Origin of the sequence: Streptomyces sp. SLBN-118, from assembly GCF_006715635.1 — a bacterium.
Taxonomy (GTDB): Bacteria; Actinomycetota; Actinomycetes; order Streptomycetales; family Streptomycetaceae; genus Streptomyces.
Window position 1 is genome coordinate 1,078,950 of sequence record NZ_VFNP01000002.1, and the last position, 907,780, is coordinate 1,986,729.

A 907,780-nucleotide genomic window follows, 5' to 3' on the forward strand; every position below is an offset into this window, starting at 1 on the left:
ATGCGCGTCGCGGTGATTTCGCCGTGGACTCTCTCACCCGAGGGGTCCTGTTGCGGCAGGCCCGGGCGCAGATGCTCCTCGACACTGATGTACTTCAGGCCCGCGCGCAGATCCGCGTCATTGCGCAGCCGGATGACCAGCGGGAATTCTGCAAGAGCCGTGGTGTCGAAGAGCCCTGTCGTATAGAGCAGTTGGACACCGAGCGCATCGGAGACCGCCCGCTGGAGTTCCAGCAGATACGTCGCATTGGCCCGGCCGATCGGATTGTCCAGGAAGAGCGTGCCGGCGTGCCGGTGCTTGTCCCGGCCGCGGTCGTTGCTGCGCAGCGCGGCCATCGTGCAGTAGAGAGCGATAGCTGCGGTGAGCAGCTGGCCGCCCGAGAAGACGTCGCCCATCTGCCCCACCGGGACCCGTTCGGCACGCAGCACGGCGTCCGGCTTGAGGATCTCGACGGCGACGCCCTTGGGCTGAAGCGCCGCCTGAACACCGCGCAGCAGCAGGGACATTCCGTCCCTGCGGCCCTCTCCGTAGGCCGCGGCCGAGTTCTTCTTCACTGCCGCACGGGTCGCCTCGTCGATGACGCCGCCGAGCCGCTCGGCGAGTGTCGCCTGGTCGGGCTCCTCGAAGCGGATCCGCAGGAACTCCTGTCCGGACCATTCGCCGAGGCCTTCGGGAAGCCGGGAGAGCCGCTGCGCCGAGCGGAGCGTCGTCAGGGCGGAGTCCACCAGACCGCGCAGCCGGTCGACGATGGTGTCGCGGTTGCGCTCCAGCTGCTCCAGCTCGTCGGTCAGGACGCGCAGCCGCGGCGCGAACGCCTCCGCCCACTTGGCCGCGTGCTCGGGCAGCGCGGCGGCGGGGAGTTCCCGGATCTGCTGGCGCGCGGGAGTGCGTACCTGCTCGTACCGGGTGGAGTTGGCGTGCCGTACGAGAATGTCGCTCGCTTCCCGCACGGCCGCCTCGGCGGCGGACAGATCGGTGGCGCAGCCGCGCAGCGAGCGCCGGGCCTCAGCGGCGGAGTGCCGGGCCTCCTCCAGGCTTCCGGGGTACGGCTCGGGCGCGTCCGGCGACTCGTCGTCGTGCTGTTCCCGCAAGAGGTCCCGCAGAAGTGCGGCGGTCTCGTCGAAGCCGCCGGCCGCGTCCTCTGCTGCCCGGTGGGCCTGGAGCAGGGCGGCGTGCGCGGCCCTGGCCGTCTCCAACGCGTCGCTGCACGAAGCCAGTTCGGCGGTCGCCGTGCGCAGCAGGGCCTGCGCCCGCTCGGCGTCGGCCGGGACCAGATCGTCCGGGAGCCCGGTGTGCGACTCGCCGTCGGCCGGGGCCAGCCGCTCTGCCTCGCCGCGCAGGCGGCCCAGCTTTTCGCTGGCTTCCGAGGCGCGCGACTCCAGCATTTGTACGAGCGACTCGGCGCGGGCGGCCGCCGCCTGGCGGGAGGGGCCGTCGGCGCCGTCCGTGCCCTCCAGGAGCTGGGCGGCGCGGGTGCGGACCTTGTTGGTGAGCCGGTCGAGTTCCGCCACGGCGGCGCTCTCGTCGCTTTCCGCGCGGGCCTGCTCGGCGCGCAGGTCGGCGCCCACGCCCACCTTCTCGTACAGCTGGGAGGCGGCGCGGTAGGCCTCGCGCAGGGCGGGCAGCGCGGCGCGCGGGGCGTCCTCGCCGGGCTCCGGCAGATTCTCGGGAGCGCCGGCGATCTCGGCCCGCTCGGCACGCAGCGCGCGGGCGGTGCGGCGTGCGTCGTCTCCGGCGCGCTGGGCGGCGCGGCGGTCCTCGTCGGCGGCCTTGGCCCGCTCCAGACAGGTCGTGGCCCGGGCCTCGGACTCGGCCGCGTCGTCGGCCAGTTCGCGCAGTTTCACCTGCCAGCCCGCGCGCTCACGCAGCCGGAACGCCAGGCCCGCGAGTGCGTCGGCGGCACGCCGGGCGCGCTGGGCCGTCTCCTGGCGCTCGTCGCGCACGCGGGCGGCGTCGGCGGCCGCCTCGTCCGCCTCGGCACGAGCGGTACGGGCTTCGGCGAGCGCCTCCTGCGCCTCCTCGGCGGCCGCGCGGGCGCTCTGCGCGCCCTGAGCGAGTTCGGCGAGCATGCCGGGCGGGCAGTCCGCGCGCCACGAGCCGAGCCGGGCGGCGATCGAACGGTCCCCCGCGAGCCGGGCCGCGAGCGCTCGGATCTCCTCGTCCCGCGCGCTCGCCCGGGTCCGCAGGGCCCGGCGCTCCTCGTCGGCCGCGTGTTCGTCGTGCATGGCCGGGTTCGGCGGTACGAGGAACACGTCCCCGTCGCCGCTGACACCGGTGCCGGGGCCGGGCACGGGTGCGAGCAGCGCGGCCGCTGTTCCGACCGCGACGGCCGAGCGCGGCAACAGCGCGGCCCCGGTGAGGACATCGCGTGCCCGGGCGTGAGACGCGGGGTCGGTGATCACCACGCCGTCGACCAGCTCGGGCCGCGCGGCGAGGACCGCAGAGTGGTCGGCGGGGTCGACGGCCTGCGCGAGATAGCGCCAGCCGGGCAGGGCGGGGACGCCGTGCTCGCCGAGGTACTCGACGGTCGCGAGGACGTCGGGCCCCGGCGGCAGCAGCCCGCCGTCACCGAGCGCGCCCAGGATGCGGGCGTCGTCGGCGGCGGCGGTTCGCAGATCGAAGAGCTGCCGCTCGGCCGAGGCGACGTGCTGGTCGAGCAGCTCGCGCAGCTCGTCGGCATAGCCGTCCAACTCCTCGGCGGCGAGAGGTCCTTGGGTGGTGCCTCCTCCGTATGCCGGGTCGGACTCGTTGTGCGACGAGTCCTCGGCGGTGCGGGCCGGGGCGGGATCCGTGGCCGCGTCGGGGCCGGCGCCGCGCCGCGGTGAAGGCACCGCCGCGTGCACCGTCGGCGGCAGGCTCAGCAGCTCCGCCAGGCGTTCGTCCTGAGCGATCGACTCCGCGGCACGGAGCTCCGCCTCGTAGGCGTTCTCCGTCGCCAGTGCCGCGTCAGATGCGCGGGCCGCCGCGAGTTCGGCGCGGGCCTCGGCCGCGGCTGCGTCCCTCGCACGGTCCGCGGTCGTGCGGCCGGCCTCGCGGGCCGCGTCCCATGCCGCGACCGCCGTCTTCTCCGCGTCACTGGCGGCCAGCGCGGCGCGCGCCGGGTCGGCGTCGGGTGCGGTGTCGTCGAGCCAGCCCGCCCGTACCGCCTCGGCCGTCTCCTGCTCGACCTCGCTCAGCCGCTGCCGCAGATGGCCGATCTCGCTGCGGGCGCGCTGCGCCTCGGTGGCTGCGGCCGTCGCATCGCGGTGGGCGGCCTCGCCCGCCTCCTGGAGCGCCGCGGAACGTTCCTCCTGCTCGTTGGCCAGTCGCTCACCGTCCTCCGCGGCCGAGTGCAGGGCGCGGACGAGATCGGCGGCGGCCCCGGCGCGGGCGGCGAGTGCCGGGGCCGCGTCCCGTTCGGCCTCGCGGATGGCCGCGGCGACGCGCGCGGAACGGTCGGAGGCGGCGCGATGGCGCAGTACGGCCTCCGCCGCCTGCCAGGCGGCGTGCAGGGTGCGCGCATCTGTCAGTTCGCGGCGCTGGGCCGCGGCGCTCTTCTCGGCGACCGTCAGCGCCAGCGAGGCGTGCCGGTAGGCGAGTTCGGCGGCGATCAGCGAACTGCGGCTGCGCGCCTGCTCGGCCTCGGTGACGGTGTGGGCGGCTGAGGTGACCTGCTGGGCGAGCTCGGCGGTACGCCCCCGTTCCCCGGCCGCGCGTGCCGAGAGCCTGCAGGCAAGCGTACGCGTACGGCGTTCGGCGCCCGCATGGATGTCCCGCGCCCTGGTCCGCGCCTCGGCCGCCTCGACGATCCGGCCGAGCAGATCGGCCGAACCTGCTGTGAAGTCGCGTTCCGCGGTCAGTTCGGCGCGGCGGCCGAGCTTGTTGCCGAAGCTGCTGACGAGGTCGGCCAGTCCGTCGGTGTCACGTGTGTCGGTGACGGCACGCAGCAGCAGATCGGTGAAGTCGGAGTCCTTCTTGACGGCGAAAAGGCCCGCTGCCTCGCCCTCGTCGGCGTTCATCTCCCGCTGGTAGCGGAACAGTTCGGGGTCGAGTCCCACATCGCCGAGGTGTTCGTTCCAGCGGTCGTGGATCTCCTCCCAGTAGACGTCGAGGTGCGGATATACCTTGCCCGCCTCGGTGATGGCGTCCCGGAAGCCCTTCATGGTGCGACGACGGCCCTGCGCGCCGGACGCGCCCTCGACCGGCGGACGGACTGCGGTGGACTCGGCGACGGGCAGCGAGTCGAGGCTGAGCCCGGGTCCCGGCCGAAACGAGTACCAGGCTTCCGCGAACTTCCGCGGGTCGCCCGAGACCTGACGGCCGCGCCACTCGCTGACCTTGCCGACCACGACGAGTTCGCCCGTGAGCGTGTGCTGCCACTCCAGGGCGACATGTCCGCAGTCGTCGGCGAGGAGGAACTTGCGCAGGACGCCGGAGCTGGCGCCGCCGAGGGTGTTGCGGTGGCCGGGCAGCATCACCGAGAAGATCAGCTTGAGCAGTACGGACTTGCCGCCGCCGTTCTCCAGGAAGAGCACGCCCGCGGGGGCGGGGCGGCGCGGCGGGCCGACCGGCTCCTCCTCGAAGAACTCCGCCTGCGCGGGGGCGGGATGAGGCACGGGCTCGCCCACTCCGCGCAGGTCCAGCACGGTGTCGGCATAGCGGGCACCGGCGGGCCCGATGGAGTAGAGGCGTACCCGGGACAGCTCGTACATGGCGGCGGACTCTCGTAAGTGGCAGGTGGGGGATCAGGCGTGGAAGGGCAGGCCGGCGTCGGCGGCCAGCTCCAGGTCGTCCGCGTCGGGGGGCGGCAGGAGCGTGGCGCTGCCGTCGCCGACCGCTACGACGCCGAGTTCGAGCAGTTCGGCCATGGCCGCGCTCCCGGCCATGTCGCGCACCTGCAACTGGTAGCGGGCGGTGGTGCGGTACGCGCCTCCGCCGTCGTCGCCGGTCCGCTGGAGGAAGCCGGAGTCGGTGAGGAACGCGACCGCCTTGCCGACGATGCCGGTGGTGGATCCGGCGAGGCGGCGGGCGTCCTTGGTGGCGCCGGTGGCGCTGCGCCGTGCGTAGATCCGCCAGGCCGCCTCCAGGCCGGGTGCGCCGGTGGCCGGGTCGGTGTTCTCGCCCTGTTCGTCGGCACGCTCCTCCAGGCGGCGGCAGGCCTGGCGTACGAAGGAGTCGACGCCGTTGACGGTCAGACGGCCGATGTAGGCGTCGTCGGCGAGGTCCTCGGGGCGGGGGAACGCCATGGCGGCGACGGCGAGATGAGCCAGGCCGTGCAGGAACCGGTCCGCGGATTCGGCGGAGGCGCGGCGGGCGTAGTCGCCCATGCGGACGGCGAAGACGGAGTCCTCACCGGCGGCGACGGCCATCCCCGCGCGCGGGGAGACTTCGAGGACGACGAGGCCGAGGCCCGTGGCGACGGCGTCGGCGAGCCGGGCGAAGGCAGGGTCTTCGCGGTAGCGGCGCAGGAGTTCGGCGTACTCGGCGTCGCGGGCGGGAAGCAGTTTGGGCTGCAGCCCGAAGGAGACGAGGCGGGCGGCATCGGCGGCGTCGGCGGGCGTGACGGGGGTGGCGTTGGCGGTGGCCGGCACGGGCGATGCGGCCGCCGTCTCGGCCGGGCCGGTCAGGCCGTTCGGGCCGGCCGGGTCGCGGTCGCTCCACGCGGTGGCCGGTGCGTGGTCGTCACTCACTGGAGGGTGCTCCTTGCTGCGGAATGCGGGTGTACGGGTGCGGTGCGCCTGCGGCGGGCTTTGGTCCCGCCCCGCCATCCCCCTACGGCCGGGCGGCCGTGGGATGCACCCCCATCCCGCTGTGACATTGTGCGGCTCCGCCGCGTGGGGGCTCCGCCCGGCGCCCCGGTCAGCGCGCTCACGCCGCCTCCGTGCGGGCCGCCGTCATGCCCGCCGCGTCCAGCAGCGCCGTGCCCACGATCAGGTCCGCGCCGCCGAATTCGGGGTCGTCCAGTTCGGTGCCGTCGTCGACGGCGAACAGGAGCCGTTCCTCGCCCTGGCGGTAGGCCGTGCCGACCGGGGGACTTGCCGCGTGGATGGCCAGCAGGGCGACCAGATACGGCAGTTCCGGGTCGCGGCGGCGTGCCTCGGCGAGCAGGCCGGACAGGCGGCGCGGCGCGTCGTGTTCCAGGTCGAGCAGTTCCATCGCGGACGCCAGTTGCTCCTCGCTGAAGCGGCTGTCGTCGGGCGTGGCGATCAAGTCGGGCTCGGGCATCTCCACGCCCAGGTGTTCGCGCTCCGCCGGCGGTGTGAGGAGCATGTCGACCAGATCGCCGACCCGTACGGACGACGGCGTGCGCAGCCCTGTCCCACGGGCGAAGAACGCGTCGGTGACACGGATCGCCGCCTCGGCGGGGAGGGGGAGCAGCGGGGCGAGAAGCTGTCCGTACAGATCGAGTCCGGTCCGCGCGGTGGGGCGGGCGAAGGCCTGGCGGTCCTGTTCGGCGCGGAACAGCGGGCCCGCCTCAAGGAGCCGGGACTGCAGCTGGGTGTGGCGGCGGATGCAGTCCTTGACTATGTCGACGAGCTCGGCGGCGCGGCGCTTGTGCTCGGGGTCCTCGGCCTCGTCGCGCGCCTTGCGGATGTTCGTCAGGATCGCGTTCTCGTGGCGGTAGCGGTCGGCGACATGGTCGAGCGCCTCGGCGATCATGTCGGGCACGGCGTTGAGCCAGTCGACGGCGCGCACATTGCGCCGGGTGGCTTCCAGGGTCCTGCGCAACGTCTCGGCGTACTGCACGGTCCGGTATCGGGCCTGTTCGGCCGCGAGCTGGGCGTCGGCGAGCCTGCCCCGGCTGATCAGTACCTCCAGCTTCACCTCGGCTGCGATCTGGGCGCTGGTGACATCCGTGTCGAGCGCGCCGACCAGGACGTTGACCGCTTCGTCGGTCGTACGGAGATAGACGCTGCCGCCGTGTCCCGGCACTTCCTCGATGAGCTTGAAGTCGTAGTCACGGCGGGTGTAGACGCCGTCTGGGCCGAAGGTGCCGTAGACCGCACGGAAGCCGCGGTCCACGCTGCCCACGTTGATCAGGTTCTCCAGCACCCAGCGCGCAACCCGCTCGTGTTCGGCGGCCGGGCGCCCCGGGGCCTGGGCCGCGACGCGCGGCAGGAGCCTGGCCACTATCTGGTCGTGGTCCGCTCCGGTGTCGAAGTCCATGTTGAGCGTGACGAGGTCGATGGCGGCGAGGGCGACCTCCGCCATCGCGTACACGGTGTACTCGCCCGCGAGATTCGCCTTTCGGGTGTCGAGGTCGTGCAGCGGCGCGGTGCACGCGAGCGCGCGCAGCCGCCGCGCCAGCCCTTCGTCGGCGGCCGGGCCCTGCGCGGGCCGCGGCCCCGCGCTGAGCTGGGGCGGAACGAATTCCGTCGAGGCAGTCGAGACAGGCGAAGTCACGCTGCACAGATTAGGTCCTCGCACTGACAACGGTCGAAACGGCGCAGAAGCGACCGTCTGGCTACGCTCCGTCCACGTACCCGTCCGTGTCTTCGTTACCCGTCATCGTCCCCGTCCTCATCGGCGCGAGACCGATTCGTCCCGGTTCGCTGACTACGGTCCGGGGGTGCCGTATCCCCCGCCGCCCGGGGTGTCCATCACGAGCACGTCCCCGGGGCCGACATCCACGGAATCGACTCCCCGCAGCTGCGTCACGCCGCCGTCCGCCCGCTCCACCCGGTTCGCCCCGAGCGCGCCTGCCATGCCGCCCGCCATGCCGTACGGCGGGACACGGCGATGCCCGGTGAGCAGGGCCACCGTCATCGGCTCCAGGAAGCGGATCCTGCGGACCACGCCGCGTCCGCCGTTCCAGCGTCCTCGCCCGCCGCTGCCCTCCCGCACGGCGAAGGCGTCCACACGCACCGGGTAGCGCCACTCCAGCACTTCGGGGTCGGTGAGGCGCGAGTTGGTCATATGGGTCTGGACGGCATCCGCCCCGTCGAAGCCGTCGCCCGCGCCGGAGCCGCTGGCCACCGTCTCGTAGTACTGCACGCGGTCGTTGCCGAAGGTCAGATTGTTCATGGTGCCCGAGCCCTCGGCCTGGACACCGAGCGCGGCGTACAGCGCGCCGGTGACGGCCTGCGAGGTCTCCACATTGCCGGCGACGGTCGCCGCGGGGTGGGCGGGAGCGAGCATCGAGCCGTCCGGCACGCGCACCTCCAGCGGCTCCAGACTTCCGCTGTTGAGGGGGATGTCCTCGGCCACCAGGGTGCGGAACACATACAGCACCGCCGCCATCACGACAGAAGTGGGCGCGTTGAAATTCCCCGGCTGCTGCGGCGATGTGCCCGTGAAGTCGATGACGGCGCTGCGCGACTCGCGGTCCACGCGCAGGGCCACCTGGATGACGGCGCCGTTGTCGGTCTCGTAGCGGTACTCGCCGTCGCTGAGATCGGCGACGATCCGGCGCACCGACTCCTCGGCGTTGTCCCGCACATGCCGCATATAGGCCTGGACCACGTCGAGCCCGAACTCGTCGACCATACGGCGCAGTTCGGCGATGCCCTTCTCGTTGGCGGCGATCTGGGCGCGCAGGTCGGCGAGATTGGTGTCGGGTGCGCGGGACGGATATGCCGCGGTGGTCAGCAGTTCCCGTGTCTCGGCCTCGCGCAGCCGCCCTTCCCGCACCAGAAGCCAGTTGTCGAAGAGCACGCCCTCCTCGTCGATGGTCCTGCTGAAGGCGGGCATGGAGCCGGGGGTGATGCCACCGATCTCGGCGTGGTGCCCGCGCGAGGCCACCAGGAAGCGCAGCACATCGCCGTCGAACACGGGCGTCACAACGGTCACATCAGGCAGATGCGTGCCGCCGTGGTAGGGGTCGTTGATCGCGTACACATCGCCCGGTCGCATGCCGCTCCCGCCCTTGTTGCGGCGCAGCACCTCCTTGATGGATTCGCCCATCGAGCCGAGATGGACGGGGATGTGGGGCGCGTTGGCGACCAGATTGCCGTGTTCGTCGAACAGGGCGCACGAGAAGTCGAGCCGTTCCTTGATGTTGACGGAGTGAGCGGTGTTCTCCAGCCGTACGCCCATCTGCTCGGCGACGGCCATGAAGAGGTTGTTGAAGACCTCCAGGAGGACCGGGTCCACATCCGTGCCGACGGCGGTCCTGCCGGGGCGTGGGCGTACGCGCGTCAGCAGCAGCTGTCCGTTCTCGGCGGCGGCACGCCAACCGGGGTCGACCACAGTGGTGGCATCGGCTTCCGCGATGATCGCGGGCCCTTCGACGGTATCGCCCGAGCGCAGATCCCCGCGCCGGTACAGGGGCGTTTCGCGCTGCTCGCCGTCCACGAACATCGGCACCGTGGCGCGCGGGGCGAAATCGCCGCCGCCCTCGGTCTCGTCGACGACGTACGCACCGTACTCACCCGCCGTGCCCACGGCTTCGACCGAGACCGCCTCGATGACCAGTGGCTTGTCCATGGTGAACGCGTAACGCGCGTGGTGGGTGCTCTCGAATGCCTCCTTCATGGCGGCGTGGGTGTCCAGTGGCACGGGCAGACTCGCGTCCGTGCCCGCGTAACGGAGCAGCACGCGCGCGTGGGTGCTGATCGCGTCGTCCGGAATGTTGTCGGCGCGCAGTTCGGCGCGGGTGCGGGCAACGAGTTCGTCGCAGAGTGTCCGTACGCGGGTGACCGCTCTCTCGTCCAGCTCGGCCTCCACCGACTGTTCGCGCATGGCGGTCGCGTCGGCGAGACCGATGCCGTACGCGGAGAGCACTCCGGCCAGCGGCGGCACGAGCACGGTGTTGACGCCCAGGGCGTCGGCAACCGCGCAGGCGTGCTGGCCACCGGCGCCGCCGAAGGAGGTGAGGGCGTAGCGGGTGATGTCGTGGCCGCGCTGTACGGAGATCTTCTTGACCGCGTTCGCCATGTTGAGGACGGCGATCTCCAGGAAACCGGCAGCGACTTCTTCGGGGGTGCGTTTGATGCCGCTCTCCTTGTGCACCTGAGCGGCGAGTGCGGCGAAACGCTCGCGCACGGTGTCGGCGTCCAGGGGCTGGTCGCCGCCGGGGCCGAAGACCGCGGGGAAGTGTTCGGGCTGGATGCGGCCGAGCATCACATTGGCGTCGGTGACGGTGAGGGGGCCGCCGCGGCGGTAGCAGGCGGGGCCGGGTACGGCGCCCGCGGAGTCGGGGCCGACGCGGTAACGGCGGCCGTCGAAGTGGAGAACGGAACCGCCGCCGGCCGCGACGGTGTGGATGTTCATCATGGGCGCTCGCATGCGGACGCCCGCGACCTGGGTGCCGAGCTCCCGCTCGAACTCGCCGGCGTAGTGCGACACGTCGGTGGATGTGCCGCCCATGTCGAAGCCGATGACCCGGCCGAATCCCGCCTGCTCGGAGGTGCGGGCCATGCCGACGACGCCGCCGGCCGGTCCCGACAGCACGGCGTCCTTGCCACGGAAGCCGGCCGCTTCCCGCAAGCCGCCGTTGGACTGCATGAACATCAGGCGGATGCCGCCCAGTTCGGCCGCGACCTCGTCGACGTACCGCCTCAGGATCGGTGACAGATAGGCGTCCACGACCGTGGTGTCGCCGCGCGGTACGAGTTTGATCAGCGGGCTGACCTCGTGTGAGGAGCTGACCTGGGTGAAGCCGAGGTCACGGGCGGCTTCCGCGATCCGGCTCTCGTGCGCGGGGTGACGGTAGCCGTGCAGCAGGACGACGGCGGCGCTGAGGAAGCCGTCGGCGCGGGCCTGCCTCAACTGCTCCGTGACGGCTGCCAGATCGAGCGGCCGGACGGTCTCGCCGTGCGCGTCGAGGCGTTCGGGGACCTCGATGACGCGCTGGTACACCGCCTCGGGCAGCACGATCCGGCGGTCGAAGAGTCGGGGCCGGTTCTGGTAGGCGATGCGCAGGGCGTCCCGGAAACCCTCGGTGATGACGAGGACGGTCGGCTCGCCCCGGCGCTCCAGCAGGGCGTTGGTGGCCACGGTGGTGCCCATCTTCACGCTGTCGACCCGCTCGGCCGGGACGGGCTCGTCCGGGCCGACGCCGAGCAGCAGCCGGATACCGGCGACGGCCGCGTCCCGGTACCGCTCCGGGTTGTGCGAGAGCAGTTTCCGGGTCACGAGCCGTCCGTCGGGGCGTTTGCCCACAATGTCCGTGAAGGTGCCGCCACGGTCGATCCAGAACTCCCAGCGCCCTGTCATTCCCCCATTCTGGCAAGGGGAACGTCCGGGGACACGGCGGCGAGTGCGGCCGAAAGCGCGTGTTCGGCACTGCGGTCGAGCCGATCGCTGGTGCCGCGGGCCCAATGGCGCACCTCCGCACCGGCCAGCCGCATCAGCTGCGGCAGCAGATCGGTGCAGCGGCGCGCCACCCAGGCGGTCCCCGCCGTGGCGAGCCACAGCGCGGCCGCGGCCCGGCTCGGCGGGGCCTGCTCGGGGTCGCTGCCGGGCGCGGTTCCGCGGGCCAGACCGCGCTCGGTGAGCAGCTCGTGGAAACGCCGCGCGATCATCCGGTGCCCGCGCTCGCCCGCGAGCGTACGGTCGGCCGCGGTGTGGACGGTTCGGATGCGCCGCCAGGCGGCGCCCTCCCCGGCGCCCACATAGGTGCGTGCGTATCCGGCGAGGTCGGTCTGGTAGACGGCGACGGCCGGGAGGTCGAGCCGTGCCGCGGCCGCCATGCCCCGCACACCGAGGACGAAGGGGCTGGCCAGGTGGACGAGGTCGGCCCGGTGGGCGGCGATGGTCGCGGCGACGCGGCGGCTGGGGAGGGCCACCCGTACTTGGGGATATCCGGGCAGGGGCAGGGAGGGGACGCGCACCACGGGGCAGGGTGCGGTTGTGCCGGAGTCGTCGGCCCCGGCGACGGCCGGGGCTATGACGAGCGGGTCATGACCGCGCGCGGCGAGGTGCCGGGCGGTCTGCAGGGCGCAGTGCGCCACACCATTGACGTCTGGCGGAAAGGATTCGGTGACGATGACGACTCGCATACCCGTGTTGTCGTCGCACTCGGGGTGGCTGACCCAACGTGGATCTTTCCGCTCGGGGAACGTCCCATGAGCGTTTGTGGCCGACGCCGTTCCGCGTCCCTAATGTCACACCGCGGGCGCGTCCGGGCCGATTCTGCTGCGTACGGCGGTTTGTACCTCTGCCTCCTCGGCCGGATCCGCGGCCAGGCGGCGCAGGCGCTCGGCCACACGCACATCACCGGTCTCGGCGTGCAGGGCCGCGACCTCGCGGGTGGTCTCCTCGCAGTCCCAGAGGCATTCGACGGCGAAGCCGGTGGGGAAGGACGGGTCGGTCGCCGCGAGCGCGCGGGCCGCGCGGCCGCGCAGCTGCGAGGACGCGGTCTCGCGGTAGACATGGCGCAGTACGGGTGCGGCGCACGCGATGCCGAGCCGTCCGGCTCCGTCGACGAGGGTCCACAGCAGGGAGGCGTCGGGCCCGTCGGCCCGTACGGTCTCCCGCAGCGCGCCGAGCACCAGCGTGGCGTCGCCGGCCGTGCCCCTGCAGGCGAGCACGCCCGCCGCCGACGCTCCGAGGGCGTCGGGCCGGTGGACCCAGCCGCGGGCCCGGTCGACGGCTTCGTCGCCGCACATCCGCTCGAAAGCGGAGACCGCCGCCTCGGCGACGGTGTGGGAGCCGCCGGACACCGCGGCCTCGATGAGGTCGAGCACCACGCCGTCGCGCGACTCGGCGAGATAGTGCAGTGCGGCGCAGCGGGCGCCGACGGATCCCGCGCGTGCGGCTTCGACGATGGCGGGCCGGTCCTCGGGTCCCGCGACGGCGGACAGACAGCGGGCGGCGGGCACATGGAGGGCGCTGCCGCGCTCAAGACCCTGGTCGGCCCAGTCGAAGACCGCCTGGACGCTCCAGCCGGGACGGGGTCCGCTCGGTCGCATCTGGCGCTGCCAGCGGTCGAAGGAGCCTGCCTCCTGGGCGGCGCGCACCCGGGCGCCGATCGCCTCGCGCCGGTCCTCGGCCCACAGCCTCCAGGGCCGCGGTTCGAACGCGTCGCGTACGGCGATGGCCAGCTCGGCGTCGCCCTCGGCAGTGGCCGGGAATCGGGCGAGTACCGAGGGGGCCAGCGCCCGCAGGCCGGAGTCGTTGTCGCGCAGGGCGAGCTCGTCGAGTGCCCAGGTCCAGTTGGCGCCGTTGGCCGCGTAGCGCCGGAGCAGTGAAAGGGCGTCGCCCCTTCCGTACGAGGCGAGATGCCCGAGCACCGCGAGCGAGAGGCCCGTCCTGGCCTCGTCGGTGTCGAGATGGTCGTCGGCGTCGCACAGGTGGCGCTCGATCTCCTCGAGACTGCCGTGGAGATCCAGGTAGAGGCGCGCGTAGTACAGGGAGCGGTTCTCGACCTGCCAGTCGTGGCGGGGGTCGTTCAGTACGCAGTGGTTGAGCGCGGCGAGCGCTTCGGCGCGCGGCGCTGCCAGCGCGTGCAGCGTGCCGTCACCGCGGCCCCTCTGCAGCAGGCCGAGCAGCGTGCCGCTCGGCGCTATGACTGGATCGAACATGGGAAAAGCCTCACATCAAGCTGTCGACGCAACCGGGGAGTGGAGATGCCTAGGCCGCGCAGCAACATGTAGGGCCGCCCGTCGTCTTCCGCTTGGTGTAGACCATCTTCCTCTGCCTCTCGTCGGTGGCCCCAGGGGAACTCCCGGATGAAGTCCGGGGTAGGGCCCGACGTCATGATGACCCACCCATATCGCCACCGCGACCACATTTACGGCGTCCGTCCCGGCGACATGTCGGCGACCGATCAACAATCCGTCAACGCCCTTCCGGCGACGGCTCATTGGTCGCCGAACAGCTCCAGTAGGTCCGTCTTCCCAAACATCCGCGCCGTATCCACTGCGGACGGCGTCCCCGCCTTCGGGTCGGCTCCGCCGGCCAGGAGTACGCGGATGACGGCGTCCTCGCCCTTGAAGACAGCACCGGCGAGGGGGGTCTGGCCGCGGTCGTTGGCCCGGTCCGGTTCGGCGCCACGGGCGAGCAGCGCTTCCACTGCGGGGGCGTGCCCGTGGTAGGCGGCCAGCATGACCAGGGTGTCGCCGCGGTCATTGGCGAGGTTGGCGGGCACTCCGGCGTCGATGTACGCGACGAGGGCCTCGGTCTCTCCCTGGCGCGCCAGGTCGAAGACCTTGGTGGCGAGCTCGATCACCTCGGGATCCGGGGCTTCGCTCATCGGGAAGACCGCCTTTCACTGCGTTGACCTGGGGCGTACGGCAGGAGCAGCCGTACGAGTGAATCGACAGGCTACTGCCCGCACTCCGGCATCAGGCGGTGCGGCCGCTGCAGGGATCACCGCGAGGAAGGCACTGTGCGGCGCAAGCGCGCAGTGTGCCCCCCGGCCGGCGGTCCGGCGTCCGCCAGTGCAGTGAAATCCCAGGAATTTCACCCATTCGCACCTTTTATCACATAGATGCTTCCTGTGAGCATGGAAGTACTCATGGTGACTGTCCCCTCAACCAGGAGAACCACTCATGATCCTCTCCATCTCAGGCGTCGTGCTGCTCGGCATCATCGTCTTCCTGTTCTTCAGGAAGGACGGCCTCAAGGGCTCTCACGCGTTCGTCTGCTCGCTCTTCGGCTTCTTCATCTCGGGCACGGCCATCGCGCCCAGCATCAAGGCCGGGAGCGCGAGTCTCGCCAGCCTCCTGGGCGGGATCAAGTTCTGACCCCGCAGTACCGACCAGCACCATCTGCACCCCAGCACCTTCAGGAGACCGATGTGGCCCGGCGACCACTCCCCCGCATTCTCAGCAGCGGCAGCGCGCAGATCGCCCGGAGCCGGGAGATCGCCCGCTCGGCCGCCGACAGCGCCACGGACGTCCTGCATCCGCTGATCACCATCACCCGCGGTCTGCGGCAGCTGGCCGTCATGGCCCGGCACAGGTGGGCCGCCACACCCAAGGAACGGCGTGGTCCCACGCTGTTCCTCGCCGCGTCCTGCGTCCTGGTGGTCGCGCTCATCCCGTACGGGCCGCTGGTCGCCCTGATCTCGGTGATGGCGGCGGCCGCCTGGAAGGGGCGGGTGCGTACCCCGGTGAAGAGCGGCCCGGACGAGGCGGAGGCCGGCCGGCTGCGAGCCCTCTACGAGGCGCTCGTGCCGCACTTCTCCGTCGCCGAGGACCCGGCTCCGCTGTTCGCCCACGGCAGCGACTGGAGCAAGGCCTTCAGCGATTACGAGTTCGACGGCAATGGGCGCCTCACCCGGCTCCAGGTGGCCTACCCCGCGTACTTCACCGACGGCGAGGCCGAGTCCCGGGCCCGCATCGAGCAGCTGCTGCACGCCAAGTCCGGGCGCGGCCGCGAGTACCTGTTCACCTGGGACGAGGAGGGCAACCGGCTCGTGATGAGCGTGCTGCCCGCCCTGTCCACCGCCATCGCCGCCCAGCGATTCGTCACCGCCCCCGGCGAGACCGTGCTGGGCTTCACCGATGCCGGCGCGGTGCGGCGCACCGTGCCGGTGGCGCAGGGCGAGGAGACCAGTTCCGCCGCTCCGGTCCTCTGGCGCACCGGACCGCGTTCGACGGAGCCGCATCTGCTGGTGGTCGGCGAGCCCGGCAGCGGCACCACGACCCTGCTGCGTTCGATCGCGCTTCAGGCCCTGCAGCACGGTGACGTACTGATCGTGGAGGGCAGCGGGACCGGGGAGTACGGCTGTCTCGCGGGGCGGGCGGGCGTACTGGCCGTCGAATGCGGTCTCGCCGGTGCGCTGGCGAGCCTGGAGTGGGCGGCCCACGAGACCGAACGGCGGCTGATCGCCGCCAACCGGGCCCGGCAGGCCGGGCATCCCGAGCCCGACGACACCAAGCGCCCGCTGTGGATCCTGCTGGACAGGCCGAGCATCCTGGGGCACCTGGCGGCGGCCGACGGGCACACCGATCCGCAGGACCTGCTTCAGGTGCCGTTGCGTCACGGCAGGGCCGCGCAGGTCACGGTGGTGGTGGCCGAGCAGTTCGACAGCCTGGACCCTCTCACCGAGACAGTGCGGACGCATACGCGTGCGCGGGTCGTGCTGGGAGCCGCCACCTTCGAGCAGGTCGAGTCCGTGCTCGGTGTCCAGCCCCACACCACTCCGACACCCGAGGTACCGCCGGGCCGTGGCTACGCACGGCTCGGTACGGGGCCGGTGCTCAGGATTCAGGTACCGGCGACCCCGGACCCGTACGACGAGGCGACGAGCGAGGCGCACCGCCGGGCCGTGCTGGAGCTGCTGCCGGAGCGCCAGGACCAGGCCGGGCCCGCCGCCGTACCGGATCCTGCGGCGGACCCGGTGCACGAGGCCGTGCCGGCCGAGAGCTGACGGGTCCCGTCAGGCGACGAACGTCCGCGGCGCTTCCGTCCCGGTCGTCGCGCCCGTCGCGACCAGCCGGGCCGCCGCCGCCAGCCGGACCGCCGCCTCGTCCGCGACCGGTCCGCCGACCGTGAACGGCAGCCGCACATAGCCCTCGAAGGCCCCGTCCACTCCGAAGCGGGGTCCCGAGGGCACCCGCACACCCACCCGTTCGCCGACCTCGGCGAGCCGGGAGCCGGAAAGACCGCCGGTGCGCACCCAGAGGGTGAGTCCGCCGCCCGGCACGTCGTACTCCCAGTCGGGCAGCTCCCTGCGCAGCGCCGCGACCAGAGCGTCGCGGTTCTCCCGCGCCTGGCCCCGCCGGATGGCAACCGCCTCCTCCCAACCACCCGTCTGCATCAGCCAGTTGACCGCCAGCTGTTCCAGGACGGGCGTGCCCAGGTCGGCATACGCGCGTGCCGAGACCAGCGAGCGGATCACGTCCGGGGCCGCGCGCACCCAGCCGATACGCATCCCCGCCCAGAAGGCCTTGCTGGCCGAGCCGACCGTGAGCACCGTGCTGCCCGCCGGATCGAAGGCGCAGACGGGCTGGGGCATGTCGACGCCCTCGTCAAGACGGAGCTCGGACATGGTCTCGTCGACGACGAGCACGGTGCCGGCGGCGCGTGCCGCGTCGACGAGGCGGCGGCGCTGGTCCTCGTCGGCCAGGGCACCGGTCGGATTGTGGAAGTCGGCCACCACATAGGCGAGCCGGGGTGCTGCGTCCCGCAGCACCTGCCGCCAGCGCGGCATGTCCCAGCCGGTCAGCCCCTCGGCCTGGGCGACCGGCACGAGCCGGGCCCCCGCTTCCCGCATCAGCTGAAGGATGTTGGCGTAGGAGGGGGACTCGACGGCGATGCGCTCGCCGCGCCCGGCGAAGAGATGACAGATGGCGTCGATCGCGCCCATCGCCCCGGTGGTGACCATGATCTGCTCGGGCATGGTGGGGATGCCGCGCTCGGTGTAACGGTCGGCGAGCATCTGACGCAGCGCGGGCAGCCCTGCCGGATAGTCGCCATGGGTGTGGGCGTACGGCGGCAGCTCCTCCAGAGCGCCCTGGACACTGCGGGTGAGCCAGGGTTCGGGGGCGGGCAGCGCCGCACAACCGAGGTCGATCATCGAGCCGAGCGACTCGGGCGGCAGTGGCTCCAGACCGCGTGCGGGCAGCGGGTTCCCGGCGGGCACAGCCGTCCAGCTGCCCGCTCCCCTGCGGGATTCGAGGAAGCCCTCGGCGCGCAGCGCCTCGTAGGCGGCGGCGACAGTCGTGCGGCTGACGGACAGCGACAGCGCGAGTTCGCGTTCGGCGGGCAGCCGGGCGGCGACAGGCACGCGGCCTTCGAGGACGAGCAGCCGGATGCCGTCGGCGAGTGCGCGGTAGGCGGGCGGTTTGCGGGCGCCGGGCCCGGCCGGGCGGGGCTGCTGGGAGGTGAGCTGCCGGGCGAGCTGTGCCGCCCCCACCGCAGAGGTCCACTGCGTCATGGAAGTCAGTCCACCTTCCTTGAATTGGCCATGGTTGGCATCGGTTCCGTAGCCACAGAGTGTCATGAGCCAGTCCACACCCACCACCAGGGGGCGTCAAGTGACCGCCGTGTCCCGTCAGACCGCCGTGTCCCGTCATCTCACCCGCAGACTCCTTCAGCTCTCCATCGGTCTGGCCCTCTACGGCGTGAGCTCGGCGCTCCTGGTGCGCGGCGGCCTCGGGCTCGAACCCTGGGGGGTGCTGCATCAGGGCCTGGCCGAGCGGACGGGGCTGACGATCGGGGTCGTTTCGATCATTGTCGGCGCGGCCGTGCTGCTGCTGTGGATCCCGATCAGACAGCGGCCCGGGCTCGGCACGGTCTCCAATGTCTTCGTGATCGGTATCGCGATGGACGGCACGCTCGCCCTGGTGCCAAACGCTCACGGGCTCGCGGCGCAGATTCCGGTGCTGATCGGCGGCATCGTGCTCAACGGCGTGGCGACGGGGCTGTACATCGCGGCGCGCTTCGGCCCCGGCCCGCGCGATGGCCTGATGACGGGTCTGCACCGGATCACGGGCCGCACGATCCGGCTGGTCCGTACGGCCATCGAGGTGGCCGTCGTGGCGACCGGCTTCGTACTCGGCGGCTCGGTCGGCGTCGGCACGGTCGCGTACGCCCTGGCCATCGGTCCTCTGGCGCAGCTGTTCCTGCGCGTCTTCGCCATCTCCGATCAGGGCAGTGGCAGCACCGTCGTCGCCGCGGGGACACCGGATGGGGCGATACTGCGGAAGTGACGCGCGAACCCCACCCCTATCTGGACCATCCCTCCACGCTCGCCTTCGCCCACCGCGGCGGCGCGGCGGAGGGGATCGAGAACACCGCGGCGGCCTTCCGGCGGGCCGCCGATCTTGGTTACCGCTACTTCGAGACTGATGTGCACGCGACCGCGGACGGCAGGCTGGTCGCCTTCCACGACACGACGCTGGACCGGGTGACGGACGCGAGCGGCAAGATCGCGGCGCTGCCCTGGAGCGAGGTGCAGCAGGCCAGGGTGGGCGGCAGGGAACCGCTGGCGCTGTTCGAGGAACTGCTGGAGGAGTTCCCGGACGCCCGCTGGAATGTCGACATCAAGGCCGAGCCCGCGCTGGTACCGCTGGTCGACCTGATCCGCCGGACGGGCACCTGGGGGCGCGTGTGCGTCGGCTCGTTCTCGGAGGGCCGGGTGGCGCGGGCCATGCGGCTGGCGGGTCCGCGCCTCGCGACGTCGTACGGCGTGCGGGGTGTGCTGGGCCTGCGGCTGCGCTCGTACGGCATTCCCGCCGCCCTTCGGATGGGCGCGGTGTGTGCGCAGGTCCCCGAGTCGCAAAGCGGCATCCGAGTGGTGGACCGGCGCTTTGTGCGGGCGGCACACGCGCGCGGTCTGCAGGTCCATGTCTGGACCGTGAACGACGCGGATCGGATGGCGGCACTCCTGGACCTCGGCGTGGATGGCATCATGACCGATCATCTGGAGACGTTGCGCACGGTCCTGACCGAGCGGGGAGTCTGGGTCTAGACACGCCCTGACGCCGCGCGTCTGCACAACGGGACGAGCGAGGGGGCGCGGCGTGACGATAGACACCGCGGACCGGACGACCGGGACGAGCGAGCGCAGACGCGAGCAACGCGGCTGGTACTTCTACGACTTCGCGTGCTCCGTCTATTCGACGAGTGTGCTGACCGTCTTCCTCGGGCCCTATCTGACCGCGGTGGCGAAGGCCGCCGCGGACGCCGAGGGCTTCGTGCATCCGCTGGGCATCCCCGTGCGCGCGGGCTCGGTCTTCGCGTACGCGGTCTCGGTCTCGGTGGTGCTCGCCGTGCTGGTGATGCCGCTGGCCGGCGCGGCGGCGGACCGGACCGGGCGCAAGAAGCCGCTGCTGGCGGTCGCGGCCTATGTCGGGGCGGCCGCGACGACGGGGATGTTCTTCCTGGACGGCGAGCGCTATCTGCTCGGCGCCTTCCTTCTGATCGTCGCGAACGCCTCGCTGTCGGTGTCGATGGTCCTCTACAACGCGTATCTGCCGCAGATCGCGGAGCCGGATGAACGCGATGCGGTCTCCTCGCGCGGCTGGGCCTTCGGCTACACGTCCGGGGCGCTGGTGCTCGTACTGAATCTGGTCCTGTACTTGGGCCACGACTCCTTCGGCCTCTCGGAGTCGGCGGCGGTACGGGTCTGCCTGGCGTCGGCAGGGCTGTGGTGGGGCGCCTTCACGCTCGTGCCGCTGCGGCGTCTGCGGGACCGACAGGCGGCGCCGAGCGGCGAGGGCGCGGTCGGGTCCGGCTGGCGGCAGCTGCTGGCCACGCTGCGCGACATGCGCCGCCATCCGCTGACGCTCTCGTTCCTGCTGGCGTACCTGATCTACAACGACGGGGTCCAGACGGTGATCTCGCAGGCTTCGGTCTACGGCTCCGAGGAGCTGGGCCTCGACCAGACGACGCTGATCACCGCGGTGCTGCTGGTCCAGGTGCTCGCGGTGGCGGGCGCGCTGGGCATGGGACGGCTCGCCCGGACCCACGGGGCCAAGCGAACCATTCTCGCGTCACTCGCCGTCTGGACGCTGATTCTGGCGGTGGGGTACTTCCTGCCGGCCGGGGCCCCGGTCTGGTTCTTCGCCCTGGCGGGGGCGATCGGCCTTGTCCTGGGCGGCAGCCAGGCGCTGTCGAGGTCGCTGTTCTCACACCTGGTGCCGCGCGGCAAGGAGGCGGAGTACTTCTCCGCGTACGAGATGAGCGACCGGGGGCTGAGCTGGCTCGGACCACTGGTCTTCGGGCTCGCGTACCAGCTGACCGGCAGTTATCGAGACGCGATCATCTCTCTGGTCGTCTTCTTCGCGCTCGGTTCCGTACTGCTGGCACGGGTCCCGATCAAGGAGGCGGTGGCGGCCGCGGGCAACCCCGTGCCGGAGCGGATTTAGACGTTGAAGTGAAAGGCCGGTAGTGTACGCCCTTGGCTTGCCAGGCGGACCGTTACTGCGTGCTGAAGAAGCGAAATCACTGGGTGACACTTTCTATCAGATGTGACAAACCGGGCACTGGTGGGTACAACAAGGGGCGGCACGACGGGCGACGCATGACCCGGAACGGGAATCTTTACCGCCGACCGGACGTTGACCGGATGACGACGACAGCGACACCTGTCCTGTGGGCGACAAGCCCGGGAGGCACGATTCATGAGTGAGCGAGCTCTCCGCGGTACGCGACTCGTGGTGACCAGCTACGAGACGGACCGCGGCATCGATCTGGCCCCGCGCCAGGCGGTGGAGTACGCATGCGAGAAGGGCCATCGTTTTGAGATGCCCTTCTCGGTTGAGGCGGAAATTCCGCCGGAGTGGGAGTGCAAGGTCTGCGGGACCCAGGCACTCCTGGTCGACGGGGATGGCCCCGAGGAGAAGAAGGGCAAGCCGGCGCGGACGCATTGGGACATGCTCATGGAGCGACGCACTCGCGAGGAGCTGGAGGAGGTGCTGGCCGAGAGGCTGGCGGTCCTTCGTTCCGGCGCCATGAACATTGCCGTGCATCCGCGGGACAGCCGGAAGTCCGCCTGACCCCGTAACACCGCACGAACAGCGTCATCAATACACAACAGCCGCGGGCCGTCTCACATCTCTGTGAGACGGCCCGCGGCTGTAGCGATGTCAGGGTGTCAGCGGCGGCCGGGGCCCTTCCTCCTCGTAACCGCGCGAAGGCCCAGCAGCGTCCGGCCGGATGACTTCACCCTGCACGACCTTTCCGTCCGGCCGGTGAATTCTGGCCTGCTGAAAGGCGTCGCCCAGGCTGCCGGGCGAGGCAGCACGCATACGGCGCTCAAGCGACCTCTGCGTGAACCGGCCGAGCATGGAGCGTACGGGCGGCACCAGCAGTGCCAGACCCACGACGTCGGAGATCAGGCCGGGCAGCATCAGCAGCAGGCCGCCGAGCATCAGGAAGCCATTGCCCGTGCTGCCGGTGCCGGTGCCCGCGCCGTTACCGGCGCTCGCCGCGGGGCCCTGACCCTGCTGCTGTTGCTGCAGGGTCTCGGTGAGGTTGCGGAACGCCCGCCTGCCTGCGCGCTTGATGACGACGCCGCCGAGCACCGCGCCGCCGACGAGCAGAGCCAGCACCGTCAGCCCGCCGACCTCCGAAGCGACAAGGGTCAGCAGCCAGACCTCCAGGACCACCCAGGCGGCGATGCCGAGCGGGACGAAGGTACGGGCACGTGAACGCCTGGGGGCGGTCGGGGTCGGTGAACCGGTCGTCATGCACCCAGTGTGCCTGGGCGTCCGCCCGAGCGGCGTAAGGGGCCGATCAGTAAGAGGCCCGTCAGAGGGGCCAGTCAAGGAGGGGCCAGTCACGAGGGCGCGGTCAGGAGGGGCCGCGTCAGGGCCGCTTGCGGCCGAGGAGGCGATTCGCCCGGTCGCCGACTCCCCACGCGGTGACCCTCCACAGCGCCTCGACGACGATGTCCCGGCTCATCTTGGAATCGCCCAGCTCGCGCTCGACGAAGGTGATCGGGACTTCCACCACGTGATAACCGGCGGCGACGGCCCGGCGGGCGAGGTCGACCTGGAAGCAGTAGCCCTGGGAAGCGACCTCGGTCAGCCCGAGACCCTGGAGGGTCTCGGCGCGGAAGGCGCGGAAGCCGCCGGTGACATCCCGGATGGGGACGCCGAGCAGCAGGCGGGAGTAGGTGCTGCCGCCGCGGGAGAGGAACTGGCGGTGCTTGGGCCAGTTCACCACGCGCCCGCCGGGGACCCAGCGCGAGCCGAGGACCAGATCGGCCCCCTTGAGCGCGGTCAGCAGCCGGGGAAGCTCCTCGGGCTGATGGGAGCCGTCGGCGTCCATTTCGACCAGTACGCCGAAGCCGTGCTCGATGCCCCAGGCGAAGCCCGCGAGGTAGGCCGCGCCGAGCCCTTCCTTGCCCTTGCGGTGCAGGACATGCACCTTGTCGTCCTGGGCCACGAGTTCGTCGGCGACCTTGCCGGTTCCGTCGGGGCTGTTGTCGTCGGCGATCAGAATGTCCGCCTGGGGCACGGCTGAGCGCACCCGGGAGACGATCGGCCTGATGTTCTCGACCTCGTTGTAGGTCGGGATGATCACCAAGGCTTTGCCGAGCGGGCCGTATCGCCGCTGACCGCCGTCGTTCACTGCTGCCCCTTAGAGTCCGTGCACAGAGCCCCACCATAGCGAGCGCTCTGCGCGCGGCTGCGGCGGCACGGACTGTGGTGCCGCGGGCCCGATGAGGACTTCGCCAGGGGGCGTGCGGATCGGGGCCCGGCGTCCTTCGGGCCGACCTGGGACCCGCTGGCTGCGGGTCGACCGAGAGCCGTTGTCTACTGAACGCCGGACCCCACCCGGGTCACACCTGCCAACCGGCTGAAACCTTCCCTCGCCCCCGAGGCGCGGGCGCTGAACCTGGCTCCCAGTGGCAGTGCGCCGGTGCGGCACGCTGCCCCATGACCCAGCGGCGTTCGACGACTGCTGGAAGGTGCCGGTCGGACGTCCCGTGGTGGACTCGGCCGAACCTACCCGCCGGTGGGCGCTCCATGTCAACAGTCGTCTGATCTGCGAGCTTTGCCCAAATCACCAGGTCAGCGCCGAAGATCCGCAGGTCGCGGCCGAGCGCCGGGAGCTTCGATCGGCGGTACGAAATGTCCGCACGTCACTCGTTCGGCCGCTCATAGACCGTTCGTCCGAAGACCACTGTCCGCAGGCAGACCGGGAGTTCGGCGCCAGGGGTGAGTTCGGGCAGGCCCGGGGTGCCCGAGCGCGGGTCGGTGGACCAGCGCGCGACCCGGTCGTCGGGGGCCTGGACGACCAGTTCACCGGTGCGCCACAGGGCGTAGTCCGCGGGCGCGCCCGGGACCAGAGCGCCCGCGTCGTCGCGCCCGACGGCCCGCCAGCCGCCTCGCGTGTGGGCGGTGAAGGCGGCGCGGACGGAGATTCGGTGCCCGGAAGTACGGTGGAAGGCGGCCGCCCTGACGGTCCCCCAGGGATCGAGCGGCGTCACCGGGCTGTCGGAGCCGAAGGCGAGCGGGACTCCGGCGCGCAGGAGTGCGGCGTACGGGTTGAGTGTGCGGGCCCGGTCGACGCCCAGCCGCCGCGCGTACATGCCCGTGTCGCCGCCCCAGGCCGCGTCGAAGGCGGGCTGGACGGAGGCGATCAGGCCGAACTCGGCGAAGTCGGCGATGGTTTCGGGGGTGAGCATCTCGGCGTGCTCGACGCGGTGGCGGGCGGCCCGGATACGGGCGAGGCCGAGCGAGTCGGCCGCGTTCCTCAGGCCTTCGGTGACCGTGGTCAGAGCGGCGTCGCCGATGGCATGGAAGCCGGCCTGCAGCCCGGCCTCGGTGCAGGCGGCGACATGAGCGGCCACGTCCGCGGCGTCCAGGTGCTGGGCGCCGGTGTGCGGGGCATCGGCGTACGGGGTGTGCAGGCAGGCGGTGTGCGAGCCGAGGGAGCCGTCGACGAAGAGGTCCCCGGCCGCGCCGATCGCACCGAGTTCACGGATACGCAGCGCGTCCTTCGCATTCGCGACCCGTTCGGCCCAGTAGCCGACGACCCTCGGCCCGGCTTCCGTCTCGGCCAGGGCCAGCAGGGACAGGAAGTCGTCCTCGTCGGAGATGTCGGGTCCGGCGCATTCGTGGACGGTTCCGATGCCCAGTGACGCGGCGCGGGCGAGTGCGGCCCGCTGGGCAGCGGCGCGCTGCTGTGGGGTGATCGCGCCGTGGGCCGCCGCGCGCACGGCGTGGTGGGCAGCCGCGGTGAGCGGCGCGTCCGGGTGGTAGCCGGTGCGTGTGGTGACACCGGGGACCAGGTCGAGCAGGGCGGTGGTGACGACGGCGGAGTGGACGTCGATCCGGGGCAGATAGAGGGGCCGTCCGCCGGTCGCCTCGTCCAGTTCGGCGCGGGACGGCGGACGCTGCTCGGGCCAGCGCATGGCGTCCCAGCCATGCCCGAGGAGCACCGTGTCGGCCCGGTGTGCGGCGCTGTGCTCGCGTACGAGGCGGAGCGCGTCGGCGAGGCTGTCCGCCCGGGACAGGTCGAGCCCGGTGAGCGCCAGGCCCGTCGCCGTGGTGTGCACATGTGCGTCGGTGAACGCCGGGGTGACCAGTGCCCCTTCGAGGTCGACCACTTCGTCGACGCCTGCGGCGAAGGCGTCGGCTGCGCCCTCGGAGCCCACCCAGGCGACATGCCCTCGTTCGACGACCATCGCCGTGGCGAAGGGATCGGCGGGGCTGTGGACTTCTCCACCGCGCAGCAGCACGGTGCGGTCTTCGCTCTGGGGGGCGGCGCTCTCGGTCATGGGACCAGACTAGATACGCGGCGGGCGTGCCTCGTACGGGGTGGACAGCACGACGGTCGTACGCGTGGACACCCCGGACAGCGAGCGGATGCGGGTGAGCAGGTGCTCCAGCTCCAGCGGGGTGGGGACGCGCACCTTGAGGATGTAGTTCTCGTCGCCCGCGACGCTGTGGCAGGCCTCGATCTCGGGCACGTCGGCCAGGCGTTCCGCGATGTCGTCGGGCGCGCTCGGGTCGAAGGGCTTGACCGAGATGAACGCGGTGAGCGGCAGCCCGACCGCCTCCGGGTCGACGACCGCTGCGTAGCCGCGAATGACGCCACGCTGCTCCAGGCGGCGGACGCGCTGATGAACCGCCGATGTGGACAGGCCGGTGGCCTTGCCCAGGTCGGTGTAGCTCATCCGCCCGTCCTTGACGAGCAATTCCACGATCTGTCTGTCCAGCTCCTCCATGCGATCAACCTATTGCCCCGGGCAGCTTCCGGCACAGTCTGCGGAGGCACACGGAGGCACCTGCGGCGGGCATGTGACCAATGCCACAGGTTTGCGGGCCGGTCCGTCGTGACCGCACGGTTACCTCCCGGGCGGGTGGGGAATTGCTTGCTGTGGTCGAGGCCGCATGTGCCTGGTCGGCCCACCAGAGGGGGAGATTCTCCATGCAGAGTGTCAAGAACAGCGGACGTACCGAACCGGAACCTGTTGATTCGGCCGAACCGGCTGAGATCGACGAGCTCGACGCGTACGACACTTTTGAGATGTACCGGGTCATCTGCCCGGACTGCGCACAGCCGATCGCGCTGCTGGCGGACGAGGACGTTCTGCCGGAGCACGCACTGTGCCCCACACCCTGGAATCCCTTCGGACTCACCGTGTGCGCCGGTACCGGCAGCGCCGCATCGCAGGCGGCTCCCGCGGACGAGAGCCTGGACGTCCAGGAGCAGGACACCGCACTCCTGTTGACGCTCCCTCAGGGACTCGACTGGCGGACGCAGCCCTTCTCGCACGTCGGCGGTCCGGGCTCGCGTCCCCTGCGGATGCCCCACATGCGCCGCGAAGCGGCCTGACCTCCTACGACCAGTAGCTCCCCTGCACCATGGCGGCGAGAGTGCCGTGGTGCAGGATCAGGCCGTCCGGGTCCTCGGGGAGGCGCATCTCGCCGAAGTGGACCTGGCGGAAAGCAACGCGCAGCATGACGATCGCGTGCCGCAGCGCGGCGTACAGCGTGTAGATGTCCATGTCGCGCGGTGTGTGGCTGGTGAGTTCGGCATATCGCCGCTCGATGGCTTCGCGGCGCAGGAAGTCCGGCAGGCCCCGCTGGCCGAAGCTCACGGTCAGGTCCTGGAAGAAGCGGTGGAGGTAGACCGTCCAGCCGAGATCCGCGCTGGGCGGGTGCGGCCATCTCCCAGTCGAGTACGGCAGCGGGCTCGAAGCCGTCGAAGATGATGTTGCCGATACGGGCGTCGCCCCAGTTCTGGACGGGCTCGCCCTCGTCGGCCGGCCAGTGGGCGTCGAGCCAGTCGAAGCCGGACTCGATGAGCGGTGAGCGCGGCAGCCCGTTCACCACCCAGGCGTAGTACGCCCGTTGGGCATCGACACGGCGGCGCAGCGCACTTCCGGCGGCCGCTTCGAGGGGGTACTGGCCATGCAGCCGGGCCAGCAGCGAGACCGTGGCGGCTTCCAGGTGCGCTCGTTCGGCGTCGCTCGCGGCGTGCAGCCAGCTGCCCTCGTACGTATAGGGCATGACGTCGGGCGGCACCCGGCCCTCCACGCGCTCCATCACGAAGAAGGGCGCGCCCAGGGCTCCTGGGTCCTCCTCCAGCCACAGCACGCGCGGGACGGGGATGTCGGTGTGCTCGGCGACATCCCGCGTCGTGCGGTACTGCAGCGCCATGCCGTACGTCGCAGTGCAGGGTGAGGCGGCGAAGCGGCTCGTCGACGGTGATCGGGGTATTCGTCGAGGGCGGTCGTCGGACACGGCTGACCTCCCGGGCGGCAAGGGATTTGACGGTACGTCAGAAACCGTGCTTGAGGCCAGAGCATGGAGGCCACGGGCGCCCCGCGAACAGGGGGCCGATTTGCTGCGGCGGTAACCCGTCCGGACCGGGGACGTTGGCCAGGCATGACCCTGCTGTATTCGACACGCGCCCACGACCGGTGCCGCCTCGCGGCACCAGCACCCGAAGAATCGGTTCCGCACCCGGCGGACCCGCCCATCTACCGAGAGCTGCTCCAGCTCTGGGCGAGCAGAGGAAGAACCTTGCCGGGGCGCCGCGATCCTGAGTGGAGCAGGCTCGCGGCGCCGCCGGCTTTCGCGTCGGCGCGGGCCGACAGGGGGCGGGGGTCCGAGACCACCTACCGGACGGCGACGATCAGCGCACCCTGGCCCACGGCACACACGGGGCCCGCGACGCCCGCGAGCCCCGGAAACCAGGTCAGCGCGTCTCGGGCCCGGCCACGTAACGGGCGATGACCATGCGCTGGATCTGATTGGTGCCCTCGACGATCTGGAGCACCTTCGCCTCGCGCATATAGCGCTCGACCGGGAAGTCCAGCGTGTAGCCGTAGCCACCCAGGACCTGGACCGCGTCGGTCGTGACGCTCATCGCCGTGTCCGTGCAGAACAGCTTCGCCATCGCCGCCTGCCGCGAGAAGGGCCGCCCCGCGTCGCGCAGCCGGGCCGCGGCGAGACAGAGCGCGCGGCCCGCCTCGATCCGGGTCGCCATGTCGGCCAGCATGAAGCGCAGCCCCTGGAAGTCGGCGATGGGCCGCCCGAACTGCTGCCGCCCGGTCGCGTACGAGACCGCCTCGTCCAGGGCCGCCTGGGCGACTCCGATGGCGCAGGCCGCGATGCCCAGCCGGCCCGAGTCGAGGGCCGAGAGCGCGATCGCGAAGCCCTGACCCTCCTCGCCGATCCGGCGGGAGTCGGGCACGCGTACGCCGTCGAAGTGCAACTGGGCGGTGGGCGAACCTTTCATGCCCATCTTCTTCTCGGGCGCGGCGGCGTTCAGGCCGGGGGTGTCGCCCGGGACGAGGAAGGCCGTGATGCCACGGGCCCCCTCGCCGCCGGTGCGGGCCATGACCGTGTAGAAGTCGGCGATGCCACCGTGCGTGATCCATGACTTGGTCCCGGTGATCACCCAGCTGTCCCCGTCGCGCACCGCCTTGGTACGCAGGGACGCGGCGTCCGATCCCGAGGCGGGCTCGGACAGGCAGTACGCGCCGAGAAGGCCGCCGCCGAGCATCGCGGGCAGATGCTCGGCCTGCTGTTCCTTGGTGCCGTAGCCCGCCAGCGCGTGACAGGACAGGGAGTGGACGCTGACGCCGAGGCCGACGGTCAGCCGTGCGGCGGCGAGCTCTTCGAGGACCTGGAGGTAGACCTCGTACGGCTGGTCCCCGCCGCCGTACTCGGAGTCGTACGGGAGGCCGAGCAGCCCGGACTCGGAAAGGAGTGAGAAGACCTCGCGCGGGAAGTGCCCGGCGTCCTCCTCTTCGGCCGCCCGGGGGGCGATCTCCCGCTGGACGATGTCGCGTACCAGGGTGATCAGATCCCTGGACTCCTCGGTGGGCAGCTGACGTTCCACCGGCTGCGGGGCGCGGTCGGGCATTGCGGCGCTCTCCTCCCTGTCGGGCGCTGCGGCGTCGCGCACGCAGGGTGTGGGCGCGCCGCCGGTCTTCCTGCCAGGCCGATGCTGCCCTTCCGGATCACGGAAGTGGCTGATGGCGGCTGTTGGCGCGTCGAGTATGCCTGATCAGCGGAGTTCCGTCACGGGGTGAAATCTCACGCTCCGCATCCGCACCCCGTCGGCGGAATTGGTCCGAACCATTGACCAAGTGGTCTAGTCCTTCTACCGTTTCCCCCCAACGCATGACCGCGTTCATGCCAAAGAAGCCCCACGGCCGACCGCACATCCCCACCCGATCTCCCTCCCCCCACGAGGAGACCCCGATGCCCGGATCACACCGTCCCCGCGCCCGCTTCCGGGCGCTCATCGCCGCCGCCTGTACCGCAGCCCTCGGCGCGACCCTCTTCACCGGCGCCCACTTCGCCTCAGCAGGCGAGTCGGCCCCCGCCGCCAAGGCCGCCGCCGCGCCGAAGGCGGGAAGCAAGGTGATCGGTTACTTCACCGAATGGGGCGTCTACGACCGCAATTACCACGTCAAGAACATCCAGACCTCCGGGTCCGCGAACAAACTGACCCACATCAACTACGCCTTCGGCAACGTCTCCGGCGGCAAGTGCACCGTCGGCGACTCCTTCGCCGACTACGAGAAGGCCTACACCGCCGCGCAGAGCGTCGACGGCGTCGCCGACACCTGGGACCAGCCCCTGCGCGGCAGCTTCAACCAGCTGCGCAAGCTGAAGAAACTGCACCCGGGACTCAAGATCCTCTGGTCCTTCGGCGGCTGGACCTGGTCGGGCGGCTTCGGCCAGGCCGCGGCCAACCCGGCCGCCTTCGCCCAGTCCTGCTACAACCTCGTCGAGGACCCGCGCTGGAAGGATGTCTTCGACGGCATCGACATCGACTGGGAATACCCCAACGCCTGCGGTCTGAGCTGCGACACCAGCGGCCGCGAGTCCTTCAAGAACCTGATGGCCGCGCTGCGCGCAAAGTTCGGCGGCTCCAGCCTGGTGACCGCTGCGATCACCGCGGACGCCTCGTCCGGCGGCAAGATCGAGAAGGCGAACTACGCGGGCGCGGCCCAGTACGTCAACTGGTACAACCCGATGACGTACGACTTCTTCGGCGCCTGGGCGGCACAGGGGCCCACCGCCCCGCACTCCCCGCTGAAGTCCTACAGCGGCATCCCGCAGCAGGGCTTCAACACCGACGCGGCGATCAAGAAGCTCAAGAGCCTCGGCATCCCCTCGTCGAAGCTGATGCTCGGGATCGGCTTCTACGGACGCGGCTGGACCGGAGTGACCCAGAAGGCACCCGGCGGCACGGCGACCGGACCCGCGCCGGGCAAGTACGAGCAGGGCATCGACGACTACAAGGTGCTGAAGTCCAGGTGCCCGGCCAACGGAACCGTCGCCGGAACCGCGTACGCCCACTGCGGCAACCAGTGGTGGAGCTACGACACCCCCTCCACCATCTCCGGGAAGATGACCTACAAGAACCAGCAGAACCTGGGCGGCACCTTCTTCTGGGAGCTCAGCGGTGACACCGCGAACGGAGAGCTGATCAAGGCCATCAACTGATCTGCGGATGAGTCGAGGCGAGGGCGGGCCGCCCGCACGGCGGCCCGCCCTCGCCTCACGCCTCGACCGGTGTGGGCAGGGAGACGGAGTCGGTGAGCGCGGCGGGCATGGGCTCCATGGGCGGCTCCGGGCACTCCGGCTCGAACTCCGCGATCGTGTGGAGCGTGCCGCGCAGCAAACGCATCAGCAGCGCACACACGGTCTCCCGCGGGAGCTCGCGGCGGCCAAGCCAGTCCAGCGTGATCCCCTCCACGCTGCTGAGCCAGCCCAGCAGTGCGAGGCGGGCGAGCACGGGGATGTCGCGCCTGCCGTACGCACCCTCGGCGATGGTCGCGATGAGCTCCTCGCGCACAGCGTCACGTATCGACTGCACCTCGGTGTCGAAGCCGACTCCGCCGGTGACGATGGTGCGGAACGCCGCCTGGTGATGATGGGCATAGCGCAGATAACCGTCGACCGTGCGGTACACGCGCTCCGCGCGCGGCAACTCCGTCTCGCCCGCCGCGCGCGAGACGAGGTCGGCCACCGAGTCCTCGATGATGGCCAGGTAGTAGCCGCGTTTGCTTTTGAAGTAGTAGTAGATCAGGCCCTTGGCGACTCCGGCGTGCTTGGCGATGTCATCCATCGACAGCGCGTCATAGGAAGTGTCGGCGAACAACTTCCGCCCGGTTGCGATGAGTTCACTGCGGCGTACCTGCGATCGTTCGGTCGCGCCGCGCTGTTGACTAATATTCAAATTGAGCCCTAGTCTCCAACTGCCACAGGATCGTCGCAGTATGGCAGACCAGCGCACGCACGCCTTCCGCGCGCCGAGCGCAGGCGCCCCCGGGATCCGCTCGTACGGTCAGCGGATGCCGAAGCCCGCCAGAGCCAGGCTCTGCGCGGCGGTCGGGCGCGCGGGCCAGTACAGATAGCAGACGCCGCCCGTGCCCGACACCACCGCTCCGCTCGCGTTGTAGCGCTTGGTACGCAGCCAGATCCTCTCCCACTCGGCGCGCTTGTAGACGCGGCGCACGGCGGCGTTGCCGGGCGACGCGGGGTCGTTGGCGATCACATCGCCCTTGGCGGTGAAGCCGATCACGGTCATCAGATGGCCGGATGTGCCGTAGCCCGCGCCGGTCAGCTCCTCCTTCAGGAAGGACTGTGACGTCATGGCCGGGATACCGGCCCGGATCAGTGTCTCCAGGTCGGTGAGCGAGGACAGCCGCGTGACGACGGCGCTCATGTCCGGGTAGCTCGCCGCGTAGGCAGCGTTGAAGGGCCAGTTGCCGCAGCCGTGGTACTGGTAGTCGAAGGTGAAGCGGGCCGCGTGGCAGACCTGGGGGTCGGCGAAGGCGGGATTCACCCAGGCCAGGTCGGCGGCACTGGGCTTTCGCCCCCAGTACTCGATGATCATCTGGGACGAGGTGGGGCTGCACCAGGCCTCACCGCCGTTGTCGTACTCCGGGTACTGGCCGACATGAGTGTTCTGCGAGTAGCGCGGCACCACCAGCTCGCGCGTGAGCCCCGGCGCAGACGCCGGCACCGTGAAGCGGTCCGGGATGTCGGAGGCCATGGCGCCGAGCCGCCAGACCGTGGGCGTGAGGCTCGTCCCCGGCTTGCGGTGGAGCGTGAGACGCAGCTGGTACGAGCTCAGCCGCAGACCGCTCGCCGCGTCGTCGATCGAGAAGGTGTCGGTCCAGATGGTGGCCCTGCCGTCCGTCTGGTCGTCGAGCGAGGTACGCCGGATGTCGCCGTCACCGGCCGCCCAGCGGCCCATCACGAACCAGGGCGTCGCGGTGCCGTCGGAGTAGCGGCCCCGCAGATCGACCTGGAGCCAGGTCCCCGCCGGGGTGTGCGCGTTCCAGGACGCGATGATCTCGGTCGCGGGCACGCGGGAGACGTGGACGGGCGAGGTCCAGGTGGCGTACTCCCAGGTGGCCGTCTTCCCGGTGTGCGGGTCGGTGTAGGCGCGGCGGCCGGCGGCGGCGCCGATGACCAGGCCCGGGCGGGGGGCCGCGACGGCCCGGGTTCCCGCGGCAGCGCCACTGCGCCAGTCGGTGTACGAGGTCCAGAAGTGGTTGTCCACCGGCGGCAGCGGCCGGCCGTGCCCCGCCGACTCCGGGGCGGCGGCAGCAGGCGCGGCGGCGGACGAGGAGAGCGTGCCCGCGCCCGCCGCCGCGGCGATCGCGGCGCTCAGCACGGTTCTGCGCGAAGCAGGTCTGGCCATGGGACCCCCAAGTCGGTACGCGGCAGTAGGGCAACTATTGCGGGTCGCGGCGGTCCTCTGCCAGCGTCCGGAGCCGAGTCGCCCGACCCGTACGAGTGGACCGACTCGGCCCGTCGACGGGGGTCCGGTCCACTGGCTGAACTGCGGCGGGCCGCGCGCCTCGTAGGCTGGCCGGATGAGCGACCTCGACCGGCCAGCCCGCGCGCTGCGCGCGCTGCCGCCCTCCTGCGGACCGGTGCGGCTGATCGCGGTCGACGGCCACGCGGGCTCGGGGAAGAGCACCTTCGCCGCCCGGCTCGCCGCGGCCGTCGGCGACGATGAGAGGGGCGGCGGCGCTCCGGTGCTGCATCTCGACGATCTGGCCGGCCATGAGGAGTTCTTCGGCTGGACGGACCGGATTCTGACCGAGGTGATCGAGCCGCTGTCGAACGGCAGAACCGCACACTTTCACCCCTACGACTGGAATCTGCGCCGCTTCGGATCCTCCCCCCATGCGCTGGAGGCGGCTCCCGTCGTGCTGATCGAGGGCGTCGGTGCCGGGAGGCGGGTGCTGCGCCCGCATCTGGCGGGGCTGCTGTGGATGGAGAGGGGAGCAGAAGAGTCCTGGCAGCGGGGCCGCCAACGCGATGGAAGCGAACTCTCCGCATTCTGGGACGACTGGACCGTGGCGGAGACCCGCCATTTCGCGGCGGACCCGTCTCGTCCGTTCGCGGATGCCCTGATACAGGAGTGCCGCAAGGGGTACGAGTGGCGTCCGGGACCTGCTGCGACAGCACGACCGAACCGGTTCATCACCCAGGGTGACTCGTTTCCTCCGGCATACTGAGCAGTCGGACATTCCACTCTCAAGAGAGCCTGAACCCTTCTTGACCGACGGGGCGCACAGGTCTTACGTTCTCAATGTGCGGCTTTCCGGAGCCGCCGCAGACGCGAAGCCCCCGGTTGTTCCCCCGTGATCGGGGGCTTCGTTCTGCCCTCTCCTCCACATGGCCCTCAGGGCGACCTGGACCCCGCTCACCCAGGGTCACTGCCCCGGTTCACTTATTGCGCCCTTCGTCGCAACCCCTTTGCGCAGGTACGATGCACCCCGGTGGGGTCAATTCCCGTCCACGGCAAGGCGGTTCAGTGCGTCGGCTCAGCACACGTGCACGTTTGTGGGGGACCTGATGGACATCGGCACGCAGGGCGCACCGGCCCCCGCCGACCTCGCCTGGGTGCGCGGCGTGGACGCCTATACGATGGGCGCCTATCCGCAGGCGGAGGAGGAGTTCCGTACCGCCGTGCGGCTGGATCCCGGGATGGCCGACGGCTGGCTCGGTCTGCACGCGCTGCGCGTCGACACCACGAACGCGCTGCTGCGCATGCACAGCGCACGCGAGCGCTTCGGCGAGCAGCGCGCCCGTCACCGCCGCACCCTCAACTCCTGGTACTGGCTGGGCTGGTGGGTCCAGCCGGTCCTCGAGAGCCCGCGCGATCTCTTACTCGCGCATGCTTCCCACTGGCTCGACGGCCGCCATGTGCCGGAGCTGGACCGGGCACTCGCGGCGCTGCCTCCGGTGGACGCGGACCCGCAGGTGCGTTTTCTGCACGCCTGCCGCGCCTATCTGGTCAAGGACTGGGAACAACTCGTGCGCCACACCGAGCCGCTGGTCAGCGATCCACTGCTGGGCATCGAGGCCGGCCTGTTCGGCGGTATGGCCCGTGTGCGCCTGGAGATGTACGGGCAGGCGGAGCCGCTGCTCTCCTCCGCGCTGATGCGCTGCCGCAGCGAGCAGCCGCAGCGCAAGGAACTGCGGTACTGGCTGGCGCGGGCGCACGAGGGCACCGGCCGCAGCGCCGCCGCCCTGCCGTTGTACCGGGCGGTGCACCGGATCGATCCGGCCTTCATGGACACCTCGGCCCGCCTTGCCGCGATCGCGGATTACGACGGCATCGACGGTTACGACGACTCGGCGGGGCTCGCGGCGGTGTCCATCGCGGGTGTCGGCCAGGACGTCGCCGATGCGCAGGCCGACGGGGACGGGCCCCTGGCGGCGGAGGCGCGGAGCGGCCCCGATCCGCAGACCCAGCTCCCGGGCTCGGTGCCGAGCGTGCCGCCCGAGGGGGTGCGGCGGCGCAAGGCCGTGGTTCCCGTACAGCCGCCGTCGCCGGCGTTTCCGGCGGGCCCCACCGACCCGGTACTGCTCGCCGAAGCCCTGGCCGAGCTGGAGCGGATGGTGGGCCTTGAACCGGTCAAACGGCAGGTCAAGGCCTTGTCGGCACAGCTGGAGATGGCCCGGCTGAGAGCCGGCCAGGGCCTGCCCGTGCAGCCTCCGAAGCGGCACTTCGTCTTCTCGGGCCCCTCCGGCACCGGCAAGACCACTGTCGCCCGCATCCTCGGCCGGGTCTTCTACGCCCTCGGGCTGCTCGGCGGCGACCATCTGGTGGAGGCCCAGCGCTCCGATCTGGTGGGCGAGTTCCTGGGCCAGACGGCGGTGAAGGCCAATGAGCTGATCGACTCGGCGCTCGGCGGCGTGCTGTTCGTGGACGAGGCGTACAGCCTGTCCAACTCCGGCTACTCCAAAGGCGACGCATACGGCGACGAGGCCCTTCAGGTCCTCCTCAAGCGCGCCGAGGACAACCGCGACCATCTGGTGGTCATCCTGGCCGGCTACCCCGAGGGAATGGACCGCCTGCTCGCCACCAATCCCGGTCTTTCCTCCCGCTTCACGACCCGTGTCGACTTCCCCTCGTACCGTCCTCTCGAACTGACCGCGATCGGTGAGGTGCTGGCAGCCGAGAACGGCGATGTGTGGGACGTCGAGGCCCGCGACGAACTGCGGTCCATCAGCGGGCATGTGGTCGACCAGGGCTGGATCGACGAGCTCGGCAACGGCCGCTTTCTGCGCACTCTGTACGAGAAGAGCTGCGCCTACCGCGATCTGCGGCTGTCCGGATATCCGGGCACGCCGACCCGCGAGGACCTCTCGACGCTGCGGCTGCCCGATCTGATGCAGGCGTACGGCGAGGTCCTGTCGGGACGCGGTCCGGTGGACCGCGGCCCGCAGGATCCCCCGGGCTGACCTGTTCCCGTACTCAGCCGACCAGGGCGCTGTCCAGGGACGGCCGTGGCGTCCTGGGCACCGCGACCCGGTGGGACGGGTCGCGGACCTCGCCGACCAGCATCTCCAGGACGTCCTCAAGCGCGACCAGGCCCAGCACCCGCCCGGACGCGTCGGCGACCTGGGCGAGGTGCGTGGCCGCGCGGCGCATCACGGTGAGGGCGTCGTCCAGGGGGAGTTCGGCCCGCAGGGTCGCCATGGGGCGCCAGATGTGCTGGGGCACGGCCCGTTCGCCGTCCTCCAGATCGAGTACGTCCTTGACATGGAGGTAGCCCATGAAGGCTCCCGAGCCCTGGGCGCAGACCGGGAATCGGGAGTAGCCGGTGCGGACCGTCAGCTCTTCGATCTGGCGGGGGGTCACCGACGGCGGGACCGTCACCAGGCTGGACCGGGCGATGAGCACATCGGTCACCGGGCGGCTGCCCAGCTCCAGCGCGTCCTCAAGACGTTCCTGCTCGGCGGGTTCGAGCAGCCCCGCCTGGCCCGAGTCCTCGACCAGACGGTTGAGCTGCTCGCTGGTGAAGACCGCCTCCACCTCGTCCTTGGGCTCGACCCGGAAGGCCCGCAGCACCAGCCGGGCACAGGCGCCCAGGCCGACGGTGACCGGGCGGCACAGCCGGGCGAAGCCGACCAGGCCCGGGCCCAGCCAGATCGCGGTCTTCTCGGGCGCGGCCATCGCGAGGTTCTTCGGGACCATCTCGCCGATGACGAGATGCAGGAAGACGACCACGGCCAGGGCGATCACATAGCCCAGCGGATGGATCAGCCCCTCGGGCACATGGGCCGCATGGAAGACCGGTTCCAGCAGATGGGCCACGGTCGGCTCGGCCACCGCGCCGAGCGTCAGTGAGCAGACGGTGATGCCGAACTGCGCGGCCGCCATCATCTGGGGCAGGTTCTCCAGTCCGTGCAGCACTTGCCGGGCGCGCGACGAGCCCTCGGCCGCACGCGGCTCGATCTGGCTGCGGCGTACGGAGACGAGAGCGAACTCGGCTCCGACGAAGAACCCGTTCGCCAGCACCAGGAGCAGTGCGAACAGCAGTTGCAGGAGACTCATCGCGTGGCCTCCGTCAGGGCCGGAACGTCGGCGATGCGCACCAGGCGTACCCGCTCGGCGCGATAGCGGTCCACCTGGCGCACGGAAAGCCGCCAGCCGGGCAGTTCGGCCCGGTCGCCGGGGGCCGGGATCCGTCCCAGCAGATCGGCGACCAGGCCGGCCACGGTCTCGTAGGGACCGTCCGGCACATCGAGGCCTATCCGGCGCAGAGTGAGGACTCGGCAGCTGCCGTCGGCCTCCCAGGCCGGATGGCCGTCCTCGGCCGCGACCGGAGCGAGTTCGGGCCGGGCGTCGGCCTCGCCGTCGTGCTCGTCGCGGACCTCGCCGACAAGCTCCTCGACGATGTCCTCGAGGGTGACCACTCCGGCGGTGCCGCCGTACTCGTCGACGACGACGGCTATGGGCTGCTCGCTGCGCAGCCGCTCCAGGAGCTGCTGCACGGGCAGCGTCCCGGGCACCAGCAGCGGAGCGACGGCCACCCGGTCCACCCGGGTGCGCAGCCGCTCGTCGACGGGCACCGCGAGGGCGTCCTTGAGATGCACCATGCCGACGATCTCGTCGATGCGCTCCCGGTAGACGGGAAAGCGCGAAAGGCCGGTCGCCCGGGTGAGGTTGAGGACGTCCGCCGCGGTGGCGTCGGACTGCAGGGCGCTCATCTTCACCCGCGGGGTCATCACATGCTGCGCCGTGAGATGCCCGAGGGACAAGGTCCGTACGAACAGGTCGGCCGTGTCCTGCTCCAGCGCGCCGGCCCGCGCCGAGTGACGCGCGAGCGAGACCAGCTCGCCGGGGGTGCGGGCTGACGCCAGCTCCTCGGCCGGTTCGACGCCGAGCAGGCGTACGAGACGGTTGGCGACGGTGTTGAGCAGGGTGATCACGGGGCGGAAGGCGGTCGAGAAGAGATGCTGCGGTCCGGCGACGAAGCGTGCGACCTGCAACGGCCGGGAAACCGCCCAGTTCTTGGGGACGAGTTCTCCGATCACCATCTGGACGGCGGAGGCGAGCAGCATCCCGATCACCACCGCGAAGCCGGAGACGGCCCCTTCGGGTAGCCCGGTCGCGGTCAGCGGCCAGTGGAGCAGCCGGGCGGTCGCGGGTTCGGCGAGCATGCCGACGACGAGCGAGGTGATGGTGATGCCGAGCTGGGTGCCGGACAGCTGGAAGGACAGCTCCCGCAGCGCCGTGACGACGCGGCGGGCACGGCGGTCGCCCTCCGCGGCTGCGCGCTCGGCGTCGGGCCGCTCCACCGTGACAAGACCGAACTCGGCCGCCACGAAGAAGCCGTTGGCGAGAATCAGGAGGAATGCCGCGGCGAGCAGCAACAGGGCGATGATCATGCCGCCGCCTCCAGGGAGGGGGCGGCGCAGGTACTACCGGACGATCCGTCCATTGCTGGAGGGAGTCACTCCTCGGGTCGCAGGTGTCCCACGGGCCGGGGCCGGCCGGGTGGTGCGGGACGGGGCGCGCTCGGCGCCACCGGCACCAGAGTAATCAAGCGAGGCGCGGACGCGGCAGGGCACCGCCGCGTCACCTCGCCGTGGCCTTCGTCTCAGTCGGTGTCCGGCCGGGTGCCGCGGCTCTCCGCGAGGGCCCGCAGGGCGCGGGCGTCACGGACGGCGTGTGCCCTGGCGATGCCGGGCTGGATGCCGAGCACCGGCAGGCTGGTGCCGTCGCTGAGGTCGAGGAAGACCCACGGGTCACCGGGCCGCAGATTCACCCGCAGGATCTCGGCCCACTCGAGACGGCGCGTACGGGTGAGGTTGACGACGGTGACGCCGTTCTCGTCGGCGACGACCTTGGGCCTGCTCAGCAGGGCCAGTACGCCGAAGAAGAGCAGCGCGGTGAAGATGAAGCTGCTGCGCTCCCCCGCGCTGAGCTTCTCGAGCATCAGGGCGACCGCGGTGATCACGGCGAACATGGCCGCGCCCACGGCCAGCAGGACGACCCGGGTGCGGGTCGGCCTGAACGTGACCGGAAGCGCCGGGACTTGGGGGGCGTCGGCAGACATGGTCTCGGGCATTCCTCAGAGCCTGCAGGCGTGGATGGCCGTGGTGAGGATCGCCCGCGCGCCGAGCTCGTACAGGTCGTCCATGATCCGCTGCGCCTCCTTTGCGGGGACCATGGCGCGGACAGCGACCCAGCCTTCGTTGTGGAGCGGTGAGACGGTCGGGGACTCGAGGCCCGGGGTAAGGGCGACGGCCTGCTCCAGGTGCTCGGCGCGGCAGTCGTAGTCCATCATCACGTAAGAGCGGGCGACCAGGACGCCCTGGAGGCGGCGCAGGAACTGCTGGACCTTGGGGTCGTCCGTGTCCGCGCCGGTGCGGCGGATCACGACCGCCTCGGACTTCATGATGGGCTCGCCGATGACCTCCAGACCCGCGTTGCGCAGGCTGGTGCCGGTCTCCACGACATCGGCGATGACCTGCGCGACACCGAGCTGGATCGCCGTCTCGACGGCCCCGTCGAGGTGGACCACGGAGGCGTCTATGCCCTCGTCGGCCAGGTGCTTGGCGACGATGCCCTCATAAGAGGTGGCGATGGTCATTCCGCCGAAGTCTCCGACGTCCTTTGCCGTGCCGGGCTTGGTGGCGTAGCGGAAGGTGGAGCGGGCGAAGCCGAGCTGGAGGATCTCCTCGGCGTTGGCCCCGGAGTCCAGCAGCAGATCGCGGCCGGTGATGCCGATGTCGAGCTTGCCGGAGCTCACATAGATCGCGATGTCGCGCGGGCGCAGGTAGAAGAACTCGACGTCGTTCTCCGGGTCGACGAGAACGAGCTCCTTGGACTCCTTGCGCTGCTGGTAGCCGGCCTCATGGAGTATCGCCGACGCAGGCCCGGACAGTGAACCCTTGTTGGGGACGGCGATGCGCAGCATGAGACGGGCTTCCTTTGTTCGTGCCTGTGTGACGGGGGGCGGTACTCAGAGGTGGGCGTAGACGTCGTCGAGAGAGATCCCGCGGGCGACCATCATCACCTGGACGTGGTAGAGCAGCTGGGAGATCTCCTCGGCGGCGGCTTCCTTGCCCTCGTACTCGGCGGCCATCCACACCTCGGCGGCCTCCTCGACGACCTTCTTGCCGATGGCATGCACACCCTTGTCCACCAGCTCGGCGGTGCGGGAGGTGGCAGGGTCGCCGTTCTTCGCCTTGAGCTGCAGCTCGGCGAAGAGCTCTTCGAAGGTTTTGTTCGCCATGATGGTCACCACCCTACGCGGAAGGGCCTTCCCCTCAGCGCCAGGGTTCAGATACTGAACGCAGGATGGTCGCGGTCGAGAGTGCGGCGGTGACCGCCTCGTGGCCCTTGTCCTCGTTCGATCCCTCGAGACCGGCCCGGTCCAGAGCCTGCTCCTCGGTGTCGCAGGTCAGCACGCCGAAGCCGACGGGGACGCCGGTGTCGATGGAGACCTGGGTGAGGCCCTGGGTGACGCCCTGGCACACGTACTCGAAGTGCGGGGTACCGCCGCGGATGACGACGCCGAGCGCGACGATCGCGTCATAGCCGCGGCCGGCCAGCACCTTGGCGACCACCGGCAGCTCGAAGCTGCCGGGGACACGCAGCAGCGTCGGCTCGTCGATGCCCACCTCGTGCAGGGCGCGCAGGGCGCCGTCGACGAGACCGTCCATGACCTTCTCGTGCCACTGGGCCGCGATCACCGCCACCCGGAGGTCGCCGCAGTTGCGTACGGACAGTTCGGGTGCACCCTTGCCGCTCATTTTTCTCCCTTGACGCTTTCTGTCTTACTCGTCGCGCTTGCTGGTCGATCTGCTTACTGGTTGCCGCAGGCGGACGCCGTGATGGCGTCGAGCCAGGGCAGGTCGTGTCCCATCCGGTCCCGCTTGGTGCGCAAATACCGGAGGTTGTGCTCACCCGCCTGGACGGGCATCACCTCGCGGCCGTGGACCGTGAGGCCGTGCCGGACGAGTGCGGTGATCTTGTCGGGGTTGTTGGTCATCAGCCGGAGGCTGCGTACGCCGAGGTCATCGAGGATCTGGGCGCCTGCCGCGTAGTCGCGTGCATCGGCGGGCAGGCCGAGTTCGAGATTGGCGTCGAGGGTGTCGCGGCCGCGTTCCTGGAGTTCGTACGCGCGCAGCTTGGACAGCAGGCCGATGCCGCGGCCCTCGTGACCGCGCAGATAGACGACGACACCGCGGCCCGTCGCGGTGATGTGCTCCATGGAGGCCTGGAGCTGGGGGCCGCAGTCGCAGCGCAGCGAGTGGAAGATGTCGCCGGTCAGGCACTCGGAGTGGACGCGGACGAGGACGTCCTCGCCGTCGCCGATGTCGCCGTGGACGAGTGCGACATGCTCGATGCCGTCGACGGTGGAGCGGTAGCCGTAGGCGGTGAACTGCCCGAAGGACGTGGGCAGATTGACCTCGGCCTCCCGCTTGACCGTCGGCTCCGAGGAGCGGCGGTAGGCGATTAGGTCCTCGATGGAGATGATCGTCAGGCCGTGCTTGCGGGCGAACGGAATCAGCTCCGGCAGCCGCAGCATCACCCCGTCCTCGCCCGCGATCTCCACGATCGCGCCGGCCGGGCGCAGGCCCGCGAGCCGGGCGAGGTCGACCGCGGCCTCGGTGTGGCCGTTGCGCACCAGGACCCCGCCGGGCTTGGCACGCAGCGGGAAGACATGCCCGGGGCGTACGAAGTCGGAGGCCTCGGCCTTGCCGCCGGCCAGCAGTTGGAGGGTGGTGGCGCGATCCGCCGCGGAGATACCGGTGGTCACGCCGAAGGCCGGGCCCGCGTCGACGGAGACCGTGAAGGCCGTGCTCATCGACTCGGTGTTGTGCTCGACCATCTGCGGCAGGTCGAGCCGCTCCAGCTCCTCGCCCTCCATGGGGGCGCAGATCAGGCCGCGGCACTCACTCATCATGAAGGCGACGATCTCGGGTGTGGCCTTCTCGGCGGCGATGACGAGGTCGCCCTCGTTCTCGCGGTCCTCGTCGTCGACCACCACGACGGGCCGCCCCGCCGCGATGTCTCGGATGGCCTGCTCGACCGGGTCGAGGGCGAAGTCCTCGACGTTGTCGGTGGAGTACCAGGTGGGCTGAGCAGTCATGCTGCCGCTCCTTCCAGGGAGGGCTTGGCGCTCGTACGGGAGCGCAGCCACCAGTCGCGCATGCCCCACAGGACGAGCGCGCCGTAAATGACGTAGACGAATCCGGAGAAGGCGAAGCCGTTGGCGAAATTGAGCGGCACGCCGACCAGGTCGACGAGCAGCCAGGCGAACCAGAACTCGACCATGCCGCGGGCCTGTGCGTACATGGCGACGAGGGTGCCGACGAAGATGTACGCGTCGGGCCAAGGGTCCCAGGACAGCGACGGGTACAGGGTGAACACGCCGCCGACGGCGAGCGTGCCGGCGGTCGCGCCGGCGGCGAGGACTCCTCGCTCGCGCCAGGTCGCGAAGCGGACGGCGATCGAGCCGTCCTTGTCCTGCTGCCGGCCGCGGGTCCACTGCCACCAGCCCCAGGCCGCGACCACCATGACCACGACCTGCTTGCTTGCACTGCCGGTCAAGTGCGCGGAAGCGAACGCGACGAGAAGGATGAGCCCGGAGGCGAACTGCACGGGCCAGGTCCAGATCGAGCGCCGCCAGCCGAGCGCGAGGGCGATCAGGCCGACCGCGTTGCCGGTCATGTCGGCCCACTTGATGGGCTGGCCGAAGGCCGTGAAGGCCTCGCTGTTCAGCCAGTCGACGGCACTCACGTGGCGCTCACCCCGGCTTCCGCGGCGTCCGCCGACCGCGCGCCGAGCAGCCGCTCGACGTACTTGGCGATGACGTCGACCTCGAGGTTGACCGGGTCTCCGGGCTGCTTGAGGCCGAGCGTGGTCAGCGCGAGGGTGGTGGGGATGAGGCTGATGGTGAAGTAGTCGCGTCCGGCGTCGACGACCGTGAGGCTCACCCCGTCGACGGTGATGGAGCCCTTTTCGACGACATAGCGTGCGAGGTCGCCGGGGAGGGAGATCTTCACGATCTCCCAGTTCTCCGAGGGCTTCCGCTCGACGATGGTGCCCGTGCCGTCGACATGGCCCTGGACGATGTGCCCGCCGAGCCTGTCACCGACGGCCATGGGCCGCTCCAGGTTGACCCTGGAGCCTTCCTGGAGCGCGCCGAGGCTGGAGCGGCTCAGCGTCTCGGCCATCACATCGGCGGTGAACTCACCGTCGCCGAACTCGACGACGGTGAGGCAGACGCCGTTGACGGCGATGGAGTCGCCGTGCCGGGCGCCTTCGGTGACGACGGGGCCGCGCAGTCGGAAGCGGGAGGAGTCACCGAGGTTCTCTACGGCGGTGACCTCACCCAGTTCTTCAACGATTCCGGTGAACACGCTCAGCGCTCCTTCGGGGCGGTGTGGGGTACGGCGGTGATACGCAGATCGGGCCCGATGCGTACGGTCTCGGTCAGCTCGAGCCGCAACGCTTCGGTGATCGTGGAGATTCCTGCGTCGGCGAGGGCGGCGGGGCCCGCGCCGAGGAGGACGGGGGCGAGATAGCCGACGACCTTGTCGACAGCTCCCGCGGCGACGAAGGCTCCGGCGAGCGTCGGGCCGCCTTCGAGCAGTACGGAGCGGATGCCGCGCCGGTGGAGGGCTTCCAGCAGGGCCGCCACGGACAGGCCCCGCCCGGCGCGAGGCAGCGTCATGACCTGTACGGCGTCGGGCAGTTGGGGCTCGGCGTCCTCGGCCACCGCGATCAGCGTGGGCGCGGCGTCGTCGAGGACTCGGGCGCCCGGCCCGACAGCGGTGGCCTCGGTGTCGAGAACCACCCGCAGGGGCTGGACGGCGCCTTCGATGCCACGCACCGCGAGATGGGGGTCGTCGGCGCGGGCCGTCCCCGACCCGACGATCACGGCGTCGGCCTCGGCGCGCAGCCGGTGGACGTCGGCGCGCGACTCGGGCGAGGTGATCCAGCGGCTGCTGCGGTCCCCGGCCGCGATGCGGCCGTCGAGGGTGGCCGCGTACTTCCACAGGACGTAGGGGCGGCCGAGGCGCACGGAGGTGAGCCAGGCGATGTTGCCCGCCTCGGCCTCGTCGGCGAGCAGGCCCGACTCGACCCGGACTCCGGCGGCACGCAGGGTGTCGCCGCCGCCGGTGGCCTGCGGGTTGGGGTCTGCGACCGCGTAGACGACCCGGCTGATCCCGGCCTCGATGAGCGCCTGGGCGCAGGGGCCGGTGCGGCCGATGTGGTTGCAGGGTTCGAGGGTGACGTACGCGGTGCCGCCGCGGGCCCGATCGCCCGCGTCACGCAGGGCGTTGACCTCGGCGTGCGGGCCGCCGGCGCGCTGGTGGTGGCCGGCGCCCACAGGCTGTCCGGCGGCGTCGAGTATCACGCACCCGACGACCGGGTTGGGGCTGGTGGAGCCGAGTCCGCGGGCGGCGAGCGTGATGGCTCGGCGCATGGCGTTCACGTCGGCTGCGGTGGCCACCGGGTCCTCCTGCCTCTTCGGGCACGGACTCCGGGGCCTGTCGATGACGACAGAGAGCGGAACAACGCTTCGCGGCAGTCGCCGGGACCGAGCACACAGACCGCCGCTTGAGCGGCGATCAGCCACTACGGCCGGCATACCGGAAAGGTCGCCCGCCGCGCACTGCCTCCCATCCGGACTTTCACCGTCGGTCCAGGAATTTCACCTGGTCAACCGGCCGCTGGATGCGGACGGGTCGCGGACTATAACCGCCGGTTCGGAATTACACCGACCCCGGAGTGCGCTGCTGCTGATACAGGGCCAGTGTGCCATGCCGCGCATGGGCTGTACGAGTGACCGACTGTGGACTGGCTCACAAGGCTCTGTCCGGTCGGCTGGTTCTGACCTATTGACGACACTGGTCTAGTCCTTTTAGTCTCGGCGGCATCTCCGCTGTCCGTGGGGTGTCGACCGTCCGGCGGCGGAGAACCGGCCCTTGCCGCCGCCGGGCCCTCGGCTCGCGGCCTTGGGCTCACGGCCTTTCGGCTCGCGGTATCCGGGAACCTCTGGCCACCCCCTCGTGCGGCTCAGCCGCGAAGGGTGAAAACCTCGTCCTGCGCCGCCTCGCGCGCCGTGATCAGCGCTCCGCTCAGGACCGCCGTGCCGCCCAGCTCTCCGGCACGCACCCGGGTACGCAGCGGGGAGAGGCCGGCCAGCCGCGACTCGACCCGGGCCGCCAGCTCCGCGCCGCCCGCATGCCCGACCTCACCGCCGAGGACCACACAACCCGGGTCGAGTACAGACGCGACCGCGGCCACACCGAGGGACAGCCGTTGGGCGAGGCCGTCGAGGAAGTCGCCCCGCCCGGCCGCAACTGCCGCCTGCACCAGCGCCGCGGCCGGGGGCTCCCCGCGCCGGTCGGCATCGATGCCGTGCTCATCGGCGAGCTCGCAGATCGCGGCGGATCCGGCCAGTGAATGGAAGCCGCCCGCGCAGTCGACCGCGGAGGGGATGCCCGCCGTGCCGGGCACCGGCAGGAAGCCGATCTCACCCGCGCCTCCGGAGGCACCCTTGCGGAGCCTGCCGTCCAGGAAGAGGGCCGCCCCGACACCGTGTCCGAGCCACAGCAGGACAAAGGTGTCGCGGTCGCGGGCCGCGCCGAGGCGCTGTTCCGCGACGGCCGCCAGATTGGTCTCGTTCTCGACGAGCACCCTGGCGGGCAGCCGCTCCTGGAGGGCTGCGACCAGTCGGCGGTGCCAGGCGGGCAGACCGGAGGTGTCGCGCAGCTCCCCGGTGACAGGGTCGATCAGGCCGGGCGCGCCGATGCCGACGCTGTGGAGCCGGGGCGCGCCCGCCTCCCGCGCGGTCCGCTCCAGCAGCGCGACCGCCTGCTGGACCGCCGGCTCGGTGCCGGTGTCACCGCCGATCGGGAGTGAGGCCTCGGCGAGGGTGGCGCCGAGCAGGTCCGCGACGACGACGGCCACGCTCTGGGTCCGCACGTCGAGGGCGGCCAGGTGGGCCCGGTCCGCGACGATGCCGTACACCCTGGCATTGGGGCCACGGCGATCCGCGCCCGCCTCCCCGACGACCCGGATCAGGCCTGAGCCCTGCAGGCGCTCCACCAGGTCGGCGACGGTTGGCCGGGAGAGTCCGGTCCTGGTCTTGAGCTGCCCTGCCGTCAACGGGCCTTCCTGCTGCAGCAGTTGCAGCGCGTGCCGGTCGTTGATGGCACGGGCGGTGCTCGGTGATGCGGGCATGCCGGAATCCTTCCAGATCCCCGCCCTCACTATTTATCAGGCAGGGTCCCTGATAGTTTACGCACCACGACGACGGGGAGGGGCAAGGGCATGGCGAACGAAGTGGTCTTCAGTCAGGGGACGTTGAAGCGGGCACGGTATGCCATCGCCGCCGTCTTCTGCGTGCACGGGGCTGTCACCGGCAGTTTCGCCACCCGGATCCCCTGGATCCAGGACCATGCGTCGGTCGGCGCCGCGCAGCTCGGTCTCGCACTCGCCTTCCCCGCGCTCGGCGCGTCCGTGGCGATGCCGCTGGCCGGAGCGGTCAGCCACCGCTTCGGCGCACGCAACGCCCTGCGGGGGCTGATCGTCCTGTGGACCCTCTCGCTGACCCTGCCGTCCTTCGCCCCGAATCTGCTCGCGCTGTGCGGGGCGCTCTTTGTGTTCGGGGCGGCGGCGGGGATGTCCGACGTGGCCATGAACGCCCTCGGGGTCGAGACCGAGAACCGGCTCGACCGGTCGATCATGTCCGGGCTGCACGGCATGTGGAGCGCGGGGGCGCTGATCGGCTCGGCGGGCGGCACGCTCGCGGCACATCTGGGCAGCGACGCCCGGCTGCACCACGCGCTCGCCGCCGTGACCCTCACCGTGCTCGGGCTCGCCGCCTGTCAGGGCGTACTGGACCTGCGCAGCGCGCCGGACGAGACACCGCCGCCGCGGTTCGCGCTGCCGCCCAGGTCGGCTCTGGTCATCGGCGCGATCGGGTTCTGCGCGGTGTTCGCGGAGGGCGCGAGTCTGGACTGGTCGGCGGTGTATCTGCGGGACGAGCTGGATACGTCGGCAGGTCTCGCCGCCGCGTCCACCACCGCGTTCGCGCTGACCATGGCGGTGGCGCGGCTGGCCGGCGACCGGATCGTGGACCGCTTCGGGCCCGTGCGCACCGTACGGGTGGGCGGTGTGCTGGCAACGGCGGGCGGACTGCTGGTGGTCCTCGCGCCGCATCCGGCCGTGGCGATGACCGGCTTCGCGTTCATCGGTCTGGGGGTCGCCGTCGTCGTACCGCTGGCCTTCGCGGCGGCGGGGCGCAGCGGGCCGAACCCGAGCCAGGCGATCGCGGGCGTCGCCACGATCACGTACACCTCGGGGCTGATCGCACCCTCGGCGATCGGGGCGGTGGCCGACGCGACGAGTCTGGTCGTCTCCTTCGGCCTGGTGACGGCACTTGCGTTCGGTCTGGTCGTGGGCGCGGGGGTGCTGCGGTCGGCGGGGCGGGACAGCATGCAGTCCGGCGTCGCGGAGGCGGTGGCCGAGCGGCTGCCGTGAAGGGCGCCGCGGAAGGGGCAGGGGTCCGCCCCGGACCCCTCACGGCCTGACGGCGTACTCCCTCAGCCCGCGATCGAGTCCAGCTGTTCCACCACGGGCAGCAGCGCCCACAGGTCACCACCCGTTGGCGGCTGAAGCCCCGGTACCGCCGCCCTCGCCCCGGCGTCACCGGCGTCCGCCGCCGCGCGCACCACGTCACTCGCCGCGTACCGGTAGAACTCGAGCTCGGGATGCGGCCAGGCCGAGGCCTCTGTCGCCGCCGGCAGCAGATAGTCGACCGCCTTGAGCAGGCTCTGCCCCTGCGGGCCCCGGTACGCCCACAGGTCCTCCGTTCCGGTCAAGCCCCGGCCCGTCACCGCGCCATTTCGCCGCCGCCTGGGACGCTGCCTGCATGGCGCAGATGGAACACGTCGCGGCCCGGGCCGACCGTCGCCGCTCCCCGGTCGACTCGGTGATGGAACGGATGCAGGCGCTGCGCGACGACTGGCCCGCCACGGACGGGGTCGCCGTCTTCAACCGGGTCTATCTGGCCGTCACCGAGGAGATCGACCGGCAGATCGACGGCGGCGGCTTCCCGGACCGGCGGGCCGCCGCCACGCTCGACGCGCTGTTCGCCCGCCGCTATCTGGCCGCAGTGGACGCGGCTGCGGAGGGTCGCCGTCCGCCTGCCTGCTGGCGGCCGTTGTTCCAGTACCGGCGCCATCCCGGCGTACGGCCGCTGCAGTTCGCCCTCGCCGGCATCAATGCGCACATCGGGCACGATCTGGCACTCGCCCTGGTCGACACCTGCCGGGCGCTCGACTGCGAACCCGCCGATCTTGAGGTCGAGTTCGACCGCGTCGGCGACATCCTCACCCTCCTTGAGGAGCGCATCCGCGAGGATCTGATGCCGGGCCCCGATCTCCTGGAGATCGCCGATCCGCTCACCCACCTGGTCGGGTCCTGGAGCCTCGACCGGGCTCGCGAGGGCGCCTGGTCGGCGGCGCGGCTGTTGTGGGGAGTACGAGAACTCCCCGGCCTGGCCGAGGAGTTCACCGAACGGCTCGACACGGGTGTCGGTCTCGTCGGGCGCTGTCTGCTCACGCCCTGGCGCTGACCGCCAGGGCCGCCGGAGGGCCCGGCCCGGTCGGCACACGGCGGACGGCGTGGAGAGTTGAACACCGTCCGGGGCCGGCCGGATCGCGGTCGGCCCCGGAGGGTCGCTTTCAGTCCTCCGGCAGTTCGACCGGAGCGATCTCGTCGTACAGGTCGCCGGGGCCCGGGTTGCTCGGGTCGGTCGCCCCGCCGAGCTGGTGCATCACGCCCCACACCGCGTTCAGCGCGGTCTGCACGGCGCCCTCGGCCCAGCCCGCCGTCCAGGAGATGTCGTCGCCCGCCAGGAAGATGCCGCGCTTGTCCGCGGGCAGCCGGTCCTGCATGAAGTGCGTGAACAGACGCCGCTGGTAACGGTAGTGGCCCGGCAGGTTCGCCTTGAACGCGCCCATGAAGTACGGCTCGTTCTCCCAGGACACGGTGACCGGGTTGCCGATGATGTGGCTGCGGACGTCGACGTTCGGGTAGATCTCACCGAGCGACTTGAGCATGACCTCCATCCGCTCGTTCGCAGACAGGGGCAGCCACTTGAGGCTGTCGTCGCACCAGGTGTACGAGAGGCAGATGACGGCCGGCTTGTCGGGCCCGTTGTCGAGCAGGTACGTGCCGCGGGTCATCCGGTCGGTGAGCGTCATCGACATGACGTCGCGGCCGGTGACCTCGTCCTTGTCCAGCCAGAACGGCCGGTCGACCGGGACGAACAGCTTGGACGACTCCATGTAGTGGGTGCGCTCCATCGCCGTCCAGTGGTCGATGGGGAACAGCGAGTCGTCGCAGGCGATCTTGGAAAGCAGCATCCAGGACTGCGCGGTGAAGATGGCCGCCTGGTAGGTACGGATGTCGCCCGAGGCATCGGTGACGGTGATCCGGTTGCCCGCGGTGCGGTGCAGCCGGGTCACGGCCGGCTTCGGGTCGCCCTCGTGGAGGGACGACAGCGAGGTACCGGGCGCCCAGTAGGTGATCTTTGCGGGCTCGCGCTCCCAGAGCCGCAGCGGCAGCTGCTGGCTGCCCTCGACGATGCCGCGGTGGTGGTCGTCGGCCTCGGAGTAGACGACGCGCAGGATCTCCAGGATGGAGTTGGGGAAGTCGGTGTCCCAGCCGCCGGTGCCGAAGCCGACCTGGCCGAAGATCTCGCGGTGCCGGAAGGACTTGAAGGCCTCGGAATCGCAGAGGAAGCCGTAGAAGGTCTGGTTGTCGAGCTTCTCGACCAGCTTCGCCCAGATCTCGCGGATGCGCGGCACATCGCGCTCGCGCATGGCGCGGTTCATGTCGGAGAAGTCGGCGCCCTCCTCCAGACAGGCGTTCCAGGCGTCCATCACATCGCGGTAGACCTGGGGCAGGTCGTCGATGGTCTCGGCGTAGTGCGACTCGCCCTTGAGGTCGACGACCGTCGACGGGGTGCTGGGGGCGAGGGGGTTGGGGAAGGGCTGCGTGGTCAGACCGACCAGGTCGATGTAGTGCTGCAGCGCGGTCGAGGAGGGCGGGAAGCGCATCGCGCCCATCTCGGCGGACAGCTCGTCCGTACCGGTGCCCTCGAAGCCGACGGTGCGCAGCCGGCCGCCGATCTTGTCCGCCTCGTAGACGACCGGCTTGAGGCCCATCTTCATCAGCTCGTACGCGGCGACGATGCCGGAGAGCCCGCCTCCGATGACGGCGACCTCGGTGCCGTGCTCGGTCGCGGGTATCTGGCCCAGTCCCGCCGGGTGGGCGAGGAAGTCGTCGTACGCGTACGGAAAGTCCGGACCGAACATGGTGATCGGCGGCTGCTCGTCGGAGTGCTGGACAGCAGTGGTGGGCACCGTGGACGTCATGGGGTACGGACTCCTTGCGGGGAAAGCGTGTGCGGCGAGCGGGGAGAGGTTCAGAGGAGGGACCCGTACAGGTCCGGGCGGCGGTCGCGCAGATAGGGATTGGCCTCGCGGGAGGCGCTCAGCAGGGCCGGATCCACCTCGCCGACGAGCAGTTCTTCGCCGCGTCCGGCCCGGACGCGGGTCGTGCCGTCGGGGCTCGCCAGACAGCTGAGTCCGACGAACTCGAACTCCCCTTCCGCGCCGGTCCTGTTGACGTACGCGATGTACATCTGGCTCTCGAAGGCCCGCACCGGGACGACCGACTCGGCCACGAACTGGAAGGGGTGCATCTGCGCGGTGGGCACGAGCAGCAGATCGGTCCCGGCGAGCGCCTGCGCCCGGACGTTCTCCGGGAACTCCACGTCGTAGCAGATCAGCATGCCGAGCCGGATCCCGCCGAGCTCGGCCTGGACGACCGGCTGGTCGCCGGGGGTGAACCACTGCTGCTCGAAGCAGCCGAAGAGATGGGTCTTGCGGTAGTTCGCGAGGCTCTCGCCGTCGGGGCCGATCAGCTGCGCGGAGTTGAAGATCTTCTCGCCCTCCCGCTCGGGATACCCGTACATCACCGCGATGCCGTGGCGGCGCGCGATCTCGGCGACGGACCGGGCGGCGGGGCCGTCGGCGGGCTCCGCCAGGACAGGCACCTGGTCGCCGATCGCGTACCCCGTCAGAAACATCTCGGGGCCGATCAGCAGTCCGGCACCGGCCGCCGCCGCGCGGGCCGCGGCCTCGTCGAGCACCTTCAGGTTCTCGGCGACCGAGCCCGGTCGGCCGGAGCTCTGGAGCAGGGCGGTGCGCAGCGGGGGCATCGGCAACCTCTGGGCGATGTATGCGGGGTGAAGAAGACGTTAAAAACGGTACGGTCCGGACTCCTGCCGGGACAAGGCGCGACCGTTGCGTGTCGATGGTCGATCCATTGCGCTGTGCGCGCCCGGAGCGGCGATTCGTTGCGTGCCGCGCGATCAGAGCGCAGCCGCAGGTCCGGCCAGGGTCGCGGGATCCACCTTAGGCGGGCGCGCCCGACGAGAAGCGCCGCAGCAGCGGGGAGAGCACCAGCACCGACTTGGTCCGCACCACGAACGGCTCGCCCGCGATCCGCTCCAGCACGCGCTCGAAGTGGCGCATGTCGGAGGCGAAGACCTGGACGATCGCGTCCGCCTCACCGGTGACGGTGGAGGCGGACACGACCTCCGGGTAGCGCTCCATGCCGCGGCGGATGTCCTCGGGCGAGGTGTTGTGGCGACAGTAGATCTCGACGAAGCCCTCGGTCTCCCAGCCGAGAGCCGCCGGGTCCACCCGGACGGTGAACCCGGTGATGGCGCCTTCGGCGCGCAGTCTGTCGACCCGCCGCTTGACGGCGGGCGCGGAGAGGCCGACCTCGGAGCCGATGTCCGCGAAGGAGCGGCGGGCGTCCTCGGCGAGGGCGTGGACGATGCGTTCGTCGAGTTCGTTCAGTCGCACTGCGGGTGGATCACTTCTCTGCCGTGGCCAGTCGGGAGCGGCGCATGCCGTATCCGAAGTAGAACACGAGGCCGACGATCATCCAGCCACCGAAGACCATCCAGGTGGTGCCCGGCATCGTGTACATCAGGTAGGCGCAGAAGAGGAAGCCGAGGATCGGGGTGAGGGGGAAGAGCATCACCCTGAAGGTGCGGTTCATCTCGGGGCGCTTGTAGCGAAGGATCACCACGGCGACGTTGACCAGCGCGAAGGCGAAGAGCGTGCCGATGCTGGTGGCGTTGGCCAGTTCACCCAGCGGGATGAAGGCCGCGAGGGCACCGCAGAAGACCGAGACGATGACCGTGTTGGCGCGGGGGGCACCCGTGCGCGGGTTCACCTTGGCGAACAGTTTGGGAACGAGTCCGTCGCGGGACATCGCGAACAGGATGCGGGTCTGGCCGTAGAGCACGGCGAAGACCACCGACGCGATGGCGACGACCGCGCCCGCGGCGAGCACCACGCCCCAGACGCTCTGGCCGGTGACGTCCTTCATGATCTGGGCGAGGGCCGCCTCGGTGCCCTCGAAGTCCTGCCAGGGCATGGCACCGACAGCGACGAGCGCGACCAGGCAGTACAGCACCGTGACGACCAGCAGCGACAGCATGATCGCGCGCGGCAGGTCCCGCTTGGGGTTCTTGGCCTCCTCACCGGCGGTGGAGGCCGCGTCGAAGCCGATGTACGAGAAGAAGAGGCTGGCCGCGGCGGCGCTGATCCCGGTGACGCCGAGCGGGGCGAGCGGGGTGTAGTTGCCGGCCTTGATGCCCATGAAGCCGATGCCGATGAAGAGCAGCAGCGTCACGATCTTCACGCCGACCATGATCGAGTTGACCCGGGCGCTCTCCTTGGCACCGCCCATCAGGAAGACCATGGCGAGCAGCACGACCACCAGGGCCGGCAGGTTGATGAGGCCGCCCTCGCCCATCGGTGCGGAGACCGCGTCGGGAATGGTGACGCCGATCGTGCCGTCGAGGAGCTCGTTGAGGTATTCGCCCCAGCCGACGGCCACGGCGGCGACCGAGACTCCGTACTCCAGGATCAGACACCAGCCGCAGATCCAGGCGACGATCTCGCCCATGGTGGCGTACGAGTACGAGTACGAGGACCCGGAGACAGGGATGGATCCGGCCAGCTCGGCGTAGGAGAGCGCCGAGAACAGCGCCGTCAGGCCGGCGATGACGAATGAGATCGCGACCGCCGGGCCGGCCAGCGGGGTGGCCTCGCCGAGTACGACGAAGATGCCGGTGCCGAGCGTCGCACCGATGCTGATCATGGTCAGTTGCCACATCGTGAGCGAGCGGCGCAGTGAGCCGCCGTCGCCCTGGCCGCCCTCGGCGACGAGTTGCTCGACGGGCTTACGCCGCATCAGCCGGGCGCCGAAGCCCTGGTCTTGGGCGGTGGACTGCTCGGAAGTGGGTGGGGCTGCGCCGTGGTCAAGCACTGCGGGGCTCCTTCATGGCTACGGGTCGGCGGCGGGTGACCGGCGGCCCGCGGGCATGGCGGAGAAGCCCGCGCATGAGGGGAGGGAACCGCCGAGCAGACGGTCACCGCCACTCCAGGTACGGGGAGTGAGCCTACGAGCCGTACGCTCATGCCCGTAATGCAGCGTTGTTGCGCATCTGCGAACGATCATTGCGCGATGACGGGCGCCGCGGGGAAACATTGCGCACCGGCGAACGAAAGCCTCACAGCTCCCGAAGACGGTCGACGATTTCGCGCAGCAACTCGGGGTCGTCGAGACGCTCGTGGGTGAGAGGGGCCGAGACCCTGACGAGTCCGGCTTCGACCAGATCGGCGAGCAGGACACGTACGACGGTCAGCGGCAGATCCGCGTCGGCGGCGATCTCGGCGACGGGGCGCGGCTCGCGGCGCACCAGTTCGAGCAGCGAGCTGCGAGCATGGTCGAGCGCCGGCTCTGACCCGTCGAGGTCGACGGCCGCGATCTGGGACATCAGGTCGATGCAGTGTTCGGAGGCGGGACGGGTCCGGCCCTGGGTGACGGTGTACGGCCGTACCAGGGGACCGGTCTCGTCCTCGTACCAGTGGTCGCTCACGGGTCAGGTGTCGGTGCCCTCGGCGGCCGAGCGCGTGGGAACGGCCATGTGCCGGCCCACCCGCCTGACCAGCAGCGCCATCTCGTGGGCGAGCTGCCCGACGTCGGTCTCGATGTCGGAGAGCACGGCGAGCCTGCTGCCGTCGCCGGCCGGGGTGATGAAGAGGAATGCGTTGTCGAGCATGACCATCGTCTGGCGGACGCTGCCGGCCTCGAAGCGGTCGCCCGCTTCCTTGGCGAGGCTGTGGAAGCCGGCGCACACGGCCGAGAGATGTTCGATGTCCCGCCTGACCATGCCGTGGGACGCGCTGCTGACCAGACCGTCGGCCGTCAGCAGGACCGCCTGGCGGACGTGGTCGGTTCTGGCCAGCAGATCGTCCAGCAGCCAGCCGAGGCCCGACTGGTCGCCGGTGCCTTCGTCATCCATCGTCGTCCGTCCCTTCATCTGTCGTGCGGGGGCGCGGCGCCGCGCCCGGCGAGGGGCCGAGGCTATCGCCCTTGCGGCCACGGTCGAGACCGGCCTGAAAAGCTCCGAAGATCGAGCGCATCTCTTCCGCGGACACCTCGCGTCCGGGTCCGCCGGCCGGTGCCGGCTGCGACTCGCGCAGTGGGGCGGCGAGCGAGGCCTGGCGGACCCGGGTGGGCAGCCCGCCCAGCGGCGGACCTGCTGCGGCCGGTGGCGCGGGGTCGGGTTCCTCGGGCGCACGGTCGTGCACCGCGGGCACGGCCTCCAGCGCCCGCGGAGCAGGCAGGGCCCGCACCGGCCGCGTCCTGTCCCGGGGCTCGGTGGCGGCAGGTTCGTCGACGGGGGCGAGGATCGCGTACGGCAGCAGCACCACGGCGGTGGTTCCGCCGTACGGCGACCTGGTGAGGGTCACCCCGATCCCGTGCCGCTCGGCGAGCCGGCCGACGACATACAGCCCGAGGCGCTCGTCCTGCGCCGGGTCGAAGTCGCCGGGATGCGCCAGGGTCCGGTGCGCCTGCTCCAGTTCACTGGCGTCCATACCGAGGCCACGGTCGTCGATCTCCAGCACGAAGCCGTTGCGGGCGTCCGAGGTCCGCATGGTGACCTGGGTGTGCGGCGGGGAGAAGGCGGCAGCGTTCTCGACGAGTTCGGCGAGCAGGTGCACCACGTCGGCCACGGCCTCGGCGCTGATGCCGACGGCGGGCATCGGCGGTACCACGACCCGCGTGTAGTCCTCGATCTCACCGGCAGCCGCGGACACGATGTCGGCCACCGGCACGGGCCGGCGCCAGCGGCGTCCCGGTGTCGCGCCGGAGAGGATGATGAGCCCTTCGGCGTGGCGCCGCATCCGGGTCGTCAGATGGTCGATCCGAAACAGGTCCTCCAGCGTGTCCGGGTCGCTGGTGCGCCGCTCCAGGGTGTCGACCAGCTTCGACTGACGGTGGACCAGCGCCTGGTTGCGGCGGGCGATGTTGAGCAGCACGGCGAAGATTCCGCGGCGCAGTGTCGCCTGCTTGACGGCAGCCTCGACGGCCGCCAGTCGTGCGGCGTTGAGCGCCTGCCCGACCTGGCCGATCTCGTCCGGGCCCCGGCTGTCGTCGCCGAAGTCCAGGGGCGGGGCGGCCGCTGCCGCGTCCACCTTCTCGCCCGCACCCAGCCGCTCCATCACATCGGGCAGCTGACGGGTGGCCAGCACATCGGCGGCGTCGCGCAGTTCCTCCAGCCGGCGCGAGATGCGCCGCCCGCTGACCATCGAGAACCGGATCGACAGACCGACGGCGATCAGTCCCAGCAGGCCGACGACGGCCGCCTTGACCATTTCGCGGTAGGCGAAGGCCCGTCCGCGGTCGGCGGTGTTGAGCGCCGAGTCGGTGCACAGCAGCATGTACCTCTTGACCGCGCGGTCCGTCGTGGTCCGCCACGATTCGGCGGCCATGGCCCTGCCGGCACCGGAGGCGCCCGCGCGCAGCAGGGCGTCCTCGCCCGCGGTCAGGGCCCGGTACTCCTCGCTCCGCTCGAAGCCGGCGAACAACTGCCGGGAGTCGTCGGGGAGATCGGCGACGTACGTGCGGTGGAAGACCCGCCGGTCCTCGATGGTGGCGGTGAGCGTGTCGTACTGCTGGTCGGTGAGGCTGCCCGAGGCGCGCGCCCCGGCCACGAGCGCGTCCTCACGGGAGACGAACTCCCGCACCCGGACCAGCTCGATGACGACCTGGCTCTCACGGGCCATCTGACCGGCCTGCAGGGCCGTCAGCGTGGACTGGACGTCGAAGGTCGGCTCGACCATGGCGGTGTACGCCTCGACGGCGCCGTCCCAGGAGATCCGCCGCGCCATCACCTTCTCCCGAAGGTCTTCGAGTCCGTCGACGGAGCGAGCCATCGCGTCGAGGGACTGCCGCTGACGGCCGGACAGGTCCTCGCGCCGGTCCTGGTCGCCGATGGCTTCGCGCATGGCGCGCACGGCCCGGTCGGTCGAGCGCTGCTGCTGGGTCAGAGCGGCGACGCCTGCGGAACTGTCCCTGCGCCCGCGCCCCAGGTAGTCGGCGGAGATCCGGCGTTCGATCTGGATCTGGCCGACCGCGGTGTCGACGGGCGTGCCGAAATTCTCGTACACCCCCTGTACGCGGATCAGGGCCCGCAGGTCTCCCGTCACCGACACCATGGCGAAGGTCCACAACGCCATCAGCGCGATGACGGGTATGACCGTCAGAGTCACGATCCGCCCACGGATCGTGGGGCGGCGCAATCGCCGGCGCATGGTCTCCCCAGAGCAATAGGACAACTGACCAGCGGTGATTACCCCCCGGTAGGGGCAGTCAAGCTACGCGACGGGACATGGACAGCGCAATGTTCCTGGAGGTAACCGCCCCAACCCCTGGAGGTGCTTGGTGAGCTGGCACGATCCCCGTCCCTTTCTGCGTGGTGTGGCCTGGCTGGACGAGGGCCGCGCGGTACGCGCGAACCCCTCGGATCTCGGCAGGCTGCCCTGGGACACCGCGCAACGCGCGGCGCTGCCCATCGGCGTGCGGCTGGAGTTCACCGCCGAGGGCGCACACGCGGTTCAGATTCGCTACCGCGCCTCGGTGCCGCGCGCGGCCGACGCCCTGCGCGCCGTCGCCCACTGCTTCGCCCTCTGGCACGGCGACAGCCTTGTCTCCGAGACGATCGCCGAGCCGGCCGAGGAGACGGTAGTCACCGTTGCCCTCCCCGCCGGTGTCCGCGGCCGGTTCATCGTCCATCCCCCGGAGGCGCAGTCCCCAATGATCCTCGGTCTGCGCGGTATCGGCGGCAGCATCGCTCCCGCGCCTCCTCAGCCACGCTGGCTCGTCCACGGCGACTCGATCACCGAGGGCTGGTGGTCCACCCGCCCCGCCCACTCCTGGCCCGCCACCGCCGGCCGGACGCTGGGCCTGGACACGGTGAACCTGGGCTACGCGGGCGCGGCCCGTGGCGAACTGGCCACCGCGGAGCAGTTGTCGGCACTCCCCGCCGATGCGATCACCCTTGCCTTCGGCACCAACTGCTGGACCGGCGTTCCCTGTTCGGCCCCCCTGCTGTACGAGACGGTGCGCGCGTTCCTCAAGCTCGTACGCCAGGGACATCCGCAGATCCCACTGCTGGTCCTCTCCCCCGTGCTGCGCCCCCAGGCCGAGCAGACTCCCAACCGCCTGGGCGCCACGCTCGCCGAGCTGCGTACGGCCATCGAGCGGGCAGTCCTCGACAGCGCGGAGGCCACGGGCGACGGGCAGCTCGCCCTGCTGCCGGGGCGGGGCCTGATCGGCCCCTCCCGGCTGGCCGACGGCGTGCACCCCAACGACGAGGGCCATGCCGCGATGGCGGCAGCCGTCGCGGACGTACTGCGTACGAAACTTTCCTGAGGGCACCAGCTGATAGAAGTGCGACAACTGGGGTAGGCGAGCGGAGATGGACACAGAACCACATGTGGTGATCGACCACTCGCCACACAGAGACAGCGCCGGGGCCCGAGGGGCCACCGCGGAGTTTCTGCTGCAGCACTGCCCCTGGGCCGACCTGGACGCGGTGCTGCTGGTCGTCACCGAGCTGGTCGCCAACGCCGTACGGCACACCGCCGGCTGGTGGCAGCTGCATCTGAGGGCGGGAGCGGACACGCTGGTGGTGGAGATGGACGACTGCAGCCCGCACCCTCCCGTGCCGCGCGAGCCCGACTTCGCCGGTGGCGGCGGTTTCGGCTGGCACATGGTGCTGAGTCTCGCCGGGCGCGTGGAGGTCTGCCCGCTGCCGTACGGAAAGCGGGTGCAGGCGACCTGGCTGCGACAGGCGCACTGACCGCGCACTCATCGACGGCGAACACGTCAAAGCGGCGTCCCGGCCCGGCCGGGACGCCGCTTCTCCCGTGGGGGGAAGGTGGGCTCGAGGGCGAGAGCGTGGGACTGGGGCAGATCACTCCACGACGAGCAGCCCCTCACGCAGCCGCTTGGTGATCCGCGTCAGCAGCCGCGAGACGTGCATCTGCGAGACGCCGAGCTCCACGCCGATCTCCGACTGGGTCATCTCCTCGCCGAAACGCATCCGCAGGATCCTCTTGTCCCGGTCGTCCAGTTCCTCGATGAGGGGCTTGAGTGCCTGGACGTTCTCCGCGATCTCCAGATCGGCGTCCGGCGCTCCCAGCCGGTCGGACAGCGGCACCGGTGCGTGGTCGGCGGCGTCGTCGATGGGCATGTCGATCGAGCCGGCGGTGTAGCCGTTGCTGGCGACCACGCCCTCGATGATCTCCTCCTCGTCGAGCCCGAGGTGCCCGGCGAGCTCGGCCGTGTTCGGCGCCCGGTCCAGCTCCTGGGAGAGCTCGTCGGTCGCCTTCGCCAGGTCGATCCGCAACTCCTGCAGCCTGCGCGGCACATGGACGGCCCAGCTGGTGTCGCGGAAGAACCGCTTGATCTCTCCGACGATGTACGGAACGGCGAACGTTGCGAACTCCACCTCGCGGCTCAGCTCGAACCGGTCGATCGCCTTGATCAGGCCGATGGTGCCGACCTGGACGATGTCGTCCATCTGCTCGGCGCGGTTACGGAACCGGCCGGCAGCGTACCTGACCAGTGCCAGGTTCAGCTCGATGAGCGTGTTCCGTACGTACTGGTACTCATGGGTGCCCTCGTCCAGCTCGCCCAGCCGTACGAAGAAGAGCTTCGAGATCTCGCGCGCGTCACTGGGTGCTACTTCTCCAGGATTCGGCACAGACGGAAGATCCAGGTCCGCCATGTTCGGGCGCTGTGTACCAGGCTGTGTGAGTTCGGTCGTGACCGTGCTCGCCGTGGACACTTCGTCCTCCCCTGCTCGTGGTCAGTGCAGGGCGCGTATACCCCGGCATTCGCCGCGCATGCCTGTGCGTTCGCGAGTCGGAGGAAAGCCGCGTCCGGCCGCCGCGAACCTCGCGGGGCCGGACGCGGGTGATTCATTCTAGTTCCAGCTGGCGTGCAGGGGCTTGCCCTCGGCGTAACCCGCGGCGCTCTGGATGCCGACGATCGCCTTCTCGGCGAACTCCTCCAGCGAGCCCGCACCGGCGTAGGTGCAGGAGGAGCGGACACCCGCGATGATCGAGTCGATCAGGTCCTCGACGCCCGGACGGGCCGGGTCGAGGAACATCCGCGAGGTGGAGATGCCCTCCTCGAACAGCCCCTTGCGGGCGCGGTCGTACGCCGACTCCTCGCTCGTACGGTTGCGCACGGCGCGCGCCGACGCCATACCGAAGGACTCCTTGTACAGGCGCCCGTCGGCGGCCTGCTGCAGGTCGCCCGGGGACTCGTAGGTCCCGGCGAACCAGGAGCCGATCATGACGTTGGAGGCGCCGGCCGCGAGTGCCATGGCGACATCGCGCGGGTGGCGCACACCGCCGTCGGCCCAGACGTGCTTGCCGTACTTCCTCGCCTCGGCGGCGCACTCCAGCACGGCCGAGAACTGCGGGCGGCCGACACCCGTCATCATGCGGGTGGTGCACATGGCGCCGGGGCCCACTCCGACCTTGACGATGTCCGCGCCGGCCTCGATCAGATCGCGTACGCCCTCTGCGGCGACGATGTTGCCCGCGACGATCGGCACACGCGGGTCGAGCCCACGGACCGCCTTGATCGCGCTGATCATCGACTCCTGGTGGCCGTGCGCGGTGTCCACCACGATGGTGTCCGCACCGGCGTCGAGGAGTTGCTTGGCCTTGCCGGCGACATCGCCGTTGATGCCCACGGCGGCGGCGATGCGCAGCTTGCCGCCGGCGTCGACGGCCGGGGTGTAGAGAGTCGCGCGCAGCGCGCCCTTGCGGGTGAGGATGCCGGCGAGCCGGCCGTCCTTGTCCACGGCCGGGGCGTAGCGACGGTTGGCATGGTCGAGCTTGTTGAAGGCGTCGCGCGGGTCGATGTCCGCGTCGAGCAGCAGCAGGTCCCGGGACATGACCTCGGACAGCTGGGTGAAGCGGTCGACGCCGGACAGGTCGGCGTCGGTGACGACACCCACCGGCCGGTGGTCGGCGTCGACGACGACGCCCGCGTCGTGGGCCCGCTTCGGCAGCAGCGACAGCGCGTCGGCGACGGTCTGGCCGGGAGCGAGCACGATCGGCGTGTCAAGAACGAGGTGGCGCGTCTTGACCCAGGAGATGACCTCGGTGACGACGTCGATCGGGATGTCCTGGGGAATGACGACGAGGCCGCCGCGGCGGGCGAGCGTCTCGGCCATCCGGCGACCCGCGATGGCGGTCATGTTCGCGACGACCAGCGGGATGGTGGTGCCGGTGCCGTCGGGGGAGGACAGGTCCACGCCCTGGCGGGAGCCGACGGCCGAACGGCTCGGCACCATGAATACGTCGTCGTACGTCAGGTCGTACGGCGGCTTCAAGTCATTGAGGAAACGCACGTGCAGAACATCCCAGTCGATCGGAGTTGGCCCCCGGGCATCTCAGCCGGGGAAATCGCACGTACTTCATTGTCCCATGCCGGTGGGAACGAACCGCCAGGGCCGATCCTCCAGGACCGTGCGACAGCTCTGGTCGGATCCTCCTAGGGTCAAGACCTGCCACGGTCGTGTGGTGAAGCGGTGAACGTGCGGCCGCGCGGGTAGGAAATGCCCGTGCTCGACAGCGACCAGTCACAGCAGGCCCGTCAGGAGGCCGCCAGGCTGATGGCGGAGGGCGTCCACGGGGTCGCGCTGACCTGGGTGGACAACGCCGGCATCACCCGGGCCAAGGCCGTCCCGATCGGACGTGTGCCACATGCCGCCACGCGCGGCGTCGGGATGTCCCCGGTCTTCGACGTCTTCCTCGTCGACGACTCGATCACCACCAGCCGCCATATCGGCGGCCCGGACGGAGACCTCAGACTCGTTCCGGACCTCGGGCGGCTGACTGTGCTCGCGGCGCAGCCGGGCTGGGCGTGGGCGCCGGTCGACCGGTACGACCAACAGGGGCGGCCCTATGCCGCGTGCCAGCGACTGTTCGCCCGGCGGATGGCGGAACGCGCGGTGGCACATGGCATCGAGGTGCGGATGGGCTTCGAAACGGAATGGGTCGTGCTGCGGGAAGGGGAGGATCCGTGCGCCGGCCCCGCGTACGGCATGGCCCGGTTGGCCGCGCTCTCGGGCTATCTGGACGACGTGCTGCAGGCGCTGGTCGCGCAGGGCGTCGATGTCCTGCAGATCCACCCCGAGTACGCCGCCGGGCAGTTCGAGGTGTCGGTGGAGCCGTCCGATCCCGTGGGCGCTGCCGATCTCGCCGTGCTGGTGCGCGAAACGATCCGCGCGGTGTCGCTGCGGCACGGGCTGACGCCCCTGTTCGGCCCCGCTGTGCTGGCGGAGAGCGTCGGGAACGGCGGCCATCTGCATCTGAGCCTGTGGCGGGACGGGCGCAATCTGTGCCGGGCCGGCGAAGGGCCGTTGGGGATGACGGCGGAGAGCGAGGCTTTTCTTGCGGGCATCCTCGACGCGCTCCCGGCCCTCCTCGCCATCGGCGCGCCGTCTCCGGCAAGCTATCTGCGCCTCGAGCCCTCCCGCTGGGCCGGCGTCTTCCAGTGCTGGGGCCTGGAGAACCGCGAGGCCGCTCTCCGATTCATCACCGGCGCTCCCGACGACCCGGAGGCGGCGAACGCCGAGATCAAGTGCTTCGACGCGGCGGCCAACCCCTACCTGGTCACGGGCGCGGTCATCGCGGCGGGACTGGGCGGACTGAGCGCCGGGGCGACGCTGCCCGAGCCGACGAGGGGGGACCCGGCGCTGACGAACGGGCAGCCGAGGCTGCCGCAGTCACTGCCCGAGGCGCTGGAGCACTTCAGCGCCTCCGGCCTGCTCCGCGAGGCTCTCGGAGAGCCACTGTTCGGGGCGATCGCGGCCGTCCGCCGAGCGGAGAGCGAGCTCTTCGACGGCAGGGCGCCGCAGGCGATCGCCGACGCGACACGCGGGCGGTACTGATGCCCCTTGTGCTGCCGCCGCTCGTCGACCATCACTGCCACGGGGTTTTGCGCAGCGGTCCGGATGCCGCGGAGTTCGCCTCGTATCTCACCGAGTCGGACGCCCCGCCCGCGTCCGGGACCAGCTTCTTCGACACCCAGCTGGGGTTCGCCGTTCGCCGCTGGTGCCCGCCGCTCCTCGGGCTGGAGGCACACTGCCCTCCCGAGCGGTATCTGGAGCGCCGCCGCGAGCTGGGCACCACGGAGGCGACGCGGCGGCTGCTGCGTGGCGGCGGCACCGGCACCTATCTGGTCGACACCGGCCTGCCGGGGGATCTCACGGGCCCGACGGAGCTGGCGGAACTCGGCGGCGGCGAGGCGCGCACGATCGTACGGCTGGAATGGCTGGCGGAGCGTACGGCGGACGCGCACACCGGTCCCGAAGCATTCGTCGACGTGTACGAAAGCGCCGTCATCGCCGCCGCACGCACCGCGGCCGGGTTCAAGTCGATCGCCGCGTACCGCTACGGTCTCGGTCTGGACCCCGAGGAGCCGAGCGCCGCCGAGGTCCTCCGCGCCGCAGCGCGCTGGCTACAGGCACGCCCGCCGGGCGGGCGGCTCGCCGATCCGGTGCTCCTGCGCCATCTGCTCTGGTCGGCGGTGCGCTCCGGGCTGCCGCTTCAGCTGCACACGGGTTTCGGCGACCCCGATCTGTGTCTGGACCGCTGCGATCCGCTGCTGCTGACGGACTTCATCCGGGCCGTCGGACCCTACGGCTGTCCCCTGGTGCTGCTGCACGGCTATCCGTACCACCGGCACGCGGCCTATCTCGCCCATGTGTTTCCCCATGTGTACGCCGATGTCGGCCTTGCCCTGTCGCACACGGGCGCGCGAGCCGAAGCCGTCCTCGCGGAGGCGCTGGAGCTCACCCCGTTCGGCAAGCTGCTCTACTCGAGCGACGCCTACGGCCTGCCGGAGCTGTACGTCGTCGGGGCGCATGTCTTCGAGGAGGCACTCGGCCGCCTCATCGACGTCTGGACGGCATCGGGCGCCTGGTCCGCGTACGACGCCCAACGAGTGGCGCAATTGATCGCCGCAGGCAACGCCCGCCGCCTCTACCGCCTGGAGCCGACCGGTTCGTGAGCCGGAGGGCCGTGTCAGTCGTCCGGGTCCGCCCGGTCCAGCGCGGGCCGCGGCCCCGGCGGTGCCGCCAGCAGATGGTCCGCGGCCGCGGTGTCCGTCACCAGGCTGGTGACGAGCCCGGAGCGCAGTACGGCCGCGATGGCGTCCGCCTTGCGCTGACCGCCGGCGATCGCCACGACCTCGGGGATACGGCGCAGCCGGTCAGCCTCGACCGTGATGCACCGTTCGCCCAGGTCACGGCCGACCCTGCGGCCCTCCGCGTCGAAGAGGTGCGCGGACATCTCGGCGGCGACGCCGAGCGAGGCATAGTGCGCGCGCTCCTCGTCGGTGAGCATGTCGTGCACGGTCGAGATGCCCGGCTCCCACGAACCGATGGACACGGCGGCGACGGTGACCTTGTCGAAGTACTCGAAGGCGCGGGCGATGCCGGTCTGGCTGCGCAGCGCCGCCGCGGTGGCCGGGTCGGGAAGCAGCATCGGGGCGTAGATGGGGTGGGCCTCGCCGCCGGAGACCTGTGCGGCGCGGCGGACGGCCTCCACCGAGCCGCGCTCGGCGGTCCCCGCGTCGTACACCCCCGTGAGCTGCACGACTGTGCACGGTGGCAGCCGGTCGAGCGCGGCGGCCATGTGGATCGTGGACCGGCCCCAGGCCAGCCCCAGCACATCGCCCTCGTTCACCAGTTCGCCGAGGAGGTCGGCGGCCACTTCGCCGAGGTTCTCCGGATCGGGCGACTCGTCCTCACCCTCCGCCGGGGATTCGACGACGACCGCGTGCCGTAGTCCGTAGCGTGCGCGGAGCGCGTCCGAGCGCTCCGCGTCCAGCTCTGCGGGGACGCGGATCTCGATCCTTACGAGATCACGCTCGAGTGCGGTTTCCAGGACCCTGGCGACCTTGAAGCGGCTGACGCCGAACTCCTCAGCGATCTGGATCTTGGATTTGCCCTCGAGATAGAAGCGGCGGGCCATGGCCGCCGCCTGCACCAGCTCAGCGGGTCCCATCCGCATGGCTGACCGGCCCGTCGACACCGCGATCTCCTCACTGCTGTACACACTCCGGATCCGTCATCCTGTCAGATCCGGCGGTTCTTGATCAGCCCTGTTGGGTTGAGTTCACTTGCTTGTGGCTCAGTGGTTGCACGCCCACGCCGCCGAGGAGATGGTCTCCTCGGCCTTGGCGCGCAGCGAGCGCACCGCCTGCGCCGGGTCCTTGGCCCCGTAGACCGCCGAACCGGCCACGAACACATCCGCGCCGGCTTCGGCACACCGTTCGATCGTCGCGTCCGAAACGCCGCCGTCGACCTGAAGCCACAGCTCGAGGCCGTGCTTGGAGATCAGCTCACGGGTACGGCGGATCTTCGGCAGCATGATGTCGAGAAAGGCCTGACCGCCGAAACCAGGCTCCACAGTCATGATCAGCAGCATGTCGAGCTCGGGGAGCAGATCCTCGTACGGCTCAATGGGCGTCGCGGGCTTGAGCGCCATCGAGGCACGCGCGCCCTTGGCCCGGATCTCCCGCGCGAGGCGTACGGGCGCGGCCGCCGCCTCGACATGGAAGGTGACGGATCCGGCCCCCGCCTCGACGTACTGCGGAGCCCATCGATCGGGGTCATCGATCATCAGATGACAGTCCAGCGGGGTGTCCGTCGCCCGGCTGAGAGATTCCACGACAGGCACGCCCAGCGTGAGGTTGGGCACGAAATGGTTGTCCATGACATCGACATGGAGCCAGTCGGCGCCTTCGACTGCCTTCGCCTCCTCCGCCAGGCGGGAGAAGTCGGCGGAGAGGATACTGGGGCTGATCTGTACGGCCATGGGCCAAGCCTGCCATGTTCCGGAGCGCTTCCCCTCCTCGGTCCGGCACCCGGTACGGACCAGGGGCTCCCCGGGATCGGCACACTCCGTGCAATCCTGGCGATTCGGCGCACTGGCAAGGGCGATGCGGCCCGCCGCGAGCGCCAATTGGGGGCGTCATGCCGGACGCACACAAGGAACAGCAGCGGCCCAGAAAGGGCGTCGCCCACTTCGTCTGCGGGCGGCGCAGCAAATGGGTCGTCGTCGTGCTGTGGCTGGCGGTGATCATGCTCGCCTTCCCGCTGGCATCGAAGCTCACCGACGCCCAGGACAACGACGCCGCGTCCTGGCTCCCCGGCAGCGCCGAATCCACCCAAGTGCTGGAGGAGTCCAAGGGGTTCAGGCCCGAGGTCATCCCGGCGGTCGTCGTGTACGCACGCGACAGCGGCCTGACCCCGGCCGACCGGCTGCAGATCAGCGAAAACGTCGCGGCGATCAAGCAGCTGCGGGACCACGGTGTGCGCGGCAACGAGACCCGCGGTCCGGTCCTGGACCGGACCGTCGACCCGCGGGCCGCCCAGGTGTTCGTACCGATCACGATGGACGAGAAGGGCTGGGCAAGGATCGCGCCCGCCGTCGACTCCATCCGCGACGTGACCGGCACCGGCGGGGCCGGGCTCGCGGTCCACATCACCGGCCCCGGCGGCACCGCGGCCGACTTCTCCGAGGCCTTCGAGGGCATCGACTCGACCCTGCTGATGTCGACACTCGCCGTTGTGGTCATCATCCTGCTGATCACCTATCGCAGTCCCACGCTGCTGCTGGTTCCGGTGATCTCGGTGATCGGCGCGCTCGCCGCCGCGGAGGCGCTGATCTATCTGCTGGCCCGGCACGCCGATCTGACCGTCAACGGCCAGAGCGCGGGCATTTTGACCGTCCTCGTCTTCGGGGCGGGGACGGACTATGCGCTGCTGCTCGTCGCCCGCTACCGCGAGGAGCTGCGCCGGCACGAGGACCGGCACGAGGCGATGGCCCTGGCGCTGCACCGGGCAGGGCCCGCGGTGCTGGCCAGCGGCGCGACGGTGGTGCTCGGCATGCTTGTCCTGCTGGCCGCCGAGATGAACTCCACCAGCGGACTCGGCCCGGTCGCCGCGATCGGTGTCGCGGTCGCCCTGGTGTCCATGCTGACGCTCTTCCCCGCCCTGTTGGTGATCTTCGGCCGTTGGATCTTCTGGCCCGCGATCCCGCACCTGGGTACGCCCGAGCCCACCGAGCGCGGCTTCTGGGCCCGTACGGGGCAGCGGATCGCCGGCCGCCCGCGCGCGACATGGGGCATCACCGCCGTCATCCTCGCAGCGTTCGCCCTGGGGCTGACGCAGCTGCGGGCCGAGGGCATCAGCAACGCCGAGGCTTTCACCGGCGAGCCCGATTCGATCGTCGGACAGACCGTCCAGGCCAAGTACTTCCCCGCGGGCAGCGGCGACCCCCTGGTGGTCATCGCCAACGCGCCTCAGGCCCGCCGGGTCGGCGAGACCGTGGCCACGACGCCCGGCGTGGTCCCGCAGTCGATCGGCGTCCCGCTCGGCACCAGACCCTTCAACGACGGCCGCGTGCTGTTCGAGGCGACCATGTCGGATCCCGCCGACAGCCAGGCCGCCAGGGCCACGGTCGAGCGGATACGCGATGCCGTCCACGCTGTCCCGGACGCCGACGCCCGGGTGGGCGGCGGCACGGCAGCCGTGCTGGACGCGGATACCGCCACCACCCGGGACAACTATGTGATCATTCCGCTGGTCCTGGCCGTGGTGCTGCTGGTGCTCACGCTGCTGCTGCGCGCCCTGATCGCCCCACTGCTGCTGATCGGGACGGTGGTGCTGTCCTTCGCGGCGGCGCTGGGCCTGAGCGCGCTCGCGTTCCGCTACATCTTCGACTACGCCGGCGAGTCCACGGACTTCCCACTGTTCGTCTTCGTCTTCCTGGTGGCGCTGGGCATCGACTACAACATCTTCCTGACCACCCGTATCCGCGAGGAGGCGCGCCGCCAGGGCACCAGACCCGGCGTGCTGACCGGCCTGGCGGCGACGGGCGCGGTCATCACCTCGGCAGGCCTGGTCCTGGCCGGCACCTTCGCGGCGCTGGGCACACTGCCGATGGTCGCCTTCGCGGAGATCGGCTTCGCGGTGGCGCTCGGAGTGCTGCTCGACACCCTCGTCGTACGGTCCGTGCTGGTCACGGGACTGTTCCTGGACGTGGGGCCGAAGATCTGGTGGCCGCACCGGCTCGCCCGCGAGGACGAGCCGCGGCCACCGGCGCCCGCGGTGGCGGGCAGCGCGGTATCGGGCGGCGCGGTGTCGGGCGGAGGTTCCTCGGCGAAGAAGCCCGAAGACCCGTAGAGGCAGACCTAGCGCGAGGGGGTGGGCGGTGAACCGGCCGGCCACGCTGTTTCTCAGTGGCGACGTGATGCTCGGCCGCGGTGTCGATCAGATCCTTCCGCACCCCGGTGATCCGACGCTGCCGGAGATCTGGCTCCGGGACGCCCGCGCCTATGTCGAGCTCGCGGAGGCGGCGAACGGCCCCATTCCGCGGCCCGCCGACTTCACCTGGCCCTGGGGCGACGCGCTGCGGGTGCTCGACGAGGCCGCGCCCGACGCGCGGATCGTCAACCTGGAGACCAGCGTCACGCAGCACCACGAGATCGCACCCGGCAAAGAGGTCCACTACCGGATGCACCCGGCCAACCTGCCGTGCCTGGCCGCCGCCCGCCCGGACGTGTGCGTTCTGGCCAACAACCATGTCCTGGACTACGGCCGCCCCGGGCTGGAAGAGACACTCGACGCGCTGAGCGCAGCCGGGCTGCGTACCGCGGGCGCGGGACGGAACTCCGGCGAGGCCCGGCGACCCGCGATCGTCCCGGTGGGACAAGGCCACCGTGTCCTGGTCTTCTCCCTGGGGATGGCATCCAGCGGCATCCGCAGGGACTGGGCCGCCGCGGAGGACCAAAGCGGGATCGACTTCGTGGCCCCCTCGCTCACCGCCGCGGCCGACGTGACCGCGCGGGTACGGCAGGCCAAACGACCGGGCGACGTCGCGGTCGCCTCGATCCACTGGGGTTCCAACTGGGGCTTCGACGTCCCCCGTGAGCAGATCCGCTTCGCCCACGCGCTTGTCGACGGTGGGGTGGATGTCGTACACGGGCACTCCTCGCACCATCCCAGACCGCTGGAGGTGTACGGCGGCAAGCTCATCACCTACGGCTGCGGCGACCTGATCGACGACTACGAGGGCATCGGCGGCTACGAGCAGTACCGGGACGACCTGCGGCTGCTGTACTTCGTCTCGCTGGATCCCGGAACCGGCAGGCTCCACGACGTACGGATCACACCGATGCAGGCCCGGCGGATGCGGCTGCGGCACGCCTCGACCGACGACTCACGGTGGCTGCACGACGTCCTCGACCGGATCAGCCACCGCTTCGGCTCGCGCGTCGAATACGAGCCGGACGGCACTCTCGTCGTGCGGCCGTCCCGGGAATGAGCCGACGCGCCTCGTCGCCCCCTCGTCGTCTCAGGCCGTCCGGCGCAGCAGCGCGAGGTACATCGCGTCCGTGCCGTGCAGATGCGGCCACAGCTGCACATCGGGCCCCTCCCCCAGCGCCGGAACTCCGGGCATCAGAGGTCTGGCGTCCACCAGTTCGGCCTCCACCGCCTCGCCGCCGCGGCCCTTGAGTACGTCGTCCACGACCACCCGGGTCTCGGCGAGGTGCGGCGAGCAGGTCGCGTACCCGACCACTCCCCCGACCCGTACGGCCTTCAACGCCTCGCGCAGCAGCCCGCGTTGGAGGGGCGCGAAGCCCTCCAGGTCCTCGGGACGGCGACGCCAGCGGGCCTCGGGACGACGGCGCAGCGCGCCGAGGCCGGTGCACGGGACATCGACGAGTACGCGGTCGAAGGAGCCCTCACGCCACGGCGGACGCGTGCCGTCCGCCGCGATGACCTGGTACGGGCCGGGATTCCCGGCGAGCGCACGCTCGACCAGCCGGGCGCGGTGCGGCTGCTTCTCGGAGGCCAGGAGCGACGCGCCCCGCTGCGCGGCCAGCGCGCCCAGCAGCGCCGCCTTGCCTCCAGGTCCTGCGCAGCCGTCGAGCCAGCGCTCGTCGGGTCCCTCCATCGGCGCGCCGGCCAGGGCGATCGCGACGAGCTGGCTGCCCTCGTCCTGGACACCGGCCCGGCCGTCGCGTACGGCCTCGATGGCGCCCGGTTCGCCGCCCTCGGCCAGCCGCACGGCATACGGCGACCAGCGCCCCGGCAGCCCGGACTCCTCGCCCAGCACATCGAGCAGTTCGCCGGTGGTGGAGCGGCCCGGCCGGGCGACGAGGGTCACCTCGGGCCGTTCGTTGTCGGCCTCCAGCAGGTCCTCGATCCCGGCGCGTCCGCCGCCCAGCGAGTCCCACAGCGCGGAGACGACCCACCGCGGGTGCGAGTGCACGACGGCCAGATGGTCCTCGGCGTCGTCCTCGTACGGCGGAGCGACCCGCTCCAGCCAGGTGTCCAGATCGTCTTTCGAGATCTTGCGCAGCACGGCGTTGACGAACCTCGCCCGCCCGTCGCCGAGCACCACCCGTGCCAGCTCGACGCTCGCGGAGACGGCCGCATGCGTGGGGATCCGCGTCCCGAGCAGCTGGTGGGCGCCGAGCGCCAGAACGTCGAGCACGGGCGGATCGACCTCGCGCAGCGGCCGGTCGATGCACGCCGAGATGATCGCGTCGTAGGTGCCCTGGCGGCGCAGCGTCCCGTACACGAGCTCGGTGGCGAGTGCCGCGTCGCGTGCGTCGAAGTCGTCCTTCTCCCGGGCCTTCTTCAGCAGGGGCGGCAGGACGAGGTTGGCGTACGCGTCCCTCTCGTCGACGGCCCTGAGCGCCTCGAAGGCGAGGATCCTCACGGGATCCTTCTTGGGGCGGCGGTACGGCTTCGGGGGACGGCGATGTGCCTGCTCGTTCAAAGGTGCTCCGCGATCGAAAGGGCCGAACGCTCTCAGCCTACGTCCGCCGCGCCCACAAGCTCGCCCTGGGCGATGCGCACCCCGCGCGCCCAGTCGGCCGCACGCATCGGCTTCTTGCCCTGTGGCTGGACCCAGAGCAGCTCCACGGCGTGCGATCCGGTACCCACGTACACGTTGTTCTTCCCTGCCGAGAGCTCGCCGGGCTTGAGCTCCGTGTGGTCCGCCGCCGGTGCCACGTGGATCAGCTTGAGCCGCTCCCCGCGGAAGACCGTCCACGCGCCGGGCGCCGGGGTGCATCCCCGGACCACGCGGTCGACGCGGAGCGCCGGGGCCCTGAAGTCCACATGGGCGTCCTCGACGGTGATCTTCGGCGCGAGCGTGATGCCCTCGGCCGGCTGCGGCACGGCCCGCAGGGTGCCGTCCTCGATGCCGTCCATGGTCGCGGCGAGCAGCCCGGCGCCGGCGAAGGCGAGCCGGGTCAGCAGGTCGCCGCTGGTGTCGGTGGGCCTTACATGCTCGGTGAGCACGCCGTAGACCGGCCCGGAGTCGAGGCCTTCCTCGATCAGGAAGGTCGATGCGCCCGTCATCTCGTCCCCCGCGAGGATCGCGTGCTGGACGGGTGCGGCTCCGCGCCAGGCGGGCAGCAGCGAGAAGTGCAGATTGACCCAGCCACGGGCCGGCACGTCGAGCGCCACCTTGGGCAGCAGAGCGCCGTAGGCGACGACCGGGCAGCAGTCGGGCGCGATCTCGCGCAGCCGCTCGATGAACGCCTCGTCGCGCGGCCTGGCCGGCTTCAGCACCTCGATCCCGGCTTCCTCGGCCCGCTGCGCGACCGGGCTTGCCACCAGTCGGCGACCGCGCCCTGCGGGTGCGTCGGGCCGGGTGACGACGGCGGCCACCTCGTGCCGGTCGGAGGCGATCAGGGCGTCCAGGGCGGGTACGGCGACCTCGGGGGTGCCTGCGAAGACGAGCTTCATCGGTGGCTGACTGCCTCTCAGGCTGATGCGTGCTGGTAGCGACTGGTCCTGCGGTGACGAGCAGCACACCAGTCTATGGGCCGGGGCGGCAGGGGGCGTACGGGTGGCCGTGCGCCCCGCGCACATACGCATACGCCCCCGCCCCGTGACCACATCGCCGGGTGGAGCGTTGGTCAAGAGAGATTGACCGAAGCGGGCCGCCCAGGATGCGGCCCGGCCCCTTTTTCAACGCCGGTTCGAGAGGCTTGTCAATGGCCGACCACGCAACCCACGACGCCCAAGCCCGGGCAAGTCTGCACCTGTTGGTGCGGGACATCGAGCGGGTCCGCCGGCAGGTGGACGCCTTGCGCACGCTGACCGCACAGCTGGGCAATGTCTACCGCCCGCGCCGCTCAGGCCCCTCCACGGGCTTCGTCGTCTACGGAAGGGCCCCGGCCCCGACCGTCCGTCTGGCGCAGGAACTGCGGGACAGCGTAGAGACCCTGGTGACCGCGGCGGTGGACTTCGACCGTTCGCTGGGCTTCTCGTGGGACGCGGTGGGCTCGGCGCTTGGGGTCACCAAGCAGGCGGTGCACCGTCGGTACGGAGCACGGCGGGCCGCCCAGCAGGCGGGCCCCGCGGATGTGGACCACGGCGGGGAGACGGCGACGACGCGCACGCTGCCGGTGGGCCCGAGCCTGCCGGCCGTCCCCGCTGCCCGCACCATGCCGCAGCAGTCCGCGGCCGGCAGCCAACCCCTCCGCGAGGAGGCCCGCCAGAGCGCCTTCCCCGGCCCGCGCAACGGCTGACCTTCCCCGCCCGGCTGCCCCCACCCCGACGGGTGGGGGCAGCCGTCTGCTGTGCGAGCCGAGGCTCCCTCTTCAGGCGACGTCCGACGGGCTCAGCCGATGTCCGGCGGGTCGACCCTGATCCGTACCTGCTCGCTGCCCCCACGGGCCGTCCGGGCCGCCTGGGCCGACTTCAGTGCGGCGGCCAGTGCCGCTCCGCTGCCCGGCGGCACCCTGAGCAGCACCCGCTCCCAGGTCTCGCCCACCGGAGGGTCACCGGGCCTGCGGGGCCTGCCCGGATCCGTGACCCGAAGCGGCACTGGGCCCAACACCTCGGTGTCGCCCGGCAGTTCCGCACTCGCCACAAACGCGGCGATCGCCTCCGCCCGTCCCGACACCGCCGCCATCCGCGACACCGGCGGGAACCCGAGCTCCGCCCGCTCGGCCAGCTCGCGCTGTGCGTGCCCGACGGGATCCCAGCGCACTAGCGCCTGTACGGGACGCAGCGTCGGCTCGGCGACCACCACCACCGTGCCGCCCTCGCTCTGCCCGCGTACCAGCGAGGCCGCGTCCATCCAGCGCCGCAGCGCGTCCTCGCCCGAGCGCAGATCGGGCCGCCCCAGCATCGCCCAGCCGTCGAGCAGCAGCGCCGCCGCGTATCCGCCCTCGGCGACGGGCTCGGCACCGGGCGTACTCACCACCAGCGCGGGGCGCCTGGGCACGCTGTCCAGCACATGGTCCCGGCCCGATGTGCGCACCTGGACGGCGGGGAAGGCACGGCCCAGCTCCTCCGCCGTGCGCCGGGCGCCCACAACGCGGGCGCGCAGTCTCGTACTGCCGCATGCGACACAGTGCCAGTCGGGCGCCCCGCGCCCGCACCAGCCGCACTTCAGATCGCGCTCGTCCGGCGCCTCCAGCGGGCCCGAGCAGTGCCGACAGCGCGCGGGCGTACGGCACCGCTCGCAGGCGAGCCTGGGAACATAGCCGCGCCTGGGCACCTGAACCAGCACCGGTCCGCTCTTCAGCCCGTCCCGCACGGTCTGCCAGGCCAGGCTCGGCAGCCGCGCCGCCCGCGCCGCCTCGTCGCGCGCCAGCTCGCCGTCCCCGACGGTACGCACGAGGGGCGCGCTCCTGCGCACCTGCTCGCGGTCGGCTGTCAGCGGCAGCGCCCAGCCGCTCGCCATGAGCTGTGCCGCCTCGACCGTGCAGCTCGTACTCCCCAGCAGGAAGGCGCATCTGTCGTGGGCGGCCCGCAACTCCAGTACCTCGCGCACATGCGGGAATGGCGCGTTCTCATCGCTGTGGCTGGAGTCGCCGTCGTCCCAGACCGCGACCAGGCCGAGGTTCTGCACGGGCGCGAACATCGCGGCCCGCGTACCGACGACCGCACGCACGGACCCGCGGCGCACCGCGAGCCACTGCCGGTAGCGCTTCTCGGGGCCGGACTCGGCGGTGAGCACGGCGTGGAACCCCTCCCCGAGCAGCGCGGTGAGGGCGGCGTCCACCCGCGCGGAGCGCCGCCCGTCGGGCACGACGACCAGCGCGCCCCGCCCCGAGGCGAGCGTCGCCGCGACGGCCCGCGCCAGCTCGTCCGGCCACAGGGGCCCGGGCAGGGCGGTCCACACCGCCCGCGGCGCGCCCCCACTCGCGAGCGCATCCACAAACGCGGCCCCCCGGCCGTACCGCACCCAGCTTCCGGCATCCGGCGCACCGGGCGGCGGCAGCGGCTGGGGCGAAGGCTTGGCCTCGGCCCGTCCGTTCCTCGGTGGAACGGCGAGCTGCAGCACATCCGCCAGGCTCCCCGCATACCGATCGGCGACCGCCCGCGCCAGGGCAAGCATCTGGGGGCTTAGCACCGGCTCGGGCGAGACCACGGAGGCGAGCGCGGCCAGCGCTCCCGTGTAGTCCGACTCGGCACGCCGCTCGACGAGGAACCCGTCGATCAGCCCGCCCCCTTCGCGCCGGCCTTCCCGCACCCGGTGCGCCCCGGCCCCGAACCGCACCCGCACCCGGACCCCGGGCTGCGCGTCCTCATCCAGCTCCGCGGGCACGGCGTAGTCGAAGTACTGATCGAGATGAAGCACGCCTTTGTTGACCACTACCCGCGCCACGGGCAGTTCCCCGGCGAGCGCGGCTCCCCGCCAGGTCCGCGGTTTTGCCTTGGGCACCTTGGCCTTGCGCACGGTCTCCCGAATGAGCGCAAGCTGCTCGGGCCCGTCGGCGGCGGGCTCTTCGGGCTGCTTGTTGTCGCTGCTCACAGCCAAATTCCTACCAGATGCCACTGACAGTGCCGGGCGCCGGAGACCCGGCCCGTGCGGGGCACTGTCACGGGACGTGCGACGGCCCCGGACCATCCCGCCATCCCGGTCCGGGGCCGTCGCGCGAGCCTGGTGGCGCAGAGCCTAGAGTCCCGCGGCGCTGCGCAGCGCGTCCACGCGATCCGTGCGCTCCCACGTGAAGTCGGGGAGCTCGCGGCCGAAGTGGCCGTACGCCGCCGTCTGCGCGTAGATCGGGCGCAGCAGGTCCAGGTCACGGATGATCGCCGCCGGGCGCAGGTCGAAGACCTCGCCGATGGCCTGCTCGATCTTGTCGACGTCGACCGCCGCGGTGCCGAAGGTCTCGACGAAGAGGCCCACCGGCTCGGCCTTGCCGATCGCGTACGCGACCTGGACCTCGCAGCGTGCCGCGAGGCCGGCGGCCACGACGTTCTTCGCGACCCAGCGCATCGCGTACGCCGCCGAGCGGTCCACCTTCGACGGGTCCTTGCCGGAGAAGGCGCCGCCGCCGTGCCGGGCCATGCCGCCGTAGGTGTCGATGATGATCTTGCGGCCGGTGAGGCCGGCGTCGCCCATCGGGCCACCGATCTCGAAGCGGCCGGTCGGGTTGACCAGCAGGCGGTAGCCGTCGGTGTCGAGCTTGATGCCGTCCTCGACGAGCTGCTTGAGCACGTGCTCGACGACGAACTCGCGGATGTCGGGCGCAAGCAGCGAGTCGAGGTCGATGTCCGACGCATGCTGCGAGGAGACGACCACGGTGTCGAGACGGACGGCCTTGTCGCCGTCGTACTCGATGGTGACCTGGGTCTTGCCGTCGGGGCGCAGGTACGGGATGGTCCCGTTCTTGCGGACCTCGGACAGACGGCGCGAGAGCCGGTGTGCCACGTAGATCGGCAGCGGCATCAGCTCGGGGGTCTCGTCGCAGGCGTAGCCGAACATCAGGCCCTGGTCGCCGGCACCCTGCTTGTCGAGCTCGTCCTCGTCGCCCTCGACGCGCTTCTCGTACGCGGTGTCGACGCCCTGCGCGATGTCCGGCGACTGCGAACCGATCGAGACCGAGACGCCGCAGGACGCGCCGTCGAAGCCCTTCTTCGAGGAGTCGTAACCGATCTCGAGGATCTTGTTGCGCACCAGCGTGGGGATGTCTGCCCACGCCTTGGTGGTCACCTCGCCGGCGACGTGCACCAGACCGGTGGTGATCAAGGTCTCCACGGCGACCCGAGAGGTCGGGTCCTCCCGCAGAAGGGCGTCGAGAATCGTGTCGCTGATCTGGTCAGCGATCTTGTCGGGGTGACCCTCGGTCACGGACTCCGAGGTGAACAGACGACGGGACACAATGCTCCCTGGGGTTGCAGCGGCTGCTGGCTGATCATTGGCGGACCGGCCGGGGGCTGCGCCCCGCGACGTTCCATGAGCAGTTTATCCGGCGCTCTCCCGCAGCGGTCCACCCGTCTCGCTCCGTGGGAGCCGTGTGACCTGTGTTCCATTGCGGAAATGCAGTGCGACAGACCTGCGTCCCGAGTCAGTATGCCGGACTTCTTGGGATTTCATTGTCTGTTCGAGGCGAACCCAAGAATTCACCCGAGCCGCGGCACGACCAGATCCCAGACCGTGTCCGCCAAGGACTCCTTCGGCCCGTAAGGAACGGCCGTCTCACCGCCGTCTGCGGCGAGCACCACGGCCTCGTTCTCCTCCGAGCCGAACGTCTTGCGCTCCCCCACCTCGTTGACCACCAGCAGGTCGCAGCCCTTGCGGCGCAGCTTCTCGCGCCCGTTGGCGAGCACATCGTCGGTCTCCGCGGCGAAGCCGACGATCACCTGGCCCGGGCGGGCCCGTTCGGCGGAGATCTCGGCGAGGACGTCGGGGTTGCGGACCAGCGCCACGGGCGCGGGCTCCTGGCCGTCCTTCTTCTTGATCTTGCCCTCGGCGTACGCGGCGGGGCGGAAGTCCGCGACCGCCGCGGCCATCACCACGGCGTCGGCGTCCGCTGCGGCCTTGAGCACGGCCTCACGCAGCTGGACCGCCGTGCCCACATGGACGACGTCGACGCCCGCCGGGTCCGTGATGCCGGTGTTGGCCTCGATGAGCGTGACGCGGGCACCACGGGCTGCGGCAGTGCGGGCCAGGGCGTACCCCTGCTTGCCCGAGGAACGGTTCCCCAGATAGCGCACCGGGTCCAGCGGCTCGCGCGTGCCGCCCGCGCTGACGACCACATGGCGGCCGGAGAGATCGGGGGCCGCGACGCCACGGGCGAGCACTCTGCGGCAGACCTCGAAGATCTCGCCGGGCTCGGGAAGCCGCCCCTTGCCGGTGTCGACTCCGGTGAGCCGTCCGACCGCGGGGTCGATGACGACGACGCCCCGGCGGCGCAGCGTCGCGACGTTCTCCCGGGTCGCGGGATGCTCCCACATCTCGGTGTGCATGGCGGGGGCGAAGACCACCGGACAGCGGGCCGTGAGGAGCGTGTTGGTGAGCAGGTCGTCGGCGAGGCCGTGGGCCGCCTTGGCGAGCATGTCGGCGGTGGCCGGGGCGACGACGACCAGGTCGGCGGCCTGCCCGATGCGTACGTGGGGAACCTCGTGGACGTCGGACCAGACCTCGGTCGACACGGGGTGGCCGGAGAGCGCGGACCAGGTCGCGGCCCCGACGAAGTGCAGCGCCGACTGCGTGGGCACCACGCGTACGTCGTGGCCCGATTCCGTCAGCCTCCGCAGCAGCTCGCACGCCTTGTACGCGGCGATGCCTCCGCTGACCCCCAGAACGACCTTCGGCCTGTCCACCACGGATCTCCCCGCTCCCGACGATTGCTACATGCCCATGCTGCATCACTTCGGGGAGACGGCCCTCCGGGCCCCCCGAACAGACCACAGGCCCGGCGGACACGCCGCCGGGCCTGTGGTGAAAAGCGTAGAACGCTACTGAGCCGGGCCCTCAATGGCCTCGGAGGTCAGCAGACCCGCGTTGATCTCACGCAGGGCGATCGAGAGCGGCTTCTCGTGGACGTGGGTGTCCACCAGCGGACCGACGTACTCGAGGAGACCCTCGCCGAGCTGCGAGTAGTACGCGTTGATCTGGCGCGCGCGCTTGGCCGCGTAGATCACAAGGCTGTACTTCGAGTCGGTGGCCTCGAGGAGCTCGTCGATCGGCGGGTTGATGATGCCCTCGGGCGCGGTGATGGAAGAGGACACTCTCTAGCCTTCCGAAGAACGTGCACAATGATCGGACAAAGATCAAACAACTGTCATCAAGGCTAGCAGCTCACGCGCCACGTCCTCGACGGAGGTGTTGACCAGGGTGACATCGAACTCCGACTCGGCGGCCAGCTCTACCTTCGCGACCGCCAGCCGGCGTTCGATGACCTCGGCGGACTCGGTTCCGCGGCCGGTGAGCCGACGGACCAGTTCCTCCCAGCTCGGCGGGGCCAGGAAGACCAGGAGCGAATCCGGCATGGATTCCTTGACCTGCCGTGCGCCCTGGAGATCGATCTCGAGCAGCACCGGCTCGCCCGCCTCCAGGCGTTCGAGGACCGCACGGCGCGGTGTGCCGTAGCGGTTGCCCGCGAACTCTGCCCATTCCAGCAGCTCACCGTTGGCGACCAGCTTGTCGAATTCCTCGTCGGTGACGAAGAAATACTGAACGCCGTGGCGCTCGCCGGGGCGCGGCTTTCTTGTGGTGGCCGACACCGAGAGCCATACCTCTGGGTGGACCTTGCGCATATGGGCGACGACCGTGCTCTTACCGACCCCTGAGGGGCCGGAGAGCACGGTCAGCCGCGGACGTACCTCTGCTGCCATGCAGCGATTATCCAGGTTCCCGGGAGTGCCCGAGAACGTCAGGCGGCGCCGCCGCCGAACTCGCGCTCAAGAGAGGCGATCTGGTTCGAGCCGAGACCGCGCACACGACGGCTCTCGGAAATGCCGAGCCGCTCCATGATCTGCTTGGCACGGACCTTGCCCACGCCAGGCAGCGACTCAAGAAGAGCGGAGACCTTCATCTTGCCGATGACGTCGTTCTCCTGACCCTGCTTGATGACCTCGTGGAGCGAGGCGCCGGAGTGCTTGAGTCGATTCTTGACCTCGGCCCGCTCCCGGCGAGCCGCGGCGGCCTTTTCGAGCGCGGCTGCGCGCTGTTCAGGGGTAAGGGGCGGAAGAGCCACGCCTACGTCACCTCGGATGTCGAACTGTCGGATACGGACCGGTGAGGAACCTTGGCGCGCCTCACCAGGCGAGCAACGGACAACGCAGTGCACGTTCGCTCTTCGACGGAGACTAGCGGCCATGACCGCTCCAGTCAGCGAGAACAGACGAAAAGTCCTGGTCAGCATCGACCGACTAGGACATTTTCGACATATCGTCCAGGTTTTGAGCCAAGTTTTCGTCAACGTGGTCGATGCAGGGATTTTCGCGGACGCGTTCGAGGCCCCCCGCCAGCGGCTAAACGCCGGAGACCGCCGCGCGTACCTCGTCCGCGAAGCGCGTCGCCGACTCCCTCAGCGCCGCCACGTCCGGACCGTGCCGCAGGACGCCCCGGCTGACGCTCGGCACGACATTCCCGACGGCCCGGCCGAAGACTCCTGGAAGGTCCGCCGGAGTCGCGCCCTGGGCGCCGATACCGGGGGACAGAAGCGGTCCGTTGATGTCGAGGTTCACCCCCGCGTCGCCCAGCGTCGCGCCGACGACCGCGCCCACCGACCCCATCGGTTCGGCGCCCGCGTTCTCCGCCGCCATGTGGTCGAGCATCAGCTGCGCCAGCGACCGGCCGTCGGCGGCCGTGGAGCGCTGTACCTCCGCGCCCTCCGGGTTCGAGGTGAGGGCCAGGACGAAGACACCCGCGCCCGAGACCGCGGCCGCGTCCAGCGCCGGACGCAGCGAGCCGAAGCCCAGATACGGCGAGAGGGTCACCGCGTCCGAGAAGAGCGGCGAATCCTTGTCGAGGTAGGTCGCGGCGTACGCGCCCATCGTCGAGCCGATGTCGCCCCGCTTGGCGTCCATCAGCACCAGCGCGCCCGCGGCCCGCGCCTCCTCGACCGCCTTCTCCAGTACCGCGATGCCGCGTGAGCCGAAGCGCTCGAAGAACGCCGACTGAGGCTTGAGGACGGCGACCCGGTCGGCCAGTGCCTCGACCGTCGTACGCGTGAAGCGCTCCAGGCCGCCGATGTCGTCGCTCAGGCCCCAGGCGGTCAGCAGGGACGCGTGCGGGTCGATCCCGACACAGAGCGGGCCGCGGGTGTCCATGGCGTGGCGCAGGCGTGCGCCGAAGGGTGCGAGGGTCACGTGGTCGCCTTCCGGTTCTCGGCGCCGACGGCGTCGGCGAGGGTTGCGTACGGGGAGGCCGCCAGCCGTGCCGCCAGGCCCTTGTGGATCGCGCGGGCGTAGAAGGGGCCCTGGTAGACGAAGGCGCTGTAGCCCTGGACGAGCGTGGCGCCCGCCAGGATGCGCTGCCAGGCGTCCTCGGCGTTCTCGACGCCGCCGACGCCCACCAGGGTGATCCGGTCGCCCACGCGCGCGTGGAGGCGCCGCAGGACCCCCAGGGAACGTTGCTTGACCGGTGCGCCGGAAAGGCCGCCGGTCTCCTTGACCAGCGCCGGGTCCGACTTCAGGCCGAGGCCGTCGCGCGCGATGGTCGTGTTGGTGGCGATGATGCCGTCCAGGGCCAGTTCGAGGGCGAGGTCGGCGACGGCGTCGACGTCCTCGTCGGCCAGATCGGGGGCGATCTTGACGAGTAGGGGGACGCGACGGTCGGTGACCGTGCGGTCGGCGGCCTCGCGTACGGCGGTGAGCAGGGGGCGAAGGGACTCGGTGGCCTGGAGGTTGCGCAGGCCGGGCGTGTTCGGGGACGAGACGTTGACGACCAGGTAGTCCGCGTGCGCGGCGAGCCGCTCGGTCGACTTCACGTAGTCGGCGGCCGCCTCGGCCTCCGGGACCACCTTGGTCTTGCCGATGTTGACGCCCACGACGGTCTTGAAGACCGGCACGCGCGCGTGGAGGCGCTCGGCGACCGCCGCCGATCCCTCGTTGTTGAAGCCCATGCGATTGATCAGCGCGCGGTCCGGAACGAGGCGGAAGAGGCGCTTTTTGGGGTTGCCGGGCTGCGCTTCTCCCGTGACTGTGCCGATCTCGATGTGGTCGAAGCCGAGCATCGACATTCCGTCGATGGCGACGGCGTTCTTGTCGAAGCCGGCCGCGAGGCCGAAGGGGCCGTGCATGCGCAGGCCGAACGCCTCGGTGCGCAGCGACGAGTACCGGGGCGCGAGCACGGCCGCGACGAACGTACGCAGCACCGGGACGCGGACCGCGAGCCGGATCCAGCGGAAGGCCAGATAGTGGGCCTGCTCCGGGTCCATCCGCTTGAAGACGAGGTTGAAGAAGAACTTGTACATGCAGGTGTCCTCATGAAGAGGGGGACACCGTTTCCGGTGTCCCCCTCGCCGTTTGCTAGTCGCGGGCCGCGGTCAGGTGTTCGGCGTGTTCCTGGAGCGAACGGACGCCCACATCACCGCGGTTGAGCGCGTCGATGCCCTGGACGGCGGCGGCGAGCGCCTGGACCGTCGTCAGGCAGGGCACGGAGCGCGCCACGGCTGCCGTACGGATCTCGTACCCGTCGAGACGGCCACCCGTTCCGTACGGGGTGTTGACGATGAGGTCGACGTCTCCGTCGTGGATGAGCTGGACGATCGTCCGCTCGCCGCCCGGGCCCTGGCCCTCGCTCTGCTTGCGCACGATCGTGGCGTTGATGCCGTTGCGCTTGAGCACCTCGGCCGTGCCGGACGTGGCGAGCAGCTCGAAGCCGTGCGCCACCAGCTCGCGCGCCGGGAAGATCATCGAGCGCTTGTCGCGGTTGGCGACGGAGATGAAGGCGCGGCCCTTGGTCGGCAGCGGGCCGTACGCGCCCGCCTGCGACTTGGCGTACGCCGTGCCGAAGACCGAGTCGATGCCCATGACCTCGCCGGTGGAGCGCATCTCGGGGCCGAGGACCGTGTCGACACCGCGGCCGTGGATGTCGCGGAAGCGCGACCACGGCATCACGGCCTCCTTGACGGAGATCGGCGAGTCCATCGGCAGGGTGCCGCCGTCACCGTTCGCCGGGAGCATGCCCTCGGCGCGCAGCTCGGCGATGGTCGCGCCCAGCGAGATACGGGCTGCGGCCTTGGCCAGTGGAACGGCGGTCGCCTTCGAGGTGAAGGGGACGGTCCGCGAGGCGCGCGGGTTGGCTTCGAGGACGTACAGGATGTCGCCCGCCATCGCGAACTGGATGTTGATCAGGCCGCGTACGCCGACACCCTTGGCGATCGCCTCGGTGGAGGCCCGCAGCCGCTTGATGTCGAAGCCGCCGAGCGTGATCGGGGGCAGCGCGCACGCCGAGTCGCCGGAGTGGATTCCGGCCTCCTCGATGTGTTCCATGACGCCGCCGAGATAGAGCTCGGTGCCGTCGTAGAGCGCATCCACGTCGATCTCGATCGCGTCGTCGAGGAAGCGGTCGACCAGGACTGGACGGGTGGAGCTGATCTCGGTGGACTCGGCGATGTACGCCTCCAGGCGCGCCTCGTCGTACACGATCTCCATGCCGCGCCCGCCGAGCACGTACGACGGGCGTACGAGGACGGGGTAGCCGATCTCGTCGGCGATGGCCTTGGCCCCGGCGAAGGTGGTCGCGGTGCCGTGCTTGGGGGCCGGGAGACCGGCCTCGGCGAGCACCTGGCCGAAGGCGCCCCGGTCCTCGGCCGAGTGGATGGCCTCGGGCGAGGTGCCGACGATCGGCACGCCGTTGTCCTTGAGCGCCTGCGCGAGACCCAGCGGGGTCTGGCCGCCGAGCTGGACGACGACGCCGGCGATCGGGCCGGCCAGCGACTCGGCGTGGACGATCTCCAGGACGTCCTCCAGGGTGAGCGGCTCGAAGTAGAGCCGGTCGGAGGTGTCGTAGTCGGTGGAAACGGTCTCGGGGTTGCAGTTGACCATCACGGTCTCGTAGCCGGCATCGCTGAGCGCGAAGGAGGCGTGGACGCAGGAGTAGTCGAACTCGATGCCCTGGCCGATGCGGTTGGGACCCGAGCCGAGGATGATCACGGCGGGCTTCTCGCGCGGCGCGACCTCGCTCTCCTCGTCGTACGAGGAGTAGAAGTACGGGGTCCTGGCGGCGAATTCGGCGGCGCAGGTGTCGACCGTCTTGTAGACCGGGCGGATGCCCAGTGCGTGCCGGACCTCGCGTACGACGTCCTCGCGCAGCCCGCGGATCTCGGCGATCTGGGCGTCGGAGAAGCCGTGGCGCTTGGCGTCCGCGAGCATGTCGGGGTCGAGCTTCTCGGCTGCGGCGAGCTCGTCCGCGTGCTCCTTGATCAGGAAGAGCTGGTCGACGAACCAGGGGTCGATCTTGGTGGCCTCGAAGACCTCCTCGGGCGTGGCGCCCGCGCGGATGGCCTGCATGACGGTGTTGATCCGGCCGTCGGTGGGGACCTTGGCCTTCAGCAGCAGCTCCGCCTTGTCGCCCGGCTCCGAGGTGAAGGAGAACTGGCTGCCCTTCTTCTCCAGCGAGCGCAGCGCCTTGTTCAGCGCCTCGGTGAAGTTCCGGCCGATCGCCATGGCCTCGCCCACCGACTTCATGGTGGTGGTGAGGGTGGCGTCGGCGGACGGGAACTTCTCGAACGCGAACCGCGGCACCTTGACCACGACGTAGTCGAGCGTGGGCTCGAAGGACGCCGGGGTCTTCTCGGTGATGTCGTTGGGGATCTCGTCGAGGGTGTAGCCGACGGCGAGACGGGCGGCGATCTTGGCGATCGGGAAGCCGGTCGCCTTCGACGCCAGCGCCGAGGAGCGCGAGACGCGCGGGTTCATCTCGATGACGATGATCCGGCCGTCGTCGGGGTTGACCGCGAACTGGATGTTGCAGCCGCCGGTGTCCACGCCGACCTCGCGGATGATCGCGATACCGACGTCGCGCAGCCGCTGGTACTCACGGTCCGTCAGCGTCATCGCCGGGGCGACGGTGATCGAGTCACCGGTGTGCACGCCCATCGGGTCGAAGTTCTCGATGGAGCAGACGACCACGACGTTGTCGTGCTTGTCGCGCATCAGCTCCAGCTCGTACTCCTTCCAGCCGAGGATGGACTCCTCCAGGAGCACTTCGGTGGTCGGGGAGAGCGTGAGGCCCTGTCCGGCGATACGGCGCAGCTCGTCCTCGTCGTGCGCGAAGCCGGAACCCGCGCCGCCCATGGTGAAGGAGGGGCGCACGACGACCGGGTAGCCGCCGAGCTCGTCGACGCCCGCCAGGACGTCGTCCATCGAGTGGCAGATGACCGAGCGCGCGGACTCGCCGTGGCCGATCTTGGCGTTGACGGCCTCGACGACGCCCTTGAACAGGTCGCGGTCCTCGCCCTTGTTGATCGCCTCGACATTGGCGCCGATGAGCTCGACGCCGTACTTCTCCAGCACACCCTGCTCGTGCATGGAGATGGCGGTGTTCAGCGCGGTCTGGCCGCCGAGGGTGGGCAGCAGCGCGTCGGGGCGCTCCTTGGCGATGATCTTCTCGACGAACTCGGGGGTGATCGGCTCGACGTACGTGGCGTCGGCGATCTCCGGGTCGGTCATGATCGTCGCCGGGTTGGAGTTCACCAGGATGACGCGCAGACCCTCGGACTTGAGGACGCGGCAGGCCTGGGTGCCGGAGTAGTCGAACTCGGCGGCCTGACCGATCACGATCGGGCCGGAGCCGATGACCAGGACGGACTGGATATCGGAGCGCTTAGGCACGCTGGCCCTCCATCAGGGTTACGAAGCGGTCGAACAGGTACGCGGCGTCGTGCGGGCCCGCGGCCGCCTCGGGGTGGTACTGGACGCTGAAGGCCGGCTGGTCGAGCAGCTGGAGACCTTCGACCACGTCGTCATTGAGGCAGACGTGGGAGACCTCGGCGCGGCCGTAGGGAGTGTCGGAGACCTTGTCGAGCGGCGCGTCGACGGCGAATCCGTGGTTGTGCGCGGTGACCTCGACCTTGCCGGTCGAGCGGTCCTGAACGGGCTGGTTGATGCCGCGGTGGCCGTACTTCAGCTTGTACGTGCCGAAGCCGAGGGAGCGGCCGAGGAGCTGGTTGCCGAAGCAGATGCCGAACAGCGGCGTCCTGCGCTCCAGGACGGCCTTGACCACGGTCAGGTCGGCGGTGGCCGGGTCGCCGGGGCCGTTGGAGAGGAACACGCCGTCGGGGTCGACCGCGTACACCTCCTCGGCCGTGGCCGTGGCGGGCAGGACGTGCACCTCGATGCCGCGCTCGGCCATCAGCTGCGGGGTCATGCCCTTGATGCCGAGGTCTATGGCGGCGACGGTGAACTTCTTGGTGCCGATGGCGGGGACGACGTACGTCTCGGTGGTGGCCACCTCGGCGGACAGGTTCGCGCCCTTCATCTGGGGGGCGGCCTGCACCTTGCCGAGCAGCGTGGCGTCGTCCATGACCGCGGCGCCAGAGAAGATTCCGACGCGCATGGCGCCGCGCTCGCGCAGGTGGCGGGTGAGTGCGCGGGTGTCGATGCCGCTGATGCCGACGATGCCCTGGGCGACGAGCTCCTCGTCGAGGGAGCGGCGGGAGCGCCAGTTGGAGGGCATGCGGGCGGGGTCGCGTACGACGTAGCCGGCGACCCAGATCCGCTTGGACTCGTCGTCCTCGTCGTTGACGCCGGTGTTGCCGACGTGCGGGGCGGTCATCACGACGACCTGGCGGTGGTAGGACGGGTCGGTGAGCGTCTCCTGGTAACCGGTCATGCCGGTGTTGAACACCGCCTCGCCGAAGGTCTCCCCCACGGCCCCGTAGGCACGGCCGCGGAAGGTCCGGCCGTCCTCCAGGACGAGTACGGCGGGAACCTTGGCGGCTCCCCGGGTGGAGGTCGTCATCGTGCGCCTTCCGTCGTGCTGTTCTGGTTCAGGTTGTTGATCGCCTCGACCCAGGCGGCGTGCTCGGCCGCGTGGTCGGAGCGGAAGCCGGAGTCGATCAGCGTGTCGCCGTGCGCCCAGGTGACGATCAGCAGTCCGCCCTCGGCCAGGACCTTGCCCGCGATGCCCTTGTCGAGCCTGGCCTCACGCAGGGCCGCCGCGGGGACGAAGAAGTCCTGCGCGCCGGGGCGTACGACGTCCAGTCCCGACTCGGTGAGCGTGAGCTCGACGCGGCTGCGGGTGCCCAGGCCGTGGGCCACGATCCGGTCGAGCCACTGCCCGGCGGTCGTGGAGCCGTGGTAGCGGCCACTCATGCTCAGTGTCGCCTCGCCCGGGGTGGCGGGCATTCCAGGCAGCGGCGGCTTGCCGTCTCGGTTGAGGGTGGTGGTGGGAGACGGGCGGGACGGCAGCTCGGGAATGCCGGACTGGAGGCTGCCGCGCCACTTCCACCCCTGGCGCATCAGCCAGTAGACGAGGGCGATGAAGAGCAGCAGTCCGACCACCCAGCCGATGCGTCCGGCCCAGTTGGTCACCTCCGCCGACTTCTCCTCGGCGGCCAGGACGATGAGTGATGTCACGCGAGCTTCCCGTCGACGACCGTGGCCCGGCCCCGCAGGAAGGTGTGGGTCACGCGTCCCGGCAGCTCACGGCCCTCGTAGGGGGTGTTGCGGCTGCGGGAGGCGAAGCCCGCGGGGTCCACGGCTCCACGGTATGCCGGATCGACCAGCGTGAGGTTTGCGGGCTCACCTGCCGAGACGGGGCGTCCGTGGCCCTCCAGGCGGCCGATGACGGCCGGGCGGACACTCATCCGGTCGGCGACGCCCGCCCAGTCGATCAGGCCGGTGTCGACCATCGTCTGCTGGACGACGGACAGGGCGGTCTCCAGGCCCACCATGCCCATGGCGGCCGCGGCCCACTCGCAGTCCTTGTCCTCGTGCGGGTGCGGGGCGTGGTCGGTGGCGACGCAGTCGATGGTGCCGTCGGCGAGGGCCTCGCGCAGGGCCAGGACGTCGGCCTCGGTGCGCAGCGGCGGGTTGACCTTGTAGACGGGGTTGTAGGTGCGCACCAGCTCGTCGGTGAGGAGGAGGTGGTGCGGGGTGACCTCGGCGGTGACGTTCCAGCCCTTGGACTTGGCCCAGCGGACGATCTCGACCGAGCCCGCGGTGGAGAGGTGGCAGATGTGGACGCGGGAGCCGACGTGGGCGGCGAGGAGGACATCGCGGGCGATGATCGACTCCTCGGCGACCGCCGGCCAGCCGCCGAGGCCCAGCTCGGCGGAGACGACGCCCTCGTTCATCTGGGCGCCCTCGGTGAGGCGGGGCTCCTGGGCGTGCTGGGCGACGACGCCGTCGAAGGCCTTCACGTACTCCAGGGCGCGGCGCATGATCACGGCGTCGTCGACGCACTTGCCGTCGTCGGAGAAGACCTTCACGCCCGCCGCGGAGTCGTGCATGGCGCCGAGCTCGGCGAGCTTCTTGCCCTCCAGGCCGACCGTGACGGCCCCGACGGGCTGTACGTCGCAGTAGCCGGACTCCTTGCCGAGACGGTAGACCTGCTCGACCACGCCGGCCGTGTCGGCGACCGGGAAGGTGTTGGCCATGGCGTGGACTGCGGTGAAGCCGCCGACGGCGGCCGCCCTGGTGCCGGTGAGGACGGTCTCGGAGTCCTCGCGGCCGGGCTCGCGCAGATGGGTGTGGAGGTCGACGAGTCCGGGCAGCAGGATCTGGCCCGCGGCCTCGATCACCGTCGCGCCCTCGGCCGCCAGGCCCGTACCGACCGCGGCGATGGTCTCGCCGTCGATCAGGACGTCCTGGGCATCGCCGCCCAGCACCTTCGCGCCGCGAATAAGGATCTTGCTCATGGTTACTTGTTCTCCTCGGATTCCAGCGGCGGGCGGGACTGGTGGGGGCTGACGGCGGGCTCGTTGCCGCCCAGCAGCAGATACAGGACGGCCATCCGGGTCGAGACGCCGTTGGCGACCTGCTCGACGGCCGTGCAGCGGTCGGAGTCGGCGACCTGGGCGGTGATCTCCATGCCCCGGTTCATCGGTCCGGGGTGCATCACAATGGCGTGCTCCGGCATCCGCGCCATGCGGTCGCCGTCCAGGCCGTAGCGGCGCGAGTACTCGCGCTCGGTGGGGAAGAAGGCGGCGTTCATCCGCTCGCGCTGCACACGCAGCATCATCACCGCATCGGACTTCGGCAGCACCTCGTCGAGGTCGTACGACACCTCGCACGGCCAGTTCTCGACGCCGATGGGGACCAGGGTGGGCGGGGCGACCAGGGTGACGTGGGCGCCGAGGGTGCCGAGCAGCAGGACGTTGGACCGGGCGACCCGGCTGTGCAGGACATCGCCGACGATCGTGATCCGGCGGCCGTCCAGGCCGCGCCCGATCCCGGCGTCCGCTCCGACGAGGCGGCGGCGCATGGTGAAGGCGTCGAGCAGCGCCTGGGTGGGGTGCTCGTGCGTACCGTCGCCGGCGTTCACGACGGCGCCCTCGATCCAGCCGGAGGTGGCGAGGCGGTAGGGGGCCCCGGACGCACCGTGCCGGATGACGACGGCGTCGGCGCCCATCGCCTCCAGCGTCAGCGCGGTGTCCTTGAGGGACTCGCCCTTGGAGACCGAGGACCCCTTGGCAGAGAAGTTGATGACATCGGCGGACAGGCGCTTGGCGGCGGCCTCGAAGGAGATCCGGGTGCGCGTCGAGTCCTCGAAGAAGAGGTTGACGACGGTACGGCCGCGCAGGGTGGGCAGCTTCTTGATCGGCCGGTCGGCGACCCGGGCCATCTCCTCGGCGGTGTCGAGGATCAGCACGGCGTCGTCGCGGGTGAGGTCGGCGGCCGAGATGAGGTGGCGCTTCATCTGGGTGTGCTCCGTTGTCTGGAGGTCTTGGGTCCGGGCCGGCGGCCGAGCCGCCGGTGGGGTGCGGTCCCGGACGGGCTCAGCGGCATGCGGGCGCGCAGGTGGCACGTCCGTACGGGACTGGTGGGCGTACGGAGGAGTGCTACTGCTCGCCGGCCGGGGCGGTCTCACGCACACCGAGCAGCACGGTGTCGCGACCGTCCTCCTCGGAGAGCAGGACCTTGACCGTCTCCCGCAGCGACGTGGGGAGGTTCTTGCCGACGTAGTCGGCGCGGATCGGGAGTTCGCGGTGACCGCGGTCGACGAGAACAGCGAGCTGTACCGCGCGGGGCCGGCCAATGTCTCCGAGCGCGTCGAGCGCGGCGCGGATGGTTCTGCCGGAGAAGAGCACGTCGTCGACCAGGACGACCAGGCGGCCGTCGACGCCGTCACCGGGAATGTCGGTGCGGGCCAGCGCGCGGGCGGGCCGCAGCCGCAGGTCGTCGCGGTACATGGTGATGTCGAGCGAGCCGACCGGGATCGTGCGGCCGGTGATCTCATTGAGCTTGTCGGCCAGCCGGCGGGCGAGGTACACACCGCGGGTCGGGATGCCGAGAAGCACGACGTCGTCGGCGCCCTTGGCGCGTTCGACGATCTCGTGGGCGATGCGGGTCAGTACCCGCGCGATGTCGGGGGCCTCGAGAACGGGGCGTGCCGCACCGGAACTGCCATGGGTGTCCATATGAAACGGACCTCCTTCTCCGCCTCACGGGACGGACCTTAAAGGACGTCGGAATTGCGCCACCCACGCTACCAGGGCCGCCCCGGACCCCGGGCGCCGCCCCTCAAGGAGACCGGTCGGACCCTTTCGGCTTGACGCATCCAAGTAACGCTGCGTAACCTCACAGTGAGTTACCAGCCGCGCGGCGGAGCCGCACGTTGTCTCAGCGTCCGGGGAGCTATATGTCCAGCGAATACGCAAAACAGCTCGGGGCCAAGCTCCGCGCCATCCGCACCCAGCAGGGGCTTTCCCTCCACGGCGTGGAAGAGAAGTCCCTGGGCCGTTGGAAGGCCGTTGTGGTCGGCTCGTACGAGCGCGGCGACCGGGCCGTGACCGTACAGCGACTTGCCGAGCTTGCGGACTTCTACGGCGTCCCGGTGCAGGAGCTGCTTCCCGGCACCACGCCGGGCGGGGCCGCCGAGCCGCCGCCGAAGCTCGTCCTCGACCTGGAGCGGCTGGCCCACGTGCCGCAGGAGAAGGCCGGCCCGCTGCAGCGCTATGCCGCCACGATCCAGTCCCAGCGCGGCGACTACAACGGCAAGGTGCTGTCGATCCGTCAGGACGACCTGCGCACCCTGGCCGTGATCTATGACCAGTCGCCGTCGGTCCTGACCGAGCAGCTCATCAGCTGGGGCGTGCTCGACGCGGACGCGCGGCGCGCGGTCAGCCACGAAGAGGGCTGACGCCCCTTCAGGAGAAACGTCACCTCGGAGGGCGAATCCGTCATGTACGGGTTCGCCCTCCGCCGTGTTTGCGGGCCGCGCCGGTCCACGCAGAAACGCCGACGGGGCTGGAAGATCCAGCCCCGTCGGCGTTCGGTGGGCGTGATTCGGCGAGGAGCCCGAGGAGCGCCCTGCCAGGCCGTGTCCGGTCGGTCAGGACCTAGTCGCGGCGCAGGCTCGGCTTGAGGTCCTTGAAGCGGCCGAGCATGCCGTTCACGAACGACGGCGACTCGTCGGTGGAGAACTCCTTGGCGAGCTGCACGGCCTCGTCGATCACCACCGCGTCCGGCGTCTCGTCCACCCACACCAGCTCGTACGCACCGAGCCGGATGATGTTGCGGTCGACGACCGGCATCCGGTCCAGGGTCCAGCCGACCGAGTAGGTGGCGATGAGGTCGTCGATCCGGTCCGCGTGCTGCGCGTACCCCTCGACGAGCTCCATGGTGTACTCGCCGACCGGCGGCTGCCGGTCGTCGGACCGCGAGTGCCGGACCCAGTCCGCGAGGACCGTCTGCACGGACGCCCCGCGCTGGTCGGCCTCGAAGAGGATCTGGAAGGCGCGCTTGCGGGCCTTGTTCCGGGCAGCCACGGTTAGCTGTTCACCCGGCCGAGGTACTCGCCGGAGCGGGTGTCGACCTTGATCTTCTCACCGGTGGTGATGAAGAGCGGGACGCCGATCTCGAAACCGGTCTCCAGGGTGGCGGGCTTGGTGCCGCCGGTGGAGCGGTCGCCCTGGACGCCCGGGTCCGTGTGCTGGATGGTCAGCTCGACGGCGGCGGGCAACTCGACGTAGAGCACCTCGCCCTCGTGCTGCGCGACGCTGGCGGTGAAGCCCTCGATCAGGAAGTTGGCGGCGTCACCGACGGCCTTGCGGTCGATGTGCAGCTGGTCGTACGTCTGCATGTCCATGAAGACGAAGTACTCGCCGTCCATGTACGAGAACTGCATGTCGCGGCGGTCGACGGTGGCCGTCTCGACCTTTACGCCGGCGTTGAACGTCTTGTCGACGACCTTGCCGGAGAGCACGTTCTTCAGCTTGGTGCGCACAAAGGCGGGGCCCTTGCCGGGCTTGACGTGCTGGAACTCGACGACGGACCAGAGCTGGCCTCCGTCGAGCTTGAGCACCATGCCGTTCTTGAGGTCGTTCGTGGAAGCCACGGTTGCGGAATCTCCTGGACTGACGCTGGTGGACGACCGAGGAAGCGCGCTGCAGCACAAGCTAGAGCGCGAGCAGCTCCTTGGTCGTGATGGTGAGTAGCTCGGGTCCGCCGTCCGCCTCCTGGCGCACGACGAGCGTGTCATCGATCCGGACACCGCCCCGTCCCGGGAGGTGGACCCCCGGTTCGACGGTGACCGGCACACAAGCGTCCAGTTTACCCATGGCCGCAGGGGCGAGCTGCGGGTCCTCGTCGATTTCGAGCCCGACGCCGTGCCCGGTGCGGGGTGCGAGACCCTCGCCGTGGCCCGCCGCGTCCAGGATCTGACGGGCCGCGTGGTCCACGTCGCGGAACGCGGCGCCCGGTGCGAGAGCCTCGCGGGCGGCCCGCTGAGCGGCGAATACGAGGTCGTACAGGTCGATCTGCCAGCCCGCCGGCGTCGTCCCGATGACGAACGTACGGCCGACCTCGCAGCGGTAGCCGCGATAGTTCGCGCCGACGCAAACAGAAAGGAAATCACCCTCTTCGACGCGGCGGTCGCTGGGGCGGTGACCCCCTCGGCCCGAATGGAGCCCGGTGGCGACCGAGGTCGGAAAGGCCGGACCCTCGGCGCCGTGGTCGACGAGCCGCCGCTCCAGTTCCAGGGCGAGGTGCCGTTCGGTGCGGCCGACCAGGATCGACTCGAGCAGTTCGCCGAGGGCCTGGTCGGTGATCTCGGCCGCGATGCGCAGGCAGGCGATCTCCTCCTCGTCCTTGACGACCCGCTGCTGTTCGACGGCAAGGCCGAGGTCGGCGATGCGCAGCCGCGGCGCGACCGAGCCCAGAGCCCGGTGGCGGGCGACGGTCAGGTGGTGCTCCTCGACGGCGAGCGACTCGACGCCCGTGGTGCGAGCCTGCTCGGCGGCGGCGACCGCCGGATCGCCGGCCGAGATGGGCAGGATGGTCAGCCGCAGCTGTTCGTCGGGGCGGCCGTCGGCAAAATCACCGGTGGGTGTTTCGGGACAGAGCAGGACGTCCTCGTCAGGGCCCAGCAGCAGTACGGCGCCGGGCGGCGCGGCGCCCGCGAGGTAGCGGACGTTCGCGGGACGGGAGACCAGGACCCCGGCGCTGCCGGTGGCAGCGCACCTGTCGCGCAGCCGGTCGCGGCGGACCCCATACACCTCTGACATGTTCCGAGCCTACGAGCGGTGGCGCGGTCCGGCCTGGTCAGCGCGTCCGACCGGGGGTGGGCACACCCGGGCCGCGGGTCACCACTTCGGCGGGCTGGCGATGGACCGGGCCAGCAGGTCGTCGAGCACCCGGGCCGTGGTCTCCACGTCGTACTTGGAGTTGTCGATGATCGGCAGCCCCGACCCGTACCAGCCGGCCATCCGGCCGTGGATGCTGGCCACTTCCTCGTCCGAGAGACGGCGGTTTCCGCTGCGCTCGGCGTTGCGCTCCAGCACGACCTCGAGGCCGGGCAGCAGAACCACGGGCAGCAGCCCGGGGCCGACATGGCGCTTCCAGCCGCCGAGGCCGACGACCGGGCGGTCGGGAAAGACGGCGTCGTCGACGATGCAGGAGATGCCGTTGGCCAGGAAGTTCCGGGCGGCGAACCCGCAGGTGCGGCGGGCGAGGCGGTACTGCGCCTCAGAGTGGTCGTTCCAGCCGGACTGGGGGTCGGCGAAGCCGGAGCAGACCCATTCGCGTACGTCGTCGAGGCTGATGTGCGCGGTGGGGACGCGGCGGCCGGCGGCCCAGTGCCGGGCCACGGTCGTCTTGCCCGCGCCGGCCGGGCCGATGAGCAGCACCGCCAGCGTGGCCGTGCCGGTCCCGCTGTCCGCCGGCGCCGGTATGGGAACCGGTCCTCCGGGTGGCAGCTGGATGTGACCCGTGGTCTCACGGGACGGCGGGGCCGAGGCGTGGCGCGGGGTGGGACCGCTCCAGCCGGGGGCGTGGTGCCCGCCGTGCGGGTGCCCAGGCCCGGCGGGAGCGGTGGGCGGTCCCGCGGGCGGCTGCCCGTGCGGGTGCTGTGGGCCGCCCGGCGCTCCGGGCGGCGGCCCCGCGGGAGCGCCCGGCCGAGGCCCGGCGGGCGGGCGGCCGTGTGGCGGTACCGCGGGATGCGGTGGCGGGGGTACGGGCGTCGCGCCGGGAGGTGGCGCGGCGGGAGGTGGCGCGGCGGGCGGCCGACCGTGCGGCGGCGGAGGTCCCACGGGAGCGCCCGGCGGCGGCCCTGGGTGCTGGGCGCTGTGTGTCCATCCGGCCGGTCCCTGCCCCGGTTCCTGGGGCGGAGGCAGCGGACCCCCCACTGCGTGCTGCATCCGGTGCCACTCCGTCTCGTACGACTCACGCTGGTCAGGCGCCTGTTCCGGCCGCCCTGCTTGCGAACGGTACCTTCCCGTTCGCCCCCAGTGGGAACGGCCGGGAGCCGCCCGAAGTGCCCTGTCAGCCAGTCAATTCCTCGGCCAGCGCCCGCAGAGCGAGCCGGTAGGAGCCGATGCCGAAGCCCGCGATCGTGCCGCTGGCGACCGCCGCGACCACCGAAGTGTGCCGAAATGCCTCACGCGTGTACGGATTCGAGATGTGCACCTCGATCAGCGGGGCGGTCCGCTGGGCGGCCGCGTCGCGCATCCCATACGAATAGTGCGTGAAGGCACCGGGGTTGAGAACGACCGGAATCGAGCCGTCCGCGGCCTCGTGCAGCCAGCGGATCATCTCGCCCTCGTCGTTCGTCTCCCGCACGTCGACGTCGAAGCCGAACTCCTTGCCGAGCTCCTGACAGGTCTCCACCAGACCCGCGTAGGAGGTCGCGCCATAGACGTCGGGCTCGCGCGAGCCCAGTCGTCCCAGATTGGGGCCGTTGAGTACCAGCACCTGACGCGTCATGCGGACACCTCTCCGTACGCGGCCAGCAGCACCGCCGGGTCCGGGCCCTCCAGCACGGTCGGCTTGGCAAGGCCGTCGAGAACGATGAACCGCAGCAGATTGCCCCGGGACTTCTTGTCGACCTTCATGGTCTGAAGGAGCTTCGGCCACTGGTCGCCGCGGTAGGTCAGCGGCAGGCCGACGGACTGAAGGATCGAGCGATGCCGGTCGGCGGTCGCGTCGTCCAACCGGCCTGCCAGACGGCCCAGTTCGGCGGCGAAGACCATACCGACCGAAACGGCCGCGCCGTGCCGCCACATGTAGCGTTCGTTCTTCTCGATGGCGTGCGCGAGCGTGTGGCCGTAGTTGAGGATCTCCCGCAGGCCCGACTCCTTGAGGTCGTTGGAGACGACCTCCGCCTTGACCCGGATGGAGCGCTCGATCAGCTCAGCGGTGTGCGGTCCCGCGGGGGTACGCGCGCCCTGCGGATCGGACTCGACGAGGTCGAGGATCACGGGGTCGGCGATGAAACCGGCCTTGATGATCTCGGCCATGCCGCTGACGTAGTCGTTGACGGGCAGCGAGTCGAGCGCGGCGAGGTCGCAGAGCACACCGGCGGGCGGGTGGAAGGCCCCGACGAGGTTCTTGCCCTCGGCGGTGTTGATGCCGGTCTTGCCGCCCACCGCCGCGTCGACCATCGCGAGCACGGTGGTGGGTACGGCGATCCAGCGCACCCCGCGCAGCCAGGTCGCCGCGACGAACCCGGCGACATCGGTGGTGGCACCGCCGCCGACGCCGACGATGACGTCGGAGCGGGTGAATCCGGTCTGCCCGAGCGCCTTCCAGCAGTACGCCGCGACCTCGACCGTCTTGGCCTCTTCGGCGTTCGGCAGCTGGATCGCGATGGCCTCGAAGCCCTGCGACGCGAGGTCCTCCCGGATGGCCTCGCCCGTCTCCGCGAGCGCCTCGGGGTGCAGCACGGCAACGCGCCCCCTACCTCCGGCTGGGGGACCCCCAGCCCGGCCGATGAGCCCGGGAAGCTCGGCGAGCAACTGCCGGCCGACCAGTACCTCGTACGGATCGGAGCCTTCGGTGCCGCCGACCTGGATACGGGTCACTGCCTGGTCCGTCATACGTCCTTCAGCTCCAAAGCGTCGAGGACCGCCTGGGCGACCTCTTCGGGGGTGCGGTCGTCGGTGGCGACGACGACGCGAGCGACTTCCGTGTACAGATGGCGGCGCGCGTCCATCAGCTCGCGCCACTGGCGGCGCGGGTTGACGGCGAGCAGGGGGCGCGCCTGGTTGAGGCCGATCCGCCGGACCGCTTCCTCGACGTCCAGCGACAGATAGACGACGGGCAGCCCGGCGAGCAGTTCGCGGGTCGAGTCGTCGAGGATCGCGCCGCCGCCGAGCGCGAGTACACCCGGGTGCTCCCCGACCGCCGCGCGTACGGCCTGCCGTTCGAGCTCACGGAAGTACGGCTCGCCCTCGTCGACGAAGATGTCCGAGATCTCCCGGCCCTGCGCCGCGACGATATCGGCGTCGGTGTCCCGGTAGGGCACGCCAAGACGCTCGGCGAGCAGCCCGCCGACCGTGGACTTGCCCGAGCCCATGGGCCCGACCAGGACGATCAGGGGGACGCTCACCGGATGTGGAGGTTGTCGAGGTACGACCGGACGTTGCGACGGGTCTCGCCGACGCTGTCGCCGCCGAACTTCTCCGCGACCGCGTCGGCCAGGACGAGCGCGACCATCGCCTCCGCGACGATCCCGGCCGCCGGTACCGCGCAGACGTCGGAACGCTGGTGGTGAGCGGCCGCAACCTCGCCGGTCGCGACATCGACCGTGGCCAGCGCCCGCGGAACGGTCGCGATCGGCTTCATCGCGGCCCGTACGCGCAGCAGCTCACCCGTCGACATGCCGCCCTCGGTACCGCCGGAGCGGCCGGTCGAGCGCCGGATCCCGTCCGGTCCCGGCACAATCTCGTCGTGCGCCTTCGAACCGGGCACCCGGGCGAGCTCGAAGCCGTCGCCGACCTCGACTCCCTTGATGGCCTGGATTCCCATCAGCGCGGCCGCGAGCCGGGCGTCGAGCCGCCGGTCCCAGTGCACGTGCGAGCCGAGGCCCACCGGCACCCCGTAGGCCAGCACCTCGACGACGCCACCGAGGGTGTCGCCGTCCTTGTGGGCCTGGTCGATCTCAGCGACCATCGCCTTCGACGCGTCGGCGTCCAGGCAGCGCACGGGATCGGCGTCGAGCCTGTCGACATCGGCAGGGGTCGGGTACACGCCGTACGGGGCCTTGGCCGAAGCGAGTTCGGTGACGTGGGAGACGATCTCGATCCCCGCCGTCTCCTTGAGGTACGAGCGGGCGACCGCGCCCAGCGCGACCCGGGCCGCCGTCTCCCGGGCACTGGCGCGCTCCAGGATCGGCCGGGCCTCGTCGAGTGCGTACTTCTGCATGCCGGCCAGGTCGGCATGACCGGGACGCGGGCGGGTCAGAGGGGCGTTACGGGCCAGCTGGGCGAGCTCGTCGGGGTCGACCGGGTCCGCGGCCATGACCTGTTCCCACTTCGGCCACTCGGTGTTGCCCACCATGACCGCGACGGGCGAGCCCATCGTCAGGCCGTGCCGTACGCCGCCGAGGAAGGTGACCTCGTCGCGTTCGAACTTCATCCGGGCACCGCGGCCGTAACCGAGGCGCCGGCGCGCGAGATGGTCGGCCACCATCTCCGTCGTGATCGGCACACCGGCGGGAAGACCCTCCAGCGTCGCCACCAGTGCGGGTCCGTGCGACTCCCCCGCCGTCAGCCAACGCAACCTGCTCAACGGTGCTCCTCCTGCTCGCGCCTGGAACTGCGACGGCGCGACCGGGTGCGCGGCCCTGGCCCGCCTCCCCCGATCCTCCCACGTCCGCGCCCGTGACCCGTTCTCCGGTCCATCACGCGGACGCCCGCGCCCGCCTCGGATTCACGCGGCTGTGCCGCCGCTCAGAGCCTGCTCGCCGGCGGCCCGCATGGCGGCAAGCGGCGCGGGGGCCCGGCCCGTCATCTGTTCGACCTGGAGAACCGCCTGGTGGACCAGGAGGTCGAGGCCGCCGACCACATCCCCGCCCTGCCCCGACCACGCCGCTGCCAGGGCCGTGGGCCACGGCTCGTACAGCACGTCGAAGAGCGTCCCCGGCCGCTCGGGCACGTCGGCCGCGAGGGCGTCGGTCGCACCCGCCGGGGTGGTGGCGATCACCAGCGGTGCCTCCAGCACCATCGCGGCCTCGGACCAGTCCGCGATGACGAGATCGACGCCGAGCCGCTCGCCCCAGCCGCGCATCTCGGCGGCCCGGGCCTCACTGCGTACGCAGGCGACGACGGGTCCCGTACAGATCCGGGAGAGCGCGGCAAGCGCGGACGACGCCGTGGCACCCGCGCCCAGCACCGCGGCCGACGCGACCTTGTCGACGCCCCGCTCCCGCAGTGCGGCGATCATTCCGGGGATATCGGTGTTGTCGCCGAGGCGGCGGCCGTCCTCGGTGAAGACCACCGTGTTGACGGCTTCGACGGAGGCGGCGGTGTCGCTGATGCCGTCGAGCAGCGGCAGGATCGCCCGCTTGAGCGGCATGGTCAGCGAAAGACCGGCCCAGGAGTCGTCGAGTCCTTCCACAAAGCCCGGCAGCCCGGCCTCGTCGACCTCGAATCGGTCGTACGACCAGCCGTCGAGGCCGAGTTCGGCGTAGGCAGCGCGGTGCAGCACCGGGGAGAGCGAGTGGGCGATCGGCGATCCGAGGACCGCCGCGCGCCGCTTCGTCGTGCTCACTGGCCGTTCTTCTCCTGCTGCTCTTCGTACTTCTTGCGGTTCCGCTCGTGCTCCGCGTTGGTGACCGCGAAGAGCGTCTTGTCCTCGGTGATCGACACGAAGTAGTACCAGGGGCCGGGGGTGGGACTGAGGGCCGAGTTGAAGGCGTCGAGACCCGGGTTCCCGATCGGTCCCGGCGGCAGCCCCTTTATGTCGTACGTGTTGTACGGGTCGTTTATCTTCCGCAGATCGTCGACGGCGCCGGTGTCGAGTTTGCTCTCGCTCTTGATGTAGTTGATCGTGGAGTCGAACTCGAGGCGTCCGACGGTCTCGGCGTTGTTGGGCTTGAGGCGGTTGTAGACGACTCGCGAGACCTTGTCGAAGTCGTGCTTGTACTTGCCTTCGGCCTGGACGAGGCTCGCGACGGTGATCACCTGGAGCGGCGACTTCAGGCCCAGCCTGGCCGCCTCGGCCTTGAGGTCCTTCTTGCCGAACGCCTGGGTCGCCTGGGAGACCATCTTCTGCAGGACGGCCTCCGGCTTCATGCCCTTGGCGACCGGGTAGGTCGCGGGGTAGAGGAATCCTTCCAGCGGATCCTTGATGTCCTTGTCGTCATTTGCCCACTCGGGCAGGCCCAGCGTCTTCGCCTTCGCCTTCGCGACGGCCTTGGTGGTCCCAGCCTTGATGCCCAGTCGCGCGTCGATCTGCTCGTAGACCCAGGAGTTGCGCTTGCCCGGAGTGACGATCAGGTTGTTGCGGCTGTTCGGGTCGAGCATGCGGGTCACGGCGTTCTTGCCGGACATGCCCTTGGGGAGCAGATAGACGCCGGCCTGGATGCTCTTTCCGTCGGCGGCGGAGACGAAGGCACCGGCACTCTTGACGACACCGGCCGTCTTGAGGATGTTGCCGATCTCCAGCAGGCCCGCGCCCTTGGGGATCTCGACCTGCGTCTGCCCGCTTCCGGCACCCGTGTAGTCCTCGTCCGCGCCGAACTGCTGCTGCCAGAACTGGTAGCCGAAGTAGCCGACACCGCCGAGGCCGCCCGCGAGCACCAGCGCGACGACCAGGCACGCGCAGCCACTGCGGCTCTTCTTCTTGGTCTTGCCCCGACGCTCACGGCCGCCGTCCCGGCGTGACTCGCCCGGGTCATTGTCGTACTCGCCGTCGTCGTCGCGGTCGTCGTCACCGGTGAAGAAGGGGTGGGTCTCCTCCTGCTGTGCCTCGGCGTCCCAGTCGGTGGGCTGCGGCTCGGCCCGGCGGCGGCCCGGGGGCTGCGGCGGCGGATAGGCATCGGGAGAGGCGTAGTAGTCGGCTTGCTGCGGGTTGCCGTAGCCGGGGTGCTGCCCGCCGTAGGTGTCGGCCGGGCCCGCTCCGTAGGGCATGGCGGGCTGCTGGCCGGTGTCCCAGCCGCCGTTGTACTGCTGCTGTTGCTGGTTGTACTGCTGTTGCTGCTGGTTGTACTGCTGCTGGTACGGGTCCTGCTGCTGGTACGGGTCCTGCTGCTGGTACGGGTCCTGCTGCTGGTTGCCGTACTGCTGCGGCTGCTGCGGGTACTGCTGCTGCGGCTGGCCGCCGTACGGAGTCCGGCCGGCTGCGGCCTGCTCTCCTCGCCACCCCTGGTCCCCGTACAAGGGGTCCTCGGGATGCCACGGTTCGGAGCCTGAGCCCCGGCCATACTCAGTCATCGATCCCCTAGGGCCGCGAGGCAGACGCGGAACATGCCGGCCTCTCTGATGTGCGGCAGCTGTTCGAACACGGCCGCATCGCGCGGAACGTTACCGTATCGCGATCAGACAACCACTTCGACGCCCTCGCCCGGCGCAGCCCCGGACGTCCGCTCGGACTCCAGAGCGTTCTGGAGAATCACCACAGCGGCAGCCTGATCAATGACGGAACGGCCTTTTTTGGACTTCACGCCCGAAGCGCGGAGTCCCTGACTGGCCGTCACTGTGGTCATCCTCTCGTCTACCAGTCGGACCGGAACGGGCGCGATGCCGTTGGCGAACTCCTGGGCGAAGGCGCGGATCTTGACGGCGGCCGGGCCCTCCCCGCCGCTGAGCGAGCGGGGCAGGCCGACGATGACCTCGATGGGCTCGTACTCCTCGACGAGTTGCCTGAGGCGCCGGTGGGCGGCCGGGACATCGCGTCCCGGCACGGTCTCCACCGGAGTGGCGAGGACCCCGTCGGGGTCGCACGAGGCGACCCCGATGCGGGCGTCCCCGACATCGAGCGCGAGGCGACGGCCTCTGCGCATCAGGCGGTCTCGGTGACGAGGCGCTCGACGGCGGCCACGGCGTCGCCGACGGCGTCCGGGTTCTGTCCGCCGCCCTGGGCGACGTCCGGCTTGCCGCCACCGCCGCCGCCGAGGGTCTTGGCAGCCGTACGCACCAGGTCGCCGGCCTTGAGACCGCGCTCGCGGGCGGCCTCGTTGGTGGCGATGACGGTCAGCGGGCGGCCGCCCGCCACGGTGAACAGAGCGACGACCGCCGGGCGCTCGCCAGGGATGCGGCCGCGGACGTCGAGGACCAGCTTGCGCAGGTCGTCGGCGCCGGTGCCGTCCGGCACCTGGCCGGTGACCACCGCGACACCGTGTACGTCCTTGGCGCCGGAGGCGAGACCGGCGGCGGCCTGCAGGACCTTCTCCGCGCGGAACCTCTCGATCTCCTTCTCGGCGTCCTTGAGCTTGGCGAGCATGCCGGAGATCTTCTCGGGCAGTTCCTCGGGACGGCCCTTGACCAGCTCCTGGAGCTGGGCGACGACCGTGTGCTCCCGGGCGAGGAAGTTGTAGGCGTCGACGCCGACGAGGGCCTCGATACGGCGCACACCGGAGCCGATCGAGGACTCGCCGAGCAGCTTCACCAGGCCCAGCTGGGCCGTGTTGTGCACATGCGTGCCGCCGCACAGCTCCTTGGAGAAGTCGCCGATGGTCACGACACGGACCCGCTCGCCGTACTTCTCGCCGAACTCGGCGATGGCGCCCTGCTTCTTGGCCTCGTCGATGCTCATGATCTCGGCCTGGACGTCGAGTTCACGGGCGAGCACTTCGTTGATCTTCTGCTCGACGTCGGTGAGAACCGTGCCGGGGACGGCCGAGGGCGAGCCGAAGTCGAAGCGGAAGCGACCCGGTGAGTTCTCGGAGCCGGCCTGGGCGGCCGTCGGGCCGAGGGCGTCGCGCAGCGCCTGGTGGGTCAGGTGCGTGGCGCTGTGGGCGCGGGCGATGGCGCGGCGGCGCCGGTTGTCGATGGCGGCGTAGGCAGAGGCACCGACCGTCACCTCGCCGACCTGCACCGAGCCCTTGTGCACGGAGACGCCGGGGACCGGCTGCTGGACGTCGCGGACCTCGATGACGGCGCCGGTGTCGAGTTTGATGCGGCCCTGGTCGGCGAGCTGACCGCCGCCCTCGGCGTAGAAGGGGGTGCGGTCGAGGACGACCTCGACCTCGTCGCCCTCGGTGGCGGCGGGCGAGGGAACACCGTCGACGAGCAGGCCGACGATGGTCGACTCGCCCTCGGTGGAGGTGTAGCCGGTGAACTGTGTGGCGCCTGACGTGTCGGCGACCGAACGATAGGCGGAGAGGTCGGCGTGACCGGTCTTCTTGGCCCTGGCATCGGCCTTGGCCTGGTCCCGCTGCTGCTTCATCAGGCGGCGGAAACCGTCCTCGTCCACGGAAAGGCCCTGCTCGGCGGCCATCTCCAGGGTGAGGTCGATCGGGAAGCCCCAGGTGTCGTGGAGCAGGAAGGCCTTGTCGCCGGCGAGGACCGTGCCGCCGCCGGCCTTGGCCTCGGTGATGGCGGTGTCGAGGATGTTGGTGCCGGCCCTGAGCGTCTTGAGGAAGGCGGCCTCCTCGGCGACGGCCACTGTCTCGATGCGCTTGCGGTCGGTGATGAGCTCCGGGTACTGCTGGCCCATCGTCTTGATCACGACGTCGACGAGATCCTGGATGACCGGCTCTGTGGCGCCCATCAGCCGCATGTTGCGGATGGCGCGGCGCATGATGCGGCGCAGGACGTAGCCGCGGCCCTCGTTGCCGGGGGCGACTCCGTCGCCGATGAGCATCACGGACGTACGGATGTGGTCGGCGACGACGCGCATCGAGACATCGGTGTCGTGCTTGTCGCCGTAGCGCACGCCGGTCAGTTCGGTGGCCTTGTCCATGACGACCCGCAGGGTGTCGGTCTCGTACATGTTCTGTACGCCCTGGAGGATCATGGCGAGACGCTCGAGACCCAGGCCGGTGTCGATGTTCTTCGACGGCAGGTCGCCGAGGATCGGGAAGTCCTCCTTGCCCTCACCGGCACCGCGCTCGTACTGCATGAAGACCAGGTTCCAGATCTCCACGTACCGCTCGTCGTTGGCGGCCGGGCCGCCCTCGACGCCGAACTCCGGACCGCGGTCGTAGTTGATCTCCGAGCACGGTCCGCAGGGGCCGGGGACGCCCATGGACCAGAAGTTGTGCTTCTTGCCCAGACGCTGGATGCGCTCGGCGGGCACCCCGACCTTGTCGCGCCAGATCTGCTCGGCCTCGTCGTCGTCGAGGTAGACGGTGATCCAGAGCTTCTCGGGCTCCAGGCCGAAGCCGCCGTCGGCCACGGAGCTGGTGAGCAGCTCCCAGGCGTAGGTGATGGCGCCTTCCTTGAAGTAGTCGCCGAAGGAGAAGTTGCCGCACATCTGGAAGAAGGTGCCGTGCCGGGTGGTCTTGCCGACCTCTTCGATGTCCGGCGTACGCACGCACTTCTGCACGCTGGTGGCGCGCGGGGCGGGCGGCTTGGCCTCGCCGAGGAAGTACGGCTTGAAGGGAACCATGCCCGCGTTGACCAGCAGCAGAGTCGGGTCGTCCGCGATGAGCGACGCCGAAGGAACGACGGTGTGCCCGCGCTCCTCGAAGAAGCTCAGCCAGCGGCGGCGGATTTCAGCCGACTCCATCAGTGGTCCTCATTCCGGTTGTACGAGTTGTAGGAGTGCTTGTCGTGGGAAGGCATGGGCCGGTCGATCGCGGCGAAGCGGCGCTGCGCGGGCAGTTCGGGGGCGTCCGGTGCCTCGATGCCGAGCGCTTCGCCCAGTTCGGCCTCGCGCTGGACCATGCCCGCCCGGACGTCGAGTGCGAAGTCCTTGAGCTTGTGGCCCGCGTCGATCGCCTTGTTCGCGGCCTGCGCTGCAAGGCTCTCGGGGGTCAGCTGCTTCAGCTTGCGATTGACCTTGGTGGTGGCCCAGATGCCGGCTGCGGCGCCGGCGGTGAACCAGAACGTGCGGCGGAACATGGTGCGTCAGCCTTTCCGCTTACGCCGGGCCGACGGCACGGTACGGCCGACGATCACCGTTCGACGGGACGGCGCGGCCGGGGCGTCGTCGTTCTTGCGGCTCATGGCCCGGCGGACTCCGTAGCCGAACGCGGCTACCTTGACCAGCGGCCCGCCGAAGGTCGAGGCGACCGTCGTGGAGAGCGCCGATGCGTTCGATGTGACTTCCTGGACGTCCGTCGCGATGGCGTCGACCCGGTCGAGCTGGGTCTGAGCGGAGCGCACCGTGGCGGAGGCGTCGGCCAGCAGGGGCACCGCCTGCTCGGTCACGTCCACCACCAGCTTTGTGGTCGCCCTGAGCGTCTGGGCCAGCCTCACCAGCACCACGGCGAGGAAGGAGACCAAGATCGCCCAGAAGACGGCCACGAGGATCCCGGCAACCTCTCCACCGGTCACGCTGCACCGCTCTCTGCTCGTCGATGGACACCTCGGAAATCGTCCTCCGACCCTATCGCGCCCAGGGTCGCACCCCATACCGCATTAGTGCTGGGGAGGAAGGGAGTTACGCGGGCCGATTGTACGGAGTGGGTATGCGCGAGGACGCTGCGCGTCCGGTCCGCGCCCGTCCTGGAGACGCGAGAGCCCGCCGGCTCCCCGACCCGTGAGGGCGGGGAATCGGCGGGCCGAAGCGTGGTGAGTACTCCCCCAGCTACCGCTGGGAGGGGCCCAAATCAGCGGGCGTAGTACTCGACGACCAGCTGCTCGTCGCAGATGACCGGAACTTCCTTGCGGTTCGGGTCACGGTCCAGGCGGAACGCCAGGGCCTTCAGGTTGACCTGCAGGTAGCGCGGGGTCTCGCCGTCGGCGGCGAAGCCACCCTCACGCGCGACCTGGAAGAGGGGCTTCTCGCGGCTGCGCTCGCGGACCATCACGACGTCGTCGGGGCGGACGCGGAACGACGGCTTGTCGACCTTGCCGCCGTTGACCTCGATGTGGCCGTGGACGACCATCTGGCGGGCCTGGTAGATGGTGCGGGCGATGCCCGAACGCAGGACCAGGGCGTCGAGGCGACGCTCGAGCTCGACGACAAGCGCCTCGCCGGTCTTGCCCTCGGCCTTGCGGGCGCGGTCGTAGGCGCGGGCCATCTGGCGCTCGCTGATGTCGTACTGGGCGCGCAGACGCTGCTTCTCGAGCAGACGGACCTTGTAGTCCGAGTTCTGCTTGCGGCCACGGCCGTGCTCGCCCGGCGGGTAGGGGCGCGCTTCGAAGTACTTGACGGCCTTCGGCGTCAGCGCGATACCGAGCGCGCGAGACTTCTTGACCTTGGGACGCGACTGGTTAGGCACGTTCTCCAGACCTCCATTGTAGGTTAGGTTAGGCTCACCTTACTCAAGGAGATCGCATGTCTCGCCCTGGGAACACCAAGCGCATCACGGACAGCACGAAGAACGTCGACGCATCCAGTGGCGTCGAGGCGACGGAGGTCCGATCAGCTCATGGTCAGCCGCGTCCCAGCGGGCTTGAAATCGCGCGGATGCCGTCAGCAGCCGAGCGCACACGAACTCTCGTACAGAGTACATGCTCGTCGGTGCTGCTCATCCCAGGGGTCGACGCCGCACGAGCGGACCAGCTGAGCCCGCAGGCGCGGGTCGTGGGAACCGATGGTGAGGTGTTCCTGCTGTTTCCCGCGGACTCCCCGGCCGTACGCGCCGCCACGCACGCGCAGGACGACGAACTCGCCGCCGTGCTGGAGATCACCGATGTCGCGCCGGTCTCGGTGCCCCATCGTATCCGCGGCCGCGCCTGGGTCTCCGGCTGGCTCACCTGCGCACCCGGCCTCGCCGCGCCCGGCGCCATGATGCTGCGCCTCGAAGTGGGAGAGGCGTGCGTGGACGATCTGTGGGGTGCCGCCGGCGTCGAGCCGGAGGACTTCGCGCAGGCGTCCGTCGATCCGCTCGTCGCACACGAGGCCGAGCTGCTGCAGCATCTGCATTCCGCGCACAGCGAGCAGGTGCAGGCGCTGTGCGGGCTGCTGGGCGAGAGGACGGGCGCGCAGAGCAGGCATGCGGTGCCGCTGTCGCTGGACCGGTTCGGGCTGCGTGTGCGGTTCGTCGGCGGGCGGAGCTTCGACGCGCGCTTCGACTTTCCCACGCCGGTGCGCGACATCACGGAACTGCGCCGGGCCATGCACAAGCTCTTCGAGGCGGCGTCGCAATAGCTTCTGGGGCCTCCGCTCCAGGAGCGGCGGTTACTCGCCGCGCAGACGTTCGCGGACCTTGTCGACCACATCGGCGTACCGCGCCTCCGCGCCGTAGCGCGTCGGTTCGTAGTAGTGCCTGCCCCGCACCGCATCCGGGGCGTACTGCTGCGCCGCGATCCCGCCCGGGACGTCGTGCGGATACACATAGCCCTGCGCATGGCCGAGCTTGGCCGCGCCCTTGTAGTGGCCGTCGCGCAGATGCGGTGGGACCGCTCCGGCGAGACCGGCGCGCACATCCGCGAGCGCCGCTCCGATCGCCGTCGTGGCGGCGTTCGACTTGGGGGCGAGCGCCAGCGCGATCGTGGCGTGGCTGAGGGTGAGCGCGGCCTCCGGGAAACCGATCATCGCCACCGCCTGGGCCGCGGCGACGGCGATGGGCAGGGCCGTCGGGTCCGCCAGGCCGATGTCCTCGCTCGCCGAGATCATCAGCCGTCGCGCGATGAAGCGGGGATCCTCCCCCGCCTCGATCATGCGGGCCAGATAGTGCAGCGCCGCGTCCACGTCGGAGCCCCGGATGGACTTGATCAGCGCACTCGCGACGTCGTAGTGCTGATCGCCGTCGCGGTCGTACGTCACCGCCGCGCGGTCGACGGTCTCCTCCAGGGTCCGGAGGCTGATCTCGCTCTCGCTCTTGTCGATCGCCGCGCCCGCGGCCGCCTCGAGCGCGGTCAGTGCGCGGCGGGCGTCGCCGCCCGCGATCCGCAGCAGATGAGCCTCGGCGTCCGCGGGAAGGCCGACGGCTCCGCCCAGGCCCCGCTCCTCCGTGAGCGCGCGGCGCAGCAGTCCGCTCAGGTCCTCGTCGGTGAGCGACTCCAGCGTGAGCAGCAGGGAGCGGGAAAGCAGGGGCGAGATGATCGAGAAGTACGGATTCTCGGTGGTGGCGGCGATCAGCGTCACCCAGCGGTTCTCCACGGCGGGCAGCAGGGAGTCCTGCTGTGCCTTGGAGAAGCGGTGGATCTCGTCGAGGAAGAGGACGGTCTCCTTTCCGAAACCGCCCGCGGCCCTGCGGGCACCGTCGATGACGGCCCGTACTTCCTTGACTCCGGCCGTGATCGCGGAGAGCTCGACGAAGCGCTTGTTGGTCGCTTTGGAGACCACGTACGCGAGGGTCGTCTTGCCGATGCCCGGCGGGCCCCAGAGGATCACCGACGAGGGTCCGGCGGGACCTCCGCCGCCCTCGCCCACGAGGCGGCGCAGCGGCGATCCGGGCTTCAACAGGTGCTGCTGGCCTACGACTTCGTCGAGCGTACGCGGGCGCATCCGGACGGCCAGGGGGCTACTGGACGGATCCTTCTCCTGGCGTTCTTCGGCTGCGGCGGTAAAGAGGTCGGGCTCCACGCTGTGAAGCCTATGTCAGAGCACTGACAGCGCCCCGTGGCCGGTCATCCGGTCCAGAAGTCCCACCAGCGGGTGAGCACGAGCATCCCGATGACGCCGATCCACAGCACCGGCGGCATCCAGTGGAACTCCAGCAGCCCCTTGCGCAGCCCCTGGGGCACCTTGATGATCCGGTACTCGATGTTGTGCAGCGTGACGTAGCAGAACATCACGATGGTGGCGATCCAGGCCAGCGAGCACCACAGGCACAGCGCGTTGATCTCGTACAGCGACTGGTACTGCAGCCAGCTGCAGAAGCCCACCCCGAACAGGCACCCGGCATTGAGCCCCAGCCAGTACCAGCGCCTGAACCGCGCCCCCGCCAGCAGCGCCGCACCGATCGCGATCACCACCGAGTAGGTCACCAGCCCCAGCATCGGATTCGGGAACCCGAACGCCGACGCCTGCTCGCTCTTCATGATGTTCCCGCACGACACCACCGGATTCAGACTGCACCCCGGCGTGAACCCCGGGTCCTCCAGCAGTTTGAACTTGTCGATCGTGATCACCCACGACGCCAGCAGACCCGCCGCACCCGTGATCACCAGAAGCCACGAGAAGGCACGACTGCCGCCGATCGTGCCCTTGGAGCCGTTCTCCCGCTCGGAGGACACGTCGTCAACCGCTGTAGTCGTCATATCCCGATCCATCGCTCAGTGGCCTGCTGGGGCACGGTCATTCTGCCGCACCCACCGCTGTGTCCACCGTTCGATGGACATAAGGATGTACGGACGGTCGTCCCGGAGGACTCACCTCGGCGGGAAGCTCATTGCCATGACAGAACTGGCGGTGAACGTACGCGGACTGCGCAAGCGGTACGGCGATGTGACAGCGGTGGACGATCTGGACCTGGGCATTGACCGGGGCGAGGTCTTCGGCATTCTCGGCCCCAACGGCGCGGGCAAGAGCACCACGGTGGAGATCCTTCAGGGGCACCGCTCCCGGGACGCGGGCGACGTGACCGTGCTCGGCTCGGATCCGGCGACCGGAAACCGCCACTGGAGGTCCAGGATCGGCATCGTCTGGCAGGACGAATCGGCGCCCGCCGAGTTGACGGTCCGGGAGACCGTGTCCCACTTCGCCCGCTACTACCCGAAACCGCGCGACCCCGAAGAGGTCATCTCGCTGGTGGGCCTCGAAGAGAAGGCGTCGAGCCGGATCAAGGCACTCTCCGGCGGGCAGCGGCGTCGCCTGGATGTGGCGCTCGGCGTGATCGGCGGCCCCGAACTGCTGCTGCTCGACGAGCCCACGACCGGCTTCGACCCGGGCGCCCGCCGCCGCTTCTGGGAGCTGATCCGGCGGCTGGCGGACGAGGGCACGACCATCGTCCTGACCACGCACTACCTGGAGGAGGCCGAAGTCCTCTCCGACCGGCTCGCCGTGATCGCCGCGGGCAGGGTGGTCGCCGAGGGCACTCCGGCCGCCCTGCGCGAGGAGTACGGCACACAGGCCACCGTCACCTGGACGGAGCCGGACGGCGCGGTGCGCTCCGAGCAGACGGCCACCCCGACCCGAACCGTCGCCGAACTCACGCGCCGTTTCGACGGCGAGATCCCGGGCCTGCTGATCAGCAGGCCGACCCTCGAAGACGTCTATCTGCGGCTCACCGGACAGGAGGCGGCGCGATGACCACGGTCACGGACCTGAAGAGCGGCGTACGCAGCACATCACCCCAGCTTCCCGGCGCCTGGCGGCTGGGGCTGCTGCGCGGCGGCCTGGAGGTGCGGGCGTTCTTCCGCCAGCGCGAACAGGCCATCTTCACCTTCGCCTTCCCGATCGTCTTCCTCTTCCTCTTCGCGTCGATCTTCAGCGACGACGTGAAGGGCGCGGGGATCACCGCCTCCCAGCTCTATGTGCCGGCGATGATCGCGGCGGGCATCATGTCGACCAGCTTCCAGTCGCTGGGCATCTCCATCGCCATCGAGCGGGACGAGAAGCAGCTGCGGCGGCTGCGCGGGACGCCGATGCCACCGGCCGCGTACTTCCTCGGCAAGGTGTGGCTGGTCCTGGTGACCGGTCTGCTCGAGACGGCGGCCCTGCTGGTCGTCGGCACCGTGTTCTACGATGTCGATCTGCCCACCACCGTGGGCAAATGGCTCACCTTCGGCTGGATATTCGTCCTCGGCCTGACCGGGTGCGCGCTGCTCGGTATCGCGATCAGCAGCGTGCCGAAGTCCGGGCAGAGCGCCACCTCCGTGGTCGTACTCCCCTTCCTGGTACTGCAGTTCATCTCCGGGGTCTACATCGCGATCAACACCATCCCGGACTGGATGCTGAACATCGGCGCGGTCTTCCCGCTCAAATGGATGTGCCAGGGCCTGCGCGGGGTGTTCCTGCCCGAGTCGGCCTCCGTGCTGGAACAGGCGGGCAGCTGGGAGTACGGCCGTATCGCCCTCGTACTGGGCGCCTGGTGCATCGGAGGACTGGTGCTGTGTCTGCTGACCTTCCGCTGGAAGAGCCGGCGCGACGGCTGAGCGAGCCGGCCGGGGCGCGCGACTCCGACGTGTGGGACCGCAGCTTCGTGCCCTGGGACGTGTACTTCGCGGTCGTATGGACGGCGACGCTGATCTTCACCCTCGGCGCGCCCAGTTCCAGCTGGCCCATCCGTCCGGTCGCGGCCGCCCTGTTCGCGCTGCTCGCTCCCTGGTACCTGTGGGTGGGGCGGCCCGAGCTGATGGCCGAGGGCGAGGACGAGCGGTACTCGGTGCGCTACATCACCGGGTCGGTGGTGCTGTTCCTGGCACCCGCGATTCTGGTGGGCGAAACACGCATCGCCGCCTTCGCGCTCGTCCCTCAGTGCTTCATGCTGCTGCGGATGCGGCTCGCCCTGATCGCCGTGGCGGTCATCAACATCGCCCCGGTGGCCGGGTGGGCCGTCCTGTGGCGGCCCGACGCCAACACGGTCTTTTTCCAGTCCCTGTTCGCCCTGGTCACCCTGGTCTTCTCGGCGGTCTTCGGCAGCTGGATCATCCGGATCATCGACCAGAGCAAGGAACGGGCCTCGCTGATCGCCGAGTTGGAGGCCGGCCGGGAGGAGATCGCGCGCCTCTCCGCGGACCGCGGGGCCCTGGCCGAGCGGGAACGGATGTCCCGCGAGATCCATGACACGCTCGCCCAGGGGTTCACCAGTGTGCTGATGCTGCTCCAGGCGGTGGACTCGGAGCTGGAGCGCGATCTGCCGCAGGCGCGCCGCCATCTGGACCTCATGGCGGACACGGCACGGCAGAATCTCGCCGAGGCACGCGCCCTGGTGGCCGGCGGCGCACCGGCGGACCTGGACGACAACTCACTGCCGGACGCGCTGCGCAGGCTCGCCGCGCGACAGGACACGCCTGCGTCCGTCGAAGTGACGGGCATGGCACGGCCGTTGGCCCCGGCGCTCGAGGTCGTGGCGCTCCGCACCTGCCAGGAGGCCCTGGCCAACGCCGCCAAGCACGCGGGTCCCGGGGCGACGGTGGCCATCGCACTCGCGTACAACGATGCCGCGTTGTCCGTATCCGTACGCGACACGGGCTGCGGCTTCGACGACTCGGCGCCGCTGCGGGGGTACGGGCTGAACGGGCTGCGGGCCCGGGCCGCCGAGGTCGGCGGCTGCGCCGACGTACGCAGCGCGCCGGGCGAGGGCACAACCGTCACCGTCCGACTGCCACTACCCGATAGGAGCGGTACGTGATCCGCATTCTGCTCGCCGACGACCATCCCGTCGTACGGGAGGGCCTGCGCGGGATGCTCGGCGCCGAGCCCGATCTGACCGTGGTCGGCGAGGCGTCGAGCGGACCACAGGCGGAGGCGCTGAGCGCCGAACTCCGGCCGGACATCGTGCTGATGGACCTGCGGATGCCGGGCGGCGGGGGCGTCGAGTCGATCAACCGGATGCGGGCGGCGGGACTGCCCTGCCGGGTGATCGTGCTGACGACGTACGAGACGGACACGGACATCCTGCGTGCCGTGGAGGCGGGAGCGGCGGGCTATCTGCTCAAGGACCTGGCCCGCGGCGAACTGGCCGACGCGGTACGGGCGGCCGCCCGTGGCGAGACGGTGCTGGCCCCCTCGGTGGCCGCGCGCCTGGTCGACCAGCTGCGCCGGCAGCCGGAGCGGCCGCGCCTGTCGGAACGCGAGACGGCGGTGCTGCGGCTGGTGGCGGAGGGATGCACGAACGCGGAGATCGGGCGTCGGCTGTACATCGGGGAGTCGACGGTGAAGACGCATCTGCTGCGCATCTTCGGGAAGCTGGGGGTGGACGACCGCACGGCGGCGGTCACGAGCGCCATGCGGAACGGGTTGCTGTGACCCGTTCCCCCTTCCCGTAACCGGGGCTCGGCCCAGACCCCACTCCTCAAATGCCGGAGGGGCTGAATTTCAGCCCCTCCGGCGTTTGAGGACATGCGGCCGAAGGCCGCCTACGGCGGGCCAGGGGCAGGGGCCCCTTGGTTACGGGAAGGGGCCGGGTGGGGAAAGACCCACCTCAGCGCAGGCGGGCCCGCACCGTGTCGATGACGTCCGCAAGCGCCACCGGTGACTGCTCGCCGGCCTGCATGTCCTTCAGCTGGACGACCCCCTCCGCGAGATCCCGCTCACCCGCCACGATCGTGAACCTCGCCCCCGAGCGGTTGGCACTCTTCATCGCACCCTTGAGGCCCTTGCCTCCGTACGAGAAGTCTGTCGCGACACCCGCCCTGCGCAGCTGCGTGACGAGGCCGAACAGCACCCGCCGCGCCTCCTCGCCGACCGGGATCGCGAACACACTCGTGGTGGGGGGCAGTTCGAGCTCGATGCCCTCCGCCTCCAGCGCCAGCACCGTACGGTCCACGCCGAGCGCCCAGCCGACCGACGGGAGCGCCGGGCCGCCGATCATCTCGGAGAGGCCGTCGTAGCGGCCGCCGCCGCCCACCGCGGACTGCGAGCCGAGACCGTCGTGGACGAACTCGAAGGTCGTGCGCGTGTAGTAGTCGAGGCCGCGCACCAGCTTCTCGTCGTCCTGGTAGGCCACCCCCGCCGCGGCCAGCAGCTCGCGCACCTCTTCGTGGTACGCCTTGCACGCGTCGCACAGGTAGTCGCGCAGCATCGGCGCACCCACCAGCTGCTTCTGGACCACGGCCCGCTTGTCGTCGAGGACCCGCAGGGGGTTGATCTCGACGCGGCGCCGCGTGTCCTCGTCCAGCTCCAGCCCGCGCAGGAAGCCCTGCAGGGCGTCCCGGTAGACGGGCCGGCACTCCTTGTCGCCCAGGGAGTTGAGCAGGATGCGGAACTGGCTCAGTCCGAGCGAGCGGTAGGCCTGGTCGGCCAGGATGATCAACTCGGCGTCGAGCGCCGGGTCCTCCGCCCCGATCGCCTCGGCGCCGACCTGCGAGAAGTGCCTGTAGCGGCCCTTCTGCGGGCGCTCGTAGCGGTAGTACGAGCCGGAGTACCAGAGCTTGACCGGCAGGTTGCCGAGCTTGTGCAGGTTGGCCTCCAGCGCCGCGCGCAGGACGGACGCCGTGCCTTCGGGGCGCAGCGCCAGCTTGTCGCCGCCCCTGGTCTCGAAGGCGTACATCTCCTTGGAGACGATGTCGGTCGACTCGCCGACGCCGCGCGAGAACAGCTCGACGTTCTCGAAGCCGGGCGTCTCGACATAGCCGTAGCCGGAGTTCTTCAGCGGCTCGGCGATGGCCTCACGCACCGCGAGATACTTCGCCGAGTCCGGCGGGATCAGGTCGTACGTGCCCTTGGGGGCCTGAAAGGTGCTCACGGAAACTCTCGTCACATTCCTCGTCGGGGAGCACTCGTGCTCCCGAGGCCGGCGGCCACGTCCCGCAGATACGGGTTGGCGGCACGCTCGCGGCCGATGGTCGTCTGGGGGCCGTGGCCGGACAGCACCACGGTCGAGTCGTCGAGCGGCAGGCACACACGCGCCAGCGACTCGAGAATCTCGGCGTGGTCGCCGCCGGGCAGATCCGTGCGTCCGATGGAGCCGGCGAACAGCAGATCGCCCGAGAAGAAGACCGACGGGATGTCATCGGCCTCGGGCATCTGGAAGGTCACCGACCCCTTGGTATGGCCGGGCGCATGCGCGACCGAGAAGTCCAGACCGGCGAGACGCAGCTTCGCGCCGTCGGCCAGCTCCTTGACGTCGTCCGGCTCCCCCACGGTCAGCTCGCCCATGAGAGGCATGCCGATCGACAGGCCCAGGGCCTTCTCCGGGTCGCTCATCATGTACCGGTCCGCGGGGTGGATCCACGCCGGTACGTCATGCGCCCCGCACACCGGGACGACTGAGGCGACATGGTCGATGTGGCCATGGGTGAGGACGACGGCGACGGGCTTGAGCCGATGCTTCTTGAGTGCTTCCTCGACGCCTTCGGTGGCCTGGTGGCCCGGGTCGATGATCACGCACTCCTCACCTGCGGCCGGGGCGACCAGGTAACAGTTGGTCCCCCAGGCCCCGGCGGGGAACCCGGCAATAAGCACGATCGTCCTCGGTGTGGTGGTGGAGAGCAGCAGATCAGAGCCTACCGGCGGTGCTGCTCGCACAGCCAACCCGTATACGGTACGGGTCACACTCGACCGGTCGGCATCACGCGACGTACAAGGAGAACACCGGTGGTCACCAGCGATCAGCGGCGGCGGCAGCTCGCCAGGGAGAAGTTCGAGCGCCAGCAGCAGCGTCGGGCCCAGTCCCGGAAGAAGAAGCAGCGGTACACGATCGTCTCGGCCGTGCTCGCCGTGGTGCTCGCCGCGGGCGCCGCCGCCTATGCCTCGATCGGGCTGTCCGACGACGACACGAAGGCCGACGGCGCTGCGGGCGACAGCCAGTCCCCCAGCGCCGCCCCTACCCAGAGCGAGAGCGCCTCCCCCGAGCCCGCCATGTCGATCGACAAAAAGGCGAAGTACTCGATGGAGCTCACTACGAACCAGGGCGCCGTCAAGATTGCGATGGACGCGGCCAAGACCCCGCACACCGTGAACTCGTTCAAGTCGCTCGCGGACAAGGGCTACTTCAACGGAACGAAGTGCCACCGGCTGACCACGGAGGGGATCTTCGTGCTGCAGTGCGGAGACCCGAAGGGCGACGGCACGGGCGGGCCGGGCTACACGATCCCGGACGAGAATCTGACCGCGCTGGGCAAGGCGGGTGCCGACGGCACCGTGACCTATCCCGCGGGGACCGTGGCGATGGCCAATACCGGCCAGCCGCACTCCGGAGGCAGCCAGTTCTTCCTCGTCTACAAGGATTCCAAGCTGCCGCCGAGCTACACACCGTTCGGGACCATGGACGCCGCGGGCCTCAAGGCCGTACAGAGCGTGGCGAAGGACGGCGTGGCGGGCGGCGCCAAGGACGGGGCCCCCAAGAAGGCCGTCACCATTGAGAAGGCGGCCGTCCCGAAGGCGTGAGCCGGGGAATTTCGGCCGCGCTGAGTGCGGACAGCCGGGCGGCGGGTCGCCTAGATTGGGCGGTGTGCAGCGCGCACCGGATTGTCGCGCTGTGGAGGGCGGGCGCGGCCCGTCCGGGAAACTGTGGAGGATGCCCGGGGGGCGAACCCCCTCGCAGGCATCATGTGGAGGAGGCGCTGTGAGCAGCGACCCATGGGGCCGTGTCGATGAGACGGGCACCGTGTACGTGCGTACAGCCGATGGCGAGAAGGTCGTCGGATCGTGGCAGGCCGGTACTCCCGAGGAGGCGCTGGCCTACTTCGAGCGCAAGTACGAGGGCTTGGTGGTCGAGATCGGCCTCCTCGAGCGGCGGGTGAAGACCACCGATCTCTCGGCCAAGGATGCCCAGACCGCCATCGACCATCTGCGCCGGCAGCTGGACGAGCATCATGCCGTGGGTGATCTCGATGCGCTGAGCAAGCGGCTCGACGCGCTGGTGGCCCTGGTCGACAAGCGCCGCGAGGAGCGCAAGGTCCAGAAGGCGAAGCAGAACGACGAGGCCCGCCACGCCAAGGAGGCCCTGGTCACCGAGGCTGAGGAGCTGGCGCAGAGCGAGCAGTGGCGGGCGGCCGGTGAGCGGCTGCGGGCGCTGGTGGACACCTGGAAGGGCCTTCCCCGGCTCGACCGGAAGTCCGACGACGAGCTGTGGCACCGCTTCTCGCACGCCCGCTCGGCGTTCTCCAAGCGCCGCAAGGCGCACTTCGCCTCGCTGGACGCTCAGCGCGAGGAGGCCCGTAAGGCCAAGGAGAAGCTGGTCGCCGAGGCCGAGTCGCTGTCGGGCTCCACGGACTGGGGCACGACGGCCGCCCGCTACCGCGAGCTGATGGCGGAGTGGAAGGCCGCGGGCCGCGCCCAGCGCGAGGCCGAGGACGATCTGTGGAACCGTTTTCGCGGTGCCCAGGACGTCTTCTTCGCCGCCCGCGGCGAGGTCTTCGCCGAGCGGGACGCCGAGCAGGGCGAGAACCTCAAGCTCAAGGAGGAGCTCGCCGCCGAGGCCGAGAAGCTGGTGCCGGTGACGGACCTGAAGGCCGCGCGAGCCGCCTTCCGGGCCATCAACGAGCGCTGGGAGGCCATCGGCCATGTACCGCGGGACGCCCGTCCCAAGGTCGAGGGCCGGATGCACGCGGTGGAGCGGGCGCTGCAGGAGTCCGAGGAGACCGAGTGGCGCCGGACGAACCCGGAGGCGCGTGCGCGTGCCGAGGGTCTGACGGGTCAGCTTCAGGCGGCCGTGGACAAGCTGCGCGGGCAGATCGACGCGGCGCGTGCGGCTGGCAACAACACCAAGGCCGACAAGCTCGCCAAGGAACTGGAAGGCCGGCAGGCGCTGCTGGACCAGGCGCTGAAGGGCCTGGAGGAGTTCGGCGGCTGAAAGCCGTGTGAAAGGGCCCCCTGTACGTCACGTCGTACAGGGGGCCCTTCTCTGCGCTGCGGCGGCGGGCGTTACGGGCGTCGCGCCGAGGTGACCCGGTAGACGTCGTAGACGCCCTCCACGCCCCGTACGGCCTTCAGTACGTGCCCGAGGTGCTTCGGGTCGCCCATCTCGAACGTGAAGCGCGAGGTGGCCACCCGGTCGCGGGAGGTCTGGACGGCCGCGGACAGGATGTTGACGTGCTGGTCGGACAGGACCCTCGTGACGTCCGAGAGCAGCCTGGACCGGTCCAGCGCCTCGACCTGGATGGCGACGAGGAAGACCGAGGACTGGGTCGGGGCCCACTCGACGTCGAGGATGCGCTCCGGCTGCTGCGAGAGCGAGTCGACGTTGACGCAGTCCGCACGGTGAACCGATACGCCACTGCCGCGCGTGACGAAGCCGATGATGGGGTCGCCGGGGACGGGCGTACAGCAGCGGGCCAGTTTGACCCAGACGTCCTCGACGCCCTTGACGACCACACCGGGGTCGGCGTTGGCTCGGCGCTTGGAGCGGCTGCGCGAGGGCGGTGTGCTCTCGGCGATGTCCTCGTTGGCGGCCTCTTCGCCGCCCATGGCCTGCACGAGCTTCTGTACGACGCCCTGCGCGGCCACATGGCCCTCGCCGATCGCGGCGTACAGGGAAGAGATGTCGGGGTAGCGCATCTCGTGCGCCAGTGTGACGAGGGAGTCGCCGGTGAGGATGCGCTGGATCGGCAGGTTCTGCTTGCGCATGGCCCGCGCGATGGCGTCCTTGCCGTGTTCGATCGCCTCCTCGCGGCGCTCCTTGGAGAACCAGGCGCGGATCTTGTTGCGGGCCCGCGGCGACTTGACGAAGCCGAGCCAGTCGCGCGAGGGGCCGGCGCCTTCGGCCTTGGAGGTGAACACCTCGACCAGGTCGCCGTTGTCGAGGGTCGATTCGAGCGGCACGAGCCGCCCGTTGACCCGCGCTCCTATGGTCCGGTGGCCGACCTCGGTATGGACGGCGTAGGCGAAGTCGACGGGGGTGGCCCCCGCCGGAAGCGCTATGACGTCGCCCTTCGGGGTGAAGACGAAGACCTCGTTGCGAGAGAGGTCGAAGCGAAGGGACTCCAGGAACTCGCTGGGGTCCTCGGTCTCCTTCTGCCAGTCCAGGAGCTGGCGCAGCCACGCCATGTCGTTGACTGTGTCCTGGCCGGCGGTGCCCTTGCCCGCCTTGGGCACGTCGGTGCGGACCTTCGAGGTGCCCGCGACGGTCTCCTGCTTGTACTTCCAGTGCGCGGCGATGCCGTACTCGGCGCGGCGGTGCATGTCGAAGGTGCGGATCTGCAGCTCGACGGGCTTGCCGTTGGGACCGATCACCGTGGTGTGCAGCGACTGGTACATGTTGAACTTGGGCATCGCGATGTAGTCCTTGAACCGGCCGGGAACCGGATTCCATCGCGCGTGGACCGTGCCGAGCGCCGCATAGCAGTCGCGGACGGTGTCGACGAGGACACGGATGCCCACCAGGTCGTAGATCTCCGCGAAGTCCCGGCCGCGGACGATCATCTTCTGGTAGACGCTGTAGTAGTGCTTCGGCCGTCCGGTGACGGTGGCCTTGATACGGGCGGCACGCAGATCGGACTGGACCTCGTCGGTCACTATGGCGAGGTACTCGTCGCGCTTGGGCGCCCGCTCGGCCACGAGCCGCACGATCTCGTCGTACATCTTGGGGTAGAGGATCGCGAAGGCGAGGTCCTCCAGCTCCCACTTGATGGTGTTCATGCCCAGCCGGTGGGCCAGGGGCGCGTAGATCTCAAGGGTCTCGCGGGCCTTCTTCTCCTGCTTCTCCCGCTTGAGATAGCGCATCGTGCGCATGTTGTGCAGCCGGTCGGCGAGCTTGATGACCAGGACACGGGGGTCCTTGGCCATCGCGACGACCATCTTGCGTACGGTCTCGGCCTGCGCGGCCTCGCCGAACTTGACCTTGTCGAGCTTGGTGACGCCGTCGACGAGCAGGGCCACCTGGTCGCCGAAGTCGCGGCGGAGCGTGTCCAGGCCGTACTCGGTGTCCTCGACGGTGTCGTGCAGCAGCCCCGCCATCAGCGTCGCCGGGTCCATGCCGAGCTCGGCGAGGATCGTCGTGACGGCGAGCGGATGCGTGATGTACGGGTCGCCGCTCTTGCGCTTCTGGCCGCGGTGCCAGCGCTCGGCGACCTGGTAGGCGCGCTCGACCTGACGCAGCGTGGACGTCTCAATCTTCGGGTCGTTGCTGCGCACTATCCGCAGCAGCGGCTCCAGGACGGGGTTGTACGGGGAGGAACGCTGGACGCCCAGGCGGGCCAGGCGGGCGCGCACACGGTTCGACGAGCCACCGGTCCGGGGGACGGCGGCGGGCGTGGGCCTGGGGGTGGACGACGTCGGCAGGGAGGCCGGGACGGGGGCCGCACCGTTGGAACTCCCCCTGGGGGCACCTCCCAGCGGTGGCTGGGGCACCTCGGCCGGGGGGACGCCCGTCTCGCTCCGCACGGGCACTGCCGGCTTCTGCTTCTCGGCCGGCCTGTTCTCGGGCGTGACAGGGGCTGCCGCGGCCTTGTCGGCGTGCTGGCCGGGCTGCGCGGCGGCGGGCTGGGCCTCGTCTGGCAAGAGCGCTCCTCGTGCGGTTCCGGGTCCCCCGGGTCAGGCCCGGAGAAGCCATGGTATCGACCTCGGAGTTCTGGTGCTCACGAGTCCCTGTGTGCCCTGCCCTCACAGCGGCGTGCGGCGGGACCGGGGACGTGCCCTTTCCGCGAAAGGGCGCCCCGGAAAGATCCCGGGGCGCCCTTGGCCGATCGGCTCTCGGTGGGTCAGAACGTGAGCAGTGCCTCCAGCGGAGCCCCGCGCAGCGCGGACTCCAGACGGGCTCGGCCGCCGAGGAAGCCCAGCTCCATCAGGACCGCGACGCCCGCGACATCGGCTCCGGCTCGCCGGATGAGCTCCAGCGAGGCCTCGGCGGTGCCGCCGGTGGCGAGGACGTCGTCGATGACCATGACGCGGTCGCCCGCCCGCAGGTCCTCGGCGTGCACCTCGATCTCGGCGCTGCCGTACTCCAGCTCGTACGCCTGCGAGAGCGTCGCTCCGGGGAGCTTGCCCGCCTTGCGTACGGGAACGAAGCCGAGCCCGGCCCGGACGGCCACGGGTGCGCCCAGGATGAAGCCGCGCGCCTCAAGTCCGACGATCTTCGTGGCCTCGCAGCGCTCGCACAGCTCCGCGAGTGCGTCGGTGAGGACCGTGAAGGCCGCCGGGTCCGCGAGCAGGGGCGTGATGTCCTTGAACATCACCCCCGGCTTCGGATAGTCCGGGACGTCACGGATGCGGCTGATCAGCAGCTCCGAGACGGTCATCGGCGCCTGCCCGACGGACGGCCACGGCCACGGTTGCCGCGGGGGCCCACGACGGCGCCGGCCGGAGCCACGTCTCCCGTCACCGAATCCACCGGCTCACCGGAGTCCTCCGCCGACGCGCCCTCGGCGGCTGCCTTCGCGCGCTTGGCGAGCACCCGCTTCTTCAGGGCCTTCATCTGCGGCTCGCGCTCCTTGAGGTCGGCGACGAGTGGTGTGGCGATGAAGATCGAGGAGTACGCACCGGCCGCGAGGCCGACGAACAGCGACAGCGAGATGTCGTTGAGCATGCCCGCGCCGAGGACGCCGCCACCGATGAAGAGCAGGCCCGCGACCGGCAGCAGCGCGACGACAGTGGTGTTGATGGAACGCACCAGCGTGCCGTTGAGACTGCGGTTGGCGATCTCGCTGTAGGTGTACCGCGTCTGCTTGGTGATGTCCTTCGAGCCCTCCTTGAGACCGTCGAAGACGACGACGGTGTCGTAGAGGGAGTAACCGAGGATGGTCAGCAGACCGATCACGGTGCCCGGTGTGACCTCGAAGCCCACGAGTGCGTAGATACCGATGGTGATCGTGAGGTCGTGGACCAGCGCGACCAGGGCGGCGATGGCCATCCGCCACTCGAAGGCGATCGCCAGATAGATGACCACCAGCAGCATGAAGACGGCGAGGCCGGTCCACGCCTTGTTGGCGATCTGCTCGCCCCAGCTGGGGCCGACGATCTCGGCGTTCTCCATCGGGACCTTCAGGTCCTCGGAGAGCTGCTTGCTGACCTTGTTCGCCTCGGTCTGGTTGAGCTCGCTCACCTGGATCCGCAGACCGCCGCTGCCGAGCTTCTGGACGATCGCCTCATGGCCGGAAGCCTCTTTGGCGTACGTCTGGGCCTGGCTGACGGAGACGCTCGTCTTGGGGGTGGTGAAGACGGCGCCACCCTTGAACTCGATACCCAGGTTCAGACCCTGCACCGCCAGGCCGACGATGGCCGTGATGGTGATCAGGATCGAAACCCCGTACCAGATCTTCCGCTTGGCGACGAAGTCGTAGCCGACCTCGCCTCGGTAGAGACGGGCGCCGAGAGTGCCAAGTCGCGACATCTCACGCCTCCTTCGGGTCGGTGGGGGCGGAGGCGCGACGGGAGCGGCGCAGCGGGGGCTTGGCACCGAGCCGCTTCGGGTCCAGTCCGGACCACGGGTGACCGTCCGCGAAGAACTTCTTGCGGGCGAGCAGGGTCATGACCGGCTTGGTGAAGAGGAACACCACGACCACGTCGAGCACGGTGGTCAGACCGAGTGTGAACGCGAAGCCCTGGACCTTGCCGACGGTGACGATGAAGAGCACCGCGGCGGCAAGGAACGACACGAAGTCGGAGACCAGGATGGTGCGCCGGGCGCGCGGCCAGGCGCGCTCGACGGCGGGCCGCAGCGTACGGCCCTCGCGGATCTCGTCGCGGATTCTCTCGAAGTACACGATGAACGAGTCCGCGGTGATACCGATCGCGACGATGGCACCACACACCGCGGGCAGGTTCAGGGCGAAGCCGATGCCCGGGCCGAGCAGAGCCATGATCACGTACGTCAGGATCGCCGAGACCATGAGGCTGAGGATCGCGATCATCGCGAGGCCGCGGTAGTACGCGACCAGGTAGATGATGACGAGCGCCAGGCCGATCGCACCGGCGATGAGGCCCGCCCGGAGCTGCTCGCCGCCGAGGGCGGCGGAGACGGTCTGGACGCTCTGCTCCTCGAAGGAGAGCGGGAGCGCGCCGTACGACAGGATGTTGCCGAGATCCTGCGCGGACTGCTGGGTGAAGCTGCCGGAGATCTCGGCGTTGGCGCTCAGCGTCTGCCGTACGGAGGGCGCCGAGACGACTTCGCCGTCCAGCACGATGGCGAACTGGTTCATCGGGGGCTGCTGCTGCGACAGCCGGCTGGTGATCTTCTGGAACTTCTTGGAGCCCTTGTCCGTGAAGTCCATGGTGACGATCCACTGGCCACGCCGCTGATCCAGCACGCCCTTGGCGTCGTCGACGTCCTTGCCGTCCACCTCGGCCGGGCCGAGAACGTACTTCTCCCACTGGCCGTCGGAGTTCTTGCCACAGGCGACCGTGGTGTCGCTGGGCTTGACGTTGTCACCGGCGGCGGCGCGGGCCTTCTCGTTCGTGCAGTCGAGCGCCAGGAACTGCTTCTGCAGCTTGTCGGCGCCCGCCGTGTCCCCGGAGGGGGTCGGCTTCGGCTTCTCGGAGGTCTTGGCCGAACCGGAGGGCGTCGGGGTCGGCTTCGGCGCCTTGAGGGCGTCGGTCACCGCGCGGCCCTGCGTGGTCGGCGTGGCCGTCGGGGTGCCGGACGGGGCGCCTGCCGTCGGCTTGCCCGTCTCCTTCGCCTTGCCGTCCTTGGCCTTGCCGGACGGCGAGGCGCTCGGCTTGGGCTGGGGAGCGGTGGGAGTACCGGCGGCGACCGTCAGCACTGGCCGGAAGTAGAGCTGGGCGGTCGTGCCGACCTGCTCACGGGCCTGCTGGGAGTTCGTGCCCCTGGGGATGTTGACGATGATGTTGTCTTTGCCCTGAGTCTGGACCTCGGCCTCGGAGACGCCCAGACCATTGACGCGGCGTTCGATGATGCCGACCGCCGTGTTCATGTTGGTCTCGTTGACGGCGTCCTCTTGGCCGGGCTGGCTCTTGGCCTTGAGCGTGATGGTCGTACCGCCTGCCAGGTCGATACCCAGGCGCGGTGTGAGCTGACCCGCCCAGAACATCCCGCCCGTGAGCGCGACCATGGCGATCAGGATCAGAGCCAGGGCGCGCCCCGGCCTTCCCTGAGCCCCCGCGGGCCTTCGGCCCCTATTCGGTGCTGCCACCTTCTCGTTTCTCCCTGTCCAACCGCCCCGCGCCGGGTGTGCGCCGGGGCGGCCACGAAGTGTTGTGGGGACCTGCCCCCGCAGAATTCAACACGACCGGGGGACCGCCGGGCACCGGTGGGCGCCTGCGCGGTCCCCGACCATGGCTACTTCGCGTCGGTCTCGCCGTCGGCCTTGCCGTTCTTGGCCTCGGCATCCTTCGGCTCGGCGTCTGCGGCCTCGGTGTCCTCGGGCTCGGCGTCGTCGGACTCCGGCTTCTTGCCGAGGTCGATCTTGGCGTCGTCCGAGGGGTCGGCGGCCTCGGTCAGCGAGGAAGCGTCGTCGGGAACGATGGGACCGTCAGCCTTGAGATCGCCCTCGCCGTGCACGAGGCGGTTGTACTCCTCGTCGTCGAGCACCGCCCCGATCGAGTTCTTGGCGAACACCAGGTGCACGCCGGGAGCGGCTTCGAGGAGAACCGTGTCGTGGTTGACCTCCTTGACGGTGGCGTACAAGCCGCCGATGGTCCGCACGCCGGTACCGGGCTGCATCTGGTCACGCATCTGCGCGGCCGCGTGCTGCTTCTTCTTGGCGGAGCGGGTCATCAGGAACATGGCCCCGATGAGCACGATAAAGGGGAGGAGGGTCAAGATATTCACGGGGCGGAATTCCTTCGCACGACCGCGCGGTATGAACGGCCTGATCTACGGGGGTGGGCACGCCGACCTGGAAGGGCGGCATCGGCGGAGTCTAAGCGAGTCCGCATCAATGGAACAACGCCCAGCATCCCACCGAGGTTCCTGGCCCGGCGAGTATCCGCGCCGTCACGCCCCGAAGAGGCCCTGCTGTCCGTTTGCACCCGAGGTCTGCTGAGGCGGTACGAGGCCGAGGTGGGCCCAGGCAGCGGGGGTGGCGACCCGGCCGCGCGGCGTGCGGGCCAGCAGCCCCTCCCGTACCAGGAAGGGCTCGGCCACCTCCTCGACGGTCTCACGCTCCTCCCCCACGGCCACCGCGAGCGTCGACAGTCCCACCGGACCGCCGCCGAAGAGCTTCAGCAGCGCCTGGAGGACGGCACGGTCAAGGCGGTCGAGTCCGCGGGCGTCGACCTCGTAGACCTTCAGGGCGGCGGCAGCCACCTCGCGGGTGATCAGGCCGTCCACCTTGACCTGGGCGTAGTCACGGACGCGGCGCAGCAGCCGGTTGGCGATACGGGGCGTGCCGCGGGAGCGTCCGGCGATCTCGGCGGCTCCGTCGGCCTCTATGTCGACGTCGAGAAGCTGTGCCGAGCGGTGGATCACGCGCTCCAGCTCCGCGGGCTCGTAGAACTCCATGTGCGCCGTGAAGCCGAAGCGGTCGCGCAGCGGCGGCGGCAGCAGCCCGGCCCGGGTCGTGGCGCCCACCAGGGTGAACGGCGGCAGCTCCAGGGGAATGGCGGTGGCTCCCGGGCCCTTGCCGACGATCACGTCGACCCGGAAGTCCTCCATGGCCATGTAGAGCATCTCCTCGGCGGGCCGCGACATCCGGTGGATCTCGTCGAGGAAGAGAACCTCACCCTCCTGGAGCGAGGACAGGATCGCGGCCAGATCACCGGCGTGCTGGATGGCCGGGCCGGAGGTGATCCGGATCGGGGCGTTCATCTCCGCCGCGATGATCATGGACAGGGTGGTCTTGCCGAGGCCGGGGGCGCCGGAGAGCAGGACATGGTCGGCGGTCGCGCCACGGGCGAGGGCCGCCTTCAGGACCAGGTCCAGCTGCTCCCGGACCCGTTCCTGGCCGACGAACTCGACCAGCGACTTCGGCCGCAGCGCCGCCTCGACCGCCTGGTCCTCGCCGTCGGCACAAGCGCCGACAAGCCGCTCTGCGGCGATGTCTTCGGTCGTCGGTGCGGTGTCGTCCCAGTTCACAGTGGATTGCCTCGCGCGTCGATGGCTGGAGTCAGCGGGTGCGGTTCAGGGTCTGCAGGGCAGCCTTGAGGAGCTGGCCCACCGGAGGTGCTTCCACGGCGGCCTCGGCCTGCGGGGCGACGGCCGCGACCGCCTCGTCCGCCTCGCGGGGGGCGTAGCCAAGGCCGATCAGCGCGGCGTGCAACTGGTCGCGCCATGCTCTCGGAGCCGTCGCGGCGGTACCGATGCCCTGCCTGCCGATGTGCCCGCCGACCGGTTCGCCCAGCCGGTCCTTCAGTTCGAGCAGCAGCTTCTGGGCACCCTTCTTGCCGATGCCCGGCACCGCTGTCAGAGCCTTCTCGTCACCGGTGGCGACGGCGAGACGCAGGGCATCCGGGGTGTGCACGGCGAGCATGGCCTGGGCGAGGCGCGGTCCGACGCCGCTCGCGGTCTGCAGCAGCTCGAAGACCTGGCGCTCGTCGTCGCCCGCGAAGCCGTAAAGCGTCAGCGAGTCCTCACGTACGACAAGGGAGGTGGCGAGCTTGGCCTCCTTGCCGATACGGAGCTCGGAGAGGGTGTTCGGGGTGCACTGGATGGCCATGCCGACCCCGCCGACCTCGATGACCGCGGTGGTGGGGGCGAGGGCGGCGACCGGGCCGCTCACAAAGGCGATCATGCGGTACGGCCCTTCGGTGCGTGCACGGTGCGATGTGCGGCGACGGCTTGCTGGAGGCGACGCTGCGCGGGCGCACGCCAGATGTGACAGATGGCGAGGGCGAGAGCGTCCGCGGCGTCGGCGGGCTTGGGCGGGGCATCCAGCCGCAGCAGCCGGGTGACCATCGCCCCGACCTGCGCCTTGTCGGCCCGGCCGGTGCCGGTGACGGCGGCCTTGACCTCGCTGGGCGTATGCAGGGCGACCGGGATGCCGCGCCGGGTCGCGCAGAGCATGGCGATCGCGCTGGCCTGCGCGGTGCCCATGACGGTGCGCACATTGTGCTGGCTGAACACCCGCTCCACCGCGACGAATTCGGGCCGGTGCTCGTCCAGCCACTGCTCGATGCCCTGCTCGACGGCGACGAGCCTTTGGCCCAACTCGGCGTCCGCCGGGGTTCGTACGACACCAACGCCGAGCATGGTCAGGGGACGGCCGGCGACGCCCTCGACCACGCCGACGCCGCAACGCGTCAGCCCCGGGTCCACCCCCAGTACGCGCACCCCGCCCCCCTCCTTGCGGCTGAACCGCCGCCGCTCTCGCGGAGGTGGTCACTCGCCGTCGTGCCTTCTCAATTGATGGTCGCGGTCGTCAGGCTAACCGGTGCCACTGACAAAGCGGCGGGCCGACGGGGTGTGTCCCGTCGGCCCGCCGCTTGACTGCCTGTCAGGCGTCGACCTTCTCCATGATCTCGTCCGGGACGTCGAAGTTGGCGAAGACGTTCTGCACGTCGTCGCTGTCCTCGAGCGCGTCGATCAGCTTGAAGATCTTGCGTGCGCCATCTTCCTCCAACTCGACCTGCATGGTCGGGACGAAGTTGGCCTCGGCCGAGTCGTAGTCGATGCCGGCCTCCTGGAGCGCGGTGCGCACCGCGACCAGGTCAGTGGCCTCGCTGAGCACCTCGAAGGACTCACCGAGGTCGTTGACCTCTTCGGCGCCCGCGTCGAGGACGGCGCCGAGAACGTCGTCCTCGGAGAGCTCACCCTTGGGGACGATGACAACGCCCTTGCGGTTGAAGAGGTACGAGACCGAGCCGGGGTCGGCCATCGAGCCGCCGTTGCGGGTCATCGCGACGCGAACGTCGGAGGCCGCGCGGTTGCGGTTGTCCGTGAGGCACTCGATGAGGACGGCGACGCCGTTGGGGCCGTAGCCCTCGTACATGATCGTCTCGTAGTCGGCGCCGCCGGCTTCGAGACCCGCGCCACGCTTGACCGCGGAGTCGATGTTCTTGTTCGGGACCGAGCTCTTCTTCGCCTTCTGGATGGCGTCGAAGAGGGTCGGGTTACCCTCGACATCGGCGCCGCCGGTGCGGGCCGCGACCTCGATGTTCTTGATCAGCTTCGCGAAGAGCTTGCCGCGCTTGGCATCGATCACGGCCTTCTTGTGCTTCGTCGTAGCCCATTTAGAGTGGCCGGACATCTGCCTGTCTCCTTCGCGTAACCCATTCCTGCTGCGTTCGGCAGAGATCCTACCGGGACGACGTCACCCGGCGGCGCGCACCATGTCCACAAACAGACCGTGCATCCGGTGATCGCCGGTGAGTTCGGGGTGGAACGAAGTGGCCAGGACACTGCCCTGCCGTACGGCGACGATGTGACCGTCGTGCTCGGCGAGCACCTCGACCTCGGCGCCGACCGACTCCACCCACGGGGCGCGGATGAAGACACCCTCGACCGGTCCGTCGGCCACGCCCGCGACCTCTACGGCCGCCTCGAAGGACTCGTTCTGCCGGCCGAAGGCATTGCGGCGGACGATCATGTCGATGCCGCCGAGCGTCTCCTGGCCCGAACGCGGGTCCAGGATCTTGTCGGCGACCATGATCAGCCCGGCACAGGTGCCGTAGACGGGCATGCCCGCAGCGATCCGCTCGCGCAGCGGCTCCGTCATGCCGAAGAGCGCCGCGAGCTTGGACATGGTGGTGGACTCGCCGCCGGGGATGACCAGGCCGTCGACCTCGGCGAGTTCCTCGGGGCGCCTGACCGGCCTGGCCACAGCGTCGGCCGCGGCCAGGGCGATCAGGTGCTCCCGTACGTCGCCCTGCAGAGCGAGAACTCCGATCACAGGGGAGCCGGGAGTGGTCATTACCAGCCTCGGTTCGCGTAGCGCTCGGTCTCGGGCAGGGTGTCGCAGTTGATGCCGACCATGGCCTCGCCGAGGTTGCGGGACGCGTCCGCGATGATCTTGGGGTCGTCGTAGAAGGTGGTGGCCTTCACGATGGCCGCGGCGCGCTTGGCGGGGTCGCCCGACTTGAAGATGCCGGAGCCCACGAAGACGCCTTCGGCGCCGAGCTGACGCATCAGAGCGGCGTCGGCGGGGGTGGCGACGCCACCGGCGGAGAAGAGGACCACCGGCAGCTTGCCCAGCTCGGAGACCTCCTTGACCAGCTCGTACGGGGCGCGGAGCTCCTTGGCGGCGGCGTACAGCTCGTTGTTGTCGAAGCCGCGCAGCCTGGCGATCTCGTTCTTGATCTGGCGCAGGTGGCGGACGGCCTCGACGACGTTGCCGGTGCCGGCCTCGCCCTTGGAGCGGATCATGGCCGCGCCCTCGGCGATACGGCGCAGGGCCTCACCCAGGTTGGTGGCGCCACACACGAAGGGGGTGGTGAAGGCCCACTTGTCGGAGTGGTTGACCTCGTCGGCCGGGGTCAGCACCTCGGACTCGTCGATGTAGTCGACGCCGAGGGACTGCAGCACCTGGGCCTCGACGAAGTGGCCGATCCGGGACTTGGCCATGACCGGGATGGAGACGGCGTCGATGATCTCTTCGATCATGGTGGGGTCGGACATCCGGGCCACGCCGCCGTCCTTGCGGATGTCGGCGGGGACCCGCTCCAGGGCCATGACGGCCACGGCGCCCGCGTCCTCGGCTGTCTTCGCCTGCTCGGCGTTGACCACATCCATGATCACACCGCCCTTGAGCTGCTCGGCCATTCCGCGCTTGACGCGCGCGGTGCCGGTCTCGGGGGCCTGCGGGGTGGTGGGAAGCGTGCTGGACACGGGTGGACCTCACTCGGTGACGACGTAGTAGTGCCTCACCGATGGAACATGCGCGGACCAGTCCACTGCAAGGGCCAATGAACAGCCGGTGGATCGTTTTCGAAGCTCAGGTGCGGGTGCTCAGGTGCAGGTGCTCGGGGAGGGTCAGCTGCCCGGGCGGTCCGCCAGGGCGGACGGCGGCTCGTCGTCCATCTCGAAGGCCAGCGGGAACGGTGCGTGGCCGGCCAGCCGGAACCAGCGGACCGTGCGGTGACGACGCAGGGCGCGGGCGGCGCGTACGGCGTCGTTGTGGAAGCGGCGCGCCATCGGAACGCGGCGTACGGCCTGGGCGAGCTCGCCCGCGGCATCCTCGCCGCCCGGGACCGCTCGTACCGCCTCGACCTGCGCGGCCTCGCCGAAGACCGCCCGCAGCGCGGCACTGAGCTCGCTCTCGGCGACCTCGCGGTGGTCCTCCTCCGCCTGACGGGCGGCGTGCGCGGCCTCGTACAGCACGATCGACGCGGCCGGATCGAGCACGCCGGAGGTGGCGAGCTCCTGGGTGACCGAGGCGCGGCGCAGCAACTGGGCGTCGAGCGCGGCGCGGGCGGCGTCGATACGGGAGTGCAGCCGGTCGAGCCGCCCGGCGGTCCAGCTCAGGTACAGGCCGATCGCGACGAGGGCGACGACGATCCAGATGAGGGTTACGGTCACGGGCGGCAAGGCTACCGGTGGGGGCGCGCCGCCTGCGGCGGGGCTGTTCCCCAATCAGTCCCGGGCCAGCCCGAATCAGTCCCGGGCCAGCCCGAACCTCGCCCGGAAGCCCGGCCTCTCGTCCGCCGCCACCGACGCCGCCCCGTCCGTCACCGTCTCGTAGACCGCCAGGATGTCCGATCCGACCGTCGACCAGTCGAACCGGCGTACATGGGCACTGCCCCGGGCTCGCAGTTCCTCCCGGCGGCCCGGGTCGCCCAGGAGGCGGACCGCCGCCGTGGCCAGTGCGTCCGCGTCCTCGTTGGCGAAGAGTTCGCCGGCGGCGCCCTGGTCCAGCACCTGGGCGAAGGCGTCCAGGTCCGATGCGAGCACCGGCGCGCCCGCCGACATCGCCTCGACGAGGATGATGCCGAAGCTCTCCCCGCCGGTGTTGGGGGCCACGTACAGGTCGACGCTCCGCAGCAGCCGTGCCTTGTCCTCGTCGCTGACCATGCCCAGGAACTCGACCTGCCGCCTCATGCCGACGGGCAGCGAGGCCACGGCTTCCTCCTCGTCGCCGCGCCCGGCCACCAGCAGCCTCGTCGCGGGCCGCTCGGCGAGGATCTTGGGCAGGGCCTTCATCAGGACCGGCAGGCCCTTACGGGGCTCGTCGATGCGCCCTATGAAGCCGATCGTGTCGCCCTGCCACTCGGCTTTCGCCTCGGCGTTGTCGAAGAAGCCGATGTCGACGCCGTTCGGGATGACGACCGCGTCGCCGCCCAGGTGCTCGACCAGGGTCCGGCGGGCGTACTCGCTGACCGCGATCCGGGCGCTGATCTTCTCCAGGGCGGGCTGCAGGATCGGGTACGCGGCGATCATCGCGCGGGAGCGCGGGTTCGAGGTGTGGAAGGTGGCCACGATCGGGCCCTGCGCGGCCCAGCAGGTGAGCAGGCCCAGTGACGGCGAGGCCGGCTCATGGATGTGGATGACGTCGAAGGTGCCGTCGTGCAGCCAGCGCCGTACCCGCGCGGCCGACAGGAAGCCGAAGTTGAGCCGGGCGACCGAGCCGTTGTACGGGACGGGTACGGCCCGCCCCGCCGAGACCACGTACGGCGGCAGTGGTGTCTCGTCGTCCGCCGGTGCCAGCACGGACACCTCGTGGCCGAGCCGGATCAGATGTTCCGCCAGGTCTCTGATGTGGAATTGGACGCCGCCCGGTACGTCCCAGGAGTACGGGCAGACGATGCCGATCTTCACAGCGGCCGCTCCTCGAGGTCCGCGAGCCACAGCCGCTGCAACATGTGCCAGTCCTCCGGGTGCTCGGCGATTCCCGTGGCGTAGGCATCGGCCAGCGCCTGTGTCATGGAGGACGTCTTCTCGGCCTTGGTACCTGTCTCGGGGACCTCGACAGGCGGGTGAATCTGGCCCCGCATGAGCGGCGCCTCGTCGTACCAGAGCGTCACCGGCAGCAGCAGCGCACCGGTCTGCTGGGCCAGCATCGCCGGTCCGGCGGGCATCCGGGCGCTCTCGCCGAAGTACGTCACCTCGACGCCCGATGCCGACAGATCACGGTCGGCGACCAGGCAGACCAGGCCGCCGGAGCGCAGCCGCCGGGCCAGCGTTCCGAAGGCGGAGCCGCCCGTGTGCGGCAGCACCTCCATGCCGAGGCTCTCGCGGTAGGCGACGAACCGGTCGTACAGCGTCTCGGGCTTGAGCCGCTCGGCGACCGTGGTGAAGGGGACGCCCACGGTCCGGGTGACCCACACGCCCGCGAGGTCCCAGTTCGCCAGGTGCGGCAGCGCGAGTATCACTCCGCGGCCGGAGGCGAGCGCGTCCGTCAGATAGTGGGCGTCCTTGATCTGGACGTTGTCGCTGACCCGCTCCGCGCTCCAGGTGGGCAGCCGGAAGGATTCCATCCAGTACCGCATGTACGAGCGCATGCCGGCCTTCGACAGCTCGGCAAGGCGTTCGGGGCCTGCGTCGGGCACGACACGGGCGAGGTTGGACTCCAGCCGCAGCACGCTCTTGCCGCGCCGCTTCCACGCGATGTCCGCGATGGTGCGGCCGAGCGCGGCGGCCACCGGCTCGGGCAGCTTCTTGACCGTGCTCCAGCCCAGGCCGTACAGGCCGTCGGTCAGCCGCTCCCGCATCACGTCGCCTCAGCCTCGTTCCCCTGCGCCGCGGCGGCGTCGGCCTCCGCGGACTCGCGTCGTACCGTCACGACGCGCTGCCCGAGCGTCACCAGGCTGCCCACGGCGACGATCCACAGCGCGATCGGCAGCAGGACTTCGATGCCCGGCACCCCGAAGGCGTGCAGACCCGCGAGCCCGGCCGCGACCAGTGAGATCACCAGCCGCTCGGCCCGCTCGACCAGGCCGTTGACCGCGACCGGCAGCCCGATCGCCTCACCACGTGCCTTGGTGTACGAGACGACCTGGCCGCTCGCCAGACAGAAGATGGCGACGGCGCACATCACATTGTCGTCCCCATTGCCCGCGTACCAGAGCGCGAAGCCGCCGAAGATCGCGCTGTCGGCGACCCGGTCGAGCGTCGAGTCCAGGAAGGCCCCCCAGCGGCTCGAGACGCCCGCCTGCCGCGCCATATTGCCGTCGACAAGGTCGGAGAAGACGAACGACGTGATGACGATCGTGCCCCAAAAGAACTCTCCCCGGGGGAAGAAGACCAGCGCACCCGCCATCACTCCGGCCGTGCCGATGAGCGTGACCGCGTCGGGGCTCACCCCCCGGCGGAGCAGAAACGCTGCGAACGGTGTGAGGACACGCGTAAAAAATGCACGCGCGTACTTGTTCAGCATGGCCTTCCCGAAGGGTCGGTGGGCCGAGTGGCCCCATCGGCCACCGGCTGGCCCATCGTAGCCAGGCCCGGCGCGCTCCACTGAGCCACACCCGCCTCCCACGGTCGCGTACGACGTATGGACGCACCGTGACGGGAGTGGAAAGCTCGAAAGACGACCGCGGGCATCGCCGGAGCTGCCCCGGACACGGTCCGGGACCTCCCTCATGGCTTCCCGCGCCCGCGGCCCCACTCTCCTCACCGGGCAATCGATCGGGAGGCAAGATCATGGGCGACAAGGCGAATGCACACCCCGGAGCCGCCGGCAGGGCAGCTACGGCCGACCAGCCCACATCCGTACGGAACGTGGTGCTGGTCGGCCACAGCGGATCGGGAAAAACAACATTGATCGAGGCCCTCGCGCTGACCGCGGGAGCGGTCAACCGGGCGGGCCGGGTCGAGGACGGCGCGACGGTCTCGGACTACGACGAGATCGAGCACCGGCAGCAACGTTCCGTCCAGCTGTCCCTGGTCCCCGTCGAATGGGGCGGGTACAAAATCAATCTGCTGGACACTCCCGGATATGCCGACTTCGTCGGGGAGCTCAGGGCCGGTCTGCGAGCCGCGGACGCGGCCCTTTTCGTTGTGTCCGCCGCGCAGGAGGCGGACGCGATCGCGGGCGCGACCCGGATGGTGTGGGAGGAGTGCGCCGCGGTGGGAATGCCGCGCGCGATCGTCGTCACGCATCTGGACACGGCGCGGACCGACTTCGAGGAACTGACCCGGGTCTGCGGGAGCATCTTCGGCGGCGACGACCCCGACGCCGTACTGCCGCTCTATCTGCCGCAGTACGGAGCGCAGCATCCCGACGGGCACGCCCCGGTCACCGGACTCGTCGGACTGCTGTCCCAGAAGATCTTCGACTACTCCTCCGGCGAACGGAAGGAGACTCCGCCCGATCCGGCGCAGGCGGAACTGATCGAGGAGGCCCGCAACCGGCTGATCGAAGGGATCATCGCCGAGAGCGAGGACGAGACCCTCATGGACCACTACCTCGGCGGCGGCGAGATCGACCTCAAGACGCTGATCGGGGACCTTGAGAAGGCCGTGGCGCGGGGCATCTTCCACCCGGTGCTGGCCGCGGCACCCGCGCCCGATGGCGCCAAGCAGGGGCTCGGCACGGTCGAGCTGCTCGAACTCGTCACCGGCGGTTTCCCGACCCCGCTGGAGACCACCGCCCCCGCCGTCACCACCCCGCAGGGCGCGTCACGCCCGCAGATCAGCTGCGACCCGGACGGTCCGCTGGTGGCCGAGGTGGTCAAGACCGCGTCCGACCCCTATGTCGGCCGGATCTCTCTCGTACGGGTCTTCTCCGGCACCCTGCGTCCCGACGAGACCGTCCATGTGTCCGGGCACGGTCTGTCCGACCGCGGCCACGAGGACCATGACGTCGACGAGCGCATCGGCGCGCTCTCCGTGCCCTTCGGCAAGCAGCAGCGCCCGCTCGGCCGGGTCATCGCCGGAGATCTCGGCTGTGTGGCCAAGCTGGCCAGGGCCGAGACCGGGGACACGCTCTCGGCCAAGGCCGACCCGCTGCTGATGGAGCCCTGGACGATGCCCGACCCGCTGCTGCCACTGGCCATCCAGGCACACAGCAAGGCTGACGAGGACAAGCTCTCCCAGGGGCTTTCGCGACTGGTCGCCGAGGATCCGACCATGCGTCTGGAACAGAACCAGGCGACGCACCAGGTGGTCCTGTGGTGTCTCGGTGAGGCCCACGCGGACGTCGCGCTGGAGCGGCTGCGCAACCGCTACGGCGTCCAGGTCGACGTCGTACCGCACAAGGTGTCGCTGCGGGAGACCTTCGGCGAGCAGTCGGCGGGACGCGGGCGGCATGTGAAGCAGTCCGGCGGACACGGCCAGTACGCGATCTGCGAGATCGAGGTGGATCCGCTGCCGGCGGGCTCGGGCATCGAGTTCGTCGACAAGGTCGTGGGCGGCGCGGTGCCCCGGCAGTTCATCCCGTCCGTGGAGAAGGGCGTACGCGCGCAGGCCGCGCGCGGCGTCGCGGCCGGATATCCGCTCGTCGACGTACGGATCACACTGCTCGACGGCAAGGCGCACTCGGTGGACTCCTCCGACGCGGCCTTCCAGACTGCGGGCGCGCTCGCGCTGCGCGAGGCTGCGGGCGATGCGCGCATCCATCTGCTGGAGCCGGTGGCCGAGGTGAAGGTTCTGGTCTCGGACGAGTACGTGGGTCCCGTGATGAGCGATCTGTCGGGGCGTCGCGGCCGGGTGGTCGGCACCGAGCAGGCGGGCGGTGGGCGCACGCTCGTGCGGGCCGAGGTGCCGGAGATCGAGATCGGGCGGTACGCCGTGGACCTGCGGTCGATCTCGCACGGCACCGGGCAGTTCAGCCGCTCCTACGCCCGACATGAGGCGATGCCGCCCCAGCTGGCCGACAAGATCCGTGAACAGGCCGAGCACGGTTCGTAGGTGACAGTGCCGCCCGCCGACTCCTTTGGGGCGGGCGGCACTTCAATCCTGTGACGAGGACCGTGCGCCCCCGATACGCTGTGGTGCCCCAGCTCAGAAGGTGTGCGGGGCACGGTAGTTGGGAACAGGCCGCAGTGCGGATGCTTGCGGCGAGGGGGCGGTAGTGGCGACCGACAGTTTCGATTTCACTCCCGGGGCACAGGTCCCGCTCCTGGGCTCGGCCGGACAGACGGCGGCGACGCATGCGCTCGCCTCCGCCGCGTACCGCGACAGCCCGGTCAAGGACCTGCTCAACGCCAACAGCGAGTGGCACAAGTCCGAGGTGAAACCGGGCAAGTTCTCGCTGTTCGAGCCGAATCTGGGCGAGGCGTTCTCGCGGGCGGTGCAGCTGCGGATGCTCGGCGGCGCTCGCAAGGCACTGATCCAGTCCTTCGGCACCGAGCCACAGGCGGTGGTCGAGCACTGCCTGGCCGCCAACCGTATCCGCAAGGAGCGCGACGCCAGACTCACTGGTGTGATGGCCGTCTTCGGGCTGCTCTTCCTGCCGGGGCTGCTGCTGTGGCTGGCCGTCTTCCAGCTCCGGCGGACGATCGCGGGGGCCTCCAACAAGCGGGCGGGGGCGCTGGGCACCCTGCTGCTCGTCGCCATCGGCGGCCTGGCCGTGATCTTCCTGATCCGGCTGCCGTTCGGAGGCCTTCTCGGGTACTACATCCGCGGCATGATCGTGGCGCCGGTCGTCGGCTGGGTGCTGGCCAAGCGGATCTGTGAGTCCACGGCCAAGGATCTTCGCGCGCGCTGGGACAGCCTGCTGTCGGGCGGCGGTATCGGCGCCAAGGTGCCCGAAGCCGTCCCCGGGCACCCCAATGAGACCGCGCGCGAGCAGCTGCGCCAGGGCCTGGAGAAGCTCACCGCCGAGCAGCAGTCCAACGCCGTCTTCTACGCGGGCCCCAAGGGCATACTCGGCATGGGCACCCGCTGGGGAAGCTGGCAGATGGCCGAGGAACTTGTCTCCAAGGAATCGGGCAAGGACATCAACCAGTTCCGCAGCTGGGACGTGATACGAGCGGTCCACGACAAGCTGAAGATGCTGGAGCGCGGCCCGCTGAACTCCGGCGGCTTCCCCACCCCTTCGGTCAAGCACTGGATCGTGGCGCCGGTCGGCGAGAATGCCGGGGAGGTGTCCCGGCCGGAGGGCCAGGACGTGGAGACCTTCCAGGTCAAGGGCCACGAGATACAGCGGATCTGCAATCACCAGCAGTTCGGCGGCGGGAACCGCCACTATCTGGGCGTGCAGTTCACCCTCTGGGACGGCCAGTTGGTGATCACCATGATGATCACCGTGACCGTGCTCCACGAGACGCTGCGTATCGAGGTGACCGGGCATGCTCTCGGCCCGGTGCACTCGCTCTTCACCACCAAGCCCGCGCCCAAGACCGTCACGGTCGCCAAGACGGTCCGCTTCTGGGAGACCGTCGACCGGGTGCTGCCTCTGGTGGAGACGCCCGAGGTGGTACGGCTCGCGGTGCGCGCGCCCTTCACCTGGTATCCGCCGCTGCTCGACTTCCTCGGCGGCAAGCTGGTGCTCCCCGAGCCCTTCGGGCTGCGCCACGCCTGGGCCGAGAAGCCCTGGCGGCACCGTTTCATGGCTGACGACGCGATGCGTGCGGCCACGCCCGTCCTGCGCGTCACGCACGCGGCGGCGATGAGGGTGCTCGAGGAGAACGGCGTGGACACCGAACGCTTCGGCAACCGCTCCATGATCGTCAGCGGCTTCGTCCAGGACCCCACGCCGCGCAACGCCGACCTCTACGACGCGTAGGGGTCACGGCCCGCCTCTTCAGGAGGCGGGCCAGGCCTCCGCCAGCATCGTGCGGGTGTCGGCGAGCAGCTGAGGCAGGACTTTCGTGTGCCCGACGACCGGCATGAAGTTGGTGTCCCCGCCCCACCTCGGCACGACGTGCTGATGCAGATGCGCGGCGATCCCCGCGCCGGCGACCGTGCCCTGGTTCATTCCGATGTTGAAGCCGTGCGCGCCCGACGCCTTGCGCAGCGCGGTCATGGCGTCCTTGGTGAACTGCGCGAGCTCGGCGGTCTCCGCGTCGTCCAGTTCGGTGTAGTCGGCGACATGACGATAGGGCACGACCATCAGGTGCCCGCCGTTGTACGGGTACAGATTGAGCACCGCGTAGACCTGCGAGCCGCGAGCGATGACAAGCCCGTCCTCGTCCGACTTGGAGGGGATGACGCAGAAGGGGCAGCCGTCCTCGGCCCCCGGACCGGTCGGCTTGTTCTCTCCCTGGATGTACGCCATGCGGTGGGGTGTCCACAGGCGCTGGAACGCATCCTGCGTCCCGACTCCGATCTGCTGCTCCGGCTCAAGCGTCATGTTGTGCAGCATATGACTTCGCCCGGCCGCACAGACGGGAGACCCCCACAGCGCTGATCGCGCTGCGGGGGTCTCCTGCGGCCGGTGTCTCCGGGCGGAGGGCGTCAGAGCTGGACGCGCTCCTCGACGACCTTCGCGATCTTCGCGATGGCCTCGTCGACGGGGATGCCGTTCTCCTGCGATCCGTCGCGGTAGCGGAAGGAGACCGCGCCGGCGGCCATGTCCTCGTCGCCCGCGATGACCATGAAGGGCACCTTCTGCTTCTGCGCGTTGCGGATCTTCTTCTGCATGCGGTCGGAGGAGGCGTCGACCTCGACGCGAAGCCCCTTGGTCTTGGCCTTGGCGGCGAACTCCCGAAGGTAGGGAATGTGCGCGTCACCGATCGGAATGCCCAGTGCCTGGACCGGCGCGAGCCAGGCCGGGAACGCGCCCGCGTAGTGCTCGAGCAGCACCGCGAAGAACCGCTCGATCGAGCCGAACAGCGCGCGGTGGATCATGACCGGGCGCTGCTTGGCGCCGTCGGGACCGGTGTACTCCAGGTCGAAGCGCTCGGGCAGGTTGAAATCGAGCTGGACGGTGGACATCTGCCAGGTACGGCCGATGGCGTCCTTGGCCTGCACGGAGATCTTCGGCCCGTAGAACGCGGCGCCGCCCGGGTCGGGGACGAGCGGGAGGCCCTGCTTCTCGGCGACCTTGCGCAGCGTCTCGGTCGCCTCCTCCCAGACCTCGTCGGAGCCGACGAACTTCTCCGGGTCCTTGGTGGACAGCTCCAGATAGAAGTCGGTGAGGCCGTAGTCGCGCAGCAGGTTCAGCACGAAGGTCAGCGTCGAGTCGAGCTCGTCCGCCATCTGCTCCTTGGTGCAGTAGATGTGCGCGTCGTCCTGGGTGAAGCCGCGGGCCCGGGTCAGGCCGTGCACGACGCCCGACTTCTCGTAGCGGTACACGGTCCCGAACTCGAAGAGACGCAGCGGCAGTTCACGGTAGGAGCGGCCGCGCGCATCGAAGATCAGGTTGTGCATCGGGCAGTTCATGGGCTTGAGGTAGTAGTCCGTGCCCTCGTCGAGCTGCATGGGCGGGTACATGCCCTCGGCGTACCAGTCCAGGTGGCCCGAGGTCTCGAAGAGCTTCCCCTTGGTGGCGTGGGGGGTGTAGACGAACTCGTACCCCTCCTCCTCGTGCCGCTTGCGGGAGTAGTCCTCCATGACCCGGCGGACGACACCGCCCTTGGGATGGAAAACCGCGAGACCGGAACCGATCTGGTCCGGGATGGAGAACAGGTCCAGCTCGTTGCCCAGCTTGCGGTGGTCGCGCTTCTCGGCCTCGGCAAGGAACTCCAGGTGAGCCTTGAGCTCTTCCTTGGAGGGCCAGGCGGTGCCGTAGATCCGCTGCAGCATGGGGTTCTTCTCGCTGCCGCGCCAGTACGCGGCGGCGTTGCGCATCAGCTTGAACGCCGGGATGTTGCGGGTGCTGGGCAGGTGCGGACCGCGGCACAGGTCCTTCCAGCACAGCTCGCCCGTCTTGGCGTCGAGGTTGTCGTAGATGGTCAGCTCGCCGCCACCCACCTCGACGTCTGCGCCGTCGTCGGAGGACGCAGAGCCCTTGATGCCGATGAGCTCCAGCTTGTACGGCTCGCCTGCGAGCTCCTCGCGGGCCGCTTCGTCGGTGACGACGCGGCGCGAGAAGCGCTGGCCGCGCTTCTGGATCTCCTGCATCTTCTTCTCGATGGCCTTGAGGTCATCGGGGTGGAAGGGCTTCTCGACGTCGAAGTCGTAGTAGAAACCGTCCTTGACCGGCGGGCCGATGCCGAGCTTGGCCTCGGGGAAGAGCTCCTGCACGGCCTGCGCCATCACGTGCGCGGTGGAGTGCCGAAGGATGTTCAGTCCGTCCTCGGAGGAGATCTCGACGGGCTCGACCTCCTCGCCGTCCTTGACCTCGTACGCGAGGTCCTTCAGCTCGCCGGCGACGCGGGCGGCGACGACGGTGCGCTCGCCGGGGAACAGGTCGGCTGCCGTGGTGCCCGTGGTCACCACGCGCTCTTCCCGCTCGGAATCGCGTTGGATGATCACACGGACGTCTGACACCGGTCTCTCCTGACTGAAGGGGGGCGCCGCAGTGGTGGTGGGCGCGCTACGAATCGTACCGAGCCGGTGGGGTGCGCCGCGAAACGGTTGATTCCCCGGGGCTCCGCACGGGACCCCGCGCCACGGGTACCTCCCACGGCTGCCGGGCCGTAGGAGGAGGGCGGGCAGGGCGGGGACAAGGCGCACCGCAACCCCCCGCCCGCCCCCTCACTCCTCCTGACACGCCTCCTCGAAGAAGTCCAGGTTCTCCTGGAGCGACTTCATCAGCCGGTCCCGCTCCGCCTCGTCCACCTGCACCGGAACCACATTCGACGCATCCGTCAGCCGCCGGAACCCCCCTCGGCTCTCCAGGCGCCCCACGACCCGGATCGGCAGGCCGACCAGGTGCGCATGGCCCGCCGTGCGATAGGAGTCCTCGTCCAGCGCCACCCTGACGTGCGGCACCTCCGCTCCGGCCAGGACGCGAAGCCGTACCGTCCCGGACCCGCGCGGCCCGGACCGGCGCATCCGGACCACCGTGCCGGTGATGCGGACCGGCACGGACGGCTCGCCCTGGAGGTAGCGGGCGCCGGCCTCGCGCAGCGCGGGCAGGTCACCGGGCGAGAACTCGACCGGTTCGTTCCGTGGCGCGCAGCCCTCGGGGACTCCCGCCGCGGGCGACCACTCCAGCGCCACCCGCGCCCCCTCGGCCCCTCGCACCAGCGCGATGATCGCTTCCGTCAGTTCGCGGCTCACTCCCGCCTCGACGGCCGCGTCGAACGCCTCCATCCCGCCCGTCGCGCGCTGGTAGTCCGCCGCCTCCCGCGCCGCCTGCAAGGCGTGATACAGCCGCACCACGACCGCCCGCCCGCTCTGCACCGGCACAAACGCGGTGAGGCTGCGCCCGCCGGGTGCCGGTCCCACCAGGACCCCCTCCAGCGAGGCCTGCGCCTGCCGCCGGTGTCGCGCGCCGTAGTACCCCGCGCGGCCGCGGGCGGCCAGCGCACCGGCCATCAGCATCTGCCGTGCGGCTCCCCGCAGTTGCTCCTGTACCGTCCACGACACAGCGCCCGACGGCCCGTGGGGCACATCACGCAACCACCGGATCTCGTCGCTCGGCACGCTCAGTCCGACGAGCACGTCGCGGGCCGAGGGCGCGGCACTGCGCGCGAGCGCGGTCAGCGCCTCGCTCAGCAGGTCCTCGCAGTCCGGGAACGACCTGCTCTCGGGCACCAGCAGACTCGTCCCGCCCGTGGCAGGCCCCGGCGGCGTCCAGCGTGCGTACCGCCCGGCTGCTCCACCGCGCCGCCGCCAGCCGTGCCGGTCCAGGAGCGCCGCGAGGACCAGGGGGTCGACGTGGGCGGGGTCGGGCTGGCCGCCTCCGTACCAGGCACCCGGCAGGTCACCCGTCGGATGGGGCCGTACCGACTCGTCGAAAGGCCGCTGCATCAAGGTCTCCCTCCCACCCCGACCCGGGTCATGATCTCGCAGAGGGCCCGGTCGTCGAAGATCCGCGAGGTCGGGATCCGCACAGTGGTCCTGTTCCTGCCCGTCACCGGGTGGCCTGCCAGGTTGGTCCAGTAGCAGCAGTGCCGCAGATCGAGCCGGTCGTGACTGGCGCGCAGCCACTCGCCCTGGGTCCGGGGGACGAGCATCACGACGAGGATCTTGTGCACGGACACCGGGGTGCGGGCCAGCTTCACCAGATGGTCGTTGTCGAGGGTGAAGGAGAACACCGGTCCCGGTGGGTGCGGCGGAATCTGGTACGTGCACTTGAGCTGCACTTTGATGGTCACCTCGTCGTCGACGGTGTGACCGGCCGAACTGTGGCTGACATGCCAGTCGATGCCGTTGTCCGGAAAGGGCTGCGAAAGGGAGCAGCCCGCCGCGGCGGCGACGGCATGCAGATATCCCACCTGGAGTGTCTCCATGCAGGCGGTGGTGGCGAGTGCTCCGCGCAGCGGTGCTGTCCGCTGGGACGGCAGCCCTCCCCCTCGGCCTTCGGCCTGGGAGGTACCCCCAGACTCAGGCTGCGTGAGCGCCATGGCTCCTCGTGCCTTCCGGGCTGTGCCGATCGATGTCCCCTGGACGGAACGTCAAATTGCGTACCCGTCATCTGTGTTGTCACCGCCCGGCGTACGGCGCAAACAGCCCGGGTATCACCGATTCGGGCAGGCGGATCACGCCATCTGCCAGGCTTGTGCGAGGAGTTCGGGGATGACGCGCTGGTATGACGGCCCCCTGGCCGCATTTGACACTGAAACCACCGGAGTCGACGTCGAGGAGGACCGCATCGTCTCGGCTGCGGTCGTCGTCCAGGACATGACGGGCGGCCGCCCGCGCGTCACACGCTGGCTGGTCAATCCCGGGGTGCCCGTGCCTCCGGGCGCCACCGAGGTGCACGGGCTGACGGACGATCACCTTCAGCGCAACGGCCGCTGGCCGGCGCCCGTGATGGAGGAGATAGCGAGGCTCCTTGCCGAGCAGTGCGCGGCGGCCCGCCCGCTCGTGGTGATGAACGCACCCTTCGATCTGACCATCCTGGACCGGGAGTTGAGGCGCCATCGCGCGGCGTCGCTCGCCCAGTACCTGGAGAACGCTTCGCTGTGCGTGCTGGATCCGAGGGTCCTGGACAAGCATCTGGACCGCTACCGCAAGGGCCGCCGTACCCTCTCGGACCTGTGCGACCAGTACGAGGTGGTGCTGGACGGCGCCCATGACGCGGCTGCGGACGCGATGGCGGCGCTCGAGGTCACCCGGGCGGTGGGGCGCCGTTTCGCCTCGCGCCTGGAGCGTCTTGCCCCCTCGGAGCTGCATACGCGGCAGGCGGTGTGGCACGCGGCGCAGGCACGCGGGCTGCAGGCGTGGTTCGCGCGCAGTGGTACGCCGGAGGAGGTCGACCCGCACTGGCCGCTGCGTACGAACCTGCCGGCCGCGGCCTGATCCGGGTGGCGCCCCGGGCGGGGCGCCACCCGGTCTCGTCAGCCGGTGAATCCCGCGGTGATGGAGGTGAATTGCCAGGTGCTCTGGCTGATGCCGGAGCAGTTGCTCACCACGCCGCCGCCCGGGCAGGGACGGTCACGGTTGACCGACCAGTACGCGAGCCGCGCGATGTGATGGGAGTTGGCCCAGTCCTTGATCTGGGTCCAGGTCGCCGGACTGGTCAGTTCCTGCTGGTCGCTGAGGCCGTTCATGCCCGAGATGCCGATATGGGCGTAGGCGGTGGCGTCCGACCAGCCGAAGGTGCTCTTGAGCTTGGTCTTGAGCCCTTCGGTGGCGTTGACGGTGTTGCCGTACATGTCGGCGCCGCCGCCGAAGTCGAAGGGCATGATGGTGAAGACGTCGATGTCGGCCTGGAGTGCGTTCGCGCGCTCGATGAGGCGGCTGCCCCACCAGCTCGGGCCGGTGGTGCTGGTGCCGAAGGTGAGGATGGTCTTCAGGCCGGGGTTGTTCTGCTTGACGATCTTCAGCGCGCCGATGATCCGGTCCTGGACGACCTCGTTCTCGAACTCGTCGCTGTTCTCGATGTCGACGTCGATGGCCTTCAGGCCATAGGCGCTGATCACCTTCTGGTAGGCGCCGGCCAGGGCCTCGGGCGTTGAGCAGTTCGGGCCGAGCTTGTTGCCGCTCCAGCCGCCGATGGACGGGACGATGTCACCACCCGCGCCACGAATAGCGTTGATGGTGGACTGGTCGGCGCCCCCGGTGAGCGGGCGGTTGCCGTCCCAGGCGGGGTTGCAGCCCCCGGAGGAGAGGATGAAGGCCATGGTGAACCACTTGATACCGGTCGCGCTCATCACCGAGGTGGCACTCGGCGGATCGCCCCAGCCCAAGTAGAGGTACGGGGCGGCCTGCTTGAAGCCGGTGCCACCGCCGCCGCCCGCGTCGGTCGTCACACTGACGGTGGTCGACGCCGGTGAGACGTTGCCTGCCGCGTCATGGGCCCGGACGGTGAAGCTGTACGAGGTGCTCGCGGCAAGACCGCTGACGGTGGCCCCGGTGCCGGTCACCGTGGTGGCTCTCGTGGAGCCCTGGTAGACGTCGTAGCCGGTGACGCCGACATTGTCGGTCGACGCGCTCCAGGCCAGGGAGACACTGGAGGACGACGTGCCGGTGGAGTGGAGATTCGTTGGTGCGGTGGGCGCCTGGGTGTCGCCGCCCCCTCCGCCGCCGGGGCCGTCGAGGCTGATGTCGTCGGCGTTGTAGGTGCCCTGCGCGTACCAGCCGTGGACGTAGATTTCGGCGGTGGTCTGCGATGCGCCGGTGGTGAAGGAGACGGACAGCTTGGTGTACGCGGTCGCGGACGGAGTCCAGGTGGACGTCCCCCCGGTCACGCCGAGGTAGACGTAGCTGCCGCGCACCCAGCCCGAGAGCGTGTACGCGGTGTTGGGCTGCACGGCGACGGTCTGGGTGCACTGGGCGTTGTCGCTCGCGCTCACGGCACCGGCGAGCGCCTTCGTACCGCTGTGCACGGGGCTGCTCACCACCGAGCCGAGTCCGCCGGTGCATGACCAGCCGGACAGAGAGCCGGTTTCGAAGCCGGGATTGCTGAGCAGGTTGGCGGCCTGGGCCGTGCCGGGCACGGCGAGCGATGCGGCTGCGGCGAGCAGCGCCGCACCGAGTCCGGCCAGAAGGCGATTTCGGATACGCACATGACCTCCCGGTGAAGGGGTGGGGGCGGGTCGTCGGACCGGACGCGGCGCCACGATTGGTCTGGACCTGCGAGGCGGATTAGAGCGGAATGGCGCGCCCACGTCAAGAGCCCGGGGAGCCAACGGCCGCCACCCGCAGGGAAGTTGAAGCCTCTTCGGAAAGGGGGAGGCAGAATCCCCGGAGATTGGTCTACGCCTTTCCGGGGGCGGTAGCGCGGAGGATCCCCTCCGGGCGGGTCATTGGTACAGGCTTGTGGCCCGCAAACGCAGTGAGGCCGGTCCGTCGACTGACGGACCGGCCTCTCCCGGTGGGCGATACTGGGTTCGAACCAGTGACCTCTTCGGTGTGAACGAAGCGCTCTCCCACTGAGCTAATCGCCCGGGAACGCACTGAACCATACAGGTCCCTGCTGGTTTCCTTCAAACTCCGTCCAGGTAGGCGGCAAGTCCGCGCCGGCCCCCGCGCATCATCACCGCATGGTTGGCACGGAAGACCGGGCGGCACGGCACCGCGAGCCGCCTCATCAGCGGCTTGCACACCTCCACCTCCTGTTCGTACAGCGCCCGGGTGCCCGCGCCGAGCGCCGAGAGCGTCCATCGCGCCCAGCCCTTCAGGTCCCCCTCCATGCCCACTTCGAGCACACCCGCCGCCGGGTCGCGCCGCTGGGCGCGGGCGGTGACGAGCAGTTCGTACGGGAGGAAGGAGCGGAAGCGGGCGGTCCCGGTCAGCTCGTCGAGCTGGGTCACCTCACGTACCTGGGGCCACCAGCACGGGTAGTCCTCGGCCCGCTCGAGCACCGCGTACACGGCGGCGGGCCGGGCGGTCAGATCCCAGATGCTGCGGAAGCGGTACCGGCACCAGTTCATGGCCCAAGTCTGCGCCCAGAAAGGTGTACGGCGGGGGTACTCACACGCGAACTGAGTATGCGCGCCCATGCCCTGGGATGTGGCGGTGGCCACACTCCGCACCATGGAGAACGTTCCGCCACCCGCCGAGGAACTGGCGATCCTCGACCGCGAGCTCGTCCGACTGGACGCCCGCCGGGCCCAGTTGCTGGCCCGCAGAGCCTGGCTGCTCACTGTCGTACCGCAGCATGCGGCGCCGCCCGTGGTGGCGCGCCCCTTCGCCGCGCCGCCCCCGCCAAAAGCCGCGCCGCGCAGCGTGCAGAACGTGCTGCTCACGCTGGGCGGCATTCTGCTGGCCATCGCCGCGATCGCGTTCACCCTGGTCAGCTGGGGTCACTTGGGCATAGGCGGGCGCTCGGCGGTACTCGGGGCCGTGACGGCCGCGACCCTCGCCGCACCGGTCGCTCTGCTGCGGCGCGCTCTCGCCTCCACGGCGGAGTCCCTGGCAGGTCTCGCCATGGTGCTGATGGTGCTGGACGCGTACGCCCTGCACCGGGTCGGGCTGGTGCAGACCGACGGGCTTGCCTACGCGGCCGTCGCCTCGGCCGTGCTCACCGCGCTCTGGTCGGCGTACGGGCTGTCCCTGGAGCGGCTGCGGACTCCCCTGCCGGTGGCCGTGCTGACCGCGCAACTCCCGCTGCTGCTGTGGTCGTTGACCGCCGGCGCGGGAGCACCGCCGATGGAGTGGGCCCTGCTGGCGACCGCCTCGCTCGATGCCGCACTCGCGCTGTGGGCCCGGACATCCACCAAGCCGGGACTCCAGGTCCTCGCGGCCACCGCCGCCGCGGTGACCGGCGGCTGCGCTCTGCTCATCGGCGGCGCGCAGTCGGTGATCGCGGACACGCCGCTCGACGCGCTCTCCCCGGCCGGGCTGCTCCTCGCGGCGGCCGGCGTGGCGCTCGTCGCGGCCTGGCGCTCGCCGTCGGCCGCGGTTGCCTGCTCGACCGTGGCCGGTCTGGCGACGATCGCGGCGCTCGGTGGTGTGGCCCGCGCGGCCGTCCCCGAGGGATGGTCGGTGCTGGGATATCTGCTGTGTGCGGTCGGCCTGTTGGCGTTCGTACGGACGGGCTCGCCGCGGCGACTGCGTCAGGGCCTGACGTCCGCGGCGGGCGGGGTCCACGCACTCGCGGCGCTCCTGTCGCTCCCCCTCGTGGCCCTCACCCTGGCGGGCCCGCTGTCGACGACGGACACCGTCTGGTCGGCCACCGGGCCGACCGCCCGCGGCGCACTGGGCGTTCCCCTTCCCGAGTCGGGCCTGACGGCGTTCCCGCTGGTCCTGCTGATCGTGGCGGCGACGCTGGCGACGGCTTCGCGACGGTGGCCGACGCCGATGGCTGCGCAGACCGCCGCGCCCGGCGACGCCTCGGACGAGTCCACACAGCACGACCGCGCGGGCGCGCCGGAAGCCCCGACCCCGGCGGGCCATCCCGACCCTGCGCCCGGCGCCCCGGGTACGCCGCTCCCGGCCAGACCGGCGGGGCCCAACGCGGGCCCGCCGCCCACCGGCACCGCGGCAGCAGCCCGGCCCGACCGGCGTGCCGCGGCCGGCACCGGAGCCCTCGCCCTCGCGTGGTCCGGGCTCTTCGTCGTGCCGCCCGCGCTCGATCTCGGCTTTGTCGCGACCCTGACACTGCACCTGCTCCTCACAGCCGCCGCCTTGGCGCTCGCAGTGCGTCCCGCTTGGACCGGCCGGCTCGCTCCGGCCGCCGTCCCTCTCGCCCTCGCCTGCGCTCTCGCGGGCGCCGTGAGCGTCGCCGTACTGTCCCTGGCCACGCGCCCGGCGACGTTCACGGTGCTCGGCACCCTGACCGCCGCCCTGGCCGCGGCCACGCTCGCCGCCCGGGGTCCGCGCGCCGTTCAGGCGGTCCTCGCCTGCACGGGTACCGGCTTCGCGACCGCACTGCTCGGCGCCGTCGCCGCGCACGCGGGACTCCCGCCCCACCGGGCCGCGCTGCTGATCCTCGCCGTCCCCGCGGCCGTGGCCCTGCTGGCCGCCAGGCTGGACCGCCACCCGGTGGCTCTCCCCATGGAGCTCACGGGCGCGGCCGCGGGTCTTGCCGCCGTCGTCCTCGCCGCCGGGGACGGACCTGCCCTCGCCCTGGTCCTGGCGCTCGGCGCCGTGATCGCCGCGGGTACCGCGGTACGGGCCGAGCGCCGCCCCGCCGCGGGACATCTCGCCGCGGCACTGTCCGTGACGGCGACCTGGGTACGGCTGTACGCATCGGACGTCACCGCCCCCGAGGCGTACACCCTGCCGGTGACCCTCGCCGCGCTCACCGTGGGCCTGCTGCGGCGTCGGCGCGACCCGCATGCCTCGTCCTGGACGGCATACGGCCCAGGTCTCGCCGCGACGCTGCTGCCGAGCCTCGTCGCAGCCTGGGGCGACGACCACTGGCTGCGCCCGCTGCTGCTCGGCCTCGCGGCCCTGGCCCTCACGCTCACCGGCGCCCGGCTGCGCCTCCAGGCGCTGCTGGTGCTCGGCGGCACGGTGCTCGCCCTCGACGCGCTGCACGAGCTCGCGCCGTACGTCATCCAGGTCGTCGGCGCACTCCCCCGCTGGCTGCCGCCCGCGCTCGCGGGACTGCTGCTCCTCGCCGTCGGCGCGACCTACGAGCAGCGGCTGCGCGACGCCCGCCGGCTGCGGGAGACCCTGGGCCGGATGCGCTGACCCGGCGCCGGACACACGCCGAGGGCCCGGAGACTCGACGTCTCCGGGCCCTCGGTCCGGGTGGGCGATACTGGGTTCGAACCAGTGACCTCTTCGGTGTGAACGAAGCGCTCTCCCACTGAGCTAATCGCCCGGGCACTCCGCAAAGATTACCCCATGTCAGCAGGTCCCCCTGACCATTTTCAGGTCACTCCTTGATCTTCCACGGCATGACAATGCCGAACTTCCAGACGTAGATTCCGACCAGCACCACGATGATCACGAGGCCGATCGTGGTCAGGATGATGTTGCGCCTGCGGACCTTCGGATCGAGCGCACGCTGCGCCGCCTCGGTCACCTTCCGCTTGGTCCAGCGCAGCACGAGCTGCGCCCAGACGAACTCCGTCGCCCAGATCGCCATGCCGCCGAAGATCACCAGCCAGCCGGGGCCCGGCAGCGGCAGCATCACGATGCCGCCGCCGACCACCGCGAGGCCCACGACGAAAACGCCGACCTGCCAGCTCAGGTGCAGCGTCCTGGACCGCTTGATGAAGTGGGGCGCCCTCGAGCCGAGCACCGGCTCCTTCGACACCGTCACGTCCCCCGTGGCGGGAACATCGGTCGTCTTGGCGACGACCTCGGCCCGCTCGTCACTCTCCGCATTCATGACGCCAAACCTACCGGATTCGGTCCGGTCACCGGAATGGCCCTATAACACAAAGTGATGCACCGCTATACGAGCGACATGAAGGATCGCAAAACGGTCAGAGGGGTTTACAACGGCACCGTAGGTGGCATGTCGATTTCGCCGACGTGCGAATCCCCGAGCGCACACTGAGCGAAAGGCCCTGGCGCTTATGAACACCACGGTCAGCTGCGAGCTGCACCTGCGCCTCGTTGTATCGAGCGAGTCCTCACTGCCTGTACCCGCGGGCCTGCGGTATGACACGGCCGATCCCTACGCCGTGCACGCCACCTTCCACACCGGAGCCGAAGAGACGGTCGAGTGGGTCTTCGCCCGCGATCTTCTCGCCGAGGGGCTGCACCGGCCCACCGGCACGGGCGACGTCAGAGTCTGGCCCTCACGCAGTCATGGCCAGGGGGTCGTCTGCATCGCGCTGAGCTCCCCAGAGGGCGAAGCCCTGCTCGAGGCCCCGGCGCGGGCCCTGGAGTCGTTCCTCAAGCGGACCGACGCCGCGGTGCCACCCGGCACCGAGCATCGTCACTTCGATCTCGACACGGAGCTCTCGCACATCCTGGCCGAAAGCTGAGCCAGACCGAGAGCTGCACGGCGCCGTCCGACTCGGGGCGACGGCGCCGCGCGGGCCAACACACAGGGCACACACCGGCGCCGTCACCGCGGATTCCACCGCGCTGACGGCGCCGATGCGCTTGTGGCACCAACCGCTAGAGTCAGCGCAATTCGGCGGGCACCGGCCCGCAGCAGCCAGGGAGCGAATCGTGCTGATCCCCCACGACACCCGCATTGCCCTCGACACCGTCGTCGATCTGGTGAACACCACCCCGGAGAGCGAGCAGGACGACGCGCTCGCGGACGTCGCCTCGCTGTACGACTTCGTACGAAGCCACAGCGTCAGCGGCGTGGGCGAGCTGACCCAGCGGGACCTGAAGGCCGTGCAGGGCGTACGGACGCAGTTCGCGGAGATCTTCGCGGCACCCGACAGCCGCACCGCGGCCGAGCTGGTCAATGAACTGGTGGCGGCCGCGGGAACCACCCCACAGCTCACCGACCACGACGGCTACGACTGGCATGTGCACTACTTCGCGCCGGGCGCTTCGGTCGCCGACCACCTCGCGGCGGACTGCGGGATGGCGCTGGCGTTCATCGTCGTCGCGGGCGAACAGGAGCGCCTGCGGCGCTGCGAGGCGCCGGACTGCGGGCGCGCGTTCGTCGACCTCTCCCGCAACCGCTCTCGCCGCTACTGCGACAGCCGCACCTGCGGCAACCGCCTGCATGTCGCCGCCTACCGCGCACGCCGCAAGGAAGCGGCGGGCTGAGGGGCCCCGATCCCCTCACAGCAGGAACAGATCGTGCACCGCGGCCATGAGCAACAGAAAGCCGATGACCGCGAGAAAGATCATCAGGGGCGGCTGGGAGAGTGCGAAGAGGCAGCCACGCGGCTCTTCGGTCGGTGCGGGGGCCTCGCCCCGTGAGGTATCGAGCATCTCGGGGTGATGATGGCGCAGAACAGCCTGCCGTGATCGATCAACACGCCCCTCGACCGCGGGAGTTCACCAGATCCCCGTGTGCGGCCACGGCCGGATGCGTCAGATGCCGTGCTTCTTGAGGATCGCCTCGATGTCGCTGAAGTCCTCGCCGGAACCGGCGGCCTTCGGCTTCGCCTTGGGCTGGGTAGCGGGACGGCTGCCCCGCCCGAGGGAGGGCGCCGACGCGGCCGGGGCGACGACCCCCTGCTCCGCCGCTCTGGCGGCGGCCTTGCGTTCCTTACGGGTTCCGCCGCCCCGCCGCTCGATGGCCCTGGTCGTCATGAAGAGCAGCCAGGCGCCGCCGAGCAGGCCGAATCCGAGCCAGGCGGACGGGCTGAAGGCCGTGTCCACCACCCATTCGACCGCGCCGGTCAGCACCAGGCCGATGGGGACGAGGGAGTAGGCGGCGATACGTGTCGCGGCGAGGAAACGCCTGCGGTACGCCGTGACGGCGGCGATGCCCAGGCCCGCCGCGGACACCGCGGAGCAAATGGTCTCGGCAAGCATCCGGTCCTCCAGGCTCAGACGGGCATGAGGGGGTTCGTCCCCTCCATCGTGCACCGTCCGGCCGCTTTCGGGCCACGGTCCCGTACGACCTCAGGGAGATCTCCGGGACGGTCTCCTCACCAGGTCCCGGTCACTACGGGTGCCCACGGGCTGGGACACTGGACCCATGAGCGACTCCACCACCGCCCGCCCGGTCGTGCTCGACGTCTGGTGCGAGCTCCAGTGCCCCGACTGCCGCAGCGCCCTGAAGGATCTGCGGGCGCTGCGCGAGCGCTACGGCGACCGGCTCGAGCTGCGGCTGCGGCACTTCCCCCTCGACAAGCACAAGCACGCCTTCACGGCCGCCCAGGCCGCGGAGGAGGCTGCCGAACAGGGCAAGGGCTGGCCCTACATCGAGGCGGTGCTCGGACGTGTCGAGGAGCTCGCCGCGAGGGGGGAGCCGTTCCTGCTCGAGGTCGCTCGTGAACTGGGTCTGGACGCCGAGGAGTTCGACACCGCGCTGATCGACGGCCGGCACATCCTGATCGTCGACGCCGACCAGGCCGAGGGCAAGGCGATCGGCGTGACGGGCACCCCGACGTACGTCATCGACGGCGAGCGGCTCGACGGGGGCAAGAGCCAGGAGGGGCTGCGGGAGCGCATCGAGGAGATCGCGGACCGGCTGCTCGCCTAGGACTCGCCTTGGACCGATCCGGCCTGATCGACCGGACAGGACCTCAAAGCAGGAATTTGAAGCTGTTGACGTGGGTCGTCTCGTAGCCGAGCGACTCGTACAGTCTTCGCGCCGGGGTGTTGTCCGTGAAGACGTGCAGTCCGAGCAGCGGCAGCCCGGCGTCCAGTGCGATGCACTCGGCGAGCAGCATCAGGGACCGGCCGTGCCCGCGGCCGCGCTGTGTCTCGGCGACCTCGACGTCGTACAGGTACGCCCCCGTCTCACCGGGACGCACCTCGCGCCTGCCGACGAGGACATGGCCCAGGACCGCACCGTCCCGCACCAGGACGTCGAGCCGGATGCCGGGGCTGGCGAGACCGTCGGGCAGGAGCGCGCTGTGCTGGGCCTCCGACTTGGCACGCGCTTCGAATGCCCGGACTCCCCTGTCGATCCAGTTCTGTGCGTACGTCTCGACGGCCGTGGCACGCCACTGTGCGAACTCCGCCTCGCTCATCGGGCGGACCTCGACATCCGGCGGAAGGGCGGGAGGTTGATCAGGCAGTTCCTTGAGCATGGTGCGTCCGCGCTCGACGTAGCCGAGTGCGGTCGCGAGCCGCGTGGCCGCGGTGGCCTCCGGCGGCACGTCGACCTGCACCTGGGTGCAGCCCCAGCCGCGCAGCACCTCCTCGGCGGCGAGCGCGGCGACGGTCCCCCGCCCCCGCCGCCGGTCCCGCTCGTCGATGCTCAGCGAGCGGATGGTCCCCGCCGTGGCGGTGAGTGCAGGGAATGTGGCGATCTCGATCCGGCCGACGGGACGGCTGTTGACACAGACCTCGTAGAGGCGTGACTGCGCGCCGTCCGCCTCGTGTTGAAGCGGCCCGGTCGGCCGCAGGGTGGTGGTCATCAGGGGTGTTTCTACCTGCCCTGCGGCCGCGCGTCACGGGGTTGTACGGGGCGCCTTCGGATCCGTGTCGGCGGCCGCGCGCTCCTCGAAGATCCGCATCGCCTTGGCCGTCACCGGTCCGGGGGCCTCCGCGAGCTCGCGCCCGTCGACCCGCCGCACGGCCTGAACGTCGCGCAGGGTCGAGGTCAGGAAGATCTCCTCGGCCCGCTCCAGCACGTCGAAGGGCAGGTCGGTCTCCTTGGCCCCGGTCCACGCCACGGTCAGGGCACGGGTGATGCCCGCCAGGCAGCCGGAGGCGACGGGCGGGGTGTGCAGCTCGCCGTCGACGACCACGAAGACGTTGGAACCGGTGCCCTCACAGAGCTGACCAACCGTGTTGGCGAACAGCGCCTCGGACGCGTCCTCCTCGCTCGCCCTGGCGAGCGCGACGACGTTCTCGCCGTACGACGTGGTCTTCAGCCCGCTCAGCGCACCGCGCTCGTTGCGGGTCCACGGGACGGTGATCACCGCGGTGCTGTCCGGGCGGCGCTTGGTCTCGCCGAGGGCCACGACCAGCGTCGGCCCCGCGGTGCCACGGTCGGAGCCGAGCGGCGAGGGGCCGCCGGTGTACGTGATGCGCAGCCGACCGAGCTCCATGGGGTTGGTTTCCAGGACGGCCGCGCAGGCGCGCCGCACCTCGTCGAGGTCGGGGTCCGGCAGGCCGAGACCACGGGCCGAGCGGGTCAGCCGGTCGAGGTGCATGGTGAGGGCGAAGGGCTGTCCGTGCACCGCCTTGACCGTCTCGAAGATGCCGTCGCCCACGGTCAGACCGTGATCGAACACGGACACCATGGCGTTCTCGGCGTCGGTGAGTCCGCCATTGACCCAGAGCTTCATCCAGCTGTCCTTCCGCTTGCCGCGTACACCCCCGACGCTACCGTGAGCAGCCGGGACGCCTTCAGCTCGGTCTCGTCCCACTCGCGCTCGGGGTCGGAGCCCCATGTGATCCCGGCACCGGTACCGAAGCGCAGCACCGGTCCCGCGGGCACGTCGCGGTCGATCCAGAACGTGCGTATGCCGACTGCGAGCTCGCCGGTGCCGCGGTCGGCGTCGACCCAGCCGATGCCTCCGCAGTACGGGCCACGGGGTGCCGTCTCCAGCGCGTCGATGATCTTCAGCGCGCTGGACTTGGGCGCGCCGGTCACCGAGCCGGGCGGGAAGGTGGCCGCCAGCAGCTCCGGCCAGCCCGCCGTGGGCCCCAGCTCGCCGCGGACGGTCGAGACGAGGTGCACGAGGCCCGGGTGGGCCTCGACGGCGCACAGGGCGGGGACGGTGACCGTGCCGGTGGCGCAGACCCTCCCCAGGTCGTTGCGGACCAGGTCCACGATCATCACGTTCTCCGCGCGGTCCTTCTCCTGCAGGTCCTCGGCGGTGCGGCCGGTGCCCTTGATCGGCCCGGACTCGACGATCTGCCCCTCGCGCCTGAGATAGAGCTCGGGGGATGCGGTGGCGATCTCGACGCCGTGGGCGGGCAGCCGAATCGTTCCGGCGTACGGAGCGGGGTTGCCGCGCGCCAGCAGTGCGGTCAGCGCGTCGACGTCGTCCGCACCGGGCTCGGGCAGGGGCGCTGAGAGAATTCGGCAGAGGTTCGCCTGATAGACCTCGCCCGCCGCGATGTGTTCCCGGATACGGCGTACACCGGCCGTGTACGCCTGCCGGTCCAGCGAGGAGGTCCAGTCGCCGGCGGCCGGTCCGCGCCAGCGCCCCGGTACGGGCTCGGGCACGGGCTCCGTACGCACATTGTCGAAGCGGGCGCAGGTCAGACGGCCCTCGAAGTCCGCGGCGACCGCCCAGAAGCCGGCGGAGCCGAGTGCCTCCGGGTCGCTGGTGACATCACGGAGGTCCGTGGCGAGGAGGTGGCCGAAGCGGGCCAAAGGAGCAAGGTCGTGCACGTCTGCGAGTGTATGGCGGGCGCCGACGGGCCGCTGCGGCGTGAACACACCTCAGCACGCTGCGGAAACGCGTTTTTGTGCTGGACCAGGAATCCGCTAGAGTTCAACACGTCGCCGGGACGCGCAAGCGATCCGGAAACGACAAGCGGACGTGGCTCAGTTGGTAGAGCATCACCTTGCCAAGGTGAGGGTCGCGAGTTCGAATCTCGTCGTCCGCTCGATGGGGGATCTTCCCGAACCCCTGCACTGTGGTGGAGTGGCCGAGAGGCGAGGCAACGGCCTGCAAAGCCGTCTACACGGGTTCAAATCCCGTCTCCACCTCCAAGGACGATTAGCTCAGCGGGAGAGCGCTTCCCTGACACGGAAGAGGTCACTGGTTCAATCCCAGTATCGTCCACTGGATCCGCAAGGATTCGCGCGCGATTAGCTCAGCGGGAGAGCGCTTCCCTGACACGGAAGAGGTCACTGGTTCAATCCCAGTATCGCGCACGCAGTACCACGCAGGACCGTAGCATCACTCAAGATCGTCCCGCGCGATTAGCTCAGCGGGAGAGCGCTTCCCTGACACGGAAGAGGTCACTGGTTCAATCCCAGTATCGCGCACCAGCCAGAACCCCCGGCCGCCGAGGCCGCCGGGGGTTCTGTCGTCCGCGGGAGCCGATCAGGAAGAGAAGAGCATCCGGCCGAAGCTCTTCTGGCGGTAGTGGCCGCCGTGGTGTCCGCCGTGGTGCGGGGCGCCCCAGGCGGGCGCGGGGGCGGCCGGGTAGGCCTGCGGGGCCGGCGGCGCGGGCGGGGCCTGCGTCCACTGCGACTCCAGGCGGGTCAGGGACTCCAGCTCGCCGTAGTCGAGAAATATCCCCCGGCAGCCGCTGCACTGCTCGATCTGAACGCCGTTGCGGTTGTAGGTGTGCATCGCTGCATGGCACTTGGGACACTGCATGATCTGCTCAGCTCCTCGCCGTTCGGTCGACGTCGCCGGGATGCATGCCCGGTGACAGGTGGTTCAGCCTACGACGGAGGCTCGAACTCCAACTCGGGCGGGAGGGCGGCAATTCGGGCACAGGCGTCGATCATGGCCTGTTCGACCTCGTCCGGTTCGCGGTGTTCTGCGGAGGATTTCGCGAGGGCGAGGGCGGCGGTCTGGACGGTCAGCGCTCGGGCGGGGACGTCGAGTTGGGGCCAGGGGTCGCCGTCACCGCCGACCGCGGGCCCGTGTGCGGCCGTGTACGCCCCGAGGAAGCGTCCCCAGATCTCCGGGGGCAGCAGACCGGCCGCGTACCAGGCGGCGGGCCGGGCCAGGTCCCAGGCGGGGTCGCCGAGGCCGAGGTCGTCCACGTCGATGAGGAGCCAGGGGCCGGCCGGGGCGGGATGGCGAACGAGCTGGCCGAGGTGGAGGTCGCCATGGCAGAGCGTGCCGGCGCGGGGCGAGGGCGCTTCGCCGCGGGCCCAGGCGGGCAGGCGCGCCCAGGCCTGCCGGACGGTCGCGGCCGCGGGGTGACGGCCCGCCGCCGCACGCATCCGTGCCAGGGCCGCGGCGGCCTTGGCGGGGCCGCGCATGGGCGGGAGGGGACCGGGGAGCCCGGCGGGCTCGACCAGGTGGAGCCGGGCCAGCAGGACGGCGGCTTCCTCCCAGGGGGCGGCGTCGGGATCCGCCGGGTCCACGGGCAGGCCGTAGGGCCAGGCGGTGACGGGCCGGCCGTCGACGTCACCGGCGGGGAGCGGGACGGGGGCCAGGAGGATGCCGGTGAGGCGGGGGTGCGCGGCGACGGCGAGGCGGGCGTGATGGGCGTGGGTGTCGGTGCCGGGTGCGTGTGCCTTGGCGACGGCGTCCCCGTGCCGTACGACGGCGCCGTCGTCCCGCTGGGCGAGAACGGCCTCGTCCCGGCCGCAGGCGCGGCAGGACTGCCGTGGCGCGACGAGATGCGCGGCGTCGCGGGCGACGCCGGCGAGCGTGCGGACGACGTCTGCGGTCACGGTCCCCCCGGGGTGTGTGCTCCCTGGCGGGAGCCTACGCGGTGGGGTCGGACGGTGGGTTTCAGCCACCACACCCTCCCCCGCGGGCCCGGCTTCGCGGCACGAGGCCCGTACAGCGGGGAGAGATCGCTTCGCGACACCGGCGGCCATCACCCGTGAGGACCAGGCCAGCGACGCGGGTGCCCGTCCCGCGAGGACAAGGCCGGCGGCGCGGTGGCGGTCGACGCCGGAGGTTGACCAGTTGCAAGGCGGGCCACATGCCCGGGCGGAGCCCGGGATTCCGGTGTGGGGGTGGCCCGCCCACCACCGGTCGACCAGCTGCGCGTGGCGCGGCGAACGCGCACACGGAGCCACCAGGCGCATGGCTCAGGGGGTGCCCAGAGCGAGCCGGGCGGCCCGCGCGAGGAAGCGGCCCCCGCGGCTCACGACTGATGAGGCCCGCCCGGCGGCCCGAGTCCGCCGCAGCGAACCGAAGGGGCGGAACCTGGCGCCGCCGAGCGGTGCGAGGGCCTCACGCAGAGCGGCAGTCCGCCGCCGCGAATCGAAGCCCGCGAGGGCGGACGCAGAAGGGCAGGCAGCGCGATGGCCGGTCAGCTCCCCAGCTGACCGGCCAAACGCTGCCGTCCGCCGCACCCCCGTCCCCACGGGGTTGTTGGCCGGATGTCCCCGACCCGGACCGCTCTTCCGGGCCCGGGGCGCCGCTCAGCGCCCCAGCATCACGCCCACGGACGACGCCTGTGTGAGCACTGCGTCCCAGCCGCCGAAGGCGACCACGAGCAGGGCTGCGAGAGGGAGCACCATCGCCGTCGCCACCAGCGGATGGCGACGGCCCGACGGGCGGCCGCCGAACGCGGCGAATGCCTTGCGTCCCTGCGTGCGGATCATCGTCCGCGATGCCGTGTCGGCCATGGTCCCTCTCCTGTCGTATTCGGCAGCGGCGGGTGTCTGACCTCGGGGGACGAGTGCTGCACCCGCCGCTTGACTTCAACATTAGGGATCCGCGGGATCCCGGGCGTCATGCCCTCGTACCGATTGCCGGGCCTCCCGGAGGATGAGCAACGCCCCGGCGACGTACTCCCCTGGGTGGAGACGAGGTCCTAGGACTTGGGGTCTTCCCGGAGGGGACGCTCCGAGGCGTCCTCCCGCGGCACCGGCTGCTCGACCAGTGCCAGCACCCTCGTGGCCATGAAGCGTGCCGTCCGCACCACCGTTCCCGTGCGGGTGACTTCGCTCACTTCCACCACCCCTCTGCGCACCGCTGTCTCGACCCTGCGACCCGCCCGGCTTGCCACCACTTCGTACGTACGAGTCGTGTCTCCCGCGTCCACGACTATCTCCACGCGGTCACCCTTCACCGATCCAACTCCCCCTTCTGCGACGGACCTTTGAGATCTCGCACGGGTCATGGGGGCCCGATCCGCGGCCCCCTGACTCTTCTTCAAGTCTCCCACCCGGCACTGACAATCGATCGGGCCGCGAGGGCGCGGCCTATGAGCACACCGGGGCAGGGGTACGTAAGCTGTGCCACGTCAAACGGACGACCGTGGCAGCGGGGGTGGGGTCTCCCCACCGTAGGTAGGGGACGGACATGGCGATGATGCGGCTCCGGCGCGAGGACCCGCGTGTCGTCGGCTCGTTCAGGCTGCACCGGCGGCTCGGCGCGGGTGGCATGGGGGTTGTGTACCTCGGGTCCGACCGGCGGGGGCAGCGCGTGGCGCTGAAGGTGATCCGGCCGGACCTCGCGGAGGACCAGGAGTTCAGATCCCGCTTCGCGCGCGAGGTCTCGGCCGCGCGGCGGATCCGCGGCGGCTGTACGGCACGGCTGGTGGCCGCCGATCTGGAGGCGGAGCGCCCGTGGTTCGCCACCCAGTACGTTCCCGGTCCCTCCCTGCACGACAAGGTGGCCGAGGACGGCACGCTCCGGGCCGCCGAGGTGGCCGCGATCGGTGCCGCCCTGTCGGAGGGCCTGGTCGCGGTGCACGAGGCCGGAGTCGTCCACCGGGATCTGAAGCCGTCGAACATCCTGCTGTCGCCGAAGGGCCCGCGGATCATCGACTTCGGTATCGCATGGGCGACGGGCGCGAGCACCCTCACGCATGTCGGCACGGCGGTCGGCTCCCCCGGTTTCCTCGCGCCCGAGCAGGTGCGCGGCGCGATGGTCACCCCGGCGACGGACGTCTTCGCCCTCGGCGCCACGCTCGCGTATGCGGCGACCGCCGACTCACCCTTCGGACACGGCAGTTCGGAGGTCATGCTGTACCGGGTGGTGCACGAGGAACCGCAGCTGTACGGGGTTCCGGACGCGCTTGCCCCGCTCGTACGGGCCTGCCTGGCGAAGGACCCCGAGCAGCGGCCCAGCACACTGCAGCTGTCGATGCGGCTCAAGGAGATCGCGGCCAGGGAGGCCCAGGGGCTGTCTGAGGCCCGTCCGCCCGCCCAGCGCGAGCGGATCGAACAGGACAGGCCGACCTCGCGCTATCCGGAACGTACGGAGCGCGTGGAGCGTCCCGACCGGGCGCAGCGGACAGAACGCATCGAGCGGCGTACGGCGGGCTCGTCCATGCCGCGCTCCGCGCAGCCGCCGCGCACCGGCGGCACGCGCCCTCAGCCTCCCCGCAACACCTCCCGTACGAACGGGCGGCAGGGCACCAAGCCCGGCGTGCGCCCGACGTCCCCCGGGCGGCGGCCCGCCAATCCGCGGCTGCTGCGCCAGCGCATCATCGTCTTCGTCGTGGTGACGCTGATCGTGGCGCTCGGAATCGCCGCGGCCCAGCAGCTGTAGACGGCGAGGGTTCAGGCAGCTGCTGTTCGGGCGGCCGCAGCTCAGGCGCCGGGGCGGCCCGTCGCGACCGCGTAGAAGGCGACCGCGGCGGCCGCACCCACGTTGAGCGAGTCCACCCCGTGCGCCATCGGGATCCGCACCCACTCGTCGGCGGCGACCAGCGCCTGCGTCGACAGCCCGTCGCCCTCCGCGCCGAGCATCAGCGCGACGCGCTCCAGCCGGTGCGGGGCCGCCTCGTCGATGGAGGATGCCTTCTCGTCGGGGGTGAGGGCGAGAAGTCTGAAGCCCGCTTCCCGTACGGACTCCAGGCCCCTGGGCCAGGAGTCGAGACGCGCGTAAGGGACGGAGAAGACCGCGCCCATCGACACCTTCACGGAGCGGCGGTAGAGCGGGTCCGCGCAGTCCGGCGAGAGCAGCACCGCGTCCATACCGAGGGCGGCTGCGCTGCGGAAGATCGCGCCGATATTGGTGTGGTCGTTGACCGACTCCATGACCACGACCCGGCGGGCGGTCAGCAGCAGTTCGTCGGCTGTCGGCAAGGGCTTGCGCTGCATGGAGGCGAGCGCGCCGCGGTGCACGTGGTAGCCGGTGACCCGTTCGGCCAGCTCGGGGCTCACCGCGTACACGGGTGCCGGGAGCTCGTCGATGACGTCCCGCATGACGTCGACCCACTTGGCAGAGAGCAGCATCGACCGCATCTCGTAGCCGGCGTCCTTGGCCCGCCGGATGACCTTCTCGCCCTCGGCGATGAACAAGCCCTCCGCGGGTTCGCGCTTGCGCCGCAGCTCGACGTCGGTCAGGCCCGTGTAGTCGCGCAGGCGCGGGTCATCGGGGTCCTCGACAGTGATGAGATCAGCCACAGGGTGATACTGCCCTCTTCAGGTTGTGGTGCCAACGGCTGGGCGCAGGTCTGTTACTGGCGGTTACGCGGCGCGGGACGCCTATGCCGTCCACGGGCCGACGGTGACGACATCGCCGATGACGATGACCGCAGGCGGGCGTACGTCCTCGGCCCGGACCCGCTCCGCGACGGTCGCCAGGGTCGCGTCGACGCGGCGCTGGGAAGCGGTCGTCCCCTCCTGGACCAGGGCCACAGGGGTGTCGGGGGTCTTTCCGTGCGCGAGGAGGGTCTGCGCGATCGCGCCGATCTTGTCCACGCCCATCAGGACGACGAGCGTCCCGCGGAGCTTGGCGAGCGACTCCCAGTCGACCAGCGAACGGTCGTCATCGGGTGCGACATGGCCGCTGACCACCGTGAACTCGTGCGCCACTCCACGATGCGTCACCGGGATGCCGACGGCTCCGGGGACGCTGATGGAGCTGGAGATGCCGGGGACGACGGTGCACGGGACACCCGCCGCGGCAAGGGCTTCGGCCTCCTCCATGCCCCGGCCGAAGACGAAGGGGTCGCCGCCCTTGAGACGCACGACCGCCTTGCCCGCCCTCGCGTGCTCGATCAGGGCGTTGTTGATGGCCTCCTGGGCCATGTAGCGGCCGTACGGGATCTTCGCGGCGTCGATCACCTCGACGTGGGGCGGGAGTTCGTCCAGAAGGTCCCGGGGGCCGAGGCGGTCCGCGATGACGACATCTGCCTCGGCGAGGAGTCGGCGGCCGCGGACGGTGATCAGGTCCGGGTCGCCCGGACCGCCGCCGACGAGGGCTACGCCGGGGGTACGGGTGCGGTGGTGGGGCGCCGCGAGGGAGCCGTCGCGCAGGCCCTCGACGATCGCGTCGCGCACGGCTGCCGAACGGCGCGGGTCGCGTCCCGTCAGCACGGCGACGGTCACGCCCTCGGACCGGCCGGTGGCCGGGGTCCAGGCGGTGGCGGCACCGGCGTCGTCGGAGCGTACGCACCAGGTGCGGGTGCGCTCGGCCTCGGCCGACGCGCGTTCGTTCGCTCCGGCGTCGGAGGTCGCGATGAGGGCGTACCAGGCGTCGGCAAGGTCGCCCTCGGCGTACGGGCGCCGCTCCCAGCCGATCTCGCCCGCCGCGGCCATCGCCTCGACGGAGGGCGTTGCCTCCGGGGAGACGAGGACGATGTCGGCGCCGGCCGCGATGAGCGCGGGCAGCCGGCGCTGGGCGACCTGGCCACCGCCGAGGACGACGACGCGGCGCCCGGTGAGGCGGAGTCCGACGGGGTAGGCGGGGTGCTCGGCCTGCTCAGCGGACTCAGCGGGCTCAGCGGGCTCTGCGTTCTCGGCCATGGCGGTCGTGGCTCCTCGTGCGGGGCGGTGCGTGTACGGGACCGCTGCGGCAGTGAAGCGGCTGGTGGGGCGGGGTGGGGACCCTGGCGAATACCTTAAGGGGGCGGGGGGTTTCTGACCTGCGCCACCCTCCTCCTACGGCCTGGCAGCGGTAGGAGGTACCCCCAGCCCGAAAACTGGGGCGGGACGCCCGCATGGCCCCTGCGGCGCTCGCGCGGCGGACACCGGAGGCGCCGACCAAGGGGCCCGAAACGGGCGGGCGGTGGAGCAACCGGACCGCCGAAGGCGGGCCCACCCACCACCTGGCGAGCCGGCGTCACCGCGGGCTACTTCTCGGTGACGCCCGCCGAGTCGAACGTGGCCACCTCGTGCATCGCCCGCGCAGCGCTCTGCACCACCGGCAGCGCCAGCAGCGCCCCCGTGCCCTCCCCCAGCCTCAGGTCCAGGTCGACCAGCGGCCGCAGGCCCAGCTTGTTGAGTGCCGCCACGTGGCCCGGCTCCGCGCTGCGGTGGCCCGCGATGCACGCCGCCAGGGCCTCGGGCGCGATCGCGCGGGCGACCAGCGCGGCCGCGCCCGCCGAGACACCGTCCAGCACCACCGGCGTACGCAGCGACGCGCCGCCGAGGATGAAGCCGACCAGTGCGGCGTGTTCCAGGCCGCCGACCGCCGACAGGACGCCGATCGGGTCGGCCGGGTCGGGCGCGTGGAGTTCGAGCGCGCGGCGCACCACGTCGACCTTGCGCGCGTGCATCTCGTCGTTGATGCCCGTACCGCGGCCGGTGATCTCGCTCGGGTCGATGCCCGTGTAGACGGCGATGAGCGCGGCCGAGACCGTCGTGTTCGCGATGCCCATCTCACCGGTGAGCAGCGCCTTGTTGCCCGCCGCGACCAGATCCCGCGCCGTCTCGATGCCGACCTCGACTGCGGAGAGGACGTCCTCGCGGCTCAGCGCGGGCCCGGTCGTGAAGTCGGCCGTGCCGGGCCGGACCTTGCGCGGCAGCAGTCCCGGGGTGGCGGGCAGATCCCCGGCCACGCCGACGTCGATGACGCAGACTTCCGCGCCCACCTGGTTGGCGAAGGCGTTGCAGACCGCGCCACCGCCGAGGAAGTTGGCGACCATCTGGGCCGTGACCTCCTGCGGCCAGGCGGTGACGCCCTGCGCGTGCACCCCGTGGTCGCCCGCGAAGATCGCGACAGCCGCGGGCTCCGGGATCGGCGGCGGGCACATCCGCGACAGTCCGCTCAGCTGCGCGGAGATGATCTCCAGCATCCCGAGCGCGCCCGCGGGCTTGGTCATCCGCTTCTGCCGCTCCCACGCCTCGCCGAGCGCCTTCGCGTCGAGCGGGCGGATGTTGGAGACAGTCTCCTGAAGGAGGTCGTGGGGCTCCTCGCCGGGCAGGGCGCGACGCCCGTACGTCTCCTCATGGACGACCCACGACAGCGGGCGGCGCTTGGACCAGCCCGCCTGCATCAGTTCGGGCTCCTCGGGGAATTCGTCGACGTAACCGACGCACAGGTACGCAACGACCTCGAGGTGCTCCGGCAGCCCCAGCGCGCGCACCATCTCGCGCTCGTCGAAGAAACTGACCCAGCCGACGCCGAGGCCTTCCGCGCGGGCGGCGAGCCACAGGTTCTCGACGGCGAGGGCGGAGGAGTACGGGGCCATCTGCGGCTGGGTGTGACGACCCAGCGTGTGGCGGCCGCCGCGCGTCGGGTCGGCGGTGACCACGATGTTGACAGGCGTGTCGAGGATCGCCTCGATCTTCAGTTCCTTGAACTGCTTGGCTCTGCCCTTCGGAAGCGACTTCGCGTACGCCTCGCGCTGCCGCTGGGCGAGTTCGTGCATGGTCCGCCGGGTCTCGGCGGAGCGGATGACAACGAAGTCCCAGGGCTGGGAGTGGCCGACGCTGGGCGCCGTGTGGGCGGCTTCCAGGACGCGCAGCAGCACTTCGTGCGGGATGGGGTCGCTGCGGAAGCCGTTCCGGATGTCCCGGCGTTCGCGCATGACGCGAAGGACGGCCTCGCGCTCGGCGTCGTCGTAGCCGGGCGCGGCCGCGCGGCCGGCGGCAACCGGCTCGGGCACGGGGACGGGCTCCGGCTCCGGCTCGGGCACGGGTGCGGGCTCTTCGGCCACGACGACCTCCTCGGCAGCCGCGCTCGGCCCGGCCACGGCGGCAGACTCGGCGACAGGTACGGCGGCGGGCTCGGAAACCGCTTCGGGAACCGCCTCGTCGAGCAGTTCCGGGGAGCCGTCGCGCGGCGCGGGTACGAGGATCGGCCCCGCCTGAGCACCCGGCTCCGGCTCCGGCCCCGGCTGCGGCGCCGGCACCGGCTGCGGCTCCGCCTCCGGCTCGGTGATCACTGCGGCGACCTCTGCCTCCGCCACGGGCTCGGGCACCGGTTCGGGCTCGGCCTGCACCACCGCGGGAACCGGCGTCGGCGCGAGGTGCGGAGTGGTGGGCAGCGACCCGTCGACCCGGACGAACTGTCCGGACGACGGCTGCTCGGGCTCGGGCTCCGCCTCCGCGTGCGCCTGCGGCTCGGGCTCGGAAGCGACGGTGGGAGCCTCGGCGACAACGGGAGGGACCGCCGTGACAGGAGCGGACTCCGGGACGACGGGTACTGCCGGTGCCGGAGGAGGCGTGTGGAACTGCGGGGGCTGAGGATCCCAAGGAGTCCCGCCCTGCGGCGGAATCTCGCCGAGCTGCGGTCCGGGCAGCACGGCAGCCGCCCCCTCGTGCGGGGTGTCGAGGTACTCCGGTCCCGCCGTGGGCGGGCCGGGGTTGGCCACCGCCATGACGGGCGGGCGCGCGCCCGCCGGACCGCGGTCGGCGAGCGAGCGCACCACTCCGCCCGAGGTGTCGGGCAGCGGCGGACCCATGTGCAGCGGACGTCGCGCGGGCGGCGGAGTCGGGGTGGCCGATGTGGGCGGAATGCGTACGCCATTGAGGTCGACGGAACCGGAATCCCGGCCCCCGGCCTCGTGCGCGCCGGACTCGTGCGTGTCGAAGACGGGCGGGGCGGGTGTCACCGCCTCGGCCACCGCCTCGGCGACCGGCGCCTGTTCGGCGACAGGCTCGGATACGGGCCGCTCTTCCTGGAACTCGGGCACAACCGGCGCGGGCGCGGCGAACTCGGCTGCCGCGTACTCCGGCGCCGCGAACTCCGGTCCAGCAGGCTTCTGCACCGCCACGGACGCCTCCGCATGAGCCTCGGACACAAAGGACTCGGCCCCATGGTGCTCGGAAACAAAATGCTCGGGAGCGGAGGTCTGAGAGATCCGAGAGATCTGGTCCGTCGGCGCGGGCGGCGGCACGGCCACCGGGGCCTGCCCCACGGACCCCACGGCCCCCACGGACCCCATGGATCCCAGGGACCCGTGAGCGGCCGGCCCCTGGGCCACCGGGCCCTGCTGCCCGGAAAGGGCGGACTGCCCCGACTGGACAGGCTGGACGGACTGGACCGACGACACGGACTGCATCGCCTGGACAGGCTGCGCCGGCTGCACGGACTGCATCGGCTGCGGATCGCTCCACGCCCCCTGCGCGCCCGGCATCAGCAGCAGATCGTCCTCTTCGGAACCGTTCCCGGAGGGGTCGAGGTAGGTGTACGCGCCAGGAGCGGGGATGCCCGGCTGCTCCACCATGCCTGCGTTCTCCGGCAGCCCCTCGCCCGGGATCTGACCGGTGTCAGTCATGCGTACCCCTCGCCCATCGCTTGTGTTCCTTCGCCCGTCGCCCGGGACGCCCATCACGGCACACCTGACGCCCGTCAACAAGAACGAGCGTGTGCGCCGTGCGGCACGATGCCCCCACGGTCTCCAAGCATTCTCGCGGCCGTTCGGCGCCGGGGCCATGAGATCGGCCACGGCCCGTTGTGGGCTGCGCCACGTTGCGCTTCCCCCGGTTCTGACGTACCACATAACGGAACCAAAGCGGCCCCATTTTCCGGACATTGACGAACGAACCGACGAACGTCCGGGTGCGGTACGACGATCGGCCAGCCTACCGCGCGCCGTCCGGCAGGACGGTCATGGGGCGCTCTCCACCCGGCTGCCGGAGAGCAGGAAGACGACGGAACGCTCCCGCTCCGCCCACGCCGCCGTGTCCATGTCGACGCACTGAAGCAGCGCGCACTCCACCTCGTAGCCGCCGGCCGCGAGGGCCGCGCCGATCGCCTCCGCATCGTCGCGGGTCGAGGCATGCGTGACGATGCGCTGCGGCCGCCGGTCGGCGCACGCGGTCACCACCGGTACTCCCCCGCCCCCGATCCGTACGACATCGGGCTCCGGCAGTCGCTCCAGTACATGTGGCGCGCGCCCCTGGACGACCTGGAGCTGGGCGCCCGCGTGCCGGGCCGTGGCTGCAGTGCGGGCGCAGGCGTCCGCGTCCGCGTCGACGGCGATGACCGCGGCGCCGAATCGGGCCGCCTCCGCCGCGAGCGCCCCGCTGCCCGAGCCGATGTCCCAGACGAGATCGCCGATGCGCGGCCCGAGCCTGGCCAGCTGGGCGGCGCGCAGCTGCACGGACTCCCCCTCACCCGGAGCCTGCCCGTGCGGCTGTCCGTACGCGTCCGCGGGCAGCGCCCAGCCCCGTACCGCCGGCGGGTAGCCGGGTTCGCGGCCCGCGATCCAGCCTCCGCCCTGGACGGCCGCGGTCCCCGCTCCGCCGATGACGATCACGACATTGGGGTCGCGCCAGGAGTGGTCGGCGGCCTTTTCGGAGGTGAGGACCGTGACCTGCTCGCGGTCGCTGCCCAGTTCCTCGCAGATGACGAAGGTGCGGTGCACCCCTTCGAGCAGCAGGGCGAGCTCGGCGGGCCCGGCGCCCGGGGAGGTGAGGACGGCGACCTTGGGGTGCGCCCGGCAGACGTTGACGGCGCGGCGCAGGGTACGGCGGTGGGCGACGACGATCTGGGCGTCGTCCCAGGGCATTCCGGCCCGGGCGAAGGCGGTGGCGACGGACGAGACGGCGGGTACGACCTCGACCTCCAGGCCGTGCTCGGGCGCGCGCAGGGTGCGTACGACGCCGAAGAAGCCCGGGTCGCCGTCGGCGAGGACAACAGCGCTGCCGCGGTGCCCCGCGATGCGCCGGGCGGCAAGGCCGACGCTGCCGAGCCGGATGCGCTCGGCGCCCGCCGGTACCTCGGGCAGCGCCAGATGGTGCGCGGCTCCGGCCACCAGTGTGGCAGCGGACAGGGCGGACCTGGCCGCCGCGGTGAGGGGCGAACCGTCCCAGCCGATCACCGTGACGCGGTCGGCCATCGTCGTCAGTCTCCTGGTGTCGTCGCAGGTCGGGGCAGCCCGCAGGCGCGGGCATGGCGAGAGTACCTGGAGCCGGCTGTGCCGGGTCGTGGCCGGGTGCCGTCAGTTCCAGTCGGTGAAGGAGGCGTAGCCCGCGTCAGCCATCCGGCCCGACACGCCCTCGAGGTCCTCGGGGAGCAGGCTCCAGACGATCAGATCGGTACGGATGTCGGCCCAGCCCCCGTCCTCTGTCTGCGTGCGCGCTATCCATGCGTTGCGCAGCACGCCCTCGCTGATGCAGCCGATCTTCTGCGCGACCTGCTGGGAGGCCGTGTTGTCGGCGGCGGTGCGCAGTTCAAGGCGCTCGAACTTCTGGACGCGGAACAGCCACTGGGCGACGGCAAGCACCGATTCGGTGGCGTAGCCCTCACCGCGGGCCCAGGGAGCGGTCATGTAGGCGACCTCCGTGGCGAGGGTGCGCCAGTTGGTGTTCTTGAGATGGACGACGCCGACGAGCCGCTGGGTGAGGAACTCGGTGACCGCCAGAACGATTCCGCGGCCTTCGGTGCGCTCTGCAGGAGCGATCCTGCGGATCCACGCATCGGAGTCCGCGGCGGTGTACGGGTGCGGCACCGAGGTCCATGCCGTGACCATCTCGTCGTTCATCATCTCGGTGTGCGCCGGGATGTCGGCTTCTTCGAGGGGGCGCAGCACCAACCGCTCCGTGCTGATGGACACGTCCGGGAAGGTGGTAGTCATGCGCAGCTCCATGCCGAAGACCGTGTGTGAAGGGTCGTAGCCGTAAAGGCACAGCATGCAGCATGCGGTGACGGATGCGCATGGCCGGGTGGTGAGTCGAGCAGGGCCCCGCGCACCTCTCATGATGCGCGAGGCCCCGTTCAAGGGTCGTACGGCAGGCTTCAGTTGGCGGCGCCGAAGGCCGGGACGACCGATCCGGCATACGTGTCCTCGATGAACCTCTGCACCTCGGGGGAGTTGAGGAGCTTCGCGAGCTTCTGCACCCGGGCGTCCTTCTCGCTGCCCTGCCTGACGGCGAGGAAGTTGGCGTACGGGTTGCCCTCGGCCTTCTCCAGCGCAAGGGCGTCCTTGGCGGGCTTGAGGTCGGCCTCGATGGCGTAGTTGCCGTTGATGACCGCGGCGTCGACGTCGTTCAGGGCGCGGGGCAGCGTGGCGGCCTCGATCTCCTTGAACTTCAGGCCCTTGCTGTCCTTGATGTCGGAGAGCTTGGCGCTGCTGCCCGCGCCGTCCTTGAGGGTGATCAGCCCGTTGTCGGCGAGCAGCGCCAGCGCACGACCCTCGTTGGTGGTGTCGTTCGGCACAGCCACGGTCTGGCCGGAGGTGATCTCCTTGAGGGTCTTGGCCTTCTTGGAGTAGAGGCCGAGCGGCTCCAGGTGAACGTTGACGACGGGGACGATGTGGGTGTTGTTCTTCTTGTTGAAGTCGTCGAGGTACGGCTTGTGCTGGAAGAAGTTGGCGTCGACCTGGCCGCTCTCGGTGGCGGTGTTCGGCAGGACGTAGTCCGTGAACTCCTTGACCTCGAGGTTCAGTCCGGCCTTCTTCGCCAGCTTGTCCTTGACGTAATTGAGGATGTCCGCGTGCGGCGTCGGGGATGCGGCGACGACCAGCGCCCTGGACTCGTCGCCCTTGGTGCCGGAGTCGGCCCTGGCGGCCGGGTCGGACGCGGTGCCGCAGGCGGTGAGGCCGAGGGCGAGGGCCCCGAGAGCGGCGGCGGACACGGTGAACCTGATGTTCTTACGCACGAAGAGTGCCTCTTTCTGGTGGAGCGGAACAACGCCCGGACAAGGAGTGCGGGCTGTGCGGGGGAAGGTCTGGTGGGTCAGGAAGCGGTACGGCCCCGGCGTGCCAGGAGTCGTACGACTCCGTCGCCGATGAGCTGTACGGCGGTGACGACGGCGATCAGGACGACGACCGTGATCAGCATGAACTGGGTCTCGAAGCGCTGGAATCCGTAGGTGACGGCCTTGGATCCGAGTCCTTCGCCGCCGACCGCCCCTGCCATGGCCGAGTAGCCGACGAGGACGATCACGGTGGTCGTGACGGCGGAGACGAGTGAGGGCAGAGCCTGCGGCAGCAGCACCTTGCGGACGATCGTCGGGATCGAGCCGCCCATCGACTGGACGGCTTCGACAAGACCGTGGTCGACCTCGCGGATCGCCGTCTCGACGAGCCGCGCGAAGAACGGAATGGCGCCGACGGCGAGCGGCACGATCATCGCGGTGGGACCGATGAAGGTGCCGACGACCAGCGTGGTGAAGGGGATCAGCGCGATCAGCAGGATGATGAACGGCAGCGAACGGCCGATGTTCACGATCACGCCGACGACCTTGTTCACCGGGGTGTTCTGCAGCAGTCCGCCTTTGTCGGTGAGGACCAGGAGCACTCCGAGCGGCAGTCCGCCCGCGACCGTGACAAGGGTGGACCACAGCACCATGTAGAGGGTGTCGATGGTGCCCTGGCTCAGCAGCGGCTGCATTTGCGACCAGGTCACTTGGCGAACTCCTCGACCAGCGCGGCGCTCTGCGCCGGGAGGGCCGTCCGCTCCGCGGCGGGGGCCGCGTCGACGACATCGACCTGGAGGCCCTGTTCGCGCAGGAAGCCGACCGGGACGACGTTCTCCTCGTACCGTCCGGGCAGTTCGATGCGCATCCGGCCGATCTGCTTGCCGCCGACGGTGTCCATCGCGGCGGCGAGGATCGAGATGTCGACGTTGTACGTGCGCGAGAGCTGGGAGATGACCGGCTGGGTCGTGGCCTCACCGTGGAAGGTGACGTCGACGACGGTGCTGTCGGGGCCGGAGGCCTCACCGCCTACCGGGAACAGCTCCTGAGCAAGCTCGGAGCCGGGGGTCGCGAGCAGTTCGCTCACGGTGCCGGATTCGATGATCTTTCCTTTCTTCATCAGTGCTGCGGAGTCGCAGATGGTCTTGACGACGTCCATCTCGTGCGTGATGAGCAGCACGGTCAGTCCGAGCTGCCGGTTGAGGTCGCGCAGCAGCTGAAGGATCGAGCGGGTGGTCTCGGGATCGAGAGCGCTGGTCGCCTCGTCGGAGAGAAGAACCTTGGGGTCGCCCGCGAGCGCCCGGGCGATACCGACGCGCTGCTTCTGTCCGCCGGACAGCTGGCCGGGGTAGGCCTTCGCCTTGTCGGCGAGGCCCACCAGGTCGAGCAGTTCGAGGGCCTTGCGGGAGCGCTCGGCACCGGAGGCGCCGAGGATCTCCAGCGGCAGTTCGATGTTGTCCTTGACGGTGCGCGAGGACAGCAGGTTGAAATGCTGGAAGACCATGCCAATACGGCTGCGTGCCTGGCGCAGTTCTTTCGAGGCGCGGCGGCTGCGGCCGGCGAGCGCGGTGAGGTCCTGGCCGGCCACGGTCACGGTGCCGGAGGTGGGGCGCTCGAGCAGGTTGACGCAGCGGATGAGTGAGGACTTTCCGGCGCCGCTCTGGCCGACGACTCCGAAGACCTCGCCCTCACGGACATGCAGATCGACGCCGTCCAGCGCGGTGACCTCGCGGCCTCGTGACTCGTAGACCTTGGTCAGGCCCGTAGTGGTGATCACAGGGAGTTTCCGTCACTGTCGAGTGCACGGCGAGATGTCCGCCGGGCAAGGGGCATTCGGATTTCGGACAGCCGGGCGCGTCACGGTGATTCGGCTGGTGGCCGGGGGCAACGCGTGCGCGGGGCAGGCTCGGTCCGATGCGTCCTGGTGGAGCACCGGAATCGGCTCGGCTGTCGGTCTCGCTTCGGGGCGCGAGGCTCAGGCAGGGGCCCTCAGTTGGCGCACATTCGACACATACAACGAGCACCGGGCGTCGTGATCGCCTCGGTCGCAAGGGTGCGGCTGCTCGTCGTGGTCATGTCGGCAAGTAAAGCAGACAGGGGTGTGAAGCGATCAGCGCTGTCCGGATAGCGGACAGAATCCGACCGACATGCGGACGCGTACGGTCGGGCTCAGTGGCGGCCGTGATCTCCGCTCCTCCGTGCGTGGCCTGTGCGGGCACGGCCGAGAGGTCCCCGACGACAACACCGGCGAGGCGGCTCGGAACGCTCGTGCGTTGTGGCCAAGGCCACGGTCCGCAGGGCGGCAGCCCGAAGGGGCGGTCCCGGGCGGGTCCGTCGCCCCTGCGAAGCGGCCGGGGCCGCGCGCATCGGGCCTTTTGGCCCGTAATACGCTCGGGGTCATGCTTGACGCCCTGACGGTCGCGGTCGCCGTGACCGCGCTCGCCCTCGCCGCATGGTGCGGCTATGCCGCCCTTCGCGACCAGCCCACCAAGGACTGGCACTTCATCGGCATGGCCGTGGTGTCGGTGCTGGCACTGGCGCAACTACTGCTCGGGATTGTGCAGCTGGCACGCGGCGAGGAGGCCGACGAGGGGGCGGTCATCTTCGTCGCCTATCTGATCGGGGCGTTCGCGGCGGTTCCGGCGGCGGGTTTCCTCTCGCTGGCAGAGCGGACCCGCTGGGGCTCCGTGACGGTCGCGGCGGGCGCGATTGTCCTGGCCGTGCTCGAAGTGCGCCTCTACGACATCTGGAACGGCTGACCATGACCGAGACCGCAGACACCAAGAAGACCCGGCTGGTCCAGGGCCCCGGGCTGCTGCTGGTCTGGGTGTACGGAGTGATGTCGGTGGGAGCCGTCTCGCGTTCCGTCTACCAGATCGTCACCGACTACGGCTCGGCGCCACTGGCCCACACGCTTTCCGCCGTCGCGGCCGTGGTGTACGCGTTCATCACGTACACGCTGGTACGCGGCGGGGAACGGGCCCGCAGGGCGGCGCTGGTGTGCTGCGCCGCCGAGCTCGCGGGCGTACTGGTCGTGGGGACCTGGACGGTGGTGGAGCCTTCCGCCTTCCCGGACTCGACGGTCTGGTCGGCGTACGGCATGGGCTACATCTTCATCCCGGTGCTGCTGCCGATCACCGGAATGCTCTGGCTGCGCCGCTCCCGTACGGAGACGGCGCAGCCCCCGGTCTTCTAGGCGCTGGTGGCGAAGTCGCCGGCCACGGCCGCCTTCTCCAGGGTGACGAGCGTCAGCCGCGGGCCGACCTGCTCGCTGGATACCTGCATATAGCCGCGGCTGCGATACAGCCTCAGATTGCTCTCGCTGCGGTGGCCGGTGAAGAGCTGGAAGCGCTTGGCGGCCTCTTCCCCCGAAAAACGCTTCTCGATGACGTCGAGCAGCCGGCCGCCCAGGCCGTGGCGCTGCATCCGGGGGTGCACCATCAGCTTGGAGATCCGGGCCGTTCCGCTCTCGTCGACGATGCCGCGCACGGAGGCGACCACTTCGTCGCCGAGCCGGGCCACCAATGCGTGCCCCTGGGCTATTTCGGCCCGCAGGTCGTCCAGCGACTGGGTGAGGGGCTCGATTCCGTAGTCGCCGTACAGCTCGGCCTCGCTCTGATAGCACAGATACTGCAGCTTGAGGATCTGCTCCGCGTCCTGTGCTCTTGCCGCTGAGATGGTCACGCTCATGCCCATGTGCGCATGCCTCCCGCTCACCTGTCCGCCGGTTGTCTACCGCTCCTTTCCCCCAGGTTCAGGAGCCACAACCTCTGCCGTCAGCATTCTGCGCAGGCATCCCAGGCAACGGGAACGCATTGGCCCCAGACTGCCTTGTGAGATTCCCAACTCTCCTGCGATTTCGCGGTAGGTCGGGTCGTCGGGCGACAGCATCGCAGTCAGCAGCCGCGGGCAGTTTCCCGGTGTGCGAGCGACCGCGGCGCGCAGTGCCCGACGGCGCTCGGACCACAGCACGGCGCGTTCCGGGCTGCCTGCCGGATCCGCCGGGGGCTCAGGACCGTACGGCAGCTCCCGGGCCGCGGTGCGGCGGGCGCGGCGCGCTTCCGCGCGTACCGCCGATTTGACCCAGCGGGCGGTGTCCGGCGGCGGGCCGGCCCCGTCGAGGCGTTCGAGCAGCCGCACCCAGACGGCCTGTTCGAGATCGCGGGCCTCTATCGCGCAGGCGGGTGCCTCGGCCGTTGCCTCGGCGCTCACGAGCGGGCGAAGTTCTTCGAGAAGCCTCATGCCCGGCGTGACGTGCCGTCGCACGGCGGTGGTTGCCCTGCAACGGCACAGTCACCCGTACGGGCGGCCGGGCCTCGTGTGCTGCCGGTGGTGTTGTCAGCCGTTGAAGTCGGCGGCCGCCAGCAGCCCGGTGTCGGCGTTGTCGGTGAAGACGCCGTCGATGCCGGTCTCGAAGTAGACCTTGAACGCGCCGAACGCGTCGCCGTAGGCGTTCGGGTCGGTGCCGCGCCGGAAGTCGGCGGGCAGGAAGGCGTTCTCGTTGCGCATCGTGTACGGGTGCAGGATCAGGCCCTCGGCGTGCGCGTCGGCCACCAGCGTCGTGGGCGTGCCCAGCTTGCCGCTCGCGTCCTTCGGGATGATCAGGTCCAGGGTCGGGCCGATGCCCTGCGCGTAGGAGGCGATCCACTGCAGGCCCTCGGGCTTGACGAGGTCGGCGACCGTACGCGGGTCGCCCGCCACGACGAAGTCCCACGGGCGGCTGCCCGCGCCGGACAGCAGTACGACGCGCGGTGAGGACACCAGCTTGGCCAGCCGCTGGATACTGCTCGGCTCGAACGACTGAAGGAAGACGGGCGAGTTGTGGCGGTCGCGGCCGTACCGGCGCAGCAGCCGGGCGAGCGGCTCCTCGAGACCGAGGCCGATCCCCCGGAAGTACGTGGGGTGCTTGGTCTCGACATGGAGCCATACGGGACGGCCACGCCGGCGGCCCTCCTTCTCGGCCCAGCGCAGTACCTCTTCGAAGGTGGGGATCGTCCAGCGCCCGTCGTAGAGGGTGTTCTCCTGGCGCGTGGCCGGGATCCGCTCCTTGGCGCGCAGCGTCTTGAGCTCGGCGAGCGTGAAGTCCTCGGTGAACCAGCCGGTGAGGCTGACGCCGTCGACGGACTTGGTGGTCTTGCGGGAGGCGAACTCCGGGTGCGCTGCGACATCCGTCGTACCCGTGATGTCGTTCTCGTGACGGCACACGAGATGGCCGTCCTTGGTGGGCACCAGGTCCTGCTCGATGACATGCGCGCCCAGGTCCAGGGCGAGCTGATAGGAGCCGAGGGTGTGTTCGGGCCGGTAGCCGCTGGCGCCGCGGTGGCCGATGATGGTGGGGGAAGGCAGATCCTTGTACGACGATCCGTGTCCGTCATGGCTCACTTGGCGCTCGTCCGCCTCGGCAGCTCCGGCGGTGAACCCGCCGACGCCGAGAGCTGCCGTGCCCATTACCGCCGCGCCCAGGACGGTCCGACGTCCGGGACTACTGTCCGCACCCTGTGTCATCGACTTCCTCCGTGTGATGTCCCGCACCTGCCAAGCGACGCCCGATCGTAGGCAGCGGCGCCTTACGTACGGCAGACCATGGACCAACGCGGCAAAAACTTGGGTCAACACTGCGTATCCGCTCCGTGAACCCGATGTGCGATCAGGTGTGACCCGCGAGTATGGTCCTCACCTGCACAGACTTCGCCGCCGTTTCCGTCCGCCCCCACGCCACCGCGTATGACACCGGAGGACCCGTTGTCCCGCTTGTCGATCATCAAGGCCGTGCTAGGACCGATCCTGCGCCTGATGTTCCGCCCCCGCGTGGAAGGCGCCGAGAACATCCCGGCGACCGGACCCGTCATCCTCGCCGGCAATCATCTGACGTTCATCGACTCGATGATCCTTCCGCTGGTGTGCGACCGTCCGGTCTACTTCATCGGCAAGGACGAGTACGTCACGGGCAAGGGCGTCAAAGGCCGGATGATGGCCTGGTTCTTCACCGGCTGCGGAATGATCCCTGTGGACCGCGACGGCGCGAACGGCGGTGTTGCCGCGCTGATGACGGGCCGCCGGGTGCTGGAGGAGGGCAAGATCTTCGGCATCTACCCGGAGGGCACCCGCTCCCCCGACGGCCGTCTGTACAGGGGGCGTACGGGCATCGCCCGGCTCACCCTGATGACCGGCGCGCCCGTGGTCCCGTTCGCGGTGATCGGCACGGACAAGCTGCAGCCGGGCGGCGCGGGTCTGCCGCGGCCGGGCCGGGTGACGATCCGGTTCGGCGAGCCGATGGAGTTCTCGCGCTACGACGGGATGGACCGCGATCGCTATGTGCTGCGGGCGGTGACGGACTCGGTGATGACGGAGGTCATGGAGCTCTCCGGCCAGGAGTACGTGGACATGTACGCGACGAAGGCGAAGGCGGCGTGAGGGCCTGAGGGCCCCTGAGCCCGAGGGCCTGAGCCTGCGGGCCTGAGCCTGAGGTGGGCCGGACCGGCGTGGGTCCGGCCCTTCTGCCTTTCCCCCCCGTGGTGTTCGAGCTAGTGGTGTTCGAGGCCGTCCTCGAGCTTCTGGCCGCGCAGCAGGAACCAGGCGGCAACAGCGGTCGCGAGCAGCACCGCCGCGCCCACACCCGTCGCGAACCGGAGGCCGTCGACGAACGCGTCCTGGGCGGCGCCGACCAGGGCCGCGCCCTGGTCGTGCGGCAGTCCGGCCGCAGCGTCGACGGCCCCGCCCAGCGACTCATGGGCGGCGGATGCCGTGGCTGACGGCACGCCGGCCGGGCTCGCGAAGTCGCGGTAGACGCCGGTGACGACCGAGCCCAGCAGCGCGATGCCGAGGGCTGCTCCGAGTTCGTAGGCCGTCTCGGACACCGCTGACGCGGCGCCGGCCTGCTCCTTGGGCACGCTGGACAGAATGACGTCGGAGGTGACGGTGAAGGAGAATCCCGCGCCGATACCGACGAAAAGCAGCGCGGCTCCGAGCAGCGGATAGCCGGTGGACTGGCTGATCAGCGTCATCGCGGCCAGGGCGAGACCGACGGCGGCGAGTCCGCCGGCCACCACGGACCGGACGGAGAACCGCCGGGCGACGGTGCCCGCGATCAGGCCGGTCGCCACCGCGCCGAGCGCGGCGGGCAGTTCGGCGAGCCCGGCCTCGAACGGCCCCCTGCCCTGGACCAGTTGCAGGAACTGGGACAGGAAGAACACCAGGCCGGAGAGCCCGAGGATGGTCAGCAAGTCGGCCAGAACCGCTCCGGAGAAGCCCCGGTGACCAAACAGCCTCATGTCGAGCAGCGGCGCCGGAAGCGTCAGCTGCCTGCGGACGAAGCCGTACAGCGCGCCGAAGCCGATAAGGGCCGCCGCACCGGCCTCCCAGGTGAGTCCGTGGGTCGCCGCCGCCTTGATGGCGTAGACGACACCGACTATGCCCATGAGGGACAGCGCGACACTTGCCAGATCCCAGGGCCCGGACACCGGGCTCTTCGACTCCGGCACGAGCTTGATGCCGACGAGCACCAGAACGGCCATCACGGGCAGGTTAATGAGGAAGACCGAGCCCCACCAGAAGTGCTCCAGCAGGAAGCCGCCGACGACGGGTCCGACCGCCGCACCGGCGGAGGCCATCGCGCCCCAGATCCCGATGGCGAGGCTGCGCTCCTTGGGGTCGTGGAAGATGTTCCGGATCAGCGCGAGGGTGGACGGCATGAGGGTCGCGCCCGCGACGCCGAGCAGAGCGCGAGCGAGAATCATCATCTCGGGGGTGGTGGCGTACGCGTTGAGGACGGAGACGGCGCCGAACGCGACCGCGCCGATCAGCAGAAGCTTCTTGCGGCCGATCCGGTCGCCGAGGCTGCCCATGGAGACGAGCAGGCCCGCGATGACGAACGAGTAGACGTCGCCGATCCACAGCAGCTGGGTGCCTGAGGGCTTGAGGTCCTCGCTGAGGTACGGGGTGGCTAGTCCGAGGACGGTGGCGTCGACGGCCACCAGCAGGACGGCCAGTACCAGGACGGCGAGCGCGAGCCAGCGCCCGGGTCGGTACAGGGTCTCGTCCGTCCGGCTCGGGCGCTGGACGGTGCTGCTCATTTCTCCACACTCCGTCGTGCTCCGCCGAGCAGCAGCTCGGCGATCATGTACTGGAAGTCGTTCCTGGCGACGCGGCCGTCCATGACGGACCAGGCGCAGGCGCCGATGAGGCCGTAGAGCGCCTCGGTCAGCCAGGCGGGCGTCAGGTCGATCCGGAACTCGCCCTGTTCCTGGCCGCGCTTGAAGAACGCGGACACCCGGGCGTCGAGCCGTGCCCAGCCCTCGTGGACCTGTTCGCCCTCGAAGAGCTGGTTCTCGGTGACGAGGAACGCGAGCAGATCGGCGGCGGGCTCCATCTCGGCGATGAGCCGTCGCAGCCCCTCCTCGGCCCCGCCCTCCGCGAGCCGAGCCCGGTCGAGCGCCGCCTCGAACTCCTGCATACCGAGCGCTTCCAGGGCTTTGACCAGCGCGTCGCGCCCCGCGAAGTGCCGATGAAGGGTGGCCCGCCCGATACCGACGGCGCGGGCGACCTCGTCCATGGTCGCGGTGGACTTACGGGAGAGGAGGGCGGCGGCGGTGCGGAGCACCTGTTCACGATCCAGAGCCATGAGACAAGAGTACACCGAATGAGACATTAATGTCTCACTCAAGGTGTAGACGTCTCATCCACAGTGGGTGCGGGACGGCAAAAGGCCGCCTGACCGGCCATAAGGCTCCTCCGGTCAGGCGACTGGGGGTCAGTGCAGGATCAGCCGATGGGCACGCAGTCCGGCCGGAAGCCCGGGTCGGCGGGACCCGAGCGCCCGAGGGCGTTCAGCACCCACTGGGCGACGACCAGATCCTTGGGGGCCTGGTCGTGCTCCGAAGTGTTGAGCGGACAGGCGTCCTGGAGCAGCGCATTGGTGACATACGCGTCGGAGCCCGAGAGATAGGAGCTCGTGTACGGCACCACGACCTCGTCGTACCGAGTGGCGATCTGCGTGTAGTCGGGGCCGACGGGCGCCTCAGGGTCGGCGTTGAGCTCGGTCAGCAGCTCCGAGCCGGCCGTCTGGTCCACGCAGGACGGACAGACGGTGGCACCGGCGACGAGCGCCAGCGGGTTCGAGGTGCCGTGGTTGGACGGCACAATGCCGACCAGGTCGTCCACCTTGGTCGCCCCGCCGAGGAATTTCACGTAGTAGCGCGGCATCATGCCACCCTGGCTGTGTCCGACGAGGTCGACCTTCTTGGCGCCCGTCCCGCTGCGCACGGTGTCGACGAAGTCGCGCAACTGCGCCGCCGAATCGGGGATCGGCGCGGTGGCCGCGTCACCGTAGTCGAACGCGAAGACGCAGTAGCCCTCGGCGGCCAGCTTCGGCGAGAGCGTGGCCCAGTTCTCGGCCATCGTCTTGAAGGTGCCGTTGACCAGGACGACGGGCTGCGGGTGCGCCGCGTCCGGCCTGCAGGACCAGTCATTCGCACCGGGCGGGGAGAGGGCGACGTCCGTGGCTGAGGCGGTAGTGGAAGCGGCGAGCCCCGCCGCGCCGAGAACCGCCACCGCGGCGGCTGAGATCAGCGGGCGGAGAAGCGTGCGTAGAGGCATGGGTGGGGCCTTTCCGTACACCGGTCGACGCGAGTGTTCGGCAATGCCGACCGAGATACGGAATATTTGCTTCCAGGTTACTGACGCGTCAAGACATGCGTCGCCGGAAAACGTCACACCGGCCAGGGCATCCGCCCTGGCCGGTGTGCTGCGACTCGTCTGCGGATATCAGCGCTTGGCGTCCGCCCAGGCCCGCTGCACGGCCAGATCGGCCTTCAGTTCGGCGAGTTGGACGGCCACCGCCGAGGGCGCGGTGCCGCCACGTCCGCTGCGCGAGGCAAGCGCGCCAGGAACATTGAGAACCTTTCGGACATCTGGTGTCAGATGCGGCGAAATTTGAGCAAACTGAGCATCGGTCAGCTGGTCGAGCTCGATCCCCTGCGTCTCGCACACCTTGACGCACTCCCCCGCCACCTCGTGCGCCACCCGGAACGGCACACCCTGCTTGACGAGCCACTCCGCGATGTCTGTCGCCAGCGAGAAGCCGGCCGGGGCCAGCTCCTCCATCCGCTCGCGGTTGACGGTCAGCGTCGCCATCATCCCGGTGAAGGCCGGGAGCAGGACCTCCAGCTGGTCGCAGGAGTCGAAGACCGGCTCCTTGTCCTCCTGGAGGTCACGGTTGTACGCGAGCGGCAGGGCCTTGAGCGTCGCCATCAGGCCCGTCAGATTGCCGATCAGGCGCCCCGACTTGCCCCGCGCCAGCTCCGCGATGTCCGGGTTCTTCTTCTGCGGCATGATCGACGACCCGGTCGAGAACGCGTCGTGCAGGGTCACGAAGGAGAACTCCTTCGTGTTCCAGATGATGATCTCCTCCGCGATCCGCGAGAGATTGACGCCGATCATCGCGGTGATGAAGGCGAACTCCGCGACGAAGTCCCGCGACGCCGTGCCGTCGATGGAGTTCCCCGCCGAGCCGTGCTCGAAGCCCAGGTCCGCGGCGACCGCCTCCGGGTCGAGGCCGAGCGAGGACCCGGCGAGCGCGCCCGAGCCGTACGGAGAGACCGCGGTGCGCTCGTCCCACTGCCGCAGCCGCTCCGCGTCGCGGGACAGCGACTGGACGTGCGCCAGGACATGGTGGGCGAAGAGCACCGGCTGTGCGTGCTGCAGATGCGTACGGCCGGGCATCGCGACGGCGGGGTGCGCCTCGGCCAGGCCCACCAGCGCGTCCTGCAGATCCGCGATCAGAGAGCCGATGATGCGGGCGTGGTCCCGCAGATACATCCGGAAGAGGGTGGCGACCTGGTCGTTGCGTGACCGCCCGGCGCGCAGTTTGCCGCCGAGGTCGGGGCCGAGGCGCTCCAGCAGACCCCGCTCGAGGGCGGTGTGCACGTCCTCGTCGGCGATGGTGCCCACGAAGGACCCGTCGGCGACATCCGCTTCGAGCTGGTCGAGTCCGGCCAGCATGCGGTGGAGCTCGTCGTCCGTGAGCAGGCCGGCCTTGTGCAGCACGCGCGCGTGCGCCCGCGAACCGGAGATGTCGTACGGCGCCAGACGCCAGTCGAAGTGCACCGACGCCGACAGCTTGGCCAGCGCATCGGCGGGACCGTCGGCGAAACGGCCGCCCCAGAGCCGTACGTCACCGTTGTTGCTGCTCACAGCTGAAGCTCCTCATGAGGGTGGATGTGCAAACTCCCCGTAGGGCGTGTTTCAGAAGTGGCGCCGTCCGCCCGCAGGGTGGGCCCCGCGGCGTCTGGTGCGTGCAATCGCAAGGCGGAGGATCGCCCTCGTACTGGACGTACTTGGGCGACTCCGACAACACCGCGAGTGTGCGTGCCAGGCGTCGCGGGGCAGGCGAGACTTCTAAAACACGCCCTAGGCCCTGGCGGGCCTGGGGGCCCCCACCCGTCGCGAAGGCCGGGGAGGCGGCTTGGTACACGTATGGAATCAGGCGAGGTCGCGCTTCGCCGCGATCTTCGACGACAGGCCGAAGATCTCGATGAAGCCCTGCGCCTTGGACTGGTCGAAGGTGTCGCCCGAGTCGTAGGTGGCGAGGTTGAAGTCGTACAGGGACTCGTCCGACTTCCGCCCGGTGACGACGGCGCGGCCGCCCTGGAGGGTCATCCGGATGTCGCCGGTGACGTGCTGGTTGGCCTCGTTGATGAAGCCGTCCAGGGCCCGCTTGAGGGGAGAGAACCACAGGCCGTCGTAGACCAGCTCGCCCCAGCGCTGCTCGACCTGCCGCTTGTACCGCGCCAGCTCGCGCTCCACGGTGACGTTCTCAAGCTCCTGGTGGGCCGTGATCAGCGCGATCGCGCCGGGCGCCTCGTACACCTCACGGGACTTGATGCCGACGAGCCGGTCCTCGACCATGTCGATCCGGCCGATGCCGTGTGCGCCGGCCCGCTCGTTGAGCTGCTGGATTGCCTGCAGGACCGAGACGGGCTTGCCGTCGAGGGCGACCGGGACGCCTTCCTTGAAGGAGATGACGACCTCGTCGGCCTCGCGCTGCACCGCGGGGTTGGAGGTGTACTCGTAGATGTCCTCGATCGGCCCGTTCCAGATGTCCTCCAGGAAGCCGGTCTCGACGGCCCGCCCGAAGACGTTCTGGTCGATGGAGTACGGAGACTTCTTGGTGGTCGCGATCGGGAGCTGCTTCTCCTCGCAGAAGGCGATCGCCTTGTCCCGGGTCATCGCGTAGTCCCGGACCGGGGCGATGCACTTCAGGTCGGGACCGAGGGCGGAGATACCGGCCTCGAACCGTACCTGGTCGTTGCCCTTGCCGGTGCAGCCGTGGGCGACGATGCCGGCGTTGTGCTTCCTGGCGGCGGCGACGAGGTGCTTGACGATCGTCGGCCGGGAGAGGGCGGAGACCAGCGGGTAGCGGTCCATGTAGAGAGCGTTGGCCTTGATCGCCGGAAGGCAGTACTCGTCGGCGAACTCGTCCCTGGCGTCCGCGACCTCGGCCTCCACGGCACCGCAGGCGAGCGCGCGCTTGCGGATGACGTCCAGGTCCTCGCCGCCCTGGCCGACGTCCACGGCAACGGCGATGACCTCGGCGCCCGTCTCCTCGGCGATCCAGCCGATGGCGACGGAGGTGTCCAGGCCGCCCGAGTAGGCGAGTACGACGCGCTCGGTCACGGGTTTCTCCTTACGGTGCATTCAACGATAGGCATAACTATGCACTACTCCGTATGTTTCGTCAACGCAGCCCTCGCGAAGCGCGCTGCACTCACAAAGCGGTACGGCATACTCCGCTTTCTGTGGCAGACCGGGCACACGCGGTTGTCCCACCCGGCAGGCACGCCTACGATCGCCCGGCGGTCATACCTCCGCTCGGCGTCTCGCAGCGTCCATTTCGCGAAACCCGCCCCGTACGGCATGTCCCGGGTGCAGGCTTCCGCGCGCAGCTCTGCGGCACCCGGCGGCAGGCATCACGTACTGGGAGCTCCTCATGTCCACGGCCTACGGCGCACGCACCGCACGCCGCTATGCCGCTTCCCTGTCCGGCAAACGCCGCTCCCCCGCCGTTCCTGTGCTGCTCCTCCTCTGGGGCGGCGCCGCAGGCGTGCTGGCCCTGTGGTGGAGCAGCACCCCCGCCGTCGTCGGCGACTCGGAGTGGATCACCGGTGCGGGCCGCATCACCGGGCTCCTCGCCGGTTACGGCTGTGCCGTCCTCGTCGGTCTGATGGCCCGGGTCCCCGGACTTGAACGCCGGGTGGGCAGCGACCGCATCGCCCGGTGGCACGCGATGGGCGGCCGGTACGCCCTCAGCCTCGTCCTCGCCCATCTCTTCCTGATCGTGTGGGGATACGCGAAGGAGAGCTCCACCGGCATGGTGGAACAGACGGTCACCCTGGTGCTGGACTACCCGGACATGATCACGGCGGCCGTCGGCACGGCGCTGTTCGTCCTCGTCGGACTGGTCTCGGCCGGTGCGGTGCGCCGCCGGGTCAGCTACGAGACCTGGTACTACCTCCACCTCACCACCTACGCCGCGCTCTACCTGACATTCTGGCACCAGCTGACGAACGGCTCTCAGTTCCTCGGCGACAAGGCCGCCTGCGCCGCCTGGTACGTGCTGTACGGCGGGGTCGCAGCGTTGGTCCTGTGGTACCGGATCCTCGTTCCCGTACGTCTCAACCTCCGTCATCGGATGCGGGTCGAGGCCGTCGCCGCCGAGGCGCCCGGCGTGCTGTCCGTGCTGATCCGCGGTGAGCGCCTGCACAAGCTGCGCGCCGAACCAGGCCAGTTCTTCCGCTGGCGTTTCATGGCCAAGGGGCTGCGCTGGTCCGCCAATCCGTACTCGCTGTCCGCTCTTCCCCGGCCGGATCTGATGAGGATCACAGTCAAGGCCGCCGGCGGGCACAGCGCCGCCCTCGCCACGCTCCGCCCGGGGACCCGGGTGTGGGCCGAGGGACCGTACGGCGCGCTCACCGCAGCCCGGCGCAGGCACCGCAAGGTACTTCTCGTCGCAGGCGGGGTGGGGATCACCCCGCTGCGGGCTCTGTTCGAGGCGCTGCCGGCCGGGCCCGGGGATCTGACACTCCTCTACTGGGCCCACACCGAGCGGGATCTGGCACTGCGCGGCGAGCTGGAGGCCATCGCGGACGCCCGCCGCGCACGGCTGTACTACTCGGTCGACAGCGTGAACGGCCGGCGGGGAGCCCGCCTCACCGCCTCCACCCTGCAGAAGGTGGTTCCGGACATCACCCGGCACGACGTCTACCTGTGCGGTCCGCCCGCGATGACCGAGGCCGCCCGGGCGGCGCTGCGCGGGGCCGGGGTCCGGGCCGGCCACATCCACCAGGAGATCTTCGAACTGTGAGCACCACGAGAAAGGGCCCGCTGCGCCGGGTCGTTCTGAGCACCGTGGCTACCGTCTCGGGCGTCGTACTCATGCTGGCGCTCAAGCCGCACACCGCGCCGGGCACATCCGTACAGGCGGCTGAACCCACCCGGTCGGTGGCTCCCTCGCCGTCGGAAACTCCGACGGCGAGGGCCTCGGCGACCGCCCGGCCCTCGCCCTCCGCGTCTGAACCGGCCTCCGCGTCCGCGTCGAAGAGCCCGCAGCCCAAGGCCCCCTCGGCGACGCGCAGCACGTCGAAGCCGCCCTCCGCGCCGACCAAACAGACCGTCACCACCCGCTCTGTGACGGGCAGCACGATGCAGACCAAGTACGGCCCGGTGCAGGTGAGGATCACCCTGTCCGGCGACAGGATCACGGAGGCCTCCGCCGTGCAGTCGCCGTCAGAGACTCCACGCTCCCGCGAGATCTCCTCGACGGCGATCCCCGCGCTCAACCAGCGGACCCTGTCCGCCCAGAGTGCCGACATCGATGCCGTCTCCGGTGCCAGCTACACCAGCGAGGGCTACATCGGCTCCCTGCAGAGTGCTCTGGACAAGGCCGGTGTCTGAGTCTCTGCGCCATGTCGAAGAGGCGATGGGCACGGTGTTCTCCTTCGACATACGAGGTGCCGAGAAAGCGGGGGTCCCCGCTGCCCTCGCGTCGGCCGTGCGATCCCTGCACCAGGTGGACCATGTGTTCTCCACCTACCGTCCGCAGAGTCAGGTCAGCAGGCTGGCCCGGGGCGAACTGACCCTGCCCCAGTGCGACCCCGAGGTTGCCGAGGTGTGGCGGCTCTGCGAGCGCGCCGAACTCATCAGCGGCGGGAGCTTCACCGCCTCCTACGCGGGTTCCTGGGACCCGACCGGACTGGTGAAGGGCTGGGCGGTGGAACGGGCCGCGCGGCTGATCGCCGAGGCGGGCGCGGCCGCCGTGTGCGTCAACGGCGGCGGTGATGTGCAGCTGTACGGCGCTCCTGAACGGGACCGGCCGTGGCGGATCGGTGTGACGGATCCGCTGGCTCCTGGGGGCCTTGCGACCGTCGTGGAGGGCAGCGGCAGGTGCGCGGTGGCCACCTCGGGCCCCGCGGAACGCGGCTGCCACATCATCGACCCCCGTAGCGGCCTGGTCCCGGCGGACGTGCTCGCCTCGATGACTGTTCTCTGCGAGGGGCTGACGGACGCGGACGCCTGGGCGACGGCCGCATACGCCATGGGGAACGAGGCCCGCGACTGGTTGGAGGCGCTGCCCGGGGCCGAGGCGTACGCCGTCACCGCCGGTGGCACCGCCTGGTGCACCGACGGCTGGAACCGGCACGGATAATCGGGGCATGGGAAAGCTCTACGAACGGATAGACGGACGGCTGCGCACCTTCATCGAGGAACAGCCCCTCTTCTTCACGGCGACCGCGCCTCTCACCGGCGACGGCACGGTCAACCTCTCCCCCAAGGGCCTGACGGGCTCCTTCGCCGTCATCGACGACCGGACCGTGGCCTACCTCGACTTCGCCGGGAGCCACAACGAGACCATCGCCCACCTTCGCGAGAACGGCCGCATCACCCTGATGTGGTGCGCCTTCCAGGGGCCGCCGAACATCGTGCGGGTGCACGGCCGCGGCGAGCCCGTCTTCCGGGACGATCCGCGCTTCAAGGAGCTGCTGGCGCACTTCCCGGACATCGACCCCACCCCGCACGGGCTGCGCGCCATCATCGTCGTGCGGGCCGAAGTCGTCCGGGACAGCTGCGGGTTCGCGGTGCCGTACATGACGTACGAGGGGGACCGCGAGACGCACGGCCGGCGGTTCTCCCGGGAGGACGACGCGTCGCTCAGTGAGTACTTCGAGAAGAAGCCGGACATCGCCAGCAGCATGGACGGGCTTCCGGGGCTCCCCCTTCCGCTGCCGCCGACGCCCTGAGCCGTACGGACCAACGGCGCTGCCGGGCAGGCCGGGAGCGCATACGGTCGCCCCTATGCGCAAGGGTGCTCTTCTCGGTCCTGTTCTGTTCGTCGTCGCGTTCGTGGTCGCGTTCATGCTGTCCGCGTCGGCCGGCGCCGTGCCGGTCCACGTGCCGGTCCAGGCGCCACCGCTGCCCGCGCGGATGGCCGACACCGGCGGCGGGTCCCAGCTGATCACCGCCGAGGCCCTGCGACCCGGTTCCACCACGGGCACGGTGACCTGGTGGGACCGCCGCAGTGACGGGCAGTGGGTGGCCGCGGGATCGGCCGCGGCGCGGTTCGGCGCGAAGGGGCTGGTCGAGGGCGCCAGCCGCACGCAGGGCACCAGCACCACGCCGACCGGGCTGTACCGGCTGCCGTACGCCTTCGGGACCGAGGTGGCGCCCGGGGGGACCACGTACACCTATCGCCGCGTGACGACGGCGTCCTGGTGGTGCCAGGACACGGCGTCCCGTGCGTACAACCGCTGGGTGGAAGGGCTGCCCGCGGACTGCCGGGCCGCCGAGTCCGAGCATCTGACGGCCTACCGCCCGCAGTACGCACACGCGATGGTCATCGGCTTCAACTACGACCGGCCGGTGCGCGGCCGCGGCGCGGGGATCTTTTTGCATGTCAACGGGCGTGGCGCGACGGCCGGTTGTGTCTCGGTGCCGGACACGGCGATGCGCCGGATCCTGGCCTGGGCCGACCGGCACCGCGACCCGCACATCGCCATCGGCACCGCTTCCGGAGGCACTGCCGTCACTCGCTACTGACCGGGGCTGCCAGGACACAGATCGCACAGGCGCCACTCGAGTTGAACTCCACGCGCCTCGTACGCGTATCCCCGTACGGATCGAGGCACATGCGAGGAGCAGCCGTGGCGATGTTGCAGACCGGTCGGGCCGCGAGGCGTCAGACCATGCGTGCGATCCGCCCCCGGCGTGACCCGGCAGTGGCGCTGCTGGCCGTCACCTGGGCAGGGGCGGTGGCCGTCCTTTCCGTGTGGTGGCAGAACACGACCGTGGTGCACATGACCACCGCCGAGTGGCTGATCGGTGCCGGAAGGATCACCGGCCTGCTGGGCGGATACCTGATCGCGCTGGTGGTGCTGCTGATGGCACGCGTCCCGGCTCTCGAACAGCGGGTGGGCTCCGACCGGGTGACCCGCTGGCACGCGATGAGCGGCCGCTACGCGATCAGTCTGATCGTCACGCATGTCGTGCTGACCGTCTGGGGGTACGCCGTCCAGGCTCGTACCGGCCTGGTGGAGCAGACCGTCACCGTCGTCGTCGACTTCCCCGAGATGATCAAGGCGGCGATCGGCACCGGGCTGCTGCTGTTCATCGGCTTCGTCTCGGCCGGGGCGGTACGCCGGCGGATGTCGTACGAGACGTGGTACTACCTGCACCTTCTCACCTATGTCGCGGTGTATCTGACCTTCTGGCACCAGCTGGCGACGGGGGCAGAGTTCGTGGCGAACCCGACGGTGCGCACCGTCTGGTACGTGCTGTACGGAGCGGTCGGCGCGCTGCTGCTCTGGTACCGCGTCCTGGCGCCCGTCCGGCTCAATCTCTGGCACCGGATGCGGGTCGAGTCGACCGTGGACGAAGCACCCGGTGTGGTCTCCGTGCTGATCACCGGGCGACGCCTGCACCGGCTCGGCGCCGAGGCGGGTCAGTTCTTCCGCTGGCGGTTTCTGACCAAGGGGCTGCGCTGGAGCGCCAATCCGTACTCACTCTCCGCCGCGCCCCGCCCCACTCTGATGCGTATCACCGTCAAGGCGGTCGGCAAGCACAGCACGGCACTGTCCAGGCTGCAGCCGGGGACGCGGATCTGGGCGGAGGGCCCGTACGGAGCCATGACCGCCGGCCGCCGGAGCCGCAACAAGGTGCTGCTGATCGCGGGCGGCGCCGGAATCACACCGCTGCGGGCACTGTTCGAGACGCTGCCCGGCGGCCCGGGCGACCTGACGCTGCTCTACCGGGCCAGCAAGAAGCAGGACCTGGCTCTGTGGAGCGAGCTCCAGCAGATCGCTCAGCGCCGGGACGCACAGCTGATGTACGCGGTGAACGGTCCGACCGGGGCCCGGCCCGAGATCACCGCCGAGCGGCTGAAGGAAGTGCTGCCGGACATCGGAGAGCACGACGTCTATCTCTGTGGGCCGCCCGGCCTCGCCGAGGAGTCGTACCAGGCACTGCGCACAGCGGGAGTGCCGTCCCGCCGGATCCACCACGAGTCCTTCGAGATGTGAGGCCGTCCCTTGAAGAGGAAACATCCACTTCGCCGGATCATGATCGGCGCCGTCGCCACAGCGTCCGGCGTCGTCCTGCTGCTCGCACTGAAGCAACCCGGCAACACCGTGGCGGATGCGTCGTCGCAGGTCGGCTCGCGGGTGCCGCCCGTCGGCCCGGGGTCCGCCGGCTCACCGCCCGCCGGGAACGGAGCCGGGGCGGGACAGACGGTGCTCGGTGACAGCGCCGGCACGCAGTACGGCGACGTCCAGGTCCAGCTCACCCTCAGCGGCGGCAGGATCACCGGGGCGCAAGCGGTGAAAGCGCCCAGCACCGACGCCAGGAGCCGGCAGCTCGCCGCCGGGGCAATCCCCCAGCTCAACCAGGCCGTGCTGAAGGCGCAGAGCGCACAGATCGACGCCGTCTCCGGGGCCAGTTACACCAGCGAGGGCTACATCAAGTCCCTGCAGAGCGCACTCGACAAGGCCGGTCTGTGATGCCCGGCGGCCGGGAGCGCCTGCGCCATGTCGAGCACTCCATGGGCACCGTCTTCTCGTTCGACGTCCGTATCGCCGACCGAAGCGCCTCTCCCCGAGTGCGCGCCGGACTCGCAGCCGCCGTGGCCGGGCTGCACCGAGTGGACGAGACCTTCTCGACGTACCGTCCGGACAGCCGGCTCAGCCGGCTCGCCCGGGGCGAACTCTCGCTCGGAGACTGCGTCACCGAGGTCGCCGAAGTGCTCGATCTGTGCGCGGACGCCGAGCGGGAGAGCAAAGGCTGGTTCACCGCCCGCTACGCCGGCGAGCTGGATCCGACCGGCCTGGTCAAGGGCTGGGCGGTGGAGTGCGCGGTCCGCATGCTCGCCTCGTCCGGTGCCGATTCGGTCTGTCTCAACGGAGGCGGCGACGTCCAGCTGTACGGCGGCCCCTGGCGGGTGGGCGTCAGCGACCCGCTGCGCCCGGGCGGGCTCCTGACGGTGATCGAGGCCGACGAGAGCCTCGCCGTCGCCACCTCGGGCCCGGCAGAGCGCGGCTGCCACATTCTCGACCCGCACACCCGCCGGCCCCCCGCCGACGCCATGGCGTCGATGACCGTCGTCTGCCCGGGGCTGACCCAGGCGGACGCCCGGGCGACCGCCGCGTACGCCATGGGCGGGCAAAACGCCCGGGACTGGCTGGAGGAGCTCCCCGACACCGAGGGTTTCGCGGTCAATGCCGACGGCAGCACCTGGCGGACCAGCGGATTCGCCCGGCACACGGCGAAGTTGGCTGCCTGACGACGGGACCGCCGCCTCCCTCAGCGGTCGTTCTGGGCGAGTCGCAGCAGATGGTCGGCGAGCGCCTGGCCGCCCGCCGGGTCCCGGCTGATGAGCATCAGCGTGTCGTCGCCCGCGATCGTGCCGAGAATGTCCTGCAGTTCGGCCTGGTCGATGGCCGAGGCCAGGAACTGCGCGGCGCCCGGGGGCGTACGCAGGACCACGAGGTTGGCGGAGGCCTCCGCGGAGATGAGGAGTTCCGCTGACAGGCGCCGCATCCGCTCCTCCTTCGCCGACTCGCCGAGCGGCGCCTGCGGGGTGCGGAAGCCGCCCTCGCTGGGCACCGCGTAGATCAGCTCGCCGCCGGTGTTGCGGATCTTCACCGCGCCCAGCTCGTCGAGGTCCCGGGAGAGCGTCGCCTGAGTGACGCTCAGTCCGTTGTCCGCAAGGAGCTTGGCCAGCTGGCTCTGCGAGCGCACCGGCTGCCGGTTGAGGATGTCCACGATCCGGCGGTGGCGGGCCATGCGGGTCTGGGGTACGGCGGGCCCGCCGTGCTCGGTGTCCTGCGCCTCGGTCATCGTCGTCTCATTCTCCGGCTCGTCCATCCCCGTTGGCTGCGTCGAGAACGCCGGGCAGGGCCCGGAGGAATCCGTCCACGTCCGCCTCGCCGATGACCAGCGGCGGCATCAGCCGTACGACATCGGGGGCGGGGGCGTTCACCAGGAAGCCGGCGCTCTGAGCCGCCTGCTGCACCTGGGGCGCGAGGGGCTCGTTGAGCACGATACCCAGCAACAGGCCCGCGCCACGGACATGTGAGACCAGCGGATGGCCCAGGGATTCGATTCCGTCCCTGATCTTCTCGCCGAGCCGCTTGACCTCGTCGAGGATTCCGTCGGCCGCGAGTGTGTCGAGTACGGCGAGGCCCGCGGCGCAGGCGACCGGGTTGCCGCCGAAGGTCGTGCCGTGGTGCCCCGGCTTCAGCAGGTCGGCAGCCGGGCCGAACGCGATCGTCGCGCCGATCGGAAGCCCGCCGCCGAGCCCTTTCGCGAGCGTGACGACGTCGGGCTCGATGCCCTGGTGGGCCTGGTGCTCGAACCAGTGGCCGGTCCGCCCGATGCCCGTCTGGACCTCGTCGAGCACAAGGAGCGTGCCGGTGGCCCGGGTGATCTCCCGGGCGGCCTCCAGATAGCCCTTGGGCGGGACGACCACACCGTTCTCGCCCTGGATGGGCTCGATGATCACGAGCGCGGTCTCCTCGGTGACCTGGGCCCGCAGCGCCTCGGCATCCCCGTACGGCACATGGCTGACGTCCCCGGGCAGGGGCAGGAACGGCTTCTGCTTGCCCGGCTGTCCCGTGAGCGCGAGGGCGCCCATCGTGCGGCCATGAAAGGCGCCGGTGGTGGCGACCATGTGCGGGCGGCCGGTGAGCCGACCGATCTTGAAGGCGGCCTCGTTGGCCTCCGCGCCCGAGTTGCAGAAGAAGACGCGTCCGGGGCGCCCGAAGAGCTGGATCAGCCGCTCGGCGAGTGCGACGGGCGGCTCGGCGACATACAGGTTGGAGACATGGCCCAGGGAGGCGATCTGGCGGGAGACGGCCTCGACGACGGCCGGATGGGCATGGCCGAGCGCGTTGACGGCGATGCCGCCGACGAAGTCGGTGTACCGCACGCTGTCCGCGTCCCAGACGGTGGCGCCCTCTCCGCGTACGAGGGACAGCTTGGGCGTGCCGTAGTTGTCCGCCATCACGCCCTGCCAGCGCTGCGTGAAGTCCTGGTTGCTCATGATTCCCCCAGTCCGTCGGGCAGGACCATCGTGCCGATGCCCTCGTCGGTGAAGATCTCCAGCAGGATCGAGTGCGGTACGCGGCCGTCGATCACGCGGGCGGTGTTGACGCCGTTGCGCACGGCGAACAGGCAGCCCTCCATCTTGGGGACCATGCCGCTGGAGAGGTCGGGCAGCAGCTTCTCCAGCTCGCTCGCGGTGAGCCTGCTGATCACCTCGTCGCTCTGCGGCCAGTCCTCGTACAGGCCCTCGACATCGGTGAGGACCATCAGCGTCTCGGCACCCAGCGCGGCGGCGAGCGCGGCCGCGGCGGTGTCGGCGTTGACGTTGTAGACGTGGTGGTCGTCGGCGGAGCGCGCGATGGAGGAGATGACCGGGATACGGCCGTCGTCCAGGAGCGCCTGGATGGCGCCGGTGTCGATCTCGGTGATCTCGCCCACCCGGCCGATGTCGACGAGCTCTCCGTCGATCTGCGGCTGATGCTTGGTCGCGGTCATGGTGTGGGCGTCCTCGCCGGTCATGCCGACGGCGAGCGGCCCGTGCTGGTTGAGCAGCCCGACGAGCTCTCGCTGGACCTGCCCGGCGAGCACCATCCGTACGACGTCCATGGCTTCGGGCGTGGTGACCCGAAGGCCCGCCTTGAACTCGCTGACCAGGCCGTGCCGGTCCAGCTGCGCGTTGATCTGCGGGCCGCCGCCGTGCACGACGACCGGCTTGAGCCCGGCGTGCCGAAGGAAGACGACGTCCTGCGCGAATGCGGCCTTGAGATCCTCGTCGATCATGGCGTTGCCGCCGAACTTGATGACGACTGTCCTGCCGTTGTGCCGGGTCAGCCAGGGCAGCGCCTCGATGAGGATCTGGGCCTTCGGCAGTGCGGTGTGCTTCCGCGTGGAGTTCGTCATGAGCTGTACGCGCTGTTCTCGTGGACGTAGTCCGCGGTGAGGTCGTTGGCCCAGATGACGGCGGACTCGGACCCGGCGGCGAGGTCGGCGGTGATCTTCACCTCGCGGTAGCGCATGTCGACGAGGTCGCGGTCCTCGCCGACGCTTCCGTTCTTGCAGACCCACACATCGTTGATGGCCACATTGAGCCGGTCCGGCTCGAACTCGGCCTTCGTGGTGCCGATGGCCGACAGGACCCGGCCCCAGTTCGGGTCCTCGCCGTGGACGGCGCACTTGAGGAGGTTGTTACGGGCAATCGAGCGGCCCACCTCGACGGCGTCGTCCTCGGTCGCGGCGTTGACGACCTCGATACGGATGTCCTTGCTGGCGCCCTCGGCGTCACCGATGAGCTGACGGGCGAGGTCGTCGCAGACGCCCTTCACGGCCTTGGCGAAGTCCTCGTACCGGGGCGTGATCCCGCTCGCTCCGGAGGCCAGCAGCAGCACGGTGTCATTGGTGGACATGCAGCCGTCGGAGTCGATCCGGTCGAAGGTAAGCCTGGTCGACTCACGCAGTGCCTTGTCCAGGATCGCGGCCTCGAGGTCGGCGTCGGTGGTCAGGACGACGAGCATGGTGGCGAGGCCGGGGGCGAGCATGCCCGCTCCCTTGGCCATTCCGCCGACGGTCCAGCCGTCCTGTCCGGCCACGGAGGTCTTGTGGACGGTGTCGGTGGTCTTGATGGCGATGGCGGCCTTCTCGCCGCCGTGCTCGCTCAGCTCGGCCGCGGCCCGGTCGATGCCCGGCAGCAGCTTGTCCATGGGCAGCAGCAGGCCGATGAGGCCGGTGGAGGCGACGGCGACCTCTCCGGCGGAGACCTCGGACGCACCGTGGGCCTCGAGCGCCTCGGCGGCCTTTTCGGCGGTGGCGTGGGTGTCCTGGAAGCCCTTGGGGCCCGTACAGGCGTTGGCGCCACCGGAGTTGAGGACGACGGCACTGACCTCGCCGCCGCGCAGGACCTGCTCGGACCACAGGACCGGGGCGGCCTTGACGCGGTTGGTGGTGAAGACGCCCGCGGCGGCGCGGCGCGGACCGTTGTTGACCACGAGGGCCAGGTCCGGATTGCCGTTCTCCTTGATCCCGGCGGCGATTCCGGCCGCCGTGAATCCCTTTGCTGCCGTGACGCTCACGGTGCCACTCCGATCGTGGAAAGTCCTGTGTCCTCGGGGAGCCCGAGGGCGATGTTCATGCTCTGCACCGCGCCCCCGGCGGTGCCTTTGGTGAGGTTGTCGATGGCGCTGATCGCGATGATGCGGTCCGCGGCCCCGTCGTACGCGACCTGGACCTGAACGGCGTTGGAACCGTGGACGGACGCGGTCGACGGCCACTGTCCCTCCGGAAGGAGGTGGACGAACGGCTCGTCCGCGTACGCCTTCTCGTAGGCGGTCCGCACGTCGGACGCGGTCGTGCCCGGTTTCGCCTTCGCACTGCACGTGGCGAGGATGCCGCGGGGCATCGGCGCGAGGGTCGGCGTGAAGGAGACGGTGACCCGCTCCCCTGCCGCCGCGCTGAGGTTCTGGATCATCTCGGGCGTGTGGCGGTGGCCACCACCGACGCCGTACGGGGTCATGGACCCCATCACCTCGGAACCGAGCAGGTGCGGCTTGGGCGTCTTGCCCGCGCCGGAGGTTCCGGACGCCGCGGTGATCACGGCCTCGGGCTCGGCGAGAGCGGCCGTGTACGCCGGGAAGAGCGCGAGCAGCACGGCGGTCGGGAAGCAGCCGGGCACCGCGATGCGCTTGGACCCCTCCAGCGCGGCGCGGGCGCCCGGCAGTTCGGGCAGGCCGTAGGGCCAGGTCCCGGCGTGCGGGGAGCCGTAGAACGTCTCCCAGTCGGCGGCGTTCGCGAGCCGGAAGTCGGCGCCCATGTCGATGACGAGCACGTCCTCGCCGAGCTGCTCCGCGACGGCGGAGGACTGCCCGTGCGGGAGGGCGAGAAAGACGACGTCGTGCCCGGCAAGCACCTCGGGGCTGGTCGGTTCGAGCACCCGGTCGGCGAGCGGCAGCAGGTGCCGCTGCAGGCCACCGAGCTTCTGGCCTGCGTTGGAGTTGCCGGTGAGGGTGCCGATCTCTGTCCCGGGGTGGGCCAGGAGGAGCCGGAGCAGTTCCCCGCCCGCGTATCCGCTCGCCCCTGCGACTGCTGCTCGTACTGCCATCGAACCCTCCATCAGTGATGGCATGACTATACGCAGCACCGCACTTTTATGCAATTAGCTTCAGGGGTCGCCGCCTCCCCCGTGACCGCGCCGAGCACCGGTCACGTGCAGGAGAAGAGTCCCCCTGGAACGGCTGCTCGCGACCTCCTGCCGGCGCAGATCGCCGAGTACGCGCGGCACTGCGGCCACCCGGACCTTCTGCGCGAGCGGGTCGACGGCCGAGTGGGCCAATGATCACCGCACCCCGGCCTCGCCGCGTCAGACGGCCGGGTCCAGGCGCAGGTTCCAGCGGCCCGCCCAGCCGGCCAGCGTCACGGTCGACAGGGGTCGAACGTCCACGTTCCAGTACGAGGACGGCGGCGCCTTCAGCGCGTAGACGAGAGCGGCCCTGACAACCGCCGGTTCGGCGACAGCGACCATGGAGCCGCCGTCCTCGCCGGGCCTGGTGTCCAGCCAGCCCCCTATGCGCGTGATGAACGCGAGCAGCGGCTCACCGCCGTGCGGCGCGGAGCGCGGGTCGGCGAGCCAGGCGTCGACGGCGGCGGGCTCGCGCGCCGCGACCTCGGCCAGGGTGTAGCCACGCCAGCGGCCCATGTCGCAGTCGCGCAGCGCGGGCTGCGCGATCGGCGCGAAGCCCAGGGCCTCGCCGGTCGCCCGGCTGCGGGCGGTCGGCGAGCAGTACCGCAGCTCGGCCGTATTGAGCGGCACCAGGGAGTACCGGGCGAGCTGCACCTCGTGCCAGCCCGCGTGGTCGAGTGGCCGGTCGTCGTCGAAGCGCTCCGCGAGCAGGGCGGAGCTGCGGGCCGCGGCGACCAACGTGATCCGGACAGTCATGGCGTGATCGTGGTTCCCAAAGCCCCGCAGGTCAAGAGGCGACCGGAAGGGCGCGCTCCGGACAGTCCGCGGGCGCGGCGGGGGTCTCGCGGCTCAGGACTGCCCCGTCTCCGGGGGGTGAGGCAGCTCTGCGGGATCGCTGCCGACGGCCCGTCGGCCGAGCACCTCGTCGAAGGCGGCCCGCAGTCTTCGGACGCCCTCGGCGATCTCGGTCGGGCCCGCCACACCGGCGAAGCTCAACCGCACATGTCCGGCCGGGGGTTCGGCGCAGAAGTAGGGACGTCCGGGGGCGAGGGCAACGCCTGCGCGGAGGGCGGCGGAGTGCAGGGCCGCCTCGTCCGTGCCGTCGGGGAGGCGGAGCCAGAGATGGTAGCCGCCGGACGGGATGTGCGGGAGGGCGAGTTCGGGCAGGCCGAGGCACAGGGCGGCTGACATGGCGTCACGGCGGGCCTTCAACTCGACGGCCACGGCCCGCAGATGACGGTTCCATGCAGGTGAACCGACCAGCTCCAGGGCTGCCTCCTGGAGCGGACGCGGTACGAAGAAGGTGTCGACGACATGGATGGCGCGCAGCCGTTCCAGGACCGGGCCGCGGGCCGCCAGCATGCCCACCCGCAGGCTCGGCGAGGTCGCCTTGGTGAGGGAGCTGACATGGACGACGACACCGTCGTGATCGTCCGCGGCGAGCGGGCGGGGCAGCGGGCCCGCATCCTCGTGCACCAGTCGGCGGGCGAAGTCGTCCTCGACGACAAAGGCCCCGGACTCGCGGGCGATGCGCAGCACCTCGCCACGGCGCTCGGGCGCCAGCACCGCGCCGGTCGGGTTCTGGAAGAGGGGCTGGCAGACGAAGACGCGGGCGCCGGTGGCCTTGAAGGCGGCGGCCAGCAGTTGTGTACGCACCCCTCGGGCGTCCACCGGGACGGGCACCGGCCGCAGCCCGGCGGCCCGGGCGATCGCCAGCATGCCCGGGTAGGTGGGGGACTCGACGAGGACCGGGGCACCGGGCGGGGCGAGGGCCCGAAGGGCGGTGGTCAGCGCCGACTGACCGCCGGCCGTGATCAGCACATCGGCCGCGCCGCTGTTTTCGCCGAGACCGCGGGCGAACCATTCCCGCAGCTCGGGCAGCCCGCCGGTGGGCGGCCGCCCCCAGGCGCCGGGACGCCGTCCGGCCCGGGCCAGTGCGGCGGCCATGGCTCGTTGCGGCTGGAGGGAGGGGTGCAGATAGCCGCCGTTGAACTCCACGACGCCGGGTGCCGGAGCGGCGAGCGTCGCGAGGACTCCGGAGGCGTCCACGGCACGCGGCACCACCTCGGCCGCCGCGCTCGCGCTGAGGGTGACCTCCTGCCAGGAGGTGTCCCCTGGCGCGGGGCCGGTGCCTGTGCGGGGCTGTGCCCGGAAGGCTCCCGCGCCGGGGCGGGTGACGACCAGACCCTCGGCGGCGAGCTGGGCGACGGCGCGCGAAACAGTCACCGGGGAGACGCGGTAGCGCTCGACCAGTACCCGGCTCGACGGCAGCTTCTCCCCCGGGGAGTAGCGGTCGAGCTCATGCTTCAGGGAGTTCGCCAGATCCGCGACACTGCTACGCTCATGCATGAAGACAAAGGATAGCGCTACCGCAGCTACACCGATAGCGGTCACCGACTCGGCGCCCCGCACCACGGCCGGCCGCGCCGACGCCGCCGCACTCCGGCACCGGAGGCCCGCCGCGGGACACAGCGGCACGCTCCTGTCCGCACTGGGAGTCGTCGCGTTCTCGCTCACGTTCCCGTCCACCGTCTGGGGCCTGGAGAGCTTCGGTCCCTGGTCGCTGGTCGCCGTTCGCAGCGTCCTGGCGGCCCTCGTCGCGGGCGCGTTGCTGCTGGCGCTGCGCGTCCCACTGCCCGAGTCCCGCCACTGGGCGGGCCTGGCGGTAGTGGCGGGCGGCGTGGTCATCGGCTTCCCGCTGCTGACCACGCTGGCCCTGCAGACCTCCACCACCTCGCACGCCGCCGTGGTCGTGGGACTGCTTCCGCTGACGACCGCCGCCTTCGCGGCACTGCGTACCGGCCGCCGCCCCTCGCGCACTTTCTGGCTGGCGGCGCTGGCCGGTGCGGCCGTGGTGATCGCCTTCACCGTGCAGCAGAGCGGCGGCGCACTCCAGAGAGGCGATCTGTATCTCTTCGGCGCGCTGCTGGTCTGCGCGGCCGGTTACACCGAGGGCGGCAGGCTGGCGGGCCGGATGCCGGGCTGGCACGTGGTCGGCTGGGCCCTGATCCTCTGCCTCCCGCTCACGCTGGCGGGTTCGGCTCTCGCCCTGTCCGTCGAGCCGGTCCGGCTCACCGCGCACGGCGTGATCGGACTCGCCTGGGTCGCTGCCGGCTCAACCTTTTTCGGTCTGTACGTCTGGTACCGCGGCATGGCCTCGATCGGCATCGCCAAGGCCAGCCAGCTCCAGCTCGCGCAGCCCCTGCTCACGCTGGTCTGGTCGGTGTCCCTGCTGGGCGAGGGGCTCTCCCCCGCCGCTCCGGTTGCGGCCACAGCGGTCCTGGTGTGCATCGCGGTCACCCAGCGGGCCCGTAGCTGACAAGCGGGCGCCGGGAGTCACCGAGTGCCTCGGGGGTGCAACTCCCGGCCCCGGCCTTAGACTCGAAACACGGACCACCCCCTTTGAGGAGGTCACTCCCGATGCAAGCGAACGTGGGCGACACACTGCTGGTCCACGGCAGGGTCGTGGGGCAGCACGACAAGACCGCCGAAGTCGTCGAGGTACTGGGGCAGGAAGGCAACCCCCCGTACCGGGTGCGCTTCGACGACGGCCACGAGGCTCTGCTGTCTCCCGGCCCCGACACTGTCGTACGCCACCACGAGCAGGCCTGACTCAGTCCGGCGGCCGAACTCTGGTCGGATAGTGATCGGCCACCACCCTGGCCATCGCCCCGATCTGGTCCGACATGACCTCCTTCGCCGAGAAGAAGCAGTGCCCGCGCACTCCTTCGTACGCGCGAGCCAGCGTGAGATGGCGTGAGAGTTCGGCGGGGTCCTGCCAGGGCGCGGGCTGGGCGGGGTCACCCGCCTTGTAGAGGGCCTCCCCGGCGTAGAGATCGACGTCCGTGTCCCGTACGACGTCGTTCCACCAGGGGATCAGCCGGGCGTAATCGGCTGCCGGGAACCCGATGTTCCAGTAGATCTGCGGGACGACGTAGTCGATCCAGCCCTTCTTCACCCACATACGGGTGTCGGCGTGCAGATCGTCGTAGGTCTGCACGCCCGCCCTGGTGTCCGAGCCGAGCGGATCGGTGGTGGCATTGCGCCACACCCCGAAGGGGCTGATCCCGAAGGGGATGACCTTGCCGGACCTCCTGATCCGGTCGGCCATCTCGCGCACCAGCCGGTCGGTGTTGTCGCGCCGCCAGGCGGCCTTGTCAGGGAAGCCCGCGCCGTAGCGCGCATACGTCGCGTCGTCGTCGAAGACCTGGCCGGCGACCGGATAGGGGTAGAAGTAGTCGTCGAAATGAACGCCGTCGATGTCATAGCGCCGGACGGCGTCCATCATCGCGTCCTGGACAAAACGGCGGACCTCGGGAATGCCGGGGTTGTAGTACAGCTTCCCGCCATACGGAAGAACCCACTCCGGATGTACCCGGGCCGGGTGGCTCTCGACCAGCCGGGACGGATCGGTGTGCACGGCGACCCGATAGGGATTGAACCAGGCGTGCAGCCGAAGCTCGCGCCGGTGGGCCTCGGCCACGGCGGCGCCGAGGGGGTCCCAGCCGGGGTTTCGCCCCTGTGACCCGGTGAGGTACTGCGACCAGGGCTCGTACGGCGACGGCCACAGGGCATCCGCGGTGGGCCTGACCTGGAGGACCACGACGTTCAGCTTGCGGGCGACCGCGGTGTCGAGATGGGCGCAGAGTTCGGCGCGCTGCTGAGCCGGGGTGAGGCCGGGCCTTGAGGGCCAGTCACGGTTGGCGACGGTCGCCATCCACATCCCTCGGAACTCCCGGGCCCTCGCACGCCGCGGCCACGACCCACGATCCGCGGTCCGGGCGGCCGCGTCCCCGGCCGTCCCCAGTGCGGCCATGGCTCCGGCCGCCGCCATCACGAACCCTCTTCTCCCGATCTGCCCCATATGCCGCCCTCAGCTTTCTCGCTGCCGACCGTCGTATCCGCCCAGCATGCCCGCCCCCAGGGGGTGTCTTTCGGATCAAGGCCGGATCACGCGGGGTTCGCCTGGCCCGGCACGCCCGCTGATCCGGCCTGATCCGAAGGACACCCCCTAGCCATCCTGCGCGCACACATCCGGAGTAACGTCGGGGCGTCGAGGCGGGCGCCGGAATCACACGGGGGACTCGCCGCACGAATCAGCGAAAGGCACGAGGTGACGGACTCAATGGCCGACATTGCACGCGTCGGAGTGGTGGGCTGCGGCCAGATGGGCGCGGGCATCGCGGAGGTGTGCGCCCGCAGCGGCCTGGAGGTGAAGGTCGCCGAGACCACGGGCGAGGCCCTGGAGATCGGTCGCACCCGCCTCTACAACTCCCTCTCGAAGGCCGCCGAACGCGGCAAGATCACCGAAGAGGAGCGCGACGCGACCCTGGAGCGCCTCAGCTTCACCACCGACCTCGGCGAGTTCGCCGACCGCGATCTCGTCATCGAGGCCGTCGTAGAGAACGAGCAGGTCAAGACCGAGATCTTCCAGGTGCTCGACCAGGTGGTGACCCGGCAGGACGCGATCCTCGCGTCCAACACCTCCTCCATCCCCCTGGTGAAGCTGGCCGTCGCGACCAGCCGCCCGGACCAGGTCATCGGCATCCACTTCTTCAACCCGGCCCCGGTCCAGAAGCTCGTCGAGCTGATCCCGGCGCTCACCACCTCCGAGGAGACGATCAAGCGCTCCGAGGCCGTGGTGCAGCAGATCCTCGACAAGCACCCGATCCGCGCCCAGGACCGCTCGGGCTTCGTGGTGAACGCCCTGCTCATCCCGTATCTGCTCTCCGCCATCCGGATGTTCGAGTCGGGCATCGCCAGCCGCGAGGACATCGACAACGGCATGGAGCTGGGCTGCGCCCACCCGATGGGTCCGCTCAAGCTCTCCGACCTGATCGGCCTGGACACCGTGGCCTCGGTCGCCGACTCGATGTACGCGGAGTTCAAGGAGCCGCTGTACGCCGCTCCCCCGCTGCTGCAGCGGATGGTGGACGCGGGGCGCCTCGGCCGCAAGACGGGCTCCGGATTCTATCAGTACTCCTGATTCACACGGAGTGTGCGGGGCGTGCCCGCATATGCCGTGCGCACACGCTCCCGCCCTCCTACCAGGGAGAGTTGACTCGGTTCCGCTCAGCCAAGGGCCCGCTGTACAACCTTCCGAAGAGGAGCTGAATCCGTGACCACCGACCCTGATCATTTAGTGGTCGTCGAGGAGTTCGCCGAGTTACGCCGCAGCCTCGACGTCGGCCTCGCCCGTATCGACGGGCATCTGGCACTGCTCGCACAGCGCAACGACCAGATCGACCGCGATCTCACCGATCTGGCCGCGCGCGTCGGGGCACTTGAGCACGCCAGGTGGCCGCTGCCCGCCGTGGCCGCGCTGACCGCGCTCGGAGCGCTGGCGGTGGCGGTCTGGCAAGCGCTCGGCCAGTAGGCAGCCGGGGCATGGCGCCTGGAGCCGGCGGTCCGGCCCGGACCGTCAGCCGAACCGCAGATGGTGGAGCATCAGCAGCCCGGCCGCCATATTGGCGGCCGGGACCTCACCGCGGGCGATCATGTCGGGGACCAGCTTGAGCGGTATCCACTCGCGGCGCGAGGACTCGAAGTCGTCCTCGGGGTGCCCGATGTACGTCGCGTCCTCGGACCAGTAGAGATGGTGCCGGGCGTCGGTGAGGCCGTTGGACGGCTCGACGGTCATGAGGTGCTGGAGGGGGCCCGGGCGCCAGCCCGTCTCCTCCTCCATCTCCCGGGCGGCCGCGGCCTCGATGTCCTCGCCGTCCTCGACGACCCCCGCGGCGAGCTCCCAGCCCCAGCTGTTGGTGATGAAGCGGTGCCGCCAGAGCATCAGCACCTCGTTGGCCCGGTTGACCGCGGTCGCGACGGCGACCGGGCGGAGCCGTATGAGGAAGTGGTCCAGGTGTCGGCCGTCGGGGAGTACGACGTCCGCCAGGTTGACCTTGAACCAGCGGTTTTCATACACAGTTTGTTCGCCTAAGTTCGTCCACTGCACTTTTCTGCCACCTTCCGACAAGTCGATGGCAATATCGCAGCAGGAGCTAGGTCAGAGGGGAACGCGGAGTGCCCCGTCGATGAGTTCGGCCGCCTCGTCCGCGTTGGTGCAGCCACTCGCCACAAGGTGCTCCCGCACCGCTCGCAGCCGGTCCCTCAGACGCTGGGACTCCATCCCCCTCGCCCGCTCCACCATCTCCGCGGCCGTGTTCGCCGCCCGGTCCACCTCGCCCTGGCGCAGCTCGATCTGGCTGAGCATGGCGAGCCGGTGGACCCGGCCGCGGTCGTGCGCGGGGGTTCCGACGGCAGCCGCGGCGTGCTCCCGCGCGGCGGGGAGATCACCGAGACTCAACAGGGCCTCCGCGACCTGGACGTTCACCAGGCCCGGCTGGACATAGCCCGTCTCGTCCGGCTCGTGCCCCGGTCGGATCCGTTCCGCCTCCAGCTCGGCCCGCCGGATGCACCGCAGTGCGCTGCTGCCGTCGCCGAGATGCGCGTACGCCTTGGCCTGCATCGCGTACAGATCGGCGGCCAGCGCCGGGGTGATCTGCTGTCCGGCCGCCCGCAGGGCCGCTTCCGCGAAGGCCACCGCCTGGCGGTGCTCGGCCATGAACAGCGACTGGTTGACCAGCAGCGCGATGACATAGGCACCAAGTCCCCTGTCCCCACTGGCCTTTGCAAGCCGCAGCGCCTGATGGAAATAGCGCTGGGCAAGACCGTGCGCGTCCGAGTCGTACGCGCAGATACCGGCGACCGCCACCAGACCGCCCGTTGCCCGGTGCAGTTGGCGGCCCAGCGCGTCGCTGTAGCCGCCCCGCAGCAGCGGCGCGGTCTCGGCGTTGAGAAAGCCGACAATGCGGGCGCGGGTCGCGATGCCGCCCGCCTTGCGGTACATCAGCTCGTAGTGTGCCCGTGCGGCCCGCAGCATCTTGATGTCGGCCATGCTGACGCAAGTCTGCCCGGAGCGCGAGACGTCAGAGTCCTCAGGCGGGTTCTCCCACTCCCATACGGGCATCACGGCGGGGGTGCCGGTGACGGCGGGCGCCTCGATGATGTGCGGCCGCTGCTGTTCGTCGCAGCGCCACAGTGCGGTGGCCCGCTCCACGAAGCCGCACAGCGGCGAGCCGGGCGGTGCGACCGGCTCGCCGGGTCCCCCGAGGCCGATGTCGCCGAGCGTTATGGCCCGGTGCAGCCGGCCGGCCAGGACCTCACAGATCAGGTCGGGCACCTGGCCGCGCGGACGCTGGCCCTTCAACCAGCGTGACACGGCCGTGTGTTCGTACCGCAACGACAGGCCTCGCGCCCTGCCCGCCTGGTTGACGCGGGCGGCGAGGCCCGCATTGGAGATACCCGCCTCGTCGAGCAGGGCGTCGAGCAGGGTGTTGGGCTGCATGGGGCAACTCCGGTGGCTCGGTGGCCTCAGCATAGTCAGGAGGGCTTCGCACGGGGTGTGAACAGAGTGCCCCGATCTGTGCCTCGCGTGCTCTGCCGCCGTACCGCGCACGCCGGTTGACTGAAATGCCTCTCACAGAGGCGGCCGGGCCGCCGGCTCCCCCTCGTACAGTGCGGCGGCCCTCGATCGCGTCGTCTGCCCTGCTGATCTGCCCGACACTCCGCGGCAGGGCGGGCGGCGCCGGCCGCACGGCAATCCCCTGGTTGCCGAAGCTGCACATGGCTGCAGGTGACGGCTATCGATTGGAGGGTTCGCGCCGGGTTCGGCGCAGTGTGGCGTCCCCGCACTGCGCCGGCACCCGGGAGCGGTCATTGCGCAGCGCCGGCAGCGCCGCATCGTCGGCGAGCCGCCCACGGGTGTGCCGCATCAACTGGGAGTGAACGGTGGACAGGACGGCGGCGGGGGAGACCGGCGAGCCGAGCTCCGCCTCGGCGAGCACGGCTTGAAGTGCGAAGAACTTCCCCGACGCATCACGGGCGTGGGCCGCCCCGTCCGTATGCAGGACATCGATCGGTCGCGCCCCGGGGGAATGTCGCCCGGCGTTCTCACCTCAATGAGTGAGGGGCTCACCCCGGTGGTCCGGGTGAGCCCCTCATCAGGCAGTACGGCGGATCACGCCGCGGTCAGGCCCCGCGCAGGACCGCCCCGGTGCGCTCGGCGGCCAGCGCCACGGCGGCGTCCCGGGCGGCCGAGGCCTCCTCGACCGTGAGCGTGCGGTCCGCGGCACGGAAGCGCAGCGCGTACGCCAGCGACTTCTTGCCCTCGCCGATCTGCTCACCGGTGAAGACGTCGAACAGCCGGATGGACTCGAGCAGTTCACCCGCGCCCTGAGTCAGCACCCGCTCGACCTCGGCAGCCGGCACCTTCTGGTCCACGACCAGCGCGACGTCCTGGGTCGCCACCGGGAAGGTGGAGATCCGCGGCGCCCGGAGGGCACCCTGGGACGACCGCTCCAGCAGGTCCAGGTTCAGCTCCATCGCGCAGCTGCGCGCGGGCAGATGCAGCGACTTGACCACGCGCGGGTGCAGCTCTCCGGCGTAGCCGACGGTCTGCTCCGCTCCGTCGGTCACCACGGCGAGCTCGGCGCAGCGGCCCGGGTGCCACGGTCCGTACTGGCCCTGGCGGACGATCAGTTCGGCCCCGGCCTCGCGGGCGACCGTGCGGGCCGACTCGACCGCGTCGGCCCAGTCGGCCGGGCGGCCCTTCCCCCACCAGCCGGCCTGCTCGCGCGCACCGGCGAGAACGACCGCGACATGGCGCGGCTGCACGGGCAGCACTCCGCTGAGACCGGCGATCTCCTCGTCGGTCGGACGGCGGTGGACCGGCAGCCGGACCGCGATGCCCTCCTTCTCGGGAGCCCGGAAGACCAGGCCGGTCTCGAAGAGCGCCAGGTCGTGGCTGCCGCGGCCGTCGTTGCGGCGCAGCGCGCCGAGCAGCCCGGGCAGCAGCGTCGTGCGCAGCGCGGGCTCCTCGTCGGAGAGCGGGTTGACCAGCTTGACGAGCCTTCGGCTCTCGTCGTCCGCCGGGATGTCGAGCTGGTCGAGGACCTGCTCGCCGATGAACGGGTAGTTCAGCGCCTCGACATAGCCGGCACCGGCCAGCGCGCGGCCGACGCGGCGGTACAGCCGCTGCCGTTCGGTGAGCCCGCGGCCCGAGGGGGGCTTGGGCAGCGTCGAGGGGAGGTTCTCGTACCCCTCGAGACGGATGACTTCCTCGGCCAGGTCGTTCGGCTCGGCGAGGTCGGGGCGCCAGGACGGGACGGTGACGACCAGTTCGTCCTGTCCGTAGACGTCGCAGCCGACCTCCTGGAGGCGGCGTACGACGGTCTCGCGGCCGTAGTGGACACCCGCGACCCGGTCGGGGTGGCTCGCCGGCATGGTGATCGTGCGGGGCGCGGACGGGGCGACGACCTCGGTGACCCCGGCCTCGGCGGTGCCGCCCGCGAGCAGCACCAGCAGGTCGACGGTCCGCTGGGCCGCGGCGGCCGCGGCCTGCGGGTCGACGCCGCGCTCGAAGCGCTTGGACGCCTCGGAGGCCAGCTTGTGGCGGCGCGCGGTACGGGCGATGGAGATCGCGTCGAAGTGCGCGGCCTCGATGACGACGCCGGTGGTGGCACCGGCTTCGTCGTCGTGGTCGGCGATCTCGGTGTTGGCGCCGCCCATGACGCCCGCGAGACCGATCGGCCCGCGGTTGTCGGTGATCACCAGGTCCTCGGCGTCCAGCACGCGCTGGACGCCGTCGAGGGTGGTCAGCTTCTCGCCGGACTCGGCGCGGCGCACCCCGATCGGCCCGTCGAGACGGGAGCGGTCGTAGGCGTGCAGCGGCTGCCCGAGCTCGAGCATCACGTAGTTGGTGACATCGACGGCGAGCGAGATCGGGCGCATCCCGGCCTTCTGCAGCCTGCGCTGCAGCCAGATCGGGGAGCGGGCCTCGGGGTCCAGTCCGACGACGGTGCGCGCGGTGAAACGGTCGCAGCCGATCGGCTCGGCGACCTTCACCACATAGCCGTACGAGTTCGGGGCGGGGACGTCGAGGAGCGCCGGGTCGCGCAGCGGCAGGCCGTAGGCGATGGCGGTCTCGCGGGCGACACCCCGCATCGAGAGGCAGTACCCGCGGTCGGGTGTGACCGCGATGTCGAGGACCTCGTCGACCAGCTCGAGCAGTTCGATGGCGTCGGTGCCGACCTCGTGCTGCGGCGGCAGCACAATGATGCCGCCGCTGCCGTCGTCGCCCATGCCGAGCTCGTCGCCGGAGCAGATCATGCCGTGCGAGGTCTTGCCGTACGTCTTGCGTGCGGCGATCGCGAAGTCGCCGGGCAGCACCGCGCCCGGCAGGACCACGACGACCTTGTCTCCGACGGAGAAGTTGCGCGCGCCGCAGACGATCTCCTGCGGCTCCCCGGTGCCGTTGGCCTGGCCGACGTCGACGGTGCAGAAGCGGATGGGCTTCTTGAACTCCGTCAGCTCCTCGATGGTGAGGACCTTGCCGACGACGAGGGGGCCCTTGAGCCCGGCGCCGAGCTGCTCGACGGTCTCGACCTCCAGGCCGGCGGCAACGAGCTTGGCCTGGACGTCACGGCCGGTCTCCGTCGCCGGCAGGTCGACGTACTCCCGCAGCCAAGAAAGCGGGACCCGCATCAGATCTCCATCCCGAACGGCCGGGTGAACCGGACGTCACCCTCGACCATGTCTCGCATGTCTTCGACGTTGTGGCGGAACATCAGCATCCGTTCGATGCCGAACCCGAAGGCGAATCCGCTGTATTTCTGGGGGTCGACGCCGCAGGCGATGAGCACCTTCGGGTTGACCATGCCGCAGCCGCCGAGCTCGATCCAGCCCTCGCTGCCGCAGGTGCGGCACGGCCGGTCCGGATTGCCGACGGACTCGCCGCGGCACACGTAGCAGACCATGTCCATCTCGGCGGACGGCTCGGTGAAGGGGAAGAAGTTCGGGCGCAGCCGCGTCTTCATGTCCCGGCCGAAGAGCGCCTGGACCATGTGGTCCAGGGTGCCCTTGAGGTCGGCCATGGTCAGGCCCTCGTCGACGGCCAGCAGCTCGATCTGGTGGAAGACCGGAGTGTGCGTCGCGTCCAGCTCGTCGGTGCGGTACACGCGGCCCGGTACGACCACGTAGACCGGCGGCTCGCGGTCGAGCAGCGTTCGGGCCTGCACCGGCGAGGTGTGCGTACGCAGCACGATGCCGGACTCGTCGTCGACGGTGCCCTTGGGACCCTGGACGAAGAAGGTGTCCTGCATCTGCCGGGCCGGGTGGTCGGGCACGAAGTTCAGGGCGTCGAAGTTGAACCACTCCGCCTCGACCTCGGGGCCCTCGGCGACCTCGTACCCCATGGATACGAAGATGTCCTCGAGCCGCTCCATGAGCGTGGTCAGCGGGTGGCGGGCGCCGGCCGGAACGCGGTCGTGGGGCAGCGTGACGTCGACCGCCTCCTCGACGAGCACCCGGGCGTCGCGCTCGGCTTCCAGCTCGGCCTGGCGGGCGGCCAGCGCCTTGCTCACGGCGCCTCGGGCCTGGCCCACGCGCTTGCCGGCCTCGGCCTTGGCCTGGGGCGGCAGCGCGCCGATCTCCCGGTTGGCGAGCGCGAGCGGCGAGGCACCGCCGGTGTGCGCGACCTTCGCGTGGGCGAGCTCTTCGAGGTCGCCCGCTGCGGCGAAGGCGGCGAGCGCCTCGTCCCGCATGCGCTCGATCTCTTCCGGTTTCAGTGCCTCGACCTCAACAGGGTCGTACGACTTATTGGGTGCGGACATCTCTTCCCGTACTTCCGATGGGCTGGCTGGGGCCCCCGCTCGTCGACCTGGGACTGACCGAGGACGCAAAGGTGCCAAAGGCCGAGTCTAACGGGGTGTGGACCGGCGAATGAGCCCGCGGGCGGCTAGGCCAGGTAGGCCGGGGCGCCGACGGGCAGAATAAATCGGAACTCGGCGCCGCCGCCGGGTCCGCGGCCGACGGTGATCGTCCCGCCGTGCGCCTCGACGATGCCCTTGACGATGTAGAGGCCCAGGCCCGTGCCGCCGCGCTTGCTCCCCCGCCAGAAGCGGGTGAAGACGCGGCCCATCGACTCCTCGGGGATGCCGGGGCCTTCGTCGCTCACGGTGACGGCCGTACCCTTCTCGTCGTCCTTCGCCGCTGCCGGCGCCACCTCGATGGTGACCGTTCCGGCGCCGTGGCGCACCGCATTTTCCAGCAGATTGCCGAGCACCTGGTCGATCTTGTCGGGGTCGGCCCACAGATCGGGCAGCCTGCGCTGGATGCGGACGAAGAAGCGGTCCGGGGACTGACCGCTGGCTATGTGTGCCTGGATGTGGCGTCCGACGGCGGCCGCTATGTCGATGGGCTGGCGGCGTACTTCGAGCCGGCCGGAGTCGATCCGGGAGATGTCGAGCAGTTCGGCGATGAGCCGGGTGACGCGGTTGGCGTCGGCGTCGACGGTCTCCAGCATCAGCCGCTTCTGGTCGTCGGTGAAGCGTTCCCACTTGGCCAGGAGCGTCGCCGTGAACCCCTTGACCGAGGTGAGCGGCGAACGCAGCTCATGGGCGACGGTGGCGATCAGCTCGGCGTGGCTGCGTTCGGTGCGGCGTCTGGCCTCGGTGCCGCGCAGGCTGATGACCAGGCGGCGTATCGGCCCGGTGGGGCGCTCGCGCACATAGCGCGCGGAGACGAGGACTTCGCGGCCGCCGGGCAGCAGCAGATTGCGCTCGGGCTGGCCGACGCGGGTGGCCAGCCCGCCGTACGGATCGGTCAGCGTCCACCAGCGGCGGCCCTTGAGGTCCTCCAGCGGCAGGGCGTTCTCCAGCGGGTGTCCGAGCGCATCGGCCTTGGCGACGGCGGTGATCCTGACAGCCGCGTCGTTGAAGCAGATCACCCGGCCCCGCTCGTCGGCGACGACCAGGCCGTCGGGAAGGTCGTCGGGGTCGATGGCGAACGCCTCGGAGCCGCCGGAATGGCACAGCAATGCCCCGTGTGTGTCCGCGGGCCTGCTCGTCCCGACAGCCATCCCCGTACCCCACCTCTCCGCCGGCGCAGTGGGCCCCCGAGCCCGTCACCCTACTAGCTGGAAGTGACGGAGCGGACCCCCTGAGCGAGTACCCGAGCTCAGCGAGCACTGCCTGCGCGCTGGGCGCGCGCCGAGGCATAGAGGCATACGGCTGCGGCGGTCGCGAGGTTCAGACTTTCGGCTTTTCCGTGGATGGGGACGCGTACGACGGCGTCGGCGAGCGCGCGGGTCTCCTCGGGCAGTCCCCAGGCCTCATTGCCGAAGATCCATGCGGTGGGTCCGCCCATGGTGCCCGCGTCCAGTTCGTCGTCGAGGTCGTCCTCGCCCGCGCCGTCGGCGGCCAGTACGCGCACTCCGGCCTCGCGCAGTCCCTGCACCGCCTGCTCGACGGGGACGCCGATCGCGACGGGCAGGTGGAAGTGCGAACCGACCGAAGCGCGTACGGACTTGGGGTTGTACAGGTCCACGGAGGCATCGGTGAGGACGACGGCATCGGCGCCCGCGGCGTCCGCGCAGCGCAGCACGGTGCCCGCGTTGCCGGGGTCGCGGACGTGAGCGAGCACGGCGACGAGCTTCGGCCGGGCCGCGAGGATGTCCTCGAAGGGCGAGTCGAGAAAACGGCACACGCCGACGAGGCCCTGCGGGGTGACGGTCTGCGAGACCTCGGCGAGCACCGCGTCCGAGGCGTGGTGCACCCGGGCTCCGGCGGCCCGGGCGGCATCCACGATGTTCGCGTACCGCTCGGCGGCCTCGACCGTGGTGAACAGCTCCACCAGGGTGGCCTCACCGCCGCGCCCGCGGTGCGCGACGGCCTCGCGCACGGCCTGGGGCCCCTCGGCGATGAACAGGCGCTCCTTGCTCCGGAAGGCACGCTTGGCCAGCCGCCGCGCGGCGGTGACGCGCGGGGATCGCGGGGAGATCAGCTCGGGAGTAGGCATGTGGCCGGCGGCTCTCTGACTCGGGTCCGGGGTGTCCCGGACGCGCCTGCGGGGTGGTGGGTGGCGGGCACCGACACGCCGGGAGTTGACCCCGACGCACCGCGGCGGCGGGCGGTCCGCGCCGAGCGTGCCCGGGTGGACCCGCCGAGTACCGGGCGTCCGGAGGCCTGCTGAAACGCCCCGCCCGGGGCGGGGCGCTGTGGACGCACCCGTCGGGACAGGCCCTCCCGTACGGGCCACGTACTGGTCCGAGCCCGTGCCGGGCAGTCCGCAGGCCGTCCGGCACCTCGCCCCTTCGCCGGAGGTGGACCGGCCCGAACGCGTCCGCCGAGGCGGGCAGTCCCGGGTTACGCGAAGCCCGAGGCAGGTATCGAACGACCCGCAGGCCGACCGGTGCGCGGGAACGCCACCGCCGGGGCGGGCAGCGCCGTACGGGCCACGCGCGGGTCCCGCGTCCGTACCGGGGCGGGTACGGCCCGAAACGAGGCCAAACACACCGGACCCGCAGGCCGAAGGGCCTGCGGGTCCGGTCGGCTCGGCGCGGCCGTCAGGCCGCCGACGCGGCCTTCGGCGCGTTGACGTCACTCGGAAGCGCCTTCTGCGCAACCTCGACCAGCGCGGCGAACGCGTTGGCGTCGTTGACCGCGAGCTCGGCCAGGATCTTGCGGTCCACCTCGACGTTGGCGGCCTTCAGACCCTGGATGAGGCGGTTGTACGTCATGCCGTTCTGGCGGGCAGCGGCGTTGATGCGCTGGATCCACAGCTGACGGAAGTCGCCCTTGCGCTTCTTGCGGTCGTTGTAGTTGTAGACCAGGGAGTGGGTGACCTGCTCCTTGGCCTTGCGGTACAGGCGCGAACGCTGACCGCGGTAACCGCTGGCCTGCTCGAGAATTGCCCGGCGCTTCTTGTGGGCGTTGACTGCCCGCTTGACGCGTGCCACTTGTTAACTCCTTGTAGCGGGGCCGTGGTTGGACTCACACGGCCCGAAAACGAATTGGTCCCGGTCTCGGCGCGTGTCCCCGGTCACCGGGGACACGGACGTCACTTGCCGAGAAGCTTCTTGATGGTCTTCGAGTCACCCGGGGCCATCTCGGCGTTGCCGGTGAGGCGACGCGTCAGCTTGGACGACTTGTGCTCGAGCAGGTGGCGCTTGCCGGCGCGCTCACGGAGCACCTTGCCGGAGCCGGTGATCTTGAAGCGCTTCTTGGCACCGCTGTGCGTCTTGTTCTTCGGCATCGCGCCGTATCTCCTCGTCAGTGGCGCTCCCCCGGTGCGGGCACCGGACAACAGGAGCGTCAGATCTTGGTTTGTGGTTCCGGGCGGGACCCGGGGCGCCTGGATGGCCGCCCCTCAGGTCACGCCTCGGAAGTCTCGGCGGGTGCTTCGGCCGGAGCCTGGGCAGCCTCGTCCGAGGTCTCCTCGTTCGCGTAGCCCTGGCGCTCCGCCTTGCGGGCGGCCTGAGCCTCACGTGCCTCGGCCATGGCCTCGGTCTTCTTCTTGTGCGGGCCAAGAACCATGATCATGTTCCGGCCGTCCTGCTTGGGGTTCGACTCGATGAATCCGAGGTCTTCGACGTCGGAAGCGAGACGCTGCAGCAGGCGGAAGCCAAGCTCGGGGCGGGACTGCTCACGACCACGGAACATGATCGTGATCTTGACCTTGTCGCCCTGCTTGAGGAACCGGACGACGTGACCCTTCTTGGTGTCGTAGTCGTGCGGGTCGATCTTCGGCCGGAGCTTCATCTCCTTGATGACCGTGTGCGCCTGGTTCTTGCGCGCCTCACGGGCCTTCATGGCCGACTCGTACTTGAACTTCCCGTAGTCCATGAGCTTGCACACGGGCGGGCGGGCGTTCGCCGCCACCTCGACGAGGTCGAGGTCGTACTCCTGAGCAAGCTCAAGGGCCTTGGCAAGCGGAACAATCCCGACCTGCTCGCCGCTGGGACCGACAAGTCGCACTTCGGGAACGCGAATCCGGTCGTTGATGCGGGGCTCGGCGCTGATGGATCCTCCTCGGTAGCACCACACGGCTGGCTGGCAGGCAGCCGCGTAACGTCTGTTTCGTCAGACCAACCGCACCGGAACGTCAAAAATGCCCCGGACGGGACACAGGCGGGAGCTCCTGGAATACCGGAACACCGCCGCGTGCTACCGCGGGGCTTATCGGGTGGCTCCATCGTCCGTACGGAACGATGGGCGCCGCCTGACCGGTGACCCGCCGCCCGGAGGACGGCCAGGTGGGAGATCGGAGCCTCCACTTGTGGGCCGGGCACACACGTGTCCGGCCGGTCGTTACACAAGGTTAGCAGCTCTGGCCGGAACGGGCTAACCGGTGGCCGGGACCGGCCGCCGGGCGGCGGGGCATATCGTGTGGGGCATGAGCGACGCGACCACACCCAATGAGTCCCCCGGCTTCGACGACATGACCCGCGACATCGCCGAGGTCCCCGCCGTCGAGGTCATCGTCACGGTCGCGGTGAATCTGATGAGCGCGGCAGCCGTGAAGCTCGGCCTGACCGAGGACGGCGCCGATCACAAGGACCTGGACGAGGCCCGCAAACTGGTTCATGCGCTGGCCGGCCTGATGGACGCCAGTGCCACGGAGATCAGCTCCTTCCACGCGGCGCCCCTGCGGGACGGGCTCAAGTCGCTGCAACTGGCCTTCCGCGAGGCCTCGCTGGTCGCGGACGAGCCGGGTCAGGGGCCGGGCGAGAAGTACACGGGCCCGGTCTACGGCTAGGGCCCAGCCCGCCGGTGCCCCGGCGGGTCCCGCCGGGGCTACGCCAACCGCTCTTCACGTACGAACAAGGGCTCGCCCGGAAGCGTCGCCCCGGCCGGCAGCAGTGCCAGGTCGAGGCCCCGCACCAGGCGGGCCCTCAGTACGTTGTCGGCCGCCAGTGCCTCGGCGACGCGGCGGGCCGACCGGGCCGGGTCGGCATCCCCTGTGAGAACCAGGGCGAGGGTGCCGTCCGCGCCGCCCGGGCCCAGGTGGGCACGGAGCACCGCGGGCTCGGCCGCCACCGCGTCCCGTACGGCCGTCGTCACGGCCGGGTCCTGGAGCGGGTCGGTGCTGATGCGCCCCTCCGCGAGGGCGAGCAGCGCACCGCCGGTCAGCTGGTAGGTGACGGGCCCGGCCAGGTCGAGTACGAGCGTGTCGGCCTTCTCGTGCGCAGCCGCCTGGAGCGCCTGATGCAGCGGCACGGCAACGGGCCGCGCCTCGGGGTCCCAGCGGGCGAGCGAGGCGATCGAGGTGAAGGCGGGGAGCGCGCGGCGGTCGCCCGCCGTCAGGGTGGGCACTGCCATGTCACTGGTCTTCTCGCGGCGCAGACCTCCCCCTGGCTTCGTCGGGGGGACCCCCACGCCCTCCTCGGCCTCGCCGAGGAGGGCGACGACGGGGACGAGCAGCCGGGCCGCCTTGAGGGCTTCGAGCACCGGTCCCTCGGCCGTGCGGTCTGCGGACCACGCGGCGAGGGCCGCAGCCAACCGGGGGTCGGCGGTGCCGTCGTCGTCGGAGAAACCGGAGTCAGGGATGTTCTTGAGCGCCACGCGACGAGCGTAGCCCGCCCCCGCTCCGGGGTTTTCCCCGCGCCCGTGGATCCGGCGCCCCGCGCCGTATCGTCGGCCTCACCGTCCGAGTTCCCGTCGGGGACTCCCGAGCAGCGGAGGTCGCCGTGGGTATCGATACGGTGCTCGCCGCCGCGGTCGAGCCGGTCGTCGCCCGGTCCGGCGTGTCGTTGTCGGTCGGGGTGCTCGACTCGGGGAGCGGGCAGCGCGGGGTGTACGGCGGGGCCGCGCACGCCACCGCGAGCATCGTCAAGGTCGACATCATGGCGGCTCTGCTGCTGGCGACGCAGGATGCGGGTCGTTCGCTCACGGCCCAGGAGAAGACGCAGGCAACCGCCATGATCCGGCTCAGCGACAACGCGGCGGCCACGGCGCTGTGGCAGACGATCGGCGGGGCGAGGGGGCTCGACGCGGCCAATGAGCGGCTCGGACTCGGCGAGACGGCGGGGAGGGCCGCCTGGGGGCTGACACAGACCACGGCCCGCGATCAACTCACCCTGCTTCAGGCCGTGTTCGGTAGAGACTCGGTGCTGAGCGAGGCATCCCGTCCGTATCTGCGGGCGCTGATGGAGCAGGTCTCGCCGGACCAGGCCTGGGGGGTGTCGGCGGCCGGGAGCGACTGGGCACTCAAGAACGGCTGGATGCCGCGGACCACCACCGGGCTGTGGGCCGTCAACAGCATCGGCCGGGTCCGGGTGGACGGCCGTGCCTGCCTGGTGGCGGTCCTGTCGGGCGGGCACGCGACGAAGGAGGCGGGCATCGCGCTCGTCGAGGCGGCGGCGCGGAGAGCGGTCAGTTCCCTCTGACCGGGCCGCCGCGCCAGAGGACGGCCGCGCCCAGCAGCACCAACACGCCCATGCCGCCCGCGAGCGGGGCGAGCCAGCCGGCCGGTTCCGAGTCCTTGTCGGCGCGGGCGGGACCCGGGCCGAAGTACTGCTTGCCGTAACCGGCCGATGCCGCCTTCAGGTCCGCGGGGTGCAGCTTCGCGCCCGCCTTGATCGCGGCGGCCGGGTCGACGCTGCCGTAGCCCTTGGAGTCGTCGCGTCCCGCCTTGGGACCGTTGCGGGCGGTGTCAGCGAGGAGCTTTTTGATCTGGGCCGGGGTGAGACCGGGATGGGCCGAGCGCACCAGGGCGACCGCGCCGGAGACGAAGGCGGACGCGGCGCTGGTGCCCCAGCCCTGGTAGTAGTTCCGGTCGGGGTCGGCGATGACGATGTCGACACCGGGGGCGCTGACGGTGGCGTACCAGCGGCGGGTGGAGAAGGCGGCATGCGTGCCGAAGCGGTCGACGGCCGTCACGGCGATCACTCCGGGGTAGGCGGCGGGGTAGGAGATGTGGTCGCCCTTCTCACCGCCGTTGCCGGCGGAGGCGACAACGACGCAGCCCTTGGCGAGCGCGTACTGAACGGCGGCGTCCTCACCGGCCTCCGGGTGCGCGGACTCGCTGTCGTCGCCGAGCGAGAGGTTGATGACGTCCGCGCCGTGATCGGCTGCCCAGCGGATGCCCTGGGCGAGGGCGGTGCCGCGGGTTTTGCGGGCCTTCTCGCGGGCCTTGTCGGTGCCTTCGAGGATGACGCGGACGGGGAGGATCTTGGCTTCCGGGGCAATGCCGATGACGCCGTCCTCGTCGCCGGGACCGTGGCCGTGGGCGGCGATGATGCCCGCCATCGCGGTGCCGTGGCGGGCCCAGGCGCGCTCTCCCTGCCCGGCGCCGAAGCCGATGAAGTCCTTGCCGGGCAGGACCGAGCCCGACAGGTCCGGGTGGCTGTCGTCGACACCCGTGTCGAGGACCGCGACGGTGATGCCCTTGCCCTTGGTGGTGTCCCAGGCCCGGTCGGTGTGCAGGGCGTCGAGGCCCCACTGCTGGTCCCGGATTCCGTCCGCGTGCGCGGGCGTCGCCGGGAGCAGTGCGAGGACGGCGGCGGCGAGGGGCGCGGCGATGCGGCGGCGGGGGTTCATTCGGGCTTCTCCGTGGCCGTGCGGACGGACTTGCGCAGACCGCCCTCGATCCGGTCCGCGATGCCCAGCGCCTCATGGCCGAGGCCCGCCTGCGCGGGCGCGGACGTCGCGCCGTCCGCCTTGGCCTCGGCGGCGGGCTGCGGGTCGGTGACGGTGCGTCCGTCGGCGAAGCCGGACACGGCGTAGACGACGACGGGCATCTCGGTCAGAACGGTGAGGGACCAGCTCGCGCGCTGCCGGTCGCCGAAGCCCGCGGCGACGGTGCCCTTGGCAGGGAGGGTGCGGGGCATCAGATCGGGGCGCTCGTCGAGACCCTGCGTGGTGAAACGGGAGTTCAGTGTGCCCATCGCTTCCGCGTCGGCCTCGGTGAAGATCATCCCGACTGTGGTGACACTGCTCGCCGTGGCATCGGTGTAGGTGGCGCGCAGTACCCGGACGCAACCGACCGGCTGAAGCGTCTTGAGCAGCAGCGGATCGAGTGCGGGCGCGCAGGGGCCGTCCGGCGCGACGGCGATCCGCGTCCAGATGCGGTCCGCGCCGCCGGGTCCTGCGCCCTCGCCCCTGAGGGTGCGGGGGAAGAGAGTGTCCACCGGGACGCTGTGCCACAGCGTCCGGGTTTCTGTGTATCCGGTGCGGGCGGTGGGGTCGGCACTCGAGTCGCCGGTCAGCCAACTGCCGGTGGCGGCGCCGCCGATCAGCCCGAGGCCGAGCACGACACAGGCGAGGGCGCCCAGAGTCCGCGCGGGGCGCCGGGTCCGTACGGGGCGGAGCCGGGTGGTCATCTCGGCCGGGGTCTCCGGCGGCACCCAGGAGTAGGCGGCGGGTCCCGGGTGCGGGGGGCGTGTGCCGGGTGCGGGAGGCGTGAGGTCGACGGAGCCGACGGGCCTGCGGCCTGCGGGGGCGACGGCGGGCCGGGGCGGGGCCTCGGGTGGCAGGGGCGCGGCGATGGGCCGCAGCCTTGTGGTGGTCTCGGCGGGTGCGACGGGCGGCTCCGCGCCGGTGTCCGGGCGCGCGGGCGGTACGTGGGGGCGGGGCGGTATGCCGGCCGGCGGCTGGGGCGCGTGGGCGCCCGGGCTCGGCTCGGGACGCGTGGGTATCGCAGCCCGCGGTCGGTGTGCGGGCACGCCCGGCGACGGCGTGGCGACGGGTCCGGACCGGGGCGCACGCGGCGGCGCCTCGGAGCGCCCGGCGGCGGGCGGGCGGGCTCCGGTGGGGGGCGCGCTCGGCGAGGCGTCGGGCCCGACCGGGCGTCGGGAACCGTCGCCGTCGGGGCTACCGGCAGCGGGCGGCGTCGAAGACTCAGTCCGACGAGCCGCAGGCGCCGTCGAGGAAGCGGGGCGACCAGGCGCAGGCGAGGACGCGGGGCGACGCGGTCCATCGGCGGGCCCCGTAACCCCGTCGGCGTCGGGGCGGCGAACGGCGGGCACCGCTGCGGAGACAGGGCGACCCGCCGCAGGTGCCTGCGAAGGCGGGCGTCCGGCCGTGGACCCCAGCGCGGACGCGGGGCGACCCGCCCCGGGCGGCGTCGCAGCCCCGGCGCGGTCGTCATCGCTCGGGTCGGGGGGCAGGAGCTTGGCGATACCCGAGACACGGGGCTCCCTCGGGGCCGTATCCGGCGGGACCAGCGCATCCGTGATGCGGGACGCTCCGGGCGCCGTCTCCCCGTCGTCGGGCTGAGACGAGGCCGGGCCGGAAGGGCGCTGCGCCTCCGTGCTCATCCCGCCCCCTGTTCCTCGTCCACGTACACCAACGGATCGCCTCTCGGGGCAGGCCCGTTCGTCACAGCGTGTGCGTCACTCTACGGGCTCGAACGCACCCGGCGGCAACGAGACCAGGGGTCCGGGCGGATCTGCCCAGAACATCCCCCTACCCTGCGGTAATCCGGTCTGGCAAGCTCGGGCCATGACACCCCCTGCCGCTGACCGGGCCCGCTACGACAGCGCCACCGCCCATCTCGACGCGCCGCTCGCGGTGGTCGATCTCGATGCGTTCGACGCCAACGCCGATGACCTGGTGCGCAGGGCGGGCGGCAAGCCGATCCGGCTGGCGAGCAAGTCCGTGCGCTGTCGGACCCTGCTGGAACGGGTCCTCGCCCGGGACGGATTCGCGGGGATCATGTCGTTCACGCTCGCCGAGTCACTGTGGCTGGCACGGGCCGGATTCAACGACGTACTGCTGGCCTATCCGTCCGCGGACCGGTCCGCTTTCGCCGAGCTCGCGGCTGATCCGAAGCTCGCCGCCGCCGTGACCGTGATGGTCGACGACGCGGCCCAGCTGGAACTGATCGACCGCTCGCGCGGCGGCGGCAAGGAGGAGATCCGGGTCTGTCTGGAACTCGACACGGCGCTGCAGATGCTGGGCGGTCGCGTACGGATCGGGGCGCGCCGTTCGCCGTTGCGTGAGCCCGCCCAGCTGGCCGAGCTGGCGCGTTCGATCGCCCGCCGCCCGGGCTTCCGGCTGGTGGGGCTCATGGCGTACGAGGGGCATGTCGCCGGTGTCGGCGACTCGCTCGCGGGCCGCCCGCTGCGCTCCCGGGCCATCAGGCTGATGCAGGCGGCGGCCCGCAGGGAGCTGGCGGAGCGGCGGGCGGCCGTGGTGCGGGCCGTGCGGGCGGTGACGCCTGACCTGGAGTTCGTGAACGGCGGCGGCACCGGCAGCGTCCAGCACACCGCGGCCGAGGACGCGGTGACGGAGATCGCCGCGGGCTCCGGGCTGTATGTCCCGAGGCTGTTCGACAACTACACGTCGTTCACGGGGCGTCCGGCCGCCCTGTTCGCGCTGCCCGTGGTACGCAGGCCGGGCGTGGGCGTGGTGACCGTGCTCGGCGGCGGGTATCCCGCGTCGGGTGCCGCGGGCGCGGACCGGCTGCCCGTGCCGTATCTCCCGGAAGGGCTGGTCTACGACCCGCAGGAGGGCCCGGGCGAGGTGCAGACCCCGCTTCTCGGCTCGCCCGCCGACGATCTGCTGATCGGCGACAAGGTGTGGTTCCGGCATGCCAAGGCCGGGGAGTTGTGCGAGCGCTTCGACACGCTGCACCTGATCGAGGGCGACCGGGTGACGGCGACGGCGCCCACCTACCGGGGCGAGGGGCGCACCTTCCTCTAGACCTCCAGGACATGTTCCCCTTCATCCCGCAGGATGCCGGCTACAACGGAGCCAGATGCGGCGGAAGTTGTGCCGGTGAAGCCGGCCACCCCGTGCCCCGGTGAAGCGCACGGCTCAACTCGGCATGTTTGTCGAGCTGGGCCAGTAAACCAGAGCCACTTGGACAACTGCGTGACGAGATCAATGAGCACGGATCTCGCAGGCCCGCTCCGACGACTGGCCGACACCCACCGTCCGGACAACCACCCATCAGCCGTGTGAACAACGCTTCGGGGCAGTACACCTAAGCCTGGACGGCGCCCAGCTGCCTCAGCAGACCGAGGTCGTCGATGTTCCACCAGCTCTCTGCGATCCTGCCGTTCTGGCAGCGGAAGGTCGCCTGCCCGGTTGCCGAGAACTCCCGGCCCGTGGGCTCCATACCCAAGAACGTGCCCACGTGACGGCCCTTGTAGGAGAACCGCGCGCTTACCAGGTCACCTTCCTCGATCAGGGACTCGATCGTGGTCACCGGTTCGAGCGCCGGAAGAATCTCCCGGTTCGCCGCCTTGGACTGCTCGAGTCCCAGGTCGTACGGCGGCATGGAGGAGGTGTGCTCCTGATAGTCGGGGGTGCACAGCGCGTCCTGGGCGTCGAAGTTCCTCTTGTTCGCCACTTCTTCGAAGAAGGCGCGGACCACGATCTTGTTCAGTTGCTCGTCCCGGAGAACTTCGAGGTCCGTGAACGTGGGCGCCTGGTCGCAGGCGGCCACCATCTCCTGGAAGATCCGATCCGTCTCCGGGAGCTGCGAGTTCTTCATCGCCTCTTCGTACGAGGGGAACTCGACTATCTCCACGACGTGGGTGGCGTCGGCACGGTCTCGCCCCACGATCGAGTGGGTGGCTGTCCGCTTGCCTTCAGTCGCTCGGATCCAGCTGTCCATCAGCCTGTTCAACTCATCGACCTTGCTGGTCTTGCAGTCGATGACCTGGACGAATGTCATGACGCCTCCTGGAGACGGAAGGTTATGGGGTACTTTCAGGCTATGCCCGAAACAGGTGGTTTGTCCCGATGGGCGCCCGTCTGCGCCTGCCCATTCACTGCGGGTTCGCAGCTGGCCGAGGGGGCCTGTTTCCAGAGGGTTTCCGCAGGTCAACGTCGGACAGCGGGCACCCAACAGCCCGCCCCGCCCTGCTCGCGGACGAGTAAACGCACGCCCGACTGCCGCCATGCCTCAGCGGGTCGCCGCTCGTACGAGTGCTCACGGAGTGTCCCCTCCGTGCCCCGATCGGGCGGCGAACCCCAATCAGCCATGGATCTCCACAGGTCTTGGGCCAGCCCGCGTCTCCGCCGTCGGTGGCGGTACCCATCAGCGCCCATGTGCCCTGGTCGATGTACAGGCGGCCGGTGACGCCGTGCGCATCGGATCGTGTTGTCGCAGATCTTGAACGTCTGGAGTGAGTGGCCGTCAATGTCGCTCACGTAGTTGTAAGTCGTCGGCACTCGCGATACCGGCTCCGCCCAAGGTCAGAGCGATCGGTGCAAGTGCCACCGTAAGGGCGCGGGACGCACGTCTCCTGAGCACAACCGTGCTCCTTCCGCTCCCGATGCGGTTAGTTGACGGCAAAAAATCGAACTTCAGACGCGGGACACCAGGTCCTGTCGGCCCTAGCCCGGGCCGATGCTGCTGCCCACCCCGCCGCTCGTCGCATCGCCGATCGGCCGGATACCCGCGGCGATCTTGTCCATGTCCGCGAGCTTCGGCGCCTTGGGGCTCGCGTCGAAGGCGAAGCGGACGATCACCATCGACTCGCTCCCCACCGACGAGGGGAAGACCAGCGACTGCACGTACCCGCCGGGCCCCGCTCCGGTGACGACCCGCCAGCGGACCACATAGCCGGCGCGCCCGGCTACCGCGACGGACTGGGACCTGAGCACGGTGTGGGACCTGATGCCGCCGTAGATGCGGGCTCCGACGGCGTCTTCCTCGTACGCCTTGTCCGCGGCCTTCGCGATGTCCTGCTCGGCCAGCGCCTGGGGCGAGTTCTTGTCCGTGCGCGTTGCGGTGATGGACGACACCCGGCCGCGCCGGCAGAGCGGCGAGCCGCCGGCCGGGCAGTCGTAGGTCTCGTCCGTGGCCATCGTCGCGCCCTCGTCGAGTGAACTGTCCGACTTCTCCCAGCCCTCGGGGACCGGAATGGTGATGCCGTTGAGCTGGTCGGTCAGCGTCCCGGAGTCGTCGGTCGCGGGCGGAGTCGCGGACTGGCTGTTCTTCGGGTCCGCCGTGGTCGCGGCAGGCTCCGAAACGTCCGGCGCGGCAACGGGGTCCGAGGTGTCGTCGTTCCCGAGCAGCACCGCACCGACGGCGACAGCGCCCGCGAGGACGACGCCCGCGGCGGCCAGCGCCAGGGGCCGCCCCCTGCCGCCGCCTCCGGACGACGCCGGTGCCATCGGCACGGTCGGCGGTCCGAAGCCTGCCGGCGGGACCTGCGCCGGGACGGGGACCTGCGCCTGGACCGGGCGGGTGTGCGCGGTCCAGGCGGTCCCGTCCCACCAGCGTTCGGTGCCGGGCGTGTTCGGGTCCGGAAACCAGCCTGCCGGGGTCGTCATGCTCATCCGGCCACCCTAGGGCGCCGGTTGGCCGGCTTCCACAGGCGTTATACGGGAGTGACGTACGCGCCCGCGATACCGCCGTCGACGAGGAAGTCCGTCGCGTTGATGAAGGAGGAGTCGTCGCTCGCGAGGAAGGCCACGGCGGCGGCGATCTCGTTCGCCTCGGCGAACCGTCCCGCCGGGATGTGCACCAGGCGGCGCGCGGCACGCTCCGGGTCCTTGGCGAACAGCTCCTGCAGCAGTGGGGTGTTGACGGGCCCCGGGCACAGGGCGTTGACCCGGATTCCCTCGCGGGCGAACTGCACACCGAGTTCGCGGGACATGGCGAGCACGCCGCCCTTGGAGGCGGTGTAGGAGATCTGGGAGGTGGCCGCGCCCATGACGGCTACGAACGAGGCGGTGTTGATGATGGAGCCACGGCCCTGGCGCTGCATATAGGGGATGGCGGCCTTGCAGCACAGATAGACGGAGGTGAGGTTGACCTCCTGGACGCGCTTCCATGCCTCCAGGCCCGTGGTGAGGATGGAGTCGTCGTCGGGGGGCGAGATTCCGGCGTTGTTGAAGGCGATGTCGACGCTGCCGTAGGTGTCGAACGCCGTCTTGAACAGGGCCTCGACCTGCTCGGGATCGGTGACGTCGACGCGTACGAACGTGCCGCCGACCTCGTCGGCCGCGGCCTTGCCCGCGCTCTCGTCGATGTCGCCGCAGACGACGTTCGCGCCCTCGGAGGCGAGACGGCGCGCGGTGGCCAGCCCGATGCCGCTGCCGGCGCCGGTGACGACGGCGGTACGGCCCACGAGGCGGCGGCAGATGGGGGTCTCAACGGTCATGGTGGTTCAGGCCTCCGTGCTGATGAAGACGTTCTTGGTTTCGGTGAAGGCGGTGAGGGCGTCGGGGCCCAGTTCACGGCCGAGGCCGGACTGCTTGTAGCCGCCGAACGGTGTCCAGTAGCGGACGCTGGAGTGGGAGTTGACCGACAGATTTCCGGCTGCGACGGCACGTGAGAGACGGATCGCGCGGCCGATGTCGCGGGTCCAGATCGATCCCGACAGGCCGTACTCGGTGGAGTTGGCGAGCCGGATCGCGTCGGCCTCGTCCTCGAAGGGGAGGACCACGGCGACGGGGCCGAAGACCTCCTCGCAGGCCGCGGGGGCGTCCGGCGCGAGGCCGGTGAGAACGGTCGGCGGGAACCAGAAGCCGGGGCCTTCGGGGGCGGTGCCGCGGATCCCCTTCAGCTCGTCCGTGACGTACGAACGCACCCGGTCCAGCTGAACCCGGGAGATCAGGGGACCCATCTGGGTCTTCTCGTCCGCCGGATCGCCGACCACGACGGACTCGATCGCGGGCGCGAGAAGCTCCAGGAAGCGGTCGTACACCGAACGCTGCACCAGGATGCGGGTGCGGGCGCAGCAGTCCTGGCCGCTGTTGTCCAGGAAGGACATGGGGGTCGCGGCGGCTGCGGCCTCGATGTCGGAGTCGGCGAAGACGATGTTGGGGCTCTTGCCACCAAGTTCGAGCGTCACACGCTTCACGCGCTCGGCACACCTGGCCATAATGCTCTTGCCGACCCGGGTCGAGCCGGTGAACACGATCTTCGCGACCGCGGGGTGCTCGACGAGCGCGCTGCCCGCCACGTCGCCCGCGCCGGGCAATACTTGGAACAGATCCTCGGGAAGGCCTGCCTCCAGGGCGAGTTCGGCAAGCCGCAGGGCGGTCAGCGGGGTCGTCTCGGCTGGCTTGAGCAGGACGGCGTTACCGGCCGCCAGGGCGGGGGCCGTGCCCCAGGCGGCGATCGGCATGGGGAAGTTCCAGGGCGCGATCACCCCGATGACGCCGAGCGGTTCGAGGATCGTGATGTCGAGGCCGCCCGCTACGGGAATCTGGCGGCCGCTGAGGCGCTCCACTCCCCCGGCCGCGAAATCGAGGAGATCGCGGACGTTGCCCGCTTCCCAGCGGGCGTTGCCGATGGTGTGTCCGGCCTCGCGGACCTCCAACCGGGCAAGTTCCTCGAGGTGTTCGTCGACGACGACGGCGAAACGGCGCAGCAGCCTGGCCCGGTCGGCGGGTGCGGCCGCCGCCCATGCCTGCTGCGCCTTGGCGGCCCGGGCGACGGCGGCACCGACCTCGGCGGCCGTCGTCGCGGGGACGCTCGCGACGACTTCCTCCGTCGCCGGGTTCAGTACCTTCAGCTCGTACGACACGTGGTTCCTCACAGGCGTTCGAAGGAGCGGCGCAGCTCCCAGTCGGTCACCGCGGCGTCGAAGGCCTGGAGTTCGATCCGCGCCATGTTGCGGTAGTGCGCGACGACTTCGTCACCGAACGCGGCCTTGGCGATGGGGCTGTTCTCCCAGAGTTCGGCGGCTTCGCGCAGCGTGGTGGGGACCTGTTCGTATCCGGCGGTGTAGGCGTTACCGGTGCACTCGTCGGGGAGTTCCAGCTGCTGCTCGATGCCGTACAGACCGGCGGCGACGAGTCCGGCCACGGCCAGGTGCGGGTTGACGTCGCCGCCCGGCAGCCGGTTCTCGAAGCGCGTCGAGCGGCCGTGGCCGACGACACGGAGCGCACAGGTGCGGTTGTCGTGGCCCCAGGCGACGGCGGTGGGTGCGAAGGAGCCCGGCTGGAAGCGCTTGTAGGAGTTGATGTTGGGCGCGTACAGGAGCGAGAAGTCACGCAGCGCGGCCAGCTGTCCGGCCAGGAAGTGCCGCATGACCTGCGACATTCCGCCGGGTCCTGCGCCCGCCATCACATTGCGGCCCTCCGCGTCCTGGAGCGAGAGGTGGATGTGGCAGGAGTTGCCCTCGCGCTCGTTGTACTTGGCCATGAAGGTGAGCGAGACGCCCTCCTGGGCGGCGATCTCCTTCGAGCCGGTCTTGTAGACGGCGTGCTGGTCGCAGGTGACCAGGGCCTCGTCGTACTTGAACGCGATCTCGTGCTGGCCGGGGTTGCACTCGCCCTTGGCGGACTCGACGGTGAGGCCGGCCGCGGCCATCTCGTTGCGGATCCGGCGCAGCAGCGGCTCGATACGGCCGGTGCCGAGGACGGAGTAGTCGATGTTGTACTGGTTGGCCGGGGTGAGATCGCGGTAGTTGCGGTCCCAGGCCTGCTCGTAGGTGTCCTTGAAGACGATGAACTCCAGCTCCGTGCCCACATGCGCGCTGAAGCCGTGTTCGGCGAGGCGCTCCAGCTGGCGGCGCAGGACCTGGCGGGGCGCGGCGACGACGGGTGAGCCGTCGTTCCAGGCGAGGTCGGCCACGAGCAGAGCGGTGCCCTGGTTCCAGGGGACCCGACGCAGTGTGGTGAGGTCGGGGTGCATGGCGAAGTCGCCGTAGCCGCGGTCCCACGAGGACATCTCGTAGCCGTCGACGGTGTTCATCTCGGTGTCGACGGCGAGGAGGTAGTTGCAGCCCTCGGTGCCGTGTTCCAGGACCTCGTCCAGGAAGAAGGATGCGGCGAACCGCTTGCCCTGGAGCCGCCCTTGCATGTCGGGGAAGGCCAGGACGACTGTGTCAATCTCACCGCTCGCTACGAGGGCGCGAAGCTCCTCGACCCCGAGCGGGGGTTTGCGGTCTGCCACGGGATTACGCCTCCTTGGGTCAGCCGGAAGCCATAAGGTATTACCCAAGACCATTGCCTGGGAAGAGGAAACGGCGACGTGGTGAAGAAGAACGATGCGGGCGACCGGCTGACACCCGTACTGCGCACCGTACGCGCGGGCAACGGCTTCGAAGAGGCGCTGGAACAGATTCTTCAGCTGCTGCGCCTCGGCCTCGTCCCGGGCGGCGAGCGGCTGCCCGCGGAACGTGAGCTCGCCGAGCGGATGGGGATCAGCCGGGTCACACTGCGCGAGGTCCTGAAGGTCCTGAGCGACCAGGGTCTCGTGGAGAGCAGGCGCGGCCGGTACGGCGGCACGTTCGTGCTGCACCGCCCCGACGCCCACGGCGAGGACGAGCTGCGCAGGCGCGTCGCGGCGGTGGACGTCGAGGACACCCTGCGATTCCGCGAGGTCCTGGAGGTGGGGGCCGCCGGACTGTGCGCCGCGCACGGCCTGACCGACGAGGGCGCGGACCGGCTGCGTACGGCGCTCATCGCGACGCACGACGCGCCACTCACCGAGTACCGGCGCCAGGACACCCTGCTGCACCTGACCCTCGCCGAGCTCTCCGGCTCACCCACGCTGACCGCCCAGTACGCCGCCGTGCGGGCGACGCTGAATGAGCTGTTGGACTGCATTCCGCTGCTCGTACGCAATCTGGAGCACTCCCAGCACCAGCACACCGCCCTGGTCGAGGCGGTTGTGGACGGGGATGCGGACGGAGCGCGCGAGGTGATGCGGGAGCACTGCGAGGGGACCGCGGCGCTGCTGCGCGGCTTCCTGTCCTGACACATGCCGTCGGCCGATCCGTCACCACAGGTTTACGCGCGGGTCTTGCGCATTCCCGACGGCTACCGCAATGGTGTCCGCACAAACCTTTAACCTCTGCCTGCCAGGAGCGACTCATGGCCCAGGGCACCACCACACGCGACTCCTCCCCAGCCGACGACGCCTACCTCAAGGCCCGCACGCTGCGCCGCGGCAGCGCCGGCTGGCTGCTGCTCACCGGCCTCGGCGTCGCCTATGTCGTCTCCGGGGACTTCTCCGGCTGGAACATCGGCCTTGCCAAGGGCGGCTTCGGCGGGCTCGCGATCGCGACCCTCCTGATGGGCGTGATGTACGCCTGTCTCGTGTTCGCACTCGCCGAGCTGTCGGCGATCCTTCCCACGGCGGGCGGCGGCTACGGCTTCGCCCGGCGGGCGCTCGGCACCTGGGGCGGGTTCCTCACCGGCACCGCGATCCTCATCGAGTACATCCTCGCCCCCGCCGCGATCTCCATCTTCATCGGCGATTACGTCGAATCGCTCGGGCTGTTCGGCCTGGAGTCCGGCTGGCCCGTCCATCTCGCCTGCTTCGCGATCTTCATCGGAATCCATCTGTGGGGCGTCGGTGAGGCGCTGCGCTTCAGCCTCATCGTGACGGCGATCGCGGTCGCGGCCCTGCTGATCTTCGCGGTGGGCGCCTTCACGGACTTCAGCGCGGGCAATCTGGACGACATCCCCGTCGACAAGGACGCCCTCGGCTCGGGTTCCTGGCTGCCGTTCGGGCTGCTGGGCATCTGGGCGGCGTTCCCCTTCGGCATGTGGTTCTTCCTGGGCGTCGAGGGCGTACCGCTGGCGGCCGAGGAGGCGAAGGACCCGGTGCGCTCGATGCCGCGGGCACTCGCCATCTCGATGGGAATCCTCGTCCTGCTCGCCGTGCTCACGTTCTTCGCCTCGACAGGAGCGCGCGGCTCCAACGCAATCCAGGAGGCCGGAAACCCGCTGGTCGTCGCCCTCCAGGGCAACGGCGCCCCGACCCCGCTCAGCCGCTTCGTCAACTACGCCGGCCTGGCCGGCCTGGTCGCGTCCTTCTTCTCGCTCATCTACGCGGGCTCGCGCCAGCTCTTCGCGCTCTCCCGCGCGGGCTACCTCCCCCGCTTCCTCTCCCTCACCAGCCGCCGCAAGTCGCCGTACCTCGGGCTGCTGATCCCCGGGGCGATCGGCTTCGCGCTGGCGGCGGGGACCGGGAACGGCGCGCGGATGCTCAACATCGCGGTCTTCGGCGCCACGATCTCGTACGCGCTGATGGCGCTCTCGCACATCGTCCTGCGCCGTCGCGAGCCGGGCCTTGCGCGCCCCTACCGCACGCCGGGAGGTGTGCTGACCTCCTCGGTGGCCTTCGTACTGGCGCTCTCCGCGCTGGTGGCGACGTTCCTGGTGGACAAGGACGCGGCGTTCATCGCGCTCGGCGTCTACGGCGTCGCTCTGGCCTACTTCGCCATCTACAGTCGGCATCATCTGGTCGCTCGTGCGCCGGAGGAGGAGTTCGCGGCCCTGGCGGCGGCGGAGGCCGAACTCGAGCGCAACTGAACAGGACCGGAACGGAACGGAGTCGCAGTGTCCAAGCCGCTCATCGGTGTCACCACCTACCTCGAACCGGCCGCCTGGGGCGTGTGGAAGATGCCCGCGGCTGTCCTGCCCGCCGGATACTCCCGCCTCGTTCAGGCGGCGGGCGGCCTCGCTGCACTGCTCCCGCCGGACGACCCGGCCTCGGCCGAGTCGGTCGTGGCCCGGCTGGACGGCCTGGTCATCGCGGGCGGCGCGGACGTCGAGCCCGTACGGTACGGAGCCGAGCCCGACCCGCGCACGGGCCCACCGGTGCGGGACCGGGACGCCTGGGAACTCGCCCTGATCCGGGCGGCGCTGGCGGCCGGAACCCCACTCCTCGGGATCTGCCGTGGCCTTCAACTGCTGAACGTGGAGCTCGGCGGGACGCTGGTCCAGCACCTGGACGGGCACGTCGGGGGCGTGGGTGTCTTCGGCCGCCACACGGTCGAGCCGGTACCGGGAACGCTGTACGCCTCGATCGTGCCGGAGGCGACGTCCGTCCCGACCTACCACCACCAGTCGGTGGACCGCCTCGCAACGGCGCTCACGGCAAGCGCCCACGCGGAGGACGGCACGGTGGAGGCGGCGGAGCTCCAGGGGGCGGGGTGGGTGCTGGGGGTGCAGTGGCATCCGGAGGCGGGGGAGGACGTACGGGTGATGTCGGCGCTGGTGGGCGCGGCGAGGTAGTTCCTCACGGGCGCGGTTCGACGGCGGGGGCGTGGCGCGCGGGGACCCGCCACGTCCTGCCTTGCGGCGCGAAGGACCGACGAGCCTCACCCCCGAAGGGGGCCGCGGAGCGGGTGGAGTCGGGACGTAGAGCGTGATTTGTGGCGCGGGGACGCCTGTACCTCGCGGCAGACCAGAGACGCGCCGTAAATCATGCAGTCCCGGCTCTACCCCGGAGCGGCCCCCAAACGGCGCGCACGCGGCACCGGGCAACCCCCGGCCCCGAGCCTCGGACCGGCTGCCCGTGCGGCGCCGGGCAACCCCGCACCCGCACCCCGAACCCGCCACCCCCGCGGCACTGGGCAACCCGGCCAAGGCGCCAAACGGTCGCCGCACCGCGCAACCTCCAGCCCGCACCCCGAACCCGCCACCCCCGCGGCACCGCTCAGCCCCGAACCCGCCACCCCCGCGGCACCGCTCAGCCCCGAACCCCCAACCGCTCGCTCATCCCGACCTCGTCAGCGTGAGCAAATCCCTCGCCGGGCCCGACGGCCGGTGTGACGTCGGCCAGACCGCGCGAAGGGCCCGCCGCAGGTCGACCCCTTCCTCCAGCGGGATGCGCGTCAGGCGGCGCGACGCCAGTTCCTCCGTGACGGCCAGTTCGCTCAGCACCGCCGGCCCCGCCCCGCTCACCGCCGCCGCTTTGACCGCCGTCGTCGAGGCGAGTTCAAGCAGTGGCTCCGCCAGCCCCCCGCACCCGCTCAGGGCCGAGTCGAGGACCTGCCGAGTCCCCGACCCCCGCTCCCGCAGGATCAGCGGGGTCGCCGCCAGTTCGGAGGCAGCGAGCGGCGCACGGCGCCTCGCCCACGCATGGCCCGGCGCCGCCACCACCACGAGCCGGTCGTGGCCGATCACCGCCCCGTCCAGCCCTTCCGGCACGGACAGGCCCTCGACGAACCCCAGGTCCGCCTCACCCGCAAGCAGCCCTTGCGCGACCGCCGCGGAGTTCCCGGCCGACAGCGACACCGCCGTGCCGGGCCGCTCGGCACGGAGTGCGATCAGCCAGCCCGGCAGCAGATACTCCGCGATGGTCATCGAGGCAGCGACCCGCAGCCGCGAATCCCGCCGCCCCCGCAGCGCCTGCGCCCCCGCGTCGAACGCCTCGGCCGCCTCCACGACCCGCCGCGCCCAGTCGGTTACGAGCGCCCCCGCGTCCGTGAGCCGGGAGCCTCGCGGGGACCGGTCGACGAGCGCCACTCCCAGTTGGCGTTCCATCGAGCGGATCCGGCTGCTGGCAGCGGGCTGGGTGATTCCGAGCTCACGTGCCGCACGCCCGAGGCTGCCGTGCCGGGCGACCGCCAGCAGCAGCTCCAGCGCACCCAGATCCGGCACCCGGTGCGCGAGCGGAACCCGCTCTTCATCCCCATCGCTCATAAACCCAGCTTATGGGGCCATAGGGCCATGGTCCGTGGTGGGGAGCCCGGGCCGACTCGACAGTGGGTACATGGTCACAGCCGTGCAGCCCCGCACCCACTCCACAGCGCCCGCCCGCACCACCGTCCGGCTGCCCTCGCTCCGCCATTTCGGCCCCCATTGGTACGCGACGGTCATGGGCACAGCCATCGTCGCGAGCGCGGGCGCCGGCCTTCCGGTCGCTGTGCCGGGCCTGCGGACCGCCTGCACCGCGGTGTGGGCGCTGTCCGCCGCGATGCTCGCCGTCGTGCTGACCGCCCGGGCCGCCCACTGGGCCCACCACCGCGACCAGGCCCGCGCCCACCTGGCCGACCCGGCCGTCGCGCCGTTCTACGGCTGTCTGTCGATGGCACTGCTGGCGGTCGGCATCGGCACCCTGACCGTGGGGCGCGACGCGATCGGTGAGAGAGCCGCGGTGGCAACGGCGGCGACGCTGTTCGGCGCGGGCACGCTCATCGGGCTGGCCGCCGCCGTCGTCGTCCCGTATCTGATGGTTGTCCGCCGCCGCGTCGCGCCCGCCACCGCCTCACCCGTCTGGCTGCTGCCGGTCGTCCCGCCCATGGTCTCCGCGTCACTCGGCCCGCTGCTCGTGCCGCACCTGCCCGCCGGACAGTGGCGCGAGTCGCTGCTGTTCGCGAGCTATGCGATGTTCGGGATCAGCCTGCTGGCGACGCTCATCATCCTGCCGGTGGTCTTCTCCCGGCTGATCCAGCACGGCGCCCTGCCCCTCGCCCTCACCCCCACCCTCTTCCTGGTGCTCGGCCCGCTCGGCCAGTCCACGACGGCGGTCAACAAGCTCGGGGACGTGGCTCCGGCCGCGATCGGCGCTCAGTACGCCCAGGGCTTCGGCGCTTTCGCCGTGATCTACGGCGTGCCGGTGCTGGGCTTCGCTCTGATGTGGCTGGTACTCGCCGCCGCGATGGTGGTGCGAGCGGCCCGGAAGGGCATGCCGTTCACGATGAGCTGGTGGGCCTTCACCTTCCCGGTCGGCACCTGCGTGACCGGCGCGGAGGGACTCGCCCACCACACCGGCCTGGTGGCCCTCGAATGGCTCGCCGCCTGCCTGTACGTCCTCCTGGTCACCGCCTGGGCGGTGACCGGCTCGCGTACGCTGCGCGGCCTGTTGCGCGGTGCGCTGCTCGCGCCGCCGGCGCAGAGGTAGCTACGGGATCAGAGAGTTGTACAGCTCCACCACCGACGTGTCGAAGGGCGGCGCTCCGAGTTCCTGTGCCACCGGCATGAGCGCCGCTTCGATGAACTGCCGGAACGCGACTTCCGACTCCCATACGTCGACTACCTGCCAGCCACCGTTCTCGCCGGGCGCCGCGAGGTGGGCGATGAGCCCGGCGGGAGGCTTCGTACGGTCCGGGATCGCCCGGTCGAAGGTCGCCTGGTACAACTCCTCGTTCCAGCCCGCGCCGTAGTTCTGCACCAGAACTGCCATCTCAGCTCCTCGATTCACGTCCAAAACCAGCTTGCCTGCCACGCTATGTCCACCACATGGTTACAGCGAGTGGTGACGAACGCCCCTGGGCCGTCCGACGGAATCCGGACGGACCGGAGACGGACCACAGACGGACCGCAGGCACAAAGGCGGCTACAGCGAGCCGTGCGCTCGCCTCAGCGCGGCACCGAGAACCGCCGGCGCCTCGGCCAGTGACGGCCCGTACCAGGTGAGATGCCGGCCGCTGACCAGCGCGGCCGGCAGCGAGGGAAAGGCCTCGGGCCCGTCGTCCGCCGTGAAGCGGTACGGCTCGTCCGGCAGGACCGCCAACTGGGCGCCGCAGTCACGCAACTCGTCCAGCGGGATACGGGGATACCGCTCGGCGTGTCCCGCGTACACATTCCCGACGCCGAGGCGGGCCAGCAGATCACCGGCGAAGGTGTCGCGCCCGAGCACCATCCACGGCCGCCGCCAGACGGGCACGACCGCCCGCACCTCCCCCGGCGGCGCGAGGCCGGCCCACGCCTCCCGCGCTTCGTCCAGCCAGCGCGGCCGCGGCAGGTCGCACCCGGTCACCAGGACCCGCTCCAGTTCGCGGAATGCCTGGTCCAGATCGCGTATCTCTGTTTCGAGCACCTTCAGGCCCGCCGCCCTGAGCGCGGCCAGATCGGGCGCCCGGTTCTCCTCCTCGTTGGCGATCACCAGATCGGGGCGTAGCCGGATCACCGCGGCCACATCCGGGTTCTTGGTGCCTCCGATTCGTACGACATCGAGCCCGGCGGGGTGGCTGCACCAGTCCGTGGCCCCCACCAGCAGCCCGGGCGCGCTGACGGCCACGGCCTCGGTCAGCGAGGGCACCAGGGAGACGACGCGCATAAGGGCTTCCTACTGCTCCGGCGTCGCGATGTGGTCGGAGACCGTGACGACGATGATCCGGGTGTCGGGTGCGGTCGCGCGCCACCGGTGCCGTACGCCTCCGGAGAGGAAGAGCGTGTCGCCCCGTACAAGGCGGTAGGCGCGGCCTTCCGCCTCGACCTCCACCGCGCCGTCGGCGACATACATCAGCTCGTCGTTGCGGTGCTCGAACTCGCGCCCGGCGTCCTGCTCCCCGGTGAATTCGAGGGCCTGCAGCTGATGCTGCCCCCGTACCAGCCGACGGGTCATCGGGGTCGGCGGCAGCTCACCACCGTGCGGGGCGCGCACCACCTTGATGGTGCGGGCGGCGTCGGAGGCGGCGAGCAGCCGTGCGGTCGTCGTCTCCAGGGCGTCGGCGACCCGCTGGAGCGAGCGGGTGCTGGGGCGGGCCCGCTCATTCTCGATCTGGCTGAGGAAGGGCACGGAGAGGCCGCTGCGCTCCGCGACTGCGGCGAGCGTGAGATCCAGGGCGCGGCGGCGCCGGCGCACAGCGGCGCCCACCCGAAGGGGTTCGGTCTCCTTCGGGTCCTTCGCGTCCTTCGCGTCCATCTGCCGGGCTCCCCTTCCCATGGCCCTCTCCGTTCTTCACCTTACGCAGCTTCCGGCTCCGGTTTCCCGCGCAAGCCCCTGCGCACGGGTGCACGCGGGGTCGCCGCCGGAGGGACAGCCCGAAGGGGTGGCCCCCCGCCACCGGCGAGGACCACCCCTTGTGCGTACTGCAGGCTACTGCGGACCGATCTCGTCCGCGCTCGAACGCTCCACCACGGCTCATGAAATCCTCGAGCTAGCGGCCGCGGCCCCCGGGACACAGTGGCTGTCGGTGCCGTGCGGCATCATCAGGATTGTGACGCGACGCCTGATGCTCCTCGACACCGCTTCCCTGTACTTCCGCGCCTACTTCGGCGTCCCCGACTCGGTCCGGGCCCCCGACGGCACCCCGGTCAACGCCGTGCGCGGGCTGCTCGACTTCATCGCGCGGCTGGTCCAGGACCATCGCCCCGACGACCTGGTGGCCTGCTGGGACAACGACTGGCGGCCGCACTGGCGGGTGGAGCTGATCCCCTCGTACAAGGCGCATCGCGTCGCCGTCGAGACGGAGACGGGCCCCGACGCGGAGGAGATCCCGGACACCCTCTCCCCCCAGGTCCCGGTGATCGAGGATGTCCTCGACGCGCTGGGCATCGCCCGGGTGGGAGCCGACGGCTATGAGGCGGACGACGTCATCGGCACCCTCACCGGGCGGGCCACCGGGCCGGTGGACATCGTCACCGGCGACCGGGACCTCTTCCAGCTGGTGGACGACACGCGCCACAGGCGGGTGCTGTATCCGTTGAAGGGCGTCGGCACACTTCAGGTGACGGACGAGGCGTGGCTTCGCGAGAAGTACGGCGTGGACGGCCCGGGCTATGTCGATCTCGCGCTGCTGCGGGGCGACCCGAGCGACGGGCTGCCCGGCGTGCCCGGGATCGGCGAGAAGACCGCGGCCAAGCTGCTGGACGCCTTCGGCGATCTGGCCGGGATCATGGCCGCTGTCGACGATCCGCGCGCCAAGCTGACGCCCGCGCAGCGCAAGCGGCTGGACGAGGCCAGGGACTATGTCGCGGTCGCGCCCACGGTGGTGCGGGTCGCCTCGGACGTGCCGCTGCCCGACTTCGACCCGGCCCTGCCCGCCGAGCCGCGTGATCCGGCCACCCTCGATGAGCTCGCGGCGCGCTGGGGCCTGGGTGGAGCGCTTCAGCGTCTGCTGTCCACACTGCACGGCTGAGGTGTTAACTTAGGCAAACCTAAGCACGCACCAGCCCAGGGAGACCGCCGTGGCAGAACGACCCGCCCGCAGGGCACCCAAGCCGTACGAAGCGCGGGTGGTGCGCACCGAGCGCGTCACCCCGCACATGGTGCGCGTCGTCCTGGGCGGCGAGGGGCTGGCAGGTTTCGCGCTCGGCGCCCACACCGATCACTACGTCAAGCTGCTGTTCGCGCCCGACGGGGTGACCTACCCGGAGCCGTTCGACCTCGAGCGCATCCGTGAGGAGTTCCCGCGCGAGCAGTGGCCGGCCAACCGCACGTACACCGTACGGAGCTGGGATCCGGTCCTCCTCGAGCTCGCGATCGACTTCGTGGTGCACGGCGACGAAGGCCTTGCCGGTCCCTGGGCGGCGCGGGCGCAGGTGGGCGACATCATGCGCATCACGGGCCCGGGCGGCGGCTACGCCCCGGCGCCGGAGGCCGACTGGCATCTGCTGGTGGGCGACGAGTCCGCGCTGCCCGCGATCGCCGTGGCCCTGGAGCGGATGCCGTCGGGCGCGGTCGTCCACGCCCTCGTCGAGGTCGCCGGCCCGGAGGAGGAGCAGAAGATCGTCACTCCGGACGGTGTCGAAATCACCTGGGTGCACCGCGGCACCGCCCCGGCGGGCGAGTCGCTGATCACGGCGGTGAAGACGCTGGACTTCCCCGGGGGCGACGTCTGCGCGTTCGTCCACGGCGAGGCGGCATTCGTGAAGGAGTTGCGCCGCCATCTGCGCCTGGACCGGCAGATCCCGCGCGAGATGTTGTCCATTTCGGGCTACTGGCGGCTCGGCCAGAGCGACGAGGCATGGCGCGCGGTCAAGCGCGAGTGGAACGAGCAGGTGGAGCGCGAGCAGGACCGGGCGGCCTGACACCCGCCGCCTCACGGACCCTCGGCTGCTTCAGCCGGGGGTCTTGTCGTGGGCGGAAGTCCCGCGGCCCGCCCGGGACTTGAGTCCGCCGTGGGCCCTGAAGTCCGCCCGGGCCTCGCCGTCCTCCGTGGCCTCGCCGTCCGCCTGGGTCTTGTCGCCGGAGTCCTCGCCTTCCGCCCCCGGCTCGTCGTCCTCGTACACGCGAGCCGAGCCGTCCGCCTGAGCGAGCCTGCGCAGTGAGGCGATCAGGCTGTCCCCGAGCACGGTGCCGACGACCGCGCTCTCCACCAGGTCGTCCAGGCCGGCGAGCCGGGCGACATAGGCGAGGTCGGCCCGGGCAATCTGCTCGGCGGCGTCCGCGTAGGCGTCCAGGACCTCGGCGAAGGCGCCGTGGCCGGCCCTGTTCAGAGCAGCCAGCGCCACGGCGAGCGCCTCGCCGGCGGGAGAACAGTCGTCCGCCAGCCAGCCGCGCCGGGCAATCAGGTCGCGAACCTCCTTGCGGGCCGCCTCCAGTGCCGCGTCAGGCTCCCCGCCCGCGTATCTCGGGACGATGAGGTCGGTCGCCACGCCCAGCACCTTGTGAACCGACGTGCCGGGGTTGTCCACGGCCGTGAGGACCTCGGCAATGGCCGCGACTTTCAGCCCTCCTACATCCAGGAGCGCGCGGATCAGCCGAAGCCTGCGTTCGTGCGCTTCGTCGTAGCTCGCCTGATTGGGGCTGGTCAACTGCCCTGCGGGCAGCAGACCTTCGCGTATGTAGTACTTGATCGTCGGTACCGGAACGCCAGTTCTGCGACTCAACTCGCCAATGCGCACTGCCCGTTCATCCTTCCGCCCTTGCCACGCGACACCCCATCCTAGATAGTCTCACTACCGGATAGCAGATGGCGTCACTATCCATTCTGTTCGACGGAGGGAGATCCGCATGCCTTCATGGCGTTCCTGGCACCGGCCGCTCATGGTCTTCGCCGCGTCGATGGCCGTACTGACGGTCGTGTCGGGCATCGGCATGATCGTCGACGACCGGATCCTGGTCGGCTCGCCGATCTGGTTCAAGCCCTTCAAGTTCTCGATCTCGCTGATGATCTACGCGCCGGCGCTGGCCTGGATGCTGTCGATGGCCACCCGCGGCCGACGGGTGGGCTGGTGGGCCGGAACGGTCGTCGCCCTGGCCGGGACCATCGAGATGGTGATCATCACCGGTCAGGTGATCCGCGGCAAACGCAGCCATTTCAACTACGCAACCGCCTTCGACACCCTCCTGTTCAACATCATGGGCGCCACCACCATCACGCTCTGGGTGAGCTCGATGGTGATCGCGTTCCTGCTCTTCCGCTCACCCCTCGCCGACCGTCCGGCCGCCTGGGCCATGCGGCTCGGCGCGGCCATCGCCGTGGTGGGCGCAGGACTCGGCAACCTGATGACGCGTCCCACCGCACAACAGCGCGCGGAAGGCGAACTCGCCAAGGTCATCGGTTCCCACAACGTCGGCGTTCCGGAGGGCGGCCCCTCCATGCCGATCACAGGCTGGTCGACGACCGGCGGTGATCTGCGCATCCCGCACTTCGTCGGGATGCACGCCCTTCAGCTCATCCCCCTGTTCCTGCTCGCTCTCATCTCTCTGGCGCCGCACTTCGCCCGGCTTCGGGACGAGCGCGTACGCCTGCGGCTGGTGCTCGTGGCCGGCGGGGCGTACGCCGCGGTGGTCGCCCTGGTCACCTGGCAGGCGCTTCGCGGCCAGGCCCTGATCCACCCGGATGGCGAGACGCTCGCCGCCGCAGCCGCGATCCTCCTCGCCGCGGTGGCCGGATCACTCCTCGCACTGCGCACAACGCCCCTGTCCCGTACGGCAGACAACACTCACAAGGAGCTCGTGACATGACCGGATTTCTCTTCGACCTGACCTTCTGTCTGGCCGCCCCCCTATGGCTGCTGATGATCTTCGTCCCCAACTGGCGTCCCACGGCGAGGATCGCCGCATCGCCGCTGACCGTCCTCCCGATCCTGGCGGTCTACCTGACCATGGCAATTCCCGTCTTCCCCGAACTGTGGGCGGCCGTGAGCAGCCCGTCCCTCGACGGATTCCGGGATCTGGCAGCCCTCGCGAACGGCGCGGGAGCCCTTTGGGCTCAGGTCATCGCCTGGGATCTGCTGCTGGGCCAGTGGATGTTCCTCCAGGCGCGCCGGCTGGGGATCCACCCGCTGGTAATGGGCCCGCTCCTGGTACTGACGATCCTGCTCTCACCGATCGGACTGCTGATCTTCCTGGCGCTGCGCGCGGCGAAGGCCCGGTCCGCGACAGGAGCCGGGGACCGGGTCGTACAACCGGCGTCGTACTAGGGCACGTTCCAGCAGTGGAGGGGTTGCTGGACGGACTTCTGGTGGTGCTCATCGGGTGCCTCCAGCGGCGGCGAAGGCGGACTCCTCCCGGGTGTCGGCCGGCTGCGCCGAGGACTCCGACTCGGCTTCTGCGAAGCGGCGCCCCGCGTACCGCAGACAGACGTCGTCGAGCGAGGGCCGGGCGACGGTCGCCGCGGCGACGGCGGATCCCGCCCGCTCCAGGACGCCGAGCAGTACGGGCACGGCGGCGGCTCCGTCGTCTGCGCGGACACTGACGCGGCGGCCTTCCACGAGGACTCGGATGCCCGGCAGCGGCGCGAGTGCCCCGGTGAGATGCGTCCGGTTCCCCTCCGCCCGCAGTTCCAGATACACCGCCACGAGTGCCAGCGGGTTGCCGGGCCTGCGCCGCTTGGCCGCCATTCCGATCACCTCGGCCACGAATACTCGTGGACGAACATATCGCGAGTCACACTCGTCAACCACGACATATCGCGAACTTGCAAGGGCTTCCCGGGCCATGCGTGCAACCATCTGCGCATCTCGACCAATCCACCGCCCCACAGGCTCCGAATGCCTGATGAAATCCTGTCCGGACTACATGCCCGCACAGTGGAGGAAAGCCGCGTGAAAGAAGCCGTACACATCGGCGGATCCGCCCCGGCGGGACCCGATCTGCAACAGCTGCTCGGACTGGTCGCCCGCGGCGACCAGCAGGCCTTCTCCCGCCTGTACGACGCTGTTTGCGGTCCGGTCCTGGGGCTGGTGCGCGCCGTGTTGCGCGACCCGGCCCAGTCCGAGGAGGTGACCCAGGAAGTGCTGATCGAGGTCTGGCGCAGCGCGGCGCGTTTCCAGCCGTCCCGCGGATCGGCGATGACCTGGATCCTGACACTCGCGCACAGACGGGCCGTGGACCGGGTCCGCTCGGCCCAGGCAGCCACCGACCGGGAGCGCAGGGCGGCGCTGCTGGACCAGACGCCCGCCTACGACGAGGTCACCGAACAGGTCGAGGCCCGGCTTGAGCGCGAACAGGTACGGCGCTGTCTGCGCACCCTCACCGAGCTGCAACGGCAGTCGGTGACGCTGGCGTACTACCGCGGGCTGGCCTACCGCGAAGTGGCCGAACTGCTGGCCGTGCCGCTCGGCACGGTCAAGACACGACTGCGTGACGGGCTCATCCGGCTGCGCGACTGCCTGGGGGTGAGCGCATGACCACCGCTGATCTGCACACGCTGACGGGCGCCTATGTGCTGCACGCGCTGTCGCCCGAAGAGCGTGCCGAGTTCGAGCGGCACTTGCTGGTGTGTCCTGCCTGTGCCCAGGAGGTGCGTGAACTGGCCGCCACCGTCGGCAAGCTGGGCCTCGCGGTGGCCATCACGCCGCCGCCCGCACTGAAGCAGCAGGTGCTGCGGCGGATCGCCGCCGAGCGCCAGGATCCGCCCCGGGTCGTGCGGCAGGGCCGCTCCGGTGGCGCCCACCGCAGCCGGAAGATGTCGCGCTTCGTCCTGGCCGCCTGTCTGGCCGCGGCCGCCGCGTTCGGCGGTGTCTCGTTCTGGCAGTACCAGGAGGCCCAGGACGCCCGCCAGGAGGCACGGCGCGCAGAGCAGCGGACCGCGGAGCTGGCTTCGGTGCTCGCCGCGCCCGACGCCCGGGTGAGCAGCGCGAAGCTCACGGGCGGGGCACGCGGCACGGTCGTGGTCTCGCAGAGCGAGAACAAGGCGGCTTTCCTGACCTCGGGGCTGCCCAGGCCGCCGCAGGGCAAGGTCTACCAACTCTGGTTCTCCGACGGAGGGAAGATGCGCTCGGCCGGTCTGATGGACCCGGCCGCCACCAGCAACGCGGTACTGATGGACGGGCCGGTGGACTCCGCGTCGGGCCTGGGGATCACGGTCGAACCGGCCGGTGGCTCGCCCCAGCCGACGACCGATCCGCTGGCCCTGGTGCAGTTCCCGACGTGATGCCTCGTCCGATGTCTGCCTGACGCCCTGTCCGAGGAAGGTCGCCGCATGAGCGTAGCGGTCATGCTCTTCACCTCCGATCTGCGACTTCACGACCAGCCGGCGCTGAGCGCCGCGCTGCGCGAGGCCGACGAGATCGTGCCGCTGTTCGTACTGGACAGGGGGATACGGAAGGCGGGCTTCGACGCGCCCAACCGGCGGGCGTTTCTGGCCGACTGCCTGCACGCGCTGGACGCCGGGCTGCGCGAGCGCGGCGGCCGGCTGGTGATCCGTACCGGCGATGTCACCGAGCAGGTCTGCCGGGTGGTCACCGAGAGCGGCGCCCGTTCGGTGCATGTCGCGGGCGGCGTCAGCGCGTACGCGCTGCGCCGGGAGGAGCGGTTGCGGGAAGGGCTGGGCGCGCTCCGGTGCGCCCTGCATGTCCACGACGGGGTGGTGACCGCAGTGCCGCCGGGGCGGGTGACACCGGCCGAGAGCAATCACTTCCGGGTGTTCACGCCGTACTTCCGCAGGTGGCAGGACATCGGACCGCGAGGGACGCTGCCCGCTCCGCGCGCCGTGCCGGTTCCCGAACTCGCGGGCCACCCCATGCCCCGGCGCACCGCTGTCGGCGAGGTGTCGCCGGGACTGGCGCTCGGCGGAGAGACGGAGGCAAGACGGCGGCTGCGGACCTGGCTCGCAGACGAGAGCCACGGCATCGCGGCGTACGACAGGCGGCACAACGACCTGCCGGGCGATGCCACCTCCCGGCTGTCCCCGCACCTCCACTTCGGCACGCTGTCGGCCACCGAGGTCGTGCAACGGGCCCGCGCCAGGGGCGGTCCGGGCGCGGACGCGTTCGTACGGCAGCTGGCCTGGCGGGACTTCAACCATCAGGTCCTCGCCGCACGGCCGGACGCTTCCCGCGCCGACTATCGCGGACGCGACGACCAGTGGCGCGGCGACGAGAAGGAGATCGCCGCCTGGAAGGAGGGCCGCACGGGCTGCCCGATCGTGGACGCTGCGATGCGGCAGCTGCTGCACGAGGGCTGGATGCACAACCGGGCGCGGCTGCTGGCGGCGAGCTATCTCACCAAGACGCTGTACGTGGACTGGCGCGTCGGCGCCCGTCACTTCCTGGAGCTCCTGGTGGACGGGGACATCGCCAACAACCAGCTCAACTGGCAGTGGGCAGCGGGCACCGGGACCGACACCCGCCCAAATCGTGTCCTCAATCCGTCCGCGCAGGCGAAGCGCTGCGACCCGGACGGCGACTATGTCCGGCGCTGGGTGCCGGAGCTCGCGGAGCTGGCCGGGCCCGTCGTCCACGAGCCGTGGAAACTGGACGGGCTCCGGCGGGCCCGGCTGGACTACCCGGATCCGCTGGTGGACCATGCGGAGGGGCGGGCACGGTTCGAGCGGGCTCGCGGCCTTCGCCGCTCACCCGGCTGATCCTCGGCCTATTCGGACAACTCCTGCTTGGTCAGCAGCAGTTGCTGGACATCCAGCCTCCCGGACCGGAAGCCCGCCTCCGCGTCGGCGAGATGGAAGGTCCACATCCGGCGGAAGGTCTCGTCGAAGCCGAGGGCCTCGGCACGGTCGGCATGGTGCGTGAAGCGTTCGCGCCACAGCCGCAGCGTCTCGGCGTAGTGCGGGCCGAAGCTGTCCCGTCCGGCGAGGCTCAGCCCGGTGCGGCGGGTGACGATGTGCTCGATCGCCTCGGTCGACGGCAGCGGCCCGGGCTGTATGTACTTCTGGGACCAGGTGCGGGTGCCACGCGAGGCAAGCAGCCGGCTGTGCGGCGCGGTACTCGTCTGCAGGGCTACGCGTCCGCCCGGCGCGAGCACTCGGTCGAGCGTCATGAAGTACTCCGCCCAGCGCTCCTCCCCGACGGTCTCGATCATCTCCACGCTGACGATCGCGTCGAACCGGCCGAGCACCCTGCGGAAGTCGCGCAGCAGGACGGTCACGCGACCCTCGTAGCCCGCGTCACGGATGCGCTGCTGTGCGAGGTCCTGCTGCTCGGACGACTGGGCGACCGCCAGCACCCGCGCGCCGCGCTGCGCCGCCCTGATGGCCGACTCACCCGATCCGGTGCCGAGTTCGAGGAGCTGGGTGCCCTGGCCGACCCGGGCGAGGTCGAGCAGCCGGTCGGTCTTGCGGTGCTGTGCCGCCGCGAGCAGATGCTGCTCGGCCGGGAAGCCCCGGAAGAGCGCGGAGGAGTACGTCAGCGTCTCGTCGAGGAAGAGCGCTGACAGCTCGCCGGAGGGGTACGGTCGCGGGCGCCCGTCGGACGGGTGTGGCGCACGTGCTTCGCGCGCCCGCCGGACCGGCCCGGGAACGAGGGCGGCCTCGTGCTCGGCGAGCACGCTCAGCACGCCGACGAGATCGCGGGACTCCCACTCACCCGCCATGTACGACTCGCCGAAGCCGACGGAGCCGACGGAGCCGATCCTGCGGACGAAGGCGGCCGGATCGCGCACCTCCATCAGGGGTCCGCCGCGGCCGAGCGTGTCGCCGCGTCCCAGGCGCACCTGTAGCGGAAGCGTGCCGAGCGCGTGCCGCACCCGTCGTCCCGCGGTGGCCGTGCGCAGTCGGGAGCACCGGGGTGGGCTTGCCACATCGGGCCAACGGCGTGCGTCGACGGGCGCGGTGCGCCGGGCCTGGGACCAGGATGCCGGGGACAGGGACACGCTCAATTCACACCCTCCTGGGGAGCCGGACTCCACTGGACATGGCGACGGTGGCGCCGTCCTCAGTGGGCATTCGGCGCGGGGGCGGCCCCGGATTGGTGCTCCGGACGGTTCTTTCGCGGCCTGCTGATTGACGGTCGGCCCGGCCCCTGACGGCCGGTGGCGATGGCGGCCCCGGCCTATGGCCTGGCGGCCGCCCGCTCCGCCCGCTCCGCCCCGACTATCCGAAGCGCCGCGTCCGCCATGGCGCCGGCCAGGCCCGACACCGCTCGGCCCGGCGCGCCCCTGTGGATCAGGATGACGCCCTCGATCAGGCCGAACACCACGTCCGTGCGCAGGGCGCGCTCCAGGCGTGAGAGTTGCGAACCCGCCCCCGTCGCCGCCAGCAGTTGCCCGTACGCCGCCTTCAGGTCCGCCCGTACGCCGTGGAAGCGCTGGAAGCGTTCGCCCTGCACCTCCGGCAGCAGGTACAGCGCGCCGAGGTTGTGCGGGCCCTGGCACAGCAGTTCCACGTCCGATCGGCACAGCTCCCACAGCCGGTCCTCCGCCCGGCGCCCGTCGTCCGCGAGCAGCCGGCGCGCGAGGGTCAGGGAGGGCGTGACCGTCGACTCGAGGAGCTCCGCCAGCAGGTCTTCCTTGCCGGTGAAGTAGTGGTACATCGTCGCCTGCCGCATGCCCGCGCTCTCGGCGACCGCCCGCGTCGTCGTCGCCGCGTATCCGCGCTTTGTGAACAACTCGGCGGCAGCCAGCAGGAGTTCGTCTCGTGCGGACATCCCGCTGTCCGGCCGCTGCGTCGCGCGCGGCCTGCCGACCCGTCGTCCAGTGGTGGTGCTCATGGGCCCGATCGTCGCACACACCCGGCACGCCCCCTGGCCGCCCACCGGTGAACAAGAGCGGCTGGTGGATCGAGGCCGAGATCTGGGAGGGCAGGGCCTGGAAGGCCGCGGCGCGCTCACCGTCGTGCTCGCCCTCCGCAGACGGCAACCCCCTGCGTGGACAGCCCTCCAGACCCGGCGGAACATGGAGCAAAGGGGAAGTTATAGGGACGGAAGGTGTGATTCGCTATGGCTGAGCATCCGGACAGCGCCCTGGTACGCCGGGGTTACGCAGCGTTCGGAGCGGGTGACATGAAGACACTCGGCTCTCTGATGACGGCGGACGTCGTCCACCATGTGCCCGGAAACAACATCCTCTCCGGGCACCACAAGGGCCGCGACGCGGTTCTCGCGATGTACCGCCGCCTGGGCGAGGAGACCAACGGCTCCATGCAGGTCGAACTCGAAGCAGTGCTCGCCGACGGGCGCGGGCACGCCATGTCACTCCACCTGGCCCGGGCCGACCGGGGCGACCGTGGCATCGAGATCCGCCAGGGACTCTTCTTCACGATCGTCGGCGGCAAGATCACCGACATCGACGGGTGCACCGAGGACATCGACGAAGAGGACGCGTTCTGGGGAGCCTGACCGGGCGCCGACGGCCCCGTGTCGCCGCCGGATACGCGCGTCGGCCCCGTTCGCCGCCCGAAGGCGGTGAGCGGGGCCGACGCGCTGTCGCTACGGGGCCGACGGGCTGTTGTCCCGCTCAGCCGACCGAGCTGTACGCCACGACTCCCCGCAGCAGCGCGTCGACCGCCTTGCGCGCGTTCTTCGCCACCGTACTGCCCTCGCGCGGCGCCGCGGCCGCGATCTGCCCGAGCACGTCAATGACCTGCTTCGTCCACCGTACGAAGTCACCCGCGGGCATCTCCGCCTCGCGCAGCACCTCGTCCAGCGTCCGGTCCGAGGCCCACTGGTGCGCGGCCCAGGCGAAGCCGAGATCCGGCTCGCGCTGCCCGACACCCTCCGCCTGGTTGATCTTGAACTCTTCCTCCAGCGCGTCGAGCCGGCCCCAGATGTGGACCATCTCGCCGAGCGCGGCCTTGGCCCTCCCCGCCGGGACCTTCGGTGCGACGGCGTCGTCCGACTGACGCGCCTCATAGACCAACGCCGAGACACACGCGGCCAGTTCGGCCGGGTTGAGGCCCTCCCACACGCCGTCGCGCAGGCACTCGCTCGCCAGCAGATCCAGCTCCCCGTACAGCCGGGCGAGCCGCTTGCCGTGCTCGGTGACCTCGTCGGCGCGCAGATAGTCCAGCTCGGTCAGCAACGCCACGATCCGGTCGAAGGTGCGGGCGATGGTGTTCGTCCGGCCGTCGATACGACGCTCCAGCTGGCGGGTGTCACGCTGGAGCCGGTGGTACCGCTCGGCCCAGCGCGCATGATCCTCGCGCTCGTCGCAGCCGTGGCACGGATGTGCCCGCAACTCCGTCCGCAGCCGTGCGATCTCACGGTCGTCCGCCGCGGCGGCCCGGTGCCTGCGGTGCCGCTCGGGCTCTATGTGCCCGGCCTTCGTCCGCAGCGCGGATGCCAGGTCGCGGCGCGACTGCGGCGAGCGCGGGTTGAAGGACTTCGGGATCCGCATCCGCTCCAGCGGCTCCACCGGCACCGGGAAGTCCATCGACGCCAGCCGCTTGACCTGCCGTTCGGCGGTGAGCACCAGCGGACGGGGGCCGTCGTGGTGCTCGAATCCCCGGTGGCCGTTGCTGCGTCCCGCCGGGATCCCCGGGTCGAGGACGAGCGCGAGCCCCGCGAACTTGCCTGTGGGGACATGGATGACGTCGCCCGGCTTCAGCTTCTCCAGCGACGTGGCGGCCGCGGCCCGGCGCTGGGCCGCGCCCTGCTTGGCCAGTTCCGTCTCGCGGTCCTTGAGGTCGCGGCGCAGCCGCGCGTACTCCTCGAAGTCCCCCAAGTGGCAGGTCATTCCCTGGCGGTAGCCCTCAAGTCCCTCTTCGTTCTTCTGCACCTGGCGGGAGATGCCGACGACGGACTTGTCCGCCTGGAACTGCGCGAACGACGTTTCGAGCAGCTCGCGCGAGCGGTGCCGCCCGAACTGCTGCACAAGATTGACGGCCATGTTGTACGAGGGCTTGAAGCTGGAGCGCAGGGGGTAGGTGCGGGTCCCCGCGAGTCCGGCGAGCCCGACGGGATCCAGGCCGCGCTGCCACAGCACGACCGCATGGCCCTCGACGTCGATACCGCGCCGACCGGCGCGTCCGGTGAGCTGGGTGTACTCACCGGGGGTGATGTCGGCGTGCTGCTCGCCGTTCCACTTGACGAGCTTCTCCAACACCACGGAGCGGGCCGGCATGTTGATGCCGAGCGCCAGGGTCTCAGTGGCGAAGACGGCCTTCACCAGACCGCGGACGAACAGCTCCTCGACGACCTCCTTGAAGGTCGGCAGCATGCCCGCGTGGTGCGCGGCGATGCCCCGCTCGAGTCCTTCCAACCACTCGTAATAGCCAAGGACATGAAGGTCCTCGGACGGAATGGCGGAGGTCCGCTCCTCGACGATTTCGCGCACCCTCGCACGCGCCTCGTCGTTGTTCAGCCGCAGTCCCGCATAGAGGCACTGCTGTACGGCGGCTTCGCATGCGGCGCGGCTGAAGATGAAGGTGATCGCGGGCAGCAGCCCTTCCGCGTCCAGCCGCTCGATGACCTCCGGCCGTCCCGGTGTCCAGATCCGGCTGCGCTGACGCCGCTCACGCTCCCGGTCCGCCTCACGCACCATCTTTCCGCGGCGGCGGTCCTTGGGGTTGTAGGTGCGCTGGTTCTCCATCCGTGCCAGACGGGCGAGTTCGGGGTTGACCTCGCGCCGGCCGGGGCCGCGGCCGCCGTGGTCGGTCTCCTCCTCGAAGAGGTCGTACATCCGTCGGCCGGCCATGACGTGCTGCCACAGCGGCACGGGCCGTTCCTCGGAGACGATGACCTCGGTGTCGCCGCGGACGGTGTCCAGCCAGTCGCCGAACTCCTCGGCATTGGACACGGTCGCCGAGAGGGACACCAGCGTCACCGACTCGGGGAGGTGAATGATCACTTCCTCCCACACGGCCCCGCGGAAACGGTCGGACAGGTAGTGCACCTCGTCCATGACCACATAGCCGAGTCCGAGCAGCGACTGCGAGCCCGCGTACAGCATGTTGCGGAGCACCTCGGTGGTCATCACGACCACGGGCGCTTCGGAGTTGACGCTGTTGTCGCCGGTGAGCAGGCCGACCTTCTCCGAGCCGTAACGCTTGGCCAGGTCGGCGTACTTCTGGTTGGACAGGGCCTTGATGGGCGTGGTGTAGAAGCACTTGCGGCCCTGCTGAAGGGCCAGATGGACGGCGAATTCGCCGACGATGGTCTTGCCCGAGCCGGTGGGCGCGGCGACGAGCACGCCCTTGCCCGCCTCCAGGGTCTGACAGGCTTCGATCTGGAAAGGGTCCAGCTCGAAGTCGTACAGCGCGCGGAAGGGGGCCAGCGCAGTGGCTTCCTCGACAGCGCGGATGCGGGCGGCGGCGTAGCGCTCGGCGGGAGAGAGGTCCTCGGTCATCTTGCTCACGAGCCTACCCGCCGCCTCTGACAGTGAGGCGATCTTTAATTGACCGGGCAAGCAACGGAGAGAGCACCCGCCCGTGCGTTCCGCCGCAGACCTGGGGCAACTCCCTGAGCAGAGTCGTACGCGTACAGTCGCCGACCACCGGCACATCTGCCGCCCCGCCCGCGGCCCGCGGTGATGGCGCCGGTCGCCCCCGCGAGGGGACTCCACGGACCGTACGAAGGGGGCCGGATGGATACAGTGGAGGATCCCCGGCCCCTCGCGCTGTTCGCGTCTCAGGTGATGTCGTCGTACCCGTTCAGCCGCTCCGACCGGCTGCCGTCCGCCTGCTGGGGCAGGGTATGGCTCGCCCGTACGGACTCGATCTCGCCGATGTCCCCGGGGGTGAGGTCGAGGTCGGACGCCTCGTCGTCATCCAGTTCGGCATCGGGATCGTTGCGCCGGCGCCGCCTGTCGTTGAGCAAGGAGATACCGACCGCGATGAAGTAGAGGACGATGATCGGTCCTGCCAGCGCCACCATTCCGAGGGGGTCGGTCGACGGGGTGGCGACCGCTCCGAAGACGAAGATGCCCATGACGACACCCCGCCACCAGCTGATCATCCGCCGTCCGGTGACGACTCCGGCCGCGTTCAGCATGATCAGCAGCAGGGGCAGCTCGAACGAGAACCCGAAGATCAGGACCATCCGGACCGAGAAGTCGAGGATCTTGTCGACCTCGAGGAAGTTCGCCGCCGTGTCAGGGGTGATGCTCAGCAGCACCTTCATGCTGACCGGCATGATCATGAACGCGAGCCAGGCGCCGGCCGCGAAGAGTGGGACGGCGGCGGCGGCGAAGAGGTATGTGTACTTCTTCTCGCTCTTGTGCAGGCCAGGAGCCACGAAGGCCCACAGCTGGTAGAGCCAGACGGGGCAGGAAACGATGATGCCGGCCATCAACACGACCTTCACGGTGGTCGTGAACGGCGACAGCAGGTCGTTGTAGGCGATCGTGGCGCACTTGCCGCCAGTCTCCAGCACCCCCTTCTCACAGGCGGGGACCGGTGAGGAGAGAAGGTCCATCAGCTCCTGGCTGTAGAACGCGGCGACGACGGACGCGATGGTGATCGCCAACATCGCCTTCGCAAGCCGGTTGCGCAGCTCACGCAGATGGTCCGCGAGCGGCATCCGCCCCTCGGGGTCCTTCTCCTTCTGTTTAGAACGGGCGGGCTTGAGCAACCCACGTCCTCATCTCGTGCGGCAGGCCGCGTTCGCGGCCTTGGGTCAGCGCTGGGGGGTGGTGTCGGTGGGCTCGCTCACGGGACGAGCACTCGTCACGTCACCGGGCGATGCCTGAATCGTTCGAGGGGCGGCCTGACCCTGGGCCGGGTCCTGCGGCGGGTCGGCCGGCGTGGCCTCCGGCTGGCTCTCCGACTTCATTGCCTTGGCCTCGCTCTTGAGGATCCTCGCGGACTTGCCCAACGAACGAGCCATGTCCGGAAGCTTCTTGGCACCGAAGAGCAGCAGGATGAGGAGAGCGATGATCGTGATCTCGAGGGGGCCGATCTGTCGGAACATAACGAGTGTCTACCTTCTCACCGAGGCGGCATGCGGCTGAGCTGCTGATCGTGGTGGACATGTGTCCTGGCATCGACCAGCTGCGATCGTAACTCTCACGGGTAAACGCAGGGCAATCCCCGTGCGTACACCCGTGCTGCGGCTGGCGCCTCATAGCCAGTTGCCGCCGACTTCAGCGTACCGCCAGCGTCACCCTCAGGTCAGGGTGCGCCCTCTCTAGCGCAGGGCCTCTCCGGTACGGGCCAGATCGGTCGCCGCGTGCTCCAGATCCTCCGCCGCACGGTTGATCCGCTCGGTGGTGCGGGCCACCTCCCGGCCCAGTCGCTGGGCCTCGACGAAGACCCGGATACCGAGGATCCCGAGCAGGGCGATCCCAAGGAATCCGAGGGCGATGGCGAGCATGGGCCAGAACATGCGCAGAGCCTAGACCGTTCTAGACCGTGGAGTGCAGGCGCAGCGTCCGCACTCCGCCACCGGTGAGGAGTTCGATGATGCGCTCACCGGCCGGCTTGCGTACGGCGGTCTCGCACTCGGGGCAGGTGAAGGAGTAGAAGGTGGTGCGACGGCTGGCACCGATGGCCAGTCGCAGCGCCCCCGCCGCCAGCTCGAAGCGCGCCCGGCACTCGGGACACGCTGCCTTGAAGAGAACCGTGCCCACCTGGGCGGGGATGGAAGACATCAGAGACATCCGGCGCCGATCTCCTTATTCCTGGCCGTCGTAGGCCTCGAGCGCTTGGCGCGCCGCGAGCCGGGCGCTGTCCGCCAGGTCCTGCGGCGAGACGATCCGCCCGTCCTGCCCCAGCCGCAGGGCGAGCCGTCGCAGCGAGGTGGGCGCAGGCGTACGCAGCGTGATGCGCAGCCCTCCGTCGGGCAGCTCCTCCGCGCTGTCGTGCGGGTAGTACTCAGCGACCCAGCGCCCGCCGGGGCCGACCTCGACCACCACCTCGGGATCGTCGGCGGACGGCTGGACCAGCCCCTCCGAAAGATCACGCAGTTCGATCTCGGGCGGCGCCGCGGGGGCGTCGAGCAGCCTGATCTCCGCCACCCGGTCGAGACGGAAGGTCCGGCGCGCCTCGGAGAGACGGCACCATGCCTCCATATACGTGTGTCCCACGGCGAAGAGCCTGATCGGGTCGACCTCGCGCTCGGTGAGTTCGTCGCGCGCGGGCGAGTAGTACTTGAGCCACAGCCGGCGCCGCTCCGAGATCGCCCGGTCGACCTCGGCGAACACGCCGCCCTCGGACTCGAAGGTGACCGACAGCCGGGAGCTTGCCCCGGCCGTCTCGCCCGCGGCGGTCTCCAGCTTGGCCGTGGCGCGCAGCAGCGCCTGCCGGTCGCCCTCGCGCAGGCCGGGCAGCGTGGCCACGGCGCGCGCGGCGACCAGCAGCGCGGTCGCCTCGTCGGCCGCGAGCCGCAGCGGCTCGGCGACATCGTCGGGGTTGTGCCACCAGATGCGGTCACCGTCGGTGTCGATGTCGAGCAGATCGCCACCGCGGAAGCTGGTTCCGCACATGGGCAGTACGTCGAGGTCGGAGATCAGCTCGTCCTCGGTGATGCCGAAGGCGCGGGCGACATCGCCGACGCGCGCGCCGGGACGCTCGCGCAGATAGGTCACCAGCGAGAGCATGCGCCGGGTCTGGTCAATGGCGTTGGCGGCCATGGTTGTACGCGTCCCCCTCAGCCCTTGGCCACGGCGCGCAGCCGCTCGACCACATCGGCCCGCAGATCTTCGGGCTCCACTACGACGACGTCCGGGCCGAACTCCACAAGCCAGGCGTCGAGCCCGTGCCCGTACGGAATCTCCAACTCGTCCCAGCCCTCCCCCAGTTCCCGTATGGACTGGGCCCTGGAGCGCAGGGGGTAGCCGCTGCCGGTGCGCAGCCGGATCCGCGCGGAGCGGGTGGCGCTCTCCCCTGCCCAGGTCTCCACGGTCTCCCGGACGGTGACGACATCGGGCACGGGCGCGGTGAAGGAGCCGGCGCGCGAGCGGACGCGGCCGGTGATGCGCGAGAGCCGGAAGACCCGTTCGGCGCCGCGGTCGCGGTCCCAGCCCGCCAGATACCAGTGCCCGCGCCAGCATTCGAGAGTCCATGGTTCGACGTGGCGCTGCTCGGGGCGCGCCGCATTCGCCTTGCGGTAGTCGAAGACGACGGGGCGGCGGTCGCGGCAGGCGAGCATCAGCGGCTCAAAGGCGGCCTCGTGGACGGGAATTCGGGGTTCGAGGGCGCTGTGCTGTGTCTCGTAGGAGTCCTCGGCCTCGGGCATGCCCGCCGCGCGCAGCTTCTGCAGGGCGCCACTTGCGGCTCCGGCGAGGCGCGCCTGCTGCCAGACCTTGGCCGCGAGGCCGAGTGCGGCCGCCTCTTCGGCGTCGAGAGTGATGGCGGGCAGCCGGTTGGAGTCACGGCGGGCGAGATAGCCGGTTTCGCCGTCGAGATTCTCCACCGTCGCGATGACCAGGCCGAGTTCACGCAAGTCGTCCTTGTCGCGCTCGAACATCCGGTTGAAGGAGTCGTCCGAACCGGCCTCAAGGTACGCCTCGATGGACCCGCGCAGTTCGCGCTTGCTGAGCGGGCGGCGGGTGCCCAGCAGACACAGCGCCAGATTCATCAGCCGCTCGGCCTTGGCAATGGCCATCGACGCCCTTCCTCACAGTGCTTCTGATCGTTGACCGTACCGCCCCGGGGTGTCGGGGCAAAGCCGAGGGCCCATGCCGACCGGCATGGGCCCTCTTACTGTCAGTACGTGATCAGACTGCGACCAGGTCGCAGACAAAGATCAGCGTCTCGCCGGGGGCGATGGCGCCGCCACCGGCGCCGCGGTCGCCGTACGCGAGGTGCGCGGGGATGATCAGCTGGCGGCGGCCGCCGACCTTCATGCCCTGAACGCCCTGGTCCCAGCCGGAGATGACCTGGCCGACGCCGAGCTGGAACTGGAGCGGGGCCCCGCGGTTCCAGGAAGCGTCGAACTCCTCGCCGGTGGAGAAGGCCACGCCCACGTAGTGGACGGAGACGGTGTCGCCCGCCTTGGCCACCGGGCCGTCGCCCTCCCAGATGTCCTTGATCTCCAGGTCGGCCGGCGGCTCGCCACCCGGGAAGTCGATCTCGGGCTTCTCGATGCTCACTGAACTGCTCCTCTTAATGATGAACGGGGCAACCAGGACAGTCTTGCACCTTTGCCCTTACGGCTTCGTCAGAAGGTCAATGGCGAAGACAAGAGTCGAGTTCTTGGGGATGCCCTGCTGCTCCTTGGCACCGAAGGCCTGGTCCGGCGGGATGACCAGCAGCACACGGCTGCCGACCTTCTTGCCGATGATGCCGTCCTTGAGGCCCTTGAGCGTGACCTGCGCCAGCGGGAAGGTCTGGGTCCTGCCCGCGTCGTAGGTGCTGTCGAACTTCTTGCCGCCGGCCCAGAGGAAGGCCTGGTACTTCACGACGATGGTGTCCTTCGCCGTGAGCACCGGGCCCGTGCCCTCGATCACGTAGTTCGAGACGAGCTTCTTCGGCGGGTCGGCCTTCTTGGGGAAGGTCACCGAGGGGGCCTTGCCGTCGGTGTTGGTGCCCACCTTCGGGAGGTCGATGTTGTCCTGCGCGACATCGGTGCCCTTCGCGGAGAGGGGAACGACGGTGGCCTTCACGATGTCCATGACGAACACGAGCGTGGCGTTGGGCTTGATGTCGCCCTGCCCCTGAGCGCCGTAGCCGAGCGCCGGCGGGATCGACACCTGGAGACGGCTGCCGACCTTCTGACCGTCGAGGGCTTTCTGCCAGCCCGGGATGACGCCGCCGCCGCCGATCGTCACGTCGAAGGGCTGGCCCCGGTCGAAGCTGTTGTCGAAGGGCTTGTCGGAGTCCCACATCTGGCCCAGGTAGTGGACCTGGGCCTGGTCGCCCTTCTTCAGCTTCGCGCCCTTGCCCTCGCTGATCACGACGACCTTAAGGTCCTTGGGCGGATCACCCTCACCCTTGGCCAGGGTCGGCTTCTCGCCGAACTTGGCGCCTGCGGTGATGGCGGGCAGCCCGCTGGACGAGTTGGAGTCGGAGTCCTTGTCGTCGCTGCCGCACGCCACTGCCGACAGCAGCAGCAAGGGGACGACGAGAAGGCCGGCAAGTCGGCGCACGTGTTCCTCAGATCTCAGACGGCACGGTAGGTCCCCGACACTCTAGGGGGTGCCCGGCCGATCCTGTCGGATCGGCGAGCGGGGTCCGGGGCATGCAGCGGGCCCCGTACGAGGACGTACGGGGCCCGTGTGGTGTTCCACTCAACGTGTCGTTACATCCCGGCGATCAGTTTCTCGACCCGGTCGTCGACCGAACGGAACGGGTCCTTGCACAACACCGTGCGCTGCGCCTGATCGTTGAGCTTGAGGTGCACCCAGTCGACGGTGAAGTCCCGCCGCTGCTCCTGCGCCCGGCGGATGAAGTCGCCGCGAAGCCGCGCCCTGGTGGTCTGCGGGGGTACCGACTTGCCCTCGAAGATCTTCAGGTCGTTGCAGATCCGGGCGGCCTGTCCCTTGCGTTCCAGCAGGTAGTAGAGCCCTCGGCGGCGGTGGATGTCGTGATACGCGAGGTCTATCTGTGCGACTCGCGGATGCGACATGGTCATGTTGTGCTTGGCGCGGTACCGCTCGATGAGCTTGTACTTCATGACCCAGTCGATCTCGGTGCCGATCCGTTCGAGGTCCTCGGCCTCGATCGCGTCCAGCGTGCGGCCCCAGAGCTCCAGGACCTGCTCGACGATGCCGGTGCGGATCCCGCGCCGCTCGACGAAGTCCACGGCCTTCTCGTAGTACTCGCGCTGGACCTCCAGGGCGGAGGCCTCACGGCCGCTGGCCAGGCGCACCTTGCGCTGGCCTGTGATGTCGTGGCTGACCTCGCGGATCGCCCGGATCGGGTTCTCCAGGGTCAGATCGCGCATCACGGTGCCCGCCTCGATCATGCGCAGGACGAGATCGGTGGCTCCGACCTTGAGCAGCATGGTCGTCTCGGACATGTTCGAGTCGCCGACGATGACATGCAGGCGGCGGTAGCGCTCGGCGTCGGCGTGCGGCTCGTCGCGGGTGTTGATGATCGGGCGCGAGCGGGTGGTGGCGGAGCTGACGCCTTCCCAGATGTGCTCGGCGCGCTGGCTGACGCAGTAGACCGCGCCGCGCGGGGTCTGCAGCACCTTGCCCGCGCCGCACAGCAGCTGACGGGTCACCAGGAAGGGGATGAGGATGTCCGCGAGCCGGGAGAACTCTCCGTGGCGGGCGACGAGATAGTTCTCGTGACAGCCGTAGGAGTTTCCCGCCGAGTCGGTGTTGTTCTTGAAGAGATAGACGTCGCCCGCGATTCCCTCCTCGTGCAGGCGGCGTTCGGCATCGACGAGCAGGCCTTCGAGAATGCGCTCGCCGGCCTTGTCGTGGGTGACCAGCTCGGTCACGTTGTCGCATTCGGGAGTTGCATATTCCGGATGCGAACCCACGTCGAGGTAGAGGCGGGCGCCGTTCCGCAGGAAGACATTGCTGCTGCGGCCCCATGAGACAACACGGCGGAAGAGGTAGCGCGCCACTTCGTCAGGTGACAGTCGGCGCTGTCCCCTGAACGTGCACGTGACGCCGTACTCGTTCTCCAGCCCGAAAATGCGGCGGTCCATGTCTGAACATTACGCCTCACGGCCTGAGCTGAAACCGGGTTCGGCAGCACCGTTTCGATCATTTTCCGTTGGGGCGGCGATTGCGACCGCGATGCCCTTGCTGTGGGCGGGAACTGCGAGGACTCGCTGAGTGGCCATCAGAACCAGGAGTGCGGCAAGGCCTCCGGCTCCCGCGACGGCAAAACTCCAGGAGGTTCCGCCGAGCTCGACGGCGGGGCCGGCGACGGCGGTTCCGACCGCGGCGCCGACACCGAAGGTGGTGACGAGCCAGGAGAAGGCCTCGGTGACGGTGCCGCTGGGGGCGTGCCGGTCGACGACGATGAAGGCACAGGCGATCGCGGGCGCGAGGAAGACGCCGGAGAGCGCCGCCAGCGCGGTCATGGCGACCACACCGGGCGTGAGCGCGAGCGGCAGATAGCCGAGGCCGAGCAGGGCGACGAGGGCGCGCAGCCGGCGCTCGGGGGCTCCGGCCCACTGCCGCGCGCCGTACGCCACTCCGCCGATGAGGGCGCCGAGGCCCAGTGCCGCCATCAGCCAGCCGTACACCGACTGCTGCCCGTGGTCGTCCGCGTACGCGACCGCGGCGACGGTGATCGAGCCGAGCGCGAGGCCGACGAAGAAGAAGGAGCCGAGGAGCGCGAGGAGCCCGGGTGAGCGCAGAGCGCCCAGCCAGTGGGCCTCTCGGGGTGCGGAGCGCCAGCCGCGGGAGGGCTCCGAGAGGACGACGGAGAGCGCGCCGAGGACGCCGACGACGTTGATGACGAGCAGCGCGGCTCCGGCCGACCAGAGCGAGACGAGCAGCGTCACGAGCAGGGGACCGACGGTGAACATCACCTCCTGGGCGACGGCGTCCATGGCGTAGGCCCGGTGCACCCGGTCCTCGCGGCCCAGGACGCTGGGCCACAGGGCCCGCAGGCCGCCTTCGAGCGGCGGTGTGAACAGGCCCGCGACGGCGACGGCCGCGTACGCCGGCGGCAGTGCGCCGATCCCGGCGGCGGCCAGCAGCACCATGCCGAGGGCAGAGACGACGGCGGCGGGGAACTGGACGCGGGGCTGCCCGTGCAGGTCGACGGCCCGGCCGAGGAGGGGCTGGCCGATCGCGGTGGCAATGCCGTACACGGCTGCCAGCCCGCCGGCGAGGCTGTAGCTGCCGCCCTCGGCACGGGTGAACAGGACGATCGCGATGGGCGCGGTGGCGTTGGGCAGCCGCCCGATGAGCGTGGCGGTGAGCAGCCGCGCGGCGTGCGGCGCCTTCAGGATGTCGCCGTAGCCGGCGGTTCCCTCGGCCATGTCCTGCTCCTCTTCCCCCGGTTTCCCTCGGCGCGCTGCGGGGTTTTACGTATAACGTGCCCCGTCATACGTACCATGTCGGCAGTCCGCAGTCCACCGCGGACGCACAGCGAACACCCGAGGGGCGAGGACGGCATCGATGGCACAGAGGTCTGTCCGGCCCGGCGGCACGCGGCCCACCAGCAGGGATGTCGCCAGGGTTGCCGGGGTTTCGCAGGCCACGGTTTCCCTCGTCCTCGGTGACAAGTGGCGCGGTCGCGTCTCCGAGCGGACCGCCGGGGCGGTGCGCGACGCGGCACGCGAGCTCGGCTACCGGCCCAATCTCGCCGCGCGGAATCTGCGGCTCGGGCGGACCAGGACCGCGCTGCTCGTGGTGCCCGCCCTGACGAACGAGTTCTTCGCCCGCGTCTACACCGGCGCCGCGACCGTCGCCGCCGAGCACGGCTTCGGCGTGGTGCTCTACCCGTCCCCCGAGGGCGTCGGACCCGCCAGGGACCCCTTCGCCTCAGCGCGGGCCGCACTCGACGGCGTGATCGCCTCCTCCATGGCCGCCGAGGCGCTGACCGCCATCCGCGGCACGGATCTGCCGCTCGTGATGCTCGACAGCGACCCGGCGGATCCCGGCGCAGCGGCTCACGTCAACCTCGACATCGCCGACGGCATGCGGCAGATGACGGATCATCTGCTGTCCATCGGCCACCGCCGCTTCGTCCATCTCGCCTCCGCCATCAGCTCCTGGACCTTCGACGTACGGGCCCGGGCGCTCCACGAGGCACTGCGGGACGTCCCCGGCGCGGTGGTGCGGACCGTCCCGGCGCCCCTCGAGGTCAACGGCGCGCGCGAGGCCGCCGAGCGGGCGCTGGCCGCCCCCGGGCTCCCGCCCACGGCGATCATCTGCGACGACGACATCATGGCCGCCGGGGCCTGCAAGGCCGTACGCCGCGTGGGCCAGCGGGTGCCCGAGGACGTGTCCGTCACCGGCTTCGACGATCTCGCGCTCGCCACCGCAGTGGAGCCCGAGCTCACCACGCTGCGCCTGCCCGCGGAACGCGTGGGCGAGCGGGGTATGGCGGCGCTGCTCGCCGTTCTGGAGGGCCGCCGCCCCGAGGAGGGCGACCTCCCGGTCCGGCTGGTCGTACGCGGCTCCTCGGCCCCCGCCCGGGCCCTCTGAATCCGCACGTACGGGTGGTCCGAACCCGTACGTATGGTCCTCACCCAGCGGCCTTGAGACCGCGCCTTCCGCCGTGGAACGATCACGATCATGATGAGTACGGCGGAGAACCCGATCGACGCGACGCTGATCGGGACAGCCCCCGCGGCAGGCTCCGTGACACAGCTCGTGGACGGGCAGCTTTCCGTCAGAACGGACGCAGGGCTGGAGCTGCACGACGCTCAGACCTTCCTCTCCGGCACCCTCGCGGCCACCCGGAGCCTCACACTTCCGCCGTTCTCCGCGGCGGCCCCGCTGCCCGGCGGCGCCGCAGTCGTCGCCGAGGGCTCCAGGATCCGCGCACTGGGCCCCGACGGAGCCACCCGCTGGCAGCTGTCGCACGCCCGCTGGCACGGCGGACACCGCGACCCCCGCCCGCCCGGCAGGCCCGCAGTGAGCCCGGACGGGGCCCTCGTCAGCGTCCTGGTGCCCACCCCGGCAGTGGACGAGCGCGCCGCGATACTGATCTGCGAGAACCCGCCACGGCACCGCTATGCGCGGGACACGCTGCTTTTGCTGGATGCGGCGACCGGCGAGATCCGTGCCCGGCGTCCCATCGGAGCCATCTCCTCCGACGTGACCCAGCGGTGGCATCCGGACGGCTCACTGCTCGCCCTGTCCTGCTGGACGGCTTGGTACAGCTGGTCGACATGGTGGATCGAGCCCCGTCGCGACGGGCTGCACATCCGAGGCGGCACCACGATGCGCGAGGTGATCGACTTCCTGCCGGACCAGGGCCGGGTCCTCACCCTGCGGCGCGCCGAAGGAATCGCGCACAACGACGACCGTGACGAGCTCGCCTCGCACGATGTGGCCGCCGACGACCCCGCCTGCCTTTTCGACCTCGGGCAGCTGGCGGCCGACCGCGACAACGACGAGGTCGCCGGAGCGTTCCTGATCGATGCGGGGCATGTCCTGGTCACCGGCCGGATCTATCTGCCAGGGCGGCCGGTCTCGATGCGGCACTGGCTGTGCGACACGGCCACGCTCCGTCCCCTGGGACGGCTGCGGTATCCGGTGGCGGTCGGCGGCGATGTGACCCCGCTCGGCGACGGAAGCTGGCTCACCCGGGACCGCGAACGCCTTCATCACTGGGCGCTCCCCTGATTCCGGGCGCACAGGAGTCGGGCAGACGACTGCGCCCCCGACCGCACGGGCGGTCGGGGGCGCAGTCGTGCCGCGTGGGACCGGCCTCCGGCGGGGTTACTCCTCGCCGTCCTCGGTCTCCTCGGTGTCCGACGGCGCATCCGTCGGGGTCGACGCGGCACCGTCCGCCTCCAGCAGCCGGGCCAGCTGCCGCCCGACGATGCGCTTGAACTTGCGCTGCTGCGGTCGCGTCCGGTCCAGGACCGCGACCTCCAGGCGGTCCGCGGGGATCTCCCGCTCGCTGCCGTTGGACTGGTTGGACAGAGCCTGTACGGCCAGTTTCAGCGCCTCCGCCAGCGACATCCCGTCGCGGTGCCGCTGGTCGAGATAGGTGCTGATCTGTTCGGCGTTGCCGCCGACCGCGACCGAGCCGTGTTCGTCCACGATCGACCCGTCGTGCGGCAGGCGGTAGATCTGGTCGCCCTCGGGAGTCGCGCCGACCTCGGCGACGACCAGCTCCACCTCGTACGGCTTCTCGGCCGCACTGGAGAAGATGGTGCCCAGCGTCTGGGCATAGACATTGGCGAGCCCACGGGCCGTCACATCGTCACGGTCGTAGGTGTATCCGCGCAGATCGGCATAGCGCACGCCGCCGATCCGCAGGTTCTCGTACTCGTTGTACTTACCGGCCGCGGCAAAGCCGATCCGGTCGTAGATCTCACTGAATTTGTGAAGCGCACGGGACGGGTTCTCACCGACGAAGACGATGCCGTCGGAGTACTGCAGCACAACGAGGCTGCGACCACGGGCGATGCCCTTGCGGGCGTATTCCGCCCGGTCGGCCATGGCCTGCTGGGGTGAGACGTAGAACGGCGTCGACACCGGCTATCCGTCCCTTTCTGTCAGTGACATGTGTTCCGAAGAGGGGGTCATCACAGCAGCGCGGCACGGGGGCCGTCGGGCTGTTCGAGACGGCGCTCCAGGATCGAGCGGGCGATCCCGGAGGACTCGGCCTCGGTGAGCTTGCGGAAACCCTCGTCGGTGATGACCGTGACGATCGGATAGATCCGCCGGGCCACATCGGGTCCGCCGGTCGCCGAGTCGTCGTCGGCCGCGTCGTACAGCGCCTGGATGACCAGGGTCGTGGCCTGCTCCTCCGTCAGGTCCTCGCGGTAGAGCTTCTTCATGGCCCCGCGGGCGAAGATCGAGCCGGAGCCGGTGGCCGCGAAGCCGTGCTCCTCGGAGCGGCCGCCCGTGACGTCGTACGAGAAGATGCGGCCCTTCTCGCGGTCGACGTCGTATCCGGCGAAGAGCGGCACCACGGCCAGGCCCTGCATGGCCATGCCGAGGTTGCTGCGAATCATGGTGGAGAGCCGGTTCGCCTTGCCCTCCAGGGAAAGTTGTGCGCCTTCCACCTTCTCGAAGTGCTCCAGCTCGAGTTGGAAGAGCTTGACCATCTCCACTGCGAGGCCGGCGGTGCCGGCGATACCGACGGCGGAGTACTCGTCTGCCGGGAAGACCTTCTCGATGTCGCGCTGGGCGATCATGTTGCCCATGGTGGCCCGCCGGTCACCGGCGAGCACCACACCGCCGGGGAACGTCGTCGCGACGATGGTTGTGCCGTGCGGTGCCTCGATGGCGCCCTGCACGGGCGGCAGGACACGCCGTCCGGGCAGCATCTCCGGGGAGTGCTGGCCCAGGAAATCCATGAACGAGGACGAGCCGGGCGTCAGGAAGGCTGCCGGCAGACGCCCGGTGTTACGAGGGTTGGCTTCCACGCGTTTCCTTCCGGATTGGCGGCGGCCCGCCATGTCGGGCGCGGGCCGATCTTTCGCTGTGCACGGACATTACCCGCGCCGTCGCCGGTCATCCGCCCCGGTGCCACCGGCTTTCGCCGATGGCCCGGGTACGGACAACAGGGGGTACCCCCAGTGCAGTTGGAGGGACCTACTCTCCGCCCTTTTGGACAAATGACCTCACGAAATCCTCTGCGTTCTCCTCGAGGACATCGTCGATCTCGTCCAGTACGGAGTCGACGTCGTCCGACAGCTTCTCCTGGCGCTCCTTGAGGTCCTCCGAAGCCTGCGCGTCCTGCGCGTGCTCCTCGACCTCCTCAGTGGAACGCGTCGCCTTCTGCTGTCCGCCGCCGGTGTCCTTGGTCGCCATATCCCTCACCCCGCTCGGTTTGCCCTGACGTGAGTTCGTTCGGTCAAGATCAGACCCTACAAGCACGGTCCGACATCGGCCCCGCACTTTCCTCAACGTCCGGGGACCACCTCCATGATTCCCGGACCTGAGCCATTTCAGCCGCCGGCCAGAACCCGGACCAGGTCTTCCGCGGTCCGGCACCGGTCAAGGAGCTCCTTGACGTGATTACGCGTTCCGCGTAGCGGTTCCAGGGTTGGCACCCGCTGCAGCGAGTCACGGCCGGGCAGATCGAAGATCACCGAGTCCCAGGAGGCCGCGGCGACATCGTCCGCGTACTGCTCCAGACAGCGACCGCGGAAGTATGCCCTGGTGTCCTCGGGGGGCTTTGTCCCGGCCCGTACGACCTCCGGCTCGCCCAGGAGCCGCTTCATCTTCCCGCGGGCCGCCAGCCGGTTGTACAGGCCCTTCTCGGGGCGTACGTCGGCGTACTGGAGGTCCACCAGATGAAGCCGCGCCGCGTCCCAGCCCAGGCTGTCGCGCCTGCGGTAGCCCTCCATGAGCTCCTTCTTGGCGATCCAGTCCAGTTCCCCGGCGAGGCTCATCGGGTCGTTCTCGAGCCTGTTGAGGGTGTCCTCCCAGCGGATCAGGACGTCCTTGGTCTGCTCGTCGGCGTCCGCGCCGAAGCGCTCCTCGACGTACTTGCGGGCCAGCTCGAAGTACTCCATCTGAAGCTGCACTGCGGTGAGTGTCCGGCCGCTGCGCAGCGTGACCAGCCGCTTGAGGGTCGGGTCGTGCGAGACCTGGTGCAGGGTGCGCACCGGCTGCTCGACCGCCAGGTCCACCGCGATGAAGCCGTCCTCGATCATCGAAAGCACCAGGGCCGTGGTGCCCAGCTTCAGGTACGTGGAGATCTCCGACAGGTTCGCGTCGCCGATGATCACATGGAGCCTGCGGTACTTCTCGGCGTCGGAATGGGGCTCGTCGCGGGTGTTGATGATGGGCCGCTTAAGCGTGGTCTCGAGCCCGACCTCGACCTCGAAATAGTCGGCGCGCTGGCTGATCTGGAAGCCGTGTTCATGGCCGTCCTGGCCGATTCCGACCCGTCCGGCGCCGGTGACGACCTGGCGGGAGACGAAGAACGGCGTCAGGTGGCGCACGATGTCCGAGAAGGCGGTCTCCCGCTTCATCAGGTAGTTCTCGTGCGTGCCGTAGGACGCGCCCTTGTTGTCGGTGTTGTTCTTGTACAGATGGATCGGCTGGGCGCCGGGGAGCTGGGCCGCGCGCTCGGCGGCCTCCGCCATGATCCGCTCGCCGGCCTTGTCCCACAGCACTGCGTCGCGCGGGTTGGTGACCTCGGGCGAGCTGTATTCGGGGTGCGCATGGTCGACGTACAGCCGGGCACCGTTGGTGAGGATCACATTGGCCAGGCCGATGTCCTCGTCGGTGAGCTGACTGGAGTCGGCGGCCTCGCGGGCGAGGTCGAAGCCGCGGGCGTCCCGCAGCGGATTCTCCTCCTCGAAGTCCCAGCGGGCGCGCCGCGCCCTGTGCATCGCCGCCGCGTAGGCGTTGACGATCTGGGACGAGGTGAGCATGGCATTGGCGTTCGGGTGCCCCGGGACGGAGATGCCGTACTCCGTCTCGATGCCCATTACTCGCCGTACGGTCATGCGGCCCTCCTTGCCCGGCGGCGCTCCCCTCCGGGAACGGCGCTCAAGTACCGCTGTAGCTCCGGTGCGTGTGCGGTGCCCGTCCCCGCACTGCGCGACTCGGCGGTACCGACGAGCCTAGAACGCCTCTGCGCTGGTGGGGAGATCAATTTCGTCATTGCTCCGGTATGGCTGGACCTGTCGGAAAAGCATTCGGCTGCGGATGCCCGGCCGGGCATCCGCAGCCGGTCTGCGTTCTACAGGTACTGACCCGTGTTCGCCACCGTGTCGATGGAGCGTCCGGTGTCCGCGCCCTGCTTTCCGGTGACAAGGGTGCGGATGAAGACGATCCGCTCGCCCTTCTTTCCGGAGATCCGGGCCCAGTCGTCCGGGTTGGTCGTGTTCGGCAGGTCCTCGTTCTCCTTGAACTCATCCACGCATGCCTGGAGGAGATGGGAAACCCGAAGGCCCTTCTGGTTGTGGTCGAGGAAGGCCTTGATGGCCATCTTCTTGGCCCGGTCGACGATGTTCTGAATCATCGCTCCGGAGTTGAAGTCCTTGAAGTACAGGACTTCCTTGTCGCCATTGGCGTACGTGACCTCGAGGAAGCGGTTCTCCTCGGATTCCGCGTACATCTGCTCGACGACGGACTGGATCATCGCGTGGGCGGCGACATCCTTGGAGCCACTGTGCTCGGCGAGGTCGTCGGCGTGCAGCGGCAGCGAGGACGTCAGGTACTTGGCGAAGATGTCCTTCGCGGCCTCCGCGTCCGGACGCTCGATCTTAATTTTCACATCGAGACGGCCGGGGCGCAGGATGGCGGGGTCGATCATGTCCTCGCGGTTGGAGGCGCCGATGACGATGACGTTCTCCAGGCCCTCCACACCGTCGATCTCGGCGAGCAGCTGCGGGACGATGGTGTTCTCCACGTCCGAGCTGACCCCGGAACCACGGGTGCGGAAGAGCGATTCCATCTCGTCGAAGAAGACGATGACCGGGGTGCCCTCGCTCGCCTTCTCCCGGGCACGCTGGAAGACCAGGCGGATGTGCCGCTCGGTCTCACCGACGTACTTGTTGAGGAGCTCGGGGCCCTTGATGTTGAGGAAGTAGCTCTTCCCCGCGGGCTGGCCGGTCACCTCGGCGACCTTCTTGGCAAGGGAGTTGGCGACGGCCTTGGCGATCAGCGTCTTGCCGCATCCGGGCGGGCCGTAGAGCAGGATGCCCTTCGGCGGCCGCAGTTCGTGCTCCTTGAAGAGGTCCGGGTGGAGGTACGGAAGCTCGACCGCGTCACGGATCATCTCGATCTGGCTGCCCAGACCGCCGATCTTGTTGTAGTCGACGTCCGGGACCTCTTCGAGGACGAGTTCTTCGACCTCGCTCTTGGGGATCACTTCGTAGACGTAGCCGGAGCGGGGCTCGAGCAGCAGGGCGTCGCCGGGGCGAATGGTGGTGTCCAGCAGCGTGTCCGCGAGCCTCACCACCCTTTCCTCGTCGGTGTGCCCGATCACCAGGGCCCGCTCGCCGTCCTCAAGGATCTCCTTGAGGGTGACGATGTCCCCGGCGCGCTCGAACTCCATGGCCTCGACCACGTTGAGCGCTTCGTTGAGCATGACTTCCTGGCCGCGCCGGAGCTCTTCGAGCTCGACGCTGGGGCTGACGTTCACCCGGAGCTTGCGGCCCCCGGTGAAGATGTCGCACGTGCCGTCCTCATTGGCCTGCAGGAAGACACCGAAGCCGGCCGGCGGCTGTGCAAGCCGGTCGACCTCCTCCTTGAGGGCCACGATCTGGTCGCGGGCCTCACGGAGCGTGTTGGCGAGCCGCTCGTTCTGTGCGGAGACGCCGGCCAGGTTTGTCTGCAACTCGACGATCCGCTCTTCGAGAATCCTCGTATGACGCGGAGAGTCGGCGAGCTTGCGGCGCAGGACGGCGATTTCCTGCTCGAGATAGGCAACCTGACCGGCGGGGTCTTCAGACCCCCGCCCGGGCCGGATGCCGCGGTTGATGTCGTCGTCGTGGGCTGCCACGGTCCTCACCTCCTCCAAGGGGAGCTGGACGCTTCCTGACCCTACCTGGGTGGGTGGTGATTGAAACCCCTAGATCACAAAGACGGTAGGGGTGTGTCCGATCTTCACCCTTGCGCTCTCCCTCACGCCAGGGGAATACCCACCCAACAACATCGGAAAGCGGGCGGGGGTATCGTCAAAGCGTTCAACACCCGTCAGGGCTGGCGCGACTTGCTTCATTTTGCTCCACCCGGCGAAGGAAACGGCAGGAGAGATGACCGTGCAGCACGAGGTCCCCAAGGAAGCGGTCGATGAGGCCCTGGAGGTCTGGATCGACCAGGACCTCTGCACCGGAGACGGGATCTGTGCGCAGTACGCCCCCGAGGTCTTCGAGCTGGACATCGACGGGCTCGCCTATGTGAAGAGCCCCGACGACGAACTGCTCCAGAACCCGGGCGCCACAACGCCCGTGCCGCTGCCGCTGCTGAGCGATGTCGTGGACTCCGCGAAGGAGTGCCCGGGCGACTGCATCCATGTCCGCCGCGTCTCGGACCGGGTCGAGGTCTTCGGGCCCGACGCAGAGTGACGGATCACATACCGCGTGCTTCGGGCTGGGCGGTGCGGACGAACTTCCCGCCCTGCCACAGCCACTTGACCTTCTCGAGCTGGTCGGGGCAGCAGCTCGGCACGTCCGGCGAGGAGTAGCCGAGCAAGGTCGCCGTAATCACGCCGTCACGCACGGCGAATTCCTTGACGCTGAGCTTCTGTGCGGGCTCCACGAGGGTCGCGACGACGCGCGGGCCGGTCCCCCGGCCCTGGGTCAGTACGTAGACGCCGCTCGGCGGGGTGCCGGAGCCTGCATCGCAGCGGGCCACAGCCACGGTCTCGGGGCTGCCGTCACCGTCCAGGTCGCCCGAGGCCTTCTTCGTGACCACGCTCTTGGCACCGCCGCACTCAAGCGGGAGCCGCACGCCTGCCGGGTCGGGCGCGGGGGCCGGCGCGGCGGCCGTTCCGGTGTGCTGCGGGCCCGCCTGGGAGGCGGCCTGGGCCGTGGGCTGCAGCAGCCCGGCGGCGGCCACGACCCCGGCCATCGCTGTCGCGGTGGCGAGCCAGTGCACCGGGCGGGCGTGCGTGTGCGCGAGGTCCGGGACGGCGGAGGTCTGCACGCGGGATGTCTCCTGGGAAGGCGGTTCCGGCGGGGGTGGCCTGCATCGTGCCATACGTCACAGCACGCGCGGAACAGCGGGGTCCGACTGTGTAGGTCAAGAAAGTGTGTAGGTCGGACGCCGGTCAACGCGAGGACGCCGCCGCCGAGTTCTCCGGGGTGTCCGGGGAACTCGGCGGCGGCGTCCCTACGTTGTGTGGGCGTCAGCCCGTTTTGCGGCCTTACGTCAGCCCTTGTTGGGGCCCTCGTAGTCCTCGCCGTACGCGCCCTTGGCGGGGCGCCGGCGGCGCATCGGGGGCTCCACACCGTCCGCGAGACGGCGAGCGGTGACGAGGAATCCGGTGTGGCCGATCATCCGGTGATCCGGGCGGACGGCCAGGCCCTCGACGTGCCAGTTGCGGATCATCGACTCCCACGGCTGAGGCTCGGCGAAGCAGCCGATCTCGCGGATGGACTCGACGGTACGCGCGAGCTGGGTGGTGGTCGCGACGTAGCAGCAGAGGATGCCGCCGGGCACGAGCGCCTTGGAGACGGCCTCCAGGCACTCCCAGGGGGCGAGCATGTCCAGGATCACGCGGTCGACGTCGGCGTCGGTCAGGTTGTCCTGGAGGTCGCCCACGGTGAGCTGCCAGGCGGGATGCGGGCCGCCGAAGTAGCGCTCCACGTTCTGCTGGGCGATCTCGGCGAAGTCCTCGCGGCGCTCGTAGGAGTGCAGCATGCCGTGGTCGCCGATGGCTCGCAGCAGGAAGGCGCTGAGCGAGCCGGAGCCCACGCCCGCCTCGACGACGCGGGCGCCGGCGAAGATGTCGGCGAAGGCCAGGATCTGCCCCGCGTCCTTGGGGTAGACCACGGCGGCGCCGCGGGGCATGGACAGGACATAGTCGGGGAGCAGGGGGCGCAGCGCGAGGTAGGCGACGTTTCCCGTGGTACGGACAACACTGCCCTCGGGAGCGCCGATCAGCTCGTCGTGCGGGAAGGAACCCTTGTGGGTGTGGAAATTCTTCCCGGCCTCGAGCGTGAACGTGTAGTGGCGTCCCTTGGGGTCGGTGAGCTGGACCTGGTCCCCGACCTTGAAGGGCCCGCGTCGGCGGGCGGCACCGGTCGGTTCGGACATGTGACCAGCCTACCGGCCCGCAACAGGCCGCGTTGACCACGCCCGCCCCGGAGAACCGAGCCCTCGATCGAAGCGGGCCCAAGGACAAAGCGAGCCCTAGGAAGAAGAAGGCCGGGCCATCGCGGCGACGAAGGCGCGCTCGACGTCCGCCGTGGACAGGACGCCGAAGATCTCGCCCGTCTCCTCGACCACCAGGTACTCCGTCGCCGGGGAAGCCCGCAGCTTGTCCAGGAGCGCCTCGCCGGCCAGTTCCGCCGGGACCTTCATGCCCTCGGTGAGCTCCTGGGCGAGGCCACTGACCGCGACCCAGGGGCGGCGGTGTTCCGGGACGCCGACGATGGCCGTCTCGCGCACCAGAGCCGTGGGGTCGCCGTGGCCGTCGACGACCACCAGCGCGCGGGCGCCTGCCTCGTTGGCGCGGCGCAGCGCCTCGGAGAGCGGGGTGTCGGACTCGACCGGGACGGCGCGTCTGGTGAGCGTGCGGGCTTCGAGCTCGGGGAGGTGTTCGCGCAGCCGGGCCATGCGCAGGCTGTTGCCCGCCCCGGTCCAGATGATCGCGGCGAGGATCGCGGCGAGCAGCGCGTCCGTGACCGTCTCCATGCCGCCGATGTCCTCGGTGGCGTTGCCGAGGGCGCCGGTGTGGGTGAGGAGCGGCAGGCCGATGAGGACGGCGACGGCGAGGGCCCGGCCCACCCACGCGGCTGCGACGGTGCCCGACATCGGCTTGCCGGTGATCTTCCATACGACGGCGCGCAGCATGCGGCCGCCGTCGAGCGGCAGACCGGGCAGCAGATTGAACCCGGCGACGAGCAGGTTGGAGATCATCAGCCCGGCGAGCAGCACCCCAGGGACCGTTCCGGGGTCGACGGCCTGCATCCCGAGGTAGAACAGACCGGCAAGGACGAGCGAGAGCAGCGGTCCGACGAAGGCCAGGACGAACTCGCGGCCGGGGGTCTCGGACTCCTTCTCGATCTCGGACACACCGCCGAAGAACTGCAGCTGGATCCGGCGCACGGGCAGTTTGAAGCGCAGTGCGGCGACGGTGTGGGCGAGTTCGTGGACCAGTACGGAGGCGTAGAAGGCAACCGCGAAGAAGAGCGAGACGAGATAGCGCGTACCACCGAGCTCGGGGAGCACCCGGTCGAGCTGACCGCCGAAGACCCAGGTGATGAGCGCGGCGACGATGAACCAGCTCGGGGCGACATAGACGGGCACACCGAACGGACGGCCCATGAGAATGCCACCGCCGGGACCGTCGGAACGCAGCGGCTTGCCGCCCTCGGGGTCTGATCCGCCCGCACCGGACCGCTCCCGCTCACGCTCGCCGCTCGTGTCGTCCTCGTTCACGGGTCCCCTTTGTCGCGAAAGCTTCGCTCGCTCGATCATGCAGTTTCGAGGGTCTGAGGTCGATGGTATTCCGCTCGCTGTCAGTGGCGGGCCATAGGGTCTGCGTCATGAGTACGAGTCAGCAGCCCACATCGCTGTCGCCCTCGCGGGCGAGCGACTTCATGCAGTGTCCCCTGCTGTACCGGTTCCGGGTGATCGACAAGCTGCCGGAGAAGCCCAGCGAGGCGGCTACCCGCGGGACACTGGTGCATGCGGTGCTGGAGCGGCTCTTCGACGCCCCGGCTGCGGAGCGGACGGCTCCGCGCGCCAAGGCCCTGATCCCGGGCCAGTGGGACCGGCTGCTGGAGACGAAGCCGGAGCTGGGCGAACTGTTCGCCGAGGACGCCGAGGGCGAGCGGCTGAGCCGCTGGCTGGGTGAGGCGGAGCAGTTGGTGGAGCGGTGGTTCTCGCTGGAGGACCCGACCCGCCTGGAGCCGGCCGAGCGGGAGCTGTTCGTCGAGACGGAGCTGGAGTCGGGCCTGCGGCTGCGCGGTGTCATCGACCGGGTCGACGTCGCGCCGACCGGCGAGGTCAGGATCGTCGACTACAAGACGGGCAAGGCCCCGCGTCCCGAGTACAGCGAGGGCGCGCTGTTCCAGATGAAGTTCTACGCCCTGGTGATCTGGCGGCTGAAGAACGTGGTGCCGCGCCGCCTCCAGCTCGTCTATCTGGGCAGCGGCGAGGTGCTGACGTACGACCCGGCCCCGGCGGACCTGGAGCGCGTGGAGCGCAAGCTGCTGGCGCTCTGGGACGCGATCAAGCTGGCCACCGAGTCGGGCGACTGGCGGCCGCGGCCCACGAAGCTGTGCGGCTGGTGCGACCACCAGGCGGTCTGTCCGGAATTCGGCGGCACTCCCCCGGTATATCCGCTGAGCGTCTCCCCGACCGCCTCGGCAGAGGATGGTCAGGGCAGAATGGGCCCGGTCTAACTAAGGAGTACCCGTGGCTATCCGCGTCCTACTGGTCGACGACCAACCGCTGCTGCGCACCGGCTTCCGGATGATCCTGGAGGCGGAGCAGGACATCGCGGTGGTCGGCGAGGCCGGGGACGGTCTGCAGGCCCTCGACCAGGTGCGTGCGCTGCAGCCCGATGTTGTGCTGATGGACATCCGGATGCCCCGTATGGACGGCGTCGAGGCGACCCGTCAGATCACCGGCCCCGGGCGGGACGGCCCGGCGAAGGTGCTGGTTCTGACCACCTTCGACCTCGATGAGTACGTGGTGGAGGCGCTACGGGCCGGGGCGAGCGGCTTCCTGCTGAAGGACGCGCCCGCCAACGAGTTGGTCCAGGCGATCCGGGTGGTCGCGGCGGGCGAGGCGATGCTCGCGCCCAGCATCACCCGCAGGCTTCTCGACAAGTACGCGGACCATCTGCCCTCGGGCGAGGAGCCGGTGCCGGACACGCTGCACACGCTGACCGAGCGTGAGGTGGAGGTGCTCAAGCTGGTCGCGCGGGGGCTGTCCAATGCCGAGATCGCCGCGGATCTCTTCGTAAGTGAGACCACTGTCAAGACGCATGTGGGCCATGTGCTGACGAAGCTGGGCCTGCGGGACCGGGTGCAGGCCGCGGTGTACGCGTACGAGAGCGGTCTGGTGCGCCCCGGCGCGCAGTAGTTCTCCGGACCAAGCACGCGAAAGCGGCGGCGGGCATCGGCCCGCCGCCGCTTGTTCATGGCTCGCAGCTCACGCGTCGCCGCCGTGGCCCAGCTCCCACAGCTGAAGGTCCGAGCTGGAGTTGACCACCCGCTCGACGCCGGTGACGCCACTGCGGGCAGCGACGTACTGCTTGCCCTGCCACAGCGGCAGGAAAGGCACGTCGTTGGCGACGATCTCCTGTATCTGCGTGAAGGCCTGGGACGCGGAGGTGCGGTCGGCGGCCTTGCGCGACAGCGGGATGAGTTCCCGCGCCTCGGTGCTCACGTACGGGGTGTTGAGGAAGTTGCCCTTGTCCAGGAACGGCGCGATGAAGCTGTCCGGGTCCGGGAAGTCGGGGAACCAGCCCATTCCGTAGACCGCGTACTCACCGCGCTTCTGGGCCGGGACGAACTTCGACCACTCGGTGCCCTCGATGGTGACGTCGAAGAGCTTGGTGGCGTTCAGCTGCTGCTTGAGCGCCTCGAACTCCTTGGCCGTACCGGTGCCGTAATGGTCGGTCGTGTAATGGAGCTTCAGCTTCACCGGGGTGGTGATGTCGGCCTTGCGCAGCAGCTCCGCGGCCTTCTTCCGGTTCGGCTCGCCGTACTTGTTGTAGAAGGAGTTGGTGTGCGCCCCGATGCTCGCCGGGATCAGCGAGTAGAGCGGCTCGGCGGTGGAGCCGTACACCTTGCCCGCGATGTGACCACGGTCGACGACAGCGGCCATGGCCTGGCGGACGGCCTTGTCCTTCACCGACGGGTCGTTGGTGTTGAAGGCGAGGTAGCGGATCTCCAGACCCGGCATCTCGGTGAGCTCGATGCCTTCCTTCGGGTTCTCGGACATGCTCTTGATCTGCTCGGGCGACATCGCCCGGGTCATCATGTCGATGTCGCCGGACTCGAGCGCCTTGCCCATGGCGTCGGCGTCCGCGAAGGACCGCAGCTCGACCTTGTCGTTGCGGAGCTTGATGTCACCCAGGTAGTTGGGGTTCTTGGTGAAGGTGACCTTGGAGACGTGGCCGTCCTTGGTCTCGGTCTTCATGGTGTACGGGCCGGAGCCGTCGACCTGGAAGCCCTCGCGGAGCTTCTTGCCCTCGTACTTCTCCTTGCTGAGGATCGCGGCGACGGGTGTCGAGAGCTTGTACGGGAAGGTCGCGTCCGGCGTGGCGAGATGGAAGACCACCTCGTCGCCGTTGGCTTCGATCGTGTCGATGTTCGCGAGGAGGGAGGCCGTGCCGCTGTCGGGGTTGATGTCCAGGACCCGCTGGATGGAGAACTTCACGTCCTCCGCGGTGATGGGGCTGCCGTCGGCGAACTTCAGCCCGCTGCGCAGCTTGCAGCGGTAGCTCTCGCTGACCTTGTCCGTGAAGTCGCACGACTGGGCCGCTTCGGGCACCGGCGCGCCGCCGCCGCGCGGGGCGTGCATCAGGGTCTGGACGGTCTGCCGCAGCACGCTCCACGAACCGGTGTCGTAGGCGTAGGCCGGGTCGAGCGGCGCGGGCGCGTCGTCGGTGGCGATGAACTGGTCCGTGGTGCCCACGACAATGGCGTCGCCGCCGGCGGACCCGCCTTGTGTCCCGCCGCAGGCGACAAGCACAGGCGCGAGCAGGCCAACCACGGCCGGCAGCACCAAAGTCTTACGGTTCATCCTGGACGTTCTCCTCATCCGGCACTGGGATACAGCGATGTCTTCGGGAGCCTTGGCCGCGGCCGCCCGTTCGGAGCGGTGCGATCAGGCCGGGGAAGCAGAGCGATCGGCACTGAGTTCCCCATGGCTGGGTGGCGCCGAGACACATCGATGATGCGACGAAGTTCTCGCGACGAGATTAGTCGGCAACGCCAGGAAAGCGTGACCGGGCCCGAGTTGGCGCGTATTCGCTCAGTGATCGGTTATGCCTGTGCGTGGATATTCCCACCGTGGAATGATTCGGTCACTACTCCACCAATGCGGACACAATGCCGCGCCTCATACACCCTGGCAGGGGCGCGGAGTGGTCCGGACCAACATCACCAAGCCACGCGCAGTGACGAACGTCACTCCGCAGAATTCCGCGTGAACCGCAACGGATATCGGCTCGCCCGCGTCACGGAAAAGACACGCCCGACTGCCCAGAGTTTCCATTGCCATATGCGAGAAACCCCGAAAACACGGACCGTACAGGCATCAGTTCATTGACGTGATGAGCGTCCGCAGGAAACCAAGGTCCACTTCTTCGAGCGACCGTACGACCAGTCGCCCGCCGGCAGGCGCGATCGGGTGCACGGACGGCACGGCCACCACCCGGCAGCCCGCGGCCTCGGCGGACGCGACGCCGGTGGCGGTGTCCTCGATGACCGCGCATCTGGCGGGCTCGGCCCGCAGCCCCCGCGCGGCCAGCAGGTAGGGGTCGGGGTGCGGCTTCGTACGCAACACCTCGTCGCCCGCCACCGACAGGGCGAAGTACTGCGGGCCGAGCGAGGCGAGGATGCGGTCGATGATGCGGCGGTGGGAGGCGGAGACCAGCGCGGTGGGCACATTGTGCCTGGCCAGCTCGGCGAGCAGCCGCTCGGCGCCCGGCATCATGGGCACACCGCGCCCGATCCGGTCCTCGAATCGGTCATTGAGCAGCACCGTCAGTTCGGCGAGCGTGATGTCCGCGCCGGTCGCCTCGATGAGGTATCCGGCACTGCGTGTCATGGGGCCGCCGACCACCACGTCCCGCCATGTCTCGTCGAGATCGTGGCCGAGGTCCGCGAAGACCTCCACCTCCACGTCCCACCAGAAGCCTTCGGTGTCCACGAGGGTGCCGTCCATGTCGAGAAACACGGCCTGAAGGGCAGAGCCCTCCGCCGAACGGGTCAGGGACGCGGGGACCGTACTGGTCATCCGGCACACCTCCACCAGGGACGGGAAGGCCGGCCGCCTCCCAGGTAGGGAAGGCAACCGGCCTGCGCTGGACCCACAAGTGTACGTCGTGAGCGCTCAGCGTGCGTTGAAGTACTTCGCCTCGGGGTGGTGGATCACGATCGCGTCGGTGGACTGCTCGGGGTGGAGCTGGAACTCCTCCGAAAGCTGGACGCCGATCCGCTGGGGCTGCAGCAGCTCGGCGATCTTCGCCCTGTCCTCCAGGTCCGGACACGCTCCGTAGCCGAGCGAGAAGCGCGCACCCCGGTATTTCAGGGCGAACATGTCCTCCACATCGGCCGGGTCCTCGCCACCGAAACCGAGCTCGGCGCGCACGCGGGCGTGCCAGTACTCGGCCAGCGCCTCCGCCAACTGCACAGACAGGCCGTGCAGTTCGAGGTAGTCGCGGTACGAGTCCGACTCGAAAAGCTCTGCCGTGGCCTCACCGATCTTCGAGCCGACGGTGACGACCTGAAGCCCGACGACGTCCCGCTCACCGGACTCTTCGGGGCGGAAGAAGTCGGCGAGGCACAGGCGACGGCCGCGGCGCTGGCGGGGGAAGGAGAAGCGGGTGCGCTCGGAGCCGTCCTCGTTCAGCAGGATCAGGTCGTCGCCCTTGGACACGCAGGGGAAGTAGCCGTAGACGACGGCCGCCTCCAGCAGGTTCCGGGTGTGCAGCTGGTCCAGCCAGCCCCGCAGCCGCGGCCGCCCCTCGGTGTCGACGAGCTCCTCGTACGTCGGTCCGTCACCGACGCGTGCCTGCTTGAGGCCCCACTGGCCCTTGAACAACGCGCCCTCGTCCAGCCAGGACGCGTACTCCTTGAGCTGGATGCCCTTGATCACCCTCGTACCCCAGAACGGCGGCTCGGGCACCCGGTTGTCAATGGCGACGTCGGAGCGCACGGCACCCTCTTCGGGGCGCTCGTCGACCACGGCGTTCGTGGTGGTGCGGACCCGGCGCTGCTTGAGCTCGGGCAGGACCGCCCCGGGGACGCCGCGCTTGACGGCGATCAGCGCATCCATCAGGCGCAGGCCCTCGAAGGCGTCGCGCGCGTAGCGGACCTCGCCCTGGTAGATCTCGTGCAGATCCTGCTCGACATACGCCCTGGTCAGAGCCGCTCCACCGAGGATGACCGGATAGTCGGCGGCCATCTTGCGCTGGTTCAGTTCCTCCAGGTTCTCCTTCATGATCACCGTGGACTTCACCAGCAGGCCGGACATGCCGATCACATCGGCGCGGTGTTCCTCGGCCGCCTCCAGGATCGCCGAGACTGGCTGCTTGATGCCCAGGTTGACGACGTTGTAGCCGTTGTTGGAGAGGATGATGTCGACGAGGTTCTTGCCGATGTCGTGGACGTCGCCGCGGACGGTCGCGAGGACGATGGTGCCCTTGCCCTCCGCGTCGGACTTCTCCATGTGCGGTTCGAGATAGGCAACCGCGTTCTTCATGACCTCGGCGGACTGCAGGACGAACGGCAGCTGCATCTGGCCGGAGCCGAAGAGCTCACCGACGACCTTCATGCCGTCCAGCAGGGTCTCGTTGACGATGTCGAGTGCGGGACGGGTCTGGAGCGCCTCGTCGAGGTCGGCCTCCAGGCCGTTCTTCTCCCCGTCGATGATCCGGCGCTTCAGGCGCTCGTCCAGCGGCAGGGCGAGGAGTTCCTCGGCCTTGCCCGCCTTCATCGACTTCATGTTGACGCCCTCGAAGAGCTCCATGAGCTTCTGCAGCGGGTCGTAGCCCTCGCTGCGGCGGTCGTAGATCAGGTCCAGGGCGGCCTTGACCTGATCCTCCTCGAGGCGCGCGATGGGGAGGATCTTGGATGCGTGCACGATGGCCGAGTCGAGACCGGCCTTGACGCACTCGTCGAGGAACACGGAGTTGAGGACGACCCGGGCGGCCGGGTTGAGGCCGAAGGAGATGTTCGACAGGCCCAGCGTGGTCTGCACATCGGGGCGGCGGCGCTTGAGTTCACGGATCGCCTCGATGGTGGCGATGCCGTCCTTGCGGGACTCCTCCTGGCCGGTGCAGATCGTGAAGGTCAGTGTGTCGATGAGGATGTCGGACTCGTGCACGCCCCAGTTGCCGGTCAGATCGTCGATGATCCGCTCGGCGATGGCGACCTTGTTCTCGACCGTACGGGCCTGGCCCTCTTCGTCGATGGTGAGCGCGATGAGCGCGGCGCCGTGCTCGACCGCGAGCCTGGTGACCTTCACAAAGCGCGATTCGGGACCGTCACCGTCTTCGTAGTTGACGGAGTTGATGACCGCGCGGCCACCCAGCTTCTCCAACCCGGCCCGAAGGACGTCGACTTCGGTGGAGTCAAGCACGATGGGGAGCGTCGACGCCGTGGCGAAACGGCCGGCCAGTTCCTCCATGTCGGCGACGCCGTCCCGGCCTACGTAGTCGACGCAGAGGTCGAGCATGTGCGCGCCCTCGCGGATCTGGTCCCTGGCCATCTCCACGCAGTCGTCCCAGCGGCCCTCCAGCATGGCCTCGCGGAACTTCTTGGACCCGTTGGCGTTCGTCCGCTCGCCGATGGCCATGAACGAGGTGTCCTGACGGAACGGCACGGTCTGGTAGAGGGACGCGGCGCCCGGCTCGGGGTGCGGCACGCGCTCGGTGGGCTCGAGATCGCGTACGCGCTCGACGACCTGGCGCAGATGCTCGGGGGTCGTACCGCAGCAGCCGCCAACCAGGGAGAGGCCGTATTCACGTACGAAGGTCTCCTGCGCGTCGGCCAACTCGCCCGCCGACAGGGGGTAGTGCGCGCCGTTCTTGCCGAGCACCGGCAGGCCCGCGTTCGGCATGCAGGACAGCGGGATGCGGGAGTGCCGGGCGAGGTAGCGCAGGTGCTCGCTCATCTCGGCCGGGCCGGTGGCGCAGTTCAGGCCGATCATGTCGATGCCCAGCGGCTCCAGCGCGGTCAGGGCCGCGCCGATCTCCGAGCCGAGCAGCATCGTTCCGGTCGTCTCGACCGTCACGGAGCAGATGAGGGGGAGGTTGGTGCCGGTGGCCTCCAGGGCGCGCCGTGCGCCCAGAACGGCGGCCTTGGTCTGGAGCAGGTCCTGGGTCGTCTCCACCAGGAGGGCGTCGGCGCCTCCCGCGATCATGCCTTCGGCGTTCTGCTGGTAGGCGTCGCGCAGCTTCGGATACGGGGCGTGTCCAAGCGTCGGCAGCTTGGTGCCCGGTCCCATGGAGCCCAGTACCCAGCGCTGCTGTCCGGTCGACACCGTGAACTCGTCGGCGACCTCGCGCGCGATCCGCGCTCCGGACTCGGAGAGCTCGAAAACCCGCTCGGGGATGTCGTACTCACCGAGGGCCGCGAAGTTCGCGCCGAAGGTGTTCGTCTCGACACAGTCGACGCCGACCTCGAAATAGGCCGAATGGACGGACCGGACGATGTCCGGGCGTGTCACGTTCAGGATTTCGTTGCAGCCTTCGAGGTTCTCGAAATCCTCGAGCGTCGGGTCCTGGGCCTGGAGCATCGTGCCCATCGCCCCGTCGGCCACGACCACTCGGGTGGCGAGCGCTTCGCGTAGGGCGTCGATTCGGGTCCGGCTGTCAGCGGAAGGGGTCGGCAGCGAGGCCATGGATGTGCTCCCTGGGATGCGACGGCTGTCGGCTTTGCGTCCTCCGGAGGAAGGCGCACGGAGCCAGCCTAGCCGTGCCGACCGAAGAGGGCGTGGCCGTCCCACGGGGCGGGACGGCATCATGTCTTCGCCGTATCTGAATGGCTTTCGGCCACGAGGTACTCGCTCTGCGGTGACCAAGGTCGGCATCGACCGATAGTGTTCAGCATTGTCGAACCGCATTGAGAAGGGCCGAGACCATGGCGAAGAACATCCAGTCACTCGAGCGGGCAGCCGCCATGCTGCGACTGCTCGCGGGCGGGGAACGTCGGCTCGGCCTGTCCGACATCGCGTCCTCGCTGGACCTGGCCAAGGGCACAGCCCATGGCATTCTGCGCACACTCCAGGCCGAGGGCTTCGTCGAACAGGACCCCGCATCGGGCCGCTACCAGCTGGGGGCCGAACTCCTCCGGCTCGGCAACAGCTATCTGGACGTCCACGAGCTGCGCGCCCGCGCCCTGGTCTGGACGGACGACCTGGCCCGCTCCAGCGGCGAGAGCGTCCATCTCGGGGTGCTGCACCAGCACGGCGTCCTCATCGTCCACCATGTCTTCCGGCCCGACGACAGCCGCCAGGTCCTGGAGGTGGGAGCCATGCAGCCCCTGCACTCCACGGCACTGGGCAAGGTGCTCTCCGCCTACGACCCCGTGGCACACACCGAAGCGCTCGAAGTGGAGCGCAAGGCCTTCACTCCGCGGACCGTGACGGGCCTCGCCGAGTTCGAGCTGGTCCTCGACCACACCCGCGCCCGGGGCTGGGCGGCCGACGTGGAGGAGACCTGGGAAGGCGTCGCCTCGGTGGCCGCTCCCATCCACGACCGGCGCCGGATGCCGGTCGGGGCGGTGGCCATCACGGGCGCCGTCGAGCGGGTGTGTGAGGGCTCCGAGCTCCGGTCCGAGCTGGTCGCCGCGGTGCGGGACTGTGCCCGCGCGGTTTCCCGTGATCTTGGTGCCGGGCGCTTCTGAGGCTTTTGTCGCATCATCGGTAACGATCGCGTTTCCGCCCGCCGAACCCTTGACGCCACGTTTACGTGGAGCAAAACTTCCGTGCATCGGTCGGCATTGCCGAACACCTACCGGCAATACACGTTAGAGTGTCGCAATGCCAGGGCCGGCAAAGCCCTCACCTGAGGGCACGAACCACCGGAGGGACCCGGGGTTCGGTTCCCTGGACGAAGGACAAAGGAGTCGCGGGTGTCCAACTCCGACATCTTCATCGGCGAACTCATTGGTACCGCCGTACTCATCCTGCTCGGCGGCGGCGTGGTCGCCGCAGTCGTACTCAAGCGCTCGAAGGCGCAGAACGCCGGCTGGCTGGCGATCACCTTCGGGTGGGGCTTCGCGGTCATGATCGCGGTCTACATGACGGGCACACTGTCCGGCGCCCACCTGAACCCGGCTGTCACCGTCGGTATCGCGATCAAGGACAGCGACTGGAGCCACGTTCCGGTCTACATCGCCGGACAGATGGCCGGCGCCATGCTCGGTGCCGCCCTGGTCTGGATCGCGTACTACGGACAGTTCCGGGCCCACCTCACGGACCCGGAGATCCTCGCCGCGCCTCCGCACGAGGAAGGCCTGGTCACCGAAGAGGCCGCACCCAAGGCCGGACCGGTGCTCGGCGTGTTCTCCACCGGACCCGAGATCCGCGTGGTGTGGCAGAACCTGGCCACCGAGATCATCGGCACCGCCGTGCTGGTGCTCGCGGTACTGACGCAGGGCCTCAACGACAGCGGCAAGGGTCTGGGCGTCATCGGCGCACTGATCGTCGCGTTCACCGTCGTCGGCATCGGCCTCTCGCTCGGCGGCCCGACCGGCTACGCCATCAACCCCGCCCGTGACCTTGGTCCGCGCATCGTTCACGCCCTGCTGCCGCTGCCCAACAAGGGCGGCTCGGACTGGGGCTACGCCTGGATCCCGGTCGTCGGCCCGCTGGTCGGCGGAGCCCTCGCGGCAGGTATCTACAACCTCGCGTTCGCCTAAGCCCTCCCTTCGATCTCGCAGGAGAACCCCGTGACCGACGCACACACCACCGGCCCGTTCATCGCGGCCATCGACCAGGGCACCACCTCCAGCCGCTGCATCGTCTTCGACACCGACGGGCGCATCGTCTCCGTCGACCAGAAGGAGCACGAGCAGATCTTCCCGAAGCCGGGCTGGGTGGAGCACAACGCCGCCGAGATCTGGACCAACGTCCAGGAAGTTGTCGACAGCGCCGTCGCGAAGGCCGGCATCACCGCCGCCGACGTCAAGGCCATCGGCATCACCAACCAGCGCGAGACCACCGTTCTGTGGGACAAGAACACCGGCGAGCCGGTGCACAACGCTCTCGTCTGGCAGGACACCCGTACCGACGCGCTCTGCAAGGAGCTCGGCCGCAACGTCGGCCAGGACCGCTTCCGGCGCGAGACGGGCCTTCCCCTCGCCTCGTACTTCGCCGGACCGAAGATCCGCTGGCTGCTCGACAACGTCGAGGGCCTGCGCGAGCGCGCCGAGCGTGGCGAGATCCTCTTCGGGACGATGGACTCGTGGGTCATCTGGAACCTGACCGGCGGCGTCGACGGCGGCCACCACGTCACCGACGTCACCAACGCCTCGCGCACCATGCTGATGAACCTGCAGACCCTCGACTGGGACGAGAAGATCCTCCGGTCGATGGACGTCCCGGCCGCGGTGCTGCCGGAGATCCGTTCCTCCGCCGAGGTGTACGGAGTCGCCAAGAGCGGCTCGCTCGCCGGTGTGCCGGTCGCCTCGGCGCTCGGCGACCAGCAGGCGGCGCTGTTCGGCCAGACCTGCTTCTCCGAGGGCGAGGCCAAGTCCACCTACGGCACTGGCACCTTCATGCTGATGAACACCGGTCACGAGCCCGTCAACTCCTACAACGGCCTGCTGACGACGGTTGGTTACCGGATCGGCGACCAGCCTCCTGTGTACGCGCTGGAGGGCTCCATCGCCGTCACCGGTTCGCTGGTGCAGTGGATGCGCGACCAGATGGGCCTGATCAGCACTGCCGCGGAGATCGAGACACTCGCACTGAGCGTCGAGGACAACGGCGGCGCCTACTTCGTGCCGGCCTTCTCGGGCCTGTTCGCGCCGTACTGGCGTGACGACGCCCGCGGTGTGATCGCCGGTCTGACCCGCTATGTCACCAAGGCTCACATCGCGCGTGCCGTGCTCGAGGCCACGGCCTGGCAGACCCGCGAGATCAGTGACGCCATGACCAAGGACTCCGGCGTCGAGCTGACCGCGCTCAAGGTCGACGGCGGCATGACCTCCAACAACCTGCTGATGCAGACCCTCTCGGACTTCCTGGACGCACCGGTGGTGCGCCCGATGGTCGCCGAGACGACCTGCCTCGGCGCTGCCTACGCCGCCGGTCTGGCCGTCGGCTACTGGCCGGACACCGACGCGCTGCGTGCCAACTGGCGCCGTGCCGCCGAGTGGACCCCCCACATGGAAGCGGACCAAAGGGACCGCGAGTACAAGAGCTGGCTCAAGGCCGTCGAGCGGACCATGGGCTGGCTCGAAGACGACGCTGACGAGGAGTAATACGAGATGACCACCCTGCAGAGCGTCCCCGCCCTGGGGACGCACCCGGCCTCCGGCTCAGTTCCGGGCCGCGCCGAGACTCGGGAGCAGCTTTCCAAGGCGACATTCGATCTCCTGGTGATCGGCGGCGGCATCCTGGGCATCTCCACCGCCTGGCATGCGGCGCAGTCCGGGCTGCGGGTGGCTCTGGTGGACGCCGGCGACTTCGCCGGCGCCACCTCCTCGGCCTCCTCCAAGCTCCTCCACGGCGGTCTGCGCTATCTGCAGACCGGCGCGGTGAAGCTGGTCGCGGAGAACCACTTCGAACGGCGCGCGGTCTCTCGCCAGGTGGCTCCCCACCTGGCGAACCCGCTCACCTTCTATCTGCCCGTCTACAAGGGCGGACCGCACGGCGCGGCCAAGCTCGGCGCGGGCGTCTTCGCCTACTCCGCGCTCTCCGCGTTCGGCGACGGCGTCGGCCATGTCATCAGCGCGTCCAAGGCGCAGCGTGACGTTCCCGAGCTGCGCACGGAGAAACTGAAGGCCGTTGCCGTGTACGGCGACGACCAGATGAACGACTCCCGGATGGCGCTGATGACGGTCCGCGCGGCCGTTCAGTCCGGCGCCACGGTTCTCAACCACGCCGAGGTCACCGGGCTGCGCTTCACCAAGGGCCGGGTGACGGGCGCGGAGCTCAAGGACCGCACGGACGGCACCGAGTTCGGTGTCAGCGCGCGGCTCGTACTCAACGCCACCGGTCCCTGGGTCGACCACCTGCGCCGGATGGAGGACCCGAACGCGGCGCCGTCCATCCGTCTGTCCAAGGGCGCGCACCTGGTGCTCAAGCGCACCTCGCCCTGGAAGGCCGCGCTGGCGACCCCGATAGACAAGTACCGCATCACCTTCGCCCTCCCCTGGGAGGACATGCTGCTGCTCGGCACCACCGACGAGGAGTACGAGGGCGACCCGGCGGATGTCGCCGTCAACGACAAGGACGTCACGCAGATCCTGGACGAGGCCGCGTTCTCCATCCGCGACCAGCAGCTGTCCAGGGACCTGATCACGTACTCCTTCGCGGGTCTGCGGGTGCTGCCCGGCGGGCCGGGCGACACCTCCAAGGCCAAGCGCGAGACGGTCGTCACCGAGGGCCGCGCGGGCATGCTGTCGGTGGCCGGCGGCAAGTGGACGACCTTCCGCCACATCGGCCGTACGGTGATGAACAAGCTGGCCGCCCTGCCCGGGCAGCCGCTGGCCGAGGACATGGAGCCGATCTCGCGGCTGCCGAAGAAGCTCCCGCTGCCCGGTATCGCCAACCCGAACGCGGTCGCGCACCGGCTGCTGGTGGACGGCGGGACCCCGGGCCCGCGGATGGCCGCGGACACCGCGCGCCACCTCGCCACGCACTACGGCTCGCTCTCCTTCGACATCGCGCGGCTCGCCAACGACGACCCGGCGCTGGCGGAGCGCATCCACCCGGACGCGCCGGAGATCTGGGCGCAGGTCGTGTACGCCCGTGACCACGAGTGGGCCGAGACGGCCGACGATGTGCTGCGCCGTCGCACGACGCTGACGATCCGCGGTCTCGCGACGGACGAGATCCGGGGCAAGGTCGAGGATCTGCTCGGCAAGTAAGGCAGCTTGGTAAGGGGCAGTCGCGTTGGCGGCCGCCCCTTACGCATGCCCCCTGGGGGACGCATAATGGGGCCGATACATCGGATGTATGGAGGTCACCCATGGCCGTGACCGACGAGGCCATCGAGAAGATCAAGGGCATGATCGTCTCGGGTGCGCTGCGCCCCGGCGACCGCCTCCCCAAGGAGAGCGAACTCGCCGCCGGGCTGGGCCTGTCCCGCAATTCGCTGCGCGAGGCGGTGCGCGCGCTGTCACTGATCCGCATTCTCGATGTGCGGCAGGGCGACGGTACGTATGTCACCAGCCTGGACCCGCAGTTGCTGCTCGAGGCGCTGAGCTTCGTCGTGGACTTCCACCGGGACGACACGGTGCTGGAGTTCCTGGCCGTGCGCCGCATCCTGGAGCCGGCCGCCACGGCGATGGCCGCGACGCGGATCAGCGAGAGCGAGCTGGACGTACTGAGCGCACAGTTGGACGCGATCGGGCCGCAGCCCTCGGTTGAGGAGCTGGTCGCCGCGGACCTCGAATTCCACCGCGGCATCGCGCAGTCATCGGGCAATTCGGTGCTCTGCTCGCTGCTGGACGGCATCTCCGGCCCGACCACCCGGGCCCGTGTCTGGCGCGGCCTGACCCAACAGGACGCGGTCGGCCGCACGCTCCACGAACACCGGGCGATTGTGGCGGCGCTGCGGGACCGGGACGGGGAGGCGGCGAGGTCATGGGCGACGGTGCATATCGCCAGCGTGGAGCAGTGGCTGAGATCCACGCTGTAGGCCGATGCGGCGGCCGTTGTCCCGCCCCGCCGAACAAGCCGCCGCAGGCGCACCCCCCTCACCGCAGCCCGAACCGCCGGCGTAGTCCCTGCATTCCGCCGTCGACCGCGGGCGCCGTTCCCGTGACGGCCGCCGCCGAAGGGTTCGCGAGATACGCGACGGCGGCCGCGACCTCGTCCGCCGAGACCAGCCGTCCGATCGGCTGGGGGGACGGTCCGGCTCATGCGCACACCCCACGGGCAGAACATCGGACCTCTGTTGGTCATCCGACGTATAGCGCCGCTCACGCGCCATCGTCCAGGTCCAGGACGAAATTCGGGTGCACAGCTCGGATGAATCGAGGCGTGAGTGCGGGGGCTCTCCGACGCATGCCCGACAGAGCGGAAGTTCACCCTGCCGTGCACGGGGGCTGCGGCCGGGCCCCAGGTAAGCCGTAAGGTTGGGGCGTACGAAAGGGAACTTCGGAAGGAGGCACTGGGTGATCGAGCTCGAGGGGGTACCCGAGCTGATCGACCCGGTCATGGTGGCCGCGTTCGAGGGCTGGAACGACGCCGGCGACGCCGCCTCCACCGCGGTCGCACACCTGGACCGGGAGTGGAAAGGCGAGGTGTTCGCGGCGCTCGACGCCGAGGACTACTACGACTTCCAGGTCAACCGTCCCACCGTGTGGCTGGACGGCGGGGTACGGAAGATCACCTGGCCCACCACCCGGCTCTCCGTGGTCCGCATCGGCGGCGAGAAGCCGCGCGACCTGGTGCTCGTGCGCGGCATCGAGCCGTCCATGCGCTGGCGCTCGTTCTGCAACGAGATCCTGGGCTTCGCGCATGAGCTGTGCGTCGAGATGGTGGTGATTCTGGGCGCGCTGCTCGGCGACACGCCGCACACCCGGCCGGTGCCGGTCAGCGGGATCACCTCGGACCCGGATCTGGCGAGGACCATGGATCTGGAGGAGACCAGATACGAGGGTCCGACCGGGATCGTCGGCATTCTCCAGGAGGCCTGCACACACGCGGGTGTTCCGGCGGTGAGCCTGTGGGCCGCGGTGCCGCACTATGTGTCGCAACCGCCCAACCCCAAGGCGACGCTGGCGCTGCTCAACCGCCTGGAGGACCTGATCGGCCTGCGGATCCCGCTGGGCGAACTGCCCGAGGACGCACGGGCGTGGCAGCTCGGCGTGGACCAACTGGCCGCCGAGGACAGCGAAGTGGCCGAATACGTCCAGACGCTGGAGGAGGCGCGGGACACCGCGGAGCTTCCCGAGGCCACGGGCGAGGCGATCGCCCGCGAATTCGAACGGTATCTTCGGCGGCGCGACGGTGGTCCGGGGCATGCGACCGACGGCGGCGAGGGCAGTTCGTATCTGCGCGACACCTCAAGCGGGCGCGCCCGTCCGCCGATGCCGCCCCGTACGGAGCCCGATGCCGATGCGGACAGCGATACCGGCGACGAGGACGATTCGTCGGAGGACTGAGTACGGAACGGAGAAGCGGGGCGGCACCGGTGCGGTGCCGCCCCGCTCTTGTCAGGGTTCAGATCTGATCCACCGCCACCGCTTCGTACGTCGTGTCGGGCTTGGGCTCCACATCGAAGCGGGCGTTGGGCAGATAGACACGGTCGCCCCATGCCGCAGCCGTGGTGGGGATCTTGAAGCGTGGATCGGTGATGCGCGCGATCGCCGTGCCGCGGGTGCCGGACTCGTTGAGCCGCAGCACGTCGATGGCGTTCTGCTGCTGCTGTACGACATAGAGCGTGCGGCCGAGCAGCAACAGGCCGTCCCCGTTGGGGAGTTCGATGCCCCCGATGTCGACGGTGCGGCCGATGCCAGTGCGCGGGTCGACGCGCACCAGACCACCACCGTCCGCAAAGGCATTGACCAACAACAGTGCGCTGCCGTCCGGTGTGCGCTCGATGCCGTTGGCCGTGAAGCTCGGACCCTGCTGCCAGTCGCCCGTCAGCGGCACGGTGGTCACCGCGTCTCCCGGCTCGCCGTGCCGGTCCAGGGGGAGCCGGTAGATCTGCGCCTTGAAGGAATCCGTGAACCAGGCGGCGCCCGGAGTGAGGATCACGTCATTGACGAAGGTGCCGTCCGAGCCGACGGCGAAGGTCTTGAGCAGCCTCCCCGAGTGGACATCGGCGACCCGTATCTCCCGGCTGGGGCCGCCACTGAGGAAGAGCAGTCGCTCGCGCCGGTCGATTTTCAGTCCGATCACGGGATGAGCGGCGCCGCCGCCCTGGCTGATGACGCATCCACGGCCCGTGGCCAGGCTCGCCCGGTAGATGTCGCCGTTCGCGATCGATCCGAAATAGGCGTACGGACTCCTTCCGATGGTGATGCCCTCGGGGTGGAATCCATTCGGCAACGGGAATTGGGCGGGCCGGCGCGCCCCGATGGATTCGGCCGCGCGGGCCACCCCCTCCAGAGGGGCGACCAGCGCCGCGCCACCGAGGGCCGCGACCGCACCGAGAACTCGTCGACGTGCTAAGGGACCGTTCATTGAGCGTCCTTCCGACACACGTTCTACAGACGCTCTCACCTCAGCACACACCACACGACTCTGCAGTGTTTGGCCGAATTGCGGCGTGACATCGGCTTCAAGCCGAAATGCACGGGCTGCCCAACCAGCTTGAATTCAAACGTATTTCGCGCAAGCAGGGTGGACGGACCGGGATGGCGGTAGCAGGGTGGCCACCGACAGCACAGAGCACGGACACGGAGCACGCACCCGAAGGGAGCGGTCATCGCGATGACCGAGCAGGCACTCCCAGGTCAGGGCCCCGGAACGACGGGCCCTGGACCCGACGGAGCTGGATTCACCTATCAAGGAGCCGAGCCGGAGCTGATCGTCGTCGCCCGGGCCGAGGCCCGGCTGCGCGCCGGCACGGATCGCGTACGGTCGGCCTCCGGGGCCGACATCTCCGCCCTCAACATGTTCCTCAGCGACGAACAGCTCGCCCTGGAGCCGCTGTTCGGCAACGAGGAGCGTACCCGGTCCGCCCTGCCCTCGCCGCCCGCCGGGCCGCCCGGACGGGGCACGATGCCGGACCTCTCGCTGTTCTACCGCGTACGGGGCGGGGGTGACCGCGCCCGCGAGCTGACCGCGCGGCTGGCAGCCCTCCCCGAGATCGAGACGGCGTACGTCAAACCCGGTGCCATGCCCGCGCGGACGGCACCACAGGGCCCGGCGGTGGCGCCCCTCACGGAAGAGGCCAAACGACTCAAGGAGGGTGCGCCCGCGACCGCCGACTACACCGGCCGCCAGGGCTATCTGCTGCCCGCGCCCGAAGGAGTGGACGCGTACTGGTCCTGGCAGCGTCCCGGCGGTTCGGGCCAGGGTGTCACCGTCGTCGACGTCGAGGGCGCCTGGCAGCTGGGCCACGAAGACCTGGCGGACAAGCTGGCGGGCATCGTCGTCGGCAATCCGGTCCAGGACGTCGCCTGGCGCAACCACGGCACGGCGGTCCTCGGCGTCATCGGCGGCGACCGTGACGAGAAGGGCATCACCGGGATCGCACCCGAGGCGGTGACCGCGGCCGCCTCGTTCCAGGGCCTCGGCTCGGCCGCGGCCATCCATGCGGCGGCCGAACGGCTCTCCGCCGGCGACATCCTTCTGGTCGAACTCCACCGGCCGGGACCGCGGTTCGACTTCGAGGAGCGCGACGACCAGCGAGGCTACATCGCGCTGGAGTGGTGGCCGGACGACTGCGCGGCGATCCGCTGGGCGAGCGAGAAGGGCGTCCTGGTCGTCGAGGCGGCGGGCAACGGCGCCGAGAGCCTGGACGACGCGCTGTACGAGCGCCGACCCGACGAATTCCCCGAGTGGTGGCGCAACCCCTTCAACCCGTCCAACCAGTCGTCCGGAGCGATCCTCGTCGGAGCGGGCGCTCCCCCGCCCGGGACGCACGGCCGCGACCACGGTCCCGACCGCTCGCGGCTGGCGTTCTCCAACTACGGGGCGCGAATGGACGCCCAGGGCTGGGGCCGCGAGGTCACCACGACCGGCGGTTTCTGGGACCGGGCGGGTGATCTCCAGGGCGGCGCCGAGGAGATCGCCTGGTACACCGACACCTTCTCGGGTACCTCGTCCGCCTCGCCGGTCGTGGTCGGCGCGCTGGCCTGCCTGCAGGGCATCCTCAGGGCCGCACAACTGGCCGTGATGGGCCCCGAGCAGGCGCGCGACGTCCTGCGCAGGACCGGTTCGCCGCAGCAGGACGCCCCGGGACGGCCCTCCTCGCAGCGGATCGGCAACCGCCCCGACATCAAGGCGGCCGTCACCCACCTGATCCCGGCCTCGGTCGGCTCGGGCCGGGCGGAACGGTACTGGGACGAGCTGGTGCCGTATCCCCGTGAACTTCCGCCGCGCATGAGGCTGTTCGTGGCCGGCGCGTGGCGCAACCTCAACCACCCCGCCCCCGACATCCGCCAGGCGGTCCATGCCGCCTTCGCGGGGGGACGGCCGGACGTTCGCGTCTGGTACTCGGACGACGAGGTGGTGGGCCTGGTCGTCGCCGGATGAACCACAGGACCACCGGATCACTCGCCGGAGGAATCGAAAGGGAAGGTGAACATCGCATGAGCACCACCCCGCAGATGAACCCCAGCACCATGAGCCAGCAGTACGGGCATCAGCAGTACGGGCAGCAGGGCGCGAGCACGGCGCCGCCCCAGATGGGCCTCCAGAGCCAGCAGAGCCACATCCCGCTCGCGCAGGAGATGCAGCAGCTCAGCCAGCAGCAGCCCTACCAGCAGTTGCTCCAGCAGCTGGCCGGTCAGCAACACCAGCAACACCCGCAGCAGCAACACCAGCAGCAGCCGCCGCTGGTACTGCCGGGCGCGGTCGACAGCCAGGCCATCACGAGCGGTATCGCGACGAAGTTCTGGGACGTCGTGACCCCGCTGCCCGGCCAGCCGTCGATCCTCTACCTGTTCATCAACAACGGCTGGCGCCGTCTGGTCAACCCCAACGCGGTGACGCATGACCAGGTCCAGGATGCCTTCGCCTTCGGTCAGCAGGTCATCGGGATCTACGAGTCGACGAACGATGTCATCCAGGCCGTGATCGTGAACAAGCAGTAGCGCCAACTCCCCGCACAGAGGGCGCCGGGTGGGCAAGAGCCACCCGGCGCCCGCTCACGTGACAGCGCAGCCTAGGCACAGTTGAAGCGGGCCGCCGCCCAGTCGCCGTGGTCGCCGGTCTTCGAGCCGTTCGTGTCGGTGACCTTCAGCCGGACATGCCGCGCCCCTGAGAGCGGCACATCGACCGGTACAGTCGCCGACGCGCCCGTCACCTTGGGCGAGGTCCACAGCACCTTGCCGTCCCCCTCGACCGAGAAGGCCACCTCCCCATAGCCGTTGATCTCGTCGTCGATGCCGACGTCTGCGGTCAGCGCGGTGCATCGCCCGCCGAGGTAGACCTCGATGCCGGAGTCGGCGTGGGCGCCGATTCCCTTCTCGTACGTCTTTCCCCCCAGGGTCAGCACGTGCCCGTCGGCGGCGCCCGACTCGCCGTTGCTGCGGTCGCGTTCGGCGGGCCCGTAGCCGTTGGCCGCGGTGAGCCAGACCAGATCGCTCGCCCATGCGTCGGCGACCGGCGGCTGCGGCATGACCCCGACCGCGAACCGCTGGAGCGACGTGCGGTCGCCGCCCGCCGACCGATGCCGTGCGACCGCGGTCAGCGTCGTCTCGCCCAGCGCGGCGTCCTTGGCCGGAGTGACGGCCACCTCGACGCGCCGGGTGGTCCCCGCCGGGATGCGGTCCACGGCCGGGGCAGGACTCACCTGCCAGCCCGCCGGGGCGTTCAGCGAGACCTGGACCGCCGTGGCGTCCTGGGTGCCGGCCGTGACGTCGACGGCCACCGTGCCCGCCACGCCCGCGCCGAGCTCCTGTCCGGCCGGGACGGCGACGGCAGCGGCGGCTCCCGCCACCGCGCCGCCGACGGCGCTGGTGTCCTTCAGCTCAAGGCCGAAGCCCCGGTCCGTGCGCAGGGACGGCGTTTTGACGCTCACCACGCCGCCGCGGTCGTCCCGGTCGTACCACCAGCCCTGCCCGGCTTTCTCGTACGCCGCCTTCGAGTTCAGCCTCGGCAGCACCCGGCCGTCGAGTACGACCCGGCTCGGCGCGTCGCCGGTGTGCACGCTGAACCGGTACGGGCGGGTGGCCTGCTTGCCCGTGAACTGCCCCTGGCTCGCGCCGATCCGGATGGTCACATCGCCCGCTCCGCTGTGCGGCGCGTCCACGGTGGCGCGCTGGGTGGCGTACTTCCCCGCGCGGTGCTCGCGCGTGACACCGTCGTCCTCGTACAGCGTGAAGGACGAGCGCCCCTGCGGGTAGATGTCCCAGGCGAGCGGGGAATCGGCGGTGCGGTCCGCGTACGAGCGGATGCCCGGCCACATCGGGACGGCAGCTCCGGCTTTCACGAAGAGCGGCAGCGTGTCGAGCGGCGCGCTGTAGCCGTCGACGGTGACCGGCCCCTCGTAGGTCCGTCCGCTCCAGTAGTCGATCCAAGTGCCCTTCGGCAGATAGATCCCGTCCCGCCTGACGGCGTCCTGGTAGACGGGCGCGACCAGGAAGTCCTCACCGCTCAGGAACTCGTACTTGGCGGCGTCCGTGGCCGCCTTGGGATCGTCCGGGTACTCCAGGGCGAGCGGCCTCGCCAGGCCCACGCCCGTCAGCGTCGCCTCGTGCGCGTACGAGTAGATGTACGGGAGCAGGGACTCGTGCAGCTTGAGATAGCCGCGGTTGACGGACGTGTAGGGCTCGCCGTAGCGGAAGGGCTGCTTGTCGTGCGGCGCCCAGCCGTCCATGGTCATCGTGACCGGCAGGAACATCTTCCACTGCAGATCGCGCGCGTACGTCGTGGGGCTCCCGCCGAAGATCCCGTCCACGTCGCCCGTGGTGTACGCGAGACCGGACATGCTCGCGCCCGCGTACGTCGGGATCTGCCAGCGGATGTACTCCCAGCTGCCCGACTGGTCGCCGGACCACTGCACTCCGCAGCGCTGCGCCCCCGACCAGCTCTCGGGCGCCCAGGTGAAGCCGCGGGCGTCGCTGTTGTCCTCGATCCCCCTGTGCGCGTCCTTGCAGCCGTCGAGCGCGAACTTGTAGCCCTCGCCGACCCAGGCGACGTCCAGCTTGGCCACCCGCTGGCCGGCCCTCACCTGCTCGGCGAGCTTGCCGATGCCGTCCTCGGTCCACAGGCCCATCTGCATTCTGCGGTCCCGGAGCCCCTGGCCTGTCTCAGCCAGGTTCTCGTATCCGCATCCGTAGCCGTCGTTGACGAGCATCCAGCCACCCGGCATGTCGTTGTCGACGTACCCGTCGGCGACCTTGAGGGCGTCGAGGGTGTGGCGCTCTCCGCGGTTGGCGTTGTGCAGGTAGCAGTCGGCGTCGCCGATTTCGAGACCGTAGACGGGCGGCATGAAGGGCTTGCCGGTCAGCCTCGTGTACTGCCCGATGACATCCTTGGCGCTCGGCCCGGCGAAGTAGTAGGCGTCGAAGCGCTGTTCCCTGGCGGTGGCTGTCACGGGGTCGTCAAAGACGTACGTGTTGGGCGCGTACGTGTTCCGGTAGACGCCGTAACCGGCCGAAGAGAGGTAGAACGGAACGGAGTTGGGGTGCCCGCCGTCGTTCCAGTTGTAGTCGACTCCGACCTCGACGGTCTTGCCGCGGTGGGAGGTGTTGCCGCGGCCGTTCTGCATTCCGGCGCCGTAGTACTGCTCGTCGGCGCCGCGGGCGAGAGTCTGGGTGGTCCGCTCCCGGTTCCAGGTCAGGCCTTTGGTCTCGGCCCAGAGCCGGGTGCCGTCGGCCCGGTGGAGGGCGAAGCGGAGCGGCGACTTGTACGCGCGCAGTGTGACCTTGGTGGTGCTGAGTTCGTACCGGTCGCCCCGCTCGCGCCAGGTGGTTGCCGGCGGGGCGCCCTGGGGCAGGACGATGTCCGTGCCGGTGGGGTCGGTGAAGGCTCCGTCCGGGGCGAGTTCGATACGGAACGTCTCGGCGGAGACGAAACTGACGCGCGCTGCGGCGCGGCCGGCGGTCAGCCGGTAGACACCTCCGTCGTGAGCGAACCCGGTGACGTCACCGACCGTCGTGTCCGCCGGGTCGGCCTGTGCGCCCGTGACCTGCGGCACGAGGGCGGCGAACAGACCGAGGAGCGCGGCAACGACCGCTGATCTCAAGCGTTTTGGGGATCCCATGGCGCCGTGTGTAACGCGTCGCCGCGTACATGACCATGGACTTGTGTCCGGCCGCTCCTGGACTTATCGAAGCCGGGAGCGGCCGGAGCGGGTCTACAGTGCTACGCCCAGCAAGGCGTCGACGGCACGCGAGACGAGGCCGGGCGCGCCCTCGTCCGTGCCTCCCCCGGACTGCTGGAGCGCGGCCCAGCGGTCGACGGCCACGAGCGCGGCGGGGGCGTCCAGGTCGTTCGCGAGGGCGTCGCGGATCTCCTCGACGAGCGCGTCGGCGGACGGCCCGTCGGGCCGGGACACCGCCGCGCGCCAGCGGCCGAGCCGCTCCACGGCGTCCTGGAGCACGTCGTCGGTCCACTCCCAGTCGGCCCGGTAGTGGTGCGACAGGAGCGCGAGGCGTATCGCGGCCGGGTCCACGCCGTCGCGGCGCAGCGTCGAGACGAAGACCAGGTTGCCCTTGGACTTCGACATCTTCTCGCCGTTCAGGGCGACCATGCCGGCGTGGACGTACGACTTGGCGAAGGGGTACTGGCCGGTGAGCGCCTGGGCGTGCGAGGCGCCCATCTCGTGGTGCGGGAAGGCGAGATCGGAACCGCCGCCCTGCACGTCGAAGCCCATGCCGAGGTGGTCGAGCGCGATGGCCACGCACTCGATGTGCCAGCCGGGCCGCCCGCGGCCGAGGCTGCCGCCGTCCCAACTCGGCTCGCCCTCACGGGCGGCCATCCAGAGCATCGGGTCGAGCGGGTTCTTCTTGCCGGAGCGCTCGGGGTCGCCGCCGCGCTCGGCGGACAGTGCCCTCATGACGTCGGCGTCGAAGTGGGACACCCCACCGAAGTGCGGGTCGGACTCGACCGAGAAGTACACGTCGCCTTCGAGCTCGTACGCGGCGCCGGCGTCCCGAAGGCGCTCGACGAGCGGCACGATGCCGGGTATGGCCTCGACGGCGCCGATGTAGTGCTGGGGCGGAAGCATCCGCAGGGCGGTCATGTCCTCGCGGAAGAGCGCGGTCTCGCGCTCGGCGAGCTCGGTCCAGTCGTGCCCGTCGCGGATGGCACGCTCAAGGAGCGGGTCGTCGACGTCCGTCACGTTCTGGACGTAGTGAACCTGCCGCTTGGTGTCGAGCCACACGCGCTGAACGAGGTCGAACGCGTTGTAGGTCGCCGCGTGACCCAGGTGGGTCGCGTCGTACGGAGTGATGCCGCAGACGTAGATACGGGCGACGGGACCGGGGTCGAGGGTCACAGGACCACCGGTCGCGGTGTCGTGGATCCGGAGGTCGCGGCCCTTGCCGGGCAGGGCGGGGACCTCAGAAGCGGGCCAGGCATGCATGCAATGAGCCTAACCGGACGCGGCTTCCGCATACGACCCGGCGTCGGGATCGGGACACGGCGAGTGGGTGCGGTGCCGGGGTGCGGTTGTGCGGGGTGCGGTTGCCGGTGCCAGTGCGGGGTGCGGTTGCCGGTGCCGGGGTGCGGCGTGCGGTTGCCGGTGCCAGGGTGCAGGTTGCGGGGGTGCCCGGTGCCGCGGGGTGGGCGTCTGGGGTCCGCTCGGGGTGGAGCCGGGACTGCATGATTTACGGCGCGTCTCCGGCGTGCGGTGAGGCGCGGGCGTCCCAGCGCCACAAATCACGCTCTACGTCCCGACTCCACCCGCTCCGCGGCCCCCTTGCCCGGTGGCAGCAGGCGCGCGCCCCGCGCCGCGAAGCGGGCGCACCTTCCCCTCCCCTGCGGGCCCGGGCGCCCCTCGCCGCGAGAACCGCGCGCTCGGAGGCGGTTCCCCCCTGCGGCCCCGGAGACCCTCGCGAAGCCCGGGCGCCAGGAGGAGGTCACCCCGCGCCGCGAAGCGGGCGCTTCAGAGGTTGGGGGCGTCAGCCCCCAACCTCCCCTCCTCCCTGCCGCCCCGGGGGCCGTCGCGAAGCACGCGCGTCAGGAGGCGGTCAGTCTGCGCCGCGAAGCGGGCGCTTCAGGGGTGTGGGGGCGTGAGCCCCCACCTTGCACAAGGGGGCCGGGGCGCAGCCCCGTTTCGGGAAAGGGCGGGGTGGGGAAACAAACCCCCTACCTCACACCGGTGGCCACGGAATCGCCGGCCACTCCCCCGACGGCACCGGATGCCTCCCCGCCGCCGTCAGCTCCCCCACCCGTCCCCTCAGCGCCTCCACTTCCGCCGCCGTCAGCAGTTGCTCCAGACGGGTGGTCAGAGGCCCGCCCGTCGACAGGGCGTCCGACAGGGACGCCAGCGCCGACAGGGTCTCCTGCGGGAGCGGATCCCCCGCCCACCCCCACAGCAGCGTCCGCAGCTTGTCGTCGACGTTGAACGTGACCCCGTGGTCGATCGCGTACAGATGACCGTCCGCCGTCGGCAGCAGATGCCCGCCCTTGCGGTCGCCGTTGTTGATCACCGCGTCCAGCACGGCCAGCCGCCGCAGCCGTACGTCGTCCGCGTGGACCAGCAGCGCCGTACGCCCCTCGCCCACATCCGCGAAACCGACCGCCTTCCAGCCCTCTCCGGGCTCCTCGTCCTCGACGAGGGCGAGCAGGGACTGTTCGGGGTCGGCCTCGATCCAGAGCTGGACCATGCCCTCGCCGTACGGCCCGTCCCGCAGGACCGTCGGCGGGACCAGGCCCCACCCCGTCGCCTCGGAGACCTCGTACGCCGCGACCTCGCGCTGGGCGAGCGTTCCGTCCGGGAAGTCCCACAGCGGCCGCTCCCCGGCGACCGGCTTGTACACGCAGTGGGCCGTTTCGCCCTCGTACGAGACGGAGCAGTACAGCACCGCGTTGGACGCCTCGCGGACCCGTCCGCGCACCTTCAGCTCACCCTTGGTGAGGAGATCGAGTGCGGTCAGACTCCGCGGCGGTATCCGTTCTGGCGCGGGCATACGTGTCCTTCCGGATCGAGCGGCAGGCTGCACAGCGGGCACGGCGGCCGGCCGGCGTTGACCACGTCCAGCGCGCGTTTGGCGAAGGCCCTGGCCTGCGCGCCGGTCAGCCGGACGCGCAGCATCGGCGGGCCGTTCTCCTCGTCCTGGAGCAGCCGCTCCTCGGCCTCGGCGAGGTCCTCCTCGGAGTCCGCGTCCAGTTCGACGAGCGCCTGCGCCTCGACGATCATGCGCTGTTCCTCGCCGTCCCAGGCCAGCGCCATCGTGCCGACCCGGAACTCCTCCTCGACCGGGGCGTCCAGCGGCGCGGTGTCCGAGACATCGGCGGGTGCCACGGCCGGAACCGGTGCGTTGCCGCCGGTGCGGCGTACGACCTCGTCCAGCAGTTCGTCGATCCGCTCGGCGAGCGCGGCAACCTGGGTCTTCTCCAGGGCCACGCTGGTGATACGCCCTGCGGCCGAAGCCTGCAGGAAGAACGTACGGCGTCCAGGCAGCCCGACCGTACCGGCCACGAAACGGTCCGGCGGATCGTAGAGGAACACCTGACGGGACACGCTCTGTCTCCCTCGCGATCTGTGGGTCGGTCGGCCCGGTGGACTTGTCGGGCAGGCATACGGGTTTTCGGCCCGTCCACCCTACTGCGCGGAGCGATCACGGGGCGCCCGCGCCGCCCCCGACGACTCCGGCCCCGCCACCGCCGTTCCCGCGCGGCACCAGCGAGCCGAAGTCCCCGGTGTCACCGAGGCGCAGGAGGAACGGGCGGGTGCGTGTGTACCGGATCGCCGAGACGGAGCACGGCTCCACATGGATCCGCTGGAACAGGTCGAGATGCATGCCGAGCGCGTCCGCCACCAGAGACTTGATGAGGTCGCCGTGCGAGCACATCACATACACCGCGTCCTCGCCGTGCGCGGACTCCACGCGCGCGTTCCAGTCGCGTACGGCGTCGACGGCCCGCGCCTGCATCGCCCGCATCGACTCCCCGCCCGGAAACGCCGCCGACGAGGGGTGCTGCTGCACGATCTCCATCAGGGGTTCGTCGGCGAGCTCGGCGAGCTTGCGGCCCGACCAGTCGCCGTAGTGGCATTCGCCGATCCGCTCGTCGGTCTGCAGCTCCAGTCCCGGCCGGGCGTCGAGGAGGGGCCGCAGCGTCTGCACACAGCGCTCCAGCGGGCTGCTGACGGCTGCGGCGAGCGGCACATCGGCGAGCCGTGCGGGCAGCGCGGCCGCCTGTGCGGCGCCCCGCTCGTCGAGGAAGACGCCGGGAGTCCAGCCGGCGAGCACCCCCGCCGTGTTGGCGGTGGAGCGTCCGTGGCGTACGAGGATCAGCGTGGCCATGCCCGTCAGCCTAGGCCGACCGGCGCCGAAGGGTGCGCCTGGGACGTGTGCGGGGAAGAATGCCCTCGTGATCGTGGACTGCGCCATCTACCGCAATGGGCGCCGGACGCAGGGCCCGCCCGACCTCTCCGATGCCCTGGCCGAGGCGCGCGCCACGGGCGATGCCTTCCTGTGGATCGGTCTCTACGAGCCGACGGAGAAGGAGTTCGACCACGTCTCGGCGGAGTTCGGGCTGCATCCGCTGGCGGTGGAGGACGCGCTCAACGCCCACCAGCGGCCGAAGCTCGAGGTGTACGACGATTCGCTGTTCATGGTCCTCAAGCCGGTGGTGTACGCGCCGGAGACCGGCGCCGTCACGACGGACGAGCTGATGGTCTTCGTCGGTGACTCGTTCGTGGTGACCGTGCGGCACGGCGAGAGCTCGCCCCTGCATGCCGTACGGCTGCGTCTGGAGGCAGAGCCCGAGGTTCTCAAGCACGGCCCCACGGCGGTGCTGTACGCGATCAGCGACGCGATCGTCGACCACTACGTCGATGTCGTCTCCGAGCTCCAGGTGGACCTGGAGGAACTGGAAACCGAGGTCTTCGCGCCGGTGGGCGGCGACGCGCGCAACAGCGCGGTGCGGATCTACACCTTCAAGCGGCAGGTGCTGGAGTTCCGCCGGGCCGCCGCCCCGCTGGCGGCACCGATGGCTCGTCTCGCGAGTGCGGGCGTGCCGTTCGTCCCTCAGCACTCGCAGCCGTTCTTCCGGGACGTCAACGACCATCTGACGCGGGTGAACGAGCAGGTGGAGGGCTTGGACCGGCTTCTGTCGGACGTCCTGTCCGCCCATCTCGCACAGATGGGCGTGCGGCAGAACGACGACATGCGCAAGATCTCGGCGTGGGCGGCCATGGTCGCGGTCCCCACGATGGTCGCGGGGATCTACGGCATGAACTTCAACCACATGCCCGAGCTGCGGTGGGGGTGGGCGTATCCGGTGGTCGTGGTCTTCATGGCCGGTGTCGTGTACGGCCTGTTCCGGCTGTTCAAGCGCCGGGGCTGGCTGTAGGCGCTCAGAAGACGGGCGCGGCGGCCGGCGGACCGTCGAGCGCACCCCGGCGGGCGGGCATTCGCAGGCTGACCATCCGGTGCCAGCCGCCGACGCGTTCGTAGCCGTACATCGCGTGGATACCGGCGCTCAGCGCGGCGGACTTGGCCTTGGGCCAGTGCAGCAGGCGTCCCATGTGGCCCATCACGGCGAGGCTGACGTCACGGTAGACCTGGATCTCGGCGAGGGCGCTCTCGCGCAGCACCCGCTGGATCGTGCGGCCGTGGCCCGCGGCGGCCAGACCCAGCAACTCCTCGTGGCAGTACGCCAGATGGTTGCCCTCGTCGTTGCAGATCATGGTGATGGCCCTGCCCAGCTCGGGGTGGTCGCCGAAGTGCTTCACCAGCATGTCCATCTGGTCGGCGGCCCGCTGTTCGGTGACCCGGCTGTGCGAGAGGTAGACGACGATGTCCTGTTCGGTCAGCGGCTGGTCGCGGCGCAACTTCTCGTGGGTGAGTCCGATGCTCCGCTTTTCGAGCAGCATCGTGTAGTCGGTCTCGGGCGGGACGGGCACCGGTTGAAGATTCCGCTTCTTGAGCAGGGCGTTGAAGATTCTGCCGTGCTTGTCCTCGTCGGCGCCGTGCCGGGTGATCTTGGGTGCGAGGTCCTGCATGCTCTCGGGTACGAGGGCGGCGATACGGCCGTTCTCCCAGCCGCCCTGCGCCTCGCCGCTGGCGGCGATCGAGCAGAAGAGCTGGAAGGCGTCGTCGCTGTCGACGATTTCCTGGAAAAGACTTCGGGCCGAAAGCATCACTGCACCTCCAAGAAGATGTCCGCAAATAAAGAGTCAAATGCGGTACGGGAGGCGAGGCAACAGGTAGATGCGACAACTCCGCCGAACGGACGACAGCGGCACGGGACACGAAGGGCCCTCGGGGAGTAACCCGGAGGGCCCCTGGGGCGTTGTGCTGCATGACGGCCGTGGCGGGGAAGACCCCCCGAGCCCCCACCACGGCCGCGGACTTCTTCTGAACAGCGGCGATCGCACAGCTCGGCGCCGGCGGGCGGCCGTGCTATGCCAGGCCGGCGCGCTCCAGCGCTTGCGTACCTGCCCGCAGGGCGGTCAGGCGCTCCTCGAGCGTGAAGCCGGCCGGCGCGAGCGTCAGCGTCGTCACTCCGGCCGCCGCGTACGCCTGCATCCGCTCGGCGATCCGCTCCACCGAGCCCAGCAGCGTCGTCTGGTCGATCAGCTGGTGCGGGACCGCCGTGGCCGCGCCCGCCTTGTCACCGGACAGGTACTTGTCCTGGATCTCGACCGCTTCCTTCTCGTAACCCATGCGCTGCGCAAGCTGGTTGTAGAAGTTCTGCTTGCGGCTGCCCATGCCTCCGACGTACAGCGCGGTGTACGGACGGAACATGTCGGCCAGACCGCTGACGTCGTCGCCGACCGCGAGCGGCAGCGTCGGACAGACGTCGAAGCCGTCCATCGTCAGGCCGGCCTTTTCGCGTCCCGCCCGCAGGTGGGTGATCGCGGTGTCCTCGATGTGCTCGGCGGAGGGGAAGATGAGCAGCGCGCCGTCCGCGATCTCGCCGGTCTGCTCCAGGTTCTTGGGACCGATCGCGGCGATGTAGAGCGGGATGTGCTCGCGCTGCGGGTGCACGGTCAGCTTGATCGGCTTGCCCGGTCCGTCCGGCAGCGGAAGCGTCCAGTGCTCGCCCTCGTACGACAGGCGCTCGCGGGTCATCGCCTTGCGGACGATCTCGACGTACTCGCGGGTGCGGGATAGCGGCTTGTCGAACTTGATGCCGTACCAGCCCTCGGAGACCTGCGGACCCGAGACACCGAGGCCGAGGCGGAAGCGGCCGCCGGAGAGGGAGTCCAGCGTGGCGGCGGTCATCGCGGTCATGGCGGGCTGGCGCGCCGGGATCTGCATGATGGCCGAGCCGACGTCGATGCGCTCGGTCTGCGCGGCGACCCAGGTGAGCACGGTGGGGGCGTCGGAGCCGTATGCCTCGGCGGCCCAGCAGACGTCGTAGCCGAGCTGGTCGGCCTCCTTGGCGACCGCGAGATTGTCGCTGTCCATCCCCGCGCCCCAGTAGCCGAGGTTGATGCCGAGCCGCATAACCGCTCCCTCTTACTGATCAGTAACGTCCCTGTTCCGGGGACTCTAGCGCGGGTTCGGACGATCCGGCAGGGGGACGTTGTCCACAGGCTCTCTCAGGGTGGGCCCATGGCCAGTAATCTCGCGCCCATGGAGCAGAGGCATCTCGGCCGTACAGGCCTGCGTGTGTCCCGGATCGGGCTCGGCACCCTGACATGGGGACGGGACACCGACGAGCATGACGCTGCCGACCAGTTGAAGGCGTTCTGGGAGGCGGGCGGCACGCTGGTCGACACGGCCGATGTGTACGGCGGCGGGGAAGCCGAGTATCTGCTGGGTCAGCTCGTCGAGCGGCTCGTGCCGAGGCGCGATCTGGTCATCGCGACCAAGGCGGGCAGCGTGCCGGATCCGGACCGGCGCTTCGACGGCTCGCGCGGGCACCTCCTCGCCGCCCTCGACGCCTCACTTGAGCGCATCGGTACGGACTATGTGGATCTGTGGCAGGTCCACGCCTTCGATCCGCACACCCCGCTGGAGGAGACCCTCCAGGCGCTGGACATCGCGGTGAGCAGTGGGCGTGCGCGCTATGCGGGCGTCTCGAACTTCTGCGGCTGGCAGCTGGCGAAGGCGGCGACCTGGCAGCTCGCGTCGCCCGGGGTGCGCACGCGCCTTGCGAGTACGCAGATGGAGTACTCCCTGCTGCAGCGCGGGGTCGAGCGGGAGGTGCTGCCCGCGGCCCTCGACCTGGGGGTCGGCCTGCTGCCGTCGTCCCCGCTCGGCCGCGGGGTGCTGACGGGGAAGTACCGGCATGCGACTCCGGCGGATTCGCGGGGCGCTTCCGAGCAGTTGGCGCCGTTCGTGGAGCCGTATCTCGACGAGGCGGCGAGCAGCATCGTGGACGCGGTGGCGACGGCGGCGGACGGGCTTGCGGCGACAACGCTCCAGGTGGCGCTGGCGTGGGTGCGGGACCGGCCGGGGGTGGTGGCGCCGATCGTCGGCGCACGCAACGCACAGCAGCTCACGGCCGCGTTGTCAGTGGAGGCACTTAGTCTTCCTGACGAGATCTGCCAGGCGCTCGACGATGTGTCGGCGCCCGTGCACCGATATCCCGACCAGGACTGGAGCACGCTGTGACCGAGCCGGACGCGCCCGAGGCCGCGGACGCCACTGAGGCCGCGGACGCCATCGAGGCCCCGGACGCCACCGCCGACGACACCGCTGAGGCCGCAGCGCCCGGAGAAGGCACGGCGGACACCGCGGCCGCTGCCGCCGGAAAAGCCGCCGAGCTGTCCGAGGCCGAGGCCGAGCTTGCCGCGCAGCGGGAGTTGCGAGCCCGGATCGAGCAGCGCAAGGCCGAGAAGGCGGCTCCCATCGAGGCCGGCACCAAACTGAGCGGGACGGCCGCCGATCTGCTCGCCGCGGTACGGGCGGTGGAGAGCGGCGAGAAGTCCGGCACCGCTTTCTTCGACTCTCCCCCTCGCTCCGCTGAGGGAACCTCCGCCGCGCTCGCGCCGAGGCGAGTCGCCCCAGCGGCGGCCGAGCCGGTGCGGCCCCGGGTTCCGGAGCCCGCCGGGGCCCCCCGGACAGCCGCGCCGGAGACAGTCGACGGCGTGCGTGCCGTGCTGGTCGAGGGCGGTGCGCCCGAGACACTGGCGGGGCAGGTCGCGGAGACGCTCGGTGAGCGGGCCGCGGACATCTTGCGCGAGGATCCGTGGCGGCTGCTGTCGGTGCCCGGTGTGCGGCCGGAGCAGGCCGACGGTTTCGCCCGGGCGCTGCTCGGCACCGAGTGCGGCCCGGGGGACGAGCGCCGCACAACGGCTCTGGTCGCCTGGCAGTTGGAGCACACGGCGCTGCAGGGGCACACGGCGCTCGACTCGTCGGCCGTGCGCGCTGCGCTGGCCGAGCGGTCGGTGCCGGATCCGGACGAGGCCGTGCAGCATGCCATCGCGGAGGGCGCCGTGCTGGTCTTCCAGGACGGCGCCCCGGAGACCGAACAGGCCGGGGACGAGTCTGAGTCCGAGCAGCCCGCCGTGCCTGTGCTGCTGGGCCTCGACCGTTACGCACTCGCCGAGGAGAGTCTCGCGGACGGCCTGGCGCGGCTGGCCAAGACCGGTGCCGACACCCGGTGGGAAGCGGCGGAGCCGACCGTGCTGATCCGCGCGGTCGCGGCGAGCGGCCTGGTCGTACACACCGGAGGTGAGACGGCGCGCGCCGAACCGGTGGCGCTGGCCGAGGCAGCGACGGAGCTGGGGCTGCGCGCGGTGATCGCGGTCCACAGCGAGAACGGCAGCAGGCGGCTCGGCGGCGACGCGGTCACGTTCTCTGGACTGATCTCGGGCTCTCAGGGACCGGGCAGGGACGCGGACGGGGCCTTGGCACTCGATCTCCTGGTGGTGCTGGACGCGCCGCAGCTCGATGTGGAGACAGCCGCGATGCTGGTGGAGTCGATGCCGGACGGGAGCCGTCTGGTGCTGAGCGGCGATCCCGGTGTGCTGTGGTCGGCGGGCGCGGGCCGGGTGTTCGCGGATGTGCTGGCAGCCGGGGTGTGCCCGCAGATCGCCTCGCGCATGCCGGATCCGGGCCCGATCGGGGAGCTGGTCTCGGGCATCGGGATCGGTGAACTGAACCAGGTGGAGGCGCCGGGCAAGGAGGTCGTCATCGTCCCGGTGCGCGACGCGGGCGAGGCGGTCCACCGTACGGTCCAGCTCGTCGCGGACTCGGTGCCCCGGGCCATCGGGGTGCCGGCCGAGCATACCCAGGTGATCACCGTCGGGCACGGTGGCTCAGCGGGCACCCGCGCGCTCAACGCAGCCCTCAAACAGCGGCTGAACCCGGGTCCCGGCCGGTTCGGCGGCTTCGACCCGGGAGACAGGGTCGCCTACGCCCCGGCGCTCGGCCGGACGCTTGTGGGCTCCGTCGTCTCGGCGGACGCGGACGGCCTGCACCTGGACTGCGAGGGGACACCCGTCGTCGTACCAAAAGAACGGGTCGAGTCGAGCGTGCGCCACGGCTGGGCGCTCACCGCGCACCAGGCCGCCGGGATGAGCTGGCCGGCGGCAGTGGTGGTGCTGCCGGGCGATGCGGCGCAGGGGCTGAGCCGGCCGTGGGTCTACACCGCGTTCAGCCGTGGCGAGCGTCATCTGTCGGTGGTGCACGGCGTGGATCAGGCGCTGCCGCGTGCGGTGGCCCAGATCCCGTCCAAGGACCGCACGACCCGGCTGCGCACGCTGCTCGAAGGCCTGCTCGCCCCGGCACCGAATCCGTAGGCAAATCGCCGGGCCCCCACCGCTGGGATGCGGCGGGGGCCCGAGCTGAAGATCAAACCGCCGGCCGGGTCAGGACTCCGGTTCGTCGAGTTCGTCCAGCCCGTCGCCCAGGTCGTCCTCGTCGAAGACCGAGCTGACGTCGAAGCGGCACACGACCCGCTGCGGATCGGCCTGGTCGAAGGGCGTGCTCAGCCACTCCCCCGGCTCGGGAAGATCGTCCGCGGCCGACACCCACAGCGTGGAGTCGCCCTCCTCCAGGCCGAACTCCTTGTGCCGGGAAGCGATTTCGTCCGGTTCGTACTCCCCGAAGAGCACGCCGAGCGCCGCGTACACGCTCGTGCCGACCACCGGCGCGTTCTCCGGGCGGTCCTCCTCGGGGTCCAGATCGGCGATGCGCTGTGCCTGCGCCAGCAGCCGCTGCGGCTCGACCACCGCGTAGTCCCGGCGGATCAGCACGCTGAGCGCGTTCGGCTCCTCGGGGCCCGCGTACGGCGGAAGCGAGTCGTCCGCCCCCGGAATCTCGAAAGGCGTCACCTCGTCGTAGCGGTCGTAGAGGCGTTCGTCGTACGCCTCCGCCGCCGCGGCAAGGATGTTGAACGCGTCGTAGACGGCCGGGTCGTCCTCACCCGTGCGGTTCTCGACCGCCTTGAGGTGACGGTCCAGTGCGGCTTTGACCGCCTCGGCGGCGGCACGTACCTCGGCAGCGGTGGGCTGCGCAGCATCAGACATAGTGCAGACGCTATCCGTACTGGGGCTCTGCCCGCACAATAGATGCGATGCCGGAATACGAATTTGTCGACGTGTACGTGCCACGCGGGGTTTCCCGCAAGGAAGCCACGCGTCTGCTGACCGACCACGCCGAGTACGGACACTGGGAGTTGGACCGACTGAGTCTGCACCGGGACGGCAGCCGCAGGGTGCGGCTGCGCCGGCGCATCATTCGTCAGGTGCGCGCCACCTGGTGAGCAAGTGAGCGCAGCGGAGCGGGCCTCGCGACTGCGGGACCCGCTCCGTTTCATGCGCCTTCGTACTGCTCCGTACTACCGTGCCTCACGGTGACCATGTGGTTACGCGGAGGCGCGGGCGCGACGGTAGAGCACCGTTCCCGCCAGCAGCAGACCCGCACCCGCCGGGACCAGCAGGCCGACCGGGCTGGATCCGGTGTGCGCGAGCTGCCCGTGGGGCTCGGTGTGGTCCACGTTCCGGCCACCGGGGACGTTCGGCACGTTGGGAGTGACCGGCGTGACCGGGGTGACCGGCGTGACCGGCTGCTCCGGAGTGGCCGGCGTCTGCGGCACACCCGGAGTGGTCGGGGTGTTGGGCACCTGGGGAGTTCCCGGCTCCTGGGGGTTCCCCGGCTCGTCGGGGACATTCGGCGGCGTGTTCTGGCCACCGGAGTCGGCGCACTCGCCGCCGAACGCCGGGTTGAGCAGCGCACCGGCATCGGCCGTGTTCCCGCAGACGTTCACGGGGACGTCGACCGGGACCTGGACCGTGTTGCCCGAGGCGACGCCGGGCGAATCGGTGGTCGCCCCCTCGGCCTGGGATCCGCTGCTCGAGCCCGTCCCGGACCCGCTGCCGCTGTCGGCCGCGCAGCCGTTTCCGAACGCGGGGTTCAGCAGCGCGACGACATTGACCGTGTTCCCGCACACATTGACGGGCACGTGAACCGGGACCTGGACCGCATTCCCGGACGCCACGCCCGGAGAATTCGATGCCCCTCCCAGCGCGCCGGCATCCGCCTGCGCATAACCGCCGCCGAGGGCGAGTACCCCGCCCGCAGCCGCCACTGTGATCAGACCCTTGCGAGAGAGTTGTCGCATAGGTGTTTCCCTGCTTTCCGCTTCACGAAGTCCCGGACGTCGTGCCCGGGGCTGGAATGCCCGACGGCCCCGGAGCGCATGGCACGCACTCCGGGACCGCCCGGGTTCAAACCCAAGCCCTTGTGGGCCGAGTCACAACGTCAGTCGTTGACGCACGCGTTGCCGAAGGTGGGGTTCAGCAGCCCGATCGCGGAGACCGTGTTGCCGCACAGGTTCACCGGCACGTGGGCGGGTACCTGCAGGACGTTCCCGGAGAGCACCCCGGGGGAGCTCACAGCGGCACCTTCGGCACCCGCGTCGGCCATGGCCACACCCGCACCCGCGAGCACCAGACCGCCAGTGGCAGCCGCAGCAGCGACGACCTTCTTGATCATTCTTCCTCCTTGTGGGCAATGCGGTCCCAGCCGCGGACCGCATCACCTGTAACGAGGAGGAGGCGGGAGGGCTACGAGCCCACGCGCCCTTTCACTCTTTTCAGTCAAGTGCGCACGCACTGACGATTATTGGAGTTTCTTTTCAGCGGATTTCACCCGTGGCGGCTCAGCACCCGTCCAGGAATCGGTCAAGGACCCGCACACCGAACTTCAGACCGTCGACGGGCACCCGCTCGTCGACCCCGTGGAACATTCCGGCGAAGTCCAGCTCCGGCGGCAGCTTGAGCGGCGCGAAGCCGAAGCAGCGGATGCCGAGATCGTCGAAGGACTTGGCGTCGGTGCCGCCGGAGAGCATGTAGGGAACGGCATGCGCGATGGGGTCCTCGGCCTTGAGCGCGATCTGCATCGCGTCCACGAGATCCCCGTCGAAGCTGGTCTCCAGCGCCTTGTCGCCGTGCACGTCCTCGCGCGTGACCCGCGGGCCGAGGAGCCGGTCGAGGTCGGCCAGGAACTCCTCCTCGTACCCCGGCAGGAAACGCCCGTCGACGTGCGCGGTGGCCTGCCCGGGGATGACGTTCACCTTGTAGCCGGCGCCCAGCATGGTGGGGGCCGCGGAGTTGCGCAGCGTCGCGCCGACCATCTTGGCGATGCCGCCGAGCTTGGCGAGCGTCGCGTCCATGTCCTCCGGGTCGAGCGGCGTGCCGAGCGCGTCGGAGAGCTCGTCCAGGAAGGACCGTACGGTCTTGGTCATCCTGACCGGCCACGTGTGCCGCCCGAGCCGGCCGACGGCCTCGCAGAGCTCGGTGATGGCGTTGTCGTTGTTGGTCATCGAGCCGTGCCCCGCTGTGCCCTCGACGGTGAGGCGCATCCAGTGCATGCCCTTCTGCGCCGTCTCGACGAGATAGAGCCGCAGATTCTCGTTCACGGTGAAGGAGAAGCCACCGACCTCGCCGATGGCCTCGGTCACGCCCTCGAAGAGGTCCGGGTGCTTGTCGACGAGATGCCGCGCGCCGTACGTGCCGCCCGCCTCCTCGTCCGCGAGGAAGGCCAGCACCACGTCGCGCGGGGGCTTGCGGCCGCTGCGCAGCCTGTCCCGGACGACCGCGAGGGTCATCGCGTCCATGTCTTTCATGTCGACCGCCCCCCGGCCCCAGACGCAGTCGTCGGCGATCTCGCCGGAGAAGGGGTCATGGGTCCAGTCACGGGCGTTCGCCGGTACGACGTCGAGGTGACCGTGGATGAGAAGCGCGGGCCGCGAGGGGTCCTCGCCCTCGATCCTCGCCACCGTGGAGGCGCGCCCCTTGTGGGACTCGATGATCTCGGGTTCGAGTCCGACCTCGGCCAGCTTCTCGGCGACATATTCCGCGGCGCCCCGCTCCCCCGGCCCCGAATGGTCTCCGTAGTTGCTGGTGTCGATGCGGATCAGCTCACGGCAGAGGTCCACGACCTCGTCCTCGCCCGAGACGGTACGGGCCGTGTTCGACTCGCTCACGCTGATTCCTCCCACTGTCGCGGCTGGCGGTTCCCCCTCATCCTCCCGCGAGCGGGCCCGGACCCCAAGGCGCCGGTCCGCCGTCGTGCGCCCTTCACAACAACCGGGGCGTGATCGGGCACGTCTGAATGTTTGCTATGGTTTTCCACGTCGGAACGGCCCAGTGCCGCACGGCAGACACCTTGTCCGGGTGGCGGAATGGCAGACGCGCTAGCTTGAGGTGCTAGTGCCCTTTATCGGGCGTGGGGGTTCAAGTCCCCCCTCGGACACCACCAAGATCCCCACGGAATCCCGTGGGGATCTTCGCGTTCCGCCGGTCCGCACCGCGATGCGCTGCGCATACAGTCACCTCGGTGAGACGCAGACACAAGGCCCCACCCGCGCCGCTCCCCCAGCGCGACGGCATCGATCCTGTACGGCTGCGGCTGCCCCCCGATCCGGACAGCACGTGGAAGACGGTTTACGACCATCTCGTCGCGCGATACGCCGGTGCCATCGGGGCCGACAGGGTCGCCGCCCTGTTCCGGGAGGGGCGCATCGTCTCCACGGACGGCCCGGTCGCCGCCGACGAGCCGTACACAGCCGGGCGCTATCTCTGGTTCCACCGCGAGTTCGCACCCGAGGAGCGTGTGCCCTTCGAAGTCGGGATCGTCCACCGCGACGAGCGCCTGGTGATCGCCGACAAGCCGCACTTCCTGGCCACCACCCCGCGGGGCCGGCACATCACCGAGACGGCGCTCGCGCGGCTGCGGCGGGATCTCGGTCTGCCCGCGCTGCAGCCCGCCCACCGGCTCGACCGGCTGACCGCGGGGCTCGCGCTCTTCGTCGTACGGCCCGGGGACCGGGGGGCGTATCAGACGCTGTTCCGGGACCGGCGGGTGCGCAAGGAGTACGAGGCGGTGGCGCCCTACGACCCGGCCGTCACCCTGCCCATGACCGTACGCAGCCGGATCGTGAAGGAGCGCGGTGTGATGGCGGCGCGCGAGGAGCCCGGCGAGCCGAACAGCGAGAGCCGGATCGAGCTGCTCGACCACCGCGGCGGGCTCGGCCGGTACCGGCTGCTGCCGGCCACCGGCCGCACCCACCAGCTGCGGGTCCATATGAACAGCCTGGGGCTGCCGCTCCTGAACGACCCGGTCTACCCGGTCGTCCAGGAGCCGGGGCCCGACGACTACTCCCGGCCGCTGCAACTCCTCGCGAATGTACTGGAGTTCACCGATCCGGTGACGGGCGAGCCGTGCCGTTTCGAGAGCCGGCTGCGGCTGACGCACTGGCCCGTCGGCCCGGCGGAGCCGCCAATGTGATGCGGCCCCCTCCCTGAGGGGGCCGCTACCGCAACCATCAATTGAGCAACCCTCGCGGCGAGCAACCACCTCCGCGAGAGCGGCGCCGGTTTAGGCGCAAAGAGGAGCGTCAGGCGTTCTCGCGCTCCGAGGCGATCGCGTTCACCCGGCCGCGGACGAGGTACCAGCCGCCGACCAGCGCCGCCGCGATCAGTGGCACGAACATCACGGTCGTGCGGCCGACACCCCCGCCCCACCACATCAGGAAGGCCACGCCGGCCAGGAAGAACAGCGTGACGATCTGGGTGTACGGGGCCCAGGGCAGCCGGTAGGAGGGGCGGGTGACCCGGCCGTCCTGGGCATGGTGCCAGAACAGCAGCGAGCAGAGCATGATCATGCCCCAGGTGCCGAGGATGCCGATCGAGGCGAAGTTGAGAACGATCTCGAAGGCCTGGCCGGGCAGGCGGTAGTTGAGCGCGACGCCCAGCACACCGAAGCCCGCGGTCAGCAGGATGCCGCCGTAGGGCACCTTGCCCTTGTTCATCAGGCCGGTGAACCGGGGCGCCGAGCCCGACAGTGCCATGGAGCGCAGGATGCGGCCGGTGGAGTACAGGCCGGAGTTCAGGCTGGACAGTGCGGCGGTCAGCACCACGAGGTTCATCACGCCCGCCGCGCCGGGGACACCGAGCTTGCCCATGACGGTGACGAACGGGCTCTGGTCACCGGAGTACGCCGTGTACGGGAGGAGCAGTGCGAGCAGTACCACCGAGCCGACGTAGAACAGACCCACGCGCCACATGATCGAGTTGATCGCCTTGGGCATGATCTTCTCGGGGCTCTCGGTCTCACCGGCCGCGACACCGCACAGCTCGACGGAGGCGTAGGCGAACACGACGCCCTGGATCACCAGCAGCATCGGCAGCATGCCCGTCGGGAAGATGCCGCCGTTGTCGGTGACGGTGGAGAAGCCGGGGGTGTGGCCGTCCACCGGGTGCTGGGTGACCACCAGGAAGATGCCGACCAGCATGAAGGCGACGAGGGCGGCGACCTTGATGATCGCGAACCAGAACTCCATCTCGCCGAAGTACTTCACCGAGATGAGGTTGGCGGTGAGGACGACCGCCAGCGCGATCAGCGCGAGGAGCCACTGCGGGACGTCGCTGAACATGGCCCAGAAGTGGGCGTAGGTGGCGGCCGCCGTGATGTCGGCGATCGCGGTGGTCGACCAGTTGAGGAAGTAGAGCCAGCCTGCCGCGAAGGCGCCCTTCTCGCCCATGAACTCACGGGCGTACGAGACGAAGGCGCCGGAGGACGGGCGGTAGAGGACCAGTTCGCCGAGCGCGCGGACGACGAAGAAGGCGAAGACACCGCAGACCGCGTAGGCGATGGCGAGGGAGGGGCCCGCACCCGCCATGCGGCCGCCCGCTCCGAGGAACAGGCCGGTGCCTATCGCTCCGCCGATCGCGATCATGTTGATGTGGCGGGACTTGAGGTCCTTGCTGTAACCGGCGTCGCCTGCGTCGACGTGGGGGGCGCTCTTCGCCGGTGCGCCGGCGGCAAGCGTTTCGGCCGCAGTGGTGCGATCACTCATGGAGGGGTTCGCCTTCGTGAGGGGAGGATGGGCGGTCCCGGCCGTGGCCGGTGGGGGGCGTCACCGTGCCATGGCCCGACGGCACATACTCAAGGCAACCCTGCGATTCTGGCAGTGGCCGAGGTCACTCAGATATAGATCTGAGGTGTTTCAGAGGTTACGGGGCAGTAAACAAGGTCATCGAGGGACGCGCGCCCCTCCGGGCGCCACAGCTCGCCTGACCTTCGGGACGCCCGTACGTCAAGTTCCGAGCGCGCAGAGCGACGGCAATCTCGGCGTCGGGAGGCAGGCGCTGCGCTCACTCGTCGTCCAGCCACAGCGAGTGCTCCCGCTTGGCCCACGGGCGCTCGACCGACCCCGTACGCATACCCCTGCGTGCCTCCGGGTCGGCGAGCGCCATTCCGATGTGCCCGGCCAGCACGATGCCGACGGCCAGCGACAGCCAGTCGTGGACGAAGGTCGCGCTCGTACGCCACACCAGCGGCGTCAGATGCGTGAACCACATCAGCAGCCCGGTCGCCAGCATCACGAGCACCGCGCCCGCGATCCACGCCGCGTACACCTTCTGCCCGGCGTTGAACTTGCCCGCCGGACGGGACGAGGGCCTGCGATCACGCCGCCGTGCCGCGCGCAGCCAGGTCCTGTCGTGCGGCCCGAAACGGTTCAGCCTGCGCAGATCGGCCCTGAAGGCGGGCGATGCGAGACCCAGCAGGAAGGGCACGGGCAGCATGATCCCGGACCACTCATGGACGGTGACCACCAGATAGCGGCGCCCCACGAGCTCGGCGATCTGCGGTACGTACAGGGCGGCCGCGGTCACCACGCACAGCAGCATCAGCCCGGCGGTCGTACGGTGCACCCAGCGCTCGGCCCGGCTGAACCGCTTGACGCGGGCGGGCCGTTCAGACGGTGGGGGTGTCGCTGCGGCCATTGGACCGGCCGACCCAGGCGTCGACGTCATAACCCCGCTCCTCCCAGTAGCCGGGCCGGACGCCGGAGGTGACGGTGATCCCGGAGAGCCATTTCGCCGACTTGTAGAAGTACATCGGCGCCACATACAGGCGGACCGGGCCGCCGTGGGAGTGGCTGACCGGCTTGTCCTGCATCTTCAGGCAGACCAGCACATCGTCACGTCGGGCCTGCGGAAGGGTCAGGCTCTCGCTGTACGTGCCGTCGAAGCAGGTGAAACGGATGGCCCGGCCCTCAGGGCGTACACCCGCGGCGTCCAGCAGCAGGGACAGCTTCACGCCCGAGAAGGGGGTGTCGGGGACCCGCCAGCCGGTGACGCACTGGACGTCGCGCACGACCCGGGTCTGCGGCAGCTCGCGGAGCGCGGCGAGGGTGTACGACGCGGGGCGGTCGACGAGGCCGTCCATGGTGAGGCGGTAGTTCTGCTCGCTCTTGTGCGGCACGGATGAGGCGACCGAGTAGTAGCGGAAGCCGCCGCCGTTGGGAAGCAGCCCCGTCAGGCCGGTCGGGTCCTTGTCCGAGGCGGCGCCCAGAAAGGACTCCAGCCCCCGCTGGAGATACGGCGCGGCGGCGAGTCCGGCGCCGCCGAGGCCGAGCATGCCGAGCACCAGGCGGCGGCCGACGGGGGCGCCCTCGGCGTCGGGGTGGTGTGTGCTCACGCTTCGATTCGAACATTCGGGGACGGGAGAAGCCAGGGAATCCGGCCGCACGTCAGACTTCCGTCACACCTGGCTCCACCCCCGGCCCCTTGCGGCCTTCTGCCGCATGCCCTCAATCGCCGGACGGGCCCCGATCAAACGCCGGACGGGCCTGAATTCAGCTCACCGCCCGCGCCGCCGCCCGGCCCGCCGCGCGTCCCGAGAAGATGCAGCCGCCCAGGAACGTGCCCTCCAGCGAGCGGTAGCCATGCACCCCGCCCCCGCCGAATCCCGCCGCCTCCCCCGCCGCGTACAGACCCTCCAGCGGCTCGCCGTCCTCGCCGAGCACCCGTGAGGACAGGTCCGTCTCCAGGCCGCCGAGCGACTTGCGGGTGAGGATGTTCAGCCGGACGGCGATCAGCGGACCGGCCTTGGGGTCGAGGATGCGGTGCGGCGCCGCCGTCCGGATGAGCTTGTCGCCCAGGTACTTGCGCGCTCCGCGGATCGCCATGACCTGGAGGTCCTTGGTGAAGGGGTTCGTGATCTCCCGGTCCCGGGCGGTGATCTCGCGCCGCAGCTCGGCCTCGTCGATCAGCGGCTCCTCGGTGAGCGCGTTCATGCCGCGTACGAGCGCGGAGAGGTCCTTCTCGACGACGAAGTCGGCGCCGTTGTCCATGAACGCCTTCACCGGCCCGGGCACATCCGCCCTCGCGCGCCCGATCACGTCGCGGACCGACTTCCCCGTCAGATCCGGGTTCTGCTCGGAGCCCGAGAGCGCGAACTCCTTGCCGATGATCTTCTGGTCGAGCACGAACCAGGTGTGGTCGTAACCGGAACTCATGATGTGTTCGAGCGTGCCGAGCGTGTCGAAGCCGGGGAAGAGGGGGACGGGCAGCCGCTTGCCGCGCGCGTCGAACCAGAGCGAGGAGGGGCCGGGCAGGATCCGGATTCCGTGCTTGGCCCAGATCGGGTTCCAGTTCTCGATGCCCTCGGTGTAGTGCCACATCCGGTCGCTGTTGATGTGGCTCGCGCCCGCGCGTTCCGCGATGCCGATCATCAGCCCGTCGACATGGGCGGGCACGCCGGAGAGCATCTTCTCGGGCGCGGTGCCGAGCCGCTTCGGCCACTGCGCGCGTACGAGGTCGTGGTTGCCGCCGATGCCGCCGGAGGTGACGATCACCGCCTGTGCGCGGAACTCGAAGGCCCCTGCGACCTCACGGCTGCTCGCGGTGCCGCGCTCGGCGTCGGAGGGTTCGAGGACTTCGCCGCCGACCGTGTCGAGCGTGCCGGCGCTGCTGCTCAGCCCGGTGACCCGGTGGCGGAACTTCAGCTGGACGAGTCCGCGGGCGACACCTGCTCTGACGCGCCGCTCGAAGGGGGCGACGACTCCCGGTCCCGTTCCCCAGGTGATGTGGAAGCGCGGTACGGAGTTGCCGTGCCCGGTGGCGTCGTAGCCGCCGCGTTCGGCCCAGCCCACGACCGGGAAGAACCGCATCCCCTGCGCGTGCAGCCAGGCCCGCTTCTCGCCGGACGCGAAGTCGACGTACGCCTCCGCCCATTGACGCGGCCAGCGGTCCTCGTAGCGGTCGAAGCCCGCCGTGCCGAGCCAGTCCTGGAGCGCCAGCGCCCGGCTGTCCCTGATCCGCATCCGGCGCTGTTCGGGCGAGTCGACGAAGAAGAGGCCACCGAAGGACCAGTGAGCCTGTCCGCCGATCGACTGTTCCGGCTCCTGGTCGAGCAGGATGACCTTGCGCCCTGCGTCGACGAGCTCCGCGGTGGCCACCAGGCCCGCGAGTCCTGCCCCGATCACGATCACATCAGCGTCGTACGCCATGGGTTCCATCCTTGTCGGGGACCGGAATGCGATTGGGTCCGATCTTCGGTACGCGGCAGTAACTCGTCAACCATTCGGCCGGTGCTTGGATGGGGGCATGGATCCCGCTGACGAAATCCTGGACATCGTCGATGAGAACGACGAGGTCATCGGTCAGGCCCCGCGCGGCGAGGCGTACGCGCGCGGCATGCGCCACCGCGCGGTCTTCGTACTGGCGAGGGACGGGCAGGACCGGATCTTCGTGCACCGCCGGACGGCGGCCAAGCTGGTCTTCCCCTCCCTCTACGACATGTTCGTGGGCGGCGTCGTCGGCGCGGGTGAGACCTATGACGCCGCGGCGCTGCGCGAGGCCGAGGAGGAACTGGGGGTGTCCGGCCTCCCCACGCCGGTGCCGCTGTTCAAGTTCCTCTACGAGCGCGGCGATCAGACCTGGTGGTCGGCCGTGTACGAGGTCCGCTGCGAGCTGCCGGTGAACCCGCAGGCCGCGGAGGTCGCCTGGCACGACTTCCTGCCCGAGCGGGAGTTGGAGAGGCGGCTCGGGGAGTGGGAGTGGGTGCCGGACGGCCTCGCGGCGTACGAACGGCTGCGGGCGGGCACGTAGAGTGCGACACGTGAGCGATTTCGGACGGAGTCTGCGGCTGTGGTTCGCGCCCCAGCGAGTGAGTGAGGAGGGCGGGACTCCCGACTACCGGTTCTCGCTCGCCAATGAGCGGACCTTTCTCGCCTGGCTCCGGACGGCGCTGGCCCTCATCGGCGGCGGGTTCGCGGTCGATCAGTTCTTTCCGGAGCTGGCCCGGTGGCTGCGGGCCGGGATGGCGCTCGGGCTGCTGGGGGCGGGCGTGTTCTGTGCGCTGCGGGCCGTGAACCACTGGGTGCGGTGCGAGCGGGCGATGCGCAGGGGCGAGGACCTGCCCGTTACGCGGTTCCCGACGCTGCTGAGCCTGGTGGTCGCCGTAGTCGCGATGGTGATGGTGGTGGTCGTGCTGTTCGGCTGGGAGGGCGGGCGTTGACGGCCGCGTCCGAGCGGGATCCGGGGCTGCAGCCCGAGCGGACCAGGCTCGCGTGGCGCAGGACCACGCTGGCGTTCACCGTGGCGGCCGTGCTCGCGGCCCGGCTGGTGGCGGGCGGCGATCTGAGCGCGGCCGGGCTGGTCGCGGCGGCCTGCAGTGCGCTGGTGTGGCTGAGTTTTCTGCGGGTGGCCCACTGGCGGTTGCGCGAGCTGGGCACCGGGCCGAGGCCGCGGACGCTGTCCGCCCGGGCGGCGCTGGCCGCGGTGGCGTGCACGATCGCCCTGGCCGGGTTCGCGGTGGCGATGGTGGTCTGAGGTTGCGGTGAGGCGTCACGGACGTCATGTCTCCCAGTCGACGGTGACGACGACCTTTCCGCGGGTGCGGCCCTCGGCGTTCAGGGCCTGAGCCTCGGCCGTCTGCTCCAGGGGGAAGGTCCGGTCGACATGGACGGAGATCACGCCCTGTTCCGCCAGCTCGCCCAGCGCCGCCAGCTGCGCCGCGTCGGGCCGCACCCAGCAGTAGTGGCCGCCCAGGCTCAGGACTTCGCGGTCCGCGATCGAGGCGAGCCTGCCCTCGGGAGCGAGCAGCGCGGCCGCGGACCTGAGCGCGACCCCGCCGATGGTGTCGAAGGCCGCGTCGACGCCGTCGGGGGCCAGGGCGCGGACCCGGTCGTCGAGCCCGTCCCCGTATGTCACCGGCTCTGCGCCGAGCTCGCGCACATGGTCGTGATTGCGTTCGCTGGCCGTGCCGATCACACGTGCCCCCGCGTGCTTGGCGAGCTGTACGGCGAGTGACCCGACACCGCCCGCGGCGGCGTGCACCAGGACCGTGTCCCCGCCTTTCACCGTGAGCGCGCCGTGAAGCACCTGGTACGCGGTGAGGCCGGCCAGCGGCAGCCCCGCGGCCTGCTCGAAGCTCAGGTTCAGGGGTTTGCGGGCGAGCGTGCGGACGGGGGCCGCCACATATTCGGCGAAGGTGCCGCGGCCGAGGAAGTCCTCGCGTACGTATCCCATCACCTCGTCGCCGACCGCGAACTCCGTTACGGCGATGCCCGGTTGGATGACGACACCCGAGACGTCCCAGCCGGGGATCACCGGGAACACCGGTTCGAAGAGGGCGTCGATGTACCCCTCACGGGCCTTCCAGTCGACCGGGTTGACGGCCGCCGCGCGCACCTTGACCAGGACGGAGTCCGGTCCGACCTTGGGCTCGGGACGCTCGCCGTACTCAAGGACCTCGGGGCCGCCGTACCGGCTGTAGCTGATCGCCTTCATGATCCGACCCTCGGCCGGGGGCGGCGCACGCGCAAGCCGGCCGGAGCGCGAGGGTGCCGTCACCCGGTTTCCCGCGGCGCGGCACGTCGCCGGGCCCCGGACGGACCAGGTCCAGCGGGCTAGCCTGGGACGGTGACAGAACGGTGCATATCAGATCAAAGGTGAGCATAATGACTGTCCTCCACCCTGAGCACCCCGCGCACGAGCACGTCCACGGTCCCGCCTGCGGACACGCCGAAGTCCCCCACGGCGACCACGTCGACTACGTCCACGACGGCCACCTCCACCGCTCCCACTCCGGCCACTGGGACGAGTGCGAGCCCGGCGAACACATCTCGCACAGCGGCCACGCGCACGAGCACGGTGCCGGCTGCGGCCACCCGGCCGTGGAGCACGGTGACCATGTCGACTACGTCCACGACGGACACCGTCACGCCGAGCACGACGGGCACTGGGACGACCACTGAACGCCCCCGGCACCCCCGGCTTTACTCGCGCGGCGGCCGGCTGGCAGGCTCCTGCCGACCGATTCGGCCTCGACGAGGGGGAGTTCAGTTGTCCGCCATGGATCCGTACACCGTCCAGCTCGCACCGGAAGTGCACGCCTACGTCCAGCCGGACGGCGGCTGGTGCCTGAACAACGCGGGGTTCGTCAGCGACGGGGAGTTCACTCTCCTCGTCGACACCGCCGCCACCGAGCGGCGCGCCCGGTCGCTGCGTGAGTCGCTCGTCGCGACCGGGGTCCCGCTTCCGCGGACCCTCGTCAACACCCACCACCACGGCGACCACACCTACGGCAACGGGGTCTTCCTGCCCGAGGCCGTGGTGATCGGGCACGACGCCTGCCGCAGCGAGCAGTTGGAGGCCGGGCACCAGCTCCATCTGCTGTGGCCGGCGACCGACTTCGGCGACATCCCGATCATCGCCCCGACCGTGACGTACAACGACCGGCTCACCGTTCATGTCGGGGACATCGAGGTACGGCTCATCCACCCCGGCGGCGTCGCGCACACCCCCGGGGACACGATCGTGCATCTGCCGGAGCAGCGGGTGGTCTTCACCGGGGACCTGATCTTCGAGGGCGGCACGCCCTTCATCCCGATGGGCTCGCTGAGCGGGTCCTTGCGGGCTCTGGACGTGCTGCGTTCGCTGGACGCGACGACTGTTGTGCCGGGGCACGGCCCGATCACCGACCCGGCCGCGTACGACGCCACGGAGCGCTATCTGCGCCACGTCGCCGAGCTGGCCGGGCAGGGACACGCCAAGGGGCTCACTCCGCTGGAGACGGCCCGCGAGGCCGATCTCGGGGTCTTCGCCGAGCTGAGGGAGAGCGAACGACTGGTGGCGAATCTGCACCGGGCGTACGCGGAGCTGGACGGCCTGCCGGAGGGCTCCCCCCTTGATCCGGCCACAGTCTTCGGTGACATGGCGGCGATGAACGGCGGCGTCCCGGTGGCCTGCCACGCCTGAACCACCCGGCCCACTCGCGGCCGCATCCACACGTAGCGGGATGCGGGTCTGGATCCTGTGATCCAGGCCCTGGTTCCGCTCGCACTCTGGACGACATACCGACTGGTCGGTCATGATGAGCGGGATCCGCCCTACCCGCCCCCTCGGAGGTGCCACCAATGAGCTCAGTCCCCCCGCCAGGCCTCGATCCCGAGCAGTTGCGCGGCTATCTCGACCGCGAGCGCCCGGGTCTGGTGAGCGGACCGCTCGGCGTCCGGCTGATCCAGGGAGGCCGCTCCAACCTCACGTACTCCGTCACCGACGGCACCGGCCGCTGGGTCGTCCGACGGCCCCCGCTCGGTCACGTACTGGCCACCGCGCACGACATGAAGCGCGAGCACCGGGTGATCAGCGCGCTCCACCCGACCGCGGTGCCGGTGCCCGAGCCGGTGCTGCTGTGCGAGGACGATTCGGTGATCGGATCGCCGTTCTACGTCATGGAATTCGTGGACGGCACTCCCTACCGCACGGCCGAGGAACTGGCCCCGCTCGGCCCCGAGCGCACCAGGAACGCCATCCTCGGCCTGGTGGACACGCTGGTCGAACTGCACGCCGTGGACCCCGAGTCGGTGGGTCTCGGAGACTTCGGCCGGCCCGAGGGCTTCCTCGACCGGCAGCTGCGCCGCTGGGGCAAGCAGCTGGCAGCCTCCCGTGGCCGCGAACTGGCCGGCATTGACGAACTGCACGCCGCCCTCGGCCGCTCGCTGCCCCGCTCCCCCGCGCCCGCGGTCATCCACGGCGACTACCGGCTGGACAACGTCCTGGTCGGCCCGGACGACCGGATCAAGGCGATCCTCGACTGGGAGATGTCGACGCTGGGCGACCCGCTGACCGACCTCGGGTTGCTGGTGATGTACAGCGTCAAGCTGGAATTGCCCGACTCGCCCGTCAGCACCACCGCCGGCGCGGCGGGGCACCCGGACGCGGCGGAGCTGATCGAGCGGTACGCCGCCCGCTCCGGGCGCGACGCCTCCGCCATCTCCTGGTACACGGCCTTCGCCTGGTTCAAGCTCGCCGTGATCCTCGAGGGCATCCACTACCGGTACACGCTTGGCCAGACCGTCGGCGCCGGATTCGACCGGATCGGCGCGCTGGTGCCCCTCTTCATCGAGCACGGCCTCACCACCCTCCAGGAAGGCTGAGTACACATGGACTTCGCATTCGACGCGCGAACCGAGGAACTGCGGGCCAAGCTGCTCGCCTTCATGGACGAGTACGTCTACCCGGCAGAGGCGATCGAGCACCGGCAGCGCGCCGAGCTGGCCTCGCCGTGGGACACCCCGGCGATCATGGACGAGCTCAAGGCCGAGGCGCGCAGGCAGGGCCTGTGGAATCTCTTCCTCCCCGACGCGGAGCACGGCGCGGGCCTGACCAATCTGCAGTACGCGCCGCTCGCCGAGATCACCGGCCGCAGCCCGCATCTGGCACCGACCGCGCTGAACTGTGCCGCTCCCGACACCGGGAACATGGAGGTGCTTGCGCAGTTCGCCACCGACGAGCAGAAGAAGCAGTGGCTGGAGCCGCTGCTCGCCGCGGAGATCCGGTCCGCCTTCGCGATGACCGAGCCCGAGGTCGCCTCCTCCGACGCGACGAACATCGAGACGCGGATCGCCCGCGACGGCGACGACTACGTCATCAACGGCCGCAAGTGGTACATCTCCGGCGCGATGAACCCCGACTGCAAGATCTTCATCGTGATGGGCAAGACCGACCCGGACGGCGAGGACATCCGCCGCCAGCAGTCGATGATCCTGGTGCCGCGCGACACCCCGGGCCTGGAGGTCCGGCGCGCCATGCAGGTGTACGGCTACGAGGACCACTCCCACGGCGGCCACGCCGAGGTGGTCTTCACCGATGTACGGGTACCCGCGTCGAACCTGATCGGCGAGGAGGGCGGCGGCTTCGCCATCGCCCAGGCGCGGCTCGGCCCCGGCCGTATCCACCACTGCATGCGGCTGATCGGCATGGCCGAGCGGGCGATCGAGCTCATGTGCAGGCGGGCCGTGTCGCGTCAGGCCTTCGGCAAGGCGATCGCCCAGCAGGGCGTCGTACAGAACTGGATCGCCGACGCCAGGGTCACGGTCGAGCAGCTGCGGCTGCTGGTGCTGAAGACCGCCTGGCTGATGGACACGGTGGGCAACCGCGGGGCGCACACCGAGATCCAGGCGATCAAGATCGCGACACCGCGGGCGGTCGTGGACATCCTCGACAAGGCGGTGCAGGTGCACGGCGCGGGCGGGGTGAGCCAGGACTTCCCGCTGGCGGAACTGTGGGCGGCGGCGCGGACGCTGAAGCTGGCGGACGGGCCGGACGAGGTGCACCAGCGGTCGCTGGCGCGGCGTGAGTTGAAGAAGTATCTGTAGCCGGGGCCCCACACACGGGCGGGGCTCCCGTCGGAGCCCCGCCGCCTTACGGGCGCAGCGCGCGCAGCAGGAGGTCCGCCAGGTGGTCCGCCACCTGCTGGGGCGTGAGGGGGCCGTCGGGGCGGTACCACGTCGACAGGTGGTGGACCGAGCCGAAGTGGTAGTCGACCACCAGGTCCGCGGGTGTGGCCGAGGAGAAGACCCCGCTCTGCTGGCCTTCTTCGACCAGCGCCCGGAACCGCTCGTGGTAGCGGCGGCGCTCGGCCCGCACCTGCTTGTGCTTCTCCGGGCTCAGATGGTGCATGGAGCGGAAGAAGATCGCGGCGTCGTCGAGGTTGTCGATCGTCGTCACCACGACATCGGCCGCCGCGCCGCGCAGCCTGCTCTCCACCGGCTCGTCGGCGTCCGCGAAGGCGTCGAGCCGCTCCTGCTGGAGCCGCAGCACACGCGCATAGACCTCTTGGAGCAGGTCCTCCTTGGAGCCGAAGTAGTGGTAGAGCGCTCCCTTGGTGACGCCGGCCGCCTCGACGATCTCCTGGACCGAGGTGCGGTCGTAGCCGCGTTCGGCGAAGAGCCGGGTGGCGGCGCCCAGCAGCCTCTGCGGGACGGGGGTGCCGTCCCCGTCCGTCGTCCTGGCCATTGCCGCCACCTGCCTCTCGCTGAAGTTCACTCGCTGTCTCGAATTACCCCGGGAAACGCAGTTCCCGCCTGAGGATCTTCCCACTTGTCGTCTTCGGGAGCTCCGGCAGGATCTCCACCTCGCGCGGGTACTTGTACGCGGCCAGGCGCTCCGCACAGTACGCGGAGATTTCGGCCGGTTCCACGCTCGCCCCGGGGCGCAGACTGATGTAAGCCTTGACGGTCTCTCCGCGGTAGTCGTCGGGTATGCCGACGACGGCGGCCTCGCGCACCGCCGGGTGCGTGTAGAGGACGTCCTCCACCTCGCGCGGCCAGACCTTGAAGCCCGAGGCGTTGATCATGTCCTTCTTGCGGTCGACGACGTAGAGCCAGCCGTCGGTGTCCATGAAGCCGATGTCGCCGGTGCGCAGTTCACCGTCGGGGAACGCCTCGGCCGTGGCGTCGGGCAGCCGCCAGTAGCCGGGCACGACCTGGGGCCCGCTCACCGCGATCTCGCCCTGCTCCCCGAGCGGGACGTCCTGGCCCTTCTCGTCGACGATCCGCACGATCGTGTCCGGTCCCGGTACGCCGACGGAGAGGGTGCCGGACGCGGGGTCGACCGGGGCCTGCTTCTCGGGCGGTACGGAGGCACAGGGGGCGGTGCACTCGGTGAGGCCGTAGCCGTTGCAGAGGTAGGGGCCGAAACCCGTACGGAACTTCTCGACCAGCGCGGGAGGCACCGGGGCGCCACCGGAGGAGATCACCCGGAAGGATGTGAAGTGCTCGCGGGTGGCGGCGGGATGCGCGGCCAGGGCCATGAAGGCCGTGGACGGGCCGACGGTGTACGCGGGCCGGTGCTCGGCGAAGGCGTCGAGGACGACGCCCGGCTCGAAGCGGTAGGCGAGGGCGAGCGTGCCCGCGTTGGCGATGCAGGCGGCGAGCTCGCAGACCATTCCGGTGATGTGGAACAGCGGCGCGAGCGCGAAGTAACAGGAGCCCTCGGGCACGGGGTGGCCGGTGCGCTGCCGCTCGGCGTTGTAGACGATGCCGCCGTGGAGGTTCATGGCCCCCTTGGGGGTGCCGCTGGTGCCGGACGTGTAGCTGATCAACGCCACGTCGGCAGGGGTGAGTTCACGGCCCTCCGGCGCGCTCAGCCCCAGCCGGGCCACCGCCAGCAGATCGTGGGTGTCCTCCGGGGCCGGCTGCCGCTCGAAGCCGAGGACGCGCGCGTCATCGCGGCTCTGGAGGTCCAGTTCGCAGGCGGTGAGGACCAGGCGTACGGACGAGTCGGCGGCGCTGTCGCGCAGATACGACTCCCAGGCGCGGTCCGAGCAGATCAGCACGGTGACGTCGGCATCGTTCAGGACGTGCGCGACCTCGGCCGATTTGTACATCGGGTTGAGCGGGACGACGGTCGCCCCGGCCTTCCAGGCGCCCAGCAGCGCGATCACGAAGTGCGGGGTGTTCTGCAGCATGATCGCCACGCGGTCGCCGCGCACGACTCCGCGGGAGCCGAGATGGCCCGCGACGGAGTCGGAGAGTTCGTCGGTCTCGCGGTAGCTCAGGCGCCCGTCGAAGTAGGCGAGTGCGGTGTGCTCGGGAGCGCGGGCCGCGGCGGCGCGGAAGGAGTGCACGACGCTCGCGGGCGGGGTGATCGGGGCCCGCTGGGCGTCGGTGAGCTGGGACAGCCAGGGCCTTGCCGCGTAGACGGATGTCACCTCTGCGCTCCTTCCCACTTCTGCTGGAGGTGGTTCATGCCCGCAAGCCATCGCTCGGGCGTCGCGGCACGGGCCTGGTAGAACTCGGCGACCTCGGGGTGCGGCAGGATCAGGAAACGGTCGGCCTCGATGCCCTCGAACAGCGCGTCGGCGACGTCCTCGGGCTCGATCGCGGTCGGGGCGAGGACGAGTTCGCCCGCGGATCCGGCCGCGGTGAGCATGTCCGTACGCACTCCCTGCGGGCAGATGGCGTGCACTTTCAGGCCGCAGTGGGCGTAGGTGAGCTGGAGCCACTCGGCGAAGGCGTACGCGCCGTGCTTGGAGACGCTGTACGGGGCCGCGCCCACCATGGTGAGCAGGCCGGCGGCGGAGACGGTGGAGACGAAGCGGCCGCTGCCGCGCTCCAGCCAGTCGGGCAGCAGGGCGCGGGCCGCGCGGACGTGCGCCATCACATTGACGTCCCAGGCGGCGGCCCACACCTGCTCGTCGGCGAAGACGTCACCGGGCGAGGCGAGGCCCGCGTTGGCGCAGTAGACGTCGACCGTGCCGCCCAGTGCCTCACGGGCCTCCTCCACTATCTCGGAGGCGTCGCCCGGCACCGCGGTCGCGCCGATCCGGTCGGCGACGGCCTTGGTCCTGGCCGGGTCGATGTCGTTGACGACGACACGGGCGCCCTCCGCCGCGAACCGGCGGGCCAGGGCGGCTCCGATGCCGCCGCCCGCGCCCGTAACCACAACCCCAGCGCCCTGCACCGTACCCATCAGGCTCCGCCTCTCTGCTTACCGTCCCGTGCGGGCAGACTAACCAGTCGGTATGTCGCGAGGGAAGAGGGCATGAGACCCCGTGTGCACAGGGACGCCCGGGGACGAACCGCGCTGTCGCAATCGTTCCGCACGCCCGCCGTGCACGCTAGCGTGCGTGACCATGACAGACAGCGACCACGGAGGTAACTCGATGAGCCTGTCCAGACGGGGTCTGCTGGCCGCCGGTGGCGCGCTGGGCATGCTTGCCGCCGGCTCTTCGCCCGCCACCGCACACGCGGGCGGCCGACGGGTCCGAACCGGCTTCGAGCGGCTGGCCGCCGACGGCTACGCGCCCCTGGCAGGTGAGCGGGTCGGTGTCGTCACCAACCCGACCGGGGTCACCCGGGACTTGGCGCACATCGTGGATGTGATGCACGCCGACGACCGGGTGAACCTGATCGCCGTCTTCGGCCCCGAGCACGGCTTCCGCGGCACCGCCCAGGCCGGCGGTTCAGAGGGGCGCTACGACGACCCGGCGACAGGGCTGCCCGTGTACGACACGTACACCAAGAGCGGGCAGGCGCTCGCCGACATCTTCACCGTGTCCGGCGTGGAGACGATCGTCTTCGACATCCAGGACGCCGGGGCCCGCTTCTACACCTACATCTGGACGCTCTACGACTGCATGGAGGCGGCCGCGCTCGCGGGCAAGCGCTTCGTGGTCCTGGACCGGCCCAATCCGGTGACGGGCAGGGCCGCGCTGGGGCCGGTCCTGGACAAGGCCTTCGCGACGTTCGTCGGCCGCGAGCCGATCGCGCAGGCGCACGGGATGACGGTCACCGAGCTGGCACTGCTGTTCAACGGCGAGTTCCTGACCCGTCCGGTGGAGCTGGAGACGGTGCGGATGAAGGGCTGGCGGCGCTCGGACTTCTTCGACGAGACAGCTCTGCCCTGGGTCCCGCCGAGCCCGAACATGCCGACGCCGGACACCGCGCTGGTCTACTCGGGCACCTGCCTGTTCGAGGGCACCAACCTCTCGGAGGGCCGCGGCACGACACGTCCGTTCGAGCTGCTGGGCGCGGAAGGCATCGACCGCGCCTGGGCGGCGGCAGCCAATGCCCTGGCGCTGCCGGGGGTCCGCTTCCGCGAGGCGTACTTCACGCCGACGTTCTCCAAGTTCCGGGGCAAGACGGTCGGCGGCGTCCAGCTCCACGTCCACGACCGTGCCTCCTACGACCCGGTGCGCACCGGTATCGGCCTGCTGGTGACGGCGAAGCGGGTGTGGAGCGGCTTCGCGTGGCGGCCCGACCACTGGATCGACAAGCTGACCGGGTCGGCGAGGGTCCGGACGATGATCGACGCCGGGGCAGCGCCGGACGAGGTGGTGGCGGCGTGGCAGGGCGAGCTGGCCGCCTTCAGGGCCGTGCGGAGGACGTACCTGCAGTACTGATCCGGCAAGGGGCGGGACCACCTGGAACACCCGGCCGGTCGCGCGGGATTGGCTGAATGTGGTACGCCGGACACAGGCCGTCGGCACCGCCCGACCGCCCCTGGCCGACCGCCTGTGACCGACTGGGACAAGGCGCGATCGAGCACGGTCGTAGGTATGGCCGTTCCTCCCTTCCCGCAGGATGCTGGTGCATCAGCGGACAAAAACGGGGAGGGCCGGTCATGCCGGAAATGAGTGTGGAGCCGAACCGGGAAGTCACCTTCGACAAGGACGGCGACGTGAACGCCGCGCAGCGCGACAGTCTGGCTGAAATGGATGTCACCGATCTGGTGATGTTCGCGCACGGGTGGAACAACTCGCCGTCCGTCGCCAACCAGCTGTACTCGGCCTTCTTCGCGCCCTTCCCGGGGCTGACGGGCGACGGGGTACGGCTGGGATACGTGGCTGTCGTGTGGCCGTCCATGAAGTTCACGGACGAGCTGATTCCGGACTTCAGGCCGTCCGCCACTGCCGCCCCCCTGGACCCCGGGCTCGACGAGGCGACGCAGGACGCCCTGGCGCGGCTGTTTCCCGGGCACGACGGGACCGTACGACGGCTTGCTCAACTGCTCGACGAACAGCCCGAGTCGGAGGCGGCCTTCGCGGAGTTCGGCTCACTGGCGCGACAGCTCACCGAGGCACCGGCGGGCGGGGTCGCGGGGGCGTGCTTCACGGACGATCTGCCCCACGACGAACAGGGTCCGCCCGCCGTCCTGTTCGAGGACGCCCTGACGATGTGCCGGAGGTTCGCGTTCGCGCTGGAGGAGAGCGAGGAGGTGACGGAGAAGGAGCCCGCCGTCGAGTCCTTCTCCATCGGCGGCGGACTCAAGAAGGTGTGGAAGGGCGGGAAGGAACTCCTGCGGCAGACCACGTACTACGCGATGAAGCGGCGCGCCGGAACGGTCGGCGAGCTGGGACTCGGCCCGCTGCTGGGCCAGCTCGCCCGGTCCTCCCCCACGGTGCGGGTCCATCTGGTGGGGCACAGCCAGGGGGCGCGCCTGGTCTCCTTCGCGCTGCGCGGGCTGCCCCACGGCGCGAACAACGTGAAATCACTGACGCTCCTTCAGGGATCCTTGTCGCACTATGTGTTCGCACCGAGCCTGCCCCATGCGGCACACAGCGGCGGCGCCCTGCGCACCATGGAGCACCGCGTCGACGGGCCGGTGGTGGCCTGCTACTCGCGGCACGACAGCGCGCTCGGCATGATCTATCCGCTTGCCTCCAGCCTGGCCGGGGACGACGCGAACGCGGCCGGGTTCGACAAGCGGTGGTGGGCGATGGGGCACGACGGCATCCAGGCCGTGCAGCCGCTGGTCAGGCTGACGCTGGACGAGGCGCTGCGGCAGGGGATCCCCGGCTCGGGCTGCGTCAGCGTGGACACGGCCTCGGTGGTGCGGCACGGCGGGCCTCCTGCCGGTGCGCACAGCGACATCTGCCATGAGGAGCTGGCGCGACTGGTACTGGCCGCGGGCCGCATCGGACGCTGAGCGCGCTCAACGCCCGTGCCCGGCCCACCGTTGTCGCACTGATACCTGCCTCGCAGCAGGACGGTCCGCAGAAGCCGTCGGGACGAGCCGGTGTGATTACCACCACTCGATGGTGATGACCCCCATCGAATTTTCGATGGAGCCGGATTGGGTACCCGTACGTCCATTCCTCAACGCCGAAGTACCAGCGACGGAGGTGGCAGTGCGATGGCAGGTTTCCGCAGTCTTGCGAGACAGGTGCGCGACGCGCGGTGTGATCTGGCGCTACGACGCTATTCGCTGCGCAAGTGCCTGGAGCGATTTGCCCCTTATGGGCACCGAGCGACCTGGGCTCATCTGTGCGCCAGGCACAGCATCGAGCCCGAGGACCGGGCCCCCGATCCGGCGCGGCTCGTGGCCGCGCTCGACGAGTTGGAACAGGCGCGGGCCGTCTGGCTCGCGTACGAGGAGAGTTTCGCGGACCGCCGCAAGCGCGAGAAGCACGACGGACTGCGACGGCCGGCGTCGGTCGACGACTGGCACCGGCGGACTTGGGGCGGGAACGGGGTCGCCCGCTGCGACAGCCCGGCCGCCCATCCGTCGGCCCCGCTCGACGAGGTCCTGCGGCGACTGATATCCGCGCTGGAGACCGACCCCGGAAACGGCTGCCCGGTGTGCAGGGGAACGCACATCGTGTGGCGGCAGGATCTGGCGAACGAACCCTGGTTCGGGCCGGTCTGCACGGCCTGCGGGATTGTCGTACCACAGCCTGTTCTGACGACCGAGGCGGTGGCGGCGGCCAAGCGGGCCGGACGCAAGGAGCTGGCGTCGGTGGCCTGACAGGTTGAGCCGGGCCCTTCGGGGCCTGTACGCGCCCCTCCCGAACTGGGGCTCCGCCCCGGTTACGGGGAGGGCGTCCCGATATTCAGTGGCCGGCCCCCGGTCACGGCCCGCACAGTGGACGCGGAATCCGTGACCGAGGAGACGCCGATGTCCACGCTGCGTGTCACCGCAGAGCTGCTGACCGTCCATGAGCATCCGAACGCAGACGCGCTCGAACTGGCCCAGGTGGGCCTGTATCGCGCCGTCGTCGCCAAGGGCGCCTTCCGCAGTGGTGACGCCGCTGTCTACATCCCGGAACAGTCCGTGCTGCCAGCGGAGTTGATCGAGGAACTGGGGCTGACGGGACGGCTGGCCGGCTCGGCGTCCAACCGGGTCAAGGCCGTTCGGCTGCGCGGCGAGCTGTCGCAGGGCATCGTGTGCCGGCCGCAGGCGCTCGCGGACGTCGATCTGGCGCAGGCGGCCGCCTGCGGCACGGACTTCGCCGAGCTGCTCTCGATCACCAAGTGGTCGCCGCCCATCCCGCCCACGATGAGCGGCGATGTGGAACGGGCTCCCGATCTGCTGCCCTGGGTCGACATCGAGAACATCCAGCGCTACCCGGAGATCTTCGAGCCCGGCGAGCCGGTGGTGATCACCGAGAAGCTGCACGGCTCGGCCTGCCTGCTGACATACAGCGTGGCGGACGACGGTCAGGGCCGTGTCCAGGTGTCGTCGAAGGGCTTCGGCGCCAAAGGCCTGGCGCTCACAGAGGATCCGCGCAACCTGTACTGGCGTGCGGTGCTCGGCCACGACGTCCCGGCGGTCGCGGCGGGCCTCGCCGAGAAGCTGGGGGCGAGCCGGATCGGGATCTTCGGCGAGGTGTACGGCGCCGGCGTGCAGGACCTCGCCTATGGAGCCAACGCCCGCTCCGAGGCGGTCGGTTACGCCGTCTTCGACGTGTCGGCAGAGATCGACGGCCAGGTCCGCTGGCTGGAGACGGCCGGGCTGCTGGAGGGCGAACTGCCGCTGGCACCCCGGCTGTTCGAGGGTCCGTACGACATCGAGACGGTGCTGGAGCTGGCGAGCGGCCGGGAGACCGTGTCCGGGCGCGAGCTGCATCTGCGCGAGGGCGTCGTGATCCGTCCCGCGGCCGAGCGCTACAGCCCGGTGCTCGGCGGCAGGGCGATCGCCAAGGCGGTCAGCCCCGCGTATCTGACGCGCAAGGGCGGCACCGAGTACGAGTAGTCCCGCGCGGCAGCGCAGCAGGCGGGCCCGGCACGAGGGTGCGGGCCCGCCTGTGCGTCATGGCCGGGCACGGTCCTTCGCCGGCCGGCCGCGCTCCGGCAGCAGCCGGGAGCCGGTCAGGCGCTCGCCGAAGATGTCGTCCGGGTTGGACAGCACGCACGTCTCCAGGGAGAGACAACCGCAGCCGATGCAGTCGGTGAGATGGTCACGGAGCCGGCCGAGCTGTCTGATGCGCTCGTCGAGCTCCACCCGCCACGCTTCGGACAGCCGAGCCCAGTCCGCACGGTCGGGCGTGCGCTCCTCGGGCAGTTCGGCCAGGGCGTCCCTGATCGTGGCGAGCGGAATGCCCACGCGCTGCGCCGCGCGTACGAAAGCGACGCGGCGCAGCGCGTCCCTGCTGTACCGGCGCTGGTTTCCGGTGGTCCGGCGGCTGCTGATCAGCCCTTTGGACTCGTAGAAGTGCAGGGCGGACACGGCGGCGCCGCTGCGTGCGGAGAGCTGGCCGACCGTGAGCTCGTGGATCTTCTCGGGAATCTGTGGCACCCCTCGAAGCCTACTGGCCCGTCGTTGACAGGAGCCGTCCGCCCAACCATGCTGAGCAAGCGCTTAGACATTGAGTTCCGCACGGACGAGACGCAGGGAGCAGAGACATGGCCGAGCCGAGGATCTTCACGTCCGCCGAGGAGCTGCGCGCCGGGGTCGGCGAGCAGCTGGGTCACAGCGACTGGCTGGAGATCGAGCAGAAGCGGATCGATCTCTTCGCCGAGGCAACCGGTGACCACCAGTGGATCCACGTCGACCCGGAGCGGGCGGCGACCGGCCCCTTCGGCACAACGATCGCGCACGGCTATCTCACGCTGTCGCTGCTCCCCGTTTTCGTGCCGCAGGTGCTGCGGGTCGAGGGCATGAAGATGGGCATCAACTACGGCGCGAACAAGGTCCGCTTCCCCTCCCCCGTGCCGGCGGGCTCGCGGCTGCGCGCCACGGCGGTGCTGCAGAACGTGGAAGAGGCGGGCGGCGGCGTGCAGGTGACCGCCCTCGTCACGGTGGAGCGCGAGGGCGGCGACAAGCCGGTCTGCGTGGCCGAGTCGGTGTCCCGCTACTTCTTCTGAGCCCCGGGGGCTCTCACGGGCTCCCTAGTCCTTCCGGGCGGAGACCATGCGCAGGACGAGGTCGGCGTACAGCGCGCCGACCTCGTCGGGCGTCCTGCGGCCTCGTGTGTTGAACCAGCGCGCCACGTCGATGCAGAGCGACAGCACAGCGACCGTGGTGCCGGGCACGTCCGGGACGTCGAACTCCCCCGTCTCGACGCCCTCGCGCAGAATCCCGCGTACGACGGCGTCGCTGCTGCGGCGCAGCTCGAAGATCTCGTTGCGGTGTTCGTCGGAGAGCGCGTCGAGCTCGTACTGCACCACGCGTGCGGTGTCGTGCCGCCCGGCGTGCCAGCGCACGAACGAACTCACGGCCGCGGCGAGCCGCTCGGAGGGTGTGCCGCCGGTGTCGGCCGCGGTCGACAGGACTTCAAGGGCCTTGTCGTGACCGATCCGGCTGATCCGGTGCAGCAGCTCTTCCTTGGTCTTGTAGTGGATGTAGAGCGCTGCGGGGCTCATTCCGGCGCGGCCCGCGATGTCCCGGGTCGTCGTCGCGTGGTAGCCCCGTTCGGCGAAGGCCTCGACGGCGGCGACGAGCAGCTTTCTCGCCGCCTCGGGCGTGACCTCGCCCCACGGCATGTCCTCATCGGCCGTGTCCTCCGCCGCACTCATCGCTCGCCCCTTCCGTTCATTCAGAAGGCACACCATACCCCGAGGGTGAGCAAGCGCTTAGAGCTTCTGGAACGGGTCGTGCTCGGCAAGCAGCTTCTCCACCCTGGCCTGGTCGACCCGGCTGACGATCTGCCCGGCCTCCTGGCGGTCCCTGATCGCCTTGGCCAGGGTGAACGCCGACGTCGTGAGGTAGAGGACGGCAATGGCGAGGAACCCACGCACCCAGATGTCGGCCTCGAGATTGAGGATGCCGAATCCGACAGCGCCCAGCGCGACGGCGAAGGAGGCGACGGCCTGTCCGTAGAAGGCCGCGCTGTTCTGCTGCTTGACCTGTGTCTCATTCATGGGTGTCAGCATCGGACGGCGCGGCCCGCGCCACATCCGCAGGAGTACTTACGCGCGTACTCAGAGGGCCCTGGCTCACAGGGCACTGCCTCACAAGGCCCTCAGAAAGCACTGGCTCAGAAGGCGGAGACGCCGGTCAGGGCGCGGCCGATGATCAGTTTCTGGATCTGGCTGGTGCCTTCGTACAGGGTCATCACGCGGGCGTCGCGCAGCAGCTTGCCGACGGGGTACTCGTCGATGTAGCCGTAGCCTCCGAAGACCTGCAGGGCGTTGTTCGCCGCGCGGACCGCCGCCTCGGATGCGAAGAGCTTGGCCCGGGAGGCGGCGGTGGCGAAGTCCTTGCCGCGGTCGACGAGGTCGGCGACCTGCCAGGTCAGCAGCCGCGCCGCGGACACGTCGACCGAGATGTCGCTGACCAGCTCCTGCACGAGCTGGTAGGAGGCGATGGGCTTGCCGAACTGTTCGCGCTCGCCCGCGTAGCCGACCGCCGCTTCGAGCGCCGCCTGGGCGATGCCGACGCAGCCGGCCGCGACCGACATCCGCCCCTTGGCGAGCGCGGACATGGCGATGGCGAAGCCCTTGCCCTCGGGGCCGAGCATCGCGGCGGCGGGCACGCGTACGTCGTCGAGCACCAGCTCGGCCGTGGCCTGGCCGCGCAGTCCGAGCTTTCCGTGGATGGTGCGGCGGGTCAGCCCGGGGGTGTCCGTGGGCAGGAGAAAGGCGGATACGCCCTTGTGTCCGGGTGTGTCATTGGTGCGGGCGAACAGGAGCACCACATCGGCCCAGCTGCCGTTCGTGATGAACATCTTGGAGCCGCTCACGACATAGTCGTCGCCCTCGCGCACGGCCCTGGTGGTGAGATTCCCGGCGTCGGATCCGGTACCGGGCTCGGTGAGCCCGAAGCAGCCGAGCGCGTCACCGGCGGTGAGCCGCGGCAGCCACTGGCGCTTCTGCGCCTCGTTGCCCCAGGCGGCGATGGTCTTGGCGACCAGGCCGAGGGATACGGACACGATGCCGCGCACCGAGGAGTCGCCGCGGCCGAGCTCTTCGGTGACCAGGCAGTACGTCAGATGGTCGCCGCCGCAGCCGCCGTACTCCTCGTCGATGGTGAGCCCGAGGAAGCCCAGCGCACCGAGTTTCTTCACGATCGATCGGTCGACGCTCTCGGCACGGTCCCACTCGACGACGTTCGGGGTGATCTCACGGCCGACGAAGTCCCTGGCCAGCTGCCGGACAGCTGTCTGCTCCTCGCCGAGCTCCAGGTTCATACACCCACCCACTTTTAACTATCACTGCTAGTTTCTTGTTGGCAGGCCCTACTATGTGCCGCATGGCCCGCCCGCGCAAGCCCCTGCTCAGCCGAGAACGCATCGTCGAGACTGCGAGCGCGCTCGTGGACGCCGAGGGCCTGGAGGCCGTCTCCACCCGCAGGCTCGCCGCCGAGCTCGGGGTCAGCGGCCCCTCTCTCTACAACCACTTCCGCAACAAGGACGAGATCCTCGATGCCGTCGCCGATGCGGTCAGTGCCCAGGTCGATCTGTCCATGTTCGACGAGGACGACGAACGCGACTGGCGTACCGCACTGCACGACTGGGCCGTCTCCTACCGCGCGGCCCTGACCGCCCACCCCAACACCGTGCCGGTCCTCGCCCGCGGCCCGGGCCGCCGTCCGGCGGGCCTCAAGGTGGCGGACGCCGTCTTCGGCGCGATGGTCCGCGAGGGCTGGCCCCCGGCCCAGGCCACCTATATCGGCGCCCTGATGCGGTATTTCATCACCGGCTCGGCGCTCGGTTCGTTCGCCCGCGGCTTCGTCGACGACGAGTCCGCGTACGACCCGGCCGACTATCCGCATCTCGGTCAGGCGCATCTGCTCGCCGAGCGGCAGCAGAAAGTGGACGACGGCGCGTTCGAGACGGGCCTGCGGGCGCTCCTCGACGGTCTGGCCATGCAGTACGAGGCCCTGGTGCGCGCCTGACGGCGACTGTTCGGCGGCCGCCGAACAGTCAGGGCGCCATCCTGGACCTATGCAGTCCAGAGACCTTGCCGCGCTGGCCGCGCTCCTCGCCGACGAGACCCGGGCCTCGTTCTGTCTTGCGCTGCTGGACGGCCGCGCCTGGACCGCGGGCGAACTCGCCCGGCACGCGCGCGTGGCGCCGTCGACCGCCAGCGAGCATCTCGGCAGACTCGTCGCGGGCGGACTGCTCGCCGAGGAGCGCGAGGGACGCCACCGGTATGTGCGGCTCGCGGGCGAGAACGTCGCCCGTCTCGTCGAAGAGCTGGCCGCCCACGCCGCACCCGCGCCGGACGCGCCTCCCTCCTCGCTGCGGGCGGCGAGCACCCGCAGCGCCATGGCCCGCGGACGCACCTGCTACGACCATCTCGCCGGGCGGCTCGGCATCACGATCACCCAGGCCATGACGGCACGCGGACTGCTGCACCAGGACACCGGCTTCGCGCTGAGCGCCCATGGCGTCGCCTGGTTCCGTGCGTTGGGGCTCACGCTGGAACCCAAGGGGCGGCGCCCGCTCGCCCGGTCGTGCCTGGACTGGACGGAGCGCAAACCCCATCTCGCGGGACTCGCGGGAGCGGAGCTGTGCCGCCACGCCCTGGATGCGGGCTGGTGCGTACGGATCGGGTCCGAGCGCGCGGTGAAGGTGACCGAGGACGGCGAGCGGGCGCTGGCCGAGCTGCTCGGCATCGAGCCCGGGACACTGCGGTGAACGCCGAAGAGCTGGGGACCCGCGGCCGGCGCATGACGCAGTCCCCGCGCCCTGCCCGTGCTCAGTGGCCCGCTCTCGCCGCCGCGGCCATCACCGTCGTTCTGTGGGCCTCCGCCTTCGTGTCGATCCGCAGCGCGGGTGAGTCGTACTCCCCCGGCGCGCTCGCCCTCGGACGGCTCCTTGCCGGATCTATCGCCCTCGGCTGCGTTCTGCTGGTCCGGCGCGAGGGGCCCCCGCCGCGTGCCGCCTGGCCGGGGATCGCGATATCCGGGCTGCTGTGGTTCGGCGTCTACATGGTGGCGCTCAACTGGGGCGAGCAGGAAGTCGACGCGGGCACGGCCGCGATGGTCGTGAACATCGGCCCGATTCTCATCGCACTGCTCGGTGCCCGGCTGCTCGGCGAGGCGCTGCCGCCGCGACTGCTGGCCGGGATGGCCGTGTCGTTCGCGGGGGCGGTGACCGTCGGCCTCTCGATGTCGGGCGAGGGCAGGGCCTCGACGCTGGGCGTACTGCTGTGCCTGCTGGCGGCCGTGGGATACGCGGGCGGGGTGGTGGGCCAGAAGCCCGCGCTGGCGCATGCGAGCGCACTGCAGGTGACGACGTTCGGCTGCCTGGCCGGGGCGGCGGCCTGTCTGCCGTTCGCCGGACAGCTGGTCTCACAGGCGCAGCGGGCTCCGCTGTCGGCCACGCTCAACATGGTCTACCTGGGCGTGTTCCCGACCGCGCTGGCGTTCACGACCTGGGCCTACGCGCTGGCCCGTACGACCGCGGGGCGCATGGGCGCAACGACATATGCCGTTCCCGCGCTGGTCGTACTGATGTCGTGGCTGACGCTGGACGAGGTGCCGGCCGCACTCACCATGGCGGGCGGGGCGCTGTGCCTGGCGGGAGTGGCACTCTCGCGCTCCCGGGCCCGGAAGCCGACGGCCGGCAAGGGCGATCCGCCGCCGCCCGCGGCAGGGCCGGCATCGGCAGACCGCCCTTCCCGGGCAGGCGGGTGATCGGGGTGGGGATGCGACCGCCCCGGCGGGGGTGTCGGGGCGGCCGCACATAGGGAACTACGGGAGGGACGCGCGACCGGCTCAATCCCCTGCGGATCTTGTCAAAAGACCACGAGCGCACGCCCGCCCTTGCCCGCCAGCATGTTGGCGAACGCCTCCGCGATCCCGTCCAGCCCGATCCGGTCCGTCACCAGGCCGCCCAGGTCCAGCCGCCCCGCGCGCACATGTTCTGCCAGGACCGGCAGGTCGACCGCCGGGTTGCTGTTGCCGTAGACGCAGCCCGAGAGCGTGCGGCCCCAGTGGAAGAGCTCCAGCGCGTTGAACGTGACCTGCTGGTCCTTGCCGCCGATGCCGACGACCGTCGTACGCCCGCCCCGGCGGGTGGACTCCCAGGCGGTGCGGATCGTCGCGGCCCGCCCGACGCATTCGATCGCCACGTCCGCGCCGTGGCCGCCCGTGAGTTTCCGGATCTCCTTCGCGGTGGTGTCGGAGGCGAGGACGTACTCGGTCGCGCCCGCCCCGCGCGCCAGAGACTCCTTCTCCTCGGAGACGTCGACCGCGATGATCGTCGACGCGCCGGCGATCCGCGCGGACTGGAGCGTGGCGAGGCCGACCCCGCCGACGCCGTGGACGACGACCGTCTCGCCCTCGCGCACGCGGGCGGAGTGGTGGACCGCGCCGTACCCGGTGAGGACCGCGCAGCCGAGCAGGGCGGCGTCGGTGAGCGGGACGCCGTCCGGGACGGGGAGGACGCAGTTCGCGGCGACCACGGTTTCCTCGGCGAAGGCCGCGACGTTCAGGCCGGGGTACAGCTCGGCGCCGTCGGCTGTACGGGCGTAGACGTCCGCCGCTCCCAGGAGGGCATTGGCGCACAGCCACACCTCGCCGATCGAGCAGTGGTGGCAACTGCCGCAGGACGGCGCCCAGTTGAGGACGACGCCGTCGCCCGGGACGAGGTCCGTGACCCCGTCGCCGACGGTGACGACAGTGCCCGCGCCCTCATGGCCGAGGACACACGGCGTCGGCACCCGCATGGTGCCGTTGGCCAGGGACAGGTCGGAGTGGCAGACCCCGGCCGCGGCGAGGCGGACCCGCACCTGGCCGGGGCCGGGTTCGGGCAGTTCGATGTCGGCGATCTCCAGCGGAGAGCCGACGGCGGGCAGTACGGCGGCACGGACCATGATGCGTAGGGCTCCCGGCTCAGAACTGGAGGGACTTGGTCTGGAGGTACTCGGACAGACCGTGCGGGCCGAGCTCGCGGCCGACGCCCGACTGCTTGTAACCGCCGAAGGGCGCAAGAGGGTTGAAGCGGCCGCCGTTGATGTCGACCTGACCGGTGTCCATCCGCCGGGCGAAGGTGACGGCTTCCGCCTCGTCGCCGGCCCAGACCGCGCCCGCGAGCCCGTACACGGTGCCGTTGGCGATACGGAGGGCGTCGTCCTCGTCCTCGTACCTGAGGAGCGAGACGACCGGGCCGAAGATCTCCTCCTGCGCGATGGTCATCTCCGGGGTGACATCGGCGAAGACGGTGGGGCTGACGTAGTAGCCCGTCTCGCGCGGGGCTTCGGGGCCGCCGGCGACCATGCGAGCCCCCTCGGCGACGCCCTTCTCGATGTAGCCGCGTACGCGCTGCTGCTGCTTGGCACTGACCAGCGGGCCGACCCGCTCGCCCGGTACGTACTTCGCGACCGCGGCCTTCGCCAGCGCCACCGCCTCGTCGTACTGATCCTTGTGCACCAGCATCCGGGTCCATGCGCTGCACGTCTGGCCGGAATTGGACATCACGTTGGCGATGCCGAGTTTCACGGCCTTGGCGAGGTCGGCGCTCGGCAGGATGACATTGGCCGACTTGCCCCCGAGCTCCAGCGCGACCCGCTTGACCGCGCCGCCCGCGGTCGCGCCGATCTGCCTGCCGACCGCGGTCGAACCGGTGAAGGAGACCAGGTCGACGTCATCGTGGGCAGCGAGTGCCTGCCCGGCGACCGTGCCGAGACCGGTCACCAGATTGAACACGCCTGCGGGCAGCCCGGCCTCGTCGACGGCCTCGGCGAACAACTGCGCGGTCAGCGGGGTGTCCTCGGCGGGCTTGAGTACGACGGTGCAGCCCGCCGCGAGCGCAGGGGCGACCTTCGCGACGATCTGGTGCAGCGGATAGTTCCAGGGCGTGATCGCACCCACCACGCCGACCGGCTCCAGCAGCACGGTGGAGTTGCCGAGCTTCTCCTCGAAGGAGTACGAGGCGGCCAGTTCCGCGTACGAACCGGCGACCAGGACCGGCACGCCCGTGTGGACCGTCTGCGAGAGCTGGAGCGGCGCGCCGAGTTCGGCGGTGACGGTCTCGGCGATCTCGTCCGCGCGGGCCACCAGTACATCGCGCAGGGCCGCGATCCGGGCGGCGCGTTCGGCGGGCGGGGTGGCGGCCCAGCCCCGGAACGCCTCGCGGGCGGCGCAAACGGCGTCGTCGACGTCCTCGGCCGTACCGGCCGGGACCTGGGCGATGACCTGCTCGTCGGCCGGATTCACCACCGCGATTGTGTCCTGGCCGCGGGCGGGCCGCCATGCGCCGCCGATGTACATCCCGTCGTGTGCCTTCATCGCACTCCTCCAGAGCCTGCCGTAGTCGTCCGGCCACCAAACTAGCGGTGTTAGTTTTTGGACGCCAGAGGCACCTGAAGCGTAACGAAGACCCTCAGCCGTACAGCCCGGGGAGATCCATCGGAGCAGGGCAGATCCTGCGGCCCTGGTGGTCGAAGACATACAGATGGGCGAGATCGACGAGCAGTGGCACCTGCGCGCCGGTGCGCAGCCGTACATCCGGGCCCGTCCGCACCACGAGATCGCCCGTGGCCACGGACGGGCGCTCGGCGGCCACGGCCCCGGGCGGCGGCTCCGGGTCGTCCAGCGCCACCACGGGCCCCGAGACATGGGCGACCGCGCGCTCCTTGAGCCGGGTCAGCACGCCCGGGCCGCCGCGGCCGCGGGCCCGGCGGACGGGGCCATGCGGCCTCGGCGACTCCAGGTCGGCGACCACGGCGGGCTGTGAGCCGGTGTTGAAGTGCACCAGCGCCTCGTGGCCCTGGTACTCCATGTGCTCGACGATCCCGGTCAGCGCGACCTCGCCGGGGCGGGCCTGACTCGGCGGGGCGATCCGGGTGGCTTCCGAGCGCAGGCCGACGATGATCTGTCTGCCCTGCTGGATACGGAGCAATTGATGGTCGCTGCTGAGCGGTTCGGGCAGGGGAAGCCGCTGTTTGCCGAGATCGATGGACATCCGGCCGTCCAGCGGCGCGTAGACGACGGCCTGAAGCAGGTTGATGCGCGGGGTGCCGATGAAGGCGGCGACGAAGACGTTCTCGGGCAGGGCATAGGTCTCGCGCGGGGTGCTCACCTGCTGGAGTACGCCGCCGCGCATCACAGCGACCCGGTCGCCGAGCGACATGGCCTCGGCCTGGTCGTGCGTGACATACACGGTCGTCACCCCCAGCTCGGCGGTGAGCTGGGCTATTTCCGCCCGCAGGTGGTTGCGCAGCTTCGCGTCGAGGTTGGACAGCGGCTCGTCCATCAGAAAGGCCGAGGGCTTGCGGGAGATGGCCCGCCCCATCGCGACCCGCTGGCGCTCGCCGCCGGAGAGCTGGCTGGGGTAACGGTCCAGGACGTCCTCGATACCGAGCATCCGCGCGGTTGCCTCGATCTGCGGGTCACAGTCCGCGTGCGGGTTCTCCAGGCGCAGGGGGAAGCCGATGTTCTGGCGGTTCGTCATGCTCGGGTAGAGCGCGAAGTTCTGGAAGACCATCGCCATGGCGCGCTCGCGGGGCGGAACGTGGTTGGCGTACTCGCCGTCGAGCAGCAGCTCCCCCTCGGTGATGTCCTCCAGGCCCGCGATCATCCGCAGCACGGTCGACTTGCCGCAGCCCGATGGGCCGAGCAGCACCACGAACTCGCCCGGCTCGATGTCGAGGGAGAAACGGTCGACGGCGCGACTGCCTCGCTCGTACCTCTTGCTGACACTGCGCAGGGAAATGGCACGACTCATGGGTTCCACCGGGGGAAGAGGAGCGGCTGAGACGCCTGAAACTAGCCGACTACTCCCGGTCAGGGAATGAGTCGCGCGAAGGTTGGGCTGGGCTTTTTGTACGGTGCCGTCCCGGGCCCCGTTCGTCCGCGCCGGGCGCCGCGCCTGGCAGGAGACGGCGGGCCGCGCCATCGACACCGCCGCCTGCGCGAAAGCGATGACGAGGCGCAGCAGCCGCCCCCCGGGGACTGATCAGATGATGCCGAAGAGAATTCCGGCGCCGAGGACGTTCAGCGATGTGAGGGCCGCCCATTTGACGACGAGATGTTGACGCGTGAGCAATAAGAGCAAAACCCCAGGTCATCGCACCGGTGACAGGTCGACGGGGAATCCGTTGAGCACAGCGGTGCCGGACAGCGGGTCGAGCCGTGAGCCGTCGAGCAGCTGATTGACATTGACTCCGGGGCGCGCGGCCGCCACCGACATCCGGGTGCCGGGCCGGTCGTGTCCCCATCCGTGCGGCAGGCTCACCACTCCGGTCCGTACCGCGTCCGTGATCTCCACCGGAGCTTCGACCTGGCCGCCGTCCGAGGTGATGCGGACCGGGACGCCGTCCTCGAGTCCCAGCCGGGCCGCGTCGTCCGGGTGGATCTGGAGGGTGCAGCGGTTTGAGCCGCCGTTGAGCGTGGCGACGTTGTGCATCCAGCTGTTGTTCGAGCGCAGATGGCGGCGCCCGACGAGGACGAGGGAGGTGGTCCGCTCCTCCAGCGCGCGCCGCAGCCTGGGCAGATCGGCGGCGATCGGGGCGGGCAGCAGTTCGATGCGTCCGCTGCGGGTCTTGAGGATCTGCGGAACGCGCGGCTGGAGCGGGCCGAGGTCGACGCCGTGCGGGTTCTCCAGGAGCTTGTCGAGGCTGAGGTCGTACGGGCCGAGGCGCAGCATCATGTCGAGCCGCCGTTCCGGTCCGGTGCGGCCGGTGAGCTGCTCGGCCAGCTCCTTCGGGGCGCCCGCCTTGGTGAGGGTGTTCTCGATGACCATGTCGTCGACGGCGCTCGGCTCGGCGCCGTGCATCCCGCCCACGGCGAGCACCAGACGGGCCTGGATCTCGCACTCGTCCATCCGGCCCTCCTCCAGGGGGACGACCGCGGGGGTGAAGCGGGCCTGGTTGCGGACGGCGAAGGCGTTGAACGCGAAGTCGAAGTGGGAGCTCTGGGACGGCGGCGGCGGGGGCAGGACCACATCCGCGTGCCGCGACGTCTCATTGAGATAGGGATCGACGCTGACCATGAAGTCGAGCCCGGCCAGCGCGCGGTCGAGGCGGTCGCCGTCGGGGGCCGAGAGCACCGGGTTGGCCGCGATGGAGATGACCGCGCGGATACGGCCGTCCCCCGGAGTGTCGATCTCCTCGGCCAGCGCGGCCATGGGCAGTTCGCCCTTGGCCTCGGGGTATCCACTCACCCTGCTCGCCCACCGGCCGAGCGCGAAGCCTTTGCCGGGGGCGGCGGGGCGTGGAGCGCGGTCGGTGGCGGAGAGCGGGAAGAGTGCGCCGCCGGGGCGGTCGAGGTTGCCGGTGATCACATTGAGCACGTCCACCAGCCAGTTGGTTAGCGTGCCGTACTCGACGGTCGAGCTGCCGACGCGGCCGTAGACGGCCGCGGTGGGCGCGGCGGCGAGCTCTCGGGCGATCGTACGGATCTCCTCGGCATCCATGTCACAGGCTGCGGCGACCGCCTCGGGGGTGAGCTCCCGTACCGCTTCGCCGACTTCGTCCACCTGCTCGACGTGCGTTTCGAGGGCGCCGAGGTCGGTGAGCTTCTCCTCGAAGAGGACGTTGGCGATCGCGGCGAGCAGCAGTGCGTCGGTCCCGGGCCGGATGGCGACATGCCGGTCGGCCAGCTGCGCGGTACGCGTACGGCGCGGGTCGACGACGGTCAGCGTGCCGCCGCGCCGCCGCAGCGCCTTGAGCTTGCCGGGGAAGTCCGCGGCGGTGCACAGACTGCCGTTGGAGTCCAGGGGGTTGGCGCCGAGCAGCAGCAAATGGTCCGTGCAGTCCAGATCGGGGACGGGGATGGCGACCGCGCTGCCGAAGAGCAGGCCGCTGGAGACGTGCTTGGGCATCTGGTCCAGGGTGCTGGCGGTGAAGAGATTGCGGGTGCGCAGCAGTGTGAGCAGGACGGGCGGATAGAGGGCACCGGCCATGGTGTGGACGTTCGGATTGCCGAGGATCACCCCGACGGCATTGGGCCCGTGCTCCTCGATCAGCGGCCGGATCCGGGCTGCGACCAGGTCGAAGGCCTCGTCCCAGGTGGCCTCGCGCAGCTCCCCGTTCTCGCGCACGAGGGGGGTGCGCAGCCGGTCGGGATCGGCGTCGAGCTCACCGAAGGACGCGCCCTTGGGGCAGATGAAGCCCTTGCTGAAGACATCCTCACGATCGCCTCGGGCGCCGGTGACACGGGTGCCCTCGATGGTGAGGGTCAGCCCGCAGGTGGCCTCGCAGAGGGGGCAGATCCGCAGGGCGGTGCGGGTGGCGGTGGGGGTGGGGGCTGTGCGGGGCATGGGCCCTCCCTGGGGCGACGGCGATGCGGCCGAGCATACCGACCGGTATGCAGGGTGGGGAGGGGTCGCGAACAATTGACGAGGCGGTCCCGCAATCCTACGGTTGTCCATAGGATTCCTTCAGCACCGGGAGCGGACGATGAGCGGCATCGAGCAGGCGCGCAAGACGGCCGAAGGCCTTGAGCACCTGACCGGCTTCGGCAATGAACACAGCTCGGAGGCCGTGCCGGGCGCGCTTCCGCACGGACGCAACTCGCCGCAGCGCGCCCCGCTGGGGCTCTACGCCGAGCAGCTGAGCGGCAGCGCGTTCACCGAGCCGCGCGCCCACAACCACCGCTCATGGCTGTACCGGATCCGCCCCTCGGCCGCGCATCCGCCGTTCACCCGCATCGACAACGGCGGCGTACGCAGCGCGCCCTTCACCGAGACCGTCCCCGACCCCAACCGGCTGCGCTGGAACCCGCTGCCGGATCCCGCTCCCGGGACCGACTGGCTGGCCGGACTGTGGACGCTCGGCGGAAACGGTGACGCGACCCAGCGCACGGGCATGGCCGTGCACCTGTACCACGCCAACTCCTCCATGACGGACCGGGTGTTCAGCGACGCGGACGGCGAACTGCTGATCGTGCCGGAGAGGGGCGGACTGCTGCTCCGCACGGAGCTCGGGCTGCTCGCGGCCCGTCCCGGCGAGGTCGCGCTGATCCCCCGCGGCGTCCGCTTCCGCGTCGAGCTGCTCGACGAGAGTGCCCGGGGCTATGTCTGCGAGAACTACGGTCAGCCGTTCCAGCTGCCGGACCTCGGCCCGATCGGCGCGAACGGCCTGGCCAACGCCCGGGACTTCCTCGCGCCGGTGGCGGCGTACGAGGACGTGGAGGGCCCGGTCGAGGTCGTCAACAAGTTCTGCGGAAACCTGTGGGCCGCGACCTACGACCACTCGCCGCTGGATGTCGTCGCCTGGCACGGCAACCACGTTCCGTACGTCTACGACCTGCACCGTTTCAATGTGATCGGCACGATCTCCTACGACCACCCGGACCCGTCGATCTTCACCGTGCTGACCTCGCCCAGCGACACCCCGGGCCTGGCGGGCGTCGACTTCGTCGTGTTCGCACCGCGCTGGCTGGTCGGTGAGGACACCTTCCGGCCGCCGTACTTCCACCGCAATGTGATGAGCGAGTACATGGGCCTGATCGAGGGCGCGTACGACGCCAAGGCGGAGGGCTTCGTTCCGGGCGGCGGCTCGCTGCACAACATGATGTCCGCGCACGGGCCCGACCGGGAGACCTTCGACCGCGCCAGCGCCGCCGACCTCAAGCCCCAGAAGATCGACGACGGGCTTGCGTTCATGTTCGAGACGCGCTGGCCGGTGACGGCGACCGGGCAGGCGGCGAGCGCCGGCCATCTGCAGAAGGGCTACGACGACGTATGGCAGGGTCTTGAGCGCCACTTCCGGTCGTAGTACGGAGTACGCCGTGACCGCCTTCGCCCCCGATTCGCTGGTCCTGAACCGCAAGCTGCCGCTGTGGTACCAGGTCTCGCAGTCACTGCGCGCCTCGATACTGGGCCGAACGCCCGAGGCGTCGCTGCGGCTGCCCACCGAGGAGCAGCTCGCCGCGCACTACGGCGTCAGCGTGCTCACGATGCGCCAGGCCCTCAAGGAGCTCGAGGAGGAGGGCCTGATCAGCAGACACCGGCGGCGGGGCACATTCATCGAACCGGGGGCGCGGCGGGGAGCGCCGAGGCGGCTGCTGGGCTCGATCGACGCGATCGTGGCCCAGCAGTCGGGCGAGCGCACGACGATCCTGGGGCACGGCCCCGAGCCGGTGCCCGGCGACCTCGCGGAACATTTCCCCGAGGAGGCCGAGGTCGTGACATACCGGCGGCTGCGCTGCGACGGCGAGAGCGGTGAGCCGACCAACTGGGCCGAGAACGCGGTCCGTCCGGACATCGCGGCGCGGCTGGACATCGCGGACCTTCAGCGCTGGCCGATGACGAAGGTGCTGCGGGACGGGGTGGGGGTGCGGATCAGCCGCATCACGGACACGGTGGAGGCACGCCTGGCGGACCCGCGGACGGCGGAGCTCCTGAAGGTGCCGCTGCTGAGCCCGATCCTGCACTACACAGGCGTGACGTACGACGAGAAGGGCCAAGTGGTGGACGTGGCTCGCATCCGGTACCGGGGGGACCGTTTCTCCTTCTCGGTCACGGTCGACGCGGAGTGAGCCCTGTCGGCGCCCGCCGTTAGCATTTCCGCATGCCGATGCTGGACGAGCTCATGCCGTGGGGCACCGGACCCCTGCGGCTGGGGCGACCCTGGGTGATGGCTCCGGATGCCGCTTCCCTGAAGGCGCGCTGGGAGGCCGTCGTACGGGCGGAGGGCGTCGGGCAGGACGCGCTGTTCGGTTGCACCCGGGCGCGTACGCCGCGCAGTGCCGTCAGTCAGCTGCCCGGGCAGAGCAGCGGGACGCCCAGGTTCGTGCGGGAGCACGGGCCCTGTCCCGCGCCGGTGCGGGTCTGTCACGGCGCCTTCGACGAGCAGTGGCTGATTGCCGACCACCGGCTCATCGATGTCGCCAGGCCCGAGCTGTGGCGGGTGGCCGACGAGCGGCAGCTGTTCGTCGTGGAGCACGGCTGGGTGGCTCAGCCCGCGGGGCCCGCCGTGAGCATCTGCGCGGTGCTGCCCGACGGGCGCTCCCCCGCCGGACGGCCCGGCCGGATCCGTCCGCTCTACCGGAGGCCCGGCGGCCGGGAGCCGAATCTCGCGCCGGGTCTGCTGTCCGCCCTCGGCAGCCGTTACCGGCGCGAGGTCGACGCCGACGAGGTGCTGGCATGGATCGTCGCGGCCGCCGAACCCTCGGCCGCCGGATGTGTCGTGCCCCTTCCCGCCGACCCCCGGGTATGGCGGTCCGGCGTGGAGTTGGGGCGAGAAATGACGCGGATCCAGCTGCGCGGGGCCCGGGGCGGCGAGCGGCCCCGGCTGCCCGGCGGACGCCGGCCGTATGTGCGGGCCGCCGTGCCCGCAAGGCCCGGTGCGATCGCGTACGACGCCGAGGAGGAGGTGCTCAGTCTGGGCGACGGCCGCATCTCTCCCGTGCCCGCCGAGGCGTGGGACTTCCATGTCGCCGGTGTTCGCCTCCTGGAACTGTGGTTCGAGCGCCGTACCGCCGCGGCCGAGCCCGGGACGCTGGAGGCGATACGGCCCGCCGTGTGGCCGCAGGAGTGGACCTCTGAACTGCTGGAGCTGATCACCGTCCTGGCTCTGCTGGGTGAACTCCGCAGCCGACAGGACGAGTTGAAGGTGGAGGAGGAGATCACCGACCTGCCGGGCGTGCTTCCGCCGCCCGCCTCGGCCCGGCGGCCCGCCTCCGTACTCGACCATCACGAAGAGGGACCGGAGGGTCAGTTCGCCCTGGTGTGAGGGCGAGTGCCACTCGCTCGGGGGTGACAAAGGTGGCACGTACACGGTAGGCACGGCTGTTATGAACCATCAGCCCCTCCCCCTCGACGGGATCACGGTCGTCGCCGTCGAACAGGCCGTCTCGGCGCCGTTCGCCACGCGCCAGCTCGCTGATCTCGGGGCCCGCGTCATCAAGATCGAGCGCCCCGACGGCGGAGATTTCGCCCGCGGCTACGACACCGCGGCCCGCGGGCTCGCCTCGCATTTCGTCTGGTGCAACCGCGGCAAGGAGTCCATCGCCGTCGACCTCAAGGACCCCCGCGGTCTGGACATCGTGCGCCGGCTTCTCGCGGATGCCGATGTGTTCGTACAGAACCTCGCCCAGGGAGCGGCGGCCCGGCTGGGTCTGGACGCGGCCACCCTGTGCGCCGCGCACCCGCGGCTGATCGCCGTGGACATCTCCGGCTACGGCGCGGAGGGACCGTATGCGCACAAGCGCGCGTACGACATGCTCGTGCAGTGCGAGGCGGGCCTGGTCTCGGTGACGGGAACCGCCGAGCAGCCCGTCAAGGCGGGTATTCCCGCGGCCGACATCGCCGCCGCGATGTACGCCTTCTCGGGAGTGCTGGCGGCTCTGCTGCGACGGGGGACCACAGGGCTCGGCGGGCCCGTGGAGGTCTCGATGCTGGACTCGCTGGCCGAGTGGATGGGGCATCCGCTGCACCACGGGATGCATGGGGGCGAAGCCCCGGCGCGCACGGGGGTCGCGCACGCCGTCATTGCTCCGTACGACGCCTATGGGACGGCGGACGGCGGCCACGTGCTGCTGTCCGTACAGAACGACCGGGAGTGGCGGCGGCTGGCCGAGCAGGTACTCGGCCGGCCCGGGCTCGCGGACGATCCGGTCTTCGCGACCAACAGGGCCCGCACGACGAACCGGGAGCGGACCGACGCGGTGGTGGCCGAGGGCCTGTCGTCCCTGAGCCGCGACGAGGCGATCGACAAGCTGGAGGCGGCGGGCATCGCGTGCGCGCGGCTCAACAGCGTGAACGACCTGGCCGCGCATCCGCAGCTCGCTGCACGCGACCGGTGGCGGGAGGTGGACTCACCGGCGGGAACGCTGAGAGCCTTGCTTCCGCCGGTCGTCCTTCCGGGCGGGGACGAGGCCCGGATGGGTGCGGTTCCCGCACTCGGCGAGCACACCGACGCGCTGCTGAAGGCCCTGGGGATGACGGATGCCGAGTCAGCGGCGCTGCGCCGGGACGGTGTGATCGCCTGAGCGCGTTCGCCTACGGGTGAAGCGGAGTAGGGGACGCCCACGCCCCCTAGCGGCGGCTGCCGAAGAGTGAGCGACGCAGCCGCCTGAGCGGCGCGAAGAGCGAGACTCGCGCACTCTTGCTCTTGCGGCTGTGCGCGACATCACGCGAGGTGAGCTCACGCATCAGCGACGTCGCCTCAGCCGCCTCACCCTGCGGGACGGCGGGACCGCCCAGCACCGAGAGATGTCGGTCGAGACGCGTGCTGGTCGCACTGCTCCCACACGTGATCGCAGGGACACGCGCCCTGCTGCGCATTGCTATCTGTTCCATGTCACTCCCCACCCGTACGAGGGCACCCGGCCCGGGCAGGTTAACCCTATCGCCCCGCCGCCACACTCGTGTATCCCGCCCGCAGGATTCACCACACCCGTACGCGAGTTGACGACTACTCACCGAATACCTGTGATTCCAGGGCGACTTGGACAGCAGATCGACAAAACTTCTCGGACTGGCGACCAATCCGTTCCGTCCCCCGCACCGAATGGCTGGCATCGGAGCAGAACCAGCACTCGCGAAGGACGGATTCGATGACCGCATTGAGCAGCAGCGGGCGGGGGCCCAGGAGGCTCGCCGCTCTTACCTGCGTGGCGCTGGCGGCCGGGGCGCTCGTCGCCTCCGGCGTGACCGGTGTCGAGCCGGGCACGGCCAGGGCCTCCAGCCACCGGGAGGCACCGCTGATCTCCGGACAGCCCCAGTACGACAACACGGACCTGTACGCGTTCGTCAGCCCCGACAAGCCGGACACCACCACGATCGTCGCCAACGTGCTGCCGTTCGAGGAGCCGGGCGGCGGCCCGAACTTCTACAAGTTCGCCGCGGACGCCCAGTACGACGTGCACATCGACAGTGACGGCGACGCCCAGGGCGACCTGATCTACCGGTGGACCTTCAAGGACCACGTCAAGAACGGCAATACGTTCCTGTACAACACCGGTCCGGTCACCACGATCGACGACCCGGACCTCAACATCACACAGACGTACGACATCGACCTGCTGAGGCTGAAGAACCAGCATGTGATGCACTCCACGAAGATCGCCGACGATCTGCCCGTGGCTCCGTCGAACGTGGGCAAGGCGTCCATGCCGGACTACCAGGCCCTGCGCGACCAGGCCGTGCAGCAACTCGCGGGCGGATCGACGGCGTTCGCCGGTCAGGCGGACGACCCCTTCTTCGCGGACCTGCGCGTCTTCGACCTGCTCTACGGCGGGAACCTCTCCGAGGTCGGCAACGACACGCTCAAGGGCTACAGCGTCAACTCGCTCGCCCTGCAGGTGCCGACCGCGTACATCCGGCAGTCGGAGAAGCAGCCGATCGTCGGCATCTGGTCCACCACCCAGCGCAAGACCGCGAACGGTCACTGGGCGCAGGTGTCCCGTCTCGGGATGCCGCTGGTCAACGAGGTCGTCATTCCCGTCAAGGACAAGGACAAGTTCAACGCCTCCCACCCGTGGAACGACGGAGACTTCCTGAAGTTCGTCACCGAGCCCGAGCTGCCGAAGCTCATCGAGGGCATCTACAAGATCAAGGCCCCGGCCGAACCGCGCAACGACCTCGTCTCGGTGTTCCTGACGGGCGTCGACAAGCTCAACAAGCCGATGCACGTCAAGCCCGCGGAGGCCCTGCGGCTCAACACCTCCATCGCTCCGAGCGCCGAGCCCAAGAGGCTGGGCGTGCTGGACGGCGACAACGCCGGATTCCCCAACGGCCGGCGTCTGAGCGACGACGTCCTGGACATCGCGCTGCAGGTCGTCGAGGGCGAACTGGTCGGTTCGAAGAACGACTTGGGCGACGCGGTCAACGAGAACGACCAGAAGTTCGGGGGCGCCTTCCCGTATCTGGCGCTGCCGACGGAGGGCTCGCGCGGCCCGCTCGCCAAGGAAGGCGCGGCCAAGGACGCCCAGGGCAACCTGCTCAGCGGGGGCGCCTCGTCCGCCTCGTCCAGCAGCGCATTCACCGACAACACGCTGATCGCCTCCGCGATCGCCGCGGGTGTGGGCGTGCTGCTGGTCGCGCTGGGTCTGAGCTGGTGGCGGATGCGGCGCCGCAACGTCTACCGCTGACCGGCCCGACACGACGAGAGGAAAGGGCAGAACGATGTCCCTGCGAAGGGCGCCAGGAACGACCGCGGCCGACGGCCGCGACCCCGGGGGCCGGGAGACCGGCCCCCGGCCGGGGGCGGGACGTGTGGTCGGGATGCTGCTGCCGGCCGGGGTGCTGGCCGCCGCCCTGACCGTGGGCATCGTCGTGTCCGGCGGCGCGGGCGACGAGCCCCCCGCGGCCCGGACAGCCGCGCCCGTGGCGGATGCGCCGTTCGACCGGATCGGCACCGGTGACCTCGCCCGCGGGGTCACCGGCCTCCAGGCACATCTGCGGGCGCAGCCCAAGGACGCGCGGGGGTGGGCGGCTCTGGGTGCCGCCTATGTCGAGCAGGCCAGGACCAGCGGTGACCCGACCCGGTATCCGCAGGCCGACAAGGCGCTTGCCCGTTCCCTGGCGCTCCAGCCGCAGGACAACGACACGGCACTCGCCGGTCGTGCCGCGCTCGCGGCGGCGCGGCACGACTTCCGCGGGGCGCTGCGCGCCTCGGAGGCGGCGCTGAAGGTCAACCCCTTCAGTGAACGTGCGCTGGCCTCCCGGATCGACGCGCTCGTCGAACTGGGCAGCTATCCCAAGGCGCTGGCGGCGGCCGAGCAGGCGGACGGCCGCCGCCCCGGCATCCCCGTCTTCACGCGCTACGCGTACGTACTGGAGCTGCGCGGCGACATCGCGGGCGCCCGGCGGGTGCTCGGCGGCGCGCTGAAGTCGGCCTCGTCCCCGGGCGACACGGCCTATGTCGCGACCGCCCTGGGCCAGCTGGAGTGGGGCCAGGGGGCGTACGCCCCGGCGCAGCGGTACTTCACCACGGCGCTCGACGCGGACCCGGCCTATCTGCCCGCACTTGAGGGGCAGGCCCGCACCCGGGCCGCGCGCGGCGACACCAAGGGCGCGATGTCCGGGCTCGAAGCGGTGGTGGACCGGCTGCCGCTGCCGGGGCAGCTGGTGGCGCTGGGTGAGCTGTACGAGGCGGCGGGCCGGGCTGCCGACGCCCGGGCCCAGTACGAACTCATCGGCACCTGGACCGAGCTGGCTCGCGCCAACGGCGTCGACACCGACCTGGACACCGCCCTGGCGCTCGTCGACCACGGCGACAGGGCCGAGGCGCTCAGGGCCGCTCGCGCCGAGTGGGGCAAGCGCCGGACCGTGCACACGGCAGACGCGCTGGCCTGGGCCCTGCACGTCAACGGCCGTTCCGCAGAAGCCCTCCCGTATCTGGCCACTTCGGCGCCGGCAGGCTGCCGCAATGCCATGTTCCTGTACCACCGCGGCATGATCGAACGCTCCGCCGGCCGGACGGCCGCAGCCCGTGCGTCGCTCGCCACCGCGCTGAAGATCAACCCCGGCTTCTCCCCCACCGGTTCACGTGCGGCCCGGGCCGCGCTGAAGGCTCTGGAGGCGTCATGAAGAGGCGTACGACCGCCGTCGGCGCGGCGGTCCTCGTCGCCGGTGCCGCGCTCGCGGTGCTGCCCGCCGGGACGGCAGCGGCGCATCCCCTCGGGAACTTCACAGTCAACCGCTACGACGGACTCCTTCTCGCGCCCGGACGGCTCGGCGTCGACCACGTGGAGGATCTGGCGGAGATACCGGCGGCCCAGGCCCGTACGAAGATCGACGGCGACGGCGACCGGGAGATGTCCCCCGCGGAGCTGTCCGCGTGGGCGGCGGCGCGCTGCCGGGACGCGGCGCGGGACAGCCGTGTCACGGTCGAAGGGAGCACCGTGGCGCTCACGCCCGGTGCGAGCCGAGCCGAGGTGCGCCCCGGGCAGGCCGGACTGCCGACGCTCCGCGTCGAGTGCAGGCTCACGGCCGAACTGCCCGGGGGGCGGCAGGCGATCGGCTTCCGGGCCGCGGGCGGGGCCAAAGGACCGGGCTGGCGGGAGATCACGGCCCGCGGCGACCGGATGACGCTCACCTCGTCCGACGTACCGAAGACATCGGAATCACGGCGGCTGACGAAGTACCCCGACGGGCAGCTCTCCTCGGCCCCGGACCGGACGGCCGCGTCGGTCTCGGTCACCCCTGGCGGTGCACCCGCGTCGGCGGACGGGCGGGAGGCGGCGGCCCCCGCGTCCGTACTGCCGCGCGGCGCCGACCGCTGGACGCGGGCGCTGACGGACCTGGTGGCCCAGCGCGACCTGACCGCGGGATTCGCCGCGCTGGCACTGGCGACCGCGCTCCTGCTCGGCGCGATGCACGCGCTCGCGCCGGGCCACGGCAAGACGGTCATGGCGGCCGCCGCGGCGGCGGGCGGCCGCAACTCCCTGCGCGACGTGCTGTCCCTCGGCGCGTCGGTGACGATCACGCACACGCTCGGGGTGTTCGCACTCGGCGGCCTGATCGCGCTGGGCTCGGCGGCGGCACCGTCGGTGGTCGCCTGGCTGGGCGTCGCCAGCGGGGCACTGGTGGCGGTGGCGGGTGCGGTGCTCGTACGCAGGGCGTGGAGGACGCGGGGGGCCGCGCACGGGCATACGCATGGGCACGGTCATGACCACGGGCACGGACACGGCCATGACCACGGCCACGCGCATGACCACGGGCACACCCACACCCACACGCATGACCACGGCCTCGCGCATGACCACGGGCACACCCACTCCCACGAGCACCGCTCGCTCGGCCTGCGTTCCACCATCCTGCTCGGCTTCGCCGGCGGGCTCGTCCCCAGTCCCTCCGCCGTCGTCGTCCTCGTGGGCGCCGCCGCCCTCGGGCGGGCCTGGTTCGGGCTGTTGCTCGTCCTCGCGTACGGCGCCGGGCTCGCCCTCACCCTCGCCGCAGCCGGCTTCGCGGCGGTGCGGCTCGGCGAGCGGGCCACCCGTCTGCTCGCCGATCGCAGCCGCCACAAGGGGCGGCTGTTCTCCGCCGCCCAGCGTGCGCTTCCCCTGGGCACGGCCTGCATCGTGCTCGTCATCGGATGCGGATTGGCGCTCAGGGGGGCGGCAACAGCCCTTGCGTGAGGTAATTTGGGGTAGTTCCTCTGCTACCGATGGGGGCTCGCTGTGAGCGAAGTGCCGGGCGATTCGCGGCTGGTGGCGGGACGTTACCGACTGCTGAGCCCCCTGGGTGAGGGCGGGATGGGCGTGGTGTGGCGCGCCCGCGACGAAGTACTGAACCGCGAGGTGGCCGTCAAGGAGGTCCGCGCCCCGGCCGGTCTCGGCGCAGCGGACGAGCGGCGGCTGTACGCGCGTCTCGAGCGTGAGGCCTGGGCCGCGGGCCGGATCTCCCACCGCAATGTGGTGACCGTCTACGACGTGGCGACCGAGGACGGCCGCCCCTGGATCGTGATGGAACTCGTGCGCGGGCTCGCCCTGTCCGACGTACTCGACGCGGAGGGCCCGCTCGCACCGCAGCGCGCCGCGCACATCGGCGCCGAGATCCTCGCCGCCCTGCGCGCCGCGCACGAGGCGGGTGTACTGCACCGGGACGTGAAACCCGGGAACGTGCTGATCGGCAACGACGGCCGGGTGGTGCTCTCCGACTTCGGCATCGCGACGGTGGAGGGAACCTCCAATCTGACGATGACGGGCGAGCTGATCGGCTCTCCCGAATTCCTCGCGCCCGAGCGGGCGCTGGGACGCACGCCGGGGCCCGAGTCCGACCTGTGGTCGCTCGGCGTGCTGCTGTACGCGGCGGTCGAAGGCAACTCCCCGTTCCGCCAGAACACCCCGCTGAACACCCTGCGCGCCGTCGTCGACGAGGAACTGCCGCCGCCGCGCAGGGCGGGGGCCCTCGCGCCGGTCATCGCGGGGCTGTTGCGCAAGGATCCGGCGCAGCGGCTGCCGGCCGCGGAGGCGGAGCGTCTGCTGCGGGTGGTGGGCGCGGGCGGCACGGCGGTTACGACTCCGGTGCCGCCGGGACCGTACAGCCCCACCGTCGCATCGACGACCCCGACACCTGTCGGGCATACGCTTCCCCGGCCGCCCGCGCCCCTGCCCACTCCGGCCACCACGGCCACCACCGGTGTGCCGCCCGATCGGGCCCGGCGGGCGACGGTGGTGCTGGTCGCCGGGGTTGCGGCGCTGCTCCTTGCCGTCGGCGGTCTGGCCTGGGCGCTGGTCAACCGCGACAAGGGGAACGAGGGCGACGGGGACGGCAACGGCGGCTCGGGCTTGGCGACGGGAAGTTCGAGCGCGAGCCCCGGCGCAACGGCCTCCTCCCCCGCAGGAGGCGGGACGGACGGCGGCACCACCGGCAACAGCGGAAACCATGGCAACAACGGTGGCGGAAACGGCGGTACGTACACTCCGCCGCAGACAGTCAGGGTCTACGCGGAGACGGTGCACGGCAGTTACTCGGGCACCTGTCCGCCGCCCGAGGCACAGGCTCCGGCCTTCCGGGCGACGATCACGGTGGGTCGCACCCCCGCCTCCGTCGACTACCGCTGGGCGACGAAGAGCGGAGAGAGCTCCGACTCGAATTGGAAGACGCTGGACTTTGAAGCCGGGGGCCCGAAGCAGCAGCAGGTCAACCACGTCGAGCTGACGTACAAGCAGGGCGGGACGTACCACGACCGGATCCGGGTGGAAATCCGGAGTCCGGTCGAGGCACGCTCCAACTGGATCGGCTTCTCGGTCACCTGCGAGCAGGAGTCCCCGACGGAAGGGAGTTCCTACACGCCGAACGCCACGAACGCCGTTCTCAGGCGTGTGAGCTGAAGACGGGCAGGTAGCCGCCGGACTGTCCGGAGGCGGTGGGGTGGTACGACTCGCCGATGTTGAGCCAGTTCAGGCTGTGCAGCCATGCCGACCCGGAGCAGATCTCGTGTCCGGTGAAGGCGGGGGTGACATCCGCGAAGAAGAACCCGTGGTTCGCCGCTCGCTTCGCGGTGGCGGCGTTGAGGTAGTCCGCGGCGCCATTGATCGCGGACCGTTCGTTCTCGCTCAGTCCGGCGATGCAGCTGCCGCCGAGCTTGTAGAAGCGGGGGTAGCCGAGAACGACGACGTGGGCGGCGGGTGCCTTGGATCTGATGGCCGAGTACACGGAGTCGAGCTTGCCGGGCAGGGTTGTGTCGACGTAGGCCTTGGCCTGATTGATCCGGTTGATGCAGCTGGACTCGGACTGCAGGACGCAGGTGGTCATGACGTCGGAGAAGCCCGCGTCATTGCCGCCGATGGTGATCGAGACGAGGTCGGTCGCCGAGCTGAGGGGGCTGAGCTGACCGGCCGTGACATCACCCGTACGAGCGCCCGAGCAAGCGGTGAACGCGAACGACGAGGGTGAATGCGCGGCCGCCCAGAGCTTGGGGTATGCCTTGGTGCTGCGCTTGCAGGCGCCGCTCGCACTGTCGTAGCTGCCGGCGCCGACACCTGATGAGTAGGAGTCGCCCAGGGCCACATAGTCAAGGGCGAGGGCGCTGTCCGAGGCCTGTGCCTGGCCGGCTCCGGTGAGAGCGAGGACGGCGCCGAGGAGGAGTGAGGATGAGAATGCCGCGATTCGGGACAGTTTCATGGAACCTCCCTTTAGCAGGATCTCTGCCTCAACTTTCGTAGCAGCGGGCATACTTCACCGGAAGTGTCCATGCCAAGAATGTTGCGTAAGCGCTTGTTGACGGCTTCTTGCGCGCTGCGCAGCATGGGAATCGGCAATCGATGCATCCGGCGCCCTGGGGCAAAGGCGGCCATGCAGACAATCAGAGACGGGCCGTCAGCAGTCCGGACGGATGCACTGGCGCGACTCGCGGGCGCGGCCTGCGCGATCTCGGGAGTCGGCGTCGCACTGGTGCTCGTCGGCGACGGCTACTCAAGTCGCCGGGCCTCGGGCTGATCCGCGGGACCTCGGCTGATGCCGGAGTGGGCGGCCGGGCGGCGGGCCCGGCCGCGCCACCGGTCAAAACACCGTGCGCGCGGCGGTCCCGTGCCGGATCATGGGCGCATGTCTGCCAAGCCTCAGGACGCACTGCCGATCCGGCTCACCGTCGACGACAGCGATTCACCGTCGGACGTCGTCGACGCGCTGTTCCTCGGCCGCTTCGCGACGGGCGAGCAGCCGTACTCCCACAGCTCCACCATCGACCGCGTCAGGCCCGGCGCCACCCTGCTGCCTCCGGCCGCCTCCGTACTGCGCTCCGCGAGGGACGACGACCGCAGCGCCACCCTCGCCGAGGGCGAGGGCTGGACGCTGCTCATCTCCCGCTGGAACCGCGGTGCGGACGTCACCGTCACAGCGGTCACCTCCGAACTCGCCGAGAAGGTCCTGGGGCAGGCCACGGACGGTGCGGCCGACGAACCGGAGCCGCAGCCCGAGAACGTGACCATGGGATTCTGGTACGTGTCGCCGCGCCGCGGCCCGCACCGCACCACCCGCCAGATCGCCGCCGGGACCTGGGACGAGGTCCGGCCCAACTACACGGCACCGGTGGCCGATGCGATGGACCGGCTGATGAAGATCACGCCGGACGACATCGCCGGACGGCTGCTCCTGCTGCACGGCCCGCCCGGTACGGGCAAGACCTCCGCGCTGCGCACGCTGGCCCGCTCCTGGCGGGACTGGTGCCAGGTCGACTGCGTACTCGACCCCGAGCGGCTTTTCAACGACGTCGGCTACCTGATGGACATCGCGATCGGCGAGGACGAAGGCACCTCGAAGGGCCGCTGGCGGCTGCTGCTCCTCGAGGACTGCGACGAACTCATCCGCGGCGAGGCGAAGCACACCGCGGGCCAAGCACTGTCCCGGCTGCTCAATCTCACGGACGGTCTGCTGGGCCAGGGCCGCAATGTCCTGGTGGGCGTGACGACCAACGAGGACCTGGAACGGCTGCACCCGGCGGTGGTCCGCCCGGGGCGCTGTCTGGCCCGGATCGAGGTGGGGGCGCTGACCCGCAAGGAGTCGGTGACCTGGCTGGGCACGGAGGAGGGAGTCGGCCGCGAGGGCGCGACCCTGGCCGAGCTGTACGCCCTGCGCCGCGGCACCAGCCCGGCGTCGGTCCCACCCCAGCACGACGGCGCGGACGCGGGGCTGTACTTGTGAAGCGGACGGGCTCGGGCTGAGCCCGTCCGGCGATCGAGTCCGGTGGGGGCCCGGACGAATTCTGGGGGAGTTCGAGGCGGGCGCGGGGGTTCGGGGGCAGAGTTCCCGGCACCGTTTCAGCCGCCGTACGCCGCCCGCAGGGCATCCCGCACCGCGGACAGCGCCGCGTCTTGCGTGAGCCCCAACCGGCGGGCCCGGCCCGCGAATGCCTGCGCCGCGCCCGCAAGCTCACGCTGCGCCGCGTCCCCCGCCGCCGCGACGAACGTCCCGTTGCGCCCGCGCGTCTCGATGACCCCGTCCGCCTCCAGCGCCCGGTACGCCTTGGCGACGGTGTTCGCGGCAAGCCCGAGGTCCTCGGCCAGTCCGCGTACGGTCGGCAGCCGGTAGCCGACCGGCAGCGCGCCCGAGCGTGCCTGTTCGGAGATCTGGGCGCGCAGTTGTTCGTACGGGGCAACGGCCGCACCGGAATCGATGGCGATGTTCAAGGTCACCCGCCGATTCTGCCCCACCGGCGGAAATGGGGAGGCGGCACGAGCAGGCCGCCACGTACCGTGCGTGCCATGACTCTGATCGTCCTCAATTCCGCCGCGTCAGATCGAGGCGTTCACCAGCCGTGACGCCGACAATGGGGTCCAAGGCGGCGATCAAACACGTGGCTCGTTACGAGATCTGTGCGAGGGAGGTACGGCGTGTCCGCACGCTCGGTTGAGGTGGTACTGGTCAAGGCCGGCAGGACCAAGATCCGTTACACCGCGGAGCTGCTCGCGGACGACGGCACCCATGTGACGGTGCGTGCGCCGTGGGCGGGCGAGGAGGCTCGTGACTTCGGCTTCGTACGCTTCGAGGCGGGCGACGTGTTCACCGAGCACTACTGGCGGGACCGCTGGTACTCGGTCAAGGAGGTCAGCTCCGGCGACGGCGCCCTGAAGGGCTGGTACTGCGACATCACCCGCCCTGCCGTCCTCGACGGCGACGAGCTGGTCGTCGAGGACCTGGACCTCGATCTGTGGGTGTCGGCGGACGGGGCGCAGGTGCTGCGGCTGGACGAGGACGAGTTCGAGGAGAGCGGCCTCGCGGCCCGCGACCCGCAGGCCGCGGAGCATGCGGTGGCCGCGTTGGACGAGCTCGAACTCCTCGCCCACCGCGGGAAGTTGACCGATGTGGTCGATCGGACCGGCCGTTAGGTCCCTCCCCTCCGGCCGATCGCGCGCCCTCAGGAGCGCCAGCTGTAGCGGCGCTCGGGTCTGCCCGCGGCTCCGTACCGCAGGCACACCTCAGCATGGCCCGTGCACTGGAAGTGTTCGAGGTAACGGCGGGCGCTGACGCGGGAAATGCCGGCCCTGGCCGCGCACTCGGCGGCGGACAGCGATCCGTCGGTGCCGCGCAGCGTCCGCTCGACGAGTCCTGCGGTCTCCACGCTCATGCCCTTCGGCAGCACAGGGCTCGATGAGGGCAGGGCGGTCCCGGCCAGCACCCGGTCCACGTCGGTCTGGTCCCTGACGACCGAGGCGAGCAGGCTGCTGCGCTGGGCGGCGTATCGTTCCAGGCGGGGGCGCAGGTCTTCGAACTCGAACGGCTTCAAGAGGTAGTTGACCACGCCCTGTCGGACGGAGCGGTGGACCGCGGCCGCCTCGCGCGCGGCAGTGATCACCATGACGTCACAGTCATGGCCGGCGGTCCGGAGACGTGGAATGACGTCCAGTCCGAACATGTCCGGAAGATACAGATCGAGCAGGACCAGGTCGGGGCGCAGCTCCCCGACGGCTGCGACCGCCTGTTCGCCGGTGTTCGCCGTTCCGACGACCCGGAACTGCTCCACGCGGTCGACGAAGGCCCGGTGGACACTCGCCACCATGAAGTCGTCGTCGACAACCAGCACGTCGATCATGAGGAGGTTCCTTCCGGTACCGCGTCGGCCAGGCTGCCGACGGACATCCGAGCGGTGAACATGGCGCCGTCGGGCGTGTTGGCCACCGCGACCTCGCCGCCGCGGCGCTTGCAGACGAGCCGGGTGAGCGCGAGTCCGATCCCCCGCTCCCCCTCTTGGGCGGCCTTGGTGGTGAACCCGTGCGAGAACACTTCGTGGGCGAGTTCGGGCGCCACTCCCGGGCCGGAGTCGCGCACCACGATCTCCACGCTGGACGCGTCCTGCCGCAGTTCGACCTCCACCCAGGCCTGGTGGCCATGGTCGTCGCCGGCCCCGGCGGCATCGACGGCGTTGTCGACGAGGTTGCCCAGTACCGTCGCCACGTCCGCGGAGTCCTCCGGCGCCAGCCGGTCGAGCGACGTACGCTCCGAGACTCGCAGCGCGACCTTCCGTTCCGCCGCGAGTGAGGACTTGGCCATCAGCAGAGCGCCGACCGGCATGTCACGGATTCGTCTGTTCACGGTCATGTCCAGCGACTGGCGGTGCCTGCTCAGCGCGCGGACGTACCGCACCACATCGTCGTGCTTGCCGATCTGGATCAGTCCGGAGATCGTGTGCAGCTGATTGGCGAACTCGTGGCCCTGCGCGCGCAGCAGCTCGGCGGAACTGCGAAACGATCCGATCTCGCGTTCCAGCTGCGCCAGTTCGGTACGGTCCCGCAGGGTCGTGACAGAGCCGAGCCGGCGGCCGTCCTTGGTGACCGTCATCCGGTTCATCACCAGCACCCGGCCCCGGCGTATGACGACCTCGTCGCGTCGCCCGGCTGTGTCACCGGCGGATCCGGCCAGCACGTCGTGCAGTCGGCCCTCGATCCCGAGGTCGGCCAGGCTCATCCCCACACAGTTCTCGGGCAGATCGAGCAACCGCCTGCCGACCGCGTTGACCAGGGTGAGCCGCAACTGCGGGTCGAGGGCGACCACGCCTTCCGCGATCCCGTACAGCATCGCCTCGCGGTGCTCGGCCAGCCCGGCGATCTCGCGGGGCTCCAGTCCGAGGGTCTGGCGCTTGGTACGCCGGGCCAGCAGCCACGATCCGATCAGGCCGATCCCGCTCGCGATGCCAAGGTAGGCGAGCAGATACGACGACGCGTTGCTCAGCCGTTGCCAGGCCGTCGGTGAGGCCTCGCCGACCATCACCGTCCCCAGGTGACGGCCGAGGTTGTGCTGAGCCGCACCGATCACCGGGACCTGCGCCACCAGTTGGCTGGAGCCGTCCAGCATCACTTCGCCGGACCAGCCGCGGGCCTTGCCGACGCCGGGACCGAGTGGCATCCGGTCACCGACCGTCGTGGGAATCGTGGAGCTGACGATCTTGCCCTTGCCGTCGGCGACGGTCACGGACGTAACGCCGGACTGGGTCAGCGTGGTCTGCACCAGGGGGGCGAGTGCCTCTCCCGGTGCCGGCCGGTCGAGCTGGCTGCGCGCCAGAGGGGTCCCGGCCACCTGTTCGGCCAACGCGGTGACCCGGCGTCCTTCCACCCGTTCGAAGGTCGCTTCGGACTGAGCCAGAGAGATCGCGGCGACCGCCACCAGCACCGCCACGATGATGGCGAGCTGCAGTACCAGCAGCTCGCCGGCGAGGGTGTGGCGGCGAAACCTTACGACCACAATGAACTCAACCTTCTATGCTGACACAACGCAGACGGGGTGTCTGCCGAGTCGCACAATCATGGCGTCCGAGTGCCCGAAGCGAAAGAGACCAGCCATGAGAGCAAGAAGAGCCGCCCTCGTCGGTGCCCTGACCGCCGTGTCGATTCTCACTGTCAGTGCCTGCGGTGCCACTGGGCAGAAGCAGGCGAAGGGCAAGAGCGACGGGCCCGTCACCGGCCTGCGGATCATGGTCCCCAACACCCCGGGCGGCGGGTACGACACCACGGCGCGGACCGCGGCCAAGGTGATGGAGGACACCAAGATCGCCTCCGGTATCCAGGTCTTCAACCTTCCGGGCGCGGGCGGCACCGTCGGCCTGCAGCGCACGGTGAACGAAAAGGGCAACGGCAAGCTGGCCATGCAGATGGGGCTGGGAGTCGTCGGCGCGTCGTACGCCGCGAAGTCGAAGGCGACGCTCGCGCAGACCACACCGATCGCCAGGCTGATGGAGGAGGCGGGCGCGATCGTCGTGCCCAAGGACTCGCCCTACAAGACGATCGACGATCTCGTCAGCGCGTGGAAGAAGAACCCCCAGGGCATCGCTGTCGGCGGCGGCTCGTCGCCCGGCGGACCGGACCATCTTCTACCGATGCAGCTCGCCAAGACGGTCGGTATCGATCCGAAGAAGGTCAACTACATCGGTTACGACGGCGGCGGCGAGCTGCTCCCGGCCATCCTCGGCAACAAGATCGCCTTCGGCGCCAGCGGTTTCGGTGAGTTTCTCGACCAGATCGAGGCCGGCCAGGTGCGGGTGCTCGCGGTAACCAGCGAGAAGCCGGTCGAGGCTCTCAAGGACGTCCCGACGCTGAAGTCCTCGGGTATCGACCTGGTCTTCACGAACTGGCGCGGAATCGTCGCCCCTCCCGGCATCAGCGACGCCGACAAGAAGGTCTGGATCGACTCGCTGACCGCGATGCACGACTCCAAGGAGTGGAAGGCCGAGCTGACCAAGCACGGCTGGACCGACGCGTTCATGGCCGGCGACGGGTTCGCCACCTACCTGACTGACCAGGACAAGGCCGTCGCCACCATCCTCACAGAGCTCGGCCTGGCATGAGCCTGCACGTCAACGAGCGGGACGAAACGAGTCACCGCCCGACACCGGCCGGGGACCGCGCACAGTACGGTGTGTGCGCGTTCCTCGCCCTGGTGGGGGTGCTCGTCATCGTCGACGCCTTCCGGACCGGGAACTCGACAAGCAGCACTGATCCGCTCGGCCCGCGCACGCTGCCGGTGGTTCTCGGCGTTCTTCTTCTCGTCGTCGCGCTGGTGTACGTCATCGACGTCGCGCGAGGCGGTCGCGGCGAACCGGAGGCCGGCGAGGACGTCGACCTGACGACCCCGGTCGACTGGCGCACTGTGCTGCTGATGATGGGCGCCTTCGCCGTCAATGCGGTGCTGATCGAACCCCTCGGCTGGGTGATCAGCGGGTCCGTCCTCTTCTGGGGAACGGCCTTCGCCCTGGGCAACCGGCACTACGTGCGCAACCTCGCGATCTCGGTCGCGCTGTCGCTGATCACCTTCTACGCCTTCGCGATCGGGCTCGGCGTCAATCTCCCGGCCGGCGTGCTGCAAGGAATCCTGTGATGGACAACCTGAATCATCTGCTCGAGGGGTTCGCGCACGTCGTCACCCCGATGAACCTTCTGCTGGCGCTGATCGGCGTCACCATCGGCACGGCAGTCGGGGTCCTCCCCGGCATAGGCCCGGCCATGACCGTGGCCCTGCTGCTGCCCGTGACATACGGAATGGAGCCGACGCGGGCATTCATCATGTTCGCAGGCATCTTCTACGGAGGCATGTACGGCGGGTCGACCACCTCGATCCTGCTGAACACTCCCGGAGAATCGTCCTCGGTCGTCACCGCCATCGAGGGCAACAAGATGGCCAAGGCCGGCCGGGCGGCGCAGGCGCTTGCCACCGCGGCGCTCGGATCCTTCGTCGCCGGAACGATCGGCACCCTGCTGTTGGTACTGGTCGCGCCGCTGGTGGTGCAGTTCGCTGTCAGCCTCGGCGCACCGGACTACTTCGCGATCATGCTGGTGTCCTTCATCGCGGTCACCGCGGTGCTCGGCGCGTCCCGCGTCCGCGGCTTCGCCTCGCTGCTCATCGGACTGGTGATCGGCATCGTCGGAATCGACTCGGTGTCCGGCCAGCAGCGACTCACCTTCGGAATCCCCCAACTCGCCGACGGCATCGATGTGGTGGTGGTCGCGGTCGGCATCTTCGCCGTGGGCGAGGCCCTGTGGGTGGCCGCGCATCTGCGGCGCAAGCCCACTGGGGTCATCCCGGTCGGCGTGCCGTGGATGGGCCGGCAGGACTGGAAACGGTCATGGAAGCCGTGGTTGCGCGGCACAGCGTTCGGTTTTCCGTTCGGTGCCATGCCGGCCGGCGGTGCGGAGATCCCGACGTTTCTGTCGTATGCCACGGAGAAGAAGCTGACCCGACACCCCGAGGAGTTCGGCAAGGGGGCGATCGAGGGTGTGGCGGGGCCCGAAGCCGCCAACAACGCGTCCGCGGCGGGCACTCTGGTGCCGATGCTCGCCATCGGGCTGCCGACGAACGCGACCGCCGCGGTGATGCTCGCGGCGTTCCAGTCGTACGGCATCCAGCCGGGCCCTCTGCTGTTCGAGCGTGAGTCGACCCTTGTATGGGCGTTGATCGCCAGCCTTTTCATCGGCAACCTGTTGCTGCTCCTGCTGAACCTTCCACTCGCTCCGGCCTGGGCCAGGCTGCTGCGCATCCCACGCCCCTACCTGTATGCGGGGATCGTGTTCTTCGCGTCCATGGGCGCCTACGCGGTCAACGCACAGCCACTGGACTTGTTCCTCCTGCTGCTGCTTGGGCTGCTCGGTTTCGGCATGCGGAGATTCGGGCTGCCGGTGCTGCCCCTGATCGTGGGCGTCATCCTCGGCCCGCGCGCCGAACTGCAGGGCCGGCGGTCGCTCCAGCTGTCGGGCGGCGACCTGTCCGGTCTGCTGGGCGGGCCGGTGTCCTACGTGATCTACACGGTGATCGTGCTGTTGCTGGCCTGGCCGCTCGTCCGGCGGTACATAGTGCGTCCGGCAGTCGAGCGAAGTGCCTGAGAGGAAGCAGACATGACCGTACTGGTCGGATATGTACCGACGCCGGAAGGCGAGGCCGCGCTGCGAGCGGGAATCGAGGAGACCCGCGCCAAGGGCGAGACCCTGCTGGTGGTGAACACAACGCGAGGCGACGCTCTTACCGACCGCGCCTTCGCGGAGCAGAAGGACCTCGACCACGTGCGACGCGACCTGACCGAGCTGGGTGTCGACTTCGAGATACGCCAGGTGGTCGGCGGGCGCGACGCCGACGAAGAGATCCTCGACCTGGCGGCGTCGTCCGAAGCCTCCCTGATAGTGATCGGGCTGAGGCACCGCACCCCGGTCGGCAAACTCATCATGGGCTCCACGGCGCAGCGGATCCTCCTCGGTGCGCCGTGCCCGGTTCTCGCGGTGAAAGCCGACTCCTGACGACTGCAACCGGGCACTCGCGGGTCAGGGTGCGTCCACATGAGCTTCGCGGGGCTACCGGAGCAGCTGGCGGAAAAAGGCCCGGACGTCGGTGACCAGCAGGTCGGGCTCCTCCATCGCGGGGAAGTGACCGCCTCTGTCGAATTCGGTCCACCGCACGATGGTGTTGGTCCGGTCGGCAATGTGCCGAAGCGGTACGAAGTTGTCGTGCGGGAAGACGGCGAGGGCGGTCGGTGTGGTGGACGGCTCGGGTCCGGTGTCGCCGGAATGGGCCCGCTCGTAGTAGATCCGTGCCGCCGACCCGGCCGTGCCCGTCAGCCAGTAGAGCATCACATTGGTGAGCAGCTGGTCGCGGTCGACGGCGTCCTCCGGACGGTCCCTCGAGTCCGTCCACTCCTTGAACTTCTCCGCGATCCAGGCCAGTTGCCCGATCGGCGAGTCGGTGAGCGCATAGGCGAGGGTCTGCGGCCGCGTGGCCTGGATGTCGGCGTAGCCCTTGCGGTCGCGGTCCCATGCCTGGCTGCGTTTGACCGAAGCCAGCGTGCGCTCGCGCTCGGCCGGGCTCAGCGCGGCCAGCTCGTCGGGGCCCGGCTGCTCGGTGGCGGCGGCGCCGGGCAGCAGATTGAGATGCACGCCGATGACCCGCTCAGGATGAGCCCGCCCGAGCTCCCGCGAGACGGCCGCGCCCCAGTCCCCGCCCTGCGCGCCGTACCGCCCGTACCCGAGCCGCCCCATCAACTCCGCGAAAGCGGCGGCCACTCGCCGGAACTCCCACCCGGTCTCCCTTGTGGGCCCGGAGAAACCGAACCCCGGAATGCTCGGCAGCACCAGGTGGAAGGCGTCGGCCGGATCGCCGCCGTGCGCCCGCGGATCCGTCAGCGGACCGGCCACATCGGTGAACTCGACGATGGAGCCCGGCCAGCCGTGGGTGACGATCAGCGGTGTCGCGTTCGGTTCGGGCGAGCGGATGTGCGCGAAGTGCACGGTGGCACCGTCGATGACCGTCGTGAACTGCCGCCACTCGTTCAGCTTCGCTTCCGCGGCGCGCCAGTCGTACTCGTGCCGCCAGTAGCGCGCCAGCTGCCGTAGATACCCGAGCGGGACCCCGTAGTCCCATCCGGCCCCGGGCAGTTCGTCGGGCCACCGGGCACGGTCGAGACGCTCGTGGAGATCGTCGAGGTCGCGCTGGGGGACGTCGATGCGGAAGGGGTGAAGGGCGGTGTCGTCCTGGCTGGTCATGGCGAGAGCGTAGTCAGGGACTGTATCTGTTCACCTGAGGAGCCACTGCCTGGTCAGCTCCATCACTTCGGCGCGGCTGCGACCGCCGTGGTCGGCTGCGATGACATGGCTACCGATCCGCACCGAGAAGGTGAGCATGCAGCGGACCTCGACGTCGTCCTTGTCGGGACAGAACTCGCCGAACAGCGAACGCAGGTAGTCCATGCGCCGGTTGTCGGCGCGCCGGAGCCGCTCGGCGACGGTCTCGTCGCGCCGGGCCCAGTCGCGGATCGCGAGGTCGGCCGCCACGCCCGTCGTCGGCCCGTCGCCGAACGAGGCAACGATCGTGAAGAGCCGGTCCAGCCTGGCCCTGGCGTCTCCCCCGCCGCTCTCGACCCGCTCGATCACAGCCTCGGTGACCTCGCGCTCCCACGTGTCGAGCATTTCGGTGAGCAGCGCGCCCCGGTTGCGGAAGTACCCGTAGAAGCCGCCCTTGCTGACGCCGAGCGCCTGCGCCAATGACTCGATCCGGACGGCCTCCGGGCCGCCCGCGCAAAGCGCACGCAGCCCCTCCTCGATCCATCTGCCGCGCGGCGTCCGGGTCACGCCCATGATGTGTCTCCCCTCACGTCAGCCCTCAACTATACGGCCCCGTATACACGGTGCTAGCCTCGATCTATACGGCACCGTATAGATGGGGGGCTGCTCATGAGACTGCCCAGAACAGCGCACACGTCCCGCCCCTGGCGGATCCACGAGATCGCCGCCGACTTCCACGTCGAGGACGTGTGGGCACTCCCGACACCAGGCGGCCCCGACGATCTCGCGCGGCTCGTGGACCAGTTCGCGAACGGCACGGGGGATCCCGTCCCCTCTCCCGTGGGGCGCATGCTCTTCGCGCTCCGCTGGAAGCTCGGGGCCCTGCTCGGCTGGGACAAGCCCGCCGACGGCCTCGGCGGCCGGGTGCCGACGCTGCGCGACCGGCTGCCGGCGGACCTGCGCGAGGGCTCCCGCGGGCCGGACATCAACGCGCTTCCGTTCACCTCCGTCTACCAGACCCATGACGAGTGGGCGGCCGAGATCGCCAACCGGACCATGCACGGGGTGATGCACATCGGCTGGGTCCCGGACGGTGCCGGCGGCTACCGCGGCCAGATGGCCGTCCTGGTGAAACCGAACGGACTGTTCGGCAGCGTCTACATGCTGGGTATCAAGCCGTTCCGGTACCTGGGGGTGTATCCGGCGCTGCTGCGAGGGATCGGACGCGAGTGGCAGGCGAGTTCGGGGGGATCGAGCGCGGGCTGACCGGATCCGGACGAGGGGGCGGGCCGGTCGATACGCGGCACGGTGAACCCGGAGGCGTATCGTCGCCACCGCGACTGACTGGTGCAACCCGGGACCTGACGACTCCCGCGAGGACAGTGATGCGAAAGATCATCCTGATGATGCCGGTGTCCCCGGACTGCTTCTTCGGCCGGAGGGGCAGGGACGACAGACCCTGAGCTCCCTCGGCGCCGCCCCTTCCTCAGCCCTCACTTAGCGGCCCCTTAAACGCACCATAAGTATGGCCATCACCCCCTCCCAGCAGGCGATTTCCCCCTTCCGAGCGGCTAGCTTGCTCGTCGTCGGGGCCGGTTCGAGCGGTCGGTGCAGATGTCCTACGGGGGGCCGCGCCGCCCGTTCGGGCCTGCCGCGGGTCCCCCCATATGCCGCTGTTGAAGGAGTACCGTCACCATGACCGCTCGCCGTAAGGTCATCTCCCTCGCCGCCCTCGGGTTCGCGCCCCTCGCGCTTGCCGGCGTGGCTGCGGGGCCGGCCTTCGCGCACGGGTCGATGACCGACCCGGTCAGCCGCGTGTCCGCCTGTTTTGCCGAGGGACCCGAGAGTCCGAAGTCCGCTGCGTGCAAGGCCGCGGTCGCCGCCAGTGGGACGCAGGCCTTCTACGACTGGAACGAAGTCAACATCGCCAACGCAGCGGGCAACCACAAGCAGTTGATACCGGACGGCAAGCTGTGCAGCGCGGGCCGTGACAAGTACAAGGGACTCGACCTGCCGCGCGTCGACTGGCCCGCCTCGACCCTCGCCTCCGGCAATCACACCTTCCGCTACAAGGCGACCGCCCCGCACAAGGGATCCTTCGAGCTGTACCTCACGAAGGACGGGTACAACCCGAGCAAGCCCCTCAATTGGTCGGACCTGGAGGGCAAGCCCTTCGCGAAGGTCACCGACCCCAAGCTGGTCAACGGTGAGTACGTCTTCGACGGCATCGTCCCGAACAAGTCCGGACGGCACCTGATCTACTCCATCTGGCAGCGCTCGGACTCTCCCGAGGCCTTCTACACCTGCTCCGACGTGGTGTTCGGGCGGGACAACGGCAACACCGGCGGTGCCCCCGCGCCGACCCCGTCCGCGCCGTCCGACGAGGAGATCGAGGACGGCGCGGACAAGTCCACCGTCGACCACAACGGTCACGGGGGCGATCACGGGAAGAGCACCACAGCTCCGGCCGCTCCCGCCGACAACGCCGCCGACAACGCTCCCGAGGTCAACGGCTCCGCCCAGCCCGCCACCGGCACCGGCACCGAGAACCTCGCCGAGACCGGCGGCGAGAGCAGCACCCCGTACATCGCCGTCGGCGGTGCCGCGGTCCTCGCCCTCGGCGCAGCCGTGATGCTCGGCTCCGTGCGCCGTGGCCGCCACTCGCGCTAGCCGCCCGACATGGCTGCGGTCCGTCCCCCTGCCGGGGAACGGACCGCAGTCATATGTTCTCAGACGTGTCTCTCAGACGTGTTCTCAGGAGAAGACGGACGCGCAGTTCGTCGGCGACGCATGTGACGGGTCCAGCGCGTTCGCCACCTCGTGGAACGCGATCCGGTCGAACAGCCCGATCGCCAGATGCTCCGACAGGTCGACCGCGCACAGGTCCTGCAGCAGGACGTTGCGTACGTTCGCTCCGTCGAGGTACTGCGAGCGCCACGGGGTCGCCACCTCCTCGTACTTGGTGGAGATGACGGTGTAGCGAACGCCGGGCACGGTGTCACCGCCCGCGTTGAGCTTGGTGAGGAACGCGGAGCCAACCATCTGGTCGGCCAGCCCCGGGGTGGCGGAGGTGAGCAGGTCCTCCGCGCCCGGGAAGTACGGCAGCAGATTGGCCAGACCGCTCAGCGTCGCCCCGTGGTTGTCGGGTGCGAGTCCGATCAGCGCGTTCACCTTGTCCGCCCCGCCCAGGAACTTGAGGTAGTAGCGCGGCATCATGCCGCCCTGGGAGTGGCCGACGAGGTCCGCCTTCGATGCGCCGGTCGCGGCCAGCACGCTGTCGACGTACGTGTTGAGCTGCCCGGCCGACTTGTCGATCGGGCCGAGGCCGTTGAAGAAGGGCACGCCGGGGAGCTGCCCGTAGTCCAGGCTGAAGACGCAGTAACCGCGGTGCACCAGGTACGGAGCGAGGCCGAGCCAGTTGTCCACGGAGTTCCCGAGGGTGCCGTGGACGAGGACGACGGGGCGGGGGTGGGTGGCGGAGGGCTTGCAGGAGTAGTCGTTCCAGCCGCTGTGGGGAGCCGATTCGGTGGCTGAATCGGCATGGGCGGCGGCGGCGGGCGTGAGGGCAACAGACACGGCCAGCAGTAGGGCGGCAACCGGTCTGAGGGCACGTTTCCAGGGCAGCATCGGGCTGTCTCCTTGCGGCTCAAGGGAGTAGCGATGGCTGGTGCGATGGCTGGTGCGGTGGGTGATGCGTGGGGTGAGGTGATGCGTGATGCGTGGGGTGGGGTGGGGTGGTGGCTGGATTTGCGGCTTGCTCATGTCAAATTACGCACGGGTAACCCAAGAATGGAAGTTACGCGCGAGTAAAAACTGAATCCGTGTCAATAAGACGCGTCTGTACACCCGTTATGCGGCGAGTGAGCCCGGCACGACCGCCCGCGGCCCGAACCTCGCCCGCGCCCGGTCCGCCACCGCCTCGATCCGCCGCGCCCGTTCGTCCGCGGGGTCGAACGTCAGCTGCCGCGCGGCCTGTTCGACGGGGATCAGGTCCTCGGCCCGCAGAGTGAGGCTCCGCACCCGGGCCCGCTGCAGGCCGAGCGACTCATGGATCCGGTACGCGGCCTCGGTGAGCGCCGCGGAGTGGGCGGTCGGCTCGCGCAGGCTGCGCGCCCGGGTGGTCGAGGACCGGTCGGCGTACCGCACGGTCAGGCTCAGCGCGCGGCACACCTGGCCCTCGCCGCGCATCCTCAGCCCCAGCTCCTCGGCGATCGAGAGCAGCGCCCTGCGGTGGCGTACGGGGTCCAGCTCGTCGCGCGAGAAGGCCCGTTCGGCCGCGACCGAGCGCGCGGCGGCGTTCGGGACGACCGTCGTACGGTCGATGCCGCGCGCCCGCTCCCACAGCTCGCGGCCGGCCCGCGCGCCGACGATCCGCTGGAGCACGGGGAGCGGCGCCTCGGCGACCCTGCCGACGGAGTCGAGGCCGTACACACACAGAGAGCGGGCCGTGGCCGTTCCCACGCCGTCCAGCGCAGCGACCGGTTTGCCGGCCAGGAACCCGGCCGTCTCGGCGTCCGTCACCACCAGGGTCGTCCCGGGTGCGGCCTCCCGTGCCGCCATCCTGGCCAGCATCGGGCCCGGGCCCGCTCCGATCACGCAGTCCACTCCGCAGTGTGCGAGCGCCCGTACCCGCAGCAGCGAGGCGAGTTGGGCGGCATCCCGGCCGAAGTACCGTTCGGCGCCGCGCACATCGATGAGCGCGGCATCGGGCGGGAGCGCCTGCACGACGGGGCTGATGTCCTCGGCCAGGCCGAGCAGGGACGGCAGGATCGCCTCGACCCCGCCGGATCCGAGCGCCTGGGCCGGCCTGAAGCGTACGTAGAGGATCATCCCGCGCTCCCCGGGCTCTGGTGCCACAGCTTCCGCCCGGTGGGGGTCCCTTCGCCCGGAGGCTGGAGGTCCGCCCAGGGGTTCATCTCATAACCCGTCGAGAGCTGGATACGGCGGCCGCTGTCGGCCGGAGCCGTATCTTCCGCGGGCACGGGCTCCGCCAGCCGTGCCGCGACCGCGTCGAGCCCGCCCGTACGCCGCAGCTCCACCAGTTCCGCCAGATTCCAGGCCGCCGCGCCGACCACGCTGAGGCTGCGCGGTCCGCGCCGCTGCACCACTCCGCGTACCAGCAGCAGCCAGGAGTGGAAGACGGTGTGTGCGCACGCGGCATGGCTGTCGTCGAAGAAGGCGAGGTCGACCAGGCCCGTGCCGTCGTCGAGCGTGGTGAAGATGACCCGCTTGCCGGACCGGATCGGCGGGGTCTGGGTGGCCGCCTTCGCGCCCGCGACCAGCACCGTCCGCCCATGCTCCGCCGAGCGCAGCCGGTGTGCCGAGACCACTCCCAGCTCCTTCAGGAAGGCATGGTGATCTCCCATCAGATGACGGGAGGCGTCCATGCCGAGGACGCTCAGCTCGGCGCTGAGGCGTTCCGTGTCGCCCAGGTCGGGGAGTCCGACCGGGGCCGTCTTCTGCCCATCGCTCAGGGGGAGCTGACTGCCGTACCTGCCCGAACCCCGCTGCCCTCGGTGGAGTTCGGCGAGATGCAGCAGCAGATCGCGGCGGTTCGCGCCGAAGGCGTCCAACGCGCCCACCTGCGCGAGCCGTTCGGCGACCGGCCGGCCGGGGCGGGCCCGCTGCCAGAAGTCCAGCAGTGAGGAGTAGGGCTGCCCGGCCTCGATCCGTGCCGCCTCGGCCTCGCTGATGCCGTGGACGTCCAAGAGCGCGAGCCGCAGGCCCCACCGGTCAGGCGAACCAGGCACCAGTTCGATTCGGTGAGCGGATGCGGACCGGTTCACATCCAGCGGCAGCACCGGCACCCCGCGCCGTCTCGCGTCCGCCAGCAGCAGCCGCTTCGGATACATCCCGGGGTCGTGCGTGAGCAGCCCGGCGTAGAAGGCCGCCGGATGGTGCGCCTTGAGCCAGGCCGACTGATAGGTCGGCACGGCGAAGGCCACCGCGTGCGCCTTGCAGAAGCCGTACGAGCCGAAGGCCTCGATGATCTCCCAGGCGCGGGCGACCACTTCGGGCGCGTACCCCTTCGCCTCCGCGTGCTGGGCGAACCAGACCTTGATCTTCCCCTGCGACTCGGAGTGGGACAGCCCGCGCCGCACCCGGTCGGCCTCGTCGCGACCGCAGCCGGTCATGATGTTCACCATCTCGATGATCTGCTCGTGGAAGACGACCACTCCGTATGTCTCCTCCAGCGGCCCCTTCAGGTCCGGATGCGGATAGCGGACGGGCGCCCGGCCGTGCCGGGCCTCGATGAACGGGCGCACCATGTCGGCGGCGACCGGCCCCGGCCTGAAGAGCGAGATGTCGACGACCAGATCGTGGAAGTTCGACGGCTGCAGCCTGCCGACCAGATCCCGCTGGCCCGGCGACTCGATCTGGAAGCAGCCCAGGGTCTCGGTGGATTTGATGAGTTGATACGTGGCCGGGTCGCCCGGCGGCACCTGCGCCGGGTCGTCGAGGTCGAGCTCCTGACCCGTCGTGCGCCGCAGCTCGGCGACCGCGTGCGCCATCGCCGACTGCATCCGCACCCCCAGGACATCGAGCTTGAGCAGCCCCAGGTCCTCCACGTCCTCCTTGTCGAACTGCGACATGGGAAAGCCCTCGCCGCTGGTGGGCATCACCGGCGTACGGGTGAGGAGGGTGGCGTCCGAGAGCAGCACTCCGCACGGGTGCATGGCGATCCCGCGCGGCAGCGCGTCCAGCGCCTCGACCAGCTCCCACAGCCGTCCGCATCTCTCCTTCTCCCCTGCCAGCGAACGGAGTTCGGGCAGTTCCTCCATGGCCGCGCGGGCGTCGCGAGCGCGGATGTGCGGGAAGGACTTGGCGATCCGGTCGATCTCGGCCGGGTCCATGGAGAGCGCGGCACCCACGTCCCGTACCGCATGGCGCACCCGATAGGTCTCGGGCATGGCGACCGTCGCGACCCGCTCCTCGCCGAAACGGCCGATGATCGCGCGGTACACCTCGAGCCTGCGGGCGGACTCCACATCGATGTCGATGTCGGGCAGTACGGAACGCCGCTTGGACAGGAAGCGCTCCATCAGCAGCCCGTGCTCGACGGGGTCGGCGTGTGCGATGCCGAGGAGATGGTTGACGAGCGACCCGGCGCCGGAGCCGCGTGCCGCGACCCGGACACCCATCTTCTTCACGTCGTCGACGACTTGAGCCACCGTCAGGAAGTACGAGGCGTAGCCCCAGTGCGCGATGATGTCCAGCTCGTGGTGCATCCGCTCCCAGTACTCACGGCGGCCGCCGTAGCCGCGCAGCACCATTCCGGCGGCGGCTCGGGAGGCCAGCACCCGCTGCGGGGTACGGCGCCCGGCGCCGACCAGATGCGGCTCGGGGAAGTGGACGGCGCCGATGCCCAGATCGTCCTCGGGGTCGACCAGACACGCGGCCGCCGCCTCCTCCGTCATGGCGAGCAGCCGGTGCGCGGTGTCGCAGCGGAAGCCTGCGGCCTCGGCGACGCGCTCGGCGATCCGGGCCATCGCGGCCGGTTCCTTGAGCCAGCGCTCACCGCTGTCGAGGCCCTTGTGCGCGTCGATCGGGACCAGGCGGCGGGCCGAGTCGAGGACGTCGGCGACCGGACCCTGTCCCTGGTCGGCGTACCGGACGGCATTGGTGAGCACGGCCCGAACGCCCTGTTCGGCGGCGAAGCCGAGGGTGCGGGCGGCCTGGCGCAGCGAGCCGGGTCCGGTGTCGCCCCGGCCGTGGTGCACGACTTCCAGGCGCAGGCTGTCGCCGTAGCACTCCCGCCAGGGCACGAGCAGCCTGGCCGCGCGGTCGGGGCGTCCCGCGGTCAGTGCACGGCCGATCTCGGAGGCCGGTCCGAGCAGTACGGTCAGGTCTTCGCCGTGGTTGTCGGCCCAGGGCAGCAGCGGGCTGCCGTCGCCGGCAGCGTGGGCGGCGCTCACCAGCCGGCACAGCTCGGCCCAGCCCTCGCGGGACCGGGCGAGATAGACCGTACGGGGCGCGGACTCGTCGACGAACGCACCGCCGCGCACCGGGGTACGCCGCCGCTCGGAGGGCCCCTCTTTGTGCACCCGCTCCCCCACCGCGAGATCGACACCGAAGAGCGGCCGCACCCCCACGCCCTCTTGCGCGCAGGCCTTGGCGAAGCGGACCGCGCCCGCGACGGTGTCGCGGTCGGTCAGCGCGAGGGCGTCCATACCCCGCTCGGCGGCGCGCTCCGCAAGCCGCTCCGGGTGCGAGGCCCCGTACCTCAGGGAGAACCCGGAGACGGTGTGCAGATGCGTGAACCCGGGCACCTGCACCTCCTGGATCAGTCGTCTCACCTCCCCCCGTCTTCCACCATAGACCAAGTTTCGAACATTCGTACGACACGTGTCACACGGGCGCCACCTCCGCCATTCGGTCGCCTCCCACCTGCGAAAACACCGGCCGACACGGAGCGTGGGGCCCATGAACAGGACCTCTGACGGCCCGCGCAAAGGCTTCGTGGACGAACTCAAGGACGCGGTGAGTGTGCGGGCGGCCGTCCTGATCACCGGGGTGCTGGCGCTCCAGCTCGCCTTCATCGCCTCGTACATCGGCGCCTTCCACAATCCGAAGCCGCATGAGATCCCGCTGGCCGTCGTCACACCCGCGGTGCGGATCACCGACCAGGCCCTGGCGCGGCTCTCCGCGCTGCCCGGCGATCCGCTCGACCCGCGGGCCGTCGAGGACGAGGCGACGGCGGTGCAGCAGATCAAGAACCGCGACGTCGACGGGGCACTGATCGTCGACCCGCGGGGCGCCGCCGACAAACTCCTGGTCGCCACCGCATCGGGCGCCTCACTCGCGCAGGCTCTCACTGAGGTCGTCGCGACGACGGAAAGGGCGCAGCGGCGCACGGTGGCCGTCGTGGACGTGGTCCCCAACGCCAGTGGTGACGCGCGCGGGCTCTCCTCGTTCTACCTGGTCATCGGCTGGTGCGTGGGCGGCTATCTGTGTGCCGCGATCCTCGCGATCAGCTATGGCGCGCAGCCCGCCAACACGGCCCGGGCCCTGATCAGACTGGGCGCGCTGCTGCTGTACTCGGTCTCCGCCGGCCTGCTGGGTACGGTGATCGCGGGCCCGGTCCTGGACGCGCTGCCCGGCAGCTTCATGGCCCTGTGGGGGCTCGGCACGCTGCTGGTCTTCGCGGTAGGGGCGATCACGCTGGCCTTCCAGAGCCTCGCGGGCATCGTCGGTATCGGTCTGGCGATCCTGCTGGTGGTGGTCTTCGGCAATCCGAGCGCGGGCGGGGCGTATCCGTATCCGCTGCTGCCGCCGTTCTGGCGGGCCATCGGACCGGCGCTGCCACCGGGCGCGGGCACCTATTCGGCGCGCTCCATCGCGTACTTCAAGGGCAACGGCATGACCGGCCCGATGTGGATCCTCGCCGCATGGGCGGCGGGAGGAGCGCTGGTCACGATGGTGCTGGCGCTGCTGCGGAGCCGCAGGCCGACAGCATGAACCGCGACTTCGCCCCGGACCCGGCGCCTCGATGGCCAGGGGTCCGGGGCGAAGCGGGTCCGGGGTGAGGCTCCAGCGCGTCAGCCGATCTCGGCGCCGAACGTGGACAGCGCCTCCGTCACCGGCTGGAAGAAGGTCTCACCGCCCGCTGAGCAGTCGCCGCTGCCGCCCGAGGTCAGCCCGATCGCGGTATCGCCCGCGAAGAGCGAGCCGCCGCTGTCGCCCGGCTCGGCGCAGACCGTGGTCTGGATGAGGCCGTTGACGATGTCGCCGTTGCCGTAGTTCACGGTGGCGTCGAGCCCGGTGACCTCGCCGTCGTGCACCTGGGTGGTCGAGCCGCTGCGGGTCACCTTCATGCCGACGGTGGCGTCACCGGCCTTGGTGATGGCCTGCGTGCTGCCGTTGTAGAGGTTCACCTCGCTGGGGTGCTCCACCTCAGCGGTGTACTTGACCAGGCCGAAGTCGTTGTCGGGGAAGCTGGACTCCGCGTTCTGGCCGATCTCCTTGCCGCTGCTGTCGGACCAGGTGGAGATCGACTCGGTGCAGTGCCCGGCCGTGATGAAGAACGGCTGGCCGTCCTTGACGACGTTGAACCCGAGCGAGCAGCGGCCGCTGCCCCCGGTGATCGCGTCTCCGCCCGCGATGAAGGGCTTGAACTCCCCCGCGGACTTCTTCAGTTCGGCCTTGCCGCCCAGGGCCTTGACGACCTGGCTGAGCTTGGTCCACTGCGCGCCCTTGACCGTACGGTCGGCGGTGACGACGACCCTGTTGGTGACGGGGTCGACGGCCCACGAGGTGCCGGGGATGGTCGCCTTGGTGGTGAGGGTCTGCCGAGCGGACTTCAGCTCGGCGAGCGTGTTCTCAACAATCCGGGCCTTGCCGCCCGCCTTGCGTACCGACTTGGCCGCCTTCTCGTCGAGGACGTTGACGACGAGCGCCTTGGTGTCGGCGTCGTAGTACGTGCCCGCCGCGTCGCCCCCCAGAGTCTTGCTCAGGGTGGAGGCAAGATTTCCGGCCGCAACCGCCGACAGAGACTTGACGTCGAACTGCTCGGTGTCGTCACTGGCGTTCGCACTCTGGAAGGTGACGCCGGCGGCCACCAGGGCGACAACCGCGCCGCCCGCTATCGCCGCTTTTCTCTTGGGTATCCGTCGGTGCTTCAACATCGACCTCCTGTGGGGCCGTGTCGGGGCAGTGGGGTGCCGGGACACGGAGGATGGGGCGCCCACTATTCCGATACCGACTGGTAGCACACAAGGTCGACTTCAGGACGGGCACACGACAACACAGGTGCGTTCACTGTGTCTTCACAGGAAGCGTTCGCACAGGGCGGTTCCGATGTGCGAACACCGCATGCAACCGGCCCATGGGCGGGGCGTAAGGACTGGGAGTGTCTTCAAAGTAGCGTCGTCCGCCCGCCAGGCAGACGGGACTTTGAAGACACGACCTAGTCCTGTCCTGTTCCCGACTGCGCAGAGCCGGAATCCGACGGTGACAGCGGCGGCTGGGGCGCCGGCTGCTGGGCGCGTTCGAGGAAGCGCAACAGCTCCACCGGGAACGGCAGCACCAGCGTGGAGTTCTTCTCCGCCGCGACGGCCACCACGGTCTGCAACAGCCGGAGTTGAAGGGCGGCGGGCTGGTCCGACATCACTCCGGCCGCCTCGGCCAGCTTCTTGGACGCCTGCAGCTCCGCGTCGGCGTTGATGACCCTCGCCCGCCGCTCACGGTCCGCCTCGGCCTGCCGCGCCATCGAGCGCTTCATCGTCTCGGGCAGGGACACGTCCTTGATCTCCACCCGGTCGATCTGCACACCCCATCCCATGGCCGGACTGTCGATCATCAACTCCAGCCCCTGGTTGAGCTTTTCGCGGTTCGACAGCAGATCGTCCAGATCGCTCTTGCCGATGATCGACCGCAGCGAGGTCTGCGCCATCTGCGAGACCGCGAAACGGTAGTCCTCCACCTGCACGATGGCCTCGGAGGCGTCCACGACCTTGAAGTAGATGACCGCGTCGACACGCACCGTCACGTTGTCCCTGGTGATGCCGTCCTGCGCGGGCACCGGCATCGTCACGATCTGCATGTTGACTTTACGGAGCCGGTCCACGAACGGGAGTATGAGCGTGAAGCCCGGGCCGCGCACGGAGGATCGGACCCTTCCGAGCCGGAAGACCACACCTCGTTCGTACTGCTTCACGACACGGGCCGCCGCCATCAGACAGACGACGCCCGCGGACGCGACGGTCGCTGCGGCCGCCACCAGTGCCTCTACCATCACGGCCCCCTGGGGTGCGATGTGGACGCGCCTGCACGTTCCTCTTCGACGGTACCCCCAAATGACGTCAAAGGGAGTCCCGGTCGGGCCCCTTGATGGGTAATCATCGAACGGGCGGGGAATGCCTGGCTCATTCTGTTTGCACAGGGCACATACACGGAGGGGGACGCGGAGTGCTGCGACGTCGGGTGCGCGCAAAGGACGGGCGGCATCTGATGGTGGAACGGCTGGGGGATCCGCGCGGCAGACCCGTCTTCCTGCTGCACGGCACCCCGGGCAGCCGTCTCGGCCCGGCGCCGCGCGGCATGGTCCTGTACCAGCGCGGCACCCAGCTGATCGCGTACGACCGTCCCGGCTACGGCGGTTCGGACCGGCTCGCGGGCCGCAGCGTCGCCGATGTGGCCGAGGACGTACTGGCGATCGCCGACGAGCTCGGCCTTGACCGGTTCGCCGTGGTGGGCCGCTCGGGCGGCGCGCCCCACGCACTGGCGTGCGCGGCCCTGATGCCGGAACGGATCACCCGTACCGCCGCGCTGGTGACGCTCGCGCCCAGGGACGCGGACGGGCTCGACTGGTTCGAGGGGATGGCCGCGTCGAACGTCCTGGAGTACACCACGGCGTCCGACGACCCGGCGGGGCTGGTCCAGCGGTTCATCGTGAGGTCCGCGGAGATCAGGAAGGACCCGATCCGGCTCCTCGACGATCTGCGCCGGGAGCTGACGGACTCCGACCGGATGGTGGTGGCGGACGCGGGTGTCAGGTCGATGCTGCTTCGCAACTACCAGGAGGCACTGCGTACGTCGGCGTACGGGTGGATCGACGACGCGCTCGCCTTCTGCAGCCCGTGGGGGTTCGACCCGGCGGACATCAAGGGTCCCGTGATGCTGTGGCACGGCGAGAAGGACGTGTTCTCGCCGGTGGGGCACTCGAGGTGGCTGGCGCAGCGGATTCCGGGGGCGACCGCGGTGCTCGAACCGGCGGCGGCGCACTTTGATGCGCTGCATGCGTTGCCGCGGGTGCTGACGTGGCTGCTGGAGACCTGACCTACGGCCTCCAGCCGCATGACCTCGAACGCCGGACGGGCTGAAGAATTCAGCCCGTCCGGCGCACGAGGCACGGGTCCGGGGCGAAGCCCCGTCAGACCGCCAGAGGCTCCAGGTCGCGGTGGACGCGGCGTTCGTCGCGGGCGATTCGGGTCAGCGCATGGTCGTCGCCGAGCAGCCGCTGCAGCTCCTCCACCGTCTCCGTCCTCAGCCGCACCGACTCGTCCTTGCGGCCGAGGAGGCCGAGCGTGACGGACATGTTGGACGCGATGCCGAGCACCTCCGGATGGTGCTGCCCCAGCACCTCCCGCAGCCGGGTCACCGTCCGCTGTTCGATCTCCAGCGCCTCCTCCAGACCGCCCAGATCGGCAAGGGCGTTGGCAAGGTTGATCGTGCCGTACAGGGCGTGCGGATGGCTTTCGCCCAGAACCTCCCGCATCGTCCTGGACACCTTCAGCAGCACCGCCTCCGCCGCCTCGGCATCGCCGCAGCCCCACAGGAAGATGCCGAGGTTGTTGCTGGCGGCGAGGGTGTACGGATGCCGTTCGCCCGGCACCTTCCGGTACTGGTCGACGACCTCCTGCGCCAGGTCCCGCGCGGCCACCGGCTCGCCGGCCGCGAACAGGTCGGCCGCCAGGTTCAGGTCGCAGGCGAGCGAGTCCGGGTTGGCCGAGGTGTACTTGGCCCGATAGCGGTTGCGTGTGGCCGTGGTCAGCCGGCGCGCGTCCTCCAGCCTGCCTGCCCTGCGCAGCGAGACGGCGAGGCTCTTGGCCGCGGCCAGCGTGCCGGGGAAGGTCCGGCCCAGTTGCTCCTTGTAGAGCTCGTACGTCCGGCTGAGCAGCGAGACGGAGTCCTCGTACCGTCCGACCTCACGCAGGTCGCGCGCCAGGTTCATCGCCGAGGACAGGGTGTACGGATGCTCCGTGCCAAGGACTTCGGTGCGCCGGTCGAAGACCTCCTGGTCGATCTCGCGCGCCCTGGCGTACTGACCGACCATGCGCATGTTCAGCGCGAGGTTGTTGGCGGCGGCGAGCGTACGCGGATGGGACTCGTGGAAGATCTGGCTGAATCCCTCGTGTGCCTCGGTGGCCAGTTCCATCGCCCTGCCGTACTGGCCGAGCGTGCCCAGGTCCATCGCGAGACCGCTGGTGGTCATGTACGTATGCGGATGGGACAGGCCCAGAACCGCCTGCTGACGCTCCAGTGTGACCTCGTCCAGCTCCTTGGCCTCCACATAACGCCCTTGCGAACGAAGGATGTTGGAGAGGTGGAAGCGCAGATACAGATACTGGAGATCGTCGTTGCCGAGCATCTCGCGCCAGCTCTCGCGCAGTTCTTCGGCGAGCGTGTACGCGGTGTTCAGATCGCCGCGCTTCCACAGGTAGCGCACCCGGTCGATCAGCAGCCGCCGGGTCTCCGGCTCCTTGCAGAACCGGGCCTCGGAGGTGCCCAGATGCGGCCAGATGGTGGCGAACCGCGGCCAGGTCTCGGGGTTGTCGATCGGCTCGTCGTCGTCGGGCCGGGCGCCGGCGAGGACGCGGTGGACGGCGTGCCGTGCGTCCTGCTGCTCCTGCTCGGTCAGCTGGGAGCGGATGACCGCCTGCACAAGCCGGTGGACCTGGATGGAGTTGGAGACCTGGTCGACCTTGGCCAGCGCGAACCGGCCGATCTCGCGGATGACCCGGCCGAGAACGAGCTTCTCCTGGAGGGAGGCGTCGTACGGCTTGAGTGCGTCGATCATCTCCTTGCTGTAGAGCAGGTTCGCGGAAATCGGCTCGGGTGCGAAGAACGCACAGAGCTGGAGCAGGCGCACCGCGGCCGGTGAGCGTTCCTTGAGCCGCTCGATGGAGACGTTCCAGGTCGCGGCGACCGGCTCGGGGTAACCGGCGGGCTGGTTGAGCGCGAGCACGCTCGCGGCCTGGTCCTTGAGCTGCTCCAGATACTCGGCGACCGGCGTGGCCGTCTCCGCGATCCACGCCGCGGCCTGCTCGACGGCGAGCGGCAGATCCCCGACGGCGGTGGCGACCTGGTCGGCATCCTCGACGGTCAGTCCGCGGGCGCGCCGCTGGAGGTGCTCGATGGACTCCTCGCGCAGGAACACGTCGACGGGCAGCGCGTCCCCGTACTGCGACCAGGTCTGGTTCCTGGAGGTGACGAGGATGTGCCCGGGTCCCTGGGGCGGGAAGAACTGCTTCAGCCGCTCCGGGTCGTCGGCGTTGTCGAAGACCAGCAGCCAGCGTGAGGACGGCACTCCGCGCCGCAGCAGATCGATGGCCTCCTGGGAGGCGGCCGCCATGTCCTCGCCGCCCTGGGCACCGAGGCGTACGGCGAGTTCGGCGAGGCCCGCGACCACGTCGTCGGGCTGCTCGGAGGAGATCCACCACACCAGGTCGTAGTCCGCCATGAAGCGGTGGACGTACTCCAGGGCGACCTGGGTCTTGCCGACGCCGCCGAGCCCGTACAGCGTCTGCGGCTGGGGCAGTACCGCGGCCACCGCCATGCCGCCGCCGAGCTGGTCGCGCATCCGCTCGAGCACCACCGAGCGTCCGGTGAAACCGGGGTTGCGGGGCGGCGCGTTCCAGATCTTGGGGACCGTGCCGGGGAATCGCGGTCCCGGCGATGCGCTGTCGGGCAGCTGGACCGGGCGGTCGAGTGCGCGCAGCAGCGCGGTGGTGGCGTGCACCTCGTCGAGCCGGAAGAGATCGACCGGGTTGCGGTCGATGTAGGGGGTGGTGAGTCTGACGTCCCCGACCCGGATCGCCATGAGGTGGTGCCGGCCTCCGCCGGGGTCCTCGGCCGCGGCGCGCGACCAGACCTCCACCGCCCGGGCGGACTTGAGATAGGCGCTGGACAGGAGCACGACGGTGCGCGCGGCGTTCTCGGCGGCGAGTTCGGCCGCGTCCGCCGGGTCCCGCTCGGCCGAGACGTCGCGCGGCACGACCCGGAACCCGGCCCGCGAGAGCTGGTACTCGACCCAGTCGGCCCACATGCGGTTCTCGGCCACATAGCTGAGGTAGAGGTCGGCGGGCAGGGCGGGGCGGCGGCGGGTGAAGGCGTCCCTGATGCGGAGCCTGACCTCTTCGCCGACCGCGGGCATCGAGGTGATCCGCTGTTCGGTGACGACCGAGGTGAGCCGTTCGAAGGCGGAGAGCAGGGAGTTGGTCAGGCCGGCTTCGTCGCCGAAGGTGGCCAGGGTCTCCTCGTAGGCGTAGTAGGGCCGGTACGGAATCTCCACCGCGCCCCAGTAGGCGGTGAGGTCCTCGCCCGCGAGCCCGCCCGGGAACCGGTCGAACTTCAGCCGGGCCAGGGCCCGTCCGGCGTCCGCCTTCTCCTTCTCGCCCTCGTCGATCCGCATCGGGACCGGGTAGATCTTGATGCCGCGGCCGCCGTAGCGCTCGTCGATCTGCCGCGCCACCGCTGCCGCGCCGTCGATGGACTGGTCGCTGAGGGTGAAGCAGTCCACGAGCACGTCGGGCAGATGGACGGTGCAGATGTCGGCGATGTCGCTGAGGCCGGTGCGGCTGTCGATGAGGACGTAGTCGTAGTTGGCCTTCATGTCCTCGCGCAGCGCGTCGAAGAAGTGGCCACCGCCGAGACGGTCGTAGAAGTTGTCCCAGTCGAAGGTGGAGACGGTCGCGGAGTACTCGCGGTTCTGCTTGCCCGCCGAGACGAAGTCGAGCGTGCCCCCGTCGGGGAACTCCCAGCCCAGGTTCTCGGGGGTGAGGGAGACGGCGTGCGGCTGGATACGCGCGTAGTCACGGTGCCAGTCGTCGCGGCGCGGCTCGGGGCTGGTCGCCGCCCAGGCGTACTCGGTGATCAGATCGATGACCCCGGTGGTGGCACCGAGCGTGGACGGGTCGAGGAAGGGATGGAAGAAGCGGTGCAGGCCGGGGGCTTCGAGATCCCAGTCGACCGCCAGGACCCGCTTGCCGTTCGCGGCGAGGATCCAGGCCACGTTGGCCAGGGCCATCGTGCGACCCGTACCTCCCTTGTAGGAATAGAAGGTGACGATGCGCCCGTCACGACTGGCTGTCATCCGTGTCCTCCGCATCGGGGGCGATTCCACGCGTGTTCGGGACGTAGTGAGTGGTGCCGTACTCGGCCATCGGGCCGCGCAGCCGGGGCCGCTCGGACGAGCGGGCTCCGGGGGGCGGCGGCGCCGCGGGCGGGAAGACCTCGGCGTGCCGCAGATACTCCTGGGCCGCCGACTCCACCACCTGGGGCAGGATCTGGCCGAAGGCCTCCATGCTGAGCACTCCTCTGGCGGCTGCCCGGCTGGCCGCCCGGCCGTGGCGCAGCTGATGCGGCATGGTCCGCTCCAGTTTCTCGGCCAACTCGGCCTCGGTGGTCCGGCTCTGCGGGTCGTCACGGTTCCAGGGGACGATGACGCTCACCCAGGGGCGCGGCTCCGCGTCGAAGGCGGCGAGGCGCTGACGGCGGTCCTCGTCCTCCAGGGCCCAGCGGTCCACGAGAAGTATCTCGGGCCGGGTGGGCGGCTGGCCGGCGTCGGGCGGCGACTCGTGGTCGAACGAGGAGACCGTCGCCTGGTAGTTGAGCGAGCGCACCAGGTCCTGGGCGACATACGCCAACGGCCTGGCGGAGTCCGGGTGATAGGGATTCCAGTCCTGGGACTGTTTGCCGTAGTACTCGGGGGCCCGGCCTTCGGGCAGGTCGTGGCTGGTCGGCGCGGCAACCGTCACATGCATCGGACGGGGACCGCCGCTGGGCTTGCCGAAGGCGCTGGGCGCCTGCCGGTAGTCCACCGGGCTGCCGGAGCCGACGCGCGTAGTGTCGGCCACGCTGACGATGCGTTTGGCGAGTTCATAGACGGCAGCCTCGTACTCCTCTGCGAATATCCGGAGTTTGATCAGTCCGTAGAGCCCGTCGGTGACATAGCGGTCGCCGAAGGCGCGGTGGTTGAACTGCAACCGCTCGGCGGGGCCCGGCAGTTGCTCCGGCGGCATGGGCACCCACAGGGCGGGCACGATCGCCTCGGCGGGTCTGTTGCTCTTCGCCTGGTGGTAGATCGCCCGCTGGGCGAAGGCGTACCACTCCTTGCCGCACATCTCACTGGCGAAATAGCGCGGCGAGAAGAGCGGGACGAACACCCGGCAGGTGGCCAGAACTTCACCCAGCCGCTCCGACCAGCCCTCGCCGGAACGGATCTCGCGGTCCATGAAACCGGCCGGCGCACCGGCCGGCAGATCGGTCATGGCCATCACATGGCCGCACAGATCGCGGAAGAGCCGCTCCACCCACATGTCCGGGTCCGGGCCCCCAGCCCCGTACCTCGGCGTATGCGCATAACTCAAGAAGAAGTACGGCCGATGATCCGCCGCTCGCTGCGCTGAATCCGACACACGCCCCCCGCCCTGCCTGAACGCCCGACCTCACACCCAGCATCGATGAGAGATGCGAGCGAATTAATCATTCCGGAGCCCGACACACTCCATCCCCCCGACGTTCAGTCAATCAACACCGCTTTTCGGTCATCCAGCGCTCCGCATGGTCGACCGCTTCCCTGATCGAGAAGAACCTTGCGGGCCTTCCTCCCAGTTGTCCCTTCTGTTCCATACCCCAGGCGAAGGCGGCGCCGATCGCACCAAAATCACTGTCGTCCAGTTCGATGTCTTCGTACTCCGTCCATTCCCTACCCCCACCAGGTCGCGACACCACACAACGGTAGGTTCGCGCAGGAGCACGGGTCTTGTATTCGGCGAGATGGAATGCGGTGCAGACATCGAAATCCACGTTGATCATCAACACCTGGGCCCGCGCCCGGTACAGGGCTCCGAGCGGTGAGTCCTCGCCGAGATGCGAGGTCAGCGGATGTACGGCGAGCAATTCGGCGGCCCGCCGTCCCACCGCCGCGAATGAGGTCTGCGGATGGGCACTGCGCACGGCCCCCTCGGCGGTCCGCACGGACTCGGCCAACCGGCCCATCCCCTGACTGGGCGTCGTGGCGGCGTCGAAGGCCGGCATGTCCGCCCGGAAGGCCGCCGACTGCTCGGGTGTCATACCGCGCACACGAGCCCGGTACGAGGGTGAGGTGTCGGAGTTGTCGGCGGTGAAGGCGGGCACGACGAGCGTGCCGTCATCTCCCAGCACCTCGAGGAGCGCGTCACGGAGGGATTCCGCTTCCAGTCCGGTGGCGCGCAGGGAGGCATGGACGAGCAGTGTCATACCGTCCTGTACGCCCAGCCCCCGTAACGACCGCCTCAGCCCTCGCGGGGAAGGCGCCGGTCCGTAGCGCGTCAGTCCTCGCTGGGAGCGCGTCAGTGCGCTTCTTGGCCCTTCCTCACCCACGGCCGGCCTCTTTCCACAGTTCGTCCAGCAGGCGCTGCCCGGCGACGGTCAGCTCCGCCGCCCGCCCCAGGGTCTCCAGCGCGCGCTTGGCCTCCTCGGCCAGGTCCGGCTCGAAGGCCGCGAGCCCCACACGCTCGTAGGCCCCGGCCAGCAGCTCGGACACCACGACCGGTTCGTCCTGCCAGGGCGCGGGGTGGCGCCACCAGCCGTCCTGCGCGTACAGATCCGTGACGTCGAGCAGGGCGTGCAGCCGGGCTCGCCTGAATCCGCGCAGCAGCGCCGGCGCGAGCTGTTCGGGCGTGGCGGGCAGGGCGATACCGAGTGCCCCGAAGCCGTACCGCCGCCCCGACGGCTCGCCCGCGGCCAGCGGGGTCAGGGTGGTCAGACAGTCCGCCGCGTCGGAAGCCTGTTCCGGTGCGGCCTGCCGCAGCAGGGCCCATGCCTCCCCCAGCCGCGCGGCCCACAAGGCCGCCTCCCGTGAGCCGAGCCGCTCCCTGACCGGGACTCCGAAGCAGTCGCGGTAGGGGTCGAGATCGTCGAGCCGCAGGACGGGGAGGCCTTCGGCGGCGAGTGTGCGGACGGGCCGCCAGTCGCCGCTCTCCTCGGCCGTGTGTACATGGCGCGGCTCGCGGCCGTCCACGCGTACCAGGAACCCGTTGACCGCCGGCCGCACCTCGGCCTCGCCCCGCCGGTCCTGGCCCGTCAGCCGTAGCTCGCCGAGCGTGGGAAGCCGGAGCCTGCCGTCCTCGTAGCGCACCCGGACGGGGACGTCGAGCCCGCCCCGTACCACCGCGGCGGCGAGATACGCGGGCAGCCCGAGAGCGAGATCGGCCGCCTCGGGCAGCCCGTCACGCAGTGCGGCCAGGCACCCCTGGAGCCAGGTGTAGGTGTAGGGATGGCCGTAGACCGTGTCGAGGACGTCGGAGCGTTCCTCCAGCGCGGACGCCAGTTCCCAGGCCTCGTCCCAGGTTTCGCCGCCCCGCCCGTCGAGTTCCGCATGGACGTCGGCGAGCAGCATGCGCGTCAGGTCCTGGTGCTCGGCCATCAGGACGCCGGGATCCGGAACCGCGAGCGGGACCGTGGACGCGGCCGTGCGCTGCTCGATGCCCCGGATCAGTGCCTCCAGGTCGGTGCAGTACACGGAGGTGTTGTCGAAGTCATTGCGGGAGCTGTAGCGGTGGGTGTAGAGCCCGCCGCCGCACGACCGTACGACGGGACACTGCCGGCAGGCCGCGCCGACTCCCGCGAGCCCCAGCTGACGCGCCCTCACCCCTGGGTGGGCCGCGACATCGTCGAGGGGGTGGGTGAAGACGTCGAATCCGGTCGCGGCCGCGCCTTCGTAGGCGCTCTTGAGCGAGTCGACCTGCTCCAGGGTGCCGTCGGTTTCCACGACGACGAGGTCGGTGGGGGCGAGGCCGAGGGATTCGGTGAGGCTGGGGCCGCCGCTGAGGGTGGAGAGCACGGACTCGAAGAGCCGTACCGGCACCTTCCTGCCCTGCTGGTTCCAGCGGTCGAAGATCGCCAGGATCCAGTCGGCGTAGGCGGTGGGTGAGCCGTCGGGGCGGGCCGGCGGGTCGTCCCACGTGCTGTGCGGCAGGAGGAGGTCGATCCGCGGGGGCTCCAGCTCGGTGAGCGCGTCATACACGGCGATCGGGTCGTTGGCCACGTCGATCGTGCAGAGAAGACCGAGGTAGAGGTGGCGGTAGCGCTCCTGCCTGAGCAGGTCCACGGCTCTGAGGACCAGGGGGTGGCTGGTGCGCCCGTCCGCGAAGCGGCGATGGCGGTCGTTCGCGGCCTTGTCGCCGTCGAGGGAGATCCCGACCCTGACGTTGTACTCGCTGAAGAGGTCGAGGTAGGAGGGACTCAGTTGAAGGCCGTTCGTATGGATACGAAGGTCGAGTCCGGCGACCGGGTCGAGTGCTCTTGTGAGCTCCTCACAGACGCGTCGCAGTCGTGCGGGCCCCGCCAGAAGAGGCTCCCCTCCGTGCAGGATCACTGACACGGAGGGCAGGGCATGGCTCTTGGCATGCTCGGCCAGTCGCAGAGCTGTCCAGGAAATCGCTTCGTCAGAGATTGCCTTCGGGCGGGTTCGCCAGCTCTGATCAGCGTGTTCGTAGATATAGCAATGGTCACATGCAAGATCACATCTGCTGTGGACCTTCAAAACGATCTCGCGGAATGGGACCAGGGGTCCTGTCATTCCGCCAGTCTAGAGCGCCGAGTTGAAGGTGGATGCACGCACAGAGCGGTCGGTGGCGGCCGGGAGGACCCGGGCCAGCTTGCTCGCGGCATCGGTGCCACGCACATCGATCTGCGCCAGTGGAACGCGGTTCTTCTTCGCAGCGGCGAAGGAGGCTGAGGTTTGAAACGTCATGGGGGCCGTCCTTGATGGTGTGTCCAGCACAGATACCATGCACCGTTGCGATGCTGGCGGCACGACTTTACTCTCATGGCCACTCGCAGCAACTCAGCACATGGATACGCAACAAAAGAGTTGCGGCGCATTCTCGCAGGACGGCTCGGAACAAGCCATTCCGCCTAAAGAGTGAAGACAAAACTGCAGACGGGGGTGCACATGACCGGTTTTTCCGGCCCACTGCACAGCATGGTCTTCCGTAACAATGATCTGCCGATTCTCTACCATCACACGGACTCGATCGCGATCGCGCGCCAGCGTGAGGCTGTGGGCGCCACTCGCTACCAGCTGCTACTGCTCGTGGTGGGTGCCGCCCTCGCCGCGCTGCCGTCGTCGCTCAAGCTCGGCTCCAGCTTCCAACTCCCCGGAGCGCTCAGCGCGTTGGCATATGCCGGGGTGCTGGTCTTCAGCTATCGCTCGTCGAGCCGCAAAGCAAAGTCGCATTGGCAACTCAACCGCTCCGCAGCAGAGTTCATCAAATCTCTGTGCTGGCGGTACTCCGTCCACGGAGCGCCGTTCGACTCGCACTCCACCGACGCCGACGCGTTGTTCACCGTGAGGCTGGAGGAAGGACTGCGGGAGCTCACCAAGGTCGGCTGGGAGGACCCCCGCACTCGGGTGCCGAAGGTCGCCGCGGGGGAGCTGATCACGACGCCCATGCGGCAATTGAGGGAGAAGACATTCAGCATCCGCAAGGAGACCTATGTGAGGGACCGCCTCATCGAACAGCGCAACTGGTACCACCGGCGAACGGAGATATCCCGTCGCGCCACCCATCTGTGGTCCGCGTCCATCGGACTGCTCACGATGCTCGCGCTCTTCCTCGCCCTGCTGAGGACCTTCTCGCTCGCCGGATCGGTCCATCTGGCGGGCTTGTTGTCGGCATCGGCGGCGGCCTGTCTGGCGTGGAGCGAGATCCGGCGCCATCAACCGCTCATCGCCGCACATTCGCTGGTCGAACAGGACCTTGCGGCGATGCATACGGCGATGGAGACGACGGTGAGTGAGGTGGAGTGGCCCTCCGCGGTCTACGAGACCGAGCGCATCGTGTCCCCTCAGCACACGGACTGGCTGGTCAGACACCGGAGTTGAAGGCCGCTTCCGTCACAGGCGCTCCAGGCCGTCGCGCCAGATGACTGTGACGGGCTTGCCCCGGTCTCGTGCGTAACGGACGATGTCGCCCGTGCCGCCGAGGCCGCGGGCGGGGTGGCCGTCCCAGACCGCCAGCAGCCGGTCGCAGTTGTCGGCGATATAGGCGCCCGCCGCGTAATAGGCCTCGTCGGTGGAGTACGGAAAGGCCAGCTGGATCTCACGGCTGGCAAGGCCTCTGAGGTGCTGGAAGCGGGCCAGCTCCCCCGGGGCGGTGAAGCCGTCCTCGTAGTCCCCGCTGGGAATGACCACGGTCAGCTCAGCCCCGCAGTCCAGCGCGACGTCGGCGAACAGCTGGTCGGCGCCCGCGGCGAGGCTGGAGAGGGCTTCCATCGAGCCCTGGTGACCGCACAGGACGGCGCGCATTCCGGCGCGGATATGGCCGTACGCCTCGGGAGGGATGCCTCTGTGGCCGGTCACTCCAATGCGTTTCACTGACCGCAACCCCCGTCCTTCCCCGCCCGACCGCTCTCACATCCTCTCAAACCGGGACGCGAGGTCGAGCCCCCGTCCTGGTATACGGACGAGGGCTCGACTGCTGCCGGCTGCACCAGTGGTGCGTCAGTAGACGCTTACCCCATAGGCGCTGAGCGCTTCGGTGACCGGCTGGAAGAACGTCGTGCCGCCGGAGGAGCAGTTGCCGCTGCCGCCGGACGTCAGGCCGATGGCCCGGGTTCCGGAGTAGAGCGAGCCGCCGCTGTCGCCCGGTTCGGCGCAGACGTTGGTGCGGATCATGCCGTAGACGATGTCACCGCCGCCGTAGTTGACGGTGGCGTTCAGCCCGGTGACGGAGCCGCAGTGGATGCCGGTGGTGGAGCCGCGGCGGCAGACGGACATGCCGACGGTCGCGTTGGCCGCGCTGGTGATGTCCTGGCTGCCGACCGTGCCCGGGTGGCTGAGCGAGGTGTTGGAGTACCTCACGATGCCGTAGTCGTTGCCCGGGAAGCTGGATCCGGCCGTGGGGCCGATGCTCGTGGTGCGCGAGGAGTTGGTGTACCAGGGCGGGAAGCCTTCGGTGCAGTGACCGGCGGTCAGGAAGTAGTAGGTGCCGCTGCTGCTGCGGACGTTGAAGCCCAGGGAACAGCGCCAGCTGGTGGCGTAGATGGCGTCGCCGCCCGAGATGAGCTTGGAGAACTTGCCGGCGGTGCGCTGGATACGTATCGCCCCGGCGTTGGCTCCGGCTCCCTTCTTGATCTTGGCGATCCCGGCCTGGGAGACGGTGCTGTCGGCCGTGACGACCACGGTGCCGGTCGTCTTGTCGATGAGCCAGGCGGTGCCTGCCACATCCGCGTCGAGTACGGCGTCGCTCGCGGCACTGAGCTGGTTGGCGCTGAAGGTCTGTGCCTGGGTGGCATTGGCGGCGGGGACGGCCAGCGCGGCGGCGGTGATCAGGCCGGTGGTGACGGCGAGCAGACGCAAACGTCTCGCCGTGCCACTGAGTGGGGTGGTGCGCTTGATCCTCACTTGTCGTTCCTCCAGAGGGGAATCGGGGGCCCGTTGTGGGGTTCGGGGCCCGTGAGGCGCAGCCATGAAGCACGTGGGGATGTGTTCGATTGCCGAACACGCCATGCTCCTGACAAGCGCTGCTCGGGAGTATTCGGTGCGCCAACATCCTGCGCAAGGGTGTCTTTCGGCCGCTCCGCTCGCGCGCGACGTACGGCCCCGTCAGCTCGGTGGCTGCCGGGGCTGTGCCGTGTGTCCGCCCGTAAGACGGGGCAGCCGCCGGGAAGGTTCCGTTCACCGTCGTACGAGGTCGCGCCGATCTCCTGGGCGGCCTGCGTGCCGAGGAGACCGGCCGAAGTCCCGTACCGTCCCGGGCTTTTCAGGTGCGGTACCGCCACCAGACGCTCGCCGTGCGGTGCCCGGGCTCCTGGGAGGGAATCCACGGCCCGCTCCGGGACGAATTCGGCCGGTGAGCGGCTTGTCGTCGGCGGCGGGACGCGTCCTCGCGGGCGGCAGCCTGCGCCACCTCGTCGCCGTCTTCGCGCCACGCGCGGGGACGGCCGGAATTCACCCTTCCGCCGCCCGGTCAGCAGCCGTCGCAGGGGCAGCAGCAGTCGCAGGGGCCACAGTCGCAGTCGCAGTCCCGGCAGCAGCCCTCGCGCTTCTTGCGGGACCAGGGGCCCTCGTACTCCTTGGCGCAGCAGATCTGGCAGGTGCAGAAGAGCCCGGTGAAGACCGCGCAGCCCGCCCAGAAGCCGCGCCGCTTCGGCCCCAGCGGTTCACCGCCGAACTGCGGAGGGAGCCCGGGGCCGCCGGGTCCGCCCGGCGCTCCGGGGCTGCCACCGCCGTAGGGGTTGCCCGAGCCGTCGGGTCCCTGGCCGTGCGGGCCGTAGCCCCCGCCCTGGTAGGGATTGCGCGGGTCCTGCGGGGGCCCGTACCCCTGGTGCGAGCAGGTGGTGGTGCCGAAGGCACGGTTCACCGAGGTCCGCAGCTCATGGGCGAGCAGCACATGCACCAGCGCCCCGTCCACGAATCTCGCGTCGCGCAGCGCAAGGCGCACCCCGTGCACCGCGTCGTCGGCGAGCCTGCGGGCCTCGGCGAGCGAGGTGCCGGTCGCCGTGAGCGGGTTCCATGCACCCGACGCCGCGTCAGCTTCCCTGTCCTCCACGGCATCCAGCAGATGCGCAAGCCGCCCGAAGAGCCTTCCGGCCTCGGCCAGCGGCGCGATGTTCTCCGGCCGCCCGGCCAGTACGGCGGTGTGCGCGAACGCGGCCGCGGTCGCCGTCTCGGTCGGCTCGGTGACCGTGAGCAGCGGGGTACCGGGACCGGCCAGCGCCTCGATGCCGCTCTGACGGTCGACGGCATCGAGCAGCACCGCGGTGTCGAAGCCGAGCTCCGCGCCGGTACGGGCTCCCGCACGGTCCCAGCCCGCGGCGACCTTGCGGGCGGCGGCCGCCACGGGCCTGCGGGCCAACACCCCGTCCCGGTCGACGACGTGGTCGCGTATCTTCGCCGACGCCAGCACCAGCGAGACAGCGGCCGCCAGCCGTGCTCCCTCGCCCCGGGCGACGGGCGCGGTGCGCATGGCGCGCAGCGGACAGGGGCCCGCGGTGCGCCGGGACGCGGGGGTCCGCTCGGCCTGAGCCTCCGTCAGAACGGAGACGATCAGGCCGTCGTAGTTGGTCACCACCCGGGCGAACTGGCCGTGGTCGGCGCGAAGCGCCAGGCAGAGCCCGCAGAGATGGGCCATCCACTCGGTCTTCAGCCCCTCGCTGAGCCGGTGCGTGCATGGCCTGACGATTCCGAACACGACGATCCCCCGTGAGTCGTTCGACAGTGCGGAGCGCATCGTATCGAGCAATCCGTTCACCCGTACGCTCCACGATCACCCGTCTGGCCCGACTTTCATATTTTGGGCTCGCCACGCGCCGTACGCAGCAGGAATCTTGACGAATCGCCACATGTTCTGCACCAGTACCGTCACGAATCCCCTGCGCGGCGACTATCTACTTGGCGCGCGATCCGCATCATGGACGACCATAGGGATGCAGAACGGAAGAAGACCGCAGTGAGCGGACCGCAGCGAAAGGAGGCGTCCATGGGATCTGTGCGCAAGGCGAGCGCCTGGCTGGGGCTCGTCGAGGACAGCGACGAGCGTTACTACGACGAGGAGTACGCCGAGGGTACGGAGCCGGACGACGCATGGGTCACCGACCCGCGGGTGCGCGTTGCCTCCGAGTCCGCCCAGGAAGAGGGCCGGCGGATCGCCACGGTGTCGCCCACGAGCTTCCGGGACGCCCGCGGTATCGGTGAGCTGTTCCGCGACGGCGTCCCGGTCATCGTGAACCTCACGTCCATGGAGCCCTCCGACGCCAAGCGCGTCGTGGACTTCGCCGCCGGGCTGACCTTCGGGCTGCGTGGCTCCATCGACCGCGTCGCGACCCGCGTATTCCTGCTGAGCCCCGTGGACACCCAGGTGGTCAGCGGGGAAGCCGCGGGGCGCGGGCAGGACGGCTTCTTCAACCAGAGCTGAGCACGGGGGCACTCCCCCAGACTTCGTCCGGGGGCACCGCCACCCAGCGGTCGACGTGGGAGCTCTCCGGCCGCTGCCCTGTCACCGGAAAGCGTCGAGTCCGGTGAGCGCCTTGCCCAGCACCAGCTGGTGCATCTCGACAGTGCCCTCGTAGGTGAGCACCGACTCGAGGTTCGTCGCATGGCGCATCACGGGGTACTCCAGCGAGATTCCGTTCGCACCGAGGATGGTGCGCGCGGTGCGGCAGATCTCGATCGCCTCGCGCACATTGTTGAGCTTCCCGAAGCTGACCTGCTCGGGCCGGAGCCTGCCCGCGTCCATCCGGCGGCCGAGATGGTGGGCGAGCAGGATGCCCTTGTGCAGTTCGACGGCCATGTCCGCGAGTTTGGCCTGGGTGAGCTGGAAACCGCCGATCGGCCTGCCGAACTGCTCGCGCGTCTTCGCGTACTCCAGCGCCGACTCGAAACTGGACCGGGCGGCCCCCATCGAGCCCCAGACGATTCCGTAGCGGGCGTGCGTGAGACAGCCCAGCGGGCCCCTCAGGCCGGTGACGTCCGGCAGTACGGCGTCGGCGGGCAGCCGCACCTCGTCCATGACCAGTTCACTGGTGACGCTCGCACGCAGCGACCACTTGTGCTTGATCTCGGGTGCGGAGAAGCCGGGGGTGTCGGTCGGCACGGCGAAGCCGCGAATGCCCTCGTCGGTCTGCGCCCAGACCACGGCGACCCCTGCCACCGAACCGTTGGTGATCCACATCTTGCGGCCCGTCAGCACCCAGTCGGAGCCGTCGCGCTTGGCGAAGGTGCGCATCCCGGCCGGGTCGGAGCCGTGGTCGGGCTCGGTGAGGCCGAAGCAGCCGATGATCTCGCCCGCCGCCATACCGGGCAGCCAGCGCTGCTTCTGCTCCTCGGAGCCGAAGCGGTGGATCGCGTACATGGCCAGCGAGCCCTGGACGGAGACGAGCGAGCGGATGCCGGAGTCGGCGGCCTCCAGCTCAAGGCAGGCGAGGCCGTACTGGACGGCGGTGGCGCCCGCGCAGCCGTAGCCCTCGAGCGACATGCCGAGGGCGCCGATCGAGCCGAGTTCGCGGGCGAGTTCGCGGATACCGGGGAGTTCGCCGCGCTCGTACCAGTCGGCGATGTGCGGCAGGACGCGGTCGGCGGCCCAGCTGCGGACGGTGTCGCGGATCGCCAGGTCCTCGGGTTCGAGCAGGTCGTCGATGCCGAGGGGGTCGCTCGGGTCGAAGGTCGCGGGCTTCGAGGGTGCGGACATGACATGGCCTCCGGCAAGCGCTCACACAGCGGAACACGAAAACTAGCAGTGTTAGTTACGATCTCCGCCCGACGTTACGACTCAGTGTGCCGCGCGTCCAGACCCGGTCGCTTCGGCAGGCTCACGGCTTGCCGGGAGCGAGACCTCCGGGCGCCTCGGTGCCGGGAACTTCTCAGCCGCGGCCGCACACTCCATGACCCTCGGCAGGCGCAGCGCCGCGAGCGCGCCGAGCAGCAGCAGACCCGCGCTGACCAGCAGCGTGACATGGAGTCCGTTGACGAAGGAGTGGCGGGCCGTGGAGCGCACCATCTCGCCGCTCGACCCGCCGAGACGGTCGGCCACCTGGTAGGCCTCGCCCAGTGAGTTCGACGCGGCCGAGCCCGCCGGGCCGGGGACGCCGCTCAGCGAGGTGAGGGCGGGCGCGTACGCGGCGTTCATGACGCTGCCGAGCAGGGCGATGCCCATCCCGGCGCCGAGCTGGTAGGAGGTCTCGCCTATCGCGGCGGCCCCGCCCGCCTGGTCCGGCGGGGCCTCACTCAGCATCGACTCGTACGCCCCGAAGAGCGTCGTCTGCAGTCCGAAGCCGAGCACGACGAACGCCGTCGTCAACAGCCAGGGCCGGTCGTGCTGCCCCATCAGGGTGAGCAGCAGGACGGCCGCCGCGGTGAGGACGAAGCCCCAGCCCACCATCCTGCGCGGGCCGACGCGGTGCAGGGTGTGCGAGCCGGTGGCACCGGCGGCCATCGCGGCGAAGGTGAGCGGCAGCAGGCGCAGGCCGGTCTCCAGCGGGCTGAGTCCGAGCACCAGCTGGAGGTACTGGACGGCGATCAGCTCCAGGCCGACCAGCGCGAGCATCGCGAGGACGATGCAGCCGACCGAGGTCGAGAACGTGGCCCTGGCGAACATGCGCATGTCGATCAGCGGGTGCTCGCGGCGCTTCTGGCGGCGCACGAACAGGGCGAGCAGCACACCGCCCAGCAGCAGCGGTCCCACGGCCTTGACATCCAGGACGCTGTCACCGGCACCCAGCCGCTTGACGCCGAGGACCGTGCCGAGCACGCCGACCGCGGCCATCAGCGCACCGAGCACGTCCCAGGGGCCGTCGGCGCTGCCGCGGGATTCCGGCAGCAGCCGGCGTCCGACGGGCAGTATCAACGCCATCAGCGGGATGTTGATCAGGAAGACCGAGCCCCACCAGAAGTTCTCGACGAGAAAGCCGCCGAGGACCGGGCCGGTGGCGGCACCCACCGCGGCGACCGCGGTCCATATGCCGATCGCCATGGCGCGCTCGCGCCGGTCGGGGAAGACCGCACGGAGTATCGAGAGCGTCGCGGGCATGATCATCGCGCCGCCGACCCCGAGCAGGGCACGCGCGCCGATCAGTACCTCGGGGGTGGTCGCGAGTGCGGCGATCGCCGATGCGAGGCCGAAGATCCCGTAACCGATCAACAGCACACGGCGACGGCCGACCCGGTCACCGAGTGTGCCGAAAAGGATCAGCAGCGCGGCACAGATGAGGGGGTACGCGTCCACGATCCACAGGAGCTCGACTCCCGTGGGGCGAAGATCCTCCGTCACGGCGGGGACCGCGACGTGCAGCACGGTCGCGTCGAGCGCGACCAGCAGCAGGCTGATGCAGAGGACGACAAGGACGACCCAGCGGTTGGCACCGCCACCGGCGGCACGCAGCCGTGCTCCGGCCGTGGTCGTCCCGGACATGTACGTACCTCCCAATAAGTCCCTCGCGCTCGGCGGGCCAGCCGGGGATGCTGCTGTCCCCCCAGGGCGGTCCGGCATCGACGGGCGAGTGAGCCGTCAGAGTACGCGAGTTCGGGCGCCCGGCGCGTGGTCAGGTTCTCACCTCTGTGGACACACGTGTGTGGCGTACGCCACGCCACGCCCGGCACGAACCGATTCCTGGGCGGCTCCGAACGGGTGGAAAATTCCGCACAGGCACCGGTGAACTGTTATTTGAGGCGCCGAAAGGCACCGGCGTGACCAGCTTCCGAGCAATAGGACGGGCGGCTTGCGGGATTTCCGAATTGGCCCGGAATAAATCCCGAACTGAGAGATAGTCCACATCACATCGTCATCACAAACCAGCTGGTTCGGCCTAGTCGCACACTCACTCGCTGTAACGTCGATTGGGTGCGTACCGACATCTTTGCCCGCCTGGACCGAGAGCCGGAACCGCCGAAGATAGAGACCCCGCGGATGAGCCGCACGCGTCTCACGCTCTTCGGCGGGACGTTGGCGTTCTATCTCGCCATCGTCGTGGCGGTGCTCGCCTCGACCTGGCTGGTGATCATCGACTGGAAGGTCATGCTCTTCCGGCCCTACCAGCAGTGGCCGGAACTCCACGCCTTTCTCGACTACTTCGTGGTGCTCGGCCAGCGCGGACCCACAGCCGTGATGGTCGCGGCGTGGCTGGGCTGGCGCTCCTGGCGTCAGCACACGCTGCGCCCCCTCCTCGCGCTCGGCGCCGCGCTGCTCCTGCTCAATGCGACGGTTGGCGCCGTCAAGATCGGTCTCGGCCGCCTCGGCCCCCACTACGCGACGCAGATCGGTTCCGCCGAACTCTTCGCCGGCGGCGATATATTTCCCTCCGGGCACACCGCGAACGCGGTCGTGACCTGGGGAATCCTGGCGTATCTGGCCACTACTCCGCGGGCCAGGCGCTATCTGTCGGCACTCTCGGCAGTGGTCTCCCTGGGCGTCGGCCTGACCACCGTGTACCTCGGTACGCACTGGCTGAGTGATGTGCTGCTCGGCTGGGCGGCCGGGCTGCTGATCCTGCTCGCACTGCCCTGGTGCGAGAACCTGATCGGCACGGCGGAGGCCTGGATCCTCTCGCTGCGCGACCAGTGGCGTGCGCGTCGGCGTCTCGCTCCCTCGCTGCCCGTCGCAGTCGGCGGCCCGAGGCCGGGGATATTCCCGCAGCGTGGCCCCTCGCCGGAGGAGCCGTCCCGCGAGCCGGTGGCCGTCGTCGGTGGCCGCTCCACCTCACGCACGGCCACTCAACTCGACCGTCAGAGACCGCACACGGTGCGTTCCGAGCGGACGCCGGTCACGCCCTCGGGCAGCCGCCGTCCGCCCACGTCACGGCCCGTCACGGGCGGCTGACCCCGGCCGCCGGCTCCGTACGGCGAAGGCCCCGGCCATGACGGCCGGGGCCTTCTTCGTACACACACGTCCGTATCGGGATCCTGTCAGCCCGGCCAGCAGCGCACGACTGTGCCGCCCTCGACCTCGAAGTTGAGCCGTCCCGCCAGATACTCCATGGTGATGATCGCGCCCGGCGGCAGCGATCTGACGGTGGTCCAGCCGCGCTCGCGGGCCAACTGCTCGGCGCTCTCGGCCTCGAGGCCCACATACGACGACGGGGCGTCGTCGGGCTGTGCGGGAGGGGTCGGTGTCGGTGCCATGCACCCACCGTAGGCGGGAGCGGACGGTGACGGAAGGCGGGGCACGTCTTGCGTCAGCAGCCCCATGTACCCCACCGGTCACGCTTCTGTCACAGGATCCCGACACGCGTTCAGCTCAAACCGTGTCACTCGAACGAGCAGTTCAGCGCCACGCCCGCGGTAATTCCACAGCCCTTGTCGATCATGCAGAATTCGGCGGCGGGAATTACCCCGACAGGCGCCCGGGAGTGAATTGACGGACCGTTGGAGTATTCACCGGTTCCTAACAGAATCACCCCTCGGACAAGCGGCCGGGAGTTCCCGGGGCGAGCCGGATCAGCCGAGAGCCCGGGACAGGCGGTCCCGGACCGTCCTGATGTGCTCGTTGAGCTCCACCGGCTCGATGACCTCGAAGTCGACGCCCATGAGCATCACATGGATCACCAGCACATCCAGGCTCGCGGCCCCTGTGCGCAGCAGACAGGTCGTGCCGTCGACCGCCTCCAGTGTGCCGTCGGACGGTCCCACGATCCGCGCGGCCAGTTCGGCGGAGGTGTGCAGCCGGATGACCGCCTGGGCGGCGTAGGCGTGGGTGGAGACGCCCTTCGAGACGTACGCGGCCAGATCCTCGGCCGGCGGTGTGCGCGGGGCGAAGCGCGGGCCGTGCGGTGGCTTCGGGGTGATCCGGTCCGCCCGGAACGTACGCCAGTCGCCGCGGTCCAGGTCCCAGGCGACCAGGTACCAGCGGCGCTCGGTGCACACCAGACGGTGCGGCTCGACGGTGCGGCGGGTGGCTGAGCCGCCGTGGTCGCGGTACTCGAAGCGCAGCCGCTCGCTGTCGCGGCAGGCGTTGGCCAGCTCGGTGAGGACGGAAGGGTCGACCTGCGCCTGCGGGGCCCGCATCATCGGCACGGTGAACGCGTGGAGCGCGCCCACCCGGCGGCGCAGCCGGCTCGGCAGCACCTGCTCCAGTTTCGCCAGGGCGCGTACGGAGGTCTCGCCGATGCCCTCGATGCCCTGGCCGGCGGCGGTACGCAGGCCGACCGCGACGGCCACCGCCTCCTCGTCGTCGAGCAGCAGCGGGGGCAGCTCGGCCCCCGCGCCGAGCTGATAGCCACCACCGGTGCCGGGGCTGGCATTCACGGGATAGCCGAGCTCGCGCAGCCGGTCGACGTCGCGCCGCACGGTGCGCGGGGTGACGCCGAGACGGTCGGCAAGATCGGCGCCGGACCATTCGCGGTGGGCCTGGAGGAGTGAGAGCAGGCGCAGGAGTCGTGCGGAGGTCTCCAACATGGGGTCGAGTGTGCCAGCGGTTGCGGACGGGTTCTGTCCGCGAGGGGCGGGGGCTCCGCCCCGGACCCCGCACGGGACCTTCGGCCGTATGTCCTCAAAGCCGGACCGGCTGAATGTGCGGCCCGGCTCAGCGCGCCGCAGTGAGGCGGACGCACAGGTCGTTGTCGACCGTGTAGCTCGGCTCCGCGAACTGCCCCGTCTCCGTCAGCTGCTTCGGGTACACGAAGATGTTCCTCCTGTCCCAGACGTCGTCCAGGACGCGCGACACCCGCACCCCGGCCGCGCCGGCCGCCGGGACCAGCCACAGGTCCCACCACTGGTCCCTGCCGCCCGACGCCTCGGCCAGCGCGGCGTACGGCAGCGTGAAGCCGAAAGACCTGCCCTCGCCCGTCGCCGGCACCCGATGGACCAGGTCGCCGCCGCGCAGGCGGGCTTCGGCGACGGCTCCCTCGCCCGCTTCCGTTCCGTACAGCCGGCCCTCGACCGTCATCGCGCAGTGCCCCGGCACCAGGCCGATGTCCCCGGCCTCGGCGTGCGGTGCGCGCACCCAGCAGCGCAGGGCGAGGTGGCCCTGCGCAGTGGGATGCGGGACGCGTGCGGCGATCGGGTCGGTGTCCGGTGTGCGGTCGAGGAGGGCCCGGACGTCGCGAATGCCGGACTCGACAGGCTTGTCCCCGACATACGCGTCCCAGTGGCCCTCGGCCAGCTCGGCCGTCCCGGGCAGTACGGCACGCGAGGTCCCGTCGCCCGACGGCGTGAGCGGCAGTCGCGTCTCGTCCCGCTCCTGCTCGCCGCCGCGCCGCTTCAGCACCAGTTCGGCGTCGGTGTCGCCGACGCCCGCCAGGTCGAAGGTGACGGCACCCTCCGCGTTGGCGTGCGTGTCGGCGCGCGGCGTACGCCGCTCGGTGTCCGTGGTCATCGGGACTTCCTCCCCCTGCGGATGGCGTCGGCGGCCCGGTAGCGCGCGGAGTAGATCCCGTCGTAGAGCGAACTCCTGCCGCGGTTCAGCGTGTCCCGTACCGCGCCGCGCCAGAATCCTCGATCTCCCTGTCCGACGAGCTCGGTGAACAGGGCCTCGTGGCGCTCGGCGATCCGCTCCGGGTCGAAGCGCGCTGAGGCGGCGAGCGCGGCCTGTCCGGTGCGGCGGCGCAGTTCGTCGTCCTCGATCAGCGCGATGAGGGCGTCGGCGATCGCGTCCACGTCCCCGACCGGCACGAGACGGCCGTCGACGCCGTCCTCGATGATCTCGCCGGGCCCGTGCGGGCAGTCGGTCGAGACGACGGGGACACCGCAGCGCATCGCCTCGACGATGGTCATGCCGAAGGACTCAAGACTGGAGGTGACCGCGGCGATCGAGCCCTTGACCCACTCCGGCTCCAGCGGGTTGGCGGGACCCATCAGGTAGACGTGGTTGTGCAGTTGGCGCTCCTCGACGAGGGCGAGCAGCGCGTTCTTCTCGTTGCCGGTCGCGTCCGGCCCGCCGTAGATCCGCAGCCGCCAGTCGGGGTGGGCGGCGACCACCTTGGAGAAAGCCTTGACCAGCAGGTCGAACCGCTTGACCTTGGTCAGCCGGCCGGCCGCGACGATCCACTTGCCCTTGTGGTCCGCGGGCGCGACGGTCGGCGCGGGCACGCTGTTGGGCACGGACACGATCCGTACGCCGGACAGCTTCAGTTGGCCGCGGTAGGCCCGCGCGTCCGCCTCGGTGACGGTGGTGACCGCGTCCAGGAGCGGGTAGCGGTGCCCGATCTCGCGGCGAAGCCGGTAGCCGTGGCTGTCCAGGGTGAGATGTTCCTGGGCGATGCGGACCGGGCCGCGGCGAGCCTGGCGGGCGATGTGCACATTGAGCCCGGGGCGCGTACCGACGACCACATCGGCCCGCAGGGAGCCGAGATGGGCCGCGATGCGGGCGTCGGTGAGGCGGCTGTACTGCTTGTAGCGGCCGTCGCCGCGCGGGAAGACCCGGGCGGGGCGCTGGTGGTCGGGGTGCTTGCCGTCGTAGCCGGGGCTCTTTCCCCGCAGATCCACAAGGTGCTTCATGGCGACGCCGGCGGGGGCGCCCATCATGGGCTCGTCACGGTGACGGAACACGGAGACGATCTCGACGTCGTGGCGCTCCGCGAGGATCCGGGCGAGGTTGAACGTCGTGCGGATCGTGCCGCCGATGCCGTACGCGTTGTGGAGCAGAAAAGAGATGTGCATGCGCCGTAGCGACCCCCGTTGTTCGTCTGTGCAGTAACGGACTGTACTCGTCCGCGGGACACAACCTAAGGGCGGTAGGGGAGTTGGGGCACGGTGTAGCAGTTCTTGGTCATGTCGCCTTCTGTGACCCAGCCCTTGGCGTCCTGCCAGCGTGCGACGGACAGGCAGGTGTGACGGGTCTTCGGCGGCTCGGCGAGTTTCTCGAAGACCACGGGCAGCAGCAGGCCGCGCGCGGTGTACGGCTCGGGCCGGTTGACGAAGCGTTCGACGCAGTCCCGGGTGAGATCGGCCGCGCAGGAGCGCGCCGCGTCGGTGAACCACATGGCGGCGGCCCAGCCCTCCAGCTGCCACTGGGAGAGCTGACGGCCCTTCATCGCCTCACGGAATTCATGGACGGCGGGTTGATCGGCGTCCTCGTAGTTGCGGCTCGATCCGGTCACCCACAGGGCGTTGCGGCAGCCCGGCGCGTTCTTGTAGTCCTTCGGTACGGAGGAGTCCCAGTTCTGAACGTTGGTGACCTTGGCGGTGACATGCACGCCGACGGCGTCCATCGCCTCGCAGAGCTGGGCGTTGCCGTGGGTGTCCATCGCATCGAAGACCAGGTCGGCGCCCTGCTGCTGGAGGTCGGCGGCAACGGCGCGGAAGTTCGGAAGAGCGAAGTCGACCTGTTCGGTGACCACGCGGTAGCCCTCGGCCTCAAGGCCCTGGGTGATCAGCCGGGCGTACGCGGCCGAGGATGCCTGGTTGTAGGAGACGACGGCGGCGGTACGGGCGCCCTGGGCGCTCTTGAAGTAGCGGTACACCTCGGTGCCGCCGTATAGCGTGCCGTTCCAGCCGGGGGCGTCGCCGGTGCGCGGGGCGAGGCTGCCGTAGATCCCGTACAGGTGGGGATAGGTGTCGTACGCGGGGCCGATGGGCTGGCCGCCGATGTCGGGGACGCCCGCCCTGGACACGAGGGGTGCGCCCGCGTAGTCGAGTGCGGTCGTCGCGACGAGCGCGAAGACCTTCTTCTCGTCGAGAAGCTTGTGCACGCACTCGTTGTTGCCGACGCCGCTGCCGCCGTCGTCGCAGGTGATCACCTCGACACGGCGGCCGTCGATGCCTCCCTTCGCGTTCAGGGCGCCGAAGTAGGCCTTGGCCCCGTCCCCCGGCCCGGAGAAGGTGGCGCCGCCGACCGGGCTGGTGGCGCTGCTGATGATCCCGACGCGGATCGGCTGGGCCGCGCTGCTGCGTACGGGTGACGACGAGCCCTCGAAGGCGCTCTCGGGCAACCGGCTGCCGCAGGCGGCACCCCCGATCAGGAGAGCCGCGAGCAGCAGGACTTCAGCAGCCCGGCGCGGACGCATTGCCGCTGAGCTTCACCAGGGCGCACAGGGTCTTCACGGAGACCTTCCAGGTCTGGTCCTGGTAGACGGCCGTTCCTTTGGAGCCGGGCAGCGCCGGAGCGCCGCCGACCAGCAGGTCATAGGTGACGGTGGCGTCGTTGGGCGAGGTGAACTGCACGGCCGTGACCTTGGCCGAGGACTGCTGGGCGTTCTTGTCGGCGCTGAACGCGGTGAGCAGCGGACGCAGTTGCTCACCGTGCTCCAGCACCTTGACCTTGGCGTCCGTGGTCGCCTTGGGGTCGAAGAACGTCGTCCAGTTCTTCTCGATCTCCGCCTTCGCGGCGGCGGGGTCGGCCGGGCCGTTGCCGGCCGGCGCCGTGCTGGAGGGCGGTGCCGTCGCGGACGGGGTCGGCGTGGCCTTGGACCCGCCGCCGTTGTCGTCCGAGCATCCTGCCGCGGCCGGTACGAGTATCAGGACCGCGGCGGCCGCCCATGCCGCGGTTCTCGGGTGCCTGACATGGACCATCTGGCTCACCACCGGTTGTCGGCTTCCAGCGTCTGTCGGTTCAGGGCATAGTGCAAGGAATCGGCGTACATCACCAGACCAGCACGAGACCGGGAGGGCCGCGCCATGCCGACGTCCCGACTGCTGTGCTGGGGCGGGCTCGCGGCTGCCTCCGCCGGTGCCGTGCTGTCCGTGATCGGCTGGTACGGGGTGTCCGGCGAGCGCTTCGCCGAGCGGCAGATCCCTTATCTGGCCTCCTGCACGGTGCCGGGTGCGGCCCTGCTGGTGGCCGGGGCAGTGCTGCTCGCGGCGGCGGGGCGGCTGATGGGGCCTTGGGACGGGGAGGAGGCGGGGGTCCCGGAGGCGCCCGTGTCGTCCCCGGAGGTACCGCCCTTCGAGCCCCCCTCGTCGGAAGGGCCGGTGGTGTGCGTACCGGGCGGGACACTGGCGCACCGGCCCGACTGCCCGCTGGTCGCCGGCAAGCCGGAGGTGGAACCGGTCGGCGACAGAGTGCTGGGCCCGTGCCCCGTGTGCGAGCCCCAGGTCTGACCGGGTGAGTTCGCTGACGTACGACCTCACCCTCGCGGGGCTCGCGGTCGGCAGTGCGGCCGCGCTCACCGGGATCGGGCTGATCGTCACCTACCGGGCCACGGGTGTGCTGAATCTGGCGCAGGGCGCGATCGCGATGGTCTGCGCGTATGTGCTGCGGGAGTTCGCCGTGGAGTGGGGCTGGCCGCTGCCGCTCGCCGCCGCGGTGACACTGCTGGTGGTCGCTCCCGGGATCGGACTTGTCCTGGACCGGCTCGTCTTCCGCCCCATCGCGGTTGTGGAGATGGACCCGGCGCGCGCTCTGGTGGCGTCCATCGGTGTGTTCGTCCTGCTCGTGGGGGGCGCGGCACTTCTCTGGGGCAACGGGGCGCGGTCCGATGCGCCGGAGCTGCTGCCGGACGATCCATGGGTGCAGCTCAGTGCCGTGCTGCTGCTCGCCGTGCTGGTCACGGCGGTCACCCGGTGGACCCGTTTCGGCCGTGAGCTGCGCGCGGTCGTCGACAACCGCGCGCTCGCGGCGCTCGGCGGGATCGACGCGGACCGGGTGTCGGCGGTCGGCTGGGCGTTCGGCACGTTCACGGCCGGACTTACGGGTGTGCTGCTCGCTCCCTACGTACGCCTCGATCCCTACGGGCTGCCGCTGCTGGTCGTCGAGGTGATCGCGGTCGCGGTGGTGGCGCGGATGCGGAGTCTGGCCGTGGCCGTGGCCGCGGCCCTCGCCATCGGCGTGGCGCAGGCCCAGCTGACGCGGCTGCATCCCTCAGGGTGGGGCGAACCGCTGCTTCAGGCGGTGGGGGCGAACCTCTTCGTGGTGGCACTCCTGATCGCGGCGCTGATGCTGCCCGGGGTGGGGGCGCAGAGCACGGCGGCGGGGGCTGCGGCGCCCGCGGTGCGCGTTCCCGGCGTCGTCTGGCTGGTGGCCGGGATCCTGTTCCTCCTTCCGCTCGGCTTCGCGGGCACCGACCTGCACACCTCGATCCAGGTCCCGTCGCTTGCGGTCGTTCTGCTGTCGCTCGTGGTCGTCACGGGACGGGGCGGCCAGATCTCTCTGGGCCAGGCGGCGTACGCGGGCCTCGGCGCGCTCTTCACGGCACTGCTGGCGGCCGGACGCTTCCCGGGCCTGCCCGCCATGCCCGAACTGCTCGCCCTGGTCGTCGCGGTCCTGCTGGTCGCGCCTCTGGGGCTGCTGACGGGATGGCCCGCGATCGGCCGCCACGGTCTGGCGCTGGCGCTCGCGACACTGGCGGTGGGCGTCGGGGTGAGCCGCTTCGTCTTCGCGCAGCCGTACGCGACGGCGGGGCTCTCCCTGTCACGCCCGACAGGCCTGACGTCGGACCGCGCGTACTACGTGGTCGAACTGGCCGTCCTCGCCTGCGCGCTGCTCGCGGTCTCCGCGCTGCGGCGGGGCCGCACCGGCCGTGCGCTGGCGGCCCTGCGCGACCACGAGCCGGGCGCGTCGGCGGCGGGTGTGCGCGTGGCCTCCCTCAAACTCCTGGCCTTCGTCCTCGGCGCGGCCCTCGCGGCCCTGGGCGGCGGCCTGCTGGGCATGGGCGTTCGGGCTTTCGACCCCGAGGCGTACGACCCGGTGCGCGGCCTGCTCTGGTTCGCCGCGGTGGTGGTCCTGGGCGCGGACAACCTCGTGGGGCCCCTGGCGGCAGCGGCACTGCTGGTGGGCCTGGACGCGGGCACCCGCGGCGGCGTGGCAGCGGCGGTCATCGGCATCCTGGCCGTCCTGATCGGCCGGTTCCCGGACGCCCCGAACCGGACGTTCAGACGCCTGGGCCTGACGACCTCCCGCCACGGCCAAGCGCGTCCCGCGAGGCTGATGGCCAAGGCGGAGGCCGAGGCGGAGGCCGCGCCGACCGGCCCGATCAGGCGGGACGCCGACCGCGTCCCCGCGGCACAGCCCGGCCCCCCGGCGCGGCGTGGAGCCACCCGTCCGCCCGCCACGCACACGCTCGTCGCCCGAGGCGTGCGGCTGCGGTACGGGAACTGCACCGCACTCGACGGCGTCGATCTCGTCCTTCCCTCCGGACAGGTCACCGCCCTCATCGGTGCCAACGGCGCCGGAAAGACCACCCTGTTCAACTGTCTCTGCGGGACGCTGCGCCCCGATCGCGGCAGGGTCGAACTCGACGGGGCCGACATCACGCGGCAGGCCGCGCACGCGCGGACCCGGCTCGGGATTGCCCGGACCTTTCAGCAGCTCGCCGTCTTTCCCTCGCTGACCGTCGAGGAGAACGTACGCATCGGCGCCGAGCAGGGGCACCGGCACGACCCCGCTGCCGTCGAGCCCGTGCTGCGGCTGCTCGGGCTCGACGGGCCCGTGCGGAACCTGCCTGCCGCCGGGCTCTCCACCGGGGCCCTGCGGCGCGTCGAGTTGGGGCGGGCGCTCGCCGGGGGCCCGCACACGCTGCTGCTCGACGAGCCTGCCGCGGGGCTCGACGCCGTCGAGGCGGAATCCCTCGCCCGGATTGTGGGCGCGCTGGCCGCGGACGGGATGGCCGTGCTCGTCGTCGAGCACGATCTCGATCTCGTCGCTCGCATCGCGCACACCGTGCATGTCATGGAGGCGGGGCGGATCGTGCGATGACCGTCGAAATCGAACTCCGCGCCGCCCGCGTACGCTACGGCCCGCTGGAGGCCCTGCACGGCGTCCACCTCCCCGTGCCCGCGGCCGCCCTCACCGTCCTGATCGGCCGCAACGGCTCGGGCCGTACCACGGCGCTGCGTGCCCTGGCGGGGACCGTGCCGCTGTCCGCCGGCCGGGTGGTCTGGCGCGGCACCGACGTGAGCGGCCTGCACGCCCACGAACGGGCCCGCCGCGGACTGTGCTTCGTACCCGACCTGCGCGCCGTCTACGACACCCTCACCGTCGGCGAAAACCTCGAACTCGCCGCGCCGGACGGGGACTTCGCCCGTGCCGTCGACGGCTATCCCGCCCTGCGCCCGCTTCTCGCCCGCCGCGCGGGCACCCTCTCCGGTGGCGAGCAGCGCATGCTCGCCGTCTCGCGCGCCCTGCTGATGCCCGCCCGCGTCGTCCTGCTCGACGAGCCCGCCCAGGGCATGTCACCGCCCGTCGCGGCCCGTACGTACGAACTGCTGCGGGCACTCGACGCGGCGGTCGTCGTTGCCGAACAGCGCCTGCCGCCGGGAATCGGCGACGACCGAAGGCCGGTCCTGGTCCATGAACTGCGCCGCGGCACGGTCGCGTTCAGCGGCGAGCCCGCCGAACTCACGCACCGATAGCCAGCATCATGCCCACCTGCAGCCGGTCCGGCGAACTCCCGACAACGGCCTTGTTGGCCGCGTACAGGGCCTGCCAGCCGCCCCTGACCCCGAAGCGCACCGCGATGGAGGAGAGCATGTCACCCGGCTGGACGGTGTGTACGCGGCCATGGAGGCCGTATCTCACGGAGCAGACGGGCCAGGCTCCCCAGCCCTGTCTGCGCAGCACCTCCTCCGCGACCGTGATCTGCTGCCGCCGGGTCGCGAGGTCGGCGCGCGGCGCGTACTGGAGGCCGCCGTACTCGATCCAGGTCGGCTGCCAGAACTGCAGCCCGCCGTAGTAGCCGTTGCCTGTGTCGGCGTCCCACCGGCCGTTGCTCTCGCACTCGGCGACACAGCTCCAGGGCCACCCGGACGAGGCACAGTCGGACGTCGTGGCGTAGGCACCGCTCTGGGGTACGAGCGCCAGAAGTACGGCCACCAGCACGCCAGGCCACATTCTGATCTTCGACATCGGGCCACGCTAGGCAGCGCGGCCCGGCGAGAAGCGGTGCCGCGCCAGGGCGGCGGGCAGCCCCACCCGGTCGGACCCGGGCGGGGCTGTCGTCGTACACCTCAGAGCGCGAGCTTCTGCCCGGGCACGATGAGGTTCGGATCGCCGCCGATGACGGCGTTGTTGGCGGCGTACACGGCGCGCCAGTCCTTGCGGTGGGCCGCCGCGATCCCACTGAGGGTGTCGCCGCGCCGGACGGTGTAGTCGCCGCCGCGGGCGCTGCCGCGTTGGGTGTGGCCCGATGCCCGCTCCGGCGCCTTCGCCGGAACGGACGGCGCGGGAGCCGAGGCCCTGGGGGTGGAGGACTTCGGGGTCGAGGACCTGCGCGAGGCGGACTCGGGTGCCGCCGGCGCCTTGCCGTAGGCCCCCGCCCGCGTCGCGCAGGTGGGCCACGCGCCCCACCCCTGTGCCCGCTGGACCTTCGCCGCCACCGCGATCTGCTGCCCCTTGCTCGCCCGGTCCGCGGTGGACGCGTAGGCCCCGCCGCCGTAGGCACGCCAGGTCCCGGCGGAGAACTGCAGCCCGCCGTAGTAGCCGTTGCCGGTGTTGATGTGCCAGTTTCCGCCGCTCTCGCACGCTGCGATGCGGTCCCATACTCCGGTGTCCGCCGCCCGGGCCTCGCCCGTGGTCGCGGCGAGCAGTGCCAGCGGTGCCACAAGTGCGGCGCTGACCAGCGCCGCCGTGTCACGCCTGCGTATGGAACGGGAACTCGTGAACATCAAATTCCTCTCGAAGGACCCGGGGTCCCTCAAGGCGGTGCGGTCCTCGGCGCATCCGGCGCCTGTGTCCGCTCCACCCAGCCCGCCTGAGGTGGTGGTGCCTGGCGCTGTCGTGTTCCGCACTGGCTGTGCGGCCGGGCGGGCTGTCCCGGGCGGTGCTCTCTGCACACGGCGGAGGAATCTAGGCAGGGCAGCACTCCGGTATCAACCAATCCCCTGTCATTCCAGGCCAGTTGCCCGTTACCTGAAGTAGCGGCGAAATCAGGCCACCCACTTGATTCGCTGATTTCATGATTTGTCGACCTGTCCACGAGCCGATCTGTGAGCCGCTTCACGGCCCCAACTTGCGTATACACAGAAGCTGTTGACGATGAGTAGTCGATTCCGCCCGCTGTCTCACCGCTTGTGTCGGATGGTTCGATTCCATTCCTCTCCGTGCGTGACTCCGGCCACAGATCGCCCGTTGAGTTCTTTATGAGCCGGGACCCGCCCGGCACACATCGATCAAGTCCGAGGAGCCACCCGTGCCGCGCATGCTCGACGTCAGCCAGGACGTCCGCGCCGAGATCGGCGACGAAGAAGCCGACCGGTTGCTCGTCGGCGACAACGCCCCGGGAAGCTACGACTGCACCTCCTGCCGCACCCCCGGCGACTGCGAGCAGGAACGCACGAGCACCGTCCTGTTCGTCGGCGAGGAGACCGCCGTTCTCGCCTTCGCCCACGCCACCTGCATCCCCTCGCAGGTCGTCCAGGTCGCCGAGGACCAGCTGCAGGGCGCCGTTCGCTCCATCACCGGCGAAGAACCGCCGCACCCCGGCGCCTCGCGGCACGCCGGGGGTCCGGAGCAGGCCGTGCTCGGGATCACCAGCGGTCTCGTACTGATCGAGGGGGAACTGCACCCCGCACTGGTCGTCGAACCGACCGCTCCCATCGCCCGCCCCGGCACGACCGGCACCGGCCGGGACGACTTCCTTCCGCTGCTCATCGAGCAGGGCTTCGTGCCGATCTCCGAGGTCAGCCAGCGGCCCACGACCCAGCTGCACGGCTGGTCCGTCCTGGTCGCCATGGGCCAGCTGCACGCCGTGCTCCAGCCCGGCACCGGCGGGGGCAGCCCGGTCGCCTGGTGGCAGGCCCATCAGCCGCTCCAGGTCACCGACGGCTGGCGGGCGGCCGCCAACAAGTCGCACACGGTGCTGGTGTTCGCGGCCCCGGTCGGCTCGATCGGCCAGCAGCCGCGCGAGGACCTGCTGCGCGACGCGCTGGAGAGGGCCGCGGCGGGTGGCCGTCTGGTGGCCGCGACGATGCCGCTCGCGGGCACCTGACCGGCGTTTGACGGGAGCATGAGGACCCGGGGGTGCGGAAGCGTACCCCGGCGCACGATTGCGCGTCCCCCGGAAGAAATGCAGCCCCGCACAGCCCGCATCCGTCCGACGGCAGGGTCGTTGCAGGTACGTGCACTCCTCATACGACGCCTCCCACCAGCCGTATCAGAGTCAGATCCCCTCCATGCGCCCCGCGCACGAGGCGACGGCAGGCCAGTCGCCCACGCCGATCTACGACGCGCTGTACTCCGAGTACCGCAGGGCGTTCAAGGCACTGCCGGGCGACCGGAGCGGGGAGGAGGATCTCGACTTCAGGGCCTTCGGCACCGGACTGCACAGCAGTCATGGCGGAAGCGGCAGCCATCAGAGCCACCCCGTGCACCTTCCGGGCAGTTGGCAGCCCTACCCCGGTATCCGTCAGCACTACGGCACGCATGTGCCGGCCGCGCTGCCGCCGGGCCCCCGCCGGGGGACGTGACGGACACGGACTGCACGAAGGCGCTGCCCCGGACCGCTGAACGGTCCGGGGCAGCGCCTTCGTTCGTGTCACATCTCGTACGTCACTTCGTACGCGTCACTTCTTGCGGCCGCGCTTCTCGCGCACCCGCACCGAGATGTGGATCGGGGTGCCGTCGAAGCCGAACTCCTCGCGCAGCCGGCGCTCGACGAAGCGCCGGTAGCCGTGCTCCAGGAAGCCCGAGGCGAAGAGCACGAACCGCGGCGGCTTGGTGCCCGCCTGCGTGCCGAAGAGGATGCGGGGCTGCTTGCCGCCGCGGATCGGGTGCGGGTGGGAGGCGACGATCTCGCCGAGGAAGGCGTTCAGCCGGCCCGTCGGGATACGCGTCTCCCAGCCCGCGATCGCGGTCTCGATCGCCGGGACCAGCTTCTCCATGTGGCGGCCGGTGACGGCCGAGACATTGACCCGGGGCGCCCAGGAGACCTGCGCGAGCTCGGTCTCGATCTCCCGCTCCAGGTAGTAGCGGCGCTCCTCGTCGAGGGTGTCCCACTTGTTGTAGGCGATGACCATCGCGCGGCCCGCCTCGACGGCCATCGTGATGATCCGCTGGTCCTGGACGCTGATGGACTCACTGGCGTCGATCAGGACGACGGCGACCTCCGCCTTCTCGACGGCGGCGGCGGTGCGCAGCGAGGCATAGTAGTCCGCGCCTTCCTGGAGGTGGACCCGGCGGCGGATACCGGCCGTGTCGATGAACTTCCAGGTGATGCCGCCGAGTTGGATGAGCTCGTCGACCGGGTCGCGCGTCGTCCCCGCGATTTCGTTGACGACGACGCGGTCCTCGCCTGCGACCTTGTTCAGGAGGGAGGACTTGCCGACGTTCGGGCGGCCGATCAGGGCGATACGGCGCGGGCCGCCGACGGCATTGCCGAAGGTCTGAGCCGGGGCCTCGGGCAGCGCCTCCAGGACGGCGTCGAGCATGTCTCCCGTACCGCGCCCGTGGAGCGAGGAGACGGGGTGCGGCTGGCCGAGGCCCAGCGACCACAGGGCGGTGGCGTCCGCCTCGCCGCTGGGTCCGTCGACCTTGTTGGCGCAGAGCACGACGGGCTTTCCGGCTCGGCGCAGCAGCTTGACGACGGCCTCGTCGGTGTCGGTCGCGCCGACCGTGGAGTCGACGACGAAGACGACCGCGTCGGCCGCATCGATGGCGTACTCGGCCTGGGCGGCGACGGAGGCGTCGATGCCGAGGACGTCCTGCTCCCAGCCACCGGTGTCGACGACCTTGAAGCGGCGGCCCGCCCACTCGGCCTCGTAGGTGACCCGGTCGCGGGTGACGCCGGGCTTGTCCTCGACGACGGCCTCACGGCGGCCGATGATGCGGTTCACCAAGGTCGACTTGCCGACATTGGGGCGGCCGACGACGGCGAGGACGGGCAGCGGGCCGTGACCGGCCTCCTCGATGGCGCCTTCGACATCCTCGATGTCGAAGCCCTCTTCCGCGGCGAGCTCCATGAACTCCGCGTACTCGGCGTCGCCGAGTGCTCCGTGGTCGTGCTGGTCGTTCATGAAGTACATACCTCGTTACGTTGCATCATCGATGGACCGCTGGGGGGCGATCCACTACTCAAGTCTTACCCAGCGCCCGGTGAGACGCTTGGCGTTTTCCAGGTGGGCGGTCAGCCGCCCCTGGATGCGCACGGTCGCCTCGTCCAGCGCCTTGCGCGTGCGGCGGCCGCTGCCGTCGCCCGCCGCGAAGGCATCGCCGAAGACGATGTCGACCCGGCTGCGCAACGGTGGCAGTGCCCGTATCAGCCGTCCGCCGCGCTCGGTGCTTCCCAGCACCGCGACCGGAACGATCGGGGCGCCGGAGCGAAGGGCGAAATAGGCGAGCCCCGCGCGCAGCGAGGCGAAGTCTCCATCGCCCCGGGTGCCCTCGGGGAATATCCCGAGGACGCCGCCGCCCTCCAGCACGCCCAGCGCATTGGTGATGGCGGTGCGGTCGGCGCTCGTACGGTCCACCTTCAGCTGACCGATTCCCAGCAGGAACGGGTCCAGGAGGCCGACGAACGCCTCTTTCTTGATCAGGAAGTGCACCGGCCGGGGCGCGGTGCCCATCAGCATCGGCCCGTCGATCATGTGCGAGTGGTTCACGGCGAGGATCACGGGACCGGTCGCCGGGACCCGCCACGCGCCGAGCACGCGCGGCCGCCACAGCCCGTACATGAGCCCGATGCCGATACCACGCCCGACTGCCGCGCCCCTCTCGGACGGTACGCCCTCCCCGGACGATTCGGTCACCGCGCGGCCCGCTTCTCCTCGACAAGGGTGACGACGCACTCGATGACCTGCTGCAGGGTCAGGTCGGTGGTGTCCACCTCGACCGCGTCGTCCGCCTTGGCGAGCGGGGAGGTCTTACGGCTGGAGTCGGCCGTGTCCCGTTTGATCAGGGCTTCCCTGGTGGCCGCGACGTCGGAGCCCTTGAGCTCCCCGCTGCGGCGGGCGGCGCGGGCCTCGGGCGAGGCGGTCAGGAAGATCTTCAGGTCCGCGTCGGGCAGGACGGTGGTGCCGATGTCGCGCCCCTCGACGACAATGCCCTTCTCGGCCGCCGCGGCGATGGAACGCTGGAGCTCGGTGATCCGGGCCCGCACCTCGGGCACGGCACTGACCGCGCTCACCTTGGCGGTCACGTCCTGGGTACGGATGGGCCCCGAGGCGTCCTCACCGTCCACCGTGATGGCGGGCGCGGCCGGGTCGGTGCCGGAGACGATGACGGGCTTGCCGGCGGCGGTCGCGATCGCCGTGGGGTCCTGGGTGTCGACGCCGTTGCTGATCATCCACCAGGTGATCGCCCGGTACTGGGCGCCGGTGTCCAGGTAGCTGAGCCCGAGGGCGGCGGCGACAGCCTTGGAGGTGCTCGACTTGCCCGTGCCGGAGGGGCCGTCAATGGCGACGATCACGGATTCCACGGTGTCGGACACCTTCCTGGTACGCGGAGAGGGCAGGCGGAATTGCCGGTGGGCCCTGAACAAGGTTACCGAGTACTTGGGCCCGCCTTTACACACGTACGGCGCAGCGAGCGCGACCGGGTCCGGCAACGGCTGCTGCCGGACCGGCCGGCCGCGTGCCCGGTCCCCGACGCGGCTACTGCCGGATCGACCAGCCCCGTTCCCGCAGGGCGGTCGTCAGGACCTTCGCCGCCGCCGGTTCCACCATCAGTTGCACCAGGCCCGCCTGCTGGCCCGTCGCGTGTTCGATGCGGACGTCCTCGATGTTCACGCCCGCCCGGCCCGCTTCCGCGAAGATCCGGGCCAGTTCGCCGGGCTGGTCGCTGATCAGGACCGCCACGATCTCGTACGACGTCGGGGCCTGGCCGTGCTTGCCCGGGACCCGGACGCGGCCGGCGTTGCCACGGCGCAGCACGTCCTCGATGCCCTCGGCGCCGCCCAGGCGCTTGGACTCGTCCGAGGACTGCAGGGCCCGCAGCGCCTGGACCGTCTCGTCCAGGTCGGCCGCCACCCCGGCGAGTACGTCGGCCACCGGGCCCGGGTTCGCGGAGAGGATCTCGACCCACATGCGGGGGTCGGACGCCGCGATCCGGGTCACATCGCGGATGCCCTGGCCACAGAGCCGTACCGCCGTGTCGTCCGCGTCCTCGAGCCGCGCCGCGACCATCGAGGAGATCAGCTGCGGGGTATGCGAGACGAGGGCGACCGCCCGGTCGTGGGCGTCGGCGTCCATGACCACGGGGACGGCGCGACACAGCGCGACCAGTTCGAGCGCGAGGTTGAGGACCTCGGTGTCCGTGTCGCGGGTGGGCGTGAGGACCCAGGGGCGGCCCTCGAAGAGGTCCGCGGTCGCGGCGAGCGGACCGGATCGTTCCTTGCCCGACATCGGATGCGTACCGATGTACGCGCTGAGATCGAGGCCCAGGGCCTCCAGCTCACGGCGCGGGCCGCCCTTGACGCTCGCCACGTCGAGGTAGCCGCGCGCGACCCCGGCGCGCATCGCTTCGGCGAGCGCGGTGGCGACATGCGCCGGCGGTACGGCGACGATCGCGAGGTCGACCCGGCCCTCCGGCGGATCATCGGTCCCCGCGCCGAGCGCGGCCGCGGTACGGGCCCGCTCCGGGTCGTGGTCCATGAGGTGGACGGTGACCCCGCGCCCCGCCAGGGCCTGGGCCGCCGAGGTGCCGATCAGGCCGGTTCCGATGACGACGGCGGTTCTCACTGGGCGATGTCCTTGCGCAGGGCGGCCGCGGCACCGAGGTAGACGTGCGCGATCTCCGATTTGGGCAGGTCGGACTCGACATGCGCGAGTATCCGTACGACACGGGGCATGGCCCCGACGATGTCCAGCTCCTGTGCACAGATCAGCGGCACGTCGACGATGCCCAGCTTGCGTGCGGCTGCCGCCGGGAAGTCGCTGTGCAGATCGGGCGTGGCCGTGAACCAGACGCTGATCAGGTCGTCCGCGACGAGTCCGTTCCGCTCGAGCACGGCGGTGAGCAGATCGCTGACCTGCTCGTCCATGTGTCCGGCGTCGTCCCGTTCCAGCTGGACGGCTCCACGGACCGCTCGTACCGCCACGTCGTGCTCCTTACTGTGCGAGTGCTTCATTCAGCCTAGTCAGGCGCGGCGGGACACGGCCGCGGCGACCGCCCTCCGAGACGAGGCACCCGGCGTCTTCGGGCGGCCGTGCGCTACAACTGACGGCATGCTCTTTCACGTCGTGCCCGTGGACGAATGGACGGCGGACATGGACCGTCCGTACGCCCCTGCCTCGCTCGCCGCCGAAGGCTTCGTGCACTGCTCGCCCGACGGGCCCGCCGCCCTCGCCATCGCCGACGGCCCCTACCGCGACGTGCCCAACCTGCTGGTCCTGCAGATCGACGAGGCACAGCTGAGCGCCGAGGTCCGCTGGGAGGGTTCCGAGGACATGCTCTTCCCGCATGTGTACGGGCCGATCGAGCGGGGGGCCGTCACCGCCGTGTTCACCGTCTGCCGGGACGCGGACGGGCACGCACGGGAGCTCACGCCCTGGGCGTGAGGGAGCGAACAGCTGGACGCGGCGCAGGCTGAACGGCACGGACGGCACCCGGCTCCCCGCTCGCCCCGTCGTCCGCGCAGGGCGTCAGCCCGGTGAGGCCACGTCAGCCCCGCACGGGCAGCGCACTCGGCCTGCCGCAACTTGTGCGTCATGCATCCCACAGCGCCCCCAGCGACATCAGATCGCTCCGGTACTCGATCCGCTCCGACCACTCCTTGGGCCACGCCCCTGCCCCCAGGTGCGCCCCCGCGAACGCCCCCGCGAGGGCGGCGATGGAGTCCGAGTCGCCTCTCGTGCACGCCGCCCGGCGCAGCGCCATGACCGGCTGTTCCGGGAAGAGCAGGAAGCACAGCAAGGCCGTGGCCAACGCCTCCTCCGCGATCCAGCCGTCTCCCGTCGCCAGGCACGGGTCCGTCTCCGGGTTCGCCGTGCGCACCGCGGTCCCGAGTCGTTCCAGGATCTGCAGGCACTCGTCCCAGCCGCGGGCGATGAACGCCTCGGGTGTGGGGTCGTGGGAGTAGGTCCACAGGTTGCCGAGCCACTGGTGGTAGTAGTGGCCGCGCATCTCGTACGCGTACGAGCGCAGCTGGCCCACGAGCCCCATAGGCTCCGCACCTTGGGCGAGCAGGAACACGGCCCGGGCCGTGAGGTCACTGGCCGCCAGTGCCGTGGGGTGGCCGTGGGTGAGTGCGGACTGCAACTGCGCAGCCCCCGCCCGCTGTTCCTCGCTCAGGCCGGGTACGAGTCCCACCGGCGCGACCCGCATGTTCGCGCCGCAGCCCTTGGAGCCGATCTGGCTGGCCTCCTGCCAGGGGCGGTCGCTGTCGAGCTTCTGGCAGGCGACCATGCAGGTGCGGCCGGGCGCCCGGTTGTTCTCCGGGGAGTGGTACCAGTCGACGAACTCCTCGCGCACCGGCGGGATCAGCCGGGGCGCCACAAGCAGCCCGCGGTCCATCGCGGTGCGGATGCCGCGCGCCAGGGCGAGCGTCATCTGAGTGTCGTCCGAGACGATCGCGGGCCTGACCAGCTCCATCTCCCGCCACGGCCCGCACTTGGCGAGGATCTGCGGCACATCGTTGAACTCGGTGGGGAAGCCCAGCGCGTCCCCGAGCGCGAGCCCGATCAGCGAGCCGGTGGCCGCTTGCTTGGTAACGGTCCTTGTGGTCCTGATGGCGGTCATGCCTGCCGTCCTTCCGGTCGCAGGAGTGGTGGGTGCAGTGCCGATGCGGCACCCGCCCGGTACAGTGCGGCCGGTTTCCCGCGGCCGCCGGTGCGGCGCGGCGGGCCCTCGACCTGCTCGACGAAGCCGGGCGTGGTGAGGACTTTCCGCCGGAAGTTGGGTCGGTCGAGTTCGACGCCCCATACCGTCTCGTACACCTGCTGGAGCTCGCCGAGCGTGAACTCGCGCGGGCAGAAGCTGGTGGCGAGGCAGGTGTATTCGAGCTTGGCGCCGATGCGTTCGTGCGCGTCGGCGAGGATGCGGTCGTGGTCGAAGGCGAGGCTGCAGGCGCCCGGCAGGTCCACCCACTGGGCGTGTGCGGCGTCTCCGCCGCCGCGCGGCTCGGGCAGGTCCGGTACGAGCGCGGTGTACGCGACGGACACGACCCGCATCCGGGGATCGCGGTCGGGGTCGCTGTAGGTCCGAAGCTGTTCCAGGTGGAGGCCGGCGACGGTCTCGTGCGACAGGCTGGTCTCCTCGGCCAGTTCGCGCCGGGCGGCGGCTCCCGCCGACTCCCTGACGCGTACGAAGCCGCCGGGGAGCGCCCAGGCGCCCTTGTACGGGTCCTCTCCACGCTTGACGAGCAGGACGTGCAGCCGTGACTCGCGGACCGTGAAGACGGCGAGGTCGACGGTGACCGCGAAGGGCGGGAAGGCGCCCGGGTCGTAGCCCTCCATCATCAGCTCCTCGTCATCGCTTCTCCGTGGGGGTCCCCCCACGCCCGCGGGGCGTAGGGGGAGGGTCGGCGAGGTCCCAGCCCTCGTCGATCAGTGCGTCAACGGCGGCGACCGCGGTGGCCAGGCGTTCCTCGTGCGGTCCGGTCAGTGTGATGAACCTGCGTCCGGTGCGGGTGAGTTCGTCCCGGAAGCGCGCCGTCATCCAGGGCCGCAGCTCCTCGCCGTCGCGCAGCCCGTCGTCCTCGAAGTCCACGCCCTCGTGGTCGGTGAGCAGCCAGAGGTGGTGGGTGACCCGGTCGGCGATCTCCTCGACGAGGGGATTGCGCCCGCCGACGTACCGCTCGTGCCAGACGGCGGTCGCGAACGAGTCGGTGTCGCAGAAGAGCACGGGCGAGCTGTTGCGGGCGAGCCGGTTCTCCCTGCGGTTCTGCCGCCTGGCGATCACCGGGAACTCCTCGGACGTGAACTCCACGTCCTCCCATTGGCTTTCGGGCCACTTGTCACGCAGAGCGGCCAGCTTCTCCTCGCTGTAGTCGCGGCCGCACTCGGGCACCCACCGCGTACTCGCCCATACTCCGCCGCGCCGCCGGTAGTGCTCTGCGAGCGCCCGAGCCATGGTGGTGGTGCCGGTGGACTCGGCGCCCAGCACGACGACCCGGCGGGTGAGCCAGGCCCGTACCGGCCGCTCCAGGTAGTCCCAGCAGCCGACCGGGTCCTTGCGGACGGCGGTCCCGGAGACCGGGAAGAGCGAGCGCTCCGCGTCGACGCAGACATGCTCGGCACCGAAGCGCCGGGCGAGTTCGTCCCCGTACGGCTCCGAGGTGAAGACGGCGTCCACGGCGTCGCCCCGGTCCGGAACGGCCTCCTTGAAGATCGCCATGTGGGCGTCCCAGACTGCCGGATCGGTGAGGTCCACGGGAATGTCGTCGACGGCCCCGACGACCCACACGTCCTGGTGGATCTCCTCCATCCAGCGGACGCGTTCGCGCAGCGGGATCGACTCCACCGAGGCGGCGCAGACAAGGACGGTCAGCCGCTCGCAGCGGTCCTTGGCCGTGCGTACGAGGTGGTGGTGTCCCGCGTGGGGCGGATAGAACTTGCCGAGCACCAGCCCGTGCCGGTAGCGCTTCATGCCCGTACCACCGCCAAGTCCCGTTGCCCCGCGGCCACATCGCGCGACCAGTCACGCAGCCCGATGACGCAGAGGGTCAGGAAGCCGGCGTACAGCAGTGAGGTGAGGTAGAGCTCCTTGTACGCGTACAGCGGGATGTAGACCACGTCGGCCGCGATCCACAGCCACCAGGACTCGAGGCGCTTGCGGCACTGCCCGTACGTCGCCATCAGTGACAGGGCAGTGGTGAGCGCGTCCCAGAACGGGACGCCCGAGTCCGTGGCCCGGTCGAGAAGGAGCGTCAGACCGAGGGTCCCCACCACCCCCGCCGCGAGCAGCCAGGTCCACTCGGTGCGGCTGGTGCGCCGTACCGGGAGGCCGTCGGGACCTGGTCCACCCCCGTGGGTCCAGGTCCACCAGCCGTACACGGCGAGGGTGATGAAGACGACTTGCAGGCCCGCGTCGGCGTACAGGCCGGCCTGGGTGAACAGCAGAACGAAGAAGAGGTTGTTGGCGATGCCGATCGGCCAGTTGACGATGTGCTGGCGGGCGACGAGCCAGACGCAGAGCGCGCCGCTGCCGAAGCCGAGGACCTCGGTCCAGCTCACCGGGGTGTCGAGCACGGTGAACAGCGGCTGCTGCAGGGGTTCGAGGATGTCCGCGAGACTCACACCCGCCTCCTTTATAGTCAGGTTGACTATAAAGCTCAACCCGCCCGCCCCACAAGACGCGAGAAGCCCGCGGCCTGAGATGGCCGCGGGCTTCGTGCGAGAACTGGTGCCAGAACTGCTGTGGCTACAGGCCGACTTCCTTCATCAGCATGCCGACCTCGGTGTTGGTCAGGCGGCGCAGCCAGCCGGACTTCTGGTCGCCCAGGCCGATCGGCCCGAAGGCCGTCCGTACCAGCCGGTCGACCGGGAAACCCGCCTCGGCGAGCATGCGGCGGACGATGTGCTTTCGGCCCTCGTGGAGCGTGACCTCGACCAGGTAGTTCTTGCCGGTGTTCTCGACGACCCGGAAGTGGTCCGCGCGGGCGTAGCCGTCCTCGAGCGGGATGCCGTCCTTGAGCCGCTTGCCCAGCTCGCGCGGGAGCGGACCCTGGATGGCGGCGAGGTAGGTCTTCTTCACGCCGTACTTGGGGTGGGTCAGCCGGTGAGCCAGCTCGCCGTGGTTGGTGAGCAGGATGATGCCCTCGGTCTCGGTGTCGAGCCGGCCGACGTGGAAGAGACGCGTCTCACGGTTGGTGACGTAGTCACCCAGGCACTGGCGGCCGTCCGGGTCCTCCATCGTCGACACCACACCGGCGGGCTTGTTCAGCGCGAAGAAGAGGTGCGACTGGGTGGCGACGGTCAGTCCGTCGACCTTGATCTCGTCCTTGTCGGGGTCCACACGCATGCCCTGCTCGACGACGATCTTGCCGTTGACCTCGACGCGGGCCTGGTCGATCAGCTCCTCGCAGGCGCGGCGCGAGCCCATGCCGGCGCGGGCGAGCACCTTCTGCAGCCGCTCGCCCTCCTGCTCGGCGCCCGGGAAGGTCTTCGGCGTCTTCACCTGCGGCTTGTCGGCGTACCTGTCACGGTTGCGCTGCTCGATCTTGGCGTCGAGCTCGCGGGGGCGGGACGGGGCGCTGCCGCGCCGGGTGCCCTGGGGCTTCTGCGCGGGCTTCGGGCCGCCCTTCGCACCGCCGCGCGCGGCCGCGCCACGGCCCTTGCGGGGGCCGCTCTCCTCGGCGGAACCGCCCACGTCGTAGCGGCGCTCCTCGGGCCGGGGGCGGCGGGGGCGCTGCCCCTGCTTGTCGTCGCGCCCCTTGGCGCCTGCGCCCCGGGAGTCCCGGTTCCCGCCTGCGCCCCGGGAGTCCCGGTTGCCGCTTCCGCTGTTCCTGCCGCTGCTTCGCATCAAAATTCCGTCTTGTCGTCTGCGTCGGTGTCCGGTGCGTCCGGATCGAACGACGGCACACCCTCTTGTGTCTCGGCCTCGATCGCTTCCGCCTCGGGGAGGAAGGGCGCGAGCTCCGGGAGCTCGTCCAGGCCTCGCAGGCCCATCCGCTCCAGAAAGTAGTTCGTCGTCCTGTACAGGATCGCACCTGTTTCAGGTTCCGCGCCCGCCTCCTCGACCAGACCGCGCTGAAGGAGGGTGCGCATGACGCCGTCGCAGTTCACGCCGCGTACGGCCGAGACGCGAGAACGGCTGACCGGCTGGCGGTACGCGACGACCGCGAGGGTCTCGAGAGCGGCCTGGGTGAGCCGGGCCTGCTGCCCGTCGAGAACGAAGCGCTCTACGGCGTCGGCGTGCTCGGCGCGTGAGTAGAACCGCCAGCCGCCGGCGACGAGCCGCAGCTCGAATCCCCGGCCCTGGACGGTGTACTCGTCCGCCAACTCGCGCAGGGCGTCGGCGACGGCCCGGCGCGGCTGCTCCAGCACCTTGGCAAGGTGCTCCTCGGTGGCCGGCTCGTCGACGACCATGAGGACCGCTTCGAGCGCGGGCTTGAGATCACTCACGCGTTCTCGTCCTCCTCCTGGTTCTCGCGAACCTCAGAATCGAATTCGTCGGTCACGATGGGCTGATCGGCACCCTCGCCACCGGTCCAGCGCACCATGAGCTCCCCGAGGGCGGTCTCCTGCTCCAGGACGACGGCCTTCTCGCGGTAGAGCTCGAGCAGGGCGAGGAAGCGGGCGACGACGGTGAGGGTGTCGGGAGCATCCGCGGCGAGGTCCCGGAAGCTCACCTGCCCGGCTTCCCGCAGCCGTGCGACGACCACCTCGGCCTGCTCGCGCACGGACACCAGGGGGGCGTGGATGTGGTCCACGTACACCTGCGGCTTGGGCCGGGGCTGCATGGCCTTGACCGCGAGTCCGGCGAAGCCGTCGGCGCCGATGCTGATGACGACCTCGGGCAGCAGCTCGGCGTGATGGGGTTCGAGTCCGACGGTACGCGGATACCGCCTGCTCTCGTCCTCCAGGCGCCCGCTGAAGATCTCGGCGATCTGCTTGTACGCGCGGTATTGCAACAGCCGGGCGAAGAGCAGGTCACGCGCTTCGAGCAGCGCGAGATCGGCCTCGTCCTCCACCTCGGCGGCGGGGAGCAGCCGGGCGGCCTTGAGATCGAGCAGGGTGGCGGCGACGACGAGGAACTCGGTGGTCTGATCGAGGTCCCAGTCGTTGCCCATGGCCCGGATGTGCGCCATGAACTCGTCGGTGACCTTGGACAGGGCGACCTCGGTCACGTCCATCTTGTGCTTGGAGATGAGCTGCAACAGCAGATCGAAGGGCCCCTCGAAGTTGGCGAGCCGCACGGTGAACCGCCCGTCGTCGACGGGGGCGGCGGGGGCGGCGGGCGCACCGGCAGCCGCGTCACCGGGGCCCTCTCCGTCCCCGGCCTGCGGGGCGTTGTCGCCGCCGGCGGCTCCGGGATCCCCGGCCGCAAGCTCGGCCTCGGCCGGCGGACCGGCATCCGCGGGCTCGCCATCGCCCCGGAGCGGCCGACTGAGCTCCGCTGTTGCCGCGCCGACGTCCTCCGACCGCCCGGACGGACGGGCATCCGCGGCGTCGCGCCCGTCTGGCGCCGCCTCGGCGAGACCGCCATTGCCACGAAGCCCGAGACCGGACCCGATGGAAGCCTCGGCCCAGCGCCGGGACTCAACCAAAGCCTCCGGCCCGGCCACGTCCGCCTCGGCGAGACCGCCATTGCCGCGAAGCCCGAGACCGGCCCCGGCTGGCACCCCGGCGCCGCCGGAGCGAGAGGACTCTGCGCCGGCCACGTCCGGCTCCGGCTCGGCCGGACGACCGGCGTCCGCGGGCTCTTCGCCGCGAAGCGGGCGACCGGGCCCGGCAGGGGCCTCCCCGGGCGAACGAACCTCCGCGGGCTCGCCCGCGGCCGGTTCCGGCACGGCGGTGTCGGTGTCGGTGTCGCCGCGAAGCGGGCGACGGGGGGCCGGGGGCTCGCCCCCGGTTTCGGGATGGGGCGGGGTGGGGGAAAACCCCTCCTCGCCCACCGCCGGACGCCCGCCCCGGCCCGTGCCCGGGCCGCGGCCCAGCGAGCGGCGGGGCGGCGGCGGGGCGGAGTCGTCGGTCGTGGGCATCGTGGTCCAGGGGGCAAAAGGAGCAGGCAGGGCAGCGCGCAGGCTACCGTCAGCGCCCGCGCAGGCGTCGTACGAGAATGCTCGCGTCGCCGCGCTGCTCAAGATCCGCCAGCACCACGGCCACCGCCTCGCGGACGATACGCCCACGGTCGACGGCCAGCCCGTGCTCGCCGCGCAGCACCAGCCGCGCGTGTTCGAGGTCCATCAGTTCCTCGGCCGAGACATAGACCGTGATCTTCTCGTCGTGCCGCTCGCGCCCGCTGGGGCGGCGGTTCGCACCACGGCCGCCGCCCCGGCGGCGCGCCTGCCCGGCCGGAGCGGTGGCGGGCGAAGCCTCCTGCGGGCGCCGCTTGGCCCCGCCGGGGGGCTCGGCCTCCGCCGTCCGGCTGCGCCCTTGCGCCCCGGAGTCGGCCTCAGCCGCGGAGTGCTCCTGAGAGGAGGCGGAGGCGGGAGCGGTGGCCGGTGAGGACGGCTCGGCCGCTCCGTCCGCGATCGGATCGCTCTCCCCCGCCGGCGCCGGCACCCTCGCCTCGCCGTTGGCCTGCCTGCGCGGGGACGAGGACTGGAGCGCCATGCCCCCGGTCGTACGGAACAGCTCGTCGGCCCCGGGCAGACTCACTCGGCGTGACACCGGGCGAGCACCTCCCTGGCGAGCTGACGGTACGCGGCGGCGCCCACGGAGTTCGATGCGTACGTGGTGATGGGCTCACCGGCGACGGTCGTCTCGGGGAAGCGCACTGTCCGGCCGATCACCGTGTGGTAGACGTGATCGTCGAAAGCCTCGACGACCCGCGCCAGGACCTCGCGGCTGTGCACCGTACGGGAGTCGTACATCGTGGCGAGGATGCCGTCGAGCTCCAGGTCGGGGTTGAGCCGCTCCTGGACCTTCTCGATCGTCTCGGTCAGCAGAGCCACACCACGCAGCGCGAAGAACTCGCACTCCAGCGGCACGATCACCTTGTGCGCCGCGGTCAGCGCGTTCACCGTGAGCAGACCGAGCGAGGGCTGACAGTCGATCACGATGTAGTCGTAGTCGTTCATCAGCGGCTTCAGCGCACGCTGGAGCGTCGACTCGCGCGCGACCTCGCTCACCAACTGCACTTCGGCGGCGGAAAGATCGATATTGCTCGGCAGCAGGTCCATATTGGGGACCGCGGTCTTCAGCAGCACCTCGTCCGCCGACATGCCCCGCTCCATGAGCAGGTTGTAGACGGTGAGATCCAGCTCCATCGGGTTGACGCCGAGGCCGACCGACAGGGCTCCCTGCGGGTCGAAGTCGACGAGCAGCACACGCCGTCCGTACTCAGCGAGCGCGGCGCCCAGGTTGATGGTCGACGTCGTCTTGCCGACGCCGCCCTTCTGGTTGCACATCGCGATGATCTTCGCCGGGCCGTGATCGGTCAGCGGGCCCGGGATCGGGAAGTACGGCAGCGGCCGCCCGGTGGGGCCGATCCGCTCGCGGCGCTGACGCGCGGCGTCAGGGGCGAGGGTGGCGGCGTACTCGGGATCGGGCTCGTACTCGGCGTCGGGGTCGTAGAAGTGCCCCTCGGGGACTTCCTCGTAGGCGGCGAAGTGGGTGGACTCTCGGCCACTCTCGTTGCCGGCCATGGCGTTCACGTGTTGGCCGTCCATCATCTTCATCGTGTGGGCTGTCGTCATGTGCGTCGGGTGCGTCGTGTGCTGATGCGTCTCGAAGGTTCGGACAGCGACGGAGCCGACAGCCTCGAGCCCGGGCTCCTCTGTTGACGGGACCCGGCCCCTCGCAGGCATCCCCGGTTGACCACCCCCGGGAGTAAATGTCGACTCATTCACAAGTCGTCTTACCTCCTTGGATGTGACCAGGACTTTATCGATAGGTCAGCGTGGCACCATGCCGACGGTTTGCGACTCTATGGCGTGTCACCGGTCCGCAGCAACACAATCCACCGGACCCGGCCCGATGTGTCGGCAACCGAACACGCTTCTGTCAAGGGCGCTCGGGGGGCACGGCGCGAGGCGGCCGTCAGGCCTCGTTGGTGCGCGAAACGGGTAAAGGGCTACGTTCGAGGCGAGTTGAACGAGTGTCGCAAAGTGGTCGTATACACGTCCGGCCGGACCTTGCTCGGCAAGGTCCGGCCGTTGGCCTGATGTTGACGGCACGCGTTGACTCTCAGCCGAGAAGAGCACTCAGTTCGACGCTCTGCAGGCCGTGGGCCTCGGCGACCGGGCCGTAAACGACCTGGCCGTCATGGGTGTTGAGACCCTTGGCGAGCGCGGCGTCGCGGCGCAGCGCCTCGACCCAGCCACGGTTGGCGAGCTCCACGATGTAGGGAAGCGTCGCGTTGGTGAGCGCGTACGTGGACGTGTTCGGCACCGCGCCCGGCATGTTGGCGACGCAGTAGAAGACCGAGTTGTGGACCTTGAAGGTCGGCTCGGCGTGGGTGGTCGGACGCGAGTCCTCGAAGCAGCCACCCTGGTCGATTGCAATGTCGACAAGTACACTTCCGGGCTTCATCTTGGCGACGAGCTCGTTGGTGACCAGCTTCGGCGCCTTGGCACCCGGGATGAGAACCGCACCGATGACGAGGTCGGCCTCGACGACGGCCTTCTCGAGCTCGAAGGCGTTGGAGACGATCGTCTTGACCTTGGTGCCGAAGACCTTGTCGGCCTCGCGCAGCTTGTTGATGTCACGGTCGAGCAGGGTCACGTGGAAGCCCATGCCGACGGCGATCTGCGTGGCGTTCCATCCGGAGACACCGCCACCGATGACGACGGCCTCGCCGGCCGACGTGCCCGGGACGCCGCCCGGCAGGACGCCGCGGCCACCGGCCGAACGCATCAGGTGGTACGCGCCGACCTGCGGGGCCAGCCGGCCCGCGACCTCGGACATCGGAGCGAGCAGCGGCAGGGCGCGGTTCGCGGTCTCGACCGTCTCGTACGCGATGGCGGTGGTGCCGGACTCCAGCAGGGCGTCCGTGCACTCGCGGGAGGCGGCGAGGTGCAGGTAGGTGAAGAGCGTCTGGTCCTTGCGGAGACGGTGGTACTCCTCGGCGATGGGCTCCTTGACCTTCAGCAGCAGGTCGGCGGTGGCCCAGACCTCGTCGGCGGTGGGCAGGATCTGCGCACCGGCGGCGACGAACTCGTCATCCGTGATCGAGGAGCCGACACCGGCGTCCTGCTCGATGACGACCTGGTGGCCGTGGCGCACCAGCTCGTTCACACCGGCGGGGGTGATGGCCACCCGGAACTCGTTGTTCTTGACCTCGCGGGGGATGCCGACCTTCACGTCGATCACGGTCCTTGGCTCAGGGGATAGATGGAGGCAATGCCATACATACCCGGATACGCGCGGCGCACCGGCAGACACCACGAGGGCACGTGGTGGAGCCAGTCTAATGAAGGATTTCCGACTGTCTAGCCTTACAAAGCATCAATCTTTAGTCGAAGCACTGCGGATTTCGTAGGCGGAACCTTCCTCTCCCAGCAGTCTTTCCGCAGTCCCGCGGTGCAGCCGAGCCGCCGTCGGGTCGCCCAGCCGGTCGAGGGTGTCGGCCAGCCTGAGCTGCAGCGCTGCCCGCAGCCGGACGTCCCCGGCCTGCCGTGCCCACTCCACCGCCTCGCGGCAGGTGTGCAGGGATTCCTCCGGCCGGCCGGCGTATTCCTGTACGCGGGCGACCTCGCTCAACGCCCGCGCCTGGGACGGGAGATCGCCGAGCCTGCGGTATCCGGCCGCGGCGGCCCGCCAGCTGCGCAGCGCCTCGCCGTACCGGCCCGCATAGGTGTGTGCGGTGCCGAGCCTCCCGTAGAGCCTCGCCTCGTCCGCGCGCTCGCCGCGCGCCTGGCGGTGGGCGAGGGCCCTCCCGTACCAGTCGGCCGCCCGCTGCCAGTCCCCCAGCTCCTGGTGGGCAGCGCCTACGGATTCCATCGCGCGGCCGGTCGCGTACGGGTCATGTGCCGCCCGTCCGGCATCCAGAGCGGCCCGGTAGCGGGCCAGCGCCTCCTTGGTACGGCCGGTCTGCGCGTCCAGGTCGGCGAGATTGAGCAGGGCCGCGGCCTCTTCCCGGTGCAGCCCGCGGCGCTGGGCGACGGAGAGCACCAGCTGGTGCAGGCCGTAGAGCTCGGGCGCCGCCGCCTCGGTGCCGTGGTGTGCGGCCAGTGCCCGGACCAGGGCGGCGACCAGCCGTCGCGCCAGGGTGTCGAGATCTCCGTCCTCGACCGCCATGCGCGCCGAGGCCAGCAGCGCGGGCCGTCGCAGGCGCAGCCAGTCCACGGCGGCGGGCGCTCCGGCGAAGCGCAGCGCGCGCGGCAGCCCGGCCAGCTTCCTGGCCGCCGGGGAACCGTCCGGCTCGATGACGGCACGGCAGGCCTGAAGCTGTCGTACGGTCCGCTCCAGCATCCGGGCCCGGGCCAGCTGCACCTCGGAGGGCCGGTCCTGCGCCTCCATCAGCGTGCGCAGCAGCGGCGCGAGAGCACCCGGCACCTCGTACTGAACGTCCCCCGCCGTCGACGACGGCCCGGAGCCACCGTGGAGAAATCCCAGGGCCGCGAGGTCGTGCAGCGTCGACCGAGCGGCCTGGACCGAACAGCCGACCAGTGCGGACGCGGTGTGGGCATCGGCCATGCCGCCGGGCGCGAGGGCCAGAAGTCGCAGCATCGTGGCGGCCGACGGCGGCAGGGATTCGTAGACGAGCCGGAAGGCACGGGCGAGCGGCCGGGCGCTCGTGGGCTGCTCCCCCGCGTCCGGCAGACCTCGCAGCCGTTTGGCCACGTCGGCGACCGATGCCCGCGGCCGGGCGGCCAGCCAGCCGCCGATCAGGACCAGGGCGGCGGGCAGCCCGCCGCACTCCTCGGCGATGGACTCGGCGGCCTGCGGATCCACCGTGATCCGCACCGAGCCGGTGAAGGTGCCGAGCAGCTCGATCGCGGACTTGGCGTCCATGCCGCCGAGGGTGCACGGACGTACGTCGGGAATGCCGGTGAGCGGGCCCTCGGCCACGGCGACGACCAGGCAGTCGGAGTTGTCGGGCAGCAGCGGGTCGACCTGCTCGGCGTTCCCGGCGTCATCGAGGAGCAGCAGCATGCGGCGTACGGCGAGCGCCTCGCGGACCATCTCGGTCAGCTCGTCCTCGTCCGCGCCGGGCGGCGCCGCGATGGAGAGGGAGTCGAGCAGTGCGCGGGCCGCCCGTTCCATCGGGACCCGCCGTCCGCCCGGCTCGGTCAGCCGGGTGCGCAGCACCCCGTCGGGGTAGTCGTCCGCGAGCCTGCGCGCCAGTTCCTCGGCGAGTGCGGTGCGGCCCGATCCCGGCCGTCCGGCGATCAGGAGCACCCGCGCGCGCGGAGCCTTGCGGCCGGCGATGGTGTCCAGTCCGGCCCGCTCGATGTCGGCCCGCAGGGCCTTCAACTCCCGCTGGCGACCGAAGAACTGGTTTCCGGACGCACCGGCCCGGCCGCCCACGTCCACCGCCTGATCCGTCACGGGCCACGCTCCCGTCCAGTCCGCGCACGAGCCGAGCCCGCAGGGACTCCACACGGGCGTTCCGAGCGTAGTTCACGCTCTGCTACGAACCGTGCGGAGCATGGCGGGGGCATCGCCCGATCGGATCAGCAGATCGTCGGACCGGAGTGGGTCCCGGAGCCGGTTCCGGCGTGGGTTCAGGCCTCGAAGGGGCGGGCAGGCCAGGGAGCCTCGGCCGGGCGCAGCGCGCTGACGCCCTCGCCGCCCAGCACGGCGGTCAGCGCGAGGACGCCCACGACCAGGCAGTTGTTGTGCAGCTCACCCGCGAGTACACCGCGCACGAGCTCCTGGAGCGGAACCCGCGCGAGCTCCATGTCGGCCTCCTCCTCGGAGACCTCGAAGCGCTCCCCCTCCGCCTCCGACAGATCGCGGGCGAGGAAGATCCGTACCGCTTCGTCGCAGCCGCCCGGCGTGGTGTAGACATCGGTCAGCACCCGCCAGTCCTCGGCCTTGACGTGCGCCTCCTCGTACAGCTCGCGCTGTGCGGCGTGCAGCGGGTTCTCCCCTGGCACGTCCAGGAGCCCGGCCGGGATCTCCCAGAGCTTGTGGCGCACGGGGTGGCGGTACTGGCGCAGCACGAGAACGCGGCCCGCTTCGTCGAGGGCGAGCACCGCCACCGAGCCGGGGTGGACCTGGTAGTCGCGCCGTGCCACCGTGCCGTCGGGCATGACCACGTCGTCGGTGCGGACACTGGTCTTGTTGCCCCGGAAGGGCGTCGCGGTCGCGACGACCTGCCACTGCTGGGGCGTGTCCTTGATGGTCATGAAAACGTCCTCCCGCCACATACATACAGAGCCGGGGCACGCGCCCGCGGGATCCTGTGGGGGATGCCCCCAGGCCCCGAGGCCCGTACCCCGGTCAACCGTATCGCCTGTGCGCTACTTGGCCGTCTTGCGCTCGACGGCGGCCTTGACCAGGCCGGCGAAGAGGGGGTGGGGGCGGGTCGGGCGTGAGCGCAGTTCGGGGTGGGCCTGGGTGGCGACCAGGTAGGGGTGCACCTCGCGCGGGTACTCGACGTATTCGACGAGCTTGTTGTCGGGGGACGTGCCCGAGAAGAGGATGCCCGCCTTCTTCTCCAGCTCCGTGCGGTAGGCGTTGTTCACCTCGTAGCGGTGGCGGTGGCGCTCCTCGACGTAGGGCTGGTCGCCGTAGACCTCGCGGACGATCGAGCCCTCGGCGAGCTTCGCCGGGTACAGACCGAGGCGCATCGTTCCGCCGAGGTCGCCCGCACCCTCCACATACGCCAGCTGCTCCTCCATGGTGGAGATCACCGGGTGGGCGGTGGCGGCATCGAACTCGGTGGAGTTGGCCTCGGGGATCTCGGCCAGGTTGCGCGCGGCCTCGATCACGATGCACTGCAGGCCCAGGCACAGGCCGAGCAGCGGGATCCTGTTCTCGCGGGCGTAGGTGATCGCGCCCACCTTCCCGTTCACACCACGGTCGCCGAAGCCGCCGGGGATGAGGATCGCGTCGACGTCACCGAGCTGCCTGGCGGCGCCGGCCGGGGTCTTGCAGTCGTCGGAGGTGACCCACTTGACCGTGACACGGGCCCTGTTGGCGAAACCGCCGGCGCGCAGCGCCTCGGTCACCGAGAGATAGGCGTCGGGGAGGTCGATGTACTTGCCGACCAGCGCGACCGTGACCTCGTGGTCGGGGTTGTGCACCCGGTCCAGCAGGTCGTCCCAGACGGTCCAGTCGACATCGCGGAACGGCAGGTCCAGCTTGCGTACGACATAGGCGTCCAGGCCCTCGGTGTGCAGCACCTTGGGGATGTCGTAGATCGACTTGGCGTCGATCGCCGCGACCACGGCCGCCTCGTCCACGTCACACATCAGCGAGATCTTGCGCTTGATCGCGACCGGCACATCGCGGTCCGCTCGCAGCACGATCGCGTCTGGCTGAATACCGATGTTCCGCAGGGCGGCGACGGAGTGCTGGGTCGGCTTGGTCTTGAGCTCGCCGGACGGGCCGATGTAGGGCAGAAGCGAGATGTGCACCACGAAGACGTTGTCCCGGCCGACCTCGTGGCGTACCTGCCGCACGGTCTCCAGGAACGGCAGCGACTCGATGTCGCCCACCGTGCCGCCCACCTCGGTGATGACGACATCGACGTCGTCGGCGGCCATCCGCCGGATCCGGTGCTTGATCTCGTTGGTGATGTGCGGGATGACCTGGACGGTGTCGCCCAGGTACTCACCGCGCCGCTCCTTGGCGATGACCTGGGAGTAGACCTGCCCCGTGGTGACGTTGGCCGAGCCGTCGAGGTCGACGTCGAGGAACCGCTCGTAATGGCCGATGTCCAGGTCGGTCTCGGCGCCGTCGTTGGTGACGAACACCTCGCCGTGCTGGAAGGGGTTCATCGTGCCCGGGTCGACGTTCAGATACGGGTCGAGCTTCTGCATGGTGACCCGCAGGCCCCGCGCCTTGAGCAGCGCGCCCAGGCTGGAAGCCGTAAGGCCCTTGCCGAGGGAGGAGGCGACACCCCCGGTGACGAAGATGTGCTTGGTCGTCATGGATTTGGGCGGCATCGCCAAGAGGGGGCTCCCGTGGTCGCGAGGTGAGGTGCGAACCGGCATCCCTTCCGGTCGTCCGGGGGGGTGCCGTCGCTGCGGTTTCGGGGCCTCTGATGAGCACAGGACGGCCACCGGTCCACGGGGTACCAGGGTATCAGCGCCGACGGGAGACTGCTTCCGGCCACCCACTGCCACATGCGTACGCTGCTCACCAGGGACTCACCCTTGGCTCACTCGTTCGGCTGAGTTCCGTTGCCGAGACAGGCGCGCAGATCATTACTGTGCGTCGTATCCTGCTCGGACACTCGCTCGCCGAGCGATGCAGAGGGGCGCGCGACGCGCATCGAGCAGGGTGGTGGAGGGCGACGGGTGGGACGTCACATGACACCATCCTCCGTCGACCGGAACACCGCGCTCGTCGGCGACCCTTGACAGCAGTAAGCGCCCCGCGGGGCGGACGTGGCCGTTCGACTGGAGATGCACGTGGCCGGGCGCATCGAGGATTACGCACTCATCGGAGACATGCAGACCGCAGCGCTGGTCTGCAGGGACGGAACAGCGGACTGGCTGTGCCTGCCCCGCTTCGACTCGCACGCCATTTTCGCGGGCCTCCTCGGTACCGAGGAGCACGGCTTCTGGCGGCTCGGTCCCGCGCACTCCGCGGAGGCGGGGCCTCCGGCCGCCGACCGGCGCCGCTACCGCGGTGACTCGCTGATCCTCGAATCGGAATGGGACACGCCGCGCGGCACGGTCCGTGTGACGGACTTCATGCCGCCGCGTGACGGGGCGCCCCAGCTGATCCGGATCGTGGAGGGCGTGAGCGGGCGCGTGCCGATGCGCTCCGCTCTGCGCATGCGTTTCAGTTACGGGCGTGTGGTGCCCTGGGTCCACAAGGTCGACGGGCGCACGGTCGCCGTCGCCGGACCGGACTCGGTCTGGCTTGACACCTCCACGGAGACGTACGGCAAGAACCTCACCACGTACTCCGACTTCACCGTCGCCCCCGGCGAGCGGATCGCGTTCACGATCAGCTGGCAGCCCTCCCACCACCAGCCGCCCGCCCTGCCCGACCCGGAGGGCTCGCTGGAGGCGACCGAGGACTTCTGGCGGGAGTGGGTCGAGCACTGCACGTACCACGGGCCCTACCGCGAGGCCGTGGTCCGTTCGCTGATCACGCTGAAGGCGCTGACCTACGCGCCGACGGGCGGGATCGTGGCCGCGCCGACGACCTCGCTTCCGGAGGAGATCGGCGGCGTACGCAACTGGGACTACCGCTACACCTGGCTGCGCGACGCCGCGATCACCCTCTCCTCGCTGCTGCGCACCGGCTATCGCGAGGAAGCCCGCGCCTGGCGCGAGTGGCTGCTGCGTTCGGTCGCGGGAGACCCGGAGAACCTGCAGATCATGTACGGGATCGCAGGCGAACGGGAGCTTGGCGAGGCCGAGTTGGACTGGCTGCCCGGCTATGAGAACTCCGCTCCGGTACGGGTCGGCAATGGCGCGGCGCACCAGCTCCAGCTGGATGTGTACGGAGAGGTCACCGAGGCGCTGCATCTGGCGCACATGACCGGCCTGGCGCGCAACGACTACGCCTCGCTGCTCCAGCTCAAGCTGATCCGCTACCTGGAGAAGCACTGGGACCAGCCCGACGAGGGCATCTGGGAGGTGCGCGGGCCGCGCAGGCACTTCGTGCACTCGAAGGTGATGGCGTGGGTCGCCGTCGACCGGACGATCAAGCTGATCGAGTCCGGCGACGCGGACGGTCCCATCGACCGGTGGCGCGAGCTGCGTGACGACATCCACCGTGATGTCTGCGAGAAGGGCTACGACCGGGAGCGCAACACGTTCACGCAGTCGTACGGCTCCAAGGAGCTGGACGCCTCTCTGCTGCTGATTCCGCAGATGGGATTTCTGCCGCCCGACGACAAGCGCGTCATCGGCACGATCGAGGCGATCCAGCGGGAGCTGGGCACGGAGGACGGTTTTGTCCTGCGCTACCCGACTGCGGGCGAGGACGCCGGTGTGGACGGTCTGGAGGGCGACGAGGGCGCGTTCCTGGCCTGCTCGTTCTGGCTCGCGGACGACCTGGCGATGATCGGCCGGGTGGACGAGGCGCGGCGGCTCTTCGAGAAGCTGCTCTCGCTGCGCAACGACCTGGGGCTGCTGGCCGAGGAGTGGGACGCGAAGCTGCAGCGGCAGGTGGGGAACTTCCCGCAGGCGTTCAGCCATGTCCCCCTGATCGACACGGCGCTGCGGCTGACGGCCTCGGGCGCGTACGGAGGGTAGAGCGCGAGGAGCGCGGCACGACGAAGGCGCGGCGGGCGGAAGCACGGCGGACAGGAGCCCGGCAAATCGGCTCGACCGATCATGCCCTCCTTGCCGGGATTACGATGAGAAGGTCCCCTCGCGCCCTCGGAAGGGGGCCACTATGGCGCCCCAGAACATCACGGAGGCCACCCTGGCCGGCCTCCGCAGGGAACTGACCGGCGATGCGTACGCCCCCGGCGATCCGGAGTACGACGACGCTCGCACCGTCTTCAACGGCATGATCGACCGGCGTCCCGCCGTCATCGCCCAGTGCGAGTCGGGACCGGATGTCGCCAGGGCGGTCCGCTTCGGCCGTGAGAACGACCTGGAGATCGCCGTCCGCGGCGGCGGCCACAGCGTCGCGGGCATGGCGCTCACCGACGGCGGAATCGTCGTCGACCTGCGCCGCATCCATACCGTGGTCGTCGATCCCCAGTCCCGGGCGGCACGGATCGGCGGCGGTGCCACCATGAGCCATCTGGACCGGGCGACCCAGCCCCACGCTCTGGCGACCACCGGCGGGCGGGCGTCCACCACGGGCGTCGGCGGCTTCACGCTGGGCGGCGGATCGGGCTGGCTGGAGCGCAAGTGGGGCCTGGCCTGCGACAATCTCATCGCCGTGGAGCTGGTGACCGCCGACGGCGACACGGTCCACGCCAGTGCGGACGAGAACCAGGAGCTGTTCTGGGCACTGCACGGCGGTGGCGGCAACTTCGGAGTGGCCACGGCCATCACCCTGCAACTGCACCCGCTTCCGGCGATGTCGATCGCCATGCTGCTCTTCCAGCCCGAGGCCGGCCCCCAAGTCGTACGCGCCTACCGTGACTTCATCGAGTCCGCGCCGGACGAGGTCGGCGGTGGCTGCATCTACATCACCGGGCCGCCCGAGCCGTTCGTTCCCGAGCACATGGTCGGCAAGCTCGTGCTCGCCGTGCTGGTGACCTACACGGGCTCGGAGGACGAGATCCGTGATGTGAGCGCGCCGATGCTGGGGCTCGGCCACCAGGCGGAGGTCATCACCGAGCTGCCGTACGCGGAGCTCCAGTGCATGCTCGACGACCCGCCTCTCATGCGTAACTACTGGTCCGCGGAGTACATGACGAGCTTCCCGGACGAGGCCGTCGACGCCTACTGTTCCCGAGCGGCCGACATGCCCGTGCCGACGGGCACTCAACATGTCCTGTTCCCGATGGGCGGCGCGGTGGCCGAGGGCCCGGCCGACTATCCCGTGCCTTGGCGCGAGGCGCCGTGGGCCGTGCATCCCTTCGGTATCTGGGAGAGTCCCGACGACGACGAGCGGGCCAAGCAGTGGGTGCGGGACGTACGCGCCGATGTGAGGCCCTGGTCGATGGGCGCGACGTATCTGAACTTCATCGGGCGCGAGGGACAGGAGCGGGTGGTCGCCGCCTACGGAGAGGACAACTACAAGCGCCTGGCCGCGGTGAAGGCCCAGTACGACCCCGAGAACGTGTTCCGGCTGAACCACAACATCAGACCGGCGTCCCCGAACGGGGCCTGACGACTGCCTGCGGGGGCCCTGGTGATGAGCGCGGACGCACCGGCCCGGTAGCGTCCGCGTCGCCGGTCCGGCCCGAGTGAAAGCGCGAGGCGACAGTCAGTGGAGACCCAAGGTGGCATCACGGTGCAGCGGGCGCTGGAACTGCCCGGACTGCGCGCCGGACTTCCGGAGGTCGTCGCCGGCGCGGACCGGCTGCAGCGGACGGTGCGCTGGGTGCACGCCGGTGAGGCACCCAACATCGCCTCCCTGCTCAAGGGCGGCGAGCTGCTGCTCACCACGGGCATGGGGCTCGGCACCCGCCCCGCCGAACAGCGGGCCTTCGTACGGGGGCTCGCGGACCGCGGCATCGCCGCGCTCGTGGTGGAGCTGGGGCCGCGCTTCAACCGGCTGCCCTCGGTGATCGTGGAGACCGCGCGGGCGGCCGGGCTGCCGCTCGTGCAGCTGCACCGGGAGGTCCCCTTCGTCTCGGTGACCGAGGAGGTCCACACCGAGATCGTCAACGGGCACTACGCCCTGCTGCGGCAGGCCGAGGAAGTACACCGGCGGTGTACGGAGGTGCTGCTCGAAGGGGGCGGGGTGCCCCAAGTGCTGCGTATCCTCGCCGACTTCACCGCGAACCCCGTCTTTCTGGAGACGGCGGACGGACAGCTCCTGTACGCGGCCGGATCCCATGCGGGACGGGCCGGGGCGGATCCGCTCCAGGTGTGGGACGGGCTGCGGGGCCAGCGTGCGGCACGGGAGTCGCCGCCGGCCGGGACGGTCCTGGTCGACGTCCCCGGCGGGGGGCAGGGCGCCGCGTCGGTGCGTGCGCGCCTCGTCCTGTTGGCCGTCGGCTCCCCGCTGCTGACGGTGCACCGGATGGCGGCGGAGCGGGCGGCCGGGCTGCTGGCGGTCGTCCTGATGCAGGCCCGTCAGGAGGAGGAGCTGGCGGCCCGCGGCCGGGGCGACTTCCTGACGGATCTGGCGGAGGGCCGCATCACGGCGGAGGACGCACCGGCCCAGGCGAGGGTCCTGGGATTCAAGCCGGGCGAGGGACCGCTGCTGCCGGTCGTCATGCGCCTGGCGGCCGAGCTCTCGCCGTCCGGGAACTGGGCGTTGCTCGCCCGAGCGGTGCTGGAGGAGCTGTCGGCGGTCGGCGTACCGGTACTGCTGGGCGTACGCCCCGTGGAGGGACGGGTTCCGCTTCTCCTCGGCCTGCGCTCCGAGTCCGAACGCCATGCCGTTGCCGACCGGGTCGCCGCAGCGCTGCGGGCGGGCGTCGAACGAGCCGGCCTGGAACGCGCGGGCGCGCACCCGCCGGTCGTGGTCGTCGGCATGGCGGGCGGCTGGGCGGCGGCATCGGCGGGCCTGCGTCACGCCTCGGAAGCGGCGACGGCGGCACAGGGCCTCTCGGACCGCCCGTGGTACGACGCCCGCCGCCTGGACATCGACCTCCTGCTGTGGCGCTTGCGCGAGCACCCGGACCTGTCTGCCTTCGTGGAACGCGCGATCGGCCCCCTGCGCGATCACGACGCCTCCTCGCGCCCCCCACTGCTCCCCACGCTGCAGACGTACTTGGCGCACGCGGGCCGCAAGGCGGAAACGGCCCGCGAGCTCCACTTGAACCGCCAGACGCTGTACAACCGCCTTGCCCGCATCTCGGAACTGCTGGGCACGGACCTGGACGACCCGCAGACGGTACTCGCCCTGAGCCTGGCCCTGCGGGCGAGACGCCTCGTGCCCTGAGGCGCTGCCGTCACCGGCCCGCCACCACCTCGTCGTACACGCTCAGGACCTGCGCGATCGTCTCGTCCTCCGTCGGCCAGGTCCCCGCCTGCACCCGCCCCGCCGCCGTCAGTTCGCCCCGCCGCCCCGCGTCCCCCAGCAGCCGGGTCACCGCGTCGGCGAGCGCGGCCGCGTTCCCGTACGGGACCAGTTCCGCCGCGTCGCCCACGAGTTCCGGGGTGCCGCCGACCGCTGTCGCAACCAGGGGGACACCCAGGCGCAGGGCCTCCTGGGCGAGCAGTGAGCGGGCCTCCCAGCGGCTTGGGAGAAGGGCGAGGTCCGCAGCTGCCAGGAGGTCGCCGATGTCGTCCCGGCGGCCCGCCAGCCGTACCGGCAGATCCTCCGTGTCGATGCGCCGCTGGAGCGCACCCCTCTCCGGCCCCTCCCCCGCGATCACCACCAGCGGCACCGGGTCGAGGCCGCGCCACAGCCGCGCTGCGTCCAGCAACGTCCCGTACCCCCGGTGCGGCACGAGGCTGCCCACCGCCATCAGCAACGGCCGGTCCACCGCGCCCAGTTCCGCTCGCGACTTGTTCTCGGCCCGGCCCGGACACGCGCGCGGTGCGGGCACCGCGACCCGTGCGAGGCGAGCGTCGCGCGCACCGCGCCGGCGGGCCCGGTCGACCAGTTCCGAGCAGGTGCCGAGGACAACCGCCGCCGCCCGCGCAGCCCTTCGCTCCATCAGCCGCACTACCTGACCGCGCGCGCCCTCGTCGTGAGAGCGGGTGTGCCAGGTGACGATGAGCGGCACGCGCTGCCCGCTGAGCGCCAGCGCGGCACGCAGGGCGGCATGCAGACCGTGCGCGTGCACCACGTCCGCCTTGGCGCAGAAGGCGCGCAGTGCCCCGATCGCCGCCGGATCACTCCGCCGCGGTACGGCGGCGAAGTGCGCCCCGGCGCCGGGGAAGTCGTAGAGGTGCTCCAGTTCGGCGGGGGCGCACACCGTCACCCGCACGCCCCGCGCCACCAGCCCCGCGGCCAGCGACCTGGCATGCGCGCTGCTGCCCGCACTGCCGCCCCCCAGCACCTGGACCGTACGCAGCTGTGTCACCCGCCAAGGATGCCAGCCCGTACGCACGTTCCGGCACTGTCGGGGTGTCGTTGCCGTTCCCGCGCCGGGCGGCGCGGGGCGCGGTGTCACTCACATGGGTGATCCCGCGAGCCTGCTGACCTCGTCCCCATACACCGCCGCCGTGATCAGGGCCGCCGCGTGAACGGCAAGCCCGGCACGGCCGTTGCCCGCGGCGATCGCGGTGCCCAGTGCCGCGCCCAGGGCGTGGGCCCCGGTGTCGCCGAGCATGGTCCGCTCGCCCAGGTCCTCGGTGACGATCGCGGCCGCGGCTCCCATGGGCGCCGCGGCGAGCGCGCCGGCGGCGCCCCGGCGCAGCAGGCCGGGCGCGCCGATCCCGAGGACGGCGACGGCGGCCCGTCCCGGCGCGACGTCCACGAGGTTGACCAGATGCGCGGTGCCCGCGATCACGATCCCGGCCAGGAGCCTGTCGACCGGCCGCTCCTTGAGCAGCGTCCCCGCGGCGAGCCCCGCGGCCCCGATCCCGAAGAGTTTCACGGCCCCGCTGGTCACCTCGCCCTGCCGGAGCGCACCCAGATGCGCCCTGAAGCCGCGCCGGTGGTCTCCCTTCAGGTCGTCGTACGCCCCGCACGCCCCCGCCGCGACCACCGCGAGAGCGGCCGGACCCGAAGTGCCCAGCGCGGCCCCGACCGCGGTGGCGGGCCCGGCGTAGAGGTCGACGGTGCGGCCCGCGTAGTTCGTGCGCTGCCACCGCGCGGGATCACCGGGCGCCCGCCTGCGCAGCGCCTCGTACACGGACCGGGTCGCCCCGAAGGCGGTGGCGAACGCCGTCGCGCGTCTCATCAGCCGTCCGCCCGCGCGGTGGCGAGCAGTTCCTCCGCGTGCGCCCGCGCCGTCTGGGAGTCCTCCTGGCCGGCCAGCATCCGCGACAGCTCGCGCACCCTGTCCTCACCTTCGAGAACCGTGACGCCGGACCGCGTCACCGATCCGTCGTTCGTCTTCTCGACCAGCAGCTGCCGGTCGGCGAACGCCGCCACCTGCGGCAGATGTGTCACGACCACCACCTGCGCCGTCTTCGCCAGCTTCGCGAGACGGCGCCCGATCTCGACCGCGGCCTTTCCGCCCACGCCCGCATCGACCTCGTCGAAGAGATACGTCGGCACCGGGTCGGTCCCCGCGAAGACGACCTCGACCGCGAGCATCACGCGCGAGAGCTCACCGCCCGAGGCCCCCTTGGCGATCGGCCGCGGCGGCGCGCCCGGGTGCGGGGCCAGCAGCAGTTCGACCTCGTCGACGCCGGAGGGGCCGTACGCCACGGTGCGGCCGCCGACCTCGACACCCTCTGGGTCCTCGCTCTGGCGGATCTCGAAGGACACGCGCGCGTGGGGCATCGCGAGCGAGGCCAGTTCGGCGGTGACCGCTTCGGCGAACCGCGCCGCCGCCTCCGAACGTGCGTCTGTCAACGCCTGTGCCAGGCCCGACAGTTCGCTGCGCAGCGCGTCCCGTTCGGCCGCCAGCTCCCCGATCCGGTCGTCGTCGCCGTCCAGCTCGGTGAGGCGCTCGGCGCCCTGTTCGGACCATGCGAGTACGGCGGCAATGCCCTCACCCTGCCCGGCGTACTTGCGCGTCAGCGCCGTCAGCGCCGCCCGCCGTTCCTCCACCGCGGCAAGGCGCAGCGGATCGGCGTCCAGATTGTCCGCGTATCCGGCGAGCTCTCCGGCCACATCCCCGAGCAGGATGGAGATCTCCCCCATCCGGTCCGCGAGCGCGGCCAGCGCCGGGTCGTGGGAGCGCACGGCGTCCAGCGCCCGTCCCGCACCCGCGACGAGCGTGGTGGCGTCGACGCCCTCCGGGTCCTCGGGATTGCCCGCCAGCGCGGCGTGAGCGACGGACGCGGCGGAGGCCAGAGCCTCGGCGTGCCCGAGCCGCTCGGCCTCGGCGGCGAGTTCGAGGTCTTCGCCCGCGCGCGGCTCGACGCCCTCGATCTCGCCCAGACCGAAGCGCAGCAGGTCGGCTTCCTGGGCCCGCTCACGCGCGCGTGTGGTCAGTTCGTCCAGCTCCACGCTGACGGCCCGCAGCCGCCGGTAGGCGGACGCGTACTTGGCGTGCGGCCCGGTGACCGCGTCGCCCGCGTACCGGTCGAGCGCCTCCCGCTGCCGCGCGGGCCGCAGCAGCCCCTGCTGGTCGGTCTGGCCGTGTACGGCGACGAGCTCGTCGGCCAGCTCGGACAGCATGCCGACCGGCACGGACCGCCCCCCGAGGTGGGCGCGCGAGCGCCCCTCGGCCGAGACGGTTCTGCTGATCAGCAGGGTGCCCTCGTCGAGTTCCGCCCCGGCCTCCTCGGCTCGCAGCGCGGCGGAGGCGCCGGCGGACACGCTGATCCGCCCCTCCACCACCGCCGACTTGGCGCCGATCCGCACCAGCGCCGGGTCGGCGCGCCCGCCGAGCAGCAGCCCCAGGCTGGTGACGACCATGGTCTTGCCCGCGCCCGTCTCGCCGGTCACCGCGGTGAAACCGGGCGACAGCTCGACGACAGCGTCGTCGATGACCCCGAGCGACCGTATCCGCATCTCCTCCAACACGGACACGACCTTACGAGGTCCGGGGGCCGCCGTGCGACGGACCCCGGCTCCGGATTCACCCGACCGGGAAGAAGCGCGTGCCGCGCCTGTACGGCGAGGCCCCGGTCGCGTCCTAGTGGGGCGCTCCGCGCCACCCCGACACCGGCAGCGCGAACTTCGCCACAAGCCGGTCCGTGAACGACGCGTGATGCAGCCGAGCCAGCCGCACCGGGACGGCGCCACGCCGCACCTCCACCCGTGCCGCGGGCGGCAGTTCGATGGTTCTGCGGCCGTCGCACCACAGCACTCCGTGCGGGGTGTTGCGCTGGACCTCGACCGCGAGCACCGACGTCGGAGACGTCACCAGCGGCTTGGCGAACAGCGCGTGCGCGCTGATCGGCACCATCAGCAGCGCCTCCACCTCCGGCCAGACCACCGGCCCGCCCGCCGAGAAGGCGTACGCCGTGGAGCCGGTCGGTGTCGCACAGACGATGCCGTCGCAGCCGAAGCCGGTCACCGGCCGCCCGTCGATCTCCAGGACGACCTCCAGCATCCGGTCGGGCGAGACCTTCTGCACGGCCGCCTCGTTCAGCGCCCAGTCCTGGTGCACGACATCGCCGTTGGTGTGCACGACGACATCGATGGTCATGCGCTCCTCGACCTCGTACGCGCGTGTGACGACCCGGTCGACGACCTTGTCGAGGTCGTCGCGCTCGGCCTCGGCGAGGAAGCCGACCCGCCCCAGGTTGACACCGAGCATCGGCACCCCGGACGCGCGGGCGAACTCGGCGCCGCGCAGCAGCGTTCCGTCTCCGCCGAGGACGATCAGGAGTTCGCAGCCGTCGAGGACTTCGGGGGTCGCCTCACTGACCGTCTCGACGGACGACGGCAGCGGCAGGTCGGCCGCCTCAGCCGCCAGTACGCGTACGCCGAGACCGCTGCGCAGCAACCCCTGTACGACGAGTTCCGCGCTCCGGATCGCCGCCGGGCGGCCGGTGTGTGCGAGCAGGAAAACGGTACGTGTCGATGTCGCTGCTGGTGTCGCTGCTGGTGTCGTTGTCAACGAGGTCCCTCCGCCACTGCACGGTCGACATCCGCCGGATCGAGCTGGGGCGCTCCGGCCCGGAGCCACAGAAAGTACTCGACGTTTCCGGAGGGTCCCGGCAGCGGGCTGGCTGTGACGCCCTGCACGCCGAGACCGAGCTCGGCGGCCTTGCCTGCCACGGCCTTGACCGCTTCCGCGCGCAGCTCGGGGCTGCGGACGACCCCGCCGCTGCCGAGGCGTTCCCTGCCCACCTCGAACTGCGGCTTGACCATCAGCACCAGGTCCGCGTCGGGCGCGGCACAGCGCGCCAGGGCGGGCAGCACAAGACCGAGCGGAATGAACGACAGATCGCCCACCACAAGGTCCACCGGCACTCCGTCGATCGACTCCAATGTCAATTCACGCACGTTGGTACGGTCCTTGACGCTCACGCGTTCATCGCTCTGAAGAGACCACGCGAGTTGCCCGTAGCCGACGTCGACCGCCACGACGTGTCCGGCCCCAGATCGCAGCAGTACGTCCGTGAAGCCGCCCGTCGACGCACCGGCGTCCAGCGCCCGCCGTCCCTCGATCTTGAGACCGAGCGGCATGAACGCGGCGAGCGCTCCCGCGAGCTTGTGGCCGCCGCGCGAGACGTAGTCCGGGTCGCCGTCGTCGGAGGCGACGACGATGGCCGCGCTGGTCTCGACCTGGGTGGCGGACTTCGTCGCCGTGTTGCCGCCGACGGTCACCCGCCCTGCGGCGATCAGCTGGCTCGCGTGCTCACGCGAGCGCGCGAGGTTGCGGCGTACCAGCTCGGCGTCGAGACGGCGGCGGGCCACTCCTGCCACGTTCGGTTCAGCTCCTGTGGTTGTACGAAGGCGAAGGCAAGGGCCCCGCGGGTACGGGCGCCGGGCGTGCGTCGAGCGCTGTCAGCGCGTCCCGCAGCCCCCTGTGTACATCCTCGTACACCTCAAGGTGCCCGTCCGCCGGGAGGTGGTCGGCGTCGGCCAGCCGCTCCAGCTGGACGTCCACGCCGGCGTTGCCGGTGGGCACGCGCTGGACGCCCAGGGGAGCCTGCGCGGCAGGCTCGTACGCCGGGGGCGCGGCGGGTTCGTGCACCTGAGGGGCAGTGGCTTCCTGGTGGATCCCCTGCTCGTCGATCTGCGGTCCCGGCATCGAGTCGCTCATGCCCAGACGCTACCGCGAAGCCCTGAGGTACGGTCGATCACGATGGCGACGACGGAAGAGTGCCGCAGCGCACTCGACAAACTCTCGGACAACCTGGCGCGGGCGGACGGCGAAGTGCAGGGCGCGGCCGCGCTCGACCGTTCCCTCAGCTGCCACATCAAGGACCTGGACATCACCTTCACCGGCCGTCTCGACGACGGCCGGATCGAGGTGACGGACACCATCCAGGGGCCGCCGCGCGAGAAGGCGCAGATCCGCCTCGCGATGAGCGGCGACGACCTGGTCGCGATGGTGGACGGCGAGCTGAACTTCGCGAAGGCCTGGGCCTCGGGCCGGGTCAGGCTCGAGGCGGGCTTCCGCGATCTGCTGCGGCTTCGGACGATGCTGTAGCGGGCAGGAGCGGCAGCCGCTGCGACGCGGGGGCGGCACGCCTGCGTGCCGCCGGTACCACCAGCGGCGTCCCGGACTCCGGATCGTCGATGACCTGGCTCTTCACTCCGAAGACGTGCTCGACCAGCTCGGCGGTCACCACGTCGGCGGGGACGCCCTCGGCGACGACCCTTCCCTCACGCAGGGCGATGAGATGCGTCGCGTAACGGGCGGCCTGGTTGAGGTCGTGGAGTACGGCGACGAGTGTGCGCCCCTGCCCCTCGTGCAGCTCGGCGCACAGGTCGAGCACCTCCAGCTGATGCTGGATGTCGAGGAAGGTCGTGGGCTCGTCGAGCAGCAGCAGCGGCGTCTGCTGGGCGAGCGCCATCGCGATCCATACGCGTTGGCGCTGACCGCCGGACAGTTCGTCGACATAGCGCTCTGCCAGTTCGCCGACTCCGGTCGCCGCCATCGACTCATCGACAATCCGCTCGTCCTCGGCCGACCACTGGCGCAGCAGCCCCTGATGCGGGTAGCGGCCGCGCGCCACCAGGTCGGCGACGGTGATCCCGTCCGGCGCGATCGACGACTGCGGCAACAGGCCGAGCGTCTTGGCGACCTTCTTGGCGGGCAGGGAGTGGATGGAGTGTCCGTCGAGCAGCACACGGCCGTGGGACGGCTTGATCATCCGGGACAAGGCACGCAGCAGTGTCGACTTTCCGCAGGCGTTCGGGCCGACGATCACCGTGAAGGAGTGGTCGGGGATCTCCACCGAGAGGTTCTCGGCGATGACGCGCCGGTCGTAGCCGAGGGTGACCGATTCCGCGGTGAGGCGCTGCATGGGGGGCGTACTCCTGGAGTGGTGGTTCACGGGTTTCATATGCGGCCCGCCTTGCGTTCGGTGACCAGCAGCCAGAGCAGATAACAGCCGCCCAGCACCCCGGTGACCACACCGACCGGCAGCTGACGGTCGCCGAAGGCCGTGGTGCCGGCCCAGTCGGCGATCAGCAGGAGCGCGGCGCCCATCACCGAGGCGGCAGCCAGGTTCGGCCCCGGGGAGCGGGTCAGCCGGCGGGCGAGCTGCGGGGCGCTCAGGGCCACGAAGGCGATCGGCCCGGCGGCTGCGGTCGCGACCGCGACGAGCAGGACGCCCGAGCCCATGAGCACCAGGCGGGTGCGCTCGACGGGCACTCCCAGGGCGTATGCCGCGTCGTCGCCCATCTCCAGCATCCGCAGCGGCCGCCCGTGCGCGACGATCAGCGGGACGAGAGCGGCGAACACCCCGAGCAGCGGCCAGACCTGCGCCCAGTCGCGACCCTCGAGCGAACCGGTCATCCACAGCGTGGCCTGGGCGGCGTCGACCAGGCTGGCCTTGGTGATCAGGTAGCCGTTGGCCGCGGTGAGCATGGCGGCGATGCCGATGCCGGTGAGGACGAGGCGGTAGCCGTGCACTCCGCGCTTCCACGCCAGCACATAGACCGCGACACCGGTCACCAGTCCGCCGGCGACCGCGCCGCCCGCCACCGCGAGCGCTCCGCCGTGGAAGAGGACGATCACGCCGAGCGCGCCGACCGTGGCACCCTGCCCGAAGCCGATCACATCCGGACTGCCCAGCGGATTGCGGGAGATGGACTGGAAGACGGCACCACTGAGGGCGAGCGAGGCGCCGACGAGCAGCCCGGCCAGCACCCGCGGCAGCCGCAGGTCCTGGACGATGAACTCCTGGGCCGGGGTGCCGTTCCCGAGTAGTGTGGCCACGACTTCGCCGGGCGAGATGGGGAAGTCGCCGCTGCCGATGAGTACGACTCCGGCTGCCACGGTGACCGCGGCCAGCAGCACAACGATGAGACCCGTTCGCGTGTCGACCCGCATGGAAAGCCCGCCGGGGGTGCGCATCGCTTTGACCGTCACAGGTGAGCCATCCTCTTGCGGCGCACGAGATGGATGAAGACGGGCCCGCCGATCAAAGCGGAGACGATGCCGACCTGGAGCTCGGAGGGGCGGGTGACGACCCGGCCGATGACATCGGCGCCCAGCAGCAGGACCGGCGACAGGATCGTGGCGTACGGCAGGATCCACCGCATGTCGGGCCCGGTGAGGGAGCGCACCAGATGCGGGATCATCAGCCCGATGAAGACGATCGGTCCGCAGGCGGCGGTCGCGGCCCCGCAGAGCAGGGTGACGGTCAGCATGGCCAGTGCGCGCGTACGGTTCAGCTGCGCGCCGAGCGCGCGGGCGGTGTCGTCGCCCATCTCCATCGCGTTGAGCGGTCGTGCGAGCAGCAGCGCGAGCACCACGCCCATGCCGATGAAGGGCGCGATCTTACGGATGGTCTCCATGTCGGCCGACGCGAGGGAGCCGACCGTCCAGAACCGGAGCCGTTCGAGGGCGGCCGAGTCCAGCAGCTGGACGGCGTTGATGTAGCCGTAGAGCGCGGCGGTGACGGCGGTCCCGGCGAGGGCGAGCCGTACCGGAGTCGCGCCGCGGCTGCCGCCGAGGATGTACACGAGTACGGAGACGACGGCGGCGCCGGTGAACGCGAACCACACGTATCCGGTCAGCGACGTGACGCCGAGGAAGCTGATGGCAGAGACGACCGCGGCCGACGCTCCCGCGTTCACTCCCAGCAGTCCGGGTTCTGCCAGCGGATTGCGCGTCACGGCCTGCATCACCGCGCCCGAGAGCCCGAGGGCAGCACCGACGATCAGTCCGAGCAGGGTCCGCGGCACCCGGACATCGTGGATGATCACGTCGTTTCCGACGCCGGCGTTGTGGAACAGCCCGTGCCACACCTCGGAGAGCGGAATCGACTTGGCACCGACGGCGATGCTCGCGACACAGACCAGCAGCAGGACACCGAGGGACACGAGCAACCCGGCGGCACGCAGGGCATGCCGCTTGCGGGGCTCGGCCGCGGATATCGGCTCCGCGCTCTGTTCGGGGGGACTGTCGACCAACACGAGGTTAGGTTAGCCTACCCTGCTATATTTCCTCGATGAGGGAAGCCCACCCGTGGGCCGGACGAAGCTCAACTCCCGGGCGGGCACCCCCGATTCCGCTCACGCGTGGTCCTGACGGGGTGTCCTACAGTCCCAGCCGGGACAACGCCTTGCCCGCGTCCAGCGTGCACACCCCGTCCCCCGCCCGCGTCCAGGCCGCCGCACACAGCGCCCTCAGCCCGTCCAGCGGCTCACCCTCACCGCCGAGCGCGAGCGCATCGTCCCGTACCGACGCGGTCCACCCGCCGCACTCGAATCCGCCGTCCGCCCTGGCCACTTCGGGCTGCCCGGTCAGCATCCCGCGCAGATCGGCGTCCACATAGGTGGGCCGGTGCTGGGGCGGCGCGGCCAGCAGCTGCGCACCGTCGGTCACCCCGGTCAGTACGAGCAGGGAATCGACGCCTCCGTTGAACGCACCCTCGATGTCCGTGTCCAGCCGGTCCCCCACGACCAGCGGCCTGCGCGCGCCCGTCCGCAGGATCGTCTCCTTGTGCATCGGCGGCAGCGGCTTCCCTGCCACCCGCGGCTCGGCGCCTGTCGCGATCCGTACGACCTCCACGGCCGCGCCGTTCCCGGGCGCGATCCCCCGGGCGCTGGGAATCGTCAGATCCGTGTTGGAGGCGAACCAGGGCACACCCCGCGCGATCGCGTAGCACGCCTCCGCGAAGCGTCCCCACGTCAGATCGGGCCCGCCGTATCCCTGCACCACCGCCGCCGGATCGTCGTCGGCGGACTCCACCGGCTCAAGGCCCCGCTCGCGCAGCGCGACCCGCAGCCCCTCCCCGCCGATCACCAGTACCCGGGACCCGGCCGGCACCTGCTCGGAGATCAACCGCGCGACCGCCTGCGCGGAGTTGATGACATCCGCCGCATCGGTGGGGACACCCAGCTCGGTGATGTGCTCGGCCACGGCCTCGGGCGGCCGCAGCGCGTTGTTCGTCACGTACGCGAGGTGCATCCCGCGCTCGCGCGCCGTCAGCAGCGAATCCACGGCGTGCTCGATCGCCTCACCACCGGCGTACACCACACCGTCCAGGTCCAGCAGCGCCGTGTCGTACGCCTCGCTCAGCGCCGTACCGCTCACGCCCGGCCGGGTCCTGTGCTGCTGACTCATTTGCATACGCTCCTCGTTCTGGGCCACTGACCCGATCATCGCTCATACCCGGAGCCCACATACGATGCACAAATGAACACCGAAGGTCCTGCGGCCAACGACGGTCTGCACCTGATCCCGTTCCGTGGGCTGCGCTATGTCCCCGAGCGGGTCGGCAGCATCGCCGCCGTGACCTCGCCGCCGTACGACGTCGTCGTCAGGCCCGACGGCCTGCACCACCTGGAGTCGGCGGACCCCTACAACATCGTCCGGCTGATCCTCCCGCAGGCGAACTCCACCGGCGACCGCAACCAGAAGGCCGCCGACACGCTCGCCCGCTGGCTCTCCGAGGGCATCCTGGCCGCGGACCCGGAGCCCGCGCTCTACGTGTACGAGCAACGTCAGGGCGATCTCCTCCAGCGAGGCGTCATCGGTGCGCTCGCCCTGTCAGAACCGTCCGAAGGCGTCGTTCTCCCCCACGAGGACGTGATGCCGGACATCGTCGCGGACCGCGCGGCCCTGATGCGAACGACCGCCGCCAACCTGGAACCGCTGCTGCTGACCTACCGCAGCATGGGCGGCCCGACCGGCGCGACCCTCGTCATCGAACGCACCGTCCAGTGCTCCCCGCTCCTGGAAACGACGACCGAGGACGGCTTCAGCCACCGTCTGTGGTCGGTGACGGACCCCGAGGATCTGGCCGAGATCCGCTCCGACCTGGCCGAACGTCAGGCTCTGATCGCAGACGGCCACCACCGCTGGGCGACGTATCTGCGGCTGCGTGCCGAGCACCCCGCGCCCGGACCCTGGAACTACGGCCTCGTCCTGCTGATCGACACGGCCCGCTACCCGCTGCGGGTACGCGCCATCCACCGGGTGCTGCAGCGTCTCCCCGTCTCCGAAGCGCTGGCGGCCCTGGGCGGGGCCTTCCGCGTCCGGCACCTGGAGGGCCCGCTCCCGCAGGCACTGCGGGCGCTCGGCGAGGCCGCGGCGGAGGGAAACGCCTTCCTGCTGGCGGGCGACGGTGCCTTCCACCTCCTCGACCGCCCGGACCAGGGGCTGCTGTCCCGCACGGTGCGCGCCGACCGCCCCGAAGGCTGGCGCACACTCGACGCCACCGTCCTCCACTCCACGCTCCTGGACCACATCTGGCGGATCCCGGACACCCCGGAGTACATCGCGTACATCCACGACACCGAGGCGGCGGTCACCCAGGCCGAACGCCGGGGCGGGACCGCGGTGTTGATGCACCCGGTCCGGGAGGACGTCGTACGTGACCTCGCCCGCGAGGGCGTCACGATGCCCCGCAAGTCCACGTCCTTCGGCCCGAAGCCGGCGACGGGACTGGTCCTGCGAAGTCTGACGCTGGACTGAGACCGAAGACTGAAGCCGGAGACTCAACCTGAGACTGAAACCGAAGAAGGGGCGGCACCCGCTGGGATGCCGCCCCTTTTCGTTCACGTCCCTCTACTCGGACTTGTCGCCCTCGACGTCGCCCGACTCGTCATCGGAGTCGGCTGCCGGCCCGTCGTGGTCGTCGTCCTCGTCGATGGCGTCGACGAACTCGACACCGTCCAGCTCTGCCAGCCGGTCCGACGCGTCGGTTGCCCCGTCCTTGTCGGCCTCGAGCGCCTTGGCGAACCACTCACGCGCCTCGCTCTCACGCCCGGCCGCCAGCAGAGCGTCGGCATAGGCGTAGCGCAGCCGCGCGGTCCAGGGCTGTACGGTGCTGGACGCCAGCTCCGGGCTCTGCAGGGTCACGATGGCGGCCTCGATCTGCCCCATGTCCCTGCGCGCACCGGCCGCGACCAGCCGCATCTCGACCTGACCCGCCTTGTCGAGCTTCTGCACCTCGGGCTCACCGGCCATCGCCATCGCCCGCTCGGGCCGCCCGAGTCCGCGCTCGCAGTCCGCCATGACGGGCCACAGCTCGACACTGCCGGTCATCCGCTTGGCCGCCCGGAACTCGGCAAGCGCCTCCGCGTACTTCTGGTTCGCATACGCGGCGAAGCCCGCGGCCTCGCGCACGGCGGCCACGCGTGAGGCGAGCCGCAGCGCGACCTTGGAGTAGGCATACGCCTGCTCGGGGTCCTCGTCGATCAGATTGGCGACCATGACCAGGTTCCTCGCGACGTCCTCGGCGAGACCCTTCGGCAGGCTCTGCAGCTCCTGCCGTACGTCGTTGTCGATCTCGTCGCCCGTGACATCGTCGGGAATCGGCAGCCGCTTGATCGGCTCGCGCTCGGGACGGCCACGGTCGCGGTCATCCCGGCGTCCGTAGCCACCACGGTCGTCACGCTGACCGCCACGGTACCCACCACGGTCGTCACGGCGGTCGTCACGACGCGGCCCGCTCGGGCGGTCGTCACGGCGTCCATAGCCACCGCTGCTGGGGCGCCCGCCGGGGCGTGCACCGCGGTCGTCATCGCGCCGCGGCCCGCTCGGGCGGTCGTCACGACGCCCATAGCCACCGCTGCTGGGGCGGGAGCCGCCGCGGTCGTCGCGCTGGCCGCCGCGGTACCCACCACGGTCACGGTCGTCATCACGACGGAAGGACGGACGCTCATCACGCCGGTCATCCCGACGGTCATCGCGACGCGGCCCACCCGGACGCTCGTCACGACGGTCGTCACGCGGTCCTCGGTACCCACCACCGGAACGGTCGTCGCGCCGGAAGCCGCCACCACCGCTGCCGCCGGGGCGCGAACCGCCACGGTCGTCGCGCTGGCCGCCGCGGTACCCACCACGGTCACGGTCGTCATCACGACGGAACGATGGACGCTCATCACGCCGGTCATCCCGACGGTCATCGCGACGCGGCCCACCCGGACGCTCGTCACGACGCCCATAGCCACCACCACTGGGGCGCCCACCACGGTCGTCATCACGACGCGGCCCACTCGGACGCTCGTCACGACGCCCATAGCCACCGCCACCGGAACGGTCGTCGCGCCGGAAGCCGCCACCACCGCTGCCGCCGGGGCGCGAACCGCCACGGTCGTCGCGCTGGCCGCCGCGGTACCCACCACGGTCACGGTCGTCATCACGACGGAACGACGGACGCTCATCACGCCGGTCATCGCGACGCGGCCCACTCGGACGCTCGTCACGACGCCCATAGCCACCACCACTGGGGCGCCCACCACGGTCGTCATCACGACGCGGCCCACTCGGACGCTCGTCACGACGGTCATCACGCGGGCGGTATCCACCACGGTCGTTGTCACGCCGCGGCCCACGGTCCCGGTCGTCACGGCCACCGCGGAAGCCGCTCCGGTCACCACCGTCCCTACGACGCGGCTCGCGCTCCGGACGGTCGTCGGGAGAGTTGGTGGGCATCGGCGTAACTCCTGTCTTCAGGTACTGCAGTCATTCTCGCGCAGCCGGCCATCGGACGCGCTTCGGTAAAGCAAGCAAAACAAAAAGGACCCGTGGTCCAGCGTGAACGCTGGACCACGGGTCCTTGAAAGATTGTTCGGCGGCGTCCTACTCTCCCACAGGGTCCCCCCTGCAGTACCATCGGCGCTGAAAGGCTTAGCTTCCGGGTTCGGAATGTAACCGGGCGTTTCCCTAACGCAATGACCACCGAAACCCTATCGGGCTCTAGCGAACAAGCACACTTTTCAATTAAGTAAATTAATTAGTGAAACCAGTTCAACCGGTGCGACTGTTCGCAACCCGGGAACTACACAGTGGACGCGAGCAACTGAGGACAAGCCCTCGGCCTATTAGTACCAGTCAGCTCCACCCCTTGCGGGGCTTCCACATCTGGCCTATCAACCCAGTCGTCTACTGGGAGCCTTAACCCCTCAAAGGGGGTGGGAGTCCTCATCTCGAAGCAGGCTTCCCGCTTAGATGCTTTCAGCGGTTATCCTTTCCGAACGTAGCCAACCAGCCATGCCCTTGGCAGGACAACTGGCACACCAGAGGTTCGTCCGTCCCGGTCCTCTCGTACTAGGGACAGCCCTTCTCAAGACTCCTACGCGCACAGCGGATAGGGACCGAACTGTCTCACGACGTTCTAAACCCAGCTCGCGTACCGCTTTAATGGGCGAACAGCCCAACCCTTGGGACCGACTCCAGCCCCAGGATGCGACGAGCCGACATCGAGGTGCCAAACCATCCCGTCGATATGGACTCTTGGGGAAGATCAGCCTGTTATCCCCGGGGTACCTTTTATCCGTTGAGCGACGGCGCTTCCACAAGCCACCGCCGGATCACTAGTCCCGACTTTCGTCCCTGCTCGACCCGTCGGTCTCACAGTCAAGCTCCCTTGTGCACTTACACTCAACACCTGATTGCCAACCAGGCTGAGGGAACCTTTGGGCGCCTCCGTTACCCTTTGGGAGGCAACCGCCCCAGTTAAACTACCCATCAGACACTGTCCCTGATCCGGATCACGGACCCAGGTTAGACATCCAGCACGACCAGAGTGGTATTTCAACGACGACTCCACCTGAACTGGCGTCCAAGCTTCACAGTCTCCCACCTATCCTACACAAGCCGAACCGAACACCAATATCAAACTGTAGTAAAGGTCCCGGGGTCTTTCCGTCCTGCTGCGCGAAACGAGCATCTTTACTCGTAGTGCAATTTCACCGGGCCTATGGTTGAGACAGTCGAGAAGTCGTTACGCCATTCGTGCAGGTCGGAACTTACCCGACAAGGAATTTCGCTACCTTAGGATGGTTATAGTTACCACCGCCGTTTACTGGCGCTTAAGTTCTCAGCTTCGCCACACCGAAATGTGACTAACCGGTCCCCTTAACGTTCCAGCACCGGGCAGGCGTCAGTCCGTATACATCGCCTTACGGCTTCGCACGGACCTGTGTTTTTAGTAAACAGTCGCTTCTCGCTGGTCTCTGCGGCCACCCCCAGCTCACGGAGCACGTCCGATCACCAAAGATGGCCCCCCTTCTCCCGAAGTTACGGGGGCATTTTGCCGAGTTCCTTAACCATAGTTCACCCGAACGCCTCGGTATTCTCTACCTGACCACCTGAGTCGGTTTAGGGTACGGGCCGCCATGAAACTCGCTAGAGGCTTTTCTCGACAGCATAGGATCATCCACTTCACCACAATCGGCTCGGCATCAGGTCTCAGCCTCAATGTGTGACGGATTTGCCTATCACACGGCCTACACCCTTACCCCGGGACAACCACCGCCCGGGCTGGACTACCTTCCTGCGTCACCCCATCGCTTACCTACTACCACCTTGGACCGGCGGCTCCACCACTCCCCTTCACCCGAAGGATCCAGGACGGCTTCACGGCCTTAGCATCAGAGGGTTCAGTACTGGGCGTTTCAAAGCGGGTACCGGAATATCAACCGGTTGTCCATCGACTACGCCTGTCGGCCTCGCCTTAGGTCCCGACTTACCCTGGGCAGATCAGCTTGACCCAGGAACCCTTAGTCAATCGGCGCACACGTTTCTCACGTGTGTATCGCTACTCATGCCTGCATTCTCACTCGTGAACCGTCCACCACTCGCTTACGCGGCGGCTTCACCCGGCACACGACGCTCCCCTACCCATCCACACTCCCGTTGGGGATCATGTGTGAATGACACGACTTCGGCGGTACGCTTGAGCCCCGCTACATTGTCGGCGCGGAATCACTTGACCAGTGAGCTATTACGCACTCTTTCAAGGGTGGCTGCTTCTAAGCCAACCTCCTGGTTGTCTCTGCGACTCCACATCCTTTCCCACTTAGCGTACGCTTAGGGGCCTTAGTCGATGCTCTGGGCTGTTTCCCTCTCGACCATGGAGCTTATCCCCCACAGTCTCACTGCCGCGCTCTCACTTACCGGCATTCGGAGTTTGGCTAAGGTCAGTAACCCGGTAGGGCCCATCGCCTATCCAGTGCTCTACCTCCGGCAAGAAACACACGACGCTGCACCTAAATGCATTTCGGGGAGAACCAGCTATCACGGAGTTTGATTGGCCTTTCACCCCTAACCACAGGTCATCCCCCAGGTTTTCAACCCTGGTGGGTTCGGTCCTCCACGAAGTCTTACCTCCGCTTCAACCTGCCCATGGCTAGATCACTCCGCTTCGGGTCTTGAGCGCGCTACTAAACCGCCCTGTTCGGACTCGCTTTCGCTACGGCTTCCCCACACGGGTTAACCTCGCAACACACCGCAAACTCGCAGGCTCATTCTTCAAAAGGCACGCAGTCACGACGCACAGAGCAAGCTCTGCACGCGACGCTCCCACGGCTTGTAGGCACACGGTTTCAGGTACTATTTCACTCCGCTCCCGCGGTACTTTTCACCATTCCCTCACGGTACTATCCGCTATCGGTCACCAGGGAATATTTAGGCTTAACGGGTGGTCCCGCCAGATTCACACGGGATTTCTCGGGCCCCGTGCTACTTGGGTGTCTCTTAAACGAGCCGCTGACGTTTCAGCTACGGGGGTCTTACCCTCTACGCCGGACCTTTCGCATGTCCTTCGCCTACATCAACGGTTTCTGACTCGTCTCATCGCCGGCAGACAATGAAAAAGAGATCCCACAACCCCGTATGCGCAACCCCTGCCGGGTATCACACGCATACGGTTTGGCCTCATCCGGTTTCGCTCGCCACTACTCCCGGAATCACGGTTGTTTTCTCTTCCTGAGGGTACTGAGATGTTTCACTTCCCCTCGTTCCCTCCACACTGCCTATGTGTTCAGCAGCGGGTGACAGCCCATGACGACTGCCGGGTTTCCCCATTCGGAAACCCCCGGATCAAAGCCTGGTTGACGGCTCCCCGGGGACTATCGTGGCCTCCCACGTCCTTCATCGGTTCCTGGTGCCAAGGCATCCACCGTGCGCCCTTAAAAACTTGGCCACAGATGCTCGCGTCCACTGTGCAGTTCTCAAGCAACGACCAGCCACCCACCACCCCACCCAACAGGGCGAGTTCACTGGGGCCGGCATCCCGAAGGACGAGCTCACGCTCGCACCCTCAGACACCCAACAGCGCGCCCGGCACGATCCCCTGACCACACGTTCCACGCCGAAGCAGTACTAGTGAAGCCCTGAAACCGTGCCGAATAGTCAACGTTCCACCCATGAGCTACCAGCACCGGACGTGCGCCGGTGTACTGGCCTCTGACCAGACCGGGGTCTGGTGAGAAGTGCTCCTTAGAAAGGAGGTGATCCAGCCGCACCTTCCGGTACGGCTACCTTGTTACGACTTCGTCCCAATCGCCAGTCCCACCTTCGACAGCTCCCTCCCACAAGGGGTTGGGCCACCGGCTTCGGGTGTTACCGACTTTCGTGACGTGACGGGCGGTGTGTACAAGGCCCGGGAACGTATTCACCGCAGCAATGCTGATCTGCGATTACTAGCAACTCCGACTTCATGGGGTCGAGTTGCAGACCCCAATCCGAACTGAGACCGGCTTTTTGAGATTCGCTCCGCCTCGCGGCATCGCAGCTCTTTGTACCGGCCATTGTAGCACGTGTGCAGCCCAAGACATAAGGGGCATGATGACTTGACGTCGTCCCCACCTTCCTCCGAGTTGACCCCGGCAGTCTCCTGTGAGTCCCCATCACCCCGAAGGGCATGCTGGCAACACAGAACAAGGGTTGCGCTCGTTGCGGGACTTAACCCAACATCTCACGACACGAGCTGACGACAGCCATGCACCACCTGTATACCGACCACAAGGGGGGCACCATCTCTGATGCTTTCCGGTATATGTCAAGCCTTGGTAAGGTTCTTCGCGTTGCGTCGAATTAAGCCACATGCTCCGCTGCTTGTGCGGGCCCCCGTCAATTCCTTTGAGTTTTAGCCTTGCGGCCGTACTCCCCAGGCGGGGAACTTAATGCGTTAGCTGCGGCACCGACGACGTGGAATGTCGCCAACACCTAGTTCCCAACGTTTACGGCGTGGACTACCAGGGTATCTAATCCTGTTCGCTCCCCACGCTTTCGCTCCTCAGCGTCAGTAATGGCCCAGAGATCCGCCTTCGCCACCGGTGTTCCTCCTGATATCTGCGCATTTCACCGCTACACCAGGAATTCCGATCTCCCCTACCACACTCTAGCCAGCCCGTATCGAATGCAGACCCGGGGTTAAGCCCCGGGCTTTCACATCCGACGTGACAAGCCGCCTACGAGCTCTTTACGCCCAATAATTCCGGACAACGCTTGCGCCCTACGTATTACCGCGGCTGCTGGCACGTAGTTAGCCGGCGCTTCTTCTGCAGGTACCGTCACTTGCGCTTCTTCCCTGCTGAAAGAGGTTTACAACCCGAAGGCCGTCATCCCTCACGCGGCGTCGCTGCATCAGGCTTTCGCCCATTGTGCAATATTCCCCACTGCTGCCTCCCGTAGGAGTCTGGGCCGTGTCTCAGTCCCAGTGTGGCCGGTCGCCCTCTCAGGCCGGCTACCCGTCGTCGCCTTGGTAGGCCATCACCCCACCAACAAGCTGATAGGCCGCGGGCTCATCCTTCACCGCCGGAGCTTTCAACCCCCCAAGATGCCTCGGGAGGTGGTATCCGGTATTAGACCCCGTTTCCAGGGCTTGTCCCAGAGTGAAGGGCAGATTGCCCACGTGTTACTCACCCGTTCGCCACTAATCCACCCCGAAGGGCTTCATCGTTCGACTTGCATGTGTTAAGCACGCCGCCAGCGTTCGTCCTGAGCCAGGATCAAACTCTCCATGAATGTTTACCCGTAATCGGGTTCAACACCACAAGAGCGGGACAACCAGTCGGAATAAGACCAGTCGTCCACAGCGTCCTCGCTGTGTTTTCGCCTGCCCGCCACAAGGGCCGACAGGACTTTCAAAGGAACCTCCAACCCACCGAAATGGGCCGGGGTTGTCAATCTGGCGTTGACTTTTGGCACGCTGTTGAGTTCTCAAGGAACGGACGCTTCCTTCGTACTCACCCTCACGGGCTTTCCTCCGGGCGCTTCCCTTCGGTCTTGCATTTCCAACCTTACCAGACTCTATTTCCGCTCCGTTTCCGGTGAGGAATTCGATTCCAGCGGCCGTTGGAAGGCCATTGCCTTTCGGCGTGTCCCCTACTTTAGCCGATTCCCCAGGCGACTCATAATTGAGTCACTGAGCTTGAATTTCGGCATGCCGAAATCGCACCCGGTTTGGGGTCGTCGTAAGAAGTGGATGGCCGCTCCGGGCTGCTGAACAGCAGGGCCCGTTTCAAGCGGCTCGGACTACGTTAGGGGTCGCGCCAACCAGAGTCAAGTTGCCCTGCGCCGCCGCATATGGGCCCGGTAAGGGCTGACCGTCGGGTCGTCCACGATCCAGAAGCGCCAGGGGTGGTGTGCCCCGTCGCCGCCAACCCCGGTGCGGGGGCCGCTGCGCACCAGGTCAGGGTCGGGCGGGGTGCCCCGCAGCAGAGCCAAGGGTGCGTCGCCGCCGGCGCAGAGGTCGGCGCCGTTCAGGACACGGTCCACATCGAGGGCCGTGGCCAGGCGTGCGGGGCCTTTGGCCAGTTCCTTGTCGTGACGGGCCGAGAACCGACGTTTGCGGGCGTGGTCGGCGCCCACAAGGATTTCGCCGGCGCGCAGCAGGATCCCGCTCGCCCTTCCTTCCGGGCCGCACACCACGTTGAGGCAGTGCCACATGCCATAGGTGAAGTAGACGTACGCGTGACCGGGCGGGCCGAACATCACCTGGTTTCGCGCGGTGCGTCCGCGGTACGCGTGGGACCCCGGGTCGAGTTCCCCCGCGTACGCCTCCACTTCGGTGAGCCGTACCTCGATGGGTCCGTCGTCGGTGAGGCGTGCCAGGGTGCAGCCAAGGAGTTCGGGTGCGACCTCCAGCACTGGGCGGTCGAAGAACTCCCGGGGCAGCGGCGTACGGTCGGGGCTCTCGATCATGGCGTCCGAGGGTACCGGGGAACCGGCTACGGTCGTCGCGCGTATGTAGTGGTCAGAACGAAGAAGGAGTGGACATGGGGTTCAAGAAGCTGCTCGCGAGCCTGGGCGCCGGTGGCGCATCCGTCGAGACGGTGCTCATCGAGGCGAACGTCGTACCGGGCGGTGTCGTCCAGGGCGAGGTGCGCATCCAGGGCGGCTCGGTGGACCAGCAGATCGAGGGACTCTCCGTCGGTCTGCAGGCGCGGGTCGAGGTCGAGGGTGGTGACCAGGAGGTCAAGCAGGACATCGAGTTCACCAAGCAGCGGCTCGGTGGCGCTTTCGAGGTGAAGGCCGGGGCGGTGCATGTGGTGCCGTTCGGCCTCGAGATTCCGTGGGAAACCCCGGTCACCAGCATCGCGGGGCAGCAGCTGCGCGGGATGAACATCGGTGTGACGACGGAGCTGGAGATCGCGCGGGCCCTGGACTCGGGCGACCTGGACCCGATCAATGTGCACCCGCTGCCGTCGCAGCAGGCCATCCTGGACGCCTTCATCCAGCTGGGCTTCCGCTTCAAGAGCGCGGACATGGAGCGCGGGCACATCCGTGGGACGCGGCAGCGGCTGCCGTTCTACCAGGAGATCGAGTTCTTCCCGCCGCAGCAGTACCGCGGGCTGAACCAGGTCGAGCTGACCTTTGTCGCTGACGACCGCGAGATGGACGTGATCCTCGAGATGGACAAGAAGCCGGGTCTTTTCAGCGAGGGCAGCGACTCGTACAAGGCCTTCAAGGTGGGGCACCACGACTTCCACTCGACCGACTGGGCTGCGTTCCTCAACCAGTGGCTGGCGGACGTCGGCGGGCGTCGTAACTGGTTCTAGGCTCGGATTCGACAGAGCAAGCAGGGCAGGCAGAACAGCCGATTCGGAGGTTCAGACGTGACCGAGCTCAACAGGGCGCCCCTTCCACACGACTTCCATCCCGCGGTGCCGTCGTTCACGGTGGTGAGCGACGACATCGCGCCGGGGTCGGTGCTGAAGGACGCCCAGGTCTATGCGGCGGGCAACACGTCGCCGCATCTGCGGTGGGAGGGTTTCCCGGCGGAGACCAAGAGCTTTGCCGTGACGTGCTTCGATCCGGACGCGCCCACGGGCAGCGGGTTCTGGCACTGGGTGCTCTTCGACATCCCGGCATCGGTCACGGAGCTGCCGGCCGGTGCGGGCAGCGGAAAGTTCGCGGGGCTGCCCGAGGGCGCCGTCCAGGTCCGTAACGACTACGGGTCGAAGGATTTCGGCGGCGCTGCTCCCCCGGCGGGCGAGAGGCACCGCTATGTGTTCACGGTGTACGCGGTTGACAAGCAGAAGCTCGGCCCCGGTGCGGACGTCTCGCCGGCGGTCGCGGGCCTCAATCTCCGCTTCCACGCGATTGCGCGTGCACACCTGATGGCGGAGTACGAAGGTCCTTCGAAGAGCTGATCGTTCGTTTGTTGTTTGCCCTGCCCTGGTCTTGGAGAGATCAGGGCAGGGCATCTTTTATTGCGTTGTCCATCTCGGCGCGCCCGGCCAGAGTTGATCCAAGCCCAAGGCCCGCAAAGGGTTGGGCCGGCGAACGGGAGGTGGGCGAGATGCGGGACACGCTGGTACTGAATGCGAGCTTCGAGCCGCTGTCGACGGTGACACTCAACCGCGCGGTGGTTCTGGTGCTGCAGGACAAGGCCGTCGTCGAGCAGGCCCACCCCGGACTCCGTGTGCGTGCCGCGGCAGTTGATCTTCCGGTGCCCCGGGTGATCAGGCTCTGCCGGTATGTCCGGGTGCCTTTCCGAAGACAGGCACCCTGGTCGAGGCGTGGTGTGCTGGTACGGGACCAGCACCGGTGCGCGTACTGCGGAAGACGCGCCACGACCGTGGACCACGTGGTGCCACGGTCGCACGGCGGTCAGGACAGCTGGCTGAATACGGTGGCTTCCTGCGCCGAGGACAATCACCGCAAGGCCGACCGTACGCCGGAGCAGGCCGGAATGCCGCTGCTGCACGAGCCGTTCGTACCCTCTCCGGCGGACGCGATGCTGCTCGGGCTGCGGGCCGGTGAGCGCTCGGCGCTGCCGGAGTGGCTGGCGGCGCCCGCCGCGTAAGTGTGACGCGTGAAGGCCCGCTCCCTGCCGGGGGCGGGTTTTTGCGTTTCAGCGCAGCAGGAGCTGGACGATCGCAAAGGTGCCGACCACGACGATCAGCGCGCGCAGCGCCGTCGGTGGCAGCCGGCGGCCGAGCTTGGCGCCGAGCTGGCCGCCGAGGGCGGAGCCGACCGCGATCAGTGCGACCACCGTCCAGTCGAAGTCCGCCACGAAGAGGAAGAAGAGCGCGGCGATGCTGTTGACGACGGCAGCCAGGACGTTCTTGGTGGCGTTGAGGCGCTGGAGGGTGTCGTCGAGCAGCATGCCCATGAGGGAGATGTAGATGATTCCCTGGGCCGCGGTGAAGTAGCCGCCGTAGACGCTGGCGAGCATCAGTGCGACGAAGAGGAGCGGGCCGCCGTCGGGGTGGGTGCGGGTGCCCTTGCGCTCGCGGCGGCGTTGGACGGCTTTGCTGATGCGCGGCTGGAGGATCACCAGGACCAGGGCCAGCGCGACGAGGACGGGGACGATGGTCTCGAAGGCCGTGGAGGGGAGCATCAGGAGCAGTACGGCTCCGCTGAGGCCGCCGATCGCGGCGGCGATGCCGAGGCGCAGGATACGGCTGCGCTGGCCGGTGAGTTCGGCGCGGTAGCCGATGGCCCCGCTGATCGAGCCGGGGATCAGGCCGAGCGCGTTGGAGACCGTGGCGGTGACGGGAGGCAGGCCGGTGGCGAGGAGGACCGGGAAGGTGATCAGTGTCCCCGAGCCGACGATGGTGTTGATGGTGCCGGCGCTGATGCCCGCGGCGAAGACGGCGAGCATCTCCCATATGGTCACGTTGTGCCCCTCGATGATCGGTGCCGGGTGCACCGATCATGCCTGAGGGGCCGGACGTCAGTCGATGGGGGGCTGTTCGCGGCGCTCCGTGCCGTTTCCGGCGCCGGACTTGCCGGATCCGGAGCCGCCGCCCATTCCGGCCATCGGGTTGAAGTTGCCCATGGCGCCGGAGAGGCCCTTGAGCGCGTCGCCGATCTCGCTGGGCACGATCCAGAGCTTGTTGGCGTCGCCCTCGGCGATCTTCGGGAGCATCTGGAGGTACTGGTAGGCGAGGAGCTTCTGGTCCGCGTCTCCGGCGTGGATGGACTCGAAGACCGTACGGATCGCCTGGGCCTCGCCCTCCGCGCGCAGGGCGGCGGCCTTGGCCTCACCTTCGGCGCGCAGGATCGCGGACTGCTTCTCACCCTCGGCGGTGAGGATCGCGGACTGCCTGATGCCTTCCGCGGTGAGGATCGCGGCGCGCTTGTCACGGTCGGCGCGCATCTGCTTCTCCATCGAGTCCTGGATGGAGGTGGGCGGTTCGATCGCCTTGAGCTCGACGCGGTTGACGCGGATGCCCCACTTGCCGGTGGCTTCGTCGAGGACGCCCCGCAGGGCGGCGTTGATCTCCTCGCGGGAGGTGAGGGTCCGCTCCAGGTCCATGCCGCCGATGATGTTGCGCAGCGTGGTGACGGTGAGCTGCTCGATCGCCTGGATGTAGCTGGCGACTTCGTAGGTCGCGGCGCGGGCGTCGGTCACCTGGTAGTAGATGACCGTGTCGATGTTGACGACCAGGTTGTCCTGGGTGATCACCGGCTGGGGCGGGAAGGGGACGACCTGTTCACGCAGATCGATGCGGTTGCGGATCGAGTCGATGAACGGGACCACGATGTTCAGTCCCGCGTTGAGGGTGCGGGTGTAGCGCCCGAAGCGCTCGACGATGGCGGCACTGGCCTGCGGGATGACCTGGATCGTCTTGATCAGGGCGATGAAGACCAGCACCACCAGAATGATCAGGACGATGATGATCGGTTGCATCGCGTTCCCTGTGCCCTTCGCTGCCGGATAATTCTGATGATCGAGTTTCCCAGAACACGGGCTGGTATGGGGGGCGTTCGGCATTCATTGGTCACATCACCACGGCGGTGGCTCCGTCGATCTCCACGACGTCGACCTGCTGGCCCACCTCGAAGGACATCTCGGCGTCGAGTGCGCGCGCGGACCAGATCTCACCGGCGAGTTTGATACGGCCGCCGCTGCTGTCGACTCGTTCGAGCACGACGGCATGGCGGCCCTTGAGCGCGTCAACTCCGCTGGAGAACTGGGGCCGTTGGGCTCGCTGCCGGGTCGCGATGGGCCGTACGACGGCGATGAGCGCTACGGAAACCAGGGCGAAGACGAGGACCTGGGCGACCGTGCCCCCGCCGAGCGCCGCGACGACGGCCCCGGCCACGGCTCCGGCGGACAGCATTCCGAACTCCGGCATCGCCGTCAGGACAAGGGGAATGCCCAGTCCGACCGCGCCGATCAGCCACCACACCCATGCGTCGATTTCCACATGGTCATGGTAGGTCTGCCAGTCGTGGTGAGGACAGGGGGCGACAGCGGGGAGCGGGATCAGGCAGCCGCTCCTTCCGTGACGCCGGGGTCAGCCGAGCGGGAGCCCCTGGGCGGTCCAGCGCTCGCCGTTGCGCTCGACGAGCAGCGGGAGGCCGAAGCAGAGCGAGAGGTTGCGGGAGTTGAGCTCGGTCTCCATCGGACCGGCGGCCAGCACCTTGCCCTGACGGATCATCAGGACGTGGGTGAAGCCGGGGGCGATCTCCTCGACATGATGCGTCACCATCACCATGGAGGGGGCGAACTGGTCGCGGGCAAGACGGCCGAGCCTGCGCACCAGGTCCTCGCGGCCGCCGAGGTCGAGTCCGGCGGCGGGCTCGTCCAGGAGCAGCAGTTCGGGGTCGGTCATCATGGCGCGGGCGATCATGGTGCGCTTGCGCTCGCCCTCGGAGAGCGTGCCGAACTTGCGGTCCAGGTACTCGGTCATGCCGAGGCGGTCGAGGAAGGCGCGGGCGCGCTCCTCGTCGATGGCGTCGTAGTCCTCGTGCCAGGTGGCGGTCATTCCGTACGCGGCGGTGAGGACGGTCTGGAGCACGGTCTGGCGCTTGGGCAGCTTCTCGGCCATGGCGATGCCGGCCATGCCGATACGCGGGCGGAGCTCGAAGACGTCGACGGCGCCGAGGCGCTCGCCGAGGATCCTCGCAGTACCGGTGGTCGGGAAGAGGTAGCTGGACGCGATGTTGAGGAGGGTGGTCTTGCCGGCGCCGTTCGGGCCGAGGATGACCCAGCGCTCGCCCTCCTTGACCGACCAGGAGACGTCGTCCACCAGAGCGCGTCCGTCGCGGACCACGGATACGTCCACCAGCTCCAGTACATCGCTCATGAGCGCGTTGTCTCCCCATGCAATCGTCTTGAGGTATTGGGGGCGGTTTTATGCACCTGTGGGCACAGCTCCCAGGGAAAACCTACGCCACCGGCCGAGTAGCCCTGTCCCCCGGTCCGGTACCTAGGCTGGGACCATGCTTTCCGAACCACGCTCAGGACGGCTGGCCGCATGGGGAAATGCCCTGTTGGCCGGATTTGTATCACCCGATGACGCGGCACTCGCGATCGTCGGTGACGACGCGGTGCACCGGGTCGAGGGGCTGCCGGGCGAGACGGGGCCCGTCGGGCTCACTCTCGCGCTGGGGCGGCTGCGGGCGCTGGGGGTGACCGGGTACCGGGTCGCACTGCCCGTGCCGGGACATCCGCTGGGTCTGAGCGGACCACCGGACTTCAACGCCCGGGCGCTGGACGCGGAGGAGGCCGTGGTCGCCGCGGGCGCGGCATACGGCCTTGTGCCCGAGGTGTACGAGGCCGGGCCTGCGGGTGATGTGCACGTCGAGGTCGTCTGGCACTGCCTGCCGGTGCGGGAGGCGCCACCGGCGGACGTGCCCTCGCTCGGGGAGGCGGAACGGGAGCTCGCGGAAGCCCTGCGGGAGGCGACGGAGGTGCTGTCGCGCCTCGATGTGGCGGCGTCGGGTCCGGTGGCGGCGTCGGCGATCGACGCGTACCGGGCGCGGGCGTCGCGGGGCCCGGGCGAAACGCTGGCCCCCGGATATCCACCGCGGGCGGTACGCGTGCTGGAGCTGGCTCAGCGGATCGGGCTGCTGATCTCGGTGGCGTACGAGAACGGGCACGGCGGCGCGGTGAGCGCGTCGGAGATGGCGGCGCGGGGGCAGGCGCTGCGGCCGGTGGAGCGGGTGGCGAGGCGGGCGCAGGCGGCGGCGTACAACGCGTATGTGGAGGAGCGGGAGCGGGGCCGTTGAGGGGGAGGACGTGGTGGCGGTGCGGGGGCGACGCCCCCGCACCGCGGGGTCGTGGGTGACCGTCAGCCGTTGTAGCCGTAGTTGCCGAATGCCGGGTTCAGCGCGCCGACCACATTGACCGTGTTGCCGACTACGTTCACCGGGACGTGGACGGGGACCTGGACCACGTTGCCCGAGAGGACACCCGGGGAGTTCACGGCCTGGCCGCCGGCGTACGCGCCGTCCGTGGCGGAGGCGACGCCGGCGCCCGCCGCGAGCAGGCTGCCGGCGATCATGGTGAGGGCAGCTGCCTTCTTGACGTTCTTCACTTGGGGATCCTCCTGAGCGTTCGCTGCGGCCGGCCGCCGCAGCACGCCATGGAGAACGCCGCCGAGCCGATCAGGATGCGGCAGACGAGTGACATACACCCGACAGTATGAATGTTCAGACCGGAGGGAGACGGTCCGGTCAGAGTTTCGGCGGCCCCCTCAGTCCGTCAGGCCATGTCGGACCGCCCACAGCGCCGCCTGGGTGCGATCCGCCAGGTCCAGCTTCATCAGAATGTTCGAGACGTGCGTCTTGACGGTCTTCTCCGACAGCACGAGCGCGCGGGCGATCTCCCGGTTGGAACGGCCGTCGGCGATCAGACCCAGGACCTCCCGCTCGCGTTCGGTGAGCGTGCTGCCGCGGCCGGTCCCACTGCCCGGGTCGTCCTCGGAGAGAAGGGCGCCCGCGACCTCCGGCTGGAGCAGCACATGGCCCGCGTGGACGGAGCGGATGGCACCGGCCAGCGCTTCGGGGTCGATGTCCTTGTACACGTAACCCGAAGCGCCCGCGCGCAACGCGGGGACGACCGTGCGCTGCTCGGTGAAGCTGGTGACGATCAGCACCTTGGCAGGATTGGCCAGTTCACGCATTTTGCGGAGCGCGTCGATGCCGTCCGTGCCGGGCATTTTGACGTCCATCAGGACGACGTCCGGTTTCAACTCCTCGGCGCGGGCGACGCCTTCGGCCCCGTCCGCCGCTTCGCCGACGACCTCGATGTCTTCCTGGACCTCGAGGAAGGTACGCAGGCCGCGGCGGACCACCTGGTGGTCGTCGACCAGGAGGACATGAATCGTCTTGTCAGCCACCTGGGACCTCCATCTCGATCGTCGTGCCCTTTCCGGGCTCTGATTGAACGGTGAGCCGGCCGCCGACGCCGCTCGCCCGGTCCCGCATCGAGACGAGTCCCAGATGGCGGCCCGCCCTGCGGACCGTCCACGGCTCGAAGCCCCTGCCGTTGTCGGTGATGCTGAGGACCGCACCCTGGCCGCAACGGACCAACGCCACATCGACCTCGCCCGCGCCGGAGTGCCGCAGGGCATTGTGCAGCGCCTCCTGGGCGACCCGGAGCAGGGCCTCCTCCTGGGCTGCGGGCAGCGCGCGGATGCCGCGGCTGTCGAAGGTGACCCTCGCGCTGTGTGCGCGGTCGAGGACCTGGATCTGCGTACGAAGGGTGTTGACCAGACCGTCCTCGTCGAGGGCGGCGGGGCGCAACTCCACGACCGCGGCGCGCAGTTCGTCCGCGGCCTCTGCGGCGAGCAGGGCGACCTGCTTCAGTTCCCCCTTGGCGCGGGCCGGATCGCGGTCCACCAGCGCGGCGGCGGCCTGTGCGGTCAGGCGGAGCGAGAAAAGCTTCTGACTCACCGCGTCATGCAGTTCGTGGGCGAGGCGGGAGCGCTCCTCGGCGATGGTGAACTCACGGCTGCGCTCGTAGAGCCGGGCGTTGGTCAGGGCTATCGCCGCGTGCTGGGCGAGGATCGAGAGGATCTCCTCGTCCTCCTGGGAGAAGCCGCAGCCGCCTTGCGGCTTCGGGCACTTCTTGTTCGCGAGGAAGAGCGCGCCGATCGTCTCCTCACCGTCCTTGATGGGCAGACCGAGGAAGTCGGACATGTCCGGGTGGGCGGCCGGCCAGCCCTCGAAGCGGGGGTCCTTGCGGACGTCGGCGATCCGCTCGGTCTTCGCTTCGCGCAGCATCGCGGCAAGGATGCCGTGCTGCCGCGGGAGCGGGCCGATCGCCTTCCACTGCGCGTCGGTGATGCCGTCGACCACGAATTGCGCGAAGCCGCCGTGGTCGTCGGGCACGCCCAGCGCCGCGTACTCCGCGTCGAGGAGCTCACGCGCGGACGCCACGATCGTCTTCAGGACGTCACGCACCTCCAGATGCCTGCTCATCGCGAGGAGGGCGGTGCTCACAGCCGCCAGGCCCGAGCTGGGTCGATGGCTCATGACCTCACCGTACCGGCGGGGTGTGACAGTCCGTATCGGGCCGGGGACGGCAGCCGCTTAGGGCTGAGGTCGTAGGTCGAAGTGCCTTGTCCGGTGGGGCCCCGCGCACGAGGCGGTGGACCGGGACGCATTCCTAGGTTGGGGACATCGACACGGAACAGCTCAAGAGCCGGACAAGGGGATGGGCATCATGCCGGTAGCGGTGGTCACTGGAGCTTCCAAGGGACTGGGGCGCGCACTCGCGGCAGCCCTGGCCGAGCGGGGGTGGGACCTGGTGCTGGGGGCCAGGACCGCGAGCGTCCTCGAGGAGAGCGCGCGTCATATCAGTACGGCGTACGGGACGCGGGTGGTGACGGTGGCGGGAGACGTCACCGATGCCGGGCACCGTAAGGAGCTGGTGGCCGCGGCCCGCGGGCTCGGTGGAATCGATCTGCTGGTGAGCAACGCGAGCGCGCTGGGCGCCGAGCCACTGGTGCGGCTGGAGGCGCTCCCCCTTGATGGCCTGCGGACGGCCCTGGAGACGAATGTGGTGGCGGCACTCGGACTCGTACAGGAGGCACTGCCACTGCTGCGGGAGGCCAGGGCGGGCTCGTTGATCGCGGTCAGCTCGGACGCCGCGGCGGAGGCGTACGAGACATGGGGCGGCTACGGGGCGTCCAAAGCGGCGCTCGACCACCTCGCTGCGGTGCTCGCGGTCGAGGAGCCGGGGGTGCGGGTGTGGACGGTCGACCCGGGTGACATGCAGACGGACCTCTACGCGGCGGCCGTGCCCGGCGACAACGATCCGCGCCCCTCGCCCGACTCGGTGGTGCCCGGCTTCCTGCGCCTGCTGGAGGAACGGCCCGCGAGCGGCCGGTACACCGCCCCCGCACTGCTGCAGGCGACTCGATGAGAGCCGGGCAGACACCGGGAGGAGCCGCCGTGCTGGAGGCTTTGGTCGTGCCCGAGGAGCTCTCGGCCCGCGTGCCCGCCGAGGTGCGCGGGTCGGGGCGTGCCGACGTGCGGCTGATGGTCTCGCGCGGGATGGACGTGACCCACCACGCCTTCCGGGACCTGCCCGGGCAGCTGCGGGCCGGTGACGTCCTCGTGGTCAATACGTCCACCACACTGCCCGCCGCCGTCAACGGGCGGGTCGGTGGCGAGGCGGTCGTCGTGCACTTCTCGACCCGCGGTGACGACGGGCGCTGGGCGGTGGAGCTGCGCAGCCCCGACGGCTCGGGGAGCACGGTGAGGCGTGCCGGGGGCCCGCCCGGGGCCGTCGTACGGCTCCCCGGAGGCGAGCGCCTCGTGCTGGACGCGCCCCTGGTCCCCGGGGCGGAGAGGCTGTGGTGGGCGACGGTGTCCGTGAAGGTGCCGGGACTGCTGTCCCGGTACGGCCGCCCGATCCGGTACCGGTACACGGCACAGGACCAGCCCCTGTCCGCGTACCAGACGGTCTTCGCGCTCCCCTCCCCCGGCGGCGCGGGCTCGGCCGAGATGCCGAGCGCGGCCCGGCCCTTCACCGCGCGGCTGGTGGCGGAGCTGGTGAGCCGTGGTGTGCAGTTCGCTCCCCTCACCCTGCATACGGGGGTGGCCTCGGCGGAGGCGCACGAGCCGCCGTATCCGGAGCGCTTCGAGGTGCCCGCCACCACGGCGTGGCTGGTGAACGCCGCGCGGGCGGGCGGCGGGCGGATCGTCGCGGTGGGCACAACCGCCGTACGCGCCCTGGAGTCGGCGGTGGACGCCGATGGTGTGGTGCGGGCGGCAGGGGGCTGGACGGACCTGGTCATCACGCCGGGGCGCGGGGTGCGCGCCGTGGACGGGCTGCTGACCGGGCTGCACGAGCCGCAGGCCTCGCATCTGCTGATGCTGGAGGCGATCGCCGGGCGTGAGGCCCTGGGCCGTTCGTATACCGAGGCGCTGCGCCGGAGTTACCTCTGGCACGAGTTCGGCGACATCCACCTCATTCTCCCGAAACGACCCGACACACCTCACGCTTTGCATTGCTAGAGCAACACCAGGTGAAACCGTTATGCGCCCGATGTGAGCCCGCACATAGGACGCAGATCACTTACGAAGTTCTCTAGTGGATATATAAAGGACGTGTGAGCGGGAACTATGCAGGAGGAACAGCACCATTCGGACACCCTGATCCACTATTGCGGATAGTACGTCACACCTTTGCCACAGCATTTTGCTGGCGCTAAGAATTGCAGCCGTCGCCCGCCGAGGAGCGCAGCGCCGCTCCGGCCTGATGCGACTTCCGCTATTCGAAGAGGTACGACTGTATGTCCGCGTCCAGCACCCGCCTGACCAAGACCCACAAGGTCTCGATCGCCGGCATCGCCGCCGCCGCCGTTGCAGCCGTCACGTTCTCCCTCGTCCCCGGCAACGCCTCCGCCGGCTCGGAGACCGAGGCCCTGTCCTCCACCCCCGTGGCTCAGGCCGCCGGCGTCCACACCAGCATCTCCAAGCAGCAGACGGCCCTGGCTGCCAAGGCCAAGGCTGACGCCGCCGCCAAGGCCAAGGCCGCCGCTGCGGCGAAGGCCAAGGCCAAGGCGGCCGCTGCCGCCAAGGCGAAGGCCAAGGCTGCTGCCGCCGCCAAGAAGAAGGCCGCAGCCGCGGCCAAGAAGAAGGCCGCCGCCAAGGCCGCTGCCAAAGCCGCCGCGAAGAAGCGCGCCAAGCAGCAGGCCGCCAGCCGTGCCGCAGCTCGCAAGCCGATCTACGCCAACAACCTTGACGGCTGGATCAAGGAGTCGCTGGCCATCATGAAGAAGCACCACATCCCGGGCTCGTACAACGGCCTGCACCGCAACATCATGCGTGAGTCCAGCGGCAACCCGAACGCCATCAACAACTGGGACATCAACGCGATCAACGGTGTCCCGTCGATCGGCCTGCTGCAGGTCATCAAGCCGACGTTCGACGCCTACCACGTGGCGGGTACGGCCCACAGCCAGTACGACCCGGTCGCCAACATCGTCGCCGCGGCCAACTACGCCGCCGACCGTTACGGCTCGATCGACAACGTCAACAGTGCCTACTGAGCGGACCTGACCGAAGCTCAGCAGACGCCGGAGGGCGGCACCCAGTGCGGGGTGCCGCCCTTCGGCGTATCGGCGTTCCTTCTTACTTGCGCATGACCTCGGGCTCGTGGCGGCGCAGCAGTCGCGCGACCGCGACACCGCAGATGACACCGATCACCAGCAGGATGGTGATGTTCATGCCCCACTGGCCCGCCGAGTGCTCCCACAGGGGGTCCAGGTCGGTGGGCTTGTTCGGGTCCCACGGTGGCATCAGGTGCGAGAGGTCGAGCGTCGCGCCCGCACCGGCGATGGCCCAGCGGGACGGCATCAGCCAGGCGAACTGCTCCAGGCCGGGAGAACCGTAGACCTGGAAGAGGATGCCGGTGAAGACGACCTGGACGATGGCGAACATGACCAGCAGCGGCATGGTCTTCTCGGCGGTCTTCACCAGCGAGGAGATGACCAGGCCGAACATCATAGAGGTGAAGCCCAGCGCGATGACGACGAGGCAGATCTCGACGGCGGGCGGCATGATCAGGCCCTCTGCGGGCAGCTCGCGGCTGGCGAAGCCGATGCCGCAGATGATGACGCCCTGCAGGGCGGTGATCAGGCCGAGGACGATGACCTTGGACATCAGGTACGCCGAGCGGGCCAGGCCGGTGGCCCGTTCCCGTTCGTAGATGACCCGTTCCTTGATCAGCTCTCGTACGGAGTTGGCCGCGCCCGAGAAGCACATGCCGACCGCGAGGATCAGCATGATCGTGCCCGCGTCGCCGTTGAACCTGCTCGGCGGCTTGGGCGGCGCGAGGCCGAACTTCGCCGGGATGACCACGCTGACCAGGCCGAGGACCGCGGGCAGGATGACCATCAGGCCCATGAAGCCCTTGTCGGACGCGATGACCGAGGAGTAGCGGCGGATCAGCGTCCACAGCTGGGAGCCCCAGCTCTGCGGCTTCGGCGGGCGCATCTGCTGCGGGGGCGGCATGTGCACCGACTGCGCGGCGACGGCGTCGATGTCGGCCGCGTACATCTGGTAGTGCTGCGAGCCGCGCCAGCGCCCCGCCCAGTCGTAGTCGCGGTAGTTCTCGAACGCCGAGAAGACATCGGCCCAGGTGCTGTAGCCGAAGAAGTTGAGCGCTTCCTCCGGCGGACCGAAGTACGCCACCGAGCCGCCGGGGGCCATGACCAGCAGCTTGTCGCACAGCGCAAGCTCGGCCACGGAGTGGGTGACCACCAGGACCGTACGGCCGTCGTCGGCGAGGCCGCGCAACAGCTGCATGACGTCGCGGTCCATGCCCGGGTCGAGGCCGGAGGTCGGCTCGTCCAGGAAGATCAGCGACGGCTTGGTCAGCAGCTCCAGGGCGACCGAGACGCGCTTGCGCTGGCCGCCGGAGAGCGAGGTGACCTTCTTTTCCTTGTGGATGTCGAGCTTGAGCTCGCGCAGCACCTCGTCGATACGGGCTTCACGCTCGGCCTCGGCGGTGTCACCGGGGAAGCGGAGCTTGGCCGCGTACTTGAGCGCCTTACGGACGGTGAGTTCCTTGTGCAGGATGTCGTCCTGCGGGACCAGGCCTATGCGCTGGCGCAGTTCGGCGAACTGCTTGTAGAGGCTGCGGTTGTCGTAGAGGACGTCGCCCTGGTTGGCGGGCCGGTAGCCGGTGAGCGCCTTGAGCAGGGTGGACTTGCCGGAGCCTGAGGGGCCGATGACGCCGATGAGCGACTTTTCAGGTACGCCGAAGGAGACGTCCCGAAGGATCTGCTTGCCGCCGTCGACCGTCACGGTGAGGTGGCGGGCGGAGAAGGAGATCTCACCGGTGTCGACAAACTCCTCGAGGCGGTCGCCGACGAGACGGAACGTCGAGTGGCCGACGCCGACGATGTCGTTCGGGCCGATGAGTACCGTGCCGGACTTGGCGATCGGCTGACCGTTGACATACGTGCCGTTGTGGGATCCGAGGTCCCGGATCTCGAAGCGGCCGTCGGGGGTGGCCACGAACTCGGCGTGGTGGCGCGAGACCTGGAGGTCGGAGACGACCAGTTCGTTCTCGAGCGCACGACCAATTCGCATCACCCGGCCGAGGGCCAGCTGGTGGAAGGTGGTCGGGCTGCGGTCCCCGTACACCGGCGGGGCCCCCGCGACACCGCCGGCACCGCCGGGTCCTTGCTGGTGCGGGACCGGCGCCTGGGGCTGCGGCCAGGCCTGCTGCGGTTGTTGGGCAGGGGCCTGCTGCTGTTGCTGCCATCCCTGCGGCGGGGCCGGGGCCTGGTGGGCCGGGGCCTGCTGCTTGACCGCCTGCTGCTGCGGTGCCTGCTGAGGCGCGGCGCCTTGAGCGCTGTACGCACCGGCCGCGGCGCCGCCCGAGAGGCTCAGCCTCGGGCCGTCGGTGGCATTGCCCAGGTGCACGGCCGAGCCGGGGCCGATCTCCATCTGATGGATCCGCTGGCCCTGTACATAAGTGCCGTTGGTGCTGCCGTGGTCCTCGATCACCCAACTGCGGCCGTCCCAGCTGATGCTGGCGTGCCGCCACGAGACCCTTGCGTCGTCGATCACCAGGTCGCCCTGCGGATCACGTCCGAGGGTGTATGACCTGGACGGATCGAGGGTCCAGGTCCTTCCGTTCAATTCCAGTACGAGTTCCGGCACTCCATGCCCCACTAGTTGTCCCCCGAGTTACCCCCATCACAGGGAGTCTAGGGATGGCGAACATCGTGAGGAACTATTTCAGGCGTCCTCCCGTATCCGAAAGCCGGGCTGTGTGAAGACCGCGTCCGGGATGACCGTTGACGCAGGAGAAACACGCACGGAGCATGGTAAGCACCCATGAGTGCATACGGATCATGCGCGAATGGGGGTAACTGGGGCAAACCCAGCAAGGATCGGGGGGTCCGATGGGCGCAGGCGGCAGTGCCGGGAAGGTGCCGTGGGTCGATGTGCTGCTGGCGTCGATCGCCGCGGTGAGCTGGGCACTCGTGGGAATGGCGGGCGCGGCCGCGCTCGGACTGCATCTGCTGGGCGCGGATTCGGCGGGGTCGCTCGGGCCGATGACCGCGGCGGTGGTGGTGCTCGCGGTCGGCGGCTCGGTCACTCCCACAGGGGATGTGTCCGCGTTCGGGCTGGAAGGTACGCAGGCGCGGACGGCCGTCGAGATCACGCCACTTGGGATCGGTCTCGTCGGGGCACTGCTTCTTGCGTACTTCTTTCTACGTTCGCTGCGGCGCGCGGGGCCGCACATCGCGGGGAGCGAACTCGCCGCGCGGGCGGGCGGAGTGGTGATCCTGTTCGTCGCGACGGTCGCCGGCTTGGCGTGGGCAGGTCACGACGTCATCACAATCGACGGAGCGGAGCTGGGTCTTGACGCTCTGCCGGGCGTCGGAGGAGCAGACGGAGGCGGCATCGAGGTGCCGGGACTCGGCGACATCGGAGGGCTGCTGCCGGACCGGCTCGGGGACCTGGCGGACGCGAAGGCGGCGGTGGGGTTCAGCGTGAACACCGCGGACTCGCTGGCGGGTGCGCTCTTGTGGGTGCTGGGGGTGCTGGTGATCTCGCTGCTCGCCTCGCGACGTACGCCGCTGCCGGGCGGGGCTCTGGCCGCAGCCGTGCGGTGCCACGTGCGCCCGGCGGCGTCCGCCCTTGTTACGGTGCTGCTGGTCGCGGTCCTCGCGGGGTATGCGGCTGCGGGGTACGCGGCGATCGGCGACGACCACCCGAAACGGATCGCGGGGGCCGCGTTGCTCGGGGCGCCGAACGGGGTGTGGCTCGGTGTGCCGCTCGGGCTGTTCGTGCCGTGGGACGGCAAGGCGACGGGTGAGCTCGCGAAGCTGCTGCCGGATCCCCTCGACGAACTGCTGAGGGTGTCCGCGGACGAGCCCGTGACGGTCGGCAGGCTGGCCGAGCTGGACGGGCGGATGTGGCTGCTGGCGGTCGCGGCGGCGGTGATGGTGCTGTACGCGGGAGTGCTGGCGGCGGCGCGTACGCCCGCGGGCCGCGGGGGCTTTGCGTTTACGGGACGGTGCGCGGTGCGGCTGGGTATGGTCACGGCCCTGGCCCTGCCCCTGCTGGTGTGGCTGACCGATGTCTCGGTCGACGCGTCACTGTCGGTGCTCGGCTTCGACGCGTTCGGCGCGGGCATCGAGTTGCACGGGGCGCTGGGGCCGGCGCTGCTGCTGGGGGCGGCGTGGGGAGCGGGGGCGGGTGGGCTCGGGGCGCTGCTCGTGTACGCGACGCGGGGTGGTGGCCGGGCGGAGGGGGCGGCGCCCGAGCCGGGGACGGGGGCGGATGTGCCGGGGCCGTACCGTCCGGCGCCGCCCTACCGGCCGTCGAACGACGACACGAACCCGTATCTGCGCCCCCCGCCGGAGATCCACGGCGCGACGACGATGGCCGGCCCCTTCCCGGCGGCCGCGCCCCCGCCCCCTCCGCGCCCGCGCCCGCCGGAGCCCCCGGAGGACGGGCCGCCACCTCCGCGACCACCGGGAGGGGCGCGCTGACATTGCCCGGCGATGCGGGCGCCACGGGGTGTGGGGCCCCCAGTTCACCTCCCCGGGGGCCCGCCGAGCAGCCCAGGTCCGGGACCCGCGCCGTCCGTCAGGCGGGACAGCTCGTCTCGCTTCCGCCCGCGCCCGATACGGTGGAAGCACCATGAGCGCATCGCAGACCTCCGACGTACGTACCCTCCTCGTCAAGATCTTCGGGAAGGACCGTCCCGGGATCACCGCCGGGCTCTTCGACACCCTCGCCGCCTACTCCGTCGACGTCGTCGACATCGAGCAGGTCGTCACCCGGGGCCGCATCGTGCTGTGCGCCCTCGTCACCGCTCCGACCGCCGACGGGACGACCGAGGGGGAGCTCCGGGCCACCGTCCACAGCTGGGCCGAGTCGCTGAAGCTGCAGGCAGAGATCATCTCGGGCACCGGCGACAACCGTCCCCGCGGCAGCGGGCGTTCCCATGTGACCGTTCTCGGGCACCCGCTGACCGCCGAGTCGACCGCCGCCATAGCGGCGAGGATCACCGCCACCGGCGGGAACATCGACCGGATCTTCCGGCTGGCCAAGTATCCGGTCACCGCGGTGGAGTTCGCGGTGTCCGGTACGGAGACCGAGGCGCTGCGGACCGTGCTGGCGACGGAGGCCGCCGGGATCGGGGTCGATGTGGCCGTCGTGTCGGCCGGGCTGCACCGACGCGCGCAGCGGCTGGTCGTGATGGATGTGGACTCGACGCTCATCCAGGACGAGGTAATCGAGCTGTTCGCGGCACACGCGGGCTGTGAGGACAAGGTCGCCGAGGTCACCGCCGCCGCGATGCGCGGGGAGCTGGATTTCGAGCAGTCGCTGCACGCCCGAGTCGCGCTGCTCGCAGGGCTCGACGCCTCGGTGGTGGACAAGGTGCGCGAGGAGGTGCGGATGACTCCTGGCGCCCGCACTCTGATCCGTACGCTCAAGCGTCTCGGCTTCCAAGTGGGTGTTGTGTCGGGCGGGTTCACACAGGTCACGGACGCCCTCAAGGAGCAGCTCGGGCTCGATTTCGCCTCGGCGAACACGCTGGAGATCGTGGACGGGAAGCTCACGGGGCGGGTGACCGGCGAGGTCGTGGACCGTGCCGGCAAGGCGCGGCTGCTGCGCCGGTTCGCCGCGGAGGCGGGAGTGCCGCTCGCGCAGACCGTGGCGATCGGCGACGGCGCGAATGATCTGGACATGCTCAACGCTGCCGGTCTGGGCGTGGCCTTCAACGCCAAGCCCGTGGTCCGCCGCGCCGCCCACACCGCGGTCAATGTGCCGTTCCTGGACACCGTTCTGTATCTGCTGGGCATCACCCGCGAAGAGGTCGAGGCCGCGGACGACCCGGACGCGGAACACTAGGTCCTGTCCGGCAGGACGCGGAACACCAGGCCCTGTCCGGCAGAAGGCCCCGGTGCGAGGAAGCGCTCCGGGGCCGTTTGTCGGACGGGAGCGTTACTCGTGCGGCGCCCAGTAGTCGAGCAGTGTGCCCACACCGTGCTCCACGGACTTCCACGAGCCGGTGAAGCCGACCACCGCGAATGCCGCGGTGGGGAAGCCGGTCTTGGTCATCCGTGCCGGTGCGTCGCCCTCCCCGTTGCCGGCGAGCGCGTCCGCGAGCGCGTGCATCCCCGGATTGTGGCCGATGACAAGCAGTTCGCTCACCTCGTCCGGGGTCTCGTTCAGCAGTGCGAGAAGTTCGCCGAGGGAGGCGTCGTACAGCCTCTCCTCGTACACCGTCTTGGGGCGGTGCGGCAGCTCGTGAACCGCCAGCTTCCAGGTCTCCCGGGTTCTGCTCGCGGTGGAGCACAGCGCCAGGTCGAAGGCGATACCTGTATCAGCCAGCTTGCGGCCTGCCACCGCCGCTTCCTGACGGCCGCGCTCGGCGAGCGGGCGGTCGTGGTCGGACACCTGCGGCCAGTCGGCTTTCGCATGCCGAAGGAGGACGATCCTGCGGGATTCGGGAGATCCGGGGGCTGTCCCCCCGGAAGACACGGCGTCGCTCATGCACCCCAGCTTCGCATGAAATGAGCCAGCGGGCGCAGGGTGTTGACGCTCTCCCCCGTCACGGGTGAATACGTCACCGGGACAGAGTCTGCTGGATACGCTCCAGGATCTGGCCGACCGCGGGCTCACCGCCCGCGGCATGTGCCTGGGCGGGGCCGGCGATCAGGAGGAGCAGTACGGCGAAGGCGAGCGTCGGCAGGGCGAGCGCCCACCACGGCAGCCGGATGTCGACGCCGCCGGTGGCCTTGGGGTGGGGCCGGGTGTGCGTGTGGGCCGACATGGCCGCCTCCGTGACTGCCGTAGGTCTGCGGTTCGATGCTTCAAACCTACGGATCATGGAGCCACGGGCCCATCCGGTGAGCCACCCACTTCACCCTGAGCCTGCCCCCCTAGGGGATGGTGGTGCCAGCACCACCATGCCGTCCGAGGAGCGGCCAACTTCCGTGTCAGGGCGAGGCGATGGAGGCGATGATCGCGATCACGACGGTGATGGCGATCATGGCTCCGAAGACATAGAGGAGCTTCTTCTGGCCGTTCTGGGGGTTCGGGTCGAGCACAGGCATGGAACCAGTCTCGCACCTCAGCATTCGTCCTCGATCGTCCGGTCCCGCCCGGCCAGGACGCCGATCGCGACCTGCGGCACGATCAGCCCCGCCATCAGCGCTATCGGCAGGTCCCAGCCGCCGCTGTGCTGGTAGAGCACGCCGACCAGCAGCGGGCCGGGGATGGAGATCAGATAGCCGGTGGACTGCGCGAAGGCCGACAGGCGCCCGACTCCGGCGCCGGTGCGCGAGCGCATGCCGATCATGGTGAGGGCGAGCGGGAAGGCGCAGTTGGAGATGCCGAGCAGCAGCGCCCACGCCCAGGCTGCGGCGGCGGGCGCGAAGAGCAGGCCCGTGTAGCCGGTCAGCCCGCACAGGCCGAGGGCGACGACGATCGGGCCCTGGTTCCTCATCCGGGTGGCGAGCCGCGGGATGACGAAGGCGAGCGGCACACCCATCACCATGGTCACGGCGAGCAGCACCCCGGCCGTGCCCGCGGGGACCCCGGCGTCGCGGAAGATCTGCGGCATCCAGCCCATGGTGATGTACGCCCCGGTGGCCTGGAGGCCGAAGTAGCAGGCCAGCGCCCATGCGGTGGGGCTGCGGGTGATACTGGGCGCCGGGGAGTCCTCGGCCCGTACGGCGACTGTGCTCCGCGCAGCCGCGCCGCGGTGGCGGACGAGGCCGATCCAGGGCAGTACGGCGAGGGCGGCGAGGAGGGCCCAGATCCCGAGCCCGAGGCGCCAACTGCCGCCCAGCGCCTCGGTCACCGGCACGGTCGCAGCCGCGGCGACGGAGGTGCCGAGCGCCAGCGCCATCGAGTAGAGCCCGGTCATGGAGCCGACCCGGTCGGGGAAGTACTGCTTGACGATCACCGGCATCAGGACGTTGCTGACGGCGATGCCCACCAGGGCGAGCGCGCTGGCGGCGAGGAAACCCGCCGTTCCGCCCGCGAAGGGCCTGATCAACAGGCCGGTGGCGATGGCCGCCATGCCCGCGCAGACGACAGCGCCCGGGCCTGGGCGGCGGGCGAGCCGGGGGGCCGCGATCCCGAAGACCGCGAAGCAGAGCGGCGGCACGGAGGTCAGGACGCCGGCCGCACTGCCGCTCATGTGCAGTCCGACCCTGGCCTCTTCGAGGAGTGCGCCGAGGCTGGTGATGGCGGGGCGGAGATTGAGGGCCGCGAGGAAGATCCCGACGACGACGAGATGGGTGAACCGGACCGCGGGCCGCCGGTCCGTGACGACCACGGCGGTACGGTCGGTGAGGGCGGGGCTCTGCGCCTGGGGCTCGATCTGGGTCCGAGTTTGGGTCCGGGTCTGGGTCCGGGTCTCGTCGGGCATGAGGCCATCATAGAATCATGGGATGATTGGTTGTCCAATCCTTCAACCACTTCCGTACGCCCTTCACATGACTCTCGTACGCAAGGAGCACCATGGCGCTGACCTCTCCCCGGCGTTCCGCGCTCTCCGATCAGGTGATCGCCGAGCTGCGGAACCAGATCACCTCGGGCGAGTGGCCGGTGGGCTCACGTATCCCCACCGAACCGGAACTGGTCGGGCAGCTGGGCGTGGCCCGCAACACCGTGCGTGAGGCGGTCCGCGCGCTCGCCCACAACGGCCTTCTGGACATCCGCCAGGGCTCGGGGACCTATGTCGTGGCGACGAGCGAGCTGGCCGGTGTCATGCACCGCCGGTTCGCCGACGCCGACCCGCGGCACATCGCCGAGCTGCGCTCCACCCTGGAGTCCTCGGCCGCAAGGCTGGCCGCGCAGCGGCGTACGGACAAGGACCTGAAGCAGTTGGACACGCTTCTGGCCCGGCGCGACGAGGCCTGGGCCTCGGGGGACGCGGAGCAGTTCGTCGCCGCCGACGCGACGTTCCATCTCGCGGTGGCCGCCGCCTCGCACAACGAGGTGCTCAGCGAGCTCTACGCGGACCTGGGCGATCTGCTGCGCGACTGGCTGCGCGACGACGTGGGCCACGAGCTGCGCCCGGAGCGCCACATGGATCACGCGCGGATGGTCGAGGCGATCCGCGGGGGCGACGGCGACACGGCGGCGACGGAGGCCGCGAGCTATCCGTTCATGTGCCTGGGGAATCCCCCACGGGCTGATGGCTGACCCACACCTCGCCGATCTCCTTCCAGCAGCGGTCGGTGAGTTCCGCGTAGTCCGCCGGGCCCACGTCGACGGGCGCGCTGTCGGCGTCGATGTCCCACCAGCGCTCGCACTCGACATGCAGCCGGACGCGGTCGGTGGAGGGGTAGGGGTTGTGGCAGTAGGCGGTGGCCCGGGAGCCCTCGATGACGGTGCGGCAGTCGGCCTGGTACGTCCGGGGCGGGGACTGCGGCCGGTGCTCGGGCTCTTCACGGTGCTGCTGGGAGACGGCGGCCGGTGCCGCACACACGAGGACGGTCACCGTGGCAGGTACGAGCGCGGAGCGCCAGGTCGTACGCACAAGCGGGACCTCCTCGGCCGTACTGCGGCCGGGTAGCCGCGGCTGCACCACAAGGGGGATTGCCCCTCAAGCCTCGCCGCCGGGGCGCGGTACCGCGCGGCCTCGGGGGCCGAACGGGCGACGCCCCGTCCCCCGCGCGCTGCGGGGAACGGGGCGTCGATGCCGTACGGGAGGCTACGCGCCCATCATGTGCACGCCGCCGTCCACGTGGACGATCTCGCCGGTGGTCTTCGGGAACCAGTCCGAGAGCAGGGCGACGACTCCGCGGCCGGTCGGCTCCGGGTCCGCCATGTTCCACTCCAGCGGGGAGCGGTGGTTCCACACGTCCGCGAGCTCCGAGAAGCCCGGGATGGACTTGGCGGCCATGGAGCCGATGGGTCCGGCCGAGATCAGGTTGCAGCGGATGTTCTGCTTGCCCAGGTCACGGGCGAGGTAGCGGGAGGTGGCCTCCAGCGCCGCCTTCGCGGGCCCCATCCAGTCGTACTGCGGCCAGGCGAACTGTGCGTCGAAGGTGAGACCGACGACCGAACCGCCCTCCTGCATCAGCGGCAGGCAGGCCATTGTCAGCGACTTCAGCGAGAACGCCGAGACGTGCATCGCGGTCGAGACCGACTCGAACGGGGTGTTGAGGAAGTTGCCGCCGAGGGCGTCCTGCGGGGCGAAGCCGATGGAGTGGACGACACCGTCGAGGCTGCCGAGCTCCTCACGGACCAGGTCGGCGAGCCGGTTCAGGTGCTCGCTGTTGGTCACATCCAGCTCGATGACCTTGGCGGGCCTGGGCAGCTTCTTGGCGATGCGCTCGGTCAGCGTGGGCCGGGGGAAGGCGGTGAGGATGACCTCGGCGCCCTGCTCCTGTGCCAGCTTCGCGGTGTGGAAGGCGATGGAGGACTCCATCAGCACACCGGTGATCAGGATGCGCTTGCCGGCGAGGATTCCACTCATGTGATCAGTGACCCATGCCCAATCCGCCGTCAACAGGGATGACGGCTCCAGTGATGTACGAGGCGTCGTCGGAGGCGAGGAAGCGCACCGTGGCGGCGATCTCCTCCGGCTGCGCGTAACGGCCGAGCGGCACCTGCGAGACGATGCCCGCGCGCTGCTCGTCGTTGAGCACCTTGGTCATGTCGGTGTCGACAAAACCGGGTGCGACGACGTTGAAGGTGATGTTCCGCGAACCGAGTTCGCGGGCCAGCGAGCGGGCGAAGCCGACGAGACCCGCCTTGGAGGCGGCGTAGTTGGCCTGTCCCGCCGAGCCCAGCAGCCCGACCACGGAGGAGACCAGCACGACGCGGCCCTTCTTGGCGCGCAGCATGCCACGGTTGGCGCGCTTGACGACCCGGAAGGTGCCGGTGAGGTTGGTGTCGAGGACGGAGGTGAAGTCCTCCTCGGACATCCGCATCAGAAGCTGGTCCTTGGTGACACCGGCGTTCGCCACCAGCACCTCGACAGGCCCGTGCTTCTCCTCGATCTCCTTGTAGGCCTGCTCCACCTGCTCGGAGTCGGTGATGTCGCACTTGACGGCCAGGAAGCCGGCCGGCGGCTCCCCCGAGCGGTAGGTGATCGCGACCTTGTCGCCGGCCTCGGCGAACGCGCGGGCGATGGCGAGGCCGATGCCCCGGTTTCCTCCGGTGACGAGAACCGAGCGGCTCAACGGATCACCCTTTCGATAGCGGTCTGGTACTCGAAAACCTATCGGTCCCGCACCCCCCGCGGAGAATCGGGCCCTGACAGCGCCTACATCCAGTCGCTGTCGGGTCCCTACAGAATGGCGCTGGGCAAGGGCCCCTCCGGCGCGACATGATCGGGACGACCCGTCTCAACGACAGGAGACATCCGTGCCTCATTCCATCGACGAAGCCTTCACGGCGCTGCCGCTGCGGGCCCTCGCCGACGCGGCACTCGCCCGGGCGCGTGCGCTCGGCGCCGAGCACGCCGACTTCCGCTTCGAGCGCGTACGCAGTGCGGCGTGGCGGCTGCGCGACGCCAAGCCCGCCGGCTCGTCCGACACCACCGACCTCGGTTACGCGGTGCGGGTCGTGCACGGCGGCGCCTGGGGGTTCGCCTCCGGAGTCGACATGACCATGGACGCGGCCGCCAAGGTCGCGGGCCAGGCGGTCGCGATGGCCAAGCTGTCGGCGAAGGTGATCGCCGCGGCCGGCTCCGACGAGAGGGTGGAGCTGGCCGAGGAGCCGGTGCATGCGGACCGCACCTGGATCTCCTCGTACGAGATCAACCCCTTCGAGGTACCCGACGAGGACAAGACCGCGCTGCTCACCGAGTGGAGCACGCGTCTGCTTCGGGCGGAAGGCGTGGCGCACGTGGACGCGACGCTGCTCACCGTGCAGGAGAACAAGTTCTACGCGGACACGGCGGGAACCGTCACCACCCAGCAGCGGGTGCGGCTGCATCCGGCGCTCACGGCCGTCGCGGTCGACGAGACGACGGGCGAGTTCGACTCGATGCGCACGATCGCCCCGCCGGTGGGCCGCGGCTGGGAGTATCTGACCGGCACGGGCTGGGACTGGGACGCCGAGCTGGAGCAGATCCCGGGGCTGCTCGCCGAGAAGATGCGTGCGCCGAGCGTCGAGGCCGGGCGCTACGACCTGGTGGTCGACCCGTCGAATCTCTGGCTGACCATCCATGAGTCGATCGGCCACGCCACCGAGCTGGACCGGGCGCTGGGGTACGAAGCGGCGTACGCGGGGACGTCCTTCGCCACCTTCGACAAGCTGGGGAAGCTGGCCTACGGCTCCTCGGTGATGAATGTGACCGGCGACCGGACCGCCGAGCACGGGCTCGCGACCATCGGCTACGACGACGAGGGCGTCGAGGCGCAGTCGTGGGACCTGGTCAAGGACGGGACGCTGGTGGGCTACCAGCTGGACCGGCGGATCGCGAAGCTGACGGGCCTCGGCCGCTCCAACGGCTGCGCGTTCGCGGACTCCCCCGGCCATGTGCCGGTACAGCGGATGGCGAACGTGTCGTTGCAGCCGGATCCGGGCGGACTGTCCACGGAGGATCTGATCGGCGGCGTGGAACGCGGGATCTACGTGGTCGGCGACCGGTCGTGGTCGATCGACATGCAGCGCTACAACTTCCAGTTCACCGGGCAGCGATTCTTCCGTATCGAGAACGGGAAGCTGGCGGGCCAGCTGCGCGATGTCGCCTACCAGGCGACGACGACCGACTTCTGGGGCTCGATGGAGAAGGTGGGCGGCCCGCAGACCTATGTCCTGGGCGGCGCCTTCAACTGCGGCAAGGCCCAGCCGGGCCAGGTCGCCGCGGTCTCCCACGGCTGCCCGTCCGCGCTGTTCCGCGGCGTGAACATTCTGAACACGACTCAGGAGGCCGGTCGATGAGCCGCACCAGCAAGCCGCACGAGATCGTCGAGCGGGCCCTCGAACTGTCCACCGCCGACGGTTGCGTCGTCATCGCCGACGAGCACTCCTCCGCCAATCTGCGCTGGGCGGGCAATGCCCTGACCACCAACGGCGTCACCCGCGGCCGCACCCTCACCGTCATCGCCACTGTCGACGGCTCCGAGGGCACCGCGTCCGGTGTCGTATCGCGCTCCGCCGTCACCGCCGACGACCTCGAACCGCTCGTACGAGCCGCCGAGGCCGCCGCGCGCGGGGCCGACCCCGCCGAGGACGCTCAGCCGCTCGTCGAAGGGGTCCCCGCGTCCCCCGACTTCACGGACGCGCCCGACGAGACATCGTCCGCCGTCTTCGCGGACTTCGCTCCGGCGCTGGGCGAGGCGTTCGCCCGCGCCCGGGCCGGAGGCCGTGAGCTGTACGGCTTCGCCAACCACGAGCTCACCTCCACCTACCTCGGCACGTCGACGGGGCTGCGGCTGCGCCACGACCAACCCAACGGCACCCTGGAGCTCAACGCCAAGTCCCCCGACCGCTCCCGTTCCGCCTGGGCGGGCCGCTCGACGCGGGACTTCAAGGACGTCGACCCCGCCCTGCTCGACGCGGAGCTCGCCGGCCGGCTCGGCTGGGCCGAGCGCCGGATCGACCTGCCGGCGGGCCGGTACGAGACGCTGCTGCCGCCCACGGCTGTGGCCGATCTGCTGATCTACCAGCTGTGGTCGTCGACGGCCCGGGACGCGGCCGAGGGCCGGACGGTCTTCTCCAAGCCGGGCGGCGGCACACGTATCGGGGAGACGCTCTCGCCGCTGCCGCTGACCCTGCGCAGCAACCCGAACGAAGCGGGTCTGGAGTCGGCACCGTTCGTGGTCGCACACTCCTCCGGCGACGACGCGTCGGTCTTCGACAACGGCCTGCCGCTGTCGGCGACGGACTGGGTACGCGACGGAAAACTGGAGCATCTGGTCACCACCCGGCACAGTGCGGCTCTGACCGGCCTGCCCGTCGCGCCCGGAGCGGGCAATCTGATCCTCGACGGCGGTGGCGAGCGCTCGCTGGACGAGATGGTCTCGGCGACCGCCCGCGGGCTGCTGCTGACCTGCCTCTGGTACATCCGCGAGGTCGACCCGGCGACGCTGCTGCTGACCGGGCTGACCAGGGACGGCGTGTACCTCGTCGAGAACGGCGAGGTGGTCGGCGAGGTGAACAACTTCCGTTTCAACGAGTCGCCCGTCGATCTGCTCTCGCGGACGACCGAGGCGGGACGCAGCGAGAAGACACTGCCGCGTGAGTGGGGCGACTGGTTCACGCGGGCCGCGATGCCCGCGCTGCGCATCCCTGATTTCAATATGAGTTCGGTCAGCCAGGGCGTATAACCTCGTACTCGTCCCTGGACACACCGAACGCTGCACATCGAAGGAGACGCGAGAGACGTGACGGACATCGTCGACGAACTGCAGTGGCGTGGGCTGATCGCCCTCTCCACTGACGAGGACGCATTGCGCAAGGCGTTCGCGGACGGTCCCGTCACGTTCTATTGCGGCTTCGACCCGACCGCGCCCAGCCTGCACCTGGGCAATCTGGTCCAGATTCTCACCATGCGCCGGATCCAGCTGGCGGGAAACCGCCCGCTGGGTCTGGTCGGCGGCGCCACCGGACTGATCGGTGACCCGAAGCCGAACTCCGAGCGCACGCTCAACGCGCCGGAGGTCGTCGCGGGCTGGGTGGAGCGGCTGCGCGGGCAGATCGAGCGCTTCCTCGACTTCGAGGGCCCCCACGCCGCGACCATGGTCAACAACCTGGACTGGACGGCGGGCCTGTCGGCGATCGACTTCCTGCGCGACGTCGGCAAGTACTTCCGGGTCAACAAGATGATCGCCAAGGAGGCGGTCGCCCGGCGGCTGAACTCCGACGCGGGCATCAGCTACACCGAGTTCAGCTACCAGATCCTGCAAGGCATGGACTTCCTGGAGCTGAACCGGCGGTACGGCTGCACACTGCAGACCGGCGGCAGCGACCAGTGGGGCAATCTGACCGCGGGCACCGACCTGATCCACCGGGTCGTGCCGGAGGCGGAGGTGCATGCGCTGGCCACCCCGCTGATCACCAAGGCGGACGGTACGAAGTTCGGCAAGACGGAGACCGGCACAGTCTGGCTCGACCCGGAGCGTACGACTCCGTACGCCTTCTACCAGTTCTGGCTGAACGCGGACGACCGGGACGTCTCCAAGTTCCTCCGGATCTTCAGCTTCAAGTCCCGCGAGGAGATCGAGGGGCTGGAGACGCTGACGGAGGAGCGGCCGCAGGCGCGTGCCGCGCAGCGGGCGCTGGCGGAGGAGCTGACGACACTCGTGCACGGCGAGGACGAGTGCGCGGCCGTCGTCAATGCCTCGAAGGCGCTGTTCGGGCAGGGCGAGCTGGCCGGGCTGGACGAGCCGACGCTGCGCGCTGCGCTCTCCGAGCTGCCGCACGCCCGGGTCGCCGAGCTGGCTCCGGTCGTGGACCTGTTCGCGGAGGTGGGTCTTGTGGCCAGCAAGTCGGCCGCCCGCCGCACCGTCAAGGAGGGCGGGGCCTACGTGAACAACGTCAAGGTCGCCGCGGAGGACGCGGTGCCGGCGCCTGAGGATCTGCTGCACGGCCGCTGGCTGGTGCTGCGCCGGGGCAAGAAGAACCTGGCCGCGGTCGAGGTCACCACGGGCTGACCGTCATCATTCAGGGCTCCGCCCCGAACCCCCGCGCTGCCGGGGTTCGGGGCGGAGCCCTTTTCGGCGCTCAGGCTCGCTGTCTGTTGCCGCGCACGGCGGTGTAGGCCATGTCGCCCAGAAACACGATCACCACGGCCGCCGCGAGCTGGAGTACGTGGCGCCCCCAGTCGATGCCGCTCGTCTCGTCGATGCCGAACCCGCGCGCCAGCGCATTGCCGATCAAGGCGCCGATGATGCCGAAAATGGTGGTCAGCCAGAGCGGACTGTGCTGTTTGCCGGGGATGATCGCCTTGGCGATCAGACCGAGCACAAATCCCACGATGATCGCCCACAACCAGCCCATGGCTGCCTCCTCGTACGGCTCGGCGTGAGCAGTTACGCAGTCAGTCTCGGTCCGGCCTCCGTACGGCGCATGTCGGATGCGGCCGTACGGGCCGTGGCGCAGCACCGGCACGCAGTTGGGTCCCCGCCCCGGTCTCGTAGGTGTCCGATGTGCGGCGTACGGTGGAAGGCGTCAGGACCGGGGAGCGTTCCGACGCGGAAATCGGGTGGTGGAACGTGATGCGGAAGCACGGCGACGCGGAGGTCTTCCGGATCACGGGAGCACGCCAGGGCCTCGCGGACGATGTGCGCGGACGGCAGCGCCGCTATGTGATCTCGATGTCGGTCCGCACCGTGGCCGTGATCCTTGCCGCGGTGCTGTGGAATGTGGAACGCCCTGTGGCGATCGTGGCGCTGGTGCTCGGTGGGATTCTCCCCTATATCGCCGTGGTGATCGCCAACGCGGGCCGGGAAAACGCCCCTTCGGCGCTCCCCACGTTCGTCCCCGCCCCGTCCCGGCCGATGATCACGCCCGCCCCCACGCCCGCCCCCGCGGAAGGGGAGCCGGAAGCCGGTGGAGCCGGGCCCAAGGCTCAGGGGCGGGCGCAGAGCTGATTCAGGGGCTCCGGAAGCTCAGGAAAAGCTCAGATCAATCATGAAGTTCCTGTGCACCTGACCCCACTCCCCGTGACATACTTCGTAGGCGCTCCGCATCCCCCGTCGGAGCGACGGACCGACGCCGGGCAGCTCCCCCCGTGGCTGCTCGGCGTCGCCATGTGATCGCTATTTCCGTACGGATGCACGTGTGAGTGATGAGACCCCGATCTGCTCCGCGAAGGGCTGCCGCGCCGAGGCTGTCTGGGTGCTCGCGTGGAACAACCCGAAGCTGCACACTCCGGAGCGCCGCAAGACCTGGCTCGCCTGTGACGAGCACCGCGAGCACCTCTCCAACTTCCTTGGCCTGCGCGGCTTTCTGAAGGATGTCGTCACGCTGGAGGAGTGGGAGCGCGAACAACATCCCTAGGGGTTCGCGAGGGGCTCGCGCTCAGCCGCCGATCGCCGACATCGGGCGGTCGGGCTGCAGGAACGACGGGTCGTCGAGGCCCGAGCCTGCCTTCTTGCCCCACATCGCCAGCTTCCATATGCGGGCGATCTCCTCGTCAGGCGCGTCCGAGCGCAGCGCTGCCCGCAGGTCCGTCTCCTCCCGGGCGAACAGGCAGGTGCGCACCTGGCCGTCGGCGGTGAGCCGGGTGCGGTCGCAGGCGGAGCAGAAGGGGCGGGTGACGGAGGCGATGACTCCGACGCGGTGCGGCCCGCCGTCCACGATCCAGCGCTCGGCGGGCGCGGAACCGCGCTCCTGCTCGCCCTCGGCGGTGAGGGTGAAGCGCGTACGCAGCGACTCCAGGATGTCGCCCGCGGTAATCATGCCGTCGCGCTTCCAGCCGTGCTGGGCGTCCAGTGGCATCTGCTCGATGAAGCGCAGCTCGTAGTCATGGGCCACGGCCCAGGCCAGCAGCTCGGGGGCCTCGTCGTCATTGAGGCCCGGCATCAGGACCGTGTTGACCTTGACCGGAGTGAGGCCCGCCTCGCGGGCGGCCTCCAGGCCGTCCAGCACGTCGTGGTGGCGGTCGCGGCGCGTGAGGGTCTTGAAGACCTCGGGCCGCAAAGTGTCCAGCGAGACATTGACCCGGTCCAGGCCCGCGGCCTTGAGGGCGGCCGCGGTGCGCTTGAGACCTATGCCATTGGTGGTCAGGGACATCGTGGGGCGGGGTGCGAGAGCGGCGCAGCGCTCCACGATCCCGACCAGGCCGGGCCGCAGCAGCGGCTCCCCGCCGGTGAAGCGGACCTCGGTGATGCCGAGATCGGTGACGGCAATACGGATCAGCCGGACAATCTCGTCGTCACTGAGCAGATCGGGCTTGGCGAGCCACTGCAGGCCTTCTTCGGGCATGCAGTACGTACACCGCAGATTGCAGCGGTCGGTGAGTGAAACACGCAGGTCAGTGGCCACACGGCCATAGGTGTCGATGAGCACTGTGGGCCCCCTCCCCGGTTCAACGGATCTTATTGCTACCGAGCCTACGCCAGGGCACCGACAACGCACGGGGCCCGATTGTCACGAGGTGCGGTGCGGCCGCGTCGTAGGACTCTACGACGCGACCGCGGCCGGACTCCTGCGATCCCGCTCGCTCAGTGTGCTCCGGTGCCGGTCAGGGACTTGACCTCCAGCTCCGCGTACTTGCCCTTGTCGGGTTCCTCCTTGGACAGCACGGTGCCGAGCCAGCCGAGCAGGAAGCCCAGCGGGATCGAGACGATGCCCGGGTTCTCCAGCGGGAACCAGTAGAAGTCCGCGCCCTTGAACATCGAGGTGGGCTTGCCGGAGACGACCGGCGAGAAGAGCACCAGCACCACGGCCGAGGTCAGACCGCCGTAGATGGACCACAGCGCACCCTGCGTGGTGAACCTCTTCCAGAACAGGCTGTAGAGGATGGTTGGCAGGTTCGCGGACGCGGCGACCGCGAAGGCGAGAGCGACCAGACCGGCAACATTCAGATCGCGGGCCAGCGCGCCGAGCGCGATGGAGACGATGCCGATGGCGACCGTCGCCCAGCGGGCCGCCCGGACCTCCTCCTTCTCGGTTGCCTCACCCTTGCGGATGACGTTGGCGTAGATGTCGTGCGCGAAGGAGGACGAGGAGGCGAGGGTCAGACCCGCGACCACGGCCAGGATGGTGGCGAAGGCGACCGCGGAGATCACCGCCAGCAGGACGGACCCTCCGGTGGAACCGGAGCCGCCGCCGATCTCCAGCGCCGCCAGTGGCGCCGCCGTATTGCCCGCCTTGTTGGAGGCGATGATGTCGCCGGGCTTGAGCAGGGCCGCGGCGCCGAAGCCGAGCACGATGGTCATCAGGTAGAACGCGCCGATGATGCCGATGGCCCAGTTGACCGACTTACGGGCTGCCTTGGCGGTGGGCACGGTGTAGAAGCGGATCAGGATGTGCGGCAGTCCCGCCGTGCCGAGCACCAGGGCGATGCCGAGCGAGATGAAGTCCAGCTTCGATGTGCCCGTCTTGCCGTACTTGAGTCCCGGCTCCAGGAACGACGCTCCCTTTCCACTGTTCTCGGCCGCTTTGCCGAGCAGGTCGGAGAGGTTGAAGTTGAACTTCAGCAGGATCAGGAAGGTGATGAGGACTGTGCCCGAGATCAGCAGCACAGCCTTGACCATCTGCACCCAGGTGGTGCCCTTCATGCCGCCGATGGTCACGTACACGATCATCAGTACGCCGACCAGGGCGACGATCGCGATCTTGCCCGCGTCGCTGGTGATGCCGAGCAGCAGCGAGACCAGCACGCCCGCGCCCGCCATCTGCGCCAGCAGATAGAAGATCGAGACGACGATGGTGGAGGTGCCGGCGGCGGTACGGACCGGGCGCTGGCGCATCCGGTAGGCGAGGACGTCGCCCATTGTGTAGCGCCCCGAGTTGCGCAGCGGTTCGGCGACCAGCAACAGCGCTACCAGCCAGGCGACCAGAAAGCCGATCGAGTAGAGGAAGCCGTCGTAGCCGAAGAGGGCGATGGCGCCCGCGATACCGAGGAAGGACGCGGCCGACATGTAGTCGCCGGAGACCGCGAGGCCGTTCTGGAAACCGGTGAACTGGCGGCCGCCCGCGTAGAAGTCGGCGGCGTTCTTGGTCTGCCGTCCGGCCCACACGGTGATGACCAGGGTGGCGACGACGAAGCACGCGAAGAGCGTGATGATCAGCGGCCGGTGCTCGCTCGCCCCGTCGGCGGCGAGTTGGACCGTGGGATGTGCGGCATACGCGGCGCTCATGCGTCGTCCTCCATACGGGACTTGATCGCCTCGGCCTTGGGGTCGAGCTTGCGGGCCGCGTGACGCGAGTAGAGCCAGGCGATGAGGAACGTGGTGGCGAACTGGGCGAGTCCGAAGACGAGGGCGACATTGATATTGCCGAGGAGCTTGGTGCCCATGAAGCCGCCGGCGTAGTTGGACAGCAGTACGTAGAGCAGGTACCAGGCGATGAAAGCGACGGTCAGGGGAAAGGCGAAGGAGCGGTATGTGCGGCGCAGTTCGCCGAATTCCGCACTCTCCTGCACCTCGACGAACGACTCTGTCGTGGGCTGAGCGGGGCTGGTGTCCGTACCGCCCTTGGGCGGCGGTGCATCGGTGGCCACGGAATCTCCTCGCGACGCGGGTGCGGTGGGGTGGGGGACGACCTCGGTCGTCGGGGGTGGTTTTGATGTTGCTCCACTCCCTGACAACGGCACGGAGAGCACGCCGGACCGGTTCAACATCGGCCTTTTTCTTCCCGGTTTCTTCCAGAAACTCATTGATGGCGGCCCATGATCGGCGATAGCTTCGCTGGTCATGTACCCGCCCATTTCACAGGGGTCTGGGCGGTTGACACGGATGATGTGGAGAACCCATGGCTCATCTGGGATCCAGACGGCGGCGCGCACTCGCTCTGCCCGCAGGGCTGGCGCTCACGGCCTCGCTCGGTTTCCTTCCCGCGGGAGCGGCCTCGGCGGCGCAAACGGACGAAGTACCCGTCGCGGTCGTGACGGACGGCCCGAAGCTCTCGTACGTCGTGAACGTCAAGGGCGGGCACGGCACCGCCAAAGCGGTGAAGAAGGCGATAGCCAAGGCGGGCGGCACGGTGGTGATCGCCTATGACCAGATAGGCGTCGTCGTCGTCCACTCGCAGAACCCCGACTTCGCCCCGACGATCCGTCAGGTCCGTGGCGTGGCCTCGGCCGGCGCGACGCGCACCGCGCCGATCGCCCCCGCGAGCGACACGGCGATCGACTCCGAGCGTCCGCTGACCGCCGCCGAGGCGAAGACCGCGGCCGCGCAGGCGGAAGCCGGTCAGGACCCGATGGAGCCCCTTCAGTGGGACCTGCCCGCCATCAAGGCGGACAAGGCACATGAGAAGACGCTGGGCAGCAAGAAGGTCACGGTCGCGGTCATCGACACCGGTGTGGACGACACCCACCCCGATCTCGCGCCCAACTTCGACGTCGCGGCGTCCGCCAACTGTGTGAGCGGCAAGCCCGATACGACACCGGGCTCCTGGCGGCCGGCCGCCAACGAGAGCGACCACGGCACGCACGTCGCGGGCACGATCGCCGCGGCCAAGAACGGTGTCGGCATCACGGGTGTCGCCCCGGGCGTCAAGGTCTCCGGCATCAAGGTGGCCACAACGGACGGCTTCTTCTACACGGAGGCCGTCGTCTGCGGCTTCGTATGGGCCGCCGAGCACGGCGTCGACGTGACCAACAACAGCTACTACACCGACCCGTGGCTGTTCAACTGCAAGAACGACCTCGACCAGGGGGCTCTCGTCGAGGCGCACCGCCGGGCCATCGGCTACGCGGAGCGCAAGGGCGTGGTGAACGTCGCCGCGGCCGGCAACTCCAGGATGGACCTGGCAGCCGACGAGCTCACCGACACGACGAGCCCGAACGACACCACCCCGGGCACGCGGGTCGTCAACCCCCGTGAGTGCCTGGACATTCCGACCCAGATTCCCGGGGTCGTCACCGTCTCCGCGCTGGGTGCGAAGAACCTGAAGTCCTCGTACTCCAACTACGGTCTCGGCGTCATCGACATCTCCGCCCCCGGCGGTGACTCGACCGCCTTCCAGAAGCCGGACGCGCCGGCCGTCGACGGCCGCATCCTGTCCACGCTGCCGGGCGGCAAGTACGGCTACAAGGCCGGTACGTCGATGGCCTCGCCGCATGTCTCGGGCGTCGTCGCGCTCATCAAGTCACGGCACCCGCACGCTTCGGCGGCGGCCGTGAAGGCCCTGCTGTACGCGGAGGCGGACGACACGGCCTGCACGAACCCGTACGACATCAACGGCGACGGCACCGTTGACGCGGTGTGCGAGGGCGGCAGGCGCGACAACAGCTTCTACGGCACTGGTGTCGCGGACGCGCTGGACGCGGTTCGCCGCTGACAGCTCAGGAGTTCAGGGGTGGCCGGGCGCTGTGCACGTGTGCACAGCGCCCGGCCCTTCGCGTGTCCGCGGCCCGTGCCTACGGCCGCGACGGTGGAGCCCTTGGCGACGCCCGCGCCGATGGCGGCGTGGTGCCCGGTTCCCATGACGTCGGAGAGCGCGAGAGCCCGCCGGCCCGCAGGCGGCTGGAGCCGCGGCCCCGGGAGGACGAGGTGGCGGCCAGTGCTTCACCGGGCACGCCTGGGCGTTCCGGCGCGCTCACGCGGCAGGCTCCACGGCCGTTGTCGGCACCTCGGGGCCGGGGCTCGGCTGCCAGCCCGGTCCTCGCAGGACCCGCCCGGCCCTCTCACGCCAGGTGCTCGCCGCCCGTACGTCCCGTGCGATGGCCGCGTACTCGTGAGTGGCGACCCGCAGCGGGTTGTAGGTGTCGATGTTCTTGGTGAGCCCGAAGACCGGCCGCTCGGTCTCCGGCGCGAAGGACCCGAAGAGCCGGTCCCACAGGATGAGGATCCCGCCGAAGTTCCGGTCCAGGTAGCCGCCTTGGGACGCGTGGTGCACCCGGTGGTGGGAGGGCGTGTTCAGTACGTACTCGAAGGGGCGCGGCAGCTTGTCGATCCGTTCCGTGTGCACCCAGAACTGGTAGACGAGGTTGGCGGAGGAGCAGAAGGCGAGCGCGGCGGGATGCACCCCGCACGCGATGAGCGGCAGGTAGAACGGCCAGACGGTCAGGCTCGTCCAGGGCTGGCGCAGTGCGGTGCTGAGGTTGAACTTCCGGCTGGAGTGGTGGACGACATGGCAGGCCCACAGGATCCGGATGACATGGTGGCCGCGGTGGGACCAGTAGTAGAAGAGGTCCTGTGCGAGCAGCATCAGCAGCACGGTCCACCACAGGACGGGGACACGGGCCGGGGTGAGCTCGTACACCGCGGTGTAGATCGCGACGATCGGGATCTTCCAGAAGAAGTCGAAGGCGAGACTGCCGAGACCCATACCGATGCTGGTGGCGGCGTCCTTGGTCTCGTAGCCTGCGGCGTCCTCGTCGGGATGGATCCGGTAGCTCACGATCTCCAGGGCGGTGAGCAGCACGAAGGCGGGTATTGACCAGAGCACGACATCGGGCAGATTCGGCATGCGGGCACCGTAGAGGCGGGGCAGGGCCGCGGCTAGATGTTGTTACCAACAAGTATGCGAGACGACTTGTCAGCTGCAGTTGGTGACTTCCGCCAACGCGCCCCTCAAACCCCCACCGCGCCGAGCAGAGATCCCGCCCCATAGGTGACCGCCATCGCCAGTGCTCCCCCGCCCATGTTCCGCAGCACGGCCGGCCGGGCCGACGCGGCGCCCAGGCGGGCGCTCCACCAGCCCGTGAGGGCCAGGGCCGCGAGGACCGAGAGGACCGTGACCGGCAGGCGCAGCCACGAGGGCGGGAGCACGATCGCGAGCAGCGGCAGCAGCGCGCCCACCGTGAACGCCAGGAAGCTCGCGCCCGCCGCGTGCCACGGCTCGGCCAGCTGGTCAGGGTCGAAGCCGAGCTCCACGCGCGCGTGAGCGCGCAGGGCGTCGCGCGCGGTGAGCTGCTCGGCGGCTTCGCGGGCCACCTCCTGCGACAGGCCGCGGGCCACCAACAGACCGGCCAGTTCCTCCAGTTCCTCCTCAGGCTGCTCACGCAGCTCGCGCCGCTCCATGGCCAGGGCCGCCTTCTCGGAGTCGCGCTGGGTGGAGACGGAGACGTACTCACCGGCGGCCATGGACATCGACCCGGCCAGCAGCCCGGCAATGCCTGCCGTGAGGAGGGCGGCGCGCGATTCGGTGGCGCCTGCCACGCCGACGACGAGGCCCGCGGTGGACACGACCCCGTCGTTGGCACCGAGGACCGCGGCACGCAGCCAGTTGAGGCGCGTGCCGAGAGCCCCGCCGTGGGCTTCGTCGTGCGGTGTGTCGGTCACCACGGGAGGGTCTCACCCTCCCCCTCACCAGACGCGTACCGACCCGCCCCGGGCGAACGCGGGGCTGGTCGCCGCCGCCGGGATCTCGGTCAGAGGCTCGGCGATCTCCTCGACCGTCGGGCCGACCTTGGCCGCGATGGGGTCGAGGAGGCCCAGGTCGAAGCCGTAGACGCGGGCGGCGTTGCCGCCGGCCATCGCCGCGATCTCGTTCCTCGGCAGCCCCGCGTAGGCGATGCGGAGGCCTTCACGGGAGTAGGGGGTGGTGCCTTCGTCGTGCGGATAGTCGCAGCCCCACATGATCTTGTCGAGGCCGATCCGGTCGCGCAGCGGCACTTCGTGCGGGCGCATGAAGCTCGCGCCGACGAAGCAGTTCTCGCGCCAGACCTCGCTGGGGCCCCTGCCCATCCAAGCGGCCAGCCCCGCGCCGAACTTGGACTCCGCGGTGGCGGCTCTCGTCGCGGCGGCCACCAGACGCGCGTGGTAGTAGTCGAGCATGTCGAGCACGCCCGGGATCCAGCCCGAGCCCTGTTCGGTGAGGACCAGCTTCAACTCCGGGTGGCGGCGGAAGGCCCCGCCGAAGATCAGATGCCACAGGGCACGGTGGGAGAACCAGGTCGTCTCCACCATGAACACCGCGCGGGCCGCCGGCTCTTCACCCAGCGGCGGGGACGCCGAGCCGCCGTGGTGGTTGACGGGTATGCCGAGCTCGTCACACACCGCCCAGATCGGGTCGTACGTCTGCGAGTAGAGCTCGGGAAGACCCGAGCCCGGTGGTGTGCCCGGCAGCAGGATCCCGCCGGTGAGGCCCGCCCGGCCGGTGCGGCGGATCTCGCGGACCGCCTCGTCGACGTCGTTGAGCAGGATCTGCGCGACGCCCGCCCGCCGCCCGGGAGCCTGGGCGCAGAAGTCGGCGAGCCAGCGGTTGTGGGCGCGCAGCCCGGCCCAGCGCTGTTCGTACTCCGCGCGCGTGGGCGCCAGGGCCATCAGCGAGGCGCTGGGGAAGAACGGCGGGATGGTGTTGGGGAAGACGACCTCGGCCACGATGCCGTCGGCCTCCAGCTCATGGATGCGGCGCTCCGAGTTCCAGTTCCGGTCGGCGGTGTCGGCGAGCAGATCCTCGTACGGGTTGACGTATGTGGCCGCCCAGGCGTCGAAGTCGTCGTGGTACGTCTTCTCCAGATACGGCTTGTAGTCGAGGAGATCGGCCCCGGCGTGACAGTCGGCCGAGATGACGGTGTAGCGGTCGGTTCCGTCTCTCATGACGAGGCTCCCAGGACCGGGAAGTCGTGCTCGGTCAGCCAGTGGCGGCCCACCTCCCGCGACCTCGCCCAGGATGCCTCGACGGCCGACTGGTCCTCGCACTGGCCCAGTTCGGCCGGGGACGGGCCGATGCGCCGGGCGATCGGGGCGAGCTTTTCGGTGTCGAAGCCGAAGACGTCCGCCGCGGCCAGGCCCAGTATGCGGCGGGTCTCGGCGACGGGGATGTCGTGGAAAGTTTTCGCCAGCCACGCGCGCGTGGCTGGCCAGGTGCCCTCGGGGTGCGGGAAGTCGCTGCCCCAAAGGATGTTGTCGACGCCGATCTCGTAGCGCTGAGCGAGTTCGCGCCGCTTGGTGTTGGTGGCGCAGATGAAGATCTGCCGGTCCAGATACTCGCTCGGCGGCCGCTTCAGCTCGGCGAAGGGCGAGAGCTTCTTGCCGCCGTGCGCGCCGAGATAGAGCCGGTCCATGAACCACAGCTGGTTGGGAAGCCACCAGCAACCGGACTCGGCGACGCCGAACTTCAGGCCGGGGTGGCGCTCGAAGACGCCGGACCAGAGCAGGAACCACAGCGGCCGCGCCGGCCACCAGGTGACCTCGGAGACATAGATGCCGAGATGGTCGCCGTACTCGTGGCGCGGCGCCGCGCCGGAGTGGGTGACCACCGGCATCCCGGTCTCCGCGGCGGCCGCCCACACCGGGTCGTAACGCCGGTCGTGGTACGGCTTCTTGTCGACCCACATCGAGGGGATCATCAGCGCTCCGAGCCCGGATTCCCTGGCCCGGTGGATCTCGGCGACGACCTTCGCGGGCTCCGCCGTGATGGGCAGCAGGGCGACACCGCAGTGGCGCGCCGCGTTGTCGGCGTGCCCACCGACGAATTCGGCGAGCCAGCGGTTGTGCGCCTGGGCGCCCGCCATGCCGAGCTCGGGGTCCTGGTCGCCCGAGAGGCCGAGCCCCACTCCGAAGGGCGCGGCCGTCCGGCTGTCGACGGCGTCCGCGTCGGGGAAGACGACCTCGGCCGCCACTCCGTCGCCGTCGAGCTCCCTGAGCCGCTGGGCAGAGTCCCAACCGCCCCTGAGACCTTCCTCGTTGTCCTTGAACCAGGTGTCTGCGAAGGCTTCGTTGCGTACGCCGAGCCGGGTCATCTCCTCGCGGCGGCGGCCCTGCCCGGCGAGGAAGTCGTCGAAGTCCCGGTGAAAGCGGGACTCCAGATAGGGCCGGTACTGCTCGGTCGGCAGTCCGGCGTGGCAGTCGGAGGAAACGATCAGGTACGGGTCTGACCTCACGTCTGACATCAGGTGTCCCTCAGTCGAGAATGAAGCTTTCCAGGTACGACGGGTCCGTGCGGTCGAGCATCGACTGCGATCTGGCACGGATCTGCCGGTCGCTGTGCTCGCTCGCGGGCAGCATCCAGAAACGGTCGGCGCGGATCGAGTCCACGACGAAGCCGGCGACCTCCTCGGCCGGGGTGAACCGCACCTCGTGGCCGGCCTCCTTCATCGCCCTCTCCCACTGGTCGAGGGTGCGGTACGGCGCCTTGCGCGGGCGCTCCTTCGCGTACCGCTGGGGCCTGTTGCGGTGCGACTCCCACAGGCCGGTGCGCAGCATGTGCGGCCCGGGGAAGAGGACGGACGCACCCACGCGCGCGTGCTCCGCCTTCAGGTGCGCGTACAGCGACTCCGTCATCGTCACCACCGCCGACTTGGTGACCGCGTACACGGACGCGGTGGGCAGGGGCGCGATCCCACCGTCGCCGGACGAGGTGTTGACGACATGGCCCGGCTCACCACTCGCGATCATGCGCGGCACGAAGGCCTGGATGCCGTGGAAGACACCCCAGACGTTGACGGCGAAGGCCCATTTCCAGTCGTTGGGCTCGTGCTCCCACATCCGGCCCTCGGCGCCGGAGCCGACGCCGGCGTTGTTGCACAGCACATGGACGGCGCCGAAGGTCTCGTACGCGGCGTCCGCGAGCTCGAAGACGCAGGCGCGGTCCGCCACGTCGACCGTGTGCGCCAGCACCCGCGCGCCGTCCGCGGCGAGTTCGTTCGCCGCCTTGCACAGGGCCTGCTCCTCGACGTCCGCGAGCACGACCGCCAGTTTCTCGGCTGCGAACCGCCGCGCCATGGCGAGCCCGATGCCGCTCGCCGCGCCCGTGACAACGGCGACCTGTCCCTGCCTCAGCCGCATCACACGCTCCCGTCCGGCGGACCGTCGAGGATCTGCTGCGGGTCGTCGTAGCGCTGGTGGATGTAGGGAAGAAGCGCCTGGGCGCTGACCCGCTCGGCCACCCTGCCCTTCTGGTCGGAGGTCTTCTCGCCGACGGTGAGCTCGACGACGCGCCGCACGGGCAGGTCCGCGACGGGGTCGTACACCGACTCGCGCAGCACCACATCGCCGCTGAGCTTCTCCAGCCTGCGGAACTTCTCGTTACGCGTGCAGTGCACGAGGACGGGGTCGGCCTCGAAGCCCTGTCCGTCGACCGCGGGCAGGAACTTGAAGTAGAAGTCGAGCTTCTCGGCCGGTTCGGGCAGCGGAAGCGGGCCGTCCACCGCGCCGCGCACCTCGACGAAGGCGATGCCGTGCCGGGCGAGCACGGCCCGTACGACCGGGCCGTCGCGCTCGACACCGACCTCACCCAGCTTCTTCGGCTCGCCGAAGACCTCCCGTCCGCCGATCAGTGCGCGCTCATGAGTCATCGGCATGACGAGGGGGTACCAGCCCTCACGCCCGTCGTGCAGCGCGGCCACGGCCACCGAGCCGGCACCGAGCGGATAGCCGGGCAGGTCGACCTTGCTGATACTGGCCCGCACCAGGGGCCGTTCGGTGGGTTTGAGCGGCGGCGGAAGTACGGCGGCCACCGCGTCGGGGTCGCTCTCCCACACCGCCACGACGCCGGTGGACCAGATGTCGGGAAGCCTGGAGCTCGATGCGCGGGCCGCGGCGATCTCCGCCCCGGTGCGCGCGCCGTACCGTACGCGTGCCATGTCGTACCGCCCTTCGTCAGTCGGCCTGTAACACAGTTACACCGAGCGCGATGAAGGGTAAAGAGCCGTGCAAGCACCGGAGTTGGAGGCACCATGCCGAGAACCGCGCTGACCCGCGAAGAGGTACTCCAAGCGGCCGCCTCGCTCGTCAAGCAGCACGGTCCTGCGGCCCTCACCATGCGCAAGCTCGCCGCCGAACTCGGCACCGCCGTCACCTCGATCTACTGGCACGTCGGCAATCGCGAGTCGCTCCTCGACGCACTGGTCGAGCGGACGGTCCATGAGATGGGCGCGATCCGGCCCGTCGGCCGTACCCCCGGGCAGCGCATCGTCTCGGTCGCCCGGCGGCTGCGCCGTGAGCTGCGCGAGCGCCCCCATCTGATCGCGATGGTCCATGAACGGGGGCTCACGGAACGGATGTTCCTGCCCGCGCAGCAGTCGCTCGTCCACGAAATGCACGCCGCCGGGCTGCGCGGTGCTCGCGCGGCCGAGGCGGTGCGCGCCGTCCAGTTCCAGGTCGTCGGCTTCGTACTCGTCGAGCGCAACCGGGAACGCTCGCCGGTCCAGTCGCCCGGGGAACAGGAGCTGTGGGAGGGCAGGACGGTGGAGCACGACCCGGCGGAGGACGACCCGGCGTTGGCCCGCGCGCTGGCGCGGCCCGCCGACCCGGAGAAGCTGTTCGCCGCTTCCGTCAAGGCGTTGGTGAGCGCACTGCTCGCGCCACCCGCGCACGCCACACGGTCAGGTGACACCCGGGCGGGCGGCACGGGCCGTACCTCGCCTGCCTCCGGGGCCCGTTGACGACGGCGGCCCGGAACAGCGCCCGGCCGGGCACCTCGTCGCAACGCCGGACCGGCCGGCCGGGACCGTCCGGAGTTGTCAGTGCGGGCCCGTATTCTCTGTGACCATGCTCGACGACCGTACAACCGCAGCTGCAGCGTGGCCGGCCGCGTATCCCCGGGGATACGCGGTCGTCGACGTGGAGACCACCGGACTCGCCCGCGACGACCGGATAATCTCCGCTGCTGTGTACCGTCTCGACGCCCTCGGCGATGTCGAGGACCACTGGTACACCCTCGTCAACCCGGAACGGGATCCGGGTCCGGTGTGGATCCACGGTCTGACGAGCGATGTGCTGGAAGGCGCACCGCTCTTCGGTGATATCGCCGAGGAGTTCTCCGAGCGGCTCGACGGCCGGGTCCTCGTCGCACACAACGCGATCTTCGACTGGTCGATGATCGCCCGGGAGTACGCGCGAGCGAGCGCCACCGCGCCCACCCGGCAGCGGCTGTGCACCATCGCGCTCTCCAAGGAGCTGCGACTGCCGCTGCCCAACCACAAGCTGGAGTCGCTCGCCGCGCACTTCGGAGTCGTACAGCAGCGGGCGCACCACGCCCTGGACGACGCACGCGTGCTGGCCGAGGCGTTCCGGCCGAGTCTGCACACCGCGGCGCGGGACGGGGTGCGGCTGCCGCTGCTCGAATGCCGTCCGCTGACCGAGTGGTCGGACTCGCCCGCCACCCCGCGGATCGGCCACCAGCCTTCGTACGGCCGGAGCGCGTACGGGCAAAGCAGCTGGCGGCCGTCACGCAAACGCCCCGCCTGCCCCTACCCCAACCCGGGGCGGTACCAGGTGGGCGGGCCGCTCGCGCAGGGCATGCGGGTGGCCTTCTCCGGCGACACCTCCGTCGACCGCGAGCTGCTGGAGGACCGGGCGATCGAGGCGGGCCTGCATGTCGCGACGAGCGTGTCCCGGCTGACGAGCCTCCTGGTGACCAACGATCCCGGGGCCTCGACGTCGAAGACGGTCAAGGCGCGGTCGTACGGCACGCCGGTCGTCGACGAGGCCGCCTTCACCCAGCTGTTGCGGGACGTGGCCCCGGCACCCGCATCGGAGTGAACCGGACGCGACTCGCCCGCCGAGTGGTATGAGGACAACAACCTCAGCGCCTTCAAGCGCAACGTCAAGCGCCCCGACTTCGAGCAGATGGACCGTGTTCACGTCCCCGGAATCCACGTACGGGGGATCACGTTCGGGGCATCGTTCGAGGTCAGACCATAAGAACAAGCTGAGACGCCCACGATCGCTACGCGCTGCCGCCGGATCGGCGGCCTGCGGGTCGCCATGGGCTGGGAAGCCGTCCTTGTGCGGGTCAGTGGGCAGGGTTGAGGAAGTCCAGGGCCTCACGGGCCAGTCCGTCCCAGCTGAGCTCCGAGCCGGGGTCCAGGCTGAGCCACTCGCGCATGAGCCGCCCGTGCCCCGGGTCGAAGCGCTCACCCTCACCGGCATCCACCAGCTCGTCGACTCGGGCCCGCGGGAGCTTCACCACCAGACGGCCCTGCGCGAGCATCGCGAAAATCTTCCCGCCGACCTTGAGCGCAGCAGCGCCGAACTTTCCCTCCCGTCCCGGTTCGTCGCCAGGGATGGTCACCCCGTCCAGCTCCGCGAACTGCGCGACCAGCTGCTCGTACCGCTTCTCGGGGGAGACTGCCCGCCGTTGCTGCATCGGCTCCTCGACTCATTCCGGCCGGTGCGGGTCTCCTGCAGACCTCCGCCATCTCGGCGTCCGGCAGCCTACTGTTGTGACCAGGTCAGACCATAAAGAACAAGCTCAGGGCGAGCAAGCAGGTCCCGGAGACGGCCCAGCCGTGGGCTGGTGAGGCTGCGCTCAGGGACGTGGAGGAGGAGATCACGGAACTTCAGGAACTCTGGACGGCTAAGAAGGTCCGTGCCGCCTCGTACGTCACGGCACTCGATGACCTGAACGCTCGGAAGAACGAACTGCTGGCAGACAGGGTGTACCACACGGTCCCGGTCGGCACGCGTTCCATCACGGAAGAACTGCTGACGAAGGGCTGGGAGAACCTGTCCATCGAGCGTCAGCGGATCATCGTCCGGAAGGTCCTGCGGGCGGTGATCATCCACCCGGCCAAGAGCCGCGGCGGTCGGTTCGACCCCGCACGAGCGGAGCCCGTTTTCCTCACGGCCTGACAAACACTGAGGGCCCCTCCCATGTGGGAGGGCGCCCTGCTGTTCCCTGGTCTATCCGGTCACGCTGCCTACCTTGTCCACGATGCCCGTCTTCCCTTCAGCGCGGGCGCAGTGCGCTCCGCAGTACCAGTGGCCCTCGGCCTCGACGCCCTGTCCGATGATCTGGACTCGGCAGTGCTCACAGATCGGCGCCATGCGGTGAATGGCGCAGGCGAACGAGTCGAAAACGTGCCGCGCACCGTCCTTGGTCTCCACGGTGAACGCAAGCTCGTAGTCGTTCCCACACACTTCGCAACGTGTCATAAGCGGCATCGTTGAGGGCAGGGAAGGCGCTGGCAAGCTGACGGCGCACTGCCGGCTCGGGGTTCTACCCAGTCAGCGTAGCGGCCATGGAGCTCAGCCCGACCTCACCTCTGTCCTTCAGATTCACTAGTTCAAGGATCTCGTCGACCTGGTCCTCAGTCAGGATCGGGGCTCGGTCCAGTGCTCTGACCGGGAAGCTTCGCCGGTTTGCTGCGAGATGGCTGACGTGCGACGACTTCCGACGTCGGAGATCTGCCCCATAAGATCTTGAGCTCAGGCCACGGATGTCGGAGGGCGAGATGGAGCAGCCGCGGATACGCCTCGGCAACGATGACATCTGGCTGGAACTGGCTCGGACCGGTAGGGATAGCTGGCAGATCACCGCAGATTGGTGTTCCTGGCTGACAGCTGACTTCACTGCGGATCTCAGCGATGGGGAGGCCATGGACTTCGTGGCGCGGCTGCTAACTCACCTGCGCGCACCGTCGGGTGGGCGCTTTTCGGCGGCGGTGACTCACGGTCGCAACAATCCGCTGACGTTGAAGGCAGAGCCAGTCGGGGACGGTTTCGCCTTTTTCATTCGCTTGACTCCCAACGGCGACGACGACGTGTGTCACTTGCAGATGGAGATCGATCCGATCGCCTCGTTGGAACTTCGTGAGGCGTTCAGTGCGCTGCACGCGGCGCTGGTGGTCTGACCGCCCGGAGCGTTTCAGGCCGCGATCGTGAGGCGCCCCGGTCACCCAGCACCCCGCCGCCGCGGGGCGTGCTCCGTTCCCCGCGACAGCGGGGTTCACGGGCCCCGGGCGGGCCCCCCCGTCCGGGCCCGGGTCCGCGGCGGGTACGGTCGAAGCCGTGTACCGCTTCCTGTTGTCCCGCCAGTGGGTGATCCTCACCCTCATCGGCCTCGTCCTCATCCCCACGATGATCGAGCTGGGCTTCTGGCAGCTCCACCGGCACCAGCACCGGGTCGCGCAGAACACACTGATCGCGAAGAACGTCCGGGCGAAGCCCGTCCCCGTGACCGAGCTCACCTCCCCCGGACACACCGTCCCGAGCGGCGACTACTGGCGCCGCGTCACCGCCACCGGCGTCTTCGACACCGCACACGAAGTCGTCGTACGCCGCCGCACCTCCGCCGACGAGCGCGTCGGCTTCCATGTCCTGACCCCGCTCGTCCTCGCCGACGGCCGGGCCGTCCTGATCAACCGCGGCTGGATCCCGACGGCCGCCGACCAGAAGGCCTTCCCCTCGGTGCCGCCCGCCCCCAAGGGCACGGTGACGGTGACCGGCAGGCTCAAGGCCGACGAGACGACGGAGGCCAGCGGCATCAAGGACCTGGCCGGACTGCCGCCCCGCCAGATCATGCTGATCAGCAGCGCGCTGCAGGCGAAGGTGCTGGGCCGCACCGTGCTCGGCGGCTATCTGGAGCAGACCGCGCCCACGCCGGCCGGCAGCAGCCCCGAACTGATCCCGGACCCCGACCACGACTCGATCGGTTCGCACATGGCGTACGCCGTCCAGTGGTGGCTGTTCACCGCGGCGGTACCCGTCGGCTGGGTGATTCTCGTACGCCGCGAGAAGCGCGACCGCGAGGCCGCCGAGGCACAAACGGCACCGGAACAGGCCCCCGCGAACGCCTGACCCCGGCCGCGGGCGCAGCTCCGTGGCTGCTTAATCACCGCGCCGGACGGGAACACGCGAAAGCGTGACCCTACGCATCGAGGACTACGCCCTCATCGGCGATCTCCAGACCGCCGCGCTGGTGGGAAGAAACGGCTCCATCGACTGGCTGTGCCTGCCCCGCTTCGACTCCGCGGCCTGCTTCGCCGCGCTGCTCGGGAACAAGGACAACGGCCACTGGACAATCGCGCCCCAGGGCGCGGATCTGTGCACCCGCCGCGGCTACGTCGGGGAATCACTCGTCCTCGAAACGGTGTGGGAGACGCGTACCGGCACGGTCAAGGTCATCGACTTCATGCCGCAGCGCGACACGGCCCCCGACGTCGTCCGCATCGTGGAGGGCGTGAGCGGCTCGGTCGAGATGAGCGGCACGCTGCGGCTGCGCTTCGACTTCGGCTCCGTGGTGCCCTGGATGCGGCGGGCGGAGGGTCACCATGTGGCGGTCGCGGGCCCCGACTCCGTATGGCTGCGCAGTGAGCCGAGCGTCAAGACGTGGGGGCACGAGTACAGCACCCGCACGTCGTTCACGGTCGGCGAGGGAGAGTCGGTGGCGTTCGTCCTGACCTGGCATCCCTCGCACGAACCGCGGCCGACGTTCATCGACCCGTACGAAGCACTAAAGAGCAGCGTGGAGGACTGGACCCTGTGGTCCCGGCGCTGCCGGGGCGGGGGTCCCTACCGCGAGGCCGTGGTCCGCTCGCTCATCACGCTGCGGGCGCTCACCTACGCCCCGACCGGCGGCATCGTCGCCGCGCCGACCACGTCCCTGCCGGAGGAGCTCGGCGGCGTACGCAACTGGGACTACCGGTACTGCTGGCTGCGGGATGCCACCCTCACGCTGGGCGCACTGGTGATGGCGGGTTATCAGGAGGAAGCCTGGGCCTGGCGCAACTGGCTGCTGCGGGCGGTTGCCGGAGACCCGGCGGATCTGCAGATCATGTACGGGCTGTCGGGCGAGCGCCGGCTGCCCGAGACGGAGCTGGAGTGGCTGAGCGGCTACGCGGGCTCCGCGCCGGTCCGCACCGGCAACGAGGCGGTCAAGCAGTTGCAGCTCGATGTGTACGGAGAAGTGCTCGACTCCCTCTTCGTGTCCAGACAGGCGGGTATGCCCGCGGAGAAGCACGCCTGGAATGTGCAGCTCAGCCTGCTCGGCTTCCTGGAGTCCATGTGGCGCGAGCCGGACGAGGGTCTGTGGGAAGTCCGGGGTCCCCGGCGCCACTTCGTGCACTCCAAGGTGATGGCCTGGGTGGCGGCGGACCGTGCCGTGCGCACGCTGGAGGGGAATCGTTCGCTGAACGGCGACGCGGACCGGTGGCGCGCGATGCGTGACGAGGTGCACCGGGAGGTGTGCGAGAAGGGGTTCGACCCGGTGCGGAACACCTTCACGCAGTCGTACGGCTCCGTCGAACTCGACGCGGCGGCACTGCTGATCCCCCGGGTCGGCTTTCTGCCGCCGGACGATCCGAGGGTGATCGGGACGGTGGACGCGGTGCGCGAGGAGTTGGGGACGGGAGGTCTCGTACGCCGCTACAGCACCGACAGCGGGACTGTGGACGGGCTGCCGGGAGGGGAAGGGGCGTTCCTGGCCTGCTCGTTCTGGCTGGTCGACGCGCTGCGGCTGACGGGGCGTGTGAAGGAGGCGCGGGAGCTGTTCGAGCGGCTGCTCGCCCTGCGCAACGACGTCGGGCTGCTGGCCGAGGAGTACGACCCCGTGGCCGGCCGGCAGGTGGGGAACTTCCCCCAGGCGTTCAGCCATATCGGGCTGGTCGTCTCGGCCCTCGCGCTGGCCGGGGAGGAGACGGCAGGATAGGCCCATGGATCTTGGACTGAAAGACCGTGTCTATGTCGTCACGGGTGCGTCGCGGGGGCTGGGAAACGCGTCGGCGCGGGCACTTGTGGCCGACGGCGCGAACGTCGTCATCACCGGGCGCGACAAGAAGTCGGTCGCGGACGCGGCGGCCGAGCTGGGCCCGAACGCCATCGGCATCGCCGCGGACAACTCCGACCCGGCGGGCGCGGAACGCCTCGTCGCCGCGGCGCGGGCGCACTTCGGGCGCTTCGACGGCATCCTGATCAGCGTCGGCGGCCCGGCGCCGGGCTTCGTTGCGGACAACACGGACGAGCAGTGGCTCGCGGCGTTCGAAGCGGTGTTCCTGGGCGCAGTACGGCTGGCCCGCACGGCAGCGGCGGCGCTGGACGAGGGCGGCGTGATCGGCTTCGTCCTGTCCGCCTCGGTCCACGAACCGATCCCCGGCCTGACGATCTCCAACGGCCTCCGCCCCGGCCTGGCGGGCTTCGCGAAGTCCCTCGCGGACGAACTGGGCCCCCAGGGCATCCGGGTCGTCGGCCTGCTCCCCTCCCGCATCGACACGGACCGCGTCCGCGAACTCGACGCCTTGTCGGGCGACGCGGAGGCGGCGCGCACGGCGAACGAGTCCCGTATCCCGCTGCGCCGCTACGGCACGCCGGAGGAGTTCGGCAACACGGCGGCGTTCCTGTTGTCACCGGCGGCGTCGTACCTGACGGGCGTCATGCTCCCGGTGGACGGGGGCGCGCGCCACGGCTTCTGACGAGTCGGCGCGGTGCGCTGCGTGGTGGCTCGTTCGCGATCCGCCAAGGGCCTTGCAGCGAACGCGCCTCCGGCCGGTGCCCCGCCGGTCAGTATGGGGTGGGCATGGCTGCGGCGGCATCGCGGCCGCCAGGCCCGGCAGCCGCGATGCCGACCCTGGCTCGGCGGGGTGCGGGAACGCGTCAACTCACCCGCTGCGCACCGTGCTTCGCCGCCCTCAGCCGTACCTCCGCCGGCAGCACCTCCAGCCCCGCCGAGTCCCTCGCGTGGCCCACCGCCTCATCCGTCAGCCGCTGCAGCGACTCCCCGGGGGACGCGTGCGGCTCCAGGAGGAGCGCGACCCGCGCAGACGGCGTGCTGCGGTGGCCCGTCAGGGTGACATGGGCGCGGGACACGCCCTCCAGGGACTCAGCCTCGCTCTCCAGGACGCCCTCCAGCGCCCTCCCCCGCAGCAGCGCGCCCTCCCCGTCGCCGCTGTCCACGAGCACCTCCGCAAGCCGGGCGCGCCGCAGTTGGGCGATCAGCCACCACAGGGCGAGGAGCACGATCACTGCGAGCGCGGCGATGACCGCGGGCCACCACCAGCCCTCGTCACGCCAGCGGTAGCGGTCCGCTCTGCTCAGCAGTACGTCGTTCGGCCCGTCCCAGGGCCACCAGGACGGCACCGCCCATCCGGCCCCCGCCGCGAGCACCCCGCCGCCCACGCACAGCAGCACCAGCCCGGCCAGGCCGAGCAGTACGCGATTGATGACGCCGAGCATCGCCCTCACCTCTTCTTCGCCGACGGCCGGGCGACGTGCACGGTCAGAGCGGGCGGCCTGGCGAGGCAGAGTTCCTTGATGCCGCTGCCCAGCGCCAGGTCCAGATCCGCCCGGACGTCGTCGAGTTCGCGGAAGTGTGAAAGGGCCCGTACGGAAACTTTCGTGCGCCCCATCCGGACCCGTACGGACTGCACCCCGGAGATTTCCATCGCCCGGTCCCGCAGAACCAGCGCCGCGGCGTCCCGGTCCAGCCCCGCCCGTACGGAGGCGACGTCGCGCCGCATCGGCAGCAGCGCCCGAAGGCCGGGCGTGAGGGCGATGACCACGAGGCAGAGACCGAGGACCATCGCGGCCACCGCGACGGCCAGCACTCCCAGCTCGTCCAGCCGCCACTTCGCGAGGTCCGCCGCGAATACCCGGCGCCAGTGCATGGCGGGCCTGTCGGCTCGTACCGCCGCGATGTCGTAGAGCAGCAGTCCCGCGCCACCGAGCACCACCAGGGCCACGAGAGTGGCCGGGATCCTCCGCTTGGACCAGAAGCGCCCTGCCCTGCCCCCGCCGCCCTCGTCATGCCCTGGCGAATGGTAGGCCGCAGCCGACGCCGACTGGTCCAGATCGAGTACGGGCCGTACGGGCTCGCTCATCGGATCCTCCCGTGTGCCCCCTTGCGCGAGTGCACCGAGTGCAGCCGCTCGACCAGCACCGCGACCTCGGGCACATCCATCCCCGCCAACGCCCTTACCCGCTGAGTGACGTGGTGACGCACCGAACCGCACTGCCCGCCGATGTCGGAGGGGTAGTCGAGCTCCACGCTGACCCGGACCCGGGCCATGCCATGGTGCACCGTGACCGTGGCCCGGGGTGCCGATGCGCCTTGCGGTACGACGTCGAGCGCCTCCCGCGCTGCCTGCGCGGCGATCTTCGCGACGACCCGGTCGGCGATCGCGGTCGCCCCGCGCTCGGCTGCTTCGACGCGGTCAGCGGCCACCGCGGCTCACCGCCGCCGGTCGCCGCGCTCGCGACCGCGGAAGAAGTCGCCGGGTTCGAAGTCGCCGTCCAGGAACCGGCCTGCCACGAAGCCGATCGCCCCGAGTGCGGCGACCAGCAGAAAGGCACCGAATCCGCCGAAGTATCCGGCGAAGCCGAGCGCCAAGCCGGCGATCATGCCGGCCACAGCCATGCTCATCGTGAGCTCCTCTATTGGAGACGCTGCTCCGGCTCTTCCTCTTCCTCATCGGGCAGTTTCACATCGCTGACCGCGATATTGACCTCGACGACCTCGAGTCCCGTCATGCGTTCCACGGCGGCGATGACGTTCTCGCGGACCGCGCCGGCGACATCGGTGATGGAGACGCCGTAGTCGACGACGATCTCCAGGTCGAGGGCCGTCTGCACCTCGCCGACCTCGGCCTTCACACCGCGGGTGACGCTGGACTTGCTGGTGCCCGGTACCCGGTCGCGGACCGCGCCGAAGGTGCGGGAGATGCCGCTGCCCATCGCATGGACTCCGACCACATCGCGGGCGGCGAGCCCGGCGATCTTCTCGACGACGCCGTCGGCGATGGTGGTACGGCCGCGGGTCGCGGGATCGCCGCCGCCGCGCTTGGTCGTGGACGTTTTCCTGGTTTCCTCGCCCGAGCCCGACGGCTCGCCGGGCTTCTCGGGCCGGTTCCACTGAGCGGTCTCGGTCATCGCCGTATGTCCTTTCCGGGCGAGTTGGACTCTTTTGCCCCACATTAAGTGCGCTTGCCCACTCTCGCGCCGGTGATGCGGCACGCTGGAGCAATGACCACCGCTGATGCAGTACGGCGTCGTCTCGGGCTCGGCAGGCTGCTTCCGCTGGGCGAGGCGGCGGACGGGGCGTGGCTCGCGGAACAGGCGGCCGAGACGGTTCTGCGGAGCGTGGCGACCGGGGTGCCCGGGGTGGCGCCGGGCAGGCTGCGGCTGGCGCTCGTGGATCCGGACGCGGCGGGCCCTCCCGCCGTACCGCCGCCGCCGAGCGCGCTGCCGCCGGGGCCGCTGCGTATCGAGGCAGATTTCGCGGCGGTGGCGTGGGAGCCGCTCCCGGTTGCGGCGTCCGTGCTGCGTGCCTCGCTGTTCACTGCCGCGGAGAACCTGCTGGATCTGAGGGTCTCGGAGGTGGATCTGCTGGTGACGGACGTATTGGACGCAGGTCCGGAAATCGCGCAGGGCGCTCCGCCACCCGAGGTACAGCCCGCCGCCCCGAAGGGTCCCGTGGGATGGGCCGCGTCCGGGGCCCCGGGCGTCGCCCATCTGACGGCGACCCTGGGCACGGCGGTGCACTTCGCCCCCGACCATGTGCGTGTCGAGGTGGCGACGGCGAGCGGTCACCGCCCGCTGGAGGTGGTCCGGGCGGTCCGCGAGGCGGTGACGGCCGCGCTCGCGGACGGTCGCCCGGTGTCGGTGCTGGTCACCGCCGTGGAGGCGTGAGAAGAGCCGCGCTCACGGCGGACCGGGCAGATCGCGCGGACTCAGCGGACCCGGCGGATCAGTCGCCCATGCCGGCGAGGTCGCGCAGCCGGCGCGCCTGTGCCGCCCGCTCGGCGGTGCGCTGTTCCTCGTAGGAGCGGCCACTCACACCCTGAAGAAGCGCCTTGGTCTCGATCACCGCGTCCCGCGGCGCCGCGAGCAGTGCCGCCGCCAGGTCCCGTACCGCGCTGTCGAGCTCGTCACCGGGCACGACAAGGTTGGCCAGGCCGGTGCGCTCGGCCTCCTCGGCGCGGACGAAGCGGCCGGTGGCGCAGATCTCCAGCGCGCGGGCACAGCCGACGAGCGAGACGAGCGGGTGCGTTCCCGTGAGGTCGGGGACGAGCCCGAGGCTGGTCTCGCGCATGGCGAACTGCACGTCCTGCGCGACGACCCGGAGGTCGCAGGCGAGGGCGAGCTGGAATCCGGCACCGATCGCATGACCCTGGACGGCCGCAATGGTGACAAGGTCACTGCGGCGCCACCAGGTGAACGCCTCCTGGTACTCGGCGATGATCGCGTCGAGTTCCGCGTCGGAACCGCGCGCGAGGTCGAGGAAGGACGGCTCGCCGTCGAAGCCCTCGGGCGTGAACGCCTGCCGGTCGAGCCCCGCGGAGAAGGACTTGCCCTCGCCGCGCAGCACCACGACCCGCACGTCGCCCGGCAACGACCGACCCGCCTGCGCCAACGCCCGCCACAGAGCGGGAGATTGGGCGTTGCGCTTGTCCGGGTTGGTCAGGGTCACCGTGGCAACCGCGTCCTCGACGGTGAGCCGTACGCCGTCCTTGTCGAGCACAGAGTCGAGCGAAGTCATGGGGCGCCTCCGGTTCGGGTGCAGTCACTTGCATACGAAGTTAAGTGACTGCACAGTAACCACCCGGCCGCATCTGCGACCGACCGGGTGGCCACCGTGGAAACCGGTGGACCGAAGGAGCCTCGACGATCAGGCCGAAGCCTTCTTGCCTCGCGTAGCTCCGCCGCGTCCCCGCAGCGTGACTCCGGACTCGCTGAGCATCCGGTGGACGAATCCGTAGGAGCGGCCGGTCTCTTCGGCCAACGCCCGGATGCTCGCACCGGAGTCGTACTTCTTCTTCAGGTCTGCCGCGAGCTTGTCGCGCGCGGCGCCGGTAACCCGGCTGCCCTTCTTCAGAGTCTCGGCCACCCGTGCCTCCTCATGGGAAGTGCGCTCTGGACTCTCATGATCACCCCTCGCGGGCTTCCTGGCCACCCATTCGACAAGGTCCGTGCGACAAGCTTTGCCCTCCGGTATGGGGCCGCCAGGATCGGAATCTCTCATTCCGGGTGCGGCTGTCCGCACGCCCGCAGGGATTCCCCTCAAAAGTGCCAGGTCAGCGCCACGCGAACGAGAAGGGCCGGGCCGGACACCGGACGGAGCGGATCCGCTCGGTGCCACGCCGGGGTACGAGACGTTCTCACTCAGATGATGGATCACGCGTAGGCCGAATGATCCATACGGAGTGGATCAGAGCCCGAGCGGACCGGAAATGGCCGGTCCGGCGCGGGTGAGGCACCGGTCCGGCATCCCGGGGGCAGCCCTCCGGGACCGGTCAGGCCAGCGCCACCAGGTCCGCGTAGTCCGCGCCCCACAGGTCCTCGACGCCGTCCGGCAGCAGGATGATGCGCTCGGGTTCCAGCGCCTCGACCGCTCCCTCGTCGTGTGTGACGAGGATGACCGCGCCCTTGTAGGTGCGCAGTGCGCCGAGGATCTCCTCGCGGCTGGCCGGGTCGAGGTTGTTGGTCGGCTCGTCCAGGAGCAGGACGTTCGCCGACGAGACAACCAGGGTGGCCAGCGCGAGGCGGGTCTTCTCACCGCCGGAGAGCACCCCGGCCGGCTTGTCGACGTCGTCGCCGGAGAACAGGAACGAGCCCAGTGTCTTGCGCACCTGGACAAGATCGAGGTCCGGCGCGGACGAGCGCATGTTCTCCAGAACCGTGCGCTCCGGGTCCAGCGTCTCGTGCTCCTGGGCGTAGTAGCCGAGCTTGAGGCCGTGGCCGGGGGTGACCGCTCCGGTGTCCGGAGTCTCCACGCCCGCGAGCAGGCGCAGCAGCGTCGTCTTGCCCGCGCCGTTGAGACCGAGGATGACGACCCGGGAGCCCTTGTCGATCGCGAGGTCCACATCGGTGAAGATTTCGAGGGAGCCGTACGACTTGGACAGACCCTCGGCGGTCAGCGGCGTCCTGCCGCAGGGCGCGGGCTCCGGGAAGCGCAGCTTGGCGACCTTGTCGGACACGCGGACCTCGTCGAGCCCCGCGAGCAGCCGCTCGGCCCGCTTGGCCATGTTCTGCGCGGCCACGGTCTTGGTGGCCTTGGCGCGCATTTTGTCGGCCTGGGAGTTGAGGGCCGCCGCTTTCTTCTCGGCGTTCTGCCGCTCGCGCTTGCGACGCTTCTCGTCCGCTTCGCGCTGCTGCTGGTAGAGCTTCCAGCCCATGTTGTAGATGTCGATCGTGGAGCGGTTGGCGTCGAGGTAGAAGACCTTGTTGACGACCGTCTCGACGAGATCGACATCGTGGGAGATGACGATGAAGCCGCCGCGGTAGGTCTTGAGGTAGTCGCGCAGCCAGACGATCGAGTCGGCGTCGAGGTGGTTGGTCGGCTCGTCGAGGAGCAGGGTGTCGGCGTCCGAGAAAAGGATGCGCGCGAGCTCGACCCGGCGGCGCTGACCGCCGGAGAGCGTATGCAGCGGTTGGCCGAGGACCCGGTCGGGCAGGCCGAGCGCGGCGGCGATGGTGGCCGCCTCGGCCTCGGCGGCGTAACCGCCCTTGGTGAGGAACTCCGTCTCCAGGCGCTCGTACTTCTTCATCGCCTTCTCGCGGGTGGCGCCCTTGCCGTTCGCCATCCGGTCCTCGTTCTCGCGCATCTTCTTCAGCACGGAGTCGAGGTCACGGGCCGAGAGGATCCGATCGGTGGCGAGGATGTCGAGGTCACCGGTGCGTGGGTCCTGCGGGAGATAGCCGACCTCGCCGGAGCGGGCGATGGTGCCGGCCGCGGGGATGCCTTCGCCCGCGAGGCACTTGGTGAGGGTGGTCTTGCCCGCTCCGTTGCGGCCGACCAGGCCGATGCGGTCGCCTTTGGCGATACGGAAGGAAGCGGACTCGATGAGAACGCGTGCGCCGGCGCGCAGCTCGATGCCGGAAGCGGTGATCACGGAAAGACTCCAGGGCGGTATGGACGGCGGAAGGGACGGGCGCGGGAGCTTCGACGCCGCCTAATGCGCAAGGAGAATTGCCATACAGGCGAGTCTACCGGGGCCCTGCAAGTGGTTTTGCGCCAGCTTCAGCGGCCGCGGCCGCTGAGCCGGAAGGGGCACACCGGCGGTGGTTGCACAGCGGCTTCACGACCGGCGACATGGCCCGGTCCGGCGCCTTCGGCCGACTGTCAGTGGCGGCTGCAAGACTGAGATGCAGATCACATTTCCACCGTCGAGCCTGAAGGAGCGATCGAGATGACTCAGTCACCCAGCATCTGTCCGACGCTGAGGTACACGGACGCGAAGGCCGCGATCAAACAGCTCATCGAGGCCTTCGGCTTCGCCGAGCACGCGGTGTACGAGGACGAGGCGGGCGCCGTGGTGCACGCCGAACTGACCTTCGGCAACGGCATGGTGATGCTGGGCAGCAAGGGCACCGGCAGCGAGTTCGACAAGGTGATGGAGGGCGGCGGGCCGACGGGGGTGTTCGTCCATGTCGACGACGTCGACGCGCACCACAGCAGGGCAGTGGAGCACGGCGCGGACATCGTGATGCCGCCGACCGACCAGGACTACGGGGCGCGGGACTACATGGCGCGGGACATCGAGGGCAATGTGTGGAGCTTCGGGACGTACGCGCCGGGGGCGGAGTCCTAGCCCCGCCCCCGGGACGGCACGCCTGGGCCTTGTCCGGCCGATTGCGGACTGGCCTGACTTCCGGTGTGCACCTGGAACGCCGCCCGTCGTACGGCCTTCGCGACGGCCGGATCGGGGTGCGCGGCGGCGAGGGCGACCAGGACCTGCACCGTTCGGGGGTGGCCGCCCGCACGGACCTCGTCGAGCAGCGCGGGGACCGTGCCCTGGACCGCCGAGTCGAGGTGGCGCAGCAGCAGTTGGGGCTCTCCGTGGTCGGCGACGGCTGCCGCGGTGTCCACCCAGAGCCAGGTCGCTTCCTCGCGGGTGAGGATGTCGGCGGCGTTCTCGGTGTCCGCCCCCTCGTGCTCGGCGAGCCAGAGCAGGACATAGGGGCGCAGCGAGGGCTCGTCGGCGGCGGCGCGGACGTCGGCCTCGGCGGGGGCGCCGACGACACGCAGCGCCTCGAAGGCGAGGCCGCGCAGCAACGCGTCCTCACCGCGGGCGACGCCCAGGAGTTCGGCGACGGCACTGGAGACGGTGCGGGCGGCGAGCCAGGCACGGTACTCGGCGCGTGCAGGGCCGGGGGTGAGGCGTGCGCAGCCGCGCAGCATGTCCTCGGCGGACTGCTCGATATTGCCCGCCGGGCTCTGGGCGGCGACGCAGATCTGCTCCAGCTTGACCCACACCGCCCAGCTGCCGAGCGGGGTCAGGGTGGCCGAGCGTCCCTGGTCGAGGGTGAGCGCGCCGACGGCAGACAGCCCTTCCAGGGCCCAGTCGAGCAGGAGGGACACGGGTACGGGAGGACCGGCGTCGGGCTCCGGCTCGGGCTCGAAGCCGGGCTCGGGGGCGGAGTCCGGCTCCGCGCCGGCGTGGTCGGGCTGCGGGCCGTAGGGGACTTCGCAGCGCTCCTCGCGCAGTTCCGCGACGCGCTGCTGGAGCAGATCGAGCAGTACCGGTACGAGCACGGGGCCGGCCGAGAGCTGGAGGAGGGAGAGGACCTGGGGCACGGCCTCGACGACCTCGGCGACCGCCGCGGGCGCGACGTCGTCGGGCACCGGGTGGACCAGCGACCAGGCGTCGAAGAGCGCGACCCATCCGCGCAGTACGGCCATGTCGTCGCGGTCCCAGGCGCGCAGCCGCCAGCCGGGGCGAGCGGTGTCGCCGTGCAGCTCGACGAGTCCCGCGAGGCGGGCGCGGTCCCAGCCCGCGCGCACCTGGAGCGGGGTGAACTCCAGTGCGGCGGCGGCCCGTTCCTGGGTTCGCCCGGTGAGCTGGGCGGTGCTGGGGTCCCGCTCGACCGCTGCCCAGCGGGCGATGCGGACGGCGTCGGCGAGGACGGTCCTGGCCTGCCGGGCCAGTTCCGAGGCGGCGGGGGTGCCCTCGGGGGGGCGGGGGGCCGGCCTGGTACCCCGGGCCGTCACGGCCCGCCGTGCGGTGGCCAGCGATCGCGGGCGGACAAGACGGAGTCTGGAGTTGCGCGCCAATTGCTCATCAGGCTTTCGGGACGTCACGGGGAGCAGTCTTCCCGCTGTCGGCCCGAAAGCCCAAACGGAACCTGTTCGGTTCGTTCAGCGGCCCTCCCGGCGGACACCCGCAGGGGCGGGCAGGGCGCTACATCAAGGGGGTGAGGAACCGGCGGAGGGCTTCTTCGTAGCGGTCCGGATCGGCGTTCCACATGGCGGCGTGCGGGGCGTCCCGGACGGTGTGAAGGCTGACCAGTTCGGGGCGGCGCGCGGCGAGTTCGCGGGAGAGCTGCCAGGAGGCGAGCGTGTCGCCGGGGCCGTGGAAGATCAGGGTCGGCACGCGCATGGCCCCAGGATCGGCGGCTTCGAGCAGCCGGTCGCCGTGCAGTCCCGTCCTGCCCTGGGCCGCCTTGACGGCGAGTGGCAGCAGGGGCGCGGGTGTGCCGCGTGCGGCGACCAGGCTGCGCAGGGTGGCTTCCCAGTCGAGGACCGGGGAGTCCAGGACGAGGCCCCTGATCCGGTCGCGCAGGGCTGAGTTGGCGGCGGCATGCAGGGCCATCGAGGCGCCGGTGGACCAGCCGTGCACGATGACGCGCTCGGCGCCCTGGTTCACGGCGTAGCGGATGGCCGCGTCCAGGTCGCGCCACTCGGAGTCGCCGAGGTGCCCGAGCCCGTCGGGCGGCTGGGGTGCTCCGGGGTCTCCGCGGTAGCTGAGGTTGAGCACCGGGAAACGCAGGGTGTGCAGGAACGGCAGGAGGTTCAGGGGATGTTCCCGGGTTGCGCCCAGACCGTGCACGGTGATGACCCAGGTCTCACGAGGACCCGGCACGAACCAGGCGGGCAGCGTGCCGAGTTCGCCCGGTATGTCCACATCCCTGTGGTCGAGCCCGAGCGCGCCGGAAGGATCGCCGTCATACACCCGCGGGGTGAGCCGGACCTTGGTGCCGGGCTCCAGGCTGCCGTGGCTGACCCGCTCCAGCCGGCGCACGACGGTGTCGGCGCGACGCGGCACCGAGTCGAGTACCGCGCCGATGACGGCATGGACGTCCTCACCCTCGATTCCGTACCGGCCGGGGCGCTGGGTGGCGAGGCTGCGGGTGAGCGCCACATGGCCGGCGGCTGTGGAGTGCACGGTGAGCCGCGGGTCGCCGGGCAGCGGGCGTCCCGGCGTCGCCTTGAGCGCGGCGTCGCTCGCGTAGCGGCCGGCCGCTATCACGGCCGCGCCGACACCGATGAGTGTGGTGACGGCTGCTGCCGTCGCGGTAACCGGGCGCACCGTTCCAGTGTCGGCATCCGCGGGCCGCCATGCCAGCGGAGGGGCGGCCCTAGCCGGGCTGCCCGTAACTCTGGAGCTTCTCCGACGCCTCGCGCAGCTGTGAGCTCGTCAGGAGGGTGGGCGCGTGTCCGGGCACGGACGCGGCGGTCAGCCAGAGGCGGCACATCCACTCCAGCTGGGCCGTCCGGTCGTAGGCCTGATCGAGGGAGTCCGCGTAGGCGACGGTTCCGTGGTTCTGCAGGAGGCAGGCGGTGCGTTCGCGCAGGGCGCTGAGCATGTTCCGGGCCAGTTCCCCGGTTCCGTACAGGGCGTACGCCGCGACGCGCACGGTACCGCCCATGGCCCCCGCCATGTAGTGGATCGGCGGGAGTTCGGGGACGAGGGTGGAGACGGCGGTGGCGTGTACGGCGTGGGTGTGGACCACGGCGCCCGCGGAGGTGTTGCGGTAGAGCTCCAGGTGCAGGGGCAGCTCGCTGGTGGGGGCGAGGGTGCCGAGGACCTGGTTGCCGTCGAGGTCGACGGCGACGGCGTCCTGCGGGGTGAGCCGGTCGTACGGGACTCCGCTCGGGGTGACCAGGACGAGGGAGCCGACCCGTACCGAGACATTGCCCGACGTGCCCACCACGAGACCCTCCGCGGCCGTCCGGCGGGCCGTGGCCACGAGGTCCTGCCACGCCCGCTCGATCGCGTCCTGCCGCACTTCATCGGTCATGCCGCGATCCTGTCAGGCCGGGGCCCGGTGCCACAGGACATGCGGGTGACGGACATCACGCGAATCACCGCGAAAGCCGCATGTCATCGGTACTGCGGCCACTCCCGACAAGCGGAGTGGCCAATCCTCACTTCAGAACACCGCGATGCCTGTTTCAGTTCATCTTCCGTTCACCCAGATTAACTACGTTGATCGCGCCACTGACGTCAAAAGATTGCCTGGGTAGATGGAACACATCACGCTGCTGCTAGCGATCGTGATCGTGACAGCTCTCGTGTTCGATTTCACAAACGGTTTCCACGACACCGCCAACGCGATGGCGACGACCATCTCGACCGGCGCCCTGAAGCCCAAGACGGCGGTGGCCATGTCCGCCGTGCTCAATCTTGCCGGTGCGTTCCTGTCCGTCGAGGTCGCCAAGACGATCTCCAGCGGCATCGTCACCGAGTCCGGCATCACCCCGGAAGTCATCTTCGCGGCGCTCGTCGGCGCCATCCTCTGGAACCTGGTGACCTGGCTGATAGGTCTGCCGTCCAGTTCCTCGCACGCCCTGATGGGCGGACTCATCGGCGCCACGGTCGCCTCGGTCGGCATCGGCGGCGTCAACGGCGGCACCGTCGTCACCAAGGTCCTGATCCCCGCGATCGCCGCTCCCCTGGTGGCCGGCATCGCCGCCTTCCTGGCTTCCCGGCTCACGTACAAGATCGGCAAGAACGCCGACGAGAAGGCCACCGCGAAGGGCTACCGCGCCGGCCAGGTCGCCTCGGCCGGCCTTGTCTCCCTCGCCCACGGCACCAACGACGCCCAGAAGACGATGGGCATCATCACGCTGGCGCTCATCGCCGGCGGAGTGCTCTCGCCCGGCTCCAACCCTCCGATGTGGGTCATCCTCTCCGCCGGTCTCGCGATCGCGATGGGCACCTACCTCGGCGGCTGGCGCATCATCCGCACCATGGGCAAGGGCCTGACCGACCTTCAGCCGCAGCAGGGCTTCGCCGCCCAGACAAGTGCGGCCAGCGTCATCCTCGCCTCCTCCAACCTCGGCTTCTCGCTGTCGACGACGCACTCGTGCTCCGGCGCCGTGATGGGCGCGGGCCTGGGCCGCAAGGGCGGCGTGGTCCGCTGGTCCACCGCCACCCGGATGTTCGTCGCCTGGGGCCTGACGCTGCCCGCCGCCGCTCTGGTCGCCGCGGGCTCGGAGTTCGTGACCAAGCAGGGCGACTGGGGTGTCGCGGTCGTCGCGGCCTTCCTGATCGGCGCCTGCGCCGCGATCTGGTTCGTCTCCCGCCGCCAGGTGGTCGACCACACCAACGTCAATGACACGGACGCCGAACCCGCGGGCGTCGTGACCGCGGCCATCGCGGCCGTCGCCCCGCCGCCGGCGGGCACGCCCGCGCAGGACATGAAGACGACCATCCCGGCTCCGGCCCCCGCCTCCGGCTCCGAGCCGACGCGTCCGGCCACGGTGTAAGGACAGAACAGCATGAAAATCGACTGGGCAGCACTCGGCTCCGTCTTCGGCGTGAGCCTGGTCGCCACCGTCGCCCTGGTGGCTCTGTTCACCCTGGGCGTGGTGGGCCTGACCAGGCAGGAGTCCGCGGCCGCGAGCGGCGGCTCCGCGGTCCTGGCGCGCACCGGGGCGTACGCGTGCTTCGCGCTCTGCGCGGCAGCCGTGGCGTACGGGATCTACCTGATCGTCACCTGACAGCCGCTTCAGACACCTCGGGTCCGGGCCGGGTCACCCCATCGGGTGACCCGGCCCGCGTGTGTGCCCCAACACACTCTCCCCGTGCAGGTCAAAGGCCAGTTGACGGCCCTTCTCGCAGCGTGGTGGACTGCCGGGGCCATCTACGGCGGCAGAAGAGGAAGCCGGTGCGAATCCGGCGCGGTCCCGCCACTGTCACGGGGGAGCACTCCCCCGGAAGCCAGGAACTCTCACCGCCGGTCACGTCGAACCAGGGCGCGGACACCCTGAGTGAGGACATATCGCCATGCGCGGCTGCGGTTCGGTCCCTGCTGTGAGTACGAGGTTCCTGCGAGGCGGAACGACGGGCTGAACCGATGCGTGCCGACCGTCGATTCGTGTACGGCGCCACCGCCGGCCTGGCCGGTGACCTGCTTCTGGGCGATCCCCGCCGAGGGCATCCGGTCGCCGCGTTCGGGCGGGCCGCGGGTGGTGTCGAGGGTGTGCTGTGGCGTGACCACCGGGGGTGGGGCGCGCTGCACACCGTGGTGTGCGCCGGAGGCGCTGCCGCTGCCGCCGCACTGCTGAGCCGTGGACTGCGGGGCCGCTCGGCCGCGTCGGTCGCGCTGACCGCCGCCACCACCTGGGCCGTCGTCGGCGGCACGTCCCTGGGCCGGGAGGCACGGGCCATCGGTGGCGCGCTGGCCGCCGGGGACGTGGACGTGGCCCGGGAGCGGTTGCCGCATCTGTGCGGGCGCGATCCGCAGGCCCTGAACGAGCAGCAGATCGCGCGCGCCGTCGTCGAATCCGTTGCCGAGAACACCTCCGACGCCGTGGTGGGCGCGCTTGTGTGGGGAGCGCTCGCGGGCGTGCCCGGCCTGGTCGGCTTCCGGGCGGTCAACACGCTGGACGCGATGGTCGGGCACAAGTCACCCCGGTACCGGCGGTTCGGCTGGGCCTCGGCACGGCTCGACGATGTCGCGGGCTGGCCGGGCGCCAGGCTCACCGCGGCGCTGGCGGTGCTCGCGGGCGGGGACGCGCGCGGGGCCGCCCGCGCCTGGCGGGACGACGCGAAGAAGCACCCGAGCCCCAACGCTGGTCCCGTGGAGGCGGCTTTCGCCGGTGCGCTCGGGGTACGGCTCGGCGGAACGCTCTCCTACGGCGGACGCGTCGAGCACCGTCCCGTACTCAACGGCGACGGCCGCCCTGTGCAGTTCGGCGACATCGAACGCGCCGTACGGCTCTCGCGCCGCATCGGCTGGCTGACACTCGCCACCTGCGCGGCCGGGCGCCTCGCGGGGCATGCGCTGCGCGCGCGGCGCGCGGGAAAGGGGCGGGGATGAGCGGGCGCAGGGGCGGCGGACTGCTGGTCGCGGGAACCACGTCCGACGCCGGAAAGAGCGTCGTGACGGCGGGGATCTGCCGCTGGCTGGTGCGGCAGGGGGTGAAGGTCGCACCCTTCAAGGGGCAGAACATGTCGCTCAACTCGTTCGTCACGCGTGAGGGCGCGGAGATCGGGCGGGCGCAGGCCATGCAGGCGCAGGCGGCGCGCGTGGAGCCGAGCGCGCTGATGAACCCGGTGCTGCTCAAGCCCGGCAGCGACCGTTCGAGTCAGGTCGTGCTGATGGGCAGGCCGGTGGGTGAACTCAGCGCCCGTGGCTACCACGGGGGGCGGCAGGAGGCTCTGTTCGGGACCGTCGTGGAGTGCCTGGAGGAGCTGCGGGGCACGTATGAAGCTGTGATCTGCGAGGGGGCGGGCAGTCCTGCCGAGATCAATCTGCGGCGTACGGACATCGTGAACATGGGCATCGCACGGGCCGCTCGCCTTCCGGTGCTCGTGGTCGGAGACATCGACCGCGGCGGCGTCTTCGCCTCCTTCTTCGGTACCACGGCGCTGCTCGCCCCCGAGGACCAGGCGCTGATCGCGGGCTATCTGGTCAACAAGTTCCGGGGCGATGTGACGCTCCTCGAACCCGGCCTGGAGATGCTGCACGGGCTGACGGGGCGGCACACCTACGGCGTGCTGCCCTTCGCGCACGGCCTCGGTATCGACGAGGAGGACGGGCTGCGGGTCTCGTTGCGCGGCGCGGTACGGGAGTCGGTGGTCGCGCCGCCCGTCGGCGAGGACGTGCTGCGCGTCGCCGTGTGCGCCGTACCGCTGATGTCGAACTTCACGGACGTGGACGCGCTCGCCGCGGAACCCGGCGTCGTCGTGCGCTTCGTGGACCGGGCCGAGGAGCTGGCCGACGCCGATCTGGCGGTCGTGCCGGGCACGAGGGGCACGGTCAAGGCGCTCGGCTGGCTGCGTGAGCGCGGTCTCGCGGACGCGTTGGCACGCCGGGCCGCCGAGGGGCGGCCGGTGCTCGGCATCTGCGGCGGCTTCCAGATGCTGGGCGAGCTCATCGAGGACGACGTGGAGTCGCGCGCGGGCACCGTCGACGGCCTCGACCTGCTGCCGGTACGGGTGCGTTTCGCCCGGGACAAGACCCTCGCACGGCCCGTGGGCGCGGCGCTCGGCGAGAGTGTCGAGGGATACGAGATCCATCACGGGGTCGCCGAAGTGCTGGGCGGAGAGCCCTTCTTGGACGGCTGCCGTGTCGGACCCGTGTGGGGCACTCACTGGCACGGCTCGCTGGAGAGCGACGGCTTCAGGCGCGCCTTTCTGCGGGAGGTGGCAGCGGCCTCGGGACGGCGTTTCGTACCGGCGCCGGACACCAGCTTCGGGGTCCTGCGCGAGGAGCAGCTCGACCGCCTCGGCGACCTGATCGAAGAACACGCGGACACGGACGCGCTGTTGCGGCTCATCGAGTCGGGCGCTCCGTCGGGACTGCCCTTCATTCCACCGGGAGCGCCATGAGCACCGTGCTGTTGCTGTCCACGGCCGACACCGATCTGCTGGCGGCCCGGGCCTCCGGGGCGCCGTACCGGATCGGCAACCCCACCCGCGTCGACGTGGCGGCGGAACTGCCCGCGCTGATCGTGGGCGCCGACATCGCCGTCGTGCGTCTCCTCGGCGGGAAGCGGACCTGGGAGGACGGTCTCGCGGCGCTGCGTGCCGCCCGGATCCCGACGGTCCTGCTGGGCGGTGAGGCCGCTGCGGACGCGGAGTTGATGGCCGAGTCCACGGTGCACGCGGGTGCGGTGACGCAGGCGCTGCGCTATCTGGTCGAGGGCGGTCCGGGCAACCTCGCCGAGCTGGCCCGCTTCCTCCTTCTGGACGTGCTGCGGGCGGGGCACGGTCGTGCTCAGGGCGCCCAGAACAGGCACAGCGCGGAGCCGCGGAAGATGCCCGAGTGGGGCGTGCACGGCACGCGCGCGCACGTCGAGGGCCGGCCGACCGTGGGCGTGCTCTTCTACCGGGCCCACCAGCTCTCCGGGAACACGGCCTTCGTCGACACACTCTGCGACCGCATCGAGGCGCGGGGCGCCAACGCCCTTCCCGTGTACTGCGGTTCGCTGCGCGGCGCCGAGGCCGGTCTGTACGAGCTCCTCGCCGGGGCCGACTCGCTCGTCGCCACCGTGCTCGCCGCCGGCGGCACGCGAGCGAGCGACGCCAGTGCGGGCGGCGACGACGAGGCCTGGGACATCGGGGCGCTCGCCGGGCTGGACATCCCTGTGCTCCAGGGGCTGTGCCTGACGTCCTCGCGGGCGGTCTGGGAGGCGTCGGACGCGGCGCTGTCCCCGATGGACGCGGCGATGCAGGTGGCCATCCCGGAGTTCGACGGGCGGCTGATCACGGTCCCGTTCTCCTTCAAGGAGCAGGGCCCCGACGAGGTGCCGGTGTATGTCGCCGACCCCGAGCGGGCCGGGCGCGTCGCCGGAATCGCCGTACGCCACGCCCGGTTGAGGCACCGGCCGAACGCCGAGAAGAAGCTGGCTCTCGTCTTCACCGCCTACCCCACCAAGCACTCACGCGTCGGCAATGCGGTGGGCCTGGACACACCGGCCTCGGCGGTACGGGTCCTGGACGCCCTGCGCGACGCCGGTTACGCCGTCGAAGGCCACCCGGACAACGGCGACGAGCTGATCCACCGGCTCATCAACGCCGGTGGCCACGACGTCGAGTGGCTGACCGACGAGCAGTTGGCGGCCGCCCCCGCGCGCGTGCCGCTCGCCGACTACCGGGCCTGGTTCGAGACCCTGGCTCCGGGGCTGCGCGAGGCCATGCCGGAGCACTGGGGTGAGCCGCCCGGCTCGCTCTACGTCGACGGCGACGACATCGTGCTGGCCTCGCTCCGGTTCGGCAATGTCGTGGTCATGATCCAGCCGCCGCGTGGCTTCGGTGAGAACCCGATCGCCATCTACCACGACCCGGACATGCCGCCCTCGCACCACTACCTGGCCGCGTACCGCTGGCTGGAGAACTCGTTCGGCGCGGACGCCGTCGTGCACATGGGCAAGCACGGCACCCTGGAGTGGCTGCCGGGCAAGGGACTGGGCCTGTCGGCGGGCTGTGGCCCGGACGCCGTGCTGGGCGAACTGCCGCTGATCTACCCCTTCATCGTCAACGACCCGGGCGAGGGCACTCAGGCCAAGCGCCGCGGCCACGCCACCGTTGTGGACCATCTCGTGCCGCCGATGGCGCGCGCGGACACCTACGGCGATCTGGCAAAGCTCGAACAGCTCCTCGACGAGTACGCTCTCGTGTCCGATCTCGATCCGGCGAAGGCCCCGGCGGTACGGGCTCAGATCTGGACACTCGTGAAGGCCGCCGAACTCCACCACGACCTGCACGTCGACGAACAGCCGGACGACGGCGACTTCGACGAGTTCGTCATGCACATCGACGGCTACCTCTGCGAGATCAAGGACGTCCAGATCAGGGACGGCCTGCACATCCTGGGCGGCGGCCCAACGGCGCAGGCCCGGGTCAACCTCGTCCTGGCCGTGCTGCGTGCCTCCCAGGTGTGGGGCGGGCAGGCCGACGCGCTGCCGGGGCTGAGGGCCGCGCTCGCCGAGCACTTCGGGCTCACCGAGAAGGATCTGCTCGCCGAGCCGGGCGCGCCCGTGAAGGTCCCGGCGGAGCTGACCGCGCTGGCCGAGGGGCCGGCCCGGACCGGCGCCGACGCGATCGATCTGCTGGAGCAGCTGTGCCGGCGGCTCGCCGAGGGCATGGAGGAGCGCGGCTGGGCCACGGCGCACTGTGCGGCTCTGGTGCACGACACGCTCGGCACCGAACTCCCCGCGGCCGTAGCCGTGCTGGGCTTCGCCTGCGAGGAGGTCGTGCCGCGCCTGGTCCGTACGACCGACGAGATCAGCAATATCCTGCGGGCGCTGAACGGAGGCCATGTGCCCGCCGGGCCCTCCGGCTCACCGACGCGCGGCCTGGTCAACGTCCTGCCGACCGGCCGCAACTTCTACTCCGTCGACCCCAAGGCGATCCCGTCCCGGCTGTCCTGGGAGGTCGGCCAGGCGCTCGCCGACTCGCTGGTGGCGCGCTGTCTGACCGACACCGGCGCCTACCCGAAGTCGGTGGGCCTGACGGTGTGGGGCACCTCGGCGATGCGTACCCAGGGCGACGACATCGCCGAGATCCTGGCCCTGCTCGGCTGCCGTCCGGTCTGGGACGACGCGTCCCGGCGCGTGACCGGCTTCGAGGTGGTGCCCCTGCGGGAGCTCGCGCGGCCGCGCATCGATGTGACGGTCCGCATCTCCGGATTCTTCCGGGACGCCTTCCCGCATGTGGTGGGGCTGATCGACGACGCCGTACGGGCGGTGGCCGAGCTCGACGAACCCGCCGAGTCCAACTACGTACGGGCGCACACGGACGAGGACACGGCCCTGCACGGCGACCGGCGGCGGGCCACCGCGCGGATCTTCGGCTCCAAGCCGGGTGCCTATGGAGCGGGCCTGCTGCCGCTGATCGACGCACGGAACTGGCGCTTGGACGCGGACCTCGCGGAGGTGTACGCGGTGTGGGGCGGATACGCGTACGGACGCGGTCTGAACGGGCGTGCGGCGCGCGGGGACATGGAGACGGCCTTCCGCAGGATCGCGGTCGCCGCGAAGAACGTGGACACGCGGGAGCACGATCTCGTCGACGCGGACGACTACTTCCAGTACCACGGCGGGATGGTCGCCATGGTGCGCCATCTGACAGGCCAATCGCCCGAGGCGTACGTGGGCGACTCGGCGGTCCCCGACCAGATCAGGACGCGCACCCTGGGCGAGGAGACCCACCGCGTGTTCCGGGCGCGGGTGGTCAACCCGCGCTGGATGGCGGCGATGCGGCGGCACGGATACAAGGGCGCGTTCGAGATGGCCGCGACCGTGGACTATCTGTTCGGGTACGACGCGACAGCGGGTGTCGTCGACGACTGGATGTACGAGAAGTTGTCGGCGGAGTACGTCTTCGATCCGGAGAACCGGGAGTTCATGGAGAAGTCCAATCCATGGGCGCTGCGCGGGATCACGGAGAGACTGCTGGAGGCGGCGGAGCGGGGGCTGTGGGCTGAGCCCGACGAAGGGACGCTGGAGCGGTTGCGGACGATGTACCTGGAGCTCGAGGGCGAGCTGGAGGGGGACACGTGAAGGTCTTTTCTGTCCACCGCCCGAACCACATCGAGGAGTCGACCGCATGAGCACCCCCTATCCCTTCACCGCCATCGTCGGGCAGGACGACCTGCGGCTCGCGCTGCTGCTGAACGCCGTGTCGCCCGCCGTCGGCGGTGTGCTCGTGCGCGGTGAGAAGGGGACCGCCAAGTCGACCGCCGTACGCGCCCTTTCCGCGTTGATACCGCAGGTCCCCGTCGTCCCCGGGTGCCGGTTCTCCTGCGACCCGGCCGCGCCCGACCCGGCGTGTCCCGATGGTCCTCACGAGGCGGGCGGCGGCACGGCGCGCCCCGCGCGGATGGTCGAGCTGCCCGTCGGCGCCTCCGAGGACCGGCTCGTGGGCGCGCTCGACATCGAGCGGGCGCTCGCCGAGGGTGTGAAGGCCTTCGAGCCGGGTCTGCTCGCCGACGCGCACCGCGGGATCCTGTACGTCGACGAAGTGAACCTGCTCCACGACCACTTGGTGGACCTGCTTCTCGACGCGGCCGCCATGGGCGCCTCGTACGTCGAGCGTGAAGGCGTCTCGGTACGGCATGCGGCGCGTTTCCTGCTGGTGGGGACAATGAACCCCGAAGAGGGGGAGCTGCGGCCGCAGTTGCTGGACCGGTTCGGGCTCACCGTCGAGGTCGCGGCCTCCCGCGAGCCCGACCAGCGGGTCGAGGTGGTGCGCCGCCGCCTCGCGTACGACGACGATCCCGGCGGCTTCGCCGGGCGCTGGGCAGACGACGAGGCGGCTCTGCGGGCGAGGATCGTGGCCGCGCGGGCGCTGCTGCCGCAAGTGCGGCTCGGCGACGGCGCACTGCGGCAGATCGCCGCGACCTGCGCCGCCTTCGAAGTGGACGGCATGCGCGCGGACATTGTGATGGCGCGGACGGCCACGGCACTGGCCGCGTGGGCGGGGCGGAGCGACGTACTGGCCGAGGACGTGCGCCAGGCCGCCCTGCTGGCGCTCCCCCACCGGCGGCGGCGCAATCCCTTCGACGCGCCCGGTCTTGACGAGGACAAGCTCGACGAGACGCTGGAGGAGTTCGGCGACGACGATCCCGACCCCGGCCCGGACGGGCCGGGCGGGGGCGGTGGGCAGCCACCGAAGGACGGTCCCGGCACGCCCCCGCAGGGCGACGCGGGCCAGGGCGATGCGGGCCGGGGTGACACGCCCGCCGAGCCGCAGGAGGCCGAGGGCGGTCGGCCGCAGGCCGCGGGCGGCGGTGAGCAGCAGGCCGTAAGGGCCGCGGAGCCTTTCCGTACGAAGGTGCTCAGCGTGCCCGGGCTCGGCGAGGGCGCGGCGGGGCGCAGGTCCCGGGCGCGGACCGAGCACGGGCGGACGACGGGAGCCCGGCGGCCCCGAGGGGCGCTCACCAAGCTGCACTTGGCGGCGACCGTCCAGGCGGCCGCCCCCCACCAGCGGGCACGCGGGCGCAGCGGCCGCGGTCTGGTGGTCCGGCGTGACGACCTGCGGCAGGCAACGCGGGAGGGGCGGGAGGGGAACCTCGTGCTGTTCCTGGTGGACGCCTCGGGTTCGATGGCGGCCCGGCAGCGGATGAGCGCGGTCAAGGGAGCGGTTCTCTCGCTGCTGCTCGATGCGTATCAGCGGCGCGACAAGGTCGGGCTGATCACCTTCCGTGGCAAGGACGCGGAGGTGGCACTGCCGCCGACCTCGTCGGTGGACGCGGCCGCGGCCCGGCTCGAACGGCTGCCCACGGGCGGCCGGACGCCGCTGGCGGCCGGTCTGCTGCGGGCGCACGACGTACTGCGCGTGGAGCGTCTGCGCGATCCGGCGCGACGGCCGCTGCTGGTCGTGGTGACGGACGGCCGCGCGACGGGCGGCGTCGATCCACTCGCGCTCGCCTCGCGGTCCGCGCGGCTGCACGCCGCCGAGAAAACCGCCTCGGTCGTCGTGGACTGCGAGTCGGGGCCGGTGCGCCTCGGGCTCGCGGGGGAACTCGCCCGCGATCTCGGCGGCACAGCCGTCACCCTGGACGAGCTGCGCGCCGACAGCATCGCCGGAATCGTCAGGGACGTCACCGCAACCAGGAGGGCCGCTTAATGCCGCAGGGACAGCCGACCGTCGTTCCCCAGGACGGGCTCACCACCCGCCAGCGCCGCAACCGGCCGCTGGTGATGGTGCACACGGGCGTCGGCAAGGGGAAGTCGACGGCCGCCTTCGGGATGGCGCTGCGCGCCTGGAACCAGGGCTGGCCGGTCGGGGTGTTCCAGTTCGTCAAGTCCGCGAAGTGGAAGGTCGGCGAGGAGAACGCCCTGAGGGTGCTCGGCGCGAGCGGCGAGGGCGGCAAGGTCGACTGGCACAAGATGGGCGAGGGCTGGTCCTGGATCCAGCGTGCCCCCGCGGACGGCGAACTGTCGAACGAGGAGAAAGCGCGCGAGGGCTGGGAGCAGGTCAAGCGCGGCCTGGCGGCCGAGTCGTACAAGTTCTACGTCCTGGACGAGTTCGCGTATCCGATGCACTGGGGCTGGGTGGACCCCGCCGAGGTGGTCCAGGTGCTGCGCGACCGCCCAGGCACCCAGCATGTCGTGATCACCGGCCGCAACGCACCGGCCGAACTCCTCGACTTCGCCGACCTCGTCACCGACATGTCCAAGGTCAAGCACCCGATGGACGCGGGTCAGAAGGGGCAGCGGGGCATCGAGTGGTAGCACGTCTCGTCATCGCCGCGCCGTCGTCGGGCAGCGGCAAGACCACCGTCGCCACGGGCCTGATGGCGGCCTTCGCCGCGACGGGCCTGACCGTGTCCCCGCACAAGGTCGGCCCCGACTACATCGACCCCGGCTACCACTCGCTCGCGACAGGACGCCCGGGACGCAATCTCGACGCGTACATGTGCGGTACGGACCTGATGGCACCGCTGTTCGCGCACGGCGCCGCGGGGTGCGACGTGGCTGTGGTCGAGGGCGTGATGGGGCTGTACGACGGCGCGGCGGGCGCGGGTGAACTGGCCTCGACGGCCCAGGTGGCGAAGCTGCTGCGGGCGCCGGTGGTGCTGGTGGTCGACGCGTCGTCGCAGTCGCGGTCGGTGGCGGCGCTGGTGCACGGTTTCGCGTCCTGGGACCCGCAGGTGCGGATCGGGGGCGTGATCCTCAACAAGGTCGCCTCCGACCGGCACGAGGAGCTGCTGAGGGATGCGCTGGCGGAGTCGGGGGTGCCGGTGCTGGGGGTGCTGCGCCGGGCTCCCTCCGTGTCGACACCGTCGCGCCATCTGGGCCTGGTGCCGGTCGCCGAGCGGCGGGTGGACGCGGTGGACGCGGTGGCGGCGATGGCCGAACAGGTCCGGCGGGGCTGTGACTTGGAGGGGTTGCTTGAGTTGGCACGGTCGGCTCCGGGGCTGGGGGCGGTGGCGTGGGACGCGGTGACGGCCTGCGGCGAGCCGGTCCCCACCCGGGAACAGCGCCGCGGGCGCCCCCTCGTCGCCGTCGCCGGCGGGCCCGCCTTCACGTTCTCCTACGCCGAGCACGCCGAACTCCTCACCGCCGCCGGCGCCGACGTCGTCCCCTTCGATCCGCTCCGGGACGAGCAACTCCCCGACAACACCGCCGGTCTCGTCATCGGCGGCGGATTCCCGGAGGTGTACGCCCCCGAGCTGTCCGCCAACCAACCCCTCCGCAAGGCGGTCGCCGAGCTCGCGCTCTTTGGCGCGCCCGTCGCCGCCGAGTGTGCGGGACTGCTGTATCTCGCCCGCTCTCTGGACGGGCAGCCGATGTGCGGGGTGCTGGACGCCGATGCGCGGATGAGTGAACGGCTCACGCTGGGCTACCGCGAGGCGGTTGCCGTCGGCGACAGTGTCCTTGCCGCAGCGGGGACGCGGCTGCGCGGGCACGAGTTCCACCGGACCGTCATCGAGCCCGCCGCCGGACCCGAACCCGCCTGGGGCATGCACCGGCCCGAGCGCCGCCTGGAGGGGTTCGTGCAGCGGGGCGTGCATGCGAGCTATCTGCATACGCACTGGGCCTCCGCGCCCGGTGTCGCCCGCCGATTCGTTGAGGGGTGTGCGCGATGAGCAGGCTGATCGGTGTCGGGGTGGGGCCGGGCGACCCGGAGCTGGTGACCGTGAAGGGGGTGCGCGCGCTCCAGGAGGCCGATGTCGTCGTCGTACCGGTGATGGACACGCTGGAGCGGGGCCGCGCCGAGGCGACCGTCCTGCACTATGTCGTTGCCCAGAAGGTCATGCGGATCGTGTTCGCGCTCAACGAGCGGACCGCCCGGGCCCGTCGTGATGCCGCGTGGGACGCGGCCGGTGAGCGTGTCGCCGAACTCCTGCGCGCTCACGACGTCGTGTCCTTCGCGACGATCGGCGACCCGAACGTGTACTCCACGTTCACGTATCTCGCGCAGACGATCGGCGAACTGGTCCCGGGGACGGCCGTGGAGACCGTGCCGGGTATCACCGCGATGCAGGATCTGGCGGCCCGCAGCGGCGCGGTCCTCACCGAGGGCACCGAGCCGCTGACCCTGGTGCCGGTGACGGCCGGGGCGGCCGTGCTCAAGGGCGCCCTGGAGGGGCCCGGGACCGTGGTGGCGTACAAGTTCGGGCGGCTGGCCGCCGAGGTGGCGACCGCGTTGCGGGAGACGGGACGTACCGAGGGCGCGGTGTGGGGCTCGGCGCTCGGGCTGCCGCAGGAGTCGATCCGGCCGGCCGCCGAGCTGGCCGAGGGCCCGTTGCCGTATCTGTCGACGCTGATCGCGCCGGCGCCGCGCGACGGCGGCCGTGGGGGCAAGTTGTGAGCCCGTCACTCCGACAGGCCGACCACCGCCACCAGGGGCATCCCGAACACCTCCTCCCCGGCCGCTTCCAGCGCCGGGGCTCCGTGGAACCACCCGAATGACACGAGAGGACCACCGCTCATGGCCGATGCCGACACCCGCGGGAAGGTGACCTTCGTCGGCGCCGGCCCGGGCGCCGCCGATCTGCTGACGTTCCGTGCCGCGCGGGCCATCGCCGATGCGGACATCGTCATCTGGGCGGCGAGCCTGGTGCAGGCGGACGTCCTCGACCACGCGCGCGAGGGGGCCGAGATCCTCGACTCGGCGGCGATGTCGCTGGAGGACGTCGTCGCGGTGTACGAGCGGGCGCAGGAGGGGGACTTGAGGGTCGCTCGTATCCATTCCGGCGACCCCGCCCTGTGGGGCGGCACGCAGGAGCAGCTCGACCGCTGCGTGGAGCTGGGGCTCGCGGTCGAGATCGTGCCGGGTGTCTCGTCGTTCTCGGCGGTCGCCGCGATCGCACAGCGCGAGCTGACGGTCCCGGAGGTCGCGCAGTCGGTGATCCTCACCCGGCTGGGTGGTGGCAAGACGCCGATGCCGCCGGGCGAGGAGGTACGGGAGTTCGCGCGGCACGGCACGACGATGGCGCTGTTCCTGTCGGCGGCGCGATCCGGCCAGTTGACGCAGGAACTGCTGGAGGGCGGCTATCCGGCGAGTACGCCGGTGGTCGTCGCGTATCAGGCGACCTGGCCCCAGGAGCTGATCCTGCGCTGCACGATCGGCACGCTGGAGGAGACCGTCAAGGAGCACAAGCTGTGGAAGCACACGCTGTTCCTCGTCGGGCCCGCACTGGCGGCTTCGGGGACGCGTTCGCATCTCTACCACCCGGGGCACTTCCATGGCTTCCGGAAGGCGGATCCGGCGGCCCGCAAGGCACTTCGCGCACAGGGAGCGGCTCAGTGATCGGCCTGATCTCCGCGACGGCGGCCGGTGCCGCCGCCCGCGACCGGCTGGTCGCGGCCTGGCCGGACCGTGTCCGTGTGTACGAAGGTCCGGTGGGCCGGTCGGTGGAGCTGGCGTTCGCCGAGTGCGATCAGCTGGTGTGTTTCCTCGCGACGGGCGCGGTCGTGCGGCTGGTCGCCCCGCTGCTCACGGGCAAGTCCGCCGACCCCGGCGTGGTGTGCGTGGACGAGGGGCTGCGGCACGCCGTGTCCCTGCTCGGCGGCCACGGCGGCGGCGCGAACGAGCTGGCGGCGCAGGTCGCCGATGCTCTCGGGTGCGCCCCCGTGGTGACGACGGCGACGGACGCGGCCGGCGTCCCGGGTCTGGACACCCTGGGATGGCCGGTCGAGGGCGCGATCGCGTCCGTGACACGTGCCGTGCTGGACGGCGAACCGGTGGCCCTGCGGGCCGACGCCGTGTGGCCGCTGCCGCCGCTGCCCGGCAACGTGGGCGCCGTCGGCGACGCGGTTCTCCGGGTGACGGACCGGGTCCTCGAACCGGGCGTGCGGGAGGCCGTGGTGCGGCCGCCGTCACTCGTCGTCGGGGTCGGGGCCTCCAAGGGCGCTCCCCTCGACGAGGTCCTCGGCCTGATCGAGGAGACCCTGCGCGAGGCGGGACTCTCGGCGCTGAGCGTCCGTGCGCTCGCGACCGTCGACGCGAAGGCGGACGAGCCGGGGATCGTCGGGGCCGCGCGGCGTCTCGGCGTACCGCTGGTGACGTACGCCCCCGGCCGGCTCGCCTCGATCAGCGTGCCCAACCCGTCCGACGCACCGCTCGCCGCCGTGGGCACCCCGTCCGTCGCGGAGGCCGCCGCGCTCGCGGAGGGCGGTGAACTCCTCGTCCCGAAGCGGAAGTCCCGGCCCCTTCCCGGCACCGGGGTCCGGGCCGCGATGGCCACCTGCGCCGTCGTACGCCGGGCTCCCCGAGGCCGCCTCGCCGTGGTGGGGCTCGGCCCCGGGGCCCGTGACCTGCTCGCCCCGCGCGCCACGCAGGAGCTGCGCCGCGCCTCCGTCCTCGTCGGGCTCGATCAGTACGTCGCCCAGATCCGCGATCTGCTCAGGCCCGGCACCCGGATCGTGGAATCCGGCCTGGGCGCCGAGGAGGAGCGGGCCCGCAGGGCTGTCAGCGAAGCCCGCGCCGGTCATGCGGTCGCGCTGATCGGCAGCGGCGACGCGGGCGTGTACGCGATGGCTTCGCCGGCGCTCACGGAGGCGTCCGACGACATCGACGTGGTGGGCGTGCCGGGGGTGACCGCGGCGCTGGCCGCCGCCGCGGTCCTGGGCGCGCCACTCGGGCACGACCATGTCTCGATCAGCCTCTCGGATCTGCACACTCCGTGGGAGGTCATCGAGCGCCGGGTGCGGGCGGCGGCGGAGGCGGACATCGTCGTGACCTTCTACAACCCCCGCAGCCGCGGGCGTGACTGGCAGCTTTCGAAGGCGCTGTCGATCCTCGCGGAGCACCGCGATCCGGACACACCGACAGGTGTCGTACGCAACGCGTCCCGGCCGGACGAATCCAGCCGCGTCACCACTCTGGCCGGACTGGATCCGGCGACGGTGGACATGATGACCGTCGTGACGGTCGGCAACACGGCGACACGAGAGGTCGCGGGCCGCATGGTGACCCCCCGGGGCTACCGCTGGCAGTCATGATCACGCACGCCATGAAGCAGGCAATGAAGCACGCCATGAAATCGCATGGTCCGAGGACGGGTCCCCGCCGTACCCTCGCCGCAGCCGTCGCCACGCGGAATGCTCTGCCGTACCACCCCCACATCAAGGAGAACGCGTGACCACCCCGCCCGCACTGCTCATCGCCGGTCACGGCACCCGAGACGAAGCCGGGGCCGAGGCCTTCCGTGACTTCGTACGGGAGCTGGGGCGGCGCCATCCCGAACTCCCCGTCGGGGGCGGCTTCATCGAGCTGTCCCCGCCGCCCCTCGGCGAGGCCGTCGCCGAGTTGGTCGGGCAGGGAGTGACCCGCTTCGCCGCGGTGCCGCTGATGCTGGTGTCCGCGGGGCACGCCAAGGGCGACATCCCGGCCGCGCTGGCCCGCGAGCGGGAGCGTCACCCCGAGACCTCGTACACCTACGGACGGCCCCTTGGCCCGCACCCCTCACTGCTGCGCGTCATGGAGCGGCGGCTGGACGAGGCGCTGGGCTCCGGGCCCCGGACGCCCGGGGACCGCGCGGATGTGACGGTGCTGCTGGTGGGCCGCGGCTCGACCGATCCGGACGCCAACGCCGAGGTGCACAAGGCGGCCAGGCTGCTGTGGGAGGGGCGGGGTTACGCGGGCGTGGAGACGGCGTTCGTCTCGCTCGCCGCGCCCGATGTGCCCGGCGGCCTGGACCGGTGCGTGAAACTGGGGGCACGCCGGATCGTGGTGCTGCCGTACTTCCTGTTCACCGGGATCCTGCCGGACCGGGTGCGTCAGCAGGCGCAGGGCTGGGCGGAGGCGCACCCGGAAGTGGATGTCGTCCCGGCCGATGTGATCGGTCCGGCCGAGGAGTTGCTCGGCCTCGTGCTCGACCGGTACCGGGAGGCTGTCGACGGCGACATCCGGATGAACTGCGACTCGTGCGTCTACCGGGTCGCGATGCCGGGCTTCGAGGACAAGGTCGGTCGTCCCCAGCAGCCGCACTTCCACCCCCACGACGGACACGGCCACGAGGGCCACAACCACCACGGCCATGGCAGCCATGCACACGCACACTGACGCACACGACCTGCGCCACCACGGTGACGCGGAGGTACGGGACGCCGGTCTCATCGACCTGGCGGTCAACGTCCGCACCGGGACTCCCCCGGACTGGCTCCGCGCGCGCATCGCGGACTCGCTGACCGGACTTGCCGCTTATCCGGACGCCCGGGCCGCACGGGCGGCGGTCGCCCGGCGCCACGGACTGCCGGTTGAGCGGGTGCTGCTGACGGCGGGGGCGGCGGAGGCGTTCGTCCTGCTCGCCCGCGCCCTGGAGGTACGTCACCCACTGGTCGTGCACCCGCAGTTCACGGAGCCGGAAGCGGCGCTGCGGGACGCGGGGCACGAGGTGGCGCGGCTGCTCCTGCGCGAGGAGGACGGCTTCCGGCTCGATCCGGCGGCCGTACCCGAAGCGGCGGACCTGGTGATCATCGGCAATCCGACCAACCCCACGTCCGTACTGCACCCGGCCGACGACATCGCCCAACTGGCCCGCCCCGGGCGGCTGCTGGTGGTGGACGAGGCGTTCATGGACGCGGTACCGGACGAGCCCGAGGCACTGGCGGACCGGACCGACGTCCCGGGCCTGGTGGTGCTGCGCAGCCTGACCAAGACCTGGGGGCTCGCGGGCCTGCGCATCGGCTATGTGCTGGCCGAGCCGGACACGATCGCCGCGCTGGAGCGGGCGCAGCCGCTGTGGCCGGTGTCCTCGCCCGCGCTGGCGGCGGCCGTGGCGTGCATGGAGCCCGCCGCGCTGAAGGAGGCGGCGCAGGCGGCGCAGCTGATCGCGACGGAGCGGGCGCATCTGCTGGCAGGGCTCGCGGAGTTCGACGAGGTACGGGTGGTGGCGTCGGCCGAGGGCCCGTTCGTCCTGGCCCACGTCCGCCGCGGCGCCGAGGTCCGCGTACGCCTGCGCGCCCTGGGCTTCGCGGCCCGCCGCGGCGACACGTTCCCGGGCCTGGGGCCGGGCTGGCTGCGGCTGGCGGTCAGGGACCGGGCGACGACGAACCGCTTCCTGCAGGCGCTGGACCAGGCGTTGACGATGGTCGGCGGATAGGTTTCCAGGGTCCGTGGTGACCCTGGGCCAGGGGGCGTTGGTGGTAGCTGCCCGGTGGATGGTCCCGCGGACGAACCCGGCCGTTTCCAGGGTCCGTGGTGACCCTGAGCCAGGGGGCGTTGGTGGTAGCTGCCCGGTGGACGGTCCCGCGGACGAACCCGGACGCCCCCGCGCCTCATGCGGCCGCCCTCAGCCGATCACCCTCCCGTTCAGCACCACCCGCTGCGGCCCCGCCAGCACCCTCACGTCCGCCCGCGGGTCCTCCTCGTACACCACCAGATCCGCCGGTGCACCCTCCTCCAGGACCGGGCGGCCCAGCCACTGACGCGCGCCCCAGGCGGTCGCCGACAGCGCCTGGACCGGCGGGATGCCCGCCTTCACCAGTTCGGCCACCTCCGCCGCGACCAGACCGTGGGCCAGCGAGCCGCCGGCGTCCGTGCCGACGAAGACCGGGATACCGGCGTCGTAGGCCGCGCGCACGGTGTCGTAACGGTTCGCGTGCAGGCGCCGCATATGGGCGGACCACTTCGGGAACTTGGACTCGCCGCCGGCCGCGAGGTCAGGGAACGTGGCGATGTTGACGAGGGTCGGCACGATGGCGACGCCCCGCTCGGCGAACAGCGGGATGGTGTCCTCGGTCAGCCCGGTGGCGTGCTCGATGCAGTCGATGCCCGCCTCGACGAGGTCCCTCAGCGAGTCCTCGGCGAAGCAGTGCGCGGTCACCCGGGCGCCGAGCCGGTGCGCCTCGGCGATCGCCGCCTCGACGGCCCCCCGGGGCCAGCAGGCGGTCAGGTCGCCGGCGTCCCGGTCGATCCAGTCGCCGACCAGCTTGACCCAGCCGTCGCCGCGGCGGGCCTCCTGGGCGACATAGGCGACCAGGTCCTCCGGCTCGATCTCGTGGGCGAAGTTACGGATGTAGCGGCGGGTGCGTGCGATGTGTCGGCCCGCCCGGATGATCTTCGGGAGGTCCTCCCGGTCGTCGATCCAGCGGGTGTCGGCAGCGGATCCGGCGTCGCGGATGAGCAGCGTGCCCGCGTCCCGGTCGGTGAGCGCCTGCTTCTCGCTGGTCGCGTCGTCCACGGCGCCATGGTGGTCGAGCCCGACATGGCAGTGTGCGTCGACCAGCCCTGGCAGCGCCCAGCCGCGCACGGTCACGGCCTCGGCGCGCGGCCGCTCGTACGAGATGCGGCCGTCGACCACCCACAGCTCGTCCTTCACCTCATCGGGTCCGACGAGCACCCGCCCCTTCACATGCAGCACCGCGTGATCGCTCATACGGGCACTGTACGAGGCTCGCGGGCGCCGCGGCACGGCAGTGCGGACAGCGGTGAAACAGCATTTCTCCGGACAGCAAAGTCGGCGTTGATTAGAAATTCGGGATGCTAAATTTATTACGGGCAGCTTCCCGTATTCGTCTGCCCCCGATTTGCGAGCCTAAACACCAAGGTTTCACCGGGACCGAAGGCCGTAATTCGGACGGGCTCCACGGTGGTTACAGATATGTGACCGACTCCACAAGCCCATTCGATTCGCCCCATATTTGCCGCACAAATCGGCCGAAAAGACCACCGGCCGACGTAGGTGCCCGCGCACGCGCGATAACACAGCCGAGCGCTTCACCCAACCCCTTCCCTCAATGCATTTTCGAAATTAGCTGGGTAAATTTCCTCGACATGACCGCCGCACAAGAAGACCTTGTACGAGCCAACCCCCAGAGCGAATTCACGGAGATCGGCACCCCACGAGTGGAGGACGGAGCCGCGATCTGGCGCATCGCCCGCGACTCCGAGGTCCTGGACCTCAACTCCTCGTACAGCTATCTGCTGTGGTGCCGCGACTTCGCGGCCACCTCCCTGGTGGCGCGCGGAGCCGACGGCGAGCCCATCGCCTTCGTCACCGGCTATGTACGCCCCGACCGTCCCGAGGCCCTCGTCGTCTGGCAGGTCGCCGTCGACCACGCGCACCGCGGCCGGGGACTGGCCGGAGTGCTGCTCGACGCACTGACCGCCAGGGTGACCGGCGAGCGCGGGGTGCGGGAGGTCGAGACGACCGTCACGCCCGACAACACCGCGTCCGACCGGCTGTTCACCTCGTACGCGAAGCGCCACGACGTGCCCCTTGACCGCGAAGTCCTCTTCGACGGCGGGCTGTTCCCCGAGGGGACGCACCAGCCGGAAGTCCTGTACCGCATCGGCCCCTTCTCCGCCTGACACCCCCCACACCTGGAGACTTGCTGTGACCATCACCCCGCCCGCCCTGAGTGTCTTCGAGACCCTGGAGTCCGAGGTGCGCAGCTACTGCCGCGGCTGGCCCGCAGTGTTCGACCGTGCGCAGGGCAGCTACCTCCACGACGAGGACGGCCACACCTACCTCGACTTCTTCGCCGGCGCCGGATCACTCAACTACGGCCACAACAACCCGGTCCTGAAACGCGCGCTGATCGACTACATCGAGCGCGACGGCATCACCCACGGCCTGGACATGGCCACCTCGGCCAAGCGCGCCTTCCTGGAGTCGTTCCAGAACGTGGTCCTGCGGCCGCGCGACCTGCCGTACAAGGTCATGTTCCCCGGCCCGACCGGCACCAACGCGGTCGAGTCCGCGCTCAAGCTGGCCCGCAAGGTGAAGGGACGCGAGTCCGTCGTCTCCTTCACCAACGCCTTCCACGGCATGTCGCTCGGCTCGCTCGCCGTCACCGGCAACGCCTTCAAGCGGGCCGGCGCCGGCATCCCGCTGGTGCACGGCACGCCCATGCCGTTCGACAACTACTTCGACGGCCAGGTCCCGGACTTCCTCTGGTTCGAGCGTCTGCTGGAGGACCAGGGCTCCGGACTCAACAAGCCCGCCGCCGTCATCGTCGAGACGGTTCAGGGCGAGGGCGGCATCAATGTCGCCCGGCCCGAGTGGCTGCGTGCGCTCCAGGAGCTGTGCCACCGCCAGGACATGCTCCTGATCGTCGACGACATCCAGATGGGCTGCGGCCGCACCGGTGGCTTCTTCTCCTTCGAGGAGGCGGGGATCACTCCGGACATCGTCACCCTGTCGAAGTCCATCAGCGGCTACGGACTGCCCATGTCGCTCTGCCTGTTCAAGCCGGAGCTGGACATCTGGGAACCGGGCGAGCACAACGGCACCTTCCGCGGCAACAACCCCGCCTTCGTCACCGCGGCCGCCGCGCTGGAGACCTACTGGGCCGACGGTCAGATGGAGAAGCAGACCCTGGCGCGCGGCCAGCAGATCGAGCAGGCGCTGCTGGCCATCGTGGCCGAGAGCACCGAGGACGGGGTGAGCTTCAGGGGCCGCGGCCTGGTGTGGGGCCTGGAGTTCGAGGACAAGTCGCGCGCCACCGCGATCTGCGCCCGCGCCTTCGAGCTCGGGCTGCTGCTGGAGACCTCGGGCCCGGAGAGCGAAGTGGTCAAACTGCTGCCCGCGCTCACGGTCTCGCCCGACGAACTCGACGAGGGCCTTCGCATCCTGGCCCGGTCCGTGCGCGAGACCGCCTGACACCCGTACGAGAGAGGCAACAACTCACCGTGATCGTACGATCGTTCAAGGACATCGAGAACACCGAGCGCCATGTGAAGGCCGCGTCCGGCACCTGGGAGAGCAAGCGCATCGTGCTCGCCAAGGAGAGGGTCGGTTTCTCGCTCCACGAGACCACGCTGTACGCGGGTACGGAGACGTCGATGTGGTACGCGAACCACATCGAGGCCGTGCTCTGCGTGGAGGGCGAGGCCGAGCTCACCAACGACGAGACCGGTGAGACCCACTGGATCGAGCCCGGCACGATGTATCTGCTGGACGGCCATGAGCGTCACACCATGCGTCCCAAGACCGATTTCCGCTGTGTCTGCGTCTTCAACCCGCCCGTCACCGGACGGGAGGACCACGACGAGAACGGCGTCTATCCCCTGCTGACCGAGTCCGAGGAGGGCTGAGAGATGACCACCGCCGCTGTACGCGCCGACCTGTACCCGACCCGTGGCGTGGGCGAGGTGATGACCCCGCGCCAGGACCCGGTCGTCTGGTCCGCCCCCGGCGCGCCGGGGCCGCTCGTCCCGTCCGACCTGATGGGCTTTGAACGGGACGGCTTCCTGACCGTCGACGAGCTGATCTCGCAGGACGAAGTCGCCCTGTACCGCAGCGAGTTGGACCGGCTGATCGCCGATCCCGCCGTACGGGCCGACGAGCGCTCGATCATCGAGCCCAAGTCGAAGGACGTACGCTCGGTCTTCGAGGTGCACAAGCTCAGCGAGGTGTTCGCCTCGCTGGTGCGCGACGAGCGGGTGGTGGGCCGGGCCCGGCAGATCCTCGGTTCCGACGTGTACGTCCACCAGTCCCGGATCAATGTGAAGCCGGGCTTCGGCGCCTCGGGCTTCTACTGGCACTCGGACTTCGAGACCTGGCACGCCGAGGACGGACTGCCGAACATGCGCACCGTCTCGGTCTCGATCGCCCTGACCGAGAACCGTGACACCAACGGCGGCTTGATGATCATGCCCGGCTCGCACAAGACGTTCCTGGGCTGCGCGGGCGAGACGCCGAAGGACAACTACAAGAAGTCGCTGCAGATGCAGGACGCGGGCACGCCGTCGGACTCGGCACTGACCCGGCTCGCGGACCGGCACGGCATCCGGCTGTTCACCGGCATGGCGGGTTCCGCGACCTGGTTCGACTGCAACTGCATGCACGGCTCCGGGGACAACATCACCCCCTATCCGCGCAGCAATGTCTTCATCGTCTTCAACAGCGTGGAGAACGCGGCGGAAGAGCCCTTCGCGGCGCCGGTGCCGCGTCCCTCCTTCATCGGATCGCGGGACTTCACACCGGTGCGCTGAGCGTACGACTCGGGGTGCCGAGCACACGAAGAGGGCGGGGCCGGTCCGATGGGACCTGCCCCGCCCTCGTGCCCTGCCGCGGTCAGTTCGCGCTCAGCGTCGGGTAGTCGATGTAGCCCTTGTCGTCACCGCCGAAGAAGGAGGCCGGGTCCGGGGCGTTGTACGGGCCTTCGGACTTGAGCCTGACCGGCAGGTCGGGGTTGGCCAGGAACAGCGCACCGAAGGCGAGGATGTCCGCGGTTCCGTCCTCGATCAGGCCGAGCGCGGCGTGATCGGTCGGGCCCTCGGTCGCCGGGTTGAGGATCAGGGTGCCGCTGAACTTCTTGCGCAGCTCCAGCGTGACGTCCCGGTAGCCGGCGACCATCTCGACGATGTGCAGATAGCCGATGCCCAGCGGCTCTATCTCGTTGATCAGCGCGGCGTAGACCGCCTCGGTGTCGGTCTCGGTGATGTCGTTGTACGCGTTGCCGGGAGAGACGCGCAGTCCGGTCCGCTCCGGGCCGATCGCCTCGGCCACGGCCTTGGTCACCTCGACGGCGAAGCGGATGCGGTTCTCCACGGAGCCGCCCCACTCGTCGGTGCGCAGGTTGGTGTTGGGCGCGAGGAACTGGTGGATGAGATAGCCGTTGGCGCCGTGCAGCTCGACACCGTCGAAGCCTGCGGCCACGGCGTTACGGGCCGCTTCGGCGAACTCCTGGACGATGTCCCGGATTTCGTCGGCGCCCAGCTCGCGCGGGGCGATGAAGTCCTTGGGTCCCTCCTGCGTGTACAGCTGCCCGGCGGGGGCGACGGCCGAGGGAGCAACACTGACCAGTTCCCGGTCCGGCCAGAGCACCGGGTGGCCGATGCGTCCTGCGTGCATGATCTGGGCGAAGATCTTGCCGCCCTTCGCGTGCACGGCGTCGGTGACCTTGCGCCAGGCGGCCACCTGCTCGTCGGTGTGCAGGCCCGGAGTGTTCGGGTATCCCTGGCCGAGTACGGAGGGCTGGATGCCCTCGGTCACGATGAGTCCCGCCGATGCGCGCTGGCTGTAGTACTCGACGGTGGACTCGGTGACCGTGAGGCCTTCGCCGTACGCGCGGCTGCGGGTCATCGGTGCCATGGCGATGCGGTTCGCGAGCTGCGCGCCGGACAGTTCGATGGGGTCGAACGCGGTGGTCATGAGTACTCCCAGAGAGTTATATGGTCGGCCAAGCATTGGCGCCGGATGCCACTGTAGACCATTAATTGGCCGACCAAGGTAAAATTCTCGGAGACACTGTCCATGAGACAGTCGCACCCGCCGAGGAGGCCCCGATGACGCCCGAGACCGCGGCCGATCCCGTCTGTAGTGAGCCGCTGCCGAGCACCGCGCTCGGAGGGCCCGTCAGCCTTGCCGTCTCCCGCGTCGCCCGGCTGCATCGCATGGCCGCGGGCAAGCTGCTGCGGGGAGCCGGGCTCTACCCGGGGCAGGAACTGGTCATGATGCATCTGTGGGACGCGGGTGCCGTGCGCCAGGCGGAGCTGATCAAGGCCGTCGAGCTCGACCCGTCCACCGTGACCAAGATGCTCCAGCGGCTGGAACAGGCCGGACACGTCCGCCGCCGGCCCGACCCCTGTGACCGGCGCGCGGTGCTCGTCGAGGCCACCCAGGACAGCTGCGACCTGCACTCCGCGGTCGAGGCGGCCTGGGCGAACCTGGAGGAGCACACGCTCGCCGGGCTCGACCCCGACGAGCGCAGTGAGCTGACCCGGCTGCTCGGAAAGGTCGAGAAAAACCTCTGCATGCAGACGGCGGACTGCCCTGGCGCGCCTCAGCCGGACAGCAGGTCCAGCACCCGGTCCACGTCGGCGGCCGTGTTGTAGAGATGGAAGGCGGCGCGCAGATTGCCCGCCCGCTCCGCGACGATCACTCCCGCGCCGGCGAGATGGGGGACCCGGTCACCGAGCCCCGGCACGGCCACGATCGCCGAATCGCCGGGCACCGGCCGGTGCCCGAGTTCCGTCAGGCCTTCCCTGAACCGCAGGGCGAGCGCGGTGTCATGCGCGTGCACGGCGTCGATGCCCGTCTCTTCGAGCAGCGCGAGCGACTCCTTGGCGCCGTGGTAAGGGAGGTATGCGGGCGGTTCGTCGAACCGTCGGGCCGAGTGGGCAAGTTCCTCGATCCGCCCGTAGGTGCTGGCCCACAGTTCCTCGGCGGCGTAGGTCCCGGCGTGGATGGGCACCAGGGTCTGCTGGGACTGTTCGGTCACCGTCAGGAACGAGACGCCGCGCGGGCAGAGCAGAAACTTGAACGCGCCGGTGACAGTAAAGTCCCAGGCCGCCGCGTCCAGCGGCAGCCAGCCCGCCGACTGGCTGGCGTCGACGAGCGTACGTGCCCCGTGCGCGGCCGCCGCGGCCCGGATGGCGGGCATGTCGGCGATCCGGCCGTCCGAGGACTGCACCGATGAGAACGCCACCATCGAGGTGCCCGGTCCCACCGCGTCGGCCAGATGCTCCAGCGGGGCGTACCGCACCTTGAGATCGCCGCGCACGGTGAAGGGCGTGATCACCGAGGCGTACTCCCCCTCCGGGAAGAGGACTTCCTGGCCGGGGTGCAGTGAGGACGCGATCAGCCCGACGTGCACCGAGACCGAACCGCCGACGGCCACGCGCCCCTCGTCCACACCGCTCAGCCGGGCGAAGGACTGCCGGGCGGCGTCCACCGCCGACCATTCACCGGCGCCGCCCGGGCGTCCTGCCGCGAGCTCGTCCGCGAGCAGCTTCACCGCCGCGACGCTCCGGCGCGGAAGCAGGCCGCAGGTCGGGGTGTTCAGATACGTCATCTGCGGCGCGAACTCGGCGCCACCCAGGGTCTCCATGAGATCACCCTGCGGTGCCCTCAACGGCAGGTCAATCGCAAATCGTTGAGGGACACCCCTCAGCAGCGCTTAAGCGTGGGCTCCGGCCTGTGGGACCTCACACGAACCGTCGGTGTCGCAGACCGCCGCGTCCGCGCCGACCGGGGTGATGCCCGGCCCTGCCACGCCTGTTCCAGCGCCCTGGTGAAGAGCTCGGCGGGCCGGCCGCCCGACACGCCATAACGCCGGTCCAGAACGAAGAACGGCACACCGGTCGCACCCAGCTCGGCGGCCTCGCGCTCGTCGGCGCGTACGTCGTCGGCGTAAGCGTCCTGGTCGGCGAGAACCGCCCGGGCCTCGTTCGCCTCCAGACCCGCCTCGACCGCGAGGTCCACCAGGATCTCGGCATCGAGAAGGTCCTGGCGATCAGCAGCATCGCCGACTGACCTGCCGCAAGATCGTCGTCACCGCGCGAGAGGGGTCAGGATCCGTCGCGCAGCCCGTCGGGCCAGCCCGGCCGGAACTCGATCCTGTCGAAGGTCACCACACAGCCCTCGCCCACGGGGGACTGCGCCAGAAAGCCGACGAGCGCGGCCCCGGCCTGCTCCTCGGTGCCCAGGGCGAAGATCCGTACGAAGGTCCAGCGCTCGCCGTCCGTCGACGCGTGGAAGGCGAAAGCCTTGCCGGTGCGGCTGATCCGCAGCCACGCGCTGTCGCCGTCCACCTCGAAGGAGTTGGCGTCGTCGGAGTGGCCGCGGGTGACGACCGTGCAGACGGTGGGCTTGTCCGGGGAGAGTTCGAGGCAGAGCTTGGCCCACTCCCGTTCGCCGACGTGCAGATAGAGCACGCCGGCGTCGAAGGCCGCGGCGAAGCCGACGGTGACCCGTGCGATGAGCTGGAAGTCGCCCTCCGGTGCGCCGAGCAGGCGGGGCGCGTCGGAGGCCGGTTCCAGCGCATCGCCGGCGGGCGGGACGAAACGGTCCTGCCGGGCTCCTGCCCAGCCGGTCAGCATGCCCTTCTCGTACGACCAGTTGGCATCGGGGCCGTAGGGGCGCAGCGGGAAGGGGAGTTCGGGCAGTTCGATCTGGTCGCTCACGCACTCAGCTTCGCGGAGTCTCCTGGCGGCCGTCCACCCGACGCGGCAGCCCGAGCGGGTTGTCGTCGCGCAGCTCCGTAGGCAGCAGCGCCTGGGGGGTCGTCTGGTAGGTGACCGGGCGCAGCCAGCGCTCGATCGCGGTGGCCCCGACCGAGGTGGAAGTGGAGGTGGTGGCCGGGTAGGGGCCGCCGTGGTGCTGGGCGGGGGCGACGGCGACGCCGGTGGGCCAGCCGCCGACCAGGACGCGGCCCGCGAGCGGGGTGAGTTCGGCGAGCAGCTCGGCTCCGCGACCCTCGCCTGCGGCCTCACCGTCGGAGAGGTGGACAGTGGCGGTGAGGTTGCCCGTCAGGCGGCCGAGGACCGCGGTGATCTCGGCGTCGGACTCGTAGCGCGCGACGACGGTGACCGGTCCGAAGCACTCTTCGAGCAGCAGGTCGTGCGGGCCTTCGGTGGCCAGCAGCCGGGCCGGTACGGAGAGGAAGCCCGCGCTGACGGTGTGCTCGCCGCCCGCACCGGGAGTGATGGGGGCCTCCACCTGCGGCAGTGCCGCCCGCTCCCGTACGCCGTCGACAAAGGCCGCGCGCATCCGGTGGTCGAGCATCACGCCGGGCTCGGTCTCGCTGACGGCGTCCGTCAGGGACTTCAGCATCCGGTCGCCCGCCTCACCGGCGGGAACCAGGACAAGGCCGGGCTTGGTGCAGAACTGGCCCTCCCCCAGGGTCATCGATCCCGCGAGCCCGGCGCCGAGCTGCTCCGCCTGCTCGTCGGCCGCCGCCTCGGTGACCACGACGGGGTTGAGGGAGCCGAGTTCGCCGTGGAAGGGGATGGGCACGGGCCGGGCGGCCGCGGCGTCGAAGAGCGCACGCCCGCCGCGTACGGATCCGGTGAAGCCGGCGGCCGTGATCAGGGGGTGGCGAACCAGCTCGACGCCCGCTTCGAAGCCGTGCACCAGGACCACGACGTCCTCGGGCAGGCCCACGCGCTGGGCGGCCCTGCGCAGGACGGACGCGCTCAGTTCGGAGGTGGCGGGGTGGTCGGGGTGCGCCTTGACGACGACGGGGCAGCCGGCGGCCAGCGCGCTGGCGGTGTCGCCGCCGGGCACGGAGAAGGCGAGCGGGAAGTTGCTTGCGGCGTAGACGGCGACGACGCCGAGGGGGATCTTGTAGCGGCGCAGGTCCGGCCGCGGCGGCGTGCGGCTGCCGTCCGCGTGGTCGATGTGGATGTCGAGAAAGGCGCCTTCGTCGGTGACATCGGCGAAGGCACGCAACTGGGCGGTGGTGCGGGCGAGTTCTCCGGTGAGGCGGGTCGGGCCGAGCGCGGTCTCGGCATCGGCGGCCTCGATGACGTGCTCGCGCGCCTCGTCCAGGAGGTCGGCGGCGGTGCGCAGCAGGAGCGCGCGTACACTCCGGTCGGCGAGCGCGGGGCGGGCGGCGTGTGCGGCGCGGACCGCGCGGTCGATCTCCTCGGTCGTGGACTCCACCGCAACCTGCTCACGCGGGTTCCCGGTTCGGGGGTCGACACTCCAGACTGGTGCTGCTGCCACCGCGGCTTCCTTCCCGGTCTACTGCCCCCATCAGGGCTTTTGTTCGGTATTCTGAACAGCGTTCCTGATGATGAATGTATGGGGACTCTATTTCCGGGCGTTCTGCCCGGTCAAGAAGGGGCGAGGAGCAATGACGACTGCCGATTCCGGTGGGGCACAGGTCAAGTCCGCGGTGCGGACGGTGGAATTGCTCGAGTACTTCGCGGGGCGCCCCGGTATGCACTCGCTCGCCGCGGTCCAGGAGGCCGTCGGCTACCCCAAGTCCAGCCTCTACATGCTGCTGCGCACCCTGGTGGAGCTCGGCTGGGTGGAGACGGACGCGACCGGTACGCGTTACGGCATCGGCGTACGGGCTCTGCTGGTGGGCACCTCCTACATCGACGGCGACGAGGTCGTGGCCGCCGCCCGGCCCACTTTGGACCGGCTCTCCGACGACACCACGGAGACCATCCACCTCGCCCGGCTCGACGGCACCAATGTCGTCTATCTCGCCACCCGGCAGTCGCAGCACTACCTGCGCCCCTTCACCCGCGTCGGCCGCCGGCTGCCCGCCCACTCCACCTCGCTGGGCAAGGCGCTGCTCGCCACCCACAGCGACGAGCAGGTGCGCAAAATGCTGCCCGAGACCCTGGCGTCGCTGACCGAGCACACCATCACCGACCGCGAGAAGCTCATCGAGGAACTGCACCTGATCCGCGAGCAGGGCTACGCGGTGGACCGCGAGGAGAACACCCTCGGGCTGCGCTGCTTCGGTATCGCGATTCCGTACCGCACCCCGGCGCGCGACGCGATCAGCTGCTCGGTGCCGGTGGCCCGGCTCACCCCCGGCCACGAGCAGATGATCAAGGACGCGCTCTTCGACGCCCGCGACCGGCTCACACTCGCCACCCGGAGGCTCTGAATGTCACTGTCCATCGCGCTGCGTGAGGTCCGCGACAGCGATCTGCCGCACTTCTTCCGGCACATGAGCGATCCCGAGTCGAACCGGGTCGCCGCCTTCACCTGCGAGGACCCCACCGACCGGGCTTATTTCGACGCGCACTGGGCGCAGATACGCGCCTCGGACGCGGTCACGCGGACCGTGCTGGCCGACGGCGTGGTCGTCGGTCACACCGCGGTGTACGGACCGCCCGAGGAACTCGAGGTCACGTACTTCATCGACCGCGCGTACTGGGGCCGCGGCGTCGCCACCGCCGCACTGCGCGCGCTGCTCGAACTCGTACCGACGCGACCGCTGCACGCCCACGCCGCCGCCGACAACGCCCGCTCGATCCGGGTTCTCGAGAAGTGCGGATTCACCGTCACCGGCAAGGACCGGGGCTTCGCGCATGCCAGAGGCGCACAGACCGACGAGGTACTTCTCACCCTGGCGGGCTGAGCCCTCTCCGCCGTACGGCGGAGGCGAATCGTCGCGGCGCAGGAGGTGCCGGACCTGCCGTGCCGGGAGCGTGGTCGGCATGACACGGACACCACTCGCTCCCGTCTCCGGGGCCTTGGTCCCGCCTCGCGCCCCGCGTGCGAGCAGGGTGCTGCGCACCGTCACCATCGCTTCCTGCGTTCCGTATCTCTCGCTCAAGATCGCCTGGATCGCGGGCAGCAGGATCGGCATCCCCGACGGCAGCGTGCTGCTGGAGCACCGTGGCCTGACGGCCGTCGCCAACAGTGTCACCGTCCTGATGGACGGCGCTGTCATCGTCCTGGCCCTGCTGCTCACCCAGGCCTGGGGCCGCCGCGTCCCCGCCTGGCTGCTTGCCACACCCATGTGGATCGCCGGCGGTCTGCTCGCCCCGATCATGGTGGGCTTTCCGGTGCAGTTGCTGACCCACGCCGTCACCGGAGCCCGGCCCCGGCCGGCCGGGGACAAACCCTTCCTCGACGAGTGGGTCTTCGGGGTCGTCTACCCGGGCTTCATCGTCCAGGGCGTGGCTCTCGGAACCCTCTTCGTGCTCTATGCCCGGGAGCGCTGGGGCCATGTGTGGCGCGGGGTCGTGTGGGACCTGCCCCGTGCCGCCACGGGGCGGACGCTGAAGGTGACCGCCGTGGCCGGCGCCGTGCTGGCACTGTTCCCGGCCACGATGCACCTGCTGTGGGCCTGCGGTGCGAGGACCGGTCTGGCCGCGAACCGGATCGAGCAGCGTACGGCCGACTTCTACGTGCTCGAGGCGATCGACGTCGTGTTCGTGGCCGTCGCCGTGGCCGGAGCGCTGCTGCTCGCCTTCCGCCCGGTCCCCGCGCTGCGGGTGAGGACTCCGCTGGCCATGGCCTGGCTGGGCTCGGGCACGGTGGGCTGCTGGGGCATCTGGCTGCTGATCGCCGCGGTGCTGCCGGGCGCCGAAGAAGGGGAACGGGCATCGGGGTTGATGGCCCTGACCTACGCTGTGGGCATGATCGCCGGTCTGCTCGTCGTCACCGGGACCGCCTCGTTCCTGCGGCGGCGCGGGGCGTGAAGAGAGCGATCAAGGCGTCCACCCGGGCGCTGTTCGGGACGCGGGCCGGTCTTCGCTGGCTCCATCTGATCCTGGGCGGTGCCCTGTTGATGCCGTACTGGCTGGCGGGCACGGTGATCGTCGGCCCGCTCGTCGGGGCGAACAGCATGTTCTCCGACTCCCTCGCCCTGCAGTTCGGCGCGTACGCCGTCGCACTGCCGACGGCCGCGGTGACCGCGCTCTTCTTCCCGCTCACCAGACCGCTGGCGGTCGGCATGGCGAAGGCGCTGTGCGCGGTGCCCGCCGAGCGGTTCGCGGAGGGGCCGGCGCGCTCGCGGGCCGCGCGCCTGCGGGCCTCGGCCTGGTTCACGCTGCATGCGGGCATGGGCGCGCTGATCAGCGGCGCCTCGCTCGCGCTGCCGCCGTTCGCGGTGAGCCTGATCGTGCTGCCGCTCTTCCCGGCGCTGCGGGCGCGGCTCGAGTTGCCCCACTTCCCTGCCTGGCAGCTGGCCCTGTTCCCGTTTGCCGGAGTGGCCATGCTGATCGCGCTCGCGGCCTGTGCGGCGGCGGCCGGGGCGCTGCTGGCCCGACAGGCGCCGGTCCTTCTCGGCCCCACACCCGCGGACCGGCTGGCCGCCGCGGAGCGCCGGGCCACCGAGCTGGCCGAGCGCAACCGGCTCGCCCGGGAGCTGCACGACTCGGTGGGCCACGCGCTGAGCGCCGTCACCCTCCAGGCGGGCGCGGCCCGCAAAGTCCTGGAAAGCGATCCGGATTTCGTACGGGAGGCACTGGCCGCGATCGAGGAGACCACCCGCCGCACGGTGGGCGAACTCGACTGCGTACTGGGCCTGTTGCGCCACGACGACGATCACACCACCCAGCTCGACGGACCGACCCTGGACACGCTGGACGGACTGCTCGCGCGCAGTGGCGTCCTCGTGTCACTCACCGCCGACGGCGACCTGGCCGCCGTCCCCCCGCCGGTCTCGCGCGAGGCGTACCGCATCGTCCAGGAGGGGCTGAGCAACGCCCTGCGCCATGCCGGGGCGTCCCCGGTGACCCTGTGGATCGCCCTGCGCGGCGAGGAGTTGGAGATCACGATGGAGAATCCGCTGCCCGACAGGACCCCGGTGGTCCGTCCGGGAGGCGGCCGCGGAGTGCGCGGCATCACCGAGCGGGCCGCGCTGCTGGGCGGAGTGGCGCAGGCGGGAGCGCGGGGCGCGGTGTGGCGGCTGTCCGCGCTGTTGCCGCTGGGCGGTGAGCGGTGAGTGTGATCCGGGTCGTCCTCGCCGACGACGAGCGCATGGTCCGCACGGCGCTGCGCGTCATCCTGGACGCGGAGCCCGACCTGGAGGTGGTCGGCGAGGCGTCGACCGGTGCGGAGGCGGTGCCGGTGGTGCGTGAGCTGCGTCCCGACGTGGTCCTGATGGACGTGCGGATGCCTGAGATCGACGGCATCCGGGCCACCGAGCAGATCCTCGCCACGCTCGACGAGCCGCCGCGGATCGTGGTGGTGACGACCTTCGAGAACGACTCCTACGTGTACGACGCGTTGCGCGCCGGAGCCGCGGGCTTTCTGCTCAAGCGCGCGGCGGCCGAGGAGCTCGTCCAGGCGGTCCGCCTCGTGGCCCGCAGCGACTCGCTGCTCTTCCCCGCGGCCGTGCGCTCACTGGCCGCCGAGCACGGCAGCCGCCGCACCGCCGCTCCCCCGCCGTGGGCGGCGCGGCTGACCGAGCGCGAGGCCGAGGTGTTGCGCCTGATGGCGACGGGGCTGACGAACGCGGAGATCGCCGGGCGGATGGGCGTGGGGCCCGCGACGGCGAAGACGCATGTGGCCTCGGTCCTGGCGAAGACCGGCGCCAGGGACCGCACCCAGGCGGTTATCGCGGCGTACGAGTCGGGGTTCGTCTCACCGCGCTGAGGCACCTGCACGCGGATGAGGATTTCGGCGATGTGCTTGATGACCGCGCCGTCGGGGCAGAGGTTGCCGCGCAGCACCGCCACTCCGCCCTCCTGGGCGAGGGGGTTGTCGCGCGGGCGTATGACATCGGGGTTGTGCACGCGGGCACCAGCCAGCTGCTCGCGCGGGGTCGGATGCGCGACGGTGGGCCGGTCCAGATGCAGTACGTCGGACAACTGCCCCAGAAACGCGGCCCACGCCTCGGTCTCCCCCGTCCGTCCCTCACCCCAGCCGCGACAGCGCGGCCCCCACCCCTGCCAGGTCCGCGTCCGACGCCAACCCCGCGTGGTACAGCCGCAGTTCAGTCGCCCCCAGAGCCGCCGCACCCGCCGCGTCCTCCTCAAGCGTCCCCGGGCTGCCTCCCATCCCGCTCACGACCGTGAGGTTCGCCGCGAGCACCGCCCCGTCCGCCTCCTGCTCCGCGAAGGGGGACAGCAGCTGGGGGCCGCCCGTGCACGGCACGACCACCCCGTCCGCGACGGAGAGGATGTGCGCCGGGTCGACGCCCGCGTTGGCGCCGCAGTGGTGGGCGACCGGGTCGGCGTGGAGCAGGACCCGGAAGCCGTCGGGAGCCGCCGTCCGCACCGCACGGACGGCGGCCTCCTGGAGCGTGCGGGCCGTCCGCGTCCTGAACCGCAGTGTCGCCGCGGCGAGTTCGCGGCCGAGTAGCTTCTCGATCCCGGCGCCGGCCGGCTCCGCACCCGCCCAGACCGGTTCGAGCGCGGTGCGTACGGCCGCGGCCAGCAGCTCCGGTTCCAGGCCCTGCCCTGCGTAACCGTCTTGGCAGGAGCCGCAGAAGCACAGGGACATCAGATACTGCGCCGCGTCACCGAGCGCGACAGCTTCGGTCTTGTCGTGGGCGTGCAGGTGGGCAAGGCCGTACCAGCCACAGGACTCCAGCTCGGTGCCGCGGGCACCCTGCCGGGTCGCCGCCTCGGCCGCGAGGTCGACGAGGAGGGCACGGACGGGCGGCTGGGCGATGCACGGCGCCCAGGGGTAGCGGTCACCGTAGGCGTTGACGACGGAGGTGTCCGGATGGTCTTCGCCCAGGCGGGAGTTGTGGGCGAGGACCACCCACGTGTGGACCTCGAGTCCGGCGTCCGCGAGGGCCGCGGCGGCTTCCCCGTAGGCGTCCCCCGGCGCCCAGTTCCCCGCGGTGTACGGGCGCAGCTGGCGGCCCGCCCAGCGCTCCTCTTCCGGCTCGTAGAGCACGGCGGCATGCTGCGCGGTGACGATCCGGTGCCGGGGGTGGCGCGGGGTCAGTGCGCGCGTGGAGTGGTAGGCGGCGGCGAGGGTGACCTGCTGGACGCCGAGGCCGGCGACGCGGGCCGCGGCGTCGGGGTCACCGACGACGTCCCAGGGGTAGAGGAAGGCTGAGGTCTTCACGCGCTGTCCTCCAGCAGGGCGCGCCCCCGCTCGATGAGGTCGGCGAGGGCGGTGATGTGCGCGGGGAGAGGTTCACTCAGCGGCGGCCGTACGTCACCGACGTCGAGGCCTTCGAGCCGTACGCCCGCCTTGACGAGGGAGACGGCGTACCCGCGGCCGAGACTGCGCAGTTCGACGAGCGGCGCGTAGAAGCCGTCGAGGAGCCGGCCCGCGGTCTTGTCGTCTCCGGTCATCAGTGCGCGGTAGAAGGCGAGGGCGATGTCGGGTGCGAACGCGAAGACTGCCGAGGAGTACAGGGTGATGCCGATGCCGCGGTAGGCGAGGCCGGTGAGTTCGGCGGTGGGCAGACCGTTGAAAAAGAGGAAGTCCTCGTCGGGCATGTGGCGGCGGACGGCGCCGACGATGCGCTGCATCAGGTCGAGGTCGCCGTAGCCGTCCTTGAGGCCGATGATGCCGTCGGCCCGGGCGAGTTCGACGACGGTCTCGGGAGTGAAGACTGCGTTGTCGCGCTGATAGACGATCACATCGAGGGAGGTGGCTTCGGCGAGCGCGGTGTAGTGCCGCAGCAGTCCTCGCTGGTCGGCGACGACGAGATAGGGCGGCATCGCGAGCAGTCCGTCCGCGCCCGCGGCCTCGGCGGTCTTCGCGAACCGGACGGCGAGCGCGGTGCCGTAGCCCACGCCGGCGACGACCGGAATCTCCCCCGCGGTCTCGGCGACGGCCGCGGCGATGCAGTCGCCGAACTCCTCGGGGGTCAGGGCGTGGAACTCGCCCGTGCCGCAGCACGCGAAGACCGCGGCCGCCCCCGAGTCGATGCCGCGTCTGACATGGGCGCGGAAGACATCGAGGTCCAGGGCGCCGTCGGGTCCGTATGCGGTGACGGGGAAGAACAGCGGTCCTTGGACCCGGGTGAGCCGGGCGGCGAGCGGGGCTGAGGTCACTGGCGCTCCCTGGGCCGTGCACCGAGCCCGGAGACTCGTGCACAATTCTGATCGACGTCCATATTTCTGAACGCAATCACGCTAAGGCAGCCTCGCGGGGCAGGTCAAGACGGAAAGCCGCAACCCAGAGGCGGAGCCGGCCCGTCCGCGCCACACTTGACGGTGCCCGGACCACTTTCCAGCGCGTCCATGATGAACGCCTTCCATGGACCTGAGCGTCTTGAGGAGAACCATTCATGCCAGCTCCCCGCACCGTCCTGCTCACCGGCGCCGCCGGCGGCGTCGGCACACTGATGCGGGGACTGCTGCCCGCGTACGGCTACGAACTCCGGCTCTTCGATGCCACCCCCATCGAGGGCGTGCCGGACGCGATCACCGCCGACCTCGGCGACAAGGAGGCTCTGCGCGAAGCGGTACGGGGCGTTGACGCGATCATCCACCTTGCCGGCATTTCCCTGGAGGCCCCCTTCGAGAAGATCCTGCGCGCCAACATCGAAGGGACGTACAACCTCTACGAGGCTGCCCGTGAAGTGGGCGTGGAGCGCGTCGTCTTCGCCTCCACCAACCACACGGTCGGCTTCACCCCGCGCCCGCAAGGGGACGACCCCTTGATCCCCATCGACACACCGCGCCGCCCGGACACCTTCTACGGTCTGTCGAAGTGCTTCGGCGAGGACCTGGCCCAGCTCTACTGGGACCTGCACGGCATCCAGACCGTCTCCGTCCGCATCGGCTCCTGCTTCATGGAGCCCACGTCGGTACGGATGCTGTCGGTCTGGCTGAGCCCCGGCGACGGCGCCCGCCTCTTCCACGCGGCACTCACCGCCGAGAGCGTCGGCCACACCGTCGTCTACGGCTCCTCCGCCAACACCCGCCTGTGGTGGGACCTGTCGACGGCGCGCTCGCTGGGCTACGAACCGCAGGACGACTCCGAGCAGTACGCCGAGAAGCTCGTGGCCGAACAGGGCGAACTCGACCCGCACAACCCGGACCACGCGTATCTGGGCGGCCATTTCACCACCAACCCGCCCCAGTGGCCGTACTGACGTCCGCCACCGGGCATGCGGCCCGCACCCGGCCCGCTCATCAGTTGGCCCAAAGGTAAGGGAACGGTAAAGCGCCCTCGCTCGTTACCCCTGGCATGACAGCTATGACCCCCGGCTCGAACATCCCTCTCTCCGCCGCCCGCGTGGTGGTGGACGTCGCCGCCCCGGTTCGGCTCGACGTATCGAGCCTGCTGCTCACCGCCGACGGCAAGGTGCGCTCCGACGACGACTTCATCTTCTACAACCAGCCGGCGGGCCCCGGCGTGAGCTACCGGTCCGGCGGGGGCACCGCTCCCGACGCGATCGTGGTGGACACCTCCGCCGTCCCGCCCGGCATCGAGAAGATCGTCGTCACGGCGAGCCCGGACGCCGCCGGCCAGAGCTTCCAGGGCATCGAGCCCACCGCCACCATTCGCAATGCCGACGACGGCAGCGCGCTCGCCACCTTCACCCCGCCGCAGCTCGGCGCCGAGACCGCGCTCGTCGTCGTGGAGATCTACCGGCGCAACGGCGCCTGGAAGGCCCGTGCGGTCGGCCAGGGCTATGCGAACGGGCTGGCGGGCATCGCCACGGACTTCGGCGTCTCCGTCGACGAGGAGCCCGCCGCCGCCCCCTCGGCCCCTGCTCCCGTCGCACCGGCCGCACCCGCGCCGCCCGTCGATCCGCGTCTCGCCGCACCCGTGCCGCCCCCGCCGGCCGCTCCCCCGGCCCCCGCGCCCGGCGCAGGCAAGATCAACCTGGACAAGGGCCGCGTCAGCCTGCAGAAGAACCAGACGGTCTCGCTGGTCAAGGGTGGCCGCCCCCTGCTCTCCCAGGTCAAGATGGGCCTCGGCTGGGAGCCCGCCTTCCGCGGCAAGGACATCGACCTCGACGCCTCCGTCATCGCCTATGGGCCCAGCCGCAACCACATCGACAGCTGCTACTTCGGCAAGCTGTCGATCCTGAACGGCGCGATCAGGCACTCCGGCGACAATCTGACGGGCGAGGGCGCGGGTGACGACGAGGAGATCGTCGTGGATCTGGGCCGCATCCCGGCCGATGCGACGGGTCTGGTCTTCACGGTCAATTCCTTCTCGGGACAGAAGTTCACCGAGGTCGCCAAGGCCTACTGCCGGCTGGTCGACGCCGCGTCGGGCGAGGAGCTGGTCCGCTTCGATCTGACGGGCGCCGAGCCGCAGACCGGCGTGATGATGGCCAAGCTCATCAAGCAGTTCTCCGGCGAATGGGAGATGACCGCGATGGGCGACTTCGTGAAGTCCCGCACAGTGCGGGGCATGGTCAAGCCCGCCGCCCAGGCCCTGTGACGGGGACAGCCGCCGCGACCGACACCGCCGGGTCCGCCACCGATTCAGGTGATGGCGGGCCCGGCGGCCACGGTCTTCAGAGTTTGGCCAGCTTGGAGTATGGGCTCAGGATTCTTCCCTGGCGCCCCGAGAAGTCGACAAGCACGGCGGCGTTGTCTCCTTCGACTGCGATGACTCTTCCGAGCCCGAACTGGTCGTGCGAGACCCGGTCGCCCACTTCGTACTGCTCAATCGGCGGGGCGGCCGTGGCCGGTTTGTTGAAGGGACTGGAGGGCAAATAGCGGCGGGATCCGGCTGACTTTGTCATTACCTGGAGTATGGGCCCTCGGGGGCCCGCCACGCCACGTCAGAACCACCAGCTGTCGGCGTGGAGCGCCGGACGGCCGCCGAGATGGGCACAAAACGCCCTTGATCCGGCGCCGATTTCCCCGCGTTTCACCAGGTCGATCAGGTGCCGGCTCGATGTCCGTGCCTCTCGGTGCGCGCACCACTCCGATGAGTGAGGCGTCGTTCGGGAGCCACGAATCCCCGGTCCGGTTTGCGTGCTGCCGGTCCCCGAGCGCTCACCGAAGCGCCCGGGGACTCTCGGACTGGGCCCGGGGCTGACGCCTCCAGGGCCCCGTGATCGCGAGCATGATGCCCGGGGTCTGGATGTTGGCGTACAGCGTCCGTCCGTCGGGCGAGAAGACGACACCCGTGAACTCGCTGAACTCCGGCTCCTCCTCGGTGCCGATGTTCAGCTCGTTGCGCGCGATCGGGTAGGTGCGCCCGCGCTCGGTCGCGCCGAACAGGTGCTGGACGCCCTCGCCGTCCTCGGCGATGACCAGGCCCCCGTACGGGGAGACGGTGATGTTGTCGGGGCCGTCGAACGCGCCGTCCTTGGACGGGTCGGGGTTGATGCCGAGCAGCACCTTCAGGGTGAGGGTGCGGCGCTTGGGGTCGTAGAACCAGACCTGGCCGTCGTGCTGGACGGGGCTCTCCTCGCGGGCGTAGGAGGAGACGATGTACACGCCGCAGTCGCCCCACCACATGCCTTCGAGCTTCCGGGCGCGGGTGATGTCCTTGTCCCCGAACTGCTTGCGTACGGAGCTCGTGCGGCCGTCGCGCTCGGGCACGTCGATCCAGTCGACGCCGTAGACGGTGCCGATCTTGGTGGCGCGGGACAGGTCGTCGACGAAGCGGCCGCCGGAGTCGTAGCACTTGGTCGCCTGGAGCACGCCCGCGTCGTCGGCGAGGTGCCTGAGGTGTCCGCGGCCGTGCTCGAAGCCGTGCGGCGGGACCCAGCGGTAGAGCAGGCCGTTCGGACCCGAGGCGTCCTCGGTCAGATAGGCGTGACCGCTCCCGGGGTCGATGACGACGGCCTCGTGGGCGTACCGTCCGAAGGCCTTGACGGGCTTCGGCTCACGGTTGGAGCGCCGGTCGTACGGGTCGACCTCGAAGACGTAGCCGTGGTCCTTGGTCATGCCGTTCTTGCCGGCGAGGTCCTCGGTCTCCTCGCAGGTGAGCCAGGTACCCCACGGCGTGCGGCCCCCGGCGCAGTTGGTGGAGGTGCCCGCGATGCCGACCCACTGGGCGACCTCGCCGCTGCGGTGGACCTCGACGACCGAGCAGCCGCCGGACGCGGCCGGGTCGTAGACGAGACCCTCGGTGAGCGGCACCGGGTACTTCCAGCCGGAGCGGGGGCCCTTGAGCTCGTGGTTGTTGACGAGGAGGGTCACTCCGCGCGGCCCGTCGAAGGTGGCCGTGCCGTCGTGGTTGGAGGGGGTGAACTCACCCGAGTCCAGCTTGGTGATTCCGCTGTGCGTGATGATCCGGTAGCTGAATCCGGCGGGCAGCGCGAGGATCTTGTCCGGGTCGGGGATCAGCGGCCCGTAGCCGGGCGCGTGGCGGCCGTGACCGGCGGTCTCGACGGTTTCGGCCGTCTCCTCCGCGGCGAGCGCGCCGGGCGCGGTGGCGAGCGAGCCGACGACGCCGGTGAGGGCGACTCCGGCGCCGGTGAGCGCGGACTGTTTGGTGAATTCCCTGCGGGTGAGCGACATCGAGTACTCCTGGAGGAAACACATCCGGCTGGCTGATGACGGGCACACACTTACGCTCGCGCATAAACGGCGATTGAACTCCGGCCGACATCGAGAGGCCGCGCCGTCCATGAATGAGTCCGTGCGGTGCGCGCCTCCAAGCCCACGACACGGTACGACTGCTGACGCTACCCGCGTCCCCCGCGCCTCAACCTCCCCCGGACTCCGTCCCGGGGGACGAAGCTCAACCGCCCGACCGCGACCGCGCCTTGAACCCCGCCTTGCGCGCCTCCTTGGCCACCCGTTTGTCCGGGTGCAACCGCCCCATCGCGTCCAGCACATCCGCCGTCGCGGGGTGCTCCACCCGCCATGCCACCTCGAAGAAGCCGCTGTGCTGGCCGACGAGGCCCTCGACCAGACCCTGGAGCTCCTCCAGGTCCCCGGCCGCGTCCAGTTGCGCCGCGATCGTGTCGATCGCCAGCCAGAAGATCATCGACTCGGGCGGCGGCGGCACGTCCGAAGCGCCGCGTTCCGCCAGCCAGACCCGTGCCAGGCCACCCAGTTCCGCATCGTCCAGGACGGCCCGGACCGCCGGTTCGGCCTGCGGGCCGACCAGGGTGAGCGCCTGCTGGCAGTGCAGGCGCCGCAGCGGGGCGCCCGCGTCCGTACCCTGCGCCGCCGCCAGCAGATCGCGAGCCGAGTCGGCGGGGTCACGCCGGTCGAGCCACTGTTCCGTCTCGGCCCGCGCGGCCAGTTCGGGGTAGCGCGCGAGCCCGTCGAGCAGTACATCCGCGTCCTTGTCGGCCAGGTCGCCGACCGCGGGCGCATCGATCCCCGCCTCGAGCATCCGGGCCCGGATGCCGTAGAGCCCGAGGGGCGTGAGCTTGACCATCCCGTACCGGGCGACGTCCTCGTCGTCCACGGGCGGCGCGGGCTCCTCGCCCTCCTCCGCCATCAACGCCTCGTCCACCGGCCGGTATTCGACCAGGCCGACCGTCTCGAACAGCCGGAACTGGTCGTCCAGCCGCATCATCGCCTCCGACACCTGCTCCAGGACGTCGTCGGTCGGCTCGCCCATGTCGTCGGGCACGATCATCGACGCGGCGAGCGCGGGCAGCGGCACCGGCCCGTCCCCCGCGCCGCCTTCACTGGCGGTCAGCAGGTACAGGTTCCCGAGGACTCCGTCGAGGAATTCGGCCTCCGCGTCCGGGTCCCAGTCCAGCGCCTCGTAGTCGATCTCGCCGTCCTCGCGGATCGCTTGGGCCAGGTCGTCGAGGACGGGCGCGATGGCATCGGCGTGCACGGCCTCCAGCGCGTCCAGCCAGATCGAGAGGATGTCCTGCGGCGAGCCCGAGGTGATCAGCGCGAGGTTCTCACCCGCCGTGGCCGTGCCGTGCTCCGCGTCGTCGTCGGCCGGGTCCTGGACCTCGACGAGCCCGGTGTCCACGGCCGCGCGCCACGCCTCGCTCGCATACGCGGGTCCGTCGCCCTCCGCCCCGAGGCCCAGCTCCTCGGCGGCCGCGGGCAGCTGCTCGTCGGCGAGTTCGCCGCCCGCGCCGACCCGCGTGTCCGGCCCCGCCCAGCGGGCGAGCCGGACGGCCCTGGTCAGCAGCGGCGTGGCCAGCGCGTCCCGCGCCAGCTCCGCTTCCGAGTGCAGCCGAACCGGCGGGAGGGTGGGGCGGTCTTCGGGCATCTGGTACTTCTCCTCGGGGGCGTGCGGGGTCCGGGCGGCCCCCAGCGTAGACGTATTTCACCGGGTTTCGCCGCGCCGGGGGATACGCCCAGGACAGCCGCCGAGTGCCCCGGGCGGTCCGGCCCCGGCATCACCCCGCCCGCACCCTGGTTCACCGTCCCGTCCCCTTGCGTACACCCGTTGACTCTTGACAACTCCCCTGCCCACCAAAGAGATTGACGCGCGTAGAACTTGGCACCACCCCTCATCCCTCACATCCGGAGAACCTTGATGCCTTCCCCCGCCGTACCGAGAACCGCCGCCGTCGCCGCCGTCGTCTCCGTCGCGCTGGCCGCCGGCCTGCTCGCCGGCTCCTCCGCCGCATCCGCCGCCGGGATCCGGATCCACGACATCCAGGGCACCACCCGGATATCCCCGCTGGCCGGCCAGCAGGTGACCGAGGTCCCCGGCATTGTCACGGGCGTACGGACCTACGGCTCCAAGGGCTTCTGGTTCCAGGACACGCAGGCGGACGACAACCCGGCCACCAGCGAAGGCGTCTTCGTCTTCACCGGCTCCGCCCCCACCGTCGCGGTCGGCGACAGCGTGCTCGTCTCCGGCACGGTCGGCGAGTACATCCCGGGCGGCACGTCCTCCGGCAACCAGTCGATCACCCAGATCGCCAAGCCCACGGTCACCGTGGTCTCCTCCGGCAACGCGCTGCCCGCGCCGGTCACGATCACCGCCCGGTCGGTGCCCTCGGCGTACGCCCCGGCCGGCGACGCCGCCGCGGGCAACAGCATCAACGCGCTCCCGCTCGCCCCCGGTACGTACGCCCTGGACTACTACGAGTCCCTGGAGGGCACCGATGTGCGCATCGGCACCTCCCGCGTCGTCGGCGCCACCGACCCGTACGCCGAGCTGTGGGTGACGGTGAAGCCGTCCGAGCACCGCACCCCCCGTGGCGGCACGCTCTACGGCTCGTACACCGCTCAGAACACCGGCCGACTCCAGATCCAGCAGCTGACGCCGCTCGCCGAGAAGCCCTTCCCCAAGGCGAACGTCGGCGATGTTCTCTCCGGCACGACCGAAGGCCCCCTGGACTTCAACCAGTTCGGCGGCTACACGATCACGGCGCGCACGCTGGGCACGGTCACCGACGGTGGCCTGAAGCGTGAGTCGACGCGCAAGCAGAGCCGCGGCGAGCTCGCGGTCGCCACGTACAACGTGGAGAACCTCGACCCGAGCGACCCGCAGGAGAAGTTCGACGCGCTCGCGGCCGCCGTCGTCAATAACCTCGCCTCGCCCGACATCGTCGCCCTGGAGGAGATCCAGGACGACAACGGCGCCAAGAACACCGGCATCGTCACGGCGGGCGAGACGCTCAAGAAGTTCACGGCGGCGATCGCGGCGGCCGGCGGCCCGGCGTACGAGTGGCGCAGCATCGACCCCGAGAACAACAAGGACGGCGGCGAACCCGGCGGCAACATCCGCCAGGTCTTCCTCTTCAACCCCGAGCGGGTCTCCTTCACGGACCGTCCGGGCGGCGACGCGAAGACCGCGACCGCGGTCGTCAAGGGGGGCCAGGGCCGCGCGGCCCTGACGCTGTCCCCGGGCAGGGTCGACCCGGCGAACACCGCCTGGGAGAACAGCCGCAAGCCGCTGGCCGGCGAGTTCACCTTCCGCGGCCGTACGGTCTTCGTGATCGCCAACCACTTCGGTTCCAAGGGCGGCGACGAGGGCCTGACCTCGCACCACCAGCCGCCCAGCCGGTCCTCCGAGACCAAGCGTCTGCAGCAGGCGCAGGCCGTGAACGCCTTCGTCAAGGACATCCTCAAGACCGACCGCTGCGCCGATGTCCTGGTCCTGGGCGACATCAACGACTTCGAGTTCTCGGCGACGACGACGGCGCTCACCGACGGCGGTGCGCTGTACCCGGCGGTCAAGTCCCTGCCGCGCCGGCAGCGTTACTCGTACGTCTACCAGGGCAACAGCCAGGTGCTGGACCAGATCCTGACCAGCCCGGCGGTGGGCGACTTCAGCTACGACAGCGTGCACATCAACGCAGAGTTCGCGGACCAGAACAGCGACCACGACCCGCAGGTCCTGCGCTTCCGCCCGTAGGCCGCGTGCCGGTCACACGCCCGCGCAACAGCTCAGCGCGGGCGTGTGCCGGTTCGGGCCACAGCGCGTCAGCCGTGGCCGGTGTCAACAGCCCAGGCCGTGACGTCCAGTTCGGCCGCCGTGCCCATGTCGAGGAAGAAGGGGAGCGTCTGCTTCTCCTCTCCGACGGCAGGTGCGATCAGCAGATACGCGCCGGGCTTCGGCGGGTCGTAGGACGTCACGCGGTTCGTCCAGTTCAGTACGGACACCGCGCTCTTGCCGGGCGCGAGCGTGATCGGCTCAGGGCCACGGACCCTCCCCGCGTCCGCCTCTCCATGGGTGATCTTCAGCTTGAGCGGTTCACGGTCCTTGTCCAGGGCCCCGACCTGCGGATAGCCGTTGACGTGGTACGCACTGCGACCACAGTTCCTCAGCTCGATCACAGTGGCCCGGCGCCCCATCGCGGCGTTCACCTCACCAGTGCTGATCACCACACCGGAGGCGGGACACGCCGTCGGCCCGGGCGCCGGAGCCGTCCCGGGAGTGTGGGTCGCCCCCGGCCGCCCGTCGTACGGGCGGGGGGACGCGGACAGGGAGTCGGCCTTCACCCGCCACTCCCAACTGGGGTCCGCCGCACCCCGCGGCGGCTCCTTCTCGCTCGCGCAGCCGCTCAGCACCACGGCCGCCATCACCACCAACGTGGCCACTCCGGTCCGCCTCACAGCAGATGCCCCCCATGTCGGTCCTGCCTCATCCGGTCCCGATCATGTCAGAGGTGAACGCCCCGGCCCTGCCTGCCCGTTCAGTTCCGGCCGCCGCACAGCCGAGCGCCAACTCGTCAGCTCCGCTTGCCCCTCACCCCAAGCAGATCTAAGTGGACCTTCACCGTCCAGCAGCCGACACTGCGGAACATGACCCTTTCCCGCCCTTTCGGCCGTGCGCTCTGCGCGATGATCACGCCCTTCACCGCCACCGGCGAGCTGGACCTGGAGGCAGCCGCCCGCCACGCGGTCCATCTGGTGACCGAGGGCTGCGACGGACTGGTGCTGAACGGCACCACGGGCGAGTCCCCGACCACGACCGACACCGAGAAGACCGCGCTGGTACGCGCCGTGCGGGAGGCGGTGGGTGACACGGCGTCCGTCGTGGCGGGCGTCGGCAGCGCGTCCACGCGGCACACGGTCGAGCTGGCACGCGCGGCCGAACAGGCCGGCGCGGACGGCCTGTTGGTGGTCACGCCGTACTACAGCCGCCCACCGCAGGACGCGATCGAGGCGCACTTGCGTACGGTCGCGGACGCGACGTCACTTCCGGTGATGCTTTATGACATCCCCTGCCGCACCGGCACCCGTATCGAGGTCGACACGATGCTGCGGCTGGCCGGCCACCCGCGGATCGTCGCCGTCAAGGACTGCTCGTACGACCTGCTCGGCTCGGCCAAGGTGATCACCCGCACCTCGCTGGCGTACTACTCGGGCAGCGAGGAGCTGAACCTGCCGCTGTACGCGGTGGGCGGCGCGGGTTATGTCAGCACGGTAGCCAATGTCGCACCGCGTCCGTTGCGCGCGGTGCTCGACGCGTACGACAAGGGCGACACGGCCGCGGCCGCCCACCTGAACGGCCGTACGCTCCCACTGGCCGAACTGATGATGGCCTCGGGCCTGCCGGGCACAGTGACGGCGAAGGCGCTCCTGGACGCGGGCCCGGTCCGCGAACCGCTGCGGCCCGCGGGGCGCGAGGCGGTCGACCGGTTGCGCGCGGCGTACGAGGAGCTGCACCGCAGCTCCTCCGGCGTCCGACGGAGGAGCTGAGGGTTGCGGGCCGCGACTAGTTGTGGCTGTGCAGCACGTCGTTGAGCCCGCCCCACACCGCGTTGTTCGGGCGCGCCTCCACCGATCCGGTGACCGAGTTCCGGCGGAAAAGGATGTTGCTCGCGCCGGAGAGCTCCCGCGCCTTGACGATCTGGCCGTCGGGCATGGTGACCCGCGTTCCTGCCGTGACGTACAGCCCCGCCTCGACCACGCACTCGTCGCCGAGCGCGATCCCGACGCCCGCCTCGGCACCGATCAGGCAGCGCTCGCCGATGACGATACGGACGTTGCCGCCGCCGGAGAGCGTGCCCATGGTGGACGCGCCGCCGCCGATGTCGGAGCCGTCGCCGACGACGACGCCCGCGGAGATGCGGCCCTCGACCATCGACGTGCCGAGCGTGCCGGCGTTGAAGTTCACGAAGCCCTCGTGCATGACGGTGGTGCCCTCGGCGAGGTGCGCACCGAGACGGACGCGGTCGGCGTCGGCGATACGCACGCCCTTGGGCGCGACGTAGTCCGTCATCCGGGGGAACTTGTCGATGCTGGTCACGGCGAGGTGCAGGCCCTCGGCGCGGGCGTTGAGGCGCACGGTCTCGACCTGGTCGACGGCGACCGGGCCGAGCGAGGTCCAGGCGACGTTGGAGAGCAGCCCGAAGACGCCGTCCAGGTTCTGGCCGTGCGGCTGGACGAGCCGGTGGCTCAGCAGGTGCAGGCGCAGATACGCGTCGTGGGCGTCCAGCGGCTTGTCGTCGAGAGAGGCGATGACCGTACGGACGGCAACGACCTCGACGCCACGGCGGGCGTCCGGGCCGATGGCCTTGGCCGCGCCCTCGCCGAGCAGCTCGACGGCACGCTCGGCGGTCAGCCGCTCGGTCCCGGCGGGGCCGGGCTCGGCGGACAGCTCGGGGGCGGGGAACCAGGTGTCGAGTACGGTGCCGTCGGTGGTGAGCGTGGCGAGCCCGGCGGCGACGGCGCCGGTGGTGCGAGGAGCAGTGGTGTCGGTCATACGGAGAACCTAACCGGCGAGGGCGGGCGGGTGCGAACCGGTCTCACGTCCCGGTCGCGGGCCCACCGTCAGGCACCCGGCGCCGCGATGATCCGTGCCAGCATCTCGCGCGCGTACTCCACCTCGTAGGGCGTGTCCGTCAGCAGCACCTGCAGACAGATCCCGTCCATCAGCGCCACCAGCGCCCGCGCTGTGACCGGATCGGTCCGCCGGGCCAGGATCTCGGTGAGGCCTTCGCACCACTCCGCTGCGACCGGCCGCAGCGCGGGCCGCCGCAGGGCCGCCACATAGAGCTCGTACTCCAGCTCCACGCCGGTGCGCTCCCCGGCCAGCCACTCCCCCATCAGCCGGGCCAGCTCTTCGGCGACATCGGCGCCGGGGTCCTTGAGCGCCCCGCTGTCCCGTACCGCCGCCGCGAATCCCTCGTTGGTCCGGCGCAACGCGGCGACCATCAGCTCGTCCAGGGAGGCGAAGTGGTAAGTCGTCGAGCCGAGCGGAACATCCGCCTCGGCCGCCACGGTGCGGTGGCTGAGCCCTCCGATGCCCTTCGTGGCGACCACCCGGATCGCCGCCTCGATGATGCGCAGGCGCCGCTCGGGGTCGTAGCGCCGTGCCATCAGTGCGCCCCGGCCGTGGTGAGCACGACAACCCCGGCGATCACCAGGGCGATCCCGGTGATTTTGACGAGGCTGGCCGACTCGCCCAGGAAGAGCATGCCGATCGCGGCGATGGCCGCCGTACCGACGCCCGCCCAGATCGCATACGCGGTGCCCACCGACAGGGTCTTGAGCGTCTGCGCGAGCAGCGTGAAGGCGAGCAGATAGCCCGCGACCGTGAGCAGTGAGGGCCACAGCCTGGTGAAGCCCTCGCTGTACTTCATGGCCGTCGTCCCGGCCACCTCCGCCGCGATGGCCGCGGCGAGCAGTCCGTATCCCATGCGTACGAGTGTACACATCGTTGCGTACGCTCGTACACAACGGCGGATCGGGCAATGTACGGCGTTCGGCGCCGCCCGCCGGGCCGGCCGCCGCCACGAGAACGCCTGGCCGCGGTGACCCGGCCCGCCCCACCCCGCTACGGTGTCCCGTCCGACCAGGCAGAACACACCCGGGGCCCCACAGCGCCCTGGCCGACGACGCGCGGGAGACACGCAAGTGGCATACGGAAACACACCTCCAACCGGACCACCCCCCGGGTGGGGAGGCTGGATGCCCCCGCCGCCGCCCCGGCCCGGGGTGATCCCGCTGGCCCCGCTCGGACTCTCCGACGTCCTCGGTGGCGCGTTCAGCACGATCGGCCGCTACTGGAAACAGCTGTTCGGCATAGCCGCGACCGTCTACGGCGCGGCGGCGGCCGCCTTCGCCGTGGCGCTGGCGACGACGTACGCGGTCGTCGGCGACCACCTGCGGGCGATCTACGACGCGACGAGCGCCGAGCCTCCCGAATGGGACGACATCGGCCCGCTGCTCCTGGCCTTCCTGGCCGTCTGGGGCGTGGGCATGATCACCTTCCTGCTGGCCACCGCGATGGTGTACGCGAGCGTTCCGGCGGTCCTCCAGGACGCGGTGCTGGGCAGGCCGACCACGTTCGGCGTCGTCTGGCGGCGGGCGGCAGCCCACGTACCGGCCGTGATCGGCACCGTGTTCCTCATCGGCCTGGTCACCCTGGTCCCGCTCGCCCTGTTCCTCACGGCTTTCGTCGGCCTGATGATCGCGCTGCTGGCGGCGGGCAACGGGCCGCTGATCGTGCCTCCGCTCGCCTTTCTCGGCGCACTGGCGACGGCGCCGCTGGCCGTCTGGCTCTGGGTGAAGTTCTCTCTCGCCCCGGCCGCGGCGGTCTTCGAGGGCCAGGGCGCACTTGCGGCGATGCGCCGCTCGTCGAAGCTGGTACGCGGCGACTGGTGGCGGATCTTCGGCATCACGCTGCTCACCGGCATCATGGCCGCTGTCGCGGCCTATGTCGTCCAACTGCCGCTCAGCTTCATCCAGATGCTCCCCGGCATGATCGGCAGCTCGGACCTCGGCTCCGACCCGAGCGGATCGCAGGTCATGGTCTACCTCGGCGGCGCGATCCTCCTGGGCCTGGTGAGCCAGCTGATCGGACAGGTGCTCGTCGCCCCGTTCCCGCAGCTGATCGCGAGCCTGCTCTACGTCGACCGCCGGATCCGCACGGAGAACCTGGCCCCGGCCCTCGCCGAGGCCGCCGCCGTGCCGCCCGCCTACTGAGCAGCTGATCAGTCGAGCAAAGTCTTCTTCGGGCGCAGTACGCAGAACTCGTTGCCCTCGGGGTCGGTGAGCACCACCCAGGTCGCCGCCGACCCCTGCCCGACATCGGCCCGCCGCGCCCCCAGCCCGATGATCCGCTCGACCTCGGCGGCCTGGTCATCGGGCGTGAGGTCGATGTGCAGCCTGTTCTTGCCGGACTTGTGCTCGGGGACGGGCACGAACGTGATTCCCGGCAGGGAGAACTCGTCCGCCCCGATCACGATCTCGTCCTCGGCCTCGAAGACCACCTTCCAGTCCAGGACCTGGCTCCAGAACCGGGCGAGCGCCGGCAGATCGTGGGCGTCGATGACGACGGTGTACAGCGAAACGGCCATGCCTGCCAGTGTGCCGTCGACCCGTGACGGTGAACCACGCGGCGCGCGACTTCTTCCATTCGGGGTGGGTGAGGTCCTTGGCCCGGGTGCCGTCACCGTACAGATCGGCAGAGCCGTTGTCCGTGATCAGCTGTGGCGCGGCCCCCGGCACCGAAAAGGCATGCCGGGGGCCGCGCCACACAGAGACGATCAGACGTTGAAGCCCAGCGCGCGCAGCTGCTCGCGCCCGTCGTCCGTGATCTTGTCCGGGCCCCACGGCGGCATCCAGACCCAGTTGATCTTCAGCTCGTTGACGATGCCGTCCGTCGCCGCCTTCGCCTGGTCCTCGATCACATCGGTCAGCGGGCAGGCCGCGGACGTCAGCGTCATGTCCAGGGTGGCGATGTTGGACTCGTCGATGTGGATGCCGTAGATCAGGCCGAGGTTGACGACGTCGATGCCCAGCTCGGGGTCGACGACGTCGTACAGCGCCTCGCGGACCTCGTCCTCGGACGCCGGCTTCATCGTGGCTGTCTCGTTGTCAGTCATGCCCTATTCCCTTCGGACAGCGCCTGCGCCGTCGCGTCCTTCCACGCCATCCAGCTCAGCAGAGCGCACTTCACCCGGGCGGGGTACTTGGAGACACCGGCGAACGCGACCGCGTCCTCCAGCACCTCCTCCATCGCGTCGTCGGGCTCGATCTGGCCCTTGGACTGCATCAGCTCCAGGAAGGTCGCCTGGATCTTCTGCGCCTCGGCCAGCTCCTTGCCGACCAGCAGCTCGTTCAGTACGGAGGCGGAGGCCTGGCTGATCGAACAGCCCTGGCCCTCGTACGACACGTCCTCGATCCGTGAACCGTCGTACTTCACGCGGAGCGTGATCTCGTCACCGCACGTCGGATTGACGTGGTGCACTTCGGCGTCGCCATCCCGCAGACCACGCCCGTGGGGGTGCTTGTAGTGGTCCAGGATGACTTCCTGGTACATCGAATCCAGCTTCACGCGTCAGTCCCTCATCCGAAGAAGTTACGGACGTGCTCCAGGCCGTCGATCAAGGCATCGACCTCGGCCGGCGTGGAGTACAGATAGAACGACGCCCGCGTGGTCGCAGGAATTCCGTACCGGAGGCAGACCGGCCGCGCGCAGTGGTGGCCGACCCGGACCGCGATGCCCTGCTCGTCGAGGACCTGGCCCACGTCGTGCGGGTGGATGTCTCCCAGGGTGAAGGAGATCGCCGCGCCGCGCTCCTCGGCCGTGGTGGGGCCGATGATCCGCAGGTCGGGGACCTCGAGGAGCCGCTTCACCGCGTACTCGGTAAGGGCGTGCTCATGCTGGGCGATCTTGTCCATGCCGATCGAGGTGAGGTAGTCCACGGCCGCGCCGAGGCCGACGGCCTGGGCGATCGGGGGCGTACCGGCCTCGAATTTGTGCGGCGCGGGCGCATAGGTGGAGGAGTGCATCGAGACGGTCTCGATCATCTCGCCGCCACCGAGGAACGGCGGAAGGTCCTCCAGCAGCTCCTGGCGGCCCCACAGCACGCCGATCCCCGTCGGTCCGCACATCTTGTGGCCGGTGAAGGCCACGAAGTCGGCGCCGAGCGCCTGGACGTCCAGCGGCATGTGCGGCGCGGCCTGCGAGGCGTCGACCAGAACCAGCGCGCCCACGTCCTGCGCGCGGCGCACCAGTGCTTCGACCGGGTTGACCGTGCCCATGATGTTGGAGACCAGAGTGAAGGAGACGATCTTCGTCTTCTCGGTGATGATCTCGTCGATGTTGGACAGATCGAGGCGGCCGTCGTCGGTGAGGCCGAACCACTTCAGCTTCGCGCCGGTGCGCTGCGCCAGCAGCTGCCACGGGACGATGTTGGAGTGGTGCTCCATCTCCGTGATGACGATCTCGGTCTCGTGGTCCACGCGGTAGGGCTCGTCCGCCCAGCCGAGCATGTTGGCCACGAGATTGAGCGACTCGGAGGCGTTCTTGGTGAAGATCACCTCGTCGCGGCTCGGCGCGTTGATGAAGGCGGCGACCTTGTCGCGGGCACCCTCGTACAGCGCCGTGGCCTCCTCGGCGAGTACGTGAATACCGCGGTGGACGTTCGCATTGTGCTGTTCGTAGTACTCGCTCAGCACATCGAGGACCTGGCGCGGCGTCTGCGACGTCGCCGCGTTGTCCAGGTATACGAGCTTCTTCCCGTCGTGGATCAAGCGGTCCAGGATCGGGAAGTCCTTGCGGATCGCCTCGGTGTCGAGGAGGCCCGGCAGCTGTGTCACGCGGATACGCCACCCTTCGTGTATGCCTCGTAGCCCTCGGCCTCGAGCTTGTCGGCGAGCTCGGCGCCGCCGGACTCGGCGATGCGGCCGTTCGCGAAGACGTGAACGAAGTCGGGCTTGATGTAGCGCAGGATGCGCGTGTAGTGGGTGATCAGCAGGGTGCCGACCTCGCCGCTCGCGTGGACGCGGTTGACGCCCTCGGAGACCTGGCGCAGTGCGTCGACGTCCAGACCGGAGTCGGTCTCGTCGAGGATCGCGATCTTCGGCTTGAGCAGCTCCAGCTGAAGGATCTCGTGGCGCTTCTTCTCACCGCCGGAGAAGCCCTCGTTCACATTGCGCTCGGCGAAGGCCGGGTCCATCTGGAGCGTCTCCATCGCGGACTTGACCTCCTTCACCCAGGTACGCAGCTTGGGGGCCTCGCCGCGGATCGCCGTCGCCGACGTACGCAGGAAGTTGGAGACCGAGACGCCGGGGACCTCGACCGGGTACTGCATGGCCAGGAACATGCCGGCGCGGGCGCGCTCGTCGACGGTCATCTCCAGGACGTCCTCGCCGTCCAGGGTCACGGTGCCACGGGTGATCGTGTACTTGGGGTGGCCCGCGATGGAGTAGGCGAGGGTCGACTTGCCGGAGCCGTTGGGGCCCATGATGGCGTGGGTCTCGCCCTGCTTCACGGTCAGGTCGACGCCCTTGAGGATCTCGCGGGGGCCGTTCTCGGCCTCGACGGAGACGTGCAGGTCGCGGATTTCAAGCGTTGCCATGGGTGACTCAGGACTCCTGGGTGACGGAGACGAGCACATCGTCCCCTTCGATCTTGACGGGGTATACGGGGACGGGGCGCGTCGCGGGGAGACCGGACGGCTTGCCGGTACGGAGGTCGAAGCTGGAGCCGTGCAGCCAGCACTCGATCTGGCAGTCCTCCACCTCGCCCTCGGACAGCGAGACGTTCGCGTGCGAGCAGACATCGTTGATGGCGAAGACCTCGCCCTCGGTCCGGACGACCGAGATCGGCGTGCCGTCGAGTTCCACCCGCTTCGGGGTGTCCTCCTCCAGCTCGCTCAGCCCACAGGCTCGGACGAAGGCGGCCATCAGACGGACGCCTCCAGCTCCGCGTCGATCTTGGCGAGCAGGCGCTCCTCGACGTCGGGCAGACCGATCTTCTGGACCAGCTCGGCGAAGAAGCCGCGGACCACGAGGCGGCGGGCCTCGTCGGCCGGGATTCCCCGGGACTGGAGGTAGAAGAGCTGCTCGTCGTCGAAGCGGCCGGTGGCGGAGGCGTGACCGGCGCCCACGATCTCGCCGGTCTCGATCTCCAGGTTCGGTACGGAGTCGACGCGCGCGCCGTCCGTGAGGACGAGGTTGCGGTTCATCTCGTAGGTGTCCGTGCCCTCGGCCCGCGCCTCGATGAGGACGTCGCCGATCCACACCGCGTGCGCGTCCTGACCCTGCAGCGCGCCCTTGTAGGCGGCGTTGGAGCGGCAGTGCGGGGCGTTGTGGTCGACCAGGAGCCGGTGCTCCTGATGCTGGCCCGCGTCGGTGAAGTAGAGGCCGAGGAGCTCGGCCTCGCCGCCGGTGCCCGCGTAGGAGACCCGCGGGTGCAGACGTACGAGATCGCCGCCGAAGGTGACCACGATCGACTTGAACGAGGCGTCCCGGCCGACCAGTGCGTTGTGCTGGGCGACGTGGACGGCCTTGTCGTCCCAGTCCTGGACGGAGACGACGGTGAGCTTCGCGCCGTCGCCGAGCAGGTAGTCGACATTGGCGGCGAGGACCGCGTCGCCGGTGTGGTCGACGACCACGACGGCCTCGGCGAAGGCGCCGAGCTCGATGACCTGGTGGGCGAAGGCGGTGCCGCCCTCCCCGTGCACGGCGATCCGGACCGGCTCGGTGAGCACGGTCTCCTTGGGCACGGTGACGACCGAGGCCTTCTCGAAGGAGGAGTACGCCTGGGCGGCCACGCGGTCCACCGGAGTGCCGGCCCTGCCGAGCCGCGCGTCCTCCCGGCCGACGGTCTCGACGACGACGCCGTCGGGCGCCTCGACCTCCACCTTGATGCCGGTGCCGGTCGCGAGGGCGGTGCCGTCGTGCAGACCGGCCAGCCGCTCCAGCGGAGTGAAACGCCACTCCTCCTCACGGCCGTGCGGGACCGGGAAGTCCGCCACGTCGAAGGAAGGCGGCGCACTCATGCGGGTGGCGACGGTCGACTCGGCGGCCACCGCGATGGAGCCGGCAGTGGTGGACCCCGCCGGAATGTTCTGAGCCTCAGCCATGGCTGTCGTCGTGCTCTCTCTCTGCCTCTGCGTAAGAAATCAGTCGCTGCTGGGGAGGGCGGGCTGGGCTTAGCCGACCGACCCCTCCATCTGCAGCTCGATCAGCCGGTTGAGCTCCAGCGCGTACTCCATCGGGAGTTCCTTGGCGATCGGCTCGACGAAGCCGCGCACGATCATCGCCATCGCCTCGAACTCCGTCATGCCGCGGCTCATCAGGTAGAAGAGCTGGTCCTCGGAGACCTTGGAGACGGTCGCCTCGTGGCCCATGGACACGTCGTCCTCGCGCACGTCCACATAGGGGTACGTGTCGGAGCGGGAGATGGTGTCGACCAGCAGCGCGTCACAGAGCACGTTGGACTTCGCGCCCGGCGCGCCCTCGCCGATCTCGATCAGACCGCGGTAGGAGGTACGGCCGCCGCCTCGCGCCACCGACTTGGAGACGATGTTGGAGGAGGTGTTCGGGGCCATGTGAACCATCTTGGCGCCGGCGTCCTGGTGCTGGCCCTCGCCCGCGAAGGCGATGGACAGGGTCTCGCCCTTGGCGTGCTCGCCCATCAGGTAGACCGCGGGGTACTTCATGGTGACCTTGGAACCGATGTTGCCGTCGACCCACTCCATGGTCGCGCCCTCGTACGCCACGGCGCGCTTGGTGACCAGGTTGTAGACGTTGTTCGACCAGTTCTGGATCGTCGTGTAGCGGCAGCGGCCGCCCTTCTTGACGATGATCTCGACGACGGCGCTGTGCAGCGAGTCCGAGGAGTAGATCGGGGCGGTGCAGCCCTCGACGTAGTGGACGTAGGCGTCCTCGTCGACGATGATCAGCGTCCGCTCGAACTGGCCCATGTTCTCCGTGTTGATACGGAAGTAGGCCTGCAGCGGGATGTCGACGTGCACACCCTTCGGCACGTAGATGAACGAGCCGCCGGACCACACGGCGGAGTTCAGCGAGGCGAACTTGTTGTCGCCGACCGGGATGACGGTGCCGAAGTACTCCTGGAAGAGCTCCGGGTGCTGCTTCAGCGCGGTGTCCGTGTCGAGGAAGATGACGCCCTGCTCCTCCAGGTCCTCACGGATCTGGTGGTAGACGACCTCGGACTCGTACTGGGCGGCGACACCGGCGACCAGGCGCTGCTTCTCCGCCTCCGGGATGCCGAGCTTGTCGTAGGTGTTCTTGATGTCCTCGGGCAGGTCCTCCCAGGACTCCGCCTGCTTCTCCGTGGAGCGCACGAAGTACTTGATGTTGTCGAAGTCGATGCCCGACAGGTCCGAGCCCCAGCTCGGCATGGGCTTCTTGCCGAACAGCCGCAGGCCCTTCAGGCGCAGCTTCAGCATCCACTCCGGCTCGTTCTTCTTCGCAGAGATGTCACGGACGACGTCCTCGGAGAGGCCGCGCTTGGCAGCTGCGCCCGCCGCATCGGAGTCGGCCCAGCCGAATTCGTACGTACCCAGACCCTCGAGTTCGGGGTGGGCAGTCTCCGTGGGGAGAGTCATGCGGGGTTCCTCCCGGCCGTGCTTGTGGATGCTGACGGTGTGGTGGTCTGTGGTGCGCTGTGCGGGATGAACGTGGTGCAGACGCCGTCGCCGTGGGCGATGGTGGCAAGACGCTGCACATGCGTTCCCAAGAGGCGGGAGAAGACCTCGGTCTCCGCCTCGCACAGCTGGGGGTACTGCTCGGCGACATGGGCGACCGGGCAGTGGTGCTGGCAGAGCTGCTCGCCGACCGGTGCGTTACGCGCCGTAGCAGCGTACCCGTCGGCGCTCAGAGCCTTGGCCAGGGCTTCGGTGCGCTGCTCGGGGGGAGCGGCGTCGACCGCCTTGCGGTAGGCCTTTGCCTGCGCCTCGAGCCGGTCCCGGGCGAAGGCGGCGACGGCTGCCTCACCAGCTGCCCCTCCACCTGCGGCCCGCTCGATCCAGCGCAGCGCGTCGACGGCCAGTGTGTCGTACGACTGCTCGAAGGCGTCCCGGCCGCAGTCGGTCAGGGCGAACACCTTCGCGGGCCGCCCGCGTGTGCGCGCGCCGTAGACCCGCTGCTCACGGGCTTCGACGACGTTCTCGTGCACGAGCGAGTCGAGATGGCGGCGGACGGCGGCCTGGGTGAGGCCCAGGCGTCCCGCGAGATCGGCCACGGTGGACGGGCCGTGATCCAGGATGGAGCGCGCGACCCGGTTGCGCGTGGAGCGCTCACCAGTCGCGAGTTCCTCCTGCGGAGCCTCGCCAACGTTTTTCACAACGCCATTGTTGCGTAATTCCTCTGGACGTGACAACTGCCGTCCATGGTGTGACCCGGTGCGCTTCATCACTAAGGGTTACCTAAGAACAGGGCCCGCCCGGCGGCAGCCGGACGGGCCCTGACCAGGTAATACCCGGAATTAATGCGGCAAGATCCAGAAGGTCGGCGACCCTGATCGAATTCACCGGGGTCCTGCCGGAATTTGCCACGAATCCGAGGCCGGCAGACCGGCCGTGACCTGCAGCGGCCGTGAGTGAGGACCCGGTCAAGCCGCGCCCATGGAGCTCGGCGTTCGGATCCGCCGCGCCCGCGATACTCCGAGTGGTGGACGGTTCACCGGCGCTGCCCATGGTGGGGGTGCCCTGGCAGTTGTCGTCGCGGAAACGCCTCAGGAGCCAGTTCAGGCCATTCACCTCACCGGCGCCGACGGGTCCGGGACCCGCTCCCCAAGGGCCTTCAACCCCCGCCTAGACTCCTCGGCATGCGAAGCGAGTCCGTCGTCCAGATCCGGGGCCTGGTGAAGCGGTACGGATCCAAGACGGCCGTGGACGGCCTCGACCTCGAGGTCCCCCGTGGCTCCGTGACCGCCGTCCTCGGCCCCAACGGAGCCGGAAAGACCACCACGGTCGAGACCTGTGAGGGCTACCGCCGCGCCGACAAGGGCACGGTACGGGTCCTCGGCCTCGACCCGGTCGCCGACGCCGCGCGGCTGCGCCCGAGTATCGGCGTGATGCTCCAGTCCGGCGGCGTGTACCCGGGCGCCCGCGCGGAGGAGATGCTGCGCCACATGGCGAAACTCCACGCCCACCCGCTGGACGTGGACGCGCTCATCGAGCGCCTCGGCCTCGGCAGCTGCGGCCGCACCACCTACCGGCGGCTCTCCGGCGGCCAGCAGCAGCGCCTGGCACTGGCCATGGCCGTGGTCGGCCGCCCCGAACTGGTCTTCCTCGACGAGCCGACCGCCGGACTCGATCCGCAGGCCCGCCGCTCCACCTGGGAACTCGTAGGCGAACTGCGCCAGGACGGCGTCTCCACCGTCCTGACCACGCACTTCATGGACGAGGCCGAACAGCTCGCCGACGTTGTCGCGATCATCGACGCAGGCAGGGTCATCGCCCAGGGCAGCCCGGAACAGCTCTGCCGCGGGGGCGCCGAGAACACCCTGCGCTTCACCGGGCGCCCCGGCCTCGACGTCGGCTCACTGCTCAAGGCCCTGCCCGACGGCACGGAGGCGGTCGAGCTCACCCCAGGCGCGTACCGCATCACGGGCCAGGTCGACCCGCAGCTGCTGGCGACCGTGACCTCCTGGTGCGCTCAGCACGGGGTGATGCCCAACGGCATCTCGGTCGAGCGCCACACCCTGGAGGACGTGTTCTTGGAACTGACGGGCAAGGAGCTGCGCTCATGATGCGGGATCACATGGGTCGCCCCGACCGGGGGTCCGGGGGTTGTCCCCCGGGAAGACACAGCTTGGAGCTGACCGGCAAGGAGCTGCGCTCATGAGCGCCGGTACGTACACACCGCGGCCCGGCGCCGCTCCGGTCGGGCGGATGATCGCCGCGCAGGCCGCGTTCGAGACGAAGATGCTGCTGCGCAACGGCGAACAGCTGCTGCTCACCGTGATCATCCCGTCGCTGCTGCTCGTCCTGTTCTCCACGGTCGATGTCGTCGACACGGGCAGCGGCGAGCCCGTCGACTTCCTGGCCCCGGGTGTTCTCGCGCTGGCCGTCATGTCCACCGCCTTCACCGGCCAGGCCATTGCGACCGGCTTCGAGCGGCGGTACGGAGTGCTCAAGAGGCTCGGCGCCTCGCCGCTTCCCCGCTGGGCGCTGATGGCCGCCAAGACCCTGTCCGTACTGGCCACCGAAGTGCTGCAGATCGTGCTGCTGACGGTCATCGCCTTCGGGCTCGGCTGGTCCCCGCACGGGAACCCTCTCTCCGTACTGCTACTGCTCGTCCTCGGCACCGCCGCCTTCTCCGGCCTCGGCCTGCTGATGGCCGGAACGCTCAGGGCCGAGGCCACGCTCGCCGCGGCCAACCTGGTCTTTCTGCTGCTCCTTGTGGGCGGCGGGGTGATCGTGCCGCTGGACAAATTCCCGGACGCGGCCGCTACGGTGCTCGGGCTGCTGCCGATCTCGGCGCTCTCGGACGGACTGCGTGAGGTGCTCCGGCACGGCGCGGGAGTGCCGTGGGGCGATCTGGGCATCCTCGCCCTCTGGGCGGTGCTCGGACTGGGGGTAGCTGCCCGGCTGTTCCGCTGGGAGTAAGGATCTGTCAGGCTCACGCGTCTTCCGCCGGGACTGACCCACGGGCCAGTATGAGCCTGCCAAGATCCGCACGGTGGGAGGCGTCTATGGAGCGGACTGCCGCACTGCGACTGGACGCGGAATGGACCAAGATCAGGTCCCGCAGGGCCGGCGTCTCACCTCGCGAACGCGAGCGCCTGCTGAGGGATCTCATCGCGGCGCTCTCCCCGCACGCCGAGGACGACCTCGCCCTCACCGCCCGGCTCAGCCTGCGATACGGCGATCTCGCCCGGCACCACTTCGACACGGGCCGCCGAGCCGAGGCCCTGAAGGCGATTCGCGAGGCGGTCCGGCGCTGCGAGGGGCCCGCCGGGCACGACGACGAGCACGCCCGCTGGTACGCAAGGGCACTGATCAGCCAGGCCGTCTATCTCGCCGAGCCGCTCAGCGACGAACTGGGCATGCCGCGGTACGCCTTCCCGCCGGACGGCGAGCGGCCTTCCCCCGAAGACCAGGCGGACGGGCACACCGCTCTCGCGGCCACCCTGCGGGCGATCCAGGTCTGGGAGCGCCTCGACCAGACCGAACCGCGCAACCGTGAGGGCCTGGCCCAGGCCCATGTCTTCCTGGGCGACCGTCTTGAGGAACTGGGGCAGCCGGCGGACGCGGCGGCCTGGGCGGTGCGGGCGGAGCGCGAGTTCCACGCCCTGTGGCCGAACCCCGACGCTTGCGAGCCAACCCATGCCGCTGCTCTGGAGCACCTGAGCGACCAGCTGGAGCGCAGGCTGCGGCGATGCACCTTCGACGGCGGGCTGACGCGGCTGCGCTCACAGGGCCTGCTTCCGCAGCGGCTGCTGCCGCTCGCGGTGGTGGCGGCGCGTATCGAGGGCGTGGAGCCGGACGCGATCGCCGAGGGTCTCGACCTGGACGGCACGGAGGTGCGGCGGATCCTGCGGGCGCGGTCGTGGCGTGCGGTGTGGCGGTTCGACGTACGCGACGGAGCCGACGGGTCCTGGACCCCGATGAGGCACCCCTGGCGCGGCGCGGACGCGGTGACGGACCGCAGCGCGGAGGCGGTCGCGGCCGAACTGACGGATGCGTTTGTGCACTCGCCGGACCGCCCGCCGCCGTCGGTGGCATGGCGGATCGCGGTGTGGTGGGAAGAGGAGGAGCATCTCGACGGCTCGCGCTACCGGCGGACGTTCGAGCCGTCATGACCCGGGCGTGGCGACGGCGCCGCGTCGACACCCTGGTGACGGAGCTCTCCCGGGCGGGGCACCCCCGGACCCCGGGCATGCACGGGGCCCCGCCTACGATAGGGCCCGTGCAAACCCCCCTCGCCTATATCGCCCAGCGCTGGACACCCACCCCGCGGACCGTCCGGCGTGCCGCTCTCTCCGCCGTCGTGATGAGCGTGGTCATCATCGTCACCGGCGGCGCGGTCCGGCTGACCGGCTCCGGCCTGGGCTGCGACACCTGGCCCAAGTGCACGGACGACAGCCTCTTCGCCACGCCCGAGCAGGGCATCCACGGCGCGATCGAGTTCGGCAACCGGATGCTGACGTACGTACTGTCGGCCGCCGTCGGCTGGGCGATCGTCGCGGCGAGCGCGGCCCGGCCCCGCCGCCGCGGGCTGTCCCGGCTGGCCTGGTCGCAGTTCTGGATCGTCATGGGCAATGCCGTCCTCGGCGGCATCACCGTATGGGCGGGCCTCAACCCGTGGACCGTGGCGGGGCACTTCCTGCTCGCCACCGGGCTCCTCACGGTCACCACGGTCACCTGGCATCGGGCCGGTGAGGGGGACGGCGCCCCGCGCCCACGCGTCCCGCGCCCGGTGCGCAAACTGTCCTGGGCGATCGTCGTCACCTCCGTGCTGCTGATCGCGCTCGGCACCTCGGTGACCGGCTCCGGCAAGCACGCCGGCGACAGCAGCGATGTTCCGCGTATGCCCTGGGACTGGGCGGACGCCGCGCACGTCCACGCGATCGGCGCCTGGGTCGTCTGTGCGCTGGCCGTCGCGATGTGGCTGCTGCTGCGCGTGGTCGACGCCCCCGACGACACCCGGGCACGCGCCCGCGATCTGCTGATCGTGCTGCTCGCGCAGGGGGCGATCGGTTACGTCCAGTACTTCACGCATGTCCCCGAGGCCCTGGTCGCCGCCCATATGCTCGGCTCCGCGCTGATGTGGATCGCGGTGGTGCGGCTCGCGCTGAGCCTGCGTGAGCGCCCGGAGTCGTCGGCGGCTCTCCCGGCCCGGGCCGAGTCCGCGCTATCGAATGTCTGACGGCCCGCTGTCCGGCAGTCCGTAGACGCGGCGGGCGTTGCCCGCGGCGATCATCCCGGCGACCCGGTCCGCGTCCGTACGGGACCAGGCACCGTCGCCCACCCAGTCACCGAGCACTCGCGCCAGCGCCTCCTTGAAGATCCGCGCGCCCACCACATGCAGTTCGGGCAGCCCGCGCGCGCCGCTGGAGAAGAGCAGCTTCCCGAACGGCGCCAGCTCCAGGATCTCGGCGAGCACGGCCGCCGCCCGCGCCCCCGTATGCACGAGGGCGGGCCCCAGATCGGCGTACACATGCGGGAAGACGCTCGCCAGATGTGCGGCGTGACGGTGGTACGGATAGCCGTGCAGCAGCACCAGATCGGTGCCGAGACCCGCCGAGGCGGCCGCGAAACCGGTCATCAGCATCGGGTCCTCGACGCCGACGTGCAGCTGGAGCGGCAGTCCCGAGGCCACCGCGATCCACAGCAGGTGCCGCACCAGCACCGGATCGGTGAGCGTGCCGCCGACCTGCCGTCCGCCCAGCCAGCGCCCTGCGGCCCCGCGCACTTCCCCGGGGCCGGGCGGCTCCGGGGCCAGGGCGAGTCCGTGCCCCACAGCCGCGACCGAGGTGAAGGCGACGGCGGATGCGGCGGCCCCGTGTACGGCCTCGGCGAGGTTCGTGAGGAAGCTGTCGACGGTGCCCGAGGTGTCGGCGACCTGTTCGGCGAGCAGTTCGAGGCGGACGATCTCCCGGGCCTCGGCCGCACCCGCGGCGGCGATCTCGGGTGGCCCGGTGAGGTCGCCGGGCAGTCCGGTGTCCACCAGATAGGTGGAGATCCCGCTGCCCCTCAGCAGCCGTCTGCCCGCCTCCAGTACACCGAGCTCGCGGCGGCGGGCGAGGTAGTGGGCGGGCGGGCAGTGCGCCTCAAGACCGAGCAGCGGCGGGCACCAGCGCCGTACCGCGAAGCCCGTCTGGGTGTCGAAGAACGTGGTTCCGGGTGCGGGCGGCCCGGCGGTCCTGCCCAGGTGCGCCTCGAAGGTGCCGAGGCCCAGCTCTGTACGGAGGACGCCGTGGCAGTACTGGTCCACGAGGGTCGGGGTGTCGATCATCGGGGCTCCCAGTCGTGGACCGTGCTTCCACAGTCCTAACGGGTGACACCCCGACGAGGTGTTGCTCAGCCGTTGGAAGGACCGCCGAGCTGGATGCCTGCCATCCGGCTCCACTCGTACGGACCTGTGCGCACCTTGGCGGCGAACTCGCCGTCGAACGACTCGTGCAGCGTGATTCCGGCCTTCTCGGCCGCGGCCTCGGCGATGGAGTGGTTCGGCGCGACGAGGTCGCCCCAGCCACCGTCCTCGCCGACGAGCACGATGCGGGTGCCCATCTGGCCTATGTACGCGAGCTGCCCCTCGGCGCCGCCGTGTGCCTTGGAGAAGGCGCCGATCTGCTTGGCGAGCCTGGCCGCCTTGCGCTCTGCCTGCTTGGTGTCTGCCATGCCCGCGATGCTACTCGCCGGTAGGGCGAATGTGCCAGCAGGAACCAACCGCTGGACCTAGCTGAGGAACGGGTCGATCGCGACGGCCACGAAGAGCAGCGACACATAGGTGATGGACCAGTGGAAGAGCCGCATCTCCTTGAGCTTGCCGCCCGTCTCGCCCGCCTTGGCGCGGTTCTGCAGGGAGTGCGCCTCCCAGAGCCACCAGCCGCCCGACGCGAGCGCCACCGTTGTGTAGAACCAGCCGGTGTAGCCGAGCGGCGTGAGCAGCAGCGAGACCGCGACCATCACCCAGCTGTAGAGGACGATCTGGCGGGCGACGACCCGGTTGGAGGCGACGACGGGGAGCATCGGGACGCCCACGCGCGCGTAGTCCTCCTTGACCTTCATGGACAGCGGCCAGTAGTGCGGCGGCGTCCAGAAGAAGATGACCAGGAAGAGGATCACCGCTGCCCACGACATCGAGTTGGTGACGGCCGACCAGCCGATGAGGACCGGCATACAGCCCGCGATGCCACCCCAGACGATGTTCTGGGCGGTACGGCGCTTGAGGATCATCGTGTAGACGACGACGTAGAAGAGCAGGGCGCCGAGCGACAGGGCTGCGGACAGCCAGTTGACCAGCAGTCCGAACCAGAGCGTCGAGACGACGGTGAGGACGAGGCCGAAGACGAGGCCCTCGCGCGGCGACACCATTCCGGTGACCAGCGGGCGCTGGGACGTGCGGTCCATCAGCGCGTCGATGTCGCGGTCGATGTACATGTTCAGCGCGTTGGCGCCACCCGCGGACAGGTAGCCGCCGATACACGTCGTGAGCACAAGCCAGAGGTCGGGGACATCCTGTGCGGCCAGGAACATCACCGGGACGGTGGTGATCAGCAGCAGTTCGATGATCCGCGGCTTGGTCAGCGCCACGAATGCCTTGACGCGGGCCCCGAACGGCCGATGGCCCCCCGGGCTGGGAGTCAAGACGACCCCTGCGGGTCGGGACTCGACGGCCGTCACGCACACCCCTGACAGAGAATTCCCAGCAAGCTCCCGGAGTGAGGACCGGGTGAAGACTTGCGCGTACCACGCCACTCTAGACGTTGCCCAGACACCGATCTTCGCGGGGGTGGCCTCGTGTTGAGCGGCGGCCGGGCGGTGTGCGTATACATCGCCGACAGGCGCGGACGCGGCTGTCGCGGCACCCTGGCCGTGTCTGCCGTTTTGAATGGCGAGCACTCGAAAAGCCGGGCGTTGCTCCGGGGGTAGGCTCGTCACCGCCGCGGGTCCTGAGACCGGGTGGCCGCAAGCCCGGTGCTTCCGTCGTCGCCGGGATACGAACATGTGGAGAGGAGCCCTGACCCAGGGTGAGCACCAAGCCGACCACCACAGACCTCGAGTGGACCGATCTGGACCAGCGGGCTGTTGATACCGTCCGCGTCCTGGCCATGGATTCCGTACAGAAGGTCGGCAACGGCCACCCCGGTACGGCCATGAGCCTCGCGCCCGCCGCCTATGTGCTGTTCCAGAAGCTGATGCGGCACGACCCCGCCGACGCGGACTGGACCGGCCGCGACCGTTTCGTGCTGTCCGCCGGGCACTCGTCGCTGACGCTCTACATCCAGCTCTACCTGGCCGGGTACGGCCTTGAGCTGGACGATCTCAAGGCGTTCAGGATGTGGGGCTCCAAGACCCCCGGCCACCCGGAATACGGGCACACGACGGGCGTCGAGACGACGACCGGCCCGCTCGGCCAGGGTGTCGCCAACGCGGTGGGCATGGCCATGTCCGCCCGCTACGAGCGCGGCCTGTTCGACCCGGACGCCGCTCCGGGCACCTCCCCGTTCGACCACACCATCTGGGCCATCGCGGGCGACGGCTGCCTCCAGGAGGGCATCTCCGCGGAGGCGTCCTCGCTGGCCGGGCACCAGAAGCTGGGCAACCTGGTGCTGCTGTGGGACGACAACCACATCTCCATCGAGGGCGACACGGAGACGGCCGTCTCCGAGGACACCCTCAAGCGGTACGAGGCATACGGCTGGCATGTGCAGCGCGTCGAGCAGCTGCCGAGCGGCGACCTCGACCCGGCCGGTCTCTATCGTGCTCTGAAGGCGGCGCAGGCCGAGACCGAGCGCCCCTCCTTCATCGCGGCCCGCTCGATCATCGCCTGGCCCGCCCCGCACGCGCAGAACACCGAGGCCGCGCACGGCTCGGCGCTCGGCGACGAGGAGGTCGCGGCCACGAAGCGCGTCCTGGGCTTCGACCCGGAGAAGAGCTTCGAGGTCTCCGAGGCCGTCCTCGCGCACACCCGTGAGGCACTCGACCGCGGCCGTGAGGCGCGGGGCGAGTGGGAGAAGACCTTCGCCGCGTGGCGTACCGCCAACCCGCAGCGCGCCGCCGAGTTCGACCGGATCCGCGCGGGCGAGCTGCCCGCGGGCTGGGAGGAGAAGCTGCCGGAGTTCGAGACCGGCAAGGGTGTCGCCACCCGCGCCGCCTCCGGCAAGATCCTCCAGGCGCTGGGCGCGGTCATCCCCGAGCTGTGGGGCGGCTCCGCCGACCTGGCCGGCTCGAACAACACGACGATCGACAAGACGTCCTCGTTCCTGCCCGACGGCAACCCGCTGCCGGGCGCGGACAAGTACGGCCGCACGATCCACTTCGGCATCCGCGAGCACGCCATGGCCGCGACCATGAACGGCATCACGCTGCACGGCAACACCCGTGTCTACGGCGGCACTTTCCTGGTGTTCTCCGACTACATGCGCAACGCCGTGCGGCTCGCCGCGCTGATGCACCTGCCCGTGACGCACGTGTGGACGCACGACTCGATCGGTCTCGGCGAGGACGGTCCGACCCACCAGCCCATCGAGCATCTGGCCTCGCTGCGCGCCATCCCGGGCCTGAACGTCGTCCGCCCGGCCGACGCGAACGAGACCGCGATCGCCTGGCGCGAGATCCTCAAGCGCTACACCAAGAAGTTCGGCGTGGGCGCCCCGCACGGCCTCGCACTGACCCGCCAGGGTGTGCCGACGTACGAGCGCAACGAGGAAGCCGCCAAGGGCGGTTACGTGATGTTCGACGCCGAGGGCGGCAAGCCCGAGGTGGTCCTCATCGGTACCGGCTCCGAGGTGCAGCTCGCCGTCGAGGCGCGCGAGCAGCTGCAGGCCGCGGGCATCCCTACCCGGGTCGTCTCGATGCCGTGTGTCGAGTGGTTCGAGGAGCAGGACCAGCAGTACCGCGACTCGGTGCTGCCGCCGGCCGTGAAGGCTCGCGTGGCAGTCGAGGCCGGTATCGGTCTGACCTGGCACCGTTTCGTGGGAGACGCCGGTCGCATCGTTTCGCTGGAGCACTTCGGCGCTTCGGCCGACGGCAAGGTTCTCTTCCGTGAGTTCGGCTTCACTGGCGATGCGGTGGCCGCTGCCGCGCGGGAATCTCTTGAGGCCGCGGCGCGCTGACGCCCGTATACGACAAGTAGGAGATGCAACTCTCATGACAGACGCACTCAAGCGCCTCTCCGACGAAGGCGTCGCGATCTGGCTCGACGACCTGTCCCGCAAGCGGATCACGTCCGGCAATCTCGCCGAACTGATCGACCAGCAGCACGTCGTGGGCGTCACCACCAACCCCTCGATCTTCCAGAAGGCGATCTCGCACGGTGACGGTTACGAGCAGCAGCTCGCCGACCTCGCCGTGCGCAAGGTGACCGTCGAGGAAGCCGTACGCATGATCACGACGGCGGACGTCCGCGACGCCGCCGACATCCTGCGCCCGGTCTTCGACGCCACCGGCGGCCAGGACGGCCGGGTCTCCATCGAGGTCGACCCGCGCCTGGCGCACAACACCCCGGCCACGATCGCCGAGGCCAAGCAGCTGGCCTGGCTGGTGGACCGTCCCAACACCCTCATCAAGATCCCGGCGACAAAGGCCGGTCTGCCGGCGATCACCGAGGTCATCGGCAAGGGCATCAGCGTCAATGTCACGCTGATCTTCTCGCTGGAGCGCTACCGCGAGGTCATGGACGCCTACCTGGCCGGTCTGGAGAAGGCCAAGGCCGCAGGCCTGGACCTGTCCAAGATCCAGTCCGTCGCCTCGTTCTTCGTGTCCCGCGTGGACACCGAGATCGACAAGCGTCTGGACGCGCTGGGCACGCCCGAGGCGAAGGAGGCCCGCGGAAAGGCGGCCGTCGCCAACGCCCGTCTGGCCTACGAGGCGTACGAAGAGGTCTTCAGCAGCGACCGCTGGTCCGCGCTCGACAAGGCGCAGGCCAATAAGCAGCGTCCGCTGTGGGCCTCGACCGGCGTCAAGGACCCGTCGTACAAGGACACGCTGTACGTCGACGACCTGGTCGCGCCCGGCACGGTGAACACCATGCCGGAGGCCACCCTCGACGCCACCGCCGACCACGGCGAGATCACCGGTGACGCCGTGCGCGGCACCTACGAGCAGGCGCGTGCCGACCTCGACGCGGTCGCGAAGCTCGGGATCTCCTACGACGATGTCGTCCAGGTCCTCGAGGACGAGGGTGTCGAGAAGTTCGCCGTGTCCTGGAACGACCTGCTCAAGTCGACCGAGGCCGAACTCAGGCGCCTCGCTCCTTCGGAGGGCTGACCACCTTGTCCGGTATTGGCGGAGCCAACCCGCTCCGTGACGCCGCAGACCGACGGCTCCCGCGTATCGCGGGGCCGTCGGGCCTGGTCATCTTTGGCGTTACGGGCGATTTGTCACGTAAAAAGTTGATGCCTGCCATCTACGACCTGGCCAATCGCGGCCTGCTGCCGCCGGGCTTCTCGCTCATCGGCTTCGCCCGCCGCGAGTGGAAGCACGAGGACTTCGCCCAGGAGGTCCACGACGCCGTCAAGTCCCACGCCCGTACGCCGTTCCGCGAGGAGGTCTGGCAGCAGCTCATCCAGGGGATGCGCTTCGTCCAGGGCGATTTCGGCGACGACGACGCCTTCGAGACGCTGAAGTCCACCATCGAGGACCTGGACAAGGAGCAGGGCACCGGCGGCAATTTCGCCTTCTACCTCTCTGTGCCGCCGAAATTCTTCCCCAAGGTCGTCCAGCAGCTCAAGAAGCACGGCCTGGCCGACCAGACGGACGGCTCCTGGCGCCGCGCGGTCATCGAGAAGCCCTTCGGCCACGACCTCGTCTCCGCCATGGAGCTCAACCAGGTGGTGCACGAGGTCTTCCCGGCCAACGAGGTCTTCCGGATCGACCACTACCTCGGCAAGGAGACGGTCCAGAACATCCTGGCGCTGCGGTTCGCCAACACGCTCTTCGAGCCGATCTGGAACCGCTCGTACGTCGACCATGTCCAGATCACCATGGCCGAGGACATCGGCATCGGCGGCCGCGCCGGCTACTACGACGGCATCGGCGCCGCCCGTGACGTCATCCAGAACCACCTGCTCCAGTTGCTCGCGCTGACCGCGATGGAGGAGCCCGCCTCCTTCGACGCGGACGCGCTCGCGGCCGAGAAGACCAAGGTACTCGGCGCGGTGAAGCTGCCCAAGGACCTGGCCACCGGCACCGTGCGCGCGCAGTACGCCGCGGGCTGGCAGGGCGGCGAGAAGGCCGTCGGCTACCTCCAGGAAGACGGCATCGACCCCAAGTCGAAGACCGACACCTACGCGGCCGTCAAGCTGGAGATCGACAACCGCCGCTGGGCGGGCGTCCCGTTCTATCTCCGTACCGGCAAGCGGCTCGGCCGCAGGGTCACCGAGATCGCGGTGGTCTTCCAGCGCGCCCCGCACTCCCCCTTCGACCGCACGGCCACCCAGGAGCTGGGGCAGAACGCCCTGGTGATCCGGGTCCAGCCGGACGAGGGTGTGACGATGCGGTTCGGCTCGAAGGTGCCGGGCACCTCGATGGAGGTCCGGGATGTCTCGATGGACTTCGCGTACGGCGAGTCCTTCACCGAATCCAGCCCCGAGGCGTACGAGCGCCTCATCCTCGACGTCCTGCTCGGCGACTCCAACCTCTTCCCGAGGCTGGCCGAGGTCGAGCTCTCCTGGAAGATCCTGGACCCGATCGAGCAGTTCTGGGACAAGCACGGCAAGCCCGCGCAGTACCAGGCCGGTACGTGGGGCCCGGTCGAGGCGGACGAAATGCTCGCACGAGACGGACGGAGCTGGCGTCGGCCATGAAGATCGACCTTACGGACACCACCTCCGGCAAGATCAACAAGTCCCTGGTGCAGGGGCGCCGCGCGATCGGCACCCCTGCCGTCGGCATGGTGCTCACCCTCGTCATCGTCACCGACGAGGAGAACGCCTACGACGCGCTGAGGGCCGCGAACGAGGCCTCCCGTGAGCACCCCTCACGCACCCTCGTCGTCATCAAGCGCGTCTCGCGCTCGCCGCGCGACCGGGCCAAGGCACGCCTGGACGCCGAGGTGCGCGTCGGCGCGGACGCGGGCACCGGCGAGACGGTGGTGCTCCGGCTGTACGGCGAGGTCGTCAACCACGCCCAGTCGGTGGTCCTGCCGCTGCTGCTGCCCGACGCGCCGGTCGTGGCCTGGTGGCCGGTGAACTCGCCGACCGACCCGGCCAGCGATCCGCTGGGCGCGCTGGCGCAGCGCCGCGTCACGGACACGTACGCCTCCGAGCGGCCGGTGGACGAACTGACGGCCCGCGCCGAGGCCTACACCCCGGGCGACACCGATCTGTCCTGGACCAGGATCACGCCGTGGCGCTCCATGCTCGCGGCCGCCCTGGACCAGGTGACCTGCGAGGTCACATCGGTCGAGGTGGAGGGCGAGGAGTTCAACCCGAGCTGCGAACTGCTCGCCATGTGGCTCGCCGACCGGCTGAACGTACCGGTGAAGCGCTCGCTGTCCTCCGGTCCGGGCCTCACTGCCGTACGGATGGAGACCAGCACCGGACAGATCGTGCTCGGCCGTCCGGACGGTTCGCTCGCGACGCTGTCCATCCAGGGGCAGCCGGACCGGGCGGTCGCGCTCAAGCGGCGTGAAACGGCCGAGCTGATCGCGGAGGAACTGCGGCGGCTCGACCCGGACGACACCTACGCCTCGGCACTGCGGTTCGGCGTCGACCGGCTGGCCGACGGGGAGGACGGCGCGGCCGACACGCCCAAGTCCGCCGAGAAGTCCGCCACTGCGAAGAAGGCCGCGCAGGCCAAGAAGGCGGCCGCGAAGTGAGTGCACCGCAGCTCGTCGTCCACCGTGACAAGGAGCTGATGGCACAGGCCGCGGCGGCACGCCTGATCACCAAGATCGTGGACGCGCAGGCCGCACGCGGCTCGGCGTCGGTGGTCCTGACGGGCGGCCGCAACGGCAACGCCCTGCTGGCCGCGCTGGGGGCCTCCTTGGCCCGGGACGCGATCGACTGGCCGCGCCTCGACCTGTGGTGGGGCGACGAGCGGTTCCTCCCGGAGGGCGACCCGGAGCGCAATGTGACGCAGGCCCGTGAGGCCCTGCTCGACAGCGTGCCGGTGGATCCTGCGCGGGTGCATGCGATGCCCGCGTCGGACGGCCCGCACGGCAACGACGCGGACGCCGCGGCCGCCGCGTACGCCGCCGAACTCGCCGCGGCGGCGGGCCCGGAGGACCACGGTCCGGTGCCGACGTTCGACGTCCTGATGCTGGGCGTCGGACCCGACACGCATGTCGCCTCGCTCTTCCCCGAGATGCCCGCGGTCCGCGAGTCGTCCCGCACGGTGGTGGGCGTCCACGGCGCGCCCAAGCCCCCGCCCACGCGGATCTCGCTCACGCTCCCGGCGATCCGGGCGGCACGCGAGGTCTGGCTGCTTGCGGCGGGCGAGGACAAGGCGAAGGCGGCGCGGATAGCGCTGTCGGGTGCGGGAGAGGTCCAGGCACCGGCCGCGGGGGCGTACGGCCGCAGCCGGACGCTGTGGCTGCTGGACGCGGCGGCGGCCTCGGGCCTGCCGCGGGGGTTGTACCCGCCGGCGTCGCCCTGACCGGGAACGCCGCCCCGGACCCCGCGCCTCACTGAGTCGCGGACGGGCTGAGATGTGCGGCACAGCCGCACATCTCAGCCCGTTCGGCGTTCGGCGGCCTCAGCCGCACCGCGCCCTCCCCCGTCGCCGGCTCAGCGACCGCGCAACGTGCGGTACTTGTCCACGAGAGCCGCGGTCGAGCTGTCCAGCTGCTCGCCACCAGTCCCTCCGGTGAGCACGGGCTCGATCTTCTTGGCGAGCACCTTGCCCAGTTCGACGCCCCACTGGTCGAAGGAGTCGATGTTCCAGACGGCTCCCTGGACGAACACCTTGTGCTCGTACAGCGCGATGAGCTGGCCGAGGACGGACGGCGTGAGCTCGTCGGCGAGGATGGTCGTCGTCGGGTGGTTGCCCCGGAACGTCTTGTGCGCCACCAGCTCCTCGGGCACGCCCTCCGCCCGTACCTCGTCCGGCGTCTTGCCGAAGGCGAGCGCCTGGGTCTGCGCGAAGAAGTTGGCCATCAGCAGATCGTGCTGGGCGACCAGACGCGGCGACAGGTCGGCGACGGGCCGTGCGAAGCCGATGAAGTCCGCCGGGATGACCTTGGTGCCCTGGTGGATCAACTGGTAGTACGCGTGCTGCCCGTTGGTGCCCGGCGTGCCCCAGACGACGGGTCCGGTCTGCCATTCCACCCGGTTGCCCTCGCGGTCCACGGACTTGCCGTTGGACTCCATGTCGAGCTGCTGCAGATACGCGGTGAACTTGGACAGGTAGTGGGAGTACGGCAGCACCGCGTGCGACTGCGCGTCGAAGAACGCTCCGTACCAGACACCCAGCAGGCCGAGCAGCAGGGGCGCGTTGGTCTCCGGCGGCGCCGTACGAAAGTGCTCGTCGACGAGGTGGAAGCCGTCGAGCATCTCCCGGAAACGGTCGGGACCGATCGCGATCATCAGCGAGAGCCCGATGGCGGAGTCGTAGGAGTAGCGCCCGCCGACCCAGTCCCAGAACTCGAACATGTTGGCCGTGTCGATGCCGAAGTCGCCGACCTTCCCGGCATTGGTCGACAGGGCGACGAAGTGCTTGGCGACGGCCTCCTGACCGGCCTTCAGCTCGGTGAGCAGCCAGTCGCGCGCGGAGGTGGCGTTGGTGATGGTCTCGATGGTGGTGAAGGTCTTGGAGGCGATGATGAACAGCGTCTCGGCCGCGTCCAGATCCCGTACTGCCTCGTGCAGATCGGCCCCGTCGACGTTCGAGACGAAGTGGAAGGTCAGATCGCGCGCGGTGAAGGAGCGCAGCGTCTCGTAGGCCATGGCGGGGCCCAGATCGGAGCCGCCGATGCCGATGTTGACGATGTTCCTGATGGGCCTGCCGGTGTGGCCGGTCCACTCGCCGGAGCGGATCCGCTCCGAGAAGGCGGCCATCTTGTCGAGCACGGCGTGCACCGCGGGCACCACGTTCTCGCCGTCCACCTCGATGACGGCGTCGCGCGGGGCGCGCAGGGCGGTGTGCAGAACGGCCCGGTTCTCCGTGGTGTTGATCTTCTCGCCGCGGAACATCGCGTCCCGCAGGGCGCCGACGCCGGTGGCCGCGGCCAGCTCGCGCAGCAGCGTCAGCGTCTCGTCGGTCACCAGGTGCTTGGAGTAGTCGAGGTGGAGGTCTCCGACCTGGAGGGTGTAGCCGCTGCCGCGTGCCTCGTCGGCGGCGAACAGCTCCCGCAGATGTGTCTGTCCCAGCTGCTCGCGGTGCTTGCCGAGAGCGGCCCATTCGGGCGTCTGGTTGAGCCTGCTACTGCCTTCGGCCTTCATCTTGGACATCAGCCCACTTCTTCTCGTACCTGCCTGAGTGCCCCGCTGCGTCTCCAAACCTAATTGATCAGCGGGGGTGCCACGGCGTACGTCGAAGAGACACATCGCGGAAGACGCGTCGAAGAAGTCGCGTCGAAGAAGCGAGGAAAGCGGGAGACGCGTCTGACAGAAAGTCCGGCCGGGCGCCCTCGGTGTCCGGCCGGACCGCAATCTCTAGATCTCGCCCCGCAGTTTGGCAAGCGCTTCGGCAAGAATCGCCTCACCGTCCGCGTCGCTGCGCCGCTCGCGCACATAGGCCAGGTGCGTCTTGTACGGCTCCGTACGCGGCGGGTCCGGCGGACTGTCCCGGTCCTGACCGGCCGGGAACCCGCAGCGCGGGCAGTCCCACGTCTCGGGGACCTGTGCGTCGCTGGCGAAGCTCGGCTGCGTCTCGTGCCCGTTGGAGCACCAGAAGGAGATGCGCAGGCGCGGCGCGGACTCGCCCCGCTCGGCCTCGCCCATCGGCCCCGCTCCGACCCGGCTTCCCCGGATCGCGTTGCCACTTGCCACGGTCGTAACTCCCTGCGTGATGGTGCTGCACAGCGTCTCACAGCGGCTGCGCCGCGGTGCCCCAGTCTACGTAAGGCCCAACGCTCGTCCAGTGATTGGAGTTACACCCCACCCCGGGACGTGGACGGCCTGGGTCAGCTGTCCAACTTGATCAGCAGACCAAGTACGACAATGCACGCAAACCACAGCAGACCGATTACCACGGTGATGCGGTCGAGGTTACGCTCGGCGACCGAGGAGCCACCCACCGAGGACTGCATTCCCCCACCGAACATGTCGGAGAGGCCGCCGCCCTTCCCCTTGTGCATCAGCACCAGCAGCAGCAGCAAGCCACTGAAGATGATCAGGGCAATCGAGAACCCGACAATCACGGCTGGACCAACTTCCTAGGACTGAAATGGAGGACGGGGGCCGGGTGGCAGTCCATGCTGCCTACTCGGCCCCCGCAAGGGTACGACGGATCCGCGCTACCGCATACTCACTGGTCGCGGAACCGGACGATCTTGACGAACTCCTCGGCGTCCAGCGCCGCACCGCCCACCAGGGCACCGTCCACATCGGGCTGCGCCATGATCGCGGCGACGTTCCCCGACTTCACCGAGCCGCCGTACTGGATGCGGACCTTGCCGGCCAGCTCCTGGGAGTACAGCTCCGCCAGACGCCCGCGGATGGCACCGCAGACCTCCTGCGCGTCCTCGGGGGTCGCGACCTCGCCGGTGCCGATCGCCCACACCGGCTCGTACGCGATCACGATCGACTCGGCCTGCTCGGCCGGGACGCCCTTCAGGCCGCCGTCGAGCTGCGCGAGTGTGTACTCGACCTGGTTGCCCGCCTTGCGGATGTCCAGGCCCTCTCCGACGCAGAGGATCGGGGTCAGGCCGTGCTTGAAAGCCGCCTTGACCTTGGCGTTGCAGAGCTCGTCCGTCTCGGCGTGGTACTGGCGGCGCTCGGAGTGGCCCACGGCGACATAGGTGCACTTCAGCTTGGCCAGCATCGGGCCCGAGATCTCGCCGGTGTAGGCACCGGAGTCGTGCGCCGAGATGTCCTGGGCGCCGTACTTGATCTTGAGCTTGTCGCCGTCGACCAGGGTCTGTACGGAGCGCAGGTCGGTGAAGGGCGGCAGGACGGCGACCTCGACGGCCTCGTAGTCCTTGTCCGCCAGGGCGAAAGCGAGCTTCTGGACGTGCGCGATGGCCTCGAGGTGGTTGAGGTTCATCTTCCAGTTGCCCGCCATCAGCGGGATACGGTCACTCACGGTTGTCAGTCCTCCAGTGCGGCGAGGCCGGGGAGCGTCTTGCCCTCGAGGTATTCGAGGCTGGCGCCACCGCCGGTGGAAATGTGGCCGAATGCGTTCTCGTCGAAACCGAGCGTGCGCACGGCGGCGGCCGAGTCCCCGCCTCCGACGACGGTGAAGCCCTTGCTGCCGAGCAGCGCCTCGGCGACGGCCTTGGTGCCCCGGGCGTAGTCGGGGTGCTCGAAGACACCGACCGGACCGTTCCAGAACACCGTCTCGGCATCGGCGATCTTCGACGCGAACAGCTCGCTCGACTTCGGGCCGATGTCCAGGCCCTCCTTGTCGGCGGGGATCTTGTCGGCGTCGACGGTGACAAAGTCGGCCGGGGCCTTGGTCTTCAGGTCGGGGAACTCGCCCGCGGCGAGGATGTCGACCGGCAGGACGAGCTCGACGCCGTTCTTCTCGGCGCGCTCCATGTACTCGGTGACGGTCGGGATCTGGTCCTCCTGGAGGAGGGAGATGCCGACCTCGTGGCCCTTGGCCTTGAGGAAGGTGTAGGCCATGCCGCCGCCGATGAGGATGCGGTCGGCCTTGCCGAGCAGCTCGTCGATGACGCCGAGCTTGTCCGAGACCTTGGCGCCGCCGAGGACCACGACGTACGGGCGCTGCACCTCTTCGGTGAGCTTCTTCAGGACGCCGACCTCGGTGGCGATGAGGTAGCCGACGGCGTGCGGCAGCCGGGCCGGGAGGTCGTACACCGAGGCGTGCTTGCGGTGGACGGCCCCGAAGCCGTCGCCGACGTACACATCGGCGAGGGCGGCGAGCTGGTCCGCGAACGCGCCGCGCTCGGCGTCGTCCTTCGACGTCTCGCCGGCGTTGAAGCGGAGGTTCTCGATGACGGCGACCTGGCCGTCGGCGAGGCCCGTGACGACGGCCTTGGCCGATTCACCGACGGTGTCGGTCGCGAAGGCGACATCGGCGCCGAGCAGCTCACCGAGACGCTTGGCAGCCGGGGCGAGCGAGAAGGCAGGGTCCGGGGCCCCCTTGGGGCGGCCCAGGTGGGAGGCGACGACGACGCGCGCGCCCGCTTCGGCCAGCTTGGCGACGGTCGGCTGGACGGCGCGGATGCGGCCGTCGTCGGTGATCGTGGTGCCGTCGAGCGGCACATTGAGGTCGGCGCGGACGAATACCCGCTTGCCCGCGACCCCTTCGGTGAGAAGTTGGTCGATCGTCTTCATGAAATACGGCTCCTGGAAGGCTGGCACGCGCGACAGGGCTTGAGCGGCGCTTCGTTGCGCCGCTCAAGCCCTGTCGCTCACATCGTGGTGCTCTCGTTGCGGATCAGCTTGCAGATCAGAGCTGGCCGCCGACGAAGACCGTGAGGTCCACGAGGCGGTTGGAGTAGCCCCACTCGTTGTCGTACCAGCCGAGGATCTTCACGGACTTGCCCTCCTGGACCATGGTCAGGGAGGAGTCGAAGGTGCAGGAGGCCGGGTCGCCGACGATGTCCGAGGAGACGATCGGGTCCTCGGTGTAGAAGAGAACGCCCTGCAGGTCGCCGTCGTCGGCGGCCTTCTTGAACGCGGCGTTGACCTCGTCCTTGGTGACCTCGCGCTGCAGCTCCACGACAAGGTCGGTGGCCGAACCGGTCGGAACCGGAACACGCATCGCGATGCCGTCGAGCTTGCCCTTGAGCTGCGGGAGAACTAGCGCGGTGGCCTTCGCGGCACCGGTGGTGGTCGGGATGATGTTCTCGGCGGCGGCGCGGGCGCGGCGCAGGTCCGAGTGCGGGAAGTCAAGGATGCGCTGGTCGTTCGTGTACGCGTGGACCGTGGTCATCAGGCCCTTGACGATGCCGAAGTTCTCGTCGAGAACCTTGGCCATCGGCGCCACACAGTTGGTGGTGCAGGAGGCGTTGGAGATGACGTGGTGGTTGGCCGCGTCGTACTTGTCCTGGTTGACACCCATCACGATGGTGATGTCCTCGTCCTTGGCCGGAGCCGAGATGAGGACCTTCTTGGCGCCGCCGGCGATGTGCTTCGCGGCGTCGGCCTTCTTCGTGAAGATGCCGGTGGACTCGATGACGATGTCGACGCCGAGCTCGCCCCACGGGATGTCGGCGGGGTTGCGCTCGGACAGCACCTTGATGGTGTGGCCGTCGACGGTGATCGTGTCGGCGGTGTGGGTCACCTCGGCCTTGAGGCGGCCCAGGATGGTGTCGTACTTCAGCAGGTGGGCGGTGGTCGCAGTGTCACCAAGGTCGTTGACAGCCACGATCTCGATGTCTGCACCCTGCTCCAGCAGCGCGCGGAAGTAGTTACGACCGATGCGGCCAAAGCCGTTGATGCCTACGCGGATCGTCACGAACCGATCTCCTCGTTGGTACGCCGGGTTTCGACGCCGGCGAGCTGTATGGGATGTCCCCGACCGCCTACGACCCTACCCCCCTGGCGGCCCGCGAGTGACATCGAGAGGGCCTGTGCGCGCCACGGCGACCCCTACCCCTCAGTAGGGTTTCGGCAGGGGCAGGAGCCGCCGTGGAGCGCTTCGCGGGGTCAGCGGCGCAGGGCCCTCAGCGCCTTCCCGATGACGATCTTGCGGTCGCCCGCGGCGGGCACGTGCTCCAGGCCGAAGCCGAGCAGCACGCTGTCCTCCGTAGTGACGGCGGCCTGGGAGTGGAAGAGCGCCTGGCCCCGCGCCCAGTCGACCGTGTTCCCGGGACTGCCGGCCGGCGGTCCGGGCACGCTCCAGGGGCCGAGCGCGCTCTCGAAGCCCTCAGGACCCTGCGGGGTGCCGGAGACGACGAGCCGGGTGTCGTCGACGAAGGCGCCGACTCCGCCGGTGCCCGGGTCGGAGACGTACGAGATCGCGAGCTCGACCTGTTTTCCGGCGTAGGCGCTGAGGTCCACGGAGACCTGCTGCCAGCCGTTGGAGGAGCCCGTGAAGCGGTTCCAGGCGCCACTGGTGCCGGTCGGCGTGCAGCCGGAGGCCGCCACCGTCAGGTAGTGGGCGAGGAACGGGTGGCCCTGTACGTAGTAGCCCTGCTCGCACTGGACGGGCACCTCGCTGGTGGTGCCGCCGTTGGCGTCCGGCAGGGTGGTCCAGTCGTCCTGTCCCACCGTGTGCGCCTCGACGACGACATTGTCGAAGCCGCGCTCGGTGTCGTAGCTGAGCTGGAACTGCAGGCTCGGCTTGGCGGCGGCCGCCGTGCCGGACAGATCCACGGTGCGCGCCAGGCGCATGTACGCGTCGTCCTGGTGCTTCGCCGCGGCGAACCAGTCGCCCGCGGCGGGCTCGAAGGGCGTGCGGATCCCCGGATAGGTGCCCGCGGACGCGCTCTCGAACTGCGGGAACCGGTCGGGCTTCAGGGTGTCCGACGTGATGGTGTAGGCCCCGGCCAGGTCGAGCGGATTTCCGCTCGCGTCGCCGAGGGCCGCCCCCGCGCCCCTGAGCGATCCTGAACCGGCGAAGGAGGGCGGGGACCCCAGCCCCACGCGGTTGTAGGCGCCGAGGTAGTACTGGGCGAAGTCGTTGGAGTCCGCTCCGCCCAGGTCGATGGTGCCGCCGGCCTGCTCACCGGCGTTGATCAGCCTGCCGCCCTCGTTGAGGTAGTCCCGTACGACGCCGGTGGTCGCCGCGGAGGGCTGGTCCGCGCCGGTGTACCAGAGCACGGTCCTGAAGTGGCCGAGCACACCGAGGGCGCTGGGGACGCCCTGCGTCGCCACGTCCCAGACCGCGGCCCGGTGGCCGTTGTCCGCGAGGGCCTCGGTGTACGCGGCGGTGTTCTTCGCCGGGGTGGTGCCGCCCTCTTCCGCGATCACCAGCGTGTCGGCGCGCGGCCGTTCGGCGACGGTGTAGGTGAAGTGCTCGCTGGCGGTGGGCTTTCCGGCCCGGGTCCTGCCGGTGAACCAGACCTCGACCGTGTCGCCGACGTCACCGTCCCGGACCTTGGCGCGGTACTCCTCGAAGCGGATGTTGTCGTCGCCGCCGTACCTCTCTCCGCCCTTCCAGCGCTTGAGCGCCCGGTCGTGCGTACGGCCGCCGTTGACGCGGTACTTGAGCTCCTTGTCGCGTACGGACCTGCGGGCGACGACGGAGACTTCCTGGTCGCCACCGCGCGCGTAGGAGGTCGTGAAGGCGTCCGGGGTGAAGTCCGCGGCCTGCAGACCGAGCGAGGAGGAGGGCTGATCGGGATGGGCCGCCGTCTCGGCGACCGAGAGCGCGAACGGGATGTTCTTCGCGAACTCCTGCTGGATCAGCTTCTCGTCGTCGGGGAAGGTGAAGACCGAGGCACAATCGGCGGGGTTCCAGGCGTCATTGGGGTCGATGCGCGAGGCGGTCGCGCAGGTCGACATCTCCGGGGTGTACATCATGATCCCGTTGACGTTGGCCGCATGGCCGTCGGCCTCGCCGTTGGTGGTGTAGAGCTCAGAGGAGACCTGGGGGCGGTAGCCGGGGATCGCGGAGTTCTTCGGCGTACCGGCGAGGGACTGGTAGAGCACGTCGTCCGGGGTCGGGGTCGCGACCTGCCAGCCGACTCCGTACAGGAGCAGCTGGGCCGCCGAGTGGTAGTTGATGCCGTACTCGAAGCCGATGCGCTTTTCGAAGGAGTCGAGCGCCCTGGTCTCGGGCTCGGAGGCAGGGCCGGTGCCGCGGTAGGTCTCGGAGGCCGGGTCGGGGGACGAACCCTCGTTGTCGTAGCCCCACTTGTACGCGAAGTTCCGGTTGAGGTCGACGCCGTCGCCGGGGGTGATCTTGCCGTCGCCGTTGTTGTCGTGGAGATTCTTGCGCCACTGGCGCTCGTCGGTGCCGGTGAACGTGTAGTCGTAACCGTCGGGGTTGGCGGAGATGACGAACCACAGTTCGGTGGTGTCGACGATCTTCGTGATCCGCGGGTCCTTGCCGTAGTTCGCGAGGTAATAGTGCATCAGCCGCCGGGTCATCTCCGGGGTGATCCACTCGCGCGCGTGCTGGTTGGACACATACAGCGTGGAGGGCTTGGAACCGTCCCTGTTCTTCTTGGCGCCCTTGCTGACCTTGAGGGCGAGGATGTCCTGGCCCTTGACGGTCTTGCCGATGCTCACGACCTTGGTCAGGGCGGGATTGGCCTGCGCGGTGGCGAGGATCTCGCTCTTGAGGCCCTTCTCCCCGCTGTACGGTCGGAAGACGCCGTCGCCCGCTGCCGCCACCCGCTTCTCGGCCGAGGCCGAGACGGTGTGCTCGGTGACGTCGATGCCCTGCTTGCGCAGAGCGGCGGCCTGCCGGTCGCTGAGGTAGAGCTCCACGGTGGCGGCGCCCTTGTCGGGCACCTGCTCGGTCAGTTCATGGCCGTCGGCGCCCGCCGCGAGGATCAGCGGAAGCTGAGCCTTCGTGACGTGGGCCCGCCATACGGACAGTCCGTCGCCGTCGCCCGACGGTTGTGCCTGGGCGAGCGGCGCGGCCGCGAGTCCGGCTGTCAGGAGTGATACGGCGGCGAGGATCGATCTCGCTCTTCGTCTCATTGGCCCCCCTTGCTGGTGTCTGCCAGGAAAGTGAACAGACGCCAGACTCATCACGCCCCATGGCCATGTCAAGACAGCCACGCCGTCCGAACGAGTGCACAGAAAACCGCTGTCGGCGTTCGGGTGAACGTCGACAGCGGTCGGTGGAGCGGGTGGTGACGGCGGGTCAGCCCACGAGGCCGTCCGCCATCTCCTCGGTGAGGCTCGACTCCGTGCCCGGAATGCCCAGATCCTGGGCCCGCTTGTCGGCCATCGCGAGCAGCCTGCGGATACGGCCCGCGACGGCGTCCTTCGTCAGCGGCGGGTCGGCGAGCGCGCCCAGCTCCTCCAGGGAGGCCTGCTTGTGCTCCATGCGGAGCCTTCCGGCTGCCGCGAGGTGCTCGGGCACCTCCTCGCCGAGGATCTCCAGCGCGCGCTGGACGCGGGCGCCCGCGGCGACCGCGGCGCGCGCCGAGCGGCGCAGATTGGCGTCGTCGAAGTTGGCGAGGCGGTTGGCGGTGGCGCGCACCTCGCGCCGCATCCGCCGCTCCTCCCAGGCGAGCACCGACTCGTGGGCGCCCAGGCGGGTCAGCAGCGCGCCGATCGCGTCCCCGTCGCGTACGACGACGCGGTCCACACCGCGCACCTCCCGCGCCTTGGCGGCGATGGAGAGCCGGCGGGCCGCGCCGACCAGCGCGAGAGCGGCCTCCGGGCCCGGGCAGGTGACCTCAAGCGACGAGGAGCGGCCGGGCTCGGTGAGCGAGCCGTGCGCCAGGAACGCGCCGCGCCAGGCGGCCTCGGCGTCACAGGTGGCGCCCGAGACGACCTGCGGCGGCAGCCCCCGGATCGGGCGGCCCCTGCCGTCGACCAGACCGGTCTGGCGGGCCAGCTGGTCGCCGCCCGCCACCACTCGTACGACGTAGCGCGAGCCGCGGCGCAGTCCCCCCGGCGCCATCACCATGAGCTCGGAGCTGTGGCCGAAGATCTCCAGGATGTCCCGCTTCAGCCGGCGCGCCGCGATACCGGTGTCCAGCTCCGCCTCGATCACAATGCGGCCGCTGACCAGATGCAGCCCGCCCGCGAACCGAAGGATCGCCGAGACCTCCGCCTTTCTGCAGCAGGTCCGGGTGACGGGAAGCCGGGAGATTTCGTCCTTCACCGCTGCCGTCATCGCCATGGGCCGATCCTTCCATGCATCCGAAAAATACGGTCGTACGCGGCGGCCAACAGCTCCGGATCATGCTTCGGAACTCCACTCGGCGAGGCCACGGGCGCCAGCTCGACCGCGGCGCCGAACCGCTTGGCGGCTTCGGCGAGGGACTCGCGGTCGGGCACGGCGGCCTCGTCGGCCAGCACCACGTCCAGGGCGAGTTTAGGCGCGTGTCGTCCCAAAACCTCCAAATGACGCTGCGGTGAGAAGCCATCTGTTTCGCCGGGCTGGGGAGCGAGGTTGAGCGAGAGGACCCGGCGGGCCTTCGTCTCGATCAGGGCGTCCAGCAGTTCGGGCACGAGCAGATGAGGGATCACCGAGGAGAACCAGGAACCGGGGCCGAGGACCACCCAGTCGGCGTCCAGGACCGCGGCGACGGCCTCCGGGACGGCGGGCGGGTCGTGCGGGACGAGGTGCACGGACTGCACCTCGCCCGGCGTGAGCGCGACGGTGGCCTGGCCGCGGACCGTGTCCACCTCGTCCGGCCGGGCCGGGTCGTGGCCCCGTACCAGCGCCTGGAGCTCCAGCGGCACGGCGGACATGGGCAGCACCCGGCCGTGCGCGCCCAGCAGCTTGCCGACCAGGTCCAGCGCCAGGACATGGTCACCGAGCTGCTCCCACAGGGCGACGATCAGCAGATTGCCGACCGCGTGTTCGTGCAGATCACCCTGGGACTGGAAGCGGTGCTGGATGACACGGGCCCAGGTCTGGCCCCAGTCGTCGTCGCCACACAGGGCCGCCAGGGCCTTGCGCAGATCGCCGGGGGGCAGCACGCCCAGCTCGTCGCGGAGCCGGCCGCTGGAGCCTCCGTCGTCGGCGACGGTGACCACCGCGGTGAGGTCGCCGGTGATACGGCGCAGGGCGGTGAGCGACGCGGACAGGCCCATGCCTCCGCCGAGCGCGACGACCTTGGGCTGCGCACCGCGTTTCCGTCCGGTCGGCGCGTGCGCGGACCTGCGCAGCCGCCTGAGACGGAGGTTACGTCCGGTCACTCGCGCCCCATGTCCCGGTGGACGACAACGGTCTCGATCCCGGCGGAGGAGAGCCGGGCGGCCAGCCTCTCGGACGTGGCCACGGAGCGGTGCTTGCCACCGGTGCAGCCGACGGCGATGGTGACGTACCGCTTGCCCTCGCGGCGGTAGCCGGCGGCGATCATCTGGAGCAGCTCGGTGTAGCGGTCGAGGAACTCCTTGGCGCCGGGCTGGTTGAAGACGTAGTTCGACACCTCGTCGTTCAGGCCGGTGAACGGGCGCAGCTCGGGGACCCAGTGCGGGTTCGGCAGGAAGCGCATGTCGACGACGAGATCCGCGTCGACGGGCAGGCCGTACTTGAACCCGAACGACATCACCGTGGCGCGCAGCTCCGGCTCCTCGTCGCCCGCGAACTGGGCGTCCATCTTGGCGCGCAGCTCGTGCACGTTGAGGCTGGAGGTGTCGATCACCAGGTCGGCGTCACCGCGCAGCTCGCGCAGCAGATCACGCTCGGCGGCGATGCCGTCGACGATCCGGCCGTCGCCCTGCAGCGGGTGCGGACGGCGGACCGACTCGAAACGGCGGACCAGGGCCTCGTCGGAGGACTCGAGAAAAACGATCCGCCGCGTGACCTGCTTGGAGTCCAGGTCGGCGAGGGATTCACGGAGGTTGTCGAAGAACCGCCTGCCGCGCACGTCGACGACGACGGCGATCCGGGCGACATTGCCCTGCGAGCGGGCGCCGAGCTCCACCATGGTGGGGATCAGTGCGGGCGGCAGGTTGTCGACGACGAACCAGCCGAGGTCTTCCAGACACTTCGCGGCCGTGCTGCGCCCGGCACCCGACATACCGGAGATGATGACCAGCTCGGGGATGGCCGCCTCCGCGGCTCCGCCGGGCTCGATCGTGGTGCCCGTACTCACGTCTGCTGCTCCGTCTCCATCGTGCTCAGTCATGTCCTGCTTCCCCCGTCGCTCTCTTCAATGATCTCTCCTGTTGCCGTATTCACGGCAGGGGCGGCCACAGCCGCCTGGGCAAGGGCCGCCACCACGGACTCGGCCGTCTTGCGGCCCATGCCGGGAACCTCGCAGATCTGCTCGATTGTGGCCTGCTTCAGCCGCTTCACCGAACCGAAATGCTTGATCAGCGCCTGCTTACGGGTCTCGCCGAGACCGGGCACGGCGTCGAGCGGACTGGTCCTGATGCGCTTGGTCCGCTTGGAGCGCTGATAGCGGATGGCGAAGTCGTGAGCTGTGTCACGGACCCGCTGCAGGAGATACAGCCCCTCGCTGGAGCGCGGCAGGACCACCGGGTCGTCGTCGTGCGGAAGCCAGACCTCCTCCAGTCGCTTGGCCAGCCCGCAGACCGCGACGTCGTCGATGCCGAGCTCGTCGAGTGCGCGCTGGGCAGCGGCCACCTGGGGCTGTCCGCCGTCGACGACGACAAGCTGGGGCGGATACGCGAAGCGCTTGTGCTTTGTCTCGTCCTCGGGGGCGTCGTCGCCGATCCACTCCCCCGTCCTGTCCTTCTCTGCCAGATAGCGCTTGAAGCGGCGGCTGACCACCTCGTGCATGGACCGGACGTCGTCCTGCCCTTCGAAGCCCTTGATCTGGAAGCGCCGGTACTCGCTCTTGCGGGCCAGGCCGTCCTCGAAGACCACCATGGACGCCACGACGTCCTCGCCCTGGAGGTGGGAGATGTCGAAGCACTCGATCCGCAGGGGCGCCGAGTCGAGGCCGAGGGCCTCCGCAATCTCCTCCAGGGCCCGCGAGCGGGTCGTCAGGTCGCTGGCGCGCTTGGTCTTGTGCAGGGCCAGCGCCTGCTGGGCATTGCGCTGGACCGTCTCCATCAAATCCTTCTTGTCGCCGCGCTGGGGGATGCGCAGCGAGACGATCGAGCCGCGGCGGTCGCTCAGCCACTGGCCGACCGCGCCGGTGTCCTCGGGCAGCGCCGGGACGAGTACCTCCTTGGGGACCGCGTCGCCCTTCTCCTCGCCGTACAGCTGCTGCAGCGCGTGCTCGACGAGGCCCGCGGTGTCGACGGCCTCGACCTTGTCGGTGACCCAGCCGCGCTGGCCGCGGACGCGTCCGCCGCGTACGTGGAAGATCTGTACGGCGGCTTCCAGCTCGTCCTCGGCGACGGCGATCAGATCAGCGTCGGTGGCGTCCGCGAGCACGACCGCGTTCTTCTCCAGGGCGCGCTTGAGCGCCCCTATGTCGTCGCGCAGCCTGGCCGCCTTCTCGTACTCCATCTCGTCCGCGGCCGCCGTCATCTGCTTCTCGAGGCGGCGGATGTAGGTGCCGGTGCGGCCGGCCATGAAGTCGCAGAACTCCTCGGCCAGTTCACGGTGTTCCTCGGGGGTGACCCGGCCGACACAGGGTGCGGAGCACTTGCCGATATAGCCGAGCAGACAGGGGCGTCCCTTCTGCTGGTGGTTCCTCAGGACCCCCGCGGAGCACGTACGGACGGGAAAGACGCGCAGCATCAGGTCGACGGTTTCGCGGATCGCCCACGCATGGCCGTACGGACCGAAGTAGCGCACGCCCTTCTTCTTGGCTCCGCGCATCACCTGGACCCGCGGAAACTCCTCATTGAGGGTGACCGCGAGATACGGATAGCTCTTGTCGTCCCGGTACTTGACGTTGAACCTGGGGTCGAACTCCTTGATCCAGGAGTACTCCAGCTGGAGCGCCTCGACCTCGGTGGAGACGACGGTCCACTCGACGGAGGCGGCCGTGGTGACCATGGTGCGGGTGCGCGGGTGCAGACTCGCCAGGTCCTGGAAGTAGTTGGCGAGTCGCTGGCGGAGGCTTTTCGCCTTGCCGACGTAGATCACCCGGCGGTGCTCGTCGCGGAATCTGTAGACCCCCGGCGAGTCGGGGATCTGTCCCGGCTTGGGGCGGTAGCTGGAGGGGTCTGCCATGCGCTCCACCCTACTGGCGGGCGGTGACACTGCGGGGTGGCCTCCGGCCCTTGCCGGGGGCTCCCCAGGGGTCCGGGCGGAGCCCCCGGACGGTCCGACGCGGCGGCGCCGGACCGCCGTGACGATCAGGGCCGGCGAGGCGAGGGCACCCGCTCCGGCGGCCACCGAGGCGGCCGTGACCGCCGGGTCGTCGTGCTGCGGCGCACCGGCCGGTGCATGACCGCCCGCGCCGCCCTTCCTGGCGTACTCCGAACCCGGCAGCTTGTCCCCGTACGCCGCCCGGACCCGTTTCTGACAGGCCGCGAGCGTCGTACCACGGGTGCCCACCGCCCGTGTCGCGTCCTCGTCCAGCGGGAGCACGGTGCTGCCCTTGCTGACGTACCAGGCATCGATCTGCGGTTCGCGGAAGACCGTGCCGCCGGAAAGCCTGCGAGCGCAGTGCGGCAAGAACGGCCGCTGCGGCAGGCAGCCGTCTCTTGGTGGTGCGCATCGCGTTCCTCCCTGTGAGGGTGGGGATGGAGGAGCGCGTCCGGACGCTGGGGTTGAGCATCAGTCCTTGTCGAGCGCAGGTCAACGCGCTTCAATGCGGGGTGACACGGCGCTGTGAATGCCGTGGCCGGGATGTGAACACCTCCGTCCCGTTCCACCTGGATGCCTGTCGCCGCCCACCCTCAGCGGCTCTCCCTTCACCGTGAACGTTCACTCGCTCCCGAAAGCCGCTGGAGGAACCATGGGGCACACCGAGGCCGATCTGGCACAGGTGCTGCACACCGGCCCGTTCCATCTGGCGCTGCGCGCCGCCCTCGCGGTGCGCGGGCTGCCGCTCCAGCGCGTCCAGCACCATCTTGCGCACCGTGGCATCAAGGTCGGTGTGACCAGCCTGAGTTACTGGCAGCAGGGTGCGCGCCGTCCGCAGCGGCCCGAGTCACTGCGTGCCGTACGCGCCCTGGAGGACGTGCTCGGACTGCCCGGGAACTCGCTGATCCGCCTGCTCGGTGTCGGCGAGGGCGGCGCGCGCACGGACATGGAGCGCCCCGCCGCGCGCTCGTACCGCTCGCTGGTGGAGGCCTCGGGTGCGGTCGAGCAGCTGCTCGCCGATCTGGAGTCACCTGCCGACGGCGGGCTGCACACAGTGGGCCATCACGAGCGGGTGCGGATCGGGTCGGGGCGCGAGCTGCTCGGCCGCGACTCGGCGCATGTCGTACGCGCCCACCGCGACGGGATCGACCGCTGTCTGGCCATCCACTTCGGCGACCCGGGCTGTGATCCGGCGCGGGTGGAGGTCAGCGCCCTGGAGAACTGCCGCACGGGACGGGTGCGGTGGCACCGCGAGACCGGGGTGCTCATTGCGGAGCTGCTCTTCGACGCCCGGCTGCGCGCGGGTGAGACGTACCTCTTCGGCTACGGCTTCGAGGACGGGACCGGCGGGCCGAGCGGCGAATACGTACGCGGGTTCAGCTTCGCGGGCGGGCAGTACGTGCTGCAGGTGCGCTTCGACGAGGGCGCGCTGCCGGTGCGGTGCCGGAGATTCGCGCAGGCCACGACGGGTGCGCCGCGCGGGGCCCGGACGGATCTCACGCTGAGCGGGCGCCATCGCACGGTGCATCTGGTGGAGCAGGGCGTACGGCCGGGAATCCTGGGGATCGACTGGGACTGGGAGTGAGCCCGGTTATGCGTCCGGTCCGGCGACGAGCCTGCCGCCCTCGGCCCTGATCGGAACCTCGGGAAGCGGCACGGTCGCCGGGCCCTGGACCGCCTTGCCGGTCGTCACGTCGAAGCGGCTGCCGTGGCAGGGACAGTTGCCCTCGGTGCCCTCCACCTTGTCCAGGACGCAGCCCGCATGTGTGCACTGCGCGCTGAAGGCCTTGTACTGGCCCTTGGCCTGGCAGCTGACGACGAGCCGCTGCTCGCGGTAGAGCTTGGCGCCGCCGACCGGGACGGCATCGGCCGCGCCGAGCTCGACGGGCGCGGTCGGCGTGGGGTTCTCGGCGTGCCCCAGCTTCGACTCGGTGGAGCAGGCCGCGACCCCCAGCCCGGCTACGCCGGCGAGGGCGGCGCCCTTCAGCACGGCACGGCGGGCGGCGGGCTGGCCGGACATGGAAACTCCACAGGCATCGGTCGATCGGGGCGTCGGTGACAGACCCGACGATACCGGCGGAGATCGACGGCTCCGCCGGGGGGTCTCCCTGTCGCCCCGGGCGGCGATGCGTTACGTTCGGGCGGTGATCGTCGTCGCCGGAGAATCCTTGATCGATCTGGTCCCGCAGGGGGAGGGCGTGCCCCTGCCCCCACTGCTGCCGCGGCTCGGCGGCGGACCGTACAACACCGCTGTAGCGCTCGGGCGGCTGGGGACACCGGTCGGCTTCTGCTCCCGTGTCTCGACGGACGGCTTCGGGGACGCGCTGTTGGACGGACTGCACGCGGCGGGGGTCAGCACCGCCCTCGTACAGCGTGGCCCCGAGCCGACGACGCTGGCCGTCGCGACGATAGGCGCGGACGGCTCCGCCCATTACGGCTTCTATATGCAGGGCAGCGCGGACCGGCTCTTCGAACTGCCGCCTCAACTGCCGGACTCGGTACGGGCCTTGGCATTCGGGGCCTGCTCGCTGGTGCTCGAACCGGGCGCGAGCGCGTACGAGGCACTGCTGCGGCGGGAGGCGGAGCGCGGGGTCTTCACACTGCTCGACCCGAACATCAGGGCCGGGCTGATCCCGGATGCGGATGCCTACCGGGCGCGGTTCGCCGGGTGGCTGCCGTCCGTGTCGCTGCTCAAGCTGTCGGAGGAGGACGCCGAGTGGCTCGGCGGGGTGCCGCAGGGGCCTTCGGCGGTGGTGCTGACGCGGGGCTCGGAGGGACTGACGGTACGGACGAGCTCCGGCCTGGAGGTCTCGGTCCCGTCCGTGCCGGTCGCCGTCGCGGACACGATCGGCGCGGGCGACACGGTGAACGCCGCGCTGCTGCACGCCCTCGCGGCCCGCGATGCGCTGGCGGCGGACGCGCCGGCGGCGCTGGACGCGGACGGCTGGCGCGAGGTGCTGCACTTCGCGGCCCGGGCGGCAGCGGTGACCTGCTCCCGCACGGGCGCGGAGCCGCCGTATGCGGCGGAGCTGTCCTAGGCTCCCCACTCCGCCCTACGGCCTGGCGGCCGTGGAAGGTACCCCCATCCCGAACTGGGGGCAAGCCCCCGGATTGCCGTATGCGACCTCCGGCCGCAGGTCCTCAAACGCCGGACGGGCTCAAGGTACGACCCGGCCGCGCCTTCGGCCCGTCCGGCGTTTGAGGCGCGGGGGTCCGGGGGGAGCCCCCCGGGACCAGGCCCGCCGCAGACGCCCCCCGCCGACGCCGCGGTCAGGCCTTGCGCGCCCTCGCCGTCCGCGCCGTCGCCGTCTTCTTCACCGGAGCCGACTTCGCCGCGACCGCGTTCCTCCTCGCCGCCGCCTTCTTCGGGGCCGTGCGCGCCGCGGGCACGACCGCGTCGCTGATCCGGTCCGCGTCCAGGATGTCCCGCAGGAACTTGCCGGTGTGGCTGGTCGGCACGCCTGCGACCTGCTCGGGGCTGCCCTCGGCGATGACCAGGCCGCCGCCGCTGCCGCCTTCGGGGCCCATGTCGACGACCCAGTCCGCGGTCTTGATGACGTCCAGGTTGTGCTCGATGACGATGACCGTGTTGCCCTTGTCGACCAGGTTGGACAGCACCTTGATCAGCTTGCTGATGTCCTCGAAGTGCAGCCCGGTCGTCGGCTCGTCCAGGACGTAGACCGTGCGGCCGGTGGAGCGCTTCTGCAGCTCGCTCGCCAGCTTGACGCGCTGTGCCTCGCCGCCGGACAGCGTCGGCGCCGACTGGCCGAGGCGGACATAGCCGAGGCCAACCTCGTTGAGCGTCCTCAGATGGCGGGAGATCGTCGGGACGGCCTCGAAGAAGTCCAGCGCCTCCTCGATCGGCATGTCCAGCACCTCGGCGATGGACTTGCCCTTGTAGTGGACCTCCAGGGTCTCCCGGTTGTAGCGCGCTCCGTGGCAGACCTCGCACGGGACGTACACATCGGGCAGGAAGTTCATCTCGATCTTGATGGTGCCGTCGCCGGAGCAGTTCTCGCAGCGGCCGCCCTTGACGTTGAAGGAGAAGCGGCCGGGGAGGTAGCCCCGCACCTTGGCCTCCATCGTCTCGGCGAAGAGCTTGCGGACATGGTCGAAGACACCCGTGTACGTCGCCGGGTTGGAGCGCGGCGTACGGCCGATGGGCGACTGGTCGACATGCACCACCTTGTCGACGAGGTCGTCGCCGTCGACCCGGGTGTGGCGGCCCGGCACCGACTTCGCGCCGTTGAGCTCGCGGGCGAGATGGGTGTAGAGGATGTCGTTGACCAGTGTCGACTTGCCGGAGCCGGAGACTCCGGTGACCGCCGTGAAGACACCGAGCGGGAAGGAGACGTCGATGTCGCGCAGGTTGTTCTCCCGGGCACCGTGGACGGTGAGCAGCCGTCCCGGGTCCATGGGCCTGCGGATCTCGGGCGTCGGGATGGACCGCTTCTTGGCGAGGTACTGACCGGTGATCGAGGCCTTGTTGGCCAGCAGGTCCTTCAGCGAGCCGGAGTGCACGACCTTGCCGCCGTGCTCACCGGCGCCGGGGCCGATGTCGACGACCCAGTCGGCCACCTTGATGGTGTCCTCGTCGTGCTCGACGACGATGAGGGTGTTGCCCATGTCGCGGAGCCGTACGAGGGTCTCGATGAGCCGGTGGTTGTCGCGCTGGTGGAGTCCGATCGACGGCTCGTCCAGGACATACAGCACGCCGACCAGGCCGGAGCCGATCTGGGTGGCGAGCCGGATGCGCTGCGCCTCGCCGCCTGAGAGCGTGCCGGCCGCGCGGTTCAGCGAGAGGTAGTCGAGGCCGACGTCGACCAGGAACCTGAGCCGTTCGTTGACCTCCTTGAGGACCCGTTCGGCGATCTTCTTGTCCCGGGCGTTCAGCGTCAGCCGGCCGAGGAAGTCGGCGCATTCGCTGATGGACATCGCGGAGACCTCGGCGATGGACTTCTCCATCACGGTGACCGCGAGGACGATCGGCTTGAGCCGGGTGCCCTCACAGGTCGGACAGGGCACTTCGCGCATATAGCCCTCGAAGCGCTCCCTGCTGGCATCGCTCTCCGCCTCGGTGTGCCGCCGCTTGACGAACTGCACGGCGCCCTCGAAGGCGGGCGTGGTGTACGCCCGCTCCCGGCCGTAACGGTTGCGGTAACGGACCTCGACCTGGGTCTTGTGGCCGAACAGCAGGGCCTTCTTGGCACGCTGCGGCAGCCCGGCCCAGGGCATGTCGGTGGCGAAGCCGAGGGCCTGTGAGAGCCCGCCGATCAGCCGCCCGAAGTACTCCTTGGTGTGGCCGTGGGACCAGGGGTGGATCGCGCCGTCGTCGAGGGACTTCTCCCAGTCGGGGACGATCAGCTCGGGGTCCACCTCCATGCGTGTGCCGATGCCGGTGCAGTCGGGACAGGCGCCGAAGGGCGAGTTGAAGGAGAAGGAGCGGGGCTCCAGCTCCTCGAAGGACAGGTCGTCGTACGGGCAGTACAGATGCTCGGAGTACATCCGCTCGCGCTCGGGGTCGTCCTCCGGGAGATCGACGAAGTCGAGCACGACCATGCCGCCGGAGAGCCCGAGCGCGGTCTCGACCGAGTCGGTGAGCCGGCGTTTGGCGCTCTCCTTGACGGTGAGGCGGTCGACGACCACCTCGATGGTGTGCTTCTCCTGCTTCTTCAGGGTCGGCGGCTCGGCGAGCTGGATCGTCTGCCCGTCGACGCGGGCCCGGCTGTACCCCTTGGTCTGGAGGTCGGCGAACAGGTCGACGAACTCTCCCTTACGCTCGCGCACGAGCGGCGAGAGGACCTGGAAGCGGCTGCCCTCGGGCAGTTCGAGCACCTTGTCGACGATGGCCTGCGGCGACTGGCGCGAGATGGGACGGCCGCACTCGGGGCAGTGAGGCTTGCCGATCCGGGCGAACAGGAGACGGAGGTAGTCGTAGACCTCGGTGATGGTGCCGACCGTCGAGCGCGGGTTGCGCGAGGTCGACTTCTGGTCGATCGAGACGGCCGGGGAGAGACCCTCGATGAAGTCGACGTCCGGCTTGTCCATCTGGCCGAGGAACTGCCGGGCGTACGAGGAGAGCGATTCGACGTACCGGCGCTGCCCCTCGGCGAAGATCGTGTCGAACGCGAGCGACGACTTGCCCGACCCCGAGAGCCCGGTGAAGACGATGAGTGAGTCACGCGGGAGGTCGAGCGAGACGTTCTTGAGATTGTGCTCGCGAGCGCCACGGACGATGAGACGGTCGGCCACGCCGGTCCGCACCTTTCTTGAGAGAAGCGGGGGCACAGCCCCCGTCCCAGACTATGGGGGCCGCCGGAACGTTTGGATTCCCAGCTGTGCAATGACTGCACCAACCAGGATGCTCCCCTGAGCCTATAGCACGCACATTCGATTTGCGGCCACACTCTGACACCTTCACCCGATCGAGTGGCCGGGCTATCGTCGGTCTCATGATCGATCCCTTGCGCGACCTGGCCTCTGTACGCCAAGCCACCGATCGGCTCCTGACCGCAGCCGCCGGTCTCGACGACGCAGCCGTCGCCGGACCGTCCCGGCTCCCGGGCTGGAGCCGGGGCCATGTACTGGCCCACCTGTCCCGTAACGCCGAAGCGCTCGTGAATGTTCTCCAAGGCCGCCCGATGTACGTCAGCGCGGAGGCGCGCGAGGCGGACATCGAGCGCGACGCGCCCCGTCCGCCCGCCGTACAGCTCGCGGACGTACGCGACACCGCCGCCGCCTTCCGGGCCGCCGGCGAGGTCCCCGCCGACTGGAGCCGCACGGTCGAGCTGCGCAACGGCATCACCGACGCCGCGGCCCGCCTCCCCTTCCGCCGTCTCGTCGAGGTCGAGCTGCACCATGTCGATCTGGACATCGGCTACGAGCTGGAGGATCTGCCCGAGGAGTTCACCGACCGGGAGATCTCCTTCCTCAGCGAACGTTTCTCCGGCCGCGCGGACGTCCCGCCGACCCGGGTCGTCGCAAGCGACAGGGAAGCGGGCGTCAAGGACGCCGGCGAGTGGCACACCGGCGGAACGGAAGGCGCCCCGGTGACGGTCACCGGCCCCGCCGCCGACCTGCTCGGCTGGCTCGCCGGACGGCGCGACGGGGCGGGCCTGGACACCGCCGGAGCCCTGCTGCCGAAGCTGCCTGCGCTATAGGCTTGTTCCATGACGTACAGCGGAGTGGTGAAGGTCGGCGGCCGGGCTGATGTGCACGAGCTGACGGACCTGATGATCTCCAAGGTCGCGGTCGGCCCGATGGACAACAACAGCTATCTGCTGCGCTGCCGGACCACCGGCGAGCAACTGCTGATCGACGCGGCCAACGAGCCCGAGACGCTGCTCCACCTGATCGGCGACGACTCCATCGCGTCCGTCGTCACCACCCACCGCCACGCGGACCACTGGCAGGCGCTGGCCCAGGTCGTCGAGGCGACCGGCGCCCGCACCCATGCCGGACGTTACGACGCGGAGGGCATCCCCGTCCCGACCGATGTACTGGTCGAGGACGGGGACACGATCAGGGTCGGCCGCGTCGAACTGACGGCCCGCCGTCTCGTGGGCCACACCCCGGGCTCGATCGCCCTGATCTACGACGACCCGCACGGTCCCCCGCACTTGTTCACCGGTGACTGCCTCTTCCCGGGGGGTCCTGGCCGGACAACACTTCCGGAAGAATTCAACTCCCTGATGGACGGCCTGGAGACCAAGCTGTTCGACGTCCTGCCCGACGAGACGTGGATCTACCCCGGCCACGGCAACGACACCACCATCGGCACGGAGCGACCCCACCTCGCGGAGTGGCGCGCACGAGGCTGGTAACCGTCCAACGACGACCGCCCCGATTTCGAAACCGAAGAGGGGGCGGTCGCGCGTTCAGGCCCAAATGTTCGTCGTCGGGCTCGTCCGCCTCCTCACACCCCGGGGCCGAGCCAGCGGCCGAACGGCCCGTCCTGGCCCGGGCCTTCAGCGCCAAGCACACCGACCCCCTTCAGTACGGTGCGGTGCGGTGGCAGCGGGATCACACGTCGTCCCCTTCCTGTCGGGCCTGCGCCTGCAGCGCCGCCACGACGTCGTCCGCCCGATCCTCGGTCTGTACAACGAGCGTGTCCACCACGTCGGTGCTGCCGGGCAAAAGCGCGACCGCCATGAACACCACCGCCCGAGCTTCACACCCACGCCGGATGCCACCGCCTCGGTCGCCCGCCGGCGGTTCCCGGCCACGGTGCTGACCTACCGTCTCAATGACACCGCCGTGGTGGATGTGGCAGTCCGGCTCGCCGCGCGCGGTGCACCGCTGCTGCTGATCGCGGTGCCGCCGCCATCCGCGGCGGCCCGTTCGTGCACGCGGCCTCGCCGGTGCCGTGGGCGCCGCTGGCCGTCCCCTGCCCGCCCCGCTGGCTCCGGGGGCAAAAAGGAATCGGTCCCGGCCGCCCCACGGGGAGAGGGCGGCCGGGACCGGCTGCTGCACACCCTGGTGCCGCCGCGCCCGGTGAGTGCCGGCTACGAGGCGGTGCGTTCGGAATCGGCGACGGGGGCGTCCTCGCGGTGCAGGAAGGTGGCCAGGAGGTCGCCGACGGGGTGGTCGGCCTCGCTGGGATGGCGCAGGGCTACCGTGGGGTCGATGGTGTAGCGGTTGCGGCGCCCGACGCGTTCGCGGGTGAGATATCCGGCCGCCTCGAGGTCGGCGACGATCAGCTGGACGGCGCGTTCGGTGATGCCGATGGCGTCGGCGACGTCGCGTCCGCGCGCTTCGGGGTCGCGGGCGAGGCCGATCAGGACCCGGGCGTGGTTGGTCAGGAAGGTCCACTGGTCGCCGCGCGGGCTGGAGGGCTGGCTCATGGCCTTCATCATACGAAGCCGACTTCGCATAACCAACATCATTTCGCGAAAAATAATTGACGAAAAAGTTTTCGCGTAATCAGGGACGGGAATCAGAGGGGCAGGTGACGCTGGACGCACCCTCACCACCCGCTTCGACCCTGCTGAAAGGGGGTCCCGATGTCTTCCCAGACCTCCATCCCGACCCTGACCCGCCCGGCAGACACCGGCTCTCCGGTGCTGCCGCTGTCCCTGCCGCACCCGGTCACCGCGCTGGTGACCAACCGTCCCGACGACCTGGCCGTGGTGGACGCGGCCGTGCGGCTTGCCGCTCCCCGCAAGGCTCCGGTGCTGCTGGTCGCCGTCCTGCCCGCGCCGTCGCAGATTCCGGACCGCTCCCGTGTGGACGCGCAGGCGGCGCGGGTGTTCCTGGCCCGGGTGCTGCCCCGGCTGCGTGCGGCCGGGGTCGGCTACATCCCGGTCGCTCACCGTGTCCCGGCCGAGAGCGGCGGGCAGCCCAGGCTGCGGGCCGCAGGCGGTGTGCTGGCCCTGGCCGCACGCCACCATTCACCGCTGGTGGTGGCCTCCAGCCGGGGACCGGCCGGTCTGGACGCGCACAGCCTGATCGAAGCCTCCGCCGTACGCGGCGGCCCCTTCGTCTACGCCGTCGCACCCACCCACCAGGCCGTGCCTGTCGCCGACGTGGGCTGGAACCGGCGGACCTATCGCCGGCCCGGCAGCCCTCCGAAGCCCGCCAGGCCCGGGGCACCGCTCCCCACCTTCTTGTCCGCCCTTGCCATTACGCCCCGCACGAGGAAGCCGATTCACCATGAATGAACTGTCGTACGCCGTCCCGCTGTGGGTATGGGCCGCGGTCACGCTCGGCATCGGCGTGATGCTCGCCGTCGACCTGATCGCCCACCGCGACAACCACGTGATCGGCTTCCGCGAGGCCGCGCTGTGGAGCGGCCTGTGGATCGCCATCGGCCTCGGCTTCGGCCTGATCCTGTGGGCGTGGCAGGGAGGCGAGGCATCGTCGACGTACTACGCCGGCTACCTGATCGAAAAGGCCCTGTCGATCGACAACGTCTTCGTCTTCGCGCTGGTCTTCTCCTTTTTCGCGGTACCTGACGCCTACCAGCACAAGGTCCTGTTCTGGGGCGTCATCGGCGCGCTCGCGGCCCGGCTGGTGTTCATCTTCATCGGCGCCGAACTGCTCCAGGTCTTCTTCTGGACCGCCTACCTCTTCGGGGCATTCCTCATCTGGACCGGCTACAAGATGGCCGTCTCCAAGGACGAAGAGGTCCACCCCGACCGCAATCCCGTCGTCCGCCTCGTCAAGAAGATCATCCCCACCGATCCGCGATTCCACGGCGACAGGTTCTTCATCCGCGTCAGCGGCAAGCGCATCGCCACGCTGCTGTTCGTGGTCCTGGTCGCCGTCGAGGCCACCGACCTCATCTTCGCGGTCGACTCCGTCGCCGCCGTCCTGGCGATCACCACCAACACCTTCATCGTCTGGACCGCCAACGCATTCGCCGTCCTCGGCCTGCGCAGCCTGTACTTCTGCCTCGCCGGGCTGCTGCGCCGCTTCCAATACCTGCACTACGGACTGGCGGTGCTGCTCGCGTTCGCCGGCGTCAAGCTCATCCTCTCGGAGACGCCCGTCGGCAAGCTGCCCATTCCGCTCACCCTCGGCGTCATCGCCGTCACCATCACCGTCTCCATCGCCTGGTCCCTGATCGCCACCCGCGGCGAGGACAGCGACAGCGGCGAACCCGCATCCCAGACGGACCACACGGCCGACACGCAGCCACACCCTGCCACCGGCGCCCACGCCTCGACCCCCTCCGCCAGCCCGCACCATCCGGAAGGACGGCCGTCATGACCACCCTCAGCCCCCAGCGCAGCAGCACACCCGCCCCGCCCCGCACCTCCCCCCGTCCACACCTACACCGTCGCCGACGGCCCGAAAGGCGGTGGCGTCCTGGCCATCCTGACCGGCGCCCGCGCCGAGGCGGACGTGGCCGCCCACGCGGGCCGGCTCGCCGCCCGCACCGGCCGCAAGGTCACCGCCGCGCGGTCGCCTTCCGCTCCAACGGCTTCAGCGTCAACGCCCTACTCCATGTCGCCCGCCACCGGCGCCTCACCCACCAGGCGGAAGCCGTTCTCGCACCCCACACCGAATCCCTCGCCGCAGCCGGTCACCACTGCAATGCCATCGTCCTGTTCCCCGCCCGCACCAACACCTTTCGCCTACCCGCCCGCGCTCTGGCGCGCTTCGCCGCCCGCATCGGTGCCACAACCGTGATCACTTCCGTGCCCCTCCACCCACCCGGCCGGGCCCGGAGACCAGCGGGTACGGCGGATTCCCGGGCGCCACTCGGGCGACTTTCCGACGGGGCGGTGGCGTGACTGCCGTGATTCCCGGCCGACCGGTACGACCATGCTGACGTACCGCGGCACCAGCCACTGGGGAGGACCTGTGGAGCGAGAGGACGGCACATCGGTGGCCACCGGTGTCACCACCGAGCGTCTCACCGGGCTCCGCAGGTGGAACCTGGGGCTCACGCTGCTGCACCTGATCCAGGCCGTGGCCATCGTCCTCCTCGCCGGAAGCTTCTCGATCACGGTGACCGCCTCCGTCCCCGAGGGACCACCGGGAACGGCAGCGCCCGCCCCGAAAGCATTGTTCGACGTGCCGATCGGCTGGGCCGTCGCCGCCTTCCTCGCCCTTGCGGCAGCAGACCACCTGCTGACGGCGACAGTGTGCCGCGGCACCTACGAACGCGACCTCAGACGCGGCATCAACCGTTTCCGGTGGCTGGAGTACGCGCTGAGCGCAACCCTGATGGTGCTCCTCATCGGCTTCTACGCGGGCATTACCGGCCTCAATGCCGTCATCGCCGTCGTCGGCGCCAACGTCGGGATGATCCTCTTCGGCTGGCTCGAGGAGGTGATGAACCCGCCGGGGCGGGCGAGGACCAGGATGCTGCCCTTCTGGTTCGGGACGCTGGTCGGCGTCACGCCGTGGGTCTCGATCGCATATAACACGGTCGCGGCGGAGGTCGTCCCCGGCTTCGTGTACGGAATCGTTCTCGTCCAGGCCGCTCTCTTCTTCAGCTTCGGTCTCAACCAGTGGCTCCAGTACCGCGGAGTCGGCCGGTGGTCCGACTACGCATATGGTGAAAATGCCTACCTGGTCCTCAGCCTCGTGGCGAAGTCACTCCTGGCGTGGCAGATCTTCGCCGGCTCGCTGGCTGACTGAACCTCTTCCGTCCGAAACCCCCATCGGCAAGACGCGAACACCCGGTTCGCGGGCGGCCTCGATGGCATCGGCCATCAACCGGTCGCACTCGGGGCGTTCCTCACCCGAGTACGCGTTCACATCGTTCTCGACGTACTCGCCGCCGACCTCCCAGCCGTTCTCCTCGACGAACGTCCGTAGGTCGCTCATCTGCCGATTGACGATCCGTCGACGGTCGCGCGGGTCTTCGCAGATCCGCGCGTAAAGGAAGACGAGGGTACGGCGCGGGAGCATCCTAGTGTTCAGAGGAACCTAGGGCTTCCCCGGCAGGGTGGGCAACACCCACCAGGACCCCGAGGCCTTCGCCAGCCTGATCAACGATGTCCAGACCAAGCTGTTCGACCAGCTGGCCGGACGAGACCTGGGTCTACCCGGGCCACGGCAAGGACACAACGCTGGGTGACGAGCGGCCGCGGCTGCCCCAGTGGCGCGAGCGCGGCTGGTAGCTCGGCCCGTCAGACCTCAGCCCGCCGGACCGCTCAGGGCCGCCCGGACGTCGAGCGGTCCCGAGCTGTCGAAGCTGTCCGCCACCGCCGGCGGCAGAGGGCGAAGGCGCAGCAGTCCTGTGACCAGACGCGCGGCGAGCCCGTGCCAGGTACAGGCTCCCTGAATGGCGGCGAACCCGGCGGGTGCGGAACGGTGTTGGCAGTCTGCACCCGCCGCGGTGAGAGGCGTCAGACCTCCACGCTGCCCTTCTGCTCCGCCTCGGCCGACTCCGCCGCGTCCCGCTCCGACTGCCTCTTGGAGGCGATCAGGCTCGTGATCGTGGTGACGACCAGCACGCCGCAGATGACCGCGAGCGAGAACGGAATCGAGATTTCGGGGACATGCACCCCGCTCTCGTGCAGGGCATGGAGTACCAGCTTGACCCCGATGAAGCCGAGGATCACCGACAGGCCGTAGCTGAGGTGGACCAGCTTCCGCAGCAGTCCGCCGATGAGGAAGTACAGCTGACGCAGACCCATCAGTGCGAACGCGTTCGCCGTGAAGACGATGTAGGGGTCCTGCGTCAGGCCGAAGATCGCGGGTATGGAGTCCAGCGCGAACAGCACATCGGTGGTGCCGATGGCGAGCATGACCACCATCAGCGGGGTCAGCACGCGCTTGCCGTTGGTACGGACGAAAAGCTTGGTGCCGTGGTACTTGTCGGCCACACCGAAGCGGTTCTCGATGGACTTCAGCAGGCGGTTCTCCTCGAACTCCTCTTCCTCGTCGTCCGATCGCGCCTCCTGGATGAGCTTCCAGGCGGTGTAGATGAGGAACGCGCCGAAGATGTAGAAGACCCACGCGAAGCTTGCGATCATCGCGGCGCCCGCGGCGATGAAGATGGCGCGCAGGACGAGGGCGATCAGCACACCGACGAGCAGGACACGCTGCTGGAGGTGCGACGGCACCGAGAACTTCGCCATGATCAGGACGAAGACGAAGAGGTTGTCGACGCTGAGCGACTTCTCGGTGACGAAGCCCGCGAAGAACTCGCCGGACGCCTGGCTGCCGCCGAAGACCAGCAGGCCGAGGCCGAAGATGGCGGCCAGGACGATCCAGACGACGGTCCAGATCCCGGCTTCCTTGATCGACACATCATGCGGCTTGCGCCCGATGAAGAAGTCGATCGCGATCAGGGCGCTCAGACCAAGAATGGTCAGCACCCACAGGGTCATTGAAACGTCCACTGCGCCTCCGGCGTCGTACGGCTACTGATCAGCGTCGTCGCTGCCGGAGGTCTCCTCCGCCCGCGCGGTCTCTGCCGCCGCGGGCCGGCGCCCCGGGACCGAGACCGGTCCGTACTGACGGGAACGCCGCATCCGGGAGTACTCCCCTCCGCCCAAAGAACAGTACAGGAATACCCATGGAAAGGTAAAGAGTTCGGTAAAGAAGGTTCAAGTGCGCAGGTCAGCGGCCCCATTCACGGCGGGCGGCGGACACCTTGCCCAGCACCTGACGCAGCACGTCGCTGCCCGGCGGGACCGTCAGCGGTTCATACGTCCAGGCGTGCCGGACCCACGGATCGGCCAGGTGGTCGTCCGGGACCGGGGTGATGCGCAGCAGGGAGCGCCACAGAGGGTCAAGGACCGGGCCGTACGCGCTCGCGTCCTCGCGGTCCGCGACCATCAGCAGATGGACGCCGACGGCCGGACCCTCGTCGGCGAGATAGCGAAGCTGAGTGACCGCGCGGTCGTCGAAGCCGTGCGGGAAGTCGTTGACGATCAGCAGCTGCTCCGCCGTGTCCAGGTCCGGCGGGAGCGCGTCTGCCGCGCCGCCGCGTACCGCCATGGTCACCAGGTCCACCCGCTGGGTGAGCGTGGCCAGCGTGGCACTCACACCCTGGGCGCCGGCCGCCGGCGGCCCGGCGAGGACCCCGGAGTCGACCAGCGGCGCGAGCGACGCGGCCGCTGCGCCCGCCGGGTCGATGACATGGACCGTGAAGTCGCCGGGCGGATAGACCGCGAGCAGCCGGGCGGCGTGCGCGACCGCGCTGTCCATGGCGAGCCTGCGCAGCTGTGCCTCGTCCAGCGTCATCGCGGCCTCGGAACCGGTGCGTCCGCTGTCCACCCACAGCCCGCGCTCCAGCGGCAGCCGTACCAGCAGCGGAATTCGCAGCTCCGGGCTCTCGGGCAACTGGAGATCGCCGAGGCGCAGAGCCATCGGGACCTCCATCGGGACGCGGTACGCGTGCCACGCGGGGTTGTCCCAGCGGGCGAAGGCGGGCGGCAGCGCGGGCTCGACGACATCGGACTCGGCGCCGAGCTGGGCCAGATCACGGTCGAGGGCTTGGCGGGCCTGATCGGTCAGCTGCTCGCACTTGGCGCGGGCCGCCTCACGCGCCGCGTCCCCGGTGCCGCCGATTCGGCTGCGCGGGTCGGACAGCACCTGGTCGAGCTCCTGGTCCATCCGCGTCTCGGCGAAGTCGACGGCGCTGCGGTACGCGGCGACGCTGCGGGCCAGGTCCTCGAACATCCCCCAGATCTGGTTGTAGAGCCGCTCCTCCATTGACCAGCCGGTGGCATCTCCCGCGACGGGCGCTGCGGGCTCGCCGGGCCGGGCCGGCGCGGCCGCCGGGGGCGGCGGCGGGGGCGCGACCGACTGGCGGCGCGGGTGCGCGTAGTTGATGGGCCCGCCCGGTGTCTGTGGGGCGTCGGGCGTGGGGGTCTGCTGGGGGCCCGTGGAGGCCGGCTGCCGGCCGGGGCCCGTGAGGCCGTCGGGGAGCGTGGCGTCGGGGCCGGGCGCGGGCGTCTGCTCCGACCGCGGCAGGTCGGGCGCAGCGTACGCGCTGTCGGCGGCGCTCGTCCGCAGCTGCGCCGGTTCGGCCCGGGGCGCGCGACGGCCGCCCGCCGCGCCCTGGATGTCCGCAGCCTTCTCAAGGGCCGTGGCCAGCCCCTGGTCGGCCAGCAGTTGCACGAGCCCGCCGGCGTATCCCTGGCCCACCGCGCGGACCTTCCAGGCGCCCTGGCGGCGGTACAACTCGACGGCAACGAGCGCGGTCTCGGTGTCCAGACCGGTGATGGTGAATCTGGCGACCTCAACGTCACCCCCGCCCGTGACGGCGAGGAACGGGGCCGCGGTGGCGCCGAAGTGGGCCGGGCCACCCATCCCTTCGGGGAGCGCGAGCAGCACATTGACCTGCTGCGCCGCCTCGGGCACCGCGTCCAGGTCGATCGTGAACCGGGGTGCCTCGGTGGCGCCTCGGGGCACCACGACCCCGGGCACTGTTGGGGCACCGGGGTGGGCTATCCATTCCTCGCGTACGGTCCCCTGCCCGTCCGAGCAGGTGGCGCAGGCGACGACTGGGTGGCCGGCCGACACCCGGATCTCCAGGCGGGTGTCGGACAAGGGGTGGTTCTGCCCCCGGACCAGCTCGGCCGTCATCGCTCTGTCCCCTCAGTGCTGTGCGGTGGTGGTAAGTGTGCAGCTCCCGGCGGCCTGTTGCCTCCGGGAGCTGCAGATGTCTCGCGTACGCGACTTCCGTACGTGTCGTCCGTACGAGCCGTGCCTACAGGTGCGGCAGGATCGACGGCATCAGGTCCTGGAAGGTACGGCCGTTGGCCGGGTTGCCGAGAGCCGTCATCTGCCAGCCGCCGCCGACCCGGTGCACCTTCGCCATGATCTGCGCGGTGTACTGGCCGCCGCCGTCGAGCGTGTAGCGGGCGAGCTCCTGGCCGTTGGTCTCGTCGACGATGCGGCAGAAGGCGTTCTGCACCTCCTGGAACGTCTGGCCGGTGAAGGAGTTCACCGTGAAGACGATCTGGTCGATGTGGACCGGGACCCGCTGCAGGTCGACGAGGATCGCCTCGTCGTCGCCGCCCGAGCCCGCCCCGCCGACCAGGTTGTCGCCGGTGTGCTTGACCGAGCCGTCGTCGCTCACGAGATGGCGGAAGAAGACCACGTCCACCGGCTGCTTGTCGGCGAACAGCACTGCCGACGCGTCCAGGTCGATCTCGCGCGTGCGCGAGCCGAACAGACCGCGGCGCGGCGCTGCCTGCCAGCCGAGCCCCATCCGCACCGCGGTGAGGGTGCCCCCGTCGCTCTTCTGCAGGCTGATGGCCTGACCCTTGGTCATATTGACCGTCACGCGCTGTCCCCTTCTCCCGAATAGCTGCCGCCCATATGTGCGGTTGTTGAGCACCCTACGCAGTGGCGCCATGGGGCAGCACAATTGGCTCGTTTTTGTGTCGGTCTTGAAACACTCACCCGGTGCGAGATTCAGGCGAGCCCCGCCTCCTTCATCTGGCGCAGCTCCTTCTTCAGCTCTCCCACCTCGTCGCGGAGCCGGGCGGCGATCTCGAACTGCAGGTCGGCGGCGGCCGCCCGCATCCGGTCGGTCATCTCCTCGATGATCCCGGCCAGTTCGGCAGCCGGGCGGTCGGTGAGCACCTCGCCCGTCCTGGCCGCGCTCTTGCCGAGTGCGGGAACGGGGGCCTTGGCGCCCTTGCCGGGCTTCTCGGCCCTCGCCTGCCGGTAGCCGGTGCCGAGCAGTTCCTCGGTGTCGACCTCCTCGCGGGCGATGGTCGCGACGATGTCGTTGATCTTCTTGCGGAGGGGCTGCGGGTCGATGCCGCGCTCGGTGTTGTACGCGACCTGCTTCTCCCGGCGGCGGTTGGTCTCGTCGATCGCCTGCGCCATCGCCGGGGTGATGGTGTCCGCGTACATGTGGACCTGGCCGGAGACATTGCGCGCCGCACGCCCGATGGTCTGGATCAGCGAGGTGCCGGAGCGCAGGAAGCCCTGCTTGTCGGCGTCGAGGATCGCCACCAGGGACACTTCGGGAAGGTCGAGGCCCTCACGCAGCAGGTTGATGCCGACCAGGACGTCGTACTCACCGGCGCGCAGTTCGCGCAGCAGCTCGACGCGGCGCAGGGTGTCGACGTCGCTGTGCAGATATCTGACCTGGATGCCCAGTTCGAGGAAGTAGTCGGTGAGGTCCTCGGCCATCTTCTTGGTGAGCGTGGTGACCAGGACGCGCTCGTCCTTCTCGGCCCGCTCGCGGATCTCGTGCACCAGGTCGTCGATCTGGCCCTCGGTGGGCTTGACGACGACCTCGGGGTCGACCAGGCCCGTGGGGCGGATGATCTGCTCGACGAAGCCCTTGCCGCGGGAGAGTTCGTAGGTGCCGGGGGTGGCGGAGAGGTAGACGGTCTGGCCGATCCGCTGCTGGAACTCCTCCCACTTCAGCGGTCGGTTGTCGAGCGCGGAGGGCAGCCGGAAGCCGTGGTCGACGAGCGTGCGCTTGCGGGAGGCGTCGCCCTCGTACATCGCACCGATCTGGGGCACTGTCACATGCGACTCGTCGATGACGAGCAGGAAGTCCTCGGGGAAGTAGTCGAGGAGGGTGTTGGGCGCGGTGCCGGGATCGCGGTCGTCGAAGTGCATCGAGTAGTTCTCGACTCCTGAGCAGGAGCCGATCTGGCGCAGCATCTCGATGTCGTACGTGGTGCGCATCCGCAGCCTCTGGGACTCCAGCAGTTTGCCCTGCTTGTCCAGCTCGGCGAGGCGCTCCTCGAGCTCCTTCTCGATGCCGTTGATCGCCTTCTCCATGCGCTCCGGGCCCGCCACGTAGTGGCTGGCCGGGAAGACGTACAGCGACTGGTCCTCGCTGATGATCTCGCCGGTGAGCGGGTGGAGGGTGGAGAGCGCCTCGATCTCGTCGCCGAACATCTCGATGCGGACGGCGAGCTCCTCGTAGACCGGGAAGATCTCGATGGTGTCGCCACGGACCCGGAAGGTGCCGCGCGCGAACGCCACGTCGTTGCGCGTGTACTGGATGTCGACGAAGCGGCGCAGCAGCTGATCGCGGTCGATCTCGTCGCCGACCTTGAGCGGCACCATCCGGTCGACGTACTCCTGCGGGGTGCCCAGGCCGTAGATGCAGGAGACGGAGGCGACCACGATCACGTCGCGCCGGGTGAGCAGGGAGTTCGTCGCGGAGTGGCGCAGCCGCTCGACCTCCTCGTTGATCGAGGAGTCCTTCTCGATGTAGGTGTCCGACTGCGGGACGTACGCCTCGGGCTGGTAGTAGTCGTAGTACGAGACGAAGTACTCCACCGCGTTGTTCGGCAGGAGCTCGCGGAACTCGTTCGCCAGCTGGGCGGCCAGTGTCTTGTTGGGCGCCATGACCAGGGTGGGGCGCTGAAGCCTCTCGATCATCCAGGCGGTGGTCGCCGACTTTCCGGTGCCGGTCGCGCCGAGGAGGACGACATCCTTTTCACCTGCGCGGACACGCCGCTCCAGGTCGTCGATGGCCGTCGGCTGGTCGCCGCTGGGCTGGTAGGGACTGACGACCTCGAAGGGCGCCACCGTGCGTTCGATCTGGGAAACGGGCCGCATGGAACCACCGTACGACCCACCACTGACAGCCGGGAGCGGATCAGGCGCTCAGCAGGTCACCGGGGCCATCGGTCGCGGGAGCGCAGGAGCTCCCGGCGCGCGGAACGGTCGGCGGCCCAGCTCGTGGGCTGCCCGCTCGCAGCCCTCGTGCGCTGGGCGGGCACTCCGGGGCGCAGGGCGGCCGCATCGAGGGACCGCCAGTCCGGCTCACCCATCACCAGCAGCGGGTCGAACATCACCACCACTCCGGCGAGGAGCAGGAAGACGACCGGGCCGACGAGCAGGGGCGCGAGCAGCGCGGCGGCCGCCTCGCCGCCGCCTGAGGGGCCGGCTGCCGCGTGCAGGTGGACGCTGACCGCCGCCATCCCCGTGTAGTGCATGCCGCTCACGGCGACACCCATCACGAGGCTGGCGCCGAGGCTCGCCAGGAAGCCATGAATCGACACGGCCGCCCACAGGGCTGAGGTGGCGGCGACGACCGCGATCACCACGGAGAGGGCGACGGTCAGGGTGTCGTACTCGAGCTGACCGTCGAGTCGCATACCCGCCATACCGAGGTAGTGCATGGTGGCCACCCCGAGGCCGGTGATCGTGCCGCCGGTGACCAGCGCCATCGGGGTGGCGCCGCGGTAGCCCACGATGAAGATCCCTATGCCCACCATCACGATCGCGACGGCGAGGCTGGCGAACGTCGTCGTTCTGTCATAGCTGATGGGCGCCTCGGCGACGGTGAAGCCCATCATCGCGACGAAGTGCATCGTCCAGATGCCCGAGCCGATCGCAGTGGCGCCCAGGGCGAGCCAGCCCGGCTTGAAAGAGCGCCCGTTGCGGACGGATCTGGTGGTGCAGCGCAGGCCGAGGGCCCCGCCGAGGCATGCCATGAGGTAGGCCGCCACGGGCGTGACGAGGCCGTAGCTGAATCCGTCGACAGTCCCCTGCATGCGGTTACGCCCTTCGCTCCTTGTGATCCCCGCGATCCCTGACGGAACGTCCGGTCCGGGGGCGAGAGTAGGGCTCTCGCGACGGTTAGCAAATATTTGAACAGAGATTTGTCGACACGGAAACTGCCCCTCGATGCGTTCTGGGTGGATCCGTTCAGGTTCCGGCGGCGTGCGGATACCGGACCGGACCGGCGTTGTCAGTGGCCGGTCGTACGGTGTCGGCATGAAGAGCTTCGAGTGGGCCGTCGTGAACACGAACATCGGACCGCTGCTGCTCGCCGCGACCGGAGAGGGTCTGGTGAGCGTGGTCTTCCATGCGGACCCGGCGGTACGGGACAGAGCGCTCGCGCGGCTTGCGGAGCGGCTGGCCGCCGAGCCGGCCGAGGACGCGACGGGCCTGCTGGCCGAGCCGATACGTCAGCTCGAGGCGTATTTCGACGGCGGGCTGCGGGAGTTCGACCTGCCGCTGGACTGGTCGCTGTCCGGCGGCTTCAACCGGCAGGTACTGCGGGAGCTGGCCAAGGGCGTGCCCTACGGCACGGTCGTCGGGTACGGAGACCTGGCGGCCCGGGTGGGCGAGCCGGGCGCGGCGCAGGCGGTGGGCGCGGCGATGGGGTCCAATCCGCTGCCGGTCGTGGTGCCGTGCCACCGGGTGGTGGAAACGGACGGAGGGCTCGGCGGCTTCGGGGGTGGACTGGAGACCAAGCGGAAGCTGCTGGCGCTGGAGGGTGTACTTCCCGAGCCGCTGTTCTGAGCGCCTTTTCTGTAGCCACCGTTCTGACCGGCGGCCGGGAGAGACCCGGGGGACGCGGTTTCGCACGTGCGTACGGGCTGGCACACTGCGCCAGTGACCACCAGCTCTGACGCACCCGATATATCCGAAGAATCGGATATTTTCGCTCACTCTGCCGAGCCCGGGCGGGCGCGGTGACGGCGCTCGACAAGACCGCGGCCCCCGCACCGGTGACGGCGGACGACCTGCCCGCACTGCGACGGCGTATCACCGCCGTGCTCATAGCCAGCCAGATTCTGGGCGGGCTCGGCGTCGCGACCGGCATCGCTCTGGCCACGGTGCTGGCGCAGCAGGTGAGCGGCACCGAGGCGCTGTCCGGTCTCGCGCCGACGGCGACCGTGGCCGGGACCGCGCTGCTGTCCATGCCGCTGGCCGCGCTGATGACGGCCCGCGGGCGCCGGCCGGGGCTGGTACTGGCGTATGTGCTGGGCGCGTTGGGCGCGGGCGTGGTCGTGCTGGCCGCTGTCGCCGACAACTTTCCGCTGCTGCTCCTCGGCATGGCCGTCTTCGGCGCCGGTTCGTCGGCGAATCTTCAGGCGCGCTTCGCCGCCGCCGACCTGGCCGAGCCCGAGCGGCGTGGCCGGGCCATCTCCAACGTCGTGTGGGCGACCACGATCGGCGCGGTGCTCGGCCCCAATATCGCCGCGCCCGCGGGCCGCAGCGTCTCCGGGCTCGGCATACCGGCTGCCGCGGGCCCCTTCGTCTGGGCGGCCGGGGTGTTCCTCGCCTCAGCGGTTCTGGTGCTTGTCCTGCTGCGCCCGGATCCGCTGCTGACGGCACGGGCGCTTGCCCCGGCAGACCGCTCCCCCGAGGGGCGTTCGCTGAGGGCGGGGATGCGTGCTGTGCGCGAATCGCCGATGGCGCAGCTCGCGCTGGTCACCGTCGCCGCCTCGCACACCGCGATGGTGTCGATCATGTCGATGACCCCGGTGGCGCTCAGCCACCACGGCGCGGGCATCGAGCTGATCGGCCTGGTGATCAGCGGCCATATCGCGGGCATGTACGCGTTCTCGCCGGTCATGGGCTGGCTGGCGGACCGTATCGGCAGACTCGCCGTCATCGGTCTGGCGGCCGGGCTGATCTCCTTGGCCGCACTTCTCGCCGGCACGGCGGGGGCAAGCCACGGGCAGACGGCCGCCGGCCTCTTCGTTCTCGGCCTGGGCTGGTCGGCCGGCCTGGTGTCCGGCTCCACGCTGCTCACCGATTCGGTTCCGCAGCCTGCCCGCGCCGCCGTGCAGGGCCTGTCCGACCTGACCATGAACACCTCGGCGGGGATCGGCGGCGCGGCGGCCGGGCTGATCGTCGCGCAGGCGAGCTACGGCTGGCTGAACGTTGTCGGCGCCTGCCTGCTCCTGCCGATGGCGGCTCTGGCCGTACGCAGGGCGCTCAGATGACCGAGGTGTGCAGCGAGGTGCAGGCACTGCCGGGATCTGCTCCAGGTTCCCGGGCGCGGGTTTGGGCGCCGCACTCCTGTGCCAGGGATGGGACATGCTGCTGACCGAAGTGACCGAGGAAGTACAGGAAGCGCTCGCCGCGCACCGGCCCGTCGTGGCCCTGGAGTCGACGATCATCGCGCACGGGCTGCCGCATCCGCGCAATCTGGCCGTCGCCGAGGAGCTGGAGGGGCTCGTACGCTCCGAGGGCGCCGTCCCAGCGACAGTCGCCGTGCTGGACGGCACAGTCCATATCGGCCTGGACAAGCGGCAGTTGGAGCGTGTCGCGGGAGACGAGGACGTACGCAAGCTCGGGCACCGGGATCTTGCGCCGGCGCTGGCCGCGGGGGTGAGCGGGGCGACGACCGTCTCGGCGACGGCGTTCCTCGCGGCGCGGGCCGGGATCCGGGTCTTCGCGACCGGCGGCCTGGGCGGCGTGCACCGCGAGTGGACCGAGACGCAGGACGAGTCGGCGGATCTGCGGCTGCTCGCGGGGACCCGGATCGCGGTGGTGTGCGCGGGCGTGAAGTCGGTGCTCGACGTGCCCGCGACGCTGCAGCGGCTGGAGACGCTGGGCGTCGGGATTCTCGGATACGGCACGCGGGAGTTTCCCGGCTTCTATCTGACCTCCTCCGGACAGCCCGTCGACTGGACCGTCGGCACACCGCAGGAGGTGGCCGAGGTGATCCGGGCCGGGGACGCGCTCGGCGGTCCGGACACCGCGCTGATCGTCGCCAATCCGGTCCCTCGGACTGAGCAGCTGGATCCGGCGCTGCACGACCGGGTGCTGGCCGAGGCCCTTGACGAGTGCCGGGAGCGCGGCATCGGGGGCCAGGCCGTGACGCCGTTCCTGCTCGACTATCTGATGCGGCGCACGGAAGGTGCCTCGCTGGAGGCGAATGTGGCGGCGGTGCGCGGGAATGTGCGGCTGGCGGCGCGGATCGCGGCGGCGCTGTGACGCTCCCCGGAGCCGCGAGCGGGGGTGCCCTGATCGTCATCGGCGATGTGGTCACCGATGTGGTGGCCCGGCATCGGGTGCCGCTCGCGCACGGTACGGACACGGCGGCCGCGATCCGTATCCTGCCGGGCGGCGCGGGGGCCAACGTGGCCTGTTGGGCGGCGCATTGGGGCTGCCGGGACGTTCGGCTGCTGGCCCGGGTCGGCCAGGAGGAGGCGGGCTGGCACGACGCGCGACTGCGGGCCGCGGGCGTACGGCCGCTCATCGTCCCGGACGCCGAGGCCCCGACGGCCACGGTCATCGCCCTTGTCGACGCGACCGCCGAGCGGACTTTTCTCACCGACAGCGGCGCGGTCCTGCGCCTGTCCCCCGCCGACTGGTCGCCGTCGCTGCTGGACGGGGTCGGACACCTGCATCTGTCCGGCTATCTCGTCTTCGCCGACTCCAGCCGCCAACTGGCCCTGCTCGCCCTGGAGTCGGCGCGGGCACGCGGCATTCCGGTGAGCGTCGACCCGGCATCGGCGGGCTTCATCGCGAAGCTGGGCGTGGACCGGATGCTGGCGGCGCTCAGGGGCGCGGACGTCCTCGTTCCCAACGCCGACGAGGCCCGTCTGCTGACCGGCCTGCCGGAGGCGGCCGACGCCGCCGCCAAGCTGAGCCGCCATGTCCCGCTCACGGTCGTGACTCTGGGCGCCGACGGCGCCCTGGTCGCGGAGTCGGGCACGGTCACGGCCCATGTCCCGGCCGTCCCGGCACAAGCGGTGGACTCGACCGGCGCAGGCGACGCCTTCACGGGCGCGTTCCTCGCCGCACGGCTCGCCGGCGCGGACGCGGCGACGGCCGCGGCCGAGGGTTGCCGGGCGGGCGCGGACGCGGTGGCACTGACCGGCGGCCGGCCGGATCAGCGCAGGCCGCCCCATGCGGGGTGACGCGGATCATCGGCCCGTACGAGCACATCGGCGACGTCCGCGGGGCCCACCTCGTCCTCGTACCGCTCGAAGGCGGGCAGGGTCCAGCGCTCGCTCTCCCGCGTACGCCGCCGCAGCGCCGCCGGCGACAGCCGCAGATGCACGCTCAAGTCGAAGGGGAACCAGTGCCCGAGCAGGAAGGGGCCGTGCAGCAACAGCACACCGCCGGGAGGGAGTTCGGTGTGCGCACTGCGGGTGGCCCGATCGGTCACGGGGTCCCACAGATCGGGCAGCACCCGCCCGCTGCCGTCCGCCTCCAGCGGCCCGAAGACCTCCCGCCACAGCGCCCCGGTGTCGTACCAGCCGCTGTAGTAGGTCTCGGGGTCTTCGCGCCCGTACTCGAACCGCAGCGAGGCGGGCCGCAGGAACCCTTCAGTCCCGACGACGAGAACGCTGCGCCCGCGCACCCGCAGCGCCTCCCCAAGGCGTGCGGCAAGCTCCCCGGTCCCCGCGGCGGGCGCCCCGTCGATGGCGATCCGCAGCCGGGAGCCGCCGTGCTCGGTGACCCCCATGGCCTTGTCGACGATGGCCTCTGCCAGCCGTTCCCAGGTGATCGCCTCGAATCTCATGGCCTACTTACCGGCGCACGGCGGCGCGTCCGCGTCATTCGACAACGGGCTGCCCGTGGGCAGCAGATAGGTCACGTACAGCACGACGGGCTCGCTGCCCAGGTTGCGCCCGATGTGCCGGTGCCGCCGCCCGGAGGGTTCGATGAAGGCCGTGCCGGCGGGCGTGACCTCGACCGAGCAGTCGTCCAGAGTCCGGGTCAGCGTCCCGGACTTGACGACGGCGAGGAGCTGCCCGGCATGCGTGTGCCAGCCGGTGGAGCCGCCCGGGGCGATGGTGATCGTCCGTACGACCACGTCCGTCTTCCCTCTGGCTTTCAGCTTGAGGGTCCCTTCCGAGACGCCCTGCGCGAGGATCGTGCCCGAAACGCCGCTGCCGGGCGTCGCGTTCGCCGCGGACGGCACCGTCGCGAGCGCCGCGAGGCACCCGACCAGGACCATCGCCGTGCGTGTTCTGTCCTTGAAGCCCATGGAGTCTCCAGTCAGCGACATCGCCAAAACGGCCCCAACGTACCCGAAACGAGAGCGGGCCCGGGGGCGTAGCCGGCCCCCGAGCCCTGTGATGCCGCCCATGTGGCACGCCGGCACGCTTGAGAACCCAGGTCAGTCATCATGTCGCCGCGTCCTGCCTTTGGACCACCGCGCATCGAGCTGCGCGGGCCGGACTTGAACCGGCATTTCGACGCACCGGGGCCTGGGCCCGGTCGATCCGGCGATCGGCGGCGAATGCTGAGTCTGGAGCAATAGTCTGAGATTGATCGCGGTCTGCCTCTGCCGAGTTGGGCTACCGCGGCCCGCCGTTACGGAAAATGCCGCGGGGAGGCCTCGAACCTCCACTGGAACCGCGCAGTCACGACAAGCTTCAGTTTCAGCTTGCGCTCCTCGCGCACCCCGCCCGCGCACAGGCGGACGGGGAGTCATTGAGGCTACCCGAACAGGTAGCCGAACACGGCGTCACCCACCCGCTGGTCGGCGACCTCCGTACCGTTGGCCTCCTCGCGGGCGAACTTCACGGCCTGCTGAAGCTTCTCCACCCGCTCGAGCAGCTCGTTCACCCGCCGGGCCGGCAGCGCTCCGGAGAACTTCACCGTCGTCCAGTAACCGACGGGTATGTCCTCGTAGTACACCTCGACCTGCGCCGGGTGCTTCTCGGTTGCCTCGGCCTTCACATGGTTGCGCGGCACCTTCTTCGTGCGGAGCGTGCGCACCGCCTCCGTCTTCCAGTCATCCGTCGACGGGTCCAGCGTCCACGACTCCGAGGCGTCGAGCACCGGGAGCTTGCGCACAAAGGTGGTGATGTCCGTGAGCTGCTTCTCCAGGAAGAGGAGGTACGCGACCGGCACATCGCTCACCAGGACGCGCCCGTCCACGGTCACATCGGCACGCGCCGCACAGTTGGCCCAGTCCTTCGTGGCGGTCACGTCGAACAGCCGGGTGAGCGTCTTCGCGGTCTCGCGCAGCACGTCCTCGGCCTTGACCTGCACCCGTGTGGACTCGGGCGGAAGCTGCTCACCCTCCTCGTCCTTGGGCTGGTACGTACGCGAGATTCCGGCCAGCAGCGCAGGCTTCTGGAGCCCGTGATGGGCGGCCGTCAGGTCCTGGTGCGCCTTGGACTTGACGCCTTTCTCGACTGCGATGATCTGATTGAGTTTCGCCACGTCGATCAAGCTATCAAGACGCCCCACACACACTCGAACGATTATTCAGATCCCACAGCTCTGTCACCGGCTCATGTCCTTCGGGGAGTACGCACCATGGAGACAGCCGTCATCGCGGTCATCGGCACGCTGCTGGGATCGGTCGCCACCCATTTCTTCCAGCGCCAGACGGCCGATCGCACCGCCGCCCTCAGCCGCGCCGAACAGCTGCGGCAGGAGCGGATCTCCGCCTACAGCGCGTCGGACCGCTCATAGCGTTCGGAGCAGGCCCGAGAGACGCTGTCCGAGATCCGGAGCCCCGGGAGCGGATCTTCGAGGTGCTCTTCGACGGGCTGCGGCCACGCTGAACCGAAGGCGCGCAAAGCTTCTACGGAAGTCGCCGAACGGTCCGCGAGGCACACCGCCATCGCGAGCGCGGCAGGATCGGCCGGACAGGGCCTAACGGTTGTGGGCGGACCGGGCGCGGCGGTAAATGACGACGCCGCCGAGCAGCAAGGCGGCACCCGCGGGCGCGACGAGAGCGACCCCCTCTCCGGCGCCGGTCTCGGCGAGGCCCACCGGGGCTGCGGGTGTCTCGGGAGTCGGCGTTGAGGTGTGGGGCGCAGCGGGCTTCGGCGGCGTGGCGGGCCGCGGGCGAGCCGGGACAGGCGGCTTGCCGGGGGCGTTGGCGCAGGAGTTCCCGGTGGCCGGGTTGCGCGCTCCGACGACATTGACGGTGTTCCCGCAGACGTTGACCGGGACGTGCAAGGGCACCTGCACCGCGTTGCCGGACAGCAGGCCGGGCGAACGAGCCGCACCGCCGTCCGCGTTGGAGTCGGCGTGCGCGTACCCGGCCATGGCGAGCGCGCCACCCGTGAGCAGCACGGTGGCCAGACCCTTTCGGTGAACCTGCCTCATGGGTTCCCTGCCTTCAGGAGAAGTTCGCGGGCGCTCACCCGCACCCGCACCAACGTCCATGAGGCCATTCGGGTTATTGGCTCATCGTTCCTTCACTCCATCGAGTGTGCTGCTTATCGAACCAATCTGCGTGGCGCCGACACGGACACTCCTCAGCTCTTGTAGTCCTGGACACGCCGGCCCTTGCGGCGTTCGGTCAACGCGGGGAGTTGCTCGGTGAGTTCGGCCGCGATCGCCGGCACATCGACCGTCAGCAGCCGCCGGTCCCGCATCAGCACACGCCCGTCGACGACCGTGGTCCGTACGTCACCGGAACGCGCGCTGTGCACCACGGTCGCTGCGATGTTGTGCAGTGGCTGCGTGTGCGGGCCGCTGAGGTCCACCAGGATCAGATCCGCCCGCCGCCCGGGCGCGAGCGCGCCGATCTGTTCTCCGAGTCCGATGGCCCGCGCGCTCTGCGTCGTCGCGTGGTCGAGCGCCTGCCGGGCGGTCAGCCAGGCCGGGTCACCCTCGACGGACTTCTGCACCAGCGCGGTGAGCGCCATGCTCTCCCACACATCGAGGGTGTTGTTCGACGCGGCCCCGTCCGTGGCGAGCCCGACGGGAATCCCGGCGGACGCGAGAGCCCGGATCGGCGTCGTGTCCCACGCGAACTTGAGATACCCCTTGGGCGCGCAGGCGACCGCGATCCGCCCGTCGGCCCGCCGCAGCAGCGACAGGTCCTTCTCGGTGATCCCCGTTCCGTGTGCGATGAGCACATCCACGTCCAGCAGCCCGGCCCGTTCCAGAACCTCGACGGGCGTACGCCCGCACCGCGCAAGGCTGTTCTCGGTCTGCGCCCTGTTCTCGGCGGCATGGATGTGCACCAGCAGCCCGTGCTCGCGCGCGAGCACGGCGGTGGCTTCGAGATCGTCGTCGTCGACGGTGTACGGCGCATGGGGAGCCAGTGACGTGGTGATCCGCCCGTCGGCCGCGCCCCGCATCCGCAGCGCGAAGTCGAGCGACCTCTCCCGCCCCTCGGCTCCCTGGCTGGAGAAGTACGCCCAGCCGAGACTGGCACGCAGCCCGCTGTCCTCCACCGCTGCGGCGACCTTGTCCATCGAGAAGTAGTGATCGGCGAAGGCCGTCACCCCGCCCCTGATCATCTCCGCGCAGGCGAGCCGCGCCCCCAGTCCGACGACCCGGTCGGTGAGGTTGGACTCGATGGGCCAGATCCAGTCGTTGAACCACTCCTCCACCGGCATGTCCTCGGCAATTCCGCGCAGGGCGACCATCGGCGAGTGGGTGTGGCAGTTGATGAGCCCGGGCATGGCGAGCTGTCCACGGCCGTCGATGCGCTCGACGGCGGGGACCTCGGCGGCGGCCCGCGCGGAGGTGACGGCCCCGATGACCGTGCCCCGGACGACGACGGCCGCGTCCTCGACGAAATCGATCTCGCCCTGCTCGCCGTGTACGAGAGCGATGCACCCCTCGATCACAAGATCGGCGGGCCGGCCGGCGTCCGCGGTAACCATCTGGTCCTCCCTCTGACGTCTGGAGTCCTCAGTGTGTCGGCCGAATCCGGGTCGCCGGGCCTCGTCGCGCCGCTCTTGTGGGTGGTATCCGGCCGAAGTTGGAATCGCGGCCAGGACGGCCGCGGCCAGTGGCGGGACTCCAACGACGCCGTCGAGGCGCTGGTCAGCTGGACGGAGGGCCTGTGACCCGCCGGGCCCCGACGCCGACGCCCAGGGCGATCGAAGAATGGCCACAAAGTCGCGCACTCGGAGGCAGCATTGTTCAACCGCGTGACCGCAGAACGCAGAGAGGTCCGTGTCCTTGAGGCGCGGTATGGGATCATCCGGGCGCAGGCTCTCACGCCACGGGAGTCGCTGGCATTCATCGAGAAAGTGCTGGGAGAGACATGATCAGCAAGCCCTCTGTCGAGAGTGTCGCCGGGCTGGCGTGGTTCAAGAGCAGCTACAGCACCAGCGACGGCCCCGAGTGCGTCGAGGTCGCCTCCACCCCCGGCACCGTCCACGTCCGGGACTCCAAGCACACCGCCGGCCCCCAACTTGCCCTCTCCCCCACCGCCTGGAGCGGCTTCATCACCTACACGACGGAACTCGCGTCAGCTGACAACTGACGCCCGCCGCAAACCCGTCAGGCCGCCGACTGTCGCGCCGTGGGACGAACCAGCCGGAGCCTGAGGCATCATCAGGCTGATCTAGCCGTCCCAGATGCAGCTGTGACGGTGACGGGTCGGGGCAGGTGAACCACAGCTCGTGGCGCGGTGTTTGAGGGGGACGTGGTGGACAGTGCGGGACATGGTCAGACCTCTGCCCGCCCGCCGGTACTTCCGGGTTGGCCGAGCTAGAGGTCTGCCGCCGCGAAGCGTCCCCGTCGCTTGGTACGCATGGCGTGAAGCGTGGCAGGCATGAGCCCGCGCCGTCGAGCGGATTGCGAGTGGCTCAATGGGCAACGCCCTCCCGGCTCGTGAGCCGGGTCGTTCACCTGTCGAGCAGTGCGGTCAGTGCCCCCACCGGGTCGGCGTCCGGGGTGCCGCGCGGCCACCAGTCCTCGCGGTCCGGGTCGGACTCATAGCCGTACCAGACGCCGTCGCGGCCGAAGCGGAGCTGGAGCGAGCCGGTGGACAGATGGTTGCGCCAGGGGCGGAAGTGCGGGAAGTCCGCCGCGATCAGGGCGGGGCGGGCGCGGTCGAAGGGGCCCGCCGGTGGGTCCCAGGGCTCTTCGAGTACGGCGAGGGCCGCGAGCCCGCCCTGCCGCCAGGCAGCCACCGCGCGGGCCAGGTCGGTGGGAGTGTGATCGGTGGCCGCGGCGAGCTCCCGGTAGAGCGCGCGGGTCGAGGCGGTCAGACCTGAACCGGGGTGGGCGGCGGCCAGACGGACCGCGTCCTGCCACTGGGTGAGCTGTGCGACGGGGTCGGTGCCAGTGGTGAGGAGACTGTGGGCCCGGGCGGCCGCCTCGGTGGCAAGAAGGTCCAGGGCAAGGGGGTCGGGCGCGCCCGGTGTGTGCGGGTAGGCCGGGGGGCGGCCAGGGTGGGCGGGCGGGGCGAACGGCGGCGGCAGGGGCGGGAGCGGGCGAGAAGCGAAGGCCTCGCTCGCCGGGACCGTCGGCACGGCGGTACCAGTGGCCGCTCCGCTGCGTTCGGCCGCGGAGCGGGTGGCGTTGCGATGGGAGAGGTCCGCGAGGATTTCGCGTTCGCCACGGCCCCGCATCAGGAAGAGCACGAACGGGTCGTTGTCGAGCAGCCTTGCCGTCTGATAGCAGAGCGCGGCCGCGTGCTTGCAGGGGTAACCGTCGTCCGGGCAGGAGCAGTCGGGAATCAGGTCGCCGGGCGTGGGCAGCAGATCCGCCACCGTCGCAAGGGCGTGCGGCACATCCTTGTCGAGCAGCGCAGCGATGTGGTCGGGCCGTGACGCCGCTGCCGCCAGGAAGTCGTCCCAGTCCTCGTCGGTGAGCGTGCGCAGGCGGATCTCCGTGCGGTACGGGCGCGGTCTGCTGCCGTGGACGTATGCCATGACCCGGCCGGGGGTGACCGTGATCGCGTCGACATGACCCCGGCCGGCATACGCACGGCCCCGGACGAGGCGGGCGCGGTCCAGGGCCGTGTCCTCCAGCGCCTCCACCCAGGCGTTGCCCCACCAACTGGACGCGAACTCCTGGCCGTCGAGGGGCTGAAGGGCGGGGAACGTCCTGCGGCGGTCCTCGCGGCGGGAGTCGGCGAACCGGGCCGGGTTGCGCGGTGTCATGACTGCCTCCGGAGCGAGACGAGGTCCGCCAGCTCACGGTCGGTCAGCTCGGTCAGCGCAGCCTCCCCGGAGCCGAGGACCGCGTCGGCCAGGGCACGCTTGGACGCGAGCATGTCGGCGATGCGGTCCTCCACGGTGCCCTCCGCGATCAGCCGGTGTACCTGGACGGGCTGTGTCTGGCCGATGCGGTAGGCCCGGTCCGTCGCCTGCTCCTCGACGGCCGGATTCCACCAGCGGTCGAAGTGGATGACATGGCCCGCCCGGGTCAGATTCAGTCCCGTGCCCGCCGCCTTGAGGGACAGGATGAAGACCGGAATCTCGCCGGACTGGAAGCGGTCCACCATGCGCTCGCGCTCGGCCACCGGCGTGCCGCCGTGCAGGAGTTGGGAGGGGATTGCCCGGGAGGTCAAGTGCGCCGACAGGATGCGGGCCATCGAGACGTACTGGGTGAAGACCAGAACCGAGCCGTCCTCGGACAGGATCGTCTCGACGAGTTCGTCGAGGAGGGCGAGTTTTCCGGAGCGGCCCGTCAGTCTGCCGCTGTCTTCCTTGAGGAACTGCACGGGGTGGTTGCAGATCTGCTTGAGGCCGGTGAGCAGCTTCATCACCAGGCCGCGCCGGGCGATCCCCTCCGCGCCCTCGATCGCCGCCATCGCCTCCCGTACGACCGCCTCGTACAGGGAAGCCTGCTCGCGGGTGAGCGCGACGGGATGCTCGGACTCGGTCTTCGGCGGCAGCTCGGGCACGATGCCCGGATCGGATTTCTTGCGGCGCAGGAGGAAGGGGCGGACCAGCCGGGACAGCCGCTCTACCGCGTCGTCGTCCTCGCCGTTCTCCACCAGGCGTGCGTGGCGCGAGCGAAAGGCCTTGAGCGGGCCGAGCAGCCCCGGAGTCGTCCAGTCCAGCAGGGCCCACAGCTCGGAGAGGTTGTTCTCCACGGGCGTGCCGGTGAGGGCGACCCTGGCGGGGGCCGGGATCGTGCGCAGAGCCTTGGCCGTCGCGGAGAACGGGTTCTTGACGTGCTGCGCCTCGTCGGCGACGACCATCGACCAGGCGTGCGCGGCCAGTTGCTCCGCGCTCGTGCGCATCGTGCCGTACGTGGTGAGGACGAAGCCCCCGTCCAGCCCGGTAAGGGTGCGGTCGGCGCCGTGGAAACGACGCACGGAAACGCCGGGGGCGAAGCGCTCGATCTCCCGCTGCCAGTTGCCGAGCAGCGAGGCCGGGCAGACGACCAGCGTGGGGGCCTTGCGATCGCGGTGGAGATGAAGGGCGATCAGTGTGACCGTCTTGCCGAGACCCATGTCGTCCGCGAGACAGCCACCGAGCCCGAGCGAGGTCATCAGGTCCAGCCAGGCCAGACCGCGCAGCTGGTAGTCGCGCAGGGTGGCGGCGAGCCCCGCGGGGGGTTCGACGGGGGCCGAGGCCGCGACGAGCCGGTCGCGCAGGCTCGCCAGCGCGCCCGTCGGCACCGCCTCCACTGTCTCGCCGTCCACGTCGGCGGTGCCGGTCAGTGCCACGGCCAGCGCGTCGACGGGCTGGAGCAGCCCGAGCTCCCGCTTGCGCGCCTTGCGTACGAGATCGGGGTCGACCACCACCCACTGGTCCCGCAGCCGCACGATCGGGCGGTGCGCCTCGGCCAGTGCGTCCATCTCACGCTCGGTCAGCGGATCGCCGTCGAGTGCCAGCTGCCAGTTGAACTTGAGGAGTTCCTCGCTGTCGAAGAACGATGTGCCGTCGGTCGCCGAGCCGGGCACCGGGCGCACCACCGCGGCGGCCGAGAGCGTACGCGCCAGCTCCTTGGGCCAGTGCACGGCCACCCCGGCCGCGGCCAGCCGCGCCGCTCCAGGCCCGAGCAGTTCGTACAGCTCGTCCTCGCTCAGTGGCAGCACATCGGGCACGGCCCGCTCCAGCAGGCGGGCGAGCGGCAGCCAGACCCGGGCGGCGCGGCGCAGCGCCAGCACCGCGTCGATCCGGGCGCGCGGCCCGAAGTTCTCGTCCCCGTCGCCCGCCCACAGCCGGGCGGCGTCGATGACGAGTGTCGGGTCGGCGAGGCTGTGCACCTGCACGAGGGCCGCACCGGCGTTGCGCCGGGCGTCCTCCTGCGCCCCGTCCTCTGACCCGTCTGCCGTGACCGGCGCGTCCGCCGTGTCGAAGAGGTCGAACGCGGACAGGTCGAGGCGGAGCGAGACCCGTACGCCCGCGTCCATGCCCGCGGCGGCCTCGGCCGCCCACTCCCGCGCCCCGGGCAGATGCTGCGGGGCCACGGCCGCGAACGGTGCCCCCGCGGCGTACGCGGCGGCCGGTGTGCGCGGCAAGGTGTCGGCCACCGCGTCGAAGAAGAACCGCACCAGCGCCTCCGGCTCGTGCAGCCGCGGCGGATTCGGCCCGGCGACGGGGGCCGCATGCGCTTCGTACGGCATGGCGGCGGCAATCGCCCGCAGCTGGGCGATGTCGTCCGCGTCCAGGGGTCCCGCGCGCCAGGCGTCATGATCGGTCGCGGTCAGTCCGGGCAGCAGCCTGCCGCGCGCCGCCAGGTGAAGGGCGTGCAGGGCGGCCGCGCCCCAGCAGGCGGCGGCGGGGTGTGCGGCCGGGTCGTGGCGGGCGCGGGTGAGCAGCGGCAGAGCCTCGCCGACGGGCAGCAGCACGGCGGGGACAGGGCCGCTGCGGATGTCCGTGCCGTCGCGACGTACGACGGCGAGCTCGTCGGTCGCGTCCTGAAGCCGGTCGCCCCCGGGGTCCCAGAAGGCAACCCGCCCCTCGCGCGGCAGCCCGGCAGGCAGGAAGAGCGCGGCGCAGGTACGCAGCGTCTCCTCGCGATACGGATGCGGACTGGGCATGCCGGATGTCATGGGTCACCTCCCTCCCGCAGGTCGTCGGCGACGGCACCCACGTACCGAAGCACTGATCTACGACCTTACGGCGGGGGTCTGACAACGACTCCGACAACGCCTGCGCCGAACCCGCCGCGGTCAGGCAGCGGGCGGCAGCGGCAGCTCGGCGGGCGGTGGATCCGCAGTGGTTCCGGGATCCGTCTGCGCCTCGGGCACCTTCTCGGCTCCCGACTCCACGGCCGGCGGCTCGGCCGGCCCCGCCTCGACTTCACCCGACGAGAACTCCGCCGACGAAAGCTCGCCGGACGAAGGCTCGCCGGACCCCGCTTCGACGGCAGGCGGCTGTTCCTGCTCCCACTGGCTCACCTGCGCGGGCTGCTGGGCCGCGGGCCGTTCCTGCCCGGGCTGCTGGGCCCGTTCGAGGAAGCGCAACAGCTCCACCGGGAACGGCAGCACCAGCGTGGAGTTCTTCTCCGCCGCGACGGCCACCACGGTCTGCAACAGCCGGAGTTGAAGGGCCGCGGGCTGCTTGGACATCACTCCGGCCGCCTCGGCCAGCTTCTTGGACGCCTGCAGCTCCGCGTCGGCGTTGATGACCCTCGCCCGCCGCTCACGGTCCGCCTCGGCCTGCCGCGCCATCGAGCGCTTCATGGCCTCGGGCAGGGACACGTCCTTGATCTCCACCCGGTCGATCTGCACACCCCACCCCATGGCCGGACTGTCGATCATCAACTCCAGCCCCTGGTTGAGCTTTTCGCGGTTCGACAGCAGATCGTCCAGATCGCTCTTGCCGATGATCGACCGCAGCGAGGTCTGCGCCATCTGCGAGACCGCGAAACGGTAGTCCTCCACCTGCACCACCGCGTCCGCGGCGTCCACGACCTTGAAGTAGATCACCGCGTCGACGCGCACCGTCACGTTGTCCCTGGTGATGCCGTCCTGCGCGGGCACCGGCATCGTCACGATCTGCATGTTGACCTTGTGAAGCCGGTCCACGATCGGAACAATCATGGTGAATCCCGGGGGGCGCACCTGGCTCCGCAGCCGGCCGAGGCGGAGAACCACGCCCCGTTCGTACTGCTTGATCACCTTGGCGGCCGCCATGGCGTACACCGCGACGCAGGACGCCGCCGCTACGCCCGCAACCACCAGCTCTTCGACCATCGGGGCACCCCCTGCCGTCCGAGCCGGGCCTTATTACTACGGTATGCCCGGTATACCCCCTGGGTCGAGCCTCTAGCCCTCAGCAGCCGGGCGCCCCGGCAACGGAGGAAGGCCGCACCCCCTGAGAGAGTGCGGCCTTTCGCGAGCCGGGATTCGGCCTGGATGCGCTTGCGGACGAGGGCGACGAGGCGGCAGCTTGCCCGGCGGGCTCGACGCGGGTGCATCCTGGCAAGTAGGAGATGCGATGACGATGCGCACTGGGAGTGAACCGACGACTGCGCGCAGTCCCCTGCGGCTGCGATTCTGGCTGAGTGTATGGGGTCTGATCTGGGCCGCCGGGGGCACGGCGCTCTTCACCCTCTCGGACCACCCCGGCTGGGCCGCTGCCTGTGGCGTACTGCTGCTGATCACCGCGGTCGACCTGGCCCTGGTCCTGCACCACATCCACCAGGGCCCGCACTGGCAGCCGGGCCGCGACATCCCGCCCTACGAACCGGACCACGGCAACCCCCGCCGCCCGCGGCCGCAGCGCTAGGGTCTGTCACCCGTCGAAACGTGCCGCCTTCAGATACTCCGGCTTCGGGTCGAGCGCTGCCGCCAGTCGGAAGTGGCGCGTGGCTTGCTCGGGACGGCCCGCTCGCTCGAAGGTGCGCGCAAGCGCGAAGTGGGCGAAGGCGTTGTCCGGCTCGCGCTCCAGGACCAGCTCGAACTCGAGTTCGGCCGGGCGCAGTTGGGCGGCTGCGAAGAAGGCGCGGGCGCGCAGCAGCCGGGCCGCCGTGTTCTCGGGGTGGGCCGCGATCACCGAGTCCAGCAGTTTCACGGCGCCACGCGGATCCCTCGCGGCGAGCAACTGCTCTGCCGCGCGGTAGTCGATGACGTGCGTCTCCGGATTGCTCTTGGGCACGGTCGCATCCTTCCCCTCACTGCCGGGTTCCAACACCGCCTCCGGGAGCGGTATTCCGATCAGAATCCTGCCCCGCGCCCGCCCCGCGCCCGGTTTGAGGATGCCTAGCGGGAGCCCTGCCCGGAGGCTTCGGCCCGCTCCGTCAGTTCCGCCCAGACCTTCCGCACCTGCGGTTCCAGCTGCTCCAGCGGCCCGTCGTTGTCGATGACCAGATCGGCGACGGCCAGGCGCTGCTCGCGCGTGGCCTGCGCGGCCATCCGCGCACGCGCCTCGGACTCCGCCATCCCTCGCAGCCGCACCAGCCGGTCCAGCTGTGTCCCGGGTGCGGCGTCGACCACGACCACCAGGTCGTACAGCGGTGACAGCTTGTTCTCGGTGAGCAGCGGTACGTCATGCACAACGACCGCGTCCGGCGCGGCCGCCGTCTCCAGCTCCATCGAGCGGGCCCCCACCAGCGGGTGGACGATCGCGTTGAGCGTCGCCAGGCGATCGGCGTCGGCGAAGACGACGGAGCCGAGCTTCGGCCGGTCCAGCGCGCCCTTCGGGTCGAGAATTTCCGGGCCGAAGGCCTCGACGACGGCCGCGAGCCCGGGCGTCCCCGGCTCCACCACCTCGCGAGCGATCTTGTCGGCGTCGATCAGCACGGCTCCGTACGACTCGAGGAGACGCGAAACTTCACTCTTGCCGGCACCGATCCCGCCGGTCAGGCCCACCTTCAGCATGGCCCGCAGCCTACGCGAGCGCTCTACGCGTCGCCCTCCCGCTCGGCGAGGAAGCGTTCGAATTCACGGCCGAGCTCGTCGGCGGACGGCAGGTCCACGGGCTCCGCGACCAGACTGCCCCTGGTCTCCGCGCCCGCCATCGCGTCGTACTGGTTCTCAAGGCCCTGGACCAGGGCCACCATTTCCTCGTCGCCCTCACCGATCTGTCGGTCGATCTCCGTCTGGGTGCGGTGCGCTTCGGTACGCAGCGAATGCGCGACGCCCGGCAGCACGAGGCCCGTGGCAGCCGTGATCGCCTCCAGGGCGGTCAGCGCGGCGTCCGGGTAGGAGGAGCGGGCGACATAGTGCGGCACATGGGCCGCCACACCGAGAACGTCGCGGCCGGACTCCATCAGGCGGTACTCGACCAGCGACTCCGCGCTGCCCGGCACCTGGGCTTCGTCGAAGGGGCTGCGGTGGCCCGGCATCAGGTCCGTGCGGTTGCCGTGCGGGGTGAGGCCGACGGGGCGGGTGTGCGGGACGCCCATGGGGATGCCGTGGAAGTTTACCGCGAGCCGCACTCCGAGCCGCTCGACGATCTGTCCGACGGCCGCGGCAAAGCGCTCCCACTCGACGTCCGGCTCGGGTCCGGACAGCAGCAGGAACGGTGCGCCCGTGGCGTCTTGGACGAGCCTGACCTCCAGGCTCGGGGTCTCGTACGCACTCCATCGGTCGCGCCGGAAGGTCAGCAGCGGGCGGCGGGCCCGGTAGTCCACCAGCCTGTCGTGATCAAAGCGGGCGACCACCTGGTGCGGCAGTGTGTCCAGCAGGTTGTCGACGATCTGCTCGCCGGTTTCTCCCGCGTCGATGTATCCCTCGAAGTGGTACAGCATGACAAGGCCGGCTGACTCCTGCGCCAGCGCCATGTCGACGACGGCGAGGCCCTTCGGCTCCCATTCGTACAAACCCTGCGGATCAAGCACGGTTACCGCTCCTCCTCGTGTTCGTAGACAAGAACGCCCGGTGACGGACGGGCATTCCCACCTCACGCGACGAACACGTCGCCGGACATCGCCGAACACATCGCCGGTCAGGCTCACTTCGGTCCCGGGCGGTCACGTCCTCACGCAGTAAGGCCCGCTCCCCAGAGGGAGCGGGCCTTACTTTCAGCTGGTCACCAGCTGGGGCAGAGCGTCAGCTCTGGCCACCGGCCAGCTTCTCGCGCAGGGCAGCCAGGGCCTCGTCCGACGCCAGGGCGCCGGAGTTGTCGTCCGACTCCGAGGAGTACGAACCACCCGTGACACCCGCACCGGCACCCGCACCCGGCGCCGGGGCTGCAGCGCCCTCGGCGGCAGCGGCCTCGTCGGCCTCGCGGGACTTGATGACCTGGGCCTGGTGCTGCTCGAAGCGGGTCTGCGCCTCGGCGTACTGGGTCTCCCACGCCTCGCGCTGGGTCTCGAAGCCCGCCAGCCAGTCGTTGGTCTCCGGGTCGAAGCCCTCGGGGTAGATGTAGTTCCCCTGGTCGTCGTACGACGCGGCCATGCCGTACAGCGTCGGGTCGAACTCGACCGAGGCCGGGTCGGCACCGAAGGACTCGTTGGCCTGCTTCAGCGAGAGGCTGATGCGACGGCGCTCGAGGTCGATGTCGATGACCTTGACGAAGATCTCGTCGTTGACCTGGACGACCTGCTCCGGGATCTCCACGTGGCGCTCGGCCAGCTCGGAGATGTGGACCAGGCCCTCGATGCCCTCGTCGACGCGCACGAACGCACCGAACGGAACGAGCTTGGTGACCTTACCCGGGACGACCTGACCGATCTGGTGGGTCCGGGCGAACTGCTGCCACGGGTCTTCCTGCGTCGCCTTGAGCGACAGGGAGACGCGCTCGCGGTCCATGTCGACGTCGAGGACCTCGACGGTGACTTCCTGGCCGACCTCGACAACCTCGGAGGGGTGGTCGATGTGCTTCCAGGAGAGCTCGGAGACGTGGACGAGACCGTCGACGCCACCCAGGTCCACGAAGGCACCGAAGTTGACGATCGAGGAGACGACGCCGGAGCGGACCTGACCCTTCTGCAGGGTCGTGAGGAACGTCTGGCGAACCTCGGACTGGGTCTGCTCCAGCCAGGCACGGCGGGACAGGACCACGTTGTTGCGGTTCTTGTCCAGCTCGATGATCTTCGCCTCGAGCTCCTTGCCCACGTAGGGCTGGAGGTCGCGGACACGGCGCATCTCGACGAGAGATGCCGGCAGGAAGCCACGGAGGCCGATGTCGAGGATGAGACCACCCTTGACGACCTCGATGACGGTGCCGGTGACGATGCCGTCCTCTTCCTTGATCTTCTCGATGGTGCCCCAGGCGCGCTCGTACTGGGCACGCTTCTTCGAGAGGATCAGGCGGCCTTCCTTGTCCTCCTTCTGGAGAACCAGGGCCTCGATCTCGTCGCCGACCTTGACGACCTCGTTCGGGTCGACGTCGTGCTTGATCGAGAGCTCGCGGCTCGGGATGACACCTTCGGTCTTGTAACCGATGTCGAGCAGGACCTCGTCCCGGTCGACCTTCACGATGACGCCGTCGACGATGTCGCCGTCGTTGAAGTACTTGATCGTCTCGTCGATCGCGGCGAGGAAAGCTTCCTCGTTACCGATGTCGTTGACCGCTACCTGCGGAGTGGTGGCGGTGGTCTCGGTGCTGCTCGTCATGTGGGAAAGGGCTCCGGTACGGACAGTGAGTCGTAGGTACTGCTACGCCGAGAGCCCGTATCGCAGCTGCAGAAGCCGGACAGCCTGGGAAGCGCCTCTCCGGAAAAGAGGGGCGCCTCGTGAACCGAGGGGACATACAACAGATGCGAGCGCGGCCTGCTCTGTCTGAGGCGCGCAGGCCCGCAGCGCAACTTGTAGCATACGGGGGCAGCCGGACACGGTCAATGCGCGAAGGCGCACACCCGGGGCGGAATGCCGCATAACCGGCACAACTCACCACGCAGCAGGGCCTCATATCGGTTCAGCACGAGGCCGCACCGTCCGCCATTGGCGGTGCTGAACGCAAACTACAACGACGGTGACGATGTTCCAAGATTTTGAGCCGGAAGCGACTCGCCGTATCGCCGGCGACTCGGAGAGCAGTCGCGCGAGCCGCGGCTGGTGGGACCGGAACGCCGATGAGTACCAGACCGAGCACGGGGCGTTCCTGGGCGACGACCGCTTTGTCTGGGGCCCCGAAGGGCTCGACGAGGCCGACGCCGCACTGCTGGGTCCCGCAGGGTCGCTGAAGGGGCTCGACGTCCTGGAGATCGGGGCGGGCGCGGCACAGTGCTCGCGCTGGCTCGCCGCCCAGGGCGCGCGCCCGGTGGCCCTGGACCTCTCCCACCGCCAGCTCCAGCACGCGCTCCGGATCGGCGACGACGTTCCGCTGGTCGAGGCGGACGCGGGTGCGCTGCCCTTCCGGGACGGCTCCTTCGACCTCGCATGCTCGGCCTACGGGGCGGTCCCCTTCGTCGCCGACCCGGTCAAGGTCTTCCAGGAGGTACGGCGAGTGCTGCGTCCGGGCGGGCGCTGGGTCTTCTCGGTCACGCACCCGATCCGCTGGGCGTTTCCCGACGAGCCGGGTCCCGAGGGTCTTTCGGTGGCCGCCTCGTACTTCGACCGCACCCCGTACGTCGAGCAGGACGAGCAGGGGCGCGCGGTGTACGTGGAGCACCACCGGACGATCGGCGACCGGGTGCGGGACGTGGTGGCCGGGGGGTTTCGCCTGCTGGATCTGGTCGAGCCGGAGTGGCCCGCCTGGAACAGCCAGGAGTGGGGCGGCTGGTCCCCGCTGCGCGGGAATCTGATTCCCGGCACGGCGATCTTCGTCTGTGAGCGTGACTGAGGGGTGTCCCGGTGATCCGCGACGACGCCCTCGCCGGCCTTCCCGTGCACGCCGCCGTGCCCGCGCTCACGCATGCGCTCGACGCGCACGGGTGCGCGGTGCTGTGCGCGCCGCCGGGGACCGGCAAGACCACCCTCGTACCGCTGGTGCTCTCCGGCCTGGTCGGCGACGGCCCGCCACGGCGCGTCCTGGTCGCCGAACCACGGCGGATCGCGGCCCGCGCGGCCGCGCGCCGGATGGCGTGGCTGCTGGGTGAGCGGGTGGGCGACAAGGTCGGCCACACCGTGCGCGGTGAGCGCGTGGTGGGGCGCGGGACGGTCGTCGAAGTGGTGACCACCGGCGTACTGCTCCAGCGGCTGCAGCGCGACCAGGAGTTGGCCGGGGTCGACGTGGTGGTCGTCGACGAATGCCATGAGCGCCATCTGGACGCGGACACCGTGGCTGCCTTTCTGCTGGATGTACGGGCAGCTCTGCGGCCGGAGCTGCGGCTGGTGGCGGCCTCGGCGACGACGGACGCGCAGGGCTGGGCACGGCTGCTGAACGACGCGCCGGTGGTGGAGGCCAAGGGCGTCGCACATCCGGTGGATGTGGTGTGGGCGCCTCCTGCCGGGGCCGTGCGGCCGCCGCACGGGATGCGGGTCGATCCCGCGCTGCTGACGCATGTGGCCTCGGTGGTGCGGCGTGCGTTGGCCGAGCGTACGGGCGACGTGCTCTGCTTCCTGCCCGGCGTCGGCGAAATCGGCCGGGTGGCGGGCCAGTTGAACGGTGTCGGCGCCGAGGTGCTCCAGGTCCACGGACGGGCGCCCGCCGCCGTGCAGGACGCGGTGCTGTCCGGCGGCCCCGGGCGCCGCGTCGTGCTCGCGACCTCGGTGGCCGAGTCGTCCCTGACGGTGCCGGGGGTGCGGGTCGTGGTCGACTCCGGTCTGGCCCGGGAACCGCGCACCGATCACGCACGTGGGCTGAGCGCGCTGACCACGGTGCGTGCCTCACGGGCAGCGGCTCGCCAGCGCGCCGGACGGGCGGGGCGCGAGGCTCGCGGCGTGGTGTACCGCTGCTGGTCGGAGGCCGAGGACAGCCGGCTGACGCGCTTCCCCTCTCCTGAGATCAAGGTGGCGGACCTGACGGCGTTCGCCCTTCAGGCCGCCTGCTGGGGCGACCCGTCGGCCGGGGGCCTGGCACTTCTCGACCCTCCCCCGGCCGGAGCGATGGCGGCGGCGCGGTCCGTGCTGACGGCGATCGGCGCGGTGGACGCGACGGGCCGGGCGACCGCACGGGGCGTACGGATGGCCCGGCTGGGCCTGCATCCCCGGCTGGCACGAGCGCTGCTCGACGGCGCACGGGAGGTGGGCGTACGACGGGCTGCGGAAGTGGTGGCGCTGCTCAGCGAGGAGCCGCCGAGGGAATACGGCGACGATCTGGCGGCGGCGTGGCGCACAGCCCGCAGAGGCGGCGACGCGTATGCGGCGCGGTGGCGGGCGGAGGCGGGTCGCCTGGCGTCGGGGCTGGACGGCCGAGGCCGTCCGGCGATTGAGGACGGCCATGGCGGGCGCACTGAGGTGGAGCCCCACCACGTGGCGCAGCCGGACACATCACAGCCGGGAAGCGGCGGGACAAAGGTGAGGCACACCGACGACTCCGTCGTCGGGCTCGTCGCCGCGCTCGCCTTTCCCGAGCGCGTCGCGCGGGCCCAGGGCGAAGGCACCTTCCTCATGGCCTCGGGGACCGGAGCCGAGCTCGGCGGCGGTTCGGGGCTGCGCAGTGCGCCCTGGCTGGCCGTGGCCGTCGCCGACCGGCCCGCGCATGCCGCATCGGCGCGGGTGCGGCTAGCCGCCGTCATCGACGAGGACACCGCCCGTACGGCCGCCGCGCATCTGCTCGTCGCGGGCGAGGAGGTCCACTGGGAGAACGGCGATGTCGTCGCCCGCGAGGTGGAACGGCTGGGCGCCATCCAGCTGTCGGTTCGCGCGCTGAAGGACCCCGACCCCTCTCTTGTCCGCGCGGCGCTGCTCGACGGGCTACGGCGCGAGGGGCTCGGCCTGCTGCGCTGGACCCGCGATGCAAAGGGCCTGCGCGAGCGGCTCGCCTTTGTGCACCGGGTACTGGGTGAGCCCTGGCCGGAGGTGTCGGACGCCGCGCTGCTGGACCGTACGGACGATTGGCTGGAACCGGAGCTGTCGAGGGCGCGGCGGCGGGCGGATCTCGGGCGTATCCAGGCGGCGCAGGCGCTCCAGCGGCTGCTGCCCTGGGCGACCGGGGACGCGGCGCGCCTCGACGAGCTGGCGCCGGAGCGGATCGAAGTGCCGAGCGGTTCGCGGATCCGGGTCGAGTACGGCGGGGAGCAGCCGGTGCTGGCGGTCAAGCTGCAGGAGCTGTTCGGCCTGCGCGACACACCCACGGTCTCGGGCGTGCCGGTGCTGGTGCATCTGCTCTCGCCCGCCGGGCGGCCCGCGGCCGTCACCGCGGACCTGGCCTCCTTCTGGAGGGAGGGATACCGGTCCGTACGGGCCGAGTTGCGCGGCCGCTATCCCAAGCACCCCTGGCCGGAGGACCCTTCGACGGCCGAGCCGACCCGGTACACCAAGGCGCGATTCAGCCGGGAGAGCTGAGGCCGGGGCCGTCAGGCGGGCACGGGCTCCGGGGCGCGCTCCGCCGCCGGTGCCCGCGGCCGGCGGCTGCGGGCCTCCAGTACCAGGGCGAGTGCCAGCAGCCCGGTGCCGAGCACCACGAAGCCCCACGGCAGATACGAGGTCATGAGGAGCACCATCCGGCGGTTCGACTTGACCAGATCGACCGTGTAGTCCACATAGTCGGGGCGCATCTTCACATGCCCGGCGAACGCGGTGACCTTGTCCCGTCCGCCCAGCAGGGTGCCGCCGCGCAGCTCCTCCTGGTGGATCTCCTCGCCGTTGACGGGCCCGCCGGTGACCGGGTCGACCCAGAACATCCGCTTCGTCGTGTACCAGCGGGTGGTTCCGGTCTGCTTCTCCAGCGTGGTCGCGTCGACGCCGGGGATGGGCATCTTCTTCGGGTAGGGCACCTTGGTCCAGGGGATGGTCTGCTCGAAGTAGTAGACCTCGAGCCCCCGGAAGGTACGCGTCCCCATGTAATGAATGGGCGCGGAGGTGCGGGCCTGGGCGTCGAAGTACTCGTAGTCCCGCTTCTCCGTGAGGAAGGGCCACTTGAACTCGATTCCCTCACGCCGCACCGCGTCCCCGTCGACCATTTCCCCGGTGGCGTGCACGGGCGCCTGGCTGTGGGCGTCGAAGACATAGCGCTCGGGAATCTGGGAGACCATCTTGCCGTCGGGCCCCTGGACATAGGAGAGGGCGTCCCAGACGACGACATCGCGGCCCGCGCTGCGTTCGATCTTCTCGGACTCCTCCACATTGCCCTTGAGGGTCTGCACGACGGTGACCTTCGCGACCCGCTTCGCCTGGAGCGTGCCGTAGTCGAGGAGGGTCGCGGGCTTCGCCTCCAGCACCACCTCCTGGTACTGGCTGGGCGGGATCTTGACCAGGCGCGGGAAGGCGTACCAGCGCAGCAGCGGCGACAGCGCGGTGAAGAAGACGGCCAAGGCGAGGAGTACGAGGCTCGCTCTGCGGCGCATGGTCCGGTCCCTCCTACTTCTTGGGGCCCGGGACGGTGGTCAGCAGCGGCTTCGGAGAAGTTTCGCCGGGCGGCGCGCCCATCGCCGAGATGATGACGACCAGGACGAGGGCGGCGGCAAGCCCGATGGCGGCGGCGACGAGGGCGCGCATGCTCGGCCTCCCGGGGGCTCGGATCCGGACGGAACTGATACAGCGTCAGGGCTGGGGCACCGTAGCAATCGAACCGCGAGATGAGAACACGTTGCACCGCCCCTGTGCCGGGCGGCGGCACAGGGGCGGTACGGGATTTAGGCGATTCAGGCCGCCGGTGCGGCGACCTTGAGCTCGATGTCCACGCTCCCACCGCCCGGCGCGGTGAGGCGGAGCATGAAGGTGCCGGTCTGGTCGTCCGCGAAGATCTTCGGGAGCTTCAGGATGCCATTGGCGTCGGCCTTCAGGTCCGTGAGGGTACGGATCACCTTGCCCTCGGCGTCCTTGAAGTAGGGGCCCTTGTCGTTCACGGCCGGATTGTCCGCGGCGGTCATCATGGTGGCGGTGACCGCCACGCCCGCGGCGACGGCGCCCTCATAGGTGGCCTTGACCTCGCAGGTGTCCGCGAACTCCGTGCCGGGGGCGGCGCTCAGGACCTTGTCGTCGGTCCGCGCGATGACGTCCGCGGCCCGGACGGTGACGGTCGCGGTGAAGTCGGCCGGGGGCAGCACCCGGCCGCCCGCGACCGTCGCCCGGACGGTGAAGAAGCCGGTCTTCTCGCCCGCGTGCATGGTGGGCGATGTGACCGTGCCGTCGGCGCCGGTGTACAGGACCACGGAGGCCTTCCCGCCGGTGAAGCGGGTGTCGGTGTCGCCGACGATCTCGAAGCGGACGGCCTGGGTCGCGACGGACTTGCCCGCGGTGTTCGTCACCCGCACCGTGGCCCGCTCGGTGAAGTCGTGGCCGGCCATGGCGCTCAGCGCGCCGGTGCCCGCGTCCTCGATGCGTGCCACGGGGGACGGGGTCGGCGTGGGCGTCGGGGTGGGTGTCGGCGTCGGAGTCGGCTTGGGGGTGGCGGGCTTCGCCGGTGTGGGGGTCGGCTTCGGGGTGCCACTGGGCGTGGGCGTGGGGGTGGTGGCGGGCGTTGTGCCGGGGGTTGTGCCGGGGCCGCTGTCGGGCCCGTTGGGGCTCGGCAGAACACCGGTGCCGTCCGGGACCTCGTGGGTGCCGTGCTTGTAGTACTCGAACCAGGACAGGACCGTATGCAGATACTCCTGCGAGTGGTTGTAGCCCAGGATCGCGCTGTCGAGATCGGACTTGACCGCCAGGTTCCGGCCGTCGGCGCACAGATAGCGCCCGGCGGCGAGCGCCGCGTCGTAGATGTTGTTGGGGTCGCGGCGGCCGTCGGCGTTGGCGTCCTGGCCCCACTTCTCCCAGGTGGAGGGGATGAACTGCATCGGGCCGACCGCGCGGTCGTGCGTCGAGTCACCGTCGTACGCACCGTTGTCGGTGTCCGAAATATTCGCGAAGCCGACGCCGTTGAGAACCGGACCGAGGATCGGCGAGAGCGTGGTGCCGTGGGCGTCGACATTGCCGCCGCGCGCCTGGCCCGACTCCACCTTGCCGATGGCGGCGAGCAGTTGCCACGGCACATGGCAGCCGGGATCGGAGGCGGCTATCGTCTGCTCGGCCTGCTTGTAGGCCGCGAGGACTGTGGCCGGAATGCCCGATTCGGCAGGGCCCGTCACGGGGAGATCCACGGAAGTGCCCGGTTTGTCGGGGGTGCTCAGTGGTGGAAGGTCCGTGTAGTACGGGGAGTTGCCGGTGACCGGGGTACCGGGCGGCGGGGTGACGTCGGAAGCACCTTGCGTCTCGCCCGGGGCGGCATGCGTGATGCCGGGCGCCCCTGAGGCGGAGAGTGCGGCCACGGCAGCCGCTGCCACGGCTGTGGTGGTGGCTCCCCTGCGCAGTCGGCGGCCGAAGTGCGCTGCCATACGTCTGTCCCTCCCCGGAAACGGCTGCCCGCGCTCCCCAGCCCGGACTCAGGTGACCCTACGGCACTTGCATGCCATGGGGCACCGGCCCCTGACCGCTTTTCACCGGTTCGCCATCTGCCGGTCGCCCGCAATCCGGAGTCCGAACCCGGAGTTCGAACATCACGCATACTTGACGTGGTTGATCGACAACGATCCACGGGGTTCCAGGGGGGCACGACCATGCCGTTCACGCTGAGCCATGCCGCGGCGGTGCTGCCGGGCATCCGCAAGGACGGGGCCGGGCGCGGACCGTTGCTCGCCTCGGCGCTCGTGATGGGCTCCTTCGCCCCCGACATGACGTACTTCGCGGCCACCGCGATTCCGGGCGGGATGGAGTTCGGGACGTTCACCCATGCCCCGCTCGGCGTGCTGACCGTGGACGTGGCGATCACGGCGGCGCTGGTGGCGGTGTGGGTGTTGGTGCGTGAGCCGCTGCCGGCACTGCTGCCGGCCTCCTGGCAGGGGCGGGTTCACGCTCTCGTCAGCGGGGGTGAGCGGCGCGGCACGGACCGGCGGCACCTGGCGACGGCGCTGCGGTTCTATGTCTCGGCGGTGCTGGGCGCGAGCACGCATATCGTGTGGGACGCCTTCACCCACCACGACGAGTGGGGCACACGGCTGCTGCCGGTCCTGAACGAGACGGTGGCCGGAATGCCCCTCTTTTCGTATGCGCAGTACGGAAGTTCGGTGCTGGGCCTGGTGGTGCTGGGATGGTTCGCGGCGTCTGCGCTGCGCCGTCAGCCCGCGGTCACGGCGCCCCCGTCGGTGCGGCTCCTCGACGGACGGGAGCGGCGGCTCGCGTCGGCGCTGCTGGGAGGGTGCGTACTGCTCGGCGTCATTCAGCGGTGCGCGCGCTGGTACGCGTACTACGGGCAGGCCGACTCGCCCCTCGACATCATCCCGACGGCATGCTTCGGGGCGGGGGCGGGGCTGGCGGTGGGGCTTGTGGTGTACGGGGCGGGGATGCGGTGGCGCGGGCGCGCGGTGGAGCGGGTCTGAAGCAGGCGCCTGCGGCGGGGCAGCTCCCCAACCCGCCTCCCCCTACGGCCTGGTGGCCGTGGGAGATACCCCGTCCCGCTGTGACATTTTGCGGCTCCGCCGCGTGAGGGGCTCCGCCCCAGACCTCGCATGCGACCTTCGGCCCATGTCCTCAAACGCCGGACAGGCTGAAATGTCGGCTCAGCCGCACCTTCAGCCCGGCGGCGTTCGAGGAGCAGCTCCGGGGCGGAGTCCCGGTCGGGATGGGTACCCCACGGACGCCAGGCCGTGGAGGAGGGCCGGAACAGCCCCGCGCAGCGGCCCGCATCAGTGCGCCGCCGACTCCCAGTCCGCGCCGACTCCCACCGAGACGTCCAGCGGCGCGCTCAGCGACACCGCCGCGGACATCTCCTTCCGTACCAGCGCCTCAACCCTCTCGCGCTCACCCGGCCAGATCTCCAGCACGATTTCGTCGTGGACCTGGAGCAGCAGCCGGGAGGAGAGCTTCGCCTCCCTCAGCGCCCGGTCGACGTTCAGCATGGCGACCTTGACGATGTCCGCCGCGGTGCCCTGGATCGGGGCGTTGAGCGCCATCCGCTCGGCCGCCTCGCGGCGCTGGCGGTTGTCGCTGTTCAGATCGGGCAGGTAACGGCGGCGGCCGAGCATCGTCTCGGTGTAGCCGGTCACCCGGGCCTCCACAACGACGCGGTGCAGATAGTCGCGTACGCCGCCGAAGCGCTCGAAGTAGGTGTCCATCAGGCCGCGTGCCTCGGCGGGATCGATGTTCAGCTGCTGGGAGAGGCCGAACGCCGAGAGCCCGTACGCCAGTCCGTACGACATGGCCTTGATCTTGCGGCGCATCTCGGCGTCGACGCCGGACTTGTCCACACTGAACACTTGGGAGGCAACGGTGGTGTGCAGGTCCTCGCCGGAGGCGAACGCCTCCAGCAGGCCTTCGTCCTCCGACAGATGCGCCATCACACGCAGCTCGATCTGGCTGTAGTCCGCGGTCATCAGGGACTCGAAGCCCTCGCCGACGACGAAGCCCCGGCGGATCGCGCGGCCCTCGTCGGTCCGCACCGGCACGTTCTGCAGGTTCGGGTCGGTGGAGGAGAGGCGGCCGGTCGCGGCGACGATCTGGCTGAAGCTGGTGTGGACCCGGCCGTCCGCCGCGATCGTCTTGATCAGGCCTTCGACGGTGACGCGCAGCTTCGCCTGCTCGCGGTGGCGCAGCATGAGGACCGGAAGTTCGTGCTCGGTCTGGGCGGCCAGCCAGGCCAGCGCGTCCGCGTCCGTGGTGTAACCGGTCTTGGTCTTCTTGGTCTTGGGGAGATTCAGCTCGCCGAAGAGGACTTCCTGAAGCTGCTTGGGCGAGCCGAGGTTGAACTCGTGCCCGACGGAGGCGTGCGCCTCCTTCACGGCCTGCTGCACGGCGCCGGCGAACTGCTGCTCCATGGCCTCCAGATGGGGCCGGTCGGCGGCGATACCGTGCCGCTCCATGCGGGCGAGCAGCGCGGAGGTGGGCAGTTCGACGTCGTGCAGCAGCTGGGCCGCGCCGACCTCGGACAGTCGCTCGGTGAAGGCGTCGCCGAGGTCGAGGACCGCGCGGGCCTGGGACATCAGGGCGTCGGCCTCGGCCTGCTCGTCCTCGGAGCCGAAGGCGAGCTGGCCGTCGGCCGCCGCCGGGGCGAGCTCCCGGCCCAGATACTCCACGGAGAGCGCGTCGAGCGCGAAGGAGCGGCGGCCCGGCTTGACCAGATAGGCGGCGAGCGCGGTGTCCATGGTGACGCCGTCGACGCTCCAGCCGTGCTCGGGGAAGACCCGCATCGCGTTCTTGGCGTTGTGCATGACCTTCGGCCGGTCCGCGGCCGCGATCCAGTCGGCGAAGGCGCGCTCGTCGGCTTCGTCGAGCTGGGTGGTGTCGAACCAGGCGGCCGGACCGGCGGCGGAGGCGAGCGCGATCTCGGTGACACTGCCGGTGCCGAGCGCCCAGGTGTCGACGGTGGCCATGCCGAGCGGCTGGGTGCCGTGCTCCCGGAGCCAGGGGGCGAGCTCGCCGGTGCCGAGGACCGTGCCGTCCAGCTCGACGCCCGCTGCGGGGGCCGGGGCCTCGTCCTCCTGAGCGCCCGGGTCGACGGCGAGCAGCCGCTCGCGAAGGCTCGGGTTCCGGATCTCCAGTACTTCCAGGAACCCCTTCAGCGCGGTCCTGTCGTAGGGCGCGCGCTCCAGGTCCGCGACGGTCCTGGGCAGCTCCACGTCCCGCACCAGCTCAGTGAGGTGGCGGTTGAGCTTGACGGATTCCAGGTGGTCGCGCAGGGCCTGGCCGACCTTGCCCTTGACCTCGTCGGCACGCTCCACCAGTTCCGCGAACGAACCGAACTGGCTGATCCACTTCGTGGCGGTCTTCTCACCGACACCGGGGATGCCCGGCAGGTTGTCCGACGGATCGCCGCGCAGGGCCGCGAAGTCGGGGTACTGCTGGGGGGTCAGTCCGTACTTCTCCTGGACCTTCTCCGGGGTGAAGCGGGTCAGCTCGGAGACGCCCTTGGTCGGATAGAGCACGGTGGTGTGCTCGCTGACCAGCTGGAAGGAATCCCGGTCACCGGTGACGATCAGCACGTCGAAACCGGCGGCCTCGGCCTGGGTGGCGAGGGTGGCGATGACGTCGTCGGCCTCGAAGCCGTCCACCGCGAACCGCACCGCGTTCATGGTGTCGAGGAGCTCGCCGATCAGCTCGACCTGACCCTTGAACTCGTCAGGGGTCTTGGAGCGGTTCGCCTTGTACTCGGGGAAGTCCTGCGAGCGCCACGTCTTGCGGGAGACGTCGAACGCCACCGCGAAATGCGTGGGCGACTCGTCGCGCAGCGTGTTCGCCAGCATCGACGCGAAGCCGTAGATGGCGTTGGTCGGCTGGCCGGTCGCGGTCGTGAAATTCTCCGCGGGCAGCGCGAAGAACGCCCGGTACGCCAGGGAGTGCCCGTCCATGAGGAGCAGGCGCGGTCGGTTGTCTGCGGTCTTCTTCGACGCTGTCTCAGCCACGTCCACGATCCTGCCACGGACCACTGACATTCCAGACCGTGGGAGAGCGTGACAGGATCGAGGGCGTACACAGCACACGCAGGCTCAAGGGAGAGCGCGATGGCCACCAAGCCACCCTCAGGTGATCCGGTCCAGGACGCGCCGCAGGTCGCGCCCCCGCAGCACGCCGCCGCCGGCATCCCCGCCATCGCGCACACGCTGCGTATCGCTCAGCAGCAGATGGGAGTGCGCCGCAGCGCGCAGACTCTCCTCAAGGTCAACCAGAAGGACGGCTTCGACTGTCCGGGCTGCGCATGGCCGGAGGGCGACAAGCGGCACACCGCGGAGTTCTGCGAGAACGGAGCGAAGGCGGTCGCCGAGGAGGCGACGCTGCGCCGGGTGACACCCGAGTTCTTCGCCGAGCACACCCTCGCGGACCTTGCTTCCCGCAGCGGGTACTGGCTGGGACAGCAGGGCCGTATCACCCGGCCCATGTACCTTCCTGAGGGCGCGGAACGGTACGAACCGGTCAGCTGGGAGCAGGCCTTCGCGATCATCGCCGAGGAGCTCACCGCGCTGGACTCCCCCGACGAGGCGCTCTTCTACACCTCCGGCCGCACCAGCAACGAGGCCGCCTTCCTGCTCCAGCTCTTCGCCCGCGAGTTCGGCACCAACAATCTCCCCGACTGCTCCAACATGTGCCACGAGTCATCGGGCTCTGCGCTCACCGAGACGATCGGCATCGGCAAGGGCAGCGTCTCGCTGGAGGATCTCCACCAGGCGGATCTGATCATCGTGGCCGGGCAGAACCCGGGCACCAACCATCCACGGATGCTCAGCGCCCTGGAGAAGGCCAAGAACGCGGGCGCGAAGATCATTTCGGTGAACCCGCTGCCCGAGGCCGGTATGGAGCGGTTCAAGAATCCGCAGACCCCGCGCGGCATGCTCAAGGGCACCGCTCTCAACGATCTCTTCCTGCAGATCCGTATCGGCGGCGACCAGGCCCTGTTCCGGCTGCTGAACAGGCTGGTCCTCGAGACCGAGGGCGCGGTCGACGAGGAGTTCGTACGCGAACACACCCATGGGTACGAGGAGTTCGCGGCCGCCGCACGCGCCGCCGACTGGGACGAGACGCTTGCCGCCACCGGTCTCGGGCGCTCCGAGATCGAACAGGCCCTCGCCATGGTCCTGGCATCCAGGCGCACCATCGTGTGCTGGGCGATGGGTCTGACCCAGCACAAGCACGCCGTGGCGACCATCCGTGAGGTGGTCAACTTCCTGCTGCTGCGCGGCAACATCGGCCGCCCGGGCGCGGGCGTCTGCCCGGTGCGCGGGCACTCCAACGTCCAGGGCGACCGCACGATGGGCATCTTCGAGCGGCCCTCGCCCGCCTTCCTGGACGCTCTGGAGAAGGAGTTCGGCTTTGCCCCGCCGCGCCACCACGGCTTCGACGTCGTACGGTCCATCCAGGCACTGCGCGACGGCGAGGCGAAGGTGTTCTTCGCCATGGGCGGCAACTTCGTCGCAGCGACTCCCGACACCGAGGTCACGGAGGCCGCGATGCGGCGGGCCCGCCTGACCGTCCATGTGTCGACCAAGCTGAACCGTTCGCACGCCGTGACGGGCACCCGGGCGCTGATCCTGCCCACCCTCGGCCGTACCGACAAGGACGTCCAGGCCGGTGGCCGGCAAGTGGTGACGGTCGAGGACTCGATGGGCCTGGTCCACGCCTCCCGCGGCAACCTGGCCCCGGCGAGCCCCGATCTGCTGTCCGAACCGGCGATCGTGACCCGGATGGCACGCGCCGTCCTCGGCCCCTCCTCGACGACGCCCTGGGAGGACTTCGAGAAGGACTACGGGACCATCCGCGACCGCATCGCGCGCGTCGTGCCCGGCTTCGAGGACTTCAACGCCAAGATCACCCGTCCCGGCGGCTTCACACTCCCCCACGCCCCGCGCGACGAGCGTCGCTTCCCCACCACCACGGGGAAGGCCAACTTCACTGCGGCGCCGGTCGAGTTCCCCGAGGTGCCCGCGGGCCGGCTGCTGCTGCAGACACTGCGCTCGCACGATCAGTACAACACCACGATCTACGGTCTCGACGACCGCTACCGGGGCATCAAGGGCGGCCGCCGGGTCGTCCTGGTGAATCCGCAGGACGCCCGGGAGCTGGGTCTGGCAGACGGTTCGTACGCCGATCTGGTCAGCGAGTGGAAGGACGGCGTGGAGCGCCGGGCCCCCGGTTTCCGCGTGGTGCACTACCCCACCGCCAGGGGCTGCGCGGCCGCGTACTACCCGGAGACCAATGTGCTCATCCCGCTGGACTCCACGGCCGACACCAGCAACACCCCGGCGAGCAAGTCCGTGGTGATCCGCTTCGAGCGTGCCGAGTAGGAGCACCCGGGGAATGACGCCTCCCCGTCTAAGCGTTCGCTCAGGCATCTGATAAGACGGTGCACACAGCACGCAAGGTACTGAGATCGGAGCCGGACCCCCATGGGCGAGCAGAGAACCGTGAAGTTCCCGCAAGAGGTCATCGACGAATACGCAGAGCTCGGGGTCGACCTGCCCGCGCTCTTCTCCGCCGGACATCTGGGCAACCGCATGGGCGTCCAGATCGTCGAGGCCTCGGCGGAGCGCGTCGTGGGCACGATGCCGGTCGAGGGCAACACTCAGCCGTACGGCCTGCTGCACGGCGGCGCCTCCGCCGTACTGGCGGAGACGCTCGGCTCCATCGGCTCGATGCTTCACGGCGGGACCGCCAAGATCGCCGTCGGCGTCGATCTCAACTGCACGCACCACCGCGGCGTCCGGTCCGGCATGGTCACGGGCGTGGCAACACCTGTGCACCGCGGCCGCAGCACGGCGACGTACGAGATCGTCATCTCCGACGAGCAGGACAAGCGGGTCTGCACGGCGCGGCTGACGTGTCTGCTGCGCGAAGCCACGGGTCCGGCCGGAGGCTGACGCGCCCGGCCATTGTCGCGCCCCGGGCCCGGCGTCTAGCGTTCCTCGTATGAGGCCAGGACCACCGCCCCGGGGCGCGCTGTTGCTCGTGTGCACACTCGCGTTCGCGATCGCCGCCCTCGCCGGTTGCGGGGGCGGCTCGCGCAGCGAGAGCCACGCCGGTCCCTCGCCCCGGGCGACGCCTCCCGAGAAGCTGTGCGAGCAGCTGATATCCCACTGGGCACGAGTCGTGCTCGACGGGGGCAAGTCGGCCAATCTGGACTACCAGGCCATGGGCCTGTCCGGCGGACAGAACCAGATCCTGCTGGACGTGACCGCCGCCGCCCGCGCCGAGCAGAGGCGCCAAGGGGCGGATGCAGCAAGGAAGTTGATTGACAGTCAGGCTGCGGCACGGTGCGCTGAGCGCTACCGTGGCGGGACCCCCACTGGAGGCCCCTGGCAATGAGCGGAGTCGGCCCGGTCGAGCCGGGCGATGGCACATACGCGCCGGACGGCGCCTCCGCTCCATCCCCGCTTCGGCTCGCGCACGGCCGAGCGGCGGACTTCGCGGCGCGACACCGCCCCGCCGTCGTCGGCGGCGCCCTGGCGGGGATCCTCGCCGCGGGCGCGTCATACCTCTATATGAGCCGCCCGACGCCACCTCCGCCGCCGCCGACGCCCTGGCCCTCGCAAGCGGTCGTGCTGGCTTACGGGGCGCCTGCCCGGCCGGTCACGGCGGACGATTCGTTCGACTTCACCGTCACTGTCAGTACAGCCTCCGGACCCCCGGTAACGGTTGAGCGAATCACGCAGACCTCGGCAGGCCTGTGGGTCTCGAGCAAACCCGCGACACCGTTCACCGTGAGTACGGGAAAGCCACGCAAAGTACTCGTCACGGTTCATGTGTCGGAATGCCGAACAGTGGCACGGAATGCCGGTCTCCCCTTCCTTGACGTAACCCTGCGTAATGCGCGCGCAATGCAAGAGCACAGTTACATTCTGGGCGATCGGTACGCCCGAGACCTGGCCAGGGCGGTTGGCAGTGCGTGCCCTCAAGATCAAATGTCAGGACTCAAACCCACAAACGGTCCTGCGCGTTCTCAGCATGCGGACAAGACGAACCGGTCTGAAATCCCCCGTTCCACCCACGGAAATCCGCTATCCATTACGCCGCGGCATAACAAGAGCGTCACATCCTTGCCCAGACCACTCCACCTCCCCCAATACCGCGCTTAGAGTCACCGCCAGTCACCGCGCCACCGGATTACCTTCAGTTCGGTTCCAGCGCTCGACTCGGTACGTCCCACAGGGGGCGGCCGTGCCAGGTGAAAGGACTGATCGTGCGTCAACGTTCGCTTGTAGCCATCACGGCTGCGCTCACCGCGGGAGCCCTGACGCTCACCGCTTGTGGCTCGCGCGACGACAAGAACAGTGGGGCCGAGAGCGGCGGGGGGACCACGGTCGTCATCGGCGTCGATGCCCCTCTGACCGGTGAGCTCTCCGCACTGGGTCTCGGCATCAAGAACTCTGTCGATCTCGCAGCCAAGCAGGCCAACGCCAAGAAGTACGTCAAGGGCGTCACCTTCAAGGTGGAGGCCTTCGACGACCAGGCTCAGCCGTCCTCCGGACAGCAGAACGCCACCAAGTTCGTCGCCAACAAGGACGTCCTCGGTGTCGTCGGCCCGCTGAACTCCTCCGTGGCCGAGTCCATGCAGAAGGTGTTCGACGACGCCAAGCTGGCCCAGGTCTCGCCCGCCAACACCAACCCGGCCCTGACCCAGGGACCGAAGTGGAACGGCGGCGAGAAGGCCAGGCCGTACAAGTCGTACTTCCGCACCGCGACCACGGACGCCATCCAGGGCCCGTTCGCCGCGCAGTACCTCTTCAACGACGCCAAGAAGAAGAACGTCTTCATCATCGATGACAAGAAGACGTACGGTGCCGGCCTCGCCGCCACCTTCAAGGCGGAGTTCGAGAAGCTCGGCGGCAAGGTCGCCGGCACCGAGCACGTGAACCCTGACACCAAGGACTTCGCGGCCGTCGTCACCCAGATCAAGAGCTCCAAGGCCGACGTCGTCTACTACGGCGGCGAGTACCCGGTCGCGGGCCCGCTCAGCAAGCAGATCAAGAAGTCCGGTGCCGCCATCCCGCTCGCCGGCGGCGACGGCATCTACAGCGCCGACTTCATCAAGCTCTCCGGCAAGGAGGGCGTGGGCGACCTCGCCACCTCCGTCGGCGCGCCGGTCGAGGAGCTCCCCTCGGCCAAGGACTTCGTCGCCAACTACAAGGCGGCCGGTTACAAGGAGGCCTACGAGGCCTACGGCGGCTACTCGTACGACTCCGCGTGGTCGATCATCGAGGCCGTGAAGAAGGTCGTCGAGGGCAACGACGGCAAGCTTCCCTCCGACGCGCGCGCCAAGGTCATCGAGGCACTTCAGGGTGTTTCCTTCGACGGTGTGACCGGCAAGGTCTCCTTCGACGAGTTCGGCGACGCCACCAACAAGCAGCTCACGGTCTACAAGTACGAGGGCACCGCCTGGAAGGCCGTCAAGTCCGGCACCTTCGCCGGCTGATCGTCACTCCGTAACACCTCACCTGCCGCGCGGGGCGCCCCGCAAGACAAGCGCCCCGCGCGGTGTCACATCCGTCGAAAGACTCGGAGGACCTGCGGTGCACGAACTGCCGCAACAGCTGGTCAACGGCCTGCTACTGGGATCCATGTACGGGCTCGTCGCCATCGGGTACACGATGGTTTATGGCATTGTCCAGCTCATCAACTTCGCCCATGGCGAGATCTTCATGACCGGAGGGTTCGGGGCTCTCACGGTCTGGCTCATCCTTCCCACCGGCACCACCATGTGGCTCGCCCTGCCACTCATGCTGGTCGGCGCGATCATCGTCGCCACCACTATCGCCGTCGGGGCGGAACGCTTCGCCTACCGACCGCTGCGCACCGCGCCCCGCCTCGCACCGCTCATCACCGCCATCGGGCTCTCCCTCGCCCTCCAGCAGGCGGTGTGGGCCTGGTACCCCGAGGCGAAGTCCTCCCGTACCTTCCCCGAAATCCCAGGTGGCCCCTTCCACCTCGGCTCGATCACCATCCAGACCGGTGACGTCTTCCTGCTGATAGCCGCCCCCATCTGCATGGCGATCCTCGCGTTCTTCGTCATGAAGACCCGCACCGGACGCGGTATGCAGGCCACCGCCCAGGATCCGGACACGGCCAAGCTCATGGGCATCAACACCGACCGCATCATCGTGGTCGCGTTCGCCCTCGGTGCCGCGTTCGCCGCCGTGGGAGCCGTCGCGTACGGCCTCAAGTACGGCGAAGTGAACTTCCGCATGGGCTTCATCCTCGGCCTCAAGGCGTTCACCGCGGCCGTCCTCGGCGGTATCGGCAACATCTACGGCGCCATGCTCGGCGGTCTCGCCCTGGGCATCGCCGAGACCATGGCCACGGCCTACATCAACGACATCCCCGGCATGCAGCAGCTCGGCGGCCAGTCCTGGGCCGACGTCTGGGCCTTCGTACTTCTCATCGTCGTGCTCCTCGTCAGGCCACAAGGCCTCCTCGGCGAGCGCGTCGCGGACAGGGCGTGACACCGATGACGACACAGACCACCACCGCGGACACCCCGCGGACCCCGGCCGACAGCGCACAGTCCGGCCTCATCGCCCTTCCGCCGAGCACCGCGCGAGCGCTTGCAACCGGCGGCGGCGCCCTCACCGTCGTCTCCACGTTCCTCTCGTGGACCTGGACAGCTGCCTTCCCCGGCGACCTCACCGTCTACGGATACCCGGGCGGCCTCCAGTGGCTCGTCCTCATCGCGGGCGCCCTGACCACCCTGTTCGGCCTCTCCTCGTACGGGGTCAAGGGCCTGAAGTGGCTCACCCCCGCAGGGGCCGACGCCTCCATCAGGCTCTCCTCACTGGCCGCCTTCTCCACCACCTGGTTCACGCTGATCGCCATCAGCTACCAGCTCGGCGGGCTCGCCAACCTCGAGCCCGGCGGCTTCATCGCCGGCCTCGCGACCCTCACCGGCCTCATCGGCGCCCTGGCGCTCCCCTTCGAGCGCCCCGCGCCCGACCCGGCAGACCCCGACGACTCCGGCTGGGACACGTTCCGGCACAACGCCCGCGGCTCCTTCGCGACGTTCAAGGCAGCCTTCGCGAGCGGCACCGCACCCGCCCCCCGCAAGATGCCCTCCTACGTCGAGATCCTGATCATCGTCGCGGCACTCAGCTTCGGCCTGGTCGTCTTCACGTACGGCATCGGCACCGAGTACGACGAGCTGTTCGTCGGCTTCCTCATCACCGCCGGCTTCGGCTTCGCCTCCCTCTTCAAGGCCGGCCTCGTCAGCCAGGTGTCCGTGCTCACCGCACGCCACCGCACGGTGACCATGGCAGGCGCCTTCGCCGCGGCCGCGGCGTTCCCCTTCACCCAGGCCGACGACCAGTACGCGACCATCGGGGTCTACATCCTGATCTTCGCCACCGTCGCCCTCGGTCTGAACATCGTCGTCGGCCTCGCCGGACTCCTCGACCTCGGTTACGTCGCCTTCCTCGGCGTCGGCGCATACGCCGCGGCCATGGTCTCCGGATCGCCGTCCTCGCCGTTCGACGTCCACTTTCCCTTCTGGGGAGCGGTCCTCGTCGGCGCCACCGCATCCATGGTCTTCGGCGTCCTCATCGGCGCCCCGACCCTGCGACTGCGCGGCGACTACCTCGCGATCGTGACGCTCGGCTTCGGTGAAATCTTCCGGATCACCGTCAACAACCTCGACGGCACCTCCGGCCCCGACATCACCAACGGGTCCAACGGCATCTCCTCGATCCCCAACCTGGAGATGTTCGGCTTCGACTTCGGGATCGAGCACAGCATCTTCGGCGTCACCATCGGCCGGTTCGCGAACTACTTCTTCCTGATGCTGCTGATCACCCTGATCGTCGTTGTGGTCTTCCGCCGCAGCGGAGACTCCCGCATCGGCCGCGCCTGGATCGCCATCCGCGAGGACGAGACCGCGGCCCTCGCCATGGGCATCAACGGCTTCCGGGTCAAGCTCATCGCGTTCGCCCTCGGTGCGACCCTCGCCGGCCTCGCCGGTACGGTCCAGGCCCACGTCACCTACACCGTGACGCCGGAGCAGTACCAGTTCGCCCACGTCGTCCCGCCGAACTCGGCCTTCCTGCTCGCCGCGGTCGTCCTCGGCGGCATGGGCACCATCAGCGGACCGCTCGTCGGCGCCGCGCTGCTCTACCTGATCCCGGCCAAGCTGCAGTTCCTCGGCGACTACCAGCTCCTCGCCTTCGGCCTCGCGCTCGTACTCCTGATGCGCTTCCGGCCCGAGGGACTCATCCCCAACCGGCGCCGCCAGCTCGAGTTCCACGAATCCGAGGAAGCGCCCGCAGTCCTCAGCAAGACAGGGGTCTGATACATGACCACCGACACCACCACGAAGGGCACCGCCCCGGCCACCGCGCCCGGAGAGACGGTCCTCGACGCCCGCGGCGTCACCATGCGCTTCGGCGGCCTCACCGCCGTACGCTCCGTCGACCTCACCGTCAACAGCGGCGAGATCGTCGGCCTCATCGGCCCCAACGGCGCGGGGAAGACCACCTTCTTCAACTGCCTCACCGGCCTCTACATCCCCACCGAGGGCGAGGTCCGCTACAAGGGCACCGTCCTCCCCGCCAAGTCCTTCAAGGTCACGGCGGCGGGCGTCGCGCGCACCTTCCAGAACATCCGCCTCTTCGGCAACATGACCGTCCTGGAGAACGTGCTCGTCGGCCGTCACACCCGTACGAAGGAAGGCCTCTGGTCAGCCCTCCTCCGCGGGCCCGGCTTCCACAAGGCAGAAGCCAAGTCCCGGGCCCGGGCCATGGAACTCCTCGAGTTCATCGGCCTCGCCGACAAGGCCGAACACCTCGCCCGCAACCTCCCCTACGGCGAGCAGCGCAAGCTCGAAATCGCACGCGCACTGGCCAGCGAACCCGGCCTCCTGCTCCTCGACGAGCCCACCGCCGGCATGAACCCGCAGGAGACCCGGGCCACCGAAGAACTCGTCTTCGCCATCCGGGACATGGGCATCGCCGTCCTCGTCATCGAGCACGACATGCGCTTCATCTTCAACCTGTGCGACCGCGTCGCGGTACTCGTACAGGGAGAAAAGCTTGTCGAAGGCGACAGCGAGACCGTCCAGGGTGACGAGCGCGTCATCGCCGCCTACCTCGGCGAGCCCTTCGAAGGCGCCCCCGGCGACGAAGAAGTGGCCGAAGTGGAAGCGGCCGAAACCGGGACCCCGGGATCCACCGGGTCCGCAGGCAAGGAGAACGACTGATGACCGCACTTCTCGAAGTCGAGGACCTGCGCGTCGCCTACGGCAAGATCGAGGCCGTCAAGGGCATCTCGTTCAGCGTCGAAGCCGGCGAGGTCGTCACCCTCATCGGCACCAACGGCGCCGGAAAAACCACCACGCTGCGCACCCTCTCGGGCCTTCTGAAGCCCGTCGGCGGCCAGATCAAGTTCAACGGCAAGTCCCTCAAGAAGGTGCCTGCCCACCAGATCGTCTCGCTCGGGCTCGCCCACTCCCCCGAAGGGCGGCACATCTTCCCGCGCATGTCGATCGAGGACAACCTGCGCCTCGGCGCGTTCCTCCGCAACGACAAGGCGGGCATCGAGAAGGACATGCAGCGCGCCTACGACCTGTTCCCGATCCTGGGAGAGCGCAGGAAGCAGGCCGCAGGCACCCTCTCCGGCGGCGAGCAGCAGATGCTCGCCATGGGGCGGGCGCTGATGTCGCAGCCGAAGCTGCTCATGCTGGACGAGCCCTCCATGGGCCTGTCCCCGATCATGATGCAGAAGATCATGGCGACGATCGTCGAGCTCAAGGCCCAGGGCACCACCATTCTGCTCGTCGAGCAGAACGCCCAGGCCGCGCTCTCCCTGGCGGACCAGGCCCACGTCATGGAGATCGGCAGCATCAAGCTCTCCGGCCCCGGCCGGGAGCTGCTCCACGACGAGTCCGTCCGCAAGACGTACCTCGGCGAGGACTGAGCCGCACACAAGCGGAAGGGCCCGCACCCCGGTTCAGGGGGTGCGGGCCCTTCCGTATGCCCTACTGGTCCATATGCCCTACTGCTCCTTCGCCGCCTTCTTCTCCTCCGCGTCCTCAATGACCGCCTCCGCGACCTGCTGCATCGACAGCCGCCGGTCCATCGACGTCTTCTGGATCCAGCGGAACGCGGCCGGCTCGCTGAGCCCGTACTGCGTCTGAAGGATGCTCTTCGCTCGGTCGACGAGCTTGCGCGTCTCCAGCCGCTGCGAGAGGTCCGCGACCTCCTGCTCCAGAGCCTTGAGCTCCGTGAAGCGGGAAACGGCCATCTCGATGGCGGGAACCACGTCGCTCTTGCTGAACGGCTTCACCAGATACGCCATGGCACCGGCGTCCCGGGCCCGCTCGACAAGGTCGCGCTGCGAGAACGCGGTGAGCATCAGGACCGGCGCGATGGACTCCTCGGCGATCTTCTCGGCGGCGGAGATCCCGTCCAGGACGGGCATCTTCACATCGAGGATGACCAGGTCCGGCCGGTGCTCCCGGGCGAGCTCGACGGCCCGCTGACCGTCACCTGCCTCGCCGACGACCGAATAGCCCTCTTCCTCCAGCATCTCTTTGAGGTCGAGGCGAATGAGGGCCTCGTCCTCGGCGATCACGACGCGGGTGGTCAGCGGAGGGACGTGCGACGCGTCGTCGGCGGGGGGCTGGGGCGAGTCGGGGGCGGTCACGCTGGGCTCCTCGGTGCAGGGCAGGTATCGCTGGCATGAGCCTACCTAGCTGAACCTCGCCATGGTCACCCGGTACACTTCCGACGGACGGCCTGGCCGGGTTGGCGGAACGGCATACGCTGATGTCTCAAACACATCTGTTCGAAAGAACATGTGGGTTCGAATCCCACACCCGGCACTCCTGAGCGGATGTTCACGTTCTCGTGAACATCCGCTTTGTGCTACACATCGCCACGACGCGTGACACAGAGTGGCGAGCATGAACTTCCATGGCACAGAGGTGCGACAGCAAGCCCTCGCGCTGCTGCGAGGTGGCATTAGGAATGCGGACGTTGCCAGCCGACTGGATGTCCCGCCCGGCGCTGTCGGCTATTGGCTGCACGTGGATCGCGCAGAACGCGGGGAGTGTCCGGGCAAACGCGACTGCCCTCGATGCGACGGCCGGGAACTCGACGAGGCGGCCTACTCCTATCTCCTGGGGCTCTACCTCGGGGACGGGCACATCATCAAGTACTCAGGCCACAGAACCCCGAGCCTCATGATTACCTGCGCCGAGTCCTGGCCAGGCCTGATGGACGAGTGCGAGCACGCGATGCGCGCAGTCTTCCCTGACAACTCGGTCTGTCGCGTCCGCAGGACCGGGTGCCGCAATGTGAAGGTCTACTCGAACCACCTGTGGTGCCTGTTCCCCCAGCACGGAACAGGCATGAAGCACGAGCGACCGATCATCCTGGAGCCCTGGCAGCAGGAGATAGTGGACACCAACCCGTGGGAGTTCATTCGTGGACTGGTCCATTCGGACGGATGCAGGAATATGAACTGGACCACTCGCCTCGTCGGCGGTGAGCGGAAGCGCTACGAATACCCGCGCTACTGGTTCACCAACGTCTCGGACGACATCCGGCAGCTCTACACCGATACCCTCGACAAGGTCGGCGTTGAGTGGAAGCACTGCACCCGCGCATGGAAGCCGTACAACATCTCCGTAGCCAAGCGCGCCTCCGTCGCCCTCATGGACCTGCACGTCGGGCCGAAGTACTGATACTCCGGCCCCAACACAGCCGTCCCCACAGCTACTTGGGGCTGTCGTCCTCGCCGATGTGGTGCACCCGCACAAGGTTCGTGGAGCCCGCGACTCCCGGCGGCGAACCGGCCGTGATCACCACGATGTCGCCCTTCTTGCAGCGGCCGATCTTCAGCAGCTCCTCGTCGACCTGGGCGACCATCGCGTCCGTCGATTCGACATGCGGGCCGAGGAAAGTCTCCACTCCCCAGGTGAGGTTGAGCTGGGAGCGGGTGGCCGCGTCCGGCGTGAAGGCCAGCAGCGGGATCGGGGAGCGGTAGCGGGACAGGCGCCTCACCGTGTCGCCGGACTGGGTGAAGGCGACCAGGAACTTCGCGCCCAGGAAGTCGCCCATCTCCGCGGCCGCGCGGGCGACAGCGCCGCCCTGGGTGCGGGGCTTGTTGCGTTCGGTCAGTGGCGGCAGGCCGTTGGCGAGGACGTCCTCCTCGGCCGCCTCCACGATGCGGCTCATCGTCTTCACCGTCTCGACGGGGTACTTCCCGACGCTCGTCTCGCCCGACAGCATGACCGCGTCGGTGCCGTCGATGACGGCGTTGGCGACATCGGACGCCTCGGCGCGGGTGGGCCGGGAGTTGTCGATCATTGAGTCGAGCATCTGGGTCGCCACGATGACGGGCTTGGCGTTGCGCCTGGCGAGCTTGATGGCGCGCTTCTGGACGATCGGCACCTGTTCCAGGGGCATTTCGACGCCGAGGTCGCCGCGGGCGACCATGATGCCGTCGAAGGCGGCCACGATGTCGTCGATGTTGTCGACGGCCTGCGGCTTCTCGACCTTAGCGATGACGGGGAGCCGGCGGCCTTCCTCGTTCATGATGCGGTGGACGTCTTCGATGTCGCGTCCGTTGCGTACGAAGGAGAGCGCGATGATGTCCGCGCCGATGCGCAGGGCCCAGCGGAGGTCTTCGACGTCCTTTTCGGAGAGGGCGGGGACGGAGACGGCGACGCCGGGGAGGTTGAGGCCCTTGTGGTCGGAGATCATGCCGCCTTCGACGACGGTGGTGCGGACCTGCGGGCCGTCCACCGCGGTGACTTCCAGGGCGACTTTGCCGTCGTCGACGAGGATGCGCTCACCGATGGTGACATCCCCGGCGAGGCCCTGGTAGGTGGTACCGCACATGTGGCGGTCGCCTTCGGTGGCCTCGACGGTGATGGTGAACTCATCTCCGCGTTCAAGCAGTACGGGACCTTCACGGAAGCGTCCGAGGCGAATCTTCGGACCTTGAAGGTCGGCCAGAACGCCGACGCTGCGGCCCGATTCGTCGGACGCTTTGCGGACGCGCTGATAGCGCTCCTCGTGTTCGGCGTAGGTGCCGTGGCTGAGGTTGAGGCGGGCGACGTCCATTCCGGCCTCGACCAGTGCCTTGATCTGGTCGTATGAGTCGGTGGCGGGCCCAAGAGTGCAGACGATCTTTGCTCGGCGCATATGTCGAGCCTAGGGCTTACCGGCCGGTAGAGAATTGGTCCCGCATGACCACTCAACAACCTTTACGTGAAGGGCTATTGACAAGTGTTGAATTGTGCGCGGGAGCGCTCCGATGAGCATTCCGCGCCGCCGGAGCACGCCCCTCGGCCGACCCGTTGATCACACTCCGTCACAGCTGTGGCGGCGTCATCGTAAAGCGGGCATTGACCTGCGCGTAGACGGTCTGGCGCTGGGGTTCCAGATCCAGAGCGGGAGCGGCTTCGGCTGATTCGGCGCCGCCGTACGCGGCCATGCGCATGCCGGGGGCCTGCGGCATTCCGTACGGCACGGCGTTCTCCGCACCCAGGTCGGCGAGCTCGACCAAGGCGGCCAGCCGTGCGCCCAGTGCCTCGGCGTACTCACGGGCCCGCTGGACGGCCTCCTTCACGGCCTGACGGCGGGCCTCCCCATGGGCCGGTGAGTCGGGGCGCAGGGCCCACCAGGGGCCGTCGACGCGGGTCAGCTCCAGGTCCGCGAGGCGGGTGGTGAGTTCGCCGAGGGCGGTGAAGTCAGTGAGTTCCGTGGTGATGTGGACCCGGCCGTAGTACGCGCGGACTCGTTCGCCGCGGCCGTGCCGGGTCAGTTCGGGCGTGATGGAGAAGGCGCCGGTCTCCAGCTTCTCCACGGCTTCGCCGTACGACTTGATCAGTTCAAGAACGGTGGAGTTGCGCCGGGTGAGGTCTTCCAGTGCGCTGCGCCGGTCCGTGCCGCGAGCGCTGACCGTGACGCCGATTCTGGCGATCTCCGGGTCGAACTCCAGCCGTGCCTCGCCGCGGACGGCGACCCGTGGCGTCTCCGGGGTGCCGTAGGGAGCGGCTGTGGTGGGTGTGTCGGTGGTCACGGGTGGGCTCCCTCGTGTCGCGGTCGTCACCGACACTCTCCCACCCGCGTCCGACAACCGGCGGTCACCAGATGGAAACCCGCAGGGGGTGTTGCGGGAGGTGGCTCCTGCGCCAGAATCTACGCGCGTTGTGCCATCTCAAGAGGGAGACGAAATGCCGCTCGATCGAAGGACGTTCCTGGGTACGTCCGCCGCCACCGGCGCCGGTGTCGCGCTTGCCGGAGCCAGTGCCACCCCCGCAGCGGCGACGGGCCGGCCCTGTCCGCCCAAGCGGTACTCCTTCACCGTCATGGGCACCACCGATCTGCACGGCAATGTCTTCAACTGGGACTACTTCACGGACAAGGAGTTCGACGACAAGACCCACAACGACGTGGGCCTGGCGAAGATCTCCACGCTGGTGAACAAGATCCGCGAGGAGAAGGGCCGGCGCAACACGCTCCTCATCGACGCCGGTGACACCATCCAGGGCACCCAGCTCTCGTACTACTACGCCAAGGTCGACCCGATCACCGCGCGGCGCGGTCCGGTGCACCCCATGGCGCAGGCCATGAACGCGATCGGGTACGACGCGGCGGCGCTCGGCAACCACGAGTTCAACTACGGCATCCCCGTGCTGCGCAAATTCGAGGAGCAGTGCGACTTCCCGCTGCTCGGTGCGAACGCGCTGGACGCCAAGACGCTCCGCCCGGCCTTCCGGCCGTACAGCATGCACCGTCTGTGCACGCCGCACGGCCGTGACGTCAAGGTCGCGGTGCTGGGCCTGACCAACCCGGGCATCGCCATCTGGGACAAGGCCAACGTCCAGGGCAAGATGGTCTTCCCGGGCCTTGAGGAGCAGGCAGCGAAGTGGGTGCCGAAGCTGCGCTCGATGGGCGCGGACGTGGTGATCGTCTCGGCGCACTCGGGCTCCAGCGGCACGTCCTCCTACGGGGACCAGCTCCCGTACATCGAGAACGCCGCGGGTCTGGTGGCCGAGCAGGTGCCCGGCATCGACGCGATACTCGTCGGCCACGCGCACACCGAGATCGCCGAGTACTTCGTCGCCAACAAGGAGACCGGCCAGAAGGTCGTGCTCTCCGAGCCGCTCAAGTGGGGCCAGCGGCTGACCCTGTTCGACTTCGATCTGGTGTGGGAGAAGGGCCGCTGGACGGTCGAGAAGGTTGGCGCGCAGGTCCTGAACTCCAACACGGCGGACGAGGACCCCAAGATCACCCGGCTGCTCGGCGACGAGCACAAGAAGGTCGTGGCCTACGTCAACCAGGTCATCGGCACCTCCACCGCGAGCATGACCACGGCCGATGCGCCGTGGAAGGACGAGCCGATCATCGACCTGATCAACCATGTCCAGGCGGAGACGGTGAATGGGGCACTGGCGGGCGGCCAGTACGCCGCGCTGCCCGTCCTCTCGCAGGCTTCGTGTTTCTCGCGTACGGCCGCGATCCCGGCGGGCCAGGTGACCATCCGGGACGCGGCGGGGCTCTATGTCTTCGAGAACACCCTTGAGGCCCGGCTGCTGACGGGCGCGCAGATCAAGGACTATCTGGAGTTCTCGGCGCGCTACTACGTGCAGACGCCGGCGGGCGGTCCGGTCGACACGGCCAAGCTGACCAATGCGGACAACACCCCCGACTACAACTACGACGCGCTCTCGGGTGTCACGTACGAGATCGACATCGCCAAGCCGGCCGGTTCGCGGATCGTGAAGCTGTCCTTCGACGGCAAGCCGATCGATCCGGCGGCGCAGTTCGTGCTGGCCGTCAACAACTACCGGGCCAGCGGCGGCGGGAACTTCCCGCATGTCGCGCGCTCCCAGCAGCTGTGGGCGAATTCGGAGGAGATCCGCAACACGATCATCAACTGGGTGAAGGCGAAGGGCTCGGTCGATCCGGCGCAGTTCGCCACGGTGGGCTGGAAGCTGACCCGTGAGGGTACGCCGGTCTTCTGATCAGGAGTGTTCCACCAGTGGGAGCAGGCTCGCAGGCATGTGCGCCGGGCGGGCCTGTTCCCGGTTCAGGCCGAAGCTGGTGAAGGCGGTGCGCTGCGGCAGCGGGTAGGGCTCGGTGCCGGTGAGGGAGTTGAGGATGCTCGCGCTGCGCCAGGCGGCGAGGCCGAGGTCGGGCGCGCCGACGCCGTGGGTGTGGTGCTCGGCGTTCTGTACGTAGACCGAGCCGCTCACCGGGGGGTCGAGGATCAGCCGGAACCGGTCGTCGATGCGGGGGCGGCCGGAGGCGTCTCTGCGCAGGCAGGGGTCGAGGCCGGCCAGCAGCCGGTCGAGGGGGCGCTCGCGGTAGCCGGTGGCGAGCACCACGGCGTCGGTGGCGAGCCGGGAGCGGGTGCCCTGCTGGCAGTGCTCCAGATGCAGCTCGATCTTGCTGGTGGCGACGCGGCCGGCGGTGCGCACGGTGACGCCGGGGGTGAGGACGGCGTCGGGCCAGCTGCCGTTCAGGGTGCGGCGGTAGAGCTCGTCGTGGATGGCGGCGAGGGTGCCGGCGTCGATGCCCTTGTGGAGCTGCCACTGGCGCGGGAGGAGGGCGTCGCGGGTCTGCTCGGGCAGTGCGTGGAAGTAGCGGGTGTAGTCGGGGGTGAAGTGCTCCAGGCCGAGCTTGGAGTACTCCATCGGCGCGAAGGCCTCCGTACGTGCCAGCCAGTGGATCTTCTCGACCCCGGTCGGCCGGGCCCGCAGCAGATCGAGGAAGACCTCGGCGCCGGACTGGCCGGAGCCGATGACCGTGATGTGCCCGGCGGCCAGCAGCCGTTCGCGGTTGGCGAGATAGTCCGAGGAGTGGATCACGGGGACGGCCGGGGCATCGGCGAGGGGCCGCAGCGGCCCGGGGACGTACGGCTCGGTGCCGACGCCGAGCACGAGGTGTCTGCTGTAGGCGCGGCCCAGGGCCTCGGCCTCGCCGTCGGCGTCGAGCTGGGTGAAGTCCACCTCGAACAGGTTGCGTTCGGTGTTCCAGCGGACGGCGTCGACCTGATGGCCGAAGTGCAGCCCGGGCAGACTGTCGCAGGCCCAGCGGCAGTACGCGTCGTATTCGGCGCGCTGGATGTGGAACCGCTCGGCGAAGTAGAAGGGGAAGAGGCGGTCCCGGGAGCGCAGGTAGCTGAGGAACGACCAGGGGCTGGCCGGGTCGGCGAGGGTCACCAGGTCGGCGAGGAACGGGACTTGGAGCGTGGTGCCCTCGATCAGGAGGCCGGGGTGCCAGCTGAAGGCGCGCCGCCGCTCGTAGAAGGCCGTGGCGAGGCCGCCGGGGACGCCGTGGGCGAGGGCGGCGAGGGAGAGGTTGCAGGGGCCGATGCCGATGCCCACGAGGTCGTGCGGCTGGTCGGGTTCTGGTGCGGGCGTGCCGGTCATCGGGGGGTGCCTTCCACGAGTTCGATCAGGACTTCTTGGATCAGAGCGGTCAGGTCGCCGGGGGTGGCGTGGGGGTTGAGGAGGGTGGCCTTGAGCCACAGGCGGCCGTCTGCGCGGGCCCGGCCGAGCACGGCGCGGCCCTTGGTGAGCAGGGCGCGGCGGATGGCGGCGGTCTGTTCGTCGCCGGCCGCGGCGGGCCGGAAGAGCACGGTGGTGAGGGTGGGGTGTTCGTAGAGCTCCAGTTGCGGTTGCTTCTCGATCAGGTCGGCGAGTTGTCCGGCGGCGGCGCAGGTGCGGTCGACGAGCGCGGCCAGGCCGGTACGGCCGAGTGCCCGGAGGGTGACGGCGATCTTGAGGATGTCGGGGCGGCGGGTGGTGCGCAGGGAGCGGCCGAGCAGATCGGGCAGGCCGGCCTCGGTGTCGTCGTCGGCGTTGAGATAGTCCGCGCGGACGGCGAGGGGCGCCAGGAGTGTCCGGTCGGGGACGGCGAGCAGGCCGGCGGCGACCGGCTGCCAGCCCAGCTTGTGCAGGTCGAGGGTGACGGAGTGGGCGCGGTCGAGACCGTTCAGTTTGGTGCGGTGCTGCTCGCTGTACAGGAGCGGTCCGCCGTAGGCGGCGTCGATGTGGAGTTCGGCGCCGTGGCGGTCGCACAGGTCGGCGATCTCGGGGAGTGGGTCGATCCGCCCGGTGTCGGTGGTTCCGGCGGTCGCTGCGACGAGGCGGGGGCCGGGCAGATCGGTGAGGGCCTCGTCGAGTGCGGCGAGGTCCAGGACGCCCGCGGGCGAGGGTACGGTCACCGGTTCGGGCAGGCCGAGCAGCCAGGCGGCGCGGTGCAGTGAGTGGTGGGCGGCGGCCCCGCAGATCACCTGGAGGGCGCCGTGGCGTTCGCGGGCGAGGAGCAGGCCGAGCAGGTTGGACTCGGTACCGCCGGTGGTGACCAGGGCGTCCGGGTCCTGATGGCGGGGGTAGACCTCCGCGGCCAGTGCCCGGCTCACCAGGGCCTCCAGCTCGGACGCGGCCGGGGCCTGGTCCCAGGAGTCCAGGGACGGGTTGAGGGCGGACGCGGCGAGATCGGCGGCGACGGCGAGTGCGAGGGGGGAGGTGTGCAGATGGGCTGCGCACAGGGGGTTCGCAGGGTCGGCGGCGCCGTGCGCGAGGGTGCGGACGAGGGTACGCAGGGCCTCGTCCGCGCCGGTGCCGTGGTCGGGGAGCACGGGCTCGACGGCTTCGCGCACCCGGGCGGCGACGGCCTGCGGGCCGCCGCCCGGGAGCGGGCCGCCGCGGGCCGCCGCGCCGTCGCCGAGCGCGTCGAGCACGACGGCGAGCAGCGGCCGCAGGGCGTCGGGGCCTGCGGTACCCCCGGCTAGGGCGGGGCGCCCGGGAAGCGGCGTACTCATGCGGGTCCTTCGGTGAGCGCGGGGGCGGGGTGCCCGCATTGCTCAACGATCCGGACCCGAAAGGGGTATTGGTGGGGGTATAGGTGGGGTGTGGTGGGGGTTCCGCTGCGCCGGGGTCTGTTCCCCACCCCGCCACTGCCCGAACTGGTGCTTCGCTCCAGGCCCCCTGTGCGGCCTTCGGTCGCATGGCCTCAAACGCCGGCGGGCTGAAATTGCCGCCGGCGCTCGAGGCGCGGGAGGTCCGAAGCGCAGCCCCCGCCCTAGCCCGCGCGCACCGACAGCGCGCGGCGGAGGTCGTCCAGTTGGTCGACCAGTTTGCGGCGCAGCGCCGGGAGCATGTCCGTGTTGCGCAGGCACTCCTCGCCCAGGGTCAGCGCCTCCTCGTCCACCGCGTGGAGCGGGAAGGCGTAGCGGCCGGCGGCCTCCGCGATGGCGGGGCCGCGGCGGGCGGCGAGGGCAACCGAGTCCTGGTAGTAGCGGGCGACGTACTCCCGTACCAGATCGGCCTGTTCGGGCTGCCAGAAGCCCTGAGCCGTGGCGGTGAAGAGGTAGTTGGACAGCGTGTCGGTGGTGAACAGGCGCTGCCAGGCCGCCGTCTTCGCCTCGGCAGTGGGCAGCGCGGCGCGGCAACGGGCCGCGCCTTCCTGGCCGGTGGCGCTGGGGTCGCGGTCCAGCTCGGCCGCGATCGCCGCGTCGTCGGTCGCGCCGAGGACTGCGAGGCGATAGAAGATCCGCCAGCGCAGCTCCGGGTCCAGTTCGGGGCCGCCGGGGACGCTGCCGTCGCCGATCCACTCCTGGAGCGTCTCGGGCTGCGCGGCCGCGTCGATGAAGTGGCGTACTGCGGTCAGCCGGAGGCCGGGTTCGCTGCCGTCCTCGGTGCGACGCAGCAGATCGCGGCAGATGCCCCGGATCACGCCGAGCGCGGCGGGCCGCTCCTCGGCGGGGAGGTAGCGGTCGGCGAGCTGGATCGCGGCGAAGGCGAGGACGCCTTGGACGACCGCGAGGTCCGTTTCGCGCGGGAGGTGGGCGCGGGCGGCCTCCAGGTAGGCGGCGGGGGCGAGTTCGCCGTCGCGGACCATGTCGCGGGCGGCGTTCCAGACGACGGTGCGGGTCAGCGGGTCGGGGATGCCGGAGAGGGAGCGTACGGCCGTGTTCCAGGAGGTGGCGTCGAGACGGACCTTGGCGTAACTGGTGTCGCCGTCGTTGAGGACGACGAGGGCCGGGCGGCGGCCGGGGTGGGGGCCGCTCCCGTTCTGCGGGATGTCCAGTTCGAGGCGATCGCGCAGGACGAGCCGGCCGGGGTCCACGGGGTCGGTGTCGTACGCGCCGACGGCGATGCGGTGCGGGCGGCTGCCGTCGCGGGCGACCGTGAGCGACCAGGTGCCCTGGGACTCGGAGACGGTCGGGGTGAGCGTGTCGACGCCGGTCGTACGCAGCCAGGACTCGGCCCAGCCGTGCACGTCGCGGTCTGTGGCGCCCGCCAGCGAGTCGATGAAGTCGGCGAGGGTGGCATTGGCGAACTTGTGCCGGGCGAAGTGGGTGTTGATGCCTGCCAGGAAGTCCTTCTCGCCCAGCCAGGTCACCAGCTGGCGCAGGGCGGAGGCGCCCTTGGCATAGGAGATGCCGTCGAAGTTGAGCATGGCGGACGCGGTGTCGGGGACGGCGTCCGGGTCGGGGGCGACGGGGTGGGTGGAGGGCCGCTGGTCTGCGTCGTAACCCCAGGACTTGCGGCCTATGCCGAAGTCGACCCAGGTGTCGGTGAAGCGGGTGGTCTCGGTGAGGGTCTGGTAGCCCATGTATTCGGCGAAGGACTCATTCAGCCAGATGTCGTCCCACCACCGGAGTGTGACGAGATCGCCGAACCACATGTGGGCCATCTCGTGGGCGATGACCATGGCGCGGGTCTGCCGCTCGGTGTCGGTGACGGCGGAGCGGTAGACGAACTCGTCACGGAAGGTGACGAGGCCCGGGTTCTCCATCGCACCGGCGTTGAACTCGGGCACGAAGGCCTGGTCGTAGGAGTCGAAGGGGTAGGGCTCCTCGAACTTCTCGTGGTACCGGTCGTAGCACTGTCGGGTGATCTCGAGGATCTCGTCGGCGTCCGCGTCCAGGTACGGGGCGAGCGAGCGGCGGCAGTGCAGGCCGAAGGGCAGTCCGGCGTGCTCGGTGCGTACGGAGTACCAGGGGCCCGCGGCCACGGCCACGAAGTAGGTGGCGAGCGGCTGGGTGGGGGCGCAGGTCCACTTGCCGTCGCCCTGGTGGGTAGCGACGCCGTTGCCGAGGACGGTCCAGCCCTCGGGGGCGGTGACGGAGAGCTCGAAGACGGCCTTGAGGTCGGGCTGGTCGAAGGCGGCGAAGACGCGCTGGACGTCCTCCATGAACAGCTGGGTGTAGAGGTAGACCGCGCCGTCGGTGGGGTCGGTGAAGCGGTGCATGCCCTCGCCGGTGCGGGAGTAGCGCATCTGGGCATCGACGTGCAGCTCGTGCTCCCCGGCGCTCAGGCCGGTGAGCGCGAGCCGGTTCTCGAGGAGTGACTCGGGGTCTACGGGCTGTCCGTCGAGGGTGACGGAGCGCAGGACGGCGGGCTTGAGCTCGACGAAGGTGTCCCCGGTGGCGCGGGCCGTGAAGTGGATGACGGTCCGGGAGTCGAAGGTCTCTTCCCCGCCGGTGAGATCGAGGTCGATCGTGTACCGGTGGACGTCGAGGAGCTGGGCTCGGGTCTGCGCTTCGTCGCGCGTCAGTACGGGCATGGGGCCATGCTGCCTGATGGGGGCCGTCCCGCACACGGGGTATCGGGTTCGCTGTCAGCGCACGGGACGGCTGGGACTGAGGAGTCGGACGCGTGGGCGGACGGGTCGCGCTGCTCAGCCCGTACATACGCCACCAGGCCGACGAGGGGGCTGCCTGTTGGCACGCGGCGCGACGCACGGGGCCGTGCACCGGCAGCGCCCACGCCATGGAAGCCGACCGCGGAACTCCTCGTACGGCAGCGCATGGTGCCAGGCCGCGTCCGCCCTTGGCAGGCGCGTACGGCCTGTTCCCGATCGGTCGTCAGCTCCATGCGCCGGTTGGCGTCGTCCCAGTTGCAGCGGACCAGGATGCGGGAGTCGAACAGCCAGAAGTCGAAGTCCGGCAGGCCAAGCCGGACCGCGTCCGACCGGAGCATGTATCGGATGTCCTCGCCCGCGGCCAGGTTGTCCGGGGTGGTGGCCAATAGTGCGCAAGAACCTCGGGGCCGGTGACGGTGCAGCCCTGCAGGGAACTCGCCGGCCTCGGTGGCCTCGTACAGGGTGGGGCATTCGCCGGTCTTGGAGTTGGTGCCGAGCATCCGCAGCCTGCGGGCCATGCAGGTTCGATCAGGGACCTCGGAGGCTTACTCCCCCGGGCCTCCTTCGCCGTTGAGAGGCCCATCCGCGATCCGCTCATGGTGGCGGATCACCTCGGCGATGATGAAGTTCAGCAGTTTCTCCGCGAAGGCGGGGTCCAGCTTCGCGTTCTCGGCGAGCTGTCTCAGCCGCTCGATCTGGCGGGACTCACGCTCCGGGTCGGCCGGCGGCAGATGGTGCTGGGCCTTGAGGTGGCCGACCTGCTGAGTGCATTTGAAGCGCTCGGCGAGCATGTGGACGACCGCCGCGTCGATGTTGTCGATGCTCTCGCGCAGCCGGTTCAGTTCGGCGCGTACGCCCTCGTCGATGTCCCTCGTGGTCATGGTCATCGAGCTTACGTCGCCCGGCGTGGGCCGATCACGTGGCGATCACCTGGTGGTCACCCCATGATCAGGTGGTGATCGTCGGCGGGTGCTCGGGGTCCGGGATCTGGTTGCTCCAGCCGCCGGGGACGGTGCGGCCCTGCTGCTCGCGGAAGCGGATGGGCGCGATGCCGACGCGGCGGGTGAAGAGGCGGGAGAAGTACGCCGGGTCCTCGTAGCCGACCCGTCGGGCGATCGCGGCGACCGGGAGTTCGGTGGCGGCGAGGAGTTCCTTGGCCCGGCCGAGGCGGATGCCGAGGAGGTAGTCCTTGGGGCTGCATCCCGCGCCGCGGCGCACGGCGGTGCGCAGTTCGGCGGGGGTCATTCCGTGCCGGGCGGCGTGCTCGGCGACGGAGAGCGGCCGGAAGGCGTCGCGGGCCAGCGCGGTGAGCACCGGATCGCCCTCGGCGGTGGTGTCGGCGCGGGCGCGGCGCAGGGCCACGAGCAGTTCGTGGACGGCGGCGCCGGTCTCGACCTCCAGGAGGGGGTTGCCGCGGCGCGCGGCCCGGGCGATGCGGCCGACGGCGGCACGGGCGCCCGCGGTGTCGCAGAGGGGGACGACGGGCCGGTCGGGCTCTATGTAGCCCAGTTCGGTGTAGGTGGCCGTGGCGGGCCCGGTGAAGTCGACGAAGCTCTCGTCCCAGCCGCCGACCGGATCGGGGCCGTAGTGGTGCGGGACGCCGGGGGTGAGCCAGAGCAGCGCGGGCGCTGTGATGGTAGTGCGCCGCCCGTCGGGGGCGCGGAACCAGCCGCTGCCCGCGCTGATCACGACGGCGACGTGATGGTCCAGGGTGCGGGGTCCGACGGTGGGCAGGACGCCGTGCTGGAGGCCGACGCCGAGGCACGCCAGGCCGAGGCGGTGATGGACGGGGCTCGGGGTGAAGTAGCGCATCCAGGTGTGGTACATCCGCTTGCCGCCCCTTCCCCGGGCTCCGGGTGCCTGCGTTGCGTCCAAACAGCGCCGATCTTTGTCCATGGACCGGCTCGCCGCCAGGGGGCGATGGTTGGTCGCGGTACGGGACCAGGTGAGGGGCGATACATGGCTGAGTTCACGGTGGGTGATACGGACTTCCTGATGGACGGGCGGCCCGTGCGGCTGTTGTCGGGCGCGCTGCACTACTTCCGGGTGCACGAGGAGCAGTGGGACCACCGGCTGGCGATGCTGCGGGCCATGGGTCTCAACTGCGTCGAGACATACGTCCCCTGGAACCTTCACGAGCCGGAGCCCGGCCGGTACGCCGACGCGGACGCGCTGGGCCGGTTCCTGGACGCCGCGCACCGGGCGGGGCTGTGGGCGATCGTGCGGCCGGGTCCGTACATCTGTGCCGAGTGGGAGAACGGCGGGCTGCCGCACTGGCTGACCGGGAGGCTCGGACGGCGTGTGCGTACCGAGGACGCCGAGTATCTGGGGCATGTGGAGCGCTGGTTCACCCGGCTCCTGCCGCAGGTCGTGGAGCGGCAGATCACGCTGGGCGGCCCGGTGATCATGGTGCAGGTCGAGAACGAGTACGGCAGCTACGGCACCGACCAGAGCTATCTGCGCCATCTCGTGGACCTGCTGGGGGGCTGCGGGGTGAGTGTGCCGCTGTGCACGTCCGACGGGCCCGAGGACCATATGCTCACCGGTGGCTCGATGCCGGGTGTGCTCGCGACGGTGAACTTCGGGTCCGGGGCCCGGGAGGCCTTCGGCACACTGCGCCGCCACCGGCCGGCCGGTCCGCTGATGTGCATGGAGTTCTGGTGCGGCTGGTTCGATCACTGGGGCGAGGACCATGTCGAACGCAGGCCCGCGGACACGGCGGCCGCGCTGCGGGAGATCCTCGACGCGGGCGCGTCGGTCAATGTGTACATGGCGCACGGCGGAACGAACTTCGCGGGCTGGGCGGGGGCGAACCGTACGGGCGATCTCCAGGATCTCGAACTGGAGCCGACCGTCACCTCCTACGACTACGACGCGCCGATCGACGAGGCCGGGCGTCCTACGGAGAAGTTCTTCAGGCTCCGGGAGATCCTTGCGCGCCATCACGACGGGCCGCTGCCCGAACTGCCGCCCGAGCCCGCCGTCCTGGGCGCGCGGCTGCGGGCGGACCTGCGCGGGTGGGCGCCGCTCGCTGATGTGCTGGAGGCGCTCGGCGACGACGAGGTGGAGGCTCCCGTGCCGCCCACGTTCGAGGAACTGGGCGTGGACCGCGGTCTGGTCCGCTACCGGGTGGCTGTTCCGGGCCCGCGCCGGCCGAATCCGCTGAGCGTCGCGGGCCTGCGGGACCGGGCCGTCGTGTACGTCGACGGGGTCGCGGCGGGCGTACTGAGCGGCGAGTACGAGGCCCTCGCGGAGCCGGTGGCCGGGCCCGCGTCGGTCGAGCTGTGGGTGGAGTCGCTGGGTCGGGTCAACTACGGGCCGCGGACGGGAGAATCCAAGGGCATCACGGGCGGGGTGCTGCACGAGAGGCAGTATCTGCACGGTGTACGTGCGCGGGGGCTGCGGCTGGCCGCGTTCGAGCCGGCGGCGGTGGAGAAGGTGCCCTTCCGGGCGCCCGAGGGCGGGGCGGCGGGCCTGTACCGGGGCTCGTTCGAGGCGGCCGCGGCGGGGGATGCGCGGCTTGAACTCCCCGGCTGGACGCGGGGGTTCGTGTGGGTGAACGGCTTCTGCCTGGGGCGGTACTGGGCGGTGGGCCCCCAGCGGTCGCTCTTCGTGCCGGGGCCGGTGGTGCGGGAGGGTGACAACGAGGTCTGGGTGCTGGAGGTGGAGGGGGCGGGAGGTTCGTTGTGGCTGGGCTGATTCCTCACCGTGAAGGGGCAGGTCAGCCTGTGGAGGACCAGGTGCCGGACCAGTGCGCCCGGCACCTGCCCCACTCTCACCTACTAAAGCTTGGCCGCCGCGGACTTGATGGCCGCCGCGAAGGTGGACACCTCGGTGTAGACACCCGGGTAGTCGGGCCGCGCGCAGCCCTCGCCCCAGCTGACGATGCCGACCTGGATCCACGCGTTGTTGTTGTCCTTGCGGAACATCGGGCCGCCGGAGTCACCCTGGCAGGTGTCGACGCCGCCCTGCTGGAACCCGGCGCAGATCTCCTCGCCGGCCACGAGCTCGGGGTACGCCTGCTTGCAGCTTGCGTCGGAGACGAAGGGCACCTGGGCCTTGCGGAGGTAGCGCTGCTGGCCGCCGCCCTCGCGGGCCGCTCCCCAGCCGGCGACCGTGAAGGTGCCGTTGTCGTAGGCCTTGGTGTCTGCGATCTTGAGGGTGGGCAGGTCGATCGGCTTGGCGAGCTTGATCAGCGCCCAGTCCTTGCCCGTGCCGTTGTAGCCGGGAGCCTGGAGGACCTTGGTCGACTTGACCTTGATGGCGCGGGAGCTCTGCAGGTCGACGACGCCCGCGGTCGCGGTGATGCCGGTGTTGTTGCCGGAGCCGCTCACACAGTGCGCGGCCGTGAGCACGATCTGCTTGGTGTAGAGCGCGCCGCCGCAGCCCATGGAGAGCCGGACCATGAACGGGAACTCGCCCTGGGCGGCGCGGGTGCCGCCGACGACAGGAGGCGTGGCGGCCGAGGCGGAGGTGGGCTGGAGGCTGATCGCGGCGAGGACGACGGCGCCTGCGGCGGCGCATCTCTGGAGCGCGCGAACGATGTTCTTCTTCAACTGACTGCCTTTCGTGGGGGGTTGAGATGTACGCCCGCACGGATCCAGGCAGCATTGCGGCACGCTGACATGGGCCCGACAAAGCGTGGTCCGGATTATGGGGAATGGATCATCCGGGCCACAAGGAACACTTTTCGGCCAGCCTCACGGGCGGGGATTCGCCCCGGCCTGCCCGTAGAGTTGAAAGCGGCCGACCGTGGTGCATGGGGGGTACGGGACGTGGTGGCGAAGGACAGCGAGGTCGTACGCGGCTACCCGCACCTCGACACCGTGCGGGCGGCGATCACCGCTCTGTACAAGCGGATCTCGCCCGACGGTGTGCACTCCTACGCGCCCAGCGTGCTGCCGGCCGACGTCGCCTTCGCCGACCACGACGATCTCCACCTCGGCGCCCAGCGGGTCGCCCATGCCCTGGTCCAGCATCTGCGGCTGCCTGACGCCCGGATGGTCGTGAGCTTCCGCGAGATGCACCATGCAGCGAGCGTCGAACTCGTCGGAGGGCCGGAGTACTTCATCGAGCTCAACGACCGCTTCCGCACGCATCGCAGGGACATCGGGGCGGCTCTCGCCCACGAGATCATGCATGTGCTGCTGCACCGGCTCGACCTGTCCTTCCCCGGCACGCGCGACAACGAGATCCTCACCGACACCGCGACCACCTACCTCGGCGCGGGCTGGCTGCTGCTCGACGCCTTCCGGGAGGACGGCGTCTCCAGCCAGAAGCTGGGCTATCTCACGCCCGAGGAGTTCGGGTACGTCCTGGCCAAGCGGGCGCTCGCCTTCGGCGAGGACCCCTCGCCCTGGTTCACCAGTCCGCAGGGTTACACCGCGTACACCAAGGGCCGCGTGATGGCCCTGCACGACGCCCAGCAGCCACCGCTGACCACGGCCGGCCGGATGGGCCGCCACCGCTATGCCAAGGAACGCCGCCACGCCCTGGAGCAGCAAGGGCGGTCCGCCGCAAACCCGCGGGAGGCCGAGTCGTCCGCGTACGCCTTCGAGCACCGGCCGGACGGGCTGTGCGTCTCCTTCCCCTGCCCCACCTGCCACCAGCGCATCCGCGTCCCCGTACGCGGGCGGGTACGGGCCCGCTGCGGGCTGTGCCGCACCGTTCTCGAATGCGACACCTGACCGACCTTCCGTAGGCTCGAAATATGACGAAAGAGCCGGCGGCGGGCGCCCGCGAGATGTTCGAAGCGGTGTACAGCGGCGCGCAGGACTCCGTCGTGGCACTGCTGCGGGCCAAAGTCCCCCCGGACGTCACCGACGACGAGGGGCAGACTCCGCTCTACCGGGCGGCGGTGAGCGACGAAGCGGGCATCGTGCGGCTGCTGCTGGCCGCGGGCGCCGACCCCGGACGGGGCTCGGGCCCCGAAGGCGGGGATCTGCCGCTGTGCGGGGCAGCGGTCGGCGGACACACCGACGTGGTACGGGCGCTGCTGGCCGCGGGCGCCCGCCCCGACCAGCCGGAGGCGTACGGCTTCACGGCACTGCGCTGGGCGGTGACGCTGGGCCACGCCGCGACGGCGGAGGCTCTGCTGGAGTACGGCGCCGACCCCGATCTCGAGGGACCCGGCGGCGAGAGGCCGCTGGTGATCGCCGCCCGCCGCGGTTCCCCCTCGACCGTGCGGGCCCTGCTGCGGCACGGCGCCAAGGCGAAGGAGGCGGCGCTCGCGGAGGCCCGGCGGTGGCTCGCCCGCGATGTGGAGAGCGAGCTGCGCGAGGGGCTGCTCAGGGCGTACGGGAACGGCGGGGAGTACGAGACGGTCGCCCGCCGGATCGAGGAGGACGGCGGGGTGACCGTCGTCGTCGAGCTGCTCCGGGACGGCGAACCGAGGGCGGGCAGTGAGCAGCAGACCGGCCACGCGGCCATCGTCACGCTGCTCGAAGGGCAGCTGGAGATCCAGACTCCGTACGCTCAGCTGGCCGAGCGGGCCCTGCGCTGCGGTGATCCCGAACAGGACGACTGGGTCGAGTCGGTGATGGCGCTGTGGGGCCGCGGCGACGAGGAGACCTTCCAGGCGGCGGCCGCGTGGTGTGCGAGCGACGACCCGATGCGCCAGGCGTTCGCGGCGGACGTGCTGGCTCAACTGGGCTTCGGGGACGAGAACGTGCGCCCGTTCGCCGCCCGCTCGCTGCCGCTGCTGCGCGAACTGTCCAGGGAGGCCCGGGAGCCGGAGCTGATCCAGGCGGTCGTGCTCGGGCTCGGTCACCACGGGGATCCGGCCGCGCTTCCGGAGATCCTCCGCCATGCCGGGCATCCGGACGCCGAGGTGCGCAACCAGGTGGCCCTCTCACTGTTCGGGCTCGTCCCGGGCGATCACGCCGAGGGCATCGGAACGCTGATCACGCTGAGCCGGGACGCCGACCCCCATGTCAGGGACTGGGCGACGACGGCGCTCGCGGACGTGGAAGCCGATACGCGCGAGATCCGGGAGGCGCTGGCGGCGCGGCTGACGGACAGCGATGCGGACACGGCGGCCGAGGCGGCCCGGGGACTGGCGATCCGTCAGGATCCGCGCGCGGAGGCGACCTTGGCGCGCATCCTCGCCGATGCGGACCCGGACGGGTACGCGCGCGAGGCGGCCACGGAAGCGGTACGGCACATACATGACGACATACTCAGGCGGCGGCTGGAGCAGACCGCACCGCGCTACCGCTGATCGTGCTCGTCGCAGAGCTCACATCAGGCGCAGGGCCCCGGGCGCCCGCTCCTCCATGATCTCCACCAGCCAGTCGAAGACGGTCGTGCCGATGCCGTCCTTCGCCCGGTCCAACTGCTCCTGGACCGTGGTCCTGTTCGCCGGGTGGCACCGCGCCAGCCGCAGCTGAAGCTGTCGTACGGTTTCCTCCCGCCCCAGCGCCGCACGGGAGCGTTCGTGGTCGTGCCACTCGATGACGAAGTCGCCGTCGTCCGGTGTTCCCATGCCGCCGCTGAGACAGTCCGCGAAGGAGTCGAGATTGCGGCCGAAGTAGCCGCCGGGCCCGTTCACGGCTTCGCCGATCACTCGCCAGAAGGCGGCGAGGCCGGTGACCTCCGCCCCGTCGATCACATAGGTCCTGGTCACGGGGCGGAGGATACCGGGTCAGCAGCTGTAGTTGACGAGGTCGAACGAGGCGTAGTGGTTGGCGGTGTAGTAGTCCTCCTTGGCCGAGCTGCCCGTGACGATGCGGCGGGCGCCGCGGTTCGGGGAGCCCGGGGTGATGACGGTGTACTCGTGGTAGTAGCCGGAGGAGTGCGAGGGCAGGACCTCTTCGCGGTTCGAGAAGACGGTGCCGTCCTGGTCGTACGGGAACGGCCCGCCCTGCTTGATCAGGTCGAGGGTGTCGTGCGCCTGGGAGGGGAGGTCGGAGTAGCAGATGTCACCGACGGCGGCCGCGGTCGTGGGGGCGACCGTGGGGGTGGCCGTGGCCTGTCCACCGATAAGAAGGGTGGAGGCGAGGGCAGCGATGCCACCGAGGGTGGCGATTCGTGGGGGGATTCGCATACGCACTATTGATGCGCGTAGACCTTGACGCGTCAACGCCAACTGGGCTGAATTTTCCGGGAGTTAACCGGGCAATGAGCCGGTGGACGCCCGTCTTCACATTCTGTCCGCGCGGCTACCGCACGCCGTACACAGGTCCCGGAGGCTCGGCGTCCGCCAGCAGCTTCAGCGCGGCTTCGCCCGCTTCGGCAGGACTCCAGCGCGCTCTGTTGTCGGCCGTGGGGCCCGGCCGCCAGCCCTCCATGACGGTGATACGGCCCGCCTCGGCCTCGAAGACACGGCCGGTCACGCCCGTACTGGCCGCAGAGCCGAGCCAGACGACGAGCGGCGAGACATCCTCGGGCAGGGCGGAAAGACCGGCGAAGGTCTCCTCGGTCATCCTGGTCCGGGCCGCCGGCGCGATGGCGTTGACCTGGACTCCGTAGCGGCCCATCTCGGCCGCCGCGACCAGGGTCAGGCCGATGATCCCGGCCTTGGCCGCCGCGTAGTTGCCCTGGCCCACGCTGCCCAACAGCCCTGCCCCGGACGTGGTGTTGACGACGCGCGCCGCCACCGGACGACCCGACCGGGCCTCGGAGCGCCAGTGCGCGGCGGCGTGCTTGAGCGGCAGGAAGTGGCCCTTCACATGGACCCGCATCACGGCGTCCCAGTCGTCCTCGTCGAGGTTGACGAGCATCCGGTCGCGCAGGAAGCCCGCGTTGTTGACCAGGGTGTCGAGCCGTCCGTAGGTCCCCAGCGCGGCGTCGATCAAAGAGGCCGCGCCCTCACCCGTCGCGATGTCACCGCCGTGCGCGACGGCCTGGCCGCCGAGCGACCGGATCTCCTCGACGACGTTGCGGGCCGGTCCGCTCGATCCGCCCTGCCCGTCGAGGCCGACGCCCAGGTCGTTGACGACGACCTTGGCGCCTTCGGCGGCGAAGGCGAGCGCGTGCGCCCGGCCGAGTCCGCGCCCCGCACCCGTCACGATCACCACTCGCCCGTCGCAGATGTTCTTGCCGGGGGTCCGGGGATTGTCCCCCGGGATGGCACTGCCAGTCATCTCATGTCTCCTTGTTGACAGTTGCGGCATCGAGGAAGGCGGGGCGCTCCCCGCCGCCGTGCACCAGAAGTGAGGCGCCGCTGATGTACGCCGCCCGCTGCGACGCGAGGAACACCGCCGCGTCACCGACCTCCGAGGGTTCGGCCAGCCGCCCCAGCGGAATGGTCCGGCCGACCGCGGCGATGCCCTCCTCGTCCCCGTAGTGCAGATGGGACAGTTCGGTGCGGACCATGCCGAGGACCAGGGTGTTCACCCGCACCTCGGGGGCCCACTCCACGGCCATGGAACGGGCCAGGCTCACCAGTCCGGCTTTCGCCGCCCCGTACGCGGCCGTGCCGGGCGAGGGGCGTCCACCGCTGACGCTGCCGATCATCACGATCGAGCCGCGGTTGGTCCGCAGGTGTCCGTGGGCCGCGAGCGAGGCGGTCAGCGGTGCGGTGAGGTTGAGCTCGATCACGCGGGCGTGCCGGTCCGCGTCCGCTTCCCCGAGGAGGCGGTACGGCGTGCCACCCGCGTTGTTGACAAGGGTGTCCAGCCGGCCGTGCCGGACCACGACCCCGTCGAAGAACGTCGCCACGGCCGCCGGATCGCGCAGGTCGAGGGGGACGAACTCGGCCCCGGAGAGGGGCACTTCCGGCGGTCGCCGGGCACAGACCACCACCTTCGCGCCCGCCCGCAGGAACGCGCGGGCGATTCCGGCGCCGACACCGCGCGTGCCGCCGGTGACGACAGCCACCCTCCCGTCCAGCTCCATCGGCTGCTACCTTCCTCACCTAACAAATGTTTGGTGGAAAGGTAGCTGATTCCGCTCATGGGTGTCTCCACCGCACGCCCCCAGAAGGGCATCTGTACCGTCACGGTCGACTTCCCACCCGTCAACGCCCTTCCCGTACAGGGCTGGTACGACCTCGCCGACGCCCTGCGCGCGGCGGGCCGGGACCCCGAGGTCCGCTGCGTCGTCCTGGCCGCCGCGGGCCGCGGCTTCAACGCGGGCGTCGACATCAAGGAGATACAGCGCGACAGCGGACACTCCGCCCTCATCGGCGCCAACCGCGGCTGTTACGAGGCCTTCGCCGCCGTCTACGAGTGCGAGGTGCCCGTCGTCGCGGCCGTGGACGGCTACTGCCTGGGCGGCGGTGTCGGCCTCGCCGGCAACGCGGACGCGATCGTCGCAAGTGACGACGCCGTCTTCGGACTGCCGGAGCTGGACCGGGGCGCACTCGGCGCGGCCACCCATCTCGCCCGGCTCGTCCCCCAGCATCTGATGCGCGCGCTGTACTACACCTCGCGCACCGCGACCGCGCAGGAACTGCACGCCCACGGCTCGGTCTGGAAGGTCGTCCCGCGCGGCGAAGTGGCGGACGCCGCCCTGGAGCTGGCCCGGGAGATCGCACGGAAGGACGGCCTGCTCATCCGGCTGGCCAAAGCCGCCATCAACGGCATCGACCCCGTCGACGTACGCCGCAGCTACCGCTTCGAGCAGGGCTTCACCTTCGAGGCCAACCTCAGCGGGGTCGCCGGCCGCGTCCGCGACACCTTCGGCGCAGCGACCCACAAGGAGGATGGAGCGTGACCGACAAGACGATGACGCCCGACGACGTCGCCTCCCGCCTCCGCAGCGGGATGACGATCGGCATCGGCGGCTGGGGCTCGCGCCGTAAGCCCATGGCACTGGTGCGAGCGCTGCTCCGTACGGAGATCACTGATCTCACCGTCGTCTCCTACGGTGGCCCCGACATCGGCCTCCTCGCCGCCGCAGGCCGCATCCGCAGACTCGTCACGCCCTTCGTCACCCTCGACTCGATCCCGCTCGAACCGCACTACCGCGCCGCCCGCGAACGCGGCGACTTCGCCCTCACCGAGATCGACGAGGCGATGTTCATGTGGGGCCTGCACGCCGCCGCCAACCGGCTGCCCTTCCTCCCCGTCCGCGCGGGCCTCGGCTCGGACGTGATGCGGGTCAACCCCGAGCTGCGCACGGTCACTTCGCCGTACGAGGACGGCGAGGAGTTCGTGGCCGTACCGGCCCTGCGGACGGACGCCGCGCTGGTCCACCTCAACCGTGCCGACCGGCTCGGCAACGGCCAGTACCTGGGCCCCGACCCCTACTTCGACGATCTGTTCTGCGAGGCCGCCGACACCGCGTATCTCTCCTGCCAGCAGCTGGTCGAGACCGCCGAGCTGACCGAGGCCGCCGCCCCTCAGACCCTGCTGGTCAAACGGCACTCGGTCACCGGAGTGGTCGAGACGCCGAACGGCGCGCACTTCACCTCCTGCGTCCCCGACCACGGCCGCGACGAGCCGTTCCAGAAGCTGTATGCGACCACCCCCTGGACGGAGTTCGCCCAGCGGTTCCTGTCCGGCACGAGCGAGCACGACTACCAGGTGGCCGTCCGGCTCTGGCACAAGGAGCAGCAGTGATCAGTCGTTCCGAATACTGCGTGATCGCCTGCGCCGAGGCCTGGCGGAACAACGGCGAGGTGCTGGCCAGCCCGATGGGGCTGATCCCGTCCGTCGGCGCCCGGCTGGCCGCACGGACCTTCTCCCCCGACCTCCTGATGACGGACGGCGAGGCGATGCTCGTCGGCCCGGACGGGACGACGGAGGGCTGGCTGCCCTACCGGCAGCACCTCGCGCTGGTGACCGGCGGCAAGCGGCACGTGATGATGGGCGCGAGCCAGATCGACCGCTACGGAAACCAGAACATCTCCTGCATCGGAGCGTGGGAGCGGCCCACGCGCCAGCTCCTCGGCGTGCGCGGAGCGCCCGTCAACACCCTGAATAATCCGGTGAGTTACTGGGTGCCCCGGCACTCCCCGCGGGTCTTCGTCGAACGCGTCGACATGGTCTGCGGCGTCGGCTACGACCGTGCGGCCGGTGCGCGCCACCACCGCATCCCGCGGGTGGTCAGCGACCTCGGCGTCTTCGACTTCGAGACCGATGACCGCTCGATGCGGCTCGCGTCCGTGCACCCGGGTGTCACGGTGGAACGGATCCAGGAAGCCACCGGCTTCGCGCTCACGATCCCCGACCGTGTCCCGTACACGCGGGAGCCGACCGCCGCCGAACTGCGCCTGATCCGTGAGGTGATCGACCCGAAGGCTCTGCGCGAGCGCGAGGTCAGGGCCTGATGGAGACGGCCCTGACAAAACTCACCGGCATCAGGCACCCCATCGTGCAGACCGGCATGGGCTGGGTGGCGGGCCCGCGCCTGGTCTCGGCGACGGCCCGTGCGGGCGCGCTCGGCATCCTCGCCTCGGCGACGATGACCGTCGACGAGCTGCGCCGGTCCGTGCGCGAGGTCGCCTCCAGGACGGACGCGCCCTTCGGCGTCAATCTGCGGGCGGACGCGGGCGATGCGCGCGATCGCGTACGGATCATCATCGACGAGGGGGTCCGTGTCGCCTCCTTCGCCCTTGCGCCGTCCCGCGACCTGATCGCCGAGCTGAAGGACGCGGGGGTGATCGTGATCCCCTCGATCGGAGCGCGGAGGCATGCCGAGAAGGTGGCGGCGTGGGGCGCGGACGCGGTGATCGTCCAGGGCGGCGAGGGCGGGGGCCATACCGGTGACGTGGCAACGACCGTCCTGCTCCCGCAGGTTGTCGACGCCGTCGGCATCCCGGTCGTCGCGGCGGGCGGCTTCCACGACGGACGCGGCCTGGTCGCGGCGCTTGCCTACGGGGCGGCGGGCATCGCGATGGGCACGCGCTTCCTGCTCACGTCGGACTCGACGGTGCCGGACGCCGTCAAGGCGAAGTACCTGGCCGCGACGGTCAGGGACGTCACCGTCACCACCGCGGTGGACGGTCTGCCGCACCGGATGCTCCGGAGCGAACTCGTCGACGCCCTGGAAGGTGCCGGCCGTACGCGAGCACTGGCACAGGCTGTGCGCAGGGCCGCCGGCTTCAGGAAGATCTCGGGCCTGTCATGGTCGCGGATGATCCGCGACGGCCTGGCCATGAAGCACGGCAAGGACCTGACCTGGAGCCAGGTCCTGCTGGCCGCGAACACCCCGATGCTGCTGAGGGCCTCGATGGTCGAGGGCCGCACGGATCTGGGCGTGATGGCGTCGGGGCAGGTCGCAGGGCTGATCGAGGACTTGCCGAGCTGCGAGGAGCTGGTGGGGCGGGTGATGTCGGAGGCGGGTCGGGTACTGGGCGCGCTGCCGCGGGCCTGACTGGGGCTCCGCCCCGGACCCCGCGCCTCGAACTCCCCCAGACTTCGTCCACGGCTCAAGGCCGTACCGGAGGTCTGGGGGGCTTGCCCCCAGTCACGGGATGGAGGTACCTCCCACGGCCGCCGGGCCGTAGGAGGAGGGCGGGGTGAGGGAAAAGCACACCCCGCCGCACCGGTTAGGCCGCCGTCCGCCGCCCACCCTGCGCGCCGCCCCGCGTCGGGCGACCCCCCTGGCGGGCCTGGCCACCCTGACCGCCACCGGCACCCTGGCCGCCACCACCGCGCCGCCCACGGCTGCGGCCGCCGCCACTGCCCTGCGCACCCTGCCCCGGCGTCTGCGCCCGCCGCCGCTGCGGCCGCTGCTGCTGCACGACCGGCTGCGGCACCTCGATGGTGACCGCGACGCCGGACGGCTCGCGCGCGCCGGTGATGCGGCTGAGCTCCTCGTCGCTGGACTTGACCCGGGCCGAGCGCGGACTGATGCCCGCGTCCGCCATCAGGCGGGTCATCTCGCGCCGCTGCTCGGGCAGCACCAGCGTGACGACACTGCCGGACTCGCCCGCCCGCGCGGTACGCCCGCCGCGGTGCAGGTAGTCCTTGTGGTCCACGGGCGGGTCGACGTTCACGACCAGGTCAAGGTCGTCGACATGGATGCCGCGGGCGGCCACGTTGGTCGCGACCAGGGCGGTGACCTGCCCGTTCTTGAACTGGTCGAGGGTGCGGTTGCGCTGCGGCTGCGAGCGGCCGCCGTGCAGGGCGGCGGCCCGTACGCCACTGGCGAGGAGCCGCTTGGCGAAGCGGTCGGCGGAGCGCTTGGTGTCGACGAAGAGGATCACCCTGCCGTCACGGGCGGCGATGCGCACGGCGACTGCCTTCTTGTCGGTCTCGTCCGCGACGTGCAGCACATGGTGCTCCATCGTGGTGACGGCGCCGGCGGACGGGTCGACGGAGTGCACGACGGGATCCGTGAGGAACATCCGTACGAGCCGGTCGATGTTCTTGTCCAGCGTCGCCGAGAACAGCATCCGCTGACCGCCCGCCTCGACCTGCTTGAGCAGCGCCGTGACCTGCGGCATGAAGCCCATGTCGGCCATCTGGTCGGCCTCGTCCAGGACGGTGATCGCCACCTGGTCGAGTACGCAGTCACCGCGCTCTATGAGGTCCTTGAGCCGCCCCGGCGTGGCCACCAGCACTTCGGCGCCGCGTCGCAGCGCGCCCGACTGCTTGGTGATCGACAGGCCGCCGACGACGGTGGCGATGCGAAGCTGCACGGAGGTCGCGTACGGGGCCAGCGCGTCGGTGACCTGCTGTGCGAGCTCACGCGTCGGTACGAGTACGAGCGCCAGCGGTGCCTTGGACTCGGCGCGCCGTCCCGCGGTACGGGCGAGCAGCGCGAGCCCGAAAGCGAGGGTCTTGCCGGAGCCGGTGCGCCCGCGGCCGAGGATGTCGCGTCCTGCAAGCGAGTTCGGCAGGGTCGCGGCCTGGATCGGGAAGGGCTCGGTCACGCCCTGGGCCACAAGGGTCTTCATCAGGGCGGCCGGCATGTCCAGCTCGTCGAACGCCTCGACGGCGGGCAGCGCGGGGGTGATGGTTTCCGGCAGTGTGAATTCCTGCGGAGGCGCCACCTTGCGGGCGGGAGCCTTGCCGGAGCCCTTCGCCGGGCCCTTGGAGCGGGAATTGACCGGGCGCTTTCGCGTCGTCGGGCCGGCCGGGCGTTCGGAGCGAGTCATGCGGATATTGCCCTCCTGGGCATGTGGGACAGCACACAAGCCGGGGCCCGCACCTTGAAGGTGCGGGCCCCGGCTGCGAGATACGCGTCAGGCAATTAGGCCGGGACGATGTTCTCCGCCTGCGGGCCCTTCTGGCCCTGCGTGACGTCGAAGGAGACCTTCTGGCCCTCCTGCAGCTCACGGAAGCCAGAGGTGGCGATGTTGGAGTAGTGGGCGAAGACGTCGGCGCCGCCGCCGTCCTGCTCGATGAAGCCGAAGCCCTTTTCCGAGTTGAACCACTTCACGGTTCCAGTAGCCATGTCATTCTCCTAAAACAGGGGCAAGCCGGAAACTCACACCTCGTGAATTTCCCGTCGCTAGCATTGACCCCCATCCGGAGAAGCCGGAAACAATAATGTGCGCCTGAGGAAGCATTCCCGTCAGGCGCACACAAAGTTCATGGGTACCAAAACTGCAACGCCCTCACCGTAGCATGTCCGCCCCCGAAAGGCTCGCGTTCACAGCCGTTCGATGATCGTGACGTTGGCCTGGCCTCCCCCTTCACACATCGTTTGCAGCCCGTACCGCCCCTGCGTCCGCTCCAGTTCATGGAGCAGCGTGGTCATCAGCTTCACGCCTGTGGCGCCCAGTGGATGGCCGAGCGCGATGGCCCCGCCGTTGACGTTGACCTTGCCGGGGTCGGCACCGGTCTCCTTCAGCCAGGCGAGGACCACGGGCGCGAAGGCCTCGTTGATCTCGACCAGGTCGATGTCGTCGATCGACATGCCGGCCTTCTTCAGCGCGTATGCGGTGGCCGGGATGGGGGCCGAAAGCATCCGGATGGGGTCCTCGCCCCGCACGGACAGGTGATGGATACGCGCCCGCGGCCGCAGTCCGTGCCCGGCGACGGCACGCTCGCTCGCGATCAGCAGGGCCGCCGCGCCGTCCGAGACCTGGGAGGAGCATGCCGCCGTGATGGTGCCGCCCTCGAGGACCGGCCTGAGAGCCGCCATCTTCTCCAGGGTGGTGTCGCGGCGCGGGCCCTCGTCGACGGTGACCTCTCCGTACGCCACGAGTTCCCGCTCGAATCGGCCCTCGTCGATCGCCCGGACAGCCCGCTGGTGGGAGGTGAGCGCGAACTCCTCCATGGCGCGGCGCGAGATCCCCCACTTCTCGGCGATCAGCTGCGCGCCGTGGAACTGGTTGACGGGCCGGGCGTCGTACCGGGCGCGCCAGCCCTCGCTGCCCGCGAAGGGGCCCTCGGTCAGTCCGAGCGGCTCGGCCGCCTGCCGGGACGCGAACGCGATCGGGATCTGCGTCATGTTCTGGACGCCGCCTGCGACGACCAGGTCCTGGGTGCCGGAGAGCACGCCCTGCGCGGCGAAGTGCACGGCCTGCTGGGACGAGCCGCACTGGCGGTCGATCGTCACGCCCGGCACCTCCTCGGGCAGCCCCGCCGCCAGCCATGCCGTACGGGCGATGTCACCGGCCTGCGGGCCCACCGTGTCCAGGCAGCCGAAGACGACGTCCTCGACGGCGGTGGGGTCGACTCCGGAGCGCTCGACCAGGGCCCGCAGCACGTGCGCACCCAGATCCGCCGGGTGGACACCGGACAGTCCGCCCTTGCGCCTGCCCACCGGTGTGCGTACCGCTTCGACTATGTAGGCCTCGGCCATGACTGCTCCCCTCGGTTCATCTGCGTACGGCGATACCGTCCAGCACCATCGACAGGTACTGGCGGGCGATCTCCTCCGGGCTGTGCTGTCCACCGGGCCGGTACCAGGACGCGGCGACCCAGACGGTGTCGCGTACGAACCGGTAGGTGAGCCGGACGTCCAGGTCGGCGCGGAAGACCTGGTCCGCGACCCCGCGCTCCAGGGTGCCGAGCCATGCCTTCTCGAACTTCTGCTGCGAGTCGGTGAGGTAGTGGAAACGGGGCTGAGCGGCGAGGTGCCTGGACTCCTTCTGGTAGATCGCGACGGCGGCGCGGTGCCGGTCGATCTCCCGGAAGGACTCGGTGACGAGCGCCTCGATGGTCTCCCTGGGCCCGAGCCCGGCGGCGAGCACGGTGTCGTATCCCTGCCACAGCTCGTCCAGGAAGGTGGAGAGGATCTCATCGAGCATCGATTCCTTGGAATCGAAGTGGTAGTAGAGGCTGCCGGCGAGCATTCCCGCCTGGTCCGCGATCTTGCGGACGGTGGTGGCGTTGTAGCCCTGCGCGGCGAACACCTCGGCGGCGGTGTCGAGGAGTTCGCGGCGGCGCTCGGGCGAGGCGGTCACCTGGGTCTTCTTCTTGCTGTCAGTCGGCACGTGCCCATTGTGGTCCTAGGGGGTGTCTTTTGGATCAGGCCGGATCAGTGAGCGGCCCGCTGCGGAGCGGCTGATGTCACTGCGGCGCGTGCAGTTGCAAGGCGGAGGATGGGGGTCCCCCCGCCGAAGGCAGGGGGAGAGCCACTGCGGAGCATTGGCGACTGACGCAACGCAGCGTGGGGGCACCTCCCGTGCCCGAAGGGCGACGGGGGAGTGCGTGCCAGGGCACGCGAGCCCGGCAAGATCCGAAAGACACCCCCTACGCGCGCTGACTGCTGACGGAGAGGACCTCGCCGGTCAGGTACGAGGAGTAGGCGCTGGCCAGGAAGACGATGGTGTTGGCGATCTCCCACGGCTCGGCGTACCGCCCGAATGCCTCCTTGGCCGTCAGCTCCTCCAGCAGCCCGGCCGAGGTGACCTTCACCAGGTGCGGGTGCATGGCGAGGCTGGGGGCCACGGCGTTGACGCGTACGCCGTATTCCGCCGCCTCGATCGCCGCGCAGCGCGTGAGCGCCATGACTCCGGCCTTGGCGGCGGCGTAGTGGGCCTGGCCGGCCTGGGCGCGCCAGCCGACGACGGATGAGTTGTTGACGATCACACCGCGGCGGCCGGTGTCGCGGAAGGAGCGCAGGGCGGCGCGGGTGCAGCGGAACGTGCCGCCCAGTGTGACGTCGAGGACCGTGCCCCACTGCTCGTCGCTCATGTCGACCAGTGCGGCGGTCCCGCCGAGCCCGGCGTTGTTGACGACGATGTCCAGGCCGCCGTGCTCCTCCGCGGCCTTGCAGAACAGCGCCCGGACCTGGGACTCGTCGGTGACGTCGCAGGGCAGTGACGCCACCGCGCCGGCGCCGAACTCCCCGGCCAGCGCCTCCTCGCTCTCCTTCAGCCTGCGCGTGTGCGCGTCGCTGATGACGATGCGCGCGCCCTCCTCCAGGAATCTGCGGGCGGTGGCGCCGCCGATACCGGCGCCTGCCGCGGCGGTGATCACGGCGGTACGGCCGTTCAGCAGGCCATGACCCGGTACGTACTGCGCCCTGTTGTCCGTCACGGCAGCACGTTAACCTACCAAACACTTGTTAGGGAAGGATGGGTGAATGGACCTGCATCGCTCCGCCGGCGAGGAAGCCTTCCGCGCCGAGGCCCGCGCCTGGCTCACCGCGAACGTGCCCGCCGAGCCGCTGCCCTCCCTGGAGACCGAGGAGGGCTTCGCGGCGCACCGCGCATGGGAGGCGCGGCTGTCCGCGGACCGCTGGTCGGTCGTCTCCTGGCCACGGCGGTACGGCGGCCGGGGCGTCGACCTCTTCCACTGGCTCCTCTTCGAGGAGGAGTACTACGCGGCGGGAGCGCCGGGGCGGGTCTCGCAGAACGGAATCAATCTCCTGGCGCCCACCCTCTTCGACCACGCCACCGAGGGGCAGCGCGCCCGCGTGCTGCCCGCGATGGCGAGCGGCGAGGTCATCTGGGCGCAGGCATGGTCGGAGCCCGAGTCCGGTTCCGATCTCGCATCGCTGACGTCGCGTGCGGTGCGCACGGACGGCGGCTGGCTGCTGAGCGGGCAGAAGACCTGGTCGTCGCGGGCCGCGTTCGCCGACCGGGCCTTCGGCATCTTCCGTACCGACCCCGATGCCCCGAAGCCGCATCAGGGCCTGACGTATCTGATGTTCGACCTCTCGGCGCCGGGCGTGACCGTGCGGCCCATCGGCCGCATCGACGGCAGGCCCGCCTTCGCCGAGCTCTTCCTCGACGGCGTCTTCGTCCCCGACGAGGACGTGATCGGTGAGCCGGGGCAGGGCTGGCGGATCGCGATGTCCACGACGGGCAACGAGCGGGGCCTCACCCTGCGCTCCCCCGGCCGTTTCCTCGCCGCGGCGGACCGTCTCGGGCGGCAGTGGCGCTCGTCGGGCGATCCGGCCGACTCCGCGCTGCGCGACCGGGTGGCGGACGCGGTGATCGGCGCGCGGGCGTATCAGCTCTTCACCTACGCGAGCGCCTCGCGCTTCGCCTCGGGCGCGAGCATCGGCGCGGAGTCCAGCCTGAACAAGGTCTTCTGGTCGCAGTACGACATCGCCCTGCACGAGACGGCTCTCGATCTGCTGGGCGCGGACGGGGAGTTGGCGGACGGCGAATGGGCCGAGGGGTATGTCTTCGCGCTGGCCGGCCCCATCTACGCCGGTACGAACGAGATCCAGCGCGACATCATCGCCGAGCGTTTGCTCGGCCTTCCGAAGGGCCGCCGCTGATGCGTTTCCTGCTCACCGATGAACAGCGGGCGTTCGGGGACTCGCTGGACGCGATGCTGACGTCGGCGAACGCTCCGGCGGCCGCCCGCGCCTGGGCCGCGGGAGACCCCGCTCCGGGTCTGGCGCTGTGGTCGCGCCTCGCCGAGGCGGGGGTGTTCGCGCTCGCCGCGCCGGAGGCGTACGAGGGGGTGGGGCCGCTGCCGGTCGAACTGGTGGTGGCTTTCGCCGCGTTGGGCCGGCATGCGGTGCCCGGCCCGGTGGTGGAGACGGTCGCGGCCGCGGCGCTGCTGACCCGGCTGGCGGATTCGGGGGAGGCGGGCCCGGCGAAGCGTCTGCTGCCGGGGCTTGTGACGGGCGAGTCGACGGCGACGCTGGCGATACGGGGACGGGGACCGTACGCGCTGGACGCGGATGTGGCAGGTATGACTCTGGTGGTTTCGGAGGCCGGCGCCGCGCCCGGGCCCGGAGCGGGCCCGGCCTCCTCTTTGCGTATCGCTCCCGGGCACGGCCCTGTGCGCGTGTCCGCCGATCCCGCCCGTCGGCTGGCCGTGCCCGCGGCAGGGGGCGAGGTCGTCGCCGACGGTGTCGAGGTCGCCCGGGCAGCCGCGTACGCCGGGGACGTCGCGCGACTGGTCACCGCGGCGCAGGCGCTCGGCGTCGGGCTCGCCCTACTCGACCGGACCGTCGCGTATGTCAAACAGCGCACACAGTTCGGCGTCCCCGTCGGCTCCTTCCAGGCCGTCAAGCACCGGCTGGCGGACACCCTGATAGGGCTCGAATTCGCCCGGCCGCTGCTGTACGGGGCCGCCCTGTCCATGGCTACCGCCGATATCGCCGCCGCGAAGGTCACCGCAGGCGAGGCGGCGTACGCAGCCGCTCGTGCAGCACTCCAGCTGCACGGCGCGGTCGGCTACACCGACGAGTTCGACCTCTCGCTCTGGCTGCGCAAGGCCCGTCCACTGCGCGACGCCTGGGGCACGCCCGCCCACTGCCGCGCGCGGGTACTCGCGGGCTGAGGGGGATTCACCTGCGCGCACCGGCTCGGGGACACCGCTCAGCCGCTGCGCAGGGTGACGACCGCCGCGTGCCCCTCCGTGTGCAGTGATCCCGGCGACTGGGTCAGCACCGCCGCGTCGTACGGACCGAGTGTCACGTGCGCCTCCTTGAGGACCGATGGCCCGTCCAGCGCGACGATCACGACCGTCGAGCCCGGCTCCACCGCGACCAGCAGTCCTCCGCGCACCACCGAGGTCAGGCAGGCCGTACGGCCCCTGCGGTGCATGACGTTGAAGTTGACGACGGTCCGGCCGTCGACGAGGCGGCCGTCGGTCTCCACATCGCCGGGGAACCGGTAGGGCCGGTAGCGCTCGTCGGCCACGGTGCGCTGTCCGCCGACCGCGAGGTCCATGCCCGCGCCCTCGACGACGGTCAGGATCCGGTCCACGCCGGGGAAGACGGAGAACGGACCGTCCGTTCCGACGTCCGCGAGGCTGATCCGCCAGTCGAAGTCGTCCGTCCCGGCGCCCTCGGGCGACACGGCGATCTCGCGGGTGACGCCGCCGCCGTTCTTCCACGGCACGGCCTTGCGGTCCGCGGCGCGCAGCACCCGTAGCGTCATCGCACGATGCCTTGCGCGCGTGCGGCGGCCAGCCAGAGCGGGAATTCGGAGACCAGCCGGTCGTACAGCTCGGAGTCGGGGACCTGGCGCGGATCGAGTCCGGCATGGAAGAAGCCCGCGTTGTCGACAACGCGCTTGGCGGGGACGGCGAGTTCGTCGAGCTTGTGCAGGAAGTCGAACTGCGAGCTGCGCTTGTTGCCGAAACCGATGAACTGCCAGAACAGCGGCAGCTTCGCCGCCTTGCACAGATAGCGCTCCGCCGCGTGCTTGCTGATCGGGCCGCCGTCCGTCTGGAAGACGACGAGCGCGGGGGCGGTCGAGCCGCTGTCGATGTAGTGGTCTATGACCGCGTCCATGGCCAGGTGGTAACTGGTCTTGCCCATGTGGCCGAGGCCCGCCACGATCTCGTCGACCCGGCCGCGGTGGTTGTCGAGGGCGATGTCCGTGACCGCGTCGATGTCGGTGGAGAAGAAGACGACCGGCACACAGCCGTCGTCGTCCAGGTTGGCCGCAAGACCGAGCACACGGTCGGCGAGCGCCTGCACGCTGCCGTCCTTGTAGTACTCCTTCATGGAGCCGGAGTAGTCCAGCACCAGATAGACCGCGGCGCGCCCGCCGCCGAGGCCGTGCTTCTGGAGCGATACGCCCGCGCTCTTGTAGAGGCTGACGAGCGCCGGCGCCCGCTCCTCGATCTTACGGAGGCTGATGGCCGGTCCTGCGGTGGTGGGCGCTGCGGCCATGAAGCGGCTCCGTTCGACGGCTGTGACGGTGTGCCGAGATTACCTTCACCCGGAACGACCCGTCCGAACGCACCGTGGCGCCCGCCCCATGTCCGGTCGGGGACAGGGCGGACGCCACGATCAGTTCCGTACGCCTTTGTACGGGACGGCTGTTGAGGCCGGGCTCAGACCGTCAGCGCACGGTCCGTCGGACGGATGGGAGCCGGAAGCTCACTCGCGCCCGTCAGATAGCGATCCACACCACGCGCCGCCGAGCGGCCCTCGGCAATCGCCCACACGATCAGCGACTGGCCGCGGCCCGCGTCGCCCGCGACGAACACGCCGTCGACGTTCGTCGCGAAGTCCGCGTCCCGCGCCACGTTGCCCCGCTCGTCGAGCTCCAGGCCGAACTGCTCGACCAGGCCGTTCGCCTGGTCCGTGCCCGTGAAGCCCATCGCCAGCGTGACCAGCTGCGCCGGGATCCTGCGCTCCGTGCCCGGCTTCTGGGTCAGCTTGCCGTCGACGAACTCCACCTCGATGAGGTGCAGGAACTGGACGTTGCCGTCCTCGTCGCCCTCGAAGTGCGTCGTCGAGACGGAGTAGACCCGCTCGCCGCCCTCCTCGTGCGCGGAGGTGACCTTGTAGAGCATCGGGAACGTCGGCCAGGGCTGATTGGTGTTCCGCTCGTCGCCCGGCCGCGGCATGATCTCCAGCTGGGTGACCGAGGCCGCGCCCTGGCGGTGGGCCGTGCCCACGCAGTCCGCGCCCGTGTCGCCGCCGCCGATGACCACGACGTGCTTGCCTTCCGCGGTGATCGGAGGAGCCACGAAGTCGCCCTCCTGCACCTTGTTGGCGAGCGGCAGGTACTCCATCGCGAAGTGGATGCCGCTGAGTTCACGGCCCGGCACGGGCAGGTCGCGAGAGACGGTCGCGCCGGCGGCGATGACCACCGCGTCGTAGCGCCGCCGCAGCTTCGCCGCATCGATGTCGCGGCCGATCTCGACCTCGGTACGGAACTTGGTGCCCTCCGCGCGCATCTGCTCGATGCGGCGGTTGATGTGCACCTTCTCCATCTTGAACTCGGGGATGCCGTACCGCAGCAGTCCGCCGATGCGGTCCGCGCGCTCGTACACGGCGACGGTGTGGCCGGCCCGGGTCAGCTGCTGGGCGGCGGCCAGGCCCGCCGGGCCGGAGCCGATGACCGCGACCGTCTTGCCGGAGAGGCGGTCAGGCGCCTGCGGCCTGACGTCGCCCGTGTCCCATGCCTTGTCGATGATGGAGACTTCGACGTTCTTGATGGTGACGGCGGGCTGGTTGATGCCGAGGACGCAGGCCGACTCGCAGGGAGCGGGGCACAGGCGGCCGGTGAACTCCGGGAAGTTGTTCGTGGCGTGCAGCCGCTCGGACGCCGCCTGCCAGTCCTCGCGGTAGGCGTAGTCGTTCCACTCGGGGATCAGGTTCCCGAGCGGACAGCCGTTGTGGCAGAACGGAATGCCGCAGTCCATGCAGCGCCCGGCCTGCTTGCTGATGATCGGCAGCAGCGAGCCCGGAACGTAGACCTCGTTCCAGTCCTTCAGCCGCTCGCCCACCGGACGGGTCCTGGCGATCTCACGGCCGGTGGTCAGGAAGCCCTTGGGGTCAGCCATTGGTCGCCGCCTCCATCATCTTCTCGGTGGTCTCCTGCTCGGAGAGACCGGCGAGCTCAGCGGCGTCCTTGGCGGCGAGCACTGCCTTGTACGTGGTCGGGATGATCTTGCTGAAGCGGTCCACCGCGACGGACCACTCGGCCAGCAGCTTCGACGCGACCGTCGAGCCGGTCTCCTCCTCGTGGCGGCGCACGACATCGTGCAGCCACTGCTTGTCGGAGTCGGTGAGCGGCTCGATCGCCGAGAGGTTCCCGGAGTTGACGCTGTCGCGGTCGAGGTCGATGACGTAGGCGACACCGCCGGACATGCCGGCCGCGAAGTTGCGTCCCGTCTCGCCGAGGACCACCGCGTGACCGCCGGTCATGTACTCGCAGCCGTGGTCGCCCACGCCCTCCGAGACGACCGTGGCGCCGGAGTTGCGGACGCAGAAGCGCTCGCCGGTGCGGCCGCGCAGGAACAGCTCGCCGCCGGTCGCGCCGTAGGCGATGGTGTTGCCCGCGATCGTGGAGTACTCGGCGAGGTGGTCGGCCCCCCGGTCCGGGCGGACGACGACGCGGCCGCCGGAGAGGCCCTTGCCGACGTAGTCGTTGGCGTCGCCCTCCAGCCGCAGTGTCACACCGCGCGGGAGGAACGCTCCGAAGGACTGCCCGGCCGAGCCGGTGAAGGTGATGTCGATGGTGTCGTCGGGCAGGCCCGCACCGCCGAACTTCCGCGTCACTTCGTAGCCGAGCATGGTGCCGACGGTCCGGTTGATGTTGCGGATGGAGATCTGAGCACGGACCGGCTGGGCGGCCTCGGCGCCGGGCGCGTTCAGCGCCTCGGCGGCGAGCTCGATCAGCTCGTTGTCGAGGGCCTTCTCCAGACCGTGGTCCTGCTCGATCAGCTGGTGGCGCACTGCGCCGTCCGGCAGTTCGGGGACGTAGAAGAGGGGCTCGAGGTCGAGTCCCTGCGCCTTCCAGTGGTCCACGGCCCGGTCCGTGTCGAGCAGCTCGGCGTGGCCGACGGCCTCCTCGATCGTACGGAAGCCCAGCTCGGCGAGGAGCTCGCGGACCTCCTGGGCGATGAACTCGAAGAAGTTGACGACGTACTCGGCCTTGCCGGAGAAGCGGTCGCGCAGCACCGGGTTCTGGGTGGCGATGCCGACCGGGCAGGTGTCCAGATGGCAGACGCGCATCATGACGCAGCCGGAGACGACGAGCGGCGCGGTCGCGAAACCGAACTCCTCGGCGCCGAGCAGCGCGGCGATGACGACGTCGCGGCCCGTCTTCAGCTGGCCGTCGGTCTGCACGACGATGCGGTCGCGCAGGCCGTTGAGCAGCAGCGTCTGCTGGGTCTCGGCGAGGCCGAGCTCCCAGGGACCACCCGCGTGCTTCAGCGAGGTCAGCGGCGAGGCGCCGGTACCGCCGTCGTGGCCGGAGATGAGGACGACGTCCGCGTGCGCCTTCGAGACACCCGCGGCGACCGTGCCGACACCGACCTCCGACACCAGCTTCACGTGGATACGCGCGAGCGGGTTGGCGTTCTTGAGGTCGTGGATCAGCTGAGCCAGGTCCTCGATGGAGTAGATGTCGTGGTGCGGCGGCGGCGAGATCAGACCGACGCCCGGGGTGGAGTGCCGGGTCTTGGCGACCCACGGGTAGACCTTGTGGCCGGGCAGCTGGCCGCCCTCGCCGGGCTTGGCGCCCTGCGCCATCTTGATCTGGATGTCGTCCGCGTTGACCAGGTACTCGGAGGTCACACCGAAGCGGCCGGAGGCGACCTGCTTGATGGAGGAGCGGCGCTCCGGGTCGTACAGACGGTCCGCGTCCTCGCCGCCCTCACCGGTGTTGGACTTGCCGCCCAGCTGGTTCATGGCGATGGCGAGGGTCTCGTGCGCCTCGCGAGAGATCGATCCGTAACTCATCGCGCCGGTGGAGAAGCGCCTGACGATCTCGCTGACCGGCTCGACCTCGTCGACCGGGATCGGCTGCCGGGCCTCGGACTTGAAGCCGAAGAGGCCGCGCAGCGTCATCAGCCGCTCGGACTGCTCGTTCACGCGGTCCGTGTACTTCTTGAAGATGTCGTACCGCTTGGTGCGCGTGGCGTGCTGAAGCCGGAAGACCGTCTCCGGGTCGAACAGGTGCGGCTCGCCCTCACGGCGCCACTGGTACTCACCGCCGATCTCCAGCGCGCGGTGGGACGCGGCGATACCGGAGGCCGGGTAGGCCTTGGCGTGCCGGGCCGCGACCTCCTTGGCGACGACCTCGAGACCGGCGCCGCCGATCTTCGTGGCGGTGCCGTTGAAGTACTTCTCGACGAATGCCTCGTCCAGGCCGACGGCCTCGAAGACCTGCGCGCCGCGGTAGGAGGCGACCGTGGAGATGCCCATCTTGGACATGACCTTCAGGACGCCCTTGCCCAGCGCGTAGATCAGGTTGCGGATGGCCTGCTCGGGCTCCAGGCCCTCGATGAAGGTACCGGCGCGGACCAGGTCCTCGACCGACTCCATCGCGAGGTACGGGTTGACGGCGGCAGCGCCGTATCCGATGAGGAGCGCGACATGGTGCACCTCACGGACGTCACCGGCCTCGACCAGCAGCCCCACCTGGGTGCGCTGCTTGGTGCGGATGAGGTGATGGTGCACGGCCGAGGTGAGCAGCAGCGAAGGGATCGGCGCGTGCTCGGCGTCGGAGTGCCGGTCGGACAGGACGATCAGGCGGGCGCCGTCCTCGATGGCCGCGTCGGCCTCGGCGCAGATCGCCTCGATACGGGCCGCGAGGGCGTCGCCGCCGCCGCTCACGCGGTAGAGGCCGGACAGCGTCGCGGCGGTCATGCCGGGCATGTCGCCGTCGGCGTTGATGTGGATGAGCTTGGCCAGCTCGTCGTTGTCGATCACCGGGAAGGGCAGGGTGACACTGCGGCAGGAGGCCGCGGTCGGCTCCAGCAGATTGCCCTGCGGGCCCAGCGAGGAGTGCAGCGAGGTGACGAGCTCCTCGCGGATGGCGTCCAGCGGCGGGTTGGTGACCTGCGCGAACAGCTGGGTGAAGTAGTCGAAGAGCAGTCGAGGGCGCTCGGACAGGGCCGCGATCGGAGAGTCCGTGCCCATGGAGCCGAGCGGCTCGCCGCCGGTCCTGGCCATCGGCGCGAGGATGACCCGCAGCTCCTCCTCGGTGTAACCGAAGGTCTGCTGGCGGCGGGTGACCGATGCGTGGGTGTGGACGATGTGCTCGCGCTCGGGCAGGTCCTCGAGCTCGATCTCACCGGCCTCCAGCCACTCGCGGTACGGCTTCTCGGCGGCGAGCGAGGACTTGATCTCGTCGTCCTCGATGATGCGGTGCTCGGCGGTGTCGACGAGGAACATCTTGCCGGGCTGGAGGCGGCCCTTGCGGACGACCTTGGCGGGGTCGATGTCCAGGACGCCGACCTCGGAGGAGAGGACCACGAGCCCGTCGTCGGTGACCCAGTAGCGGCCGGGACGAAGTCCGTTGCGGTCCAGGACCGCGCCGACCTGGATGCCGTCGGTGAACGTGACACAGGCCGGGCCGTCCCAGGGCTCCATCATCGTGGAGTGGTACTGGTAGAAGGCGCGACGGGCCGGGTCCATGGAGTCGTGGTTCTCCCACGCCTCGGGGACCATCATCAGCACGGAGTGGGGCAGCGAACGGCCACCGAGGTGAAGGAGCTCGAGCACCTCGTCGAAGGACGCGGAGTCGGAGGCGTCCGGCGTGCAGACCGGGAAGATCCGCTCCAGCTTCTGCGAACCGAAGAGGTCCGAGACGAGCTGCGACTCACGGGCGCGCATCCAGTTGCGGTTGCCCTTGACCGTGTTGATCTCGCCGTTGTGCGCGACGAAGCGGTACGGGTGGGCCAGCGGCCAGCTCGGGAAGGTGTTCGTCGAGAACCGCGAGTGGACAAGTGCGACGGCCGTGGCGCAGCGCCGGTCGGAGAGGTCCGGGAAGAAGGGCTCCAGCTGCCCCGTCGTGAGCATTCCCTTGTAGACGATCGTCCGGGCGGAGAGCGAGGGGAAGTAGACCCCGGCCTCGCGCTCGGCGCGCTTGCGGAGCACGAAGGCCTTGCGGTCGAGCTCGATGCCCTTGCTGCCGACCCCGTCGGCCACGAAGAGCTGACGGAAGGCGGGCATGGTGGCACGGGCGCCGCTGCCGAGGAGGTCAGGGGTGACGGGGACCTCGCGCCAGCCGAGGACGTTCAGGTCCTCTTCGGCGGCGATCGTCTCAATGCGTGAGACAGCGTCCTCGCTGTTCTCGGCGGGGAGGAAGGCGATACCGACGGCGTAGGAGCCGGCCTCGGGGAGCTCGAAGCCGGCCGCCTCGCGGAGGAAGGCGTCCGGGACCTGGAGCAGGATTCCCGCACCGTCGCCGGAGTCCGGCTCCGAGCCGGTGGCGCCGCGGTGCTCAAGATTCCGCAGGACGGTCAGCGCCTGTTCGACCAGCTCATGGCTGGCAACACCGGTGAGGGTGGCCACGAACCCGACGCCGCATGCGTCGTGTTCGTTACGGGGGTCGTACATCCCCTGAGGGGCGGGGCGACCGTCCATGGGCGACCAGGCGTCGGAACGCATCGGCTCTCCCGTCGTCGTCGTGGCATGTTCACTGCCGAGGGACGACGTTGGCCCTCTGCGAAATTTCGTGCAGATTACATGATGGAGTGCTTCTCAGAAAGCGGATAGGTCATTCCAACATGCGGACACCGCCCGAGGCGGTGGAGGTGAGTCACACAAACAGATCGTTGTCAGTGGACCCGTCGCAGAGCAGGCTTCATTGCCCGCCGCGTCTACGGCTCATGCCCGGTGGTCACGGGCTCGAAACCGCGAAGTAACGGCTACTTATGTAGCGCCTTGCATAGTGTCGCACCTGGCGCGGTTTTCGTAGAGGGCGTACGTCACAACTTTCGGCCCGCGGGCGCGGGGGCGCACGCGGGCCGGCAGTCCGGACGCGTCAGACTGCCGCACCGAAGAGCGTGCCGAGTCCGTAGGTGAGGGCAGCGGCCGCGCCGCCCAGGACCAGCTGGCGCACTCCGCTGTACCACCAGCTGCGCGCGGTGACCCGGGCGACAAGGGCGCCGCAGGCGAAGAGCCCGACGAGGGCGAGCAGCACCGCGGGCCACAGAGCACTCGCGCCGAGCAGGTAGGGCAGTACGGGCAGCAGCGCGCCCAGTGCGAACGAACCGAACGACGAGACGGCGGCAACGGTCGGCGACGGGAGGTCGTCCGGGTCGATGCCGAGCTCCTCGCGGGCGTGGATCTCCAGCGCCTGCTCCGGATCCCTGGAGAGCTGCATCGCCACCTCGCGGGCGAGCGCGGGCTCGACGCCACGGGCGACGTAGAGGGCGGCCAGCTCCTCCATCTCGTCGACGGGGTGCCCCTGCAACTCCCGCCGCTCGACGTCGAGTTCGGCCTCCACCAGCTCGCGCTGCGAGGCAACGGACGTGTACTCGCCCGCGGCCATGGAGAACGCGCCCGCCGCGAGACCGGCGAGACCGGTGATGACGATGGTCTGCTGGGACACGGCGCCGCCGGCCACACCGGTCATGAGGGCGAGGTTGGACACGAGTCCGTCCATCGCACCGAAGACCGCGGGCCGCAGCCAGCCGCCGTTGACATCACGGTGGGTGTGGTTGTCCCGGTGCGCCACGTGAAGCGCGGCTTCGGTTTCGATGATGGACACAGCTCTCCCCTTTTCCGGCAGCGGACCCGATGGTCCGCGCCCCCTCCGACCCCCTCGAAACTACGCACGTTGTAAGGGCCGCGCCAGCAAGGCAGGCCGTACTTACCTGGGGGCGAGCGGGTGACGTCGAGCGGGTGACAGGCTTGGTTCTCAGACTCGTTGCCCGCCGCGCGTGGCACAGATGCAAGAACAGGCTCGGTGCGCGCGAAAGGGGCCCGCCCCATGGAGTTGATTGCATGCAATCCCGTTGATCCGGCCGAGAACGCCTCGCTTCTGCGCGATCGGGCCTGTGGCGCACTGCTCGGCCTCGCGGTGGGCGACGCACTCGGGGCTCCTGCCGAGAACATGCGGCCGTCCGAGATCCGCCTCAGATGGGGTCGTATCGAGGGCTTCGTGAGCGACGACCCGGCGGGCACGGACGACACGGAGTACGCGATCTTCTCGGGCCTGCTGCTGGCGCGGCACGGCTCGGCTCTGACCGTCGCGCATGTCGAGAACGCGTGGCACCACTGGATCGCGGACCTGGACGAAGGCCCGTTCCGGGGTGCGGGTTTCAGTGAACGCGGCACTCTGGAGAATCTCAGGCGCGGGCTCGCCGCCCCCATCTCGGCCCAGCACCGCCACGCATGGAGCGACGGCCTGGCGATGCGGGCGGCGCCGTTCGGGGTCTTCGCGGCGGGCCACCCGGCGGAGGCGGCGCGACTGGTCGCGATCGACGGCAGCGTCAGCCACGACGGCGAGGGCATCTACGGCGGCCAGGCGGTGGCGGCGGGTGTGGCGGCCGCGATGGCGGGCGGCGGCCCGGCCTCGGTGATCGGCGCCGCACTGTCCGTCGTTCCCATGGACTCCTGGACGGCCCGCTCCCTGCGCCGCGCTGTGGTGGCGGCCCAGCGCACCCACGCGGACACCCTGGCGATGGAACGCTCCGTCCGTTCGGCGGTGGTGATCGGCGGCTACCCGTGGACGGACCTGGCCCCGGAGGCGGTGGGCCTGGCCTTCGGCGCGTTCGCGGCGGCGCGCGGCGACTTCCGTACGTCGGTCCTGACGGCGGTCAACATGGGCCGCGACGCGGACACGACGGCAGCGGTGGCAGGCGCCCTCGCAGGCGCCCTGTCGGGAGCGTCGGCGATCCCCACGACGTGGTCCTCGGCGATCGGCCCGGTCCGCGGCAGCTGCCTCCCGTCGATGAGGGGCTACCACGTCCTGGACATCGCGGAGCTGCTGACCCCGGACGACGACGCCCAGGTGACGCGATGACGCCGGCAGGGGGGACACCGGCCGGGCCCGCAGTGTCGGCCCCCGACGGACTGCCGGGCGCCACCGCGGCCGCTGCGCGCGTCACGGACTGCGGCCCGACCGGCCCGGCCGATCCGGGGTGCGGCGCTGCGGGCGGAACGACCGTGACGGCCGGTACGCGGGGCTCACATGAGGCGCCGCGCGACACGGCGGCCGGGACGGACGGCAGCTCCGGCGATACGACAGCCCTGCGCGACACGGCGGCCGGGACGGGCCGCTCCGGCGGTACGACGGCCACAGCGGGGCCGCGTGGCGGGACCGAAGCCGCGGACGGTTCGCGCGGAGCGCCGGTCGTCACCGCGGGCCGCACACCTGCCCCGGAAGCACTCCGCCCGGGCGCGGCCCCGGCGGAGCCCGCGGGCACCGCAGCCCGCACGTCCGGAGCACCGAGCAGCGCGCAGGGCCACCCGTCGGCGCCCCCGGCGGCGGCCCTCGCAGGTGCGCACGGCTCATGCGGAACCGCGGGCGCTCGCCGGGGGACCGTGGGCCTGCCCACCCGCGCGGCCCAGCGAAAGCGCCCGGCCCGGCCCATCGAAGGGCTGCTCATCGGGCTCGCCGCCGGGGACGCCGCCGGGTGGCCCGCCGCGCGGCATCGGGCCGCGCGGATGCCCGAGTGGACCCGGCGGCTCACCCGTGAGCTCGACACCTTCGCCGAGCAGAACGCCACCACCACCCTCCCCGTCCCCATCGCCCTGAACCAGCCACCCGAACCCCTCCGTCTCGGCCCCTCCGACGACGCCGAATGGGCCGCCTTCGCCGCCGAGACGGTACTCACCGCCGCCGGGGATCTCTTCGCCGGGCTCGGCCCCGGCCGGCGTATGCGGGCCGCGGTCGATCTCGCCTGGAACTCGCTCGCCAGCGAGGTCGCCGCGGCCGCCGACCGCGCTCCCGAGGTCGAGTCCGCCGTGCTCCCCCTCCGCGCCCGTATCTCCGTACGCGCCGGTCTCGGCAATCTCGCCACCGGACTGCGCCCGCCCGCCACCGGCCACGACAACCCGCACTATTTCGACGACGCCGCCTGCGTACGCGGCGCGGTTCTCGCCGTCGTCCACCCCGGCGACCCGGCCGCCGCCGCCGAACTCGCCGAGTTCGACGCCCGCTACAGCCAGGACGGCGACGGAGTTCACGGCTCCCGGGCCATGGCCGCGGCGGTCGCCGCCGCGCTTGGCGGGGCGGGTGTCGACGCCGCCGTCGACGCCGCACTCGCCGAGCTCCCCGACGCCACCGAGATCGGCCGCAACGCCCACCACGCCGTCAAGCTCGCCCGCGACTCTGCGGGCGCCTTCGAACTCGTGCCCCTGCTGGAGCACCAGATCGTCGACCACGTCTACAGCTATGGCATCGCCGCCGCCGAGACCGTCCCCGTCGCCCTCGCTCTCGCCCTCGCCGCCCGCGGCCGGGTCGCCGAGGCCGTGCCGGCCGCCGCCTGTCTGTCGCGTGTCGCCGACTCCGCCCCGGCCCTCGTCGGCGCGCTGACCGGCGCACTCGGCGGCGGTGACTCCGTCCCCGTCACCTGGCGCGACGCCTGCCGCACGCTCGCCGGCTGCGCGCTGCCCCGCCTCGCCGGAACGGATCTCGTCGAACTCGCCGGGCTGCTCGCACACACGGAACTGACCGCCCCGGGTGGACAATTCCGACATGACGACGACACTCGCGACGCTGACACTCGATGACCGGATCACCGGCAGCCTGATCGGCGCGGCAGTCGGTGACGCAATCGGCGGCCCGGTCGAGGGCTACTCCCCCGAGCAGATCGTGGAGCGGCACGGCGGCCGCGTCCACGGCATCGTCGGCCCGTGGCACGGCGACGAATGGCGCACGGCCCGCCCCATCGCGCCCTATCACAAGGGCGACGGACACATCACCGACGACACCCTGATGACGCACGCTCTGGTCCGTGTGTACGCCACCGTCCGCGACCACCTCGACGCGTACGCCGTCGCCGACCATCTGGTCCCCGACCTGATCTCGACCCCCCGCTGGATCCCGGAGCTGGAGGCGGAGGCGCTGCCGCTGCACCGTGTATTCCTGGCCGAGAAGTGGATGGTGACCCGGCTCCACTACGGCCACAACGACCCGCGCGAGGCAGGCGTCGGCAACATCGTCAACTGCGGCGCGGCGATGTACATGGCCCCCGTCGGCCTGGTCAACGCGGCCCATCCGAACGCCGCCTACGCCGAGGCCGTCGACATCGCCGGCGCCCACCAGTCCTCCTACGGCCGCGAGGCGGCGGGCGTCTTCGCCGCGGCGGTCGCGGCGGCCTGTCTTCCCGACGCCACCCCCGCTACCGTGATCGACACCGTGCTCTCCCTCGCCAAGGACGGTACGCAGGCAGCGATCGAGGAGGTCGCGGAAGTTGCCGCGCAGTACTCGGACTTCGAAGCGGCGCTGGCTCCGCTGCGCGCCGCGGTCGCCCCCTTCGACACGGTCGGCGCGGACTACCGCTCCCCCTCCCTCGCCTCCCGCCGCCCCTCGCGGCTGCACTCCATCGAGGAGTTGCCCGTCGCCCTGGGCATGCTCATGGTCGGCAGTGGCGACTACCGCCATACGGTCCTAGGAGCCGTCAACTACGGGCGCGACTGTGACTCGATCGCCTCCATGGCCGGAGCGATCGCGGGCGCAATGAACGGGGAGTCCGCGGTGCCGAGCGACTGGGCGAAGACGGTGGCCGAGGCCAGCCGCATCGACCTGCACGCCCCGGCCCGGGAACTGGCCGTGGTCGCCCGGGAGATCTTCACCCGTGACCGCGAGCGCCGCCGGGCCCATGAGTCGGCGTTCGCCCGGCTGACGGACCTGCCATGACGGGCCTGCGCCTCACCTGGGTCCAGCCGGAGGACCTCGTCGGCCATGAACTGCGCCAGGCAGAGGAGGACGGCCGCGACGTGCGGGAGATCCGCAGCCGCTGGATCCGGGCGGGCGGCCCCCTGGCCCCACCCCGCGCCGGAGCGTCCCCCACCCCCGCACCCCCGCACCTGCGCGCCCGGGCCCATGAGTTCCTGGACGAACTGGCCCTGCTTCCTTCCCCGTTGACGGAGTACGAGCCAACACCCCTGACGCTGATCACCGCTGCCTGCCCCGCCTGGCCCGCCCCGCCCGCGACGCCCCCGGCCCCCAGCCGCCCGGACGCCCTCCATGCCGCCTGGCTCGGCCGCGCCGTCGGCTGTCTCCTCGGCAAGCCCGTCGAAAAGCTCCCCCTCCACGGCATCCGCGCCCTCGCCCGTGCCACCGGAAACTGGCCCCTCACCACCTGGTTCACCGCCAGGGGCCTCCCCCCTGAACTCGCCGCCGCCCACCCCTGGAACCGCCGTTCCGCCGCCACCTCGCTCGCCGAGAACATCGACGGCATGCCCGAGGACGACGACCTCAACTACCCCCTGCTGAACCTCCTTCTCCTCCAGCGCCACGGAAAGGCGTTCACCACCGCCGAACTCGCACAGCTGTGGCTCGACGAGCTCCCGGCCGGCCGCACCTTCACCGCCGAGCGCATCGCGTACCGCAATCTCCTCTCCGGCCTCGAACCCCCGCTCACCGCCGCCCGCCGCAACCCCTTCCGGGAGTGGATCGGCGCCGCCATCCGTGCCGACATCCACGGCTGGACGCACCCCGGCGACCCGGCGGCCGCCGCCGCGCAGGCCCACCGCGACGCGTCCCTGACCCACACCGCGAACGGCGTCTACGGCGCGATGTTCATCGCCGCCGCCCTTGCCACCGCGGCCGGCGGCACGGCCGATGTGCACGACGCCCTCGCCGCCGGACTCACCGTCGTTCCCCCACGCTCCCGCCTTTCGCGGGCGGTCCGGTTCGGCATCGACACCGCCCGCGACGAACCCGGCTTCGACACCGTCGTGGACCATCTGCATGCAGCACTCGGCCACTACCACTGGGTCCACGCCGTCCCCAACGCCGCCCTCCTCGCGGCGGCCCTCACCCACGCCGACGGCGACTTCACCGGCTCCATCTGCCGTGCCGTCTCGGGCGGATGGGACACCGACTCCAACGGCGCGACCGCAGGGTCCCTCTCGGGCCTGCTCGCCGGCCGCCCCGACGCCCTCCCCAGCCGCTGGACCGACCCGCTCAAGAACCGTCTCGCCACCTCCGTCGCCGGATTCGACGGCATCGGCTTCGACACCCTCGCCCACCTCACTCACCAGGAGGTACTCCGCCCATGACCGTCATCGCGGTGCTCGGCAGCACCAACATGGACCTGGTGGCCTACGTCGCCAACGCACCCAAGCGCGGGGAGACCGTCACGGGACGGGAGTTCCGCACGATCCCGGGCGGCAAGGGCGCCAACCAGGCAGTCGCAGCCGCCCGCGCCGGCGGCGATGTCGCGATGATCGGCGCCGTCGGCTCGGACGAGTTCGGCGGGCGCCTGCGGGGGACCCTCGTCTCCTCCGGCGTGGACACCGATCTCCTGCGCACGGCCGAGGGCCCCTCCGGCACCGCGCACATCGTCGTCGACGACGAGGGCGGCAATTCGATCGTCGTAATCCCCGGCGCGAACGGAACCGTCACCTCCCTCGCTCCCGGCGACGAAGCCCTCATCGCCACCGCCGACACGCTCCTGCTCCAGCTCGAACTCCCCCTCAGCGCCGTGCTCGACGGCGCCGAGGCCGCACGCCGCCACGGTGTACGGACCGTCCTCACCCCTTCCCCCGCCCAGCCCCTGCCTCCCGAACTGCTCGCCGCCACTGACCTGTTGGTGCCCAATGAGCACGAGGCGGCCACACTCGCCGGCGTCACCGACCCGCACGCCGCAGCCGAGGCCCTGCTGCGCCAGGTCCCCGCGGTGGTGATCACGCTCGGCTCGGCGGGCTGCCTGTACGCGAGCCGGGAGGCGACGCCCTTCACCGTCCCCGCACCCAAGGTCACCGCCGTGGACACCACCGGCGCCGGTGACACCTTCGTCGGCGCACTGGCCGTCGCGCTCGGCGAGGACAAACCCGTACAACAGGCCCTCGCCTGGGCATCCGCGGCCGCCGCCCTGTGCGTCCAGCGCCCGGGAGCCTCCACCTCCATGCCCTACCGCCCCGAGATCGACGCCTCATGACGGCACAGCCGACGCGCCCGGCTCCCTCTCCCCTCCAGGGGCTGCGCGTCCTCGACCTCGCCACTCTCTTCGCGGGCCCGCTCGCCGCCACCATGCTCGGCGACTTCGGCGCGGACGTCGTCAAGATCGAGCACCCCACTCGCCCCGACCCCTCCCGGGGACATGGCCCCGGCAAGGACGGAGTCGGCCTGTGGTGGAAGCTGCTAGGCCGCAACAAGCGCACCATCACCCTCGATCTGTCCTCCCCCGGCGGCCGCGCGACCCTCCTGCGCCTCGCGACCACCGCCGATGTGATCATCGAGAACTTCCGCCCCGGCACCCTGGAGAAGTGGCAGCTCGGCTGGGAGGAGCTGAGCAGTGCCAATCCCCGTCTCGTCCTCACCCGCGTCACCGGCTTCGGGCAGTTCGGCCCGTACTCGCACCGCCCGGGCTTCGGCACCCTCGCCGAGGCGATGAGCGGCTTCGCCTCCATCACGGGCGAGCCCGACGGGCCGCCCACCCTCCCTCCGTTCGGCCTCGCCGATTCGATCGCCGCGCTCGCCACCTCCTACGCCGTCATGACCACGCTCGCCGCCCGCACCGTCACGGGTCGTGGCCAGGTCGTCGACATGGCGATCATCGAACCGATTTTGACGGTCCTCGGCCCGCAGCCGCTCTGGTTCGACCAGCTCGGTTACGTACAGACCCGCACCGGCAACCGCTCCCTCAACAACGCCCCCCGCAACACCTACCGCACGGCCGACGGCTCCTGGCTGGCCGTCTCCACCTCCGCGCAGTCCATCGCCGAACGCGTCATGCATCTCGTGGGCCGCCCCGAGCTGATCGACGAGCCGTGGTTCGCCACCGGCAGCGGACGCGCGGAGCACTCCGAGGTACTCGACGAAGCGGTCGGCGGCTGGATCGCGCGGCGCACCCGCGCCGAAGCCATGGCCGCCTTCGAGAAGGCCGAAGCCGCGATCGCCCCGGTCTACGACGTCCGGGACGTCATGGACGACCCCCAGTACCAGGCGCTGGGCACCATCGCCGAGGTCCCCGACCCCGAACTGGGCCCCCTCCGTATGCAGAACGTCCTCTTCCGGCTCTCCGAGACCCCCGGCGCCATCCGCTGGGCGGGGCGGCCGCACGGCGCCGACACGGATGCCGTCCTCACCGAACTCGGCCTGTCCCGGGCCGATATCGCCGCACTCCGCACCCAGGGCGCCCTATGACCACCCCGCTCACCTATCTGTACGCCCCCGGGGACCGACCCGAAGTCGTGCACAAGGCACTCGCATCCGGCGCCGACGTGGTGATCGTCGACCTCGAGGACGCCGTCTCCCGCGACCGCAAGAAATACGCGCTGGCCGCCACCGCCGAACTCCTCGCTTCCCCCCAGACCCTTCCGGTCCATGTCCGCATCAACACCCCCCACGACATCGAGGCCCTCACCGCACTTCCGGGCCTCTGTGCTCTGCGTATTCCCAAGGTCGCACACGCCACTGACATCCGGCAGATCGCGGCCCTCGCCCCGGGCGTCCCCCTCTATCCGCTCCTCGAATCGGCGATCGCCATCGAGCACGCGTACGCGATCGCCACCGCCCACCCCGCGGTGCACGGCATCGCCATCGGCGAGGCCGACCTCCGCGCGGACCTGGGGGTACGTGACGGCACATCCCTCGACTGGCCGCGCACCCGCATCGTGGTCGCCGCCCGCGCGGCCGGTCTCGCGCCTCCGGCACAGTCCGTCTTCCCCGACATCCGCGACCTGGACGCCCTCTACGCCTCCTGCACCCACGGCCGCGCCCTGGGCTTCATGGGCCGGGCAGCCATCCACCCCCGCCAACTCCCCGTCATCGAGCGGGCGTTCCGCCCCACGCCGGAGGAGATCGAGGCGGCCGAGGAGATCGTCAAGGCGGCCGCAACGGACGAGGGCGCACTCGCCCTGCCCGACGGCCGCTTCGTCGACGCGGCGATCGTGGCGGCAGCGCGGCGGACGCTTGCCCTCTCGTGCCGCGAGGGCCCATGGAAGTGAGCTCCGAAAACGACAAGGCCGCCAGGACGTTCTCGTCCCGGCGGCCTTGTCGCGCGCTGTCCCCGCGGTCAGCTCTTCTTTGCCGACTCCGAGTCGGCGGAAGCCACGTCGCCGTCCGCGTCCGCCTCAGGCTTCTCGTCACCGTCCGCAGGATCGCCGTCCCCGGCCTCATCCACGGGAGCCTCGTCGCTCGGGGCGTCACCGGCGGCAGCGGGTGCCGCCTTCGCGGACCTGTCCGGCTCGACGACCTCCTCGCGCCCCGGCCGCACCCTCGCCGAGATCACGATGTACGTCACCGCCAGCACGAAGACGACGATCGCGGTCCACACATTGAGGCGCAGTCCCAGAACGTGGTGCGCCTCGTCGACGCGCATGTACTCGATCCAGGCCCGGCCCACGCAGTACGACGCGACATACAGCGCGAATGCCCGGCCGTGCCCCAGCTTGAAGCGGCGGTCGGCCCAGATGACCAGCAGCGCGACGCCGATGCACCACAGCGACTCGTACAGGAACGTCGGGTGGTACAGGCCCGCCTCGCGGTTCGTACCCTCAGTGATCTTGAGGGCCCAGGGCAGGTCGGTCTTCTTGCCGTACAGCTCCTGGTTGAACCAGTTGCCCCAGCGTCCGATCGCCTGCGCGAAGGCGACGGCGGGCGCGAGGGCGTCCGCCCAGGCCGGCAGCGGGATCCCGCGGCGGCGGCAGCCGATCCAGGCACCGATGGCGCCCAGGGCGATCGCCCCCCAGATGCCGAGGCCTCCCTGCCAGATCTTGAAGGCGTCGACCCAGTTCTCACCGTCGCTGAAGTACAGCTGGTAGTCGGTGATCACGTGGTAGAGCCGGCCGCCGACGAGACCGAAGGGCACCGCCCAGACGGCGATGTCGGCCACGGTGCCGGCTTTGCCGCCCCGGGCGATCCAGCGCCTGTTGCCGTACCAGACGGCGACGAAGACGCCGATGATGATGCAGAACGCGTAGCCGCGCAGCGGGAGCGGTCCGAGATGGATCACTCCGGTCGACGGGCTGGGAATGTAGGCAAGTTCCATGGCAGGACCGACGCTACCCTGCCGGGTGGGACGTACGGCAACCCACCCGGCAACGTCTGGATAACGGGCACTGCCCCGGCCGCGCGAGACCGTGGAGCACGCGAGCGCTCAGGAGGCGGGGGCGCTCGGGGTGGGTGTGGCCCGCTGGGTGCCCGGCTTCTTGCCCTTGTTCGCCTCGGCGACCCACTTCTTCAGGTTGGCCGGGGAGATCTGCTCGCCGTCCTTGTTCGGGAAGACCGTCTCCCCGTTGAGCAGCACGGTCGGCGTGCCGCGGAAGCCGCTCTTGGTGAATGCGGTGGCCGACTTCTGCACCCATGTGTCGTGCGTGCCGTCCTCCACGCAGGAGCGGAAGGCGGGGGTGTCGAGGCCGTCCGCCTTTCCCGCGAGCTCGATCAGCTTGCCGTTGTCGCCGAAGCCGTCCTCCGTCTCGGGCGGCTGGTTCTGGTAGAGGACGTCGTGGTACGGGGCGAACTTGTCGACGTCCTGCGCGCAGGCCGCCGCGTTCCCGGCGCGCAGCGAACCGCTGCCGCCCACGTTCCCGTCGATGATGGTGGCGAGGTGGTACTGGACCTTGAGCTGGCCTGTTGCCTCGAGGTCGTGGATCGTGTCCCGGAAGGCGTTCTCGAACTGGGCGCAGATCGGGCAGCGGAAGTCCTCCCAGACCGTGAGCGTCGAGGGGGCGTCGTTCGCGCCCACCGGGATGGCGAGCTGGTCCTTGCCCTGCACGCCCGCGGGCGCCTGGAGCGGACCGGCGTCGGAACCGCCGTCCTTCTTTCCCGCATTGGCCGCGATCACCCCGATCACGGCGGCGAGGCCGAGGACGCCCACCACCGCCGCCGAGACGATCAGCAGCCGTCGCCGCTTCTCACGCGCCTTCTCCTGCTCGCGTTCCTGCTGGATCCGCTCTCGCGCGGTCCGCTTCCGTTCCTGGTTCTTCTCGCTCACATTCCACAAACGAACCGGGGAGGCCGTGCACGCCTCCCCGGTCCCAGATCCACTCGTACGAGCTACGCGCCCCTGCGCACGCCCTTGGCGAGCTCTGCCGCCAGTTCCCGCACCGCGACCAGGCCCTCGGCCTCGTCGGGTGCGTCGAGGAGCCGCTTGACGAAAGCGGACCCGACGATGACGCCGTCGGCGAAGGAAGCGACTTCCGCGGCCTGCTCGGGGTTCGAGACGCCGAGGCCCACGCATACCGGCAGCTCCGTGGTGGCGCGGGTGCGCCGCACCAGGTCCTTAGCCTGTGCGCCCACGGACTCGCGGGTGCCGGTGACGCCCATCAGCGAGGCCGCGTACACAAAGCCGGAACCGGCCGCCGTGATCTTCGCGAGCCGGGCGTCCTTACTGCTGGGCGCGACGACGAAGACCGTGGCGAGGCCGTGCTTCTCGGCGTGCTCCCGCCATGTGCCTGCCTCCTCGACCGGCAGGTCCGGCAGGATGCAGCCCGCGCCGCCCGCCTCGGCGAGCTCGGTGGTGAAGCGCTCGATGCCGTACCGGTCGATCGGATTCCAGTACGTCATGACGAGGACGGGCTTGCCGCTGGCCTCGTGCGCCTCGCGGACCGTACGCATCACGTCGGCGATCTTGACGCCGCCGCGCAGCGCGATGTCGTCGGCGGTCTGGATGACGGGGCCGTCGAGGACGGGGTCGCTGTGCGGCAGCCCGACCTCGACAACGTCCGCGCCGCCGTCGAGGGCCGCCTTGACCGCCGCGATCCCGCCGTCGACCGTCGGGAAGCCGGCCGGGAGGTACGCGATGAGCGCGGCCCGGTTCTCGTTCCTGGCCTGTTCCAGGGTGTCGCTCAACAGCCGGACCTTGCCGCCGTTGAATGCAGCGCCGCTCACTTCGTGTCCCCCTCGCCGTCGTACAGCCCGAAGTAACGGGCGGCGGTGTCCATGTCCTTGTCGCCACGGCCGGACAGATTGACCAGGATCAGCCCGTTGCTGCCCAGCTCCTTGCCGAGTTCCAGCGCACCGGCCAGCGCGTGCGCCGACTCGATCGCCGGGATGATGCCCTCGGTACGCGACAGCAGCGAAAGCGACTGCATCGCCTCGTCGTCGGTCACCGCGCGGTACTCCGCGCGCCCGCTGTCCTTGAGGTAGGAGTGCTCCGGGCCGATGCCCGGGTAGTCGAGTCCGGCCGAGATCGAGTACGGCTCGGTGATCTGGCCCTCCTCGTCCTGCAGGACGTATGACCGCGAGCCGTGCAGGATGCCCGGCTCGCCCGCCGTCAGGGTGGCCGCGTGCTCCCCCGACTCGACGCCGTGGCCTGCGGGCTCGCAGCCGACGAGACGGACATCCGCGTCGGGGATGAAGGCGTGGAACAGGCCGATCGCGTTCGATCCGCCGCCGACGCAGGCGACGGCCGCGTCCGGCAGCCGACCCGCGCGCTCAAGGATCTGGCGCCGGGCCTCCACACCGATGACGCGGTGGAAGTCACGGACCATCGCGGGGAAGGGATGCGGGCCCGCGACCGTGCCGAAGAGGTAGTGCGTACGGTCCACATTGGCGACCCAGTCGCGGAACGCCTCGTTGATGGCGTCCTTCAGGGTCCTGCTGCCCGAGGTCACGGGGATGACCTCGGCGCCGAGCATCCGCATCCTGGCCACGTTGAGGGCCTGGCGGCGGGTGTCGATCTCGCCCATGTAGATCGTGCACTCGAGGCCGAAGAGGGCGCAGGCGGTCGCGGTGGCGACGCCGTGCTGGCCCGCGCCGGTCTCGGCGATGACGCGGGTCTTGCCCATCCGCTTGGTGAGCAGGGCCTGGCCGAGCACGTTATTGATCTTGTGCGAGCCGGTGTGGTTGAGGTCCTCCCGCTTGAGGAAGACCCGGGCTCCGCCGGCGTGCTCTGCGAACCGGGGCACCTCGGTCAGCGCGCTGGGACGGCCCGTGTAGTTGACCATCAGGTCGTTGAGTTCCGCGGCGAAGGCGGGGTCGGACTTGGCCTTGTCGTACTCGACGGCCACCTCGTCGACGGCGGCGACGAGGGCCTCGGGGATGAACTTGCCGCCGAAGGCGCCGAAGTAGCCCTCGGGGCTGGGGACGTGACCCTCCGGGTCCGGGATGAAGAAGTCGCTGGACATGGCGACGTGCTCCTTGTCAGGGCTGATGCCCCAAGTCTGGTGTGCAGGGACGCGGTGTGCGCGCGCGAGATTTCGGCCCGTCCGGCGTTCGTGGACATGCGGCCGGAGCCCGCATCCGGGGTCCGGGGGCGAAGCCCCGATTCGAGAAGGGGAAGGCGGGAAACCGCCTAGCGCGCGCAGCCCCCGCGCCATCGCATGCCGTTGACCTGGCCCGGCTCGGAACCGATCACGTACCGCACCCGACGGCCGTGGACCCGGCGGGCGGGTGCGCGGCAGCCGCGCGGCTTGCAGCCGCGGGCGAGCGGCGCGTGCGGGTCACGGGCGGGCAGTCCGGCGCGCACGCCGGCCAGCCCCGGGCGGCGGCCCGGGGTGGTGGTCGGTCGGCAGGCGCGGCGGACGGTCATCTCGGGTCAGCTCCGCCCGTGCCGCAGGGCGGGGTGGGCCCCGGCGGCGACCAGGTCGGCGACGGCCGACTTGGGGTCACGGCCGGTGACAAGGGACTCACCCACGAGAACGGCGTCGGCGCCGGCGTTGGCGTAGGCGATCAGGTCGTGCGGACCGCGCACACCGGACTCGGCGATCTTGACGATGCGCGCCGGGATCTCGGGGGCGACCCGCTCGAAGGTGGTGCGGTCGACCTGGAGCGTCTTCAGATCGCGGGCGTTGACACCGATGATCTTTGCTCCGGCCTCGACCGCGCGCTCCACCTCGTCCTCGTCGTGGACCTCGACCAGCGGGGTGAGCCCGATGGACTCGGCCCGCTCGATGAGCGAGACCAGGGCTTCCTGCTCCAGCGCGGCGACGATCAGCAGCACGAGGTCGGCGCCGTACGCCCTGGCCTCCCACAACTGGTACGCGGTGACGATGAAGTCCTTGCGCAGCAAGGGGATGTCGACCTTGGCCCGGACGGCTTCGAGGTCGGCGAGGGATCCTCCGAAGCGGCGCTGCTCGGTCAGTACGGAGATGATGGCCGCGCCGCCCGCCTCGTAGTCGGCGGCGAGTCCGGCCGGGTCGGCGATCGCGGCGAGCGCGCCCTTGGACGGGCTGGACCGCTTGACCTCGCAGATCACATGGACGCCCTCGCCGCGGAGTGCGGCGACGCCGTCCTTGGCCGCGGGAGCCTTGGCGGCGCGCTCCTTGAGCTCGTCGAGGCTGACGCGCGCCTGCCGCTCTGCGAGGTCCGCGCGCACGCCTTCGATGATCTCGTCGAGCACACTCACGCGAGCGGCCCCCTTCCGGGACGGTGATGGTTCAGGATCAGCCAAGTCGATGGTATCCGCAGCACGGCTCCGGGCTCACATCCGGTTGGCCTCTGTCCCACTACCTGGGACTTCGGTGAGCGCTCAGGGCGCAAGCACAGAGCCGAATGGAAGGTTCCGGACCACGCTGAAGATCAGCAGAACACCGCCGAGCGTCCACCACCAGACACCTGCGACGGCGATCCGCATGGGCTCGCCTCGTACGGCGCGTACCAGCCACGTCACCCACACCACGGCGAAGATTCCGTAGCCCGCGACGGCCATCGCGTTGGAGCCGAGCGCGCCGGTCAGATCGCCGTGGATGAAGGCGTGCGCGCTGCGCAGCCCGCCGCAGCCGGGGCAGTAGACACCGGTGATGCGCAGCAGTGGGCAGACCGGGTAGTGGCCCGGCTCGCCTGGATCGACCGTGCCGACGTACGCGAAGGCCGCGGCGACCCCGGCCAGGGTGGCCAGGGGCGTCACCAGGCGCCGCGTGAGCGGAGCCGGGGCGGGTGCGGGCCCGGCGGAAAAAGGCGAGGAAGGCATGGTGTCCACCCCGTGATTCTGCCCGTTCGTACGGGAAGGCGCAGCCCGGCCGTGCCGGGCTGCGCCTTCCTCGCTCAGCTGTGGTGTGCCCGTCTCAGGCGGAGGTCTGCGCGGCGGCAGGCTGCGCGGTGGCCGTGGCCTGCTGCGTCCCGGGCGCCACCTGCGCCCCGGTCTCCTTCGGCATGCCCAGACCCGCGGCCTTCATGGCGCCGCCGACGATGCCGCCGAGGAGAACGACGGCAATTCCGCCCCAGAAGCCGAGCGGATTGGCCGCCACCATGAAGACGCCTGCGATGCAGAAGCCGATGAACGAGATGGTGACACCGGTCCAGGCGGCCGGGGTGTGTCCGTGGCTGCTGCCCGCCATGAGTTTGCTCCTCGTCGATGATGCTCTGGGGTGACCTGTTGCGCTGCGGTGAGCCGTTGGGCTCGGTTCTCATTGTCCCGTACGCCACGGCATGCGATGACGTGGGGTGGCTCACGCCTCGCGTGTCGGGTCCTCGCCACGGTCCAGGGCCTTCCACAGGTCCTCGGGACGGTCCGGGTCCACGACCGCGGCCTTGCGGGGCCGGGGGGTGCCGTCGCGCTCGTAGCGGCCCGACATGGCCGGCCACTGCTTGCCGTACCGCAGGGCGAGCAGGCCCGCGAGCAGGATCAGCAGGCTGCCGGCCACGGCCACATAGGGCCAGGCGGTGTGGGTGAGGGCGTCGACCGTGGCAGCCGTGTCGCCGGTCGTCTTCGCCGCCTTCTCGTCGAGGGCCGCGCTGTCGGACGCCCCGAGGAAGGCGGCGAGCGCCGCGCCCGCGCCGCTGAGGGCGAGCAGGGCGGCGACCAGCAGCCGGCCGGCGCGACGGACGGCGAAGACCGCCACGAGGGCGGCCAGGCCGACGATGGCGAGGGCCGTCGGGACGCCGGTGACATCGCTGCCTTCGGCGTGGAGCGGCAGGGTGCCGCCGCCGACGGCGGCCCGGCCCTCGGCCCAGGTCCGGCCGGACGAGAGCAGCACGACGGTGGCGCCGACGGCGCCGAGGAGCAGGGCCACGGCGAGGCTGCGCCGGCTGCTGTCTGCGGCGGATGCGGCTGCGGCGCGGGGCTGGGGTACGGGTACAGCAGTCACATACCCCACTATCCCTTACCGCCCGTTCACCGAGTGAGGCGGTTCGCCGTATGGACGGCGCGGAGCACCGCCGCCGCCTTGTTGCGGCACTCGGTGTCCTCCCCCACCGGATCCGAGTCGGCCACGACACCGGCTCCGGCCTGCACGAATGCGGTGCCGTCGCGCAGCAGCGCGGTGCGGATGGCGATCGCGGTGTCGGAGTCGCCCGCGAAGTCGAGATAGCCGACGCAGCCGCCGTACAGTCCGCGGCGCGAGGGCTCCAGCTCGTCGATGATCTGCATCGCGCGGGGCTTGGGGGCACCGGAGAGCGTGCCCGCGGGGAAGCAGGCGGTCAGCACGTCGAAGGCGGTACGGCCCTCGGCGACACGGCCCGTCACGGTCGAGACGATGTGCATGACGTGGGAGTACCGCTCGATCGTCATGAAGTCGACGACTTCGACGCTGCCGGGCTCGCAGACCCGGCCCAGGTCGTTGCGGCCGAGGTCGACGAGCATCAGGTGCTCGGCGCGCTCCTTGGGGTCGGCCATCAGCTCGTCGGCGAGTGCCTGGTCCTCCTGCGGGGTCGCGCCGCGCGGCCGGGTCCCGGCGATCGGGTGGACCATGGCGTGCCCGTCCTCGACCTTGACCAGGGCCTCGGGGCTGGAGCCGACGACGTCGAAGCCGTCGAAGCGGAACAGGTACATGTACGGGCTGGGGTTGGTGGCCCGCAGGACCCGGTAGACGTCCAGCGCGCCGGCGCTGCACGGGGTTTCGAAGCGCTGGGAGGGCACGACCTGGAAGGCCTCGCCTGCCCGGATGCGCTCCTTGATGTCCTCGACGGCGTCCTGGTAGTCCTTGCCGCCCCAGGGCACGGTGAACACGGGCAGTTCGGAGGGCGGCAGCGCGGCGGGCGCGGAGGCGAGCGGCCGGGCGAGGTCTGCCTCCATGGCGTCGAGGCGGGCGACGGCGTCCGTGTATGCCTCGTCGACGCCGGTGTCGAGGTCGTTGTGGTTGATCGCGTTGGCGATCAGCAGGACGGTGCCGTCCCAGTGATCGAGTACGGCCAGGTCCGAGGTGAGCAGCATGGTCAGCTCGGGGAGCTTCAGGTCGTCGCGCTCGCCGGGGCCGATCTTCTCCAGCCTGCGGACGATGTCGTATCCGAGATAGCCGACCATGCCGCCGGTGAAGGGCGGCATGCCGGAGGCGAGGTCGCGTGGGGTGTGCAGCGTCTCGACGGTGGTGCGCAGGGCCTGGAGCGGGTCGCCGTCGACGGGGACGCCGACCGGCGGGGTGCCGAGCCAGTGGGTCGAGCCGTCCCGTTCGGTGAGCGTCGCGGCGGAGCGTACGCCGATGAAGGAGTAGCGCGACCAGGAGCGGCCGTTCTCGGCGGATTCGAGGAGGAAGGTGCCGGGCCGCTCGGCGGCGAGCTTGCGGTAGAGCCCGACCGGGGTGTCGCCGTCCGCGAGAAGACGACGGCTGACGGGGATCACACGGCGGTCGGCGGCCAGCTTGCGGAAGGTCTCGAGATCCATGGCGCCCGACCCTACTTGTCCAGGAGGACGTCGGCGTCGAAGCAGGTACGGGCCCCGGTGTGGCAGGCGGCGCCGACCTGGTCGACCTTGACGAGGATCGTGTCGGCGTCGCAGTCGAGGGCTACGGACTTGACGTGCTGGACATGGCCGGAGGTGTCGCCCTTGACCCAGTACTCCTGGCGGCTGCGGGACCAGTAGGTGCAGCGGCCGGTGGTGAGGGTGCGATGCAGCGCCTCGTCGTCCATCCAGCCGAGCATCAGCACCTCACCGGTGTCGTACTGCTGGGCGATGGCCGGAACCAGGCTGTCGGCGGTGCGCTTGAGGCGGGCGGCGACGGCGGGATCGAGGGAGCTTGCGGGAACACTGCTGGTCATACGCCCATTGTGCCGTGCCGCGCGGGTACGACGGGCGGTGCGTCCACTGGGCGGACCCACCGCCACGGTCGTAGGCTGGCGGACATGTCGACACATGCGAAGCGTGAACGACTTCTGCTCGCCGACCTGTTGGAATCGGCGGGCCCCGAGGCCCCGACCCTGTGCGAGGGCTGGACGACCAGGGATCTTGCCGCCCATGTGGTGGTGCGTGAGCGGCGTGCGGACGCCGCGGGTGGGATCCTGATCGGCGCGCTCAAGCCCCGCCTCGAACGGGTGCAGGCGGAGTTCGCCGCGAAGCCGTACGAGGAGCTGATCCAGCTCATCCGTACGGGACCGCCACGGATGTCCCCGTACGGCATCAAGCAGCTGGACGAGGCGGCGAACACGGTCGAGTTCTTCGTCCACACCGAGGATGTGCGGCGGGCGCAGGAGGACTGGACGCCGCGCACGCTTGACCAGGTGTTCGAGAACGCCCTGTGGTCCCGGCTGGAGAAGGCGGCCCGGCTGCTGGGCCGCAGGTCGCCGGTCGGCCTGGTGCTGCGCCGTGCGGACGGACAGACGGCCGTCGCCCAGCGGGGCACCCCGGTCGTGACGGCGACCGGGGAACCCAGCGAGCTGACGCTGTTCGCGTTCGGGCGGCAGGACGTGGCGCGGGTGGAGCTGGAGGGCGACAAGGACGCGATCGCGCGGCTGCACGAGGTCCCGCCGTTCGGGATGTAGGCGGGGCTCAGCGCACCGGGTGACCGGCCTCGCGCAGGGTGTCCTTGACCTGGGAGATACGCAGGTCGCCGAAGTGGAAGACCGAGGCCGCGAGGACCGCGTCCGCGCCCGCCGCGATGGCCGGGGGGAAGTCCGCCAGCTTGCCCGCGCCACCGCTCGCGATGACAGGGACCGTGACCTGCCGGCGCACCGCCGCGATCAACTCCGTGTCGTAGCCGTCCTTGGTGCCGTCGGCGTCCATCGAGTTGAGCAGGATCTCGCCCGCGCCCAACTCGGCGGCACGGTGCGCCCATTCGACGGCGTCGATGCCGGTGCCCTTGCGGCCGCCGTGCGTGGTGACCTCGAAGCTGCCCCCGGGCGTGCGCCGCGCGTCCACCGACAGCACCAGAACCTGGCGGCCGAAACGCTCGGCGATCTCGCGGATCAGCTCGGGGCGGGCGATCGCCGCGGTGTTCACACCCACTTTGTCGGCACCCGCGCGCAGCAGCTTGTCCACGTCGTCCGCGCTGCGCACTCCGCCGCCCACGGTCAGCGGGATGAAGACCTGCTCGGCGGTGCGGCGCACCACGTCGTACGTCGTCTCACGGTTGCCGGAGGACGCGGTGATGTCGAGGAAGGTCAGTTCGTCGGCGCCCTCGGCGTCGTACAGCCTGGCCATCTCGACGGGGTCGCCCGCGTCGCGCAGATTCTGGAAGTTGACGCCCTTGACGACCCGGCCGTTGTCCACGTCCAGGCAGGGAATGACTCGGACCGCGAGTGTCATGCGGCACCTCCTCGGTACGCCTCGACCTCGACCTCGACGACCATCCGGGGGTCGACGAAGCCCGAGACGATGAGCATCGACGCCGCGGGACGGACGGAGCCGAACAGCTCCCTGTGGGCGCGGCCGACCTCCTCCACGTCCCTGGCGTGGGTGATGTACATCCGTGTGCGCACCACGTGGTCGCGGTCGAGACCGAGGTCCTGCAGCGCGCCCACGGCCACACCGAAAGCGGTGATCGCCTGGTCGTAGGGAGAGCCGTCGAGGACCACGCCGTCGACCACCGAGGTGCAGCCCGACACCAGGACAAGGCCGTCCGGCAGTTCCACGGCCCGGGAGTAGCCGAAGGCCTCCTCCCACGGGCCGTCGGATGCGACACGGCGTACGGCGCCGGTCATTCGGCCACCGCCGCGAGGGCTTCTTCGAGGGTGAACGCCTTGGCGTACAGCGCCTTTCCGACGATCGCGCCCTCGACGCCCTCGTGAACGAGAGCGGCGATCGCGCGCAGGTCGTCGAGCGAGGAGACACCGCCGGATGCCACGACCGGCTTGTCGGTGACCGCGCAGACATTGCGCAGCAGCTCCAGGTTGGGGCCCTGGAGGGTGCCGTCCTTGGCGATGTCGGTGACGACGTAGCGGGCGCAGCCCTCGGAGTCGAGCCGGGCGAGCGTCTCGTACAGATCTCCGCCGTCACGGGTCCAGCCGCGGCCGCGCAGCGTCGTGCCGCGCACGTCCAGTCCGACCGCGATCTTGTCGCCGTGCTCGGCGATGACCTTGGCGACCCACTCGGGGGTCTCCAGCGCGGCCGTGCCCAGGTTGACCCGGGTGCAGCCGGTGGCCAGCGCGGCCGCGAGCGAGGCGTCGTCACGGATGCCGCCGGACAGTTCGACCTTGATGTCCATCGCCCCGGCGACCTCGGCGATCAGCGAGCGGTTGTCGCCGGTGCCGAAGGCGGCGTCCAGGTCGACGAGATGCAGCCACTCGGCGCCCGCGCGCTGCCAGGCGAGGGCGGCTTCGAGGGGAGAACCGTAGGAGGTCTCAGAACCGGACTCGCCATGGACGAGACGGACGGCCTGGCCGTCGCGGACGTCGACTGCGGGAAGGAGTTCAAGCTTCGGCATTACAGCGTCTCGATCCAGTTGGTCAGCAGCTGGGCGCCGGCGTCGCCGGACTTCTCGGGGTGGAACTGCGTCGCCCACAGCGCGTTGTTCTCCACGGCGGCGACAAAGCGCTCGCCGTGGGTCGCCCAGGTGACCTGGGGCGCGCGGATGGCGGGGTTGGTGACTTCCAGCTCCCATTCGTGCACGGCATAGGAGTGCACGAAGTAGAAGCGGGCGCCGGGGTCGACTCCGGCGAAGAGCCGGCTGTCGGCGGGCGCCTCGACGGTGTTCCAGCCCATGTGGGGGACGATCGGGGCCTTGAGCGGGCCGACCGTGCCGGGCCACTCGTCCAGGCCCTCTGTCTCGACTCCGTGCTCGATTCCGCGGGCGAAGAGGATCTGCATACCGACGCAGATGCCCATGACCGGACGGCCGCCGGCGAGCCTGCGGCCGACGATCCACTCGCCGCGGGCCTTCGACAGGCCCTCCATGCAGGCGGAGAAGGCACCGACGCCGGGCACGAGGAGCCCGTCGGCGTTCATGGCGGCATCGAAGTCGCGGGTGATCTCGACGTCCGCGCCCACGCGGGCCAGTGCCCGCTCGGCGGAGCGGACATTGCCGAACCCGTAGTCGAAGACGACGACCTTCTTGCTCGCGGTCATTCCCAGATCCCCTGAATCCGCAGGACACCGGCGACGAGACACATCACCGAGCCGATGCCGAGGAGCACGATCAGGCCCATGGGCATCTTCTGCTTGGAGAAGGAGTACACACCGCCGGCGAGGAAGAGCCCTACGACGATGAGGATGGTGGAGAGGCCGGTCATGGGGTTAGAGCGCGCCCTTCGTGGAGGGGAGGATGCCGGCGGCGCGCGGGTCGCGCTCACTGGCGTATCGCAGAGCGCGGGCCAGCGCCTTGAACTGGCACTCCACGATGTGGTGCGCGTTGCGTCCGTACGGGACGTGGACGTGCAGGGCGATCTGCGCCTGCGCCACGAAGGACTCCAGGATGTGCCGCGTCATCGTCGTGTCGTAGGAGCCGATCATGGGCGCCATGTTCTCGGGCTCGGTGTGCACCAGGTACGGGCGGCCCGAGAGGTCCACGGTGACCTGGGCGAGGGACTCGTCCAGCGGCACCGTGCAGTTGCCGAATCGATAAATCCCCACCTTGTCGCCGAGGGCCTGCTTGAAGGCGGCGCCCAGCGCGAGGGCGGTGTCCTCGATGGTGTGGTGCGAGTCGATGTGCAGATCGCCCTCGGTCTTGACGGTGAGGTCGAACAGGCCGTGGCGGCCGAGCTGGTCGAGCATGTGGTCGTAGAAACCGACCCCGGTCGACACATCGACCTTGCCGTGGCCGTCGAGGTCGATCTCGACGACGACGGACGTCTCCTTGGTGGTGCGTTCGACACGGCCAACCCGGCTCATGCGTCGTACTCCTTCTTCAGCTCACGAACCGCGTCGAGGAACGCGTCGTTCTCGTCAGGGGTGCCGGCGGTGACGCGCAGCCACCCGGGCACCGAGTTGTCACGGACCAGGACACCTCGGTCGAGGATCTTCTGCCAGGCGGTGTGCGCGTCGTCGAAGCGGCCGAACTGGACGAAGTTGGCATCCGATTCGGTGACCTCCCAGCCGATCGCCCGCAGCTCGCCGACCAGCCGGTCCCGCTCGGTCTTCAGCTGCTCGACGTACCCGAGCAGCGTATCGGTGTGCTCCAGCGCGGCGAGCGCGGTGGCCTGGGTGACGGCGGACAGGTGGTACGGCAGGCGCACCAGCTGGACGGCGTCGACGACGGCGGGGTGAGCGGCCAGATAGCCCAGGCGAAGGCCTGCCGCGCCGAAGGCCTTGGACATGGTGCGCGAGACGACGAGATTCGGCCTGCCCTCGATCAGCGGGAGCAGCGAGGGGCGGTGGCTGAATTCGACGTACGCCTCGTCGATGACCACGAGCGAGGGCTTGGCCGCCTGTGCGGCCTCGTACAGCGCGAGGACGGTCTCGGCCTCGACAGCCGTACCGGTGGGGTTGTTGGGCGAGGTGATGAAGACGACGTCCGGCCGCCTCTCGGCGATCGCCTTCCCGGCGGCCGCGAGGTCGATCGTGAAGTCGTCGTTGCGCGGTCCCGAGATCCAGCCGGTGCCGGTGCCGCGCGAGATCAGCCCGTGCATGGAGTACGAGGGCTCGAAGCCGATCGCGGTACGGCCGGGGCCGCCAAAGGTCTGGAGCAGTTGCTGGATGACCTCGTTGGAGCCGTTGGCCGCCCAGACGTTCTCGACGCCGACCCGGTGCTTTCCGGTCCGGGTCAGATACGCGGCCAGCTCGGTGCGCAGCTCCACCGCGTCCCGGTCGGGGTAGCGGTTGAGCCCGCGGGCGGCCTCGGTGACGCGCTCGGCTATGCGCCGGACCAGCGGCTCGGGCAGCGGATAGGGGTTCTCGTTGGTGTTCAGCTGTACGGGTACGTCCAACTGGGGCGCGCCGTAAGGGGACTTGCCGCGCAGTTCGTCCCTGATGGGCAGGTCGTCGATGCCGGTCATGCCTTCGGCACCTTCCACTCGAAGCGCGCCTTCATGGCCGCCCCGTGCGCCGGCAGGTCCTCGGCCTCGGCGAGCGTCACGACGTGGTGGGTGACCTCGGCGAGGGCGTCTCGCGTGTAGTCCACGATGTGGATACCGCGCAGGAAGGACTGCACGGACAGGCCGGAGGAGTGACAGGCGCAGCCGCCGGTGGGCAGTACGTGGTTCGAGCCCGCGCAGTAGTCGCCGAGCGAGACCGGCGCCCAGGGGCCGACGAAGATCGCGCCGGCGTTGCGGACCCTCGCCGCGACCGCGGCGGCGTCGGCGGTCTGGATCTCCAGGTGCTCGGCGCCGTACGCGTTGACGACCCGCAGGCCCTCCTCGACCCCGTCGACCAGGACGATCGCGGACTGCCTGCCGCTCAGTGCGGGGACGATCCGGTCCTCGATGTGCTTGGTTGCCGCGATCTGCGGCTCCAGCTCCTTCTCGACCGCGTCCGCGAGCTCGGTGGAGTCGGTGACCAGCACGGCGGCGGCCATCGGGTCGTGCTCGGCCTGGCTGATCATGTCGGCGGCGACATGCACCGGGTCGGCACTCTCGTCGGCGAGGATCGCGATCTCGGTCGGCCCGGCCTCGGCGTCAATGCCGATACGTCCGGTGAAGTACCGCTTTGCGGCGGCGACCCAGATATTGCCGGGGCCGGTCACCATGTTCGCGGGGGCGCACTCCTCGGTGCCGTACGCGAACATCGCGACGGCCTGGGCGCCGCCCGCGGCGTACACCTCGTCCACGCCGAGCAGCGCACAGGCGGCGAGGATCGTCGGGTGCGGCAGACCGCCGAACTCCTTCTGCGGCGGGGAGGCCAGTGCGATGGACCCGACGCCGGCCTCCTGTGCCGGTACGGCGTTCATGATCACGGAGGAGGGGTAGACGGAGCGGCCGCCCGGCGCGTACAGACCCACGCGCTCGACCGGGACCCACTTCTCGGTGACCGTGCCGCCGGGGACCACTTGGGTGGTGTGCGCGTCACGGCGCTGCGCGCGGTGCACGATCCTGGCCCGCCTGATCGACTCCTCCAGGGCGGCCCTGACCTCGGGATCCAACTGCTCCAGGGCCTCGTCCAGCGCGGCCGCGGGCACCCGCACCCGCTCCAGCTTCACGCCGTCGAACTTCTCCGCGTAGTCGATCAGCGCCGACGTACCCCGATGATGCACGGCCTCGCAGATGGGCCGCACCTTCTCCAGGGCGGCTTCCACGTCGAACTCGGCACGGGGCAGCAGGTCACGCAGAGCGGCACCCTCGGGGAGCGCATCTGCGCGCAGATCGATTCGTGAGATCACGGAACCAATTCTCTCAGACGGTAATCGGCAGGTGGTCGCCCGTATCACTGGCTGATATGGCCCACCTGCCTGCCGCCGTCCACCCCTGAACGAGGCATTTCACGCCACCCCTGTGGTTTCCGGTGTTGTTCATGACCACTAGCGTTCAGTCCGTCACTCAGCGGGAAGAACAGCTGTACGAACCAAGCAAGCGAAGGAGCGGCATTGACCGAGCCGCTGGACGACGGGCCCCCGGACGGACTGAGCCGGACCGAAGTGACCATGTGGAACGCCTTCAGAAACGGGAGTACGCACGACCTGAGTGATCCCAACCCCCTGCTGAACGATCCCTTCTCGCCACGCCCCTGGGGCCCCGAACGCAGCGTCCGCGCGTCCATCGTCGCCCGGCTGCTGCTCAGCGGTCCGCCCGCGCTGCCCGGCCGGGTCGCAGCGCTCAAGCTCCGCGGGGTCCAGATCACCGGCACGCTCAAGCTCGCGGGTGGCAGCATCGCGCCCTATGTCGAGCTGAACGGCTGCCGCTTCGACAGCGAAGTACTGATGCCCGAGGCGCACTTCGCCACCGTCCGCATGGTCGGATGCGCGATACCCCGGATCGAGGCGGCCCGGCTGCGCACCGAAGGTGATCTGCATCTTCCGCGCTGCCGGGTCGAGCACGGCATACGGCTGACCGACGCACAGATCGGCACCGATCTGCTGATCAACCAGATCCATGTCCGGCCGGACCGCAGGGGCCGGGCGATCACCGCCGACGGAATGTCGGTCGCGCAGGACTTACAGGCCGAACTGATCGAGACATACGGCGAGCTCAGTCTGCGCGGTGCGAAGGTCGGGGTCTCGCTGAGTCTGCGCGGCAGCCGGCTGCGCGCGGCCGGGGAGCGCCGCGCGCTCAACGCCCCGCAGCTGAGTGTGGAGCGCACCCTCTATCTGACGGGCGCTTGGGTGAGCGAGTCCACGGGCAACCCGGGCGCCACTCCCCCCTTCGGCATCGGCAACGCCGGAACACCGGTGCGCGGCACCCGGCTGCAGCCCTTCCAGTGCCACGGCGGGGTACGGCTCGACGACGGGCGTTTCGGCGACGCGGTCGACCTGAACCGGGCCCGCTTCGTACTGAACGCCCGCGAGGAGCTGTCGCTGCGCCGGATCGCCACCCCTGAGCTGCGCTTCAACGCGGAGCGCCCGGAGGACGGGCGCGTCGTGCTGAACGGCGCGAAGGTCGTCACGCTGATCGACCTGGCAGCGAGCTGGCCGGGCCCCGGCGGCCTCGCGATGGGCGGATTCGTCTACGAGAACCTCGTCCCGTACGAGGAGTTCCCGCTCAGCCGCCGTCTGGAGTGGGTGGCTTCGGCGACCCCGGAGTACTCGCCGGAGCCGTACGAACGCCTCGCGACCGTGCTGCGCAACAGCGGCGAGGACGCGGACGCACGCGAGGTGCTGCTCGCCAAACAGCGCCGCCGCCGCGAGACGCTGCCGCTGGCCGCGAAGCTCTGGGGCTATCTCCAGGACTGGACCGTGGCCTACGGCTACCGCCCCGGCCGGGCGGCCCTGTGGATGGCGGTGCTGTGGGCTGCGGGAGCGGTGGCCTTCGCGCAGGTGGATCCGGCGCCGTTGAAGGCTGACGAGCATCCGCAGTGGAACGCGGCGCTCTATGCTCTGGATCTGCTGGTGCCGGTGATCGATCTCGGCCAGGAAAGCTATTGGAGGCTTGACGGCGCCTGGCAATGGGCATCGACGGCGCTGATCCTGCTCGGCTGGATTCTGGCGACGACGGTCGCGGCCGGCGCGTCCCGCCTTCTGCGTCGCGGCTGAGACACTTTCTTTACGCTCTCTTGACGTTCGCCAGGACAACCATTCGGCCGCTACGAACTCTTCACAGCTGGGCTCTGGCGCGCCTCCTGACCTGCGGTTTTCAATGGTCCGCACCATGTCATTGCTCCGTGCCCTGATTCGCACCGCGCGCATGATCCGTCATACGCCGCAGCTCGCCGACGGCCTGGCGCCCGAGGAGACGGTGCTGCTCGACGCGCCCGACGAGCGGCTCGGTCCGGCACTCGTCGCGGCGGCACTCGGAGAGTACGAACCGGCCGCCAAGCTGCTGGCGACCACACGTGAATCAGCCGAATGGGAGAACCGCGACCGGTACGTGATGCGGCTCGCGGCCTTCGCGTACAACCGCGAGGAGTGGCTCACGGCATGGCTCTCCGCGGCGCCGCGCGACCCCGACGCGGTCGTCGTCAAGGCCGAGTTGGCGGTCCGAAGGGCCTGGGAGTCACCCGCCGGCATCGAACGGCTGCGTGAGGTGGGGCCCCTGATCGACGCGGCGGCCGAGGGCGATCCGAACGACCCCGTGCCGTGGCGTATCTCGCTGGACCACGCGCGCGGCACCCATGCCACGCACACGGCCTTCGAGTCGCTGTGGGAGCAGGCGATCCGCCGTTCCTCGCACCACTACGGCTGTCACGTAGCCGCCCTCAAGTACCTGTCCGCCCAGTGGTACGGCTCGCACCGCGAGTGCTTCGACTTCGCCGAACAGGCGGCGGCCGACGCACTGCCGGGCTCGCTGGTGCAGGCGCTGCCGGTACGGGCGGCGTTCGCCCAGCTGCTGGGCGGGGACACCACCTCCGTACAGGACGACCGCATCGACGCGGCGGCGGATCTGGCGATCACGCTCTCGGCGGACTACCCGGCCGGGGATCCCTGGCCGGCCGAGGTGCGCAATCTGCTGGCATACGTGCTGGTGGGGCGGGGCCGGTGGGCTCAGGCGCTGGAGCAGTTCCGGCTGATCGGGCCCCATGCGACCTCCTTCCCCTGGACCTTGGTGACCGATGATCCGCTGGGCCAGTTCCTCTCGACGCGGGACGGCGTACGGATCCAGGTCGCCTCAATGACCCCCTTGCGCCCGACGGCCGGACGAAGCAGGTCTCTGGGCCATTAGTCTTGTGCGTTGTGACCACCGCACGTCTCCCCCTCTTCCCGCTGAACTCGGTTCTGTTCCCGGGCCTCGTCCTGCCCTTGAACGTGTTCGAGGAGCGTTATCGCGCCATGATGCGCGAGCTGTTGAAGACGGACGAGTCCGAACCGCGCCGCTTCGCCGTGGTCGCCATCCGCGACGGGCGCGAGGTCGCACCGACCGCGCCCGGCATGCCGGACCCGACCGCGCTGCCCCAGCGCGGTCCCGCGGCGGGCTTCGGCGACGATCCGATCCAGGCCTTCCACCAGTTCGGCTGCATCGCCGACGCGGCGACGATCCGCGAGCGCGACGACGGCAGCTTCGAGGTACTGGCCACAGGGACAACCCGGGTCAAAATCCTCTCGGTCGACGCGAGCGGCCCGTATCTGACGGCCGAACTGGAGGAAATCCCGGAGGAGTCCGGGGACGGCGCGGGAGCCCTCGCCGAGGGTGTGCTGCGCGCCTTCCGCAGCTACCAGAAGCGGCTGGCGGGCGCGCGTGAGCGCTCGCTGTCCACGGGGGCGGACCTGCCGGACGAGCCCTCGGTGGTGTCGTATCTGGTGGCCGCAGCGGCCGTACTGGACACCCCGGCGAAGCAGCGCCTCCTGCAAGCGCCCGACACGGCGACCCGGTTGCGGGAGGAACTGACGCTGCTGCGCTCGGAGACCGCGGTGATCCGCCATCTGCCGTCGCTGCCCGCGGTCGATTTGACGCGGGCGCCGACGAGCCCCAACTGACAGGAGCCTCCTGAGTGGCGAAGAAGCCCAAGAAGTCGGCCACGTCCGGGGGTACCCCCGCCACGGTCGCCCTGACCGAAGCGGGCACGGCCTTCACGGTGCACGCGTACGACCACGATCCCGCGTCGGCGTCGTACGGCGACGAGGCGGCCGAAGCCCTCGGCGTCTCCCCCGACCGGGTCTTCAAGACCCTGGTCGCGGACGTCGACGGCGAACTGACGGTCGCAATCGTGCCGGTGGCGGGCCAGCTGGACCTCAAGGCGCTCGCGGCGGCGGTCGGCGCGAAAAGGGCGACCATGGCGGATCCGGCGGCGGCGGAACGCACGACCGGCTATGTCCGCGGCGGCATCTCCCCCTTGGGACAGCGCAAACGCCTGCGCACGGTCCTCGACGCGTCGGCGTCGGCCCACGCCACGATCTGCGTCTCGGCGGGGCGCCGGGGCCTGGAGGTCGAACTGTCGCCGTCGGACCTGGCGTCGCTGACGAGGGCGGTGCTGGCACCGATCGGCCGGGCGTAAGGTCCGCCTGCGGCGGGCTTTCCCCACCCCGCCCGTTTCCAGGGTCCGCGGTGACCCGGGCCAGGGGGCGTTGGTGGTGCTGCCCGGTGGGTGGTCTCGCGGGCGAACCCGGACCACCTGCGCCCCTTGCGACGCCGCAGGGCTGAAGGTCGGCCCTCCGGCGATTGAGGACACGCCGCGAAGCGCGTACGGGGTGGACGGAGCCCCGGTTCGCGCCGCGAAGCGGGCGCAGGGGTCTGGGGCGAAGCCCCCACGCGGCGGAGCCGCACATTGGCACAGCGGGATGGGGGCCTCCCACGGCCGCCAGGCCGTAGGGGGAGGGCGGGGTGGGGAAAGCCGCGCCGCAGGCGTCAGCCCGCGCCGCCCCGCCCCGGCCCGTACTCGACCGGCGGCCATTCCGGCTCCGGGTCCCGCGGCCCGAACAGCGCCGTCAGCGCCAGGTGAAGCACCATCGCCGCCACCGGCCACGCCAGCAACGCCCCCCGCGCCTTCAGCTCCAGTGGCGCGTCGAAGGTCACGCCCTCCCCCACCGCCCGCGCATGCGCGACCACGTCGTCCGTCGGGCCGAACCACTCGCCGATCCCCCACGCCAGCAGCGAGCCGAGCAGCCCGCCCAGGGCCAGCGCCACCACCAGTGCGATGCCTCCGCGCCTGCGGAAGAAGAAGACCGCGGCCGCGCTGACCGCGCCGAAGCCGAGGGCCAGCAGCGCGAACGTGCCGTCCGCGCCCACCGCCTCCTCGCCCTCCGTGTCCTTGAGGAACACCGCCTTGTCGCTGGAGATCAGCGGCACCCGCGGCGCCAGCCACAGCCACAGCAGTCCAAGGGCCACGCCCAGGGCCGTCAGGGCGACCACGACGACGATTCCGTCCCGCGCCTCTCTTTTCAGGTCCGCGGCGTCCTGCGTCTCGGGCTCGTGGAAGCCGGGCCCGGCAGGCGGCTTCTCCCACGGGTCGTTATGAGGCGAGGGCTGGTGCGGTGGAGTCAGAGGTGCGGTCACACCGCCATCGTGCCAGGCGTCCCGGGTCAGTGCCTCACCGGACTGCCGCCCGCCGGTACGCCCACGTGGCGACCGTCAGCGAAACGACACCCACGGCCGCGCAGACGGCGAGGTCCAGTCCGACGACCGCCCAGTCCGGGCGCGCGTCGAAGGTCCGGGCGAGCGCCTCGACTCCGTAGGTCGACGGTAGGAGATCACGGGCGTACGAGATCGGCCCGGGCAGCCGGCCGGCCGGCAGCACACCGAGGAGCAGCGCCGCGGACATGCCCAACTGCCCCAGCAGCGTGGCCAGTTCCTGTCGCGGTGCGAGCAGTCCGAGCGCCGCGCCGAGGCCCGCGAGGGCCGCGCCGGCGAGCGGGACGACTGCGGCGAGCACCCATAGATGGGTCAGTGGCAGCTGGAAGAGGACGCTGCCCGCGACCGCTGTGACGACCGTGCCGGGCACGGTGAAGGAGGCGTACGCACCGGCCGCGCCGAGCACCACCGCGGCGGGCGGCACCGGCAGCGTGGCGTAGTGGTCGAGGCCGCCGCCGGCCCGCAGCTGTCCGAAGTACTGGGCGAGAAGGTTGAGTGCGACAAACGCGACGACGAGGACGCTCGATCCGGCGACGACGGCCCGCGCTTCGGCGCCTCCGTCGACGACCCCGCGCATAAGGACCATGATCCCGATCGACTGGAAGGTCGCCACGAAGAGCAGCGGGATCCGGGCGACCCGGGCCCTGGAGAGCTGCGCGCGGTACACGGCACCGAGCGCGGGCAGCAGCCGCGCCCGCGGCGCGAGGGGCGCTGCGGCCACGGCCGGGGCGACACTCGTGGTCCTGACCTGCCGGGCTTGTCCGGAATGCCCGGACACCGCCTCCGCGGGCACGGTGCTCACGCCTTGACCAGCCCCTTCGTCGCGTTCCCGCCGAGCGCCAAGTACACATCCTCCAGGCTCGGCGCGGCCAGTGTGAAATCGTCGAGCGCCGCGAACGCCGCGCCGCCGGTCACCGCGGCGACCGCCGCCCGTGCCTCGTCCGGCGCGAGCCTGAGCACCCACCGGCGCCCGGACTCCTGTGCGGATGCGCGCAGTGCGGCGACTTCGGGCACGTCCAGCGGCACCCGCTCGCGCCACACCAGCTCGACGCGCACCTCGCCCGCGATCCGTTCCTTCAGCCCGGTCGGGGAGTCGCAGGCGATGACGCGGCCTCGTTCCAGCACGGCGACCCGGTCGAGGACCGTCTCGGCCTCGATGACGTTGTGGGTGACGAGCAGCACGGTCGCCCCGTTCTCCGCCCGGCGCCGGTCGACGGCGGCCCACACGGCGCGCCGTGCGACGGGGTCCATCCCGGTGGTCGGCTCGTCCAGTACCAGGACGGGCCGCTCGCCCACCAGCGTCGCCGCGAAGCAGGCCAGCCGCCGCTGTCCGCCGGAGAGTTTCTTCAGGGGACGCGCCGCGAGCTCGGTCAGCCCGAGCTCCTCCAGGACGGCGTCCCGCTCGGCCCGCGCCTGCCGCGTGGGCAGTCCGCGCAGCCGGCCGGTCGTCTCGGCGGCGAGTGCGACGGTCAGGTCGTCGAGGGCGGTGGATTCCTGCCCGAGATACCCGATGAGCCGGGACGCCCGCTCGGGGTGGCGTACGAGATCGTGGCCCAGCACCTCGACGCTGCCGCTGTCCGGCCGCATCAGGCCGGTGAGCTGTCGTACGAGAGTGGACTTGCCCGCACCGTTGGGTCCGAGCAGCCCGAAGATCTCGCCGCGCCGCACCTCGAGCGAAATCCCGTCCGTGGCGCGCACCTCGGGTGTCCCGGGGGTACCACGGCGAGCGCGCGCGGCGGGGTACGTCTTGACCAGATCCCGCACCGCGCACACCGTACTCACAAGGGACGAGCCTACGGGGTCGGCGGGGCTATTCCGCCGCGGGGGCGTGTTCCGCGGCCGCCCGTACGTCGATCTCGCGCCAGAATCCGGCCCGGATCGCATAACGGTCGTGCTCGTCGATCTGGTCGTCCTTGTGCGCGAGAAGCCCGAAACGTGCCGCGTACCGCAGCAGTTCGCCGTCGATACGGTGCGGGATCCGCGGGTACATGGTGGACAGTTTCTGCACATGGCCGGCCTCCGGCAGCCGTTCCATCCAGCGCCGGGCGAAGACCTGTCCCACCTCGAAGGGGTCGCCGCCGACCGTGGTGATGTCCTCTTCGCGGTCGGCCCAGCGCTGCTCGGCGCTGGTGAGCTGGGCCAGCGTCGGCAGCGAGGCGGTCTCTGGCGGCTCGCCCACGGCGCCGGCGCCGGGCCGCTCGACCCATCCCTTGTCGGAGGACCAGCGCAGCGTTGCGCTGGTGGGGTGAGGTGAGGAGTTCTGGCCGGGGCCGCGCAGGCCCGCCAGGTCCTTGGGGGTGGGGACGCCCTTGGCGGCGGGGGGTCCGGGCTCGGAGCCGTTGTCCGAGGGGGTGGGCTGTGAGCCGTTGCGCGCGGCGTCGGCGGCGCGCTCCTGCGGGGCCGCGAGCGCCGACTCGGGGAGCGGAGCGGAGAGAATCGCGGCGATTTCCGGGCGGGGCGCGGGCGAGGGGGCGCAGATACCGGTGAACTCCTTGGCCCGTACGGCACCGGTGATCCAGGCGCGGTCGAGCACGCGGCGCTCGTCGGCCTCGGCGACCAGGTCCTCCGACTGGTTGTAGTCGCCGTCGGCGGCCTGCACCGCCCAGAGGTGGACGGCGACGCCGTGCTCCTTGGCGGACATCAGCCCGGGCAGCAGGTCCCCGTCCCCGGTCACCAGGACCACATCCGAGCACGCGCGATTTCTGGCCAGTTCGGTGAGTTCGGCGTGCATGGCCGCGTCGACCCCCTTCTGCGCCCAGCGGCCGTCGCTGCGGGTCAGTGCGCCCAGCCGGACGGTCACTCTGGGCATCACGCGCAGTCGCCGGTGCTCGGGCTGCGGTACGCGGTCCGGGGCGCCGTCGAACCAGTAGATGCGCAACAGCGGGCGTTCCGTATCGGCTTCGGCGAGTTCGCGCAGGCCCTGGATGAGGGCGGCATGGTCGACGGTGATTCTGGAACGCGCCGGTTCCCCGGCCAGCAGGCTCGCGGCGGCGCCCAGCAGATATCCGGCGTCCACCAGGACAACGCAGCGGTCCACGCGTTCCACCCTCTTTCGGGAACTTCGGGATCGGGGAAGGGTCCGGATCGGGGATTGTTCCGGGTTTCCTTCGAGTCTGCCCGACCACGGGAGGGTTAACGGCCGGAACTCGATCATCGGCGTGGCGTATCCCGGACCCGCGCCAGGGCAACGCCCTTTACGCACCGTAGTGATCCAAAATGCGACGGTTAGTCTGGTATGTGAATCTGATCGCGGCCCTGGCCCCGAGATCCCCCCCAGGAGGTATCACCATGGCCAAGAACAAGAATCGCAAGCAGGGCGGTCAACAGGACCGCGCCTCGGCCGCCGAGCGCGGAGGCGAGCAGGCCAAGTCGACCGCGTACGAGTCGCATGCGCAGCCCCAGTCGCAGGCGCAGGGCAGCCCCGCCGATGTCGCGCGTAAGCACCAGCGGCGCTTCGGGCACAACTGATCTGCCGTAAAGCCACAAGGGGCGCGCCCGTGACGACGGACGCGCCCCTTTGCGTATGGCCAAGGCGTGGGCGGTGGCGGTGGGCAGGACGGGCCTACCCGGCCAGGCAGGACGGGCCGAGCAGCACCTTGAGATCCCCGAAGAGCGCCGGGTCCGGCTGCACGCGGTGCCGGTCGAGCCGGAGCACCGTCGTCTTGCGGGGACCCTGAAGCTTGATCCGCACCTCGGTGTTGCCCTTGTGGTGGCTGAGGATCTCGCCGAGCCTGCTGACCATCGGCGGGGTGACCTTCACCGTCGGGATGGTGACCACCACGGGAGCGTTGGTCCCGGCCGAGGAGAGGTCGGGGACCATCAGCTCCATGGCGACGAGCCGGGGGATGTCCTCGCGCTTGTCGAGCCGCCCCTTGACGAAGACCACAGTGTCCTCGACGAGTTGGGTCGACACCAGCTGATACGTCGCCGGGAAGAACATGCACTCGATGGAGCCCGCCAGATCCTCGACCGTGGCGATCGCCCAGGCATTGCCCTGCTTGGTCATCTTGCGCTGCAGGCCGGAGATGATGCCGCCGATGGTGACCACCGCGCCGTCCGCGTGCTCACCGCCGGTGAGCTGGGAGATCGCGGCGTCCGTCTTGTCGCTCAGCACATGTTCGATGCCGAAGAGCGGATGGTCGGAGACATAGAGACCGAGCATCTCGCGCTCCTGCGCGAGCAGATAGGACTTGTCCCACTCGATGTCGGAGAACTCGACGTCGAGCCCGAAGCCCGGCTCGTCGGTTGCCTCGTCGCCCATCCCGCCGAACAGGTCGAACTGGCCCTCGGCCTCCTTGCGCTTGACCGCGACCACGTTGTCGATCATGGGTTCGTGGTGGGCGACCAGTCCCTTGCGGGTGTGGCCCATCTCGTCGAAGGCGCCGGCCTTGATGAGCGACTCGACGGTCCGCTTATTGCAGACCACGGCCTCGACCTTGTCGAGGAAGTCGGGGAAGGTGCTGTACTTCCCCTTGGACTTGCGGCAGCGGATGATCGAGTCGACCACGTTCGTCCCGACGTTGCGCACGGCGGAGAGACCGAAGAGGATCACGTCGTCGCCCTGGGCCGCGAAGTTCGACTGCGACTCGTTCACATTGGGCGGAAGCACCTTGATGCCCATGCGGCGGCACTCGTTCAGATAGACCGCGGACTTGTCCTTGTCGTCCTTCACCGAGGTGAGCAGCGCGGCCATGTACTCGGCCGGGTAGTTCGCCTTGAGATAGGCGGTCCAGTAGGTGACCAGGCCGTACGCGGAGGAGTGCGCCTTGTTGAAGGCGTATCCGGCGAAGGGGACCAGCACGTCCCACAGGGCCTGGATCGCCGCGTCGCTGAAGCCGTTCTTGCGGGCGCCCGCCTGGAAGATGCCGAAGTTCTTCGCCAGCTCTTCGGGCTTCTTCTTGCCCATCACGCGGCGCAGAATGTCGGCCTCGCCGAGCGAGTACCCGGCGACGATCTGGGCGGCCTTCTGCACCTGCTCCTGATAGACGATCAGGCCGTAGGTGAGGCCGAGCGTCTCCTTCAGGGGCTCTTCGAGCTCCGGGTGGATCGGCGTGATCTCCTGGCGGCCGTTCTTGCGCTCCGCATAGTTTGTGTGCGAATTCATGCCCATCGGGCCCGGCCGGTACAGGGCCGAGACGGCGGAAATGTCCTCGAAGTTGTCGGGCTGCATCTGGCGCAGCAGCGAACGCATCGGGCCGCCGTCGAACTGGAACACACCGAGCGTGTCACCGCGGCAGAGCAGCTCGAAGGTCTTGGGGTCGTCCAGCGGGAGGTCGAGCATCTCCAGCTTGACGCCCTTGTTGGCCTCCACCATCTTGACGGCGTCGTCCATGATCGTGAGGTTGCGCAGGCCCAGGAAGTCCATCTTGAGCAGGCCGAGCGACTCGCACTGCGGGTAGTCCCACTGCGTGATGGTCACACCGTCGGTGTGGCGCACCCAGACCGGGGCGTGGTCGACGATCGGCTCGCTCGACATGATCACGCCGGCCGCGTGCACACCCATCTGCCGGACCAGGCCCTCGACGCCCTTGGCGGTGTCGATGACCTTCTTGACGTCCGGCTCGTTCTCGTACATCCCACGGATCTCGCCGGCCTCGCTGTAGCGCGGGTGCTTCGGGTCGGTGATGCCGCTGAGGTCGATGCCCTTGCCGAGGACATCGGCGGGCATCGCCTTGGTGAGCCGGTCGCCCATGGCGTACGGGTAGCCGAGGACACGTGCCGAGTCCTTGATCGCGTTCTTGGCCTTGATCTTGCCGTATGTGCCGATCATGGCGACCTTGTCGGAGCCGTACTTCTCGGTCACGTACCTGATCACTTCGACGCGCCTGCGCTCGTCGAAGTCGATGTCGACATCCGGCATGGAGACGCGCTCGGGGTTGAGGAACCGCTCGAAGATCAGGCCGTGGGTGATCGGGTCGAGGTCGGTGATGCCCATGGCGTACGCGACGATCGAGCCTGCCGCGGAGCCTCGGCCGGGGCCCACCGCGATCCCGTTCTTCTTGGCCCACATGATGAAGTCGGCGACCACGAGGAAGTAACCGGGGAACCCCATCTGGATGATGATGTCCATCTCGTAGTCCGCCTGCTTCTGGCGGTCATCGGGGACACCGGCGGGATAGCGGCGGTTCATGCCGCGCCGCACTTCCTCCTTGAACCAGGTGACCTCGGTGTAGCCCTCTTCGGGGATCTCGAACTTCGGCATGAGGTCGCGCTTCTCGAACATCCCGGTGGTGTCGATCTGCTCGGCGACCAGGAGGGTGTTGCGGCAGCCCTCCTGCCAGGCGTCCGAGGAGTCCACGGCGTACATCTCGTCGGTGGACTTCAGGTAGTAGCCGGTGCCGTCGAAGCGGAAGCGGTCCGGGTCCGAGAGGTTCTTGCCGGTCTGGATGCACAGCAGCGCGTCGTGGGCCGTGGCCTCGTGGGCGTAGGTGTAGTGCGAGTCGTTGGTGACGATCGGCGGGATGCCGAGCTTCTTGCCGATCTCCAGCAGGCCGTCGCGGACCCGGTGCTCGATCTCGATGCCGTGGTCCATCAGTTCCAGGAAGTAGCGGTCCTTGCCGAAGATGTCCTGGTACTCGGACGCTGCCTTCAGCGCCTCGTCGAACTGGCCGAGGCGCAGCCGGGTCTGGAGCTCGCCGGAGGGGCAGCCGGTGGAGGCGATGAGCCCCTCGGACCACTGGGCGATGGTCTCCTTGTCCATGCGGGGCCACTTCTGGAGCCAGCCCTCGGCATACGCGTCCGAGGAGAGGCGGAACAGATTGTGCAGACCGGACCTGTTCGCCGCCCAGATCGTCTTGTGGGTGTAACCACCCGAACCGGAGACGTCATCCCGCTTCTGATGGGGCTGACCCCACTGGATCTTCCGCTTGTTGCGCCGGGATTCGGGGGCGACATACGCCTCGATACCGATGATGGGCGTGACGCCCGCCTTGGTCGCCGAGTGGAAGAAGTCGTACGCCCCGTGGAGGTTGCCATGGTCGGTCATGGCGATGTGCGTCATGCCCATCTCGTTGCAGGCCTCGAACATGTCCTTGAGCCGCGCGGCACCGTCCAGCAGGGAGTACTGGGTGTGGACGTGAAGGTGCGTGAAAGGCGGCTTGGTCACGGTGGAATGCCTCCGGAGAAACGGTCGGTGACAGGCTGCGGGCAGTCTGGGGGAACAGCGTGGAAGTCTACGTCCTGGCACTGACAGTCGGCGGGCACTCCCGAGTACGGTCATCCGTTGGAGGAGACGGAACCCCGTCCCTTTTGTCATGCACCAGGAGGCACCAAGCGATGTCGGTACCGCGATCCGCCGAGGTCACAGCTGAAGAGCGCGGCGAGCAGATTCTCGCCGTCTTCGAGACCGCCTTCGGCCAGCTGCTGGCGGCCGACCCCGCTGCCTTCCGGGTGAAGTTCCGGAAGATGGCCGCGTCGGCGTTCGCGTTCTACCGGGGCACCGCCTGCCTCTTCTACAACGACCTGGAGCGGGAGCAGCACGGCGGCCCGTTCCTCGACGACCGCACCGGCCGGGTGTGGATCCACGGCGATCTGCACGCCGAGAACTTCGGCACGTACATGGACGCCAACGGACGGCTGATCTTCAACGTCAACGACTTCGACGAGGCGTACGTCGGCCCCTTCACGTGGGACCTCAAGCGGCTGGCCGCGTCGCTGGCGCTGATCGGCTACACCAAGGCGCTCAGCGACGAGCAGATCACCGAGCTGGTGCTGGTCTTCGCCGCCGCCTACCGCGAGCGCATCCACGCCCTGGCCACCGGCGCCAAGAACGACGAGGTGCCCCCGTTCACGCTGGACACCGCCGAGGGCCCGCTCCTGGACGCCCTGCGCGACGCCCGCTCGCTGACCCGCTTCTCGCTGCTCGACTCGATGACCGAGATCCGTGACTTCGAGCGCCGGTTCGCGCCGGGCGGCGGCTCGATCGAGCTCGACGCGGCCACCCGCTACAAGGTGCTCGCGGCCTTCGACGGCTACCTGGAGACGCTGCCCGAGTCCAGCCTGACCCGGCCCGACTCGTACCGCGTCAAGGATGTCGTGGGCCGGCGCGGCATCGGCATCGGATCCGCGGGCCTGCCCTCCTACAACATCCTGCTGGAGGGCAACAGCGACGCCCTCGAGAACGACGTCGTGATCTATATGAAGCAGGCGCAGACTCCCGCGGTCTCCCGCCACATCACCGACGCGAGCGTGCGGGAGTACTTCCAGCACGAGGGCCACCGCACGGTGATCTCGCAGCGCGCGCTCCAGGACCACGCCGACCCGTGGCTGGGCTGGACCGAACTGGACGGCGCCGGTCAGCTCGTGGCCGAGGTGTCCCCGTACGCGGTGGACCTGGACTGGTCGGACATCGACGACCCCGAGGAGATCGCGGCGGTCGTCGGCGACCTCGGCCGGGCGACGGCGACGATGCACGGCGCGGCGGACTACGAGAGCGGCCACTCGCTGGTGCCGTTCTCGACGGAGCGGGCCATCGACGCGGCGATCGCGGCGGACGAGGAGGGCTTCCCCCAGCTGCTGGTCGAATTCGCGCACAGCTACGGCGCACGGGCGCGGGCGGACCACCAGATCTTCGTGGACCTCTTCCGCAACGGTCGCATTCCGGGACTGCAGGTCGTCCTTTAGGAGTCCCTCACAGGGACGCATGGGACACTCCCGGTGATGGACGTATCAGGGATGCAGCTCAGGGCGCTGCGGGCGGCGATCTTCACGGCACTGGTCGTGACGCTGTCCGCGGCGTCCCATGTGCTGCTCTCCCGGGTTCCGCTTCCGCTCACCACCGTCGCCGGACTTTCGGCGGGCGTCTTCGCTGTCGCGTACGCCCTCTCCGGCCGGGAGCGCGGCTACTGGCGGATCGCGAGTCTGCTCCTCCCGCTGGAACTGGCCGCGGACACCGTCTTCACCACCGGTCAGGACGTCTGTTACGGCCCCGGCGGGGGCCCGGTCGCCGGGTCGCTGCGCTCGGTGGGCTTCGATGTGCTCTGCGGAAGCAGTGTCGGCACAGCGCTGCCCGGTGTCGGCGGCCCCGACCACGGCGCTGCGGCGGCCATGCTGCACTCCGCCAACCCGGCCCTGCCCTGGCTGCTGCTCGCCGCGCATCTGTCGGTCGGACTGCTGGCAGCGGCCTGGCTGCGGCGCGGCGAGTCCGCGCTGGCCGGGCTCGTACGGGCGGTGGGCGGGTTCGCGTTCCGGCCGCTGCTGCTGGCGGGGGCGGTGGTGGTCACGGCAGACCGGTCCCTGCGCCGCGCCGTACGGCCGGCGCTCCGCCCCGGCACCTCCCGCACCCGCCTGCTGGTGCACTCCGTCGGACGACGGGGACCTCCGCGCTCGGCAGCAGTCTTCGCCTGAGCACGCAGTCCCCCCTTTTCCATGTCAAACGGAGTGAATCAGTATGAGTGCACGTAACAGCCAGGCCAACAAGGCGGCAGCCCGCGAGCGGCTGCGCCAGGAGCGAGAGCGCCAGGCCAAGAAGGAAAAGACCCGCCGCCAGTTCGTCGTCATCGGCTCGACGATCCTGGTCCTCGCGATCGCCGGCGGTGTCGGTTACGCGATCATGCAGTCCAACAAGCCGACGCACTGGGAGTCGGTGACGGACGCGAAGAACATCACCGCGCCGAAGAACACCTCGGGCGAGAACGGCACGACCGTCGTCCTCGGCAAGGCGTCCGCGAAGAAGACGCTGGAGCTGTACGAGGACTCGCGCTGCCCGGTCTGCGCGAGCTTCGAGCAGGCCGTCGGCCCGACGGTGAAGAAGGACATCGACGCCGGAAAGTACAAGATCAAGTACATCGGCGCGACCTTCATCGACGGCAATAAGTCGATCAACGGCGAGGGCTCGAAGAACGCGCTGAGCGCCCTGGGGGCGGCGCTGAATGTGAGCCCGGAGGCGTTTGCCGAGTACAAGACGGCGCTGTACTCGAAGGCGTTCCACCCGGAGGAGACGGACGACAAGTTCTCGAAGGACTCCTACCTGCTCAAGATCGCCGAGACTGTGCCCGCGCTGAAGGGAAACAGCGAGTTCAAGAAGAACGTGGAGGACGGGACGTTCGACGCGTGGGCGATGAAGATGTCGGACACGTTCAACAAGAGCGGGGTCGGGGGCACGCCGACGCTGAAGATGAACGGCAAGAAGGTCACGGCGGAGGGATCGGACAGCCCGCCGATGACGGTGGAGCAGTACAACGCGGCGATCGCGAAGGCGCTTCAGGGCTGAGCGGGGCTCGGTTGGGGGCCGGCGGCCGGTTGGCGCCGGCCCCGAACCCGTTCCGGAGCGGGTGTTCGCGGCGCCTGGCCGCGTAACTGGGGCGTGTTTCAGGGGTCTCGCCTGCCCCGCGCCGTCTGGCACGCACTCCCGCGTAGCCCTTCGGGCACGGCAGGAGCCCCCCTGCGGTGTCGTCGCCAGTTGCCCGAGTACGCCCTGTACCGGGGGGATCCTCCGCCTTGCGATTGCCCGCAGCAGACGCCGGACCCACCCCGCGGGCATACGGCGCCACTTCCAAAACACGCCCTCGCGCCCGTGAATGAGCGCTCACGCTGCGAAGCCCGCGCCGGTCACGCACCGCCCGTCCCCCCAGACCTCGTCCGGGGGAGACCGCCTCGGGCCTGAAGTTCAGCCCGTCCGAGGTTTGAGGACATGCGGCCGAAGGTCGCGTCCAGGGGTCTGGGGGCCCGATGCGGCGGAGCCGCAAAATGTCCTGGCGGGATGGGGTACCTCCTACGGCCGCAAGGCTGTAAGGCGAGAGCGGGCAGAGGGGCAACGCCCGCCGCAGGCGCACCGCACCGCCCCGCACCCCGTCCCCCTGCGCCGCGTAGCCCGCACCTCCCAGGAGTACAGGGGACCCCGGTTCAGGAATGGGACGAGGCGAGGGAAACACCCCCTTCGCCCCACTACGGCCAACACCCCCGTTACCCCTCCCCAACCACCAGGCGAACATTCCCCAATCCCCCTCGCATCCGCTCTTCCATTCGAGCTACCGATCAGTAGTCTGATCGGCCGTGACCAGTAGACTCTCCTCAACTCCCAGTCGCCGCACGGTCGTCAAGGCCGCTGCCGCCACCGCTGTCGTCGCCGCGCCCGCCCTCGCGGTCGCCGCCTCCGCCGCTTCGGCCTCCGCCGCCGAAGGCCCGGCGTTCCTGCACGGCATCGCTTCCGGGGACCCGCTGCCCGACGGCGTGCTGCTGTGGACGCGCATCACTCCCACTCCGGACGCCGTGCCCGGTTCCGGCAAGGGCCCGGACACCGCGGTGAGTTGGGAGGTCGCGGAGGACAATGCCTTCACGAAGGTCGTCGCCCGTGGCGCCACGACCTCGAAGGCCGCCTCGGACCACACCGTCAAGGTGGATGTAAGGGGCCTGCGCCAGGCCACCGCCTATTACTTCCGCTTCACGGCCGACGGCAGCGTCTCCCCCGTCGGACGCACCCGCACCGCCCCCGCCACCGATGCCTCGACCCCGGGCGTCCGCTTCGGTGTGGTCTCCTGCGCCAACTGGGAGTCCGGCTACTTCTCGGCGTACCGCCATCTCGCCGCCCGCAGCGACCTCGACGCGATCCTCCATCTCGGCGACTACATCTACGAGTACGCCACCGGCGGCTACCCCGAGCCGAAGTACGTCGTACGCCAGCACTCGCCGAAGAACGAGATCATCACGCTCGCGGACTACCGCACCCGGCACGCCACGTACAAGACGGACGCCGACCTGCAGGCGCTGCACGCCGCGCACCCGGTCATCGCGATCTGGGACGACCACGAGTTCGCCAACGACGCCTGGTCGGGCGGCGCGGAGAACCACACGCCGGGCACCGAGGGCGACTGGGCCGCACGCGCCGCGGCCGCGCGCCAGGCGTACTTCGAGTGGATGCCCGTACGCGCGTCGACCGAGGGCACGGTCTACCGCCGACTGCGCTTCGGCAAGCTCGCCGATCTGCATCTGCTGGACCTGCGCTCCTTCCGCTCGCAGCAGTCGAAGGTCGGCAACGGCGGCGTGGACGACCCGGATCGCTCGATCACCGGCCGCGCCCAGCTGGACTGGCTGAAGTCCGGTCTGGCCGCTTCGGACGCGTCCTGGAAGCTGGTGGGCACCTCGGTGATGATCTCGCCGGTGGCCTTCGGCTCCGTACCGGCCTATCTCCTGGAGCCGATCGCGGAGTTGCTGGGCCTGCCCAAGGAGGGCCTCGCCGTCAACGTCGACCAGTGGGACGGCTACACGGACGACCGCAAGGAGCTGCTCGGGCACCTGACCCGGCGCGGCATCAAGAACACGGTCTTCCTCACCGGCGACATCCACATGGCGTGGGCGAACGACGTGCCGGTCAAGGCGGCGACGTATCCGCTGTCGGAGTCGGCCGCGACCGAGTTCGTGGTGACGTCGGTGACCTCCGACAACCTGGACGACATCCTCCATGTCGCGCCCGGCACCATCTCGCTGGTCGCCTCCGCGGCGGTCAAGGCGGCCAACCGCCATGTGAAGTGGATCGACATGGACAACCACGGCTACGGCGTCCTGGATGTCACCGCCGAGCGCTCGCAGATGGACTACTACGTCATCTCCGACAAGACGCAGCAGGGCGCGACCACCAAGTGGGCCCGCTCCTACCGGACCCTGTCCGGTACCCAGCACGTCGAGCGGGTCGACCGGCCGGTGCGCTGACCATCGATTTCAAGCCACTTGGCGCCCCGTTACACACAGATCACGCCATCAGGCGGGTGGTGTTAATTCGCCATCCGAATCCGGACACACCACCCGCCTTGGTAACCGCGTGTGTTACCAGCCCATCTCAAAGTCTGGGCCTGGCTGAAAGATTTCGCCCCGATGCCCCAATTGATCTACGGATTGATTGGGCTTGATCGATTCTCATTGACGTCTGGCATGCGCACGTAATCTCCCGGCAGTGGCGAGGAAGTCACCTCGCCCCACCCCCCGCTAGGAGTCGACGTGCTCACGCTTGCCCGAATATCTCCCCGTTTGCGCAACCGTTTCATCAGTACCGCGGTCATGGCCGGAACTCTCGTACTGTCCCCGCTCTCCGCACCCGCAGGGGTCGCCGCCGCCAAGGCCCCCGCGCAGAACTGCGCCGACACCGCGAGCGTTTCCGCCAACGCCCGTGAGGCCAGGCCCGGAAGCCAGCACGCAAACGAGCCCAACGAAGTGACCGCCACCCAGGCCAAGGCCATGGACGCGGACATGCGCAAGAGACTCGACAAGGCCCGCGCCACCGGCGATGCGTTCACGGCGGCCGCGGCGACCAACATCCCCGTCTACTTCCACGTCGTGCACAGCGGAACGACCGGCAAGCTCACCGCGACCGACGTCAGCAACCAGATGGCGGTCCTCAACGCCGCGTACGCAGGCCAGGGCACCGGGAACACCGACTCCTCGTTCCAGTTCTCGCTGGCCGCCACGGACTACACGGACAACGCCTCCTGGTACAACCTGACCTCGGGCTCGACCAACGAGAAGGCGATGAAGACCGCGCTGCGCAGGGGCGGCGCGGGCGCCCTCAACATCTACACCGCCAACCTCGGCGGCGGCCTGCTCGGCTGGGCGACCTTCCCGAGCTCGTACAACTCAAGCCCGAGCATGGACGGTGTCGTCATCCTCGACACCTCGCTGCCAGGCGGCTCCGCCGCCAACTACGACGAGGGGGACACCGCGACCCACGAGGTCGGCCACTGGATGGGGCTCTACCACACCTTCCAGGGCGGCTGTAACGGCAACGGCGACTACGTCTCCGACACCCCGGCCGAGAAGAGCGCCGCGTACCAGTGCCCGACCGGCCGCGACTCCTGCGTCAACAAGACGGGCGTCGACCCGATCCACAATTTCATGGACTACACGTACGACTCCTGCATGTACCAGTTCACCGCCGGCCAGGTGCAGCGGATGAAGGACAGCTGGACCGCCTACCGGGCGGGCTGACGCCGGGCTGCCCGCCGCACCCCGCGGCGGGCAGCACCCTCCCTAGTCCTGTTGCAGTGACTCCAGGAAGCCCAGCGCCACCCGCCAGGTCTGCTCCGCCGACGCCTCGTCGTAGTCGGGCAGTTCAGGGTCCGTGTACAGATGCCCGGCGCCCGGGTAGCGGTAGATCTCCACATCCGCGCCCGCCCGCTGCATCTGCAGATACCAGGCGCTCAGCCAGTCGTGAGGCTCGAACGGGTCGGGGTCCGCGACATGCAGCTGTACGGGCAGTTCGTCCACGCTCGCGCCCTCGGCGATGTCGGACGTGCCGTGCAGAAGCAGCAGCCCGCGCGCCTTCTCATCGCCCATCGCGAGGTTCTGCGCAATCGATCCACCGAGCGAGAAGCCCGCGTACACCAGCCCCTCGTCCGAGTACGGCGCGGCGGCCGCGATCGCCCGGCGCAGCAACTCGTCCGTGCCGATTTTGTCCTTGAGTTCCCTGCCCTCCTCCACGGAATCGACGGTTTGGCCGTCGTAGAGGTCGGGCACGTGAACCTGGTGCCCGGCTTCGCGCAACCTGTCGGCCGCGGCGAGAACGGCCGGGCGCAGACCGTAGACCGAATGGAAGAGCATGATGTTCATTCGGACATCCTGCCAGTTCACATCAATGCCGGAGTCATTCGGAGTCATGGAGAACGCACTGCGCCCGTTGACCGTCCTTGGCGGCTCGGTCATGCTCACGCTGCTGCTCGGCTGGGGGCTCGACCTGCTGCTGCGCCGGGTGGACGGCCGGCACCCGGAGACCCCGCTGTGGGGTCTGCTGCGCCGCTGCGGGCCGCCGTTCCAGGTCGTGATGCTCACCGCGCTGCTGCGGGGGAGCTTCCAGGAGACCGGATGGCAGCCCATCGAGGTCCACGAAGCGGGCATCGGTCATATGCTGTCGCTGGTGCTCATCGGCGCCGGGGCCTGGCTGGTGACGCGGATCGTCTCCGCCGTCGTCGAGTCCACGTACGCCCGTTACGCCTCCTCCACCCGCGATCCCGCCCGCGTGCGGCGCGTGCGTACGCAAGTCACGCTGATCATGCGGATCGTCATCGCAGTCGTCACCGTGGTGGCCATCGCCGCGATGCTGCTGACCTTTCCCGGCATGGAGAAGCTCGGCGCCTCGATGCTGGCTTCCGCGGGCATCATCGGCATCGTCGCCGGTGTCGCCGCACAGTCCACGCTCGGCAATCTCTTCGCCGGCTTTCAGATCGCGTTCGGCGACATGGTGCGGATCGGCGACACCGTGGTGGTGGACGGGGAGTGGGGTGTGATCGAGGAGGTCACGCTCACGTTCCTCGCCGTACGCACCTGGGACGAGCGGCGGATAACGATGCCGGTGTCGTACTTCACCGGCAAACCGTTCGAGAACTGGTCGCGCGGCGGGGCCCAGATCACCGGGACGGTCTTCTTTCATCTCGACCACTCGGCGCCCGTGGGTCTGATGCGCGAGAAGATGCAGGACATCCTCGGCGAGTGCGAGGCATGGGACGGCCGGGACTGGAGCCTCGCGGTCACCGACACCACACCGACCACGATCCAGGTGCGCGCGGTGGTCACGGCGAAGGACGCGGACGACCTCTGGACGGCGCGGTGCACGGTACGGGAGCAGATGATCGCCTGGCTGTCGGAGAAGCATCCCTACGCACTCCCGCGCGTCGCGACCTCGCCCGCCCCGCGGGACAACTCGTCCCCTTCGTCCCCCCCGCCCGACGAGCCGCACGAGCCGGACGAGGACGGCACCAACCGGCCGCGCACGGGCCGCGGTTGACAACAAGGCGCTGTGCGCGAAGTCCCGCGCGGCGCGCGGGACTTCGCGCCCTGGGGCGGTAGAGGCTACAGCCCGCGCCGCATCGACCGGTGACCGATCCCCGCGTCCAGGAACTCCGCCCCGTACGCCACGTACCCCAGCCGCTCGTAGAACCCCAGCGCCTGCGTCTGCGCGTGCAGATCCACCGCCGCCAGCCCCCGCTCCCGCGCGGCATCCTCGATCGCCCGTACCAGAGCCACCCCGACGCCCAGCCCGCGCGCCGCCCGGGTCACCGCGAGCCGTCCCAGCGAACCCACCGAGGCATCGCCGCCGGTCCTGTCCGCCGCGGCCGGTCCGTGGAGCAGACGTCCCGTGCCGAGTGGCACCCCGCCCTCCCCGACGGCCAGCACATGCACCGTGTCCGCCTCCTCGGCGTCGAGGGCGTCGTACTCGATCTCCTCCGGCACACACTGCTCGACGACGAAGACTTCCTTGCGGACCGCGAAACAGGCCTCACGGTCGGCCGGGCCGACCGCCACCCGCACCTGGTAGGTGGTCATTCACTCTCCGCCGTGATCTTGTCCAGCGCCGCCTGCAGGTCCTGCGGGTACGAGCTCTCGAACTCGACCCACTGCCCGTCCGACGGGTGCTCGAAGCCGAGGCGGACGGCGTGCAGCCACTGCCTCGTCAGCCCCAGCCGCTTCCCGAGCGTCGGGTCCGCGCCGTAGGTCAGATCGCCCACGCAGGGGTGTTTGTGCGCCGCCATGTGCACCCGGATCTGGTGCGTACGACCGGTCTCCAGCTTGATGTCCAGCAGTGAGGCGGCCCGGAAGGCCTCGATGAGGTCGTAGTGCGTGACGGAGGCCTTGCCGTCGGCCGTCACGGCCCACTTGTAGTCGTGGTTCGGGTGCCGGCCGATGGGTGCGTCGATCGTGCCGCTCAGCGGGTCCGGGTGGCCCTGGACCAGAGCGTGGTACCGCTTGTCCACGACCCGGTCGCGGAATTGCGCCTTCAGCAGGGTGTACGCCCGCTCCGACTTGGCGACGACCATCAGTCCGGACGTACCGACGTCGAGGCGGTGCACGATGCCCTGCCGCTCGGCTGCGCCCGAGGTCGAGATCCGGTAGCCCGCCGCCGCTAGGCCGCCGATGACCGTGGTCCCGGTCCAGCCGGGGCTCGGGTGCGCGGCCACGCCGACCGGCTTCACGATGACGACGATGTCCTCGTCGTCATGCACGATCTCCATGCCCTCGACCGGCTCGGCCACGATCTGCACCGGCGCCGGCGCCTGCGGCATCTCGACCTCGAGCCACGCACCGCCGTGCACCCGCTCGGACTTTCCTACCACCGAGCCGTCGACCTGCACCTTTCCGGCGGCTGCCAGGTCGGCCGCTTTCGTACGGGAGAACCCGAACATCCGGGAGATGGCGGCGTCGACGCGCTCGCCCTCAAGGCCGTCGGGTACGGGCAGGGTGCGGATCTCGGGAACTGTACTCACCCGTCGAGTATGCCCTGTCAGTCCTTGTGGACGGTCCCGTCGGGGTCCAGGCCCTTGAAGGACAGGATCACAATGAGGAACCCGCCGCAGACGATCGCGGAGTCGGCGAGGTTGAAGACGGCGAAATGCGCGGGCGCGATGAAGTCGACGACCGCGCCCTCGAAGACGCCCGGGGAACGGAAGATCCGGTCGGTGAGATTGCCGAGCGCGCCCCCGAGCAGCAGCCCGAGCGCGATCGCCCACGGCAGGCTGTAGAGCTTGCGCGCCAGCCGGGCAATCACGATGATCACGGTCGCCGCGATGCAGGTGAAGATCACGGTGAAGGCCTCGCCCATGCCGAAGGCGGCGCCGGGATTGCGTACCGCTTCGAACTTCAGCAGATCGCCGACGACCTCGATCGGCTCGTGGTGCTCCAGCTTGGCCACCACGATCATCTTGCTGACGAGGTCGATCAGGTAGGCCACGACCGCCACCCCGAAGAGCACGGCGATCTTGCGCCTGCCCTTGGGCTGCTCGGCGGGCGCCGCAGCCTCGCCGTCAACATCTGGCGTACCGATGATGCGCTCCGCCTCTGCCACGTGAGTCCCTCAACCTAGGTGCCTGACTGAGCACGAGCGTACGGCACACACGTACGGAGCCTGAGGGCCGAGGCCAGGTCCGGCCGAGCTCCGGGCCCTGCCGGCGGATCCAGCCGGGCCAGCGGCCTGAGCGACCGGACAGGGCCTGGCGGGGCGCAGCCGGGCCTAGCCGCGTCGTTCCTGCTTCTGCTTGTCCTCGACGCAGAGCGTCGCGCGCGGGAACGCCTGCATCCGCGCCTTGCCGATGGGCTTCCCACAGATCTCGCAGAGGCCGTACGTCCCGGCGTCGAGGCGCAGCAGCGCACGCTCGGTCTGCTCCAGCATCTCGCGCGCATTCGCGGCGAGCGCCAGCTCGTGCTCGCGCGTGATGTTCTTCGTCCCGGTGTCGGCGTCGTCGTCACCCGCGCCGTCCCCGGAGTCCCGCATCATCCCGACCAGCGCCTCCTCCGAGGTGCTGATCTCGTTGGCCAGCCGGATCATCTCGCCCGCCAGCTCGGCGCGCGCCTCGGCGACCTCCTCGGGGGTCCACGGGTCCTCGCCGGGTCGTACCGCGAGCTCACCCGGCGGTGTCGCGGCCACTGTACGGGCCGTGGGCAGCGCTGCCGCGCTGGTGTCCGCGGCGGATGCCCCACCCGCGGTCTTCTTCGCTCGCACCGTGCTGGCTCCTGTCTGCTTCGCGGCCTTGGCCGCCCCCTTGGCCGCGGGCGCGGCCTTCTTCGTTGCCTTTTTGGCCACGGCCTTCTTGGCCACCGTCTTCTTGGACGCGGCCTTCTTCCCAGGCGCCTTCTTCGCCGTAGGCTTCCCGGCCGTCACTGCGGTCGTCGTCTCGTCCACGGCCGTCGCCTTCTTCGCGCTCGTCTTCTTGGCGGGCGCCTTTTTGGCGCTCGCCCTGGCAGTTGTCTTGGCAGTCGTCCTGGCGGTCGTCTTCTCGGCCGCAGCCTTCTTGGCGGTCGTCTTCTCGGCCGCAGCCTTCTTCGCCTCGGCCTCAGCCGTGGACTTCTTGGTGGCCGTCGTCCTGGTCGGGGTCGCCTTCTGCGTCGCAGTGGCCTTCTTCGCGGTGGCCTTGGCCGCGGCCACCTTCCTGGCGGATGCCTCCGGCTCCGCGACCGCCGACACCTTCCTCACCGTCGCCGTGGCAGCCGACGCCTTCTTCGGCGCCTTCGCCGACGTCTTCCTGGCGCCCTGCTTCCCACTGCCTGCCGCGGCCTTCTTCGCCACGGTGCTCTTCTTCCCGCTCGTATCCTTGGCCGCCGCTCCAGCGGCGGTGGATCGTGCGGACCCCGTCTTCCCGGCGGTCTTCTTCGCCACCATGGCCGCGGCCCCTTCACATATTGTGATCTTGCTCGCGAATCGTGCTGGGACGATAAATCGACCCAGGCCCCGCGGCAAACGGGCCACGCCGCCGCCCAGCCCACCCCGGCCCGTGACAAGGCGAACCTGCATCCGTTGTGCCCAGCTCCCCGCCCCGTAACCGCCAGGAAGCGGCAGCCGGACTCCTTCGGTCCGCGTGGAGGCATTCGGGTCAACCGCGCAGCTCGCGAACGACCCGGCGGACGGCCCCGTGAAAACCGGTCGGCCTCCCGTCGAAGGGGCCCGTACACTGGGCGCAGCGAAAGGCGTGGATGGGGACCAGTAGCGTCGTACGCAGCCATGAGCGACCCGGGGACGGTGAGAGCCCGGGGGCGAGCGCGAGGCGAAGCATCACCCCTGAGCCGCCGGAAGAAAGCCCGCGGAGCGTTCCGGGGTGACTAGACCCGGCATCGCGACCCCAATGAGGGGGCTCACCGGCCACCGCCGGCGGGCCAAGGAGGGTGGTACCGCGGGAGCACACGCTCTCGTCCCTCCGACGGCACAGACTTTGTCCGTTGGAGGAGTTCGTCGATGACACCGCCGCAGTACCGTCAGGTACCCGCCCAGGTCGATCTGCCCGCGCTCGAGCATGCCGTGCTCGACTTCTGGCGCGAGGCAAAGGTCTTCCAGAAGAGCCTCGATCAGTCCGAGGGCCGCCCCGAGTGGGTCTTCTACGAGGGCCCGCCCACCGCCAACGGCATGCCCGGCGCGCACCACATCGAGGCCCGTGTCTTCAAGGACGTCTTCCCGCGCTTCCGCACGATGCGCGGCTACCACGTCGCCCGCAAGGCCGGCTGGGACTGCCACGGCCTGCCGGTCGAGCTCGCCGTCGAGAAGGAACTCGGCTTCTCCGGCAAGAAGGACATCGAGGCGTACGGCATCGCGGAGTTCAACGCGAAGTGCCGTGAGTCGGTGACCCGGCACACGGACGCGTTCGCCGAGCTGACGGACCGCATGGGCTACTGGGTCGACCTCGACGACGCGTACCGCACCATGGACCCCTCCTACATCGAGTCGGTCTGGTGGTCGCTGAAGGAGATCTTCAACAAGGGCCTGCTCGTCCAGGACCACCGCGTCGCCCCCTGGTGCCCCCGCTGCGGCACCGGTCTCTCGGACCACGAGCTGGCGCAGGGTTACGAGACGGTCGTGGACCCGTCCGTCTTCGTCCGCTTCCCGCTGACCTCCGGCCCGCTCGCCGGCGAGGCCGCGCTGCTGGTCTGGACGACGACCCCCTGGACCCTGGTCTCGAACACCGCCGTCGCCGCGCACCCCGACGTCACCTACGTCGTCGCGACGAACGGCGAGGAGAAGCTCGTCGTCGCCGAGCCGCTGCTGGAGAAGGCGCTCGGCGAAGGCTGGCAGACTACGGGCCGGTCCTTCACGGGCGCGGAGATGGAGCGCTGGACGTATCAGCGCCCCTTCGAGCTCGTGGCCTTCCCGAGCGTCAGCGAGGGAAGCAATGGGCACAGCCCCGCCCCCGCCCACTATGTCGTCAACGCCGACTACGTGACGACCGAGGACGGTACGGGCCTGGTCCACCAGGCCCCCGCTTTCGGTGAGGACGACCTCAAGGTCTGCCGCGCGTACGGGCTGCCGGTCGTGAACCCGGTCCGCCCCGACGGCACCTTCGAGGAGGAGGTCCGGCTGGTCGGCGGCGTGTTCTTCAAGAAGGCCGACGAGACGCTCGTGCCCGATCTGGAGTCCCGCGGCCTGCTCTTCAGGCACGTCCCGTACGAGCACAGCTACCCGCACTGCTGGCGCTGCCACACCGCGCTGCTCTACTACGCGCAGCCGTCCTGGTACATCCGCACCACCGCCGTCAAGGACCGTCTCCTCGAGGAGAACCAGAACACCAACTGGATCCCGGACTCGGTCAAGCAGGGCCGGTTCGGCGACTGGCTGAACAACAACATCGACTGGGCCCTGTCCCGTAACCGCTACTGGGGCACGCCGCTGCCGATCTGGCGCTGCGAGGACAACCACCTCACCTGCGTCGGCTCGCGCGCCGAGCTCGGCGAGCTGACGGGCACGGACCAGTCTGCGCTGGACCCGCACCGTCCGTTCATCGACGAGGTGACCTTCGCCTGCCCGACCTGCCAGAAGACGGCGACGCGCGTCCCCGAGGTCATCGACGCCTGGTACGACTCCGGTTCGATGCCGTTCGCGCAGTGGGGCTACCCGTACAAGAACAAGGAGCTCTTCGAGAAGCGCTACCCGGCGCAGTTCATCTCGGAGGCCATCGACCAGACGCGTGGATGGTTCTACACGCTGATGGCCGTCGGCACGCTCGTCTTCGACAAGTCGTCGTACGAGAACGTGGTCTGCCTCGGCCACATCCTCGCCGAGGACGGCCGCAAGATGTCCAAGCACCTGGGGAACATCCTTCAGCCGATCCCGCTGATGGACCAGCACGGCGCGGACGCGGTGCGCTGGTTCATGGCGGCCGGCGGCTCACCGTGGGCGGCGCGGCGCGTCGGCCACGGCACGATCCAGGAGGTCGTGCGCAAGACGCTCCTCACGTACTGGAACACAGTCGCCTTCCAGGCCCTGTACGCGCGCACGTCCAACTGGGCGCCGTCCACGGCCGATCCGGCCCCGGCACAGCGCACGGTCCTGGACCGCTGGCTGCTGAGCGAACTCAACGCGCTGGTGGACCAGGTCACTTCGGCCCTGGAGTCTTACGACACCCAGCGCGCCGGAAAGCTCCTGTCCTCGTTCGTCGACGACCTGTCCAACTGGTACGTGCGCCGCTCGCGCCGCCGTTTCTGGCAGGGCGACCCGGCCGCGCTGCGCACGCTCCACGACGTCGTCGAGACCGTGACCCGGCTGATGGCCCCGCTGACCCCCTTCATCACGGAGCGGGTCTGGCAGGACCTGGTCGTCCCGGTGACGCCGGACGCCCCCGAGTCGGTCCATCTGTCGACCTGGCCGGCCCCCGACCTGGACGCCGTCGACCCCGGCCTGTCCTCCCAGATGGCGCTGGTGCGCCGCCTGGTGGAACTGGGCCGCGCCACCCGCGCGGAGTCCGGGGTCAAGACGCGCCAGCCGCTGTCCCGGGCCCTGGTCGCGGCGGCGGGCTTCGAGTCCCTCTCCCCCGAACTGCACGCCCAGATCACCGAGGAGCTCAACGTCTCTTCCCTGGCGTCGCTTTCCGAGGTCGGCGGCTCGCTGGTCGACACGACGGCCAAGGCGAACTTCCGTACCCTGGGCAAGCGGTTCGGCAAGGGCGTGCAGGACGTGGCCAAGGCGGTGGCCGCGGCCGATGCGGCGGCCCTGTCCCTGGCGCTGCGCTCGGGCACTGCGACCGTGTCGGTGAACGGCGAGGAGGTGACCCTCTCCCCGGAGGAGGTCATCATCACGGAAACCCCGCGCGAGGGCTGGTCGGTGGCATCCGACTCGGGCGCGACGGTAGCGCTGGACCTGGAGATCACTCCGGAACTGCGGCTCGCGGGCCTGGCACGTGACGCGATCCGGCTGATCCAGGAGGCCCGCAAGAACAGCGGCCTGGACGTCGCGGACCGTATCGCGGTGAGCTGGTCGTCCACGGACCCGTCCACGACCCAGGCCCTGACCGAACACGAAGGCCTGATCGCGGACGAAGTTCTGGCGACGAGCTTCACGACCACCCCGGCGGACGACGCCTTCGGCACCCCGTTCGAGGACGAGGGCCTGTCCCTGACGTTCCGCCTCCGCAAGGTGTAGACGCACGAGCGAAGGGGCCCGGGCATCGGCTCGGGCCCTATTGCTTTCCCCACCCCCGCGCACAAAAAGGGCCGGGCCCGGGACAGATGTCCCGGGCCCGGCCCTCAGCCTGCCGACGGCTACGCGCGATTCGCGCGGCCCGCCGTCAGTTGTCGTCCTCGTCGATCAGAAACCCACGCATCGGCGACGGCGCCTGCTGCATCGGCTGCGGCGCCTGCGGCCGCACCGGTGCCATCGGCTGGGTCATGGCCGGGGACATCTGCTGCTGGCCGCCGTACGACGGTCCACCGCCCATGGACTGGTTGCCGCCCATGGACTGGCCCATCGACGGGTTGCCGCCCATGGTGTGACCCATCGCACCCGCACCGGCCGGAGCCATCGACGGCGACGGCGGCAGCGAAGCGGTCGCGGGTGCCCGCGGCGGGGCGAGCGAGTCGTCGGCCTGGGTCTCCAGCTGCCGCAGCTGCGACTCCAGGTACGACTTCAGCCGCGTGCGGTACTCGCGCTCGAAGCCCCGCAGGTCCTCGACCTTGCGCTCCAGCGTGGCCCGCGCGGACTCCAAGGAGCCCATCGCGACGCGGTGCTTCTCCTGGGCGTCCCGCTCCAGCGCGTCCGCCTTGGCGCGGGCGTCGCGCTCCAGGCCCTCGGCGCGGCTGCGGGCCTCGCCGACGATCTTGTTGGCCTCGGAACGGGCCTCGGCGATCGCCTGGTCGGCGGTCTGCTGGGCCAGTGAGAGCACGCGCGCGGCACTGTCGCCGCCGGGGCCCTGCTGCGGCATCTGCGGACCGTGTCCGCCCATGGGGCCGCCCATCGGGCCACCCATGGGACCGCCCTGCATCGGGCCGTGCGGTCCCTGCGGACCGTGACCACCGGGGCCCGGGGGCAGCTGCGGAGCACCACCGGGCAGCTGGGGCGGACCCATCTGCGGGGGCTGCTGCTGGACGGGCGGTCCGGATATGGCGGCGGGTACCGGTGCACCCGGCCCCCGGCCGTCCTGCGGCTCCGGCGGTTTACGCATGCCCTGCTGCTGGTTCTGCGCGGCCGCACGAGTCGCCGCGGCCAGCTTGGCGCGCAGGTCCTCGTTCTCGCGGAGCAGGCGGGTCAGCTCGGACTCGACCTCGTCGAGAAAGGCATCGACCTCGTCCTCGTCATAGCCTTCTCGGAGGCGGACAGTCGTGAACTGCTTGTTCCGCACGTCCTCGGGAGTCAGCGGCATCTCTACTTCACCTCTACGTAGTCGTCGGCAGTCGGCAAGACCGTATCGCTCACATCAGTTCCCCACGCCGTTCACGACGGAGATCAGAATGTAGACGATGATCATCAGAACGAAGAAGGACAGGTCGAGTGCCACGCCCCCGAGACGCAGCGGCGGAATGAACCGCCGCAGAAGCTTGAGCGGTGGATCGGTGACAGTGTAGGTGGCCTCAAGAACGACCACCATCGCCTTACCGGGTTGCCATGAGCGCGCGAACTGGAAGACGTAGTCCATGACCAGCCGGAAGATCAGCACGACGAGGAAGCACACCAGCGCGATGTAGACCACATCCAGCGTGACGCCCATCTCCGTGCTTCCCTCTCCCCTGGCTCTCGTGTCTACCGGCCTTGCGGCCGGGTCGTTCCCGGTGTCGGTTCCTAGCTCTGGTTGAAGAACCCGCCCTCAGCAATGCGGGCCTTGTCCTCCGCCGTGACATCGACGTTAGCAGGAGACAACAGGAACACCTTCTGCGTAACCCGCTCAATGCTGCCATGCAGACCGAAGACGAGTCCCGCGGCAAAGTCGACAAGTCGCTTTGCGTCGGTGTCGTCCATCTCCGTGAGGTTCATGATCACCGGAGTGCCCTCGCGGAAGTGTTCCCCGATGGTACGGGCCTCGTTGTAGGTCCGTGGGTGCAGTGTGGTGATGCGGTAGGGCTCCCGCTCGGACACAACCTTGGGCATGATCACCGGTGCGTTCTTCTCCAGGCTCGGACGTTCAGGTGTGATGGATGCCACGGGGGCGATTCGCGCCGGACGTCCACTTTCAGCGGGAAGCGGAACCGGATCGCGCTGTGCGGGCGGCTGGACCACCCGCACCGGTTCGTCCCGCTCGGCCTGGTGCGGGGGCTGGTGGCGCCGGTGGTCCCGCTCGGGCTCCGGCTCGGGTTCGAAGTCGTCATCGGGATCGAAACCCCGGCCGTCGTACCCATCGTCCTCCACGAGGCCGAGGTAGACCGCCATCTTGCGCATCGCGCCGGCCATTCTCTGAGTCCTCCGCTCTGTGGTGGATCGGCATTCGTCACCAAGTGCCAGCGATCCACTCGGTCTGCCCGCATTGTGGCGGGAATGACCATATTTTCTGCTGTGGTCCGACTTGCTTCGCGACGTTACCCGAGCCGGGGTCGGACTCCGAGTACCGCAGTGCCGACGCGCACATGTGTCGCTCCGGCCGCCACTGCCTGTTCGAGGTCCGTACTCATCCCTGCTGACACCATGTTCGCAGCAGGATGCCCGGCGCGCAGGCTGGATGAGAATTCCATCAGCCGCTCGAACGCCGCCTGTTGCCGTCCCGCGTACGGTCCGGTGAGCGGCGCGACGGTCATCAGTCCGTCCAGCCGCAGTCCTGGTGCGCCGTCCACGGCGGCCGCCAACTCCTCGATGCCGCTCGGCGCCACGCCTCCCCGCTCCCCGCGCTCGCCCGACTCGGCGTCGAGCGCGACCTGGATGAGACACCCGAGTTCACGCTCCGCACGGACCGCGGCCGCGGACAGCGAGGTGACGAGCCTGAGCCGGTCGACAGACTGCACGACATCGGCATAACTCGCCACGGAACGGACCTTATTGGTCTGCAACTGCCCGACGAAGTGCCAGCTGAGGTCCAGATCCGAGCAGTCTGCTGCCTTCGGCGCCGCGTCCTGGTCACGATTCTCGGCCACATGCCGCACACCCAGCTCATGGAGCAGTCGCACATCGCTCGCCGGGTAGGTCTTGGTGACCACAATGAGGGTCACCTCCTCCCGCTTGCGGCCGGCGGCCGCGCAGGCCGAGGCGATACGTTCCTCCACGGCCGCGAGCGTGCCCGCGAGTTCGGTCCTTCGGTCCGTCATTCCTGTCCGTCCAGCCAGACGTATCCGGCGAGCCGCCCGGTGGTGCGGTCGCGGCGGTACGAGAAGTGGTCGCCCGATTCCAGTGTGCACACCGCCGACCGCTGCCGGTCCCTGACCCCGAGCGCGTCGAGCTGGGCGTGGACCGCGGCAGTGACGTCGACGGCCGGGGTGCCCCAGCTGGTCTCGGACCAGGCAGCCGGTACGACCGCGGCCACATCCGCCCGCATCTGCTCGGGAACTTCGTAGCAGCGACCGCAGACGGCCGGTCCGGTGCGGGCAATGATCCGTTCCGGGTCCGCGCCGAGCGATGTCATCGCGTCGACTGCCGCGGGCACGACTCCCGCGATCATCCCGGGGCGTCCCGCGTGCACGGCGGCCACGACGCCTGCGACCGGGTCGGCCAGCAGTACGGGAGTGCAGTCCGCGGTCAGTACGGCGAGGGCGAGCCCGCGCCGCACGGTGACCACGGCATCCACCGAGGGAACGGGAGCCTCGCCCCACGGCCCGTCGACATCGGCGACGTCCTTGCCGTGAACCTGGTTCATCCAGACGACCAGGTCGGGGTCGAGCCCCAGTTCCTTCGCGGCGATCGCCCGGTTGGCGAGGACCGCCGCGGGGTCGTCGCCCACCGCTCCGCCGAGGTTGAGCTCCTCGTACGGAACGGCGCTCACCCCGCCCCACCTGTCGGTGAAGGCGAAGTGCGCGCCGCTCACGATGACGTGCTGGTCTATCACTTCAAGAAGTCCGGTACGTCCAGCTCTTCGGCCTGGCTGTCCTGGTACGGACGGGCCGGCGGGACCTGCGCGGGCCCGGAGTTCAGATCATTGCCCACGGGAATGGGCTCGGCCGGGGCCGAGGGCTCCTCGCGGGCCGGAACCGTGCCGAGACCGGACGCGCGCGAGGTCTCCGTGCCGCGCGACGGTGTGGCCGGCGGCTCGTCGCGCTTGTTCGCGGCGGATCCCAGGACGTTTTCGCGGCGGGTCGGCGGCTGTCCGCCGTCGAAGCCGGCCGCGATGACTGTGACCCGTACCTCGTCGCCCAGAGCGTCGTCGATGACCGCGCCGAAGATGATGTTGGCTTCGGGGTGGGCGGCCTCGCTGACCAGCTGGGCCGCCTCGTTGATCTCGAAGAGTCCGAGGTCCGAGCCGCCGGAGATCGAGAGCAGTACCCCGCGGGCGCCGTCGATGGAGGCTTCGAGCAGTGGCGAGGAGATCGCCATCTCGGCGGCCGCCACAGCGCGGTCGTCGCCGCGGGCCGAGCCGATGCCCATCAGCGCCGAGCCCGCCTCGGACATCACGGACTTGACGTCTGCGAAGTCGAGGTTGATCAGACCGGGCGTGGTGATGAGGTCGGTGATGCCCTGAACACCCGACAGCAGCACCTGGTCCGCGGACTTGAATGCGTCCAGAACGCTCACCTGACGGTCCGAGATGGACAGCAGCCGGTCGTTCGGGATGACGATGAGGGTGTCGACCTCTTCGCGGAGCTCGGCGATGCCGTCCTCCGCCTGGTTCGCGCGGCGGCGGCCCTCGAAGGTGAACGGGCGGGTGACCACACCGATCGTCAGGGCGCCGAGCGTACGCGCGATATTGGCGACGACGGGTGCGCCACCGGTGCCGGTACCGCCGCCTTCGCCGGCGGTGACGAAGACCATGTCGGCCCCCTTGAGGACCTCCTCGATCTCCTCACGGTGGTCCTCTGCCGCCTTGCGACCGACTGCGGGATTGGCTCCGGCCCCCAGGCCGCGGGTGAGTTCACGGCCGACGTCGAGCTTGACGTCGGCGTCGCTCATCAACAGCGCTTGCGCATCAGTGTTGATCGCGATGAACTCGACGCCCTTGAGACCGACCTCGATCATTCGGTTGATGGCATTGACACCACCGCCGCCGACACCGATGACCTTGATGACTGCGAGGTAGTTCTGCGGTGCTGCCACGTCGAAGGCCTCTCGCCTCGAGTTACGTGTCGTCGCTGCGCGGTTGTCGCGCGGCGCCGACGGATGCCGGTGGGACGGTCCGGAACGCCGACCCAAACCCTAACGCTGAAGTTTAGGGTTACCAGTGTGTCTGCTTCTTGGACTCTCCGAACAGGACACTAAGTCGACAAGTGGCGCCCGTTCAACGAACACGCCGAACCTCCCGTTTTTCTTTTCACCCTATGTGATCACCCATAGCGATGACCAACCAGGGTGCTGGCCAGCGCAAATGTGCGTCAACTACCCGATGCGGCAGGGGCGGTTGGCGCACTGACGTCGAAGTGCCGCGCCTTGGGTGCGGCTTTCATCAGCGCCGCGAGAGCACGAGACTTCGCCTCGCCCCGCTCGGCGTTGCCCCAGACCACCGTACGGTCCCGGCTCAGCTTCAGGGTGATGTAGTCGTATGAGCGGACTGTCACAACTCTTGCGTCCGTAGCGACTTTTCCGGGGAGGTCACCCCATACGCGAACCGCCTCGACGACGAGTCGATCAGTTCCGAAACGACGCAGACCCGGGGACTGGGCCACGGACAATTCGAGCAGCGGGAGACCCTCGGGCGCCTTGTCCACGGTGGCGAACCGGACACCCTCCGCGTCCACTTCGACGAACCGAGCGCCCTTCTCCATCAGCAGGACGGGCTTTCGTTCGGTCACTTCGAGTTCGATCCCGTCCGGCCACGACCGTACGACATCCACCGATTCGATGCGGGGCAGCTTATGCAGAAGCCGGGCCTCAATGGCGTCCGTATCGACGGAAATCAGCGGCGAACCGGTCGGGGCGGCCGCCGCTGCCGTGACCTCTTCCGGAGTCAGAATCTCGGTTCCGGATGTCGTCACTTTCTCGAGGCGCAGCCACTGGGAACCGTAGAGCACCCAGATTCCGGTCGCGACGAGAACCACCGCGGCCGCGGCGATCAGCAGGGGGCGGCCCGGGACGCGGAGCCGGCGCAGCGGGGAGCCCTGGCGGGGCGGCCGGGCCGTCCCCTCCGAAGGCCCCCGCGCACCACGTTCGGCGGTGGTCGGTCCGGCCACGCTCCCCTGCCCTTCTTACGCCTTGCGGCGTGCAGCGATCGCCTCGTACACCATGCCGACGAGCAGGTCGTCGGCGTCCCTGCGGCCGAACTCGGCGGCGGCACGGGACATCTCGTACAGCCGGTGCGGATCGGCGAGCACCGGAAGGACATTGCCCTGGACCCACTCGGGGGTGAGTTCCGCATCGTCGACGAGCAGTCCCCCGCCGGCCTTGACCACCGGCTGGGCGTTCAGCCGCTGCTCACCGTTACCGATCGGCAGCGGTACGTACGCGGCGGGCAGCCCGACGGCGGAGAGTTCGGCGACGGTCATCGCGCCCGCGCGGCAGAGCATCATGTCGGCCGCGGCGTACGCGAGGTCCATCCGGTCCACGTACGGTACCGGGATGTAGGGCGGCATTCCGGGCATGTTGTCCACGTGCGGCAGTTCGTTCTTCGGGCCCACCGCGTGCAGGATCTGGATGCCGGAGCGCTGGAGCACCGGAGCGATCTGCTGGATGACCTCGTTGAGGCGGCGGGCACCCTGAGAGCCGCCGGAGACCAGCAGCGTAGGCAGGTTGGGGTCGAGCCCGAAGGCGGCGCGTGCCTCGGGGCGGACGCGGGCGCGGTCCAGGGTCGCGATGGTGTGGCGCAGCGGGATGCCGATGTAGCGGGAGTTGCGCAGCTTGCTGTCGGGCGTGGCGACGGCGACACCGGCCGCGTACCGCGAGCCGATCTTGTTGGCCAGGCCGGGCCGGGCGTTGGCCTCGTGGACCACGATCGGCACACCGAGGCGCTTGGCGGCCAGATAGCCGGGCAGCGCGACATAGCCGCCGAAGCCGACGACGCAGTCCGCCTTCGTACGCTCCAGGATCTGCTCGGCGGCCTTGATCGTGCCGCGCAGCCGCCCGGGGACGGTGATCAGCTCAGGGGTGGGCTTGCGCGGCAGCGGAACGGCGGGGATGAGCGCCAGCTCGTAGCCCCGCTCGGGCACGAGCCTGGTCTCGAGTCCCTTCTCCGTACCGAGGGCCGTGATCCCCACGGTCGGGTCCTGCCTGCGCAGGGCGTCCGCGAGGGCGAGCGCGGGCTCGATGTGGCCGGCGGTCCCCCCACCGGCGAGTACGACATGCACCGAAATTCACCGCTCTCCGGACGGACGCTTCTTGACGCGCCGCCTCATCGTTTTCCATCTCACCCCGGGCCTCCGCACGGCCAGTGCCGCCTTCGCGGCCGGGTCCTCTCGCGCGAAGGCGATCAGCAGCCCCACAGCGAACATGGTCGGCAGCAGGGCCGACCCTCCGTAGGAGAACAGCGGGAGCGGGACACCGGCGATCGGCAGCAGGCCGAGCACCGCACCGATGTTGACCACGGCCTGGGCCGTGATCCAGGTGGTCACACCTCCCGCCGCGTACCTCACGAAGGGGTCCTCCGTTCGTCCGGCCACGCGGATACCCGCATAGCCTAGGGCCGCGAACAGGGCGAGCACCGACAGCGTCCCCGCCAGACCGAGTTCCTCCCCGGCGATGGCGAAGATGAAATCGGTGTGAGGTTCGGGGAGTTGACCCCATTTTTCCACACTTGCACCGAGACCGGAACCGAACCATCCGCCAGACGCAAGAGCATAGATGCCGTGCACAGCCTGCCAGCACTCGCCCTTGGGACCGAGGTCGATCGCGCCGATGCAGGAGAGCCGGGACATCCGGTTCGCATTTGTCTTGATGAGCATCAGACCGACGACGGCGGCGATGCCGAGCACGCCCGCGAACAGCCTGGTCGGCGCTCCCGCCAGCCACAGCAGGCCGAAGAGGATCGCGGTGAGGATGATCGCCGTGCCCATGTCGCCGCCGAGCATGATCAGGCCGAGCAGCAGGAAGGCCACGGGGACGAGCGGGACCAGCATGTGCTTCCACTGGGTGAGCAGCCGTTTGTCCTGCTTGCGGGCCAGCAGGTCGGCGCCCCACAGGATCAGGGCCAGCTTGCCGAACTCGCTCGGCTGGAGCTGGAAGGGCCCGCCCAGATAGATCCAGTTCTGGTTGCCGTTGACCGCATGCCCTATCCCGGGGATCTGGACGAGCACCATCAGGAAGACGGCGCCCATCAGCAGCGGGTACGACAGGGCCCGGTGGAGCTTGGCGGGCATCCGGGACGCGACCAGGAGCAGGCCGGTGCCGATGGCCGCGGCGAGGAACTGCTTGCGGAAGAAGTACGAGGCCGGGAGTGACAGCTCCAGCGCCTTGATCATCGAGGCGGAGTAGACCATCACCAGGCCGAGCACGGTGATCAGCAGGCTGCTGCCGAGGATCAGGTAGTAGGCGGTCAGCGGGCGGTCCCAGGCGCGGCGCGCCTGCTCGTACAGCCTCCGGGCGCCTCTGTTGCGGGACGGACGGGGCGGGCGGGGAGCGGCGCTCGGCCTGCGCGTGATGGCGGGGCTCCGCCCCGGACGCCTCGCTTCGACCGCCTCGGAGGCTCCATCGGAGCCCGTCCGGCGGCCCAGTACTCGCCCGAAGGGGGCGGCGGTGTCATCGGCCGGCATGGTCGCTGTCCCCTCCAGTCGTGCCTGGCGCGGGGGTCTGGCCGGTCAGGCGCGCTCGGCGGGGAGTTCACGGACCGCGTCCGCGAACGCCTCGCCTCGCTTGTTGTAGTTGGCGAACATGTCCATCGACGCACAGGCCGGAGCCAGCACAACCGTGTCCCCGGGACGGGCCAGCCGCGCCGCTTCCCGGACCGCCGCCGACATCGCCCCAGTGTCTGTCCGGTCGAGGTCGACGACCGGGACTTCGGGGGCGTGTCGCGCGAGGGCTTCGCGGATCAGTGCGCGGTCCGCTCCCATCAGTACGACGCCGCGGAGCCGCTGCGTGGACTTCGACACGAGTTCGTCGAAGGTCGCCCCCTTGGCCAGTCCGCCCGCGATCCACACGATCGGGTCGTAGGCGGCCAGGGAGGCTTCCGCGGCATGGGTGTTGGTGGCCTTGGAGTCGTCGATGTACGCGACACCGGCCACGTCCGCGATCTTCTCGATACGGTGCGGGTCGGGCCGGAAGCTGCGCAGTCCGTCGCGTACGGCAGCGGGTGCGACACCGTACGCACGGGCCAGCGCCGCCGCCGCAAGGGCGTTGGCGATGTTGTGCGGAGCCGGCGGGCTGACGTCGGCGACCTCGGCGAGCTCCTGGGCCTGCTTGTGCCGGTTGTCGACGAAGGCGCGGTCGACCAGGATCCCGTCCACGACGCCGAGTTGGGAGGGTCCCGGCGTGCCGAGGGTGAAGCCGATCGCCCGGCAGCCCTCCTCGACGTCGGCCTCGCGCACCAGGTCCTCGGTCGCCTTGTCGGCGGCGTTGTAGACGCAGGCGACCGTGTTGCCCTCGTAGATACGGCCCTTGTCGGCGGCGTACGCCTCCATCGAGCCGTGCCAGTCGAGGTGGTCCGGGGCCAGGTTGAGCACGACAGCGGAGTGGGCGCGCAGCGAGGGCGCCCAGTGCAGCTGATAGCTGGAGAGTTCGACGGCGAGGACGTCGTACGTCGTGTCGCCGAGCACCGCGTCGAGGAGCGAGACGCCGATGTTGCCGACGGCGGCCGTGCGCAGACCCGCGGCTTCGAGGATCGAGGCGAGCATCCGCACGGTCGTGGTCTTGCCGTTGGTGCCGGTGACCGCGAGCCAGGGCGCGGCGCCCGGACCGCGCAGCCGCCACGCCAGTTCGACGTCGCCCCAGACGGGTACGTCCGCCTCGGCCGCGGCCAGGAAGAGCGGCTTGTCCGGCTTCCAGCCGGGTGTGGTGACGATGAGTTCGGTGCCCTCGGGCAGGGTCGCCCCGTCGCCGAGGCGGACGGTGATTCCCTCCGCCTCCAGCTCGGCGGCCTGCGCGCGGGAGCGCTCGTCGTCACCGTCGTTGACGACGGTGACGACGGCGCCCAGACCGTGGAGCACACGGGCGGCCGGGATCCCGGACACCCCGAGACCCGCGACGGTGACCCGCTTGCCCTGCCAGTCCTGCACACTCACTTGTCGGCCGCCCAGCCCGCGTAGAAGAGCCCGAGACCCACGATGACGCACATGCCCTGAATGATCCAGAAGCGGACCACCACAAGGACTTCGGACCATCCCTTGAGTTCGAAGTGGTGCTGGAGCGGTGCCATGCGGAAGACCCGCTTACCGGTCATCTTGAAGGAACCGACCTGGATGACCACGGACATGGTGATCAGAACGAACAGGCCGCCGAGGAGGGCGAGCAGAAACTCCGTACGGGAGCAGATCGCCAGGCCGGCGAGCGCGCCGCCGAGGGCGAGCGAACCGGTGTCCCCCATGAAGATCTTGGCGGGCGAGGTGTTCCACCACAGGAAGCCGAAGCAGGAACCCATCAGTGCGGAGGCGACGACGGCGAGATCGAGCGGATCTCGTACTTCGAAGCAGGCGTTGGGGTTGGTGAGGGTCACCGCGTTCGCGCAGGACTCCTGGAACTGCCAGAGCCCGATGAAGGTGTACGCGCCGAAGACCATCACCGAGGCGCCGGTGGCCAGGCCGTCCAGACCGTCCGTCAGATTCACGCCGTTGGACATCGCGAGAATCATGAACAGGGCCCAGACCACGAAGAGCACCGGGCCGATCGACCAGCCGAAGTCCGTGATGAACGACAACTTGGTGGAGGCGGGGGTCTGGTGGCGGCTGTCGGCGAACTGCAGTGACAGCACGGCGAAGGCGATGCCGACGATAAGCTGTCCCGCCATCTTCGCCTTGGCCCGCAGGCCGAGCGAACGCTGCTTGACGATCTTGATGTAGTCGTCGAGGAAGCCGACGAGTCCCATGCCGGCCGTCAGGAAGAGCACCAGCACACCCGAGAAGGTCGGGTCCTCGCCGGTGATCACCTTGGACAGCGCGTACGCGATCACCGTAGCCAGGATGAAGGCGATGCCGCCCATGGTGGGCGTGCCCTTCTTGCTGCCGTGGCTGCGCGGGCCGTCGTCCCGGATGAACTGCCCGTATCCCTTGCGGGCCAGGAGTTTGATCAGCAGCGGGGTACCGACCAGGGTCAGAAAGAGCCCGATGGCTCCCGCGAAGAGGATCTGCCTCATCGGCCGGCGACCTCGCCCTCGGTCGTGGTCTCGAGCAGCGCCTGGGCGACCCGCTCGAGCCCGACCGACCTGGAAGCCTTCACCAGCACGACGTCTCCCGGTCGCAGTTCACTGCGCAACAGGTCGACCGCCGCCTGCGCGTCGGACACGTGCACCGACTCCTCACCCCACGAACCCTCGTTATATGCGCCCAGCTGTAGCCAGGACGCTTCCCTGCCCCCGACTGCGACGAGCTTGCTGACGTTGAGCCGGACGGCGAGCCGCCCGACCGCGTCGTGCTCGGCGAGCGCTTCGCCTCCGAGCTCGGCCATCTGGCCGAGCACCGCCCAGGTCCGCCTCCCCTGGCCCATGGCGGCGAGCGCACGCAGCGCGGCTCTCATGGACTCGGGGTTCGCGTTGTAGGCGTCGTTGACGACCGTCACGCCGTCCGGACGCTCGGTGACCTCCATGCGCCAGCGCGAGAGGGTGCCGGCCTCGGAGAGCGCCGGAGCGATCTCGTCGACGGACATGCCCAGCTCATGGGCGACGGCGGCCGCGGCGAGCGCGTTCGACACGTGGTGCTCACCGTACAGCCGCATGGTCACGTCACTGCACCCGGTGGGGGTGTGGAGTGTGAAGGAAGGCTGTCCCTGCTCGGTGAGCCGGACATTCTCGGCACGTACGTCCGCGTCTGCGGCTTCTCCGAAGAGGATCACGCGGGCCTTGGTACGGGACGCCATGGCTCGTACGAGGGGGTCGTCGGCGTTGAGGACGGCCACACCGCCCGCATCGGCCGGGGGCAGGGCTTCGACGATCTCGCCCTTGGCCTCGGCGATCTGCTCACGGCCGCCGAACTCGCCGATGTGCGCGGTTCCGACGTTGAGCACGAGGGAGATCTTCGGTGGGACCAGGCCGGTGAGGTAGCGGATGTCGCCGATGTAGCGGGCGCCCATCTCGAGGACGAGGTGCTCGGTGTCCTCGGTGGCCCGCAGCGCTGTCAGCGGCAGACCGATCTCGTTGTTCAGATTGCCCGCCGGGTAGACCGTGGGGCCCTTGCGCTGAAGGACCTGGGCGATGAGGTCCTTGGTACTGGTCTTGCCGGAGGAGCCGGTGAGCGCGACGGTCGTGGTGCCGAGGCGTTCGACGACGGAGCGGGCGAGGGCGCCGAGTGCGGCGGTGACGTCGGGCACCACGATCGCGGGTACGCCGACAGGGCGGGTGGCCAGCACGGCGACCGCGCCTGCCGCCACGGCCCGCTCGGCGTAGTCGTGGCCGTCGACGTTCTCTCCTGCGAAGGCGGCGAAGAGGGAGCCGGGCCGCACCGCGCGGGAGTCGGTGACGACGGGACCGGTGACCCTCAGGTCCGGATCCGGTATGTCGTACGACTGCCCGCTGACGATTTCGGCGATCTCGGCGAGGGAGAGGACGATCACGGCTTCATCCCACTGTTCGAAGAGCTGGCGGCGTTCTCGATGGCCGCGCGCAGAACCTGGCGGTCGTCGAAGGCGCGGACCACTCCGGCGATGTCCTGGCCCTGTTCGTGGCCCTTGCCGGCGACCAGCACGGTGTCGCCGGGCTGTGCGCGGGCAACGGCCGCGGCGATGGCGGCGGCCCGGTCGGCCTCGACCAGGACGTCGCCGCGTTCGTGGATCGGCACCTCGGCCGCCCCGGCGAGCATCGCGGCCAGAATCGCGAGCGGGTCCTCGGAGCGCGGGTTGTCGGAGGTCAGTACGGCGGTGTCGGCCAGACGCGCGGCGGCAGCGCCCATCGGTCCGCGCTTGGTCTGGTCCCGGTCGCCGCCGCAGCCGAGGACGATGTGCACCTTGCCCTCGGTGACCTTGCGCAGGGAGCGCAGGACCGACTCGACGGCGTCCGTCTTGTGGGCGTAGTCGACAACCGCGAGATACGGCTGGCCCGCGTCCACACGCTCGAGGCGGCCCGGCACGCCGGGGACGGCGGCGATGCCGTCGGCGGCGGTCTGCGGGTCGATCCCGGCGACGGCGAGGGTGACCACGGCGGCCAGGGTGTTGGCGACGTTGAACGGGCCGGGCAGCGGGGCCTGTGCGCGGATCCGCTCGCCCGCCGGGCCGACCGCGGTGAACGTGGAGCCGACCGCGCCGACTTCGACGTCCTCGGCCCGCCAGTCGGCGTCCGGGTGGCCCTCGGCGGAGAAGCTGGTGACCGGTACGGACGCCTCCTTGAGGAGCCTGCGGCCGTACTCGTCGTCGAAGTTCACGACCGCGAGCCTGCTGCGCTTCGGTGTGAACAGCTGCGCCTTCGCCTGGAAGTAGTCCTCCATGTCGGAGTGGAATTCCATGTGCTCGGGGCTGAGGTTGTTGAAGACGGCGACGTCGAAGACGCAGCCGTCGACCCGGCCGAGCACGAGGGCGTGGCTGGAGACCTCCATGGCGACCGACTGGACGCCGCGTTCGCGCATCACGGCGAACAGGGCCTGGAGGTCGGTGGCTTCCGGGGTGGTGCGCTCGGACTTGATGCGCTCGTCGCCGATGCGCATCTCGACCGTACCGATCAGACCCGTGCTGTGGCCGGCCGCTCTGAGGCCGCCTTCGACGAGGTATGCCGAAGTGGTCTTGCCGGAGGTGCCGGTGATGCCGATCTGGAGCAGGCCGTCGCCCGGGTGCCCGTAGATCTCGGCGGCGAGGGCGCCCATACGGCCGCGCGGGTCGTCGGTGACCAGGACCGGCAGGCCGGTCGCGGCGGCGCGCTCGGCGCCCGCCGGGTCGGTCAGGATCGCGGCCGCCCCGAGGTCCGCCGCCTGGGCGGCGAAGTCGGCGCCGTGGAAGCGGGCGCCGGGCAGGGCGGCGTACACATCGCCGGGGCGTACCGCCCGGGAGTCGTGGGTGATACCGGTGACATCACCGGCGCCCGGGCTCTTCACACCCAGCGCGGCGGCCAGCTCCCCCAGGGATGTCGGGCGGGGCCGGTCCGGGCGGGGCGCTCCCGGATGTTTGGCGGGGGCGTCCTGCTGGGCGGTTCGGTACTGATCAGCTTGCGACACGGCGGTGAGCGTACCGGGCGCACCCTGCCCGCGGCTAAATGAGGGGGCCTCGCGCTCGGACGGGTCCGGCGGGTTCCCGGAATCGGAAGTGATGGTTGTCACTGGTGGCTCCTCCGGGTCACTCGCCCGCCTGGAAGGTGACGGGCAGCCGGGCGGGGGCGGCGCCGGTCGGCGCGACCTGAAGGGTCTTGAGCGCGAACTCCATGACCTTCTGGTAGATCGGGCCGCAGATCTGGCCGCCGAAGTAGCTGCCTTTGGTCGGGTTCTGGATGGCGCAGTAGACGGTGATGCGGGGCTTGTCGGAGGGCGCGAAGCCGGCGAAGGACGCGGTGTAGCCCTTGTAGCGGCCCAGTTCCGGATCGACCCGGTTGGCCGTCCCGGTCTTTCCCGCGACGCGGTAGCCGGGGATACGGGCCCTGGTGCCGGTGCCCTCCTCGTCACCGACGACCGACTCCAGCATGGTGGCCAGCGTCCTGGCGGTCTGCTCGCTGACGACACGGGACTTTCCGGGGGCGGGCGCCGGGGTGAAGTGTCCGTCGGGCCCCCTGGTGCCGCGGATCAGCGTGGGCTCGATACGTACCCCGCCGTTGGCGATCGTCGAGTAGACGGAGGCCGCCTGCATGGCATTGAGCGAGAGTCCCTGGCCGAAGGGGATCGTGTACTGCTGCGAAGTGGACCACTTCTGCGGCGCGGCGAGGATGCCGGACGTCTCGCCCGGATAGCCGAGCCCGCTCGGACTGCCGATGCCGAATTTGCGCAGATACGAGTACAGGACCCGGTTGGCCGCGGCCTGGGTCTTGCCCAGCTGGCCGGTCGCGAGGATGGTGCCGATGTTGCTGGACTTGGCCAGGACGCCGTTGAGCGTGAGGTTCCAGGTGGCGTGGTCGATGTCGTCCTTGAAGAGCCGGTCGCCGCGGTGCAGCCGGTTGGGGACGACGACATGGGTGGCGGGGGTCGCGGCCTTCTCCTCCAGCACGGCGGCCATGGACATGACCTTGGCGGTCGAGCCCGGTTCGTACGCGTCCTGGAGCGCGGCGTTGCCCATCGCGGCCGAGTTGGCCTGCGTGAGGTCGTTGGGGTCAAAGCCCGGTGCGTTGGCCATGGCGAGCACCTCGCCGGTCTGGGTGTTCTGCACTATCACATAGCCGCGGTCGGCCCTGGACTTCTTCACCTGCTCGCTGATGGCCTTTTGAGCCGCCCACTGGATGTCGCGGTCGATGGTCAGCTCGATGTCGGAGCCGGGGACGGCAGGGACTTCGCGGGAGCCCGCGGTGGGGACACGGCGGCCGCCGGACTGGGCGTAGGTGATCTCGCCGTCCTTGCCGGCGAGTTCCTTGTCGAGCATGGACTCCACGCCGCCGCCCCCGCGGCCGTCGGCGTTGACGTAGCCCAGTATCCCGGCGGCGAGGTCGCCATTGGGATAGACGCGTTTGCTGCTCGGCTCCTGGAAGACGCCGCCGAGGACGTTGGCGCCGGGGCCGCCCTTGGCCTTGTCCGCCCTGGCCTTCTCGGCGAAGACGGACTTGAGGTCCTTGATCTGGTTCCAGACCTGGGGGGTCTGGCGGCGGGCGAGCACGGTGTAGCGGGACTTGGGGGCCTTGAGCTTCTTGGTGAGCTCGGCCGCGTCCCCGCCGAGGATGGGGGCGAGCAGCGCGGCGGCCTGTTCCGGTGCGTCGGGGGCCTTGCTCTCCTTCGGCGTGAACATCTTCGGGTCGGCGGTGATGTCGTACGCGTCGACGCTGGTGGCCAGGGCGATTCCGGCCCGGTCGGTGATCTCGCCGCGCTCGGCGGTGAGCTTGTGGCTGAGGTAGCGGTTCTTCTCCGCCTTGGCGGCGTACGCGCTCGCGTCGACGGCCTGCACCTGCAGGAGGCGTACGACGAACGCCAGCATCACCAGCGTCAGACCGAGGCTGACCAGACGCAGCCGGGGGCGGGGACTGCCGAGCCGGATGGCCCGCGGAGCCGGCCCGGGGCGGCGGGGCGCCGGCCGGACGGACGGCCGCCGGGCGGGTCCTGGCACGCGGCGGCGCTGAGGATCCTTGGGCACTGCGTCACCTGCCGGGGGTCGTCGGGGTCGGCTTCGCGGACGGCGGCGACGGCTCGGCCGCCTGACCGGTCCTGGTGGGCGCGGGCTTGGGCTCGGGCGCCGGTGCGGGCGCGGACTGCTGGGACGGCCCGAGGCGGGGGGCGGGCACGACCGATGCCGTCGGGGTCGTGGCCGGGGACGGAGCAGGGGCCCGGGCCGGGGATGCCGTGGGCGAGGGGGACGGCGGGGGCGAGGGGGACGCCGACGGGGACACCGGGTTCCGGATCTCCATCGGCGACGGGTCGGGCGACGGCAGCGCGGTGGCCTCGCCCGGAACGCCGCGCACCGTGCCGTCCGGGTCGAGGAAGGCCGGACTGCCGCCCGGCACCATGCCGAGCTCGCGGGCCCTGCGCTCCAGCGCGCCGGGAGCGGAGCGGTTGTCCACGTCCCGCTGCAGCGCCTGCTGCTCGTCGGTGAGTTCGGTGGTCTTCCGCTTGAGCTCGCTCAGCTTGAACGAGCCCTGGTTCAGTGCGGAGTTCAGCAGCAGCAGCGAGATCAGACCGCCGCCGAGGAGCACCACGACCAGCAGCACGAAGGGGGTACGGGCCGCGGTGCTCGGCCCCGACGGCATCAGCCTGGCGAGCCGCGCTGCCCGCCCCTTCAGCTGCTTGGCCGCTGAGTTCACACGTCCTCCCGGATGCGCTGCACTCCCCTGAGACGCGCGGGCGCCGCACGGCGGTTCTCGGCGACCTCCTGATCGGTGGGGAGCTCCGCGCCGCGGGTCAGCAGCTTGAGGCGGGGCTGGTACTCCTCGGGGACGACCGGCAGTCCCGGCGGCGCCGTATTGGCGGCGCCGGCCGCGAAGACCTGCTTGACCAGCCGGTCCTCCAGCGAGTGGTAGGAGAGGACGGCGATACGGCCGTCGACGGCGAGTGCCTTGACGGCCGCAGGGATCGCGCGCTCCAGCACGGTCAGCTCCCCGTTCACCTCGATGCGCAGGGCCTGGAAGGTGCGCTTGGCGGGATTGCCGCCGGTGCGCTTGGCGGCCTGCGGCAGCGCGTCGCGGATCAGTTCGACGAGACGGGCGCTGTTGGTGAAGGGCTCCTTCTCACGTTCCCTTACGACTGCAGAGACGATCCGCTTGGCCTGCTTCTCCTCGCCGTACATGCGCAGGATCCGCACCAGCTCACCGGGCGGGTAGGTGTTGAGGACCTCGGCCGCGCTGACGCCGGTCGTCTGGTCCATACGCATGTCGAGCGGGGCGTCCTGGGCGTACGCGAATCCGCGGTCGGCCTCGTCGAGCTGCATGGAGGAGACACCGAGGTCGAACAGGATGCCCTGGACACGGGGGAGCCCCAGCCGGTCCAGGACCTGCGGCAGCTCGTCGTAGACGGCATGCACCAGGGTGGCCCGGTCACCGAAGGGAGCGAGCCGCTCGGCCGACAGCCGCAGCGCTTCCGTGTCGCGGTCGAGCGCGACCAGACGCGCGTCGGGGAACTGCGTGAGCAGAGCCTCGCTGTGTCCGCCGAGCCCCAGGGTGCAGTCGACCACCACCGCGCCCGGCATCTGCAGGGCCGGGGCCAACAGGTCCAGGCACCGCTGGAGCATCACCGGGACGTGTCGGGTCTCGCTCATGCGCCCTCTCAGGTCCGGCGCGGGGCGTACGTACTGCCGGGTCCCCGCCCGCTCAGAAGGGCCGTACGTACGCCGCACACGCGGGGAGAAAATGGAAATGTGCAGGATGTGTCCGTGAACTGCCGTCACTTTAGTCCACGCGTCCTCGCGGTCAATCAACCGGATGGCGCGTGGCGCGCGGTACCTGGGGACACGTCACGGATGCGAACAGTTCACCCGTACGGGTGCGCCCACATCACCCCTGTGGGTTAGCTCACAACAAGGCTCATTGATGTTCTTTGTCCCCCCTCACAGCAGGCTTCGGCCCGCTGTGCGCATTACCGTCGTCCTCATGTCGACTTCCGCGCACCACCCCGCAGAAGCAGCGCTTCCCCGTAACACCGTCACCGACCGTCTCGTCGAGGCGAACCTGCGTTACGCCTCCGGTTTCCAGGACCCGGGGATGGACGCCCGCCCCGTACTGCGCGTGGCCGTCGTCGCGTGCATGGATGCCCGGCTCGACCTGCACGACGCGCTCGGCCTGGCGCTGGGCGACTGCCATACGATCCGCAACGCGGGCGGCGTGGTCACGGACGACGTGATCCGCTCGCTCACCATCAGCCAGCGGGCGCTCGGCACCCGCAGCGTCATACTCATCCATCACACGAACTGTGGCCTGGAGAGCCTCACCGAGGACTTCCGCCACGAGCTGGAGGACGAGGTGGGGCAGCGTCCGCCGTGGGCCGTGGAGGCCTTCAGGGATGTCGATCAGGATGTGCGCCAGTCGATGCAGCGGGTGCGCACCTCGCCGTTCCTGGTGCACACCGACGACGTCCGCGGCTTCGTCTTCGACGTGACCAGCGGGCTGCTGAGGGAGATCGACCCCACTGCGTGACCGGCCGGACACCCGGAGAATTGTGGCAACTCCGACAATTCCCACCCCTTTATCCACAGGCGAGTGACACGACGCGGCAACGGCAACAAGAATGCGGGTGTGACACCTTCCGGAACTTGCCGGAGCTGGTGTCCGTGTTTCGGGGTGGGCCGGGCCGTCTGAAAGGCGCCGGCCCGTGAAAGGGCCGAGGAGGGCCGGGTGACGACCTATGACGATCGAGCGAGCCTCACGGATCTGACCACGACAGCGGAGCGGGTCCGCAGGTCGGTGGAGGGTGTGATCGAGGGCAAGCCTGAGGTCGTACGGCTTTCGCTGACCGTGCTGCTCGCCGAGGGGCATCTGCTCATCGAGGATGTGCCGGGCGTGGGCAAGACGATGCTGGCCAAGGCGCTTGCGCGGTCCATCGACTGTTCGGTGCGGCGCATCCAGTTCACGCCTGACCTGCTGCCGTCCGACATCACCGGTGTGTCGATCTTCGACCAGCAGCGGCGTGACTTCGAGTTCAAGCCGGGCGCGATCTTCGCCCAGATCGTGATCGGCGACGAGATCAACCGTGCGTCGCCCAAGACGCAGTCGGCGCTGCTGGAGTCGATGGAGGAGCGCCAGGTCACCATCGACGGCAAGTCGTACGAACTGCCGAGCCCCTTCATGGTGGTGGCCACCCAGAACCCGGTGGAGATGGAGGGCACCTATCCGCTGCCGGAGGCTCAGCGCGACCGCTTCATGGCGCGTGTGTCGATCGGGTACCCCAGCGCGGACGCCGAGCTCCAGATGCTCGATGTGCACGGCGGGATCTCGCCGCTCGACGATCTGCAGCCGGTGGCGCACGCCCACGACATCGTGAAGCTCATCGACGCGGTGCGTACGGTCCATGTCGCCGACGCCGTGCGGCGTTACGCGGTGGAGCTGGTGGCGGCCACCCGCAGCCACCCGGACCTCAGACTCGGCGCCTCGCCGCGCGCCACGCTGCATCTGCTGCGGGCGGCGAAGGCATCGGCCGCGCTCAGCGGCCGTGACTACGCCCTGCCGGACGACATCCAGGCGCTGGCGGTCCAGGTGCTGGCCCACCGCCTGCTGCCCACCGCTCAGGCCCAGTTGAACCGGCGTACGGCGGAGCAGGTCGTACTGGAGATCATGCAGCGCACCCCCGTGCCCACGGCCGGCGGCTCCGAGACCACCTATGTCCCGGGCCGCAAGGCCCAGCCGCCGCTCTACGGCCAGCAGCCCGGCGCCCGGCGGTTGTGATGTCGGCCGGGGGCCCCGCCGCCGCGGAAGGCAAGGACACGGGCGGACTGCGGGCGGCCCTGGGCGGACTGACGACGCGTGGCCGTTCCTTCCTCGCGGCGGGCATTGCCGCCGCGGTGTGCGCGTATGTCCTCGGACAGAGCGATCTGCTGCGCGTAGGGCTGCTGCTCGCGGTGCTGCCGCTGGTCTGCGTCGCCGTGCTGTACCGCACCCGTTACCGGGTCGCGGCCAGCCGGCGGCTCTCACCCGCGCGCGTGCCCGCCGGCGCGGAGGCGCGTGTGCATCTGAGGATGGACAACGTCTCGCGGCTGCCCACCGGGCTGCTGATGCTCCAGGACCATGTGCCGTACGTGCTGGGGCCCCGGCCCCGGTTCGTGCTGGACCGGGTGGAGGCGGGCGGGCGGCGCGAGGTGTCGTACCGGGTCCGCTCGGATCTGCGCGGGCGCTATCCGCTCGGCCCGCTCCAGCTGCGACTGAGCGACCCGTTCGGGATGTGCGAGCTGACCCGGTCCTTCAGCGCGTTCGACACGCTGACTGTCATCCCGCGGACCGAGGCGCTGCCCGCGGTGCGGCTCGCCGGTGAGTCCTCGGGTTACGGCGACGGCCGCCACCGCTCGCTCGCACTGGCAGGCGACGACGACGTGATCCCGCGCAACTACCGCTACGGCGACGACCTACGCCGGGTCCACTGGCGCTCCACCGCGCGCTACGGCGAGTTGATGGTGCGCCGAGAGGAGCAGCCGCAGCGGGCCAGATGCACGGTGCTGCTCGACACCCGCCGCGTCGCCTACCAGGGCGCCGGTCCCGACTCCGCCTTCGAATGGGCGGTGTCCGGTGCGGCCTCCGCGCTGGTGCACATGCTGGAACGGGGCTTCTCGGTCCGGCTGTTGACGGACACCGGAAGCTCGGTGCCCGGTGAGGGCGCCGACGGCTTCGCCGGTTCGACCCAGGAGTCGGCGGACTCCGCGGGTCTGATGATGGACACACTCGCGGTCGTCGACCACTCCGACGGAGCCGGGCTCTCCCCCTCGTACGACGTGCTGCGCGGCGGGAACGAAGGGCTGCTGCTCGCCTTCTTCGGCGATCTGGACGAGGAGCAGGCGACCCTGGCCGCGCGGATGCGCCGGCGCAGCGGTGCCGCCGTCGCCTTCGTCCTGGACAGCAGGTCCTGGGTGACGGGCGGGGCGGTCGCGGGGTCGGTCGAGGACCGGCTGCGACTTCTGCGTGAAGCGGGCTGGACGGCGCTGGCCGTGTCGCCGGGTGCGCACCTCTCCGACCTGTGGCGCCAGGCGGGCCGGGAGCGCAGCGAGTCCTCCGGCAGCGGTACGAACGGTTTCTCTGGGGGTTGGTCATGAGCGGTCGCGGAAGGCTGGCCCTGTGCGCCTATGCCGCCACGCTGATGGCGGCGGGCGCCATGCTGCCACTGATCGAACCGGCCAGCTGGATGCTGCAGGCGGTGTTCATGCTGGCCATCGTGAGCGGCGTGGGGGCGCTGGCCCGGCGGGTTCCGCTGGCCCGGCCGCTGACGGTGGCCGTGCAGGGGCTCGTCCTGCTGTTGCTGCTCACCATGCTCTTCGCGTCGAGTCAGGCGATTCTCGGTGTCCTGCCGGGCCCCGATGCCATCCAGCGGTTCGGCCGGCTGCTGAACGCGGGCGGCGAGGACGTCGGGCGGTACGCGATCCCGGCGCCGGCGACCGACGGCATCCGACTGATGGTGCTCGGCGGCGTGCTGGTGATCGGCCTCGCGGTCGACGCCCTCGCGGTGACATTCCGCAGCGCTGCGCCCGCCGGACTGCCGCTGCTCGCGCTGTACTCGGTCGCCGCGGGTCTGTCAGGCGGCGGCGCGAGCTGGCTGTGGTTCCTGCTCGCGGCCACCGGATATCTGGTGCTCCTGCTGGCCGAAGGCCGTGACCGGCTCTCCCAGTGGGGCCGGGTCTTCGGCGGTGCCGTGCCCGCCCAGGGCCAGACCGGCACATACATCCCCCCGGGGGGCGGCCATGCGCTGGCACCGGTCCGTACGGGCCGCCGGATCGGCGCGCTCGCACTCGGCGTCGCGCTCGTGGTCCCCGCGGCGCTGCCCGCCCTGAACGGCGGGCTGCTGGACACCGCGGGCAACGCAAGCGGCCCGGGCCCGGGCGGCGGCACGATCTCCGCGGTGAACCCGCTGGTCTCGCTGCAGGACAGCCTCAACCAGCCCGAGGACCGCGAGGTCATCCGGTATCGCACCAACGCGACACAGACGAAGGACCTCTATCTGCGGATCGTCGCGCTGGACCAGTTCGACGGGACCGCGTGGAAGACCTCCCAGCGCGACATCAAGGATGTGCCGGGTCAGCTCCCCCAGCCGACCGGTCTGAGTCCGTCCGTCGCCGTCACGGAGATCAAGACGAACGTCTCCGCGGCCGGCTCGTACAAACAGAGCTGGCTGCCGCTCCCCTATCCGGCGACCAAGGTGGCGATCAAGGGACGCTGGCGCTTCGAGCCCGAGGGCCGGACGCTGGTCGGCGACCGCGGTCAGGACACCCGCGGCGCGCAGTACTCCGTCAACAGCCTGTTGGTGAGGCCGACGGCGGAGCAGCTGGCTTCGGCGCCACGCGCACCCGCCAAGCTGCTGAGTGAGTACACCAAGGTCCCCGACGGGCTGCCCGGCGACGTCAGGAGCATCGCGAAGACGGTGACCAAGGGCGCCACGAACGACTACGAGCGTGCGGTCAAGCTCCAGGACTGGTTCGCCGTCACCGGCGGCTTCCGGTACGACACCCAGGTGGAGTCCGGTACGGGCGCCGGCGCGATAAGCCGCTTCCTGAGGAAGAAGGAGGGCTTCTGCATTCACTTCTCCTTCTCGATGGCCGCGATGGCCAGGACGCTCGGCATACCGGCGCGGGTGGCCGTGGGCTTCACACCCGGCTCCCCGCTCTCCGACGGCAGCATGTCCGTCGGTCTGCAGGAAGCTCACGCCTGGCCCGAGCTGTACTTCGAGGGCGTGGGGTGGACGCGGTTCGAGCCGACCCCCAGCCGGGGCACCGCGCCCGACTACACACGGCCCCAGTCGCCGAGCGGCGGGGCGAGCACTCCGGCGGAGCCCGAGGGAAGTGCCTCCGCGGAACCCTCGGCCGCGCCCTCAACGGCGGACAACTGCCCGCCGCAGGCGCGCCGTCTCGGCGACTGCGGTGCTGCCGCGCCGCGTGACGTCGCCCCGCCCACCGACCCCGGGACCCCGGCGAGCACGTGGGTGAGCGTGGCTCTGGGGGTCGTGGCGCTGGTGCTGGTGCCGCTGCTGCCGATGCTGTGGCGCATGAGGACGAGGGCCCGGCGGCTGCGCTCCGGCGGGCGGGCGCCGGCGGGCGCCACCGATCCGGCGGCGGTGTCGCTGCAGGAGGCCCCCGACACAACGGCCGTCGGCGAGCTCGCACTCGCGCAGGAGTCGGCCCGGACGCTGGCGACCTGGCAGGAGATCTCCGACCTGGCCTGGGATCACGGCATCCTGCCCGACGAGTCGCAGACGCCGCGGAAGGCGGCTGCACGCATCGTCCGGCTCGGCAAGCTGGAGGAGGAGTCGGCGGACGCGGTGCACCGGGTGGCCCGGGCGGTGGAGCAGGTGCTCTACGCCCCGGAGCCCAGGCCGGTCACGGGGCTCGCGGACGACGCCCAGCAGGTCCGGGCCGGGCTACGGGCAGCGGCGAGCCGGGGAACCCGTCTGCGGGCCCTCCTGGCGCCCCGCTCATCCGTCCGGGTGGTCTGGGCTCTCTCGGCCCGCTGGAGGGCGTGCACGGACCGCTGGGGCGTGCGCGCGACGGCACACAGGCTGGGGCTGCCGGACAGGTGGCCGGGCATCCTCCGCAGGCCGTCCCGGCAGCAGGGCTGACGGCATCGGGCCCGTGGGCCCGTGTCATGGGCCGGGCTCAAGCCCGCCTTATGACACGGGCCCACGTGGGGGCCTGTTGGCGAGTGCGCCGGGGCCGGGGCCTGTCCGGCCGGTCTTGCCGGGCTCGCGTGCCTGGCACGCACTCCCCCGTAGCCCTTCGAGCACGGGAGGTGCCCCCATGCTGCGTTGCCGTCGGTCGCCGACGCTCCGCGTGAGCTCCTCCCGTGCCTTCGGCGGGGGACCCCCATCCTCCGGCCTGCGATCGCACGTACCGCGGGGCATCAGCCGCTCCGCGGCGGGCCGCTCACTGATCCGGCCCGATCGACCGGACAGGACCGGGTGGGCACGAGTGAGTGAGGGCGAGGGGGGGCCGGCATACGGCTGAGGGGCGACGCGTTCTCGCGTCGCCCCTCAGCCGTATGTCGTGTGTTCCGCCGTTGCCGCTGATCGGCTCAGTGGCCCTGGCCGCCCTGCTCGTCGCGGCGGCGCTGCCACCGCTCCTCGATCCGATGCATCATCGACCTGCGCTGACGGGGCCGGCGGCGAGCCGTCGCTGCCGTGTCCCCCAGGGTCTGCTGCTCACCCGGTTTGGGCGCCTTGCGCCATCCGGTGACCGCGAGAACCGCACAGCCGAGCATGACGAGAAAACCCACCACGCTGATCCAGATCTGCTGCGCGACCATTCCGGCCATGAGGAGCGCGATACCCACCAGGAAGCCGGCGACTGCCTGGTAGACCCGTCGTCGGGTGTACGTACGCAGCCCGCTTCCCTCAAGCGCTGTAGCGAACTTGGGATCTTCGGCGTACAGCGCTCGCTCCATCTGCTCGAGCATTCGCTGCTCGTGCTCCGAGAGCGGCACGGAGTCCTCCTAGTCGTCGGCCGCGGGGGGGCGACCGGTATGCGGCCCTTTCAGGATAGGCAGGGAATCGCCCCCGTGAAACCCGCCCTCTAACCCAATTCGCCAGTCCGGGCCGCCACGGCGGCTCAGTGCTGAGGCGTAGATTCCCCAACCTCCGATCCGTCATGCCGGATGGTGTCCCCCGATCATACGGGGCGGCGGCCACGATCGGGGGGTCTGTGGCGTACTCCATCCGCTGCTGCGCCGCTGATCAGCCCCGCTTCTCACCCAGTACGTGCAGCTGGGTGGCGACAGCGTGGAAGGCGGGCAGTTCGGCCGCGGCGGCCTCCAGCTCGAGCAGCGCGTCGAGGGCTCCGGGCTCGGTGTCGACCAGGACGCCCGGGACGAGGTCGGCGAAGACCCTGACGCCGTGCACGGCGCCGACGTCGACGCCCGCCTCGGCGACGAGTTCGGCGAGCTGCTCGGCGGTGAAGCGCCGCGGCACCGGGTCGCCGGCGCCCCAGCGTCCGGCGGGGTCGGAAAGCGCCTGCCGGGCCTCGGTGAAATGGCCGGCGAGTGCCCTGGCCAGGACCGCGCCGCCCAGTCCGGCGGCGAGCAGGCTGATGGCGCCGGAGGACCGGAGCGCGTCCACCGCGTTGCGTACGCCCTCGCCCGGGTCGTCCACGTACTCCAGGACTCCGTGGCACAGCACCACGTCATAGGCGCCGCGCTCGACGACGTCGAACAGGCCGTGGATGTCGCCCTGGACGCCGCGGACCCGGTCGGCCACCCCGGCCTCGGCGGCGCGGCGCTCCAGCGCGAAGAGCGCATTGGGGCTGGGGTCGACCACGGTGACGCGGTGCCCGAGCTGGGCCACGGGCACCGCGAAGTAGCCGCTGCCGCCGCCGGTGTCGAGGACGTCAAGGGCATCCGTCCCCATCGCCTTGACCCGGCGGTCGAGGGCGTCCTTGAGGACGTCCCAGACCACGGCGGTACGGAGGGAGGCGCGGGGGCGCATCGGGTCCGACACGGCAGTTGACTCCTCGGGCGGCTCTACTCGGGCGGTTCTACGGTGAAGACGCAGACCACCCTATTGCCTTCGCCGACGTGGCTTCGCCGACGTGCCTTCGCCGATCGTCACCGGCCCTGGCCGCTCCGCTGTCACCCCGCGGCGTCCCCCGTCCCCGGTTGCTCGATCCGCGGCTGGGGCAGCACTGGCTGGAGTACCAGCATCCGCTCGACGAGCCGCAGAAACATGGCCGCGTCACGGAGCAGGTCGTCGGCGTCACGGGCACTCGCCGCGCCCTGTATCCCCGCCTCCGCGCGCGCCCTTCGCCGGGCGCCCGAGGCGAACAGGGCGCTCCACTCGGTCAGTTCGGGAGCTATCTCGGGCAGGACTTCCCAGGCGCTTCGGATCCGCTGCCGTCGGCGGGTGCTGGTCTCGGGCCGGCCGCGGGCGGCGAGGACCGCCGCCGCGGTGCGCAGGGCGGCCAGATGGGCTGTGGCATACCGCTCGTTCGGCGTTTCGAGCGTGGTGGCCTCGTCCAGTCCCGTACGGGCCTGGGCGAGCAGGTCGAGGGCGGCGGGCGGTGCCGATGCCCGCCGCAGGACGGGATGCACGTCGTTCGCCGGTCCGGTCAGTGAGGGGGCAGGGCCGGTGGCGCGGCGCCGGTGTGCGGCTGCTGCGTAGGAGCTGGCCATGACGAACCTCCTGTCGTCGTGTGACGGCGCTGTGGCCGTATGTGTCCATCGTGAGGGGGACCACTGACAATCGGCTCTGACCTGCTTGTTCTCTGTGGGGGCCGGGGGGCGGGCTGACGGCTAAGGTGAAGTCAGGAGTTCTGCGGCAGCCCCCGGAGCAACCCATGCGCGGACATAGCGCCGACCCGCCCGACGATGGGCAGCAGCTGCTGGTCACACTGGGGCGGCTCGTCGACCAGGCCCTGGCGCAGACCAAGCTGCAGCGGGCCCGGGTAGAGCTGGCCATGGCGCTGCAGCGCCATATGCTCCCGCCCGCGCTTCCGGACCTTCCGGGCCTGAGCATCGCGGCCCGGTACGCGCCCTCGCGGGACGGTCTCGACGTGGGCGGCGACTGGTACGACGCCTTCGTGATGATGGACGGGTCGCTCGGCCTCGCCATCGGAGATGTGCAGGGCCACGACGTGGAGGCCATCGCGTTCATGGGGCAGGTCCGCACCAGCCTGCGGGCCATCGCCCAGACGACGAGCGATCCCCGCGAGGTGCTCGGCCGCGCCAACAACCTGCTGATCTCCATGGGCTGCGGCTTGTTCGCCACCTGCTGCTTCCTTCGCTTCGACCCGGCCGGCCGCGACCTCACGGTGTCCAGGGCGGGCCATGTCCCGATGGTCTGGGCAACAGCGAGCGGTCGCTCCGGTATCGCCCTCGACCGGGGAGGCCCGCCCCTGGGTGTCCTGCCGGGCGAGCTCTATCCGGTGACCCACCGACGGCTGACCGAGCCAGGAGTCCTCGTCCTGCTCACCGACGGGGTCGTAGAGGGACCGACGTATCCGATGGAGTCCGGACTGGCCGAGGTGGCCCGGCTGGTCCAGGTGGGCTTCGACGCCGACCCCGACGTGCTGGCCGCCACCGTCATCAAGGTGGCCGACCAGACGGGTCACAGTGACGACGCCGCCGTGCTCGTCGTCCGCTACGACGGCCCGCCCGGACCCGGGTGACCGGTCCGCCCCGTCCGACTCGCCGCAGCCCCGCCGAGAGCGCAGACTGCTGGGGTGCGCACTGCGGAGATCGGCCGCTATGGACCTCCTGTGCTGCGGATCCTCGCTGTCGCCGCCGTCTACTACGGTTCCGCCCGGCTCGGGCTTCTACAGCAGCTGGTACGCGGTCAGGTCACGCCGCTGTGGCCTCCGACCGGGGTGGCCGTGGCCGGTCTGCTCCTCCTCGGTCCGCGGATCTGGCCGGGCATCGCGCTCGGCGCCTTCCTGGTCAATGTGTCCATCGGCCCCACCCCGCTCGCGGTGCTGGGCATCGTCGCCGGCAACACGCTGGCCCCGCTCGGCGCCTACGCGATGCTGCGGCAGGCGGATTTCCGCGTCGAGCTGGACCGGCTGCGGGACGGGCTGGCACTGATCTTCCTGGGCGCACTGGCCGGGATGCTGATCAGCTCGACCGTGGGCAGCGGGGTGCTGGCGCTGTCCGGAGCGCTGGATGCGGGCGAATTCTGGCCGACCTGGTCGGTGTGGTGGACCGGTGACGCAATGGGAGTGCTTGCCGTCACCCCGTTCCTCCTGGCACTGCGCCGGGCCCGGTGGCCGAGCGACGCCGGGATCGGCCGCTGGATCGAGGCGGCGGCCCTGTTCCTTGGCACGCTCTTCGTGACGGTCCTGGCGACGAGTACGAACAGTTCGGCCCTGCTCTTTCTCGTCTTCCCGTTCCTGATCTGGGCGGCGTTCCGCTTCCAGCTGACCGGTGCGGCGCCGTGCGCGCTGATGGTGATGACGCTTGCGATCCTCGCCGCGGCCCGCGAGTCCGGCCCGTTCGCCCATCACGACCTGCTCGAGAACATGGTCACGCTGCAGGCCTTCAATGGCACCACGGCACTGAGCGCCCTGCTTCTCGCGGCGGTCATCACCGAGCGGAACAAGACCCATGACGAGATCAAACGGCTCTGCATTCAGCTCACCGAGATGGTGGCTCATATGGATCCCCGTGAAGGGCCGGAACCCGACCGCTGAAGGGCAGGTTTTGCTTCGGCCGCGGAACGGGGGTAAGTTTTTGAACTGACCAGTCAGTTCAAAAATGGGGGAGGGTACGTGGACAGCCCGCACGGAGCGGCCGTGACCGCCGAGGACTTCGGGCTCAAGGGTCCGCGCGGCTGGGCGTTCCGCTCGGTGAGCATCGATGCGGAACCCGGCTCACTGATAGCGATCGAAGGTCCGTCCGGCTCGGGCCGCACCTGCCTGCTGCTCGCGCTCACCGGCCGGATGCGGCCGGCCGAGGGCCATGCCGAGGTCGGCGGCCTGGCGCTGCCCCGCAAGATGGCTGCCGTACGCCGCATCAGCGCGCTCGGCCACGTGCCGGGCGTCAGCGAGCTCGACCCGGCGCTGACCGTCGCCGAGCATCTGCGCGAACGGGCCCTGCTGCAGCGCCGTTTCGGCGCCTCGCTGCGCGCCCTGCTGCGGCCGCGGGCCGAGCGCCTGGCCGCGGCCCGCAGCCGTGTCGCCGAGGCGCTGGAGGCGGCCGGGCTCGACCTGGCGGAGCTGCCCAAGCAGGAGCGCACCGTCGTACGCGATCTGGAGCGGCTGGAGGCGCTACGCCTGTCCGTCGCGCTTGCTCTGATCGGCCGGCCCCGGCTGCTCGCCGTGGACGACACCGACCTCAAGCTCTCCGACACCGACCGGGCCGAGGCCTGGAAGCTGCTGCGTTCCGTTTCCGAGGCGGGCACGACGGTGCTCGCGGTGTGCAGCCAGGCGCCCGAGGACACGACCATCATCCGTACGAACGAGGAGGGGGCGGCCGATGCGCTCGCCGAGACTGGCCGCGCTTGAGCTGAAGCGCTTCGGCAGGGGGAAGCTGCCTCGCGCGGCGCTTGTCGCGGTCCTGCTGCTGCCACTGCTGTACGGCGCGCTGTACCTGTGGTCCTTCTGGGATCCGTACGGGCAGCTCGACAAGATCCCCGTCGCGCTCGTCAACGACGACAAGGGAGCCACCGCCTCGGGCAAGAAGATCGCCGCGGGCGACGAGATCACCAAGGGCCTGCGCAAGAGCAAGGTCTTCGAGTGGCACGAGGTGAGCGAGGCCGAGGCCCGCAAGGGCGTCGAGGACGGCGCGTACTACCTCTCGCTGACCATGCCCGAGGACTTCAGCGCGCGCATCGCCTCCAGCGCCGGCGACTCCCCCGAGACCGGCGCCCTTCAGGTCCGTACGAACGACGCCAACAACTACATCGTCGGGCAGATCTCACGGACGGTCTTCTCCGAGGTCCGCACCGCCGCGTCGGTCAACGCCTCCCGCAGCTTCCTCGACCGGATCTTCATCTCCTTCTCCGGCATCCATGACGCCACCGAGAAGGCGGCGAAGGGCGCCGACCAGCTCAAGGGCGGGATCGGCAAGGCGAAGAAGGGCTCCAAGGATCTCGCGGACGGGCTGAAGGACGCCAAGAACGGCAGCGGCAGGCTGGCCGGCGGCCTGACCAAGCTGAACAAGGGCGCGGGTGATCTCGAGAGCGGCTCCAAGCAGGTCTCCGACGGCACCCAGGCGCTCGCCGACAAGGTCAACGGGGTGGCCGCCGAGGTGCGCCCGTACCTCAAGGACAACGGCAAGGCCATCGGGGACGCGGCCCGCCTGGTCGCCGACTCCTCGCAGGCGATACGCCACAACCTCGACATCCTCGTGAAGACGGCGCCCGCCTCCGCGGCCCTCGCCCACGCGTCGGCCGACGAGCTCAGCTCCATCTACAAGACGCACTGCGAGGACGCCCTCCTGCCCGACCCCACCGTCTGCCCTGCCCTCAAGCGCGCCAAGGTCACCGCGGCCGATGTCGCCAAGGTCGCCGACGACGTCAACACACTCGTGAAGGACAACAACGGCGATCTGAAGAAGCTCGACCGCCAACTCGCCGATCTGCAGAAGAAGGCAGGCGAACTCGCCAAGCGCTCACCGCGGCTCGACGAGGACCTGAAGTCGGCCGTCGGCAAGATCAATGACCTCAACTCGGGCGCGAAGAAGGTCGCTCAGGGCGCCGGCAAGCTGCACACCGGCCTGAGCAGCGCCAAGTCGGGCTCCACCGATCTCGACACCGGTGTGGGCAAGCTCAAGACGGGCGCCGGGAAGCTCGACGGCGGCATGTTCAAGCTCGCCGACGGTTCGTCCGAACTGGCCGGCGGGCTCAACGACGGCGTCGGCAAGATCCCCGACTACGGCAAGAGCGACCGCGACCGCCGCACCGAGGTGATGGCCGACCCGGTGAAGCTGGCGAGCCAGTCGCTCCACAAGGCGCCCAACTACGGCACCGGCTTCGCCCCGTACTTCATCCCGCTGTCCCTCTGGGTGGGCGCGATGGTCGCGTACATGATCATCCAGCCGCTGAACCGGCGGGCGCTCGCCGCAGGCGCCTCCGCCTGGCGGATCGCACTGGCCGGCTGGCTGCCCGTCGCCGCGATCGGTGTGGTGCAGGTGGCGGCACTGATGTCCGTACTGCACTGGGCCGTCGGCCTGAAGATGGCTTACGCGGCCGGGACCATCGGGTTCCTCGCCCTCGTCACCTGCAGCTTCGCCGCCATCATCCAGTGGCTGAACGCACGCTTCGGGGCCGCGGGCCGCATCCTCGTCCTCGCCGTGCTGATGCTCCAGCTGACGTCGGCAGGCGGCACCTACCCCGTCCAGACCAGCCCGGGGTTCTTCAATGCCATCCACCCCTTCCTCCCGATGAGTTATGTCGTCGATGCGCTGCGCAGGCTCATCACCGGCGGTGGTCTCGGCCCGGTCTGGCAGGCCTGCGCGGTGCTGATCGCCTTCACGGCGGGCGCGCTCGCGCTGACCGCCGTGTCGGCCCGGCGCAAGCAGGTGTGGACTCTCGACCGGCTCCACCCGGAGCTGAGCCTGTGAGAACGGCCGGACCTGTGAGAATCGACTCCATGGACGACGCCATGGACGCCAAGGACAGCACCAGCACAAGACGCCGGGCGACCCGGGCAAAACTCTACGAGGCCGCGGTGACGCTCATCGCCGAGCAGGGCTTCTCCGCCACCACGGTGGACGAGATCGCGGAACGCGCCGGGGTCGCCAAGGGCACGGTCTACTACAACTTCAAAAGCAAGACCGAGCTCTTCGAGGAGCTGTTGCGGTACGGCGTCGGCCTGCTCACCGCCTCGCTCCAGTCCGCCGCCGACGAGACAGCGGAACGCGGCGGCACCAAGGTCGAGGCGCTGGACGCGATGATCAGGGCCGGTCTGGGCTTCATCGACCGCTATCCGGCCTTCACCCAGCTGTACGTGGCCGAACTGTGGCGCACCAACCGGGCCTGGCAGTCGACGCTTCTCGTCGTGCGCCAGCATGCGGTCGCCGTCGTCGAGACGGTGCTGCGGGAGGCTGTCGACAACGGCGAGTTGAGCGAGGAGATCGACATTCCGCTGACGGCGTCCGCGCTGGTCGGGATGGTCCTGGTGGCCGCCCTCGACTGGCAGGCGTTCCAGCCCGAACGGTCGATGGACGACGTGCACTCCGCCCTGTCGCGGCTGCTGCACGGCCGCGTCAGCGGTCGCTGAAGCCCGGCGCCGGGAACAGCGAGGAAAAGCAGAAGTGCCGGTTCGGCGAGGCTCGATCCCCCCGAGCCCCGCCGGACCGGCGGTGTCCCCCCAACGTCCCCGTACTCCCCCGATCCGTCAGGGGAGCCGCACCGTTCCGCCGCCCCGTGTCGGCGGTGCCGGCGCCGCGCCCCTTCCGTGGTCCCCACTCTTCCGTCTGGGCAGGTGAGACCCATCCGCGCGCGTACTCATCTCGCCCACTAGGTACGGATACTCAGCCCTGCGTGCTCATCCCCACCCGCGCAGCCCGGCGACTGGTTACGATCGCGTCCGTGTCCGTACTCCCTCTTGTGTTCACCAGCGGCTGGGCCAGCGGGATCAACGCCTATGCGGTGGTCCTGCTGTTGGGCGTCTTCGGCGCGACCGGGCTCACCGACGAAGTGCCCGCATCGCTTCAGCGCACCGATGTCCTGATCGTCGCCGGGGTGCTCTTCGTCTGCGAGGCGGTGGCGGACAAGATCCCGTACGTCGACTCGATATGGGACTCCGTGCACACCGTGCTCCGGCCGGTCGCGGGAGCGGTCGTGGCCGCGCTGCTGGCCGGGGACAGCGGCTCGCTGCCGGAGCTCGCGGCGGCCGCGGTCGGCGGCTCGTCCGCGCTGATGAGCCATCTGGTCAAGGCCGGCACCCGGATGGCGATCAACACCTCACCCGAGCCGTTCAGCAATATCGCGGTGAGCACGGCGGAGGATCTGGGCGTCGCCGGGATCATCATCTTTGCGCTGTTCCATCCGGTTGCGGCAGCGCTCGTCGCCGGGACCCTGCTCGCGCTCGGCTTGGTGACGGTGGTCTTCCTGGCCTCGCGGATCCGCCGGTTCTGGCGGCGCCGCGCACAGCGGCGCGAGGGGAAACGGCCGGCCGCAGCGGGGGTCGGCAGATCACCCTGGTGACCGGGCCACCCGGACCGGCTGTCAGTGGCGGCCGATAGGGTCGCCGACATGGGACGGATTGCGGTGATCGGCGCCGGGATGGGCGCCATGGCGGCTGCCGCCCGGCTGGCTGTGGCAGGCCACCGGGTGACGGTGTACGAGCGCTCGGAGACGTACGGCGGCGCAGTGGGCCGGTACGAGCGCGAAGGCTTCGTCTTCGACACCGGTCCGGGTCTGCTCCATCTGCCCGCCGTCTGGCGGGACTTGTTCGTCAAGACCGGCAAGGAGCCCCTGGAGCAGTGCGTAGGGCTGGTCCAGGTGGACCCGTCGAGCCGCCACCTCTTCGCGGACGGCACGGCGGTGTCCCTGCCGAACGCCTCACGGGCCGGAGTCGTCTCCGCGCTGAATGAGGCGCTGGGGTCGGGCGCGGGCGAACGGTGGGGCGAGTTCCTGGGGAGAGCGCGGGACGCCTGGGAGCGCACGAGGCGGCCGCTCCTCGAGGAGCCTTTGCGGGCGGACTGGCAGGTGCTGGGACGCGACCCCTATCCGGCGCTGCGGCACCGCAAGCTGCTGCGGGCCCGGCAGGCTTCCACGCTCGCGGAGATCGGCGCCTGGGAGCTGGCCGACCCGAGACTGGCGGCCCTGCTCGACGCCTGCGCGCTCGCGTACGGCCTGGATCCACGCCACGCTCCGGCGAGCGCAGCCCTGCTGCCGTACATGGAACAGACCTTCGGCAGCTGGTACATCGAGGGCGGGATGCGTGAGCTGGCCCGGGCCGTGTACGAGCGGTGCACGGCCCGGAAGGTGGAGTTCGCCTTCAGGTCCGAGGTGACGCGAGTCCTGGAGAAGGGGGGCCGGGCGGCCGGCGTCGAGCTGGCCGGGGGCGCGGTCGCCGAGGCGGATCATGTGGTGGCCGGCGCCGGGACGGCGGGGCTGGTCGGTCCTGAGCTGTGGCGGGAGGGTGACGTAAGACCCTCGAAGGGCACGGGCGACGGTCCGCTGCCGGGCCGGTTCACGGTGCTGCTGGCCCTGCGCGGGGCGCGCCCCGCATCCGCTGTCCACCGAACGGTGGTGCACTCCCCCGACACGGGTGAGCAAGCGGCGGCGGTCTTCGGCGGGCGGACCGGGGAGCGGCCCACGGTGACCGTGCTGCGGCCCGGCGATCCACGGACCGCTCCGGACGGCGAGCACGAGGCAGTCACCCTCACAGCCACGGTCGCCGGACCCGGGGGCCCGGTCGACTGGACGGACCCGGCGCTGCGCGAGCGGTACGCCGACGCGCTGATCGAGGCCGCCGGCGCGGTCGTTCCGGAGATACGGGACCGCGTGCTGTGGCACGAAATCCTCACGCCCGCCGAGTCGGGAGCGCTGCCCGCGCCCGCGCTGGCGGGCGCCGGGGGACGGTATCTGCACCCGGCGAACTGCACCCGGCTTCCCGGCCTGTATCTGGTGGGCGGCCACGCGCACCCGGGCGGCGGACTCGCGCACGCCGGGATGTCGGGGGCGCTGGTCGCCGGTCTGATCGTGGAGGGCGCCGGCTTCCGTGGCTCTCAGTGACGACCGGTGTTCGGTGACGACCGGGTTCAGTGACGACGTGCTGCGACTGACGCAGCGTCAGTAGCGGTACTGCTGCTCGTTGTACCCGGTCCCGGTGTCGTAGCCGTACGGCGAGGGCTGTTCCTGCGGCATCGGCGGCACCTGGTCGCCTTCGCGCTGCTGCGGGACCCACACCCCACCGGCCGGGGTCTCGCTGTACTGAGGCTGTGCGTACGGATCGGCGTACTGCTGCTGGCTGCCGTAGCTGTCATAGCTGTCGTACGCGTTGTACTGCTGGCCGCCGACATACGGGTCCGAGTACGCGGCGTACTGCTGCTGCCCGGCCCCGTAGTCGTACTGCCCGGCGTAGGCCTCCTGGCCCGTCGGCTGCTGCTGGCCGTAGTCCGAGTAGTAGCTGTCGTACGTGCCGCCGTACTGGGCGTAGCTCGGGCTCTGCTGCTCCTGCCGTGGCTGCTCCGCCGCGTAGGCCGCTTCGCTGTACACGCCGTACTGCCCGGTGTCCTCCGGGAGCGGCTGGGGCTCGTAGACCGGCTCCGGCTCAGCGTCCGCGTCCTCGTACGCGAGGTCGGAGACCTCCAGCGTGGGCTCGCGCAATGCCGCGTCCGGCCTGGAGCCGGACCTGCGGCGGGGGCTCTCGCCCGGACTGCCGCCGAGCGCCCAGCCGGTGGAGAAGCCGCGGCGGAAGGACAGGGTGACATACGTCTGGCCGACCGCGAAGGCGACGGCGCCCAGCGCGATCACCAAGACCGAGGGCAGCAGTACGCCGAAGACGACAGCGAGGAATCCGGCAAAGGCGAGAAGCCGCCAGCGCAGCCGCGCCTTGTACTGCAGCAGCACCTCACCGAGCAGCCACAGCGCGACGACGCCGAACGCGATATAGAGGACCGTCCAGCCCATGCCCGCCCCTCTCCTCCGGCCGCCGCCCCGGGTCGGGTCGGGTACGGCCGATCACGACTGCTCGTGCAGTCCGAGATTCTCGTAGATTTCGAGCGTCGCCGTGGAGTTGTTGAGCGTAATGAAGTGCAGTCCGGGGACTCCCTCGGAGAGCAGCCGTGCACAGAACTCCGTCGCGTACTCGATTCCAATGGAGCGTACAGCGGCCGGGTCGTCCTTGACGGTGAGGATCCTCTCTTTCAGGTCCGCCGGGAACGTCGCGTTGCTGAGCTGCGCAAACCTTTCCAGCTGCCTGACGCTGGTGACCGGCATGATCTCCGGAATGATCGGCGTCCGGCAGTCCGCGGCCGCGACCCGGTCACGCAGCCGCAGATAGTCCTCGGGCTGGAAGAACATCTGTGTGATCGCGTAGTCGGCCCCGGCGCGGCACTTGTCGACGAAGTGGCGGATGTCGGTGTCCCAGTCCTCCGAACGCGGATGCATCTCGGGGAAGGCCGCTACGCCGACACAGAAGTCACCGGACTCCTTGATCAGCTGGACGAGCTCGGCGGCGTACCGGACGCCCTTGGGGTGCTTGACCCACTCGCCCATGGGGTCGCCGGGCGGGTCGCCCCGGACTGCGAGGATGTTGCGGATCCCCGCGTCGGCGTACTGGCCGATCATGTTGCGCAGCTCGGCGACGGAGTGGTTGACCGCGGTGAGGTGCGCGACCGGGGTCAGTGTGGTGTCGGCGGCGATCTGCTCGGTGGCCTTGACGGTGCCCGCGCGCGTGGATCCGCCGGCGCCGTAGGTCACGGAGACGAAGTTCGGGGCGACTGCCTCGACCCTGCGCAGCGCGTTCCAGAGGTTCCGCTCGCCCTTCTCGGTCTTGGGTGCCCAGAACTCGAAAGAGTAGGACGTTTTACCGGTCGCGAGCAGGTCACGCACGGTCCGTGCGCGATCCGTCCTGGTCGAAGCTGTACCAAGGGCCATACTCGCAGGTTATCCAGGGCTTCCGGGTCGCCCAACCCGAGTCCACCAACCGGACACCCAAACCTCATGATTCGGCCTACTGTCCGTAGGTGCGTATCCGCTTGGTGAGATCCGCCGCGGCCGCTGCCGGGTCGTCGGCCTCGGTGATCGCGCGTACGACGACGATCCTGCGGGCGCCCGCCTCCAGCACCTCGTCCAGATTGCCCGCATCGATGCCGCCGATCGCGAACCAGGGCCGATCGGTACCCAGCCCCGCCGCGTAGCGCACGAGGCCGAGTCCGGGGGCGTACCGCCCGGGCTTGGTGGGGGTGGGCCAGCAGGGTCCGGTGCAGAAGTAGTCCACGCCCTGCTCGACGGCGGCGGCGTCCACCTCGGACTCGGCATGGGTGGATCGGCCCATCAGGACGTCCTCGCCGAGGATCGCGCGGGCGGCCGGGACCGGGATGTCGCCCTGTCCGAGATGCAGCACGTCGGATCCGATGGCGTGGGCGACGTCGGCGCGGTCGTTCACGGCGAGCAGCTTGCCGTGCCTGCGGCAGGCGTCGGCGAAGACCTGGAGGTGGTCGAGCTCCTCGGCCGCCTCCATGCCCTTGTCGCGCAGCTGCACAATGTCGACACCCGAGGACAGCACGGCATCGAGGAAGGCGGCGAGGTCGCCCTGCTTCTTCCGGGCGTCCGTGCACAGATAGAGCCGGGCGTCGGACAGCAGCTCACGAGCCGTGGACATGGGTGTTTCCCCCGTTGGGTCGGCGGTGTGCGGGCGCGGGCCACCAGGGGCCCACGCCGGCACACCGCGTGGAGTTGGTCCTTTCCGGCGGTCCGGGGCAGCCCGAATCGGACGCTCAGGACGCCGGAAGGCGGGTCAGACGGCGAGCGCCTGGGCCCGGCGCTTCACCTCCGTGCCGCGATTCTCGCTGAGCGCCTGCGCGGGCGTGCCCGGCAGGCTCGGGTCGGGGGTGAAGAGCCACTCCAGCATCTCTTCGTCGGTGAAGCCGTCGTCCCTCAGGAGGGTCAGGGTCCCGGCGAGACCCTTGACCACCTTGGTGCCGTCGATGAAGGCGGCCGGCACCTGAAGCGCCCGGTTCTCACCACGGCGCACGGCGATCAGCTGGCCTTCCTTGACCAGCTGCCGTACGCGTGTCACCTCGACATCGAGCATTTCCGCGATGTCGGGAAGGTGGAGCCAGGCGGGGACGAGAGCATCGATCTTTGCGTCAATCTCGGTCACACGACAAGCGTGCCATCCCGGACTGACAGTCGGTAGCCGGACCCTGCCCGGACAACCTCCGCGCCGCCGTCTTCACTCTGCCCGTGCCGCCGTCTTCAGAGGCACGGACGGGTCGATCGCGAGGTCCGGATCGAGCCGTGCGCCGGAAAGGATCAGCTTGCGTCCCTGCGCCAGATCGCGGGCCCTGCCGACGGCCAGGAGGGCGACCAGGGCGCCCTCGCGCAGCCAGAGCACCGTCCAGGTGGGGCCCGCCGGATCGCCGCGCCGGACCATCGTGTCGGCGGTGGCGTGGTGGCCCGCGTACTGCACGAAACGGCCGAACTGCTCGGACCAGAAGTACGGCACAGGATCGTAGATCTCCACCGGCTCCCGCAGATCGCCGGCGATGACGTTGGCGGCCACCGTGCGCGGCCCTTGCAGGGCGTTGTCCCAGTGGTGCACGAGCAGGCGTTCGCCGTAGCGGCGTGACGGGAAGGAGGCGCAGTCGCCGACCGCGTACACATCGGGCAGGGAGGTGCGCAGATACTGGTCCGCGGTGATTGCGCCGTCCGGGCCGATCGCGATGCCGGAGCCCGCGAGCCAGCCGGTGGCGGGGCGGGCGCCGATGCCGACGACCACGGCTCCCGCCGGGAGCTCACGGCCGTCCGCGAGGATCACCGTTCCGGGCTCGATGCGGGCCACGCGCGCGTGGGTGAGCAGTTCGACGCCGTACTCCGCGTACCAGTGGGTCATCGGGGCCGCGACCTCGGCGGGCAGGGCGCCGGCGAGGGGCCGGTCGGCCGCCTCGACGACGGTGACCGTGCAGTCGGCCTCGCGGGCGGCCGTGGCGAATTCCGCTCCGATCCAGCCCGCGCCGACGACCACTATGTCGTCCTGTTCGGCCAGGACGGGGCGCAGCCGTGCGGCATCGTCGAGGGTGCGCAGCAGATGGACCCCGGCAACGCCCTCCGCACCCGGCAGCGTGATCGGCTCGGCGCCGCTGGCGATGACCAGGACGTCGTACGGGACGGCTCCCGCCTCGGTGTCGAGCTCGTGCTCCAGCGGGCGTACGCCCTGCACCTCGCAGCCCAGCCGCAGCTCGATGCCGAGTGCCTCGAAGTCGACCTCGAAGGCCGAACCCTCGGCCTTGCCGAGCAGGATCGCCTTCGAGAGGGGCGGTCTGTCGTACGGCTGGTGGGGCTCGGCGCCGATCAGCGTCACGGATCCCGTGAAGCCCTGCTCGCGCAGGGCCACGGCGGTCTGGACTCCGGCCATTCCCGCGCCGACGACGACCACGCGCCGGTCTGTCTGTGCTGTCTTCTGCTGCTCGCTCACCCTGCAACCTTACGCATCTGACGGTCCGTCAGTAAGCGTGTTCGGCGATGCTCGCGCCGCCCGCGTGCGACGACTGCCGCAGCGCCTGCTCCCTTACTGCCGGTTGAGGGCGGGGGTTAGGGTGGCCACCGTAAGGCACTCGCGGGAGCCCGGACGCACCGGGCTGAGAGGGAGGCTGGGCGGCCTCCGACCGTACGAACCTGATCCGGGTCATGCCGGCGAAGGGAGGGGCTGGACGCCCATGTCGCGTATTTCCGAAACGCGCAGTTCAGACGTTCTTGTCATCGGGGGCGGAATCATCGGCCTGGTCACGGCCTGGCGAGCCGCTCAGCGCGGACTGCGGGTCGCGCTCGCCGATCCGGAGCCTGGCGGCGGGGCCGCGCAGGTCGCCGCGGGCATGCTCGCCGCCGTCACCGAGCTCCACTACGGCGAGCAGACACTGCTCGGCCTCAATCTCGAATCCGCACGGCGCTATCCGGCCTTCGTCGCCGAGCTGGAGGAGGCGAGCGGGCAGTCGGTCGGCTACCGCGCATGCGGCACGCTCGCCGTCGCACTCGACGCCGACGACCGGGCGCACCTGCGGGAACTGCATGCCCTGCAGCTCCGGTCCGGCCTGGAGTCGGAATGGCTGAGCGGCCGCGAATGCCGTCGCCTCGAACCGATGCTTGCGCCCGGTGTACGCGGGGGCCTGCGGGTGGACGGCGACCATCAGGTCGATCCGCGACGCCTGGCCGGGGCGCTCGTGACGGCCTGCGAGCGCGCCGGGGTGATCTTCCACCGTGGCTGGGCGGAACGGCTTTCGGTCGTACGCGACCGGGCGGCCGGAGCCGTGCTGACGGACGGCGAGGAGCTCTCGGCGGACCAGGTCGTCCTGGCGGGCGGCAGCCACAGCGGCAGGCTCGGCGGCGTACCGGCGGAGGTGCTGCCTCCTGTACGGCCTGTGAAGGGCCAGGTCCTGCGGCTGACCGTGCCGACCGCGTACGCCCCCTTCCTGTCCCGGACCGTGCGGGCCGTCGTGCGCGGCAGCGATGTCTATCTGGTCCCGCGCGAGAACGGCGAGCTGGTGATCGGGGCGACGAGCGAGGAGCTCGGCTGGGACCGGACGGTCACCGCGGGCGGTGTCTACGAGTTGCTGCGCGACGCGCACGAACTGGTGCCGGGCATCACCGAGCTGCCGCTCACAGAGACCCGTGCGGGGCTGCGGCCGGGCTCCCCCGACAATGCCCCGCTGCTCGGCCCCAGCGCCCTGCCCGGTCTCCATCTGGCCACCGGCCACTACCGCAACGGGGTGCTTCTGACCCCGGTCACCGGCGATGTGCTGGCCGAGCTGCTGGTCACCGGCGCGCTGCCGGATCAGGTCCGCCCCTTCACGCCGCTGCGCTTCTCTCCCGTACGTCTGGAGCAGCCCGCATGAACGTCTCCGTCAACGGCGAGGCGCGTGAACTCGCCGCCGGAACCACGCTGGACACCCTGATCAGGGCGCTCACGTCCGCGCCGTCCGGGGTCGCCGCAGCCGTCAACGAGGCGGTCGTCCCACGCAGCCAGTGGCCGGGCACGCTGCTCGGCGACGGTGATCGCGTCGAGGTTCTCACCGCCGTGCAGGGGGGCTGATCAGCCATGGCCGACGACCGTCTCACCATCGGCGACACCACGTTCAACTCCCGGCTGATCATGGGTACGGGCGGAGCGCCCAGCCTCGACACACTCGAACGCTCCCTCGCCGCGAGCGGCACCGAACTCACCACTGTCGCGATGCGCCGCCTCGACCCGGCCGTCAAGGGCTCCGTCCTGTCCGTCCTGGAGAGGCTGAACATCCGCGTCCTGCCCAATACAGCGGGCTGCTTCACCGCGGGCGAGGCCGTCCTCACCGCGCGTCTCGCGCGAGAGGCGCTGAGCACGGACTGGATCAAGCTGGAGGTCGTCGCGGACGAGCGCACGCTGCTGCCGGATCCGATCGAGCTGCTGGAGGCCGCCGAGATCCTGGTCGACGACGGCTTCACGGTGCTGCCGTACACCAACGACGACCCGGTGCTGGCGCGGAAGCTTCAGGACGTGGGCTGCGCGGCGATCATGCCGCTGGGCTCGCCGATCGGCTCCGGTCTGGGCATCCGCAACCCGCACAACTTCCAGTTGATCGTCGAGCACGCGCGCGTGCCGGTGATTCTGGACGCCGGGGCCGGTACGGCGTCCGATGCCGCGCTCGCGATGGAGCTCGGCTGCGCGGCCGTGATGCTGGCATCGGCGGTCACGCGGGCGCAGGAGCCGGTGCTGATGGCGGAGGCGATGCGGCACGCGGTGGAGGCGGGGCGGTTGGCGCGGCGGGCGGGCCGGATTCCACGGCGGCACTTCGCGGAGGCGTCGTCGCCGGTCGAGGGCCGGGCGGTCCTGGACCCGGAACGCCCGGCGTTCTGACCGCTGCGCGGGGCTTGTTCCCCACCCCTCCCTCCCCCTAACGGCCACCCCCAACTGGGGGCAAGCCCCCAGCCCCCTGCGCCCGCTTCGCGGCGCGAACTGGGGCTCCGCCCCAAGCCCGTACGCGCTTCGCGCGTGTCCTCAAACGCCGGACGGGCTGGATTTCCGCCGGTCGGCCCGAAGATTCGGGCCGACCGGCGGGAAATTTTCAGCCCCGCCGGCGTTTGAGGCGCGGGGGTCCGGGGGCGGAGCCCCCCAAGGGGTCTGGGGCGGAGCCCCAGTTACGGGATGGGGCGGGTAGGGGACAAAGCCCGCCGCAGGCGATCAGGGCGGGCAGCCGCCCCGGCGAACAGGCCCCGCGTCACAGCTCGGCTGCAGTACCGCTCCGGTCCAACCCCACCGCATCCGCCCTGTCAGCCATGACTCGTAGAATCTCCCGCGTGGACACGACCCTCAAGGACCCCCTCGTCGGGCACGTGCTCGACGGCCGCTACCGCGTCGACGCGCGTATCGCTGTCGGCGGTATGGCCACGGTCTACCGGGCCGTCGACACCCGACTCGACCGGGTGCTCGCGCTCAAGGTGATGCACCCCGCCCTCGCCACCGACGCCTCCTTCGTGGAGCGCTTCATCCGCGAGGCCAAGTCCGTGGCGCGCCTCGCCCACCCCAATGTGGTGGCGGTCTTCGACCAGGGCGCCGAGGGTGCGTACGTCTACCTGGCCATGGAGTACGTCGCGGGCTGCACATTGCGCGACGTACTGCGCGAGCGCGGGGCCCTCCAGCCGCGGGCGGCGCTCGACATCCTGGAGCCCGTGCTGGCGGCGCTCGGCGCGGCGCACCGGGCCGGATTCGTCCACCGGGACATGAAGCCGGAGAACGTGCTGATAGGGGACGACGGCCGGGTCAAGGTCGCCGACTTCGGTCTCGTACGCACGGTCGGCTCGGTCACCAGCACCACGGGCACGGTGCTGGGCACCGTCTCGTATCTCGCTCCCGAGCAGATCGAGCACGGCACGGCCGACACGCGGGCCGACGTGTACGCCTGCGGAGTCGTCCTCTACGAGATGCTGACCGGCTCCAAGCCGCACTCCGGCGACACGCCCGCCCAGGTCCTGTTCCAGCATCTGAACGAGGACGTTCCGGCCCCCTCCGCCCTGGTGCCGGGGCTCGCCGTCGAACTCGACGAGCTGGTCGCGAGCGCCACCGCCCGCAATCCGGAGATGCGCCCTCACGACGCGGTGACGCTGCTGGCACAGGCCCGCGCGGCCCGGGCCCCGCTCAGCGACGAACAGCTGGACCTGGTGCCGCCGCAGGCGCTGGCAGCCGGCGGGGCCGAGCCCGCCGCCGCGGGGCCTGCGGCGGCTTCGGAGGACGCCACCAGCGTGATCCCCCGGGTGCTCCCCCGCGAGGAGCCCGGGGTCGACCACACCGCCCGGCTGACGATGCCGCCGCCTCAGCCGCCCGAGCCGACCCGGCCGACGGGTCGCCGGGCCGTCCCGCGGCGCGGCGTGCTCGCCGCCCTGGTCGCCGTACTGCTCGTGCTCGGCGTGGGGGCGGGCGTCTGGTACATCAACTCCGGGCAGTTCACCCGGGTCCCGGCCCTGATCGGCAAGACCGAGAAGGACGCGAGGCAGCAGTTGAAGAGCGCCGGACTCGATGTGAAGAAGGTCCGGTACGACTTCAGCGAAACGGTCCAGCGCGGCACTGTCATCAAGACCGACCCCGGGACGAATGAGCGCATCCGCGGCAATGGCTCGGTGACGATCATCGTCTCGCGCGGCCCGGAGATCGTCCGGGTCCCCGATGTCAAGGGCAAGCCGCTCGCCCAGGCCGAGCTCGAGCTGGAGAAGGCCGGTCTCGCGCCGGGCGTGGTCACCAACGAGTTCAGCGAGGAGATCGAGCAGGGGGCGGTGATCAGCACGGATCCGGCTTCCGGGACCCGCCGCAGCCCCGATTCCGCGGTCGCCGTCGTTGTCAGCAGGGGCGCGCCGATCGAAGTCCCGGATGTGACGGGTGAATCGGTGGACGACGCGACCAGCCGACTCACCGGCGCGGGCTTCAAGGTCAAGATCGCTTCCGAGCAGATCAACTCCCCCGAGGAGGCCGGCTCTGTCGCCGGGCAGTCCGCGGCCGAGGGCACCGAGCTGGCCCGCGGCGACACCGTCACACTGACCGTCTCCAAGGGCCCCCGCATGCTCCCAGTCCCGGATGTCGTCGGCCTGAAGGTCGACGAGGCCACGAGCAAGCTGAAGTCGGCGGGGTTCGAGGTCAAGGTCGACAAGAGCTTCCCGTTCCTCGGGGACACCGTGGAGAGTCAGTCCGTCGCGGCGGACGAGCAGGCGCCCGAGGGCAGCACGATCACCATCAAGACCAAGGGACTGTAGTTCTCATGCGCAACCCCGTCGGCGGCCATGTCCCCGTGGCCGGCGGCCTCGCCACCACGGGTCTCGCCTACGCCCGTGAGCTGGCGGCGGAAACCGTCCAGGTCTTTGTGGCCAACCCTCGCGGCTGGGCGACGCCCGCCGGAAATCCGGCGCAGGACGAGCGGTTCCGCGCGGAGTGCGCCGCGAGAGGGATCTCGGCGTACGTCCATGCCCCTTATCTGATCAACTTCGGCTCGCACACCGAGGCCACCGCGGAGAAGTCCGTGGAATCGCTGCGGCACTCGCTGCGCCGGGGCCGCGAGATCGGCGCGAAGGGTGTGGTCGTGCACACCGGCTCGGCGACCGGCGGGCGAGCCCGGGAGGTGGCGCTTGCGCAGGTACGGGAGCGGATGCTGCCGCTGCTCGACGAACTGACGCACGACGACGACCCGTTCCTGCTGCTGGAATCGACGGCGGGCCAGGGCTTCTCGCTCTGCTCGCGCACGTGGGACTTCGGCCCGTACTTCGAGGCGCTCGACGCGCATCCCAAGCTGGGCGTCTGCTTCGACACCTGCCACATCTTCGCGGCGGGACACGATCTGGCGGGCCCGGACGGGATGGCGAAGACGCTGGATCTGCTGGTGGGAACGGTCGGTGAGGGGCGGCTCAAGCTGATCCACGCCAATGACTCCAAGGATGTGGCCGGCGCGCACAAGGACAGGCACGAGAACATCGGTGCAGGTCACATAGGGGAGGAGCCCTTCCGGGAGCTGATGCGGCATCCGGCGACGGAGGGCGTACCGCTGATCATCGAGACTCCCGGCGGTAAGGAGGGGCACTCGGCGGATGTGGCGCGGCTGAAGAATCTCCGCCGAGGGCTCGATTGAGGAATACCCCTAGGGGGTATATGGTTGTAGCTGTCGGCCGGAACCGCTACCTGAGGTTGGGGGCTTCTGATGCAGCACGACACCCGCACCGAGCACGACACCCACACCGAGCACGCGCACCACACGGACATGCACGAGGGTCGCGGAAAGGTCAGCTGGTCGACGGCCGCCCGGGCGACGCTGCACTGCCTCACCGGCTGTGCCATTGGCGAGGTGCTCGGCATGACCATCGGCACCGCGCTGGGCTGGGGAAACGTGCCGACGATGATCCTCGCGATCACCCTGGCCTTCTTCTTCGGCTACTCACTCACACTGCGCGGCGTCCTGAGGGCCGGGGTCGACTTCAGGAACGCCGTCCGGGTCGCCCTCGCCGCCGACACCCTCTCCATCGCCGTGATGGAACTGGTCGACAACGGCGTCATCGCGCTCTGGCCGAACGCCATGGACGCAGAGCTCGCCGACCTGCTGTTCTGGCTCGCCCTCGCCGTCTCGCTCGTCATCGCCTTCGTCGTGACGACGCCCGTGAACAGGTGGATGATCGGCCGCGGAAAGGGCCACGCGGTGGTCCACCAGTACCACTGACGACGCCACCGGCACGGACGGCAAAGTCAGAGCTCGGGGCCGTCCCCGGGCTCTTCCTGGTAGGAGTAGCGCTGCTCGCGCCACGGGTCGCCGAGGTTGTGATAGCCGCGCTCCTCCCAGAAGCCGCGGCGGTCGGCGGTCATGTACTCCACGCCCCGGACCCACTTGGGCCCCTTCCAGGCGTACAGATGCGGCACTACAAGGCGCAGCGGAAAGCCGTGCTCCGCTGTGAGCAGCTCACCGTCCTTGTGCGTCGCGAAGATCGTGCGGTCCGCGACGAAGTCGGAGAGCCGCATATTGGCGCTGAATCCGTACTCCGCCCAGACCATGACATGGGTGACGTTCGCCGCCGGCGGGGCGAGCTCCACGATCGTACGGGCGGGCACACCGCCCCATTCGGCGCCGAGCATGCTGAACTTCGTCACGCAGTGCAGATCGGCGACGACCGTCGAGAAGGGCAGCTCCGAGAACTCCTCATGGGTCCAGCAGCGTTTGTCGCCGTCCGCCGTGGCGCCGAAAACCCTGAACTCCCAGCGGTCCGGCTTGAATTTGGGTACGGGGCCGTAGTGAGTGACCGGCCAGCCACGCTGCAGTCGCTGCCCCGGCGGAAGCTCGGACTCCTCTGATGCGCGGTATTCCCGGCTCTCCGGCTGACCCATGCCTTCAATGGTGACAGACAAGGAGGGGTGGTCATGACCAGGTCTGGCCCGATTCGGGCAACTCCTACTAAGCATGCACTTACTGGACTGCCCCCTGCCTCGATGCGAGGATGCGCGCACCTGCCCCAGTCACACGCGCGGAAGGAGCCTCTGCGATGCAGGGCGACCCCGAGGTCATCGAGTTCCTCAATGAGCAGCTGACTGCCGAGCTGACCGCCATCAACCAGTACTTCCTGCACGCGAAGATGCAGGAGAACTTCGGCTGGACGAAGCTCGCGAAGTACACCCGGGCCGAGTCGTTCGACGAGATGAAGCACGCGGAGGTACTGACCGACCGCATTCTCTTCCTCGACGGCCTGCCCAACTACCAGCGGCTCTTCCATGTGCGCGTCGGTCAGACGGTGACCGAGATGTTCCAGGCCGACCGGCAGGTCGAGGTGGAGGCGATCGACCGCCTCAAGCGCGGCATCGAGGTGATGCGAGCCAAGGGCGACATCACGTCCGCGAACATCTTCGAGTCGATCCTGGAGGACGAGGAGCACCACATCGACTACCTCGACACGCAGCTGGAGCTCGTGGAGAAGCTCGGTGAGGCGCTGTACATCGCGCAGCTGATCGAGCAGCCGGAGAGCTAGACCGCTGCCCGGTCGATCAGCTAGGCGGCTTCGCCGAGCTCGGGCCGAGGGGCCTGCTGGGTGCCGGCGGCCAGGACGGCTGCACCGTTGCCCTGCCCGAGCAGTTCCCGGCGGGGGCAGGCGCCGCGTCCCAGGATCCCCTGGATACGTCGCACGCACGATCCGCAGTCGGTACCGGCTTTCGAGACCGACGCGATCTGGCGGGGTGTGCAGGCGCCGGCATCCGCGTGTTCCTTCACCTGCTTTTCCGTGATGCCGAAGCACGAGCAGACGTACACGCGGTCACCTCCCGGGCGGGATCGATGGATGGCGCCTTCCCGATGATCGGTGAGGCTAACCTAACCTTACCCGCCGGACAGGGTTCGCAAAAGCCCCGGACACGACGGTGGGGCGCGGATCACATCGATCCGCGCCCCACCGTCATTGATCCGTCACTGCGGGTCCGCCTACTGGTCGCGGTACATCTCCGCGACCAGGAAGGCCAGGTCCAGGGACTGGCTGCGGTTCAGGCGCGGGTCACAGGCCGTCTCGTAGCGCTGGTGCAGATCGTCGACGAAGATCTCGTCGCCACCGCCCACGCACTCGGTGACATCGTCACCGGTGAGCTCGACATGGATGCCGCCCGGGTGGGTCCCGAGGCTCTTGTGGACCTCGAAGAAGCCCTTGACCTCGTCGAGCACGTCGTCGAAGCGGCGGGTCTTGTGCCCGGATGCCGCCTCGAAGGTGTTGCCGTGCATCGGGTCGGTCACCCAGGCCACCGTGGCGCCGGAGGCCGTGACCTTCTCGACCAGCTCGGGGAGCTTGTCGCGGACCTTGTCGGCGCCCATGCGGACGACGAAGGTCAGCCGGCCCGGCTCCCGGTCGGGGTCGAGCTTCTCGATGTACTGGAGCGCCTCGTCGACCGTGGTCGTCGGGCCGAGCTTCACACCGATCGGGTTGCGGATCCGCGAGGCGAACTCGATGTGCGCGCCGTCCAGCTGGCGGGTGCGCTCACCGATCCAGACCATGTGGCCTGAGGTGTTGTACAGCTGGCCGGTCCGCGAGTCGGTGCGGGTCAGCGCACCCTCGTAGTCGAGCAGCAGCGCCTCGTGGGAGGAGTAGAACTCGACTGTGCGGAACTCAGCCGGGTCGGTGCCGCAGGCCTTCATGAAGTTCAGCGCGTTGTCGATCTCCCGCGCGAGCTGCTCGTAGCGCTGCCCGGAGGGGGACGACTTCACGAAGTCCTGGTTCCAGGCGTGCACCTGGCGCAGGTCGGCGTAGCCACCGGTGGTGAAGGCACGCACCAGGTTGAGCGTCGCCGCGGATGCGTTGTACATCCGCTTGAGGCGCTCGGGGTCCGGGATCCGGGCTGCCTCGGTGAAGTCGAAGCCGTTGACGGAGTCGCCCCGGTAGGTGGGCAGCGTCACGCCGTCGCGGGTCTCGGTCGGCTTGGAGCGCGGCTTGGAGTACTGGCCCGCGATACGGCCGACCTTGACCACGGGCACGGACGCGGCATAGGTGAGCACCGCGCCCATCTGCAGCAGGGTCTTGAGCTTGTTGCGGATGTGGTCGGCGGACACACCGTCGAAGGCCTCGGCGCAGTCGCCGCCCTGGAGCAGGAACGCCTCGCCCTTGGCGACGGCTCCCATCCGGGCGCGCAGCTGGTCGCACTCGCCCGCGAAGACGAGTGGCGGATACGACTCGAGGTCCGCGATCACATCGCGCAGAGCCTCGGCATCGGGGTACTCGGGCTGCTGCGCCGCGGGCAGGTCTCGCCAGGTGTTGCCACCGGTAGCGGTGGTCTTAGCGTTCACGGTCACCCTGACCACATTACGGGGTCGTGTCGGCCGTCCATTCCACTGCTCAGTAGATGAGACGACCGCGCCCGACCGCGCAGTCGGGGAAGCGGCATCGGGTAGGGTTCGGCGCATGTTCGCGCATTCGACTCAGAGCTGGTGGTGGACCGCACATCCGGCGGCCCACTGACTGATCGCGCGCAACAGGATCGCGAAGGCCGCCCGAGGGGCGGCCTTCAGTGTTTCCCGGGTCCGGGGACAGCGGCCGTTCCTCCCACCCGGAAGGAACACCGGATGCCCATCAGCCGACTGCTCGACGACGACTGCCCTCCCTTCGCCCTGCTGCGCAGGCGCACCCCCGGCCGCGACCACGACACCGTCGAGGTCCTGATCGGCGCGGTGCACGAGGCCGAGCGGCTCGCCGACATCCCGGCCACCGACCGCCCCTCGCTCGCCCTGGTCCCGTTCCGCCAGATCAGGGAGCGCGGCTTCGACGTACGCGACGACGGGACGCCGCTGTCCGTACTCGTCGCCGACACATCGTACGAACTCCCCCTCGCCGACGCCCTGTCGCAGCTTCCCGCCCATGACGTACGGGTCGAGGGCGGGGCCTTCGACGTCGGCGACGAGGAGTACGCGGGCATCGTCCGGCGCGTCATCGAGGACGAGATCGGCCGGGGCGAGGGCGCGAACTTCGTCATCCGCCGCACCTGCACCGGCCGCATCCCCGGCTTCGGCCGGGCCGACGCGCTCGCCCTGTTCCGCCGGCTGCTCGACGGCGAGCGCGGCGCGTACTGGACCTTCGTCGTGCACACCGGCGAGCGCACCCTGGTCGGGGCCAGCCCCGAGGTCCATGTGCGGATGAGCGGGGGCACCGTCGTGATGAACCCCATCAGCGGCACCTTCCGATATCCGCCCGAGGGCCCCACCCCCGAGGCACTGCTCGGCTTCCTGGAGGACCGCAAGGAGCGCGACGAGCTCTCCATGGTCGTCGACGAGGAGCTGAAGATGATGTGCACAGTCGGCGACATGGGCGGCGTGGTCGTCGGGCCCCGGCTCAAGGAGATGGCTCATCTCGCGCACACGGAGTACGAGTTGAGGGGCAAGAGCTCCCTCGATGTGCGCGAGGTCCTGCGGGAGACCATGTTCGCGGCCACGGTCACCGGCTCGCCGGTGCAGAACGCCTGCCGCGTCATCGAACGCCACGAGGTGGGCGGGCGCGGCTACTACGCGGGGGCGCTCGCGCTGATCGGCAGGGACTCGGGAGGCGCGCAGACCCTCGACTCCCCCATCCTGATCCGTACCGCCGACATCGACGCCGACGGGTCCCTGCGGGTGCCGGTCGGGGCCACGCTGGTGCGGCACTCCGACCCGGCGGGCGAGGTCGCCGAGACACACGCCAAGGCGGCGGGCGTGCTGGCCGCGCTGGGGGTTCGCCCGGGGCGGCCCCGGGAGGACGCCGGGCGCCCGGGTCTCGCCGACGACCCGAGGGTACGGGCCGCGCTCGACGCCCGCCGCGCCGACCTCGCTCCGTTCTGGCTGCGGATGCAGGAGCGGTCCGCGCAGCTGTCGGGCCACGCCCTGGTCGTCGACGGCGAGGACACCTTCACCGCGATGCTGGCGCATCTGCTGCGCTCCACCGGCCTGGAGGTGACCGTACGCCGGCACGACGAGCCGGGCCTGCGCGAGAGGGTGCTCACGCACCCGGGACCGGTGGTGCTGGGCCCCGGCCCGGGCGATCCCGCCGACGCTGCCGACCCGAAGATGCGCTTCCTGCGCGCGCTCACGGGCGAGTTGCTGCGCGATCAGCGCCATGGGCTGCTCGGTGTCTGCCTCGGCCATGAACTCATGGCCGCGGAGCTGGGCCTGAAGATCGTACGGAAGGCCACGCCGTACCAGGGCGCGCAGGAGCGTATCGACTTCTTCGGGCGTGAGGAGACGGTGGGGTTCTACAACAGCTTCACCGCGCGGTGCGATGACGCGGCGGCGGAGGAGTTGGGGGCGCGGGGGATCGAGGTCGCGCGCGACCCCCGCACGGCGGAGGTGCATGCCCTGCGGGGAGCGGGCTTCGCGGGCATCCAGTTCCACCCGGAGTCCGTGCTGACGCTGCGGGGGCCGGAGGTGGTCCGGAGCGTGGTCGCGTCGATGACGGCGGTGTGACCGGGGGCCCCACCCGACGCCGGACGGGCGGAAATGGGCGGCTCGGCCGCACATTCGGCCCGTCCGGTGTTCGGGGCCCTCAGCCGAAGAAGACCCCGACCTCCTCGTACAGCTTCGGGTCCACCGTCTTCAGCTTCGCCGTCGCCTCGGCAATCGGCACCCGCACGATGTCCGTGCCCTGCAGCGCCACCATCTTCCCGAAGTCCCCGTCCCGCACCGCCTCGATCGCGTGCAGCCCGAAGCGCGTCGCCAGCCAGCGGTCGAACGCGCTCGGGGTGCCGCCGCGCTGGACATGGCCGAGGACCGTGGTGCGGGCCTCCTTGCCCGTTCGCTTCTCGATCTCCTTGGCCAGCCATTCACCGACGCCGGAAAGCCGGACATGGCCGAAGGAGTCGAGCGAACCGTCCTTGAGCACCGCCTCGCCGTCCTTGGGCATGGCCCCTTCGGCGACCACCACGATCGGTGCGTAACTGGCCTTGAAGCGCGAGGTCACCCAGGCGCAGACCTGGTCGACGTCGAAGCGCTGCTCCGGAATGAGGATGACGTTCGCGCCGCCCGCGAGACCGGAGTGCAGGGCGATCCAGCCGGCGTGGCGCCCCATCACCTCCACCACGAGGACACGCATATGGGATTCGGCGGTGGTGTGGAGCCGGTCGATGGCCTCGGTGGCGATGCCGACCGCGGTGTCGAAGCCGAAGGTGTAGTCCGTGGCCGACAGGTCGTTGTCGATGGTCTTGGGCACGCCGACGCAGTTGATGCCGTATTCCTCGCAGAGCCGCGCGGCCACACCCAGAGTGTCCTCGCCGCCGATCACGATCAGCGCGTCCACCTCGTTCTTGCCGAGGGTGTCCTTGATACGGCGGATGCCGTTCTCCGCCTTGAGGGGGTTGGTGCGCGAAGAGCCGAGGATGGTGCCGCCACGGGGCAGAATGCCGCGTACGGCCGGGATGTCGAGCGGGACCGTGTCGCCTTCGAGGGGGCCGCGCCAGCCATCGCGATAGCCGACGAACTCGTATCCGTACTCCTGCACGCCCTTGCGGACGACGCCACGGATGACCGCATTGAGCCCGGGGCAGTCGCCGCCCCCGGTCAGTACTCCGACGCGCATGGAAACTTCCCTTCGCCTGGTGAGCCGTATGACCGCCACGCTAATGGTGACCCAGGTCACTACGGGATGGGGCGAAGGGTCAATTCCTCTTCGTCAGGCGACGGTTGACGCCCGCCTTTTCACTCGTACGAGTAGCACCCGAAGGGCGGCAAAGTCACACGTCGTCCAGGCCGCGCTCGATCGCGTACCGCACGAGCTCCACACGGTTGTGCAACTGGAGCTTGCCGAGGGTGTTCTGGACGTGGTTCTGGACGGTGCGGTGGGAGATGACCAAACGCTCGGCGATCTGCTTGTACGAGAGCCCCTTGGCAACGAGTCTCAGCACCTCGGTCTCGCGCTCGGTCAGCTGCGGGGCCTTCGGCTCGTCCCCGCCGGACGCCGGCGCGGGCTCGGTCGCCAGCCGCCGGTACTCACCGAGCACCAGGCCCGCGAGGCCCGGCGTGAAGACCGGATCGCCGACGGCGGTACGGCGCACGGCGTCTGTCAGCTCCTCCGTACTGGCCGACTTGAGCAGATAGCCCGTCGCCCCGGACTTGACCGCCTCCAGGACGTCCGCGTGCTCACCGCTCGCGGAGAGCACCAGGACCCGCAGGGCGGGGTGGGAGCCGACGAGCTCCTTGCACACCTGGACACCGGGCATCCCGGGGAGGTTGAGGTCGAGGACGAGCACGTCGGGCGTGACGGCGCGGGCGCGGCGCACGGCCTGCGGGCCGTCACCGGCAGTCGCCACCACGTCGAACCCGGCCGCACCCAGATCCCGGGCGACGGCGTCCCGCCACATCGGGTGATCGTCTACGACCATCACCCTGATCGTCTGCTGCTCCGTCATTTCTCTGCCTTCCCCCGTGGAACCTTCAACTCGACTTCTGTGCCCTGGCCCGGGACGGAGATCAACTCCGCCGAGCCGCCCAGATCCCTCAGCCGCCCGCGGATCGAGAGGGCGACTCCGAGCCTGCCCTCGCCCTCCGCCTGCGCCAGCCTGCCCTCCGGGATGCCCGGGCCGTCGTCCCGCACCGTCACGATCACCTCGTCCGGCCAGTCCTCGACCAGGATCCAGGCCTGGGCGTCCTGACCCGCATGCCGGGTGACATTGTCCAGGGCGGCACTGACAGCGGCGGCCAGCTCCGCGGCCGCGGCGGCCGGAAGCAGGACCGGGGCGCCCGGCTCGGAGAGCGTCACCTTCGACCCGGCGTGGTGGGCCAGCAGCGAGCGAAGATCGCGGAGTCCGGGTCCGTCGGACGGCTCGTCGTCCACGTCGACCGTGCGGACGACCGCGCCCTGCGTGGCGTCCTGCGACTCGCGCATCGTGGGCACCAGACCGCTGGAGACCAGGGTGCGCAGCGCGACCTCCTGCTCCCCCGCCATCCGGCCGAGTTCCGCGGCCTCGCCGCCCAGAGCCGTACCTCGTCGCTGCACCATCGCCAGCACCTGCAGGACGCTGTCGTGGATGTCGCGGGCCAGCCGCTCCCGCTCGCGGGTCGCCGCCTCGATCTCCAGGGCGCGGGCGAGGGTGCGCTCGGAGGCGCGGGCGACCTCGACGACGTAGCCGATGGCGATGGAGGCGACCCAGACCAGCAGGACGTTGTGGAAGGTGTCCCGGCTGGGCTCGCCCCGCTCGACGATGTTGGCCACGGCGACGAACGACGAGGCGAAACCGGCCCAGCGCCAGCCGCCCTTGAGGGCGAACGCGAGGACGGAACCGGCGGTCCAGATCGTCGGCAGCGTGGGCCCGTCGACATGCTGCGCCTGGAAGTCGGCGAGCGGCGTAAGCAGTATGCCGGTGAGCGCGAGGGTCAGATCGGCCACGAGGAACGGCTTGGTGCAGCGGGCCGCGTTGGCCACCCTGGGCAGGGTGGCCAGCGTCCACACCGACATCACCGCGAGGAGGACGAACGCCACCCACGGCCGCTCGAACTTGTCCTGGGTGAAGGCGAACAGCAGATCCGCGTAGATCATTGTCAGGACGCGGTAGGCGGTGAGGGCACGCCACAGCGGCAGTTCGACCGACATCCGCACGACACGCTCGCGCTTGGCCATTTCCCCCTCCCCAGGACGGACCGCGCGGCTACGCGGCCGGCCGGCCCGTCGTCTCCGAGGGATCCGACCGATCCGGCTTTTCGGCCTTGTCCGCCTTCTCCGCCGCCTTCGCGGCCGCCTTTTCGGCCTTCTCCGCCTCCGCGATCTGACGCTTCGCGGCAGTCGCGTAGATGTCGACGTACTCCTGGCCCGAGAGCTTCATGATCTCGTACATGACCTCGTCGGTCACCGAGCGCAGGATGAAGCGGTCGTGTTCCATGCCCTGATAGCGGCTGAAGTCGAGCGGCTTGCCGATCCGGATCCCCGGGCGCATCAGCTTGGGGACCACCTTGCCGGGCGGCTGGATCTTCTCGGTGTCGATCATCGCGACCGGGATGACCGGAGCACCCGTGGCGAGTGCCACGCGCGCGAGGCCGCCGGGCTTGCCGCGATAGAGGCGGCCGTCCGGAGAGCGGGTGCCCTCCGGGTAGATGCCGAACAGACCGCCGCTCTCGATGACGTCGATACCGGCCTTGATCGCCGCCTCACCCGCTCCTCGGGCGCCCGAGCGGTCCACCGGGAGCTGGCCGACGCCCTTGAAGAAGGCGGCGGTGAGCCTGCCCTTCACACCGGGCGAGGTGAAGTACTCCGCCTTGGCGATGAAGGTGACCTTGCGGTCGAGCACCGCGGGGAGGAAGAACGAGTCCGAGAAGGACAGATGATTGCTTGCGAGGATCGCCGCTCCGTCGGCGGGAATGTTCTCCAGTCCCTCCACCCAGGGCCTGAAGGCAAGCTTCAGCGAGCCTCCGATGGAGAACTTCATTGCGCCGTAGATCAACTCGGGTGCCTCCTGTGTGCTGTCGAACAGACCTTAACCCGAGGCGCGCCCGGGATCGCTGTGCCGGGGGCCCTTCGCACCTGGTCGGTGTCAGTCCGGTCGCGTACGGTGAAGTAGACCTCCAAGACCTTCAAGTAGACCTTCAAGACACTGCCGCTGTGCCTGACCGGGGCCTGCCACGTCAACGGCTCTGCCGTGGGCCCCGAACCCCCGAAAGGAGACCCCGGTGCCGGTCCTTCCTGGAGCTGAGCCGTTCCGTCATGAGGGCGGCGAGGTCGGCGTCCTTCTCTGTCACGGATTCACCGGTTCCCCGCAGTCGCTGCGCCCCTGGGCCGACTATCTGGCGGAGCGCGGACTGACGGTGTCCCTGCCGCTGCTGCCCGGGCACGGCACGCGCTGGCAGGACATGCAGGTCACCGGCTGGCAGGACTGGTACGCCGAGGTGGACCGCGAGCTGCGGCTGCTGCTGGAGCGGTGCAGCCAGGTATTCGTCTTCGGGCTCTCCATGGGCGGCGCGCTGACACTGCGTCTGGCCGCAAAGCACGGCGACTCGGTCAGCGGCATCGTCGTGGTCAACCCGGCGAACAAGGTCCACGGCCTGTCGGCACACGCCCTGCCCGTGATGCGGCACGTGGTGCCCACGACCAAGGGACTCACGAGCGACATCGCCAAGGAGGGCTCCGAGGAGGTCGGATACGACCGGGTGCCGCTGCACGCCGCGCACTCCCTGCGGAACTTCCTCCGGCTGGTGGACGGCGAGCTGCCGCAGGTCACACAGCCGATGGTCCTGCTGCACAGCCCGCAGGACCATGTGGTCCCGCCGGTCGACTCGGCCCGCATCCTCAGCCGGGTCTCCTCGACCGATGTCAGGGAGATCCTTCTGGAACAGAGCTACCACGTGGCGACGTTGGACCACGATGCGGAGCGGATTTTCGAGGAGAGTTACGCGTTCATCGGCCGCCTCGCTCCGAGTGTCGGGAAGAAGGGGAGCACCACCGGTGGCTGAGCAGCACGACGCGGACCGCGAGCCGCAGCCGATCGACGAGGAAGCCGCCTGGGCGGCCATCGTCGCGGGATACGGCGAGGAGCCGGCCGACCCGCCGGGTGCCAAGCCGTTCAAGTCGGTGGAGGATCTCGCCCTGCTGGAGGGCGATCTGAACGAGACCCCGAACCGCGGCCCGAAGGGCCGCTCGGCCGAGCAGCCGGAGCCCGGCGCGGACGACGACGGGGACGGGGACGGGGACGACGCAAGGGACGCGGATCGGCCGGCGCTGGGGAGTTCCATCACTTTCGCGCCGGGCGTCGGCGGCCCGCGCGACTACCGGGTGACCGAGCCCAGGGACGAGGACCTCGACGACGGCGACGAGGGCCACTTCGTCCCGCCGGAGCCGCCGCCGCTGCCGGAGGCCGATGTCACGGCCAGGTTCGCCTGGCTCGCGGTGGTGGGCGGCCCGGTGCTGATGCTGATCGCGGTGCTGCTGCAGTGGGACATGACGTGGTGGCTGACCACGCTGTGTGTCGGCGGTTTCCTGGGCGGCTTCGCCACCCTGGTGGCCCGGATGTCGCACGGAGACGACGAGGACGACGACGACCCGGGCCGCGGCGCGGTGGTATAGGGGTTCCAGCGCGGTGGTGCCGGGGGTTCCATGGGGTCCCCGGGATCAGGCCCCCTGGACCCGCAGTGCGGCCAGCACCGGAAGGTGGTCCGTCGCGGCGCGCAGGTCGGCCTCGGTGATGCCCGGGAGGCCCAGCGGCACACCGCATCCCAGCACCTCGACGCCCGCCGTGGCGAAGATCGCGTCGATCCGCTGGTGCGGATTGTCCGGCGTCGAGGTGTACTCACCGCCCCAGGGCGCGACCTCCCAGCAGTCCTGAAGTGACTCTGCGAGCCTGCGGAAGCTGCGGCCCGTGGGCCGCTCGTTGATGTCGCCCGCCGCGATCGCGTACGGCACATCCATCGCCTTCAGCCGGTCCAGCAGCATCCCGGCCTGCGCGTAGCGCTCGTCGCTCCGCAGGCTCAGATGGCAGCTGAGCAGTCCGATCCGGGCGCCCCCGATCCGTACGACCGCGGTGGCGAAACCGCGCCGGTGCAGCCCGGGAGTGAGCGGCAGCAGCACGTCTTCCGTACGCTCCACCGTGGCGCGCAGCGAGCAGAGCAGCAGCGGTCCGGTGGCGGTCGCCCCGCCCGTCAGGACCACGAGTTCGCTCTTGGCGGCGAGCCGGGCGGCGTGTTTGCGCCAGCGGAAGAAGCGCGGGGCCTCCTGGACGAAGACCAGATCGGGCCGGCAGGCACGGATCACCCGTGCCAACGCCTCCTCGTCGTCCCGCAGGGAGCGGATGTTGTAACCGAGGACCCGGATCACCGCCGAACCGTCGGGTTCGGTGCGGGAGTTGGGCAGCAGACTCGTCGCCATGGCGATCAACATACGGCAGACGCCCGCCGCTCCCCCTTGGGGCGCGACGGGCGTCTGCGCATAGATGACCAGCGTCCGGCCGGCTCCGCGAGAGCGGCGCCGGTTCAGGCGCAAGCGGGGATCAGCCCTGGCGTGCCAGGTCCGCCGCGCCCACCATGCCCGCCTTTCCGCCCAGTTGGGCAGCGAGCACCTGGGCGTGCGGACGCCACTGGCTGCCGACCAGCCAGCGCCGGAAGGACTTGCGAATGGGGTCGAGGACGAGCTCGCCCTCGTCCGAAACGCCGCCGCCCACGATGAACGCCGACGGGTCGAAGAGCGAGGCGAGATCGGCCAGGCCCGCGCCGGCCCAGCGGGCCAGTTCACGGAACGAGTCAAGGGCAACCGCGTCGCCCTGGCGGGCGGCCTCGCTGATGTGCTTGCCGTCGATGCCCTCGACCGTGCCGTCGCCGAGGCCGAGGAGCACCTCGGCGTTCTCGGGGGTGGCGTGGGCGCGCTGCTTGGCGTACCGCACGAGGGCCCGTCCGGAGGCGTACTGCTCCCAGCAGCCCTGGCTGCCGCAGCCGCACAGCAGACCGTCCGGGACCACCCGGATGTGGCCGAACTCCGCGGCCACGCCGAAGCGTCCGCGGCGCAGCTTGTTGCCGATGATGATGCCGCCGCCGAGCCCGGTGCCGAGCGTGATGCAGATGACGTCCTCGTGGCCCTGGCCGGCGCCGAAGCGGTACTCGCCCCAGGCTGCCGCGTTCGCGTCGTTCTCGACGACCACGGGGAGGCCGACGTGCTGCTCGATCTTGTCCTTCAGCGGTTCGTAGCGCCACTGGATGTTGGGCGCGAACAGGACGGTGGCGCGCTTGTCGTCGACGTATCCGGCGGCGCCGATGCCGACGGCCTCGATGTCGTGCCCCTCGCCGGCCCCGGCCACGGCGGAGCAGATCGCGTCGACGATGCCCTCGGAGGTCGACGGCGTGGGCACCGTGTACGTCTCAAGAATGGTGCCCTCTTCGTCGACCACGCCGGCCGCGATCTTGGTGCCGCCGATGTCGACGCCGATGGTGAGTCCCATGTGTCCCTCAGTTTTCGGTCGAGCCCCGCTACGGCCAACCGTACCCGAGGGCGGGCACCGCCCGGCTCAGTCCAGGTCGATGTGCTCGCTCGCCCCGGGGCCTTCGTCGCGGGGGTCCGTGGCATCCCCGGAGCTGTCCGGATCCGGGGTCCGCTGCTGGGTCCAGCGTCGCTCATGGCCCTCGACTGCGGATCGATAGGCGGCGAGCAGTTCACTGCCGGCGGCCGCGAGGTGGTCGAAGATCTCCGGGTTGCGCTCGATGACCGGCTCGACGGCGGACTTCGCCTGGCTGACCAGCTGCTGTACGGCGCTCTGCGCGGCCATGCCGGGCAGCGACGTCTGGAAGGCGGAGACCTTGTCGGCGACGACGTCGAGGAGTTTGCGCAGCTCCTCGGCGGCGGAGCCGGGCGGTGTGCCGTACTGGGTGCGGCGGCGGGCCTTCTCGGCCTCCAGATCCTCGGCGCAGGCCTTGGCCCAGGCGTCGGCGTCGACGGCGGGACGCTCGGTGGCATCGCTCATGGCGTACTCCTGCGGAAGGACGGGCGGAACGGAGGCTTGGGGGTGTCCGGTGGCCCCACTCGTACGCTCGACGTTACCCGAATGGAGGCAGAGCGTTCAGCGGGCGCGGGGCCACAGCCCGGGATCCGGCGTGAAGCGGACCCGCAGCGCGCCGTCCGTGAGTCCTGCGCCGGACACCGTGCAGCGGCGCAGCACGGAGGGCAGCGGAACAATCCTGCGGAACGGTCCCACCGTGACCAGGAGTTCATCCCCACGGCGTACCAGCGAGACATCCTCCTTCACGGCGCCGGGCAGCGGGAGGCGCCAGACATAGAGCGGGCCCTCGCCGCCGTCGGCCGTGGCGGGGAACTCGACCCGCCAGGGGTCGTCCCTGCGCTGCCCGGGGTCCGTGACCGGCTCGACGTCGAGTCCGCCGTCCTCGGCGAGTGCGCCGAGGTCTTCGAGGCCGCGCGGGTCCCGGCCGAGGTGGCTCACCTCGCGGAGCGGGGTTCCGGGTGCCCACTGTGCGTACCACTCGCGCAGGTGCTTCTCCTGCTGCGCGCAGAGTGTGGCGAGCCAGGCGTCCGGGGACTGCCCAGGCAGGATCCGGTTCGGTACGAGGGTGTCGGCCTCCAGTCCGTGCAGGGCGAGCCCGGAGCGGGCCGTTCGCAGGACGTCCGCGGCCGCGGGTGAGGGCTCGGCGACCAGGCGCAGGGTCGTGCCGCGGGCCTCGATCACCGTTTGCACACCGGCCAGTTCGCCGTCCCAGCGATCGGCGGTGGCGTACAGCCACTGCGCGGGCATCGGCACGCCCGCCAGCTGGGCGAGCACCGGGCGCAGCGCCCGTGCGGCCTGCCGCTCCACCGGGAGCAGCCGGCGCAGATAGCGGCGCAGCTGTTCGGGCAGGGCGAGCGCGGCAATGGTCTCGCGCAGCGGCGGCATGTCGACGACGAGCACGTCCCAGTCGCCGCGTGATGCGACGGTCAGCGCGCGCAGCAGCGCGAACTGCTCGCTGCCGGGGAGCTCGGTCAGCTCCTCGTCCTCCAGAGGCCTCGCGCCCAGCAGGTCGAGCGCGCCGGAGCTTCGCTCCTGAAGGGCCAGGAACTCCGCGCGGAATGCGGCTCCGGCCTCGATACGGGCGGCCCACAGCCCGCCGGTGACTTCCGCCGGTTCGGCGAGGCTGCCCGCGACGGGTGTGCCGAGGACGTCGCCCGGCTCCGCGGACAGGAACAGCGTGCGCCTGCCCCGCCCGGCCGCGAGGAGCGCGGTGGCGGCGGCGACGGTGGTACGGCCCGCGCCGCCGAGGCCGGTGACGAGGACCGTGCGCATCAGGCGGCGGGCGCGCTTTCGACGCGCTTCTTCAGACCGGCCAGGGCGCGGTCGATGATGACCTTCTCGGCCTTGCGCTTGATCATGCCGAGCATGGGGATCTTGACGTCGACGGTCAGCTGGTAGGTGACCTCGGTACGGTCACCGCCACCGACCGCGGCCAGGGTGTACGAGCCGTCGATGGCGCGCAGCATCTGGGACTTGACCAGCGTCCAGCTGACCTCGTTGTCGCCGCTCCAGGTGTACGCGAGGGTGTGGTCGTCCTTGATCGCCCCGGCGTCCAGCACGAGGCGGACCTGCTCGGCACGGCCCTTGGCGTCGGTGGCGAGCACCTTGGCCTCCTTCACCTCACCCGTCCACTCCGGGTAGCGGGCGAAGTCGGAGATCACGCCCATCACGTCGGCCGGCGCCGCCTCGATCGTGATGCTCGAGCTGGTGTGTTCCGCCATCGCTGCGGCTCCTCACAGTGCGGTACGACCGGGGGTGGTGTGGTGTGCAGGCTACCGCGACCCGACTGGTCACCGGCGCCGGGCCCGGTCTCACCACTGCAGTGACCAGGGCCGGCCGGTGGAGGCGAAATGCCCGACGTTGACGCACTCCGTGGCGCCGATGCGCATCCGGTCGACGAGCGGCTGGTGGACGTGGCCGAACAGGGCGTACCGGGGGCGGGTGCGGCGGATCGCGGCGAGCAGCGCGTGGCTGCCGCGTTCGAAGCGGCGCGCGACCGTGTCGTAGGTCAGCTCGGGGACCTCCGGCGGGATGTGCGAGCAGAGCACGTCGACCTCGCCGATCGCCTCGATCTTGGCCGCGTACTCCTCGTCGGAGATCTCGAACGGGGTGCGCATCGGCGTGCGCAGTCCTCCGCCGACGAAGCCGAAGGTCAGGCCGCCGATCTCGACGCGCTCCCCGTCAAGGACCGTGGTGCCCGGGCGCGCGTACTCCGGCCAGAGGGCAGGTATGTCGACATTGCCGTAGGTGGCGTACGTCGGGGCGGGAAAGGCGGCGAACAACTCGGCGTACTGGCGTCGCACCGCAGACTCGATGGCACTCTCCCGGTCCAGTCGCAGCTCGCCCCAGAGCCTGCGGCCCAGTTCGCGGGCCTCGTCGAAGCGGCGGGCGGTGCGCAGTTCCACGATCAGATCGGCGTTGTCGACGCCGAAGAGGTCGGGGAAGATACCGCGCGAGTGGTCGGCGTAGTCGAGGAAGAGCACGAGGTCACCCAGGCAGATGAGGGCATCCGCGCCGTCCCCCGCCCTGGCGAGGTCCTTGGCGTTGCCGTGCACGTCACTGATCACGTTGACTCGCATGCCTCGCATGACGATCACCCTAGGACTGCCTCGTCGGGGCCGGGTAGTGGGGGCGGACCGGTCGTTCTTCCGAGTCATGACAGGTGTGGACTACGCTCGCGGAGCGATGCCACAACCGATGCCATACGCGTGTGACGCAGGGAACATCTGGCCGGAACCCCCTATCCCGAACCGAGTACTGGTGGGTAACGTCCGGGCAGTCCAGTCGTGCTCACCCCCCAATGAGCACCTGCCCGATCTTGGACCGCAGCCGGTGCATCACACAGAGCCGTGGCGCCGGAGCCCGATGAGGAGCAGCAGTCTTGCGCGAGTTCAGTCTTCCGGCCCTGTACGAGGTCCCCTCTGACGGCAATCTGACGGATCTCATCCGCCGCAATGCCGCCATACATCCCGATGTCGCGGTCATGGGCAGAAAGGTGGCGGGCGCCTGGACGGACGTCACCGCCACCCAGTTCCTGGCCGAGGTGCGGGCCGCCGCCAAGGGCCTGATCGCCGTCGGCGTGCGCCCCGGTGACCGGGTCGCCCTGATGTCCCCCACCCGCTACGAGTGGGTGCAGCTGGACTTCGCGATCTGGAGCGCGGGCGCCGTCACCGTCCCGGTGTACGAAACCAGCTCGGCCGAGCAGGTCCAGTGGATCCTCGGTGACTCGGATGCGGTCGCGGTGATCGTCGAGAGCGACGCGCACGCCGCCGCCGTCGAGTCCGTACGCGACCGGCTGCCCGGCCTTCGGCACGTCTGGCAGATCGAGAACGGCGCGATCGAGGAACTGACCGCCGCGGGCGCCGAGGTCGCCGACGAGACGGTCGACGACCGCAGCGCCAGCGCCAAGGCGGACGACGCGGCGACGATCGTCTACACCTCGGGCACCACCGGCCGCCCCAAGGGCTGTGTGCTCACCCACCGCAGTTTCTTCGCGGAGTGCGGAAACCTGGTCGAGCGCCTGAGGCCCCTGTTCCGTACGGGCGAGAGCTCGGTGCTGCTCTTCCTCCCGGCCGCGCACGTCTTCGGCCGCATGGTCGAACTGGCGGCCGTGATGGCTCCCATCAAGCTCGGCTGCGTGTCGGACATCAAGAACCTCACCGACGAACTCGCCTCCTTCCGGCCGACGTTGCTCCTCGGCGTGCCGCGCGTCTTCGAGAAGGTCTACAACTCGGCGCGGGCGAAGGCCCAGGCGGACGGCAAGGGCAAGATCTTCGACAAGGCCGCGGACACGGCCATCACCTACAGCCGTGCGCTGGGCACTCCCGAGGGCCCCTCGATCGGTCTCAGGTTCAAGCACAAGGTCTTCGACCGGCTCGTTTACAGCAAGCTGCGTGCGGTACTCGGCGGGCGCGGCGAGTACGCGATCTCCGGCGGGGCGCCGCTGGGCGAGCGCCTCGGCCACTTCTACCGCGGCATCGGCTTCACTGTCCTGGAGGGCTACGGCCTGACCGAGTCGTGTGCGGCGACCGCGTTCAGCCCGTGGGACCGGCAGAAGATCGGCACGGTGGGCCAGCCGCTGCCGGGCTCCGTGGTGCGGATCGCCGACGACGGCGAGATCCTGCTGCACGGCGAGCATGTCTTCAAGGGCTACTGGAACAACGAAGCCGCGACCGCGGAGGCGCTGACCGACGGCTGGTTCCACACCGGCGACATCGGCACCCTGGACGAGGACGGCTACCTCGCGATCACAGGCCGCAAAAAGGAGATCCTGGTCACCGCGGGCGGCAAGAACGTCGCTCCCGCCGTGATCGAGGACCGCATCCGCGCGCACGCACTGGTCTCGGAGTGCATGGTCGTGGGCGACGGACGGCCCTTCGTGGGCGCGCTGGTCACCATCGACGAGGAGTTCCTGGGGCGTTGGGCCTCGGACCACGGCAAGCCGGCCGGTTCGACGGCGGCGTCGCTGCGCGATGACGCCGATCTGCTGGCGGAGGTCCAGCGGGCGGTGGACGACGGCAACGCGGCCGTGTCCAAGGCGGAGTCGGTGCGCAAATTCCGCATCCTCTCCTCCCAGTTCACCGAAGAGGCGGGCCACATCACGCCGTCGCTGAAGCTGAAGCGCAATGTGGTGGCGAAGGACTTCTCCGACGAGATCGAGGCGATCTACCGCGGCTGAAGGCCGCGGTGCAGGCTCCGGGGGCGCCGGGCGGCGCCCCCGAGCGGTGCCCGGGCCCGGCGTGCCTCAGAGAAGCGTCCGCAGCTTCTGGGCCAGCAGGTCCCAGCGCCAATTCTCCTCGACCCACGCCCGGCCGCGCTCCCCCATCCGCCGCCTCAGCTCGGGATCTTCGAGCAGCGCCACGATCCGTTCGGCCGACTCCTCGGCCGAGCCGCCGCGGACGACCCAGCCCGTCTCTCCGTCGAGTACGGCGTCGGGGGCACCGCCCGAGTCGCCCGCGACCACCGGAAGACCCGTCGCGGATGCCTCCAGGTACACGATCCCGAGGCCCTCGACATCCAGGCCGCCCCTACGGGTGCGGCAGGGCATGGCGAAGACGTCGCCCGCGCCGAAGTGCGCCGGAAGCTCCGCCCAGGGAACGGCGCCCGTGAAACGCACGGAACCCTCGACCCCGCTCTCGGCGGCCAGGCCCCTCAGCTCGTTCTCGTACGGTCCACCGCCCACGATCAGCAGCACGGCGTCCGGCACCTTCGCCAGGACGGCGGGCATCGCGCGGATCAGGGTGTCCTGTCCCTTGCGCGGCACCAGCCGCGAGACGCACACCACGACCGGACGGCCGCTGAGCCCGAGGCGGGCGCGGACCAGGTCCCCGCCCGAGCCGGGGTGGAAGGTCTTCTCGTCTACGCCGGGCGGGAGTTGGACCATGCGAGCCGCCGCCTGAGGCGTCAGCGCGGCGGCGATGCGTGAGCGGGTGTACTCGCCCAGATAAGTGACCGTGTCCGTGCCCTCGCCGATGCGGCGCAGGAGTTGCCGGGCCGCGGGCAGCTGCGCCCAGCCCGCCTCGTGGCCGTGTGTGGTGGCCACCAGCCGCCGTGCGCCCGCCTTGCGCAGAGCCGGAGCCATCAGCCCGAGCGGGGCGGCTGCCCCGAACCACACCGACTCACAGCCGTGCTCGCGCAGCAGCCGGGTCGCCCTCCGGGTGACCCGCGGAGTCGGAAGCAGCATGGTCGTACGGTCGCGTACGACGGTGAAGGGCTGCTCGGCGTCGAAGGCCGCGGTCGCCTCGTAGCCCTCGTGCCCGCGCTTCCAGGTGGAGGCGTAGACGACGAGCTGTTCCGGGTCCAGGCGCAGCGCCATGTTGTGCAGGAACGCCTGGATTCCGCCGGGCCTGGGCGGGAAGTCGTTGGTCACGATCAAGGTCTTGTGCATCGCCGCCGACAGTACCGAACGGCCCTGCCTCACCGCTCCCGAGCCGCCTCGCCCGGCATCATGGGCACCCATAAATCGGCACGAATGGGATGGGGTGCTCATGGCGGGCGTCGCAAGCGGGAGTGACAGCGCGAGCGGTGGCGACAGGCGCCTTCCGCTCGTGGTGTGGATCCTCACCAGAACCGCGCTGATGCTCTGTGTCCTCAAGGTCGTCGCCTTCCCGGGCCTCGATGTCACCACCGATGTCTCGGGGATCTACCAAAGCTGGTACGAGGTCCTGAAGACCGGCCACTTCCCCATGGACGACGTCACCTGGCAGTACCCGCCCGCCGCCGCGCTCGCCATCCTCTCCCCCGCTCTGCTGCCCGTCCTGGGCTATGCCGCCGCCTTCTTCGTGCTCGTCCTGCTCTGCGACGCGCTGGTCCTCTCGCTGCTGCTCTACGCGGGCGGGCGGCCGGGCAAGTCCCAGCGCGGCACCTGGGTCTGGGTGGCGGGTGTGACACTGCTCGGGCCCACCGCGTACGCCCGCTACGACCTGATGGTCACGGGCGTCGCCGTGGCCGCCCTCCTTGCCGGGGCGCGCCGTCCACGCGTCCTGGGCGCGCTGGCGGCCTTCGGTGCGCTGCTGAAGGTCTGGCCCCTGCTGGTGCTCACGGGCACTCCGCGCGGCCGGGCGACGATCCGCTCCTGGGCCACCGCGGCGGGCGCGGCGGCCGCCCTGATGCTGCTGTTCGTCTCTGCGATGCCGGGCGCGCTCGCGTTCCTCACCTTCCAGCGCGAGCGCGGCACGGAGATCGAGTCGCTGGGCGCGCTCGCCTTCCATGTGGCCCGGCACTACGGCTGGGACGGCAGGGTGCTGCTGAACTACGGCTCGGTGGAGTTCGTCGGCCCCCACGTCTCGCTGGTTTCCGCACTCGCGCTGGCCCTCACCGCCGTCGCGTTCGGCTGGCTGCTGCTGTGGCGGTTGTGCGCGAAGAAGTTCGCGCCGAGCACGCTGTGCGACGCGGCCTTCACGGCCGTGCTGATGTTCACCACCACGAGCCGGGTGATCAGCCCCCAGTACCTGATCTGGCTGGTCTCTCTGGCCGCCGCCGCGCTGGTCTTCCGGCGCAGCCGGATGGGGCTGCCCGCCTGGCTGGTGCTCGCGGCGACGGGCGTCACGCTGCTGGAGTTCCCCGTCGGGTTCGCGCATGTGGTGCAGAGCGACCCGCTGGGCGTGGCGCTGCTGGCCGTACGCAACGGGCTGCTGGTCGCGGCGACACTGACGGCCTGCGTGCGGCTGTGGCGCCAGACGGTCACCGAGCCGCGCCGCCGCAAGCTGCTGCCCGCTCAGTCGACCCGCGACAACGCGCTGCTCTCCTCCTGACAGGCCGAGGCCCGGCTCAGCCGTCCAGCCGCTCTTGCAGATACTCCCGCCAGCGCGCTGTGAAGTCCGCGGGCGCCGTCCCCAGCACATCCGCCATGGCCTTCTGGACCGCGCCCGCGCGGTGTCTGCCCCGGCCGACCGCCCGGTAGAAGGCGGTCAGTTTCTGCTCGCCCCAGCGCTCCGCGATCAGTTCGCACGCCAGCCAGCCGCCCTCGTACGCCCGCGCCAGCCGGTCCCCCTCGCCGCCGAAGGCGAAGTCCGCGTCGGCGGGCAGCACGGCCGGCAGGTCTCCGCGCCCTACCGCGCGCTGGAGTTCGGGGGCGATCTGACCGGCGGTGCTGCCCGTGCCGCGGTACGCGACCCAGTCCGCGAAGCCCTCGGAGAGCCACATCGGGGTCGCCGCCGAGGTGTACGCGCGGGTGGCGACATGGGTGGTCTCGTGGGTGAGCACGACGCCCTGGCCGTAGTCCCCGAGCACCGCGTACGCCTCGGGAGTGACGATCACCCGGTCCGCGGGCGCCGTCCCGGGGGCCGCGGTCTCGCCCGTGGTGACCGCCGCTATCCCCCGGTACGCGGCCGAGGGAGCGCCCAGCAGCTCTCCCATGGCGTCCAGCGATGCGGGGACCAGCACGACGACGCGCCCGGCCCAGGGGGAGGCCCAGGCGGCCGAGACGGCCGGTACGGCCCGGTCCGCGGTGGCGGCGAGGGCGCGCAGCCGTTTGCCGTCCTGGCCGACGCCCAGGACCAGGCTGCGTCCGCCGCGCACCACCTGGACGTCGCCCTGCTGCCAGAACTGGCGGCCGCCGCCCTTGCCCGCGCGGTCGGCCGTGACGTACCAGCGGCCGTCGTGTTCGGTGAGCTCCAGCGTGCGCAGCGCGGTCACCGGAGCGGTGTCGTAACCCGCTATGCGGTAGCGCAGTTCGGCCTGTGCGACGGCCCGTGTGCCCTGCCGCTTCACATCCCCCAGCCGGTACTCCCAGGAACTGAGCGGCACATCCGCGAGATTGCGGAACTCCCGGCGCTCCACCGTCCGCAACGCCCCCGCGGCGGGGTCCACGGCCCCCAGATAGGCGCTCTCGTCATGGCCGACGACGGCGGCTGCGCGCTCGTCGAGCGTGCGCTGGATGTCGCGCACGGTGGTGTCGGACGCCTCGGGGGCAGCGCAGCCGGACGCCAGCAGGGCCGCGGTGAGTACGAGACCCGCCGCGTGCCGAATCGCCCTGCGCCGTGCGCGCCCCTGACCTGCCACAGTGCCGATCGTACGGAAAGCTGCGCCGAACGGAACGGGGCCTCAGACGCGGGTGACCGACGAGATGGGCATCATGCCGACCGGGTCGTAGCGCACCGGCGCACCGGGGTAGGGCGCGTGGATGACCTGGCCGTTGCCCATGTACATCGCGATATGACTCGCATCACTGCGGTACGCCACGAGGTCGCCGGGCCGCGCCTCGGACAGCGGGACCTGCCGGCCCGCGTACCGCTGCGCCTGCGAGGTGCGCGGCAGCGCGACTCCCGCCTGGGCGTACGACCACTGCGTCAGGCCCGAACAGTCGAACCCCGAGGGCCCGTTGGCGCCCCACACGTACGGGCGGCCCACCGCGCTGCGGGCCGCCCTCGCCGCGGCGGCCGCGCGCGCGGATGCGGGTGCGAGGCCGGAGAGCTCCGGCATCGCGTCGCGGCCGGAGCGCGAGGCCCGGTCGTAGCCGGCACGGTACTCGGACGGCAGGGAGTTCAGCAGCCGCTGGGCCTCGGTGAGTTTGCGCTCGACGGTGCGTTTGTGCCGGGCGACGGCCACCCGGCTGTGCTCCAGTTCGGCAAGGTCGCGGGAGGTCTCCGCGCGCTCCTGTCCGAGCCGTCGCTGCGCCAGCCGCAGATCGTGCAGGGCACTCGCCTGGAGCTCGCCGATGCGGTCCAGTGTCGCGGCCTTGTCGAGATAGCTGTCCGGGTCCTCGGAAAGCAGCAGGGCGAGCGCGGGGTCCATGCCACCCGAGCGGTACTGCGCGCCCGCCACCGAACCGAGCGCTCCCCGCATCCGGTTGATGCGCTCCTGCCCGCGGGCCACACGGTCCTGCGCCCGCGTCACCTGCTTGCGCAGCCGCTCCACCCGTTCACCGGCCTTGTTGAACTCCTCGGTGGCCTGCTCGGCCTCCTCGTAGAGCCGGTCGACCCTGGTGCGGGTGGTCTCCGTCGTGTCCTGCGGGTCGGCGCTCGCCGGAGCGGCGCCGAGTGCCGCGGCGGCGGTTGCCGCCGCCGCGGACAGGACGGAAACCCGGCCGGTGTGAGTGAGGCCGGGCTGTGAGGGCCGTCTGTGGGACGCCACGGGCCGCGCTCCCTTCCGCTGTACGACATGTACGAGGGTGTTGCGCGGCAGAGAGTAGCCGGGCGAGCACACAGCGTCCAAAGACCACTGCGGGCACACAAAGTGACGCCCCGCCGGAGACCACAGGTCACCGGCGGGGCGCGACGTCAGCGGCAGTTGACGCAATTCGCCCGTTTGGGCGGGCGCGGCGCGTGTCAGATACGCACGCCGAACTGGAACGGCATGTTGTTGATCGACTCGTAGCGCACGCTGGCACCGGGCTTCGGGGCGTGCAGCACCTGACCGTTGCCCGCGTAGAGGCCGACGTGGTGCATGTCGCCGTAGAAGATGACCAGGTCGCCCTGCTGGAGCCCGCTCTGCGAGTAGATACGCGTACCGGCGTTGGCCTGCGACTGGGAGGTGCGCGGTATGGAGACACCGGCCTGCGAGTACGCCCAGGAGGTCAGCCCCGAGCAGTCGAAGGAGCTGGGACCCGAGGCGCCGTAGACGTACGGCGAACCTATCTTGCTCTGCGCGGCCGCGAAGGCTGCGCCCGCACGCTGCGAGGCGGGGACCGAGTTACCGAGGTCCGCGCGCGAGTTGTCACGGTTTGCGCGGGACTCGTCGGCGGAGAGCGCGGCGCGCTCCTGCGCGGTCAGCGAGTTGAGGAGCTTCTGCGCGGCGGCGAGCTTGGTCTGGACTTCCTTCTTCTTGGCGCCCAGCTGCTTGCGCGTGTCGGCGAGGTCGCCCAGCTTGTCCTGGGCCTCCTTGCGCTGCTGCGCGAGCGTCCGCTGCTTGGCCTGGATCTCGTTCAGCGCCTCGGTCTGCTTGGCGCCCAGCTGGTCCAGCGCGGAGGCCTTGTCCAGGTAGGTGTCCGGGTCCGAGGAGAGGAACAGCTGCACCGCGGGGTCGATGCCGCCGGAGCGGTACTGGGCGCTGGCCACCGAACCGAGGCCGTCGCGCAGGGTGTTGAGCTCGTCCTGGCCGCGGGCGACCTTGTCCTGGATCGCGTCGACCTGCTTCTGGAGCTTGGACTGCTGCTCCTTGGCACCGTTGTACTTCTCGGTGGCCGCCTCAGCCTCTTCGTAGAGCTTGTCGACCTTCTCCTTGACCTCGCTCTTGCTCGGCTTCGGCTGGGCCTGGGCGGCCTGGGAGGTCAGAGCGACGGCCGCGGCGGCGGTCGCGGTGAGCACGGTCACGCGGGTGCGGCTCGGCTGCTTGGGTCGACGGTGGGACGCCACGAAGGCGAGCTCCTTCTTCCTCGAGCCGCCTACCGGGCTGTGGGGGGTTGAATCCCCGGCTCCGCACGTTCAGCACCCCCGCAAAACAGGCTGAACTGCACAGATTCGGCGGTACCTTCACTGTCCGCCCCGGGTGGGCGATCAACCGCGCGAAGGTTCGAGGCCCGACCCTAGTGACCTTCTTGTGATCAGTTCAAATCCTGTCGAGAAAAATCTCAGCCGCCGAGCGCATTCTTTACTCGCATCACACGCGTAGTAGTGGCCACTTGACACTACGTTCAGTCAAGACAGGTCGAATTCGGGCATTAGGTACGGGAGTTATTTAGACCCGCGAAAGCCGCTTCAGCAACAAGACGGACGCGACGGGCCTGGCGCCCGCCTTCGCCACTCCGTCGGCGACCTCGCGGTCGGTGGAGACCACCACCACGGGCCGGCCCGGCGGCTCCGCGCGGACGAGCTGGCGGATCAGTTCGTCGGCGGTCACACCCGGCTTTGAGAACAGCACCCGCACCCCCCGCGGCGGCGCGAGCAGCACCGGGGCCGCCAGCTCGGCCCCGTCGAAGACACAGGTGATCTCGGCGCCTGTCTGCGCCGCGAGGACCGAGAGCCCGCCGAGCAGCCGCAGCCGCTGCTTCTCCAAAGGCATCGCCGGATAGCCGGTCTTGGTCACGTTGTAGCCGTCCACCACCAGATGCGCCTGCGGCAGCGCGAGCAGCTGGTCGAGCAGCGCGGGATCGGTCTCGGAAAGCGCGCGGGCCGCGATGTCCTTGGGGGACATCCGGCCCGGCTCGACCGCGTCGACCGTGTCGGCGGGGTGCAGGGCGGCGGGCGGCAGGGCCAGTTCGCGGCGCAGCCCCTGGGCCGCGTCGAGGACCGTGTCCAGCAGCAGCCGCAGCCGCATGTCCTCGACCGAGCGGCCCTCGCGGGCTGCCCGGCGGCCCGCCTCGACCGCCGCCTCCGCCTCGCCGAGGCGCGCCTTGAGCCGCCGGCTCTCGCTCTCGGCAGCCGAGACCTGGGCGGCGGCCTCCGACTTGATGACCTCGATGTCGGCGTCCCTGCGGCGCAGGGCGGCAGCGGCGCGCTTCATGTCGTTCTCGACGCTGCGCAGCCTGCGGCGAAGCGATTCGGCTTCCTTGCGAGCCGCCTCCAGCTCCGTACGCAGCCGCTCGCTCTCGCTCTTGATCAGCCCGCGCGCCTCGGTGAGCTCCTCCCGCAGCCGCTCCAGCTCCCGCCGGCCCGCCTCGTCCGCGCGCTCGGCATCGGCGCGCTGGGCCTCCTCGCCCGCGGCGGCGACAAGTTTCACCCATCCGGTGGGCCGCAGGACATATGCCGCGGCCGCAACATCCACCGGATCGGCGGCCGCGGGAGGTGATCCGGACTCCAGCGCGGCGGACAGCTCCGGCTGCGCCTGGCTGAGCCGCTCGCCGATGCGCCGGCGGAAAACCGGGTCGCCCTCCAGGGCGGCGGCCATCGCATTGCCCGCGAACTTGGCCCGACGAGTCGGGGTGAATCGGGCGTACTGCCGCAGCTGGGTGGGAAGTTCGGCGACGGTCAGTCCGCCGAACGCGTCCGAGATCAGCGCGACGACTCTGCGCCGTACGCCCTCCGGCAGCGGGCGGTCGAGAGCCTCGGCCGCGTCACCGGCCGCACTGGCCGGCTCCGCGCCGTTCTCAGGCTGCTCCACGATCCGTCACCCCACTACCCTTTCGGGCCGCTCCCTCAGGAGCCGGCGCCCGGCCTGTCCACCAGCTCGATCCGGTCCACCGCGTTGCACCAACGGCAGCGCACCGACTCGATGGTCTCACTGACCACCTCGCGCTCCTCGACCGTCGGCTCCCCGGCCAGGTCCAGATGGACGTACTCGACGACCTTGGAGGAGCGGGTGACGTCGAAGCGCGTGAGGTTGCCGCAGAGCATGCAGCGCCAGCGGGTCGTGGCGGTCGGCGAGGGAACCGTCGTCATCGTGCCGTCCTCTTTCGTCGTGCGTGGTGCGGATGCCGCCGTGCGCCGTCGAACTGCGGGTGTACTGCCCGTAACCCTACGGCCTCGCAGGTACCCCATGATGCGGCGAGGCACCCTGTACCGTTCGGTCCCCCTACGCCATGCTCTGTCCATGATCGGTTGGCGGGGTGCGGTCCGGGGCGCGGTCACCGGGCCCGCGGTGACATACGGCGTGATCGCCGTATGTTGTGCCGTGTTCGTGATCAGTCCGGTCTCAGGCCTCAATCCGGTGTACGGCACCGATGACGCGCTGCTCGCCGCGCAGAGCGGGTACTTCGAGCGGTGGGGCGTGATCCCCGCCGAACTGATCAGCGGCTCCCCCGGCGCCCTCCGCACCCCGTTCACCGCCCTCTTCGTCCACGGCAGTTGGCTGCACCTGCTCGGCAACATGCTCTTCCTCTACGTCTTCGGGGCGATGGCCGAGGAACACATCGGACGGCTGGAGTTCGCCCTCTTCTACGCCGGCTGCGGCTACCTCGCCCTGCTCGCCTACGCGGTGGCCAACGCCGAATCCGATCAGACCCTGGTGGGAGCGTCCGGGGCGATCTCGGGGGTGCTCGGCGCGTTCCTGTACCTCTTCCCGAAGGCCCGGGTCACCAGTCTCTTCCCATTCCTTTTCTTCCTGCCGCTTCGCTTCCCCGCGTGGATCGTGCTGATCTTCTGGTTCGTCCTGCAGTGGCTGGCCGCCCAGGGCGCGGGCAGCGGCCCGGGGGTGGCGTATCTGGCGCATCTGGTGGGGTTCGGAGTCGGGTTTCTGTACGCCTGGGGACGCTTCCGCCGTGGTACTAGAGTGAAGGCCCAAGCAGCGGCCACTGAGGGAGAACGCCAGCCGTGATCACCGCGATCGTGCTCATCAAGACCAGTGTGGACCGCATCCCCGAGATCGCCGAGTCGATCGCCGCGCTCGACAGCGTGAGCGAGGTCTTCTCGGTCACCGGCACGTACGACCTCATCGCCATGGTGCGGGTGGCCAAGCACGACGACCTGGCGGACGTCATCCCCGGCCGGATCAGCAAGATCCCGGGGGTGGAGGGTACGGACACGCATGTCGCGTTCCGTACGTACTCCCAGCACGACCTGGAGGCGGCGTTCGCGATCGGCCTCGACGCGTAGCGCCTCCGGGCCTTCCGGCAGCCGGGGCCGAGCCCCTGGTCAGACCGCCGGGACGCAGCGGCCGTCCTCCGTGCGGTAGGTCCACTTCGCGCCGTCCGTGACCAGTTCCCTGACCGCCCGTACAAAGCGCTCCACGTGCTCGTCCGGCGTACCCGCCCCGAAGCTGACCCGGATCGCGTTGAGCGAGGGCCGGCCCGGCTCGGCCTCCGGGGCGCCGCACTCGCCCGGGTCCTGCGGGTCGGTGCCGAGCAGGGTGCGCAGAAGCGGATGGGCGCAGAACAGGCCGTCCCGGACGCCGATGCCGTACTCCGCCGAGAGCGCCGCGGCGAAGTGCGAGCTGTTCCAGCCCTCGACCACGAACGAGATGACGCCGACGCGTGGGGCCTCGTCGCCGAAGAGCGAGAGGACCTTCACCTCCGGGACCTCCGCGAGACCCGCGCGCACCGTCGCCACAAGCTGCTGCTCCCGCGCGACGAGCCGGTCGAAACCGGCCTCGGTGAGCGCCTTGCAGGCGGAGGCGATGGAGTAGACCCCGATGACGTTCGGCGAGCCGGCCTCGTGGCGGGCCGCCGTTGTGTGCCAGTCGACGTCCACGCCGCCGTCCGCGCGGCGGGCCACCTTGCGCGAGGCACCGCCGCCCGCGAGGTACGGCTCTGCCTCCTGCAGCCAGTCCGCACGGCCCGCGAGCACACCCGAGCCGAACGGGGCGTACAGCTTGTGCCCGGAGAAGGCAACCCAGTCGACGTCCAGGTCCTGCACGGAGACCGGGTGGTGCGGGGCGAGCTGAGCCGCGTCCAGGACGATCCGCGCGCCGTGCGCGTGCGCCGCGGCCGCCAACTCCTTGACCGGCCACAGTTCACCGGTGACGTTCGACGCGCCTGTCACGCAGACCAGCGCGGGGCCGTACGGGTCGCGGGCGGCGAGCGCGTGCTCCAGCGTGCGGACCGCCTCGGCCGGGGTGCGCGGGGCGCTGAGACAGGTCACCCGGGAGGACCTCCAGGGCAGCAGCGAGGCATGGTGTTCGGTCTCGAAGACGAAGACCTCGCAGTCCGCGGGGAGCACGGACGCCAGCAGATTGAGGGAGTCCGTGGTCGACCGGGTGAAGACGACCTGGTCGCCCGGGCGGCAGTCGAGGAACTCGGCGACCGCGACACGGCTGTTCTCGAAGAGGTCGGTGGACAGCTGCGAGAGGTACCCGGCGCCGCGGTGGACGCTGCCGTAGTAGGGCGCGTACGCGGCGACGTCGTCCCACACCCGCTGCAGGGCAGGGGCGCTGGCCGCGTAGTCGAGGGCGGCGTAGGTGACCTCGCCGCCGGTCACGAGCGGGACGGTCACATCGCGGCCGAGCACCGGCAGCGGCGCCGCACAGGCGGGGTCCGCGGACCCGGAGCGGGCGGAGGAGTCGGAGACGGGGCAGGCGGAGGAGTCGAAGACGGCGGACGCGGCGGAGGAGGCAGAAGACGCGGCGGTGACAGCGGCGTTCGGGCGTGCGGACATGGCGGTATCTCCCGGCAGGACAAGGCGAATTTGCTTCGGCAGACCCGTACGGGCGCTCAACGGCCGCTCGACGCACGGGGGTTGCCTCGACTGCACGGCGATCGCCGTGCGGAGGCGTACTGAAGTGGGGGCCGCAGAAGCCCTATCGCATTCGCTTGCTCACGAGACTGCTCCCTTGAGGACCAGGACCCCAGGGTGTGCAGGGGTCCGCGCTTGCCGCAGACCTCGCTGCCCACGGCCTGGTCTTCACCCGGGGCACCCCGCCACGGACGGAGGGTTGCCGGACAGCGGGCCGGGGCCTAATCGCTGTCACTCATGACCTGCCGAGAAGTATGCCAGCCGTTCGCGCCGCCGCAAACCGTGTCCGCATCCCGGGACGCGGGACCCGGAGCTGTGCCCCGGTCCCCCGCGCCCCGAAGTCCCGGGCCCACAGGACGTACTACGCGTTGCTCGCGGCCACCCACCGCTTGAGCGCCGCCTTCGCCGCGCCCGAGTCGATCGACTCCGCCGCCTTGGCCATCCCCGCCGAGATCTGCCCGGCGAGCGGCCCCTCCCCAGGCGCGAGAGCGACGAGCGCCGCGGCCGCGTTCAGCAGCACCGCGTCCCGTACGGGCCCGGTCTCACCGCTCAGCAGCCGTCGCGCGACATCCGCGTTGAACGAGGCGTCCGCGCCCCGCAGGGCCTCCACGGGCACCAGGTCGATGCCGATGTCCCGCGGGTCGAAGGCCTCCTCGCGCACCGTCCCGTCCCGCACCACCCACACGCGCGACGTGGCCGTCGTCGTCAGCTCGTCCAGCCCGTCGTCGCCCCGGAAGACCAGCGCCGAGGATCCGCGCTCGGCCAGCACCCCGGCCATGATCGGCGCCATCCGGGCGTCCGCGACACCGGTGGCCTGGGCCTTGACCCTGGCCGGGTTGGTGAGCGGGCCCAGGAAGTTGAACGTGGTACGGATGCCCAGCTCCTTGCGCGCGGCCGCCACATGCCTGAGCGCCGGGTGGAACTTCACCGCGAAGCAGAAGGTGATCCCCGCCTCCTCGGCGACCTGGGCGACCCGCTGCGGAGTCAGTTCCAGATTGACCCCGAGCTTCTCCAGTACGTCGGAGGCGCCGCTCGCCGAGGACGCGGCGCGGTTGCCGTGCTTGACGACCTTCGCGCCCGTCCCGGCGACCACGATCGCGGACATGGTGGAGATGTTCACGGTCTTGGCGCCGTCGCCGCCCGTGCCGACGATGTCGACGCTGGGCCCGGGCACCTCGATCAGGTTCGCGTGCGCGTACATGGTCCGTACGAGACCGGCGATCTCCTCGACCGTCTCGCCCTTGGCCCGCAGGGCCACCGCGAAGCCGGCGATCTGGGCGTTCGTCGCCTCGCCGCTGAGGATGCGGTCCATGGCCCATGCGGTGGCGTCGGCGCTCTGGTCGCGGTTGCTGAGGAGTGCCTCCAGCACGCCCGGCCAGGAGTGGGCCGCCACGCTGTCGCCGCCAACCGGGGTCACAACGTTCATGGTCCACTCCAGGGTCCACAGCCGAACAGGGATGCTCCCACCCTATCCAGCCCCGGGCACAGCAAAGAGCCCCGTCCGGCGAATGGACGGGGCTCCCGCTGTGGCGACCGCGGCAGGCGGCCGGGTGGGATCAGTGGTGGCCGTGGCCGCTCGTGATCTCGTTGAACTCCTCGGCCGTCGGCTTGGGGATCTGGTTCCCCTCGCCGTAGTAGCTCTTGCTCAGCTTGGCCCTCAGCTTCTGGCTGCGGGTGGGCTTGCGCTCGACGCCGTTCTCGTCGACCGTCGGGCCGATCTCGACCGGCTCGTACTGCTCGTGCACCGTGAGCGTGTGCAGGGCGCCCTGGCTGAGCGGCTCGTGGACCTCGACGAACTCACCGTGCGGCAGGCGCTTGATGATGCCGGACTCGCGTCCGTGCAGCACCTTGTCCCGGTCGCGACGCTGCAGACCCATGCAGATCCGCTTGGTGACGACGAAGGCGATGACCGGTCCGGCGAAGAAGAAGATCCGGACGAACCAGGTGATCGCGTTGATCGAGAGGTGGAAGTGGGTGGCCCAGATGTCGTTTCCGCCACCGATCAGCAGAACGAAGTACCAGGTCAGCCAGGCCACACCGAAGGCGGTACGGGTCGGGGCGTTGCGCGGGCGGTCCAGGATGTGGTGCTCGCGCTTGTCGCCGGTGACCCAGGACTCGATGAACGGGTATACCGCGATCGCGACCAGGACCAGCGGGAAGATCACCAGCGGGATGAACACACCCAGGACGAGTGTGTGACCCCAGAGGTTGATCTCCCAGCCCGGCATGAACCGGATCAGGCCCTCGGAGAAGCCCATGTACCAGTCCGGCTGGGCGCCGGTGGACACCTGGTCCGGACGATAGGGACCGAGCGCCCAGATCGGGTTGATCGAGGCGATCGCCGCGACCACCGCGATGACACCGAAGACCAGGAAGAAGAAGCCTCCGGCCTTGGCCATGTAGATCGGCAGCAGCGGCATGCCGACGACGTTCTTGTTGGTCCGGCCGGGACCGGCGAACTGCGTGTGCTTGTGGAAGAACACCAGGATCAGGTGTCCCACGAGCAGGCCCATCATGATGCCGGGCAGCAGCAGGATGTGGATCGAGTAGAACCTGGCCACGAAGTCGCCGCCGGGGAACTCCCCGCCGAAGAGGAACATCGACAGGTACGTACCGACGACCGGCACCGACAGGATCGCGCCCTGCATGAAGCGGACACCCGTACCGGACAACAGGTCGTCCGGGAGCGAGTAGCCGGTGAAGCCGGTGAACATGCCGAGCACCAGCAGCAGGAAGCCGAACAGCCAGTTGACCTCGCGCGGCTTGCGGAACGCGCCGGTGAAGAAGACGCGCATCATGTGGACGAGCATGCCCGCCACGAAGATCAGGGCCGCCCAGTGGTGGATCTGCCGGATCAGCAGACCGCCGCGGACGTCGAAGCTGATGTCCAGCGTCGAGGCGAACGCCTCCGACATCCGCACACCCTGCATCGGGATGTAACTGCCGTGGTACTCCACCTCGTTCATCGACGGGTGGAAGAACAGCGTCAGATACACACCCGTGAGGATGATGACGATGAAGCTGTAGAGGCAGATCTCACCGAGCATGAAGGACCAGTGGTCCGGGAAGATCTTGCGCATATTGGCCTTGGCCAGGCCGTAGATCCCGAGCCGGCCGTCCGCCCAGTCGGCCACCCGCTCGCCGGCGGGCGCCTTCGCTTTGCCCGGCGCGCCAGCGCCCGAAGTGTTACGTGCTGTAGTACTCATCCGCGCTCCCAGAAGGCAGGACCGACAGGCTCGTCGAAGTCGCCGAGCGCCTCGAGGTTGCCCTCGGCGTTCACGCCGATCCGCAGCTGCGGAAGCCGGTGACCGGCCGGGCCGAAGATGACGCGGGCGCCGTCGGAGAGGTCGAAGGTGGACTGGTGGCACGGGCAGAGCACGTGGTGCGTCTGCTGCTCGTAGAGGCTGATGGGACAGCCGACGTGCGTGCAGATCTTCGAGTACGCCACGATGCCCTCGTGCGACCACTCGAGCTCGCGCTTGTCCTTGATGTCGTCCGGCTGAATCCGGACGATCATGAGCGCCGCCTTGGCGATTTCCTTCTGGAAGTCCTCGGCGTCCTCCTCCAGGCCCTCGGGCTTGGCGAAGGTCAGCGAACCGGTGACGACGTCCTCGGGACGCAGCGGCTCATTGGTGTTCATGTTGATGAGCTGCTTGCCCTCGGCCCACAGCGTCGAGCGCAGCTTCTTCTCGGGCAGCGGGCCCAGGTCGCGCAGCAGCACCAGACCGGAGAGCGGCACCATGGCCAGCGCGCCGAACATGGTGTTGCGGAGCAGCTTGCGCCGGCCGAAGCCGGACTCCGCGGCACCTGTCGCGAAGTCCGCCATGACCTTGGCCCGGACCTCGGGCTCGGCCTCGATCGGGTGGCGCTCGTCGGCGATCTCCTGGTCGGACATCAGCGTGCGGGCCCAGTGGACCGCGCCCGCGCCGATGCAGAAGAGCGCGATCCCGAGGGTCAGACCCAGCGAGAAGTTCAGCGCGCTCACGTGCCCGAACGGGAAGATGTAGACGATCTTGTTGACCGGGAAGGTCACGAACGACGCGATGAACGCGATCGTCGCCAGCATCGACAGCGTGAACAGGAGGGCGACCGTGCGCTCGGACCGCTTGGCGGCCCGCTCGTCGATGTCCTGGATACGCGGCTTGTGCGCCGGCAGGCCCGGGTCCGCGAACGGATCCTCCGCGACCTCTACCGCGCCGTGCGCGGCGTCCTGCGCTGCGGGCAGGTTCTCTTCTGGAATCTCTTGGCTACTCATGACTTCTTGGCCTTAGCGGTGTGGGCCGCGACCCAGATGGCGACTGCGATCAGCGCACCCAGTCCGAAGACCCAGCCGAACAGTCCCTCGCTGACGGGGCCGAGGCCACCGAGCTTGAAGCCGCCGGGGCTCTCGGAGTCGTCGCTGTTCACGGTCTGGATGTACGCGATGATGTCCTGCTTCTGCTTCTCCGGCATCGTGGTGTCGGGGAAGGACGGCATGTTCTGCGGGCCGGTCTGCATGGCCTCGTAGACGTGCTTGGGGTCCACGCCCTCAAGGCTCGGGGCGTACTTGCCGTTCGTCAGCGCACCGCCCTCACCAGTGAAGTTGTGGCACTGGGCGCAGTTGGTACGGAACAGGTCGCCACCCTTGGCGATGTCCGCACCCTCGGGGTTGTACTGCTTCTTGGTCGGCGTGATCGGACCGGCGCCGAAGGAGGCGATGTACGCCGCGAGCTGATCGATCTGACTCTGCGTGTAGATGACCTTCTTCTTCGGCACCTGTGCGCCGGGCTGCTGGGCCGGCATCCGGCCCGTACCGACCTGGAAGTCGACCGCGGCGGAGCCCACGCCGACCAGGGACGGACCGTCAGTGGTGCCCTGACCGCCGACTCCGTGGCAGCTGGCGCAGCCGACGGTGTAGAGCTTCTTGCCCTCCTTGATGGCGAGGGACTGGGCGGTTTCATCGGCCTGCGCCTTGTCCGCGGGTGCGAACGCGGCGTAGAGCCCCCCAGTTGCCGCCAGCGCGAGGAGTAGGACGACGACCGCCGCCAGCGGATGGCGTCGTCGTGAGGAGAGCTTTTTCACGGATTACCCCGGTGTCAGGATCTTCTGCGTCGATGCTTCTGGACTGTGTCTGCTTCAGGCAGCGAGTGCCTGCGCCGTTACTTGATCATGTAGATCGTGGCGAAGAGGCCGATCCAGACGACATCGACGAAGTGCCAGTAGTAGGACACGACGATGGCGGCGGTTGCCTGCTCGTGAGTGAATCTCCTGGCCGCGTAGGTCCTGCCGAGGACCAGCAGGAAGGCGATCAGGCCGCCCGTCACGTGCAGGCCGTGGAAGCCGGTGGTCAGGTAGAACACCGAGCCGTACGGGTCCGAGGACAGCGAGAGGCCGTCGTTCTTGACCAGCTCGGTGTACTCGAAGACCTGACCGCCGATGAAGATCGCACCCATCACGAAGGTGATCACGAACCAGGCGCGGAGCTTCTTCACATCGCCGCGCTCAGCGGCGAATACGCCGAGCTGGCAGGTGAGGGAGGAGAGCACCAGGATCGTGGTGTTCGTCGCCGAGAACGGGAAGTTGAGGGCCGAAGCCATTTCCTTCCAGTGCTCGGCGCCCGTCACCGATCGCAGGGTGAAGTACATCGCGAAGAGGGCCGCGAAGAACATCAGCTCGGAACTCAGCCAGATGATGGTTCCGACGCTGGTGAGGTTCGGCCGATTGACCGACGGGTGCGCATGCCCGGTTTCTACTGTCGTTGCTGTCGCCACGACCGACATTATGTCGGTCGCTTATCCCGCCCTCACTCCGGGGGGTGCCGTTCGGTGTGTCAGTGGGCTCTGTCCAGCCCGAACGGCCCATCGAAGCCATGTCCGAACAGCTGTTGACAGCCAGTTGATCGGAGTAGCATCCGCGCATCGGTTCCTGATGCAGTGCCGCCGTCGATTCGGAGGAACAATGCAGTCGAGCGCCACGGTCCTGGTCTACAGCGACGACGCCAACACGCGCGAGCAAGTGCGCCTGGCGGCCGGGCGCAGGCCTGCGGCCGATGTTCCCCCGGTCGAGTTCGTGGAGTGCGCGACCCTTCCGGCCGTACTGAAGCGGCTGGACGAGGGCGGCATCGATGCCTGTGTCCTGGACGGCGAGACGGTTCCCGCGGGCGGCATGGGCGTCTGCAGGCAGATCAAGGACGAGATCTTCAACTGCCCGCCCGTGCTGCTGCTGATCGGCCGCCCGCAGGACGCCTGGCTGGCCACCTGGAGCCGCGCGGAGGCCGCGGTGACCCTTCCGGTCGACCCGGTGGAGTTCGCGGACGCCCTGGCCGCCCTGCTGCGTGGCCGGCTCGCCGTGGAGGCGTGAGGAGCACCCACGCCCCTCAGACCTGAGGACGCAGCCGTGCCGCGTCGCCGGTGCTGCTGCCGTCCGTGGTGTCGGCCACAAGGGCACTGCCCTTGATCCACTTGTCCCAGTCCAGGTTCCAGTCGCCGAAGCCGTTGCCGAACGGGTCCATGTCGTCACCGGCGCTGTTCACGACCTTGACGATGTCGCCCTCCTTGACGGTCTCGAAGAACCACGCGGCGTTGCCGGTGGACATCCCGGTGCAGCCGTGGCTGACGTTCTCGTACCCCTGTGAGCCGACGGACCAGGGCGCGGCGTGGACGTACTCACCGCTGTAGGTGACCTGTGTCGCGTAGTAGACGGGCAGGTCGTAGGAGTCGGCGCTGCCCTCCGCTATGCCGATGCTGGTACCGCGCATCCGTACGAAGTACTGCTTGGCGAGCACGACCTTGATTCCGTTGCGGGTGGAGAAGCCGGGCTTGCCGGTGGTCACCGGGATGGTCTTGATCACTTCTCCGTTGCGCTCGACCGTCATCTGGTGCGATCCGGCGTCGGTGATGGCCTCGATGCGGTCCCCGATGGTGATCTTCAACTCCTTCGAGGCGCCGCCGTAGAGCTTGGAGGAGACCTTGACGCCCTGGAGGTTGCTGACCGCCTTCACGGTCGCGCCGCTGGGCCAGTACTCCTTGGGACGGAAGTGCAGCTTCTTGTCGTCCACCCAGTACCAGGCGCCCTCCACGGCGGGGCTGGACTGGACCTTCAGGGCGCGCTCCACGACGGCCCTGGCCGCCTTGTCCTTCACCGGGAGGCTGAGCTCGGCGGTGATGGGCTGGCCGACCCCGTACGTGCCCGCCTTGGGGCCGAACTTGACCGTCAGGAACGTGGAGGCGGGTTCGGTCTCGAAGGTCAGCGTACGGACGCCCGGGGCGCCGTTCACGTCCTCCGTGGACACCCTCACGGTGTATTTGGCGCCGGCCGACAGGGAGCCGGTGGAACGCCATCGGGTGCCGTCGGCGTCGAGTTCGCCCGCGAGGAAGTGTCCGGAGTCATCTATGACGGTCACGTCGGTGATGCGGCCGCCGTCACCCTCGGCGGTGACTTCCAGCGGTTTGTCCGGGTCCACTTTCGTGTTGCCGTCAGGCGTGTTGAAGGAGATCTGCCCGGCGGCGTCGAAGGGCTTCGCGGCGAGCGGGTCGCCGCCCGAGTCGCACGCGGTCGCGCCCGCCCCGAGGGAGACGACCAGCAGAGTGCAGCTGAGGACGGTGCGGAGGTGCGGGGTGTGGTTCATAAGCACACGTTATGAAGATCACTCGGCAACGGCGCGCCGAGTGACTGCAAATGGAGGAGGCCCGGATCCCCCTCAGGAGTGAGGGGGTCCGGGCCCGTCCCGTGTGTTGCTGACGCAGCGTTACTGGTTCTGGTTCTCACCGCGGTAGTACTCGAACACCCAGCCGAAGAGGCCGACCAGGATCAGTGGCGCCGAGAAGTACAGGATCCACCAGCCCATCGCGACGGCGAGGAACGCGAGCGCACCGCCGACGGCGAGCGAGAGCGGCTGCCAGCTGTGCGGGGAGAAGAACCCCACCTCGCCGGCCTCGTCCGCCACGTCGGCGTCCTTGTTGTCCTGCGCCATGGCGTCCACTCGCCGGGCCGTGAAGGCCAGGTAGTAGCCGATCATGATGCTCAGGCCGAAGCCCAGGAAGAGCGCGGTGGTACCGGCCGGCTCCTTCGACCACACGCCATAGACGGTCGCCATGGCGAGGATGAAGACGCTCAGCCAGAGGAACATCTTGCCCTGGATCCTCACTTGCCTGCCTCCTTACCGCCGGTGATGGCCGAGCCGGCGCCGTGCGTCTCGAGCTGGTCGAGCGCCGCGATCTCCGGGTGATGCAGGTCGAAAGCCGGGGATTCGCTGCGGATCCGCGGCAGGGTGAGGAAGTTGTGCCGCGGCGGCGGGCAGGACGTCGCCCATTCGAGCGAACGGCCGAAGCCCCACGGGTCGTCGACCTCGACCTTCTTGCCGTACTTGGCGGTCTTCCAGACGTTGTAGAAGAACGGCAGGACCGACATACCGAGCAGGAACGAGCTGATCGTGGAGATCGTGTTCAGCGTGGTGAAGCCGTCGGCGGCCAGATAGTCGGCGTAACGACGCGGCATGCCCTCGGCACCCAGCCAGTGCTGCACCAGGAACGTGCCGTGGAAGCCGATGAACAGCGTCCAGAAGGTCATCTTGCCGAGCCGCTCGTCCAGCATCTTGCCCGTGAACTTCGGCCACCAGAAGTGGAATCCGGCGAACATCGCGAAGACCACGGTGCCGAAGACGACGTAGTGGAAGTGCGCGACGACGAAGTACGAGTCGGAGACGTGGAAGTCCATCGGGGGCGAGGCCAGGATGACGCCGGTCAGTCCACCGAAGGTGAAGGTGACCAGGAAGCCGATCGTCCAGAGCATCGGTGTCTCGAAGGACAGAGAGCCCTTCCACATGGTGCCGATCCAGTTGAAGAACTTCACACCGGTCGGTACCGCGATCAGGAAGGTCATGAAGGAGAAGAACGGCAGAAGCACGCCGCCTGTGACGTACATGTGGTGAGCCCACACCGTCACGGACAGACCGGCGATCGCGATGGTCGCGCCGATCAGGCCGATGTAACCGAACATCGGCTTGCGTGAGAAGACCGGGATGATCTCCGAGACGATGCCGAAGAAGGGCAAGGCGATGATGTACACCTCTGGATGGCCGAAGAACCAGAAGAGGTGTTGCCACAGCAACGCGCCGCCGTTGGACGCGTCGAAGACATGCGCACCGAACTTGCGGTCCGCCTCCAGCGCGAAGAGCGCGGCGGCCAGCACCGGGAAGGCGAGCAGGACCAGCACACCGGTCAGCAGCACGTTCCACACGAAGATCGGCATCCGGAACATCGTCATGCCGGGAGCACGCATGCAGATGATCGTGGTGATGAAGTTGACCGAACCGAGGATCGTGCCGAAGCCGGAGAAGGCCAGACCCATGATCCACATGTCGGCGCCGACACCCGGCGAGCGGACCGCGTCCGACAGCGGGGAGTAGGCGAACCATCCGAAGTCGGCGGCACCCTGCGGGGTGAGGAACCCGGCCACGGCGATGATCGAGCCGAAGAGGTACAGCCAGTACGCGAACATGTTCAGCCGCGGGAACGCCACGTCGGGCGCGCCGATCTGCAGCGGCATGATCCAGTTCGCGAATCCGGCGAACAGCGGCGTCGCGAACATCAGCAGCATGATCGTGCCGTGCATCGTGAACGCCTGGTTGAACTGCTCGTTCGACATGATCTGCGTGCCGGGACGGGCCAGCTCGGCGCGCATGAAGAGCGCCATCAGGCCGCCGATGCAGAAGAACGCGAACGACGTGACCAGGTACATCGTGCCGATGGTCTTGTGGTCAGTGGTCGTCATCCACTTCACAACCACATTGCCCGGCTGCTTGCGCCGTACCGGCAGCTCGTTCTCGTACGAGTCGTCAGCTGCTGCGGCGGCACCCTGAGGTTCGTTGAGGATGCTCACAGTTGGTTCTTCTCCGCATTCCTGGCCGGGTCCGTCTGCGCGATGCCCGACGGGATGTAGCCGGTCTGACCCTGCTCCACCAGCTCCTTGAGGTGCTGCTGGTAGCGCTCCGGGGAGACGACCTTGACGTTGAAGAGCATCCGGGAGTGGTCAACACCGCAGAGCTCGGCGCACTTGCCCCTGAAGGTGCCCTCACGGGTGGGGGTCACCTCGAAGACATTGGTGTGCCCCGGGATGACGTCCTGCTTGAACAGGAAGGGGAGCACCCAGAAGGAGTGGATGACATCGCGGGAGCTGAGGATGAACCGGACCTTCTCGCCCTTGGGCAGCCACAGGGTCGGGCCCGGGTTGCCGGTCTGCGGGTTCCGGGTGCCCGGGATGCCGGCGTCGTAGACGCCGCCCGCGTTCGCCGGAAAGTCCTCGCGGTACTTGTCCGGAATGGCGCCCAGGTTCTTGTCGGCCTTGGCGTCACCCGTGGAGCCTTCTACGTTCTCGATGTAGTTGAAGCCCCAGCTCCACTGGTAGCCGACCACGTTGACCGTGTGGACCGGCTTGGACAGAGCCAGGAGCTTCGTCTCGTCACGAGCGGTGAAGTAGAAGAGCACCGAAACGATGATGAGCGGAACGACCGTGTACAGGGCCTCGATGGGCATGTTGTACCGGGTCTGCGGAGGTACCTCCACCTTGGTGCGGCTGCGCCGGTGGAAGATGACACTCCAGATGATCAGCCCCCACACCAGGATGCCCGTGACGAGCGCTGCCGCCCACGAGCCCTGCCAGAGGGAGAGGATCCGGGGCGCCTCCTCCGTTACCGGGGTGGGCATTCCCAGGCGGGGGAAGTCCTTGTATGTGCAACCAGAGGCGGTCGCCAGGACCACGCCCGCGGTCAGCACCTGGAGCAGCTTCCGCCGCATCGGGCGCCGCGACGAGCGGTCGGAGCCGTTGGGACTCACGTAGCGCCTTCCCGAGAGTCTCGGCCCGCGCGGCATGCCGCGGCCGTCTCGCTGGTCGGTCGCCGGCCCTGACGCGGGCAGGGGTTTGGATGTTTATGCGGACCAAACCCTACTGGACGCTATTTGGGGTCGCGCGGGGAGGGTGCCCAACGCGCCGTCCGACACCCCGAAGGGATGGCCGACCCTTGTCATTGGGCCTGAATCCCGGCCTCCGGGCGCCCGTCTGCCCACGCCCATCGCGGACGTGACGAGTTCAACCTGCCACGGCGGGCAACCACCAACGCCCCCTGGCCAAAGGCAGGCACGGACGCGGTGACGTGTAGCGAGTTAGCGTGGCGATGTGCCTTACTTCGATGTCGCATCCTCCGCTCCGCTGCACCCGGTCGCCCGGCAGGCCCTGCAGGCTTCCCTCGACGAGGGCTGGGCCGATCCGGCCCGCCTGTATCGCGAGGGGCGGCGTGCCAGACTGCTGTTGGACGCGGCGCGGGAGGCGGCGGCGGAGGCTGTGGGCTGCCGCCCGGACGAGCTCGTGTTCACTCCTTCGGGGACGCGCGCGGTTCACGTCGGAATGTCGGGCGTGCTCGCGGCGCGTCGGCGTGTCGGTCGTCACCTGGTCGTTTCCGCCGTCGAGCACTCCTCGGTGCTCCATTCTGCGGGCGCGCACGAAGGGGCGGAGGGCGGGACGGTGACCGAGGTCCCGGTGGACCGGGCGGGCTCGGTGTCCGCGGCCGCGTTCGGCGCGGCCCTGCAGGAGGACACCGCGCTGGCCTGCCTGCAGTCCGCCAACCACGAGGTGGGCACGGAGCAGCCGGTCGCCGAGGCCGCCGACGCCTGCCGGGCGGCCGGGGTACCGCTGCTGGTTGACGCTGCGCAGTCACTGGCGTGGGGACAGGTGGGCGGGGACTGGTCGCTGCTGACGGGCAGCGCGCACAAATGGGGCGGCCCGGCGGGGGTGGGGCTGCTCGCCGTACGCAAGGGTGTCCGGTTCGCCCCCCAAGGTCCCGCCGACGAGCGGGAGTCGGGGCGGTCGGCGGGCTTCGAGAACATCCCGGGGATCGTGGCGGCTGCGGCCTCGCTGCGGGCGGTGCGCGCGGAGGCTGCGGACGAGACGGTACGTCTGCGGGCGCTGGTGGACAGGATCCGCTCACGCGTGCCGGAGCTGGTCCCCGACGTGGAGGTGGTGGGCGATCCGGTGCGGCGCCTCCCCCACCTCGTCACCTTCTCGTGTCTCTATGTCGACGGAGAGACTCTGCTGCACGAGCTGGACCGGGCCGGGTTCTCCGTCTCATCGGGCTCGTCCTGTACGAGCAGCACGCTCACGCCGAGCCATGTGCTGAAGGCGATGGGTGTGCTCTCGGAGGGAAACGTCCGCGTCTCGCTCCCCCTGGGGACGCCGGAGGGGGAGGTCGACCGCTTCCTGGAGCTGCTGCCGGGGGTGGTCGCGGAGGTACGCGAACGCCTCGGCGCGCCCGTCTCGCCTCCCTCGACCGGGGGGACGGCGTCCCTGGTGGTGGACGCGCTGGGCAAGCGGTGCCCGATCCCGGTGATCGAACTGGCGAGGGTGATCGGGGACGTGCCGGTGGGTGGCACGGTGACGGTGCTCTCGGACGACGAGGCGGCGCGGCTGGACATTCCGGCGTGGTGCGAGATGCGCGGGCAGGAGTACGTGGGGGAGGAAGGGGCGGAGCGGGGCGTGGCGTATGCGGTGCGGCGGGTCGTCTGAATGTCCGCCGGTCGGCCTGAGTGTTCAGGCCGACCGGCCCCGTCGCAGCCCCCGGGGGTTACTTCAGGTGGGTTCGGACCTCGGCGGCCGCGTCATGGCCGTACGCTTTGGTGAAGCGGTCCATGAAGTGCGCCCGGCGCAGCGTGTACTCCTGCGTGCCCAGCGTCTCGATCACCAGCGTCGCCAGCATGCAGCCCACCTGCGCCGCGCGCTCCAGGCTCACGCCCCAGGACAGACCCGACAGGAAGCCCGCCCGGAAGGCGTCACCGACACCGGTCGGGTCGACCTTGGCGTCCTCCTGGGGGCAGCCGACCTCGATCGGCTCCTCGCCCTCCTGCTCGATGCGGACGCCGTTCGAGCCGAGGGTGGTGACCCGGTGGCCGACCTTGCCCAGGATCTCGGTGTCGCTCCAGCCGGTCTTGGACTCGATGAGTCCCTTCTCGTACTCGTTGGAGAAGAGGTAGGTGGCGCCGTCCAGGAGCGTGCGGATGTCGTCGCCGCTCATCCGCGCGATCTGCTGGGAGAAGTCAGCGGCGAACGGGATGGAGCGGGTCCGGCACTCCTCGGTGTGACGGAGCATCGCCTCCGGGTCGTCCGCGCCGATCAGGACGAGGTCGAGGCCGCCGACCCGGTCCGCGACGGACTTCAACTCGATCTGCCGGGCTTCGCTCATCGCGCCGGTGTAGAAGGAGCCGATCTGGTTGTGGTCGGCGTCCGTGGTGCACACGAAACGCGCGGTGTGCAGGACCTCGGAGATCCGGACGGACGCGGTGTCCACACCATGGCGGTCGAGCCAGGCGCGGTACTCGTCGAAGTCGGATCCGGCGGCGCCGACAAGGATCGGCCCGCTGCCGAGCTGGCCCATGCCGAAGCAGATGTTCGCGCCGACACCGCCCCTGCGGACATCGAGGTTGTCGACCAGGAAGGAGAGGGAAACCGTGTGCAGCTGTTCCGCGACCAGCTGGTCGGCGAAGCGGCCGGGGAAAGTCATGAGGTGGTCGGTGGCGATGGAGCCGGTGACTGCGATTCGCACGGCGAAGACGCTCCTGTGGCGGGGTGGCGTTGACAGTTAACGCTACCGGGTTTGGGGACGTGCGCTGAAGTGCGGAAACTACCCGATAGTAGGCCTTTTTTGATGGACCCGCGCTGCATACGGTGCGGATATGACGAAGCCCATCGCCCGGCGCGAGCCGCGAGAGTCCGAGATCAGTCTGGCCCAGCTGCGCGGAGACTGCGCGCGCATGGCTCCCCACTGGGTCGTGCCCGCGGCCGCCGTTCCCGCGCCGGTGCCTCCGTCGCGCATCCATGGTGTGGTGGTCCCGGCCTCTTCGGCGAGGCTGCTCGACGCCATGTCCGAATACGGCGACTGACCCCAACGGCGCACAGCCGAGGGCGCACGAGGGAACCGTGCGCTTCCCCGCTCCGTCCCATCCGTGACCCCGTGCGACGGGGTCACGGAGACAAGGAGCGATGCGGTGAGCAGCACGGAAGACACGCACGAGGGTCCCCGCCGCCGGCGTTCCCCGTTCGCCGTCGCCTCGGTGGCGGCGGCGGTGCTGGTCGCGGGCGGGGGTACGTACTTCGCGACCGCGGGCTTCGGAGGCGGCCACGACAGCGCCGACACCAAGAGCGGTGCGCCGGGCCACGACGGCGATCCGCCTCCGCTCGCTGTCGACGGCCGTACGAAGGGCGGGGACCGGGGCGGCATCGCGCCCGGCGAACCCGACCCCTCGGGCGGCGGCGTGGTCTACAAGGCGGGGGGCAAGCTTCCTGCCGGACCCGACGAGGCCGCTGTCCACCGTACGAAGGGCACTGTGACCGCGGCCGAGGTGACCTTGCTGGCGAAGGCGCTCGGACTGCCGGGCACGCCCCGGCTGGTCGGCCCGGCCTGGAAGATCGGGGCGGACAAGGACGGCGCGGGACCGCTGCTCCAGGTCAACAGGCAGGCGCCGGGCACCTGGACCTTCGCCCGGTTCCTGGCGACACCGGGCGGCGACAACTGTCTGAAGGGCAAGGAATGCCCCGCGCGCGGTGGGACCTCGCCGAGCGGCGGGAGCCCGGTGAGCGAGGAGGCCGCGAAGAAGGCCGCCTCGCCCGTGCTGAAGGCGCTCGGTCAGAGCGACGCCGATCTGGACGCACGTCAGCTGATGGGCGCGGTGCGTGTGGTGAACGCCGACCCGCTCGTCGACGGGCTGCCGACATACGGCTGGACGACCGGGATCCAGGTCGGCGCGGACGGCCAGGTGGTGGGCGGCAGCGGGCAGTTGAAGAAGCCGGAGAAGAGCGACGAGTATCCGGTGATCTCGGCGCAGGAGGCGCTGAAGCAGCTGAACAAGGACTCCCGGAGCGGTGGCACGATCGGGATCGGCGGCTGCGCCACACCGGTACCCCTGGAGGGCGAGCAGAAGCCCGACACCCCGTGTGCGCCGAAGAGGGTGAAGGGCCCGGAACAGCTGACGGTCACCAAGGCGGTCTTCGGTCTGGCAGCGCAGTCTGTGGAAGGGCAGCAGGCGCTCGTGCCGTCGTGGCTGTTCGAGGTGAGGCCGAAGGGCGGCGCCCAGCCGTTCACGGTCACACAGCTCGCGGTGGACCCGAAGTATCTGAAGGAGTCCGTTCCGCCGAAGCAGGACATCAGGCCGACCGAGCCGCAGCAGTCTCCCCCTGTGCGGTCCGACCGGCGCATCGAGTCGTACACCGTGAGCGGGCGCACTCTGGCTCTGACCTTCTGGGGCGGTGTGTGCAGCGACTATGCGGCGAAGGCGGGCGAGAGCGGCAGCGCGGTCACGGTCCGGATCGTCGAGACGAATCCCGACCCGGACCGGGTCTGCATCGCCATCGCCAAGGAGATCACCGTGAAGGTGACGCTGGACAAGCCGCTGGGCGACCGGAAGGTCGTGGACGCGGCGACGGGTGAGGCCGTCCCGGCGAGGCCGGTCCCGGCGAAGTAGCACGCGAGCACACGAAGGCGGCGGTCCCGGTGTCCGGGCCGCCGCCTTTCGTACGTGCGACGTACGAAGACCTAGGGGGACTTAGCTGAAGGAGTCGCCGCAGGCGCAGGAGCCGGTGGCGTTCGGGTTGTCGATCGTGAAGCCCTGCTTCTCGATCGTGTCCACGAAGTCGATGGACGCGCCACCCAGGTACGGGGCACTCATCCGGTCGGTGACGACCTTGACGCCGCCGAAGTCCTTGACGACATCGCCGTCGAGCGAGCGCTCGTCGAAGAACAGCTGGTAGCGCAGGCCCGAGCAGCCGCCGGGCTGAACGGCGACCCGCAGCGCCAGGTCGTCCCGGCCTTCCTGGTCCAGCAGGGCCTTGACCTTGGCCGCGGCGGCGTCGGACAGGAGGATGCCGTCGCTCGCGGTGGTGGTCTCGTCCGATACGGACATCTGCTTCTCTCCCGGGTTGTACGGAGACTGCTTGCCGACGGTTGCAACCGGCGGGGACCCGGATTCATTCCGGGCGAGCCCTAGTCTTTCCTCTTCATGCTCGCACATCGGCTCGGCAAGGAGCACCGGCCTGTGAACGGCGGGGTGTACCGGGGGTGTACGCGAGGGAGCAGGGGGGTGCGTCACATCGACGCTATGGACATCGTCAAAGTGACGTGAAGCAGTTATGATAGATAGCGTCAAATAGACGAGAAGTGCCTCTGCAGAAGAGAAAGGGTGCGTGACGTGACCACCGCCCAAGCCCGCCCCGAGCTCGACGTCCAGCCGACGCCGCTCGCCCTGCTGCTGCTCGGCCGTGAGGCCGACCCCAGGAGCGAGCGCGGCGTGGAGTGCCCCGGCGACCTGCCCTCCCCGTCCGACCCGGACCTGGTGGAGCGCGCCCGCGCGGCCAGGGAGAAGCTCGGCGACAAGGTCTTCGTCCTCGGCCACCACTACCAGCGCGACGAGGTCATCCAGTTCGCCGACGTCACCGGCGACTCCTTCAAGCTGGCGAAGGACGCCGCGGCCCGCCCGGAGGCCGAGTACATCGTGTTCTGCGGTGTGCACTTCATGGCCGAGTCCGCGGACATCCTGACCTCCGACGACCAGAAGGTCGTGCTGCCCGACCTGGCCGCCGGCTGCTCGATGGCCGACATGGCGACGGCCGAGCAGGTCGCCGAGTGCTGGGACGTGCTGTCCGAGGCCGGTGTGGCCGAGCAGGTCGTGCCCGTCTCGTACATGAACTCCTCGGCGGACATCAAGGCCTTCACCGGCAAGCACGGCGGCACGATCTGCACGTCGTCGAACGCGAAGCGTGCGCTGGACTGGGCCTTCGAGCAGGGCGAGAAGGTGCTCTTCCTCCCCGACCAGCACCTGGGGCGCAACACCGCGGTGCGCGAGATGGGCATGTCGCTCGACGACTGCGTCCTGTACAACCCGCACAAGCCGAACGGCGGGCTGACTGTCGAGCAGCTGCGGGACGCCAAGATGATCCTGTGGCGCGGGCACTGCTCGGTGCACGGCCGCTTCTCGCTGGACTCGGTCAATGACGTACGTGAGCGGATCCCGGGCGTGAACGTCCTCGTCCACCCCGAGTGCAAGCACGAGGTCGTGGCGGCCGCGGACTACGTCGGCTCGACGGAGTACATCATCAAGACGCTCGAGGCGGCCCCGGCCGGCTCCAAGTGGGCGATCGGCACCGAGCTCAACCTCGTCCGCCGGGTCGCGAACGCGCACCCCGACAAAGAGGTCGTCTTCCTCGACAAGACGGTCTGCTTCTGCTCGACGATGAACCGCATCGACCTGCCGCACCTGGTGTGGGCGCTGGAGTCGCTGGCCGAGGGCAACCTGGTCAACCGGATCCAGGTCGACAAGGAGACAGAGAGCTTCGCGAAGCTCGCTCTGGAGCGGATGCTGGCGCTGCCGTAACGGTCGCACCGTGTACGCGTGAGGGGCGCCCCGGCCGGTCAAGCCGCGGCGCCCCTTTTCCGGCGGCCCCCTGCCCCCGCTCGCCCCAGCGGACCGTGCGTACCGTCGGCTCACTCCACCCTTGGACGCACCAGGCCGGATTCATACGCCACAACCACCAACTGGGCGCGGTCGCGTGCGCCCAGTTTCGCCATCGCCCGGTTCACATGGGTCTTGACCGTCAGCGGGCTGACCTCCAGACGCTCGGCGATCTCGTCGTTGGAGTGGCCGCCGCCAACCAGGACGAGGACCTCGCGCTCGCGGCCGGTGAGCGCGGCAAGGCGCTCGGAGTACGCCTGGGTCTCCTCACCGTCGTCCGAAGTGCCGCCCTGCGCGAGGAACTTGGCGATCAGGCCCTTGGTGGCGACCGGAGAGAGCAGCGCCTCGCCCGCGGCGGCGATCCGGATGGCGTTGAGCAGCTCGTCGGGTTCCGCGCCCTTGCCGAGGAAGCCCGAGGCCCCGGCCCGCAGCGACTGCACGACGTACTCGTCGACCTCGAAGGTCGTGAGCATGACGACCCGTACATGGGCCAGCTCCGGGTCCGCGCTGATCATGCGGGTCGCGGCGAGCCCGTCCGTGCCGGGCATCCGGATGTCCATCAGGACCACATCGGCCTTGGCGGAACGGGCCAGGGCGACCGCCTCGGCGCCGTCCGCCGCCTCGGCGACGACCTCCATGTCGGATTCGGAGTCCACCAGGACCCGGAACGCGCTGCGCAGCAGTGTCTGGTCGTCGGCGAGCAGCACCCTGATCGTCATCTGTCCTCCCCCGTACGGGTCTTGAGGGGAAGTATCGCCTGCACCCGGAAGCCGCCGCCGTAACGGGGGCCCGCGGTCAGCGCCCCGCCCAGTGCCGTGACCCGCTCGCGCATCCCGAGCAGCCCGTGGCCGCCGCCGTCCGTCTGCCCGTCCGGCTCGGCGCCGTTGTCGAGGACCGTGACCTCCAGCGTCGGGCCGACCCGGATCACGCTGACCTCGGCCTTGGCCTCCGCGCCCGCGTGCTTCTGCACATTGGTCAGCGCCTCCTGGATGATCCGGTACGCCGCGAGGTCGACGGCGGCCGGGAGCCGGACGCCGTCGTCGGCGCGGGCCACCTCGACCGGCAGTCCGGCGTGCCGGAAGGTGGTGACCAGGTCACCCAGGACCTCCAGGCCGGGGGCCGGTTCGGTGGGGGCCTCCGGGTCGCCGGACTGCCGCAGCAGCCCGACCGTGGCACGCAGTTCATTGAGCGCCGAGCGGCTGGCATCCCGCACATGGGCGAGGGCTTCCTTGGCCTGGTCGGGGCGTTTGTCCATGACATGCGCCGCGACACCGGCCTGCACATTGACCAGGGCGATGTGGTGCGCGACCACGTCGTGCAGATCGCGGGCGATCCGCAGCCGCTCCTCGGCGACCCGCCGCCGGGCCTCCTCTTCGCGGGTGCGCTCCGCGCGCTCGGCCCGTTCCCTGATCGCGTCGACGAAGTCGCGCCGGCTGCGCACCGCATCGCCGGCGGCCGCCGCCATCCCGGTCCAGGCGAAGATGCCGAGGTTCTCCTGCGTGTACCAGGGGGGCGAGCCGAAGAGCATCGCCGCGCCGGTCAGCACGGTCATGGTCAGCAGGCCGACCCGCCAGGTCGTGAGCCGGTCGGTGCGCGAGGCGACCGTATAAAGAGCGATCACCGCGCTCATCGCGACCGGCGCCGGCGGCTCACCCACGACCAGCTCGAAGACGGAGACGAATCCGGTGAAGGCGAGGACGGCCATCTGGTTGCGGCGGCGGAAGACGAGCGCCCCCGCCACCAGGACCATGAGCACCACACTGCGCAGCTCGGGGGTGCGGCTGCCGAAGTCCGGGCCGTGCCGCCCGTTCGGATCGGCGAAGGACCCGGCGACCATGCAGATCAGGACGACCACGGCCAGTGCCCCGTCCAGCGCCAGCGGGTGCGCGCGGAGCCATTGCTGGGTGCGGGCGAACCCGGTGGCGAGTGAGGTCACATCGAGCCACGGTACGGCGTGCCGCACCAGCCGCGTGCACCCGCGAGCACAGCAGAAGACAGCAGAATGCCCCGCCCCCGATCAACTCAACCGGGGCGGGGCACGCTGTCTGTTGGAGTGAGAAGGCCGGCCCAGGGGTCGGCCGGGATCGTCAGCCCGGGATGAGGCCGTCGTCGCCGAGCAGCTCCCGTACATCCTCGAGCGTCGCGTCCGGAGCGGGAAGGATCAGCTCGGACGGCTCCAGGGAGTCGTCCGGCAGCGGCTCGCCGAGCTCCCGGACCTTCTCCAGGAGCGCGTGCAGAGTGCGGCGGAAGCCGGGGCCGTCGCCGCTCTCCATCTCGGTCAGCAGCTCGTCGTCGAGCTTGTTCAGTCCGGTGAGGTGGCGCTCCGCCACCTCCAGCTGACCCTCCCCCATGATCCGTACGATCATGACGAGTCCCTACTGCTTGTCGAACTTCGGGCTGCTCTGCTGCGAAGCGGCGTCCTGTGTGCCATTGCCGCCTTCGATGGCCTGCTGCGAGGAGCTGCTGCCGCCCGCGAGCTCGGCCTTCATCCGCTGCAGCTCCAGCTCCACATCAGTACCACCGGAGATGCGGTCCAGCTCGGCGGCGATGTCGTCCTTCGCCATCCCGGACTGGTCGTCCAGGGCGCCGGAGGCGAGCAGCTCGTCGATCGCGCCCGCCCTGGCCTGCAGCTGAGCGGTCTTGTCCTCGGCCCGCTGGATGGCCAGGCCGACGTCACCCATCTCCTCGGAGATGCCGGAGAATGCCTCGCCGATCCGGGTCTGTGCCTGGGCCGCGGTGTAGGTGGCCTTGATGGTCTCCTTCTTCGTACGGAAGGCGTCGACCTTGGCCTGCAGCCGCTGAGCCGCGAGGGTGAGCTTCTCCTCCTCGCCCTGCAGCGTCTGGTGCTGGGCCTCCAGGTCGGTGACCTGCTGCTGGAGCGAGGCGCGGCGGGACAGTGCCTCGCGCGCCAGGTCCTCACGGCCGAGTGCCAGCGCCTTGCGGCCCTGGTCCTCCAGCTTGGTGGACTGTCCCTGCAGCTGGTTCAGCTGCAATTCCAGCCGCTTGCGGGAGGTCGCCACATCGGCGACTCCGCGGCGCACCTTCTGCAGCAGTTCCAGCTGCTTCTGGTACGAGTAATCGAGGGTCTCGCGCGGATCCTCGGCCCGGTCAAGGGCCTTGTTTGCCTTCGCGCGGAAGATCATCCCCATACGCTTCATGACACCGCTCATGGGCTTCGCGCGCCCCCTTCTGACGGACTCAGCTTCAGCACTCCAACAGAACCCACAGTACGGGCCCTGCATCCATTACCGCACTGTTCGGGAGCGGATGTGCTCCTCCCCAAGGACGACTGCTCACGGAGCCGATCCGGCCCAAGGAGTAGGTGACCGTCAGGGAAAGCGCGGACGACGACCGCTCTGTCCGGCTTGTGGCCGGCTTCTGTCCTGTACTGACGCTCGGTGTCGCGGGATCGTTCCCCGCCGGCGTGGGGTGTCCGCCCTACGTCTGCCACCACTGCCCTCCAAAGAGGGACCTGCGGTCCCGCACCTCCTCCTTACCCCGTACCCTTGGGCTTTGTGTTTGGTAGCCGTTCCAGAGAAGAGAAGTCCCCCACCGACAAGGTGAAGCTGGACCTCTCCAAGCAGCCCCGCGACCCCGAGGCCCCGAAGGGCCGCCCCACGCCCAAGCGCAGTGAGGCCCAGACCCAGCGCCGCCGTGCCTCCAGCGCCCCGGCCGACCGCAAGGAGGCCGCGAAGCGCCAGCGCGAGGCCCGCCGCGCGGACCTTGCCAGGCAGCGCGAGGCACTCGCCAGCGGCGACGAACGGTATCTGCCGGCCCGTGACAAGGGACCGGTCCGCCGGTTCGTGCGGGACTTCGTGGACTCCCGCTTCTGCGTCGCCGAGTTCTTCCTGCCGCTCGCGGTGGTGATCCTGGTCCTGAGCATGGTCCGGATCGGCTCGCTGCAGAACATCGCACTGCTGCTGTGGCTCGGCGTGATCGTGCTGATCGTCGTCGACTCCATCGGCCTGGCGTTCCGTATGAAGAGGCAGCTGGGCGAGCGCTTCCCGGACGAGCCCAAGCGCGGCGCGGTCGCCTACGGCCTGATGCGTACACTCCAGATGCGCCGACTGCGCCTGCCGAAGCCGCAGGTCAAGCGGGGAGAGCGGCCCTGAGCCAGGAAACCTCCGGATTCGAGGGCGCTTCGGCCACCTGGCTGGCCGGTCTTGGCGGACTGCGCAACCTGGTACGCCAGGAGCTCGTCGCCCGTCAGCTCGACGAGCAGATGGCCGCGCGCTACCCCGTCGGGCAGCGGCTGCGGATCCTCGATGTCGGCATGGGCCAGGGCACCCAGGCTCTGCGCCTGGCGCGGGCCGGTCACGCCGTGACCGGCCTGGAGTCCGACGCCACGATGATCAAGGCGGCCCGCGAGTCGCTGGCAGGTGAGCCCGCCGGGATCCGCGAGCGGGTCCGGCTGATCGAGGGCGACGGCCGCGACACCGGGGTGCACTTTCTGCCCGGCAGCTTCGACGTGGTGCTCTGCCACGGAGTGCTGATGTACGTCCAGGAACGGGACGCGATGCTCGCGGGCCTGGCCAGGATGCTTGCGGCCGGTGGTCTTCTCTCCTTGCTCGTGCGCAACGGCGACGCTCTCGCCATGCGGCCCGGCCTCACCGGGGACTGGCCCGCGGCACTTACCGCCTTCGACTCGGACATGTACACCAACCGGCTCGGACTGTCGGTGCGCGCGGACCGTCTGGAGGCGCTGACGGCGACCCTGGCGGGGATCGCGGCGCCGCTGCACGCCTGGTACGGCGTACGGGTCTTCACCGACAACGTGCCGAACGACGCCGAGCTGCCCGCAGCGACGGAGCTGCATCGGCTGCTGGCCGCGGAGGACCGGGCGGGGCGCACGGAGCCCTACCGCCGGGTGGCGGCGCTCCTGCATCTGTGCGGAGTACGCGGCTGAGGCCACGCCCGCAGCCGCCCGCGGCCAAGGCCGCATCCGGCCGAGTTCGTGGCTGAATTCGGCTTGGGCTCAGGCGCGTTGGTGTCTTTCGCGTCCTCAACGAAGTGACCACCGCAGAAAGCGCAGAGAAGCCGCCCGTCAGACTCCCGGCCCGGGAGACATGGCGGGCCCTGTACGCACATTTCCGGCCGCACCGCTGGGTCGTCGCGCTCGGCGCGTCCCTGGCCCTGGTGGGCACTGTGACCGCTCTCGCCCAGCCGCTCGCCGCCAAGTCCCTGGTCGACAAGCTCGGCCGGGACGAGTCGATCACCGGCGTCCTGCTGCTGCTCACCGGTCTGGTGGTGCTCGGCACGGCCATCGAGGCGGTGGGCACGTACATCCTGGAGCGCACCGCCGAGTCCGTGGTCCTTGCCGCCCGCCGCTCACTGATCGGGCGGCTGCTGCGGCTGCGGCTGTCCGAGGTGGAGCGCACCCAGCCCGGCGATCTGATGTCCCGGGTGACCTCCGACACCACGCTGCTGCGTGCGGTGACCACCCAGTCGATCGTTTCGGCGGCGACCGGCGGGCTCGCCTTCCTCGCCACGATCGTGATGATGGGGCTGATGGACGCGGTGCTGCTGGGCGTCACGCTCGGCGTGATCGTGCTGATCGGCGGCTGTGTGGGCCTGCTGATGCCGAAGATCGCGCAGGCGACGAAGCGTTCGCAGGAGGCGGTCGGCGAGATATCCACCGTGCTGGAGCGGGCCTTCGGGGCCTTTCGTACGGTCAAGGCTTCCGGCGCCGAGGAGCGCGAGACGGAGGTCGTGTCCAAGGCGGCGCGCGAGGCGTGGCGGCACGGCGTACGGTCCGCGAAGTGGCAGTCGGCGGCCTGGTCGTCGGTGGGCCTGGCCGTGCAGGTGTCGTTCCTGGCGGTACTGGGAATCGGCGGTGCGCGGGTCGCCTCGGGCGCGATCTCCGTCTCGACGCTGGTGGCCTTCCTGCTGTTTCTCTTCTATCTGATCGACCCGGTGTCGAAGCTGGTGGAGGCCGCCTCGCAGTACCAGGTGGGGTCGGCGGCGATCGCGCGGATCGTGGAGGCGGAGCGGCTGGAGACGGAGGCGCTCTCGCCTCCGCAGGGCGCCTGGGGAACGGGGCCCGCGGCGGTCGTGTTCAAGGACGTCGCCTTCCGCTACCGGGACGATCTTCCCTTTGTCCATCAGGGCGTCTCGTTCGAGGTGCCCGGCGCCGGAATGACGGCCTTCGTCGGCCCGTCGGGCGCGGGCAAGACGACGGTCTTCGGGCTGATCGAGCGCTTCTACGAGGCTGACGGCGGCCGGATCACGGTGGACGGCAAGGACATACGGGAATGGCCGCTCGCCGATCTCCGGGCCTCGATCGGTTATGTCGAGCAGGACGCTCCGGTGCTGTCGGGGACGCTGCGCGAGAACCTGGTCTTCGCGGCGCCGGACGCGAGCGAGGAGCAGATCCGGGACGTTCTCGTGCGCGCGAGGCTCGACGCTCTGGTGGACCGGCTGCCGGACGGTCTCGAGACGGTTGTGGGGCACCGCGGTTCCAAGCTCTCGGGCGGCGAGCGGCAGCGGGTGGCGATCGCGCGGGCGCTGCTGCGGCGCCCGCGGCTGCTGCTTCTGGACGAGGCGACCTCGCAGCTGGACGCGGTCAACGAGATGGCTCTGCGGGATGTGGTCGCCGAGGTGTCGCGCGAGGTGACGGTGCTCGTGGTCGCCCACCGGCTGTCGACGGTGACCCTGGCGGACCGGATCGTGGTGATGGACGCGGGGAAGGTACGGGCAGTGGGGACGCACGAAGAGCTGGTGGCGTCGGATCCGTTGTACGGGGAGCTGGCCGCGACGCAGTTCCTGGCGACGGCGCGCTGATCGCGTGAGGTGCGTATGCACCTTCGGCCCCAGTCCTCAGACGCCGGAGGGGCCGAGATCAGCCCCTCCGGCGTCTGAGGCGCGGAGGTCCGGGGGCACAGCCCCCGGCTATCCCTCGCTCGCGTGCAGGCTCATCGGCCCGTAGATCTTCGTGCCGTCCTCCGACAGCACCACCTGGTCCGCGCCGCCCTCCAGCAAGTCCTTCCAGAACTCACCGATCCAGGACTCCGCGTCACCCTGCGTCGTGAACTCCTCCGGCTGCACCGCCGGCTGGACCTCCGTTCCGTCGGACTTCTCGAAACGCCACGTCCATGCCATGTCCGCCTCCACTCCCACGGGCCACCAGCTGATCACTGCTGCCCGCAGCGTAGCCGGGCGCGCACGCCCCGCGGCGACGCGGGAGGATCAGAGGCGTGGAACTCACTCTGCTCGGCACCGGCGCCCCGGCCGGACTCCCCCGGCCCGACTGTCCGTGCGCCGTCTGCGCCACCGCGCGCGGGGCGTCCGCGCGGGCTGCCACAGCGCTGCTCGTGGACGGGGCCCTGCTGCTCGATCTCACGCCCGGCGCCGCCCTGGCCGCCGCGCGGGCGGGGCATTCACTCGTCGGCGTCCGGCAGGTGCTGCTGACGCATCCGCACGCCGGGCCCGCGATCGATCTGCCCGCCGGACTGCCCACGGCCGGACGGGTGCCGGACGGGCGGGAGCTGACGCTGATCAGCGGCCACCGGGTGCGGGCCGTGCCGATGGACAACCCGGCCACGGGGTACGAGGTGACGTCGCCGGAGGGTGAGCGGCTGCTGTATCTGCCGCCGGGCGGCTCGCCCGCGGGTCTGGCGGAGGGCCTGGCCGCCTACGAGATGGTCGTCGGCGATGTCGTGGGGCGGCCCGACGCGATCGCCCGGCTGCGGGCGTCCGGGGCGATCGGCCCGACCACCGATGTCGTCGCCGTACACCTGGACCACGACGTTCCCGGCGGCGGGCCCGAGCTGGCCCGCCGGCTCGCGGCCGCGGGTGCGCGGGCGGTGCCCGACGGGACGACGCTGATCGTGGGCGAGTACCACGCCGTACCGGATCTCCCCCGCCGCACGCTGGTCACGGGTGGCGCCCGCTCGGGCAAGTCACTTGAGGCCGAACGCAGGCTGGAGACCTTCCCCGAGGTGCTGTACGTCGCGACCGGCGGCAGCCGGGAGGGGGACGACGAGTGGGCGGCCCGGGTCTTTCTGCACCGCGAGCGCCGTCCCGGCTCCTGGCGTACCGCCGAGACCTGCGACCTCGTACCCCTGCTCGTCGAGGACGGGCCGCCGCTGCTGATCGACTGTCTGTCCCTGTGGCTCACCGACGCGATGGACAAGGCGGGTGCCTGGGACGACGCGACATGGGCGGCGGGAGGCGAGGACGCGCTGCGCGAGCGGGTCGCCGAGCTGGTCGCGGCGGTACGGGCCACCTCGCGCACCGTCGTCGCTGTGACCAACGAGGCCGGTAGCGGCGTCGTACCCGCAACCGCGTCGGGCCGCCGCTTCCGCGACGAACTGGGCCGTCTCAACGCCGCTTTCGCCGACGAGTGCGAGCATGTCCTGCTGGTCGTCGCGGGCCAGGCCGTCGTGCTGCGCGGCTGACGGGCGCCGCGCGGAGCCGGCCTGCCTGCCGGTACTGTTCGGCGAATGAGCAGGCTGAATCTCGACGACTTCTCCGATCTGATCGAGCGTCCCGACGGCGGCATCCGGCGTGACGCCGAGGAACGCCGGGAGCGGCTGATCGTGCCGCCCGGTTGTCTCGGGCGGCTGGACGAGCTGGGCGAGTGGCTCGCCGCCGCGCAGGCCTCGGTGCCGGTCAGGCCCATTGTTCAGCCGCGCGTGGTGCTGTTCGCCGGTGACCACGGGGTGGCCCAACTGGGCGTCTCCGGACGGGAGTCCGGCTCCGCGCACCAGCTCGTGCGCGCCACGCTGGAGGGCGCGAGCCCGGTCGCCGTGCTGGCCCGCCGCGCCGGTGTGCCGCTGCGGATCGTCGACGCCGGTCTGGACTGCGACCCGGAACTGCTGCCCGAGGAGGTCGTACGCCACCGAGTGCGGCGCGGCAGCGGACGGATCGACGTCGAGAACGCGCTGACGATCGAGGAGACCGAGGAGGCGGTACACCTGGGCATGGCGATCGCCGACGAGGAGGCCGACTCCGGCACGGATCTCGTTGTACTCGGCGATCTGAGCGTCGGCGGCACCACGCCCGCTTCCACGCTGGTCGCCGCGTTGTGCGGCACCGACGCCTCGGTGGTGACCGGGCGCGGCGGCACGGGCATCGACGACCTGGCGTGGATGCGCAAGTGCGCGGCGGTCCGCGACGCCCTGCGGCGCGCCCGTCCGGTGCTGGGTGATCAGCTGGAGCTGCTGGCGGCCGTGGGCGGCGCGGATCTGGCGGCGACGACCGGCTTCCTGCTGCAGAGCGCGGTGCGCCGGATGCCGGTGATCCTCGACGGAGTCGTGTCGGCGGCGTGCGCGCTGGTGGGACAGCGTGCCGCGTTCCGTGCGCCGGACTGGTGGCTCGCGGGCCAGGTGAGCGGCGAACCGGCGCAGTCGAAGGCGCTCGACCGGATGGCGCTCAACCCGCTGCTCGACCAGGGCGTCACTGTGGGGGAAGGAACCGGGGCACTGCTCGCGCTCCCCCTCGTACAGGCGGCTGCCGCACTCGCGGCCGAACTGCCGGAGCGTACGGAGCCGGTGGAGAGCGATACGGACTGACGCGCGGGCGCGGCCGCACAGCGACCGCAGCCTCGCCCATCGCGATGCCCCATATCATCGCGTTTCATGGGAGAGGTCCGTTTGTCCAGCGTAGAGACGAGCCAAAGCACCAGCCGCAGCACCAACCGCTCACAGCGCAGCGCGGCGTTCGCCGTCTGGTATCTGCACGCGGTGACGTTCATCAACCTCCTGAGCGCCGTCTGGGTCTCTCTCGGCCAGGATCTGCGGCGCCGCAACATTGATGACTACTTCACGCCGTATCTGCTGACCGCGGGCTTCGCATCGGGCGTCTTCACCCTCTTCCTGGCCATCACCATGCGCCGCCGCAAGCGGGCCGCATGGATCCTCAACTTCGTCCTGGCCGGGCTCTTTCTGCTGCTCTTCGTCCTCGCGGTCGCCGTCGACCCCGACATCCGCGAGCACCCACAGAACTGGATCTCGCTCGGCCTGACCAGCGCCTTCGTGCTCGCCCTGGCGCTCGGACGGCGGGAGTTCTACGCGAAGGGCGACCGCTCCAACCCCAAACTGGCCGCGGCGGTCGCCGTCGGCGGGATGCTTGTCACCTCGCTGCTCGCCGCCGTACTCGTCACCGCAACCAACACCTCGACGGTCCACTCCACTTTCCTGGAACGCTGGCGCTACGGCGTGATGCGCCTGGTCTCCCTCGCCGCCGACGACTCCCGCTTCGCCGGAATCGCCACGCCCGGCTGGGTGAACGTCGCCATCAACGTCCTTTCCACGCTGCTGCTGCTCGCCGTGCTGTACGCGGCATTCCGCTCCCGGCGGGCGGTCGACCCGCTCACCGAGGACGACGAGGAACGGCTGCGCGTCCTGCTCCAGCGCCACGGCGACCGGGACTCGCTCGGCTACTTCTCGCTGCGCCGCGAGAAGAGCGTGGTCTGGTCCCCGACCGGCAAGGCCGCCGTCGTCTACCGGGTCGTCGGCGGCGTCTCACTCGCGTCGGGCGACCCCATCGGCGACCCGGAGGCCTGGCCCGGCGCGATCGCCCCCTGGCTGGCCGAGGCCCGCGAACACGGCTGGATCCCCGCGGTGATGGGCGCGAGCGAGGAGGCGGGCACCATCTATGCGCGGCACGGCCTGGACGCGCTGGAGCTGGGTGACGAGGCGATCGTCGAGACCGACGACTTCACCCTGGACGGCCGCGCGATGCGGACCGTGCGCCAGGCCTGCAACCGGGTCAGGCGCGCCGGGTACGACGTGCGGATCCGCCGCCACGAGGACATCGCGCCCGAGGAGATGGACGTTCTGCTCAGGCGGGCGGACGACTGGCGCGACGGGGCCACCGAGCGCGGCTTCTCGATGGCGCTCGGCCGGCTCGGCGATCCGGGCGACGGCCGCTGCGTGATACTCGAATGCACGGACGGCGACGGCGCGTTGCGGGCGGTGCTGAGCTTTGTCCCCTGGGGCCCCAAGGGTCTCTCGCTCGATCTGATGCGGCGTGACCGGGACTCCGAGAACGGCCTGATGGAGTTCATGGTCATCGAACTCCTGCAACGCGCGAACGAGATCGGAATCACACAGGTCTCGCTGAACTTCGCGATGTTCAGGTCGGTCTTCGAACGCGGCTCGAAGCTCGGCGCCGGTCCGGTGCTGAGGCTGTGGCGCTCGCTGCTCAGCTTCTTCTCCCGCTGGTGGCAGATCGAGTCGCTCTACCGCGCCAACGCCAAGTACCGACCGATCTGGGAGCCCCGTTTCATGCTCTTCGAGAAGAGCGCCGACCTGCTGCGCATCGGCATCGCCGCGGGCCGCGCAGAGGGCTTTCTGGAGGCGCCCGGTCTGCCCAAGTGGATGCACCGCAGGCACCTGGAGACCAGGCGTTGAGCACACTGAGCGCGTTCGCTCGCCGTGAGTGGGGCCCCCTGTACACGACCCTTCGGACGGCGATCGTCACCGAGAAGTGGCAGGCCGTTCCGATGACGCTCGGGGCCGTCGGCCTCACCGCGTTCTTCCAGGTGGTGCAGAACCAGTCCTGGGGCCTGGACCCGGTCCGCGAGATCGGCTTCGTCAAGGCCGACGACCCGCTGTGGACGGCCCTGCTGCGCACCCCGCTGTCGCTGTTCGTGCCCGCGCTGGATCTGCCGGTGTGGGGTGCGCTGGCACAGGTGCTGCTGGTGTTCGCCATCGCCGAGATCTCTCTCGGCGTGTGGCGGACGCTGGTCATCGCCTACGTGTCGACGCTGGCCGGGACGACGTACGCACGGATCGGCATCTCGCTCGGCCCCGGCCATGTCCTCGGGCTGCCCGCGTCGGACGCCCAGATCGTCGACACCGGCCCGTCCGCGGCCGTCATCGGTCTCGCCCTCTTCATCTGCTGGCGCTACCGGGCCTGGTTCACCGCAGCACTGGTGATCGCCTCGATGATCGTCGAGGTGCTGGTCAAGAACAATCTCGCGGGCAAGGAGCATCTGATGGCCATCGCGGCGGTGCTCGCCGTGATCGGGATCTCGGCCCTGCGGCGGCGAAGGCGGCAAAGGCGGCGCAGCCCTCAGCCGTCGCGCGCGGCGGGCCGGTCGGGCGCACCGCCGATCAGGTCCTGAAACCTGCGCCGGGGCCGGTCCCAGCGGCGGTCGTGGTGGAAGGAGCGCAGTCGGGCCCGGGCGCGGGCCCTGGGCCGTTTGCGGTAGAAGCGGCGGGCCCAGGGCGAGCCGGGCCGGGCCAGACGTACCGCTCCGAACATCGCCACAAACGGCACCAGGACGCTGATGAGGGCCATCCGTGGCTTGCCCTTGTACAGCGTGATGAGCACCAGCAGGAAGTTGAAGAACAGCGTCAGGATCAGCGAGGCGCGGTTCTGGCGTTCGTCCGGGCTCATGTCGTTGACGCCGAGCGGCGCGAATCCGCTGAGGACGAGCAGCGCCAGGGCGGCGGCGAGCACCACGACCTCCACGCTCTGACGGCCCTGCTCGCTCCAGTAGACGTCGTCGAGATGAAGGATCAGCGCGAACTCGTCCAGGACCAGGCCCGCGCCCATGCCGAAGAGGACGGCGCAGATCGAGGCGGCGACGCCGTGCAGGCCGCTGCCGACCGCGCCGAAACCGCCGACGAGGGTGAGGACGACGCCGGGGACCACATGGTGGATGTGCATACCGCCGGGCGTGACGTTCCTGAACGGCCCGCGCCCCGCCCTGATCAGCCGGACGATCATGCGGGTGATCAGGAAGGTGAGCACGAAGGAGGTCAGCGCGAGCAGCATCGGGAGCTTTCCCGGCTCGATGATGTTGCGGTAAAACCAGTGACCCATGCCACCTGCTCCCGATTTGCGGTTCTTGCGCAATTTACCTTCTGTCGGGCCGGGCTACCCTTCGCCGGTGATCTCTTCGGCCGGTATACGTTTCGCCTTCGGCACCCTGACCGTCCTTCCGGTCCGCGTGAACCGCTGGGACCGGGACGCGGCACGCGCCGGAATGCTGTGGGCGCCGCTGGCCGGTCTGGTCGTGGGCCTGTTCGCCGCGGGTATCGGCGGAGTGCTGACGGTGCTGGGCTCGGGCCCGCTGCTCGCCGCCGTGGCCACCGTCGCCGTCCCCGCCGCGCTGACCCGCGGCCTCCATCTCGACGGCCTCGCCGACACGGCCGACGGGCTCGGCAGCGCCAAGCCGGCCGAGGACGCACTGCGCATCATGAAGCAGTCGGACATCGGTCCGTTCGGGGTCATCACGCTGCTTCTCGTTCTGCTCGCACAGGTCGCGGCGGTGGCCGGACTGTACGCCGCGGGCTGGGCGTACGGCGCGCTCGGCGCGGCGGTCTCGGCCGTGACCGCGCGCCTCGCCCTCACCCTCGCCTCCCGCACGGGCATCCCGGCGGCCCGCCCGGAGGGCCTGGGCGCGGCGGTCGCGGGGACCGTTCCCGTACGCAGGGCCCTGGCCGTCGCTGCGCTGGTCACCGCCGGGTGCGCGGCCGCGGGCACGCTTGTCGGCGGATTCGGCGGCGTAGTGCACCAGGCCCTGGCGGTCCTGGCCGGTCTGGGCGCGGCCCACCTTCTGCTGCGTCACTGCGTACGGCGCTTCGGCGGGGTGACCGGGGACGTGTTCGGCGCGCTGGCGGAGACCGCGGCGACGGTTTCGCTCGTCGCGCTGACCTTCGGCTAGGTCCTGGCCTGGGTGGGGCTGGCCTTCGGCCAGGCCGGGATGACCGCCCAGCACGGCATGCGCCAGACCCCCAGCTCGTACTTCTTGAGCATCGAGCTGAGCTTCAGCCGCCGGGCCTCGGGGCAGAACTCACTGGTCTTCAGCTCGTACTCGACATGGAAGACCGCCTTGCCCGCCTCGATGAAACGGTGCCAGCTCCTCGCACTCGTCGTGCTCCGCGCACTGTTCGTTGACCGCGAAGTCGAAGTCCCCCAGCAGCCCGGGGATCCGGTCCAGATCGTTCTTGAGGCCGACGGCGAGACCGCGGCCGCACGGTGGCCGGTCGCACTCCGCCGAGCGCGGGGGCGCCGGGCCACAGCACCGTCCCGCCGACGGCGAGCGCCCGGATGGGACCAGGTGTACGCGTCGATCTGGCGGATGCCGAAGGTCCGCTCGAACGCGAAGAGCGCCTCGTTCTCCGCCGCACCGGCGGCCGACGACGCGCCGAAGGGGTCCTCGTCGGGGACGACGACCCCCCTGGTACTTGGCGCGCGGCCGCCCGCTGACGGTGTCACTGAGGAATGCGGCGTTCACCACCGGCCGCGCGGGATCGTCCAGCCGCAGCAGGCGGTGGGGCACCAGATGATGCAAAAAAGCCCCGTGCCCCCTTGCCTGAATGGGGTGAGTGTTTTCGAGGTCTCTCCGCCCCGGCGCAGAACATGGAAAGACGCCACGGACGAGTGAACCACCGCCGCCGTGAGCGAGACATGTGACCGCGCGTAGGCTCTTGTCCGGCGTGGGATGTCGATCCATCCCCTCTACGGCCCAGGAACTCAACGGAAGCGAGATTTCACCACCGTGACTGCTCTCACTCTCAGCACCGCCGGCGCAGCGACGCTCCGCGCCGACGCCCTCGTCGTCGGCGTCGCGAAGGGCGCGAAGGGTCCGGTCGTCGCGCCGGGCGCCGAGGCCGTGGACAAGGCATTCGACGGAAAGCTCGCCTCCGTGCTGGAAACCCTCGGTGCCTCGGGTGCCGAGGGCGAGGTGACCAAGCTCCCCGCCCCCTCCTCCCTCAAGACACCGGTCGTCCTGGCCGTCGGCCTGGGCCCGGTCCCCGAGAAGGACGAGGCGTTCACGGCCGAATCCCTTCGCCGTGCAGCGGGCTGCGCCGCCCGTACGCTGGCCGGTTCGAAGAAGGCCGCCTTCGCGCTGCCCGTCGAGGCGTCCGAGGACGCGGAGGCCATCGCTGAGGGCGCGCTGCTCGGCGCGTACTCCTTCACCGCCTACCAGGGCGGCGAGAAGGACGCGAAGAACGCCAAGAACGGCAACGGCCCGAAGCAGCCGCTCGCCGAGGTCGCCCTGCTGGGCGCCAAGCCGCGCGACAAGGCGTACAAGGCCGCGGCCGAGCGTGCGATCGCGCTGACCGAGGAGATCAACCGCGCCCGCGACCTGATCAACACCCCGCCGAACGACCTCACCCCCGAGGCCTTCGCCGCCGTGGCCACGGCCGCCGGCAAGGAGCACGGCATCAAGGTCCAGGTCCTGGACGAAAAGGCGCTCGCCAAGGGCGGCTTCGGCGGCATCCTCGGCGTCGGCCAGGGTTCGCAGAACCCGCCGCGTCTGGTCAAGCTCTCCTACACCCACTCCAAGGCGGCCAAGACGCTCGCCCTGGTCGGCAAGGGCATCACCTACGACTCGGGCGGCATCTCGCTCAAGCCGGCCGGCCACAACGAGACGATGAAGTGCGACATGAGCGGCGCCGCCGCGGTGTTCGCCGCCGTCGTCGCGGCCGCCCGCCTGGGCCTCGCCGTCAATGTCACCGGCTGGCTCGCGCTCGCCGAGAACATGCCGTCCGGTTCGGCCATCCGCCCCGGCGACGTGCTGCGTATGTACAGCGGCAAGACCGTCGAGGTGCTCAACACCGACGCCGAGGGCCGTCTGGTCCTGGGCGACGCCCTCACCCGGGCCTGCGAGGAGAACCCGGACGCGATCGTCGACGTGGCGACACTGACGGGCGCGATGGTGATGGCGCTGGGCCACCGCACCTTCGGCATCATGGCGAACGACGACGCCTTCCGTACCTCGATCCACGAGATCGCGGAGGAGGTCGGCGAGCAGTCCTGGCCGATGCCGCTTCCCCCCGAACTGCGCAAGGGCATGGACTCCCCGACCGCCGACATCGCCAACATGGGCGAGCGGATGGGCGGCGGCCTGGTCGCCGGTCTGTTCCTGAAGGAGTTCGTCGGCGAGGGCATCACCTGGGCGCACCTGGACATCGCGGGCCCGGCCTTCCACGAGGGCGCGCCGTTCGGCTACACCCCCAAGGGCGGCACCGGCTCCGCGGTCCGCACGCTGGTGAAGCTGGCCGAGCGCACGGCCGACGGCGACCTGGGTTAGCCGGTCCGCATCGTCACTGCCGGGCCCGGCTCCCGGGCCCGTGCCCCGATCGTCGGCGCAGGGAATCTTTCCGCCCGTCCGGCGTTGGAGGACACGGAGGTCCGGGGCCCGGGCCGCGGTAAACCGGCCCCGGGTCCCGCCGTCCGTCAACAAGTGCGAAGATGGGTTCTCGGCAGGACAGGGCCCCCACCACAGGGCCGAAGAAACAGCGGCCGAACACCAGCCGCCGCCCGGGCACAGAGGTCCGGCGACCGGCGCACATGCATGGAGGACGTGACGTGGCGAACGACGCCAGCACCGTTTTCGACCTAGTGATCCTCGGCGGTGGTAGCGGCGGTTACGCTGCGGCGCTGCGCGGAGCTCAGCTGGGCCTGGACGTCGCCCTGATCGAGAAGGACAAGGTCGGCGGTACCTGCCTGCACCGGGGGTGCATCCCCACCAAGGCCCTGCTGCACGCGGGCGAGATCGCCGACCAGGCCCGCGAGAGCGAGCAGTTCGGCGTCAAGGCCACCTTCGAGGGCATCGACGTCCCGGCGGTCCACAAGTACAAGGACGATGTGATCTCGGGCCTGTACAAGGGTCTCCAGGGTCTGATCGCCTCCCGCAAGGTCACCTACATCGAGGGTGAGGGCCGGCTGTCCTCCCCCACCTCCGTCGACGTCAACGGACGGCGTGTCCAGGGCCGTCACGTCCTCCTCGCCACCGGCTCCGTACCGAAGTCGCTGCCGGGCCTGGAGATCGACGGCAACCGCATCATCTCCTCGGACCACGCGCTGGTGCTGGACCGCGTCCCGCAGTCCGCGATCGTGCTGGGCGGCGGCGTCATCGGCGTCGAGTTCGCCTCCGCGTGGAAGTCCTTCGGCTCCGAGATCACGGTCATCGAGGGCCTGAAGCACCTCGTGCCCGTCGAGGACGAGAACAGCTCGAAGCTTCTTGAGCGCGCGTTCCGCAAGCGCGGCATCAAGTTCAACCTGGGCACCTTCTTCGAGAAGGCCGAGTACACCGCCGACGGCGTGCGCGTCACGCTCGCGGACGGCAAGGCCTTCGAGGCCGAGGTGCTGCTCGTCGCCGTCGGCCGCGGCCCCGTCTCCGCCGGTCTCGGCTACGAGGAGCAGGGCGTCGCGATGGACCGCGGCTATGTCCTGGTCGACGAGTACATGCAGACGAACGTCCCCACGATCTCCGCCGTCGGCGACCTCGTCCCGACCCTCCAGCTCGCGCACGTCGGCTTCGCCGAGGGCATCCTGGTGGCAGAGCGGCTGGCCGGTCTGAAGACCGTCCCGATCGACTACGACGGCGTGCCCCGGGTGACGTACTGCCACCCCGAGGTCGCCTCCGTGGGCATCACCGAGGCCAAGGCCAAGGAGATCTACGGTGCGGACAAGGTCGTCGCGCTGAAGTACAGCCTGGCGGGCAACGGCAAGAGCAAGATCCTCAAGACCGCGGGCGAGATCAAGCTCGTCCAGGTCAAGGACGGTGCCGTGGTCGGCGTCCACATGGTCGGTGACCGTATGGGCGAGCAGGTCGGCGAAGCCCAGCTGATCTACAACTGGGAGGCGCTGCCGGCCGAGGTCGCGCAGCTCATCCACGCTCACCCGACGCAGAACGAGGCGCTCGGCGAGGCCCACCTGGCTCTCGCGGGCAAGCCCCTGCACGCCCACGACTAATTCCCTCGGGCGCGACGACCACTTCCGCAATTCGTTAGGAGCAACAGAAACCATGTCGGTTTCCGTAACCCTTCCGGCGCTCGGCGAGAGCGTCACCGAGGGCACTGTCACCCGCTGGCTGAAGGCCGAGGGCGAACGAGTCGAGGCCGACGAGCCGCTGCTCGAGGTGTCGACCGACAAGGTCGACACCGAGATCCCGGCTCCGGCCGCGGGCATCCTCGCCTCCATCAAGGTCGCCGAGGACGAGACCGTCGAGGTCGGCGCCGAGCTGGCGATCATCGACGACGGCAGCGGCGCGCCCGCCGCCGCCCCGGCTCCGGCTGCGGCCGAGGCCCCCACCGCGGCCGCCCCCGCGCCGGCCGCTCCGGCTCCGGTCGCCGAGGCTCCGGCCCCGGCTGCCGCGCCCGCTCCGGCTGCTGCCCCCGCGGGTGGCGCCACCGGTACGGACGTCGTCCTCCCGGCGCTCGGCGAGAGCGTCACCGAGGGCACCGTCACGCGCTGGCTCAAGCAGGTCGGCGAGAGCGTCGAGGCCGACGAGCCGCTGCTCGAGGTCTCCACGGACAAGGTCGACACCGAGATCCCGGCCCCGGCTTCCGGTGTGCTGCTGGAGATCACGGTCGGCGAGGACGAGACCGCGGAGGTCGGCGCCAAGCTGGCCGTGATCGGCGCCGAGGGTGCCGCTCCGGCCGCGGCTCCCGCGCCAACCGCCCCGGCTCCGGCCGCTGCTCCGGCTCCGGCTGCTCCCGCCCCGGCTCCCGCGGCTCCGGCCGCTCCGGCTCCCGCGCCCGCTCCGGCCGCTGTCCCGGCTCCCGCCCCGGTCGCCGCTCCGGCTCCGGCTCCGGTCACCCCGGCCCCCGCTGCCCCGGCCGCGCCCGCCGCCGCCGAAGCGAGCGACGCGTACGTGACCCCCCTGGTCCGTAAGCTCGCCGCCGAAAACGGCGTGGACCTGGCCTCGGTCAAGGGCACAGGCGTCGGTGGCCGTATCCGCAAGCAGGACGTCATCGCCGCCGCAGCGGCGGCCCGGGCCGCCGCTGCGGCTCCGGCTGCTGCCGCCGCACCGGCCGCCGCGAAGGCCCCGGCCCTCGAGGTGTCCCCGCTGCGCGGCCAGACGGTCAAGATGACCCGCATGCGCAAGGTCATCGGCGACAACATGCTGAAGGCCCTGCACACCCAGGCTCAGCTGACCTCGGTCGTCGAGGTCGACATCACCAAGGTGATGAAGCTGCGCAACCAGGCCAAGGACGCCTTCGCCGCCCGTGAGGGCGTCAAGCTGTCCCCGATGCCGTTCTTCGTCAGGGCCGCTGCCCAGGCGCTGAAGGCCCACCCGGTCATCAACGCCCGGATCAACGAGGACGAGGGCACCGTCACGTACTTCGACTCGGAGAACATCGGCATCGCCGTGGACTCCGAGAAGGGTCTGATGACGCCTGTCATCAAGGGCGCGGGCAACCTGAACCTGGCCGGGATCTCCAAGGCCACGGCCGAGCTGGCCGGCAAGGTCCGCGGCAACAAGATCACTCCGGACGAGCTGTCCGGCGCGACCTTCACCATCAGCAACACCGGCTCGCGCGGCGCCCTGTTCGACACGGTCATCGTGCCGCCGAACCAGGTCGCCATCCTGGGCATCGGCGCCACGGTCAAGCGCCCGGCGGTCATCGAGACCGCCGAGGGCACCGTCATCGGCATCCGTGACATGACGTACCTGGCGCTCTCCTACGACCACCGCCTGGTGGACGGCGCCGACGCGGCCCGTTACCTGACGGCCGTCAAGGCGATCCTGGAGGCGGGCGAGTTCGAGGTCGAGCTCGGCCTGTAAGGATCAACGGCAGTACGACGGCGCCCCGTCCGGACGTGTTCCGGACGGGGCGCCGTATTGTCAGGGGTGCCGGTACGTTCTCCAAGGAGCCCTCATGACCCCGCCCGTCGTCCACTCGCTCCGCGAACAGATCCGCGAGCACATCGTGGAGGGGATCGTCAGCGGCCGCTGGAAGCCCGGCGAGCGGATCGTGGAGCGGCGTATCGCGACCGAACTGCAGGTCTCCCAGACGCCCGTGCGCGAGGCGCTGCGGGAGCTGGAGAGCCTGCGGCTGATCGAGTCGGCGCCCAACAAGGGCGTACGTGTACGGAATCTCACGGCCGCCGATCTGGATGAGAGCTACCCCGTGCGGGCCGGTCTGGAGCAGATCGCCGCCGAGCTGGCGGCCGGGCGTCTTGCCGACGACTGCTCGGCGCTGGAGCCGCATGTGGCGGCGCTGTACGAGGCGGACCGGTCCGCGGACTCGGCGGCGCAGGTGCGGCACACGGTCGCCTTCCACCGGGAGCTGGTACGGGCCGCGCGCAACGGCGTACTGCTGCACACCTGGGAGGGGCTGGGCATCGAGGTGTTCACGGCGCTGTCGATCCGGTGGCTGGGGACGGTGCAGAAGTCGTACGCGGAGGAGCACGAGGAGCTGGTGGCGGCGTTCAGGCGGCGCGACCCGGAGATCGGCTCGCTGGTGAAGGCCCACGTCCTCGGCTGCGCGCCACGCGCCTGACGGCCCCGGGCCGGCGGTCGAGCCGGCCCGCACATCCAGCCCGTACGGCGTTTCGAGGACGGACACACGGCCCGTCGGCGTTTCGAGGACGAACACACCGGGTGACCGGGCGGACCGCCGCGACCGGCGAGCACCCGGAACATCCCGTTTTGCGGCGGCACCCTGTGCCCCATTTCGCGGCACTGGATGCCAATTTCCCGCCAAGCTTTGATCGATCATCGATCAGGGACTTACAGTCGACTCCGGGTCCACCGACCTTCCCCCTGACTTCGTCGGGGGACCCCCAGCCCTGTCCTGCCAGACGAGGCACCCCCTTTTTCTCCACCCCCCTCCTGTCCGGAAGGCGGCGACCATGCCCGACCCCGTACGCGTACGCAAGCTTCCGAGCGAGCTCGACCAGCTCCCGGACCGCGACGCCGAGGAAACCGCGGAGTGGGCGGCGTCCCTCGACGCCGTCACCGAGCACGCAGGACCGCACCGCGCCGCGTATCTGATGCGCCGTACCCTCCAGCACGCCGAGACGGCCGGGGTTCCCGTGCCCCGGCTGCTGGAGACGGACTACGTCAACACCATCCCCACCTCCGCCGAGCCCGCGTTCGACGGTGACGAGGCGATGGAGGCCCGCATCACCGCGTGGAACCGCTGGAACGCGGCCGCGATGGTCACCCGCGGCTCCCGCTTCGGCGTCGGCGGCCACATCGCCACCTTCGCCTCCGCCGCCTGGCTCTACGAGACCGGCTTCAACCACTTCTTCCGCGGCAAGGAGAGCGACGGCAGCGGCGACCAGCTCTACATCCAGGGCCACGCGTCGCCCGGCATCTACGCCCGCGCCTTCCTCGACGGCCGCCTCACCGAGGCGCACCTCGACAACTTCCGCCAGGAGGCGGGCGGCAACGGCCTCCCGTCCTACCCGCACCCGCGGCGCCTGCCCTGGCTGTGGGAGTTCCCCACCGTGTCCATGGGTCTCGGCCCGCTCTCCGCGATCTACCAGGCGCGCTTCAACCGCTATCTGCACAATCGCGGAATCAAGGACACGGCCGACTCGCACGTCTGGGCCTTCCTCGGCGACGGCGAGATGGACGAGCCCGAGTCGACCGCCGCCCTCGCGCTCGCGTCGCGTGAGCGGCTCGACAACCTGACCTTCGTCATCAACTGCAACCTGCAACGCCTCGACGGGCCGGTCCGCGCCAACTTCAAGATCGTTCAGGAGCTGGAGGCCCAGTTCCGCGGCGCCGGCTGGAATGTCGTCAAGTCGCTCTGGGGCTCCGCCTGGGACGAGCTGTTCCAGCTGGACACGACGGGCGCACTGGTGCGCCGCCTGCGCGAGGTCCCGGACGCGCAGTTCCAGACGTACGCCACCCGCGACGTCGCGTACATCCGTGAGCACTTCTTCGGCGCCGAGCCCGCGCTCGTCGAGCTGTCGAAGCTGATCAGCGACGCGAAGATCGCCGAGTGCTTCTACGCCTCCCGCGGCGGCCACGAGGCCCGAAAGGTGTACGCGGCCTACCGCGCGGCAGTTGAGCACAAGGGCGCGCCGACGGTGATCCTCGCGCAGACGGTGAAGGGTTACACCCTCGGCAAGGGCTTCGAGTCCAAGAACGCCAACCACCAGATGAAGAAGCTGACGGTCGACGAGTTCAAGGGCATGCGTGATCTGCTCGGACTCCCGATCGCGGACAGCGCCTTCGCCGACGGCCTGGTGCCCTACGGCCACCCCGGCGCCGACTCCGCCGAGGTCCGCTACCTCCAGGAGCGCCGCGCCGCGCTCGGCGGCCCTGCCCCGGCCCGACGGGTGCACGCCGTCGCGCTGCCGACGCCCGAGGAGCGCGGCTTCAAGGCGCTCGAAAAGGGCTCCGGCAAGCAGGAGATGGCCACCACCATGGCGTTCGTACGCCTGGTCAAGGACCTGATGCGGGACAAGGAGACCGGCAGGCGCTGGGTGCCGATCGTCCCGGACGAGGCCCGCACCTTCGGTATGGAGTCGCTCTTCCCGTCGGCCGGTATCTACTCGCCGCTGGGCCAGACGTACGAGCCGGTCGACCGCGACCAGTTGATGTACTACAAGGAGGCCAAGGACGGCCAGATTCTCAACGAGGGGATCACCGAGGCCGGGGCGATGGCCGACTTCATCGCCGCGTCGACGTCGTACGCGACGCACGGCGAGCCGATGATCCCCTTCTACATCTTCTACTCGATGTTCGGCTGGCAGCGCACGGCCGACCAGATGTGGCAGCTCGCCGACCAGCTCGGCAAGGGCTTCATCGTCGGTGCGACGGCAGGCCGTACGACACTGACGGGTGAGGGCCTGCAGCACGCGGACGGCCACTCGCATCTGATCGCGTCCACGAACCCGGCGTCGCTCAACTACGACCCGGCGTTCGCGTACGAGATCGCCGTCATCGTCAAGGACGGTCTGCGCCGGATGTACGGCCCGGACGCGGAGAACGTCTTCTACTACCTGACGGTCTACAACGAGCCGAAGGTGCAGCCCGCGATGCCGGAGGGCGTCGAGGAGGGCATCCTGCGCGGTCTCTACCGCTTCAAGGAGGGCCCGGCCGCCACCGCCGACGCACCGCGGCTCCAGCTGCTGGCCTCCGGCACGGCGATCCACTGGGCCCTGGAGGCGCAGGAACTGCTGAACGCCGACTGGGGAGTCACGGCCGACGTCTGGTCCGCGACCTCCTGGGGCGAGCTGCGCCGGGACGCGCTGGAGTGCGACGAGGCCCTGCTCCGCGGTGAGCAGCGCACCCCGTACGTCACACAGGCGCTGGAGGGCGCTGTTGGCCCGGTCCTGGCGGTGTCCGACTGGATGCGCCAGGTCCCGGACCAGATCAGCCAGTGGGTCGAGCAGGACTACTCCTCGCTCGGCACGGACGGCTTCGGCTTGTCGGACACGCGTGAGGCGGCCCGCCGCCACTTCGGCGTGGACGCCCGGTCGATCACGGTCGCGGCGCTGGCGCAGCTGGCCAAGCGCGGCGAGGTCCCGGCCTCGGCCGTGAAGGAGGCACGCGAGCGCTACGGCCTGTAACGGCCGAGCACGCGCATGGCCCGTCCCGGCTGCCGGGACGGGCCACACCTTCCAAGCCCGCGCCCCCACCCGGGACAATGTCTCCATGCGTGCCGCCCGGCTGATCAAGATGGTCCTGCTCCTCCAGGCCAGGCCCTCGATGACCGGGGCCGAGCTGGCACGCGAGCTGGACGTCTCGGAGCGGACCATCACGCGGGACGCGCTCGCGCTGTCCGAGGCCGGGGTGCCGGTGTACGCCGACCGTGGCCGGGCGGGTGGCTACCGTCTCGTCGGCGGATACCGCACCCGGCTCACCGGGCTCGGGCGCAGTGAGGCCGAGGCCCTGTTCCTGTCCGGGCTTCCGGGCGCGCTGCGGGAGATGGGCCTCCAGGACGCCGCGTCCGCCGCGCGCCTGAAAGTGTCCGCGGCGCTGCTGCCGTCGCTGCGGGACGCCCCCCACAGCGCGGCACAGCGCTTTCATCTCGATGCCCCCGGCTGGTACCAGGAGCCGCGGACACCCGATCTGCTGCCGGCCGTCGCGGAGGCGGTGTGGGACGACCGGCGGATCAGGGCCCGCTACCGGCGTCAGGATGCCGAGGTGGAGCGGGAGTTGGAGCCGTACGGGCTCGTACTCAAGGCGGGTGTCTGGTACCTGTGCGCCCGCGCGGGCTCGGCCTTCCGGGTGTACCGGATCGACCGGTTCACGGCCGTGGAGCCGGACGGGGAAGTCTTCGAGCGCGACGAGGAGTTCGACCTGCCCGCCTTCTGGGAGGAGCGCGCGGCGCAGTTCGCGCGCTCCATCCTGCGTGCCGAGGTGGTGGTGCGGCTCACCGAGGAGGGCGCGCGCCGACTGCCGTATGTCACGGACCGGGCGGCGGCCGGCGAGGCGCTGGCGACCGCGGAACAGCCGGACGAGCAGGGCCGGGTGACGCTCACGCTGCCGGTGGAGTCCCACGAGGTGGCGTACGGCCAGCTGTTCGGGTTGGGATCCCATGTGGAGGTGCTGGAGCCCGCCGAACTGCGCGCCCGGTTCGCCGAGTCGGCGGAACGGGCGGCGCGGCTCTACCGGTAGCCCCTCTACCGGCAGTCCCGTCCCTCTACCGGTAGTCCCCCATGGACGGCTTGTCCCCGGTCTGCTCCGCCGCCTTCTCCGCCATGATGTACGCCCAGACGTCCGGCCGGCTTCCGTCCATGTCGGTGACTGAGTACTCCCTGGCCAGCTCCGCGCTGGACAGCGACTGCCCGTTCCAGCGGGCCCGCTGCGGATCCGCGGCGAGCGCGGCGACTCCCCGGCCGAGATAGACTGGCGACTCGGACAACGCCCAGTGCGGCTGCTTGTCGATCCCGTCCCGCCAGGTCTCCTCGGTGAGTCCGAAGATGTCGAGCATCTCCTCGGACCGGATGAAGCCCGGGGTGACGGCCACGGCGGTGGCACCGACGCTCTTCAACTCCTCGCCCAGGATGAAGGCCATGCGGATCGGGGCGTTCTTGGCGAGGTCGTAATAGAAGTTCTCGCGGAATCCCTTGTTGGTGGCGGCCGTACCGTCGGTGACCTCGATGACCAGACCGCCGGGCCGCCGCACCAGCAGGGGAAGCGCGATGCTGCTGGTGATGATGTGGCTCCTGGCTCCGAGATCGAGCATCCGCAGTCCGCGCTCCAGCTCGACGTCCCACATCCTGGTGTTGAAGTCGAGCAGAAAGTTGCCGCCCCAGATGTCGTTGACCAGGATGTCGAGCCGGCCGTGGTCCCGTTCGATCCGCCCGACCAGCGCCCGTACCTGCCCGGGCTCCAGATGGTCCGTCGGTACGGCAATGCCTTCGCCGCCCGCGGCCGTGACCAGTTCCGCCGTCTCCTCGATGGTCTCGGTCGCCCGGCCGACCTCGCTGACCTGCTCGCGGGTGGTCCTTCCGGTCGCGTAGACGCTCGCGCCCGCGGCTCCGAGCTGTACGGCGATGGCACGGCCAGCGCCCCGGGTGGCTCCCGCGACCAGTGCGACTTTCCCTGCCAGCGGTGTGTTCGTCGTCATGAACCGACCGTCGCACGGATACCCGACATCCTCTGTCCGCCATTCATCAGCTCATCGAAAGACTCAGCATTTCGGCGGCTCCGCGTGCGCAGCCCCCCGCCAACCACGATGCTTGTCCCGTGATGGACGAGACGGAGTTCTGGGAGATCATCGACAGCACCCGCGAGGCCGCCGAGGGCGACCCCGAGGACCATGCCGATCTGCTGGTCGAGCGGCTGCTGCAGCTCGACCCCGACTCCGTGCTGGACTTCGCACGGCACTTCGAGGCCCGCTACAACCGCGCGTACACCTGGGATCTGTGGGGTGCGGCCGCCGTGCTCCTCGGCGGCGCCAGCGACGACGCGTTCGACTACTTCCGCTGCTGGCTGATCGGTCAGGGCCGGGAGATCTTCGAGGGCGCCGTGCACGTTCCGGACGCGCTCGCCGAGCTCCTCGACGAGTTCGACGAGGACATCGACGGAGACGGCGAGGAGCTGGGCTACGCGGCGGACGAGGCGTACGAGCAGCTCACCGGCGTGGTGGCTCCGGATCTGGGAATCCCGCCCCAGGCGGCCGAGCCGGTCGGCACGCCGTTCGACTTCGACGACGACGCGGCCCTGGCACAGCGTTTCCCCAAGCTCTGGGAGCGTTTCGGGCAGCCGTGACAACTCCCGCGCCCGGCGGCCCAGTTGCTTGCGCCGCTGCTCAGAGGGTGAGACTGCGACCCATCAGCACGTCGTCGACGTACTGCCCGTCCAGGCAGAACTCCCCCGGCAGTACGCCCTCGACCGCGAAGCCCTCCGACTCGTACAGCTCCCGCGCCGGCTTGTTGTGGCCGAGCACCCGCAGCGTCATACGCACCGCGCCCTGCCGCCGGGCCTCCTCGAACGCCGCCCGCAGCAGCGCCCGCCCGATGCCGCGCCCGCGCGCCCGGTCCGCCACGGCGAGGCCCTGGATCTGGCGCACATGCTGGTTGCAGGCGAGCGGGGTGGGCGGGATCAGCCGTATGTAGCCGACGACGCTGCCGTCGGCGTCCTCGGCGACCAGGAAGTGCTCGGGCCGGTGGTTCGAGTCGAAGAACGGGTCGTAGGGCGGCCGGGGCCTCGGCTGTACGGCGTGCAGCGGCGACCAGGTGTCGCGGTCGAGCTCGCCGAGGGCGGCCTCGTCGGCGGGCAGTGCGGGACGTATGTGCGACTCGGGCATGGAGGTCACTGTGCCATGCGGGGCCGGCGGGGCAGGATGAGCCCATGCGTATCGCGGTCACCGGTTCCACCGGACTCATCGGCAGGGCACTCGTACGCTCGCTGCGCTCGGACGGGCACGAGGTGGTGTGCCTGGTGCGCCGCCCACCGCAGGCCGGGGACGAGGTGGAGTGGGACCCCGGGCGGCAGTACGTCGACGTGGCGGGACTCGTCGGCTGCGAGGGCGTCGTGCATCTCGCGGGCGCCGGGATCGGCGACCACCGCTGGACCGACGCGTACCGCAAGGAGATCAGGGACAGCCGCGTGCTGGGCACGGCCGCCGTCGCGGAGGCCCTGGCCTCGCTGGCCGAGCCGCCACGGGTGCTGGTCTGCGGCAGCGCGATCGGTTATTACGGCGACACCGGGGGCCGCGCGGTGGACGAGAGCGCGCCCCCGGGCGACGGATTTCTGCCAAACACGGTCGTGGAGTGGGAAGAGGCGGCGGCCGCGGCACAGGAGGCGGGCATCCGGACTGCCTTCGCCCGCACCGGACTTGTGGTCTCACGCAAGGGTGGGGCCTGGGGCCGGATGTTCCCGCTGTTCAAGGCCGGTCTCGGCGGGCGGCTCGGCAACGGCAGGCAGTACTGGAGCTTCATCTCGCTGCACGACGAGGTCGCCGCACTGCGGCACCTCCTCGATACGGAGTCGCTGTCCGGGCCGTTCAACCTCACGGCCCCTGACCCGGTCACCAACCGGGAGGTCACGGCGGCGATGGGCCGCGCGCTGCACCGTCCGACGCTCTTCGCGGTCCCGGCCCCCGCACTGCGGATCGCGCTCGGAGAACTGACCGGCGACATCCTGACCAGCGCCCGGGTGCTGCCGACCCGGCTGCTGGAGTCGGGCTTCACGTTCGCCTTCCCGGGCATCGACGAGGCGATCGGCGCGGCCGTGCACGCGTCCGCCTGAGCTTCGGGCCCGGGGGAGCGCGGGGCGGGAGCCCGAGGGCGGCGCTTCCTTGAAGGACGCGTGCGCCCCCGCGCACCGGTGCTCCACCGCATGCGCGACTCCCGGTTCGGCCACCCCTGCCTACTCTCGGGCGAAACTCGGGTATTCCTCGGGCCTGTTGGGGGCATGAGCCTCCCACCAGCCGCGCCGACCTCGGGGAGGGGCACGTGCTCAGCACCGCTCATCATGCGGACGTCGTCATCGTCGGGGCCGGAATCGCCGGTCTCTCGGCGGCTCATCAACTGACCGCCGCAGGCATCACGGTCAGTGTTCTGGAAGCCGCCCCCGAGGTGGGCGGCCGGATGGCCACCGAGGAGCTCGACGGATTCCGGCTCGACCGCATCGGCCAGTTGCTCAACACCTCGTATCCCGCACTGCGCCGTACGGGCGGGCTCGGGGACGTCGTCCTGCGGCCCTTCTCGCCCGGTGTGCTCGTACACAGCGGAGGACGGCTGCAGCGCACCGGTGAAGTGGTCCCGCGGACCGGTGAACCAGGGGGCGCGCGGTGGGGGTCTCCTCACGCCCTGCGGGGCGTAGGGGGAGCATTCACTGTCGCGCGCGCCCTCGCGAGCGCCCCCAGGCCCCTGGACCAGGCGCGCCTCGGCGCGTCCCTGGCCAGACTCGCGGCCACCTCGGTGGAGCGCCTGCTCACCCGCCCCGAGCGAGCCACGGCGGGCTCGCTCTTCGCCCGCGGACTGCCCGCGCGTACGGTCCACGGCTTCCTGCGACCGCTGCTCTCCACGCTCCTGTGCGACCCGGCGCTGATCACCTCCAGCCGGTGCGCCGATCTGGCGCTGCGAGGTTTCGCACGCGGCCTGATGTGTGTGCCCGAGGGCGGCGCCGCGGCCCTGCCCCGGCAGCTTGCGGCCGCCCTGCCGCCCGGCACCGTCCACACGAACATCCGCGTCGGCGACGCCTCCATCAGCCGGGTCAGAACCCAGGAATACGGCGAACTCCGCTGCCGCGCCCTGCTGCTGGCCACCGGCGCCCGTGCGGCCGCCGAACTGCTGCCGGGCCTGCGGGTGCCGCCCTTCCACCCGGTGACGGTGCTGCACCACACCGCGCCCAGAGCCCCGCTCGCAGACCCGGCCCTCGTCCTGGACGCGGACCGAGGCGGACCCGTTTCACACACCGCCGTCATGAGCGAGGTCGACCCCTCGCGCGCACCGGCAGGCCGGGTGCTGATCTCCTCGACGGTGCTGGGCGCTCCCCCGCCGTATCTGGACCGCAGGGTCCGCGCGCACCTCGCCACGCTCTACGGCACGCCCACCGACGACTGGGAACTCCTGTCGGTCCACCACGACCCGGAGGCGGTCCCGGCGATGCCCCCACCGCACGACCTGCGCCGCCCCGTGCGACTGCTGTCGGGCCTGTACGTCTGCGGGGACCACCGGGACACGAGCACGGTGCAGGGGGCGCTGTTCTCGGGCAGAAGGGCGGCGGAGGCGATCCTGCGCGACTTCGGCGTCCAGTCACCACGGGAGGAGGCGGCCGCGCTCCCGGCGGCCGCGTAGCCCTGGCGTCCGGGGGGACACTCTGGGGCTCCGCCCCGGACCCTGCGCGGGGGCTCCGGCCCCGAACCCCCCGGCCTCAATGGCCGCGGGGCCGAGTTCTCCCGCCGGTCGGCCTGAATCCTCAGGCCGACCGGCGGATATTCAGCCCGTCCGGCGTTGAGGACATGCGGCCGAAGGTCGTATACGGGGTCTGGGGCTTACCCCTGGCTCGGGATGGGCGTACCTCCCCGGCCACCAGGCCGTAGGAGGGGGCGGGGCCCGGCGGGGACCCCGACCTAGCCCAGCGCAGCGACCCGGTCGCGATAGTTCCGAACTGCCGCCGCGTCCCGGTACGGCTCCAGCCGGCGCTCGAAGTCCCGTACGTACTCCACCGCCCGCGCCGACCGCATCTCCGACGCCTGCAGCGCCGCCTCCGCTCCCAGCGCGCACGCCTGGTCCAGTTCCCCCAGCCCGAGCCGGGAGCACGCGAGCACCACCCGGCAGAAGAGGCGGCTGCGCGCGTACGCCGGCGCGCGCAGCTGAAGCGAGCGTTCGGCGTGCTGCACCGCCGAGCGGTACTGCTGCAGATCCCGGTGGCAGTGCCCGAACTCGTCCGCGAGCTGCGCCTCGTCGAAGAAGCGTGCCCACTGCGGCACATCGTCCCCCGGCCGCGCCGTCTCCAGTGCCCGCTCGGCCCGCACCAGCGCGGCAGTGCACGCCCGGACCTCGCCGAGCACCCCGTGCCCCCGCGCCTCCACGGCGTACAGAAGCGCCTGCACGATCGGCGGCGCCGATGAGCCCACGCCCTGCTGGGCGACGCGCGTCAGCTGGACCGCCTCGCGCCCGTGCCCGAGGTAGACCGCCTGGCGGCTCATGGTGACCAGCACATACGAGCCGTACGCCCGGTCGCCCGCGGCCTGGGCGAGCCGCAGCGCCTGGACGAAGTAGCGCTGGGCGAGCCCGTGCGCCGCGATGTCGTACGAGGTCCAGCCGGCCAGCCGCGTCAGATCCGCGGCCGCGGCGAACAGCCGCCGACCGGTCGCCTCCCCGTACGTGCCGCGCAGCATCGGCTCGGCCTCGTGCTCCAGATAGCGCACCAGGGCCTGGCGGGCGTGCCCGCCGCCGTAGGCGTGGTCGAGGCTGCGGAAGAGCTCGCCGACCGAGCGCAGCGCCGCGATGTCGCCGCCGGAGACCTTCTGGCCGGGCCCCCGGTCGGTGCCCCGCTGGCGGGGCACCGAGACGCGGCCCTGCTGGGGAACACGGGGCGTGCCGTTCTGCACGGCTTCCCCGCGGCTCACCCGCTCGTCGGCCCGGCCGATCAGCCAGTCCCGGCTGGGCACCACCAGACCGGCCGGGGTGAAGGCGATCTTCCGCAGTTCCGCATGGCTGCCGGAGTCCTTGCGCCACAGCCCGCCGACGATGTCCACGGCCTCTTCGGGGGTGGACGCGAACTCCAGACCGGCGTAGACGGGGGCGCAGGCGTCAAGGCCGAGGTCCTGTGCCGACAGCCGGCGGCCCAGCCGCCGTGTGAACACCTCGGCGATCAGCGCGGGCGTCGTACCGCGCGGCTGCTGTCCGCGCAGCCAGCGGGTCACGGACGTCTTGTCGTAGCGCAGATCGAGGCCGTGCTCGAGGCCGAGCTGGTCCACCCGGCGGGCGAGTCCTGCGTTGGAGAATCCGGCTTCTGCGATCAGCGCGGCGAGCTGTCGGTTGGGGATGCGCTGCGGGGGTCGTTCCGTCATCAGCTGTGCGGTCTCCTGCCTTCCGGGCCGAGAGCAGCCCTCATGGAACGGCGCGAATTTAGCGGCCCTTCCCGCCTGTACCGCCACCTTCGCTTCACATTCATCCGATCGTGTGAGGATTGAGGTCGTCCCTGACGGACATCCGGCGAACATCCCTGCCCGGCCGCTTTCCCGAGGGCCGCCGTACAGTGGCTGGGGCGTGATGAGTGCACGCTGAAGGTTCTAGGGAGGCACAGCCGTGAGTGAGCTGCGGTTCGTCCATCTGGGGTTCGGCGACGAAGCCGTCGAGTACCAGGAGGCGTGGCAGAAGCAGCGCGAGGTCCACGCCGCCCGCTTCGCCGACGAGATCGAGGACACCTGTCTGCTGCTCGAGCACCCGCCGGTGTATACGGCCGGGCGGCGTACGCACGACAGTGAGCGACCGCTCGACGGCACTCCCGTCGTCGACGTCGACCGCGGCGGCAAGATCACCTGGCACGGCCCCGGCCAGCTGGTGGGCTATCCGATCCTCAAACTGCCGCGTCCGGTGGATGTCGTCGCGCACGTCCGCAGGCTGGAGGACGCACTGATCCGCACCTGTGCGGAGTTCGGCGTGGAGACCAGCCGGGTCGAGGGCCGCAGCGGCGTCTGGATGCTAGGCGACCCGGTCGAGGAGCGCCCGGCGATCGGCGGACTCGCGCTCGACTTCGACCCGCGGCTCCAGGACGACGAGTTCGACCCGCGGCTGAACGGCCCGGAGTACGCGCCGTCCAACGCGGGCCAGCGCCGCGAGGACCGCAAGCTCGCGGCCATCGGCATCCGTATCGCCAAGGGCGTCTCGATGCACGGCTTCGCGCTCAACGTGAACCCGGACAACACCTGGTTCGACCGGATCGTGCCGTGCGGGATCCGGGACGCGGGCGTGGCCTCGCTGGCAGGCGAGCTGGGCCGCGACATCACCATCGCGGAGGTGCTCCCCGTACTGGAGCGGCATCTGCGCGAGGTGCTGGAGCAGGCGGACCTCAAGCCGCGCGAGATCGTGCGCGAGGCGGAGAAGCCGCGCATTCCTCAGACGGCGACCGTCTGAGGAATGCGGCCGTCCGGCCGCAGGTTGGCCAGACGTAAGGCCGTACGAATAACGGGCGTACCCTGGTGTTCGCCGAAGAATCGAAGCTGTAGGGAGCCGGTCGTGTCCGCAGTCGCACCCGACGGACGCAAGATGCTGCGCCTGGAGGTCAGGAACAGCCAGACCCCCATCGAGCGCAAGCCCGAGTGGATCAAGACCCGGGCGAAAATGGGCCCCGAGTACACGCAGATGCAGAAGCTCGTGAAGAGCGAGGGTCTGCACACCGTGTGCCAGGAAGCCGGCTGTCCGAACATCTACGAATGCTGGGAGGACCGCGAGGCGACCTTCCTCATCGGCGGCGACCAGTGCACCCGGCGCTGCGACTTCTGCCAGATCGACACGGGCAAGCCGCAGGCGCTTGACCGTGACGAGCCGCGCCGGGTGGGCGAGTCCGTCGTCACGATGGACCTGAACTACGCCACCATCACCGGCGTCGCGCGCGACGACCTGGAGGACGGCGGCGCCTGGCTGTACGCGGAGACCGTGCGCCAGATCCACTCGATGACCTCGGAGCGCGAGGCCGGCCGCACCAAGGTCGAGCTCCTCATCCCCGACTTCAACGCGGTGCCCGAGCAGCTGGCCGAGGTCTTCTCCTCGCGGCCCGAGGTGCTCGCCCACAATGTCGAGACCGTGCCGCGGATCTTCAAGCGGATCCGCCCCGGTTTCCGCTACGAGCGCTCCCTCGAGGTCATCACGCGCGCCCGCGAGGCCGGCCTGGTGACCAAGTCGAACCTCATCCTGGGCATGGGCGAGGAGCGCGAGGAGGTCAGCGAGGCACTGCGGCACCTGCACGACGCGGGCTGCGAGCTGATCACGATCACGCAGTATCTGCGTCCTTCCGTGCGGCACCACCCGGTCGAGCGCTGGGTGAAGCCGCACGAGTTCGTGGAGCTGATGGAGGAGGCCGAGGAGATCGGCTTCTCCGGTGTGATGTCGGGCCCGCTGGTCCGTTCCTCGTACCGCGCGGGACGGCTGTACCAGCAGGCGATGGAGCGGCGCGGCGAGGCAGTGACCGCATCACAGACTGTGTGAATTCAGGCACAAGCAACTACCGCCGAGTAACGGCGAGTTGGGCGCGGCCCGTACTCCCCCGCAGGTCGGGGCGGTGTACGGGCCGCGTCAGTTTTTGCGGCACGAGCGTAAACGTTTCATCGGTGTTTGACCCCGGGGTCACGCCCTGGTAACACCAATCAGTGATGCTGGCTCTACGCACAGCACACACCCCCCGATTCACCCAGCACGCACCGCCTCCCCGATGCACCCCCCGCACCGTCCGCTCCACGTCGATCCTCACCCCGAGGGGGACCCTCATCATGCAGGCCGCGCCGGTTCGTCCCGTACGCGCAAACGCCATCCCGTCCGTCACCGATGCTCTGCGCGCCATGGAGTCGCTGCTCATGCGCAGCGGGCAGCGCACCGCCCGCAGGAACGCCTGGACCGCCGTCCTGGAAGACCGGCGCAGGGCCAAGGACCGGGTCGAGGCGCAGGATGTACTGGAGGCCGTGGCGGGGCGCACTTCCTCGGCCACGTAAACTTCCAGTCATGGCGAGGAAGGCAAACTCAGACGGCGCTGACGCCGCTGCGAACCCCGGGCGACTGAAGCAGATCGCCCTGACGTACAAGATGACCCGGAAGGCCGACTCAAAGGTCGGTCTTGTCGTCGCGGCTGTGGGAATCGTCACCTTCGGTGTCTTCCTCGCGATCGGTTTCTTGATCGACCACCCCGTATATCTGGGCATCCTCGGATTCCTGCTGGCGTTCCTCGCGATGGCGATCGTCTTCGGGCGCCGCGCCGAGCGGGCGGCGTTCGGGCAGATGGAGGGCCAGCCGGGCGCGGCGGCCGCGGTCCTGCAGAACGTGGGACGCGGCTGGACGACGACTCCCGCGGTTGCGATGAACCGCAGCCAGGACGTCGTGCACCGGGCCGTCGGCAAGGCCGGCATCGTGCTGGTGGCCGAGGGCAACCCGAACCGGCTGAAGACGCTGCTGTCGGCCGAGAAGAAGAAGATGGCGCGCATCGTGGTGGACGTGCCGGTGCACGACATCATCGTGGGCGACGGCGAGGGCCAGGTGCCGCTGAAGAAGGTGCGCACCACCATGCTGAAGCTGCCGCGCGTGCTCACCGGCCCGCAGGTCACGGCGGCGAACGACCGTCTGCGTGCGATGGGCGACCTGATGAGCAACATGCCGCTGCCCAAGGGACCGATGCCGAAGGGCATGCGGATGCCGCGGGGCGGGAAGATGCGCTGACCCTCACGACAAAGGCGGTGGCCCGGGACCGAGTCCCGGGCCACCGCCATGTTCTTTGCGTATCCGCTCCAGATCCGCAGTCCGCTCTAGATCCGCACCTGAGCGGCGCGGGCGAGCCGGTCGTGAAGCCCCCGCCCGTCGCGGTCCCAGATCAGGGCCGGGATCGCGAGGCAGAGGAGCACGCTGCGCACCAGGACCCGGCCGGTCCCGAGCCGCCCGCCGTCCTCGGCGACGACGCGCAGTCCGAACAGCCGCTTGCCAGGGGTGAAGCCGACCGTACCGACGGTGAGCACGCTCAGTACGAGAAAGACGCCGAGCGCCCAGTTCCCGGCGGCCTGCCGGTCACCACCGGCGAACAGTCCGTATGCGATCAGGAGGCACAGCCCCCAGTCGACGAAGACAGCGCCGAAACGCCGCCCGAGAGGGGCGATGGAGCCCGGTCCGGCCTCCGGCAGGCCGAGCCGCTCACCCCGGTGACCGAAGTCCGCGCCCATGTCCTCGGCGGCCGCGCGCGGCCCGGACAGCCACGATCCGATTGCTTCCCTGTTGTCCACCCGACCACGGTACTGCGCCCGGTTTGGATCGCTTCGGTCCGGGTCCTCGACGAGCGTCCGACAGCCCGCGACGAGACTTCGGCGCCCCGGCCCGGTTAACTTGGGCGAAACAAATGGGTCATGCTTGAGAAATCCGGCCTGCCTAAGGTCGGGTCCAGAGTGTGCCACCGCACTGGCCGCACGACGAGCTACCACCCCGCCCTCCCCGGGTCGGGAGTAGGAGGAGTTGGATGTTCCAGAACGCCGATGACGCCAAGAAGTTCATCGCGGACAACGACGTCAAGATGGTCGACGTCCGGTTCTGCGACCTTCCCGGCGTGATGCAGCACTTCACGATCCCGGCGACGGCGTTCGACCCGTCCGACGAGCTGGCCTTCGACGGCTCGTCGATCCGCGGCTTCCAGGCGATCCACGAGTCGGACATGGCGCTGCGCGCGGACCTGTCGACGGCGCGGCTCGACCCGTTCCGCAAGGACAAGACGCTCAACATCAACTTCTTCATCCATGACCCGATCACGGGCGAGCAGTACAGCCGTGACCCGCGCAACATCGCGAAGAAGGCGGAGGCGTACCTCGCCTCCACCGGCATCGCCGACACCGCGTACTTCGGCCCGGAGGCCGAGTTCTACGTCTTCGACAGCGTGCGCTTCGCCACCACGGCGAACGAGGGCTTCTACCACATCGACTCCGAGGCGGGCGCCTGGAACACCGGTGCGCTGGAGGACAACCGCGGCTACAAGGTCCGCTACAAGGGCGGCTACTTCCCGGCCCCGCCGGTCGACCACTTCGCCGACCTGCGCGCCGAGATCTCCCTGGAGCTGGAGGCGTCCGGCCTTCAGGTCGAGCGCCAGCACCACGAGGTGGGCACCGCCGGCCAGGCCGAGATCAACTACAAGTTCAACACGCTGCTCGCCGCGGCCGACGACCTGATGCTCTTCAAGTACATCGTGAAGAACGTCGCCTGGCGCAACGGCAAGACCGCGACCTTCATGCCGAAGCCGATCTTCGGCGACAATGGCTCGGGCATGCACGTCCACCAGTCGCTGTGGCAGGGCGGCGTCCCGCTCTTCTACGACGAGCAGGGCTACGCGGGCCTGTCGGACACCGCCCGCTACTACATCGGCGGCATCCTCAAGCACGCCCCGTCGCTGCTGGCCTTCACCAACCCGACGGTGAACTCCTACCACCGCCTGGTGCCCGGCTTCGAGGCCCCGGTCAACCTGGTGTACTCGCAGCGCAACCGCTCGGCTGCGATGCGTATCCCGATCACGGGCTCGAACCCGAAGGCCAAGCGCGTCGAGTTCCGCGCCCCGGACCCGTCCTCGAACCCGTACCTGGCGTTCTCGGCGCTGCTGCTGGCGGGCCTCGACGGCGTCAAGAACAAGATCGAGCCGGCGGAGCCGATCGACAAGGACCTCTACGAGCTCGCCCCCGACGAGCACGCGAGCGTCCCTCAGGTCCCGACCTCCCTCCCGGCGGTGCTCGAGGCGCTGGAGGCGGACAACGAGTACCTGCAGGCGGGCGGTGTCTTCACCTCCGACCTGATCGAGACGTGGATCGACTACAAGCGGGCGCACGAGATCGCCCCGATCCAGCTGCGCCCGCACCCGCACGAGTTCGAGCTCTACTTCGACATCTAAAAACGCCGCAGGTCGGAGCGGGTTTCCGCTCGCCTGTGCCGTCTGTGGGCCGTCGGCCGTGTTCTTCCCTCTGCGGAAGGCGCGGCCGACGGCCGTTTGTCGTTCTGGTGGTGATGCGTTCGAGGCGTTCAGCCGCAGCGGTCGACACGATCATTCATTCCTTGTTGCGGGCGCGGACCACGTTCTCCTCCTTCGCGATGTCCCACGCGCCTCCGGTGTTGGCCGTCAGGTCGTTGTCCTCGATTACGCCGCCACCCCCCTCGTAAATCCGTACCGCCGCATATTTGTTGCGGTGGATCTGGTTGCGACGCAGGGTGGGTCTGCCGCCCGTCTTGATCGTCACACCCGCCAAAGCGCTGCCGGTGATGTCGTTGTCCTCCAGCGTGCCCACACCGCTGTCATGGACATAGACGCCGCTCTGCTTGTTGTCCCGAATCTGGTTGCGTCGCAGGGTGGGGCTGCCGCCCGTCTTGATCTCCACACCCGAGTAGGTGTTGCCGGTGATGTCGTTGTCCTCCAGCGTCCCCACGCCGCTGTCCTGGACGAACACACCGCTCTGCTTATTGTCGTGAATCTGGTTGCCGCGCAGGATGGGGCTGCCGCCCGTCCGGATCGTCACACCCGCCAAAGCATTACCGGTGATGTCGTTGTCCTCCAGCGTGCCCATGCCGCTGCCATGGACATGGACACCGGTCTGCTTGTTGTTGCGGACCTGGTTGGCGCGCAGGGTGGGGTTACCGCCCGCCTGGATGGTCACACCCGCCAAAGCATTACCGGTGATGTCGTTGTCCTCCAGCGTGCCCATGCCGCTGTCGTGGACATAGACGCCGCCACCCTTGTTGTCGCGGATCTGGTTGCGGCGCAAGGTGGGGCTGCCGCCCGTCTTGATCTCCACACCCGAGTAGGTGTTGCCGGTGATGTCGTTGTCCTCCAGCGTGCCCATGCCGCCGTCAAGGACGAAGACGCCGTTCTGCTTGCTGTCGTGGATCTGGTTGCGGCGCAGCCGCGGGTCGGCGCCGTCGCGGATGGTGACGCCGGTGAGTCCCTGGCTGCTGATGTCGCAGCCTTCAAGCTCCAGCCGCCCCTGGGTGATGTCCACGCCGTGCCGCTTATCGCCGGTCTGGCGCAGGGTGAGGTTCGCGACCCGGCCGATGCTGGCCCTGAACACCAGCGCGTTGGTGTCGTGGGCGCGGATCTGGATGTCGGCGAGGGGCCCGTCGCCGAGGATTTCCAGGGGTTTGTCGACCACCAGGCCCTCCTCGTACAGGCCAGGCCGCACCAGGATCCGGTCACCCGGCTGCGCGGCCTTGATCGCCGCGCCGACCGTGGCGAAGTCACCCCGGTGGAAGGGGTCCACCACATGCGTCGGCGGCTCGGACTTGGCCACGCCCCTGGCAGTGTCGCCCGTCTGCTCCGTGGACCCGGCCGCTGCTCCGCCTGCCTCCGCAGTCCTGACGGGCCGCGCCCGGGTGGGCGCGGGCGGATGCCAGAACGTGTCCCGCATCCGCGACGCCAACTGCGCGATCGCCTTGCGCACCAGCGGTGAGGTGAACGGCTCGAACCGTAACTCCCGCCAGTCGGCGTGCTGCCGAGAAGCCAGCACCCGCGCCATCTCATCGGCTTCGCACAGTTGGGGATCATCCAGCTCGCGGGCACTGATGTAGTACACGGGCAGGATCAGGTCCTGGCGGCCCAGCTCACCCTCCTGCTTCAGGAACCGTGCCACCTCCGCCCGGCAGGCGGGGCTGCGGAACAGACTCGGCGTGATGATGACCAGCAACAGGGTCACCGCGTCCAGCGCCTCATCGATGCGCTGCTGCCAGTTCTGCCCCCAGGCGACGTCATTGCGATCCTGGAAGATCGCGAACTCCTCGCCGGTCTGCGCCCGGACCTCGGTGCCCAGCCGTTCCCGGAGCTGAGTGAGCAGACCGTCGTCGTGCTCGTCATTGAAACGGACATAGCTCATGAACGCCGCAGGCGTACCAGGCATGGCATCCCCTCCCCCGCCACAACGTGTGAATTGTGACACAGCGGGCTCCTGGGCACCCATCGAATGACCCCCACGATGGCCGGCGGTATCAACGCCCCCTGTACAAGGGGGTCGTCGCCACGGTGCTGGTCTTCGCGGAGAGGGCAGGCACCGAGGTGAGCTGGAAGTCGACCGACTTCACCGCTGACGATCTCAGGGACGTCTCGTCGTCGGGGATGTCCGGGGAGGCCAAAGGAACGACAGCCCGCACCGTGGCCTCCGCCCCGGGATCGGGCCAACTGGGCCGGTTCCGGCCGCTGCCCCGTCGAGTTGTCCGCGAACTCCCCCGAGATTGTCCGGGATCGGTGACGGACGCATCCCGTGGCCGCCGCCCCTCGTCCTGGCAGGTGGTCGCAAAGTGACCGGGAATCGGCGAGGGACTGCGCGAAAGCGGGGGCGGACATGGCACGGCACGGCGGCGGGCGGGGCTGGTACGGCAAGGTGGTCGGGGCGGCGCTCGGGGTGATGGTGCTCACCACCGGTGCCTCGGTGTGGACCGCGCAGGCCGGTGCCGTGGGTGGCTCGTCGCCGAAGGCGGCCCCGTCGGCGACGCCCGGCAGTGACGTCAAGCGGGTCGCCGAGACCATCGCGCACGCCTCGGACAAGGGGACGCGCGGCGTCAACATCACCATCGACGACGGCCCCGACCCTGTGTGGACCCCTCAAGTGCTGGACGTGCTGCGCGAGTACGGGGTGAAGGCCACGTTCTGCATGGTGGGGACGCAGGCGCAGGCCCACCCGGACCTCGTGAAGAAGGTGGTCGCGGCCGGGCACCGGCTGTGCAACCACTCGGAGTCGCACGACACCACCATGGACAAGAAGTCCCAGGCCTATCAGTCGCAGCAGATACGCGACGCCGAACGCGTGATCACCGAGGCGTCCGGAGGCGTACGGCCGATGTACTACCGGGCGCCCGGCGGGGCCTTCACCCCTCACAGCCGCAAGCTCGCCGCTTCCCGGGGGATGCGCCCGCTGGGCTGGAACGTGGACACCAAGGACTTCGTACGACCGGGCACGGACGCCATCGTCGCCACCGTCAAGCGGGAGCTGCCCAACGGGCCGACGCTCCTCTTCCACGACGCGGGCGGTGACCGGGCCCAGACCGTCGCGGCCCTGCGCCGGATCCTCCCCTGGCTCAAGGAGCAGGGCTACTCCTGCGGCTTCCCGGTGCGTTGAGCGCCCCTGGTCGCACCGCCGGTCCGGACCGCACAGCGCTCTCAGGGCTGCTTCAGCCATGCCTCCAAAGCCGCACGGCTCGCGAACCAGCCGGTCGGGAAGTCGGCTCCCGGCTCGGGTACGGGCTCGCCGGACGGGGGAGAACCGGGCGGCATGACGAAGCCGAACTTCTCGATCCCGGCATCGTTGTAGCGCGGGATGATCGTCTCCTCGCGCCAGTGTGCCGTGTCGGGTCCGGGCGCGAAGCCGAAGAGGGTCACGTCGATCACCACGTGACGTGGCCGATGCTCCTCCGCGAGTTCGGCAAGCCGGTCGAGGCTCCGGCGGAAGTCCTGATCCGTCATGTTCGCGGTCGACTCGAACCATTCGAGCTCGAGTCGTCCGGTGGCGGGATCATGAGTGATCCGACCGAAGTCGTCCCGGTCGAGTTCCGTCGTCATGTCAGCTCCTGGCGTCGGCGCAAGTTCCCGTGTTGGCCCGCCCCGCTCGACAGCCAACCATGGGCCGAACGCTCGCGACCGGAGCGGCACGCTGACATGCCGCCTGCCGCCTGCCTGTCCGACCGGCGGTCAGTCGCCTCGACGGGCCGCCGCCCCGGGGCGGCGGCCCTTTCGCAGCAGGGTCAGTCCGCCAGCAGCTCCCGCAGCTCGGCCACCGCCTCCCGCAGCCGGTCCGCGAACGTCCGCATCTGGTCCGCCACCGCCTGCGGCGTGCTCAGGTAGACGTTGAAACGCTCCGGCAGCAGCACATACGCGACGCCGATGCACTGCAGGCTGGTCGAGCCGAAGCCGAAGTACTGGATGTTGTGGGACGGCGCCGAGCTGGTGCTCAGGTAGTCGTCGCGCATCGTCAGCCAGCCCGGTGTGCGGTACAGCGCGGGCTGTTCGCCCACGCCGAGCTCCGTGCCGCGCCGGCGCTGGATCAGTTCCAGTTCCCACAGGTGCTGTTCGGGCGCCTGCACGGCCTGGCATTCCTTCGCGCGGGTCACATGGCCCTGGGCCGCGGCCCGGAAGGCGGCGCGGCGGGTGGCCGTGTCCGTCGACGGGTCCTCCATCGCCGCGGCGAAAGCGACCATCTCCGGGGTGACGACACGCATCGCCTCGGTGCGCCCGTGCCGGTACTGACGGGTGGCGATGGACTCGTACGTGGCGCCCAGGTGCCCCTTGGCTCGCTGGTGGGCCAGCTGGTAGGCGACCTGGACGAACGCGTCGGGCGAGACTCCGAGCGCCTTGGCGGTGGTGGCGCCGAAGTCGTCGAACGACACGGTGGCCGTCGCGGTGGCCCGTCCGTACGCGGCGAACGCCTCGGCGGCCGAGCGCGCCTGGTCCCGCAGGGCGGCGTCCAGCTCGAACGCCATCGGTTCCAGCGCGGGCATCCCCTGGGAGCGGGCGCCGGACTGCCGGGAGTGTTCCTCGGGCGTGGTGCTGAGCAGGGCGTCGGTGAAGCTGAGGATGGTCGTCCCGTCCAGCTCGCAGTGCTCGACGTTGATGCCCGCCCGGCCGTCGGCGAAGACGACGAAGGACACGGCCTTGTCGAACCAGCGGTTGCCGCGGTCGCCGTTCAGCAGCTCGTCACAGGCCTCCTGGGTGTCCGCGGGTGCGAAGTCCTCCAGGCAGACGCAGAACAGCGCGGTCTCCACGTCGTCGAGTGCGTCGGCGTTGCGGGGGTGGGAGGCGATCAGGGACTGCCGGGCGGCCGCCCAGTCGGCGCGGGCCATGGTGGTGAGGTGGCCCACCGACACGTCCGCCGGCTCGGCACCGGCCTTCATCACGGCGCTCAGGCCCGCCTCGATGTCGTCCAGGCCGTACGGGACACCGTCGGGGCCGAGCACGTCCATCCGGAACATGCCGCCCCGGAAGAACACCACGATGTGCCGTGCGTCGGACGGGCCCGGCCACCCCTCGGTGTAGGGGGCGCGGACGGTGTCCAGCTCGGCGCCGGGGATCCGGGTGGTGGAGAACAGGAACTTGTTCTGCACCATCGACTGGGGCACTCCTCGCTGCAGGACCGGCGGGATGAGCCCCTGGTCGAGCTGCCGCTTGTAGTTGAGGGCCCCGGCGACCAGCCCGGCCGCCCGTTCCAGTTGCGCCTCGCCGGTGTCCTTGAACAGGAAGAAGAAGTTGGCGTTGAGCGCGATCCGGTCCCGGCGGCCCAGGTAGCGGTACGGCCAGAAGGTGTCGAGCCAGCTGTGCACGCCCTCCGTGGCGTCGTACGCCTCGAGCGCCGCGTGCAGCACCCGGCCGGGGCCGTCGGGCCGGAGGAAGGCTGCCACCTCCGCCTCTGTCGCCGCCAGCTCGTCGGCGGTCAGCAGCGGCGCGCACCAGGCGAGGAACCTCTCACAGCTCGCCTCCAGCGCGGGCAGGGGCACGCGGGGAAGGCTGTCCTCCTGGGCGAAGGTCGCATTGCTCGGTACATCCTGACTGATCTTCAACTCTGCTCTCAATTCGGATCGTTGGGGCCGGACGGGCGGTGCGGCCGGGAAATGTGGAGCTGTGCGTACAGCCAGCCTTCCGCCTCCAGGCCACGCGCATCCACCCCGTTGGACAACATCGTGTCCAGGACGAGCGTCTGTTCCTCCGAAGAGGCGAATCTGCGCTGCTTGAAGACGCCTTCGACATGGACGGTCCGGTAGCCGAGTTCCGCGAGCGCCTGCTCCACGGGGTCGAACGGGAACATCCGCAGCACGAAGTGCGCCATCCAGGGCCGGTGAGTGCCCTGCGCCTCGACGACACGCTTGAGCGTCCGCTCGGTGACGTAGCCGAGACAGCCCGTCGAGATCACCAGGTCCGTCCCGGCGAACTGGGCGCGCTGCCGCGGTGTGGGCTCGTTCGCCTCCAGGTCGGCGTGCACGGCGTCGTCGAGGAACCCGGCCTCGAGCGCGTACGAAAGCGCGCTGCCGGAGGTGTCGAGGCCGGCGAAGCGTACGGGCTGCGCGGGCTGTCGGGACCGGGCCAGCTGCCGGTCCCGGGCAAGCAGGGCATCACGGCTCTCCCCTTCGCGCTCCTCGTCGCCGTAGCGCGCGTACAGCTCGTCCATCGTCGCGTCGTATTTCAGCAGGGCGGCGTTGATTCCGTACGAACAGCCGATGTCCAGCACTTTCGGAACGGCGACGTGCTGGGAGTCCCGGTACTCCTTGATGAGCTTCGCGAAGTAGGGCTTGGCCAGTTGGGGAACGCAGTAGCCGAGGGGGCGCAGCACACTGAAGTAGGCGCGCGGATCGGGCTGGGTGTAGATGTGGTCGAGCGAGACTTTTCCGGTCGCGTCGAAACGCACAGGGCTTACTCCTCCATGGATCGCGTGGATCGCAGAGTGGGGGGACAGGGCCTGCGACGACCGTCAGTCCAGGAGCTGGTCGCCGCGGACTGCGCGGCCCTCGGCCGCCATGTGCTCCGGCAGTACGCGGCCGAAGAGCTGGCGGGTCCGTGGCACGCTCCCGATGACGCCGGGGCGCTCGCTGTAGGCGAATATCGCGGAGTGGCGCGCGACCTCGCCCCGCACGGGGCTGACCCGGTGCAGCGAGTAGCGGCCCTTGAACAGCTGAAGGTCACCGGGATGCAGGGACAGGCTCCGGGTCAGCCGCTCGCCCCGGCCGTCCAGGACGTCGCGGACGTCGTCGAAATTCTCGTCCTGCGCCGACCTGATGTTCGGGCAGTACTCGAAGACGCCGCCAGCCCTGGCTTCCTGGGTGAGCATGCTGACCGTGTACTCGTTGGTGTCGAAGTGCCAGGGGTGCTCCATGCCGGGCTCGACGACGTTGAGAACGAGCCCGGAGAGCGGGTCGGCCAGCTCGTGAAGCTGCGGCAGCTCGAAGCAGCGGGCGACGAAGCTCTGGAACGCGGCGTGGGAGTAGAGCCGGCTGATGAGGGAGCCCGCGGGGATACGGTCCCGCGCGACGAACGCGTTGCCCCGCTGGAAGGTCCGCCGGCCGGGGTGGTCCTCTGGCAGCGCAGAGTCCACGGGGATGTTGTAGACGTTGACGGTTTCGGTGTCGAAGTGCGCGCGCGGGGCGATGGCGGAGCACTCCTGCCGCAGGACATCGCGGAGTGAGGGGCGGATGAAGTCCGGCAGTACGGTGCAGCCGAGGGTCGACAGTTCGCGCCGGGCACGGGAGACGACGGCCTGCCCCTCGGCGCTTTCGAGTTCCGACAGGGGATAGCGGGCCGTGTCGACCACCTGGTCGAGCGTGACAGCTTCCAGAGTGCTCATTCGATCCTCTCAACGCCCGAACTCAACTGAGAAGTAACGAAGTTGAAGTTCCCACAGTGCCGCGAGGATGTCTGTGACACGTCACACGCGCCGACGGTCGTTTGGATCGGCTCAGGATGCCCAGCCGCGCAGTGAGATCTGCGGGCCACCAACCAGGTAGTGGCGCAGAGCCGTGGCGGACGTGGGTACGAATTCGTCCGGGAGGCCGGCGGTGTCGGTCCAGCGGACCTGGGCGTGCTTGGCGGGTTCGCGGTTCTCGGGTTTCCCGGCCCATCGGTGAGCGGCGAAGACGACGGTGAGGAACCCGTTGGGCGCCTCGACCCCCCAGGCGCCGTGGACGACCTGGGCGAGGCGCAGGTCCTCGGCCTCGACGACGAGGCCGGTCTCCTCACGGAGTTCGCGGACAGCCGTCTCGGTGATGGGCTCGCCCGGCTCGCTCTTGCCGACGGGGAGATCCCACAGGCCCGGGGCGAACTTGTTACGGGGGCCGCGCTGGAGGAGGACGACGCGGTCGGTCTCCCGGTCGTGGACGATGACGGCGGCGACGAGGACGGTCATCGAATCGAGGGCGGGAGCAAGGGCCGGGGGGCGGTCCTCGGCATTCGGCTGGGCCACTGCGATCCCCTCGTAGGTCAGTCAGTCAGTCGGTCGGTCAGTCGGTCGGTCAGTCAGTCGGTCAGTCGGCCGGTCGGCCGGTCGGTCCGACAGATTGGGCACCCTAGCGGGCCGGTCGCCCTGACGGCTCCCAGTTTTGTATTAGTGCAAAACTGAATTGCGACTAGTGCAAGACCCGGCTACGGTTCGGGTCATGCCTGCCAAGACGCCGCAGCCCGTGACGCTGACCGGCCACCACGTACGCCTCGAACCGCTGACGACGGATCACCTCAGGGACCTCTTCGCCGCGGGCGGAGGTGACGACGAGGTCTGGCGCTGGCAGGGCGGACCCACTCCGCACACGGAGGACGAACTCGGCCACAAGCTGCATGAGCTGCTGAACGACGCCGAACAGGGCACGTACGTCCCGTTCGCGGTCATCCGGCGCGCGACCGGCAGGGCGGTCGGCTGGACCACGTACATGGACGTCGATACGGAGAACGAGCGCCTGGAGATCGGCTGGACCTGGTACGGCCGCGCGTCGTGGCGTACGGCGGTCAACACCGAGACGAAGCTGCTCCTGCTGACGCACGCCTTCGAGGAACTGGGCATGGGGCGCGTCCAGTTGAAGACGGACCACATGAACGAGCGGTCCCAGGCCGCCATCGCCCGCCTCGGGGCGCAGCGGGAAGGCGTCCTGCGCCGCCACAAGCAGCGCCCGGACGGGACGTGGCGGGACAGCGTCTACTTCTCGATCCTCGCGGACGAGTGGCCCGGGGTGAAGGCGCGCCTCGGCGACCGGCTGCGGCCTCAGTCGCCCGGCGAGGAGAAGCCATGAAGGCCGATCCCCGCTGCACGCACGTACGATCGGGTCGCATGGGGATCTCTGTACAGAAGCTGACGTACTACCCGGTCAAGGGTTGCGCCGGGACCGGTGTCGAGTCCGCCCGGGTCGGCGTGATGGGGCTGGAGCACGACCGGACGTTCATGGTCGTCGACGCCGCGGACGGGTCGTTCCGCAGTCAGCGGGCGCTGCCGGCCATGGCCGCGATCCGGCCGGAGATCATCGGCGGCGGTGCCGCGCTGCGACTGTCCGCGGACGGGGCCGAGAGTGTACTGCTGGACGTCGACCCGGACGGGGAGCGGAGGCCGGTGAGCATGTTCGGGCGGGACATCGGGGAGGGCGCGGATCAGGGAGATGCCGCTGCCTACTGGTTCTCCGAGGTCCTGGGGGCGAAGTCCAGGCTGGTGCGGGTGCCTTCGGACTTCGACCGGGACGGCTGGGGCGAGACGCCCGGCAAGGTCGGTTTCGCGGACGCGCATGCGGTGCTGGTGGCGTCCCAGGCCTCGCTCGACGGCCTGAACGCCCGGATCATGGCGCGGGGCGCGGCCCCGGTGCCGATGGACCGCTTCCGGGCGAACATCGTTCTCGACGGCTGCGCCGAGCCGCACGCCGAGGACGAGATGCGCCGTCTGGAGATCGGCACCGTCAGACTCGCGTACGCGGTCAGGGCGATGCGGTGCAGTGTCCCACTGGTCGACCAGTGCACGGGACTGCGCGCGGGCCCGGAGCCGATCCGCACGCTGGCGGCGTACCGGCGGGAGCCGGACTACGAGAACAAGGTCAGCTTCGGCATGAAGGCGGCGGTCGTGGAGCAGGGAACGCTTGCGGTGGGAGACCCCGTCGTGCCGGTGTGGGCGTCTGGGACGTCCGCCTGATCGCCCTCTTTCAGCAGCGGGGAGCCGGTTTGCTGTACGTCGTGTTGCTGGGGGTCGCCACGTAGTAGTCCGTGACGTAACGGCCGTTCAGAAGGCGGTCCCATATCTTCGTCGTGCCGACCGCCGAGCCCGACTTCTGGCAGACCACCCACGCCAGCGCCCCGTTGGGGGACGTGCCGCGTATGGAGGACGAGGTGCCTGCGCCGGTGTGTTCGGCGAGCGTCGCGCTGGTCTGGTACGGGTACGTGCAGCGCGGCAGCGGGGCACTGTACGTGGTGCTGGACGGGGTGCTGACGTAGTAGTCGGTGACGTACGTGCCGTCCGTGAGCTTGTCCCAGACGGCCGTGGTGCCGACCGCGGAACCCGGCGCCTGGCACGCCACCTTGAGGGCGGCCCGGGGCGCGTATGTCTTTGCGACGGGGTAGCTGGTCGAGGGGCCGGTGCGGGCGTTGAGCGCGGTGGTGCTCGTCGCCGTGTAGGTGTACGCCACGGTGGCGACCGGCGCGTCGAGCCTGTCGGTGTCGATGTTGAGTGTGACGCCACCGTACGTCTCGTCGTGGTCGCCCTTGAACTGCTTGGCCCGCTGGTGCACCGCCCACTTGGAGTCGGCGATGCCGGTCCAGCCCTTGAGTGAGTCGACGGAGTCGAAGCGGGCGATCCACAGCGCGTCGGGGCGGGCGTACGAGGTCGAGGTGTACACGTCGGAGAGCTGCTTCGCCCCGAAGTTGAGGTTCATGTACACGCCCGAGACATAGCCGAGCCGGTGCAGTTCCTTCGTCCAGCCCGAGAGGTACGCCAGCACCCCGGTCCGGCAGGTCGCGTCGGTCTGCGAGTACGCCTCGATGTCGTTGTAGAACGCGCTGCCGGGCTGCATTCCGAGCGCCTTCCCCTTGGCGACGGCGTCGCCGGCCGCGGCCGTGCCCTGGCCCTTGGCGGTCGCGGCGGCCCGGCTGATCTTGGCGTCCGTGGGCCTGCCGCCGCACGGCGGTTGCAGGCCCTTGTAAATGGGCAGCAGGCGCCACTTCAGCGCGGAGACGGACGCGACCCACGACGGGGTCAGTTGGGGCTGGGCGCAGGTGCGGGTGATGCCCCCGATGTACACGCCGACGGCGCGGTACGGGGAGGCGCCCCACGCCTGGATCGCCGACAGCGGTGGCGCCGTACAGGTGTCGAAGGCGAGTCCCGAGTAGGTGGTCGCGCTCGCGCCGGGGGCATACGCGACCGAGGTGGCCGGTTCGGCCGCGGCGGGCGGGCCGAAGGTGAGGGCGGAGCCGGCGCTCAGTACGCCGGCGGCCGCGAAGACGAGAAATCTGCGGCGGATACGGCCGGTATTGCGGATGGTGCGGAGACCGCGGATACGAAGGCCGTGGTGCGGATGCGACATGGCTCCCCCGTGGGCGAATCGGACGGTGAGACCAGAATGCACCGTTCTGCGCCAACCGGACCCTGCGACGCCGGGGTTTGTTGAATCAGCCTTCCGACGAACCAGCACTGTTCCACCGCTGTCACCCAGAAGGCCCGGGCGACAGCGGCGGACAGCAGGCCCGTCGGATCAGCGGCCGTAACGGATCAGCGCCCGCACCATCCGGCACGTCGTGTCCGACGGCGGGTGGATCCCGATGCTCTCGGCCGTCGCTCGTATCTTGTGGTTGTCGGCCGTCGCCGGGTGATAGATCCCCGAGTCGAGCAGGGCGATCGTAAGGCGCATGGCCTTGAGTCGGCGGTTGTGGGAGACGTACCACTCGCGCGGCTGTCCGGCCGGGAGCGGCTTCTTCTTCAGCGGCTTGTACATGGACGACGACAAGGACGACGAGGACAGAGACGCAGTCACGGACACGGGCTTCGACATGAGTGTGGCAACAGCCATCGACAACCTCCTGGCGCGGTGGCGGGACCATCCCGAACTACTGTTCAGTCTACTGGCCACCACTGACAATCGGCCCTGGCCAGGGGGTGTTTGAGGGGCGTGTGAGCAGTACCGTGGCGGCATGGAGATCTGGATCAACCCCGCCTGTTCCAAGTGCCGCAGCGCCGTCGATCTGCTCGACGGCGAGGGCGCCTCGTACACCGTCCGGCGCTATCTGGAGGATGTGCCGAGCGAGGAGGAGATCCGGGCCGTGCTCGAACGGCTCGGGCTTGAGCCGTGGGACATCACACGGACGCAGGAGGCCGATGCGAAGGAGCTCGGGCTCAAGGAGTGGCCGCGGGACGAGGGTTCGAGGGACAGGTGGGTCGCCGCGCTCGCGCAGCACCCGAAGCTGATTCAGCGGCCGATCATCACGGCGGACGACGGGACGGCGGTCGTGGGGCGTACGGACGAGGCGGTACGGGACGCGCTCGACCGGTCCTCGCACTAGCTCGGAGCGTCCTGCCCCCGGGGGCGCCGGACAGGCTGTGCCGCCGCGCTGCGGCCTCAGCCAGTCGCACCGGACCCCTCTGAGCTGCGCCAACCTTAAGGAAAGTTAAGGAAGTTGTGGGCGGGACGCTGAGAAACCAGCGATGCCGACTCGTACGTAGGGACACACGGAACCGACCCGACAGGAGTCCCACGTGTCCCGCAAGAAGACCCTCAGCGGTAAGAAGAAGATCGCTCTGCTCGTCGGCGCCGCCACCGTAGTCGGCGGTACGGCAGTGGCCATGACCGGCACCAGCAACGCGTCGGTGGCCTGCGACGGACTGACCCAGGCCCTGAAGAACAACGAGAGCTTCATCGCAGGCCAGCGTGCCAATCCGGACGCCCAGTCCGAGGCCCGGATCGCCAACCGGCAGGCGGTCATCGAGGAGATCAAGCGGAAGCAGGCGGCTTCCGGGTGCGAGGTGGGAGGCGGCGGAGGTGAGGCCGCTCAGCCGCCCGCGGAAGCCCAGGGCGCCGGCCAGAACGGCGACCAGGGCGGAAGCCAGGCCGGTGACCAGAACGGCGGCGGCCAGGCGTCCGGCGAAGTCGTCTGCGCCGGGTCGACCGTCACCCTGTCCGGCGAGGCCGGCGCACCCGCGGCCTCCAGCAACCAGTTCCCCATCGGCACCACCCTCAAGGTGACCAACCTCGACAACAACAAGTCGACCACGGTCAAGGTCACCTCGACGTCCGGCAGCTGCGCCCTGCTGAACAACGCGGCCTTCGAGCAGGTCCGCGAGCCCGGCAAGAACCTCATCCGCAAGGCAAGGATCGAGAAGGTCGGGAGCGGAGACCAGGGCGGGAACCAGGCGGGCGACCAGGCCGGTGACCAGAACGGCGGCCAGAACGGAAGCCAGGCCGGTGACCAGAACGGCGGCGGCCAGGCGTCCGGCGAAGTCGTCTGCGCCGGGTCGACCGTGACCCTCTCGGGCGAGGGCGGCGCACCCGCCGCCTCCAGTGGCCAGTTCCCGATCGGCACCAGCCTCAAGGTGACCAACCTCGACAACAACAAGTCGACCACGGTCAAGGTCACCTCGACGTCCGGCAGCTGCGCCCTGCTGAACAACGCGGCCTTCGAGCAGGTCCGCGAGCCCGGCAAGTTCCTGATCCGCAAGGCCAGGATCGAGCGCGTCGGCTGACCCCGACGCCCCACGGAACCCAGGGCGGTGCCCCCCGTACGGCACCGCCCTGGTCACCGGTCGAGCAGGAGCTCCGCCTCCGCCAGGATCTCCGTCACTCGCAGCCCGAACCGTATGTCGCACTCGTGGGCCCGTCCCGTACGAGCCGACTCCAGCAGCGCGTCCACCGCCGCCCCGAACGAGCGCACAGCATCCCCCCACACCGGCAGTTGGACCCTCCCCCGGTCGCCGACGAGCTCGATGCGCACGCCGGACGCCGCCACCGGCGCACTCAGACCGAGCGTCGCCGTGCTCGACGCCCCAGACGTGTGCCGCAGCACCAGATGCACGGTGTCCTTGGGCCCGCGCGCCGCGGTCACCTCCGTCACATCGCCGAGCGCCGGGATCACTACGGAGAGCACATGCGGGCCGACGTCCCACAGTCCGCCCTTCTCACGCCGCCACGGCGAGGCGGCGTACGGGCTGTCTCCGCCCGGCGCGTACAGCGAGCCGAGCCACTGGGCGTGAGCCGTGAACCAGCCGCCCGCCGCCGCCTGTTCGGCGATCCAGGGCGCCGTGTCCGCGGCGAAGCGCAGGGTGCAGAAGACCACTGAAGCGACCCCGACGCGCTCGGCCGCCTGTGCCGCCTCTCTCGCCGCCGCCACGCTCGTGGCGACCGGCTTGTCCAGCAGAAGGTGACAGCCCGCCTCCGCGGCACGGGCCGCGAGCGGTGCCTGGATGTCCGGCGGCAGCGCGAAGGAGACCGCGTCACTGGCGGCGAAGAGGTCGTCCACGCCGTCGTCGCCGGAGAAGGCGCCGGTACCGTGCGCGCCTGCCAGGACGGCTGCCGCCTCGGGCCGTCTGGCCCACACCCCGGTGAAGTCGACGTCGCGGTGCGCGGCGAGCGCGGGAGCCTGGGTGCGCTCCGCCCAGGGGCCGGCGCCGATCAGTCCGATACGCAGCTGCTTCGCGGGCCTCGTCATGCGGACCAGTGTGCCCGTGAATGCCGTACGTTCCCTCGATTCCGCCGGAGCCCTGCCCGGCCGGACCCTTGTATACGACGTGTACGACGCGGCGCTGCTCAAGGAAGGGGGCAAGCTGATGGCCGGAGACTAAAATCCGTGCACCACGGGGGGGCGGCGCGGCCGGGCGGCGCCCGCGGTAGGTGAGCGGCAGGAGCAGCCCGCATGACGCGCGTCTTCATAGCTTCGTCCACGGAGGGCCGGCCGTTCGCGCAGGCGGTGGCGGCCGTGCTGGCACGGCAGGGCGTGGAGCCGCTGCTGTGGTGGAGCCAGCAGTGTTTCCCGCCCGGAATGACCCTGCTGGACTCGCTGTTACGGCTGATCAACGAGGCGGACGGGGCGCTGATCATCGCCACGCCCGACGACCGGACAACCCGGCGCGGGGCGACCAGTTACGCCCCGGCGAGCAATGTCCTGCTGGAGTACGGCTTGTTCACCGGGCGCCTGGGCCAGGCGCGGGTGGCGATCGTGACGGTGGGAGATCCCGATCTGCCGTCGGATCTGGGCGGCGTGGTAAATCTGCGGCTCGGGTCGCCCGCCGCCTACCAGGACCCCTCGGTGTACGAGTCGGTGGAGATCGAGCCCAAGATCGTGCCATGGCTGCGCACCCTGGACGCGGTCAGCAGCAACGGCGCGAGGATCGCGAGCCTTCTCAGCCGGCTCGCGCCACAGGCCAAGCCACGGGACCGGGTCCGGCTCAAGGCGCGGGTGCTGTGTGACCAGCTCGACTCGCGCGCGTTCCCCAAACTGCCCGAGCCGCAGGTGCTGGACATCCTGCGCCGCTATGCCCTCTCGTACGGCCGGGAAGAGCGAGTCGGACATACGGTGAAAACACCGGTCGCCGGCTATCTCGATCTGACACGCGTCACCCCGGAATCCCTCGACCAGCGGGTTCTTGCGGGCCACCTGGCCTACCATGTGGCCGAACTGGTCAACCGCAAGGTAATGCGACCGACACTGATCGCCGTTTCGAAGGTGGCGGCCACCGGTATTTTGAGCGCGGCGGCCGACTTGCTACCCTTCCCTGCCGTCTACGTAAGTCCCTATGGCCCGAACCGTGGCAACCCCGTCGAGGGTTTTTACGAGAAGGGCGATCGCGCCGTCCTGTTGCACGATGTGGCCTTGAGTGGACATCATCTGGTCGATTGCATGACCGCCCTCCGGTCCGCAGGCATCAATGCCAGGCATATTGTTGCACTCGCCGAGCACGACGGTCAGAACGAGGCTCTCGATTCATTGCTCCAAGAAAACGGGATCATGATGCACACCGCCGTGAAGTTCACCCCAGGCACCGGACACCACCCCCAGGCGGTGGAATCGATCCAGCCCTTGGGCATCACCGGATCGCCGGACCCGGACGCCGCCCCGCAGTGTCTGCTGTGCGATGTGCTCAACGACGCCGAAACCACCCCCTTTCGGGGCCTGTTCGGCCGCGAAGAACTGCAGTCCGAGGTGCTGGCGCGGGCCGACGGATTCGTGGTCGTCGCGGACGTCGCCCCGCTGACCCGCGGCCATGTCCTCATCGTCCCCGACGAGCACGCACTCTCCATGGCGGACCTCTCCCCGGCGGCGCTCGCCGGCCTTGAAATGCTGCGCAGGCATGTCACGTCGGTCATTCGCGAAGGATTCGCATCGGAAGTCGTAGCATTCGAGCACGGATTGTGCGATCCGAATCTGAGTTCCGCCTGCGGAATCGACCACGCACATCTCCATGTCGTACCGCTGGACCAACCCGTCGCACCGCGCTTCCGGGAAAGCTTCGCCTGCCGGGACATCGGATCCCTGTCCGAGCTTCCGCAGGTGAACGAGGCACGTCAGGAATACCTTCTGCTGATCGACCAGGAGGGCGCGCACCATTTCGCTGCGGCGCAGGTGCCGACGAGCCAGTTCTTCCGCAAGATGATCGCCGAAATCAGCGGCGAGCTGCTGTGGAAATGGAACGACAAATTCTTGCTGGGCGACCGCGAAGAGACCCGCGCCAGGATTCTGGAGCTGCATCGCGTCTTCGGCGCGGCGGCCGGCTGAGCCACTGAGCCGACCCGTCGGGCGAGCGGGCAGACGGTGCAAAGGGGGGCTCACGCGAAGCCGGGCCGGGCCACCGGTCCGGCGTAACGTGGGGTTCACACATGGGCAACGGACGGGAAATCCCGTATTGCGAAGCTGCGCGGCATACCGCTGCACCCGCAAAGGATGAGGCCCCGTGACGTACAAGGCTGAGTACATCTGGATCGACGGCACCGAGCCGACCGCCAAGCTTCGCTCGAAGACGAAGATACTCGATGACGGCGCCGAGCTGCCCATCTGGGGCTTCGACGGATCCAGCACCAACCAGGCCGAGGGCCACGCGTCCGACCGGGTGCTCAAGCCGGTCTTCTCCTGCCCGGACCCGATCCGCGGCGGCGACGACGTCCTCGTGATGTGCGAGGTCCTCAACACGGACATGACCCCGCACGAGTCCAACACGCGTGCCGCGCTCGCCGAGGTCGCCGACAGGTTCGCCGCCCAGGAGCCGATCTTCGGCATCGAGCAGGAGTACACCTTCTTCAAGGGTGCCCGTCCCCTCGGCTTCCCCGAGGGCGGCTTCCCGGCCGCGCAGGGCGGCTACTACTGCGGTGTCGGCTCGGACGAGATCTTCGGCCGTGACGTCGTCGAGGCACACCTCGAGAACTGCCTCAAGGCGGGCCTGGGTATCTCCGGCATCAACGCCGAGGTCATGCCCGGCCAGTGGGAGTTCCAGGTCGGCCCACTGTCTCCGCTGGTGGTCTCCGACCAGCTGTGGGTGGCCCGCTGGCTGCTCTACCGCACCGCCGAGGACTTCGAGGTCTCCGCGACGCTCGACCCCAAGCCGGTGAAGGGCGACTGGAACGGTGCGGGCGCGCACACCAACTTCTCGACCAAGGCGATGCGCGAGGGCTACGACGCGATCATCACCGCCTGCGAGTCACTTGGCGAGGGCTCCAAGCCGCTCGACCACGTCAAGAACTACGGCGCGGGCATCGACGACCGGCTGACCGGCCTGCACGAGACCGCCCCGTGGAACGAGTACAGCTACGGCGTCTCCGACCGCGGCGCCTCGGTCCGTATCCCGTGGCAGGTCGAGCAGGACGGCAAGGGCTACATCGAGGACCGCCGCCCGAACGCCAACGTCGACCCCTACGTCGTCACGCGGCTGCTCGTCGACACCTGCTGCACCGCACTGGAGAAGGCCGGCCAGGTCTGATCCCAGCGTCATACCGTTTCCAAGGGCGTCCACCGGTCCGGCCGGTGGACGCCCTTCGGCGTGCCTCAGGGAGAGGGAAGCACGAGCCGTAGCACGCTGCGGGACGGGGAGTGCCTGGTCGTCATGTCATCTGTTTCAATGGGCACATGGCCAGCCACCAGCACATCGCGACGGGTCGCACCGACCTCGAGCCGTTCTTGCCTTCCCGGCAGCACCATGACTTCGACCGGGTGTGTTGCCGCGCGGTGAACGCGCAGGCCCTCTAAAGCCGCTCACCCCGGTCTTCGGCCGGCGCGCACGACGTACGTCCGTCCTCGTACCGGCCGATCAGCAGCCGGAGCAGGAGCCGGGCGATCAGAGCGACGGTCCCGTACGGATCGACTCGGAGCGGCGTACCGCCCTGGTGGACGGGCGGCCGCTGGATCTGACCTACCTCGAGTTCGAACTGCTGGCGCATCTTGTCGCGCACCCCCACCGGGTGCACACGCGCGACCAGTTGGTGACCACAGTCTGGGGTTACGGGCACGTGGGCGACGGCCGGACCGTCGACGTCCATGTGGCCCGGCTGCGCCGGAAGCTGGGCGCCGAGCGGCGCCTTCGATCCAGACGGTGCGGCGGGTCGGCTACAAGTACACGCCATAGCCACCGGCCTCGTGGCCGCTCGCCCTCGCATTTCCCTGGCAGCGGAATCGCTGTGCCAAGGGCCGTACCACCAGGCAGAGTCGCCGGTATGAGACTTCTGATTCTGGGGGGCACGGAATTCGTCGGCCGTGCGGTGGCCGAGTCGGCGTCGGCCCGCGGCTGGGAGGTCACCGTCTTCCATCGCGGGCGGCACGAAGCACCCGCCGGTTCGGCCACGCTGCTCGGCGACCGCACGGCCCCGGACGGCCTGGCGGCGCTCGCCGAGGGAGAGTGGGACGTCGTCGTCGACACGTGGTCGGCGGCGCCTTCCGCCGTGCGGGACACGGCCCGGCTGCTCGCGGGACGCGCCGGTCGCTATGTCTATGTGTCGAGCTCTTCCGTGTACGCCTGGCCGCCGGGCCCGGGTTACGACGAGACCAGCCAGGTCGTTGAGAGCTCTCCCGACGCGGACGACGTGCCGTACGCGGAGGCCAAGCGGGGCGGTGAACTGGCCGCGGTCGAGTCCTTCGGCGAGGACCGCGCGCTGCTGGTCCGCGCGGGCCTGATCATCGGCCCGTGGGAGAACATCGGCCGCCTGCCGTGGTGGCTGAACCGGATCGCCCGCGGCGGCCCGGTCCTCGCACCGGGCCCGCGGGACACTCCGCTGCAGTACGTCGACGTACGCGACCTGGCGGACTGGATGCTCCAGGCGGCCGAGCGGGGGCTGAGCGGTCCGTACAACGTGGTGAGCGAGCAGGGGCATACGACGATCGGGGAACTGCTGGAGGCGTGCGGGCGGGCGACGGGTTCGGCGCCGGAGTTCAGGTGGACGCCGGCGGAGGCGATCCTCGCGGCGGGCGTCGAGCCCTGGACGGACCTGCCGATCTGGATCCCCTCGGCCGAGCAGCCCGAGCTCTACGGCGCGGTGCACAACGTCGGGGTCGCGAAGGCAGTCGGAGCGGGGCTGCGGTGCCGGCCCGTCGGCGAGACGGTGGCGGACACGTGGGCGTGGCTCCAGTCCATCGGGGGAACGGCGCCGCAGCGGCCGGACCGGCCGGTGGTGGGGCTGTCGCGGGACGTGGAGGCAAAGCTTCTGGGCGGCTGACGGTTCGCCTGCTGGGCTGAATGTGCGGCCCAGCCCTGGCCGTCCGGGACGTCAGTAGGCAGCCTGTCAGGCCTCGTACTCGGTGAGGTCGATCGCGTAGACGTGCAGCGGGAAGCCGGACACCGGGTGCGTCGTCTCGCGGTCCAGGTGCATGCCGAGCTTGCGCATCACGTTCTCCGACGCGTCGTTGCCCAGCCGAGCGATGCTGATCACCCGCTCCAGGCCGCGGTCCGTGAGCGCGAACTCCAGTGTGGCGGCGGCGGCTTCGGAGGCGTACCCCTGACCCCAGTACGGGGTGCCGAGCCGCCAGCCGATCTCCACCGCGGGCAGCACCTCGGGCAGGAAGGCGGGCACGGACAGGCCGACGAAGCCCGCCAGTTCCCCCGAGGCGAGCAGTTCGACGGCGAAGAGACCGAAGCCCTCCTCGTCCCACTCCTCCTCCCAGCGCTCGATGTCCTCGGCGGTCCGCTCCGCATCGCGTACGGAGCCGTCTCCGATCCACTGCATGACCTGCGGGTCCGCGTTGATTTCGGCCATGGGGGCCAGGTCGTCCTCGCGCCAGCGGCGCAGCAGGAGCCTGGGGGTGTGGATCTCGGTCATGCGCCCCATCCTGCCATCCCGGCCGCCGTCCGACTTCGGCCCAATCCACCGGGTTTGCTTCTGGAGAATTCTACGAATTGCTGCTTCAAACCCGCTCTGCTTGAACACCCCATGAGCCCCACCCGTATGGAACGTCGCGCTTCTCCCTCAGCCGGGACCCCCTTATACCCACACCCGGCGACGAAGCAGAGGAGTTCCATGGGACGCACAAGAAAACGCTCGACGCTGGCGAACCGGGCGATCGTTGCCTCCGCCGCATTGATCCTGGGCGGGGGTGGGCTGGTCGCGGTCAATGTGTATGCATCCGCGGGCGAAGGCTGGTCCTGGTCCGGTCAGGGAAACGAGCAGACGCAGACGAAGAACGCCGGAGCTGAGATCTCCACGATCGACTGCCCCGAGGTCGCGAACGATATCCGCGAGGTGCCCGACCAGGCACGCGCGGAGGTCGACGGGGAACTGGCGAAGATGGACAGCCAGATCACCGACGCGTACAAGCAGTTCGCTGACCAGAAGGAGGAGATCGAACGGGATCCACAGCTGGCTCAGAACGCCATTCTGAATCCGCTGAAGGACAAGCGGACGGCGAGCATCGAGCGTATTTCCATCGCGATCGGCCGGTCCGGCCGGCCGCCCCAGGGACTTGACTCCCTCGCTCAGTGCAGCCTGCGCGCCGACGACAACGCCGGCGACCAGGGCGACCAGAACGGCGACCAGAACAACGACAACGGGCAGAACGACAACGGCCAGGACGGCGGTCAGAATGGTGACCAAAATGGCGGCCAGGACGACAATCAGGGCAATGACCAGGGCAATGACAATGGTCAGGGCGACAATCAGGGCGACGGCAACGGACAGGGCGGCAATGGTCCCGAAGCATCCGACTTCGTAGACATCCAGTCCGTCCAGCCCAACGTCCAGCAGCCGCGGCAGCGCCGCGGCGGTTCCCGAGGTTCGTTCGTCACCCAGTGCGGAAAGAACGAGAACGGCAAGTTCAATCCGGACAATGTCATCGTCGCCCCTGGTGTGAGCAATGGCGCGCACCATATGCACGACTACGTCGGCAATCAGGCCAACGACGCTTTTGCCAGCGACGACGATCTCGCCAACGGGGACACCAGTTGCCAGAACCAGGGCGACAAGTCCACGTACTACTGGCCCGTGCTGCGTCTGCAGAACGGACAGAACGAGAACGACGCCAATGCGGACGGCGGCGGCAAGGACAAGAACGTCGGAGAGATCCAGACTCCGTCCGAGGTCACGCTGAATTTCGTCGGCAACCCGGTCAGCAAGGTGACCGCGATGCCCCGCTTCCTGCGCATCATCACCGGTGACGCCAAGGCATTCGTCAACGGCGACGCCAACGCGAACGCGTCGTGGAGCTGCACCGGTTTCGAGGACCGTCAGCTGAAGGACAAATACCCGATCTGCCCCCAGGGCAGCCAGGTGGTGCGGTCCTTCAAGTTCCAGAGCTGCTGGGACGGTCAGAACACCGACAGCGCCAATCACCGCACCCACGTGGCCTTCGCGGACGCCAATGGCCAGTGCGGCAATGGCTTCAAGGCGATTCCGCAGCTTGTCCAGCGGATCGTCTACGACGTCCCGCCGGGTCCCGGTTTCGCGGTCGACTCCTTCCCCGAGCAGCTGCACAAGCCGGTCACGGACCACGGTGACTTCATCAACGTCTTCGACGAGAACCTCATGAACAAGGTGGTGAACTGCATCAACAACGGTCAGAAGTGCCAGTGACCGCTGACACGATCACCTGATACGGCCGGATCGGCTCCCCTGGAAGGGGGGCCGATCCGGTCGTTTTCTGTCAGCTCCCGTCGTGTCCCGAGTGGCCGCCCTCGCTCCCGACAGTGTCACCGGTGCTCCCGGAGTGGTGCTCGGAGCCGGTCTCCACCGTCCCGCCGAGCCGGCCGCGGAGCGCGGTCACCACCTTGGCGTCGCCGACCGCGACCCATCTGCGTCCCACCAGGTACGAGCCGCCGTAGTCGTTGGCCTCGTTGATCCATTCGCGCTGGCCCCGGTCGGTGGCGAAGGTGGCCAGCACATACTTGCCGTCGCCGGTCGTGCAGTTGGCCTGCCGCAGCTCGGCCGCGTCCGTCTGGATGTTCGGCTTGCACTGCGCCTGCTGGGCCAGCTGCTCCAGGGTGCCGGTCGCCGTCGTGGGGGCCTTGTCGCCATCCCCGCCACGCCCGTCGCCGTCGTCGCCCGATCCGCAGGCCGCGGCAAGGCTCAGTGCCAGAACTGCCAGTGCTGCGCGGGCCGTCCGCCTCGCGCCCGTGTTCGTACTCGTCCGCATCCAGCCATCGTGCCTTGTCGGCGGCCTTACGCGCCGCCGAACGCCCGGTAACCTGCGCGACGCACGCACCTGTTGTGACGTGAGCCACATGGAGGAGCGCCGATGGCCGAGCTGTCGAGACGTACGGTGCTGGGCACCGCGGGAGCGATCGGCTTAGGTGCGTCACTCGCCGGGCACGCCCCGGCCGCCGCCGCACCCGTGGCACCGTTCGCCACCGATCCTGCCCGGGAGGCTCTCGGGCGCCTGCTGCCCCGGCACGCCGGCCAGTTCCGGCTGCGGCCGCTGGAGGGTCCCGAGCGTTTCCGGGTCACCGGCTCCCGGGGCCTTGTCGAAGTCGAGGGCACCAGCCCGGCCGTACTGCTCACCGGGGTGCACTGGTACCTCAAGTACGTCTGCCGGGCGCACATCTCCTGGTCGGGCAGCCGGCTCGACCTGCCGGTGCTGCTGCCCGCGCCGCGCACGGCTCTGGAGCGCTCCGCCACCGTCCCGCACCGGTTCGCGTACAACGACACGCACGACGGCTACACCGCCCCGTACGCCGACTGGGCCCGCTGGGAGCGCCTGCTCGACGTCCTCGCCCTGCACGGCTGCAACGAAGTCCTGGTCACCCCCGGCCAGGAGGCCGTCTACCACCGGCTGCTGATGGACTTCGGCTACTCCGACACCGAGGCGCGCACCTGGCTGCCCGCCCCCTCGCACCAGCCCTGGTGGCTGCTGCAGAACATGAGCGGGTACGGCGGCCCGCTCTCCCCCGGGCTCATCGGCCGGCGCGCGGACCTCGGCAGGCGGATCACCGACCGGATGAGGGAACTCGGGATGCACCCGGTCCTGCCCGGATACTTCGGCACGGTCCCGGACGGCTTCGCCGCCCGCAACCCCGGTGCCCGGGTCGTCCCCCAGGGCACCTGGAACGGGCTGCGCCGCCCCGACTGGCTGGACCCGCGCACCGAGAGATTCTCCGACGTCGCCGCGGCCTTCTACCGGCTCCAGGGGGAACTGTTCGGCGAGACCCGTCACTTCAAGATGGACCTGCTGCACGAGGGCGGCACCCCGGGGGACGTCCCGGTCGCCGATGCCGCCCGCGCCGTCGAGTCCTCCCTCCAGAGAGCCCGGCCCGGCGCCACCTGGGTGATCCTCGGCTGGCAGTCCAATCCGCGGCCCGCACTGCTCGACGCCGTCGACACGGACCGGGTGCTGATCGTGGACGGGCTCTCCGATCTGGACACGGTCACCGACCGCGAGAGGGAGTGGGGCGGGGCCCCTTACGCCTTCGGCACCATTCCGAACTTCGGCGGGCGTACGACCATCGGCGCGAACACCGACCGGTGGACGGCGAAGTTCACAGCCTGGCGCGACAAGCCGGGCAGCGCGCTGGCCGGAACGGCGTACATGCCGGAGGCCGCCGAGCGCGACCCCGCGGCGCTGGAGCTGTTCAGCGAACTCGCCTGGCGCGAGGAGACGATCGACCGGGACGCGTGGTTCGAGGAGTACGCCGCATTCCGCTACGGCCGCGAGGACGCCTCTGCGCGTACCGCCTTCGCCGCGCTCGCCGCCACGGCGTACAAGCTCACCAGCACCGACGGCCGGCCCTACGACTCGCTGTTCTGCCGCCGCCCCGGGATGACCTCCGCGATCGGCACCGCCTTCGATCCGGCTGGCTTCGACCGGGCGTTCGCGGCGCTGCTCGGCGTACGGCCCTCGCTGCGCGACTCGGACACCTACCGGCACGATGTGACCGACCTTGCCCGCCAGGCCCTCGCCAACCGCTCCCGCACCCTTCAGCTTCCTCTGCGTGCCGCCTATCAGAACAAGGACGTCGACGCCTTCCGCGCCGTCTCGGCACTGTGGCTGAAGCTCATGCGGCTGAGCGACACGATGGCGGGCTGTCACCGCTCCTTCCTGCTCGGCCCCTGGCTGGAGGACGCCAAACGTCTGGCGACCAGCGCGGACGAGGCGGTCGAGCTGGAGCGCACGGCCCGGGCGCTGATCACCACCTGGGCGGACCGGGCCGCGGCCGGTCAGCTCAGCAACTACGCCAACCGCGACTGGCACGGGCTGATCAACGATGTCCACCTGCCTCAGTGGGAGGCCTTTCTGGAGGAGCTGGCCACCGCGCTGGCCGAGGGCCGCGCCCCCACGCCCTTCGACTGGTATCCGGCCGAGGAGGCCTGGACGAAGGACCGGCGCGCCTATCCGGTGCGCGCCACGGGGGACGCGTACCGCACCGCCCGCAGGGTGTACGACACCCTCGCCGCCGCCCCCTACCAGGGCTACGTCGACGTCACCGTGAACCCGCCCGCCTTCACACCCGGCAGCACCGGCACCGTCACGGCCGCCTTCCGCAACCTCAACGGGCTGCGCTCCACCGGCCGCGTCGACATCGAGCTGACCGGCCCGGACGCCGAGCCACTGGGCGACACCTTCCTGGACAGTGTCCCGGCGGGAGGCACCGGCACGGTCTCCTGGCGGGTGACGGCCCCGGCCGATTCCCTCGACGAGCCGCTGCGCGCGATGCCGTACGCGCTGCGCACGCAGTACGGGCCACGCGGTGAGGAGCGCGTGGCCGTCCCCCAGCGGGGCTCGCTGTTCCTCGCATCGCCGCTGGACACCTGGTGGCGCACGTACACCAGCAACGCGGCCGTCTTCGGGCAGGCAGGCGACCGGCTCGCGATCAACGGCGGGGGCACCGACCTGTGGCAGGGCACCGCCCACTTCGGCACCGCCTTTTCCGAGGGCGGCCTGACGGTGGGCGCGAGCGTCGAGCTGCGGGTGGACTCCCAGGACAGCACGAGCGGTTGGGCCCGGGCGGGCATCGTCGTCCGCAACGGCCTCGCGCGGCCGGGCGGCGCCGGTTTCCTGAACCTGGCCGCCACTCCCGGGCAGGGCGTCGTCCTGTCGTACGACACGAACGGCGACGGGACCCTCGACACGTACAAACGCATCCTGGGTGTCAAGGCACCGGTGCTGCTCCGGCTGACCCGCAACGCCGGAACCTCCTTCACCGGCTCCTGCTCGACGGACGGCGGCACCGCCTGGCGCACGGTCGCCACGGTCCTGGTTCCGGGGGCCGCGGACGTCCAGGACGTGGGGCTTTTCATGAGCGCGGCCAACGGCGGCGGAGGAGCGCGCGGCACGGTCCACTTCAGCGGGTGGTCGGTCACATAGGTTGTTTACATTGATATCGCCCCTTTTCTGAGCCAGGGAGCCGCCCGCCATGACAGCGATCCCCGCCACCACCGTCGCCAATCTCCGCGACCTCGGAGGCACACCCCTGCCCGCGGGCCATGCCGTGCGCTCCGGTCTGCTCTTCCGCTCCGGGCAGCTCGACCGGCTCGATCCCACCGCCGATTCCGTGGTCGCCGCCCTCGGGATCCGCACGATCGTGGACTTCCGCACGGAAGCCGAACGCCTTGCCCGCCCGGACCGCATTCCGGCCGGCGGCCGGCTGCTCCTCGCCGACGTACTCGCCGACCGGGTCGCCTCCGGGCTGCTGCCGGCCGTCGCCAAGCTCAAGCAGGTGCTGGCCGATCCGGTGCTCACCGAGAGGGAGTTGGGAGGCGGCCGGGCCCAGCAGATGTTCGCCGACACCTATCGCGGCTTTGTCGCCTCCGACTCGGCGCGCACCGCCTACCGCGCCTTCCTGACCGAGGTGGCGGACCCCGATGCCGGCCCGCTGCTCTTCCACTGCACGGCGGGCAAGGACCGCACCGGCTGGGCCGCGACGATCGTCCTCACCCTGCTCGGTGCGCCGCCCGAAGCGGTGGAGGCCGAGTACCTCTCCGTCAATCCGGCGGTACGGCAGGCCTTCGCACCGCTCATCGAAGGCTTCATCGCACAGGGCGGCGACCCCGAGACCGCCCTCGCGGTGATCGGCGTCGTGCCCGAGTATCTGGCGGCCGCGCTGAACGAGGTCGATGCCCGCTACGGCACGATGGAGAAGTACGTGGTCGAAGGGCTCGGCGTGCCGGTCCAGGCGATCGAGCGCATCCACGAACGGCTGGCCGGTTAGGTCCTGTCCGGTCGATCAGGCCGGATCAGTGAGCGGGGTCTGGTGCGTGCGATCGCAAGGCGGAGGATGGGGGTCCCCCCGCCGAAGGCAGGGGGAGAGACGACGCGGAGCGTCGGGGACTGACGACAACGCAGCGAGCGGGCGTGCCAGGGCACGCGAGCCCGGCAAGATCGGCCGGACAGGACCTGAGAGGCACGCCCGGTCGGGTTGTGGCCGGTGACCATAGGACCATTCGCTCGTTCTGCTGAACGTGCGCCCACAGGAAGTCGTCACCACCCCCGCCCCTGCCCCTGCCCCTGCCCCTCCCGCTCCCGACCCCGGCCCGGTCGCCGTCGAGGAGGCCGAGGCGGCACTCGTCGAGCACTACACCCGGCTCGTACGGATCGCGTATCTCGTACTGCCCCCCACCCTCGGGCGCAATCGCCGGGTGCTCACCGCGCACGCTCTCGCGCAGCGCTCCCTGCCGCGCGGCCGCACGACACCGGCCGGCGCCCTTGACCCCGGGGACTGCGTGCCCGGCTCGCGCCGGGCGCCCGGCGACGCCGACCCCGGCTATGTCTATGTGCGGGGACGGGTGCTGCGCCAGGCCCTGGACGCCGGGCTCCCGCTGAAGCGCCTCGCCCGGCCGCGACGCGCCCAGCTCCCGCCGCTGCTGCCGCACGTCTGGGGGCTGCGGGTCTTCCCCCGCTCCGGAGGAGCTGATGAACTCGCCCTGGACCAGCACCTGTCCGCGCTCTCCGGGGCCGCCCGGGCGGCTTATGTCCTGCGTGGCCTGGAGAGGCTGGCCGACCCCGACGTATGTCATGTGCTCACCGCCGCCGGGGTGGTGGATCCGCATGCCGCGCTGGCCGAGGCGGACGGGATGGAGGCAGCGGTGGGGGCGGGTGCGGCCGCGCTGCTCGAATCCCCCGAGTTCGATCCGTGCTCGCTCCAGGCCCGCCCCACCGATCTCATGCGCCGCCGCCAGCACATCAAGGCGGCCCTGGTGGCGGCCGCGGCCCTCGCGGTGTGCGGTGCACTGCTCGGGCTTCCGGGCGACGGCTGGGGCAACGACGGCCTCGCCGCGCCGCCCTATGCCCGCAATCCCGCCGCAGAATCCGCCATGGATCCAGCCACGTTGATCCGGGTCTCCCCCGCGGCATGGCAGCAGTCCTCCCGTACGGACTTCTCCGTCTGGCCGGCCCGTGGCGCCCTCACCGGTGACACCGCCCTGCTGCGCCGGGCGCTCGCCGTGTGGGCGCGGCCGGGCAGCGAGGTCCAGGTCTCCGCGACCCCCGGCACACCGCCGGGACCACCGATGGGTTCGCCGCAGCTGCTGTACGCGGGCGTGGTCGACCAGGCGAACGTGGTACTGCTGCACGACGGGCTGCGGGTGGTCCGCTACGCCGAGCCCAGGGACGGGACCCTGGGCGTGGCCCTCGACTTCGCGCGCACGGACGCCGCGGACTTGGCCTCGTCCGGGGCGCTGGTGGCGGGCCGCAGCGACGGCAACGTGCGCTATCTGACGGCGCCCTGGGTCCGCGAGACGTCCGTGAGGGACCTGCTCGCCCCGGCGGGCGCGGGGCGCCCGCTCGCCCGGGGCCGGGACGGGGTCACCGCACCGCTGCCGAGCCCCGCGCAGGCCCGGGACTGCAAGAGCTGGGACGTGCTTCAGCTCCGGGACGCCGCGGCCGAGCGGTTGCTGGCAGACCTCGGCGAACTGACCCCGGCCCGGCTCACCTCGGGGCCGCCGTCGGCGCCGCGGGACGTCACCGGGCAAGCGGCCCTGGCCTCGTGGGCTCGTACGGCCTGTCTGCTGCCCGTGGTGCGGGCGCACGGTGTACGCAGCGTCAACTCGTGGACGTACGCGAAGCAGACCCTGCCCGAGTCGAACGGCACTGCGGAGTGGCTGTGCACACGGGCGGAGACCTGGCGGGGCACGGGCAGCCGGGTGATGGCCCAGTTCCAGGCACCCGGCGCGCAGGCGACCGCCCCCGGCGCGATCGCGGCGCGTTCAGAGGACTCGCCGTCGTGCGGCGTACGGGATCCGAAGGTCCTTGCGGGCGTCTTGTGGAAGTCCCGGGCAGGCCGCTGGTACGTACTCGCGGCGGGCAGCGGCCAGTTCAAGTCACTGACCACGTCGGGCGGGGTCGACGGCAGCGCGCGGGGAAACGTCCTGGCAGTCCCGGCGAAGGAAGGGTCGCGGGCGGAGCTCAACGGCCGCCTCGGCGACGGCAGTCGCGTCGGTGCCCTGCACTGACCGCTGTGCGGTCCCGGTCGCGGGGCGGCCAGGGCGTGTTTTGGAAGTGGCGCCGTCGGCCCGCAGGGCGGGCCCCGCGGCGTCTGGTGCGTGCAATCGCAAGGCGGAGGATCGCCCTCGTACTGGACGTACTTGGGCGACTCCGACAACACCGCGTGGGGGCACCTCCCGTGCCCGAAGGGCTACGGGGGAGTGCGTGCCAGGCGTCGCGGGGCAGGCGAGACTTCCAAAACACGCCCTGGTCCTGGACCTGTCCGACCGGCGCGCCGCGGCCGGTGGGTAGGCTGTGCCGCATGACGACCGGGGTTCGCCGCAGGATGGGCGTCGACGAGCGCAGACAGCAGCTGATCGGTGTGGCTCTGGAGCTGTTCAGCCACCGCTCCCCCGACGATGTGTCGATAGACGAGATAGCCGCGGCCGCCGGTATTTCGCGGCCTCTCGTCTACCACTACTTCCCCGGTAAGCACAGCCTGTACGAGGCCGCGCTGCGGCGCGCCGCGGACGAGCTGTCCGCGCGCTTCCACGAGCCGCGGGAGGGGCCGCTGGCGGCCCGGCTGTTGCGGGTCATGGGCCGCTTCTTCGACTTCGTGGACGAGCACGGGACCGGGTTCTCCGCGCTGATGCGGGGCGGGCCGGCCGTCGGCTCCACCACGACGAACGCGATGATCGACGAGGTCAGGCAGGCGGCGTACGAGCAGATCCTGGCGCATCTGGGGATCAACGAGCCGCCCGCACGCCTTCAGTTGGTCGTACGGTCCTGGGTGTCGCTGGCCGAGTCGACGGCGCTGATCTGGCTGGACGGGCGGAAGATCCCACGCGCCGAGCTGGAGTTGCAGCTGGTGCACGACTTCGCGGCGCTGTGCGCGGTGAGTGCGGCCTACGACGAGGAGATGGCGGTCATCCTGCTACGCATCCTGGCCGACGAGCCGGCCGATGGGCCCTTCGGCGATCTGGTCGGCCGGCTCGCGTCGCTGGCGTCCTCACTGGACCGGGTGCCCGCTCAGCGCTTTCGGTAGGACAGCTCCAGGTCGCGCACCTCGGCGGAGACGACGGGGGCGATGCCCTCCGCGGGCTCCAGATGAGCGGCGAGGAGTTCCAGGACGGCCTCGGACAACCGGGCCTTGAGCTCGGCGCTGCGGCCCGGCAGCACGGCGATCCCGATGTGGACGAGGGCGTCCGTGGGGGTGCCCCCGGCAACGACCGTCTCGTCGACACGGCGGAACCGGGTCTTGCAGGAGGAGAGCTGGGTGTCGATCGTCTCGACGATCAGCGGGTGCAGGGCCAGCGCGAAGCCGCGGCGGTCGAAGGCGGAGCCGAGGTTGTCGGAGTAGTCGACGGTGATCTGCGGCATCGGGCGCTCCAGCACGGGTGATCGGTGGGACCGGGTGGTTGTGGGACCCGCCCTTTCGCGGGTCTCCTTGACCCCGTCAATCATGCGGGAACGAAAATCACTTGTCGGCTCGGGGGCCGATCCGATCGAAATCCGTCAGCTGTAGCGCCAGCAGAGCGACGTCGTCCTCGCCGGTGCCGAAGCAGTCCAGCAGGGTGTCGCAGAGCGGGGAGACGCCCGGTGGCGCGTGGGCCGCGGCATGGCGGAGGTGTTCGAGCGAGACCGTGAGGTCCGTGCCGCGGGTCTCGATCAGGCCGTCCGTGACCAGCAACAGCCTGTCTCCCCGGACCAGTCGGGCGTCGGTCGGCCGGGGACGGTCCAGGCCGAGGCCGAGCAGCGGGCCCGAGGTCTGGACATAGGACGCCGTGGCTTCGGCGGAGACGATCAGCGGTCGGACATGGCCCGCGTTCGCGATCGTGAGGCGGCCGCCGCGGGGGTCGATGAGGGCGAGGCAGACCGTGGCCGTGGACTCCGGGTGGTAGCGCTGGAGCATCCGGTCCAGGCGGTGCAGGAGTACGGCCGGGTCGCTCTCGTCGGTGGCGTATGCGCGCAGGGCGTGCCGCAGTTCGACCATCACCGTCGCCGCGTCCAGGGAGTGGCCGACGACGTCGCCGACGCCGACGAGGACGCCGTGGGGCGTCGGCAGGGTCACATAGAAGTCGCCGCCGATCTCGGCCTGGGTGGAGGCGGGGACGTATCGTACGGCGATCTCGGCGCCGGGAATCTCGGGCAGTCGCTGTGGCAGGAAGCTGTGCTGGAGGGTGAGGGCGAGATGCCGTTCCTCCGCGGACGCCCGCAGCGATTCGGCGGCCAGGGCCGTGGCACGGGCCAGCTGGGTGAGCAGCATCGCGGCCTCCGGATCGGTCCTGCGGTAACCGGGGGTGGCGAGGCAGACCGGTGGCTGGTCCTCGCTGCTGCGGGCGAGCAGCAGCCGTGCGTCGGTGGCGAGGCCGCGCCGGAAGAAACCGGCCGGCCACAGCGGCTCGGGCGCGACCAGGCTCTGTACGCCTGTTCGTCCGGACATGGCGCGCTGGAGCAGTCGGGCCACGGCCGTCCGCGTGCTCTCGTCGGGGCAGGGGCCGCGGGCGCCTGCGTGCCCCACATACAGTTCACCGCTCGGGCTGAGGACGAGGGCGAGGGCCGGACCGCCGACGAGCCGCTCGGTCCCGGCGGTGGCCACGTCGGCCAGCTCCTGCGGGCTGCGTGCGGTGTGCACCTCCATCGTCGCGGCGGCCAGCTGCGCCATCCGCTCGGCCTGGGCCTCGGCGTCGTGGCGGGAGCGGGCCCCGCGCAGGGCGGCGCGTATGACGGCCTGGATCTCCTCCGGCTCGACGGGGACCGTCAGATACGCGTCGGCCCCGGCGTCCAGGCCGCGGGTGCGGTCCTGCGGGGTGACCGCGCTGGCGGAGAAGTGCACCACCGGCATCGTCGCGACGACGGGGAGCCGTTTGATGCGGCGGCACAGTTCGAAGCCGCTCATGTCGGGCAGTCCGACATCCACCAGCGCGGCATCCGGCAACGCACCGGTCTTGAGCCTCGTGTCGAGCTCGACCAGTGCGTCGCCGGCGCTGGCGGCGGGGATCACCAGATGCCCCGCCCTGCGCAGGACCGCGCCCATCGCGTAACGGTTGGCATCGGTGTCGTCCACCACCATCACGGTGGTGCCGTCCATCCGGTCACCGTAACGCCGCGGACCCTAACTGCGTTCGAAGACGGCGACACTACGCCCCGGAACGGCGAAGGTTCCCGAACTCCCTTCGAACGAAGCCTTCTTGACGGTAAGGTCCGCCCCTGTCGCCTGGACGGGGTGCAGTGCGTACGAACGGCCCGCGAAGGCTTCGGCGCGCTGGGTCTGCGTGTCCGGGGTGGCATTGAAGACAACCACCAGGTCACCGAGGGCCATGGTGATCACACCGGGGGACTCCTCCTTGCCCGAGAGCGGGAAGGAGACGGTTGACTGCACATCGTCCGCGGACGCCAGGCTGAAGGCCTTCTCGGTGGCGCGGATACTGAGCAGGTCCCGGTAGGCCGCCGATGCGCCGTCGATCCCCTCGCAGCCCTCCGCGAGGGAGGGAGCCGTCAGCAGCGGCTTGGCGAAGGGCCACTTGGACTTGTTGTCGGCCTGCGGAGGCAGTCCGCGCCCGAAGCCGTTGCCGTCCCGGCAGTCCCAGTGGATCGCGTTGAACCAGTCGCCGCTGTCGTACGCATTGCGGTCCAGCGACTTGGAGCGCAGCAGGTCCGTACCGGCCTGGGAGAGCGCGGGCCCCTGCGAGAGCGCCGCGGTCGCCATGGCGAGGACCTGCATCCGTGCCCGGTCGGCCGGTGACGTGGCCCTCGGGAGCTTGAAAGCCAGCGCGTCGTAGAGGGATTCGTTGTCGTGGGCGTCCGCGTAGGCGAGGGCGTCGCCGGGGGCGGCAGCGTATCCGGCGGGGGCGCCGTTGTAGTCGACCTCGGAGCCCTTGACGGTGCGGCCCGAGCTGTCGGTGAAGGTGTACCCGGCGAGATTGCCCGTGAGGCCGACCTTGATCAGGTCCTGGTAGTGCAGCAGGCGGGCCTTCTGCTCGGCGGGAGTGCCGTTCGCGGCCGATGAGTTGGGGTCGGTGAAGAGGCCGGAGGCGAAGCCCTGGATCCCCGGGTCCTCGTCGAAGGGGCCGCCGCCGCGTACGGCGTCACGGGCCCGGTCGGAGAAGGTCGCGATCCCTGTCCCGGCCATGTTCTTCTGGGTCGCCTGGACGAAGCGGGCGTCGTCCGCGATCTCCCCGAAGTTCCAGCCCTCCCCGTAGAGGATGATCTTCTTGCCGTCGACGCCGTCGCGCTCGACGGTCAGCGCGTCGAGCGCCTTGCGGACCGCGAGGATGTTGGCCTTCGGGTGGTGCCCCATCAGGTCGAAGCGGAAGCCGTCGACCTTGTACTCCTTGGCCCAGGTGACGACCGAGTCGACGACGAGCTTGCCCATCATGGCGTTCTCGGGCGCGGTGTTGGCGCAGCAGGTGGAGGTGGCGACGGTGCCGTCGGCGAGGAGGCGCTGGTAGTAGCCGGGCACGATCTTGTCGAGTACGGACTTGTCGGCCTGGCCGCTCGCCACCGTGTGGTTGTAGACGACGTCCATGACCGTGCGCAGGCCGCCCTCGTTGAGGGACGCGACCATCTGCCGGAACTCGACCGTGCGCCGCGTTCCTTCGGGGTCGGAGGCGTAGGAGCCTTCGGGGACCGTGTAGTGCAGCGGGTCGTAGCCCCAGTTGTACGCGTCCTTCGCGGCGGCCTTGGCGATGCACGCCTGCTGCTCGTCGGAGTCGGGTGCGTACACCTTCAGGTCGCAGGCGGGGACCGTCTGGTCGGACTTCCTCTCGGGGATGGTCCCGATGTCGAAGGCGGGCAGGAGGTGGACGTAGGACGTCCCGGACGCGGCGAGCGCACGCAGATGCTTCATCCCGGCCGAAGCACGGTCGGTGAAGGCGAGGTACTGGCCCGGGTGCCTGGAGGTGCGGTCCGCGACCGAGAAGTCGCGGATGTGCAGCTCCTGGATCTGCGCATCACGCAGGGGCACGGCCGCGGGCTTCTTCAGCGTCGCCCAGCCCTTGGGGGCGAGCCGCGGATCGGCGAGATCGACGACCAGGCTGCGGGCCGAGTCGGTGGTCAGGGCGGTGGAGTACGGGTCGGTGACCTTGTTGGTGACGACCTTCTGGACGCTGGGCGCCCAGACCTTGACGACGTAGCGGTACGGCTTGCCCGCCCAGCTCTTCGGCCCGGTGACCGACCAGACGCCGCTCGTGCCGCTGCGCCGCATCGCGACCGTCGTGCCGTCGAGTTCGAGGGAGACGGACCGAGCGGTGGGGGCCCACAGGGAGAGGGTGGGACGGCCGCGGTCGAAGACAGGACCGAGTTTCGCCCCGGTCGCGTCGTACAGATCGTCGAGAACTCCCGGGATCTGAACACCGGTCGCGGCGAGCAGTGCGCCGTTCGCGGCGCGCTGGGTGGCGATCAGCTGACCGCGCAGGGCATCGCGCACCCGCTCGCGGTCACGCGGGTCGACGCTGAAGGCCGGATAGGCCGCGAGGTGCGGGTGTGCGGCCTTCTGTGCGTCGGTCAGGGCAGCGGGGTTGAGCCGCAGCCAGCGGCCCTCGTCGCTCAAAGCCCCCTCGACGACCGAGATCCCGCCGTTCGCCGCGTACACCAGCTGCTGGCTGGTCGCGTCGGTGGCCTTCACCTTCCAGACGACGGTGTCCCGGTCGATCCACTGGGCCTCGGCCTTCGCCAGGTCGAGCGAGGGCGCGCCACCCGTCTGCGGCAGCAGGTACTTCGGCTGCCCGGCGAGCAGCCAGACCTCGTTCGTATACGTGGCGAGGTCCAGCGACTGGTCGTTCGGCAGGTCCTTCTGGTCGCCCTTGTGGACGATATAGCTGAGCGAGGTCGCGCCCGCGGCGAGCGGTACCTCGAAGGTCACTCCGTACGCGTCCTTCTTCACCGGCTGGAGCGGCCTGGACCAGTCGGTCGGATCCTTCGCGCCCGTCCAGGTGTGCAGACCCCAGCCGTCGTAGTCGCCGTCCGCCCGGTGGTAGTGCAGGACGGCCTTGCTCTTGTCCTGGGGCGGGTAGGCGCCGTCGGGCGCGGTGGCCGACTGGCCGTCCTTGCCCTGGGCGATCCACACCTGGCCGGTGCGGGCGAGGTCGATCGTCCGCTGCGGGCCGTCGGCCGAGCCGTTCTTCTCGACGGTGTACGGGAGCGCCGAGGCACCTTCGGCGAGCTTGAACCAGGCGAACGCGCCGTACGCGTCCCGCCCGGTGAACGCGGCCTGCTGCTCGCCGGCCCTGAGCTGCCAGCCGTCGTAGTCGCCGTCGGGGCGCTGGTAGTGCACGACCGCGTAGTCGCGCTCGACGGCCACCGGCTTCTCGGGCGGCGGGGCCTGCCCGGCGGTCGTCTCCGCCCGGTCACTGGCCTTGCGCCCCGCATTGTCGACCACAACCGCCTTGTAGCGCAGGGGGGTTCCGGCCGCCACCGAGGCGTCGATGTGCTGGGTGACCTTGTACGGAGCGTGGTCGGCCGAGCCCAGAGTGCGCCAGGCGCCGTTGCCAATCTGCGCGGCGAAGACGACGCGGTCGAGCTGTCCGCCACCGGTTTGGGCGCTGATCTCGACGGTGCCACTGGCTCCGGCGGGCGGAGCCTTGAGGGTGACAACGGGCTTGGCGGCGGGCCGGTCCAGTGGCCGTGCGGCCTTCAGCACCAGCGACGACAGGGCGGGGACGGTGAGGGTGATCTTCCCGTCGGTGGCGTGGACCGCGCCCGAACCGCCGTACAGGGTGACAAAGTCGGTTGCGTCCGCCGGGACGGTCACGGTCGTGGGCGTGGTCCCGTTGTTGGCGGCGACGACGTACTCGGTGCGCGTCCTGGCATCCGTACGGGAGAAGGCGTACACCGAGTCCTTGGCGTACCGCTCGCTCTGGACGCCGTCGCGCAGCGCCGGATTCTCCTTGGTGAGCTTCGACAGCGCGGCGATCGAGCGGTAGAGCGGGTGCCCGCTGTCATACGCGTCCGAGGCGTGCGTCCGGTCCGTGCCCAGCTGGTCGTCGTCCAGATAGTCGGGGGTCTTGGAGGCGAACAGGCTCTGGCGGGCGTCCTTGTCACCGCCCGAGCCGGTGAAGCCCTGCTCGTCGCCGTAGTAGACGACCGGGTTGCCGCGGGTCAGGAACATCAGCTCGTTGGCGAGCCGCGCCCGCTTGAGCAGTTCGGCGTCGTCGGCCCGGGGGTTGTCCTGCTTGAGGAAGGTGCCGATCCGGCCCATGTCGTGGTTGCCGAGGAAGGTCACCTGCTCATAGGCGTTGGCCTTGTCGCTGGTGTAGCGGTAGTCGTCGGCGAAGACCTTCCCGAGACGCCCGGCGGAGGAGCCCTGCGAGGCGAAGGCGCGCGCCGCGTCCTGGAAGGGGAAGTCGAGGGTGGCGTCGAGCCGTCCGCGGGTGACGTACGGCGAGGTGATCGCCGTGTCCGCGGCGAAGACCTCGCCGAACATGAAGAAGTCGTCCCGGCCGTGCCTGGCGGCATACCCGTCGAGGGCGGTGGCCCACTGGGTCCAGAAGTCCATGTCGACGTGCTTGACGGTGTCGATACGGAAGCCGTCGATGTCGAAGTCGCGGACCCACTTCTCGTAGATCTGCTCCATGCCCTTCACGACCTCGGGACGCTCGGTCCACAGGTCGTCGAGGCCGGAGAAGTCGCCGTACTCGGAGCTCTCCCCCGCGAAGGTCGAATCGCCGCGGTTGTGGTACATCGTGGGGTCGTTGAGCCAGGCGGGGACCTTCCGGCCGGTGACCTTGGGGGTGTACGGGAAGGAGTCTGCGTCGACCTTGCCGAGTGCCGACCGGTCGTCGAAGGGGCGGCCGCTGCTGTCCAGATACGGGTAGGCGCCCTTGGGGCGGTAGCCGTACTTCTTCTCCGCGTAGTCGACAGTGTCGGCGGTGTGGTTCGTGATGACGTCGAAGAAGACCTTCATGCCCTTGCCGTGGGCCTTGTCGATCAGCTTCTCGAGATCGGCGTTGGTGCCGAAGTGGGGGTCGACCTGGGTGAAGTCGGTGATCCAGTACCCGTGGTACCCGGCCGAGGCGTCCTTGCCGGTGCCCTGGACGGGCCGGTTCTTGAAGATCGGCGCGAGCCAGATTGCGGTGGTGCCGAGGCCCTTGATGTAGTCGAGCTTCCCGGTCAGCCCTTTGAGGTCGCCGCCCTGGTAGAAGCCCTTGTCGGCGGGGTCGTATCCCGTCTCCAGACGCGAACCGGTCAGCCCCCCACGGTCGTTGGAGGGGTCGCCGTTGGCGAACCGGTCGGGCAGGACGAAGTAGAACTGCTCGCGGGTCAGATCGTGCCGCGCGGGCTGCGCGGCGAGCGCGCTGTCGGAGGGTGGGGCGGGAGGTCTGGGGGCGGAGGCGGCGGGGCCGGCGGATATGAGCGCGGCGAGGATGGCGACCGCGGCACCGAGGGCGGTGCGGCGGGTGGTGGTGGTCACCGGTTGGGTCTCCTTGGGAGGGCGGGGGGTTTTGGTGGGCGGGGTTGCGGGCGCCTGATCCGGGGGCAGTGCCCCCGGATCAGGCGGCGCGCAGCGCTACGTGCGGAACGTGTCCGACAAGGTCACCGAGCCGCTCGACGGCACCGTCGCCGTACGGTTCGCGCCCGTTTCCCACGTCACCGCACCCGCCGCGTCCTTGCGGATGTACTTGTATTCGAACGCCGTCCCCGCGGGCAGCGCGACGTCCAGCTTCCAGACCGGATAGCCCGCCGGGTCCAGCTTCAGCGCGCTCGCCGGGTTCCAGTTGCCGAGCGCCGGCTGGTTGCCGGTGACGTAGATGTTCTGTCCGGACACCGTCGTCGCGTTGACGTTGAAGGACGCACCGGCAACCGAACTCGACCCGCAGTTACGGGCGTTGACATGCAGCGCGACCGCCGTGTCCGAGCCGAGCGTCGCCGTGAACTGGCCGGAGCCGTTCACCGTCACGCCCCTGCCGGACTGCACGTCGCAGTAGTCGCCGGCAGGCAGTGAGGTCTGGAAGGTCCGGGTCAGCGACGACCCCTCGTGGTTGATGGCGACATACGCCTTCGAGCCGCGCCCGAAGGCGATCTGGTCCGCGCCGTTGTCCCACCAGTTCGACACGGCCTGACCGCGCGCGGTGTTCCGGAAGGCGACCATGGAGGAGATCTCCCGCCAGGCGTGCTGGCACTTCCAGCCGTCGCTGTAACAGGCTTTCACCGCCCCGCCGTTCGGCGGCCCCGCCTCCTTGTCCGACCACTCGTAGCCGGAGTGGATGTCCGGGGAGCCGTACGGCCAGGCCAGCATGAAGACATTGGCGAGCGTGTAGTTGGCGCCGTCCTTGTAGGAGAGGGTGTCGCCGCCGCGCTCGGTGTCGTGGTTGTCGACGAAGACCGCCGACTTCCCGGACTCCATGAAGCCCCAGCCCTCGCCGTAGTTCTTGAGGTAGGCGAGGTTCTCGTTGTTGAAGACTTGCTTGAGGCCGCGGGCGTAACGGAACTCCTGGACGTCGCCGTTGCCCAGGTACTCGCTGGGCGAGACGGCCTCACCGGCGCCGTAGATCGCCTCCTGCTTCCAGTACACGCCGGGGTTGCTGAGCCTGGACTTGATGGCGGCGAGGTCGGCGGCGGGCATGTGCTTGGCCGCGTCGATACGGAAGCCGTCGACGCCGAGCGTGAGGAGATCGTTCAGGTAGGCGGCGATGCGTCCGCGGACGTAGTCCTCACCGGTGTCCAGGTCGGCGAGCTGGACGAGTTCACAGTTCTGGACGTCTGCGCGGTCCTGGTAGTTGGTGATCGTCGACCGGCAGTCGTCCATGTCCGCGCCGGAGTAGATGCCGGGGTAGCTGTACTTCTCGTAGCTCGAACCGCCCGTGCCGGTGCCGGAGGCGGATGCCATGTGGTTGATGACGCTGTCGACGACGACCTTGACGCCTGCCGCGTGGCAGGTGCTCACCATGCTGCTGAACGCCGCGCGGTCACCGAGACGGCCGGCGATCTTGTAGCTGACGGGCTGGTACGAGGTCCACCACTGCGGGCCCTGGATGTGCTCCTGGGGCGGGGAGACCTGGACGAATCCATAGCCCGCGGGGCCGAGCTGGTCGGTGCACGCCCTGGCGACCGAGGCGAAGTTCCACTGGAACAGGACGGCGGTCACGTCCTTGTCGCCGGGCGGTGTCGCCTGGGCGGCTCCCGGTGGCGCGATCACTGCGACTGCCGCGCCCGCCGCCAGGGCGAGCGCGGCAGCAAGAGGTCTGCTGGCCATATGTCCTCCTGCACAGCACTGTGCATACGTGGGGGAATGCGGGTGACGGTGAGCCTTGCCCGGCAACGCGCCATGCCCGTAAGGCCTTTGTGGTGCTGATGATTCTTGCTGCAAGAACGCAGAAAGTTATTGCGGTCGCGACCGTACGAGGATGGGGGGCCGGGGTCAACCCTTTTGGACACGTGGCCGTAGCACCGTGGAAATCTTGCCGTTTCCTCGTTGCAAGACCTTTCGCAAGGCTTGCAGTGGTGTTACGTTCAACCATGACTCCGGGCCGGTCGGCCGGGGGCCCGGCATTCCCGGGCCCCACGCGCCCGGCCGGCCGGTCCGGTCCGGCGGTCCCTGGCGGCGGGGGACGCCGACCCGGACGGCGGACCTGCGGCGGGCCTGTTCCCCACCCCGCCCTTTCCCGTAACTGGGGCTCCGCCCCAGACCCCGTATGCGGCCTTCGGCCGCATGTCCTCAAACGCCGGACGGGCTGGATTCCGACCGGCGCTTGAGACGCGGTGATCCGGGGTCGAAGCCCCAGGTCGCGCCGCGAAGCAGGCGCCGGGGTCCGGAGGCGAAGCCACCGGTGCAGCGATTGGGAGCGGCGGGGTGCTGACCTGGGGTTTCTCGGTGGAATGTGTGTTGACCCGGGGAAACTCTTCTCCGTAGTTCTCACAGCTCAACGCCGTTTCCCGGGCTCAGGTGCCCTGGATGTGCCCTCAGTTCCACACGAGCGTGTAGTCCTATTCTATTCGGCGTTGCCAGCCCCAAGCGTCCCCGACACCCTCGTCGACGCGAGCACGGCTGGGAGCCGGGCAAGTCCGCCCGAAGGCGTCCCCCGTTACCAGTACCTAGCGTCTACAGGGCCCAGTCCCGGATGCGCGCGAACTCCGCCGCCCGCTCCGCCATCCCCAACTTCCATGGAGTCCCGTCCACTTCAGCGATCTCCCGCCACAGAGCCGCCGTGGCCGAGCTGAACGCCGCGAGTGCCTCGGCCTTTGCGTCCCCCCAGGACGGGAACCGACTTGCGAAGGCGAGGGCCTCCTCCACGGAATGCCCGGCGTCCATGAGCTGGAGGATAAGTGCGCCGGGGTCGATCCAGGCCGCCCCTCGCGTCGGCCAGGCCCAGTCGATGAGTCGTGCGCCGACACCGGTGATCAGGACGTTGTCCGGGGCGAAGTCGGTGTGCAGGAGAGTGTTGCCCTCGAAGTAGTGCAGCGTACCTGGCGGTGCGTAGTCCGCCCACCGGCCGACGGCGTCCTTGATCCCAATGCCGGCGGGTGCTGTAACGCCCTGCAGTTCGACAAGCGCGGTTTCCACGAGCGGCAGGTCGGGCGATCCTGGCGTGTAGTCGGCGTGGCGGCCGTCGATCACCTCGTAGCCGAGCAAGCTCCAGCCACCGAACTCCAGGTGCCAGTACAAGCGGGGACAGGATGCCGGCAGGTACGGCGCGACGGCAGCCTCGCGGCGCTGGGCAGCGACCTGGGGATGGTCGGCCGGGATGCCCTTCACGAAGACCCGGCCGCCGTTCGTCTCCAGGACAGAGGCGATGCCGGAGTTCATGCCGCCTTGCAGGGTCACCGCCTGGTGAACGGCGCCGCTCTTGTCGGCGACGGCTCGGCGGACGTCGGCGGGAAGCTGCTCGAACGGGATGCGGGACATGGACACGCGCGGTTCCTCAAGGGTGCTCGGGTACGGGGAAAGCCGCCCCGGCCAGGGTACGGCCGGGGCGGCACTGAGGGGGTGGAACGAGCGGGCGGCACGGGTGCCACCCGTGGTGGATCTAGTACGGCTGGTCGTCACCAGCCGAGCAGCTGCACTCGGCGCATCGCCGACCTCGCTGCGGCCACCAGGAGCACTCACTATCTCTGCGGCTCGGGCGGCTGGCGCTACCTCGATACCCAGGCGTTGGACGCCCATGGCATCCAGGTGCTGTCCTTCCACACCCCTGTGGACATGGGCGACCCTCTGTGGCGGTGGGCCCGCCAGACCAGCAGCCTCTGGGCGATGAGCAGCTTGGGGCCAGCGGCCCTTGGGGAGAAGCTGATCGAACATCGACCGGCTGTTGCCCTGGGGGTTTGCGCGTGACTGAGCCGAGCGCTCCCGAGAGAAAGCCCTTCCTGTGCGTCGTCGTTTGCGCGTGCGGTATCGCCAATGACGTCGGCAGGCTGATCACAGCTGCGCAGAAACAGCGCTGGGATGTCGCCCTCAGCCGCACCGAACGCACGTGCGGGCAGGCTGCGCCTCCTCCACCGGCGCGCGGTCCGCGGGCCACGGCCGCAAGGCCGTAGGAGAGGAGGACGGGCGATGGATTCCGCCCGGCCCCGGCCTACCGCCTCGCCTGCGCCGTCGAGCCGCGGACCACGAGCTCCGGCTGGAAGACATACTCCGTACTCTGCACGGGACTTCCCTGGATCTCCTCCAGCAGCGCACCCACCGCCGCCGCGGCCATCGCCTTCACCGGCTGCCGAACCGTCGTCAGCGGCGGATCGGTGAACGCCACCAGCTGCGAGTCGTCGAAGCCGACCACCGAGAGGTCGTACGGCACGCCCAGGCCACGCTCCCGGGCCGCCCGGGTCACGCCGAGGGCCATCATGTCGCTGCCGCAGACGATCGCGGTGCATCCCTTGTCCAGCAGCGCTCCGGCCGCCGCATGGCCGCCCTCGACGCTGAACAGGGAGCGCTGTACCAGCTGTTCGGCCGCCGCGGCGGTGTAGCCGTGGATGCCGACGAGGGCGTCCGTGAACCCCTCGGCCTTGCGGCCCGCCGGCACATAGCGCAGGGGGCCGATCGCGAGACCGATCCGCTCGTGTCCCAGCTCGGCCAGATGGTGTACGGCCATCCGCATCGCCGCCCGGTCGTCGCAGGAGACGCAGGGCGCGTTGATGTGCTCGCTGTAGCCGTTGATGAGGACGAACGGAACGCCCCGGTCGGCGAGTTCGGCATACCTCGAGTGATCGGCCGCGGTGTCGGAGTGCACGCCGGACAGGAAGACGATGCCGTTGACACCGCTCTCCTGGAGCTGTTCGACCAGTTCGTCCTCGGTCGCGCCGCCCGGCAGCTGGGTGCACAGGAGCGGCGTGTAGCCGTGCCCGGCCAGGACCTGTTCGACGGCCTGGGCGAAGGCGGGGAAGATCGGGTTGGTGAGCGCGGGGGTCAGCAGCCCGACGAGGCCCGCGCTGCGCTGCCGCAGCCGTACGGGCCTCTCGTAGCCGAGCACGTCGAGCGCCGCGAGCACCCGCTGGCGGGTACCGCTCGCGACGCCCGGCTTGCCGTTCATGACGCGGCTGGCCGTCGCCTCGCTGACCGAGGCCTGGGCCGCGATGTCCGCGAGCCGCGGGGCCGCGCCGGTCTGGACCCCGCCGCTCCGCGACGCCTCGCCCCGCGCGGGGGGAATGGTCACCGAGTCCACCACACAGTGCTGTCTGCGGGCAGTTCGGCCTCGCCGCCCGCCGGCTCCACGGCGGTGCTGGCCAGCAGGACGCGGCCGGGTGCCGGGATCCGTACGGCCGCACCCGTGGTGTTCACGGTGCAGACGAAGCCGCCCGGGCGCCGCAGGGCGAGCACGCCCTCGGGCGCCTCGAGCCACTCGACCGCGTCGCCCGCGCCGAGCGCGGGATGCTCCCGGCGCGTCGCGAGCGCGCTGCGGTACAGCTCCAGGGTCGAGCCCGCCACGCCGGTCTGCGCCTCGACACTGAGCGCGGCCCAGCTTTCCGGCTGGGGCAGCCAGCTGCCGCCGGTGCCGAAGCCGTACGAAAAGCCGTCGGCGGTCCAGGGGATCGGCACCCGGCAGCCGTCACGGAAGCCGTCCTGGCCCTCGGTGCGGCCGAAGGCCGGGTCCTGGCGTACGTCGTCGGGCAGATCGGTGACGTCGGGGAGGCCCAGCTCCTCGCCCTGGTAGAGGTAGGCGGAGCCGGGCAGCGCCAGCATCAGCAGGGTGGCGGCGCGGGCCCGGCGCAGGCCGAGTTCGCGGTCACCGGCCTCGCGGATCTGAGTGCCCCCGGGCGGACCCGCGAAGCGGGTGGCGTGCCGGGTCACGTCGTGGTTGGAGAGCACCCACGTGGCCGGGGCACCGACGGGCCGCATGGCGTTCAGCGACAGGTCGATGACCGCGCGCAGTTCGGCCGCGTCCCAATGGGTGCCCAGGTACTGGAAGTTGAAAGCCTGGTGCAGCTCGTCCGGGCGGACGTAGTTGGCGGTGCGCTCGACGGTCGGGGTCCATGCCTCGGCCACCGCGATACGGTCGCCGGGGTACTCGTCGAGGATCGTGCGCCAGGCGCGGTAGATCTCATGGACACCGTCCTGGTCGAAGAACGGCATGACGTCGTTGCCCAGCAGTTTGAGCTGGTCGCCGGAGCCTATGTCGGGCAGACCGGCCGCCTTGACCAGGCCGTGGGCGACGTCGATGCGGAAACCGTCGACGCCCATGTCGAGCCAGAAGCGCAGGATGGAGCGGAACTCGTCCGCGACGGCCGGGTGTTCCCAGTTGAAGTCGGGCTGCTCGGGGGCGAAGAGGTGCAGGTACCAGTCGCCGGGGGTGCCGTCCGGGTTCTGTGTACGGGTCCAGGCGGAGCCGCCGAAGATGGACTCCCAGTCGTTGGGCGGCAGTTCACCGTCGGCGCCCTTGCCGGGCCGGAAGTGGTAGCGCTCGCGCAGCGGTGAACCCGGGCCCTCGCGCAGTGCGCGCTTGAACCATTCGTGCGCGTCGGAGGAGTGGTTGGGCACCAGGTCGACGATGATGCGCAGGCCGAGGTCGTGGGCGTCGCGGATCAGCGCGTCGGCGTCCAGCAGCGTTCCGAACATCGGGTCGATGGCGCGGTAGTCGGCCACGTCGTATCCGGCGTCGGCCTGCGGGGAGGCGTAGAAGGGGCTGAGCCAGACGGCGTCGACACCGAGGTCCTTCAGGTACGGCAGCCGGCTGCGGATGCCCGGAAGGTCGCCCATGCCGTCGCCGTTCCCGTCGGCGAAGCTGCGGGGGTACACCTGGTAGATGACGGCGCTTCTCCACCAGTCAGCCGAAGCGGTCCGGTCGGCGGTGTGATGGGCGTCAGCCAGGTACTGGGTCATTCTCGATCCCTTGGAGGCTCGGAGGCTCGGTGCAGCGGTTCGGGCGAAACGTCGGACAGCAGGGCGCACCCGGCCGGAATGCGGGCCGGGTGCCCCGGGGCGTACGGGTCAGGATTTGGCGGCGCCGGCGGTGAGACCGGTGACCAGGTGGCGCTGGACCAGATAGAAGAACAGCGACGCGGGGATGGCGATGAGCACGGAGGTGGCGGCCATCAGGTCCCACTGGGTGTCGTGCTCGCTGATGAAGCTGGTGAGGCCCACGGCGAGGGTGTACTTGTCCTGGCTGAGCATGAAGACCGAGGCGTAGGCGACCTCGGCCCAGGCGGTGAGGAAGGTGTAGAACGCGGCGACCGCCAGGCCCGGCCGGGCGAGCGGCAGGATCAGCCGGTAGAAGGTGCCGAAGGGCGAGAGGCCGTCGACCCGGCCGGCTTCGTCGATCTCCCTGGGGATCGTGTCGAAGTACCCCTTGAGCAGCCAGGCGCAGTACGGGATCGCCGTGGTGCAGTAGACCAGGATCAGCGCCAGGTAGGTGTCCAGCAGACCCATGTTGGCCAGGATGTTGTAGAGCGGCACCATGAGGATGGCGACCGGGAACATCTGCGTGACCAGGAAGGTCCACATCAGCTGGCGGTGTCCGGGAAAGCGCATGCGGGAGACCGCGTAGCCCGAACTGGCGGCGATGAAGACGCCGAGCAGGCACGTACCGAGCGCGACGATCAGCGAGTTGGCGAACCACTGGAGGAACTCGGTGTCGCCGAGGACCGTCGTGTAGTTCTCGAAGCTGATCTTGTCGGCGATGTCGCCCGGGTGCAGGTAGTCGGTCTTGTCCGGGCCGAGCGAGATCCAGGCGATCCAGCAGATCGGGAAGGCCGCTATGAATGCGGCGGCGATCAGCACGGTGTGGATGAGCACGGATGCGGAACGGGGCCGCTCGCCGCGCTTCAGCTGCCGCTTGCCCGCGGCGGGCTTGCGGGGCGGGACGGCGGCTGCCCGTTCGGCGGCCGCGACCGGGGCATCTGCGGTGGTGCTCATGGGGGTCGCTCCCCTCTCTTTCGTCATGGCTGGTGTTGTTGCTCGACGGCCTGGGCGGCCGTCAGGCGGCCTTCTCGTTGCGGGCCAGCCAGCGCCGGTAGAAGGAGGCAAAGACGATGAGCATCGACAGGATGATGACGCCGTACGCGGCGGAGCCGGCGTAGTCGCGCGGGTCCTGGCCGAAGCCGAGGCGGTAGGCCCAGGTGACGAGGATCTGTGCCTCGGGCGCTCCGGTTGCGCCGAACAGCAGGAAGATCACGACGAACTGGTTGAAGGTCCAGATGATCCCGAGCAGCACGACCGTGCTGCTGACGGAACGCAGGCCGGGAACGGTCACATGACGGAAGCGCTGCCAGGGCGTCGCGCCGTCGACCTCGGCGGCCTCGTAGAGCTCCGGCGGGATCGACTGAAGACCGCCGAGGAGCGAGACCATCATGAAGGGGACGCCGACCCAGGTGTTGACCATGACGGCGGCGGTCCGCTGCCAGAAGGGGTCACTGAGCCAGGGCTGGGCGGGCAGATGCAGCGACTCCAGCGCCATATTGAGGATGCCACCGTCGTCGGCGAGGATCAGCCGCCAGGCGAAGACGGTGACAAAGGTCGGCACGGCCCACGGCAGGATCAGGA

819 protein-coding genes, 9 tRNA genes, 3 rRNA genes, 9 pseudogenes and 4 riboswitches (2 of these 844 only partly in view) are annotated in these 907,780 nt (G+C 70.2%); of the genes and pseudogenes, 326 read left to right on the forward strand and 514 right to left on the reverse strand.

The genetic code is table 11. The annotated features are described in order from the left end of the window. The 7 genes from FBY35_RS23480 to FBY35_RS23510 form a co-directional block, all read right to left on the reverse strand. Positions 1-4,691 carry the 5' portion of a hypothetical protein gene (locus FBY35_RS23480; protein ID WP_142215965.1) on the reverse strand. 61 nt of this gene lie to the left of the window's left edge, so only the first 4,691 of its 4,752 coding nucleotides appear in the window; it begins with the start codon at positions 4,689-4,691; its stop codon lies off the left edge, out of view. Positions 4,692-4,724: 33 nt separating this feature from the next. Next, positions 4,725-5,669, reverse strand: coding sequence for a hypothetical protein (locus FBY35_RS23485; RefSeq protein WP_142215966.1), 945 nt, complete (start codon positions 5,667-5,669; stop codon positions 4,725-4,727). A gap of 178 nt (positions 5,670-5,847) precedes the next feature. Further along, a complete protein-coding gene (locus FBY35_RS23490; protein WP_142215967.1) occupies positions 5,848-7,383 on the reverse strand; it encodes a hypothetical protein in 1,536 nt (511 codons plus the stop codon). 153 nt (positions 7,384-7,536) lie between these two features. After that, positions 7,537-11,136, reverse strand: a complete 3,600-nt coding sequence (locus tag FBY35_RS23495) for a hydantoinase B/oxoprolinase family protein (protein ID WP_142215968.1) — start codon at positions 11,134-11,136, stop codon at positions 7,537-7,539. Then, positions 11,133-11,921, reverse strand: coding sequence for a glycosyltransferase (locus tag FBY35_RS23500; RefSeq protein ID WP_142215969.1), 789 nt, complete (start codon positions 11,919-11,921; stop codon positions 11,133-11,135). Before FBY35_RS23500 ends, FBY35_RS23495 begins: the two co-directional genes overlap by 4 nt. A 105-nt stretch (positions 11,922-12,026) precedes the next feature. Continuing rightward, a complete protein-coding gene (locus FBY35_RS23505; protein WP_142215970.1) occupies positions 12,027-13,445 on the reverse strand; it encodes a HEAT repeat domain-containing protein in 1,419 nt (472 codons plus the stop codon). A 278-nt stretch (positions 13,446-13,723) separates the two neighbouring features. After that, on the reverse strand, positions 13,724-14,116 hold the full coding sequence (locus FBY35_RS23510) for an ankyrin repeat domain-containing protein (RefSeq protein ID WP_142215971.1): 393 nt from the start codon (positions 14,114-14,116) through the stop codon (positions 13,724-13,726). Positions 14,117-14,414: 298 nt separating this feature from the next. Here FBY35_RS23510 and FBY35_RS23515 point away from each other — a divergent pair, with 298 nt between their 5' ends. After that, positions 14,415-14,609, forward strand: coding sequence for a hypothetical protein (locus tag FBY35_RS23515; protein WP_142215972.1), 195 nt, complete (start codon positions 14,415-14,417; stop codon positions 14,607-14,609). A 53-nt stretch (positions 14,610-14,662) separates the two neighbouring features. Continuing rightward, positions 14,663-16,240 (forward strand): ATP-binding protein, encoded by a 1,578-nt coding sequence (locus FBY35_RS23520; RefSeq protein ID WP_142215973.1) that lies wholly within the window; start codon positions 14,663-14,665, stop codon positions 16,238-16,240. Positions 16,241-16,249: 9 nt separating this feature from the next. Here FBY35_RS23520 and FBY35_RS23525 read toward each other — a convergent pair whose 3' ends face one another. Then, on the reverse strand, positions 16,250-17,749 hold the full coding sequence (locus FBY35_RS23525; RefSeq protein ID WP_142215974.1) for a PLP-dependent aminotransferase family protein: 1,500 nt from the start codon (positions 17,747-17,749) through the stop codon (positions 16,250-16,252). Between the two features lie 64 nt (positions 17,750-17,813). Here FBY35_RS23525 and FBY35_RS23530 point away from each other — a divergent pair, with 64 nt between their 5' ends. From FBY35_RS23530 to FBY35_RS23545, 4 genes are all read left to right on the forward strand, one after another. Continuing rightward, positions 17,814-18,524: a YitT family protein gene (locus tag FBY35_RS23530; protein WP_186357046.1), complete on the forward strand. Its 711-nt coding sequence runs from the start codon at positions 17,814-17,816 to the stop codon at positions 18,522-18,524. Continuing rightward, entirely contained in the window at positions 18,521-19,285 is a 765-nt protein-coding gene (locus FBY35_RS23535) for a glycerophosphodiester phosphodiesterase (RefSeq protein WP_142215976.1), read from the forward strand. The genes FBY35_RS23530 and FBY35_RS23535 overlap by 4 nt, the downstream gene beginning before the upstream one ends. Positions 19,286-19,337: 52 nt before the next feature. Beyond that, positions 19,338-20,684: an MFS transporter gene (locus FBY35_RS23540; protein ID WP_142215977.1), complete on the forward strand. Its 1,347-nt coding sequence runs from the start codon at positions 19,338-19,340 to the stop codon at positions 20,682-20,684. A gap of 255 nt (positions 20,685-20,939) precedes the next feature. Then, complete coding sequence (locus tag FBY35_RS23545; RefSeq protein ID WP_142215978.1) at positions 20,940-21,314, forward strand: RNA polymerase-binding protein RbpA; 375 nt, start codon at positions 20,940-20,942, stop codon at positions 21,312-21,314. Between the two features lie 90 nt (positions 21,315-21,404). On the opposite strand, the gene fxsA (FBY35_RS23550) is transcribed toward FBY35_RS23545, so the two are convergent. The 4 genes from fxsA (FBY35_RS23550) to FBY35_RS23565 all read right to left on the reverse strand — a co-directional run bounded on the left by fxsA (FBY35_RS23550) (position 21,405) and on the right by FBY35_RS23565 (position 25,498). Beyond that, positions 21,405-22,007 carry an FxsA family membrane protein gene (gene fxsA / locus FBY35_RS23550; protein ID WP_142215979.1) on the reverse strand — a complete coding sequence of 201 codons (603 nt, stop codon included), beginning with the start codon at positions 22,005-22,007 and terminating at the stop codon, positions 21,405-21,407. A 118-nt stretch (positions 22,008-22,125) separates the two neighbouring features. Then, complete coding sequence (locus FBY35_RS23555) at positions 22,126-22,893, reverse strand: polyprenol monophosphomannose synthase (RefSeq protein WP_142215980.1); 768 nt, start codon at positions 22,891-22,893, stop codon at positions 22,126-22,128. A gap of 514 nt (positions 22,894-23,407) precedes the next feature. Beyond that, positions 23,408-25,048 (reverse strand): amidohydrolase, encoded by a 1,641-nt coding sequence (locus FBY35_RS23560; protein WP_142215981.1) that lies wholly within the window; start codon positions 25,046-25,048, stop codon positions 23,408-23,410. A gap of 9 nt (positions 25,049-25,057) precedes the next feature. Continuing rightward, on the reverse strand, positions 25,058-25,498 hold the full coding sequence (locus tag FBY35_RS23565; RefSeq protein ID WP_142215982.1) for an Lrp/AsnC family transcriptional regulator: 441 nt from the start codon (positions 25,496-25,498) through the stop codon (positions 25,058-25,060). Positions 25,499-25,701: 203 nt separating this feature from the next. Between FBY35_RS23565 and FBY35_RS23570 the strand changes: the two genes are divergently transcribed. Continuing rightward, positions 25,702-26,109 (forward strand): hypothetical protein, encoded by a 408-nt coding sequence (locus tag FBY35_RS23570; protein ID WP_142215983.1) that lies wholly within the window; start codon positions 25,702-25,704, stop codon positions 26,107-26,109. 4 nt (positions 26,110-26,113) lie between these two features. Here FBY35_RS23570 and FBY35_RS23575 read toward each other — a convergent pair. Then, a pseudogene (locus FBY35_RS23575) lies at positions 26,114-27,179 on the reverse strand (phosphotransferase family protein). Positions 27,180-27,477: 298 nt separating this feature from the next. After that, positions 27,478-28,650: an acyl-CoA dehydrogenase family protein gene (locus FBY35_RS23585; RefSeq protein WP_142215985.1), complete on the reverse strand. Its 1,173-nt coding sequence runs from the start codon at positions 28,648-28,650 to the stop codon at positions 27,478-27,480. A gap of 341 nt (positions 28,651-28,991) precedes the next feature. Here FBY35_RS23585 and FBY35_RS23590 point away from each other — a divergent pair, with 341 nt between their 5' ends. Further along, entirely contained in the window at positions 28,992-30,245 is a 1,254-nt protein-coding gene (locus FBY35_RS23590; protein ID WP_142215986.1) for a glycoside hydrolase family 18 protein, read from the forward strand. 55 nt (positions 30,246-30,300) lie between these two features. Here the strand turns inward: FBY35_RS23590 and FBY35_RS23595 are convergent, their stop codons facing one another. Further along, positions 30,301-30,981 (reverse strand): TetR/AcrR family transcriptional regulator, encoded by a 681-nt coding sequence (locus FBY35_RS23595; protein ID WP_142215987.1) that lies wholly within the window; start codon positions 30,979-30,981, stop codon positions 30,301-30,303. A 108-nt stretch (positions 30,982-31,089) separates the two neighbouring features. Continuing rightward, positions 31,090-32,454, reverse strand: a complete 1,365-nt coding sequence (locus tag FBY35_RS23600) for a peptidase C39 family protein (protein WP_142215988.1) — start codon at positions 32,452-32,454, stop codon at positions 31,090-31,092. A 175-nt stretch (positions 32,455-32,629) separates the two neighbouring features. Between FBY35_RS23600 and FBY35_RS23605 the strand changes: the two genes are divergently transcribed. Together FBY35_RS23605 and FBY35_RS23610 are read left to right on the forward strand one after the other, a co-directional pair. After that, entirely contained in the window at positions 32,630-33,280 is a 651-nt protein-coding gene (locus FBY35_RS23605) for a uridine kinase (protein WP_142215989.1), read from the forward strand. Between the two features lie 340 nt (positions 33,281-33,620). Further along, positions 33,621-35,516 (forward strand): AAA family ATPase, encoded by a 1,896-nt coding sequence (locus tag FBY35_RS23610; protein ID WP_142215990.1) that lies wholly within the window; start codon positions 33,621-33,623, stop codon positions 35,514-35,516. Between the two features lie 13 nt (positions 35,517-35,529). On the opposite strand, the gene FBY35_RS23615 is transcribed toward FBY35_RS23610, so the two are convergent. From FBY35_RS23615 to FBY35_RS23665, 11 genes are all read right to left on the reverse strand, one after another. Beyond that, positions 35,530-36,612: a hemolysin family protein gene (locus tag FBY35_RS23615; protein ID WP_142215991.1), complete on the reverse strand. Its 1,083-nt coding sequence runs from the start codon at positions 36,610-36,612 to the stop codon at positions 35,530-35,532. After that, the gene (locus FBY35_RS23620) at positions 36,609-37,949 is read right to left on the reverse strand and encodes a hemolysin family protein (RefSeq protein WP_142215992.1); all 1,341 of its coding nucleotides are present in this window, start codon (positions 37,947-37,949) and stop codon (positions 36,609-36,611) included. Before FBY35_RS23620 ends, FBY35_RS23615 begins: the two co-directional genes overlap by 4 nt. 212 nt (positions 37,950-38,161) lie before the next feature. After that, entirely contained in the window at positions 38,162-38,620 is a 459-nt protein-coding gene (locus tag FBY35_RS23625) for a PH domain-containing protein (RefSeq protein ID WP_142215993.1), read from the reverse strand. A 15-nt stretch (positions 38,621-38,635) separates the two neighbouring features. Further along, positions 38,636-39,484 carry an ATP phosphoribosyltransferase gene (gene hisG, locus FBY35_RS23630; RefSeq protein ID WP_142215994.1) on the reverse strand — a complete coding sequence of 283 codons (849 nt, stop codon included), beginning with the start codon at positions 39,482-39,484 and terminating at the stop codon, positions 38,636-38,638. A gap of 45 nt (positions 39,485-39,529) precedes the next feature. Beyond that, positions 39,530-39,802, reverse strand: coding sequence for a phosphoribosyl-ATP diphosphatase (locus tag FBY35_RS23635; RefSeq protein WP_142215995.1), 273 nt, complete (start codon positions 39,800-39,802; stop codon positions 39,530-39,532). Between the two features lie 34 nt (positions 39,803-39,836). After that, positions 39,837-40,322 carry a 6,7-dimethyl-8-ribityllumazine synthase gene (gene ribH / locus FBY35_RS23640; protein ID WP_142215996.1) on the reverse strand — a complete coding sequence of 162 codons (486 nt, stop codon included), beginning with the start codon at positions 40,320-40,322 and terminating at the stop codon, positions 39,837-39,839. Positions 40,323-40,375: 53 nt separating this feature from the next. Further along, positions 40,376-41,665 (reverse strand): bifunctional 3,4-dihydroxy-2-butanone-4-phosphate synthase/GTP cyclohydrolase II, encoded by a 1,290-nt coding sequence (locus FBY35_RS23645; RefSeq protein ID WP_142215997.1) that lies wholly within the window; start codon positions 41,663-41,665, stop codon positions 40,376-40,378. Continuing rightward, positions 41,662-42,315: a nicotinamide mononucleotide transporter family protein gene (locus FBY35_RS23650; protein ID WP_186357047.1), complete on the reverse strand. Its 654-nt coding sequence runs from the start codon at positions 42,313-42,315 to the stop codon at positions 41,662-41,664. The genes FBY35_RS23645 and FBY35_RS23650 overlap by 4 nt, the downstream gene beginning before the upstream one ends. Then, positions 42,312-42,938: a riboflavin synthase gene (locus FBY35_RS23655; RefSeq protein WP_142215998.1), complete on the reverse strand. Its 627-nt coding sequence runs from the start codon at positions 42,936-42,938 to the stop codon at positions 42,312-42,314. Before FBY35_RS23655 ends, FBY35_RS23650 begins: the two co-directional genes overlap by 4 nt. Positions 42,939-42,940: 2 nt before the next feature. After that, a complete protein-coding gene (ribD, locus tag FBY35_RS23660; RefSeq protein WP_142215999.1) occupies positions 42,941-44,035 on the reverse strand; it encodes a bifunctional diaminohydroxyphosphoribosylaminopyrimidine deaminase/5-amino-6-(5-phosphoribosylamino)uracil reductase RibD in 1,095 nt (364 codons plus the stop codon). 155 nt (positions 44,036-44,190) lie between these two features. After that, positions 44,191-44,321: riboswitch (FMN riboswitch) on the reverse strand. A 280-nt stretch (positions 44,322-44,601) separates the two neighbouring features. After that, the gene (locus FBY35_RS23665; RefSeq protein WP_142216000.1) at positions 44,602-45,771 is read right to left on the reverse strand and encodes an ROK family transcriptional regulator; all 1,170 of its coding nucleotides are present in this window, start codon (positions 45,769-45,771) and stop codon (positions 44,602-44,604) included. Positions 45,772-45,861: 90 nt separating this feature from the next. On the opposite strand from FBY35_RS23665, the gene FBY35_RS23670 reads away from it, so the two are divergent. Further along, positions 45,862-47,073, forward strand: a complete 1,212-nt coding sequence (locus FBY35_RS23670) for an MFS transporter (RefSeq protein WP_142216001.1) — start codon at positions 45,862-45,864, stop codon at positions 47,071-47,073. A 62-nt stretch (positions 47,074-47,135) separates the two neighbouring features. On the opposite strand, the pseudogene FBY35_RS23675 reads toward FBY35_RS23670, so the two are convergent. Further along, positions 47,136-47,399, reverse strand: a pseudogene (locus FBY35_RS23675) (alginate lyase); the annotation flags it as partial. A 65-nt stretch (positions 47,400-47,464) separates the two neighbouring features. Between FBY35_RS23675 and FBY35_RS23680 the strand changes: the two are divergent. Beyond that, a complete protein-coding gene (locus FBY35_RS23680) occupies positions 47,465-48,169 on the forward strand; it encodes a DUF5995 family protein (RefSeq protein WP_142216002.1) in 705 nt (234 codons plus the stop codon). Positions 48,170-48,278: 109 nt separating this feature from the next. On the opposite strand, the gene FBY35_RS23685 is transcribed toward FBY35_RS23680, so the two are convergent. The 7 genes from FBY35_RS23685 to FBY35_RS23715 all read right to left on the reverse strand — a co-directional run bounded on the left by FBY35_RS23685 (position 48,279) and on the right by FBY35_RS23715 (position 56,246). Continuing rightward, positions 48,279-49,976: an NAD(P)/FAD-dependent oxidoreductase gene (locus tag FBY35_RS23685; protein ID WP_142216003.1), complete on the reverse strand. Its 1,698-nt coding sequence runs from the start codon at positions 49,974-49,976 to the stop codon at positions 48,279-48,281. A 50-nt stretch (positions 49,977-50,026) separates the two neighbouring features. Continuing rightward, a complete protein-coding gene (locus FBY35_RS23690) occupies positions 50,027-50,824 on the reverse strand; it encodes a carbon-nitrogen hydrolase family protein (protein WP_142216004.1) in 798 nt (265 codons plus the stop codon). A gap of 196 nt (positions 50,825-51,020) precedes the next feature. Continuing rightward, positions 51,021-51,476: an Lrp/AsnC family transcriptional regulator gene (locus FBY35_RS23695; protein ID WP_142216005.1), complete on the reverse strand. Its 456-nt coding sequence runs from the start codon at positions 51,474-51,476 to the stop codon at positions 51,021-51,023. A 10-nt stretch (positions 51,477-51,486) separates the two neighbouring features. Beyond that, positions 51,487-52,953 (reverse strand): amino acid permease, encoded by a 1,467-nt coding sequence (locus tag FBY35_RS23700; RefSeq protein ID WP_142216006.1) that lies wholly within the window; start codon positions 52,951-52,953, stop codon positions 51,487-51,489. 244 nt (positions 52,954-53,197) lie between these two features. Beyond that, a complete protein-coding gene (locus tag FBY35_RS23705; RefSeq protein WP_142216007.1) occupies positions 53,198-53,566 on the reverse strand; it encodes a DUF742 domain-containing protein in 369 nt (122 codons plus the stop codon). Between the two features lie 3 nt (positions 53,567-53,569). Further along, a complete protein-coding gene (locus FBY35_RS23710) occupies positions 53,570-53,992 on the reverse strand; it encodes a roadblock/LC7 domain-containing protein (RefSeq protein ID WP_142216008.1) in 423 nt (140 codons plus the stop codon). Beyond that, positions 53,985-56,246 carry an ATP-binding protein gene (locus FBY35_RS23715; protein ID WP_260848797.1) on the reverse strand — a complete coding sequence of 754 codons (2,262 nt, stop codon included), beginning with the start codon at positions 56,244-56,246 and terminating at the stop codon, positions 53,985-53,987. The genes FBY35_RS23710 and FBY35_RS23715 overlap by 8 nt, the downstream gene beginning before the upstream one ends. A gap of 172 nt (positions 56,247-56,418) precedes the next feature. Between FBY35_RS23715 and FBY35_RS23720 the strand changes: the two genes are divergently transcribed. Both FBY35_RS23720 and FBY35_RS23725 read left to right on the forward strand, forming a co-directional pair. Next, a complete protein-coding gene (locus FBY35_RS23720) occupies positions 56,419-57,408 on the forward strand; it encodes a GDSL-type esterase/lipase family protein (protein WP_142216009.1) in 990 nt (329 codons plus the stop codon). A gap of 46 nt (positions 57,409-57,454) precedes the next feature. Continuing rightward, complete coding sequence (locus FBY35_RS23725; RefSeq protein ID WP_142216010.1) at positions 57,455-57,838, forward strand: ATP-binding protein; 384 nt, start codon at positions 57,455-57,457, stop codon at positions 57,836-57,838. A 114-nt stretch (positions 57,839-57,952) separates the two neighbouring features. On the opposite strand, the gene FBY35_RS23730 is transcribed toward FBY35_RS23725, so the two are convergent. Both FBY35_RS23730 and FBY35_RS23735 read right to left on the reverse strand, forming a co-directional pair. Then, positions 57,953-58,828: an RNA polymerase sigma factor SigF gene (locus tag FBY35_RS23730; RefSeq protein WP_142216011.1), complete on the reverse strand. Its 876-nt coding sequence runs from the start codon at positions 58,826-58,828 to the stop codon at positions 57,953-57,955. 138 nt (positions 58,829-58,966) lie between these two features. Further along, positions 58,967-60,409: a GuaB1 family IMP dehydrogenase-related protein gene (locus tag FBY35_RS23735; RefSeq protein ID WP_186357049.1), complete on the reverse strand. Its 1,443-nt coding sequence runs from the start codon at positions 60,407-60,409 to the stop codon at positions 58,967-58,969. Between the two features lie 207 nt (positions 60,410-60,616). Here FBY35_RS23735 and FBY35_RS23740 point away from each other — a divergent pair, with 207 nt between their 5' ends. After that, positions 60,617-61,954: a glutamine synthetase family protein gene (locus FBY35_RS23740; protein WP_142216013.1), complete on the forward strand. Its 1,338-nt coding sequence runs from the start codon at positions 60,617-60,619 to the stop codon at positions 61,952-61,954. Then, complete coding sequence (locus FBY35_RS23745; protein ID WP_142216014.1) at positions 61,954-63,075, forward strand: amidohydrolase family protein; 1,122 nt, start codon at positions 61,954-61,956, stop codon at positions 63,073-63,075. Before FBY35_RS23740 ends, FBY35_RS23745 begins: the two co-directional genes overlap by 1 nt. A gap of 14 nt (positions 63,076-63,089) precedes the next feature. On the opposite strand, the gene FBY35_RS23750 is transcribed toward FBY35_RS23745, so the two are convergent. Further along, entirely contained in the window at positions 63,090-64,124 is a 1,035-nt protein-coding gene (locus tag FBY35_RS23750) for a sugar-binding transcriptional regulator (protein WP_186357050.1), read from the reverse strand. A 75-nt stretch (positions 64,125-64,199) separates the two neighbouring features. Further along, complete coding sequence (gene rpe / locus FBY35_RS23755) at positions 64,200-64,886, reverse strand: ribulose-phosphate 3-epimerase (protein WP_142216015.1); 687 nt, start codon at positions 64,884-64,886, stop codon at positions 64,200-64,202. Positions 64,887-65,044: 158 nt separating this feature from the next. Between rpe and FBY35_RS23760 the strand changes: the two genes are divergently transcribed. Next, a complete protein-coding gene (locus FBY35_RS23760; RefSeq protein WP_142216016.1) occupies positions 65,045-67,258 on the forward strand; it encodes an MMPL family transporter in 2,214 nt (737 codons plus the stop codon). Between the two features lie 28 nt (positions 67,259-67,286). Beyond that, positions 67,287-68,399 (forward strand): CapA family protein, encoded by a 1,113-nt coding sequence (locus FBY35_RS23765; protein WP_260848798.1) that lies wholly within the window; start codon positions 67,287-67,289, stop codon positions 68,397-68,399. A gap of 30 nt (positions 68,400-68,429) precedes the next feature. Here the strand turns inward: FBY35_RS23765 and FBY35_RS23770 are convergent, their stop codons facing one another. Both FBY35_RS23770 and fmt read right to left on the reverse strand, forming a co-directional pair. Beyond that, positions 68,430-69,863, reverse strand: a complete 1,434-nt coding sequence (locus FBY35_RS23770) for an RsmB/NOP family class I SAM-dependent RNA methyltransferase (protein WP_142216017.1) — start codon at positions 69,861-69,863, stop codon at positions 68,430-68,432. A 32-nt stretch (positions 69,864-69,895) separates the two neighbouring features. After that, the gene (gene fmt / locus FBY35_RS23775; RefSeq protein ID WP_142216018.1) at positions 69,896-70,840 is read right to left on the reverse strand and encodes a methionyl-tRNA formyltransferase; all 945 of its coding nucleotides are present in this window, start codon (positions 70,838-70,840) and stop codon (positions 69,896-69,898) included. 251 nt (positions 70,841-71,091) lie between these two features. Between fmt and FBY35_RS23780 the strand changes: the two genes are divergently transcribed. Continuing rightward, the gene (locus tag FBY35_RS23780; protein ID WP_142216019.1) at positions 71,092-71,628 is read left to right on the forward strand and encodes a hypothetical protein; all 537 of its coding nucleotides are present in this window, start codon (positions 71,092-71,094) and stop codon (positions 71,626-71,628) included. Positions 71,629-71,720: 92 nt separating this feature from the next. Here the strand turns inward: FBY35_RS23780 and FBY35_RS23785 are convergent, their stop codons facing one another. The 14 genes from FBY35_RS23785 to pyrR all read right to left on the reverse strand — a co-directional run bounded on the left by FBY35_RS23785 (position 71,721) and on the right by pyrR (position 88,377). Continuing rightward, the gene (locus FBY35_RS23785; protein ID WP_142216020.1) at positions 71,721-73,865 is read right to left on the reverse strand and encodes a primosomal protein N'; all 2,145 of its coding nucleotides are present in this window, start codon (positions 73,863-73,865) and stop codon (positions 71,721-71,723) included. A 144-nt stretch (positions 73,866-74,009) separates the two neighbouring features. Beyond that, complete coding sequence (metK, locus tag FBY35_RS23790; RefSeq protein WP_142216021.1) at positions 74,010-75,218, reverse strand: methionine adenosyltransferase; 1,209 nt, start codon at positions 75,216-75,218, stop codon at positions 74,010-74,012. A gap of 242 nt (positions 75,219-75,460) precedes the next feature. Beyond that, on the reverse strand, positions 75,461-76,663 hold the full coding sequence (gene coaBC, locus FBY35_RS23795) for a bifunctional phosphopantothenoylcysteine decarboxylase/phosphopantothenate--cysteine ligase CoaBC (RefSeq protein ID WP_142216022.1): 1,203 nt from the start codon (positions 76,661-76,663) through the stop codon (positions 75,461-75,463). Positions 76,664-76,798: 135 nt separating this feature from the next. Continuing rightward, positions 76,799-77,071 carry a DNA-directed RNA polymerase subunit omega gene (gene rpoZ, locus FBY35_RS23800; RefSeq protein ID WP_005319902.1) on the reverse strand — a complete coding sequence of 91 codons (273 nt, stop codon included), beginning with the start codon at positions 77,069-77,071 and terminating at the stop codon, positions 76,799-76,801. Between the two features lie 42 nt (positions 77,072-77,113). After that, complete coding sequence (gene gmk, locus FBY35_RS23805) at positions 77,114-77,677, reverse strand: guanylate kinase (RefSeq protein ID WP_142216023.1); 564 nt, start codon at positions 77,675-77,677, stop codon at positions 77,114-77,116. Positions 77,678-77,715: 38 nt separating this feature from the next. Next, a complete protein-coding gene (locus FBY35_RS23810) occupies positions 77,716-78,039 on the reverse strand; it encodes an integration host factor (RefSeq protein ID WP_005319887.1) in 324 nt (107 codons plus the stop codon). 277 nt (positions 78,040-78,316) lie between these two features. Next, positions 78,317-79,156, reverse strand: a complete 840-nt coding sequence (pyrF, locus tag FBY35_RS23815; protein ID WP_142216024.1) for an orotidine-5'-phosphate decarboxylase — start codon at positions 79,154-79,156, stop codon at positions 78,317-78,319. Further along, positions 79,153-80,262 carry a quinone-dependent dihydroorotate dehydrogenase gene (locus FBY35_RS23820; protein WP_142216025.1) on the reverse strand — a complete coding sequence of 370 codons (1,110 nt, stop codon included), beginning with the start codon at positions 80,260-80,262 and terminating at the stop codon, positions 79,153-79,155. The genes pyrF and FBY35_RS23820 overlap by 4 nt, the downstream gene beginning before the upstream one ends. Positions 80,263-80,317: 55 nt before the next feature. After that, positions 80,318-83,626, reverse strand: a complete 3,309-nt coding sequence (carB, locus tag FBY35_RS23825) for a carbamoyl-phosphate synthase large subunit (RefSeq protein ID WP_142216026.1) — start codon at positions 83,624-83,626, stop codon at positions 80,318-80,320. Next, a complete protein-coding gene (gene carA, locus FBY35_RS23830) occupies positions 83,619-84,755 on the reverse strand; it encodes a glutamine-hydrolyzing carbamoyl-phosphate synthase small subunit (RefSeq protein WP_142216027.1) in 1,137 nt (378 codons plus the stop codon). The genes carB and carA overlap by 8 nt, the downstream gene beginning before the upstream one ends. After that, the gene (locus FBY35_RS23835; protein ID WP_142216028.1) at positions 84,752-85,372 is read right to left on the reverse strand and encodes a hypothetical protein; all 621 of its coding nucleotides are present in this window, start codon (positions 85,370-85,372) and stop codon (positions 84,752-84,754) included. Before FBY35_RS23835 ends, carA begins: the two co-directional genes overlap by 4 nt. After that, positions 85,369-86,655 (reverse strand): dihydroorotase, encoded by a 1,287-nt coding sequence (locus FBY35_RS23840; RefSeq protein ID WP_142216029.1) that lies wholly within the window; start codon positions 86,653-86,655, stop codon positions 85,369-85,371. The genes FBY35_RS23835 and FBY35_RS23840 overlap by 4 nt, the downstream gene beginning before the upstream one ends. Positions 86,656-86,657: 2 nt before the next feature. Beyond that, positions 86,658-87,656: an aspartate carbamoyltransferase catalytic subunit gene (locus tag FBY35_RS23845; protein WP_142216030.1), complete on the reverse strand. Its 999-nt coding sequence runs from the start codon at positions 87,654-87,656 to the stop codon at positions 86,658-86,660. A gap of 142 nt (positions 87,657-87,798) precedes the next feature. After that, complete coding sequence (gene pyrR / locus FBY35_RS23850; protein ID WP_142216031.1) at positions 87,799-88,377, reverse strand: bifunctional pyr operon transcriptional regulator/uracil phosphoribosyltransferase PyrR; 579 nt, start codon at positions 88,375-88,377, stop codon at positions 87,799-87,801. A gap of 221 nt (positions 88,378-88,598) precedes the next feature. Between pyrR and bldD the strand changes: the two genes are divergently transcribed. Then, positions 88,599-89,099 (forward strand): transcriptional regulator BldD, encoded by a 501-nt coding sequence (bldD, locus tag FBY35_RS23855; protein WP_142216032.1) that lies wholly within the window; start codon positions 88,599-88,601, stop codon positions 89,097-89,099. A 199-nt stretch (positions 89,100-89,298) separates the two neighbouring features. Here bldD and nusB read toward each other — a convergent pair whose 3' ends face one another. From nusB to rpsD, 15 genes are all read right to left on the reverse strand, one after another. Beyond that, on the reverse strand, positions 89,299-89,727 hold the full coding sequence (gene nusB, locus FBY35_RS23860) for a transcription antitermination factor NusB (protein ID WP_142216033.1): 429 nt from the start codon (positions 89,725-89,727) through the stop codon (positions 89,299-89,301). A 2-nt stretch (positions 89,728-89,729) separates the two neighbouring features. Next, entirely contained in the window at positions 89,730-90,296 is a 567-nt protein-coding gene (efp, locus tag FBY35_RS23865; protein WP_142216034.1) for an elongation factor P, read from the reverse strand. A gap of 61 nt (positions 90,297-90,357) precedes the next feature. Further along, positions 90,358-91,464, reverse strand: a complete 1,107-nt coding sequence (locus tag FBY35_RS23870) for an aminopeptidase P family protein (RefSeq protein ID WP_142216035.1) — start codon at positions 91,462-91,464, stop codon at positions 90,358-90,360. A 78-nt stretch (positions 91,465-91,542) separates the two neighbouring features. After that, complete coding sequence (locus tag FBY35_RS23875) at positions 91,543-92,595, reverse strand: AAA family ATPase (RefSeq protein WP_186357051.1); 1,053 nt, start codon at positions 92,593-92,595, stop codon at positions 91,543-91,545. Between the two features lie 124 nt (positions 92,596-92,719). Next, complete coding sequence (gene aroQ, locus FBY35_RS23880; protein ID WP_142216037.1) at positions 92,720-93,160, reverse strand: type II 3-dehydroquinate dehydratase; 441 nt, start codon at positions 93,158-93,160, stop codon at positions 92,720-92,722. Further along, positions 93,157-94,272 (reverse strand): 3-dehydroquinate synthase, encoded by a 1,116-nt coding sequence (aroB, locus tag FBY35_RS23885; protein ID WP_142216038.1) that lies wholly within the window; start codon positions 94,270-94,272, stop codon positions 93,157-93,159. Before aroB ends, aroQ begins: the two co-directional genes overlap by 4 nt. After that, a complete protein-coding gene (locus tag FBY35_RS23890; RefSeq protein ID WP_142218130.1) occupies positions 94,269-94,751 on the reverse strand; it encodes a shikimate kinase in 483 nt (160 codons plus the stop codon). The genes aroB and FBY35_RS23890 overlap by 4 nt, the downstream gene beginning before the upstream one ends. A 29-nt stretch (positions 94,752-94,780) precedes the next feature. Further along, positions 94,781-95,965 carry a chorismate synthase gene (gene aroC, locus FBY35_RS23895; protein ID WP_142216039.1) on the reverse strand — a complete coding sequence of 395 codons (1,185 nt, stop codon included), beginning with the start codon at positions 95,963-95,965 and terminating at the stop codon, positions 94,781-94,783. A gap of 141 nt (positions 95,966-96,106) precedes the next feature. After that, positions 96,107-96,946 (reverse strand): shikimate dehydrogenase, encoded by an 840-nt coding sequence (locus FBY35_RS23900; RefSeq protein WP_142216040.1) that lies wholly within the window; start codon positions 96,944-96,946, stop codon positions 96,107-96,109. After that, positions 96,943-98,610, reverse strand: a complete 1,668-nt coding sequence (gene mltG / locus FBY35_RS23905) for an endolytic transglycosylase MltG (RefSeq protein WP_142216041.1) — start codon at positions 98,608-98,610, stop codon at positions 96,943-96,945. Before mltG ends, FBY35_RS23900 begins: the two co-directional genes overlap by 4 nt. Positions 98,611-98,714: 104 nt before the next feature. Beyond that, positions 98,715-99,179 carry a Holliday junction resolvase RuvX gene (ruvX, locus tag FBY35_RS23910; protein ID WP_142216042.1) on the reverse strand — a complete coding sequence of 155 codons (465 nt, stop codon included), beginning with the start codon at positions 99,177-99,179 and terminating at the stop codon, positions 98,715-98,717. Then, the gene (gene alaS / locus FBY35_RS23915; RefSeq protein WP_142216043.1) at positions 99,179-101,848 is read right to left on the reverse strand and encodes an alanine--tRNA ligase; all 2,670 of its coding nucleotides are present in this window, start codon (positions 101,846-101,848) and stop codon (positions 99,179-99,181) included. The genes ruvX and alaS overlap by 1 nt, the downstream gene beginning before the upstream one ends. Then, positions 101,848-102,183: a DUF6167 family protein gene (locus FBY35_RS23920; RefSeq protein WP_142216044.1), complete on the reverse strand. Its 336-nt coding sequence runs from the start codon at positions 102,181-102,183 to the stop codon at positions 101,848-101,850. The genes alaS and FBY35_RS23920 overlap by 1 nt, the downstream gene beginning before the upstream one ends. A 6-nt stretch (positions 102,184-102,189) precedes the next feature. Continuing rightward, entirely contained in the window at positions 102,190-102,618 is a 429-nt protein-coding gene (locus tag FBY35_RS23925; protein WP_142216045.1) for a DUF948 domain-containing protein, read from the reverse strand. A 275-nt stretch (positions 102,619-102,893) separates the two neighbouring features. Then, entirely contained in the window at positions 102,894-103,508 is a 615-nt protein-coding gene (gene rpsD / locus FBY35_RS23930; protein ID WP_142216046.1) for a 30S ribosomal protein S4, read from the reverse strand. Positions 103,509-103,696: 188 nt separating this feature from the next. On the opposite strand from rpsD, the gene FBY35_RS23935 reads away from it, so the two are divergent. After that, positions 103,697-104,380, forward strand: coding sequence for a DUF2470 domain-containing protein (locus tag FBY35_RS23935; RefSeq protein ID WP_142218131.1), 684 nt, complete (start codon positions 103,697-103,699; stop codon positions 104,378-104,380). A gap of 30 nt (positions 104,381-104,410) precedes the next feature. On the opposite strand, the gene FBY35_RS23940 is transcribed toward FBY35_RS23935, so the two are convergent. Then, positions 104,411-105,760 carry a replication-associated recombination protein A gene (locus FBY35_RS23940; protein ID WP_142216047.1) on the reverse strand — a complete coding sequence of 450 codons (1,350 nt, stop codon included), beginning with the start codon at positions 105,758-105,760 and terminating at the stop codon, positions 104,411-104,413. A 44-nt stretch (positions 105,761-105,804) separates the two neighbouring features. Beyond that, positions 105,805-106,437, reverse strand: coding sequence for a vitamin K epoxide reductase family protein (locus FBY35_RS23945; protein ID WP_142216048.1), 633 nt, complete (start codon positions 106,435-106,437; stop codon positions 105,805-105,807). 136 nt (positions 106,438-106,573) lie between these two features. Here FBY35_RS23945 and FBY35_RS23950 point away from each other — a divergent pair, with 136 nt between their 5' ends. The 4 genes from FBY35_RS23950 to FBY35_RS23965 are packed head-to-tail and all read left to right on the forward strand — an operon-like array spanning position 106,574 to position 110,089. Next, on the forward strand, positions 106,574-107,428 hold the full coding sequence (locus FBY35_RS23950) for an ABC transporter ATP-binding protein (RefSeq protein ID WP_142216049.1): 855 nt from the start codon (positions 106,574-106,576) through the stop codon (positions 107,426-107,428). Further along, on the forward strand, positions 107,425-108,273 hold the full coding sequence (locus FBY35_RS23955) for an ABC transporter permease (protein WP_142216050.1): 849 nt from the start codon (positions 107,425-107,427) through the stop codon (positions 108,271-108,273). The genes FBY35_RS23950 and FBY35_RS23955 overlap by 4 nt, the downstream gene beginning before the upstream one ends. Continuing rightward, a complete protein-coding gene (locus tag FBY35_RS23960; protein WP_142216051.1) occupies positions 108,231-109,472 on the forward strand; it encodes a sensor histidine kinase in 1,242 nt (413 codons plus the stop codon). Before FBY35_RS23955 ends, FBY35_RS23960 begins: the two co-directional genes overlap by 43 nt. After that, entirely contained in the window at positions 109,469-110,089 is a 621-nt protein-coding gene (locus tag FBY35_RS23965) for a response regulator transcription factor (protein ID WP_142216052.1), read from the forward strand. Before FBY35_RS23960 ends, FBY35_RS23965 begins: the two co-directional genes overlap by 4 nt. 175 nt (positions 110,090-110,264) lie before the next feature. Here FBY35_RS23965 and hisS read toward each other — a convergent pair whose 3' ends face one another. Both hisS and FBY35_RS23975 read right to left on the reverse strand, forming a co-directional pair. After that, on the reverse strand, positions 110,265-111,527 hold the full coding sequence (hisS, locus tag FBY35_RS23970; RefSeq protein ID WP_142216053.1) for a histidine--tRNA ligase: 1,263 nt from the start codon (positions 111,525-111,527) through the stop codon (positions 110,265-110,267). 11 nt (positions 111,528-111,538) lie between these two features. Next, the gene (locus FBY35_RS23975; protein ID WP_142218132.1) at positions 111,539-112,246 is read right to left on the reverse strand and encodes an MBL fold metallo-hydrolase; all 708 of its coding nucleotides are present in this window, start codon (positions 112,244-112,246) and stop codon (positions 111,539-111,541) included. A gap of 132 nt (positions 112,247-112,378) precedes the next feature. On the opposite strand from FBY35_RS23975, the gene FBY35_RS23980 reads away from it, so the two are divergent. Then, positions 112,379-113,170 carry a peptidylprolyl isomerase gene (locus FBY35_RS23980; RefSeq protein WP_142216054.1) on the forward strand — a complete coding sequence of 264 codons (792 nt, stop codon included), beginning with the start codon at positions 112,379-112,381 and terminating at the stop codon, positions 113,168-113,170. 178 nt (positions 113,171-113,348) lie between these two features. Further along, complete coding sequence (locus tag FBY35_RS23985; protein ID WP_142216055.1) at positions 113,349-114,578, forward strand: DUF349 domain-containing protein; 1,230 nt, start codon at positions 113,349-113,351, stop codon at positions 114,576-114,578. Positions 114,579-114,649: 71 nt separating this feature from the next. On the opposite strand, the gene FBY35_RS23990 is transcribed toward FBY35_RS23985, so the two are convergent. From FBY35_RS23990 to pgsA, 15 genes are all read right to left on the reverse strand, one after another. Continuing rightward, positions 114,650-117,223, reverse strand: a complete 2,574-nt coding sequence (locus tag FBY35_RS23990; RefSeq protein ID WP_142216056.1) for a bifunctional (p)ppGpp synthetase/guanosine-3',5'-bis(diphosphate) 3'-pyrophosphohydrolase — start codon at positions 117,221-117,223, stop codon at positions 114,650-114,652. A gap of 200 nt (positions 117,224-117,423) precedes the next feature. Next, on the reverse strand, positions 117,424-117,960 hold the full coding sequence (locus FBY35_RS23995; RefSeq protein WP_142216057.1) for an adenine phosphoribosyltransferase: 537 nt from the start codon (positions 117,958-117,960) through the stop codon (positions 117,424-117,426). Then, complete coding sequence (secF, locus tag FBY35_RS24000) at positions 117,957-119,051, reverse strand: protein translocase subunit SecF (protein ID WP_142216058.1); 1,095 nt, start codon at positions 119,049-119,051, stop codon at positions 117,957-117,959. The genes FBY35_RS23995 and secF overlap by 4 nt, the downstream gene beginning before the upstream one ends. Before the next feature lies 1 nt (position 119,052). Continuing rightward, the gene (gene secD / locus FBY35_RS24005; protein ID WP_142216059.1) at positions 119,053-120,810 is read right to left on the reverse strand and encodes a protein translocase subunit SecD; all 1,758 of its coding nucleotides are present in this window, start codon (positions 120,808-120,810) and stop codon (positions 119,053-119,055) included. Between the two features lie 146 nt (positions 120,811-120,956). After that, positions 120,957-121,448, reverse strand: a complete 492-nt coding sequence (yajC, locus tag FBY35_RS24010; RefSeq protein WP_142216060.1) for a preprotein translocase subunit YajC — start codon at positions 121,446-121,448, stop codon at positions 120,957-120,959. A 165-nt stretch (positions 121,449-121,613) separates the two neighbouring features. Then, complete coding sequence (gene ruvB, locus FBY35_RS24015) at positions 121,614-122,693, reverse strand: Holliday junction branch migration DNA helicase RuvB (RefSeq protein WP_142216061.1); 1,080 nt, start codon at positions 122,691-122,693, stop codon at positions 121,614-121,616. A gap of 31 nt (positions 122,694-122,724) precedes the next feature. Next, positions 122,725-123,348 (reverse strand): Holliday junction branch migration protein RuvA, encoded by a 624-nt coding sequence (gene ruvA, locus FBY35_RS24020; RefSeq protein ID WP_142216062.1) that lies wholly within the window; start codon positions 123,346-123,348, stop codon positions 122,725-122,727. Next, positions 123,345-123,887: a crossover junction endodeoxyribonuclease RuvC gene (ruvC, locus tag FBY35_RS24025; protein WP_142216063.1), complete on the reverse strand. Its 543-nt coding sequence runs from the start codon at positions 123,885-123,887 to the stop codon at positions 123,345-123,347. Before ruvC ends, ruvA begins: the two co-directional genes overlap by 4 nt. Positions 123,888-124,050: 163 nt before the next feature. Then, positions 124,051-124,803: a YebC/PmpR family DNA-binding transcriptional regulator gene (locus FBY35_RS24030; RefSeq protein ID WP_142216064.1), complete on the reverse strand. Its 753-nt coding sequence runs from the start codon at positions 124,801-124,803 to the stop codon at positions 124,051-124,053. A 63-nt stretch (positions 124,804-124,866) separates the two neighbouring features. After that, on the reverse strand, positions 124,867-125,466 hold the full coding sequence (pdxT, locus tag FBY35_RS24035) for a pyridoxal 5'-phosphate synthase glutaminase subunit PdxT (protein ID WP_142216065.1): 600 nt from the start codon (positions 125,464-125,466) through the stop codon (positions 124,867-124,869). Beyond that, complete coding sequence (gene pdxS, locus FBY35_RS24040) at positions 125,466-126,380, reverse strand: pyridoxal 5'-phosphate synthase lyase subunit PdxS (protein WP_142216066.1); 915 nt, start codon at positions 126,378-126,380, stop codon at positions 125,466-125,468. The genes pdxT and pdxS overlap by 1 nt, the downstream gene beginning before the upstream one ends. 144 nt (positions 126,381-126,524) lie before the next feature. Beyond that, a complete protein-coding gene (locus FBY35_RS24045; RefSeq protein ID WP_142216067.1) occupies positions 126,525-127,070 on the reverse strand; it encodes a LemA family protein in 546 nt (181 codons plus the stop codon). A 75-nt stretch (positions 127,071-127,145) separates the two neighbouring features. Beyond that, positions 127,146-128,306 carry a glycosyltransferase family 4 protein gene (locus tag FBY35_RS24050; protein ID WP_142216068.1) on the reverse strand — a complete coding sequence of 387 codons (1,161 nt, stop codon included), beginning with the start codon at positions 128,304-128,306 and terminating at the stop codon, positions 127,146-127,148. Beyond that, on the reverse strand, positions 128,303-129,199 hold the full coding sequence (locus FBY35_RS24055) for a phosphatidylinositol mannoside acyltransferase (RefSeq protein WP_142216069.1): 897 nt from the start codon (positions 129,197-129,199) through the stop codon (positions 128,303-128,305). Before FBY35_RS24055 ends, FBY35_RS24050 begins: the two co-directional genes overlap by 4 nt. Beyond that, positions 129,199-129,864, reverse strand: a complete 666-nt coding sequence (gene pgsA / locus FBY35_RS24060) for a phosphatidylinositol phosphate synthase (RefSeq protein ID WP_142216070.1) — start codon at positions 129,862-129,864, stop codon at positions 129,199-129,201. Before pgsA ends, FBY35_RS24055 begins: the two co-directional genes overlap by 1 nt. Positions 129,865-130,130: 266 nt before the next feature. On the opposite strand from pgsA, the gene FBY35_RS24065 reads away from it, so the two are divergent. Beyond that, positions 130,131-132,338: an elongation factor G-like protein EF-G2 gene (locus FBY35_RS24065; RefSeq protein ID WP_142216071.1), complete on the forward strand. Its 2,208-nt coding sequence runs from the start codon at positions 130,131-130,133 to the stop codon at positions 132,336-132,338. Between the two features lie 163 nt (positions 132,339-132,501). After that, positions 132,502-134,157, forward strand: a complete 1,656-nt coding sequence (locus FBY35_RS24070) for a hypothetical protein (protein WP_142216072.1) — start codon at positions 132,502-132,504, stop codon at positions 134,155-134,157. 18 nt (positions 134,158-134,175) lie between these two features. Here FBY35_RS24070 and FBY35_RS24075 read toward each other — a convergent pair whose 3' ends face one another. From FBY35_RS24075 to FBY35_RS24090, 4 genes are all read right to left on the reverse strand, one after another. Next, positions 134,176-134,736, reverse strand: coding sequence for an HIT domain-containing protein (locus tag FBY35_RS24075; RefSeq protein ID WP_142216073.1), 561 nt, complete (start codon positions 134,734-134,736; stop codon positions 134,176-134,178). 92 nt (positions 134,737-134,828) lie between these two features. Then, on the reverse strand, positions 134,829-136,805 hold the full coding sequence (gene thrS, locus FBY35_RS24080) for a threonine--tRNA ligase (RefSeq protein ID WP_142216074.1): 1,977 nt from the start codon (positions 136,803-136,805) through the stop codon (positions 134,829-134,831). Positions 136,806-137,012: 207 nt separating this feature from the next. After that, positions 137,013-138,233, reverse strand: coding sequence for a hypothetical protein (locus tag FBY35_RS24085; protein ID WP_260848799.1), 1,221 nt, complete (start codon positions 138,231-138,233; stop codon positions 137,013-137,015). Then, positions 138,233-138,829, reverse strand: a complete 597-nt coding sequence (locus tag FBY35_RS24090; protein ID WP_186357052.1) for a DUF4365 domain-containing protein — start codon at positions 138,827-138,829, stop codon at positions 138,233-138,235. The genes FBY35_RS24085 and FBY35_RS24090 overlap by 1 nt, the downstream gene beginning before the upstream one ends. A 172-nt stretch (positions 138,830-139,001) precedes the next feature. Here FBY35_RS24090 and FBY35_RS24095 point away from each other — a divergent pair, with 172 nt between their 5' ends. Next, complete coding sequence (locus FBY35_RS24095) at positions 139,002-139,727, forward strand: 3'-5' exonuclease (RefSeq protein WP_142216076.1); 726 nt, start codon at positions 139,002-139,004, stop codon at positions 139,725-139,727. Between the two features lie 38 nt (positions 139,728-139,765). Here FBY35_RS24095 and FBY35_RS24100 read toward each other — a convergent pair whose 3' ends face one another. The 3 genes from FBY35_RS24100 to FBY35_RS24110 form a co-directional block, all read right to left on the reverse strand. Further along, complete coding sequence (locus tag FBY35_RS24100) at positions 139,766-141,436, reverse strand: carbohydrate binding domain-containing protein (protein ID WP_142216077.1); 1,671 nt, start codon at positions 141,434-141,436, stop codon at positions 139,766-139,768. A gap of 309 nt (positions 141,437-141,745) precedes the next feature. Beyond that, positions 141,746-141,817 (reverse strand) — tRNA-Val (locus FBY35_RS24105). 39 nt (positions 141,818-141,856) lie between these two features. Continuing rightward, positions 141,857-142,303, reverse strand: coding sequence for an SRPBCC family protein (locus FBY35_RS24110; RefSeq protein ID WP_142216078.1), 447 nt, complete (start codon positions 142,301-142,303; stop codon positions 141,857-141,859). 103 nt (positions 142,304-142,406) lie between these two features. On the opposite strand from FBY35_RS24110, the gene FBY35_RS24115 reads away from it, so the two are divergent. Then, the gene (locus FBY35_RS24115; protein WP_186357053.1) at positions 142,407-145,010 is read left to right on the forward strand and encodes an SCO7613 C-terminal domain-containing membrane protein; all 2,604 of its coding nucleotides are present in this window, start codon (positions 142,407-142,409) and stop codon (positions 145,008-145,010) included. Positions 145,011-145,071: 61 nt separating this feature from the next. Here FBY35_RS24115 and FBY35_RS24120 read toward each other — a convergent pair. Beyond that, positions 145,072-145,143 (reverse strand) — tRNA-Val (locus tag FBY35_RS24120). A gap of 54 nt (positions 145,144-145,197) precedes the next feature. Next, entirely contained in the window at positions 145,198-145,656 is a 459-nt protein-coding gene (locus FBY35_RS24125; protein WP_142216079.1) for a TIGR02611 family protein, read from the reverse strand. Positions 145,657-145,846: 190 nt separating this feature from the next. On the opposite strand from FBY35_RS24125, the gene FBY35_RS24130 reads away from it, so the two are divergent. Together FBY35_RS24130 and FBY35_RS24135 are read left to right on the forward strand one after the other, a co-directional pair. Then, positions 145,847-146,260 (forward strand): SsgA family sporulation/cell division regulator, encoded by a 414-nt coding sequence (locus FBY35_RS24130; RefSeq protein WP_003959770.1) that lies wholly within the window; start codon positions 145,847-145,849, stop codon positions 146,258-146,260. Between the two features lie 190 nt (positions 146,261-146,450). After that, entirely contained in the window at positions 146,451-147,008 is a 558-nt protein-coding gene (locus tag FBY35_RS24135) for a CGNR zinc finger domain-containing protein (protein ID WP_142216080.1), read from the forward strand. A 15-nt stretch (positions 147,009-147,023) separates the two neighbouring features. On the opposite strand, the gene FBY35_RS36505 is transcribed toward FBY35_RS24135, so the two are convergent. Beyond that, positions 147,024-147,176, reverse strand: coding sequence for a hypothetical protein (locus tag FBY35_RS36505; protein ID WP_186357054.1), 153 nt, complete (start codon positions 147,174-147,176; stop codon positions 147,024-147,026). A 102-nt stretch (positions 147,177-147,278) separates the two neighbouring features. Then, the gene (locus tag FBY35_RS24140) at positions 147,279-147,725 is read right to left on the reverse strand and encodes a hypothetical protein (protein WP_142216081.1); all 447 of its coding nucleotides are present in this window, start codon (positions 147,723-147,725) and stop codon (positions 147,279-147,281) included. A gap of 166 nt (positions 147,726-147,891) precedes the next feature. Here FBY35_RS24140 and FBY35_RS24145 point away from each other — a divergent pair, with 166 nt between their 5' ends. Next, on the forward strand, positions 147,892-148,398 hold the full coding sequence (locus FBY35_RS24145) for a DsbA family protein (protein ID WP_186357055.1): 507 nt from the start codon (positions 147,892-147,894) through the stop codon (positions 148,396-148,398). 43 nt (positions 148,399-148,441) lie between these two features. Here FBY35_RS24145 and FBY35_RS24150 read toward each other — a convergent pair whose 3' ends face one another. From FBY35_RS24150 to FBY35_RS24160, 3 genes are read right to left on the reverse strand one after another with little or no spacing between them, the layout of a single operon-like run. Continuing rightward, entirely contained in the window at positions 148,442-149,281 is an 840-nt protein-coding gene (locus tag FBY35_RS24150) for a GNAT family N-acetyltransferase (RefSeq protein ID WP_142216083.1), read from the reverse strand. Positions 149,282-149,314: 33 nt separating this feature from the next. Then, complete coding sequence (locus tag FBY35_RS24155; RefSeq protein WP_142216084.1) at positions 149,315-150,157, reverse strand: aminotransferase class IV; 843 nt, start codon at positions 150,155-150,157, stop codon at positions 149,315-149,317. Then, positions 150,154-151,212: a chorismate-binding protein gene (locus FBY35_RS24160; RefSeq protein ID WP_142216085.1), complete on the reverse strand. Its 1,059-nt coding sequence runs from the start codon at positions 151,210-151,212 to the stop codon at positions 150,154-150,156. Before FBY35_RS24160 ends, FBY35_RS24155 begins: the two co-directional genes overlap by 4 nt. Before the next feature lie 145 nt (positions 151,213-151,357). On the opposite strand from FBY35_RS24160, the gene FBY35_RS24165 reads away from it, so the two are divergent. From FBY35_RS24165 to FBY35_RS24185, 5 genes are all read left to right on the forward strand, one after another. After that, positions 151,358-151,430, forward strand: a tRNA-Gly gene (locus tag FBY35_RS24165). Positions 151,431-151,462: 32 nt separating this feature from the next. Next, positions 151,463-151,536, forward strand: a tRNA-Cys gene (locus tag FBY35_RS24170). Between the two features lies 1 nt (position 151,537). Beyond that, positions 151,538-151,609 (forward strand) — tRNA-Val (locus FBY35_RS24175). Positions 151,610-151,629: 20 nt separating this feature from the next. Next, a tRNA-Val gene (locus FBY35_RS24180) sits at positions 151,630-151,701 on the forward strand. Positions 151,702-151,743: 42 nt separating this feature from the next. Next, positions 151,744-151,818: transfer RNA gene (locus tag FBY35_RS24185), tRNA-Val, on the forward strand. 55 nt (positions 151,819-151,873) lie between these two features. Here FBY35_RS24185 and FBY35_RS24190 read toward each other — a convergent pair. The 4 genes from FBY35_RS24190 to FBY35_RS24205 all read right to left on the reverse strand — a co-directional run bounded on the left by FBY35_RS24190 (position 151,874) and on the right by FBY35_RS24205 (position 154,541). Next, positions 151,874-152,152, reverse strand: coding sequence for a zf-TFIIB domain-containing protein (locus tag FBY35_RS24190; protein ID WP_142216086.1), 279 nt, complete (start codon positions 152,150-152,152; stop codon positions 151,874-151,876). A 68-nt stretch (positions 152,153-152,220) separates the two neighbouring features. After that, positions 152,221-153,186, reverse strand: coding sequence for a phosphotransferase family protein (locus tag FBY35_RS24195; protein WP_260848800.1), 966 nt, complete (start codon positions 153,184-153,186; stop codon positions 152,221-152,223). A gap of 702 nt (positions 153,187-153,888) precedes the next feature. Further along, the gene (locus FBY35_RS24200; RefSeq protein ID WP_142216088.1) at positions 153,889-154,095 is read right to left on the reverse strand and encodes a hypothetical protein; all 207 of its coding nucleotides are present in this window, start codon (positions 154,093-154,095) and stop codon (positions 153,889-153,891) included. A gap of 188 nt (positions 154,096-154,283) precedes the next feature. Beyond that, entirely contained in the window at positions 154,284-154,541 is a 258-nt protein-coding gene (locus tag FBY35_RS24205) for a hypothetical protein (protein WP_142216089.1), read from the reverse strand. A gap of 233 nt (positions 154,542-154,774) precedes the next feature. Between FBY35_RS24205 and FBY35_RS24210 the strand changes: the two genes are divergently transcribed. Then, on the forward strand, positions 154,775-155,968 hold the full coding sequence (locus tag FBY35_RS24210) for a serine/threonine-protein kinase (protein WP_142216090.1): 1,194 nt from the start codon (positions 154,775-154,777) through the stop codon (positions 155,966-155,968). Positions 155,969-156,009: 41 nt separating this feature from the next. Here FBY35_RS24210 and FBY35_RS24215 read toward each other — a convergent pair whose 3' ends face one another. From FBY35_RS24215 to FBY35_RS24250, 8 genes are all read right to left on the reverse strand, one after another. Then, positions 156,010-156,828, reverse strand: coding sequence for an RNA methyltransferase (locus FBY35_RS24215; protein WP_142216091.1), 819 nt, complete (start codon positions 156,826-156,828; stop codon positions 156,010-156,012). Positions 156,829-156,909: 81 nt separating this feature from the next. Continuing rightward, positions 156,910-158,172, reverse strand: a complete 1,263-nt coding sequence (gene cobA, locus FBY35_RS24220) for a uroporphyrinogen-III C-methyltransferase (protein WP_142216092.1) — start codon at positions 158,170-158,172, stop codon at positions 156,910-156,912. A 326-nt stretch (positions 158,173-158,498) separates the two neighbouring features. Then, a complete protein-coding gene (cobT, locus tag FBY35_RS24225) occupies positions 158,499-161,870 on the reverse strand; it encodes a nicotinate-nucleotide--dimethylbenzimidazole phosphoribosyltransferase (protein WP_142216093.1) in 3,372 nt (1,123 codons plus the stop codon). Positions 161,871-162,203: 333 nt separating this feature from the next. Continuing rightward, positions 162,204-163,436, reverse strand: a complete 1,233-nt coding sequence (gene cbiE, locus FBY35_RS24230) for a precorrin-6y C5,15-methyltransferase (decarboxylating) subunit CbiE (protein ID WP_142216094.1) — start codon at positions 163,434-163,436, stop codon at positions 162,204-162,206. A 102-nt stretch (positions 163,437-163,538) separates the two neighbouring features. Continuing rightward, on the reverse strand, positions 163,539-164,231 hold the full coding sequence (locus FBY35_RS24235) for a GNAT family N-acetyltransferase (RefSeq protein ID WP_142216095.1): 693 nt from the start codon (positions 164,229-164,231) through the stop codon (positions 163,539-163,541). A gap of 104 nt (positions 164,232-164,335) precedes the next feature. After that, the gene (locus tag FBY35_RS24240; RefSeq protein ID WP_142216096.1) at positions 164,336-165,196 is read right to left on the reverse strand and encodes a MetQ/NlpA family ABC transporter substrate-binding protein; all 861 of its coding nucleotides are present in this window, start codon (positions 165,194-165,196) and stop codon (positions 164,336-164,338) included. A 77-nt stretch (positions 165,197-165,273) separates the two neighbouring features. Then, positions 165,274-165,945, reverse strand: coding sequence for a methionine ABC transporter permease (locus FBY35_RS24245; RefSeq protein ID WP_142216097.1), 672 nt, complete (start codon positions 165,943-165,945; stop codon positions 165,274-165,276). Then, on the reverse strand, positions 165,942-167,012 hold the full coding sequence (locus tag FBY35_RS24250; RefSeq protein WP_142216098.1) for a methionine ABC transporter ATP-binding protein: 1,071 nt from the start codon (positions 167,010-167,012) through the stop codon (positions 165,942-165,944). Before FBY35_RS24250 ends, FBY35_RS24245 begins: the two co-directional genes overlap by 4 nt. A gap of 622 nt (positions 167,013-167,634) precedes the next feature. On the opposite strand from FBY35_RS24250, the gene FBY35_RS24255 reads away from it, so the two are divergent. Both FBY35_RS24255 and FBY35_RS24260 read left to right on the forward strand, forming a co-directional pair. After that, the gene (locus tag FBY35_RS24255) at positions 167,635-167,994 is read left to right on the forward strand and encodes a hypothetical protein (protein WP_142216099.1); all 360 of its coding nucleotides are present in this window, start codon (positions 167,635-167,637) and stop codon (positions 167,992-167,994) included. Between the two features lie 2 nt (positions 167,995-167,996). Next, positions 167,997-168,431 (forward strand): hypothetical protein, encoded by a 435-nt coding sequence (locus FBY35_RS24260; protein WP_142216100.1) that lies wholly within the window; start codon positions 167,997-167,999, stop codon positions 168,429-168,431. Here the strand turns inward: FBY35_RS24260 and FBY35_RS24265 are convergent. The 3 genes from FBY35_RS24265 to FBY35_RS24275 all read right to left on the reverse strand — a co-directional run bounded on the left by FBY35_RS24265 (position 168,428) and on the right by FBY35_RS24275 (position 170,740). Further along, positions 168,428-168,931 (reverse strand): GNAT family N-acetyltransferase, encoded by a 504-nt coding sequence (locus tag FBY35_RS24265; RefSeq protein WP_142216101.1) that lies wholly within the window; start codon positions 168,929-168,931, stop codon positions 168,428-168,430. The two genes, FBY35_RS24260 and FBY35_RS24265, sit on opposite strands and share 4 nt — an antisense overlap. A gap of 36 nt (positions 168,932-168,967) precedes the next feature. Further along, positions 168,968-169,477 (reverse strand): sigma-70 family RNA polymerase sigma factor, encoded by a 510-nt coding sequence (locus FBY35_RS24270; RefSeq protein WP_142216102.1) that lies wholly within the window; start codon positions 169,475-169,477, stop codon positions 168,968-168,970. A 96-nt stretch (positions 169,478-169,573) separates the two neighbouring features. Continuing rightward, on the reverse strand, positions 169,574-170,740 hold the full coding sequence (locus FBY35_RS24275; RefSeq protein WP_142216103.1) for a glycerophosphodiester phosphodiesterase: 1,167 nt from the start codon (positions 170,738-170,740) through the stop codon (positions 169,574-169,576). A gap of 219 nt (positions 170,741-170,959) precedes the next feature. Between FBY35_RS24275 and FBY35_RS24280 the strand changes: the two genes are divergently transcribed. Beyond that, entirely contained in the window at positions 170,960-171,649 is a 690-nt protein-coding gene (locus FBY35_RS24280; RefSeq protein ID WP_186357056.1) for a 1-acyl-sn-glycerol-3-phosphate acyltransferase, read from the forward strand. 110 nt (positions 171,650-171,759) lie between these two features. Here the strand turns inward: FBY35_RS24280 and FBY35_RS24285 are convergent, their stop codons facing one another. From FBY35_RS24285 to FBY35_RS24305, 5 genes are all read right to left on the reverse strand, one after another. Continuing rightward, the gene (locus FBY35_RS24285) at positions 171,760-173,307 is read right to left on the reverse strand and encodes an MFS transporter (RefSeq protein WP_142216105.1); all 1,548 of its coding nucleotides are present in this window, start codon (positions 173,305-173,307) and stop codon (positions 171,760-171,762) included. After that, on the reverse strand, positions 173,304-173,855 hold the full coding sequence (locus FBY35_RS24290; RefSeq protein WP_142216106.1) for a TetR/AcrR family transcriptional regulator: 552 nt from the start codon (positions 173,853-173,855) through the stop codon (positions 173,304-173,306). The genes FBY35_RS24285 and FBY35_RS24290 overlap by 4 nt, the downstream gene beginning before the upstream one ends. A gap of 140 nt (positions 173,856-173,995) precedes the next feature. Further along, positions 173,996-174,829 (reverse strand): alpha/beta fold hydrolase, encoded by an 834-nt coding sequence (locus tag FBY35_RS24295; RefSeq protein ID WP_142216107.1) that lies wholly within the window; start codon positions 174,827-174,829, stop codon positions 173,996-173,998. Between the two features lie 168 nt (positions 174,830-174,997). Then, the gene (gene argH, locus FBY35_RS24300) at positions 174,998-176,425 is read right to left on the reverse strand and encodes an argininosuccinate lyase (protein ID WP_142216108.1); all 1,428 of its coding nucleotides are present in this window, start codon (positions 176,423-176,425) and stop codon (positions 174,998-175,000) included. A gap of 288 nt (positions 176,426-176,713) precedes the next feature. Continuing rightward, positions 176,714-177,907 (reverse strand): argininosuccinate synthase, encoded by a 1,194-nt coding sequence (locus tag FBY35_RS24305; protein ID WP_142216109.1) that lies wholly within the window; start codon positions 177,905-177,907, stop codon positions 176,714-176,716. 313 nt (positions 177,908-178,220) lie between these two features. On the opposite strand from FBY35_RS24305, the gene FBY35_RS24310 reads away from it, so the two are divergent. The 8 genes from FBY35_RS24310 (at position 178,221) to FBY35_RS24345 (ending at position 185,057) form a co-directional block, all read left to right on the forward strand. Next, complete coding sequence (locus tag FBY35_RS24310; protein ID WP_142216110.1) at positions 178,221-179,594, forward strand: ferric reductase-like transmembrane domain-containing protein; 1,374 nt, start codon at positions 178,221-178,223, stop codon at positions 179,592-179,594. Continuing rightward, complete coding sequence (locus tag FBY35_RS24315; RefSeq protein ID WP_260848803.1) at positions 179,591-180,184, forward strand: FMN-binding protein; 594 nt, start codon at positions 179,591-179,593, stop codon at positions 180,182-180,184. Before FBY35_RS24310 ends, FBY35_RS24315 begins: the two co-directional genes overlap by 4 nt. Before the next feature lie 25 nt (positions 180,185-180,209). Further along, a complete protein-coding gene (locus FBY35_RS24320) occupies positions 180,210-180,935 on the forward strand; it encodes an FAD:protein FMN transferase (protein WP_142218135.1) in 726 nt (241 codons plus the stop codon). Between the two features lie 7 nt (positions 180,936-180,942). After that, a complete protein-coding gene (locus FBY35_RS24325) occupies positions 180,943-181,527 on the forward strand; it encodes a pyridoxamine 5'-phosphate oxidase family protein (protein ID WP_142216111.1) in 585 nt (194 codons plus the stop codon). Between the two features lie 115 nt (positions 181,528-181,642). Then, positions 181,643-182,323, forward strand: coding sequence for a L,D-transpeptidase family protein (locus FBY35_RS24330; RefSeq protein WP_260848955.1), 681 nt, complete (start codon positions 181,643-181,645; stop codon positions 182,321-182,323). Positions 182,324-182,433: 110 nt separating this feature from the next. Further along, a complete protein-coding gene (locus FBY35_RS24335; RefSeq protein ID WP_260848804.1) occupies positions 182,434-183,801 on the forward strand; it encodes a ferric reductase-like transmembrane domain-containing protein in 1,368 nt (455 codons plus the stop codon). Between the two features lie 39 nt (positions 183,802-183,840). After that, a complete protein-coding gene (locus FBY35_RS24340) occupies positions 183,841-184,278 on the forward strand; it encodes an FMN-binding protein (RefSeq protein WP_142216112.1) in 438 nt (145 codons plus the stop codon). Next, positions 184,278-185,057 carry an FAD:protein FMN transferase gene (locus tag FBY35_RS24345; RefSeq protein WP_260848805.1) on the forward strand — a complete coding sequence of 260 codons (780 nt, stop codon included), beginning with the start codon at positions 184,278-184,280 and terminating at the stop codon, positions 185,055-185,057. The genes FBY35_RS24340 and FBY35_RS24345 overlap by 1 nt, the downstream gene beginning before the upstream one ends. A gap of 20 nt (positions 185,058-185,077) precedes the next feature. On the opposite strand, the gene FBY35_RS24350 is transcribed toward FBY35_RS24345, so the two are convergent. The 5 genes from FBY35_RS24350 to argC are packed head-to-tail and all read right to left on the reverse strand — an operon-like array spanning position 185,078 to position 189,911. Then, positions 185,078-185,614, reverse strand: coding sequence for an arginine repressor (locus FBY35_RS24350; protein WP_142216113.1), 537 nt, complete (start codon positions 185,612-185,614; stop codon positions 185,078-185,080). 7 nt (positions 185,615-185,621) lie between these two features. Continuing rightward, the gene (locus FBY35_RS24355) at positions 185,622-186,818 is read right to left on the reverse strand and encodes an acetylornithine transaminase (RefSeq protein ID WP_142216114.1); all 1,197 of its coding nucleotides are present in this window, start codon (positions 186,816-186,818) and stop codon (positions 185,622-185,624) included. Next, positions 186,815-187,720 carry an acetylglutamate kinase gene (argB, locus tag FBY35_RS24360; RefSeq protein WP_142216115.1) on the reverse strand — a complete coding sequence of 302 codons (906 nt, stop codon included), beginning with the start codon at positions 187,718-187,720 and terminating at the stop codon, positions 186,815-186,817. The genes FBY35_RS24355 and argB overlap by 4 nt, the downstream gene beginning before the upstream one ends. Further along, a complete protein-coding gene (gene argJ / locus FBY35_RS24365) occupies positions 187,717-188,886 on the reverse strand; it encodes a bifunctional glutamate N-acetyltransferase/amino-acid acetyltransferase ArgJ (protein ID WP_142216116.1) in 1,170 nt (389 codons plus the stop codon). Before argJ ends, argB begins: the two co-directional genes overlap by 4 nt. Further along, positions 188,883-189,911 carry an N-acetyl-gamma-glutamyl-phosphate reductase gene (argC, locus tag FBY35_RS24370; RefSeq protein WP_142216117.1) on the reverse strand — a complete coding sequence of 343 codons (1,029 nt, stop codon included), beginning with the start codon at positions 189,909-189,911 and terminating at the stop codon, positions 188,883-188,885. The genes argJ and argC overlap by 4 nt, the downstream gene beginning before the upstream one ends. Before the next feature lie 48 nt (positions 189,912-189,959). On the opposite strand from argC, the gene FBY35_RS37410 reads away from it, so the two are divergent. Beyond that, a complete protein-coding gene (locus tag FBY35_RS37410; RefSeq protein ID WP_260848806.1) occupies positions 189,960-190,145 on the forward strand; it encodes a DinB family protein in 186 nt (61 codons plus the stop codon). A gap of 24 nt (positions 190,146-190,169) precedes the next feature. Here FBY35_RS37410 and FBY35_RS24380 read toward each other — a convergent pair whose 3' ends face one another. Further along, positions 190,170-190,745: a histidine phosphatase family protein gene (locus FBY35_RS24380; RefSeq protein ID WP_142216118.1), complete on the reverse strand. Its 576-nt coding sequence runs from the start codon at positions 190,743-190,745 to the stop codon at positions 190,170-190,172. A gap of 93 nt (positions 190,746-190,838) precedes the next feature. Continuing rightward, positions 190,839-192,467, reverse strand: coding sequence for a PLP-dependent aminotransferase family protein (locus tag FBY35_RS24385; protein ID WP_399208777.1), 1,629 nt, complete (start codon positions 192,465-192,467; stop codon positions 190,839-190,841). A gap of 4 nt (positions 192,468-192,471) precedes the next feature. Between FBY35_RS24385 and FBY35_RS24390 the strand changes: the two genes are divergently transcribed. Both FBY35_RS24390 and FBY35_RS24395 read left to right on the forward strand, forming a co-directional pair. Beyond that, a complete protein-coding gene (locus tag FBY35_RS24390) occupies positions 192,472-193,308 on the forward strand; it encodes a DMT family transporter (protein WP_399209476.1) in 837 nt (278 codons plus the stop codon). Positions 193,309-193,409: 101 nt separating this feature from the next. After that, on the forward strand, positions 193,410-193,601 hold the full coding sequence (locus tag FBY35_RS24395) for a DUF1918 domain-containing protein (protein WP_142216121.1): 192 nt from the start codon (positions 193,410-193,412) through the stop codon (positions 193,599-193,601). A 1-nt stretch (position 193,602) separates the two neighbouring features. Here FBY35_RS24395 and FBY35_RS24400 read toward each other — a convergent pair whose 3' ends face one another. After that, the gene (locus FBY35_RS24400) at positions 193,603-194,853 is read right to left on the reverse strand and encodes a glycoside hydrolase family 10 protein (RefSeq protein ID WP_142216122.1); all 1,251 of its coding nucleotides are present in this window, start codon (positions 194,851-194,853) and stop codon (positions 193,603-193,605) included. Positions 194,854-195,114: 261 nt separating this feature from the next. Here FBY35_RS24400 and FBY35_RS24405 point away from each other — a divergent pair, with 261 nt between their 5' ends. Beyond that, complete coding sequence (locus FBY35_RS24405; RefSeq protein ID WP_142216123.1) at positions 195,115-195,975, forward strand: 3-hydroxybutyryl-CoA dehydrogenase; 861 nt, start codon at positions 195,115-195,117, stop codon at positions 195,973-195,975. Between the two features lie 132 nt (positions 195,976-196,107). Continuing rightward, positions 196,108-196,365 (forward strand): hypothetical protein, encoded by a 258-nt coding sequence (locus FBY35_RS24410; RefSeq protein WP_142216124.1) that lies wholly within the window; start codon positions 196,108-196,110, stop codon positions 196,363-196,365. A 45-nt stretch (positions 196,366-196,410) separates the two neighbouring features. Here FBY35_RS24410 and FBY35_RS24415 read toward each other — a convergent pair whose 3' ends face one another. The 10 genes from FBY35_RS24415 to infC all read right to left on the reverse strand — a co-directional run bounded on the left by FBY35_RS24415 (position 196,411) and on the right by infC (position 206,869). Continuing rightward, positions 196,411-196,941, reverse strand: a complete 531-nt coding sequence (locus FBY35_RS24415; RefSeq protein ID WP_142216125.1) for an NUDIX hydrolase — start codon at positions 196,939-196,941, stop codon at positions 196,411-196,413. A gap of 51 nt (positions 196,942-196,992) precedes the next feature. Beyond that, the gene (locus FBY35_RS24420; RefSeq protein ID WP_142216126.1) at positions 196,993-198,333 is read right to left on the reverse strand and encodes a transcriptional regulator; all 1,341 of its coding nucleotides are present in this window, start codon (positions 198,331-198,333) and stop codon (positions 196,993-196,995) included. A 295-nt stretch (positions 198,334-198,628) separates the two neighbouring features. Beyond that, positions 198,629-198,904 carry a SpoIIE family protein phosphatase gene (locus FBY35_RS24425; RefSeq protein WP_142216127.1) on the reverse strand — a complete coding sequence of 92 codons (276 nt, stop codon included), beginning with the start codon at positions 198,902-198,904 and terminating at the stop codon, positions 198,629-198,631. A 112-nt stretch (positions 198,905-199,016) separates the two neighbouring features. Then, complete coding sequence (gene pheT, locus FBY35_RS24430) at positions 199,017-201,530, reverse strand: phenylalanine--tRNA ligase subunit beta (protein ID WP_142216128.1); 2,514 nt, start codon at positions 201,528-201,530, stop codon at positions 199,017-199,019. After that, positions 201,530-202,657, reverse strand: coding sequence for a phenylalanine--tRNA ligase subunit alpha (gene pheS / locus FBY35_RS24435; RefSeq protein WP_142216129.1), 1,128 nt, complete (start codon positions 202,655-202,657; stop codon positions 201,530-201,532). Before pheS ends, pheT begins: the two co-directional genes overlap by 1 nt. 125 nt (positions 202,658-202,782) lie before the next feature. After that, on the reverse strand, positions 202,783-203,904 hold the full coding sequence (locus tag FBY35_RS24440; protein ID WP_142216130.1) for an ATP-binding protein: 1,122 nt from the start codon (positions 203,902-203,904) through the stop codon (positions 202,783-202,785). 98 nt (positions 203,905-204,002) lie between these two features. Further along, complete coding sequence (locus FBY35_RS24445; RefSeq protein ID WP_142216131.1) at positions 204,003-204,842, reverse strand: RNA methyltransferase; 840 nt, start codon at positions 204,840-204,842, stop codon at positions 204,003-204,005. Positions 204,843-205,389: 547 nt separating this feature from the next. Continuing rightward, positions 205,390-205,782, reverse strand: coding sequence for a 50S ribosomal protein L20 (rplT, locus tag FBY35_RS24450; RefSeq protein WP_142216132.1), 393 nt, complete (start codon positions 205,780-205,782; stop codon positions 205,390-205,392). Positions 205,783-205,883: 101 nt separating this feature from the next. Beyond that, positions 205,884-206,078: a 50S ribosomal protein L35 gene (gene rpmI / locus FBY35_RS24455; RefSeq protein ID WP_142216133.1), complete on the reverse strand. Its 195-nt coding sequence runs from the start codon at positions 206,076-206,078 to the stop codon at positions 205,884-205,886. A gap of 119 nt (positions 206,079-206,197) precedes the next feature. Beyond that, a complete protein-coding gene (infC, locus tag FBY35_RS24460; protein WP_142216134.1) occupies positions 206,198-206,869 on the reverse strand; it encodes a translation initiation factor IF-3 in 672 nt (223 codons plus the stop codon). 349 nt (positions 206,870-207,218) lie between these two features. Between infC and FBY35_RS24470 the strand changes: the two genes are divergently transcribed. Then, positions 207,219-207,581, forward strand: a complete 363-nt coding sequence (locus FBY35_RS24470) for a DUF1844 domain-containing protein (protein WP_142216135.1) — start codon at positions 207,219-207,221, stop codon at positions 207,579-207,581. A 38-nt stretch (positions 207,582-207,619) separates the two neighbouring features. On the opposite strand, the gene FBY35_RS24475 is transcribed toward FBY35_RS24470, so the two are convergent. Continuing rightward, a complete protein-coding gene (locus FBY35_RS24475; protein WP_142216136.1) occupies positions 207,620-208,387 on the reverse strand; it encodes an SseB family protein in 768 nt (255 codons plus the stop codon). Between the two features lie 125 nt (positions 208,388-208,512). On the opposite strand from FBY35_RS24475, the gene FBY35_RS24480 reads away from it, so the two are divergent. Continuing rightward, on the forward strand, positions 208,513-209,211 hold the full coding sequence (locus tag FBY35_RS24480) for a serine hydrolase (protein ID WP_399208783.1): 699 nt from the start codon (positions 208,513-208,515) through the stop codon (positions 209,209-209,211). On the opposite strand, the gene mycP is transcribed toward FBY35_RS24480, so the two are convergent. Continuing rightward, complete coding sequence (mycP, locus tag FBY35_RS24485; protein ID WP_142216138.1) at positions 209,198-210,364, reverse strand: type VII secretion-associated serine protease mycosin; 1,167 nt, start codon at positions 210,362-210,364, stop codon at positions 209,198-209,200. The two genes, FBY35_RS24480 and mycP, sit on opposite strands and share 14 nt — an antisense overlap. Then, the gene (locus tag FBY35_RS24490) at positions 210,361-211,488 is read right to left on the reverse strand and encodes a hypothetical protein (RefSeq protein ID WP_260848807.1); all 1,128 of its coding nucleotides are present in this window, start codon (positions 211,486-211,488) and stop codon (positions 210,361-210,363) included. The genes mycP and FBY35_RS24490 overlap by 4 nt, the downstream gene beginning before the upstream one ends. A 778-nt stretch (positions 211,489-212,266) precedes the next feature. Here FBY35_RS24490 and FBY35_RS24495 point away from each other — a divergent pair. Then, positions 212,267-213,469, forward strand: a complete 1,203-nt coding sequence (locus FBY35_RS24495) for an amino acid deaminase/aldolase (protein ID WP_142216139.1) — start codon at positions 212,267-212,269, stop codon at positions 213,467-213,469. Positions 213,470-213,752: 283 nt separating this feature from the next. Here FBY35_RS24495 and FBY35_RS24500 read toward each other — a convergent pair whose 3' ends face one another. From FBY35_RS24500 to FBY35_RS24520, 5 genes are all read right to left on the reverse strand, one after another. After that, the gene (locus FBY35_RS24500; protein WP_142216140.1) at positions 213,753-214,448 is read right to left on the reverse strand and encodes an ester cyclase; all 696 of its coding nucleotides are present in this window, start codon (positions 214,446-214,448) and stop codon (positions 213,753-213,755) included. A gap of 665 nt (positions 214,449-215,113) precedes the next feature. Continuing rightward, a complete protein-coding gene (locus FBY35_RS24505; protein WP_142216141.1) occupies positions 215,114-216,061 on the reverse strand; it encodes a DUF2510 domain-containing protein in 948 nt (315 codons plus the stop codon). A 41-nt stretch (positions 216,062-216,102) separates the two neighbouring features. Next, on the reverse strand, positions 216,103-216,888 hold the full coding sequence (locus FBY35_RS24510; protein WP_142216142.1) for a 3-oxoacyl-ACP reductase: 786 nt from the start codon (positions 216,886-216,888) through the stop codon (positions 216,103-216,105). 6 nt (positions 216,889-216,894) lie between these two features. After that, on the reverse strand, positions 216,895-218,259 hold the full coding sequence (locus FBY35_RS24515; protein ID WP_142216143.1) for an aldehyde dehydrogenase: 1,365 nt from the start codon (positions 218,257-218,259) through the stop codon (positions 216,895-216,897). Positions 218,260-218,267: 8 nt separating this feature from the next. After that, complete coding sequence (locus FBY35_RS24520) at positions 218,268-219,632, reverse strand: glutamine synthetase family protein (protein ID WP_142216144.1); 1,365 nt, start codon at positions 219,630-219,632, stop codon at positions 218,268-218,270. Between the two features lie 78 nt (positions 219,633-219,710). On the opposite strand from FBY35_RS24520, the gene FBY35_RS24525 reads away from it, so the two are divergent. The 3 genes from FBY35_RS24525 (at position 219,711) to FBY35_RS24535 (ending at position 222,706) form a co-directional block, all read left to right on the forward strand. Continuing rightward, complete coding sequence (locus FBY35_RS24525; protein WP_142216145.1) at positions 219,711-220,439, forward strand: FadR/GntR family transcriptional regulator; 729 nt, start codon at positions 219,711-219,713, stop codon at positions 220,437-220,439. A gap of 116 nt (positions 220,440-220,555) precedes the next feature. After that, on the forward strand, positions 220,556-222,001 hold the full coding sequence (eat, locus tag FBY35_RS24530) for an ethanolamine permease (RefSeq protein WP_142216146.1): 1,446 nt from the start codon (positions 220,556-220,558) through the stop codon (positions 221,999-222,001). A gap of 27 nt (positions 222,002-222,028) precedes the next feature. Then, the gene (locus tag FBY35_RS24535; RefSeq protein ID WP_142216147.1) at positions 222,029-222,706 is read left to right on the forward strand and encodes a gamma-glutamyl-gamma-aminobutyrate hydrolase family protein; all 678 of its coding nucleotides are present in this window, start codon (positions 222,029-222,031) and stop codon (positions 222,704-222,706) included. Positions 222,707-223,189: 483 nt separating this feature from the next. Here the strand turns inward: FBY35_RS24535 and FBY35_RS24540 are convergent, their stop codons facing one another. Continuing rightward, positions 223,190-224,119 carry a LysR family transcriptional regulator gene (locus FBY35_RS24540; RefSeq protein ID WP_142216148.1) on the reverse strand — a complete coding sequence of 310 codons (930 nt, stop codon included), beginning with the start codon at positions 224,117-224,119 and terminating at the stop codon, positions 223,190-223,192. Positions 224,120-224,189: 70 nt separating this feature from the next. Between FBY35_RS24540 and FBY35_RS24545 the strand changes: the two genes are divergently transcribed. Then, on the forward strand, positions 224,190-225,320 hold the full coding sequence (locus FBY35_RS24545; protein ID WP_142216149.1) for a TDT family transporter: 1,131 nt from the start codon (positions 224,190-224,192) through the stop codon (positions 225,318-225,320). Here the strand turns inward: FBY35_RS24545 and FBY35_RS24550 are convergent, their stop codons facing one another. From FBY35_RS24550 to FBY35_RS24560, 3 genes are all read right to left on the reverse strand, one after another. After that, on the reverse strand, positions 225,321-225,602 hold the full coding sequence (locus FBY35_RS24550; protein ID WP_142216150.1) for a hypothetical protein: 282 nt from the start codon (positions 225,600-225,602) through the stop codon (positions 225,321-225,323). 153 nt (positions 225,603-225,755) lie between these two features. Then, the gene (locus tag FBY35_RS24555; protein WP_142216151.1) at positions 225,756-226,478 is read right to left on the reverse strand and encodes a helical backbone metal receptor; all 723 of its coding nucleotides are present in this window, start codon (positions 226,476-226,478) and stop codon (positions 225,756-225,758) included. A gap of 9 nt (positions 226,479-226,487) precedes the next feature. After that, the gene (locus FBY35_RS24560; RefSeq protein ID WP_142218140.1) at positions 226,488-227,066 is read right to left on the reverse strand and encodes a helix-turn-helix domain-containing protein; all 579 of its coding nucleotides are present in this window, start codon (positions 227,064-227,066) and stop codon (positions 226,488-226,490) included. Positions 227,067-227,376: 310 nt separating this feature from the next. Between FBY35_RS24560 and FBY35_RS24565 the strand changes: the two genes are divergently transcribed. Both FBY35_RS24565 and FBY35_RS24570 read left to right on the forward strand, forming a co-directional pair. Then, the gene (locus FBY35_RS24565; RefSeq protein ID WP_142218141.1) at positions 227,377-228,282 is read left to right on the forward strand and encodes a 5'-3' exonuclease; all 906 of its coding nucleotides are present in this window, start codon (positions 227,377-227,379) and stop codon (positions 228,280-228,282) included. Between the two features lie 49 nt (positions 228,283-228,331). Further along, the gene (locus FBY35_RS24570) at positions 228,332-229,174 is read left to right on the forward strand and encodes a siderophore-interacting protein (RefSeq protein ID WP_142216152.1); all 843 of its coding nucleotides are present in this window, start codon (positions 228,332-228,334) and stop codon (positions 229,172-229,174) included. A gap of 30 nt (positions 229,175-229,204) precedes the next feature. Here FBY35_RS24570 and FBY35_RS24575 read toward each other — a convergent pair whose 3' ends face one another. Next, positions 229,205-229,975 carry a MerR family transcriptional regulator gene (locus FBY35_RS24575; RefSeq protein WP_399208790.1) on the reverse strand — a complete coding sequence of 257 codons (771 nt, stop codon included), beginning with the start codon at positions 229,973-229,975 and terminating at the stop codon, positions 229,205-229,207. A gap of 124 nt (positions 229,976-230,099) precedes the next feature. Here FBY35_RS24575 and FBY35_RS24580 point away from each other — a divergent pair, with 124 nt between their 5' ends. After that, positions 230,100-231,056 (forward strand): hypothetical protein, encoded by a 957-nt coding sequence (locus FBY35_RS24580; protein ID WP_142216154.1) that lies wholly within the window; start codon positions 230,100-230,102, stop codon positions 231,054-231,056. Further along, positions 231,053-231,514: an ABA4-like family protein gene (locus FBY35_RS24585; protein WP_142216155.1), complete on the forward strand. Its 462-nt coding sequence runs from the start codon at positions 231,053-231,055 to the stop codon at positions 231,512-231,514. The genes FBY35_RS24580 and FBY35_RS24585 overlap by 4 nt, the downstream gene beginning before the upstream one ends. A 48-nt stretch (positions 231,515-231,562) precedes the next feature. Here the strand turns inward: FBY35_RS24585 and FBY35_RS24590 are convergent. Continuing rightward, positions 231,563-231,889, reverse strand: a pseudogene (locus tag FBY35_RS24590) (ABC transporter); the annotation flags it as partial. Between the two features lie 249 nt (positions 231,890-232,138). Between FBY35_RS24590 and FBY35_RS24595 the strand changes: the two are divergent. The 3 genes from FBY35_RS24595 to FBY35_RS24605 are packed head-to-tail and all read left to right on the forward strand — an operon-like array spanning position 232,139 to position 234,900. After that, positions 232,139-232,723: a sigma-70 family RNA polymerase sigma factor gene (locus tag FBY35_RS24595; RefSeq protein ID WP_142216156.1), complete on the forward strand. Its 585-nt coding sequence runs from the start codon at positions 232,139-232,141 to the stop codon at positions 232,721-232,723. Next, a complete protein-coding gene (locus FBY35_RS24600) occupies positions 232,720-233,469 on the forward strand; it encodes an anti-sigma factor domain-containing protein (RefSeq protein WP_142216157.1) in 750 nt (249 codons plus the stop codon). Before FBY35_RS24595 ends, FBY35_RS24600 begins: the two co-directional genes overlap by 4 nt. Before the next feature lie 48 nt (positions 233,470-233,517). After that, a complete protein-coding gene (locus tag FBY35_RS24605) occupies positions 233,518-234,900 on the forward strand; it encodes a deoxyribodipyrimidine photo-lyase (protein ID WP_142216158.1) in 1,383 nt (460 codons plus the stop codon). 8 nt (positions 234,901-234,908) lie between these two features. Here FBY35_RS24605 and FBY35_RS24610 read toward each other — a convergent pair whose 3' ends face one another. Both FBY35_RS24610 and FBY35_RS24615 read right to left on the reverse strand, forming a co-directional pair. Then, entirely contained in the window at positions 234,909-236,147 is a 1,239-nt protein-coding gene (locus FBY35_RS24610; protein WP_399208795.1) for a cyclopropane-fatty-acyl-phospholipid synthase family protein, read from the reverse strand. Between the two features lie 173 nt (positions 236,148-236,320). Beyond that, a complete protein-coding gene (locus FBY35_RS24615) occupies positions 236,321-236,977 on the reverse strand; it encodes a TetR/AcrR family transcriptional regulator (protein ID WP_142216159.1) in 657 nt (218 codons plus the stop codon). A 228-nt stretch (positions 236,978-237,205) separates the two neighbouring features. On the opposite strand from FBY35_RS24615, the gene FBY35_RS24620 reads away from it, so the two are divergent. Beyond that, positions 237,206-237,604 (forward strand): nuclear transport factor 2 family protein, encoded by a 399-nt coding sequence (locus tag FBY35_RS24620; protein ID WP_142216160.1) that lies wholly within the window; start codon positions 237,206-237,208, stop codon positions 237,602-237,604. Positions 237,605-237,722: 118 nt separating this feature from the next. Here the strand turns inward: FBY35_RS24620 and FBY35_RS24625 are convergent, their stop codons facing one another. The 11 genes from FBY35_RS24625 to FBY35_RS24675 all read right to left on the reverse strand — a co-directional run bounded on the left by FBY35_RS24625 (position 237,723) and on the right by FBY35_RS24675 (position 249,034). Further along, positions 237,723-240,551 (reverse strand): RNA helicase, encoded by a 2,829-nt coding sequence (locus FBY35_RS24625; protein ID WP_142218143.1) that lies wholly within the window; start codon positions 240,549-240,551, stop codon positions 237,723-237,725. Positions 240,552-240,832: 281 nt separating this feature from the next. Further along, the gene (tatC, locus tag FBY35_RS24630) at positions 240,833-241,723 is read right to left on the reverse strand and encodes a twin-arginine translocase subunit TatC (RefSeq protein WP_142218144.1); all 891 of its coding nucleotides are present in this window, start codon (positions 241,721-241,723) and stop codon (positions 240,833-240,835) included. A gap of 96 nt (positions 241,724-241,819) precedes the next feature. Continuing rightward, positions 241,820-242,113 (reverse strand): Sec-independent protein translocase subunit TatA, encoded by a 294-nt coding sequence (tatA, locus tag FBY35_RS24635; protein WP_142216161.1) that lies wholly within the window; start codon positions 242,111-242,113, stop codon positions 241,820-241,822. A 216-nt stretch (positions 242,114-242,329) separates the two neighbouring features. Then, on the reverse strand, positions 242,330-242,527 hold the full coding sequence (locus tag FBY35_RS24640) for a hypothetical protein (protein ID WP_142216162.1): 198 nt from the start codon (positions 242,525-242,527) through the stop codon (positions 242,330-242,332). 19 nt (positions 242,528-242,546) lie between these two features. Beyond that, positions 242,547-242,801: a hypothetical protein gene (locus tag FBY35_RS24645; RefSeq protein WP_142216163.1), complete on the reverse strand. Its 255-nt coding sequence runs from the start codon at positions 242,799-242,801 to the stop codon at positions 242,547-242,549. Positions 242,802-242,816: 15 nt separating this feature from the next. After that, positions 242,817-243,773, reverse strand: coding sequence for a YafY family protein (locus tag FBY35_RS24650; RefSeq protein WP_142216164.1), 957 nt, complete (start codon positions 243,771-243,773; stop codon positions 242,817-242,819). A gap of 17 nt (positions 243,774-243,790) precedes the next feature. Next, the gene (locus FBY35_RS24655; protein ID WP_142216165.1) at positions 243,791-244,747 is read right to left on the reverse strand and encodes a YafY family protein; all 957 of its coding nucleotides are present in this window, start codon (positions 244,745-244,747) and stop codon (positions 243,791-243,793) included. Positions 244,748-244,859: 112 nt separating this feature from the next. Next, positions 244,860-245,234, reverse strand: a complete 375-nt coding sequence (locus FBY35_RS24660; protein WP_142216166.1) for an FKBP-type peptidyl-prolyl cis-trans isomerase — start codon at positions 245,232-245,234, stop codon at positions 244,860-244,862. Positions 245,235-245,291: 57 nt separating this feature from the next. Further along, the gene (locus FBY35_RS24665; protein ID WP_142216167.1) at positions 245,292-246,230 is read right to left on the reverse strand and encodes an FKBP-type peptidyl-prolyl cis-trans isomerase; all 939 of its coding nucleotides are present in this window, start codon (positions 246,228-246,230) and stop codon (positions 245,292-245,294) included. Positions 246,231-246,382: 152 nt separating this feature from the next. Next, positions 246,383-247,744, reverse strand: coding sequence for a Pup--protein ligase (pafA, locus tag FBY35_RS24670; RefSeq protein ID WP_142216168.1), 1,362 nt, complete (start codon positions 247,742-247,744; stop codon positions 246,383-246,385). A 9-nt stretch (positions 247,745-247,753) separates the two neighbouring features. Further along, entirely contained in the window at positions 247,754-249,034 is a 1,281-nt protein-coding gene (locus tag FBY35_RS24675) for an MFS transporter (RefSeq protein ID WP_142216169.1), read from the reverse strand. Between the two features lie 139 nt (positions 249,035-249,173). Here FBY35_RS24675 and FBY35_RS24680 point away from each other — a divergent pair, with 139 nt between their 5' ends. Both FBY35_RS24680 and FBY35_RS24685 read left to right on the forward strand, forming a co-directional pair. Then, the gene (locus FBY35_RS24680) at positions 249,174-250,205 is read left to right on the forward strand and encodes a LacI family DNA-binding transcriptional regulator (protein ID WP_142216170.1); all 1,032 of its coding nucleotides are present in this window, start codon (positions 249,174-249,176) and stop codon (positions 250,203-250,205) included. A gap of 90 nt (positions 250,206-250,295) precedes the next feature. Next, entirely contained in the window at positions 250,296-251,351 is a 1,056-nt protein-coding gene (locus FBY35_RS24685; RefSeq protein WP_142216171.1) for a hypothetical protein, read from the forward strand. 96 nt (positions 251,352-251,447) lie between these two features. Here FBY35_RS24685 and prcA read toward each other — a convergent pair whose 3' ends face one another. The 5 genes from prcA to arc form a co-directional block, all read right to left on the reverse strand. Beyond that, positions 251,448-252,212, reverse strand: coding sequence for a proteasome subunit alpha (gene prcA / locus FBY35_RS24690; RefSeq protein WP_142216172.1), 765 nt, complete (start codon positions 252,210-252,212; stop codon positions 251,448-251,450). 50 nt (positions 252,213-252,262) lie between these two features. Beyond that, positions 252,263-253,108, reverse strand: coding sequence for a proteasome subunit beta (gene prcB / locus FBY35_RS24695; RefSeq protein ID WP_142216173.1), 846 nt, complete (start codon positions 253,106-253,108; stop codon positions 252,263-252,265). A gap of 169 nt (positions 253,109-253,277) precedes the next feature. Beyond that, a complete protein-coding gene (locus FBY35_RS24700; RefSeq protein ID WP_142216174.1) occupies positions 253,278-253,496 on the reverse strand; it encodes a ubiquitin-like protein Pup in 219 nt (72 codons plus the stop codon). Positions 253,497-253,633: 137 nt separating this feature from the next. Next, positions 253,634-255,145 (reverse strand): depupylase/deamidase Dop, encoded by a 1,512-nt coding sequence (gene dop, locus FBY35_RS24705; RefSeq protein WP_399208800.1) that lies wholly within the window; start codon positions 255,143-255,145, stop codon positions 253,634-253,636. A 236-nt stretch (positions 255,146-255,381) separates the two neighbouring features. Further along, positions 255,382-257,148: a proteasome ATPase gene (gene arc, locus FBY35_RS24710; RefSeq protein ID WP_142216175.1), complete on the reverse strand. Its 1,767-nt coding sequence runs from the start codon at positions 257,146-257,148 to the stop codon at positions 255,382-255,384. Positions 257,149-257,401: 253 nt separating this feature from the next. On the opposite strand from arc, the gene FBY35_RS24720 reads away from it, so the two are divergent. Beyond that, positions 257,402-257,713, forward strand: coding sequence for a ferredoxin (locus FBY35_RS24720; RefSeq protein WP_142216176.1), 312 nt, complete (start codon positions 257,402-257,404; stop codon positions 257,711-257,713). 4 nt (positions 257,714-257,717) lie between these two features. On the opposite strand, the gene FBY35_RS24725 is transcribed toward FBY35_RS24720, so the two are convergent. The 3 genes from FBY35_RS24725 to FBY35_RS24735 form a co-directional block, all read right to left on the reverse strand. Then, positions 257,718-258,293 (reverse strand): hypothetical protein, encoded by a 576-nt coding sequence (locus FBY35_RS24725; RefSeq protein WP_142216177.1) that lies wholly within the window; start codon positions 258,291-258,293, stop codon positions 257,718-257,720. A 225-nt stretch (positions 258,294-258,518) separates the two neighbouring features. Further along, entirely contained in the window at positions 258,519-259,406 is an 888-nt protein-coding gene (locus tag FBY35_RS24730; RefSeq protein WP_142216178.1) for a tRNA (adenine-N1)-methyltransferase, read from the reverse strand. 96 nt (positions 259,407-259,502) lie between these two features. After that, the gene (locus tag FBY35_RS24735; protein WP_142216179.1) at positions 259,503-260,753 is read right to left on the reverse strand and encodes a site-2 protease family protein; all 1,251 of its coding nucleotides are present in this window, start codon (positions 260,751-260,753) and stop codon (positions 259,503-259,505) included. Between the two features lie 107 nt (positions 260,754-260,860). On the opposite strand from FBY35_RS24735, the gene FBY35_RS24740 reads away from it, so the two are divergent. Next, entirely contained in the window at positions 260,861-261,721 is an 861-nt protein-coding gene (locus FBY35_RS24740) for a RecB family exonuclease (protein ID WP_186357059.1), read from the forward strand. A gap of 13 nt (positions 261,722-261,734) precedes the next feature. Further along, complete coding sequence (locus FBY35_RS24745) at positions 261,735-262,406, forward strand: response regulator transcription factor (RefSeq protein WP_142216181.1); 672 nt, start codon at positions 261,735-261,737, stop codon at positions 262,404-262,406. Between the two features lie 69 nt (positions 262,407-262,475). Here the strand turns inward: FBY35_RS24745 and FBY35_RS24750 are convergent, their stop codons facing one another. The 3 genes from FBY35_RS24750 to metH all read right to left on the reverse strand — a co-directional run bounded on the left by FBY35_RS24750 (position 262,476) and on the right by metH (position 268,901). After that, complete coding sequence (locus FBY35_RS24750; protein WP_142216182.1) at positions 262,476-264,074, reverse strand: ABC transporter substrate-binding protein; 1,599 nt, start codon at positions 264,072-264,074, stop codon at positions 262,476-262,478. Between the two features lie 516 nt (positions 264,075-264,590). Continuing rightward, complete coding sequence (locus tag FBY35_RS24755) at positions 264,591-265,292, reverse strand: HAD family phosphatase (RefSeq protein WP_142216183.1); 702 nt, start codon at positions 265,290-265,292, stop codon at positions 264,591-264,593. 96 nt (positions 265,293-265,388) lie between these two features. Next, positions 265,389-268,901, reverse strand: a complete 3,513-nt coding sequence (metH, locus tag FBY35_RS24760; RefSeq protein WP_142216184.1) for a methionine synthase — start codon at positions 268,899-268,901, stop codon at positions 265,389-265,391. 239 nt (positions 268,902-269,140) lie between these two features. Here metH and FBY35_RS24765 point away from each other — a divergent pair, with 239 nt between their 5' ends. The 5 genes from FBY35_RS24765 to FBY35_RS24785 all read left to right on the forward strand — a co-directional run bounded on the left by FBY35_RS24765 (position 269,141) and on the right by FBY35_RS24785 (position 274,872). Then, entirely contained in the window at positions 269,141-269,905 is a 765-nt protein-coding gene (locus tag FBY35_RS24765; RefSeq protein WP_142216185.1) for an IclR family transcriptional regulator, read from the forward strand. 228 nt (positions 269,906-270,133) lie between these two features. Next, positions 270,134-270,922 carry an MIP/aquaporin family protein gene (locus FBY35_RS24770; RefSeq protein ID WP_142216186.1) on the forward strand — a complete coding sequence of 263 codons (789 nt, stop codon included), beginning with the start codon at positions 270,134-270,136 and terminating at the stop codon, positions 270,920-270,922. Positions 270,923-270,952: 30 nt separating this feature from the next. After that, on the forward strand, positions 270,953-272,488 hold the full coding sequence (gene glpK, locus FBY35_RS24775) for a glycerol kinase GlpK (RefSeq protein WP_142216187.1): 1,536 nt from the start codon (positions 270,953-270,955) through the stop codon (positions 272,486-272,488). Positions 272,489-272,494: 6 nt separating this feature from the next. Next, entirely contained in the window at positions 272,495-274,099 is a 1,605-nt protein-coding gene (locus FBY35_RS24780; RefSeq protein WP_142216188.1) for a glycerol-3-phosphate dehydrogenase/oxidase, read from the forward strand. Between the two features lie 101 nt (positions 274,100-274,200). Continuing rightward, positions 274,201-274,872, forward strand: a complete 672-nt coding sequence (locus tag FBY35_RS24785; RefSeq protein ID WP_142216189.1) for a FadR/GntR family transcriptional regulator — start codon at positions 274,201-274,203, stop codon at positions 274,870-274,872. A 58-nt stretch (positions 274,873-274,930) separates the two neighbouring features. Here the strand turns inward: FBY35_RS24785 and FBY35_RS24790 are convergent. Further along, positions 274,931-275,077, reverse strand: a pseudogene (locus FBY35_RS24790) (SDR family oxidoreductase); the annotation flags it as partial. Between the two features lie 273 nt (positions 275,078-275,350). On the opposite strand from FBY35_RS24790, the gene FBY35_RS24795 reads away from it, so the two are divergent. Then, the gene (locus FBY35_RS24795) at positions 275,351-276,343 is read left to right on the forward strand and encodes a PAC2 family protein (protein ID WP_142216190.1); all 993 of its coding nucleotides are present in this window, start codon (positions 275,351-275,353) and stop codon (positions 276,341-276,343) included. 58 nt (positions 276,344-276,401) lie between these two features. Here FBY35_RS24795 and FBY35_RS24800 read toward each other — a convergent pair whose 3' ends face one another. After that, complete coding sequence (locus tag FBY35_RS24800; RefSeq protein ID WP_142216191.1) at positions 276,402-277,367, reverse strand: superoxide dismutase; 966 nt, start codon at positions 277,365-277,367, stop codon at positions 276,402-276,404. Between the two features lie 249 nt (positions 277,368-277,616). Between FBY35_RS24800 and FBY35_RS24805 the strand changes: the two genes are divergently transcribed. Then, complete coding sequence (locus FBY35_RS24805) at positions 277,617-279,386, forward strand: S8 family peptidase (protein ID WP_142216192.1); 1,770 nt, start codon at positions 277,617-277,619, stop codon at positions 279,384-279,386. A gap of 56 nt (positions 279,387-279,442) precedes the next feature. After that, positions 279,443-279,946, forward strand: a complete 504-nt coding sequence (locus FBY35_RS24810; protein WP_260848808.1) for a hypothetical protein — start codon at positions 279,443-279,445, stop codon at positions 279,944-279,946. A gap of 71 nt (positions 279,947-280,017) precedes the next feature. Here the strand turns inward: FBY35_RS24810 and FBY35_RS24815 are convergent, their stop codons facing one another. From FBY35_RS24815 to FBY35_RS24835, 5 genes are all read right to left on the reverse strand, one after another. Next, complete coding sequence (locus FBY35_RS24815; protein WP_142216194.1) at positions 280,018-283,062, reverse strand: NPCBM/NEW2 domain-containing protein; 3,045 nt, start codon at positions 283,060-283,062, stop codon at positions 280,018-280,020. Positions 283,063-283,155: 93 nt separating this feature from the next. Further along, positions 283,156-284,385 carry a cysteine--1-D-myo-inosityl 2-amino-2-deoxy-alpha-D-glucopyranoside ligase gene (mshC, locus tag FBY35_RS24820; RefSeq protein ID WP_142216195.1) on the reverse strand — a complete coding sequence of 410 codons (1,230 nt, stop codon included), beginning with the start codon at positions 284,383-284,385 and terminating at the stop codon, positions 283,156-283,158. 730 nt (positions 284,386-285,115) lie between these two features. After that, on the reverse strand, positions 285,116-285,934 hold the full coding sequence (locus tag FBY35_RS24825; RefSeq protein WP_142216196.1) for an SCO1664 family protein: 819 nt from the start codon (positions 285,932-285,934) through the stop codon (positions 285,116-285,118). Beyond that, positions 285,898-286,488: a DUF3090 domain-containing protein gene (locus tag FBY35_RS24830; RefSeq protein ID WP_142216197.1), complete on the reverse strand. Its 591-nt coding sequence runs from the start codon at positions 286,486-286,488 to the stop codon at positions 285,898-285,900. The genes FBY35_RS24825 and FBY35_RS24830 overlap by 37 nt, the downstream gene beginning before the upstream one ends. 97 nt (positions 286,489-286,585) lie before the next feature. After that, positions 286,586-287,272 (reverse strand): histidine phosphatase family protein, encoded by a 687-nt coding sequence (locus FBY35_RS24835; protein ID WP_142216198.1) that lies wholly within the window; start codon positions 287,270-287,272, stop codon positions 286,586-286,588. A 67-nt stretch (positions 287,273-287,339) separates the two neighbouring features. On the opposite strand from FBY35_RS24835, the gene corA reads away from it, so the two are divergent. Then, positions 287,340-288,323, forward strand: coding sequence for a magnesium/cobalt transporter CorA (gene corA / locus FBY35_RS24840; RefSeq protein ID WP_260848809.1), 984 nt, complete (start codon positions 287,340-287,342; stop codon positions 288,321-288,323). Positions 288,324-288,327: 4 nt separating this feature from the next. Here corA and FBY35_RS24845 read toward each other — a convergent pair whose 3' ends face one another. Both FBY35_RS24845 and FBY35_RS24850 read right to left on the reverse strand, forming a co-directional pair. Then, on the reverse strand, positions 288,328-289,113 hold the full coding sequence (locus tag FBY35_RS24845) for a ferritin-like domain-containing protein (RefSeq protein WP_142216200.1): 786 nt from the start codon (positions 289,111-289,113) through the stop codon (positions 288,328-288,330). 262 nt (positions 289,114-289,375) lie between these two features. Continuing rightward, positions 289,376-290,425, reverse strand: a complete 1,050-nt coding sequence (locus FBY35_RS24850; RefSeq protein WP_142216201.1) for an LLM class F420-dependent oxidoreductase — start codon at positions 290,423-290,425, stop codon at positions 289,376-289,378. 129 nt (positions 290,426-290,554) lie between these two features. Between FBY35_RS24850 and FBY35_RS24855 the strand changes: the two genes are divergently transcribed. Further along, positions 290,555-291,538 carry an aldo/keto reductase gene (locus FBY35_RS24855; RefSeq protein ID WP_142216202.1) on the forward strand — a complete coding sequence of 328 codons (984 nt, stop codon included), beginning with the start codon at positions 290,555-290,557 and terminating at the stop codon, positions 291,536-291,538. After that, the gene (locus FBY35_RS24860) at positions 291,508-293,670 is read left to right on the forward strand and encodes a helix-hairpin-helix domain-containing protein (protein ID WP_399209480.1); all 2,163 of its coding nucleotides are present in this window, start codon (positions 291,508-291,510) and stop codon (positions 293,668-293,670) included. Before FBY35_RS24855 ends, FBY35_RS24860 begins: the two co-directional genes overlap by 31 nt. 69 nt (positions 293,671-293,739) lie before the next feature. Here FBY35_RS24860 and FBY35_RS24865 read toward each other — a convergent pair whose 3' ends face one another. Further along, the gene (locus tag FBY35_RS24865; RefSeq protein ID WP_142216204.1) at positions 293,740-294,399 is read right to left on the reverse strand and encodes a hypothetical protein; all 660 of its coding nucleotides are present in this window, start codon (positions 294,397-294,399) and stop codon (positions 293,740-293,742) included. Between the two features lie 47 nt (positions 294,400-294,446). Here FBY35_RS24865 and FBY35_RS24870 point away from each other — a divergent pair, with 47 nt between their 5' ends. After that, entirely contained in the window at positions 294,447-294,635 is a 189-nt protein-coding gene (locus tag FBY35_RS24870; RefSeq protein WP_005319466.1) for a DUF5703 family protein, read from the forward strand. Between the two features lie 102 nt (positions 294,636-294,737). Here FBY35_RS24870 and FBY35_RS37800 read toward each other — a convergent pair whose 3' ends face one another. From FBY35_RS37800 to FBY35_RS24885, 3 genes are all read right to left on the reverse strand, one after another. Beyond that, positions 294,738-295,493 (reverse strand): chaplin, encoded by a 756-nt coding sequence (locus FBY35_RS37800; RefSeq protein ID WP_142216205.1) that lies wholly within the window; start codon positions 295,491-295,493, stop codon positions 294,738-294,740. A gap of 140 nt (positions 295,494-295,633) precedes the next feature. Next, the gene (locus tag FBY35_RS24880) at positions 295,634-295,867 is read right to left on the reverse strand and encodes a chaplin (RefSeq protein ID WP_142216206.1); all 234 of its coding nucleotides are present in this window, start codon (positions 295,865-295,867) and stop codon (positions 295,634-295,636) included. Positions 295,868-296,033: 166 nt separating this feature from the next. Further along, the gene (locus FBY35_RS24885; RefSeq protein ID WP_142216207.1) at positions 296,034-297,359 is read right to left on the reverse strand and encodes a M20/M25/M40 family metallo-hydrolase; all 1,326 of its coding nucleotides are present in this window, start codon (positions 297,357-297,359) and stop codon (positions 296,034-296,036) included. 184 nt (positions 297,360-297,543) lie between these two features. Here FBY35_RS24885 and FBY35_RS24890 point away from each other — a divergent pair. Together FBY35_RS24890 and FBY35_RS24895 are read left to right on the forward strand one after the other, a co-directional pair. Beyond that, positions 297,544-297,631 (forward strand) — tRNA-Leu (locus tag FBY35_RS24890). An 81-nt stretch (positions 297,632-297,712) separates the two neighbouring features. Then, positions 297,713-298,663 carry an RluA family pseudouridine synthase gene (locus FBY35_RS24895; protein WP_142216208.1) on the forward strand — a complete coding sequence of 317 codons (951 nt, stop codon included), beginning with the start codon at positions 297,713-297,715 and terminating at the stop codon, positions 298,661-298,663. Positions 298,664-298,772: 109 nt separating this feature from the next. Here the strand turns inward: FBY35_RS24895 and FBY35_RS24900 are convergent, their stop codons facing one another. The 4 genes from FBY35_RS24900 to FBY35_RS24915 form a co-directional block, all read right to left on the reverse strand. Next, positions 298,773-300,233 (reverse strand): amino acid permease, encoded by a 1,461-nt coding sequence (locus FBY35_RS24900; RefSeq protein WP_142216209.1) that lies wholly within the window; start codon positions 300,231-300,233, stop codon positions 298,773-298,775. Between the two features lie 298 nt (positions 300,234-300,531). Continuing rightward, positions 300,532-301,164, reverse strand: a complete 633-nt coding sequence (locus FBY35_RS24905; RefSeq protein WP_260848811.1) for a cytochrome b/b6 domain-containing protein — start codon at positions 301,162-301,164, stop codon at positions 300,532-300,534. Continuing rightward, positions 301,136-301,801: a molybdopterin-dependent oxidoreductase gene (locus tag FBY35_RS24910; RefSeq protein ID WP_142218146.1), complete on the reverse strand. Its 666-nt coding sequence runs from the start codon at positions 301,799-301,801 to the stop codon at positions 301,136-301,138. Before FBY35_RS24910 ends, FBY35_RS24905 begins: the two co-directional genes overlap by 29 nt. A gap of 217 nt (positions 301,802-302,018) precedes the next feature. Further along, on the reverse strand, positions 302,019-303,674 hold the full coding sequence (locus FBY35_RS24915; protein ID WP_142216211.1) for an FAD-binding dehydrogenase: 1,656 nt from the start codon (positions 303,672-303,674) through the stop codon (positions 302,019-302,021). A gap of 97 nt (positions 303,675-303,771) precedes the next feature. On the opposite strand from FBY35_RS24915, the gene FBY35_RS24920 reads away from it, so the two are divergent. The 3 genes from FBY35_RS24920 to FBY35_RS24930 are packed head-to-tail and all read left to right on the forward strand — an operon-like array spanning position 303,772 to position 304,998. Next, complete coding sequence (locus FBY35_RS24920) at positions 303,772-304,275, forward strand: NUDIX hydrolase (protein ID WP_142216212.1); 504 nt, start codon at positions 303,772-303,774, stop codon at positions 304,273-304,275. Between the two features lie 10 nt (positions 304,276-304,285). Further along, on the forward strand, positions 304,286-304,684 hold the full coding sequence (locus tag FBY35_RS24925) for a YidH family protein (protein ID WP_142216213.1): 399 nt from the start codon (positions 304,286-304,288) through the stop codon (positions 304,682-304,684). Beyond that, positions 304,681-304,998 (forward strand): DUF202 domain-containing protein, encoded by a 318-nt coding sequence (locus FBY35_RS24930; protein ID WP_142216214.1) that lies wholly within the window; start codon positions 304,681-304,683, stop codon positions 304,996-304,998. The genes FBY35_RS24925 and FBY35_RS24930 overlap by 4 nt, the downstream gene beginning before the upstream one ends. A 24-nt stretch (positions 304,999-305,022) precedes the next feature. Here FBY35_RS24930 and FBY35_RS24935 read toward each other — a convergent pair whose 3' ends face one another. Next, positions 305,023-305,958 (reverse strand): NADP-dependent oxidoreductase, encoded by a 936-nt coding sequence (locus FBY35_RS24935; RefSeq protein WP_142216215.1) that lies wholly within the window; start codon positions 305,956-305,958, stop codon positions 305,023-305,025. A gap of 170 nt (positions 305,959-306,128) precedes the next feature. On the opposite strand from FBY35_RS24935, the gene FBY35_RS24940 reads away from it, so the two are divergent. The 4 genes from FBY35_RS24940 to FBY35_RS24955 all read left to right on the forward strand — a co-directional run bounded on the left by FBY35_RS24940 (position 306,129) and on the right by FBY35_RS24955 (position 309,830). Continuing rightward, the gene (locus FBY35_RS24940) at positions 306,129-306,425 is read left to right on the forward strand and encodes a hypothetical protein (protein WP_142216216.1); all 297 of its coding nucleotides are present in this window, start codon (positions 306,129-306,131) and stop codon (positions 306,423-306,425) included. An 88-nt stretch (positions 306,426-306,513) separates the two neighbouring features. Next, positions 306,514-307,428 (forward strand): MBL fold metallo-hydrolase, encoded by a 915-nt coding sequence (locus FBY35_RS24945; RefSeq protein ID WP_260848812.1) that lies wholly within the window; start codon positions 306,514-306,516, stop codon positions 307,426-307,428. Between the two features lie 158 nt (positions 307,429-307,586). Further along, positions 307,587-308,609, forward strand: a complete 1,023-nt coding sequence (locus FBY35_RS24950) for a phosphotransferase family protein (RefSeq protein WP_142216217.1) — start codon at positions 307,587-307,589, stop codon at positions 308,607-308,609. A 6-nt stretch (positions 308,610-308,615) separates the two neighbouring features. Continuing rightward, complete coding sequence (locus FBY35_RS24955) at positions 308,616-309,830, forward strand: acyl-CoA dehydrogenase family protein (RefSeq protein WP_142216218.1); 1,215 nt, start codon at positions 308,616-308,618, stop codon at positions 309,828-309,830. 46 nt (positions 309,831-309,876) lie between these two features. On the opposite strand, the gene FBY35_RS24960 is transcribed toward FBY35_RS24955, so the two are convergent. Genes FBY35_RS24960 through FBY35_RS24970 form a run of 3 tightly spaced genes read right to left on the reverse strand, consistent with a single transcriptional unit; the run spans position 309,877 to position 312,927 of the window. Further along, positions 309,877-310,470 carry a TetR/AcrR family transcriptional regulator gene (locus FBY35_RS24960; RefSeq protein ID WP_142216219.1) on the reverse strand — a complete coding sequence of 198 codons (594 nt, stop codon included), beginning with the start codon at positions 310,468-310,470 and terminating at the stop codon, positions 309,877-309,879. A gap of 43 nt (positions 310,471-310,513) precedes the next feature. Continuing rightward, the gene (locus tag FBY35_RS24965) at positions 310,514-312,166 is read right to left on the reverse strand and encodes an AMP-binding protein (RefSeq protein WP_260848813.1); all 1,653 of its coding nucleotides are present in this window, start codon (positions 312,164-312,166) and stop codon (positions 310,514-310,516) included. Beyond that, positions 312,163-312,927: an SDR family oxidoreductase gene (locus FBY35_RS24970; protein WP_142216221.1), complete on the reverse strand. Its 765-nt coding sequence runs from the start codon at positions 312,925-312,927 to the stop codon at positions 312,163-312,165. Before FBY35_RS24970 ends, FBY35_RS24965 begins: the two co-directional genes overlap by 4 nt. Positions 312,928-313,120: 193 nt before the next feature. On the opposite strand from FBY35_RS24970, the gene FBY35_RS24975 reads away from it, so the two are divergent. From FBY35_RS24975 to FBY35_RS24990, 4 genes are all read left to right on the forward strand, one after another. Beyond that, positions 313,121-314,359: an exo-beta-N-acetylmuramidase NamZ domain-containing protein gene (locus FBY35_RS24975; RefSeq protein WP_142216222.1), complete on the forward strand. Its 1,239-nt coding sequence runs from the start codon at positions 313,121-313,123 to the stop codon at positions 314,357-314,359. A gap of 221 nt (positions 314,360-314,580) precedes the next feature. Further along, a complete protein-coding gene (locus FBY35_RS24980; protein WP_399208816.1) occupies positions 314,581-315,885 on the forward strand; it encodes a serine-threonine protein kinase in 1,305 nt (434 codons plus the stop codon). A 207-nt stretch (positions 315,886-316,092) separates the two neighbouring features. After that, positions 316,093-316,704, forward strand: coding sequence for a hypothetical protein (locus tag FBY35_RS24985; protein WP_142216223.1), 612 nt, complete (start codon positions 316,093-316,095; stop codon positions 316,702-316,704). 150 nt (positions 316,705-316,854) lie between these two features. After that, the gene (locus tag FBY35_RS24990; RefSeq protein ID WP_142216224.1) at positions 316,855-317,931 is read left to right on the forward strand and encodes an RNA ligase (ATP); all 1,077 of its coding nucleotides are present in this window, start codon (positions 316,855-316,857) and stop codon (positions 317,929-317,931) included. A gap of 57 nt (positions 317,932-317,988) precedes the next feature. Here FBY35_RS24990 and soxR read toward each other — a convergent pair whose 3' ends face one another. Then, a complete protein-coding gene (soxR, locus tag FBY35_RS24995; protein ID WP_142216225.1) occupies positions 317,989-318,474 on the reverse strand; it encodes a redox-sensitive transcriptional activator SoxR in 486 nt (161 codons plus the stop codon). Between the two features lie 107 nt (positions 318,475-318,581). Here soxR and FBY35_RS25000 point away from each other — a divergent pair, with 107 nt between their 5' ends. Continuing rightward, on the forward strand, positions 318,582-319,043 hold the full coding sequence (locus tag FBY35_RS25000; RefSeq protein ID WP_142216226.1) for a MaoC family dehydratase: 462 nt from the start codon (positions 318,582-318,584) through the stop codon (positions 319,041-319,043). 24 nt (positions 319,044-319,067) lie between these two features. On the opposite strand, the gene FBY35_RS25005 is transcribed toward FBY35_RS25000, so the two are convergent. The 3 genes from FBY35_RS25005 to FBY35_RS25015 form a co-directional block, all read right to left on the reverse strand. Next, positions 319,068-319,694, reverse strand: a complete 627-nt coding sequence (locus FBY35_RS25005) for a TetR/AcrR family transcriptional regulator (protein ID WP_142216227.1) — start codon at positions 319,692-319,694, stop codon at positions 319,068-319,070. 57 nt (positions 319,695-319,751) lie between these two features. Beyond that, entirely contained in the window at positions 319,752-320,039 is a 288-nt protein-coding gene (locus FBY35_RS25010) for a YiaA/YiaB family inner membrane protein (protein WP_142216228.1), read from the reverse strand. Positions 320,040-320,155: 116 nt separating this feature from the next. Beyond that, complete coding sequence (locus FBY35_RS25015; protein WP_142216229.1) at positions 320,156-321,307, reverse strand: acyl-CoA dehydrogenase family protein; 1,152 nt, start codon at positions 321,305-321,307, stop codon at positions 320,156-320,158. Between the two features lie 62 nt (positions 321,308-321,369). Here FBY35_RS25015 and FBY35_RS25020 point away from each other — a divergent pair, with 62 nt between their 5' ends. Genes FBY35_RS25020 through FBY35_RS25030 form a run of 3 tightly spaced genes read left to right on the forward strand, consistent with a single transcriptional unit; the run spans position 321,370 to position 323,760 of the window. Continuing rightward, on the forward strand, positions 321,370-322,014 hold the full coding sequence (locus FBY35_RS25020) for a TetR/AcrR family transcriptional regulator (protein ID WP_142216230.1): 645 nt from the start codon (positions 321,370-321,372) through the stop codon (positions 322,012-322,014). 49 nt (positions 322,015-322,063) lie between these two features. Beyond that, positions 322,064-322,759, forward strand: a complete 696-nt coding sequence (locus FBY35_RS25025; RefSeq protein WP_142216231.1) for a helix-turn-helix transcriptional regulator — start codon at positions 322,064-322,066, stop codon at positions 322,757-322,759. A gap of 32 nt (positions 322,760-322,791) precedes the next feature. Beyond that, a complete protein-coding gene (locus FBY35_RS25030) occupies positions 322,792-323,760 on the forward strand; it encodes a DMT family transporter (RefSeq protein ID WP_142216232.1) in 969 nt (322 codons plus the stop codon). Between the two features lie 101 nt (positions 323,761-323,861). Here the strand turns inward: FBY35_RS25030 and FBY35_RS25035 are convergent, their stop codons facing one another. The 4 genes from FBY35_RS25035 to FBY35_RS25050 all read right to left on the reverse strand — a co-directional run bounded on the left by FBY35_RS25035 (position 323,862) and on the right by FBY35_RS25050 (position 330,328). Continuing rightward, entirely contained in the window at positions 323,862-324,941 is a 1,080-nt protein-coding gene (locus tag FBY35_RS25035) for a Zn-dependent alcohol dehydrogenase (protein WP_142216233.1), read from the reverse strand. A gap of 19 nt (positions 324,942-324,960) precedes the next feature. Further along, positions 324,961-326,355: an aldehyde dehydrogenase family protein gene (locus tag FBY35_RS25040; protein ID WP_142216234.1), complete on the reverse strand. Its 1,395-nt coding sequence runs from the start codon at positions 326,353-326,355 to the stop codon at positions 324,961-324,963. A 94-nt stretch (positions 326,356-326,449) separates the two neighbouring features. Further along, the gene (locus FBY35_RS25045; protein WP_142216235.1) at positions 326,450-327,793 is read right to left on the reverse strand and encodes an ABC transporter ATP-binding protein; all 1,344 of its coding nucleotides are present in this window, start codon (positions 327,791-327,793) and stop codon (positions 326,450-326,452) included. A 339-nt stretch (positions 327,794-328,132) separates the two neighbouring features. Then, the gene (locus FBY35_RS25050) at positions 328,133-330,328 is read right to left on the reverse strand and encodes a molybdopterin oxidoreductase family protein (protein ID WP_142216236.1); all 2,196 of its coding nucleotides are present in this window, start codon (positions 330,326-330,328) and stop codon (positions 328,133-328,135) included. Positions 330,329-330,467: 139 nt separating this feature from the next. Between FBY35_RS25050 and hmgA the strand changes: the two genes are divergently transcribed. The 4 genes from hmgA (at position 330,468) to FBY35_RS25070 (ending at position 335,004) form a co-directional block, all read left to right on the forward strand. Continuing rightward, on the forward strand, positions 330,468-331,787 hold the full coding sequence (hmgA, locus tag FBY35_RS25055) for a homogentisate 1,2-dioxygenase (protein ID WP_142216237.1): 1,320 nt from the start codon (positions 330,468-330,470) through the stop codon (positions 331,785-331,787). 13 nt (positions 331,788-331,800) lie between these two features. Beyond that, on the forward strand, positions 331,801-332,550 hold the full coding sequence (locus FBY35_RS25060; RefSeq protein WP_142216238.1) for a GntR family transcriptional regulator: 750 nt from the start codon (positions 331,801-331,803) through the stop codon (positions 332,548-332,550). A gap of 32 nt (positions 332,551-332,582) precedes the next feature. Next, the gene (locus FBY35_RS25065) at positions 332,583-333,746 is read left to right on the forward strand and encodes a type ISP restriction/modification enzyme (protein ID WP_142216239.1); all 1,164 of its coding nucleotides are present in this window, start codon (positions 332,583-332,585) and stop codon (positions 333,744-333,746) included. 61 nt (positions 333,747-333,807) lie between these two features. Continuing rightward, entirely contained in the window at positions 333,808-335,004 is a 1,197-nt protein-coding gene (locus tag FBY35_RS25070; protein WP_142216240.1) for a CaiB/BaiF CoA-transferase family protein, read from the forward strand. Between the two features lie 46 nt (positions 335,005-335,050). On the opposite strand, the gene FBY35_RS25075 is transcribed toward FBY35_RS25070, so the two are convergent. Next, positions 335,051-335,314: a hypothetical protein gene (locus FBY35_RS25075; protein ID WP_186357060.1), complete on the reverse strand. Its 264-nt coding sequence runs from the start codon at positions 335,312-335,314 to the stop codon at positions 335,051-335,053. A gap of 257 nt (positions 335,315-335,571) precedes the next feature. On the opposite strand from FBY35_RS25075, the gene FBY35_RS25080 reads away from it, so the two are divergent. From FBY35_RS25080 to FBY35_RS25095, 4 genes are read left to right on the forward strand one after another with little or no spacing between them, the layout of a single operon-like run. Continuing rightward, positions 335,572-337,107, forward strand: a complete 1,536-nt coding sequence (locus FBY35_RS25080; RefSeq protein ID WP_142216241.1) for a DUF4331 domain-containing protein — start codon at positions 335,572-335,574, stop codon at positions 337,105-337,107. Between the two features lie 34 nt (positions 337,108-337,141). Continuing rightward, a complete protein-coding gene (locus FBY35_RS25085; protein WP_142216242.1) occupies positions 337,142-338,548 on the forward strand; it encodes a tetratricopeptide repeat protein in 1,407 nt (468 codons plus the stop codon). Continuing rightward, complete coding sequence (locus FBY35_RS25090) at positions 338,545-340,098, forward strand: nickel transporter (RefSeq protein ID WP_142216243.1); 1,554 nt, start codon at positions 338,545-338,547, stop codon at positions 340,096-340,098. Before FBY35_RS25085 ends, FBY35_RS25090 begins: the two co-directional genes overlap by 4 nt. A 42-nt stretch (positions 340,099-340,140) precedes the next feature. Continuing rightward, a complete protein-coding gene (locus tag FBY35_RS25095) occupies positions 340,141-341,796 on the forward strand; it encodes a serine/threonine-protein kinase (protein ID WP_142216244.1) in 1,656 nt (551 codons plus the stop codon). Here FBY35_RS25095 and FBY35_RS25100 read toward each other — a convergent pair. Next, positions 341,780-342,589 (reverse strand): SGNH/GDSL hydrolase family protein, encoded by an 810-nt coding sequence (locus FBY35_RS25100; protein WP_142216245.1) that lies wholly within the window; start codon positions 342,587-342,589, stop codon positions 341,780-341,782. The genes FBY35_RS25095 and FBY35_RS25100 overlap by 17 nt on opposite strands. A gap of 171 nt (positions 342,590-342,760) precedes the next feature. On the opposite strand from FBY35_RS25100, the gene FBY35_RS36180 reads away from it, so the two are divergent. Both FBY35_RS36180 and FBY35_RS25105 read left to right on the forward strand, forming a co-directional pair. Next, the gene (locus tag FBY35_RS36180) at positions 342,761-342,904 is read left to right on the forward strand and encodes a hypothetical protein (protein ID WP_160159316.1); all 144 of its coding nucleotides are present in this window, start codon (positions 342,761-342,763) and stop codon (positions 342,902-342,904) included. A 108-nt stretch (positions 342,905-343,012) separates the two neighbouring features. Next, a complete protein-coding gene (locus FBY35_RS25105; protein ID WP_142216246.1) occupies positions 343,013-344,107 on the forward strand; it encodes a DUF5925 domain-containing protein in 1,095 nt (364 codons plus the stop codon). Positions 344,108-344,223: 116 nt separating this feature from the next. Here the strand turns inward: FBY35_RS25105 and FBY35_RS25110 are convergent, their stop codons facing one another. Further along, entirely contained in the window at positions 344,224-344,598 is a 375-nt protein-coding gene (locus tag FBY35_RS25110; RefSeq protein ID WP_142216247.1) for a GntR family transcriptional regulator, read from the reverse strand. Between the two features lie 198 nt (positions 344,599-344,796). Between FBY35_RS25110 and FBY35_RS25115 the strand changes: the two genes are divergently transcribed. After that, the gene (locus tag FBY35_RS25115; RefSeq protein ID WP_186357061.1) at positions 344,797-345,291 is read left to right on the forward strand and encodes a DUF402 domain-containing protein; all 495 of its coding nucleotides are present in this window, start codon (positions 344,797-344,799) and stop codon (positions 345,289-345,291) included. Positions 345,292-345,320: 29 nt separating this feature from the next. Here FBY35_RS25115 and FBY35_RS25120 read toward each other — a convergent pair whose 3' ends face one another. Next, the gene (locus FBY35_RS25120; RefSeq protein ID WP_142216249.1) at positions 345,321-345,995 is read right to left on the reverse strand and encodes a response regulator; all 675 of its coding nucleotides are present in this window, start codon (positions 345,993-345,995) and stop codon (positions 345,321-345,323) included. Then, positions 345,992-347,641 (reverse strand): ATP-binding protein, encoded by a 1,650-nt coding sequence (locus FBY35_RS25125; protein ID WP_142216250.1) that lies wholly within the window; start codon positions 347,639-347,641, stop codon positions 345,992-345,994. The genes FBY35_RS25120 and FBY35_RS25125 overlap by 4 nt, the downstream gene beginning before the upstream one ends. Before the next feature lie 97 nt (positions 347,642-347,738). Between FBY35_RS25125 and FBY35_RS25130 the strand changes: the two genes are divergently transcribed. The 4 genes from FBY35_RS25130 to FBY35_RS25145 are packed head-to-tail and all read left to right on the forward strand — an operon-like array spanning position 347,739 to position 351,177. Continuing rightward, the gene (locus FBY35_RS25130; RefSeq protein WP_142216251.1) at positions 347,739-348,740 is read left to right on the forward strand and encodes a tripartite tricarboxylate transporter substrate binding protein; all 1,002 of its coding nucleotides are present in this window, start codon (positions 347,739-347,741) and stop codon (positions 348,738-348,740) included. Beyond that, entirely contained in the window at positions 348,737-349,270 is a 534-nt protein-coding gene (locus tag FBY35_RS25135) for a tripartite tricarboxylate transporter TctB family protein (protein WP_142216252.1), read from the forward strand. The genes FBY35_RS25130 and FBY35_RS25135 overlap by 4 nt, the downstream gene beginning before the upstream one ends. Continuing rightward, on the forward strand, positions 349,270-350,769 hold the full coding sequence (locus tag FBY35_RS25140; protein WP_142216253.1) for a tripartite tricarboxylate transporter permease: 1,500 nt from the start codon (positions 349,270-349,272) through the stop codon (positions 350,767-350,769). The genes FBY35_RS25135 and FBY35_RS25140 overlap by 1 nt, the downstream gene beginning before the upstream one ends. Before the next feature lie 12 nt (positions 350,770-350,781). Further along, a complete protein-coding gene (locus tag FBY35_RS25145; RefSeq protein ID WP_142216254.1) occupies positions 350,782-351,177 on the forward strand; it encodes a universal stress protein in 396 nt (131 codons plus the stop codon). Between the two features lie 54 nt (positions 351,178-351,231). Here the strand turns inward: FBY35_RS25145 and FBY35_RS25150 are convergent, their stop codons facing one another. Further along, on the reverse strand, positions 351,232-352,416 hold the full coding sequence (locus FBY35_RS25150; RefSeq protein ID WP_142216255.1) for an epoxide hydrolase family protein: 1,185 nt from the start codon (positions 352,414-352,416) through the stop codon (positions 351,232-351,234). 30 nt (positions 352,417-352,446) lie between these two features. Beyond that, positions 352,447-353,007 carry a TetR/AcrR family transcriptional regulator gene (locus tag FBY35_RS25155; protein ID WP_142216256.1) on the reverse strand — a complete coding sequence of 187 codons (561 nt, stop codon included), beginning with the start codon at positions 353,005-353,007 and terminating at the stop codon, positions 352,447-352,449. Between the two features lie 96 nt (positions 353,008-353,103). On the opposite strand from FBY35_RS25155, the gene FBY35_RS25160 reads away from it, so the two are divergent. Together FBY35_RS25160 and FBY35_RS25170 are read left to right on the forward strand one after the other, a co-directional pair. Continuing rightward, entirely contained in the window at positions 353,104-353,700 is a 597-nt protein-coding gene (locus tag FBY35_RS25160) for a DUF2867 domain-containing protein (RefSeq protein ID WP_142216257.1), read from the forward strand. Positions 353,701-354,129: 429 nt separating this feature from the next. Beyond that, positions 354,130-355,104: a lytic polysaccharide monooxygenase gene (locus FBY35_RS25170; RefSeq protein ID WP_142216259.1), complete on the forward strand. Its 975-nt coding sequence runs from the start codon at positions 354,130-354,132 to the stop codon at positions 355,102-355,104. 84 nt (positions 355,105-355,188) lie between these two features. Here FBY35_RS25170 and FBY35_RS25175 read toward each other — a convergent pair whose 3' ends face one another. The 3 genes from FBY35_RS25175 to FBY35_RS25185 form a co-directional block, all read right to left on the reverse strand. Further along, complete coding sequence (locus tag FBY35_RS25175; RefSeq protein WP_142218150.1) at positions 355,189-356,061, reverse strand: alpha/beta fold hydrolase; 873 nt, start codon at positions 356,059-356,061, stop codon at positions 355,189-355,191. 222 nt (positions 356,062-356,283) lie between these two features. Next, positions 356,284-357,264 carry a DNA polymerase thumb domain-containing protein gene (locus tag FBY35_RS25180; RefSeq protein WP_142216260.1) on the reverse strand — a complete coding sequence of 327 codons (981 nt, stop codon included), beginning with the start codon at positions 357,262-357,264 and terminating at the stop codon, positions 356,284-356,286. Beyond that, entirely contained in the window at positions 357,261-360,704 is a 3,444-nt protein-coding gene (locus tag FBY35_RS25185; protein ID WP_142218151.1) for a DNA polymerase III subunit alpha, read from the reverse strand. The genes FBY35_RS25180 and FBY35_RS25185 overlap by 4 nt, the downstream gene beginning before the upstream one ends. Positions 360,705-360,858: 154 nt before the next feature. Here FBY35_RS25185 and FBY35_RS25190 point away from each other — a divergent pair, with 154 nt between their 5' ends. Beyond that, entirely contained in the window at positions 360,859-361,893 is a 1,035-nt protein-coding gene (locus tag FBY35_RS25190) for a DUF3533 domain-containing protein (protein WP_142216261.1), read from the forward strand. An 80-nt stretch (positions 361,894-361,973) separates the two neighbouring features. Here FBY35_RS25190 and FBY35_RS25195 read toward each other — a convergent pair whose 3' ends face one another. Further along, on the reverse strand, positions 361,974-363,056 hold the full coding sequence (locus FBY35_RS25195; protein WP_399209483.1) for a S1 family peptidase: 1,083 nt from the start codon (positions 363,054-363,056) through the stop codon (positions 361,974-361,976). A 284-nt stretch (positions 363,057-363,340) separates the two neighbouring features. Beyond that, complete coding sequence (locus FBY35_RS25200) at positions 363,341-364,168, reverse strand: slipin family protein (protein ID WP_142216263.1); 828 nt, start codon at positions 364,166-364,168, stop codon at positions 363,341-363,343. A 176-nt stretch (positions 364,169-364,344) separates the two neighbouring features. On the opposite strand from FBY35_RS25200, the gene FBY35_RS25205 reads away from it, so the two are divergent. Beyond that, positions 364,345-365,211: an alpha/beta fold hydrolase gene (locus tag FBY35_RS25205; protein WP_142218152.1), complete on the forward strand. Its 867-nt coding sequence runs from the start codon at positions 364,345-364,347 to the stop codon at positions 365,209-365,211. 94 nt (positions 365,212-365,305) lie between these two features. Here FBY35_RS25205 and fxsT read toward each other — a convergent pair whose 3' ends face one another. The 5 genes from fxsT to fxsA (FBY35_RS25230) form a co-directional block, all read right to left on the reverse strand. Further along, positions 365,306-369,247 carry an FxSxx-COOH system tetratricopeptide repeat protein gene (fxsT, locus tag FBY35_RS25210; protein WP_142216264.1) on the reverse strand — a complete coding sequence of 1,314 codons (3,942 nt, stop codon included), beginning with the start codon at positions 369,245-369,247 and terminating at the stop codon, positions 365,306-365,308. Continuing rightward, positions 369,231-370,571 (reverse strand): TIR-like protein FxsC, encoded by a 1,341-nt coding sequence (locus FBY35_RS25215; protein ID WP_160159317.1) that lies wholly within the window; start codon positions 370,569-370,571, stop codon positions 369,231-369,233. The genes fxsT and FBY35_RS25215 overlap by 17 nt, the downstream gene beginning before the upstream one ends. Before the next feature lie 112 nt (positions 370,572-370,683). Further along, positions 370,684-371,394 (reverse strand): aminoglycoside N(3)-acetyltransferase, encoded by a 711-nt coding sequence (locus FBY35_RS25220; protein WP_142216266.1) that lies wholly within the window; start codon positions 371,392-371,394, stop codon positions 370,684-370,686. A 115-nt stretch (positions 371,395-371,509) separates the two neighbouring features. After that, positions 371,510-373,717: a radical SAM/SPASM protein FxsBH, inactivated beta-hydroxylase extension form gene (fxsBH, locus tag FBY35_RS25225; RefSeq protein WP_186357063.1), complete on the reverse strand. Its 2,208-nt coding sequence runs from the start codon at positions 373,715-373,717 to the stop codon at positions 371,510-371,512. 9 nt (positions 373,718-373,726) lie between these two features. Continuing rightward, entirely contained in the window at positions 373,727-373,891 is a 165-nt protein-coding gene (gene fxsA, locus FBY35_RS25230; protein ID WP_142216267.1) for an FxSxx-COOH cyclophane-containing RiPP peptide, read from the reverse strand. A 201-nt stretch (positions 373,892-374,092) separates the two neighbouring features. On the opposite strand from fxsA (FBY35_RS25230), the gene FBY35_RS25235 reads away from it, so the two are divergent. Further along, on the forward strand, positions 374,093-375,025 hold the full coding sequence (locus tag FBY35_RS25235) for a DUF4231 domain-containing protein (RefSeq protein ID WP_399208831.1): 933 nt from the start codon (positions 374,093-374,095) through the stop codon (positions 375,023-375,025). Between the two features lie 12 nt (positions 375,026-375,037). On the opposite strand, the gene FBY35_RS25240 is transcribed toward FBY35_RS25235, so the two are convergent. The 3 genes from FBY35_RS25240 to FBY35_RS25250 all read right to left on the reverse strand — a co-directional run bounded on the left by FBY35_RS25240 (position 375,038) and on the right by FBY35_RS25250 (position 378,335). Then, the gene (locus FBY35_RS25240; protein ID WP_142216268.1) at positions 375,038-375,517 is read right to left on the reverse strand and encodes a hypothetical protein; all 480 of its coding nucleotides are present in this window, start codon (positions 375,515-375,517) and stop codon (positions 375,038-375,040) included. 126 nt (positions 375,518-375,643) lie between these two features. After that, positions 375,644-376,546, reverse strand: coding sequence for a S1 family peptidase (locus FBY35_RS25245; protein WP_142216269.1), 903 nt, complete (start codon positions 376,544-376,546; stop codon positions 375,644-375,646). 565 nt (positions 376,547-377,111) lie between these two features. Further along, positions 377,112-378,335 carry a DUF5685 family protein gene (locus tag FBY35_RS25250; RefSeq protein ID WP_186357150.1) on the reverse strand — a complete coding sequence of 408 codons (1,224 nt, stop codon included), beginning with the start codon at positions 378,333-378,335 and terminating at the stop codon, positions 377,112-377,114. A gap of 288 nt (positions 378,336-378,623) precedes the next feature. On the opposite strand from FBY35_RS25250, the gene FBY35_RS25255 reads away from it, so the two are divergent. Then, the gene (locus FBY35_RS25255; protein ID WP_142216271.1) at positions 378,624-379,058 is read left to right on the forward strand and encodes a cell division protein SepF; all 435 of its coding nucleotides are present in this window, start codon (positions 378,624-378,626) and stop codon (positions 379,056-379,058) included. Between the two features lie 81 nt (positions 379,059-379,139). On the opposite strand, the gene FBY35_RS25260 is transcribed toward FBY35_RS25255, so the two are convergent. Together FBY35_RS25260 and FBY35_RS25265 are read right to left on the reverse strand one after the other, a co-directional pair. Then, positions 379,140-380,330 carry an acyl-CoA dehydrogenase family protein gene (locus tag FBY35_RS25260; RefSeq protein WP_142216272.1) on the reverse strand — a complete coding sequence of 397 codons (1,191 nt, stop codon included), beginning with the start codon at positions 380,328-380,330 and terminating at the stop codon, positions 379,140-379,142. Positions 380,331-380,411: 81 nt separating this feature from the next. Next, positions 380,412-382,049 (reverse strand): MFS transporter, encoded by a 1,638-nt coding sequence (locus tag FBY35_RS25265; RefSeq protein ID WP_142216273.1) that lies wholly within the window; start codon positions 382,047-382,049, stop codon positions 380,412-380,414. A gap of 429 nt (positions 382,050-382,478) precedes the next feature. On the opposite strand from FBY35_RS25265, the gene FBY35_RS25270 reads away from it, so the two are divergent. Beyond that, positions 382,479-383,453: a phosphatase PAP2 family protein gene (locus FBY35_RS25270; protein ID WP_142216274.1), complete on the forward strand. Its 975-nt coding sequence runs from the start codon at positions 382,479-382,481 to the stop codon at positions 383,451-383,453. An 86-nt stretch (positions 383,454-383,539) separates the two neighbouring features. Here FBY35_RS25270 and FBY35_RS25275 read toward each other — a convergent pair whose 3' ends face one another. From FBY35_RS25275 to FBY35_RS25300, 6 genes are all read right to left on the reverse strand, one after another. Then, positions 383,540-383,755, reverse strand: a complete 216-nt coding sequence (locus FBY35_RS25275; RefSeq protein WP_142216275.1) for an I78 family peptidase inhibitor — start codon at positions 383,753-383,755, stop codon at positions 383,540-383,542. A 315-nt stretch (positions 383,756-384,070) separates the two neighbouring features. Continuing rightward, positions 384,071-385,027, reverse strand: coding sequence for a YafY family protein (locus tag FBY35_RS25280; protein ID WP_142216276.1), 957 nt, complete (start codon positions 385,025-385,027; stop codon positions 384,071-384,073). A gap of 127 nt (positions 385,028-385,154) precedes the next feature. Continuing rightward, complete coding sequence (locus tag FBY35_RS25285) at positions 385,155-385,946, reverse strand: hypothetical protein (protein ID WP_142216277.1); 792 nt, start codon at positions 385,944-385,946, stop codon at positions 385,155-385,157. Next, positions 385,943-387,229, reverse strand: coding sequence for a glycosyltransferase family 4 protein (locus FBY35_RS25290; protein WP_142216278.1), 1,287 nt, complete (start codon positions 387,227-387,229; stop codon positions 385,943-385,945). Before FBY35_RS25290 ends, FBY35_RS25285 begins: the two co-directional genes overlap by 4 nt. A gap of 65 nt (positions 387,230-387,294) precedes the next feature. Further along, on the reverse strand, positions 387,295-388,575 hold the full coding sequence (locus tag FBY35_RS25295; RefSeq protein ID WP_142216279.1) for an ABC transporter substrate-binding protein: 1,281 nt from the start codon (positions 388,573-388,575) through the stop codon (positions 387,295-387,297). Then, entirely contained in the window at positions 388,553-389,080 is a 528-nt protein-coding gene (locus FBY35_RS25300) for a hypothetical protein (RefSeq protein ID WP_260848814.1), read from the reverse strand. Before FBY35_RS25300 ends, FBY35_RS25295 begins: the two co-directional genes overlap by 23 nt. 105 nt (positions 389,081-389,185) lie before the next feature. On the opposite strand from FBY35_RS25300, the gene FBY35_RS25305 reads away from it, so the two are divergent. Genes FBY35_RS25305 through FBY35_RS25315 form a run of 3 tightly spaced genes read left to right on the forward strand, consistent with a single transcriptional unit; the run spans position 389,186 to position 392,857 of the window. Further along, positions 389,186-389,608, forward strand: coding sequence for a hypothetical protein (locus FBY35_RS25305; protein ID WP_142216281.1), 423 nt, complete (start codon positions 389,186-389,188; stop codon positions 389,606-389,608). 4 nt (positions 389,609-389,612) lie between these two features. Further along, positions 389,613-392,201 (forward strand): ABC transporter permease subunit, encoded by a 2,589-nt coding sequence (locus tag FBY35_RS25310; protein ID WP_142216282.1) that lies wholly within the window; start codon positions 389,613-389,615, stop codon positions 392,199-392,201. Beyond that, positions 392,198-392,857, forward strand: coding sequence for an ATP-binding cassette domain-containing protein (locus FBY35_RS25315; protein ID WP_142216283.1), 660 nt, complete (start codon positions 392,198-392,200; stop codon positions 392,855-392,857). Before FBY35_RS25310 ends, FBY35_RS25315 begins: the two co-directional genes overlap by 4 nt. On the opposite strand, the gene FBY35_RS25320 is transcribed toward FBY35_RS25315, so the two are convergent. Beyond that, a complete protein-coding gene (locus FBY35_RS25320; RefSeq protein WP_142216284.1) occupies positions 392,844-393,350 on the reverse strand; it encodes a transglycosylase family protein in 507 nt (168 codons plus the stop codon). The two genes, FBY35_RS25315 and FBY35_RS25320, sit on opposite strands and share 14 nt — an antisense overlap. Before the next feature lie 101 nt (positions 393,351-393,451). Continuing rightward, on the reverse strand, positions 393,452-394,108 hold the full coding sequence (locus FBY35_RS25325) for a transglycosylase family protein (protein WP_142216285.1): 657 nt from the start codon (positions 394,106-394,108) through the stop codon (positions 393,452-393,454). 524 nt (positions 394,109-394,632) lie between these two features. On the opposite strand from FBY35_RS25325, the gene FBY35_RS25330 reads away from it, so the two are divergent. Together FBY35_RS25330 and FBY35_RS25335 are read left to right on the forward strand one after the other, a co-directional pair. After that, entirely contained in the window at positions 394,633-395,430 is a 798-nt protein-coding gene (locus FBY35_RS25330; RefSeq protein ID WP_142216286.1) for a hypothetical protein, read from the forward strand. Positions 395,431-395,614: 184 nt separating this feature from the next. Next, a complete protein-coding gene (locus tag FBY35_RS25335) occupies positions 395,615-395,908 on the forward strand; it encodes a hypothetical protein (RefSeq protein WP_142216287.1) in 294 nt (97 codons plus the stop codon). A 96-nt stretch (positions 395,909-396,004) separates the two neighbouring features. On the opposite strand, the gene der is transcribed toward FBY35_RS25335, so the two are convergent. The 5 genes from der to aroH all read right to left on the reverse strand — a co-directional run bounded on the left by der (position 396,005) and on the right by aroH (position 400,473). Continuing rightward, the gene (der, locus tag FBY35_RS25340) at positions 396,005-397,453 is read right to left on the reverse strand and encodes a ribosome biogenesis GTPase Der (protein ID WP_142216288.1); all 1,449 of its coding nucleotides are present in this window, start codon (positions 397,451-397,453) and stop codon (positions 396,005-396,007) included. 54 nt (positions 397,454-397,507) lie between these two features. Beyond that, positions 397,508-398,224 (reverse strand): 1-acyl-sn-glycerol-3-phosphate acyltransferase, encoded by a 717-nt coding sequence (locus FBY35_RS25345; protein ID WP_186357065.1) that lies wholly within the window; start codon positions 398,222-398,224, stop codon positions 397,508-397,510. Beyond that, positions 398,182-398,865 carry a (d)CMP kinase gene (gene cmk, locus FBY35_RS25350; RefSeq protein ID WP_142216289.1) on the reverse strand — a complete coding sequence of 228 codons (684 nt, stop codon included), beginning with the start codon at positions 398,863-398,865 and terminating at the stop codon, positions 398,182-398,184. The genes FBY35_RS25345 and cmk overlap by 43 nt, the downstream gene beginning before the upstream one ends. A gap of 163 nt (positions 398,866-399,028) precedes the next feature. Further along, the gene (locus FBY35_RS25355; RefSeq protein ID WP_142216290.1) at positions 399,029-400,114 is read right to left on the reverse strand and encodes a prephenate dehydrogenase; all 1,086 of its coding nucleotides are present in this window, start codon (positions 400,112-400,114) and stop codon (positions 399,029-399,031) included. Then, positions 400,111-400,473: a chorismate mutase gene (gene aroH / locus FBY35_RS25360; protein ID WP_142216291.1), complete on the reverse strand. Its 363-nt coding sequence runs from the start codon at positions 400,471-400,473 to the stop codon at positions 400,111-400,113. The genes FBY35_RS25355 and aroH overlap by 4 nt, the downstream gene beginning before the upstream one ends. Before the next feature lie 127 nt (positions 400,474-400,600). On the opposite strand from aroH, the gene FBY35_RS25365 reads away from it, so the two are divergent. After that, on the forward strand, positions 400,601-400,933 hold the full coding sequence (locus FBY35_RS25365; protein ID WP_142216292.1) for a DUF952 domain-containing protein: 333 nt from the start codon (positions 400,601-400,603) through the stop codon (positions 400,931-400,933). Between the two features lie 148 nt (positions 400,934-401,081). Here the strand turns inward: FBY35_RS25365 and FBY35_RS25370 are convergent, their stop codons facing one another. From FBY35_RS25370 to FBY35_RS25430, 13 genes are all read right to left on the reverse strand, one after another. Beyond that, positions 401,082-402,113, reverse strand: a complete 1,032-nt coding sequence (locus tag FBY35_RS25370; RefSeq protein WP_142216293.1) for an ADP-ribosylglycohydrolase family protein — start codon at positions 402,111-402,113, stop codon at positions 401,082-401,084. Then, a complete protein-coding gene (locus FBY35_RS25375) occupies positions 402,110-402,832 on the reverse strand; it encodes an NUDIX hydrolase (protein ID WP_142216294.1) in 723 nt (240 codons plus the stop codon). Before FBY35_RS25375 ends, FBY35_RS25370 begins: the two co-directional genes overlap by 4 nt. A 10-nt stretch (positions 402,833-402,842) precedes the next feature. Then, positions 402,843-403,961, reverse strand: coding sequence for an AAA family ATPase (locus tag FBY35_RS25380; RefSeq protein WP_142216295.1), 1,119 nt, complete (start codon positions 403,959-403,961; stop codon positions 402,843-402,845). Beyond that, a complete protein-coding gene (gene pnuC / locus FBY35_RS25385) occupies positions 403,958-404,611 on the reverse strand; it encodes a nicotinamide riboside transporter PnuC (RefSeq protein ID WP_142216296.1) in 654 nt (217 codons plus the stop codon). The genes FBY35_RS25380 and pnuC overlap by 4 nt, the downstream gene beginning before the upstream one ends. Positions 404,612-404,735: 124 nt before the next feature. After that, a complete protein-coding gene (locus FBY35_RS25390) occupies positions 404,736-405,836 on the reverse strand; it encodes a pseudouridine synthase (RefSeq protein ID WP_142216297.1) in 1,101 nt (366 codons plus the stop codon). Next, complete coding sequence (gene scpB, locus FBY35_RS25395; protein ID WP_360881515.1) at positions 405,836-406,402, reverse strand: SMC-Scp complex subunit ScpB; 567 nt, start codon at positions 406,400-406,402, stop codon at positions 405,836-405,838. Before scpB ends, FBY35_RS25390 begins: the two co-directional genes overlap by 1 nt. Positions 406,403-406,434: 32 nt before the next feature. Beyond that, the gene (locus FBY35_RS25400; RefSeq protein WP_186357066.1) at positions 406,435-408,018 is read right to left on the reverse strand and encodes a ScpA family protein; all 1,584 of its coding nucleotides are present in this window, start codon (positions 408,016-408,018) and stop codon (positions 406,435-406,437) included. Between the two features lie 49 nt (positions 408,019-408,067). Then, positions 408,068-408,649 carry a hypothetical protein gene (locus tag FBY35_RS25405; protein WP_399208842.1) on the reverse strand — a complete coding sequence of 194 codons (582 nt, stop codon included), beginning with the start codon at positions 408,647-408,649 and terminating at the stop codon, positions 408,068-408,070. Next, entirely contained in the window at positions 408,634-409,788 is a 1,155-nt protein-coding gene (locus FBY35_RS25410; protein WP_142216299.1) for a ParA family protein, read from the reverse strand. The genes FBY35_RS25405 and FBY35_RS25410 overlap by 16 nt, the downstream gene beginning before the upstream one ends. A gap of 379 nt (positions 409,789-410,167) precedes the next feature. After that, a complete protein-coding gene (gene ald, locus FBY35_RS25415; protein WP_142218158.1) occupies positions 410,168-411,283 on the reverse strand; it encodes an alanine dehydrogenase in 1,116 nt (371 codons plus the stop codon). A 144-nt stretch (positions 411,284-411,427) separates the two neighbouring features. Then, positions 411,428-413,473, reverse strand: a complete 2,046-nt coding sequence (locus tag FBY35_RS25420) for a tetratricopeptide repeat protein (RefSeq protein WP_142216300.1) — start codon at positions 413,471-413,473, stop codon at positions 411,428-411,430. A gap of 176 nt (positions 413,474-413,649) precedes the next feature. Continuing rightward, positions 413,650-414,276 (reverse strand): NUDIX hydrolase, encoded by a 627-nt coding sequence (locus FBY35_RS25425; RefSeq protein ID WP_142216301.1) that lies wholly within the window; start codon positions 414,274-414,276, stop codon positions 413,650-413,652. A gap of 114 nt (positions 414,277-414,390) precedes the next feature. Beyond that, positions 414,391-416,040 carry a CTP synthase gene (locus FBY35_RS25430; protein ID WP_142216302.1) on the reverse strand — a complete coding sequence of 550 codons (1,650 nt, stop codon included), beginning with the start codon at positions 416,038-416,040 and terminating at the stop codon, positions 414,391-414,393. Positions 416,041-416,508: 468 nt separating this feature from the next. Here FBY35_RS25430 and FBY35_RS25435 point away from each other — a divergent pair, with 468 nt between their 5' ends. From FBY35_RS25435 to FBY35_RS25445, 3 genes are all read left to right on the forward strand, one after another. Then, positions 416,509-418,311 (forward strand): glycoside hydrolase family 15 protein, encoded by a 1,803-nt coding sequence (locus FBY35_RS25435; protein WP_186357151.1) that lies wholly within the window; start codon positions 416,509-416,511, stop codon positions 418,309-418,311. Positions 418,312-418,453: 142 nt separating this feature from the next. Beyond that, positions 418,454-419,851, forward strand: a complete 1,398-nt coding sequence (locus tag FBY35_RS25440; protein ID WP_142216303.1) for an FAD-binding oxidoreductase — start codon at positions 418,454-418,456, stop codon at positions 419,849-419,851. Positions 419,852-419,950: 99 nt separating this feature from the next. Next, entirely contained in the window at positions 419,951-421,576 is a 1,626-nt protein-coding gene (locus tag FBY35_RS25445; protein WP_142216304.1) for a PucR family transcriptional regulator, read from the forward strand. 10 nt (positions 421,577-421,586) lie between these two features. Here FBY35_RS25445 and FBY35_RS25450 read toward each other — a convergent pair whose 3' ends face one another. The 6 genes from FBY35_RS25450 to FBY35_RS25475 form a co-directional block, all read right to left on the reverse strand. Further along, positions 421,587-422,666, reverse strand: coding sequence for a glycosyltransferase family 4 protein (locus FBY35_RS25450; RefSeq protein WP_142216305.1), 1,080 nt, complete (start codon positions 422,664-422,666; stop codon positions 421,587-421,589). A gap of 90 nt (positions 422,667-422,756) precedes the next feature. Further along, positions 422,757-423,488 carry a hypothetical protein gene (locus FBY35_RS25455; RefSeq protein ID WP_142216306.1) on the reverse strand — a complete coding sequence of 244 codons (732 nt, stop codon included), beginning with the start codon at positions 423,486-423,488 and terminating at the stop codon, positions 422,757-422,759. Continuing rightward, on the reverse strand, positions 423,488-425,215 hold the full coding sequence (recN, locus tag FBY35_RS25460) for a DNA repair protein RecN (RefSeq protein ID WP_142218160.1): 1,728 nt from the start codon (positions 425,213-425,215) through the stop codon (positions 423,488-423,490). Before recN ends, FBY35_RS25455 begins: the two co-directional genes overlap by 1 nt. A 124-nt stretch (positions 425,216-425,339) precedes the next feature. Further along, complete coding sequence (locus FBY35_RS25465) at positions 425,340-426,269, reverse strand: NAD kinase (protein WP_142216307.1); 930 nt, start codon at positions 426,267-426,269, stop codon at positions 425,340-425,342. Further along, positions 426,266-427,081, reverse strand: a complete 816-nt coding sequence (locus FBY35_RS25470) for a TlyA family RNA methyltransferase (RefSeq protein ID WP_142216308.1) — start codon at positions 427,079-427,081, stop codon at positions 426,266-426,268. The genes FBY35_RS25465 and FBY35_RS25470 overlap by 4 nt, the downstream gene beginning before the upstream one ends. Positions 427,082-427,088: 7 nt before the next feature. After that, the gene (locus tag FBY35_RS25475) at positions 427,089-427,421 is read right to left on the reverse strand and encodes a hypothetical protein (RefSeq protein ID WP_260848815.1); all 333 of its coding nucleotides are present in this window, start codon (positions 427,419-427,421) and stop codon (positions 427,089-427,091) included. A 42-nt stretch (positions 427,422-427,463) separates the two neighbouring features. Between FBY35_RS25475 and FBY35_RS25480 the strand changes: the two genes are divergently transcribed. Further along, positions 427,464-427,811 (forward strand): SCP2 sterol-binding domain-containing protein, encoded by a 348-nt coding sequence (locus tag FBY35_RS25480; RefSeq protein WP_142216309.1) that lies wholly within the window; start codon positions 427,464-427,466, stop codon positions 427,809-427,811. On the opposite strand, the gene FBY35_RS25485 is transcribed toward FBY35_RS25480, so the two are convergent. From FBY35_RS25485 to FBY35_RS25500, 4 genes are all read right to left on the reverse strand, one after another. Further along, positions 427,759-428,631 carry an ABC transporter ATP-binding protein gene (locus FBY35_RS25485; protein WP_142216310.1) on the reverse strand — a complete coding sequence of 291 codons (873 nt, stop codon included), beginning with the start codon at positions 428,629-428,631 and terminating at the stop codon, positions 427,759-427,761. The genes FBY35_RS25480 and FBY35_RS25485 overlap by 53 nt on opposite strands. 35 nt (positions 428,632-428,666) lie before the next feature. Further along, on the reverse strand, positions 428,667-429,686 hold the full coding sequence (locus FBY35_RS25490; RefSeq protein ID WP_142218162.1) for an iron chelate uptake ABC transporter family permease subunit: 1,020 nt from the start codon (positions 429,684-429,686) through the stop codon (positions 428,667-428,669). Between the two features lie 11 nt (positions 429,687-429,697). Then, positions 429,698-430,750 (reverse strand): iron ABC transporter permease, encoded by a 1,053-nt coding sequence (locus tag FBY35_RS25495; protein WP_142216311.1) that lies wholly within the window; start codon positions 430,748-430,750, stop codon positions 429,698-429,700. Between the two features lie 124 nt (positions 430,751-430,874). After that, entirely contained in the window at positions 430,875-431,903 is a 1,029-nt protein-coding gene (locus FBY35_RS25500) for an HAD-IIA family hydrolase (protein ID WP_142216312.1), read from the reverse strand. Between the two features lie 72 nt (positions 431,904-431,975). Between FBY35_RS25500 and FBY35_RS25505 the strand changes: the two genes are divergently transcribed. Beyond that, positions 431,976-433,256 carry a DUF1015 domain-containing protein gene (locus tag FBY35_RS25505; protein ID WP_142216313.1) on the forward strand — a complete coding sequence of 427 codons (1,281 nt, stop codon included), beginning with the start codon at positions 431,976-431,978 and terminating at the stop codon, positions 433,254-433,256. Positions 433,257-433,349: 93 nt separating this feature from the next. Here FBY35_RS25505 and FBY35_RS36670 read toward each other — a convergent pair whose 3' ends face one another. The 6 genes from FBY35_RS36670 to FBY35_RS25530 form a co-directional block, all read right to left on the reverse strand. After that, entirely contained in the window at positions 433,350-433,997 is a 648-nt protein-coding gene (locus FBY35_RS36670) for a tetratricopeptide repeat protein (protein WP_313904708.1), read from the reverse strand. Next, the gene (locus FBY35_RS37425; protein ID WP_313904709.1) at positions 433,982-435,163 is read right to left on the reverse strand and encodes a hypothetical protein; all 1,182 of its coding nucleotides are present in this window, start codon (positions 435,161-435,163) and stop codon (positions 433,982-433,984) included. The genes FBY35_RS36670 and FBY35_RS37425 overlap by 16 nt, the downstream gene beginning before the upstream one ends. 192 nt (positions 435,164-435,355) lie before the next feature. Next, positions 435,356-435,472 (reverse strand): 5S ribosomal RNA (gene rrf, locus FBY35_RS25515). 118 nt (positions 435,473-435,590) lie between these two features. Beyond that, a 23S ribosomal RNA gene (locus FBY35_RS25520) occupies positions 435,591-438,714 on the reverse strand. Between the two features lie 300 nt (positions 438,715-439,014). Beyond that, a 16S ribosomal RNA gene (locus FBY35_RS25525) occupies positions 439,015-440,540 on the reverse strand. Together the 16S, 23S and 5S rRNA genes form the textbook arrangement of a ribosomal RNA operon. Before the next feature lie 537 nt (positions 440,541-441,077). Further along, on the reverse strand, positions 441,078-441,719 hold the full coding sequence (locus FBY35_RS25530; protein ID WP_142216315.1) for a DNA-3-methyladenine glycosylase: 642 nt from the start codon (positions 441,717-441,719) through the stop codon (positions 441,078-441,080). A 74-nt stretch (positions 441,720-441,793) separates the two neighbouring features. On the opposite strand from FBY35_RS25530, the gene FBY35_RS25535 reads away from it, so the two are divergent. The 3 genes from FBY35_RS25535 to FBY35_RS25545 all read left to right on the forward strand — a co-directional run bounded on the left by FBY35_RS25535 (position 441,794) and on the right by FBY35_RS25545 (position 443,826). Beyond that, the gene (locus FBY35_RS25535) at positions 441,794-442,576 is read left to right on the forward strand and encodes a sporulation protein (protein ID WP_142216316.1); all 783 of its coding nucleotides are present in this window, start codon (positions 441,794-441,796) and stop codon (positions 442,574-442,576) included. A 57-nt stretch (positions 442,577-442,633) separates the two neighbouring features. Then, a complete protein-coding gene (locus FBY35_RS25540) occupies positions 442,634-443,170 on the forward strand; it encodes a YbhB/YbcL family Raf kinase inhibitor-like protein (RefSeq protein WP_142216317.1) in 537 nt (178 codons plus the stop codon). A gap of 149 nt (positions 443,171-443,319) precedes the next feature. Continuing rightward, the gene (locus FBY35_RS25545) at positions 443,320-443,826 is read left to right on the forward strand and encodes an HNH endonuclease (RefSeq protein WP_142216318.1); all 507 of its coding nucleotides are present in this window, start codon (positions 443,320-443,322) and stop codon (positions 443,824-443,826) included. Between the two features lie 48 nt (positions 443,827-443,874). Here the strand turns inward: FBY35_RS25545 and FBY35_RS25550 are convergent, their stop codons facing one another. The 4 genes from FBY35_RS25550 to FBY35_RS25565 form a co-directional block, all read right to left on the reverse strand. Further along, entirely contained in the window at positions 443,875-444,642 is a 768-nt protein-coding gene (locus FBY35_RS25550) for a sulfite exporter TauE/SafE family protein (RefSeq protein WP_142216319.1), read from the reverse strand. 57 nt (positions 444,643-444,699) lie between these two features. Beyond that, on the reverse strand, positions 444,700-445,659 hold the full coding sequence (locus tag FBY35_RS25555) for an SPFH domain-containing protein (protein WP_142216320.1): 960 nt from the start codon (positions 445,657-445,659) through the stop codon (positions 444,700-444,702). A gap of 91 nt (positions 445,660-445,750) precedes the next feature. Further along, on the reverse strand, positions 445,751-446,179 hold the full coding sequence (locus FBY35_RS25560) for an NfeD family protein (protein ID WP_142216321.1): 429 nt from the start codon (positions 446,177-446,179) through the stop codon (positions 445,751-445,753). Positions 446,180-446,269: 90 nt separating this feature from the next. Further along, positions 446,270-447,061 carry an ABC transporter ATP-binding protein gene (locus FBY35_RS25565; protein ID WP_142216322.1) on the reverse strand — a complete coding sequence of 264 codons (792 nt, stop codon included), beginning with the start codon at positions 447,059-447,061 and terminating at the stop codon, positions 446,270-446,272. A 136-nt stretch (positions 447,062-447,197) separates the two neighbouring features. Between FBY35_RS25565 and FBY35_RS25570 the strand changes: the two genes are divergently transcribed. Continuing rightward, complete coding sequence (locus FBY35_RS25570) at positions 447,198-447,986, forward strand: hypothetical protein (protein ID WP_142216323.1); 789 nt, start codon at positions 447,198-447,200, stop codon at positions 447,984-447,986. A 62-nt stretch (positions 447,987-448,048) separates the two neighbouring features. On the opposite strand, the gene FBY35_RS25575 is transcribed toward FBY35_RS25570, so the two are convergent. The 3 genes from FBY35_RS25575 to FBY35_RS25585 form a co-directional block, all read right to left on the reverse strand. Continuing rightward, the gene (locus FBY35_RS25575; protein ID WP_142216324.1) at positions 448,049-448,294 is read right to left on the reverse strand and encodes a chaplin family protein; all 246 of its coding nucleotides are present in this window, start codon (positions 448,292-448,294) and stop codon (positions 448,049-448,051) included. A 159-nt stretch (positions 448,295-448,453) separates the two neighbouring features. Then, positions 448,454-449,098 carry a response regulator transcription factor gene (locus tag FBY35_RS25580; RefSeq protein ID WP_142216325.1) on the reverse strand — a complete coding sequence of 215 codons (645 nt, stop codon included), beginning with the start codon at positions 449,096-449,098 and terminating at the stop codon, positions 448,454-448,456. After that, a complete protein-coding gene (locus FBY35_RS25585; RefSeq protein ID WP_142216326.1) occupies positions 449,091-450,236 on the reverse strand; it encodes a GAF domain-containing sensor histidine kinase in 1,146 nt (381 codons plus the stop codon). The genes FBY35_RS25580 and FBY35_RS25585 overlap by 8 nt, the downstream gene beginning before the upstream one ends. 190 nt (positions 450,237-450,426) lie before the next feature. On the opposite strand from FBY35_RS25585, the gene FBY35_RS25590 reads away from it, so the two are divergent. The 3 genes from FBY35_RS25590 (at position 450,427) to FBY35_RS25600 (ending at position 453,262) form a co-directional block, all read left to right on the forward strand. Continuing rightward, on the forward strand, positions 450,427-451,128 hold the full coding sequence (locus tag FBY35_RS25590; protein ID WP_142216327.1) for an SDR family oxidoreductase: 702 nt from the start codon (positions 450,427-450,429) through the stop codon (positions 451,126-451,128). Further along, positions 451,125-452,225 (forward strand): S-adenosylmethionine:tRNA ribosyltransferase-isomerase, encoded by a 1,101-nt coding sequence (locus FBY35_RS25595; protein ID WP_142216328.1) that lies wholly within the window; start codon positions 451,125-451,127, stop codon positions 452,223-452,225. Before FBY35_RS25590 ends, FBY35_RS25595 begins: the two co-directional genes overlap by 4 nt. 278 nt (positions 452,226-452,503) lie before the next feature. Continuing rightward, entirely contained in the window at positions 452,504-453,262 is a 759-nt protein-coding gene (locus FBY35_RS25600; RefSeq protein WP_142216329.1) for a transglycosylase SLT domain-containing protein, read from the forward strand. Between the two features lie 82 nt (positions 453,263-453,344). Here the strand turns inward: FBY35_RS25600 and FBY35_RS25605 are convergent, their stop codons facing one another. Beyond that, entirely contained in the window at positions 453,345-455,897 is a 2,553-nt protein-coding gene (locus FBY35_RS25605; protein WP_142216330.1) for an FHA domain-containing protein, read from the reverse strand. A gap of 233 nt (positions 455,898-456,130) precedes the next feature. Between FBY35_RS25605 and FBY35_RS25610 the strand changes: the two genes are divergently transcribed. Both FBY35_RS25610 and serB read left to right on the forward strand, forming a co-directional pair. Further along, complete coding sequence (locus FBY35_RS25610) at positions 456,131-457,729, forward strand: streptophobe family protein (protein ID WP_142216331.1); 1,599 nt, start codon at positions 456,131-456,133, stop codon at positions 457,727-457,729. A gap of 151 nt (positions 457,730-457,880) precedes the next feature. After that, on the forward strand, positions 457,881-459,098 hold the full coding sequence (gene serB / locus FBY35_RS25615; protein ID WP_142216332.1) for a phosphoserine phosphatase SerB: 1,218 nt from the start codon (positions 457,881-457,883) through the stop codon (positions 459,096-459,098). A 93-nt stretch (positions 459,099-459,191) separates the two neighbouring features. Here the strand turns inward: serB and FBY35_RS25620 are convergent, their stop codons facing one another. From FBY35_RS25620 to FBY35_RS25630, 4 genes are all read right to left on the reverse strand, one after another. Continuing rightward, positions 459,192-459,743: a histidine phosphatase family protein gene (locus FBY35_RS25620; protein WP_142216333.1), complete on the reverse strand. Its 552-nt coding sequence runs from the start codon at positions 459,741-459,743 to the stop codon at positions 459,192-459,194. Positions 459,744-459,816: 73 nt separating this feature from the next. Then, positions 459,817-460,023, reverse strand: a complete 207-nt coding sequence (locus FBY35_RS25625; protein ID WP_142216334.1) for a hypothetical protein — start codon at positions 460,021-460,023, stop codon at positions 459,817-459,819. Between the two features lie 166 nt (positions 460,024-460,189). Next, entirely contained in the window at positions 460,190-460,306 is a 117-nt protein-coding gene (locus FBY35_RS37430) for an SGM_5486 family transporter-associated protein (RefSeq protein ID WP_260848816.1), read from the reverse strand. Positions 460,307-460,323: 17 nt separating this feature from the next. After that, positions 460,324-461,628 carry an MFS transporter gene (locus FBY35_RS25630; RefSeq protein ID WP_142216335.1) on the reverse strand — a complete coding sequence of 435 codons (1,305 nt, stop codon included), beginning with the start codon at positions 461,626-461,628 and terminating at the stop codon, positions 460,324-460,326. Positions 461,629-461,720: 92 nt separating this feature from the next. On the opposite strand from FBY35_RS25630, the gene FBY35_RS25635 reads away from it, so the two are divergent. Next, entirely contained in the window at positions 461,721-462,407 is a 687-nt protein-coding gene (locus FBY35_RS25635) for a FadR/GntR family transcriptional regulator (RefSeq protein WP_142216336.1), read from the forward strand. Here the strand turns inward: FBY35_RS25635 and FBY35_RS25640 are convergent. The 3 genes from FBY35_RS25640 to fabG all read right to left on the reverse strand — a co-directional run bounded on the left by FBY35_RS25640 (position 462,370) and on the right by fabG (position 464,395). After that, positions 462,370-462,744: a hypothetical protein gene (locus tag FBY35_RS25640; RefSeq protein ID WP_142216337.1), complete on the reverse strand. Its 375-nt coding sequence runs from the start codon at positions 462,742-462,744 to the stop codon at positions 462,370-462,372. The two genes, FBY35_RS25635 and FBY35_RS25640, sit on opposite strands and share 38 nt — an antisense overlap. 174 nt (positions 462,745-462,918) lie before the next feature. Then, complete coding sequence (gene fabI / locus FBY35_RS25645; protein WP_142216338.1) at positions 462,919-463,686, reverse strand: enoyl-ACP reductase FabI; 768 nt, start codon at positions 463,684-463,686, stop codon at positions 462,919-462,921. Between the two features lie 4 nt (positions 463,687-463,690). Next, positions 463,691-464,395, reverse strand: coding sequence for a 3-oxoacyl-[acyl-carrier-protein] reductase (gene fabG, locus FBY35_RS25650; RefSeq protein ID WP_142216339.1), 705 nt, complete (start codon positions 464,393-464,395; stop codon positions 463,691-463,693). A 184-nt stretch (positions 464,396-464,579) separates the two neighbouring features. Between fabG and FBY35_RS25655 the strand changes: the two genes are divergently transcribed. From FBY35_RS25655 to tyrS, 3 genes are read left to right on the forward strand one after another with little or no spacing between them, the layout of a single operon-like run. Then, a complete protein-coding gene (locus FBY35_RS25655) occupies positions 464,580-466,103 on the forward strand; it encodes a TldD/PmbA family protein (RefSeq protein WP_142216340.1) in 1,524 nt (507 codons plus the stop codon). Beyond that, positions 466,100-467,491, forward strand: coding sequence for a metallopeptidase TldD-related protein (locus FBY35_RS25660; RefSeq protein ID WP_142216341.1), 1,392 nt, complete (start codon positions 466,100-466,102; stop codon positions 467,489-467,491). Before FBY35_RS25655 ends, FBY35_RS25660 begins: the two co-directional genes overlap by 4 nt. Before the next feature lie 57 nt (positions 467,492-467,548). After that, a complete protein-coding gene (tyrS, locus tag FBY35_RS25665) occupies positions 467,549-468,817 on the forward strand; it encodes a tyrosine--tRNA ligase (protein WP_142216342.1) in 1,269 nt (422 codons plus the stop codon). A 70-nt stretch (positions 468,818-468,887) separates the two neighbouring features. Here tyrS and FBY35_RS25670 read toward each other — a convergent pair whose 3' ends face one another. Then, positions 468,888-469,163, reverse strand: a complete 276-nt coding sequence (locus FBY35_RS25670; protein ID WP_142218163.1) for a GlsB/YeaQ/YmgE family stress response membrane protein — start codon at positions 469,161-469,163, stop codon at positions 468,888-468,890. A gap of 218 nt (positions 469,164-469,381) precedes the next feature. Here FBY35_RS25670 and FBY35_RS25675 point away from each other — a divergent pair, with 218 nt between their 5' ends. After that, a complete protein-coding gene (locus FBY35_RS25675) occupies positions 469,382-469,756 on the forward strand; it encodes a DUF3099 domain-containing protein (RefSeq protein WP_142218164.1) in 375 nt (124 codons plus the stop codon). Positions 469,757-469,946: 190 nt separating this feature from the next. Then, positions 469,947-470,165: a hypothetical protein gene (locus FBY35_RS25680; RefSeq protein ID WP_142216343.1), complete on the forward strand. Its 219-nt coding sequence runs from the start codon at positions 469,947-469,949 to the stop codon at positions 470,163-470,165. A 21-nt stretch (positions 470,166-470,186) separates the two neighbouring features. Here the strand turns inward: FBY35_RS25680 and moaA are convergent, their stop codons facing one another. From moaA to FBY35_RS25695, 3 genes are all read right to left on the reverse strand, one after another. Continuing rightward, positions 470,187-471,176, reverse strand: coding sequence for a GTP 3',8-cyclase MoaA (gene moaA / locus FBY35_RS25685; protein ID WP_142216344.1), 990 nt, complete (start codon positions 471,174-471,176; stop codon positions 470,187-470,189). Between the two features lie 155 nt (positions 471,177-471,331). Next, positions 471,332-472,972, reverse strand: coding sequence for a cation acetate symporter (locus FBY35_RS25690; protein WP_142216345.1), 1,641 nt, complete (start codon positions 472,970-472,972; stop codon positions 471,332-471,334). Then, positions 472,969-473,334, reverse strand: a complete 366-nt coding sequence (locus tag FBY35_RS25695; protein WP_142216346.1) for a DUF485 domain-containing protein — start codon at positions 473,332-473,334, stop codon at positions 472,969-472,971. The genes FBY35_RS25690 and FBY35_RS25695 overlap by 4 nt, the downstream gene beginning before the upstream one ends. A gap of 251 nt (positions 473,335-473,585) precedes the next feature. Here FBY35_RS25695 and FBY35_RS25700 point away from each other — a divergent pair, with 251 nt between their 5' ends. Then, complete coding sequence (locus FBY35_RS25700; RefSeq protein ID WP_142216347.1) at positions 473,586-475,118, forward strand: S8 family serine peptidase; 1,533 nt, start codon at positions 473,586-473,588, stop codon at positions 475,116-475,118. Positions 475,119-475,376: 258 nt separating this feature from the next. On the opposite strand, the gene FBY35_RS25705 is transcribed toward FBY35_RS25700, so the two are convergent. The 6 genes from FBY35_RS25705 to FBY35_RS25730 form a co-directional block, all read right to left on the reverse strand. Beyond that, positions 475,377-476,249 carry a sterol desaturase family protein gene (locus tag FBY35_RS25705; protein WP_142216348.1) on the reverse strand — a complete coding sequence of 291 codons (873 nt, stop codon included), beginning with the start codon at positions 476,247-476,249 and terminating at the stop codon, positions 475,377-475,379. Positions 476,250-476,353: 104 nt separating this feature from the next. After that, positions 476,354-477,064 carry a VIT family protein gene (locus tag FBY35_RS25710; protein WP_142216349.1) on the reverse strand — a complete coding sequence of 237 codons (711 nt, stop codon included), beginning with the start codon at positions 477,062-477,064 and terminating at the stop codon, positions 476,354-476,356. Positions 477,065-477,088: 24 nt separating this feature from the next. Further along, positions 477,089-478,324: an amidohydrolase family protein gene (locus tag FBY35_RS25715; RefSeq protein WP_142216350.1), complete on the reverse strand. Its 1,236-nt coding sequence runs from the start codon at positions 478,322-478,324 to the stop codon at positions 477,089-477,091. After that, on the reverse strand, positions 478,321-479,619 hold the full coding sequence (locus FBY35_RS25720) for an amidohydrolase family protein (RefSeq protein ID WP_142216351.1): 1,299 nt from the start codon (positions 479,617-479,619) through the stop codon (positions 478,321-478,323). Before FBY35_RS25720 ends, FBY35_RS25715 begins: the two co-directional genes overlap by 4 nt. A 10-nt stretch (positions 479,620-479,629) precedes the next feature. After that, positions 479,630-480,514 (reverse strand): SDR family NAD(P)-dependent oxidoreductase, encoded by an 885-nt coding sequence (locus tag FBY35_RS25725; RefSeq protein WP_142216352.1) that lies wholly within the window; start codon positions 480,512-480,514, stop codon positions 479,630-479,632. Then, on the reverse strand, positions 480,514-481,311 hold the full coding sequence (locus tag FBY35_RS25730; RefSeq protein WP_142216353.1) for an acetoacetate decarboxylase family protein: 798 nt from the start codon (positions 481,309-481,311) through the stop codon (positions 480,514-480,516). The genes FBY35_RS25725 and FBY35_RS25730 overlap by 1 nt, the downstream gene beginning before the upstream one ends. A 93-nt stretch (positions 481,312-481,404) precedes the next feature. Here FBY35_RS25730 and FBY35_RS25735 point away from each other — a divergent pair, with 93 nt between their 5' ends. Both FBY35_RS25735 and FBY35_RS25740 read left to right on the forward strand, forming a co-directional pair. Further along, positions 481,405-482,112 carry a TetR/AcrR family transcriptional regulator gene (locus FBY35_RS25735; RefSeq protein WP_142216354.1) on the forward strand — a complete coding sequence of 236 codons (708 nt, stop codon included), beginning with the start codon at positions 481,405-481,407 and terminating at the stop codon, positions 482,110-482,112. Between the two features lie 106 nt (positions 482,113-482,218). Beyond that, on the forward strand, positions 482,219-483,211 hold the full coding sequence (locus tag FBY35_RS25740) for a DEDDh family exonuclease (RefSeq protein ID WP_142216355.1): 993 nt from the start codon (positions 482,219-482,221) through the stop codon (positions 483,209-483,211). A gap of 253 nt (positions 483,212-483,464) precedes the next feature. Here FBY35_RS25740 and FBY35_RS25745 read toward each other — a convergent pair whose 3' ends face one another. Continuing rightward, positions 483,465-483,818 carry an MmcQ/YjbR family DNA-binding protein gene (locus FBY35_RS25745; protein ID WP_142216356.1) on the reverse strand — a complete coding sequence of 118 codons (354 nt, stop codon included), beginning with the start codon at positions 483,816-483,818 and terminating at the stop codon, positions 483,465-483,467. A gap of 170 nt (positions 483,819-483,988) precedes the next feature. Here FBY35_RS25745 and FBY35_RS25750 point away from each other — a divergent pair, with 170 nt between their 5' ends. After that, entirely contained in the window at positions 483,989-484,303 is a 315-nt protein-coding gene (locus tag FBY35_RS25750) for a hypothetical protein (protein ID WP_142216357.1), read from the forward strand. Positions 484,304-484,354: 51 nt separating this feature from the next. Here the strand turns inward: FBY35_RS25750 and FBY35_RS25755 are convergent, their stop codons facing one another. After that, on the reverse strand, positions 484,355-484,606 hold the full coding sequence (locus FBY35_RS25755) for a hypothetical protein (protein WP_142216358.1): 252 nt from the start codon (positions 484,604-484,606) through the stop codon (positions 484,355-484,357). 299 nt (positions 484,607-484,905) lie between these two features. On the opposite strand from FBY35_RS25755, the gene FBY35_RS25760 reads away from it, so the two are divergent. The 4 genes from FBY35_RS25760 (at position 484,906) to FBY35_RS25775 (ending at position 488,859) form a co-directional block, all read left to right on the forward strand. Then, the gene (locus tag FBY35_RS25760) at positions 484,906-485,304 is read left to right on the forward strand and encodes a hypothetical protein (RefSeq protein WP_142216359.1); all 399 of its coding nucleotides are present in this window, start codon (positions 484,906-484,908) and stop codon (positions 485,302-485,304) included. Between the two features lie 157 nt (positions 485,305-485,461). Then, positions 485,462-486,250, forward strand: a complete 789-nt coding sequence (locus tag FBY35_RS25765) for an SURF1 family protein (RefSeq protein ID WP_142216360.1) — start codon at positions 485,462-485,464, stop codon at positions 486,248-486,250. A gap of 64 nt (positions 486,251-486,314) precedes the next feature. Continuing rightward, on the forward strand, positions 486,315-488,099 hold the full coding sequence (locus FBY35_RS25770; RefSeq protein ID WP_142216361.1) for a glycoside hydrolase family 15 protein: 1,785 nt from the start codon (positions 486,315-486,317) through the stop codon (positions 488,097-488,099). 4 nt (positions 488,100-488,103) lie between these two features. Beyond that, on the forward strand, positions 488,104-488,859 hold the full coding sequence (locus tag FBY35_RS25775; protein ID WP_142216362.1) for an SDR family oxidoreductase: 756 nt from the start codon (positions 488,104-488,106) through the stop codon (positions 488,857-488,859). A 181-nt stretch (positions 488,860-489,040) separates the two neighbouring features. Here the strand turns inward: FBY35_RS25775 and amaP are convergent, their stop codons facing one another. From amaP to FBY35_RS25800, 5 genes are read right to left on the reverse strand one after another with little or no spacing between them, the layout of a single operon-like run. Then, a complete protein-coding gene (gene amaP, locus FBY35_RS25780) occupies positions 489,041-489,619 on the reverse strand; it encodes an alkaline shock response membrane anchor protein AmaP (protein ID WP_186357067.1) in 579 nt (192 codons plus the stop codon). 5 nt (positions 489,620-489,624) lie between these two features. Continuing rightward, positions 489,625-490,263, reverse strand: a complete 639-nt coding sequence (locus FBY35_RS25785) for a DUF6286 domain-containing protein (RefSeq protein ID WP_142216364.1) — start codon at positions 490,261-490,263, stop codon at positions 489,625-489,627. Continuing rightward, positions 490,260-490,607: a hypothetical protein gene (locus FBY35_RS25790; RefSeq protein WP_142216365.1), complete on the reverse strand. Its 348-nt coding sequence runs from the start codon at positions 490,605-490,607 to the stop codon at positions 490,260-490,262. The genes FBY35_RS25785 and FBY35_RS25790 overlap by 4 nt, the downstream gene beginning before the upstream one ends. A gap of 6 nt (positions 490,608-490,613) precedes the next feature. Then, positions 490,614-490,805, reverse strand: coding sequence for a hypothetical protein (locus tag FBY35_RS25795; RefSeq protein WP_142216366.1), 192 nt, complete (start codon positions 490,803-490,805; stop codon positions 490,614-490,616). 11 nt (positions 490,806-490,816) lie between these two features. Next, the gene (locus FBY35_RS25800; RefSeq protein ID WP_142216367.1) at positions 490,817-491,311 is read right to left on the reverse strand and encodes an Asp23/Gls24 family envelope stress response protein; all 495 of its coding nucleotides are present in this window, start codon (positions 491,309-491,311) and stop codon (positions 490,817-490,819) included. Positions 491,312-491,404: 93 nt separating this feature from the next. Between FBY35_RS25800 and FBY35_RS25805 the strand changes: the two genes are divergently transcribed. Beyond that, positions 491,405-492,070 (forward strand): hypothetical protein, encoded by a 666-nt coding sequence (locus FBY35_RS25805; protein ID WP_186357068.1) that lies wholly within the window; start codon positions 491,405-491,407, stop codon positions 492,068-492,070. A 58-nt stretch (positions 492,071-492,128) separates the two neighbouring features. On the opposite strand, the gene FBY35_RS25810 is transcribed toward FBY35_RS25805, so the two are convergent. From FBY35_RS25810 to FBY35_RS25820, 3 genes are all read right to left on the reverse strand, one after another. Continuing rightward, the gene (locus tag FBY35_RS25810) at positions 492,129-492,920 is read right to left on the reverse strand and encodes an enoyl-CoA hydratase/isomerase family protein (protein ID WP_142216368.1); all 792 of its coding nucleotides are present in this window, start codon (positions 492,918-492,920) and stop codon (positions 492,129-492,131) included. Between the two features lie 129 nt (positions 492,921-493,049). Beyond that, positions 493,050-493,268: a helix-turn-helix domain-containing protein gene (locus FBY35_RS25815; RefSeq protein ID WP_019060653.1), complete on the reverse strand. Its 219-nt coding sequence runs from the start codon at positions 493,266-493,268 to the stop codon at positions 493,050-493,052. A gap of 406 nt (positions 493,269-493,674) precedes the next feature. Continuing rightward, the gene (locus FBY35_RS25820) at positions 493,675-495,273 is read right to left on the reverse strand and encodes an ABC-F family ATP-binding cassette domain-containing protein (protein WP_142216370.1); all 1,599 of its coding nucleotides are present in this window, start codon (positions 495,271-495,273) and stop codon (positions 493,675-493,677) included. A 297-nt stretch (positions 495,274-495,570) separates the two neighbouring features. On the opposite strand from FBY35_RS25820, the gene FBY35_RS25825 reads away from it, so the two are divergent. Continuing rightward, a complete protein-coding gene (locus FBY35_RS25825; RefSeq protein ID WP_142216371.1) occupies positions 495,571-495,972 on the forward strand; it encodes a VOC family protein in 402 nt (133 codons plus the stop codon). Here the strand turns inward: FBY35_RS25825 and FBY35_RS25830 are convergent. From FBY35_RS25830 to FBY35_RS25840, 3 genes are all read right to left on the reverse strand, one after another. Beyond that, a complete protein-coding gene (locus FBY35_RS25830) occupies positions 495,969-497,462 on the reverse strand; it encodes a hypothetical protein (protein WP_399208867.1) in 1,494 nt (497 codons plus the stop codon). The two genes, FBY35_RS25825 and FBY35_RS25830, sit on opposite strands and share 4 nt — an antisense overlap. 100 nt (positions 497,463-497,562) lie before the next feature. Then, a complete protein-coding gene (locus FBY35_RS25835) occupies positions 497,563-498,690 on the reverse strand; it encodes an alpha/beta hydrolase (protein ID WP_142216372.1) in 1,128 nt (375 codons plus the stop codon). A 49-nt stretch (positions 498,691-498,739) separates the two neighbouring features. Beyond that, complete coding sequence (locus FBY35_RS25840) at positions 498,740-499,402, reverse strand: class II aldolase/adducin family protein (protein WP_142216373.1); 663 nt, start codon at positions 499,400-499,402, stop codon at positions 498,740-498,742. 226 nt (positions 499,403-499,628) lie between these two features. On the opposite strand from FBY35_RS25840, the gene FBY35_RS25845 reads away from it, so the two are divergent. The 13 genes from FBY35_RS25845 (at position 499,629) to cobC (ending at position 517,114) form a co-directional block, all read left to right on the forward strand. Further along, a complete protein-coding gene (locus tag FBY35_RS25845; protein WP_142216374.1) occupies positions 499,629-500,873 on the forward strand; it encodes an inorganic phosphate transporter in 1,245 nt (414 codons plus the stop codon). 12 nt (positions 500,874-500,885) lie between these two features. Beyond that, the gene (locus tag FBY35_RS25850; RefSeq protein ID WP_142216375.1) at positions 500,886-501,107 is read left to right on the forward strand and encodes a hypothetical protein; all 222 of its coding nucleotides are present in this window, start codon (positions 500,886-500,888) and stop codon (positions 501,105-501,107) included. 108 nt (positions 501,108-501,215) lie between these two features. After that, positions 501,216-501,358, forward strand: a riboswitch (cobalamin riboswitch). Between the two features lie 105 nt (positions 501,359-501,463). Further along, entirely contained in the window at positions 501,464-502,429 is a 966-nt protein-coding gene (locus FBY35_RS25855) for a cobalamin biosynthesis protein (RefSeq protein WP_142216376.1), read from the forward strand. Then, positions 502,426-503,943: a cobyric acid synthase gene (locus tag FBY35_RS25860; protein ID WP_142216377.1), complete on the forward strand. Its 1,518-nt coding sequence runs from the start codon at positions 502,426-502,428 to the stop codon at positions 503,941-503,943. The genes FBY35_RS25855 and FBY35_RS25860 overlap by 4 nt, the downstream gene beginning before the upstream one ends. After that, a complete protein-coding gene (cobN, locus tag FBY35_RS25865) occupies positions 503,940-507,617 on the forward strand; it encodes a cobaltochelatase subunit CobN (RefSeq protein WP_142216378.1) in 3,678 nt (1,225 codons plus the stop codon). Before FBY35_RS25860 ends, cobN begins: the two co-directional genes overlap by 4 nt. A 46-nt stretch (positions 507,618-507,663) precedes the next feature. Beyond that, a complete protein-coding gene (locus FBY35_RS25870) occupies positions 507,664-509,685 on the forward strand; it encodes a putative cobaltochelatase (RefSeq protein WP_142216379.1) in 2,022 nt (673 codons plus the stop codon). After that, positions 509,685-510,293 carry a cob(I)yrinic acid a,c-diamide adenosyltransferase gene (cobO, locus tag FBY35_RS25875; protein ID WP_142216380.1) on the forward strand — a complete coding sequence of 203 codons (609 nt, stop codon included), beginning with the start codon at positions 509,685-509,687 and terminating at the stop codon, positions 510,291-510,293. The genes FBY35_RS25870 and cobO overlap by 1 nt, the downstream gene beginning before the upstream one ends. Next, positions 510,287-511,651 (forward strand): cobyrinate a,c-diamide synthase, encoded by a 1,365-nt coding sequence (locus FBY35_RS25880; protein ID WP_142216381.1) that lies wholly within the window; start codon positions 510,287-510,289, stop codon positions 511,649-511,651. Before cobO ends, FBY35_RS25880 begins: the two co-directional genes overlap by 7 nt. Further along, on the forward strand, positions 511,648-512,376 hold the full coding sequence (gene cobI / locus FBY35_RS25885) for a precorrin-2 C(20)-methyltransferase (protein WP_142216382.1): 729 nt from the start codon (positions 511,648-511,650) through the stop codon (positions 512,374-512,376). The genes FBY35_RS25880 and cobI overlap by 4 nt, the downstream gene beginning before the upstream one ends. Before the next feature lie 120 nt (positions 512,377-512,496). After that, complete coding sequence (gene cobM, locus FBY35_RS25890) at positions 512,497-513,318, forward strand: precorrin-4 C(11)-methyltransferase (RefSeq protein ID WP_142216383.1); 822 nt, start codon at positions 512,497-512,499, stop codon at positions 513,316-513,318. Beyond that, positions 513,315-515,012, forward strand: a complete 1,698-nt coding sequence (gene cobJ / locus FBY35_RS25895; RefSeq protein WP_142216384.1) for a precorrin-3B C(17)-methyltransferase — start codon at positions 513,315-513,317, stop codon at positions 515,010-515,012. The genes cobM and cobJ overlap by 4 nt, the downstream gene beginning before the upstream one ends. 136 nt (positions 515,013-515,148) lie before the next feature. Continuing rightward, a complete protein-coding gene (locus tag FBY35_RS25900) occupies positions 515,149-516,075 on the forward strand; it encodes a sirohydrochlorin chelatase (protein WP_142216385.1) in 927 nt (308 codons plus the stop codon). After that, complete coding sequence (gene cobC / locus FBY35_RS25905; protein ID WP_260848818.1) at positions 516,059-517,114, forward strand: Rv2231c family pyridoxal phosphate-dependent protein CobC; 1,056 nt, start codon at positions 516,059-516,061, stop codon at positions 517,112-517,114. The genes FBY35_RS25900 and cobC overlap by 17 nt, the downstream gene beginning before the upstream one ends. Positions 517,115-517,303: 189 nt before the next feature. Here cobC and FBY35_RS25910 read toward each other — a convergent pair whose 3' ends face one another. Then, on the reverse strand, positions 517,304-518,389 hold the full coding sequence (locus FBY35_RS25910; RefSeq protein WP_142216387.1) for an amidohydrolase family protein: 1,086 nt from the start codon (positions 518,387-518,389) through the stop codon (positions 517,304-517,306). A 398-nt stretch (positions 518,390-518,787) separates the two neighbouring features. On the opposite strand from FBY35_RS25910, the gene ectA reads away from it, so the two are divergent. From ectA to thpD, 4 genes are read left to right on the forward strand one after another with little or no spacing between them, the layout of a single operon-like run. After that, positions 518,788-519,324, forward strand: coding sequence for a diaminobutyrate acetyltransferase (gene ectA / locus FBY35_RS25915; RefSeq protein ID WP_142216388.1), 537 nt, complete (start codon positions 518,788-518,790; stop codon positions 519,322-519,324). A gap of 25 nt (positions 519,325-519,349) precedes the next feature. Continuing rightward, positions 519,350-520,618: a diaminobutyrate--2-oxoglutarate transaminase gene (gene ectB, locus FBY35_RS25920; RefSeq protein ID WP_142216389.1), complete on the forward strand. Its 1,269-nt coding sequence runs from the start codon at positions 519,350-519,352 to the stop codon at positions 520,616-520,618. Positions 520,619-520,647: 29 nt separating this feature from the next. Then, the gene (locus tag FBY35_RS25925; RefSeq protein WP_142216390.1) at positions 520,648-521,052 is read left to right on the forward strand and encodes an ectoine synthase; all 405 of its coding nucleotides are present in this window, start codon (positions 520,648-520,650) and stop codon (positions 521,050-521,052) included. A 3-nt stretch (positions 521,053-521,055) separates the two neighbouring features. After that, positions 521,056-521,952 carry an ectoine hydroxylase gene (thpD, locus tag FBY35_RS25930; protein WP_142216391.1) on the forward strand — a complete coding sequence of 299 codons (897 nt, stop codon included), beginning with the start codon at positions 521,056-521,058 and terminating at the stop codon, positions 521,950-521,952. Between the two features lie 82 nt (positions 521,953-522,034). Here thpD and FBY35_RS25935 read toward each other — a convergent pair whose 3' ends face one another. Further along, positions 522,035-523,114 carry an alkene reductase gene (locus FBY35_RS25935; RefSeq protein WP_142216392.1) on the reverse strand — a complete coding sequence of 360 codons (1,080 nt, stop codon included), beginning with the start codon at positions 523,112-523,114 and terminating at the stop codon, positions 522,035-522,037. Positions 523,115-523,248: 134 nt separating this feature from the next. Between FBY35_RS25935 and FBY35_RS25940 the strand changes: the two genes are divergently transcribed. Beyond that, positions 523,249-523,797 carry a MarR family winged helix-turn-helix transcriptional regulator gene (locus FBY35_RS25940; RefSeq protein WP_142216393.1) on the forward strand — a complete coding sequence of 183 codons (549 nt, stop codon included), beginning with the start codon at positions 523,249-523,251 and terminating at the stop codon, positions 523,795-523,797. Here the strand turns inward: FBY35_RS25940 and FBY35_RS25945 are convergent. From FBY35_RS25945 to FBY35_RS25960, 4 genes and pseudogenes are all read right to left on the reverse strand, one after another. After that, positions 523,746-524,792 (reverse strand): aminotransferase class V-fold PLP-dependent enzyme, encoded by a 1,047-nt coding sequence (locus FBY35_RS25945; protein ID WP_142216394.1) that lies wholly within the window; start codon positions 524,790-524,792, stop codon positions 523,746-523,748. The genes FBY35_RS25940 and FBY35_RS25945 overlap by 52 nt on opposite strands. Positions 524,793-524,861: 69 nt before the next feature. Further along, positions 524,862-525,169 (reverse strand): annotated as a pseudogene (locus FBY35_RS25950) (DsbA family protein); the annotation flags it as partial. 83 nt (positions 525,170-525,252) lie between these two features. Next, positions 525,253-525,867, reverse strand: a complete 615-nt coding sequence (locus tag FBY35_RS25955; RefSeq protein ID WP_260848819.1) for a DUF1349 domain-containing protein — start codon at positions 525,865-525,867, stop codon at positions 525,253-525,255. Positions 525,868-525,871: 4 nt separating this feature from the next. Further along, a complete protein-coding gene (locus FBY35_RS25960; protein WP_142216395.1) occupies positions 525,872-527,410 on the reverse strand; it encodes an aldehyde dehydrogenase (NADP(+)) in 1,539 nt (512 codons plus the stop codon). A 130-nt stretch (positions 527,411-527,540) separates the two neighbouring features. Between FBY35_RS25960 and FBY35_RS25965 the strand changes: the two genes are divergently transcribed. The 5 genes from FBY35_RS25965 to FBY35_RS25985 all read left to right on the forward strand — a co-directional run bounded on the left by FBY35_RS25965 (position 527,541) and on the right by FBY35_RS25985 (position 531,757). Next, the gene (locus FBY35_RS25965) at positions 527,541-528,311 is read left to right on the forward strand and encodes an IclR family transcriptional regulator (protein ID WP_142216396.1); all 771 of its coding nucleotides are present in this window, start codon (positions 527,541-527,543) and stop codon (positions 528,309-528,311) included. After that, positions 528,312-528,788 carry a GNAT family N-acetyltransferase gene (locus tag FBY35_RS25970; protein WP_186357069.1) on the forward strand — a complete coding sequence of 159 codons (477 nt, stop codon included), beginning with the start codon at positions 528,312-528,314 and terminating at the stop codon, positions 528,786-528,788. 79 nt (positions 528,789-528,867) lie between these two features. After that, positions 528,868-529,857, forward strand: coding sequence for a hypothetical protein (locus FBY35_RS25975; protein ID WP_260848820.1), 990 nt, complete (start codon positions 528,868-528,870; stop codon positions 529,855-529,857). Next, positions 529,854-531,104 carry a sensor histidine kinase gene (locus tag FBY35_RS25980; protein ID WP_260848821.1) on the forward strand — a complete coding sequence of 417 codons (1,251 nt, stop codon included), beginning with the start codon at positions 529,854-529,856 and terminating at the stop codon, positions 531,102-531,104. The genes FBY35_RS25975 and FBY35_RS25980 overlap by 4 nt, the downstream gene beginning before the upstream one ends. 5 nt (positions 531,105-531,109) lie before the next feature. Continuing rightward, on the forward strand, positions 531,110-531,757 hold the full coding sequence (locus FBY35_RS25985) for a response regulator transcription factor (protein WP_142218168.1): 648 nt from the start codon (positions 531,110-531,112) through the stop codon (positions 531,755-531,757). Positions 531,758-531,783: 26 nt separating this feature from the next. Here the strand turns inward: FBY35_RS25985 and FBY35_RS25990 are convergent. The 3 genes and pseudogenes from FBY35_RS25990 to FBY35_RS26000 form a co-directional block, all read right to left on the reverse strand. Continuing rightward, a pseudogene (locus FBY35_RS25990) lies at positions 531,784-531,966 on the reverse strand (dihydroxy-acid dehydratase); the annotation flags it as partial. Positions 531,967-532,018: 52 nt separating this feature from the next. Next, complete coding sequence (locus FBY35_RS25995; RefSeq protein WP_142216397.1) at positions 532,019-533,182, reverse strand: hypothetical protein; 1,164 nt, start codon at positions 533,180-533,182, stop codon at positions 532,019-532,021. Further along, positions 533,179-534,123, reverse strand: a complete 945-nt coding sequence (locus FBY35_RS26000; protein ID WP_142216398.1) for a 5-dehydro-4-deoxyglucarate dehydratase — start codon at positions 534,121-534,123, stop codon at positions 533,179-533,181. The genes FBY35_RS25995 and FBY35_RS26000 overlap by 4 nt, the downstream gene beginning before the upstream one ends. A gap of 236 nt (positions 534,124-534,359) precedes the next feature. Here FBY35_RS26000 and FBY35_RS26005 point away from each other — a divergent pair, with 236 nt between their 5' ends. Together FBY35_RS26005 and FBY35_RS26010 are read left to right on the forward strand one after the other, a co-directional pair. Further along, positions 534,360-535,169: an NAD(P)-dependent oxidoreductase gene (locus FBY35_RS26005; RefSeq protein WP_142216399.1), complete on the forward strand. Its 810-nt coding sequence runs from the start codon at positions 534,360-534,362 to the stop codon at positions 535,167-535,169. Positions 535,170-535,264: 95 nt separating this feature from the next. Next, positions 535,265-536,473, forward strand: coding sequence for a TerD family protein (locus FBY35_RS26010; protein WP_142216400.1), 1,209 nt, complete (start codon positions 535,265-535,267; stop codon positions 536,471-536,473). Positions 536,474-536,549: 76 nt separating this feature from the next. Here FBY35_RS26010 and FBY35_RS26015 read toward each other — a convergent pair whose 3' ends face one another. From FBY35_RS26015 to FBY35_RS26025, 3 genes are all read right to left on the reverse strand, one after another. After that, positions 536,550-536,780, reverse strand: a complete 231-nt coding sequence (locus FBY35_RS26015; protein WP_142216401.1) for a hypothetical protein — start codon at positions 536,778-536,780, stop codon at positions 536,550-536,552. Between the two features lie 256 nt (positions 536,781-537,036). After that, entirely contained in the window at positions 537,037-538,512 is a 1,476-nt protein-coding gene (locus tag FBY35_RS26020; protein WP_142216402.1) for an alkaline phosphatase PhoX, read from the reverse strand. Positions 538,513-538,735: 223 nt separating this feature from the next. Then, positions 538,736-540,184, reverse strand: coding sequence for a hypothetical protein (locus FBY35_RS26025; RefSeq protein ID WP_142216403.1), 1,449 nt, complete (start codon positions 540,182-540,184; stop codon positions 538,736-538,738). 270 nt (positions 540,185-540,454) lie between these two features. Between FBY35_RS26025 and FBY35_RS26030 the strand changes: the two genes are divergently transcribed. Then, entirely contained in the window at positions 540,455-542,287 is a 1,833-nt protein-coding gene (locus tag FBY35_RS26030; RefSeq protein WP_142216404.1) for an endonuclease/exonuclease/phosphatase family protein, read from the forward strand. Positions 542,288-542,355: 68 nt separating this feature from the next. On the opposite strand, the gene FBY35_RS26035 is transcribed toward FBY35_RS26030, so the two are convergent. Beyond that, positions 542,356-542,973 (reverse strand): DUF4232 domain-containing protein, encoded by a 618-nt coding sequence (locus tag FBY35_RS26035; RefSeq protein WP_142216405.1) that lies wholly within the window; start codon positions 542,971-542,973, stop codon positions 542,356-542,358. Positions 542,974-543,177: 204 nt separating this feature from the next. Here FBY35_RS26035 and dapA point away from each other — a divergent pair, with 204 nt between their 5' ends. Beyond that, positions 543,178-544,077 carry a 4-hydroxy-tetrahydrodipicolinate synthase gene (gene dapA / locus FBY35_RS26040; protein WP_142216406.1) on the forward strand — a complete coding sequence of 300 codons (900 nt, stop codon included), beginning with the start codon at positions 543,178-543,180 and terminating at the stop codon, positions 544,075-544,077. Between the two features lie 16 nt (positions 544,078-544,093). Here dapA and dapD read toward each other — a convergent pair whose 3' ends face one another. The 3 genes from dapD to FBY35_RS26055 all read right to left on the reverse strand — a co-directional run bounded on the left by dapD (position 544,094) and on the right by FBY35_RS26055 (position 546,020). Next, complete coding sequence (gene dapD / locus FBY35_RS26045) at positions 544,094-545,083, reverse strand: 2,3,4,5-tetrahydropyridine-2,6-dicarboxylate N-succinyltransferase (protein WP_142216407.1); 990 nt, start codon at positions 545,081-545,083, stop codon at positions 544,094-544,096. Between the two features lie 68 nt (positions 545,084-545,151). Then, positions 545,152-545,700, reverse strand: a complete 549-nt coding sequence (locus FBY35_RS26050; RefSeq protein ID WP_142216408.1) for a TetR/AcrR family transcriptional regulator — start codon at positions 545,698-545,700, stop codon at positions 545,152-545,154. Then, a complete protein-coding gene (locus FBY35_RS26055) occupies positions 545,700-546,020 on the reverse strand; it encodes a multidrug efflux SMR transporter (RefSeq protein WP_142216409.1) in 321 nt (106 codons plus the stop codon). The genes FBY35_RS26050 and FBY35_RS26055 overlap by 1 nt, the downstream gene beginning before the upstream one ends. A gap of 271 nt (positions 546,021-546,291) precedes the next feature. Here FBY35_RS26055 and FBY35_RS26060 point away from each other — a divergent pair, with 271 nt between their 5' ends. Then, positions 546,292-547,308 carry a hypothetical protein gene (locus tag FBY35_RS26060; RefSeq protein WP_142216410.1) on the forward strand — a complete coding sequence of 339 codons (1,017 nt, stop codon included), beginning with the start codon at positions 546,292-546,294 and terminating at the stop codon, positions 547,306-547,308. 8 nt (positions 547,309-547,316) lie between these two features. On the opposite strand, the gene FBY35_RS26065 is transcribed toward FBY35_RS26060, so the two are convergent. From FBY35_RS26065 to FBY35_RS26105, 9 genes are all read right to left on the reverse strand, one after another. Beyond that, positions 547,317-547,682 carry a VOC family protein gene (locus tag FBY35_RS26065; protein ID WP_142216411.1) on the reverse strand — a complete coding sequence of 122 codons (366 nt, stop codon included), beginning with the start codon at positions 547,680-547,682 and terminating at the stop codon, positions 547,317-547,319. Between the two features lie 189 nt (positions 547,683-547,871). Next, positions 547,872-548,210: a metal-sulfur cluster assembly factor gene (locus FBY35_RS26070; RefSeq protein WP_142216412.1), complete on the reverse strand. Its 339-nt coding sequence runs from the start codon at positions 548,208-548,210 to the stop codon at positions 547,872-547,874. After that, entirely contained in the window at positions 548,207-548,662 is a 456-nt protein-coding gene (gene sufU / locus FBY35_RS26075) for a Fe-S cluster assembly sulfur transfer protein SufU (RefSeq protein ID WP_142216413.1), read from the reverse strand. The genes FBY35_RS26070 and sufU overlap by 4 nt, the downstream gene beginning before the upstream one ends. 11 nt (positions 548,663-548,673) lie before the next feature. Further along, complete coding sequence (locus FBY35_RS26080; RefSeq protein ID WP_142216414.1) at positions 548,674-549,930, reverse strand: cysteine desulfurase; 1,257 nt, start codon at positions 549,928-549,930, stop codon at positions 548,674-548,676. Continuing rightward, complete coding sequence (gene sufC, locus FBY35_RS26085) at positions 549,927-550,691, reverse strand: Fe-S cluster assembly ATPase SufC (protein ID WP_142216415.1); 765 nt, start codon at positions 550,689-550,691, stop codon at positions 549,927-549,929. Before sufC ends, FBY35_RS26080 begins: the two co-directional genes overlap by 4 nt. A 7-nt stretch (positions 550,692-550,698) precedes the next feature. Further along, positions 550,699-551,019: a bifunctional 3-phenylpropionate/cinnamic acid dioxygenase ferredoxin subunit gene (locus tag FBY35_RS26090; RefSeq protein WP_142216416.1), complete on the reverse strand. Its 321-nt coding sequence runs from the start codon at positions 551,017-551,019 to the stop codon at positions 550,699-550,701. Next, entirely contained in the window at positions 551,019-552,200 is a 1,182-nt protein-coding gene (gene sufD, locus FBY35_RS26095; RefSeq protein WP_142216417.1) for a Fe-S cluster assembly protein SufD, read from the reverse strand. The genes FBY35_RS26090 and sufD overlap by 1 nt, the downstream gene beginning before the upstream one ends. 69 nt (positions 552,201-552,269) lie before the next feature. After that, positions 552,270-553,691 (reverse strand): Fe-S cluster assembly protein SufB, encoded by a 1,422-nt coding sequence (sufB, locus tag FBY35_RS26100; protein ID WP_142216418.1) that lies wholly within the window; start codon positions 553,689-553,691, stop codon positions 552,270-552,272. Then, positions 553,688-554,428, reverse strand: coding sequence for a metalloregulator ArsR/SmtB family transcription factor (locus FBY35_RS26105; RefSeq protein WP_142216419.1), 741 nt, complete (start codon positions 554,426-554,428; stop codon positions 553,688-553,690). The genes sufB and FBY35_RS26105 overlap by 4 nt, the downstream gene beginning before the upstream one ends. A gap of 483 nt (positions 554,429-554,911) precedes the next feature. Here FBY35_RS26105 and FBY35_RS26110 point away from each other — a divergent pair, with 483 nt between their 5' ends. The 4 genes from FBY35_RS26110 to FBY35_RS26125 all read left to right on the forward strand — a co-directional run bounded on the left by FBY35_RS26110 (position 554,912) and on the right by FBY35_RS26125 (position 558,960). Further along, entirely contained in the window at positions 554,912-555,838 is a 927-nt protein-coding gene (locus FBY35_RS26110; protein ID WP_142216420.1) for an ABC transporter ATP-binding protein, read from the forward strand. 91 nt (positions 555,839-555,929) lie between these two features. Further along, positions 555,930-556,697, forward strand: coding sequence for an ABC transporter permease (locus FBY35_RS26115; protein ID WP_142216421.1), 768 nt, complete (start codon positions 555,930-555,932; stop codon positions 556,695-556,697). 86 nt (positions 556,698-556,783) lie between these two features. Then, positions 556,784-557,893, forward strand: a complete 1,110-nt coding sequence (locus tag FBY35_RS26120) for a hypothetical protein (protein WP_142216422.1) — start codon at positions 556,784-556,786, stop codon at positions 557,891-557,893. A gap of 77 nt (positions 557,894-557,970) precedes the next feature. Beyond that, positions 557,971-558,960, forward strand: a complete 990-nt coding sequence (locus tag FBY35_RS26125; protein ID WP_142218171.1) for a heme A synthase — start codon at positions 557,971-557,973, stop codon at positions 558,958-558,960. Here FBY35_RS26125 and FBY35_RS26130 read toward each other — a convergent pair. The 3 genes from FBY35_RS26130 to FBY35_RS26140 all read right to left on the reverse strand — a co-directional run bounded on the left by FBY35_RS26130 (position 558,946) and on the right by FBY35_RS26140 (position 561,440). Continuing rightward, the gene (locus FBY35_RS26130; protein WP_142216423.1) at positions 558,946-560,049 is read right to left on the reverse strand and encodes an amidohydrolase family protein; all 1,104 of its coding nucleotides are present in this window, start codon (positions 560,047-560,049) and stop codon (positions 558,946-558,948) included. The two genes, FBY35_RS26125 and FBY35_RS26130, sit on opposite strands and share 15 nt — an antisense overlap. A gap of 65 nt (positions 560,050-560,114) precedes the next feature. Beyond that, a complete protein-coding gene (locus FBY35_RS26135) occupies positions 560,115-560,435 on the reverse strand; it encodes a hypothetical protein (RefSeq protein WP_142216424.1) in 321 nt (106 codons plus the stop codon). 57 nt (positions 560,436-560,492) lie between these two features. Further along, a complete protein-coding gene (locus tag FBY35_RS26140) occupies positions 560,493-561,440 on the reverse strand; it encodes a heme o synthase (RefSeq protein WP_142216425.1) in 948 nt (315 codons plus the stop codon). A gap of 347 nt (positions 561,441-561,787) precedes the next feature. On the opposite strand from FBY35_RS26140, the gene tkt reads away from it, so the two are divergent. Genes tkt through pgl form a run of 5 tightly spaced genes read left to right on the forward strand, consistent with a single transcriptional unit; the run spans position 561,788 to position 568,358 of the window. Further along, complete coding sequence (tkt, locus tag FBY35_RS26145; protein ID WP_142216426.1) at positions 561,788-563,875, forward strand: transketolase; 2,088 nt, start codon at positions 561,788-561,790, stop codon at positions 563,873-563,875. A gap of 34 nt (positions 563,876-563,909) precedes the next feature. Continuing rightward, entirely contained in the window at positions 563,910-565,028 is a 1,119-nt protein-coding gene (tal, locus tag FBY35_RS26150; RefSeq protein ID WP_142216427.1) for a transaldolase, read from the forward strand. Positions 565,029-565,033: 5 nt separating this feature from the next. Beyond that, on the forward strand, positions 565,034-566,566 hold the full coding sequence (gene zwf / locus FBY35_RS26155) for a glucose-6-phosphate dehydrogenase (protein WP_142216428.1): 1,533 nt from the start codon (positions 565,034-565,036) through the stop codon (positions 566,564-566,566). Continuing rightward, positions 566,563-567,579 (forward strand): glucose-6-phosphate dehydrogenase assembly protein OpcA, encoded by a 1,017-nt coding sequence (gene opcA / locus FBY35_RS26160; protein ID WP_142216429.1) that lies wholly within the window; start codon positions 566,563-566,565, stop codon positions 567,577-567,579. The genes zwf and opcA overlap by 4 nt, the downstream gene beginning before the upstream one ends. After that, on the forward strand, positions 567,576-568,358 hold the full coding sequence (gene pgl, locus FBY35_RS26165; protein ID WP_142216430.1) for a 6-phosphogluconolactonase: 783 nt from the start codon (positions 567,576-567,578) through the stop codon (positions 568,356-568,358). The genes opcA and pgl overlap by 4 nt, the downstream gene beginning before the upstream one ends. Positions 568,359-568,489: 131 nt before the next feature. Here the strand turns inward: pgl and pgi are convergent, their stop codons facing one another. The 11 genes from pgi to uvrC all read right to left on the reverse strand — a co-directional run bounded on the left by pgi (position 568,490) and on the right by uvrC (position 582,509). Beyond that, on the reverse strand, positions 568,490-570,151 hold the full coding sequence (gene pgi, locus FBY35_RS26170; protein ID WP_399208888.1) for a glucose-6-phosphate isomerase: 1,662 nt from the start codon (positions 570,149-570,151) through the stop codon (positions 568,490-568,492). 204 nt (positions 570,152-570,355) lie between these two features. After that, positions 570,356-570,691, reverse strand: coding sequence for an RNA polymerase-binding protein RbpA (locus tag FBY35_RS26175; RefSeq protein WP_072483070.1), 336 nt, complete (start codon positions 570,689-570,691; stop codon positions 570,356-570,358). A 134-nt stretch (positions 570,692-570,825) separates the two neighbouring features. Then, the gene (secG, locus tag FBY35_RS26180) at positions 570,826-571,062 is read right to left on the reverse strand and encodes a preprotein translocase subunit SecG (RefSeq protein ID WP_186357070.1); all 237 of its coding nucleotides are present in this window, start codon (positions 571,060-571,062) and stop codon (positions 570,826-570,828) included. A 107-nt stretch (positions 571,063-571,169) separates the two neighbouring features. Beyond that, positions 571,170-571,946 (reverse strand): triose-phosphate isomerase, encoded by a 777-nt coding sequence (gene tpiA, locus FBY35_RS26185; RefSeq protein ID WP_142216431.1) that lies wholly within the window; start codon positions 571,944-571,946, stop codon positions 571,170-571,172. Positions 571,947-571,951: 5 nt separating this feature from the next. Then, positions 571,952-573,163, reverse strand: a complete 1,212-nt coding sequence (locus FBY35_RS26190; protein WP_142216432.1) for a phosphoglycerate kinase — start codon at positions 573,161-573,163, stop codon at positions 571,952-571,954. 115 nt (positions 573,164-573,278) lie between these two features. Beyond that, positions 573,279-574,289 carry a type I glyceraldehyde-3-phosphate dehydrogenase gene (gene gap, locus FBY35_RS26195; protein WP_142216433.1) on the reverse strand — a complete coding sequence of 337 codons (1,011 nt, stop codon included), beginning with the start codon at positions 574,287-574,289 and terminating at the stop codon, positions 573,279-573,281. A 191-nt stretch (positions 574,290-574,480) separates the two neighbouring features. Further along, positions 574,481-577,426 carry a M14 family metallopeptidase gene (locus FBY35_RS26200; protein WP_142216434.1) on the reverse strand — a complete coding sequence of 982 codons (2,946 nt, stop codon included), beginning with the start codon at positions 577,424-577,426 and terminating at the stop codon, positions 574,481-574,483. A 166-nt stretch (positions 577,427-577,592) separates the two neighbouring features. Further along, positions 577,593-578,582, reverse strand: coding sequence for a DNA-binding protein WhiA (gene whiA / locus FBY35_RS26205; protein WP_142216435.1), 990 nt, complete (start codon positions 578,580-578,582; stop codon positions 577,593-577,595). After that, positions 578,573-579,607 carry a uridine diphosphate-N-acetylglucosamine-binding protein YvcK gene (gene yvcK / locus FBY35_RS26210; RefSeq protein ID WP_142216436.1) on the reverse strand — a complete coding sequence of 345 codons (1,035 nt, stop codon included), beginning with the start codon at positions 579,605-579,607 and terminating at the stop codon, positions 578,573-578,575. Before yvcK ends, whiA begins: the two co-directional genes overlap by 10 nt. Next, on the reverse strand, positions 579,604-580,542 hold the full coding sequence (gene rapZ / locus FBY35_RS26215) for an RNase adapter RapZ (RefSeq protein WP_142216437.1): 939 nt from the start codon (positions 580,540-580,542) through the stop codon (positions 579,604-579,606). Before rapZ ends, yvcK begins: the two co-directional genes overlap by 4 nt. Then, on the reverse strand, positions 580,539-582,509 hold the full coding sequence (gene uvrC / locus FBY35_RS26220) for an excinuclease ABC subunit UvrC (protein WP_142218174.1): 1,971 nt from the start codon (positions 582,507-582,509) through the stop codon (positions 580,539-580,541). The genes rapZ and uvrC overlap by 4 nt, the downstream gene beginning before the upstream one ends. Before the next feature lie 730 nt (positions 582,510-583,239). Here uvrC and FBY35_RS26225 point away from each other — a divergent pair. Then, positions 583,240-584,172, forward strand: a complete 933-nt coding sequence (locus FBY35_RS26225; RefSeq protein WP_142216438.1) for a hypothetical protein — start codon at positions 583,240-583,242, stop codon at positions 584,170-584,172. A gap of 6 nt (positions 584,173-584,178) precedes the next feature. On the opposite strand, the gene FBY35_RS26230 is transcribed toward FBY35_RS26225, so the two are convergent. Further along, a complete protein-coding gene (locus FBY35_RS26230) occupies positions 584,179-584,607 on the reverse strand; it encodes a Rieske (2Fe-2S) protein (protein ID WP_142216439.1) in 429 nt (142 codons plus the stop codon). A 124-nt stretch (positions 584,608-584,731) separates the two neighbouring features. Between FBY35_RS26230 and FBY35_RS26235 the strand changes: the two genes are divergently transcribed. Next, positions 584,732-585,625: a carbohydrate kinase gene (locus FBY35_RS26235; RefSeq protein WP_142216440.1), complete on the forward strand. Its 894-nt coding sequence runs from the start codon at positions 584,732-584,734 to the stop codon at positions 585,623-585,625. Between the two features lie 232 nt (positions 585,626-585,857). On the opposite strand, the gene uvrA is transcribed toward FBY35_RS26235, so the two are convergent. Continuing rightward, positions 585,858-588,839: an excinuclease ABC subunit UvrA gene (gene uvrA / locus FBY35_RS26240; RefSeq protein ID WP_142216441.1), complete on the reverse strand. Its 2,982-nt coding sequence runs from the start codon at positions 588,837-588,839 to the stop codon at positions 585,858-585,860. 200 nt (positions 588,840-589,039) lie between these two features. Between uvrA and FBY35_RS26245 the strand changes: the two genes are divergently transcribed. Both FBY35_RS26245 and FBY35_RS26250 read left to right on the forward strand, forming a co-directional pair. Continuing rightward, entirely contained in the window at positions 589,040-589,747 is a 708-nt protein-coding gene (locus FBY35_RS26245; protein ID WP_142216442.1) for a maleylpyruvate isomerase family mycothiol-dependent enzyme, read from the forward strand. Between the two features lie 9 nt (positions 589,748-589,756). Further along, positions 589,757-590,410 carry an MBL fold metallo-hydrolase gene (locus tag FBY35_RS26250; protein ID WP_142216443.1) on the forward strand — a complete coding sequence of 218 codons (654 nt, stop codon included), beginning with the start codon at positions 589,757-589,759 and terminating at the stop codon, positions 590,408-590,410. Positions 590,411-590,609: 199 nt separating this feature from the next. On the opposite strand, the gene FBY35_RS36185 is transcribed toward FBY35_RS26250, so the two are convergent. Together FBY35_RS36185 and FBY35_RS26260 are read right to left on the reverse strand one after the other, a co-directional pair. Next, a complete protein-coding gene (locus FBY35_RS36185; protein ID WP_160159318.1) occupies positions 590,610-590,747 on the reverse strand; it encodes a hypothetical protein in 138 nt (45 codons plus the stop codon). Positions 590,748-591,091: 344 nt separating this feature from the next. After that, a complete protein-coding gene (locus FBY35_RS26260) occupies positions 591,092-591,430 on the reverse strand; it encodes a helix-turn-helix domain-containing protein (RefSeq protein WP_142216444.1) in 339 nt (112 codons plus the stop codon). Between the two features lie 159 nt (positions 591,431-591,589). On the opposite strand from FBY35_RS26260, the gene FBY35_RS37435 reads away from it, so the two are divergent. The 3 genes from FBY35_RS37435 to heR all read left to right on the forward strand — a co-directional run bounded on the left by FBY35_RS37435 (position 591,590) and on the right by heR (position 594,677). Then, complete coding sequence (locus tag FBY35_RS37435; protein WP_260848822.1) at positions 591,590-592,246, forward strand: hypothetical protein; 657 nt, start codon at positions 591,590-591,592, stop codon at positions 592,244-592,246. Further along, entirely contained in the window at positions 592,239-593,297 is a 1,059-nt protein-coding gene (locus tag FBY35_RS26270) for a TerC family protein (RefSeq protein WP_142216445.1), read from the forward strand. The genes FBY35_RS37435 and FBY35_RS26270 overlap by 8 nt, the downstream gene beginning before the upstream one ends. A 597-nt stretch (positions 593,298-593,894) precedes the next feature. Beyond that, complete coding sequence (heR, locus tag FBY35_RS26275; protein WP_260848823.1) at positions 593,895-594,677, forward strand: heliorhodopsin HeR; 783 nt, start codon at positions 593,895-593,897, stop codon at positions 594,675-594,677. On the opposite strand, the gene FBY35_RS26280 is transcribed toward heR, so the two are convergent. Next, on the reverse strand, positions 594,633-594,950 hold the full coding sequence (locus FBY35_RS26280) for a recombinase family protein (protein WP_142216446.1): 318 nt from the start codon (positions 594,948-594,950) through the stop codon (positions 594,633-594,635). The genes heR and FBY35_RS26280 overlap by 45 nt on opposite strands. Positions 594,951-594,975: 25 nt before the next feature. Here FBY35_RS26280 and FBY35_RS26285 point away from each other — a divergent pair. Further along, a pseudogene (locus tag FBY35_RS26285) lies at positions 594,976-595,162 on the forward strand (MBL fold metallo-hydrolase); the annotation flags it as partial. Positions 595,163-595,390: 228 nt separating this feature from the next. On the opposite strand, the gene FBY35_RS26290 reads toward FBY35_RS26285, so the two are convergent. From FBY35_RS26290 to FBY35_RS26310, 5 genes are all read right to left on the reverse strand, one after another. Next, entirely contained in the window at positions 595,391-596,389 is a 999-nt protein-coding gene (locus FBY35_RS26290; RefSeq protein ID WP_142216447.1) for a TerC family protein, read from the reverse strand. A gap of 220 nt (positions 596,390-596,609) precedes the next feature. After that, the gene (locus FBY35_RS26295) at positions 596,610-598,583 is read right to left on the reverse strand and encodes a TerD family protein (RefSeq protein WP_142216448.1); all 1,974 of its coding nucleotides are present in this window, start codon (positions 598,581-598,583) and stop codon (positions 596,610-596,612) included. A gap of 124 nt (positions 598,584-598,707) precedes the next feature. After that, positions 598,708-599,286, reverse strand: coding sequence for a TerD family protein (locus FBY35_RS26300; protein WP_142216449.1), 579 nt, complete (start codon positions 599,284-599,286; stop codon positions 598,708-598,710). A gap of 131 nt (positions 599,287-599,417) precedes the next feature. Continuing rightward, the gene (uvrB, locus tag FBY35_RS26305) at positions 599,418-601,538 is read right to left on the reverse strand and encodes an excinuclease ABC subunit UvrB (RefSeq protein ID WP_142216450.1); all 2,121 of its coding nucleotides are present in this window, start codon (positions 601,536-601,538) and stop codon (positions 599,418-599,420) included. Between the two features lie 56 nt (positions 601,539-601,594). Next, complete coding sequence (locus tag FBY35_RS26310) at positions 601,595-602,479, reverse strand: MHYT domain-containing protein (RefSeq protein ID WP_142216451.1); 885 nt, start codon at positions 602,477-602,479, stop codon at positions 601,595-601,597. A 223-nt stretch (positions 602,480-602,702) separates the two neighbouring features. Here FBY35_RS26310 and FBY35_RS26315 point away from each other — a divergent pair, with 223 nt between their 5' ends. The 4 genes from FBY35_RS26315 (at position 602,703) to FBY35_RS26330 (ending at position 606,592) form a co-directional block, all read left to right on the forward strand. Then, positions 602,703-603,233, forward strand: coding sequence for a methylated-DNA--[protein]-cysteine S-methyltransferase (locus tag FBY35_RS26315; RefSeq protein WP_142216452.1), 531 nt, complete (start codon positions 602,703-602,705; stop codon positions 603,231-603,233). A gap of 173 nt (positions 603,234-603,406) precedes the next feature. Next, positions 603,407-604,666 (forward strand): MFS transporter, encoded by a 1,260-nt coding sequence (locus FBY35_RS26320; RefSeq protein ID WP_142216453.1) that lies wholly within the window; start codon positions 603,407-603,409, stop codon positions 604,664-604,666. A 94-nt stretch (positions 604,667-604,760) separates the two neighbouring features. Next, positions 604,761-605,663, forward strand: coding sequence for a pseudouridine-5'-phosphate glycosidase (locus FBY35_RS26325; RefSeq protein ID WP_142216454.1), 903 nt, complete (start codon positions 604,761-604,763; stop codon positions 605,661-605,663). Then, positions 605,660-606,592, forward strand: coding sequence for a carbohydrate kinase family protein (locus FBY35_RS26330; protein WP_142216455.1), 933 nt, complete (start codon positions 605,660-605,662; stop codon positions 606,590-606,592). Before FBY35_RS26325 ends, FBY35_RS26330 begins: the two co-directional genes overlap by 4 nt. On the opposite strand, the gene FBY35_RS26335 is transcribed toward FBY35_RS26330, so the two are convergent. The 3 genes from FBY35_RS26335 to FBY35_RS26350 form a co-directional block, all read right to left on the reverse strand. Further along, entirely contained in the window at positions 606,565-607,200 is a 636-nt protein-coding gene (locus FBY35_RS26335; protein WP_142216456.1) for a uridine kinase, read from the reverse strand. The two genes, FBY35_RS26330 and FBY35_RS26335, sit on opposite strands and share 28 nt — an antisense overlap. Positions 607,201-607,203: 3 nt before the next feature. Continuing rightward, a complete protein-coding gene (locus FBY35_RS26340) occupies positions 607,204-607,638 on the reverse strand; it encodes a cupin domain-containing protein (protein ID WP_142218176.1) in 435 nt (144 codons plus the stop codon). Between the two features lie 485 nt (positions 607,639-608,123). Further along, on the reverse strand, positions 608,124-608,855 hold the full coding sequence (locus tag FBY35_RS26350; protein WP_142216458.1) for a hypothetical protein: 732 nt from the start codon (positions 608,853-608,855) through the stop codon (positions 608,124-608,126). Positions 608,856-608,951: 96 nt separating this feature from the next. Between FBY35_RS26350 and FBY35_RS36190 the strand changes: the two genes are divergently transcribed. Beyond that, a complete protein-coding gene (locus tag FBY35_RS36190; RefSeq protein WP_160159319.1) occupies positions 608,952-609,110 on the forward strand; it encodes a hypothetical protein in 159 nt (52 codons plus the stop codon). A gap of 183 nt (positions 609,111-609,293) precedes the next feature. On the opposite strand, the gene FBY35_RS26355 is transcribed toward FBY35_RS36190, so the two are convergent. Both FBY35_RS26355 and FBY35_RS26360 read right to left on the reverse strand, forming a co-directional pair. After that, a complete protein-coding gene (locus FBY35_RS26355; RefSeq protein ID WP_186357071.1) occupies positions 609,294-609,752 on the reverse strand; it encodes a chaplin in 459 nt (152 codons plus the stop codon). A 152-nt stretch (positions 609,753-609,904) separates the two neighbouring features. Then, positions 609,905-611,266, reverse strand: a complete 1,362-nt coding sequence (locus FBY35_RS26360; RefSeq protein WP_142216459.1) for an amidohydrolase — start codon at positions 611,264-611,266, stop codon at positions 609,905-609,907. 33 nt (positions 611,267-611,299) lie between these two features. Here FBY35_RS26360 and FBY35_RS36195 point away from each other — a divergent pair, with 33 nt between their 5' ends. Both FBY35_RS36195 and FBY35_RS26370 read left to right on the forward strand, forming a co-directional pair. Then, positions 611,300-611,452 carry a hypothetical protein gene (locus tag FBY35_RS36195; protein ID WP_160159320.1) on the forward strand — a complete coding sequence of 51 codons (153 nt, stop codon included), beginning with the start codon at positions 611,300-611,302 and terminating at the stop codon, positions 611,450-611,452. Positions 611,453-611,652: 200 nt separating this feature from the next. Next, positions 611,653-611,874, forward strand: coding sequence for a DUF397 domain-containing protein (locus FBY35_RS26370; protein WP_142216460.1), 222 nt, complete (start codon positions 611,653-611,655; stop codon positions 611,872-611,874). A gap of 364 nt (positions 611,875-612,238) precedes the next feature. Here FBY35_RS26370 and FBY35_RS26375 read toward each other — a convergent pair whose 3' ends face one another. From FBY35_RS26375 to FBY35_RS26385, 3 genes are all read right to left on the reverse strand, one after another. Further along, a complete protein-coding gene (locus FBY35_RS26375) occupies positions 612,239-613,501 on the reverse strand; it encodes an SWIM zinc finger family protein (protein ID WP_142216461.1) in 1,263 nt (420 codons plus the stop codon). Continuing rightward, positions 613,498-616,350: a DEAD/DEAH box helicase gene (locus FBY35_RS26380; RefSeq protein WP_260848825.1), complete on the reverse strand. Its 2,853-nt coding sequence runs from the start codon at positions 616,348-616,350 to the stop codon at positions 613,498-613,500. Before FBY35_RS26380 ends, FBY35_RS26375 begins: the two co-directional genes overlap by 4 nt. Before the next feature lie 120 nt (positions 616,351-616,470). Beyond that, positions 616,471-617,496 (reverse strand): slipin family protein, encoded by a 1,026-nt coding sequence (locus FBY35_RS26385; RefSeq protein ID WP_142216462.1) that lies wholly within the window; start codon positions 617,494-617,496, stop codon positions 616,471-616,473. A 250-nt stretch (positions 617,497-617,746) separates the two neighbouring features. On the opposite strand from FBY35_RS26385, the gene FBY35_RS26390 reads away from it, so the two are divergent. Further along, positions 617,747-618,031 carry a DUF6343 family protein gene (locus FBY35_RS26390; protein ID WP_142218179.1) on the forward strand — a complete coding sequence of 95 codons (285 nt, stop codon included), beginning with the start codon at positions 617,747-617,749 and terminating at the stop codon, positions 618,029-618,031. Positions 618,032-618,037: 6 nt separating this feature from the next. Here the strand turns inward: FBY35_RS26390 and FBY35_RS26395 are convergent, their stop codons facing one another. The 4 genes from FBY35_RS26395 to rpsA all read right to left on the reverse strand — a co-directional run bounded on the left by FBY35_RS26395 (position 618,038) and on the right by rpsA (position 621,804). Next, positions 618,038-618,400: a tetratricopeptide repeat protein gene (locus FBY35_RS26395; RefSeq protein ID WP_142216463.1), complete on the reverse strand. Its 363-nt coding sequence runs from the start codon at positions 618,398-618,400 to the stop codon at positions 618,038-618,040. Positions 618,401-618,504: 104 nt separating this feature from the next. Further along, positions 618,505-619,122 (reverse strand): dephospho-CoA kinase, encoded by a 618-nt coding sequence (gene coaE, locus FBY35_RS26400; RefSeq protein WP_142216464.1) that lies wholly within the window; start codon positions 619,120-619,122, stop codon positions 618,505-618,507. A 23-nt stretch (positions 619,123-619,145) separates the two neighbouring features. Continuing rightward, the gene (locus tag FBY35_RS26405) at positions 619,146-620,084 is read right to left on the reverse strand and encodes a PAC2 family protein (protein WP_142216465.1); all 939 of its coding nucleotides are present in this window, start codon (positions 620,082-620,084) and stop codon (positions 619,146-619,148) included. A gap of 211 nt (positions 620,085-620,295) precedes the next feature. Then, the gene (rpsA, locus tag FBY35_RS26410) at positions 620,296-621,804 is read right to left on the reverse strand and encodes a 30S ribosomal protein S1 (protein WP_142216466.1); all 1,509 of its coding nucleotides are present in this window, start codon (positions 621,802-621,804) and stop codon (positions 620,296-620,298) included. Between the two features lie 364 nt (positions 621,805-622,168). Here rpsA and FBY35_RS26420 point away from each other — a divergent pair, with 364 nt between their 5' ends. Together FBY35_RS26420 and hrpB are read left to right on the forward strand one after the other, a co-directional pair. Further along, the gene (locus FBY35_RS26420; RefSeq protein WP_142216467.1) at positions 622,169-622,972 is read left to right on the forward strand and encodes a class I SAM-dependent methyltransferase; all 804 of its coding nucleotides are present in this window, start codon (positions 622,169-622,171) and stop codon (positions 622,970-622,972) included. 11 nt (positions 622,973-622,983) lie between these two features. Then, complete coding sequence (gene hrpB, locus FBY35_RS26425; RefSeq protein WP_142216468.1) at positions 622,984-625,578, forward strand: ATP-dependent helicase HrpB; 2,595 nt, start codon at positions 622,984-622,986, stop codon at positions 625,576-625,578. An 11-nt stretch (positions 625,579-625,589) separates the two neighbouring features. Here the strand turns inward: hrpB and FBY35_RS26430 are convergent, their stop codons facing one another. From FBY35_RS26430 to FBY35_RS26440, 3 genes are all read right to left on the reverse strand, one after another. Further along, on the reverse strand, positions 625,590-626,579 hold the full coding sequence (locus tag FBY35_RS26430) for a DUF3068 domain-containing protein (protein ID WP_142216469.1): 990 nt from the start codon (positions 626,577-626,579) through the stop codon (positions 625,590-625,592). Between the two features lie 13 nt (positions 626,580-626,592). Further along, the gene (locus FBY35_RS26435) at positions 626,593-626,730 is read right to left on the reverse strand and encodes an SPW_0924 family protein (RefSeq protein ID WP_142216470.1); all 138 of its coding nucleotides are present in this window, start codon (positions 626,728-626,730) and stop codon (positions 626,593-626,595) included. 146 nt (positions 626,731-626,876) lie between these two features. After that, positions 626,877-628,544, reverse strand: a complete 1,668-nt coding sequence (locus FBY35_RS26440) for a lytic transglycosylase domain-containing protein (protein ID WP_142216471.1) — start codon at positions 628,542-628,544, stop codon at positions 626,877-626,879. A gap of 222 nt (positions 628,545-628,766) precedes the next feature. Between FBY35_RS26440 and FBY35_RS26445 the strand changes: the two genes are divergently transcribed. After that, the gene (locus FBY35_RS26445) at positions 628,767-629,585 is read left to right on the forward strand and encodes a DUF4184 family protein (protein ID WP_142216472.1); all 819 of its coding nucleotides are present in this window, start codon (positions 628,767-628,769) and stop codon (positions 629,583-629,585) included. Positions 629,586-629,891: 306 nt separating this feature from the next. Here FBY35_RS26445 and polA read toward each other — a convergent pair whose 3' ends face one another. After that, entirely contained in the window at positions 629,892-632,603 is a 2,712-nt protein-coding gene (gene polA / locus FBY35_RS26450; protein ID WP_142216473.1) for a DNA polymerase I, read from the reverse strand. Between the two features lie 99 nt (positions 632,604-632,702). Here polA and FBY35_RS26455 point away from each other — a divergent pair, with 99 nt between their 5' ends. From FBY35_RS26455 to FBY35_RS26495, 8 genes are all read left to right on the forward strand, one after another. Beyond that, positions 632,703-634,976 carry an FdhF/YdeP family oxidoreductase gene (locus tag FBY35_RS26455; protein WP_142216474.1) on the forward strand — a complete coding sequence of 758 codons (2,274 nt, stop codon included), beginning with the start codon at positions 632,703-632,705 and terminating at the stop codon, positions 634,974-634,976. 102 nt (positions 634,977-635,078) lie between these two features. Further along, the gene (locus FBY35_RS26460) at positions 635,079-635,549 is read left to right on the forward strand and encodes a PaaI family thioesterase (protein ID WP_142216475.1); all 471 of its coding nucleotides are present in this window, start codon (positions 635,079-635,081) and stop codon (positions 635,547-635,549) included. Positions 635,550-635,598: 49 nt separating this feature from the next. Then, on the forward strand, positions 635,599-635,994 hold the full coding sequence (locus tag FBY35_RS26465) for a hypothetical protein (RefSeq protein ID WP_142216476.1): 396 nt from the start codon (positions 635,599-635,601) through the stop codon (positions 635,992-635,994). Positions 635,995-636,868: 874 nt separating this feature from the next. Continuing rightward, positions 636,869-638,101 (forward strand): branched-chain amino acid ABC transporter substrate-binding protein, encoded by a 1,233-nt coding sequence (locus FBY35_RS26475; protein WP_142216477.1) that lies wholly within the window; start codon positions 636,869-636,871, stop codon positions 638,099-638,101. Between the two features lie 97 nt (positions 638,102-638,198). After that, the gene (locus tag FBY35_RS26480; RefSeq protein WP_142216478.1) at positions 638,199-639,128 is read left to right on the forward strand and encodes a branched-chain amino acid ABC transporter permease; all 930 of its coding nucleotides are present in this window, start codon (positions 638,199-638,201) and stop codon (positions 639,126-639,128) included. A gap of 5 nt (positions 639,129-639,133) precedes the next feature. Then, the gene (locus FBY35_RS26485; protein WP_142216479.1) at positions 639,134-640,960 is read left to right on the forward strand and encodes a branched-chain amino acid ABC transporter permease; all 1,827 of its coding nucleotides are present in this window, start codon (positions 639,134-639,136) and stop codon (positions 640,958-640,960) included. Positions 640,961-640,963: 3 nt separating this feature from the next. Further along, positions 640,964-641,866: an ABC transporter ATP-binding protein gene (locus FBY35_RS26490; protein WP_142216480.1), complete on the forward strand. Its 903-nt coding sequence runs from the start codon at positions 640,964-640,966 to the stop codon at positions 641,864-641,866. Then, positions 641,866-642,582 (forward strand): ABC transporter ATP-binding protein, encoded by a 717-nt coding sequence (locus FBY35_RS26495; protein WP_142216481.1) that lies wholly within the window; start codon positions 641,866-641,868, stop codon positions 642,580-642,582. Before FBY35_RS26490 ends, FBY35_RS26495 begins: the two co-directional genes overlap by 1 nt. Before the next feature lie 78 nt (positions 642,583-642,660). On the opposite strand, the gene FBY35_RS26500 is transcribed toward FBY35_RS26495, so the two are convergent. Further along, positions 642,661-643,311 carry an ANTAR domain-containing response regulator gene (locus FBY35_RS26500; protein WP_142216482.1) on the reverse strand — a complete coding sequence of 217 codons (651 nt, stop codon included), beginning with the start codon at positions 643,309-643,311 and terminating at the stop codon, positions 642,661-642,663. Between the two features lie 95 nt (positions 643,312-643,406). Between FBY35_RS26500 and FBY35_RS26505 the strand changes: the two genes are divergently transcribed. Both FBY35_RS26505 and FBY35_RS26510 read left to right on the forward strand, forming a co-directional pair. Further along, a tRNA-Leu gene (locus FBY35_RS26505) sits at positions 643,407-643,489 on the forward strand. A gap of 81 nt (positions 643,490-643,570) precedes the next feature. Further along, positions 643,571-644,353, forward strand: coding sequence for a helix-turn-helix domain-containing protein (locus tag FBY35_RS26510; RefSeq protein ID WP_142216483.1), 783 nt, complete (start codon positions 643,571-643,573; stop codon positions 644,351-644,353). A 31-nt stretch (positions 644,354-644,384) separates the two neighbouring features. On the opposite strand, the gene pyk is transcribed toward FBY35_RS26510, so the two are convergent. Both pyk and FBY35_RS26520 read right to left on the reverse strand, forming a co-directional pair. Further along, positions 644,385-645,818 carry a pyruvate kinase gene (gene pyk / locus FBY35_RS26515; protein WP_142216484.1) on the reverse strand — a complete coding sequence of 478 codons (1,434 nt, stop codon included), beginning with the start codon at positions 645,816-645,818 and terminating at the stop codon, positions 644,385-644,387. A 169-nt stretch (positions 645,819-645,987) separates the two neighbouring features. After that, complete coding sequence (locus FBY35_RS26520) at positions 645,988-646,698, reverse strand: SIMPL domain-containing protein (RefSeq protein ID WP_142216485.1); 711 nt, start codon at positions 646,696-646,698, stop codon at positions 645,988-645,990. A 154-nt stretch (positions 646,699-646,852) separates the two neighbouring features. On the opposite strand from FBY35_RS26520, the gene FBY35_RS26525 reads away from it, so the two are divergent. Next, positions 646,853-648,646, forward strand: a complete 1,794-nt coding sequence (locus tag FBY35_RS26525) for a bifunctional UDP-sugar hydrolase/5'-nucleotidase (protein ID WP_142216486.1) — start codon at positions 646,853-646,855, stop codon at positions 648,644-648,646. Here FBY35_RS26525 and FBY35_RS26530 read toward each other — a convergent pair whose 3' ends face one another. The 6 genes from FBY35_RS26530 to FBY35_RS26555 form a co-directional block, all read right to left on the reverse strand. Beyond that, entirely contained in the window at positions 648,647-650,056 is a 1,410-nt protein-coding gene (locus FBY35_RS26530) for a lysine N(6)-hydroxylase/L-ornithine N(5)-oxygenase family protein (protein ID WP_142216487.1), read from the reverse strand. Beyond that, positions 650,053-651,453 carry an aminotransferase class V-fold PLP-dependent enzyme gene (locus FBY35_RS26535; protein ID WP_142216488.1) on the reverse strand — a complete coding sequence of 467 codons (1,401 nt, stop codon included), beginning with the start codon at positions 651,451-651,453 and terminating at the stop codon, positions 650,053-650,055. Before FBY35_RS26535 ends, FBY35_RS26530 begins: the two co-directional genes overlap by 4 nt. 260 nt (positions 651,454-651,713) lie before the next feature. Continuing rightward, a complete protein-coding gene (pepN, locus tag FBY35_RS26540; protein ID WP_142216489.1) occupies positions 651,714-654,203 on the reverse strand; it encodes an aminopeptidase N in 2,490 nt (829 codons plus the stop codon). Then, positions 654,191-654,799 carry a DUF6879 family protein gene (locus FBY35_RS26545; RefSeq protein ID WP_142216490.1) on the reverse strand — a complete coding sequence of 203 codons (609 nt, stop codon included), beginning with the start codon at positions 654,797-654,799 and terminating at the stop codon, positions 654,191-654,193. Before FBY35_RS26545 ends, pepN begins: the two co-directional genes overlap by 13 nt. 27 nt (positions 654,800-654,826) lie before the next feature. After that, complete coding sequence (locus tag FBY35_RS26550; RefSeq protein WP_142216491.1) at positions 654,827-655,162, reverse strand: chorismate mutase; 336 nt, start codon at positions 655,160-655,162, stop codon at positions 654,827-654,829. Positions 655,163-655,229: 67 nt separating this feature from the next. After that, positions 655,230-656,108 (reverse strand): AraC family transcriptional regulator, encoded by an 879-nt coding sequence (locus tag FBY35_RS26555; protein WP_142216492.1) that lies wholly within the window; start codon positions 656,106-656,108, stop codon positions 655,230-655,232. A 132-nt stretch (positions 656,109-656,240) separates the two neighbouring features. On the opposite strand from FBY35_RS26555, the gene FBY35_RS26560 reads away from it, so the two are divergent. After that, positions 656,241-657,980 (forward strand): beta-galactosidase family protein, encoded by a 1,740-nt coding sequence (locus FBY35_RS26560; RefSeq protein WP_142216493.1) that lies wholly within the window; start codon positions 656,241-656,243, stop codon positions 657,978-657,980. An 83-nt stretch (positions 657,981-658,063) separates the two neighbouring features. Here FBY35_RS26560 and FBY35_RS26565 read toward each other — a convergent pair whose 3' ends face one another. Continuing rightward, positions 658,064-658,837: a trypsin-like serine protease gene (locus FBY35_RS26565; RefSeq protein WP_142216494.1), complete on the reverse strand. Its 774-nt coding sequence runs from the start codon at positions 658,835-658,837 to the stop codon at positions 658,064-658,066. A 222-nt stretch (positions 658,838-659,059) separates the two neighbouring features. On the opposite strand from FBY35_RS26565, the gene FBY35_RS26570 reads away from it, so the two are divergent. Then, positions 659,060-659,968, forward strand: coding sequence for a hypothetical protein (locus FBY35_RS26570; RefSeq protein ID WP_142218180.1), 909 nt, complete (start codon positions 659,060-659,062; stop codon positions 659,966-659,968). Between the two features lie 23 nt (positions 659,969-659,991). Further along, positions 659,992-661,500, forward strand: a complete 1,509-nt coding sequence (locus tag FBY35_RS26575; RefSeq protein WP_142216495.1) for an ankyrin repeat domain-containing protein — start codon at positions 659,992-659,994, stop codon at positions 661,498-661,500. An 18-nt stretch (positions 661,501-661,518) separates the two neighbouring features. Here the strand turns inward: FBY35_RS26575 and FBY35_RS26580 are convergent, their stop codons facing one another. The 4 genes from FBY35_RS26580 to FBY35_RS26595 form a co-directional block, all read right to left on the reverse strand. Beyond that, positions 661,519-661,905, reverse strand: a complete 387-nt coding sequence (locus FBY35_RS26580) for a barstar family protein (protein WP_142216496.1) — start codon at positions 661,903-661,905, stop codon at positions 661,519-661,521. Positions 661,906-661,923: 18 nt separating this feature from the next. Beyond that, positions 661,924-662,325, reverse strand: a complete 402-nt coding sequence (locus FBY35_RS26585; protein ID WP_142216497.1) for a ribonuclease domain-containing protein — start codon at positions 662,323-662,325, stop codon at positions 661,924-661,926. Between the two features lie 115 nt (positions 662,326-662,440). Continuing rightward, positions 662,441-663,364, reverse strand: coding sequence for an SDR family oxidoreductase (locus tag FBY35_RS26590; protein WP_142216498.1), 924 nt, complete (start codon positions 663,362-663,364; stop codon positions 662,441-662,443). Between the two features lies 1 nt (position 663,365). Next, positions 663,366-664,118: an SDR family oxidoreductase gene (locus FBY35_RS26595; RefSeq protein WP_142216499.1), complete on the reverse strand. Its 753-nt coding sequence runs from the start codon at positions 664,116-664,118 to the stop codon at positions 663,366-663,368. A gap of 57 nt (positions 664,119-664,175) precedes the next feature. Between FBY35_RS26595 and FBY35_RS26600 the strand changes: the two genes are divergently transcribed. The 4 genes from FBY35_RS26600 to FBY35_RS26615 are packed head-to-tail and all read left to right on the forward strand — an operon-like array spanning position 664,176 to position 667,541. Next, positions 664,176-664,937, forward strand: a complete 762-nt coding sequence (locus FBY35_RS26600; protein ID WP_142216500.1) for an enoyl-CoA hydratase family protein — start codon at positions 664,176-664,178, stop codon at positions 664,935-664,937. After that, entirely contained in the window at positions 664,934-665,785 is an 852-nt protein-coding gene (locus FBY35_RS26605) for a CoA transferase subunit A (RefSeq protein ID WP_142216501.1), read from the forward strand. Before FBY35_RS26600 ends, FBY35_RS26605 begins: the two co-directional genes overlap by 4 nt. Further along, positions 665,782-666,495, forward strand: a complete 714-nt coding sequence (locus FBY35_RS26610) for a CoA-transferase subunit beta (RefSeq protein ID WP_313904710.1) — start codon at positions 665,782-665,784, stop codon at positions 666,493-666,495. Before FBY35_RS26605 ends, FBY35_RS26610 begins: the two co-directional genes overlap by 4 nt. Next, positions 666,495-667,541, forward strand: coding sequence for a nitronate monooxygenase family protein (locus FBY35_RS26615; protein ID WP_142216502.1), 1,047 nt, complete (start codon positions 666,495-666,497; stop codon positions 667,539-667,541). The genes FBY35_RS26610 and FBY35_RS26615 overlap by 1 nt, the downstream gene beginning before the upstream one ends. Before the next feature lie 175 nt (positions 667,542-667,716). Here FBY35_RS26615 and FBY35_RS26620 read toward each other — a convergent pair whose 3' ends face one another. From FBY35_RS26620 to FBY35_RS26640, 5 genes are all read right to left on the reverse strand, one after another. After that, positions 667,717-669,270: a DEAD/DEAH box helicase gene (locus FBY35_RS26620; protein WP_142216503.1), complete on the reverse strand. Its 1,554-nt coding sequence runs from the start codon at positions 669,268-669,270 to the stop codon at positions 667,717-667,719. A gap of 95 nt (positions 669,271-669,365) precedes the next feature. Further along, the gene (locus FBY35_RS26625; RefSeq protein ID WP_003969786.1) at positions 669,366-669,569 is read right to left on the reverse strand and encodes a cold-shock protein; all 204 of its coding nucleotides are present in this window, start codon (positions 669,567-669,569) and stop codon (positions 669,366-669,368) included. Positions 669,570-669,767: 198 nt separating this feature from the next. Beyond that, positions 669,768-670,925 carry an acetyl-CoA C-acetyltransferase gene (locus FBY35_RS26630; RefSeq protein ID WP_142216504.1) on the reverse strand — a complete coding sequence of 386 codons (1,158 nt, stop codon included), beginning with the start codon at positions 670,923-670,925 and terminating at the stop codon, positions 669,768-669,770. 16 nt (positions 670,926-670,941) lie between these two features. Further along, positions 670,942-671,559, reverse strand: a complete 618-nt coding sequence (locus FBY35_RS26635; RefSeq protein WP_142216505.1) for a TetR/AcrR family transcriptional regulator — start codon at positions 671,557-671,559, stop codon at positions 670,942-670,944. A 259-nt stretch (positions 671,560-671,818) separates the two neighbouring features. Beyond that, positions 671,819-672,607 carry an SDR family oxidoreductase gene (locus FBY35_RS26640; protein ID WP_142216506.1) on the reverse strand — a complete coding sequence of 263 codons (789 nt, stop codon included), beginning with the start codon at positions 672,605-672,607 and terminating at the stop codon, positions 671,819-671,821. Positions 672,608-672,653: 46 nt separating this feature from the next. Between FBY35_RS26640 and FBY35_RS26645 the strand changes: the two genes are divergently transcribed. Together FBY35_RS26645 and FBY35_RS26650 are read left to right on the forward strand one after the other, a co-directional pair. Further along, complete coding sequence (locus tag FBY35_RS26645) at positions 672,654-673,799, forward strand: acyl-CoA dehydrogenase family protein (protein WP_142216507.1); 1,146 nt, start codon at positions 672,654-672,656, stop codon at positions 673,797-673,799. Continuing rightward, positions 673,799-674,815: an acyl-CoA dehydrogenase family protein gene (locus FBY35_RS26650; RefSeq protein ID WP_142216508.1), complete on the forward strand. Its 1,017-nt coding sequence runs from the start codon at positions 673,799-673,801 to the stop codon at positions 674,813-674,815. Before FBY35_RS26645 ends, FBY35_RS26650 begins: the two co-directional genes overlap by 1 nt. Before the next feature lie 38 nt (positions 674,816-674,853). Here the strand turns inward: FBY35_RS26650 and FBY35_RS26655 are convergent, their stop codons facing one another. The 5 genes from FBY35_RS26655 to FBY35_RS26675 all read right to left on the reverse strand — a co-directional run bounded on the left by FBY35_RS26655 (position 674,854) and on the right by FBY35_RS26675 (position 683,445). Beyond that, positions 674,854-675,417: a HutD family protein gene (locus FBY35_RS26655; RefSeq protein WP_142216509.1), complete on the reverse strand. Its 564-nt coding sequence runs from the start codon at positions 675,415-675,417 to the stop codon at positions 674,854-674,856. Then, positions 675,414-676,157: a VWA domain-containing protein gene (locus tag FBY35_RS26660; RefSeq protein WP_142216510.1), complete on the reverse strand. Its 744-nt coding sequence runs from the start codon at positions 676,155-676,157 to the stop codon at positions 675,414-675,416. The genes FBY35_RS26655 and FBY35_RS26660 overlap by 4 nt, the downstream gene beginning before the upstream one ends. A gap of 164 nt (positions 676,158-676,321) precedes the next feature. Then, on the reverse strand, positions 676,322-677,782 hold the full coding sequence (locus FBY35_RS26665; protein WP_142216511.1) for a glutamate synthase subunit beta: 1,461 nt from the start codon (positions 677,780-677,782) through the stop codon (positions 676,322-676,324). Further along, entirely contained in the window at positions 677,775-682,340 is a 4,566-nt protein-coding gene (gltB, locus tag FBY35_RS26670; protein WP_142216512.1) for a glutamate synthase large subunit, read from the reverse strand. Before gltB ends, FBY35_RS26665 begins: the two co-directional genes overlap by 8 nt. A 376-nt stretch (positions 682,341-682,716) precedes the next feature. Continuing rightward, positions 682,717-683,445, reverse strand: a complete 729-nt coding sequence (locus FBY35_RS26675) for a VIT1/CCC1 transporter family protein (protein WP_142216513.1) — start codon at positions 683,443-683,445, stop codon at positions 682,717-682,719. A gap of 222 nt (positions 683,446-683,667) precedes the next feature. Between FBY35_RS26675 and FBY35_RS26680 the strand changes: the two genes are divergently transcribed. From FBY35_RS26680 to FBY35_RS26710, 7 genes are all read left to right on the forward strand, one after another. Beyond that, complete coding sequence (locus FBY35_RS26680; protein ID WP_142216514.1) at positions 683,668-684,702, forward strand: ADP-ribosylglycohydrolase family protein; 1,035 nt, start codon at positions 683,668-683,670, stop codon at positions 684,700-684,702. A 227-nt stretch (positions 684,703-684,929) separates the two neighbouring features. After that, on the forward strand, positions 684,930-686,414 hold the full coding sequence (locus FBY35_RS26685; RefSeq protein ID WP_399209490.1) for an ADP-ribosylglycohydrolase family protein: 1,485 nt from the start codon (positions 684,930-684,932) through the stop codon (positions 686,412-686,414). Beyond that, a complete protein-coding gene (locus tag FBY35_RS26690) occupies positions 686,380-687,543 on the forward strand; it encodes an ADP-ribosylglycohydrolase family protein (protein WP_142216515.1) in 1,164 nt (387 codons plus the stop codon). The genes FBY35_RS26685 and FBY35_RS26690 overlap by 35 nt, the downstream gene beginning before the upstream one ends. Continuing rightward, positions 687,540-688,910 carry an ADP-ribosylglycohydrolase family protein gene (locus FBY35_RS26695; RefSeq protein ID WP_142216516.1) on the forward strand — a complete coding sequence of 457 codons (1,371 nt, stop codon included), beginning with the start codon at positions 687,540-687,542 and terminating at the stop codon, positions 688,908-688,910. The genes FBY35_RS26690 and FBY35_RS26695 overlap by 4 nt, the downstream gene beginning before the upstream one ends. Then, positions 688,907-689,791 carry a ribokinase gene (gene rbsK / locus FBY35_RS26700; RefSeq protein WP_142216517.1) on the forward strand — a complete coding sequence of 295 codons (885 nt, stop codon included), beginning with the start codon at positions 688,907-688,909 and terminating at the stop codon, positions 689,789-689,791. Before FBY35_RS26695 ends, rbsK begins: the two co-directional genes overlap by 4 nt. Further along, positions 689,788-690,999, forward strand: a complete 1,212-nt coding sequence (locus tag FBY35_RS26705; RefSeq protein ID WP_142216518.1) for a CaiB/BaiF CoA-transferase family protein — start codon at positions 689,788-689,790, stop codon at positions 690,997-690,999. Before rbsK ends, FBY35_RS26705 begins: the two co-directional genes overlap by 4 nt. Beyond that, entirely contained in the window at positions 690,996-691,802 is an 807-nt protein-coding gene (locus FBY35_RS26710) for a CoA ester lyase (protein ID WP_142216519.1), read from the forward strand. Before FBY35_RS26705 ends, FBY35_RS26710 begins: the two co-directional genes overlap by 4 nt. Positions 691,803-691,870: 68 nt before the next feature. On the opposite strand, the gene lgt is transcribed toward FBY35_RS26710, so the two are convergent. The 11 genes from lgt to hisI form a co-directional block, all read right to left on the reverse strand. Then, positions 691,871-692,845: a prolipoprotein diacylglyceryl transferase gene (lgt, locus tag FBY35_RS26715; protein WP_142216520.1), complete on the reverse strand. Its 975-nt coding sequence runs from the start codon at positions 692,843-692,845 to the stop codon at positions 691,871-691,873. A 108-nt stretch (positions 692,846-692,953) separates the two neighbouring features. Further along, the gene (locus FBY35_RS26720; RefSeq protein ID WP_142216521.1) at positions 692,954-693,790 is read right to left on the reverse strand and encodes a thioredoxin domain-containing protein; all 837 of its coding nucleotides are present in this window, start codon (positions 693,788-693,790) and stop codon (positions 692,954-692,956) included. Positions 693,791-693,852: 62 nt separating this feature from the next. Further along, complete coding sequence (gene trpA, locus FBY35_RS26725) at positions 693,853-694,686, reverse strand: tryptophan synthase subunit alpha (protein ID WP_142216522.1); 834 nt, start codon at positions 694,684-694,686, stop codon at positions 693,853-693,855. Then, positions 694,683-695,924 carry a tryptophan synthase subunit beta gene (gene trpB, locus FBY35_RS26730; protein WP_142216523.1) on the reverse strand — a complete coding sequence of 414 codons (1,242 nt, stop codon included), beginning with the start codon at positions 695,922-695,924 and terminating at the stop codon, positions 694,683-694,685. Before trpB ends, trpA begins: the two co-directional genes overlap by 4 nt. Before the next feature lie 167 nt (positions 695,925-696,091). Next, the gene (trpM, locus tag FBY35_RS26735) at positions 696,092-696,328 is read right to left on the reverse strand and encodes a tryptophan biosynthesis modulator TrpM (RefSeq protein ID WP_260848826.1); all 237 of its coding nucleotides are present in this window, start codon (positions 696,326-696,328) and stop codon (positions 696,092-696,094) included. A 6-nt stretch (positions 696,329-696,334) separates the two neighbouring features. Further along, on the reverse strand, positions 696,335-697,144 hold the full coding sequence (gene trpC / locus FBY35_RS26740; protein ID WP_142216524.1) for an indole-3-glycerol phosphate synthase TrpC: 810 nt from the start codon (positions 697,142-697,144) through the stop codon (positions 696,335-696,337). 123 nt (positions 697,145-697,267) lie between these two features. After that, positions 697,268-697,708, reverse strand: coding sequence for a DUF2752 domain-containing protein (locus tag FBY35_RS26745; RefSeq protein WP_142218184.1), 441 nt, complete (start codon positions 697,706-697,708; stop codon positions 697,268-697,270). Between the two features lie 94 nt (positions 697,709-697,802). Beyond that, the gene (locus tag FBY35_RS26750; protein WP_142216525.1) at positions 697,803-698,075 is read right to left on the reverse strand and encodes an HGxxPAAW family protein; all 273 of its coding nucleotides are present in this window, start codon (positions 698,073-698,075) and stop codon (positions 697,803-697,805) included. Between the two features lie 111 nt (positions 698,076-698,186). Further along, the gene (locus FBY35_RS26755) at positions 698,187-698,834 is read right to left on the reverse strand and encodes a TIGR02234 family membrane protein (RefSeq protein WP_142216526.1); all 648 of its coding nucleotides are present in this window, start codon (positions 698,832-698,834) and stop codon (positions 698,187-698,189) included. 17 nt (positions 698,835-698,851) lie between these two features. Then, positions 698,852-700,336, reverse strand: a complete 1,485-nt coding sequence (locus tag FBY35_RS26760; RefSeq protein ID WP_142216527.1) for an anthranilate synthase component I — start codon at positions 700,334-700,336, stop codon at positions 698,852-698,854. Between the two features lie 11 nt (positions 700,337-700,347). After that, the gene (hisI, locus tag FBY35_RS26765; RefSeq protein WP_142216528.1) at positions 700,348-700,710 is read right to left on the reverse strand and encodes a phosphoribosyl-AMP cyclohydrolase; all 363 of its coding nucleotides are present in this window, start codon (positions 700,708-700,710) and stop codon (positions 700,348-700,350) included. 84 nt (positions 700,711-700,794) lie between these two features. Between hisI and FBY35_RS26770 the strand changes: the two genes are divergently transcribed. After that, the gene (locus tag FBY35_RS26770; RefSeq protein ID WP_142216529.1) at positions 700,795-701,430 is read left to right on the forward strand and encodes a TIGR03085 family metal-binding protein; all 636 of its coding nucleotides are present in this window, start codon (positions 700,795-700,797) and stop codon (positions 701,428-701,430) included. A gap of 7 nt (positions 701,431-701,437) precedes the next feature. On the opposite strand, the gene hisF is transcribed toward FBY35_RS26770, so the two are convergent. The 8 genes from hisF to hisD are packed head-to-tail and all read right to left on the reverse strand — an operon-like array spanning position 701,438 to position 707,135. Beyond that, the gene (gene hisF, locus FBY35_RS26775; protein ID WP_142216530.1) at positions 701,438-702,193 is read right to left on the reverse strand and encodes an imidazole glycerol phosphate synthase subunit HisF; all 756 of its coding nucleotides are present in this window, start codon (positions 702,191-702,193) and stop codon (positions 701,438-701,440) included. Next, complete coding sequence (locus FBY35_RS26780) at positions 702,190-702,588, reverse strand: RidA family protein (RefSeq protein ID WP_142216531.1); 399 nt, start codon at positions 702,586-702,588, stop codon at positions 702,190-702,192. Before FBY35_RS26780 ends, hisF begins: the two co-directional genes overlap by 4 nt. Next, positions 702,585-703,310, reverse strand: a complete 726-nt coding sequence (gene priA, locus FBY35_RS26785; RefSeq protein ID WP_142216532.1) for a bifunctional 1-(5-phosphoribosyl)-5-((5-phosphoribosylamino)methylideneamino)imidazole-4-carboxamide isomerase/phosphoribosylanthranilate isomerase PriA — start codon at positions 703,308-703,310, stop codon at positions 702,585-702,587. The genes FBY35_RS26780 and priA overlap by 4 nt, the downstream gene beginning before the upstream one ends. Further along, positions 703,310-703,951, reverse strand: coding sequence for an imidazole glycerol phosphate synthase subunit HisH (gene hisH / locus FBY35_RS26790; protein WP_142216533.1), 642 nt, complete (start codon positions 703,949-703,951; stop codon positions 703,310-703,312). Before hisH ends, priA begins: the two co-directional genes overlap by 1 nt. Then, a complete protein-coding gene (locus FBY35_RS36510; protein WP_175258652.1) occupies positions 703,948-704,115 on the reverse strand; it encodes a hypothetical protein in 168 nt (55 codons plus the stop codon). Before FBY35_RS36510 ends, hisH begins: the two co-directional genes overlap by 4 nt. Before the next feature lie 4 nt (positions 704,116-704,119). Further along, a complete protein-coding gene (gene hisB / locus FBY35_RS26795) occupies positions 704,120-704,713 on the reverse strand; it encodes an imidazoleglycerol-phosphate dehydratase HisB (RefSeq protein WP_142216534.1) in 594 nt (197 codons plus the stop codon). Then, positions 704,710-705,816: a histidinol-phosphate transaminase gene (locus tag FBY35_RS26800; RefSeq protein ID WP_142216535.1), complete on the reverse strand. Its 1,107-nt coding sequence runs from the start codon at positions 705,814-705,816 to the stop codon at positions 704,710-704,712. Before FBY35_RS26800 ends, hisB begins: the two co-directional genes overlap by 4 nt. Continuing rightward, on the reverse strand, positions 705,813-707,135 hold the full coding sequence (hisD, locus tag FBY35_RS26805; protein WP_142216536.1) for a histidinol dehydrogenase: 1,323 nt from the start codon (positions 707,133-707,135) through the stop codon (positions 705,813-705,815). The genes FBY35_RS26800 and hisD overlap by 4 nt, the downstream gene beginning before the upstream one ends. Before the next feature lie 204 nt (positions 707,136-707,339). On the opposite strand from hisD, the gene FBY35_RS26810 reads away from it, so the two are divergent. The 4 genes from FBY35_RS26810 to ybaK all read left to right on the forward strand — a co-directional run bounded on the left by FBY35_RS26810 (position 707,340) and on the right by ybaK (position 711,337). Further along, the gene (locus FBY35_RS26810) at positions 707,340-708,941 is read left to right on the forward strand and encodes an oxidoreductase (RefSeq protein WP_142216537.1); all 1,602 of its coding nucleotides are present in this window, start codon (positions 707,340-707,342) and stop codon (positions 708,939-708,941) included. Between the two features lie 103 nt (positions 708,942-709,044). Then, entirely contained in the window at positions 709,045-710,067 is a 1,023-nt protein-coding gene (locus tag FBY35_RS26815) for a hypothetical protein (protein ID WP_142216538.1), read from the forward strand. Positions 710,068-710,078: 11 nt separating this feature from the next. Beyond that, the gene (locus tag FBY35_RS26820; protein ID WP_142216539.1) at positions 710,079-710,819 is read left to right on the forward strand and encodes an LON peptidase substrate-binding domain-containing protein; all 741 of its coding nucleotides are present in this window, start codon (positions 710,079-710,081) and stop codon (positions 710,817-710,819) included. Positions 710,820-710,833: 14 nt separating this feature from the next. Next, positions 710,834-711,337, forward strand: a complete 504-nt coding sequence (ybaK, locus tag FBY35_RS26825; protein ID WP_142216540.1) for a Cys-tRNA(Pro) deacylase — start codon at positions 710,834-710,836, stop codon at positions 711,335-711,337. Between the two features lie 350 nt (positions 711,338-711,687). On the opposite strand, the gene FBY35_RS26830 is transcribed toward ybaK, so the two are convergent. Genes FBY35_RS26830 through FBY35_RS26845 form a run of 4 tightly spaced genes read right to left on the reverse strand, consistent with a single transcriptional unit; the run spans position 711,688 to position 715,456 of the window. Further along, positions 711,688-712,335 (reverse strand): ABC transporter permease, encoded by a 648-nt coding sequence (locus tag FBY35_RS26830; protein WP_260848827.1) that lies wholly within the window; start codon positions 712,333-712,335, stop codon positions 711,688-711,690. A 34-nt stretch (positions 712,336-712,369) separates the two neighbouring features. Further along, positions 712,370-713,212, reverse strand: coding sequence for an ABC transporter permease (locus tag FBY35_RS26835; protein WP_142216542.1), 843 nt, complete (start codon positions 713,210-713,212; stop codon positions 712,370-712,372). Next, positions 713,209-714,183, reverse strand: coding sequence for an ABC transporter ATP-binding protein (locus tag FBY35_RS26840; protein WP_186357154.1), 975 nt, complete (start codon positions 714,181-714,183; stop codon positions 713,209-713,211). The genes FBY35_RS26835 and FBY35_RS26840 overlap by 4 nt, the downstream gene beginning before the upstream one ends. 37 nt (positions 714,184-714,220) lie before the next feature. After that, positions 714,221-715,456, reverse strand: a complete 1,236-nt coding sequence (locus FBY35_RS26845; RefSeq protein WP_186357072.1) for an NYN domain-containing protein — start codon at positions 715,454-715,456, stop codon at positions 714,221-714,223. A 242-nt stretch (positions 715,457-715,698) separates the two neighbouring features. On the opposite strand from FBY35_RS26845, the gene FBY35_RS26850 reads away from it, so the two are divergent. After that, on the forward strand, positions 715,699-715,878 hold the full coding sequence (locus FBY35_RS26850; protein WP_142218185.1) for a hypothetical protein: 180 nt from the start codon (positions 715,699-715,701) through the stop codon (positions 715,876-715,878). Between the two features lie 94 nt (positions 715,879-715,972). Here the strand turns inward: FBY35_RS26850 and dnaE are convergent, their stop codons facing one another. Continuing rightward, positions 715,973-719,515 carry a DNA polymerase III subunit alpha gene (gene dnaE, locus FBY35_RS26855; protein WP_142216545.1) on the reverse strand — a complete coding sequence of 1,181 codons (3,543 nt, stop codon included), beginning with the start codon at positions 719,513-719,515 and terminating at the stop codon, positions 715,973-715,975. A 170-nt stretch (positions 719,516-719,685) separates the two neighbouring features. Here dnaE and FBY35_RS26860 point away from each other — a divergent pair, with 170 nt between their 5' ends. From FBY35_RS26860 to FBY35_RS26880, 5 genes are all read left to right on the forward strand, one after another. Beyond that, positions 719,686-721,032 carry a DUF2252 domain-containing protein gene (locus FBY35_RS26860; RefSeq protein WP_142216546.1) on the forward strand — a complete coding sequence of 449 codons (1,347 nt, stop codon included), beginning with the start codon at positions 719,686-719,688 and terminating at the stop codon, positions 721,030-721,032. Positions 721,033-721,068: 36 nt separating this feature from the next. Then, positions 721,069-721,755: a hypothetical protein gene (locus FBY35_RS26865; RefSeq protein WP_142216547.1), complete on the forward strand. Its 687-nt coding sequence runs from the start codon at positions 721,069-721,071 to the stop codon at positions 721,753-721,755. 43 nt (positions 721,756-721,798) lie between these two features. Then, entirely contained in the window at positions 721,799-722,620 is an 822-nt protein-coding gene (locus FBY35_RS26870; protein WP_142216548.1) for a DsbA family protein, read from the forward strand. A gap of 782 nt (positions 722,621-723,402) precedes the next feature. Continuing rightward, entirely contained in the window at positions 723,403-725,055 is a 1,653-nt protein-coding gene (locus FBY35_RS26875) for an alkaline phosphatase (RefSeq protein ID WP_142216549.1), read from the forward strand. Between the two features lie 345 nt (positions 725,056-725,400). Next, positions 725,401-726,324 (forward strand): zinc metalloprotease, encoded by a 924-nt coding sequence (locus FBY35_RS26880; RefSeq protein ID WP_142216550.1) that lies wholly within the window; start codon positions 725,401-725,403, stop codon positions 726,322-726,324. 42 nt (positions 726,325-726,366) lie between these two features. Here FBY35_RS26880 and FBY35_RS26885 read toward each other — a convergent pair whose 3' ends face one another. Continuing rightward, the gene (locus tag FBY35_RS26885) at positions 726,367-726,945 is read right to left on the reverse strand and encodes a dienelactone hydrolase family protein (protein ID WP_142216551.1); all 579 of its coding nucleotides are present in this window, start codon (positions 726,943-726,945) and stop codon (positions 726,367-726,369) included. Positions 726,946-726,991: 46 nt separating this feature from the next. Between FBY35_RS26885 and FBY35_RS26890 the strand changes: the two genes are divergently transcribed. After that, positions 726,992-728,116, forward strand: coding sequence for a mechanosensitive ion channel family protein (locus FBY35_RS26890; protein ID WP_142216552.1), 1,125 nt, complete (start codon positions 726,992-726,994; stop codon positions 728,114-728,116). Between the two features lie 65 nt (positions 728,117-728,181). On the opposite strand, the gene FBY35_RS26895 is transcribed toward FBY35_RS26890, so the two are convergent. From FBY35_RS26895 to FBY35_RS26910, 4 genes are all read right to left on the reverse strand, one after another. After that, positions 728,182-728,655 (reverse strand): GNAT family N-acetyltransferase, encoded by a 474-nt coding sequence (locus FBY35_RS26895; RefSeq protein WP_142216553.1) that lies wholly within the window; start codon positions 728,653-728,655, stop codon positions 728,182-728,184. Next, the gene (locus FBY35_RS26900) at positions 728,652-729,593 is read right to left on the reverse strand and encodes an RluA family pseudouridine synthase (protein WP_142216554.1); all 942 of its coding nucleotides are present in this window, start codon (positions 729,591-729,593) and stop codon (positions 728,652-728,654) included. The genes FBY35_RS26895 and FBY35_RS26900 overlap by 4 nt, the downstream gene beginning before the upstream one ends. A gap of 17 nt (positions 729,594-729,610) precedes the next feature. Then, entirely contained in the window at positions 729,611-730,171 is a 561-nt protein-coding gene (gene lspA / locus FBY35_RS26905; protein WP_142216555.1) for a signal peptidase II, read from the reverse strand. Between the two features lie 165 nt (positions 730,172-730,336). Beyond that, positions 730,337-731,482 (reverse strand): TraR/DksA C4-type zinc finger protein, encoded by a 1,146-nt coding sequence (locus tag FBY35_RS26910; RefSeq protein ID WP_142216556.1) that lies wholly within the window; start codon positions 731,480-731,482, stop codon positions 730,337-730,339. 570 nt (positions 731,483-732,052) lie between these two features. Here FBY35_RS26910 and ileS point away from each other — a divergent pair. After that, a complete protein-coding gene (ileS, locus tag FBY35_RS26920) occupies positions 732,053-735,223 on the forward strand; it encodes an isoleucine--tRNA ligase (protein WP_142216557.1) in 3,171 nt (1,056 codons plus the stop codon). Positions 735,224-735,368: 145 nt separating this feature from the next. Here ileS and FBY35_RS26925 read toward each other — a convergent pair whose 3' ends face one another. From FBY35_RS26925 to rsmH, 16 genes are all read right to left on the reverse strand, one after another. Continuing rightward, the gene (locus FBY35_RS26925) at positions 735,369-736,439 is read right to left on the reverse strand and encodes a DivIVA domain-containing protein (protein WP_142216558.1); all 1,071 of its coding nucleotides are present in this window, start codon (positions 736,437-736,439) and stop codon (positions 735,369-735,371) included. A gap of 54 nt (positions 736,440-736,493) precedes the next feature. Continuing rightward, positions 736,494-736,784, reverse strand: coding sequence for a YggT family protein (locus FBY35_RS26930; RefSeq protein ID WP_142216559.1), 291 nt, complete (start codon positions 736,782-736,784; stop codon positions 736,494-736,496). A 71-nt stretch (positions 736,785-736,855) separates the two neighbouring features. After that, entirely contained in the window at positions 736,856-737,461 is a 606-nt protein-coding gene (locus tag FBY35_RS26935) for a cell division protein SepF (protein ID WP_142216560.1), read from the reverse strand. 125 nt (positions 737,462-737,586) lie between these two features. Beyond that, a complete protein-coding gene (locus FBY35_RS26940; RefSeq protein ID WP_142216561.1) occupies positions 737,587-738,306 on the reverse strand; it encodes a YggS family pyridoxal phosphate-dependent enzyme in 720 nt (239 codons plus the stop codon). Next, positions 738,303-739,019 carry a peptidoglycan editing factor PgeF gene (gene pgeF, locus FBY35_RS26945; protein WP_260848828.1) on the reverse strand — a complete coding sequence of 239 codons (717 nt, stop codon included), beginning with the start codon at positions 739,017-739,019 and terminating at the stop codon, positions 738,303-738,305. Before pgeF ends, FBY35_RS26940 begins: the two co-directional genes overlap by 4 nt. A 17-nt stretch (positions 739,020-739,036) precedes the next feature. Continuing rightward, on the reverse strand, positions 739,037-740,242 hold the full coding sequence (ftsZ, locus tag FBY35_RS26950) for a cell division protein FtsZ (RefSeq protein WP_142216563.1): 1,206 nt from the start codon (positions 740,240-740,242) through the stop codon (positions 739,037-739,039). A 275-nt stretch (positions 740,243-740,517) separates the two neighbouring features. Then, complete coding sequence (locus tag FBY35_RS26955) at positions 740,518-741,312, reverse strand: cell division protein FtsQ/DivIB (RefSeq protein ID WP_142216564.1); 795 nt, start codon at positions 741,310-741,312, stop codon at positions 740,518-740,520. A gap of 15 nt (positions 741,313-741,327) precedes the next feature. After that, positions 741,328-742,422 carry an undecaprenyldiphospho-muramoylpentapeptide beta-N-acetylglucosaminyltransferase gene (gene murG / locus FBY35_RS26960; protein WP_142216565.1) on the reverse strand — a complete coding sequence of 365 codons (1,095 nt, stop codon included), beginning with the start codon at positions 742,420-742,422 and terminating at the stop codon, positions 741,328-741,330. A 6-nt stretch (positions 742,423-742,428) separates the two neighbouring features. After that, the gene (gene ftsW, locus FBY35_RS26965) at positions 742,429-743,823 is read right to left on the reverse strand and encodes a putative lipid II flippase FtsW (RefSeq protein WP_260848829.1); all 1,395 of its coding nucleotides are present in this window, start codon (positions 743,821-743,823) and stop codon (positions 742,429-742,431) included. A gap of 45 nt (positions 743,824-743,868) precedes the next feature. Then, the gene (gene murD / locus FBY35_RS26970) at positions 743,869-745,287 is read right to left on the reverse strand and encodes a UDP-N-acetylmuramoyl-L-alanine--D-glutamate ligase (protein WP_142216566.1); all 1,419 of its coding nucleotides are present in this window, start codon (positions 745,285-745,287) and stop codon (positions 743,869-743,871) included. Continuing rightward, positions 745,284-746,354, reverse strand: coding sequence for a phospho-N-acetylmuramoyl-pentapeptide-transferase (gene mraY / locus FBY35_RS26975; protein ID WP_142216567.1), 1,071 nt, complete (start codon positions 746,352-746,354; stop codon positions 745,284-745,286). The genes murD and mraY overlap by 4 nt, the downstream gene beginning before the upstream one ends. Then, on the reverse strand, positions 746,351-747,766 hold the full coding sequence (murF, locus tag FBY35_RS26980) for a UDP-N-acetylmuramoyl-tripeptide--D-alanyl-D-alanine ligase (RefSeq protein WP_142216568.1): 1,416 nt from the start codon (positions 747,764-747,766) through the stop codon (positions 746,351-746,353). The genes mraY and murF overlap by 4 nt, the downstream gene beginning before the upstream one ends. After that, a complete protein-coding gene (locus FBY35_RS26985; RefSeq protein WP_142216569.1) occupies positions 747,763-749,454 on the reverse strand; it encodes a UDP-N-acetylmuramoyl-L-alanyl-D-glutamate--2,6-diaminopimelate ligase in 1,692 nt (563 codons plus the stop codon). The genes murF and FBY35_RS26985 overlap by 4 nt, the downstream gene beginning before the upstream one ends. A gap of 16 nt (positions 749,455-749,470) precedes the next feature. Beyond that, a complete protein-coding gene (locus FBY35_RS26990; protein WP_160159321.1) occupies positions 749,471-751,399 on the reverse strand; it encodes a penicillin-binding protein 2 in 1,929 nt (642 codons plus the stop codon). Between the two features lie 4 nt (positions 751,400-751,403). Beyond that, positions 751,404-752,063, reverse strand: a complete 660-nt coding sequence (locus FBY35_RS36515; protein WP_399208932.1) for a septum formation initiator family protein — start codon at positions 752,061-752,063, stop codon at positions 751,404-751,406. Next, positions 752,060-753,013, reverse strand: a complete 954-nt coding sequence (gene rsmH, locus FBY35_RS27000) for a 16S rRNA (cytosine(1402)-N(4))-methyltransferase RsmH (protein ID WP_142216571.1) — start codon at positions 753,011-753,013, stop codon at positions 752,060-752,062. Before rsmH ends, FBY35_RS36515 begins: the two co-directional genes overlap by 4 nt. A 331-nt stretch (positions 753,014-753,344) precedes the next feature. Here rsmH and FBY35_RS27005 point away from each other — a divergent pair, with 331 nt between their 5' ends. From FBY35_RS27005 to FBY35_RS27020, 4 genes are all read left to right on the forward strand, one after another. Next, entirely contained in the window at positions 753,345-753,887 is a 543-nt protein-coding gene (locus FBY35_RS27005) for a carbonic anhydrase (RefSeq protein WP_142216572.1), read from the forward strand. A 198-nt stretch (positions 753,888-754,085) separates the two neighbouring features. Beyond that, the gene (locus tag FBY35_RS27010) at positions 754,086-755,132 is read left to right on the forward strand and encodes a MoxR family ATPase (protein ID WP_142216573.1); all 1,047 of its coding nucleotides are present in this window, start codon (positions 754,086-754,088) and stop codon (positions 755,130-755,132) included. After that, a complete protein-coding gene (locus FBY35_RS27015) occupies positions 755,132-756,487 on the forward strand; it encodes a DUF58 domain-containing protein (RefSeq protein ID WP_142216574.1) in 1,356 nt (451 codons plus the stop codon). The genes FBY35_RS27010 and FBY35_RS27015 overlap by 1 nt, the downstream gene beginning before the upstream one ends. Beyond that, the gene (locus FBY35_RS27020) at positions 756,484-758,997 is read left to right on the forward strand and encodes a DUF3488 and transglutaminase-like domain-containing protein (RefSeq protein WP_186357073.1); all 2,514 of its coding nucleotides are present in this window, start codon (positions 756,484-756,486) and stop codon (positions 758,995-758,997) included. Before FBY35_RS27015 ends, FBY35_RS27020 begins: the two co-directional genes overlap by 4 nt. A 452-nt stretch (positions 758,998-759,449) precedes the next feature. On the opposite strand, the gene FBY35_RS27025 is transcribed toward FBY35_RS27020, so the two are convergent. The 3 genes from FBY35_RS27025 to FBY35_RS27035 all read right to left on the reverse strand — a co-directional run bounded on the left by FBY35_RS27025 (position 759,450) and on the right by FBY35_RS27035 (position 761,537). After that, entirely contained in the window at positions 759,450-759,857 is a 408-nt protein-coding gene (locus FBY35_RS27025) for a DUF3040 domain-containing protein (RefSeq protein WP_142216575.1), read from the reverse strand. 250 nt (positions 759,858-760,107) lie between these two features. Further along, entirely contained in the window at positions 760,108-760,866 is a 759-nt protein-coding gene (locus FBY35_RS27030) for a methyltransferase (RefSeq protein ID WP_186357074.1), read from the reverse strand. A 131-nt stretch (positions 760,867-760,997) separates the two neighbouring features. Next, entirely contained in the window at positions 760,998-761,537 is a 540-nt protein-coding gene (locus FBY35_RS27035; protein ID WP_142216576.1) for an SAV_6107 family HEPN domain-containing protein, read from the reverse strand. A 164-nt stretch (positions 761,538-761,701) separates the two neighbouring features. On the opposite strand from FBY35_RS27035, the gene FBY35_RS27040 reads away from it, so the two are divergent. The 7 genes from FBY35_RS27040 to FBY35_RS27070 all read left to right on the forward strand — a co-directional run bounded on the left by FBY35_RS27040 (position 761,702) and on the right by FBY35_RS27070 (position 769,545). Next, entirely contained in the window at positions 761,702-762,532 is an 831-nt protein-coding gene (locus FBY35_RS27040; RefSeq protein ID WP_142216577.1) for a PP2C family protein-serine/threonine phosphatase, read from the forward strand. A gap of 54 nt (positions 762,533-762,586) precedes the next feature. Next, positions 762,587-763,549 carry an MASE1 domain-containing protein gene (locus FBY35_RS27045; RefSeq protein WP_142216578.1) on the forward strand — a complete coding sequence of 321 codons (963 nt, stop codon included), beginning with the start codon at positions 762,587-762,589 and terminating at the stop codon, positions 763,547-763,549. A 78-nt stretch (positions 763,550-763,627) separates the two neighbouring features. Continuing rightward, the gene (locus tag FBY35_RS27050; protein ID WP_142216579.1) at positions 763,628-764,362 is read left to right on the forward strand and encodes an ATP-binding cassette domain-containing protein; all 735 of its coding nucleotides are present in this window, start codon (positions 763,628-763,630) and stop codon (positions 764,360-764,362) included. Then, complete coding sequence (locus FBY35_RS27055; RefSeq protein WP_142216580.1) at positions 764,334-766,421, forward strand: YhgE/Pip domain-containing protein; 2,088 nt, start codon at positions 764,334-764,336, stop codon at positions 766,419-766,421. The genes FBY35_RS27050 and FBY35_RS27055 overlap by 29 nt, the downstream gene beginning before the upstream one ends. Positions 766,422-766,450: 29 nt before the next feature. Then, positions 766,451-767,080 carry a TetR/AcrR family transcriptional regulator gene (locus FBY35_RS27060; protein WP_260848831.1) on the forward strand — a complete coding sequence of 210 codons (630 nt, stop codon included), beginning with the start codon at positions 766,451-766,453 and terminating at the stop codon, positions 767,078-767,080. Between the two features lie 311 nt (positions 767,081-767,391). Then, on the forward strand, positions 767,392-768,009 hold the full coding sequence (locus FBY35_RS27065; RefSeq protein ID WP_142216581.1) for a DUF4126 domain-containing protein: 618 nt from the start codon (positions 767,392-767,394) through the stop codon (positions 768,007-768,009). Between the two features lie 48 nt (positions 768,010-768,057). Beyond that, the gene (locus FBY35_RS27070; protein ID WP_186357075.1) at positions 768,058-769,545 is read left to right on the forward strand and encodes an NAD(P)/FAD-dependent oxidoreductase; all 1,488 of its coding nucleotides are present in this window, start codon (positions 768,058-768,060) and stop codon (positions 769,543-769,545) included. 57 nt (positions 769,546-769,602) lie between these two features. Here FBY35_RS27070 and FBY35_RS27075 read toward each other — a convergent pair whose 3' ends face one another. From FBY35_RS27075 to FBY35_RS27095, 5 genes are all read right to left on the reverse strand, one after another. Beyond that, complete coding sequence (locus FBY35_RS27075) at positions 769,603-770,442, reverse strand: hypothetical protein (RefSeq protein WP_142216582.1); 840 nt, start codon at positions 770,440-770,442, stop codon at positions 769,603-769,605. Positions 770,443-770,493: 51 nt separating this feature from the next. Beyond that, positions 770,494-771,411, reverse strand: a complete 918-nt coding sequence (gene metF / locus FBY35_RS27080) for a methylenetetrahydrofolate reductase [NAD(P)H] (RefSeq protein ID WP_142216583.1) — start codon at positions 771,409-771,411, stop codon at positions 770,494-770,496. Between the two features lie 76 nt (positions 771,412-771,487). Beyond that, positions 771,488-772,138 carry a thiamine phosphate synthase gene (thiE, locus tag FBY35_RS27085; protein ID WP_142216584.1) on the reverse strand — a complete coding sequence of 217 codons (651 nt, stop codon included), beginning with the start codon at positions 772,136-772,138 and terminating at the stop codon, positions 771,488-771,490. Positions 772,139-772,273: 135 nt separating this feature from the next. Continuing rightward, positions 772,274-772,639, reverse strand: coding sequence for an Rv2175c family DNA-binding protein (locus FBY35_RS27090; protein ID WP_142216585.1), 366 nt, complete (start codon positions 772,637-772,639; stop codon positions 772,274-772,276). Positions 772,640-772,711: 72 nt separating this feature from the next. Further along, positions 772,712-773,953: an NAD(P)/FAD-dependent oxidoreductase gene (locus FBY35_RS27095; protein WP_142216586.1), complete on the reverse strand. Its 1,242-nt coding sequence runs from the start codon at positions 773,951-773,953 to the stop codon at positions 772,712-772,714. A 131-nt stretch (positions 773,954-774,084) separates the two neighbouring features. Next, a riboswitch (TPP riboswitch) is annotated at positions 774,085-774,197 on the forward strand. On the opposite strand from FBY35_RS27095, the gene thiO reads away from it, so the two are divergent. The 6 genes from thiO (at position 774,195) to FBY35_RS27125 (ending at position 780,197) form a co-directional block, all read left to right on the forward strand. Further along, positions 774,195-775,367 carry a glycine oxidase ThiO gene (gene thiO / locus FBY35_RS27100; RefSeq protein ID WP_142216587.1) on the forward strand — a complete coding sequence of 391 codons (1,173 nt, stop codon included), beginning with the start codon at positions 774,195-774,197 and terminating at the stop codon, positions 775,365-775,367. It overlaps the preceding riboswitch by 3 nt. Beyond that, complete coding sequence (thiS, locus tag FBY35_RS27105) at positions 775,364-775,564, forward strand: sulfur carrier protein ThiS (RefSeq protein ID WP_142216588.1); 201 nt, start codon at positions 775,364-775,366, stop codon at positions 775,562-775,564. Before thiO ends, thiS begins: the two co-directional genes overlap by 4 nt. Before the next feature lie 6 nt (positions 775,565-775,570). Continuing rightward, complete coding sequence (locus FBY35_RS27110) at positions 775,571-776,365, forward strand: thiazole synthase (RefSeq protein WP_142216589.1); 795 nt, start codon at positions 775,571-775,573, stop codon at positions 776,363-776,365. Between the two features lie 440 nt (positions 776,366-776,805). Continuing rightward, on the forward strand, positions 776,806-778,749 hold the full coding sequence (gene pknB, locus FBY35_RS27115) for a Stk1 family PASTA domain-containing Ser/Thr kinase (protein ID WP_142216590.1): 1,944 nt from the start codon (positions 776,806-776,808) through the stop codon (positions 778,747-778,749). Positions 778,750-778,754: 5 nt separating this feature from the next. Next, complete coding sequence (locus tag FBY35_RS27120; RefSeq protein WP_142216591.1) at positions 778,755-779,615, forward strand: deoxyribonuclease IV; 861 nt, start codon at positions 778,755-778,757, stop codon at positions 779,613-779,615. A 69-nt stretch (positions 779,616-779,684) separates the two neighbouring features. Beyond that, on the forward strand, positions 779,685-780,197 hold the full coding sequence (locus tag FBY35_RS27125; RefSeq protein ID WP_142216592.1) for a DUF4396 domain-containing protein: 513 nt from the start codon (positions 779,685-779,687) through the stop codon (positions 780,195-780,197). A gap of 26 nt (positions 780,198-780,223) precedes the next feature. Here the strand turns inward: FBY35_RS27125 and FBY35_RS27130 are convergent, their stop codons facing one another. Continuing rightward, the gene (locus tag FBY35_RS27130; RefSeq protein WP_142216593.1) at positions 780,224-780,856 is read right to left on the reverse strand and encodes a sulfite oxidase-like oxidoreductase; all 633 of its coding nucleotides are present in this window, start codon (positions 780,854-780,856) and stop codon (positions 780,224-780,226) included. A 155-nt stretch (positions 780,857-781,011) separates the two neighbouring features. On the opposite strand from FBY35_RS27130, the gene bfr reads away from it, so the two are divergent. Then, positions 781,012-781,491 (forward strand): bacterioferritin, encoded by a 480-nt coding sequence (gene bfr / locus FBY35_RS27135; protein ID WP_142216594.1) that lies wholly within the window; start codon positions 781,012-781,014, stop codon positions 781,489-781,491. Positions 781,492-781,511: 20 nt separating this feature from the next. Here the strand turns inward: bfr and FBY35_RS27140 are convergent, their stop codons facing one another. Further along, on the reverse strand, positions 781,512-781,769 hold the full coding sequence (locus FBY35_RS27140) for a bacterioferritin-associated ferredoxin (protein WP_142216595.1): 258 nt from the start codon (positions 781,767-781,769) through the stop codon (positions 781,512-781,514). 168 nt (positions 781,770-781,937) lie between these two features. Then, positions 781,938-783,290, reverse strand: a complete 1,353-nt coding sequence (locus tag FBY35_RS27145) for a class II 3-deoxy-7-phosphoheptulonate synthase (protein ID WP_142216596.1) — start codon at positions 783,288-783,290, stop codon at positions 781,938-781,940. A 109-nt stretch (positions 783,291-783,399) separates the two neighbouring features. Here FBY35_RS27145 and FBY35_RS38120 point away from each other — a divergent pair, with 109 nt between their 5' ends. Then, positions 783,400-783,456: a trp operon leader peptide gene (locus FBY35_RS38120; protein ID WP_132798854.1), complete on the forward strand. Its 57-nt coding sequence runs from the start codon at positions 783,400-783,402 to the stop codon at positions 783,454-783,456. Between the two features lie 104 nt (positions 783,457-783,560). Beyond that, positions 783,561-785,426 carry an anthranilate synthase family protein gene (locus tag FBY35_RS27155; RefSeq protein ID WP_142216598.1) on the forward strand — a complete coding sequence of 622 codons (1,866 nt, stop codon included), beginning with the start codon at positions 783,561-783,563 and terminating at the stop codon, positions 785,424-785,426. A 79-nt stretch (positions 785,427-785,505) separates the two neighbouring features. Here the strand turns inward: FBY35_RS27155 and FBY35_RS27160 are convergent, their stop codons facing one another. The 4 genes from FBY35_RS27160 to FBY35_RS27175 form a co-directional block, all read right to left on the reverse strand. Then, complete coding sequence (locus FBY35_RS27160; RefSeq protein WP_142216599.1) at positions 785,506-786,534, reverse strand: 6-phosphofructokinase; 1,029 nt, start codon at positions 786,532-786,534, stop codon at positions 785,506-785,508. Between the two features lie 154 nt (positions 786,535-786,688). Beyond that, positions 786,689-787,363, reverse strand: a complete 675-nt coding sequence (locus FBY35_RS27165; RefSeq protein WP_142216600.1) for a response regulator transcription factor — start codon at positions 787,361-787,363, stop codon at positions 786,689-786,691. After that, positions 787,360-788,571 (reverse strand): MacS family sensor histidine kinase, encoded by a 1,212-nt coding sequence (gene macS / locus FBY35_RS27170; RefSeq protein WP_142216601.1) that lies wholly within the window; start codon positions 788,569-788,571, stop codon positions 787,360-787,362. The genes FBY35_RS27165 and macS overlap by 4 nt, the downstream gene beginning before the upstream one ends. Before the next feature lie 28 nt (positions 788,572-788,599). After that, positions 788,600-789,388 (reverse strand): 1-acyl-sn-glycerol-3-phosphate acyltransferase, encoded by a 789-nt coding sequence (locus tag FBY35_RS27175; RefSeq protein WP_142216602.1) that lies wholly within the window; start codon positions 789,386-789,388, stop codon positions 788,600-788,602. 226 nt (positions 789,389-789,614) lie between these two features. Between FBY35_RS27175 and FBY35_RS27180 the strand changes: the two genes are divergently transcribed. After that, complete coding sequence (locus FBY35_RS27180) at positions 789,615-790,394, forward strand: carboxylesterase (protein WP_142216603.1); 780 nt, start codon at positions 789,615-789,617, stop codon at positions 790,392-790,394. After that, positions 790,387-791,004, forward strand: coding sequence for a hypothetical protein (locus tag FBY35_RS27185; RefSeq protein ID WP_142216604.1), 618 nt, complete (start codon positions 790,387-790,389; stop codon positions 791,002-791,004). The genes FBY35_RS27180 and FBY35_RS27185 overlap by 8 nt, the downstream gene beginning before the upstream one ends. Positions 791,005-791,049: 45 nt before the next feature. On the opposite strand, the gene FBY35_RS27190 is transcribed toward FBY35_RS27185, so the two are convergent. The 6 genes from FBY35_RS27190 to FBY35_RS27215 all read right to left on the reverse strand — a co-directional run bounded on the left by FBY35_RS27190 (position 791,050) and on the right by FBY35_RS27215 (position 795,999). After that, positions 791,050-791,802, reverse strand: coding sequence for an endonuclease/exonuclease/phosphatase family protein (locus tag FBY35_RS27190; RefSeq protein WP_142216605.1), 753 nt, complete (start codon positions 791,800-791,802; stop codon positions 791,050-791,052). Positions 791,803-791,923: 121 nt separating this feature from the next. After that, a complete protein-coding gene (locus tag FBY35_RS27195) occupies positions 791,924-792,865 on the reverse strand; it encodes an ROK family glucokinase (protein ID WP_142216606.1) in 942 nt (313 codons plus the stop codon). 66 nt (positions 792,866-792,931) lie between these two features. Further along, positions 792,932-793,384 carry a DUF5304 domain-containing protein gene (locus tag FBY35_RS27200; RefSeq protein WP_142216607.1) on the reverse strand — a complete coding sequence of 151 codons (453 nt, stop codon included), beginning with the start codon at positions 793,382-793,384 and terminating at the stop codon, positions 792,932-792,934. 96 nt (positions 793,385-793,480) lie between these two features. Next, entirely contained in the window at positions 793,481-794,692 is a 1,212-nt protein-coding gene (locus tag FBY35_RS27205) for an ArsA family ATPase (protein ID WP_142216608.1), read from the reverse strand. After that, a complete protein-coding gene (locus FBY35_RS27210; RefSeq protein WP_142216609.1) occupies positions 794,692-795,141 on the reverse strand; it encodes an SRPBCC family protein in 450 nt (149 codons plus the stop codon). Before FBY35_RS27210 ends, FBY35_RS27205 begins: the two co-directional genes overlap by 1 nt. A 90-nt stretch (positions 795,142-795,231) precedes the next feature. Beyond that, positions 795,232-795,999: a metallophosphoesterase gene (locus tag FBY35_RS27215; protein WP_142218190.1), complete on the reverse strand. Its 768-nt coding sequence runs from the start codon at positions 795,997-795,999 to the stop codon at positions 795,232-795,234. Between the two features lie 302 nt (positions 796,000-796,301). Here FBY35_RS27215 and FBY35_RS27220 point away from each other — a divergent pair, with 302 nt between their 5' ends. Then, complete coding sequence (locus tag FBY35_RS27220) at positions 796,302-798,098, forward strand: long-chain fatty acid--CoA ligase (protein WP_142216610.1); 1,797 nt, start codon at positions 796,302-796,304, stop codon at positions 798,096-798,098. A gap of 66 nt (positions 798,099-798,164) precedes the next feature. Here the strand turns inward: FBY35_RS27220 and FBY35_RS27225 are convergent, their stop codons facing one another. Further along, on the reverse strand, positions 798,165-799,307 hold the full coding sequence (locus tag FBY35_RS27225) for a glycosyltransferase family 4 protein (RefSeq protein ID WP_142216611.1): 1,143 nt from the start codon (positions 799,305-799,307) through the stop codon (positions 798,165-798,167). A gap of 100 nt (positions 799,308-799,407) precedes the next feature. Here FBY35_RS27225 and FBY35_RS27230 point away from each other — a divergent pair, with 100 nt between their 5' ends. After that, positions 799,408-800,673: a glycosyltransferase 87 family protein gene (locus FBY35_RS27230; RefSeq protein ID WP_142216612.1), complete on the forward strand. Its 1,266-nt coding sequence runs from the start codon at positions 799,408-799,410 to the stop codon at positions 800,671-800,673. A gap of 16 nt (positions 800,674-800,689) precedes the next feature. Here the strand turns inward: FBY35_RS27230 and FBY35_RS27235 are convergent, their stop codons facing one another. From FBY35_RS27235 to FBY35_RS27255, 5 genes are all read right to left on the reverse strand, one after another. After that, positions 800,690-801,922, reverse strand: coding sequence for a hypothetical protein (locus FBY35_RS27235; RefSeq protein WP_260848832.1), 1,233 nt, complete (start codon positions 801,920-801,922; stop codon positions 800,690-800,692). A 42-nt stretch (positions 801,923-801,964) separates the two neighbouring features. Then, positions 801,965-802,993 carry an NlpC/P60 family protein gene (locus FBY35_RS27240; protein WP_142216613.1) on the reverse strand — a complete coding sequence of 343 codons (1,029 nt, stop codon included), beginning with the start codon at positions 802,991-802,993 and terminating at the stop codon, positions 801,965-801,967. 194 nt (positions 802,994-803,187) lie between these two features. Then, on the reverse strand, positions 803,188-804,213 hold the full coding sequence (locus tag FBY35_RS27245) for a C40 family peptidase (protein WP_142216614.1): 1,026 nt from the start codon (positions 804,211-804,213) through the stop codon (positions 803,188-803,190). A gap of 322 nt (positions 804,214-804,535) precedes the next feature. Next, positions 804,536-805,897: an NYN domain-containing protein gene (locus FBY35_RS27250; protein ID WP_142216615.1), complete on the reverse strand. Its 1,362-nt coding sequence runs from the start codon at positions 805,895-805,897 to the stop codon at positions 804,536-804,538. 35 nt (positions 805,898-805,932) lie between these two features. Next, positions 805,933-806,175, reverse strand: a complete 243-nt coding sequence (locus FBY35_RS27255) for a hypothetical protein (RefSeq protein WP_142216616.1) — start codon at positions 806,173-806,175, stop codon at positions 805,933-805,935. Between the two features lie 151 nt (positions 806,176-806,326). Here FBY35_RS27255 and FBY35_RS27260 point away from each other — a divergent pair, with 151 nt between their 5' ends. Together FBY35_RS27260 and FBY35_RS27265 are read left to right on the forward strand one after the other, a co-directional pair. Beyond that, positions 806,327-807,049, forward strand: a complete 723-nt coding sequence (locus FBY35_RS27260) for a rhomboid family intramembrane serine protease (RefSeq protein WP_142216617.1) — start codon at positions 806,327-806,329, stop codon at positions 807,047-807,049. Then, positions 807,046-807,327 (forward strand): Lrp/AsnC family transcriptional regulator, encoded by a 282-nt coding sequence (locus FBY35_RS27265; RefSeq protein ID WP_005318592.1) that lies wholly within the window; start codon positions 807,046-807,048, stop codon positions 807,325-807,327. Before FBY35_RS27260 ends, FBY35_RS27265 begins: the two co-directional genes overlap by 4 nt. Before the next feature lie 39 nt (positions 807,328-807,366). Here FBY35_RS27265 and FBY35_RS27270 read toward each other — a convergent pair whose 3' ends face one another. From FBY35_RS27270 to FBY35_RS27295, 6 genes are all read right to left on the reverse strand, one after another. Next, the gene (locus FBY35_RS27270) at positions 807,367-808,824 is read right to left on the reverse strand and encodes an aminotransferase class V-fold PLP-dependent enzyme (protein ID WP_186357076.1); all 1,458 of its coding nucleotides are present in this window, start codon (positions 808,822-808,824) and stop codon (positions 807,367-807,369) included. Between the two features lie 204 nt (positions 808,825-809,028). Further along, positions 809,029-809,145, reverse strand: a riboswitch (SAM riboswitch). Between the two features lie 118 nt (positions 809,146-809,263). Continuing rightward, positions 809,264-810,328, reverse strand: a complete 1,065-nt coding sequence (gene trpD / locus FBY35_RS27275) for an anthranilate phosphoribosyltransferase (RefSeq protein WP_142216618.1) — start codon at positions 810,326-810,328, stop codon at positions 809,264-809,266. Positions 810,329-810,458: 130 nt separating this feature from the next. Continuing rightward, on the reverse strand, positions 810,459-812,108 hold the full coding sequence (locus tag FBY35_RS27280; RefSeq protein WP_142216619.1) for a cytochrome bc complex cytochrome b subunit: 1,650 nt from the start codon (positions 812,106-812,108) through the stop codon (positions 810,459-810,461). Next, positions 812,105-813,157 carry a ubiquinol-cytochrome c reductase iron-sulfur subunit gene (locus FBY35_RS27285; protein ID WP_142216620.1) on the reverse strand — a complete coding sequence of 351 codons (1,053 nt, stop codon included), beginning with the start codon at positions 813,155-813,157 and terminating at the stop codon, positions 812,105-812,107. The genes FBY35_RS27280 and FBY35_RS27285 overlap by 4 nt, the downstream gene beginning before the upstream one ends. After that, complete coding sequence (locus FBY35_RS27290; protein WP_142216621.1) at positions 813,154-813,963, reverse strand: c-type cytochrome; 810 nt, start codon at positions 813,961-813,963, stop codon at positions 813,154-813,156. Before FBY35_RS27290 ends, FBY35_RS27285 begins: the two co-directional genes overlap by 4 nt. Positions 813,964-814,040: 77 nt before the next feature. Next, entirely contained in the window at positions 814,041-814,661 is a 621-nt protein-coding gene (locus tag FBY35_RS27295) for a heme-copper oxidase subunit III (RefSeq protein WP_142216622.1), read from the reverse strand. 178 nt (positions 814,662-814,839) lie between these two features. Here FBY35_RS27295 and FBY35_RS27300 point away from each other — a divergent pair, with 178 nt between their 5' ends. Beyond that, the gene (locus tag FBY35_RS27300) at positions 814,840-815,241 is read left to right on the forward strand and encodes a response regulator transcription factor (RefSeq protein ID WP_142216623.1); all 402 of its coding nucleotides are present in this window, start codon (positions 814,840-814,842) and stop codon (positions 815,239-815,241) included. A 16-nt stretch (positions 815,242-815,257) separates the two neighbouring features. Here FBY35_RS27300 and FBY35_RS27305 read toward each other — a convergent pair whose 3' ends face one another. The 4 genes from FBY35_RS27305 to coxB all read right to left on the reverse strand — a co-directional run bounded on the left by FBY35_RS27305 (position 815,258) and on the right by coxB (position 819,713). After that, positions 815,258-816,508: an Ig-like domain-containing protein gene (locus FBY35_RS27305; RefSeq protein WP_142216624.1), complete on the reverse strand. Its 1,251-nt coding sequence runs from the start codon at positions 816,506-816,508 to the stop codon at positions 815,258-815,260. Positions 816,509-816,628: 120 nt separating this feature from the next. Then, on the reverse strand, positions 816,629-817,027 hold the full coding sequence (locus FBY35_RS27310) for a cytochrome c oxidase subunit 4 (protein ID WP_142216625.1): 399 nt from the start codon (positions 817,025-817,027) through the stop codon (positions 816,629-816,631). Then, positions 817,024-818,760 (reverse strand): cytochrome c oxidase subunit I, encoded by a 1,737-nt coding sequence (gene ctaD, locus FBY35_RS27315; RefSeq protein ID WP_142216626.1) that lies wholly within the window; start codon positions 818,758-818,760, stop codon positions 817,024-817,026. Before ctaD ends, FBY35_RS27310 begins: the two co-directional genes overlap by 4 nt. Continuing rightward, the gene (gene coxB / locus FBY35_RS27320) at positions 818,757-819,713 is read right to left on the reverse strand and encodes a cytochrome c oxidase subunit II (protein ID WP_142216627.1); all 957 of its coding nucleotides are present in this window, start codon (positions 819,711-819,713) and stop codon (positions 818,757-818,759) included. Before coxB ends, ctaD begins: the two co-directional genes overlap by 4 nt. A 340-nt stretch (positions 819,714-820,053) precedes the next feature. On the opposite strand from coxB, the gene FBY35_RS27325 reads away from it, so the two are divergent. Next, complete coding sequence (locus FBY35_RS27325; RefSeq protein WP_142216628.1) at positions 820,054-821,436, forward strand: cysteine desulfurase/sulfurtransferase TusA family protein; 1,383 nt, start codon at positions 820,054-820,056, stop codon at positions 821,434-821,436. A 58-nt stretch (positions 821,437-821,494) separates the two neighbouring features. On the opposite strand, the gene FBY35_RS27330 is transcribed toward FBY35_RS27325, so the two are convergent. Beyond that, positions 821,495-822,469: a carbohydrate kinase family protein gene (locus tag FBY35_RS27330; protein WP_142216629.1), complete on the reverse strand. Its 975-nt coding sequence runs from the start codon at positions 822,467-822,469 to the stop codon at positions 821,495-821,497. Positions 822,470-822,599: 130 nt separating this feature from the next. Here FBY35_RS27330 and FBY35_RS27335 point away from each other — a divergent pair, with 130 nt between their 5' ends. Both FBY35_RS27335 and FBY35_RS27340 read left to right on the forward strand, forming a co-directional pair. After that, positions 822,600-822,806: a hypothetical protein gene (locus FBY35_RS27335; RefSeq protein ID WP_142216630.1), complete on the forward strand. Its 207-nt coding sequence runs from the start codon at positions 822,600-822,602 to the stop codon at positions 822,804-822,806. Positions 822,807-822,911: 105 nt separating this feature from the next. Further along, positions 822,912-824,384 (forward strand): hypothetical protein, encoded by a 1,473-nt coding sequence (locus tag FBY35_RS27340; RefSeq protein ID WP_142216631.1) that lies wholly within the window; start codon positions 822,912-822,914, stop codon positions 824,382-824,384. An 81-nt stretch (positions 824,385-824,465) separates the two neighbouring features. On the opposite strand, the gene FBY35_RS27345 is transcribed toward FBY35_RS27340, so the two are convergent. Then, entirely contained in the window at positions 824,466-824,822 is a 357-nt protein-coding gene (locus FBY35_RS27345; RefSeq protein WP_142216632.1) for an iron-sulfur cluster assembly accessory protein, read from the reverse strand. A 276-nt stretch (positions 824,823-825,098) separates the two neighbouring features. On the opposite strand from FBY35_RS27345, the gene nadA reads away from it, so the two are divergent. Next, positions 825,099-826,289: a quinolinate synthase NadA gene (gene nadA, locus FBY35_RS27350; protein WP_142216633.1), complete on the forward strand. Its 1,191-nt coding sequence runs from the start codon at positions 825,099-825,101 to the stop codon at positions 826,287-826,289. A gap of 110 nt (positions 826,290-826,399) precedes the next feature. Here nadA and FBY35_RS27355 read toward each other — a convergent pair whose 3' ends face one another. The 4 genes from FBY35_RS27355 to FBY35_RS27370 form a co-directional block, all read right to left on the reverse strand. Then, positions 826,400-827,086 carry a response regulator transcription factor gene (locus FBY35_RS27355; RefSeq protein WP_142216634.1) on the reverse strand — a complete coding sequence of 229 codons (687 nt, stop codon included), beginning with the start codon at positions 827,084-827,086 and terminating at the stop codon, positions 826,400-826,402. Continuing rightward, entirely contained in the window at positions 827,083-828,303 is a 1,221-nt protein-coding gene (locus FBY35_RS27360) for a sensor histidine kinase (RefSeq protein WP_142216635.1), read from the reverse strand. Before FBY35_RS27360 ends, FBY35_RS27355 begins: the two co-directional genes overlap by 4 nt. 151 nt (positions 828,304-828,454) lie before the next feature. Then, complete coding sequence (locus FBY35_RS27365; protein ID WP_142216636.1) at positions 828,455-828,733, reverse strand: PspA-associated protein PspAA; 279 nt, start codon at positions 828,731-828,733, stop codon at positions 828,455-828,457. Positions 828,734-828,742: 9 nt separating this feature from the next. Then, complete coding sequence (locus FBY35_RS27370; RefSeq protein WP_142216637.1) at positions 828,743-829,537, reverse strand: PspA/IM30 family protein; 795 nt, start codon at positions 829,535-829,537, stop codon at positions 828,743-828,745. Positions 829,538-829,882: 345 nt separating this feature from the next. Here FBY35_RS27370 and FBY35_RS27375 point away from each other — a divergent pair, with 345 nt between their 5' ends. From FBY35_RS27375 to FBY35_RS27385, 3 genes are all read left to right on the forward strand, one after another. After that, positions 829,883-830,479: a DUF3043 domain-containing protein gene (locus FBY35_RS27375; protein WP_142216638.1), complete on the forward strand. Its 597-nt coding sequence runs from the start codon at positions 829,883-829,885 to the stop codon at positions 830,477-830,479. Positions 830,480-830,589: 110 nt separating this feature from the next. Continuing rightward, positions 830,590-831,273, forward strand: a complete 684-nt coding sequence (locus FBY35_RS27380) for a class I SAM-dependent methyltransferase (RefSeq protein WP_399208955.1) — start codon at positions 830,590-830,592, stop codon at positions 831,271-831,273. A 104-nt stretch (positions 831,274-831,377) separates the two neighbouring features. Beyond that, on the forward strand, positions 831,378-833,147 hold the full coding sequence (locus FBY35_RS27385) for an ABC transporter ATP-binding protein (RefSeq protein ID WP_142216639.1): 1,770 nt from the start codon (positions 831,378-831,380) through the stop codon (positions 833,145-833,147). Between the two features lie 108 nt (positions 833,148-833,255). Here FBY35_RS27385 and FBY35_RS27390 read toward each other — a convergent pair whose 3' ends face one another. Beyond that, entirely contained in the window at positions 833,256-833,465 is a 210-nt protein-coding gene (locus FBY35_RS27390) for a hypothetical protein (protein ID WP_142218194.1), read from the reverse strand. Positions 833,466-833,560: 95 nt separating this feature from the next. On the opposite strand from FBY35_RS27390, the gene FBY35_RS27395 reads away from it, so the two are divergent. The 4 genes from FBY35_RS27395 to FBY35_RS36205 all read left to right on the forward strand — a co-directional run bounded on the left by FBY35_RS27395 (position 833,561) and on the right by FBY35_RS36205 (position 838,437). Next, positions 833,561-834,763 (forward strand): bifunctional adenosylcobinamide kinase/adenosylcobinamide-phosphate guanylyltransferase, encoded by a 1,203-nt coding sequence (locus FBY35_RS27395; RefSeq protein ID WP_142216640.1) that lies wholly within the window; start codon positions 833,561-833,563, stop codon positions 834,761-834,763. A gap of 45 nt (positions 834,764-834,808) precedes the next feature. Then, positions 834,809-835,879 carry a nicotinate-nucleotide--dimethylbenzimidazole phosphoribosyltransferase gene (gene cobT / locus FBY35_RS27400; RefSeq protein ID WP_142216641.1) on the forward strand — a complete coding sequence of 357 codons (1,071 nt, stop codon included), beginning with the start codon at positions 834,809-834,811 and terminating at the stop codon, positions 835,877-835,879. 66 nt (positions 835,880-835,945) lie between these two features. Then, positions 835,946-837,721 (forward strand): phosphatidylglycerol lysyltransferase domain-containing protein, encoded by a 1,776-nt coding sequence (locus FBY35_RS27405; protein ID WP_142216642.1) that lies wholly within the window; start codon positions 835,946-835,948, stop codon positions 837,719-837,721. Then, on the forward strand, positions 837,718-838,437 hold the full coding sequence (locus tag FBY35_RS36205) for a hypothetical protein (RefSeq protein ID WP_160159323.1): 720 nt from the start codon (positions 837,718-837,720) through the stop codon (positions 838,435-838,437). Before FBY35_RS27405 ends, FBY35_RS36205 begins: the two co-directional genes overlap by 4 nt. On the opposite strand, the gene FBY35_RS27415 is transcribed toward FBY35_RS36205, so the two are convergent. Continuing rightward, positions 838,386-839,141 (reverse strand): hypothetical protein, encoded by a 756-nt coding sequence (locus tag FBY35_RS27415; RefSeq protein ID WP_142216643.1) that lies wholly within the window; start codon positions 839,139-839,141, stop codon positions 838,386-838,388. The two genes, FBY35_RS36205 and FBY35_RS27415, sit on opposite strands and share 52 nt — an antisense overlap. Positions 839,142-839,208: 67 nt before the next feature. Here FBY35_RS27415 and FBY35_RS27420 point away from each other — a divergent pair, with 67 nt between their 5' ends. Continuing rightward, positions 839,209-839,985, forward strand: coding sequence for an adenosylcobinamide-GDP ribazoletransferase (locus tag FBY35_RS27420; RefSeq protein WP_260848833.1), 777 nt, complete (start codon positions 839,209-839,211; stop codon positions 839,983-839,985). Here the strand turns inward: FBY35_RS27420 and FBY35_RS27425 are convergent. After that, positions 839,982-840,291, reverse strand: a pseudogene (locus FBY35_RS27425) (endo alpha-1,4 polygalactosaminidase); the annotation flags it as partial. The gene FBY35_RS27420 and the pseudogene FBY35_RS27425 overlap by 4 nt on opposite strands. A 531-nt stretch (positions 840,292-840,822) precedes the next feature. On the opposite strand from FBY35_RS27425, the gene FBY35_RS27435 reads away from it, so the two are divergent. From FBY35_RS27435 to FBY35_RS27460, 6 genes are all read left to right on the forward strand, one after another. Continuing rightward, a complete protein-coding gene (locus tag FBY35_RS27435; protein WP_142216645.1) occupies positions 840,823-842,361 on the forward strand; it encodes a leucyl aminopeptidase in 1,539 nt (512 codons plus the stop codon). Positions 842,362-842,639: 278 nt separating this feature from the next. Then, positions 842,640-844,028: a dihydrolipoyl dehydrogenase gene (gene lpdA, locus FBY35_RS27440; protein ID WP_142216646.1), complete on the forward strand. Its 1,389-nt coding sequence runs from the start codon at positions 842,640-842,642 to the stop codon at positions 844,026-844,028. A gap of 52 nt (positions 844,029-844,080) precedes the next feature. Continuing rightward, a complete protein-coding gene (gene sucB, locus FBY35_RS27445; RefSeq protein WP_142216647.1) occupies positions 844,081-845,844 on the forward strand; it encodes a 2-oxoglutarate dehydrogenase, E2 component, dihydrolipoamide succinyltransferase in 1,764 nt (587 codons plus the stop codon). A 94-nt stretch (positions 845,845-845,938) separates the two neighbouring features. Continuing rightward, a complete protein-coding gene (locus FBY35_RS27450; protein ID WP_142216648.1) occupies positions 845,939-846,562 on the forward strand; it encodes a GntR family transcriptional regulator in 624 nt (207 codons plus the stop codon). Between the two features lie 352 nt (positions 846,563-846,914). After that, positions 846,915-849,590 (forward strand): pyruvate dehydrogenase (acetyl-transferring), homodimeric type, encoded by a 2,676-nt coding sequence (gene aceE, locus FBY35_RS27455; protein ID WP_142216649.1) that lies wholly within the window; start codon positions 846,915-846,917, stop codon positions 849,588-849,590. An 85-nt stretch (positions 849,591-849,675) separates the two neighbouring features. Beyond that, a complete protein-coding gene (locus tag FBY35_RS27460; RefSeq protein ID WP_142216650.1) occupies positions 849,676-850,641 on the forward strand; it encodes a YafY family protein in 966 nt (321 codons plus the stop codon). A 25-nt stretch (positions 850,642-850,666) separates the two neighbouring features. Here FBY35_RS27460 and FBY35_RS27465 read toward each other — a convergent pair whose 3' ends face one another. Further along, positions 850,667-851,596 (reverse strand): SDR family oxidoreductase, encoded by a 930-nt coding sequence (locus FBY35_RS27465; RefSeq protein ID WP_142216651.1) that lies wholly within the window; start codon positions 851,594-851,596, stop codon positions 850,667-850,669. A gap of 122 nt (positions 851,597-851,718) precedes the next feature. Here FBY35_RS27465 and FBY35_RS27470 point away from each other — a divergent pair, with 122 nt between their 5' ends. Continuing rightward, the gene (locus FBY35_RS27470) at positions 851,719-852,240 is read left to right on the forward strand and encodes a DUF4240 domain-containing protein (protein WP_142218195.1); all 522 of its coding nucleotides are present in this window, start codon (positions 851,719-851,721) and stop codon (positions 852,238-852,240) included. Positions 852,241-852,280: 40 nt separating this feature from the next. On the opposite strand, the gene FBY35_RS27475 is transcribed toward FBY35_RS27470, so the two are convergent. Then, a complete protein-coding gene (locus tag FBY35_RS27475; protein ID WP_186357077.1) occupies positions 852,281-852,778 on the reverse strand; it encodes a GNAT family N-acetyltransferase in 498 nt (165 codons plus the stop codon). A 44-nt stretch (positions 852,779-852,822) separates the two neighbouring features. Here FBY35_RS27475 and FBY35_RS27480 point away from each other — a divergent pair, with 44 nt between their 5' ends. Then, complete coding sequence (locus FBY35_RS27480) at positions 852,823-853,722, forward strand: TIGR01777 family oxidoreductase (RefSeq protein ID WP_142216653.1); 900 nt, start codon at positions 852,823-852,825, stop codon at positions 853,720-853,722. Between the two features lie 206 nt (positions 853,723-853,928). Then, positions 853,929-855,275, forward strand: a complete 1,347-nt coding sequence (locus FBY35_RS27485; protein WP_142216654.1) for an NAD(P)/FAD-dependent oxidoreductase — start codon at positions 853,929-853,931, stop codon at positions 855,273-855,275. Positions 855,276-855,550: 275 nt separating this feature from the next. Here FBY35_RS27485 and FBY35_RS27490 read toward each other — a convergent pair whose 3' ends face one another. After that, a complete protein-coding gene (locus FBY35_RS27490; protein WP_142216655.1) occupies positions 855,551-856,996 on the reverse strand; it encodes a regulator in 1,446 nt (481 codons plus the stop codon). A 238-nt stretch (positions 856,997-857,234) separates the two neighbouring features. Between FBY35_RS27490 and lipB the strand changes: the two genes are divergently transcribed. The 4 genes from lipB to FBY35_RS27510 all read left to right on the forward strand — a co-directional run bounded on the left by lipB (position 857,235) and on the right by FBY35_RS27510 (position 860,351). Beyond that, on the forward strand, positions 857,235-858,062 hold the full coding sequence (gene lipB, locus FBY35_RS27495) for a lipoyl(octanoyl) transferase LipB (RefSeq protein WP_142216656.1): 828 nt from the start codon (positions 857,235-857,237) through the stop codon (positions 858,060-858,062). 102 nt (positions 858,063-858,164) lie between these two features. Further along, positions 858,165-859,133, forward strand: a complete 969-nt coding sequence (gene lipA / locus FBY35_RS27500) for a lipoyl synthase (RefSeq protein WP_142216657.1) — start codon at positions 858,165-858,167, stop codon at positions 859,131-859,133. A 281-nt stretch (positions 859,134-859,414) separates the two neighbouring features. Then, on the forward strand, positions 859,415-859,633 hold the full coding sequence (locus FBY35_RS27505) for a hypothetical protein (RefSeq protein WP_142216658.1): 219 nt from the start codon (positions 859,415-859,417) through the stop codon (positions 859,631-859,633). Positions 859,634-859,643: 10 nt separating this feature from the next. Continuing rightward, positions 859,644-860,351, forward strand: coding sequence for a DUF4191 domain-containing protein (locus FBY35_RS27510; RefSeq protein ID WP_142216659.1), 708 nt, complete (start codon positions 859,644-859,646; stop codon positions 860,349-860,351). Between the two features lie 86 nt (positions 860,352-860,437). Here the strand turns inward: FBY35_RS27510 and FBY35_RS27515 are convergent, their stop codons facing one another. Beyond that, positions 860,438-860,905 carry an RDD family protein gene (locus FBY35_RS27515; protein ID WP_142216660.1) on the reverse strand — a complete coding sequence of 156 codons (468 nt, stop codon included), beginning with the start codon at positions 860,903-860,905 and terminating at the stop codon, positions 860,438-860,440. Between the two features lie 230 nt (positions 860,906-861,135). On the opposite strand from FBY35_RS27515, the gene glnA reads away from it, so the two are divergent. Further along, on the forward strand, positions 861,136-862,545 hold the full coding sequence (glnA, locus tag FBY35_RS27520) for a type I glutamate--ammonia ligase (RefSeq protein WP_142216661.1): 1,410 nt from the start codon (positions 861,136-861,138) through the stop codon (positions 862,543-862,545). Positions 862,546-862,699: 154 nt separating this feature from the next. On the opposite strand, the gene FBY35_RS27525 is transcribed toward glnA, so the two are convergent. Next, on the reverse strand, positions 862,700-864,535 hold the full coding sequence (locus FBY35_RS27525) for a right-handed parallel beta-helix repeat-containing protein (protein WP_160159324.1): 1,836 nt from the start codon (positions 864,533-864,535) through the stop codon (positions 862,700-862,702). A gap of 441 nt (positions 864,536-864,976) precedes the next feature. On the opposite strand from FBY35_RS27525, the gene FBY35_RS27530 reads away from it, so the two are divergent. Further along, on the forward strand, positions 864,977-865,750 hold the full coding sequence (locus FBY35_RS27530; RefSeq protein WP_142216663.1) for a polysaccharide deacetylase family protein: 774 nt from the start codon (positions 864,977-864,979) through the stop codon (positions 865,748-865,750). A 41-nt stretch (positions 865,751-865,791) separates the two neighbouring features. On the opposite strand, the gene FBY35_RS27535 is transcribed toward FBY35_RS27530, so the two are convergent. The 5 genes from FBY35_RS27535 to FBY35_RS27555 all read right to left on the reverse strand — a co-directional run bounded on the left by FBY35_RS27535 (position 865,792) and on the right by FBY35_RS27555 (position 870,571). Further along, on the reverse strand, positions 865,792-866,190 hold the full coding sequence (locus tag FBY35_RS27535) for a hypothetical protein (protein ID WP_142216664.1): 399 nt from the start codon (positions 866,188-866,190) through the stop codon (positions 865,792-865,794). A 182-nt stretch (positions 866,191-866,372) separates the two neighbouring features. Next, on the reverse strand, positions 866,373-868,175 hold the full coding sequence (locus tag FBY35_RS27540; protein WP_260848962.1) for a choline/carnitine O-acyltransferase: 1,803 nt from the start codon (positions 868,173-868,175) through the stop codon (positions 866,373-866,375). A 14-nt stretch (positions 868,176-868,189) separates the two neighbouring features. Beyond that, positions 868,190-869,023, reverse strand: coding sequence for a class I SAM-dependent methyltransferase (locus tag FBY35_RS27545; RefSeq protein WP_142216666.1), 834 nt, complete (start codon positions 869,021-869,023; stop codon positions 868,190-868,192). Between the two features lie 63 nt (positions 869,024-869,086). After that, positions 869,087-869,956: an arpA protein gene (locus FBY35_RS27550; protein ID WP_142216667.1), complete on the reverse strand. Its 870-nt coding sequence runs from the start codon at positions 869,954-869,956 to the stop codon at positions 869,087-869,089. 111 nt (positions 869,957-870,067) lie between these two features. Beyond that, a complete protein-coding gene (locus FBY35_RS27555) occupies positions 870,068-870,571 on the reverse strand; it encodes an NUDIX domain-containing protein (protein WP_260848834.1) in 504 nt (167 codons plus the stop codon). Positions 870,572-870,764: 193 nt separating this feature from the next. Here FBY35_RS27555 and FBY35_RS27560 point away from each other — a divergent pair, with 193 nt between their 5' ends. After that, the gene (locus FBY35_RS27560) at positions 870,765-871,388 is read left to right on the forward strand and encodes a GNAT family N-acetyltransferase (protein WP_142216668.1); all 624 of its coding nucleotides are present in this window, start codon (positions 870,765-870,767) and stop codon (positions 871,386-871,388) included. 38 nt (positions 871,389-871,426) lie between these two features. Further along, positions 871,427-872,269, forward strand: a complete 843-nt coding sequence (locus tag FBY35_RS27565) for an MOSC domain-containing protein (RefSeq protein WP_142216669.1) — start codon at positions 871,427-871,429, stop codon at positions 872,267-872,269. A 10-nt stretch (positions 872,270-872,279) separates the two neighbouring features. Here FBY35_RS27565 and FBY35_RS27570 read toward each other — a convergent pair whose 3' ends face one another. Both FBY35_RS27570 and FBY35_RS27575 read right to left on the reverse strand, forming a co-directional pair. Further along, complete coding sequence (locus tag FBY35_RS27570; RefSeq protein WP_142216670.1) at positions 872,280-873,653, reverse strand: glycoside hydrolase domain-containing protein; 1,374 nt, start codon at positions 873,651-873,653, stop codon at positions 872,280-872,282. A 168-nt stretch (positions 873,654-873,821) separates the two neighbouring features. After that, the gene (locus tag FBY35_RS27575; protein ID WP_399209494.1) at positions 873,822-874,061 is read right to left on the reverse strand and encodes a hypothetical protein; all 240 of its coding nucleotides are present in this window, start codon (positions 874,059-874,061) and stop codon (positions 873,822-873,824) included. A 196-nt stretch (positions 874,062-874,257) separates the two neighbouring features. On the opposite strand from FBY35_RS27575, the gene FBY35_RS27580 reads away from it, so the two are divergent. Both FBY35_RS27580 and FBY35_RS38125 read left to right on the forward strand, forming a co-directional pair. Then, positions 874,258-874,626, forward strand: a complete 369-nt coding sequence (locus FBY35_RS27580) for an arsenate reductase family protein (protein ID WP_142216671.1) — start codon at positions 874,258-874,260, stop codon at positions 874,624-874,626. A gap of 610 nt (positions 874,627-875,236) precedes the next feature. Then, positions 875,237-875,803, forward strand: coding sequence for a hypothetical protein (locus FBY35_RS38125; RefSeq protein ID WP_399209496.1), 567 nt, complete (start codon positions 875,237-875,239; stop codon positions 875,801-875,803). Between the two features lie 53 nt (positions 875,804-875,856). Here the strand turns inward: FBY35_RS38125 and FBY35_RS27590 are convergent, their stop codons facing one another. Continuing rightward, positions 875,857-876,765, reverse strand: a complete 909-nt coding sequence (locus FBY35_RS27590; protein ID WP_142216673.1) for a Gfo/Idh/MocA family protein — start codon at positions 876,763-876,765, stop codon at positions 875,857-875,859. A gap of 204 nt (positions 876,766-876,969) precedes the next feature. On the opposite strand from FBY35_RS27590, the gene FBY35_RS27595 reads away from it, so the two are divergent. From FBY35_RS27595 to FBY35_RS27605, 4 genes and pseudogenes are all read left to right on the forward strand, one after another. Beyond that, positions 876,970-878,829: a TIR domain-containing protein gene (locus FBY35_RS27595; protein WP_142216674.1), complete on the forward strand. Its 1,860-nt coding sequence runs from the start codon at positions 876,970-876,972 to the stop codon at positions 878,827-878,829. 175 nt (positions 878,830-879,004) lie between these two features. After that, the gene (gene glnII, locus FBY35_RS27600; RefSeq protein WP_142216675.1) at positions 879,005-880,024 is read left to right on the forward strand and encodes a glutamine synthetase; all 1,020 of its coding nucleotides are present in this window, start codon (positions 879,005-879,007) and stop codon (positions 880,022-880,024) included. A 403-nt stretch (positions 880,025-880,427) separates the two neighbouring features. Further along, a pseudogene (locus FBY35_RS38130) lies at positions 880,428-880,553 on the forward strand (winged helix-turn-helix domain-containing protein); the annotation flags it as partial. A 201-nt stretch (positions 880,554-880,754) separates the two neighbouring features. After that, on the forward strand, positions 880,755-881,750 hold the full coding sequence (locus FBY35_RS27605; protein ID WP_160159325.1) for an NAD-dependent epimerase/dehydratase family protein: 996 nt from the start codon (positions 880,755-880,757) through the stop codon (positions 881,748-881,750). Positions 881,751-881,816: 66 nt separating this feature from the next. Here the strand turns inward: FBY35_RS27605 and FBY35_RS27610 are convergent, their stop codons facing one another. After that, on the reverse strand, positions 881,817-882,350 hold the full coding sequence (locus FBY35_RS27610) for a GNAT family N-acetyltransferase (protein ID WP_142216677.1): 534 nt from the start codon (positions 882,348-882,350) through the stop codon (positions 881,817-881,819). A 198-nt stretch (positions 882,351-882,548) separates the two neighbouring features. Between FBY35_RS27610 and FBY35_RS27615 the strand changes: the two genes are divergently transcribed. After that, on the forward strand, positions 882,549-884,096 hold the full coding sequence (locus FBY35_RS27615; RefSeq protein ID WP_142218198.1) for a DUF1996 domain-containing protein: 1,548 nt from the start codon (positions 882,549-882,551) through the stop codon (positions 884,094-884,096). A 70-nt stretch (positions 884,097-884,166) separates the two neighbouring features. On the opposite strand, the gene FBY35_RS27620 is transcribed toward FBY35_RS27615, so the two are convergent. After that, positions 884,167-884,655 carry a hypothetical protein gene (locus FBY35_RS27620; RefSeq protein WP_142216678.1) on the reverse strand — a complete coding sequence of 163 codons (489 nt, stop codon included), beginning with the start codon at positions 884,653-884,655 and terminating at the stop codon, positions 884,167-884,169. 102 nt (positions 884,656-884,757) lie between these two features. Between FBY35_RS27620 and FBY35_RS27625 the strand changes: the two genes are divergently transcribed. The 4 genes from FBY35_RS27625 (at position 884,758) to FBY35_RS27640 (ending at position 891,919) form a co-directional block, all read left to right on the forward strand. Then, positions 884,758-887,820 carry an alpha-N-acetylglucosaminidase TIM-barrel domain-containing protein gene (locus FBY35_RS27625; protein WP_142216679.1) on the forward strand — a complete coding sequence of 1,021 codons (3,063 nt, stop codon included), beginning with the start codon at positions 884,758-884,760 and terminating at the stop codon, positions 887,818-887,820. A gap of 49 nt (positions 887,821-887,869) precedes the next feature. Then, entirely contained in the window at positions 887,870-888,664 is a 795-nt protein-coding gene (locus FBY35_RS27630; protein WP_142216680.1) for a tyrosine-protein phosphatase, read from the forward strand. 250 nt (positions 888,665-888,914) lie between these two features. Continuing rightward, complete coding sequence (locus tag FBY35_RS27635; protein ID WP_142216681.1) at positions 888,915-890,903, forward strand: hypothetical protein; 1,989 nt, start codon at positions 888,915-888,917, stop codon at positions 890,901-890,903. A 293-nt stretch (positions 890,904-891,196) separates the two neighbouring features. Further along, positions 891,197-891,919: a TetR/AcrR family transcriptional regulator gene (locus FBY35_RS27640; protein WP_142216682.1), complete on the forward strand. Its 723-nt coding sequence runs from the start codon at positions 891,197-891,199 to the stop codon at positions 891,917-891,919. On the opposite strand, the gene FBY35_RS27645 is transcribed toward FBY35_RS27640, so the two are convergent. The 9 genes from FBY35_RS27645 to FBY35_RS27695 form a co-directional block, all read right to left on the reverse strand. After that, positions 891,904-892,254, reverse strand: a complete 351-nt coding sequence (locus tag FBY35_RS27645; RefSeq protein WP_142218199.1) for a 5-carboxymethyl-2-hydroxymuconate Delta-isomerase — start codon at positions 892,252-892,254, stop codon at positions 891,904-891,906. The two genes, FBY35_RS27640 and FBY35_RS27645, sit on opposite strands and share 16 nt — an antisense overlap. A gap of 97 nt (positions 892,255-892,351) precedes the next feature. Then, the gene (locus FBY35_RS27650) at positions 892,352-893,965 is read right to left on the reverse strand and encodes a fused response regulator/phosphatase (RefSeq protein ID WP_142216683.1); all 1,614 of its coding nucleotides are present in this window, start codon (positions 893,963-893,965) and stop codon (positions 892,352-892,354) included. Between the two features lie 24 nt (positions 893,966-893,989). Beyond that, the gene (gene pulA / locus FBY35_RS27655; RefSeq protein WP_142216684.1) at positions 893,990-899,284 is read right to left on the reverse strand and encodes a pullulanase-type alpha-1,6-glucosidase; all 5,295 of its coding nucleotides are present in this window, start codon (positions 899,282-899,284) and stop codon (positions 893,990-893,992) included. A gap of 96 nt (positions 899,285-899,380) precedes the next feature. Beyond that, the gene (locus tag FBY35_RS27660) at positions 899,381-901,066 is read right to left on the reverse strand and encodes a carbohydrate-binding module family 20 domain-containing protein (RefSeq protein ID WP_142216685.1); all 1,686 of its coding nucleotides are present in this window, start codon (positions 901,064-901,066) and stop codon (positions 899,381-899,383) included. Between the two features lie 846 nt (positions 901,067-901,912). Beyond that, the gene (locus FBY35_RS27665; RefSeq protein WP_260848963.1) at positions 901,913-902,716 is read right to left on the reverse strand and encodes an aminoglycoside phosphotransferase; all 804 of its coding nucleotides are present in this window, start codon (positions 902,714-902,716) and stop codon (positions 901,913-901,915) included. A gap of 667 nt (positions 902,717-903,383) precedes the next feature. Then, on the reverse strand, positions 903,384-904,469 hold the full coding sequence (locus FBY35_RS27680) for a LacI family DNA-binding transcriptional regulator (RefSeq protein ID WP_399208971.1): 1,086 nt from the start codon (positions 904,467-904,469) through the stop codon (positions 903,384-903,386). Beyond that, positions 904,454-906,121 (reverse strand): glycoside hydrolase family 13 protein, encoded by a 1,668-nt coding sequence (locus tag FBY35_RS27685; protein WP_142216687.1) that lies wholly within the window; start codon positions 906,119-906,121, stop codon positions 904,454-904,456. The genes FBY35_RS27680 and FBY35_RS27685 overlap by 16 nt, the downstream gene beginning before the upstream one ends. A 108-nt stretch (positions 906,122-906,229) precedes the next feature. Further along, positions 906,230-907,153: a sugar ABC transporter permease gene (locus FBY35_RS27690; RefSeq protein ID WP_142216688.1), complete on the reverse strand. Its 924-nt coding sequence runs from the start codon at positions 907,151-907,153 to the stop codon at positions 906,230-906,232. Between the two features lie 61 nt (positions 907,154-907,214). Further along, positions 907,215-907,780: the 3' portion of a carbohydrate ABC transporter permease gene (locus FBY35_RS27695; RefSeq protein WP_142216689.1), read on the reverse strand. The gene runs 433 nt beyond the window's last position; only the last 566 of its 999 coding nucleotides appear in the window; the start codon falls outside the window, past its right edge; the stop codon is at positions 907,215-907,217.

Excerpts from the sequence above, each read along its gene's own strand:
- FBY35_RS23495 (WP_142215968.1), bottom strand. The coding sequence starts at position 11,136 with ATGACAGGGCGCTGGGAGTTCTGGATCGACCGTGGCGGCACCTTCACG.
- FBY35_RS23500 (WP_142215969.1), bottom strand. The coding sequence starts at position 11,921 with ATGCGAGTCGTCATCGTCACCGAATCCTTTCCGCCAGACGTCAATGGT.
- FBY35_RS23505 (WP_142215970.1), bottom strand. The coding sequence starts at position 13,445 with ATGTTCGATCCAGTCATAGCGCCGAGCGGCACGCTGCTCGGCCTGCTG.
- FBY35_RS23510 (WP_142215971.1), bottom strand. The coding sequence starts at position 14,116 with ATGAGCGAAGCCCCGGATCCCGAGGTGATCGAGCTCGCCACCAAGGTC.
- FBY35_RS23515 (WP_142215972.1), top strand. The coding sequence starts at position 14,415 with ATGATCCTCTCCATCTCAGGCGTCGTGCTGCTCGGCATCATCGTCTTC.
- FBY35_RS23525 (WP_142215974.1), bottom strand. The coding sequence starts at position 17,749 with ATGACGCAGTGGACCTCTGCGGTGGGGGCGGCACAGCTCGCCCGGCAG.
- FBY35_RS23530 (WP_186357046.1), top strand. The coding sequence starts at position 17,814 with ATGAGCCAGTCCACACCCACCACCAGGGGGCGTCAAGTGACCGCCGTG.
- FBY35_RS23545 (WP_142215978.1), top strand. The coding sequence starts at position 20,940 with ATGAGTGAGCGAGCTCTCCGCGGTACGCGACTCGTGGTGACCAGCTAC.
- fxsA (WP_142215979.1), bottom strand. The coding sequence starts at position 22,007 with ATGACGACCGGTTCACCGACCCCGACCGCCCCCAGGCGTTCACGTGCC.
- FBY35_RS23560 (WP_142215981.1), bottom strand. The coding sequence starts at position 25,048 with ATGACCGAGAGCGCCGCCCCCCAGAGCGAAGACCGCACCGTGCTGCTG.
- FBY35_RS23565 (WP_142215982.1), bottom strand. The coding sequence starts at position 25,498 with ATGGAGGAGCTGGACAGACAGATCGTGGAATTGCTCGTCAAGGACGGG.
- FBY35_RS23570 (WP_142215983.1), top strand. The coding sequence starts at position 25,702 with ATGCAGAGTGTCAAGAACAGCGGACGTACCGAACCGGAACCTGTTGAT.
- FBY35_RS23585 (WP_142215985.1), bottom strand. The coding sequence starts at position 28,650 with ATGCCCGACCGCGCCCCGCAGCCGGTGGAACGTCAGCTGCCCACCGAG.
- FBY35_RS23590 (WP_142215986.1), top strand. The coding sequence starts at position 28,992 with ATGCCCGGATCACACCGTCCCCGCGCCCGCTTCCGGGCGCTCATCGCC.
- FBY35_RS23600 (WP_142215988.1), bottom strand. The coding sequence starts at position 32,454 with ATGGCCAGACCTGCTTCGCGCAGAACCGTGCTGAGCGCCGCGATCGCC.
- FBY35_RS23605 (WP_142215989.1), top strand. The coding sequence starts at position 32,630 with ATGAGCGACCTCGACCGGCCAGCCCGCGCGCTGCGCGCGCTGCCGCCC.
- FBY35_RS23610 (WP_142215990.1), top strand. The coding sequence starts at position 33,621 with ATGGACATCGGCACGCAGGGCGCACCGGCCCCCGCCGACCTCGCCTGG.
- FBY35_RS23615 (WP_142215991.1), bottom strand. The coding sequence starts at position 36,612 with ATGAGTCTCCTGCAACTGCTGTTCGCACTGCTCCTGGTGCTGGCGAAC.
- FBY35_RS23620 (WP_142215992.1), bottom strand. The coding sequence starts at position 37,949 with ATGATCATCGCCCTGTTGCTGCTCGCCGCGGCATTCCTCCTGATTCTC.
- FBY35_RS23625 (WP_142215993.1), bottom strand. The coding sequence starts at position 38,620 with ATGTCTGCCGACGCCCCCCAAGTCCCGGCGCTTCCGGTCACGTTCAGG.
- hisG (WP_142215994.1), bottom strand. The coding sequence starts at position 39,484 with ATGCTGCGCATCGCCGTCCCCAACAAGGGTTCACTGTCCGGGCCTGCG.
- FBY35_RS23635 (WP_142215995.1), bottom strand. The coding sequence starts at position 39,802 with ATGGCGAACAAAACCTTCGAAGAGCTCTTCGCCGAGCTGCAGCTCAAG.
- ribH (WP_142215996.1), bottom strand. The coding sequence starts at position 40,322 with ATGAGCGGCAAGGGTGCACCCGAACTGTCCGTACGCAACTGCGGCGAC.
- FBY35_RS23645 (WP_142215997.1), bottom strand. The coding sequence starts at position 41,665 with ATGACTGCTCAGCCCACCTGGTACTCCACCGACAACGTCGAGGACTTC.
- FBY35_RS23665 (WP_142216000.1), bottom strand. The coding sequence starts at position 45,771 with ATGCCCGCATCACCGAGCACCGCCCGTGCCATCAACGACCGGCACGCG.
- FBY35_RS23670 (WP_142216001.1), top strand. The coding sequence starts at position 45,862 with ATGGCGAACGAAGTGGTCTTCAGTCAGGGGACGTTGAAGCGGGCACGG.
- FBY35_RS23680 (WP_142216002.1), top strand. The coding sequence starts at position 47,465 with ATGGCGCAGATGGAACACGTCGCGGCCCGGGCCGACCGTCGCCGCTCC.
- FBY35_RS23685 (WP_142216003.1), bottom strand. The coding sequence starts at position 49,976 with ATGACGTCCACGGTGCCCACCACTGCTGTCCAGCACTCCGACGAGCAG.
- FBY35_RS23690 (WP_142216004.1), bottom strand. The coding sequence starts at position 50,824 with ATGCCCCCGCTGCGCACCGCCCTGCTCCAGAGCTCCGGCCGACCGGGC.
- FBY35_RS23710 (WP_142216008.1), bottom strand. The coding sequence starts at position 53,992 with ATGGATGACGAAGGCACCGGCGACCAGTCGGGCCTCGGCTGGCTGCTG.
- FBY35_RS23725 (WP_142216010.1), top strand. The coding sequence starts at position 57,455 with ATGGACACAGAACCACATGTGGTGATCGACCACTCGCCACACAGAGAC.
- FBY35_RS23740 (WP_142216013.1), top strand. The coding sequence starts at position 60,617 with ATGCCCGTGCTCGACAGCGACCAGTCACAGCAGGCCCGTCAGGAGGCC.
- FBY35_RS23745 (WP_142216014.1), top strand. The coding sequence starts at position 61,954 with ATGCCCCTTGTGCTGCCGCCGCTCGTCGACCATCACTGCCACGGGGTT.
- rpe (WP_142216015.1), bottom strand. The coding sequence starts at position 64,886 with ATGGCCGTACAGATCAGCCCCAGTATCCTCTCCGCCGACTTCTCCCGC.
- FBY35_RS23760 (WP_142216016.1), top strand. The coding sequence starts at position 65,045 with ATGCCGGACGCACACAAGGAACAGCAGCGGCCCAGAAAGGGCGTCGCC.
- fmt (WP_142216018.1), bottom strand. The coding sequence starts at position 70,840 with ATGAAGCTCGTCTTCGCAGGCACCCCCGAGGTCGCCGTACCCGCCCTG.
- FBY35_RS23780 (WP_142216019.1), top strand. The coding sequence starts at position 71,092 with ATGGCCGACCACGCAACCCACGACGCCCAAGCCCGGGCAAGTCTGCAC.
- gmk (WP_142216023.1), bottom strand. The coding sequence starts at position 77,677 with ATGGCAGCAGAGGTACGTCCGCGGCTGACCGTGCTCTCCGGCCCCTCA.
- FBY35_RS23820 (WP_142216025.1), bottom strand. The coding sequence starts at position 80,262 with ATGTACAAGTTCTTCTTCAACCTCGTCTTCAAGCGGATGGACCCGGAG.
- carA (WP_142216027.1), bottom strand. The coding sequence starts at position 84,755 with ATGACGACCTCCACCCGGGGAGCCGCCAAGGTTCCCGCCGTACTCGTC.
- FBY35_RS23840 (WP_142216029.1), bottom strand. The coding sequence starts at position 86,655 with ATGAGCAAGATCCTTATTCGCGGCGCGAAGGTGCTGGGCGGCGATGCC.
- FBY35_RS23845 (WP_142216030.1), bottom strand. The coding sequence starts at position 87,656 with ATGAAGCGCCACCTCATCTCGGCCGCCGACCTCACCCGCGACGACGCC.
- pyrR (WP_142216031.1), bottom strand. The coding sequence starts at position 88,377 with ATGGACACCCATGGCAGTTCCGGTGCGGCACGCCCCGTTCTCGAGGCC.
- bldD (WP_142216032.1), top strand. The coding sequence starts at position 88,599 with ATGTCCAGCGAATACGCAAAACAGCTCGGGGCCAAGCTCCGCGCCATC.
- FBY35_RS23870 (WP_142216035.1), bottom strand. The coding sequence starts at position 91,464 with ATGTCAGAGGTGTATGGGGTCCGCCGCGACCGGCTGCGCGACAGGTGC.
- FBY35_RS23875 (WP_186357051.1), bottom strand. The coding sequence starts at position 92,595 with ATGCAGCACGCAGTGGGGGGTCCGCTGCCTCCGCCCCAGGAACCGGGG.
- aroQ (WP_142216037.1), bottom strand. The coding sequence starts at position 93,160 with ATGACGCGTCAGGTGCTGGTACTCAACGGCCCCAATCTGGGACGACTG.
- aroB (WP_142216038.1), bottom strand. The coding sequence starts at position 94,272 with ATGACGGACCAGGCAGTGACCCGTATCCAGGTCGGCGGCACCGAAGGC.
- FBY35_RS23890 (WP_142218130.1), bottom strand. The coding sequence starts at position 94,751 with ATGGGCTCGGGCAAGTCCACGGTCGGCGGGCTGCTCGCCGAGCGTCTT.
- mltG (WP_142216041.1), bottom strand. The coding sequence starts at position 98,610 with ATGACTGAGTATGGCCGGGGCTCAGGCTCCGAACCGTGGCATCCCGAG.
- ruvX (WP_142216042.1), bottom strand. The coding sequence starts at position 99,179 with ATGCGCAGAGGCCGTCGCCTCGCGCTCGATGTCGGGGACGCCCGCATC.
- alaS (WP_142216043.1), bottom strand. The coding sequence starts at position 101,848 with ATGGAGTCGGCTGAAATCCGCCGCCGCTGGCTGAGCTTCTTCGAGGAG.
- FBY35_RS23920 (WP_142216044.1), bottom strand. The coding sequence starts at position 102,183 with ATGTTCCGCCGCACGTTCTGGTTCACCGCCGGCGCCGCAGCCGGCATC.
- FBY35_RS23935 (WP_142218131.1), top strand. The coding sequence starts at position 103,697 with ATGCCGTCAGCAGCCGAGCGCACACGAACTCTCGTACAGAGTACATGC.
- FBY35_RS23945 (WP_142216048.1), bottom strand. The coding sequence starts at position 106,437 with ATGACGACTACAGCGGTTGACGACGTGTCCTCCGAGCGGGAGAACGGC.
- FBY35_RS23950 (WP_142216049.1), top strand. The coding sequence starts at position 106,574 with ATGACAGAACTGGCGGTGAACGTACGCGGACTGCGCAAGCGGTACGGC.
- FBY35_RS23955 (WP_142216050.1), top strand. The coding sequence starts at position 107,425 with ATGACCACGGTCACGGACCTGAAGAGCGGCGTACGCAGCACATCACCC.
- FBY35_RS23995 (WP_142216057.1), bottom strand. The coding sequence starts at position 117,960 with ATGACCGTCTCGGAGCTGCTGATCAGCCGCATCCGTGACGTCCCGGAC.
- secF (WP_142216058.1), bottom strand. The coding sequence starts at position 119,051 with ATGTCGCGACTTGGCACTCTCGGCGCCCGTCTCTACCGAGGCGAGGTC.
- ruvA (WP_142216062.1), bottom strand. The coding sequence starts at position 123,348 with ATGATCGCCTTTGTGAGCGGCCCGGTCGCCGCCCTCGCCCCCACCACC.
- FBY35_RS24030 (WP_142216064.1), bottom strand. The coding sequence starts at position 124,803 with ATGTCCGGCCACTCTAAATGGGCTACGACGAAGCACAAGAAGGCCGTG.
- pdxT (WP_142216065.1), bottom strand. The coding sequence starts at position 125,466 with ATGACCACTCCCGGCTCCCCTGTGATCGGAGTTCTCGCTCTGCAGGGC.
- FBY35_RS24055 (WP_142216069.1), bottom strand. The coding sequence starts at position 129,199 with ATGCGGGAGCGGCTGACCGACGGCCTGTACGGCCTGGGCTGGAGCACG.
- pgsA (WP_142216070.1), bottom strand. The coding sequence starts at position 129,864 with ATGCTGAACAAGTACGCGCGTGCATTTTTTACGCGTGTCCTCACACCG.
- FBY35_RS24065 (WP_142216071.1), top strand. The coding sequence starts at position 130,131 with ATGGGCGACAAGGCGAATGCACACCCCGGAGCCGCCGGCAGGGCAGCT.
- FBY35_RS24075 (WP_142216073.1), bottom strand. The coding sequence starts at position 134,736 with ATGCTGCACAACATGACGCTTGAGCCGGAGCAGCAGATCGGAGTCGGG.
- FBY35_RS24085 (WP_260848799.1), bottom strand. The coding sequence starts at position 138,233 with ATGCAGCGGCCTTTCGACGAGTCGGTACGGCCCCATCCGACGGGTGAC.
- FBY35_RS24090 (WP_186357052.1), bottom strand. The coding sequence starts at position 138,829 with ATGGCGCTCACGCAGCCTGAGTCTGGGGGTACCTCCCAGGCCGAAGGC.
- FBY35_RS24095 (WP_142216076.1), top strand. The coding sequence starts at position 139,002 with ATGACGCGCTGGTATGACGGCCCCCTGGCCGCATTTGACACTGAAACC.
- FBY35_RS24110 (WP_142216078.1), bottom strand. The coding sequence starts at position 142,303 with ATGAACTGGTGCCGGTACCGCTTCCGCAGCATCTGGGATCTGACCGCC.
- FBY35_RS24115 (WP_186357053.1), top strand. The coding sequence starts at position 142,407 with ATGGAGAACGTTCCGCCACCCGCCGAGGAACTGGCGATCCTCGACCGC.
- FBY35_RS24125 (WP_142216079.1), bottom strand. The coding sequence starts at position 145,656 with ATGAATGCGGAGAGTGACGAGCGGGCCGAGGTCGTCGCCAAGACGACC.
- FBY35_RS24130 (WP_003959770.1), top strand. The coding sequence starts at position 145,847 with ATGAACACCACGGTCAGCTGCGAGCTGCACCTGCGCCTCGTTGTATCG.
- FBY35_RS36505 (WP_186357054.1), bottom strand. The coding sequence starts at position 147,176 with ATGCTCGATACCTCACGGGGCGAGGCCCCCGCACCGACCGAAGAGCCG.
- FBY35_RS24140 (WP_142216081.1), bottom strand. The coding sequence starts at position 147,725 with ATGCTTGCCGAGACCATTTGCTCCGCGGTGTCCGCGGCGGGCCTGGGC.
- FBY35_RS24145 (WP_186357055.1), top strand. The coding sequence starts at position 147,892 with ATGAGCGACTCCACCACCGCCCGCCCGGTCGTGCTCGACGTCTGGTGC.
- FBY35_RS24150 (WP_142216083.1), bottom strand. The coding sequence starts at position 149,281 with ATGACCACCACCCTGCGGCCGACCGGGCCGCTTCAACACGAGGCGGAC.
- FBY35_RS24155 (WP_142216084.1), bottom strand. The coding sequence starts at position 150,157 with ATGAAGCTCTGGGTCAATGGCGGACTCACCGACGCCGAGAACGCCATG.
- FBY35_RS24190 (WP_142216086.1), bottom strand. The coding sequence starts at position 152,152 with ATGCAGTGTCCCAAGTGCCATGCAGCGATGCACACCTACAACCGCAAC.
- FBY35_RS24200 (WP_142216088.1), bottom strand. The coding sequence starts at position 154,095 with ATGGCCGACACGGCATCGCGGACGATGATCCGCACGCAGGGACGCAAG.
- FBY35_RS24210 (WP_142216090.1), top strand. The coding sequence starts at position 154,775 with ATGGCGATGATGCGGCTCCGGCGCGAGGACCCGCGTGTCGTCGGCTCG.
- cobA (WP_142216092.1), bottom strand. The coding sequence starts at position 158,172 with ATGGCCGAGAACGCAGAGCCCGCTGAGCCCGCTGAGTCCGCTGAGCAG.
- cobT (WP_142216093.1), bottom strand. The coding sequence starts at position 161,870 with ATGACTGACACCGGTCAGATCCCGGGCGAGGGGCTGCCGGAGAACGCA.
- cbiE (WP_142216094.1), bottom strand. The coding sequence starts at position 163,436 with ATGGCCGACCGCGTCACGGTGATCGGCTGGGACGGTTCGCCCCTCACC.
- FBY35_RS24235 (WP_142216095.1), bottom strand. The coding sequence starts at position 164,231 with ATGCTGTGCCTTTACGGCTACGACCCTTCACACACGGTCTTCGGCATG.
- FBY35_RS24255 (WP_142216099.1), top strand. The coding sequence starts at position 167,635 with ATGCTTGACGCCCTGACGGTCGCGGTCGCCGTGACCGCGCTCGCCCTC.
- FBY35_RS24260 (WP_142216100.1), top strand. The coding sequence starts at position 167,997 with ATGACCGAGACCGCAGACACCAAGAAGACCCGGCTGGTCCAGGGCCCC.
- FBY35_RS24265 (WP_142216101.1), bottom strand. The coding sequence starts at position 168,931 with ATGGGCATGAGCGTGACCATCTCAGCGGCAAGAGCACAGGACGCGGAG.
- FBY35_RS24270 (WP_142216102.1), bottom strand. The coding sequence starts at position 169,477 with ATGAGGCTTCTCGAAGAACTTCGCCCGCTCGTGAGCGCCGAGGCAACG.
- FBY35_RS24275 (WP_142216103.1), bottom strand. The coding sequence starts at position 170,740 with ATGACACAGGGTGCGGACAGTAGTCCCGGACGTCGGACCGTCCTGGGC.
- FBY35_RS24280 (WP_186357056.1), top strand. The coding sequence starts at position 170,960 with ATGACACCGGAGGACCCGTTGTCCCGCTTGTCGATCATCAAGGCCGTG.
- FBY35_RS24285 (WP_142216105.1), bottom strand. The coding sequence starts at position 173,307 with ATGAGCAGCACCGTCCAGCGCCCGAGCCGGACGGACGAGACCCTGTAC.
- FBY35_RS24290 (WP_142216106.1), bottom strand. The coding sequence starts at position 173,855 with ATGGCTCTGGATCGTGAACAGGTGCTCCGCACCGCCGCCGCCCTCCTC.
- FBY35_RS24295 (WP_142216107.1), bottom strand. The coding sequence starts at position 174,829 with ATGCCTCTACGCACGCTTCTCCGCCCGCTGATCTCAGCCGCCGCGGTG.
- FBY35_RS24310 (WP_142216110.1), top strand. The coding sequence starts at position 178,221 with ATGTCCACGGCCTACGGCGCACGCACCGCACGCCGCTATGCCGCTTCC.
- FBY35_RS24320 (WP_142218135.1), top strand. The coding sequence starts at position 180,210 with ATGGGCACGGTGTTCTCCTTCGACATACGAGGTGCCGAGAAAGCGGGG.
- FBY35_RS24325 (WP_142216111.1), top strand. The coding sequence starts at position 180,943 with ATGGGAAAGCTCTACGAACGGATAGACGGACGGCTGCGCACCTTCATC.
- FBY35_RS24330 (WP_260848955.1), top strand. The coding sequence starts at position 181,643 with ATGCTGTCCGCGTCGGCCGGCGCCGTGCCGGTCCACGTGCCGGTCCAG.
- FBY35_RS24335 (WP_260848804.1), top strand. The coding sequence starts at position 182,434 with ATGTTGCAGACCGGTCGGGCCGCGAGGCGTCAGACCATGCGTGCGATC.
- FBY35_RS24340 (WP_142216112.1), top strand. The coding sequence starts at position 183,841 with ATGATCGGCGCCGTCGCCACAGCGTCCGGCGTCGTCCTGCTGCTCGCA.
- FBY35_RS24345 (WP_260848805.1), top strand. The coding sequence starts at position 184,278 with ATGCCCGGCGGCCGGGAGCGCCTGCGCCATGTCGAGCACTCCATGGGC.
- FBY35_RS24350 (WP_142216113.1), bottom strand. The coding sequence starts at position 185,614 with ATGACCGAGGCGCAGGACACCGAGCACGGCGGGCCCGCCGTACCCCAG.
- FBY35_RS24355 (WP_142216114.1), bottom strand. The coding sequence starts at position 186,818 with ATGAGCAACCAGGACTTCACGCAGCGCTGGCAGGGCGTGATGGCGGAC.
- argB (WP_142216115.1), bottom strand. The coding sequence starts at position 187,720 with ATGACGAACTCCACGCGGAAGCACACCGCACTGCCGAAGGCCCAGATC.
- argC (WP_142216117.1), bottom strand. The coding sequence starts at position 189,911 with ATGGCAGTACGAGCAGCAGTCGCAGGGGCGAGCGGATACGCGGGCGGG.
- FBY35_RS37410 (WP_260848806.1), top strand. The coding sequence starts at position 189,960 with ATGCAATTAGCTTCAGGGGTCGCCGCCTCCCCCGTGACCGCGCCGAGC.
- FBY35_RS24380 (WP_142216118.1), bottom strand. The coding sequence starts at position 190,745 with ATGACTGTCCGGATCACGTTGGTCGCCGCGGCCCGCAGCTCCGCCCTG.
- FBY35_RS24395 (WP_142216121.1), top strand. The coding sequence starts at position 193,410 with ATGCAAGCGAACGTGGGCGACACACTGCTGGTCCACGGCAGGGTCGTG.
- FBY35_RS24400 (WP_142216122.1), bottom strand. The coding sequence starts at position 194,853 with ATGGGGCAGATCGGGAGAAGAGGGTTCGTGATGGCGGCGGCCGGAGCC.
- FBY35_RS24405 (WP_142216123.1), top strand. The coding sequence starts at position 195,115 with ATGGCCGACATTGCACGCGTCGGAGTGGTGGGCTGCGGCCAGATGGGC.
- FBY35_RS24420 (WP_142216126.1), bottom strand. The coding sequence starts at position 198,333 with ATGCAGCCCAACACCCTGCTCGACGCCCTGCTCGACGAGGCGGGTATC.
- pheT (WP_142216128.1), bottom strand. The coding sequence starts at position 201,530 with ATGCGGGTCCCGCTTTCTTGGCTGCGGGAGTACGTCGACCTGCCGGCG.
- pheS (WP_142216129.1), bottom strand. The coding sequence starts at position 202,657 with ATGTCCGCACCCAATAAGTCGTACGACCCTGTTGAGGTCGAGGCACTG.
- FBY35_RS24440 (WP_142216130.1), bottom strand. The coding sequence starts at position 203,904 with ATGGCTGTCGGGACGAGCAGGCCCGCGGACACACACGGGGCATTGCTG.
- FBY35_RS24445 (WP_142216131.1), bottom strand. The coding sequence starts at position 204,842 with ATGCCTACTCCCGAGCTGATCTCCCCGCGATCCCCGCGCGTCACCGCC.
- rpmI (WP_142216133.1), bottom strand. The coding sequence starts at position 206,078 with ATGCCGAAGAACAAGACGCACAGCGGTGCCAAGAAGCGCTTCAAGATC.
- FBY35_RS24470 (WP_142216135.1), top strand. The coding sequence starts at position 207,219 with ATGAGCGACGCGACCACACCCAATGAGTCCCCCGGCTTCGACGACATG.
- mycP (WP_142216138.1), bottom strand. The coding sequence starts at position 210,364 with ATGAACCCCCGCCGCCGCATCGCCGCGCCCCTCGCCGCCGCCGTCCTC.
- FBY35_RS24495 (WP_142216139.1), top strand. The coding sequence starts at position 212,267 with ATGACACCCCCTGCCGCTGACCGGGCCCGCTACGACAGCGCCACCGCC.
- FBY35_RS24500 (WP_142216140.1), bottom strand. The coding sequence starts at position 214,448 with ATGACATTCGTCCAGGTCATCGACTGCAAGACCAGCAAGGTCGATGAG.
- FBY35_RS24505 (WP_142216141.1), bottom strand. The coding sequence starts at position 216,061 with ATGAGCATGACGACCCCGGCAGGCTGGTTTCCGGACCCGAACACGCCC.
- FBY35_RS24510 (WP_142216142.1), bottom strand. The coding sequence starts at position 216,888 with ATGACCGTTGAGACCCCCATCTGCCGCCGCCTCGTGGGCCGTACCGCC.
- eat (WP_142216146.1), top strand. The coding sequence starts at position 220,556 with ATGGCCCAGGGCACCACCACACGCGACTCCTCCCCAGCCGACGACGCC.
- FBY35_RS24540 (WP_142216148.1), bottom strand. The coding sequence starts at position 224,119 with ATGAGCGATGGGGATGAAGAGCGGGTTCCGCTCGCGCACCGGGTGCCG.
- FBY35_RS24545 (WP_142216149.1), top strand. The coding sequence starts at position 224,190 with ATGGTCACAGCCGTGCAGCCCCGCACCCACTCCACAGCGCCCGCCCGC.
- FBY35_RS24550 (WP_142216150.1), bottom strand. The coding sequence starts at position 225,602 with ATGGCAGTTCTGGTGCAGAACTACGGCGCGGGCTGGAACGAGGAGTTG.
- FBY35_RS24555 (WP_142216151.1), bottom strand. The coding sequence starts at position 226,478 with ATGCGCGTCGTCTCCCTGGTGCCCTCGCTGACCGAGGCCGTGGCCGTC.
- FBY35_RS24560 (WP_142218140.1), bottom strand. The coding sequence starts at position 227,066 with ATGGACGCGAAGGACGCGAAGGACCCGAAGGAGACCGAACCCCTTCGG.
- FBY35_RS24565 (WP_142218141.1), top strand. The coding sequence starts at position 227,377 with ATGCTCCTCGACACCGCTTCCCTGTACTTCCGCGCCTACTTCGGCGTC.
- FBY35_RS24580 (WP_142216154.1), top strand. The coding sequence starts at position 230,100 with ATGCCTTCATGGCGTTCCTGGCACCGGCCGCTCATGGTCTTCGCCGCG.
- FBY35_RS24585 (WP_142216155.1), top strand. The coding sequence starts at position 231,053 with ATGACCGGATTTCTCTTCGACCTGACCTTCTGTCTGGCCGCCCCCCTA.
- FBY35_RS24600 (WP_142216157.1), top strand. The coding sequence starts at position 232,720 with ATGACCACCGCTGATCTGCACACGCTGACGGGCGCCTATGTGCTGCAC.
- FBY35_RS24605 (WP_142216158.1), top strand. The coding sequence starts at position 233,518 with ATGAGCGTAGCGGTCATGCTCTTCACCTCCGATCTGCGACTTCACGAC.
- FBY35_RS24615 (WP_142216159.1), bottom strand. The coding sequence starts at position 236,977 with ATGAGCACCACCACTGGACGACGGGTCGGCAGGCCGCGCGCGACGCAG.
- FBY35_RS24620 (WP_142216160.1), top strand. The coding sequence starts at position 237,206 with ATGGCTGAGCATCCGGACAGCGCCCTGGTACGCCGGGGTTACGCAGCG.
- FBY35_RS24625 (WP_142218143.1), bottom strand. The coding sequence starts at position 240,551 with ATGACCGAGGACCTCTCTCCCGCCGAGCGCTACGCCGCCGCCCGCATC.
- tatC (WP_142218144.1), bottom strand. The coding sequence starts at position 241,723 with ATGCCGCTCGCGGACCATCTGCGTGAGCTGCGCAACCGGCTTGCGAAG.
- tatA (WP_142216161.1), bottom strand. The coding sequence starts at position 242,113 with ATGTTCCGACAGATCGGCCCCCTCGAGATCACGATCATCGCTCTCCTC.
- FBY35_RS24640 (WP_142216162.1), bottom strand. The coding sequence starts at position 242,527 with ATGTTCTGGCCCATGCTCGCCATCGCCCTCGGATTCCTTGGGATCGCC.
- FBY35_RS24645 (WP_142216163.1), bottom strand. The coding sequence starts at position 242,801 with ATGTCTCTGATGTCTTCCATCCCCGCCCAGGTGGGCACGGTTCTCTTC.
- FBY35_RS24650 (WP_142216164.1), bottom strand. The coding sequence starts at position 243,773 with ATGGCCGCCAACGCCATTGACCAGACCCGGCGCATGCTCTCGCTGGTG.
- FBY35_RS24655 (WP_142216165.1), bottom strand. The coding sequence starts at position 244,747 with ATGGCCATTGCCAAGGCCGAGCGGCTGATGAATCTGGCGCTGTGTCTG.
- pafA (WP_142216168.1), bottom strand. The coding sequence starts at position 247,744 with ATGGACCGCCGCATTTTCGGGCTGGAGAACGAGTACGGCGTCACGTGC.
- FBY35_RS24675 (WP_142216169.1), bottom strand. The coding sequence starts at position 249,034 with ATGGCCGAGGGAACCGCCGGCTACGGCGACATCCTGAAGGCGCCGCAC.
- FBY35_RS24680 (WP_142216170.1), top strand. The coding sequence starts at position 249,174 with ATGGCACAGAGGTCTGTCCGGCCCGGCGGCACGCGGCCCACCAGCAGG.
- FBY35_RS24685 (WP_142216171.1), top strand. The coding sequence starts at position 250,296 with ATGATGAGTACGGCGGAGAACCCGATCGACGCGACGCTGATCGGGACA.
- FBY35_RS24700 (WP_142216174.1), bottom strand. The coding sequence starts at position 253,496 with ATGGCGACCAAGGACACCGGCGGCGGACAGCAGAAGGCGACGCGTTCC.
- dop (WP_399208800.1), bottom strand. The coding sequence starts at position 255,145 with ATGACCGTACGGCGAGTAATGGGCATCGAGACGGAGTACGGCATCTCC.
- FBY35_RS24720 (WP_142216176.1), top strand. The coding sequence starts at position 257,402 with ATGACCGTGCAGCACGAGGTCCCCAAGGAAGCGGTCGATGAGGCCCTG.
- FBY35_RS24730 (WP_142216178.1), bottom strand. The coding sequence starts at position 259,406 with ATGTCCGAACCGACCGGTGCCGCCCGCCGACGCGGGCCCTTCAAGGTC.
- FBY35_RS24740 (WP_186357059.1), top strand. The coding sequence starts at position 260,861 with ATGAGTACGAGTCAGCAGCCCACATCGCTGTCGCCCTCGCGGGCGAGC.
- FBY35_RS24750 (WP_142216182.1), bottom strand. The coding sequence starts at position 264,074 with ATGAACCGTAAGACTTTGGTGCTGCCGGCCGTGGTTGGCCTGCTCGCG.
- FBY35_RS24755 (WP_142216183.1), bottom strand. The coding sequence starts at position 265,292 with ATGACCAGTACGGTCCCCGCGTCCCTGACCCGTTCGGCGGAGGGCTCT.
- metH (WP_142216184.1), bottom strand. The coding sequence starts at position 268,901 with ATGGCCTCGCTGCCGACCCCTTCCGCTGACAGCCGGACCCGAATCGAC.
- FBY35_RS24765 (WP_142216185.1), top strand. The coding sequence starts at position 269,141 with ATGGCGAAGAACATCCAGTCACTCGAGCGGGCAGCCGCCATGCTGCGA.
- FBY35_RS24780 (WP_142216188.1), top strand. The coding sequence starts at position 272,495 with ATGACCACCCTGCAGAGCGTCCCCGCCCTGGGGACGCACCCGGCCTCC.
- FBY35_RS24785 (WP_142216189.1), top strand. The coding sequence starts at position 274,201 with ATGGCCGTGACCGACGAGGCCATCGAGAAGATCAAGGGCATGATCGTC.
- FBY35_RS24800 (WP_142216191.1), bottom strand. The coding sequence starts at position 277,367 with ATGAACGGTCCCTTAGCACGTCGACGAGTTCTCGGTGCGGTCGCGGCC.
- FBY35_RS24805 (WP_142216192.1), top strand. The coding sequence starts at position 277,617 with ATGACCGAGCAGGCACTCCCAGGTCAGGGCCCCGGAACGACGGGCCCT.
- FBY35_RS24810 (WP_260848808.1), top strand. The coding sequence starts at position 279,443 with ATGAGCACCACCCCGCAGATGAACCCCAGCACCATGAGCCAGCAGTAC.
- FBY35_RS24815 (WP_142216194.1), bottom strand. The coding sequence starts at position 283,062 with ATGGGATCCCCAAAACGCTTGAGATCAGCGGTCGTTGCCGCGCTCCTC.
- mshC (WP_142216195.1), bottom strand. The coding sequence starts at position 284,385 with ATGCATGCCTGGCCCGCTTCTGAGGTCCCCGCCCTGCCCGGCAAGGGC.
- FBY35_RS24825 (WP_142216196.1), bottom strand. The coding sequence starts at position 285,934 with ATGCCCGCGCCAGAACGGATACCGCCGCGGAGTCTGACCGCACTCGAT.
- FBY35_RS24835 (WP_142216198.1), bottom strand. The coding sequence starts at position 287,272 with ATGGCCACGCTGATCCTCGTACGCCACGGACGCTCCACCGCCAACACG.
- FBY35_RS24845 (WP_142216200.1), bottom strand. The coding sequence starts at position 289,113 with ATGCTTTCGGCCCGAAGTCTTTTCCAGGAAATCGTCGACAGCGACGAC.
- FBY35_RS24850 (WP_142216201.1), bottom strand. The coding sequence starts at position 290,425 with ATGCGGCTCGGCATCAACCTCGGCTACTGGGGCGCGGGGATGGACAGC.
- FBY35_RS24855 (WP_142216202.1), top strand. The coding sequence starts at position 290,555 with ATGGAGCAGAGGCATCTCGGCCGTACAGGCCTGCGTGTGTCCCGGATC.
- FBY35_RS24865 (WP_142216204.1), bottom strand. The coding sequence starts at position 294,399 with ATGTCTGATGCTGCGCAGCCCACCGCTGCCGAGGTACGTGCCGCCGCC.
- FBY35_RS24870 (WP_005319466.1), top strand. The coding sequence starts at position 294,447 with ATGCCGGAATACGAATTTGTCGACGTGTACGTGCCACGCGGGGTTTCC.
- FBY35_RS37800 (WP_142216205.1), bottom strand. The coding sequence starts at position 295,493 with ATGCGACAACTCTCTCGCAAGGGTCTGATCACAGTGGCGGCTGCGGGC.
- FBY35_RS24880 (WP_142216206.1), bottom strand. The coding sequence starts at position 295,867 with ATGATCAAGAAGGTCGTCGCTGCTGCGGCTGCCACTGGCGGTCTGGTG.
- FBY35_RS24900 (WP_142216209.1), bottom strand. The coding sequence starts at position 300,233 with ATGAGTGATCGCACCACTGCGGCCGAAACGCTTGCCGCCGGCGCACCG.
- FBY35_RS24905 (WP_260848811.1), bottom strand. The coding sequence starts at position 301,164 with ATGGCCGCAGCGACACCCCCACCGTCTGAACGGCCCGCCCGCGTCAAG.
- FBY35_RS24910 (WP_142218146.1), bottom strand. The coding sequence starts at position 301,801 with ATGCTCGGCCTCGGCGGCGCCGGACTCGCCGCCGCGCCGTATCTCCAG.
- FBY35_RS24915 (WP_142216211.1), bottom strand. The coding sequence starts at position 303,674 with ATGGCGTACGACGCTGATGTGATCGTGATCGGGGCAGGACTCGCGGGC.
- FBY35_RS24920 (WP_142216212.1), top strand. The coding sequence starts at position 303,772 with ATGGATCCCGCTGACGAAATCCTGGACATCGTCGATGAGAACGACGAG.
- FBY35_RS24935 (WP_142216215.1), bottom strand. The coding sequence starts at position 305,958 with ATGAAGGCGATCAGCTACAGCCGGTACGGCGGCCCCGAGGTCCTTGAG.
- FBY35_RS24940 (WP_142216216.1), top strand. The coding sequence starts at position 306,129 with ATGACTGTCCTCCACCCTGAGCACCCCGCGCACGAGCACGTCCACGGT.
- FBY35_RS24950 (WP_142216217.1), top strand. The coding sequence starts at position 307,587 with ATGAGCTCAGTCCCCCCGCCAGGCCTCGATCCCGAGCAGTTGCGCGGC.
- FBY35_RS24955 (WP_142216218.1), top strand. The coding sequence starts at position 308,616 with ATGGACTTCGCATTCGACGCGCGAACCGAGGAACTGCGGGCCAAGCTG.
- FBY35_RS24960 (WP_142216219.1), bottom strand. The coding sequence starts at position 310,470 with ATGGCCAGGACGACGGACGGGGACGGCACCCCCGTCCCGCAGAGGCTG.
- FBY35_RS24970 (WP_142216221.1), bottom strand. The coding sequence starts at position 312,927 with ATGGGTACGGTGCAGGGCGCTGGGGTTGTGGTTACGGGCGCGGGCGGC.
- FBY35_RS24975 (WP_142216222.1), top strand. The coding sequence starts at position 313,121 with ATGAGCCTGTCCAGACGGGGTCTGCTGGCCGCCGGTGGCGCGCTGGGC.
- FBY35_RS24980 (WP_399208816.1), top strand. The coding sequence starts at position 314,581 with ATGCCGGAAATGAGTGTGGAGCCGAACCGGGAAGTCACCTTCGACAAG.
- FBY35_RS24985 (WP_142216223.1), top strand. The coding sequence starts at position 316,093 with ATGGCAGGTTTCCGCAGTCTTGCGAGACAGGTGCGCGACGCGCGGTGT.
- FBY35_RS24990 (WP_142216224.1), top strand. The coding sequence starts at position 316,855 with ATGTCCACGCTGCGTGTCACCGCAGAGCTGCTGACCGTCCATGAGCAT.
- FBY35_RS25000 (WP_142216226.1), top strand. The coding sequence starts at position 318,582 with ATGGCCGAGCCGAGGATCTTCACGTCCGCCGAGGAGCTGCGCGCCGGG.
- FBY35_RS25005 (WP_142216227.1), bottom strand. The coding sequence starts at position 319,694 with ATGAGTGCGGCGGAGGACACGGCCGATGAGGACATGCCGTGGGGCGAG.
- FBY35_RS25010 (WP_142216228.1), bottom strand. The coding sequence starts at position 320,039 with ATGAATGAGACACAGGTCAAGCAGCAGAACAGCGCGGCCTTCTACGGA.
- FBY35_RS25015 (WP_142216229.1), bottom strand. The coding sequence starts at position 321,307 with ATGAACCTGGAGCTCGGCGAGGAGCAGACAGCTGTCCGGCAGCTGGCC.
- FBY35_RS25020 (WP_142216230.1), top strand. The coding sequence starts at position 321,370 with ATGGCCCGCCCGCGCAAGCCCCTGCTCAGCCGAGAACGCATCGTCGAG.
- FBY35_RS25025 (WP_142216231.1), top strand. The coding sequence starts at position 322,064 with ATGCAGTCCAGAGACCTTGCCGCGCTGGCCGCGCTCCTCGCCGACGAG.
- FBY35_RS25030 (WP_142216232.1), top strand. The coding sequence starts at position 322,792 with ATGACGCAGTCCCCGCGCCCTGCCCGTGCTCAGTGGCCCGCTCTCGCC.
- FBY35_RS25035 (WP_142216233.1), bottom strand. The coding sequence starts at position 324,941 with ATGGTCCGTGCCGCCGTACTGCCCGCCGTCGGCTCTCCGCTGGAGATC.
- FBY35_RS25040 (WP_142216234.1), bottom strand. The coding sequence starts at position 326,355 with ATGAAGGCACACGACGGGATGTACATCGGCGGCGCATGGCGGCCCGCC.
- FBY35_RS25045 (WP_142216235.1), bottom strand. The coding sequence starts at position 327,793 with ATGAGTCGTGCCATTTCCCTGCGCAGTGTCAGCAAGAGGTACGAGCGA.
- FBY35_RS25050 (WP_142216236.1), bottom strand. The coding sequence starts at position 330,328 with ATGCCCCGCACAGCCCCCACCCCCACCGCCACCCGCACCGCCCTGCGG.
- hmgA (WP_142216237.1), top strand. The coding sequence starts at position 330,468 with ATGAGCGGCATCGAGCAGGCGCGCAAGACGGCCGAAGGCCTTGAGCAC.
- FBY35_RS25065 (WP_142216239.1), top strand. The coding sequence starts at position 332,583 with ATGCCGATGCTGGACGAGCTCATGCCGTGGGGCACCGGACCCCTGCGG.
- FBY35_RS25070 (WP_142216240.1), top strand. The coding sequence starts at position 333,808 with ATGAACCATCAGCCCCTCCCCCTCGACGGGATCACGGTCGTCGCCGTC.
- FBY35_RS25075 (WP_186357060.1), bottom strand. The coding sequence starts at position 335,314 with ATGGAACAGATAGCAATGCGCAGCAGGGCGCGTGTCCCTGCGATCACG.
- FBY35_RS25080 (WP_142216241.1), top strand. The coding sequence starts at position 335,572 with ATGACCGCATTGAGCAGCAGCGGGCGGGGGCCCAGGAGGCTCGCCGCT.
- FBY35_RS25085 (WP_142216242.1), top strand. The coding sequence starts at position 337,142 with ATGTCCCTGCGAAGGGCGCCAGGAACGACCGCGGCCGACGGCCGCGAC.
- FBY35_RS25090 (WP_142216243.1), top strand. The coding sequence starts at position 338,545 with ATGAAGAGGCGTACGACCGCCGTCGGCGCGGCGGTCCTCGTCGCCGGT.
- FBY35_RS25100 (WP_142216245.1), bottom strand. The coding sequence starts at position 342,589 with ATGAAACTGTCCCGAATCGCGGCATTCTCATCCTCACTCCTCCTCGGC.
- FBY35_RS36180 (WP_160159316.1), top strand. The coding sequence starts at position 342,761 with ATGCAGACAATCAGAGACGGGCCGTCAGCAGTCCGGACGGATGCACTG.
- FBY35_RS25105 (WP_142216246.1), top strand. The coding sequence starts at position 343,013 with ATGTCTGCCAAGCCTCAGGACGCACTGCCGATCCGGCTCACCGTCGAC.
- FBY35_RS25120 (WP_142216249.1), bottom strand. The coding sequence starts at position 345,995 with ATGATCGACGTGCTGGTTGTCGACGACGACTTCATGGTGGCGAGTGTC.
- FBY35_RS25130 (WP_142216251.1), top strand. The coding sequence starts at position 347,739 with ATGAGAGCAAGAAGAGCCGCCCTCGTCGGTGCCCTGACCGCCGTGTCG.
- FBY35_RS25135 (WP_142216252.1), top strand. The coding sequence starts at position 348,737 with ATGAGCCTGCACGTCAACGAGCGGGACGAAACGAGTCACCGCCCGACA.
- FBY35_RS25140 (WP_142216253.1), top strand. The coding sequence starts at position 349,270 with ATGGACAACCTGAATCATCTGCTCGAGGGGTTCGCGCACGTCGTCACC.
- FBY35_RS25145 (WP_142216254.1), top strand. The coding sequence starts at position 350,782 with ATGACCGTACTGGTCGGATATGTACCGACGCCGGAAGGCGAGGCCGCG.
- FBY35_RS25150 (WP_142216255.1), bottom strand. The coding sequence starts at position 352,416 with ATGACCAGCCAGGACGACACCGCCCTTCACCCCTTCCGCATCGACGTC.
- FBY35_RS25155 (WP_142216256.1), bottom strand. The coding sequence starts at position 353,007 with ATGGGCGTGACCCGGACGCCGCGCGGCAGATGGATCGAGGAGGGGCTG.
- FBY35_RS25160 (WP_142216257.1), top strand. The coding sequence starts at position 353,104 with ATGAGACTGCCCAGAACAGCGCACACGTCCCGCCCCTGGCGGATCCAC.
- FBY35_RS25170 (WP_142216259.1), top strand. The coding sequence starts at position 354,130 with ATGACCGCTCGCCGTAAGGTCATCTCCCTCGCCGCCCTCGGGTTCGCG.
- FBY35_RS25175 (WP_142218150.1), bottom strand. The coding sequence starts at position 356,061 with ATGCTGCCCTGGAAACGTGCCCTCAGACCGGTTGCCGCCCTACTGCTG.
- FBY35_RS25180 (WP_142216260.1), bottom strand. The coding sequence starts at position 357,264 with ATGATCCTCTACGTACGCTTCAGGCCGGCCCAGGCGCTCGGATCCGGC.
- FBY35_RS25190 (WP_142216261.1), top strand. The coding sequence starts at position 360,859 with ATGAACAGGACCTCTGACGGCCCGCGCAAAGGCTTCGTGGACGAACTC.
- FBY35_RS25200 (WP_142216263.1), bottom strand. The coding sequence starts at position 364,168 with ATGGTAGAGGCACTGGTGGCGGCCGCAGCGACCGTCGCGTCCGCGGGC.
- fxsT (WP_142216264.1), bottom strand. The coding sequence starts at position 369,247 with ATGACAGCCAGTCGTGACGGGCGCATCGTCACCTTCTATTCCTACAAG.
- FBY35_RS25220 (WP_142216266.1), bottom strand. The coding sequence starts at position 371,394 with ATGACACTGCTCGTCCATGCCTCCCTGCGCGCCACCGGACTGGAAGCG.
- fxsBH (WP_186357063.1), bottom strand. The coding sequence starts at position 373,717 with ATGACAGGACCCCTGGTCCCATTCCGCGAGATCGTTTTGAAGGTCCAC.
- fxsA (WP_142216267.1), bottom strand. The coding sequence starts at position 373,891 with ATGACGTTTCAAACCTCAGCCTCCTTCGCCGCTGCGAAGAAGAACCGC.
- FBY35_RS25235 (WP_399208831.1), top strand. The coding sequence starts at position 374,093 with ATGACCGGTTTTTCCGGCCCACTGCACAGCATGGTCTTCCGTAACAAT.
- FBY35_RS25255 (WP_142216271.1), top strand. The coding sequence starts at position 378,624 with ATGGGATCTGTGCGCAAGGCGAGCGCCTGGCTGGGGCTCGTCGAGGAC.
- FBY35_RS25260 (WP_142216272.1), bottom strand. The coding sequence starts at position 380,330 with ATGTCCGCACCCTCGAAGCCCGCGACCTTCGACCCGAGCGACCCCCTC.
- FBY35_RS25265 (WP_142216273.1), bottom strand. The coding sequence starts at position 382,049 with ATGTCCGGGACGACCACGGCCGGAGCACGGCTGCGTGCCGCCGGTGGC.
- FBY35_RS25275 (WP_142216275.1), bottom strand. The coding sequence starts at position 383,755 with ATGGCACCGACACCGACCCCTCCCGCACAGCCCGACGACGCCCCGTCG.
- FBY35_RS25280 (WP_142216276.1), bottom strand. The coding sequence starts at position 385,027 with ATGTTGGAGACCTCCGCACGACTCCTGCGCCTGCTCTCACTCCTCCAG.
- FBY35_RS25285 (WP_142216277.1), bottom strand. The coding sequence starts at position 385,946 with ATGACCACGGACACCGAGCGGCGTACGCCGCGCGCCGACACGCACGCC.
- FBY35_RS25290 (WP_142216278.1), bottom strand. The coding sequence starts at position 387,229 with ATGCACATCTCTTTTCTGCTCCACAACGCGTACGGCATCGGCGGCACG.
- FBY35_RS25295 (WP_142216279.1), bottom strand. The coding sequence starts at position 388,575 with ATGCGTCCGCGCCGGGCTGCTGAAGTCCTGCTGCTCGCGGCTCTCCTG.
- FBY35_RS25300 (WP_260848814.1), bottom strand. The coding sequence starts at position 389,080 with ATGGTCCATGTCAGGCACCCGAGAACCGCGGCATGGGCGGCCGCCGCG.
- FBY35_RS25305 (WP_142216281.1), top strand. The coding sequence starts at position 389,186 with ATGCCGACGTCCCGACTGCTGTGCTGGGGCGGGCTCGCGGCTGCCTCC.
- FBY35_RS25315 (WP_142216283.1), top strand. The coding sequence starts at position 392,198 with ATGACCGTCGAAATCGAACTCCGCGCCGCCCGCGTACGCTACGGCCCG.
- FBY35_RS25320 (WP_142216284.1), bottom strand. The coding sequence starts at position 393,350 with ATGTCGAAGATCAGAATGTGGCCTGGCGTGCTGGTGGCCGTACTTCTG.
- FBY35_RS25325 (WP_142216285.1), bottom strand. The coding sequence starts at position 394,108 with ATGTTCACGAGTTCCCGTTCCATACGCAGGCGTGACACGGCGGCGCTG.
- FBY35_RS25335 (WP_142216287.1), top strand. The coding sequence starts at position 395,615 with ATGCGCCCCGCGCACGAGGCGACGGCAGGCCAGTCGCCCACGCCGATC.
- der (WP_142216288.1), bottom strand. The coding sequence starts at position 397,453 with ATGAACGACCAGCACGACCACGGAGCACTCGGCGACGCCGAGTACGCG.
- FBY35_RS25365 (WP_142216292.1), top strand. The coding sequence starts at position 400,601 with ATGCTCTTTCACGTCGTGCCCGTGGACGAATGGACGGCGGACATGGAC.
- FBY35_RS25370 (WP_142216293.1), bottom strand. The coding sequence starts at position 402,113 with ATGACCGCCATCAGGACCACAAGGACCGTTACCAAGCAAGCGGCCACC.
- FBY35_RS25375 (WP_142216294.1), bottom strand. The coding sequence starts at position 402,832 with ATGATGGAGGGCTACGACCCGGGCGCCTTCCCGCCCTTCGCGGTCACC.
- FBY35_RS25380 (WP_142216295.1), bottom strand. The coding sequence starts at position 403,961 with ATGAAGCGCTACCGGCACGGGCTGGTGCTCGGCAAGTTCTATCCGCCC.
- FBY35_RS25390 (WP_142216297.1), bottom strand. The coding sequence starts at position 405,836 with ATGCGAAGCAGCGGCAGGAACAGCGGAAGCGGCAACCGGGACTCCCGG.
- scpB (WP_360881515.1), bottom strand. The coding sequence starts at position 406,402 with ATGGTCGTCGACGAGCCGGCCACCGAGGAGCACCTTGCCAAGGTGCTG.
- FBY35_RS25400 (WP_186357066.1), bottom strand. The coding sequence starts at position 408,018 with ATGCCCACGACCGACGACTCCGCCCCGCCGCCGCCCCGCCGCTCGCTG.
- FBY35_RS25410 (WP_142216299.1), bottom strand. The coding sequence starts at position 409,788 with ATGCCTGCGAGGGGCCGGGTCCCGTCAACAGAGGAGCCCGGGCTCGAG.
- FBY35_RS25425 (WP_142216301.1), bottom strand. The coding sequence starts at position 414,276 with ATGACCATCAAGGACACGCCCCAGCAGTGGCAGGTCGTCGCGACCGCG.
- FBY35_RS25430 (WP_142216302.1), bottom strand. The coding sequence starts at position 416,040 with ATGCCGCCCAAATCCATGACGACCAAGCACATCTTCGTCACCGGGGGT.
- FBY35_RS25440 (WP_142216303.1), top strand. The coding sequence starts at position 418,454 with ATGGCGCCCCAGAACATCACGGAGGCCACCCTGGCCGGCCTCCGCAGG.
- FBY35_RS25455 (WP_142216306.1), bottom strand. The coding sequence starts at position 423,488 with ATGAGACGCGCGACGGCGTTCGCCACCGCCTTCGGGGCGACCCGGTCC.
- recN (WP_142218160.1), bottom strand. The coding sequence starts at position 425,215 with ATGCGGATACGGTCGCTCGGGGTCATCGACGACGCTGTCGTCGAGCTG.
- FBY35_RS25475 (WP_260848815.1), bottom strand. The coding sequence starts at position 427,421 with ATGAGCGACTCGATGCCGGGACCGCAGATCGACGAGCAGGGGATCCAC.
- FBY35_RS25480 (WP_142216309.1), top strand. The coding sequence starts at position 427,464 with ATGGCGACGACGGAAGAGTGCCGCAGCGCACTCGACAAACTCTCGGAC.
- FBY35_RS25485 (WP_142216310.1), bottom strand. The coding sequence starts at position 428,631 with ATGCAGCGCCTCACCGCGGAATCGGTCACCCTCGGCTACGACCGGCGC.
- FBY35_RS25490 (WP_142218162.1), bottom strand. The coding sequence starts at position 429,686 with ATGCGCACCCCCGGCGGGCTTTCCATGCGGGTCGACACGCGAACGGGT.
- FBY35_RS25500 (WP_142216312.1), bottom strand. The coding sequence starts at position 431,903 with ATGAGTCAGCAGCACAGGACCCGGCCGGGCGTGAGCGGTACGGCGCTG.
- FBY35_RS25505 (WP_142216313.1), top strand. The coding sequence starts at position 431,976 with ATGAACACCGAAGGTCCTGCGGCCAACGACGGTCTGCACCTGATCCCG.
- FBY35_RS36670 (WP_313904708.1), bottom strand. The coding sequence starts at position 433,997 with ATGGTCGCCAATCTGATCGACGAGGACCCCGAGCAGGCGTATGCCTAC.
- FBY35_RS25530 (WP_142216315.1), bottom strand. The coding sequence starts at position 441,719 with ATGATCGAGAGCCCCGACCGTACGCCGCTGCCCCGGGAGTTCTTCGAC.
- FBY35_RS25535 (WP_142216316.1), top strand. The coding sequence starts at position 441,794 with ATGGGGTTCAAGAAGCTGCTCGCGAGCCTGGGCGCCGGTGGCGCATCC.
- FBY35_RS25545 (WP_142216318.1), top strand. The coding sequence starts at position 443,320 with ATGCGGGACACGCTGGTACTGAATGCGAGCTTCGAGCCGCTGTCGACG.
- FBY35_RS25555 (WP_142216320.1), bottom strand. The coding sequence starts at position 445,659 with ATGCAACCGATCATCATCGTCCTGATCATTCTGGTGGTGCTGGTCTTC.
- FBY35_RS25565 (WP_142216322.1), bottom strand. The coding sequence starts at position 447,061 with ATGAGCGATGTACTGGAGCTGGTGGACGTATCCGTGGTCCGCGACGGA.
- FBY35_RS25570 (WP_142216323.1), top strand. The coding sequence starts at position 447,198 with ATGCTTTCCGAACCACGCTCAGGACGGCTGGCCGCATGGGGAAATGCC.
- FBY35_RS25585 (WP_142216326.1), bottom strand. The coding sequence starts at position 450,236 with ATGAGCCATCGACCCAGCTCGGGCCTGGCGGCTGTGAGCACCGCCCTC.
- FBY35_RS25590 (WP_142216327.1), top strand. The coding sequence starts at position 450,427 with ATGCCGGTAGCGGTGGTCACTGGAGCTTCCAAGGGACTGGGGCGCGCA.
- FBY35_RS25595 (WP_142216328.1), top strand. The coding sequence starts at position 451,125 with ATGAGAGCCGGGCAGACACCGGGAGGAGCCGCCGTGCTGGAGGCTTTG.
- FBY35_RS25600 (WP_142216329.1), top strand. The coding sequence starts at position 452,504 with ATGTCCGCGTCCAGCACCCGCCTGACCAAGACCCACAAGGTCTCGATC.
- FBY35_RS25610 (WP_142216331.1), top strand. The coding sequence starts at position 456,131 with ATGGGCGCAGGCGGCAGTGCCGGGAAGGTGCCGTGGGTCGATGTGCTG.
- serB (WP_142216332.1), top strand. The coding sequence starts at position 457,881 with ATGAGCGCATCGCAGACCTCCGACGTACGTACCCTCCTCGTCAAGATC.
- FBY35_RS25620 (WP_142216333.1), bottom strand. The coding sequence starts at position 459,743 with ATGAGCGACGCCGTGTCTTCCGGGGGGACAGCCCCCGGATCTCCCGAA.
- FBY35_RS25625 (WP_142216334.1), bottom strand. The coding sequence starts at position 460,023 with ATGTCGGCCCACACGCACACCCGGCCCCACCCCAAGGCCACCGGCGGC.
- FBY35_RS37430 (WP_260848816.1), bottom strand. The coding sequence starts at position 460,306 with ATGCCTGTGCTCGACCCGAACCCCCAGAACGGCCAGAAGAAGCTCCTC.
- FBY35_RS25630 (WP_142216335.1), bottom strand. The coding sequence starts at position 461,628 with ATGCCCGACGAGACCCGGACCCAGACCCGGACCCAAACTCGGACCCAG.
- FBY35_RS25635 (WP_142216336.1), top strand. The coding sequence starts at position 461,721 with ATGGCGCTGACCTCTCCCCGGCGTTCCGCGCTCTCCGATCAGGTGATC.
- fabI (WP_142216338.1), bottom strand. The coding sequence starts at position 463,686 with ATGAGTGGAATCCTCGCCGGCAAGCGCATCCTGATCACCGGTGTGCTG.
- FBY35_RS25660 (WP_142216341.1), top strand. The coding sequence starts at position 466,100 with ATGAGCCGCACCAGCAAGCCGCACGAGATCGTCGAGCGGGCCCTCGAA.
- FBY35_RS25670 (WP_142218163.1), bottom strand. The coding sequence starts at position 469,163 with ATGGGCTGGTTGTGGGCGATCATCGTGGGATTTGTGCTCGGTCTGATC.
- FBY35_RS25675 (WP_142218164.1), top strand. The coding sequence starts at position 469,382 with ATGCGGAAGCACGGCGACGCGGAGGTCTTCCGGATCACGGGAGCACGC.
- FBY35_RS25690 (WP_142216345.1), bottom strand. The coding sequence starts at position 472,972 with ATGAGCGCCGCGTATGCCGCACATCCCACGGTCCAACTCGCCGCCGAC.
- FBY35_RS25700 (WP_142216347.1), top strand. The coding sequence starts at position 473,586 with ATGGCTCATCTGGGATCCAGACGGCGGCGCGCACTCGCTCTGCCCGCA.
- FBY35_RS25705 (WP_142216348.1), bottom strand. The coding sequence starts at position 476,249 with ATGCCGAATCTGCCCGATGTCGTGCTCTGGTCAATACCCGCCTTCGTG.
- FBY35_RS25715 (WP_142216350.1), bottom strand. The coding sequence starts at position 478,324 with ATGAGAGACGGAACCGACCGCTACACCGTCATCTCGGCCGACTGTCAC.
- FBY35_RS25720 (WP_142216351.1), bottom strand. The coding sequence starts at position 479,619 with ATGTCAGACGTGAGGTCAGACCCGTACCTGATCGTTTCCTCCGACTGC.
- FBY35_RS25725 (WP_142216352.1), bottom strand. The coding sequence starts at position 480,514 with ATGCGGCTGAGGCAGGGACAGGTCGCCGTTGTCACGGGCGCGGCGAGC.
- FBY35_RS25730 (WP_142216353.1), bottom strand. The coding sequence starts at position 481,311 with ATGGCACGCGTACGGTACGGCGCGCGCACCGGGGCGGAGATCGCCGCG.
- FBY35_RS25735 (WP_142216354.1), top strand. The coding sequence starts at position 481,405 with ATGCCGAGAACCGCGCTGACCCGCGAAGAGGTACTCCAAGCGGCCGCC.
- FBY35_RS25740 (WP_142216355.1), top strand. The coding sequence starts at position 482,219 with ATGCTCGACGACCGTACAACCGCAGCTGCAGCGTGGCCGGCCGCGTAT.
- FBY35_RS25745 (WP_142216356.1), bottom strand. The coding sequence starts at position 483,818 with ATGCAGCAACGGCGGGCAGTCTCCCCCGAGAAGCGGTACGAGCAGCTG.
- FBY35_RS25755 (WP_142216358.1), bottom strand. The coding sequence starts at position 484,606 with ATGACACGTTGCGAAGTGTGTGGGAACGACTACGAGCTTGCGTTCACC.
- FBY35_RS25760 (WP_142216359.1), top strand. The coding sequence starts at position 484,906 with ATGGAGCAGCCGCGGATACGCCTCGGCAACGATGACATCTGGCTGGAA.
- FBY35_RS25775 (WP_142216362.1), top strand. The coding sequence starts at position 488,104 with ATGGATCTTGGACTGAAAGACCGTGTCTATGTCGTCACGGGTGCGTCG.
- amaP (WP_186357067.1), bottom strand. The coding sequence starts at position 489,619 with ATGCTCGGCGTCATCAATCGCGTACTGCTCGGCCTGGCCGGGCTGGTG.
- FBY35_RS25785 (WP_142216364.1), bottom strand. The coding sequence starts at position 490,263 with ATGAGCGAGCCCGTACGGCCCGTACTCGATCTGGACCAGTCGGCGTCG.
- FBY35_RS25795 (WP_142216366.1), bottom strand. The coding sequence starts at position 490,805 with ATGAGCATGGCTGTGGCCGGCATGATCGCCGGCTTGGCGCTCGGCTTC.
- FBY35_RS25800 (WP_142216367.1), bottom strand. The coding sequence starts at position 491,311 with ATGACCGAGACCGCTCAGTGGAACCGGCCCGAGAAGCCCGGCGAGCCG.
- FBY35_RS25805 (WP_186357068.1), top strand. The coding sequence starts at position 491,405 with ATGACCACCGCTGATGCAGTACGGCGTCGTCTCGGGCTCGGCAGGCTG.
- FBY35_RS25810 (WP_142216368.1), bottom strand. The coding sequence starts at position 492,920 with ATGACTTCGCTCGACTCTGTGCTCGACAAGGACGGCGTACGGCTCACC.
- FBY35_RS25825 (WP_142216371.1), top strand. The coding sequence starts at position 495,571 with ATGACTCAGTCACCCAGCATCTGTCCGACGCTGAGGTACACGGACGCG.
- FBY35_RS25840 (WP_142216373.1), bottom strand. The coding sequence starts at position 499,402 with ATGACCGATGAAGTGCGGCAGGACGCGATCGAGCGGGCGTGGCAGGAC.
- FBY35_RS25845 (WP_142216374.1), top strand. The coding sequence starts at position 499,629 with ATGGAACACATCACGCTGCTGCTAGCGATCGTGATCGTGACAGCTCTC.
- FBY35_RS25850 (WP_142216375.1), top strand. The coding sequence starts at position 500,886 with ATGAAAATCGACTGGGCAGCACTCGGCTCCGTCTTCGGCGTGAGCCTG.
- FBY35_RS25855 (WP_142216376.1), top strand. The coding sequence starts at position 501,464 with ATGCGTGCCGACCGTCGATTCGTGTACGGCGCCACCGCCGGCCTGGCC.
- FBY35_RS25860 (WP_142216377.1), top strand. The coding sequence starts at position 502,426 with ATGAGCGGGCGCAGGGGCGGCGGACTGCTGGTCGCGGGAACCACGTCC.
- cobN (WP_142216378.1), top strand. The coding sequence starts at position 503,940 with ATGAGCACCGTGCTGTTGCTGTCCACGGCCGACACCGATCTGCTGGCG.
- FBY35_RS25870 (WP_142216379.1), top strand. The coding sequence starts at position 507,664 with ATGAGCACCCCCTATCCCTTCACCGCCATCGTCGGGCAGGACGACCTG.
- cobO (WP_142216380.1), top strand. The coding sequence starts at position 509,685 with ATGCCGCAGGGACAGCCGACCGTCGTTCCCCAGGACGGGCTCACCACC.
- cobI (WP_142216382.1), top strand. The coding sequence starts at position 511,648 with ATGAGCAGGCTGATCGGTGTCGGGGTGGGGCCGGGCGACCCGGAGCTG.
- cobM (WP_142216383.1), top strand. The coding sequence starts at position 512,497 with ATGGCCGATGCCGACACCCGCGGGAAGGTGACCTTCGTCGGCGCCGGC.
- cobC (WP_260848818.1), top strand. The coding sequence starts at position 516,059 with ATGCACACGCACACTGACGCACACGACCTGCGCCACCACGGTGACGCG.
- FBY35_RS25910 (WP_142216387.1), bottom strand. The coding sequence starts at position 518,389 with ATGAGCGATCACGCGGTGCTGCATGTGAAGGGGCGGGTGCTCGTCGGA.
- ectA (WP_142216388.1), top strand. The coding sequence starts at position 518,788 with ATGACCGCCGCACAAGAAGACCTTGTACGAGCCAACCCCCAGAGCGAA.
- thpD (WP_142216391.1), top strand. The coding sequence starts at position 521,056 with ATGACCACCGCCGCTGTACGCGCCGACCTGTACCCGACCCGTGGCGTG.
- FBY35_RS25935 (WP_142216392.1), bottom strand. The coding sequence starts at position 523,114 with ATGACCACCGCGTTCGACCCCATCGAACTGTCCGGCGCGCAGCTCGCG.
- FBY35_RS25940 (WP_142216393.1), top strand. The coding sequence starts at position 523,249 with ATGACGCCCGAGACCGCGGCCGATCCCGTCTGTAGTGAGCCGCTGCCG.
- FBY35_RS25945 (WP_142216394.1), bottom strand. The coding sequence starts at position 524,792 with ATGGAGACCCTGGGTGGCGCCGAGTTCGCGCCGCAGATGACGTATCTG.
- FBY35_RS25965 (WP_142216396.1), top strand. The coding sequence starts at position 527,541 with ATGACGACTGCCGATTCCGGTGGGGCACAGGTCAAGTCCGCGGTGCGG.
- FBY35_RS25970 (WP_186357069.1), top strand. The coding sequence starts at position 528,312 with ATGTCACTGTCCATCGCGCTGCGTGAGGTCCGCGACAGCGATCTGCCG.
- FBY35_RS25975 (WP_260848820.1), top strand. The coding sequence starts at position 528,868 with ATGACACGGACACCACTCGCTCCCGTCTCCGGGGCCTTGGTCCCGCCT.
- FBY35_RS26005 (WP_142216399.1), top strand. The coding sequence starts at position 534,360 with ATGCCAGCTCCCCGCACCGTCCTGCTCACCGGCGCCGCCGGCGGCGTC.
- FBY35_RS26010 (WP_142216400.1), top strand. The coding sequence starts at position 535,265 with ATGACAGCTATGACCCCCGGCTCGAACATCCCTCTCTCCGCCGCCCGC.
- FBY35_RS26015 (WP_142216401.1), bottom strand. The coding sequence starts at position 536,780 with ATGACAAAGTCAGCCGGATCCCGCCGCTATTTGCCCTCCAGTCCCTTC.
- FBY35_RS26020 (WP_142216402.1), bottom strand. The coding sequence starts at position 538,512 with ATGTCGCTCACCCGCAGGGAATTCACCAAACAGTCCGCGCTCACCGGC.
- FBY35_RS26025 (WP_142216403.1), bottom strand. The coding sequence starts at position 540,184 with ATGCCCGAAGACCGCCCCACCCTCCCGCCGGTTCGGCTGCACTCGGAA.
- FBY35_RS26030 (WP_142216404.1), top strand. The coding sequence starts at position 540,455 with ATGCCTTCCCCCGCCGTACCGAGAACCGCCGCCGTCGCCGCCGTCGTC.
- dapA (WP_142216406.1), top strand. The coding sequence starts at position 543,178 with ATGACCCTTTCCCGCCCTTTCGGCCGTGCGCTCTGCGCGATGATCACG.
- dapD (WP_142216407.1), bottom strand. The coding sequence starts at position 545,083 with ATGACCGACACCACTGCTCCTCGCACCACCGGCGCCGTCGCCGCCGGG.
- FBY35_RS26050 (WP_142216408.1), bottom strand. The coding sequence starts at position 545,700 with ATGGCACGGCGCTACGACCCCGAGCGGCGCCTGCGCATCATCGAGGCG.
- FBY35_RS26055 (WP_142216409.1), bottom strand. The coding sequence starts at position 546,020 with ATGGGATACGGACTGCTCGCCGCGGCCATCGCGGCGGAGGTGGCCGGG.
- FBY35_RS26060 (WP_142216410.1), top strand. The coding sequence starts at position 546,292 with ATGCCCCCGCCGCCGCCCCGGCCCGGGGTGATCCCGCTGGCCCCGCTC.
- FBY35_RS26065 (WP_142216411.1), bottom strand. The coding sequence starts at position 547,682 with ATGGCCGTTTCGCTGTACACCGTCGTCATCGACGCCCACGATCTGCCG.
- FBY35_RS26070 (WP_142216412.1), bottom strand. The coding sequence starts at position 548,210 with ATGACTGACAACGAGACAGCCACGATGAAGCCGGCGTCCGAGGACGAG.
- sufC (WP_142216415.1), bottom strand. The coding sequence starts at position 550,691 with ATGGCAACGCTTGAAATCCGCGACCTGCACGTCTCCGTCGAGGCCGAG.
- FBY35_RS26090 (WP_142216416.1), bottom strand. The coding sequence starts at position 551,019 with ATGGCCGCCTTCGTCCGAGCCTGTGGGCTGAGCGAGCTGGAGGAGGAC.
- sufD (WP_142216417.1), bottom strand. The coding sequence starts at position 552,200 with ATGGCTGAGGCTCAGAACATTCCGGCGGGGTCCACCACTGCCGGCTCC.
- sufB (WP_142216418.1), bottom strand. The coding sequence starts at position 553,691 with ATGACTCTCCCCACGGAGACTGCCCACCCCGAACTCGAGGGTCTGGGT.
- FBY35_RS26110 (WP_142216420.1), top strand. The coding sequence starts at position 554,912 with ATGCGAAGCGAGTCCGTCGTCCAGATCCGGGGCCTGGTGAAGCGGTAC.
- FBY35_RS26115 (WP_142216421.1), top strand. The coding sequence starts at position 555,930 with ATGAGCGCCGGTACGTACACACCGCGGCCCGGCGCCGCTCCGGTCGGG.
- FBY35_RS26120 (WP_142216422.1), top strand. The coding sequence starts at position 556,784 with ATGGAGCGGACTGCCGCACTGCGACTGGACGCGGAATGGACCAAGATC.
- FBY35_RS26125 (WP_142218171.1), top strand. The coding sequence starts at position 557,971 with ATGCACGGGGCCCCGCCTACGATAGGGCCCGTGCAAACCCCCCTCGCC.
- FBY35_RS26130 (WP_142216423.1), bottom strand. The coding sequence starts at position 560,049 with ATGATCGACACCCCGACCCTCGTGGACCAGTACTGCCACGGCGTCCTC.
- FBY35_RS26135 (WP_142216424.1), bottom strand. The coding sequence starts at position 560,435 with ATGGCAGACACCAAGCAGGCAGAGCGCAAGGCGGCCAGGCTCGCCAAG.
- tal (WP_142216427.1), top strand. The coding sequence starts at position 563,910 with ATGACAGACGCACTCAAGCGCCTCTCCGACGAAGGCGTCGCGATCTGG.
- opcA (WP_142216429.1), top strand. The coding sequence starts at position 566,563 with ATGAAGATCGACCTTACGGACACCACCTCCGGCAAGATCAACAAGTCC.
- pgi (WP_399208888.1), bottom strand. The coding sequence starts at position 570,151 with ATGTCCAAGATGAAGGCCGAAGGCAGTAGCAGGCTCAACCAGACGCCC.
- FBY35_RS26190 (WP_142216432.1), bottom strand. The coding sequence starts at position 573,163 with ATGAAGACGATCGACCAACTTCTCACCGAAGGGGTCGCGGGCAAGCGG.
- FBY35_RS26200 (WP_142216434.1), bottom strand. The coding sequence starts at position 577,426 with ATGAGACGAAGAGCGAGATCGATCCTCGCCGCCGTATCACTCCTGACA.
- whiA (WP_142216435.1), bottom strand. The coding sequence starts at position 578,582 with ATGGCGATGACGGCAGCGGTGAAGGACGAAATCTCCCGGCTTCCCGTC.
- rapZ (WP_142216437.1), bottom strand. The coding sequence starts at position 580,542 with ATGACTGAGCACGATGGAGACGGAGCAGCAGACGTGAGTACGGGCACC.
- uvrC (WP_142218174.1), bottom strand. The coding sequence starts at position 582,509 with ATGGCAGACCCCTCCAGCTACCGCCCCAAGCCGGGACAGATCCCCGAC.
- FBY35_RS26225 (WP_142216438.1), top strand. The coding sequence starts at position 583,240 with ATGGGGCACACCGAGGCCGATCTGGCACAGGTGCTGCACACCGGCCCG.
- FBY35_RS26230 (WP_142216439.1), bottom strand. The coding sequence starts at position 584,607 with ATGTCCGGCCAGCCCGCCGCCCGCCGTGCCGTGCTGAAGGGCGCCGCC.
- FBY35_RS26245 (WP_142216442.1), top strand. The coding sequence starts at position 589,040 with ATGATCGATCCCTTGCGCGACCTGGCCTCTGTACGCCAAGCCACCGAT.
- FBY35_RS26250 (WP_142216443.1), top strand. The coding sequence starts at position 589,757 with ATGACGTACAGCGGAGTGGTGAAGGTCGGCGGCCGGGCTGATGTGCAC.
- FBY35_RS26260 (WP_142216444.1), bottom strand. The coding sequence starts at position 591,430 with ATGAGCCAGCCCTCCAGCCCGCGCGGCGACCAGTGGACCTTCCTGACC.
- FBY35_RS37435 (WP_260848822.1), top strand. The coding sequence starts at position 591,590 with ATGTCTTCCCAGACCTCCATCCCGACCCTGACCCGCCCGGCAGACACC.
- FBY35_RS26270 (WP_142216445.1), top strand. The coding sequence starts at position 592,239 with ATGAATGAACTGTCGTACGCCGTCCCGCTGTGGGTATGGGCCGCGGTC.
- FBY35_RS26280 (WP_142216446.1), bottom strand. The coding sequence starts at position 594,950 with ATGCTCCCGCGCCGTACCCTCGTCTTCCTTTACGCGCGGATCTGCGAA.
- FBY35_RS26295 (WP_142216448.1), bottom strand. The coding sequence starts at position 598,583 with ATGACGGCCGAGCTGGTCCGGGGGCAGAACCACCCCTTGTCCGACACC.
- uvrB (WP_142216450.1), bottom strand. The coding sequence starts at position 601,538 with ATGCGGCCCGTTTCCCAGATCGAACGCACGGTGGCGCCCTTCGAGGTC.
- FBY35_RS26310 (WP_142216451.1), bottom strand. The coding sequence starts at position 602,479 with ATGCAGGGGACTGTCGACGGATTCAGCTACGGCCTCGTCACGCCCGTG.
- FBY35_RS26315 (WP_142216452.1), top strand. The coding sequence starts at position 602,703 with ATGAAGAGCTTCGAGTGGGCCGTCGTGAACACGAACATCGGACCGCTG.
- FBY35_RS26325 (WP_142216454.1), top strand. The coding sequence starts at position 604,761 with ATGCTGCTGACCGAAGTGACCGAGGAAGTACAGGAAGCGCTCGCCGCG.
- FBY35_RS26335 (WP_142216456.1), bottom strand. The coding sequence starts at position 607,200 with ATGAGATTCGAGGCGATCACCTGGGAACGGCTGGCAGAGGCCATCGTC.
- FBY35_RS26340 (WP_142218176.1), bottom strand. The coding sequence starts at position 607,638 with ATGGTCCTGGTCGGGTGCCTCGCGGCGCTCGCGACGGTGCCGTCCGCG.
- FBY35_RS36190 (WP_160159319.1), top strand. The coding sequence starts at position 608,952 with ATGGAGACAGCCGTCATCGCGGTCATCGGCACGCTGCTGGGATCGGTC.
- FBY35_RS26355 (WP_186357071.1), bottom strand. The coding sequence starts at position 609,752 with ATGAGGCAGGTTCACCGAAAGGGTCTGGCCACCGTGCTGCTCACGGGT.
- FBY35_RS26360 (WP_142216459.1), bottom strand. The coding sequence starts at position 611,266 with ATGGTTACCGCGGACGCCGGCCGGCCCGCCGATCTTGTGATCGAGGGG.
- FBY35_RS26370 (WP_142216460.1), top strand. The coding sequence starts at position 611,653 with ATGATCAGCAAGCCCTCTGTCGAGAGTGTCGCCGGGCTGGCGTGGTTC.
- FBY35_RS26375 (WP_142216461.1), bottom strand. The coding sequence starts at position 613,501 with ATGACACCGCGCAACCCGGCCCGGTTCGCCGACTCCCGCCGCGAGGAC.
- FBY35_RS26380 (WP_260848825.1), bottom strand. The coding sequence starts at position 616,350 with ATGACATCCGGCATGCCCAGTCCGCATCCGTATCGCGAGGAGACGCTG.
- FBY35_RS26385 (WP_142216462.1), bottom strand. The coding sequence starts at position 617,496 with ATGGTCGAAGAGCTGGTGGTTGCGGGCGTAGCGGCGGCGTCCTGCGTC.
- FBY35_RS26390 (WP_142218179.1), top strand. The coding sequence starts at position 617,747 with ATGCGCACTGGGAGTGAACCGACGACTGCGCGCAGTCCCCTGCGGCTG.
- coaE (WP_142216464.1), bottom strand. The coding sequence starts at position 619,122 with ATGCTGAAGGTGGGCCTGACCGGCGGGATCGGTGCCGGCAAGAGTGAA.
- rpsA (WP_142216466.1), bottom strand. The coding sequence starts at position 621,804 with ATGACGAGCAGCACCGAGACCACCGCCACCACTCCGCAGGTAGCGGTC.
- FBY35_RS26420 (WP_142216467.1), top strand. The coding sequence starts at position 622,169 with ATGTTCCAAGATTTTGAGCCGGAAGCGACTCGCCGTATCGCCGGCGAC.
- FBY35_RS26430 (WP_142216469.1), bottom strand. The coding sequence starts at position 626,579 with ATGCGCCGCAGAGCGAGCCTCGTACTCCTCGCCTTGGCCGTCTTCTTC.
- FBY35_RS26435 (WP_142216470.1), bottom strand. The coding sequence starts at position 626,730 with ATGCGCGCCCTCGTCGCCGCCGCCATCGGGCTTGCCGCCGCCCTCGTC.
- FBY35_RS26440 (WP_142216471.1), bottom strand. The coding sequence starts at position 628,544 with ATGGCAGCGCACTTCGGCCGCCGACTGCGCAGGGGAGCCACCACCACA.
- FBY35_RS26445 (WP_142216472.1), top strand. The coding sequence starts at position 628,767 with ATGCCGTTCACGCTGAGCCATGCCGCGGCGGTGCTGCCGGGCATCCGC.
- FBY35_RS26455 (WP_142216474.1), top strand. The coding sequence starts at position 632,703 with ATGGCCACCAAGCCACCCTCAGGTGATCCGGTCCAGGACGCGCCGCAG.
- FBY35_RS26460 (WP_142216475.1), top strand. The coding sequence starts at position 635,079 with ATGGGCGAGCAGAGAACCGTGAAGTTCCCGCAAGAGGTCATCGACGAA.
- FBY35_RS26465 (WP_142216476.1), top strand. The coding sequence starts at position 635,599 with ATGAGGCCAGGACCACCGCCCCGGGGCGCGCTGTTGCTCGTGTGCACA.
- FBY35_RS26485 (WP_142216479.1), top strand. The coding sequence starts at position 639,134 with ATGACGACACAGACCACCACCGCGGACACCCCGCGGACCCCGGCCGAC.
- FBY35_RS26490 (WP_142216480.1), top strand. The coding sequence starts at position 640,964 with ATGACCACCGACACCACCACGAAGGGCACCGCCCCGGCCACCGCGCCC.
- FBY35_RS26495 (WP_142216481.1), top strand. The coding sequence starts at position 641,866 with ATGACCGCACTTCTCGAAGTCGAGGACCTGCGCGTCGCCTACGGCAAG.
- FBY35_RS26510 (WP_142216483.1), top strand. The coding sequence starts at position 643,571 with ATGAACTTCCATGGCACAGAGGTGCGACAGCAAGCCCTCGCGCTGCTG.
- pyk (WP_142216484.1), bottom strand. The coding sequence starts at position 645,818 with ATGCGCCGAGCAAAGATCGTCTGCACTCTTGGGCCCGCCACCGACTCA.
- FBY35_RS26525 (WP_142216486.1), top strand. The coding sequence starts at position 646,853 with ATGCCGCTCGATCGAAGGACGTTCCTGGGTACGTCCGCCGCCACCGGC.
- FBY35_RS26530 (WP_142216487.1), bottom strand. The coding sequence starts at position 650,056 with ATGACCGGCACGCCCGCACCAGAACCCGACCAGCCGCACGACCTCGTG.
- FBY35_RS26535 (WP_142216488.1), bottom strand. The coding sequence starts at position 651,453 with ATGAGTACGCCGCTTCCCGGGCGCCCCGCCCTAGCCGGGGGTACCGCA.
- pepN (WP_142216489.1), bottom strand. The coding sequence starts at position 654,203 with ATGCCCGTACTGACGCGCGACGAAGCGCAGACCCGAGCCCAGCTCCTC.
- FBY35_RS26545 (WP_142216490.1), bottom strand. The coding sequence starts at position 654,799 with ATGGCCCGCAGGCTGCGGATGCTCGGCACCAACTCCAAGACCGGCGAA.
- FBY35_RS26550 (WP_142216491.1), bottom strand. The coding sequence starts at position 655,162 with ATGACCACGAGGGACATCGACGAGGGCGTACGCGCCGAACTGAACCGG.
- FBY35_RS26555 (WP_142216492.1), bottom strand. The coding sequence starts at position 656,108 with ATGTACCACACCTGGATGCGCTACTTCACCCCGAGCCCCGTCCATCAC.
- FBY35_RS26560 (WP_142216493.1), top strand. The coding sequence starts at position 656,241 with ATGGCTGAGTTCACGGTGGGTGATACGGACTTCCTGATGGACGGGCGG.
- FBY35_RS26575 (WP_142216495.1), top strand. The coding sequence starts at position 659,992 with ATGACGAAAGAGCCGGCGGCGGGCGCCCGCGAGATGTTCGAAGCGGTG.
- FBY35_RS26585 (WP_142216497.1), bottom strand. The coding sequence starts at position 662,325 with ATGCGAATCCCCCCACGAATCGCCACCCTCGGTGGCATCGCTGCCCTC.
- FBY35_RS26590 (WP_142216498.1), bottom strand. The coding sequence starts at position 663,364 with ATGACTGGCAGTGCCATCCCGGGGGACAATCCCCGGACCCCCGGCAAG.
- FBY35_RS26595 (WP_142216499.1), bottom strand. The coding sequence starts at position 664,118 with ATGGAGCTGGACGGGAGGGTGGCTGTCGTCACCGGCGGCACGCGCGGT.
- FBY35_RS26600 (WP_142216500.1), top strand. The coding sequence starts at position 664,176 with ATGGGTGTCTCCACCGCACGCCCCCAGAAGGGCATCTGTACCGTCACG.
- FBY35_RS26615 (WP_142216502.1), top strand. The coding sequence starts at position 666,495 with ATGGAGACGGCCCTGACAAAACTCACCGGCATCAGGCACCCCATCGTG.
- FBY35_RS26620 (WP_142216503.1), bottom strand. The coding sequence starts at position 669,270 with ATGACTCGCTCCGAACGCCCGGCCGGCCCGACGACGCGAAAGCGCCCG.
- FBY35_RS26625 (WP_003969786.1), bottom strand. The coding sequence starts at position 669,569 with ATGGCTACTGGAACCGTGAAGTGGTTCAACTCGGAAAAGGGCTTCGGC.
- FBY35_RS26630 (WP_142216504.1), bottom strand. The coding sequence starts at position 670,925 with ATGGCCGAGGCCTACATAGTCGAAGCGGTACGCACACCGGTGGGCAGG.
- FBY35_RS26645 (WP_142216507.1), top strand. The coding sequence starts at position 672,654 with ATGGACCTGCATCGCTCCGCCGGCGAGGAAGCCTTCCGCGCCGAGGCC.
- FBY35_RS26650 (WP_142216508.1), top strand. The coding sequence starts at position 673,799 with ATGCGTTTCCTGCTCACCGATGAACAGCGGGCGTTCGGGGACTCGCTG.
- FBY35_RS26655 (WP_142216509.1), bottom strand. The coding sequence starts at position 675,417 with ATGACGCTACGGGTGCTGCGCGCCGCGGACCGCAAGGCCGTGCCGTGG.
- FBY35_RS26660 (WP_142216510.1), bottom strand. The coding sequence starts at position 676,157 with ATGGCCGCAGCGCCCACCACCGCAGGACCGGCCATCAGCCTCCGTAAG.
- FBY35_RS26665 (WP_142216511.1), bottom strand. The coding sequence starts at position 677,782 with ATGGCTGACCCCAAGGGCTTCCTGACCACCGGCCGTGAGATCGCCAGG.
- gltB (WP_142216512.1), bottom strand. The coding sequence starts at position 682,340 with ATGCGTTCCGACGCCTGGTCGCCCATGGACGGTCGCCCCGCCCCTCAG.
- FBY35_RS26680 (WP_142216514.1), top strand. The coding sequence starts at position 683,668 with ATGGAGTTGATTGCATGCAATCCCGTTGATCCGGCCGAGAACGCCTCG.
- FBY35_RS26690 (WP_142216515.1), top strand. The coding sequence starts at position 686,380 with ATGACGACGACACTCGCGACGCTGACACTCGATGACCGGATCACCGGC.
- FBY35_RS26695 (WP_142216516.1), top strand. The coding sequence starts at position 687,540 with ATGACGGGCCTGCGCCTCACCTGGGTCCAGCCGGAGGACCTCGTCGGC.
- rbsK (WP_142216517.1), top strand. The coding sequence starts at position 688,907 with ATGACCGTCATCGCGGTGCTCGGCAGCACCAACATGGACCTGGTGGCC.
- FBY35_RS26705 (WP_142216518.1), top strand. The coding sequence starts at position 689,788 with ATGACGGCACAGCCGACGCGCCCGGCTCCCTCTCCCCTCCAGGGGCTG.
- FBY35_RS26710 (WP_142216519.1), top strand. The coding sequence starts at position 690,996 with ATGACCACCCCGCTCACCTATCTGTACGCCCCCGGGGACCGACCCGAA.
- lgt (WP_142216520.1), bottom strand. The coding sequence starts at position 692,845 with ATGGAACTTGCCTACATTCCCAGCCCGTCGACCGGAGTGATCCATCTC.
- trpB (WP_142216523.1), bottom strand. The coding sequence starts at position 695,924 with ATGTCCAGCGACTTCTTCATCCCGGACCCGGAGGGTCACGTCCCCAGC.
- trpM (WP_260848826.1), bottom strand. The coding sequence starts at position 696,328 with ATGACCGTCCGCCGCGCCTGCCGACCGACCACCACCCCGGGCCGCCGC.
- FBY35_RS26745 (WP_142218184.1), bottom strand. The coding sequence starts at position 697,708 with ATGCCTTCCTCGCCTTTTTCCGCCGGGCCCGCACCCGCCCCGGCTCCG.
- FBY35_RS26750 (WP_142216525.1), bottom strand. The coding sequence starts at position 698,075 with ATGGCGGGCAGCAGCCACGGACACACCCCGGCCGCCTGGACCGGTGTC.
- FBY35_RS26760 (WP_142216527.1), bottom strand. The coding sequence starts at position 700,336 with ATGGATCTCGAGACCTTCCGCAAGCTGGCCGCCGACCGCCGTGTGATC.
- hisI (WP_142216528.1), bottom strand. The coding sequence starts at position 700,710 with ATGACCAGCAGTGTTCCCGCAAGCTCCCTCGATCCCGCCGTCGCCGCC.
- FBY35_RS26770 (WP_142216529.1), top strand. The coding sequence starts at position 700,795 with ATGTCGACACATGCGAAGCGTGAACGACTTCTGCTCGCCGACCTGTTG.
- hisF (WP_142216530.1), bottom strand. The coding sequence starts at position 702,193 with ATGACACTCGCGGTCCGAGTCATTCCCTGCCTGGACGTGGACAACGGC.
- FBY35_RS26780 (WP_142216531.1), bottom strand. The coding sequence starts at position 702,588 with ATGACCGGCGCCGTACGCCGTGTCGCATCCGACGGCCCGTGGGAGGAG.
- priA (WP_142216532.1), bottom strand. The coding sequence starts at position 703,310 with ATGCCGAAGCTTGAACTCCTTCCCGCAGTCGACGTCCGCGACGGCCAG.
- hisH (WP_142216533.1), bottom strand. The coding sequence starts at position 703,951 with ATGACCGCGAGCAAGAAGGTCGTCGTCTTCGACTACGGGTTCGGCAAT.
- FBY35_RS36510 (WP_175258652.1), bottom strand. The coding sequence starts at position 704,115 with ATGACCGGCCTCTCCACCATCCTCATCGTCGTAGGGCTCTTCCTCGCC.
- hisB (WP_142216534.1), bottom strand. The coding sequence starts at position 704,713 with ATGAGCCGGGTTGGCCGTGTCGAACGCACCACCAAGGAGACGTCCGTC.
- FBY35_RS26800 (WP_142216535.1), bottom strand. The coding sequence starts at position 705,816 with ATGACCGGCATCGACGACCTGCCCATCAGGGACGAACTGCGCGGCAAG.
- FBY35_RS26815 (WP_142216538.1), top strand. The coding sequence starts at position 709,045 with ATGGTCCGCACCATGTCATTGCTCCGTGCCCTGATTCGCACCGCGCGC.
- FBY35_RS26850 (WP_142218185.1), top strand. The coding sequence starts at position 715,699 with ATGGCCAAGAACAAGAATCGCAAGCAGGGCGGTCAACAGGACCGCGCC.
- FBY35_RS26860 (WP_142216546.1), top strand. The coding sequence starts at position 719,686 with ATGTCGGTACCGCGATCCGCCGAGGTCACAGCTGAAGAGCGCGGCGAG.
- FBY35_RS26865 (WP_142216547.1), top strand. The coding sequence starts at position 721,069 with ATGGACGTATCAGGGATGCAGCTCAGGGCGCTGCGGGCGGCGATCTTC.
- FBY35_RS26870 (WP_142216548.1), top strand. The coding sequence starts at position 721,799 with ATGAGTGCACGTAACAGCCAGGCCAACAAGGCGGCAGCCCGCGAGCGG.
- FBY35_RS26880 (WP_142216550.1), top strand. The coding sequence starts at position 725,401 with ATGGCCGGAACTCTCGTACTGTCCCCGCTCTCCGCACCCGCAGGGGTC.
- FBY35_RS26885 (WP_142216551.1), bottom strand. The coding sequence starts at position 726,945 with ATGAACATCATGCTCTTCCATTCGGTCTACGGTCTGCGCCCGGCCGTT.
- FBY35_RS26890 (WP_142216552.1), top strand. The coding sequence starts at position 726,992 with ATGGAGAACGCACTGCGCCCGTTGACCGTCCTTGGCGGCTCGGTCATG.
- FBY35_RS26895 (WP_142216553.1), bottom strand. The coding sequence starts at position 728,655 with ATGACCACCTACCAGGTGCGGGTGGCGGTCGGCCCGGCCGACCGTGAG.
- FBY35_RS26910 (WP_142216556.1), bottom strand. The coding sequence starts at position 731,482 with ATGGTGGCGAAGAAGACCGCCGGGAAGACGGGGTCCGCACGATCCACC.
- ileS (WP_142216557.1), top strand. The coding sequence starts at position 732,053 with ATGACACCGCCGCAGTACCGTCAGGTACCCGCCCAGGTCGATCTGCCC.
- FBY35_RS26925 (WP_142216558.1), bottom strand. The coding sequence starts at position 736,439 with ATGCCGCTGACTCCCGAGGACGTGCGGAACAAGCAGTTCACGACTGTC.
- FBY35_RS26930 (WP_142216559.1), bottom strand. The coding sequence starts at position 736,784 with ATGGGCGTCACGCTGGATGTGGTCTACATCGCGCTGGTGTGCTTCCTC.
- FBY35_RS26935 (WP_142216560.1), bottom strand. The coding sequence starts at position 737,461 with ATGGCCGGCGCGATGCGCAAGATGGCGGTCTACCTCGGCCTCGTGGAG.
- FBY35_RS26940 (WP_142216561.1), bottom strand. The coding sequence starts at position 738,306 with ATGACGGACCGAAGGACCGAACTCGCGGGCACGCTCGCGGCCGTGGAG.
- ftsW (WP_260848829.1), bottom strand. The coding sequence starts at position 743,823 with ATGCCGGCCGATGACACCGCCGCCCCCTTCGGGCGAGTACTGGGCCGC.
- mraY (WP_142216567.1), bottom strand. The coding sequence starts at position 746,354 with ATGAGGCAGATCCTCTTCGCGGGAGCCATCGGGCTCTTTCTGACCCTG.
- rsmH (WP_142216571.1), bottom strand. The coding sequence starts at position 753,013 with ATGAGCGAGACCCGACACGTCCCGGTGATGCTCCAGCGGTGCCTGGAC.
- FBY35_RS27005 (WP_142216572.1), top strand. The coding sequence starts at position 753,345 with ATGTCGACTTCCGCGCACCACCCCGCAGAAGCAGCGCTTCCCCGTAAC.
- FBY35_RS27015 (WP_142216574.1), top strand. The coding sequence starts at position 755,132 with ATGTCGGCCGGGGGCCCCGCCGCCGCGGAAGGCAAGGACACGGGCGGA.
- FBY35_RS27020 (WP_186357073.1), top strand. The coding sequence starts at position 756,484 with ATGAGCGGTCGCGGAAGGCTGGCCCTGTGCGCCTATGCCGCCACGCTG.
- FBY35_RS27035 (WP_142216576.1), bottom strand. The coding sequence starts at position 761,537 with ATGGCCAGCTCCTACGCAGCAGCCGCACACCGGCGCCGCGCCACCGGC.
- FBY35_RS27040 (WP_142216577.1), top strand. The coding sequence starts at position 761,702 with ATGCGCGGACATAGCGCCGACCCGCCCGACGATGGGCAGCAGCTGCTG.
- FBY35_RS27055 (WP_142216580.1), top strand. The coding sequence starts at position 764,334 with ATGCGCTCGCCGAGACTGGCCGCGCTTGAGCTGAAGCGCTTCGGCAGG.
- FBY35_RS27060 (WP_260848831.1), top strand. The coding sequence starts at position 766,451 with ATGGACGACGCCATGGACGCCAAGGACAGCACCAGCACAAGACGCCGG.
- FBY35_RS27070 (WP_186357075.1), top strand. The coding sequence starts at position 768,058 with ATGGGACGGATTGCGGTGATCGGCGCCGGGATGGGCGCCATGGCGGCT.
- FBY35_RS27075 (WP_142216582.1), bottom strand. The coding sequence starts at position 770,442 with ATGGGCTGGACGGTCCTCTATATCGCGTTCGGCGTCGTCGCGCTGTGG.
- metF (WP_142216583.1), bottom strand. The coding sequence starts at position 771,411 with ATGGCCCTTGGTACAGCTTCGACCAGGACGGATCGCGCACGGACCGTG.
- thiE (WP_142216584.1), bottom strand. The coding sequence starts at position 772,138 with ATGTCCACGGCTCGTGAGCTGCTGTCCGACGCCCGGCTCTATCTGTGC.
- thiO (WP_142216587.1), top strand. The coding sequence starts at position 774,195 with ATGTCGCGTATTTCCGAAACGCGCAGTTCAGACGTTCTTGTCATCGGG.
- thiS (WP_142216588.1), top strand. The coding sequence starts at position 775,364 with ATGAACGTCTCCGTCAACGGCGAGGCGCGTGAACTCGCCGCCGGAACC.
- FBY35_RS27110 (WP_142216589.1), top strand. The coding sequence starts at position 775,571 with ATGGCCGACGACCGTCTCACCATCGGCGACACCACGTTCAACTCCCGG.
- FBY35_RS27120 (WP_142216591.1), top strand. The coding sequence starts at position 778,755 with ATGCGCAACCCCGTCGGCGGCCATGTCCCCGTGGCCGGCGGCCTCGCC.
- FBY35_RS27125 (WP_142216592.1), top strand. The coding sequence starts at position 779,685 with ATGCAGCACGACACCCGCACCGAGCACGACACCCACACCGAGCACGCG.
- FBY35_RS27130 (WP_142216593.1), bottom strand. The coding sequence starts at position 780,856 with ATGGGTCAGCCGGAGAGCCGGGAATACCGCGCATCAGAGGAGTCCGAG.
- bfr (WP_142216594.1), top strand. The coding sequence starts at position 781,012 with ATGCAGGGCGACCCCGAGGTCATCGAGTTCCTCAATGAGCAGCTGACT.
- FBY35_RS27155 (WP_142216598.1), top strand. The coding sequence starts at position 783,561 with ATGCCCATCAGCCGACTGCTCGACGACGACTGCCCTCCCTTCGCCCTG.
- FBY35_RS27160 (WP_142216599.1), bottom strand. The coding sequence starts at position 786,534 with ATGCGCGTCGGAGTACTGACCGGGGGCGGCGACTGCCCCGGGCTCAAT.
- FBY35_RS27165 (WP_142216600.1), bottom strand. The coding sequence starts at position 787,363 with ATGACGGAGCAGCAGACGATCAGGGTGATGGTCGTAGACGATCACCCG.
- macS (WP_142216601.1), bottom strand. The coding sequence starts at position 788,571 with ATGGCCAAGCGCGAGCGTGTCGTGCGGATGTCGGTCGAACTGCCGCTG.
- FBY35_RS27190 (WP_142216605.1), bottom strand. The coding sequence starts at position 791,802 with ATGGCGACGAGTCTGCTGCCCAACTCCCGCACCGAACCCGACGGTTCG.
- FBY35_RS27195 (WP_142216606.1), bottom strand. The coding sequence starts at position 792,865 with ATGGGACTCACCATCGGCGTCGACATCGGCGGCACCAAGATCGCGGCC.
- FBY35_RS27200 (WP_142216607.1), bottom strand. The coding sequence starts at position 793,384 with ATGAGCGATGCCACCGAGCGTCCCGCCGTCGACGCCGACGCCTGGGCC.
- FBY35_RS27205 (WP_142216608.1), bottom strand. The coding sequence starts at position 794,692 with ATGCGCACGGTCCTCGTCACCGGCCTCGGCGGCGCGGGCCGTACCACC.
- FBY35_RS27210 (WP_142216609.1), bottom strand. The coding sequence starts at position 795,141 with ATGGCGGAACACACCAGCTCGAGCATCACGATCGAGGCGGCGCCGGCC.
- FBY35_RS27215 (WP_142218190.1), bottom strand. The coding sequence starts at position 795,999 with ATGCGAGTCAACGTGATCAGTGACGTGCACGGCAACGCCAAGGACCTC.
- FBY35_RS27225 (WP_142216611.1), bottom strand. The coding sequence starts at position 799,307 with ATGCACAAGACCTTGATCGTGACCAACGACTTCCCGCCCAGGCCCGGC.
- FBY35_RS27230 (WP_142216612.1), top strand. The coding sequence starts at position 799,408 with ATGGCGGGCGTCGCAAGCGGGAGTGACAGCGCGAGCGGTGGCGACAGG.
- FBY35_RS27255 (WP_142216616.1), bottom strand. The coding sequence starts at position 806,175 with ATGACGACGGTTCCCTCGCCGACCGCCACGACCCGCTGGCGCTGCATG.
- FBY35_RS27260 (WP_142216617.1), top strand. The coding sequence starts at position 806,327 with ATGATCGGTTGGCGGGGTGCGGTCCGGGGCGCGGTCACCGGGCCCGCG.
- FBY35_RS27270 (WP_186357076.1), bottom strand. The coding sequence starts at position 808,824 with ATGTCCGCACGCCCGAACGCCGCTGTCACCGCCGCGTCTTCTGCCTCC.
- trpD (WP_142216618.1), bottom strand. The coding sequence starts at position 810,328 with ATGAACGTTGTGACCCCGGTTGGCGGCGACAGCGTGGCGGCCCACTCC.
- FBY35_RS27280 (WP_142216619.1), bottom strand. The coding sequence starts at position 812,108 with ATGAGTACTACAGCACGTAACACTTCGGGCGCTGGCGCGCCGGGCAAA.
- FBY35_RS27285 (WP_142216620.1), bottom strand. The coding sequence starts at position 813,157 with ATGAGTAGCCAAGAGATTCCAGAAGAGAACCTGCCCGCAGCGCAGGAC.
- FBY35_RS27295 (WP_142216622.1), bottom strand. The coding sequence starts at position 814,661 with ATGTCGGTCGTGGCGACAGCAACGACAGTAGAAACCGGGCATGCGCAC.
- FBY35_RS27300 (WP_142216623.1), top strand. The coding sequence starts at position 814,840 with ATGCAGTCGAGCGCCACGGTCCTGGTCTACAGCGACGACGCCAACACG.
- FBY35_RS27305 (WP_142216624.1), bottom strand. The coding sequence starts at position 816,508 with ATGAACCACACCCCGCACCTCCGCACCGTCCTCAGCTGCACTCTGCTG.
- FBY35_RS27335 (WP_142216630.1), top strand. The coding sequence starts at position 822,600 with ATGACGAAGCCCATCGCCCGGCGCGAGCCGCGAGAGTCCGAGATCAGT.
- FBY35_RS27345 (WP_142216632.1), bottom strand. The coding sequence starts at position 824,822 with ATGTCCGTATCGGACGAGACCACCACCGCGAGCGACGGCATCCTCCTG.
- FBY35_RS27355 (WP_142216634.1), bottom strand. The coding sequence starts at position 827,086 with ATGACGATCAGGGTGCTGCTCGCCGACGACCAGACACTGCTGCGCAGC.
- FBY35_RS27365 (WP_142216636.1), bottom strand. The coding sequence starts at position 828,733 with ATGATCGTACGGATCATGGGGGAGGGTCAGCTGGAGGTGGCGGAGCGC.
- FBY35_RS27370 (WP_142216637.1), bottom strand. The coding sequence starts at position 829,537 with ATGAGCGGTGTCATGAAGCGTATGGGGATGATCTTCCGCGCGAAGGCA.
- FBY35_RS27380 (WP_399208955.1), top strand. The coding sequence starts at position 830,590 with ATGGCCGCGCGCTACCCCGTCGGGCAGCGGCTGCGGATCCTCGATGTC.
- FBY35_RS27390 (WP_142218194.1), bottom strand. The coding sequence starts at position 833,465 with ATGGCATGGACGTGGCGTTTCGAGAAGTCCGACGGAACGGAGGTCCAG.
- cobT (WP_142216641.1), top strand. The coding sequence starts at position 834,809 with ATGAGCAGGCTGAATCTCGACGACTTCTCCGATCTGATCGAGCGTCCC.
- FBY35_RS27405 (WP_142216642.1), top strand. The coding sequence starts at position 835,946 with ATGGGAGAGGTCCGTTTGTCCAGCGTAGAGACGAGCCAAAGCACCAGC.
- FBY35_RS27415 (WP_142216643.1), bottom strand. The coding sequence starts at position 839,141 with ATGGGTCACTGGTTTTACCGCAACATCATCGAGCCGGGAAAGCTCCCG.
- sucB (WP_142216647.1), top strand. The coding sequence starts at position 844,081 with ATGTCGGTTTCCGTAACCCTTCCGGCGCTCGGCGAGAGCGTCACCGAG.
- FBY35_RS27450 (WP_142216648.1), top strand. The coding sequence starts at position 845,939 with ATGACCCCGCCCGTCGTCCACTCGCTCCGCGAACAGATCCGCGAGCAC.
- aceE (WP_142216649.1), top strand. The coding sequence starts at position 846,915 with ATGCCCGACCCCGTACGCGTACGCAAGCTTCCGAGCGAGCTCGACCAG.
- FBY35_RS27460 (WP_142216650.1), top strand. The coding sequence starts at position 849,676 with ATGCGTGCCGCCCGGCTGATCAAGATGGTCCTGCTCCTCCAGGCCAGG.
- FBY35_RS27465 (WP_142216651.1), bottom strand. The coding sequence starts at position 851,596 with ATGACGACGAACACACCGCTGGCAGGGAAAGTCGCACTGGTCGCGGGA.
- FBY35_RS27470 (WP_142218195.1), top strand. The coding sequence starts at position 851,719 with ATGGACGAGACGGAGTTCTGGGAGATCATCGACAGCACCCGCGAGGCC.
- FBY35_RS27475 (WP_186357077.1), bottom strand. The coding sequence starts at position 852,778 with ATGCCCGAGTCGCACATACGTCCCGCACTGCCCGCCGACGAGGCCGCC.
- FBY35_RS27480 (WP_142216653.1), top strand. The coding sequence starts at position 852,823 with ATGCGTATCGCGGTCACCGGTTCCACCGGACTCATCGGCAGGGCACTC.
- FBY35_RS27490 (WP_142216655.1), bottom strand. The coding sequence starts at position 856,996 with ATGACGGAACGACCCCCGCAGCGCATCCCCAACCGACAGCTCGCCGCG.
- FBY35_RS27505 (WP_142216658.1), top strand. The coding sequence starts at position 859,415 with ATGCAGGCCGCGCCGGTTCGTCCCGTACGCGCAAACGCCATCCCGTCC.
- FBY35_RS27510 (WP_142216659.1), top strand. The coding sequence starts at position 859,644 with ATGGCGAGGAAGGCAAACTCAGACGGCGCTGACGCCGCTGCGAACCCC.
- glnA (WP_142216661.1), top strand. The coding sequence starts at position 861,136 with ATGTTCCAGAACGCCGATGACGCCAAGAAGTTCATCGCGGACAACGAC.
- FBY35_RS27525 (WP_160159324.1), bottom strand. The coding sequence starts at position 864,535 with ATGCCTGGTACGCCTGCGGCGTTCATGAGCTATGTCCGTTTCAATGAC.
- FBY35_RS27530 (WP_142216663.1), top strand. The coding sequence starts at position 864,977 with ATGGCACGGCACGGCGGCGGGCGGGGCTGGTACGGCAAGGTGGTCGGG.
- FBY35_RS27535 (WP_142216664.1), bottom strand. The coding sequence starts at position 866,190 with ATGACGACGGAACTCGACCGGGACGACTTCGGTCGGATCACTCATGAT.
- FBY35_RS27550 (WP_142216667.1), bottom strand. The coding sequence starts at position 869,956 with ATGAGCACTCTGGAAGCTGTCACGCTCGACCAGGTGGTCGACACGGCC.
- FBY35_RS27560 (WP_142216668.1), top strand. The coding sequence starts at position 870,765 with ATGCCTGCCAAGACGCCGCAGCCCGTGACGCTGACCGGCCACCACGTA.
- FBY35_RS27565 (WP_142216669.1), top strand. The coding sequence starts at position 871,427 with ATGGGGATCTCTGTACAGAAGCTGACGTACTACCCGGTCAAGGGTTGC.
- FBY35_RS27570 (WP_142216670.1), bottom strand. The coding sequence starts at position 873,653 with ATGTCGCATCCGCACCACGGCCTTCGTATCCGCGGTCTCCGCACCATC.
- FBY35_RS27575 (WP_399209494.1), bottom strand. The coding sequence starts at position 874,061 with ATGTACAAGCCGCTGAAGAAGAAGCCGCTCCCGGCCGGACAGCCGCGC.
- FBY35_RS27580 (WP_142216671.1), top strand. The coding sequence starts at position 874,258 with ATGGAGATCTGGATCAACCCCGCCTGTTCCAAGTGCCGCAGCGCCGTC.
- FBY35_RS27590 (WP_142216673.1), bottom strand. The coding sequence starts at position 876,765 with ATGACGAGGCCCGCGAAGCAGCTGCGTATCGGACTGATCGGCGCCGGC.
- FBY35_RS27595 (WP_142216674.1), top strand. The coding sequence starts at position 876,970 with ATGACGCGCGTCTTCATAGCTTCGTCCACGGAGGGCCGGCCGTTCGCG.
- FBY35_RS27605 (WP_160159325.1), top strand. The coding sequence starts at position 880,755 with ATGAGACTTCTGATTCTGGGGGGCACGGAATTCGTCGGCCGTGCGGTG.
- FBY35_RS27610 (WP_142216677.1), bottom strand. The coding sequence starts at position 882,350 with ATGACCGAGATCCACACCCCCAGGCTCCTGCTGCGCCGCTGGCGCGAG.
- FBY35_RS27615 (WP_142218198.1), top strand. The coding sequence starts at position 882,549 with ATGGGACGCACAAGAAAACGCTCGACGCTGGCGAACCGGGCGATCGTT.
- FBY35_RS27620 (WP_142216678.1), bottom strand. The coding sequence starts at position 884,655 with ATGCGGACGAGTACGAACACGGGCGCGAGGCGGACGGCCCGCGCAGCA.
- FBY35_RS27625 (WP_142216679.1), top strand. The coding sequence starts at position 884,758 with ATGGCCGAGCTGTCGAGACGTACGGTGCTGGGCACCGCGGGAGCGATC.
- FBY35_RS27630 (WP_142216680.1), top strand. The coding sequence starts at position 887,870 with ATGACAGCGATCCCCGCCACCACCGTCGCCAATCTCCGCGACCTCGGA.
- FBY35_RS27640 (WP_142216682.1), top strand. The coding sequence starts at position 891,197 with ATGACGACCGGGGTTCGCCGCAGGATGGGCGTCGACGAGCGCAGACAG.
- FBY35_RS27645 (WP_142218199.1), bottom strand. The coding sequence starts at position 892,254 with ATGCCGCAGATCACCGTCGACTACTCCGACAACCTCGGCTCCGCCTTC.
- FBY35_RS27650 (WP_142216683.1), bottom strand. The coding sequence starts at position 893,965 with ATGGACGGCACCACCGTGATGGTGGTGGACGACACCGATGCCAACCGT.
- FBY35_RS27660 (WP_142216685.1), bottom strand. The coding sequence starts at position 901,066 with ATGGCCAGCAGACCTCTTGCTGCCGCGCTCGCCCTGGCGGCGGGCGCG.
- FBY35_RS27665 (WP_260848963.1), bottom strand. The coding sequence starts at position 902,716 with ATGTCCCGCATCCCGTTCGAGCAGCTTCCCGCCGACGTCCGCCGAGCC.
- FBY35_RS27685 (WP_142216687.1), bottom strand. The coding sequence starts at position 906,121 with ATGACCCAGTACCTGGCTGACGCCCATCACACCGCCGACCGGACCGCT.
- FBY35_RS27690 (WP_142216688.1), bottom strand. The coding sequence starts at position 907,153 with ATGAGCACCACCGCAGATGCCCCGGTCGCGGCCGCCGAACGGGCAGCC.